Origin of the sequence: Clostridium sp. MF28 (genome assembly GCF_002969175.1) — a bacterium.
In the GTDB taxonomy this organism is placed as follows: domain Bacteria; phylum Bacillota; class Clostridia; order Clostridiales; family Clostridiaceae; genus Clostridium; species Clostridium beijerinckii.
In genome coordinates this window covers 4,283,053-5,205,798 of sequence record NZ_CP014331.1, presented here as the reverse complement: position 1 = coordinate 5,205,798, position 922,746 = coordinate 4,283,053, and the positions used below count along the sequence as shown (strand labels likewise).

Genomic DNA, 922,746 nt, shown 5'->3' with positions numbered 1-922,746 from the left:
AATCAATTTGTAAGCATTAATCGTAACAGTGCAGTTGAACTTGATATCACAATGGAAACCTTCGGACATGATCACAAAGAAGCAATTATTAAAGCTCTCAAAGATAGCGGATATGATCCTAAAGTTATTCAACCTAAAATGATTTATCAATAAAATCCATAAAAATCTTAGTTGCCTGTGAAGTCATAGATTTCACAAACATGATATTTAATGCTAACATTATAATTTTCTTAATATAACAAAAAACATTTAAAGAATTTATTCTTTAAATGTTTTTTGTTATATTAAGTATTTCTTTTCAGCCTCAATTACTTTACGAATAACATCTATACTTCCTAATATATCATTACTTATATTTAGCGAATGGTCAGCTCCTTCTATTTCAATCATCTCTACACCATTAATTCTTTTTATTTTTTCAATAGATTCTATATTTATTAGCGGATCATTTGTTCCACTTATTACTAACGAATTTTCCTTTATTCCAACTCCTAAAGTATCATCTATAGGCGTTAAGTAAATATGCTTAACTTCATAACCACTACTCTCATCACAAAGTAGAGTATGTACAATAGTTCCTATGCTTTTAGATATGAATACTATCTCGGTGTAATTCCCTTTTAATGCTGATTTAAAGATACATATAGATTCCTTTATTAAGTGCTGGAACTCCTTTTCTATAAGCAAGTTTTTTCTTGCAATCTGAAAACCATATTCTAAAGAAAGAACATCATAACCTAACTCTAGAGCTAATTTCTTCGAATAATCTAAAAGAGGTCTATCTAATGTATAGCCAATTCCTGGCATCAACACAGTTAGCGTTGTACTAGATTGACTTATTACTTTACTTTCTAAATTAACTCCCCAATAAGAATTTATTAACTCTTCATTCATAAATTTAGTGTTCCTTTCTCAAACTTAATTAAATTCAATTCTCTTTAATTTCTTCCAAAACGCTCTTAACATCAACCAATTCCTTACATATTTTAAACGCTAGCTTCTTTGTCTTATCATCTAATATCTTCATATCTGGAACATGAACTCCTGCCATACTCGCCGCATGGGCTGCTGTTATTCCAGCATCTGAATCTTCAACAACTAAGCAGTTATTTGGTTTAACATTTAGCCCTTCTGCTGCTCTTAAAAATATTTCTGGATCAGGTTTAGAATTTTCAACTTGATCTCCACAAACTATATAATTAACTTTTCCCTTTATTTTTGCTCTTTCCAATAATTCAATGGCCCTTTGTCTTCTTGTTGAAGTAGCTACCGCTATTTTATAATTTTCATTATTTAGGTAGTCTAATAGTTCATGTACTCCAGGCTTGATTTTAACACCATTTTTATCAGTAAATTCCAATGCTAATTTAGATTTTTTCTTATATATCTCATCGAAAGGAAAGTCCTTCCCAAACTCTTCCTGCAATGCCTCTTTTATACCCTCAACATTTCTTCCTATGAATTTTACATAAATCTTTTCATCCATTTCATATTGATAATCTTTTAAAACTTCCTGATAACATTTGAGCGATATTCTTTCCGAATCTATTAATACCCCATCCATATCAAATATTACTGCATCTACCTTTTTCATACGTATCTTCTCCTTTTTATGAATTACTACCAACTTGTCTATAATAATTAATAAATGCCTTTTTAAATTTATTCAAACTTAAAAAGACACACTTTATTTAATATTGCTTAAAAATTATGTACTGCTATTCTTTATATATAAAATTCCTTACTCTTTCCAGTAGCATGCTTAAAGCAACTGCATTACAACCACCCTCTGGAATTATTATGTCTGCCCTTCTCTTACTTGGATCAACAAACTCCTCATGCATAGGTTTCACTGTACCTAAATATTGATTGATTACAGAATCTAAATCTCTTCCTCTTTCTTTTACATCTCTTAGCAATCTTCTTATTATTCTAACATCACCAGCTGTATCTACAAAAACTTTAATATCCATCAAATCGCAAAGTTCTTCATTTTCAAATATTAATATACCTTCAACTATTACAACTTTAGCTGGTTTTACTTCTACAGTTTCGTTCAATCTTGTATGTTCAACAAAAGAATATACCGGATGATATATTGTATTTCCCGCTTTTAATTGTCTAAGCTGCTCTATTAGTAGATCTGTATCAAAGGAATTAGGATGATCATAATTAAGTTTTTTTCTTTCTTCCAAAGAAATTCCCTCATTAGATTTATAATAGTAATCATGACAAAGAATTACTATATCATCACTAAAAGCTTCTCTTATATTTTGAGCCAAAGTAGTTTTACCTGATCCGCTTCCTCCAGCTATGCCTATTATCATTATATCTTGCATTTTTTCCTCCATAAGTAATCTAATATAATTATACTTATAATTAATTTTAATAAATACATATTACTACACTTATTAGATTTTATTACAAAATAAAAAAAAAGACAACTCCTATAACTGCGATATCAAATCATATACTACAGTTAATAGAAGTTTATTTTTTACTAACTTTATTATAAATGTTAGCTCATCACAATACATTTTTTTGTAGTGGAGATGACTTTTTATATAAATATACTGTAAGATTTTTATTTTCTTTATTAACATTTTTCAGGACAACAGCATTTTCGTTAATGTTTTCATTATCTCTATCATCAAAGAACTCAATTGCTTTATTAACGCTCTTAATCTCTCCATCACCATTTTTATAAAGCACAGAAAATTTTTCATTAAAACTTCTATAATAATTATTTACTCTCGTATTTTTATGCTCATCCCTATTATATATTTCACAGTTTATATTATTATCATTTTCAAAGAAAGTAATTTCACTATTATCTATTATAAGTTCTTCTTTGTTATCTATATTTGTTTTATCCTTGAAAGTTATATTTTTTAAAGCAAATTCAATATTTGTTACTAAAGCTTCATATTTATCTAACATGTTTACCAATTGTTCATACTCAACGATATCTTCTCCATATTTAACTTTAAAATCATTTAACATATCCTCTACTTTACCTTTATTATATATCCCTTTAAAAGATAAATCCTTTGCTATTTCATTTACTATATTATTTATGCTTTTATATTTAATAAACTGCAACATTCTAATAATAAAAAACATAGACAATATACAACAAGGCACTGATATTATCGGAAAGTCGATTAACAAAGCTCCAAGAAATATTAAAAATATAAAGTTTCTACTTGCATCTTTATATACTGCAATTCCTTCCAAAAACACGGGATTATAAGCCAAAATCTTATCAGCAAGTAAATTCTTATTTTTCCGTTTTATTTTTCTTTCACTTTTTATAACTTTTTTATTATGAACCCCCACGCCAGCAACCCCCTCTTTTCTGTAATCATTTCCTTAATTTTACATCACATATTATTTATTATCAAGCTGTTGTTTTACTTATATTTCTATATTTTTTTACATTTTTTACATTTAATTTATTTTTTGTATTATTATTACTTATCATAATTTCTTTAAATATGTATTTTTCAATTTACTTTTTACCTTTAATTGTCATATAAATTTTTACGTTATATAGTTATCAAAAAATTAATATTACATTCTAAAAAAACACAAATATTATTGACATGAAATAATAGATATGATATATTTAAGTTTTATTTTTTTTAATAATGTGTTATAATAATAGAACAACCATTTAAGGAGGTGTGTTTTTTGTTTTTGATAGGAGATAAAGTCGTTTATCCAATGCAAGGCATAGGCACTGTTGAAAGAATAGAAAATAAGATTTTTTCAGGAAATACCAAGGAATACATAATAGTAAAGATTACGTCAAATAATTTAGAAATTATGATTCCAAGTGATAAGGCATCTAACTCAAATTTAAGAAAAGTTTGTGATAACTCTACCTTAGATCATATATTGCTCACTCTTGAAAATAAAAGTAGTGAATTTGAACTTGCATCATCCAAGGAAAGATATCAAGCTAATGCAAAAAAAATAAGATCTGGATTACTTAAAGATAGTGCAGAAGTAGTTTACGATCTAATTCTTATGAATAAGAAAAAATCACTTAGTTCAAGTGAAAAACAATTATTTAATACTGCTTACAAATTTTTAGTTGAAGAAGTTTCAGTTATAAAAAATATTAGTGAAATTGAAGCTACAAGCTTTTTAAATTTGAACCTTAATTAATTTTTGTTTAGATTAACTATTACAAAATAACCTATATACTGAAAATAGATTTGAATAAACCTGCTAAATAATATAGGTATAATTAATATATTATTTAGCAGGTTTATTTATTTTCTATTTAATTAATAATATAACTAATATTGTTATTATTTTTTCTACAGCTTACGAATAATATTGTATCACTTAGCAAAAAATTAATATGTAAATTTATTGTTTAAGGGAGGTTTTTATTATGCCAAAAGATAGTCAACCTGATAACAAACATGCTAGAATGGAAAAATGCAATCATCAAACTCCTATAACTCAAGAAAATATGAACCACAATCCAAACAGAAAAAGACATTCAGTTAAAAGAGAAGGAGTTCAAAATGACCATATAAATTAGTGTATGGTTTGTCAATTAATAGTATCCTATATATACCATAAAGGTATCAATTATACCAATATATAATAAAAAAGCTATAAGAATAATATCTTATAGCTTATCTTTGCAAACAGAAACTATCTTCTGTTGTTTTGTTGCTTTCTAGCTCTTCTACAATCTGCACATCTTACAGGATCATTTTCGAATCCTTTTTCTTTGTAGAATTCTTGTTCTCCAACTGTGAATATAAATTCTTTTCCACAATCTTTACATACTAATGTTTTATCTTCCATTTTCAATTCCTCCAAATTTAAAGACTTAGTTAAATAATACTTTCTCATAAGGAGAAATTTTAATATAATTAAATCTTTGATATATTTTTTTATTCCCTTTAGGAACTATTTTAGTATATCATAGCTCCCTTTTAATTGCAATACTTAATTTTAATTATTTTCTTCCTATTCCTTTTTCTGTTCCTCACTGTTAACAAAAGAAAGATTACTAAATGAATTGGTTATAATATATCTATTATCTCCAACTTTAATAAACTTCATTTCCACTGAGTCACCAGCCTGAGTTAATGCAACCTCTCTAGATGTCTCCGTTGAAACCGAGAAAATATTTTCATTATTTTTTAATTTAATGTCATAAATACTCGTACCTTCTTTAATAACTAGACCTATCCTTTCTACTTCTCCTCTTATAACTTCTTCCTGATTTCCACTTTCGAGAGAAATATTAGTATTGGTTAATCCCTCTAAATATTTATTTAAAGTAGCTTGAAGTGTATCTCCAACTCCTACAGTGTTATAATTTTTTACATTCACCATGGCATATTGCTTAACTAATCCATTAGAATCTTTCAGCGTCATAAAATATGTCGGCTCATTTTGTATGTTTATCAGATATGGAAAAGTAGCTTTATAACCATACTGTTGTACTTTTCCTTCTGCTGATCTCATGCCTGCTTCTTCTGTAGCACCAGCCGTTTTATACATTTTAGTTTCTCCGGTTCTTGTATTTGTAAGCAAAAATCCTACAAGTGATTCATCACTTCCTACTGACGTTATACCTGTATAATAGTAGCAGACACCCTTATCGTATATAATATTCATACCATCTGTTGTTGTCTTAAGTTTATCTTTATCCGTAAAATTCAAAACACCATGAACCAATTCTCCCCATTTGTTAATATACCTATTAATATATTTCATCGGCTGTATTCTGTCTACCCATTCTGGTAGATTATCAATATTATAAATAGTTGATTCACCTGTCTGAGCATCCATCACTAATGCACCTATGGCCTTTTCTTCTGTAATGCCCACGCCAGTATCATATCTTGTAATGACCCAATATGGTCTGCCGCTGTCATCTAATTCAAAAGTATAATCTGTGTGCCCTGCTTTCATATCTCTAAAGTAAGCTGCTCTATTTAAATCACTAAGAAAATATGCAGAATTTAAATATTTAAGCCTAATATCTTTTCCATCAAGCTGGGTAACCAACTCTACATCATTTTGATTTGTAGCACTTACCTTAATATACCCTATCGTTCCTTCTCTATTGCTAATCCATTTAAGAAAAGAAGAATGCTCAAGTGGTCCAACATAACACAGTTGACCATTTACACTTTGTAATGTCAATTGACCAACACTCACTTGACTCCCAAGACTAGTAATTTCACCTAATTTCTTATCAGCTAGCTTGTATGCAAGTTCTTTATCAATAATAGGCAACTGGTTTATATCAATATATTCTATTTGGCTAGAAAAATCCATTTCTTCTATATTTCCTATTAAATTCCTATGAGCATTATAACTAATTAAAGGACTATATATGATAATTGCACCAACATATAACAAGGCAACAATAATTGCCGTAGATATATATTTTTTATTTCTAATTAATACTCCATATACCAATGTACACGCCACAAATATTCCTGTTATTATTAAAATATTAAGACTTAAATCTAAAACCATAGAACTACTAAAAATTAAGATTAGTCCTATAATTAAGTATGCACTTAATAATATCTTTGAATATCTAATTAAATCTCTATTATTACCCATCCTTTTCCTCCACACTGTATTTTATTTCTTTTGCTTAAATTATAACACAAAGAATGGAATTAAAAAGCCTCTGTATTTATGAAGCTATATAAATACAGAGGTTCATATATTATTAAAAGGTAATATTTCTAATAACATAGCATATAAAGTGTGGAAACTATATTACTTGAATACTTAGATATATGCAATAGCAAATTATTCCTCGCACTCTAGAAACATTCCTTTTGGGGGCAAATAGTTTAAATTCTCATTTTTCACTTCCTATAACAATCAAAAAGAGATAAATAAAGTCCCATCAATTGTTTGAAACCTCATTATCTCTAACCTATTAAATACACTAATATAGTAACAAATATTAAATTTATATTCAACATTTGTTTAAAACTCTTAAAAAAAGTAAGTAAAAATATCTTTTTACTATATTATCTTAACTTTTTTTCACATATACTTACATTATAAAAGAAATATTTTACAAGCATATACATGTTGCAATTCATACTTCACAATGTATAATTTATAATTACTGTTAAAATTCTTGTAATATTTTTAGAATTACGATGAAGGATTATTTTTGCAATATAATTAAAATCTATAATTTTAATTATAGATATCTGAAAATTCTATATTAATTTTTTCAATACAATCTCCGCCTATAGAGCTGCAAAGCGAATATTGCTCTTCTGCATTTTTTACTAGTTTGCATGGGATATATATAACAAATTCAGTGCCATAATTTATTTTACTTTTTACAGATATTACTCCACCATGCAGTTCAACTAAGGACTTTACAAGAGAAAGTCCTATTCCACTTCCTTCATGATCTCTAGCTAGAGATTTATCTACCTGTATAAATCTTTCAAATATCGAATTTAATTTATCTTGCGGAATACCTCTTCCTGTATCTTTAATTTTTATACAAATTTTATCATAGCAATCTTCAATACTAACAGTTATTTTTCCACCACTTGAAGTAAATTTTACTGCATTTGATAGTATATTCAAAATAATTCTTTCAATTTTTTCCGGATCACATGACATAATTTTTTCTTCCACGTTCGTATCAAATATAAGAGACAGTCCCTTATTCTCAATATAGTCAGCCACTGATAAAGTTATATTCTCTATAAGAGCGATAATATCAATATTATGTTCATTGATATTAAAATACCCAGAATCAATTTTTGTTATATCTATAATATTATTAATAAGTCGTAAAATACGATAACAATTCTGTTTCATTATTTTAGTATATTTATATTTATCAATACTTCTATTTTCAAATATACAATCTTTTAACCTAAGTTCATGTATTTGCAGCGCCGAGAAAATAACACTAATCGGTGTTCTTAATTCATGAGATATATTAGAAAAAAATTCTGTTCTTATTCTGTCGTATTCCTTAATTTCATATAATTTTTTCCTCTCTTCTTCAACACTTTTTTGCAATTCTTCCATACGCTTTTTCTCTGTCACATCTATGGCTACTTTCATGAATAATTTATGTCCATCCTCTAAATCCCCAATATATGCTGAATAAAAATTGCAAATTCTTATACTTCCATCATGTGTCCTTATAGAAAACTCCCCATTGTTTTGCCTTTTCTCTGAATTAAATAATTTTTTTATATTTGTACTGCTCAATTCCTCTTTAAAAGCCTCTGAAATATCTGCCCATTCTGAAATCATTGGAATATCTTCAAGTCTATATCCGGTAATATCACTCCATGATCTATTGATCTTCTTTACAAATCCATCTTCGGTATATAACATTATTGGCACTGGTGCCTCTTCTATAGAATGCCGTAATTGTCTCTCACTTTCCTTTAACGCTTCCTCTGTTCTAGTTCTTTCATTCATTTCTTCTTCCAATATAATATTGAATTCTTTTAACTCAAATGTTATATCATATAATTGATTGTCTTTTTCAATAACTTCATTAACTAAATCACTATTTCTTTTTAATAAAATCCTATTCCAACTCTCTAATTGAGTAGATATTGTATCATAATTGCCTTTATGAAATTTTATCTTATGCTCCATAAACTTAATTCTTAAATGCATTTCAATTCTATTTATGACTTCCTCATATTCAAGTGGGGTGCTTAAATAATCATTTCCTCCAACAATATATATTTTATTTCTATCAATTGCTTCTCCACATGTGTTTATAAAAATAATTGGAATATCTCTTAAATCCTCTTCTTTTCTCATAATTTCACATAATTGATACCCATTAACGGATTCCAAATTTACATTTATTAGAATTATATCTGGTATATTTTCCTTTATTGACTTTACAATTGATTCACTTTTTTTCACACTTTTTATATTTACATATCCTCTATAATTAAGAAATTTTATTAACACCCGTGAATCTTCAAAGTATTCATGAACAATAAGAATATTAGCTTTATAAAAAAAGTTTTCTAAATTCTTCATTACTTATAGCCTCTCTTCAAAACATTGTAATATTCCATAAAAAGTATATATTTAAATTTCCTATCTTTTTCTCAGTTTATTTTCCTGACTTTAAATTAAAAATTAGCATTGTAGATGTGTCATTTATATGACCTATATACTGTTCTCCATAAGCTGAAAATCCTATAGTAGGAATATCTTTAAATATTTTAGCATATTCATCTGACAAATTTTTCTTTTTTAATTCCAACGTTCTATGTATACATTGAAAATTTATAATCCCATCAATTTTTCCTAATTCACTGGCTTTATTTTCAATTGTCCTTCTTGTATCATCAATAATATTTGTAGCTTTTAAAAGTTTAACCTCCATTCCTTCAAGTATATTACAATAAAACATCATACTTGTCCCTATAACTCTCTGAGGTGATCTTATAAAAAAATCATTATCTTCAATCATCAATCCTAGCGGGTTACTCATAAAATATTTTGAAATTTCTTCAATATTATCAGCTTTCACAGCATCTGCATATTCAAGCGCAGCTGGTCTATTATTAAATTCAATTACTTGTCTTTTCTCTTCGTCCACTTTATTTGCAACGAAGCTATAGTCCAAAGATTCAAAACTTTGTGTTTTTATAACACTAAACTCAGCATCATCGCTTATCCTTATTAAAATTAAAGCTACTGAATCTGTAGAAGTATATCCATTTACAGAAACATAGGTCTCTACAAACTCATTATTATCCGCAGCTGAACCGCCAACAAAGAACACATTAGTCCTATCACCTATCAGATCCATTATTTTTTCCTCTTTCATGCTTAATCCATCTATTAATGTTATACCAACAAATTTTTCTGAGCTCATATTATATAAACTTTCTTTATAGTATTCTTCAAAAGAAGTAAAAGCAAGCTCTAAATTTAAATTTTTCTTTATATTTTCAACCAATTCAACTTTTATATCAGAAATGATATTAGAGTTAATAGCCATTGCAACAATGGAATTATCCAACATTTCTCCGCTTGCAAGTTCTCCTGCCGTAGAGCACCCTATAACAATGCATCCCTTAAATTCTTCTTCCATAAGTAAACTTATCTTTTGTTGATTATAATTAGAAGATGCAAAAAATATTACTAATTTTATGTCGTTAATATTTAATTGATTTTTTATATCCTTTACTGCATCCTCCTCCGTTATTTTACTTGAGGATGATGATCTTATACTTTTTTCAATATTATCTAAATTATTTACATTTAATTGCCTAGCAATATCAAGAAGTTTATTAATTATTGTCATATCATCTGGAGAATTTATATCAAATTTATTGGGATTAATTCCTTTTAGAATTAATTTAGCTATAGTCATTTCCGTAATAGCAGGATTCCCTTTTGATCTTTGTTGAATGATTTCGTCAATCATCTTTTTTATTTTTCCGGGCAAAAATGACCACCCCTTTCTTTCCACTAAATAAATAATCTATTATTCAAATCGGCTCATATATTGTCCAATTTTTCAAATATAAAGTAATTATAACATATTTTTTCTATATTTTACTTAATTTTCGTATCATATTTTTTAAGATTTTTCAAAAAACTTTTAATTAAAAAAAATGCCACTTATTACATTTAATAAGTGGCATTAACATTAATCTTTACTAGAATATTATCTATTTTTCCAACAAACGAAGCTGTATGTTCAGGCTATAATTTATTTAAAATCCTCTATTCTTATTATGTTATCTATTTTGTAAACAGATTTTAAGCTAGTAATTTCTTCAACCGCACCATCAATTTGAGTCTCACTAGTTCTGTGAGTAACTAATACAATAGTTACCTGACCATCTTCTTCGTCACCTTTTTGTATCACAGACCTTATACTTACATTATGTTTTCCAAGTATTGCAGTAATTTCTCCAAGAACCCCTGATTCATCCAAAACAGTTGCTCTTATATAAAATTTACTTTCAACTGAACCCATGTCTAAAATTTCTCTTTCCCATAGGTTATTCTTTACTACTGGATTCGGATTTTCTGTTTCAACATTATTTCTTACAATAGAAACAATATCACTCACTACCGCACTGCCAGTTGGAAGATCTCCTGCTCCTCTTCCGTAAAACATTAAATCTCCTACTGCATTTCCTCTTATAAATACAGCATTGTATGAATCATAAACATTCGAAAGCGGGTGTTTCTTCGGAATCATTGTAGGATGAACTCTAAGTTCAACTTTGCCATTAGTTTCTTTTGCTATAGCAAGTAATTTAATTCCCATTTTAAATTCCTTAGCATATTTCATATCAACAGCTTCAATTTTTGTAATTCCTTCTCTATATACATTTTTCACATCTATCTTGGACCCAAAAGCTAATGAAGCAAGTATTGCTAATTTATATTGTGCATCATACCCTTCAATATCTGATGTAGGATCAGCTTCAGCATATCCTTTTTCTTGTGCTTCCTTTAATACGTCATCGAAATCAGCACCTTCAAGTTCCATCTTACTTAAGATGTAATTAGTTGTTCCATTTACTATTCCATAAAGAGTTTCTATTTTATTTGCAGTTAAGCTTTCATCTATTCCCTTTATAATTGGAATCCCCCAGCTACACTAGCCTCATAACTAAACATAATTCCGTTTTCATCAGCTTTTTCAAAAAGTTCATCTCCACCAGTTGCTAATAACATTTTATTTGCAGTTACTATATGCTTTTTGTTTTCCATGCATCTTAGCATATACTCTCTAGCGGGTTCCATTCCTCCCATGACTTCAACGACAATTTTAATGCTACTATCTTTTAATATTTCATTAAAATCAGTTGTTACAAGTTCGTCCGATATTTCAATACCTCTTGGTTTATTTTTATCTCTAACAAGAACTTTTGCTATTTCTACTTCATATCCACATCTTTTCATAATTTCTTCTTTGTTAGAGTTTAAAATCATCCAAACACCACGACCAACATTCCCCAATCCTAGTAGTGCTATTTTTACTTTTTTCATTCTGCGCCCCCCTTAAGTTACGACTATTATAAATAATAGTATACGTATTTATTATAATTCTTATATTAATTTTTGGCTATATTTTTTTGTCTAATATTTTGTACGTCAAATAAAAAATTATTACTTATAATTCCACTATTCGAAAATGTTTTCTCAATAAAAAAATATTTTATCATGTTATGTAGCTGCAATTTAAATAAGAAAATTACTTTTTTATCTCTAAATAAAAATTGGCACGAGTTACTTGTTGATATGGATATATCCATAAGACTCCTATTCCAAAAGTCAGAATTGACATAATCCACCACCCAACAAAACTTAACTCAAGGAGTAACAAGCGAATCTTATATCCCCTCATAATTGATAGACTCTGCTTTAAACATTCTATTATAGACTTATTGTTATCTTCACATAATATGAAGAACGCTTGTGAAAACATAAGCGAGACTATAATACCAGGGATTATCAAAAACATTGTTGCAATAGATACAGTTAAATTAATCAATATCCATAATCCTAAGGTCTTAAAGTAAATATTAATGCCTACAAATAAATCATTAAACTTTTCCTCATTATTACTGAATGCCAAATTTAATACAAATTTGCATGTTCCTAACGTAGCCATTCCACCTAAGAAAACACTAACACATTCACCAATAGCAGTAAGAAGACCTCCATCTGGTTGAAGCAACTTCATCGCAACGTAAAATCCACTTATTATTATTAAACTTACAAATAAAGTTGTTATTGCTATTCCCCATTTTCCTTTTAATTGTTTTTTCGACTTTCTCTTTAGTTCAGATATCTTCATTCTAAATCCTCCAATCAGAAATTGTAACAATATTATATTCTATTAAAATCCAGTCAACTTATTTTAAAAAAAATCCAAATATAATTGGTAAAAATATTCCCGGCAACAAATTTGCAACTTTAATTTTACTTATCCCAAGCATATTAAAACCAAGTCCTACGATTAACAGACTTCCTACTGCTGACATATTAGAAATTACATTATCAGTGAGTATTGTTGAAAGTCCTCCTGCAAGCAAAGTTATACTTCCTTGATATATAAAAATTGCGATTGATGATAACATTACACCTCCCCCAAGAGATGATGCAAATATTATTGATGACACTCCATCTAGTATTGATTTAGCAAAAAGAGTTGAGTTATTTCCTTGTAATCCACTTTCAAGAGACCCCACCACTGCCATTGCTCCAACACAAAATAATAAGCTAGATGTAACAAATCCTTCTGATATAGATATTTTATCGTTAGAATTATTTTTCCTTTTTCCATTTATTTTTCTCTCAATCATATTTCCCAAATCATTTAATCTTCTATCAATATCTATAATTTCTCCTATAAGAGCACCTAGTGCAATACAGATTATTATTTGCAATGTATCTTTTCCCTTGAGAGCACCAGATATACCTATGTATAATACACATAAGGCTAAACCATTCATTATTGTGCTACTAATCTTCTCAGTTAATCTACCTTTTACTATTAACCCTATTAAGCACCCACCTATTATTGCTAACGAATTAACTATTGTTCCTAACATTTTTCTTCCCCCAACTTTTTTATTATTTTATTTTCCGATTAATTATAACATATATGACTTATTACCCCTACTTTGCGATTTATAAATAAGGAATTTAATTTCATGAATTTAGCTAATTAAACTCAATTACCAAAAAATACAACGTGTCAAATAAATTATCTTGTACAAACTAATTTATGAAATCATTAATATAGATTTCTAAATAATATTATTCCATTGGAATAGAAAACATTAAGATAATTTTCATTCGTATATTATATTTATTGTATTATTTTAGGTTAACTTTTATCAAAGTAAGACCTTATAGGAGATGATAATTATGGCAAGAATGAGAGAACCTAGATTCAAGTTGTGTAGGCGCTTGGGATTAAATGTTAGTGGACATCCCAAAGCTATGAAAAGAGCCAACAATGGCAGTGCTAGAAACGCAAAAAAGCTCTCGGCTTATGGCCTTCAACTACTTGAAAAGCAAAGACTCAGAGCATACTATGGTGTAATGGAAAAACAGTTTGCCACCTATGTACGAAAAGCGTTAAAAGATAAAGAACCTACTGGTTATGCTCTAATAAAAAGGTTAGAATGTAGATTAGATAACTTAGTTTACAGACTGGGCCTTTCGTCTTCTATTGCACAAGCTCGCCAAATGGTAGTTCATGGGCATATTTTAGTTAATGATAAAAAGGTAGATATTCCTTCTTATGAAGTAAATATAGGTGATATAATTTCTTTAAAAGAAAAATCCAGAAATAATGACTTGTTTAGGGATACTTTTTTATCAAATACTCTTAATACCTATCCGTATCTAGCCAAGGATCAAGATAATTTTTCAGGAACTCTTATAAGATACCCTTTAAGAGAAGAAGTTCCTATTGAAATCAATGATTCATTAATTGTAGAATTCTATTCTAAACTCTAACATAATTAATCATAAATTTAAAATGTATTTTTTTAAATATTATGATAACATCGAGAGGAGGAATTTATCATTGGAATTTAATATAAAACAAAATACTCTTGAAAAAAGACCTTATAGAAGCTTTTCTTTTTGGGAAGAAAAAATTCTAAATGAAGAAAATTTATGGGAGGGTTATTTTGATAATAAAGAGATAACTAACACCTCAAAAGTAATTTACACTGGAATTTTTGATCTTGAAAAAAACATTCTCCAATGCGGTTGGGCTGCTTATCCTTGCGGCTATAGTCTATTAGGATTTTTGCAACATGTATTCTTGCCAACATCTTTTTTTACTTGGTTTGACCGTAAATCTGATGGTTTTCTCATTCCAATATCAGATTTTGATACTGTTATTAATGAGACTTTAAAATACAATGATTCAAATATGGATTTAACTTCTTTAAATTCAATGAAAAATTCATATGATTTTTTGAATAATTTTTGGGACTGCGATTCTGAATCATTAAACCAAAAATTGAAGTCTTTTTCTAAAAAGTTTAATGCGACTTGGAATAACATTCCTAACCAAAGGCTATTTATAGAAATTTTTGATGACCCATGTGACATATTTAATTTTGTAAAGAACTCTATATCATGGGAATCAAAAGAATTCATAGAAGAGGATATTTCTATGAGCTTAGAGGCTCTTAAATTCGCCTGCGATAATGCAGTTGAAGAACCACTATTAAGCAGGAGGCTTATTGATATTCTAAATACCAATGCTCCAATACTCTTCTAATAATAACTATTTGTAAATTGACACAAGACAATTAAAAGTCTTATCTATATAAATTAATCCTATATAATAATATAAACTTAAATAAAAACTCTTATACTTTCATTCGTATAAGAGTCTTTTATAATTAATTAATTCTATTCTTTATCATTTTTTTCTTCTTTTGGTAGTATTGCTATACCAAGTTCAGTTAATTGCTTTTCATCAACTATATTGGGTGCTTCACTTAAGTAACAATATGCATTTTGGTTCTTAGGGAATGCAATAACATCTTTGATATTTTCTGTCCCTGCTAAGAACATAATCATTCTATCAAGACCAAATGCTAAACCGCCATGTGGTGGTGGTCCAAATTTAAATGCTTGTAATAGGTATCCAAATCTTTCATTCACTACTTCATCTGTTAGTCCAAGTGCTCTAAACATTCTTTCTTGAAGAGCTGTATCATGAATTCTTATAGAACCTCCACCTAGTTCTTCACCATTTAATACTAAGTCATAAGCCTTAGAACGTACATTTCCTGGATCTGATTCGATAAAATCTAAATCCTCATCCATTGGTGCAGTAAATGGATGATGACAAGCTTTATATCTTTCTTCTTCTTCACTATATTCAAATAGTGGGAATTCAGTAATCCATGTGAAATTAAATTCATTCTTATCCTTAATCAAATCAAATTGCTTAGCAAGTTCTAATCTTAACGCACCTAAACTTTGGAATACCACTGAATTTTTATCTGCTACTATAAGTATAGCATCTCCAGTTTCAGCATTCATAGTTTTTACTATAGAATTCGTTACATCATCAGTTAAGAACTTAGCTATTGATGATTTAACACCATCTTCTTTAATTTGAATCCAAGCAAGGCCTTTAGCCTTGTAAGTCTTAACAAACTCCCCTAATTTATCTAAAGGCTTTCTTCCAAGGTCTGCTCCACCTTTTAAACATAGAGCTCTAACAGATCCACCAGCTTCTATTGCTGATTTAAATACAACAAAATCTAAATCCTTAACATCTTCTGTTATATTAGTTATTTCCATGCCAAATCTTAAATCTGGTTTATCAGATCCGTATTTTTCCATAGCATCTTTAAATGTCATTCTTTTTATTGGAAGCTGAACATCTACACCTGCTACTTTTTTAAATACATGAGCAATTAATCCTTCGTTTACTGCCATTATATCTTCTTGTTCTACAAAACTTAATTCCATATCAACTTGAGTAAATTCTGGTTGTCTATTCGCTCTTAAGTCTTCATCTCTAAAGCATTTAGCTATTTGATAATATCTATCAAATCCAGATACCATTAATAACTGCTTAAATATTTGTGGTGACTGTGGAAGCGCATAGAACATTCCAGGATAATTTCTTGAAGGTACTAAGTAATCTCTAGCTCCCTCTGGAGAACTCTTTGATAAAATAGGAGTTTCTACATCTAAGAAGTTATTTTCTTCTAAATAATCACGTATAGCCTTTGTAGTTTTACTTCTAATTTCAAATATTTTGTGCATATCAGGTCTTCTTAAGTCTAAATATCTATATTTTAATCTGATATTTTCTGCAGCGTCTAAATCTTCTTTTATATATATTGGTGGAGTTTCTGATTCTGAAAGTATCTTTATATTTTCACATTTTAATTCAACAAAACCAGTTGGCATATTTTCATTAACGCTTTCTCTTTTAACAACTTCCCCTGTTACTGCTACGCAGTATTCAGATCTTACTCCTTTTGCCTTTTCAAAAGCTTCTGCATTAATTTCCTCACCAAATACAACTTGCATTATACCTGTTTTATCTCTTAAATCAACAAATTCAAGTGCTCCAAGCTTTCTGTTTCTTTGAACCCATCCCATTAATGTTATTTTTTTACCTACATGTTCTTCTCTAGGTTCACCGCACATCATTGTACGTTTTAATCCATTTAAAGATTCACCCATTACTAAAATCCTCCCTTAGTTTAACTTATTCTTATTTAACTATTTTAGCTATTTCCATCAAGTCTTCTAATGAAACTTCAAAAATCTCACCATCGCTCATTCTTTTCAAATTAACTTTTCTATTTGTTAATTCATCTTCACCTAAAATAGTAGTAAATGCTGCTCCTAATTTGTTTGCATACTTCATTTCAGCTTTCACGCTTCTACCCATGTGATTTATCTCACACTTCACACCTAAAGCTCTTAAATCACTAGCCAGCTTAAAAGCATACTTACTTTCTGCTTCTCCTCTAGCACCAATATATAAATCAAATAATTTTTCTTTAGGTATTTCTATATTTTCTTTTTCTAAAGTCATAATTAATCTTTCAACACCCATACCAAATCCAACTGCTGGCATATCTGGTCCACCAAGTTCTTCTATAAGCTTATCATACCTTCCTCCTCCACATACAGTAAAATCAGAAGTTAAGATTTCAAATATAGTTTTTGTGTAATAGTCTAATCCCCTTACGATGCCTGGATCTATTGTATAAGGAAGTCCTAAGATATCTAAATATTCTTTGACTTTATTAAAATGTGTACTACACTCTTCACAAACATAATCCAATATTATCGGCGCATTTTTAGTAATTTCATGACATTTCTTCTCTTTACAATCCAATATTCTCATAGGATTTTTTTCAAATCTATCTTTACAAGTGTCACAAAGTCCATCATAATTATCAGCTAAAAATTTCTTAAGCGCTTCATTATATTTAGGTCTACAACTTGGGCAACCTAAATTATTTATATTTAAACTTAAACTTTTTAATCCTAATTCTTTTAATGTATCCATAGCGACTGCTATAACTTCCGCATCCATTGAAGCTGCATTTGAGCCAAACACTTCTAATCCACATTGATGAAATTGTCTAAGCCTTCCTTTTTGGACATTTTCATATCTAAACGCTGGTGTAATATAGTATAATTTTGTTGGCTGAGCTTCGTTAAATAATCTATTTTCCACAAATGCCCTTACTGCTGATGCAGTTCCTTCTGGTTTCAATGTTATACTTCTATTTCCCTTGTCATTGAAAGTATACATTTCTTTCTGAACTATATCTGTTGTATCCCCAACACTTCTTAAAAATAATTCTGTGTGTTCGAACATCGGAGTTCTAATTTCTCTAATTCCATATGTTTTAGCAACCTTTCTAAAGGCACTTTCTATATAATGCCACTTATAGGCATCTTCAGGCAACATATCCTTGGTGCCTTTTGGTGCTTGCATTTCAATCGCCATTGATCTTTTCCTCCTATTTGACTAAACAAATTTACAATATTCTAATTTATTACAGTTAATTATGTATACAATGTATCAAGCAACGCTTTCTTTTTCTCAATCATTTCATCAATTCTAGATACATATTCATGAAGATCTTTTAAGTTTGGAAATCTTTCAAGTCTATCTTCCTCTAAAAATATCACTTTACTTACAGCTGCTGCTCCCAGTGCAATTACTGTTTGTTTTTCCTCAATCATTTGAATATTGTATATACATTCTTTGCCTTCTTTAGCATAACCTAAATTCTCCATATTTCCAACCATATTTTTTTGCCTATACATATAATATGGTGAAATACCTAAATTTTCTGCCAGATTCCTACTTTCTTCATACATTTTTATAATTTCATCTTGGGACGTAATTTGTATTCCTTTTTTTAAGATAAATTCTTCATACATTCTAGACCCTCTTTTAAGCGCTAGGCCATGAACTGTAATGCTATCAGGTTTTAGTTTTATTAACTCATTCTTAGTATGAATAACATCTCCATGCGTCTCACCTGGAAGTCCTATTATTATATCCATATTAATATCATCAAATCCAAGTTCTCTAGCCATTTTAAATTTTTCTTTTATATCTGCTGAAGAATGAGTTCTACCAATTAAATTTAAAGTTTTATCATTCATTGTTTGGGGATTAATACTTATTCTATCTACTCCATACTCTTTCATTGTCTGAAGTTTATTTCTAGTAAGCGTATCTGGTCTTCCGCATTCAACCGTAAACTCTTTTATATTATCATCCTTAATAAAACAATTATAAATTTCTTTCATGATTATGTTGAATTCTTCATCACTTACTGATGTTGGAGTACCGCCACCAAAATATACTGATTCGATATTAAGTTTTCTTTCCTTCACATATGAACTCATACCTTTTATCTCTTTAATAAGTGCCTCTATATATGGCGTCACCATCTTTTTATAAACACCTATAGGGTTCGAAGTGAATGAGCAATATAAACATTTTGTTGGACAAAATGCCATGCCTATATATATAGCTATAGTATTTTTATCCTTATTAACTATTTTTTTCTCAGCTTTTGCCACATCTATACAAAGTCTAGCTTTATCCTCATGAGCCAAGTATTTTTCTTTAAATATTTCTATCACTTCATCTTCAGTATTGCCTTCTTCAAGCAATTTTAATGCTATTTTAGATGGTCTGATTCCAATTAATATTCCCCAAGGATAAATGTCATGAGTTACATTTCTAAGGCACAGAAAAAGAAATCTTCTAAGAGAATTTTTAATATCTTCTCCTAAAGATTCTTCTACATAATAATTATTATATTCAAACCTTAAGGTTTTCTCATCAATATAAACCATATAATCTGCATCTTCTGCACCCACAAATTTAATTTCCCTCATTGAGTAATATACATTAAATAATTGGTATACTTCGTATCTAAATTTAAAATCATTTAAACTAACTTTAACTTCCATCGTTTCTCCCCTTAAAAATGTGCAAATTAATGCACATTTTTATTTTTATAAGAATGGATTATTCCTTTTTTCATATCCTATTGTAGATGCTGGTCCGTGTCCCGGATAAACTTTAACACCATCTCCTAAAGGCAATAACTTTTCCTTTATATTTTTTATAAGCTGTGCTCCATTCCCTCCTGGAAAATCACTTCTTCCAATAGATCCTTGGAAAAGAGTATCTCCTGTAAACAGTTCATCATTTACTAGGAAGCATATACCACCTGCTGTATGCCCAGCTGTCTCTATAACTTTAATTATATTATTGCCTAAAGATACTGTATCTCCTTCTTTTAAATATTTTGAAGCTTTTGGCAGTGATCCAAATACAAACTCGTCATTTTTCATATATTGTTCTTCATTTTCACTTATATAAAAAGGAATATTGAGTTTATTCATTAATTCAATAACTGCTCCCACATGATCCATATGTCCATGTGTCAAAAGAATAAATTTAGGCTTTCCATCCAACCTACTAATCTCTTTTTCTATCAAATTCGGCTGCCCGCCTGGATCTATAATTGCAAGTTCCTTGGTGCCTTCATCCATTATTAAATAACAATTTTCTTCATACATTCCCGCTATTAATGTTTTTATAATCAATTTGAACTCCTCCTAAAAATTTCTCTTACTATCTAATAATATGGTAACAGGCCCATCATTATTAATTTTAACCTTCATGTCTGCTCCAAATTCTCCACATTCAACTTTTAAGTTTGATGTCTTAAGAAGATCTAAGAATTCTTCATACAGCTTTTTAGCCTCTTCTCCACCTTGTGCTTCCATAAAATTGGGCCTTCTTCCTTTTCTACAATCACCATACAATGTAAACTGAGATATCACAAGTATTTCACCTTTAATATCCAATAGTGACAAATTCATTTTATCATTTTCATCATGAAACACTCTCAAATTGATAATCTTATCTTTTATATATTTTAGGTCTTCAAAAGTATCATCCTTAGATATTCCTATTAATACATTAAAGCCTACACCTATTTCACCAATTATATCTCCATCAACACAAACGCTAGATGAGCTCACTCTTTGTACAACTGCTCTCATGTTATCTCACCTTTCTGATATATATAAGATTCTAACTATTTACTCTATATACATCTGTCACACCTTTTAATCTTTTAAGTCGCTTCATTAAATCCTTCAGACTATCGACAGATGTAATTTTTATTTTTACATTAATTAGTGCCGATCCTTGCTTTGCTAAATTCGCATTTACAGCACTTAACTGTAGTTTAAGCTCTGTTATAACACTCATTATATCTGCTAGCAATCCATCTCTATCATCAGCTACAACTTGAATTTCTGCAAAATAAGATGTACCTTGTGCTGATCCCCAATTAACTTCTACTACTCTATCTTTATCTGTATCTATAAGGTTTTGCAAATTACTGCAATCACTCCTATGAACTGATACTCCTCTACCTTTAGTTATATATCCTAAAATTTCATCTCCAGGAACTGGACTACAACACTTAGCAAACCTGACCATAAGATTACTTTCACCTTTTACTGTTATTCCATATCCATTGGGTTCTGGTTTTCTTGCTGTTTTTGCAATTTGTTCCTCGATATTCTTATTTAAAATTTCCTTATTTTCTTTTTCCTTGTTTACCTTATCTACACCTATCCCATTGTCTTCCTTCAATCTTGCAATAAGAGTAGATACAGAGAATCCTCCTATACCAATTAAAGCATATAAATCATCCATAGAATGAATATTATATCTCTTCACTAATTTTTCATAAAAATCCCCTTTAGCAACGTCAGCATAGTTAACACACTGTTTCTTTAATTCCTTTTCAAGAAGTTCCTTGCCCTTTAGCATATTTTCTTCTCTTTTAGCCTTTTTAAACCAAAGTTTTATTTTGCTCTTAGATTGATTACTTTTTGCGATGTTTAACCAATCCATATTAGGTCCCTTAGCATTAGGCGAAGTTAAAATTTCTACAATTTCTCCTGTCTTGAGAGTATAATCTAAAGGAACTATTTTACCATTAACCTTAGCACCTACGCACTTATTTCCTACATCAGTATGTATTCTATATGCAAAGTCTATAGGCGTAGCATTGCTGCATAAATTTATTACAACACCTTTTGGAGTAAACACAAATACTTCATCTGAAAACAAATCTATCTTAAAACCTTCAATAAACTCTTCAGCATCTGATGTTTCTTTCTGCCATTCCAACATATCTCTAAGCCATACTAGCTTCTTTTCAAAATCTTTTTGCTTATCTTGCTCCCCTTTGGCGTTATCTCCCTCTTTATATTTCCAGTGAGCTGCAATTCCATATTCTGCTGTTTTATGCATTTCAAAAGTTCTAATTTGAATTTCAAAAGTTTTGCCTTGTGGTCCAATTACAGTGGTATGTAATGATTGATACATGTTTGGTTTAGGCATTGCTATATAATCTTTAAACCTTCCTGGAATTGGCCTGTAGATAGTGTGTACTATTCCAAGGACACCATAACAATCCTTAACAGAATGCACCAGAACTCTAATAGCCGTTAAATCAAAAATTTGCTCTATGCTTTTATTCTTACTAACCATCTTTTTGTAGATACTATAAAAATGCTTTGGTCTTCCATCAATATCCGATTCAATTCCAGAATTTCCAAGCTTTTGTTTTAAATCATTTACTATATCGTTTATGTAAGTTTCTCTTTCTACTCTCTTTTCGGCAATACTATCTACTAATTCATAATATTCTTTTTCATGTAAATATCTAAAACATAAATCCTCTAATTCCCATTTAATTTTAGACATACCCAGCCTATGCGCTAAAGGCGCGTAAATATCCAATGTCTCTTTTGCTTTGTTTTTTTGCTTTTTTGCTGGCATAAATTTGAGAGTTCTCATATTATGTAATCTATCTGCCAATTTAATAATTATTACTCTTATATCTTTTGCCATAGCAAGCAACATTTTTCTCACATTATCAGCTTGTTGCTCTTCTTTAGTTTTATATTCCATTTCTCCAAGCTTAGTAAGCTTCGTAACACCTTCTACAAGATTAGCGATTTCCGCATTAAAAAGGCTTACTGTTTCATCATAAGAAAACTCCGTATCTTCAATTACATCATGCAATAATCCAGCTACAATAGTATTAGTATCCATACCCAACTCAGCTAGAATTTCAGCTACTGCTATCGGATGAATAATATACGGTTCACCAGATTCCCTTTTTTGGTCCTTATGAGCTTTTTCAGCAAAATCATATGCTTTTTTTACCATTTCAACATCAACATTATTACAATTCTTATCAATCTTTTCCAGTAATTTATCAATCATAAGGATTACGCTCCTTCTATATTAATTCATTTGAAGTAAGTATCTAAAACAAAATAACAGATTAGAAATTACAGTATAATTTTTAGGCAGATAATTTAGTAAATACTGATTCTTAGCGTTAGTCAATTTATCAGCATAAAATACAATTAAATTAATAAAGTATCCTGAATTCCGCTCCGCTTTTTTGAATATACCTAAATTCAAAGGCTGGTTTAATAACCAGCCTAACTTTTTAATAATTATATATTATTTTAGAATTATTTTCAACAATACATTTAAAAGAAATGGAATCCTTACCAATTATAATGCCCAGAAACAACTCTTAAAATACCTAAAATCACAACTTAGATGTCGTATTTAACTAATGATAGTACATCATATCCTTCTAATTTATCTTTTCCTTTTAATTCAGTTAGTTCTATTACAAAATCAAGTGAAGCAACTATTCCACCTGCTTGTTCTATTAATTTAGCAACGCCTTCTACAGTCCCCCCTGTTGCTAATAAGTCATCTACAACAGCAACTCTTTGACCTGGTTTGATTGCATCTTTATGAAGTTGAAGCTGATCCTCTCCATATTCCAATCCATAATTAACTGATATAGTTTCTCCTGGTAATTTTCCTGGCTTTCTTACTGGAATAAATCCTACTCCTAAAGCATATGCCACAGGAACTCCAAAAATAAATCCTCTTGCTTCAGGCCCAACAATCAAATCAATTTTTTTATCCTCTAGATGTTTAACTATTCTATTAATAGTTTCTCTTAGCGCTTCTCCATCAGCAATTAATGTTGTTATGTCCTTAAAACTAATTCCTTCTTTAGGAAAATTTTCGATTACCCTTATTTTTTCTTGTAAATCCATTTTAACTCCTCCATAGAATTTAATTTAACATATCATTTATGATTCAATATTAAACAACTACTAATTAATAAATATTGCTTTACTATTTCATTAACTTTCCATATACCTTATGGAATTATTTGTTTTAAGTCTATATAAATATTTAACAATTTGATCAGCTCTATCTTTATCATTTGTAGTTAAGAGCTCTAAGACAATTCTAGCATTATCCATAACACCTACCGCACCTATAGGCGGAATTATGAATTCAATTATATTATTTATACCATCATTATTAAACTCTTCCAAACTGTTAAATTCTATTATTGATCTCAATCCATTATTATTAGTATTCATCAGGAACTTATTTCCTTCTTTAATTAGTACTCCATTTTCTCCCTTTGATGGTACCTTTGCCCACTGAATACCTATAAGTATTAAATCTAAATATTTATTTATACTTTTCATATTATAATATATAGCAATAGCTTGCATAAGCTTAAAAGTAAGTCCACTTGTCGATAAGTTCTTATATCTGTATTGGCACCCCTTTTGGTTAGGATTTATATAAATATAGTCATTAACAAGATCACTTTCTTCATTTTCAAGAATAATTAAATCAATACCTAGTTTTTTGCATAGCTCAACTTCTTCTTTAGATTTTAATCCAACACCTAAAGTTATTAATAGTTCAGCACCTAAAAAATCTACGTTATTTTTTATATCTACCGAATTTATTCTAGCATCAGCTTCTTGCCTATCATATATTAAATATTCTACATCAGCATTTAAATATCTCAAAACAAGAATTAACGATGAAACTGCACAAATCCCATCGACATTATATGTACCATAAACAACTATTTTTTGTCTATTATTTACCGCCAAAGCTAATCTCTCTATTGCTTTGTTCATACCCTTAAGTATAAATGGGTTATATCCGCTAATATAATTTGGACAATATATACTTTCCCAGAATTTACGCATGGTTTATTCCTCCATAAAATTAGAAAACACCTTTATTATAAATGATTATAATAAATTTTACAATTATTTTGTTAACAAATGAAAAAACCCCCATTGTGCTGGAGGTTTCTTCATTTCCAGTAATTAAGCTTTTTGTAATTTTTTCTTTTGGCTTCTAACTCTATCTTTTAAGTATACCCAAATTGGTGATGCTATACATATTGATGAATACGCTCCACTTATGATACCTACAATTAAAGGTATCGTAAATGCTTGAACAGATGGCACTAAGAAATTCATTGCTATTATAGTAACAACTGTTGCTGAAGAAGTATATAATGATCTTGCTATAGTTTCAGTCAAACTTACATCTGCCACTTCAATTGATTTCGCTCTTCTCATCATCTTTGTGTTTTCTCTAATTCTATCAAAAATAACTATCGTATCACACATAGAATATCCCACTATAGTCAGTATCGCTGCTATAAAAGGTGTATTTACTGGAATATAAAATATTGAGTAAACAGAAATAGTTACTAATATATCATGAATTGTGGCCGCTATAGCCGCTACTCCAAATTTGAATTCAAATCTAATAGCTATATATACTAACATTACTGCAAAAGCCGCGAGTAATGCATATATAGAATTTTGAGTCAACTCTCTACCTACTGATGATCCTATTTCATTCTGTGAAACTAGCACTTTATCATCCAGTTTATATTTAGATTCTAAATCAGATACAATTAATCCTAACTTATCACTATCCAGATCTGCTGATTTTATTTCATATTGATTATTATTAATTGTATTCGTCGAAGCATCTGGTGCATAACTTCGAATGATTGTGTCAACATCATCTTTATTTATACTTTCGTCTAGTTGAAGTACTATTTCAGAACCACCTTTAAAATCTATACCAAAGTTTAGTCCTCTAACACATAAGAATCCCATTCCGATTACAATAATGATTAGGGATATTGAAAACCATAATTTTGTCTTTTCCATTATTTTAAGCATGTTTTTCATCCCCCTTTTTCAAAGTAACACCAAAGTGTGATGGTTTATTTATAATTCCACTTTCAACAGCTAAATTAACAAGTACTTTTGTTACTACCAAACCTGTAAATAAACTTATAATTATACCTATCATAAGTGTAATTGCAAAACCTTTTACTGCTCCAGATCCTATAAAATATAGAATTAGTGATGCAAGTAAAGTTGTCATGTTAGAATCTACTATTGAAGATAATGCATGCTCTGATCCTTTTTTCACTGCCGCCTTAACAGTGTACCCTTTCTTTAACTCCTCTTTAGTTCTTTCAAACGTTAGTATATTAGCATCAACAGCCACACCAATAGTAAGCAAGAATGCCGCTATACCTGGAAGAGTCAATGTAACACCTACTTCTATAAAAGCAAAAAGTGTAAGTGTTATATACAAAGTTAAAGCAATATTAGCCATTAATCCTTGAATTCTATAATGGAATAGCATGAATAAAAATACTAATCCAACTCCTATAATTCCCGCCTTAACAGAGTTTGGAAATGCTGTAGCTCCTAGTTCCGCTCCAACATTACTAACTGAAACTTCTTTAACTGGAAGTGGAAGTGCACCTGCATTAATCATTCCAGCTAATTCCTTATTCTTTTGTAATGTATCATGTGTTTCAATACTTGCTTTTCCACCTGAAATTTGCGAATTTACTCGCGCACTAGATATTTCTTCGTCATCAAGGTAAATTGAAATATTTTGCCCAATATATTTTCCTGTTGCATCTGCAAACTTTTGTGCACCTTCATCATTTAATTCTAAACCAACTTCATATCCACCATTTTGTTGATTCATTTGTGCAGTTGCTTTTTTTACATCTGAACCTGTTAAAATTTCAGTTCCACCTGGCCCTTTAAAACTCAAATTACCAGACTTAACCAAACTATCTACTATTTCCTTAGAATTAGTTAATCCCGGTACATCTACTCTTATTCTCTTTGGACCTTCTGTTGCTACAATTGTTTCTGCAACACCAAGTTTATTTACTCTTAAAGATAAATGTTCCTTAGCACTTTGTAATTCTTCTGCAGTTACATCATCTTTTTGAATTTCCATAAGAACAGAAACTCCGCCTTGTAAATCTAGTCCTCTAGTTATTACTTTATCAAATGATTTAAATTCCCATCCTCCTAGAACAAATCCTTTAAATCCTGCAAAAGCTAACAGTCCAATTACAGCAATAATTAATATCAACAATGCTGAACTTTTGCTTTTTCTTTTCATCTTAATCCCCCTCTGCATATTATGTCTTTCATTAGGTTAGTATTTACTATATATTCCTTACTGAAAATTTTGGATTACAATTTCATTAACAGTTTCCTTTATTATGTAAAATACTTTAATATTTAAAATTAAGAAATTAAAGTCTTTAAGCTTAATTTTAAAGAACTTATTACTTCTTAATTTTAAATATTATTACATTCTTATGTTGCACATTGTTCATTATAGCACACTATAATTTCTTAATAAAGTTTTTTATTAATGTATGATATAACAATAAAATACTGTTTAACCTTCATTTAAATAAAAATGATTTCACATATGTATAACTTCTTTTAATCTTTGTAAAGTTAGTCATTAAAAACTGAAGTATCTTATAAATTTATCCCTAGCATCCCAGCAAGAGTACCTACAACCAGTGCTATAATCAATTTAATGAAGTCAAAAATCTTAAATGCTAATTCTCCATTAAAGCTACTAGATAGTATAAACAATACTAAATAATATGATAGTGCTACTCCAAAGCCTACAAGCCATCCCTTTGATTCATTTTTCTTTGCTCCTATCATTGCTCCTAAACTTAAACTGCATAAAGATATTATTACATATATCATGTTAAAAATACCTTTACTAAATACTAGTTTAGTCATCAATAAAGATAGAATTGTAACTCCTATGAAGCTTAGAATCAAAGTTCCAATAGTACCTTTTACTACTGATCTAAAATATTTACTATTTTCCATCAAAAACACCCCCCAACACTTCATTTTATGAAATATTAAAGGGCATTATGATTAATCCATCTTTATTTTATGAGATATTCCGCTCTTCTCTAATTTAATTCTAGTTTTTGCAGGACCACTTTCAATTGTAACTGATTTTTCATCTATATGTGTAATCTTACCTATGATTCCACCTCTTGTCACAATTTCATCATTTACTTTCAATTCATCAATCATACCTTGATATTTCTTTTTTCTCTTCTTCTCAGGTAATATAAGAAGGAAAAAAAATATCACAAATACAAGTAAATAAGGTACTACGCTCGTAAGTAACGCTAACATATTATCCATACTTTTCCTCCAATGTGTTTATTCTATTTTTTTATATTCATGATATGTAGTTTACATTTTATTTACTTTAATGTCAATATAAACCTACATTTGTTACTCATGTTCATTTAGAAATCGTGTAAAGATCTATATCCCACCAAATTCATAAATAATCATTTTCAATTATCTGCCTTCCCATTGTGATAATTTTTCTTCCTTAAATTGCTTGAAATAACCACCTTCAATTGCGTCTCTTATATCTTTCATTAACTTATTATAAAAATACAAATTATGTAAAACGCATAATCTCATCGCAAGCATTTCCTTTGCTTTAAATAAATGTCTTATATATGCTCTTGTATAATTCTTGCATGTTGGACATTCGCAACCATCATCAATAGGTCTATCATCAAGTTCATATTTTGCATTCATAAGATTAAGCTTGCCTTCACTACAAAATACATTTCCGTGTCTCCCATTTCTGGCTGGAAGTACACAGTCAAAGAAATCCACGCCTCTGTCGACCGCTTCCAATATATTGCTAGGTGTACCTACTCCCATTAAATATATAGGTTTATCTTCTGGCAAATGTGGTACAACTGCATCTATCACTCTATACATTTCTTCATGAGTTTCTCCAACAGCAAGCCCACCTATGGCATATCCATCTAGATCCATTTTAGTTATTTCTTTAGCGTGCTTTATCCTTATATCTTCATAAACTCCACCCTGATTTATTCCAAATAGCATTTGTTCCTTATTTATTGTATCTGGCATAGAATTTAATCTATCCATTTCATTCTTACATCTTTCAAGCCATCTTGTAGTTCTTTCTACTGATCTTTCTACGTATTCTCTAGGCGCTGGATTTTCAATACATTCATCAAAAGCCATTGCTATTGTAGATGCCAAATTACTTTGAATTTGCATTGATTCTTCTGGTCCCATAAATATTTTCTTTCCATCTATATGTGAATTAAAATACACGCCTTCTTCTTTTATTTTTCTCATCTTAGCTAACGAAAATACTTGAAATCCACCTGAATCTGTGAGAATTGGTCTATCCCAATTCATAAACTTATGTAATCCTCCAAGTTTTTTAACCACTTTATCACTTGGTCTTAAGTGAAGATGATATGTATTAGAAAGTTCAACCTGGCATCCTATCTCCTTTAAATCCATGCTAGAAACTGCACCTTTTATAGCTGCTAATGTTCCAACATTCATAAATACTGGAGTTTGTATAGTTCCATGAGGAGTTTCAAACTGCCCTCTCCTTGCTTTTCCATCCTTTTTTAATAAAGTATACCTTTTACTCACAAGCGTCCACCTCTTAATTATATTTTTACGAAACTCAGCTACATTTGTTTACTGAGCAACTCTGAATTCTTTAAAGAAACTAACTTCCATTTAGTTGTTAGCTGAATTATAAAATCAATATCTATTTTCTAATTCATCCCATTTTATATTGAAACACTTGACTATGTCACCTCATCAATGTAATCAAAACTTTTATTTAATAAACATAGCATCTCCAAATGAGAAAAATCTATATTTTTCATTTACTGCTTCTTCATATGCATTCATAACATTTTCTCTTCCTGCTAAAGTTGAAACAAGCATTATCAATGTAGATTCTGGTAAATGGAAGTTTGTAATTAACTTATCCACTACTTTAAATTTATATCCAGGATAAATAAATATATTAGTCCATCCACTTTGTTCCTTAACAAATCCATTTTCATCACCAATAGTTTCTAATGTCCTTGTTGAAGTTGTTCCAACAGATATAACCGCATTTCCTCTTTTTTTAGTTTCGTTTATTATATCTGCACTTTCTTTTGAAAGCATATAAAACTCTGAATGCATTTCATGCTCCTCTAGAGATTCAACTTTTACAGGTCTAAAAGTTCCAAGTCCAACATGTAATGTTAGATATACTATGTTAATTCCTTTATTCTTTATTTCTTGCAATAACTCTTTTGTAAAATGTAATCCCGCAGTAGGTGCTGCAGCAGAACCATTTTCTTTAGAATACACTGTTTGATACCTTTCCCTATCTTCTAATCTCTCATGAATATATGGTGGCAAAGGCATCTCCCCAAGCGAATCTAGAACTTCCTCAAATATTCCATCATAGAAAAATTCAACTATTCTATTTCCGTTTTCTTCCACTTCAACAACTTCAGCTTTTAACTTACCTTCCCCAAATGTAAATTTTCTACCAACTTTTGCTGATTTACCAGGCTTTGCTAGGCACTCCCATCTATCCTTTTCAATTCTTTTAAGTAAAAGGAACTCAATTTTTCCGCCAGTACCTTCCTTTTCTCCAATTAATCTTGCTGGCATTACTCTCGTATTGTTTAATACTAAAGTATCTCCTTCATTTAAGTATTCTATAATATCATGAAATTTCTTATGCTTAATCTCACCAGTTTTCTTATCTAAAACCATAAGTCTTGATGAATCTCTTTGTTCCAACGGATGTTGAGCTATCAACTCTTCTGGTAAGTAAAAATCAAAATCTTTTACGTTCATTTATTTATCTTCTCCTAACTAACAGCTTATTCTTATTATTGACACTTCTAACAAAGTTAAACTTTTAAAAACTATATCAGTTGTTCAAAACTCAATTTTAAAGCACTTACTAATAAATCCCTACTTATCTATTTATCAAAAAAGCTACCTTGTACTTTCCCATTATTACTTTTGCTTTTTGAATTGTTTACTCTTCCAAGATGTTCATATGCCTTATCACTTGCTATTCTTCCTCTTGGTGTTCTTATTATAAAACCTTTTTGAAGCAAATATGGTTCATATACGTCTTCTATAGTTCCCAATTCCTCCCCTATAAAATAAGAAAGTGTTTCAATTCCAACTGGTCCCCCGTTAAAATTATCAATAATAGCTTCAAGTATTTTATTATCAACTTTATCAAATCCCTGATTATCAACTTCCAATAATTCTAAAGCCTCTCTAGCCTCTTTCAATGATACTAGCTTATTAGATTTTACTTCTGAATAATCCCTAACCCTTTTTAATAGCCTATTGGCAATTCTAGGTGTTCCTCTAGATCTCTTAGCAATTTCCAAAGCACCTTCTTCAGTAATTGTACAACCAAAAACCAAAGCGCTTCTACTTACTATCTCCTTAAGTTCTTCATCTGTATAATATTCCATGGCACAAAGCACACCAAATCTATCTCTAAGTGGAGATGTAAGCATTCCAATCCTTGTTGTTGCTCCAATTAGTGTAAATTTAGGAAGATCAATTCTTATAGATTTCGCTGTAGCACCTTTTCCTATAACTATATCTAAAGCATAATCCTCCATAGCAGGGTATAATATTTCCTCAACATTTCTATTTAGCCTATGTATTTCATCTATAAATAAAACATCATAATCTTTTAATGTTGTTAGTATCGCTGCTAAATCTCCTGCTCTTTCTATTGCTGGTCCAGAAGTAATTTTTAAATCCCCACCCATTTCTTTTGCTATAATATTAGCTAAAGTAGTTTTTCCAAGTCCAGGTGGTCCATATAAAAGTGTATGATCTAATGCTTCTTTTCTATTTTTTGCAGCTTTAATAAATATATCTAATCGCTCTTTTACTTTGTCTTGTCCTATATATTCATTTATTTTTTGAGGTCTTAAACTAAGTTCAGAATTAAAATCTTCTTGCATCTCAGATGGATTAACTATTCTTTCCAAAAAACCTCCCCCTTTTCCTATGAGTCATATATGTATTATTTTTTGCTATTTATGTCTTAGTATCTTTATCCCATCAACGCCTTTAATGCATTTTTAATGATATTTTCTACACTATCATTCTTATCTATCTTTTTAAGTACTGATTCTGCTTCCTTCTCACTATACCCTAGCGCAATTAACGCGCTTAAAGCTTCTGATAATGCCATAACATTCTCATTATCCTGTGCATCAATTTCCAAACTGCTATCCAATAATTCATCTGGCTTTAGTTTATCTTTGATCTCTAAAATAATTCTAGCTGCTGTTTTTTTGCCTATTCCCACACCTCTACAGATGTGTTTCTCATCGCCAATCATTATTGCATATTTTAAATTATTAACTCTGCTTATAGATAATAAAGATAATGCTGCTTTTGGTCCAACTCCACTTACTGTTAAAAGAAGCTTAAACATCTCTAGCTCTTCCTTTGAATCAAATCCATATAATCCAATAAAATCTTCCCTTACTATTTGCTCAAGGTAAAGCATAATCTCCTCTCCATTCTTTGGCATAGAGGACATTGTAGCACCTGATGTAAATATCTTGTAGCCTATACCGCTATTCTCTACTATTACATAATCTTTATTTATTCCAATATATTTACCTTTTATATATTCGTACATCTATTTTACACCAACTTTTCTATATCTATAACTGTATTTAAAATTCAGCTAAAAAACTAATTTCTACATTATTAAAACCTAACTTATACTTTATCATTTTCAGGCAAATCTTTCAACAATGTATTTTTTAATTAATAAAAGGCATGTAAGTATCAAATTACTAACATGCCTTTTATTAATTAAAATTTACCTATCAGATTTCCATTATGATAAAAATTCTGATAAGCTTTCTTCTGCATCGTCTTTTGAATTATATTCAAGCTCAAAATTCTTAATTTTGTCTTTATCTATCTCACTTAAGTTATCTACTTTTTTACTATTAGTATACACATCTTCGCTATTTTCAATTGATAAAGTTCCATTACCATCAGTTTTATATATTGCTAAAAAGCCATCTTTTTCTCCAATATAATATTTATTAGGTTTTACAGCTTTAGAAGCATCTCTTTTATAAGTCATTTCTCCATTAGATTCTACTTCTAATACATATCCCTTATCTTTTAATGCCTTTGATAATTCCGTTTCTGTTAAATTCTTATCTATATTTAATTCTTTCTTTAACTCTGATAATGTTAATTCTTTTTCTTTCTTTTCACCTGCATATAAATAAATTCTTATATTATCATTTAATTTATTATTTATTTCACTTGATGATACAGGATTATTTTTAGCATTTTTGTTGCTTATATACTTTTCTGAAAAATAATATGTTATAGAAAATATAAGTGCTAATGCTAATGTCATACCTATAAATAATTTCTTTTTATTTACCATAATAATCACTCCTTATCAAGGAGTATAGCCATTATTTCTATATTTATACAAAAATTTTCTTTCAATGTTCAAATTAAGTATCTGTATAAAGTATTTACCATTTAAGAGTGATTGCCCATCAACTTTTTCTAAAAGCATGTTTTATGGCACTTATTAATATAATCCATGTTATTTTGAAACAATTCCTATAATGTATAATAGCATTTATTATCAACACGAATACTATTAATTCAATATAGTATAATAGTACTGTTACTATTGGCTTTGCATTCATCCACTTCATATCTAAAAACCTTGAAGTTAAAAATGATAATCCGAATATAACTGCACTAAGAATTATAAGTCCTTTTATCATTCCCTTAAAATCTTCATGACTTGGTGCTATTCCACTTATTAATACTAGAAATAAAAATATAGTTATTATACCTTCTTTACTCACTATTATTCTTGGATCTAGTATTCTAGATATATCAGCAACTTTATCTTTCAATACAAATTTACTTTCTATAAATATGAATAATGGTATATTTATTATGACAGGTGCTATAGCTATAAGAAATTCCTTAATGCTAATTAAAAATGGCATACTGCTTCCAACTCTTGATCTTATAAATCCCGGCCTGTTTCCTTTTGGCAAAAGTTGTACTTGTTCTATTTTAGCAAGACACAAAATTGCAACCAATAAATGTGCAAGTTCATGAGCCGGTGTACTTAAAGCATATATAAATTTAGCCACTCCTGCATTTATACTACTCAGTGCTCCTTGAAAAACCGATTGTATAAATCTCAATACATAGTAATACGAAAAATATATCAATAAAAAAATACCCACTGACTTAATTGCTGTTTCCATTTTAACAACGCCCCCACTATCTTACTCTATTTATAAAACCACATTTTTTGCATAATTCCTCTACTGCCTTTCTTCCAGAAAAACCATTATATATGTCTATAGCTCTTTTTGAACTTAGAATTTCTTCTAATGTATTGTCAAAGATATTACCAAGTGCTATACTACCATCACTATCTAAACAACAAGGCACTACTGTTCCATCTACTAATATTCCCACTTGATCTCTAAGCCCATAGCAGAAGACTCTTTCTCCTAACTCCTCAACTTGCAATGATGGCCACTTAAATTTCTCTCCCATACTAAGATATACATTATTTTTTAGTTTAAAACTATTTTTTTCCTTTAAACTTTCTCTCAAACTGGATTTTATTTTGAAACTTTGTTCAAGAAATTCAAAAATATCAATATTCATGCTATTACTAGCAGTATACTTTGTATCTAAATTCCACAACCTTAAAGAAGTTATTATATTAGTTTTTTCACTAGCTTCTTTAACAAATTCAATTATATTATCTATATATTTACTAAACTCAACATGTCCCTCATTCGCTTCAAAGCTATGAAGCGAAATATTAACTTGCCTTAAAGCATTTGAACTAAGTAACACATCTTTAACTTCATTTATTAAAGTTCCATTAGTAGTTATATTAACCTTTAATGAATTTTCATTGCTTATATCCAAAAAACTCTTTATATTTTCATTTAAAAATGGTTCTCCCATTAGATGAAAATATACATAATCAGTATGTAATTTCACGCTATTTACGATATGTTGAAAACTTTTCTTATCCATAAACTTAAGTTCCCTATTTGTTTTAGGGCAAAAATCGCAACTTAAATTACACACATTTGTTATCTCTATATAAATCTTTTTAAATTTCTTCATTAAATTATTACTCCAATCAATACATTTAGATAAAAATAAAATATATTTTATATCTCAAACTAGTATATATTTTAATCCCCGCCTTTGCAAGAAAATCACTGCTTTCTTAAAATTATTTTACAATAAAAATTCCACCTAAATCTAATATAAAATTTAGATGGATATACGAATCAGCTTATATTAAACATTTTAATTATAATAATCAATTATTACCTTTACAAAAGATAAAGAGCAAGTGAATCTTACTAACTCCACTTGCTCTTTCTTAGTTACTGATTTTAACGTTGTCCGCCAACTGGGTACGACCGTCTGTCGTACATTGCTACCGGGATTTTTCCGTTGCCCGTCACCAACTGTATATCTCTTGAGATACACTCTTCTGCCGGATTGAAGTGTCAGTACACTAAGATAAATTAAACCTTTATCTTGATTTAATTATATCTCATTTCATCATTAATTGCAATAGTTTTTTGAATTTTCTGAATAATTGTAATTTTTATAATAAAATCCATATACTAGATTTAATGTGAATATGTTTTCTTTTATATTTAATTACAAGTGCAATTTTATATAATTATTCTCTTAACTTTTATTTATCTATCCAAATATATAAATAAAGGTTAATTTATAACTACTTTGGTCCCCCTAGGTATATTATCATAAATCCATTTAGCATTTTCTTTAGCTAACCTTATACACCCATCTGATAGCTTCATACCTAACCTTCCATCTCTAACTGATCCATCCAAATTATAAATTATTGAATGAAATAAATAATTCCCTTTAAACTGTGTATAATACCAACACTTGTATCCTTTATTTACGCCAAAATAGAGTCCCTTTATCCCAACCTTGTAAGTTCCTTTAGGTGTTGGTGTTGAGGCTTTTCCCAAGGTGCACAAATAGCTATTAATTATGTTCCACTTATTTGTGCTTCCTTTAAAAATATTCACTTTAAAGCTTCTAGTATCCACCCAAATCAAGTAGTTGGTTTCACTAGAATAATTCTTAGAATTTACATAATCTGCAGAGCTAATACGTTCACTCGACATATCTGCTCTAATACCATTTTTTTTAATCCTAATACCTCTTAATACTTTAGATAAAATTTTTTTCATAATTAAAATCCTAATTTAGTAATACATATTAATATATGTATTATATATTAATTTTGATTTCTATTATTCTAAATGTTCCACTCTATATCCAATTTCTTTATTTGCTAGTCGATAACCTTCCTTAATCATTTCAACCTCGCTAATTTCGTTACCAAGTAAGCTGTCTATAGTAATCTGATTCCTGTTACTAAAGTATTTACTTAAAAGTTTCTCTTCTATTTTTTCTTGAGATGCCAAAGTATAGTCATCTAAAATATGCTTAACATTAAATCCATTTTCCCTTAATGATCTTCCAACTAATATACTCCTATGACACCTTATAGGATCCTGCATAGCTCCAAGAAGTACAATATTATAACCTTTCTGACATCCTGTTTTTAGCCTCTCAATTCCTCTTAAAAAATCTTCTTCCATAATTACCTTTTCAAAATCAGAATATCCTTCCTTATTATAAGAGTTTTTATCTTGTCTTTGAGCCGCAAGTTCTTTAGCCATATATATGTATATAAATCCTTCTTTTTTTAAAGTTTCAGCTATTGTTTCCTTATTATATTGAACATTATATTTCGAATACGGAGTTCCTCTTATATCTACAACAGTATCAATATCATAAGTCTTTAGCATATCTATTAATTTCTCTATAGAATAGTTAGAATGTCCTATTGTGTATATGTACATTTACTTGAACTCCTCTCTTTATTATATTATTTTTTCTTTGCCTTCAATTATACCTTGCTCTTTCCTTAAAATTCTCTTAATACAAACTTTACTTCTATCTTATTCACAGCTTTTTTAATTTCTTTGATATTTTAAATCCTATCTATAAAAATATAGTAACATAAAAACTACTTAGAAAATAAGAACATATCTATAATAATGTAGTTCAAAATACACGTTCCAATAAAAAATATATATCTACCTATAATTAATAAAGCTTATACAATATCTTCATTATGGTAATAATCACTAAATGGAGGTGTTTTAATGATTACTTTTATAAAAAACTATTCTCTTAAAAATATAAAAATAAAATTTTTAGCTCTATATATCCTGAATGTTACAGACATAGTATTTACTATTTTACTCTTAGATACTGGTTTTTACGTAGAAGCAAATATTTTCATGTTAGAAGTAGTAAAAAGTCCAACTATAAGTTTTTTATTAAAAATATTAGCTCCTGCAGTTCTTTTTGTATTCATATATTTTAGAATGAAAGATGCAACTAATAAACAACTAAAGTACTGTAATTACTTTATTAATGGAAGTATCATATTCTATGGTTTAATAAACACATTTCATATTATCTGGTTTGCATTATTGCCTATATTTATTTTCATATTTTAATTTGCTAACTCTTTTGAAAATCAATATCTAATTCTCTAAATATATATTTATTATATTAATTAATATATTCAGTTTTCTATCTTAAGCCCTTTATCTTGGTGCTTTTCTCTTAGTGTTAAAATCTAGCTTTTCGTAAATACACCATAGTAAGTTTATTAAAAATATAATTAACAACTAGAAATATTTTCAATTAATTGAACAACAAGAAAAGAATATATTCTTTATTTTTAAAAATGAATTTCTTTTAGAGACAAAATTCATTTTTTATGTTATAATTCAAAATGTTGCTAAGTAATCCTAATAATTTGCAACAAGAAATGATAATAATGTCATATTTAATATTATTTTTATTCAAATTTTAAACTAAGGAAGGATAATTTACTATGAAGAAAATTAAATTTGGTCTAGCATTACAAATTCTTGCAGGACTTATACTTGGAATTATAGTAGGTGGATTTTTTTATGGAAATCCAGCTGTTGAGGCATATTTAAAGCCTATTGGAGATATTTTTATTCGTCTAATAAAAATGATTGTAGTTCCAATCGTCTTTTCATCACTTATAGTTGGTATTGCTGGAGCGGGAGATATTAAGCAGGTTGGAAGACTTGGAGGAAAAACTCTTCTTTACTTTGAAGTAGTAACAACTATTGCTATTGTATTAGGACTTTTAATTGCTAATGTATTTCATCCAGGTACAGGAATAAATATGCAAGAGCTTGCTAAATCTAGCATTGATTCTTATGTAAGCACTGCAGAAAATGTAGCACATCATAGCTTTGCAGACACATTTATAAATATTGTACCTACTAATATTTTTGATTCACTTACAAAAGGAGACATGCTTTCAGTCATTTTCTTTTCTGTTATGTTCGGTCTAGGAGTTGCTGCAATTGGTGAAAAAGGGAAACCTGTTATACAGTTCGCCCAAGGAACGGCTGATGCAATGTTTTGGGTAACAAATCAAATAATGAAGACAGCTCCTTTTGGAGTATTCGCTTTAATTGGTGTGACAGTTTCTAAGTTTGGACTTTCATCTTTAATTCCACTTGGAAAACTAATAGTTACAACTTATGGTTCAATGATTTTATTTATATTACTAATATTTGGACTAATTGCAAAATTAGTTGGGACAAGTATCTTTTCAATCATAAGAATTTTAAAAGACGAACTTATACTTGCTTATAGCACAGCAAGCTCAGAAACAGTTTTACCTAAAATCATGGAGAAAATGGAGAAATTCGGATGTCCTAAAGCTATTGCAACTTTTGTAGTACCAACAGGTTATTCTTTTAATCTAGATGGTTCTACTCTTTACCAAGCTATTGCCGCAATATTTATTGCACAATTATATGGTATTAATTTATCAATACCAGCTCAAATTAATTTAATGCTTGTATTGATGCTTACTTCAAAAGGTATAGCAGGCGTGCCAGGAGTATCTTTTGTAGTTTTACTAGCCACTCTTGGTTCTGTTGGAATTCCAGCCGAAGGCCTAGCTTTTATAGCTGGAATAGATCGTATACTTGACATGGCTAGAACTGTTGTAAATGTATTAGGTAATTCTCTAGCAGTTGTTGTTGTATCAAAATGGGAAGGAAAGTATAATTCTATAAAGGGCAAAGAATATATAAAATCCATAAAGAAAGCTGCTTAATTCTATAACAAAAAAGTGAGTGTTTATCTAGAAATTATTTTCTAAATTAACACTCACTTTTATTTTTATATTCTATTGTCCTGGATTAATTGTTATCTTTATTTCTGCTTTTAATATAATTATTATAGATAAGTTTTTACTATTACCTACAACTTATCTATAATCTTTTTCTGTATATATCTAATTACATCGCCTCTACTAATAACTCCTACTACTCTTCTTTCTTTATCTATAACCGGTATCTTTTTAAAGTTATGTTTTGAGAAAATAGACAAAACCTTTTCCATAGTATCTTCTGGAAAAACACAGAAAATATCTTTACATTTTGCAATAGTCATGATATTAGTATCCTTTATCATTCCAATTTCTTCTTCTAATTCTTCCTTTTTAAGATAAAATACATATGAAATTAAATCATACATTTTTCCTTCTTTAGGATTTATGCTTCTTATTATATCACCATCACTTACAATACCCGAAAGTATTCCCTTGTTATCTACTATTGGTACTCCGCCTATTTTATTGGTGACTAATACCCTCATGACATCTTTAATAGTATTTTCTTTACTTACGGAAATTACATCAGTAATCATAAAATCCTTTACTTTCATTATTCTATCCCCTTTAATCAATTTACTTTATAAGTATTTTCTTATTTGTCTATCAAATTCATTAGTAAAATTTTATATTATTTTTATATTAATATCTTTTTAATTTATATATATCTATTATTAAATAACACATTCCTCTATTATAGTTTAATTTTTTATATCATCTTCTAGTTCTCATAAATAATGTTAAAAATATAGCAATAACAGCTATAGCTCCAGTTACAGAAATAGAATATGCCATAGCATCTACAGATGCTTGTCCTTGAATAATTTTTGCCAATTGAGATAGTGCCATAACTTTAGAAGTTTCTTGTGAAAAACCTTCATACATATATGATTTTGTTAGTGAATTTATAGTTCCTACTGCTGTTTTATTGTAGATATTTATTTGCTCTGCAAGTTTTGAATAATTATAACTTGTTTTCGATTGTATTATTACTGTCATTATGGTTACAGCAAGAGAACTTGCCACCTGTCTTATAGTGCTATTCAATGCTGATGCTCTTGGAATCATTTCGCCTTTTACTACATTCATACCAGCAGTGCTAATAGGCATCATAGCTATTCCTAATCCAATAGATCTTATACAGTTAATAAATATTATTGATTCCTTGCTAGAATTCATGCTTATAGCTGTTGACAACTTAAATGTAGCTAGTGCTAATATAATAAGACCTGGTATAACTACAGGTTTAGCTCCGAATTTATCATAAAGCGTTCCGCTTAATGGCATCAAAGCCCCCATAACTAGTGCTGATGGAAACATGATAAGTCCCGCCTGCATCGCAGTATATCCCCTTACATTCTGCAGAAATAAAGGCAATACATATGACCCTCCCATTAATCCTATAGTTAACACAGTTATTATAACTAAGCTCATACTAAAATCAAATAGTTTGAGAACTCTCAGATCTAATAGTGGGTCTGGATGTGTAAGTTCATTAACCACAAATAATATGAGGCTTAAACTCCCCAACGCTACTAACATTGGATTTATCATATCACCCCAATCAATTGAGGATCCTTTTCCAAGTACATATAACAAACTTACCAAACCTACTGTAGATGATAAAAATCCTACTATATCAAATGCCTTAAATGGTTTCATAGGTTGGCCTTTTAAAATAATCATCCCCAACAATACTCCTATTATTCCTATTGGGATATTTACTGTAAAAATTAATCTCCAATCCATTTTTTCTATAATCAGTCCACCAAGAGTTGGTCCTATAGCAGGTGCGGCCATAGCTGCTATTCCATAAACTCCAAGTGCAAGTCCTATCTTTTTTCTTGGAAATACAGAATATATTATACTCATGCCAACAGGCTGCATCATCCCTCCTCCAATAGCTTGAAATACACGAAATGCTATCATACTAGAATTGCTCCATGCAAATCCGCATAACGCAGACCCTATTGTAAAAATCGCCAATGCAACTATATATACTTTTTTAGCGCCAAAAATATCTTGAAGATATCCTGTTAAAGGAATAATTGCTCCAAGTGCTAATGTATAAGCTGTCATTACCCACTTCACATCATCTAATCCTACTCCAAATACAGACATCATTTTAGTTAATGCAACATTAATTATACTACTGCTTAGTACCGACATAAATGTACCAACTATGATAACTATCATTGCTAACCATGGATTTGCCTGTTCATTACTATTATCCTTCATTCTTTGTTCACCCCGTTGTTTAACATATTACTAGACATTAAATAGGCTAAAACATTTACATACTCCTGCTTCTAAGTTACTTAAGCTTCCTTATACGTCTCTTCTCATTAATTTATGACTTTTTATCATATCTACGATTTCGAGAATATAAGTTACACCATGAAACTTACTTAAGTATAAGTTACACTGCGTAACTTGTCAATGAATTTTGAGTAACATTTAGTAACTTGTAAGTTTATGATTCATTTGCTATGATGTAATTGTCAATTAGTAAGGAGGTAAAGAAATGGAATTTCAACGTGCTCGAAACGAAGAACAAAAAAGCATTAGGCGTGAACAAATCATAGAGGCTACATTAAAGCTATATGAAAGAGAGCCCTTAGAAAAAATCACACTTGCTTCAATTGCTAATGAGTTAAATTTTTCAAGAGCAAATTTATATAAATACGTTTCCACTAAGGAAGAAATTTTCCTATGGATATTAAGTTCAGATTTAGAAAAATGGGTAAAAAAGACATATGATAAACTTAAAGATTATGATCAATTAGAACTTAAAACTTTTTGTCTGTTATGGTCAGAACAAATGTATGAAAATCAGCGTTTTTTAAAGCTATTCTCAATTTTAGCTTCAGTATTAAGAAGTAATGTGACAACAAAATCACTGGAGATATTGAAGCAAGATCTTGCTAATAGCTTTGGTAAATTAAATTTGATTACTAAAAAATTTATTCCTAACCTGACAGAAGATGAGCTTAAACTTTTTAATGAATATCAGATTTATTATGCCTCTAGTTTATATTCTCCGGCAGTATCCTCTAAAAACCAACGTCAAGAGTTTCAAACTGTTTCACTACTAGAAGCCCCACCTGATTTTGTTTCGCGTTTTGCAGGATATCTTGAAGTAATTATATTGGGTCTTCAAGCGAAAAATAAATAATATTTATTTTATAATTCTTGTATATAAGTCAAACTATAATTAGTATAATAAATTTATCTAAAAAAAAGTAGGAATCAATTAGAGATTCCTACTAAATTATTTCAGTATTAAGATATATTTAGATTACAACTTATCTATCTTTGCCTATGTTTAAAGATATAAACATCTTATTAATCTTATAAATATACATAATCATTCATTACAGGCTGTAAGCCTTTAGACTTAATTGCTTCATACACTTCATCTACTGATCTGTTATCTGCAATTTCAAATTGATTATCTCCCCTGTCTTCTGCATCTTCCGCATGGCTTCCTATTCCTGTACTTACACCTGCTGAAATCTTAGTAGCTGCTAAGCCAATTACATTATTACGAAATCTTTCGCATTCTCTTGTAGAAATCGTAATATTAGCAAAAGGCATAAAAAGACGGTACGCTGTAATGACTTGCAAGAGTTGTTTCTCATGCACATCCTTTGGATTAATTTTATCATTATTAATAATTGGTCTTAACCTTGGACATGAAAATGCTATCTCTGCATGCGGATACTTTCTTTGAAGAAGGTATGCATGTACCCCTGTCGCAAAAGCATCTTTTCTAAAGTCATCTAGGCCAAGTAATGCTGCAAATCCAACACCACGCATCCCACCTTTTAGAGCTCTTTCTTGCGCATTAAGTCTATATGGAAATATGCGCTTATGCCCTTCAAGATGAAGTGTTTCATATTTATCTGAATTATAAGTTTCCTGGAATACAGTTACAAAATCTGCACCGCATTCTTGAAGATATTCATATTCATCAGAATTCATAGGATATACTTCTAATCCTACCATCTTAAAATACTTACGTGCTATCTTACAAGCTTCTCCAATATATTTTACATCTGACATTTTTCTGCTTTCACCAGTAAGCAGAAGCACTTCCTCCAAACCTGTTTTAGCTATTGCCTGCATTTCTTTCTCTATTTCATCGAAATTTAACTTCGCTCTGCGTATTTTATTATGACAGTTAAATCCACAATAAATACAATAGTTCTCACAATAATTTGCTAGATATAGTGGTGTGAACATGTAAACTGAGTTACCAAAATGCTTTCTTGTTTCCTCTTTAGCTAATTGAGCCATCTCCTCTAAAAACGGCATAGCTGCTGGTGATAATAATGCTGCAAAATCTTCTATGGTACGATAATCATTATCCAAAGCCACTCTAACATCTGTTTCTGTATACTTATTATAATCATAAGCTTCCATGTGATTAATTACTTTATCCATTACATCTGATTCTAATACTTCCATCCCAGCCATATATTCCATGTGATTTATACGTTCTTCGCTCATAGTCTGCCTCCTAATCTTCTAAAAACCCAGTTAATGGTGATGACGCAGAAGCACCTTTATCTAGAACTCTACCTAGTCCTGAAAGATATGCTGCACGTCCTGCCTCAATTGCTTGTTTAAATGCTCCTGCCATAGCTGGAATATCACCAGCTGTCGCAATTGCAGTATTAGCCATAACAGCTGCCACTCCCATTTCCATAGCTTCACAGGCTTGAGATGGTCTTCCAATCCCTGCATCCACAATAATTGGAAGATCTATTTCATCTACTAATATTTTTATGAATTCTTTTGTAGCTAAACCTTTATTAGATCCAATCGGTGATGCAAGAGGCATAATACACGCTGCTCCAGCATTAACTAAATCACGAGCCACATTTAAATCTGCATGCATATATGGCATTACTATAAAACCTTCTTTAGCAAGAATCTCAGTTGCTTTAATAGTCTCATAATTATCTGGAAGCAAATATTTTGAGTCATGAATTATTTCAACTTTTACAAAATCACCACAATTCATTGCTCTTGCAAGTCTTGCAATTCTAACTGCTTCTTCCGCATTTCTTGCCCCAGATGTATTTGGAAGCAATGTAACACCCTCTGGAATAAAATCCAAAATATTTTCACCTCCGCTTGTATTAGCGCGTCTTAATGCCAAAGTAATCATCTGTGCGCCTGCATTCTCAACTGCAGCCTTAATTAAATTCAAATTATATTTTCCAGACCCTAGTATGAATCTTGATGAGAATTCATGTCCTCCAAGTGTTAATACATCTTTTTTCATTCCAATACTCTCCTTTAGCATTTTTCAGCAAGAACTAGCAGTATATAAAATTCGATTATTAAAATAAATTAATATTTATAACCAAATTATTAAATAAATAACTTAATTTAAAAGCTTGTCCTTTTCTAATCTAGATCTTGCAGTAAAATTATTGTTTTTATTGTTGATAATATACATTAGTGATATTTCTGAATTTATTAATGCATCAGCCGCCTCCAACAAAGCTAATTACTTCTAAAGAATCACCATCTTTAATATTTGTCTGCTTATATTGGGGTTTTGGCATTATTTCACCATTTAGCTCAACTACAATCTTATCTATTAAATATCCTTCACTGATAAGAAAGTCCTCTAACGATAATCCAGTTGCATTATCTGCCTCTTTTCCATTCACTTTTACCATTTAATCACCTCTTAAATATTTAATATGACTAAAAAAGGCCACACGAAAAAATACACCCAAGGTGGTGTACCCCTTCGTGTGACCTTCACACTCTGTAAATGATTATATCATTACACTAAGTTGGTGTCAAATTAACTTTAATTCAAAATGCATTACAAAATCAAAAAACAAATTTTTGTAATGCATTTTTATCTTATTCTGACTATTTTTCATTATATATTTTATAAGCATTCTTTAATAAGCCTTTATATAAAAGACTACTTCCAACAAGTGAAATAATAATGCAAATTCCAAATATAATTACATAATTCCTCAATATTATGGCAGCTACTACTAAACCAGCTCCTAATATAAATATAATAAGCATAATTAATAGAGGTATATAATTATTTTTAAACATAGCTTTTTCATTTTCCCATTCCAATTTTGGTGATTTAAAGTCTATATATAATCCCAATAAAGTTACCATAAGTATTGATCCAAATGAAGATATCGTCCCGAGCAATATTATGATAGGACTTACGTTTACTAATAAGAGTCCTAAGACAACTATAACCATCCCAAATTCATTTATAAATAATGATGAAAGAATCTTAGAGTATAGCTGAGTTTTATATTCCACAGGAATATACTTCGATACAATAAAATCTTTACCTTCTCTTGAAAGTGCACTTGCACCTGCTCCACCTGACATTATACATACCGTTCCACCTACAAATGCAATTGCTATGGTAATCGCATTCCATTTGGGACTACTATTTAATAAATACCTATACTCTGATAGTTTACCACCGGAAAAAAATGCAACACCCATTACTGCCGGCATGTAAAACATCATCGCTATGCAATTAATAAAGAATTGAGGAGTTCTGAATAAGATTTTAATATCTTTTATAATTAATGCTTTTAACTTTGAATTTTCTTTTATTATCTTATCTGCCTTACCGTTTTCTAAAATATTTTCCCTCTTGCTATAAGTTTCAGAAATACCTATTACTCCCTTTAAATATAACTTTCCTCCTATATAATAATATATTATGAAAATGATTAAACTTAGGCATAAAGACATAAGTATATTAAGCAAGCCTCTAATGTCATTGTTATATAATAGCGCATTTGAAGAAAATCTACTTGTTATGAAAATATCATTTAGCGTACTCATCGCGCTGTTATTTCCATCTGAAAATCTTTGAATCATTTGCTGTGAATTTGTACTTCTTCCAGAACTTGATGTAAAAAGATTGAATCCTACTATCAATATTAGTGATGCACACCCTGTAAATACTCTAAATGCATCTTTATGCTTAGATAAGCTAGTGAACCTCATAAGAATCATGCATATTAATGATGCCAATACCATCGGTATAATAGGAGTTATTAATAACACTATAATTCCATATGAATAATACAAGAAGCTTGCCTTTGACACAAATCCATAGACTATAAGTGGCAAAATCAACATTGATGTATACACATACATATTAATTAACACTGCCATAAACTTTCCAAATACTATTTCACTGCTTTTAAAAGGAAGTGGTAATATAACTTCAATATCATTTGAAAAGTATAAGATATTTATTATTGTATACATTCCAAAGATGAAAGAAACACTCTCCCCAATTGACAATATTATTGATAATAATATTCCTTCCTGTCTCATAGCATGAAGTGGTCCGTAGCCTTCACTTATTATTACAGTAAAAGGCATAGATAACATTACTACAATAAATATCATTAGCATCACTGCGAATACAGGTTTCATTTTCTTACTACTAGCAAACATTTCCTCAAATGCATTTCTTATAAAATAGTTTGTTATTATCTTAAGCCTACTCATCTTGAATCATCTCCAAAAACATCTCTTCCAAGGATTCATTCTCTTTAAACTCTTTTCTCATATTGCTTAGTGTTCCATTAAATATTAATTGCCCTTTATTAATAATCGCGACTTTATCACAGACTTTCTCTGCAACTTCCAACACATGTGTAGAAAAAATTACGGTATTTCCTTCATCAGCATGTTCTCTCATCATTTCTTTTAATGTAAATGCTGATTTTGGATCTAAACCTGTCATTGGTTCATCTAAAATCCAAACTTTTGGCTTATGAATCAAAACTCCCATAAGAACCACCTTTTGTCTCATACCATGAGAATATGAATGTATCTTATCTCCTAATGCCAACTCCATTTCAAACCTTTTTGATATTTCTTTTATCCTTAACAATCTTTCTTCCTTTGAAACCCCATAAACATCAGCCATGAAATTTAAATATTCCATTCCACTTAATCTTAAAAACATATCCGGGCTATCTGGAACATAACCAAATTGCTCTTTTGCTCTAACTGGCTCTTTACTAATATCAATTCCGTTAATTTCAATTTTTCCCGATGTAGGCGATATTATTCCAGTTATCATTTTAATAGTTGTTGTTTTTCCAGCCCCATTAGGCCCTAATAATCCATATATTTCTCCATCCCTGATTTCCAAATTTAAATTGCTTACCGCATTATAATTTCCATTATAACTTTTTGTTATATTGCTTATATTTATCATAAATTTATCCTCTCCTTGGAATTATTATACTAAAACTCGGTCTTATAACAACTTAAATAAATCTTAATTTTAGATTAATTATTCATCTCCTTTTAATATGCATCCATAATCCTACAATTAATAAAGCTATTATTGAGAATTTAATAAGGAGTATATAACTTCTAAAATTATTATATACATCCTTAAAAAATGTATTTAAATAAATTTAATCCTACAGAAAAACTCTTTTTAATATTTACTAAATACTACGCTGCCTTATAATTTTGATAACATTTTTCTCAATTCATCAATATCATTTACTGGAGCCATACATGATTTTCCTTTACATAAATAATATGTAGATTTTTCATTTATAAGATCATATTCCTTAAGAAATGGTGCTAAATCTTCTATTTCATTTCTATTTTCATCATTCTTAATTATTATTGTTAAATTAAAAATAGGTCTTTCACTTAATAAATCTTTGATTTTTTCTTCTTCACCTTTATCATTAGTAACACATACTAATTCTTGTGATTCATTTAAAGCAAATGATGCAGCCATTAAAAAGAATGAATGATTTATCTCTTCATTAAATACTGAGCCACAAATAAAATCAAATTGTTTCTCTGCCATTTCTTCAAGAGTTAAATCTCCAGTAAGTCGTGCAAGCTTTATTAAATTGTAAGCTGCAACAGAATTTCCTGAAGGCATAGCACCATCAAAAAGTTCCTTAGGTCTAGCAATTAATTTTTCACTATCCTCACCATAAAGGAAGAATCCATCTTTTTCATTATCCCAAAATAAGTTAATCATATCCTTATTTATTTCAATCGCCTTATTTAAAAACTCAATATCATAACTACTTTCATAAAGCTCTATAAGTCCAAAACAAAGAAAAGCATAGTCATCTAAATAAGCTTTATGACGCGAATCCTTATCTCTATACCTTGCAAGAAGCCTTTTATTTTCGTCCATCAAGTTATTGAAAATAAACTCTACTGCTTTCTTAGCATATTCAAAGTATCTTTCATCCTCAATAACTTTATAGGCTTTTCCAAGTGCAGCTATCATAAGTCCATTCCATGAAGTTAAGATTTTATCATCTTTATGTAATTCCGTTCTGTCACTTCTATATTGAAGTATTTGTTCACTAAGTAAATTTATCCTATCATCTGACTTATGAAAGTTTTTATTTTTTATTAAATTCGGAATGCTCTTGCCCTCAAAGTTCCCATCAGAAGTTATGTCAAAATAATCATTAAAATACGTACCATCTTCTTCTCCTAAAACACTTAAAATTTCTAAAGGTTCAAAAACATAATATTTTCCCTCTTCACCTTCGCTATCTGCATCTTCAGCACAGTAAAATCCACCATTTTTACTAGTAAGCTCTCTAAATACATATTCTAGCACTTTTGTTGCAACCTCTTTGTAAATCTCATTTTTTGTGACCTCGTACCCCTCTAGATATGAAATAACAAGCAAAGCATTATCATAAAGCATCTTTTCAAAATGTGGTACCAACCAATTATTATCCGTAGAATATCTTGAAAAACCAAAACCTATATGATCAAATATTCCACCTCTATACATAGAAATCAAGGTTTTTTCAGCCATTTCTAAAGCTTTAATTTCTTTATGAGATTTATAATATCTAAGCAAAAACATTGTTATATGAGGCGTCGGAAATTTAGGTGCATCACCAAAGCCTCCATACTTTTCCTCAAAAGCGTGTAAAATTTGATTATACCCATTTTTTAATGTCTTAGATGTCAACTTCAATTTGCTTGTTTCACCATCAAAATAGCCACCAAGTTCTGATAAAATACTATTACCAGATGATATAAGCCTATCCTTATTCTCCTTCCATTGCTTATTTATTGAATTTAAAATATCCATAAGTCCTGGCATATTATATTTAGCCTTTTTAGGGAAATAAGTACCTGCAAAAAATGGTTTTTGATCTGGAGTCATTATCACTGTAAGCGGCCAGCCTCCATGGCCGGTTAAGGCTTGGCAAACTGTCATATATACACTATCAATATCTGGTCTTTCCTCTCTGTCCACTTTAATCGCAATAAAACTATCATTCATAATTTCTGCAATTTCCTCATCTTCAAATGATTCATGGGCCATTACATGACACCAGTGACAAGTTGAATACCCAATCGATAAAAAAATAGGCTTATCTTCCTCTTTAGCTTTTGCAAATGCTTCATCCCCCCATGAATACCAATTTATTGGATTATTAGCATGTTGCAATAAATAAGGAGATTTTTCATTTATTAAATTGTTGGCTTTTATTGTAGATAACATATAAACAACACTCCTTTTATACTTTATTAAAATTATCTTTGCCACGCTGAAAAAATATATACACTTATATAATACATACAATAAAAAGCTTATTACTTTATTATTTTCAGATTAAAATCTTTCTACCTATCCATACTATACTTATGAAAGGAGTGATAGCATGAGTAATGATAGCAGTAAATTTGATAATGAATTCAGTGATTTATCTACAGAAGATATATATTTCATAAGACAAATGGAAAACAGAATAAATGAACACCATAATCCTCCAGTATGCCTTATAGCATATGATAAGCAAACCGAAGATAAGTAAAATTTATAAAGCAGATAATTTAATATTTTTTATAAATTATTACTTAGCATAAAAATCATTTTAAGTGGAAAGTTACTAATGTAAATAATAAATCTTAGATAAAAACATACTATTATTAAACTCTATTAGTTTAAAGGAGGAATAAATATGAGAATTCGAGAAGGAGCAATACCAACCGCATTAGGTACAGTTGTAACAGGTGTAGGTGCAGCTATGGTGGCAGTAGAAATGACACCAGTTATCGCTGCTGGAGTTGTTGGGTTCGGTGCAGCTCACATGGTTCTTGGAGCTATCGATCTAGTTGAACATAAGAAACATCATAGACGAAGATAAATAAAATAGGCTAATATAATTATCTGGCCTGGTAGATTATAAATTTAATCCACCAGGTTTTTTATTTATTTTTACAATCTAATTTCAATTATATTGATTATTTAGTATATGTAGATTATACTAAAATTAATTTGTCGACAGTATACATTGTATAAATATTGAAATTAATTAATCGTTTTAACACAATCTATAGGAGGATAAAGTAATGGAAAAATATAAAATTGAAAAAGCACCTTCTTACTATGATCAAGCTTACAATTCTATAAAAGCTATGATATTTAACGGTATTTTAAAACCCGGAGATAGGATTTATGAATCCAAACTTGCCAGCGAATTTCAAATAAGCAGAAGTCCAGTAAGAGAAGCTATACGTTCTTTAGAAAAAGATGGACTGCTTGTTATTGGAGATAAATCAAAAATTACAATTTATAAGCCAACTAAAGAAGACATCGAAAATATTTACGAGTGTCGCCAAGCTTTAGAATCTCAAGCTGCAAAATTAACTACTCTTAAAGCATCTGATAAAGAATTAGATGAAATTGAAAAGGTATTAGTAAAAATTCAAAAAAACATAGAAAGCTTTGATGATACACTTACCAAAAGTATTATTGAACTAAATACTAAATTTCATGATTTAATCTTAGATTTCAGTCAAAATAAACATCTAAAAAAATTGAGTAAAGATTTGAGTTCTCTCACTTATTTTTATAGATCTATAGATGTTTATGAACCTGATCGTAATATGGATATTTTCAATCATCATCTTGAGATATTTCATTATATTAAAAAGAGAGATGAAGAAAAAGCATATAAAGCTATGTACAACCACATAGACAACGATTTAAAACATTTGAAAAATATTTTATCAAAGGATTGCATTATATAAGTCAAAGTGTAATCCATTATTCTTTAATTCAATTAGTTAAAAATATATTAAAGGAGAATTTATAATGGTTATTTTTAATGCATTAGGAAGTGTATTCAGTATAGTTCTCATGATTTCTACTGGATTCTTTTTATCTCATAAAGGCTGGTTTGATGAAAAAACTTCAAAGCTTTTTTCAAGACTAGTGTGCAATCTTGCTATCCCCTGCCTCATGATTTCACAATTTACAGAAAGCTTTGATAAAGAGAAACTATTGAGTCTTAGTGATGGATTATTCGCTCCATTTACATCCATGGCTATTGGTTATATAATTGCCGTAATTGTTTCTAAAGCTATTAAAGTGGACAAGAAACGAATTGGTACCTTTAGATCAATGTTTTTTGTATCAAATTCTATATTTATTGGTCTTCCAGTGAATATGGCTTTATTTGGTGAAAAAAGCATCCCGAATGTTTTATTATACTACATAGCAAATACTACATTTTTCTGGACACTTGGTGTATATGAAATTAGTCGTGATGGCGACTCTACCAATGCCAATATCTTTTCCTTTGATACAATAAAACGTATCATGTCACCTCCTTTATTAAGCTTTACTTTTGCTGTTTTACTTATATTACTAGATATTCATCTTCCAAAGTTTGTTCTAGATACTTGCAAATATTTCGGTAATTTAACAACACCATTAGCTATGTTGTTTATAGGGATAACAATTCATTCTGTTAATTTCAAAGAATTTAGATTTAGCTGGGACATGCTAGCAATACTTTTAGGAAGGTTTGTCATTTCTCCTATATTAATTTTGTTATTGTGTAATTTTGCAAATACCCCTTTACTTATGAAAGAAGTATTTGTTATTCAAGCAGCAATGCCAGTCATGACTAATACAGCAATAGTATCTAAACGTTATAATGCAGATTACGAATATGCTACGATAAATACAATCATAACAACTATTTTTAGCTTAATTGTCATTCCAATTTATATGTTATTACTAGCTTGAACTCATAAGCATCTGTTAAGCCATTATATGAGTTTAATATATAACTCCTGCATTTCAAAAATTGCTAATGCTAAACTTTATTCCTTAACACTAAAAAAAGAGCAGCGTTTAAGCTACTCTTTCTAATATAAATTATATATTTATTTTTTATTAAACTTTACAATTTTGATTGTATAAAAATCTATTTCTCTTTATTGGATGCGGTACTTGGTTTACGCACCATCGAATAAATCACAAATACTGTTATTATTACAAATGTCATTTGTACCCCCCTAATCTATTTGTTAATTATATATTACTATAATCATGTAATCGTATCAATGGACAATTAGTGGCACGAAAAGATAAAAAATACATTTTTAAAGTAATAAACAAAATATCTTTAGTCATTTTTTGAAAAATATAACTTACATTTTCTCGTATAAAAAAATTCCATTAACTAATAATATTATTGTTAATTAAAATAATATTATTAGGAGGTAACAACTATGAAACCAGAAAAAATGAGTTCACCAAACCAAGGAATCAAATGCGTTGTTAATACATGTCAATATTATATGTCAGGTGATCACTGTTGTGCACAACAAATAGAAGTACAACCTAAAAATGCTAGCGATACTCAAGAAACAGACTGTGCTACATTTATCCCTGAAAACCAAATCTAATTTTATGTATGTGCTCGTTGGATTCACTTCAACGAGCTTTATTTTGTATTTATAGGAATCTTTAATCATAAGACATCAGACATCACTATTGAAAGCTAGACTCTTTTATTATATTATATAAACATAACCTAAAAGACCAGCTAATAATAGTCAAGTTAATTTTAAAAAAAATAGTTTTTGGAAAAAGAGTATGGCAAACAAACCGTTTCAAAACACGAACGGTTACAGAAATTGGAATAAAATTAAGCGACTTTGTTTAAAGAGTTATTTTCTAGGAACATTTGCTTATGTATTTTTGGATCTCTTTGCTCAAACGGAGTTTGATTTCGGAGAACAGCAAAAATGTAGTTTATAATTTTATGCATTATAGCGACTAAGGCGATTTTAGGCTTTTTGCCTTTAAGGTTTATTTGATAATAATCTAATAGGACTTTATTTATAGGAACTCCATTACGATTGTTACGGATTGAAGCTAGTGCAACAGAATATAATGCTCTTCGACCGATTCGAGTTCCTCTTTTTGAAATTTTATTATCATCGCCTTTAAAATTACCTGATTGATTAACTGAGCTATCAATACCAAAGAAAGCTACAAGATGTTTGGGCTTAAGAAAACCATCAATATCACCTATTTCAGCTATTATAGTAATAGCAGTTAATTGCCCTATGCCAGGAATTGAATCAATTAGTTCAATATTAGCTCTAATAGATTCAGGAAAAGTTTCAGACTGTATAAAATTGTTAATTTTCTGTAGCAATGTATCAATCTCTGATTGAATAGTTTTTATTAATGTTATAGAGCTGGCTATTTTGACGGCTAAACCGTCTAACGGTAAGCCAATTATTTTAGCTTCATTAGCAACCTTAAATAATTTGGAATATGTATTTTCCGACCAGATAATGCCCTTTTTAGAGCTATTAAGGAAAATCTTAATTATATTTTCCTTAGGTGCCTCTAAAATTGATTGTGGCGTTGGGTATTGACTTAAAAGCTCAATTGAACTTTTAGATGTTGAATCTGAAAATATAGTATTATAGCCAGGAAAAATAACTCTTAAATCAGCGGATAATTTTTTCTTAAAAGTAGAGCTAGTATCTGTAAGTTTGTAATACTCTCTTACAAGATTTTTCAGAAGAAAAATATCAAGGCTAAGTTGTTGTGATAACTTAATGTTTTGAAATTTTCCTATTGTTGCAATAGATAAAGCGTCTTTTTTATCATTTTTCACTTTTCTTATGTCGCCATTTTTGTTAGACTTAGTAACGAGTGGATTGATAACAAATGTGTTATCGAAATATTTATTAAGATAGTGGAAAAGAGATAAATGGTACACGCCAGTGGACTCCATGAAAATTGCAGTTTTCATGTTAAACTCTTCTTCCACTTTTTTTATTTCATCAACTAAGTGGTTGAAGCCATTGAGATCATGCTTTATTTTAAATGACTTCTTATAAATATCACCATTCGGTGCGAGTATTGCAGTATATGAAAAATCAGCTGAAACATCAATTCCTATTACAGGACTATAAAAAAAATTAGACATTGTATATATCTCCTTAAATTAAATTTTAGATATAGAATAGAACTTCCACTCTGTCAGATAGCTTATAACCTTGTTTGTGACACGGGTAATTCCCGAAGGGAAACCCAACCAGCTAAACATAGAATTCTACCTGATGAAATGATACGCTTTTTTACGGGTATAGGTTCTAAAAGACCTCCCAGGAGGTTTACATCTATCTTCTATTCAGGAGTATTATACTAGACTATATAAAACTTGGTTAGATTCCTTTAAGGAATTTAAATAAAAAACTATTTAAGATATGAAATGCATATTCCCTATCGGGGCGTAGGCAAAGTAATAAATTAGAATATTAAAAATAATAAGAGGTGTAATGTTCGTTAGAAAGATAAATAGTTTTCTATCAAATGTTACAACTAGATTATACAAGGAGGTTTGTTTATGCCACGAAAAGGAAAAAGCTTATCGGAAAGTGTTGCTGATGATATACTAGCGATGATTACTATAGATAAAAAATTTAATATTGGTGATAAACTACCAAATGAAAATGAGCTTTCTACTGAATTAAAAGTAAGCAGAACTACTCTAAGAGAAGCCATTCGTATTTTAGTTGCTCACAATATTTTAGAAATTAGGCGAGGCAAAGGCACATTTGTATCAGAAATAAAAAACATTACTGAAAGCATGGGGTTAGAAAATCTTTCTACTCAAAAATTAGATGTTAAAGATTTATATGAGATGAGATTAATTTTCGAACCAGAGACTGCTTACTATGCTGCTAAACGCGCCACTGATAAGGAATTAGAAAGAATATTGTACTACGGAAGACTTGAAGAAGAAATGATCCTAAATAATGAAGATCGAACCGAGGTAGAGAGATCCTTCCATAAATCTATCGCAAAAGCTACTCATAATGAATTTATGAACAAGCTGATGCCTATATTATACAAAGCAATTGATAATGGTGTTATTTTATCCGATGAAAATAAATCAATTCTTCAAAATACTTTAAATGATCATCGCATGATAATGGAGTTTCTGGAGGCTAGAGATGCTGAAGGTGCAAAAACTGCCATGAAAATTCATATTATTAGAGCAATGAAAGATTTAGGTATACCAAATGAATAAGATAAAGTGCTAATTCTTTATATTTATAGAAATAGCACTTTTTTATTTTAATCTTATGTTACAATTGACAACAGACATCATACAACTTATAATTAAAACATACAACGCGATAATTATAAATATATGTAAGGAGAATGTACTATGAGAAGTGATGTAATAACAAAAGGATCTAAAAGTGCACCTCAACGTTCATTGCTTAGTGCCTTAGGTTTAACAAAAGAAGAAATGGAAAGGCCTCTTGTAGGTATCGTGAGCTCACAAAATGATATCGTTCCTGGTCATATGAATTTAGACAAAATAGTTGAAGCTGTAAAAATGGGAGTTTCAATGGCTGGAGGTACTCCAATTGTCTTTCCTGCAATTGCTGTTTGTGACGGTATTGCTATGGGACATGAAGGAATGAAATATTCATTAGTTACAAGAGATTTAATTGCAGATTCTACTGAAGCTATGGCAATGGCTCATGCCTTTGATGCATTAGTAATGGTTCCTAATTGTGATAAAAATGTTCCTGGCCTTCTAATGGCTGCAGCAAGAGTTAATATTCCTACAATTTTTGTAAGTGGCGGACCAATGCTTGCCGGAAAAGTTGACGGATGTAAGACAAGCTTATCAAGTATGTTTGAAGCTGTTGGCGCTTACAATGCTGGAAAAATTACAGCTGAAAAATTAGATGAATATGAAAACAACGTATGCCCTACTTGTGGTTCTTGTTCAGGAATGTATACTGCAAATAGTATGAACTGTTTAACTGAAGTACTTGGTATGGGCCTTCAAGGGAATGGCACAATCCCTGCAGTTTATTCGGAAAGAATAAAACTTGCAAAGCATGCTGGCATGAAAATCATGGAATTACTTGAAAAGAACATAAGACCACGAGATATTATGACGGAAGATGCATTTATGAATGCTATGACTATGGACATGGCTCTTGGCTGTAGTACCAATAGTATGTTACATTTACCTGCAATTGCACACGAAGTTGGCTTTGATTTAAATGTTGATATAGCTAATGAAATTAGTTCAAAAACACCTAATCTTTGTCATCTTGCTCCTGCAGGACACACTTATATTGAAGATCTAAATGATGCTGGTGGAATTTACGCTGTTATGAATGAAATAAGTAAGCTTGGTTTATTAAAAACTAACCTTATAACATGTACAGGAAAAACTGTTGGTGAAAACATTGAAGGATGTGCAAATAAAAATCCTGAAGTTATTAGACCAGTCGAAAATCCATATAGTCAAACTGGTGGGATTGCAGTTCTTAAAGGAAATCTAGCACCTGATTCATGTGTCGTTAAGCGTTCAGCCGTTGTACCAGAAATGTTAAAGCATGAAGGTCCAGCTAAAGTGTTTGATTGCGAAGAAGATGCCCTTGAAGCCATAAATACAGGAAAAATTGTTGCTGGAGATGTTGTTGTTATCAGATATGAAGGACCTAAAGGGGGTCCTGGCATGAGAGAAATGCTTAATCCAACTTCTGCAATTGCAGGAAGAGGTCTCGGAAGTTCCGTTGCTCTTATAACAGATGGACGTTTTAGTGGCGCTAGCAGAGGTGCTTCAATCGGGCACGTTTCTCCAGAGGCAGCAGTAGGTGGTAACATAGCATTAGTTGAGGATGGAGATATCATCCAAATTGATATTAACGCTAACACTATTAACTTCTTAGTTAGCGATGAAGAATTAGCAAGAAGAAAAGCAAATTGGAAACCAAGAAAACCCAAAATAACTACAGGTTATCTAGCAAGATACGCTGCTCTTGTTACGTCAGGAAATAGAGGTGCTATCTTAGACATTCCTAAATTTTAATTAAACTAATTGTTAATTATATACTTATAGATATCCGAATCTAAAACTAAATTTATGTGGTAATTTACCGAAATCATAAATATTTTGTTCCGAAAATCTATGAAAATATATTTATGATTTCTAGTGAAGATATGAACTTAAAGTTTTAGCAAATTTGTAAATACATTCATCTAATAAGTTAAATTCTTAAATTGGATATCTATAAACAAAATAGTGATATTAATCCACTTTATTTAACTATAATATAGCTACAGATTTCTGATCTAGGAGTGATTCCTATCAACAAAATTTCCGTAGCTATATTTTTTATTCTCAATGAATTTATTTTATTCCTATCACATAAATACAATGTTACATTGTTATAATTTCCTGCCTTTACCTAATATAATAATTCCTATAATTTTTTAATTGCTTCTCTACTATACTCTCCATAAAAGTAATTATTTCATTATATCACATATGATTTATTTGTATTATTTTTACATAAGTATGTTATAATTCAAGGTATATTTATGGAGATATTAATAATTATATAGATATAGATGCTACTTTAGGAGGTATATTTATATGACACAAATAGTTAAAAGAGGCTTTGTTCCATCTGACGAAATTGAATTTAATGAAGAAAACCTAACATTATTAAAAAAAGCTCAAAAGGATATCTATTACTTAATAAATCACGGGTATAGTATAGATAAAAGTGTTGAATTTGTAGGAAATCATTTTTTATTTTCTGCTAGGCAAAGACTAGCATTAAAAAGAAGCATATCTTCTTATAAAGATATTATTAGCAGGCAGAAACGTAAAATATTAGATACATACGAAAATAGCACACTACATATTGATGGTCTTAATATAATTATTACTCTTGAAGTAGCTTTGTCTAACTCAACACTAATTAAATGTATGGACGGAACTCTCCGAGATTTGGCTGGACTTCGTGGAACATATAAGTTAATTGATAAAACAGATACAGCAATAGACTTGATTGGTAAAAGATTGGATAAAATGAAGATACGTAAGGCTATCTTTTATCTTGACTCTCCTGTTTCTAACACAGGAAGATTAAAATCAAGGCTATTAGAACTTCTATATAAATACAACTTCGATATAGAAGTTATTCTTATTCCAAATGCAGATGTTATTCTAAATAAATTGGATCATGTTGTAACTAGCGATGGGATAATTCTTAACACATGTGAAAGTTGGATAAACTTAGCATATGAAATTGTTGAAGCAGAATTACCTAGTACGTCCTATATTGATTTTGAAATTAGATTTTAATATATTTAAGAATACAACCAATTTATGTAAGAATATAAAAGTTCAAGAATTATATTAACGTAAATTATAACAATCTGAAACTCTGATGAATATATTATTTATAACTAATTTCTGAGGAGTAAAATATAAATGTTAATTGATAATGAGTTCATTAGTGACGATACTATGAACTTCGAAGACTTTAATAGCTTTGAATTTTCACCAATTTTAGATGAATCTGCTGATAAAAAACGTGCACCTTTTACACCAAATAGTGGAGGTTTTCCGCCTCTAGGAAACTATCCTCCTAACTTTAATTTTAATCCTCCTAATTTTGATTATGATAATTCTCCAAATTTTAATTACCCTGGCGGTGGTGTATTCAATCCTCCTGGAGCACCTAAATCTCCACCACCTAATTATGTCCCAAAAAAAAATGATTCTGGAGTTCAAAAAGTCGGAGTTAGCGGTGGTGTAAATGCTAAAGCTGTTAGTTCTAACTCTATAAGATTTTGTCTTTATAAATACACATATATTTGGGAAGAGAATGGAAATAACTATTGGACTTTCTTATTAAGTGTTAACAGACGTACAGTATCTGGTTTTAGATGGTTCCGTAGAAATTGGGTCTATTTCGGATTAGATTTAAGAAGAATAGATTCTTTCATATGCTATAGATCTGATTCTGAATCAGAAGAAAAATGCAATGATTGCATAGATTTAAACAGAAGTGATAAATCATTATTACTAAATAATCAAAAGGAATATTCATTAAATGGAAGTAAGGATGTCTATACTAAAACTCTGGCTTCAATAGATATACCTGATATCAAAGAAGATGTTATGACTAAGACAATAGGTTATTTGGATGATAACGAAATTACTAGCGAAATGCCTTGCGTAAAAGCCAGAAATATTTGTTATAGAATTAACTTAGAAGTAACTTATCCAAGTAATTATGATATAAACTTAAAAAGAAATATAAATAAGTTAGTGGAAGAAGCAAGTAATGATGCTTATGAAATTATATCTTTAAACAGAAACGGTGAAAGCAGTTTTGAACCGCTTGAAACTTTCAATTTATCTGCTAAGTCGATTCCTGATGCTTTTAAAGCTTTCTCTGATTCCTTTAGCAGTAAGCTTAACCTTTTAAACTCCACTATAAACCTTGAAGACATTACTTATTGTATAAGGCATGAAAAGATTTATAACAACTGGAAACCTTATTTTTATAATGATTCATTGTATTAGGTAACAAATAAATTTTATCCATTTCTTACAAATATAACAAGGCTAGAGAAACACATCAACTCTCTAGTCTTATTTTTTATCGTTAAAAGTATTTAAATTGTATAATTTAAATATAGACCTTCTACTTTTTCCCAATCTATTAAGTTCCATATGTTTTTTACATAATCTGCTCTTAGATTTTTATACTTTAAATAATAAGCATGTTCCCACACATCTATGGTCAAAATTGGAACAACCCCATTCATAGCAGGTGAATTTTGATTTAGTGTATTTCTCACTGATAATTTTCCGTCTTTATCTTTAACCAAAAAACCATAACCCGATCCAAATTGACCTATAGCTGCATTACTTACTTCGGTCTTTAGAGTATCTAAATCACCAAATGTATTATGTATCTCATCTAATAATTTTCCTTCTGGAGCTTTCTTGGGAGTTGGCGAAAGAAGTGCAAAATACAAATTATGATTTGATACACCTCCACCTTGATCTATTACTCCTTGCCTAATTTCTTCTGGCAACTCATTCACATTTGCTAACAATTGATCTAAAGATTTACCTTCTGTATACTGCTTATAGCCTTTTATAAGCGAATTTAAATTATCTACATATTTTTGAAGATGCTTACTATAATGTGTTTCAACTGTTTCTGCATCTATATATGGTTCTAATGCATCAAATGCATATGGTAATTGGATTTTATCAAACATATTTCATCTCTCCTTAGTATTTTATTAATCTGAAATATTAATAGTTTTAGCAAGAAAGAGTGATTTATGTATTGTAACTTATATTTATAATATTATATATCTATCTCCCATGGGTTTTCCTTATTTTCTGAGAATAATATGCAGCTTTTTATTGAATTTTCAATCATATCACTTACCGCTTGATCTGTATAAAAAGCTGCATGAGGTGTTATTATTACATTAGGAAAAGACTTTAGAATAGCTAAATTTCTATTTTTTAAAGTCTCTCCCTTTAGATCACTATAATAAATATTAGATTCCTGTTCAATAACATCTAAAGCAGCTCCTCCTATCTTTTTACTTTCAATTGCATGTATTAAATCATTTGTATTAATTAATGATCCACGGGCAGTATTAATAATAAAGACTCCATCTTTCATTAATTTAATGGCTTTCTTATTAATTATATGATAATTATCGTCTGTTGCTGGCATATGCAATGTTATAATATCACTATCTTTAAATAGATTGTCCAAATCTACATACTTAGCATTTGATTTCACTTCATCATTTTCATATATATCATGTGCTAATATTTTGCAACCAAAACCACTTAAATGTTTGATAACAGTCCTTCCTATTTTCCCTGTCCCTACAACACCTATAGTCAAGTTAGGTAATTCCTTGCCTTGAATACCTCTTAAAGAAAAGTCTTGCACATTGCTTCTTTCCATTATAAGTTTGACTTTTCTAACTGCCATTAATATTAACATTATAGTATAATCTGCTACGCTATTTGGTGAATACGTCACATTCCCTACACGAACCCCAAGTTCCTTAGCCTTTTTCAAATCTATATGATCATATCCAATAGTCCTTGTTGATATAAATTTGACACCTAACTCATGAAATTTTCCAACTAATTCTGAGTTTATATTTGTTGTAATTATACTGATACAATCAAAACCTTTTGCAAGAGGTGCTGTTTCTAAACTTGGTTCCTCATTACATAAAACAACTTCAACATTATACTTTTTACTAAATTCTTCGAAATACTGTGTTTCATCACGCCTATGACTATATGCTAAAATTCTCATTTAATATCCGTTCCTTTCAGAAATTATTATTTCTACAATATTTATTTAATTCTAATTTTACCATACTTTTTAACTTATTTTCCAAATTATTCATTAATTAATCATTCCTCTAATAAAGCAAGTTAAATATAAACTTCCTAATAAAAGCAGATTCCCTATTCTGCTTCATAGTAACATTTTTATATTTCTTGTAAACTCCTAATATAAATTACGGCGATTGTGGTTGTGCTTAGCACTCTTTTCATATATGTAGACTTTTTACGCATCTACCTTTTGAACTCATGTAAGAAAAATATGGCACGCCAAAAAAGGAGCTCAACTGCTCCTCTTATAATTATGAATTATTATATTGTTTTAAAACGAACTTACTAATAGCATAATATTTAAAATAGTAACTATTCCTGCAATACTCCATAAAACAATCTTTTCTAATGTAGTATTTTTATATTTTCCCATTACTTTCTTTGATGATGTTAAATATATTTGCGTGAAAATTGTTATTGGTAATTGTATACTTAATAGCATTTGGGAATAAAGTAATCCCTCAAATGGATTGCTAATAAAAAATATAATACTAAGGCAACCAGTGTAGTTATTAATACTCCAATCTTACTGCTTTTACTGTTTATATCATATTCTTCTCCAAATAAACCAGCGAATATTGATCCTCCAGCCATACCAGCTGTAACTGATGATGCTAATCCAGCAAAAAGCAATGCTATAGCAAATATTATCGAAGCTGAATTTCCAAGCAATGGTTTTAACATTGTTTGAGCTTGTTCAAGTTCGGTAACCTGAACATTATTATTATAAAATGTTATTGCTACTAAAATCATAGCACTATTTATTATAAATCCAATTATCATTGATAACATTGTATCCATAAATTCATACTTTAACTGTCTCTCTAATATGGACTTATCTTTTAAATTCCATTTTCTACTCTGGATTACTTCTGAATGTAAAAATAAATTGTGTGGCATAACTACAGCCCCCAATACACTCATTATTATTGGTAGGGAATTTACTGGAATGCTAGGTACAACTGCACTACGTATTGCTTCTCCCCAATTTATATTCACTAAGAAAGTTTCAAATATAAATGATATTCCTATAATTGATACAAATCCAATTATTACTTTTTCTATTTTCTTGTATGAATTGGAAAATAGCATAAATATAATTACTACAGCAGAAATTAATGCACCTAATTTTAATGGAATATTAAATAACATGTCCAAAGCTATTGCAGCTCCTAATACTTCTGCCATAGCAGTACTCACTGCTGCTAACATTGCTGTTATTGTAATTACTCGTCCTAAAAATTTATTTATATGTTTATTAATTGCTTCCGAAATACATAATCCTGTTACTATTCCTAAGTGAGCAGCATTATGTTGTAATATTATAAGCATTATTGTTGATAGAGTAACAATCCAAAGTAGTTTATAACCATAATTAGATCCAGCTGCAATGTTTGATACCCAATTTCCTGGATCTATAAAACCTACTGTAACTAAAATTCCTGGTCCAATATATTTTAATAGATCTTTTCCGATTAATTTATTTTTAGTTAAATCTTTATTTTTCTCATTCATATATAGATCCACTCCTTTCTTCTACTTATTATATGATAATGATTATCAACTGTAAAGTGCCTTTTATTTTCTTTATTATATAACTTATTATTATTTACCTAATTTATCCCTTCTTAATTATAATATATAAAGATATAGTTTTTAACCCTAATCGGTGACAAACTTCTAATTGTTTTAATAAAAAAATAACATAAGTTGTAAAATCATAAATAACTTATGTTACTCCCATCATATATATATCAGTATAAATCTATTTTCCTTCTAATTATCTCCATCTAAAATATTTCCAAGCATTCCAAGTACGCTGCCTTCTTCTCTATTTTTTCCGCCAGAAGTTGGAGCTGCTGCAAATACACGTTCCGCAAGCCTGCTAAATGGTAAGCTTTGAACCCATATCTTTCCCGGCCCTGTTACAGTTGCAAAGAATACTCCCTCCCCGCCAAAAAGTGTATTCTTAATTCCACCTATAAATTGTATATCATAATGCACATCTTTAGTCATAGCAACTAAACATCCAGTATCTATTTTTAATGTTTCTCCAGGCAATAAGTTTCTTTCAACTATTGCACCACACGCATGTATAAAAGCTAAGCCATCCCCTTCTAATTTTTCGAGTATGAACCCTTCACCTCCAAAAAAACCTACACTTAACTTTTTTCTAAAATCTATTCCTACAGATACACCTTTAGCAGCACATAAAAAAGCATCTTTTTGACATATTAGTTTTCCTCCTAATAAACTCAAGTCCATAGGAATTATTTTTCCTGGATAAGGTGCCGCAAAATAAACTTTTTCTTTTAATGTTCCCGAATTTGTAAATGCGGTCATAAACAAACTTTCTCCAGTTAGCACTCTTTTTCCTGCCGAAAAAATTTTATTCATAAAACTGTTGCCGCTTTGTTTTGATCCATCTCCAAATATAGTTTCCATTTGTATATTTGGATCCATCATCATCATTGCTCCAGCCTCTGCTATTACAGTTTCTGTAGGATCAAGTTCAATTTCTACATATTGTATATCGTCACCTTTTATCTTATAATCAATCTCATGCGAATACATCAGTTGTACTCCCCCTTATTGCTAAAATTTTAATTTTCTTAATCAACTTTTTATTGATTATTTATAATAAATTTATCATTCTGTAACATTTCTGTAACATAAATCTATTATAATAATATTTGTAAAGTAGTTAAAGCATTATTATTAACCCTAATTTAAAAATACTTATAAATAGTATTTTAGAATGGCTTATTCCCCTAAATAAGTCATTCTTTTTTTCTATCCTATTTTATTATATTGAGTCACACATGTTCTCTAAATCACTTTAAATTCTTTGTAAGCCCCAACGTTGTATCTGTTGTTTCCATATCTACCTTATACTGCTCGCCTAAATCATAAGCATTGTAATAACCTTTCTCCATCATGTAATTTGATATTTTTTCATGAGTTTGAATTGCATCTTGTAATTGCTTCTTTAATATAGCTCTAACTTCTAATGAAGTTGATTCTGTTATTGCAACAGCATAATTTTGTACTCCGCTCTTGGCCGAAATTAAAAAGTCAGTAGCTATAACTTGATCAGTCATTTTGCTCATTCCTGTAAGACTTTCTATTAATCCATTCATAATTCCGTCTCCTTTCTAAAATTAAGTATTTATTCTTCTGAAGATGCAATATTAGATTTTTCCATAAGACTTCTCAACTCTTCAATATGTTTTTCTGATACAGACACCTCTTGTTTCAATATTGATTTTAATTCTTCATCAGAAACCAATGGTGACATAGTAAGAGCTTTAGTTAAACATGTATTTTTGAATGTTAATATTTCATGCAACTGCATAGTTTCATTTGGTGCAATACTTTGATCATTCATTTTTTTACCCTCCTTAATAAATAAACTTTTCCTATGGTTTTAAAACAACTTTAATACATCCGTCAGTCTTTGTATCAAATACTTCATATCCATATGGCGCTTGATCAAGGGGCAATCTGTGAGTAATAATATCACTTGGGTCTACTTTTCCTTCAGCAAGTAGCTTGTAAAGTGTTGGCATATATGGAATAACTGGAGCTTGACCTGTTCTTATATTAATATTACGATTCATTATATCTCCAAAAGGAAATGCGTTATATCTTCCTCCATAAACTCCAGTAACTTGAATCATTCCACCTTTTCTCACTGCCTGAGTAGCTATAACAAATCCACCTAATGATCCACTTTGAAGTTTTAAACCTGATCCTAAAAACTCCATTGGTGTCATTTTTCCATCCATTCCAACACAGTCTATTACTACATCTGCTCCACCATGAGTGATTTCTCTTAGATATTCCCCTGTATTCTCATGTTGTTCGAAATTAACAGTTTCAACTTTATTATGTCTCCTTGCATGCTCTAACCTATAATCGATATAGTCAACTGCTATTACCCTCTCTGCACCGTGCATCCAGCAGAACTTTTGTGCTAATAGTCCTACAGGCCCACAACCTAACACAATAACAGTATTACCTTTCTTAACCCCAGCATTTTCTACGCTCCAATAAGCTGTTCCCATTGCATCTGACATCAATAATAATTTTTCATCCTCTACTTCACAATCTTCTGGAATTTTGAAAGGAGTAAAATTAGCATAAGGCACTCTCATATACTCTGCCTGGCCTCCTGGATATCCTCCAAATGTATCTGAATATCCAAAAAATCCTCCATTTTCTCCATTAGGATTTGAATTATCGCACATACATGTTAAATCATGTTTACAATAAAAACACTCTCCACAACTTACATTAAAAGGCACTATTACTCTATCACCTTTTTTCAATTTCGTAACTTCCGGTCCTACCTCTTCAACAATCCCCATGGGTTCATGTCCTATGATATAATCTTGTGGTAAGTTTGGAACCATATCATGAATTAAGTGCAAATCAGAACCACATATTGCTGTACTTGTAAGCTTAACGATAATATCGTCAGCCTTTTGAATTTTAGGATCTTTGACTTCTTTAACTTTTACATTCTTTATTCCTTGAAATGTTACAGCCTTCATTAAATAATTACCTCCTTTTTTATTTTTCTAGTGTTGCAAACATGCCACTTCTACTTGTGTCTCCAGGAAATAAATCCAAACTAGCAATTTGAGATATTGTTGTAGATGATTCAATATCCATTTGAAATTGCTTTTCTAGGTTTGTAGGATGAAACCAACCTTTTTCTACCATAAGATTTGATATTTCTTCATGCATAAGAATCGCATCATTTAACTGATTCTTTAGAACAGTTCTAACTTCTGGAGTTGTCGCCTCAGTCAATGCAATCGCGCAATTTCTCACACCACTTTTTGCATTTAATAAAAAGCCTAGAGACATATTTGCATCCACAAGTTTAGGCATACCCTCTGCATTTCTTATTTCTAAATAATCATTAATCATAATTTTCCCTCCTTTGTTTTCTAGCATTTTTACAAACAATTTATATATAAAATTCTCATCTTATTTTAGGAGCTTTTTTCAATAAATTTTGTAAGTTACTTATTGCTGTTATAGATTGTTGTACATCCTTTTCTAATAATGCCTTTAGATCTTGATCGAAGACTACACCTTCCATCATTTTTGATGTAGTCATGCATATAGTTTTGAAGTTTAACATTTCATGAACTTGCATTGTCTCATTTGGTGCTAGATGTTGGTTTTCCATAAATTCACCTCCTTGACTTCCTTACTAATAAATGTATTCTTCCACACGCAGCTTTTAGTTATGCAATTAACTAAACAAAATAGATACAATCAATAAGAAAATGGATAAAGCTACTAACGCTAAATACCCCTATAGGATAAAATTTAATTTTCTATCCTATAGGGGTAAAATCATTCTCTTATATTATTTAAGTCCCTTTATTATATAAGTATAATTATTTATATGAAATTAATTAAAATACTTAACTCTATATTTTTTTACAACGAGCAATCAATTTTTATATATGTATTATCCACAATTTGATAATTTAATTTTGATTTTAAATTTTTAACTGCAGATAACTTCTCAATATAATCAATATCAGATAAAGTTACATCTTTTAATCCTGCGATAAATTCAACCTCAGAATTTCTCTTCAATTTATCATTTATAACTTTCTTAAGTTCATTGTTTATATTCATAAAATACCCACACTCCTCATCTACATAGTAATTATTTTCTATACATAATATAGGTATATCATAGCATATTTTGTTGAATTATTCAATTTATTCACTATTTTCCTTTTATTTAAATTGAGTACACTGGCACTTAATCTTCTCATAATTTTAGTAGAAATCTTTTTTTAATTGACATAATATTGCCACAATTATCCTTTATTATAATATTATAAACAATTTATATTAATTGTTCTCCTATTAAATAAATATACAACAAATCAGTATTCAGGATAACTTGATTCCCTTAAACAAGTTATCCTTTTTATTATTTATTAATATATTTAATTCATATAAGACTAATAACTCTAATAAAATTGTATAACACTTTAATCTCATGACAAATTTTGTAACTTTTTATATCAAAGTCACTCTATATTCATATAGTAAGTTAAATATTTGACAATCATATAATTCAATATCAAAAAAAGGCTTAAGTATTAACTACTTAGCCTTTTTTGGTGATTACCATCTCTCACAAACTATATTTTTATACCCTATTTTTATACCCACTTATATTCTACCATATTCCAACATAATTTCACGTATTTTCGTACTACATTTTCATCTATATATTGATGTTTTATAACAAAATGCATCAATATATCTGTAATTTCATGTCGTTTAAAATCATTATTAATCTAAATTTACATAAAATATTCGTTAAAAAATTATCTAGTTACCTGTAATATTTTATAAATATTATTATTTTAATATAATATTATTTTATTCTATAAAAATAATACTTGAAACTAAAATAAATTCTCCATATTTATTCACTATCATACGCATTAATTGCTATTGGTAATGATTGAATTACTATATTACCTACGGCTGGTAATCCGATTAAAACAGCACTTATTATTTCTTCCCTTGTTGCTCCAAGAGATTTTGCATGTTTAACATGGAAAGGCAGACCACCTTCAAGTCTTGAAGACGCTAAAACTGCAATATATGCAAGTTCCTCTGTTTTCGAATCAAGTTTACTCACTGAATCTAATTTTTGAACTGTCTCCATCCATATCTCCTGATACTCTGGTGCCTCTTTCATAAAAGTTTTAAACGCATTACTAACTGATGACATATCACTCATCCTCTTATCCTCCAATCATTTTTGTTAATTTAACTTATTAATTATATAATCCCATATAGCAAGTGCTGAATTTTTCTTACCATCTGAGGATTCCAACAAGTTTTTAATGTATTTATATTTTCTTTATATGAGGTGTCTTTAATTATATTTCTTATAGCCAATTGTATTTTTGGTGCATTCCATCTGTTAATTGGTATTCGTATTCCAGCACCTTTCATTACTACATTATCAAGATTTATCTGCTGTTCTGGCTGCATTGCAAATCCAACAATAGGAGTACCACTTGCAATAGCAGTTTGGACTGTTCCTTGCCCACCATATAGCACCCCTCCACTATAATCAGCTTTGTCTAAAAATTTTCATTAATAAAGTTTTCAATCCAAGAAATCTCAGTATCTATAAATGCTATTGGTCTTTCAAACAATGCTTTTATATGTGGCCTCTCCTTTGCTGTAGGATGCTGATCATATCTTTTATTTAAGAATTCTTTTCTATCTTTCAAATTTTCTTTATGGTTAATTAAAGCTTTTTTAAATTCTTCCTTGGTCACTAAATAAGAAAATAATAAGCCTATATCAAATTCACTAGGGTCATTCTTATATTCGCTTATCATTTTTATAATCTGATTCCTAATAATCACTTTGGTTTCTTCTTTTATGAAATATACTTTTCTCTTAGGCGAACCATATTCTTTTTCATATCTGGAACCAATATAGCCTTTCTTTTCAAGTTTATTCAAAGAATTATAAATTGACGAAAATCCAATATCCGTCCACCCTCTCATATTTCTTTGTTCTATTACAGTTTCAAATTCGTATCCATAATAATCTTTATCATATAAAAGTGATAAAAGTATCACCTCAATTTGTGTCATATTCATTCCACCCACCTATTCTATTGTTAGAATAGCATTTTAGGAAGAATGTGTCAATAACTTATAAAAACTAATTTAAATAAAGATTAATTTCAATAATTCTAGTAATTAATCTTCATTTAAATTAGTATATTCATTTATCTACTCTATAATTGCATACAACTCTATTTTTAAGCTGCCCTTCAGAACTTTTCATAGCTTCTCCTTATATGTAACTTATCAATATAAACCATAATTTAATTACTATAAGGATAATAATGTGGAATTTTAGATTGGAATTCTTTTAAGCTTACGATATAATTATCACCATTAAATTCAATAAGCGATACTCCATCAAATTCTTCAATTTCTCCATCATATCTACATTTAAAATACCACTCAACCACTGATATATTCCCCTGATGAATAAACTGCTTTATATCCCAAACCAATACTTTTCCACGTTTATTCCATTCTTTAAACCATGTTGTAACTGTGTCTATTCCATGATATTCAGGACCATAACATTCGCTATAACTTACATTTGAATCAAAAATATCTTTTAATACTGAACAATTATTATCTAACCAAGATTTAAAATATTTCTTAATTATTTGTTCTCTAATATTCATTACTCACCCAGCTTCTTTCTTAAATCTGAAATATAAGTATTTTGTATTTTCCCTAAATCCATAAAAAAATATGAAAGAATCCTGATAAAAGGATTTTTAATAAAGACATTCTCTTTAAATACTATTTTAGTTCCACCATTTTCTTTTTCTGAAAAACTACCTTTCCAAAATCCAGTAAACATTTTATTTTCCATATTAAAAGCATACTCACTATATTCATCCTTTTTGGATATAATAAACTTTGTAGCATTCCCGTTATGAGTGTATTCAATAAATTCTTTACCATTATTATAAATTTCAATTTTTTTAATATCACTACGCCAACTATAGTCATTATTATTTGTTACTATATTCCAAACCGATTTTATATTAGAATTAAATTCTGCTGTTATTTCTGCTACTCTCGCCCTTTTCAAACTCCTCACCCCTATTATTTTTTCCCTTTTATTTTCTTTTTAACTTTTTGCATTGGCAATTCTTCATAGGTTGCTGATACAACTTCAGTTAAATAGTCTCTATCATCTAAAGATTCAATTAAAAAGGAAGGTTTTGCTCCTTCATAAGCAGGGGCTTCTATAACTTCACATAATAAATTTCTGCCTCCTTTTGTTATCTTTAAAAAGAATTGATTATCACATATTAATCCTATTATTTTTTGATTACAGTAGATTCCGTAATCTCCAAACATTTTTCTATACGTTATTCTTCCTGCACCACTTATCTGTTCGCATACATATTCTACAAACTCTATATTCGAAGCCATTTTCTTTCCTCCCGTTAAGCTCATTTTATAACATCTCTATTGCTTATATCACAACCATTTATAAATATACCTTTTATGTATAATTTTAGCATAAATAATAATTCAAAAGATAGCTATTATTTAAAAACCATTTTTAAATTTCACCTCTAACCCGCATGTTTCCTATAAATATTTATATATGTATATATTTTTCTTTGTATCTATGTTTCTAGGTAAATATATTTCTATGAATAAATTTAACTAGGAACATATAAACATATTTGTATTATTTGATTTTTCTTTATAAAATGTTTATATTAAGTTTATTAACTTGACATAATACTGTCACAAATACCACTTATAATAAAGACATAAGGTTGATAAAACTTTTTTTCATATATATTTACCCCTATTAAATATATATAACACAGTATTCAGGATAATTTGTTGCACCCTAGCAGATTATCCTTTTTATTTTTTATTATAGAATTTATATATTGACACAATTTACAATTTTATCCTATAATATTATTGTAAAGTGACTAGAACATATTATAAAACTCCTATCAAAGATGACTTATCCCCCTAAAGTAAGTCATCTTTTTTTGTAGTGTATTATTAATTTATTCACATTAATTTAATAAGTAATAAAGAATTATTTAATATTTGTATTTTATAATAGTAATTGTAAAATAATTAAAGCATTATTATTTTACCCCCGTATTGGTAAATGTATTTTACCTTTATAAGTTCAACCTGCTCCCCTAAGCAGGTTGTTTTTTTCTTCAATTGTTTACCAAGCCTTAAATTTATTTAAGAAATTGTTTATATTTAATTAACATATTTAACATAATTTTGTAATGACTATTTGCTATAATAATAATGTAAGATAATTTCTTATTAAATATTTGTCCTTCTACTTATTAAAAAAATATAATAATCTTTTAAAGGATAACTTGGCTAGTAAAACAAGTTATCCTTTTCCATTTAAATAAATTATATAAATCTATTTAATTTATATTTTTATCCTGTAATATTATCGTAAAAAATTATCATTATTTGTAATACGATTTTCTTTGATTAGTTTCCTCTTATGTTATAAAATGTAAAAGTCGGGTTAAATCAAATTAAATAAAAAGAGGTATTATTGTGAACAATTTTAAATTATTTCAATTAAAATATAGAATATTCCTAAGAAAATCTATTTTAAATAAGTTGTTAAGTTTTTTCTCCCCAAGTAATAAATTTATGATTATACTATCACAAAATTTGGACAAACATATTGTTGCATATTATAAAAATAAGGAAATTCATGAAGTACATAATTCAAAACAACTTTATTCAGTTTCGAAGTCTTTCTAAAGGACTTGTAATTTACTGAATACTTTTAAAGTTAAGCTTGACTTCATACCTAAGTAACTATACGCTTTTTATCTGAGTTAGACGCAATTCTCCAGCGACTCAAAAAAATACTGAAGAAATTACAATATCGCTCTTTAGAGCCTCGACGTGTATACGAATCACGTACCGTTGCAAACATAATTTACATAGAAAACTCTATGTATAGTCTTTTTATATGCGTCAACTCCCTACTACATATCATATCTTTCAATATTTTGACTACCTCCGATTAAGTTACCCTGAACCGCTCTAATGCCATATCCTTATGAAGGACTTAGGCTATAACATGGTAATAATCTATCTATTTTTTTAGTTTTTTTAAAGTTTTAATAATCTTTTTTAATCTTTCAATTCATATATGTCTAATGTAATTATTCTTTCATTAAATCCATTAGTTGTTTTATTATGATTAATGTTTACTTGCATATCAACACCTACTTTCTTAACTTAATATTTTTCCCTTTAGAATTTTCCAACTTAATAGATTCCAAAGGATTTTGTGCAATATTTTCGTAATTTAAATCTTCTGTTAACATTTCAACGTAATGTTTCAAAATTTCTAAATTACTATGACCTAATAAATGTTGTAGTTGAACTATGTTAATTCCGTTCATAACTACCTTTTTTTCATACCAATGTCTAAAAGCGTGAATTGATGTACGTTCTATTCCCTTGCTTTTGTTGTAGTCTTCTATAGCTCTTGTAAGTCCTCTCTATTTCATTTTTTCACCTTGAACTGTTGGAAATAAGTAAGGACAATCTACTGGCAAATATTCAATATATTCTTTTAAAATATTAATTAAAGATAATGTTATTGGAACAATTAATGTTTTTATCTTTGTCATAATACTTATAAAAACCGTATTTCATGTTCTCAATATAATATTCCTTAGTATCTTCACTCATATTTTTCAACGTACAATGCTCTAATAGAAATTGTTGAAAGCATTCATCAAAAGTTTTATCAATATATTTTCTATTCATTTTTATCAAAAAAAAATAGCACCCCTTTCTAAAGTCGTGGGTACTAAAATCATGTATAAAAAAATACCCACACCCATTAATAATTAAATTAATATAGTGTGAGTATTTATATTAGCTAATTAATTCACTCTTAAACCAGTAAAACCTTGATTTTCAGACTATTTAGCTAAAGCTTCTTGAACAGCAACAGCTACAGCAACAGTCATACCAACCATTGGGTTGTTACCTGCTCCGATTAATCCCATCATTTCAACGTGAGCTGGAACTGATGAAGATCCTGCGAATTGTGCATCTGAGTGCATTCTTCCCATAGTATCAGTCATACCATAAGAAGCTGGACCTGCAGCCATGTTATCTGGGTGAAGAGTTCTTCCTGTACCACCACCTGATGCTACTGAGAAGTATTTCTTACCTTGTTCGATACATTCTTTCTTATATGTTCCTGCAACTGGATGTTGGAATCTTGTTGGGTTAGTTGAGTTACCAGTGATTGATACGTCAACTCCTTCTTTATGCATGATTGCAACACCTTCTCTAACGTCGTCAGCACCGTAACATCTTACTTTTGCTCTTTCTCCGTTTGAGTATGCTTTTTCTTTAACTACTTTAACTTCTCCAGTGTAGTAGTCAAATTGAGTTTGAACGTATGTGAAACCATTGATTCTTGAAATGATGAATGCAGCATCTTTTCCAAGACCGTTTAAGATAACTCTTAATGGTTCTTTTCTTACTCTGTTAGCTTTTTCAGCTATTTTAATAGCACCTTCAGCAGCAGCAAAGCTTTCGTGTCCTGCTAAGAATGCGAAACATTTAGTTTCTTCTCTTAAAAGCATAGCTCCTAAGTTTCCGTGTCCTAAACCAACTTTTCTGTCATCTGCAACAGAACCTGGGATACAGAATGCTTGTAATCCTTCTCCGATTGCTTCAGCAGCATCAGCAGCCTTAGTGCAACCCTTCTTTATTGCTATAGCAGCACCTAAAACGTATGCCCATCCAGCGTTTTCGAATGCGATTGGTTGAGTTTCCTTAACGATTGTATATGGATCTACTCCAACTTCAGCACAAACTGCTTTAGCATCTTCCATAGTTTTCATTCCGTATTTTTCTAATACTGGAGTGATTTGGTTAATTCTTCTTTCATAACTTTCAAATAATGCCATTTTAAAAATCCTCCTTTACAAATAATTATTTATGTCTTGGGTCTAATAATTCAGCAGCGTCAGCAACTCTTCCGTATTGACCTTTAGCTTTTTCTAATGCTTCGTTAGCATCCATTCCTTTAGCAATACTTTCCATCATTTTTCCTAAGTTAACAAACTTATATCCGATGATTTCTTTATCTTCGTCTACAGCAACTTCAGTAACATAACCTTCAGCCATTTCTAAGTATCTTGGTCCTTTAGCTAAAGTTCCGTACATAGTACCAACTTGAGATCTTAAACCTTTTCCTAAATCTTCAAGTCCTGCTCCGATAGGTAGTCCACCTTCTGAGAATGCAGTTTGAGTTCTTCCATAAACGATTTGTAAGAATAATTCTCTCATAGCTGTGTTTATAGCGTCACAAACTAAGTCTGTGTTTAATGCTTCTAATATAGTCTTTCCTGGTAATATTTCTGAAGCCATAGCAGCTGAATGAGTCATTCCTGAACATCCAATTGTTTCAACTAACGCTTCTTGGATTATACCATCCTTAACGTTTAATGTTAATTTACAAGCTCCTTGTTGTGGTGCACACCAACCTATTCCGTGAGTTAATCCTGATATATCAGTTACTTCTTTAGATTGAACCCATCTTCCTTCTACAGGAATTGGCGCTGATCCGTGATTAGGACCTTTAGCAAGTACACACATTTCTTCAACTTCTTTTGAATACATCATATATTTTTGCTCCTCCCTAATTAATAGATAATTACAAATTATTAAATCTTATTTCTAAGTTTAAAATTGTAGTTGGGCATAAAATAACCCAGTGGGGCACTTTTCCCTATTCCTATTCTAGCAAATGATTTGATTCCCCACAACCTTTATTTAAAAATTTATGCACATTTATCTACTTTTATTTGAAAATCCGAACTACAAATGAATAAAAATCTTATATTAACTTTAATTAGATAAAATTTTGTCTAATACTTTCATTATGTATTTTTATATGGATATTATAAATTAATTTTCCAAAAATAAAAATAAATTAAAAATACCTATTGAAATATTCTTTAAGACATGGTAGAATAATTTTTGTCAGTTTACATGCCGCTGTGATGGAATTGGCAGACGTGGTGGACTCAAAATCCTCTGGTAGTGATATCGTGCCGGTTCGAATCCGGCCAGCGGCACCATTTGTTTTGGTGGATTGCTGTATTACTTGGTTTAAATACCTTGTAGTACAGCTTTTTTTATGCGTTTCCCACTTCTGCAACAAATCCTACATTTACCAGTAATTAATCTTCTAAGCCCTGTAATCATGGCATTTATAGCGTTTTGTAATATTCTAGTTATAAATCCATCTTACCTTAATATTTTCCTTTTGGGCATTAAATAATATTGGCTATAATTGCAATTGTATTTGCCACTAATTGTTAAAGTATATTGATAATAATTTTATTAATATATTTCTTATGACATAAAATTGAATATTTTTTAATTACTATTTGCATAAAGTTTACTATTATTTCTGATAAAAATAATAAAGAAAGGTAAAAAGATATATGAAAATAGAGTCACTATTCCCAAAACTAGAACTAGTATAAGAGAAGTACCTCTTCCAGATATGCTTAAACCTATAATAAAATCTCTCATAAAAAAAGAATATGGAGAATAAACTAAAATTCGGTGAATTATATTTGAACAATAATCTAATCTTCTGCAAAGAAAATGGTGATTATATAGATAATAAGAAAACAAATAGACATTTAAAAATTGCATAAAAAAAAGCTGGAATTAAAACAGATATACATTACCATAATTTAAGACATATCTTTATAACCAACCGCCTAAGTAAAGACATTAATCCACGTACTGTTATGGGTTGGGTTGGCCATACTGATATTAAAATGCCTATGCTTGTTTATGCTGAAATTAATAAAGATAAGAATAAGAAGGAATATGCGAAAATTAATTGTATGTTTGATTAAAGCTAGGCCAATGGCCTAGCTTATTTAAATTTAATAGAGTTTTATATCAATCTTAAAATTACATCCTATCTATTCTTTCATCTTGTTATTTATTTTAGCCCAATGTTTTTTTACTTGATTGTGAATTTCATTTTTTAAAATATTACTTTCGTTAAATATTTCTTCCGATCGTCTTGCATATGTAATAAAATTTCCATATTCTTTACTATACTTATAATCACCTAAATGAGTATAAAGTTTATATAATTTTCTTTTTAAAGTAAATTCGTATTTACTGCCGTTATATTTCTTAACAGTTCTTGCTTTCTTATAAGCTCTACAATAATATTTAAATAAGCTTTTCTCTCTTATTTTCACTACTTGTCCATCAAAACTAAACCCTAGATAATTTAAAATATTTTTATTAGTATTTAGATTAATAAGCTTATCATTTCCCTGACTATCATATATAAATTGCTCTGTTTTACTTGGATTTAAATCTAATCTTGGTATACTTTTAGCAATTCTATTTATCTCATTAATGTATTCATTGTATTTTTTACTTATAATCTCTGAATCTTGAATTGGAATAACTATAATTAAATCATCACAATACCTTCTATACAAGCCTCTTTTACTTGTTACATAATCATTAACTTGCTTATCAAAATCTAGCATATAAACATTGGAATAAATTGAACTTATAGCAGACCCTTGCGGTATTCCATAACTATTTTCATTCTTTTTTAGATATAATTTTTTAAATTTTCTAAATTCTTCAGTTGTAAAATATTTAGGTTCTTTTAGCATTTCTTTTATCTTTTTATTTTTGTCTTTTTCAATATCATCACGTTCTACATATGTATATTGTGTTATATTTTTATAAATACAAAAATGTTCTATTGGTAACCTTTCAACATCCAATGCTTGCATCAATTTTTCCTTAAGATAGTCATGATCTAAGTTATCAAAAAAACCCGAGAAATCACCAACAAATATAAATGCACTCTTGCATTTACATATAAATTCTAACGCTTCCTTTGAAAAATGTATATTACATCTGCCCTTAAGATTATTTCTATATGCAGTGGCTACTTTATTAATACTTCTATTAATAGAAATTTTATCATAGCATTCGTTAAGTATTTGTCCATAATATTGGTAAATAAATCTATCAATATGTGATGAATAAAAAATATCTCGTTTCTTTTCTCGTTTTTCCTTTATTCCAGTATCTTTATCATAAACATATTTGTTAAATATAATTTCATAATGTATAAACGGATAAAATCCATGTTTTTGTATCCAGTTAGTATTTTTAATCATATTTTCATATTTAACATAATCTTTTTTAATATCCAAATGAGTATAATACTTGTTTTTAAAAACAACATTTCTATTCATCCTTTTACCTCCAAAAGAGCTTATTAGCCATACGACCGGTAGATATCAAAAGCTAATAAGCATTTTAGAAACTTATCAATACGTATATTAGATTTCTCCATATATGTATTAATCTCTACCATCCCTCCACGATACTTATTGGTATATGATTATATTATTAATAGCTCTACAGGCATATTAATCGGAGGTAGTGAAATGCACAAGTTAGTTCTTATACTGTTCTCACTTATTATCTTATTCTTATTCAAATTACATCTTGACAAAGAATACCAAATCCCCCTATAACAGCAAAACATTACTTTATAGGGCACTTTTATTATATTACAAATTACCATTTATTTCAACAATCTATACTTTAATATTAACTGTTTTCTTTCATTTTTGATTATAACAAAAAAAGCCTAGTACAAAAAACTAAGCTTCTTTTGAAACATTTTTAGTGTTAAATTTATCATTATCATTCAATTTACATTAACTTTATTTTAATCATCTATTTTATTAAAATATCTCTACTCCATTCAGGTATAATATTTCTTCTCCATTTAATTTTCCCACCACATATATAAGCTACATCCTTAAATCTGTTTGTATTATCATATATATTTACTTCATTGCATACATTCAATACTTCTTTCAAATTTTCTAATGACTCATAATATCTTCTCTCTATAGCTTCATCTGGAATTCCATGTCAACCTTTTAATACCCTAATTCTAACTCTTTCTTTAGCAATATTAGGATTATTAACTCCAATATAATTTATAACTACATAGAAACCTCTTTGCCTTGCTCTTTCTATATTTTTAATAATACTTTTGCCTGCAAGAGTAGTTTCTTGATTAAATGATATATCATTTTTTATATAGTAGTTTATGAGCTTTACCGCTTCCCTTGCACATTTGATTTGAAGATTATTATCTTTCCATGAACCTATTCTTGCTACCATCTCATCTGTATTTATTCTTTTTTCATTCTTATTTCTTTCATAATAAATAGATTCATATATCGATGTTTTTCCTGCTCCATTTACTCCTGCAAATATAGTATAAGTAGCCATTAATTTTTACCTATTACTCTTTCTTGTTCCTTTTGCAGCACTATCTCAGATAAAGCAATATAAAAATCTTGTTCTTCTTTTGTTTTAGCTCTTTTAAACAATTCCTTTAAATCTGCATATGAATATTTTAAAAATTGATCATATAAATTATTTTTTTCATTTATCTTTTCCATAGAACTTCCTCCGATAAATAATACTTTTATTATATTATATCCTAACCAATTATCAATATAAACACTTTTATCTATTGAATTTACAAGGTTGCTCTATAATTACTTCTATTATTCTATATATTTTTACTATTATTTTTTTCTAGAAAATTCATCTTTGATTTGTCATTTTCTAATAATAACTTTAAGATTTTTTCTAGAGTAATCATATTTTTTTATCTAACATAATCTTTGAATTTCTTCTCTTACTCTTCTCACTACTCAAAATTTAATTGTTTCATTCATGTTTTCAACTTGACCACTATCTTGGCCACCATCTTGAACTTTATCTTGACCACTAAAATGGTATACCTTCTTGATTCAATATCTTATTCTTTTATTATAAATCTGATTTTATTTTTTTAATTTCTTTCAAGCATTGATATCACTTAACTACAAACGATAATTTTCCCACTATTTTTCCCACTACGGCACAAAAAACTACTAAAAATCGAAACTACTTGTCTACATATAAAACGGCATAACCATGCGCTTTTTAAGCATTACTGAATATTAGTAAACAAGCTCCTTATGAATCCGGCCAGCGGCACCATTTATTTTGGTGGATTGCTGTATTACTTGGTTTAAATACCTTGTAGTACAGCTTTTTTTATGCAATTCCCGTTCCTGTACCAAATTCTGTTTTTCTCATAAATTAATCTTCTAATCCCACTGATAATATTATTTATAGCTATTTGTAACATTTTGATTATAAATCCATGTTATTTTTAAATCTTCCTTTTTGACTAAGAATATTATAAGCTGAATTGCATTTAAACCATAAGAACTACAGCATCATCCTCTTGTCTTGTCATTTATAAAGCAAACTATGCTTTTAAATTAATTATATTTGATAATATGCTATTTACATGTATCTCCATAGTATCATAAACATTTAGCGAGAATTCTACGTCTTTAAGTAGCAAAGGCAATTCTGTGCACCCTAATATTATACCTTCTACTTTTTCTCTTTCCTTTAACTCTTTAATTATTTTAATATTTTTTTGTTTTGTGCTATCTTTAATAATTCCATATTCTAACTCATTAGTTATTTTATCATTTATAAAATTGCGAATTATTTCTTCTGGAACTACTATTTTGATTCCATTATCTCTAAAAGTTTTTTTAAAATGCATATCCTATCTATATAATAATACTTAATGTAGTAATAGCTTTATTATAGCCCAAGAAATTACCAATATAAATAATTTTATGTATCTGTATTCTTAAAATAAAAGCAAGTAAATTATAAATTAAAATCAATGTTATTTTCATACTAGAATCCTTTCAACCCGCATTTTATAAGCATATTCTGAAGAATATATATTCTAATATGGTAATATTCTAAAGAATAAATATTGTGAAGAATATTTATTCTTTAGAATTTAAAACAATCAGAAACGTAATCAATAATTATAAATAACCTATATAATAAATACTTTTAAACTATAAATAATGAACCTATAGATAACCCAACTAAGACCTGAACTTATGCATATAACTCGCCGAAATGAATAATATGCTTTTATTCCAGTTTCTAGTTGGGATATATTTCATAGTATAAATCTAGCTTATAATTGGCTTATCTATAATAATAGTTGAACTTTCAACAAACATATTATATGATAGTTAAAGTTCACATATCATATGGATAAAATTTCTACCACAAAAGCGACTCAAAAGTTGAAAACAGAAGAATACACCAAGTAAGAGACAGATATACATGATAAACAAGTTACTCGTCTTTATACATTTGAAAGAAGTCTTAAATCATATGATTATATTTACAAAGAAATATTCTGAAATTATTTTTATTTAGAAAGGACGTAATCTTTTTGAAGAATTCACATAAAATTATACATTACCTTTTTTTATTTTTTGGAGTTTTAGCTATTTCTACATCTGCTATATTTGTAAAACTATCGGCAGCTCCAGCTCCAATAATAGCTACATATAGATTAGTTTTTTCAACATTGATGATATTACCTGTAATACTATTTAACAAAAAATACATACTAGAAATAAAAAAATTGAAACTCAAACAATTAGCGGCAGTGTTTTCATCAGGAATTTTTCTAGCAATACATTATATACTTTGGTTTGAATCTTTGCGTTTTACTTCAGTTGCAAGTTCAACAGTTCTTGTAACTATGCAGCCACTATTTGCTTTTATAGGAAGCTATTTTTTCTTTGGTGAGAGATTAAAGAAACTATCACTATTTGGTGGTTTTTTATCTATATTCGGAAGCTGTATAATCGGATTTGGCGATTTTAAAATTGGTGGGATAGCCTTGATAGGAGATATACTTGCTTTACTAGCAGCTGGAGTTATTACAGCATATTTCCTCATTGGACAAAGTGTAAGAAAAAATTTATCTCTAGTTGCTTATGTTTTCATTTGTTATTTAAGCAGTAGTATATTTTTATTAGCATATTCTGTCATATTAAAATATCCCCTAATAGGCTATGCAAACTCTGATTGGTTATGGTTCTTCTGCTTAGCATTAATTTCAACAATACTTGGTCAAACAGTTTTAAATTGGCTAATTAAGTGGTTAAGTGCTTCAACTATTTCCATGAGTATATTAGGTGAGCCTGTTGGAACGTGTACATTAGCATTCTTAATACTCGGAGAATCCATATCTTATAATCAAATTATCGGATCACTAATTATCTTAATAGGGATATGTATATTTTTAATTGGCCAAACGGTAAAAGTAAAAGATGATAGTTCAAGTAATTCAAAAGCTATATAAGTATTTAACAAAAAAATTCTTATCCTACTTATGCTCTGTCATTTCATTATTTAAATACATTTAATCTTTTTAGAATTTCAATATACTTTAATGCAACATGAATATAGTAATCTTTTTATTAATTTTATATTATTTATTAATACAATTATGTAGTTAAATTATTTTCTCAATTATAATCATTTAAAATTGATGCAGAAATAGTCTTGAAACAAATCATATTTCAAGACTATTATTTATTCTTATAAGTTATACTTCCTTAATCAATTAGAACAAAATCGCAAACGACTTTGGAGTTTGGGATTTTGTTATGAAGTTTAGAATTCCACTGTAAGGAAATTATATATAAACATCTATATATTTATATTCTTTAAATTTAGAAATAATCTGAAAAATAAGGCTTCTCTACTGGTATTAACTGTTCTAAAATTTTAAGCATATAATATTCTGTTTTTATTCTTCCACACTCATATAGGAATGTAGGACGCTTATATCCCATAAGCATAGTTGTTAATGTCTGAATATCCATTTCCACTAAATTAGCAGCATACATATCATCACTCTTCTCACAGACTGTTTCTTCATCATCCCAATAGATATTAAAAATGCCATTATTCCATTGAGCAATAGGATCATTTATTTTGAAACTTATCTTAAGTTTCTGTGCTTTTACTAGGAATGGGTATTTTATTATAAATTCTTTTACATTTATAATCCTTGCCATAAAGTATGGTTTAATAGTTTCAACTATCTCGCTATCTTCAAATAAAAAAGCCATTGGCTCTCCCGAGAAATTATTTCCCTTCACTTCATTAACCATAGAATAATGGGCACTTATATAATTCCAAATTCCGTGGTGTGCTTCAGTATTTAAATAAACCATTTCTTTAATATAAAATATATCATTTCTAATATAATAGATTAGATAACCAAGGGGCTTATGATTCTTACTGTAGTAAATAGCCGCAATAATATCATCACTATCCCAACGCCAATATTCATCCCACGCAAGCTCATCTCTAATCATTGCACCATGTCTCTGCATTGAAAAATAATCATGTACATTTAAAAGATCCTCACATTCTAAATCTACACGTTCCATCATTCCTTCTACTGCTCTTTTTTTAGGAAGCTGCGAATCTTTGATTGTGAAAGTTATTTTATCAGAAATTATTTCCCAACCATGCTTTCTATAAAGGGGGATCGAATATGGATATAAACAAGAAATAACTTGACCTTCTTCATTCATATGAATAATAGCTCGCTTAATCAAAGAATGAATTAACCCTTTTCCAGTGTATTCAGGATAGGTAGCAACTCCAGTAACCCCACCCATTTTGCAAATACTATCATGGATATTTACTTTCATGGAATATACTACAATCATTGAAGCTAACTTACCGTGATAAAACCAACCAAGAACATAGGCATTTTTAAGAATCGGCATTTTAGCATGCATAATTTGCTCTTCTGTCCAACCAGTATGCAAAAGATCTTCCATCGTTATTTGAAATGCATAACGTAAAAGCCCATTAAACTGTTCTAAATCATCTTCAGTTAATTTTCGCATTTTAAAATCGCCGTATTCCTCAATAAACATTTCTTTATCTTTCATAAATCCTCCCCATATTCATCAAAAACGTATTAAATATAATTCATTTTATATTGTTAATAACCTAAATATTTATCAGTATAATTTTACAATACCATATAATTAATTATCCTTTATTATTATCTTATATTATACTATAAATCTTTGTGCTATACATGCTAAGCTTTACAATTTATTCCTCTTTATTTTAAGTATACAAACTCCTTTTTTCACTATTTGCATAAAAAACTAACCCACTCTTTCCTTGTACATTCAATAAAATCAGACATATTTATTTATTATATTTGGTAATTAAAATTAATATATTTCACATATATGCTGCAACAATAAATTCACATTTAAAATTTAAGTTATGTGAGCTAAGTTAAGACTCAAATTTAAAAATTCAATTGTATCATATATAATATCCCAAAATTTTTCGCAAACTTTTATAACACTATATAAACGGCTTTTATTTTCCCTATCACTGATTAAGAATAAATTAAGGTGATTCAAGGTTAATATTAAGAGAAACATGGTAAAATATACTTGTCATTTATTTGCAAGGAGGTAAAGTATGATAATAAAAAAGCAAGCCTGCAACATCTCTAAGATTGTTCTAGTATCTATATTTTTAAACTTAATACAAATAATCTTTATAACTCTATTTATTTACTACAAAAGTCAAAATCCACATATGATTGAAGGAAATTTTATCATTTATGTCGTAGCTATAAGCATAGGTATTAATAGTGTCATTACAGGAATAATATTTTATAATTTTTTATTTAAAAAAGGCAGTAATAATTTAATAGATACAATAAGGTATCTTGAGGAATTTAATAAAACATTAAGATCTCAACGTCACGACTACTTGAATCATATTCAGGTTATTTATTCATTAATGGAACTTGAAGAATTTAAGGAAGCAAGAAGCTATATAGAACCTGTTTATAAAGATATAGTAAGAATTAGTAAAGCTCTAAAGACTTCAAAGCCAGCAGTTAACGCATTGCTTCAGGCGAAATTGCAAGTGGCCGAAAAGAACAATATAGATATGGAGCTTGAAATAAAAAGCAACTTAAACAATCTTAATATGGAACCATGGGATTTTTGCAGAATTATTGGCAATATTATAGATAATGCTATATTTGCTTTAAAACAAAAACCAAATAATAGATATATGCTTGTTGAATTATCAGAAGATCTAAAAAATATAAGACTTAACATATCTAATAATGGAAATTGTATCCCCAATGAAATTATAGGCAGAATATTTAAAGAAGGATTCTCAACAAAAAATGAAAAAGGTGATGGTATGGGCCTCTATATAGTTAAAGAAATTGTTGAATGTTTTTCTGGTACGATCGAAGTTACATCAAATGATAAACGAACATCTTTCGAAGTTATTCTACCAAAAAAAGAATAATAAAATCTTATAAATTGATATTCAAAGATGCCAACACTCTTATAAATGACATTTGAACCTAAAAACTGTATAACTTAGAAGCTTTATGTTACCAAACTTCAACATGTGGCTTATTATATTTATATACCAAGGAGGGAGGTACAAAAATATGATCGCATTTTTACCAGATATAACAGTTCTTACAGTTTTGCTTTTAATAGTAGGGTTCGGATTAGTGCTTTTAGAAATGCATATTCCAGGTTTTGGGTTGCCAGGAATCGCCGGAGCTATATGTTTAATACTTGCAGTGGCATTGACTGCAGAGAATTTTGCACAAGCCTTAGCTATGGCATTAGGAATTTTAGCAATTCTTGGCATCATGTTAGGTGTTGTTCTAACTTTTTTCACGAAAGGAAAGTTCTTTAAACCATTAATTCTTCCTGATGAGCAAAAGAAAGAACATGGGTATATTAGTTCTTCAGATTTAGATTATTTGTTAGGAAAATCTGGAGTAGCTGTTACTGATCTAAGGCCAACTGGTTCTGTAGATATAGACGGAGTTAAATTTGATGTAATTTCTGAAGGAGAATACATTAATAAGGGGACTAATGTAGAAATATTTAAAGTTAGCGGAGTTAAATTACTAGTAAAAAAAGTTAAAATATAAATTTATATTTAAAGGAGAGATTATTAATGATTACCAATTTAATTATAGTAGCAATAGCAGTTGTATTTTTAATTACTGTGTTTGTTAGATTTATACCAATAGGATTATGGATATCATCTTTAGCAGCAAATGTTCAAGTAAGCATATTCAACTTGATTGGTATGAGACTTAGAAGAGTTGTACCTTCTAAAATTGTAATTCCACTTATTAAATCAACAAAAGCTGGTATGGGACTTAATGTCAATCAATTAGAAGCCCATTATTTAGCTGGTGGTAATGTAGATAATGTAGTTAATGCATTAATTGCAGCTCATAGAGCTGACATAGACTTACAATTTGAAAAAGCTGCTGCTATTGACTTAGCTGGTAGAGACGTCTTAGAAGCAGTTAAGATGAGTGTTAACCCTAGAGTTATTGAAACTCCAAATGTTTCAGCAGTTGCAAAAGATGGTATAGAACTTTTAGTTAAGGCTAGAGTTACAGTTAGAGCTAATCTCGAAAGGTTGGTCGGAGGAGCTGGAGAAGCAACTATACTAGCCAGAGTTGGTGAAGGTATAGTTACTACAGTTGGTTCTTCTACTAGTCATAAGATAGTATTAGAAAATCCTGATGCTATTTCAAAAACAGTATTAAATAAAGGCTTAGATGCAGGTACTGCCTTTGAGATTCTATCCATTGATATAGCTGACGTAGATGTAGGAAGAAATATAGGAGCTCAGCTTCAAACTTTACAAGCTGAAGCCGACAAAAATATAGCTCAAGCTAAAGCTGAAGAAAGAAGAGCAATGGCTGTAGCCAAAGAGCAAGAAATGAGAGCCGCTGTTGTAGAATCAGAAGCCGAAGTACCAAGAGCTATGGCTTATGCACTTAGAGAAGGAAAACTTGGAATAATGGATTATTATGATATGCAAAATGTTATTGCAGATACAAGTATGAGAAGTTCGATTTCTAGCGCAGGAAATAAAAGCCAATCTCTTTCTAGTGATAACAAAGAGCAGAGAGACAAAAAATAGACTCCTGGGAGAGTGAAAACTATGAAATATGATGATACCATTAATGTATTAAAAATTCTTGCAAATGCTATATTCAATCCTACGTCCATATCAAACAATAATTCAAGAAATTTTGTTTTCAAATATCCAAATGCAGCCGAATTGAATGATAGTATAAACGACACTCCCGATACGGAGTTAGAGAATCATGATGAAGAATATGACGAAGGTGATTCCATTGACGATATAGCTAGTGAAAACACGGATTCTTATAATAATACAAAAAATAGCTACTATGATAAAAAAGAAGCAGCTTCTTCAAATCCACAAGGAATTATAGATTCTATTACCCAGGAAATAACACCAGTTAGACTTCAACAAGCTATTATACTTTCAGAGATAGTTGGAAAGCCAAAAAGTAAAACTAGAAAAAGAAGATTTTAAATTAGGAGAATTATTCTATGAATATAAAAGTGCTTATAGTTGACGATGAAATAGGAATAAGGACCATAATAAAAAAAATACTAGATAAATCTGGTGGATTTGAAGTTGTCGGAGAAACAGATAATGGTGAAGAAGCTATAGACATATTTAAAGAGCACCGCCCTAATGTGGTGTTCTTTGATATTGAGATGCCTAAGTGCAACGGTATAGATTGTGCTAGAATATTAACAGATATAGACCCTAAAACTATAATTATCTTTGCAACAGCCCATGCAGAGTATATGTCCGAAGCCTTCCAGTTGTACGCTTTTGATTATTTAATAAAACCATTCAAAATAGAAAGAGTAATGCAGACCTTAGACAGAATTAAAAATTTAAATAAACCCAGCTATGGAGATGGTATAGATAAAATAATAAAGCACGAAAAGGGATTGGATAAGCTTATGATAAAAAATAAGGAAGGTATAAGTTTTGTAGATACAAAGGAGATTGTTTTAGTTCAAAGAGAAGAAAGTTCCACTGTTATATATACAAAAACAGATAGCTTCACAACTTCCATTTCTTTATCAGATATAGAAGAAAAACTAGACCATACTCAATTCTTTAGAAGTCACAAATCCTATATTATCAATTTATCATTGATTACAAAAATCTATCCATACGGAAGATGGACGTATATTGTCAAACTTAAAAATACAGAAAAAGATGCTCTACTTACTCACGAAAAATATGAGGAAATAAAAAAGCTTTTTAGTTTATAATAAATTAAACCTTCTAGAAATAGCAACATAACATTACTTCTAGGAGGTTTTTATTATAAAAAAATTAATTCTATATATTTTTATAAATGAAATATACGGTAAGTTCTATAATTGAATTTTGATCTTTCTTATTTTTTTACTACTCTTCGTTAAAAAACGCAAATAAGTTAACTATCATCTCTAAAAAAATTATAATAATTGGCTGATTGTCATATGCACCTGGTTTATAAAATTGTCCAGCCGAAGGCATCTGGAAGTAAAAATGGGACTTGCTTCTTAAAACCGCAATATCATTAGTTGTTATTACTACGGTCGTTATACCATTATTATATGCTTCTACTATCTGTCTATTAATTTCCTTACTTTTTCCACTATTGGTAATAGCAATTAGCATATCTCCTTCTTCTGCTAAACTACAACTTTCATCTATTTCGAACTTATTATCCAATGCCTCAATATTTCTTTTATATTTGAATATACGATATCTTAAATACTTAGCAATTAATCCTGACTCTCCTATACCTATTACTCGAATATTATTACTTTTTTTCATCTTTGATACTAATTTTCTAATCTCATCTTCGCTTATCATTTTTTCTAATATATTCAAGACAGATAAATATGTAGTTACTGTTCTATTAATAATATGGTCTTCGTTTTCCTTCTCTTCCTTATTAAAATAGCAGGAAAAATCATATCTGAATTCTACATACCCTTTATAGCCTAACTTTTTGCAAAATCTTGTTATAGCAGAATTAGATACATTAAGGTCTTCTGCAAGTACTACTATCGTGCTATTCATAATTAATGTCGGATCAGACATTAATCTATTATAAATTTCAAGTTCAACTTTCGTAAATGTTGAAGCCATAGATTTCATCAAACTAATTGGATCCAAATTTCCCACCTCATATTCCTTATTTATTGCATTATACCAATATTATATCAAAAAAACTATATGATATCTTACATGTTTCACTTAGAAAGCGGGTTTATTAGCTAAAATAAAAATGTTACACAACTTAAAATTAGTTGTGTAACATTTTGCTTAAATATTTTATTTATGCTGACACGCCATTTCCTCTTTGTGCAGCTTGCTCATTCTTATAGTTTATATTATCTAACTTCTTAAAGAATGGAAGATATATAAAGAATGACATTACTAATACTAAGAATTGCAATATTGCTGTTCTAACACCACCAACTAAAAGACCTGAAATTACTGGAGGAGTTGTCCATGGAACCATTACCCCACCAAATGGTGGAACTATTCCTGTTGCTATTGCAAAATAAAGTATTATTCCAGATAACATAGGAGTAATTATAAATGGAAGAGCCATAAAAGGATTCATTACTATTGGTGTTCCGAATGTGACTGGTTCATTTATGTTAAATATCGCAGGTACTATTGCGAGTTTTCCTAATTGTTTGCATTGAGCTGACTTTGAAAATGCCAACATTGCCGCAACTAAACCTATTGTCATACCAGCCCCTGTTACTGTCATAAATTGATCCAAAAATTGTTGTGTTACTATATGAGCCCCATTTGCTATTGTTAATTCTTTTCCACTTGTAACTATAGCTGCGTTATCTAATGTATTCGATGTCAATACACTTGACATTACACCACTTACTATTGTTGAACCATGAACTCCAAACCACCATAAGAAAGGAATTGCAAATCCCATAAATAATACTCCACCTATTGAATCTGTCATACCTTGTAAAGGTGTTTGAATTACTTTATATATCCATTCGATAAGAGTTGTGTGTAATCCCCAGTTAAATACTGAATAAAGTACTGTTGCACCAACTATTATTACCGCTCCTGGTATTAACGCTGCAAAAGAGTTTGCAACACCTTGTGGTACACCTGCTGGCATTTTTATTGTAATATTTCTCTTCATAAACCATGAGTAAACTGCGCCAACTATTAATCCTATAATAATTGCAGTGACCATACCTTTTCCCCCACACCATGCTGTTGGGATTACATCTCCTACTGTTTCTCCACTTTTAGTTACTACAGAAGAGCTAGTTGTTAATACAAATACTACAAATGATATTACTCCTGCAGATAAAGGCTCATAACCTTCATTTTTAGCATAAGTATATGCTATTCCTATTGTCCCCATAAGCGCTATTATATTAAATGTGGCTCCATATGCTTTCCATAAAGGATCTGTCCACCCTGCACCTAATGTAACAGCTAACCAGTCATTTAATGGTTGATATGGCAATTGAGCTAATAACAGAAATATTGAACCTACTAACGTTAGAGGTAATGTATATAAGATACCATCTTTTAAGGCAAGAACACCTTTTAAGTTGACAAATTTCATAACTATCGGTATTACTTTCTCATTTAAATTATTTTGAAACGATGACATAATAATTCCTCCTTAAATACTCAACTAAATAACAAATTTTATATTACCTAAAGTTTCAAATCTTAATATAAGTAAACATTGCGCGCTTAATGAATACATATTAGGATCTTTTAACTACTAAGTCTTTACTAAAGTTTTTCTCCTCTTTCTTCTATTATCTTCTTGTACCAATATCCTGATAATTTTATTTTTCTATCTAAATTATTCTTATGATCAACATATATAAAGCCATATTGCTTTTTATATCCATTTAACCAGCTCAATAAATCAATTGCAGACCAAGCGTAATATCCTTTTAAATTTATATTTTCTTCAATGGCTCTTTTCACCGCTTTTAAATGTGCCTCGATATATTTTATCCTTGGAACATCTACTATTTCATCCTCAATTATCAGATCTTCATCTCCCAAACCATTTTCAGTAATATACATTTTTATATCACCATAGCTATCTTTTAACATCCTTAATCCATCTAAGAATGCATCTGGAGCAATCTCCCATCCCCATTTTGTATAAACTTTATCTTTTAACATAACGGTTCTAAAAACTCCATCAAATGATGCATTTCCTGGTGCTCCTGTAGAATTCTCTCTAGTTCTTTCTTGACTTTCATTTTGAATATCATTCTTTGCAACCCTTTTCGGTTGATAATAATTAAGACCTATGAAATCATTCTTTGGCGCCATTTCTTTTATTACATCTAATTCATCTTGAGTCCATTCTGGAAGCCATCCTTTCTGTTCTAACTGTTTAACTACATATTCTGGATAACTTCCTTTTAATATCGGATCATAATACCAGTTAATTTCATACTGATTTGCATGGTATGCTGCTTTAATATTTTCCTCATTGCTATCTATACTAAATGCTGGAGAAAAAACGTGAGTTATTCCTATTTCACCAAACTGCTTCATTTCCTTATAGGACTTTACCGCTTTGGCATGTGCTGTAAAAACATTATGTGTTACTTGAAAATACTTTTTAGGATTGTTCCTAATACCTGGTGGATGCGCTCCTGCTAGATACCCTAGCGATGCAAATACAACAGTTTCATTAAAAGTAATCCAATGCTTCACCCTGTCACCAAATGCTTTAAAACACACCTCCGCATATTTTACAAAAGCATTAACAGTTCTTTTATTTGTCCATCCCCCATCTTCCTCTAAATTTTGAGGCATGTCCCAATGATATAATGTTATAAATGGAACTATTCCATATTCTAAGCATTCATCTATTAAATTATTATAAAAATCTATCCCTTTTTGATTAACTTCCCCGTCACCATCTGGAATTATTCTTGGCCAAGAAACAGAAAATCTATATGATTCTATTCCAATTTCCGCCATCAATTTTATATCCTCTTTATATCTATGGTAATGATCTACCGCTATATCTCCATTAGTTCCCTCAAAAGTTTTTCCTGGAATCTTGGAAAATACATCCCAATTTGATATTCCCTTGCCATCTTCGTTATATGCTCCTTCTACCTGATATGCAGCAGAAGCTGCTCCAAATAGAAAATCCTTAGAAAATTTCATAATTTAATTACTCCTTCTATTTCTACATATTTGTCCATTCACTAGTTAGCTAATCTTAGCGCAAAATCTAATACTTTCTCCCCATTCATCATTCCGTAATCAACCATAGGTATTACATCTACAGGGATTCCCAATGGTTCGCATATTTTTTTCGCTTTTCCTAATGTGTATCCAACTTGTGGTCCTAATAACGCAACACTTACACCATCTAGATGTTTATCCATTTGACCTTCTGGAAAAGCTTCAATATCTACCTCTATTTCCCTGATTTTAGCTGCATCCTTCATTTTATTTACCAAAAGACTTGTTGACATTCCTGCTGCACAAAATAATCTAATTTTTATCATTTACTATCCTCTCCTTTAAAAAAGTATATCTTTGTATAGAATTTATTTTAAATTTAATCTGTTTTTTAATTACACTTTCACTAATCCATTTATAACTTTTCTTAGTTCAATTATTTGCTCAATTAAATTTTTCTCTGTTATTGCAGTCATCAAATGATCTTGTGCATGTACAAACAAGACTGACATATTTATTCTTTCGCCATTAGCCTCTTTTTGTAGAAACACTGTTTGTCCATCATGTGCCTTTGCAATAGCATCATTTGCTAATTCCATTTCTTTTTCAGCTTCTTCATAATTTTCTTCTTTCACATTGTTGAGAGCCATATAAGCGTGATTTTTACAATCTCCAGCATTGATTATAATATTCATAATTGCTATTTCTAATTCTTCCATAACTAATCTCCTCCGCTCTATATAATTTAAATCATCTTCATTCCATGCCATTACACAAAAGCAATACGGATGCCAAACTCTATAAAAACTTTTTCAAAAGTTAGTATTTAAAAGCTCCTTTTATTTCATTTAAACAGTGTAAGACCTTACTATATAAAGCTTTTACCATTTCCCGCTCTTTTGAAAATATTTTTATTTTATAATTATATTTTTAAAAATATTTTCAGTAAAAATCCAATATTGTTTGATTGCTTTTTTAACTGTTTATTTTTTTACTCGTAGTGTTTAAGAAAAATATATATTCTTTACACAGTGTTTGAATAAAATAGCACAGCGTTTGGTTTTTTTATTAATTAAGTGTTATACACTATCTTTTTTTAAACACAACAATTAAATTTATAATATTTTATTAAAAATCATCTTATAAAAAAATTATGTTTACATACATATTTATTCGACAAAGTGATTTCACTTCAATATATGTAAATATCCCTTTCATTTTAATTTTTAAGTAGAATAATTTAACTAATATATTAAAAATGAGTTTTACTAATATAAATAAATATATTATAATTAAAAATTGACAATGTATTATCAAAATGCAAAAAAATAAACACTTTAATAAAAGAAGTATAATTATTTTGATAATACGAAAATATTTAAGGAGGATTATTTATGAAACAAAAGCTAAGCTTTCAGCAAAACTTATTAATAGGTTCATTATTATTTGGACTATTTTTTGGTGCTGGTAATCTAATTTTCCCAGTTCAAATGGGACAACAGGCTGGAGATCACGCTTTTACAGCTACTATTGGATTTTTAATTACTGGAGTAGGATTACCTATATTAGGGATTATCGCATCTGCTCTTTCAAGAAGTGAAAGTTTATTTGATATGGCGAGGCCTATTAGCTCTCGTTATGCAAGTATATTCACATGCTTATTGTACTTAACAATTGGCCCTTTATTTGCAATTCCACGTACTGCTACAGTTGCATTTGAAGTTGGAATTCATCCTTTTATTTCTGATGGATATTTGAAATTAGGACTAATTATTTTTTCATTAATATTTTTTGCTTTTACTATTTATTTTTCATTAAAACCAGGACAAATTTTAGATTGGGTTGGTAAGTATCTTACCCCTATTTTCTTGGTATTATTATCAATTTTATTAATCGCTACATTTGTAAATCCAATGGGACAAGCAAGTCAATTTCCTGCTCAAGGAAATTATGCAACTCAGCCATTATTCACTGGTTTATTAGATGGATATAATACCATGGATGCACTTGCTTCTGTAGCCTTTGCTATTATTATTATTTCTAACATACAAAAACTAGGAGTTAAAAACCCTCAATCAATTGCTATAGAGACATGTAAATCAGGCCTTGTTAGCGTTATAGGAATGACTATTATCTATGGATCGCTAGCTTATATGGGTGCTACAAGCTTAGGTAGCGTTAACCGTGCTGATAACGGTGGAAGTATATTATCTATGGTAAGCAATCATTACTTTGGTTTTACCGGACAAATATTATTAGCTTTTATTGTTGGAATTGCATGTATAAAAACAGCTATTGGTTTGATAACTTCTTGTTCTGAGATGTTCAGCGAAATGTTTCCAAACTCTATTTCTTACAAAAAATATGCTGTTTTATTTACAGTTTTCTCTTTCATAATCGCTAACTTTGGATTAAGTAATATCATTCAACTATCTATACCAGTACTTATGTTTTTATATCCTTTAGTAATTACTTTAATCCTACTATCTCTATTAGCACCTTTTATTAATAAACAAAGCGATGTTTATAGATGGACAACAGGATTCACAGTTATTGCGGCATTTTTTGATTTATGTAAATCATTGCCTCAACCTCTACAAGAAAATTTAATCGTTAAGCAACTTGTGAATTTTGCTCACTCATATTTACCTGGCTTTGATTATGGATTTGGATGGATAATACCAGCTCTTTACGGGTTCTTCATAGGACTAATCATCTGGACTATTCGTTCAAAGAAACGTAAAAGTGCTTAACCATAATATTTTAAGAATAGCTCAATAAAAATCTCTTTACACAGATTGTAGATTATTTATCTTACGCTCGTGTAAAGAGATTTTTTAATAATTTATATTACAATTAACACAGTATTTGCAGCTTTTATATAAGTATAAATTTTCAGAAATAAAAAACAACCTAGCATATTAATGCTAAGTTCAATTCAAAATATTCAATTTGTATTATATAATTGGTGGCTCACCCGGGAATCGAACCCGGGACACCATGATTAAAAGTCATGTGCTCTACCGACTGAGCTAGTGAACCAAAAATTGGCTAGGATGACAGGATTCGAACCTGCGAATAATGGAGTCAGAATCCATTGCCTTACCACTTGGCGACATCCCAGTATGGGGTGAACGATGGGACTCGAACCCACGACAACCAGTGCCACAAACTGGCGCTCTACCAACTGAACTACGTTCACCATATTTGACTATAAAAATTAAAATTTTACTTCTAATTTTTAAAGATTAAAGTATTACCAATATAGGTAAAAAATTTTTATTTGCTTGTTTATTATAAGTTACATATTGTTAATTGTCAACTATATAAATATAATTAATGCTAAGTATAGTACCAATTATATTTTCAAAACCATTATAACCAAAGCCTAAAGCCTCTTTATTCTATTGATATCTCAGCATTTCTAGCTAAAAATACTCTTATCTAAAATAAATAGAATTATTCATTTAAATCATAATCTCATTATTTTCTGATTTTAATAAGTTTAGAATCAGTTAAATAATTTTTAGGGGTGATAAAATCACCCCTATTATATGAAAATAATCATTGAAATATTTCTTTATTTAAATACCTTTATACGTTCTTCTAATGGTTTAAATTCTTTTGGGCCTGGATCCGCTGTTGGCTTTCCAAAAGGCATTTGCCCAATAAGTTTCCAATCATCAGATATTCCCCATTCTTTCTTTATGTCATTTTCAATAAGCTCATTATAATGTTGAAGCGATGCTCCAAATCCTTCAATTTCTAATGCAGTCCAAATAACAAACTGGTGCATTCCACTTGCTTGTTGAGACCAAATTGGGAAATTGTCTTTATAAAGTGAAAATTGTTGTTGAAGAGATTCTATCACGCTATTATCTTCAAAAAATAAAACTGTACCGTAACCACTTCTAAATGAATTTATTTTTTCTTTAGTTGGCTCAAATTTATCTTCAGGAACAATCTTTCTTAAAGCATTCTCTGTGATATCCCATAATCTATCATGATGATCTCCTAACAATAGCACTACTCTTGCACTTTGTGAATTGAATGATGATGGTGTATGCTTTACAGCATGTTCTATAATTTCCTTGATTCTATCATCAGAAACCACCTTTTCTTTACTAATTCCATAAAATGAACGTCTATCTGCTACAGCAGTAAAAAAATCTTTTGACATATAATCATTCCTCCTATCATATCTAAATTTATTTAAGTATTTATATTTTTTCCAAATAATTACTTATAGTAATTTAAAATTATATCTAACTATAACTAGTACATCTTTTATATAAAAACAGTGAAGCCTAATAAATCCACTTCAATATTTTTAATTAGTTACTTACATTTAGTAAGTAACTTTAGATTAATTATTACATACTTATAACACTTAGTCAATAGTATTTTAAATATAAATTCATAATTTTTTTAATTTTCAAACAATAAAAAAATATAAAGAATCTCTATTGTAATTAAGAAAATTCTTTATATTTTTTGAATTGTATTAGTTAATTCCATTTTTCTGCCCATTTTTGAATCTCATCCATGGCACTTTGAAGATCACGGCCTTTTTCTGTCAATTCATATTCTATGCGCACTGGAGTTTCCGGATAAACTTTTCTAATAATTATTCCTTCCTTTTCCAGCTCCTTAAATCGTTCTGTAAGCATACGAGCACTCATATTAGGAATAGCTTCTTCTATATCTGAAAATCGATTTTGTCCATTCAATAATGTTCTTATAATCAATCCGGTCCATCTTTTTCCTAGTAATTCAAAAGCATTTTCAAACCTTGGGCACATATGAAATTTTTCCATATTTAATCACCACCTGTTACTATTCTATCATAATCACTTAATTAAGATAAGCAACTTATGATATTATACTAAATATAATAATATTCATTAAATAAGTCAATATTCCGTAAAACTTATGTATTAACTTTGATCTTTATGGTAATATCTAATATTAATTAATTATTGAATCTAAAGGAGGATTTTATTATATGGTTAAACCTTTATTTTTAGCACACGGCTCTCCAATGATGGCCATTGAAGAAGATAATTATACTGAATTTCTAAATAATCTTGGAAAGAAATTAAACCCTAAAGCTATTGTTATCTTTACAGCACACTGGGATAGTGAAACACTAACTATATCATCTTCTGATTCCACATACGAAACAGTATATGATTTTTATGGATTTCCAGAAGAACTTTACAATGTAAAATATGAGGCGCAAGGTTCTAGTACAGTTGCAGCAAAAGTCGAAGAAAAACTTTCACACGAAGGCATAAAAGTTAAAAAAGACTTAAATAGGGGTCTAGATCACGGAGCTTGGACTCTTTTAAAACACCTTTATCCAGAAGCCAACATCCCCGTTGTTCAAGTTTCAATAGACTCGAAATTATCCATTGAAGAACAAATAAAAATAGGTAGCGCTCTAAAAACTTTAGGTGATGAAGATATCTTAGTTATCGGAAGCGGAAATACAGTTCATAATCTAAATTTAGTTGATTTTGAAGCTGTAAGCAATGATTCTTGGGCTGAAGAGTTTGATGAATGGTTAATTAACAGGTTAAAAGAAAATGATTTTAATTCACTTTACAATTATAGAGATCAAGCTCCAAATGCCGATTTGGCTGTTCCAAGCCCTGAGCATTTTGTTCCGCTATTTATAGCATTAGGCAGCAGTTCGCTACTAATTCCTAGAGTTATTTTTCGAGAGTATGAATTAGGAAATTTAAGCCGTCTTTGCCTTGAATTTTAGTAATCTAATATTTTAGCAGGATATGATATACTCAATCCTGCTTTAGTAAAAAATTTAATAGTATTTTTCCTTTACTTCTCTTGTGAATCCATAATCAATAATTACTGGCCTGCCATTAATTACTCCCCAACTACTTTGTCTATTCAAATCACTTAATAGTAAATTATAATTTTGAGAAATACTTTTTATCTGTTTTAAAGCAAACATTTCTTTTTTACTTTTAACATCAAAATATCTCCATATTTCCGTAATATTATATACCTTATTCGCTCTCTCCATAATTAAGAACTCAAAGTTTTTTGAAACATCTATAACCTTCGCAAACATGTTAGAATTGTCATAACGAGAAATATAATACTCTGTTTTATTTTGTGCAATTCCAGCTGCATTCTTTGCTATTTTTACTACATATCCATTCCCAAGATCAAATACTTCTCTACAAGAACCGGAACCAATATATCTGCAATATCCTCGTGTTATACTAAATATAATTCGATTAATATCCATTTAAACACCTGCTTTATGCTCATCTCTTTATATTCATTGGTAAAATTCTACATATTATATTATTCGCTCGATATGAAATTGGTTCGCTATGCTTTTACAACTTAATTAATTCCAAATAAAAAATGTAGCTGAGGAATTTTATTTTTTCCTCAGCTACATTTATACTTTCTACTTATCCGGCTCAACATGAACCATTACCTGCGTTATATCTAGATCTTCTTTCAATTTATCTTCTATTTTTTCGGTAATGGAATGCCCTTCAACTAAAGACAATTCAGAACTAACACTAACTACCAAATCAAGTAAAATATTATTTCCATGAACGCGCGCTCTTATATTCTTAATTTGTTTAACACCAGGAACTTGGTTAATAGATTTAGTTATACCATCAAGCTTCTCTCTACTAAAACCATCTGATAGATTATGAGTTGCCTCCCTAAATATATCCCATCCTGTCTTTAATATTAAAGCACTTACAACTACAGCTGCAAGAGGATCTATCCAAGGAAAACCAAACTGAGAAGCAACAATACCTATGGTCGTACCAATACTTACCCATGCATCAGAAAGATTATCTTTTGCAGCAGCCATTAGCCCAGAGCTTTTTATCTTAACAGCAATCCTCATATTATAACGATATACCATGTAAATAGCCGCAGCACAAAAAATTGCAACTACAGCAGATACTAAATCAGGAGCCTTAGGGTTAAAAAAGATAACTGATTTAATCGCATTATAGAGCACATCAAGACCAACAGCCAGCATAATTAAAGATGCTATTAATGATGCTATTGTTTCTGCTCTAAGATGACCATAAGGATGATCATCATCAGCTGGCTTTCTTGATATCTTTAATCCAATTAAAACTGCCACTGAAGCTATTATATCGGTAGTATTATTAATTCCGTCAGCTAATAATGCCTTGGATTGAGCAAAAAAACCAACTCCGAGTTTTAATAATGATAATGTTATATACGCTATAATACTCACTCTAGCCCCACGTTCCGCTATTTTTAAATTATTATAACTGTTTTCCATACTTTCCACCCCTGACTATACTATTTTTCAATGCTATCTTAATAATTATCATTCTTAAATAAATTTATGCAAAACATACTCTTCATTGAAGTAATTCACTTTCAAGTACTTTACTATAAGGCAATTACAGCATATGATTTGCTATAAAAATGTATTTTACAATTAAAGATTACATAAAGTTAATTTTCCAAATAACATAAGTATTATTCGTTATTATATCTACATATTATATGACACTGAATTTTATAGACCTTATCATACTTATATGTGTATATACTAAACATAACGCATTTAGCATTTGGTTAATAGTTTCAGGTTAGCTAATATGGCCATAAATTAAATATTATTATCAAACAGAAAGTAATTAAAATGTTCATTTTACAGATAAATTAATTTGCTATAGAATTTTCTATATATTTATCAAGATACCGTTCTAAGTCATCAATCTCTTCATTTTTAGGTAAACAACTAATTAATGTTTTTAAAACGTCTCTCTCCTTTATATAGTTAAGAGAAAATGAAAAATTTAAATCAATTATCCAACTTAATTCATATATTTTTCTATCATTATAATTTTCCAGTGAATTATTACTAATTTTTTTGTTTGAACGAATGTCCTTAATAAGCTCTGAATTATAGCCTGATGTAAAAGGTAAATTATCAAGCGCCGGATTAGGATGATTTTTTCTTTCTCTCTCATATCCCATAATGATTCTGAAAATATCAAGTTTATCGGCATCTCTAATCAATTTGCAAAACAATGATTCTTCCTTATTCAAATCCATCGGAAGATCTTTTGCATTATGAATATTTACAGCTTTAATAATAATCTTTCTTCTACTGTCATCTAAGTTTTTTAATGTTCCATTCTCTTCTAATATTTTAACGCCTAAAGCAGCATGATTTTCTGAAAAAGCATCCCTAAATGTCTTATACTTTTTAAATTGTTCAAACCTTCCTATATCATGGAATAATCCTATTATCTCCGCTGTATCAACTTCTTCTTGGGTGAAATTTAAAGATTTTGCAATATTTACAGCATGCTCTGCGACTTTTAGCGTATGTATTTCCTTAAGTTTAATATTCTGATTTATTAAGCTATCTTCCCCATAAAATTTTTTTACATAAGAGCTAAACCAATCATAATATTCTTTAACTAATATATTTTCCATTTTTATCTCCTTACTATATCTAAATATATATCTATTATACTCCTTTAGCATAAATTACTTAACTATAAAGCTCCCTTCTATTTGAGCATAGGTTTTAATTCACATTCATTATGAATCCTTAAAGAATAAAAATACCTTGACAATATTCATTTAATATTGCCAAGGCTTTATAATTTAGGATTTGATCATAAAAATTATATTTATTTTATGTTTATATTTATTTTCCTTGTAAATACTCATCTATTGCTTTTGCTGCCTTCTTACCAGCACCCATAGCAAGTATTACTGTTGCTGCTCCTGTAACTGCATCTCCACCAGCATAAACTGCTTCTTTAGTAGTAAGACCTGTTTCTTCTTCAGCTACAATACATCTTCTCTTATTGATTTCTAATCCTTGAGTTGTTGATGAAATTAATGGATTTGGTGATGTTCCAAGTGACATTATTACAGTGTCTACATCCATAACAAATTCTGAACCAGGAACTTCAACTGGACTTCTTCTTCCTGATGCATCTGGTTCTCCAAGTTCCATTCTTACACATTTCATTCCTTTAACCCATCCATTTTCATCTACTAAGATTTCTGTTGGATTAGTTAATACGTCAAAGATTACTCCTTCTTCCTTAGCATGATGTACTTCTTCTACTCTTGCTGGAAGTTCTGATTCACCTCTTCTATAAACGATATGGCTTTCAGATCCAAGTCTTAAGGCAGTTCTTGCTGCGTCCATAGCAACATTTCCTCCGCCTACTACTGCAACTTTTTTACCAGCTCTAACTGGAGTGTCATATCCTTCTACTGCTGCTTTCATTAAGTTTACTCTTGTTAAAAATTCATTTGCTGAACATACTCCATTTGCATTTTCTCCTGGTATTCCCATGAATCTTGGAAGTCCTGCACCTGAACCTATAAATACAGCTTTAAATCCTTCATCTTCAAACAATTGATCTATAGTTATAGTTCTGCCAACTATAACATTAGTTTCTATTTTAACACCAAGTTTCTTAATGTTTTCAACTTCATTTTTAACTACTTTTTCTTTTGGAAGTCTGAATTCTGGAATTCCATATTCTAAAACTCCGCCTGCTTTATGAAGTGCCTCAAATATAGTTACTTCATATCCTTTTTTAGCTAAATCTCCAGCACAAGTAAGTCCTGCAGGACCACTTCCTATAACTGCAACTTTAATTCCATTTTTAGGTTCTGTTGCACTTAAATCAACATTATGTGATGCTGCCCAATCTGCTGTAAATCTTTCAAGCTTACCAATGGATACTGAGTCACCTTTTATTCCTAAAACACATCTTCCTTCACATTGCTTTTCTTGTGGACATACTCTTCCACAAACTGCTGGAAGTGAGCTGTATTTTGAAATTTCTTTTGCAGCTTCTTCAAATTTTTCATCTTTAACATAAGAAATAAATCCTGGTATATTGATTGATACTGGACATCCTTCTACACACTTAGGATTCTTACAGTTTAAACATCTAGAAGCTTCTTTAGTTGCTTCTTCTTCGTTATATCCAAGACAAACTTCTTCAAAGTTAGCTGCTCTAACCTTTGGATCTTGCTCTCTTACTGGTATTCTAACTAATCTCTCATTCATGTCCATTATTTATCACCTCTGCAACCACAGCCACCGTGACTATGAGTATTTCCTTCTTCAACTTCTAACTGTGCTTTTCCTTCTTCTGTTTTATACATAGCTTGTCTTCTCATTGATTCATCGTAATTTACTAAATGTCCATCAAATTCTGGTCCGTCAACACAAGCAAACTTAACTTCTCCTCCAACAGTAACTCTACAAGCACCACACATACCTGTACCATCAACCATTATTGGGTTTAAGCTTACTGTTGTTGGAATTTTTAATTCCTTAGTTAGCATAGAAGTAAATTTCATCATTATCATTGGTCCAATAATAATTGCATGATCGTAACTTTTACCTTGATTATTAACTAGCTCTTTAAGCATATCTGATCCAGTTCCCTTAAATTCATATGAACCATCATCAGTTGTTACATAAAGATTTCCAGCAGCATTCTTTAATTTATCTTCATATATTAATAAATCTTTGTTTCTGCTTCCTAAAATAACATCTACAGCTATTCCATGTTCATGCATCCATTTTACTTGTGGGTAAACTGGTGCTGCACCAACTCCACCTGCCACAAAGATGAAATTCCTTTTCTTTAATTCTTCTATATCCTCATGTATAAATTCACTTGGTACACCTAATGGTCCAACAAAGTCAGCTACATGATCCCCTTCATTAAAAGCAGCTAACTGTTTTGTTCCTTTTCCTACAGTTTGAAAAACTATAGTTACTGTTCCTTTTTCCTGATCATAATCTGCTATAGTCAAAGGTATTCTTTCACCTTTTTCATCATTTTTTATAATAATAAATTGTCCAGGCTTTGCAGATTTTGCTACTCTTGGAGCTTCTATATCCATTGAAAATATATTATTTGTTAGCTCCTTTTTGTTCACTATTTTATACATTTACGTTCCTCCTAATTTAACCAAGTAAACTTGATTCAGATGATTTTTATATTCATCTGAATCTTAGCATAATTTTTGTTCTTGCGAGAATATACTTTATCTATAAGTATTATTTAATATCTTTATTGCTAATTGCAAATTCCATATAGATTAAGATTTAGATACAAGTTCTTTGTCTGGAGATACTAATATCTTAACATGTTTCTTCTTTTCTGGACCTGTTAATGCTCCGAATCCTTCTTCAACTATATCATCTAAATGTATTTTCTTAGTTACATATCCTTCTGCTTTTATTCTTCCATCTTTCATTTGAGCCATAGTTGCTGGGAATTCATGTCTGTATGCTAATGTTCCAATGATTTTCTTCTCAGTAAATACTAATACATTAGGATTAAATTTAACATCATTTTCCCATATGCTAGTTACAACTAAAGTTCCTTCAAACTTTAAGCTATCTATACCTGTATCAAAACCTATTTGAGCTCCTGTAGTTTCAAACGCCACGTCAACTCCTAATCCGTTAGTAAGCTTCTTAACTTCCTCTGCTATATTTACTTCATTAGGATCTAATACTACATCTGCCCCTGCTCTTTTAGCATACTCTTGTCTTATAGATTTTCTTTGTAATACTATTATTAATTTTGCACCAGCTGCTTTTAAGCACTCAATAGTTGCTAGTCCTATTGGACCAGATCCTAGTACTAACGCAGTATCCCCTGTTCTAAAATTACCAATTCTAATTGAATGTAATGCTACTGCCATTGGCTCAACTAAAGCAGCTTGTTCGTAAGACATTTCATCTGGAATCTTATGTACGAATTCTTCTGGGAAAACTGTATATTCAGCAAGTCCTCCACCACTTCCACAAAGTCCATGGAAACCTAATGATGAACATAAATTATATTTTCCTTCTAAGCATGCTGGACATTTTCCACATGCAACTATAGGTTCAACTATTACTCTATCTCCTGGTTTAAAATTCTTTACATTAGGACCAACTTCAACGACATCTCCTGAAAATTCATGTCCTAAAACTACTGGAGCAGTTGTACCACTTAATGGGTGAGGTTGTCCTACTGGTATAAATATAGGTCCTCCTAAATATTCATGTAAATCTGATCCACATATTCCACACCATTTTACTTTAATCTTTACACCATTAACTGTAACTTTAGGTTCTTCAATTTCCTCTACTCTAACGTCTTTCTTTGCATACCATAATGCTGCTTTCATCTTAAAACTCCTCCTTGGATAAATTGTTAATTAATTCACATATATTTTATTAAGCAATTTCCATGCCAAGTTATGACTAAGATTATATTTTTTTGCGCTATTTAGGTTATTTGCTTGATATAATTTTATTTTACCTATTATTTATAGTATGATTTTATATAAAAACTATGAACTACAAAAGAAAAATGTATCAAAACGATACATTTTATTTTCTCATTTTGATACATAGATTTTTCTTTTCTCATTTTGATACATCTATATGATATTTTTTTATCTTTCTATATAAAGTTGCTCTTCCTATACTTAACAATTTAGATGTTAGTTGAAGATTTCCATCACATTTTTTTATAGCATCCCTTATAGCATTCTCTTCTAATACATCGAGAGGAACTATTTTAATCTCCTCTTGATTTAGAGGTTCCTCATTCAAAGTTTGTGTCATATTATTATAATCTAAATTATTTATATCTATATTCATTATTTCATCTTCGCTTAAGTAATAATCTCGTTCAACAACATTCTTAAGTTCTCTTATATTTCCGTCCCAATCATATTTCTTTAACTTATCAATATATTCCTTACTTACAGTTATAATCTTATTTTTGTTTTTTATGTTTAGCCTTTGAACAAAATCATTTACAAGTACATCTATATCATCTTTTCTTTCTCGTAATGGAATAGTCTTTATTTCCATTACACTTAACCTATAATATAAATCCTCCCTAAAATTTTTCCTTCTTATTTCATTTTTCAATATTCTATTAGTAGCACCAATAACTCTAACATTTAGTTGTTTCTCATAAGTCCCACCGACTCTAACGATCTTTCCATTATCTAAAACCCTAAGAAGCTTACTTTGAATATCTAATGGTAGCTCACCAATTTCATCGAGGAAAATTGTCCCTCCGTCTGCTAATTCAAACTTACCTGGATGCCCTTCTTTTGATGCTCCAGTAAAAGCACCCTTTTCGTATCCAAATAATTCACTTTCAACTAATTCGCTAGGTATTGATGCACAATTTACAGCGACAAACGGACCTCTAGCCCTATCACTATAATTGTGTATTGACTGAGAAATCAACTCTTTACCAGTACCGCTTTCTCCTTGTATTAGTATATTGCAGTCACTTTTTGAAGCCTTTTTAGCGAAGGCTATCATATTTGCCATCTCTTTGCTTGTTGTCATAATGTCTTTAAATTCATATTGTGCTTTATATCCAACAAACTTATTTACTAGTTTATGTACAATCTTAACTTCTGTAAAAGTTATTACCATACCACTACTCTTACCATTTTTATTTAATGGCAAGACATTTATAACACATTTTATTATGTCATTATTTATAGAAAAATCCCATTCTATATTATTTAAAGATTTATTTTTTTCTTGCAATAATTTTTGAAAGTCTACACCATTTAGTACTTCATTAATATTCATATTCATTGCTTCTTCTAATGATATATTTAGAATTTTCAAAGCTCGTCCATTTATTCTTTTAACTTTCATATACTCATTAATAACTATCATGCCTTCTGATATAGAATCAAATGTTACATTAAGTAACTTATACGAAATAGCGAGTGCCATTTGCTTCTGTATTGATTGTGCCGCAGCAGTTACTATACCTAACGTATGAGAATGTGCATTATAATAATTTCCAGACATATTTATACATCCAATTAAATTATCATCTTCATCATAAATAGGAGATGCAGAACAAGTCCAAGAGTGTTGATTTACCCCATAATGTTCTGCTCCTATAGTCTGCACTGGTTTACCAAGGTATAAGGCAGTCCCTATAGCATTAGTTCCAACTACATTTTCTGACCATAATTCACCCTTAAGAAAGTTTAATTCCTCAATTCTCTTCATTATATCGTTATCGCCTATTACATCTACTATATATCCATCTTTATCCGTTAAAAATAATGCAAATCCTGATCCTCGAACCATGCTATAAATACTTTCCATAACAGGCCTAGCTACAGATATGAGTTCATTATTTTTATTAATTAATTCATTTATATTAGAATGTTTAACATGACCCTTACCATCATAAGGATCAACACCATAGTTCATGCATCTTATCCATGAATCACCAATTTCACTTCTAACCTTAGGATTGACATTTCCTGTAGAAATAAAGTCTTTCCAAGCCTTATTAATAAAATCCACATAATTCTCCATATATTTCTCCTATGCTTACACAAAGATAAATTTATCATTTATTATATCTTATATGATAAACTTATTAAATATATATGTCGAATTTAATAATATTTAAATTTGATGTTAGTTTTTGAATAATATAAATATATCACTCTCAACTTACTCTAAAATTTGAAAATCATTTAATATCCATACATAATTCTAATCCAAAGTAACGCTTATGTTCATCATCAATAAATTTTAAAGGTCCATTATAAAGTATTGTTCCTGCATATTTTCCCTTCGTTATAACAATAAAATTATTCAAATTATGGTCTGATGATCTTAAATTAAATTGAAATTCCCTAAGTTCTTTTTGAATAGTTTTAGTATCCAATTTCATCATCCCAAGTTCTGTAATTTCATCATCTGATAACTTTTTATCCTTATCCATATCTCCAATTTTAATTAAAGCTGTCGCTAAGTCTGTTCTAATTTCACTAGAATCAACTATTTTGCCATCAGATCCAAAATCATTTATTTGAAAATTCTCATTTGATGTTCTTTCCGTCTCAAGAGTATTTACCGTTTCACTAAGCATACTGATATCAGTTTTAAAGTCATCAACTGCGAGGCTACTACTATTGATACATTCAATAAAATTATAGAACCTTACTATACTTGTCAAAAAAATAATTAACAATAACAGGAGAAAAAGCATTTTTATTAGATTAATTTTTCTTATAACTATGCTATCTATATTAGACTTATAATTATAAGACAGTAAATTTCTAGTATACATTCTTTCACCTATCCTTTAAAATCTATTTATTTACATTATTAAGTGTAATACTCTATTATTAATTAAAACTTGTTTACGTGTAAAAAGCATGTTAAAACTCCTTCTGTTTTTGCTGATTTTATATAGATAATTCAACTAAGACCTTAACTTATGCATATAACTCGCCGAAATGAATAACATACTTCTGTTCCAGTTTCTAGTTGGGATATATTTCATAGTATAAATCTAACTTATAATTGGCTTATCTATATAGGTATCCAAACTTAGAATCCAACTTATTAGATGAATGTATTTACAAATTTACTAAAACTTTAAGTTCATATCTTCACTAGAAATCATAAATATATTTGTGGAGAAAACATTTGAAAATGAGCTGTTAAAGGTTCTTAGCTGTAGGTTGTTCCATTTTAGCTTGTCAAACTGAAAGTTGGAGCATGCTAAAGTTGATACTACCTGCTGCTTAGAACCTTCAGCGATATTTTCATAGCTTTTCGGAATCAAAATATTTATAATTTCGGTGAGGTATACTTAGGCTATGAAATATATCCTAACTAAAATAATAAGGCTTAGAAATGCAATTTAATAACATTTCTAAGCCTTATTTTAAAATAAATATTATTCACTAATCTATTCTTATTAATTTAGCTATATTTTTTGTCTATGTACTTTATATTCTATATATTCTATTTATCTGATTTTTTATTCTTTTTTGCCATATCTTTGTTGTGCACCTTATGGTTCAACTTATTATCATCACTATCTATCTTAATTTTCACCTCTTTGGTTTCAGAAGCTTCTACTTTATCATTAGCATCTATATCTTCTTTGCGTAATTTTATTTTATCACTATCCTTAACTTTTAAAGCACCACACTTAGTATCCTTTTTAGCTTTTATATCTTCGCTATCTATTATTTCTATCACTGAATCCTCAAGTATACGGGTTTGGCATGCCAATCTATATCCATCATCAATTTTTTCTTTTCCTAAAACTTTTAATTCTTCTTTAGTTGGTTCAGAAAGTTTTCCCTCTATAACTTTAATAACACACTTTCCACATTTTCCTTTTCCTTCACATGAGTCATTAATTTTTACCTTAGCATTTTTAGCAGCTTTTAAAACCTTTTTCTCATCTTTAACTTCTACTTCACTTATAAACTTAACCCTTACTGACATTCTTTCCCTCTCCTTTAAATCTTATATTGATAATTTTAAATTGACAGTTGTAACTTTATTTTATTGAAATTATTTGTAAGTTTAATTCCTATGTATTTCTTCACTTATCATAAACAATCTTATTTTTAAATTTGTTTGTTACCTTAAAGGATAATTATGTAAAGCTACCCTCTAAAAATTATATGATTGTTTACCTCTACAACTTCCCAATCAAAACTTAAATCCAAAATTATTACTCTAAATACTTATCTTTATTAAAATTATATACTTTAAATCATGATACTATACAAAACCTACTGGGTTCTATGCCTCAATAGCTCAATATTACTATTTTCAACTTTCCCTCTATATTTCTTTGCACTAACAATGACATAAATAGCAAACCAAGGTACTTATTTTAAATGACATATAAATGACAAATAGAGTCACCTTTTGTTGGTAACTCTATTTATTATATAATCCATATACTCGATCTATATTTAAATCATTACCATCTACATCCTCCAACTCTAACACTCCAGTTTCTCATTTTCTTTGCAGTTTGATCGCTTTGATAAGCCTTAATCTCATTCTCAGCTTTCTTTCTTCTTTTAATTATATCCTTAACTGTTTTTTGAGTTAGTTCTTTTGGAGTCATATTATCCCACCATCCTTTTTATTTTTGAAATAAAATTTCATCATTACATAAAGTCAATGGTAAATATATTAAGTTTGTACACATTAATTATTTTGTATAGTATTAAAATCACATCATTTATTCTATAAAACGCTGTACTTAAAATTTATTTATCTTTTACTGTAATTATACATCACATTTCTAATTTTTCACCATAATGCGTATAAATTATATTTAATATAAGCATTAAATTAGTAAATTTCTTTAAATACAACCTTTCTAAATCTATTTATTTCTATCATACAATAAAATTGTTAAATTTCTACACGTAAAACTTTAAAAGAACGTTAAAAATATTATATTGGTTACTATACTAAACTAACATTATTTTATTATTCATAAAAGTAACACAACATTAACATACCTTTAATGCTATCTTAGCTTTTTATAAATATACTATATCTATAAAGAATTTAACCATTCTTTGCTTCCTCAATTAAGAATAACCTTGTGGAAGTTTTCTAATATAAATATTTAATAAAGGAGATGTAAATAAAATGAATACTTTAAATATCTGTATTGATATCGACGGAACGATAACTAAGGCTTATGACTGGCTAGATATGGCGAATAAATATTTTAAGAAGAATATAACGGAAGATCAGGTAACAGAATATGAAATTCATGAAGTTATGGGTATAAAAAGGCAGGAATATGACGATTTCTATAATAGAAATAAGTTCAAACTCCACTCAGATCAAAAACTAAGAGATGGTGCTAAACTTGTTATAACTGCATTGCATCAATTTCATAATATATATTTTGTGACAGCTAGAGATTTAGAGCTAAAAACACTGACTCATCTATTTTTAAGAAACAATGAAATACCTTATGATAACTTATTTGTTTTAGGTAGCCACTACAAGGTTGACAAAGCACACGAATTAGATTGTAATGTTTTTATTGAAGATAACTACAATAATGCAATTCAGTTATCGGAGGCAGGATTCAATGTTCTTCTTATGGATACAAATTATAACAGGAAACCTATAAATGATAAAATAACTAGAGTTAATAATTGGAATGAAATATTCTTAATTATAACAGAACTATCTTCACAAATTAAAGCTGTTTAAAAAAAAGCCTCTCCTTAAAAGAATTAGGATAAGCTTTTATCTTAATAACTAATCATCTATCAGCCTGTATCCAACACCAACTTCTGTATAAATATATTGTGGCTGTGCTGGATTCTTCTCTATTTTCCTTCTAAGGCTTGCCATAAAAACCCTAAGTGATTGAGTTTCATTACCTAAAGCTGCACCCCAAATTTCATTAATTATGAAATTATGGGTTAATACTTTTCCTGCATATTTACAAAGTAGTGCCATTATTTTATATTCTATAGGGGTTAGATGTATATCCTCGTCATCTATACTAACTTTTCTTTTATTAAAATCAACAACCAATCCCTTAACCTTAAATATTTCTGTATTTTTATTTTCAGATGTATTTGTTACACTGTGCCTTAAAGAAACTCTAATCCTAGCTAATAATTCTCCAATTCCAAAAGGCTTAGTCAAATAATCATCTGCTCCTTTGTCTAAAGCTTCAATCTTCTGTCTTTCATTTTCTCTTGCTGAAACTATTATTATAGGTATTTTAGACCACTCTCTTACTTTTGTGATAACATTGATTCCATCAATATCTGGAAGCCCTAAATCCAATATTATCAAGTCTGGTTTATGAGACATAGAAAGCGCAATAGCTTCAATTCCTTTCTCTGTTTCTATATAATTAAATCCTTGTGCTTTTAATGATGCTGTTATGAAATTTCTTATGGGCCTGTCATCTTCCACTACAAGAATATATGGCTTATTATCCATCTATCTTTCCCTCCTTTGGAATGTTAAATCTAAAAATTGCGCCTCCTTCATCTTTGTTCTGGGCGCTGATTTTCCCACCATGTCCTTCAACTATAGATTTACAAATTGCGAGCCCAAGCCCAACACCTCTTCTTGAATCAGATATTTTATCTCCATTTGTAAAAAATCTATCAAATATATGTGGTAATATTTCTTCTGATATTCCTATCCCATCATCTATTACCTCAAATATAACATCGCCTACTTCCTCATATACTTTAACCTCAATTAAAGCTTCCTTAGGAGTAAACTTAATAGCATTATCAAAAAGATTTATAAGAACTTGCTCAATTAAATTTCCATCCATAGATAACATTATAACATCTTCTGGAACTGTTACCTTTATCTCATGATCCTTCAAGCGTTTTGAAGTTCTTTGAACTGCTTCATATACAACTTCTTCTACGAGTTCAAGGTTCTTTTTAATTTTCATGTTCCCACCTTCAAATCTAGTCATGCTGAGTAAATTTTCTACCAATCTTATAAGCCATTCAGTATCATCATAAATTCCTTGGAAAAGTTCATCTTTAGTATCTTTAGATAGAAGTTCTCCTGTTTCAATGATAGTACTTATTGCTCCTTTTATCCCTGCAAGTGGACTTCTTAAATCATGGGAAATTGATCTTAAAAGATTACTTCTTAATCTCTCACTTTCAATTTCTAACTTTGAATTTTTCTGAGTTTCAGCGAGAATTTCTCTATCTAAAGCAATATATATTTGACTAGCTACAGTCTCGAAAATGAATTTTTGTTCTGGTTTTAAGTTTCCAGTGATACAAGAGACACCTAACACGCCTAATACTTTATTATGACTTTTCAGAGGCATATAATATCCTTTTGCTCCATAGAAAGTATTAGTTCCCGCACCTGACTCTTTATCATTTAATAATGTCCAATATGCAACAGCTTCTTCCTCTTTATTTAGCAATGTCCGATCTTTCTCACCTTTAGTAGCCGTATAAATAAAAGGTGTTGTTAATTTATTTTCTTGAACTAAGTAGCAAATAACTGTTCTTTCTAATAATCTAGATAAATATTTTATCCCTATTCCCACAACATCAGCTGTACCTGTTGCACTTAGTAACTTTCTACTTACTCTATATAAAATTTGTGTTGTATTCTCTCTTGCTAAAGAATTTTGTGCTTCCCTTTGTATCTTGCTTGTGAGAGTACCAATTGTAAATGTCACTATTAACATTATTGGGAAAGTAGCTAAGTAGCTTTTATCATAAACTTCAAGAGAATATCTTGGATCAGTAAAAAGAAAATTAAATAAGAATATACTTATGATTGAACATATAAATCCTAAAAGATACCCTCTAGTTTTCATATTTACTATAATTACACCCAGAATAAAAATCATGATGACATTTGCTTCACGAAATCCTATGTAGTCTATAAATAATGAAATCATTGTAGATATAATCATTATTAAACTAGCTGTTAAAATTTCTTTCCATGAAATACTGACCCTTACTTTTTTTCTTTTTATAATGTTTTCTTTTTCTTTATTAAAAGTTGAATTCGGTATAACATAAACGTCTATATATGAATTAGACTCCATTAATTTATCAACTATATCTCTAGCATAAATTCTAAAAAAATTATTTGGTTTTTTATGATTTTTTCCTATTATAATCTTTGTGACATTTCTAAATTTTGCATATTGAATTATTTGTTCAACTATATCATCGCTATATACAGTTACTATCTCTCCACCCAACTCTTCTGCCAACTTAAAATTTGCACTCAAACTCTCCTTATCCTTTTTACTTAAGTTTCTCGACTTTGTTGTTTCCACATAAAATGCTATCCATTTTGAATGATGTGCTTCTGCCATTCTCCTTGCTGTTCTTATAACCCTTGAAGAAGATGGTGATGAAGAAATGCAGGCTAATATTGCATCTACTGTTGGCATTACGGTAATTTGCCCTTTTGACAACCTTACGCTTTCCACTTCATAATTTACTCTATCAGCAGTTCTTCTTAATGCAATTTCTCTAAGTGCAAATAAATTATTTTTAGTAAAAAAATTATTAAATGCTTTTGTCGCTTGTTCCTTATCATACACTTTTCCATCACTAAATCTTTTCAAAAGTTCATCTGGTTCAATATCAATTAATTCTACTTTATCAGCCTCATCAAATATTTTGTCCGGAATTCTTTCTCTAACTGAAATATGGGTTATACTTTCAACTATATCATTTAAGCTTTCTATATGCTGAACATTTAAAGTCGTATAAACATTTATTCCCGCTTCTAAAAGTTCCTCAATATCCTGCCATCTCTTTCTGTGCCTTTGCTCACTAGCATTTGTATGAGCTAGTTCGTCTACTAGCATAATTTCAGGTTTTCTAATAAGAGCCATATCCAGGTCAAATTCTTTTAAGGTTATCCCCTTATACTCAATAATCCTATTTTCTATACTCTCAAGTCCATTTAGCAATGCCATAGTTTCTTGTCTTGCATGTGGTTCTATATAACCTATCACTACATCGTAGCCCAATTTCTTCATATCATGTGCTTCCATAAGCATTGCATAGCTCTTACCAACACCAGCAGCATAGCCAAAAAATATTTTTAATTTTCCTCTTGAAGACACATTCTCTTCTTTTTTTATTTGATTTAAAAGATACTGTGGATCTGGCCTTTCATTTATATCTATTTAAATCACTCCTAACATTTCTTTAATTTTATCTTAGGCACATAAAAGAAACTAATAGTAAGACATACTGTTTTATTATTTCTTTGATTGCGCCTTCTGCCTAATGAAATTATATATCACTTCCTTTAACTTCTCCATTTAAAGATTTAACTCTCATATAGTTTTGTTTATCCTCATCAAAAGTTATTTCTATTTTATTATCATTTATAGTATACTTACCATACGTATAAAATACATCCTTATAAGAATTGTTTATTACCTTGCATTTACCATTCGAATTAAGCTCTAAAATAGTATTATCAGATGTTTTATATTCTCCAGCATATGGATTATTATTACAACCCGCTATGGAAATGATTATGATAATAGCTAAAAGCCCTAAAAATACTCTTTTCATAGTAATCCCTCTCATTCTATAAAAGTAAAATGAACTAGAATCCCAAATTACTTTATATTTAAAAGTGAAGCTATTTCCATATTGACTTTTAGAACATTTACTCTTGGTTCGCCAAATACTCCAAGTGTTCTACCCTCGGTGTATTTATCAATTAATTTTTTAAGATCACTTTCACTTATTCCTGAGGCTTTTGAAACTGCTGGAATTTGAATTTCTGCCGCCTTTGGACTTATATCAGGATCTAACCCAGAACCAGAACTTGTAAGCAAGTCTGTTGGTATATCTTCTTTCTTAACTCCAGGATTAGCAGCTAAGAAATCATTTATATCTTTTTCAACTCTTTCTCTAAGAATTTCATTGGAAGGAGCTAAATTTTGTGACCCTGAGCCCACTCCACTATATACTACTTTTCCACTTTCATCTGGTACATTATCTGCTTCTGTATAAGTGTTATAATTTACAGCTGAAATTCTTCCTCTAAAGAACCTTGGATCTGTGAAATTTTGTCCTATAAGTTCTGATCCAACTTCATTTCCATTAACAGTTATCATACTTCCATTAGCTTTTTTATTAAAAACCAACTGGCTTATTCCAGTCATTAAAAGAGGATATATAAGCCCACAAAGTACCATAAAAGTAATACTTAACAGAATAGATTTTTTGATTATTTTCATATAAAAATCTCCTTTTCTTATTGAGGTACATAATTTTTTCTTAGCCAATAATCTTCATTATCTAAGTTAGCCAATATTAAGAATTCTAACTAACGGAGTAATAATCATGTCAATTACCTTTATTCCTATGAATGGAATAATTACTCCACCGCCTCCATAAATAAGCATATTTCTGAGCAACATCATCTCTGCTTTCATCGGTTTATATTTTACACCTCTCATTGCTACTGGAATAAGTAGTGGTATTATTATTGCATTAAATATAAGAGCCGATAGTATAGCACTATATGGTGTTGAAAGTCTCATTATATTCATAATCTGCATTTCAGGTATAGCTACTGTAAATATTGCAGGTATAATAGCAAAATACTTTGCTACATCGTTAGCAATACTGAAAGTAGTTAAAGCCCCCCTTGTAATCAATAATTGTTTTCCTATTTCAACTACCTCAAGAATTTTTGTTGGATCCGAATCTAAATCTACCATATTAGCTGCTTCTTTAGCCGCTGTGGTTCCACTATTCATGGCAAGCCCTACATCTGCCTGTGCTAGAGCTGGTGCATCATTGGTTCCATCTCCAGTCATGGCTACAAGTTTACCTTGTTCTTGCTCTCTTTTAATTGCATCAATTTTATCTTCTGGTTTACATTCAGCTATAAATTCATCTACACCAGCTTCTTTAGCAATAGTTGCAGCAGTTAATGGATTATCACCAGTACACATAACTGTTTTAATCCCGATTTCTCTAAGTCTTTGAAATCTGAGAGCAAGACCTGGCTTAACGGTATCTTTAAGATATATAACTCCGTATATTTTATTGTTTACGCAAACTACAAGAGGTGTTCCTCCAAGTTTCGATACTCTGCTAACAGCTTCATCTAAATCATCTGGAATAATTCCTCCCATTTCTTTTATTCTGTTTCTTATAGAATCAGAAGCTCCCTTTCTTATATCAGTACCATCAGGCAAGTCCACTCCGCTCATTCTTGTTTGAGCTGTAAACTCAATAAAATCTAAATTTTTATACTCTTCTTCATTAATTGTTGCTTCGCTTCTTCTAGCAAGATCAACTATTGATTTTCCTTCTGGTGTATCATCTTTTATTGAACAGATTACTGAATAATTTATTAAATCTAATTTCCTTACGTTGTCAACTGGTATAAAATCCGAGGCTAATCTATTACCAAATGTTATAGTACCTGTCTTATCAAGAAGCATTGTATCAATATCGCCGCAGGCTTCTACAGCTTTTCCTGACATAGCTATAACATTGAATTTAGTAACTCTATCCATACCCGCAATCCCAATAGCTGATAATAGACCACCAATTGTTGTTGGTATTAAACAAACAAGAAGTGCTATTAAAGTTGAAATATAAATTGAAACACCCGAGTAATTAGCCATTGGATAAAGTGCAACTATAACTATAAGAAATATAATTGTTAAGCTAACAAGTACAGTATTAAGCGCAATTTCATTTGGAGTTTTTTGTCTTGATGCTCCCTCTACAAGAGATATCATTTTATCCAAAAATGACTCACCTGGTGTTGCTGTTATCTCGATCTTTAGCCAGTCACTTACAACCTTTGTTCCTCCTGTAACTGATGCAAAATCTCCTCCACGTTCTTTCATAACAGGTGCTGACTCACCAGTTATTGCAGATTCATCAACAGAGGCTATTCCTTCTACGACTTCACCATCATTAGGAATTATATCTCCATTTTCAACTAAAACTATATCTCCTTTTTTTAATTCATTTGCATTTATGACTTTAGTTGTTCCATCAGGATTCAACAATTTTGCTACAGTATCTTTACGCATTTTCTTTAAATTCTCAGCTTGAGCCTTTCCTCTACCCTCAGCTACGGCTTCCGCAAAATTTGCAAAAAGTACTGTTATAAACAATATTAGAGCTACAATAAAATTATATATTCTTAAATTACTTCCTTTATCTCCAAATAAGCTTGGATAAAATGTAAGCAATAAAGTTATAACAAAACCCACTTCAACAACAAACATAACTGGATTCTTTATCATATATTTAGGATTTAATTTCTTAAAGGACTCTATAATCGATTCTCTTAATATATCTCTTGTAATAAATTTAGACTTTTTTCTTTTATCACTCATATTATTTTTCTCCTTGCTTTCTACTTCATAATAATCAATTCCACAATGTTAAATGTTCTGCTATTGGTCCAAGCGCCAAAGCAGGTAAAAATGTTAATGCTCCAATTATTAAAACAATTGCAATTAGAGTTAATGCAAACATTGTATTATCTGTTCTAAAAGTTCCTATTGTTGTTGGAATTGTTCTTTTGGCGGCTAAAGAGCCAGCTACTGAAAGAAGAATTATAATTGATAAATATCTTCCATAAAACATCACTATACCTGTCGTAGTATTCCAAAACAGAGTATTATCTCCTAACCCTTCAAATCCAGAACCATTATTTGCTGCTGAGGATGTAAATTGATAAACTATTTGAGTTAACCCATGAAATCCTGAATTTGATATTCCTGCAATTCCCTCTGGCGATATTAATGCCAAAGTTGAAAACATCAATATTAGTAATGGGTGAATTATTATAGCTAATGCTATAAGCTTAATTTCTTTACCTTCAATTTTCTTTGATAAAAATTCTGGTGTTCTTCCAACCATAAGTCCACATAAAAAGACAGTAAGAATAGCATACATCATCATATTCATAAAGCCTACGCCCTTACCTCCGAATACAACATTAAGCATCATATTCATAAGAGCAACTGCTCCACCTATAGGTGTTAAGGAATCATGCATATTATTAACTGTTCCTGTTGTGAAGGACGTAGTTACTGTCGTAAATAATGCAGATTGTCCTACTCCAAATCTCACTTCTTTCCCTTCCATATTCCCCATAAGTTGATTTAGTCCCACATGTGCTAATGCTGGATTTCCAGCCTTTTCTGCATAATAACATATTGGAAGTGCTATTATAAATATTCCAGCCATTGCTCCAAATATGGTCCAGCCTTGTTTTTTATTTCTAAGCATTAACCCAAAAGTATAAACTAGTGCTCCTGGAAGTATCATCATAGATAGTATTTCAATTAAATTTGATATAGGTGTTGGATTTTCAAATGGGTGAGCCGAATTTGCCCCGAAGAAACCTCCGCCGTTTGTACCTATATGCTTAATTGATTCAAGAGCTGCTACCGGGCCAATTGCTATATCTTGCATTTTACCTTCTATTGTAGTAACTGTTTTAGTTCCCGATAAAGTTTGTGGTACACCTTGACTTACTAAAAGGATTCCTATTATTATTGATAGTGGCAATAAAACTCTTGTTGTAACTCTTGTCATATCAACAAAAAAGTTTCCCATTCCCTTTCTTCCAATTATTCCTCTCATAAAAGCAATAGCTGCTGAAAAGCCTGTTGCTGCTGATGTAAACATCATAAAAATAATCACTATCATTTGACTAAAATGAGAAAGTCCTGATTCTCCACTATAATCTTGAAGATTTGTATTAGTCATAAAACTTATAATTGTATTAAAAGATAGACTTTGTTCCATTCCATTTATTTTATTTGGATTAAAAAATAAAAAGCCTTGAGCTCTAAGCATTATATATCCTATAAATACCATTGCAGCATTCACTGCTATAATAGAAAAAATATATTCTTTCCAATCCATTTCATCATCTTTACTTATTCCACATATCTTGTAGATAAAGTTATCGATTTTATCAAATAGCTTGTCTCCAACGATTTTATGACCAGCGCTAACATAATATAGATACTTTCCAACTGGTAATACTATTATCATAAAAAGTAGTAAAGTTATTATTATTTGTAACCACTCCATAACTATTCCTCCTAGTTCCACTACTAATAATTTTAAAATTTCTCTGGATTAAATAGTGCATACCCTAAATATCCAAAAAGTAAAATTATAATTACAACTAAACTTAGCATTTATATTCCCCCATTTATTTTCTTTTACTTGTTAGTTTGTTTTTCACACCAATTAGTAAACAGTATGATAGAAAAAAATCCTACAAATAATGATGTCAAAAAAATAAAATCTAGCATCATCATATTTCTCCTTTCGCCATTCATATCTCATATATAAATATTACTAGCTATAATATAAAGATTGGATTAAGACTTTTTTCTTCTGCATAAAGATTGTATAAAGATTTCGTTTATACAATTTTATATTTAATATTTTTCATGTCCATAATTTAATATAAATTATTACTAAATGTACGGCTTATCAGAAATATGTATACTTTTCCTCGGTTTTCAAATAATAAATGAGATAAATAAATTATGATTTTCTATAAAAATTGAAGAGGAGGATTAGCCTAATGCAAAAAGTCACAAAAACAATGGACGGAAATCAAGCCGCAGCATATGCTTCCTATAATTTTACTGAAGTAGCTGCAATATATCCTATAACTCCTTCTACACCTATGGCCGAGGGGGTTGATGAATGGTCTGCTCACGGAAAGAAAAATATGTTTAATCAACCAATTAAGGTTGCTGAAATGCAATCTGAAGCTGGTGCAGCTGGTGCAGTACACGGATCACTCCAAGCTGGTGCACTAACTACTACATATACAGCATCACAAGGCTTGCTGCTTATGATACCAAACATGTATAAGATTGCTGGAGAACTTTTGCCTGCAGTATTTCATGTAACTGCTCGTGCAATTGCAACTCACGCATTATCAATTTTCGGAGATCACCAAGATGTTATGGCAACTAGACAAACTGGATTTGCTATGCTTGCATCAAGCAGTGTTCAAGAGGTAATGGATTTAGCATGTATAGCCCATTTAAGTGCAATTAAAGGAAGAGTTCCATTTACTCATTTCTTTGATGGTTTTAGAACATCGCATGAATACCAAAAAATTGAGGTACCTGATTTTGGAGAAGTAACTAAACTCTTAGATAAAGCTGCTTTAAAAGCTTTCAGAGATAGAGCTTTAAATCCTGAACATCCAGTTGCTAGAGGTACAGCACAAAATCCTGATATCTACTTCCAAGGAAGAGAAGCACAAAATCCTTTCTTTAATGCAGTGCCTGATATTGTAGAAAATTATATGAAAGAATTAAAAAATATCACTGGAAGAGAATATCACCCATTTGATTACTATGGAGATCCTGAAGCTGAAAGAGTTATAGTAGCCATAGGTTCAGTTTGTGACACTATAAGCGAAGTTGTAGACTATTTAAGAGAAAAAGGCGAAAAAGTAGGTATGATAAAGGTTCATTTATACAGACCTTTCTGTGATAAGTACTTCTTTAACGTTTTACCTAAGTCTGTTAAGAAAATAGCTGTATTAGATAGAACAAAAGAACCTGGTGCACCTGCTGAGCCATTATACTTAGATGTTACTAAGCTTTTCTATAATAAAGATAACAAACCAGTGATAGTTGGTGGAAGATATGGGTTGGCATCTAAAGATACAAGACCGTCTCAAATTATTTCTGTTTTTGGCAATTTAAATTCAGATAAGCCAAAAGATAATTTCACTGTTGGTATAGTTGATGATATTACTAACACTTCTCTGCCTGAAGGAGAAATAATTGATACTACACCACAAGGAACTATAAGCTGTAAATTCTGGGGATTAGGATCAGATGGTACAGTTGGAGCGAATAAGAGTGCTGTTAAAATTATAGGTGATAATACGAATTTATATGCTCAAGCATATTTTTCTTATGATAGTAAAAAGTCTGGTGGTACTACAGTGTCCCATTTAAGATTTGGAAAAAGCCCTATAAAATCTCCTTATTTAGTTTATAATGCAGATTATGTTGCTTGTCACAACAAATCCTTTATCTATAATTTTGATGTCTTAAAGGGGCTAAAAAAGAATGGAACTTTTGTACTTAACTGCCCATGGAATAAGGATGAAATTGAAGATAAATTACCTGCAGCATATAAGAGATATATGGCAAAAAATAATATTAAATTCTATACTATAGATGCAATTGCTATTGCTGGCGAAATAGGTCTTGGAAATAGAATTAATATGATAATGCAATCTGCATTCTTTAAACTTGCTAATGTTATTCCTGTTGAAGATGCAGCTAAATATTTAAAAGATTCAATTTCCCACTTGTATGGTAAAAAAGGTGATAAAATAGTAAAAATGAATCATGATGCTGTTGATAGAGGAATAGATTCATTGAACGAAATTAGTATACCTGAATCTTGGGCCAATGCTAAAGATAGTGATAAACCAGTTAAAGACGAACCAGACTTTGTTAAAAATATTCAACGTCCTATGGCAAGACTTGAAGGTGATGAATTACCAACAAGTACATTTAAAGGAATGGAAGATGGTACTTTCCCTCTTGGAACTACAGCCTATGAAAAACGTGGTATAGCTGTTAATGTTCCTGAATGGCAAACAGATAAGTGTATACAATGTGGTCAATGTGCGTTTATATGCCCTCATGCTACAGTACGCCAATTCTTAGTTGATGAAAGCGAAATGAAGAATGCTCCTGAGGACTTCATTACAAAGAAGGCTGCTGGAAAAGGTCTAGAAAACTACGGTTATAGAATACAAATAGCTCCTCTAGACTGCACAGGCTGCGGCAACTGCGCTGATGTATGTCCTGCTCCTGGTAAAGCTCTTATAATGAAACCGGCTGAAGAACAAATATTAGAGCAAGCTGAAAACTGGGAATACGCAATGAAGCTTACACCTAAGGAAGACTTGATTGATAGAAATACCTTAAAAGGCAGCCAATTAGTTAGACCTCTCCTAGAATTCAACGGTGCTTGCCCTGGATGTGGAGAGACTCCATATATAAGACTTCTAACACAACTTTTTGGTGAAAGAATGATAATTGCTAATGCAACTGGATGTTCATCTATATGGGGTGCAAGTGCTCCTTCTATAGCTTATACCACAAATGCTGAAGGAAAAGGTCCAGCTTGGGCAAATTCATTATTTGAAGACAATGCCGAATTTGGATATGGTATTTTCCTAGGTGTTAAACAAATAAGAGAAAAGCTAGCAGATTTAATGAACGAAGGTTTAGAATCATCTGACTTTAATGACGAGATTAAGAATGCTTTCCGCGATTGGCTTGATAACTTCAATGATGGAAACGGATCAAAAACAGCTTCTTCTAAAGTTTTAGAAGTTCTAAAAAATTCTAATAATGAAATTGCAAAAGAGATATTAGAAAGAAAAGATTATTTAGTTAAAAAGTCTCACTGGATACTCGGTGGAGACGGATGGGCTTACGATATAGGCTACGGTGGAGTGGATCAAGTGCTTGCTATGGGTGATGATGTAAACATATTTGTAATGGACACAGAAATCTACTCTAATACTGGAGGGCAGGCTTCAAAATCTACTCAAACTGCTCAAGTTGCTAAATTCGCAGCAGCAGGTAAGAAAACTAGAAAGAAAGATTTAGGACTTATGGCTATGAGCTATGGCTACGTGTATGTTGCTCAAATAGCTATGGGTGCAAACATGAATCATGCCATTAAGGTAATAGCTGAAGCTGAAAAATATCCAGGACCATCAATCATTATAGCTTATGCTCCATGTATAAGCCATGGTATAAAAGTTGGTATGGGTAACAGTATAAAAGAAGAAAAGAAAGCTGTTGAGTCTGGATATTGGCATCTATATAGATATAACCCATTATTAAAAGATGAAGGTAAAAACCCATTCTTACTTGAATCAAAAGAACCTTCTGCTCCATATAAAGACTTCTTACATGGAGAAATACGTTACTCATCATTAATGAACGTATTCCCAGAGGTAGCCGATAAATTATTTGATGAAGCAGAAAAGAATGCAAAAGAAAGATATGAAACTTATAAGCGCTTAGCTGATATGCAATATTAGTAAAAAGCTCCAAATAACATACATGTAAATAGTAACCAAAATAAAAAATCCCCGATTTTCCGGGGATTTTTCTATAAATACCTCAATTTCAAGTTACATTTATAGTTTAAAATATATTCCACACTAGAAATGGCAGGTACTCTTTTGTGCAGCGTTGCATTTAGAATAGAGTCGTAGCAATTTCTTCAGCAAAAGTTGTTCCATTCTCGCTTGTCCTTAGCACGTCTAAGGAGCATGCGTAAATGGAACAACTTTTGCTGTTAGAAATTCACAACTCTATTCTATAGCAACCGAAGCAACAGAGTACCTGTCATTTCGGTTAACTGAATCTTAAACTATAGATCTTACTTTTGATTTGTATCTACATATTCTTTTGCATTTCTAACTTGTACTTCGCTAGGAATGTTCACATTAGATACAGGTTGTGCGTCTTCCATATTAGCCCATGCTGCTGCATCATGCTTTTCTATTGGCATTCCAACGAACTTTTCTTTAAATTTATTTGTCATGTGTAAACCTCCTTTTACTATCCAAAATTATTCTAATAAATTTAGATCAGTAATAGTATTTACTTAAAAATGAAAAGTATGACTAGAGTTAATTTGCAACATGATAATTATTTAATTACATATTGGGTTAAAATCTAAATAAATTTGGAATGGACTCTTCATAAATAATGCAAGTTTTGATACTAGACTTTATTATTATATAAAAAAAATCTTCTTAATTATCCTCATATTTTTTATTTTAATATTTCCATATTTGTTTTCGGAAGTCTTATAAATAGATTTCTCACACTATATTCAATACAGTTTTTCTCCATGCTGACTTCATCTTTTTCTTTTAAATCTAAGTTCATTCTATAACTTCGGCTAATAATATTAAATGTACCAAGTAAATCAAAAAATCCATACCCTATTTCCCTATTAGGATATCTATATGTCGAGTTACTTCTATCAGCGCCCAAAATCAAATATGCTATAACTTTCGCTGAAAACATGGTTTTGTCATTTCCATTAACAACTCCCCATTGCAACAAAAGTGCGCAAGCCCCAGAAATTATCGCAGCAGCCACCGAGCTACCAGATACAGTTGTAGTTCCCCCTCCTACTTTTGTAGTTAATACATCTATCCCTAAAGTCGCTAAATCTGGGTTATTTATATCTACATTAACATTCGGACCTTTCCCAGATGCTGCGATCAACGCATTATCATTTCCGTAATAAGCTATTGTAGCTACTCTCCTGGCTGTAGATGGTATTGTTAACGTACTAAATGGGTCTGCTTGAAGAAATCTTGTATTCTCCGGTAATGTTTTTTGTGGCGGAAGCCAAATGTGATATCTTCCATCAGTTATATAATCTCCTCGTAACTGCAATGTCCATATTCCAGCTTTTATGCTATCAAAATTTATGGCTATTGCTTCATGGCCTGTAAAATATTCCGGAACATAATATTTCACAGTCATTCGAGTCTTAAAAAATACAAAATTAACATTTTGTATTTCATTGGCTTTCGCTTTAATGAATTTAGATGATTCTCCATTAGGCGAAATTACATTTATAGATGCCCTATTAGGTTTTATTACCCAAATTGTAAAGGAAAAATATTTCATTTCCTTTGATATTCTTAATTCTATAGAAACTATATCCCCTGTTTGCTTTATAATTCCCGAAGCATGACCTTCTGAAGCGCCTTCATTTCCAACACCAGCAACTGTAATTAGTCCTCTAAGCCTTCCTAGCGATGCTATATATCTTGAAATTAAATTATTACCATCATGACTACCTTCTGTTGTTCCAACTCCAATATATATAACCATTGGTCTATTAAGACTTACTGAAGCATTTTTTAAATAATCTATCGCTGCTAATACCTCTGAATCATTATATACTGGTGTATATGGAATACCATTTGCTATGAGCTCTTCCCTGAATTCCATGGACTCATAAAGTTTTACAACCACAAACTCACATCCAGAAGCTATCCCTTGAACATCGGCATTATACCCCCTTGCTCCAATGATACCGGCCATTTGAGTTCCATGCCCAACTTCATCTCTTGAAGGTACAATTAAATATGGATCCTGTTTATTTCTATAAGCCTTGACTGCATTAGTAATCTCTTCATTATTAAAGGTTTTTCCTATGTAAACTGAGGTATCATCAGAATCAGGAATAGTTTGATCCCAAAGACTTATTATTCTTGAAGTATCATCTTCCCTTATAAATTCTTCATTTAAATAATCTATTCCAGTGTCAACCATGCCTATAAGGACACCTCTACCATTTAAGTCCAAGTAAGGATTAATTTTAATTGCATTTATATTATCTACACTTGACGGAGATATATCTTGTAATACGTACTTACTTCTAGGATCTATGTAAAGAATCGATGGTACATCCTTAGCCAATCTAACTAAATCTTCTGGTGAAGCAGATACAACCGCGATAGTATCAGTAATTACATCTCCACACGCATAAGATACTTTGTCTATTTGACCTCTAAAATCTCCTCTATATTGAACTAAATAATTAGGCATTCCTCCATAATATAAACTACACTTCTTAAAACTAGGCAAAGCAGACTCCTTAGTATTACTTATATTTAATAGTATTTAGATAAAGTACAAATTATTCATTATGAAAATATAAATATAATTAAATGGCCTTATCATATTTATAAAAATGCGACCCATACTAATATTTATAAATATTAGTATGGGTCATAAATTTATTAAAAGTATAGATAAGACAATCATAGACTATACTTAGACTATGAAATATCTTCCAATCAGAAATGAGTAATATACTTTTGTGGAATGTTTCATTGGTAATTTTGATGGATGTGATTCTTTGGCTATAAGTTGTTCCAAATGTCCTAGTTCAAAGCTTGTTCTTTGAGGCTAGCACTTTGGATGCAACTTTATAGACTTAGAATCACCCATCAGAATTGCCCAGAAACTGTAACAAAAGTATGTTATTCATTTCGGTGAGTTATACGCATAAGTATAGATTATAATTAGTTTATTTATATATATTAATCAACTAGATTATCACTATTTCTAAATAAAAACTTTACATTAAGCATTTTATGAATTCTACTTAATCCAAGCACCATTAGATCCTAATCTATACCCACCAATAGTGGTATTGTATGCCATAGCTCCATTACTATATAAGTAATAATACTTTCCGGACACATCCTTAATCCATCCTGTTTGCATTCTTCCTTCCGAATCCATATAGTACCAATTACCATTAACTAATTGCCAGCCTGCTTTTTTTGCTCCGTCGCCACCTAAATAATACCATGCACATCCATAGTTTAACCACCCTGTGGCCATGTTTCCATCTGATTGTAAGTAATAATTACGTATCCAATTATTTTTTACTGAATTACCCATAGAATCGTTGTATTGCCATCTTCCATTTACCTGTACCCATTGATTTGCCTTAATATTCTTAGTTGGCAATGGTGTATCACTGCTATTAGAGTTATTTCCACTTCCACCTCTATAAATATTCAATGTGTATGTTCTCTTATCATCATCATTTTTAACAGTTATCTTTATATCATTCTTTCCTTTATTTAAAGATACTGTTTTTCTAAATTTATCGCTTTCATCTACAATACTTCCATCTATTCTTACTTCATAATCATCATACTCATCACTATCACAATCTGGTTTTGCGGTTATTTTAATTTCATCAACAGATCCAGAAACATTTACACTGTAATCAGAGGTATTTTTGGAAAAACTCAAATCTCCTTCACTAAGTGAGATGCTCTTCAAATACACATCTTTATTATCATCTTCATCATCACTAGAAGAACTTGCTGTACACTTCACCCTAATAGTGTATTGACTAGAATATGAATCATCACTGTATTTGACCGTTCCTGGATTATCGTTATATGTTCTTATTGTAAGAACTGTTGTTGATCCTTTGGATAGTTCAATAGTACTGCCTGTTTTTACACCTTTAGTGGAACTTGTTCTTCCTTTAAAAATTCTAACATTACTTGAGTCAGCGCCATTTACACTTATTTTTATTTTACTAGATGAAGTCTTAGCGTAATAAGTTTCATTATTTTTCAACTCATTGTCATCAACTTCATTTTTACTTTTATAATTATCATCACTATAAGTCTTTATTGTGCTTCCGCCTGATGTCTTTAATTTAATGCTTGATAAATCACCTGTTGACGCATAAGCTGTTGTAGTTAAAGTTAAGCTTGTTGCTGGTACAATTGCACTAAAGGCAGTTGCCGCAATTGTTAATGCAACTATTCTTTTAATATTTCTATTCATATTATATCCCCCTAAATTATTGTATTAGCACCAAACAATGCTGTTCACTATATAATACAATATCAAGTACCATTTACAGTACCTTTTAATTGGTAAAATAGATTTTTTTTCTTCATATTACATATTTTCTTATTTCAATGTGCAATTTTAAACAAATGTATTGTTTTTTAACATTTATATTTCTTTAGGAATTCTTATAAATAATGCTTTTACACTGTATTCAATATACTTATTCCCTATTTTCCAATCTGCCCTTGACTTATTTTCTAGGCCTAGATCCATTCTATAGCTTCTGCTTATTATATTAAAAGTACCTAGTAAATCAAAAAATCCATATCCAATTTCTCTAGTAGGGTATCTATAAGCCAAATTGCTCCTATCTGCACCAAGCACTAAATAAGCTATGATTTTTGCTGCAAACATAGTTCTATCATTTCCATTAACAATCCCCCATTGCAATAAAAGCGCACAAGCTCCTGCTATTATAGCAGCTGCTACTGAACTGCCAGAAACAGTAGTAGTCTTGCCTCCTATATTCGTTGCTAATATATCTGCCCCCAAAGTAGCTATATCCGGGTTTTCTACATATGTATTAACATTAGGGCCCTTTCCAGATGCTGCAACCAAAGCATTGTCATTTCCATAATAAGCTGTTGTGACTACACTTCGCGCCGTAGATGGTATTGTCAATGTAGTAAAAGGATCTGCTTGAAGAAATCTCGTATTTTCTGGCAATGTTTTTTGTGGTGGTAACCATATATGATATCTACCATCTGTTATATAATCTCCCCTTAGCTGAAAGGTCCATATTCCTGCTTTTATGCCATCAAAACTAATTGCTATGGCTTCATGACCAGTGAAATGCTCAGGAACATAATATTTTACAGTCATTTGAGTCTTAAAAAATACAAAATTAACATTTTGTATTTCATTTGCCTTTGCTTTAATAAATTTTGATGATTCTCCATTAGGTGAAATAACATTTATAGATGCCCTATTAGGTTTTATCAACCAGATTGTGAAAGAAAAATATTTCATCTCTCTAGGTACTCTCAACTCAATAGAAGCCACATCCCCAGTTTGTTTTATGACTCCAGAAGTATGACCTTCTGACGCTCCTTCATTTCCGACACCAGTAACTGTAACAATACCTCTAAGTTTTCCAATAGAAGTTAAATACCTTGAAAGAAGATTATTGCCATCATGACTGCCTTCGGTTGTACCTACACCCAAATATATAACCATAGGTCTATTCAGTCTTACTGCAACACTTTGCAAATAATATATTGCTGCTAAAACTTCTGAATCATTATACACTGGTGTATAAGGAATACCATTTGCTTGAAGCTCGTTTCTAAAATTTATAGATTCAAAAAGCTTAACAATCACAAATTCGCATCCTGATGCAACGCCTTGAACATCGGCATTATAACCTCTTGCGCCAATAATACCACCATCTGTGTTCCATGTCCCACTTCATCCTTTGATGGGACAATTAGATATGGATCTTGATTATTTCTATAAGCTTTGATTGCATTAGTAATTTCTTCATTGCTAAATGTTCTTCCAATATAAACTGATGTGTCGGTAGAATCTGGTACTGTCTGATCCCAGAGACTTACTATTCTTGAAGTATCATCCTCTCTTATAAATTCTTCATTTAAATATTCTATTCCGCTATCAACCATACCTATAAGCACGCCTCTTCCATTTAAGTCTAAGTATGGATTAATTTTGATTGCATTGATATTATCTACACTTGATGGCGAGACCTCTTGTAGTACGTATTTGCTTCTAGGATTTATATAAAGAATTGATGGAACATCCTTCATTAAACGGTTTAAATCTTCTGGTGCTATAGAGATTACTGCAATTGTATCAGTAATTTTGTCGCCACAGGCATATGATATGTTATCAATTTGTCCCTGAAAATCTCCTCTATATTGCACTAAATAATTAGGAAATCCAGCATAATATAAATTACATTTTTTAAAACTAGGCACATTAAACTCCTTAGTATTGCTATATCTAATAATATTTCCGTAAAATATAATTTATTCATTTAGTACACATTAATAAAACACAAGCGAATGCATGCGAACCTATACTATTTAAATTTATTTCATTTTCACAAATAAAGTAAAAGGGAGAATTTATAATATATAATTGATTAATTAATATTTATATTTGCATAATAATGCACATTGACTTATACATATATTGACTCAAATATTTAAAAATGATATGTTTATATATAAGATATTAATAATTACAAAATGATATATGTAACGCTTAATCACTTTGAACGGGAGAACCATTTTTTGGGGTGAATCTTATTACACGATAATAAGTAGGGTTAATTTTCTTCAATCCGAATCCGTCAGCTAATCTCGTAAGCGTAGAAGAGAAGTTTTGGTATACTTTGATATTTTTTATGTATGCCTATAAATATTATTGCTTTATAAGCTATAGAGACTTCTCTATAGCTTATTATTTTTTTTATAATTATAAACTTAAACTTAGGACAAACTTTTGAGGCTGGAAAAATATCTTATAGTTAAGAAACTTTTTCCTAACTTCAAGTAATACATTATGATAAAAGGAGAAAGCAATTTAATGAGAGCAAGTAGATGTGAATTAAATAATACTTTTTACGCAAAAATAGATCGGACTAAAATATTAGTAGATTTACCTAACAAGCGAATAAAAATAATTGACTTTAATGCCATATCAATGCAAAACTTGAAAAGAATAATTCACTTTGCATCAAAACAACATTTAAGTAAAATTATTTGTAATTGTGATACTAAATCATTTGAAACTTTTATTAATGCGGGATTCAATTCCGAAGGCAAGATCAATGGATATTTTAAAGGTAACGATGCTTTTTGTATGTCATACTTTATTAATAGCGATAGAAAAGTTTGCAGCAATTTTGCAAGAAAAGAACTATTAATAAAAGAATGTCAGAATGTTAGGAACACATATGCGCATCAAAAAAATAATTTAGGATACCTTATTCGAAACGCAAATAAAAATGATATAAAAGAAATGATAGATTTGTTTTCCACCGTTTTTTTAACTTATCAATCACCTATTTATGATGAAGAATATTTAAAACAAACAATGAATGATAAAGTTCTATACAAAGTTGCCGTATATAATGGAAAAATAATCAGCATAGCTTCAGCGGATATGAATAAAGAAAATTTGAATGCTGAAATAACTGACTGTGCTACTCATCCATCTTATAGAGGCATAGGAATATTATCAAACATTATTTATTCTTTAGAATCAGACTTAAAAACTAAGGGTTTTCTCTGTTTATATAGTTTATCTAGATCAATAAATCCTAGCATTAACTTTGTTCTAAGTAAGCATAATTATAATTTTGCTGGCAGACTAGTAAACAATTGTAATATATGCGGTACCTTTGAAGACATGAACCTTTGGGTAAAAAACATAAATAGTACAAGCTTTTAAATTAGTTTTATTATAGTAAAAAATATTATTTATTTGCATGAAGCAAATAAACAATATTTTTTAATCCCCTCTTTTATCATGCTATTTTGCATATTCATTCAAAATATTATAAGCATATTCTATGATTTCATCACAAGTTATACCTTTTTTCTTAAGCTCAATACACTCAAGAGTACCATACTTCTCTTTAACTTTATTTATAATTTCTCTAGTTAATACTCTTGAATTATTTTTTTCTTCACTGCTATTCCTTCCTTTTAATGCACCTATCGCCATTAAAGTTCCAGTGATTGCTCCGCATGTACTTCCAATAGTCATGCCTCCTCCAAAAGGACTTGCTATTGCAATTGGAATTTCAGATCCTGTATCCTCATTAAATGCTTTAAGTATAGATTCTGCACAATTATATCCTTCTTTATGAAATTCAATAACTTTCTTCATGTTATATCCCCTCAATCTAGCAAAATAATTTACTATTTATAAAATAATAATTATACTACTTAGTATTATGTACTTTATTTTCTTTTGTTTCCTATATAAGAGCCCATTCCTCCTGCAACATTTATAACCTTGAAACCCTGATTTCTTAGATTGTTGCACGTTCTTGCACTTCTTCCCCCTGATTGGCACATTATATAGTATTCTTTGCTTTTATTTAAGTATTTCTCTGGTTCATCTAAAAGCTCTCCCATAGGAATATTTTGGGCACTTTTTATACTTCCACCTTTATACTCATATTCTTCTCTTATATCAATCAATTCAACTTTTCCTATTAGATCATCAATTTCATTTACATTAATAACTCTTCCATCATCTTTTTTTAAAAATTCAAACACTATAACTTCCTCCTAAAATACTTTCCTAATTTCTCATCTCTAATTGTCTTTTAATATTTTATTTAAATCCTTAAGTATGATTATTTTGCCTCTTTCTAAATTTATATACCCAAGCTTTTCTAAATTCTTTAGCTTTCTACTTATAACTTCACGAACTGAATCAATTTCAAAAGCCAATTCACTATGAGTCGCATAAATTATTTTGCTTTTCTTGCTTATTAGCAATTTTATAAGCCTTGTTTCAAGGGATTCATGAATAATTTCTTCTTTATTCCCTATGATAGTATTAAACTTATTATACAAATCTTTATATATATATAATAAGAAGCCATTATCACTAATAAAATATTTTTTAACCACTTCAAAAGGAATTATGCATACCTTAGAATCTTGAATTGCCTTACCTGTTATATTTAATGATTCCAAATCTGATAAGCAGCTTAAGGCTTCATGACAAAATTCACCTTGGCTTATATTATACAGGTTAGTTTCTTCACCATTCTTATTAATTTTTTGTATTTTTATTACACCTTTTATAACAAATAATATCCCTTTACACGCTTTCTCTGTAGCTTCTACATATTCATCAGCATATAAAGTTTTAAAATTAGCTTGTTCGTTTATTACTTCATTATTCTTTTTATTAATCTCATATAACACCGGATATACCTTATATAGAGATTTTATATATTCCAACCTATTCCCACTTGATATTTCAATTCTATTATTCACTTCATCCCTCCTTTATTGTATTATATTCTTTTTTTTAATAAATTTGTGTGACTTAGTCACATAAGAAAAAAAATTTGCATTTAAAAAGTGTAGTCATAGCAATATTATGACTACACCAATCTATAACTATATATTATCTACTTTCATAGCTCTCATAGCATTTAAGACTGCAAGCAATGCAACTCCAACATCACCAAATACCGCTTCCCACATAGTGCCCATACCTACAGCTACAAGCGCCAATATTATCAATTTAATACCTAATGCGAAAACTATATTTTGCATTACTATAGTTCTAGTCTTCTTTGCAATCTTTATAGCCGAAGCTATTTTTGATGGTTCATCTGTCATTATAACTACATCAGCAGCTTCAATTGCTGCATCTGAGCCAACACCGCCCATTGCTATACCTATATCAGCCCTCGCTAGAACTGGCGCATCATTTATTCCATCTCCAACAAATACTATCTTGCCTCTAGGTGATTTTTCCTTAAACAATAGCTCTAGCTCTTCTACTTTTTGATCTGGTAATAGTTCAGCATGAACTTCATCCAAACCTAATTCTTTAGCAATTTTACTTCCAACAGTTTTATTATCACCTGTAAGCATTACTGTCTTCTTAATGCCTATTTCTTTTAAAGCTTTTATAGCCTTTAATGAATCTTCTTTTACTTCATCTGAAATAACAATATAACCTGCATATTTCTTTTCTATAGCAATATGGACTACAGTTCCTATTTCATCTACTTTGTTATAAGATATATTCTCCTTATCCATTAACTTGTAGTTTCCAGCAAATACCTCTTTTCCATCTAGAACAACTTTTACGCCGTGCCCTGATATTTCTTCATAACCTGTTATCTTATCTGTAATTATCTCTTTATCATAAGCTCTTAATATAGAAGTTGCTATTGGATGATTTGAGTAATTTTCTGCATAAGCCGCACAAGCTATGAGTTCATCTTTTGAAATATTATTTTCTGGCCTTATTTCTGTCACTTTAAATATTCCTTTTGTAAGAGTTCCTGTTTTATCAAACACAACTGTTTCAACATTATTTAATGCTTCAAGGTAATTCCCACCTTTAACGAGTATCCCATTTTTTGATGCTCCACCTATTCCTCCAAAAAATCCTAGAGGTATAGATACAACTAATGCACATGGACAAGATACAACTAAGAATGCTAATGCTCTATAAATCCACTGTGAGAATGTTGCTCCCTCAATAACAATTGGTGGTATTACAGCTAGTGCTAAAGCTGCAAAAACAACAGCAGGAGTATAATATCTAGCAAACTTTGTTATAAAATTTTCTGTCGGAGCCTTTTTTCCACTTGCATTTTGAACTAAATCCAGTATCTTAGCAACAGTAGAATCTCCAAATTCTTTTTCTACCTTTATTGTTAAAAGTCCATTTTTATTAATTACTCCACTTAAAATACTGTCTCCTACCCCTACTTCTCTAGGAACAGACTCACCTGTCAATGCAGCAGTATCAACCATAGAGTTTCCTTCAATTATTTCACCATCTAATGGCACTTTTTCGCCTGGTTTAACTAATATAATATCTCCAAGCTTAACTTCTTCTGGATCTACTTTTTTGAAATCATTATTTATTTTTAAATTAGCAAAATCCGGTCTTATATCCATAAGTGATGTGATGGATTTTCTAGAGCGATTAACAGCCATATCTTGAAACATTTCTCCTATTTGGTAGAAAAGCATAACTGCAACTCCTTCTGGATATTCGCCTATTGCAAAAGCACCAATAGTTGCTATAGTCATCAAGAAATTCTCATCAAATACCTGACCTTTAGCTATATTTTTTAGAGCTCTTAAGACCACTTCTCCACCTATAAGAATATAGCTTATTAGATATAATAATAATTCTATATAATTTGAAAATTTAAAAATAGTAGCGGCTCCAAAAATTATAGCACCAATAGCTAATCTTATAATTTCCAACTTATCATTATCCTCTTCAACTTTTTCATTCTTGCTCATAGCTATTCCATCAATTTCAACAACATTAACATCTGGTTCTATTCTTTTGACAATTCGTTTAACATTATCAATAATGGCATTTTCTTTTGCTGGGTCTTCCATCTCTATAATAAGCTTTGTTGATATAAAGTCCACTAGTGCAGATTTCACACCATCTATATTATTTGATTCCCTTTCGATTTTTGCAGCACAGTTACCACAGCATAATCCTTCAAGTAAAATTTCTTTTTTCAAAATTTTTTCTGTTACCTTTTCTACAACTTTAACATGAGATTCAATATTAGTTACAATGTTAGTTACTGCTCCTATCAGCTCTTCTAATTTATTAACTTCATTTGTTTCTAATATTAAAGTTTTAGTAAGAAAATTTACATTGGCAAAATTAACTCCATCTAATTCATTTATTTTTTGTTCTATTTTAGCTGCACAATTGGCACATCCAAGTCCTTCTAAGATAAATTCCTTCTTTACTTTCTTTATACTATCTTTCTTTGATAATTTTGCGTTAACAGGACCACTAGCTATTTTTATATTGCTTGCCATAATGTTTCCCCCAATCTAAAACTTATTTTTTCTCAGATATATGAATCAACCCTTGATCAAAAATACTTTTAACATGTTCATCATCTAGTGAATAGTAGACTACCTTACCATTTCTTTTATATTTCACTAATCTTGCTTGTTTTAAAACTCTTAATTGATGTGAAATAGCAGATTGAGTCATGCCAAGCAATGCTGCTATATCACAGACACACATTTCAGCCTCAAATAATGCACATAATACTTTTATTCTTGTTGAATCCCCAAGCACTTTAAATAAATCTGCTAAATCATAAAGTGTTTCTTCCTCTGGTATAGATTCCTTAACCTTATTAATTATATCTTCATGAATTATAGTGCAGTTACAAACTTCAATATTATTATTTTCCATACTCTTCACCTCTTCGTTTGAACATATGAATATCTGTTCATATGTTTATTATATTCGACATTACTTTATTTTGTCAATAGAAATGAGAATAATTTTCAGCCTTTCCAATAAAAAATCACAGGCGACTGTGGAGCCGGAGATTTTTTTACGCATCTGCCTTTTCGAACGCATGTGAGAAAAATCTGGCAGGCGAATATATTTTCTTTTTTATTCTTTTTAAAATACCCAAACTATTTAATCAACCTTTTTAAGTCATCCACAGATTTCACTGGAATATAAATTCCTAAAGAATAAAAAAACAATAAGCTCAATACTTATTGTTTACATACTATGCCGAAGTTATATAAAATTATATACTCATATATATCGCAATTTACAATGCTCATTTCAAAATTCACAATTACTGCTAAGATTCTTATAATATCTTTAGAATTATGATGACGAATTATTTTTGCAATATATATAATTATTAAAAGTTAAATTTATCATTAATAAAGGAACTCGTTGCTAAAGTAAAATTTTACTTTTTACTTTGAATGTATGTAATCTAAATAACAGATGTACTGAGAATAAACTCAGTACATCTGCTTTTATTTATCTTCTATAGTCCTTGTTCATAGCTTTCTATCATTCTTTTTACCATTTCTCCACCAACGCTACCGTTTTGTCTTGAAGAAAGGTTTCCTTTATCCATGCTTTCATAATTGCTTAATCCAACTTCTGAAGCAACCTCTGTTTTTAATCTGTTTAATCCTTGTTTTGCTTCTGGTACTAATGTTCTGTTTGTTCCACTATTTTTTGAAGCCATATAAATCTACCTCCCTTAAATTTTTGATTTTGTTTGGCAGTAATATCTTAACCACTATCACAAAATATAACCTATAAAAATCTTAACAAAACTAGCACAGATGGCTTGTATTACAAAACTTTAACTATTCTTCCTTTGCCTTTATTTTTAGAAAAATAAGTTCTAATTTTTCATGAAATTTATATTACACTTGCTCTTCACTTTTAAATTTTATTATTTTAAATATTACAGCTCCAAATGCAGCAGATAAAACAGAGGCTATTATAATACTTATTTTAGCCATAGATAAAGCACTTTCCTCTGTAAATGACAAGGATGAAACAAAAAGTGACATAGTAAATCCAATTCCGCCAAGTACACTTGCTCCATATAAATGCCTCTTAGTTACTTTAGATGGCAATTTTGCAATTTTTAATTTCACTAAAATATACGAAGCCCCAAAAATACCAATTTGTTTTCCTATAAATAATCCAAAAATTATACCTAGACTGACTGGATTCATTATTGCTGCTGATAAACTATTAATATCTATAGTTATGCCTGAATTCGCTAATGCAAATATTGGCATAATTATAAATGAAGATAATGGCGTTAGGACATGCTCAAATCTATATAAAATTGATGTTCTAAATTCCTCCATATTTTTTCCGATAGGTAATCCCATTCCAAGTAATACTCCAGCAATTGTCGCGTGTACTCCAGATTTTAAGAAACAAATCCATAATATAATTCCAAAAATAATATATAACCATTTATTCTTAATATTGAGTTTATTAGCCAACATTATCGCTAAAAAAATAATCAAACCTATGATTAATGCAATCCATGAAATTTCACTTGTATAAAATATAGCAATTACTATAATAGCTCCCAAATCATCAACTATAGCTAATGCTGTAAGAAAGATTATTATTCCTTTTGGTGCCTTTTTACCAACCAAAGAAAGTATTCCTAATGCAAACGCGATATCTGTAGCCATTGGAATTCCCCATCCTATTATAGTTGGTTGGTTGAAATTGAATAGCGCATAAATTATAGCTGGTACGACCATCCCACCTATAGCTGCTGATACAGGCAGTATAGTTTTTTTAAAAGACTTGAGTTCTCCAAATACTATTTCTCTTTTTATCTCCATTCCAACTACCAAAAAAAATATAGCCATCAACCCATCATTAATCCAATGCAAAATTGACATAGATAAAGAAAAATCCTTATACCCAATAGTTATATAAGTATGAATTATATTATTATACATACTAGAAAAATTTGAATTTGCAATTATTATTGCAATAATTGCACAAAACAGCAGCACTATCCCACTCGAAGACTCATTCTTAAAGAATTGCAAGAATGGATTTTTAATTTTAATTTTGTTTTTCATACTTTACTCTCCTTCACATAATTATTTATTCCCAAAAATCAGCAAAAATAAGATATTAATTTCTTATTTAACCATTGATTTATTAAAACTCTATACAAAAAAGAGGTGGAAATACTCAAAAAGAGTTTCCCACCCCAGAAACTAAAATTGCTTGAAAGCAAATTATAAAATTTGCCCAACCGTACAACTTAATATATTCATTTATTTCTTATTAATAATTATATCATATGTTACTATAATACTCAAGAATGGTAACTAAAATTCACATTTTCTTACTTTAACTAAATTATACCAATATAAACTTTTAATCTGTTACTTAGAAAATGCACCTTTAATTGAACTTAAAAAGTCAGAGAACATTTTTTCTAACTTATCAAAAAAACCTTGTGCTTCTTTGCTTGTTAGCTTATCTTTTAATTGATTCGTTACATCATCCATCTGCGCTTTTAAATTATTATAGTTAAGATCTAATGAATTTATTTTACTCATTACATCTTTAATTTTAGCTATATCATCATCTGATAAATTGCCTTTATAGTCTTTAACAGCCTTATCTACTATCTTATTTAATTCTTCATCTGTTTTTGGTTTTTCCTTTACTACATCTTTTTTTATGTCATTCATTAAATTACTAGCATCATTTTGCCCTATCTTCTCTGCGATATCTCCTGTAGTAACCAATTCTTCATTAGCTGCTTCTTTTTTATTTTCATCAATCTTTTTTCCTGTACTACTATTTTCAAATCCTTTTAATATTCCTGTAAGTGCAGCAGTTCCTGATACTTTAAATGGTGCAGATGCTTTTACATTTGCATTTTCTACTCCTGCTGTAATCAATGCATTTTTTATCATGCCGTCATTAACCCAAGTAAGATTGTTTGTAGTAACATTTATTCCTCCTTTTTCAGTCGGTTCTACATAAGAACATGATATTGCTTTATTACCAAGTTGAGCTTCTGTTGCAACTTTACCTAAATATGAATGTTCTTCCTTTGATGTTACCTCTAATACATTAGCATCACTTTTTGTTACTTCAAAATATTTTAACATTTCTGCCTTTTGAGCATCGCTTAAATCAGCTCCTAACGTAACAGATTTAAATGAATCTGCAAACGCCTGTCTTCCTGTAACTGAAGTAAAAAACAAACTCAAAGTTAAAGATGAAATAATTGCTTTTGATATAAATGATTTGAATTTCATATTTTCTATTCTCCTTATATTATTATGCTATAAATTATGTCCAAAAATTTAATTTCCTTTATTCCCGTTCATTATAGCACAAAAATAATTAAGTTTTATTTATTATTATATTACTTTTATATTAATATTTTAGTATGTAATAAAGAATTCTCTCCAGGTCTTTTGGAGAGAATTCCATTATATTTATTCAATTTTATACCGTAAGCATATTACCTTTACTAAACTTCAAGAATAAGTACTTGATATCCTTGCAATATGATTTTATTCTTATCTTTCTTTATTTCTTCACAATTATTTATTAGCACTTTAACATATTGTTTATCTAACTCAATAATCTGCTCTTCCTTTTGGTAATTTGCAAGTATCATTAATTTCTTAGATTCTCCTTGTCTATAAAAAGCAAACAAGTTATCATATTCCTCAAATGTCGGTACGAATTCTCCGTATACTATGGCATCTTTAAATTCTTCTGACTTTCTTAAATTTATGAGCTTCTTATAAAAATTAAATACTGATTCCTCATCTTCAATTTGTGCATTTGCATTAATAACTTTATAATTTTCATTAACTTTAAGCCAAGGCCTGCCAGTTGTAAAGCCTGCATTTTCACTTCCACTCCACTGGAACGGTGTTCTAGCATTGTCTCTGCTAAATATATTTATAATTTTTAGTGCTTCTTCATCACTATATCCTTTTTCAATAGCTACATTATATTGGTCTATTGTTGCAATGTCGTCAAATTCTTTTATGGAATTGAATTTGTTATTTGTCATTCCAATCTCTTGTCCCTGATAAATAAACGGTATTCCTCTAAGCATAAGCGATATTGCCCCAAGCATTTTCTTGCTTCTATCATTTAAGCCTTGTTCAGGAATATATCTACTTACGCCTCTAGGCTCATCATGATTTTCAATAATATTAGCCTTAAAACCTACTCCACTTGTCTCTAATTGACTGTTAAAAATAGCTTTTCTTAACTCGTTAATTGAGAAAGGTTTATTATCATACCAACCAAATTCACTTTTTCCCAAGACTTCCATCTCAAAGTCGAAGATAGAAGAGAAGTATCCGTCTTCACCTATAAATTTATCAAGTTCTCCTTCTTTTCTGTTGAAAACTTCTCCAACTGTAAATGCATCAAATTTTTCGAAGGTTTTCTCTTTTAACTCATGTAACATGTTCCCTACGCCTTCTGCTGCTTCTAACATTCTATCTATACTGCAAAGTCCATCTTCTCTATCAGCTGGAAAGTCTTGAAATCTCAAATCCTTTTTTATGTTAATAATGGCATCAATTCTGAAACCTGCTAATCCTTTTTTAAGCCACCAGTTAACCATCTTAAATATTTCATTTTTTAGTTTCGGATTTTCCCAATTTAAGTCTGGCTGCTCTTTTGCAAATAAATGCAGATAATATTTATTGGTATTAGGTATCTTTTCCCATACGCTTCCGCCAAAGTAAGAGCGCCAATTACAAGGAGGATTATCACCTTTACCTTCACGAATATAGAAATAATCTGCATATTCTCCTTCTGGATCATCCAATGCTTTCTTAAACCACTCATGCTTATCTGAGCAGTGGTTGACCACTAAATCCATTAATATATACATATTTCTTTTTTTTGCTTGCCTTAGAAGTTCATCCATATCCTCCATAGTTCCAAACCTTGGATCAATATTATAATAATCAGATATATCATAACCTTGATCTACTAAAGGAGAACAATAAATTGGTGATAGCCAAATTATATCCACTCCCAGGTCTTTTAAATAATCAAGCTTACTGATAATCCCCTTTAAATCACCTATCCCATCTCCATTTGAATCGCAAAAACTTTTTGGATATATTTGATATGCTACCTTGTCATGCCACCATTTCTTCATAACGTAAAACCTCCTAAATTAGTATTGAATATATTTATCTTGCTGGATTAGTTATAAACGCCTTGCCCTTTATAACTTCCACTGTTTCTCCATTTATGACTAACGTTTTCTTATTTAAATTGTGAACGATGAATTCTATATTTTCATATTTGTCATCATATCTATAATTTATCAAGTCAATTTTTATTTCGATTTTCTCCTTATTGACTACTTTAATTTTATAATTATTAAATTCTCCTAATTCATATTTAAAACTTTCTCCATCATCAACATAGTGATTATATTCGGTATCAGAATTATCATTAGATAGATAAACTTCTATAGTTAATGAATTAGATTGTTTTTCACCAATATAATTTTGTACTTGCCCTACTGGAATCAATGTTCCTCCTTTAATAAATATCGGACATAGGTCTAACGGAGTTTTTTTAATTATATATTGTCCACCTTTATATTCTTCCTTTGTCCAATAATCCATCCAATTCTCTCCTTCAGGAAGATATATACTTCTAGCTTTTAATCCTTGCTCAACAACTGGTGCAACTAAAATATTATCTCCACAAAGGAACTCATCATTAATTTCATAGGTATTTTTATCACTCTGATAATTAAATAAAAGCGGCCTTATAAGTGGTGCTCCATTCTTACTACACTCCCACATCATGTCGTATATATATGGAATCAGCTTATATCGTAATTTTATATACTTCTTATTGATTTCCTCAGTATCTTTATCAAATGCCCAAGGTTCTTGATCTCTTGTTCCCATAGAAGAATGATTTCTAAAAAGTGGAGTAAATGCTCCAACTTGAACCCATCGACTTAATAATTCCCCAGTACAATCGTATCCAAAGCCTCCTACATCAGTCCCACAAAAAGCCATCCCACTAAGTCCTAGATTCATAAGCATTGGGATCGACATTCTTAAGTGCTCCCATGTACTTTGATTGTCTCCTGTCCACACAGTTGAGTACTTTTGAGTTCCTGCATAACACGCTCTTGTTACTACAAAAGGTCTCTTTCCAGTTGCTTTCTTCACTCCATCATAAGTAGCCTTAGCCATCATATGACCATATACATTATGAGCTTCTTTATGATTAACTGTAATGCCATCATTATTAAACATGACATCATCTGGTAACGGCCCTCTAAAGCTTGCGGGTTCATTCATGTCATTCCAGATTCCACTCACACCTGAATCTATCATTATCTTTTGATTTCCTGACCACCAATCTCTAACCTTTGAATTTAAAAAATCAGGATAAACAGCATCTCCTGGCCAAACTTCATTTACATATGTTATACCTGACTTGTCTGTTGCAAAATACCCTTTTCTGAGTCCTTCGTCATAGATCTTATATCCTTTATCAACTTTAACTCCTGGGTCTATTATAGTTACTACTTTAAATCCCATGTCATTTAATTTTTTAATCATTGCTTCTGGATTCTGAAATTTTTCATTATCCCACGTAAATACCCTATAGCCATCCATATAATCTATATCTAAATATAATGTATCGCAAGGTATCTCCTTCTCTCTAAGAGTGCTTGCAATTTCCATGAGTCTTTCTTCTGAGTCATAAGACCATCTGCATTGCTGATAACCAAGAGTCCATATTTGTGGCAAAGGCATTTTCCCAGTAATTTCAGTATATCCTTTAATAACATTTTTAACTGATGGACCATAAATAAAATAATAATCTAAATTCCCATCAACTGCAGCGAAATAATAATATTCAGAATTATCTTTTCCCATGTCAAAATGAGTCTCAAAGTGGTTATCAAAAAATATTCCAAATGCATTATCTTTGCTCAATCCAACAAAAAATGGAATTGATTTATAAAGCCTATCAAACGTTTCTCCATGGGGCTTTGGATTATCTGTATTCCAATTTACATAATGATATCCTTTTTTATTTAAATGCCCTGTCTTTTCTCCAAAACCATAGAAATACATTTCTTCTTCCATTCTTTTTGATACATATACCTTGTAATCAGATTCTTCCCTAAGAGAATGCCCCTCTGATTCTGCAAGCATATAATCACCATATCTTCTTTTAAAAGGTTTACTTTCACCTCTATAATCTGCACACAGTAATGTTCCCCTCTTATCATAAATATCTACTTTAAATTCATCATAAATCTTACAAACTAATTTTTCTGTGATTATCTGAATTCCATTTGTTATATTTTCAACTTTAAAATCATAATAATCATCTTTTAAATTTCCAACTGCTTTAGAATTTCTTTCCTCCCTATGTAAAGGCACAAAGAAATTAATTATATACGAATTCAATACTTTTATAAAAACAGCTTTCTCTTGGAATCTAATATTGATTATGTTATTTTCGATTTTATGACTTAGCATTTTACCAAATTTCATTTTTTCTTCCTGATATTTTCCCATACCTAGTACCTCCATTGTTTCAACATTTTCTAAAAATGCTTTTATTCCCAAAAATCCACTTAAGATTTTTATTAATAATATCTTTTACTTCGACTATCTATTATTTTATAAATTTATTACTTATTTAATTGCACCATCTACTATGCCTTTAATTATTTGCTTTTGAGCAAATAAGAATAAGATGATAATTGGTATCATTGCTAAAAATGCAGCTGAAAGAATTAAGTCCCATTGCTTTACGTAGGATCCTACAAAAGCACTTACTGCTACTGGAAGAGTTTTTATTTTACCATTTAACCCAAGCATTAATGATGGTAATAGATAATCATTCCATATCCAAATTCCATTTAAAATCAAAATTGTCATTTGAACTGGCTTTAGTAGAGGAAAAATAATTCTAAAAAAAGTTCCTTCTGGGCTACAGCCATCAATCCATGCTGCTTCTTCTAGTTCCCGTGGAATTCCTTTTATAAAACCATGAAGGATAAAGACAGACATACTTCCACCAAATCCTAGGTAAGCAAATATGACACCTTGATAACTTTGCAGCATTTGAATTCCCAAGAAATTAGATATATTTCTGAATGTAGAAAGTAAAGGGAGCATAACAACTTGGAACGGTATAACCATAGCTGCCACAAGAAGCATAAAAATAAATCCAGACCATTTTCTCTTATTTCGGCAAAGTACCCATGCTGTCATGGATGAAAAAAGAGACAATAGAGCCAACGAAACGATTGTAATAAATAATGAACTAAAAAAAGATTTCCAATAATTAAAGCTATCGTTGTGTATTACATTTTTAAAGTTTGTTAACATCTGTCCCCATTTATTAGGAATAGAAAGAGGGCTGATTACAATATCTGCACTTGTTTTAGCTGAATTTAAAATCACTAAAATAAATGGTGAAAGAATTATAAGAGCAAGTATAATTCCAATAATCTCTCCAATCATACTTCTTGTTTTTATCGACTTCATTATACTTCTACCTCCTTCTTCTTACTTATATATACCTGAGTTAATGATACAACTGCCAATATAATAAAGAATATAACCGCCTTAGTTTGTCCAAGAGCATATTGATTTTTGCCAATTGCAGTATTATAAATATTAAGAGCTAAAAACTCTGTTGATTGCACTATATCTCCATTTAAAATTCTACTAGGAGCACCATTAGTTATTGCTAAATTTAAATCAAACTGCTTAAACGAATTAACCAATGTTAGAAATATACAAACTGTAAATGTATTAGCAATCATTGGAATCTTAATTTTAAACAATGTAATCCATCCACTTGCACCATCTACACTAGATGCCTCAAGAATGTCTTGAGGAACATTTTGCAATCCTGTAACATAAATCATCATAATATACCCTGCATATTGCCAAGTGCTAACTATTAGAATTGCCATTAATGCTAAATTAGGGTTTGTAAGCATAGACGCACTACCATTTATCACAACTGTGAATACTTTATTAAAGATAAACTGCCATACATAACCAAGCACAATTCCACCAATTAAATTTGGTATAAAGAAAGCTGCACGATAAAAATTTTTTCCTTTTACTTTTGATGTACAAAATAGTGCTAATGCAAACGCTGCCGAATTTACAAGAATCATATTAACAACTGTAAAAATAAAGGTCACTATAAATGAATATACGTAGTCCTCAGATTTAAACATATTGATATAATTGCCTAATCCAACAAACTCCGTAAATTTAATCCCATTCCAGTTAGTAAAGGAATAAAAAACACCGCATACAAATGGTATTAACACAGTTACAAAAAATGTAAATAGCAATGGAAATAGAAATAGTATATTAATTATCATTCTATGCTTCTTAGTTGGAAAACTATATAAGCCTAAGATTACTAATAAAGCACCTACAATTAATATAGTTCCACGCATCGTGTTTTTACTACCCATAATATCTAGATATAGTGCAAAAGCCATGGCTAAAATGCCAAACAACATTACTCCGATTGAAAGCAATCTTTTTATATTTGTATTCATGCTTTTTCCTCCTAAACTTGAATGATTATTATAATCATTGTTGTAATTGCCCATACTTTGCGCTTATGCTTTCCCCCCTTTTAATATTTCACCTGTACGAAAAATAGAATTAATATAGGCTACTCTATTTGCAAGTAACCTATATAATTTATACTACAGTTATTATTTTGCCATATAATCTGCAACTGCTTTCTTCATTGCTTTTGTAAATCCATCTTTATCTAATTGGCCTTTAGCATATAATTCAAAAACAGGTCCTGTAGAATTCATTGCAATACCATCTTTCATATGTGTCCAATCCCATGCATAAGTTTGATTATTTTTAATATAATTGCTCTCGCTCTTTGCTAAAGGTAAGTCTGGTTCAATAGTGCTTGTCTTAAATGGTGAAACCATTCCACTATCTTTTATCAAACATTTTTGCCCTTCTTCTGTAGAGACAAAAGCTTTAAGAAATTCTTTGCACGCATCTATTTTTTTACTATCTTTATAAATCCCCCAATAAGCTGGCGCATCTGCTAAAATACCTGGGGTATCTTTTGTAGTAAATGCTGGTGGCGCAATTCCGCAATCAAACTTCACATCATATGTTGCTAAAGAAGGATCTATCCAATTTCCTTGAGTAATAAAAGCTGTTTTTCCCTTTGCCCATAATGCTAACTGATCATCGTAAGTACCTGATATTAAAACAGTCTTGTCTGCATAATCAAATAATAATTTTACATAGTCAGCAAATTCCCCAAAACGCTCGTCGTCCAATTGTCCTTTATTCAACATATCAATATATTTTTTATCTTTTCTATCTAGTCCTTCTGATAAATAAGCCCCCATGATATGATTACCAGTTGACCAATACATTTGTCCTGATTCTGCTGCTACTGATGCAACCGCTTGAATACCTAACTGATCTTTCATTCCATCAATTTTTTTGAACGCTTCTTTATAAGCATTGATGTTTGTTAAAGTCTTTGGATCAATCCCAGCCTTCTTCAATATATCTGCATTATACACTAATCCAATACCTTCAATAGCAAATGGAAATCCATACACCTTACCGTCATCACCCTTAAATGCAAAATCAGTATCTTTTATCCATTCTTGATCACTTAAGTCTGTTAAATAATCTTTAAATGAAACATACGAATCTGGTCCAAACGCATATATATCTGGCATATTTCCTGCTGCTAAATAATTCTTTAACTGTCCATTAACATCTACTCCACCTCCAAGAGATTCAATATCTACCTCTTGTCCAGTTTTCTCTTGATATTTTTTTGCAAATTCTTTTAGTGGCTTGTCAATCTCAATTTTCGTATTTACGAAGCGAATTGCTTCACTATTCCCAGTTGATGTTTTAGAATCAGAACTAGCTTGACTCGAGCTACTTCCACAGCCTGATAAAGAACCAATTACCATAGCACTTGCAAGTAATGCTGCTAACACTTTTTTCCTCATATCTTTTCACCTCATATACATTTATTTAGATTAATATGATTTATATTTACATTATTATGCCTATCTTCGAGTCATTATGTTTAGCGCTAAACTATATCATAAGATTAACATTGTTTCTTTTTTCTGTCAATCGTTTTCATAAGCATTTTTACCTCAATTATCTACATTTTTTATATTTACTATTATATATATCTAATTTAATAACTTAAGAATTCTTAGTACTTTTCTTTTGTTTATTCAAGTATTTAATATCTCGTAAACCTAGTGATTAAACCTACTTTAAATACTTTACTTTTCTTATATTTAAAGGTCATGAGGTATCTTTCCCATACGTTAATTCTTATGATTAATGCATATGCTCTCATTGCAATAATATGTAATATATATTAATATTATCTATATACACTTATCTTCATAATAGTATATCGGTAAACTAGGAGGCAATTATGGTTACACTAAAAGATATCGCAGCTGAAGCTGGTGTCAGTATCATGACAGTATCAAATGTAATAAATGGAAATCATTCAAAAGTATCAAAAAAGACTATAGAAAAAATAGAAAAGATAATACAAAAATATAATTATGTTCCTAATCTAACTGCACGAAGCTTGACAGCTAAATCCTCTAAAATTATAGGAGTTATAGTTCCCATTAAAGGTTCGTTTAATAATTTATTTAAAGATCCTTATATTAGTGAATTATTTGGCATTATACAAAATGTAGTTCGTGAAAACGGATACTATTTAATGGTTCGCTCAGTTAAGGATGTTTCAGATATATCTGCATTGCTTAAAAATTGGAATATGGATGGTGCTATATTTTTAATGCCTGACTATGACAATCTTATCTATTCAATATTAAAGGAAAATAAACTTCCAATGGTATTTCTAGATAGTTATTCAAAAATTGATAACATAATAAGTGTAGGTATAAATGATTATAAAGGCGGTTATATAGCTACTCGCTATCTTATAAATAATGGACATAGGAAAATTCTATTTGCAGGGCCATGTCATAAAGATGGTATCCCAATTCCTCAGATTATAAAAAGACTTGAAGGCTATAAAGATGCTTTATTAGAATCTAATATTGAGTTTAATGAAAGTCTCATAGTCGACGTAGAACCTAACTACGAAGTTGGTATCAATTTAGGCAGGTCTATATGTAATAAAGAATTTGATGTTTCTGCTGTATTTACAACGGCTGATATTATGGGAATTGGTATAATTGAAGGTGCTAAATTAAATGGAAAAATTGTTCCTAATGATTTATCAGTTATTGGTTTTGATAATCTTCTACCATCCGTTTATGTTACGCCAAAACTCACTACTATTTCTCAGGATATAGAGTCTAAAGCAACAAAAGCTGTAGATCTACTCATAGAGTATATCGAAAAGGGTTCTGTATCAAACAACAAAATAACTTTAGATGTAGAATTAGTCGAACGTCAATCTGTTGGACAATTATCTAATTTAAAATAGCTGGCAAACTTAGAAAACATCAAATAGTTCACGTTAAACTATTTATTTAGCTCATTTTTTAAATAAATCTAATGGTTATAATAATTTTTAAAAATATAGATATTTGTTGAATCCTGCATTATGCTTATTAGTACAAATGGCAATTGTTCTTATTAAACAATTGCCTACACAATATTATAAATACACCTGTTTCTGACAAGATTATATATTTTATCTATTAGGCTTCTTCTTTAAGTATATCTCTAATAAGGATAGTAAGGATACGGATAATAAGGATAAGGTACTGGCGGAGCGATATAAGGCAGCAAAGCTACTTCTGCCAAAGCAGCAAGTGGGAAATTTCTACGTCTGTAACGTCTAAATCTAGGGTTATAACCATATCTTCCATATTGCCTTTGCTGATTAGAGTTTCCTTCACTCTCTTTCTCTATTACGTCTTCACCGATTAATACTGAAACATTATCTCCATCTACATTTTCAATAATTCCATCAAATGTACTTCCATCTGTCATTATTAAAGTTGCTCCGTAATACATGTATTTTTTGCAATTATCATATAGGCCTCTTAAATCTCTGTAGTTATCTTTTTCTACATCCATTCTTTAAACCATCTCCTTCCAAATATTATTTTATTCAAAACCAAGAAGGATTGTGATAATTTATAGCCCAAAATTATAGTATTTCGTCTACATTAACTTTTCTATAGCCCAAATTCCTCCATTCAAATATATAATCCTTGTCATATATAGAATCATGTTTTATATTTTCATTCATATCTTGCATACCATTATTTATTATCATATTTTCTTTATCAGCATTCATAACATTATCTTTCATTTTCCCCGTCACACCTTCCATATTTTCATTATCCATCATGTGCTGATCAATAGAAAGCATTCCTTCAATCATTTTTTGTGCTTTATAACTTATATTTGAAATATCCCCTAATATAAAACCGTGCATAAATGGAGGCTTTGGCATTCCTTTGGGCTGTATAGGTTTAATTAAGTTAATATATCTATTTACCACTTCTGGTATTTTATCTTTTTCAATTAAAAGAAGCGGAGTATGTTTTCCCATATGAGCAAATACTACACTAGCAATAATTTTCATTGGCTCATTAAGTTGTCCAAACGTAAAAGCATGACCTCCTCTATAATTTCGTCCCCACCCAAAATCAGTTTTCGTATCATTATATCTAGAAAAATTAACTGCTATTTCGTATGGATTTTCCCCGCCAATTCTGTCTACCTTTTTAACATTATCTAATCCCGACAAATAGTATTCAACATCTTTTGATATTGTTTTAGTTGAACCAATTATATAAATATTGATATCATTCATTTTCTTGATTGCATCAATAGTACAATTAGGAATTCTGTTTCTTTGTACAAATAGAATAGGATCTCCATGATGTGCAGACCAATACCCCGCAATAATTCCTTCTGAATAATCTTCCCCTGAAATTATAAGAATATTATTAAATTCTTTTCTTATCCTAGATATTATGCATGCAGTATCATAATAATTGCGACCCGATATATGCTTTGTTCTATAACCATGATCGTTTAATGCAAAAGATACATTTTTAGAAATATTACCGACTAAAATTACTTGTACCCCATTATATCCCTTAGGGGATAATCTCTCAATTTCTCCCAAAGTTTTTTCATTTAAACTATTACCATCAGTAAACAAAAGTGATGCATTAATTGGAAAATGAACTAAGGATGTTGCTGCAATTCCATCAAAAACTTCATCTTTATTGACTAAAATCACAGCATTTGGTTTCATATTATTAAAACCAATTTTAGATATTTCTATAGAAGTATCTAATTCATCATAAGCACAAATTCTAGTAGTATTTAGTGTAAAAGGGCAACTTTTCAAAGCATCATTCATTGATTTTTCTCCTAAAACTTTTTAATATATAGTATGATTACAAGTTATATTTTGTCATAAAACAAAAAAGAAGCTAATCATTATGTAAATTATTGATTAACTTCCTCAAATATAATTTATCTATAAAAGATGTAAGCTACTCTATTGTTTTAGTATTATTGTCAACTTCTTTATTTCTACTACAGCACTTTTCGTTTTTACCACCTTTAAACATCATAATCATCATTAATATCCTCATTAACTTCATTTATATTACTTTTCTAATTGCTTCACTTTTTTGATAGCATTATAAGCATCTATAAGTCCATATCCTGATTGCTTATCCTTACCTTTGGACATAATATCCTTAGCAGTACTATCTAAAACATCTTCAATCTGACTTGGAGATAAATTAGGATCTTCTGCTTTAACCATAGCTGCTATTCCTGTTGCTACTGGTGCTGCCATACTTGTTCCATCCCATGCTTCGTAACCACCTGGAACTGTGCTTAATATTTCCACTCCTGGCGCTGAAACTTTTATACAATTACCATAATCAGAAAACGAGGCTTTTTTATAATTATAACTCATTGCAGCTACTGTAAAAGCTCCGTCTCCAGCTGGACTTATATTATCACTATCTTCATTATCATTACCAGCCGCAGCTACAACAAATACTCCTTTACTCTTAGCATAACTTATTGCTTCTGCAATTAATTTACTCTTCTCATTAGCTCCAAAACTCAAATTGATTATATCAGCTCCGTTGTCTGCAGCATATTTAATACCCTTAACTATATCATTTATATCCCCTTCCCCATTGCTATCTAATACTTTTATCGGAATTATTTTTACATCTAATGTCCCATCAATTCCTGCTATACCAATATTGTCATTAGCATTTGCAGCTATTATTCCTGATACATGAGTACCATGACCATTGTCATCCATAGTATCAGAATTATTATCTACAAAATTATACCCCTTGCTCTTTAATACTCTATTTTTTAAATCTGGATGTGTGTAATCTACTCCTGTATCTAAAACCGCTACATTAATTTCTCTTTTTTGTTTTATTAGAGGCCATGCTTTATCCGCCTCTGTATAGCTTATATCCCACTCATACTTATATCCAGGATCATTTACAGCTTTATTAGTATTTTCATTCATCTCTCCTAATCTAAAATCACTTTTTACCGGAGTCTTCTGTATCGGTTTTATTATTTTTATAATTTTAGGCTCATTGATTATTTTAATCCCTTTTATATCACCAATTCCATCTAAAATGTATTGTTCTAGATCTTTTGGTGACACTAAGTTATATTTATTATTATTATTATTTTTATCAACACTTATTATATCTTTCACACTACTTAGAAGGCTATCTAAATCACCGCTTCTTAGTGATTTTACAAAATTGCTTACACTATTACTCGTACTATTCATGCCATTATTTCTAGGTAAGTAATCTGAAATAGAAACTAATGTAAATATTGAAGCTGCAATTATTATAAATTTAGCTAACTTACTTCTCATAAAAAACCTCCTTGTATAATCTAGTTGTAACATTTGATAGAAAACTATTTATCTTTCTAACGAACATTACACCTCTTATTATTTTTAATATTCTAATTTATTACTTTGCCTACGCCCCGATAGGGAATATGCATTTCATATCTTAAATAGTTTTTTATTTAAATTCCTTAAAGGAATCTAACCAAGTTTTATATAGTCTAGTATAATACTCCTGAATAGAAGATAGATGTAAACCTCCTGGGAGGTCTTTTAGAACCTATACCCGTAAAAAAGCGTATCATTTCATCAGGTAGAATTCTATGTTTAGCTGGTTGGGTTTCCCTTCGGGAATTACCCGTGTCACAAACAAGGTTATAAGCTATCTGACAGAGTGGAAGTTCTATTCTATATCTAAAATTTAATTTAAGGAGATATATACAATGTCTAATTTTTTTTATAGTCCTGTAATAGGAATTGATGTTTCAGCTGATTTTTCATATACTGCAATACTCGCACCGAATGGTGATATTTATAAGAAGTCATTTAAAATAAAGCATGATCTCAATGGCTTCAACCACTTAGTTAATGAAATAAAAAAAGTGGAAGAAGAGTTTAACATGAAAACTGCAATTTTCATGGAGTCCACTGGCGTGTACCATTTATCTCTTTTCCACTATCTTAATAAATATTTCGATAACACATTTGTTATCAATCCACTCGTTACTAAGTCTAACAAAAATGGTGACATAAGAAAAGTGAAAAATGATAAAAAAGACGCTTTATCTATTGCAACAATAGGAAAATTTCAAAACATTAAGTTATCACAACAACTTAGCCTTGATATTTTTCTTCTGAAAAATCTTGTAAGAGAGTATTACAAACTTACAGATACTAGCTCTACTTTTAAGAAAAAATTATCCGCTGATTTAAGAGTTATTTTTCCTGGCTATAATACTATATTTTCAGATTCAACATCTAAAAGTTCAATTGAGCTTTTAAGTCAATATCCAACGCCACAATCAATTTTAGAGGCACCTAAGGAAAATATAATTAAGATTTTCCTTAATAGCTCTAAAAAGGGCATTATCTGGTCGGAAAATACATATTCCAAATTATTTAAGGTTGCTAATGAAGCTAAAATAATTGGCTTACCGTTAGACGGTTTAGCCGTCAAAATAGCCAGCTCTATAACATTAATAAAAACTATTCAATCAGAGATTGATACATTGTTACAGAAAATTAACAATTTTATACAGTCTGAAACTTTTCCTGAATCTATTAGAGCTAATATTGAACTAATTGATTCAATTCCTGGCATAGGGCAATTAACTGCTATTACTATAATAGCTGAAATAGGTGATATTGATGGTTTTCTTAAGCCCAAACATCTTGTAGCTTTCTTTGGTATTGATAGCTCAGTTAATCAATCAGGTAATTTTAAAGGCGATGATAATAAAATTTCAAAAAGAGGAACTCGAATCGGTCGAAGAGCATTATATTCTGTTGCACTAGCTTCAATCCGTAACAATCGTAATGGAGTTCCTATAAATAAAGTCCTATTAGATTATTATCAAATAAACCTTAAAGGCAAAAAGCCTAAAATCGCCTTAGTCGCTATAATGCATAAAATTATAAACTACATTTTTGCTGTTCTCCGAAATCAAACTCCGTTTGAGCAAAGAGATCCCAAAATACATAAGCAAATGTTCCTGGAAAATAACTCTTTAAACAAAGTCGCTTAATTTTATTCCAATTTCTGTAACCGTTCGTGTTTTGGAACGGTTTGTTTGCCATACTCTTTTTCCAAAAACTATTTTTTTGAAAATTAACTTGACTATTATTAGCTGGTCTTAAATCATAGTTACTTACTTATATCTTTAATTATGAACAATAATACCTTTTATAAACTTCATTTACCTAATTGTTAAATAATAATACATCATAATTGTGTCGATTTTGTGAAATTCTTTATTTTTTATTATATATATATTGCAAAAACAATTCTTCATCATAATTCTAAAAATATTGCAAGAATTTTAGCTGTAATTGCGAAATGTGCATTGTGAATTGCAACATATATTATCTGCTTATAATAAATATCTTCAATGTATATCCTAATTAACCCAAAAAAAGACTGATATACATTAATTTGATATATACCAGCCCTAATTCTCATTTATTCTTTATTCATTTATAAGTTTCTTACGAACTTCATCTAAATTTACAGTTTTTAATGAATCTGTAACTTCTATTCCCATTGCAACTACATTGTCTTTAACAATTACGTATGTTCCACTCTTGTCTATATTAAATTCCACATTTACTACATCTTTTCTACCTGTAAAAGTAGTTACCTCGTCTCCACTATCTGCATTATATATTATGAAAACTCCATCAGCCTTATCAAAGGAATTAAGATCTACAGAAAGTTTAGTCTTTATGCCTTTTTGTAGAACTGCTACAAGTGGTTCAAATTCATAACCAGTTCCCTTTATACTTAGATTTTGGGTGTCTCCTGAAATATTAGCTTTTTTAATTAACCTATCAGTAGAAACTTTACTTAAATCATTACCATATATACTTGGAGCTTGAGGAGTATTACTTGCTGATGTTCCTGTACAACAACTCATGCCACTACTAGGAGCCGGAATTGATGAATCTGCTTTCGATGTATCCACTGAATCAAGATTATCTGTAACTTTAATTATCCCTCTTATCATTCCCATCCAACAGCTAAAGTTTATGTCCCCGTCTTTAGGTGTAAATTCTATAACATTTTCTCCAGATTTTAATGTTTTTTGGATGTTAAGTGATGGCACTACTACTGCATTATTACAAGAATTTATTTGATTTCCTGTAATTATCCACTTAACAGGCATATCTTTTTGTACATAAAATGCATTAGGAGTATATCCATTATTATCTGCTGTCATTCTAATTACTTGAACTCCATTTTCTATCGTCGCCTTACCTATATTGGATTGCGCGGCTTGAGCTCCATCTCCAGAAAAATTTTGTGCTAGTGTACTAGCATTTGGAATTCCAACTCCAGCAAGAGCTAATCCCCTATTCCCCATTATTAATCCAAGTACTACTACTAAAATCCCACTAAATTTTAAAAGTTGTTTCGTATATCCCTTACTTAAAAAACCTGATACAGCACCAAATATAAGCATCAAAGGAACTGTTCCGAGTGAAAATAAAAACATTGATATTGCTCCATTTATGGCACTACCGGTACCTAATGCATAAAGCTGCATTGTCTGAAGTGGACCGCATGGCATTAACCCATTTAACATACCAACTAAAAACGGAGCCTTAGGTTTATTTTTAATTTTGCAAGAGGACCATGGCAGCTTAATATTAAGCTTTCTAAATAAAGAAAAGCCTGTCATATTTAATCCCATTATTACCATAAATAATCCTGCAAATATTTGCAATCCAGCTTTTACATTAAGTGATAGCGATAAAACAGAACCCAATGCACCTACAATACCACCTATAATTGTATATGAGGTTACTCTTCCAGCATTATATAAAATCGAAGGCTTTAAAGCTTTAAATCTATTCTCTTTTTCATCTATAATACTATTTTTAGATAAACTTTGTGTAAGCATTATTCCACCGCACATGCCAACACAATGTATAGATGTAAGCATTCCAACAATAAATAACACCACATAAGACGCATTATTCAGCTTAGCACTCATATCAAATCCTGCTGTTGAATTGCCAAGAAGTAAGACTGCTGCCGCTATAACTAAAAAGCCAGCAAATTTTAAGCTAACCGAATTTTTTGTACTATAACCCGCCTTATTAATAGCTTCTTTTAATTGTTCCATACTGCAAAGCTTGCTATCATATTCAACCGTTACCTGCTGTGCACTATAGCTAGCCATAGCATTTAAGACTCCATCAATTTTCATTAAAGCTCTTTCCACTCTATTTTCGCAAGACTTACATGTCATATCATAAACTTTAATATTCTCCCTCTTAATACCCATAATCTCCTCCTAATAAATCGCTGCTTATTATAGACAGTGATGCATTTTAAATCATAATTCAAATTACATATATAGATTATAATATAAAGTTATGAAGATTTTATGAGGATATAAAAAAGTACAGAAATTTTTCTGTGTACTTTTATAAATATATTTGAATAAACTCCATATGCTTCTCTTTCAACTAATATTGCATTATCATGTATTTAATAAATTAACATAAACTTATAAATTTTATCTGTAAAAAATAATCTACCATTTGATAAATTTATTAAGATAAATTTCCAGTATAACTATTAACTTCATAGTATTGACTACATAATTAGGGGCACATTAAGATTATAAAGAAGTTAGCAGTTAAGCATTAAATATTCAAGAATGAATATGCCTTCTCAATATAGAGTCAAAAGACTTAACTTGAGAAATAAAGATGCAATCCTATAGTTAGAGTTTTCTATAATTGATTAGTTATTGTAGGGTTACGCGAAAATTGCAATTATGTTAGTCTGTTGCAATAAGGTTTGATTGTTATTTTCTTTATTTAAGGACTGTAGATAAACTTATTGTATGATAGGTTTATCTATGGTTTTTTGTCTTTATGAATATTTAAAAAATAATTTATGATAAGATTTTTTGCATAATACTTAACACTATTTAGGCTCTCAAAATTGCTTTAAATATTAAAAGTTCATTTTACGCAGTCACTAAGTAGTTTCTCTATTATTTAATCTTCTCTACTCTCTTACCCCTGATGTTTCCTATAAATATTTATATATTTTCATATTTATATAGGTTGTTGAGTAAACAAAATTTGTAAAAAGTAAATAAGCCATTCCTTTGTGATATAATAATTTCGCTAAAAACCAAATCACATCACACAAGGAATGACTTAAATATGATTATATCACGAAAGATTAAAACTGAAAATGATAATTATAAGATTTTTGAAGCTGTTAAAATTGCATTTGCTAAATTAAATTCTAATAGTAAAAATGCTAAAGGCCGACCACGTAAGTACTCAGATGAGCAAATAGTTGCCTGCATGTTATATGGTGTTAAACATAGTATATTCAGTCTGAGAGAACTTGAATACGAAATAAAAAAAGATTATGTGTTTCAATCTATAATTGATCTTAATGAAATACCTGATTATTCTACCTTTTCGTTAAGAGCTAAGAATTTAGAGAAACATATATATTATGGTATTTATGCTATGTTTGTTGAACTTATTAACCCAGAAACTAGACTATGCGCAATTGATGCTACTGCCTTAAGAAGTTCAAAATACGATAGCGAAGCTAAATCCGGCAAAGGTACACGTCTGGGATATTATAAAGGTTACAAGTTACACTGCATTGCAACGGTTACTGATACTATTATTCCTCTAGTTTTTAGTTTAACAACAGCTAATGTTTACGATAATCAAGTTCAGGATTTACTATATGACGCTAAAAATTATAATCCATTTTTAATACTTGCTGATGCAGCATATGACTCAGTTGAATGGTTTGAAATTGCTGCAAAACTAGAATTTAATTTATTAGCTGATATAAATATGCGTAAAGCTAAAAGCATTGAGGCGTTCATTGATAAACGATATGAAAATGCTTTATTTTTAGAATCTCCTATCGGAGCGAACCTATATAAAAATAGATTGAAAATAGAGCAATTATTCTCAGTTTTAAAAGGTTTATATAATTTAGAAAATCCAAGGCTCTATGGGCAAGCACGATACGAACGTCATATAAAATGGGTTTTATTAGCCTATTTAATAGAGGAATTTAATAAAAAACAGCAGGGAATAAAATCGAGAAAATATCCTTGGAATCTTTGATTCCTAAGAATATTTTCTTAAATAACTATTTGTAAAAATTAGTTATTCAACAACCTATTATATAGAAAAAAATGTTTATAGGAATATATAAACATATATTTATTTTTATATTTTTTCATATTTTCATATTTTTATATTTTTATATAAAAATATTAATCTATAAATATATAAAAATATGAAAATTTCTCTATTATTGAAAATAGATCGCTGAATATCTACATAAGCCTTAAAAGGATATTAAAATTTAAAATAAATTCTTCTAAAAGCATTTAAAAAAAATCCTAGCAGCAATCATGCTACTAGGATTATATACTTTAAATATATTGTAGATTATTAAATAGGGTGTTTCCTTATTTGATCGAACTTATTTTATTTGCCATTGTAATTTGCCATAAATTATTTTTATGCTTCCATAAACATCTTCATGTCATCATCTACATTAGTGATTCCACCAATTCCAAAGTTGTCCACTAATACTTTAGCAACATTTGGTGAAAGGAATGCTGGAAGTGTTGGTCCTAAGTGAATGTTTTTAACTCCTAAGTGTAATAATGATAATAATACTATTACAGCTTTTTGTTCATACCAAGCTATGTTGTATGAAATAGGTAATTCATTTACACTCTTTAATCCAAATACTTCTTGAAGCTTTAGTGCTATTACAACTAATGAATATGAGTCATTACATTGTCCTGCATCTAATACTCTTGGGATTCCACCAATATCACCTAAATTTAATTTGTTGTATTTATATTTTGCACAACCTGCAGTTAAGATAACTGTATCTTTTGGTAATTTTTCTGCAAATTCTGTGTAATAGTTTCTTGATTTAGCTCTTCCATCACAACCTGCCATTACAAAGAATCTCTTTATAGCACCAGATTTAACTGCATCTACCACCTTATCTGCTAAAGCTAAAACTTGGTTATGAGCAAATCCACCAACTATTTGTCCCTTTTCTATTTCTGTAGGAGCTTTACATTTCTTGGCCATTTCTATAACTTTAGAGAAATCTTTTGTCCCATCAGCCTTAGCTTCTATATGAGCACATCCAGGCATTCCTGTAGCACCTGTTGTAAATAATCTGTTCTTATAAGAATCCTTTGGTATAACTATACAGTTAGTAGTCATAAGGATTACTCCATTGAAGCTTTCAAATTCTTCTTTTTGTTTCCACCATGCATTACCATAGTTTCCTGCAAAATGACTATATTTTTTAAATTTTGGATAGTATTGTCCAGCAAGCATTTCTCCGTGAGTATAAACATCTACCCCAGTTCCTTCTGTTTGCTCTAGTAACATTTCTAAGTCTCTTAAGTCATGTCCTGAAATCAATATTCCTGGATTTGTTCTAACACCAATGTCTACTGTTGTAATTTCTGGATGTCCATAGCTTTCTGTGTTGGCTTTATCAAGTAATGCCATACCATCTACACCGAATTTACCAGCTTCTAATGCTAGTCCTACATAATCATCAACTGTTAATGTATCATCAATTGTAGCAGCAAGAGCTTTTGCCATAAATGCATGAACTTCTTCATTATTGTATTTTAAATTCATAGCATGCTTCATGTATGCTGATAAACCTTTTAATCCATAAGTGATAAGTTCTCTTAAGCTTCTTATATCTTCATTTTCAGTTGCAAGAACTCCAACCTTTTCTGCTTTTTCATCAAATTCTATTGTATTGTCAGCTGTCCAAATAGCTGCTTCTGGCATAATCATTTCTGTAGTTTGCATTCCGAATATTTTCTTAAAGAAACCACCAGTTACTTTTACTTCTCCAACTTTACCACCAGAGCTAATTACTTTAGCTTTTAATTCTTCTCTTAATTTTAAAGTTTCTTTAACTCTATCTAAAATAGAATCTCTATCAAAATTAGCGTTTGTAATTGTTGTAAATAAGTTTTCTGTTATATATTTATCAACTTTACTATCCTTTACTCCAACTTTTCTTCCTTCATTACTTACTATAGCTAGTCCTTTAGTTACATATATTAATAAGTCTTGAGCTTTTGCTACATACTCATCCTTACCGCATACCCCTACTTTAGTACAGCCCTTACATCCAGCTGTTTCTTGACATTGATAACAAAACATTGACATATTATGTCCTCCTATTTCCTATTTTTCTTTTTATATGAATAATTAATAATTTCTTGTTAATCTCTCTTAACTTTGACAATTTAGAGTTTACTATATTGCCAGTATCATTTCTGTAACATACGTTACTAAAATAAAATTAATATTTTTTAATTTCTATATTAGCTCTGTGCTACAGATATATATTACTAAAATACTCTGCCCAAATCTGTAACAATGGTTACGCAATTTCAAAAATAAAAAGACAGCTAGTTTGCTGCCTTTTCTATTCCTACTATATGAAGATTATATCTATAGGAATTATGATTCTGGTGTAAAACTACAATATCCTATTTCATCACATCGTGTCTTCATACTATTCCATACATCCTTTTCAGTTATGGCTTCCACTGCTGTAGGGTATAATATATAATTTTCTTTAAATATATGATCTCTCAAATTGAATATAATATATTTTGCAGTTTCATCAACTTTTTCTTTAAATTCAATAAATTTTAATTTAGATACTTCTGTTGCTATTTGCTTCAAAAATTTTTTCTTTGCTCTTAAATCGTCATGTTCCATTCTCATAATTCTTGTTGGTCCTGTAATTTTTCTATCTTCCATCTCAGCAAAAAGCACTTCTTCCTCTCTTTTATGGTGATTTTCTGCATCTAATATATTATCAATAACCTTTATTAATTCTTCAAATTCAATTAAATTGCTATCATAGCTTTCTAATTTTTGAATCTTTGAATTAATATCTTCAAGTTCTTTTAAAAATCCAAGAATTTTATCATGTTCTGCAATAAATGTGTATACAACATGCCCTGGTTCAATTTTATTCTTTATTTTATCAAGTTCTCCTCTTAAAACTTCCATATGAATATCACACAGATGTCTTAAATCCTGTGGATTCATTCCTTCTTCTATTAAATTTTGCTCCGCTATTGAAAGCTCAATAGGATTTATGTCAGACACAATCTCCAATGCTTCTTTTCTTAATGTCTCTGTTATTCCATCTTTATTTAATTTTTGTAAAACTTCAGTCAAACTTTGTATTTTGCTATTATTCATCTCAAAATCCTCCTATGGATATATAAATTTATATATTCAATATCTCTATGACCTAATTCTACTTAAATTTTTATTATAATAATGTGATTTAAATCAAAATTTCAAATGTTTAAGTTATAAAAGAATTACCATTAGAATATTAAACTTTAAATTTAAAGAAAAAAGGTTATATTTAAGAATAAATTGATTTGTTTCTTAAATATAACCTTTATTTTATTTTAGTTTAAGACATGGCCCATGGCCTGTAGCTATAAGGTCAGGCTTTAACTTTTTTAAAGTTTCTTGTAAATCTTCCAGCTTATTATTGTCTGGTATTTGTTCTTGCTTAATGCTGTTTACTTCTGTATACCAATCAGATTCTTGTACTGTGCCTATTTCTTTTCCCAACGCAAACATCAAATCACTGCTAAAAAATATCCTACGTTTATTTTCTATAACTAATAATCCATCCCAAAGATGCATTTCAGAAGGATAATTGATAAACTCTAATTCATAATTATCAGTATTTAAAGTTTCCTCTGCTTTCTTAGTAATAATTTCTGCTTTTATTCCAAAACCATTTAACTGACGTGCTGTAACTTCAGAGCAAATTGTTTTAGCTTTAGGAAAATGTTCCAATATTAATGATAATCCTCCACATTCATCCGCCTCAAAATGTGAAATAAAAATATACTTTAGCTCTTTGCCATTAAGTACATCTTTTAATTCTGGTAGCAAAGCTTCTGCCTGAATAACGTTCCCTGTATGGACTAATAATGGTTCATCCCCTAATAACAAATATTGATGAAATGTAAGGTTAATTGGTTCAACATAGCTATTAAATTGGTATAAATCTTGACTTATAAATGGCATATTATAAAAACAACTCCTTTTCTATCTTATTGAATGTGCCTTATTTCTTTGTGATACCTATTCTCCATATTTCAGGTCCCTGCTCTAAATATTTCCACTCAAAGTGTTCTGGAAAGTTAACTATAAACTGCTGATAAAGTGGACGAGGATCATGATCATTTATAAGTTCCATTGTTTCACCTTGTTCAAGCTCTTCAAAAGCTTTAAATATGATCTCTTTTTTATGACCTCTTTCATAAATTCTAACATCTATACTAACAGCAAAACTTGACATAATTAATTCCTCCCTTAATATTATTATCTAAACTTCTTCTTAGATGATAATATTATAACCATTGTGCTGAATTTTAGCGTGATTTATATCACAGTGTCAGTAACTTTTGCTTTTATGTGTATATATTTCAATTTCTTTAGAATTTTTGTTTTTATGTTAAAGTAATGTTATGTTAACCGTTCTTATAATTCTTAATCGCTACTACGTATAATATCTTAATCCATTACTAAAAATATTATTGAAAATATTTAATAATATTTCACTGTATGAAAAAGACAGCAAATTAATGAGCTTAATACCTCTTTAATTTGTTGTCTTTCTAAATTTAGATATATCTGATCTATTTTACTTTATTTAATTACTGTCATACCGCCCATATATGGTTGCAATGCAACTGGAATATTTACAGATCCATCTTCATTTAAGTTGTTTTCTAAAAATGCAATAAGCATTCTTGGTGGTGCAACTACTGTATTATTCAATGTATGCGCAAAGTACTTACCATCTTTACCATCTACACGGATTTTTAAACGACGAGCTTGTGCATCCCCTAAATTAGAGCAGCTTCCTACTTCGAAGTATTTCTTTTGTCTTGGAGACCATGCTTCTACGTCTACTGATTTTACTTTTAAATCTGCTAAATCACCTGAGCAACATTCTAAAGTCCTTACTGGTATATCTAAAGAACGGAATAAATCTACTGTATCTTTCCACATTTTATCATACCAATTCATGCTGTCTTCTGGCTTACATACAACAACCATTTCTTGCTTTTCAAATTGATGAATTCTGTATACTCCTCTTTCTTCTATACCATGTGCCCCTTTTTCTTTTCTAAAGCAAGGTGAATAACTAGTCAAAGTTTGAGGAAGTGAAGTTTCTGGTAATATTGTATCTATAAATTTACCAATCATAGAATGTTCACTTGTTCCTATTAAATATAAATCTTCACCTTCAATTTTGTACATCATAGCATCCATTTCAGCAAAACTCATAACTCCAGTTACAACCTGGCTACGAATCATAAAAGGTGGAATACAATATGTAAATCCTCTATTTATCATAAAATCTCTTGCATAAGATATTACAGCTGAGTGAAGTCTAGCTATATTTCCCATTAAGTAGTAGAAACCATTACCAGCTACCTTTCTAGCACTATCTAAATCAATACCACTTAATCTTTCCATAATATCTGTATGGTATGGAATTTCGAAATCTGGAACAACTGGTTCCCCAAACTTTTCTACTTCTACATTTTCGCTATCATCTTTACCAATTGGAACACTTGGATCTATTATGTTTGGAATAGTCATCATGATAACTTTAACTTTTTCTTCTAGTTCTTTTTCTTTAACGTCTAACTCAGCCATTCTTTCTGAATCCGCATTAACTTTTTTCTTTATTTCCTCAGCTTCTTCTTTTTTACCTTGAGCCATTAAGCCACCAATTTGTTTTGATAACTTATTTCTATCAGCTCTTAAAGCTTCTACTTCTTGCTTAACTTTTCTAAGTTCGATATCTAAAGTTAATACTTCATCTACTAACCCCAACTTATTATCTTGAAACTTATTTTTTATGTTTTGTTTAACAATCTCTGGATTTTCTCTTACGAATTTAATGTCTAACATTTTTTTCCCTCCTGATTAAATATATATATTATTATTTCAAAAAATAAAAAAACCATCCCAATATATAATTGGGACGGAATAATCCGCGTTGCCACCCAAATTGCTGGTTAATATTACAACCAGCCCCTCGACACTAGTATTATATAGGTTACTAACCTTTGCATTTATCACGCACAGCTCCAAAAGTGGAAAGATTTAACCTTTCACCGATTCGCACCACCCATCGGCTCTCTGAAGAAATTTATAAATCGTAGTTTTTATCATCGCTGTTTTTTATAACTATTAATTTGTTGCTATGTATATTATATATATATTTATGTTAATTTTCAAGTATATGTTTATATTTAACTTAATAACTAGTTTTGGAATTATATTGACCAGTTATAATATACTATAAATTTCTTATTAAAGTCTACTTAAAAAAATTAAGGTGAGAAGATTTATATAAAAACTCTTCTCACCTTAAATAAATATCCCCTTAAAAATTTTACGGTAACATATATATGTTGCAATTCACAATGCACAATGAACATTTCACAATTACAGCTAAAATTCTTTTAATATTTTTAGAATTATGCTGAAGAATTATTTTTGCAATATATATATAATTATACTACCATAAAATTTTTCACTTACTTTGAATTACTATAGCATATGGATATATAAAGCTAGATATGCCTTTTTGCTTCTATATCTTCGTTTATCAGTTAAAATCAATTCTATTAGAATTCTAACAGATAGTTATACATTCGTTAACAAACTTTAACCCTTCTTTTATATTCCTATGCTTTAGTACCTTTATATCAAATCCAAATACTTTATAAATTAACTGTACACAATATCCTATTCCAATGGCAGTGACTAACGTTCCAATTCCGACAAACCCGCCTAGAATCCATCCAATAATTAGGGCTCCTGCTTCTATAAATAGTCTTATTATTCCAATTGGTTTACCTGTAAGCTTAACTAATGCAATCATAAGACCATCCCTAGGACCACATCCCATTTCACATCCAATATACAAATAGCTTCCTAATGCTGTAACAAATAAGCTTCCAATTAACATTATTATGCCTGTATATATGTTATTACAAACTGGAATGATTTTAGAATGTATTATTAAATCCATAAAACATCCAATTACTATCATATTCGCTATAGTTCCCATCCCAACTTTAAGCCCTAGGATACTTGTGATTGCTACTATTATTATTCCAACTATAATGCTTGCCTGTCCAATAGTTAAACTAGTTACATTTGTTAATCCTTGGTGAAATACGTCCCATGGACTTAAGCCTAAATTCGAATTAAGAGCCAAAACAGTTCCTAGTGCGCATAATAAAAATCCGAATGTCATTCTAATTATAAGTGCTAATAATTTCTTCATACTTCTCCTTTACATTTCTCAATTTTTTGGAATTATAGGCCAAATTACCTATCATAATCCCATTAACTTAAACATTAGTTTCACGTGTGCAAAGCTGACTATAAGCTAATCTTTCAACTAATGTCAGTTTACATCAATTTAATGAAATATTCAATTCATTTTTTAATTTAAATCATAATTATTACTGAAATAAATTCACTAAATACTAATACTGCTACACTCTCTTTTGTAATAAACTATCTAAAAACAAATCAAATCCTAAACAATGTTATTAAAAATGTTAATATTATAATACACAAGTTATCCTACATTTATTTTCCATAATAATATGTATAATAATAAAATTAAAACTAAATTTAAGTTTATTAAAGCTCATGTTTAGCAACTTTAGGCAATTTAAATAATTTTATCTTTATTTTTTCTTTATATTAGATTAAAATTATTATTAAGCAAAAATAACAATATAGTTAAGAGGGAATACTACTTCAAGTAAATATTCTTTTCTTAATTTAAATACACTTATAAGTGAGGTAAGACTATGTCAAACGAAATAAATTCTTCTAATTTTATAAGAAATATCGTTGTAGAAGATCTAGAAAGCGGAAAGCATAAAGAGATAATTACTCGTTTTCCACCAGAACCTAACGGTTACTTACATATAGGCCACGCTAAATCAATTCTTTTAAATTTTGGTTTAGCTGATGAGTTTAAAGGAAAAACTCATTTAAGATTTGATGATACTAACCCTGTTAAAGAAGATACAGAATATGTTGAATCAATTAAAGAAGATGTACAATGGCTTGGTGGTCATTGGGATGAACTTTTCTTTGCATCTAACTATTTTGATGAAATGTACAATAGAGCTGTTCTACTAATAAAAAAAGGTAAAGCTTATGTTTGTGACTTAACAGCTGAAGAAGCTAAAGAATATAAAGGTACACTAACTCAGCCTGGTAAAGACAGCCCTTATAGAAATAGATCCGTTGAAGAAAATTTAGATTTATTTGAAAGAATGAAAAATGGTGAATTTGCTGACGGCGAAAAAGTTCTTAGAGCTAAAATAGACATGGCATCACCAAATATAAATATGAGAGATCCTGTTATATATAGAATATCTCATTCTACTCATCACAATACTGGTGATAAATGGTGCATATACCCAATGTACGATTTTGCTCATCCATTAGAAGATGCTATTGAACATGTTACACACTCTATTTGTACTTTAGAGTTTGAAGATCACAGACCACTTTATGACTGGGTAGTAAGAGAATGTGAAATGACCGCTTCCCCAAGGCAAATAGAATTTGCAAGATTAAATATGACTAATACTGTTATGAGTAAAAGAAAATTAAAACAATTAGTTGATGAAAAAGTTGTTGATGGATGGGATGACCCTAGAATGCCTACTATTTCTGGCCTTAGAAGAAAAGGATGTACTCCTGATGCGCTAAGAAATTTCTGCAGCGCTATCGGTGTTGCTAAGGCTAATTCTGTTGTTGATTCCCAAATGCTAGATTATTTTATAAGAGAGGATTTACAACTTAAGGCGCCATTGTCTATGGCTGTGTTAAATCCTTTAAAGCTTGTAATAACTAATTATCCTGAAAATGAGACAGAAATGCTTTCAATAGAGAATAATGCAAAAGATGAAACTCAAGGTACAAGACTTGTTCCATTCTCTAGGGAACTATACATTGAAAAAGAAGACTTTATGGAAAATCCACCAAAGAAATACTTTAGGTTATTCCCTGGTAATGAGGTTAGACTAAAAGGAGCATACTTTGTTAAATGTAACGAAGTAATCAAGGATGAAAATGGTGAGGTAGTAGAAATTCATTGTACTTATGATCCAGAAACAAAGAGTGGTTCTGGCTTTACCGGCAGAAAAGTTAAAGGAACAATCCATTGGGTAGATGTAAAAACTTGTCTTCCTGCTGAATTCAGGTTATATGAGCCTTTAATTTTAGATGATGCACCAGAAAATGAAGGAAAACACTTCCTTGAACAAATTAATCCAAACTCACTAGAAATATTACAAGGCTTTATTGAACCAACTGCATTTAAAGATGCTAAACCTCAAGATAAATTCCAAATGGTTAGAAATGGTTTCTTTAATGTAGATACTAAATATACAACTGCTGATAAGTTAGTATTTAATAGAATAGTACCATTAAAATCATCATTTAAGTTAAGCTAATAATGCAACTTGAAAAGGCAGAGAAATCTAATGTATAAGATTTCTCTGCCTTAATTTATTTTTAATCTCCTAATCCAGATAATTTTATACAAAACTATCTGATCAAAATTTTTTATACCACTTAAAAATTCTTCACCATTGTCATCATAACCAAGCCATAAATTCCACCTAATTTTCTATATTTCGATAAAAGGTAACATTTACTATCAAGTTGATAAATTACATTTCGATAATAGAGTAAGTTTATATATTAGGGGGAATGCAAATGATTACAAAATCTACAAAAAAGACAAAAGGCTTACCTATAAAAACAAAACTTATTTTAGTAATGATTTTATTGCTGAGTATACCTGTACTTGTACTCGGATTAGTAAGTTATTATGTAGCAAGAGCTGAACTTGAAAATAGCGGGAAGATTTTATTAAGAAATAGTGTAGAAATGACATTACAAGTGATTGATGCAAATCAAAAGCTTGTAGATCAAGGAAAACTATCTCTTGATGACGCTCAAGAAAGAGTTAGAGAATATATGCTTAGCGAAAAACAAGCGGATGGTACAAGAAAAATCAATCAAAATTTAAGCTTAGGTAAAAGCGGTTATTTGTTAGCTTATACTCAAGATGGAGTTGAAGCAGCTCATCCAAGTTTAGAAGGCAAAAGCGTACTAGATTATAAGGATAAAAAGACTGGTACATTATTCGTTAAAGATCAAATTAAAGTAGCTAATGATGGCGGAGGCTATTTAACTTATTGGTGGACACTTCCTAATTCAGATAAGATTTCAGACAAAATAACTTATCAAAAGACTGATCCGCATTGGGGATGGGTAGTTTGCGCTGGTACTTACATGAATGATTTTAATGTTGGTTCAAATAATATTCTTATTACTACTCTGATTATATTATTGTCAGTAATTATTTTAGGTTCTGCAGTAATTATGATATTTGCAAAACACATATCTACTCCAATTAAAGAAATTAGTGACGCTGTAGATACTGTAGCTTCAGGTAATTTGAATATTAAGGCTATGAAAATCAAAAATAGAGATGAAATTGGTAATCTAAATAATTCCTTTAATATAATGGTTAGAAATGTTAACGATTTTATAAGTTCAGTTAAAGATTCAGTTAATGTTGTTTTTGACTCCTCTAAATTGTTAGATGAAATTGTTGCTGAAAATACAGCTTCGATTAATGAAGTATCAGATTCCGTTGAAGAGATCGCTAAAGGTTCAAATGAACAGGCTAAAGAAACTGAAAACGGAGTTATAAGAGTTAAGAATTTATCGGAGAAGATAGATTTAGTTACAAAACTGACAATAGAAACTAATGATATTGCAGTTAAAACAACTAATATAAGCAACAGAGGTTTAGAAGCAATTGATTTACTTTCAAAAAAATCAATTGAAAATAGCAAAGCCACTGAAAAAACTAGTGCCATAATAATGGAAGTAGATAAAACTTCTATTGAAATTGGATCTATTACTGAGGCAATAAGTCAGATTTCAGAACAAACAAATTTATTATCTTTAAATGCTGCTATAGAAGCTGCAAGAGCTGGTGAGCAAGGAAAAGGCTTTGCTGTAGTTGCTGAAGAAGTTAGAAAATTGGCTTCTCAATCTTCAATGTCTGCTTCAAAAGTTAAAGAATTAATCAATGGAATCCAAGATAAATCAAAAGCTGCTGTAAAAGCCATTGAAGACGGAAAGTTAATAGCTAAGGAACAAAATAATTCTGTAATAGACGCTAAGGATATATTTGTTGAAATATTAAAATCTGTAGAAAAGATTACAAACGATATGAAAAACCTAAAAACTTATAGCCTTGAAATGGAAAACGAGAAAAATGAAATAGTTGAAGTTTTAGAGACTCTTTCTGCTTCAACTGAAGAAAGCTCTGCTGCCACTGAACAAATTTCTGCTACAACTGAGCAGCAACTAGCAAGTGTAAATCAAATAGCCAAACATACTCAAGACTTAAATAAACTTGCAGAGAAGCTTAGAGATGCAGTTAACGCATTTCAAGTTTAAAAATTCTAACATATATTAATGAAAATGAACTCTGCAGTAGTACTATAAATATTCATAATTAACTAAACGAAAACCATACCGGAAACAGTATGGTTTTCATTTAGCTTATAATTTTGTAAAAAAACTAACTAATAGATAACTAACTTTTATCTGCTATGGTCCCCTTATAACGCATTTTTTAAGCATATTCTTAAGAATATATATGGCACTCTAATATCTAATTGAGCTATAAAACCTCCTATTCCTGGCCCTAAAACCATTCGTAAATTAGAAGCACTAAAAGTATCCCATTCCCTTTGTACGAGTTTCTTTAGTAATCGCATCCGCAATATATGAAAGATTGTATGGTATCACAATTCCTAAACCTATTCCCCCAATAAATCTCGCTATATATAGCCAGATCAATTCTTGAGATATGGCAAACATGAAATTAGAAATTACTGTAAGAAATAATCCGGATAATATCATCTTTTTTCTTCCATATTTATCTAAAAATTTCCCGCCAATTGCGAAAATAAAAATTGGTCAGCTCCAAAAACTGCAACTAAGTAACCAGCTACAGAGCCTCCTGCGTTAAATTGTTTTAAATATTCATGCAAAATTGATATTACCATTCCTTGTCCAAGTAACGCAATAAATATATTGAACATTAAAATACTTAAAGGTAGTCTTTTTTTTATGTTTAAATTGAACATTTTTACCTTCTAAGTTTACATACAATAAACCATTTACACTACGTAAACCATTTTGCTATCATCTTAATTTTTTGTAAACTATATCGGTAATTTATATATAATATAAATCCAATTTGATTAAATTATCACAAGAAAGTATTGACATGGTTTTTAATTTGAAGTATGATAACTTAAAACCGAGTAAATCGATAAGAATTATATAAAAATTAATAGGGGGAATACTTAATGAAAAAGAAAAATTTATTTAGTTTATTATTAGTAGGTCTATTAGCAATCGGATTAATAGGATGCGGAAATTCTACTAGCCAAGCTCCTGCTAATACTTCTAATTCCAGCAAAGATTTATTAACAGAAATAAAAGAAAGAGGTTCTTTAAAAATTGGCACTGAAGGAACCTATGCACCTTACACTTTTCATAATGATAAAAATGAATTAGTTGGATTTGATGTTGAAATTGCTCAAGCAATCGCAAAAGAACTTGGAGTTAAAGCTGAATTTGTAGAAACTCCTTGGGATTCATGCATAGCTGGTTTAGATGCAAAACGTTATGATGTAGTTATGAATCAAGTTGGGATAACCGATGAAAGAAAAGCAAAATATGATTTCTCAACTCCATATACCGTAACAAGAGCTGTCTTAATTGTAGGTAAAGATAATCAAGGCATAAAAAGTTTTGCAGATTTAAAAGGTAAAAAAGCTGCTCAAGGCTTAACAAGTAATTTTGCTGATATGGCTAAAAAAGATGGAGCGGAATTGGTTGATACAGATGGAAACTTTAGCAAATCTATAGATCTTATCATCAATGGAAGAGCTGATGCAACAATTAATGATGACCTTACTTTCTATGATTATTTAAAACAAAAACCAGATGCACCATTGAAGATTGCAGATAAACAGGATAAAGCAAGCGAAAACGGAGTTTTAATACGTAAAGGTAACGATTCTTTTGTAAATGCAGTTAATGATGCACTAGATAAATTAAGTAAAGATGGAACTTTAGAAAAGATATCTGAAAAATACTTTGGAACTAATGTTACAAAATAATTTAGGGGGACAACTTTATGGTTATTGATAATCGCATTATCGAAATTATTAAAAATTCTTTTTTTCCTATGCTCGAAGCAGGATTAATTTATACAATCCCTCTAACAATAGTTTCTTTTGCAATAGGATTATTAATAGCTGTTTTAGTTGCTCTGATTCAAATTTCAAAACTTAGCATATTAAAGCAGATAGTAAAATTTTATGTATGGATATTTAGAGGCACTCCTCTTTTAGTTCAACTTTTTATTATATTTTATGGTCTACCTAATGTAGGAATAAAACTTGAACCTATTCCATCAGCTATAATTGCTTTTTCATTAAATGTAGGTGCTTATAGCTCTGAAACAATCAGAGCTGCAATTTTATCAGTTCCTAAAGGACAATGGGAAGCAAGTTATTCTTTAGGCATGAATTATTGGCAGACACTTAGACGAACAATTTTTCCACAAGCCGGCAAAGTGTCTGTACCACCACTTTTTAATACTTTTATAGCCTTGGTGAAAGACACTTCTTTAGCAGCTAATGTAACTGTTACTGAAATGTTTATGGAAACCCAAAGAATTGTTGCAAGAACCTATGAACCACTTGTTTTATATTGCGAAGTCGCAGTATTCTATTTATTGTTCTGCACAATCTTATCACAAATACAAAAATACTCAGAAAAGAAATTATCTATAGGATAGTTTTCAATCAATCTTAATTTGAAAACTAGTTAGGAGCTAATATGGTTAAAATCGAGAATTTAAACAAGCATTTTAATAATCTTCATATATTAAAAGATATTAATTTAACGATTGAATCTAACAAAACAACTGTTATTATAGGTCCATCCGGTTCAGGTAAAACCACATTACTTAGGTGCATTAATCTTCTTGAATTACCCGATAATGGCACAATAAGTATGAATAAAGATAAATTAGATTTTTCAAGGAATAACATTCATAAAAATGAAATAAACAATTTTAGGAAAAAGACTGGAATGGTATTTCAAAATTTCAATCTCTTTCCTCATAGAACGGCCATAGAAAATATTATTGAAGGGCCTATAACTGTTTTAAAAACGCAAAAGCAGAAAGCTATAAAGGATGCGGAATTACTTTTAGATAAAATTGGATTATTAGATAAGAAAAATAGTTATCCTCATGAACTATCCGGTGGTCAGCAGCAACGTATTGCTATAGCAAGAGCACTGGCTATGAAGCCTGAGATACTACTTTTCGATGAGCCTACAAGTGCCTTAGATCCAGAACTTGAAGTTGAAGTGTTAAGCCTTATTAAGGAATTAGCAAAAGAAAACTACACTATAGCAATTGTGACCCATAAGATGTCTTTTGCTAGAGAAGTTGGAGATGAAATTGTATTTGTTAACCAAGGTGAAATTATTGAAAAAGGTACCTATAGTGATTTAGATAATTCTTCTAATGATAGAATTAAACAGTTTTTAAATTTGCTTAATTAATTTTGATGGAGTACTTCCACTCTATATTGATGAATTCAAAAGGGATACCACTATCTACCAAAAATAGTCTCATGGTATCCTTTTAGCTATTCTATATTAGATTATCTTTTATTATAGATTTAAAAATTTATCAAATCTGTTTCTTGTATTTTCTTCACCTATGATTTGCATTATAGTATAAATGTCAGGCGAATTAGTTCTATGAGTTAGTGCTGCTCTAACTGCTCCTGCAACATCCGAAATCATACCTTTATATTGATCTGGATTTGCCTTAAATTCTTTTCTATTAGCACAGTACCCAAGTCTAATTCCTATTTCCTTTAAGTCATCAAACCAAGCTTCTTGACTTTCTACATCAAATTTAAATTCTTTCTTGTAAGTTTCTACTATTTCTTTTGCTGCTTCTAATGTAACTCCCTTTGGAAGTTCAATTTGTTCTGCTGATTCCTTATAAAATAGTTCATCAAAGAAATAGAAAATTTTATCTTTTACTTCATCCCATTTTGCAAAATCTTTTCTTGGTTTTGGACCTTCTTTATCTATATTGAAGATTTCCTTTGCCATAGTTTCATTTTCTGTAACTAATTTATACATTTCTGCATCAAATTCCTTAGCCCATGCTGTATAGTATTCATAAACATCAGTAGCTTTCATAGCAGCAATTCTATCTTTTGATACATCGTTTAATTTAACTAAATCAAATAATGCTCCACTCTTACCCATCTTTTCTAAATGAACTTCGAATTCATGGTAATCAGCCTTAGGATTTTCAGCTCTCCATTCTTCATAAGTAGAGTTTACTATATTAAGTAAATATTCAATTACAGTTACTACTGGGAATCCAACTTCTTTGTAGTAAGAAACAGCTGCTTCTGCATCTTTTCTCTTTGAAAGCTTTCTTTTTGATCCACCATCTTGCTTCATTATTGTTGGAATATGAGCATATCTTGGTGCTTCAAAACCTAAAACTTCAAATAATTGAACGTGTATAGGAAGTGATGATAACCATTCTTCTCCTCTTATTACATCTGTTGTTCTCATTAAATAATCGTCTATTGCATGAGCAAAATGATAAGTTGGAAGCCCATCCCCTTTAATAAGTACTACATCTTGATTATTTTCTGGGAATGAGATATCTCCCTTTATTAAGTCGTGAAATTCAACCCTTGTTTCGGGATTTCCTGGAGATTTTAATCTTATAATATATTTTTCTCCGTTTTCAATTCTCTTTATTGCTTCTTCTTCAGTTATATTTCTAAACTTAGCGTATTCTCCATAGTAACCAGGAGTTATTTTATTTGCTATTTGTCTTTCTCTAAGTTCAGCTAATTCTTCTGGGGTACAGAAATCTGGATAAGCTAAACCTTTTATAAGTAAATCTTTTGCAAAAGTATTATATATTTCAGCTCTTTGACTTTGTCTGTATGGACCATATTCACCTTTAGATGTTTCTTCTCCTGTCATACCTTCACTAAAATCCATACCAAAATTATGCATAGTAGCTATTGTATCTTCTATTGCACCTTCAACTTCTCTCTTTTGATCAGTATCTTCTATTCTCAAATAAAAAACACCTTCACTTTGGCTTGCTAATCTTTCATTTATTAATGCAGCAAAAACTCCACCTATATGTTGGAATCCAGTTGGACTTGGTGCATATCTAGTAACTCTTGCACCTTCCTTAAGACTTCTCTTTGGATATTTTTCAACGTAATATTCAGTTGTATGTTCAAGATTCCCAAATATTATATCTGCTAATTTTTCAAAACTCATTATTTGTATCTCTCCTTATCATTCTTCCTTACAAGGTATTATAAGCCCCTTGTCATGGCAATTTATATCAAGTGAAACTTGATTCAGGTAGGGTTTGATCCCCATCTGAATCCTAGTTGAACTTATCCAGGAGCGTGCAGCCATTATCCCCCGCTTAAAGAAGTATGGGTATTACGGATGCTAGCTATCGGATAAACCACATAATAAATATGTAGAATAAATTAAAATTATTTAATTATCATAGTTTAATAACACTACAAAATATTAATATCCTAATTGTTTTCCTACGATTATTACTTTTATCCTACCTTTAACAAATTGTCCTCTGATAATTGTAAAATCATTGCATATTCTATTAGGACTTTTACAATCCACACAATACCCTAATTTAGTACATGGAGTATCTTTACCTAATCTTTTTGCATCAATCGGAGCAGCATAATTTCTAACTCTTTTTTCTGCTTCTTCTATATCTTTAACAATTTTATTTGTTCCAGTTATTAAAATAACCTGCTTCGGGCCATAAATCATTGGTGCAACTCTACTTCCATTACCATCAATATTGTATAGTTCTCCACTTTCAGTCAAGGCATTGGTACTACACATAAAAGTATCAGCAGAAAAGTTTTGTATATAAATACCTTTCTTTTCTTCACTTGTAATACCTTCTCTATACTTATCTAAAAATATATAATTTTCCTCACGAAGAAAGTCTATAACACCTGTTTCAAACAACGTCATAGAATCGCCAACCCCTACAACAGAATTTTCATCTATGAGTTGTTTTAACAGTTCTTTTAATTCATTATCATCATTTACAAAGAAACCATCCATATTGCGTTGCCTTAAATTTTTTATAGTTCTATTAATTTGTTCTTCTTTGTACCATGAAATATTAATCTCCATATAATATGTAGTCCTTTCTAAGTTAAATACAAAAAAGCCCTTCGTCCTAAAATATCCTTAGGACGAAAGGCTGACTTCCGCGTTACCACCTAAATTGATTAATTTAAACATATTGATTTTAAATTTCAAATACATTTGATTTAACCCTCTTAATTATCTTTAAGGGAATAACCCCATAAATATACTAGCTTTAAGACATATACCTTATGCTTTCTATTTATTACTCCAAAGCTTCCTTCAATAGTTTTAAATTCTAGGATTACACCCTCCCTAGATCTCTTATAATTAAAATTCTATTTACTCTTCTTTTTCATTGCACTTCTCTATATTTATATTTTATATAGTATTTACAAAATACAAATCAATTATACATTTTGAAGATGCTAATGTAAAGATAAATTCTTATATTTTAATCTTTCTAGGAGATTTTTGGATTAAGTAATACCTTCTCTAATTAATAAAAAGTTTTCTATATTATAAAAAAAATACCATAGTACACAATCATAATAATCATTCCAGTAGGAACACCAAGTCTAATCCATTCACCACTTTTAATTTTTAACTTTCCTGCTGAAATAATGTTGAGTATATTAATTATATACCCTAAAATAACTGATAAAGCTATACCTATACACAAACAGATGTCTGAACAATTTATAATTTATGATATTGTATTTATCCTAGCACAATTCTATCTCTGTCACTCCTTGCACTTTTTTTGAACTAATTGATATATATGTATTTAATTCCAATTTATTCTTGACTTCTCGAACCTTAATTATTATAATAGAATCAAATAAAACATTAATGACAAGGTCGTCTAATATTTAAAATATTAGACGACCTTTCTTTTATTAATAGTAATGCCACGGACAATGGAGTCAAAGTATAACAATTTACTTGACTCCATTTTTTGTCGCTAAATATTATATTTTAGAACTTTAAGCAATTTTCAGATGTAAGGAGGTGTAAAAATTGAAAAAGCAAAGTAATATTACTACACAAATAAAATCTAAAGTAGTAATAATTAATAGTCTTTTTATAGGTGCTATGATAATTATTTTTCTCGGATTATTTTTTTGTGCTTTTAGTTTTGTGAATAATATTCATATTAATGTGTTAACTGCTTCTATGCCAGGTGAAATATTTGGACTTTTAGTTTTATATTTAGGAATTAGATATTATTTCTCTGTTATTAAATTCAAGGAAGAGTTATTTAGTTCTTCTTCCAAATTCTCATGGGACAATTTTAGAAGAAATAAGAAGAAAAAATTTAGCTATAAGAAATAAACCAAATTATATTTTAAGGAGGATGATTTATGAAAAAGTCATTTAAATTAGCTGCTATTATATTATTTTTAGGTACTTTAGCTGTAACATTAGTTTTGGCACTTTCGCCTGCAGGAGGTTCAGACCCAACAGGAATCTCTTACGTTGCAGCAACAGGAAGTGAGACACTTAGCGATGTTGCAACAACTGCTAACAAAGGTTATTATGGAGCAAATTTCACTTGGATTATGATAACTGGATTTATGGTTTTCTTTTTCCAATGTGGATTCGCTATGGTTGAAACTGGATTTTGCCGTGGCAAAAATGCTGCTCATACAATGACAATGAATTTTATGGTATTTTTAGTTGGTGCAATTGGGTACTTCCTAACAGGGTTTGCTATTCAATTCGGAGGTTCTGGAGGTGCTGCAGGACTTGGTTCTGGTGGAGCTGCTTTAGGTTCTATGATTTCAATACCTGGCCTCGGCGGCATTATGGGCTATAATGGATTCCTTTTATCTGGCTTAGGAATTTATGATCCAGGAATTTATGCATTATTCTTTTTCCAAATGGTGTTTATGGATACTACCGTTACAATTCCAACTGGCGCTTTAGCTGAAAGAGTAAAATATTCCGCTGTTGTTGTTTTATCTTTCTTTATTTCAATGTTTCTATATCCTTTCTTTGGAAATTGGGTATGGGGCGGCGGCTGGCTTTCAACTCTTGGACAAAACTTTGGACTTGGACATGGTGTTGTTGATTTTGCTGGCTCAGGTGTCGTTCATGCAATGGGTGGTATGATCGCTTTATCATCAGCTATTATTATCGGACCTAGAATTGGTAAATTCAAAAAAGATGGAACTGCAAGACCTTTCCCTGGACATAATATACCAATGGCAATCATCGGTACAATTATTCTATTCTTTTGTTGGTTTTCATTTAACGCTGGTTCAACATTAAACTCATCTGATTTTAGGTTGGCTATAGTTGCTACAAATACAATGATTGCAGGTGCTATAGGAGGGCTTGTTGCTATGTTCTATATGTGGGTTAAATACGGCAAACCCGATCCATCCATGACTGCTAATGGCGCTCTAGCTGGTCTTGTTGCTATTACTGCACCTTGTGCTTTCGTAAGTGCCCCTTGTGCTTTCTTTATTGGAGGAGTCGCTGGATTATTAGTCTGCGTAGCAGTATCGTTCTTTGAAAACAAATTAAAACTCGATGATCCTGTTGGTGCCATATCAGTTCACGGAGTTAATGGTATTTGGGGAATTATTTCTTTAGGATTATTTGCAGATGGTTCATATGGAGATGGTCTGAATGGAGTATCTGGAGGAGTAACAGGTTTGTTTTTTGGAAATCCCTCACAATTAGTTGCTCAATTAATATGCGTTATTGTTGTGCTTATCTGGGGTTTTGGTGTTTCCTATATTTTCTTAAAAATTCTCGATAATGTATGGGGTATCAGGGTCTCACCTGAAGCTGAATTAAATGGCTTAGACATTCCTGAAATGGGGGTATCCGGATATCCAGATTTACAATTAGTAAAATCCCCTGAACTTGACTATGATTCACCTGAGAATGCAGAAATAAAACAATTAGTGAGGTTTAAAGAAAATAGTCAATCAATATAATATAAAGAAAGAGAGGTAATTGTATGAAAAAATTAGAGATTGTCATCAATAGCGAAAAATTAGAAGACCTTAAAAGAATCCTTAACGAATGTAATGCAACTGGTGTCATGATTTCAAATATAATGGGTTATGGTAATCAAAAGGGTTACAAAACTATTTATAGAGGCACAGAATATAAAGTAAATCTGTTACCTAAAGTAAAAGTTGAAACTGTCGTGTCACCAGATACCGCAGAAACTATAATAGATAAGGTCTTAAAAGAAATAAGTACAGGCAATTATGGAGATGGCAAAATATTCATTTATGACGCAGACGATGTCGTAAGAATACGTACTGGTGAACGTGGAAAAGATGCTTTATAAACAAATTTATAGAAATGTAGAATTCTAAATAGTCTCAGCATATAATATCTAAAGTAATTAATTAAAGTGATAAGATGAGATACATTTTAGATGTTAAAGAGTGTGAATTTTTAGGGAAAGGCAAGGAAGGCGCTGTTTATTTAACTCCAGAAGGATATGCCTTAAAGATATTTTATAATAAAAAGAAAGCTAAAAACGAAGCTGATCTGCTTGAAAAAGTTAATGGCAGTAGATTCTTTCCGAAAGTATTATTTATTGCTAACAACATGATTTTAAGAGATTATGTTGAAGGTGATAATCTAAGTTCTTATATAAAAAAGAATGGATTATCTTATAATCTATCTATCGAAATAATAAATCTTATAGAAGAGTTTAAAACTTTAAAATTTACAAGACTTGATATAAGAGATGCCCATATATTTGTTAACAAAAATGAGCAAATTCAGGTTATAGATCCAAGAAAGGTTTTTGTAAAAAAGACTCCTTATCCTAAGGAGATTATTAAAGTTTTAGTAAAATCAAATGTTTTTGAGGACTTCTTAAAACATGTTTTAAGTTATAAACCTAAGCTTATTAAATACTGGATTGATGGATATAATTACTTTAGATATACATCTAAAAAAGTGATACGCATTGATATGTTTGCTTCTTAAATTTTAATTTAAATAATCTGTCTAATAGCTCCATTAAGTATATTATAACTCTGAATTTATTCGTTTTATAATATACTTAATTTTAGGCTTAAGCTAAATTCTTAGCTTTTTTTCTTTTAATGTATAGTACAATCACTATTCCTAATACCATTCCAATAATACTTATCAATTGTGCAATTCTTATATTACCAAGCATTAAGCTGTCTGTTCTTAATCCTTCTATAAATACCCTTCCTAAAGAATATAGCGTTATATAGCTTGCTACTACAACACCATCCTCATTATTTTTCTTTTTATATAGAATTAATAGCAAAATCAAACAAATCACAATGTTCCAAATTGATTCATATAAAAATGTTGGATTGTAGTAACTGCCTTCAATATACATGCCTTTCTGTATAAAGCTTGGAAAATGGCTTATAAATGAATGTGAAACTTCTCCACCATGCGCCTCTCCATTCATAAAATTTCCCCATCTTCCAATTGCTTGGGCCAAAATAATTGATGGTGCTGCTAGATCTAAGTATTTTAGCATATTTAATTTCTTTATTTTAAAGAATATGTAGGTAGCAATAAACCCACCAATTAGTCCTCCATGAATAGCTAATCCACCTTTTCTAATATTAAAAATATCTATCAAATTGTTTTTATAATTTTCAAATTCAAATATTACATAATATGCTCTTGCACCAATAATTGCAGTAGGAAAGGCAACAAAAAAGCAATCTAATATTATGTCAAAGTCTATTCCTTTCTTTTTACAATTATAGTTTGCTAATATTATAGCTAATATTACTCCAAGAGCTATTAATATACCATACCACCTAATTTCATAGGTACCAATTTGAAATGCTACCGGATTCATAAAACACCGCCTCTTCCTATAAACTTATGTATTTTCTAAAAATCTGCTTCATAGAAGTTTGCCTTAAACCATTAAGTAATATTATAACTGAAATAATTTCGTAAAGAATCATTTATATTGATTTGAACTTATATATTATAGCATTTATTTTAAAATATAACTGTAAAATTTATGTTACTATAAAAATTAATGCATACCCAGCAACTTTTAAAGGTGTCAGGTATGCATTCTTTATATTTTTAAATACAGACTTTATTTTCAAAGATTTCTTATCCTGCTAGACTTCAATCTTTGCTATTGAAGTTTTCACTGATACACCATCAATACGATCAAGCTGCTCTGTAAAATCATTTATTGTTTCTTCTGATTCTCCTGTAAGAGCTATGGATATAACTGATAACTCATCAGCAAAAGGTATTCCCATCCTTCCTTTTATGCTTCCTCTAAATGATGCTACTACATCATTAAATTCATCTTGTACTTCCTTTGGATGCTCTAATATTGCACTCACTACTCCTATTTTAGACATTTTCATTCCTCCATTGATTTTATGTAAAAAAAGAAGATCTTCCTTTTTATGAAGATCTTCTTTTCATCAATGTATAGTTTATCTATTTTTTCTTAACTTATTCATTATTCATATTATTCATATTATTCTATTCCAACTTATTTTTAATTAATGTATTGCCATCTCTAGAAATGATTCCTTTAGAATATGATTGAACCAATTCCCCTTTATATTTTATGTTTTTATTACTTGTTAATTCTAATACACTATTATCTGATTTACTATTAATATAAACTTTACCTGAATAATCGATTAGTATATCATTTTTATCAACAGGTTTCGCAAGTTTTAATTGATTCCATTTCCTCTGACTATCAGATAACACGCTGTAATATATATTTTTAATTTTGTTGTCTGCTACTTCGCCAAAATATACATTATCATTAACATCAGCTCCTAATATTTTTGCACTTTTAACATTAGGTATTGATACATTTCCTTTTGTATTTAATATAGTTATACTGTTATTTTCCTCCATTATCGCATTAGTGCTAGTTGTTGGTACTACAACATTTCCTATAACTTTTTCACTTTTAACCTTCTTCAACTGATTCATTACGTTTGCGTAATACAAATCACATTTTCCACTACTCTTCTTCACTTCTATATATAAACTATGAGTTAATGTTGAAAATACAACATTATTAATTTCATCCTTTGTACTCTCAAGCTTAATTCTAACCTTTTTTAAATCAAAGTCTGCAAGATCCCTTGCTTCTCCTTTTTTAGCATCAAAAGATATAGGCTCAAAATAGTACGCACCTTTTTCCTTTATCTTTTGGATTATTATCATATTATCTTCACTATTAAGCCATCTATAGAATACAATTTCTGATCCACTATCTGTATCACATACTTTTTCCTTATCATCATTGCTATCTAATGTTTTAAGCTTACTGTCTTCTATATATGATACATATCTTGCATCTGAAGATACTTTAATTTCACTTACTCCCTTTTTTATATTAATCTCTGTTTTCTTATCAGCCACATTATCCTCATCTTTAACTTCTTCAGCTTTTATATTAAGATCAGATGCCAAATATACTTTATCAAAATATAAAAATATGCATTGCTGTAATATTAGAGCAAGCGCACACCATGCTAATCTTCTTTTAATATTTCTCATCACTTATCCTCCTTTTACTGTTCCACATAAAATGCTGTAGCAACGGTTCTTTCACCATCCCAAGCATTAGGAGAATTTATAACATTTCCTTTATAATACATAGTTGAAGAATATCCTCCATCAAGAGCACCTGCATTAACAGCACCTCTTTCCATCATTATCTCTTGAACATCATATAAACTCGCTCCTGGTGACGTTATCTTTCTGCCATCTATAACTAATAGAATTATAGTTCCATCTTGTTTCTGACCAACCGCAGTTCTAGGATTAAGCCCATCTTCCATTTTATTTTTTACTTGTCTAATCCCATTAATTACAATATTAGGTCTTCTAAAACACATAGCTTCCTGTACATTCATCTTTTTTAAGTCAGCCAAACTATGATCCCCAACTACTAGTTCTCCACTTTTTGTAAATGCAATTACATTTTCAACTTTTTTCTCATCTGCACCAGACTTTGGATAAATAACATTTCCGCCTGATATTACAAATCCACCAGGTTCAGATCCAGTACCTGCATAAGCAGTTCCATCAGTTGATTTATCAATAAATGACCCACCATTAATAGCTGCAACGGCATTATTATCTTCTGCCATCTGACTTGTCTTTTCACCCATTTTACCTAAAAACTTAGTCATTGCAACTTTCATTTTTAATGGATTTTTCACTTCTAACACATATCCATCAAATCTCTGAGTATGTATATCGTATCGATTTATTTCATTTCCAACTTTATATTTAACATTTATTTTTTTCATATCTTGAAAAACTTCTTGACTATCACTCTCTTCATCTATTCCAAGAAGTTTATTTAATGCTGACTGTGGAATTATATCATTTATTAAATATGCATGCCTTGTTGCTAGGACTGTTGATATAAATGTTTTTCTCGTATTATCATATGGTCCAAAGAACAATACCAATGGTGTTGTTATAGCTAAAAAGATAAACATATCCAATAATCCCTTTAAAAGTACTCTCGAATTAGATTTTCTTTTCTTTCTTTTGTGCGTTTTTTTTCTTGGCTTATGGTTTGTTTGTTTATCCATATATTCCTCCGAAATCTATATTTATTTAATATTTTCATTATCTCCTATTATATAGGAAATAATCCTCTGAGAGGTTACAAAAAAATTAAGAATTCCATATTTATACAATTCACTTTTTTATAAATATTTCCTTTTTAGAATAGACAGGGAGAATTCTAAAAATAGACTTCATCTTCTATTTTAAAATCCTCCCCAATTCTAAACTAAATTTTTAAGCCATATTCTTTGCTTATATCTCCTAAACCCAAGTATAAATTTGTATACTTCTTCAAATGTAACCATTGCATATACGAAATATATCTGAAGTTCAAGTAACATTCCACCTAAATAGGCAAACGGTATGCCAACTAACCAAACTCCAGTAATATCTAGCATTAATGCAGCTTTAGTGTCGCCACCACTTCTAAGTATACCAACAATATTTACCCAATTAAATATCTTAAATGGCAAATAGCACGAAAAAACTATTAGGCATCTGCTAATATCTACTGCTACACTTTCAGTTACATTAAATAGCATAATTATTGGACTTCTAATAAACAAGCATGTTGCAGACATTATTAAAGCAAAAATAAACTGTAGTATTATAAAATACTTTGCATGACTTTCTGCATCATCCAATTTATTAGCACCTAATTCATTTCCCAATATAACCGCAGTTGCTGCACTTATCCCCTGAAATACAACTGTCATTATTTGTTCAACTGTTTGGGTTATTGTGATTGCTGCAACAGCTCCATCTCCCATTCTTCCATATACTAAAGAATACATTGTTACTCCTAATCCCCACATAAATTCATTAATTATAACTGGAGATACAGTTGAAGCATATAATCTTGTAAAATTCTTATTAAAAGATATAAGTTCTTTAAATTTTGCAGCTGCAGGTCCTTTTTCATAATATACTATAGCTAAAATACATGTGCATTCAATTGTTCTAGCTATTATAGTTGCAATAGCTTCTCCTTGTACCCCAAGAGCTGGTACACCAAAATGTCCAAATATTAAAGTATAATTTAGCATTACTTTAATACAAATAGAAAACACTGTTATGACAACAGGGGCTTTTACCTGATTTACCCCTCTTAAAAGTGCTACATAAACATTTGTAACTGCAGTTAAAGGATAACTAATGGCAGCTATAGCTAAATACGATGCACCTATTTTTATCGTATTTTCATTTGGTGTAAAAATACTCATAACTATTTCAGGACATATTAAACTCGGTATTACAAAAATAATTGATCCAACTAAGCCAATAATCAGAGACATACCTAATACTCTTCTTATATTTTTTATATCATTTTTGCCAAAATATTGGGCTGTTAAAATCGAAGACCCACTAACGACACCAAATAATAGTAATGTAAAAACAAAAAATACTTTATTTGCAAGGCCAACTGCTGCAATTGAACTCTGACCTAAACTTCCAATCATTACAGTATCCACAAGATTCAAGCTTGTGTTTAACAGAGCTTGTAATGTTATAGGTACTGTAATAGATATAGCTTTGTGTATAAATTTCTTATCTTCCAAAATGTTTTTTAAAGTCTCAGTTATTATCATATTTAGTACCTCATTATCTGCGCTTTCTTAATATCAAATTCTATTTTACTTTAGTTTACTCAGCTGCGTCTACCATATATTTAATATTTTTTAAGATTTTGTGGGTATACACAATGAAATATAATTTAATGATCTTGGTTGCGCTTAATAAGTTCCAAATTGTGCTTCGCACTCTTTTCATATGTGCGTGCTTTTTTCTAAAGTGGGTGCTTTCTTCTAATTTTAAATGATCTTGGTTGCGCTTCGCGCTTTTTTCTAAGGTGTGTACTTTTTTATCAGTTGTTCTTATTATACATAAATGACATTTTTTATTGCTCTCTTTTTTCTAAGGTAAGTGCTCTCTTCTAATTTAAATGATTTTGGTTGCGCTTCGCGCTTTTTTCTAAGGTGTATATCTTTTATATTTTTAATCTGGTATAATGATGTAATGTTTAAATTAATTATATATGTGTCATAATATATACAAAACCTTGAAAAATAACTTATTTTGTGTTATTTTTCAAATTAGATTGTCATTCACATATATTAATAAACATTAAATCATGAAAGAGGTGCTTAACCATAAATACAAATTATAAAACTCAAGAAAATAAATATACTGAAAAAGGTAATCTTACTGAAATTACTGTCTTAAAGAAAGATGGAAGTGAACTAGTTTGCAAGATAGACACATTCGACGCTAAAAAAGTTAAAGAAGCTGGAATTTGGTTTGCTGAATGGCATAAGGATTTCAATAATCATCTTGTTCAAACTTTAGAGACTGCTAAAGTTAATGGAAAAACAGTTTCCACTAAAAAATCAATTCAATCTGTTATTTTAGATGTTAATCCAAAGACTCCAATAAAACACTTAAACGGAAATACTTTAGATAACAGAAAAGAAAATTTAGAATTATATAATAGAAGTTTAAAAAATGATTGTACTAAAATCGATCACGATACAATGGGTATAATTTTAAGAGATAAATTCGGAAATCATAAGGATACTGCTTTAATTTCAATGGAAGATGTAAATAAAGTAGTAAAAGACGGTTACAACTGGGTTCTTTACAAAAAGGGTACTGAAACTATGGTTGTTGCAAATACTTCTGAAGGTAGAATTCGTTTAGACAGGTTAATTATGGACCCAGACGAAACAATGAAAGTACATCATATAAATTTAAATCCTTTAGATAATAGAAGAAAAAATTTAGAAAATCAACCTATTTAATTAATTTATTTTATTAGTTCTTTTTCTAGAATTTAAAGATTATTGTAATTAAACAAAATAATAAAGCATACATTAAATGTGTGCTTTATTATTTTATTATTTCTCTCATATGTATAACTAGAATTTAATTTTCATATAGCTAATTAACATTTTTTTCAAAAAATAGTATTTTTATTTATGTTAATTGGGTGTAAACTATTAAGTGAGAGAATTTTTGTATGACTAATATGAGGTGATTAATTTGACTAACTTTAAAATACTTTTTGATGATATAACAAAAATCAAATTTGATGCTATTGTAAATGCTGCGAATGCATCTCTACTGGGTGGTGGAGGAGTTGACGGTGCTATTCACAAGGCTTGCGGAGAAAAACTATTAGATGAGTGTAGACAGTTAAATGGCTGTTTGACTGGTAGATCAAAATTAACAAGATCTTATAACTTGAGTGACCACGGTGTGCATTGGGTAATACATACTGTAGGGCCCATTTACCGAAATAACGGTTCAGAAGAAAAATACTTAAGAAATGCTTATCGTTCTGTTTTTGAAATAGCTGCTAATTACTCGGAATTTTATTCAAAGCAGTGTAATGAGATTCTAAATAAAAATCTTTATCGCTTTAATACTGATAAACAAAGAGACTTTATACTAAAAGAACTTGATGATTATATTAATGATCATCCCATTAAAACTATTGCTTTACCATCTATAAGCACAGGCGCCTATTCCTATCCATTAGATGAAGCCTGCAATATAGCATTAGATGAGATTTTATCATTTATAAATAACTCTCCAGATACCTTTGATGAAATTGCAATGGTTTGCTTAGATGAGAAAACATATAATATGTACAAATCTTTGTATGAAGAAAGATTACAAAAGTAAAAGAGAAGATAAATTATTATCTTCTCTTTTACTTTGCTTATTAAGCAGAATTATCATTAATTATTCAGTTAAAAATATGTGTATATTATTCTATCTTATAATATTATGCAAAATATCTATCTAATAATCCTTTGAATGCTTTTCCATGTCTAGCTTCATCTTTACACATTTCATGAACTGTATCATGAATTGCATCTAAGTTTAATTTCTTAGCAAGTGTTGCTAAATCTTTTTTGCCTTGACATGCACCATGTTCTGCATCAACTCTAGCTTGTAAGTTAGCTTTTGTATCTGCTACTACTACTTCACCAAGTAATTCAGCAAATTTAGCAGCATGTTCTGCTTCTTCAAATGCTATTCTCTTATAAGCTTCTGCAACTTCTGGATATCCTTCTCTATCAGCTTGTCTTGACATAGCTAAGTACATTCCAACTTCTGTACATTCTCCAACAAAGTTTGCTTGTAATCCATCAATTACTTCTTTATCAACACCTTTAGCAACTCCGATTACATGCTCATCAGCAAAAGCTAGATCTCCGCTTTGTTCAACAAATTTTTCTGCTCCTACTCCACACACTGGACATTTTTCTGGAGCTGTTTCTCCTTCATAAATATAACCACACACTGTACAAACGAATTTTTTCATAATCTCTTCCTCCTAAAATTTTAATTTATTTATTTTTTATTTATATCATTTAATTTTATCTTTTGTTTTCTTGTTTCCTACATTTGTTATTATATAATAATAATTATCCGTTGTAAAGACTTTTTTTATAAATATTTCAAATTTTCCTGAAATACTTATTATTTACTGCTTAACTCCTATCGCTCCTGTTTTGGCCACGATAACATTATACTGGATTCTATAATAAAAAATTCCTACAAACTAAAATTAAATTCATATTTTACAGAAATACATAATATGTCCAATATACAGTCATACAAATGTTAATATTATCTGAAAATTTTATTATGTATATATGAACTTTATTGTTTATATGCTTAAATTTACTGTATAATTGATTTATATTGAATTTTATAAGGAGTGTTTTTTATTGTTTGGATATGTTACTCCATTAAAAGCAGAAATGAAAGTAAAAGATTTTGCTAGATTTAAATGCTATTATTGTGGATTATGTTGCCATATAAAAAAAGAATTTGGTAATATACCGAGGATGTCTTTAAATTATGATATGACTTTTTTAGGTTTACTATTAGATGCATTAAATCCAGAAGAGCTAGAAATTTCTCATCACAGATGTTCTCTTCACCCTACTGAAAAAAAAATTGTAATAGCTAATAACAAGGCGTTATCCTATGCCTCTGCTATGAATATATCCCTGTTTTATTATAAACTGTTAGATGATGCTCATGATGATAAAAATTACAAAAGTAAATTTTTATCACTTCTTTTATCCCCTTATAAAAGAAAATTTCCTAGTTCAATCATTAGAATTAATAACAACATAATGGAATCTTTAAATAAGCTTTCCACTTTAGAAGATAGTAAATCATTTAATTCTATAGATGAAATATGTGATCCTTTTAGCGATTTAGTTGGCGGAATTTTACGTGACTATCCTTATAAATTAATCGATGACGGATTGGATTTAAGGAATACTTTATATAGATTAGGATATTCAATAGGAAAATGGATTTATCTAATAGATGCCTTAGATGATTTGAAATCTGATATGGAAAATAAAAAGTTTAATCCAATAAATTTCTTGTATAACAAAAATTCTTTAACATACGATAAATTTATGGAATTCATACAGCCTAAAATAGAATTTACAATTTTAAATTGTGGATATAGTTGTAAAGAAAACTTAGAAAAATTAAACCTAAAAAGAAATAAGGATATATTATATAATATAATTGAATTAGGTTTAATGGATAAATATATGAACATAGTTAAAAATCCAGAAAATACAAATGAGACTAAAAGGAGAGATTTATAATGAATCCATATGAAATATTAGGTGTAAAGCCAGGTGCAAGCCAAGATGAAATAAAAAGTGCTTATAGAAAACTTATTAAGCAATACCATCCTGACCAATATGGTGATAATCCATTAAAAAATTTAGCACAAGAGAAAATGATCGAAATTAATGAGGCTTATGAGGCATTAACAAAAAATCCTGGAAGTAACAGTTATAATTCCAATAGTACATCTAGTTATAACAATTCATCAAGTAACTCATATGATTTTCAAGAAATAAGAAGACTTATTCAATCTGGAAATTATGCAGCAGCTGAAAGTCGTTTAAATTCTATAAATAACAAATCTGCTGAATGGCATTATTTATATGGTGCAATAATGCTTAACAAAGGGTGGTTTGATTCAGCACTTGATCATATGACTACAGCTGTTAATATGGATCCAAATAATTTTGAATATAGGCAGGGCTTGAACTCATTAAGGCAAAGAGGTAATAATTACTCTAATCCTTACTATAGAACTACAAATACTAGTAATGCTGACATGTGTAATTGTTGTATAAATCTTTGGTGTCTTGATTCCTTATGCGAATGTGCTGGCGGAGATTTAATTGGCTGCTGCTAATATAAATATGATTAACTCTTTTATTTTATAATATATATGTTCTAAATATTATAATTCATTCTTTAAAAAACTGGCTGACTGCTAATACATTAACTTATACTTTAATGTAAGCTTCTATGAATTAAACTTTTTAGAACATATATATAAGTTGCATTTATTTAGTGAGGTGAATATCTTATGAAGGCAAAATATATAGCTGAAAACGGAATAACTATAGCATTAACATTAATAGTACTTTATGCTGCTTCTATACTTCCAGTAAGCACTTTAACAATATTGACAATAGCTTCTTGCTTAATTCCTATCTCAATAATAAGAACTTCAATAAAAAATACTATATTAGTTTATGTAGCCTCAAGTATTCTTAGTTTATTTTTGATTCCAACCAATATTGCCGTCTATTATATATCATTCTTTGGGATTTATGGAATAGTAAAATATTTTTCAGAAAAACTTAGAAATATTCCACTGGAATTATTTTTTAAATTAATCGCTTTTAATGCATCGCTTCTAGTAATTTATTTTATTTTTACTAATCTTTTAGTCGATTTTAACATTGATTATCCTTTATATATGATATGGATTGCTGGGCAAATTGTACTTTTAGTTTATGATTACGCATTGACTATTATCATAAGTTTCTATTTGAAGCGAATACATAATAATATATAGATGAATTAAGAGTATAAGAAATAAATCATATTAATTTCTTATACTCTTAATATATATTTACATATACTTTTTAATATCCTCAGCCTAACTAATATCATTTCAATTACTTTCATGACTAATCAATTTATATTTCTGCTATTTTATAATCGCTTGGACTTTTTTATTACTACTCATATATTTCTATATTTCATAATCAAATTATTTAGAAATTCTACTGTTCTTATAGGTGCTTTTCCTATGGACGTTTCCCCTGCCAAAAGAAATCCAGTAGCTCCGATTTTTATGAAATTATATATGCTCTCTACTTCTGAAATCGATGGCATTTTTCCATTTTTCATGCTATTAAGGATATGCGTAGCTATAATTATCTCCTTATCTTTATCTCCTAGAACTTCTTTTATTATTCTTTCTTCATAAATAGGAGTATCTTCTATAGATGTTTCTGGAATCAAATCACCTCTGCCTATAACAATTCCATCTGCTTCACCTAAAATGCTTTTTATATTATTAACTCCATTTAATGTTTCTATTTTAGCCCAAATTTTAGGCTTAAATTGATTTGATTTTCTGTTATTTAGAAATAATTTAACATCATCAATATCTTTCTTTTCCTCAACGAACGATTGGCATATTATATCTACTTTATTGTTAACTCCCCAAACTATTGCGTCCTTATCATTTTCATTTAGTGGCAACTCTTTTCTTTCAAGATTCTTTATATTGCAACCCTTCCATTTTCTAATAACTCCTCCCCGAATTGTAGTTGCCTTTATTAATCCATCAACTTTATCTACGATATCAAAAGTCATCGTATTGTCCTTTATTCCTATTTGTTTATAATCTTTTTCATTCAAAATTTTGTTTTTTATATTTAATGGGATAACTTTAATTTTATTTTTACTATTTTTTACTACTTCACTATATTTGTCTTCTCCACAAAAATAAATTACTTCTCCATTATAAACTTTGAAAATATATTGGAATTTACCAGATACTCTTACCTTAGTTCCTGAAAGATCTAGCATTACTTGGATATCACTCTTTATATCTTTAGCCATTTTTAAAAATTCTAAAAATTCTTCTGCGCTTCCGTGTATAAAGTTAAATCGTAAAGCATTTACTCCACTCTCTATTATCCCTTTAAGTACTGCTCTATCTTTTACATTAGGGCCTACTGTTCCTATTATATACATAAACTAATCTCCCAAATTATCACTACTTTTTATTCATATTATAGAATCTTCGTAATTATCACTTATTGGCTAACTGAAAAGTTCTAAAAAATAACTAAAAGAATAAATTTAATAGTATATAACGTATTTCTAGGAGGTATACTTTTGAAAAAATTAACTTTTGCTTTCACAATTTTATTTCTCTGTTTCACCTTGAGCAGCTGTGCTCTTCAAAGTCCTAAATACATAAACTTTTCAGTAAAACCAAGTAATCATTATTATATTGATGAAATTAAAGCTAAAATTTTAAATAATCAAAACTTCACGCTTTATGTATTTGATACTAATCTATATAAGGAAATAGAAGTTCCAAGTGAAGAAAATTCAATAATTGAAGATTTTGTTTCAGCTCTAACAACTGTTAATTATTCTGACGAATCAGTTGATGCAAAAGAACCTTTCAGAATAAAAATACTTTTTGAAGATAATAGCCAGTATCTATTTAGGATTTTTAATGATTCAACTATATCTGTTTCACCTTGGGATGGGAATTATAAGGAAGATATTATATCAATTAAAGATTTACCGCTAAGATACAATCCATTCGATTTTTGTAATCATATAGCTAATAAACCTTTATCAAAATAGATATTTTTATAAAAAGATCATGGCACAATTGTTTTAATTTATATACACATAAGTTAGAAAATGTGAATATTAACTTATGTTATAAATATCCGCCACTAAGTTTTATTTTAGTATACTTGTATAAGTATCTTATGATATGATTATATTATTAAAATTTGCATAACATATTTTTATATTATTCCAAGTTAATCTACAATAAATTAGATAATTTTATTACTATAAACCTTAAATTAAATTGGAGGTTAAATTATATGCTTAAAGTGGACTTTCACGTTCATACATCTTCTTCAGATGGAACATTATCCCCTAAGGAAGTGGTTAAAAGGGCCCATGATAACAATGTTAAGTACTTAGCTATAACTGATCACGATACCTTAAGTGGTTTAGATAAAGCTATTGAAGAAAGCTTAAAATATGATATCACGCTAATTCCTGGAATTGAATTATCAACTCAACACAATAATGAAAGTGTACATCTTTTGGGATTCTTTAGAGATAATAACTTTAAAAATGATGATCTTATTAGAGAACTAACTAATATTAAGGATCATAGGATAATGAGAGCTAAACTTATGGTTGATAAGCTTAAAGATGAATTTAACATAGAAGTTAGTTTTGAAAAAATTCTAAAAGAAGCTAATGATACTATTGCAAGGCCTCATATTGCTAGAGAAATAGTCAATTGTGGATATCCTTATAACCTAGAGGAAGTTTTCAATAAATTTATTGGGAAAGGTTGTAAAGCATATGTCCCAACCTTAAAACTTTCTACTAGCGACGGATTGAAATTACTAAAAAGATATAATGCTCTTGTATTTTTAGCTCACCCTAAATTAATAAATGATTCTAATATTGATGAATTATTGCTAATGAATTTTGATGGGATTGAATCAATTTATTTTCAAAATACACAAGATGAAACTTCCAGATTCCTCTCTTTAGCAGATGAACACAATTTGTTAGTTTCTTGTGGTTCCGATTTTCACGGTGATTTAGAATCAGATGATCGTCATGGGGACATTGGCTGTATGCAATTTCCTAGTAACTATCTATCGAAATTTCTATCCGCTTTAGATCCACCACTATTATAATATTAGGTGATTAAATTAACTGTCAATAAAAAAAGATATTATCAGTCCTTAGACTTGATAATATCTTTTTTCTTAATTTATTGAGATTAAGCCTCTATTAAAAAAGCTTTATATCCATTCACTGTTTCAAATATATCAACTTTACTTGCAACTTCCCAAGGTGCATGCATATTGTGAAGTGCAACTCCACAATCTATTACTTCCATATTGTATTGAGCTAATATATATGCAATTGTTCCACCGCCACCAGCATCAACTTTTCCAAGCTCTGCAGTTTGAATTGAAACATTATGCTTTTCCATTATATTTCTAAGCTCTGCCATATACTCAGCACTAGCATCATTAGAACCTGATTTTCCTCTAGCTCCAGTATATTTGTTAAATACCATTCCTTTTCCAAAGAATGCAGAATTCTTCTTTTCCATTACTGATGGGTAATTAGGGTCAAAAGCTGCACTAACATCGGATGATAGCATCTTTGAATTAGTAAGACATCTTCTTAATTTAAGATCAGAATATCCCTCAATTCTATCAATGATTTCTGCAACTATATTTTCAAAAAATCTTGAGTGCATTCCAGTTGCTCCGATACTACCTACTTCTTCTTTGTCAACCAATAGACAGCAGCAAGTTTTATCAGGCTCTTTTATTTCAAACATAGCCATTAGTGAAGTATATGAACATACTCTATCATCATGCCCATAAGCCATAACCATACTTCTATCTAAACCATAATCTCTAGCCTTTCCAGCTGGTACAATCTCAATTTCAGCAGATAAAAAGTCTTCTTCTTCAAAATCATATTTTTCTTTTAATAACTTTAATATATTTCCCTTAACAGCATCTTTTTTGCTTCCCTTTAAAGGCATACTTCCAACTAATACATTAAGATCTTCACCTTCTACCACTTTGTCAGCTTTTTTGCCCATTTGATCTCCTGCTAAGTGAATTAAAAGATCAGATACTCCAACAACAGGATCATTATCATCTTCACCTATGCAAATATCTATTACAGTACCATCTTTCTTTGCTACTACTCCGTGTAATGCTAGTGGCAATGTAACCCATTGGTATTTTTTAATTCCACCGTAATAATGCGTATCAAGTAATGCTAACTCACTATCTTCATAAAGTGGATTTTGCTTTAAATCTAATCTTGGTGAATCAATGTGAGCTCCTAATATCTTTAGCCCCCTTTCTATAGATTCACTTCCTACAATAAACAACGCAACAGCTTTTCCTTTGTTATTTGCAAAAACCTTGTCGCCTGGTTTTAATTGTTTATTATTTTTTATAATTTCCTCTATATCTTCATAGCCTTCAGCTTTAGCTAATCTAAGTACTTCCTTAACACATTCTCTTTCAGTTTTACATTTAGACATAAAATTCTTATATCCTTCACAAAACTCGAATATGCTTTGAACTTCTTTCTCATCATATTTATTCCATGCATTTTTGCTTAAATCTTTTTTTTCATTTTCCATAGTCAATCCTCCTTTTGATGATAAATATATATCTCATATTCTAAGCATTTCAAATCATTTACTTAGACTTGAGTTATGTAAAAATAGTTACATACTATATTAATCATTAAGCTCATTCATTCTATTTTCTATTACATCAACTGGTGTAATTTTAGACATTAATGCGTGTCTATAATTTACTGCTGCTGCTTCTATAATAACCGCGATATTTCTACCTGGTCTAATAGGAACCGTTAATTTCTTCACGTTAATTCCTAGTATATTCATATATTCATTATCTATTCCTAGCCTATCATAATCATTGTCATCTTTCCAATGTTCAAAATGCATAACTAGCCTTATCTCTTTCTCTTGAACTACTGAACTTAATCCATATAGTGTTGTAACATCAATTATGCCAAGGCCTCTGACCTCTAACATTCCAACGGTTATTTTAGGTGATCTTCCTATTAGCTGTCCATCTATGTCCTTTATATCAACTGCATCATCTGTGACAAGTCTATGTCCCCTTTTTATCAACTCTAATGCAGTTTCACTCTTTCCTATTCCACTCTCTCCAGTAATCAATATTCCTATACCAGATACATCTACCAAAACTCCATGCAATCTTGTTTCTGGTGCAAGCTTATCAGCTAGATATATTGTAGTTTTGCTTATAAATTGTGTAGTAACTAAATTACTTCTAACAAACCATATATTGTGCTTTTTCGCTTCCTTTATAAACTCTGGATGTGGCTCCAATCCTCTAGTTATGATTAAGCAATTTATGTCAAAGCTAAAATATTTTTTAACTCTTTTTTTCCTTAATTCAATTTGCATATAATCTAAGAAGCTCCATTCTGCTTTACCTATAACCTGGATTCTCTCTGGAGCAAAATAATTATAAAGCCTGCAAGCTGTAGTCCCGGTCTATTTATATCATTTACTGAAATTTCAACATCTTCTTTTCCTTCTACAAGCACTTCTAAGTTTAAATCATCAATTAACTTTTTAACTAAAACACCCAATTATCATCATCCCTTTTTCTTATTGTTAAGTTCTATACCTTCTAATTGCGCTCTAAAATTTTTCTTAACATTATCTATATATCTTTTTCTTAATCTACTTTGCAAATCCTTCTCCTCATTACTTAATTCTCTTTCTTGACTAGTCTTATATAATGAATTGATTTTTTCTATAACTTCTTCTATTTTAGCCTTTTCAATGTCCATCATATTTTCATCCTTTCTATCCGTATATCAATAATTTTACCATTTAAAATAATATAATCAACCCGAATTTTTTCGACACCATTTATTCTTCTTCGTAATCGTTTGTCGAACACTTTGTCTGTAAAATATATACAATTATGTTCTATTCAGGTATGAATCTACTAGAAAAACAAATTATTAACCGTTTTATTAAACATTTCTGCAAATTATTGTCATTAATTGTATTATGAAATATTTTTACAAATTTTCTTTTCTTGTTTATAATAATCATATAACAAAAACCAAGTCTGATAAAAAGAGGTGTTAGTATGAAAACTTGGGTAATTTTTAAACTAAAATGTAATATTGTACTTAGGAAAAACCTACTTAACTTATTATTATTGTTTTTTTCACCAAGTAAAACATTTATAGTTGATTTATCTCAAAATTTGGACAAGTACATTGTCTTATATCAAAAAGAATTGATTTCAATATATTATAAGCAACATAACTCTAAATCTGTAAAAAACATAGCTGCTTAAAATATAGCAATAAATAAAATATAAAAATAGCTACTTTATAAGAACTAGAATATTTAATTATAACTTTAGTTTTATGTTAATATAACTGAATACCAAACTAGATATAGGTTTGGTATTTTCTTTTTAGTTTATATTTTATTGTACATAAAAAAACACCTCTAATAGAGGTGTTGAATTCAATCATAGCTCCCAACATGCCGTTCACCTATATATTCAAGTCCTGCGCCTCGCAGGTGGGTTAAACTCAATTCATTCCTGTCTTCTACTGACACAATACTGTGCTTTTAATGAAGCCTGACATTTATGAATATATTGTAAATCCCGATAATGTAATGTAGGTTGAATATCATAAGCTTTACGCACATCTCAGGAAATCTATGATTTAATTATAACATAAGGAAATATATTTTCAATAGTATTTTAATACCAGTTTTACTCATAGTAATCGTTTAAAATATCTTCCATTTCTATATCTGTTAACTCTTCAGAAAATGCTGCTATAAACTTGAAATATCCACTATTTCCATTTTCCATTCCGAATTCTTTATATTTAGATTCTAGTTCAAACTCATCTGATATTTCTTCAATTATTGATTCTACATTATCTACGGCAATATCTCTTAAGTAAGGAATGTAATATTCGTTATACCATTCATCACTTTCTGGTTCAAAATCACTTTCTTCAGTTGAGTATGCTTTTGCAGCGCTTAATTCTTCTTTGTCAAAGTCATAATAAAATTTTATTATCACATAATTGCTTTTGTGTTTTATTTCTTCAACATCTGCTAAATCATTGTCTTCCAAAAAATCAATTATTTCTGAACTCTTCATTAAATTTCACTCCTATTTAATACAATAATTTCTTATATTCTTTCTTTATTTCCTCAAATTCCTTATCATCTTCCACAAGGTTTAATTCTTCATTGCCTTCTTCATTAATATCTATTCTAAATGCAAACATATCATCACACTTTTCATCTACTGGTGATAGTAACAAATATCCTTGTTCTTCTAAATATATCTTTGCAATAGCTTCAAAATCAACTTTATTTCCATTTTCATCTTTAAACGACATTATTTCTTTTTCTTCCAAAATGTTCACCTCATTGTATTCTAATTTGAAATTGTTTTTCTTAAGATTCTTAGTCAAATAACATTTAACATACTTCTCAATTTTACAACTTTAAATTTATTCTATCCTTATTATATGATATTTAGTATTTTTGTCTATATCTTTTTTATTATTTTCTATAACTTTCCATATAATTTTAAAAAACAAAGCTGAATGCATGTAAATATAATGCACTCAGCTTTAAATATGAACGGCTCTATTATATTCTATAAATTATAAGTACTAATTATCCTTATCTCTGTAAAGCTCTTTGAGTCTTGAATTCTCCAAAAACATTATAAATGTTTTTCTTTCTTGCTTTTGCCATAGCTTTAACTATTGCATATGCTATTATGCTATCTGCTGAATGATGCAATATTGCACCAACAACTGTAATGATCAATGCAGGATAAACGGCAACTGAAAATCCTATAAATGGTATTGTAACTAAAGCCTCTAAGATTCCATGGATTGGAGCTGTTATTGCTATTGCCTTAACATAGCTTTTATTTTTCATAATTATCATTGCTCCAACATATCCTACAACTATATGAGTTGCTGCCCTTGCCACTACTGGCGCTGGTGTTCCAGCTATTAAAAATCCAATTGTAGAGCCTATTCCAACTACAGCTGCCACAAAAGGCGATATCAACATTGATAACATCATAGGTACATGAGCCGCTAATGTTGCAGTAAAGTATGGTGGAATAACTATTCTTAAAAATCCAAACTGAATAGGAATTATTATTGCTAATGCTGTAAGTAATCCGGCATACACCATTTGTTTTATTTTATTATTCATTATATTTTCTCCTCCTCTTGCATCACATGTATATACACTAGTATATAGCATGTCTAATTATAAGTAAATGCATTTGACAAAATATATTTGTATTTATATTTCAAACTTAAGCTTATTTATGTAGCACTATCATAATATTGAATTTATTTCATTTAACTCTTATAATTGTAATTATGTTAAATTTAATATTTAGTAATCTTTACTCATATTATCTTTAAAATTTTTTAATTTATACAAGGAGATTTACGATGGAAAATATATATATTCTCGGAACTGGTTCCGCAATGGTTACAAAATGCTATAATACATGTTTTACTTTATCTAACGAAGACGAGCACTTCCTTATTGATGCAGGTGGTGGTAATACAATCCTATCAAATCTAGAAAAGTTAAATATATCAATTAATAAAATACATAATATGTTTATATCTCATAATCATAATGATCATATACTAGGAAGCGTTTGGGTTATCCGTGCTGTAGCACAAAGCATACTAAATGATAAATACTCTGGAAATTTAAATATCTATTGCCACAAAACTTCAATAGATGCTATAAAATCAATTTCTTCATTTGTGCTTCAAAAAAAATTTTTAAAATTATTTGATGATAGAATATTATTTAATGGAATTGAGGATAACTATACAGCAACTATATTAAATAGAAAAACTACTTTCTTCGATATAAAAAGCACAAAAGATCTCCAACATGGATTCACAACAACATTAAATAACGGTAAGTCTCTAACATTTTTAGGTGACGAACCTTATAGAGAAACTGTGAAGAAATATTGTGCTAATGTAGATTATTTATTCCATGAAGCATTTTGCCTTTACTCTCAAAAAGAAATATTCAAACCATATGAAAAACACCATGCTACCGCAAAAGACGCTTGCAAAAATGCACAGGATTTAAATGTTAAGAATGTTATTTTATATCATACAGAAGATAAAAATCTAAAGAATAGAAAAGAATTGTACATAAATGAAGGTAAAGAGGAGTTCAGCGGAAAGATATACATGCCTGATGATTTAGATATAATAGAATTATAATATTTTATAATTTAGCTTTAGTATAAATTCTTGTAATTTAAAAGGTTGTCCTATGCATTTTTAATGCATAGGATAACCCTTTAAATATTAGTTTCTTAATTTATTATTTACTATGAAAGTACTCTTCTTGCAATTTCTACTGATTCCTTTGCATCTTTGGCATAGAAGTCTGCACCTATTCTTTCTGCTGTATCTTTTGTAAGTACTGCTCCACCAACAAATATCTTTCCATTGTACCCATCTTCCCTTAGCGCTTTTATCGTTTCCTCCATGCTTTTAAGTGTCGTTGTCATAAGCGCACTTAATCCAATTAAAGATGCATTATGTTTTTTTGCTTCCTCTACAACAGTCTTTATAGGTACATCCTTCCCTAAATCTATCATTTCATAGCCATAGTTTTCTAAGATAACTTTTACTATATTTTTACCTATATCATGAATATCTCCTTTTACTGTAGCTACAATTATCTTACCCTTTGATATAGTTTGAGAATTAGTTCTAGATATTTCTTCCTTCAAAATGGTAAATGAATTTTTTACCGTTTCAGCTGCTTGAATTAGCTGCGGTAAAAAAAGTTCCCCTTTTTCATATTTTTCTCCAACCATATCTAATGCTGGAATTAAATACTCATTAACTATTTCAAGCTCCTTCTTTTCTTTTAATAATTCAACAGTGGCTTGCTTCGCCTCTTCTTTTAGTCCTTTAACGACAATATACTTTAAATCATGAACTGTATTTATATTTGAATTAATCTTTGCTGCTCCATTACCTTTAATAGTGACTTCTCTTGATAATTCTACATTTGCATAATTATTAATATAACTTTCAGCGCCTTTATCATAATTATATAAAACATTGTAAGAATCAATAACTCTAGTCATTCCATTCACATTAGGATTAATTATTGGTAAATCTAGCCCATTGGCAAGAGCTAGAGCCAAGAAAGTCTCATTAATTAATTCTCTATTAGGAAGGCCAAACGATATATTTGAAACTCCAAGTACTGTTTTAACTCCTAATTTCTCTTTAACCATTCTTACAGCTTTTAAAGTTTCTTGAACTTCCTTCTGCTGAGCTGACACAGTTAAAACTAAACAATCTATAAATACATCTTCTTTTCTTATTCCGTATTCCGCTGCTTTACTTATTATTTTTTCTGCAATCTCAAATCTTTCTTCTGCTTTTGTTGGAATCCCTCTTTCATCTAATGTCAAACCTACTACACTTGCTCCGTATTTTTTTACTATAGGAAGTATTCTATCTAAAACTTCATCTTCTCCATTTACAGAATTCAATATAGGTTTTCCATTATAATATCTGAGCCCTGTCTCTATTGCTTTATGATCAGAAGAATCTATTTGAAGTGGTGTATCCATGATGCCTTGAATCTCTCTAATTACTTTATGCATCATATCTGCTTCATCAATTTCAGGTAATCCTACATTAACGTCTAGAATGTGAGCTCCAACTTCTATTTGAGAAACTGCTTGATTTAATATATAATCTAGATCTCCATTTTTTAAAGCTTCCTTAAATATCTTTTTGCCTGTAGGGTTAATTCGCTCACCTATTATTCTAACACCATCTATCCTTACTACTTTTGACGGTGTACAAACTGCAGAATAATATTCTTTTTCCATGGACACAAGTTTCTTATTTCTCGTTATTTTATACAATTCCTCGATATATTCTGGACTTGTTCCACAACATCCACCTATCACTCTTACCCCCAGGTCAATGAATCCACATAAAGTATCTGCAAATTCTTCTTTAGTAACATCATATTTTGTTTCATTACCTATTGATAGTGTTGGAAGTCCTGCATTAGGCTGAACCATTACTGGAATATGTGATAAGCTGCATATCTTTTCAACAATTGGTTTTAGCTGCTTTGGCCCCAAAGAGCAATTAACGCCAAGTGCATCTACTCCTAATCCTTCTAATACAAGTACCATGGCTTCTGGAGTACATCCGGTGAATGTTCTCAAATTTTCTTCAAATGTAATTGTACAAAATATTGGCAAACTTGAATTTTCCTTTGCTGCAAGCACTGCGGCCTTAAGTTCGTATAAATCTGTCATTGTTTCAATTAAAATTATATCAACACCAGATTTAACCCCTTGAATTATTTGTCGTTTAAAAATTTCATACGCTCTGTCAAAACTTAGAGTTCCCATAGGCTCTAAAAGTTCCCCTATAGGACCTACATCCAGTGCTATATATGTTTCACTATTTCCTTTAGCTTTTTTTGCGATATTAACTGCCGCATCTATTGCTTCTTCAACTACTAAGCCACAAAGTTTTAGTTTAAGCTCATTAGCGCCAAAAGTATTAGTAGTTATTACATTAGCACCGCTAGATATATATTTTCTATGAATTTCTTCTATTATATATGGCTCTTTTAGATTTAAAATTTCAGGATTTTCTCCTAATTTCAGCCCTTTCTTTTGAAGCATTGTTCCCATAGCTCCGTCAAATATTAATATGTTATTTTTTATATATTCCCTAAGCCCCACAGATTTCTCCCTCTCTTCTAAAACTGCAATTTTTGTAGTTAGTACATTTTTTGCAGCTCTTTATTTTCTTTTTACTTCCACTATTTATTATCCCTATTATTGCTGTAACAGATTTCCTAGGAAATAGTAAATTGTTTTCTGATACAGTAAGTCCAATTTTTTTCTGAGCATCTAATGCCCTTAAAAAGCTACTTTGAACATCTAACGGCAAATCTCCATAACCTGGACTATACCTAAAAGTTATATCCTTATTATTCAATATAGCTTTTTCCTTAACAATCCTTTCTACATAATCACATACTTCCTCTACTGCCGTTGTAGCACAAGCATCTAATATAAGTGCTTTTGTTAAATTTATTTTTTCATATAATCTCGTTTTTCTTTCCACATCATTTCCCAAAGTTACTGCCATTAATACGCACTGTTTTGAATCTTTAAGATGCTCTTTTATATCTTTTCCATATAAAATTAGTTTTGTATTAACAACCTCTATAGCCTCATCAATCTGTATTATATCTTTATATTCATACATAAATCTTGGGGTAATTATCTTCTTGATTTCTTCTCTACATTCCTCAATAAGATTTACAATATTTTCATCTATATCCTGTCCTTTATATCCAAGATACCTAAGTACTTCATTCTTGTTTATCTGTAGTTTCAAATCTCCCATATATTAATCACCACCTTATTAATCTCAAAGCACTGCCATGTCCTATAAATTTTCATTGTTACTCTTTACAATTATTTATATAATCTTTCTTTTTGATAATTTATTTTAACAAAAAAAGCCTAAAGGTATTCCTTTAGGCTTAAATGCTTTTCAATACCTTATCTACCAGCTTTTACGCTGCAGGATTTAGCACCAAGTAATTCTATAAAATTTACCGGTTGCTGGGTTTCTTCGGGCCAGTCCCTCCACCACTCTTGATAAGTTCCTATATTTTTTAATTATATATTATAATATCTTGTTTGTAAATGTTTCATCTTTAACTTTAAATACTTCACTTAAAATATAAAATGTCTAAATATACTAACTTTATCTTTTAATTAACAGCAATATTATAGAAATCGCACTAAAAGATAAACTTATTAACATTATGTAATTTACGACTTGTACAGTAGTAAGACCTCTTTTCTCTAATCTAAAATGTATCTGGCTTCTATCTGCTTGATACACTGGTTTCCCTTCCGAGAATCTTTTAACAATGACAAATAAATTATCAAATATAGGTACTGCTAAAGCAAGTATTGGTATAAATAGACTTAAAACAGTTGCCTGTTTAAATGCCCCCTCCAATGCTGTTATACTTAAAATAAATCCTAAAAAATTAGCTCCAGAATCTCCCATAAAAACTTTTGCCGGGAATCTATTATAATACAAAAATCCCAAAATTGTTCCAACTAACATTATAGATACTAATGCAGAATCACTTTGTTCTAATATAATTGCTGCTAAGAAAAATGTTATTGCAGATATGAGGGATAACCCTCCTGCCAATCCATCCATACCATCAGACCAGTTAATTACAGTTGTAACTCCAAATATCCAAGTTATTGTAAGGATAAATTGTATTGTAGTGTTCAACTCTACATAACTGCCTGTAAAAGGATTTGTAAATCCTTGAAAAAAAACACCTGCCTTAAACACTAAGATTGCAGATAATAGCTGAATAACTAATCTTGGAAATATAGCAAATTCTTTTCCTTTAGTCTTATACCAGTCATCTATTAAACCAATTATTATTATCATTGTTGCTGCAACAAAAACAGTTAATTGTTGTAGCAGCTTCATATCATCCCTTGGGAATATAAAATATGAAACAAAAAAACCAAAATACAATGCTAAACCTCCACATAGTGGTGTTGGCACTTTATGTTGTTTTCTTTTGCTGGGCTTATCCGTGAAATGTAATTTGTTAGCTAGTTTCATAAGAAATGGCATGGTAATTAATGCAGTTATAAGTGAAATTACCATTGCTAATACATAATCCATCTTTCCTACTCCTTAGTTAAATCTACAGTAGTAAATTATATCCAAGTATTCCATCTTGGTTTACTTCCTATTTGATTATACTATTAAAGATATCTTATATCAATTACAAAATTATTACGGTATAATTAAAAACTAAGAACATAATTTTTTTCCTTTTAAAATACTACTTCTTTTTCACCTTTAGTTGTATTCCAATATTCAAAACTAACGCAATAGCTAATAAAACTAATGCAACTAACACGATATTATGTAAACCACCGTACATAATCTGCTTCAATTGTAGAGCTTCCTTTTTAAAACATTGATATATATTCTATTAACACCTCGATAGAAAGCCCTGGTCCACGCATACACTTCATAAAATGAACCCAATTACAATCTTCATCAGTATAATCTCTTATACCACTTGAATTCCTAGACACCGGAGGAATCAATTCAAAATCGGATTTTTTTAAAATGACAATAGATTTAAATTTAAATATTAACATATGTTTATATTTAAATATTATCAAAGATATATATTTTCAAACATATATAGTTAAATATTTATATACTTTAATATTTAACTATTAAAATATATAAATATTTATAGGAAACATCAGGGGTTGGACCCATTTCAATAATTTGGATACATTTTCTAGGTTAAATCATTCTCGTTATTAGATCTTTTGTCTTGACCATTTGTTTATAAAGTTTATAGTTTCATTCCAACAATTTATATTTGCCTTTGCAAAACCATCTATATCGTCTGGATATTTATTTGAAGGATATATAGATTGATACGGTACAGTTAGCATATGTCCAGATTTTTCGTATGTGATATGTTTATATTCATGTTTAAAATGAGCTTTTCTAAGCAATTCCACGATTATTTCACAGTGAGTTTTAGAAGGCCAAATTTTATCTTTTAAAGATGAAGCCATAAGAATTGGTCCGTTTATTTTTTCTACTGGAATCATAGCTTCATAAACATTTCCATCCTCAATGAGCTTCCTGTACATCCAAGCCATAGCTTCTTTATTTCCTATCATCATTTTTACAAGTGTCTGAATCAAAATAGAGAAACTAAATTTTATATATGGTATTTCTCTCCTTTTGTACATCCACGATGAATGTTTAGAAGGAAACTTATTAGCTTTTAACCCCTCATAAACATAACAGCTTGGCGTATTAGCAATGACGCAACTTATGTCTTTAAAAATAGATGCGGCAAGTAAAACCATTTCTCCACCTTTAGATCTACCATAAATTCCAATCTTATTTTTGGCCACTGTAGATTGTTTTTTTAACCAATCTATCGCATTTTCAACACATTCAAGCTCCACACAGCTTAAACTTTTATTAGTTCCTTCAAGACCAAAATAACATACAGCTAGTGCTGAATATCCGTGCATTGCAAATATTCCAGCAATTGCCTGTGCCTTTTCAAGTCTACCATCGCTTCCACTCAAAACAATAATCGCTGGCTTGGGTATATTTTCCTTTGAAGTAAAATATCTTCCTAAAAGTTTATCTTCTACTACATCTACACTTGAAATAAATTCATCACAATAAATTCTTTTATGTGTTTTTGACGCAATAACTCTTCCATTACGCTCTACCTGAAAGGTCATTGTATAATCTCTGTTCTCTCCAATATCACTTAATCTTATAGGAATTTTAGTTTTATAGTTTTCTTTTACAGTCATAGAATAGAAAAGCCCCATTTTATCTGCCTCTTTATATGTTCCCTCAACAGGCTTAGCATTTTCTAAATCTATAGTTCCACTTTCATCCGCCACAAAAACCGCATAAGATTCCCACTCTGCTTTATTCCCTACATCAAATATAGAAGTATTTATGCAATAATAATCATTGCTTAAGGCGCGAATTAATACTCTTTCATTTTTTAAAAGTCCACTTATTTTTATTGTTACAGGTTCATCAACTTTTGATGTTTCAGGCATAATACTTATCGTACAATTATTCTCCATTAACCTCTCCCCCAAATATTAACTCTTTCTTCATAGCCAGTCCAATTGCTGCCATCATAGTTTGCTATTTTTTTCAACAAATCCCACAAATTTTCTAGTTCCTTTTCCTCAAGGTCATTAAACATATCTTTTAAAAATTTATTTCCTTTTTCGTAATACTCTCCCATAATTTCTCTACATTCTTTAGTTATTTTTATATTTATAGCACGTTTATCTTTTTCATTTTTCTCCAAAAGCACATAGTTCTTTTTTTGTAAGCTATCAATAATGTGCTTTACGTTCTGTTTTGTACATCCCATCTTATCTGCTATTTTGCTATAAGATGCATTGTCTTCTGGTAAATGTGAAATTGTCAAAAGCACCATCCATTGACGTACAGTTATTCTTTCATCCATCTTATCCCCTTGTACTTGAATCTTGTTTGATAAATAGAAAATTGTTGAAAAAATTTGCTGTATATAATATTCGTTCACTTTTTTAATCTCCCCAATATAATTTTAGTTAACATGTTGTCTATTTAACTATACTCCTCTTTTCTAAAAATAAAAATATATTTTATTCGTAAATGCAAAAATTAAAGCTTAATAATACTAATTATCAAGCTTTTTACAAAAGTTTATTATCTAATCATATAAAAGAGTAACACTCATATTATTCCTATGCATGTTACTCTTTGCTATATTCAAATAATCCTTTTATCTTATTTAACCTACATAGATATAAATAAGTCTCAATATTTTCTTATATTACTTACATACATCTAATATATTCAGCCCTATCATTAAATAAATAATAAGTATCCTCTTCTAATATTTCTCCGGTTTCAATATATTTTTCTATGTTAATTTTGAACTTTTCCAAATGATATTCTTTAAATGAATATTGTTCTTTAAGTTTTTCTTTTATACTCTTTTCTTCTTCTTTCTCCATGTCACTTCTCAAAAATTCTGGAAGACCACGTTTCTTATTAAATATTAAGTAATTAAATCTAATAATCTCTTTTAAACATTTGTTACTTTCTTGTAATACACTTTCACTATAATCTAAAAATACTTTATAGTATTCAGCATTTCCTATGTTTTTGCTAAAATAACCTTTATCTTCAAAGAACATTCCTAGACTATAATAAAAATCAAATGGTAACTCAAATTTTCTTTCAAAATATCTAATTATATGATTAAACTTTTGAGAATTATAATATTTATCTACCATCTCTTCTACCTTTTTTAGTTTTAATAACTCTTCGTATGAGATCTTATCCGTTTTTAATATCTCATATGGCGGATATGGTGAGTATTCCATTCCATATTTGTCTGCATCTTCTCTCATAGAAGATCCCTTTAATAACTTTAAAAAACCAAGTTGTATTTCTTCTGGTTTTATTTCATACATATCATTAAAAGACTTTTTGAAAGATTCATAATCTTCTCCAGGAAGTCCTGCTATTAGATCTAAATGCTGATCTATATTTCTTAATGCTTCAATTTCTAAAACTTTTTCTTTTATATCACTGAAATTAACAAATCTATTTATATTTCTTAAAACTTCGTCATTAGTAGTTTGAACGCCAACTTCAAATCTAAATCTTCCTTTTGGAGCTTTTGATAAAAGTTCTATTTCCTGTGGCTTTAATATGTCTGCTGATATCTCAAAATGAAATTGAGTATTCGTATCTTGATTTATTAAGAAATCCCATATTGCCATAGCAAATTTAGAATTACAGTTAAATGTACGGTCAACAAATTTAACTAATCTAACTTCCTTATTTATAAAATACATTAAATCCTTTAATACTCTATCAATATCTAAAAATCTAACTCCATGACTTGTAGATGAAAGACAGTATTTACAGTTAAAAGGACACCCTCGTGAAGCCTCATAATATACAATTTTATTAGTCAAATCTTCATTTTCTTCATATGGAAAAAATATTTCATCCATTGACATAAGTGGACGCTTTTCATTGGAATAAACTATATCATTAACTTTATAATGAAGCCCTCTGACATCTTCCAGTTTAATTTTACCTAATTTATATAGAATAAAATCTCTATAAGTTTTTTCTCCTTCACCTTCAATAACATATTCTCCTACATTATTTTTCAAGAAACTTCTTGAGTCAAATGAAACTTCTGGTCCACCATATAAAATTTCTATATTAGAATCCACTCTCTTTATCAAATTAGCCACTCTTGAGATAAGTTCAACATTCCAAATATATGTTGAAAATGCTATAATATCTGGTTTTTCTTTAATTATTTCTTCAAGTATTCTACCTTCCCTATCGTTTATAGTGAATTCTTTTATTTTGCTTTCATAATCCATATCTCTTGTAAAACTTTTTAAGTATCTAACTGCTAAATTACTATGAATGAATTTAGAGTCAATCGCTGTAATTAATACCTTCATAATTAATATTCTCCTCTACTTCAGCTTTAGTCTTCAGTTTCTTTCCTCTTATGAAGAAAACATCTTCCCACGCTTTAGTTTCTTCTATTTCAAAATATTTTTCAAGAATTTTTTTTATTTCTTCAATATTCGAATTTAAAAGTATATTTAAATTCTTAAATGTAAACTCCTTAACTTTTTCATTTTGTAATATTACTTTTATCTTATTATTAAATATTTTTCCCCTTTCTTTATTAATATCCCAAATAAATATTTCACCAGATTCTTTTATATATGAACTTATTTCTCTTATTAATCTTTCTTTTTCTAAACTAGTCCATATTTTATTTAACTCAAAGAAAAATGTACATGCATCATATTTTCTATCTTTTAGCTCTACTTTACTATCGCTAGATACATAGTCTAATGATATCTCATCCTTTGCTTCCTTTGATATATTATATATTATACCAAGATTTTTTTCTCCTACATCTAATATATCTCCTTGAAATATAATATTCTCTAGATTAATTACCAATGTTTTTCCCATAACATCTCCTCCATTATCACTAATACCTTTTATTATATTTTAGCATTTATTCCATAAATTTGAATATAAATTATTTTTGTTTATTAGATTACTTAAATAATAAAACTGTCTTAAGTTGATAAAACATCACTTAAGACAGTTCAATTTTCTATTTATTATTTTTTATATCCGCGCTTAGAATAAAATTTAAATATTATTAAGCAGGTTAGTATAAATAAAAATACAAATATAAATATCCAAATTGGTTTTGGAAGATTAAATTTCAATCCAAAATCATTAGATTGTAATTTATATATACAACCCATTCCACTATCTAATATATAAATATCTCCATCCGAATATTTAATTCCCTGTATTTTACTCTTATCTTTTAACTTTAATAAGTCATATACAACACTTTCTGAATTTATTCCAGCTATAAGATTCTCTTTACTATTAAAATATACATTTGAATTCTTTTCTAATATTTTTCCATCTTTATCTATGGCTAAGTATCTTATCGCACTAACTTCTGGATATTGATATATAGGTGCTTGAACTATTTTATTAGGAGGATTAGCAATAAGAGGTGATACTAATTTTTCCCCTTTAAACCTTGGTGAACTTATAGGATCTCCACCACTAAAATCAGGCCAACCATACCATTTTCCTTTATCTAGTTTATACAAATAATCAAAATCTCTATTAATAGGCCTATCCCCTATATTCTCCATTCCACCAACAATTCCAATTAGATTTCCTTCACTATCTAGATCCCATCCCTTTACATTTCTTATTCCTGAAGCATATAATGATGTCTTATCGTTATTTAGATTCACTTCAATTATACAAGAGTTTGCTATACTCTGGGCTTTTATTTTTTGCCCTCCTTCACTGGAATTTCCATATGGCATAAAAGCTCCTGTTTTCTTTTCACCATAATTGAATCCATTTAATGTTACATCTATAGAGCTTTTATCATAAGGTATTTTGTTCTGCGAATACTCGCTATCATTAGATGCTATTCCTGAATTCGTAGCACTTCCTATCGCTAAAAGTAATTTTGAATCCTTTATAATTAAATTCCTATCCAAATATTTCCCTTCACTAGGTATATTCCCTAAAATGCTTTTTAAACTTTTTGATGCTAAATCATATTCATATAAATCTGTTTTAGAAATAAAATACAATTTGTTATTATAATAAAGCAAGTTTTCCATTTCTAAGGATTTATCCTCCAATAAAGTTTCTTCCCTACCATCTATTTTAATAACTTTAATATAATTATTGTAAGCTATATAGGTATTTTGGTTTTCATCTTTCTCAAAAGCTACAGAATCTTTACAATTTTTATAAACAACACTCCAGCTAACATTATTTTTTAATGTATTCATCCTATATTCATTAGATAATTTAAATACAGCAAAAGCTAGTACAACTATTATAATTGATATAATCAAAAACTTTAGAAATCTTTTCACTACACTTCCCTCCTTTACCTCTATAATTAAATTCTAAAAATACTTCTTATGTACAAATCATAATATCCATATTAAATTTATATTGTAAATTTAATAAAATAAGACCTCTCTTTAAAAATCTTATTTGTTTTACATATTAAAATAGGAGCAATAACTCATATAAAATATATGTATTATTACTCCTACTAATTTCTATATTCTTTTTAACTATGTAAACACATTTATATATATTAATAAATATTCCATAAATTAAAGATTTTCAGCTAATTCTCCTAATTTCTTAGCTGTTGAGTTTAACTCTGCTATAGATGCTGCTATTTCTTCTAATGCAGCTGATTGACCTTGTGAGACATCATTAGATTTAATTAAACCATCATTTATGCTATTTATTGATGTTGATATATGTTTTATAACTGAATCTATCTGTTTTATTGACTCATTTGAAGAATTTGATAGTTTCCTAATTTCTTGGGCAACAACATTAAATCCTCTTCCTGCATCGCCAGCTCTAGCCGCTTCAATTGCAGCATTTAACCCTAATAAATTTGTCTGTGATGAAATTCCTTGAATAAATGTTACTATATTATCTGTATCTTTGGTCTTTTCATTAGTTTCTTTAGTTTCCAATAATAATTCTTCATTCATTGTCGCTAACTCTTGTACATCTTTTGCAACTTCGTTTATAGTTATTGATATTTGTGATAAAGTTTCTGTTAAATTTTTAGTTATACTCATCACAGCATTTTTTCTTTCTAAACTTTTTCCTACGACAAAAACACCTACAACTTTACCCTCTTCTTTAATTGGAATTGCGAATGATTTAAAAGCAGTTCCATATACATGCTCTGGCACAACTTTTATCATATTATTCCCAGTTCTCAGCACTTCAATTATAGCTCCTCCTTCTGGAATTATATCTCCCTTATTTGTGTTTAATTCCAATTTAGGGCTGTACTTTGTATATACATATTGCTTAGTATCAGTTAATGCCATAGATACATCTTCATCAAAAAGGACTTCTAGAGATGGCAATGCATTATAGAAAAAATTTATCATATCGTTATCCGAAATTTTGTTCATTATGTTTCCCCCATTTAGTACAATTGTTTTTTATAATTTAGCCACAGATAATTATATCTTTTTACCACTTCTTTGTAAATATTTGTTTTATTTTATATCATTCTACCTTTACATCTAAAATTTTCAAATTCATATTTAGTTATCATTTTGAATATTATTTAAAGTAATTTAAAGGAGTGAATGAACTTTGGGCAAAGATAATTTTTTAAAAAATTCTTTTTTATTAGTGTCCTCTAACGTGACTACGGGTATACTCGGTTTTATATTTTCCATCTATCTTTCTAAAGTCCTAGGAGCCGAAGGAATGGGGCTCTATAATTTGGTTATGCCTATTTACAATTTATTTATATGTCTTATGACTGCAGGTATAGTTGCTTCTATATCCAAAATAACTGCTGTCTATGCACAAAAAGGGGAACATAAAAATATAGAAAAAACGATTAGAGTTGTTTCATTATTTAATATATCTTGGGCACTCTTGGTAGGTATACTAGTATTTATATGCGCCCCACTAATTGGTAAATACGGTGTAAATGACGCTCGTACTATAAATGCAATAAAAGTTATCTGTCCAGCTATGGTATGTATAGCAATTTCAAATATACTTAAAGGATACTTTTACGGAACTTCTAAGATTACAGTGCCAGCTATAATTGATATTTTTGAAAAGGCCATGAGAATTCTAACTGTAAGCATGCTTATATTTTTTACTAAAGCTAATACTTTAGAAGGTATGGTAACCTTAGCTACAGTTGCATTATGCATTGGTGAATTTCAAAGCTTATTTTTCCTCTATATTTACTACAAATACTCAATTAGAAAAATGCCCATTTCTCACGAAAAGACTGAAAGCAGATTTCAGCTTCTCTTTGATGTGGTAATTATAGCAATTCCACTTTGTGCAAATGGCTTTTTAACTAATATTCTAGGGACTCTTGCAACACTAATTGTTCCTCGGCGTTTACTAGTAGCTGGTTTTACTTATACTGAAGCTTTAAGTATGATAGGTAAATATACTGGGATGGCTCTTAGCATAATAACAATACCGTTAATTGTAGTCTCAACAATTAATACATTATTAATTCCAGATCTTTCTCAAAGCCTAGTTTTAGGAAAACAATATGAAGCCTCTGTTAGAATAAGAAAGGTCCTTAAAGTTGCTTTCTTGCTTGGTATAGCGACAACAATAATTTGTAATGTTATTCCTCATAGCCTTGGTGAGATGTTTTATGGACGAAACGATTTAGGTCTGTATATTAGATTTGCTTCACTTACTGCACCAATATTCTTTCCTGCAGTAACTATGTTTGGAATATTAAACGGACTTAATAGGCAAGGAATAATTTTAAGAAACTCATTAATAGAAGCCGTAATTGAATTGATATGTTTATACATATTTACTGCTATTCATGCAATTAATATATTTGGTTATAGTTTAACTATGCTTGTAGCGTGTACAATTGGCTTTATTCTCAATATGTACGAGGTTAACAAACATATTGAACTTAATTTAAACAAATTTAATATAGTAATATATATATTGCTTGGATTTTTAACTTTCTTAATTATAAACATATTTTCAAAACATATGTTCACGAATTCTATAGTCATAAATAACTTTATTATAATGGGTCTTGTTTTCTTAATTTTTACGTACCTTGGTACCTTTGGAGAAAATGAATATTAATATCTATGTAACCCAGTTATTCATATAGTTTAGCTTAATAAGGCTTTGTTCTTGTTTAAAGCAAATTGGGATTTAACTATAATTTTTGCTAGTGTACATTATATAATCCTATGAAGCCGTCTGGCCATAGCAGATATTATAAATACACTGACTAAATGTTTATAGTTAAATCCCATTCTTTACTTTTGAAGTTTTTTTCTCAAAAATCTAGGTAAATAGTTAAATATTCTAGGTGATATACTGTCTATATCATTCTTTTTTATTCCACCTATTAACATCATTGAATATAAATAAACAAATCCAGCTATAGAAATAATTAAAATCGTTGAAATTGCTTTTAAGAAAACATTTCCATTAGCTAATGTTAGTATAACTGATGTTGGTGTCTTGAGCATAAATATTATACCTGCCATTATTGCAGAAGCAAAAAGAGGTTTAACTGCGCTTCTAAAAAGAGGAATCTTAACTCTAAGTGCCTTTTTTAATGCTCTTTTATTTAAGATCATTGGTATTGCAAACCATAAAAAGTTTCCTGCTACTACTCCTAAAATATTAATTTCTGGTATCCCTACTAATATGTAATTAGCTATTATTTTAGCTACTATCCCTATACTAAATGTTCCAAGCACATAATAAAGCTTATTCATACTTTGAAGTATTATTGTTTGTATTTGCACAACAGCCATGAGAACCAAAACTACTGATCCCATTACCATTAATTCAAACCCTTGATCAGTTCCATAAAGCAATTCAAAAACCTCTTGTCCTAAGCAAGAAAGGCCTACAGCTGCTGGTATTGTTATTATTAATGTTATTCTAAAAGCAAAAGAAGTTTTTCTTCTTATTTCCTTCTTATCTTTTAATGCCATAGCTGCTGAAACAGCCGGTAATACGGTTGTCCCAAGGGCAGTAACTATTATCAATGGAACAGATAATAAGGTCTTATATCTCCCAAGAACCCCATAAAGCACGTGAGATTGTTGTAAATCAAATCCTGCAAATGCTAACCTACTATTTACGTTCACCATATCTACTAAGCTACCAAAATTCTGAAGCCCTGAGCTTAATGTTATTGGTAAGCCGTATTTAATTAACTTTCTTATGATATGCTTAGTTCTTACTCTTTTAACATTTTGTTGAGCATACATAGAATCTTCTTCAAAATTCTTCTTTCCATAAACATATACCATATATAGACATGCAACGAAAGCACCTACGGAAGTACCTATAGTTCCCCCTGCACTACCATATTCAACACTTATGTGTACTAGGAAATATGCACAAGCTAAACTAATTGCGATATTTATTACTTGTTCTAATACTTGTGATACCGCAATTGCAGTCATACTATTTCTTCCTTGAAAATATCCTCTATACGATGATAAAAGCGATGTAACAAATATACTTGGCGCAAGCATCAAAATTCCATAAGAAGCTGCTGGGTTTCCAATCATATTTCCAATAGGAAAAGCAAACAGCATTAAAAATATAGTTAATACCGCACCAACTAAAGATAAAAGAGTTCTTGATATTTTAAGAGCTCTTACAGCATCGTTTGGTTTTCCTAATGCTGTAAGCTCTGCAACCACTTTAGCAATAGCTGGTTGAGTCCCTAAGTTGGTAACTGCATATACAAATAAAAACACTTCATAACAATTCTGATATATTCCATATCCATCTAACCCAATTATTCTTTGAAGCAGTGGTATATAAAAAACTGATATAACTTTGGTTAAAAGCCCTGCTATTGAAAGAATTAAAAAGCCTCTGCTACTATTGGCTGATTGATCTTCCATAATTACCTCCTATCTAAGTGAGAACTTAAATACATCTTGCTTTATTTTTTTAAATATTGGAGGTAATGCCGATGCTATAGTCTTGTTTTTTAGATATTCTAACTTTCCATTAATTTTTCTAAAATTCAACTTATAAGCATATAAATACTGAAAATTTAGACCATATTTACTTTCAAAAAATGAATTTAATTTCTTATCTCCATATTTATTATCTCCAATTATAGGGTTTCCTAAATGTGCTAAATGTGCTCTAATTTGATGACTTCTTCCTGTAATTAAGTGTATTTCTAAAAGTGAATATGCACCATTGCTTTCCACTATACTTATTTCCATTGATATTTTTTTTGAGTTCTTAACCTCAGTGTCGTATATCTTAGATGTGTTAGTTTCAGGATTCTTTAATATGTACGCCTCATAAAGTCCAGCTCTTATTTTTCCTTTTGCTAAAGCGTAATAATATTTTCTTATTTCGTCTTCTCTAATAGCTTCATTTATGGCTTTTAAACCTTCGAAAGTCTTTCCGAACATGACCATTCCTGAAGTATTTCTATCTAATCTATTGCATGCTGCTGGTGTAAATGTTATTTCGTTTTCTGGAATATAGTCACCCTTGTCATTTAAATAAGAAAGAACATAATCTGTAAGAGTTGGTTCTTCACTATTATTGCTATCTGAATGAACTAATACATCTGGCCATTTTTCAATTACTACTACATTTTCATCTTCATATGCAATCTTGATTCTTTTAGGATCAACTTTAATAAACTTTTCTTTTTTATCTTCTTTGTTACTTTGTATGTATTTTATTTCTACTACATCGCCTTCTTGTAAGAAGTATTTCTCATTTTCTTTTTTTCCATTAACCCTTATATCTTTTTTTCTTAAAGCTTTAAAAATTGCGCTTAATGGCACATCTTTTAATAATTTTCTTAAAAATTTATCTAATCTCTGACCTGCCTCGTTTGGACCTATTTCTATTTTCAAATATAATCACTCCTAAATTTATTACCCTTAGCATTATCTAGTTTTTTAAACATATTGTCAATTTATTTTACATAAAATTGCAAAATAATACTATTACTTTGTTAAATAATTAAATGCTGCCAAAGCTTGAATAGAAACTCCAATTGGAAGACAATCCTCATCTATATTAAACAAATTACTATGTGCTGGCTCAGTAGTATTCTTTTCTTTATTTCCTGAACCTAAAAAATAAAATGCGCTTGGTCTTTCATTTGCAAAATAAGCAAAACTTTCAACTCCCATTTTAGGCGCTTTTTGTTCTAAAACATTTTCTTTTCCTAAAATTTCATTTGCACTATCACTTATTAAATCTACAAACGTATCATCATTGTATAAGCAAGGATAACTTTCTTCTATTTTTATTTCTGCTTTAGCTCTTGACATAACTGCAATCCCATTTACAATTTCATTTAATCTTTTTATTGCAAATGCTCTATCTTCTTTTGTCATTGTCCTAATCATCCCACTTAAAGTAGCTTCTCCTGGAATAATATTCTGAGCAGTTCCTGCATGTAATGTACCAACAGTTATAACAATCGGATTAACTGGTGATATTTCTCTGCTTACTATTGTTTGAAGTGCTACTACAATATGACTAGCAATAACAATAGGATCAACAGTAGTATGAGGTGATGCTCCATGACCGCCTTGACCTGTTATCTTTATACTAAACGGATTTGAAGCTGCATTAACTACACCTTTTTTTATTTTTATAGTGCCACATTTTGTTTCCTCATCAACGTGAAGTCCAATAACGCAATCAACTCTTGGATTATCCAAAACTCCCTCGTTTATCATAGGCGTAGCTCCACCAGTAGTTTCTTCAGCAGGTTCAAATAATAACTTTACTGTACCGGAAAACTTATCTTTATTATTATTTAATAACTTTGCTGCTCCCATGAGTATTGTTGTATGAGCATCATGTCCACAGGCGTGCATTCTTCCATCAATTTTTGATTTAAATTCACAAGTTTTCATATCCTTAATAGGAAGTGCATCAATATCTCCTCTTAAGGCTATAGTTTTATTATTTCCTTCTTTTGTACCTTTTATAATTCCACATACGCCTGTTTTGGCTACTTGAATATAAGGAATATTATTAGATTCTAAAAAATCCTTGATTACTTTAGATGTTCTAACCTCTTCAAATCCAAGTTCTGGATGTTCATGTAAATCCCTTCTTATTTTTATAAGTTCATCTTTTATCAGATTAGCTTCTTTTTTAAAATCTATCATTTCTCTAATCCCTCCATATTTAATAATAATTAGATTTTTAAGCATATTTAAAGAAGACAATATGCCAATTGTACAAAATAAATTCGTATATGGACTTATTTTAATTTTGAATATGCCTAAATTCAAAATATTAGCTCTAAGAAATAATAAACTTTAATTATCACTCCAAAAAACTTCTATTATATCTCCATCTTTTATATTTGCTGTGTATGGTGCCTTTTCCCCGTTTAAATTCAAGTTAATTATTCCTTTTGGAACTGTTAAGTCAAAATCTATATATTCAAATATATCTACTATTAGATATTGAACTTTTCCTTTCAATACTACATTTTCTCCATTGATATTAACTGTTATATTTCTAAACTCTTCTCTACTAATTGCTATTTCGATTTTATCTGAATTAATATTTTCACTCTCTTCATTGCAACTTTCTATATTTTCGCTTTCTATCACATCTACATAATCTTCCTTATCATTTACCTTAGCAGCCTCTTCATGTCCTATATGTGAATCCATTGCTTTAATTACAATGTGATCACCTTCTAAAATTTCATAATTATCTTCTAAGTATTCTCCACCTTTTAGTAATATTACCTCTTCTTTTAATATATACTTCTTAAATTCATTAACTTTACATGGTAAGAATACTCTTATTTCATCACCATTTTTTATTATATAATCTAACTCTTCTCTTTTCTCATTAACAAGCGTTACAGGTTCTATATTAATAATATTATCATCTAAATAAATAGAAACTGAATTTATGTTTCTTATATTTTCTGATAATTTAGGTGATGCATCTTTTCCATTCTGTGCGTATTCTAGTATTATATTGTCATTTGCTTTAACTTCTGTTTCAAGAGTTGCTTCCTCTCCATTTATCGTGATCTTTGCATTAGTTCCATATTCACCAAAAACAATTCTTTTACATCCATTATAGTTAAACCTGACACTTTTACCATTTTTACTTATAAGTAGCGATGGATTTATTCCTGCCTGAAGTAATACATCCATTATAGTATGTTTATGGGAGTTAAATAAACTAATTGGATCATTATTTAAAATAACATCAATGAAATCATTACCCATACTACGTATTGCTGTTAAAGCTATTCCTAAAACAGTTACACCTGATGATCCCATATCATTATCTGAAACACACTCTATCACTGCCTGCCTATCTTTAATAGCTATTCTTTGAGGGGGTAATTTTAATTTATCAGCAATAGCCTCTAAAATTCCGGGTGTATGAGCTCCACCTCCTACTAAAAATACAGCACTTGGAGCCTTGCCCCCATTTAATTCTAAAATCTTTTTAGATATTTCTTCTCCAGTCTTAATAACAATAGAATCAATTAGTTTGTATACACTTTCTGATGATATTATATTTTCCATACCCAGAACATCAATATATTTTATTTCTTCTTCTTTTACTATAGATCTTTTTATATTTTCAGCAGTATTAAAGTCTACTAAATATTCTTGAACAATAGTTTCTGTAATCTCATCTCCAGCCATTGGAACCATTCCATATGCAGATATACTTTCTTTAGAACTTATGGCTATATCCGAAGTTCCAGCTCCTATATCTACAAGCGCGATATTAAGCAGTCTTAAGTTTTTAGGTATAGCAGCTTCCATAGCAGCTATCGGCTCTAAAGTCAAATTTACAACCTTTAAATTAACCCTATTCATTACTGCATAAAGTGAATCAATTACAGATCTAGGTAAAAAAGTTGCTATAACTTCTGCACCTATATTTTCTCCCTTATGCCCTAATAAATTAGATATTAAAAATCCATTTAAGTAGAAATTTCTAACTGAATATCCAACACAATATAGTTTTCCTTCAGTTGTAGAAGCTATCTGCTCCTCTGCCTTTTTTACAGCACTCAATTCAAGACTTCTTATGATTTCTTTATTAACTTCTTCATCATCATTAAGCTCAATATCTGCTCTTACATCAATAGTTCTTAAAAATCTACCTGCCGCCGCAATAGATACTTCATTTAGCTGTATTTCAAGTTCATCTTCGAGATAATTCTTAACTTTTTGAACAACAGACGCCACTAAATTAATATCGTGTATTTGCCCATCCACCATGGCTCTTTCTTCATGCTCTAAATATTTCTCACATACAACTTGGAACTTCTTATCTTTTACTATTCCTACTGTACCTATAATTGATCTAGTTCCTATATCTAAGGCAAAAATTATATCCTTTTGATTAAATCTTTTTAATTCCATATAAACACAACCAACCTTTATTGTTTTATTTATATTTTTAACTCCTGCATAAATATACTATAAATTATATATTATAAGCCAATTACATACAATGACTTAAAATATTTGTTCACAATTTTGCATTACTTCAACTTATTTACTTATTAACTTCCCTCTGCTAAAATGGTAGAAGGTGTAATTGCCGTGATTTTAGTACATTAAAATGATTAACTTATAGAAATAAATGTATACCAAATTAAAATAATTAGTTTTTAAGAGGGGGATAACATGCAAAGTAGACCTAATATATCTTTATTAAAAAATAACTACTTAGACACCTATCATGCTATACAAGCATGTTTGATGCAACATAACTTTAGCCTTTTATTACCAAGAAATATAGAAAAACAAATTTTTGATATTGTATTTACAGCTCAAAATCAGAAGGTTCCAACAAAAAAATTAGAATGCAACAAAGATCTGGATAAGTTTTGTAATAAGTTAATTTATGAATATAATTCTTCAGTGTCTGCTATTCAACAAGTACTTGAAGGAATATTTACTTTTTCAATACTAGTTTTTTTCTTTACTTTACTAGATGTTTTATTTGAAAAAGGAGTATTAATGAGCACCTTAATTACTTGTATTCTAATATCTATAGGGTATTTCATCTCAAATACTATTTTAAGACATAAGGAAACATCCAGTTCTAAGCTTCGCTCCTTATTAATCTTTGGAATTGTGTTAATTCCATTTATGATTATGTCTTTTCTAAAGACTAAAATTCCTTCTTTAGCTGTCACCTTTCCATTTCTTGATAGTTTAGTATTAACATTAGTAACTGGTGTTATTAGCTTTCTTTCATACTCCATACTTTCAAAAAAGTATGATTTGTTTATATTTATAAGACGTAAATAATTTAATATTTTAGAATGTATATATACTACAATTTAATCCCTACATTATTATTTAAATTAAGCACTTGGATTATTAGAATTTTAAATGTAAGTTTATTATTACAACATATATAAAAGCTAGAAAGTACTTAACTTTCTAGCTTTTGTGCTTTTATTATAATAAATACAAAGCTCCCATAAAGGAGCTAAGCAATGTTAAAAGAAAATAAATATTAAAAGGATGTTAATATTATATGAGAACATTAATCATTTAATTCGCAACATTTATTGTTCTAAATAAAGTGTTAATGAAAAGTCTAAAATCTCCCCCTTAAATAAATAAGGTGGGAGATTTTATCTGAAGAGATGTTTAAAATTATATGGGTATAATATATTATGCAGAAACTCATATAATAATACTAACTTTATCGACTTACTAAATCATTATTTAAGTATGATTTCTGCTTATACATAATTAGGATTAAATATGTTCACCTATACTAAATCCCTAATGACTTTTTAGTTAAAAATCCAATTTCTCTACTGAATTTCTTGAAACTAACTCTGCATTATCTCCCGCTTTCTTTCTTAGACCTCTTGCCTTGACTACTTTCACTAATCCATACATTACTACTGCAATTACAGCTATAGGTACCAATGTTCTAATTCCTATTCCATTTCCACTGGCAAATCCTAATTTTGAGCAAACAACATACATTGATACCATCAAGAATAATACTACTCCACAAGCTTCATAACGATATTTCCATGGCTTAATATCTACTACTTTATTGTCTTTTAACACATATTCCTTTTCTCTTGGTTTTATTTTACCAATAATTAGCATAATCATACATGTGATTACAAATAAGATTCCTAATTGATGAAGGAAATGCATTTCTGGTTTTATTATTAATTGAAGTGTTCCATAAGTTAATACAAAAAATATTATTGATATTTTTGCTGCCATAGCCGGTACCTTTTTTGTTACATAACCTATAAAAACTATTGTGAATATAGGCACATTGAAGAAACCATTTACTGTTTGCAAGTATTGGAATAATCCTTGTGGTGCATACATTATAAATGGTGCTATAGTCATTGAAATTATAGCTAACACAAGTCCAAATATCTTACCCTTTGATATTATTTCCTTATCAGACTTTCCTTTTCCAAATACAGGACTATATACATTTAATGCAAATAAGGTTGACGCACTATTTAACACTCCATTAAACACACTTAATACTGATCCAAACATAGCTGCTGCAAAGAAACCAATTAAAGGTTTTGGTAATACATCGTTTACTAGTCTTGAATATAATAAGTCTGGATTTTCAACACCTGCTCCATATATATGAAAAGCTACTATTCCTGGTACTATAACTATTAATGGTGTTAATACTTTTAAAAGTCCTGCAAAAATTATTCCCTTTTGCCCTTCTGCTAAATTTTTAGCTGCTAATGCTCTTTGAATGATTGCTTGATCAGTTCCCCAATAATAAAGATTAACTAAAAGCATTCCTGTAAATAAAGTTCCAAAAGGTATAGGATCTTGTGATGTTCCTATAGCATTGAATTTATCTGAATGATTAACTAATATATCTGATAATCCTGTTGAAAAGCTTCCATGACCAAAATATATTATTCCAAATATAGGTACTATTAATCCTCCAATAGCTAATCCTATACCATTTAATGTGTCTGATACTGCAACTGCTTTTAATCCACCAAGTATAGCATAAATAAATCCTATTATACCGATAATCCAAACCATAATCCAAATGCTAGCTGTATAGCTTATACCAAACATTTCTTGCACGTTAAATATTTGAGCCAATGCAATAGCACCAGAATAAAGAGTTATTGGAAGTAGATTCGAAACATAACCTAATAAAAATAATATTGAAACTATCTTTTTAACACCTGAATCGAAACGTTCTTCAAGAAAATCAGGCACAGTTGTAACCCCTTGTTTTAAATATCTTGGAAGTAAAAATAAAGCTACAATTACAAGAGTAATACCAGAGCCAACTTCCCAGCCCATAACACTCATATTGCTTGAGTAAGCTTGAGCACTCATACCTACAAAATTAGATGCACTTAAATTTGTAAGTAATAAAGATGCCCCTATCACACCACCTGTCAAACTACGTCCACCTAAGAAATAAGAATCTTTTGAATTATTTTTTTGCCCCTTTAGCTTACGATACGTAATTATTGCTACTAATACGATACAAAATAAAAATGAAATAACGGTTAACATGCTTTTTTCCTCCTTTAAAATTACGAACGTTTACATCTCACATAGAATTCCACAATTGATTTTAATAAGTACTCTAAATATAAACTGTTCATATTTCCGTAAACTACAGTATGTTATTGTTTTCTGTAATCGTTAATCACATTATATTGAAATCGTTCCATTATAAAAATCTTATTTATTAACTTTTCTTATAAAATATTAACTTAATTAAAAATAAATTTTATATATCCCTCTTTCATAGTTGGTTTTAAAAAATAATAAACATTTCTTTACTCCGATTTCCATACAGCACTCAATTAAAAATATTCATCATTTTTAATTTAAGATATATTCTACACCACATCTTTAATTTATAATTAGCCAGTACATAAATTTAAATCCACTATTAAGTACATACCTTCACTAGAATTCCTATACTCTTAGTGCTATAATTTCCTATGGTGATGATCAATGAAGGTAAAAAAAATCACAAAGATAAGAAATCGAATAACTATATATTTTTCAATTATAATACTTGGATTAACTTTAGCTGTTACGTCCTCTATAAGTTCTATTTTTTCTAAAGAAATAATTAAACAATATAATAACGTTGCTACTGAGAAAATAACTGTAATTTCTAAAATCCTTAATGAAAATTTAGATTCTATAAGACATGATTCTTATATGATTGAAAATGATAAAAATATTTATGATTATATGTCTAAAGTTAATAGAAATAACTCTGCAACTCCAGAAACTAATACAGAATTTTTTAATACTCTTTCAGAATATTGTAAATGGAGTAACTATATAATTTCTATAATTCCTTTAACAACAGATAAAAAAATAATGGATCCTCTTTATTCACAATATCCTTATAGTGAATTAATTTATGGAAATAAAGAATTGGACAACTTTATTGAAAGTGGATATTCAAATAAATTTTCTTCTCCTAATACTTTCCCATTTAATTATGAGAATGCCGACTATGAAAAAAGAACAACTATAACTTATTTTTCTAGGTATTTGGATAAAGAAAACTATTCCCTTATCGGCTACCTTATGCTCAATATAAAGAAGAAGAATTTATTTATGAACATAGATGATTACTGCCATGGAGTCTTTGATAGCACTTTTATTGTTGATAAAGATGGTAATCTGATTTATAAAATAGGAAATATTGATTATGATAATATAATGCTTGAAAAAGTTAATAATGATACTGTAAATGTTAATAACATAAAGTATATGGAATTTAATAGTGTTATAGAAGCATATCCAGAATGGAGAGTCATTGGATTAATATCTTTGGACTCTTTAACCAGAAACCTTGATTCTATTCGATGGTTAATTTATTGTATTGGTATTTTTAGTATTGCAGTTGTGCTTTTTATCAGCCACTTTACTTCAAAGAAAATTACAGATCCTATATATGATATTACAAAAGCAATGAATAAGTTTGAAAATGGAGAATGGCCAGACAAACTAGAATCCAAAACCGAAGACGAACTTAAGTATCTTATAATTAGTTTTAATAAAATGATTTACAATATAAAAAATCTAATTGAACAAATCTATAAGGAAGAAGAGGAAAACAAAAAGCTTGAAGTTGAATCCATGAAAACCCAACTGGATTTACTGCAATCACAGATAAATCCTCATTTTATACATAATACACTAAATACAATAAACTATTTGGCTATAAAAAATAATCAAAATGAAATAAGAGAACTTATTCAATCATTTAATGGTCTGCTAAGACAAAGCATATCAACAAGTAAAAAGCTTATAACGTTAAAAGATGAACTTACATGCACTCAAAATTATCTGAAGATACAGAAGTATAGATATGGAGATATAGTTAAACTAGTATGTAATATTCCTGAAGAATTGAATAACTGTTTAGTGCCCAAACTTATTCTTCAGCCACTTATTGAAAATTCTCTTTATCATGGAATAGTACCTAAAGGTTGTGCTGGGACTATAAAAATAGATATATTGCCACAAAAAGATTTTATAAAAATAAAAGTTATCGATGATGGCGTAGGAATTAGTAAGAGAAAATCAACTCACAAAGGCTTTAATGGTATAAGCCTAGATAACATAAGCGAAAGACTCAGACTATATTTTGGAAGCGAATATGACTTAAAAGTATATAGCAAAACAGGAATTGGAACTTGTATAGAATTCAATATTCCATACATTTACTAGAGCACATTCGGGAAATAACAAGTCAGTGTGCCTTAATTCTAAAAAAGGAGGCAAATAGCATGTATAAAGTAATGATTGTAGACGATGAAATACCTGCACGAGAAATTCTCTTGTGCATCATAAATTGGGAAGACACTGATTTTAGAATAGTATATAGCGCTTCAAATGGTAAAGACGCACTGGACAAATATACTGATATAAAACCAGATCTTATTATTACAGATATACAAATGCCTATTATAGATGGTTTAGATTTAATAGAAGAAGTACAGAAAATAAATAAATCTCAAAAATTTTTAATATTAAGCTGCTATGAGGACTTTACGTATGCGCAAAGAGCTATGAAAATGGGCGTAACAGACTACTTGATAAAAGATTTAATAACACCTAATGATCTATATGGAATATTAGCAAAAACTAAAACTGATCTTGATAATATAACTATAAAAAAGAGTGAAATAAAAAAAGAACATAAACTTTTAAATTTCCTAAAGGAAAATAAGGATATTGCACTAAGAAAGCTTATATTTAATGATATAAGTCAAGACGATTGTTATAACCTTATTGAAAACCTTAACCTTAATCTAAACGGAAAACTTTTTGTTCTTTTCCTTATCCAGATAGATAACTTTTTTAAATATATAGAAGATGAGAATTTCTATACAAATACCCTTAATGAAATAATAAAAAATGTTTCTGAAACCATCGAAGAACTCAATATTGGTGAATGTTTTTATAGTGAAAATGGAGAATTCACAGCTATTGTACGCTTGTCGCCAACCATTAGTGAAGCGGATATAATAAATGAGTGTTATTATTTAGCGCAGGAAATAAGAAAAAGGATTTCCCTCATGCATAATATCAGCTTAACAATAAGTGTGAGCTCAACATTTAAAAAGCCATTTAAAATAAAGAAATACTTTGATGAAGCATTTAAACTTTCTAAAATGAAGGTATTCCTAGGCAATGATACTATAATTTTAAATAATACCTTTGTAAAAAATTTAGATTTAGATACTGATACTTTAGCAAAAAGAATTAATGCCATTAATATAGCTATTGAACAAAATAATATTGAAAACTTAAAATCAGAGTTAACTCACTTATATGATAAAGATATACGAGGATTTATGCAGTTTAATTATCTAAATTATATAAACTCCTCACTCCTAGATTTAGTAGTAAGAACCTGTAATAGATATTCTATAGCTTATGAAGATATTTTTTCAACTTCATACCTACCTATAGAAATATTATCAACAAAAGAAACCGTTGAAGAAATGAGCGGATGGTTTATTGATATCTTTACTAAAATAATAAATATTAATTTTAATAACTCTTTTAAAAATAAATATAGTAAAAAGGTTGCTGATTCCATAGATTACATAAACAAAAATCTCTTTAATCAATCTCTTAGTCTAACAGATATAGCAGAAAACATTAATGTCCATAAAGTTTATTTATGCAGAATCTTTAAAGAAGAAACAGGTGAAAATGTTACGCAGTATATTTTAAAAGCTAGAATTGACAAATCTAAAGAAATAATTTTATCAACTAACTATAAGCTTTATGAAATATCAGACAAACTTGGATTTAATAGTCCTCAACAATTTAGTATTTTATTTAAAAAAGTTACAGGTATCACTCCGAACCAATTCAGAGACTCTTATTTTAAAAATCTATAGTTGGGTGATGACTTACCGAAATCAGAAATATTTTTGTTACGTAGGACTATGAAAATTGCGCTGAAAGGTTCTAAGTTGCAGGTTGCACCCAATTTAGCATGCTCCCACTAAAAGTAGTGACAAGCTAAATTGGAACAACCTACAACTAATAACCTTTAACAGCTCATTTTCAAATGCCTACTACACAAAAATATTTCTGATTTCTAGTTAAGATATCCACTTAAGATTTATTAAACATGTTCATCTATACTATATATTACCTATTTCTAATATAGTGATTTAGTTAATTTATAACTACTCCAAATATATATTTTAACAATTTTGAAAGGAATTTATATTTACATGAATAAGAAAATACTTTTAGCTGCAATAATAATTTTATCTAGTTTTGCTTTCTCTTGTGATACTACAACTTCTAAACAGAGTTCCAAAAAATCTGATTTAGTTATTGCCGTTATTTACAAAACTTTAGATGAAGCTTGGTTTCAGGAAGAAAGTGAGGCTGCTAAAAATAAGGCTTTAGCTATGGGGGCTAAAGATGTAATTACTATAGATGCTAAAATGAATCCTGATGTGTATTTATCTGCTTTGGATAATTTAATTACTCAAAAAGTAGATGGTATATTAATATGCGTTCCTGATCAAAAATTAAGTAAAATCACTATAGATAGATGTAAGAAATCAAATATTGCTGTTATAGCCTGCGACGATCCGCTTACTGATGATGAAGGTAATTATATTGCACCATTTGTCGGAATAGATTCTAATCAAATTGGAAGGGATATGACTAGTCTCATGGTAGATTATTTAGAAAAGAATAATAAATTAAGTGATCCTAATTCTTCAGGACTTCTGCTTATGTCAATGGATTCTGTATCTAGCTGCATACCTAGAACTGAAGGACAGTTAGAAACATTTAAAGATAGACTTCCAAGCTTTCCAAGAGAAAATATTTTTCAAGCCGAATATAATGGACAATCAGAAAAAAGTTTTTATTCTGCCGCATCAACTATAACGTCTAATAAAAATATAAAGAATTGGTTTGTCATGTCTGCAAATGAAGCTGGCACCATTGGTGCAATAAAAGCACTGGATCAATCTGGTCTTGCAGAAAATGCTGTTGCTGTAGGGGTAGGTGGATATGTAGCAAAGGATGAATTTCAAAAAGAAAACTCTCCTCTTATAGCGTCTGCATACATAAGTGCTACAGAAGTTGGAGAAATTGCAGCTCAGGAACTTATGGAGAACCTTTTGCTTAATAAAAATATTCCTGATAAATATTTGGTAAAAGATAAAGTGATTACAAAGGATAATTATAAAAGTCTTGTGATCAAATAATTTAACAATAAAATAACTCCATTCACATAATAATTTCTCAACTGTTACATGAATGGAGTTCCACCAACTTAAATTTAATTATTATCTTTTTAATTTAACATTTTGATATCAAATTGTTATCAACCAAAATTTTCAAGGAAAAACTCCTAAAAAGTCCATCATCAAACTTCAATTTAATCTTATCTTTGTCATTTTCATCAAATCCAGTAATCTCTCCAACACCATAAGTTCTATGTGCTACTTTATTTCCAATCTCGTATCCATAAGTGTCAACAGGCATATCATTTAATTTTCCTTCTACAACAAACCTCGAAACATCCTTAAATTGACCTTTCCTGCTCCTTGGAGAAAATAGATACAGGTTATCTATCGCCCTAGTTATTCCAACATAAAATAATCTTCGTTCTTCCTCAATATTTTCCTTTATACTTGATGCATGAGGTATAGTTTCCTCTACACAATTTATAACATAGACATTCTTAAATTCCATTCCTTTTACTCCATGTATAGTACTTAAGATAACTCCTTCTCTCTTAGTTTTTCTTTTACTTTCCTCTATACTTTGTTTTACTTCCTCTATATGTTCTAGAAATTCAAATATAGTTTTATATCCTTCTGCTGATAATTTAAATTCTTCTATTAATCTTCTAAATCCTCAAAACTTTGATTAAATTTATTAGCATATTCCTGAAGATAATCTCTATATCCTAAATCCATTACTATATATGCAATTGCTGATGATAAAGATATCTTATTTAAATAGTTTATATCTTTTCTTAACTCATCAAGCTTTTTCTTTTGAAATGGTGGTGTATCTTCTTTGCTAATAATTATAGTAAATGGACTCTCTTCTCTATCATAATTTTTTATATAAAATAAATTCCCCTTACTTATATATCTGAAAGGCCTATTTATTATTTGCAAGAAGCTATTTCTATCAAATTCATTTACACTTAATCTTAAATATGATATTAAATCCCTGCAAATAAAATGCTCAAAAAAATTATATTCTCTATCAAGCAGTGTAAATGGGATCTTTCTTTTAGTTAATACATCAATAACAGACATAGACTCTATATTGGTTCTATACAATACTGCATTATCTTCATAATTAATTCCTAAAGTTTTATTATTTATAACTATATCAGTCAAACTTTCAGCCTGCATCTTTTCATTATATGGATTAAACCACTTAACAATGCCATCACACTCTTTATTCCATTTTATTTCTTTATTATTTCGCTTTTCATTATACGCTATTACAGTTTTTGATTTATCAACTATATTCATTCTGCTTCTATAATTTATAGATAAATAATATTTTTTCCCACCCATAAATATTTTATCAAAGTTAACCATATACTCTGGCTTTGACCCTCTAAAAGAATAAATACATTGATCTTCATCTCCCACTGCAAAAAGATTATTATCTTCCCCATCATTTATTAACCTTAAAAAATCTATTTGCATTTCATCACAATCTTGAAACTCATCAACTAAAACATACTTGAATAATTTCCTATAAGACAACAACATATTCTTATCATTCTTTAGCAATTCTAATACTTCTATAGCTAGATCGTCAAAATCTCTTTTGTTGTGTTCTTTTTTATATTCTTCATATTTTTCTAATGCTTCTTCAAAAATTTCTTTTGCAATTGATGGCTTAAATTCATTTAGAGGAACTCTTGAAGTTTTATACAAAGAAATGTTATTTATTGCTTCTTTAATTTTATCTTCATTAACTTCATCAAAGTACTTACCTAAAATATTACTAACTATTTTGTGAACAACGGCCCCATCAACTATGTCGATATTTCTTCCACATCTCAAAAGTATCTTATAAAATAAGCCATGGAATGTCCCAAAAAAAGGCGAACTGTTCGTATTGAATTTAGATACATATCTATTCTTCATATTCTGCGCTGCAGCTTTTGTAAATGTAATTACTATTATATTTCCATTAGCTACTCTTTTATGCTTTACTAGATAATCAACTCTATTTATTATAACCGTAGTTTTTCCAGATCCAGGTGCTGCAACTATCAAGACATTTTTTTCTTCTGCCTTTACTGCATCCATCTGATATTTATCAAGATCGTACCCCACTGTAATGCTCCTTCTTTCATTCCTATTTACATTTCAGCATTTATGAATTTCTTTATATAAGACTTACATATTTTAAATTCTTTCCATATTTACTATATGAATTTCATTTTCTCTCATAATACTGAATATTTTCTACTTAAATTCAAAAAATTAATATATGTCTGATTTTAAGTTATAAGCAACTATATTGTAATCAAACTCTTATAGATGTACAATAGTTTTATGCATTTTAATTTATAATGGATTAAACGATAATTATAAAATAAAATTATTTACATGTTTTTTAAAGGAGATTATTATGGATAATAAATCTAGTTTTAATGTTAAGGATGAACGAAATTTAACGATGTTAGTTGATTTTTATGAATTGACTATGGGTAATGGTTATTTCCGTAAAGGACTTAAAGACAAAATAGCATACTTTGATATGTTCTTTAGGCGAATCCCCGATGATGGCGGATACTGTATAATGGCTGGAGTTGAACAATTAATTGATTATTTAAGCACTTTAAAATTTACTGATGACGACATTACTTATCTAAGAGATAAACACGCCTTCTCCGAAGAATTTCTTGACTATCTAAGGGACTTCGATTTTAGTTGCGATGTTTGGGCTGTTCCAGAAGGGAACCCAGTATTTCCAAACGAACCTCTTGTAACTGTTCGTGGCCCTGTAATTCAGGCTCAATTCCTTGAAACAATGATTCTTTTAACAATAAATCATCAGACACTAATTGCTACAAAAGCTAATAGAATTTGTAGAGCAGCAGATGGGCGTCCTGTAATGGAATTTGGTTCAAGAAGAGCTCAAGGTTATGACGGCGCAATTTATGGTGCTAGAGCAGCTATTATAGGTGGATGTAGTTCAACAGCCTGCACTATGTCAGACAGAATGTTTAATATACCTGCTGTTGGAACTATGGCTCATAGTTGGGTTCAATTATACGATACAGAATATGATGCTTTTAAAGCCTGGGCTGAAATTTATCCAGATGATTGTGTATTACTTATTGATACCTACAATGTCATAAAGTCAGGAATTCCAAATGCAATAAAAGTATTTAATGAAGTTTTAAAACCTCTTGGCAAGAGACCTCGTGGCATAAGAATAGATTCTGGCGATATTACTTATCTAACAAGAAAATGCAGAAAGATGTTAGATGAAGCTGGATATGAAGATTGTGGAATTGTAGTTTCTAACTCTCTTGATGAGCATATTATAAAAGATGTATTAGATCAAGGTGCATGTATAAACTCTTTTGGAGTTGGTGAGCGACTTATAACTGCTAAGTCAGAACCAGTTTTTGGCGGCGTTTATAAATTAGTTGCATTGGAAGGTGATAATGACATTATCCCTAAAATTAAAATAAGCGAAAATGAAGAAAAAATAACAAATCCAGGTTTTAAGAAGATAATAAGAATATTTGATAAAAACTCTCACAAGGCCATTGCGGATTTAATTACTTTAAGAGATGAAAACATTAACGAGAATGAACCATTAATAATATTCGACCCTATTCATACATGGAAGAGAAAAAAAATCAAGAACTATTACACTAAAGAACTTCAATCACCAATATTCAAAAGTGGAAAGTGCGTGTATAAATCTCCTACAGTTTTAGAAATAAAAGATTTTTCAAAACTTGAAACTGATAAGCTGTGGCCTGAAGTACTTAGATTTGAAAATCCTCATACTTATTATGTTGATTTATCACAAAATTTATGGTCTTTAAAACATTCTCTTCTTCATAAATATACAAACTCTTATGAAGCACAAGAGTAAAACTCTACAAAACTAAGTTAATTCGCGAACTTATCTATAAATATTATAATATTTTTATAGATCAAATAAACATATACTTCTTTTATCAATAAAAATATAGATTAGAATATTTTCATATATTCTAATCTATATTTCTTTAGCATTAATAGTTAATATTTGTTCTTTTTTCGTCATCATATATAGGCAAATTTAGAAAACCGTAGTCTTCTTTCATAATTTCCTTAAAATCGATACTGCTTGACTCACTACATTCATTAAAAATGCAAAGCTTATCATCTTGCCCTTTTAATGATTCACTTTTTATAGGGCATTCACTATAACACTCCACTTTCTCTTTTGTTGTTGACCAAAATGGACACCTACTCATAAAACCCGCCATCCTTTTCTCATCCTAATAATTTATAAATCTCATAAATTTATGAATTCATTATATTACAAACGCCCTTAAAAGTAAAGATTTTACAATGGAATTCTATGTAAAATTAAGGAGCATTTTTTATAATGCTCCTTAATTTTTATAATTATATTTGACAAATATTCTTAACAACTGATATATTTATAAGTTCATTTTGGAATGCTCTAAGTAATGCCTTTTCCAAAACTTTTTCTTTATCAAAGTTCTCTATGTCTCTACATTCAGAAAAAACTTTATTTTTCTCGCCTTTAACATTTTTATAAGTTAATGTCACATATGGCTTGTCATATTCTACTTCTAATATTTTTATTCCCCAAGATATTTGTGCGAAGTCTCCATCAACAGTTAATTTTGTTAATTCCTTTAACTTCTCATTATCCTTGCTTGGATCATTTACAATTATTAATTCGTCCCCAACTTTATATTTTCCCACAAAAATACGCCTCCTCATCAATTTCTATTTATATTTTTATCATAGGCTAAATGATTTTGATTAAGTCTGTAATAAAAATTATCATTTTTTTGTAGAAATAGTAATTATAATTACTATAGTATGTTAATTAATTAACACACTCTGCTTAGTTATATTTTAACAGACTTTTCTTTAATGTACAACAAATTTTTGATATTTTCATTCAATTATCAGAAAATTAATTGAAATTGCGTGTTTATTTATAATTAAATGTTCAAATTAAGCAAACTCAATCTTTTTCTTTGCATTTTTATTAACAATATTTCTCTAAATAATAATAATTGTTTAAAAATAGTATTAATTAATTAGTTGACTCCTTCTTTATTTCTATGCTATAATCGATACATAAAACTAATAGAAGTGAGGTTTTTAAAATGGATCAAATAGCTTCAGTTTTCAAAGAAAAAAAGCTAAAATTAACTCCTCAACGACTTGCAGTATATAACTATTTAATTAATACTACTTCTCATCCTTCAGCAGACGTTATTTATTCTGATATTCATATCCAATATCCAACTATGAGTTTAGCTACTGTATATAAAGCATTAAAAACATTAGTTGATGTAGGATTAATTCAAGAAATAAATGTTGGTGAAGGAAACTTTAGATATGATGGTAATTCATTACCTCATCCTCACTTACAATGCTTAAGTTGCGGAAGAGTAGATGATTTTAAAGATCTATCTCTAGATAATCTTAATGCTTTGGCAAAAGAGCATACTGATTATCAGATTGTTTCAAATAAGGTTTATTTTTATGGTTATTGTAGCAACTGCAAATAATTGTTATTTTTTTCATCCTGATCATAACTTAGGCAAAAAATATTTTGCGTGAAGTTATGGTCTTTTTTTATTTTGTCGCTTTTATATTATTAATATGCATCACTATATCAACATATAATTTATTGAGGTGATACATAATGAAAATCATAATATTAAAGAAAAGGATTTTAGTAAACTCAGTACTATATATATCAGCATTATTTTTAATTTTAGGTATGGTTTACTTTATTTCTAATAAGTTTAAATCTTTACAAACTATATCTCCAATAAACATTACCCAAAATACACAATATGACTTAACAGGTGATGGCAAAAAAGATACTTTTCAATTATTAAGCTCACAAAATAAGGTTGATTTTAATATAAATTGTTTTGATAATGATCATTATCTTTCCAATCAACTTAGTGACAAAACACTTTTCACGACTAATCTTCATTTTGAGCCTAAAGTTTATTTTCATAATCTTTCTAGAGATAATATTCCTGAAATTATACTTCTTGGCTCTAAAAATGATAAGTCTATGTCTTATGTATTTAAGTGGAATAAAAAAAACTTTAATTTGCTCTATTCAAGTAATAATAATATTTTTGGTATATTGGATTGTAAAAATTCTAAGACTCCTCAATGTTATTCAATATCATCATCAGAAGGGCTTTCTTCATTAAATAGCTTTATGCTCATTAATAATGATATTTTAGATACTAGTAAGGATAATACAAATCTTCCTTCATTAGATTCTGCAACGAGTTTTATTAATTTAGTTGAGCTTCCTTACGTAGTTGATGATCTTCCAGATATCTTCTCTTCTACAATTGACAAAGAGAATTTATCTTTACTTTGGAGTTTAGATAAAGATAATTATTCGTATACTTTTCAAAATGCCTTTTTTTATGATTATAAGTGGACTGAGTCATTAGAGCCCTCAGCTATAAGGTGGAGACTATCTTTTGAAAAAAGCAATCTTAAAGGTACAAATAATAAAAGTGAGTTGATATTATTAATAGATTTTGAAAAGCAAGGTTCTTCTTATAAAATAAATAGTATACAAAAAGCTAAATAAATATAAAAGGCCGCATTAGCGGCCTAAAGGGGGATGAGGGGTTACTTAATGAAGTAAAAAATTTATCCGATAGTTGAACTGCCATTAACACATCAAACTCTTTAAATGTTAACCAAACGGCATTAAACTTCTGGATAAGCTTAACTAGATTTTAGATGTAAATACCTCTCTAAATCAAGTCTTACTTAATAATCCATTAAGTTTGTAAGAGAATACTTTCTCTATTACATTAATATTATTGACATGATTTCTTTTTGTATACACAATTCAAAAAATAATTTTTATTTTTTTATGCTTCTTTAAGTTCTCCATTCTTATAAGCTTCAATGATTCTATCAATAAACTTTATTCTATCCGGATGAGCATAACTTCTAATTGCCATTAAAAATTCTAAGTTCGCATCCTTATCCTTAATATTTCTATTTGTTGTAACATTGTTCTTTTTAACGCCTTTATCTTCATTTAGATTTTCAGAATTTTTAGGATTCGTATTGCTAGAATATTCTTTATGATTTGAATACATATTCTTATTATTTACATTGCTTTGACTTCCACTCATATTCCCTTGAAATAAGTTATTATCTAAATTTAACCCCATCATTTGAGCTATTGAATTTAAATTTCCCAAATTAAATCCATTTGTATTCATTGAAGCTAACATATTCCCCATATTATTCATATCAAAATTTCCACCTAGTAATCCCATTAACTGCATAGGATCAATTCCGAAAGGTGCATTTCTAGCATTATCATTAATATTAGAACTAGTATCATTTGATGTTTGATCTTGTTCTCTATGTTTATGCTTAGCCATTTTAAAATCCTCTCACTTAAAATTGTCTCTTTTTAATATATGTATATCATTCTAAAAATGTTTATGTTTTTATGCATTTTTTTAGAGGGCCATTAAAGCCCTCTATCCACTATCCTAGCAGCAGCAATTACTTTCTCCTCGTCCGCCTCCTAAAAGATTAGAGAAGCATCCACCACATAATATAAATAGTAAAATAATTAAATATGATTTGTTACAGTTTAATAAACCTGATCCGCATGCTATTAATAGAAATATGATTGGTGTACAACCACTTCCTAATAAACCATCTGAAGCATTTGATCTTGGCTCATAGCAGCAACATTCATTGTGTCTTTTTTCACAGCAACATTTATTCTTCCTTTTAGACATATTTATCTCTCCTTCCTAAAAATTAAGAATCTTAACAATTAGCAGCACAACCAAAATTATTACCGAAAGGACTTACTCCTCCGCCAAATCCACAATTGTTAAATCCTCCGCCTATTCCATTGTTATTATTGCAAAGGAATAATAGTACTAATATAAACAAATATGGTGCACAACTACCTAAGAATCCACTATTAGCTCCGCCTTTGTTGCAACAGCAATCTTTCTTTTCACAGCAGCAATCGCACTTTTTCTCACAGCAGCAATCACTTCCTACATTACCTCTTCCTAAATTATTTCTTCCACAGCCACAATAGAATAATATTAATAAAATCCAAATCCAGCTGTTAAATCCGCAACCACCATTATTGAATCCTTGTCCACAGCCTCCTATACCCCCTGGAAAACCTCCGATTCCTGGTCCACCAAAGTTTGGCCCGCAACCACAATTGTTAGAACTTGAATCTGAACAATCATCATCACATGAATTTAAACCATTTAGGATATCATTCATCTCCATTTTTATTCCTCCTTGGAAATATTTTTTTCTTTTTTATACTATATATTATTCCTACCTAAAATTTTTGACACTATTTTTTATAACTTATAATTATTTAAATTTTTTATCAGCTATTTTAATAAATAATGTCATTACTTAAATAGAAATAACCTCTTACAAATATTATATCTGTAAGAGGTTATTTGTTTACTATTATATAAAAATTTATATAAATATTTTACTAATCTAAATCTGTCGCAAATTCTAAGAAAAGATTATCTATTAGTTCATCTTTCCCATCTTTATTTAATGATGAGAAAAAATATAATTTGTCATCTGAATTTAATTTGAGTGTTTCTTTTATAACTTTCTCATTTTTCTTTAATTCATTCCGTGTAAGTTTATCGCTCTTTGTAGCAACTACTATAACGTCATAACCAAAATGTTTTATCCATTCATGCATAATTATATCATCACCTGTTGGCTTATGCCTAGAATCTACAAGCAAGACAACTCTTTTTAGCTGTTCTCTACCAGTCAAATACATTTCAACAGTTTTCCCCCAGCTATCCTTCTCCGCCTTCGAAACTTTTGCATATCCATATCCAGGCAAATCAACTAAATAAAAATCATCATTTATAAGAAAAAAGTTAACTAATCTAGTTTTTCCTGGAGTCTGACTAACCTTTGCAAGTTTTTTTCTATTGGTTAATGAATTTATCAGCGAACTCTTTCCTACATTAGATCTTCCAACAAATGCAACTTCCACTCTATTATCTATGGGATATTGATTCTTCTTTACTGCTGACGTAATAAAATCTGATTTCTTAATTCTCATTAGTATCCTCTCCAATTAGTGCATTTTTCAATACCTCATTAACTTCTTTAGCAGAAATAATATTCAAGCTATTTCTAATCGAATTTGGTATCTTATCTATATCTTTCTCATTTTCTTTAGGAATTATTATAGTATCTACTCCTGCTCTAAATGCTGCTAAAGATTTTTCCTTTAGCCCACCAATCGGAAGCACTCTTCCTGTTAATGTAACTTCACCTGTCATTGCTACATTATGCTTAACCTTCTTGCCGGATAGTGCTGATACAAGTGCAGTTACCATAGTCACGCCTGCCGACGGACCATCCTTAGGCACTGCACCTTCTGGTGCATGAATGTGAATATCCTTTTCTTTATAAAAAGTTTCATTTATCCCAAACTTAATTGCATTAGCTCTAACATAACTGTAGGCTGTCCTTGCCGACTCTTGCATAACATCTCCAAGCTTACCTGTAAGTTCAAGTTTTCCTGATCCAGTCATAACCATAGCTTCTATTGGAAGCGTATCGCCTCCATATGCAGTCCATGCCATTCCTGTAACTACTCCAACCTTGTCCACCTTATCAATTTGATCAAAATCAAACGTCTTCTTACCTAATAATTTTTCAACACTTTCATTATTAATTAGGAATTCCTTTTGTTCTCTTTTTAACATTTCTGCTAATACTTTTCTTATTAAAGAACTTAATTTTCTTTCTAATCCACGAACTCCTGATTCTCTTGTATATCCCTCGATAACCATTCTAATAGAATCGTCTTCTATATCAATTTTATCTTGCGGAATATCAAGTTCTTTAAATATCTTAGGGATAAGGTGATTTTTAGCTATATTGAATTTTTCTTCATACGTATATCCCGATACTTCAATAACTTCCATTCTATCTAAAAGCGGCCTTGGTATTGTTTCTAAAGAATTTGCTGTTGCTATAAACATAACCTTAGACAAATCCATTGGTACTTCTAAATAACTATCTCTAAAATCTTTGTTTTGCTCACTATCTAATATTTCTAATAATGCATCAGATGGATCACCTTTATAGCTCGAACTAATTTTATCTATCTCATCAAAAAGCATTAATGGATTCATAGATTTTGCCTCTTTCATTGCATAGACTATTCTACCTGGAATTGCACCAACATATGTCTTTCTATGACCTCTTATTTCAGCTTCATCCTTCATTCCACCTACGGATATTCTTGTATATTTTCTATTAATGGCATTAGCTATAGATTTTGCTATAGATGTCTTTCCCACACCCGGAGGGCCAACTAAACAAAGAATAGGTCCTTTTTGGGACTTACTGAATTGTTTTACTGCTAAATACTCTATAATTCTATCTTTAACGTCTTCCAATCCATAGTGCTCATTATCTAAAACTTCTCTTGCTTTAGTAACATCAATATTTTCCTTTGTATTCTTACCCCAAGGGATATCCAATACCCAGTCTAAATATGCCTTTACAACATTGCCTTCTGATGACGTAGGACTCATACTTTTAAGTCTTGATAACTCGTAATTAACCTTTTCTTTAACTTCATTAGGAAGTTTAGCTTTCTTGATTTTTTCTTCATACTTAGCTATTTCTTTCTTGTCCTCATCATCTTCACCCAATTCTTCTTGAATTGCGCGCAATTGCTCTCTTAGATAAAATTCCTTCTGCTCTTTTGCAACTGTATTCTTTACTTTATTAGCAATCTTTTTTTGGATTTTTGCTATAGAAATCTCTATTTTAATTCTTTCTAGTACTTTCTCTACTCTCTTGGTTATATCTACTATTTCCAAAATTTCTTGTTTAAGCTTTTCATCAGTTATTGCATAAGAAGCTACCATGTCTACAAACTGACTTGGTTTTTCAAGTGAATCTATTGATTTAACTGCTTCTCCAAAATTATCTTCACTTAACTTAAGTAGTTTCATAAATTCTTTATCCAAGAATTTAATATAGGCGTCTAATTCCTCATTCTTAACCACTTTATCATCTAATTTTTTTACTGAAACTTTTATATAACTTTCTTCTTCCTCTATATATCTAACTATTTTACCTCTTTCTTGGCCTTCCACAAGAACTCTAATAGTATTATCAGACATCTTTAAGATTTGCTTTATTTTACATATGGTTCCAATCGAATATATTTCATCTTGATTAGGTTCTTCTATCATTGAATCTTTTTGCCCTACAAGAAAAACTTCTTGTTCATCTAACATAGCTTGTTCAATAGCTGCTATGGATTTTTCTCTTCCCACATCAAAATGTACAACCACACTAGGAAAAACAGTCAATCCTCTTAAAGGAATTAGCGGAATCGTATATAGCTTTTTCATAGTACTATTTCCCCCCATATCTTAATTACATTATTTATTTTGACTTATCTAGTATACACATAATAAATATTTTTTTCAATGATTCTAAAAATAAAAAACTCATTATATATTGTAGAGTTTACAAAACAAGTATACCTAGTCACTTGCTTTGTAAACTTATAATAATTTTGTTTAATCAAACAGCATATACACTACTATAAATACTCTTTAGTTTATCTATTATAACATAATATATTAATTTTAAAAGAAAAAGTGTAAAAATATTAAGATTTATTCATATTTTACTGTACTAATTAAAAATATAACTTTACAAGTTATTCAAAATGTTATTGCCTTCAGCTGATAATATTTCTCGCTCGCTTTCATTAATTATATCTTCTTCTATAGCCAACTTAATTACCTCTTTAAAATTTGTTACAGGAATTATTTCTATTTCACATATTTCATGTAGTGATTCATCATAGTTTTCTTGTGGAATTATAACTTTTTTTGCACCAGCTTTAAAGGCTGCAGATATTTTGGCCTTCACTCCTCCTATCGCTTTTACAGATCCTAATATGCTTATTTCTCCAGTCATAGCAACAAACCTGTTTATTTTCTGCTTAGTTATAGCGCTATAGATCGCTGTCGCAATACTTATACCAGCTGATGGGCCATCAACTGGAATTCCTCCTGATATATTTACATGTATATCATATCTATCAGTTAATAAATCGAATAAATTATCCAATACTGTAAGCACATTTTGAACAGATGCAAAAGCAGTGCTTTTCATTTTTATTTTTTTATTGTTATTAGTTATCTCTTCCTCTTCAACTATTCCAGTTATTTTAAGTTCCCCTCTTCTACCTGTAACTTTCTTACAACTAACTTCAAGCGGCATTAACATTCCAATGTTTGCTCCATATACTGCTAATCCATTAACAACCCCAACTCTAGATTGAGATGGTATCTTATTTGAAATTATTTTGTTATACTGTCCATTCTCTAATACCCATTTAATATCATCTAATGTAATCTCACTTCTATCTTCATTAATAGCAATTCCAGATGCCAACTGAATCAAATTTATTACTTCTCTACCATTTGTGCAATATTTACTTACTTCTTCAACACCATCTTTTGAAATTTGCAATCCAACTTTATTAACACAATTTTCAGCTATTTTCTCTATTTCTTCAGGCAATAATGCCCTAAAAAAGATTTCAACGCATCTTGATCTTATAGCTGGTATGATTTCATGTGGCGCTCTTGTTGTTGCTCCTATTAATCTAAAATCAGCAGGAAGCCCATTATCAAATACTTCCTTTATGTACTTAGGCATATTAGTATCTTCTGAACTATAGTATGAGCTATCTAAAAACACTTTTCTATCTTCTAATACCTTCAATAACTTATTTAACTCAATTGGATGAAGCTCTCCAATCTCATCTAAAAATAATACACCCCCATGAGCTTTTGTAACAGCTCCTGCCTTTGGTTGTGGAATTCCAGCTATACCTAAAGAACCAGCGCCTTGATAAATCGGATCATGCACTGAACCTATTAGTGGATCTGCTATTCCTCTCTCATCAAATCTCAATGTGGTTGCATCTAACTCAACAAATTTTGACTTTTCTGTAAATGGCGATAGTTTGGATTTTCTAGCTTCCTCCAACACCAATCTAGCTGCTGCTGTCTTTCCAACCCCTGGTGGTCCGTAAATTATAACATGTTGAGGATTCGGCCCGCAAAGAGCTGCCTTTAATGCTTTAATCCCTTTTTCTTGCCCTATTACCTCATCAAAACTAGATGGTCTACTTTTTTCAGTAAGTGGCTTAGACAAACTTATTTGTCTTAATCTATTTAGATTATTTAATTCCTTAGTATTTTCCCTATCAATTATTATCTCCCTATTTTTTTGTGGTTTACTTATTGCATTACACATAACATAAACCATGAGAATTAGAACTATAATTTGCAAAATCATTAATATATTTGTCATAATCTTTAAATATACTTACCTTTACTAATATATACATTTTATTTCCTTATTATTACTAAAGTAAATATACTTTGCCTCCTTCAATTTTTATTATTAGTATTATTTGCTTATTATTACAAATATATTCTTGATTTTGAAATATAAATAAAAACAATCCAATATTTAAAATACTAAAAACTTGTAAAAACGCTAAATAAGTCAGTATATATAAAAAAATATATACTGACTTATTATTCTCGCTAATATTAAGCTGATTCAATATCTTTCTTAGTCCTAGCTTTTACTAAAGTAGGTCTAATCTTTCCCTCTTCCAATCTTTCAATTCTAGGCTGCTTTTTCTCTTTGATAGCCTCTTCAGTTATTATAACATTAGTTATTCTATTATCAGAAGGTATCTCATACATTATTTCATTCATTATATCTTCAATAATAGCTCTTAAACCTCTGGCACCAGTCTGTCTGCTAATCGCTTCTTCTGCTATTGCGATTAATGACTCTTCGTCAAACTCTAACTTAACATCATCTAGCTCGAATAATTTCTTATATTGCTTTACAAGAGCATTTTTAGGTTTAGTTAAAATTTGAATTAAAGCTTCTTTATCTAAAGACTCTAAAGTAACTAGTATTGGAAGTCTTCCAACAAATTCAGGAATTAACCCAAACTTTAATAAGTCTGCTGGCATAATTTCTTTTAGTAAGCTTCCAACATCCTTTTCATGTTTAGCTTGAATTTGTGCTCCAAATCCCATAGAACTCTTTCTTGTTCTATTTTCTATTATCTTATCAACACCATCAAAAGCTCCACCACAAATAAATAATATATTAGAAGTATTTATTTGGATAAACTCTTGATGAGGATGCTTTCTTCCACCTTGTGGAGGAACAGATGCAACAGTTCCTTCTAGTATCTTTAACAATGCTTGTTGAACACCTTCACCTGATACATCACGAGTAATAGATGGATTTTCTGATTTTCTAGCAATTTTATCTATTTCGTCTATATAAATAATGCCTCTTTCAGCTTTTTCTACATCATAATCTGCATTCTGTATTAGTTTAAGAAGAATATTTTCTACATCTTCTCCAACATATCCAGCTTCTGTTAATGTTGTAGCATCAGCAATTGCAAAAGGTACATTTAAAAATCTTGCTAATGTTTGAGCAAGTAGTGTTTTACCTGAACCAGTTGGCCCTAGTAGTAAAATGTTACTTTTTGATAATTCAACATCAATATCTTCTTTATTAGTATTAATTCTTTTATAATGATTATAAACTGCTACTGCTAAAGATTTTTTTGCTCTTTCTTGCCCAATGACATAAGAATCTAAGTATTCTTTAATCTCATTTGGCTTTGGTACACTTTTAGGGTCAAAATCAACAGTTTCTTGGAATTCATCTGCTATAATTTCAGAACATAAATCAATACATTCATCACAAATATATACTCCCGGACCTGCAATTAATCTTTTTACTTGTTCTTGAGTTTTGCCGCAGAAAGAACACTTTAACTGCTTCTTTTCATCATATTTAGCCATACATTCACCTCACTTAAAAACGTATAAATTGAAAATTCAATCTTATTTATCTTTTCCTATTTTATGCGTAGTTATTACTTCATCAACTAACCCATAAGCTTTAGCTTCTTCTGCAGACATGAAGTTATCTCTTTCTACATCTGCTTTAATTGTTTCTAAAGGCTTACCAGTATTTTCACTTAAAATTCTATTTAAAGTTTCTTTCATCTTTAATATTCTTTTAGCATGTATTTCAAAATCTGTTGCTTGACCTTGAAAACCGCCTAGTGGTTGATGTATCATAACTTCAGCGTTTGGAAGTGCAAATCTCTTTCCTTTTGTTCCAGAAGAAAGTAAAAATGCTCCCATTGAAGCTGCCATCCCTATACATATTGTTGATACGTCACACTTAATATATTGCATAGTATCATATATAGCATTTCCAGCTGTTATTGATCCTCCTGGACTATTTATATATATATATATATCTTTATCTGGATCTTCACTTTCTAAAAATAATAATTGTGCTACTATTAAATTAGCGCTATCATCATTCACTTCTCCACTTAACATGATTATTCTTTCTTTTAATAATCTTGAAAATATATCATAGGAACGTTCTCCTCTACTTGTTTGTTCTACAACCATAGGTACTAAAGCCATATAAATCCTCCTTTTACTATTATACTTTTTCTAATTCTAATTATATATTTTTTTTATTACTTTGTTAATTATTATTTGAATAAATTGCCAGAAAAAAATTTTTTTTCTGGCAATTTATAATTAGCATCCTTATTTTATATTATATATTAAAATAAATTATTTGCAATTTTCTTTTAAGAATTTTAAAGTATTTTCTAATATTATGTCTTTTTCAATCATGTTTCTTTGAGACTTAACTAAGATTTTAGCCATTTTTTCTGGATCTTTTGGTCCATAAATCTTTCCTAATTCTAAAGCTCTTGCGTTTAACTCTTCTTCAGTTGCTTTAATTTCTTCTGTTTTTGCAATAGCTTCAAGAACTAAATCAGCTTTAACTTTTCTTTCTGCATTTTCTTTCATAAAGTCTCTCATTTTTTCAGTTGTATTTCCTGTGAATTCCATATATTGTTCTAAGCTTAAACCTTGATATTTTAATCTTCCTTCAAGATCTTGCATCATGGCATCAATTTCTTTATTTACCATAACTTCTGGAATATCCATTTTTGAGTTTTCAATTACTGCAGTTATAACAGCTTCTTCGAATTCTCTTTCTGCCTTTTCATCGTTATTTTTTTCTAATGTCTTTTCAAGATTTTCTTTTAATTCTGCAAATGTGTCAACTGCTGATACATCTTTAGCAAATTCATCATCTAATTCTGGCAATTCTTTAACTTTAATTGACTTAATTTCAACTTCAAACATTGCTGGTTTTCCGTTTAATTCTTCTTTTCCATAAGCTTCTGGGAAAGTAACATTTACTTCTTTTTTATCCCCAACTGCTAAACCGATTAATTGTTCTTCAAAATTATCAATGAAAGTACCAGAACCTATTTCTAAAGAATAATCAGAGCCTTCTCCACCTTCAAAAGCAACTCCATCTATGTATCCTTTGAAATCAATAACAGCTATATCCCCTTTAGCTATATTTCCCTCTGTTTTAACTTCTATTCTAGCATTTTTTTCTTGCATTTCTTTAATTTGCTTATCTATTTCAGTATCTTCTACTTTATATATAGGCTTCTTTATATCTAATCCTTTATACTCTCCAAGTTCTACTTCTGGATAAGTAGTAACTGTAGCAGTATAAACTAATTCTTTACCTTCTCCTAATTCCACTATATCAACTTGTGGGTAATCTACAGGTTTAATATTTTCTGCATTTAATGCTTCTGGATATGATTCATCTATAGCAAAATTAACTGCGTCATCATAGAATACTTCAACTCCATAGAACTTTTTAACCATTGCCATAGGAACCTTTCCTTTTCTAAATCCAGGTATATTATATCTGCCCTTATTCTTATTATAAGCTTTAGTTAACGCTGCATCGAATTTTTCAGCTTCAACCCTTATTTCTAATTTTATCACATTTGTTTCTATTTTTTCCACTTTAGCTTTCATTTTATTCTTTCCTCCTAAATAGTGTGCATCTAATTTAACTAAGTCATTATACCATAAACACTTAAATCTTATCAAATAATTTATTAATATTATCTCTATTGAATATAATTACCATTTACATCGATAAAATATACTCTACCATCAACAGTAATTTTAACGCCTTTTTCTTCCTTTTCACCAATTTCTATATTAGCTCCAGCTAAATCCCACATAACCTTATCTTCATTAGTTGAAATATCAGTCATCCATAGATACTTTTTAAGATTTCCACCTCCAAAATATGGCCTATTAGTTACAAATATTATTTTATCTTCACTAATAAATTTTGGATTCTGATTCCATAAGTATTTTGGATTTGATTGAATTGTAGATTCTTTAGTAAAAACACTTCCACTTGTAGATACATATTGATCTTTTGATATCACCTTGTTTGTTCCATCTAAATTATATAGAGTAATTACTGAATTTGTATCTTCCACAATTATTTCCTTACCAGATGGACTTATACTGTAACTAACACCATTATCGCTAGTATCTAAAGTTTTGAAAACTTTTCCGGTATTAGCATCATCTACATAAATTGCTTTTGCAACATTTCCACTCGCTAGAGTTATATTTATATATTCTTCCACCGGTTTTTGAGGTTCTTCTTGAACTACTTCCTCATCTTTTTTCTCATCAGATGTTTCTTGTTTTTCTGCTTTAGTTTGTTCTGAAGAATTATTAGTATCACTATCAATCCATGCCTGTATATTTTGTTTAATATTTTCATAATCTATTGGATTATACGCTATTTTAATTGATAGCGCAGATGTTATTAATATTATTGCCAAAAATATTATTATCGCATTTCTTCTTCTTCGCTTCATCCTTTTTTCATATTCTCTACTAAAAATACTTGGCTTTCCCAAAGATGGCCCCCTCCAAATCTTTCTAATGTATTATAATATAAACAAATTCATTATATATTATTCTTTTGTTTAAATCTACAACATATTTTATATTTTTATAATCATATAATCCTAGATCAAAAAATAATATTATTTTTTACAACTGTTCTTACTATTGCAGCTTGAGCAATTACCTTTTTTATTTTCTCCCTTTAAGCAGCAACCTCCACATTCCAATAACCCTTCTTTTTTAAGTTCTTCTAGTGTTAATTTACAAACATTTTCTGAATACTCTTCATAATCTATGGTATTTTTCAACAATTCTTCTTTATATATTTTAATCATTTCATTCTCCTACACATATTATTTTATTTTGTAATTATATATTGCAATATTAAATTTATATATTAATTTAATATTTTCATTCTTAATCTACATTAAATTCAAGTTAGTTTCTACATAATATCTATATTATACACCTATAAATTTCTTATAATTTTTTCTATATAAAAAAGCCATTACTTAGCAATATAAACTTTACTTATTTCTCTTATATTTTAATTGTCATAATATAAAAAATTATTGTTTTTTTTTGTGATTATTGTATAATTAAATTATCAATATTGTAACAAATAGCCCATACACTTTATGGTTTATCGCCATAAAATTTTATAAACCCACAATAACATGTTCATTTATTTCCTTTCTCGAGTGGACATGCGAAAACCTGTACTATATATACAGGTTTTCTTTTTTATATTTAATATTATAAGTATTCTTGCCTATAATTAATAAAAAATTTACTTTGTGTTTATCTAATATTATAATACTCAACTTATAATTGACAATCAACCGTTAAAATTTTGTAATTCTAAAACTTATGTTATTCAGATTTCCGCATCTTAACATCAAAAAAAGGATTGTTCAGACAAACAATCCTACTTTTATACTTATAATACCGCTTAATTACAAATAGAACTTATTTAAACATTTGTTATCGGTTTTCTTTCACCTTTAAAATTATTAATTTTATTTCTCCTCTTTTCCAATTCTGCTCCTACTTCTTCAATTGAAATATTCATTTGAGCCATTAGAACAAGTAAGTGATAAGTAAGATCACAAATCTCATTTATCTGTTCTTCTTTATTATTTTCTTTACAACTAATTATAACTTCCGTGCATTCTTCTCCAACTTTTTTTAGTATCTTGTTTGTTCCCTTTTCAAAAAGATACTTCGTATAGGATCCCTCTTCACCTTCTGTTTTTCTTTTTAATATAGTCTCATATAAAGCCTTTATATTTTCATCCATTTTTAATCCTCCAATGCTTCTCATATATAAATTACAAATCCCTATAAAAACAAGTTCTATTTCCTGTATGGCATGCCGCTCCAACTTGCTCAGCTAATATCAAAATGGTATCATTATCACAATCTATTTTTATTTCTTTCACATACTGAAAATGTCCCGAAGTTGCTCCTTTATTCCAAAGTTCATCCCTACTTCTACTGTAAAACCAAGTTGTATTATCCTCTAATGTCTTATTTAAACTTTCTTTTGACATATAGGCTAACATTAAAACCTCTTTAGTTTTATAATCTTGAACTATAGTTGGAATTAATCCATTCATCTTTTCAAAATCAACTTGTTCCACTCTCTTGCAAATCTCCATACAATTTTTCTCCCTTCAGATATATACTAGCTATTTGCTTTTTATATAATCTTAAACTTATATACGTACTGAAACATTTTTATCATGTAAATATCTTTTAACCTCATCAACAGTTAACTCCCCATAGTGAAAAAGAGAAGCGGCAAGTGCTGCATCCGCTATATTACTTTTAAATACATCATAAAAATCTTCTAAACAACCACATCCACCTGAAGCTATTACCGGAACATTAGTTATATCACTTACAGCTTTTGTTAATTCCAAATCAAAGCCTTTTTTAGTTCCATCTGCATCCATAGATGTTAAAAGAATTTCTCCTGCTCCAAGCGCTGTTGCTTCTTCAATCCACTTTAGCAGATCCAATCCTGTATCAATTCTTCCTCCGTTTATTACAACATTCCATCCTGTATTATCAGATCTTTTCTTTGCATCAGCTGCCAATACTATACACTGACTTCCAAAATAGAAAGCTCCTTCTTTTATAAGCATTTTATTTCTAACAGCTGCTGAGTTTAAACTCACCTTATCTGCTCCTGCTCTAAGTATTGACTTTATATCATCTAAAGTCTGAAGTCCTCCACCCACTGTAAATGGGATGAAAATTTTTTCAGCTACACTTTGAACAACTTTTTCCATTATCCCACGTTTTTCATGAGTTGCTGTTATATCTAAAAATACTAATTCATCCGCTCCTTGCTTATTATAATATTCTGCAAGTGCAACAGGATCACCTACATCGACCAATCCCTCAAAATTAATTCCTTTAACAACCCTTCCTTCTTTTACATCAAGGCATGGAATAATTCTCTTAGTATGCATCCAGTTATCTCCCCTCTTTAGAAATTTCTATTGCTTTTTCTAAAGACAATGTTTTAGCATATATAGCTTTACCTGTTATTGCCCCATATAAGTCTATGTTTTTTAATTCTTTAATATTTTCAATATCCTTAATTCCACCAGAAGCTGTAATATCAATACTTACTGTTCTCTTAAGTTTTTTAAGCATTTCTACATTAGGTCCTTCTAATGTTCCATCTTTACTAATATCGGTTACTATTATATTCTTAACACCAATATTCTCCATCTTTTTAGCAAATTCTATATAGTCAAGGTCACTGGCCGCAAGCCATCCCCTTCCATATACTTTGCCATCTTTACAGTCTATTCCAACTGCTATTTTGCTATCATATATTGCTATTGCCTTTTTTAGTAACTCTTCATCTTCCATTGCTATAGTTCCAAGAATTACTCTTGCTACTCCATTATCTAAAAGATATTTAATAGTTTCAAAAGATCTTATTCCTCCACCTAGTTCCACAGGAATATTAAGCTCATTAGCAATTTTAATTACTAACTCATGATTTTGATTACTTCCACTTTTAGCCCCATCTAAATCTACTAAATGTATATATTCTGCTCCCATATCTTGAAAAGATTTTGCTGTTTCAAATACATCATCTGCAACAATTTCTTTTTTATTATAATCTCCCTGATACAATCTTACTGGCTTGCCATCAATTATATCAATTGCTGGTAAAATTATCATTTAATCAACTCCCCAAAATTTTTTAAAATGGCCAAACCTACAGATCCACTTTTTTCCGGATGAAATTGAGCTCCTATTACATTTTTGCACCTAACTACACCTGGTATCTTATTTTCCCCATATTCGCTGTATGCTACCAAATCTTCATCATTATAACCTTGTGCAAAATAAGAATGCACATAATAAACAAATCCCCCTTCATCTATACCTCTGAAAAGTTCATCGCTTCTACTAAACACCAAATCATTCCAACCAATATGTGGGATCTTTATATTATTAACTTTATCATCTTTCATTTTAATAATACTACCCTTTAATAAGCCGAGCCCTTTTCTTTCAATTCCTTCAAATCCATTTTCAAATAATAATTGCATACCGAGACATATTCCAAGAAGCGGTTTATTCCTTTTTACTTCTTCTGATATTATTTTGTCTAAAGATAACTTTTCAATAGTTTCCATAGCATCTGGGAATGCTCCAACGCCTGGTAATATTAATGCATCAGCAGCTCTGATTTCATCTTTACTACATGAGATCTTATTCTCAATCTCAAGATAATCCAGGGCATTCTTAACGCTTTTTAAGTTTCCCATTCCATAGTCTATTATAACTATCATTATATAACCCCCTCCTATAATAAAGATCAAAATGAATAACAAATGATAAGTTAGCATCTCTATTCCCCAAGCTTTACAGATATTTTACTAATAATCATCATTATTCATTTTTCTCTTTTATAATTTTTTATAAGCTTCCTTTAGTAGATGGTATATCGTTATCACTACTTCTAGATATAGCTTCTTTAATTGCTCTTCCAAAAGCTTTAAATAAAGCTTCTATTTTATGATGATCATTTTCACCATATAAAACTTTTAAATGAAGTGTTATTCCAGCATTAAATGCAAAGGCTCTGAAAAACTCAACCACCATTTCAGTTGACATTTCACCAACTTTTTCTCTCTTAAAATCACAATCAAAAACCAAAAAGGGTCTATTGCTCACATCAATTGACGCTAAAGCAAGCGTTTCATCCATTGGTACATAAAAAGTTCCATATCTGTTTATGCCATGCTTATCTCCTAGTGATTCTTTAAATGCTTCTCCTAATGTTATTCCGATATCTTCTATTGTATGATGATCACATACATAAGAATCTCCTTTAGCAAACACATCCAAGTTAACCTTACTATTAAATGAAAACAAAGTTAACATGTGGTCTAGAAATCCAATCCCTGTATTTATTTCACTATTCCCGTTTCCATCTAAGTCAATTTCTACTCTAACACTAGTTTCTTTAGTTATTCTTTCTCTTCTTGAGCTTCTATCTGACATACTAATTCTCCTTAAAACGAATAATTGTATTTTAAATATAGTTTTCCAAAAGAATTCTATAAATTAATAATATCTATATAAAACATAATCTTTCTATAGTCAAGCATATCTAAGAAAATAATATGCAAATGATATAATTATTTTTTATTGAATCAAATATTATCCCTTTAAATAAATCAATATACCAACTTATTATTTTCCTAAACATGCCAAGTATTTATACATATATAAAAATCTTTTTTATTCCTTCAACTACTTTCCTATTTTGCATTGGTGAACCAACTGTAATTCTGAAACTGTCATCATTAAAATTTCTAATTATTATCCCAATACTCTCAAGTCCCTTAATAAGAGCTTCCTTATGAGGTGTTCGTCCAAAGATGTAGTTTCCCTTTGACGGATAGAATTGTATTTTCATTGCGGCATTTTTTTCAACCTCTTTTAAATTCTCATATAATTCTTCTCTTTGTTTAACTATTTGTTTTGCATTTTTAACAACATTTTCTGGGTATCTCAAAGCCATTGAGGCCAGATTTTGCGAAAACGAACTTATTGTATATGGAATTTTATAATTTAATAATTCAGAAATATTACTCTCATGAGCTATCAAAAATCCTACTCTCAACGATGCAAGCCCCCAAGCCTTTGACAAGGTTCTTGTAACAACCAAGTTTTTATATTTATTTATATATGGAATCATTGATTTTCCGTAGAATTCATAATAAGCCTCATCTACAAGAACAACAGTATTTTTAAAAACTTCTAAAATATTAACTATATCTTCTAACTCTATTCCAATTCCAGTAGGATTATTAGGATTTGAAAAGATAATTAAATCTACGGCTTCTTGTTTTCCTATATTTATAAATTCCTGAACATTAAAATTCATAGTTTGCCCTATATCATATTTCTTTAATTCTCCACCAAATCTTGAAACAAAAAAATCATACATTGTAAAATCTGGTCCTAGAGTTAATGCCTTCTTTCCATTTTTAATAGCCTTACTTACAACAAGTTCAAGCATTTCATCAGACCCATTTCCTACAATTATATTTTTGCTCTCTATATTTGCATAATTTGCATATAATTCTTTAATGGTAGTCATCTCATTTGTAGGATACCTATGGAAAAGTACATTAGTTAAGCAAGATTTCATTTTCATTAGTATCTTTGGGTCCATCTCTAGATAAATTTCATTGCTATCTAGATTTATTGTATACTCATCATACGAATTTATATACTCATTATACGTTCCCATTCTCTAATCTCACTTTCACAGAATTAGCATGAGCTGTAAGTCCTTCCTTGCTTGCTAATGTTATAATTTTTTCTCCATTTTCCATAAGTGCTTCTTCTGAATAATAAATGAAAGAAGATTTTTTTATAAAACTATCAACTGATAACGGTGAAAAGAACCTTGCTGTACCACTTGTAGGTAATACATGATTTGTTCCCCCAAAATAATCTCCTATAGGCTCTGGACAGTATCTTCCTAAAAATACAGACCCTGCATTTCTAACCATACCTAAATATTTCATTGGATCATCTACCATTAGCTCTAAATGCTCTGGAGCTATAGAATTAGAAATGTCAATACATTCTTCTATTGTTCTACAAATTATTGTACTTCCAAAATTTTCAAGGGAAGTTCTTATTATTTCTTCTCTTTCAAGAGTCTTTACTTGTCGTTCCAACTCCATCTCAACTCTCTTGTGTAATTCTTTTGATGTTGTGATTAATATTGATGATGCTAATTTATCATGCTCTGCCTGTGACATTAAATCTGCTGCTACAAAACACGGATTAGATTTCTCATCAGCAATAACTAATATTTCACTTGGCCCTGCAATCATATCTATATCAACTTCTCCAAATACTAATTTCTTTGCAGTAGCAACAAATATATTTCCTGGTCCAACAATTTTATCAACCTTTTTAATGCTCTCTGTTCCATAAGCCAAAGCTGCAACAGCTTGTGCTCCTCCAACTTTATATATTTTATTAATTCCTGCTATTCTTGCAGCCACTCCAATATATGGATTAATTCCTCCATTTTTATCTGGTGGAGTTACCATAACAATTTCATCTACTCCTGCTACTTTTGCAGGTATTACATTCATAAGCACTGATGATGGATAAGCAGCAGTTCCACCTGGAACATAAACTCCAACTCTTTCTAAAGGCAATACTCTCTGCCCTAGGTATACTCCTTTATCTTTTGTCATTAAAAATCCATTTGATTTTTGTTTTTCGTGATACTCTTTTATATTTGCTTTAGCTTCTTCTAATGCTTCAATGAACTCTTTCTCCACTTTATTAAAACATTCATCAATTTCAAAAGTTGATACTTCTAAAGTTTTAAGTTCAACCTTATCAAATGACTTCGTAAGTTCAAATAAAGCTTTATCCCCATCTTTTTTCACTCTTGATAGAATACTATTTACACTTGAGATTATCTCTTGTTCCGTTTCTGTAACTCTACCTTTAAGTTCACTAATTAAGCTTTCTTTATTACTCTCGGTAATCTCCATTAAATTTAACATATAATTAATAGCCCCCCTTTGACTTGATAAAAAAGTAATAACAACAAAAAATACTCTTTAAATTTTATTTATTATTTTTTGTTAATTACTCAAGATATCATAATCAATTTTATCAACATCTCACGAATTTTGTCAATTATTAATCACTTTCTTAATCCTATCTATAAAATCCCATATTTCATTCTGCTTCATTTTAAAACTAGCTTTATTCACTATCAATCTAGCACTTATCTCACAAATCCTATCTATAACAACTAAACCATTTTCCTTTAAAGTTGTTCCGGTTTCCATGATATCCACAATTCCATCGCATAGGCCTAATATTGGTGCAAGTTCTACTGATCCCTCTATTTTTATAACTTCTACATCCATCCCTTTCTTTTTAAAATAATCCTTTGCAACTTTTGGATATTTACTTCCTATTTTTATATGACCAACTTTTTTGAAAATATCACTTTCTGGTAATGATGCTACTATGAATCCACACTTTCCAAATCCCAAATCCAAAACTTCATAGCAATTGTTATCACTTTCCAAAATAGTATCTTTTCCAACTACTCCAAGATCAGCTACCCCATGTTCAACATAAGTTATTGAATCTGCTGCCTTTACCAAAAAATAATTTATATCCTGCGTTTTATCTTTAAACACAAGTTTTCTACCTTTGCTTTTTAATTCTGAAGGATCAAATTTCGCCTTATCTAAGATCTTTATGGTTTCTTCTTCTAATCTTCCCTTTGTTAATGCTATGCTTATGCTCATTTTTAATATTCCCCACCCTTAACTACTTTTATTTCTTTCATATCTTCATTTGGTAATAAATCAACGATATACCCTTGATTCCTAAGCTCTTCACTTTTTTTAATAGCTTCAATTCTAGTATTTTTATTATAGTATATCTTATATATATTTTCCTTTTCACTTGCTATTTTATTGAACTTTACAGTTGGAATCACAGCATCAATATCTATCGAAAATCCTACTGCTGGAACACATTTTTCTGAGAGCTCAATTAAATTATCATATCGCCCACCTCTCAGTAACGTATTGCCAACACCTTCACCATAACCTCTAAAAATAATTCCTGTGTAATAATTCAGTCTCGGAACCATTCCTAAATCAAATGTCACATTTTTACCATAGCCCAACAAATCTAGTTCCTGGTATAATGCCTCCAGATAATCAAGATTTTTTCTTAACTCTTCATTAAATGCTAACTTTTTAGCCTCTTCCAAAATCTGTTTATCCCCAAACATCCAAGGCAACTTATTAAAAAATGCCTTATACTCTTCCTTTATATCTAAATTCTCTAAATAATCCTCCAAACTTTTCATGTTTTTATCTTCTATAAACTGCGCAATAGCCTCTTTATATTCCTGCTCTATTTCTAAATTTTTAAATGCCCCATTAAAAAAACCGATATTTCCTATTTCAAGCTTAAAATCATTTAATCCTAATTTCTTCAAAGCTTCTAATGCCAATACTAATATTTCTAAATCAGATTTTTCATCTTCAAGTCCTATAAATTCAACACCGCAATCTGTATATTCATTCCTCTTTCCTCCAAGACTTGCGTGAACTCTAAAAACATTCGAGGTATACCTAAGCTTTATTGGTAATTCTACATCTTTGAGCTTAGTCTCCACAACTCTTGCTATTGGAATTGTCATATCTGGCCTCAAAATTAATATACGACCCCTATTATCGAAGAACTTGTACATATCTTCTTCTCTTAAAGTTTGTGAATTATAGTTGAAAGTTTCATAAAACTCCAGCGTCGGTGTTATAACTTCTTTATATCCCCATTTTTCAAAAAGTTTATCAATGTCTTTTTCTAAAATACGTTTTACTGCACATTCATCTAATACTAAATCCCTTGTTCCTTCTGGAAGTATGTTCTTCTTATTCATTTTCCACCCCACCTATTCTTATTGCTTAATCTCTATATTGTTTTATCGTTTTATCAGTTTAGCGTGCTAAATTATCATTTAATTTATGATAACTTATTTTTTCTACCATGTCAATCATTTCAAAAACCTTTATATAGTTATTTATAAGTTATATGTTAAATATTCTTATATCCTTAATTTTAACTATATAGAAATTAGTGTTATAATATAATAGTTTATTTGTAAAAGTATTTTTAATACTGGAAATATATTGAAAGGGGACTTTTTACATTGATTACTAAAGATATACACTTAAACGCAATAAAAAAAATGCACATCCATACCAAAACTTCTGAATCAGTACGTCTTGGTATTCTCCTTGCAATTGTTGGAGGTTTCTTAGATGCTTACACCTTTGTCTGCAGAGGTGAAGTTTTTGCTAATGCTCAGACTGGTAACCTTGTTTTACTTGGAATAGCTCTTACGAAGAGAAATCCTGGCCAAGCAATTACAGCTTTACTGCCTATTTTAGCATTCGTGCTTGGGGTGATATTTACCGAAAGGATAAAAGATATTAAAGTTCCATCAATGACTTTTGCTACAAATGCGGAACGTATAATTTTAATTATTGAAATTATTGTGCTTTTTATTATAGGATTTATACCAACTACAGTCCCTAACATATTTGTAACAGTTCCAATTTCATTTGTGTCATCAGTTCAAATCGCATCTTTTGGAAAACTAATTGACTCTCCATATAGTACAGCTATGTGCACAGGTAATTTGCGTTCCGCATCTCAAGCTGCTTATAAAGCATTTATAGAAAAAGATAAAAAACTTGCTTTCAAAAGTATTCGCTACTTAGTTATAATCTTTTTCTTTATTGTTGGAGCTTATTTAGGCGGAATCTTAACTTTACACGTTGGTGGCAAATCAATTTGGTTCGCCGTAGTAATATTAATTATTTCAGTAGGCTTATTTAGCTTTGATAAATATATTTTTGATCATAACAACAAAGAACAAATAACAAGTGTAACTTAGAATGTCATTAAAATATTTAAATTATATAAAAAAATACCTCAGGTAAAATAAACCTGAGGTATTTTTCTAAAATGTTACAACTTCAATATTTTCAATTGATTTTTGTACTAATTCATCCACATTTAATTTTTCTTCTTCTTTCATTATTGCATCAAGTTTTGGATTTGTCTTCGGATGCTTTGGAACAAATATTGTACAACAGTCTTCATAAGGCAAAATTGAAGTCTCATATGTTCCTATTTTTCTTGCTATTTCCATTATATCTGTTTTATCCATTGCAATTAACGGCCTAAATGCTGGTCTATCAGCACAATTATCACTTACAATAAGACCATCCATAGTCTGACTTGCAACTTGGCCTATACTTTCTCCCGTACTTACTGAATTTATTCCATACTTATCTGCAAGTCTACATGCTATCCTCATCATAAATCTTCTCATTATTATTGTAAGTTCATCTTCTCTACATTTATTTATAATTTCCATTTGAATATCTGTAAAAGGAACTATGTACAAATTAATTTTTTCTGTATATTGAGCTAATATTTTCGCTAAATCTTTAACTTTATCCTTTGCTCTTTCCGATGTATATGGGTGACTGTGATAATAAACACAACTTACTTCAACACCTCTTTTAGCCATCATGTATCCTGCCACTGGGGAATCAATACCACCAGATAACATTAACATTGTACTACCATTCATTCCATACGGAAGACCTGCTGCGCCCTTTGTTATATCAGTATTTGCCCAAACATAAGCATAATTATTTCTTATTTCAATATTTATTAAAATATCTGGATTTTTAACATCAACATTTATTTCTCCATCTAAATTAGTAAGAACATATGCTCCTACTTTCCTTGAAACTTCCATAGAATTCAATTCAAATTTTTTATTAGCTCTATTTGTAATAATCTTAAAAGTATTTCCTTCTGATTGTCTAACCTTTTCTAACGCAACCTCTTGTATACTATTAAAATCTATGTCAACTTCTCTAACTAAACATACTTCAAGTATCCCAAAAACTTTACTGATCCTATTAATACTTTCTTCTATTTCATCAGTTTTTATAAAATATCTTCCACTATCGTGTATAAATTCAGCTTTTATCCCATCAAGTTTTTTAGCTATATTATCTCTTAATTTTCTTTCAAATTTACCTCTGTTTAACCCCTTTAAAAATATTTCTGGTGCGTACTTTACTAAAATAAGTTCTCTCATTATTTTTTTATCCTCCTTAAAAATTTAAGTCCTTTTTCTAAAATGTCTACTACATAATCTATCTCTGATTCATCATTATCATCCGAAAAAGAAAATCTAATTCCTCCTGATATTTCATCCTTAGTTAATCCTAAAGATTTTAACACATAACTACCACCAATTCTCTCTCTTTCCTTAGAAGAACACGCTGATCCTGTAGACACATATATTCCTGATTCCTCTAAATAATGAAGCAATACTTCGCCTCTTACACCTCTAAAAGAAACATTCAATATATAAGGTGAAAAATCATTATTTAGTAGACTATTTATCTTTATATTATCGATATTACTTAATTTATCAACGAATTTTTTCTTTATTTGAAATACCTTTTCGTAATTTTTTTTCATATTATCATTTGAAATCTTAGAAGCTAAAGCCATTCCCATAATTCCAGATATATTTTGTGTACCCGCTCTTATTCCAAACTCTTGAGATCCACCTTCTATCAACGGTGATAAAGAACTAGTATTTTTTATATATATAAATCCTACACCTTTAGGTCCATGAAATTTATGAGCACTCACTGTTAGAAAATCTATATTCATTTTCTTTACGTCTATAGGTAATTTACCATAGCTTTGAACTGCATCAACATGAAATTTAGTTCTATTGCTACTTGCTCTTATTATGTCTCCTATTTCTTTTAGATCTTGGATTACTCCAACTTCATTATTTACATGCATTATTGAAACCAATACAGTTTCCTTAGTTATAGCTTTTTTTAGCTGTTCTAAGTTAATCTTACCATCTTCATTTATCTCTAAAAATGTTACTTTAATATTATTTTCTTCTAATTTCTTTATAGTATTCAAAATAGAAGCATGTTCAAAAGGAGTTGTAATAAGATGAGTTCCGCTTTTCAAAAGCCCCTTTAGAACTAAATTATTTCCTTCACTTCCACCCGAAGTAAAATGTATTTCATTTTCACTTGCGTTTATAGTTTTAGCTAATATACCTCTGCATTCTTTAAGTTTTCTTTCACTTTTCAACCCCAAATTATGTAAGGAAGACGGATTTCCGTAAAATTCCTTCATACCAAAACTCACTTCATCTATTACCTCATCAAGCGGCTTTGTTGTTGAACTATTATCAAAATAAACTTCCATATAAGTCTTCTTCCTTTCAAGTTTATAAACGTCTAAAGATCAATTATAAAATATATTCTTCCCTTATTATCTTATAAACTTACTATGTAATATACATGTTTTATTATAACAAAAAAATAATCCCTGCATAGTATTTTTTTAAATATATAAAATGAAGCAGTAAATAAGAATTTCTTACTTACTGCTTCTGATAGAGAGAGAAAATTAATAAGGAATAATTTCTTAGTATTAATTTTTGCTATACTTTTCGTAATATTTAATAAGACCTTGAGTTCCTAGATCACCCAAATTATCGTTATCTAATGTTTTATACATTTTTAGCACTTCATTTAATACGCCTAAATTTATGGAATTATCCGTAGACTCTTCTATTGCTAAATTCATATCCTTAATAAAATGTTTTATATAAAAACCAGGGTCAAAATCTCCTTTTAACATACGAGGAGCCATATTTTTCATTTGCCAACTTCCCGCTGCACCTTCACTTATACTATCAAGCATGGTCTGAACATCTAATCCTACTCCTTTTGCATACGTAATTGCTTCGCACACTCCAGCTATCGCACCAGCTAAAGCTATCTGATTTGCCATTTTAGTATGCTGTCCATTCCCAGCTTTTCCTTCATAAATTATATTGGTTCCAAGTGCAGATAAAACATCTTTGTGTTTTTCAAAAACTTCTAAATCTCCACCAACCATTATAGATAATGTAGCATTCTTTGCACCTACATCTCCTCCTGATACTGGCGCATCCAAAGCATATATTTCTCTCTTTTTAGCCTCATTATAAATTTTTATAGAAAGCTTCGGACTTGTAGTAGTCATGTCAATTATACAAGACTCTTTTTTAGCATTCTCTAAAATGCCATTTTCCCCAAAATAAACTTCTTCTACATCTTTAGGATATCCTACAATTGTTATTATGACATCTCTATTATTTGCACAACTTTTAACATCGTCGCACCATTTAGCACCTTCATTTATAACATCAAGAACTTTTTCTTTTGTCCTTGTATAAATAGATACCTCATATCCTTTCTTCATTAGGTTTCTAACCATAGATTTTCCCATTACACCTACACCTATAAATCCAATTGTCTTCACTTCAAACTCCTCCATTTTTAGTTATAATATTTTGTATCCTCATATTTAACTTCTTAAAATTAGTATTAAGAATCTTTTTCTACGTCAATCCATGTCATTTTACTTTTTAATCTATTAATTTCTGCTTCCTGATCTTTTATTATTGTTTTATAATAAACTTCTTTATCTCCCCACTCTTTACTTAAATTGTTTATTAATGATGCCATTTCGTCAGCACTTCCTACAATTCTATTAAAGAGCATTAAGTTGGACTTAAGTATTTCCGGAATTTCATTATGGGAATATCTTAACCTATGATCTATTTCCCCATATCCTTCCTCAAAAATTGTTCTAACCTGTATCTCCGCTATTACCTTTTCATTGATTGGATAAAATTCAACTAAATAATGAACTGATCGATATCCAGAGGCTTTTGACCTTACTTCTATAATAGGATCATCAAAAACATCTATATTATCTCCTTCTCTTACATTTGCAGTAATCTCAGTTACATTCCAAGTTTTTATTATAAAATCATGTATCCCCTGCCATTGGTCTTTAAATATATGTATAACTCTAATTCCTATTAAATCATTTATTTCATTTCTATAATTATTTACTGTAAATTCAAAATCATCTCCGTATTTATTTTTTCTATCTTCTGTCTTTCTTATAACTTTTTCTATTAATCTCTCAGGATCTTTAATCCTTGATTTAACAGAATGCACCATTCTCTGCGATCGTAAAATGTTTGCTATAAATGCAGCCTGGCTTTCATAAGAAGTTTTATAATTTATGTAGTCTTCGTAGATTTCCTTAAGATTTTCAATATTAATATTATTTTTAGAAATTATTTCTTTAGCCTGAGGATATTTTTCCAAAAATATATCTATGTTAAAACTTTTTTTCATTCTGCATACTCCTCTATAAATTCCATTAATTTCGATACTATATAGATTATACTACATTAGGCATAATCAAAAAATAACAAATCCATCTGCCACATCTATTTTCCATCATGCTGCATCAGCAGATTGCCCTACTAGCTTGCTATGATCCCACTCTACTTTCTTGCCTGATGAAAAATAATCATAGCATTTTGACCTTGTTATTCTCTTTCATATGCCTTAATTAAAAATTATTTCAAAAAACTTCAACCAAAATAAGATTGAAGTTTTTTATTAAAATTATATGGTTTATAATAACTAATAGTTTAGATTAAATTTCTATGAAATAGTCCTTTTCAAGGTATATAAATGTAAATTGTTTATTATAGCCCAAATTTTTATATGCAAAATACTTGTAAAGAATATGCTATCCAGCTTCTAATTTAATTCTTAGCAAATTTTTCAGTTCTATTTCTTGTCTATAAATTTTGATATTATCATTGTACAGACAGTATTTCCTGATGAATTTAATAATGTCGCTGGTGCATCAATTATTGTAGCTATTACAAGCATTATAGCTAATGCTTCCTGTGGAAATCCAAATATACTTAAAATGAGCATTTCACCAATCGCCCCACCTCCTGGCACCGCCCCAACTACTGCACCAATGAGAAGCCCTGCTCCTAATATAGGAAATAAGGAACTAATAGTATTTATGTCTCTGCCAAATATAGCAAACAAGAACATTATTTTATATATTCCTCCAATTACTGAACCATCCTTATGAATATTGACTCCAAGTGGCATTATTATATTAGCCAAGGTATCTGATACCCCCATATTTTTAGTTGCTTTTATATTTACTGGTATGCAGGCAGCACTAGAGCATGTTGCTAATGCAGTTATTGAAGGTTCTGCTGCATTTTTCCAAAACAATTTCACGCCTTCTTTTCTACTTGCTATATAAGCATATATACTGAAGAATACAAAGAAGTATATTATGGAGACAACAAAGTATAGTATAAATATTTTTGCATACCCACTTAATATTTGTCCTCCTAATTGTCCAATTACATTTGCAAAATAACTCCAAGTCCAATTGGTGCATAATACATAATTATATTTACAACTTTCATTGTCACTGTAGCTCCACTGCTTAAAAATGACGCAAAAGCCTTGCCTTGTTCCTTAGAAATCATAGTTCCAAAACCTATTAATATAGAAAATAATATTAGTGCTAACAAATTATTTCTGGATAAAAGTTCAGAAAAATCCCCTACACTTATACTCGAAACAATCTTTTCTAAAACTCCTACACTTTTAGGTGTATCTATACTATTAGTGGTCATTAGATTATTAAACATTGATGGATCCAACCCAACTGCTGGATTAAACATTTTGAAACTAATTACTCCTATTATGCCTGAAATAATTGCAGTAATTCCAAATGTAATCAATGTTATTATAAATATTCTTCCGAGCCTTTTTGATTTATCCATATTAGCTATCGCGGAAGCAATACTAAAGAATACTATAGGAACTAACATTGTAAATATTAAATTCAAAAATAAATTTCCTAGTGGAGCAAATATTTTAGCTTTATCTCCCATGATAATACCTATCGCCCCGCCTAATAATATCGATAACACTAGAATCAATGACGATTTATAGTTCTTTAAAAATCTCAATTTTCTCACCCCTAAATTTTGATGCTTAAATTATAAATACTAGCACTATCCAAGAGCTTTCCTAACAATTTCCCTATCATCAAAATATATTTTATCTTTACCTATTATCTGATAATCTTCATGCCCTTTTCCTGCTATTATTAATAAATCATCGTCTTTCAAAAGTTTTAATCCTTTTTCAATAGCTTTCTTTCTATCAACAATTTTCTCATAAGTTGAATTTATGACTTCCATTCCTTCTTCAATGTCTTCAATTATTTTTATCGGATCTTCTGTCCTTGGATTATCTGATGTTATTATGCAATAATCTGATAAAATTCCTGCCGCCATTCCCATTACTTTTCTCTTACTCTTATCTCTATCTCCACCACAACCAAATACAGTAATAAGTTTGCCTTTAGTCGTCTCTCTTGCCATCATTAATAGTCTTTCTAGCGCATCCGGAGTGTGTGCGTAATCAACTATTATATTTTTATTTAAATTATTTTTTATCATTTCTAGTCTTCCCGGAACATGTCTTAGATTAGATAAACAGCTTATAATGTCACCCATATCCATGCCAAGACCTATACAAGCTCCTATAGCAGCCAAAACATTATATACGGTTATTTTTCCAGGAATATTTACTTTTACATCTGTAATACACCACCAGCGCCATTTTATGTCCCTAAATTTGATTTTGAATATTATACAATCATTTCTATATCTAATCTCAGTTGCTCTAATATCAGCCTCTTTATTTATTCCATAAGTTAAAATCTTGCAACTAGCCTTTTGTATAATTTCTTCTGCTATTCCATCATCTAGATTTATAACTCCTAGCTCACATTTTTTAAACAATTTTATCTTTTCATTCTTATAATTCTCCATTGTTCCATGTTCTTCAAGATGATCTTGAGATAGATTTGTAAATACTCCAACTTTAAAATCACAATACTCAACTCTCTGTTTTGCTAATGCAGACGAAGTGACTTCCATTACAATATTTTCAGCACCTTTATTAATAAATTCCCTAAATAATCCTTGTAATTCTAATGATTCAGGTGTTGTAGGATTAACCTTTTGTATGCTTGCTTTTTCTTTATTAAATTCATATCCCAAAGTTCCTATTATAGCTGTTCTTTTTTTATATGACTCCAATATGTCTTTTATATAATGTATAACTGTAGTCTTTCCGTTGGTACCTGTTACTCCAACCAAATTAATTTCTTTAGAAGGTTCATTATAAAACACGTTAGCTATACTTGCTAAAGCTAACTTAGTATTTCTTACTTTTATTACTGTTATATTTTCATTATCTATTTTAATTTCTTCCTGTATCACTATTGCTAAAGCGCCACTTTTTATTGCTTCATCTATATAGTCGTGACCATCTGCATTAGCCCCCTTTATGCAGATAAACACTGAACCTCCTTTCACTTTTCTAGAATCATAACTAACACTCCTAGCATCTATATCAACACTGCCGCTAATTATTTCGTAATCTAAATCTTTTAATAAATTGTATAACTTCATTTTTATTCCTCCAAGAATTACTTAACTTCTTATATCTTCATTATATACAACATTTTCGCATTAAATAGTGCATATATTGCTTGATATACTGCAAAAAGTGCTTTATGATTTTAATATATATGTTGCAATTGAATTTTTACATTATTATTATAATTGTGCACTTAGCTTACTGGAATTTTAAATGTAAGTTTATTATTACTACATATATAAAACTAAGATTTATATATACACTTCTTAGAGTTAATTGAATATATATTTATATCTTATATTTTTAATTAATACATTTGTAATTAGAGTTATTTCAAGGGAGTTTTCAACTATGAATAAAAATAGTAATAAATCAGGCTACTTAAACAATGATTTTCAATTATTTCATTTAAAAGATAAAAAAAATCAAGAATTCGAGTTCCATTATCACGACTTTAATAAAATAATAATTTTTTTATCTGGAAAAGTAACTTATTTAATTGAAGGAAAAGCATACAACTTAAAACCATGGGATATTCTACTTGTAAATAATCATGATGTTCATAAACCTATTATTGATTCTTCTGAAATTTATGAAAGAATTATTATCTGGGCGAATTCTGATTTTATAGAAAACCATAACTATGAAAATTGTGATTTATCTACTTGTTTTAGACTAGCGAATGAAAAAAGTTTCAATCTTATTAGACTTAATAGTAAATTGCAAGATAACATTAAGTTTATAATAGATTCACTAATGACTTCATTTAATTCAAAAGATTTTGGTAGTAAACTTTTGAGCAATTCATTATTTATTCAATTGCTTGTATACTTAAATAGAGTTCATCTTAACAACATGTATATAAATGATGAAGGATCTCTCAAATATGATAAGCAAATTGAAAAAATCCTGAAATATATAAATAATAATTTATCTGAAAATCTTTCTACGGAGACTCTATCTCAAAGGTTCTATATTAGCAAATATTATCTTATGCATAAATTTAAAAAGGAAACTGGATATACTCTTCACAACTATGTAAATCAAAAGAGATTACTAATGGCAAAGGACCTTATAAGTAGTGGTGAGCAAATTACGAAAGCTTATTTACAATGTGGATTTAATGATTATACATGTTTTCTACGTTCATTTAAAAACCTGTTTAAAAAATCTCCAAGTGAGTTTTCACCAAAAACAAAAAAACTATCTTAAAATAGTTTTCTATTCTTAAGATAGTTTTTAATAAGTTACCAGTATAAATATGCTAACTCATTAATATTTAATATTAGTTAAATTTAATATGGCAATAACCAGTAGGATTTTTTTCTAAATAATCTTGGTGATATTCTTCTGCTGTGTAGTATTTCTTTAACGGTTTTACCTCAGTTACAACTTGAACATCACATTTTTCTTGAATCTTTGCTTTACTTCTATTAATTGTATCAGCATCAGATTCATCAATATAATAAATTCCACTTCTATATTGAGTCCCAACATCTCCAGCTTGTTTATTTACTGTCGTAGGATCGATGATACTCCAAAACTTATCTAATAATTCATCAAGCGAAACTTTTTTTTCATCGTATGTTATGTAGCATACCTCAACAAAGTCTGTATCATTTTTGCAAACTTCTTCATATGTTGGATTTTCTGTTTTTCCATTTGCATATCCTACTTCTGTTTCTAATACTCCTGGTATCATAGAAAAGAATTTCTCTACACCCCAGAAGCAGCCTCCGCCAAAAACTATTTTTTTCATATTTAACACATCCTTTAACAGCATTATAAACCCAAATAATAGCACTTTGCAATTATATATATTATAATTGAGTTTCTAAATTTTTATCTTAATTGCGCCATTGGCTTAGCATAATAATGAATTTAGATTTATCATTTCAATAATTTTACCTATTGAAATAGTGTGCCTTATAAAATCAAGTTTTCTTTTCACTATTAACTCTATCCATCCAATTTAAAATATCCTTATATACCTGCAATTTATTTACTTCGTGTAAAAGATCATGATATTTGTCTGAATATATTTTAGTAAAGACTTTCTCATACCCTATTCTTTTCATAAACCTTGTTAATTCATTAAATCTTTTTTCACTTATAATAACTATATCATCTTCTCCTGCAATGGATAGAATCGGGAGATTTAAGTTTCTTTTTGCCCAGTCTTTTTTGCTATAGTCAATTTTTATTAAGTTACATAGATTTTCAAAACCATTTATTGTGAAAATAAATCCACAACCTTCATCATTCGTAAACTTATCTCTTTCTATTTCTGACGTCGTTATAGCATTATCTCCTATTCCTCGAAGTATTTTATGTATAAAAATTGACCTATAATGATCTCCCTTTATCTTTTCTATAATTTTACACAATTTTTTAATATACGGGATGACTTTATTCTTTACTGGTGAACCACAAAGTATAAGACCATCTAACTCATAATCATATTTTTTTAAGTATGCTCTTGCAATTAATGATCCCATACTAAATCCAAATAAAAAGTAAGGATATTTCTTGTACCTTTGCTTCATATATAGTGTTATCTGATGTAAATCATCTACGAGATTTGTGGTTCCGTTGTTATAAAAATATCCATAATCATTTTTAGTAATAACACTTTCACCATGACCTATGTGATCATGGACTATAGAAATATAACCATTGCTGCCTAAATAATCCATGAACTGTATATAGCGTTTTCTATGCTCCATCATACCATGACTAATTTGAAATATTCCCTTTATTTCGCCCTTAGGTACATAAAGCGTTATACCTAGATTTATATTGTCTTGCATAGATTTCATCTTAAAATCCTTAAATTTTTTAGAATAATCTTCCACTTCATTTTCATAAGATAATTTATTCATAAATTCCTCTTTATTAAAAAGCTTATTTTTTTATATGCTTCCCTTATTTATAGAAATTTAAAATACTTATGAAAGAAATCTATAAAACTCCAATGTCTTGCTTTATGTTTCTTACAAAACAAAATACCCAAAATCTCATTTAAGATTCTTTCAGGCATTTTAAATTTCCTAATTTAATATAATAAATTTTTATTATAAATTCTCATATACTGCCTTATCATATAAATAAATAATTGCGAATAAATAATCCTTTAAACTTATAATCGCTTTACAAAAAGCACTAACTTCAATATCTATATATACGAAAGCCATGATACTATATTATCATTTTTCTGTTCACTAACACTCTCTCCAACTGTTTAGATAACAATTTAATCTCGCTAGTAAGCTCACTAATTTCTTTTTCCTTTTCTTTTATTCTAGTATCCTTGAGCTTTAATTGCTCTTTTAGTAATTTTAATTCTTTATTAAAACCTTCAATATAATTATGAGAAATAGCTTGTAATTGAGAACGTGAGATTCCTATTTCTAAATCGTTGTATACATTATGTTTAAGCTCACTAAATATCTTATCCCTGTTGCCATACTCCATATATGATATTAATTCATCATTAATTTCTCTATTTCCATTTAGAACTCTAAAAAATACATTAGTTATTATATTTAATATCTCTATTCCAGAACCATAAATTTTATTATTCTTATCAGATACAATAAACGTATTAATTTTACTCTGAACATTATCTTGTATACTTAAATTAATATTTCTATTGTTATATATATCAAAGAAATTTTGCATTATACTACAATTTCTATTTCCTACTTTTGCTTCAATAACTATCCCACCTGATTCTCCGTCATTCTTAGTAATAAATGAATAGAACTTCTTTAAAAGTCTTTTTGTCACTATTGAATACGAATCATCTGATTCATTTAAATTTTGCTTAATTGAGCTTGAAATTATTTTGAATCTTAATCTGCTAATCAATGTTGGTAATTTATTTACAAACTCACTTATTATAATTTTATCAATATTCTTGTATACTTCCTCTTTTAATATTATATTATCCATTGGTATATTTGCATCACTATCCAGAAGACATTCTTTCTTATACTCATTTAATTTTCTTTTCAATTCACATTCACTGTTTTTCCAATCGATGCAATAATCATATTCAAAAATCAACCCTACCATTGAGAAATTTCCGCTTTTATCTAAACTTCTAATTCCCCTTTCATCAATAAACATTACATATTTTTTCCCCATATAAACTTCTCCCCTTCACTAATTACTCTTTAACCTAATATACCCAATATTCTTTACAACGCACAACAACAGATACATCCTTATAACTATCCTAAGCATGCTTTTTTACATATAATTTATTAAACATCATCGTACTAATGCGATTTTTTAAAGGAAATATATTTTTTATTACCCTACTACTCAAAATTAAATTCTCCTCTATTTTTTGATACGTCGAAATAGCAAATACAATCACAAAATAAGTTTAAATTTATCTTGCAATTGTATCCGTTAATACTAAATAAATATATGGCATACTTCTATAGATTTAGAACTTAGATTACTAAATTTATGAAAAATATTTTTCTAGTATTCTAGAGCTCTTAAAATATTTATAGAGACAGGATAATTTACTCGTTAAAATTATCCTGTCTCTATAGAAAATATATCAGTTTAGATTACTGTCTATTTATTTTTGTCATTTCCCTTACCTTTGGAATCTGAATTGCCATTATTACTTTTCTCTGACTTTGATGAGTTGCTATTTCCCTGAGTTCCAGCACCCTTTTTTTCGGATCCATTTGAAGCCTTTTCATATTTCCTGTCTTGGTCTTCTTCTTGATTAATGTCTGCATTACTATTTTCTTCTTTTTTCAAATTACCATTATTACTTTTCTCATTCCATGAATTATTGCCTTTTTCTGTCTTAGCTTCTTTAGTTTTTTGATCTCCTATTGATGATTGTGTAAATGTAATATCTTCTTCTGTTGATCCAGACGCTACATTAGCATCCTGATTACTAGTGCTTGTGTTTGTATCTGTTCCAGTGTTAGTATTTGTATTACTATCTGTAACATTCGTATTAGTATCTACAGAATTCTTTACATCAACAGCATCATTATCATTTCTAGTCATTTTTCTCAATTCTTTAGTTTTCTTTTGAATTTCCTTAACCGAAATCGATTTATAATCGTCTACCTTAATACTTGGATCTAGTGCTTGAAGCTTTTGTATAAGATTTAATTTTCCTGGAGTTATTCCGAGTTGCCTTGCTTCATCTCTTCTTGCAAGTGCTACTTTATCAGTTTCAACTTCTGCTTCCAAATCATTATTTTTTAATGTTTCATCTGCAGTTTCTTTTAAAGATTCATTTAACTTATCTGCTAAACCATCCTTATCTGTAGATACTGTAATTTCAACTGCTGCAGCTGTAGTTACATTTGTACTATCTTCCTTTATGTAACCATCTGATATGGCATTTGTTATTACTGTGCTGACTGCATTGTCAACTTTAGTGTTTACCAGATTAGTTCCTTCTAGAACTTTTTCACCATCTTCATTATATGCTTCTGCAGATACCACTGTATCAAAAGCGTTTACTCCTAGCTCAACACTCGGATTAATATCTAAACTGACATATGCTACTGGAGTTTTAGCATAAGCATATACTCCTCCTCCTAAACTAAATGCTACTGCTATCGATGCAGCTAAAGCAATTTTTCTCTTCATATAAGTTCCCCCTAAAATATTTTTTATCTTATTGTTAAATGTATTTTTCTTGCTTAAGTATCCCGCTTTTTTCTTTACAGATTCTTCAATACGTTGTCTAGAAGACAAGTCCATAGATAGGTTAATATTTTCATTCAATAATAAATCAGTATCACTAATGTTTAAGTCATCTAATAATTCAAATAATTTATCATCCAATTTATCTCCCACCTCCCAATAATTTTTTTAATTTTTCCATACACCTAGAAACTTTTTTATCAATTGTATTAACTTTTAAACCCAGATCACTGGAAATGTCTTTCGAGCTTTGATGTAAGTAATATTTTCTTATAATTATTTCACTATCAGGTTCTCCTAATGATTTTATAGCACTTATAAGCTCAGAATTGCTTTCTTTTAATAAAATCGAATGTGCTGCATCATCTACAACACTATGTAATTCTTGGGCTACATCATCTATTGGAAGATTATTATTATTTTTATTTTTTCTATACATATCTATAGCTTTTCTTTTTGCTATAATTGCTAAAAAGGCTTTGATTGATCCCTTATCTAAATCAATTCTATTTTTATAATGAAAAACTTCAAAAAACACATCACTTACACATTCTTCTATATCTTCTTTTGAATACATTCCAGAAAGTTTATTAAATATTATTGTGTAAATAAGTGCCATATAGTTATCCATCAGCTTCTTAAGGCCTATTTCCGGCTTCTCATCCAAAAGTTTTAGTAATTCAATGTCCGAAATCAAAACGCACCTTCTTCCCCTAAAATTTCGTTATATATTATACAATTCGTAATGCATAAATAAAATCTGACAATAAATTTCAAAAAATATAATAATTTTTACATTATCAATATCAAATACTTATATTTTCTTTTCTCTCCTGTTCTATGTAATATATATGAAATATATAGATAAATCCTATTAATGCTAATACTAGTGATTCTTCAATAATAATTTTTTATACTATTTCGCGATATATTCCAATTAAATTTATGCATTCTGTTCCTCCACTGAACTTAATAAAGTTCTAAATTCAAATTCGTTATCGCATACATACAAAAATGAGTAGCTATTATTATTTTCTATATTAGCTACTCATTTTAAACTATTTAATTATTTTTATTTTTATCCTTATTACCATTCTGTGGGTTTGAATTACCGTTATCACTTTGTTTTTGAATTTTAGCCGAATTATCTTTTGATTTTTCAACTGCTGTGGCATTTTCTTCTTTTTTACTAGATGAATCACTATTTTCTTCTTTCTTGACACTTCCATTTCCATTTGATTTAGAAGAAGAATTGCTTATTTTTTCTTCTGTAACTGCATCTTGATTAACATCACTTTCTATGTTTCCACCAGTATTTACATCATCTTTAACTGTAGTCTCTTCATTATTATTGATTTTCTTTAATTCTTTAGTCTTCTTTTGTATATCTTTTACAGAACTTGATTTATAATCTTCTACACTTATAGTTGGATCTAATTCCTGTAGTTTTTGTATCAAATTTAATTTACCTGGAGTTATTCCTAACGTTCTTGCTTCATCTCTTCTTGCAAGAGCAACATTCTGAGTTTCGACTGTTGCTTCTATGTTATTTTCCTCTAATGATTTGTCGGCAATTTGTTTTAAAGATTCATCTAACTTCGTTGCCACATTATCTTTATCCGTAGCTGTAGTAATTTCAACTGCCGATGTACCGTCTTCCTTTATATATCCATCTGAAACTGCATTTGTAATAATATTTTTAACTGCATCATCAACATCGCTATTTACTAGGTTAGTGTCTTCCAACACTTTTTTACCATCTTCATTATATGCTTCTGCAGAAATAACTTGATCAAATGTATTTACTGATAATTCAATACTTGGATTAATATCTACACTAACATATGCTACAGGAGTGGTCTTTGCATGAGCATATACACCTCCCCCTAAACTTGAAAGCGCTACAACAGATAGTACTAAAGCTATTTTTCTTTTCATATAAATTCCCCCTAAAATATAATTCATTTTTTCTTTAAAAGTATTATTTGATTTATAATAACCAGTTTTTTTGCTAACTAATTTTTCAATTCTTTTTATAGTAATATCATCTAATGATAACTTTATATCTTTAGATAGCAACAGATTAGTATCACTAATATTTAAATCATCCAATTTTTCAACTAGTTTATTCTCCAAATTATAAAATCCCTCCCAATAGTTATTTTTTTGTGCACAAACTAACTATTTTTTTCTTTACTCTTCTTAATAATTTTAAAACCCTGGTTTTAATAAATACTGTAAAACTTCTATCAGTTGTTTTTTGCTTTTCATAATATAATTCGTATTGTTATTATGAAATCTGACAATACTGCTGATAGAATTTAAATAAATTTAATTAAGAAAAAAGAGCCCTATTTATTTGGCTCTTTTCTTACGGGTTTATATTTTGAATTTGGATCATTTGGATTTATGTAATCATAATCTCCATTTTCAGTCTTTCTTAATCCTAATGATGCCATTTGCTTTTTAGTGACTTTACGTTTATTAGTCATAATTATCTCTCCTTACACTTCTTTAGATTTAACTCATATTAAAAATTTGTATCAGTAATCTACATAATGATATGTAAATATTATTTCTAAATAACATATAAACTAACGTGGTTAAATATTATCATCATTAATCTATATTATATAAGGTATATAGATCTAAAATCTTCTTTTGTAATATCTTATGTACTTATATCTAAATTTCTATTTTGCATATTATTCTTGACTTTAGTATACGCACTCATTCTAAGTTTATACTAATTTATGATTCATCTTATTATGTTAAGCTGCTTATAAAACTACTTAAGGCAGCTCCATAATACTGTGAAGCATAAATCTCCTACTAATCTTAAGACTTCTTTAAATGAATCAGTCTTCTCGTGATTTATACCCGCAACGAATCAACTCAATGTCCACCAATTTGGCTTCATATAGATAACTAAGGAATTAAAAAAAACAAACTCAGAAATATTTGTAACTTCTAAGTCTGCATCTCTTAATAATTTAATATAAGTTTTAGTTCATAACAATAATGAAATCTAGACAATAAAATTCTCATCCTTAATTTGATATATGTTGGGAGAAAGATCTATCTATATAATTTCTACTTTTATTTAGGAATTTACTCTCTATTTCCTTATCCCAAAACTTCATAGCTGGTTTTCCGATAAAATTAATTCTTGCACCTTCAATAACCATGCATATGAAAAACACAAGAGAAATAGTAATTATAGCATGAAGCGACAACCATCTTGAATTGTAAAAGGAATTATTTTTAGCAATATGTTCCCATAAATAACTCCGAACAAGATTATTATCATGAATCAAATATATTCCAAATGTAGTTGAAGATATACTATTAATTATCTTTTTAGATCCAATATCTAATTTTTTAAAATAAAGAAATAATGAAATTGAGCAAATAAGCATTGGTAGGGAATTCATCTCTCTTAAGAATGTAGAATCAATAGGAAAATCATTTATTCTTAGAGATAACACATCTAGTATAACTACTGAGAACATTATTAATATATAGCTGCTAGTAAATATCACTAAAAGTAATTTCGTCTTATCAAAAAACTTATGTTGATATTTCCTTATATAACTTGCAACTAAATACAAAAATACAAACCAAGATAAATTATCAATTTCAAGTAATGAATTTGAAAAAGTAGGTATGACTGATAACACTACAATCAGTATGGTAATCAATATCTTATTCTCTTTTTGAGTACAATAATTGATAAGCTTATTTAAATATGGGGATAGTATATATAATTCCACATATGTAGTAGCAAACCAATACTTAGAAAATATTATAGGGAAAAATGATTCAGCAGTTTCTCTAATTCCTATATGAGATATTCCGAATAATTTAAAAATCAGCATTATAACTACAGAATAAAAGAAAACTTGTCCTACAATTTTAGCAAACTTTTTTATATTAAATTTTGAATTAATCATAAAGTATCCTGTAATTAAAACAAAGCAATTAACACCTAATTTCCCACCTAAACTTAAAAATTGGACAATTATCCTATTGTAACTTAGTTCGTTAGGAATATCCCATCCACCATGAACAGAATAATGATGTGCAATAATCATTATTATCGCCAAAATTCTTAGTAACTCCAAATTAGAGCTTCTTCCTATTTTTCTTTCAACCATATTAATCTTCGAGTCAATTTCTGTATTTTCCACCGCATACACCTCATGTCAATAAAACTAACTTAATAGTCTTATACTTAAACTTTCTATTATCACTGGTAAATTATATCATAATTTACTGTTATAATAGCATTTATTTTCAACTTATATTTTTACTGAGCGCTAACCATATCATCCCTAATGACTAGATATAGCTAATATACTAAAGTTTCCAAAGATATTTCAACTTTCTTTAAATTTTTATTAAGAGAAATCACTTTATTATCTTACAGAATACATCCCCAATCTATCCCCTATACATTTCTAAAGGGGTCTATCTATTTGGAACTAATTCTCCTTTTTTTTATTTATATGTTTTTAGCTTATTGATATTACGCCAAAATTTAAAAACTCAATTTTAAGTAATCTATACTTCTCACTCTCTAATAATATCTACTATAACTCTATTCATTATTATAGCAACGTAATTACTAATCAATCTTACCAGCTACATTTACTTTATATTCATTAATTCCTAGTATTCATATTAATCTTCTAACATATTTCTGTTATATATTTTATATAAATTCGAATAATAAAATTTGAGCGGTTCAATATTCGAATTTAAATTATGAAAGGTGGCTAAATAATGAAAAAATTTACTTTTATACTTTCTATTATTTTACTAATCACATTTAATATTAATAAAACAACTGCCACTGCTGCATCTCTCCCTCAAAACTTTTCAGAAGGATTCTACACTATATCAGATTTAAGTATCATGCAAAATGTTATGTATAATGTTCAGAACCTTTCTCCTAACGAAGTTTTTATGATTATTTTCGATAGTAATAAAAGAATTCAACAATCTATAAGGTTCGAAGGACATTCAATGAAATATGTAATGCGTCCTATGAAATATGATTATAAAATTATAATAATTGGTGATGGCAGCATATCATTTTCACCAATCAATATAAATGGCAGATAAATACTCTTTATAATTATAAATGTATATACAAGCTCCTCCTTTATAGGAGCTTGTCTGAAATTTAAGCATTTTTCTACTGATCATGAACAAGGAGGTATACGCCACGCTTAGTTATATCATTTTGAAATTTCCACATTACTTAATTCCTTTAAATAATCCAATTTTATAACCTAACATCTTTATAATTCCATACAACAATAAGGCTATTTTTATTTTATATTTTTGAAGACTTTGCCTTTATCAGTGATCCTGTAACACAAAAAAGAGCCTTAATTATAAGACTCTTAATTCTACATTACTATTAAACCCATAATTCATGACTTTCTCTTTTTAGTGAATATTGACATTTTCCCAATAGTTTAGAGCTTAACTCACTCTTAGCATTTCTATGAATATGCTCATAAGCATCATATACATAGAGAATGTCCAAATCTAAATCTTTAGTATGTTTGTTTAAAGTACTTTCTGCATATAAAAAGTGCTTTTGTAAAGATGGTTGAACTATCCACCTAGATTTTTCTTCTCCTAATTTAATAGATTTATCATTATTCTCAATCATTGATTTCATATCTTTTAAACACATAAATTTAAATTTTTCTGTAGGAATTCTATTGATTATAAGATAATTTTCTAATCTCTTATAAAGATTTTTTTCAACAGAAATGTAGATATTTTCTTTACTTCTTATTCCTTCTTCTATGTAGTTATATAAATTAACAATTAAATGCTGCTCTCCATAGTAGTATAAAATAGAATCTCTTTCACCAGTATTTCTTCGATTGGAACTATATAAATTGCTTGTGTTGCAAAATATACAGTCAGATATTAAATCATCAATAGATTGACTTAAGCAAATTACTTCATCATCCAATAAGTTATTTTGCTTTTTGGCTAGCAAATCATCAAGCCTTTCCTTCCATTCCTTAATATGACACTTTAAACCACAATTATTACATAATACTCTCATTATCTCACCCCATTTTTATTTTAAAACCCTTTTACAATAAAATTATAACATCTTTCTATGTAAATTTATGTCATTACTTGTAAGCTGAAAAAATAATTGTATTTTTTGTAGTTTAAACATACCGGAATTTTCTAAACTCTTCAATGTTTTTGTATTTTCTTTAATTCATCTCGAAATAAATAATTATAGGGTTTATACTGAATTGTTTTTTATTTCAGGCATTCATATATTCCCCTCTTTATGCTATAATAAAATCAAATAAGTTAGAGTTCAAACTTTCCACTTTGCTTTCTCTAATTATTGATAGGCACTCATAACGAGTGCCTTTTATTTACATTTGCAAAAATTTTAACATATGAATCATAAGAAAACGAAGTTTGTCTTTTCATTAAAAAATATATGATATTTACTTCTATATAATTTTAGTAATCACTTTTTAGTAGTTTCTTAATTCCCAAATTATTATATTTTCTTGGTTTATTCCAACCGGTATTTCAAACAGAGAGAACTCAACCACCATGTCAATTAAAGAATTTTGTGATATATAATCTATAACTTTAGATAATCCACTTATTGGCGGATCTCTTTTTTCTTTTAGATCGTAATTATAAATATTATATACTGGCTTTTCCATTGCAATTCTATTTGATATTCCTTTTATATCACTTAACGATGCTCTCATAATAAAATCTCTGTCTATCTCTATGTCACCTTGTAATATTAATCTATCATCTGCAATAGCTAAACTCTCATATACTGCATATCTCTTGTATTTTTTGCTTTTTAGCAACACCTGATCTTTGGTAAGCATATATAAAAACTTACCTCCTGATACAGATTTATCTCTTATATTATAATATTTATAGGTATTCTCTTCTAAATAACTTTTAAGTTCATCTAAAGTCGAATTATCCGTAAATATATTTTCTGACATTCTATTTAATCCAAGCTTTTTAATCATATAATCACTTTCATATTTATTTCTAATCATGAAATCACTCCATTTTAATTTTGTGTAATAAAAAACACACCTCCATTTCTGAATAATGTGCTATTTCTAATCTTTATAGTTACTATAAAACCTTCATTGTTCCATATAGAACTTGTCTCTACTGACTTTAATTTATTCTAGCATATTTTTGAACAGATTTTATATTTTATTGATATTTTTTAAATTTATATAATTAAAATAGGAAGGTTTCCCTTCCTATTCCATTCCTATAAATTCAACTTTTTCAACATTTCTTATGTTAAGCAAACCCTCTGTCAATGTTTTTATATCTCCATCTACTGTAGACAAATCTATGGTTATACTCAAATTAGCATAACCATTTAACGGTATGCCTTGATTTATTGTTAAAATATCTCCGCCTTTTTCTGTAATATAATTACTTATATTCGATAAAAGCCCTTTTTCATTCTTAAATATAATATTATAGGTAACTTTTCTACCCTCTGAAGTTTCTGCAAAATCAAATACGAAATCTCTATATTTATAATAAACACTTCTACTTATTCCTGCTATTTTTACTGCTTCAGTTATTTCTTTTACTTTTCCATCTTTTAATAATTTTTTTGCAAAAAGAACTTTTTCATAAACATCAGGCAAAACCCTTTTATCTATAACTAAGTAATCTCCACTCATCATTTTGTACCTTCTATAATGGTTGCCCCCGCATTATCTAAAGATAACTCTAATATATTCCATTCCAATCCTTTTATTTGCAAGAATTCTTTAAGCTTATTGCTAAAGCGCTCATCCTTTTCATCGATAATCGCCATGATTGTAGGACCAGCTCCACTTAGATAGCAAGCTAGAGCTCCTAATTCATAACTCTTATTATACACCTCTTCAAAACCAGGAATTAATTTACTCCTATAATTTTGGTGAAAGGCATCTTTACATGCATACCTTAATAATTCATATTTCCCACTAGAAAAACATGCAACCATAAGAGCTGCTCTTGATACATTATATACTCCGTCTTTTAAACTTATTTCCTTCGGAAGCACTTTTCTTGCTTCCTCAGTTGATAATCTAAAATTAGGAATTATTGAAACAAACCTAATTCCACTTTTTACATCTATCTTATCATAATAGGTCTTGTTTTCATCAACTATTGCAACAACCATGCCCCCAAGTAAGGCTGGTGCAACATTGTCTGGATGCCCTTCAATTTCTACAGCCATCTCCAACAACTCTTCTTCTGAAAACTTCTTCCCCAAGATTTCGTTAGCTCCTACTAGTCCCCCAACTATACATGTAGAGCTACTTCCAAGACCTCTAGATACTGGAACATCTTGTTTAATTTCACTTATTTCTAATCCTTTTATTTTATAGCCCGCTTTATCAAAACAATATTTCATTGCTTTGTAAATAATATTCTCTTCATTACAAAACTCTTCTGGCATTCCATTAAACTTCAAACCATCTTCTATTTCCCTGAACCCAAAATCATTGTATAAATTTAATGCTATTCCAAGCGTGTCAAATCCAGGTCCCATATTTGCTGATGTAGCTGGTACTCTAACTGTAATCATATGTTTATCACCTATGAATTCAAATAAGATAATAGAGCATTTCTCATTTCACTCTTATCCCAAACTTCATCATGTATTACTTTTGCATTTTCCAAAGTACTTAAACTATTTGGTATTTTATTGTTTGTTGAATCAGATAATTTATTTAATACTTTAAAATCATCTAATCCCTCTACATCAATATCAAGTGCATTACAAATACTTCTTGGGAATTTAAACGGACTTGCTGTTGAAAGTATTAAAGTTGGTTTGTTATCTTTAGTTTCTTCTATATACTTCTTTTTAACTACATATGCCACTGCTGTATGAGTATCCATCAAGTAATTATCTTTCTTATAAACTTCCTTTATAGCATCATACACTTCTTCTGTAGTCGCAAAGTTTCCATAAAATTCTTTTATGAAGTTTTTAATTTTTTCGTTTACTTCATAAACACCTTTAGTAGTTAGATCTTCCATTAATTTACTAACAACTTCAGTGTCTCTACCGCTTGCTTCAAATAATAATCTTTCAAGATTAGATGAAACAAGTATATCCATAGACGGTGATTCTGTTAAAATAAGTTCTCTTTTCTTGTCATATACCCCAGTTTCAAAGAAATCTGTAAGAACTTTATTTTCATTTGATGCACATATAAATTTATCTATTGGTAATCCCATTTGCTTAGCATAATATCCTGCTAATATGTTTCCAAAATTTCCTGTAGGAACTACAACATTTATAGGATCATCTTTTTGTATTACTCCTTGGTTCACTAAATTAAAATATCCATAAAAATAATACACTATTTGAGGTACTAATCTTCCAATATTAATGGAGTTTGCCGATGATAAGATAAATCCTTTTTGAGATAGCCCTTCTCTGAATTCATTATCTCCGAAGATTTCTTTTACGCCTGTCTGAGCATCATCGAAATTCCCCTTTATTCCAATGACCTTAACATTGTTTCCTTCTTGACTTGACATTTGTCTTTCCTGAATTGCACTAACACCATTCTTAGGATAATAAACTACAACTTTAAAACCATCAATATTTTTAAAACCTTCAAGTGCAGCTTTTCCTGTATCTCCTGAAGTTGCTGTAAGAATTGTTATATCCTCTTTAACATCACAAATCTTTTTAGCTCTTTTCATGATTTGTGGTAAAAATAATAACGCTGCATCCTTAAATGCACAAGTTGGTCCATGATATAATTCTAAAAAATTGTTCTTTACTTCCACACTGAATCTATCATTATATGCGTCATTAATTGCCCCAGTTAATTCCGCATCATCAATATCTGTGAAAAACTCATTGATAACTTTAAATGCTAGATCTTCATATTTAATATGCGTATCTTCCTTCAATTCATCATAGACTTTAGGAAATTCATCTGGAACATACAATCCGCCATCTTTTGAAATTCCATTAATTATTGCTCTAGCAGATTCTATATTCTTATCCAGACCCCTAGTACTTCTAAACTTCATCTAATATCACCTCAAAATTGTATTAAATATGAAAATATATCTTTATTAATTAACAAATTTAAGTATATATAAACATATTCCACCTGTAATATATATTATCATGTATTCTATAGATAAACAAGTGTTTTTCCATAAAACACATGAAAATCATAATATTTTTTTACATGTAAATGTTTAATGGCATTATTTGGATTGCGCAATCATTAATTCTTAAATCTGGGCACTCTGGTACAAAAATATTATTTTTCTCTAAACACTCTATAAGAGGAGTAAATTGCTCAAAAAACTTTTCATAAAACTGTTCTTGGCCAGTTTTTCTAAGTAAACTTATAGAATCTTGTTCTTCAGTGCACGTTTTTATTACTTTTCCTATGACCCTACACGGACAATTTATATTATCAAATATATTAAATTTATTATTCATGAAATTATCTTTATTGACGTTTAGTATTATTGTTCCATTTCCACATTTCATAATTAAATCTGTAGTGTTATTATTTTCTAAAATACTTTTCATATAAGTCAGCATTTTTAAACACATTGAAAAATTTATTTTCACATTACATTCTTTAGTTAGATCATCCAAGTATTCTGCTCCAAATATTGTTATCAAATTAATTAGAGTTTCAATATAAGACATAATGCTTTTATTTGTAATTGTTCCTTCAATCTCAATTAGATCTCCTGGATATATATTATTATTTTCTATATCTTTTTCATTTTTATGCTGCAACTGTTTATTTTCATTAAAGTAGTTAATTAAACTTCCATTTAATACGAATGTAGTATAAGTAGTTTTAACTTGTCTTTCCTCTCTTACGCATTGCCTTGCATCTATTTCTTTATCAATATGATGATGCTCAAAATTATTATTAGCATCTATTTCATTTTTATCCTTAAATCCTTTTCTCTCAATTCTTGTAACACTTCCTTGATTAGAATTTTCTATTCTATCTCCCTCATGAAACCCTGCTGATAATGTTCTATCAAAAGCTTGAGTTCTAGTTATTGTTTCTATAAATCCAGTTAACACTAAAGAGGATAAATTTCTAACTAAAATTTCATCTAAATAAACAAGTATACCAAAAGGATTGCTCATATATACTCCTTTCAAAAAGGTTAATATCTATTCGTTTCTTCTTATATATTATTCATATTCATACTAATATAAAATATTATTTATACTTTCATTTTTATTAAAGATGCATCCATTTTTTCCCAACAAATTGCAAATTTCTTAATTTGCGAATTATTTGAATCTTTTGTAATATAAATTTATAGTATAAATTTATATTAATATAGAAATTCTAATATAGTCTTCAGGTGTACTTAAACGCTTGTTTTCTATACACATTTTTTAGATTGCCTATATTAGTATTTTAGTATTATAAAATCTTTCCAGAAAGGAGATATGCCTAAATTATTATAAATACCTAAGTAAATTTTATTAAATATTAGGCATACAGTATTTAATGAAGAAGTTTTTTAAAAGATTTTTCTTAATTTTATTTATTGTACTTTTTATTTTTAGTTTATTTTTCTACAAAAGAATTATATTATCATACAGAATTGCTGATAAATATATTTCTTTAAAAAATCACGCATGGACAATACAAGAATTTAATACTCAAAAGTCATCAAGTTCAATGAATTACAAAGATGTTATTTATAAAAATACTAATGGTATTCCCTTAAAATTAGATATTTACGGCCCAATAAATCAAGTATATAAATCTTCGCCAGTACTTGTATATGTCCACGGTGGAAGCTGGGCTTATGGCGATAAAAATATTCCTGATGCATTGAGTCCGGTACTAGATACTTTCAGAGAACAAGGTTATACAATCATAAGTACTTCCTATGAACTTATGAAAGAAAAAGAAAATTTCACCAAGCAAATTTCTGATATTAAAGATACTATAAGGTGGATAAATAAGAATCAATATTCCTATAATCTTAATACAAGTGAAATAGGCATCATTGGTGTTTCATCTGGTGCGCATCTTTCTCTTATTGCAAGTTATAGTGGTGATGATGAGTTTATAGATGATGGAGATTTAAGTAATTATTCTTCAAAGGTAAAATACTTAATCGATTTTGCAGGACCAACTGATTTAAGTCTACTAAATACTCAAGATTTAAATTATGATTTAACAAAAATTTTTGCTTCTATTTCAAATAAAAAAGAAGTAATAAAAAAATATAATCCTATAAACTATGTAAGCAAATCGAATCCAAATACTTTGATAATTCATAGTGATTCAGATAATATGGTTCCTTATGAAAGCTCAAAGGAACTTTACGATAAATGTGTTCAGGAGCACTCAAAAGCCAAGCTTATTACATTAAATAGCAGTGCTCACGATTTATCAAATATCTCTAAAGATGATATTATGGATTTTTCTGAAGGATTACTTAAATTTATAATATTCAATTCACCTTTATAGAGTAAATATTTATAGAAATCGTAGGTAATGTAATGCAACAAATTAATCCTCAACTGTAATTCGTATATCTGATGCAAGACTTTACCTTCGTTTTCCTTCAGATTATACTTCGCGTCGGACACATTCTTCGCCTAGGTCAATCAACCTTTTTTAAATTATCCACAGATTTTATCGGAATATAAATTCCTAAAGAATAAAAAAATAAAGGGTATGCCCTAATTTCTTTATGGCTCACCCTTAACTTTTTAATGTCCTAAAATATACATCTTATAAAGCGCAGCTATGCACTTATGAAAAGAGCAGATATACTGCAATACAGAACTTTTCTGCACATAAGAACATTCTATGATAATTGGGACTTGTTATATAATTTCATCTACTTTATCTGACACTTCACCTAGAAAATTAATATTCGTAATTTTTTACATTTTCACATATTACTATATTTATTTTCTTATCCTCTATTACTTTTTTATATGAGCATAAAAATTCATTTAACTCATTATCATTTAAGTCTATACTTTTCTCACTAACTAATATAACATCTAAATTCTCTAGAAGTACTTTCAAATCATTTTTCTCGTTTTTTATGAAATATTCTGACATTGTTTTATTAGATATTCTGCTTTTGTATTTTTCCTGAAACCCCATTGTCTTTTTAATAGTCTGATAGTCTAAGTTGCTTCCACCCGTATCAAATCCGGGTATTTTAAATTGCCCCTGAATTAAAGAAGGATCTACTCCATATCTTTCTAGAAACTTTTTTTGTATATTTATTAATTTATCTTGTGATATATTATTTTCTTCCATGTAAGCTAATATATTTTTGGAGAAATCAGACATATTCATTTTGCCCTCAGCCAGTTTATAATACATAGAATAAATATACTCTTCGAATTTATCTATGTCTTTATCTTTGACCTTATTTTTTAATTCATTAAAATCTATAATTTTATCAGACACATTAATCCTCTCCTTTGTATTATTATATAATATTAAGTATTTATCTGTTGTACTTTTTTTATTATATTTTATTTAATAATTGCTTACTTATTTTTTTCATTATCATCGTTCATTCTTTCATTTTTAGAAAATACGCATCCACAATAATCTTGCCTATATAATTTATATTGTTTAGAAAGCTCTATAGAACGTTTATACCCTTCTTTCTTCTTAAAGTCAGAATATAAATATTTTACATCATGTTCTTCAGATAAACTTTTACCAATTTCGTTTAATTTAGCAGAATTTTTATGAGGGCTTATAGATAATGTTGTTGTAAAATAGTCATAACCTTTTTCCTTGGCCATTATAGCAGCTTCATTAAGTCTTAATTCATAACAATTAAAACATCTAACTCCACCTTCTTTTTCCTCTTCCAAACCTTTAGTTAACTTATAAAAACTTTCCGTATCATATTTTCCTTCAATAAATCTTATTTCATTTTTGACTTTCATTTCTGATATAAGACCCTTTTGTTCCGCAACTCTTCTAGTATACTCCTCCATTGGGTATATATTAGGATTATAAAAGAAGATAGTTATCTTAAAATATTGTGACAAATATTCCAACACATAGCTGCTGCAAGGTGCACAGCAACTATGAAGCAGTAAAGTTGGAACCTCTTCATTTTTTACCAAATTTTCAATTAAGGAATCTAATTCCTTTTGATAATTAATTTTATTCATATGTAAGTCATTCCTTTTATAAGTTTATTAATGCATTTTATTATAAACTCATTTTATTTTCATTTGATGCAAACTCTTCAAATGCTTTTAAGAAAGCATCTATATGACTTTCTTTATGTTGTACACTTAAAAATAATGCTTCAAATTGTGACGGAGGTAAATTAAATCCTGATTTTAACATATGTTCAAAATATCTATTAAATCTATTCACATCACATTTCTTAACATCATCATAAGTTCTAACTTCTTTTAAATCATTAAAGAATAAAGTCATCATTCCTCCAACTCTATTCATTACAACCGGAAGATCATATTTTTTTGATATATTTATTATACCTTCTTCAAGTCTAGCTCCTATATTTTCGATGTGATCATAATAATTCTGATTATTTTTTAACTTATTTAAAGTTGCTATACCTGCTGCCATAACAATTGGATTTCCTGACATAGTTCCAGCTTGATAAACTCCGCCTAAAGGTGATAGATTCTTCATTATTTCTTTTCTTCCACCATATGCACCACATGGAAGTCCGCCACCCATAATCTTAGCATAAGTAACCAAATCTGGCTTAACGTTAAATAGTGATTGTGCTCCTTTAAATGCTACTCTAAATCCACTCATTACTTCATCAAATATTAGTAGTGAACCATATTGATTACAAAGATCTCTTAGAGTTTCCATAAAATCATTTTCTGACTTTATTACTCCCATATTTCCAGCTACCGGCTCAATAATAACTCCCGCAATTTCATTACCATATTTTTTAAATAATTCTGTAATTTGTTCCTTATCATTATATATACTAATTAACGTATTCTCTATGCTTTCATTTGGTACACCAAGTGAACCTGGTATTCCTCCTGTCATTACTCCTGATCCGGCTTCAATTAGAAACCCATCAAAATGTCCATGGTAGCAGCCTGCAAATTTAACAATTCTTTTTCTTTTTGTATATCCCCTTGCAAGTTTAACTGCACTCATAGTAGCTTCTGTCCCAGAGTTCACCATTCTGATCATCTCAACATTATCTAGATTGGTGCACATAAATTTTGCCAAATCTAATTCTAATTTTGTTGGTGCTCCAAAAGCCAATGCCATTGGACTAACTTCCTTAATAGCTTCTACAACGTCATCATCACAATGCCCTAAAATTAATGGCCCCCAAGCTAATACGAAGTCTATATATTCATTATCTTCTTCATCTTTGATTATTACACCTTTCCCGCTTTTTATAACAGGCGGATTTAAATTAACTCCCTTAAAAGCTCTAACCGGACTGTTAACTCCACCAGGCATGTATTCCTCTGATTCTTTAAATATATCAACGTTTTTCAATTTAACTCCTCCTTAGCCCCCATAAAATCTATAAATATTTATATATGTTCATATTTTTATTGTTTCATATTTACATATTATTATATTTAAATTGTAAAAAATTTATATATTTAAATATATAAATTTTTTAACTGCTATCTAAACTCTTCTATCTTTTTAGAACTTTTGCTGCCTCTAATGCATGATAAGTAATAATTATATCTGCTCCAGCTCTCTTAATCGATGTTAAAGTTTCCATCATTACTCTTTCTTCATCAATAACGCCAAGCTTTCCAGCTGCTTTAATCATAGCATACTCACCACTTACATTATAAGCCACAAGAGGAAGATTGAAATTTTCTTTACAATCTCTTATTATGTCTAGGTAAGAAAGTGCTGGCTTAACCATAATGAAATCTGCTCCTTCTTCTACATCCATTTGCGTTTCACGAATGGCTTCCATCCTATTCCCTGGATCCATTTGATATGTCTTTCTATCTCCAAATTGTGGCGCTGAATTTGCCGCATCTCTGAATGGTCCATAAAACGCCGAGCAATATTTAGCAGAATAACTCATTATGCTAACATTCTTAAAGTTATTTTCATCTAATGCACTTCTTAATGATCCAATTCTTCCATCCATCATGTCCGAAGGAGCTATAATATCTGCACCTGCCTTTGCATGTGATACTGCTATTTTACTTAAATATTCTAATGTTTCATCATTGTCTACATATTCATCATGGATTATTCCACAGTGTCCATGTGAAGTGTATTCACACATACAAACATCAGTAATAACAAGCAATTCTTTATCAAGCTTCTTTATTTCTCTTATTGCCTGTTGAACAATTCCATTATCATTATAACTTTCAGAACCACACTCATCTTTATGGTTTGGAATTCCAAAAAGTAATACTCCAGAAATATTAGCTTCTCTAACTTCTTCAACTACTTCATACAATCTATCAACTGAATAATGATAAACATCTGGCAGTGATGAAATTTCATTTTTTATATTGTCTCCCTCAACAACAAAAATTGGATAAATAAAATCCTTTGAATCTAAACTTGTTTCTCTTACCATATCTCTAATGGCAGCATTAACTCTAAGTCTTCTACCTCTTTTAATCATAACAAACTCCTCCATTATTTTAGCCATCTTCAAAGATGTCACTCATTTTATTTACTATCTAAATTTATATATTAATCATTTTAAAAAATCTATTTCCTCTATTGCAGTAAATTTTCTATCTCTTTCAGAAACCCTTCCTCTGAGTGTTCTTTACATACGTATGCTTTTATTCCGTACTTTTCTAAAGGTTCATTAGTCTTTGGTCCTATAGCTATAACCTGCTTTTTCTTAATTTCCTCAATCCCTAACATATCAATCATGTTTTCAACTGTTGACGGACTTGTGAAGAATACTATGTCAACTTCATCAAAAGATCTCTTATTAACTACTGATCCACAAACCGTATCATATATATATACTTTATCTACACTTGCACCACAATTTGTTAGTTCTTCATAAATATATTTCCTACTTTTTGCAGAACACGGCAAAAGTAGAGTTTGGTTATCTTTCAAATGAGGTTTTAATATGCTCACTAAACCTTCACCAACAAATTCTCTGGCCTTTGCAAAACAGATAATTCCTCTTTGTTTTAAAGAATTTGCAGTAGCAGCGCCTATTGCGGATATTTTAGCTTTAATTCTTCTTATATCATAATCTTTTTCAATAAGATAATCAAAAAATATTTCTACACTATTAACTGAAGTAAATACCATATGATCATAATTTTCTATCTTCTCTATATAATCATTTAAGTTTTCCTCACTGCTTTCTATCTTAATAGAATTAAAACTTGTAACTTCCGCTCCTAAGTCAACTAATTTATTTTTTAATTTCTCAGATTGTCTCCTTGATCTTGTAATACATATATTCTTTCCAAATAAAGGTTTATTTTCATACCAGTTCAAATCTTTATTTAAATTTACAACTTCACCAACAACAATTATACATGGAGATTGTAATTTAGCATCTTTTACTTTTTGTGAAATATTCTCAAGCGTTCCTACTACCTTTTTTTGCTTAGCTGAAGTTCCTCTCATCACTACCGCACATGGGAAAATTGGTTCTTTTCCATTATTAATAAGCTCCTCCACTATATTATCTAAATTGCCTAATCCCATCATAAATACTAATGTGCCTTCTTCTTTAGCTAGAGCCTTAAAATTCACATTTAAATCTTGCGCAGATTTTCCTGTTATAACATGAAAACTTTGTGCTATCTTTCTGTGAGTTATTGGGATTCCTGCATAATTTAAAACTGCAATAGGAGATGTTACCCCTGGTATTACCTCAAATTCTATATTTTCATCAACTAAAGCCAATACCTCTTCTCCGCCTCTTCCAAAAACATATGGGTCTCCACCTTTAATTCTTCCAACTGTATGCCCTTCTTTTGCAAGTTTAACTAAAAGTTCATTAATCTCCTCTTGAGTTTTTGAATGAGCTCCTGGTTCCTTTCCACAATAATAAATTTCACAATTTGGTTCTAGATAATTCAAAACATTATTTGAAACCAATCTATCATAAAGAACAGCAGTACATCTTTTTAATACCTTGACAGCCTTTAATGTTAATAACTCTTCATCTCCTGGACCTGTACCTATTATATATACTTTACTCATATTCCTTCTCTCCTATATCTCTAATATCTTATTTGCCAATTTTCTTCCTAATTCAATATGATCGTTTTTATCTCCTAAAATATCTTTTTTAACTATTCTTCCGCCTATGTCATATATACCAATCATATATAAATCATTACCTTGAATTTCAGAATAAGCTCCAATAAGGCTGTGACAATCACCATTTAGCATTCTCATAAAGCTTCGTTCAGCCTCAACTGTTAACTTAGCATTTGAATCTTCCATTTTTTCAAAATATCTTTTAGCACTGCTAGTTTTTAGACATTCTATTCCCAAAGCTCCTTGAGCCACTGCTGGTATAAATACTTTAGGATCAAAATACTCAGTGATTATATCTTCTTCATTTAATCTTTTTAATCCTGCCGAAGCTAGTATGATTCCATCTAAATTCTGTTCTTTCATTTTCTCTAATCTAGTTTGAACATTTCCTCTAATTGGGACTATATCCAAATCATTTCTCATAAGCTTTAGCTGACAAGCTCTTCTTATACTGCTAGTTCCGATTATTGCACCTTTTCTAAGCTCTTTAAATGGTATATTATCTTTAGAAATTAATACATCCCTTATATCTTCTCTTTCCGTTATAGCCGCTATTTCAAATTCGTGACTCAGCTCATAAGGTACATCCTTCATACTATGAACTGCGCCATCAGCTCTTTTTTCTAAAAGTGCAATTTCTATATCTTTTACGAATAATCCCTTTCCGCCTATCTTTGCCAAAGAAACATCTAATTTTCTATCTCCTTCAGTAACAATAAGCATTTTTTCACTATCTATATTAAATTTATCCTTTAAACTTTTCATTATTATTTCTGTTTGTGTCTGTGCTAATTTACTTTTTCTTGTTGCTATAGTCAATTTATTCATTAATTTAATTCTACCTCCAAAATTCATTTATCTACAAATCCATTTAAAAATTGATTAAATAATCTACAATTTCCTTCGAAAATCTGCTTCTTAATGCTTTTTCAGCTTCACCCTTATCAAAAGATTTTTTAAATTCATCATTTCCAATAAACGAAGTTATCTGTATTTTAAGTTCTGGAAATGACTTTGCTTTATTTCGTATTAATCCTATATATCTAATAAATTCATCATATTCTTTTATAGTATTTTCTACTTTGTTAGAAAGTAAAACTGCTCCTTTTGGATTTCCATACTTAGTATTTAAAGCAAATACTGCATTTTCTGTACTTCTTTGAATCGGAACAACTCCCATTCCACTTATAAAATCAGATGAATCTATATATATCTTATAGCTCTCTTCACAGTATTTCTTTGCCATTGTTTTTAAATTTTCATCATCTAATGCAATAATTATAAGATGCTTATCTCTTAAAAATTCATAGCTTAAATCTTCATCTATAAGCTTAAGTCTTTCTGGAAATACTTTAGAAAGTTCTATTAATTCTTCATCAAAAGTTTTAGAAATTACCTCGACACAGCATTTATTTCTTACAAAATGTCTTGCTTTTATTGTGCCCGCTTTACCTCCGCCAACTATTCCAACTCTTAGCTTTTTAGAAATTAATGAGATATAAGAATACTCTATTCCTTCGTCATAAATATTTTCTCTATTATTCCTATCCATTCTTCACCACATCCTTTTAGAGTCTCTTCTTTAATAACTTCAATTGCCCTATTTATGTAAAAATCAGATGTACTTTTAATTAATTTATGTGCTAAAGCAATATCATTTTTATCTTTGCTTTTATGTGAAAAAGTTTGAACTCTTTTCTCGTAAACATCATTTCCAACAGTTTTTAAGTTTTTGATTACATGAGAAATACTTCTTAATTTTAACCATTCATCATATTCCTTCAGGTATTTATTCATTATATGCCTATTGTCTTCCATCTTGTCTTTTCTTAATTTTTTATTTTCATCATCTATACGACTTATTGTATCAATATTGTAAACTTCAGTCCTAGATAATAACGCCACCTCTTTTTCCACATCTCTCGGAACTGATAAATCATATATTACTAACCTACTTCCACTTTCACTAATATCTTCTGTTTTTACAACTGGATGTGGTGCTGAAGTACAGCTTATTATACATTCTATACTATTAATATATTTATTCTTTTCTTCAAAAGTAATTACTTTTACTCGTTCATCCTGTATTTCATCTTTTATCTTAGGATTTCTAACAACCAAGTAGACAGTTTGGATTTTATGTGAAAGCAAATATTTCATTACAAGCTGTCCAACTTCCCCATAACCTAAAACCATAAATTTAGTACATTCACGCTTAATAGATTCGCTAACCACTATCGAAGAAGATGATACTGGTATTTCAAATAACTTAGCTTCTTTTCTGAATCGCTTTCCACAAGTAATAGCTTCCTGAAATAATCTATGTAATTCCAATGAAACAGCTTTAAATTCCAAAGCTTCTTCATAAGCATCCTTAACTTGCCCTAGAATTTGATCTTCTCCTAATATTTTCGAATGAAATCCGGAGCAAACTTCAAACAAATGCCTATAAGCATCCTTATTATTAGTTATAAAAACATATTTTTTATATTCATAATCCCAATTAAAAACATCAAAAATCTTTTTTAATAATTCTTCTTCATTTAAAGAAGCATTAAAATAAATTTCTGTTCTATTACATGTAGCTAAAATAACTACTTCATTTAGCTCCTTTAATAATTCTTCAAAATACTCGTTATATTTTTTAGACTTAACTATAAATTTTTCTCTAATTTCCAATGGAGTATTTTTTCTTATGCCTATTAAGCCTATCACGTATTGACACCTCACATACTTTTTTATTTACATTTTCTATTTTTTTCCAAATGCTACATTCTCACAAGGAGAAACTGCAGTAACCAAATATAAAATTTGGATCTTCACTTTTGGACTCTCACTTAAGTTTATCAGATAAAGATTCTTTTTTCCAAGCAATTCTTATAAGAATTATAGATTAACTCTGAATAATATAGATAATGAAAAAATTTTTTCTTGCTCTCTATCTAATAAAATTCTAATCAAAGAATATTCCTTAGAATCTATCAAAACAACGTTAATCGAAAAAATTTCTAACCTTAGATAAACATCTTGTTCTGCTAATATTTTAGTATATACTATTTTCGCTCAAAAAACATTTAATTTATAATTAATTATTAAATATTTATAATCAGCTCATATAACTTAATAACCTATTCTTCATAGTGATACAGCTCTTTATAAATATTATTATATTAATTAAATGTATTTTTTATTTCTGACATATTTTTGACACATTTAAGGATTATACTGATATCGTAAAGTAGTTAATTATTTACCCCTTATTAATTAATAGAAGTCGTTTATATATTAATGACTCGCCCTAAGCATAGGATCCCCTAAACTTGTGCTTAGGGTTTTTATTTTTTAAGTTTCTATCCAACCTATGTTTCTAATTATGCTTCTACCTTTTTTATAAATGAGTACTTTTTCACCTACTTTCTTAGTTGCGCTTAATAATTTCCGAATTGTGCTTCGCACTCTTATCATATGTGAGCGCTTTTTTCATTTAAGTTCTTAATTGCGCTTCGCGCTTTTTTTATCTAAGATCTTGGTTGCGCTTCGCGCTTTTTTTATAGGTGTGTATTTTTTTGGATTAATTGGGTTATACTCTTAAAAGCAATATCAAATTTGAGAGGTGAAAAAAATTATGCGAATCCCAAAACACATAGGCATCATTCCTGATGGAAATAGACGTTGGGCTTTATCTAACTCATTAAGCAAAGATAAGGGATATGATCACGGAATAAATCCAGGACTTGAGGTCTTTAAATTATGCCAAAAAGAAAATATTCAGGAAGTAACCTTTTATGGATTCACAATTGATAATACCAAACGTCCTAGCGATCAAAAGATAGCATTTACTAAAGCTTGCATTGATTCTGTTATGCTTTTAACAAAAGAAGATTGCGAAATATTAGTCTTAGGTAATACTGAGTCTAGTTGCTTTCCAAAAGAATTATTGCCCTTCACTAAAAGAAAAAAGTTTGGTTCAGGTGGAATAAAGGCAAACTTTTTAATAAATTATGGTTGGGAATGGGATTTAAATCTACTAAAAAATGCAGATATATCAAAAAAACATATTCAACCACATTTACAATCAAAGGATATTTCTAGAATAGATCTTATAATTAGATGGGGTGGACGAAGAAGATTAAGTGGCTTGCTGCCAGTTCAATCAGTTTACTCCGATTTTTATATTTTAGATAATTACTGGCCTGATTTTAAAAAAGAGGACTTTTATGATGCTTTATCTTGGTACAATGAGCAAGATATAACTTTAGGTGGCTAATGTCATAGATTCAAAAATAAGCAATACTAATAAAATTTCGTAAATCTAACTTCTTTTACTTCATATCTCTATATTTTGTGCTTCAGTATGAATTATGTTATCATTAATATTAATTTATATTTAATGATATATTGGAGTGAAATTTATGTTAAAAGTCGTATTTACATATTTATTGATTATTAACCTTCTAGGATTTCTTATTATGTTTATAGATAAACAAAGAGCTATTCATAAAGAATGGAGAATACCTGAAAAAACACTCATTGGTATCTCTGTTTTGGGGGGATCTATTGGCATGCTTATTGGAATGTCTAGTTTTAGGCATAAAACAAAGCATAAGAAGTTTACAATTGGAGTTCCATTCATACTTCTTATGCAAATTTTCATAGCTATACTATATTTAAATTATTAAAATGACATACTAATATTCAAATTTTATTGGACAAAGTATTACTGCTTCGTCTTTAATAGATTCTCATGATATTTTCCTACCGTTAATACTGAAACCATTGAACCTAGAAGCGCAAAGATCATATCCCACTGAGTATCCCAAATATCTCCTTGAGTTCCTAAAAAGGCAGTTGCACTTTCGCCAGTAATTAATGCTACACTAAATTCTATTATTTCATAAGAAGCACTAATAGCGAGGCAAATTGATATTGTAATAAAATTTGTCCATGCTATATTTTTAACAATTTTATTTCTTATGAAAATTTCTCTAATAATTATTGCTGGTATAAATCCTTGTGCAAAATGCCCAAGTCTATCATAGTAATTTCTACTCAATTCAAAATTATCTCTTAGCCAATTAAATAAAGGCATTTCTGCATATGTATAATGACCACCCACTATTAATATAACTGCATGAAACCAAATAAGAATATACGTTAAGTTAGTAAATACGAATTTATTATAAGTAGTTATTAATACCATAACGCCTATCACTGCCGGAATAACCTCTAATACCCATGTAAATCTATCATGAGGATTTATTCCCGACGCAACTAAAATTACAGATATACTTATTAATAATATTAAATGAAAATTCTTTTCCTTCATCAATATCTCCTTATATAAGATTCACAAAATTTAAGAACAAAATCATAAGTGCTTTAAAAGCACTTATGATTTATTCATAAAATTTCTAAAGAGTATTAAGATCAAAAGGTGTATTTTGGTATACACAATAATTTAGCCAGTTTCCAAAAACTATGCTAGCAGGACCTCTCCATGTGTACAACGGTTTTTGATTTATGTCATCATTTCTAAAATAATTTTTAGGTAAAGCTATTTCATCGCCTTTTTCTTTATCTCTTATATATTCATCCATCAATGTATTTCTATCATATTCCATATGTCCAGTTACAAACACATTTCTCCTATCTTTTGTTGCAACTATGAATACTCCAGCTTCCTCAGATTCGGATAAAATTTCAAGATTTGAAACTTTCTCTATATCTTCACGTTTGACTTCAGTGTGTCTAGAGTGTGGTGCATAAAACACATCATCTAATCCTCTTGTCAAATCAGCTTTCTCATCATTAACCCAATGTGAGAACACACCAAACATTTTTTCATCTAAATCATATTTAGGTATATCATAGTGATAATATAAACCTGCCTGTGCTCCCCAACAAATATAGAATGTTGAAAATACGTGAGTCTTGCTCCATTCCATTATTTCAGTAAGCTCTTTCCAGTATGTAACCTCTTCAAAAGCCATTTGTTCAACTGGAGCCCCAGTTATTATAAGTCCATCAAATTTTTCTTGCTTTATATCATCAAAATAGCTATAAAATTTATTTAGATGCTCCGGTGGTGTATTGTGTGAAGTATAACTCTTAGTCTGTATTAGACTTACCTCTACTTGTAGTGGCGTGTTAGATAAATATCTTAATAATTGATTTTCTGTTACTATTTTTTTTGGCATTAAATTAAGAATTGCTATTTTTAGCGGTCTGATATCTTGAGTATTAGCCCTCTCATTATTCATTACGAATATGTTTTCATCAGATAAAACCTGAAATGCAGGCAATTCTATAGGAATTTTTATTGGCATATTTGTTTCCCCCCAATGTGATTATTGCTTATTTTAGATTATTATTTAATTATTTTTGTATATAAATATTATTATATCAAAATTCCACTTCTTATCAACATTATAAAAATAAATATAATAATAAAATTATGATAAAGAATTTTTTTGCTATTTACTTGCATAAAACTAATTTTGTGGTAATCACTGTTAATAAATCATAGAATTACTTCATTTACAGTTTATAGATGTTTACAATTAACCATTTACAAAAATTTACTATTATTTAATTGTATTTTGACATTAATAATTATACACAATTATTAATTTTTTTTATTTCTTCCACTACTATAATTAAATGATTAAAACAATAGATCTCTGCAAAATTTCATAAATATCTTTTACTTCCATTTATGCTATACTAATAGATATACAATAAAAGGGGGCATATATAATGGTACTAAAAGAAAATATTTCAGTTGGATTTATTGGAACTTATACCAAAAATGAAAGTAAAGGAATCTATAGAATTAATTTTGATACAATTTCAGGCAATATTGAAAATATCAATTTAGCTTACAATATAGAGAATCCTACATATCTAACTCTAGATAGAGAACGACACATTCTTTATTCAACATGTAAAATCAAGGAAAAAGCTGGGGTATCTTCATTTAAATATTGGAAAGAAGATAATAAACTACACTTAATAAACTCTAATCTTTCAGAAGAAAAACCACCTTGTCATGTAAGTCTAAATAACAGTCATGAGATTTTAATTTCTTCAAACTATCATGAAAACAAGATGTTTGTCTACAAAACTTTAGATGGCTTAATTTTAAATTCTCCTATGCTTGGAAGTCATAGTGGCTCTAGTGTAAATCAATTGAGACAAGAAAAACCTCATATTCATTGCTCAATGTTTACTGATGATGACAAATATATTTTATCTATTGATTTAGGGATTGATAAAATGATAGTTTCTTCAATAAAAGATGGAAAACTATATCAAAATGAAAATTTAAGCTATACATTCCCTGCCGGCACAGGGCCAAGACATATTACTTATGCTAATGGAAAACACTATTACTACGTTTTAAGTGAGTTAACTTCTGAAATATTTGTTTTTGATTATAAAGCAAAATCAAATATTGTTTTTGAAAATATTCAAACTTTAAGTTCATTATCAAAGGACTACAAAGGGACAAAATCTGGTTCCGCAATTCGTATACACAAGAATAATAAATTTCTCTATACTTCGGATAGAGGAAATAATTCTTTAAGTTTATTCCATATAAATTCAGATAATGGAAAGCTAAAGTATATCGACACTATTTCTTGTAATGGTGATTCTCCTAGAGATTTTCAATTGGATCCATCTGGTAAATTTCTACTTTGTGCTAATGAAAATTCTGATAATATATCTATATTTTCTATTAATTCAATAACAGGAGAATTAACTTTTATAAAATCTGAAAACATCCCAACTCCAACATGTATAGAATTTATTTAGTTAAATAATTAATCATATAACTAAAAGTTAGGTGCATATTATAATTAAGCTTATAATATGCACCTAACTTCCTTATCTCCATATTATGTATAAAGCCTTTATGTCTAAACGTTATCAAAAGTAAGAATATATATTTTTTTATTTGTAAACATTTTTACTTTTGACAATATTCACAAATTTCAATTATAATAAGGCAATATATTTTTTAGATACAGTGAATATAACTAATAAAAATTCGTAATAAGGAGGACTTTTATTTGAATAAAGATACATTAATAAATCATATTAAAGCTTCTAATAGAAGTGTAAAATGTGATCTCGTAATTAAAAATGTTACCATAATTGATGTTTTTAATAAGAATAGGTTCGTAGATACTATTGGTATTAAAGATGGATATATTGTTGGTATTGGTGACTATGATGGGTATGAAATTGTAGATGGAACTAACAAATATATTTGTCCTGGACTTATTGATTCCCATTGCCATATAGAATCCAGTTTGGTCACACCTACTGAATACAGCAAGCTGGCATTATTAAACGGAATCACATCTGTTATTGCAGATCCTCATGAAATCTCAAATGTTATGGGAGCTGATGGTATAAATTTCATGCTTAATTCTTCACAAAACATCCCATTTGATATATATTTTATGCTTCCATCATGTGTTCCTGGTACTAGCTTTGAAAGCTCTGGTGCAACTTTGCTCTCTAAGGACTTAAAAGATTTTTATAAAAATGATAAAGTTTTAGGTTTAGCTGAAGTTATGGATTATCCTTCTGTCTCAGAATGTGATGATAAGATAATTGATAAGATATGCGATTCAATTACTAATAATAAAGTTATTGATGGTCATGGAGCTGGCTTCACATCTATGATGACAAACACCTATAGGGCCGCCAATATTTTAACTGATCACGAATGTAATAATGCTGAAGAAGCTCTTGATAAGATCCGACGTGGTATGTATATTCTAATTAGAGAAGGTACCGTTGCTAAAAACTTAAAAGAATTATTACCTGCAGTCAATGAATCTAATAGTAATAGATTTTGCTTCTGCACTGATGATAAGCATATTGACGATATTGCTGCTAATGGATCAATTAATAGCTCAATTATTTATACTATAAACAACTCTAATTTAAATCCAGAAACAGCTATTCAAATGGCAACACTAAATCCATCTCTCTTATATAAACTAAATAACAAAGGAGCAATTGCCCCTGGATACATTGCAGATTTTATATTATTAGATGACTTAGAAAGATTTAAAATATCTCAAGTTTATAAAGAAGGTAAATTAGTTGTAAACAATAATGAACTTGTTAATTTCGATACAGATTTAGTAAAAAACGCAAATAACAATGCTTTTTATAATTCTATAAATCTTCCACCACTAAGTGAAGATAGTTTCAAAATTAATATACCAAATAAAGACGTAAAGATATTGAATGCAATAGAAATAATTCCAAACAAATTAGAAAGCATTCATTTAAGGCTCAATATTTCAGATATTAATTCAATAAAAGATAGTGATTATAAATTTTTCACTTCCTCAACTGAAGAAGACTTATTAAAAATCGCAGTTATTGAAAGACATAAGGCTTCTGGCAATTTAGGACTTGGAATCTTAAAAGGCTTGGGAATTTCAGCAGGTGCGATTGGAACCACCATTGCTCACGATTCCCATAATTTAATAATCGCTGGGACAAATGATAAAGATATGCTATTTGCTGCTAAAGAATTGGAGCGAATGGGCGGCGGTATAATTGTGGTTAAAGATAAAAATATTCTTGCTCATATTAAACTCGAAATTGGTGGGCTTATGACAAATAGAACATATGGTGAAATTGAGTTTGATTTAAAAAATCTCCATTCAGCTATCAAAATTATAGCACCACAAATTGATTTCAATCCATTTTTAACATTATCGTTTTTATCATTACCAGTAATACCAGATTTAAAGATTACAGATAAAGGTTTATTTGATGTTATCAATTTTAAGTTTATTGACATTTTTGAATAGTTATAAAGGCAATCTTTAGATTAAGATTGCCTTTATATGCTTATACTAATCAATTTCATATTTCACCCCGGTAATAACTATTGAAATTTCTTTTATAAGATCAATTTTCATACTAATTCTACTTACCCTAGGACTTTCTATTACTCTTACAGTTGGTCTGAGCGGGAATCCTGGTATTGTTTCTTCAACCACAGCAACTTCTTCTGTGCTTAATTCTACAATAGTTCCTTTTGGATATGGAATTACTATTCTACAAAATATATTAACTATATTATAATCAAACATTGTTCCTGCATTCGACATTAAATATTCCAGTACATCACTTGGAAACATTGCTCTTTTATTCGGCAAGTCTGTTGATAAATTATCATATACATTGGCAATACTTACAATATTACTTAGTTCAATAATATTATCCTTAGTTAATCCATCTGGATATCCATTTCCATCTGGTCTTTCATGATGTTGAAGGACTATTAATTTACTTAGACTATTAATATTATAAGTAGTTGATAAATACTTATATCCAAGTCTTGGATGTTGTTTTAATATTTCTTTTTCTTCTTCACTTAAACTTCCCTGTTTATCAAATATCTCTCTAGGTACTAATGATTTTCCAATGTCATGTATCAATGCTCCTATACATAGAGCTTCTAATTTCGTTTTTGATAGTTGAAGCGCAATTCCTATAGTAAGTGATATTACTGCAACATTTACAGAATGAGAATACATATAATTATTCATACTTCGTATATCTACTAATGCAAGCATTACATCCCTTCGATTTACGATATCCTCAATTAAATCTACTGCCATCTTTCCAATATTATAAAAATAACTCTGCTCTTGCCAAGTATAATCACTTTCTTTATTCCTTACTGAATTATTATTAAGTCGTCCTATGTTAGAAAAGGCTTCTTTTATTGTTATAATTGCTTTTTGTCTAAGTTCTGGCTTAATAATATCTTCAATTTCTTCATTACTATATTTATCAACTATATATATTGATAAAATATTTATTTCCTTTATTTTTGCAATTGTATTTTCTCTTAAAACTACTCCAGCTCTAAGTAGAATTCTACCATTAATATCATACAGCGATTTTCCAAGTACTGTGTTTGGCTTTACGTTTTCAATTGGGACTAATCTCAAAGCTTATATTCCCCCTAAATAAATCATTATTATTTATACCATACCCCTAAATATAGACCATATGTAAATAGCCTTTCTTTATGTAACACCTAACAATAACCAAACAATTAATTTAATTTTTTAATTATTAAGTAAATTAATCCTACCGTATATGTGCATAAATATATTATATTACCTTAAACATCAAATTTCATTAATTAAATCTATTTATTTTTTTATTGTATTTATTCTTTTTAGCATCACTTGCGTAGGCTATTATATTAATTGTACTCATAAGCCACACAATGTCCATATATTTCAACATATTATAAATTTCCTGCGAAAATAAAACTACTTTCATTATACTCTTTGAAGGCTTTGCCTTGATAGGCAGTTCCCAAAGAATAAAAAGAAATTGTTTTATAATGCCTATCAAAATGTAGTTTAGGCAATAGAAATAAAACAATTTCCTATAAATTCCTATTTAGATTCACTTAAAATAAATTTTTCTATTACTTTTACTATTCCATCTTCATCATTTGAATCAGTAATAAAATTTGCAGCTTGTTTAATTTCTTCAGTAGCATTTCCCATAGCTACACCAAGACCAGCATACTTTACCATTGATAAGTCATTACCAGCATCTCCACATGCAATTATTTCTTCTTGTTTTATCCCAAGATATTCACCAAGTTTTTTTAATCCAAGTCCTTTATCTACTTCCTTATGAGTAAATTCTAAAAAGTAAGGTGCACTTTTAAATACACTATATTTCTCATAAATTTCACTAGGTAATTCCTTTATGGCTGGATCTAATATTTCTTGTGGATCTATCATCATGACTTTTATAATATCTTCATTGTCATCAACTTCATTGAAATCCTTAATAGTAATATCAATTCCATTCATTGCAGCTTCATACTCTGTATATTGACTAGTTTTAGGCGCTATTAATCCATCCTTTGCAGAAAAAGCATGTACATTGACATTGAGTCTTTTGCTTATTTCATATATATATTTTAAATCGCTCCCTTTGAAACATACCTTTGAAACAATTTTTCCTCTAGTATTTTGAACTAATCCTCCATTAAAGCTAAGTACATAGTCCTCACCTTTTTTTAAATCAAGCTCTTCTAAATATCTATTTAACCCATCTAATGGTCTTCCTGATGCTAATACTATCTTAACACCCTTTTCTTCTGCAGCTTTTATAGCCGCCTCAGTATTTTTTGAAACCTTCTTATCAGTTGTAAGTAAAGTTCCATCCATATCTAGTGCAAGTAATTTATACATTTTATTCCTCCATTTATATAATATAATTTTCGGCATATTTATTGGTATTTTTTTAGATATATATGTTGCGATTAAATTGCTACATTATAAATATTTAAATCACCAAAGGCAATATATATATGAATATGTTATTACAACAATATATTATATATTCATTGTTATTATTTCTTATAGTTTACAGTGATTCTATAGGAATTTCAATTATTATTAATAAATCTATTCCAAAATAATATAAAACCTCAAAATTTGTAACTAATAGTAGTTTTCTTTCATATCATGAATTGTATCTAAAACTTATGAGGTAATAGTTATGCTTGAGTCTTTATTATTAGTATCTTCGTTATGCATAGATTCTTTTGTTGCAAGTATTGCTTATGGTACTTCTAAAATTCGTATTCCACCCATATGCGCAGTAGTAATAAATTTAGTATGCACCATTACACTTGCTTGTTCTTTACTTATTGGCTCAATAGTTAAAAGCATACTCCCAAGTAACCTTCCCGCAATTTTAGGATTTGTACTTTTGATGTTACTTGGAATATATAGATTATTTGAATATATCTTTAAATCATATATTTCAAAATGTTCAAAATCCGATAGTCCCTTAACATTTAAGATCTTTGATTTTCAATTTGTCTTGCAAGTTTATGCAGATGAAATAAAAGCTGACTTTGATAACTCAAAATGCCTAAATATTAAAGAATCATTTTATCTAGGTTTAGCATTATCATTAGATAGTCTTGCAGTAGGAATTGGGTCTAGCCTATGTAACATTAACTATACGGAAGTTTTAGTATTATGCTTTATCATAGGAGTTTCTCTAGTATCTCTTGGGGTAGTTATTGGACGAAAATTTGCTCAAAAAGTACACCTTGAATTATCTTGGTTATCAGGAGCTCTACTTATATTATTAGCAATACTTAGAGTATTAAAATGATAATTTTACACCCAGTTCATATAGTATATTATTACATGAATACTATAAAAACTGGGTATAAAACTTTTCTATTATTTTCTTGAATATTCAGAATAATATTCTCTATTTATCTAAATCTACTTCTAACACTTAGAATCATAATTATTATCTTTTAACTACAGCATGCTCTGCTTAATAATTATCTTTAACTTAATACTATAAATTTACAAATCTATTGAACTGCTTATCTAATTCCTCTAGGTCTGATTGTAGAAACTTATGAAAAGTCTCCTTTTCTAACCTATATGAAAATATTGGAGAGTTTAAAAACTTTAAATACTTTTCTGTTACCTCCATAATTTCTTCGTCTGGGACTTTATAAACTTCTCTAAGAAGATCAAAGAATGTACCGCCTTCATACTGCTTTAACCTTCTTTCAGCCGCATACATAACACTCGTATACTTATCCCCACCAAATAAATCTACCTGTTCTTGTATTGATCCATATCCCTTTTTAAGCATATCAATATATTCATCTATAATAGCATCTTTGGAATTTCCTATATTTTTTCTCGCTATTATATTTTTCAAAACCTCATATGCCTTTTCTTCTGATATCCAAAACGCCTGCTCTAATATATCCGTCATCTTATAGAAAGTTTTACCTTTAACATTTGCTCTTGCGCGTTCTTCTATATATTCTAATAATCTCTCTTCAGTAGCCGTTAACATCTCTATCCCCTTCTTCCTAAAGTTCCATTATTTTTCTCAACTGATATATATCTATATTTTCTTCAAAAAGTTTAGATAATCTATCATATTCATTATCTTTATATTCATTCACTTTTTCTATAATTATATCTTCTGTAACAACAATATCGTTGTTCTCTTTAAGAGATTTAACAAATGAACTTATAAATTCTTCTGAATCAAACATACCATGAAGATAAGTTCCTGCAACAATTCTTTCTTTGTCGCATACACCTACAATATCACCGTCTAAATCCTTAATAAAAGGTATTGCTTTCTTACCAATCTTGCTTATTCCATTATGAATTTCATAGCCACTTATAGTGCTACCTTCTATGGACTTAATTGATTTTAGATCACATAAAATATTTCCCTTAGTCTGCTTTGTAACTTTCGTCTCATTAAATCGTGTCTTTATATCCAAAAATCCGAAACCATCCTCTTGAGATATATTACCCTCAACGCCTAATTTATCGAGTATCAACGTTCCAAGCATTTGATACCCTCCACAAATTCCTAAAATGGGTGTACCACTCTCTTTTAATTCTTTTATTTTATCAAATAATTTATTTTCTTTCATACTTCTTAAATCTTCAATTGTATTCTTTGTTCCAGGTATTATAATTAAATTTGGATTTTTTAATTCACTAGGTTTATCCACATATCGTATAGTCACATCTGGAATTCTATCTAAAATACTAAAATCAGTAAAGTTTGACATATGAGAAAGCCTTATAATAGTAATATCTAAAGTTCCAACTTCTTCTTTGTTCCTAATTCTTTCAGTTACACTATCTTCATCATCAATATCAAATTTTTCATATGGCATAACTCCAAGGACTGGAATATTTATAATATCCTCTAACTGTTTTATTGCAGGTTTAAATAGTTCTATATTACCTCTAAACTTATTAATTATTACCCCTTTTATTCTTTCACGCTCTGATTCGGATAATAATTGAATTGTACCAACTATAGATGCAAAAACTCCACCTCTATCAATATCGGATACTAAAATTACAGGTGCATCAGCAATTTCTGCCATAGCCATATTAGATATATCGCTATCTTTCAAATTTATTTCGGCACAACTCCCAGATCCCTCCAGTACAATTACATCGTGCTTTTTGCTTAGCTTATCATAAGCTTTCTTAACTCTGACCTTTAAAGTTTCATTAAGTTCCTTGTATTTATAAGGCTCAATATTACAAAAAACTTTTCCATCTGCTATTACTTGTGTATATTCACCACTTGGTTTTAGCAAAACCGGATTCATCAATGCATCTGGCTCTAATTTGCAAGCCTCTGCTTGAACTACTTGAGCTCGTCCCATTTCTAATCCATCTTTTGTTACATAAGAATTTAATGAAATATTTAAGGCCTTAAAAGGAGCTACATTTAACCCTTGATTTTTTAAATATCTACATAGGGCTGTTACTAAAGTACTTTTACCAACAGAAGACGCTGTACCTAAAAACATTATACTTTTTTTATCCATTTCTTTACTCCCCTCAAATTCGAGTTCCAATACTTAACATTTATTTTTAATCTCTGATTTCCAACATTTGAATTCAAATTTTGAATTATTTTTCTAATTTATATCTTTAATCTAATAATCCGTTTACTGTTAAATATCCATAATTCTCTGTAATCTCTGTACCACTCTTATTAAATTTGATTGAACTCTTAAATATAGGACCATCAAAAACTAATGTATGATATTCTCCATTTTCTCCACAAGGATCACATCCTAAGTTTTTTATTTCATTAACAACATCTTTTGTTAATTCTTTTCCTAAGAACTCTATTCCTAGCGCCTTTAGATTTACCTTTTTAATTATAGCCTTAAAACCATAATCTATAAATTCATTAGTAAGCTTTTCCCTATTTTCTTGCCATAAAGGGAATACTCCTTTAATTTCTGCTGCCTTGCACCTATCTAAACACCAACCTCTATGTGCCTCTATATCTATATCTCCAAATACACAAATTTCAGCACCTTTATCTTTTGAAACTTTTAATGCCATCTCAAATTCTTCTTCATAATTATTCTTATTGCTACAATCTATTTCAATAAGTGGAATTTCCAATTCTTTAGAAATATCCTGAAAAACATTCCTTGGTATTTTATGAAAATACGAATCTTTTTTGCTTTCAAACGTAACTAATAATCCTATTATTTTATAACCACTTTTAATCATCCTATACAAGGCTAAAGTACAATCTTTTCCCCCGCTGAATGAAACTACAACTTTTTCTTTATCCATACTACCCCTCTTATTTGTTTTTACTTTAATTCAAATTCAGCAGCACATTTTCCGCTAAACTTTACTATTCTATATTTCCCAGCAGTTAAATTCTCAAAATTTTCTAGAGAAATAACTTGACTACTTGTTTTTCCCGGCTCTAAATTATAAGCGATTTCTATAAACATTGGTTCATCTTTAAAAGGGACTTTACTCCATTTATTATCTACAAATTTTTCAACTGCATATTCTACTCCATAATAAGCTGATTGTTTTCCATTGTTTGTGATATACACAGTAATTTCTTTAGTATTTAGACCATATTCAGTTTTTTCTGTTTTCATAGTAATATTATTTTTAGATTCATCATTAATTTCCGTCACATCATTAGTTGAGTTTTTTTCAACCCAAGATCCATCTACTCCTAAATAGTATCCATCCACAGTATCATTGGAAACCATTTCTCCATTTTGGCTTAAATAATACCAAGCTCCTTTATACTGAACCCAGCCTGTTTTCATGGCTCCAGATTCACTCATATAATACCACTTGTTATTAACATTAATCCATCCTACAGCCATATTCCCATCATCTTTAAGGTAATAAAAATTCCCCTTATCATTTACCCATCCAGTTTTTACACTGCCATTTTCATAATAACTCCAGCCAGTATTGTTATTGACCCATCCATTGTTAATTTCTGCATTAACTTTATTAGAGATTCCTACACTCATCCCTACAAACACGCTCATTATTGAAGCAATAAATTTTCTATTCATATCCTGCTCCTCTCATTATCAAAGCTTAATATTTCATCTGATTCCAACAATAAAATTATCCTATACATAACTTAAATTATTGTTCAGTTCTGTGCATTTTAAATATATTTTTCATTATTTTTATCAGTCTGTAATTCTCTTCATGACTTCGCACAGCAACTCTATAATATCTATTATCTAATCCAAGATAATTGCTACAACTTCTAATTAATATATTATTCTTTAATAGTTCTTTTTTCAAATCTATTTTTATCAGAGTCTTTAATAAAATAAAATTCACACTTGGTTCAAAGACTTTGATTCCATCTATCTCTCTTATTTCATTATAAAGGTATTTTTTTTCATGGTCTATAAATTCTATAGATTTCTTTATATAATTCTTTTCATTAAGTGCTGCTTTTGTTGCTATTTCTGCCAAGATATTTATATTCCAAGCAGGAGATATAGATTCTATCTTCTCTTTTAGTGTTAAATCGCTGCAAATAGCGTAACCAATTCTTATACCTGGAAGTGCAAAAAATTTGGTCAAAGATTTTATTATAATTAAATTTTTATATTCATCTATATATGGAATCATAGAAAAACTTTCTTCTCTAAAATCCAAAAACGATTCGTCTATTATTACCCTAACATTATTTCTCTCTGCTTTGTTCAAAATTCTTTTTAATAAATCTATTTCAGTTATAACACCTGTTGGATTATTGGGATTACATATAAATACTAAATCTAAGTTTTCATTTATATCATGTAGAATATCTTCCCTTATATTAAAATCATTTTCCTCTTTCAAATTATAATAAATAATATTACTATTTATTGCCTTTGCTGCCTCTTCATACTCTGAAAAAGTTGGGGCTAAAATTAGTGAACTCTTTGGATTAACTCCTCTTACTGCATTAAATAAAACTTCCGCTGCTCCATTACCTAAAATCAAATTTTCTTTGCTAACATTTTCAAACTTCTCTATTGAATCCTTGAGTTCAAAATAAGTTATATCAGGATATTTCTCAATTTCATTTATACCTTCAATAATCGCATCTTTTACACTACCTGGCATTCCCAATGGATTAATATTAGCTGAAAAATCAATTATGTCTTTGTAATTTATTTTGTTTTCTCTACTTATTTCTTTAGTATTTCCACCATGTCCAAAGCTTGCCATGACTTTCCTCCTTATGCATAGTGCATATATGTTTCAATTAAATTTCTCCACTTCAATCTTAATTTATTTTTAGCTTGCTATACGCTTAAATATAAATTTATTATTCCAATATATACATTAATTTCAATTTAATATTAACTCTCACATCTCTATATTATAATATTCGTTAACCACTCAAATTTCTGACATTTAAAACATTGTTATCATTAGCTTTCTAAATATTAAAGTGAACACAAATCCTATAAAAAATGATAAATAAAGAACCTTAGCAGTCTTCTTAACATCATTGATATCAATTTCTTTAATTTTATCTCCTATTGTAGGCTTACTTACAAGTTTTCCAAAATAATAATTGGCCCCTCCAAGCTGTACCCCTAATGCACCAGCTATAGCTGCTTCTGGATGTGCACTATTAGGGCTTGTATGATTATATCTATCTCTTCTATATATCTTAAAGCTATTTTTATAATCATATCCTAGAAATGCAGAAGCTAATATTATCAACATGCCCGTTATCCTGGCTGGAATAAAATTAAAAACATCATCCAATTTAGCCGGGAAATATCCAAACTCTATGTATTCCTCGTTCTTATATCCAAACATCGAATCTAATGTATTCACCGCTTTATATGCAAATGCAAGAGGCGCTCCAAAAATCATAGCATAAAATAACGGAGCTATGACTCCATCTGCCATATTTTCTGCTATAGTTTCAACAACTGCTCTTATTATTCCTTCTTTGCTCAAACTTGCAGTGTCTCTCCCAACTATAAATGATAACTGCTTTCTTGCACCATCTAAATCATTTATTAATAAAAACTTAACTACTTTATATCCTTCAACAACTAATGCTTTCGATGATATACAAAAATATATCAAAATCCCCTCTAAAATAATTCCAAAGTAAATATTGAATTTTCTCGATAAGTTAACAATTGCGAATACAATTGCAAATATTATTGACACAGTAAGAATCCATACAATGAGACCTGCTGCTTTTAAATGCTTTCTAAGGATTCTTCTAAACAGTGCTTCAAGTTTTTTAGCCACGTATCCAATTCCTCTAACTGGATGAAACGGATTATTAGGATCGCCAATTAATAAATCCAAAACAAATCCTATACTAAGTTCAATCATATAGTTCTCCTCATTATTTTCTTTCGCACCTCAAAAATAATTCTAATCATATTTTCTTACTATATTTGGGATACATTTTCCATTTCAAATTGCCCATCTTCTCTAATTTTTATTGTAAGTTCGTACCCTTCTCCATTGCTAGGCTGCCACTCATAGAATTTTTTCTTATTATCATAAAACATTTCTAATAGTATACCTATACTTCCTCCATGAATAACTCCCAAAGCAGTATCTATATTTTCTTTAATGAGATAATTTATAAGCTCCATAAATCCATCATTAACTCTTTTTCTAAATTCTGCTCTGCTCTCTCCGCTTGGGCATTTTACATTTTCTTCTTTGTCTTCTATCCAAGTTATATACTCTTTTAACAATTTTAGTTCTTCATATGATCTTAATTCAAAATCACCAAAATCATACTCAAAAAACTTACTTAGAATTTCATACTTATTCTTCGGACAAATAATTTCTAATGTTTGATTTGCTCTCTTTGCCCCACTCGTAAAGTAAAAATCGCACTTTGTATACTTAACCCTTCTAGAAATTTCCCTTAATTGCTCTTTCCCGCTTTCACTTAATTCAACATCACTTTTACCGCAATATAATCGTCTTTCATTGCAATAAGTTTTTCCATGCCTGACCAAATATAACTTAATTTCTTTCATATCTTAATCGTTATAGATTTTTAATTAAATCTATAACTACTTTACCTCTTTCTTTAAATTGTATTATTTTTCAATTCCTCTTCAATTCCGAAAAATATTCTACATACATGAGAAGAATGCTTTGCTAGGAACTGAAGTAATCGCCCATTTTCTTCTCTCCATATTCTATCAAATTTTTCGATTGGAACAATTCCAGAATTTATTTCATCACATATTATTATTTTATTTTCTAACAAATCCATTTTATCTTTTAAAACTTCTATTGGGTTAAGCTTATTAGAAATACACGCTTTAACAAAAATATGTAATCCACATATAATTTCTTTATTATATTCTATATTTTCATCTCTACAGAAAAATATCTGTTCATGACTTACTTTATATTTTTCTTTTACATAATCTAATTTTCCATTATAGGCTCCACCAAAGATTAATTTCATAAATGCCACCCTTCCTCTTACGGAATTATTCCTAGTATTAATATTCCAACCACTTCACCTATAACCAAAGCAAATCCAGCAACATCTCCAGATATTCCACCAAATTCTTTTCTGCATTTTTCTACTGACAATTTAATTCCTAAACTCATTAATAAAACTAATATTATTCCATAAATATTTAATAAAATTACTGATATTATTAATGTTATTATCAATGTTATTATCATAATAAGCTTATCATAAACATTGGTCCCTTTTTTAAAATAAGTCCCTAAAGTGCTTTCTTTTATAGTTGCTCTACTTAAAAGATAATACGCTACAACACTTCTGCTTATTATTGGAATCAAAATTAATATATAAAGAGAATTATTCTTTTCTAAAATAGAATATACCCCTCCAAATTGTAAAAAGAACAAAATCACTAGAGATATTACTGCGAACGCTCCTGTAGCTGAATCTTTAAGTATTCTGAGTTTTTCTTCCTTACTTCTCCTTGAAAGAATTGCATCGCAAACGTCCATAAAACCATCTAAATGAAGCATTCCTGTTATTATAAATGGTACTATGGTAATTATTGAACTCTTTAAAATTATTGAGGCATTTAATATACTTGCTAAATAATATATTATACTCCACAAGACTCCAATTATTAATCCAATCAGTGGGTAAAATTTCATCATATTTTTTACTCCATCATCGTCCCATTCAACATATGGAGTTGGAAGTATCGTAAACATGCTTAATGCCATAATAAATCCTTTGTATAATTTCTTCATAAAGTTACTTTCTCCTTATGTTTAATATACTTGATTAATCCGAAGCTACATTCTATAACATTCTCACAATAATTTGCTAACCCTCTATTTATAATAGCTAGTTCCTTCTTAAAATTTTCAGTTATTTCATCATATTGTATAGCATCATTAAATATGTAATCACTCACAATAATAACATTCTTTGCATTATTCATAACTTGCTTTATATCACTTAATATCTTATGAGAAGGATTTTTTATAAGATAATTTTCAACAAACATCTCATTAGTCAAAAGAGAAGTTATACTATCTATAAGTACAGTATCCTTGCAATTGATCATATTAATCACACTATCCAAATCCCTAGGAACTTCTAGTGTCTTAAAATTAAATCCTTCTCTACTTTTTTTATGTTTCTCTATTCTCTCTTCATCTTCTCTATCATATGGATTCATAGTGGCAATATATATAACTTCATTTCTATTTAAGGTTAGAGCTACTCTTTCTCCAACTTCTGATTTACCACTCTTAGAACCTCCAATTATCAAATAATTCATATACTCTAATTTAAGCCCAAAATACTATTAAAAATAAATTACTTCTCTATACCTATCCTTGAGCCTATTCCTTTCTCATATGGATGTTTTACAGCTTTAATTTCTGAAACATAATCTGCAAGTTCAACTAATTTTTCATTAGGATTCCTACCAGTTAAAACAACTTCTAATCCCTTTGGTTTGTTTTCTAAAAAATTTATCACTTCACTTAAAGGGATTAAATCTAAATTAGTAGATGCAATCACTTCATCTAATATCAATAAATCAAAATTTTCTTCTACAGCCTTTTTAGTAACCTTAGAAAATCTTTCCTCATGCTCTCTTTTAGTATCTATTTTCTCTTTTTCACTCATAAATTTAAAAAATTTCTTTACTGGAGCCCCTTTAAAAACTTCAAAGTCATTTCCTAGCTTATCAATAGAATTTAACTCTCCAGTCTCATTATCTTTTAAAAATTGTGTTAATAAAACTTTCTTTTGACGTCCAACAGCCCTCATCCCAAGACCCATAGCCGCTGTTGTCTTTCCCTTTCCATCTCCACAATAAATATGAATAAGTCCTAATTCCATAAACACTCTCCTTTCTTATTCATAAAAACAAGTATTTTTATATTCAAAAATGCTGCTTAATCATTACTCTATAAGCATTTGTCAAAACAAATATATTATTATCAAATTATTAAAACATAATATCATAAGTTTTAACCGCTTTACATACTCATGTTTTCATAGAGTATACAGTTATTATAACATATTCTTTAAATTCCATATTAACCCCACTATGATGATCTTTTACTTCCTCGCACGACTAGAAATATACCACTTATAAAAAGCAGCTATACACTTATGAAAAGAGCATCTATACTGCAATACGGAACTTTTCTACAAAAAAAACATTCCTTAGTAGTTTTTTACTTATTATTTACTTTCATGTGCCTTATTAAATTATAAATAGTTAATTTAATCCCCTGCAATCATTTAAATATTTATCATTTATTCATAGCCTTAAGTTCATCTAAATAACTGTCGTTAATTTCTGCTTCTTCGAAAGTTGCCATGTTATTCATAACCGCACATGCAGATTTCATTATTGAAAATGCTAATGGGCATCCACTTCCTTCTCCAAGTCCCATATCTAAGTCTAATATTGGACTTAAGCTTAGCTCTTTCATTGCAACTTTAAATCCTAATTCTTTTGAGTCATGTGAAGTAAACATATAATCTCTAGCTTTTGAATTTAATTTAAATGCTATAAGTGCAGCAACTGCTGATATAAAGCCATCAATAACAACTGGAACTTTATAATAAGCAGAGCCTAAAAAAACTCCTGCCATAGCTGCTAAGTCAAAACCTCCAACTTTCGAAACTACGTCTATTGGATCATCTTTTGCTGGATTGTTCACCTTTATTGCTTTCTTAATAACTTCCTTCTTTTTCTCAAATGATTCGTCTGTGATTCCAGCACCTCTTCCTACAACTGTTTCCACTCTTACATCTGTTAATGCTGACAACACGGCACTGCTAGTAGAAGTATTGCCAATCCCCATCTCTCCAACACCAAGAATTTCATAGCCCAGTTCTTTAGCATTTTTAACAGATTCTATTCCAATTAAAATTGCTTTTTCTGCTTCTTCACGTGTCATTGCAGGGCCCTTTGCAATATTATTAGTTCCTTTTCTTATCTTTTTATTAATTACGCCAGGATAGCTAAAATCACAGTTAATGCCTACATCTATCACCATAAGCTCAGTATCATTTTCTTTTGCAAGAACTGCTACACCTGTTAATCCTTTTGTGAAGTTAATTGTTTGTGCTAAAGTTACCGATTGAGGCGCAGAAGCAACTCCTTCTTCAACCACCCCATTATCCGAGGACATTATTATAACCATTTTTTTTGTTATGTTATTTTTCACTTTTCCTGTAATGCCCGCAAGCTTTATAGCAATTTCTTCCAACTTTCCTAAACTCTTCAGCGGCTTTGCAAGTGATACCATTCTTCTGTCTGCTTCAGCGATTACATAAGCATCTGCTTCTCTTATACTATTAATAATATCTCTTAATTCTTTAGAATTAATGTTCATTTCATTTCCCCCAATTATATACTCTATTATTTTTTGTTTTAATATAACATAAATTCATAAACAATGCGTATAATTTATTTTTTATCTTTAAAATAGTTCATTTCACATTCGAAATCTAAAAGCTGAAGATTTTGTTCTTGAATAACTCCTATCAGAAGTTTCGAATAAATTTCTTCTCCCTTGTCATTTTCTACTGTACTATATCCAGCCTTTTCTATAGCATTAGCCTGGTCTAGATAATCAGTCACCTGGAAAACTCCACTTTGTTTATATCTTTTATTGTTGCTGAGAAATTCTCCATAATCTTTTATGGAATCTTCTTTACTACTATATACCCGAAAGTAATCCTCAATTTTTTGTTTATAATATTCTGAAGTACTCATTTTAATTTTTTTCCCTGTCCATCCCGAATCTGCTTTTATTCCAAATAGATTATTGGCTTTGGTACTTAAATCTGATTTTCCCCAGCCACTTTCTAATATTGCCTGAGAAATAGTTATAGAAGGAAGAATACCATACTTATCATATATCTCAATTGCCTCTGGATATAAATCATTAATAAATCCTTCCTTAGATTCATCTTTTAAATTATTCTTTTGAGATCCAATATATTTTAAATCATCTATATACTTATATACTTTTTCTTTTTGTTCTTTATCAAAAGATAGCTTATCTAACACTGTATCCAAATCAACGAGCTTATATTGACTATTTTTAATTTTAATGCTTGTACTACTATTGTTATCTATGAACATATTAGCTAATTGATTTATGCTACTATCTGTTGCTTTAGAAAAATCATTTTTATATCTAACACCATCAATAGCCGCCATGAACTTCCAATTTACTTGAAGTTTACCTTTGCTCGCATTATCTGCATTCTGTATATACATTCTTGTGTTTAAATCCTTAAGGTTTATACTATTATATTTTGCCATATAGCCGCTATAAACTCCAAAAATGGCAAAGGCTATAATACCAAATGCTATAATATTTAGTATAACTCTTTTAAATCCTCTTTTTCTTTTTCTCGTGTTCATAATAATTCTCCCTTTCATCCCACATAAAAAATATATAATTATAAATGAACAATCATAACCTAAAAAAACTTCTCTTAATAAGCTATAAAATGTTATGCTAAAATAATAAAATTACATTCGGAATTTCAGTAACCCAATGTTTAATGATAACTTATATTATCTATAAGTTATATACTTAAATTATATAATGTAAATATAAATTTCAGATAACTATTTTTATTAAACTTCTATTACTTTTTAAATAATATTTCGACAATCACTTATTATTTTAAATATATTTTTAAGTGTAATTACTAAAAAAATTATTAATGAATTAACAGCTAGCTTCTTTAACATAAACATCATATATATGTTGCAATTCATAATTCATAATGCACATTTCACAATTCACAATTACTGCTAAAATTCTTTCAATATTTTCAGAATTATGATAAAGAATTATTTTTGCAATATATATTCGCAAAAAAATAAAGAGCCTCTTTTTGTGATATCATCATTATCCCAAGAGTACTCTTCAATTTAATTATCATGTATATTAGTTTGCTGGCTCCCATTTGCAGCGAACTGGTGATATAATAGCGCTTTCTTTCTTTAATTCCTTGAATGCATTATCAATTTCTTTACGATCTAAACCAGATAACTTTTCAACCTCACCTGCGCTAACTGGCTTTCCAGCCTCTCTCATAACTTCTAAAACTTTTTCTTTAACGCTCATTACTTTAACTCCCTTCAGTATGAATTATTTATTTTCTTTGATTATATTCCAAAAAGATAATTTAATCAATAATCATTTTCCAATAAAATCTATTATTGATTTTAGATATTCTTTCTTGTGTACACAAAATTCATGAGCTCTTATATTAAATTTTAACTTTTCATCAATTGAAAAAGCCATAATATAGTCATAGCGACCTAATACCAGCTTCTTAAATTCACTAACTGATAACTTTACCATCTTCTCCACTTCAGATCCAATATTAAATTTAGGATCTTTTACATTATATAAATATACTTCACATATCTCATTATTTAAAAAGCTATTTAGATTAAGTTTTTCTCTTATACTTCCAACAAATCTTAAGTTCCTAGAATTAATTTCTATACCTATTTCTTCCTTAACCTCACGCTTTAATGCATTTTCTATTTTCTCTCCAATATCAACATGTCCTGCTGCTGATATATCATATAATCCTGGAAAATCTTTTTTCTTATATGATCTCTGTTGAAGATATATCCATTTTTCATTGCTAGACTCATCTACTATCCAACAATGAACAACCTTATGTAGAAGTCCATTTGCATGTATTTCCGAACGAGAAGCTACACCAATTTCATTTAATTCTTCATCGTAAAATGACAGTTTCTCTTCACTTTCCGTAAGTATCTCCCCCTTTTATCTATTTTCTTTCAATTGAAAACACTTTTATAGCTATATTAACATCTCATAAACAATTTTTCTATCCAACAATTTTCTTCATACAAATGCTATTACTATCATTTATATACGGTCCATAGTTTTCAGTTAACCTATATCCCATGCTCTCATATAAACTAACAGCTGCCTTTTGTCTGCTTCCTGTCTGTAAAATAATATTTTTAATATTATTCTCAATTGCCAACTTTTCAATTTCTTTTACTATAATCTTAGCTACTCCTCTGCCTCTATCTTCTAATGATACATATACCCTCTTCACTTCTGCTAAATCATAATCAAGAAATTTTAAGCACCCACAACCTATTGTTTTTTTGTCATCATATATTATAATTGTCTTTAAATCTCTAACTGTATTGTGTGATGAATAGTTATTTTGCATCTCCCCATATATTTCGAATAACTCCTCATCAAGTTGCTTCTCTAAAAACTCAAAGTCTACATCTTCCGAAGTGGTTCTTTTGACTATATAATTCATTTTTACCCCCAATTTATTTTTTATCTTTCATCAGAAACTCTACTAATTTTTCTTCATGATTAAATACTAATTCATAATTAAATTTTGGTTTTTCTATTACTATTAATTTAATCTTGGCTTCCCGAACAGCCTTAAGCTTTTCTAGAACTCCACCTTCTTTACCACTGTCTTTAGTCAAAATTGCCTTAATATTATATTGGCAAATAAATGCTTTCTCCAATTCATAAGATATTGGACCTTGAAGCGCTATAATATCTTTAATATTAATTCCCTTCTCGACTATCTTTTCCAATACTTTAGGTGATGGTAAAATTCTATGTATCACTCTATGGTTAAACTCTAAATTTACAAACTTAGAAACATTATTTCCGCCTGTAGTATTTAAAATATTTCCGTCTATATTTTTTATAATTTTAATAGCCTCATCATAATCTTTAACTCTTACTATATCTTCTCCAGTAATACTCTCAAGAGCACCTAATCTTTCATATCTTATATACTTAATCTTAAGATAATTTGCGCACTCTAATGCAGTCTTGGTAACTTCTTGTGCATAAGGATGAGAGGCATCAACTAGCATATCAATTTGATTGACCTCTATCCATTTTAGCATTTCTTCTGCATTCAAAGGCTTTGTGTTTAGCTGTTTTATATTAAATTCCTTGAGTAACTCTCCTCCATACGCTGTAGCAGTTGTAACCGCAATGTCACTAGTATATTTATTTATTAACGATAAAATTTTTCTTCCTTCTGAAGTTCCTAAAATAAATCCAATCATACTTTCTCCATTCCAGATTGCCAAGACACATTAAAAAAATAACGAGCCAACCATGCTAATTTATTTCAAATTTATGTAGTGCATCATTAACTCATTATTTTCTTTCATATACCTAAATACAAACCATCTCTATCTTTTATTTTCATAGCCTCTAGGTGTTATAAATTTTTCATCTTTATAATAACTTTTTGAATTTCCTACTATTACAATAGACATCATATCTACTATATCTTCATCAAAATCTTTGATAGTAAATAATTTATAACTTTGCCCTTCTCTAAGTGCATGTCTTACTACTGCCACTGGAGTGCTATCCTGTCTAAACTCCCTTATTATATCAATACACTCTCTTAAATAGTCAGGTCTTCCTTTACTTTTAGGATTATATAAAGATATTACGAAATCTCCTTCTGCTGCAAGTTTTACTCTCTTCTTTATATCTTCATAAGGTGTCATTAGATCACTTAAGCTAATATTGCAATTATCATGCATAAGAGGCGCCCCAACTACAGATCCTGCCGCACTACTTGCAGTAATACCTGGAATTATCTCCACATCCTCATCTTTTTTAAGTTCAAGTATCAATCCAGCCATTCCATAAATACCTGCATCTCCAGTACTTATTAATGCAACATTCTTATCTTTACATAAATTTAAAGCTTCCTTGCATCTAGCTTCTTCACCTTTCATTCCTGTCGAATATAACTCTTTATCTTTAACTAAGTCTTTTATCATGTCAATATATTTGTTATATCCTACGACAACATCACTATCTTCAATGGCCTTTAATGCTCTCAAGCTCATATTCTCAATGCTTCCAGGCCCTATTCCTATTACTCTTAATTTTCCCATACTTCAATCAACCTCTTTCGCTTCATTTTTATCCTTTGAATAAAATCTAATTCTTATTATCTAATTCTATATTATAGCATTTCACTCTAATATAGGTAAGATAGCATTTGCAATCTTAAAATGCAACTTACCTATTGTATATTTTTCTCATCGAAACAATTTTGATCATATGATATTCCATTACCTGAAATAAAATATTATATTTTGAAATATTGCTTTTTCTCTACTCACATTTCTATATTTATGGGATATATTAGCTACGAATTTAATAGAATTACCTTTTTGTAATGAATACTTTTGATCATCAATATCTATCTCTACTTCACCTTGAGTTACTATAATATATTCTTCAACACCATCACTATGTGGAGTAGATACATGATTGCACCCTGGTTCTAATTCAATAGTGAAAATTTCAAAACCTCTATTTGCATCAAAAGGAAATATGGGATATAACTTCATTCTGGCATCGTCTTCTATAATCGGATCAATATTATTTTGATCTACGATCTCTAATTCATCCTGCTCTTCATCAATAAAAAAGGAAAATGATACCTTTAATCCAGTTGAAATTTTCCATAAAGTCGATACTGTCGGATTTGATTGTCCTCTCTCTATTTGACCTAACATAGCTTTACTAACTCCAGTCAATTTTGCTGCTTCATCCAAACTTAATTCTCTCTTATTTCTGATTTCCTTTAATTTGCTTCCAATAATCGAATTTAAATTTCTCATATTCTGCTCCTTTGCTCGAAAACATTGTATGTCATAACATATATACAAATAATATATTGCACAAAATATTGTTCCCGTATATAATATAACATATCTTACTAATTAGATTCACAACTTAATTTCAAATATTTTAGATAAGGAGTCTTTCAAATGGCAAAAGCATTTCTATTAGGAGTCGCAGCATCATTTTTCTTTGCATTCACATTTATATTAAATCAACAAATGAATATTTCTGGCGGAAGCTTTTTATGGAGTTCATCACTTCGATATATCTTTATGTTGCCACTCTTGCTTATTATTATGATTATAAATAGACAATTAAATCCTGTATTAAATGATATAATTAATAAACCTATTCAATGGATTACTTGGAGCACAATAGGCTTTGGATTATTTTACGCTCCTTTAAGCTTTGCATCTGCATATGGTGCATCATGGCTAGTTGCTGGAACTTGGCAATTAACTATAATTGCTGGTGCTCTTATGTCTCCATTATTTTTTAAAAATATTAAAACACCTGCTGGAATATGCAAAGTAAGAAATACACTTCCGAAAAAATCTCTGTTAATGTCCTCTTTAATATTACTAGGTATATTTTTAATGCAGTTTGAACAATCAAAAAATGTCTCTTTCTCAGAAATAATCTCTGTAGTTATTCCCGTTATTCTAGCTGCATTTGCTTACCCACTTGGTAATCGCAAGATGATGGAAATCTGCGATGATAATTTTAATACCTTTCAGAGAGTATTTGGAATGACTTTATGTAGCATGCCTTTTTGGATATTAATATCAATATTCGGTGTATTATCTGTAGGTATGCCAAGTAACGGACAAATACTTCAATCCTTAGTCGTTGCTATTTTTTCAGGAATCATTGCCACAATACTGTTTTTTAAGGCAACCGACATAGTAAGTAATGATACACATAAGTTAGCCGTTGTAGAATCAACACAATCCGGGGAAGTAATATTTACTCTTATAGGTGGAGTTTTTATATTTCATGATAAATATCCAACATTTGTTGGACTAGCAGGCATAATATTAATAGTAATAGGCATGATTTTAAATAGTATTGTGGAATCATAAAATCATTGGTTTAACAAAAAGATAGGCTTTGATAAGCTTATACTTATCAACCATTGATTTCATTACTTTTTACGACTAGAAATTTTTATATTTCCGTTCTTGTAAAAAACAAGAAGAGATGTTGCTTCTTCTACTTGTCAATAAGTATTTTTCACAACATCTCTTAATATTTCTTATTCTTCTGCTGGCTTGAAAGTTCCTTCAATAAATTTATTAGGATTAAATATATGCTCTATTCTTGGTAGTGAAATCCCCAATGTTTCTCTTAGAACATCTTCTACTGTTTCTACTGCTATAATAGTTAATTGTTCCTTAACTTCTTGTGGAACCTCATTTAAATCAACTACATTATCCTTTGGAATTAGTACTTTTGTAATTCCGGCTCTTTGAGCTCCTAATAATTTTTCTTTAAGTCCTCCTATTGGAAGAACAGCTCCTCTTAGAGTTATTTCTCCTGTCATTGCAAGTTTCGAATCTACTTTTATACCTGTAACAAGTGATGCAAGTGCAGTAAATAATGCAATTCCTGCTGATGGTCCATCTTTAGGAACAGATCCTGATGGAACATGAATATGAATATCTCTTTCTCTAAAGTTTATAGCATTAATCGGCAATCTTGATTTTAATAAACTTAAAGAGATTTGCGCAGATTCTTTCATAACATCCCCTAGCTGTCCAGTTAAGACAATTTGTCCACTTCCTAGCATTCCTGTCGCTTCAATGAAAAGTATTTCTCCACCTACAGATGTCCACGCTAGTCCAGTTACAACCCCTGGAACATTATCATCTTGAGCCTTATCATGGCTTGAAACCTTTCTTCCTAATAAGTCCTCTAAATCATCTTCTTTAACTTTAAAAGGTAATTCCACCTTATTAGATACAATCTTTTCTGATGCAATTCTTGCAATAGTTGCTATTTGCTTTTTAAGTCCTCTTACTCCAGCCTCTAGAGTATATTCACTTATAATTCTTTCTAATGCTGCATCTTCTATAACAAGCTGAGTATCATTTAATCCGTGTTCTTCAAGAACTGCTGATATCAAGTGATTCTTTCCTATATGGAATTTCTCATTCATAGTATAACTAGAAATTTGAATTACTTCCATCCTATCTAATAAAGGCCTTGGTATAGTATCTAGAGAGTTAGCTGTAGCAATAAAGAATACATTAGATAAATCATAAGGTACATCTAAATAGTGATCAGTAAAAGTATCATTTTGTTCTGGGTCTAGTACTTCTAATAATGCACTTGCTGGGTCTCCATTATAGCTAGCCATCAACTTATCTACTTCATCTAAAACCATAACTGGATTTATTTCTCCTGCTTTCTTTATACTTTGAATAATTCTTCCTGGCATTGCACCTACATAAGTTCTTCTATGCCCTCTTATTTCAGCCTCATCACGAACTCCACCTAAGCTTAATCTTACATATTTTCTGTTTAAAGCTTCTGCAATACTCTTTCCTAAACTTGTCTTTCCTACTCCTGGAGGACCTACTAATAGTAGAATAGAACCCTTTTTATCATTTTTAAGCTGCATAACTGCTAAATGTTGTATTATTCTATCTTTAACTTTTTCTAATCCATAATGCTGTTCATCTAATATTCTTCTTGCCTCTTCTAAATCAATGTCCTTAAATTCTTGTTTTTTCCAAGGAAGCTGAATTAATAATTCTAAGTAGTTTTTAATCACATTGTATTCAGCACTATTTGGACTTTGGCTTTCTAATTTTCCTAATTCTTCTAAAGCAACTTCTTTTATCTCATCCGGCATCTGAGCCTCTTCAATTCTATTTAAGTAGTTCTTGTCCTTTTTAGAAGGTGAGCTTTTTCCTTCATTTAATTCTTCTTGGATAGCTTTTAACTGCTCTCTTAATACTGTTTCCCTATAATTCTTATTAGCTTTTTCTGTGAATTTTTCTGCTAATTCAAATTGTAATTTTAAAGATTCTTTTTGTTTTAATAAATAATCTATAAATTTAAGACCTCTATCCTTTAATGATTGAGTTTCCAACAAATCATATTTTTCCTCACTTGAAATTTGCATGAAATGAGATAAATATCCCATAAGCTTATTCAAATCTTTTTGACCTTCTACAGCCAACATAAACCTTTCTGATCCTTTAAAATTCTCACTAATTTCACGAGTAACTTTTTTAATATACTCTACCATTTCATCCTTACTTTTTTCTGTAAGATCAATAATATCGGGTGCAAATTCGAATTCAGCTTTAACAAAATCTTCTTCAATACTAAATGTTTTAATTTCAACTCTATCTAATATTTTAATTTCAGCTTTATATCCCTTTTCTGTTTTTTCAATTGCATTTACTTGAAATGTAACACCAACTCTATGAAAATCTTCTTCCTTTAACTTACTTTGACCAAAGTTTTGTTTTAAAGGTAATGCAATATTAACTATATCTTCATCTGATAAACTTTCAATCTGAGTTTCACTAAATTTATTAAATTTTAGTGTATGGTACATTCCAGGTAATAACACTATATCTGATACAGGAATTACTTTTCCTATATTATTTTTATTATCTAAATTTATCATCATAATCATCCTTCCTATTAGAACATTCTTAAACGAGCATTCATTTAAAGATTAGTTAAGCAATAGCGAGATACTTCTGCAATTATATTTCACAAAATCTCTCGCACTAAAAAACAGTCCGTTTAATTATATAAGTAATGCCTCTTGCACTATTCTAATGAGTTCCTTTAGCAACTCAATTTTTTCATTTTCATCAATACATGAATTAATAGCAATTGATTTTACTGGATAAAAAAGTATTGCTTTTAAATTATCATTTTGAAGATTTTTAAAAACTTTTCTTTCTTTCATTTCATCAAGAAAATTATTTAGGTTATCTATTCCCCTCTTAGTCAAGCATTGATTTGATAAAGCTGGACAATTAGCAAATTGATCTACGAAATGAAAGACTTCTCCATGCTCCCTAATATAAATAAAATACTCTTTAACAATAATTTCAATAACTTGCTGACCATTCATCTTATTGTTAAGTTTACTGAGTATGTAATCAAAAATATCTTCAGAATATTCAAGATATATGTCTTGTAACATGACTTCTTTATTTTCATAATAAATATATACTGTAGCAGGTGATACCCCTGCCTCTTTTGCTATCTTCGAAATAGACGTACCGTGAAAGCCTTCTTTAAGAATTAATTTAATAACTGCTTCCTTTATGTTCTTTTGCTTTTCATCGTCTTTCCTTCTCATTTAAACACCTCTATTATTATATTTCTATAATAAATGAACATTCTTTTATTGTCAATATATATTCCACCAATTTTATCTTATTAAATGTTAATTTTCTTTTAAAATCTACATAAAGAAACTAAAAACATAATTTACTTGTTTTTAATCTAGTAAAAAATACATCACTCCTAATTATCAAAAGCATTAAAAATCGCTATTCAACTTTAAAATAGCGATTTTTAATACTTTCCAAACTTTTATGTTTAAAACAAGATGTAACTTAAATCAAACAATTCCTTACATATTCAATACATGTCTACATTCACTAGCACATTGACTACATACATCAGCACAAGTTTGACAATGTTCATCATTGAATCTTCCGCATTCTTTTGCACAGCTTTCACATACGGTAGCACATACAGTAGCTATTTCTCTTATATGACCGCTTCCTCTTGAAATAAAACAAGCTGTTGTAGAGCAAATTTCAGCACAATCTTGAAGTGATTTAATACAATACATCCGATCTCTAGCATCACTATGTTGTAAACATAAATTTAAGCATTCCTCACATATTTGCACACATTTGCTGCAAGCATCAATGCAATATTGCATTGGGTTTCCTTCGGATATTAATGAATTTGAATGTCTAGTCATAGTTGCTTCCATTTTTGTTTCCTCCTTTATTATTTTATTGATAACAAAATATATTTTCTTCTAACGCACTAAAAATATACTTTGTAATTTCTGCTTAAGTCGCCTATAAAATTCAAAAAGGATAAATTAATATATTGATAATTTTTTGTATACACTTTTTAGTTTATACTTGTTATATCTTAAATCTTTGTAGTTAATATATTTGTGCATCAAAAACAGGAGCAGATTAAGTACCATCTGCTCCTAATTTATATATGTTCTATATTTAAATTCTTTTATACAAGCTAATGACATGTACTTCCCAAAACTCATCTACCCATAAACCAACTATTGTATCAACTGAAAAATTCCAATTTTTAATCAAATTTGTAGCTTCTTCTATTTGCCTATAATGAACCTCAGCATCCACTGGATTCGCAGCACAGTCATAATGGCCTACCAATCCAATTATTTTGGATTTATGAGCTTTAACCGAAATATTAATCTTATCTTTTAATCTACTTGAATAAAACGGATTCCCTTCTGACACTATCTTATCCATTCCAGGCTCAGTTATTAAATCTACATACTCCACATTAAAATTTTCTTTTATCCAATTTATTACTGGAATCTGAGTCCTTCCGTCAATACAATTTAAAACTGTCCCAAAGCTTTTTTTCATTCATACCACCTAAAACTATTATTCTTAGGTAAGATATGAATATAAGTTGGCGTTTGCTATCAATCTCCTCAAATAAACATTATATATTATTGTTTTTTAACTACAAAAATAATTATATTCATAATTCTTTATTAGAATCTTAATTGCTCTAATGAACTCTTAGATGCATTTTACCTCTATTCTATTACATTTGCTTCCATAGGGCTACAGAGTTCCTTTAAAATGAAATCTATATTTCATTTTTATCTCTAAATTCAATTTCTGTGCCCTCAGGAGCCTTTAGTTTAAATAAGAAACTATCCTCAACTTTGTATATCACTTCATTATTTTTAACCCTAAAATTGTTATAACCTAAACCTTTAATCCTGTTAAATTCCTCTTGAACATTATCCACTAAAAAGCACATATGAACTATTCCTTCGCTTAACTTATTCCACTTAGAAAGATTTTCTCCCTTCTTGCTGGTTTGTAACTCAATCATGAATGTTCCTAGTTTTAACCATGTATTATAATCTCTAGTATGGAAATTCTTTGTCTCTTCTACAATCTCAAACCCAAGAATATTTTTATAAAATTCAAGCGATTCTTTGTAACTATTAGTTTGAATGCACACATGGTGCATAGCTTTTATTCCCATTATTTTTCCTCCATAATAAATCTATTTATACTTGTAAATTTATCCATAATTATTCTATTTAAATACAACATATTGTCCCTTATACTCTGCGAAAACAGTTCCCTTATTTTTAATAACAACCTTAAGATCTAATCTACTCTTGTTATGTTTCGTGTATGTTTCGAGAAATTCTCTTCTTGTTTCATCCCCCAAGATTTCACATTGTGCAGTGAAATCTTCACGTATAGGAGCTCTATAATTTATATTACTTTTTTTAATTACTATCTGAGCCTTTGGATCAATTTCTTTAATATTTACAAAAACCATAGACCATCCGCATATTGTCATCAAAGTATTTATACTTCCTCCAAACGCTGTTAATTTATCATTTATATTAGGTTTTAATTTAGCAGCAAGTATAACCCTCGACTTAGTAAACTCTATAACACTTATGCCCATAGCTTCTGTAATTGGTATGTTGGTATGTAAAAACTGCTCAAACTCATTCTCACTCATTATCTTACCTCCGATGTTCATCTACATGTATTGTAGACAAAATATAATATTTATAAATTTTATCATATAACTCAATTCAAATCCAATATATGACATAATATTAGAATCAAATGATTATTATTCTAATATTGAAATATAATTGTCTTAACTTGTCAGACATGCTATTGTTATCTATATAAATTCTAATATTAAAGGAGCAATTATGAAAAATATTACACATTATTTATTAGTTTCATTTATTTTAATTTTATTATCATTCATAATGTTTTTCATTCACTATTTAGTATTTGGTCAATTGGAAAACACGATTTATTACTCTTTTATGAGTCTCTGTTTTATCCCTATAAATATATTAGTCGTAACCCTAGTATTTGATAAACTTGTAGAAAGACGTACTAAACTTGAACGCTTAAGTAAATTAAATATGTTAGTCGGATTATTTTTTAGTGATATTGGTTTTACTCTATTGGAAATAATAGTAGCTGGTGATGCGAATATACAATATTTAAATCTAGATTTTATAGACTTAAAAACTTCTAATAATAAACTAAAATCTTATGAACACATAATAGCCTTTGAAAAAATTAATTATCCTAGGCTTGAAAAACTAGTTCTCGGAAGTAGAGATATTTTATCTAACCTTATAAGTAATGAGAATATATTAGAGCATGAAACCTTTGCCGATTTACTTATGTCTCTAATGCATTTAAGAGATGAAATAGTATTTTTACAATATAAAACATTGACAAAAGATGACTCTACTCACATAAAAGGTGATATTTGCAGAGTCTATAGGGCATTAACTTCTCAATGGATAAATTACCTTTCTCACTTAAAGCAATTTTATCCTTATCAATATAATGGTGCCATCAAATTCAATCCATTTACAGTTACTAGCAGATAATAATTAAAGCAGGAGCTTTAAATTCTCCTGCTACAATTTCTTTAATCATTAATTTAAAGTTTAAATTTTATTTTACAATATTATGTTTATTTCCTTACCACACTTTGGGCACTTATTGTCTTTTATAAATACATTAGTTGAATAACCATTCCTCTCAATAAGCAGTTCATTGCAATTATCACAATAAGTATTATTATCAACTCCTTGAACATTTCCTACATATACATGTTTCAAGTATTTCTTTGCTTCATTTTGAGCTTCTGTTATCTTTTCTATTTTTGTAGCCTCATTCTCCATCTTATATCTTGGAAAATATCTGCTTAAATGAAGAGGTATATTTTCATCAACACTAGCTATAAATTCAGCTATTTGCCTTGATTCTTCTAAAGAATCGTTTTCTTCGCTGACAAGTAAAGTGGTAATTTCCACATGACAGTATTCACTGCACCTTTTTATAGTTTCTAGAACAGGCTCAAGTTTTGCACCACAAATATTATTATAGTATCTATTTGTATATCCCTTTAAATCGATATTCATAGCATCTACATAAGGAAGAAGCTTCTTAAGCGGCTCTTCATTAATATAGCCATTAGTAACAACCACAACACTTGTATCAGTATTACTCTCTTTTATTCCCTTTGCAGCATCATAAATATATTCATACCACATAAAGGGTTCATTATAAGTAAACGCAACACCAATATTGTTTTCTATGGTCGGAATAATGCCTATTAGTTTTTCAACGTTTATATATTGGGTTTGTGGCTTCCCCTGCGATATCTCATAATTTTGACAAAAGCTACACGTCATATTACATCCAAAGCTTCCAATTGATAAAATATCTTTTGATGGTTTGAAATGATATAAGGGTTTCTTCTCAATGGGATCAACTCCCATTGAAGTTACTTCTCCATAATTTATTGCAATAGGGACTTTAGATTCCAACGTTCTAACTCCACAAATTCCAAACTTATCTTCATCTATTAAACAATTATGTGGACATATCCTACATCTCACTTTATCCTTAACTTCCTCATAAAACGGTATTTTTTTTCCCACTCTTTATCACCTTCTTTAAATAAAGTATAAGTTATTCATAAATATCTTTGATTTTTAAAACTATACTATTAAAATCTTTAACTTTAAATAAATTTATTATCTATCCTTCCTTATATCTTACAACTTCAAATCTTTCTATCTTATAATCCTCGTCAAAATCTATATTTGCCTTATCACATGCAATTTGCAATTGTTCATCTACAGTATTCACACCTTCAAGATCCGGAAGCAATAACCCTCTTCTCATTCCTAAAGAAACAATGACTCCATATTTTTTAGGATCTAAATCTTCCTTATTACATGGTTCCGAATCCATAAGAACATCTACAGATATATCAATATCATCCATTTCATCTTCTGAAACTTCTGGAAATCTTGGATCACTCATAGCTGCTTCTATAGAATTTCTTATTATTTCCTCACCCACAGAACCTGTTGTTGGTGCAATTGTTCCTATACATCCCCTAAGATTGCCAAACTTCTTTAAAGACACAAAGACACCGTGTCTTTCATTTAATAGTTCTTTTGGCAAATTAGAGATATCTTCTATACTTTTTCCGTGAGAAAAATAATGATTTAAATTCTCCCTTGCAAGTTTTACATAGGAATTACTCTCATTTAGCTTTGCTTTCAGTTTTTCTTCTTTATATTTTGTTAGCTCGTCTAAATAGTTCCTATCTTGGTGCTGTCTACTAAGTTTCATTACTCCATATCCCACTCCAAAAGTTCCCTGATACGATAAAAGCTCTCCTTTTATTTCTTTGCCTTCCATTGCTCCAAGAAGTATATAAACCGAATTTAACCCACATTGTCCAGCCTCACTAATCATAGTTCTATTCATATTAAAGGCTCCTAAAACATCTCCTTTTTCGAGGTTACCTAAAAGAGCTTTATCAAACAATTCTCCATATGGTGAATATGAATATGGTCCTTCATCTTTAAGCTTATGCGAAAGGTCTCCACTTGCTATAATAACAGCTTTTCTATTTAATTCTTCTGCTACATTTTTTATCTCCATACCAAATTTATATAAGTTAATATCCCCTATCATTGAGTAAGTAATGTGAACTAATTTATAATCGTTGTAATATTTATTAATGAAATATAGTGGTACTATACTTCCATGGTCTAATTCATAATTAACATTATATCTACGTAATAATTCCCAATCTACAAGGACTGACGGAATTCCTTCTACATGACATGCAGTGCCAAGTTTAACATTAAATTCTTTATCTATAGGAATATCCATTTTTATGTTTGTACATCTAAATTGGCTTAAATCTCCTGAAATTCTTTCCTCGTCTGATATGGCTATTGCATCAGAAAACATTGTAGCATGAGGTGTTATAATTATTATTGTATCTGGTTTAATATCTGCTACTTCTCTCCCTATTTCATTGCATGCCAAACTTGTTTCCTCTATTTTCTTTTCTTCTCCTTTACCTATGTCTGGTATAATTATTGGCGGATGCGGCATTAAATAATAACCTAGTATATTTTCCATGTTCTCACCTCCTAATTGGAACTATTGATTTTCTCTAGATTTTTCATTTTCCTTAACCTTTTCTAAATAGTTTCTTTGATTTACTATATTTTCTTCGAAATTTTCTACTGCATGTTTAGTGAAATTCCAACACTCATAATGTTCTTAAATTTATTACCTTCACTATTTCTACTCATTAGTTAAATTCTCCTTTCTAAAGAATTATTTAAGCTAATTTTCTTTAAATATATATGTTGCAATTCACAATGCATATTTCACAATTCACGATTAAACCTAAAATTCTTGCAATATTTTTAGAATAATGATGAATGATTATTTTTGCTAGATATATACGTCTTTAACCAAAACAGTTTCAAAGAAAATTACTTATCTCTCAATTTTATTATCCTTTTTATTAGTGATTTTTTTAATCTCTTCTCCAGAATAATGGAAATTCTGAATTGCTGTAGTCAAATCACTTCCTAAACTACTAATACTGTTTCTTTTATCATAAGGCTTATTCTTCATAAATTTGTCTCCCCGAACTCTAATTTATTTTTAAAAATTGGGTAAATTATTTTTATAGAGATAAATTTCTGTAATAAATCATTTCGTTTCTATTATTTCTATAAATATATTTATTATGCTTGCAGCATACTAAACTCATAAGCTAACAACTTATTATTAGCTTCTTATCAATATTAGTCTAAATCCTCATATAAGGGCTGAAATCCTATGGATTTGGCACTATTCACTGTATTATCTAATTTTTAATGGTTTGACTAATATTTTTTAACAATGTTATTATAATAATTATTCTTAAAATAATTATTAATTTACCTACTTTACATATTAAAAGTAAATTAAACAAGTATTTAAATTTCATTTATTTAATTTTAGGAATTATGTATAACTATATTTGATGTAAAGGATGATTAATGTGAAATCAACTACAAAACATGGAGATGTTGCAAAACTGAGTGCTGGAGGAGTACTTATAGCACTAGGTGTAGTTTACGGAGATATTGGAACTTCACCACTTTATGTAATGAAATCAATTATTGAAGGTAATGGAGGCTTGAAGAATATATCTGAAAACTTTATTCTTGGATCGTTATCTCTAATTTTTTGGACAATTACAATTTTAACAACAGTAAAGTACGTCCTTATAACTTTAAATGCTGACAATAACGGTGAAGGTGGGATCTTTTCACTATTTACCTTGGTTAGGAATCGCGCAAAGTGGCTTATTATTCCAGCAATGATTGGTGGATCAGCATTGCTTGCTGATGGGACGCTAACTCCCGCTGTAACTGTCACTTCAGCAATTGAGGGATTGGATTTAATTCCAAGTTTTAGGGCTTTTTTTGGCAGTCAGGTTGATATTGTTACAATTGTAATAATAATATTAAGCGCTCTATTTTTCATTCAGCACTTTGGAACTGATTTGATTGGAAAAATGTTTGGTCCAATAATGTTTGTCTGGTTCTCTGCACTAGCTATATGGGGAATTATCGGTATTTCACACGATTGGACATTATTGCGTGCCCTATCTCCATACTATGCAATTAACACTCTTTTTAGCAGTGAAAATAAAGCAGGTTTTTTTATACTTGGCAGCATATTTTTAGCAACTACAGGTGCTGAAGCTCTTTACTCAGATCTTGGGCATGTTGGTAAATATAATATTTATGGTTCTTGGCCATTTGTTAAGATATGTTTATTATTGAACTATTTTGGTCAGGGAGCTTGGTTATTATCAGCTAGACATAATCCTACTTTTACGAATATGGAAGATTTAAACCCATTTTTTCAATTAATTCCATCTTCTTTTTTAATTTTTGGTATAATAATTTCAACTTTAGCGGCAATTATTGCTTCACAAGCGCTAATTTCAGGTTCTTTTACTCTTGTTTCTGAAGCAATTAAGCTAAATTTATTTCCAAGATTACATATTATGTATCCATCTAGCACTAAGGGACAACTTTACATACCTTCGATTAATAAATTTTTATGGATTGTCTGTATCGGAATTGTTCTCTATTTTGGAAATTCCGCAAGAATGGAAGCAGCTTACGGATTATCGATTACAGTTACTATGTTGATGACTACTATTCTTTTATTTAATTACTTATTGAAGAAAAAAACACCGCTCATTGCTGCTGTATTAATCCTTGTTTTCTTTAGTGCATTTGAGTTTTCTTTCTTCATTGCAAATATTGTTAAATTTACTCACGGAGGATTTATTGCTGCTTTAATTGCTCTTGCAATCTTAAGTGTTATGTATATTTGGATTAAAGGTTACTATATTAAAATGCGTTTATTAGAACATGTCCCAATTGAAAATTATAAAACCCAACTTAATCAATTGCGCCAAGATAGTGATCGTCCTAAGTATACAACAAACCTTGTATGTTTAACTAGCAGCCATGATCCTGAACAAATCGAAAGAAAGATAATGTATTCCATTTTAGACAAAAGACCTAAAAAAGCAGATGTTTATTGGTTTGTTAATATTGCTGTTACTGATGAGCCTTATGTAGCAGAATATTCAGTAGATACTTTAGGAACATTATATATTGTAAGAGTTCAAATAAGACTTGGATTCAGAGTAGAACAAAAATTGAATGTCTTTCTACGACAAATTTCAACTGAGTTAGTTGAAAATGGTGAAATAAAAATTCAATCTAGAAACTATACAACTATGCCAGATAGAAAAGTCGGAGATTTCCGTTTTCTTTTAATTCAAGAGCAGCTTTCGTATGAGACAGCTTTAAATTTCTGGGAAGAATTGATACTTAAAGCAAAATTATTCATAAAAAGATATACCGTTTCTCCAACCAAATGGTTTGGCCTTGAGAATAGTGATGTTGATGTTGAAAAGGTACCTCTATTTATAGGAAAATATGACCATACAACTTTAAAAAGAACTCCAAAATAACATTATTGAATTAATTAAATATTTAAATATAACTGTCCACAATTTAGTGGGCAGTTATATTTTTTCTTTAAAATATTTATTTAATTTTTACAGCTTATTTTTTTCTATGGCTTTATATATAAATATAAGAATTGTTCCTATTAAATATGAAATGATATCGCAAAAATCAAAAGTTGATCCAAGAATTATTTTTGCTATTTTAAAATCTTCCATGTGCAAAAGAGAAACCAAATTAAAATACTGTCCTATCTCAATTAAGCAAGCAAATATGAAAACATATATTGGTGAAACCTTCTTGGTAAACACTCCAATAAAAAAATAAATTAAGCATACAACTAATACATCTCCAATAAAAGGTCTAATTATATTATCATGTATAAAAGCTCCAATATATACTTCTATTAAAAATAAGACTATGAAAATATATAAATATTTGTAGTTTACTCTCATATCAATCCCCTCCCATTAATCTAACTTAAATTTATAACTTTTAAGCATTTATTCCAATAATACATATCAGCAGAACAAAATCGCAGACGACTTTGGATCTGGCGACCTTTTATGCATCTTCCTTTGCGAGCGTATTTAAGAAAAGTCTGGCAGTATTTTTTATTCTTTTAAAATCATAAGCCGAATCAATTAGTCTGTTTGAAGAATTATGCCCTAACTGAGTACATCGTCCACAGATTTTACTACAATATACTTTCCTAAAGAATAAAAAATAATAAGGATAGAAGCACCAAATCTCTATCCTTATCATATATTCTAAATTGATTTATGTTTTATATTATACTCTAATCCAATATAAAAGCTTTTTTAAAGTATTCTTCTTGCTGCGTAAAAGTTATATACTGGACCAACCTTGACAACATCACCTGTTTGTGGTGCATGAATCATTTGTCCATTTCCAACATATATTCCAACATGTCCAGCATGAGGGAATACTAAATCTCCAGGTTGAAGTTGATCCTCACTAACAGGTCGTCCAACATCAATCTGTGTATAAGTTGTTCTTGAAATATCTATCCCTGTAGCATGCTCATAAACATATTCTGTAAATCCTGAACAATCAAATGTACTTGGTCCTGTTGCTCCCCATACATAAGATGCTCCTAAATGCTTATATGCCTCATTAAGAACTGCTTGTGCACTACCTCCAGATGGCGCAGCTACAGATGAACTTGATTTCTGACTACTCTTTGATTGGACACTTGATTGTACATTTGAAGCTACTACTGATTGCTTTACACTTTCTGCAGCAATCCTATCTTCCTCTTGCTTCTTTTTAGCCGCGGCTGTCTTTCCTTTTTCTATTTTATCATTGATTTCCTTAGTAACAATTGGGCTCTTAATTTGACTATCCCTAATACTAATTAACTGGTTAACTGCGCCTTGAATCTCTGTTGATGAACTATTTGAACTATCAATTACATCAAACTGATACTTTACAGCATCTCTTTCAAGTTGTGATAAATACTGTTCATCAAATTTACTTTTTTCTGCCTTAGCCTGATTAGCTAATTGTTCTTCTTCTTTCTTTTTTTGTGATAACTGATTTAAATTATCTTGTGTTTCTTTGTTAAGCTTGCTAATTTCAGCTTTTTTATCGTCTAATGACTTTATTTTAGCATTTAATTCATTTTTCTTGTTATTGATATCTTCTATGTAAGACTTGTCTTTCCCTACAATCTTACTAACAGCCTGCAATCTCGAAAAAAATTCAGTTGTTGAATCCGAGTTAACGACAAAATTTAAATAATTAAATTCCAAATCTCCTGATGCATACATAACTTTAACTCTTTGTCCTAAAGCTAGATCTAAATCATTGATGTCTTTTTTGTATTGCTCAATATCCTTTTTTGTCTTCTCAGTAATTTTATTAATATTATCTATCTCTATTTTATTTTTATCCACAGTTGCTTGTAATGGCTCCATCTGAGTATCTAAATCATAAATTTTATTTTCAATATCTTTTATGTTATTTTCTATTTCCGCATATTTCTGTCTAGAAGCATCCAACTGTGCATTATCAGGTGCTGCAAAAGCAGCTATGGAACTACTTGTAGTGATTACTGTTGCTAATATAAGTGCTAAAACCTTATTTTTCATAATACCGTCGGTTGTTACAACCCTTTCCCCCTTTGTCATCCCCTGTTATACATAATTATAGCACTTTTAGTAACCGTCAACAAACCTCATATATGCTGTGATAATACATTAAATTAGTTTTTCTTCTCTATTCTTCTATTCTCCTTAAAAATTTGGTAAAATATTCACATTTACTTAAGTTAAGATTTATAAATATTTTTATATACGTTAGCATATTTTATATAAGAATGCAGACTTTTACGATAAGAATATTTTTTGATTCGCCACTACTTTTTCTATAATTTCACTATTAAATTTATTACTCAAAAAACTACTCCATTAATATTATTTTGATTTTTCACCTTTATGTTTTCCTAGTTAACAAAGTATTTATATTCATTAGATTTTAGTCTCATAAAAGAAAAAAAGCACTAACTTCCATATAAAGAACAGTTGTGCTTTCATTAAAATACTTCACAATTTATTACCAATACTATTTTAAACTAATTTGGGAAGCGTAGTCGCTCCATGAGGCATAAGATTAATCGTAGGATTTTTATTTTGATTATTATCATAAGAAATTTTAAGTGCCTCCTCCAAAGTTCTAACAACAATAATTTTTGTATTCTTTAGCAAATCAGGATCAATTTCTGAAACCAAAATTAACCTATACTTTTCTCCTGTTTCACAGAAGAAGTACCCTACATATTTTGATATAGTATAATTCTCTCTGAGGTCTCTTTCTCTATCAAGCATATTGTCAAAATTTAATATCATATCATTAATATCTTTAATTTCTCCAATTCCCTCACTGCACTCAGCAAGTACTATAATGGTACCTCCTTCTACAACTGCTTCTTTGGCATTTATCAAAGTTTTTATTGATTGATAAAGATTTATGTCTTTTGGTGCCCCTCCCGCACTTGCAATAACTATATCTGATTTACTTCTTATATTGACACCGTCAATATTATCCACCAATTTTCTTCCTGCCTCATGAGCTGTTATATAATCTCCAGCAACCGCACCTGCTATATTTCCATCAGGTCCCATGACTACATTAAGCATAAATGTTGGTTTTACCATTGCTGCTGCTTGCATCATATCATCGTGTACTGGGTTTTCTATAATATTACCCGAGCACACACTCTCTCTTGTCCCGCTTCCAAATCCATCATTTAACGAAAGTGAATGATTGGCTGATATTGTTTTAAATGATGCAATACCAGGAAGTATAGATTTTTTCCCTCCTGACCAGCCTACAAGAAAATGATAGACTATAGCTCCTGTAATAACTATATGATCAGATTCAACAGCTTTTTTATTTAACATAACAGGAGTGCCATAGCTTGTCTCCCCTAGATATGTCATACTTTCTTCATCGAAGCAATCATGATCGTAAACTTCAAATCTTTTTGATAGCTTTTCTCCAAGAAGTATTTCATGTTCTTCTCTTGTCTGTTTTCTATGAGTCCCCTGAGCAGATAAAAATATAATATCTTCGTCTTTAACTCCGCCTTCATTTAGTTCCTCTACGATTTTATATAAAAATTTATATGGCTTTTGCCAACTTCTTGTAATATCTGAAATTATTATACAAACTTTTTCACCTTCATGTACAATATCTTTAAGTCTTTCGCTGTCAATAGGATTATACAATGCCTCAGCTATAATTTCATCTTCTGTCTTACTCTTTTTAAAATCATTGCTTTCAATTATCTCCAAAAGATTTTCTTCTTCAATAAAAGCCCTCATTTTATCTCTTCCATATTTCATATTAATTTCTTTCATTTATAGTCCCCCAATAACGAATTTGTTAATGCTTTTGAATTTTTATTGCCAATTTATCAAAGCTTTCCATCTACTTTTAATATAATACAAATTTTAACTATAGTCAAATTAGAATTTAGAAATAGTCTTTTATTCTAACACACCTCTTTAGCCTCAAACATATTCAATTTTATATTAACAAGTAAGAAACAGAATTGCTTGATATTACTAAAATAATAAATCCACTATTCATTGATGCATAGTCACAATATATAGTGATAGATCGTGAACTTCATGATAATATTCAAAATATTTACTTATACCTTTCTAGAATGTATACAAAAAATTAAAACCATAGAGAAACTCAAATCTCTATGGCTTTAATTTTATATATTATAATTTATGACAAGTATAATAAAATATCATATTTAATTTTGAAAATTCACTTTTTCTATATAGTGGCAATTAACATCAATATGATTTAAAAATAATAATAATCTCTCATAAAGCGGATGAACATTATCACCATATTTTGCTTCTAGACTTTCTCCGATGTCTTTTACATTTTTCTTTCCATCTATCTGCAATAATATCCAGCTTCCATATTCATCCAAAGTAATCTTTTTATAATCTGGAATTCTAAATTTAAGTTTTCTAAAGAACCTTTGGACCTTATGGTCTTGTTTTAAAAGTATAGTCACAATATTATCTTTATCCACTTCATACTCTAAATCATCAGATATTTTATATACTAGCTCTAAAACATCTTTATTATTTTCCAGCATTTTTTACCTTACTCTTTAGAATTGGTATTGCAGTTGCTATTACTAAAACTATTAGTAATATGAATGCCATTCCATTAGAAGCTGCAAATCCACTTGGCTCAGCTCCACCTACAAGACCTGATATCTGGAATATTATTCCTATAAGTCCAAGAATAGAACCTCCAGCAACTAGTCCAGAAGATAAGCTTATACCATTTGAAACTTTAGCTTCTTTTTCCTTTTCAGATTTAGAATTCTTTTCTATAAATAGACGTACCAATGCTCCTGCCAATATTATAGTAGTTGTAGATATAGGTAAATAGAATCCTATAGCAACTGCCATTATAGGAAGGTTTAACATAAATAAAACAAGTCCCATAACAACACCAGCAATTACCATTACCCAAGGTAATTGGCCTGACATTATTCCAGCAGTTAATGTAGACATTAAGTTAGCTTGTGGCAATGCAAACGGAACATTATCACCAGTTATTGCAAGTTGATCTGAAAGTAATAATATAGTACCAACAACTACCGCAACACCTAAAATTCCAGCTATTGCAAAGTACTTTTCCATTTCTCTTTTATCGCCACCTATTACAAAAGTAACCTTTTGAGATTGTGAGTAACCGCCTGCTACTGATATAGCAGTAACAATAAATGTCCCAAATAAAAGTAGTGATTTGTTGCTTTCAGGGCTCTTCCATCCCATTACAACAAATAATGATGTCACAATAACTATAGAGGCTATAGTCATTCCTGATACAGGAAGATTTGAAGTTCCTATAGTACCAGTCAAACGACCAGAAACTATAACAAATAATAATGATAAAAACATTGATAAAATAGAAGCAAGTATTGCCATTACTATATTACCATTAGATGCTACAAAACCACCTACAAATCCTAATATTATACCACCAAGTAATATCATATTTTCAACAGATGAACTCTTTCCACTATTTGAAGCTTTAGCATTAAGAGTTTCTTTTATAGAAGATATTATAGTCGGAATAAGTTTTATAGCGCCTATTAAACCACCAGAAAGCATCATTCCTGCCCCTATATATTTTACATAGCTACCAGCTATATCTTTAACTTGCATAGCATTTATAGCAACATTAGGATTATTCCACACAGATCCTCCATCTCTTCCAAGGCTTGAGAAGTAACCTATTAATGGCATAATTCCAAAGTTAGCTAGTATAGCTCCAGCAAACATAGTTAAAGAAACCTCCATACCAACTATGAACCCTATTCCTAATAATAGAGGATTAACTTCAACTTCGAATTTCCACTTATAAAACGACTCATTTACATAACTTATAACATTGTTAACTAAATTCAAAAATGAACTTGTTATAACCGTTATAATACCGCCTATTCCAAAACCAATTCCCATGAACTTCATTGATTCTCCAGCACCTTCTGAAGCAACAAGTGTTTCAGATATAGCCATTGATTCTGGATACATTAATTTACCATGTTCTTCAACAATTAAGTAATTGTAAACAAGAGAAGCTATTCCTATACCAAATAAAACTCCAGCTGCTCCAACAGAAAAACCTTCTATGAAACTAACTTTAGAGCCTATTAAAAGAATTGCTGGTAATACGAATATTACACCACTAGCAACAGATTCTCCACCACTTGACATACCTTGAACTAAATTTTTACCAAGTATACCTTTTTGCTTTGCAAATACAGCTATAAACGCAGATCCTATTATAGATCCTGGTATACCAGCAGCGACTGTAAGTCCTGACTTCATTCCTGAGTAAGCCGTTGATGCTGCAAATAGAACAGCCAATATAATACCGATTATCAAAACTGAAACGTTTCCACCCGACTTAGAACCGTTAGAAATGTATGGAACATAGTTCTTACCAACTACACCGCCATATGCATCTTTGGACAATTTATTATTCATAAGGGCACCTCCTTTTATATTTCACAAGCAATATTATAACACGATTTTCATATAATACTATATTTTTTCTCTTCAATTATTTATATTTTTTTAAATATTTTTAGCAAAATATTTAATTTTTTTGAAGATTTCCACACATAATAGATAAGTTTAACAATATAATACCATTACACTTTAATTCATCTAGTTTTAGAGATTAGCATATCAACAGAATTATGTTTTCCTATGATAAGCTATAATATTCTAAACATAAAAAATATACAATATATTCGTTTAATTTCCTAAATACATTGACATGCTTACATATTAGATAATTATCCAGAAAAGCATAAGAGATATTATATGAAAAAGAATTTACAATTAATAGAGAAAAAGATGATATTTTTAAATGACCAAAGAACATATCAGTGATATTATTTTGATAAAGAATGAAAAACAATAAGCGATAGAAATTATAAATTTAGAATAATATTTGTAGGAATTTGAAAGGAGAAAAAATGAATTATTTAGCGCACATATATCTCGCAGATAATAGCGAAGAAAATATGTTAGGAAATTTCTTAGGGGACTTTGTAAATAAGTCTTTGGAAAATGAATTTGAACAATCCATAAGACAAGGGATTATTATGCATAAAAAGCTTGATACTTTTACGGATTCACATCCAGACTTCATGAGGAGCAGAAAAAGAATTTCAAAAAATAATAGACGCTTGGCAGGTGTATTGATTGATATATTTTATGATCATTTTTTAGCTAAAAATTGGAAGGATTATTCCTCAATATCATTAGAAGAGTATGCTGATAATTTTTATAAGATACTTAGAAAGTTTTCTTACTGTCTGCCAGATAAGTTATTAAGAAGGATGAATTATATTATAGAAGAAAACTGGCTCATTTCTTACAGAGATATACATGGCATTCAAACAGCAGTTGATAGGATTGCTACAAGATTTGCCAACACAAGGCACCCATTAGTAAATCCTATGGAGGAGTTAATTAATAATTACGAAGGTCTTGAAAGTGACTTTAAATGTTTTTATCCTCATGCAATTGATTATTCAAATAAACTTAAAATAATTCTTTAATGACGTGATTTATAGTAGTTGGAGTTAACATAAAGATGTTATTGATAATAGAAATTACAAGTGTTAAAATTTAATAGAAACAAATTTAAATAAGGTTTTAATAGATGTAACTATTATAGTATATTATTGAGCATTTATTCTAAATTATATTAAGGAGTGACGTTAATGGAGAAGATAGCAAGTTTTACAATTAATCACCTAGAATTACTTCCAGGTGTATATGTCTCAAGACAAGATAAGTTTGGTGATACAGTTCTTACTACTTTTGATATTAGAATGACTAGACCAAACTTTGAGCCAACTATGAATACAGCAGAGATGCATGCAATTGAGCACTTAGCTGCTACATTCTTAAGAAATCATAAAGATTATGCAGATAAAACAGTTTATTTTGGACCAATGGGATGCAGGACAGGCTTTTATCTAATTTTACATGGTGATTATAAATCTAAAGATATAGTTCCTCTACTTACAGAACTATATAAATTTATGGCTGAATTTGAAGGAGATATTCCTGGCGCTTCCGCTAAAGATTGTGGAAACTATTTAGATATGAATTTACCAATGGCAAAATATTTAGCAAATAAATTTCTTAACGATGTCTTATTAAATATAACTGAGAAAAATTTAGTTTATCCTAATTAATAAAATTATGATAAACTTATATGATAAAAAAAGTAGGATGCTTTTATGAGCATCCTATTTTTTCTTTCCTTAATAAATGTATACTTCTTGAATCCCTTAACCGATATTTATCTAACAGATATGTTTCATTTATACAATTTATAACATTTTATAGATAAACAATTTAAGAATTAGACTTATTAGATGAACATATTTACAAAGTTGCTAAAATTTTAAGTTCATATCTTCACTAGAAATCATAAATATAATTTTAAAGTTGGATATCTATATAGATATCCGAGCGAAGAAATTCACTTATACAGTTAATACTTCCATTAGTATTACATGAGTTAAGATAATGAATATGTCAAATTTATAAATTGGTTATCTATATAGATATCCAAACTTAGAAATACACTTATGCATAGCATAGATATTTTTACACAAACTAGTATTAGTTAATTTTTGTAAGGAGAAATAGCTATGGGTAGAAAAGGTATTGAAGTAACATCATTATATAATTGGACAATTGAAAATCTTAAGAAAATGAGAAATTCATCTAAAGACGAATTTGCTCGTAACGTATTAACAGCTGTAATTATGAGATATGAAGGAAATAGTACTATTGAAATATCAAAGTTTTTATTAAAAACTAAATCAACAGTTATTCATTATATAAAAAGCTGGAATTCCGTCGGTCTTAAGGCACTTAAAGATGGGCGTGGTGCCTTGACCGGAGGAACTTTTACAGCTGAAATGAAGGATGATTTAGTAAATACTGTTCTAAATACGCATCCAAATGATCTTGGATTTATCGGAAATGTATGGACTTGCCCTCTTTTAGCGACATATGTATATCAGAATTATGGAATAAAATATTCAGTTGAATATATACGAGTGTTACTAAAAAGAAGTAATTTGAGCTATAAACGAGCGCAACGCAAACCAACTAAAGCAAATAAGGCCGAACAAGAAGTCTTTAAAAAAAATGCGACGCCTTCTCTCTACTGTAGAAAATTCTTCTGATTGTGTTCTATATTCTTTAGACGAAACTGGACTTAGAACAGAGTCTGATATTCGCAGATCTTGGAGTCGAATTGGCGTATCCCCTATTTTAGAAAGTAACAACTCTCACGAGGGAATTAATATAATAGGTGCAACAGAAATCTCCAAGAACTTTGATACTATTATGGATGCTTATCCAGCTAAACATTCGATTAAATCACATGAAGTTGAAGTTTTTCTTGAAAGACTGCTTAAAATACATGTCGGTAAAAAGGTATATGTTTTACTGGATAATGCTAAATTTCATACCTCTAGAATAATACAAGACTTCGCTGACGCGCATAGCGAAGAATTGTTTTTGATAAATACTCCTAGATATTCTCCTGTTCTAAACCCACAAGAAAATATCTGGAATAAGTTGAAAAATTGTATTTTTAGTACTAGTGCTTTTATATCTATTGATGAGCTTTTTGAATCAGTAAATTCAATATATATCCATTTAAATGAAGATTTTAACATGGTTAAATCATTAGTTTATGCTAGAAATTACTATTCATAAGTTTAATTCTTAAATTGGATATCTATATGATAAACAACTTAAGGATTTGATTTATACTTTGCGATAAAGCACCATATAAGAAAGCAGAAACATTTTTATGCAGCAGGCATTGAAAATAAGCTGGCAAAAGTACTTAATTGTAGGTTGTTCCACTAACGCTTGTCACAATAAAATTGGGAGCAAGCATTGGTGGGTGCAACCTGCAATTTAGCACTTTCAGCGAAATTTTCATAGTCCTGAGAAATAACAATGTTTCTGCTTTCGGTGGATCATCACATAAGTCCGAATTTAAAGTTGTTTATCTATAGTTCCCATATGTGCGTATTATATTTTAGAAATTGTAAAACTATATTCTAAATCTTTACTTGAATCGATGCAAAACTCAGGTAATACTGGTGCTCCCCAGCTGTCATCTCCGCCAACACCCATTTGTTTACCTATTATATTCACATGTGTAAAATTAACAGATGGTAATTCCTCTATATGAAGTGCGTTTTCTAATTCCATGTTGCTGTATGGTAAAACACTAAATTCAAATAGAGCTTTACCATAAGTAAATTTAAGACCCTCATTTTTATGATTTTTAACTACTAGCCACCTAGTTCCTGTTCTGTTTCCACATTCTTGTGGGACTAGGTATCTTGATAAGTTATCTATTGGTGTGCTATCGTAAATCCCTAGTTTAGAACCTTCACATCTGTCTATATAGTTTTCTTCCGGTCCCATTCCATACCAACTAAATGAATTAAATTCGGCTAATAATTTAAAATTCATTCCTAGTACAGGCAGTTCAGGTAATCCGCTAACTCCTTCATACTTAACATTTACTTTAATTATTCCTTCTCCAGATACTTCATAAGTTATCTTAACATTAGTAGACAGCACTGTTGGCAATTGATAAGTATAATATAATGTAATCTTCTCATCTAATTCCTCAACTGAAAAATCCACATACTTCTGCCCCATAGTAGCAGCCAGCCATTGACTGCATCTAAATTCATATCCATTCCCTCTATCATTATCTGTTGTTGCTCTCCAATAGAAAGTTTTTGGCGTTCTCGTTATAAACTCCTTATTATTATATCTTAAGGATACAATTCCTCCTTCTTGTTTAGAGAATATAACCTTGAAATCTTTTCCGTGAACTCCTATATTTACATCTCCATGAATGGTCTTCATTTTAGACCCTGAATTATGATTATTCATATCTGATTTTTCTTTAATAACCTTTTGTCCAAATGCTACTTCATATCCTTTTTCTGCCCAAAGTGTAGCTTGTGATAATCTTAAGGAAGTTGTAAGTACAATTTCTTCAAGAAAATTATACTTTCCTATTGGAAGTTCTATATATTTTTCTTCGCCTGGAGCTACAGATACATTTAGATAACCATCTTTTATTAGTTTTCCATCTCCTTCAGCGATATAGTATAAATCATATTTATCAGTGTTAACAAAGAGATTTTGATTCTTAATAGTCACCCCTTTTGCACCTGGTTCTAATTTTACGTTTTGATATAAATACTTAACTTCCTGCGCTTTAGGCGATATAGTTCTATCTGCATAAATCAAACCATTTCCAGAGAAATTATAATCTGTTGGACGATCTGTAAAATCTCCTCCATAAGCTAGAACTTCCTTTCCATCTGGAAGTTTTCTATACAACGCTTGATCGCCGTAATCCCAGATGAATCCACCTTGATACATCAAATATTTATCTTCAAGCTCTGTATATTTCATCATTCCACCAGTTGAGTTACCCATTGAGTGCATGTATTCGCAGCTGATATAAGGTTTCTTTGGATTATCATTAAGATACTCTTCTATTTCTGCTGCCTTTGCATACATTCTACTTTCCATGTCACTCGTGTCATCAAATTCTCTACATCTAGTTACCCCTTCATAGTGCACTAAACGTGAAGGATCTTTCTTTCTAAAGTATTCCGACATTTGATAAATATCTTCACCTGCATAAGATTCATTACCACATGACCAAATAAGGACAGATGGATGATTTTTATCTCTTTCAACCATTGATGATGCTCGATCTAAAACTGCTGCCTGCCACTGTGGAAGACTTCCTGGCACATTCCATGATGGTTCAATCTGCCCCATTTTTTGCCATGAACCATGACTTTCTAAATTTGCTTCATCTATTAAATATATTCCGTATTCATCGCAAAGCCTGTACCATAAGCTTTGATTTGGATAATGTGATGTTCTAACAGCATTAATATTGTGTTGTTTCAAGAACTTAATATCCCATAACATATCCTCTTTCGTTATTGAGCGTCCACGTCTTGCACTAAATTCGTGACGGTTTACACCTTTAAAGATAATACGCTTTCCATTCAGACACATAATTTTATCCTTCATTTCAAAGTGCCTAAACCCTATCTTTTGAGTTACAACCTCAACTAAAGTACCATTTCTTTTCTTTACTAAAATATAAAGTGTGTATAAGTTAGGCTCTTCTGCACTCCATAAGCTTATATTTTGCGCATCTAAATATAGAGTCAGCTCATCAGAAAACGGAACTTTTTCAGATATAGCTATTTTATTTCCTTCTTTATCTTCTAAATATGTTTCAACTGTTGTTTCTGAATTGCCAATCATTTTAAGTTCAGCATTTAACTTTGCATTTTTGAAATCGTCATATAAATCTGTTTTTATAAATATATCATTTACATGAGTTTCTGGAACTGCATATAAGTATACATCTCTAAAGATGCCTGAAAATCTCCAAAAATCTTGATCTTCTATCCAACTTGCGCTACTCCTTTTATAAACCTCAACTGCAAGTTTATTTTCTCCCTCTCTTAAATAGTCAGTAATATCAAATTCTGATGGTGTAAATGTATCTTCGCTATATCCTACAAATTCTCCATTTACCCATACATAAAATGCTGTTTCAACACCTTGAAAAGAAATAAAAGTCTGCTTATTTTTGAGTTCATCTTTAACTTCAAAAAATGTTACATAGCTTCCCACCGGATTATATGTTTTAGAAATATGAGGTGGTCTTAATTCATCATGGCCTTCCCAAGGATACATAGTATTAATATATTGACATTTATCATATCCTTGAAGCTGAATATGACCTGGAACTTCAATATAATCAAATCCATTTATATCAAAATCATCCTTATAAAACTCTTTAATTCTTAATGATGGATTTTCACTATATGAAAATCTCCATTTTCCATTTAAATTTTGCTTAAGAGGCATGGCGTCTTCTAATTTAACATCCTCAACTTTTTCATAAAACCAATGATCGGAATGAGCATCTATTCTATTAACTCTAAATATTTCTGGATTTTCTAGCCAATCTAATGACGGCTTATTATTAATCATACTCTTACCTCACTTTCACCTTGTAGAGTTATTGCTTTTTTAAATTAAAGTCGTTAATCCTATTAACTAAATGTAACTCTTTTATAAAGTCACATTTAATTAATACTTAAACATATGTAAGAATAAAAAAAATTATGGGCTAATATTAATAGGACACCTTACTTCGTAACCAATTACATTACCTCTTTAATTTATCCTATCTTCTGAAGTTAGATTTATGCTATTAACTAAATTTATAGTTTCATTTTATTATCTTTTTAGTAAAAAATCAATTATATTTTACTAAACTTTACTAAAATAATTTATCACTTAATTGAAAACCTTTAATTTATAAGATATAATCAGTATTAAACAATATTTATCTATCTTGTGGTAATTTTAGAATAGAGGTGCTAACTATTGAACGAATATAGTAAAATTTTAGTTGTTGATGATGAGTTTATTATGCGACAAGGCATAACTCATATGATTGATTGGGAAAAAGAAGGCTTTCAAATTATAGGACAGGCTTCTAATGGTGAAGAAGCTCTAGAAATGATAAAAAAGGATACTCCTGACATTATAATTTCTGATGTTGTAATGCCCCAAATAAATGGGATTGAATTAGCTAAATTTGTACAGGGCAAATACCCTAAGATAAGAATTATCATCTTAAGTAGTTATAGCGATTTTGAATATGTTAAATCATCTTTTCAAAATGGTGCTGTTGATTATATTTTAAAACCTTCTCTAAATCCTTCTGAGTTATTAAGTACTCTAAAAAAGATTTCAATTAAAATGAAAAGAAATACTTTAGAAGGAGACTCTTTAAGTCTCACCAATAGCGCCTTAAATCGCCTTATATCAGGTTTTGACAATTATCCTGACTTTAATTATTTTGATACAATATTTACTTTTCAATCATTTTGCTTATTTGGTTTAAACGCAAAGAAAATATATGATAATTATAGCAAACGCCATGAAATTATTGATTTTACAATTTCAGAAATCGGCAAGGAATTTTCTTTAGAAGGATCAAATGCCAATTATAATATACAAGTCGCTAATATTGAAAACGAAATCATAGCTGTAATTCTAAATTTTGATGATAAAAATTATAATGCTCTATTTAGTAAGCTAGAAACTATTTCAGAAATAGTTTCAAATAGTTTTAAAGAAGCATTTTTTGTATTAAGCAACTTCTTCTATTCTAATATAAATATTAAAGATATATACGAAAAGGAATTCTTAGTATTAACTCAACAATATTTTTACAACAAAAATGTTTCTTTAATGTGTTCTTCCAACTTCAAAAGCCCATCGCCAATAGAAAAATTTAATTTTAAGCGTTTTTCAGAATCAATTTCTATAATGCAATTTCAGAATGCATTCAAAATGCTAACAATATACGTTACAAATGCTATTGATCAAAGATCTCTTACAGAATTTGAATTAAAAGCATTAATTCAAAATTCTTTTTATAATGTAATTACTTCTTTGGAATATTTAAATTTCGATTTAGATAAGTTAAATTACTTAAAGCAAGAGTGCTTTCATGACATAGATAACACTAAATATTCAGAAGACTTACTTGTGGCCTATAACTCTCTCTTAAATCGCTTTAAACAAATAATAGACACATATGAAAATAAAATAAATTCACATATAATCAATAAAATTATTCAATACATTCATGACCATTACGACGAACAACTCACTTTAACTAATGTATCTAAGCTATTTAATTTTAATTATTCATACTTGTCAGCCTACTTTAGTTCTCATAATGAAGAGGGGTTTAATGAATTTCTTAATAAAATTAGAATACAAAAAGCTTGTGATTTTTTAAAACAGGACATTCCTATATCAGATATAAGTGGAATGGTTGGCTACTCAGATCAAAGTTACTTTTGTAAGGTTTTCAAGAAATTCACCGGAATCACTCCTAGCACTTTTAGAAAAAAAAGATATTAATATTATTAACAAACGAAAGGACTTTTCATTATGATAAAATTATCAAAATCAATACATTCTACGAGCCTGTTTTTTAGAGTTGCTTCAGTTGTTCTTATAAGCGTTATTTTAGTATCTATTTCAATAGGAATTATTACGATTAAAATTTCAAAAGATACACTTGCTGATACTTTCAGCAAATCAAATTATAAAGTTTTAACGCAAATAAGCAATGAACTCAATACATTTAATGATAATACTATTAATATTATGAATGCGATTGATTATATCCCAGATTTTCAGCGATATTTATCAGAAAAGGATCTTACACCGCAACAGAATTATCGAACTTTATATAATATGTTTACAGGCTTCCATAAAATGATCCCTGATAAAGATCTTTATGATATTACTGTACTAGCTGTTGGGATTAATGGTAATACTTATGCAGCAAGTAATTATGACCGCCTTATTATAGATACTAATGAAGTTTTAAATAGCAGCTTTACTAAAAAAGCATTAGATAATAAAAATACTGTTTTATATCAATATTTAGATCATGGCTTTACAAAGCTCACAAAAAATTCTAGCACCATTGTGGCCATAAAAGTTTTGTGTGATAAACTTACAAGAGAGCCCTATGGATTTGTATATGTACTTATTAGCGAGCATACATTTCATAAATATTATGATTATTTTGTGGGTAATGGAAATAGTATTTCTATTATATCAAGTGATGGTACTATTGTTTCTTCTAGCCTTTCCTCAAAAATAGGGACGAAGAATTTAGATTTATATAATATATCAAATGTTATTTTAAATAATAACCTAAAGTACGTTAACACTAAATTAGGCTCTTCTGATGTAGCAATATTATCAAAGCATTTATCAACTTACAATTTCAATATAGTTGGCACAATTGATAAAAATATAGTATTAAGTGAAATATATGATTCTTCTGAAATTATAGCAGTAAGTATATTAATTGCATCAATATTTATTGCAATTACTTTCTTTGTAATACGAAGAACCACAAAACCAATTTCAGCTCTTGTTAAAGTTATGCCTAAGATAATTCACGGTGATTTCAACAATCATATTCCTGTTGTCGGAAGCTATGAAGTTCGTGAACTATCAGCTAACTTTAATTATATGTTAGATGGTTTAAATAATTATGTTCATGCTCAGATAAAAATGCAAAAAGAAAAGAGAAAAGCTGAACTACATGCTTTGCAAATGCAAATTAATCCACACTTTATTTACAATACTTTAGCTTCAATCAAGTGGCTTATGTGGCAAGGCAGTACAGAAAAGTCAATACAAACTATAGATGCATTTATATCGCTTCTTAGAAATACTATTAGTAATAAAAATGAAATGATAACAATACAAGAAGAAATAGAAAATTTAAATAACTATGTTTTAATTAATCACATACGCTACGGAGATAATATTAATGTAAATTTTTTTGTAATGCCAAATCGCGAAAACTATATAATTCCAAAATTAATTTTGCAACCTTTCATTGAAAATGCATTTTTTCATGGATTTAATGAACGGAATAATGGATCTATACATGTGTTTGTAAATGAACAAAATCAAAATCTAATTTGTGAAATCATAGATAATGGCGTAGGCATGACAGCTGAAGAAGTCAAAAAAATTCTTAATGATTCCTCTAAAAAGCATGAACATTTCACAAGTATTGGTATTCAAAATGTTAATGATAGAATTAAACTTCTATATGGAGATGACTATGGTATTTCAATCAGCAGTGAACTAGGTAAAGGAACTACTGTAAGAGTAACAATACCTGCTCAAAAGGAATTTATAGAGAATTAACTATGTGGGAAAAATCTGTATATCAGAAATGATAGCTATGCACTTATAAAAAGAGTATCTATGCTACAATAGTGAACTATTATGAATATAAGAACATTTTTTGCAAGCAAATATATTTTCTTCTTAATTCTCTTTATGATCCATAACTTTCTGAATCAGTCTTTTCCATAACTTATATCCTCAATGGGCACAACATCCACAGATTTAACTTGAATATAACTTACTTAAGAATAAAAATTTAAAAACTATAATATGTTGTATATAAGTTCTAAATGATATAATTCACTCCTTATAGTATTATTTGTTTTGAATCACCTAATAGTTTAAGGTAATCTCTGATGAATTAAAATTTCTAGAATATATATTAAGTTTCAAATGCAGCATATTATAGTTTTCTATAAATAAAACATATTTTATAATTATTAACTTTTCTTCTTTAATTCATTATAGAAAAATTGACTCATAGGAACTTCTACTTGACATTTTAAAGCTAATTCAATTAACTTTCCAGAAAAGACCTCTAATTCATTTTGTCTTCCTGCTTCAATATCTCTTTTTAATGAACTTGTTGATTCTCCAGCTTGGTTATGCATTAAGTGATAAAAGTGCTCTTCTTCTAAATCATCAGAAATATTAATTTTTAATTTACGAGCTACGGCACAAGATTCCTTTAGTAATATTTTAGTTTGCTTGACTGCTTCATCATTTTTTATAATTTCTGCTGTTGTTGCGTTATAATAAGCAGTTATTACGTTATATGCACAATTTAATATATATTTTCTCCAAATTGCAGCTTCTATATCTTTTTCTATTTTACAAATAATTTCAGCTTCTTGTAATATTTTTTGAATTCTAATTAATACATTCTCTACTTCATCATTGTTTTCCAAGCCATACCCTATATGTATCTTACAATAAGAACTTGCATGATGTATTGAAAAATCTTTTTCTGCCCCAGAAACTACATATATTAAACTATCGACAACTTGGCCATCATTTATAAATTTTCTTACTTTTTCAGATACTCCAACTCCATTCATTAATGGAATTATTACAGTATTTTCATTAATCATTGGTTTTATTTGTTTACATACTTCTTCTAAAGAAAAATTTTTAACACATATAAAAATATAATCCATTATTCCAATTTCATCAGCGCTATCGCTTGCTAATTTAGGATGTACGTTTAATTCTCCATGAAGATTACTGTATAATTTCAAACCATTATTTTTTATTGATTCTAATCTTTTTCCTCTTGCTAAAAAATAAACATTAGAAAAATGCTTTGCAAGCATACAGCCAATATATCCTCCAACTCCACCTAACCCTACAACACAAATTTTACTATTATCCATAAATAACTTATCCTTTCACCTTTTATTATTTATTCAAAATACTTTATCTAATTTATACCTATTTAGTTTATTTATAGTATATCATTAAATTAATACATTGTTAATTTTCATTCTTTCTCCTCACTTATAAATAAGATAAAATCACTACAAACCTTTAATTTATAGTGATTTTATCTTAATTGGGGGTAATATATTAATTTTTTAACATATATATCGAAATTTAATTTCTACATTCTATCCTTAACTAAACACTTGTCTTACTAGAATTTTAAATGTGAATTTATTATTGCAACATATATACATAAAGAATTTTTCTCATTCTAATAATTAATTACAATTAATTTGCTTTAGTATTTTTAGACCATACTTACCTAATATGATCTTTCCACTGATTTCTTCTCCAGAAAGCATATCAAAATATATTTCTTCTCCTAAATCTACCTTCTTTTCTTCTTCAGTAAAATTCATAATGAAAGTATACTTATTATTTTTATTAGAACGCATTTGAGCCGTAACACCTTGTGGCAATTCTCTATCTATAACACTCTTAATATCTAAATCCTTAATAAGCTTTGAATAAAAATCATTGTTAAAATCTGATCCAGTTCTTGCTGAAATATAATATGCTTTTCCATCCCCATAGTTATTAACTGTTAACGCAGGCATATCCGCATAAAAATCTTCTTTATATACTCCAAGAACTTCTGCAGTTTCTACATGGATTAAGTCACAGTAATCTTTTACTTCATATTGGCCCTTTAATTCTTTAATTTTATCATTTTTAAATTCTATATAATTCACTTCATTATCGTATAGTGAATCTATTTCTTCTGACCAAATTCCAGTTATTTCTCGAAGTGGTCCTGGAAATCCTCCTAAGAAGCAAAGATCATTTTCATCCACTATTCCACTAAAATAAGTAGTTACAAAAGTTCCTCCTTTTTTTACAAATTCATTAATTCTTTCTGCAACATTTGGTCTTATCATATATAGCATTGGTGCTATCACAAGTTTATAATCTGATATATCACAATCCATATTAATAATATCTACTGAAATTCCATTTTCCCAAAATACTTTATAAGCTGCTTGACAGCTTTCTTCATAGCCCTTTCTATATTTTTTTAATCCCTGTGCATCATCGATAGCCCATAAGTTTTCAACATCAAATATTATGGCCACTTCTGATTCTTTAATTGACCCTTGGATTTCTTTAATCTTTTTTAAGACTTCTCCAACTTCTGTAACTTCTCTAAATACTCTTGTATTCTCATGGCCACAATGATCTACAACAGCACCATGGAATTTTTCTGAAGCTCCTCTTCCTTTTCTCCATTGGAAGTATAGAACAGAATCTGCTCCATGAGCCACACCTTGCATTGATGATAATAAATGCATTCCAGGGCGCTTTAATTTATTAGTATCATGCCAATTTACGAGACTTGGAGTACTTTCCATTATTAAAAACGGCTGTCCACCTTTTAACGACCTGTATATATCATGTACAAAACTAACATTAGCTGCAAGCTCTTCAGTGCTTTCAAAATCATTATGCCATGCAGGATAGTTATCCCATGCAGCTACATCTACTTCTTTTGCAAACTTCCAATAATCTAAGCCTGTAAATAAGCCCATACGTGGATAATTCCCCATAAAATTAGCTGTCACAGGCATGTTAGGTGTTATTTCTCTTATGGGGGCAATTTCATTTTTATAAAAATCTATTGTCTGATCTGTAACGAACCGCTTCCAATCTAAATTATGTCCATGAACAAACATCTCACCCTTTTCAGACGGACTTTCGATTTGTGACCAACTGTTAAATCTATGACTCCAGAAACCAGTCCACCAAGCCTCATTTAATTTATCTAAATTATTATCGTACTTTCTTTTAAGCCATTCTCTAAAAGCATCTTGACATAGATCACAGTGACATTCTCCTCCATATTCGTTAGAAACATGCCACATAATAAGTGCCGGATGATCTTTATATCTCTCAGCAAGAATTTTATTTATTTCATATGTCTTTTTTCTATAAACAGGTGAAGTAAAGCAATGATTGTGTCTCTGTCCATGAAGATTTTTACTTCTATAACTGTTTACTCTTAAGACCTCTGGATATTTTTCTGACATCCATGCAGGTCTTGCACCACTTGGAGTAGATAAAATTACATGAATATTGTTTTCTTCCATATCATTCATAATTTTATCTAACCACTCAAATGTATATTTTCCTTCTTCCGGCTCTATTGCACTCCAGCCAAATATGTTTATTGATACGCAATTGCAATTTGCAAGTTTCATAAGCCGCACATCTTCTTTTAACACTTCTGAATAGTTTAGCCATTGATCTGGATTATAGTCACCGCCATGTAAAAATCCATTTATTTTACTATTAAGTACTGGAAATTCCTTCTTCATAAGCTTTCCCTCCAATATTTATAAAACTCTTATTTTTTAAATTTAAATAATTTAATGAATTATATTATTTAAAATTTATATATATTTATATTTTTAGTTCTATTAAATTTTATTTTATTGAACCTGTCATTCCTGCAACAAAGTGTTTTTGCATAACAAAGAATACAAGTGCAGTTGGTAATGTCGTAATTACTATAGCCATCATTATTAATCCATAATCTGGGGAGTAACTTGACGCTAACTTTGAAATTATAAGTAAAACAGTTTTCTTTTCTGGTGATTGTAATGCAATCAATGGCCATAAATAAGCATTCCATGCACTCATAAATGTTATAATCGCTGCTGCCGCATAAGTTGTCCTCATAGTTGGAAAAAATATTTTAAAGAAAATTCCAACTTCACCCAATCCATCGATTCTTGCTGCTTCTAAAATTTCTTTAGGAAATGATTTAGCATTTTGTCTAAAGAAGAAAATTAAAAATGCAGTACAAACACTAGGCAAAACTACAGCCCATAATGTATTCACCCCAAGAAAGGCCAATGGTGAACTTTTTAAATTTGAGAAAAATTTAAATAATGGAATCATCAAAGCTGAAAATGGAACCATCATAGACAAAAGTAAAATGTTAAATAGTCTATCTCTAGCTTTTGTTCTAAATATTTCAAATCCATATCCTGCTATTGATGAAACAAGGAGTGCAAGAATTGTAGTTATAATCGCAATTTCTGCTGAATTAACTAATGAAGAAGCAAATCCCAATTCTGGCTTAAAAAGATTATTTAAATTTTCCATAAAGCTATGCCCAGGAATTAGTTTTCCTCTTGTTACATCAACAGATTTATTTGTTGCACTAATAACCATCCAAAAAAACGGAAATATAGAAACAAAAGATGCTATACTCAAAAATATATATTTAAATACTCTATTCATTTTACTTGTCATTCTTATCTCCTCCTATTTTGAATTGGATTATAGCTAACACTACCACTATAATAACAACAAGATAAGCTACCGCTGTTGCATATCCAAAGTCTGGTGTATATGTGAAACATAAGTCATATATATATTTAGAAATGGTAGTTGTTGCATTGGCAGGACCACCTTTTGTGATATTCATAGGTTCATCAAATAACTGTAATGTACCAATTGTTGAAGTAATTGTTGTAAATAATATTATAGGTTTTAATAGTGGCACTGTTATAGATATGAATTTTTTAAATGGAGATGCTCCATCAATTTCTGCTGCTTCATAAATCGAATGATCAATATTTTGTAAGCCTGACAAATAAAATATCATATTATAACCTGTCCATCTCCATGTTATGGCTATAATAATCAATATCTTAGCCCAAAATGGATCTGTAATCCATTCAATTGGTACTGAAATTAAATGTATATTGATAAGCAATTTATTTACTAAACCATCTGATGCAAATATGCTCTTTATAATAACTGAATATCCAACTAAAGATGCTACACAAGGTAAGAAAATTGCTGTTCTAAAAAAGCCACTAAATTTTAATTTTTTATCATTGAGAACTGAAGAAATAATAAGTGCTAAAATAATCATTATTGGAACTTGGACTATTAAAAATATAAATGTATTTCCAACTGCTTTAATCAAAGTTGCATCTGAAAACATTCTCACATAGTTACTAAAACCACTAAATTTTAAATTATTACCTTTACCTGATTGTAGTGACATTATCAAAGATTGTATCATTGGAAAAAACACAAATAGTCCTATTAAAAATGTACCTAATGCTACATAAATCCATCCCCAAAAGTTTTCTTTGCTGTTAATACCAGATCCAATTTTGCGTTTCATTTTTTCAACTCCTTTAGGATTTATAAAAGGCCATTTGCTAAACATATATTTAAACTTTTAACAAATAGCCTTTACAAATTCATATTTTTCAAATTACGGTTATTTTATCTGTGTTATTTGCTTACAGCTGCTTCTGCTTGAGCTTGAGTTTTCTGAAGAGTTTCGTCTATATCGGCTCCATTAACAATAGCCTGCATCCCTTCTGACATAACACTTTCCAATTGATATGTGTAAAGACCATAGTTTACAGATGGAACCTTTTCAGCCCAAGCTGATAAATCTTTAAATACTTGTTGATCTCCATAAAATTTTATTGGCTTACTATAATTTTCACTTGTACTTGCTGATTTTAATGTACTTACTAAACCAATTGCTGGAACTAAATCATTCATTAAAGCATCATCTGATGCAAAAGTATTTGCTAAAAAGTCAGCAGCTAAATCTGAATTTCCAACCTTATCTAGAACATACCAGCTACTACCACCAAGGTTAGATGCATTAACTGATTTTGGATTTGAAGCCATTCTTGGAATAGCTGCTACTGCCCATTTTCCACTCTGGTCTTCAGAAGCTTGTATTGAAGATGAAACCCAACATCCACTTGGCACAGTAGCAACGTCACCTTTTTGGAATGCTGCTATAAATGCATCCCATCCTGATACTTGCTTTGTAATTCCTGCATCAACCATTTGCTTGTATATATTAATTGCATCTTTTAAAGCTTGATTACCAGCAATATTTACTGTTTTTCCATCATCTTTAACATACCATGAACCAGCTGATTGCATCATAGCTCTTAGTTGATTTAAATCACTTGGATCTATAGTTATCATAGCTTTTCCAGTTTTAGCTTTAACAGCTTTACCAATTTCTATATATTTTTCCCAAGTAAGGTTTTGCATATCTTCTTTCTTATATCCAGCTTGTTCAATTAAATCTGTTCTATAAAATAACGCTGTTACGCCACTATCAAATGGTACCCCGTAAGTCTTATCACCTTGCTGCATAGATTTTAATTTATAATCCATAAATTTACTTTTATCTATTTTTCCACTTAAATCTTTAATCTCGCCTGGATAAGATTGCAAATAATTTTGAATTTTATAGTCTTCAATTAACACAACATTAGGAAGCCCATCATATGTTCCAGATGAAAGACCTGTATTTAATTTTTGCACTACATCATCTTGTGCCATACTTACTACGTTAATAGTTACATCCGGGTGATCCTTTAGATATTTTTCTTTAGCCATATTAGCTGCTTTTATATTGAATGTATCATCCCAAGCCCAGATAGTAATTGTTTTATCATCTTTTCCTTTGCTTGATGATGAAGCATTGCTACCACCTGATGATGAACCACATGCTATTAAACTAAAAGCCATCATGCCAGTTACAACTGCAGCCATAATCTTTTTAAGTTTCATAAATTATTCCCCCTTGAAATTAAAGTTTATACATAAATAATTTTCTAATTTATATTAGTTATGTATTTGTTTACATTATAGCATTCTCAATATAGTAAACGTTATTGCATTATTGGTATCAATTTGTAATAATTTTATAATATTAATATTGGGATTTGTACTTTTTTTGGTTATTAGCATTTTTTTATTAGTTTGATGTAAATATTAAACTCGTCTTTTTCAATAAAAGAATTTAATCTTCACGTTAGATTTAATGGTGATAAAAATCTAACATGCTTTTTGTATTTTTTCTTTATCTAATTCTTCAAAAGTTTAAATATATATGTTGCAATTCACAATGCACATTTCATAATTCACAATTACGGCTAAAATTCTTGCAATATTTTTAGAATTATGATGAAGAATTGTTTTTGCATATATATTCATTTAGAGCAAAAAAATAGTAACCCTTTTCCACAAAAGGCTACTGCTTATTTTCTATATTCTCTTACAACTCTCTCTAATTTTAAATTCAGTTGGTATTATTACTTTTTTATTATATTCCCTAATTCCATTCAAATTTTCAAGCAGCAAGTCAACAGCTGCTTTTCCTAAATACTCACTTGGTATTCTTATTGTAGTTAGAGCTGGTATCATATACTTTGCACTAGGCTGATCATTAAATCCAATTATGCTTATATCCTCTGGTATTGATAATCCTTCCTCTGAAATTGCTTTGTAAGCCCCGACTGCCATTGTATCATTTCCAATAAAAAAAGCTGTTATGTTATTTTTAGATTTTAATGCTTCCTTCATAAGATTATATCCAGCTTTAAAAGTGAATCTCTCCGTCTCATATATGTATTTATTATTATAGATATTCTTACTTTCCATAAATTCTTTATATTTCATATCCCTTTTATCCAAATATATATCTCTATAATCTATGCATTCTAATTTATTCCCACCAATGAAACCAATCTTTCTATGGCCTAAACTATACAAATAATCTAAGATTTCATAAGTTGCTTTTCCTAAATCCGCCATTACTGAATCAAATTTATTTTCATCAGGTGAAAAATCTACAAATACTATATTATCATTGGCACTTGCTAATTTATCTATGATACTTGAAGAGAACTTTCCAATAGCAATTATTCCACTAACATTCTTAACATCCTCAATACTGCTATCCTCACTTAGCTTCACCAAATTAAAATTATTTTCATTACATTTTTTTTCAGCAGCTAACCTTATTGATAAGTAATATGGATCTCCTAATTCTTCCTCATAGTTATACCAATAAATAATTCCTATATCCTTACTTTTCTTATTCTTAGCTTTTTTTGTTTTTGCTGAAACATAATCAAGTTCATCTGCTATTTTTAATATTTTTTCCCTTGTTGCATCACTTACATTTAATGTTTCATCAAAATTTAAAACTCTAGAAACTGTTGCTATAGAAACTTCTGCTATAGAAGCTATTTCCTTTATAGTGGCCAACTTAACTTCCTCCTTTAGCTCGCATAGTCCAAAAAAATTAAACACGAGATTTTGCTGAAAACAAATCTAAGTTAAGTGTATCTCACAAGCAAAATATAGTCAAACTGTTGTGATACTTTTCTTATATAGATGGCATTATGCGTCAATTCACCGAAAGTAGAGACATTGTTATTTCGCAGGACTATGAAAATTTCGCTGAAAGTGCTAAATTGCGGGTTCCACAAATAATGCTTGCTCCCAATTTCATTGTGACAAGCATTATTTGAACAACCTCCAATTAAGAACTTTTAACATCTCATTTTTAAATGCCTGCTGCATAAAAATGTTTCCACTTTCTAGTTAATGATATATCATAGTATAAATCCAACTAATAATTGTTTTGTCTTTTTATATATCACGACTAATATGGAGCTTACCAAAATTATAAATATTTTATTCCGAAAAGCTATGAGAACTTCAGAAATAATTAAGAGAAAGAGGGTTCCACTTAAACTTATTCCATTTTAAATTGAATAAGCAAAGCGTTAACCCTCTTCCTCCAAATAGCCTTGACATCTTACTTTGTTTCCTCCACACAAGTAATTTGACTTCTTTTGTGAATGTACTCGTATAATAAATCAAATATATATCTATGCCACGCTAGAAATGATAGGTTCTCTTATAGCCATAAATGGCCCTTACACCTGATGTTTCCTATAAATATTTATATATTTACATATGAAAATATTTTTATACATACATATATTTCTTTAAAAATATATACCTTTAATCCTATATAAGTATATACATATATTTATAAGCTTAATGTATTTTCATGATCCCATATAGATAACACAATCATAAACTATACTTAAACTATGAAATATCTTCCAACTAGAAATGAGTAATATACTTTTGTGGAATGTTTCATTGGTAATTTTGATGGATGTGATTCTTTGGCTATAAGTTGTTACAAATGTGCTAGTTCAAAGCTCGTTCTTTGAGGCTAGCACTTTGGGTGCAACTTTATAGCCTTAGAATCACCCATCAGAATTACCCAGAAACTGGAACAAAAGTATATTATTCATTTCGGTGAGCTATACGCATAAGTATAGATTATAGTTGGCTTATCCTATTGTATTAATTAGATTCGCCATTTCGATAGCTGAAACTGCACTTTCATATCCTTTATTACCAGCTTTAGTTCCCGCTCTTTCAATTGCTTGTTCTATAGTATTTGTTGTAAGAACACCAAAAATTACTGGCTTTCCACTTTCAAGAGAAACACTTGCAATTCCCTTGGATACTTCTGAGCAAACATAGTCATAATGTGATGTAGATCCTTTTATTACTGCTCCTAAACATATTACTCCATCGTATTTAGGGCTCTTAGCCATCTTTTTAGCAATTAGTGGGATTTCAAAGGCACCTGGTACCCATGCAATATCGATATCTTCTTCTTTCACACCATGTCTCTTTAATCCGTCTATTGCGCCTTCTAAAAGTTTTCCTCCAATAAATTCATTAAATCTTCCTACTACTATCCCAAATTTTAATCCTTCTGAAACTAAATTTCCTTCAAATATATTCATTATTTTTTCCTCCAATATTTTATATTATTTATTTTATTTTTTATCAACTTCAATTAGATCTACATGTAAACTAAATACTAATTGAACTTATAACCACAAATATTCCACCTAATTTATCTCAGCTAATATTACTTTAAATGCAGTAACATGTTATTAGAATTTGATCATCAAATATTTAGCAAATGATTCATTCTTTCTTTTTTAGTCTTTAAATAAAATTCATCATTTTCATTCAAAGGCATTTGTATTGAAACTCTTTCTGAAACTTTTATATCATTTTTTTCTAATCCTTCTATTTTATCTGGGTTATTAGTAATTAATCTAACATTCTTTATCCCTAAAATCTTAAGCATGTCAGCACTTGTTTTGTAATCTCTCATGTCTTCTCTAAATCCTAGAGCTAAATTTGCATCTACTGTATCCAATCCCTCATCTTGAAGTGCATATGCTTTCAATTTATTTAAAAGGCCAATTCCTCTTCCTTCCTGTCTCATATACAGAAGTATTCCTGAGTCCTCTTTTGCTATCATTCTCATCGAAGCTTCATATTGTTCTCCACAATCGCATTTTCTAGATCCTAGAGCATCTCCAGTTAAACATTCAGAATGAACTCTAACAAGTATTGGTTCATCATTATTTTTAATATCTCCTTTGACTAAAGCCAAATGACATTTTGAGGAATCTTTTTCTTTAAATGCGAGTACTTTAAAATTCCCATACTTAGTTGGAAGATTAGCTTCCGTTTCCATAACGACACTTAAATGTTCTTCTTTTCTGTATTTAACTAGATCAGCTATAGTAACTATCTTTAAGTTATGCTCCTTAGCAAACTTTATCAAATCATCACGCCTTGCCATTGTTCCATCGTCTTTTACTATTTCACATATAACTGCCGCACCTTTAAATCCTGCAAGCTTTGCCAAATCTACCGATGCCTCTGTATGTCCAATCCTCTCAAATACTCCGCCATTCTTAGCTATCAAAGGAAATACATGGCCTGGTCGTCTAAAGTCATCGCCTTCACTTGCAGTTACAAGTTTGTTTATTGTATAAGCTCTTTCAAATGCTGATATGCCTGTTGTCGTATCCTTATGATCTATGGATACTGTAAAAGCAGTTTCATGGTTGTCCGTATTTTTTTCAACCATTGGATTTAATCCAAGTTTCACTGCAATTTCTTCTTCCACTGGCGTACAAACAAGTCCCCTCGCGTACTTAATCATAAAATTAATATTTTCTCCATTAGCCAGTTCTGCTGGAATTACTAAATCTCCTTCATTTTCTCTTCCCTCGTCATCTACAATTATTATCATTTTCCCTTCTTTAATATCCTTTAATGCCTCTTCTATACTATTAAACATAATGCTCAGCTCCTTAAATTTGTATTTTATATATACTTAAAATTCATTCTGATGATTTATATGATTAAAACCCATTTTTTCTTAGGAATTCCATTGTAATATTGCTATTTTCATTTTCTTCTTTTTCTTTTCCACCAAATAACTTTTCCACATATTTCCCAATTAAATCGCACTCCAAATTAACCTTTGAATTAACTTTTTTATATGAAAGTATAGTATTATCTATAGTATGAGGTATAACAGAAACCTTAAATACTTCATCATCAACATAAGCAACAGTTAAGCTTATTCCATCTATTCCAATTGATCCTTTATATATAATGTATCTTAGTACCTCCTCAGGTGCAGATATAGTAAACCAAGTTCCATTACTTTCTTCTTTTATGGAAACTATTTTTCCAACACCATCTATATGTCCACTTACAATATGACCACCAAGCCTATCGCTTAATCTCAATGCCCTTTCAAGGTTTACTTTATCTCCAGCCTTTAAATTTCCTAAGTTACTTTTCTCTAAAGTTTCGCCCATCACTTCTGCTTTAAAAGAATCTGAATATTTTTCTTTTACTGTTAAGCAAACTCCATTGGTGGCTATACTATCTCCGACTCTAGTTTCCTTTAAAACTTCACTACACTTGATTTCCATAACTCCAAAGCCATTACCTGTGCTAAATTTCTCTAACACGCCAACTTCTTCAATAATTCCAGTAAACATCTTCTCCTCCTTATATCTTTCATCTCTTATTTAGCAACATAACCTTCTAGTACTAAGTCCTCTCCAATCGTTCTATAATTAATGTCCTCTAATCTAACTGCATCATCTAATTTAAAGAAGCCTTTTCCTGCTATACTATTTCTGCTGCTTTGTCCACCTATTATCTTAGGTGCTATATAAAATCTTACTTTATCTACAATTCTCTCTTCTAATGCAGAAAAATTTAAAGTTCCTCCACCTTCTATAAGTATTGAATCTATTCCTTCTTCTCCAACCCTCTTAACCAGCTCTTTCAGATTAACTCTATTATCTTTATCTGCCACTTCTATAACTTTAATGCCCATAGATCTTAATTTCTTTTTCTTTTCTTTATCTGATTTTAAAGTAGTTACTACTATTGCAGCTTTATCACTATTTGTGAGAACTTTAGACTCTAGTGGGATTCTAAGATTACTATCTACAATAATCCTGATTAACTTCTTTCCATCGTTGATTCTGCATGTGAGTTCAGGATTATCTTCAATTACCGTGTTTACACCTACCATAATCGAATGAAACCTATTTCTTAAGTGTTGTGAATCTTCTCTAGATTCTTTAGATGTAATCCATTTTGATTCTCCACTATAAGTTGCTATCTTCCCATCAATAGACATTCCACTTTTCAAAATGACAAATGGAATCTTTGATGTTATATACTTTATAAAAATCTCATTCAATTCTTTACATTCGTTTTCTTTAATACCTACTACAACTTCAATCCCATGCTGTTTTAACTTTTCCACACTTTTTCCAGAAACTAGCTCATTGGGATCTAACATACCTATTACTACTCTTTTAAACTTTTTTTCAATTATAAATCTACGCATGGGGGTGTCTTTCCATAATGAGCACAAGGTTCTAGTGTGACGTAAATTGTACTTTCCTCCACAGATTTTGTTGCATTTTTCACTGCATTTCTTTCTGCATGAGCTTCTCCATAGCACTCATGATAACCTTCTCCTATTATCTCATTGTCTTTAACTATAACGGCTCCAACTAGTGGGTTAGGATTTACTTTACCTATTCCTCTTTTAGCTAATTCTAAAGCTATCTCCATGTACTTCTCATCCAAAACTAATCATCTCCAATTTTTCATACTATTTCCTATAATATAATCTTATAAATACTTAGTTGAATTATAATTTAATGAATAATAAAGAAACTCCGGGATTCAAATCCTCGGAGTTTTAAAAAATTGTAATGATTATTTATATATACAAGTAAAATTTTAAAATTTATCCTATATATTACAGCATATATTTTAAGCCAGTTCTATCAATCTTATACAATTTCAAACTTAAAAATATATTGTAATAAAAAAACCCTGAATTCTAATAAATTCAGGGTACTTAAATACGAACAAATAACATTTAAAACTTTAATTTTAAATATAATTTATAACATTACTCTCTTCTTTCATCCAGACTTTACTGTCGGCTTCGGAATCTAACCGAATCTGCTTTTTAAAGCTCGCGGGCTGTACCGCCGATAGGGAATTTCACCCAACCCCGAAGATTTCTTTATTTAATTTACAATAACTATGATATCATGAAGTTTTATCTTTGTAAAGTGATTAGCTAAAATTTATGATATCGAATTCTTTCTTCTTTTCTTTAATCCATTGAAGCATCTTAGGATCATTCCAAATGTCTAAACCTAAGCTAGCATATTTCATAGCTTCTTCCTCGCTTCCAAATCTAATTAAATTAGGCAAGGTACTTGAAACTCTTTTTTGTTTTAATATGTATGGTATAACATGCGGGTTTCTCTTATATGCTCTTCTTAAAGCACTTTCTGCCGCTTTAATTTCATTAATCTTATATAATAACGCTACTCTACTATAATGTATAGCTGCCAAATTATCTTTTTCATATTTTTCTAGCAGGCTTTTTAGTTGTTCATATCTCTCCTCAATTAAAAGCCAATTAACTACTAAACTTCTAACCACTAATTCATCTTTCTCATCATACTCTAGGATTTCTAAAGCATTCTCTATTGCAGCTTCTTTTTCACCAATTTCCCATAAATGAATCGCTAAACTATACTTAGCTCCGAAAAGTTGCCTCGCTATCTTTAATCTAAGAAGCTCTGCCGGTGCATTTTTCAAATCATCTATTCTTAATAAATTCTTCGCTGCGTTAACTGCTTTTTCTAGAAGTTCTGTCCTCTGATTATTATTTAAACTAGAATCTTTTGATAATATTATATATGCATCCGCACAATCTTCATATACTTCTAATGCTTCTTTTGCATATTTTGCTTTATTTTTATAATTCTTTTGTCTCCATGCATACTCAATAGTTCTTTGAGCCATTATATAATCTTTATGGACAGCAAATTTAAAAGGAACTTTTGTTTCATCCTTAACAGCTTTATCCTCTTCTATTTTATCATTCATAGTTAATGCAACTTCTTCTTTAGCTTTTAGCATAGTACCTTCTGAAGCTTCTGCATCCTTATTTTCGCCTATTATCCATTTATTATTATCTTTTGATATATCTAATAAGCTTTTTACTTCCTTTGATTTACTAGAGCCTGTACTACTACTAACACCAAACTCCTTATATAAGTCAGCAACTTTAATATATGGCTTTTCTTTTGAATCAAATAAGTTATTTGCAGTTCCTATAGCATGCACTATTCCTGCTCCCCATGAAAAGCTCTTCCCCTTTTTAAATTGTTCTTCATAATTCAAAAATAAAGTTTCTGTTGCTAGAACACAAATATTCTTATAATCTTCATTGAGATATTCATCTGAAAAACTCTTTATTTTTTCAATTATTTCTTCATACTTGCTAGCTATTCCGTTAGATAATTCTTGCATTTCTTCTTATAGCTCCTTTATAAAAATCTTTAACAAATTTGACTTTATCCTACAACAATTATAATTTGCAAGTATAGTCACCAAATTTATAATTTTCATTTTAGATTTACAATATTCTCTATAAAAATATTATAAGTTCATTACTTTTTTCGTCCATATTACATTATAACATATTAAATATATTTGTATCTACTTTTAAATTTTTATAAACATTTTTGTTGTTTTAATCTATTATCTAGGGTATTACCAATCTTAATATATATTTTTCTGAAAATTTTAGTTCATTAAGGCATACGAAATAAATGAAGTGTTATTTTTTGATTATGCCTAAAGCTCATATTAAACTATCAATCAGGTAATGCAAACAAATAATTTTATAAAAAATGAATTTATTAACACATTTCTATAATTTCCCTCATAAACATATTTAATGATAACAATTTTAAATAAGGAAACTATATGCTAACAAATAGTTTATATAATTTATCCTTTTTACTATCAATGCCTTATAATAATATCAATTTAATTTCTAAACATAAGTATAATTTAGATGATACCATATTAAAAGAAATTTACCTAAAAAAATTATTCAACTTTGAATGGGCAAAAAAATTAAACTCTTCATTTAAAGACTATAAATTTGATTATGCATATAATATACTAGAACAAATTCCAAGTTTTATTAAGGTTAAACTGATTCTGAAGACTTCTTTTATTGTTAAAACTTATCCTCAAAATATAAATTCAGTTTCAATAAATGAATATATACTCATTTTAGAGTATTTGCAAGACAAATGCAAAATACAATTTATAGCAGAGAATGAAGAAAATCCACTTTTATATGAACATATCCTAAATACTGATTTATCAAGCCTAGTAAATAGCCGTAATTTCAATAAAAACAGCAACATAAATGTATATAAGGATAAACTTTCATCAATTGATTCATTATTTGAAATGTTCATAGCTTCTAGCTGGCTTTCTACTAATAACCATGATGAAAAAAGAGCTTCCAAATTTAATGTCACAGATGCCTGCGATTATGCTGAAAGATTTTCATTAAATTATAATCCTGAATACAAATCATTTTCTGGCATCGGAGGGGATTGTACTAATTTTATGTCTCAAATAATTCATGCTGGGGGTTTCAGTCAAAATGCAACTTGGAAACCATATACTCATGCCTGGATTCGAGTTGAAGAACTATATCAATACTTAATAACGCCGAAATTAGAAGCCACTAAGCTTCCAAACGATAAATCATTAGATAGAGGCTGCTTAATTCAATTTTACACTCCGTCTATAGGACGATATTTTCATAATGGCTTTATTACTTATAGGCTTCAAAATGGTGACTGTCTTTATTGCTGTCATAGTTATGACAAATTGAATTATCCTCTTAGTCAAATTTATCCCAACAGATATCCAACACTCAGAGCCTTAAAATTCGATTGATATACAATATCTATCTCAAACTCCAGATCATATATAGATAACCCAACACTATAATCTATACTTATTCGTATAACTCACCGAAATGAATAATATACTTTTGTTCCAGTTTCTGGTTGGAAGATACTTCATAGTTTAAGTATAGTTTATGATTATTATATCTATAAATCTAAGTCAGATACATGTTTACCTGAATACTACAAAACATAACTCTGAAAGCACATAAAAAGAGGTTGCATTAAGGACCAGCTTGCTTCAACTTTAATCTTGCAAGCTAATCCTTAGCAACCTTACTTATAATTAAATCAATTTTTAATAAGTTAACTAAGTTCGTGAACTCAAATTATAAATTTGAACTTTCATTTATAACAGTTAGCTTTCAAATACATATTCATAAATATGTATCTCATTTCTTTGATTTATATATATGCTTAATTTTAACGTTTATATTGTTATACAGTTATCTCACTCTTGATTTTTAATGCATCTTCATTATTCTTAATAATAGGATCTACATATTCATCTATAAACTCAACAACTTGACTTGGTGCTCTTCCAACAAACTTATTTGGATCTATAATTGCTAGAATTTCTTCCTTAGATAGGCCAAATGAATCATCATTTATTATTCTATCTATTAGGTCATTATCTAACCCTTCTCCTTTTACTCTTTGAGCAGCAGCCATAGAGTGCACTCTAATTTGTTCATGTAATTCTTGTCTATCCTTACCTCTTTTCACAGCTTCCATCATTATATTTTCAGTAGCCATAAATGGTAATTCTCTTTGCACGTGAGATGCTATAACTTTATCATATACTACCATGTTTTCAGCAATATTTATGTATAAATTTAACACTCCATCCAATGCTAAAAATCCTTCAGCTACAGATAGTCTCTTGTTAGCTGAATCATCTAGTGTTCTTTCAAACCACTGAGTTCCTGCTGTAATTGCTGGATTTAATGCATCTACTATTACATATCTAGCTAATGCACTTATTCTTTCACTTCTCATAGGATTTCTCTTATATGCCATAGCTGATGATCCTATTTGATTTTTTTCAAATGGCTCTTCCATTTCCTTCATATTTTGAAGCAATCTTAAATCATTACTAAATTTGTAAGCACTTTGAGCAATTTCCGATAATGTATTTAATACAATAGAATCAAGTTTTCTTGGGTATGTTTGGCCTGTTACTCCATAACTTTTTTCAAATCCCATTTTTTCTGCAACAATTTTATCTAAAGACTTAACTTTATTTTCATCTCCATCAAAAAGTTCCATAAAACTAGCTTGAGTACCTGTAGTACCCTTAACACCTCTAAGCTTTAATGTTGATAATAAAAAGTCTATATTTTCAACATCCATTACTAAATCTTGCATCCATAATGTAGCTCTTTTTCCTACTGTAGTTAATTGAGCTGGTTGAAAATGTGTAAAACCTAATGTTGGCATGTCTTTATATTCTAGTGCAAAATTTTTCAAATGATTTAGAACTGTAACTATTTTATTTTTAATTAGATTTAAAGCATCTCTCATTATTATAATATCTGTATTATCTCCAACATAACAAGATGTAGCTCCTAAATGGATAATTCCCTTTGCGCTTGGACATTGAAGACCATATGCATATACATGACTCATAACATCATGTCTAACTTCTTTTTCTTTTTTAGCAGCCTCATCATAATTTATATCATTGATATGTTCTTTTAACTCTTTGATTTGTTCCTCAGTTATATTTAATCCGAGTTCTCTTTCTCCTTCTGCTAAAGCTACCCATAATTTTCTCCAAGTTGTAAACTTCATATCATCAGAAAAAATAAAGCTCATTTCCTTTGATGCGTATCTTGAATTTAAAGGTGTGCTATATAAATTTCTCATCTAAAAACCTCCACACGAATATATTTTATGCTTTTTCTTTTAACATTCGTATTATATCATATTTTTTTCATTTTTGCCTATTTAATTTTAGAATTATTTGTTCTCTTTTGTATTTAAATTTATTTTACATTTTTGTTATTATTGTCTCTAAGAATCATATATATATACTAAGGATCATATTAAAGATTGGAGTGAAGAAATATGTGTAAGATAGGTATCTTAGATAAACTTTCCTTTTTATTAGTTCTTATAGGTTCATTAAATTGGGGAACAATAGGTTTGTTCAACCTAAATATAGCAAAATTAATTTCTATGAATATTCCAATAATAGAGAGGTTTATCTATATTGCAGTATTTTTAGGTGCCTTAGATTTGGTTTCATTGCTATTTAGATGCAATTTAATAATGGATGAGAATTAGACTTTAATTAAAGATCTGCATGAGTAATCGATATCAAGAATTATACTTATATAAATTATTTAATATTTATACTACTAATGCACCAAAAAAGGTTCCATATTAATAATATGGAACCTTTTTTGGTATATTAGTCTTCTAAAGTTTGAACTAATTTAACGATTTCTTCTACTGCTAAAGCTTCGTCATCTCCTGAAGCAACAACCTTGATAGTAGCATCTTTAGTTACTGCTAAAGATAATACTCCGATTAAGCTTTTTACATTTGCTTTCTTGCCGTTATATTCTATACTAACGTCTGATTTAAATGAAGAAGCCTTCTTAACTAATAATGTTGCTGGTCTAGCATGAAGACCAGATGAATTTTTTACTGTAACCTCTTTTGCTATCATTATATACACCTCTTTACAAAAAATTAATAAATATAGCATTTAACTATTATAGTATAATCGTTTTTATTGATAATTTCAACTTAAAAATGATTGCTCATATGATAATTTAGAAATAATTTTAATTATCTAGGTTGTACTATTAATTTTATGGCCGTTCTTTCTTCTCCATCTATTTGTATATCTGTGAAAGCCGGTACACATACTATATCTTTTCCACTTGGTGCAACAAATCCCCTTGCTATTGCAATAGCCTTAACTGCTTGGTTTATAGCACCTGCACCAACAGCTTGAATTTCTGCAATATTTTTTTCCTTTATTATAGCTGCTAGTGCACCTGCTACAGAATTAGGATTTGATTTTGTTGATACTTTTAATACTTCCATTTTTGTTATTCCTCCTAGAATTTAATACACAAATCGTTTACATTAAATATATTCTATATAATTCCTAAAATTCCTTTTAGAATTACTAAATTAAAAAATATTTTTATTTCTAGGTATTTTGTTTTTATATACTCAATTATAGTTTAAATGAATTAATTACATCTAATCTATAATAAAACGAAGTATATTTCATCACTTAACAAAATATACTTCACTTTTTTTACTTAGCAAAATCTACTGCTCTAGTTTCTCTTATGACATTAATTTTAATTTGTCCTGGATATTCAAGTTCTTCCTCGACACTCTTAACTAAATTACGTGCCAATTCAATTGTTCCAGCATCATCTACTTTATCTGGTTTAACCATAATTCTAATCTCTCTACCAGCTTGAATGGCATATGACTTTTCTACACCTTCATGTGAATTTGCAATTTCCTCTAACTTTTCCAATCTCTTAATGTATGCTTCCAATGTCTCTCTTCTAGCGCCTGGTCTAGCCGCTGATATTGCATCTGCCGCTTGAACTAGTACTGCTTCTAAAGATTGCATTTCTACATCTGAATGATGTGCTGCTATTGCATTTATTACTAATGGCGATTCGTGATACTTTTTAGCTAGATCTCCACCAATTAGAGCATGAGGCCCTTCTTGCTCTTGATCCACAGCTTTACCAATATCGTGTAGCAATCCTGCTCTTTTAGCTAAAGTAACATCTAAACCTAGCTCTGAAGCCATTAAGCCAGCTAAGTATGAAACTTCTATGGAATGCTTTAACACATTTTGCCCATAACTTGTTCTATACTTTAATCTACCAAGAAGTCTTATAATTTCAGGATGTAGTCCATGTACACTAGTTTCAAGAGCTGCTTGCTCTCCTTCTTCTTTTATACTACTTTCCACGTCCTTAGTTGCTCTTTCAACCATCTCTTCGATTCTCGCTGGATGTATTCTGCCATCCACTATTAACTTTTCTAGTGCCATTCTCGCAACTTCTCTCCTAATTGGATCAAAGCTAGAAAGAATGACTGCTTCTGGAGTATCATCTATAATTAAATCAACTCCTGTTAATGTTTCCAAGGTTCTAATGTTTCTTCCTTCTCTACCTATTATTCTACCTTTCATCTCATCATTCGGTAGTGCAACAACGTGTACAGTTGATTCAGACACATGATCGGCAGCACATCTTTGGATCGCAGTTGTAATTACTTCCCTTGCTCTCTTGTCTGCCTCTTCTTTTGCCTTACTTTCAATATCTTTTATCATTAAAGCTGCATCGTGTGTAATTTCTTTCCTTATTTCATCTAGAAGAATCTCACGTGCTTCTTCACTAGATAGAGCCGATATTCTTTCAAGTTCTGCTCTTCTTTCTTCATAAAGCTTCTGTACTCTTGCTTCTACTTGATCTACCTCAAGCATTCTTTGATTGATTGTTTCGTCTTTCTTTTCAAGAAGTTCACTCTTTTTATCAAGTGCTTCTTCTCTTTGAATTACTCTTCTTTCAAGCCTTTGAATCTCATTTCTTCTCTCACGAGATTCCTTATCAAAATCATTTCTTAATTTATGAAGTTCTTCTTTTGCCTCAAGGATTGCTTCTTTTTTAGTTGCTTCTGCATCCTTTTTAGCTCTTACTAGAATTTCTTCTGCTTCTTTTTCAAGCGATTCAATCTTTGCTTTTGATATGTTTTGAATCGTTTTATAAACCACTATTCCTAATATTAATAAAACTATTACATCTATTAATATCATTACTGCTGTTACCACATAAACACCTCCTAATTTATCATTTTCTCATTATATTATTAACAAGAAAGTATAGTAGGTGTCATATTCTTCTCACTGCATTTGGAATATGATAAACCAGTATTCCTTTTTATTCTATATTAAAAACAAAATTATGTCAAGTTTGCGCATATAACTGTTACATACTGCATTATGCTGTTAAATACTTAATATAGCTGCATATATATGAGTTATCATAATATATGCAGCTATACATTTATTAATAAATATTATGAAGTAAATTCACATTTAAACTTTCCATTTATTACATCTTCTTTATTCTTTTGTATCTACAGCAACATCATCTTTATCGCTTATATTTTCTTTAGCTCCCTCTGGTGCAGCTGCCTTAAATAGTTCTGCAGGTGGAAGATTATACTTTTCTCTAATTTGATTTTCTATATCTAATGCCACTTCAGGATTTTCTTTTAGATATAATTTAGCATTTTCTCTTCCTTGACCTAATCTTATATCTCCATAAGAAAACCAAGCGCCACTCTTTTGAACAATCTCTTCTTTTACTCCAACATCTACTATATTACCACATCTTGATATACCCTCATTATACATAATATCAAATTCTGCTTGTTTAAATGGTGGTGCAACTTTATTTTTCATGACCTTTATTCTTGTTCTGTTACCTATTATTGAATCCCCTTGTTTTATAGAATCTATTCTTCTAATATCAAGTCTTACTGATGCATAGAATTTTAATGCTCTTCCTCCAGTTGTTGTTTCTGGCGAACCAAACATAACCCCAACTTTTTCTCTTAATTGGTTAATAAATATAGCAACACAATTAGTCTTATTTATTGTTCCTGCAAGCTTTCTTAACGCCTGTGACATAAGTCTTGCTTGAAGACCAATATGTGAATCTCCCATTTCTCCTTCAATTTCAGCTTTAGGTACTAAAGCCGCAACTGAGTCTACTACCAAAACATCAATAGCTCCAGAACGGACTAATGCCTCAGCTATTTCAAGTCCTTGTTCCCCTGTATCAGGTTGAGAAATTATTAAGCTATCTACATCAACTCCAAGTTTTTGGGCATAACTAGGATCTAATGCATGTTCTGCATCTATGTATCCTACTGCTCCACCTTTCTTTTGTGATTCTGCCGCTATATGAAGCGCAATTGTAGTTTTTCCTGAACTTTCTGGTCCATAAATTTCAATAATTCTACCTTTAGGTACTCCTCCAATTCCAAGAGCTATATCTAAATCTAAACATCCTGTTGATATAGCATCCATGTTAGAAATATTGTGATCACCCAATTTCATTACTGATCCTTTACCAAATTGTTTTTCTATATGACTCATAGCACTTTCAATTGCTTTTAACTTTTCTGCATTTATAATTCCCATAATACTAATTAACTCCCTTCCATCGAACTTATGTTCTATATTTATTATAAATTAATTACAAACCATAGTCAATAATTAATTCTAAGAAAAGCCCCTTCTTTGCTAGCAAAGAAGGAACCTTTTTAATTCATATCCATTTTTTTATATTTCTAAACATGGATCTTATATATTTTATTTATCGTAAGAAACAGCTTCCTTATTCTTTTTAAAGTAATCGTAACCTGAAAGCAGGGTTACTATAACCGCAATCATAAGCATTATCATTGGAGCGAATTTAAAAAATCCTTTCAAATAATAATTGTCTATTACAAAAATTTTTAACAGCCTTGCATCATGAATATTTACTTTTAATAATAATAAAATTATTGCTATAATTTGTATAACCGTTTTAATTTTTCCCCACCAGCTAGCTGCTATAACTCTTCCTTGCGCTGCCGCTATTGATCTTAAACCTGAAACAGCAAATTCTCGTGCAATTATAACTACGGCTGCCCATCCTGGTACTACCTGTAAATCAACTAAAGAAATTAACGCCGCAGTAACTAATAATTTATCTGCTAAAGGATCCATAAATTTTCCAAAGTTAGTTATTTGATTTCTAGATCTAGCAATATACCCATCTAACTTATCCGTTAATGAAGCTAAAATAAATATAAATGTAGCAATAAAACTTCCATATGGTATATCTTTAACTGCTATAAATACTAAAAATACAGGAACCAAAAATATTCTAATTAAGGTTAACTTATTTGCAAGATTCATCAACAACAACTCCCACTAAATCATAATCCATAGTCTCTACTATTTTTACCTTTACAAATTCACCATTTTCTATTTTTGCATTTGATTCAAATAATACATTTGCATCTATATCAGGAGCCATTTCATAGCTTCTTCCATAATAGCACTTTCCATTATATCCCTCAACAAGAATATCATATAACTTTCCAATTTTCAATTTATTTATTTCTTCTGAAATATTCTTTTGTAAAAGCATTAAATCTTCTTCTCTTTTTTCCTTAATTTCTTCATCTATTTGCCCATCCATTTTAGCAGCTGGAGTATCTTCTTCCTGAGAATAAGTAAATGCACCTACTTTCTCAAGCTTATGTTCCTTTAAGAAATCAATAATTTCATTAAAATCTTCATCAGTTTCGTTTGGAAATCCTACTATAAATGTTGTTCTTATAACAATTTCAGGAACTCTTTCTCTTAAAATTTGTATTTTATTAATTATATCTTTTTTACTAGTTTTTCTTCCCATAAGTTTTAAAATCTTATCGCTTATATGTTGAATAGGTATATCTAAATACTTTACAACTTTTTCATTGCAAGCAATTTCGTTTATAAGTTCATCATATATCTCTTCTGGATAACAATAAAGCACCCTTATCCATTCAATTCCTTCAATTTTGGATAATTCCTTAAGAAGAACATGCAGATTCTTTTTCCCATAAATATCGCTTCCATATAAAGTAGTGTCTTGAGCTATAAGTATAATTTCCTTTACTCCACTCTCACTCAAATCTCTTGCTTCATTTATAATATTTTCCATCTTCCTACTTCTAAATTTTCCCCTTATCTTAGGAATTATACAATATGTGCAAAAATTATTGCATCCTTCTGCTATTCTTATATATGCACTCTCCCTTTGAGTTGTAATAATTCTCTTTCCTTCATTAATGTTTTCATCGGAATAATTCAAAAGTTCTGTTGCTAATTTATTTCCATCTATAAATTCAGTTATGATTTCATTTATTTTATTATAGTCATTAACTCCAAGCATTATATCTATTTCAGGTATTAATGTCTTCAACTCTTCTCCATATCTTTGAGTAAGACACCCTGTAGCTATAAGCAGTTTGCATTTATAATTAATTTTATAATTAGCCATCTCTAAAATTGTGTCAATGGATTCTTGTTTGGCACTCTCTATAAATCCGCATGTATTCACTATAATTATATCTGCGTTCTTGGGGTTATTAGTTATCTCATATTCATCACTCATCTTACCTAATATTATCTCTGAGTCAACTCTATTTTTATCACAGCCTAAGCTTACCATTCCAACTTTATACTTGCTTGAAGCCTCTTCATTATATTGTTCTCTATTCTTCGCTATTTCTATTTTAATTTCGCTCAACTTCTTATATCCTCCTACGTTCTAATAGTCTTAATTATAACAAATTAGAACTACATTTTACAAGTTGCTATTATACATATACTACTCCCAAATCTCATAAAAATCACTTATTATTTTAACTCAAAAGAGTTAAATTAAAAAAGTTAACATAATGTTTAATTTTATTTCATAATTAATCTAAAACTATAGCTTTAAACTTTTTAGACATTATTAATTAATTTTCCTCTTCATGTTCATCTTCTAATAGCTGCTGCTTAGTAATAAGCACCTGCCTTGGTCTACTTCCATCCTTTTCCGATATAATCCCCCGTTCTTCTAATTGATCCATTATTCTAGAAGCTCTATTAAACCCTATTCTGAACTTTCTTTGAATAAACGAAGTTGATGCCTGACCATACTCAACTACAACATTTATCACCTCATTAAGTAATTCATCAACATCGTCATTACTATCATTTGCATCCACAGATTTTGAATCTGACGCATTATTAATATGATCAATTATATCTTCTTCATACTTAGTATCACCCTGTTCACTCTTAATAAACGATACAACTTGCTCTACTTCTTCCTCCGATATGAAGCAGCCTTGAACTCTAAGAGGCTTACTTTCTCCCACTGGATAATATAACATGTCACCTTTTCCTAACAATTTTTCCGCTCCGGATCCATCTAAGATAGTTCTAGAATCAATTTGAGATGATACTGCAAATGATATTCTAGATGGAATATTAGCTTTAATTACCCCTGTTATTACATCAACTGATGGTCTTTGAGTTGCTATAACTAAATGCATACCTGCAGCTCTTGCCATTTGTGCTAATCTTCCAATATAATCTTCTACATCATTAGGACATACCATCATAAGATCAGCAAGCTCATCTACTATAATAACTATATATGGCAGTTTTTGTTCTATTATACCCTTATTAAATAATTCATTATACGACTCCATATTTCTAACTCCAGAGTCTGCAAAGAGCTTATACCTATTGGTCATTTCATTTACTGCCCAATTTAAAGCTGCTGCCGCTTTCTTAGGATCTGTAACAACTGGAATCAAAAGATGTGGTATTCCATTATAAACATTTAACTCAACAACCTTTGGATCTACCATTAAAAGTTTAACTTCTTCTGGATTATACTTATATAATAGGCTTATTATAAGAGAGTTTATGCATACACTCTTACCAGAACCTGTTGCCCCTGCAATCAGTGTATGTGGCATCTTACTCAAATCTCCCACAACACATTTTCCTGATATATCTTTTCCTAAAGCAAATGCAAGCTTTTTCTTAGACTCGATAAATTCATCATTTTCTAGAACTTCTCTTAAAAAGACTGGTTTTTGTTTTCCATTTGGAACTTCTATACCAACTGCCGCCTTACCTGGAATTGGTGCTTCTATTCTTATCCCAGAAGCTGCTAACCCTAAAGCTATATCATCAGATAGATTTACAATCTTACTAACTTTGACACCCGGACTTGGCTGAAGTTCAAATCTCGTAACTGATGGACCTTTTGTAACTTGAGTAACCTTGGCATCTACTCCAAAATTAGATAATATTTCTTCAAGCTTATTAGCATTCTCTATTAATTCTTTTTTGTCACTGCTATTAAGTTTTGTATTTGAATTTAATTTTAATAATTCAAGGCTTGGATGTTTATACTCCTTAGTTTCTTTTTGTTCCATTATATGTTCTTGTATCTCTTTATTTACTACTTCCTTAACATCATTACCTAAGTTTTCTTTCTTCTTAGTATGACTTTGCGTAGGTTTTTCTATAAAACTCTCTATCTGAATATCTGATGATACTTCAGCTTTTGATATAGGTGAGATTTCTGTATCATCACTAGTATTTTTCATAAAATCTAGAATTTTTATCTTCTTTTCTACACCAGAAAGAAATGCTTCTTTTTCATTTTCTTTATCATCTTTTTCTACTATATTTATAAAGTTCTCTCTAACTGGTTTCTGCTCATCCCTTACTTTTCTACTTCTTCTGCTATTTCTTATTTTTTCACCTTTATTGTAGGCCTTTATCCCTAAATCATAAAGAGTAATATCGAAAATCAAAGTGATGGCAATTATTGAAAATGCGAGAAGAACTATATATGTCCCAAGGGCCCCTATAATTTTATACATTGGATAACATATGAGATATGCCATTATTCCACCATGAGGAGTCTGGGCGCTATCATTAAGTATGACCTTAAAATTTTCAAAAAAACTTCCTTGCCCGTCTAAACTTTGAATGTTTATTGTTCCAAATGTCAATATGGTAACAGCTACTAATATAGTTATTCCAAAAAAATTCTTGCTTAATTTAATATTTCCTCGTGTTTTTATATATTGGAATCCAAAATATATTAAATAAATAGGCAATGCATTTGCACCTATTCCAATTACTACATATGATACTCTTTGCGCTAAAGATGATAATATTCCAGCTAAAGAAGTGTATATTGCTATACCAAGTATTATTCCTGTTGCAATATACACTATTCCTACTATATCTGGATTTATTGTGTTTTCATCTTTTTTACTTTTTGTAGTGCTATGTTTGCCTTTAGTCCTACCCACCTTAAATCACCTCATAATTTTATTTCTACATTGAATAGCAATTCTCCTTTAATAAGATAACACTAAAAACAAAAATCGGCTATAGATTTTTTCTATAACCTTAAAAATAGCTACTATTTTTCTATTAATTCGTTAAGTTTGCTTAAAGCTTCCTGTATTCCTCCAACTTGGTCAATAAGTCCACAATCAACTGCTTGCTTTCCAATTAACATTGTTCCTACATCATTTAATAAATCATCTGTCTGAAGCATGAATCTTTCTAAAGTATCTGGTTTTATATTTGATGTTCTAACTATAAACTCATTTATTCTTTCTTGCATTTTCTTAAAGTATTCAAATGTTTGAGATACTCCAATCACAAATCCATTCATTCTTACTGGATGAACTATCATTGTTGCAGATGGTGTTATAAATGAAAAGTCTGCTGATGTAGCAAGCGGTACTCCTATGGAATGACCTCCACCAATTACTATAGAAACGGTTGGTTTTGACATACTTCGAATCATTTCAGAAATAGCTAAACCAGCTTCTACATCTCCTCCAACTGTATTTAAGACTATGAGTAGCCCTTTTGCATCATCATTTTGTTCGATATCTATTAATTGAGGTATAATATGTTCATATTTTGTGGCTTTTGTTTGTGGGGGAAGTACAGAATGCCCTTCAATCTGCCCTATTATAGATAAAACCTGTATTCTTTTATTTGGAGTTGCTAATGTAGTATTTCCAAGTTCTTTTACATTTTCTATTTTATCCTGTGCTTCTGATGTATTTTTATCTTCCTTTTCTTTCTCATTATTATTTAAAATATATTTATCCATAAAATAATTCCTCCTATACTCTTTTTATTTTGTACAGTAGGAATTATTTTATACATAAGTGAAATTCCAAATCTATGATTTGGCTAATTGAACTTACTCAGCGAACGAAGCGAGTCGAGTTTCCTTTTAAATTCAAAATCTATGATTTAGTTACTCGAACTTACCCAACTAGCCAATTTTCCTTTTGAATCCCAAATCTATTATTTTATTAATTTAACTTACTCTATATAAAAACTCATAGAACTCATTTAATTAAACTTCCGTTATATTAAAGTTTAAAAGTTTTATGTAAAACATTTATTGCTTCTTTTTCATTTTCAGAGTGAACCAAGCACCAGATTGTCATATGAGAATCCGCTGTTTGTAATACTTCTATATTATTATCCCTTAATGCCTTGATTATTTTAGCCATTACTCCTGGTATTCCCTTCATTCTAGAACCAATAACCGCTACTTTGCTACAGTTGTCTATCAAAGTATACTTTAAACTAGCACTATTTAGAACATTTTCTAAAATCTCTTTATCCACTTGATTTATAGTGAAAATTTGTTCATTAGGAAATATATTTATTAGATCTAAGCTTATTTTATTTGCAGCTAATAAATCCAATACATTTTTGTATTTTACATTTCCTTGATTTTCTGCAGCCCTTATAGAAATCTGAATTCTATTCTTTTGGCTTGCGATTCCTGTCATTATCCTGTCATTGCTTTTATCTCCAAAGTTGTTTATTAAAGTTCCTTTACTATTGCTCATAGTATTTTTAATTAATATAGGAATATTTCCTTCCATTGCAACTTCTACAGCTTTTGGATGAATTACTGTTGCCCCCTTATCTGCTAGTTGGAATACTTCATTATAGCTTATAACATCAATTAAATTTGCATTTTCAACAACTCTTGGATCTGCTGTCATGATTCCATCTACATCAGTATATATTTCAATTTCTGACGCTTTAAGGGCCACTCCTAAAATAGAAGCCGTCGTATCGCTTCCCCCTCTGCCTAAAGTAGTTAAATATCCGTTTTCAGTCATTCCTTGAAATCCAGTTACTACAGGAATTCTTCCTTGAGACACTAACTCTAGTATTTTTTTAGGTTTCACCTCAATACAAGTTGCATCAGTAAAATTATTATCAGTTAATATTCCTGCTTGTCCGCCAGTAAGTGGTACAGCATCAATTCCTGCATTATACAAATCATTACTCATAACAACTGAGCTTATAATTTCTCCACATGTCATTAATAAGTCTTGTGCTAACTTATTGGCATTTTTAAATTTATCGCTTATTAATGATAATAATGTATCTGTTGCATATGGCTGACCTTTTCTTCCCATTGCTGATACTACCACAACAGGACTATATCCATCTTTAATAGCACTCTTAACTTTTTCAATTACTTTCTTTCTATTTTCTTCAGTGGATACTGAAGTTCCTCCAAACTTTTGTACAACTATTTTCATTAAATTTCCTCCTGAATTATAACTTTACTTTTTTTATTACTTCCTCATCTGCATCTAATATGATAGTTTTAGCACCAATTTTTTTTACACAATCCCATGGAATTTCTAAAAAATCTTTACTGCTAAATAGATTAAATTTTCCGCCACTTAAATTAACTATTAAATATTTAAAATTTCCTTCTTCATCTATTATTAGATCATTATTCAATAGATAATCATATTTTTCACCATCATTTATATTAATAAGTTCGTATCTCTCTATGTCACTTAAATATTTCACCTTATTTTCTTCGCTCATAATAAAAACCTCCTTTTAGTACTCATAAAATAATATGAGAAAAGGAGGTGTATTATTACATAATCTTCTATAAATTAATTTTACCATTATGATTTGAGTTATCATATGCTTTGGCACTCTTTAGTATTATAGAATCTAATTTACTATATTCTACATCTTGCCCAACATACGCTGCATTTATAACTCCCTTTTTAAAACATCTTTCTAAGACGTATTGTATATCATCTTTTCTTATATTATCTATTTTCTTTATTACTTCTTCTTGAGTTTTTATTTTATTTCTAAACAAGAATGTCTTTGCATTCGAGAACATTCTCGAACTAGTACTTTCAAGCCCTAAAATATAATTAGCTTTAATTTTCTCCTTATTTATTTCAAGCTGCTTATCAGTTATTCCGTTCTTACTAAATAGAGTAATTTCTTTTTCTATAACTTCTAAAGCCTTCTCTCCATAATTTCTATTTAATCCGGCATATATATTTAAAGTTCCAACTCCCTGAAATGGTTGCAGGTAAGATGTTATAGAATAACATAATCCTAATTCTTCTCGCACTTTTTGGAAAAGGATTGAAGATGCACCACTTCCAAATATATTATTAAGTAGCACTAATGCGTAATTGTTTTCATCTCCATAAGGTAATCCCTCTAATCCCAGAGAAATATGAAGCTGCTCGATTTCTTTTTTTGCATATGCAGAATCAACTTGTATTATTGTTTTATCATATTCTGGAGTATATTCACCTTTGCTTTTCCATTCACCAAAATATTTATTAATCAATTCATCTAACTCTTTATCATTGAATTTACCACAAACTGATATTACAGAATTATATGGCGTATACTTTTCACTAATAAAATTTAATATCTTTTCTCTAGTAAATGACTTTACCAATGGTATTGTTCCTAAAATAGGATATCCTAACGACTCATTTCCAAAACAAGCTTTAGAATGCACATCATCTAATACATCTTCCGGCGAATCTTCACTCATATTAATTTCTTCAATTACTACGCCTTTTTCTTTTTCTATCTCTTCTGGATCGAATTTTGCATTTAAAAGTATGTCTGAAAGGACATCTAACGTTAAATCTAGATGGGTATCTAATGCTTTAATATAATAACAGGTAGCTTCTTTACTTGTGAAAGCATTGATCTGTCCTCCAACATTCTCAATATCCTCCATTATTTCTTTAGAAGTTCTTTTATCAGTTCCTTTAAAAAACATATGCTCAATAAAATGGGATATTCCATTAACTTCTGGACTCTCATTTCTAGAACCATTCTGAACCATTACTCCAACACTGATAGAATTTAAGTGTTCTATTTTTTCTGTTACAATTCTTAATCCATTTTTAAGGGTATATGTGTTATACATTTTATACTTGCCCTCCTTCTTAGTTAAAAAAAAGGCAATTAATTGCCCTTTATTTCTCTTCCTTATTTTCTTGTTCTACTAAAGCATCTTTTCTCGAAAGATTTATTCTACCTTGGTTATCAATTTCTGTAACCTTAACTAAAATCTCATCTCCAATAGATACTACATCTTCTACTTTGTTCACTCTTTCCTTAGCTAGCTTAGAAATATGAACTAATCCTTCTTTACTTGGTAAAATCTCAACAAAAGCTCCAAATGTAGTTATTTTAGTAACTTTTCCAAGATAAACTTCTCCAGCTTTAACTTCTTTAGTTAATCCTTCTATTATCTTTATGGCTTCATTAACACCATTATGATCAGTTGAGCTTACAAATACAGTTCCATCTTCTTTTATATCTATCTTAACTCCTGTATCTTGTATAATTTTATTTATAACCTTACCACCTGCTCCTATTACATCCCTTATCTTATCAGGATTTATGCTCATAATTTGTGTTTTTGGAGCATATAATGAAACATCTTCTTTAGGTGTAGAAATACATTCGTTTATTTTATCAATTATAGTAAGTCTAGCTTTTCTAGCATCTCTTATAGCATTTTCTACTACATTAAAACTAAAACCTTGAAGCTTAGTATCTACTTGAATAGATGTTATACCTTCTGTTGTTCCAGCTACCTTAAAATCCATATCTCCAAAGAAATCTTCTATTCCTTGAATATCAGTTAATACTGCTTCTTCACTTAAATCTTCTGAAGTTATTAATCCCATTGCAATACCAGCTGCTGGTCTTTTAATTGGTACACCTGCATCTAATAATGCTAATGTTGAACCACAAACTGATGCTTGTGAAGTTGAACCATTAGAACTTAAAACTTCTGATACTAATCTTATTGTATATGGGAATTCTTCTTCGGAAGGGATTAATGGTTCTAAAGCTCTTTCTGCTAAAGCTCCATGACCTATTTCACGTCTACCAGGACCTCTTAAAGGTTTTACTTCTCCAACACTGTATCCTGGGAAATTATAATGATGCATATATCGTTTTGATTGAGCTTCATCTATTCCATCTAGAATTTGAATCTCGCTAATTGAACCAAGAGTTGCAACTGTCATTACTTGAGTTAATCCTCTTGTGAATAATCCTGTACCGTGTGTTCTAGGCAAAATTCCTATTTCACATCCTAATGGTCTGATTTGATCAAATGCTCTTCCATCTGGCCTTCTCTTATCTTTTAGAAGCATGTGCCTTACAACTTTCTTTTGCATAGTGTAAAGAACTTCCTTAATATCGCCCATTTTGTCAGCATATTTTTCACCAAATGCTTCATTAACTTTTTCATAAACTGCATCAACAGCAGCATTTCTTTCATCTTTTTCCATGATATACATTGCTTCTTTAATCATGTCAGATGCAAATTCTTTAACATCTTTTTCAAGTTCTGGATCTACAGCATATAATACTGGTTCATCTTTTTTCTTTCCAAACTTAGCTACTGCTTCTTCTTGGAATGCAATAATCTTTTGACACTCATCAAAACCATATTTAATAGCGTCTATCATAGTATCTTCTGGTATCTCCTGTCCACCAGCTTCAATCATCATTACTCTTTCTTTTGTAGCGCATACTGTTAAATGAAGAATGCTTTTTTCACGACCTTGAGTATCTGGATTTGTAACGAATTTACCATCGATAATTCCTACTTGAACTGCTGCAGCTGGAATTGTATAAGGAATACTTGAAAGGCATAATGCAAGCGATGCTGCATTAATTGCTAAGATTTCTGGCAAATTATCTTTTTCTACGGATACAACTGTAGTAACAACTTGAACGTCATTTCTGTATCCCTTTGGAAATAGAGGTCTTAGAGTTCTATCAACAGCTCTACCATTTAATATAGCTTTTTCTGATGGTCTTCCTTCTCTCTTGATAAATCCACCTGGAATTTTACCTACTGCATATAATCTTTCTTCATATTCAACACTTAGAGGAAAGAAATCAATTCCTTCTCTTGGCTGCTCTGATGCATTAACATTAGTTAAAATTACTGTGTCTCCATAGCTAGTAAATGTTGCTGCATTTGATAACATACCTACTTTTCCGAACTCAACTTTCAATTCTCTTCCAGCGATTTCAGTCGTTAGAACGTTATTCATAATTTATGACCTCCCTTTAGGTTCATCTAATCATTAATAATATTGTATAATTTTTCTATAATTTGTATAGTTTAAAATAATAGAGCGGAAAACTCCGCTCTAAAAATTATCTTCTTAAACCTAATTCTTTGATTAAAGTTCTATATCTTTCGATATCTTGATCACTTAAATAGTTTAAAAGACCTCTTCTTTGACCAACCATCATTAATAGCCCTCTTCTTGAGTGATGATCTTTCTTATGAACTTTTAAATGTTCAGTTAAAGATTGAATTCTTTCAGTAAGTAATGCTACTTGAACTTCTGGTGAACCAGTGTCGCCTTCGCTTCTTCCAAACTTTTTAATTAATTCTAATTTTCTTGCCTTATCCATTATAAGTGCACCTCCGTGTATTATATTAATTATCCCCTAGTTCCAAGTAAAAGATGGCACCTTACAACTTAGAATTAGGTTCCCTGTGTTATTATATCAAAAGTAACTATTATTGTAAACTATATTATTAAAGCCGACATGCAATTCTCATTTTTCGCAAAAGCTTTATCACTTTCGAGCTGGTCCTTTAACTCTTCTAAACTATTAAATTTTTCTTCGTCGCGGATTTTTTTTATAAAACTCACATCTATTTTATCTCCATATATTTCTTTATTAAAATCTAATATATAAGTTTCTACCGTTAAATTTTTACCTTCAACCGTAGGATTGTATCCAACAGATGTGATTCCTTTATATATATTATTATTTACCTTAACATTAGTATAATATACACCAATCTTAGGTAAAATGAAATTTTCATCATATTTCAAATTCGCTGTAGGAAAACCTATAGTTCTTCCAATTTTCTTTCCATGAATAATTTCACCACTTAATGTGTAAGGCATGCTGAGCATCTTATTAGCTTCTGAAACCTCACCATCTTGAATGGCTTTTCTAATTCTAGTACTGCTTACAACATCGTTATTATATGTACGTGGATCCATAACATATAGTTCATACCCATATTCATTTTGCAATTCTCTTAGAAGTTCTACATTTCCTAAATTCTTGTATCCGAATTTATAATTAAACCCTACAACAAACCCCTTGATATTATAATTAACTATCAAAAACTCTATAAATTCCTTTGGTGTCATTTTCATAAATTCAAGATCAAATTCCTTAAAGCAAACTATATCTACTTTATGTTTTTCCAGAATTTTTGCTTTTCTTTCATTGTCCATCAAAAGTTTTACTGAGTTTTCTTTATTTATAAGAGTTCTTGGATGGTTTTTAAATGTAAAAACCATACTTCTCCCTTTATTTTTTTTTGCAACTTCTACTACTTTATTTATTAAAGAAAGATGCCCAATATGAAGTCCATCAAAACTTCCAAGAGCTATATAATTATTAGAACTTTGAATATCTTTTGAATGTTTATCTATAATTATCATTATCCTTACTCCTAAATCAAGGCACCCAGAAAAACAGCTACATACTAGTTAAGATGCCTAAAGCAACAATTTTTCGATTTTGAATCCATCATCATCTTGTTTTCCAATTCCTATAAAAATGCCTTCACTATCATATACCCTATATAGAACATTTTTTTCTCTTTTTTCATTTGTCAATCTCTTATCGAATACTTTAACTCCATTTATTAATAATTTAGTAAATGTACTCTTTACTGTAATTTTAGGGTAAAAAGAAAGTGCATCCTCTATAGTCATAATATAATCTTGTATATTTTCCTTAGTTAAATCATCTATGTTTACACTATCTAATTGCTTAAAAATAGATGTTTCAGATCTATTTAATTCTGCCATAGCTGCTCCAACTTTTAGTTTTTCACCAATATCATAACATAAACTTCTAATATATGTCCCTTTTGAACAAGCTACTTTCATATATACATAAGGTAATTCAATCTTCAAATCTGATATATTAAATATTCTAACTTTTCTCGCTTCTCTTTCAACCTCAATACCTTTCCTAGCTAATTCATAGAGCCTTACTCCATTTTTTTTAAGGGCAGAATACATAGGTGGAACTTGGTCATATTCTCCGATAAAGGATAATGCGACCTCTGAAACTTCATCACTCTTAATATGATCTATTTCATTCTTCTCCAATATCTCACCTTCAAGGTCATATGTGGTTGTCTTCACTCCAAGTAGAAATTTCACCTCATATACCTTATTACTGTTCATGATATAATCAATAGTTTTTGTAGCTTTTCCAAGGCAGACTGGAAGGACTCCAGTAGCTTCTGGGTCCAATGTTCCAGTATGACCGACTTTCTTTTCGTTAGCCAAGAATTTTATTTTTCTAACTACATCAAAGGAAGTCATTCCTTTATTTTTGAATATATTTAATACTCCATTTATCTGTGAAGTTTTTGTATCTTTCATATATGAATTCTCTATTCCTTCCTTATATAAGTGAAGTTATTACTTACTTTTCATAAATATAATTTATATTTTATGAGTCGAGCTCTTCTTTAAGTATCTTTAGCAGATTTTCTTTTGCAGTTTCTATATCTACACCTTTTTGCATAACTCCAGCAGCTTTTATATGCCCGCCACCGCCATATACTTCTGCAACTTTTCGAACATCCACATCATTTTTAGATCTTAAGCTTCCTTTAACTCCATCTTCAACTTCTTTCAAAAGCATAGAAACTTCTACACCTTTAATTCCAAGGCCAACTGAAATTATATCTGAAGTATCAGTATTTTTTAAGTTAAATTCCTCTAACATTCCCTTCGGTATCTCAAGGACTGCTACTTTATTTTCTAGAGCGAGCTCAATATTAGATAACACACATCCCATTAATTTTACTTTCTCAAATGGTTTATTATCAAAAAGATTACTATGGACTTTACTGTTGTTTACTCCAAGTTCTATAAGTTCTGATACTATTTTATGAGTTCTCTTAGTAACATTGGAATGCCTAAAAGAACCTGTATCTGTTACAATCCCTGTATAAACTGCGTTCCCTATATTTATTTCAACATCAGTTTTATTATTAAAATCAATTCCTAACTCTTTTGCTAGTAAATATGATATTTCACATGTAGCCGCTGCACTTACATCAACATAATTTATAAATCCATATTCTTCATTTGAAATATGATGATCAATATTAATAATCTTACCTTTGTAATTACTTAGATCTGCAGAAATTCTTTCAACATTACCACAATCCAATATCATTACAAGATCAGTGCCCTCTTTAGGCTCTAAAGTATTACCATCAATTTCGTTGGCAAAAGAAAGGAAAGAGAGGTTATCAGAAATAACATCTCTTGATATAATATATGAATCCTTTCCTAAATGTCTTAATGCATTTAGTAATGCTAAAGTGCTGCCTATAGCATCTCCATCTGGAGATGTATGGAATGATAATCCAATTCTTTTTGATTTTAAAATTTCTTCTTTTATTTCTTTAAGACTACTCATTGCCCTTACTTATCCTTTGAATTAATTCATCCATATGCATACCGTAATTTATAGAGTCATCTAATTCAATAATTATTTCTGGTGTGTGCCTTAAATTTATTTTTTGGCCTACTGATTTCCTTATAAATCCACTTGCATTTTTTAATGCCTCTAGATTATTTTTCTTTTCCTCATCATCTTTAGAGAATATACTTACATAAACCTTAGCATATCTTAAATCTTTTGTAACTTTAACATCTGTAACTGAAATCATAGCTGTAAGTCTTGGATCTTTAACTTCATTTTGAATTAAATTACTAATTTCTCTTTTAAATTCTTCGTTAATTCTTCCACCTCTATAGTTTGCCATGTTGATCTTCACCTCTTTTAAAGTTCTTTTCTCTTAATTGCCTCCATCATGAAGCATTCAACGATGTCACCTTCTTTAATATCGTTAAACTTTTCAATTGTTAAACCACATTCGTATCCTGCATTAACTTCTTTTGCATCATCTTTAAATCTCTTTAATGATGATAATGCAGATTCAAATATTACTATTCCATCTCTTATAACTCTTGTCTCTGCATTTCTTTGAAGTTTACCCTTTAGCACATAACAACCAGCAATTGTTCCTACATTTGAAATTTTATAAGTTTCTCTTACTTCTGCTGTTCCTAATATAACTTCCTTATAATCTGGTTCAAGCATTCCTATCATTGCTGACTTAACATCATCAATTGCATCATATATAATTCTATAAGATTTAATATCTACTCCATCTCTATCAGCTTGAGCAGCCGCATTGTTGTCAGGTCTTACATTAAATCCTATAACTATTGCATTAGATGCTGTCGCAAGAGTTATATCTGTTTCAGTTATAGCTCCAACACCACCATGAATAACTCTTACCTTTACATCATCAGTAGAAAGTTTTTCTAAAGATTGCTTTATAGCTTCAACAGAACCTTGAACATCTGCTTTTACGATTATAGCAAGCTCTTTAACCTTACCTTCTTTAATTTGATTATATAAATCTTCTAATGATACTCTATGGTTAGCAAGTAAAGTTTCTGCTTTTAATTTGTCTTTTCTGCTTTCAGCCATATTTCTAGCAGTTTTTTCATCTTTTACTTGATTAAATCTATCTCCAGCTTCTGGAACTTCAGAAAGTCCTAGAACCTCCACTGGTATAGATGGTCCAGCAGATTTTATTTTTTTACCAGTATCATCAAACATAGCCCTTATTCTACCATATGTAGATCCGACTAATATAGAATCTCCTACTCTTAAAGTTCCATTTTGAACTAAAAGACTAGCAACTGCTCCTCTACCTTTATCTAATTTAGCTTCTATAACAGTTCCAACTGCTCTTCTATCTTTGTTTGCTTTAAGTTCAAGCATTTCTGCAGTAAGTAGAACCATCTCTAATAACTTATCAATATTAAGGTTTTGTTTCGCAGATACTTCTTCACATATAGTATCTCCGCCCCAGTCTTCTGCAAGCAATCCTTGTTCAGCTAATTCTTGCTTAACTCTATCTACATTTGCTCCTGGTTTATCTATTTTATTTATTGCAACAACAATAGGAACTCCTGCTGCTTTACAGTGATTGATAGCTTCCTTAGTTTGTGGCATGATTCCATCATCTGCAGCAACAACTAATATAACAACATCTGTAATTTGTGCACCTCTAGCTCTCATAGCTGTAAACGCTTCATGACCTGGAGTATCTAAGAATGTTATTTCTTCTCCGTTCAATTTAATAGTATAAGCACCTATATGCTGAGTTATACCACCTGCTTCTGTATCAGTAACTTTTGCTTTTCTTATACAATCAAGTAAAGATGTTTTACCATGGTCAACATGACCCATAACAGTTACAATTGGTGGTCTCTTTTGAAGATTTTCTTCATCATCTTCTTCTATTTTTAATACTTCTAACTCTTGAATTTCTTCTTTTCTTTCAACTAAAACTCCATATTCAGCACAAACCTTTTCTGCAGTTTCAAAATCTATTTCCGCATTTATTGCTGCCATAACTCCGGCAAAAATTAACGTTCTTATTACATCATTTGAAGGTTGTTGCAATTTTTCTGCCAATTCCTTAACAGTTATGCTTCCACCAATTTCAATTACTTTACCTTCAGCCTCTGCTTCAGCAGCTATTCTTGCTTCTTCTTGTTCTTCTTTTTTAGTCTTTTTCTTTTTCTTTATACCTTTGTTAAGTTGTTCTGCTAATTCATCTTCATATACGTCAACTATGCTTTTTGAATTCTCAGCATTATCAGCCGATGCTACTAAATCGCTTGGTGATTTTCCTGCTAATAATTCTTTTATTAATTCAGCATCTTCGTCTTCAATTGTACTCATATGATTTTTTACTTCTATATTAAATTCTTCCTTTAATATAGTTATTAATTCCTTTGACTCTATGTTTAATTCTTTTGCTAATTCATGTACTCTTATTTTTGACATGCAGTCACCCCCGTATTATTATCTACTCATATATTTTTTTCCTCCTCATATAACGCTAACAGTCTTTTTGCTATATCGTTATCTAGAATTCCCAGCAACATAATTTCTTTACGTCCAATTGGAGGTCCTAGTTGTTCTTTTGAGAAGTCTTCAATATATGGTATATTTTTTTCATTACAATGCTTTTTAAATTTATCTTTAGATTTATCTGATAAATCATTAGATATGATAAAAAGATAAATTTTAGTATTATTTCTATAGTCATCACACTTGCTATATCCTTCAAGCAAGTTTCCTGACTTCTTTGCCATACTTAGAAAGTTAAAAAACTTATTCATTATTTACTTCATCCTTTAGTTTATTATAAATTTCTTCACTTATAGGAATTTCTAAATTTCTACTAAGTCTTTTTGCTTTAAATGCTTTTTCTAAGCACTCTGTGTTCTTACAAATGTATGCGCCTCTTCCTGATTTTTTACCAGTCAGATCAACACACACCTCGCCTTCTGGAGTTTTAACTATTCTTATTAATTCTTTTTTTGGTTTCATTTCCATGCAACCAGTGCACATTCTTAAAGGAATTTTCTTAACCTTCATGAAAAGCACCCCTCTATTCTTGTATTTCTTCCATTGAAGTTTCTTCATCTATTGAATCATCAACTTCAATATCATCAAAAATTTCTAATTCATTTAAATCTGTAGTTTGTTCATTTTCAATTTCTACTTCAGTATTTAGAATTCTTTCATCTTCTTCATCTTGCGCTTCTTTTTGAGATTTACTCTTTATATCTATCTTCCAATTTGTAAGTTTAGCCGCAAGTCTTACATTTTGGCCTTCTTTACCTATTGCAAGCGATAACTGATTATCATCAACAACAACCTTTGCAGATTTATTATTTTCATCAACCGCTACACTTAGCACCTTTGCAGGACTTAAAGAATTAGCTATAAATTCTTCTGGATTTTTGCTCCATTTTATTATATCTATTTTTTCATTCTTAAGTTCATTAACTATACTTTGTACTCTTACTCCTTTTGGTCCTACACAAGCACCCATTGGATCTACTTCTTCATCGTTAGAGTATACAGCTATTTTACTTCTTGAACCTGCTTCTCTTGAAATACTTTTAATTTCAACTACGCCTTCAAATATTTCTGGAACTTCAAGTTCAAATAGTCTTTTAACTAATCCAGGATGTGTTCTTGATACATGTATTTGAGGTCCTTTATTACCATTTTTAACTTCAACTATATATAGTTTTAACTTTTCGTTGAATTTATATTCCTCATTTGGAATTTGTTCATTAGGTCCTATTATACCTTCCAATTTTCCCAAATTTACAAAAACAATACCTTTATCTTTTCTTAATATAGTTCCTGTAATTATATCAAATTCTTTTTCTTTGTATTCATCATATATTATAGTTCTTTCAGCTTCCTTAATTCTTTGAGTAACAACCTGCTTAGCAAGTTGTGCTGCAACTCTTCCGAAATTTTTAGGAGTTACTTCTAAACTTATAATATCATCAACTTCACTTTTAGGATTTAATTCTTTAGCTTCTTCTAATGAAATTTCTGTTACATCATCATATACCTCATCAACTACTGTCTTTTGAGCATATACATGTATTTCTCCTGTTTCTCTATCGATATTAACTTTCACGTTTTGTGCATTTGTATTGGCATTTGCATAATTTTTCTTATATGCTGCAACCATCGCGTCTTGAATAGTTGTAAAAAGTAAATCTTCACAAATCCCCTTTTCCTTAACTAATTCTTTAAGAGCACCTACAAACTCTTCATTCATTTTTATACCCTCCTCGTTATATTTCCCCTTCTAAATTTGCTGCCTTAATTTTATCTCTTGGTATTTGAATTTCTGTCTCGCCTTCTACTAATATAGAATCTTCTGAGACATCTCTTAATAATCCTTTTACACTTTTCACTCCATTTAGTGAACTAGTAAGCCTAATTAGCACTTCGCTTCCTATGTACTTTTTAAAATGCTCTTCTTTATATAATCCCCTATTAAGACCTGGCGAAGAAACTTCTAAATAATATGCTTCTTTAATTGGGTCTTCCACATCTAGAATCTCACTAACTCTTCTTGAAACCGCTTCACAATCATTTAATGATACTCTGCCTTCTTTATCTATATATATTCTTAAGTAAAACTCACCGTTTTCCTTAACATATTCTACATAATATAATTCACATGACAATTCTGAAACAATAGGTCTTACTAATTCTTCAATTCTTTCAATCAATACATCTTTTTTCATCTTTCTAACCCTCACTTTCATCTTTTAAAAACACATGTCTTATATCTATCTTATGCATTTTTAAAATTTGTAATCAAAAACGCAACTATCTTAAGTTAGTTGCGTTACAAACAGAAAGAGCGGGTAACTTCCCACTCCTTTTTTCTAGCTATTAGAAATAAATCTTCTTATATAATATCATAAACAAATTAACTTTACAAGGGATATTCCCAAATTTTAAATATCTGCTCAATATTTTAATGCATAGTTCATAATTCACAATTTTAAAATACATTTTATAGACATATACATTATTATATATACTTAGCTTCGCGATTCTTCAATCTGCGAAAACATCCCTAATTTAATTTCGTGCCTTTTTCATCTGTGAAATGTTCTTATTTGCACTCCGTGCTTTTTTCATCTGCGAGTTGTTCTTAATTGTGCTCCGCACCTTCTTCATATGTGAATTGTTCTTAATTGCACTCCGTGCTTTTTTCATCTGTGCATAATTTTTCTATTTCTTCCATTAGGGCATCAATAAGATCTTCTTCCTTTACTTTCTTTATGATTTCGCCTTTTTTAAAAATTATTCCTTCTCCTTTTCCGCCAGCAATCCCAATATCAGATTCCCTAGCCTCTCCAGGCCCATTTACAACACATCCCATAACAGCAACTTTAATATCTTTTTTATAATTTTCAAGCCTTTTTTCAACTTCTTCTGCAATTTTTATCAAGTTTATTTGTGTTCTGCCACAAGTAGGACAAGATACGAATTCAACGCCTTTTTTCCTTAATCCCAATGCTTTTAAAATTTCAATTCCAACCTTTATTTCTTCAATTGGATCAGTGGTTAATGATACCCTTATAGTATCACCTATTCCTTCTGCAAGAAGCGTCCCTATTCCTATACTTGATTTAATTGTCCCTCTTTGAATAGTTCCAGCTTCTGTCACTCCTAAATGAAGAGGATAATCACATTTTTCTGCTATCAATCTATAACATTCTATCATCATTTGTACACTAGATGATTTTATAGATATCACAATATCGTGAAAGTCTAAATCCTCTAAAATTTTAACATGTCTTAAAGCGCTTTCAACCAAACCCTCTGCCGTTGGCATGCCATACTTTTCTAGAATATCTTTTTCTAGAGATCCAGAGTTAACACCAATTCTTATTGGTATCTTTTTCTCACTACAAGCTTCTTTAAGTATTTTTATTCTATCTACACTTCCTATATTACCAGGATTTATTCTAAGAGCTGAAACACCATTTTCTATTGCTTTTAGCGCTAATTTATAATCAAAATGTATATCTGCAACTACTGGTATTGGAGATCTTTTTGTAATTTCCCCTAGACTTTCTGCATCTTCCATATCCAAAACTGCGCATCTTATGATATCGCATCCAGCGCTATATAGCTTTTCTATTTGATTCAAAGTATTTTCCACATCTTTAGTACGAGTATTTGTCATTGATTGTACTGTGACAGGTGAGTCCCCTCCAACAAATACATTTCCAACTTTGACTTTTCTAGATTTTCTTCTTTCCATACAATGTATCTCCTCTAATTATAATTAATCTAAAATATAAACATTATATATATATATTGCAAAAATAATTCTTCAACATAATTCTAAAAATATTGCAAGAATTCTAGCCGTAATTGTGAATTGTGCATTGTGAATTGAAGCATATATATTTTTGCATATTTCTCTTTTATCAAAATATTTCTAATACTATTTTTTTAATATTTGTCTTATAATTCTTATAAATTGTACATTATTAAAATTATGTATAGTAAGTTTAATACTTTAAACTTAGGAAACTTGCATTCATATAAGAATCACTTCAAATCTGAATGCAAGTTTTTTATAGTTATAAAATCATTTTTTATTCTTAGAACTTTACAGGGAACAATATATCTTTTATTGTTACTAATATCATCAAACCTATAAGTGCAGCAAATCCTATATAATTTAAAACTCCAACTATTTTATCCGGAACCTTTCTTCTAGTTATTAACTCTATAAGTAATATCACACACCAGCCTCCATCTAAAGCTGGGAAAGGTAAAAGATTAAAAACAGCTAAATTAACACTTAAAAAAGCAGTAAAGTAAAGTAGCGGCCAAATTCCAGCTTTAGCAGTTTCTGCCGAAATCTTAACTATTGTAAGTGGACCACCTACATCAGTTTTTAGATTAGCCTTACCTGTGAATATCATCTCTAAACCTTTAAAAGTTTGAGAAACTAACGAAGCTGTCTGATTAAAGCTCTGCTTAAAACTCTCTGAATATCCTGGATTTTGAATTCTTTCAAAATTAAGCCCTATTAATAATTGTCCTTGTTCATTCTTCATTGGTGTTACCGTAACGTCCTTCTTTTCTCCATTTCTTTCAATAGAAATATCTACTGGATTTCCATTTGCTAATACTATTCCAGCCGAAATATTATCGTATGAGAAAGCTCTCATTCCATTTACTTTCACGATTTTATCTCCTGGTAAAATCCCAGCTTCTGAGGCTGGTGAATCTGGAGTAACTCCAGTCGGAATCTTATTTGTGTACCCAAACGCATGTATAAAGAAAGTAAAAATAACTATCGCTAATACATAATTCATAAATACACCAGCAATTATTATGCTTATTCTTCTTAATGGAGATTTTGCTGAAAAACTTCTTTCGTCTTCAACACTTTCTTCCTCTCCCATCATTTTTACATATCCACCTATTGGAAATAACCTCAAAGAATATTGTGTTTCTTTTCCTTGGTTAGAAAAGATTTTCGGTCCCATTCCAATTGAAAATTCTTCTACTCTTACCCCATTAAGTTTAGCTAATGTAAAATGTCCAAGCTCGTGAACTATTATCAAGACTCCAAATGCTAATATAGCCAAAATTATATACATATTAAATTTTTCCCTCCTTAAAGTACCGCATTTTTTATTACATATTCCTTAACTTCTTTATCTAACTCAATAATGTTTTCTAGGGTTAATTCTTTATTTGCCTGAGTTTTAAATACTTCCATGCATCTTTCTATTATGTCAGCTATTTGTAAAAATTTTATCTTTCTATCTAAAAACAACTCTACCGCTGCTTCATTTGCTCCATTTAAAATAGTTGGCATAAGTCTACCTGCTTTTCCAGCTTTAAACGCTAAATTTAAAGCTTTAAAAGTATCTATATCAGGTTTTTCAAATGTTAATTGAGATATTTCATAAAAATCTATTGTATCTGCAATACGCTTTTCCCTATTTTCGTAAAGTAGAGCATATTGTATTGGTAATCTCATATCCTGTGCTCCAAGTTGTGCAACTATACTTCCATCATTATATTCTACCATCGAATGCACAATACTTTGTGGATGAACTACGACCTGTATATTATCATAATCACAGTTAAAAAGCCAATGTGCTTCTATCACTTCAAGTCCTTTATTCATAAGTGTCGCAGAATCTATGGAAATTTTTCTCCCCATATTCCATTTTGGATGTTTCAGTGCATCTTCCACCTTTATATCTTCAAGACTTTCTAAAGTTCTTCCTCTAAAAGGTCCTCCTGAAGCAGTTAAAATTATTTTTCTCAAAGTATTTATATCATTCCCCCTTAAGCATTGAAATATAGCACTGTGTTCCGAATCGACTGGAAATATTTTTACATTGTTCTCTTTGGCAGCTTTCATCACAATTTCGCCTGCTACAACCAAAGTTTCCTTATTGGCAAGAGCAATGTCTTTTTTTGCCTCTATAGCTTTCATAGTCGGCTCTAATCCTATCATTCCAACTACAGAAGTTACTACCATATCAATTTCATCTAAAGATGCTATCTTATCAAGTCCTTCTATCCCTTCCAATACTTTAATCTTTTTATTATGCTCTTCACAATACTTTTTTATTTCGTGAGCACTTACAGCATCCATCATACCTACATAAGAAGGTTTGAACTCTTCAATTATCTCAATAACTTTTTTTACAGATGTGTTCGCCGTTACTCCTATAAGCTTTAGTTCTCCATTTGATTTTCTTATTACATCTAAGGTCTGAGATCCTATCGAACCTGTAGCCCCTAGTATAGAAATGTTTTTCTTCTTTTTCCTCCTAAAAGCAAATCTTAATCAGTACTGCTCAAGGTTTAATTCGAAGATTAAAAGTCTCTTAATTAACTTTAAATAAATTATTTAAATCAAAATAAAATTCCTTATTCTTCATAATCACTCAGTACTATAAATTATTTCTTTTGCTAGAATGCTATACATTGGGCCAATTAATATACCTAAAACACCAAATATTTTTACTCCTATGTATATAGATAACAATATAACAAGAGGATGCATATCTAATTTGTCGCCTAAAAATTTAGCCTCTAGTATTTCCCTAATAACTTGCACTAGTATATATAGACATATAAGACCAAATGCAGTAAGGAAATTCTTCATTATAATATTGTATATTATAATCGGAATAAATACAATTATAGTTCCAACATATGGTAATATATCCAATATCCCACACACTATACCAAGGGCAAAAAAATTCGATACTCCAAGTATACAAAATCCCATTATTATCTCCATAGTTGAAATTATAACTAAGATCCCTTCTATTCCAATCATTTGAGTAAAATTTTCTTTTTGATCTCTAAATTTCATCATCATTTCCTTTGGAAGTAACATAGAAATTAGTTCTAAAATTTTTGACTTATCAATCAATATAAAGAAAGCACATATGTTTCCTATAAAGTAAGCTAAAACACTATCTCCAGTATTTACTGCTCCCTTCCTTATATTCTGATCATTAATTATGGATATTACGCTCTTTCCAATTTCCAAATTATTAAAATTTACATTTAGCGCAACTGAAATATCTTGAATAAATTTCTCTATCCATTCTAAATTTGTTAGGTATAATTTTTTTATTATATAAAAAATTTCACTTCCCAAATATATTGTCACAAGTATTATAATAATATTGACAGTAACAATACTTAAAGCCCCTGCAATTTTACTTGGCATTTTAGCCTTAATCATGATTTTGTATATAGGAGCGCATACTATAATTATTATAATCATGGATAAAAACGGCTTAAAATAGTATTTTATAAAAAAGGTTCCTATTAATACAAATACGAAAGACAATAAAAGTGAGAAAAGTTTCTTATAAGTTTTAAAAATATTCTTCACCTCACTAACTTAATAATTATTAATATTTGTATATTATATGCCAATCATCTCTTGTTAAAAACTTCATAACTTAAGTTATAAAAAAAAAAAAATTAAGCCTTATATAAGTTATACTATATAACGCTTAATTTCTCTCTATTTTTTAAATTCTTATTATAAAAGTTAAGTAATAAAACACTGCTGCTGCTGCAAAAATTATACTATCAAATCTATCTAGAACCCCTCCATGACCAGGAATTAGATTACTATAATCTTTTACTCCTACATATCTTTTTATTGAGGATGCAACCAAATCTCCTAATTGTCCAAATAATCCACATAAAATACCGATAATAAAATAATTATATATTGGCATAATATTAACATATCTTTGCACTACTATTCCAAATATACCCGTAAAAACAGTTGCTCCTACAAGTCCTCCTATTGAACCTTCTATGGTTTTCTTAGGTGACACTTTAGGCGAAAGTTTGTGCTTTCCAAAAAGCTTTCCGCTGTAAAAAGCAGCTGTATCTGAAAGCCATGACCCTATAAATATAATCCAAACTAAAAATTCACCATGTGCTTTCACATTAACAAGATACACAAAACTAAATAAAATTCCACAATATATAAATCCAAGCAATGTTAGTGATGTGTCAATAAAAGTATATTTCAAATTTATAACCGGAAATATCAATAATATGAACGTTGCAGCAACAACAACATACATCATATTTTCGAAATTGTTATTCAAAAGATAATATATTATCAACAGGATATATCCCGCACTTCTCATTGGTTTTAAATCATTCTCTTTTAATGCATTGTAAAATTCCCATAAAGCCATTGCTGACAATGCGAATATAAAGCACTTAAGATAAATTCCTCCAAGAAATACAAATACTATAAATGGAGCAATCATAGCAGCACCCAAATATCTATTATTAGACTTCAAAATCTAACCACTCCTCTATTTAACTTTTCCAAAGCGCCTATCTCTATTTTGATAATCCGCTATAGCTTTTCTTAAATCTTTTTCTTTAAAATCAGGCCAATTAATATCAGAATACCAAAATTCTGAATAAGCACATTGCCATAATAAAAAGTTACTAAGCCTTTGTTCCCCTGATGGTCTAATAATTAAATCAGGGTCAGGTATCCCTTTTGTATATAAATACTTCTCTACTAAAGCTTCATTAATATCTTCTTCGTTTAATTTGCCATTCTTTATATCTGAATTAATAAGTTTTATAGCTCTGACAATTTCATTTCTACCACCATAATTTAGTGCAAAATTCAAATTTATTTTTGTATTATTTCGAGTGGTTTCTAAAGCTTCTTCTAATGCATTCTGGCATTCCTTGGGTAATTTCGAAGTATCTCCTAAAACATTCATTCTAACTCCATTCTCATGGCATTCTTTTAGTTCCTTTTTTAGATAAGTTACTAAAAGCTTCATTAGTGTTCCTACTTCATCTTTAGGTCTAGCCCAATTTTCAGTTGAAAAAGCATATAAAGTCAGATTTTTTACTCCAAGCCTTGTTGCTTCCTTTAAAATCCTTCTAATAGTCTCTACTCCTGCTCTATGTCCCATACTTCTAGGTAAATTCTGTTCTTTTGCCCATCGTCCATTTCCATCCATTATTATAGCTATATGATTTGGTATGTTATTCATATCCAAGTCAAAATCTTGATTAAATTCCTTTTTTGATTTAAATATATTTAACATCTTTCTCCCCCTAGTTTATTAGAAAAACTTGACCTACTCGCATATATTCTTTATATACATTATTAATACTAAACCTTTTTCATATGAAGTCAACAATAAAGTCTTTACTAATTATCCTCATTTAAACAAAATGTAATAATATGTATTACTTTTCAACAATTTCACAAATATTTTATTCACACAGATATTGAATCTATATTTCACTTGCACTGAGAAAAAATTTACTTTACAACTTATCTTTTATTCAAAAACAAGTTAACTCTTGTAGGAGTTAACTAAATTAACCAATCTAAATATATTATTTAGATTTTTACTCTTCAGCTTGTTCAAAGAATAAATTATTCATATACTAAATTCTGAATTCTAAAATCTGCTTAAGGAAAAAACCTGCTTTTCTAGCAGGCTTTAAAATTTAAACCGATAAGACTTCTTTTTCTTTTGCAGCAATTATAGAATCTATTTCCTTTACAACTGCATCAGTCTTCTTTTGAACCTCATCTTCAGCTTTCTTTACTTGATCTTCTGATAAATCCTCATCCTTTTTCAAGGCTTTTATTTTATCATTAGCAGTTTTTCTTATTGATCTTATAGCTACTTTAGCTTCTTCTCCTGTTTTCTTAACATTTTTAACAAGAGTTTTTCTAGTTTCTTCTGTTAATTCTGGTATTACTAGTCTGATGATTGAACCATCACTTGAAGGATTTAATCCTAAATCTGATTTCAATATAGCTTTTTCTATCTCTTTCAATAGAGGCTTTTCCCACGGTGTTATCATAAGTACTCTTGGCTCTGGAGCTGAAACATTAGCTACTTGGCTAAGTGGGCACATGCTTCCATAATATTCAACATGAATTCTATCAAGCATCGTAGGGTTCGCTCTTCCTGCTTTCATTGTTGATAAATCTGATTTTAATACAGATATTGTTTTTTTCATTTTTTCTTCTGCATTTTGAATAATATCCTTAATCATGATTTTTCCTCCTATTTCTTTTTAAAGACATAAAAGAAATAATAGACCAAAGATGCAACGTATATTTCGCGTCACACAAGGAAATAAATTCTGCTCACAGCGATGCTATTAGTAGAGTTTACTGATGAGCAGAGAAGAACCCAAATCTACGATTTGGTGTGAATCGCTTACTCAGCGAGCGCATGTGAGTTGAGCTTCCAATGGCACCAAATAAACAAGCATACTGGTCTATTATTTTCTTGGTTGTGTTGCAACTAATGTACCTATATTTTCTCCATACATAGCTCTTCTAATATTTCCCGGCTCATCTAACCCAAATACAAGGATAGGAATTTCATTGTCCATACACAATGAAGTTGCTGTAGAGTCCATTACTTGTAATCCTTGTTCTAATACTTCTATATATGATAGTGTATCATATTTTTTTGCATCTGAATACTTATGAGGGTCTTTATCATAAACTCCATCAACCTTTTTAGCTAAAAGAATTACATCCGCTTCAATTTCAGCAGCTCTAAGCGCTGCAGTAGTATCTGTTGAAAAATATGGATTTCCTGTACCAGCAGCAAATATAACAACTCTTCCTTTTTCTAAGTGTCTCATTGCTCTTCTTCTTATGAATGGTTCTGCAATTTCCTTCATTTCTATAGCAGTTTGTACTCTTGTTTTAACTCCAACTTGTTCTAAAGAATCTTGTAGCGCTAATGCATTTATACAAGTTGCCATCATTCCCATGTAATCTGCAGTAGTTCTGTCCATGCCTTCTCCACTTCTACCTCTCCAAATGTTTCCGCCACCAACTACTGTTCCTACTTCAACGCCCATATCAATTAATTCTTTAATTTCAAGCGCAATTCTTTTTGCTACACTAAAATCAAGCCCAAATCCATTAACTCCTGCTAATGCTTCTCCTGAAAGCTTTAAAATTACTCTCTTGTATTTACAATCTGCCATTTATAATTACCTCCTGAATATTTTAGGGATCAATAAAACCTTTTTAATAAGTATATGTACTTTATTTCTTAAAAAAAGAGAACACAAAGTGTTCTCTTTAGGTTCCAACTATTTACCGATTTGTCTTGCAACTTCTTCAGCAAAGTCTACCTTTTCAACTTCGATTCCTTCTCCTCTTTCGTATCTTACGAATCTAGTTATCTTAACTGGAGAACCAACCTCTTTAGATTTCTCTTCTAAGAATTTATTGATTGTCTTATCAGAATCTTTTACCCATGGTTGTTCTAAAAGACAAACTTCTTTAAAGTACTTTTGAATTCTTCCCATTACCATTTTTTCAACGATATTTTCTGGTTTTCCTTCATTTAAAGCTTGAACTCTATAGATTTCTTTTTCTTTTTCCATAGATGTTGCATCAACATCATCTTTACCTAAGAATAATGGGTTTGCTGCTGCAATTTGCATACAAACTTCTTTTGCAACTTCATCTAAAACTTCTGAAGCCTTATCACAAGAAACTTCTACTAAAACTCCAATTCTTCCACCACCATGAATATAGCTACTAACTATTCCATTATCAATAGCGAATTTAGTAAATCTTCTTACTGACATGTTTTCACCAAGTTTTGCTATTAAAGCTTTTAAACTTTCTGCTACTGTTGCTTCTCCATCAAACTTTTCTTCAAGAAGTTCTTCTACTGTTTTAACTGAAGTTTCAGCTACCATTTTAGCTAACTTATCAGCAAAACCAACAAATTCTTCGTTTAATGCAACAAAGTCTGTTTCACAGTTGAATTCAAGAACTGTTCCTGTTTTCTTATCATCTGAAATATATGTCTTAACTATACCTTCAGCAGCAACTCTACCTGACTTCTTAGCTGCATCTGCAAGTCCTTTTTCTCTTAAGAATTCAACAGCCTTTTCAATACTTCCTTCTGTTTCAACTAGAGCTTTCTTACAATCCATCATTTTAGCTCCAGTCATTTCTCTTAGTTCTTTAACTAATTGTGCGCTTATATTTGCCATAAATTTAATTCCTCCTCTATATCGAAAGTAATCCTTAACACCTAATAAAAGGGCAGTTGGAGTGAACTCACTTACCCTTTTAAAGTTTATATAAACTACTCAGCTAATTGTTCGCCTTGTCTTCCTTCCATAATAGCATCAGCCATTTTAGCAGTTATTAATTTAACAGCTCTAATAGCATCGTCATTACCTGGGATTACGTAGTCAACTTCTTCTGGATCACAGTTAGTATCTACAATAGCAACAACTGGTATTCCTAAAATCTTAGCTTCTAAGATAGCATTTTTTTCTTTTCTTGGATCAACTATAAACATTGCTCCAACGTTTGATGCATCTAAGTTTCTGATACCACCAAGATTCTTTTCAAGTTTTTCCATTTCGCCTTTAAGCTTTATAACTTCTTTCTTAGGAAGAACGTCAAAAGTTCCATCTTCTTGCATTTTTTCAATTTGTTCTAATTTTCTTATTCTACCTCTGATAGTTGAGAAGTTTGTTAACATTCCACCTAACCATCTATTATTTACGAAATGCATGTTACTTCTGATAGCTTCTTCTTGTATTGCTTCTTGAGCTTGTTTCTTAGTTCCAACGAAAAGTATATCTTTTCCTTCTTCAGCTACTTGCTTAACGAAGTTATAAGCTTCTTCAGCTTTCTTAACTGTTTTTTGAAGGTCTATTATATAGATCCCGTTTCTTTCTGTGAAGATATATGGAGCCATTTTAGGATTCCATCTTCTTGTTTGGTGACCGAAGTGTACACCTGCTTCTAATAATTGTTTCATTGATATTACTGACATTTTGTTACCTCCTTGGTTTTTACCTCCACTATCTTCATCTTATAAATTTCCCTTAAAATAAGGGCACCAAATCTATAAATTGGATAGTGTGTGTATTTCTTACCTTAAGTAGTATATCATAAGGTATTTATGGTATCAACAAAAATTTTTCAATTTAACTTACATAAATAAAAATATGCACATTATTTGTATTTAATAAAATTTTATTAATCATCTTAAAGTCTTCTCAAAATAGTTAAATCTTATACACAAATGGAATAAACTATATATTATTATTTGTATTATTGTGCTTCAAAATTTATTTTTTTACTTTTCTTTTAGAAGAAAATCTCTGAAGCTGTTAAGCAAGAGTTTTTTACGCTTCTGCCTTTTCAAACACATGTAAGAAAAATCTAGCTGGCGAATACGATTTATTTTTTATTCTTTCAGATACTCCCCTAGTTAATTCCCCGTCAAAAAAGTTGTTCACAGATTTTACTGAATTATAAATTCCAAAAGAATAAAAAATAGCTATAGACCATTACTTGTCTATAGCTATCTATTATTTAATCTTTTTTAACTCATCTATTAGCTTTTCATTTAATATTCTAATATAAGTACCTTTCATTCCAAGTGATCTTGATTCAATAACTCCTGCGCTTTCAAATTTTCTAAGTGCATTTACTATAACGCTTCTAGTTATACCAACTTTATCCGCTATCTTTGAAGCCACTAAAAGTCCTTCATTTCCATTTAACTCATCAAAAATATGTTCAACTGCTTCCAATTCTGAGTACGAAAGAGTTCCTATAGCTAACTGAACTACTGCTTTTTTTCTAGTATCTTCTGTTATTTCATCCTGCATAGCTCTAAGCATTTCCATACCTACAATCGTTGCACTATATTCTACTATAACTAAGTCCTCATCAGTAAATGGATTACCGAATCTAGCTAAAATTAATGTTCCTAGTCTTTCTCTACTTCCTATAATAGGAACTATTGTTGATAGCTTATCTACCTTCTTGCACTTACCAATCTCTTGAAATACACATCTGCCTTCATTAGGGAGATTAGATAATGTTTCATTAACTTCCAACAATGTCTTATTATAATCTTCTGGAAATTTTTTATCCTCTATTACTTTTTTCTTCATGGCTTCACATTCAAAATCTTTACCAAAAGTATATCCAAGTACTTTCCCTTTTTTGCTTATTATGTACACATTACATTCAAGAACTTCACTTAATAATGTACATATATCTTGAAACGCTACAGGTTCTGTACCAGATTTCTGCAGAATCTTATTTAACATTCTAGTTTTAGTTAATAATGATGACATATTATAATCCTCCTTGGCAGCTGTATAACAATATTATTTAGCAAAAGAATATTATTGTTAGAAAATTCTTAATTTATTGAATTTTTTTACAAGTTGCTACCAAGACTAGTTTATCATATAAAATCTTGCTTTTCAACACTCTTTTTATTAGATTCGACAAAATAATATCACTTATTTACTTATAAAGCTGTTTTCTTCGTATTTATTTCTACTCTTCTTTTGAGTTATCTTTTTTTACTTCTTCTTTATAATTACACTCACTATTTGAGCATTGTATATAGTTTCCTTTTGTTTTCGAATACTTTGCTACCATATAGGAATTACAATTAGGACATTTTTCTTTTACTGGTTCATACCAACTTACAAATTTACATTCAGGGTAACCTAAGCATCCAAAGAATTTCTTTCCCTTTTTGCTCTTCTTAGCTACAATTGGTTTTCCACATTCAGGACATGGAACATCTAATTCCTCAACTATAGGTTTAGCATTCTTACACTCCGGATATCCAGGACATGCCAAAAATTCTCCAAACCTTCCTCTTTTAATAACCATCATCCGACCGCATTTTTCACATTTTACATCGCTGACCTTATCTTCAATTACTACTTTAGATATTTCTTTTTCAGCCTTTTCAATAGCAACTTTTAGCGGACTAAAAAATTCCTCTACTATTTGAGTCCAATTCTCAGATCCTTCTTCTACATCATCAAGCTTTCTCTCCATATCTGCCGTAAAATCAACATCAACTATTTGCCTAAAATATTCACTTACAATATTATTTACTATTTCACCAAGTTCAGTTGGAATTAGATTCTTCTTTTCACGAATAACATAATTCCTTCCTAGAAGAGTTGAAATTGTTGGAACATAAGTACTAGGTCTGCCTATACCTTTTTCTTCTAATAATTTAACAAAAGATGCTTCAGTATACCTTGGCTGTGGTTGTGTAAAATGTTGTGTTCCATTTAGTGATTCCACTTTTAACTCTTCATTTTCCTTAAGCTCTGGTAATATTACAGAATTCTCATCTTCTTCATTTGAGTATTCATATATTTTCATAAAACCATCAAAAGAGATTACTGAACCAGATGCTTTAAATTTATAGTCTCCATTTTCTATATCTATTGAGTGTGTATTTAATTCGCATGACGCCATTTGACTTGCAACAAATCTATTCCATATTAGAGAATACAATTTATATTGCTCTGGATTTAAATTTTCTTTAGCAATTTCAGGTGTAATCTCTACATAAGTAGGTCTTATCGCTTCATGAGCATCCTGAATATTTTTCTTACCTTTATATACTCTAGGAGCACCTGGAAGATACTCTTTTCCATAAGTACCTTCTATAAATTCTTTTGCGCTTTCTTGAGCCTCTTCTGAAATTCTTACCGAATCAGTTCTCATGTATGTTATCAATCCGACTGTACCATAATTTTTAACTTCAACACCTTCATAAAGAACTTGCGCAATCGACATGGTTCTTTTTGTCATGAAATTTAATTTTCTATTTGCATCCTGTTGAAGAGTACTTGTTGTAAAAGGTGGAAGCGGATTTCTATTTTTCTTACCTTTTTTTATACTTTTTACTACAAAGTTTCCCTTATTAAGCTCTTTTATAATTCCATTTGATGTTTCTTCATTTCCAATCTCAATCTTCTTTCCTTTATATGTTGATAGCCTAACTGGAAATTTCTTTTTTTCTTTTTTAAGTGTACAGTCTATTGACCAATATTCCTTTGGTATAAATTCATTTATTTCCTTTTCTCTGTCACAAATCAATTTTAAAGCAGCTGATTGTACTCTTCCTGCACTAAGTCCCCACTTTACATTTTTCCATAAAATCGGACTTATTTCATAACCAACAAGTCTATCTAATATTCTTCTTGCTTGTTGGGCATCAACTAAATCCAAGTCTATTTTTCTAGCTTGTTTTATAGAGGCTTTTACAGCTGTCTTTGTAACCTCATTAAATACAATTCTGCATGTTTCATCCTCTGAAATTTTTAATATATTGGCTAAATGCCACGAAATCGCTTCACCTTCTCTATCGGGGTCGGTTGCGAGATAAACCTTTTCTGCTTTTTTTGCAGCCTTTCTTAGTTTATCTATTAATTCTCCTTTTCCTCTAATAGTTATATACTTAGGAGTATAGTTATTTTCTATATCAACACCTAATGTACTCTTAGGTAAATCTCTTACGTGTCCCATTGATGCTTCTACAATATAATTCTTACCCAAATATTTGCCGATTGTTTTTGCTTTAGCCGGCGACTCAACAATTACAAGTTTTTGACCCATAGTATAACTCCATAAAATTTATGAAGTATTCACCCCCTACACATTTTTAAATTGTTTTCACATAGTAATTTCCCGGTAGACAAATAATTTCACTTTTTATTTGCATTTCAAATAATAATGCGTATAAAGCTCCTCTATCAACAGACGTATTTTTAAAAATATCATCTATGTGAATTGGTGAATCTGTAATTAACTCTAGTATTTCACTTTTCTCTGGTGTAAAATTCATTGGTTGAATTTCAATATGTTCTAAACTAAGTAAAACTCTTAAATCCTCTATATCAGTACATATACTAGCACCATCTCTAATCAGTTTGTTAGAGCCACTTGCTCCAGCATATAATATAGAGCCTGGAACAGCAATAACTTTTTTCTCCTGCTGCTGCGCAAGTCTAGCTGTTATTAAAGATCCGCTTTTTTCTGAAGCTTCTATAACTATTACGCCATCACTAAGACCACTAATTATTCTATTCCTTTTAGGAAAGTTTTCTCTTAATGGCGCTGTACCAAGTAAAAATTCTGAAATTACTACGCCTTTTTCTGCTATTTTAGAAAACAACATTTTATTTTCAGATGGATAAGTTCTATCTATTCCACATCCTAATACGCATATGTTATATCCATCATTCTCTAAAGCTGTTTTATGTGCAATTGAATCAATTCCTCTTGCACCTCCGCTTATAAGCGTTATATTATTAGTAATAAGCTCCTTTGTCAAGAGTTTTGTTACAGTTAGTCCATAATTTGAGCATTTTCTTGCCCCTACTACACCTATAGATTTATTATTTATAATGTCTATATTTCCAATATAAAAAAGGAAATAAGGGGGATTTAAAATCCCGCTCAATTTCTCTTTATATAAAGGATTAGAGTATGTTATATATCCTATATTTTTTTTATATAATGTTTCTTCTAATTTTAAAACTTCATAGTATAAATCATCTTTTTGAAAATTTTTTAATTTTTTAGATATTGTTTCATTTTCTTTTAATATCTCCTCAAAATTATTATATACATTTTCTGCTGTTTTATATTTATTTATTAATTTTATTTTTTGAAAACTTGTTATATCAATAAGTATTAACCACAATTCATAATTCATTTATACATGTTCCCTTCTAAACCTATATAATTTCTCCATTAATATTTTTCCTATAACTAAAAGCTTCTAGAATATGAAACTCTAAAATATCCTTTTGATTGTCTATATCTGCTATAGTTCTTGCCAATTTTATTACTTTTCCATACCCTCTTAATGATACACTTGATGTGTTATAATATTTTTTTAGAAGCTCTGAACATTTCTTACTAACCCTGCAAATTTCAAAGATATCCTTTCCTTTTATATCTGAATTATATTTATAAACTGTATTCTTAAATCTTAGTTTTTGTATTTCTCTAGCTCTAAGTACATTTTCTTTCATAGCTTTCGAATCGTATGAATCTTTCTTGTTTTCTATTTCATCATAATTGAGTCTAGGTACGTAATTTAATATATCAATCCTATCTAGCAAAGCGCTTGAAAATTTCCTAGAATATTTAGTAATTTTAGTATTCAAATAATATTTGCTATCATTAAAATCTTTATCCTCATTGTTTTCTACTGGATTAAACGCTCCAATTAGTAAAAAATCAGCAGGCATTTGATAACTTCCACTAAGCCTATTAATATTCACATTTTTTTCTTCAAGAGGTTCTCTTAGAGATTCAAGAACATCCTTCTTAAACTCCAAAATTTCATCTAAAAATAGCACACCATTATGTGCAAGAGTTATTTCCCCTGGCCTTATTTCTTTTCCTCCACCAATTAATGCTATTCTTGTAGTTGTATGATGTGGCGCTCTAAAAGGTCTGTTAAGACGAGAAATCCTTGTCATAAGACCACATGCACTATATATTTTGGCAATCTCTATTAATTCCTCTTGAGATAAAGATGGTAAAATTGAAATTAATGCTTTAGCAAGCATTGTTTTACCACATCCTGGCTCTCCATAAAGAATTATATTGTGTTTTCCAGCTGCTGCAATCTCTAATGCTCTTTTAGAAGAATACTGTCCTATAATATCTCCGTAATCTGGCGAATCTAATATTTCTTCATCTTTTCCATCTTCATCTATCTCATAAGGAAGCATATCTTCATATGTAATGTGCGAGACTACTTCTTTTAAACTTTTTAATGGGTAATATTCAACATTCTTAAAATAATAACTTTCTTCTAAGTTTTCATAAGGAAAGATAAATTTTCTAATTTCCTTCCTTGCTCCTTCAATTATTATAGGTATAGTACCTTTTACCCCTTTAAGCTCACCAAATAGAGATAATTCTCCGAATATAATATAATCCTCTAAATTCTTTCTGCAAATCTGATTTGATTCCATTAGTATACCAATCGCGATTGGTAAATCTAAAAGAGATCCAATTTTTCTCACATCCGCCGGAGCCAGATTAATAGTAATTCTACCTAATGGAAATTCAAATCCACAGTTTAATATTGCGGCTCTAACTCTTTCTTTTGCTTCTTTTACTGAAGTGTCTGGAAGGCCCACAATATTAAATACCGGTAAGCCTTTAGATATATCTACCTCTACTTTTATTAAAAAACCTTCTAATCCATTGTGCGTTGCACTAATTATTTTTACTGCCATATAAATCACCTACTAAAAATTATAGACATACATTCAAATATTAATTCCACAAAAATACATTTGTTATATTTATTTTTTAATTGTTAATAATTCAAAGATATAATAGCAATACAGTTAGTAATTTTTAATATATTTCAGTAAATAAAATTGGAAGTGATATAGTGAAAAAAATAAATAAAGATATAGGTAATTTCAGCGAAGATTTAGCCAAGAAATATTTAGAAAAGAATGATTATAGTATTTTAGATTGTAATTTCAAAAACTTTTTAGGCGAAATTGATATTATATGCAAAAAGAATAATTTATTAATTATCGTGGAAGTTAAGAGTAGATATAATAATAATTATGGATTGCCAAGAGAATCTGTTAACTTTTCAAAACAAAGATCCATAATAAAAGTAGCTAATTCTTATATTAATTATAAAAGATTACCTAATATTAATGTTAGATTTGATGTCATTGAAGTTTATCTAAATTTAGAAAGTACAAATTTTAAAATAAACCACATAAAAGATGCCTTTAGACTCAACTAATTACTTAACTCACTTGAGTTTTTCTAGCCCTTTTTGTATCCCCTTAATGTATGATCATTGCTACAGCATATAAAATAAAAAAGTCTATAAGAATATTATTTATTTTAATATTCTTATAGACTTCAAATCAACTTCTTTATCTTAAACACATAAATACCATTCATATAAATTTCATTTGACCAAAACTTAATTACAATAATTTTGTTAAAAAGCTATTTCTATGAATGTCGCTTTTTCCGTATTTTTTTAGACCTTCTATATGTTTTGCTGTGCCATATCCGACATTATTTTCAAAGTCATAATGTGGATATTTCTTAGCATACTCTTTCATAAGTCTATCTCTATACACTTTTGCCACAATTGACGCCGCAGCAATACTAGCACTTTTTGTATCACCCTTTATGACAGATTTATTCTCTATACCAATGTTCTTAATTAAATAGCCATCAGATAATACTAAATCAGGTTTTATACTAAGTGCATTACAACTTTCTAAAAACACTTTATTATTTGCAAAAGCTATTCCTTTTTCATCAATTTCTTTATTAGAAGAAACTGCTATTTGATAACTTAATGCCTTTTCTTTTATAATTTCAGAAAGTTCTTCCCTTTTATGCTCTTTTACTTTTTTTGAATCATTTATATATAAGATTAAATCTTTTTCTAAAACATTTAAATCAAGAATAACACTACAAGCTACGATAGGACCTGCAAGAGGTCCTCTACCAACTTCATCTACACCAGCTATATATCGATAACTTCCAAATGATTTATCAAACTCATACATTGTTTTGACTCTTTTAACTTCATTTAAATATGATTCTAAATCTTTCTCAATCTTTTTCTTAAGTGATAATACATTTTTCCTTTTATCTTCTTCTAGCCAGTTTATAACTTTTGTATGTTCACCATTTCTATATAAATCAACTATAGATAACTTATGTATTTCTTCCTTAATTTCCGCAAATGATAGCGATCTTATATCTTCATTAAACTGTATCATTTTCTTCTATTGGGCGCTCCAATGTGATATTGCCCATTTTTCCTCCCCTGAATTCGTCAAGTAGTATAACAGCTATTCTATTATAGTCAATTTGTCCTCCAGAAATTAAAGTACCTCTTTTTTTGCCTATAGCATCTAGTGTATCTAATGGATTTTCAAAAACTTCTTTAAGTTTATATCTTTCTTTTAATTTCTCTTCATAATTAGTTTGTAATTTTTCAACAAGTTTCAAAGCTAATTCTTCTATATCCATTATTTCATCTTTTATAGCACCAGTAAAAGCTAAATTCAAAGCTGTTTCATCATCTTCAAATCTAGGCCATAACACTCCTGGTGTATCTAGCATTTCAATCCCAATTCCTGTTTTAATCCATTGTTTGCTCTTAGTAACTCCTGGCCTGTCACCTGTTTTAGCTATATTATTTCTCGCCATTTTATTGATAAATGTAGATTTTCCTACGTTAGGTATTCCAACAACCATTACTCTCATTGTTATATTAACCATACCTTTTGCCTTTAATCTATCATGCTTTTCCTTAAGTAATGCTAATAATGTAGGCTTTATATTCTTAAGTCCATCACCTTTTAAACAATTAACCTCTAATACTTTAACATCATCTTTGGTTAAATAACTTATCCACTCTTTTGTAACTTTGCCATCGGTTAAATCACTCTTATTTAAAAGTATAATTCTTGGTTTTCCCTCTAACAATTTTTCAATATCAGGATTTGCAGAACTCCTTGGAATTCTAGCATCTCTTATTTCAATTACAGCATCTACCAATTTCAAGTTTTCTTTAATTTCTCTTTGGGTTTTTTTCATATGTCCCGGAAACCAATTAATTGCCATATGAATTCCTCCTTAAATTTATTTTTCAGTTCACAATGCACATTTCATACCCTTTAAGGCACCCTGTAGAAAATTATAATAAAATCACTTAGACTTCTATTATTAGAAAATTCCTTGAATTTTCAATCCTTAATTGTACACTGTACATTAATCACATATTAATATTAATTTTCTCATATAATAAAAAAAAGGACTGAAACAGTCCCCTTTTTAAATACTATCTAGTTAATAATTCTTTAACTTTAGCAGACTTACCAACTCTATCTCTTAAGTAGTAAAGTTTAGCTCTTCTAACTTTACCTTTTCTAGCGATTTCAATTTTGTCGATGATTGGTGCATTCATTGGGAATGTTCTTTCAACTCCAGTTCCGTAAGCAACTCTTCTTACAGTGAAAGTTTCTCTTAAACCACCATTTTGTTTTTTGATAACAGTACCTTCGAACATTTGAATTCTTTCTTTGTTACCTTCTTGAATCTTAACGTATACCTTTATAGTATCCCCGATAGCAAATTTAGGTAAGTCAGTTCTGATTTGTTCAGCTTCTATAGCTCTTATTATTTCGTTCATTGTGCATTCCCTCCTTAACGATAATTTGACGTTCTTAACACATATGTATGACAGCGGAACGCCCGTACTAGCACAAATTTAATATTATCATATATTTTTTTATATTTCAACAAAAATTATTTATTATTTATTATTTTTATTTTTTAATATTTTAATATCTTCTTTGGTTAATGTAATTTTCTTATATAAATCGGGTCTAATCTTCTTTGTTACCTCAAGAGACTTAAGTCTTCTCCATTTTCTTATATTTTCATGATGCCCAGATAGCAGAATTTCAGGCACTTTATCTCCTTCAAACTCCTCTGGTCTAGTGTATTGGGGATATTCTAAAAGCCCATTATAAAATGATTCTTCCATAAAGCTCTCTTCTTTTCCCAAAACACCTGGAATTAATCTTAATATACAATCAATGACCGGAATTGCAGCCATCTCTCCACCAGTCAACACAAAATCTCCAAGTGAAATCTCCATATCTATATGCTTATAAACTCTTTCATCTATTCCTTCATAATGTCCACATAAAAATATAAGCCCTTCTTCCTTAGAAAGCTCTTTAGCAATCTCTTGGTTAAAGGTTTTTCCTCTCGGCCCTAAGAAAACAACCTTCCCTTTATTACTTAACTTTGCATCCCTTATAGTATCAACTATGGGCTGAGGCGCCATAACCATTCCAGCACCGCCACCATAAGGATAATCATCAACTTTTTTATGTTTGTTTAATGTATAATCTCTTATGTTTAGCGTTTCTAAATCCACTATGTTATTTTCTCTTGCTCTTCCTATTATACTATGATCGAAAATAGAAAACATTTCTGGAAATAACGTTAATATGCTAATCTTCATCTTGCCATTCACCTACTGGCTTAATAATGATTTTTTTCAATTTTATATCTATATCTAGAACTATATCTCTAAGAACTGGTATTAATAGTTCCTTAGGTTCCTTAATCCAATATACATCATTGTTAGGAGTGCTTATTACATCGAAAATTCTTCCAATTTCTTTTTCATTAATATCATATATAGTACATTCTTTTAAATCAGAAACATAATATGTGTCAGGTGGAAGTTCTGGCTCATTTTCGCGTGGTATTTCAATATATTTTTGTTTATAAGTTTCAGCATCATTCATAGAGTCTATACCTTCAATTTTTAGTATCACTCTATCTTTTTGAAATTTAACTCCTAATATTTTCTTTTCCTCTCCACCTACTAAAACAGTTTCTAGACGTTTAAATTTATTCACATCTTCTGTTAGAGGATAGACTTTAACTTCGCCTTTAATTCCATGTGTATTTATAATCTGACCAATTTTAAATAAATTTCCCACTCTTTTCACCTCATTTTAGGCATAAGAAGAATAATGGCATAAAATAACTTAGAGACGCGTATGACGAAAAATAGACCAGCATACTGACTTGTTGTTATTTTTAATAGTATCTTATACTGAAATCCATTATTTTTTTTGATTATGCCCTATATAAATTATTATATACTTTTTTCTTTGAACTCATTGTTAAAGATATTAAATTGCCTATATGATCTTAGTTTCACTTAACAAGTTCCGAATTGTTAATCGCACTCTTCTCATATACGTGTGCTTTTTCATATACGAATTAATCTTAATTGTGCTGACGCGCATTTTTATAGACAAAATGTTCGCGGTTGCGCTAACGCATCTTTTTTACAGTTAAATTATCTTAGTTGCGTTTACACACTTTTTTTATAAGCGAAATGTTCTCAATTGCGCTTACGCGCATCTTTTACATCAAATGATCTTGGTTGCGCTAACGCGCTTTTTTTATAGGTGTATATTTAAAAAGAGTTAGGTTACCCTAACTCTCAATTTTTAGATGATTTCTACTATAACTCGTTTATTCTGTTTAACTGCTGCAGCTTTTATAACTGTTCTTATAGCTTTCGCAATTCTTCCTTGCTTACCTATAATCTTACCCATATCTTCTGGTGCAACTTTTAATTCAAGTATTATGGATTGTTCTCCATCTACTTCATTAACAGTAACTGCATCTGGGTTATCAACAAGGGATTTAGCCATAAATTCAACTAATTCCTTCATAAACGCCTACAATTAGTATGTACTAACTGCAGAATTCACCTCCAAAAATTACTTAGTAAGACCTGCATTATTGAAAAGTCTCTTAACTACTTCTGTTGGTTGTGCTCCATTAGATAACCATTCATTAGCTTTTTCTTCGTTGATTTTAACTTCAACTGGTTCAGTTAATGGATTATAGTATCCAATTTCATCGATGAACTTACCATCTCTTGGTGCTCTTGAATCTGCAACAATTATTCTATAGAAAGGAGCTTTCTTAGCACCCATTCTTCTTAATCTGATTTTTACTGCCATTTTAATTTCACCTCCTTTAAAGGATAATAAATATATATTTTAACTCTAATGCTTAGAAAGGTAACTTGCCAAATAGGCCGCCTTTCTTTGCCTGCTTCTGGAATGACTTCATTTGCTTCATGTTCTTTTTCATCATTTCATAGCCCTTCATGAGTTTGTTAACTTCTTGTATATTAGTACCTGATCCTTTAGCTATTCTGCTTTTTCTTGATGGAGATTTTAGTATAAGACTTGGATTTCTTCTTTCTTTTAATGTCATTGATTGAATAATCGCCTTAGTCTTATCAAGAGCCTCAGTCCCCTTATCAAAGTCAACTCCTTGAAGTTCCTTTGAATTTAAGCCAGGTATCATTTCCATAATCTTATTTAAAGGTCCAAGTTTTTTCATCTGTTCCATTGCCATTAGATAATCCTCAAAGTTAAATTCTTGATTTAACATTCTCTTACCTAAATCAGCTGCTTCCTTTTCATCAATGGCTTCCTGAGCTTTTTCAATAAGCGATAATACATCACCCATTCCTAAAATTCTTGATGCCATTCTATCAGGATGGAACACTTCAAAATCATTCATTTTTTCGCCAACACCGGCATATTTGATTGGCTTATCAATTATAGTCTTAATTGACAGTGCAGCTCCGCCTCTAGTATCACCATCTAGTTTTGTTAAAATAACTCCACTTAAATCTAAATCATTATTAAAGTTTTCTGCAACATTGACAGCATCTTGACCTGTCATAGCATCAACAACTAATAATATTTCTGATGGGTTTACATTATCTTTTATATTTTTTAGTTCCTGCATTAATTCTTCATCAATGTGAAGTCTACCTGCAGTATCTATGATAACTACATTATTTCCATTATCTTTTGCATGAGTGATTGCATTCTTTGCAATTTCAACAGGGCTTACTTTATCTCCCATCGAAAATACTGGAATTTCGATTTGTTTTCCTACAACTTCTAATTGCTTTATAGCTGCTGGTCTATAAATATCGCAAGCTACTAATAATGGCTTTTTATTATTTTTTCTAAGGTTTAGCGCAAGTTTACCACACATAGTAGTTTTACCTGCTCCTTGTAATCCAACTAACATTATAACTGTAAGTCCTGAACTACTATAATTAAGTTTACTTTCAGTTCCACCCATAAGATTAGTAAGTTCTTCATTAACTATCTTTATTACATGTTGTCCTGGTGTTAGACTTTCAAGGACTTCACTTCCAACACATTTAGAACTAACAGAAGAAATAAATTGTTTAACAACTTTATAGTTAACATCTGCTTCTAGTAAGGCAAGCTTTACTTCTCTCATGGCTTCTTTTATATCTTTTTCAGTCAACTTTCCTTTACCTTTTAATTTTCTAAAAGTCTCCTGTAATTTTTCACCTAATCCTTCGAAAGCCATGTTTACTCCTCCTTATAAATTTTCTAGCTTTTCTTTATATTTTATAATATCCTCATCATCAATGGAATATTTATTTTTTAAGTGTTCTAAAAAATTCATAATTTCCTTTTTTCTATTTATACTCTTTTGAAGTAAGTTAAGTTTACGTTCATAGGAGAGAAGTTGTTTATAACATCTTTTGATTAAATCATGAATAGCCTGACGACTCGTTTGATTAAGCTCAGCTATTTCAGCTAACGATAAATCATCATTATAATACCACTGCATAATTTCACTTTGCTTTTCTGTTAATAACGGACCATAAAAATCCATAAGTAACGAAATCTCAACTCTATCTTCCATTTAATCACCTTACCCACAAAAGAGATTTTAACAGGATTATTTCAAAGTGTCAAGTATTTTTACTTAACACTTTGATTTTTTTACACCAAGGCTCTATATATCAAGTTTCTTAATGCAATTAATGACTTTTAAATTATATACGTTGCAAAAATAATTCTTCATCATAATTTTAAAAATATTACACGAATTTTAGCTATAATTATGAATTGTGAAATGTGCATTGTGAATCGCAATATATATATATTTATATTTTGTATATTCATAATCAAAAACCTTGAACCCCTGATGTTTCCAATAAATATTTACATATTTTCATATGTATATTTAAAAATATGAATCTTTGAAACTATTTTTATATAAATCTATGTACCTTTAAAAATGTGTTTATAGAAATATATTTTCATATAAATATTTAAACATAGTTTAATTTTTATATATTTTTCTAGAAATATTTTTAAGGCACATGAAAGAAATAATAGGCCAAACATACTGGCCTATTATTTCTTAGCTAACCCTATATTAATGCTTCAGCAAATCCTTCTGCATCAAATTTTTGAAGATCATCAATGCCTTCTCCAACTCCTATGTATCTAACAGGAATATTTAAGCTTTGTTTTATAGATAAAACAACACCACCTTTTGCTGTTCCATCTAATTTAGTTAATATTATTCCGTCTATCGGACAAGCTTCCATGAACTGCTTTGCTTGAATAACAGCATTTTGACCTGTTGTTGCATCTAAAACTAGTAACGTTTCTTTTCTATAGCCTTGCAATTCCCTGTCAATTATTCTGTTTATCTTTTCAAGCTCATTCATTAAGTTCTTCTTATTATGAAGCCTTCCAGCCGTATCACATATTAATAGATCAACATTTCTAGCCTTTGACGCTTCTATTGCATCGAAAACAACCGCAGCCGGATCCGATCCTTCCTGATGTTTGACTATATCAACTTCAGCTCTAGAACTCCATACTTCAAGCTGATCAATAGCAGCAGCTCTGAATGTATCAGCTGCAGCCAGTAATACTTTTTTTCCTTCTTGTTTATTCTTTGCTGCAAGTTTTCCTATAGATGTAGTTTTACCAACACCATTTACCCCAATTATAAGCATTACTTTCTTTTCTTTTTCGTCATCTTCATATGTACCTTCAAGTAATATATCTCTAATTACTTCCTTTAATGCCGGTTTTACTTCTTGAGGATCGTTTATTTTTTCTTTTCTGATTTTCCCCCTTAATCTTTCTATAATATCTACTGTTGTGTCCATACCGATATCAGACATGATTAATATTTCTTCTAATTCCTCATATAAATCCTCATCTATAGTTACTGCCAAATTTAAGGCCTCATTTATCTTATCGGTCAATCCATCTCTTGTCTTTGCTAATCCCTCTTTTAGTTTATTAAATAAATTTCCAAACAAATTCATTTCCTCCTAATTAAAATTTTCTACTCAAGTGAAACTTGATTTAAGATAAGTCATCTCATCTTAAATCTTAGTCTAACTAATCCAGAAGCTTGCAGCCGTTACCTCTTACTAAAAGTAGGAGGTTTACGGATGCTAGCTATCGGAAAAGTCTACTGAAACTACCTTTGATACACCTTTTTCTTCCATTGTTACTCCATATATAATATCACTTACCTCCATAGTTCCCTTTCTATGAGTTATAATTATAAATTGAGTATTTTTAGAAAACATTTTTAGGAACTCTGCATACCTATATACATTTGCATCATCTAAAGCCGCTTCTATTTCATCCAATATACAGAAAGGCGTTGGTTTCATCTTTAAAATTGCAAAAAGTAAAGCTATTGCAGATAGAACCTTCTCTCCACCAGACATCAGATTAATATTTTGAAGTTTTTTTCCTGGCGGCTCTACATTTATGTCAATATTGGCTGTAAGCTCATCACCTTCACCTAAAATAAGCTCAGCGCTTCCACCTTTAAACAAATCTTTAAAAGTTTTATCAAAATTATAATTCAATATTTTGAAGTTTTCTTTAAATAAACTTTTCATTTCATTAGTCATTTCTTCAATAACGGCATTTAATTCCCTTTTGGCATTTTCTAAATCCTCTGCCTGAGTAGACATAAACTCATACTTTTCTTTAATTTCTTCGTACTCTTCTATTGCTGCTAAATTTACTACTCCAAGTTTTGTTATCTTTCCTTTAGTAACAAAAATTTCTTGTTTCAAAGCTTCCTCATCAACTACTGGCTCACATTTATCTAATGCCTCTGCATAAGTTAATTCTAACTCTTCATTAAGTTTCTTATAAACATGCTCCCTATCATTTTCTTTCTTAGCTTTAATTACTTCTCGCTTATTAACTTCCATTTCTTTTAAGCTTACTTCATCCAAAATACCGCTTATTACATTATCTTTTTCTTTAAATTCTTGCTTTAACTTTTCTTTTAATATCTCATCATCTTTAAAGTTTACTTCTAAATTGCTGATATTAATATTATTTTCTTCAATATTCTTATTCTTAGCCTTTATATCTAAATTTAAACTTTCAATATTTTTTTTATTTTCCTCATTTTCATTATTTAAAAGTTCATTTTTAATCTCTAAATCCTTAATTTCTTTTTCTATTCTTAAAAATTCATTCTTTTTATTTTCTATTGCCTCATCCAACTTAGCCTTACTGATTTTCATTTCTGTAAGCTTAGTATCGCTATCGTTAACTTCTTGAACTTTGATTTTCATTAACTGTTCCAGTTCTATACTTTTGCTCTTGTTAGCTGTATTTTCACTTTCAATCACCTGAACTTCAGATTCTTTAGCTCTAATCTTTTCTAATATAGCTTCTCTTTCACCTGCTATTCTTTTTATTTCTTCTTTAGCAGTTTCTAGATTTCTCTTTAACTTATCCGTATCAGACTGTAACCCTTTAATCTCACTTTCCTTTTTTGTAAGTTCAATATTTTTCTCATGAACTTCATCCCTTTTATTCAGCATATCCTCATCTAGGTCTTGTATTTCTTTCTTGATATCTTGAACTAGTATTTTCAATTCCTCATATTTCTCCTTTTTATTGCTTATATCTAATACTAATTCTTCAATTTCTCTTTTTCTACCTAGAACATTTGAATTTTTCCCCTTTATGCTACCACCTGTTAACGCCCCCCCTGGATTTATGATTTCTCCATCCAAAGTAACGATTCTATAATTATATTTTCCGATTCTTGCGATATTAAGAGCGCAGTCCATATCACTGCAGATTATTGTTCTTCCTAGAGAATAATCCATTATATTTTTATACTCTTTATCATAAGATATTATGTCACTTGCAATCCCAATATATCCATTAGCTTCAGTTATACTTCTATCTAGTTCTAACTTCTTTCCTTTTATAATATTTAAAGGTAAAAATGTCGCTCTTCCTAGACTATTTTTTTTCAAATATCCTATAAGAACTTTTGCTATTTCTTCATTTTTTGTTATAACATTTGAAATCGCAGCACCTAAAGCTATTTCTATAGCAACTTCATACTTTTTACCTACAGTGAAAATTTCACCTAAGACTTTAGTATCATTTGCAGCCGTAATTCTTTCCCTATGAATTGATTCCATTAAAGATTTTACCGACCTGTTATATCCCTCATAATGCTTTTCCAAGTTTTCTAACATTGATCTATTTGCATCAAGTTTTGTTAAAGTCCCACTTAATTCTCTAAGCTCATTTTCTTTTTTAGTTAAATTTGCTGATAGAGAACCTATTTTTTTCTTATGCTCTACTATTTGCATATTTAGCAATTTTATATTGTCTTTATTCTTTTCAATTTCATTGGTCAGGTCTTTATAAGTCGCTAAATTAATAACAATATTATTTTCTAGAAAAGATATAGACGAATTTAGGGTTTCTTTTTTCTCTTCTCTTAGCGAGAGATCTTTATTTAGCATAGTAATCTCATTCTTCATATCTGAGTTACTTCTTAAAAGTTCAAATTCACCTTCTCTTAGAGATTTTATTTCTTCATCTATACTTTTAAGTTCCTTAGAACTTTTTATATTGTTTTCTTCTAAATTTACTATATCTTCTTCTCTTAATCTTTGTTCCTTTAGTCTTTCACTCAATTCGCTCTCTAATAATTTCTTGTTTTCATTAAGCTGATTTACCTTAACTAAAATATCATCCAGCTCATAATTATTCCTATTGATCTTTTCTTCAAAACTCTTAATTCTTTCTTTATAAAGTTCTATACTTTTTTCATCTTCACTAACAGTTTCTTTTAAGCTATAATATTTCTCTTTTTCTTCTAAATTCTTCTTTTCTAGCTTTTCTATTTTTATCTCTAGTTCTTTAAGTTGTGACTTATAACTAGATACTTCTTTACGCTTATCTTCAATTTCTTTAATTTTTAAATTCAAATCTTCATTGAACCCTTTTAATTCTTCTTCCATTTTGTCTATGGTATGTACTATAAGTGATACTTCTTTTTTCTTCAAATTATTAGATAAGTCAGTAAATTCTAATGCTTTCTCTCTTTCAATCCTTAGGGGTTCTATTCTCTCTTCGTAAGTTGACAGAATATCATTTATTCTAACTAAATTTTCATCTGTATTGCTTAACTTTTTCTCTGCTTCTTCTTTTCTATTTTTAAACTTTACAATACCTGCAGCTTCCTCTAAGAGATTTCTTCTATCTTCCGGCTTACCACTTAATATAGCTTCAATCTTACCTTGTCCAATTAGTGAGTAACCTTCCTTACCAATTCCTGTATCCATAAAAAGATTTATTACGTCTTTTAGCCTGCACTTTGAATTATTTATTAAATATTCCGATTCTCCTGATCTAAATATTCTTCTTGATACAACTACCTCGTTATATTCTGTCGCGAGCTTTTCATCACTATTATCAAGGGTTAGTGAAACCTGAGCAAGGCCCACTGGCTTTCTAAACTGCGTTCCTGCAAATATTACATCTTCCATTTTTCCGCCTCTTAGAACCTTAACGCTCTGTTCTCCCAGCACCCATCTTACCGCATCCGAAATATTACTCTTTCCACTTCCGTTAGGTCCTACAACAGCTGTAACGCCTTGTTTAAATTTTAATTCTGTTTTATCAGCAAAAGATTTAAATCCTCGTATTTCTAGAGATTTTAAAAACATGTGTCCTCTCCTTAAAAAGAAAATATACTAGGTAATAATGTTACAATAAAGATTACTACAATAAAAATAGTCATTGCAATTATCATTTTTTCTCTAGTCTTTTTTTTCATATCAAACAACTCCTTATTATAATTTAGTTTATAGTAAAGCTTATTAAATATCAATAATTCACACAAAAGAAAATACCAATTTAAACTTCATAAACATAATCAACATTTTAAAAGCGAGAGTCTCCTCTCGCTAATATGCTATATCTAACTTTCTATTTTTTAGACAAAGTTTTATATGACCTCTTTCAATATTATCATCTTGTTTTACATCAATAATTTTCCCATTATCTTTAAGCTTATTGAAATATGTTTTCTTATTAGCATAAAGCTTACTTAAATCCTTTGAGTTAATATACAGAACTCCATTTTTTTCTTCACCCATATTTTCTAAAATGATATCTGACAATAAACTGCCCTCAACCAATTCCCTAAACGATGGATGAAATGGACCTGCCACTATATCTTTTCCTTCATTTATACTTTCTGTCGGCTGAAGACCAATTCTTATTACGTTGATGTTATGCTTTTTATACATATCATACATAACCTTACTTACATTAACGGCCTCTTCAAGAGAATATGGAATGTACTCGTTATTAATATACATTCTTTCCATTGGAGTATCTTTTATAACTAACGACGGATATATTCTACAAATATCTGGATTCATCTTAATTGATTCTTTAGTCGTTTCTATATCTCTTTCAAAAGTATCTCCAGGTAGTCCAGGCATTATTTGATGTCCTAATATAAATTTATATTCTTTTATTAATTTAGATGCATCTATAACATCATGAACGCTATGTCCTCTGCCAGCTTTTTTTAACACTTCTTCATTTAGTGATTGAACTCCAAGTTCTATTATGTCAACTCCATACTCTTTAAGATATGTAAGTATATAATCATTGATGTAATCTGGTCTTGTAGAAAGTCTTATTTTATCTATAAGACCTTTTTCCTTAAACTCCTCAGCTACTTTTAGAAGTTCCCTTTGTTTTTCTTCCCTAATCCCTGTAAATGTACCACCAAAAAATGAAATTTCAATAGTTGCATTTTTATTCTTTATAGTTTCTAGATAATCATTTATTGTTGTAATTACAGAACTTGCCGTAACCTCTTCATCATCAACACCTGTTATTCTATCCTGATTACAGAATACGCAATTATGTGGACATCCTTCATGAGGTACAAATATCGGTATTATATAATAATTTTTACTCATGCTTACCTTCCAATATATCTAATGCCTGTTTAGCTGCATTTTGTTCTGCTTCTTTTTTACTATAGCCTGAACCTTCACCCATTAATTTTTTATCTATTACTACATTTGTAAAGAATTTTCTTCTGTGAGGTGGTCCTTCAAATTTCGTAAGCTCATATTGAATTACTACTTCTCCATCTTTTTGAAGAAGCTCTTGAAGCTTTGTCTTGAAATCTAATACAATTTCATTATTTATTGCTTTATTTATTATCTCTTCAAAATGAAGCAATATAAAATCTCTTACAAAACCAATGCCTTTGTCTAAATAAACAGCAGCAATGATTGCCTCAACAGCATCTGCTTGTATTGAAATCCTTTCTCTTCCGCCTGTAATTTCTTCACCTTTACTCATTCTAATATAAGATCCTAAGTTTATCTTTTTTGCAATTTCGTAAAGAGAATTTTCACAAACTATCAAGCTTCTTATTTTTGTCAGCTCACCTTCTGTTTTATGTTTGTAATTATTAAAAAGGTATTCTGTAATACAAAGCTGCAATACTGAGTCTCCTAGAAATTCAAGCCTTTCATTATACTCCGCATCCTTGAATTGATTTCCAAAAGAGCTATGAGTAAGAGCTGTTTTTAGTAATGTGTGGTTATTAAAAAAAACCCCTAAATTTTCTTCTATTTCTTTAAGTGTATATCTATTCATGTATTCCACTCCTTGAAGTTTATTCTTCAACTTGCTAACTTATTGCTATATACTTCTCATAACAAATTCAAGAATAAACTATTAATTTGATATTTTAGTTACTATAATGATTTTTCTTCCTAAATTCCAACTAAAAACATCGTTATCATAGACAGTAACATTTGTACGCCAATATATTACTAAAGTACATTTCTCACTAAAATCTATTTTAAAATGATTTTAAATTTAGTTCTCACTTTGTAAAATATAAAATCCCGCAAGATGCGGGATTATTTTATTCTTCGTGATGAGCTTTTACGTAATTGACAACATCTCCAACTGTTTTGAAGTTTTCAACGTCTTCGTCAGGTATTTCCATATCTAGTTCATCTTCTAGAGCCATTATAAGCTCAACTATATCTAATGAGTCCGCATTTAAATCTTCAATAAATGATGCTTCCATAACAACGCTTTCTACATCGATACTTAATTTATCAGCAATAATTGCTTGGATCTTTTCAAACATTTGTTTCACCTCCCAAGTTCTACATTTAGATAATATTATATATTGTTTAAATCGTCAATATTAGTTTCAATATATTTTAACTAATTTTCCGAAGAAAATTCATTTCTTATATCTTTTAGTACATTATTATCATAGAAAATTTTAGTTTGTTTAATGGAATTCTTAAACGCTCTTGCATCAGAACTGCCATGAGCTTTTATACAAATTCCATCAACCCCCAAGAACGGAGCTCCACCATATTCTTTATAATCAAACTTTTTCATTATATTTTTTAGCACAGGTTTTAGCAGAACCACCCCTATTTTAGATATAATCGACGATTTAAGCACCTCATCTTTAATTATACCTAATATACTCGAAGCCGATCCTTCATACATCTTTAAAGCTGTATTCCCCACAAAACCATCACTTACTAAAATATTAGTGTCACCAGTAGGTATTTCTCTTGGCTCTATATTCCCTTTGAAGTTTATGGAACTTTCTTCCTTCAAAAGCTTAAAAGCAGCTTTTGTAAGTTCATTTCCCTTTTCTTCTTCTTCTCCAATATTTATAAGTCCTATAGTCGGATTTTTAACGCTGAAAACCTTTTGATAATATATTTTTCCCATCTTTGCAAATTGCACCAAAAATGAAGGTTTGCAATCTACATTAGCACCAACATCTACTATCATAAACTTTCCACGTCTTCCAGGCATTATAGGTGCAAGAGCAGGCCTTTCTATTCCTTTAATTCTACCTATTATCAGCGTACACCCAGCTAAAAATGCACCTGTACTGCCTCCTGATACAACAGCATCACAAATACCTTCCTTAACTAAGTTTAAAGCCTTAACTATACTTGAATCTTTCTTCTTTCGCAAAGCCATAACAGGATGCTCATTAGTTGAAATTACTTCCTTTGCATCTACCACAATAACTTTTTCCTTGGGATAAGTATATTTAGCTAATTCTATATTTAGAACCTCTTCTGGACCTGTAATATATAATTGGATATCATCATATGCCTTAAGAGCTTGAATAGCACCATCTATTACTGCTACAGGTGCATTATCTCCCCCCATGCCATCTATAGCTATTTTCATCTGAATACCTCCCTTCTTCCACTTTAATTATAAATAAATTAATTTAATTAATAAATAGAATATTTTCTTTTTTAGATAAAGATTATTTAACTTATACTTATGTGATATAGATAACCCAACTAAGACCTGAACTTATGTATATAACCCGCCGAAATGAATAACATACTTTTGTTCCAGTTTCTAGGTAATTATGATGGGTGATTCTAAGGCTATAAAGTTGCACCCAAAGTGCTAGCCTCAAAGAACAAGCTATGAACTAGCACATTTGGAACAACTTATAGCCAAAGAATCACATCCATCAAAATCACCAATGAAACATTCCACAAAAGTATATTACCCATTTCTAGTTGGGATATATTTCATAGTATAAATCTAACTTATAATTGGCTTATCTATATAGGGTTCCATATTGATACCAATACATATCTACTGTTCGAATTTCCTAAATACCAGCGATATTGAAATTTTATAAGTTTGAATATCATTGTGGAACCCTATAGTAAACCCAAAGTAGAAACATCTTTATTTCTCAGAACCATGAAAATTTCGCTAAGAAGTTTTAAGTATAAATTTAATAGCACAACATATATCTATATATATTTCTTTATATAAGAAAAGAAAGTCATAAAGACTTTCTTTTATTTTTCAGAAGCTACAACTTCCTTACCTTTATAATAACCACAATTTTTACATACTCTATGAGCAAGTTTCATTTCGTGGCATTGTGGACATTCAACTATGCCAGGTAAACTAGCTTTAAAAGTTTGAGCTCTTCTTGCTTTTACTTTAGCTTTTCCTGATTTTCTTGCTGGACAACCCATTCATTACACCTCCTTATTATCAAACAAACCTTTCAAGGCCTCAAAACGTATATCTACATCTTCTTTTTGACATGAACATGAATTGTGATTTAAGTTACATCCACATTCTTGACAAAGCCCTTTACAGTCGTTCTTGCAAACTCTTTTAATAGGTAGTGTTGAAATTATGCTACTTTCGACAATTTCTGTGATGTCTAAAACATCATCCATTACAACAATAGCTTCATCATCACCACTATCTCTATTAGTTGTAAACCTTTCTTCTATATCAATATCTATTGGATAGATAAAGGTATCTAAACATCTTGAACATATCATTTCTAAATCAGTTTTGATTTTAGCATTCAATATTAATATATCACCATCTGATAAGATATTCCCAACAACTTCAAAAGGTTTTATTGGTTTAATTATATCTCCTTCAAAATCAAATTGCGGTGCATCAAATATATAGTCAATTTTCTTGCTTCTATCTTTACCTGAAATAATATCTGAAATTTGTACTTTCATAAAATCACAGGATAACCATATAATAAAACTAATGTAAACTATATAATATCTCCTCTTTCACTCCTTAGCACATATATTTATAAAACAAACACAACTAATTATATAAATTGCGTGCTAAAAAGTCAAGAAATTTATTATAAATTCCTATTTCTCCATATGAAAGAAAATAACAAACTCATGATACAAATGTTTTTGTATCTATACTAACCGCTCCCCTTTACGTATATATTTTCTTCTATAAAGGAAGTACAGCCAAATATATTGTATAAAGCTATTGAAAAAACATGCTGATAAATTATAAATAAAAACCAATCAGCATGTTAACTCACCATTTTTTCAATTATGCCTTACTTAACTAATTCTAAAGTTTCTTTAGCAATCATTAATTCTTCGTTTGTAGGTATTACAACTACTTTTACCTTTGAAGTTTCTTTAGAAATTTCCATACCATCTCCGATATTATGACTTTCGTTCTTTTCTAAATCTACTTCTATTCCTAAGAATTCCATATTAGTTAAAGCTCTTGATCTTATTTCTGGAGCGTGTTCTCCTATTCCTGCTGTAAATACAATTGCATCTACACCACCCATTACGGCAGCATAAGCACCTATTTGCTTCTTAACTTGATATCCGAATATATCCATTGTAAGTAATGCTCTAGGATCATTATCATTTTCCACTGCACTTCTAATATCTCTAAAATCTGTTCCTATTCCTGATATACCTAGAACCCCTGATTTCTTATTTAAGATATCATTTACTTCATCTATAGAATATCCTTTTTCTTTTACTAAATAAGTAACTATTGCTGGATCTATGCTTCCAGATCTTGATCCCATTATAATACCATCTAATGGAGTGAATCCCATTGTAGTATCTACAGATTTTCCACCATCAACAGCTGTAATACTTACACCATTACCTATATGACAAGTTACTATCTTTAAATCGCTTATGTCTTTATTCATCAATTTTGCCATTTCACCTGCTACATACTTATGAGATGTACCATGGAATCCATATCTTCTTACGTGATCTTCTGTATATAATTCATATGGAAGAGCATACATAAAAGCTTTTTCTGGCATAGTTTGATGGAATGCTGTATCAAATACTGCTACCATTGGAGTTTTTGGCATAAGAGCCTTACATGCATTTATTCCAATTATATTTGGAGGATTATGAAGTGGTGCTAATTTTGTAAATTCATCAAGTGCCTTAATTACTTCTTCATTAATTACTACTGAAGTTGCGTATTTTTCACCACCATGAACAACTCTATGTCCAACAGCTGATATCTCATCCATTGAACTTATTACACCATGGTTTTCATCAACTAAGCATTTTAAAACAAGTTCTATTGCATCTTGATGGTCTTTTAATGGCGTTTCAACTACATATTTATCTTTTCCTTCAACTTTTTGAGTCAATATTGACCCAGTAATTCCTATTCTTTCAACAAGTCCTTGAGCTAAAGACTCTTCATTACTCATATCAATAAGTTGATATTTTAGTGAAGAACTACCACAATTTATAACTAATACTTTCATAACTCTACTCTCCTTTTAACATTCAAACCTTTTGTATTTTTGTTTTAACAATCTATAAGCTAACTTACTTTAAATTATCTGTAAAAATAATACTTACTATTTGTTTGTTTGAGCTTGAACTGCTGTAAGCGCAACAACACTTACAATATCATCTGAGCTACAACCTCTTGATAAGTCATTGATTGGTTTTGCAAAACCTTGACAGATAGGTCCAATAGCTTCAGCATTTGCAAATCTTTGAACTAATTTATAACCTATATTTCCAGCTTGTAAATCTGGGAATACTAAAACATTAGCTTTTCCAGCAACAGTACTTTCTGGTGCCTTTTGAGCTGCTACTTTTCCAACTATAGCTGCATCTAATTGTAGTTCACCATCTATATCTAAGTCAGGTCTCATTTCTTTTGCTTTTTGAGTAGCATTTCTAACCTTATCAACTAATTCATTATCAGCACTTCCCATAGTAGAGAATGATAACATTGCCACCTTAGGTTCCATGTTACATAAATTCTTAGCTGTTTCTGCAGTGGCTATTGCAATTGCTGCTAATTGATCCTCGTTAGGGTTAGGGTTAACTGCACAGTCTGAGAATATTAATGTTCCTTCTTCACCATAAGATGATCCTGGAACTTGCATTATAAAGAAGCTTGAAACAACAGATACCCCTGGTGCTGTCTTTATAATTTGTAATCCTGGTCTTAATAAATCTCCAGTTGTGTGAATTGCTCCTGATACCATTCCATCTGCATCATCTAATTTAACCATCATCGTACCAAAATATAGAGGATCTCTGACTATTTTATCTGCCTTTTCCATTGTAACGCCTTTTGTCTTTCTAAGTTCATAGAAGGCTTCAATATACTTTTCTAATTTATCTGATTCATTTGGATCAATAATCTCAATTCCTGATAAATTTACATCTAATTCCTTTGCCTTATTATTTATTTCTTCTTTGTTACCTATTAAAATTGGGTAAGCTAATCCTAATTTTTGTATTTTTTCTGCAGCTGCTATATTTCTTTCCTCGTTTCCCTCTGGAAGAACAATTTTTTGTTTATTTGATTGTGCTGCAGTCCATATTTTTTTCATAAGGTCCATAATCTATTTATCTCCTCTCTATATCCTATCTCTAATACTAATATACTCCTTTATCAGTGCTTTTTTCAACACAAATTCTCTATAAAATAGAAGTCTTTAGATTTGAAATAATCTAAATTGTCAGACAATACTCCTGTAAAATAACAATATAGGAAAAGTATAATTTTTAACAATTAAATTTTATTTAAAATTATTTTATAATTTATTATTAAACGCTATCAATGTTTTAAATTATTGACCTAATATATGAAAAATACATGTCTATTTCATATTGTTTTCATTAACTTTTTCTTAAAAATCTATAGTATATTCATTCAACTAGCTGTGTATAATCTATTTTCTTGCCAATATTAAGCAATAATTAAAAATTCACCATTCTTTTAATGTTCTGAATATTTTTTAAACTACTTTTTAATAGAGTAATATTAAAAAAGTATATTTTTTAACAATAATTTTATAATATCTTATTGACATTTTACAAAAAATACACAACATATTAAACCTTAATAACTAATATTATAAAATTCCATAATATGCTATACTAGCTTTATAAAGGAGATGATTTTAATACTTACAGGAATAATTACAGAATATAATCCATTTCATAAAGGTCATGAATATCACCTTAGTAAAGCAACATCCGACACAAACGCAGATGGCATAGTTTGTGTAATGAGTGGTAATTTTATGCAAAGAGGAATTCCAGCAATTATAGATAAATGGAAAAGAGCTGAAATGGCTATTAAAAATGGTGTTGATCTAGTTCTAGAGCTACCTCTAGTTTATTCCATTTCTTCTGCTGAACATTTTGCTTTCGGAAGCGTATCTCTTCTTAACTCGTTAGGCGTAATAGATCACTTATACTTTGGAAGCGAAGAAGGAAATGTATCTATATTAGAAGACATAGCCAAAGTTTTAGTTTCCGAGCCTTTAAATTATAAAAAACTTTTAAAAGATAATTTGGACTCTGGCTTACCTTTTCATTTGAGCCGAGCAAATGCACTTAAAGATTATTTAAACTCAAATAAATTATTAGATACAATATCAAATTCTAATAATATCTTAGGTATTGAATATATAAAATCTCTAATTCGTTTAAATAGCGCAATAGTTCCTAAAACCATCAAAAGAGAAGGTTCATTATATAACGATGTCAACATAAGCGCTTCATTTGCTTCTGCTACATCAATAAGAAAACATCTAAAAGAGAAATCTTTAAATGATTTAGCTGATATTATGCCAAAGGCGAGCTATGACATTCTGCTTAGTTTATCTTCTTCTAACTATCCTTTTATTTTTGAGGAAGATACCTTTAAATATATAAAATATAAATTACTCACTAACGAAAGATCTCTTTTAAATTTGCCAGATGTATCAGAGGGCATAGATAATAAAATATTAAAAGAAATTGTAAGATCCAATTCGCTTAACGAATTAATATTGAATTCAAAAAGCAAAAGATATACATACACGAGGATAAGTAGAATTCTTTTGCAAAGCTTTTTGAACCTTGAGAATTTTGATTTATTAAGCTTATCTAAGAGCCCCGCACCTTACGCAAGAGTTCTTGCTTTTAATTCTACAGGGCAAAGAATTCTAAAGAGTATAAAAGCTAATTCTAGTATAAATTTAATAACAAAGGTGCCAAGAAACAATCAATGTGATCATCTAAAAATAGATATCTTAGGAACAAAAGCATATTCACTGCTAAATCCAAAAATAAGTCCTATGGATGATTATTTAAAAGGGCCTTTTATAATATAGTAATATTTTACATAACCATGAGAATATAAATATTATTGATTGGAGTGATTTCATGATATATATTATTATCTTATGGTTTCTTATTATTAGCTTAATCTTTATTTTAATTAAACAACTTAATATCAAAAAAAATACTATCATTTGTATATTTATATCCGTCTTAATAGTTCTTTTTGTTTTAAACATAAACCAATGCATAGTCGCAGCTATTGATGGTTGTAAATTATGGTATAACTCAATATTGCCAACCACCTTTCCTTTTGTAGTTATATGTAATTTATTAATATACTACGATGGAATAAATCTTTATTCTAAATTTCTTGGGCCATTAATCTGCAAGCCATTAGGCCTTTCTAGAAATTGTTCCTTTCCAATCGTAGCAAGTATACTATGTGGCTATCCATTAGGTGCTAAATATTGTGTAGATTTATACAAGATGGAATATATAGATAGGAATGAATACGAAAGACTTTTAAACATAGCGTCTAACGTTGGTCCCCTGTTTTTAATCGGATCTGTTGCTGGAACTTTATTAGGGCATGTATCCTTAGGTTATATCTTGCTTCTAGGAAGCAATTTATCAATAATCATAATGGGATTTTTGACAAAAAAAAAGAGAAACTTAAATGCTCTAAGTTCTCTCCCTTGTCCTAAAAATGAAAGTATGAATTTCGGTAATGCTGTAAAAAATGCAGTTCAAAACGGAATAAACACCACATTATCTATAGGTGGTTTCATAATAATTTTTTCAGTTGTTATATCTCTCGTTAAAAACAATCCTTATATTCATATTGCATTTAGGCAGCTAGATAATGTTTTAAAACTGCCTTCCCAAACTTTATACAGTATATTTTTAGGAAGCATTGAAATGACTAATGGGTGCAGTATAATCTCTCCCCTAGAAATTCCTATCCCCTTGAAGCTTGGTATAATAAGCTTTTTAACTTCATTTTCTGGTCTTGCGGTAATCGCACAAGTAAGTTCTTTCGTAAGCGATACTAAGATAAATTATAGCAGATATATTTTTTTAAAAGTAATCCAAGGAATCGTTAGTTTTATTATAACTTATGGGTTATGCAAAGTGTTTCCTACAAGTATTTATACATCAAACTTACAAATGAGCCATTCTTCAAGTTTATTTATATATATATATCCTGCATTAACTATACTGTTATTAACACTTTTATTAAGTATATTTAATAGAACCTTGAAATTATTTTTTCATACCGCGTAATTCTTTAATGTTCTCTTTTATAACATCGCATGTACCAGTTAAATTTGTATCTATCTCTTTAGCTACTACTTCAAAACTTTCTTGAAGGCTTTTTATTAATTTTATTTTGTGTTCTTCTAATTCCTGATCTAATTGGGTTAATATTTCATCAGAATAATCCCTAGACCCTAATCTTATAGCCTTGGCCTCTCTCTGTGCTGAGGCTATAATTTCTTGTGCTCTCCCCTTGGCTTCCCTCACTATATCGTGATTCTCGACATTCTGTCTCATCATAGTCATTGTTTCTTTTCTAACAGAATCATACTCTTTTTTAGCTTCATTAAGGATTCTTTCTCTCTCGTTCATAACCCATTCAGCTTTTTTAAATTGATCAGGCATATAGTTAATTATTTGATCTATTACATCAACAACTTCTCTTTTATCTATCATAACTTTACCGCTCATTGGCACTTTAGGTGAATTTTCCACCAAGTCTTGTAAATATTCTAATAACTCTATTATATTTACCTCCATTTTTTCCATAAAAACACTCCTTAGATATTTATTCTATAAATGCTCAAAATACCAGGAACAAATCTTAATCTAGTATTTTTAATTGCTTTTAGTATTATTAATATCATTAATTTCAAGTTAATGCGGCTGCTTAAACACAGCACATTCTAATTACGAAAATACTTTTCCTTAAAAAATCACCATTTATAGATTTATTCTGGACATTATATCTGAAATAATTTCATTGGGAACAAGTCCACTAATATCTCCTCCAAACCTTGCCACCTGCTTAACAGTTGAGGAACTAATATGTATATTTTTAGCCGATGACATCATACATACAGTTTCGGTATCATCATCTAATTCTTTATTAATAAACGCCATTTGAAATTCATACTCAAAATCAGAAGCTGTTCTTAATCCCTTTAATATTATATTAGTCTTACATTCTTTTAGAAAATTAACTAAAAGCCCATCAAAGCTTCGTATTTCAACATTCTCAATATCTCTTGTCACTCTTTTTATAAGCTCAACTCTTTCGCTGCTTTCAAAAAGATATTTCTTATCAACATTAACTAATACTGCAACTATTACTTTATCAAAGACCTTTGCTCCTCTTTTTATAATATCGAGATGTCCATTTGTTATAGGATCAAAGCTCCCAGGGTACACTGCAACTCTCATTGTTTACTTCTCCTCATGCTTGTAATAACATACTGTTGTATTTCCATACTTCTTACTTTTTGTTAATCTTATATCTTTATACCCTTCATAAATCTCTTCAATGGTATCTATTTTAGTAACTATTATTCCATCATTCTTTAAAATTTCATTATCCTTAACAATTTTCATAGCTTCTGGAATCATTTCTTTGCAATAAGGTGGATCAATAAATATTATGTCAAATTTCTTTCCCTTCTTCGCAAGATTCTTTAAGCCTTCATAAGCATCTATATTCATAGGAAAACAGAAATCTTGAAATTTAAGGCTTTCTACATTTTCCTTTAATAAAGGAAAAGTCACAGAGCTTTTATCAAATAAATAAACTTCACTTGCCCCTCTGCTTGCCGCTTCTAATCCAAGGCTTCCTGTCCCAGCAAAAACGTCTACAACTACTGCCTCTGGTATATACATTTGAACTGAACTAAACATAGCCTCTTTAACTCTATCTAATGTAGGCCTTGTTTCCATTGTAGCTGGAGGTATTAATTTATGTCCTCTTGCTTTTCCTGCTATTATTCTCAAAATTTTATTCCTCCTAAAATAAGCATATAAGAAAATCTACTCTCTAGATTTTTAATTTACAATTTAAAATTAAACTTAATTATATACTCCGTACTCTTTTCATACGCGAAAAGTTCCTAATTGCGCTTCGCAGTCTTTTCAAAAGTGAAATGATCCTAATTGCGCTTCGCGCTCTTTTCATAGGCAAAATGATCTTAATTGCACTTCGTGCTCTTTTCATAGGCAAAATGATCTTAATTGCACTTCGTGCTCTTTTCATAGGTGTATATTTTATATATTAACATATCTATACATAATATTTCAAATTAATTAAAGCAAATATATTTACTACTTTTTTCCAAATTTTTACTAAGTTCATTAATTATTTCCCTATTTACCTCAAATTCGTTTTGTAAAATGTTATTCGCCTCTAATTTAGCACATCTTAAAATCTTCATATCATCATAAAGATTTGCAAGTACAAAGCCTTCATCACCACTTTGCTTCTTACCAAACATTTCTCCTGCCCCTCTGAGTTCTAAATCTTTTTCTGATATTAAAAACCCATCACTACATTCTGTCATTATCTGCATCCTTTTTTTAGTCACATTACTTTTAGCCTTTGCTATTAATATACAATAAGATGAATACTGACCTCTTCCAACTCTTCCTCTTAATTGATGTAACTGTGATAGCCCAAATCGTTCTGCATTTTCAACAATCATTACGGATGCATTGGGAACATTAACGCCTACTTCAATTACAGTTGTTGATATTAGAACATTAACTTCATTATTCTTAAATCTTTTTATTATTTCATCTTTTTCAGAGCCTTTCATCTTTCCATGAAGTATCTCAACCTTTAATTCCTTAAAAATTCCACTGGTAAGTTTATTATATAAAGTTTCTACTGAATTTAACTCCTCTTTTTCATCCTCTTCAATAAGAGGGCATACAATATATACTTGTCGACCTTTTTTTATCTCATCATATGCCAAATCATAAGCTATATCTCTTTGATTATCAGCATAAAATCTAGTATCTATTTTCTTTCTCCCAGGTGGCAGCTCATCAATTATAGATACATCAAGATCTGAATATAAGTATAATGCCAATGTTCTTGGAATTGGAGTAGCCGTCATAACTAAGCAATCAGCCCTTTTTCCTTTATTTATAAGTTTACTCCTTTGCTCAACGCCAAACCTATGCTGCTCATCAGTTACTATAAGCCCTAACTTTCCAAATTCCACATCATCTTGGAAAAGTGCATGAGTTCCTATCACTAAAATTGGTTCTTTAGTTCTAATTCTTTCTTTGATCCTCTGCTTTTCTTTTGCTGAAGTTGTTCCTGTTAATAATTCAATTTCTATATTAAATTCATCATAAACTTTCCTTGCTTCTTCAAAGTGTTGATTTGCAAGAATCTCTGTTGGAGCCATAAATGCACATTGGTAATCATTTTTGATCACATTAAAAATAGCTATAAGTGCAATTATTGTCTTTCCACTACCAACATCTCCTTGTATAAGTCTATTCATTGATGAATTTGATTTTTGATCTCTCAATATTTCACGTATGACTCTTGTTTGAGCATTAGTAAGAGGAAATGGTAACTTCTCTTTAAATAAGCCAAGTTCATCTACCCACTGAAAAAGTATACCATTTTTGTTTTTCTTAATTTTATGTTTAAGAAGTAGTAACTTTAGTGAATATGTAAATAATTCCTGAAATTTAAGCCTTATTATAGCCTTTTCCAGCACTTCCTTATTATCAGGAAAATGGACGCTTCTAATAGCTTCATTTAATGAAATCAAATAATATTTATCTAATATATTTTGTGGTAAATTCTCCTTAACTGTCATCTTGGACAAAATTTCATTAATTAATTTTTCAAACAACTTATTGCTTATATCACCTTTTAAAGGATATTTAGGTATGATCTCATTAGAAATAGCATCTTCACATGTGACCATAGGATTAACCACCTCTAAAGTATTTCCTACCCTTTTAAATTTACCCATCAAATTATATATTTCTCCTATTTTAAAGGAGTTTTTTATATACCTTTGATTAAACCACTTTCCAGATACTTTATGTCCATTATAGTCAAATTCTACAGTTGTTAATAATTTACCAGTTTTAGTTTTTACATCGCTTCTAAATCTAATGACTTTACACTTTAAAATCTGCTTGTCTTCTCCTGTAATATTTTCAAATTCCACATTACTATCTACAAATTCATAATCTCTTGGAAAATATAACAGAATATCTAGTATATTAAAAATTCCACATCTATTTAATTTTTCTGTGGCCTTTGGGCCTACTCCTTTTAATGTTGAAATATTGCTATATATATCCAAAGCCCTTCTCTTCCTCCCTAAATAATAAGAGCACCTAGCATTAGGCGCCCTTACTATTTCTTATTCTACTGATATTAAAAAGTAATATAGTGGTTGATTTCCTTTGTAAAATTGAATATCTAAGTCGTCGTACTTTTCTTGTAGCTCAACTTCGAATTCATTTGCATCTTCATCACTTACATCTTCACCATAATATACAGTAATAAGTTCACTTTCATCATCTATCATATCTTCTAGAACTTTACCGGCAACAACCTTCTTGTCTTCGCCTACCTCTTTTATTTTACCTTCTACAAGTCCTAACATATTTCCTTGTTTAATATCTATTCCATCAATTTCTGTATCACGTACTGCATATGTCACCGAACCAGTTTTAACTACTTCAATTGCATCCTTTAAATTAGTGAAATTTTCTTCAACTTCAGAATCATGGTTAAACATTGTGGCACATGCTATTCCTTGAGGAATAGTTGTTGTAGGTACTACTAATATATTTTTACTTGATATTTCTGCCGCCTGATTTGCTGCCATAATTATATTCTTATTGTTCGGCATAATGAAAATATGTTCAGCATTTATTTTCTCAACAGCATCTAAAATGTCCTGAGTAGATGGATTCATTGTCTGGCCACCTTCAATGACATAATCTATTCCTAAGTCCTTAAAGATATTTGAAATTCCATCTCCCATAGCAACTGTTATAAAGCCATACTTTTTCTTTTCACCATCACCAACTTCATCTTCAGATGAAGTTTCTGTTAATTCCTTAGTATTTATTAATAGCTCTCTGTGCTCTTCTCTCATATTATCAATCTTTATCTTTGATAATTCCCCTATAGCAACTGCCTTTGATAAGACTAATCCAGGATCATTAGTATGTATGTGCACCTTTATAACATCATCATATCCAACAACTATCATGGAATCTCCAAGGCTCTCTATCTCATTTTGGAAATCTTGTGCACGTTTGGCGTCACCAAGTATTATAAATTCAGTACAATACCCAAACTTTATATCAATTTCTTCTGTAGATTTAGCTAAAGTACCATTTGCGCCACTTATTTTTATATCACTTAATTCAGCTTTAATATCATTCTTTAATGCTTCAAACATACCTCTAAGTATAATGTAAAGCCCCATTCCACCTGAATCAACTACTTTAGCCTTTTTTAGTGCGGGTAATAATTCTGGAGTTCTATCTAACATTTCTTTTGATTTAACTGTTATCTCTTCCATAAAGCCAACCATATCCTTAGCATCAGATGACACTGCTGCTTCAGCAGCGGCTCTAATTACAGAAAGTATAGTACCTTCAGTCGGTCTCATTACCGCTTTGTATGCTGACTTTGATCCCTCTGAAAAGGCTACTGCAAACTCTTTAATATCTACTTCTTTTTTTCCTTCTAGGCCTTTAGAAAAACCTCTAAGTATTTGCGATAATATAACACCAGAGTTACCCCTAGCTCCCATTAAAGCACCTTTAGCTAATTTCTTTGATATTTCCCCTATAGAATCACTATCCATATCTTCTATCTCTTTAACTGCTGCCTTAAACGTCATAGACATATTAGTTCCAGTATCTCCGTCTGGAACAGGGAATACGTTAAGTGCATTTACGAAATCACTTTGCTCTAGCAATTTATTGCTAGCATTCACAACCATGTTATAAAAATCATGGCCATTTATCTTTGTATATTCCATTTAGTTTAACCTCCTAAACTCTAACCGCTTGCACATTTACTGTTATGGACGACACCTTAAGTCCTGTATAGTTTTCAACACTATAGCGTACTTTTTGAATTATATTATTAGATATAACCGATATCTTTGTTCCGTATTCAACCATTACAAATAATTCTATTTGTAATTTCTTCTCGCTTGTTAGCTGTATCTTTACACCTTTACTAAAATTTTCTATACCAATAAGTTCCCAAAAGCCTTCACTGGCATTTCTAGAAACCATTCCAACTACTCCATAACATTCCATTGTGGATAATCCAACAATTTTTGCTATAACTTCCTCTGAATAATTTATATTACCATTTTCGTTTGAAAATCCAACCATCCATATTCCTCCTAAATTCTTATATCTTATTTTCTATTCTATATTTACATCTTATTTTCTATTCTATATTAGAACAATATTTTATTCAAGTATTCAAAAAATATACACATTTGAAAAAAGCGCGTAGCGCAATTAAGATCATTTTTCCTTAAAAAATCACAAACTGAAATTAAGATCCTTCCATCTAAAAAGCACGTATATATGAAAAATTTCAAAGCACAGTTAGAAACTTATTATGCATAATCAAGTCCTTTCCCTAGAGAAAAGAATCGAATCTAATTAAGATAATTCTCCCTTTAGAAAACATACAGTATTTTTCTCTTAAAACCGCAGCGCAACCAAGACCATAAAATAAGAAAAAAGCACTCACATAGAAAAAAGTGTAAAGCACAATTCGAACTTATTAAGTGTAACCATAATCATTTTTCCTTAAAAAAAACACAAACTGAAATTAAGATCCTTTCCTAAAAAAGCTAAAATTAAAATCAAGATCACAAATTTATAAAAAAGCATGCATATATGGAAAGAGTTAAAAGCATAATTCGGAACTTATTAACTACAATCAAGCTTACTTCCTAGAAAAAAGAATCGAGTCCAATTAAGATAATTCTCCCTTTAGAAAAAATAAAGTACAACCAAATCATTTCCCCCTATGAAAAAGCATAAACTGCAACCTAGATCATAAATTTATAAAAAACATACATACGAAAAGAGTGTAGATCACAATTCAATACTAACCAACTGCAATCAAGATCTTTTCCCCAGAAAAAAGTATTAAGTCCACTCAAGATTATACTCCACTTAGAAAACATAAAGTACAACCACATCATTTCCTTCTCTTCTTTAAAAATCTATCTCTACAAAGTCTTTCCTTCTAAAAAGTTTTTAAAACATAATCAAGAGAATAATTTACCTATGAAATAAATATATATATTGCAAAAATAATTCTTCATCATAATTCTAAAAATATTTCAAGAATTTTGGCCGTAATTGTGAATTGTGAATTACAACATAATGCATATCAAATTTCGGCAGGTATTCACATAAGTTTCATTTTCGCTGTAAAGCCGCATATTAACTGCCAATACATAATTTTTAATTTATAATTAATAATTTATCTTGCCTATTACATTTTCCTATGATATAATTTACACTGTCCTATTGAAGATGATTATCTTTGGAATATAAGGAGGTGTTTTCTAATGGCAAGAAGATGCGAAATTTGTGATAAGGGTGTTGTAGCTGGAGTAAGCTATAGCCATTCACATCGTCAATCAAAGAGAACTTGGGCTCCTAACATAAAGAAAGTAAAAGCTTTAGTTAACGGAACACCAAAAACTGTTCATGTATGTACAAGATGCCTTAGATCTGGAAAGGTTCAAAGAGCAATATAGTTCATAATAAAGAATGCAATTGTTATCCCAATTGCATTTTTTATTTTTAAGGCATATGAAAGAAAATAACGAGTCTAAAATGCCATGGTTATTTTTCATCAGGCGAAGAAGCAGATCGGGCTCATAGCGAGCCTATTAGTTCAATCTGTTGATGAAGCATGATGAAAAGAGCAGCTATGCTGCAACAAGGAACTTTTCTTGGCAGATGGACTTGTTATTTTTTTTGATTACGCCTAAAGCTATTTAGAAAGCTTAAAACTAAATTATACATTATGTACTTCTAGCCTTTTTTTCTAAAAAACTTTATTATATTAGATAGAAACTTAGGTAGTTTAAAAGCTATTATTTTCATTTACAAGTCCTCCCAAATATTAATATATTAAAAATTAAAATGAAAATTTAATCCGTCTTATTATATTAATATTCAGTTACTACTCAAAATGTTCCACTTTTAAATATAAAAAATAATTAAATAAGTTCATGAATATTTAGTCTATGGAATGAATAACTAATAACTCTCCTTTTTCATAAGTTATATCTATTGGTGTATCAATAAATTCATTACATATAGCTCGTGGATCTAATAAACCCAAATCATAACTTGGTAGATTGTATTTTCCACCACTAATTTGAAGTTTGCTTACTTTATCGCTTAATGCATGAAATGATATATTTTCACCATATTTGCCGTATAACCTCATTTTATTTTCTCCAAGGTAAAGTCTATTATTATCGTCTAATATTTCTAAATTAGCACCTTTTTTTTTCGTAGTTAGCATAAGTCCTATATTTCCTAGTGTATGATCCATTCTAGTTCCAGTTGCCCCGAATAGATATATCTTTTCTGCACCTCTTTTTATCGCTTCCATAACTGCAATTTCAGTGTCAGTATAATCTTTCTCTGGTTGAAATTCCAAGACTTCCTTAACCTTTAACTTCATATTATCTAAAATTTCCTTTTTGGCAGAGTCAAAATCACCTAAAAGCAAGTCTGGAATAATATTATAATTATAAAGGCATTCACTTCCCTTATCAGCTGCTATTATAAATTCAACTTCACTAATATATTTCTTTAGTAACTTCTCTGAAGGTGGGTTTCCTCCACTTACAATTGCAACATTCAAATTATTACCCCCTTAGAGCTTTTATATTCTCATCAATTTCCCCACCATTAAACACTGCTGAACCAGCAACAATGACATTTGCACCTGCTTCTATAACCTCTTTAACATTTGTCTTATCAATACCACCATCAACTTCTATTAAAAGCCCTGGGTTCAATCTATCACTAAGTTCTTTTATCTCTCTAATCTTATCTAGAGAATAAGGTATGAATTTTTGTCCTCCAAATCCTGGATTAACAGACATTATCAACACCATATCCAAACTTGGTATTAAATCTTTCAATACACTTGTTGGAGTTCCTGGATTTAAAGAAATCGCTGCTTTTTTTCCTTTTGACTTAATATAATTAATTGTTCTATCTATATGTTTATCCGCCTCATGATGAATTGTAATTATATCAGCCCCAGCCTCTATAAAAGCATCTATGTAATTTGATGGATTATTTATCATTAAATGAACGTCAAATACCTTCTTTGTTCTATTTCTAATAGATTTTATAACTGGCAAACCAAAAGATATATTAGGAACAAAAGATCCATCCATTACATCTATATGAATAAAATCCGCTCCTCCTTTATCTATTCTTTCTATGTCCTCTCCCAATTTTGAAAAATCCGCTGATAATATTGATGGTGCAATCTTTACCATTTATTTTTTTCCTCCTCAATTATTTCTTCTAATGCTCTTACATAAAATTCGTATCTGTATCTATTAATCTTTTCGCTTTCTACAGCCTCTTTTAGAGCACAATTTGGTTCTTTATAATGTAAACAACCTCTATATTTACACTTATCATTATACTGTGTAAATTCAGGAAAACAATATTTTAAAGAATTTTTATCCATTAAATCCTTTATTTCTAGTGTAGAAAATCCAGGTGTATCAACAATATATCCATCTGCCACCTCAATTAACTCACTATGCCTTGTAGTATGCTTACCTCTCCCAAGCTTCACGCTTACATTACCTGTTTCCATATGTTCTTTGTTTGAAAGCTTATTTATTAATGTTGACTTTCCTGCTCCCGATGGTCCACAAAAAACTGTTATATTTCCTCTAATCTTTTCTTCTAACCGCTCTATCCCTATTCCTTTTTTAGCATTTATAAAGAGAACCTCATAACCTATGACATTTATTCTCTTCTTTATTTCTTCTCTTTCTTCTTCCGATACTAAATCTATCTTATTTAAGCAAACTATAACCTCAATGTTATTATATTCACATAGAATTAAAAACTTATTTAATAAATCAAAATTTATGTCTGGATTCTTAACTGCAAAAACAACAAATGCTAAAGAAACATTTGCTACAGTGGGCCTAACCAATTCAGATTTCCTATCATGTATCTCTTCAATAACGCCTTTTCCATGTTCCATCTTAATTGTAACATCATCCCCTACCATAGGCTTTATGTCTTTATGTCTAAATTTCCCCCTGGCTTTGCATTCTATTAAGCCTTGATCTGTCTTAATATAATAAAAGCCTCCTATGCCCTTTATTATTTTTCCATTCATAATTTCCCTCCATAACTTATAAAATAAATTTATATATTCTTTTATAGAATGTTAATATATGCTGCAATGATAAATTAGATAAATTTAAGTTTAAGATTTTAATAAGCCAAGTGCCTAAATACAACTAGAACTTAGCAACTTAATTGCAAAATATATTAAATTTCTAAATTAGTATTTTCTATCATAGTATATTTTCTTTTAGAGATTTAATGTAGATCTAACTATAAATATATATTGCAAAAAATAATCCTTCATCATAATTCTAAAAATATTGTAAGAATTTTAGCCGTAATTGTGAAATATGCATTGTGAATTGCAATATATATATCATAGAAGGAGAGGTTTTTATGAACCTCTCCTTACTTACTATTGATGGTTTTGATTTGATGTTTTAGGTTGAGTGTTGTTTTGACTGTTATTTGTATCATCCCATGGGCCTGTAGGATTAGTTGTGCCTGGAGTATTAGGAGTCTTTCCTGGTGTATCAGTAGTAGTACCACCTGTTCCTCCAGTATTTTTATCAGGAGTACTTCCATTTCCACCCTGCTTAGTATTTCCTTGAGTAGGATTATTAGTTACAGGTGGATCTTGTTTCGCAACATATTTACCAACTGTTATAACAATTGTAGTTCCCTGCTCCACTCTATTTCCTTCTCCTGTTTGTTTTAAAACTTTACCGTTTTGACTCTCATCTTGTGTTTCTTGGGAATTTACAGATACTTTTAAACCAGCATCTTGTAATTCGCCTGTAGCTGTATCTTGGTCTTTACCAACTACGCTAGGTACTTTTGTAGTCTTAACTTCCGGTCCTTTACTTACAACAACTGTTATCTTATCATCTGCTGTTACTTCAGTATCTTTTTTCGGAGTTTGACTTATTATTTGTCCCTCTGGTACACTATCGCTAAAAGCTTCGCTTTTATCACTAATCTTAAGTCCAAAGGATTTTAAAATAGTAGTTGCAGTATCTATATCATACTCCTTCAAATCAGGCATTTTAAGTTTTGTTGCTCCTCCACTTACAATAACCCTAATCTGACTTTTTTCTTTAACCTTAGTTCCAGCATCCGGATTCATCTTAAGAATAGTTCCTTCTGGCTGATCGCTTGCTTCAGTTCCACCTTCCACTAAAACTAAATTTATAGCTTCAAGTGCTTTCTTTCCATCATCAACATTCTTTCCTACTATATTAGGAACCTCAACTTCTTTGCTGTTAGCACTAGCAGAACTAACCATTTTAAAAGCTGCAACACCTAAAACTATTAACAATAATGCTAAAACTACACCTATTGTTATTTTCATTATTCTCTTCTTGTTTATTCCACTGCCTTTTTCATCTTCATCGTCTTCGTAGTAATAATCATCATCGTCTTCATCATCATAGTCATCATCTTTTTTATTAGGCAACTTTTCCTCTTGCTTTGCTATCTGTTCGGTCACAGCAGACATTATTATAGTATGATCATTGTCGTCTTCTTTATCTATCTTTGCATTAGGATCATCCTTTATTCTTTGGAGATCTGAGATCATTTCTTTAGCATTCTGATATCTCTTAATAGGATCCTTTTCCATTGACTTTAAAATTAATTGATTTAAACTCTCAGGAATCTTTGAATTAACACTTTTTGGCGGAACAACTTCTTCTTGAAGATGTTTTAAAGCTATAGTTACAGCAGTATCTGCTTGGAATGGGAGATTTCCAGTAACCATCTCATATAATACAACTCCTAATGAATATAAATCCGTTCTACAATCAATAAAATTTCCTTTTGCTTGTTCTGGAGAAAGATAATGAGCAGATCCCATTATTGTACTAGTATTTGTAATAGTTTCAGAATTTGATGATTTTGCTATTCCAAAATCAGTTACTTTCATAACTCCATCTTCTGTTACTAAAATATTTTGTGGCTTAACATCTCTATGTATTATATTGTTTCTATGAGCACAATCTAAAGCTTTGGCTATTTGAATTGCAACTGATATAGCTGTTTCATAATTCATCTTTCCAACTTGTTTTATAATATCTTTTAATGTTTTTCCTTTAACATATTCCATTACAATATAATTTATTTCATCCTGTGTTCCTACATCTAGTATATTTACTATATTATTGTCAGATAAGGCTGCAACAGCTGTTGCTTCACCTTTAAATTTTTCTACAATATCAGGGTTGTCGCAAAGTTCTTTCTTAAGTATTTTAACTGCAACAAACCTATTTAATTTATTGTCTCTTGCCTTAAATACTTCTGACATTCCGCCTTCCCCTATTTTTTCTAACAACTCGTATCTGTTTCCAAGTACAATTCCATCCATGCTACATCTCTCCTCCAAACAACAATACTGTTATATTATCTCTGCCACCGTTTTGCTTTGCCAAGTATACAAGTTTATTAGCAATGTTTACATAACTTTCTCCTTCAGTGACGACTTGTAGAATCTCTTCTTTAGTTAATTCATTTGTCAATCCATCTGAACACAATATATAAAGATCATATTCTCTGTTCTCTAACTGAAATATATCTACATTCACATTAATGCTAGTTCCTAATGCTCTTGTAATAATATTTTTCTTAGGATGATTTTCCGCCTCTTTTTCACTTATACTCCCAATATCAACTAGTTCTTGTACTAAAGAATGATCTTTAGTAATCTTCTTAATTTCATTATTTTTAACTGCAAAACAACAGCTATCACCTACATTCGCAACCTGTATAAAATTTTTAGTCATAAAACAAGTTGTAACAGTAGTTCCCATTCCACTTAAATTTTCGCTAGTGTTAGAAAAAGTAAATATATCTTTATTTACTTTTTCTATGGCTTCTACAAGCAAATTTTCTGCTCTACTCGAAGAAAAATTTTCTCTTACATAGTCAACAATATTTGTTGCAGCCATCTGACTAGCGACTTCTCCTGCATTATGTCCACCCATTCCGTCTGCCACTACATAAATTTTGAATTCGTCTCTTTCTAAATACGAAGCAGAGTCTTCATTTAATGTTCGCCTTAACCCAACATCACTAACTAAACCTACCATTTTGCTCCCCCTCTATTTCTTGGGTATTTATGTAACTTCTTCTAAGTTGTCCACATGCTGCATTAATGTCACTTCCCATTTCACGTCTTGTAGTAACTTCTATTCCATGATTTTTTAGTATTTCTGAAAAATCTTCTATTGCCTTTTTTGAAGATCTCTTATATGTATTTTCTTTTATTTCATTTACTGGAATCAAATTAACATGACAAAGCATACCTTTTAACAATTTGCCTAATGCCTTTGCATCTTCTCTGCCATCATTCACATCTTTCACTAGCGCATACTCAAACGTAATTCTTCTATTAGTTTTATTTATATAATATCTGCAAGCCTCTAATATTTCCTCAATGCTATACCTATTAGCTATAGGCATAATTTCTTTTCTCTTATCATTACTAAATGCATGTAGTGATAAAGCTAGAGTTATGCTAAGTTCCTTATCTGCTAATTCGTATATCTTAGGTACAATTCCACAAGTAGATAATGTTATATGTCTCTGCCCAATATTTAATGCATATTCAGCAGAAACTATTTCTAGAAACTTTATAACATTATTATAATTATCAAGTGGTTCGCCACTTCCCATTAATACTACGTTGGAAATCCTTTCATTGATATAATCTTGAACAACCATAATTTGCGATAAAATTTCTCCAGTTGTAAGATTTCTAACTTTACCTTCAATTGTGGATGCACAAAATTTGCATCCCATTGCACATCCAACTTGAGTGGATATGCATATGGAATTTCCATGCTTATATCTCATTAGTACAGATTCTATTAAGTTTCCATCCTTAAATCCTAACAAGAACTTTTCTGTACCATCTATATTAGATTTATATACTTCTATTATCTTTGGCAGACCTACAAAAAAATTTTCTTTTAGTTTTTGTACTAATGGCTTTGGTATATTCTTCATATTATCGAATTCTTTAACACCTTTATAAATCCATGATAATATTTGTTGACCTCTAAATGCACTTTCACCATTTTCCTTCATCCATGCTTTAAGTTCTTCTAAAGTAAAATCTAGCAAATTGTTCATTTATTCACCTACTATTGTCTTTTTTCTAATTTAGTCACAAAGAATCCATCCATATTTTCATTTGGCATAATAGTTAGAGAGCCATCTCTATTGTATACTAAGTTATCTTGTTTACCAATAAAGATCTTTTTCACGCTACAGTCTTTATGTCTGCTAACAAACCACTCAATATTTTCTTCATTTTCTTCTTTATTTAATGTACAAGTTGAATATATCATTATTCCATCCTCTTTTAAATACATCCATGCACATTCCATTATATCTCTTTGAACTTTTATAATTTCTCTTAACTCATTTCTTGTCTTGTTCCACTTTATTTCTGGTTTTTTTCTTATTATTCCAAGCCCTGAACAAGGAACATCTATTAAGATTCTATCACTAGATGCTATTAAATCTGGGTTTAATTTAGTTGCATCACTTGTATTAACTTCAACGTTAGTTATACCCAATCTCTCACAATTTTCTTTTATTAATCCAAGTTTAGATTCATGAAGATCATACGCTAATACTTTTCCAGTGTTTTGAAGTATTTCAGCAATATGAGTAGTTTTACCACCAGGTGCACTACACAAATCTGTAACTGTCATTCCTTCTTCCAATTCTAATAATGGTGCTATAATCATTGCACTTTCATCTTGAACTGTGATTTTTCCTTCTTGGAATAACGGATTATTTTCTATAGATTTACCACCTTTTATGCAAATTGCTTCTGGGCAAATAACACCTTCTTCAACTTCATATTCAAGTTCTTCTAATTTTTCAAATACTTCATCATAATCAGCTTTAAGTTCATTTACTCTAACACTTACTTGTGGAATTGAATTTAATCCAGACATTATTTTCTTTGATACATTTTCACCATATTGCTTTATTAAAAGTCTTATCATCCAAGGTTCAAATGAAAACTTATATGCATATTCGTCAATTTTATTTCCTACAACTTCAATATCATCAGGATTTTTAGTGAAATTTCTAAGTATTCCATTTACTAACTTTGAATCATTTTCTGATATTTCTTTTGCTTCCTCTACCGCTTCATTACAAGCAGCATAGCTAGGTATTTTATCCAAAAAGTTCATTTGGTATATTGCTACTCTTAAAATATTTAAGATATCTTTGTTCATTAACTTAAGATCTTTTACAAAGTTCGAAATTATAATATCTAATGTTTTTTTCCTTCTTAAAACTCCATAAACAATTTCAGTTAATAGTGCTTTATCTTTATCACTTAATTCTGCTTCATTTAACTCTTTTGCTAATACAATATTAGAGTAAGCCCCTTCATTTAAGACTCTTCCTAATATCTTTACTGCTAATTTTCTACAATTCATACGCTACCTCTTTACTAATCATTTCTTCTATTGCTTATAGCAATTAATCTTATTAATTGTGATACTGCCATTAATGTCGCAGCTACATATGTCATTGCTGCTGCGTCTAAAACCTTTTGTGCACTTTTAGTTTCGTCACCATATAGTATTCCTCTTGACTTTAATATATTCAAAGCCCTTGTTGATGCATCAAACTCTACCGGTAATGTTATTAGCTGAAAAATTACAACCCCTGAAAATAAAATTATTCCAAGTGTAGTTAATCCCTTAAAACCTAATAATATACCAACAAAGAATAGCATCCATGATACATTTGAGCCAATATTTACAATTGGCACAATGGAATTTCTTATTACTAGTGGAGCATACCTTTCTTTATGCTGCAATGCGTGCCCGACCTCGTGGGCAGCTATGCCTGCTGAAGAAATAGATGCACCTGAATATACCTCCGGAGATAATCTAAGGATTTTACTTGCAGGATCGTAATGATCTCCAAGCTTTGAATTTATCAATTCTATTCTAACATCAAAAAGCCCAGCTTCATCTAACATCATTCTTGCAACTTGTTGACCAGTATATCCATTTATTGTTCTTATTTGGCTATACTCGCTATAAGCGCTATTAATTTTGGATTGAGCCCAAAATGAAATTATTATAGCTGGAACTAATAATATCATTGTTGGATCAAAAAACGGATAAAAATGCATTATACATCAACTCCATTATTGTAAGATTATATTTTCCTCTATTTCATGTCCATTAATATATTGATCTATTGTCAAAGGCTTACCATTAGGAAACTGTACTCTTTTTATTAATAGAACATCTTCCTTGCATGAAACTTTCACTCCATTTTTGCTTACATCTATAATAGTACCAGGTTCTTTATTGCTTTTTTCTTTTAGAACTTCTGTTTCATATATCTTCATTCTTTCGTTCTTATAATCAGTATAGGCAATTGGCCATGGATTTAGTCCTCTAACTAAGTTATGAATCTCTTCAGCACTTTTATTCCAATCTATATTAGCGATATTCTTATCAAGCATCTTGGCATAAAAAGTCTCATTCCCTTGCTTTTCTGGGACTATATCGCCTTTTGAAATTCCCTCTATACTTTTTACAAGTAAATCTGCTCCTCTAACCATTAATATATCATGTAATTCACCAGTTGTCATATTATTAGTAATTTCAACTTCATCCTTAAGAATCATATCTCCTGTATCTAAACCAACATCCATAAGCATTGTGGTATTTCCAGAACTCTTCTCTCCATTTATTATTGCCCAATTTAGTGGTGCAGCACCTCTATACATCGGAAGCAAAGATGCATGAAGATTTATACATCCATATTTCGGTATATCTAATACTTCCTTAGTTAAAATCTGCCCAAATGCCACTACTATAATAAAATCTGGTTTTAGCTCTTTTAATTTCTCTATCAAATCTCTATCGTCTTTTAACTTTATTGGTTGGTATATTGGGATTTCATGTTTTAATCCTTCTTCTTTAACTGCAGAGTATGCCATTTTCTTTCCTCTACCCTTTGGTTTGTCTGGTTGAGTCAAAATAGCAGTAACATTGTACTCTTTAATCATTCTTTGCAAAGAAGGAACTGCAAAATCAGGAGTACCCATAAATACTATATTCATTATATTATCCTCCTATCAGTATTTATTTTTTTGAAGCTCCCCTACCTTTAACTCTATCTATAAATAGAGTTCCATTTAAATGATCATATTCGTGCAAAATAGCTCTCGCAAGTAATTCTTCAGCTTCTATTTCGAATTCTTCTCCCTTTTCATTTAAAGCTCTAGCTCTAACGTAATTAGGTCTCATAACTTCTTCTGTTTCCCCTGGTAAGCTAAGGCATCCTTCTTCGTCTATTTGAGACCCACTTGTTTCTATTATTTCTGGATTAATAAATACTAGTGGCCCATCTCCAATATCTACAACAAATAGTCTCTTTAATATCCCAACTTGAGGAGCTGCAAGACCAACACCATCAGCATCATACATTGTTTCTTTCATATCTTCAATTAATGTCAATAATCTATCATCTATTTTATCAACTTCTCTGCATTTCTTTCTTAATACGTCATCACCATATTTTCTTATATTTCTTAATGCCATTTTGTATTCCCCCTATGTCATATTGTTAGGATTAATATCTATACTAACCCTTATTTCATTATATACACTCTTATTTAATAGATAAAGTGTATCTTTAACTTTTTCACTAAACTCATCATCAAAATTTCCTTTTATTATTATCTGCCATCTGTAATTTTCTTTTAATTTAGAAATTATACAAGGAACCGGTCCGAGAATAGTAAGATCATCTACTACTAATTTTTTCAAATCAGCTTCTAAAGTATACATAAATTTTGTTAATTTTTCTTCAAATTTTGAAGATCCAACAATTAATAATATTTTACCAAAAGGAGGATTTTCCATCAACCTTCTAATCTTTATTTCTTCTTTAAATAGAGATTCATAATCCTCTTCTTGAGCACACTTTAAACTATAATGGTTTGGAGTATAGCTTTGAACTATTACCTTGCCTTCATCTTCACCTCTTCCAGATCTGCCTGCAACCTGCGTTATTATTTGATATGTTCTTTCAGATGCTCTGTAATCAGGCAAATTTAAAGACATGTCTGCCGCTAAAACTCCAACCAGTGTAACATTTTTAAAATCTAATCCTTTTGACACCATTTGTGTTCCAATTAAGATGTCTGCTTCTCCATTTTTAAAACAATTATAAATTGATTCATGAGAATTTTTATGTCGTGTAGTATCAACATCCATTCTTAATACTCTTGATTTCGGGAAATATTTTTTCACTTCTAATTCAACGCGTTCTGTTCCTGCTCCAAAAAATTTCACATATTTACTATTACATTTTGGACATACAGTTTTTGATTTCTCTGCCCTTCCGCAGTAATGACATATCAAATATCCATTTTTATGGTACGTCATAGAAACATCGCATTCTGGACATTTAAATACATATCCACAACTTCTACACGAAATAAATGTTGAATACCCTCTTCTGTTTAGAAACAAAATTACCTGCTTCTTATCTTTTAAAGTTGCCTCTATTTCAGCCAAAAGTTTCCTACTGAACAATGATAAATTCTTACTCTTCAATTCTTCCCTCATATCTACTATTTCCATATGCGGCATTTCTTTCCCATTAGTTCTTTTATGCATTTCTATTAGTTTATATTCACCACGAATAGCTTTGTAGTAACTTTCAATGCTAGGAGTTGCTGACCCCATAACTAATTTACAGTCCTTAATTTCACATATGAACTCACTTACTTCTCTAGTATGATATTTAGGATTATGTTCTGATTTATATGTATTTTCATGTTCTTCATCAATTATAATAAGTCCAAGATTCTGAAGCGGCAAAAACAAGGCACTTCGTGCTCCTATAACTAATTTAGCTTTCCCTTCTTTTACTCTATACCACTCATCAAATCTTTCACCATCACTTAACCTGCTATGAAAAAGCGCAACATTTTCTCCAAATCGTCCCTTAAATCGTTCAATCATCTGAGGGGTTAATGAAATTTCCGGAACTAAAACAATTGTACTTTTATTTTGCCTTAACATTTCTTCAACTAGTCTTATATATACTTCTGTCTTCCCCGATCCCGTAACACCTTTTATTAGATATTTTTGATCAGGACTGTTTAAAATCGTATTAAGACAGTTTTCCTGTTCTCTTGTAAGTTTCTTATTACTATCAGTATCATATATTCGAGTATTGTATCTAAATACTGTTTGTTCTTCTGTTTTTAGTATACCTTTTTCTATTAACTTATTTAATAAATATAAAGAAAAGCATCCATTACTAACAATTTCTGTTTTTGTATAAATCCCATTGTTGCTAGCTACGAAATCATATAATTTTTTATAATTTTCTTTATCAAGCTGATCTTCATGTATTTCTTCATTTACTAAAACTACTTTTTTCTTTTTTTCCCTTAACCCCTTCATAATTCCAACGGGAATCATAAGTCGGATTGCATCAATAAATTTACATAAATACTTTCTTCTTAAAAATTTAATTACTTCCATATCATAGTTTGTTAATATAGCATGATCATCGCATATATTTAAAATCTCTTTCACTCTATAATTGAAATTAATTAAATCATCTTCCTGCAATATTGAAAATACAAAGCCTTCTATTGGTCTGCTTTTAGGCCCAAAAGGCACTTTAACTCTAAATCCTATTCCTATTTTATCCTGAAGTTCGCTAGGTACTTTGTATGTAAATGGCTTATCAATCTCCAAAGCATCACTATTTATAATTATTTCAGCATACATGATATTTATACCTACCACCTCACATCTAATCTTATATTAACAATATTCAATATTAGATAATTAACATTCTGATTATTACATAAAAACTAATAATCAGAACTATTTCATACTTATACATCTACCTTCATTTGCGTATCATATGTATAAGTATTTCCAATATTAATAAAAGAAGCGCAAATTCTAGCGCTTCTCAAGTATAATATCAAATAAGTTAGTTGCAATTTTTTCTTTGCTCATCTTATCTAAGTAAATTTCCTTACCTTCTTTAGACAAGATTATTACTTTATTATCTTCTGAGGCAAACCCAGTATCACTTGCTGTTATATCGTTTGCTACAATATAATCTAAATTTTTTCTTTGTAGTTTTGACATAGCATTATCTTTTAACTCTTGGCTTTCAGCCGCAAATCCTACTAGAATTTGATTTTTCTTTTTGCTTCCAAGCTCCATTAGAATATCATTATCTCTAATAAATTCTATGCAGAGCTCTCCATCACCTTTTTTTATTTTTTGTGTGCTATAATTTTTAGGCTTATAATCTGCAACTGCAGCTGACTTTATTACTATATCTGCTTCATCAAATATGTTCATAACTTCATTTTTCATTTCTTCATTTGTAGAAACCTCTACAACATTAATATCTTTTGGAGCTATTATTGATGTTGGTCCAGATATTAATGTTACATTGGCTCCTCTATTTCTTGCTTCCTTTGCTATAGCATAACCCATTTTCCCAGTTGATCTATTTGTAATAAACCTCACAGGATCTACAGGTGCTATAGTTGGACCTGCTGTTACTACAACATTTTTATTTAGCAAATCTTTATTTTCATTTAATTCCATTAAAACTTTGTCAACAATAATTTCAGGACTTTCTAGTTTACCTTTACCGCTTGTTCCACAAGCAAGTCTTCCTTCAGCTGGGTCTATAAATTCATATCCAAGTGACTTTAATTTCTTAATATTTTCTTGGACTATAGGATTCTCATACATATTGGTATTCATTGCAGGTGCAAAAATTACTTTTGCTTTAGTTGCCATTATTGTAGTCGAAAGCATATCATCTGCTATTCCATTTGCAACTTTACCTATTATATTAGCTGTAGCAGGTGCTACTAAGAACACATCTGCTTTTTCTGCTAAACTTATATGTTGAATCTCCCAAGCTTTTGGTTCTGCAAACATATCGCATGTAACCATATTCTGACTTAAAGATTGAAATGATAATGGGGTCACAAATTTAGTAGCTGATTCTGTCATAATTACATTAACATTAATATCTTTTTTAACAAGTAAACTTACTATTTCTAATGCCTTATATACTGCAATTCCACCACTTACACCCAACACTAAATTCTTTTTCATCTTATTTAAGACCTTCTTCTAAAATTTCAAATTCAACTGCATCTTGATCTACTTCATTTATTGCAATTGTTAAAGGTTTATTTGATTTTATTGAAATCTGAGGTTCTGCACCTTCTATTATTTGTCTAGCCCTTTTTGATGTTAAAATTACTAAAGAATATCTGTCATGTATCTTTTCTAATAAGTCTACTACTGATGGACTAATCATAGAGTTGTTCATGAATAATTCCCTCCTTTGAATCTAATATACTATCTTTTATTCTATCTACTCTGCATTTTTCAGCAGATATTATAGCTTCTAATTTTTCTACAGCTATCTCTACTTTATCATTTACTACTGCATAATTATATTTTGAAATAAAATTAATTTCCTTATAAGCTGATTTAAATCTCTTCATTAGAGATTCGTTGGTTTCACTGCCCCTGTTAATGATTCTTTGTTTTAACTCTTCCATAGATGGTGGAAGGATGAATACAAAAACTCCTTCTCTTGTGTTTTCTTTAACTTTTAATGCACCTTGTATATCTATTTCTAGAATAACATCTTTCCCACTTTGTAACATTTCTTCAACGTTAGATTTAGGTGTACCATAGTAATTATCATACACTTCTGCATATTCTAAGAAATCATTGCTTTCTATCTTCTCTACAAACTGCTCTTTGGACATAAAAAAGTAATTAATACCTTCTACTTCTCCAACTCTTGGAGATCTTGTAGTTGCTGATACAGACAACATTACATCCTTATTTTTCTCCATAAATCTTTTACATATAGTACCTTTTCCAGCACCAGATGGTCCTGATATAACTATTAATAGACCTCTCCCTTTAGTAATCATTATTCATCATCCTCATCAACTGCCATATCATCTTTTGTAGATAATCTATGAGCTACTGTTTCAGGTTGAACTGCTGATAAAATAACATGATCGCTATCTGTTATTATTACAGCTCTAGTTCTTCTTCCATAAGTAGCATCTATTAGCATACCTCTATCTCTTGCTTCTTGAATAATTCTTTTAATAGGTGCTGATTCAGGACTCACAATTGCAACTAATCTATTAGCAGAGACTATATTCCCAAAGCCTATGTTTATTAACTTTATTCCCATTTTTTACCTCCTAATTATTCAATGTTTTGAACTTGTTCTCTTATTTTTTCAATGGTATTTTTTATCTCTATTACTTTGTTAGTCATATTTATTTCTGTTGATTTAGATGCTATAGTATTAGCTTCTCTATTCATTTCTTGAATTATGAAATCTAATTTTCTTCCAATAGGTTCATCTAAATCTAACGTACTTTTCATTTGGCTTAAATGACTTCTGAGTCTTGTTATTTCTTCATCTACTGCTGCCTTATCTGAAAGAATAGCCACTTCTAATGCTATCCTGCTTTCATCTATATCAACACCAGATAATAATTCTTCCAATCTTTCTTCAAGTTTCTTCTTGTAATTCTTTGGAATGCTGTCAGCTACCTTTTCTATTTCTTCAACATAATTCTCTATAATCTCAATTTTTGATAAAATATCAACTTTTAATTTTTCGCCCTCTTTGCATCTCATATCATTCATTAAATCTAGAGCCGATTCAATCAGAGGCGATATCTCACTAAAAATATCATCTAAATCATCATCCAACTCTTCCAATGTAATAACATCAGGAAATTTAGCTATTTTAGTTGTAGATATATCATCAATAACATTCAATTCACTTTGGATTTGTTTTAAACATTTATAATACTCTTCAGCTAACTTCATATTTAGATTTGCTTTTCCAATGTTATTTCCATAGGCTTTATAATTAATAAAAACATCAACTTTACCTCTATTTAATCTTTTACTAATTATCTTTCTTATCTTCTCTTCTAAAGCCAACATCGTTCTAGGCATTCTTATGTTTATATCTAAATATCTATGATTTACGCTCTTCATCTCTATAGAGAAACTTGACTTTCTTCCATCTTCGCTTTGAGCCCTTCCAAAGCTAGTCATACTTTTTATCAACTGTACACCTCCTTTTAACTTTTAAACAATTTGGAGTTTGCTTTATTAAGTATAATCATAATAAATTTCTATGTCAACATTCTGTTCACAAATTGTTAACATTTATATTTGCAAATTTGATAAATCTTCAAATTCATATATTTACTAGAAATTAGTGACAAGTTAAAGGTGAAATTTTCTTCGTAACTGGAACAAAATGATATTTCTTATTTCTCAGATCTATATGTATAATTTCAGATCTTAGATGGTTTATCTATAGATAAACAATTTAAGAATTAGACTTATTAGATGAACATATTTACAAAGTTACTAAAACTTTAAGCTCATATCTTCACTAGAAATCATAAATATATTTGTAACCACAAGGGTCATAATATGGAGAAAACATTTGAAAATGAGCTGTTAAAGGTTCTTAAGCAGAGAATACAAATCTTTGATTTGGTGAGAATCGCTTACTCAGTGAACGAATGTGAGTCGAGTTTCCGCTATTGGTTGTTCCATTTTAGCTTGTGAAGTGAGAGTCCAAAATTTTATTTTGGGTTCTCGAACTTCCTCAGCGAATGTAATGAGTCGAGCTTCCCTCGGAAAGTTGGAGCATGCTAAAGTGGATACAACCTGCTGCCTAGAAACTGAAACAAAAGTATATTATTCATTTCGGTGAACTATACCCATAAGTATAGATTATAGTTGTTTTATCTATTTAAATAGCAAAAGATTACTTAACAACTATTTATTAAACCATTGTTAAGTAATCTCTCTAATATAATTTATTTTTTGGCAGGTCGGCGTATCCTGCATCTCTGATTACTAAGACTAGCGCGTGAGGAGCCTTTTCTCACCTCAAAAAACAAAATTTATTTCAAAATTAATTATAATATATTTTCTTTTAATTCACTATCTTCAACTTTTATTAATCTTCCCCTATATATTCTAGCATTCATTTTTGATAATGTTATTGGATACATAGTTGCGACATATATATATTGCTCTTCTAAATCAACTTCCAACCCTAAAAGTAAGATAATATTATCAACCTTCTTAACTAATTCAAGAGAGTCACCAACTGCTCTCTTATAATTCACACCAACATATTGTGGATCTTTAATCACTTTTTCTATAGTATCTATTATATTATCCTTGATTTTTTTTGTGAATTGCCTACCATGTCTTTTTTTTATATGGCTTACAACACCTGGAGAGGCATAAACTATTCTAGGTAAATCAAGCTCTAAGAGCTCACTTATAGAGATTTTAATTTTACCAACTTTCTTATAAGCTTTATACTCTCTTTTCATAATACCCCTCATTTATATCCTTTCTTTTATTATATCCCAGTAGTATGTATTTTTCCACCACTTAAATAAAAAATCATGGTAAAAAAAGTGTTGATTTTATTACTTTACAATACATAAGGCATATACGAGAAAAACGAACCCAAGATACCATGATTATTTTCATTAGGCATGGAAGCAGATTCCTCTTATATCTAGCCTATTTTGGTTCTCTGCCTCCGTGAGCTAGGAAGCCAAACCTATGGTTGAGGTGTGAATCACTTGCTCATAGATTGCAGTGAGGCAAGCCCCCCATGTACTTGAAAATAGGTTTGGCATATGCATTCGTTATTCTCTTGATTATGCCTAATATGTAGTATCACTAATATAACTAATTTACTTAACTACAATATAAAATCAACACTTTGTTAGGATTAAATTATAAAAATCTTTATATCAGATTTTTTAAAGTATTATACAGATTAATCCACCATTACCTTCATTAATAATTTTCTGCAAAGTTTTTTGAATCTTAACTTGAACATCTTCTGGCATTTTATATAGCTTATTTTGTAATCCTTCTTTTACTAACACTTCTAAAGATTTTCCAAACATATTACTTTGCCAAAGAAGGGCTGGATCTGTTTCAAATTGTTCTAGAAGGCCTTTTACTAGTTCTTCAGATTCTTTTTCTGATCCCATTATAGGGCTTATCTCAGTTTTGATGTCACACTTTATAAGATGTAAGCTTGGAGCACTTGCCTTTAATTTAACACCATATTTATTGCCTTGCTTAACTATTTCAGGTTCCTCAAACTTCATTTCTGAAAGTTGTGGTGCAACCAATCCATAACCACTCTCTCTTACATCTTCTAATGCATCTTTAACCTTATCATATTCACATTTTGCATGACTTAGGTCATTTATTATGCTTAGTAAGTCACTTTCTGAACCAACTTCTAAATTACATATCTCACTAAGAACCTTATAGAAAATTCCATCCTTAGGTTTCATAGATATTTTTGCTGTTCCACTACCTAAATCAACTTCATTTATGGTTGCTTTTCCCATAAAGTCTTCATTTTCAAAATCATTTAAGCAGTATTTTATGTCTCTTACCTTAGAGACATCTTGACTCATGTTCATAATTATGTTGAAAAAGTCTTTTTTTAGCCAATGGTTACATTCCAATTTTTCTAACCATTCAGGCATATCAATATTTATTTCTTTTACAGGGAATTCCTTAAGTACGTGTTTAAATAAATCTTCGATATCTTGTTCTTCCATATTATAAACATCCATAACTTGAACAGTTACATTATATTTATCTTCTAATTCTTTTTTCAATGCCTTAGTTTCTTGAGAATTAGGTTTATTAGTATTAAGAACTACAATAAACGGTTTATTTAGTGACTGTAATTCATATATTACTCTTTCTTCTGGTTCTACATAGTCATTTCTATCTATTCCAGTTATACTTCCATCAGTTGTAATTACTAATCCTATTGTTGAATGGTCTTTTATAACTTTTCTTGTCCCAATTTCTGCTGCATCCTCAAAAGGTATTTCGTAATCATACCATGGTGTATGAACCATTTTAGTTTCTTCACCATCTAGATATCCTAATGCTCCTTTTACAATATATCCTACGCAGTCAACCATCCTTACTTTAAATTTTATTTCATCCCCTAAATTTATTTCTACTGCTTCATTAGGTACAAATTTAGGTTCTGTTGTGTGAATATTTTTTCCTGAGCCACTCTGTGGTAACTCATCTTTTGCTCTTTCCTTTTTATAAGTATTATCAATTTTAGGTATTACCATAAGATCCATGAACTTTTTGATAAATGTAGATTTCCCTGTCCTAACTGGTCCTACGACTCCTACATATATGTCCCCTTGGGTTCTATCGGCTATATCTTTGTATATGTTAAAATTGTCCACATTTTTCCCTCCCATATTCTTTTTTCCAATATATATATATTCATGCTTTATTTAAAATATACAAATATAATAAATAAAAAATTTTAACACAATTCTAATCACTAAATATATGATTAAAATATTATTAAAATTCCTATCTTTAAAATTAAACATTAACATTAGGCATAATTGAAAAAGAATAAAAAAATAGTAGCCTAAGAACTTTTCACACAACCTATTGAGGAATTTAATTAGACTACAATTTACTAATATTTGAAAATACAAAACCAGCTATATAAAAAATCAATCTTTTTTATATAGCTGGTACAAATAACTTAAATATAAATCCCTAAAGTATACTCATATTACAATACTAAAAATATTAAAATAATTCACTCTTTTTGTCTCTGTTCATGAGTTCATCAATAATAAACTTAGCATTCTTTCCTTCAAATAATCCTTTATAGAGCCCATCTGTTATAGGCATTGATATACCTATTCTTTCCTTCAGTTGATAAAATGCTCTGCAAGCTTTTACTCCTTCAACAACCATTCCAACTTCTTTTAAAGCATCTTCAAGAGACATACCTTTACCTATAAGTAAACCAGCCCTTCTATTTCTAGAATGCATAGATGTACAAGTAACTATTAAATCTCCCATACCGGTTAATCCGTAAAAAGTTTCCGCTCTTCCACCAAGTGCTATCCCAACTCTAGAGATTTCCTTCATCCCCCTAGTTAAAAGTGCAGCTTTTGTATTGTCTCCATACCCAAGGCCATCTATAACTCCTGCAGCTAACGCAATTACATTCTTTACAGCGCCACCAACTTCTACCCCTATTATATCGTCATTAGTATAGACTCTAAAATATGGTGTCATAAATAAATCTTGAATATCAGTTGCAAATTTCATTTCTTTAGATGTACTAACTATTGTAGTTGGTATCTTCATTACAACTTCTTCCGCATGGCTTGGTCCTGATAAAACTACAACTGGATTATCTAATTCTTCCTCAATTACAACTGATAATCTTTTATCTGTATCTTCCTCAATACCTTTTGCAATAGATATTATTGGAATATCTCTAGGGATTTTCCCTTTAATAGCTATACACATACTTCTAATTACATGGGAAGGTACTGATAAAACTATATAATCAGCACCATCTATTGCTTCTTCAATACTATTAAATGCAGTTACTCCTTTAGGAATTGCAAAATCTTTCATATACTTTTCGTTTGTTCTCTTAATGTTTATTTCATTAACAACATTCTTATCTCTATCGTATATATTAACAACATTATTTTTTTCTGCAAGTAAAACAGCTAAGGCACTTCCAAAGCTTCCTCCTCCTAAAAAAGTAATTTTACTCATAACTATTCCTTTCTTTGTCTGTATTCAATTTGTATTCCAGTTCCTTTGAAATCAAAACTATCTCTTAATTGATTTTCCAAATACCTTTCATATGAGAAGTGTCTTGCACTTTCATCATTTATGAAGAACACAAATTTAGGCGGTTTAGTTGCAACTTGAGTTGCATAGTAGATTTTCATTCTCTTAATTCCAACGATAGGTGGTTCCTTCATTAGTACAGCTTTACTTATAACATCATTTAATATACCTGTTGAAATTCTCTTATTGTAATTATCATAGCAATATCTTGCTAACTTAAGCACTTTATTAGTTCTTTGTCCTGTTAGTGCAGAGATGAATAAGTATTCAGCATAACTTAAGAACTTTAAATTTGATTGAAGATCCTTTTTAAATTTATCTAAAGTTTTATCATCTTTTTCAACCAAATCCCACTTATTAACAATAACCATAATAGCCTTTCTCAATTCATGAGCATAACCTATTATTTTTTCATCTTGTTCTGTAATTCCTTCTGTTGCATCAATCATAAGTATACACACGTCCGCTCTTTCTATTGCAGCGTAAGTTCTTATAACACTATATCTCTCAATTTCTTCTTTTACCTTGCTCTTTCTTCTAAGACCAGCCGTATCAACTAAAATAAATTTACCTTCCTCTGTTTCTAAATGACTATCTATTGAATCTCTTGTAGTTCCTGGAATATCAGAAACTATTACTCTTTCTTCTCCAAGTAATTTATTAATTAAAGAAGACTTTCCTACATTAGGTTTACCAATCATAGCTATTCTGATATATTCATCCTCTTCTTCATCATAAATAGATTTATCAAAATGCTTAACTACCTCATCAAGCATATCACCAAGTCCTAATCCTTGCCCTGCTGATATTGCCATAGGATCGCCTATTCCTAAATTATAAAATTCATACGCATTATTTTCATCTTTTAAATTGTCAACTTTATTAACAACTAAAACTACTGGTTTTTTGCTCTTTCTAAGCATAGTAGCCACTTCATTATCTGCAGCAGTTAATCCTTCTTTACCATCAACTATAAATATTATTACGTCAGCTGTCTCAATTGCAATATTTGCTTGTCTTCTCATTTGTTTTATAATAATATCATTATTCTCTGGTTCAATACCACCTGTATCTATCATAGTAAAATTATATCTCAGCCATTCAGCCTCTGCATACACCCTATCCCTTGTAACCCCTGGTGTATCTTGAACTATTGAAATTCTTTTCCCTGCTAATTTATTAAATAACGTTGATTTTCCAACATTCGGTCTTCCAACTATAGCAACTATCGGTTTACCCATTAAAATTCCTCCTCTTTATATTTAGACATATTCAAAAATAACAAGCCAGCATGCTAGTCTATTTTTCTTCATATGCCTCATTAAGTTTTTCTATTAAATCTTCACCTGTGTAGTCAACTACTATTACCTTGACATCTAAAGCTGATTCAATATCTTTAATTTTAATATCATCCAGCATTATCTGCTCATTAGAATCAGATAATTCGTAGCCTTTTCTAAACATGTTATTAGACATTATTAAATACTTACTATTTATTATTCCCTTCATCTGATTTATTATATCAGTTCCAGTTAAAAGTCCTGCTATAGTAATAGTTTCTCCAAAATAATGATTCACTATTTTGTAGACATCAAGCTGTATCTTAGGATTTTTACATTTAATTTTATTGCTGGCTTCAAGCAATTCATTATACGCCAGCTCTCCTGTAACTATAGAAAAGCTTCCCTTCATATTTAAATCCAAGTCATCTAAAGTGCTATCTATGGCATCTCTAAAACACCTAACCATTCCTATACCATCTTCTATTTGATGATAATCATCATAAAATTCCTGATTTGGAATTTCTTTATCTGCGACTAAATAAAATTCATCAGATAATCTCACAAATGGCTTACCAGTTTCTTTAATATATGTATCTTGCAATTCTTTAATATTATTGATTTCCTCAATAGATTGTTCCTTTGTATACGTATTAACATGCTTAAGTCCTTGCCTAAACTTTGTGATACCTATGGGAACTACTGCTACATCTGAAACTTCTGGATAAAGTTTATATAAATCTTCAATTGTTCTTTTAATTCATTTCCATTATTTATTCCTGGAACACAAACTATTTGTGCATTCATTGTAATACCTGCATCCGCTAGCCTTTGCATTCTTTCAAGAACATTGCCTGCAAATCTGTTATTTAGCATTTCAACCCTTAGATCTGGATTAGTTGTATGTACAGAAATATTAATTGGACTTATATGATATTTTATTATCCTATCAATGTCCTCATCTTTCATATTTGTTAATGTCACGAAATTTCCTTGTAAAAATGACAATCTTGAATCATCATCTTTAAAGTATAATGTTTCTCTCATTCCCTTAGGCAGCTGATCAATAAAACAAAATATACATTTATTACTGCATGATTTTGCCTTATCCATGATGCCTCCACCAAATTCTATTCCTATGTCTTCACCATACTCTTTTTCAATTTCAATTTCCCATATTTCACCACTAGGTTTTTCTATCTCTAAAACAATCTCTTCATCTGCAGATAAAAATTTATAATCTATGATATCATTTATTTCCTTATTGTTTATAGATACTAAGATATCATTTTCTTCTATCCCGACTTCCTCTGCAATTCCATTAGAGGTTACTTTTGTTATAATATTTTTCATTTTTTCACCCCTTATTATAACATTCTTATCTTTGTTATATTACATTAAACCCTTAGTTAAGTCAACAATTCATATTGTTAAAACATATTTAAACAATTGAAAGAACAAAATCGCAGGCGACTGTGGAGCCGGAGATTTTTTTACGCATCTGCCTTTTCGAACGCATGTGAGAAAAATCTGCACATCAGAAATGGCAGCTATGCTGCATATAAGAACATTTTATGCAGGCGAATATATTTTCTTTTTTATTCTCTTTTAAAAGCCAGCCTTCTAAATCAGCCTTTCTTATAAGTTATCCACAGATTATCCAACAATATAATTTCCTAGAGAATAAAAAATGTTCTTAATAAAAAGAACATTTTCCTACATTTATATACTACTATTCATTTAGATCAACATAAGCTCCTGTTTTTGAAAAGATAGTCCATTCACATATATTAGTTACGTGATCTCCTATTCTTTCCAAATACTTTATTACAAATAGCAATTGAGTTCCTTCTTGAAGTAAGCTTTCATCTTTTTTTATTGCTTTAATAAAAGAAGCAAACAAGGATCTATATATAGTATCTATCTCATCATCTTTTTTGCAAATTCTATATGCCATTTCATCATCATCATTAACGTGAGAATCTATAGATGCCTTTATCATATATCTTGCTTTTCTTTCCATATCCCATAAATCCTCTGAAACCTTTTTAAGAGAATTAACATTTTTGCCAATTCTTTTAGTTATTTTGCAAATATCCACTGCATAATCTGCTATTCTTTCTAAATCTGTCACTATTTTAGAAACAGTGAATACTCTTCTCAAATCTGTTGCCAGAGGTTGCTCTGATGCAATAAATTTAATACACTGTTCTTCAATTATTTTTTGCAATTCATCAACTTTATCATCAGCCTTAATAATTTTTTCTACTGCTTCTACGTCACAATTCTTTAAACACAGCATACTTTCATATATTTGCTTTTCTACTAAGTCTGCCATAATTACTAGTTGTCTATTTATATTTTTTACTTTAGTATCTTGTGATCCTCTTGTCATTCTTCCATTGCCCCTTCATACTTAAATTTATCGTTTACACCTAATTACACCTTAGTTACATATAAAAAATAATCATTAACTAGATTCTTATTAAATTTCCGATTAACTACTATGAATCATTTTATTATATGATATATTTCATTTATGCTTTCAATTTATTTTTTTCATATTACATTAATATAATACCTAAGTCAAGAAATTCATAGCCAAATGATAAAAATGTCCTCAATAAATTAAGGACACTTTATAATACTTATACCTTATTCATTTAAATCAACATAGGAACCTGTTTTTGAAAAAATAGTCCATTCACATATATTGGTTACATGATCTCCTATTCTCTCTAGGTATTTTATTGCAAACAGTAATTGAGTTCCTTCCTGAAGCAGCTTTTCATCTACTTTTATTGAGTTAATCAAAGTGGAGAATAAAGATTTATAGAATGCATCTATTTCATCATCCTTTTCGCAAACCTTATATGCCATTTCCTCATCTTCGTTAATATATGAATCTACAGAAGCTCTTATCATAGCTCTAACTTTATCGTCCATCTCCCATAATTCTTCTGAACCTTTTTCAAATGAGCTTATCTTTTTCCCAATCCTCTTTGTTATCTTACATATATCTACTGCATAGTCTGCCATTCTCTCTAAATCCGTCACTATTTTAGATGCTGTAAATACTCTCCTCAAATCTGTTGCAAGCGGCTGTTCAGTTGCTATAAATTTGATACATTCCTCTTCTATCATTTTTTGCATATCATCAACAATATCATCATTCTTAATAACTTGCTCAGCCTTTTCTAGATCATATTTTTTTAAACTTAGCAAACTCTCATATATTTGCTTTTCAACTAGACTAGACATTTTTAGCAGCTCTCTATTTATATTCTTTACTCTTGTATCCTGCGATCCCCTTGTCATAATTATCATTGCCCCCTTTTAGCCAAATCTACCTGTAATATAATCTTCTGTTCTCTTATCTCTTGGATTATAAAATATGTCTTCTGTTTTTCCGAACTCTATAACTTCTCCATTTAAAAAGAATGCAGTTTTATCAGCTATTCTTCCTGCTTGCTGCATATTATGAGTTACAATGATAACTGTATATTTCTTCTTTAATTCATCCATAAGTTCTTCCATTTTTCCAGTTGATATTGGATCTAATGCAGATGTTGGTTCATCCATCAAAATTACTTCTGGAGAAACCGCTAGTGTTCTAGCAATACATAATCTTTGTTGCTGCCCACCTGACATTCCAAGCGCACTTGATTTTAGCCTATCTTTAGTCTCGTCCCAAAGCGCTGCTCCTCTTAAGCTTTTTTCTACTATTTCATCTAAGATCTTCTTATTTTTTGTGCCGTGTATTCTAGGTCCATACGCAATGTTATCATAAATTGACATTGGAAATGGATTTGGTCTTTGGAATACCATTCCGATTCTTTCCCTTAAATATATATCATCATAGTCCTTATATATATCCTTACCTTCAAAAAACACTTCCCCAGTTATTTTTACGATCTCAATCAAATCATTCATTCTATTTAAAGTTCTTAGGAAAGTTGATTTTCCGCAGCCTGAAGGTCCAATGAGTGCTGTAACTTCATTTTTATTTATGGACATGTTTATATCTTTAAGAGCCTGATTATCACCATAATATAAGCATAAATCTTTTGTTTCTATAATATTCATAACTATCTCCTACTTCCCACTATAAGCTTTCATCAATCTATTTCCAATTAACCTTGCACAAACATTGAATAAGAGAACTGCTATTATAAGCACAGCCGCTGTTCCGTTAGCTATTTGAGCAGCATCAACCACTGCGCCTTCTGAATTTAGCTTCCATATATGGACAGCTAAAGTTTCTGCTGGTCTAAAAAGTGAAAATGCTGAGCTGTTCCCAGCCATACTTATGGTATTGAAATTTAAATTTTTAGAACTTAATCCTGCAGTATATAAAAATGCTGCTGCCTCACCAAAAATTCTTCCTGCTGCTAGTATTATACCCGTTAATATCTCTCCCATAGCTGTCGGAACTGTAAGCTTCGCTAATGTTTGCCATCTAGTTGCTCCAAGCCCCAAAGATGCTTCCTTAACCCTTTTACTTGCTGTATTTATTGCATTTTCTGAAATTCTAGTCATTGAAGGTATATTTAATATACTCACAGATAAAGCACCTGCAAGTATTGAATATCCCCATCCCGCCATATTTACAAAAACCAATAATCCAAACATACCAATAACAATAGATGGAAGTGAAGACATTGTTTCAAGGGACATTCTTATAAATTTAAGAATAGGTCCTTCTTTAGCATACTCTGCCAAATAAATTCCCGCTCCAACACCAATAGGAATTGTTATAACCAAAGAAATAACAAGCATATAAAATGAATTAAATAATTGCGGTGCTATTCCTCCTCCTGCTCCTGTAAGCTTTGGATTACCAAAAAGGAATGACGGTTTTAACATACTTCCACCTTTATATAAAATATATAAAATAAATGCACCAAGTAAAACCACTATGAACATACTTATTATATAAAATATAACTGTCGCAATTTTATCTACTTTTTTTGCATTCATTATACCGTACTCCTTTTCTCAATTACTCTTACTATAACTATAAATATAAAAGAAATCACAAGTAAAATTAATGCTAATGTCCATAAGGCATCATTCCATGGCGTTCCGCCGACAGTATTAGCCATATCCATTGTTATTATACTTGTTAATGTTGCCATTGAGGAAGTGATACTATCAGGTATCTTTACAGTGTTACCAATTACCATTTGAACTGCTAACGCTTCTCCAAAAGCCCTTGCAATACCAAGTACTACACCTGTTAATATCCCTGATTTGGCGCCTGGAACTATTATTCTATAAATCGTCTGCCACCTTGTAGCTCCAAGGCCATATGACGCCTCAATATGATCTTGAGGTATTGTTTTTATAGCATCTATAGATAACGTTGCTATAGTTGGTAAAATCATTAGTGATAAAACTAAAATCCCTGCGATTAAAGAAAATCCCATTCCTCCAAAACTTCCTTTTATAAATGGTACTAACACAGAAATACCGACCCAACCATAAACAACAGAAGGTATTCCAACTAATACTTCTAATGAAGGTTTAATTATCTTTTTCCCAAATTTGCTTGATATGACATTCACAAATATCGCCAAAGCAATAGCAATAGGTGCACTTATAACTACTGCACCTATTGATACTAAGGTTGACCCTAAGATGAAAGCGAGAGCTCCAAAGGAAGGCTCTCCACCTTTGTTTGGCTTCCAATTATTTGTGAATAAAAATTCTGCGACACTATATCCATCTTTTGTGAATATTCTTATCCCTTTTGAAGCTATAAATACTATGATTGATATTGTTATCACTATTATTAATATTGCACATAGCCCTGCAAAGCCTTGGCCCAAATACTCATTTTTAAGCCTTTCTTTAAAACTTCTTTTTTCCATCTTTACTCATCCCTTAATTGAAATTATTTTACTTTCATTTCACTTCCTGAAACAAATCCTAAATTATCTAAAACTGATTTATCAACTTTATTTGTAACATAATCTATAAAACTCTTAGCTACTCCTGTTGCTTCGCCTTTAGTATACATATGTCCCCATGACCAGAACTTATATGATCCATCAGATATATTTGCTTTTTCAGCTGCAACTCCGTCAAGTTTTACTATTTTTATAGCATCCTTAGCTTCTTGTGTGTTCATATATGCAAGACCTAAATAACTAATTGCACCATCATTTTGTTTCATTGCACTTAAAACTGCTCCATTTGAATCTTGAGTTACTCCTAATGATTCGTTTTCTGCTGATTTATCTCCACCAAGAATTACCTTTTCGAATGTTGCTCTTGTTCCAGAACCTGCTGTTCTATGAACTAATAATATTGGCTTATCAGGTCCTCCAACTTCTTTCCAGTTAGTTACCTTTCCAGAGAATATATCTTTAATTTGAGCTGATGTTAAATTATCTATTCCAAGTGATTTGCTTACCGCAACACCAAAACCTTCTGCTACAACTTTATGATCAACCAACTGACTTGCTTTATCTTTATCTAATTTTTCTTCTGCAAAAATATCTGAATTTCCTACATCTACTGATCCATCTAGTACTTGAGTAAGACCTGTACCTGATCCACCTGCTTGAGCACTAATTTGTGCATCTGGATTTTCCTTATTATATGTTTCAATTGCTTGTTCCATTAGTGGAAGCAATGCAGATGAACCACTCATTGTTATTGATCCACTTACTTTATCACTTGATTCAGTCTTTGTACCTGTTTCTGATTTATTTGATGAGCTTCCACACCCAACCATTGCACTTCCTATAACTGTCACTAACAAAGCCCCTACGATTAACTTTAATGTTCTTTTTTTCATTATAAATTCCCTCCATCAATAAATTCGACATAAATTATGTTGGTTAAATTGTTTCTTATTACATATCTAATAATATACCCATTTAGTTAATCTATTATTAGAGAATTGTTAAGTTATATTAGAGTGGTGTTAAGAAAATTTAACATACCTTTTATAATAATTAAAAAATGCGCAAAGTTTTTACCACTTTGCGCATTATCTGTTATAAATATGGAATTTTTACTTCAAAACAAGTTCCTACTCCAAGCTCACTTTTAACATAAATCTCTCCGTTAAAAATTTTAACAATATGTTTTACAATTGCTAAACCAAGACCTGTTCCACCTTTTTTTCTTGATTTATCAACTCTATAAAATCGTTCGAAGATTCTTGATATATCTTCCTTAGGTATTCCTAATCCATTATCCTTTACTCTTAAGCAATAATATTTATCTTCATTATAACTTAACACTTCGACTTTTCCGGAAGTATCCTTAGAGTATTTTATTGCATTTTCTATTAAATTCAAAGCTAGTTGATGGAATTTATCTCTATCTCCAAAGATCTTCTCATTACTATTATCTTTAAATTCTAATTTAATATTTTTATTAATCGCAGTTTTTCTCATTATATTAATTACTTCTTCAATTACTGACCCTGGTTCGAACTCATGCATATCAACCGCTAAGTTGCTTTCAATATTAGATAACACTAATATATCATTTATAAGTCTTGATAATCGTTCAGCTTCTTTATCTATAATATCTAAAAATTTCTCTCTTGTTTCGTCATCCTTAACAAATTTTAAAGTTTCAGCAAATCCCTTTATAGATGTTAACGGAGTCTTCAATTCATGAGATACATTGGCAACAAACTGGCTTCTCATAAGTTCTACTCTATTTATATCAGTTATGTCTTGAAAAGTTATAACCTTTCCTACGCCTTCCATTCCATCTACCATAGCTGATTTCTTAATTTTGAAATCCCTTTCTATTGGATGACGTATTTTTATTTCTTTATCATTTACATCATCTTGTTCTAAAAATCTGATTATATCATAGTCCTTTATATGGTCTAATAAACATTCGCCTACAATATTTTTTTTAATGCCAAGTAACGATTCTGCACACGGATTAATTGAAATTACCATATTGCAATTATCAACAGCTATAACTCCGCTTTCCATACTTTTTAATATTGATTCTATTTTATTTTGATTATCTATAACTTCACGAATCTTTATTTGTAGCTGTTCCGCCATATTATTGAAGCTATTTCCCAAAGTCCCAAGCTCATCATTTGTATTGATATTGGCTCTTATTTTATAGTCCCCATGAGTCATTTTCAAAGTTACACTTTCTAACTCTTTAACTGGATCAATAATTTTTTTAACTAGTCTTAATGATAGAAATAAAGAAAATGGCATAACCACAAGTAATATTCCAAAACAATATTTAATATTTTCTTTAAGTATTATAGTAACAGAATTTATGCTTACAGAACTTCTAATTACAAAGTTATTGTTAAGCCTAGTAGCATAATATATTAAGTCTGACTTAATTGTCTCGCTGTATCTCTTTGAATACCCTTCACCAGTTTCCATTGCTTTCTTAACTTCTTCTCTATCCCTATGATTTTCACTACTCTTCTGCTCATTATCATATAAGACAACTCCATTATCATTTATAAGGGTAAATCTTACGTCTATACCATTTATTTTCGTATTATTTAATGCTTTTAACTCTTCATAATCATTTCTACTAATATCAGTAACATCATTAAGTTCAGAAACTAGCAAATTTATGTTTCTAAGTTGTTCTTTTGTATTTTTAATTTGTTCTAAATTTATTATTGTGATAAAAGAAGATGCTACAATTAATAGTGCAAATAGCACAGTTATAATAACTGAAGTTAATATTTTGTTTTTCATTTTTACTCAGCTGGGTTAAATCTATAACCTACTCCTCTTATAGTTTCAATAAATCTCGGATTTTTATCGTCTTCTTCTATCTTCTTTCTAAGATATCTTATATGAACATCTACAGTTCTTGTTTCTCCTATATACTCATAACCCCAAATCTTATCTAATAGAGTTTCCCTTTTGAGTATTCTTCCTTTATTCTTTATTAGTATTTGTAAAAGTTCAAATTCTTTTAAAGTTAAATCAACCTTTCTATCATTCACATATACCTCATGACGTTCAAAGTCTACTTTAAGATTTTCTGAATTATAAACATCATCTTCTGCCTCATTAAATGAGCTTGTTCTTCTTAAAACTGCCTTTACTCTTGCAAGTAATTCCCTGACCGAAAATGGTTTTGTTATATAATCGTCAGCTCCAAGTTCTAGCCCAAGTATCTTATCAAGTTCTTCGCCTTTAGCTGTTAACATTATTATTGATGTTTTTTTCATTTCAGAATCTCTCTTTATTTCTTTACAAACATCAAATCCATCCATACCTGGCAGCATTAAATCAAGCAATAACAAGCTCGGCTTCTCAGCCTTAGCTATTTTCACTGCATCAATACCATTATTAGCACTTAAAACCTCATACCCAGCATTAACTAAATTAAAATGTAATAATTCAACTATATGTTCTTCATCATCTACAATCAAAATTTTTTCATTAGCCATATTTCATCTTCCCCCTTAACGTGAAATAATAAAAGAAAACATTCTACCATAGGAACCCTGAGATTTTCTATATGAATGCAATTTAATATCACTACCACAATAAGTACACAAATCTAAACTATTTATATTGCACTCATTTATTCCAGATTTCCTTAGATCGTCTATTATGCACGCTTCAAGATTAAGATTATTTCCATTAAATAGCTCTTTTTCATTTATTGTATCTTTCTTTTCAATAAACTTCTGCTTTAAATCTTCTGAAACTTCATAACAACATTTTCTAATATGCGGTCCTATATAAGCCTTAATATTTCTTACATCAGATCCAAATTCATTTTTCATTTTATCTATTGTCTTCAATGTAATAGACTCGAAGGTACCTCTCCATCCACTGTGTATCGCAGCTGTAACCTCTTTTTCCTCATCTACCAATATAACCGGTACACAATCAGCAGTAAAAACCCCAATAATAACATTTTTTTCATTTGTTATTATTGCATCTCCCTCTTCATCTATAATATCTTTCCCATTACCTTCATATTTTAATATTCTATCACTATGAATTTGCTTTATATATATTATATTATCTGCATTAAATTCTTTTTTTAATGAATTTAATTCTCTAACTCCCTCTTCTGTATTTCTATTAAAACTTCTTCCTTTTTCTGCATTTGTGAATATAATTTCAAATTTTTTACCATTTATTATTGTAAAATCATCTTTAATTTCTAAGTCTTTCAACTCTAATGTATTCACTCTAATCCTCCAATAAATTAATACTTTTTTAATAATGTATATGAAAATAAAAGTCACAAAGCCACCATGAAATCTTCTTATATACAGCTAGATACTTTTTATAAGAATAAAATCCTTGTTCCATTTAATTCATTTTAATTCTTTACTTAATATTAACATTTTATTAGCTGCTTGGCATCTTTATTAACTGAAGTTTAACTTATATATAACATTTTTCATTATAAAAAGGACATTGAAAACTTTTCAACATCCTTAATTATGTGATTATGTTCTAAGATTTTTTATTTCTTCTAGGAAAGTATCTATATCCTTAAATTGTCTATAAACTGACGCGAATCTTACATATGATATTTCATCTAACTCTTTCAATCTAGCCATAACCATTTCCCCTATTTCATTTGATGGGATTTCAGTGAGCATACTATTAGATATTGTTTTTTCTATATCATATGCTATTTCTTCGATTTGCTTTCTAGATATGGGTCTTTTTTGACATGCAATAATTAATCCGTTAATTATTTTTTCTTTGTTGAAATTTTCTCTAGTTAAATCTTTTTTAATTACTAGGATTGGAAAATCCTCTATTTTTTCATATGTAGTATAACGCTTATTACATTTTAAACATTCTCGTCTTCTTCTAATTGTTGTATTGTCATCCGTTGACCTTGAATCAACAACCTTACTTTCTTCAAATCCGCAAAATGGACATTTCATACTTTCATTCACCTCTTTGCTTTCGTATATCAAAACCTATACTTATTATAACTATATTTTTGAAATATGGCTATACATTGTTTGCATTTACTTTTTCTTTATCTTTTGCCTTCACCAATATAACATCTGTTCCTATTTTTACTATATCGCTCCACAAAATCTCTTTTTCATCTTCTTTTGCAAACCATGATTTTATTTCTCCTGGTAATATTAACGCAACTATTTTATTTTCATCGCAGTCTATCTTAAAATCTTTTATAAACCCGATTTTAGTTCCTGTTAATATATCTATAACTTCCATACTTCTCATAGCATTGAGTGAATGTAATTCAAGTTCCATAATTATCCCCCACCATTATAATATTATTAAACTCTCATTCTTATACGTGTTTTCTCATATGCTTTAGTGCTGTTTTTTCTAATCTTGAAACTTGTGCTTGTGAAATTCCAATTTCATCTGCTACTTCCATTTGAGTTCTTCCATTGAAAAATCTTAAATTCAATATAAGCTTCTCTCTATCAGTAAGTTTTTTCATTGCTTCTTTTATTGAAATATTTTCAAGCCAATGTTCATCTGTATTTTTTGCATCACTTATTTGATCCATTACATAAATGGCATCTCCTCCATCATGATAAATTGGCTCAAACAGTGATACAGGATCTTGTATTGCATCTAACGCAAATACAACTTCTTCTCTTGGCAATTCAAGTTCTTTTGCAATCTGCGATATAGTAGGCTCTTTATTATTGTCTTTTATAAATTTTTCTCTCATAATAAGAGCTTTATAAGCTATATCCCTTAAAGATCTACTTACCCTAATAGAATTATTATCTCTTAGGTATCTTCTAATTTCCCCAATTATCATAGGAACTGCATAAGTTGAAAATTTAACATTTTGAGACAAATCAAAATTATCTATTGATTTCATTAAGCCTATGCAGCCTACTTGGAATAAGTCATCGATATTTTCTCCTCTATTATTAAACCGTTGAATAACACTAAGTACTAATCTCAAATTTCCCTTTATAAAAGTTTCTCTTGCGTTCTTATCTCCAGCTTGCATTTGTAAAAAAAGCTGCTTCTTTTCTTTTTCTTTAAGTATAGGGAGTTTTGAAGTATTAACGCCACATATTTCTACTTTGTTAATTATCACAAGTATTCACCCCTTCGAAAGTAATAATCCATTGCATTAAACATTATCTCCGATAGGCAATACTTTTATACTTGAAGACAAGCTAAATCATTCTACTTATTTCTTTTTTCAATCTTTTAATTATTTTTTTCTCTAATCTAGAAATGTAAGATTGTGAGATTCCAAGCATATCCGCGACCTCTTTTTGAGTTTTTTCTCTTGTTCCATTTAAACCAAATCTAAGTCTTACTATTTCTTTTTCTCTATCATTTAAGCTCTTTAATGCCATAACTAATAACTGCTTATCTACTTCATCTTCTATCAAATTATAAACAGTATCGTTTTCAGTTCCTAATATATCTGATAACAGAAGTTCATTTCCATCCCAGTCAATATTAAGAGGTTCATAAAATGATATTTCAGCTTTTATCTTGCTATTTCTCCTTAAATACATAAGTATTTCATTTTCTATACATCTAGACGCATAAGTTGCAAGCTTTATCTTTTTCTCTGGATTAAAAGTATTTACTGCTTTTATTAATCCAATGGTACCAACTGATATTAAATCTTCTACATATACACCTGTGTTTTCAAATTTTCTTGCTATATAAACAACCAATCTTAAATTTCTTTCAATTAAAGTACTTCTTATATTTTCATCTCCACCATTTAATTTATTTACCAAATCTTCTTCTTCATCTTTTGATAATGGTGGTGGTAGAGCATCATTTCCTCCTACATAATATAATTTTTTTCTAAACAACTTGAACTTACATAATAATTTATTAAAAAACAGAACTAACTTTTCCATAAATATCCCCCTTATAGACTATTCCCCTTGATAATAAGGCATTAAATTCGCATTCTTTACTTAATTTTTCTTTACATGGACATATTATTGCATCGACTTCTTCATATAGATGATAATTATTGCTTATTTTTATGTTGTTAACTTTTATACCTTTAAGACTTCCTCCATATCCTATTGAACTGTAAAGCACATGATATGTATTGATACTATTAAAATCCACATCACTTATTAGATTTTCTTCAATTAAAATACATGGAAGATTTGTAATTGGCTCTCTAAGCTCATTTCCAGTATCTAAAAAGCTTTTAATACTATATTGCTTGCCTTCTATATTGAATTCAATCTCAAAAACAAAATTCCTTACAAACAGCTTGTCTCTAATGTATTCCACAAGTCTGCTAAAAATTATATACATAATCATTACTCCTAGCATAATATATTTAATTGAATACTTCTCTATTTTGAATGTAGTTCCTAATAAATATAAATTTTGCTTTAATGAAAATAGAAAACATACTCCACTTAAAGTAAATGTCATCATTAGAAATATAATAAGAATCTTGATCATATTAAGAATATTTGTTTTTCCATACACTATTCTGAGCATTATGAACGCAACAATTAATTCAATAGGTAAACAAGATAATATGTTTAACTGTGGAATAACTAAAACCAATGTATAAATTCCACCCAATAAACTGGAGCTTAAGAGCGCAATTACCTTACATTTATGCTTTATGCATTTCATAGTTACTGTTAACAAAAAGAAATTTACTATGCAATTTTCCAAAACCAAGGTATCAACATAAATTTCCATCTCAACGCCTCCAGTCTGTCTGGATTTTATTATATACTTCTTTCTCATAAAAATTTGTCACAATCACATTAAATCTTTTTGTTTTTTTAATTGAACTTTTTACATTTATTTACACTATATTTTTTTGTACTCTTTTTTATATTTAAAACTAACTTAATATGTAAAAATAAATTCTTTTATCTTATATAAATTTGCTAAAAATAAGTGGAATAAATTTTAAGTCATTCTATTCTAAATTTAATTATGTAATTTAAATTTAGAAATAACCAATATATAACGTAGACTTATGCACTAATCCACCGAAAGTAGAAACATTGTTATTTCACATGACTATGAAAATTTCGCTGAAAGTGCTAAATTGCAGGTTGCACCACTAATGCTTGCTCCCAATTTCATTGTGACAAGCATTAGTTGAACCAACCGTTAGCGGAAACTCGACTCACATACGTTCGCTGAGTAAGTGATTCACACCGAATCAAAGATTCGGGTTCACTACTTAAGAGCTTTTAACAGCTCATTTTCAATGCCTGCTGCATAAAAATGTTTCTACTTTCTAGTATGGTATTTATTGAAAAGTGTAAATAAAATTATTAAGTTGTTTATCCATAGATAAATAAACGAATTACAAATTATGTTAATCATAATTTAAAGATAATGTCTTCATTAGTGACAGGTGGCAAGATACAAATGACAAGTTTCTGAGAAAAATACAACATACTAAAAAATAAAAAAATAGAATGAAAACTTGTATATCAAAGACTAAAAAACTATTTAATAGGTTTTTCAGCTTCTAAAACAAATTTTCATTCTATTTAACTTTATTTCTTAATATTATAAATTCCGCTATTAATGTCTCTTTTGTCTTCTTAAGAAAACAGGTATGTCTAAATCATCTTGTTCATAATTGTTAGAAGTCATTTCTGGTTCTTTTGCATCTACCGCAACTTCTTGTTGTTCTTTTGCGACTTCCTTAACTTGAGGTTGAACTTTTTTAGATTCTTCTACTATAGAACCTAATGATAATCTGTTATTTTCACTTTCAAATCCAGTTGCTATAACAGTAATTCTAATTTCTTCATTAAGAGTTTCATCTATAACAGCTCCCACGATTATATTAGCATCTGGATCTACAGCCTCACGAACAACATCCGCAGCATCATATACTTCTAATGCTCCAAGGTCTGCTCCTCCAGTGAAGTTTATAATAACATCTGTAGCTCCATCTATTGATGTTTCTAAAAGTGGAGATGAAATTGCTTGTTTAACAGCATCTTGTGTCCTAGTATCACCTTTGCCGAAACCAACTCCCATATGAGCTAGTCCTTTATTAAGCATTACTGCTTTTATATCTGCAAAGTCAGCATTAATTACACCTGTTATTGTAATTAAGTCTGAAATAGCTTGAACACCTTGTCTTAAGACTTCATCAGCTAACTTAAACGAATCCAACAGCGTTGTTTTCTTATCAGCCATATTAAGTAGTCTTTCATTAGGGATTATAACTAATGTGTCAACTTTTTCTTTTAATGTTGCTATCCCCATTTCAGCATGTCTCATTCTTCTTTTACCTTCAAAAGGGAAAGGTTTAGTTACTACTCCTACAGTTAAAATCTCCATAGATTTAGCAATTTCCGCTACTATTGGTGCAGCACCTGTTCCTGTTCCGCCGCCCATACCAGCAGTAATAAACACCATATTTGCTCCCTTTATAGAAGCTGTTATTTCTTCTCTGCTTTCTTCTGCTGCTTTCTTTCCTATTTCCGGATTAGCTCCAGCTCCTAGTCCTTTAGTTAGCTTTTCACCTATTTGAATTTTTTGATCTGCATTAGAAAGCATAAGTGCTTGCTTATCTGTATTTATTGCAATAAATTCAACATTTTTTAGTCCTTCAACTATCATTCTATTTACGGCATTACTTCCGCCGCCGCCGCAACCAATAACTTTTATATTGGTTAACTCTTGCATATCTGTCTCAAAATCTAACAAAACAATTCCTCCCCTTAAAAAATCTTATCAAAAAAAACTTTAACTTTTTTTAGAATATGATTTTCACCTTCATTATTGTGTAAATGTTCTTTTTCATTAATTACTTTATTATCATTATGTTTATTAGTTAGAATTATATTATCATCCTCTAATAAATTTAATCTATCATATACTTCTTTAGCAATAGCCATAGAAGTTATATTTTCTGAATTTTTTATTCCCAGATCATTTTTTCTTATAACTTTAGTTTTTATTTTGAAAATTTTACGAACGATTTCATCTATATCTTCAAAATAATTAACTCCATCTCCATATAGAATTATACTACAAATTCTATCATAATGACCAGTATTTTTTAATTTTATATTGATATGGCTTAATATTTCTTCAATTCTAGCATTTACCACTTCATAGAATAATTTCCTGGAAACTTTAGTAGTTCCTACCTCAATTTCCTCTTCAAGCGAATTATCTAGATATAAAGCTTTATAATTACTAGAGTAAATCTTTTTCATATTATCTGCTTTTAAAAACGAAAACTTCCCACAAATTGCTAAATCCTTAGTTATATTTCTTCCACCTATTGGAATAGAATTTATGCTTTTAGGAATTCCATCCGTAAATAATGCTATATCAGTAGTCCCAGCTCCAATGTCTGCAATCACTATACTTTCCATAGAATTTTTTTCATTCAAAAACACTTGCTTTCCTACTAATATATTCAATTTTATAGACCCAATATTATACCCTGTTTTTCTAAAAAGTTCATAATATTTTTCTATTTCACTTTTAGCTGCTATTACTAATGTAAGATTTATTTCAAGTTTACTTCCTTTCCAATTTAATATATCTTTACGTATTACTTTGTTATCTAATATATAAAAATTGATAAGCACATCTACTATACTTTCATCGTCACTTAAAATAAAATCTCTTTGTGCATTTTTCAGCGCTTTTCTTATATCCGCACTTGTAACCTTTTCTTGAATATTAACTACAGTTGATACTTCAGTAACTCTTACTTTATTAGAAGAAATTCCAATGGATATTCTTTCACTTTTTACTGTCGTCTTTTTTTCTAAATCCTTTAATAAGCTTACTGCAACATCCCTGCATTTATCAATATCTAATAACAAACCTTTCTCTATACCTGCTGATTTGCATGATTGAACTCCTAAAATTTTAAGTTCGTCTTTCTCTCTAATCGCTACAGTAGCAGATAATTTTTGAGTACCAAAATCTAAGGACGTAATTATCTCTTGTTGCATGATTAAATCTTTCCCTTCTCTGCAGAAAAAAATCTACTAATTGCAATATATTCAACACATTTACTCAAATTCCTTTTTTTATTTATGCAATTATTATTTTTTATTTATTATTTCGTATCCATTTTTCATATTCTTCCCTCGATATAGTATTATTACTTACTAATCTTTTCAAATCCATCTCAATAGTCTGCATTCCAAATTTAGAGCCCATTTGAATAAAGCTGTTAATCTGCTCAAAATTTCCTTCTCTTATAAGATTTTTTATACTAGAGGTACATACCATAATTTCCATTGCAGCAGTTCTACCCTTTCCTGAAGCATTTGGCAATAATACTTGTGAAACAACTCCCCTAAGCAATGATGATAGTTGAATTTTTACTTCATTTTGATGGCCTGATTCAAAAGAATTTATAATTCTATATATACTATTTGCTGCTCCCATATTATGCAAAGTAGAAAAAACCAAATGTCCTGTTTGCGCAGCTCTTAAAGCTATTTCAATTGTCTCAGGATCTCTCATCTCTCCAAGCAGTATAACATCTGGATCTTGTCTTAATGCCGCTCTAAGTCCCATTGCATAGCTTTTTGTGTCTTGTCCTACTTCCCTTTGATTTACCATTGATTTCTTCGTTTCATAGATATATTCTATTGGTTCTTCTAATGTAATTATATGCTTTTCTTTAGTCATATTTATTTCATTTACCATAGCAGCAAGTGTTGTACTTTTTCCTGATCCTGTTGGTCCAGTAACAAGAACCAATCCATCTTGTAATTCAGTGAAATCCTTTAAAACTGGTGCATCTGATATATCCCTAAGCTTTGGTATCGCTTCCTTTATAACTCTCATACATATAGCATAATTACCTTTGCATTTAAATGCATTAACTCTGAAGTTTCCTAAACCAGGCTTATTATATTTAAAATCTATTTCTCCATTTTCTAAAAACTCTTCATATTTACTTGGCATTAGATCTCTAATATATTCTCCAACAACTTCGTGTGGTACTGCATTTTCATCTGCGATAACCAAATCACCGTCTACTCTTACCATTGGTGGCAATTCTGAAGTTAAGTGAATATCTGATGCGCTAGTTAGATCAATTCTATCTAATAAGTTGTCTATTTTAGCCATAAGTTTTCTCCTCTATCCATAATTTTAAAAAGTATATCTTATAAAAAATAAGGTGCTATATTAAAAATAGCACCCTTGTTTAAAGTATGTCAATATTCTTTATATAAATATAGAATATTTATCCTTCCAACTTCTCTTAACATTACACTAATATGAATGAAAATGGATATTATTAAGTACATATTATATACTAAATAGCAGCGCATCGCTTTATAGTGATAAAGATTTATAATTCTCTATACACTAAATTAATTTTTAGTAAATAACTCTTTTTTTAATTTTTTTAAAGCTTTTTTTTCTATTCTCGATACATATGATCGTGATATTCCTAAATTTACTGCTATTTCTCTTTGTGTTTTGCATTTTCCATCAATTAATCCATATCTCATTATTATAATAGCACTTTCTCTTTTGGTTAATGACTCAATCAACTTTTTATATAGAGCTCTAACTTGTAAATTGCTTTCAACTTTTTCTAAGACGCTATCTTTTTCACTGCTTAGTATATCCATAAGACAAAATTCATTTCCTTCTTTATCGACTCCGATTGGATCTTGGAGATAAACTTCACTTTTTTGCTTTTTACTATTTCTAAACAGCATTAGAATCTCATTTTCTATACATCTAGAAGCATAAGTTGCAAGTCTAGTACCCTTACCTGCATCGAAAGAATCGATTGCTTTTATTAATCCAACAGTACCAATTGAAATTAATTCATCTACATCCTTATTAGGAAACGAATATTTTTTTACTATATGAGCTACTAATCTTAAGTTTCTTTCAATTAAAATACTTTTGGCATTTTTATCTCCTTCTTTAAATTTTTTCAAATACATTTGTTCTTCTGTTTCATCTAAAGGTAGTGGAAATGTATTATTGTTTGTCACATATCCAGTTAAGAATAGTGAATTTAATATTAGGTCTATAAAGCTATTTAATATAAACACCTTTTTCCTCCATAGCAGTGCTTGATATTATAATATGTTGGAGTACCAAAAAAGTTGCTTATACATTTTTATTTTTTATATTTATATTTTACTATATAGGTTCTAAATGATATAATTCACTCTTAATAAAGTTATTTGGTTTGTAGCGACCGATATTCCAATATATGTTCTTATTAATTAATTTTTTTAGAACACTTATATTGCAATTAAATTTCTATATCACAAGCTTAATTTACCACTTAGTTCACTAGAATTCTAAATGTAAATTTATTATCTCACTGTATATAATATAGCAGTGATTAAATTTCACTACTTCGCATTTAAAGTTTTAACTATATCTTTAAATATTGGTGCCGCAGTATCGCCACCACCAAGATCTTCATTAGTAGCATCCTTATCCATCTGTATGTCTGGAGTAAATACTACCATAGTATAGTTTTTTCCTCCTGCACTAAAATATCCAGCAAACCATCCATGGGTTTTACCTTCACTACCTGTCGCCGAACCAGTTTTACCACCTATATCAAGATCTGATTCATAGGCTTTTATTCCTGTTCCTTTCAAAACAACCTGCCTCATTTCATTCTTAACTATTTTTGCTGTTGTTTCACTAAATACTCTCTTTTTATCAGTTTTAAACTCTTTTATTAAATTATCATCTTTATCCAAAATACCTTCGACTAAGTATGGTTTTTCATAAACCCCATTATTAGTTATAGAATTTATAGCTCCCAGCATTTGAATTGGAGTTACATTCATGCATTGTCCTATAGATATATTGTTTATTCCGGACTCCTCTTCTGGTTTCACCCCTTGTGCCTCTTTTACGATTCCACTATTTAAATTTAGTACTCTATCGTATAATCCTAATTTCTGTGAGTAATCCATTAATTTATCATAGCCAACTTTTGCTCCTATATCAGCAAACACATCATTAGAAGACTTTTCAAAAGCCTGCTCAACTGATAATTTACCATATACTTTTCTATCTATCTTACCTGCTCCAACAAAAGTATCATTTATATTTATAAGCCCCATATCTAAAGCTGCTCCGAGTGTTATTACTTTGTAAATAGATCCAGGTTCATATCCAATCTGCTGTATACCTAAATTCACATTAGCAGCGCTTTCATCCTTTTGAACCATTGCCCTAATTTTACCTGTATCACTTTCCATTATAGTAACCCCTACATTGCTTAAATATGAATATTCCTCTTTATCCAAAATATCTCTTATTTTATTTTCAATATCACTATCAAGAGTTAATTTTAAATTTTTATTATCATCACTTATACTTACTGATTGTTTCGCATAAACAGCTTTATTATCTAAATAAAATTCACTTTTAGGTTTTTCATTATCTTTTAGATAATCATACATATCACCTTCAAGAGTTCCTGCTTCATGTTCCTCATCTAATATTTTTGATAACATACTGCTGACACTCCACGCTTTTTTAGTATCTACTTCATCAGAAATATAAGTATATATTCCTTTAATATTTTTTAGATTATTAATTTTGTTATATGTATCCTCTGATATTTTAAAATATAATTTCCCACTTTGTTTCATTATATCTGAATAACTAAAATCAGGATTTTCAGATTTCATTATGAAATTAAACGCCATTAAATCCTCAAGTGTTTCTTCATAGTTATTTAAACTGAATGGTCTTGTATCAATGACAAGTACGTATTTTTTGTTATACTTCATTAAATCTTTCCCATTAGTGTCTAAAATCATATAATTCATATTGCTAATATTTTCTTCTTGGTGATTTTGATAAGAACTCACAACTCTTTCAGATGGATATATTTGCAATATTGTTAAACGCGCTGTTAACATAATAATTACAGTCATAAGCATAGCTAGAATCTGAATCAATCTCTTATTTCTATCAAATTTTCCAGTAAAAATGAAAAACACCTCCCTCTCTAGCTTAAATTCTAGCCTTAAATAAGGTGTTTTATTCAAAATATCTGGACTTATATATTTATAGATATCCAGCTCTAAAGCTAAATTTATGTGGTAACTTACCGAAATCATAAATATTTTATTCCGAAAAGCTATGAAAATATCGCTGAAAGCGCTAAAAATAAAAGCTTGCAACAACTTTAGCTTGCTCCGAATTATTCATTCGTACAAGTCAAAGTTGAGCAAGCTCCCATTAAATAAACTATTCTTTGTCTTTAACTATTAAATCTTTTTCTTTTAGAGGAATATCTACTCTTACTTTGTATATCATTTTCGCTCTATTTGCCGACTCTATTGGAGTTCCGTTTTCTTCTGTCATATCATGAAGAACAACTTCGAAATTATCTCCTTCTGGTCTTAAAACTTCTACTGTATCACCATTTAATACTTTATTTTTTTGTTCAATAGTTGCTATCTTTGTTTCTTCATCGTACGCTCTTACTATTCCTATTATATCTGCATGCCTTATATACGCTGAATCTTCGTATACTTGCTCTCCACTCTGACCATAGTAAAAACCTGTATGATATACTCTATGACTTACTTTATTTAAATTTTCCATCCACTTTGGATCGAATTTATAATTATCAGGATCTTTCATATATGCATCCACTGCCTGCCTATATGATTTAACTACTGCTGCAACATAATATAAACTCTTCATTCGTCCTTCGATTTTTAGAGAGTATACTCCAGCCTTTATAACATCATCTATATGTTCAATCATACATAAGTCTTTTGAATTCATTATGTATGTTCCATTCTCATCTTCAACTACTGGATAAAATTCATTTGGTCTCTTTTCTTCTACCAAATGATATTTAAATCTACATGCTTGCGCACAAGCTCCTCTATTAGCGTCTCTTCCAACCATATAATTAGAAATTAAACATCTTCCTGAGTAACTTATACACATTGAACCATGCACAAATGCTTCAATCTCACATTCCTCTGGTAAGTTATCTCTCATTTCTTTTATCTCAGTTAAGCTAAGCTCTCTAGCCATTACTATTCTCTTAACACCTTGTTCATACCAAAACTTAGCTGCTCTCCAGTTAACATTATTAGCTTGAGTGCTTAAGTGAATCTCTAAATTTGGTGCAACTTCTCTAGCTGCTGAAATTATTGCTGGATCTGATGCTATTATTGCATCAACACCTGTTTCATATAATTCCTTTATATAATCTTCTACTCCGCCTAAATCTGCATTATGAGGGAAAACGTTCATAGTTACATAAACTTTTCGATTTCTATCATGAGCGTATTCCACGCCTTCCTTTAATTGTTCATTAGTAAAATTATCTGCAAATGCTCTTAGATTTAATTTGCTTCCGCCAAAATATACAGCGTCTGCACCAAAATCTATTGCTATTTTAAGTTTATCTAAATTTCCTGCTGGTGCTAAAATTTCTGGTCTTATCATTTTAATTTACCTCCTCTTTGTAACTGCAATTCCATCTCCCATTGGTATAACAGATGTAATTAAGTTTTCATCTTGAGTAACTAATTCCAAATAAGTCCTCATTCTCTTTACTATTGTAATTTTTCTTCTTTTAACTAATTCTTGTGATGCCACCATACCTCTAAATAAAACATTATCAGCAACTATTACTCCATCTGGATTAAGTAGTCTCAAACAGTGTGGCAAAAAGTGGTTGTAATGTCCTTTGCCTGCATCCATAAAAATCAAATCAAAAGGCTCATTTAATTTTTCTAAAATCTCTAAGCAATCGCCCTCTTCAATTTTGATCTTATGGTCTAAATTAAATTTCTTTAAATTAATGTTTGCAAGTTCAATCATTCTTTCATCACGTTCTATTGTAACAATTTCTGGTTCTGTTCCCGCAGCTTGATACATTAGTATTGATGAAAACCCTATTGCTGTTCCAAGTTCTAATATTCTTTTGGGTTTCTTCATACTAGTCATGAATTCAAGAAATACACCCGTTTCTTTTTGAACAATAGGCACCCCATTTGCTCTTGCAAAAGCTTCTATTTCCTTTAATGTCCCTTCTCTCTCAGGAATTAAACTTCTAATATATTCTTCCATATAGTCATATGTGATTTCGCTCATGAATTTCCTCCATAAATCTGTATTATAGATAAACAAAAAACAACTTAAATTATCAATTCACAACTATCGATTGTGCATCATTGTGAATTGTGCATTGTACTTAGTATCCCAACTCTTTTTTCTTATTTAAAAAATCTTCATAGTTATTAGTAAAATAATGTGATCCATCATCTTTCATAATATAATATAAATAATCTGTCTTTTCAGGAAGCAATGCTGCCTTAATGCAATCTAAACCTGGATTTGCTATAGGACCAACTGGCAGGCCTTTATACTTATACACATTATATGGAGAATCTACTTCTAGATGCTTGTTTAATACTACATCAACGTGATATCCCAATGCATAAATTACTGCTGCATCTATTTGAAGTTTCATATCTTTCTCTAATCTGTTGTAAATAACTGATGATATTAATGGCCTATCACCAGGCACTCTTGCTTCTCTTTCTATCATGGAAGCTATAGTAACTATTTTTTCCACATCTTCATCACTTATTTCAACTTTAGTCTCATCTTCTGCCTGCTTCAGCACATCTTCAAATCTATCTAGCATAGATTTAATTACATCATTTGCATTTGACCCTTTTTCTATTAAATATGTATCAGGATACAAATATCCTTCCAAATTATATCTCTTCTTATTATTATTTTCCACGAAACTAGGTAATTTATAATCTTTAACGTCTTTAATAAATTCGTCTTTAGAACAAATACCTTTATCTTCTACGCTTTTAGCAATATCTTCTATAGAATAACCTTCTGGTATAGTTAATTTAACCAAATCCTTATCCCCATCCTTATTTTCTAAAGACTTTATCAGTTCTTCTAAGGACGAATTTGTATTTATTTCATATATACCTTCTGTTAAATTTACTTTTCTCTTATCTATAGCCAGATTTACTTTAATAAGAAGTTTATTGGTCAATTTATTTTCTTTGTCTAACTTATCCAATATATCATAAAAACCTTCGCCTTGTTTGACTTCAATTATAATTGAGTCTTCAGTCGACTTTAATGGTTTTCTTATGGTACTACTATAAGATATTACAAACGTCAGAGTTATTACAAATAAAAATAATATAATTAACAGTATTAGCTTTCTAAAAGATTTATATTTATTCATAAACTTTTTCTACTTTCTCCTAGATATAATTAAAAGTAAATAGCCAAATAGAGACCATTTACTTTAATTATATTTATTTTATTTAATAGTTAAAGTATTTTCAGCAAATTATTTTTTGTTTCTGCTAATCATTCTTCTTCTTTCAGCACTATCCAATACTCTTTTTCTCATTCTTATATTCTTTGGTGTAACTTCTACCAATTCATCAGCATTTATAAATTCTAAACATTGTTCAAGAGACATTTCAACTGGTGGAGTTAATTTTAATGCATCATCAGCACCTGATGATCTTGTATTAGTAAGTTTCTTCATTTTACATACATTAATTTCAAGATCCTCTGCTCTTGCAGAAACCCCAACAATCATACCACCATATACAGGAACACCAGCACCTATGAATAATTGGCCTCTTTCTTGAGCACTATATAATCCATATGCTATTGAATCTCCTGCTTCAAATGAAACTATTGATCCTCTGCTTCTTCCTGGAATATCACCTTTGTATTTTTCATAAGAATGGAATACGTGATTCATAATTCCATTACCTTTTGTATCAGTCATTAATTCACTTCTAAATCCAATAAGTCCTCTAGCTGGAACTGTGAATTCTAATCTTGTATATCCATTTACTGCAGATGTCATATTAACCATTTCTGCTTTTCTTGGTCCAAGCTTTTCCATAACAGGTCCCATAAATTCTTCTGGAACATCAATTGTTAAGTACTCAATTGGTTCTTCCTTGTGGCCATCTACTTCCCTAAATATAACATTTGCCTTTGAAACTTGGAATTCATACCCTTCTCTTCTCATTGTTTCAATAAGAACTGAAAGATGAAGTTCTCCTCTTCCTGAAACTTCAAAACAATCTGGAGTAAGTTCTTTTACTCTTAAACTTACATTTGTTTCAAGTTCTTTCATTAATCTATCTCTTAAATGTCTTGATGTTACGAATTCACCTTCTTGACCTGCAAATGGTGAATCATTAACCATAAAGTTCATATTTAAAGTAGGTTCATCTATTTCAAGGAATGGTAATGCTTCTGGCGATGATGAATCTGCTATAGTATCACCTATATTAGCATCAATAACACCACTTACTGCAACTATATCTCCCATTGAAGCTTCTTCTGCTTCTTCTCTCTTTAATCCTTTGTATGTGAATATACTAGTTATTTTGTAATTAGCACTTGATCCATCATTCTTCAATAAAGCAACTGTTTGATTTCTCTTTACTGTACCTCGATGTATCTTACCAATTGCAATTTTCCCAACAAATGCATTTGTATCTAGTGTACTAACAAGCATTTGAAGTGGTTCATCCATATATCCTTCTGGCGGTGCAACATATTTTAATATTGTATCAAATATAGGAGTCATATCATTATTTTGATCATCTACATTATATTTTGCAAAGCCTTCTCTAGCTGATGCATAAATAATTTGGAAATCTAATTGTTCATCATTAGCTCCAAGTTCTACGAATAGATCAAATACTTCATCAATAACGTCTGTTGGTCTAGCATTTGGTTTATCTATTTTGTTAATTATAACTATTGGCTTTAAACCTAATTCTAATGATTTCTTTAAAACGAATTTAGTTTGTGGCATTGGTCCTTCATAAGAGTCAACAACAAGCAAAACTGAATCAACCATCTTAAGTACACGTTCAACTTCTCCACCGAAATCAGCATGCCCTGGTGTATCTACTATATTTATTTTTATATCATTATAAATTACTGCAGTATTCTTTGAAAGAATTGTAATTCCTCTTTCTTTTTCTAAGTCATTAGAATCCATTACTCTTTCTTCTACTTTTTCATTAGCTCTAAATGTATGGCTTTGTTTTAACAAAGCATCTACTAAAGTTGTCTTACCGTGGTCAACGTGGGCAATTATAGCAATATTTCTTATATCTTCTCTTTTAATTAATTCCATTATTATTCCTCCAAACAGCAAGCAAGCTGCGAATTTTTCTTTTATAGTTTCTCTTTAGTTTGTATATAAATTAGTTAAAATTTAAGTATACATTGTAAATAACTTCATACTGTTAACATATTATTACTATTATTATAAATAAATTGCGATTAAAATTATTCACATATAAATGTAAACCTATAACTGTTTTTCTCCAAAAGAAAATTGGATACTTAAAGTATCCAATTCCTACACAACTATTATAAATTCTACTCTTTTCATCAAAAAAAGTCAACCCTATTCCAAAGAATATATATTTAACAATTTAATATTTAGTTAATTCATAATTTAATTATCAATAACAAAATATATTCTTTGCAGTTTTAGAATCACTATTTTCTTTCACACTTCCAAAAACTTCTAAAACTCCATAATTATTGGCAATATCATAGGTTTTCTCTTAGTCTTTTCGTAAAGATACTCTCTAAGTTGATCTCTCATCTTAGATTTTAATGTAGCCCAGTCAGTAATCTGTTTTTCTTCACAAGTCTTTAATACAGATTTAACAATTTCTCTTGCTTCATCCATAAGACCTTCAGATTCTCTAACATAGACGAATCCCCTTGAAATTATATCTGGACCGGATACAACCCTTCCAGTTTGTTTCTCTATTGTAACTACTATTGTTAATATACCATCTTGTGAAAGATGTTTTCTATCTCTTAAGACAATATTTCCGACATCTCCAACACCGAGACCATCAACAAACACTTGCCCTGAAACAACAGTACCATTCTTTTTAATATAATTTCTTGCTACTTCGATAACATCACCATTCTCAGGTATTAATAAATTCTTTTCTGAAAGTCCAACTTCCATAGCTAATTCACCATGCTTCTTTAAATGTCTATATTCACCATGAACTGGCACAAAGAATTTTGGTTTAACTAAAGCCTGCATTAGTTTAAGTTCTTCTTGACATGCATGACCTGAAACGTGAATCTTTTCCTGAGAATCATATATAACTTGAGCACCCTTTTTAAATAGTTGATTTATAACTTTTGAAACAAATTTTTCATTACCTGGTATAGGTGTTGCTGAAATAATTACTGTATCGCCTGGAATTACATTAATTTTTCTATGCTCCGATGCTGCCATTCTTGCAAGAGCAGACATTGGTTCCCCCTGGCTTCCAGTTGTTATTACAACAATTTTTTCGTTTGGATATTTTGAAATTTGATCCACTGGAACAAGTACATCTTTTCCAACTGTGAGATATCCAAGTTCTATTGCAACTTGAACAATATTCTCCATACTTCTTCCTGAAACTGCTACCTTCTTTTCATAAGCTTCAGCAGCTGTAATTATTTGCTGAATTCTGTGAACATTAGATGCAAATGTTGCAACTATTAACCTGCCCTTAGCCTTACCAAAAAGTCTTAGGAAAGTTTCGCCAACAACCTTTTCTGTCATAGTATATCCTGGTCTTTCAACATTTGTTGAATCCGCCATTAATACTAAAACTCCCTTTCTTCCAAGTTCAGCTAATCTTCCAAAATCCATCATTTCTCCATCAATTGGTGTGTAATCAATCTTAAAATCTCCTGTATGAAGTACTACCCCAAGTGGTGTATGAACTGCAATTGCAACTGAATCTGCAATTGAGTGATTAGTCTTTATAAACTCAACTGAGACGCTATCAAGTTTAATTATATCCTTTGGCTTTACTCTTACTAACTCTGTTGAAGCTAACAAACCGTGTTCCTTTAGTTTTGTTTCAACTATTCCAAGAGTAAGCTTAGTGCCATAAACAGGAACATTTAGTTGTCTAAGTACATACGGCAACGCTCCTATATGGTCTTCATGTCCGTGAGTTAAAAATATCCCCTTGATTTTCTCTGAATTTTTGATTAGATATGAAACATCTGGTATTACAATATCTATTCCAAACATATCATCATCCGGAAATTTTAGTCCACAGTCTATAATAATAATATCTTCTTTATATTCTATAGCTGTTATATTTTTTCCGATTTCGTTTATACCACCAAGAGGAATTATCTTTATCTTCGCTCTTTCATTTTTCATACTTCCCCTCCTTCTTCTTAATATTATATTTATAAACAAAGGTTCTTTCTTTAGCATTAAAAAATAACAAGTCCTATGTGACAATATATTTCACATTAATATAGGCGACCTTAATCTACATTCCAATCTATAAGCCTACATTGCTTTATTTAGCATATAAGGTTTAGCCATATTAATTCACTTTAAATACATATACCTTAATAAGAATTACCATTTGATACCACGCCTTTTTAAGCATGGCACCGAATGCATTTTCTTAGTAAATATATAAACCGTAAAATACATATCCTTACTTCATTCACGGCAAAATATCTGGCACACTTTTGACTTTATTTTATTTTTAATTTTCTATTAAAAGTCCTTTTATTCATCACTTAGCTTCTTTTGGCATTCATCACATACGCCAAAAAATTTTAAACTATGGTCTAAAATCTTAAACTTATATTGCTTTTCAATTCCAGATTCTAAATCCTCTAATAAATCATCCTGAACTTCCAAAACCTTATGACAGATATTACAAATAAGATGATGATGTCTGTGCGTTTCATTTGAATGCACTATTTCATATCTACTACATCCATCATTTAGATCTAATCTTGATATTACTCCTAATTCTTCTAACAAAAGAATAGTTCTATATACTGTTGCTAATCCAATTTCCGGACAACTTTTTTTTACACTATCATATATTTCTTCCGCTGTTAAATGCTGACCTTCATTTTCAATAATAGTATCAACAATTGATCTTCTTTGTGGTGTTAATTTATAACCCTTTTTTTTCAAGTCTTCCTTCAAGGCATTCATATCAATTAAATTTGATGCATCCATACATGACACCTCACTTTTCATATTAAATGAATTGATTTTTCTTTAAATAAACATTAAAGAAAATATCATATTACTAGATTGTATACTATTCCTCAATTAAACCATCTTCATTCATAAGAGTTTCATAAGTTTCTAATACCATTTCGAATTCTTCATCGTCATCTTCTAACGCTATAAATATATCGCTTCCATCCTCATCTTTGAATATCTTAAAAGCATAAGCTTCATCAGTTTCTTCAAATGCAGGAGTTGCAATAATATATTGACCTTTTAATTTTTCTATTTCAAAGTATATAACAACCTCAAACTTAACGTCATTTCCTTCTTGATCAGGTATATATACATATTTTGCTTCCTTATCCATAAATGTATCCCTTCTGTATTTTATTTTTATTTATGTTGCAATTCACAATGCACATTTCACAATCCCGATTAAAATTCTTGCGATATTTTTAGAATTATGATAAGGATTATTTTTGCAATATATATTTATTAATAAAAGCATATTGTATAAGAAATTAATCTTATACATATACTCCTCAAAATTTCCTATTCCATCAGATATTTATTTTCTTGAAATCATATCTAAATATCCTTGAAGTATGTAAGTTGATGCAACTTTATCTACTATCTTCTTCCTCTTATTCCTTGACAAATCAGCTTCAAGCATTGCTTTATGTGCTGCAACAGTAGTTAAACGTTCATCCCAGAATTTCACTTCTACATTAAGTTCTTCTTCTATAACCTTTCCAAAAGCCATCGCAATCTCTCCAGATGGTCCTATTGTTCCGTTCATATTCTTGGGTAATCCAATTACAATAACCTTTGCATCATATTCATCACAAAACTTTTTTATTTCCGCTATATCTTTTTCTTTATTAGTTCTTCTAACTGTAGTCAGGCCTTGAGCAGTGAATCCTAATGGATCACTTACTGCCACTCCAATAGTCTTTGAACCCAAATCTAATCCAAGTATCCTCAAATTACAGCACCTCTCACAACATATAAGCATCAAATATCAAGAAAATCTCGATATCACGCTTTCTTTCATATACTAAAATTAAAAGTGCCCGTTATAAACGGGCACTCTCTACTTTATCTCTAAATAAGATTTTATAACTTCTTCTAGTATGTCATCTCTCTCGAGTTTTCTTACTAAAGCTCTTGCTCCGTTGTAATTAGTGATGTAAGTAGGGTCTCCTGAAATCAAATATCCAACTAATTGATTTATAGGATTATATCCTTTTTCCTGTAATGAATTATAAACCTCTGTTAATATTGTTTTTGTAAGAGCTTCTTTATTCTTACTTAAATCAAATTGCATTGTATGTTCAATATTATTACTCATAAAATTGCTACTTAAAGCAACTCACCCCCTTAATCATTTTATAAGGAAACGATATCCATATTTATTATTAACTTTATTTTTTAAATTTATTCACTAACTATAATTAGATTATAACCTATTTTTTATAAAAAGTATACTACTTTGCTAAAGTTTCCACTATTTTATATGATTCTTCAATCGCCTCTTGTATCTTTTCTGGCATCTTTCCACCTGCTTGAGCCATGTCTGGTCTTCCGCCGCCACCGCCGCCAAGCATAGAAGATATTTCTTTTATTAACTTTCCGCAATGAGCACCTTTAGCTACTGCATCTTTAGTTGCCATAGCACAAATAATAACTTTTCCAGCATTTGCACTCATAAGTAAAACTATGCTATTTGGAGCTTTATCTCTTACTTTTTCGCATACATCTCTTAAAGTATCACTATCAACGTCTTTTAATTCATAAGAAATTACATTTATATCCTTAACGTTTCTTGAAGAAGATACTATATCATCTATTCCCATTGATGCGAATTTAGATTTTAGAGCTGTTATTTCTTTATCTTTTTCCTTAAGCTCCTTAACTTGTTGATCAAGCTTAGCTAATAATTCTTTTTCTGAGCATTTAAGCTTAGTTGAAATTTCTTTTAATAAGTCTTTCTTTTCATTTACTATCTTATAAGCTTCTTTTCCTATTACAGCTTCAATTCTTCTTGTTCCTGCAGCAATACCACTTTCAGATATAATTTTGAATAAACCAATCTTTCCTGTGTTATCTATATGTGTTCCACCACATAATTCCTTAGAGTATTCCCCTGCACTTACAACTCTAACTTTATCAGCATATTTATCATCAAATATACCTATAGCTCCACTATTTTTTGCTTCTTGAAGATCCATAACTTCTGTAACAACTGGTGTAACACTTGTAATTGCTTCATTTACTAAATCTTCAACCCTACTTATTTCTTCCTCTGTCATAGCTTCAAAGTGAGAAAAGTCAAATCTAAGTCTATCATGACTTACATATGATCCAGCTTGATGAACATGTGATCCAAGAACCTCAGTTAATGCTTTATCCAAAAGATGAGTTGCAGTATGGTTCTTCTTAATATTTTCACGTCTAACTTTATCCACTTCTATAGTAACTGTATCTCCCACTTTAAGTTCTCCTGATACAACTTCAACAAAATGAACTATTTTTCCGCCTATGTTCTTTTTAGTATCAAGCACATTAGCTTTAAAACCATCATTAAATATTACACCTGTATCTCCTATTTGACCACCCATTTCAGCGTATAAAGGAGTAACATCAGTAACTATAATAGCTTTATTTCCTTCTGTTATAGCATCTGTAAAGTCTTCACCTTCAATTAACACTTTAACTTCTGCATTTAAAGTATCATTGTCATATCCATCAAAAACAGTTTCGATTTCTCCTGGTATAATATCTAATGTTTTAACATCAGTTCCCATGTAATTAGAAACTTTTCTTGCACTTCTAGCTCTTTCTCTTTGAACTTTCATTTCTTCGTGGAAAGCATCTTCATCTAATGATAAGCCTTCATCTTCTAATATTTCTTTTGTAAGTTCCATTGGGAAACCAAATGTATCATATAATTTGAATCCATCCACACCACTAAGAACTTTTTCATTCTTTGCTTTTAGTTCACTTATAAATCCATTTAATATTTCCATTCCTGAATCTAAAGTTTCTCTAAATTTATCTTCTTCTATTTTAATTACTTTTTTAATATATTCTTTTTTGCTATTTAGTTCTGGATAAGCTTCACTCGAATCTCTTATAACAGTATCACATAAATTGCAAAGGAATGCTTCTTTAATTCCTAAAGTTTTCCCATGTCTTGCTGCTCTTCTAAGAAGTCTTCTTAACACATATCCTCTACCTTCATTTGATGGCATAACATCATCTGAAATCATGAAAGTTATCGATCTAATATGGTCAGTTATTAATCTTAAAGATATATCTGTTTTTTGATTTTCTCCATATTTAACATTAGCTAATTTTGCAACTTCACTTAAAATATTTTCTAATGTATCAATTTCAAAAATACTATTCTTCTCTTGCATTATAGTTGCAAGTCTTTCAAGTCCCATACCTGTATCAATGTTAGTATTAGCAAGTTTTTCATAGTTTCCTTTTCCATCACCATCAAATTGAGTGAAAACAAGGTTCCAGAATTCTATTATCTTATCTTCATCTGCTAATTTAACAAACTCATCAGCGTTAGTTGGTATTTCTTCTGATCTATTAAAATGAATTTCTGTACAAGGACCGCATGGACCTGCACCATGTTCCCAGAAGTTATCTTCTTTGCCTAATCTAAATATATGAGTTTTATCTACATCTGTAAGTGTAGTCCAATATTCATATGCTTCATCATCATCTAAATATATAGTTACATATAATCTATCTTTAGGAAGTTCCAACACCTCTGTGATAAACTCCCAAGCCCAAGGAATTATTTCTTTCTTGAAATAATCTGCAAAAGAAAAGTTTCCAAGCATCTCAAAGAAAGTACCATGTCTACTTGTAATACCTACGTTTTCTATATCCCCTGTTCTAATACATTTTTGGCAAGTTGTAATTCTTCTCTTTGGTGGCTCTTGTAATCCAGTAAAATAAGGCTTCAACGGAGCCATTCCTGCATTTATTAATAATAAACTTTTATCGTTCTTTGGAACCAAAGAAAAGCTATCCATTCTTAGATGATCTTTACTTTCAAAAAATTTCAAGTATGCTTCTCTTAAGTCATTGGTTTTCATAAATTTCATAAACTATTCCTCCATTTTTTTCAGTTAACAGTTGACTCCGATATCCATTGTGAATATCTTTTTATTGTTTATAATCTTCTTATGAAGATTTAAGATTTCATAATTATTTGTGACAAGTTATTAATTGCAGAACCACTGCTCTTTTTATAGGCGAAAAGATCCTAATTGCAGCATAGCTGCTCTTTTTATAGGTGTATAATTTACCAAATAAAAAAAGCCCTCTCCCCAAATAGATATAGGGACGAAAGCTAGAATTCCGCGGTACCACCCTAATTATGTATGATATAATCATACATCACTTAGTAATTTATAGCTCCTAGGTAGCTTCAAAATATATAGCCAAAAGTTTTCACCAACCACTTTTTCTCTGAAATGACTATGATAAATTTACTTATCCTATTCATCGCTAATATTTAATTATTTCATCAAAATTATATTTCATATAGATAATTATGTCAATATTCAACTTTATTTGTACTACCCTAATGCATAAGCTTTTTTATAGATAACCCAACTATAATCTATACTTATGTGTATAACTCACCGAAATGAATAATATACTTTTGTTCCAGTTTCTAGGTAATTATGATGGGTGATTCTAAGGCTATAAAGTTGCACTGTGTGAAAATTCTGCTAACCAAATATAAAATTCGGAGCATCACTTTTTGGGTTTTCTGCTTAAGTACCTTTAACAGCTCATTTTCAAATGTTTTCTTCATATTATTGCCCTTGTGGTTATAAATATATTTATGATTTCTAGTGCAGATACGAACTTAAGGTTTTAGTAACTTTGTAAAATGTTCATCTAATAAATCCAATCCTTAAGTTGTTTATCTATAAAATCTAGAACAGATAGTAATTTATATCATCATATAAAACTTTTATAATGACAGCTATTGGCACTACTAAAACCATCCCAACAAATCCGCCAAATTTGTCTCCTATAAGTAATAAAATTATTATAACAAATGGATGCATCTCTGTGCTATCCCCTGTTATTTTCGGAGATAAAATATCGCCCTCAAGCTGTTGAATTATGAACATACCCACAATTACCCAAAATGCCTTTATTGGAGAATCTAAAAGTGCAACTATTACCGCCGGAACTGCACCAAAAATTGGTCCAAAATAAGGTATTATGTTTAAAATTGCATTCAATATAGAAATCCATAAAGGAAATTTTACTTTCAATAATAATAACAACATCAATGTTAATCCGCCTATCAATCCCGAAAGCATCAATTGACTTGTTATATATCTTGTTAATACTCTATCAATATCGCTTAATATTTTTTTAGTAAGCCCTCTTTTAGAAGTTGGCAATAGCAACAGCATTTTACTATATATTTTATTACCATCGCAAAGAAAGTAATAAACCATAATAGGTATTATTGCTAGTGACATTGCATTATCTCCAATGCTCATTAAATTTTCCACTGCATTTTCTGAAAAATTTGTCCAAAAAGCATTTCCTTTTTCTAAAATTTCATTATAAATTACATTAGTGGTAGAAAAGTCATCCAAGTTATTTTTCTTTAACATTCCTTCAAGTAAGTTGCTTACGTTATCAAATATATTACTGATATTAGATATCTCATTAAATAGTGTAGGAACTATAACAATTATACATGCAGTTATGATACCTATAATTATTAATATAACAACTATTGAGGATATTTTTTTACTTATTCTAAATTTCGCCTCAAATCCATCCCTAATAGGAGTCAAAGTATAAGCTAAAATAAAAGATGCTACAATAATATTTATTATTGAATTTATTGATTTGTTAAAAATGTAAGCTAATATTAAGCAAATAAAGCATAATAGGGTTATACCTAGAAGAATTGCTTTTTTATGCTTTCTTAATTGCATTGTGCCTATCCATATTATGAGGTAAAGTTTTAAACATAACTCCCTCATTTCCTGTATATAATATATATTCCTCTCCGAGGATGCATCTATTTAATAGAATAATTTGCTTACCCTTTATCATTTTATCTACTAACCCTGAGCTTATAACTATTGCTTTAATTGAATAATCTTGTATATCTATTATAATATCCTCTAGAACTCCTTTAACATTCCCCAATGTATCAATAACTTCCATATACTTAATCTCTTTAAATGTAAGTCCCTCACCTTTTTTTATATTTTCTATTATTACATCTTCACCTATATCTATAACATCTTCCATGTCTATATAGTTATTTTTAGAGAACAGATGGCTATTGGATACCTTAAATCCCACAATCTTTCCCCAAAAGAAATCTATGTATAAGTCTTCTATAATGCCAATCTTTTTGCCTTTAATGTTATAAACTTTCTTGAAATAGAAGTCTCTAGTTTTAAACATTGTGCACCTCCAAAATAATTTTTAATAGAAAGTCCTTATGCCTGCTTATGTCTATACACTATATACTGTAGTGTTCCCCCTATATTCTCTAAAATAAGTAATATAGTTAATAAACTAAATCTAGTTCATTTGATATGGTCTCCAACAAGAGGAAAATTATTCATATTAATATGCTCAGATGTATAATTTTACCGCACAATAATTTTACACTTAAAAAATCGTAGACGAATATGGTTAATTATGAAGGCTTTGCCTCTATGGGCGAGCTCCTACGAAAATATAAATATTTTCATCATAATTTGTGAATGCTTTGTCTTTATTATCAGTTACTAGAGAATAAAAATAGTACCTACTATTTAGTAAGTACTTAATTTCATCAACTAAAATTTTTGAGACAAAATTCTAATATCCTTAGAATTTAGGTGAATCTATTCAAGAATATACAACCGTTTTCTTTAACTTTAATAAAAGAGACACTACCATTATCAGCTATTGGAAAAATTAATGTAAGTATAAAATGTTCATTCTAAATGCCAATTTAGAAATGCAGCTTTTTATTCGCTTCATGACATTCCTCTCTTATTATTTAAATCTACTCCAATCACTTCCACTTATATCTTACTTCTAAGTATTCACCACCTCTGTCGTATCCTAATATGTTATATCCATTTTTGTTATATCCTTCTTTATCAAAACCTGCACTATTAAATCCATTTCTATCATATCCTTTTTTGTCGTATCCTTCTCTATCATACCCTTCCTCGTTATAATATGTCCCATTTCTATGCATTCCTCTTTTACCAAATCCATACTCGTCATACTTCGTGCCATTTTTATGAAATCCTTTAGAATTAAAGCCATGTTCATCGTATCTTTTTAACACCTTGAAGATATTCAAAAAATCACCTTCCAATTTTTTACTTTCAAAAATATTATATCAAGTATATCTTCATAAGTTAATACTATTATGTAAAATATAGGCAAATATTTTATCTCCTCTAGTTGGTAATTGATATTCACTCCCATTGTTTATTTATCCTAACTTTTTAGTATTATTTCCGTAAATTATCAAATCAGTATAATTACTCACAAAGTTCTTTTTAATTCTAAATCACATAGTTAATCCTCTCACAAAACGCGCGGCTTGCTCTGAACCTATAAAGCTTTTTACTGGCTATAACACTCCTCTGCTACTTGCACATTGTGAAATATTCTGCAACTTCAAAACAAAAAAAACGAGAGCACTTACGCACTCTCAGTTTTAAAAATATTTAAATTACAATAGCTCTTTAGATTATACTTTCTATTATTCCGCCGCCAACTACTACTTCATCATCGTAAAATACAACTGACTGCCCTTTAGTTATCGCCCTTTGCTTTTCCTTAAAGATAACTTTCACCCTACCATTTGGAAGTGGTATTAAAGTCGCTTCTGCTGGTCTTGCAGAATATCTGATTTTCGCTGTAACTTCTATTTCTTTTTCAAGTTTATCAAAAGGAATAAAATTCACATCAGTTGCAATTAATTCTGTTTTGAAGATATCATCTTCAGAACCTAGTACAACTTCGTTGGTTTTAGCATTTATATTTGTTACAAATACTGGCCTTCCAAGTGAAAGTCCAAGTCCTTTTCTTTGTCCAATAGTATAATACACAATTCCTTTATGCTTACCTAGTATATTACCACTCTTATCGACAAAGTTACCTGGTTTAACCCTATTTGGTTCTGCTTCTGAAATATATTTCCCATGATTATTATCAGAAATGAAACATATTTCTTCACTATCCTTTTTATTATGAACAGCAAGACCAATTTCCTTCGCTATTTCTCTTATTTTTGTCTTTTCATAATCTCCGCAAGGCATTAATGTATGTTCTAACTGATCTTGAGTAAAATTATATAAAGCATACGTTTGATCTTTTCTATCATCATCAGATCTGATTAAAAGATATCTATCATCTCGCTTTTCAATTTTAGCATAATGACCAGTAGCAACATAATCTGCCCCTATACCTCTTGCTCTTCTTAAAAGTTCATCAAACTTCAAATGTTTATTACATTCAATACAAGGGTTTGGAGTTTTTCCGTCTATGTATTCTTGAACAAATTTATCAATAACTTTTTCCTTAAAATAATCTCTAAAATTCAAAACATAAAATGGTATATCAAGTTTGTCGCATACTCTTCTTGCATCATCAACAGCAGAAAGGGAGCAGCAGCCCCCTTCCCTTTCTTCAAATTCCTCATCGTGCTGCCAAATCTGCATTGTAGCACCAATGACGTCATATCCCTGCTGTTTTAATAAATATGCAGCAACAGAACTATCTACACCACCACTCATACCTACTAAAACTTTTTTCTTCATAAATTCACCTATTACTCTTCTCCATGTACAGCAGCATGTAGATCTTCATCACTATGTTCTTCCATAGGTATTACTTCTAATCCATTTTTTGCTCTGTAATCATTTATAGCTTTATGAATTGCTTCTTCTGCAAGAACTGAACAATGCATTTTTACTGGTGGAAGACCATCTAAAGCTTCTGCAACTGCTTTGTTAGTTAATTCCCAAGCTTCATCTAATGTTTTCCCTTTAATTAATTCTGTAGCCATTGATGATGAAGCAATAGCTGATCCACATCCAAAAGTCTTAAATTTAACATCTTTAATGATATTATCTTCAACTTTTAAGTAGATTTTCATTATGTCTCCACACTTAGCGTTTCCAACTTCACCTACACCATTTGCATCTACTATTTCTCCAACGTTTCTTGGATTTTGGAAATGTTCCATTACTTTTTCACTGTATATCATATTAATTTTCCCCTTTCTTTAAAAAGTCATCCCATAATGGTGACATATTTCTTAATCTTTCAATAATTGGTGGTACAACTTCAAGAACATAATCTACATCTTCTTCTGTTGAACCTTCACCCATACTAAGTCTTAATGATCCGTGAGCAATTTCATGAGGAAGCCCGATTGCAAGTAATACATGTGATGGATCTAAAGAACCTGAAGTACAAGCACTACCGCTTGATGCACAAACCCCTTTAAAATCTAATGATAATAAAATCGATTCACCTTCAATAAATCTAAAACATACATTAACATTTCCAGGAAGTCTCTTATCTCCTCTTGGTCCATTTAATTTAGTGTATGGAACTTCAAGTAAACCAGCTATTAATTTTTCTCTTAACGCAGTTAATCTTTTCATATGCTCTTCTAAATTATTAGTAGCAAGTTCAAGAGCTTTACCAAGTCCAACGATAGAAGCAATATTTTCTGTACCTGCTCTTCTATTCTTTTCTTGAGCTCCACCGTGAATTAAATTATCAATTTTAATTCCCTTCTTTATATAAAGAACTCCAATACCTTTTGGTCCATAAATCTTATGACCTGCAAGTGATAACATATCTATATTCATTTCTTTAACATCAACAGGAACATTTCCAACAGCCTGAACTGCATCTGTATGGAAGAAAACTTTCTTTTCTCTACAGATTTCTCCAATTTCTTTTATAGGTTGAATTGTTCCTATTTCATTATTAGCAAACATAATACTTACTAAAATTGTCTTATCAGTTATAGCATTTCTTAAGTCATCTAAATTTATGAAACCTTCTTCATCAACATCTAAATATGTAACATCAAAGCCATTCTTCTCTAAGTATTCACAAGTATGAAGAACTGCATGATGCTCAATCTTAGTTGTTATTATATGGTTTCCTTTATTCTTATGAGCTGATGCAATACCTTTTATAGCCCAGTTATCAGCCTCTGATCCGCCACCTGTAAAATACACTTCATCAGGTAAACAGTTTAACGCCTCTGCTATCTGTTCTCTTGCCTTATCTATAGCTCTTTTTGTTTCTCTTGATATTCCATAAAATGAAGATGGGTTACCAAACTTTTCAGTAAAATAAGGAAGCATTTCTTCTAATACTTCTGGCTTTACATAAGTTGTAGCTGAATAATCCATATATACGTTCTTCATAATCATTCACTCCTATCCACTATCTTAATATTATTCTTATTGTTTTTAATTGTCTCATAATCATCAAGTATATCTTGTAATGTAATTGAGTTCATAACATCGTCTATGCTTCTTTTAATCTTCTCCCAAACTGCTTTGGTTGCACAGCAATCCGAGCTATCGCACTCAACACCATCAATACAATCTGCTATCTCAACTGGCCCTTCAAGAATAGTCATAATATCGCCAACCGTTATGTCTTTTGGCGGTTTACATAGAACATATCCACCTTGAGCACCTCTTATACTTCTAATCATATTAGCACGTCTAAGCGGGCTAAATAACTGTTCTAAATAGTATTCCGAAAGATTTTCTCTCTTTGATATAGTTTTTATTGAAACGGGGGCACCACCATAATTAGATGCTAAGTCAACCATAGCTCTAACTCCATATCTTCCTTTAGTTGAAAGTTTCATTATTTCTTCACCCCTTTTCGTTTTTTGTTGATATTTCTTTGTTTTTCTAGTATTATAAAAGATATATTAAATTCGCTTATATCTTACCAAAATACTCGGCTTTTGTCAAACGATAATTGCTATTATTTTTTTATTTCTGCCCAGTATTTCCTCAAACTCTCTTCATATTTATTATTTTGTTCATTATAATAAATCTTTCCAAGCAGTTCTTGCGGTAAATAACTCTGTTTTACATAATGATTAGGATAATCATGAGGATATTTATAGCCACCAACACCAAGGTTTGCTGCTCCAGAGTAATGAGCATCCTTTAAATGCATTGGAACATCTCCAAAGTTAATGTTTTCTAGATCACTCATAGCAGAATCTATAGCTAAGTATGCACTATTAGATTTAGGAAGCGTTGCTAAATATACAACTATTTCTGAAAGAATTATTCTTGCCTCCGGAAGTCCAACTTTTAATGAAAGTTCTATTCCAGAATTAACAACAGATAATGCATTTGGAAATGCAAGACCAATGTCTTCTGCTGCAATAACAGATATTCTTCTAATTATAGCAGTTAGATTTCCTCCTTTAATCAATCTAGCTAGATAGTGTACTGCTGCATTAGGGTCACTGCCCCTTATACTTTTTTGAAGAGCACTTAATAAATTATAAAATTCATCTCCACTAGAATCAGCCCGCATACTTGATTGGCCTAGACTTTCAATATATTCGCTCGAAATAACTCTAACCTGCTTAACCTGAGAGTTTACAGCCAGCTCTAAAATATTATAAGCCTTTCTATAATCACCTTGAGAGATTTCTCCAATATACTCCAGCGCCTCATCTGAATATTCTATTTCTATCCCTTCATCTATAAGCTTTTGTATAGACCTCTTAAGACCAACTATTATGTCACCTGTAGTTAGAGGCTTAAAAGAGAATATATTACATCTGCTTATTATAGCTTTGTGTATAACAAAATATGGATTTTCAGTTGTACTTGCAATCAAAGTTATTCTTCCATCTTCTATAAATTCTAACAATGCCTGCTGCTGCTTTTTGTTAAAATGTTGAAGTTCATCAATATATAAAACAACTCCATTATAATTTAATAAGCTATCTATATTATTAGTTATGTCCTGAATATCCTTAACCGATGCAACTGTTGCATTTAATTTATAAAATTTCTTATCTACATAATTAGCCATTATATTCGCCAAAGTTGTTTTTCCAGTTCCTGGTGGTCCGTAAAATATGCAATTACATATGTTTTTTCCAGCTATCAAGTTATATAATGGCTTTCCTTGCCCTAATATATGCTGCTGACCTACAAAATCTTCTAATTTATTAGGCCTCATTAAGTCTGCTAATGGTCTCACCTTTTCCACTCCTTTCTGCAATTATCGTTTTAAGACGTAATCCAAAATAATAATAAATCTAACTTTAATTACTCGCTCTCAAAGTAAAATCTCACGCGACTACTGAGTCAGATGTTTTTTATAAATCTGACTTTTTAATCCTTTGGATAAAAATCTGAAAGACTAATTTGACATTCTATTTAGCAGCAGATATACATATCCTAGTAAATCCACTCCCACTGCCATATTACTTATGCTTAACCCAAAATCTTTTTGTTAGTTTTGGACTTCTCTTTTTCTTTAATGCCTCTTAACTTATATATGTTGTAATTCACAATGCACACTTCACAATTACGTCTAAAATTCTCACAATATCTTTAGAATTATGACGAAGATTTATTTTTGCAATATATATAATAAACTTTATTTTATATAAAGTAACACTTTCCCCAATATTTCTCTTCGCTAGAAATAAAAATAGCGACAAGTAATATTATAGCAGATATAAAAAAATAAGAAAGCAGTAAGAATTTAAAATTCTTACTGCTTTACCTCTACATCATAGTTATATATATTTTATTTTAAATATATATTATATATTATTTAGTTATTGTTTGTTTTGTAGTCACGTATCCTACTTGTCCATCTCTATACACACGAGCAGTAGAATATACTATTGAACCTAGTGGAGCAGTATACTCACCATTATTATATTCTATACCTTCATCTGTTCCATTTGCATTAGTAACTAATATATCTTGTGTAACATAATCTTTATCCCCACCAGTTGTACTATCAGCAGCTTTATTAAAGCTAACTGTGAAAGTAGCCTTAGCATCAGAAGAATATGTTTTGTTTACAGTAGTCTTTGCATAATCTGTATACTTACTGTTAATATCATCTTGGAATGTTGTTGTTGAACCACCACTACTATGATGTGATCCACCACCACCTGATGAACCATTGCTACCAGTTGATCCCGTATTTCCTCCTGTTGTACTTGGAGTTACTTTTGCTCCATTTCCTGAAAATGCTACAGTTGGAGTTGGTATCTTGTCTCCTGTAGCTTCTCCGCTTGCTGCAAAAGTATAAACAGCTCCGTTAATTGTAACATTACCTGTTGCCATTGCTCCATTTGGTGCAAGATAATATACTTTTCCATTAACTTCAACTACACCTGTTTGCATTGCTCCTGATGCTGATGCAAAATACCATGCGCCTCCGTCATTTATCCAACCTGTCTTCATTGCTCCTGATGATTGTAAATAATACCATGTACCGCTATCATTTACCCATCCTGTTTTCATTGCTCCTGATGGGTCTGCATAATACCAAGTAGCTCCATCATTTATCCAACCTGTTTTCATTTCGCCTGATGGTTGCATATAGTACCATGTACCACCGTCATTTGCCCAGCCTGTTTTCATATATCCTGTTGAATCAAAATAATACCAATTTCCATTTATTGATCTCCACCCTGTAGAATATGAATTTCCTTCTGTATTCCACCATCCATTCGAATCTTGCTTCCATTCTGCTGATGCTCCAATTGGAGATAATGCTGCTACAGTTAATCCAACTAATGCAACTGCAACCAACTTCTTTAACTTTAAACTTTTCATTATTATATACCCTCCTTAATAATACTGCTTCTCTAATTATCTTATTTTTTAATAAAATGTTACTTTCTTGAACTCCCTTAGCTTTAGGCAATTCCTATAATTACTTATTTAGGACTCTTTTCCAAACACCAGGAATAAACAACAAGATCCCTGTGGCAAGTGCTGTAGCTCCATATTTTACCAAGCCTACTAGACTATAACCAGCTATATTATAGACAGTATCTTTTAAATAAACCGGAATAGCATTGATATTTTCATAAATTTTCAAATGATAAATACTGGAAGATACTATAACTAAAATTAATCCTGCAATGAAAAATGCAGTTCCTATGTATTTTAAACTAGAATCTAAACCATTAGCATTTACTTTTATTAATATACCTATAATAATTATAGGCATTATTATGAATAACCAAAATAATTTATAAATTGTTGAAGTTATTAGTGCTAACTTATGAACCTTATTTGATTCGATAATCTTATTAAAATTCATCTTTTCAACTTCTTTATCAATACTTTTACTTGCTTCATCTCCCAGCTTACCCTTAATACTATCTAATTTACTTTTAGGATTTTTACCATCTTGTGTATTATTTGCGGCATTTTGTCCTTCATTATTTAAACTTGATGATGCTTCTTCCTTAGACCTTTGATTATTACTATCTTGTGATTTTGTAACATCGTCATTAGAATTTTCAGGTTCAGTAGAAGAATTACTTTCTCCTGATTCATAATCATCAATTGTTATTCCATAATCTTTTAACATCTTTAAGGCCTGTTCTTCGGTTATACCTTTTTTTGTTGCCTTTTCAATTGCTTCTTCTTCAGTTAATCCTTTTTGCCTTAGTATTTCCTTCACCTTAGCTTCTGCTTCACTTTTGCTCATTAGTTGTTCTGCTTTTATATTGCCTTGTCCATCTTTCAATGCTGGCTTAATATAACTTATCCCATTAACTTGTGATATACTTTTAGTATATCCCATGTTTTCAATCTGGAACTTATCATTGAAAGATAAATCACTACTAGTTGGCTTAATCATATTATCCATAATAGAATCTAGCATATCAGATACTCTTTGCTTGTATATAGATGTATCTATAGGCTTAACATTATTTTCACCAGTTTTTAGATATTCTAAAAATTCGTGAACTACATTATCAGCTTCCTTTTTAACATCATCTTCTGTTATTATAGATTCTTTTATATCAATGTTAATTCCCTTAGAGCTTAAGACCTTATCTATTTTTTCATAAATATAATCTTTAAGTTCTCCATAGGTTCCACTTTTATTAAAAATATTTAAATAAGTGGCTTCATTAAGTAACACATATTTAAAAAACACAGATAAAACAGCAAGCATGATACTAGCTATTAATAATATTTCAAGAACAACATTTTTTATAGAACTGTTTTTCATCTATTTTAGATATCCACTAATCTTGTGTGCATAATTAGCTAAGCTGTCAGCATTATCGTTAAGAAAATCGCTTACTGTATATGCATTTCCTGAATTAAGCTGAAGAATTATTTGATATCCTTGCATAACACATGCAGTAGCTTTTCCATCTTTATTTTTTCCAAAAACTAGCTTAAGACTATCATTTTTTATCACTTTTTTCATATCATTTTGAAAATCGATTCTATTAACATCATCTGTATTAGTGCCATTTTCAATTTCTTTTAATCTATCTGCCACCTTATTAACTTCTGATATTATCTCATTAAGATCAGCTTCACTAAATTCGCCAACCATTTTCACTCCAACATCAATAATAGTATCATTGTCATCAATTAAATTTAATGCAGCCTTTAATTTGCTATAATCTTCTGTTCCTTTATACTTGTCTACCACTTCTTTAAATTCAGTCAAATCGATAACGCTAGCAATCTTTGTGTTTTTATTAACATTATAAGTTAATGGGCTAGTATTACTTTTAAATAAAGTTTTCATATCATCTTTTACTGTTTCATCGCTAGGCCTTTCTGCTGCAAATGCCCCTATTGAAGTGGATGTAGCTACTACTAATCCAAGTGCTCCCATTGATAATAATTTTTTCATTTTCATTCTTATTTTTCCCCTTTCAATATTTTAACTATATTCTCTTCCAATAACAGTATACATATTCTATAATATATCATTTATGGGCTAATTACAATATTTTTTCCATGATATCCACTTATATGAATAGTTTTTCATTTAAAAATTACTATTTTTTTCAATTTTCTTATTCTAGATATTAATTAACCTTCCATCATTTATAATAATTTGAAATTTACATATTTAAATGGTAAATTATATATATGTATATTTCAAACTTCACATAGTTATACATATGCAATAACCTCAAACAAACTATTGTGAATTTTGAGCATAACTAATCAAGTATTATGAGGAGTGTTAAAATGAAAAATTTCAAACTAAAAAACTTAGTTTTTGTAGCTGCAATAACACTTGTAGCTACTGCTACTGTTGTGCTTCCTACAAAAGCATCAGCTGCTTGGAGACAAGCTGATAATAGTAGTTGGAGCTACAGCGACGGAGATGCTGCGGTATCCGGTTGGAAATCAATAAATGGAAATTGGTATTTCTTCGATTCAAATTCCGTAATGAAAACTGGCTGGGTTAATGATGGCGGTAAATGGTATTACCTAGCATCATCTGGCGAAATGAAAACTGGCTGGATTAGCGATGGCGGTAAATGGTATTATACTGATCCATCTGGAGATATGCAAACTGGCTGGCTTTTAAACAACGGAGCTTGGTATTACCTAAATTCATCTGGAGATATGAAGACTGGATTACTTGAATTAAACGGTAAAACTTACTATTTAAGTGACTCTGGATCAATGAAAACTGGAACTATAACTATTAACGGAGTAAGTTATACTTTTGGTCAAAATGGCGAAAAAGTAACAACCTCTACAGCAAATCAAAGTACTACTACAAGTACTACTAATACAACAACTTCTTCATCAGGAGGATCAGGTGGTTCAGGAGGCAGTAGCTCTGGATCAAAAAATGATGACACTGACTCTTCATATGAGTACTTATACGGAACTTGGACTGTTGGTGATGTTGTTTATAAAGGCAGTAATGATGATTCTATAAAATCATACGTCGGTGAACAATTTACAATCTCTAAAGATGGTATTACTGCTACACTTCCTGTTCTTGGCGTAACAACTATTAATCCTACTATTAAAGAAAGCTCAATGACAGCTTCTGAATTCAAATCAAAATGGAAGATTTCAGTTAGCGGTAATACTGTTAAACGCCTCCACATATCTTATAGTAGCTATTCTGCAGATATGTATATTACTGAAGATGATACAAAATATGTTTCAGTAAAAGGTGCTCTTTTTGAATTGCAATAATAAAACTTGCTATCTTTGCATTTAGCTTTTAATCTAAAAAATAGGTGCTTATTTATGTACAAGCATTTAACATAATCATGAGCGCCGTTTAGAAGATGGTTTTCTGAGCGCTAAAATATACAGTAAAAATAAACCTTTGGATAATGTAACCTCCAAAGGTTTATTTTATATATATGTTTCAATGCACAATGCACAATGCACGATTCTCAATTTATAATTCACATTTCACAATTACGGCTAAAATTTTCCTAATATTTTTAGAATTATCATGAAGAACTATTTGGACCATATATTAGCTATTAATTATTCTCTTCTTAAAGATTCTACGGGATCTAATCTAGCGGCTTTATTAGCTGGCAATAATCCAGCCAGAACGCTTATAACAATGCTTAATGTTAATCCAAAAGCAGCATATGACTTCTTTATCAAAACTAAATTGATGCCAAATAATTTAATTGACTTGATATTTATTCCTTTCATTAATGCATATGCAAAGGCAAGTCCAATAATCCCACTAAAGCAGCCAATTAAGAACGCTTCTAAAACAAAAATTTTTCTTATATCCTTCCGACGCCCCCCTATGGCTTTAATTATGCCTATTTCCTTAGTCCGTTCTACAACACTAATATACATTATTACTACAATCATAATTGCAGATACTACCAAAGATACCGCTGAAATTCCTGATAGCACGTAAGTTAAAATACTTATCATAGAATTAAACATATTTAACATTTGCTCCTGCGAAGATCCTGAATATCCAAGTTCCTTAACCTTTTCTTTTATTCCATCAGTATATTTTTCACTAGGTGTATTTAAATACATTACATTAGACTTTAATTCATATTTATTCTCTGAATACCAGTTCTCTAAATCTGAATAGTTTAAAAAGACAGACTTCATAATTGAAGTTAAATCTCCACCGGCTGTAGTGTAAATTCCGCTTACAATAAATTCTTTTTTTAATACCTTTTGATTTACTAAAATGCTCAAAGTCACCTTTTTACCAATAACGTCTTCTCCAACTTTATCACTTATAGTTTTATTTATCAGTATCTCTCCGTCCTTAGGTAATGTTCCTTCTTTAAGATTTGATTCTGTTATATTTGAAGATATGGTTGAAAGCCTCATAACATTACTTCCTTTTCCATTATAACTTAAAGAATCTGCTCCTAGAGATATTTCATTAAATCCCTTTTCTATAGAAGATACATTTTCTATTTCTGATAGCTTTTTTATATCTTCTTCTTTAAATGGAGTTTGTTTATTAATGTCAGGCTTCTGTATGGTTGCAATATCCAAATCAACTGTTTCAGAATCATCACTAGGCATGTTTACCTCTATTACTAGAGGATTAACATAACTATTCATAGTTCTATTAAAATAAGCCTTAATTCCATTTCCAAAAGCCAACATCAAAATAAGACTCATTATTCCTATACTTGAGCCTATAGAAATAAATATATTTCTTATTGCCTTTTCCTTCATATTAGTAAGTGCCAGCTTTATTGCATTAAAAGAATTTAAACTTTTCCCTCTTTTTCTGATGTATCTGCTTCCTTCATAGTTCTTCTCATCGCCAACAGCAGCTTCCAATTCAAAGGATTTATTCTCCTCATTTATACTTCCATCAGCTATTTTAATTACTCTGCTGCAGCAAGATGCTACTTTTTCAGAATGAGTAACCATAATCACAAGTTTACCAGCTTTAGCTATACTCTTCATTATTTCTAGAACTTGCATTGATGTCTTTGAGTCTAGGCTTCCTGTAGGTTCGTCTGCAATAATTATTTCAGGATCATTCACTAATGCTCTCGCAATAGCTACCCTCTGTTTCTGCCCACCTGATAACTGGTTTGGCTTCTTATTTATATGATCTTTTAACCCAAGTTCTATTAACAATTCTTTTGCACGTTTAACTCTTTCTTTTTTCTTTACATTAGATAGTGTCATAGCTATTGCTACATTATTTAAAATGGATAAATGCGGTATTAGATTAAAGCTTTGAAAGACAAACCCAATCTTATTTTTCCTATAATCATCGAGTTCTCTTTTCTTAAACTTTTTAATATTCTCTCCGTTTACAAATAATTCTCCATTATATTTAGAATCCAATCCACCTATTAAATTCATTAATGTAGACTTACCACTACCCGATTCTCCTATAATTGCCACTAATTCATTTTTTTCAAAAGATAAATTAATATCTTTTAACACATAAACTTTTTCACTACTTTTTACTTTATAATATTTGCTAATATTTTTTAAACTTAATATACTCATTATTTTCCTCTTTTACTAATTCAACTTAAATTTCAAAACTTAAATAACTATACTCTTTAAGTAATCTGTGAATACATCTCTAAGTTCTGAATTTCTTAATGCGTATTCTACTGTAGCTTTTAGGTATCCAAGTTTATCTCCAACATCATATCTTTTTCCTTCAAAGTTATATGAATAAATTGCTTCTTCTTTAAGCAATTCTAATAATGCATCTGTAAGCTGTATTTCATTACCTTTTCCAGGTTTAATTCTTCTTAATACCTCAAATATCTGTGGTGTTATTATGTATCTTCCAAGAATTGCAGTATTAGATAAAGCATCTTTAATATTTGGTTTTTCCACTAACCCCTTAACCTTAGAAACTCTATCCTCAATTTTTATTCCATTAACTATTCCATACCTTGATACATGTTCTGGTTCTACTGCCTGCACTCCCAATATACTTGTTTTGTATTCACTATAGCAGTCCATAAGCTGCTTTAAACAAGGCTTTTGGTATTCATTTGTATAAACAATATCATCTCCAAGCAATACTGCAAAAGGTTCATTTCCTACAAATGCCCTAGCACAATAAATAGCATGTCCTAACCCTCTTGGTTCCTTCTGTCTTATGTAGTGAATATTTGCCATACCTGATATATCCCTGACTATCTTTAATAAATCGTCCTTATTATTTTTAGCTAATTCTGCTTCAAGTTCGACTGACTTATCAAAATGATTTTCAATGCATGTTTTATGCCTTCCAGTTATAATAAGAATTTCTTCAATTCCAGAAGCTATTGCTTCCTCCACAATATACTGAATTGCAGGTTTATCTACTATAGGAAGCATTTCCTTAGATTTTGCTTTAGTTGCTGGAAGAAACCTTGTGCCCAAGCCTGCCGCAGGAATTATCGCTTTTTTTATTTTTTTACTCATGATTATGTCCCCCATATTAGTCATCTTATCTTTTTTTGTCAATTATATCCTATTTATAGTATAACATGAAATTTTATTGTATTGTAAAATTATTTTAACAGCTGCTGAAGTAAAGAGAAATCAAAATCATCCTTAAGCTAATAAGTTATAAAAATAAGAAATATATATGTTGCAATTCAAATGAACATTTCACAATTCATAATTTCAGCCAAAATTCTTGCAATATTTTTAGAATTATAATGAAGAATTATTTTTGCAACATATATATTGAAAGAAAAAAGTACGTAATTTTTTAACTACGTACTTTTTTCCTTATGAGCTTTTTCTTTTATAAATTTTATAATAGGAAAGATAAAATAATCCTAATCCAATCATTGCTCCCATAAAATCAACTAAAATATCACTAACTAATGAAGTCCTTCCTGGTATAAAAGATTGATGGAACTCATCAGTTACAGCATAAAATAAACAAATAAACAATATGTAAATTATCATACCTTTTCCATTTTTATTATAAGAGAAAAGTGCACCGCAAACTAGAATTGCTAGTACCATATACATAAATGCATGTGCATTTTTCCTTACTATATGATCTAAATTACTTGCTTCTTCCTGCTTAACATTAATGCTATTCTTATTTACCTGTGAACTATCACTACTGCTTACTGCCTTATCTTTATTTTCAGCTTGTGATTTTTCTTGATTTCTTTGAGCATTTTCAATTATATTAACCACCTTAGTGCTTTGTTCATGAGAAATTGTTCCGTTATTTCCTGACATATAAAATATGAATCCCATCCAGAACAAACATAAAAGTATAACGATTTTTTTCAAGTGACCACCTCTTTTTAATTAGACCATTTGTGAATTTCATTTCAATATTGTTAATAGTTATCTTATATTATACCCCATAAATCACTTGCTTAAAACAAAAGTTGCACTAAACATAATTTAGTGCAGTAACTTTATATAATTATAATTTTCAATCTCACCATCTAACTTATAATAAAATTTATTCCTCTAAAAGACGTTGTATCAAGTTAAAAATTGCTTCTGCACTGTTAAAATTTTCAGGAATTATTTCAATTGCAGGAACTTCGATATCATATTCATCATCAATTACATTAACAATTTCAACAATATCAAACGAATCCAAAATACCTTCATCAACTAAAGTTGTACATGTCCCAAAATCAACATCATCTCTAACACCTTGTAATAATTCAATTAACTTCTCCATAATATATCTCTCCTTCTAAGTTACAACATAAATCTAAATTTAATGTTGTTTATTTATTTTATATATTCTTCTATTAGCTTTTTACGATCAATTTTTCCATTCATATTTAGTGGCATGCTGCTTCTATTATAGCAGACATTAGGCAACATATAACGAGGCAGCTTTTTCTTCAAATTCTGAGATAGTTTTTTAGTCTCCAAGCTTCCTGAATATACAGCAACAATTTGATCACTTTCCTTATTATATAAGCAGCAGCACATATCCAGACCTTCTAAGGCACTCATTGCATTTTCTATTTCTCCTAATTCTATTCTATTTCCCATATGTTTAATTTGAAAGTCTTTACGTGAAACATAAACTAATTCTCTATTCTCATTCCAGTAAACTAAATCTCCTGTACAATAAACAGTTTCAGGATAGCTCTTATTTAGTGGGTTTTGAATAAATGCTTCTCTTGTTTTTTCTGGATTATTATAATATCCACAAGCCAAGAATGATCCACGAATTAACAATTCTCCAACTTTTCCATATTCCTCAACAAGTTGTCCATTTTCATCCACAACCAAAGCATCCACATTCTCACACGGCACCCCTATAGGAATAGGCTCATCATCATTAAACTCTCTGTCAACTATATAGTATATTCCTATATCTGTGATCTCTGTAGGCCCAAACAAATTTGCATATACTGCATCTGGAACATGTCTGCGCCATACATTAAGCTGTTTAGTAGGCATTGTCTCTCCTGCAAATAAAATCTTCTTTAAAGCAGGCAGCTCAATAACATCTAAGGCTCCTAAATTAGCCACTATGCTTAACGCAGATGGAACCCAATAAATTGTGTTAACCTCTTTTTCATTTAAAAATTCAAGTAACTTTACTGGAAACGAAAATAACATTTTAGGAATAATGTATAATGTTGCTCCACTTCTAATAGTTGCAAATATATCTAATACAGACATACTAAAATAAAATGGTGTCTGATTTCCAAAAGTAGTATTTTCATTCAACTCAAAAGTTTTAACTACCCAGTCTGCATAATCAATTACAGATCTATGGCATACAATAACACCTTTTGGAATCCCTGTTGACCCGCTTGTAAAAAGAATGTACAAAGGATCAGTATCAATCATTTGTCTTCTTGCATCCTCTAATTTTTCTTCATTTTTTGGTAACATATGAATTTCATCATACAATACCTTTATGCAATCCGTTTCTATAAGCGAAAGATATTTTTCTGTTTTGTCATCATAAATTATAGCTGCTGGCTTCAATGTATCTAATATTATATTAATACGCTCTACAGGCATTTGAGCATCCAGTGGAACATAAAAACAACCTGCATATGCTGCCCCCATAAATGCTGAAATATTTCGCGCGCCTTTTTCCATATAGACAACAACAGCTTTATGCATACCTATGTTTTCTATCAAAAAACTCCCAATACTTTTAGATTCTTCAACTAATTCATGATAAGTTAATTTATATTTACCATCAGAAAAAGCAACTTTATTAGGAAATTTCTTTTCTGATTTTTCAAGATAAGATAAAATGCTTTTTTCCATAATATTTCCTCCATAATCTATTTTTTCATAGCTTACTTTACATTATCTTTTATATGACTCTTCTTTGGAGACATCTTCATCATAATGGCGAATTGCTTCATTATTATTAGATCCTTTTGCCCTAGCATTTACTCGTATTTTAAACTTCTTATAAGACTTGGAATCAAAAACGAAATCTGGATTTTTATCATAATCTCGTATAATATGCTCCTGTCCAGTTTCTGAATCTAATAATACAAATTGGTATTCTGGTATAACTTTAGACCCATGCAGAGAATCAGCTTTTAATGTTATAGTACTATCACTCTTTTTCCAATTGAACCATGCAGATGAAACATAATCTATTGATGCATAATATTCATCTTGTTTATAAAAATATTTGCTCATATCATCACCATTTTCGCGCATTTTTAGGAAAGCTGCTAGTGATTTAGAGAAAGCCTCTGCTCCAATAGCATTCAAGTGTTCAGTATCAGAAAAATAATTATTTTTTAACTTAAACACTTCTGGTTTAATTAAGTTATAATTGTAATATTGAATATTTAAGTTCTTTGCTATCTCTGCCACCTTATTATCAAATTCAAAGTAATTTTTTACTCTAAGGATTTGAAATGTAGGAAATGGTGTTGTTAAAAGAATTAACTCACAATTATTTTCCTTGCATAATTCAGATATCTTCTTTAAATATTCAGTATCTTTTGAGTTTATATCACCTATATTTTTATTAGCCGGAGGTAATTTTAGATTATCGTAATTTAAAGTTCCTTTTTGATCACTAGGATCAACCTTATTGAATCCTTTTCCTACATAGCCACTTTTATTGTTTTCCATAGCTTCCACTTGTCCCGGTTTTGGATAATCTGTATAAAAAGAATCAAATTTTCCATAAATATTGTTTACTACATCAAGAGGTGATTTTACATCATATCCACGCCACGGAAATAGCCTGTCTAAGTAAGAACCATCTTGGGACGATGCAAAATAATATTCAAGCTTATTTAAAAATGATTTCATATATAAAGAAACTGAAAGAAATACTATTGGCTTTTCTTCCTTACTAGTAAAATTATCTGGATCAACTGTCAAAACAATTAGTTTAGGTTTATGGTAAGAAAACAGTTCTTTCAGTGAATAATAAGTACCAACAAACATTTGCTGAGAAAATGCATAATTAAAAGTATTCTCTCCCAATTCCTTGTCCATAATATACGGATTAATGTCTCTTTGAGATAGTGATGCACCTGCAAATACCACATCAAAATCTTTCTTCTCAGAATACATTTCACGCATGGTCATTCGTGAATAATTGCCTTTTGGTACAAGGGCAAATGCTAAGCCATAACTTAAAATAATAAAGACCATTATAAATATAATTCCACTAAACCATTTATATTTAAAATTGCGCATACATAAATCCTCCTAGAAGATTTCCAGAACTAGCATCAAAGCTTATGACAGCAAAAATTAATGCATAAAATACTGCCCACCTAAAAACTAAATTTTGCTTAGATAAAAATTCACGTATCTTTACTCCTCTTTCTTGTAATACACTTACTGCAAACAAAATAACCGTTGCCCAAAATAAAATTCTAAAATCCTGTTCTTTAAGTCCAAGTTTATAAATTGTACCATCAAGTAATTGCGTAATTTTAAAATTTGCTACGGTATTATGTAACATATAAAGTGAAGAGTTAAGATTACTTGCTCTATCAAAATACCATCCTAAATTTACAATAAAAAATGTTCTTAATATCCTAAACAAGTGATATGAGAAGCATTCCGTATTTACTTTAGTTACTCTTTTTAACCATTCATAAAACGGTTCTAGAATCGTGCTAAAGGCAATAACAATTCCATTATATAATCCCCATGCTATATAATGCCAATAAGCTCCATGCCAAATGCCAACAACTAAAAATACCACTAAGTTAGAAAATACAACCGGAATAGTCCTTCCTGCTTTCCTTCCAAGATGTTTATTGGCTAGTTTTGATACCTTAGACATTTTCTTTGAAAGAGCTAGAGGGTAAAATATATAATCGCGCATCCAAGCACCTAAGGTAATATGCCATCTGCGCCAAAATTCTGATAGTGAGGTTGAAAAATACGGTCTTCTAAAATTCACAGCCATATTTATTCCAAGCAATTCAGAGATCCCCATAGCAACATCAATTCCGCCTGAAAAATCTGCATATTGCTGTAATGAATAGAATAAAACTCCTACTACTGTGATTGCACCACCATAATTATCATAGTTCTTAAATGTTTCATTAACTAATGTGATTGCTCTATCTGCAATTACCATCTTCTTAAAAAGCCCCCATAAAATCAATTGGAGACCATATTTAAATTTCTGCCAATCAAACCTGTGAGTTTTATATAACTGTTCTGATAATTTATCAAATCTATTAATAGGGCCTTGTACAATTTGAGGAAAAAATGAAATAAACAGTGCAAATTTAAATAAGTTTTTTTCTGCTTTATATTTTCCATTATATACATCAATTAGGTATCCCATGGACTGAAAAGTATAAAAAGATATTCCTAATGGTAGCAACAAATCCAACTTCATTGGAACTGTTCCATGATGCGTTACCATGTTAAACAATCCAACAATGTTTTTTGATAGAAAATCAAAATATTTTAAAAACGCTAAAATTCCAAAATTACTTAATAAAACACACCAGAAAATTATTCTCTGCTTCCTCTTTGCCAGAGCCTTTATTTGTTTCTTATTTTCAGGTGTCAGTGTTTCTTTTTTTTCAGTTAATTCAATTTTCATATTTTCGCTAATTTTACTTATAATAATTGTTCCAACCCAGACTGTCAAAGTCGTAAAAACTATATATCCAACGGTCTTTATACCAGCAGATATATAAAAAATATAACTTCCAATAAGTAAACATATCCATTGAACCTTCTTAGGTAAAATATAGTATGCCAAAATCAATATAACAAAAAAAATACAAAAATTAAATTGCAAAAACGACATTATTCCACATCCTTATAAAGAGATTAATATACATGTTTCAAAAAGTTTAATTCATAAAAATTCATCTTAAACTATATACTACAATTCACAATGCACAGTTCACAATGCACAATTACGGATAAAATTCTTGCAATATTTTTAGAATTATGATAAAAAATCATTTTTTCAATATATAGTTTTATAAAGAATGAATTATACTATTTAAAGCTTATATATGGCAAAAAATATTTAATATCCAAACATTTTTTATTATAGCACTTTATAACATTTGTTCCATACATAAACTAATAAATATAAGAATTTTTTAATACTTTTGTACTATAGATATCCAACTTGAGACATAGACTTATGCATATAGTACACCGAAAGAAGAAACATTGTTGCTTCGCAGGACTATAAAAATTTCGCTGAAAGTGCTAAATTGCAGGTTGTCGCAACTTATGCTTGCTCCCACTTTCAGTGTGACAAGCATAAATAGGACAACCTACAATAAGGCACTTTTAACAGCTCATTTTTAAATGCCTGCTGCGCAAAAATGTTTCTACTTTCTAGTATGCATATATTTCAAGGTATAAGTAAATTTCAAGTTGTGGATATCTATATAGATAATACAATCATAAACTATACTTAGACTATGAAATGTCTTCCAACCAGAAATGAGTAATATACTTTTGTGGAATGTTTCATTGGTAATTTTGATGGATGTGATTCTTTGGCTATAAGTTGTTCCAAATGTGCTAGTTCAAAAAGTGAGAATCGAAATTTCATATTTCGTTCTTCGAACTTTCTCTGTGAGCGCTTGTTCTTTGAGGATAGCACTTTGGGTACAACTTTATAGCCTTAAAATCACCCATCAGAATTACCTAGAAACTGGAACAAAAGTATGTTACTCATTTCGGCGAGTTATATGCATAAGTTCAGGTCTTAGTTGTGGTATCTATAGTCCACATATTATTCCACAAAAAATACGTTGTATCGACGGTAAGTGGTATAACTGCCTGTACAACGCATTGATATTTCATATGTATATTGAAAATATTTTTATTTATGTAATATCCTGATTTAAATTTCAGTGTGAAACTATATATTAATTTTGGATTATTTTTTAATCCATATTTAATTCTGGCTTCCATATGGTTAATTGATTCTTTCCATTTCGTTTTGATTTTAATGATGCTTTATCTGCATTTTTTATTAACATTTCCTTATCATAATTGACATCAACTAAAGAGCTAATTCCTACACTAATAGTAATATTAAAAGTGTTAGATATAGACTTAGATTTGCTTAGTCCAACTTTTTCAGAAATCCACTTCTTAAAGATATTAGAATTAAATAATTTTTCCGATTTAAACATGCTTTCTTTTATCACTTCTACATCTAATGCTGTTTCTTCTGTTTCTTCTGTTTCTTCTTCCTCTTTATCACCAATTTCAAATTTATAATCACTAATAATATTTTTTATTTGCTCCATAATAACCCCTGCATCTTCACTATTAGTATAAGGCAAAATTATCGTGAATTCATCTCCACCATATCTAAATATAACATCTTCATCACGTAGAATGCTTCGCATAACTTCTACAACCTTTTTTAAAAGAAGATCCCCTACTGGATGTCCATGAGTATCATTATATTTTTTAAAATTATCTATATCAATCATTGCCATAGATAGATCATTCTCATCCTTTTGAACTTTTCTAATATATTCATCAAGCATATTTTGAAAATAACGATGATTATAGACTCCTGTAAGTCCATCTCTTGTAGCTAATCTTTCTACATTTTTGTATAAAAAGGCATTTTCTAGTGCACTTGTCAAAGGTGTTATAGTTCCATTTATAAGTTCAATTTCTTCTATTGTTAATTTATTTTTTGTGTTTATATGTAAAATACCTATACAACTTTCTTTTGATAATAATGGGATGGAATATATGTATCCTTTATCTGCTTTTAATTCAGCCATATGTTTCTTTTTAAAAGCTTCTTCCACAGTTCCACTAAACTCCAAACCTTTTTTATCATCCCCATAAGATGAAATAACATTAATCTTATTTTCATCCACTTTATCAAATATACCTAAAGTACATGAATGAACTTCTATAATCTCAGTTACTATCTTAATACCCATATTAGATACCTCTTCCAAATCCATAGATGAGGTTATTCTTTTAGTTAGCTCAAACAGTCTTTGATTATTTTGATTTTCTTTTTGAAGCTTAGCAGTTAATTGGGCATTATTTATAGCAAGTCCAATTTCTCCAGATATAGTATTAATCAATTTAAAATCTGATTCTCCAAAATCCGAATCTTTTTTACTTCCTAAAACTAATACACCCAATATTTTTTCATGCATTTTTATAGGAATTGTAATCTGGGCTCTTGTATCACTTATGCACCGTATATATCTAAAATCCTTTTGAACATCATCTGTGAGTAACCCCTGTTCTTTATAAAATGTCCATCCAACAAGACCTTCACCTATTCTGAAAGTTGTCTTTTCTAACTCTTCATATAAAACATTAGAATGTGATTTCAGTTTAAGTTCATCTTTTTCTAACAAAAATATTAATCCAAAATCTGCATTTGTGTGAGTTACAAGACGAGCTAATATAGTATCTAATAACTCTTGTATAGATGCCATATTATATATAGCAAATGCTGTATCATATAAAATACTATTTTCAAATTTTAATATTCTTATACTTCTATTTATTTTATCTATTTCATTGAATAGAGATTCTCCATCTATTAATTTAACATCATTAGAATATTTTCTATCTCCAATATTTAAATTACTTTTCATTTGTTTTAATTTTATATATGCTCTTATAATTTTATTTACAATAATGGCCAATAATAAAATAATAGTAAACATAAAATAAATAAAATTGCTAATTTCCCATTTTTCAAAGGATATAATTATTTTTTGCTGCACTAAAATAATAAATAATGTAGGCATTAATATGGCAATAATCCTAAAGATTAGATACAGTTTAAATGTAAAGCTTTTACTCACTATTAAATTTCCCTTTTCGATATAATATATGTTTCAATTCACAATGCACAGTTTTCAATCTACAATTCACAGTTTTCAATCTACAATTCACAGTTTTTCAATGCACAATTCACAGTTTCAATTTACAGTTCACAAGCCACAGTTCATAATTTTCAATGCATAGTTCACAATTACTGCTAGAATTCTTGCAGTACATATTCAATTTAATAAATATTAATCAAATAAGTACTTGTATTCATTTCTATGTCCTCAATAAATTCAGATATTGAATTTTCACAATACACGGCAAGATCAATATCACTTTTTAATAAATTATCTCCTCTTGCTCTAGATCCAAAGAGAATAACTTTATTAATACTTTTATGCTTATGGCATATATCCAATATATCATCAACAATTTTCTGTTCTAAATTCAAACTTATCGCTCCTTTGGCTTGTCACACTTAACATACATAATATTATAACCTATAAATTATTTACTTAAAACAATAAATGTACTAAGTACTCTTTTATATCTATCACTATTAACTTCTGCCATAATATATTTTATATAAATTTTCATTCATCTATCTCAAACCCTTATGTTTCCTATAAATATTTACATATTTAAATATTTTCCTAGGTAAATATTTTTCTATAAACATACTTACCTAGAAAAATATATTCCCATAAACCTATTTTCCTAGAAACATTTAAACCTATTTTTATTCTAAAATATGAACCTAGAAACCTATGAATATATAAAAAAATTTAAATTTTTTCATATTAAAGTATTTATATATTTTAATATTTGCATATATCTTATATGAGGAGGTAATTAATTCTGCATATGATAAGGCTTATATAATATATTATTTCTTCATATTTTAATACATAGGGAGGAATTATAAATGAACATGTCTGTAAAAAAATCTAAGGTAAAAGGCGAAATCAAGGATGATTTTTCCATTGTGGAAAATGAATCTTCAGATATATTTACCTTCTCAGAAGGAGAGCTTAAATTAGATGGGACTCTTATAAAATCATTTTCTTTTGATTCTGATGAAGAACTTATTGAACATCCTGCGCCACCCACCATTCACGATACCACCACCAACAACAATAATAACAATAATAGCAATAATAATAATAATAATAATAATAATAATTACAGTAACAATGATAGCACTAATACTACACCTAATTTAAATTCTCATGATATTCCATATAATCCTGATGTCAAAAATGAAATTTTGGACCACAGAACTTTAAAAGTTAATCCAAATGGAAGAACACCATCTGTTGATGGCGAAGCTTTTGATATGGTAAGAAGCTATACTTTAAGACGCTCTACTGTAAGAATCTTAAGTAAAATTAAAGCCATTCATATTGATGATAATGTTTATTTAAATACCATCGTTGACGAAGCTATTCGTTATTATTATGAATATCTTAAAACTCAAAATGAATGACTTCTTCTGATGTTTATGTAAATTTATTCAGCTACGAAAGAGAAAAATCTCCCACCTACTAATAAAAAATATAGGCAGGAGATTTTCTTAATCCTCTTCTATTAATTCAACTTCTGATAAATCCATCTCTAAATCGTCAAATCTTATAGATTTAAATTTTTCATTTAATGTACAATTATTCTTTAATTCATATTTATTATTTACTAATGAATAAATCCATACTTTCTTACTCATTGGTGATACAATCCAATATTCAGGTACTCCATATTCCTCATATAAGTCCTTTTTAGAAATAAGATCATCATCTGAATTTGATGGACTTAAAACTTCTATAACTAATTGCGGAATTCCTATATATCCTCTATAAAAAATTTGATTTTTATCACAATATACTGCAACATCTGGAGCAACTTCAGCTTTCTTTGATTTTATTAAATTATCAATAATATTTTTATCGGATTTGATAATAGCTGGATCTTCTTTAGTCAAAAATAATGCAGCCTCAATTGAAACATTACAAGATTTTTTGAAATAGTTTCTTAACTGCAAATACAATTCTCCTTGTAACTCTATATGATTATATCTAGGCCTTGGCGACATATATTTTATATTATTAATCCACTCTTCTTTTAATAATAATTTTTCTAAATTCCCCGATTCCATACTATCATCTCCCCATACACAATAACTGTATCATAAAATTATTTAGTACTTTAATTATAACCTATATTTTCTCTTCCTAAAACAAAAAATAGATTTAATACAATGCTTATGCTCGGTAATTTTTATTTTTACAAAAAGTATATGGTTGCTCTTCTCTGATTTTAATATTCCTAAATCAAATTATTTCTTGTATATAATTTGATTAGGTATGCGAATTGCAACTCCTGTTTGATCAAATTGATAATCAGTACCTTCAATTGGATCTCTGCCTTTAACCATATTCATCCCTATAGTATAAAGTGCTTCTGCCATTGCTTTTGGATCTTGAAAAATAGTCCCTAACATTAATCCTTCATTAATTAACTTCTGTGATTCTGGCAATCCCTCAACACCAACTACTGCAATATTTTTTTCTTTATCTCCTAAATTGTATCCATAGGATTGCAGTGCTTCAATTGCACCTAATGCCATGGAGTCGTCATTTGCAATTATAGCTTCAATTTTAGGTCCAGTTTTTAAAAATAGCGACTCTATGGCCTCTTTTGCGAGTTCTCTACTCCAATAAGCAAATACTCTTTCAAGCTCCTGAGTTTCTACTCCTGATTCACTAAGTTCTAAAAGAGAATATTTTGTTCTATCAGCTGCTACCAAATTATTTCTTTCACCTTCTAAAAGAACATATTGCATTATTCCATCATGGTTCTTATCAATGGAATCTCTATTTGTGTTCCATTCATTAGCAAGAATCTCGCCCTCCATAGTTCCATCGCTTTTTGCATCTAACCCTATATATAGAGATTTATTGTATGTTTTAATCTCACTTAGCAGCGGCTCTCTATTAAAAAATATCACTGGAATATTAGCTTTAGCAATTTGATTAGTAACTCTTTTTACCGTTAATTCATCCCTGTTCTTAACTAGATGCATTATTATAAGATCAACACCTTCTTTAAGTACATTATCAAGCTGTTCATTTTGCACTGCTTGATTTGATTTAGCATCATAAAACGTGAATTCTACTTTTCCTGGATTTTCTTCTTGAATATCTTCTAAATCTTTACGCACTAAAGAAATATAATCATCACTAAAATTTATTAAAAATACAGCTACTCTAACAGGTCTTTTTTCAGCAACATTAATACTCGCAAATGCAGCTTTTTCTTTAAAGCTAAATAACATATATGACATTATCATTAGAAACATTATAATAGATAGCATTTTCTTAAACATTTTTACTTCCTCCAACAATAGAAAATTTCCACAATGTTATTATGTATATCGCGAAAATATTTATGCTAACCTATTATGGGTATTTTACAATTTTTAATATTAAGTATAAGTAAGATAGAGTGGTAATAAATACCACTCTATTAAACCCCTAAACAATCATTTCCTAGGAAAATAAATCTTCTATATCAACTTCAAAAAGTTTTGATTTGACAATTCCAGTTTCAGTCTTAACTATGCTTTGTTCATACATTCTATCTTGGTTTAGTGTATATAACATAACAGTATTTAATATAGGATTAACTATCCAATATTCTTTCAAAACCGCTAGCCTAGAGTTATCACTTATTTTATAATCTTAACTTTTCTATTTCATTTATATTTAATCCTGTTTTAACAGCTATAGTTTCATTATCTAAAACATCCAATAAATTTTTAGCTATCTCAAAAGCCTTTTTATTTTCTCCTTCTTTTATTCCTTTTTCTATTCCTCTTATTTCAGTTGTTTTCATTTCCGCTATGTAATCTCTAAGTCTTTTTAAATCATTTTCGTATATTTCTCTTTCATCTTTATCCAAATACATAACGTCCAATCTTTCTACAGCCTTCTTTACTGCTTCATCTACTGCTAATTCTTCTGGAATTTTATCCTTTTCAAGCTCATATGCTCTGTTTAAAAAAACTATCCATCTATCTAAAGCTGTTCTTACATCCTTAAAATCCTTTTTGAATTTATTTAATTCTAAAAAGTGCATTTCAAATACAGAGGATAATTCTTTCTTACTTTTTTCATTGTAAACTTTGTATACATTATGAAATTCTTCTTCATCCAAATAATCAAAGTCAAGAATATTTATAGATATTGTTTTTCTTAACTTATCATAATTATATCCGCCTTCTAATTTATCTGAATATACTTTTGCCCAATAATAAAAGGCTCTCTTTTCATAGAAAATCTGCTCTGAAAGCTGCATCTCTATATCATACCAGATTCCCTTATCATCTACTGCTTTTATGTCCAGTATGCTCATTTTGTCTTTTCTATAATTTGCTATATTATATGGATTTTTAAGATATACATCTTTTATTTGTTGATTCTCTGATAACATTGAATTTATAAACGAAATAAGAATATCTTTGTTCTCTTCACTTCCAAATAGCTTTTTAAATGCAAAATCAACTTTGGGATTTAATCTACACACAAGCTTCACTTCCTCTCTCATACGTATTGATACTTTATATTGATTATAGTAATATTATAACCTATAACCAATTTCACTAAAACAAAAAAACTGCACTAAATAATTATTCACTTCACTGCTTGTTCTTGGTGTTTCTTTAAAAGTATCTGCCCCCCCTTTGTGATACTCATTGCTCCATAGAATAATTTAAATAATTTAAGATAAATGTTTATTTTTATAAAAAATTTAATACAATATAAATAAGAAAAGCTTAGTGCTGGTAACACTAAGCTAATCCTATATTAATTTCAAGATTAAATTCACTTATCTAACTCCACTTTAACTTCGTATTCATTTAAGATATTATTATCATCTTCATATTTTATGCTTGAATCTGGTTTATTATTATATACTCTTATAATAAGAGTTGTTGTTCCTGGATCTAAAACAATATTATCATTATCAACAAGCTTTGCTCTTCTCACCTCACCAATATCTGAATATGAGGTCACCCTAAATACTTTAATATACTTTTCATCTAATCTTTTTATATTAACACTTATATTATCTGATGACGCTTTTGCATAATAAGTTCTCTTATTTTTTGCTTCAATAACTATATTATTACTATTATATTTGTTATCACTATAAAGTTCCATTGCACTGCCATCTTTATTTAGCAATCCTATTTTGTTGTAATAAGAATAATAAACCGTTACTTTACATGTATTCGATTTTCCACTTCCGTCATTTGCTGTACATATAATTGTTGTAGTTCCTTCCGATATTCCTTTTACCTCTCCATTTGAACTTACCCTTGCTACATCTGTATTACTAGATTTCCATGTTACTTTTTTATTGTCTGCATTGCTTGGCAATACTGTTTCCTTTAGCTTTAAAGTATCTCCTTGATTAATAACTGCGCTTGATTCATTCAACATTACTCCTGTTACGCTTACTGTATCTTTATTATTAAGACTTTTATCTGATTCTTTTTCGGAATTAACCTTTAATTCTGATCCAACATTGTTTACTATAGTATCCGTTGATTGAACTGAGTTTCCTTCAGTTTCTGTAGCATATATTTTTATAGGATTTAATACTGATACTGATGCTACTATCAGTAAACCAGATATCACTTTTATTAATTTAAGCTTTTCCATTGCTCATCCCCCTAACCATTTTTATTTAATTATACCATATTTTTCTTTTAAGGTTGTAAAATTTTAATCTCACCATGTTATTACCACATATAATAATACTAACTTTAAGGTCCAACCTGACATAGATTTTATACTTCTGAAGTCTCCATTGCCCCATTATTATCAAAATGATACCATTTGTCATCTATCTTTATACGTCCTGTCTGCATTATGCCTTCCTCATTAAAGTAGTACCATTTAGAGGATTTCTCATCATAATACCATCCAGTTTTCATAGCTCCATCATTGTAATCTCCAAAGTAATACCAACTATCTCCATACTTTTTCCAATCATGAATCATCCAACCTTCTGAATCAAACAAATACCATTTTCCGTTTATGAATTCCCAAGCATCCTTAGTAAAAGTTCCATCATTATGCTTATACCACCATTTACTATTTTCATTTATCCAAGTTCCTAAGTACATATTATTTTTAAGCAAAACACCTTGTGTAAATAAATTCACATCGCATTTTCCGCTTACCCCTGATATATCTCCATTTTCAGTATATTGATGCCCTATTCTATTAGTAAAGAAATTTGAAGGAAGGTTCCAGGGATCATTATTATAATTTGCTTCCCAGAAAGGATAATCTTTTATTTTACTTTTTATCTCTTCTATATTTGATAAAAATCCTGTATAAGAGTAGATTCCTAATTGAAGAGGACTTAATTCCTTAAATGCATTTATAAATCTTATTATATAATCACACAATTCATCAAATTCAGATTCAATATCAAGCATAGGAATCATGTCCCATGCACAGTCTTTAATCTTTTTATAAAAGTTTTCTGCCTGAGCCTGTGGAGAGCTTGTACTAACTAGAAAATGATAAGCTCCAACATTTATCCCATGGCTTTTACATAAATCATAAAACTCCTCTAGTCTGCTGTCTTGAAACGTCTTCCCCTCAGTAGCTTTCATATAGACGCATTCTATGTTATCTTCTGCGACTTTATCAAAATCAATACTTGCATTATTATTTGATATATCAATTCCTTTAACATACCTCATTACCTATACCCCCTTATATACATTTTTTCAATTCACAATGCACATTTTGCAATTCACAATTAGCAATTTGCAATGCTCAATTTACCTCTTTCAATTCTCAATTTACACTTCGCAATTAGGGATAAAATTCTTGCGATATATTTAGAATTACCATGAAGAATTATTTTTGCAATATATTAAGACATAATCCCTAAAATAACCAATTCATATGATTAGCTATCTTCGTTCCACCCCAGAAGCTTCTTCTCTAAATCATCATAATCATACTGCCTAGGCTCAAAGTTAATAAATCTAAGTTTTGGTTTTTCTTTAACAAATGATGAATTGCCTGCATCGCAATCATTAAACTCCATATCTTCATAGTCTTTTGGATATCCTTCCTTAAGCCAGTTTTTAAGGATACCATTAATATAATTTATATCAAGCTTATTTCTTTCTATGGCCTCTCTAACAGCCATTTCTACATACTTTTCTTTATGAATCATTAACTCTTTTATTACCCAGCTTAAAGTAAATCCTCTTATGACTTTATTATCTTCTTCTAAGGTTTTTATAATTTTAAGAGCCTGTGATTTTATTTCATCATGAGACGAAGAGACAATTTTAGTCTGTATATGAGCTTTATCATAAGATTCATCATTTTCTTTTGTTAAAGCAACATCATTTACCTTATCTTTTTCTTTATTCTCTTTTTTATCTATATTCTTTTTCTTATGTTCTTTATCTTCTTCTCTCTTCTCCTTCTGTAGCGTTACATTTGCGTTACAGTTTTTATTTTTGTTAATTTTATTAGTGTCACTTCCTTCATCTCTGGCATTATTACAAGCTTCATCAGCATTTAATTTATTCTCTACAAGTTCCTTTTCTTTTTTATTTCTCTCTCTAAAGTTTTTAACTCTTTCACGAGTACCCTCTTTTACTCTTTTCATTCCTTCAATATTTTGATGTTTTTCCCAGTTGCATATTTTTATTACGCCATTTTCATAAATTTTAATAAGCTTAAAAGATTCTAATATATCTAGAACCTCTTCTATAATATCTAGTGGCCTGTTAAATAATATAGACAGCATTTTTTTAGTATAAGGTACGTCTTTTTTTAGATATATTAATCCACCATCATTAACCTTTCCCGCCTGTAAAAGCAGTCTTATCCATACATAATTTGTACAATCTCTTAATGGCAGTGAGTCAATTAATCTCATTGTTTCATCTTCACACATATTTGTATTTAGCTTAATCCACTCTATCCCCTTCATAAATACGTCCCCTACCTAATTTTTACTTAAAATATTCAGTACTCCCTTTTAGATTTATTTTCACTCATTTTCTTCTCTTCAACCTAACTTAAATGGCACATATGCTACAATGCACAATACGCAATTATGGCTAAAATTCTTGTAGTATTTTTACAATTATCGCGAAGAATTATTTTTGCAATATACATTATAAGCTGTACTCATAATTGGTAAATATACGCAGATTTAATAGTTCTATAATTCTCACAAAAATAAAGTAATCTCTGAAACTATATAAATATAGATAAACAGCCATGACTAAACTCCACTGTATAGGCTATTTATCTATATCTTTAGTCACCTAGGCGAAATTTCCTTTAAGATATGATCATAAAAAAATACTTTTTCCTCATTAACTATCTTTGAAATCACCTTTTCATCTCTATGTATCTCTTTAAATACAAATTTTCTGCTGTTGATTAAACATGCAAAATAGCATTTATCGGCTTTTGTAACTCTCATATTATGTTGACATTCAAGAAAAACATTTTTATTTATTTCTTCATCAAAGTTAATTCCATTATATATGCTGCAAAGTAAAATAGAATTTTCACCAACTATTCTTCTATCTACTTTACAACACATAAATTCATATTCTTCATCAATAATTGTTTTTAATTCTTTTCTTACCTTCTTACCACTTCTTATGGTAAATTCTTTACATAAAATCTCCTTTAAAGTATTAAACCAATAAATTTCTTCATATTCTTCCTTAAGATTTATATGTCTACTCTGACCTTTTTCTAACTTCTCTTCATATAATTCTTTTATTGTTTTCTTTGCATTTATACCTAATATTATCCCTATCTCATTCCCATAAATGAATTTTAAATCTCTTTCTGCCATACTTCCCCCTTAAACGTAAATACTTTCATGTCATCGTTTACAAAACGCATATATTAAAAATATTCACTTATTCTAATATTAAATAAACATCTTATTGCGTTTAAATCTTCTGAAGTAAATCTTGCACCTCTTCCATTTAACGCATTGTTAACAAAAGAGCTTGATCTGCCAATGTGTTCTGCTAACTCACTTTGTTTGATGTTATTCACCAATAAGAATTCCTTAAACTTATTATATTGAGCTTGTGACTTTGACATGCTATATTCCCCCTTATATAATTTTATCGTAACAGCATTTGGTTTAAGTTGCCACCGTTAATTTAATTATACGACTACAGCTATAAGTGTCAATGATTTTTTTGGAAATTTTTTCAAATTATTTTCTTGCTTTTTGTCGCTTACAGTTGTATACTTATCTCCAAAGTAATCTTTTACATTATGGAGGAGAAATATGAATATAACAGGTATAATCCTTAAGAACTTGCGATTAAAAAAGAATATTACTCTAGATCAGCTAGCTTCTGAGATAAATAAAACATTTGATATTAATATTACTGGAAGCATGCTTTCTAAATGGGAAACTGGTAAAGCAGCACCAATATATGATCACTTGAAACGCTTAGCCTCATACTATAATGTCACTACAGACTTTCTTCTTGGTTTTGATCAATATGAAAACTTAATTAGCGTTGATTCTTCTGCTAATTTAAATAAGACAAAACCTAAAATACGTTATTCTAAAAAGGCCAATAAAGTAAAAACACTAGCAAAATTATTGGAGAACGATAAGATCACTCTTAAAGATCTTCTAATCTTTGAGGATTTTATTCGTATTTATATATCAAAAAAATCAAAAAATTTATATAGGTAGAAGACTAGATAAATTTCTAGCTTCTATTTTCTCAACTTTCTTCTTTACTCAATTCACAATGCACAATCGCAGTTAAAATTCTTTAAATATTTTTATAATTAGAATTATTTTTGCAATATATATTTTAAATACACAACTTAACATACATTATAGATAAACAGAATATAACCTAGATTTATGTTATAACTTATCGAAATTATAAATATCCAATTTTCAAATTTGATATCCATATTGTACATACCTAATATCCTATATATGTTGCAATTCACAATTACGGTTAAAATTCTTGTAATATTTTTAGAATTATCATGAAGAATTATTTTTGCAATATATATTTTTTTAAATTTTTTCTTAAAATTTGTTCCCAAAGTGTTTATAAAAATCTTTTTTTCTGTATATCTCTTATGAAAAGTAATTTTTAGGAGGGATTATATGTGAATTATGATTATATTGAACACTTAGCCTCAAAGGCTAAGGGTGGTGACCTTAAAGCTAAAGAAAATTTAATTAAGGAATTTACTCCACTTATAAATTCCTTATCTATGAGAACATTTATCCATGGTTATGAAAAATGCGATATCAAAAATGAGTGCTTCTTAATGCTTTTTTACTGCATAGCTAAGTACGATTTAAATACTCATCGTTTTGTTGCCTATGCCACAAATTCCATAAAAAATAATCTACTTGTTTTACTAAAAAGATACGATAATCGAAAAGATATTGATGGATATTTCTCTTTAAGTGATGATATTGAGTGTAATACTTCTCTAAGTAATGATATGGAAGATGAAAGTATGAATCTTGAATATGAGAACATTAAACTATTATCTGCAATAAAAAATAATTTAAGCCCTTCCGAGAGATATCTAATAAACTTTGTCTTTTTTATGAAAAATACCCTTACAAATTATGCTTATCATGAGAATGTATCATATATGACAGCTTTAAAAAGAAAGAAAAAAGCTTTAAAAAAATTAAAAAGTTGTATTGTTGGAGGTAATGAATTATGGGAATTAACGATATGATGAGCCTTATTACTAATGCTGGATTTCCTATAGCAGTGTGCGCTTATTTACTATTTCGCCTTGAAAAACAACTCTCCACTCTTTCATCTTCAATAAACAAATTAAATACTATAATTTCTACTAAACTAGGTGTTGTCATTGATACTTCATGTGATAGCGAAGTTCAAAATCTGAAATAAAAAATAAATTTTAAAAAAATTTTCAAATTACCCTTTATAAAAATCAATTTTTGTGTATATACAATATGAGAACAAAATTTAGGAGGTAAGAAAATATGGCAGTAGCAAAACAAATTAAAACTACATCTTTAAGTATCGAGGTTCAAAGTGGATTGGATAAAGCCGGCGACCCAATCTATAGCAAGAAAAGTTTCGCAAATGTGAGGACTGACGTAGCTCCTGAAAATGCATATGCAGTAGGAGAAGCAATTAAGAGTGTTATGTCCACTGGTACAAGATCCACTTTGTTAAATGAATCTTCAAGCCTTACTCAAGAATAAAAACAGCTCAATCAAACACTTAACTTCCCTTTCAAGATATGTATTAAACTTTAAGTAATTCTTAGTTTACTTAATATTCAAAAAGGTACTTTCTCTTATCTTTCATCTTATAATAAATCTTTAACTACTATCAAAAAAATTTTTAGGGGGATTTAAATTATGGAATATGTTTTAGCAATGACTTTTATAACTGAAAATGGATTAAAAAGCAACTTCAGTATCAGCGGGGTTAAACCTGATGTTACTCCTGCTGAGGTAAATTCTCTTATGGACACAATCATTCAAAAGAATGTCTTCTTCAGCTCCTCTGGAGCTTTAGTAAAAAAATCAGACGCTAAATTAACAGAGAAAACTGTCACAAAAATTGATGTAGCATAAAATTAAAAGGCTCGTTACTTTGTTGTAACGAGCCTTTTTCAATAGTATAAAAAATATAAATTGGTTTAAAATACTATATATATATATTGCAATTCACAATTCACAATTGCGGCTAAAATTCTTGTAATATTTTTAGAATTATGATGAAGAATTATTTTTGCAACGTATATATTAAGGAATAATAAGGAGTTTTTTTAATGATTAGAAAACATAAAAATAACTTTATTCTAATATCACTATTCTTATGTATACTAATATTCATCTTCCTCCCTATAAATCTCTGCCCTCCGTTGCTAAGATATGCTAGTATTTTCTCAATTTCAGACTCAAGTTCAAATAATAACTTAAGTGAAAGTAATTCTACTGAAAAAAGAGCTACTCTGCCATATGATAAAATAATATGGAGAGATGGATTGTATCATTACTGAGTACTTTTAGCGAATGCTTGCTATATCTCACCTTAATTTTTGTATTTCTTCTATAGTTAATCCAGTTTTAATCGCTATTGTTTTATTGTCTAAAACATCTAATAAGTTTTTAGCTATATTTATTTTTTCCTGATACTGTCCTTGTTTTATTCCTTCTTTTATTCCTTTTTCTTCAGCACTCCTAATTTCTGCATTATGAATACGTAGTGCTTTTAAATCATTCTCATATATTTCCCTTTCTTCTTTGTCTAAATACATTATATCCAACTTTTCTATAGCTTTTTTTATGTTTTCGTCTTCTTCTAATTCTTTTGGTATTTTATATTTATCTATTTCATAAGCTCTATTTAAAAAGCTAACCCATCTATCTAACGCAGTTTTTACATCTTTATAATCCTTCTTAAATTTATTTAGTTCTATAAAATGCATTTCAAATAAATCAGAAAATTCTTCTTTTGTTTTTTCATTATAAACCTTATATACATTATGAAAATCTTCCTCTTTTAAGTAATTAAAATCTAATATATTTATTCCTATAGTCTTTCTTAAAATTTCAAAATCATCTCCACTTTCTATCTGATCTGAATACACCTTTGACCAATAATAAAAAGCTCTTTTATCATAAAAGCCTTGTTCTGCTATTTGCATCTCTATATCATACCATATTCCTTTTTCATCTACTGCTTTTATATCAAGAATTGTCATTTTACCTTTTCGGTAATTTGAAATATTATATGGATTCTTTAACTCTATATCTTCTATTTTATTTTTCTCTGATATTATGGAATTTATAAATGCTATTAATATACTTTTATTTTCTTCACTTCCAAATAACTTTTTAAATGCAAAATCAACTTTTGGATTTAATTTACACACAAGCTTCACTTCCTCTCTCATATATATTCACACTTGATATTGATTATAGTAATATTATAACCCATAGCCAATTTCCTTAAAACAAAAAATTGCACTAAACCTTAATTTAGTGCAATGCTTATTTCTGTAAAATTCCGGACCTCTGGATGGGTGCTAGTTGCAGCATAGCTGCTTTTTTAAGAGGCTATTAAAGTTCCTAATTGCAACATAGCTACTTTTTTATCTATGATCTTGGTTGCGCTTCGCGCTCTTTTCATATGTGAATTGATCTTAATTGCGCTTCGCGCTCTTTTCATATGTGTACATTTTTTCATAATATTTTTGATAATCACCAGAAGTAACATTATTCATCCATTCTGAATTATCTAAATACCACTTTATAGTCTTCTTGATTCCTACTTCAAAAGTAGTTTCTGGATACCATCCTAGCTCTTCTTTTATTTTATCTGGAGCTATTCCGTATCTTCTATCGTGGCCTTTTCTATCTTCAACATACTTAATTAAATTTTCTGTTACATCTTTATCTACATTTTCATTTATGTACGATATAACTGTTTTAACTATTTGTATATTTGTTCTTTCATTATGGCCGCCAACATTGTAAACTTCTCCAAGTCTGCCTCCATTAATAACCATATCAATTGCTTTTGCATGATCTTCTACAAAAAGCCAATCTCTTATATTCATTCCATCACCATATACAGGTAAATCTTTATGCTGTAGACAGTTATTAATTAATAGTGGAATTAATTTTTCAGGAAATTGGAATGGTCCATAGTTATTTGAACATCTTGTTATATTTATAGGCATTTTATATGTATCATAATATGCCTTAACCATTAAATCAGAACTTGCTTTACTTGATGAATATGGGCTATGTGGATCTATTGGTGTTGTTTCCATGAAGAATCCTTCATCTCCTAAGGACCCATAAACTTCATCAGTTGATACATGAAGAAATTTAACTCCTTCTTTAAATCCATCTGCATTTTCCCAAGCTTCCTTAGCACAATTAAGCATATTAACTGTTCCAAGTACATTAGTTTTAACAAATATTTCTGGTTCTTTTATACTTCTATCAACATGTGATTCTGCTGCAAAATGAACAACATAATTTATATCATATTTCTCAAAAAGATTTGAAACTAATTCTTTATCACAAATATCTCCTTGAACAAATGTATGTCTTTCATCCTTTTCTATGGATTTAAGATTTTCTAAATTTCCTGCATAAGTTAATTTATCTAAATTAATTATCTTAATATCTTTATATTTATTTAACATGTATAAAATAAAGTTTGAGCCAATAAATCCAGCTCCACCTGTAACTAAATATGTTTTCATCACTCAGACTCCTTTACTTATCTAACCTATTAATAAATGATTTTATAGCATCTTTCCAATCTCTCATATCATCGCCCACAGTACATCTTAGCATCATATTATCAAGAGATGAATATTCTGGTCTTTTTGCTGGAGTTTTATACTCTTCTGAACTACAAGGTTTAACTTCACATTTTTCACCAGATAATTCAATTATCATTTTAGCAAAGTCATACCATGTACATTCTCCCTTACCTGTGCAATGGTATACACCATATTCTTCTGTTTGTATTAATTTTAATATATGGTAAGCTAAATCGTTAGCATGAGTAGGATTACCTCTTTGATCATTTACAACAGTTATGCATTCTTTTTCTTTTCCAAGTCTTCTCATAGTATAAACAAAGTTATGACCTACATAACCATAAAGCCAAGCTGTTCTTACTATAAAATACTTTGAAGAAAGTTCTCTCACATAGTTTTCACCTAAAAGCTTAGTTTTTCCATATACACTATATGGAGCTGTTAAATCATATTCAGTTAATGGCTTATTTCCAACTCCACTAAATACATAATCAGTTGATACCTGCACTAACTTAGCTCCAACTTGCTCAGATGCTATAGCTAAATTTCTAGGACCAATTGAATTAACTTTAAATGCAAAATCTTCATTACTTTCACAGCCATCAACATTTGTTGCCGCTGCGCAGTTAATTATTACATCTGGTTTCAAATCATTTATCTTATTCTTAACTTGTTCTAGATTAGTTATGTCTAATTCATCCACATCCAATGCTATAACTTCGGATTTTTTTATAGATTCTGAAACTTCACCTATTTCAGCTTTTCCACTTTTTATTATATCCAAAAGTTCATTGCCTAATTGACCTTTTGATCCTGTTATTAATATCTTCATAAATCCATACTCCTTGAAATTCTACAATCTAAAATCTTCATAATCACTTAAATCTAAATCCTTAAGATTTGGATGTTTCTTATCTTTTTCAGATAGAATTATGTTTTCTATTCCGTCCATTGGCCACTCTATATTTATATCTTTATCATTCCACATAACTCCACCGTCGTATTCTGGAGCATAAAAATCTGTGCATTTATAGTTAAATACAGCTTCATCTGAAAGTACTAAAAATCCATGAGCAAAACCTTCTGGAATATAGAATTGCTTTTTATTTTCTTCACTTAAAACAACACCTTCCCACTTACCATAAGTAGAAGAGCCTGTTCTTAAATCTACTGCTACATCAAAAACTTCACCTTTAGTTACTCTAACAAGTTTACCTTGGCTATGTTTTCTTTGAAAATGAAGTCCTCTAAGTACTCCTTTACTAGATCTAGATTCATTATCTTGAACAAAATTCATATTAAGGCCAGAACCCGAAAAATCTTCTCTATTATAAGTTTCCATAAAATAACCTCTGTTATCTCCAAAAACTTTAGGCTCTATTATGTAAACTCCATCTATACTAGTCTTATTAAAATTAAAATTTCCCATTTTATTAGCTCCTTATATGTTTTTAGTTGCTGCAATTTCTGATTTAACCTTTTGAAGTTCCATTTCCTCTACTATATCCATTAAATACTTACCATATCCAGTTTTCATTAATGGTTTAGCAAGTTCAATAACTTCTTCTGAACTTATCCAACCTTTTCTGTAGGCAATTTCTTCAAGACAGGCTATATATGTTCCTTGAGTATTTTGAACTGCTTCAACAAAATTAGAAGCTTGAAGCATAGATGAATGAGTTCCTGTGTCAAGCCATGCCATTCCACGACCTAATAATTGAACTTTTAATGTTCCTTCTTCCATATAAGCTTTGTTTAAATCTGTTATTTCTAATTCCCCTCTTGATGATGGTTTCAATTCTTTAGCCTTTTTAACTACTGAATTATCATAAAAATAAAGTCCTGGAACCGCATATTTAGACTTTGGCTTTTCTGGCTTTTCTTCTAAAGAAACAACTCTGCCTTCTTCATCAAATTCTACTACTCCAAAAGACTTTGGATTTTGAACATAATAACCAAATACATATGCACCTTTTTCTAAGCTTGCAGCTTTTCTTAAATGCTCTGTAAAGCTTTGTCCATAGAAAATATTATCTCCAAGAACCATCGCTACATTATCATTTCCTATAAACTCTTCTCCAATAATAAATGCTTCAGCAAGGCCGTTAGGCTTTTCCTGAACTGCATATTCAATATTTAATCCCAATTCTTGTCCATCTTTAAATAATTCTTTAAAATTAACTATATCTCTTGGCGTAGATATAATTAAAATATCCCTTATCCCTGCAAGCATAAGTACTGACATTGGATAATAAATCATTGGCTTATCATATATTGGAACCATTTGTTTTGACATTGCTTTTGTTACTGGGTATAGTCTTGTACCAGATCCACCTGCTAATATAATTCCTTTCATAATTCCCTCCTACTTTTATATTAATTAAATTTATGAATAGTGTGAATATTAAATCATTTTAAATATGATTTAGATTTTAAAATTTAAAAGTTTTAATGTTGTATGAATTATACTAATATCACTAATAAGCCTAATTTATTTAAATCCATCGTGTGACCACATAATATTTTTCTTTATAACTTTAGCAGGCACCCCACCAATTATGCATTTTTCTTCACTAAATTTATTAGACACACAAGAGTTTGCTGCAACAACACAATTATCAGGTATATATGTTTTTTTTAGTATAGTTACATTTGAAGCTAACCAAACATGATTCCCTATAAAAATTTCATTAGGATAATTTATTACTTTACCATTTTCATCAATTATTTTATGACCATCTCCATCTATTAATGTTACCTTCCATCCCAGTAAACATTCGTCTCCAATTGTTATACTTTTTGCCACAGAAACAATGCACTGTGCATTAGCTATAAATTTATTACCTATTTCAAGTATAGCATTTTTTCCTATTGTTAGATTTACTCCTCTTGCAAGAAAACAAGAACCATGTAGTACTAGTGAAGCATCTTCTTGCATATCTCAGAAACCACTTTGTTTAATTCCTAAAGCAAAAGAACCGTTATCCATCCCTATTCTTAACACCCCACGCTTTATATATAATATCTATATAGATTGAGTTCCTTTTCCACATATTTTTAATCTTTATAGAGTGTGATACACATATTGGAAATTTTAAGGCATCTTTAAATTTGAAATAATAAAAGTTAAAATATATAGTTTTTGGCATAAACATAATTTTCTGTAGTATATTCTTCATCAAAACTCCTCTAATCTCTTAAAATATTATTAATTCATTCAAGTATATCTATCTAAAAAATTTTATAAGTATAATATAAACAATTATTAATTAATAATAAAATTACTAATATATTTTCTATTTATAATAGCGATAACACTACATAAATAATCACTTCTATTCTAATTATTGTATATAAGTCACCAGATAGTAGGTAACATTTCGAGGAAGAACGACGAGCTTGCTCGAACTTTTAAAGTTCCTTACTTCATATAAACCTTATTTAAATCAATTATTTCTAGTTCTCCTCCTTGTGAAGGTTTTAATGCTTTAATCTTTTTAACAACTGAACTTTCATAAAATTTGGATTTTTAAGCTTTTCTTCTAAAGAAATAACTTTACCATTATCATCAAATTCAACTACACAAAAGTATATTGGATTTTGAGCATAATAACTACACACATAAGCATCATTTTCTAAACTAGCAACTTTTTAAAATGTTCTGTAAAGCTTTATCCATAGAAAATATTATCTCCAAGAGCCATTTCCACATTATCGTCACCAATAAATTCTTTACCTATAATAAATGCCTCTGTAAGACTATTAGATTGTTCTTAAATAGCATATTCAATATTTAAATCCAAGTCCTTCCCATGCTAAAAAGTTCTTTAAAATTAACAATATTTAGTGGTGTTGATATTATTAATATATCCTTTATTCCGGCTAACATTAAAACTGAGATTGGAAATAAATAATTGGTTTATCATCGATTAGTACCATTTGTTTTGACATTGCTTTTGTTACTAGATATAGGCGGATACCTGAGGCCCTGCTAATATGATTCCTTTCATAGTCTTCATCTCCTTAAATTATAATACGAAACTATTGTAATTTAATCCGAATGACTGAAGTTGCTAGAGACCAAATTTTATATTTTAGTCGGAAAATTACAGGAAGTTAACGTTCTTACTTTCTCAAAGAAAAATACAATTAACAATGGGATAATTACTCCAGCAACAAAATACATAATCCTCAATTGAGAAAAACTTATTGGGTATATTTTAAGTATATTTTTATTTAATTTACAAATTCGTCCAATTATACTATCTATTAACTTAAAGCATATAAAATGAAGTGCCATTATATAAAAGCTATTCTTCCCACAATACGCCATAAAGTTAACAACTTTCTTATTGCATATTTCATTTATGCAAGTTGCCATCGACATGCAAAAAAGCAGCCCTATAATTACAATAAAATAAAACCCATATCCACCATATACTAAATTATTACTTAACTCTATTTCATTCGTTGATATTTTATTTAAAAACACAATAATACCTAGGCATGGAATAAATACCTACCACCTAATTTCTTAACGTATCAAAGTATAGTTCTTCTTCATTATATATCCGAGTAAAATTATTGGTTGAAACAGCAATGCCTTATTTAAATAATACGCCTGAGCTTTCCATTCTATATTTAAAACAATACCAAGCATCCCCAATAATAATTCAGCCGCAATAAAACATATGCATGATTTATCCTTCACTTTGCGTATAAAAAAGAAAATAGTAAAGGCTGCTGTATACAAAGGCATAAACCAAAGTGCACCTACAAGAATACCAAAATTTTTATATAATACAATATTTACTATATTTTTTGTGATATTCGGATACTCATCTACTACCCCAATACTGTGCTATATAGGCAACAGAAACAACGAAAATAGGCTTATTACCACAAATTTCAAATATTGATTTTTTATAACGCCCTTAAAAAAAGCGAAAAAAGGTTTCTCCTTAATCAAAATGCCCCCGCAAAGGAAAAAAATAGAAATATGGTAAATATATAAAAATTTGCGGACATAATCCACCGATTCACTATAAAATACATCCGTATTCAAAGCATATATTAAAACAATCGATATAATTCCAATTCCCTTTAATATATCAATATATGATTCCCGTGTTTGGATATTTTTTTCTCCATAATTACATCACCTTTTCTTTTATTGATCTAATAAACTGCATAACAATTTCATTTTTAAATAGTAGCATAATTAATAAATATGAAATACCACTTAAAGCTATTGATACAATCCCAGGAAGTATGCCGACTCCTAATTTTATTGTTGTAAAATGGCATATAATAATGATTGCTATGCAAGATATTCCAACGCTTAATAATACTTTTCTGTCAAATTTAACTTGCACGAGTTTTCTAGAATAGTACCAACAAAAAGCAAATACAATAAGCTCTGCTAATACAGTAGTAGAAGACGCGCCTATATAGCTATATCTAGGAATCACGATAAAATTTATAACAATATTTGCTAAAGCACCCATTATGGTCGCAATTAGGAAATTCTTTTCCTTCTTATACGGCAATAAAATACAGCCACTATAAAAATAAGCCAATATTGCAAACATAAGCCCTATGCTTAATATTTTTAACGCAATATATCCATCTTGGTACTCCGTACCGCCTAAAATATTAATGATATGTTCGCTTAACATAAATAAGCCGACTATTGCTGGTAATAAAATAGAAATCAAAGCATTGAATACTTTTTTAAGAAGACAATTATATTTATCTATATCATTATTACCAAGATATACTGAAAATCTAGGCAATGTAACGATTAAAATAGCACTTAATAATTGTTTTACAATCGTATAAACCTTAGCTACCAAACTATATATACCAACTGCTTGATCGCTTACTAAGATCCCAAGCATTGTTGCATCCGAATTAACATATATTGTTACAGCAATTGTATTACAGAAAAGTAGTAACATCGGTAACATATGTTTTTTTAAATTTGGTTTAAATGTGAATCTTAATTTTACATATTTTCTGACATGAATGATATTCATCAAATTAGCACCTGCATTCGCACACACAGTTATTAATGCATACAATATGTAATCTGACTCGTTATGCACAATCATTAGCATCGCTACAACAGAAAGGCATTGTATAATAATATATCGAATTGTAATATAAGTAAACTCCTCGTAAATAGAATTAATCCAATCGACACCTGCTGTTGTAAAAAGTATTACTAAACTCTGAATTAGTATAAGCATTGTATAACTATGTAACTTTTCAGAAACAATAAGTATTCCAAATAGAAAAAAATATGAAACCATTGTTGACCAGCAATTTATTGTAAATATCTCACTACTAAATTTCTCAAACTCCTCTTTATTATCCCTAACTCTAGCCCCCTCTCTAATCGCATAATTAGTTATACCTAATGCAGCTATAAGAGAAAAATAGCTAATTATAGAATTTGCGAAATTATATCTACCATAATTTTCAGCAGAAAGTACACGTGAAACGTATGGTACTGTTATAAGCGGAAACAGTACTTGGCAAATTTGTTTCACTATGTTAAGTACAGCATTTTTTTTTAATGATTTCATGTTTTAGCTCCTAAATTCGAGATTTTATTATTTTCCTTTACGTATTTTTTTATCCCCCAAAATGTAGCAAATACAAATAAGACACTTGGCCAGTATATGGTTTCCATAAAAAATCCAAACAATAAAACTATAATCAAAGTATAATTAACAACCTTTTCAACATCACTGGTTGCTTTAATAGCATCTTTCACCGAAGTAATTAATATCGCACCCAGCATAATTACAGAAAAAATTCCAAAATCATAAAATACACTAAAATAAATATTATCAGTTGTAGCTACATTATAAGAAAATTCGCTTCCAAAATTCATACTTTGAATCAATGAAGCAGCAGAATTAAACCCATTTCCAATGTATGTGTGAAAGTTTAAAGGAGTTTGAATTGACAATAGTAGATGAATTGTCATGAATCTCCACGTATATGACATATCATTACTAATACTCTCTCCAAACATTCTTTCTTGAATAGAACTGTATATATCAGAAATTTGCCCTCTAAAATAAATCGCAGCTATCACAAGAAGTAAACTTACTGCTCCATATGACATAAACTTTCTCTTTGATATTGATTTTTTCTTATCAACTATATAACGAACTAAAACTATTACCATGCAAATAGTCAATATAATCCAAGACGATCTTGACTGGGTAAGAAAAATTCCATACAGAAATACTAATGCAAGTAAATAACGAATTGCTATATATTTAATCAATACTAGACTTAGACTAAGACCAATTGTAAAAAACAAGGAGCATGGTAAAGGTGAAGCAAATACTGAATTGACTCTTGTAACTGATTGCGTTGCAATAGAGAAGTTTTCAGAAACAACATTCCTACCGCTTATATTAGTCCAAATTCCAAAAATTGCCGTTAGTAATATTACCCATGTTAGTCTTAACAAAGGTTTACTATTATTTAACAAATCAACATTTCTAGCATATAAATATCCACTCACTATCATTAAACCAAATGCTAATAAGTAAAATGTAGTACTTAAGGCATCTGTTTTGTTTCTTGTATTTGCAATACTTACAAAAAGAAAAAATACAAATATTATAAACTGCTTATAATTTCTTTTTATAAAAGAAATCACTCTATTAATGTTCCTATTAAAACCGGATAAAACCATATATACCAAGGTGAAAATAATAAGTACAAAGAATTTTATCCAAATATTTGTTAATGTTATATAAAGAGATAAAATAATTCCCCAAAAGCAGTAATCAAGAAATAAGCTTTTTTTTAGACTAATCTTCATTACTGCTCACCTCCATTATTTTTGTCCTTAATATCTTTAATGATATCAGTGAATTTTTATAATAAAACAGCTTTTTGTCATCATTTCCAAGGTTATGTTCGGTAGAACCTCTTTCGAAGTGATATACTTTTATCTCTGGATAATACAACATCTTTATTCCCTCCTTAAAACATCTATAATACATAATATCTTCCTCGCAATACATAAAGGTATCAGGATCAAGTCCATCAAATTTAGTTATATATTGGGGTGTAAATATCAAAAAACATCCATGTAAAATAACATTCTCCAAAACATCAAAATACTTTTTGGGATCTATCGATTCACTATTGTTTTTATTGAATAAACGTCTCTTTATTCTTAAATAATTGATATAACTAACCTCTATTATTTTTCCAATCCATTTTTTTGACAAATAGAACTTCCTAATACTGTAGTCTTTAATAAATTCATCAACATCTTTAATCGTTAATGGGCTAAATCTACTAGGATTAGAAGTATATCTACCATCACCTGACATAATTAATGGACCGACAACTCCAGCATGAGAACTTTCATATATCTTATTGATTTGTTCGAAAATATTTTCAGATAAGATTAATATATCACTATTCAATAAAACTATATATTTTGCTGCCAACTCATTTTTAGCATATCTAAAACCCAAATTATTACCTTTAGCAAATCCTAAGTTTGTTTCACTATTAATTAAATAAATATCTTCATCGGACCCATATTTAGTCTTTAAGTTGCTCCAGCTATTATTAGGCGATGCATTATCAACGACTATTATTTTATATTCAGCAGTATCTATTTTATTTCGAATTGAATTTATACATTTATATGTGAAGTCAATATTCTGATAATGTAAAATAACAAATGCAATCATATTTTCCTTTCCATTAGCGAATAATAGATTTGTAGAATTCTATCCGCACATTTTTTTGTGTCAAATTTCTCTTCAGCATATTTTCTAGCTGAAAGCTTTAATGATTTTCTCAAAGTCTTATTTACAATCACTTTCTCTAAAAGTCTCGCTAGGCTATTTGGGTTGTTATATTGATACACCAAACCTGAATAATTGTCTATAATCAATTCAGGATTTGCACCCGTGTTGCTTGCAATTAAACATAAACCAGCCATCATATATTCTACCGTAACCCTACCAAATGCTTCGCTTCTTGATGTAACAACACCAATATCAAACCTACTAATTTTATTCTTTAATTGTTCATCAAATTCCTGAAATTGCACAACATTATCAATTTTATGATTTTTAACCCATTCAATCAATTTCTGTCCATAATCATTTGAGTAATCACCATAAACGTATAAAACATAATTATTTATATTTTTTTTATGCAAAATTTCAATTGCCTTTAATAAATCAATTAGTCCCTTTGCAGGCGTACTAGATCCAGAAAATATAATGCGAACTTTATCATGCTTTTTTAATTCATATTCAATCAACTCCGGAGATTTAACTGCATCATATTCTACTTTAATACATTCCGGGTTCAGACCCATTTTTACCCAATTATCTTTTACATATTCTGAAATACATAAGGCAACACTAGAATTTTTTTCAATATACTTACAAAAGTTTCGCCTAAATGGAATATAAGCATATTCACTACTCATACCATACTCTCTAATATGCCAAACATGAGGAATACTATAATGTTTTGATATTATTGCACCAATATCTATAATACTTACATTCGAATGTATAATATCAACATTTTTAAAATCTATTAATCCCTCTATCTTTGTTATAAAAAATTGATTAAATAAATCATGCTTCATGCGAATTATACCATGAATATAAACACTATGTATTTTTCTAAGTATTGCACGCTTTTTTTCGTATCCATACATGCAATCGGAATACGGAATAGAATAATTTTCTATTCCTTTATTATTGCACCACTCATTGAATTCATTCGATTTAGAAGTTACTACGATAGGTGTAAAATCATCCCTTCTAATCAGAACCTCTAATAAGTCCATTAATGACTTAGGAGCTCCGTATTTACCGTCATCATGCGAAAAGTACACAACTCTCATAATAAGATCCCCCTAATTTCTTGAGTAATCACGGAAACTCGCTAGCGGACCGTGATTACTCTTTTTTATTAATTTTACTTTTTCTTAATCCACCAATTTTTTTGCATAAAACACTTGACAAATATATAAAAATTTATAGCAATACTCCTAAAAATACATTTTTTAGAAATAACGTTTTTCAATTAAATATTATTTTTTAAACTTACATTTTGTAGGTTTGTTTGCTTTGTTTATTTTTATATAAATGTAGTCATTATTGATAAAATTTATAGATCTTCAACGGATTGCATAAAAATTTGGTTTTATGCATTAGTTTCCGTAACTACTCTTCTTATCCCCATGTTTTTAGCATCTTTAAGTCCACGATGTCTTTGCACAATCTTTTCAATTTTTTTACTTTCATAAAATATGATAAAAAGTTCCTTTTTTATTTCTTTAAATATTTCAGTCACCTTTGAATGATATTGAGGATATTTTTCTACAATGTACCTATGATTTCTGGCCATATAATAATGCCGCCATACAGGCTCATTTAAAATGATAACTTTTGACAGAAAGAAGGAATGGTTTTTTCCATTACCAACTTCATGCAAAACACCACAAAAATTAATTCTGTAAACAAAATAATTACTTGACTTTAATTTATAACAATACTCATAATCAACAGAATCAATAAACAAAACGTCTTCGAATCCGCCAACTTCTTTATATATATCTAGTGGCATAAATGCACCAGAAGTAATACATATATCAATTTTCTCATAATCTAATCCTTCAGAGTCAATAAATGTATCTGCTGTGTTATTAAAATTTCTGTCAACAATGTTACAGGTTAACATCCCACATCGATCCAACAAAATATATTTCAAATAATTATTAATTATATTGGGGTAGACTACAGAATCTTGATCTAGCGTCAAAATCCAATTAAACCCATTCTCGAAACCGTATTTGCACATTGTATTCAAAGCATATGCTATTCCCTTATTTTCCTCTAGTTCAATCAATTTAATTTTATCCATTAAAATTGCTTTCACTTCATTAATATTATCAGAACCATTATCAACACATATAATTTCATCAACTTGATTAATGATTCCATTAAAATTATCTTGCAGTCTCTCTATATTAGGATTAAACAGTGTTATACCCGCAATCACCTTCATAAATTCACCTCCATTATTCTACATAATATTAATTTTCAAAAAATCTTGTTCTATTAATCCATTCCAAGCTTCACTTTTATTCCATATAGCAGGAGATACAACTACTTTGCCCTTAAAATCTGATAAATATTGCACCCACCAAGAAAATGTGCTATTAGAAATTATAAAATACTTACATGATGACATTAATAATATCTTTTCACCAATTGAACATCCTAAATTTTCATACTCAAAGTTATAATTCCAATTTGCAAAAAATTGCCGACACCATTCTAAATCATCACCAAAGATAAAAAATGTTGGATTTTTAACTTTGTTTTTAATAATTTCAAATGCATTTCGAAAATATTCTTCATTGCAGAGATTGTATGAAGCATGCTCAGGTGCAAGAAAATCCCCTCTTCGAACACTAACACATACGCTACTATTCCTTTTTATTAAGTCATAAAACTTTTCATTCTCATTTCTGAGAAATCTTTCATCTACGAGACTATTTCTGATACCAGGATTAATAAATCTAGAATCTTCATAACAGCCATTAATATAAATACTTTTTCCTTTAAATTTATCGAATTTAAAATTATAATACCCCAGTTCTAAGTAAGCAATCCCATGTCTCTCCAAATATGGCTGAAGTGCCAATTGAAGTTTCATAAGTCTGCTTTTATTTTTTATAAAATGAAAACCCAATCTACAAAACAGAATCAATGTTCTTTGGAAAGCTGTAAAATTTCTTTTGTACGTTTTTTCAGTGGGTATCTTAAACTCCCCTTCAAAAAAAGCACTCAAATCGTCATTAAATTTATGTATATTTACACGATTAAAATCCACGTAAAGCAGTTCATCTTTTCTCAAACTTTGTATTTTTTTAGCAAATGCATATCTAAAAAATTGATTTCCTGCTCTTCCATCTATATCAAGATAAATCATAATCTCTTCTCCATTTATATTTTCTTACTTATTCTTGCATGATTCCGCGAAATCTTTATAAAACTCACGTCTTTTCTCATCCAAGTAATCTTTTCTATAATTCTGTGCTATAGCAAAACTTTTTACAGCTTGTTTTATTAAAGAGTCTTTGCTTAGTCCATCCAGCACCTTGACAATATCATTGACATTTCCTTTTCTGAAAATATACTGTCTATCAACCAGCTCTCCCATTCCTCCAGCAGTTGATCCAGCAGCTGGACAAGCACGGCTGATGGCTTCGATCATTGCTCTTGGCAAACCCTCTTGCTTACTAGGCTGAATATAAAAATCAATTTTGTCAAGCCAAGAAAAAACTTCTTCATGTGAGATAACTCCGCAGAATTCAATCTGGTCTAATACACCATTAACTTCTGCCACTTTTCTTAGGTATTCATTGCTACCACTACCAGCCAATTTATATTTAAAACACTTACCCCTTTTCTTCAATTCAGCCAGTGCCTTAATAACGTATTTCTGTCCTTTATACAATACGTCAATCTGTGCAAGAGTTCCTAATACTATTTCACCACTCATATTTTCAATTTTATTTATACGTTTTTCAAGGACGTTTTCGTCAGTTTCCTTCAATTCAACATCAGAACAATCAATCCATTTTCCGTTACATGGATATCTTCTTTCAAGAAACTCCTTTGTTACATAAACTGCATAAGGTGCTCTCTTCAGTTCTCTCTTTGTAGAAATGGTCATTCTAGGTGCAACTAATTTTCCTTTCCAACTGTGATTCCAATAAGCATCCCACGGACAGCCTACCGATTCTACCAAATAAGGTACATTATACTTTCTTGCATAATAGATTGCCTGCTCCGCAATTTTGCTATGAAGTTTCACAATCAATGCATCAGCATTTTTTATTTCTTCTTCCATCATTGCCTTTGTTTCTCTTGAAAGCATAAGGGACCCATCAGAAACCGGTTTTATAGTAATCGCTGGATTTTTTAATTCAAATAACTGTGTGTCATATGGCTGTTTTTCAATTGCACGGCAAAAGATTGTCAGTTCATCAAAAAATTCCATATATCTGTCTGTGATAGTATCTCGCAATCCTCCTAGTGTGAAATATTTACCATCTATTTTTCTTAATTTATGGTCATGAGCAAATACTAGTTTCATTCGATCTTTCCTTTACTTTCTACAGGCTTCAATTAATTCCGCACGGGATGATTCAGCCATTATTCTATAATTATTAATTTTATTCTTTACTTCAGACTCATTCTCAGTTAATGCCTTAAATTTCTTCTTCAAAAGTTCCGCACGAACATCTCCGATTTCAATCACAAAATCATCAAGACCAATATCATGCATGATTCCCTGAGATTTATTTCCTGTATATGCAATTGCAATTCCTGGAGTATCACTGCCAAAAGAAAAAATAACTGAATGGAAACGTGTTCCTACAATATAATCACAATAACTATATATGGTTTTAAGATCATAGCAATCATATGAGGTATCCGAAATAAAGCGATATTTCTCATCACTTACCATGGCGGTAACATCTTTAATACAAGCACCATCATTTTCATGTGCATTAACCGCCAATGTATGCTCCACTATTACCGGCATATATCCTTGATCATAAAGCCATTCAAAAAAAGCAGCCATTTCTACTTTAAAAATTTTATAAGCTAGCTCTGGATCAGTTGCAGATGGAAAACGATATGGACGCATTGTTATTGCAACCAATTTTCTATCTGTTGGAAGATTATATTCTCTAAAGATTTTCTCTTTAACAAGCTCAGCCTTTGGTAATGTAAAAGCCAAGTCTGGACAATTGATAATATCTAATCTCAATTGATTCTTCACCATATCTTCAGATAGTGTTTCTCTAGAAGTAAGAACCTTACACTTTTTAAGAGCTGCCCTTGCAATGTTTTTTACGAACGGCCCCTTAAAAGGACCAAACGAATTAGGCATAACATAAACTGGCTTTTTCAGTTTATGTGCAAGCAACATAGGATATACCCAAAAATACATGCTATAGGTTGAATACAAGCCTCCATAAGTCTGCAGTAATCCGCCACCTTTCATAAATACTGCCTCGCTCTGCTCCATTATCTTAACAGCATACCTTTTCTCTTTACTTAAAAACAACTTTGCTAATTCTCTTGTAGGGCTCCAGAGAATTAAAAGACTTCCAATTAAGTCAAATATAGATACAATCCCCCACATAATCTTCAGTTTTTTTGTATAACTTATATTTTCTTTGTTTTTAAATTTTCTAGAAGGATGCTCAAGAATCGGTTGAATTATTTTTAAGCCTTTTCCTTTACTCTGCTCGATAGGCTCATTTCTTTCTGAAGTCAGATAAAATTCACCATTAAATCCGCAATCCTCTGCGAATCGTTTAGTCTCCCATACAAGTGCTTGATCTCCTCTGTTTAAATCCGAACATCCAGGTATAATCACATATTTATTCATTCCTCGTAAATCCTTTCTATTAAAATATGAATTCGTATTTTAATCTCATCCTTTTCCATTTTTTACCGCTAAGATTCAAATGACTCCCATCTACGCTATAGCCTTCATTACTTATTGTACCTTTACAAATTTATTCCAGCTTCGGCGACTGGATTCCAATCTATGAATCATTCTAATCAATACCCACCCTCATCTGAGAAAACTATGAATCCATGCTCTAAGCCTTCTTGAAATATAGAAATACTTTTGAGAATACAAAACTCAGAGAACTCATTTTGCGCTCATGGAGCAATTATCTTTAACGAATACCCGTTTCATGCATGTCATTCTGGTTATAGGCTTCAGGACTGCGTGGGATTGATAGGTGGTGTTATCTCAATAAAGAATCTTTCTGTACCAAGCGCTCCAAAAACCTCATCTTTTTCCCTTCATACTCATATACTCCTCCTAGAATTGTTTTTTCGTAAATTTCAATGTATGATCTTGCTTGAGCCTTAATATCATAAAGTTCAAACATGTCATTGTAAGCCTTTTCTACATATTCCTGTGCTCTTCCTTCTCTTATCGCATTAATTCCCCTAACAAAATCCTCAACAGAATCACTGACATAACCATTATCACCATTGTGGATAACATCATTATTTCCGATCACATTATTAATCACACAAGGCTTCTTCATATACATGGACTCAAGCAAACTCATCGGCAAGCCTTCCCACAAAGAAGTCAGGATAAATGCATCTGCATTCATAGACATTCTTAACGCCTCTCCTCGCTCAGTCCACCCGGTAACTTCAATATTAGGTGCTTTTAATTCTTCTCTTAGTTCACCCTCACCAATCCAAAGAAACTTTACATCCGGCATAGCCTCCGCAACCTTATTAAATAGCGCAGGATTCTTCTGATGGCAAATACGCCCCAGCGTAAACACTGTATAAGGATGTTCTTTCACTTCCACCTGATCAATCATCTTCTGCAAATCATTTAGATTGACTGCGTTGTTTACATAAGTAGCACGCTTGGTAAGTTTCAAAGTCTCTTGATGCTCACCCTCGCTGCAACTGATGGTCGTGCATTTTCTTTTAGCACATACAGCTTCAATTATCTTAAACATCATTCTCTTTGCAAATTTGTAGTTCTGCATCAAGAAACTATAACCATGAGGCGTATAAAACAAAGGATTTTTCTTACCATTAAAAGCAAGTCTTCCAATTACCCCCGCTTTACTGCTGTGGAGATGAATAATATCTGGATTAACCTTCTTGACAATCGCTTTTACTTCTCTAAGAGCTTTTATGTCTTTCACAGGATTAATTACTCTACCAAAATTCTTAACCTCGATCAAATGGATTCTCTTATCGAAATTATCCTTATAATCTGATGGAGTCTGTGGACGTACCGCGTATGCAATGTACATATCATACTCATTAACTAGCTCATTAGCGAGATCAACGATGTATGTAAACACACCTCCGCCCATGGCTTCAACAATATATAAAATCTTCTTTTTCTTAGTCTCCATTATCCTCTACCCTTCGAATTCTTTTTCTATAAAATCTATGGACATTAAATAGTTGCTAACTCGATATAAATTTAGATGCCATTACCATATCTGAAACTTTTTTATTAAAATTACGACAATATTTCTCTATATTTATTGAGTCACAGATCAAACTCTGCCCAAATGAATCTATCTCGCATGTTCATCACCAAAAAACACCCCGAATGTTTTTAAAACTAACTTTATGTCAACTAGAGTATTTCTCTCTCTAACATACTTAACGTCTAATCTCATCCAATCTTCAAAGCCAATATCACTTCTTCCAGACACTTGCCAGTAGCAAGTTAGTCCTGGTTTAACTGTTAATCTTTCCATCATCCAATCTTCAAATTTCACTACTTCTTTTGGAAGTGATGGCCTCGGTCCAACTAAACTCATTTCACCTTTTAAGACATTAACTAATTGTGGCAATTCATCTATACTTGTTTTTCTTATGAATCTTCCTATTTTAGTTACCCTTGGATCTTCTTTCATTTTAAACATTGGTCCAGCCATTTCATTTTTAGCACTTAGCTTGTCCTTTAATTCTTCTGCATTGGCCACCATAGATCTAAATTTATACATCCTGAATTTTTTGCCATTTCTTCCGACTCTCTCTTGCGAAAAGATAGAATTTCCTTCTGATTCTAATCTTATTAAAATGGCCACAACTAAAAATATTGGGCTTAAAATTATAAGTCCAATAGATGAACAAAACACATCCATAGTTCTCTTTAAAAAACAATATCCTATTCTGCTGTCTTCCGTTTCCAGTTGTTCTTTAAACAAAACTTCCTCACTGTTAAATTCTAACTGCTGCATACTACTCCCCCTAAAGCTCATTATCACCAAACGAACAAATTTTCCCCTTATTATTCACAAAAAGCAACCAACCTTAACATAAATCAAAGCCGGTTGCACTAATAACTCACCATATATAAAGTGCCCAGATAAACATATGGATCAACGTCTCTCTATCACAGATTATACCACATAATTAATAATTTGTTAATATTGATTCGACAATCCATCTCATGAAATTTATCCCATTGTTAGACATTTAACAATAAATTTATCTTTTAAAAAATCCAAATATCGATTTCTTTTCTTTAATTTTCTCTCCTGAAAACTTTATCTCCCCATTATTTAGCATTTTTTCAGAACTATCTTTAAATACATCCTTGATTGTGCTTTTATTTATTAAATCCAAAGCCGTACTAAGACCAGTATTTCTTCTATTAATATTATGAGCATCAGACCCTATAAAGTTATATATCCCATTATTTAGAAGCACATTAGCTGTCCTTTGAACTTTTTCTCCAAATCTTCCATCTATACTTCCAGCATTTACTTGGAATAAATAACCTTCATTAATAAACTTATTAATATTCTTAGGATCTTGTATAATAGGAATATATCTTTCTGGATGTGCAATTACTGGTACTATATTTCTTACTTGAAGCTCATAAAGAGTGTCAAATATACTTTCATCAAACTTTCTCATCGGAAATTCAATCAGCATATATCTAGAATCATTTATAGTCCCAATATTCCCTTGTATATAGTATTCTATTATCTTTTCAGTATAATAAACTTCCTGACCACTATATACCTTTATATCTATGTTCTCTTTCACTAAAATATTATTAATTTCCTTCACATAATTCTTAACTTCATCAATTGTAGCTTCTCCATACTCAAGTAAATAATGAGGAGTAGCCACAATTTCTTTAACACCATCTTTTTCCGCATTTCTAAGCATCTCCAAAGTCATTTCCATATCCTTAGATCCATCATCAATCCCAGGTATTATATGCGAATGAATATCAACTATCATAACAATCCCTCTCCTCTAAAAATAAAAAATCAGTAAAAGCTTCCCTCTTCTTTCCGTAAATATACTCATAAAACTAATTTTCATAGATATCCAATTTAAATCTTCGACTTATTAGATAAACAAATTCGCTAGAAATTATAATTTTTATTCATAATCCACTTCAAGTAGATATCCATATTCCAAACCATATCTATGCCTGAATATATTCTATACTAGAAATAAAAATCTTGCTTTTGTGGAAGTGTTACATTAGAAGCTAAACTGTAATTATATATCCAATTTAAACCTCCGACTTATTAGATAAGCAAATTTGCTAGAACTTTAAATTCATGTCTTTACTAGAAATTGTAAATATATTTGTGGAGAAAACATTTGAAAATGAGCTGTTAAAGGTTCTTAGCTGTAGGTTGTTCGATTTTAGCTTGTGAAGTGAGAGTCCAAAATTTTATTTTGGGTTCTCGAACTTCCTCAGCGAATGTAATGAGTCGAGCTTCCCTAGGAAAGTCGGCGCATGCTAAAGTGGATACAACCTGCTGCTTAGAACCTTCAGCGATATTTTCATAGTTTTTCGGAATCAAAATATTTATAATTTCGGTAAGTTATGATATAAATCTAAGTTCAAATTTGGATATCTACTTACCTTCTTCACTGCTTCCATAATAGTAGTAGTATTTACCCCTAGTATTTTCTACTGCATGAAGTACAGTTCCTAATATATTAGCCCCAACTTTAGTTAATAAATTCTTTGCATCAATTACTGATTCTCTACTTGTTCTTTGCGCTCTTACAACAAGTATAGTTCCATCGGCTTTTGTAGAAAGAATTTGAGCATCTGTAACTGCTTGAAGTGGAGCACTATCTAAAATTACTATATCGTATTTCTCCCCTAATTTTTGTATTAAATTAGTCATTGCAGTTGAAGATAACATTTCTGATGGATTAGGTGGAATCTTACCAGATGTTAATATATCAAGATTTTCATTACGACTTTGTATTACATTATCTAAATTTTCTTTTCCTATAAGAACTTCAGATAATCCACTTAAGTTTGATAATTTAAAGTTTTTATGTACTGAAGGTTTTCTTAAATCACAATCAACTATTATAACTCTTTTTTCATTTTGAGCAAAAGATAATGCAAGATTACCTGACACGGTAGACTTTCCTTCTGCTGCTTCCGCACTTGTAACTACAATAGTTTTAATTGTCTTATCAAATGATGAATACTGAATATTTGTTCTTAATGTTCTATAGGCTTCCGATACTATTGACTTTGGCTTTTTTTCAACTACGAAGCCCCTATATTCCTGATTTTCTACTGCTTTATGTAATTTTCTTGCTGAAAACATCTTTTATCCTCCTATTCCAAATCTTCAGGAATTGCACCAATAACAGGAATTCCTAATATTTGCTCTAATTGATCCTTACTCTTAAAGGTATTATCTAAGAATTCTAATAAAAACGCTAATCCAACGCTTACCATAAGTCCAAGTAAAAATGCAATAGCAATATTTAATTTCTTATTAGGGCTAGCTGGATTTTCAGGCAGCTCCGCTGGCTCTACTATTTTTACATTACCGTTTGGAATAAGTTCTGTAGATGTCTTTATGAACTGATTTGTTATAGAATCTAATACTTCTTTACTTAGATTTCTATCCTTACTTATGTATTTTATCTCCAAAATTTGAGTGTTTGCTGCCGGTGTAACAGTCAAATCATTAAGTACATCCTTAGAAATTAAATCAAAACCTTCAGCATTAATAGCTTTTTCAACTAAGGCATTAGTTTTTATAACCTCTGCATAAGTTTTTAATAATTGTTGATACATCTGAATATCACTATTGTTATAATTTTGATCCTTGCTATCTGTCTTTTCTTTACCTATAAATACTTTTGTGCTTGCTTCATACTTTGGTGCAATTACAAAAAAACTAACAATTCCGGCCGTTAATGTTGCAAGTAAAGTTATTGAAAGTATCATCTTCCATCTTTTTAATAATATATTTATTATTTCTTCGATCCTAATGGACTCCTCAATTCTTATGTTTTCTTCGTTCATCTGTCAAACTCCCTATAATTTCTATTTTTAAATGCATGTACCATTTTTTTCGGTTTAAATCATTTTTTCAAATAATCAGTCGTAAAGGTTTAGTCTAAAATTACACACATCATTAATTTCATTAATCTTCTCAAAAAAATATTCCCCCTAAATAGTTAATTAAATTTAATAACATCACTATTTACCATTATATCATAATTTTTTCTTATATTATACTTAGTATTTAAATTAGACACAAAAAAACAAAATATTTTACAATAATTTTTCCATAAGTTATATTTTGTAATTAAACTTGTTATGTTTTTTTATAAAATTCACATTCTTCAATGCACAATTTACAATTCACGATTCACAATGCACAGTTCACAATTCTTACTTCAATTCACAATGCACAATTAGGGATACAATTCTTGGGATATTTTTTCGAATCATCATGAGGGGTTATTTGTTTCGATATATATGTAACAAAAATAAGCAGTAAGATCTATAAGTTTCTTACCACTTCATTATAGTTATTATTTTTTAATGGAATTTTAATTTATTTTATATCTACACTAGAAATAAGGGGCATGCTTTTAGGTCATGTTGCATCTAGGATATTAACATTATTTAAATACAAAAAATAAGGAAAAAATTTCAAGTGATTATCTATACTAGAAAGAAAAGTTATTCTTTTGCGTAGTGTTGCATTGAGAAAAGAGCTATAGGATTTCTTAAGTAGACGTTGTTCCATTGTTGCTTGTCCTGAGCTTTGCCTCAGGAGCATGCAAAAATGGATGCAACTTTTACTTTTAGAAATCCATAGCCCTTTTCTCTAGCAACCGAGCACCAGAATAACTTTTCTTTCGGTAAGCTATCACATAATTTCGGTAGTTTATCCAAATAAAGTTCTATCGCTTAAAGCTTCTGCTCCATTAGCTTTTTCAAATAGTCCAAGAAGTTTATTATTATCTAATTTTTCTTTTTCTTCACCTTTGACGTCAACTAAAATCTTGCCTCTATGCATCATGAAAAGTCTATTACCATTCTCAAGAGCATGTTTAAGATTATGGGTAACCATAAGGGTTGTTATTCCGCTGTCTTTTACTATATTTCTTGTTATATCCATTATTATTTCTGATGTTTTAGGATCTAGCGCCGCTGTATGCTCATCTAGTAATAATAATTTTGGTTTAGACATTACTGACATAAGTAGAGTTAAAGCTTGTCTCTGTCCTCCTGATAAAAGCTGTACTTTATTATAAAGCTTATCTTCAAGCCCCAAATTAAGTTCTTTTACCATCTCTTTGTAATAATCTATCCTCTTTTTATTTATCCCAAAGCTAAGCCCAAAGGATTTTCCCTTATTATCTGCAAGAGCGATATTTTCTAATATTGTCATATTAGGTGCTACACCCATTGATGGATTTTGAAAAACTCTCCCAATGGACTTTGATCTTGCGTATTCAGGTTTATTAATAACTTCATCACCATCTAATAATATTGATCCTGAATCTGCTTCAAGAGTTCCAGATATCATATTTAACAATGTTGATTTACCTGCTCCATTTGAACCTATTATACTTATGAAGTCACCTTGCTTAACATCCAATGATAATCTATCAAAAACCCTATTTTCATTTATTGTATTTTGATTAAACACTTTGGATAGTTGTTTCACTTTTAACATCTTTAGCACTACCTCCTATAACAGATTTTCTTTTCTTAAATTTCAAGACACCGCTATTAGAACATAATGCTATAACTACAATTATGGCTGTCATTAATTTTAAGTCATTGGCATTTAATCCAAGTTTTAATACTATTGCTATTGCCGCCTTATATATAATTGCCCCAAGTATTGATAAGGTAGTCACTTTAATAAAAGATAATCTCTCAAATAATGATGTTCCGATAATTACTGCCGCAAGCCCCATTACAACAGTACCAGTTCCCATTCCAACATCACTAAATCCTTGATATTGTGCAGTTAGTGCCCCAGCAAGTGCAACTAATGCATTACTTATCATAAGACCTAACACTTTAACCAAATCTTTATTTACTCCAAGAGATGAAACTACTTGTTCATTATCCCCAACAGCTACAAGCAAAAATCCTGATTTAGTCTTTAAATATAAGTCTAATAGTATTTTAACTACAATAACCATTATCAAAATCACTACTATAGCCGGAATTGATGACTTAAATAAATTAGGAGTATTAAATAATGGAACATTTGCTTTTCCCATTATTCTTAAGTTAATAGAATATAATCCTATCATTACTAATATTCCAGCCATTAAATTTGTTATTTTAAGCTTAACATGCAAAAATGCTGTTATTCCTCCAGCTAATGCTCCACCTAAGGTTGCTATTATTATACTAATCCATGGATTAACCCCATTTACCAAAAGAGCTGCTGAAATTGCAGCCCCAAGTGGGAATGTAGAGTCCACTGATAAATCAGGAAAATCTAAAATTTTATAAGTTATATATACTCCGATTGAAACTAATGAAAATAGCAGCCCTTGTTCTAAAATATTTATTAAAACACCCACTACTCAACGCCTCCAGTTACCTTTTTACAATTTGATTCTATATCTGCTGGAAGTGTTATATTTAATTTCTTAACTACATCAGTGTTTATAGTAAATGACATATCACTTAATGTGCTTATTTCAACATCTGATGGCTTCTTTCCATCTAAAACTTCTGCTGCTTTATATCCAGCTTCTTTTCCTAGTTTGTAATAATCTATTCCTATAGAAGCAAGTCCACCTTTAGTTACTACTGCTTCTTCTGCACCTATTATAGGAACGTTTTTATCTAAACAAAGTTTACCTACTAACGCATATCCTGAAGCAACTGTGTTATCTGTAGGTGTATATAATACATCTATTTGACCTAAAGCACTTGCTAAATTTTGATTTATCTCATTAACATTTGTAACACCAATTTCTTTTACTGCTAAGCCTTGTTTATCTGCCGCTGCTTTAAGCTCATCAACTTGAGTTACAGAATTTGTTTCTGAAGTGTTATAAATTACTCCTACTGTTTTAGCATTTGGAAGTAATTTTTTTAATAATTCTATTTGCTTGTCCACAGGAACTTTATCTGATGTACCTGTAACATTTGTTCCCGAGCTCTTCCAATCCTTTGCTACTTCTGCTTTAACAGGATCTGTTACTGCTGTGAATATTATTGGAATATCCTTAGTTGAATTATAAGCTGCTTGAACTGCTGGTGTTGCAATTGCAAAAATCAAGTCTTTCTTTGCATCTGTAAATTGCTTAGCAATTGTTTGAGCATTAGCTTGTTCACCCTGAGCATTTTGTTGTTCAATTTTAATATTCTTACCTTCTTCATATCCCTTTTCTTTTAATCCATCAACAAATCCCTTATTAGACGCATCTAAAGCATCATGTTGAACTAACTGAATCACTCCAATATTCTTCACTGCCGATGATGCAGCACCTCCATTATTAGAATCCGTTGCACTCTTTCCGCATCCTGCAAGAATTCCTCCAACTAAAACTGTACATAGCAGCATGGCTGCTTTCTTTTTTCCTACCATATTTCTATCCTCCTACTATATTCTTATTATCAATTTCCTACTATACTTCAAAATGCCAACTACCTTCTCAATAAATACAATCATAATTATATATCTATATTTATGATAAATATTCAAATAAATTGATAATAATTTATAAATCTTTTAAGTTATGATATCATATTTTGAAATACTTGTAAAGTTGCTACCCTTACTTTGCAAGCTTTTTTAGTTTTTTAGTATAAAAATTATACATCAATTCACAATGCACAATGCTCAATTCGCGATGCATAATTTACAGTTCACCTTTTACAATTCACAATGCATAATTTACAGTTCACAATTAATGAATGATGAAGTTGTCAGGTTGAGAATTACTATTTTCTTCATATATAGGATTATCAAAAAAAGGAGCTGTCGCATTAACGGATTAGAATCCGTTAATGACAGCCCCTTTTCTTTCATATACGTAAATCAGCAGTATACTTGTATTATTCTTTTTTGTTTTTCACTGAAATTTACAAGCTCCTCATCTAGCTTTCCTGTTTCGTTTTTAGTTTTTCTAAAATCAAATATTAAAAGATAGCCTTCTTCTAATCCATACTGCTCTAAATATTCACTTAACTGTATCAATCCTTTTTTATGGTAAGCTTCTCCGTTCCATTTCTTAAGTTCTAATATATACATTTTCTTATTATAAGTTATGACTATATCAAAACGTTTTTCATCTCCGCCCTGTACTTCCTTAAATGCAAATCCTGTGCCATTTATTATTGGACTTATAAAGGCTAAAAATAGTAATCTTCCATCTGCTTCTAAAAAAGCTTCTCTTTTCGCTGAGTATTCGTGTTTCATTAACTCTGAGAATTTTATTAAAATCTTTTTTACATCCAGATTTCCATCCTCTTTTATAAAATTGGACTTATAATTATATTGAGACATAACTGATTTCTTATCCTGCCTTATTACTTTCATCATCATATGATTATAAATCAATTGCTCATAAAGCTTATTATTTATTTTACAAACTCCATCTTTTTCCTTTAAAATACCGTATATACTTCCTAAACTTACTATATTATCTGTTTTTATATAATTTATATTTTCATTATCTAATACTATTCTTTTAACAAAATCATATAGTTCCTCATTGTTTTCTATATTTTTAATAAGACTCTCAAAATTAGTATTACTATCTTTTAATATTTCTTTTACAGCTAAATCCATATATTCCTTTTCCCAAACAAATTCATTATCACTCATTATCTTTTCATCTATTATCTTACATAATTTGCTTACTAAAAACGGATATCCTTCTGTATAAAAATAAAGCTTTTCTGAAAAGTATTCTTTATCTAATATAACTTTTTTATCTTCTACATAATCCTCAAGCATAGTCATTATTTCTTCTTTTGAAAAACTCATATCAACATCAAAATCTGAGGCTATATTCCAAGGGCTGTTATATTTATGTTCTTCATCACTTCTTATTTTAACTTTAAGAGTTTTAACATCATAGACACCAGCCAAAATTATACTGTGAAAAGTATAATCCCGCCCTTCACTTCTAAGAAGATATTTGTTTCTAAGCATTCCTAAAAAACTCAAAAACAATTGATTATTACTGCTTTTATCAACTTCATCTATCATTAATACTACCTTTTTGTTTATCTCTCTAACAAATTTAGTTATAAAATAGGATAAATCATCTAAGGTTTCTACGCTTTCTTTATTAGAAGAAATAAATTTTGATAATTCAACATTTTCAAACTCGATTGTACGTTCTAATATTTTCATAAAACCTTTACTAAACCTATTTTCATCCTCAAAAATCAAATCGCCTATACCTTCAAAGCTTATCTTTATAGGAAAATAATCTTCTGATTCCTTTAACTTATTATCTAGTAAAAATAAAGTTGTAGTTTTCCCATATTGTCTTGGTCTATTTATCACGAAATACTCTTCACCATCAATAAGCTTCATTATTTTATCTATTTTTTTCGAAATATCTACAATGTAATGTTTATTAGGAATGCAAGTTCCAGTGACATTAAATTTTTTTAACATAATTTTATCACCATCCCATAAATAATATTTAATTCTGTTAATTGTTTCCTGCTATAAAGGTAATGCCCTATGCCCTATTCCTATAACTACTTCATCTAAGTGCAGAAGTCCAATACTTAAGAATATACACACTGAAATATGTTCTCCGCCTCTAGCTATTCCAATTTTTCCACCTACATTTTGCCCATTTGCTCTATTTGCAACTTGAATAACCGCATCTCTAGTTGCACCTATAACAGCACCTTCATGCAAATGTTCTTCTCTTATTAACTCGTTTCTTTTTGCAGCAACTAATGCACTTTCAAGTATTTTAGCTATCGATGAATTAATATTTCCACCTACATTTACTGCGGTAACTTTAATTCCTTTCTCTGCATATACTTTCTTTAAATGCTCTTCTTCATGTCTATCACATATAGCCATTTTAGTAGCTATCTTTGCAACTCTTGTACTATTGCTTTCCATTTTTACACTCTCCAATCAATCTAAACCTATAACATTGATCTGATTAACTTAAACATATACCTGAAAAATATCCTTTCCATTAATATTAGATCTTTCTTCTTTAAACTCTTTGTTTTTATTAAAATTAAATATTAAGAGATACCCTTTATTTAAATCATATATATTCAAATAATCACAAAGCTGCTCGATTCCCTTTTCGTGGTATTTTAAACCTCTCCATATTTTCATCTCAATTATATACTTAAACTTATTGTAGGTTATAACTACATCTAATCTTTTCTCTTCTGAAACCTGAACTTCCTTAAAATCAAATCCTGTTCCATTTATTATAGGCTTTATAAATGCTAAAAATAAGAATCTTCCATGATGTTCTGCAAATTCTTTATCCTTAGAAGAATACTGTTCCTCATAAACTGCTGAAACCTTTTTAGAATTTTTTCTATGTTCAATTCTCCATTTTCTTTAACAAAGGCTTCCTTGAAGTTATATTTCTCCATATTACTATAATTATTTTCAAACTTTGATATCATATAATTATAAATTCTTTCCCTAAATATTTTATTAGATATTTGAACTTTGCCATCTGTATTTTTGAAATATCCATAAAGCACCCCTAAATCAACAAGAGGATTATCATTATTAAAGCTCTTATCATTTCCCCTCACTATTATGTCTTCAATGTAATCATAAAGTTCTTTATTGTTTTCTAAGTTCTTTATTAAACTATCAAATAAAGTATTTTTTTCTTCTAAAATAATTTTAACTGCCTTTTGTATATCTTCACCCTCCCAAGGCCCTTTATCCAATTCATAAATTTTTTCATCTACAATTTGGCATAGCCTGCTAACTAAAAACGGGTATCCATCTGTAAAAAAGTGAATCTCTTCACTAAGTTTATCTATATCCATAGATAAAGAATTTTCTATTGCATATTCATTTAGCATAGTAGCTATTTCTTTGGACGAAAAACTCATATCAATATTAAAATCTGCTGCGATATTCCATGGAGAATTGTATTTTTCCTCATTCTCGTTTCTAATTTTTAGTTTTAAGCTTTTGACATCATATACTCCAGCTAGAATAACACTTTTAAAAGTGAAGTCCTTTCCAACTTCTCTAGCCAAATACTTATTTCTAAGCATTCCAAGAAAGCTTAAAAACAACTGGTTATTTGAGCTTTTATCTACTTCATCTATAATTAAAACAACATCCTTTTTTGCATTCTCAACAAACTGTGTTATTATTTCTGATAACTCTTCAATATCCCTAATTTCTCTGCTTAAATTTTCTAGCTTCCTGCTTTCTTCTTTATCTGAAAATACTAGATCTTTAATTATTAGTTTCAAGAATTTATTACAAAAGCTTTTTTCATCTTCAAATACAATATCTCCAATTCCTTCAAAGCTTATATTTATAACTAAATATACATCCTTTAATTTATTATTTATCTCATTCAAAGTCGTCGTTTTTCCATATTGTCTAGGCCTATTTATAGTAAAATAAAATTCATTATCTATAAGTTTTTTTATTTGTTCAATTTTCTTACTTATGTCAACCATATAGTATTTTCTTGAAACACAAACCCCAGTACTATTAAACCTTTTCTTCATACTCTACATACACCACCGATCTTTAACTGATTTATTATATTATATCCTATAAGTTATTTTAATAAAACAAAAAATAGGGCTAAAGAGTATTTCTCTACCCTTTAGCCCCTATATTAAATCTTGCCATATACAAATCAATTATAAGCTATAGATATCCAACTTTAAAACTAGACTTATGTGATACCTTACCGAAATCATAAATATTTTGATTCCGAAAAGCTATGAAAATATCGCTGAAGGTTCTAAGCAGCAGGTTGTTCCATTGATGCTTGTCACAATTAAATTGGGAGCAAGCATTAGTGGTGCAGCCTGCAATTTAGCACTTTCAGCAAAATTTTCATAGTCCTGTGAAATAACAATGTTTTTACTTTCGGTGGATTATTGCATAAATCTAGGTCATATATTGTTTATCTATATAAAATATATCGCAACTAGAAATATAATTAATAAAAATTCCCCATAGCTCTGAATTTATTATATCTATTATCTATTAGTTCATTTAAATCTTTTTCTTTTAATTCTAACAAGTTATCTACAATTGTTTTCTTAAGAGCCTCTGCTGCTTTAACAGGGTTTTTATGTGCACCACCCCTAGGTTCTTTTACGATACCATCAATTATATCAAAACCCTTTAAATCTTTAGCAGTAATTTTCGCAACTGCTGCTGCTTCTTTAACTCTGTTTGGATCTTTCCATAGAATCGAAGCAAATCCTTCTGGTGAAAGAACTGAATATATAGAATGTTCTAACATAAAGATTTTATCTGCAACTGCTAAAGCTAAAGCTCCTCCACTTTCGCCCTCACCTGTTATAATTGAAATTATTGGTGTCTTTAATCTACTTAATTCAAAAAGATTATTTGCTATAGCCTGCCCTTGACCTCTTTCTTCTGCTCCCATACCTGGAAATGCTCCCATAGTATCTATAAAACAAATTACAGGTCTTTTAAATTTTTCAGCCTGCTTCATAAGTCTTAATGCTTTTCTATATCCTTCCGGATTAGGCATTCCAAAATTTCTTTTTATATACTCACTAGTATTTGATCCTTTAGTTATTGCTATAACTGTAACATTTATATCATTAATAGATGCGATTCCACCAATTATAGCTTGATCATCACCAAAGTTTCTATCTCCATGAAATTCAATGAAATCTTTAAATATAGTTTCTATATAATATTGCCCAGATGGTCTGTCTTTGTGCCTTGCTATTTCAACACTTTCCCATGGTGTTACATTAATTTTCATAAAATCTTTATCCATAATTAATTCCTCACTCCATGCAAAATAAGAATTTTATATATACATGCCCTCATATTCTTTCTTTCAACAATGGCATCAACAAAACCTTTTTCAAGTAAAAATTCTGCTTTTTGAAAATTATCTGGAAGAGTTTCTTTAATTGTGTTTTCAATAACTCTTCTTCCTGCAAATCCTATTAATGCATTAGGCTCACTTAAAATTATATCACCTTCCATTGCAAAACTTGCAGTTACTCCTCCAGTTGTTGGATCTGTTAATATAGAAATATATAAAAGACCAGCTTCACTATGCTTTGCTAGAGCTGCACTTATCTTTGCCATTTGCATAAGTGAAAAAATACCTTCCTGCATTCTAGCACCGCCAGATGCTGTGAAAATCATTAATGGAAGTTTATTTTCTGTGGCATGTTCTATAAGTCTTGTAATCTTTTCACCAACTACAGTTCCCATACTTCCCATCATAAAGAAGCTATCCATAATAGCACATGCTACTTCTATACCATTTAGCTTTCCAACTCCAGTAACAACAGCTTCTGTACTATCAGTCTTTCCGCTCTTTAATTTTTCTTCATAGCCTTTAAAATCTAATGGATTCGTAGTTTTTAAGTCTTTCCAGAATTCCTTAAAAGTATCTTTATCAAAAAATACTTTTATTCTTTCTTTTGCATTAAGTCTAAAATGATGACCACAAGTTGCGCAAACGAACTTAGAATTTTCTAAGTCTTCTGCATATATCATTGAATTACACTTATCACATTTTTCCCACATACCTGATGGTATATTAGGCTTTTCTTCAGAAACACTCTTTTTTAACGTTGAGGATTTAACAGTTGCATATTGTCTTTTTACAAATAAATCCTTAAGCATTCTTCTTCACCATCTTTTCTGCTAAAAATGAAGTATCATAATCTCCTTCTAAGAATTCTTTAGTATGAAGTATTGATAATTCAAAATCAATATTAGTTTTTACCCCACCTACTGCAAATTCTGCTAATGCTCTATCCATTTTTACAATAGCTTCATTTCTATTATCACCAAAAGTAATTAATTTAGCTATCATAGAATCATAGCAATGAGGAATTTTATATCCACAGAATATAGCCGAATCTACTCTTACTCCCATACCCCCTGGGACACAAAGCTCTTCGATTGTTCCTGGACATGGTCTGAAATCATGTTCTGGATCTTCTGCATTAACTCTACATTCTATTGCATGACCTTTAATCTTTATATCATCTTGGGTATAAGCTAATTTTTCTCCTGATGCTATCTTCAATTGTTCTTTTACTAAGTCTATACCTGTAATCATTTCAGTAATTGGATGCTCTACTTGTATTCTCGTATTCATTTCCATGAAGTAGAAATTATTATCTCTATCAAACAAGAATTCTATAGTTCCTGCATTCTTATAATCTACAGCTAGAGCTGCTTTCTTTGCAATTTCACCCATTTTAGCTCTTAATTCTTCTGTTAATACATTTGATGGTGCTTCTTCTAAAACCTTTTGGTTCTTTCTTTGCATTGAGCATTCTCTTTCACATAAATGTATAACATGGCCATGTTCATCGGCTAATATTTGAAATTCAATATGCTTTGGCTTTTGAACAAATTTTTCTATATATAATGAATCATCTCCAAAACAAGCTTTTGCTTCTGTTTTAGCAGTTTTAAAGCCCATTAAGAATTCTTCATCATTATTAGCAACTCTTATTCCTTTACCGCCGCCGCCTGCTGATGCTTTTATCATTATTGGGTATCCAATACCTTTTGCAATTTCTAAAGCATGGGCTTCATCTCTTATTTCACCTTCATATCCAGGTACTACTGGGACACCAGAAGCTTTCATAATTTCTCTTGCTTTAGCCTTATTTCCCATAAGCTCAATTGTCTCATAATCAGGACCTATAAATTTAATATTGCATTGTCTACACATCTTTGCGAATTTAGGATTTTCTGATAAAAATCCAAACCCTGGATGTATAGCGTCAGCTCCAGTTAAAACACATGCACTTAGAATGTTTGTTATGTTTAAATAACTATCTTTAGGCATTGCAGAACCAATACATACAGCTTCATCTGCAAGTTGAGTATGAAGTGCTTCTTTATCTATTTCTGAATAAACAGCTACTGTACTTATTCCCATTTCTCTACAAGCTCTAATTATTCTAACTGCAATTTCTCCTCTGTTGGCAATTAGCACTTTCTTTAACATTTTTATCACCTATCCTACTGCAACGCAAAAAGTATTTCAGCTTCACAAACTGTTTTTCCATCTACTGAGGCAATCCCTTTTCCAATACCTATAGGTCCTTTAATCTTAATAATTTCACAATATAAATCAAGCTTATCTCCAGGTACAACTTTTCCTTTAAATCTAACTTTATTGATACCTGCAAATAATGGAGTCTTACCTTTAAATCTTTCCATTGAAAGAATAGCAACTGTTCCTGTTTGAGCTAAAGCTTCAACTTGAAGTACTCCTGGCATAATTGGTTCTTCTGGATAATGCCCTTGAAAGAATGCTTCATTTGCAGAAACATTTTTATATCCTCTTACAAATTGTTTTTCTTCTATTTCCATTTCAGTTACTCTATCTATTAAAAGCATTGGGTATCTATGTGGTATAATTTTTTTTATTTCATTTATGTTAAGCATTAATTATTCCCCCTTAACCTTAAATAATGGCTGGCCATATTCTACCATATCTCCGTCATTAGCTAAGCGTTCTACTATTACTCCATTATATTCGCTTTCGATTTCATTCATAAGTTTCATAGCTTCTATAATGCAAATAACCTTTCCCTTAGAAACTGTGCCGCCAACTTCTACGAAAGGTGAGCTTTCTGGTGATGCTGAAGAGTAAAATGTTCCAACCATAGGAGAAGTTATAATACTTACATCCTTATCGTCTATAACTACTTCTTTTTCAGCAGCCTTTACTTCTTCTTTCTCCACTATATGATTTTCTGATCTTTCTACTGAACTAAGTGAACTAGCAGCAGTGTTAACCTGATTGTTTACAGCTGGAGTATAATTTCCTGAGCCATTATCAGCTAATCCTCTAGTTAATGATTTATCCATCTTTATATGATCATTTCCACTTTGAAGCTCAAAAAAGGCTAAACTTGAAGAGTCAACCAATTTAACAAGCTCTTTAATTTTTTCAAAGTCCATAAAAATATCCTCCTCTTATATATGTTGCAATTCACAATTCATAATTTAATTCACAATGCACAATTCACAATTCACAGCTTAATGCACAATGCTCAATTATCAATTCACATTTCAATTCACAATTATCATTTCACAATGCATAATTGCATATGAAATTCTTGTAATATTTTTAGAATTATTCTTAGGAATTATTTTCTGCAATGTATATATATATCTTATTCAAAAATATTATTTATATATTTTATGCCGTACTAAGTCACATTCAAAAGTTAATATTTCTTATTAACTGCATTTAACTTTTCTGGCATAAAATATATGTAACACTTTTTATTTTACCAAATATATCTTTATTATTTCCACTTTTTCAAAAGTAAAGTGGCATTATGTCCACCAAAGCCTAAAGAGTTAGTAAGTGCATATTCTAAATCTTGCTTTCTTCCAACGTTAGGCACATAATCTAAATCTAATTCTTCATCTTTTGTTTTATATCCGATTGTTGGCGGGATAAATCCTTCTTCAAGAGCCTTTGCACATATTATTGCTTCTATTGCTCCTGCTGCTCCTAAAAGATGACCTGTCATAGATTTTGTTGAAGATATTGGAACTTTGTATGCTTCTTCTCCAAACGCTTTTTTAATAGCTGCTGTTTCAAATTTATCATTTAATTCTGTTGAAGTTCCATGAGCATTTATATAAGAAACTTGTTCTGGTTTAATTCCTGCCTCTTGCAACGCATCAGCCATAGCTCTTGAAGCTCCTGCTCCTTCTGGATCTGGAGATGTAATATGATATGCATCACAAGTTGATCCATATCCTACAACTTCAGCTATGATGTTTGCACCTCTAGCTTCAGCATGTTCTAAAGATTCAAGAATTACAACTCCTGCACCTTCTCCCATTACAAATCCACCTCTTTCCTTATCGAAAGGGATAGAAGCTCTTTCTGGATCATTTCCTGAATTTAATGCCTTCATACTATGGAATCCAGTAACTCCAAGTCTAGTTATAGGTGCTTCTGCTCCACCTGCAAGCATTACATCTGCATAACCATGTTTTATTGTTCTAAATGCATCACCAATATTGTTTGTTCCTGTTGCACAAGCAGTTACTGCTGATGTACATGGTCCTCTTAATCCATATTTAATAGCTACATTTCCTGCACCTAAATTTATTATTGTCATAGGAACGAAAAATGGAGATACTCTTTTAGACTTTCCAGTTGCAATTTTAGTACATTCAGTTTCAATAGTTTCAAATCCACCTATACCAGATCCAAGCATTACTCCAAATCTTTCTAGATTTTCTTTTTCTAAATCTATTCCTGAATTCTTTATTGCTTCATCTGATGCAACCAAAGCAAATTGAGCAAATCTATCTAATCTCTTTGCTTCTTTCTTACCTATTAAAGTATCTGGATCAAAGCCCTTAACTTCTGCTGCTATTTTTACATCTACTAAATCTTTATCAACTAAAGTTATATAATCTATTCCTAGCTTTCCGCTTTTTGCATTATCCCAAAACGTACTTACATCATTTCCTATCGGAGTCAGAGCTCCCATCCCCGTAATTACTACTCTTCTTTCCATAAATCAAACTTCCTCCATTACATTAACATTCCACCGTCAACCTGGATAACTTGCCCTGTAACATAATCTGCACTTTCACTTGCAAGGAAAGCTACAACATTTGCTACATCACTTGCTTTTCCTAATCTCTTAAGCGGTATAGTCTTCTTCATCTCTTCTTTGTATTTATCTGCTAGAGCTTCTGTCATATCTGTTTCGATATATCCTGGTGCTACTGCATTTACAGTGATTCCTCTTGAACCAACTTCTCTAGCTAATGATTTTGTCATTCCAATTACTCCAGCTTTAGACGCAGAATAATTTACTTGACCTGCATTTCCAGTAATTCCAACTACTGATGAAAGATTTATTATCTTTCCATGTTTTTGTTTCATCATAATTGGAGTTATAGCTTTTAAGCAGTTAAACACACCTTTTAGATTAACATCAATAACATTATCAAAATCTGCTTCTTTCATTCTGATTATTAATGCATCTTTTGTGATTCCTGCATTATTTACCATTATATCTATAGTGCCAAATTTTTCTTTAGCAGAATTGATAAGATTATCAACTTCTTCTGACTTAGATATATCACCTTTTACACATAAAGTTTCTACACCCATGCCTTTTATTTCATTTTCAACTTCTAATGCTTCTTTTTCATTACTTCTATAATTTAAAACTATATTAGCTCCAAGAGATGCAAGCTTTAAAGCTATTGCCTTTCCAATTCCTCTTGATGCTCCTGTAACTATTGCACATTTTCCTTTTAGCATAAAATCCTCCTTTTTAATTCACAATGCTCAGTTCACAATTCACAATTAAGGATAAAATTTCTTTCAGAAATTTATTAAAATCACGCAGTGATTTTCTCCACAATTGTGCATTGTGCATTGTGAATTGTGCATTAATATCCAATTATTAATATTGAATTGCGCATTCTATAAACAACCTAGCTATCAGCCATTAATTTTTTCAATTGTATTTTTCAATGAATCCATATCCTCAACATTTAAAAGACTTGCACTCTTATTTATTTTCTTAACAAATCCTCTAAGTGCTTTTCCAGGACCTACTTCTATGAATGTATCAACGCCGCTATCTATCATATGATTTATAGTCTTTTCAAAAAGGACTGATGTTCTTATATGTCTCTTTAATAATTCTTTAACATCATCTTCTTTTTCATAAGGAAGCCCTTTAACATTTGAATAAACTACTTTGTCAAGTTCTTTAATATCAACATTTTTTATAGTATTAAAGAATTCTTCACTTGCAGGCTCAAGAAGGGAACTATGAAATGGTCCACTAACCTTTAGTGGAATTCCAAGGCCTCCTAATTCTTTTGCAATTTTTACTGCTTCATCGATTGCTTTGTTTTCTCCTGAAATAACTACTTGGCCTGGGCAGTTATAGTTAGCCCCTTCAACTATTCCAAATTCACCTGCTCTAGTTAATAATTCCTGTATCTTTTCATCATTTAATTTTAACACAGCAGCCATTTTTCCAAGGCCTTCTGGTAGCGCACTACCCATTATTCTTCCTCTTTCTTTTATAAGAAGTAATCCTTCTTCTAAAGAAAGTGCTCCACCGTATATTAACGCTGCATATTCTCCTAAGCTAAGGCCTGCTGCATAATCTGCTTCAATGCCATTTATCTCTAGTGCTTTTAACGCGATAAGTGATGCAACAAGTATTGTAGGTTGTGCATTTTCTGTTGCTGTTAAAATTTCTTCTGGCCCTTCGAACATCATTTTCTTAATAGGCATATTTAAAATTTCTTCACTACGATCTAATATTTCTTTACATTCTGGTATATTATCGCAAAGTTCTTTTGCCATTCCAATAGTTTGAACTCCTTGACCTGGAAAAAGAAATGCAGTTTTACTACTATTCATGATTCCCTCCAAAACGCTTAAATATTTCATTTGATTCTGTAAATAATTCTTCAATCATTTCCTTACATGATTGTTCCTTGCAAATAAGTCCTGCTATTTGACCTGACATAAGTGATCCATTATCCACATCACCATCTACAACAGCCTTTTTAAGCGCACCAATTCCAAGCTTTTCTAATTCTTCAGCAGATGCTCCTTCTTTTTCTAACTTAAGATAAGTTCTTGCAAGCTTATTTCTTAGAACTCTAACTGGGTGACCTGTTGGTCTTCCTGTTACTTCTGTATCTATATCATTGGCTTTTAGTACTTTATCTTTATAATTTTGATGTATTGTGCATTCTTTTGCCACTAAGAATCTTGTTCCAACTTGAATTCCTTCAGCGCCTAGCATAAATGATGCAGCTACTCCTCTACCATCACCTATTCCTCCAGCTGCTATAACTGGTACGCTTACAGCATCAACAACTTGTGGTACTAATGTCATAGTAGTTAACTGACCTACATGCCCACCTGATTCAGTACCTTCTGCAATAATTGCATCAGCTCCTGACTTTTCCATTCTTTTAGCTAGTGCTACAGAAGCTACTACTGGTATAACCTTTATTCCATGAGCTTTCCATTTTTCCATATACTTTCCTGGACTTCCTGCACCAGTTGTAACAACAGATACGCCTTCTTCACATACTAATTCTGCTATTTCCTCAGCATTTTCTGCCATTAACATTATATTTACACCGAATGGCTTGTTAGTTAATTCCTTTGTTTTCTTTATCTGTTCTCTTACCCATTCAGTTGGTGCTGCCCCAGTTATTATTCCAAGTCCACCAGCCTCACTTACTGCTGAAGCTAAAGATGCATCTGCAATTCTCGCCATAGCACCTTGAAATATAGGATATTCTATTTTTAACAGGTCACATACTCTATTTTTTTCCACAACATATTCCTCCTACCATTACCAATCACAAAATATCGCTTAATGTACTATCTCTTACTATAATAATGGAACTTCCTGTATTTTAATCTTATCTATGTATAATAGCCATTTTGCCTATTATGATAAGTAATTTTACTATTATAGCATATTTTTATCAATGAGATTACTAAAAAGTTAAAAATAAGTTCATATTCTCCAACGTTTATACATTGGTTTTTTTATAAATATTAAATTGCATCTTGTATTATTTTAATCTCAAATGATATGATATTTATTTCCATAACCATTCCATTTTTATAGATAAATATATTTTAAAGTTAAATAATAAAAGCTTATTTAACTATTATTTTTAATTACCACTCAAGTAATGTTGCTGCATAAGTTAACCCACCACCAAATGCGACAAGAATAATTTTATCACCTTTATTTAGTAAGCCTTTTTCATACATTTCATTTAAAGCTATAGGTACTGTTGCAGCTGATGTATTTCCTACCTTTTCTAAGTTCAAATAAAACTTATCTTCGCTTAATTTCAACTTTTCTGCTGCTAATTTTATAATCCTATAATTTGCTTGGTGAGGTACTATATATTTAATGTCATCAAATGAAACATTAGTATCTTTCATAACTTCAGTAACGGCTTCATCTATTGCAGATACTGCAAATCTAAGTATTTCTCTACCATTCATATCGATAGTTCTTTTAGCTAATTTTTTTTCTTTTGAAAAAGGAGTATCAAAATCAGTAGCGCCTATAGTAAGTGCTTCCCCCTTTTTTCCATCCGCTCTTAAATATGATTTAATTATTCCTGGTGCCTCATCCCTCTTAAGTACAGCCGCACCAGCACCATCTCCAAATAAAATACAAGTGCTTCTGTCTGTCCAGTCTGTTACTTTTGAAAGAACTTCAGCTCCAACTACTAATGCATTTTTATAATTCATAGACATCATTAAAGCTTTAGCTGTCTCCAAGCCGTATACAAATCCTGAACATGCAACACTTATATCAAAACAAGCTGCCTTACTTGCATCTAAATTACTTTGAACTAGACATGCAACCGATGGTATAAACATATCTGGACTAATTGTAGCAACAATAATAAGTTCTAAATCTTTTGCATCAATACCAGCTCTTTCAAGGGCAAGCTTAGCTGCTTTTGTTGAGATATCAGATGTATTTTCTCCTTCTGAGATTCTTCTTTCTCTCATACCTGTTCTTTGCACTATCCACTCATCACTTGTTTCAACGAATTCACTTATTCTATCATTAGTAACTACTAGAGATGGAAGATATGCTCCAATTCCAGAAATTTTAATATTACTCATATTTTTCTCCTTCATTATACTAATTCATATTTTTCTTTAAAAAAGTTATTTATTTTACTTAAAGAAGAAATTAAAATTTCTTCTTCTTCTAACGTTAATCCTTCTATTGCATTATTTATCATTTCTCCATGAAATCTCTGATGGATTCTGAATGCTAACTTTCCTTTTCGAGTTAATTTAATAAGAACAACTCTTCTGTCTGTTTCTATCCTGTTTCTTTCTACATATCCTTTTTTAATTAATTTATTGATAGCAGTTGTTAAAGTACTTACTGTAATTTTTAATTTCTGCGCTACCTCTGACATTGTTCTTTCACTGTACATACCAATAGATTCTATAGTATGAATTTCTGTTATTGAAAGATCTGAAAGTACACCATTCTTTAAACTTTGCTCCTCAATTTGTAAGACATCATTAAATAACTGCACCAAAAGCTCGTTAATCAGTTTTGTTGATTTATCCATTTATCTGCACTCTCCATTTTGGCATCCAAAAATATCTTCTAACAAAAATTATATTCAGTGTTTATAAAATGAAAAATTTGGTAATGAAAATCTTAAATATCATACCAAATACGCAATCTATTGACCAATTAGACCTATGAAATAAAATAACAAGCAAACGACATAAAGATATTTTGTCCTAAGATTGGCTGAGGAAAGTTCATTTTGAATTCAGAATGAACTACATGAAAAGTTTCACTTTACTTTAGACAAAATATATAAACAAACATATTTACTTTATATTTTCTGAGTATGCCTCGCCTTTAATCAAAAAGTTTTAAAATCAAATAGTTTGATAATCAAAATATACTATACTCAAAATACATTGTCAAATTTTTTTCAATTTTTTCCAGTCTCTTGTATGCTTTTAATTAGCAATTTCATATGATATAATTAATTAAATTAGTTAATATTATCTATAATATTAATTTTTAAACATAGGAGGTGTACATATCATGACTAGAAAGTTAATTATAGCTACAGTTTTAATGTTAAGTACCGTAATGGTTTCTTGTAGTACAAAGCCTAGTGATTCCCCTAAGCCTAGTGATAATAACACTACTACTGTAGAGCAAAATAAAGACGACAATGGCTCTTCTAATGCTGATAGTAAAAAAGCTAATGAAACTACAAGCGATACAAAAAAAGTAAATAAGTTAAAACTTTCTATATATAGTATAGATGATAACTCTTTGGAACCAAATCAATCAGGTACTATTGAGGTAAATGAAAATTCAACTCTACAGGACAAGCTAAAAGAATTAGCAAAAGCTGTATCAGAGAAAAAATTTGACAATCTACCAATTGAAGTTAAATCTATAGATACTGTTAACGGCAAAAAAGTTGCTACTATAAACTTAACTGACTCAAATAATAAAAAATGGGTTCCAAAGTTTCAAGGATCAACTGGTGGTTCAGTTACAGCTAATACTTTGATTGAGAATTTCCTTCAATCTAATAACAAATCTAAAGGCGAATGGATTGATGGTGTGAAATTCCTATATAATAATGAAACAATAGAATATGAACATGCATCAGACTTATCTACTGTTAAGTATGCAAATTAATTACATTAAGTTATAACAAAAAGAAGCCAAGCTTTAATATTTAAAACTTGGCTTCTTTTGCTTTTTATTTTATTATCCAGTATTTCAACAAAATCTCTTCTTATATAATGGTATCTATTTCAAAGTTCTTCAAATTTTTCTTCATTAGAATATATATATGTTGCAAAAATAATTCTTCATCATAATTCTAAAAACATTGCAAGAATTTCATATGTAATTATGCATTGTGAAATGATAATTGATAATTGTGCATTAAATTGAGCATTGTGCATTTCAATATATATTTCAATCTATTAAGAAATTACTGTATATGTTTGAGTATAAGCTATTTGTTCATCACCTAATGTAAGGTAATAATATATTGGTATCATATACGTTGAATAAAATAACGTTGAAGCTTCTGGCACATTGCTTTCTATTGCTCTTACTAAGATCTGTTGGTGCTTTAAACTTACAATATAGCAAGTAGCTATAATTACAATTTGTTCTGAAAAAAACACGTCAGAAATTGAATTTGAATATTTATCAGCATGATTTACCAAATTAGTCCTAATAATTCTAAGTTGATCAATATAACGCTGCACATCAGTATCTAACTTCTTTAACTCATCAACTGGTGTATCTGGTTTTATATTATATACAGTTAAATTTGCCCGTATAACTTTAATTTGATTTAAGCTGTTAATAATATCCTCCTTATTCTGTAAATTAGATATTTTAGGGCCATACTGCTGAGGTATATTCGGAATTTGTGCATATGCTAAATTACTTGTGAATACTGTTATGAATACTACAAACGTTATCAAACGGATTATTATTTTACGCATTATTGTTCCTCCATATTATAACAAATCTACCTTATTTACAAAAAGTACTCTTTAAGTTTATCCTTTGTTATTTTAAATATTTTATTCCTAAAAGATAGATTATATTAATGAGGATATACGCACTACTCAAAGGGCATCCGTTCTATTGTTTCCAGTATTGTATAGATAAACCTACTAAGACCTGAACTTATGCATATAACTCGCCGAAATGAATAACATACTTTTGTTCCAGTTTCTAGGTAATTCTGATGGGTGATTCTAAGGCTATAAAGTTGCACCCAAAGTGCTAGCCTCAAAGAACAAGCTTTGAACTAGCACATTTGGAACAACTTATAGCCAAAGAATCACATCCATCAAAATTACCAATGAAACATTCCACAAAAGTATATTACCCATTTCTAGTTGGGATATATTTCATAGTATAAATCTAACTTATAATTGGTTTATCCATATGGATATCCAATTTAAGAATTCAGCTTATTAGATGAATGTATTTACAAATTTACTAAAACTTTAAGTTCATATCTTCACTAGAAATCATAAATATATTTGTGAAGAAAACATTTGAAAATGAGCTGTTAAAGGTTCTTAGCTGTAGGTTGTTCCATTTTAGCTTGTGAAGTGAGAGTCCAAAATTTTATTTTGGGTTCTCGAACTTCCTCAGCGAATGTAATGAGTCGAGCTTCCCTAGGAAAGTTGGAGCATGCTAAAGTGGGTATAACCTGCCGCTTAGAACCTTCAGCGATATTTTCATAGCTTTTCGGAATCAAAATATTTATGATTTCGGTAAGTTATAACATAAATTTAGTTTTAAATTTGGATATCTATCCAAAGATTCTTATATTCTTCAAGTCCTCTTATTGGATCTAATTCTTTGTCTTTCTTCATATACTCTAAAAAGAATTCATTTAATTCTATACTTTTTTCTACATCTCTTAATGCTTTTAAATTTTCATTTATATTTACATAATAGCAAGCTCTATTATAATATAGAAAACCTTCATCATCATTTTCTTCTATTCCCTTACTTATTACTTCAATAGCTTTTTTAAAATTACCTTCTTCTCTATATTCTACAGATAAATTCAGAAAACTATAAGGATAATTGGGATTTGCTTCAATAGACTTGTAATAATATTCTTTGCTCTCTTCTATCTTATTTAACTTATTTAAAATTACTGCTTTATTAAATAATATCTTGTAATGTCCATCCTCAATTTCTAAAGCCTTATTTATATAATTTAGCGCCTCAATATTCTCATCGTTTTCTTCTAAAATACAAGCTAGATTTGCATATGCCCACATATAATTAGGATTTATCTCAATAACCTTTTTATAGTTGCTTATTGCCTTATCCTTTTCACCTGATTCATCATATATATTGGCTAAAAAGAAATATGCTTTATCATAATTAGGATTTTTTTCTATAGCCTTCTCATAATATTTCTTAGCCTTTTCTAATTCATCATTTTCATCATATATTATTGCTAAGCCATAATATGCTCTAGCATCATCCTCATCTAATTCAATTACTTCTCGATACTTTTTCTCTGCATCACCAGATAATCCAATTTCATCGTAAATTAATGCCATATCCATTAGTAATTCTATATCTTCTTTTCCTATATTTAAGGCATATGCCTTTTGATAAAATGAAATAGCTTTTAATAAGTTATTTTCTGATCTTAAATTTCTCGCCATATTTATATAATTATTGTATAAATAATTCTTGTTTTCCATCTTGTTCTTCATCCATTCATTTGATTTGTTATATGCATACTTATGTGATACTAACCGAAAGAGCAGGTACTCATTGTTTCGGTTTCTAGAGAATTTGGTTGTGGATTTCTAAAAATATTATTTTTTATCTCTATATTTTAATATAACATTGTCCTTGCTTTCCTCTAAGAACAATTCAAAGTATGCTAATTTTTCCAAACAAAACTTTTCTATTTCGCTTTCACTTGTTTCTCTAATATAATAATCATGAGTATACCTATTTCTCAACTTAACTACTACTGATAAATATTTTTTTAATGTCTCATCAAAAAATCCAATTTCAGAAGCTTCTTCAATAAGCTTTAATGCCGAAGCCGAACTACTTATTTTCCCATCATTTATGATTATATAGCTCTCACACATGTCAATTATATATTCCGCAAAATCTTGAAAATAAGCTATAACAGCTCTTTTTATTATTTTGTTATTGGATTTCTTATATTCATTTATAGCTTCCTTTAAATTTTCTAAATTATCATAGGTAGCTTTATATTTTTCTAAAAATTTTTCTTTTTTATATCTAAAGTAAGGACTCATCTGTAATTCCTCCAAAATAACTATATTGCTCATCTATTTTTAATACTTTTTCAAAGTTTGCATTGTTCCTCGCATGTTTTAAAACATAATGCTGAAAATCATACCATAATTCTTCATCAATAATATATTTATTATTACTATCTGCTGCAAATCTTGCATACTTACTTCCAAAATCTTTAAATAAAACAAATGTCAAATGTATATTATCGTAGTTATAATATTGCTTTGATAATTCTATGATTTTATCTTCAATGTCTAAGGTGTCCATAAATGAAACTTTTGGTTTTACTACAACAGCTAAGTCTATGTCACTTCTATCTTTGTTCCAATACTCTGTTCTATAGCTCCCAAATTCAGCAATACAAACGATACTTTCAATTTTCTTTAATTCATTTAAAAAATATGATTCAGCCAAAATTATCACCTCTTTAGAATTATATCACTAAAATAATAAAATACTCAATTTATATACAATTGAGTATTTTATCATATTGAACTTATATATATCGCAATTTAATTTGCACATTTCACAATTCACAATTACGGCCAAAATTCTTGTAATATTTTTAGAATTTATGATGAAGTATTATTTTTTCAACATATATATGAAATATTTACTTTTTATATACGTCTATAACATTTTCAGTTTTATAATGACCGTAGTACCAAGTATTTGTATAAGAAGTTGATCTAAAATTCAAAGAATCAGCAAGCTTAGTTTCCACTCCATCCTTTGTCTTCCACAAACTAAATGAATCGCCATCTTTTCTTACAAATAATATTTGATTTTCTGATATATATTTTGGCATGAAATCAAATGATTTGTTATTTGTAATTTGAGTTATTTCTTTTGTTTCAGTGTTCACTTGATAAATATAATGCGGTTCACTTTCCCAGTTTTTCGAACTTTGTGATATGTCATCTTTTAAGGCATCAGCTCCAGAATATACTATATTCTTTCCATCACTGGAATAATCCGGTGTCATGGATACTTGATTTTCTGGAATTATACTTGTAAATTTGTTAGCTTTGATATCTAAAATTCCTAATGTCTTATTACTATACATGTCTCTATATTCACCATTGTTAACAGCAACCATGCTGCTATCTACTGGGTTTTGAGATATATTATCTTTATATGCTAATGCAATCATATTATTATTTTCTATAAATTTATTGTTTAAAAGATCATATACTGCAAATTCTGTCATATCTGCTGACATTGAGCCTGAATTAGGTTTGTTCCATATATACATATATCTATCATCACTTGATATCCTCTCAACATTAGGCCTTGATCCAATAGATTCAAATAACTCAGATGCTGTATACTGCTCTCCAATCTCTTTATCATTTCCTTCTTTACCTTCCAAAACAACCTTTTCTTCTTTAGTAGCTAAATCATAGCTAATTATACCTATTGATTTAATAGTTTTCCCTTTGTCTGTAGCAGTTTCTAGCTGTTTATTAGCATATACCTTATTTTTACTATCGCAATTAATATTAAAATAATCATACTCATTGCTTATAATATCCACTAACTTTTTAGTATTGGTATTATACATAGACATACCTTCATTTTTAGCAGAGCAAATTAAATTTCCTGAGTTATTCCAATCATATGACTCTACATTTTTAGCTACTTCAATTACTTCACGAGTCTCTATATTGCAAATATATAAATCATCTTCTTTAGTATAAGCAACATATAATCCATCTTTAGATATTTTCGGCAATTTAATTTTTTCATTTTTATCAAGAAGAATTGGGTTATTTTCTTTTAGTTCAGACATGTATAGCCCATCATTTAATACAAACGCTGCAAATTCTGTTGTTTTAGCGTTTTTAGGTGCATTATCATTACTAGCAAATACAGTTTTTGATGCAAGCAAACTAGTAGATGTAAAAATCATGGTTACCATAAGTGAAATACAAACAACTATTTTTTTTGACTTTTTAAAAAACACTATATTTTTCAAGCGTGTCTCAATCTCCTTCCTACTTTTACAAACTGATGCCCCTAAGCTTAGGGATTTATTCTGAGAATATTCTATTAACTCTAATATAATTTCTCCATAATATTTTCTTTTTGATTTATCCATATTCTTTATAAGTTGTTCATCTAAAGACAGCTCACAGATTATATTTATCCTATTTCTAATAATATAAACAATAGGATTAAACCAATTGATTATATTTGCTAAAAGTGCTGCTGCCTTCACCCATAAATCTTTACGTTTAAAATGAATTAATTCATGATCCAGTATTATTTCGAGCTTGTCCAAATTGTGGTCCATCTTAGGAATTGTGATAGTAGGTGTTAATATTCCTGTAATCATTGGACTTTTAATGCCACCGCATTCTTTTAGAATTATCTTCCTATATATATTTAATTTTTTCTTACAGTTTTCAAAAACATCAATTATTGATTTATCATCAACAATATCGCTTACACTTTTAAGTTTTTTATAAAAAGAAATATATACGTATGTCTCTTTAATTACTAATATGAGTGCACCTAATATCCATGCATAAAGCAGCATATTTCTATTCATTATTTTTTGCATCATACTTGTCTGCTTTAAATCCACTTGGCTTTGGCTTACAGGCTTAAGAGTACCATCCCCTTGCAAAACTCTTATCTCATCACTTTTATCGTTGCTCTTCAGCATCTTTTCATAATTTTGCTGCACCACCGTATTCGTATCATCCTGCATAAATAAATAATTCTTATGTTCCACTATTTGAGGCAGTTTAACAAAACTCCCAATAGGTATAATAAAAATTAAAAGCGTTATAAATAGCATATAATAATTCCAAGTGGCACTAAAAGTTTTCTTAGTAAATGGCCTAAATAAACAAAGTATTAAAAACATAACGCTGCCTGCTAGTGACATTTGCAGAATATAATTTAGAATCTCCATATGCCTACACCTCTTTGAGCCATTCTTTCAACTCTGCAATATCCTTATTACTTATTTTCTTATTATTAAACAATGTTGCCATAAAGTTTTTAACTGATCCCTTATGCATATCTTCTAAGAAATTATCAGTTTGAATAGCCTTATATTCTTCTTCCGTAATTTTAGGAAAATAATTATTTAACTTTCCTACTTTAGTTACACTCAAAATTCCCTTTTCAGTTAATCTTGATATCAGCGTCATTATTGTTGTTACCTTCCATGAATTTTCTTTTGGAAGCTCGTCTAGAATCTCAGCTGTAGTAATTTGATCATTCTTTTTCCATATTATTTTCATTATCTCCATTTCAGCGTCAGATATCTTCCCTAACTTCATATTCAATCATCTCCTCTATATAATTCTACAAGGTGTAGTATTCATGTTTTTATACTACACCTTGTAGAATTTCATGTCAATATATTCCTATGAATTTTTAATAAAAAACTTATTAGCATATGTTTGTTACAATTCACAATTCACAATTATGCCTAGAATTCTTGTAATATAAATAAATAGACTAAGACCTGAACTTATGCATATAACTCGCCGAAATGAATAACATATTTTTGTTCCAGTTTCTAGGTAATTCTGATGGGTGATTCTAAGGCTATAAAGTTGCACCCAAAGTGCTAGCCTCAAAGAACAGGCTTTGAACTAGCACATTTGGAACAACTTATAGCCAAAGAATCACATCCATCAAAATTACCAATGAAACATTCCACAAAAATATATTACTCATTTCTATTTAGAAAACATTTCCTAGTTCAAGTATAGTTTATGATTGTGTTATCTATATTAAAACTAAGAGTACATAAAAATAAGCTGTTAAAAACAGTTAATGCAGGGCTGGTCTCCTTTTGCTTGTCCTAATGAAGTTTAGAACATGCGCGAGAAGATCCCCCTGCATTAGTTGTTTCAAATGAATTTTTCATAAATCTACTAAATAAACATATATGTTGCAATTCACAATGCACATTTCACAATTATGCTTAGAATTATTGCAATATTTTTAGAAATTTTATGAAGAATTATTTTTGCATTATATATTATTGAATTAATATATAGAAATTTTTATTTTCTATTTCACTTTCCATTTATATCTCGTTTCTAAAAATTCCCCTTGCCTATCATATCCTTTTATATTATATCCCATCTTGTTATATCCTTGTCTGTCATATCCTCCACTATTATATCCTTCTTTATCATATCCATATTTATCGTACCCGTCTATATTGTAACCTTCTGTATTAAAATATGTGCCATTTTTATGAACCCCTTTTTTATCAAAACCCTCTTCATTAAATTTTGTACCGTTTTTATGAATTCCTTTTGAATCAAACCCATGTTCATCATATTTCTTTAACCTATTAAAAAATAACATAAAGATTGCACCTCAATTTTAATTTATTATCTATATACTTATTTATAGATATGCCAAGTGAAATCTAAACCTATGCATATAACTCACCGAAATAAGCATTATGCTGTTGTTCCAGTTTCTAAGGAATTATGATGGATGATTCTAAAATTACAAGTTGCACCCAAGATGCTAGCTTCAAAGACAAGCTTTGAACTAGCATACTTGGAACAACTTCCAATCTAAGAATCAGAACCATCAAATTCCTAATGAAACATTTCACAAAAGCATAATTCTTATTTCTAGTTAGTACATATTTCATAGTCTAGATATAGTTTATAATTGGCTTATCTATATTTGAGCCAGCAAAAAAAGACCGACCTTAATAAAAAGGTCGGTTGCACTATTAACTCATCGAATATAAAGTGCCCAAGTAAATATTCGAATCACAGTTTCCTTATATACATAATATTCCTATTTAATGATTATTTTAACATGCAATCAATTAGGAATCAATGAACAAATAGCGAATAAAATGACGCAATTTTAAATTTCAACATATATGTTACAATTCACAATTCTGGCTAAAATTCTTACAATATTTTTATAATTATGATAACGGATTATTTTTGAAATATATATAAGCTATTAAGCATTATTGACTAAAATCATAATAATACCTAATAGCTCATTTCTTTAATATATATTTATTTATGTGTTCCTATATCACTTCTACAATATGCTCCTTCAAAAGTGACATATTTAATATTTTCGTAAGCGTCTTTTCTAGCTTCTTCTAGAGTTTTTCCAAGACCAATAACTGATAGCACTCTTCCACCGTTAGTCTTTAAAACTCCATCTTCTGCCTTAGCCCCTGCTAAGAATACCTTGTCTTTAACTTTTTCATCAATTGTTATTTCGTATCCCTTAACAAAATCTCCTGGATATCCTTTAGATGCTAAAACAACATTTATGCAGACACCATCATTCCACTTAATTGTAGTTTTATCTAGTTCTTCTCTTAATGCTGCTTCAATGACTTCTACTAAGTCACTTTCCATTAGATAAAGAACTGATTGTGTTTCAGGATCTCCCATTCTTACATTATATTCTAAAAGGTAAGTTCCTTTTGCAGTAATCATGATACCAAAGAAGATTATTCCTTTATAATCAAAGCCTTCTTCTCTAATACCAATTAAAGTCTTAGCCATGATATTTTCTTCGAAATCCTTCATCACATCTTCTGTCACATAAGGATTTGGAGCTAATACTCCCATTCCACCTGTATTTGGTCCTTTACCTCCATCAAATATCTGCTTATGGTCTTTACCTGATATGAACGGAATTATTGTCTTCCCATCAGTTATAGATAGAATTGATGCTTCAACACCTTCTAGGAATTCTTCAATTACTATCTTTTGGCCTGCTCCATTGAAGATATCATCTACCATATAAGATTTTACTGCGTCTATTGCTTCTTCTTTAGTTTCACATATAGCAACGCCTTTTCCTGCTGCGAGACCATCTGCTTTAACTACTGTTGGATAAGGACAGACTTCTAAATATTTAAGCGCTTTATTGACATCTGTAAATGTTTCGTATTCTGCTGTCTTAACGTCATACTTTTTCATAAATTCTTTAGAGAAGCTTTTACTTCCTTCAAGCATTGCTCCATTTTCAGCTGGTCCAAATATCTTTAATCCTTCTGTTTTAAACTTATTAACAATTCCCTTTGTTAAAGGATCTTCTGGCCCAACTATTGTAAGGTCAATAATTTCTTCTTTAGCAAATTTAATTAATTCATCAATATCAGTTATGTTTACATTTTCGCATTTATTTTCAATTGCAGTTCCACCGTTACCTGGAGCAACAAATATTTTTTCAACCCTTTCACTTTTTGCAAGTTTCCAAGCCAAAGCATGTTCTCTACCACCTGAACCAATTAAAAGAAGTTTCATTTACATACCTCCAAAATAATATTCCGTTATAGATAAACAGCATACACTCATAGCCTATGTTATAACCAACCGAAAGAAAGGATACTCTGTTGTTTCGGTTGTCTTAGAGAATATAACTGTGGATTTCTAACATTAAACGTTGCGTCCATTTCTGCATGCTCCCAACACAAGATTGGGACAAGCAAAAATGGAACAACTTCTAATGAAGAAATCCTACAGCCATATTCTCAGATGCAACACTGCACAAAAGAGTACCCTTTCTTTCTAATGTGGGAGTCATTTCAAAGCATAAGTCTAATTCATAACTTGTTTATCTATAACAATTAACTTTAAAAAACACAGGGTTTTTATTATATATTTTCAATCCAATATATAATTTATTGGTTAATCATCTAATATAAATAACTTATTTATATTAATGTTTAAAGTGTCTATATCCTGTAAATACCATTGAGATTCCATATTTGTTACAAACGTCTATTGACTCTTGATCTCTAATAGATCCACCTGGTTGAATTATCGCTTTAATACCAGCTTTTGCTGCTGTCTCTGCAACATCTCCAAATGGGAAGTATGCATCTGATGCAAGGATTGTAGCTCCTTTTCCTCTCTTTAAAGCATCTTCTGTTGGCCAGATTCTGTTAACTTGACCCCCGCCAATTCCAAGTGCTATTCCGTTATGAGCAACAACTATAGCATTAGATTTAACGTATTTAACTACTTTCATTCCAAATAATAAATCATTCATTTCTTCATCAGTTGGTTTCTTTTCAGTTACAACTTTAATTTCTTCTACTAATTTATTATCTTCCTCTTGAACAAGCATTGCCCCATCAACTGTAACCATATATTTATCTGCCTTTGGAGTGTTATGGAATTTAAGAACTCTTAAGTTCTTTTTAGTCTTTAAAACTTCTAAAGCATCTTCATCATATTCTGGTGCAGCTATAACTTCTAAGAAAATTTTAACCATTTCTTCAGCAGTTTTCTTATCCACTTTTCTATTAAATCCAATGATTCCCCCAAATATTGAAGTTGGATCTACTTCATATGCCTTCATATAAGCTTCGTAAGAATCTTTTCCAATTGCAACACCACAAGGTGTATTATGTTTTAATGCACAACATGCTGGTTCATCAAATTCATTAGCGCATTTCCAAGCTATATCAACATCTTTAAAGTTATTATAAGATAATTCCTTACCATTTAATGTTTCAAAAGTATTCATAGCTCCATCAAGCATTGTTGATGCGTAAACAGCTGCAGTTTGATGTGAATTTTCACCATATCTAAGACTTTGCATCTTCTTATATGAAACTGAAAGATATTCTGGATATTCTTCCTCATCATCAGCTAACAAGAAGTTTGAAATAGCCCCATCATAAGCACTCATAAGATTAAATACTTTACCAGCCAATTTCTTCTTAGTCTTATAAGAAGTTTCCCCATTTGTTTCAATCTCTTCCATAACAACTTTATAGTCATTTTTATCAGAAATTACTACAACATCCTGAAAATTCTTAGCCGCTGCTCTAAGCATTGTAGGTCCGCCAATATCTATAAATTCAACCTTTTCTTCAAATTCTAAATCTTCTTTAACTTTCTCAAAGAATGGATATAGATTTACAACTACATAATCTATGGTATGAATATTTCTTCCTTTTAATGTATTCATATGCTCTTCATTGTCTCTTATAGCTAATATTCCAGCATGAACTAATGGATGAAGTGTTTTAACTCTTCCATCTAACATTTCAGGAAAATCAGTAACTTCATTGATTTCAATTACATTTAATCCATTTTCCTTCAAATATTTATAAGTTCCACCTGTTGATACAATTTCAACATCTTTAGATACTAAAAATTTAGCAAAATCTAAAACTCCCTCTTTATCAAATACGCTTATTAAAGCTCTCTTTTTCACGAAAAGGCCTCCTTTATTCTTCTATCTTGACTCTACCATCAATTACTCTGATTTTATTTTCGCTAATTAACTTAATTGCCTTAGGTAATATTTCGTGTTCTTTTTCTAAAATCCTCTTTTGAAGAGTTTCCGCATCATCTTCAAAATAAACTGGCACAACTTCTTGAAGAAGTATTGCACCACCATCAACTTCAGAATTTACAAAGTGAACTGTACATCCTGAAAATCTTACACCACTTTTAATTACGGCTTCATGAACCTTTAATCCGTACATTCCAGGTCCACAAAAAGATGGAATTAAAGATGGATGAATGTTTATAATTCTATTATCAAATTCCTTTAATATTTCCCCATCTAAAATTGCCAAAAATCCTGCAAGAACTATTAAATCAACCTTTCCCGTTGTTAATTCTAAGATCTTGTTAGAGGATTCTTCACCATATTCACGCCTATTAACAACAAAAGTATCTATATTATGCTTTTTAGCCCTCTCTAAAGCATAAATATTATCACGGCTTCCTATAACCATCTCTATCTTAACATTCATATAGTTACTTTCAACCGCATCTATTACCGATTGTAGGTCTGTTCCGCCCCCAGAAACCAAGACCGCTATTTTAAACAAATACCTTCACCCCCAGATGTTACGTATCCTATTTCATAAGCTTTTTCTCCCATTTCTACTAAAGCCTTTATAATAGGTTCCACATCTTCATCTTTAACAGCAAGAACAAACCCTATTCCCATGTTAAAAGTGTTATACATATGCTCCTTGTCTACACCTTTTTCAATGATTCTTTCAAATATAGCTGGAAGTGGATATGAATCTTTGTTAATTACAGCTGTGAAGTCCCCACCATTAAACATTCTTGGAACATTTTCTATAAATCCACCACCTGTAACATGAGCCATGCCTTTAATCTCATAGCTTTCTAACAATTTAAGTACTGGTTTTACATAAATCTTAGTTGGTGTAATTAATGTCTTCCATACTTCTTCACCATTAAATTCTTCATTTAAATCTGGGAATACTTTTCTGATTAATGAATATCCATTAGAATGTATTCCAGAAGAGGCTATACCAATCAACTTATCTCCATCTTTAATATTGCTTCCATTAATAATCTTATCTTTATCAGCTATACCAACTGCAAATCCAGCCATATCATATTCTCCATCTGAATAGAATCCAGGCATTTCAGCTGTTTCTCCACCAATTAAGGCACAGTCAGAATCAACGCATCCATCCGATATACCTTTAACTAAATCTGCTGCAACTTCAGCTTCAAGCTTCCCACAAGCTATATAATCTAAGAAAAATAATGGTTTTGCCCCATGGCATAAAATATCATTTACGCACATAGCCACACAGTCAATACCAACTGTATCGTACTTCTTGTTCTTAAATGCGATTTCTAGTTTAGTTCCTACTCCATCAGTTCCAGAAACTAAAACTGGTTTTTCATAGCCTGATGGTAATTCAACCATCCCAGCAAAACTTCCAAGACCATTTAAAACATATTGACTCATAGTTCTTGCTGCATATTCTTTTATAAGCTTAACTGATTTATATCCTTCTTCTATGTTAACTCCCGCTTCTTTGTAAGTAATCATTTATTAACTCCACCTTTCAAAATGCTATTGACATATTCAAAAAACAATAGATGAATGTGCCTTAGATGTCTATATCTCTTTCTCTACTGGTGTTGCAACTGGGTAAACTCCATTAAAGCATCCCATACAAAATTCTTCTCTATCACCGCAGCTCTTATAAACGCCTTCTTCACTTAGATATCCTAAATAATCTGCTCCAATCATATCTCTAATCTCTTCTATAGTATTATTAGCAGCAACAAGCTCACTTCTATAAGGTGTATCTATTCCAAAATAACATGGATACTTAACACTTGGTGATGCTAGTAAGAAACTAACTTCTTTTACACCTACACGTCTAAGTGATTCAACTAAATGTTTTGATGTAGTGCCTCTTACTACTGAGTCATCAATAAGTATAACTCTTTTTCCTTCTAAGTTTGATTTTAGTGGATTTAACTTTACTGCAACTGCTCTTTCTCTAATTTCTTGAGATGGCGATATAAAAGTTCTTCCAACGTATCTGTTTTTAATAAATCCAGTATCATAAGGTATACCAGAAGCCTTTGCATATCCGATAGCTGCTGGTATTCCAGAGTCTGGAACTGCTATAACAACATCTGCATCTAATGGATGCTCTTTATATAACTGTTCTCCTGCTTTAACTCTTGTTGTATGAACTTCAAGCCCATCAATTCTAGAGTCTGGTCTAGCAAAATATATATATTCAAAAGCACATGTCTGACATTTAGTATTTTCAGAATATCTATATGAACTTATTCCTTCACTGTCTATTATAACTATTTCTCCTGGTTCTATATCCCTTACAAATTCAGCACCTATTGCATCTAAAGCGCAGCTTTCTGAAGTTAGAATGTAACCTTCTTCAATTTTCCCCAATGAAAGCGGTCTAATTCCATGTGGATCTCTAGCCCCAATTAATCTATCCTTTGACATAATAGTTAATGCAAATGAACCTCTAACAGCTGACATAGCATCAACTACTGCTTTTGCAAAACCTTTTTTTGCACTTCTTGCTATAAGACATGCAATTACTTCAGAATCTGTTGTAGTATGGAAAATTTGTCCTCCATCTTCAAGCAATTCTTTTATTACATCTGCATTTACTAAAGTTCCGTTATGAGCCATAGCTATTGGTCCCATCTTTGATGAAACGAGTATTGGCTGAGCATTTTCAATGCCTTTTCCACCAGCAGTTGAATATCTTACGTGGCCTATAGCTATATGACCTTTTAGCTTTTGTAAATCTTCCTGCTTAAATGCTTCAGTTATTAAACCTAATCCTTTATGTATGTCAATTTTTTCACCATCTGCTACTGCAATTCCAGCACTTTCCTGCCCTCTATGTTGAAGAGCATAAAGTCCATAGTAAGTCATTGATGCTACATCTATTGGCTTATTAGTATATACTCCAAATACCCCACACTCATCCTTAAATTTATCATTACTTGGATCCATTATTAATTCAAAATTCGGATTACTCATCTATACAATCCTTTCACTAATCTATTTTTGAAAAACTTAAAATACATGAGAACTAATGCACAATTAAGGATGAAATTTTTTTTGACTTCTAAATCACATAATTCATCAAACTTCATCAGAGAAATGAGAATTCAAAATAACACTCAAGACTTAATGTACGAATTCTCAACCTTCCTCTGTGAACTTAGTTCCCTCATTGTGCATTGCTAATTGCATTCTAATATAAATTTTATAGTAAATTTGATTCTAAATATATACTACTTAGAAATTCTCTTTAATATTTCAACATAAGCATCTTTAACATTACCTAAGTCTCTTCTGAATCTATCTTTATCTAATTTTTCTCCTGTTGTTGCATCCCAGAATCTACAAGTGTCTGGTGATATTTCATCAGCTAAAACTATTGTTCCATCAGCACATCTACCAAATTCAACTTTAAAGTCAATTAAGTTTATGTTTTGTTCTTTAAATACAGCTTTAAGAGTGTCATTAATTTTTGCTGTCATATCATAGATTACTTTTAATTCTTCAAAAGTAGTTGCACCAATTCCAACTGCATGATAATCATTTATTAATGGATCTCCTAATGAGTCATCTTTATATGATAATTCAAATACAGTAGTCTTAAGCTTAAATCCTTCTTCAAGACCTAATCTCTTAGCCATGCTTCCTGCTGCAACATTTCTCACTATTACTTCAAGTGGAACTATTTCAACCTTTTTACATAATTGTTCTCTATCATTTAGTTTCTCTATAAAATGAGTTTTAACTCCTGCTTTTTCTAATATTTCAAATAATACTGAAGTTATAGCATTATTCATTATACCTTTGTCTTCGATTTGACCTTTCTTTTCTCCATTGAATGCTGTTGCATCATCTTTGTAATATACAATTACTTCATCAGCCTTATCTGTTGCGTAAATTTTCTTTGCTTTTCCTTCATATAACATTTCTAATTTTTCCATTATAGTTCTACCCCTTCCGCATTTTCCTCAATGAATTTTTTCTTCATATTTAATCTGAATTCTTTTAATTTATTTTTTAATTCATCATTATTAACTGATAACATTTGAACCGCTAACATTCCTGCATTGTAGCTGTTATTTATACCAACAGTTGCAACTGGGATTGATTTTGGCATTTGTACTATAGAATATAATGCATCAACACCTTCAAGAGCTGCCTTAACTGGAACTCCTATTACAGGAAGTATTGTCTTTGATGCTATTACTCCTGGTAAATGTGCTGCAAGTCCTGCTCCAGCTATAATAACTTGACATCCTTGAGCTTGAATTTCTTCTAATGTTTCTTCTAACTTTTCTGGCACTCTATGAGCTGAAAGTATAAACGCTTTGTACTCTACTCCAAATTCCTTTAAAGCATTTGCCGCTCCTCTCATTACCTCTGTGTCTGATTTACTTCCAAAAAATATTGCTACTTGCATTTTTAAGCCTCCTGTTTTTGTAATGTTCCTATTAATACATTTATATATTTCTCTTAAGGGCTATCCCCGCATTATAAGTGAGAGTCCAAAAAGTGATGCTCCAAATTTTGTATTTGGTTAGCAGAACTTTCTCCTTGGAGCTTTTACATTTGGTTTCTCGAACTTACTCAGCGAACGTATGTGAGTCGAGTTTCCTTATAAATGTCTGTAACCCGCATTATCACTATAAATATTTACATATTTATCTATTTACATATCTTCATATTTATCTTTTTAAATATTTATATACTTAACTTTGTACATATTTAAAAATTTAACTTCTTACATATATACCTATTTAAATTTTTAAATATATAACTATTTTTATATTCTGCATCTTTCATCTAATTGAGAGTTAGCAATCAGCAAGCAATGCTAACTTTCAACTTTTATTTAAAATATTCTACTCCTGCTTTGAAGATCTTTTGATCAAAGTCTCCTGGGATGTTTCTATATAAATCTGTTCCTATTCTTTCACTATGTGCCATCTTACCTAAGACTCTTCCATCTGGACTTGTTATACCTTCTATTCCGTACATTGATCCATTTGGATTGAATGGCATATTTAATGATACATTTCCATCAAAATCAACATATTGAGTTGCCACTTGACCATTAGCAATTAATTCTTTAATTAAGCTTTCTGGTGCAACAAATCTTCCTTCCCCATGCGAGATTGCAACTGAATGTATATCTCCTACATTAACTTCACTGAACCAAGGTGATTTATTTGAAACAACCTTTGTACTTATAATTGAAGACATATGTCTGTTTATATTGTTGTAAGTCAATGTTGCCATATCTTCTTTAATATCAACTATTTCGCCATATGGTACTAATCCTAATTTAATTAACGCTTGGAAGCCGTTACAAATACCAAGTGCTAACCCGTCTCTATTTTTAAGTAATTCCATCACGCTATTGCTTATCTTTTCATTTCTAAGAGCATTGGCAATGAATTTACCTGAACCATCTGGTTCATCCCCTGCTGAGAAGCCTCCTGGAATCATAAGAATTTGAGCAGTACTTATTTCTTTTGCAAGTCTTTCAATAGATTCATTAAGTGCTTCTTTAGTAATATTTCTAAATACTACTTGAGTAACTTCTGCTCCTTCTTTTTCAAATGCTCTTGCACAGTCATATTCACAGTTGTTTCCTGGAAATACTGGAATTACAACCTTTGGCTTAGCTACTTTAATTGCTGGAGAAAGTGTTGATTTCTTATCATATAAAACTGTTTCTACTTTTCCTTCTACATCTTCAGTTTTAATTTTAAATACTGAGCTTAATTTTTCTTCGTATGTTTTTTCTAAAGCTTCTATATCTAAATTCAAATCATATTCCTTAGAAATTATAACTGCTGAACTTATTGTCTTACCAACTTCTTTATATAAACACTCTTTGAATTCTTCTACATTAACACCATTCTTAACTTCTAGTACTATAGTTCCATAGTTAAATCCAAATAACTCATCCTTTGTTAAGTTATCAATTTCTGCACCAATTCTATTTCCAAGTGTCATTTTAGTAACAGTTTCTGAAACTCCACCATACTTAACAGCAGATGCTGAAATTACTTTTCCGCTTTGAATTAAGTTATATAGTACGTCTAAGTTCTTCTTAAGCTTATCTAAATTTATAGTTCCATCTTCTAGTTTTTCAGTTTGAAGTAAAACTAAACTTGATCCTGCTTCTTTAAATTCTGGTGATATTATATTTCTAGCTTTTTCTACTCCTACAGCAAATGATACTAATGTTGGAGGTACATCTAAATCACCAAAACTTCCTGACATTGAGTCCTTACCACCGATTGCTGCTGTTTCAAATGCCATTTGAGCTTCATATGCACCAAGCAATGCTGCAAATGGTTTACCCCATCTAGAGCTTTCTGATCCTAATCTTTCAAAATACTCTTGGAATGTAAGCCTAGCTTTTCTGTAATCTCCACCCATAGCTACAAGTTTTGATATACTTTCAATTACTGCATAGTATGCCATGTGATATGGACTCCAAGTACCTAATTCTGGATTAAATCCAAATGTCATTAATGTAGCATCTGCACTTTCTCCATCTAGAACTGGGATTTTAGCTGCCATTCCTTCTGCTGGAGTCTTTGCATACTTACCACCAAATGGCATAAGTACTGTTCCATGTCCTATTGTTGCATCAAATCTTTCTGATAATCCTTGCTGAGATGATACATTTAATTTTCTTAAATTATTTATCCATTCTTCTTTAACATCAATATCTGCTACTACATATGGATAATCAACTGGAGCTTTAACTGTAACATTTGTCTTTTGAGTTGCACCATTTGTATCTAAGAATGTTCTCTTTAAATCAACTATGTTTTTACCTCTCCAGAATAATCTAAGTCTATCTGTATCAGTAACATGTGCAACTAAATTGGCTTCCAAGTTTTCATCGTTTGAAAGTCTTATAAATTCATCTGCATCTTCTTTCTTAACAACTACTGCCATTCTTTCTTGTGATTCTGAAACCGCAAGTTCTGTTCCATCTAGACCTTCATATTTCTTTGGAACTTTATCTAAATCTATATCTAATCCTCTGCAAAGTTCTCCAATTGCAACTGAAACTCCACCTGCACCAAAGTCATTACATCTCTTAATCATCTTTGCTACTTTAGAATTTCTAAATAATCTTTGAAGCTTTCTTTCAGTAGGTGCATTTCCTTTTTGAACTTCTGCTCCACATTCATTAAGTGAATCTACTGTATGTTCCTTAGATGAACCTGTAGCTCCTCCAACACCGTCTCTTCCAGTTCTACCACCAAGTAAGATAATAACATCTCCTAAAGCTGGTTCTTCTCTTACCACATTTTCCTTAGGTGCTGCTGCAATAACTGCTCCAACTTCCATTCTCTTTGCTGCATAGTTTGGATGATATACTTCTTCAACTTGACCTGTTGCAAGACCAATTTGATTTCCATATGAACTATATCCATGAGCTGCTCCAAGTGTTATCTTTCTTTGAGGAAGTTTCCCTTCTAATGTATCTTCAACTGGAACTGTTGGATCTGCTGCTCCTGTAACTCTCATTGCTTGATATACGTAAGTTCTTCCTGATAGTGGATCTCTTATAGCTCCACCAAGACATGTTGCTGCTCCACCAAAAGGTTCAATTTCTGTTGGATGGTTATGTGTTTCATTCTTGAACATTACTAAGTAATCTTCCATGCCTTTATCAGTTTCAATTTTCACGTTAATTGAACAAGCATTTATTTCTTCGGAAATATCTAGATCTTCAAGTTTTCCTCTTTTTCTAAGTTCTTTCATAGCAATTACTGCCATATCCATAAGAGTTTTATTCTTTTCTTTCTCGCCATAAACATATGATCTAGATTTTATATAACCTTCATAACTTGCTTTTATTGGAGCTGTATATTTATTATCTTCAATTTGGATATCTTCTAATATAGTTGAGAATGTTGTATGTCTACAGTGATCTGACCAGTATGTATCTATAACTTTAATTTCAGTTATACTTGGATCTCTTTTCTCTCCTTTGAAATAATCTTGAATCATAAGAAGATCATCAATACTCATAGCCAAACCTTGTCCACTATGAAATTCTTTTAATTGATCCAATGTCTTGCTGGTAAATCCATCTAAGATTTGTACATCTTTAGGTATGTTTGAAAGTGATGATAAATCTTTGCTATTTATATCTACTTCCCTTGAATCGACTGGGTTTATATAATATTTCTTAATTTTTTCAATATCATCTTTTGAAAGGTTTCCTTTTAATAATACTACTTTAGCTGATTTTATTTCAACCTTGTCTTCTGCTGTTAATAGAGCTAGACATTCTGAAGCTGAATCTGCTCTTTGATCGTATTGACCTGGCAAATATTCTACACCAAAAGCTACTTCTCCTTCATCATTGGTAATTCTGATTCGTAAACTACATCTACTGTTGCTTCAGAAAAAATTGTATGTAAAGCCTTATTATAATATTCTTCAGGTATATCTGATATTATATATTTATTAACAAGTCTTACGTCTTCTAATCCAGTTACTCCTAAGTTATCTCTAAAATCATTTAATAAACTTTGAGCTTCTACATTAAATCCTTTTTTCTTTTCAACGAATACGCTTCTAATATTTAACATTTTAATTCCTCCAAAAAATATTATGAGATTTAGCCTAGGTGCATTCAAAAAATACCGCGTCAATATACTTGTATATTATACTTGTTATTTTTTTCATTTACCTACTCACTACACCTTCGTAATGGCGAATGTTTTCCGATAACACTCTACTAACTTTCGTATCGATACCATAAGATTATCATTCAACACGTATGTTGTCAACCTATTTTATGTTAATTTTTCATTTAATTTATGTTTTTACGAACTATATATTTATATTATTTTTATATAGTTCGTATTTTGTTTGTTTAATATATATTTTTATGTATTATAAAGCATTTTTTCTTTTTTCTTAGAATAGTGCACATTTTTATAGTATAAAGAATCAATTTCAACATAATCTATGTTGAAAAAAAGACGCAGATAATTATAGTGTTTTCTATCAATACTATAATTCCCTACGTCTAAAAATTTATTTTTCTATATAAAAAATAAAGAGCCATAAGATTTCTCTTATGGCTCAACAACTTACTATCTGTCGAAGTTTCTGTTGTTTCTTTGTTGCTTTCTAGCTCTTCTACAATCAGGACATCTAACTGGATCGTTGTCAAATCCTTTTTCTTTGTAGAATTCTTGTTCTCCAACTGTGAAAACAAATTCCTTTCCACAATCTTTACATACTAAAGTTCTATCTTCCATTATAAAAATCCTCCCTTTTTCCAAAGATTATAACCTGATACCTAGACCCAATCTCTGAAACAGAGGCGAATGTACAGTATTGATTAAATCTTGAATTATCTTACATTCTTATAATACCACACTTTGCCACATATTTCAACACTAATTCTTACAATTAAATTGTTAAATTTAAACCTTCTCAATTTATAATATATCAAAACTTTTATTAACTTATATATAATTTGTTAAAAAAATTGAGGTTTAATTCAACCTCAATCCTAATATAGCTACTCTTCTTCGAACATTAGACCCTCTTGCAATTTTCCAGCATCCATTGATACTATTCTATCTGACACTTTTTTAGCAAAGTCCATATCATGAGTTATAATCATCATACTCATGCCTTTTTCACTTAAACGCTTTATTAAATTTGCAACTTCTCCAGTTAGTCCTGGATCTAGTGCAGAAGTTGGCTCATCAAAGCACATTATTTTAGGTTCAAGCACTAATGCTCTTCCAATAGCAACTCTCTGTTTTTGACCACCAGATAATTCAAATGGATAGTTATTTTTCTTTCCTAACAAGTCTAAGAAACCTAAAGTTTCTTCTGCTTTCTTTATTGCTTCTTCTTTTGACCATCCTAACACCTTTTGTGGTGCTTCAATAAGATTTTCTAAAACACTCATATGCGGAAATAAGTTAAAATTTTGAAATACTAATCCTATATCTTTTCTTATCTCTTTTAACGCATTTTTATCTACATACTTACCATTTTTACATAAAACTTTTCCGTTAACTTCTATATCGCCTTCATCACAATGTTCCAATTCATTTACACATCTAAGTAAAGTTGTCTTTCCGCCACCTGAATTTCCAACGACAACTAATATTTCACCTTTTTTTATATGAAGATTAACACCTTTTAAAACTTCTGTATTTCCGAATCTCTTTTTCAAATTACTTACTTTAAGCATATAATCTCCTCCACACTATTTATAATAGTCATACTTATCTTCAATTTTCTTTAATACTTGACTGAAAATTGCTATTACTACTAAGTAAACAGCACCAACTATTAAAAGAGGTAATAACGAAACATCTCTATTAGCAGCAGTTTTACCTATCTTTAGTAACTCATCCATACCCACTACATAAACTAGTGAAGTATCCTTCACTAAAGTTGTTATTTCATTTGCAACTGGTGGTATTACTGTTTTAAATGCTTGAGGAAGTATTATTCTAAAAAACGTTTGTCTCGAACTTAACCCTAAAACTTTAGCCCCTTCAACTTGTCCATTATCTATAGATTCTATACCTGCTCTAAATATTTCTCCAAAATAAGCTCCATAATTTAAAGTAAATGCTAAAATTGCTGCTGGAAATCTATCAAAGCTGACCCCTACTAGAGGAAGTCCAAAGAAAATCACAATAATTTGTAATAACAGAGGAGTACCTCTCATTATAAGAATATATATTCCACTTATTTGCTTAAGTATTAGAGATTTAGATGTCCTCATTACAGCTACTATTACTCCTAATGGAATAGATAATACTAATGTAAGTACAAAAATTTCTAATGTGACTTTTAATCCCTCTAATACTTGAGGCATTATCTCTAAAATATAACTCAAAGTTATTTCCTCCTCTTTATTTTCAAATTATTTATGCGTAAAATAATCTGCTTCGCAGACTGTGTGTTTTTAATACTTCTAAAAGTTATCTATAGATTGTCCAATAATATAATCTCCTAAAGAATAAAAAGTGGCCAGGCCACATTCCAATCAAATGTTAATAAAGAACAATTAAGAGTGATGGATGAAATCACTTTTAAATTTCCAAAAAGAAATTCTTTTATAATTTCATCACTTATTATTCACCATCAGTATTTATATTTCTAACTAGTTAATTTAGTAAATTTTATTTATAATATTAACTTCATAAAATTCTAATAAATTAAGTTTATAATTATCTAATTAACACTATTTAAGGATTATATCTTGTTCGAACCATTTCTTTGATATGTCTGCTGCAGTTCCATCAGAAATAACTTCATCTAAAGCTTTGTTAAAAGCTTCTACAAATTTAGTATCACCTTTTTTAATTCCAACACCGTACTCTTCACTTCCAAAATTCTCAGTTAAGATTTTATATTTCTCTTCTCCTCTTGCTTTCATATAATATCTTGCTAAAATCTCGTCTACAACAATTGCATCTAATCTCTTTGCTTCTAAGTCCATTAATGCTGCATTATTATCTTCAAATGTAACAAGCTTTCCGCCATCAAAAGATTTTTCAATATCACCAGCTGCTTCAACTGCATCTACTGCTGTAGATCCATTTTGAGCACCAACTTTTTTACCTGCTAAATCATTTTTAGATTTAATAGTAGAATCTGCTAATGTTACTATAACTTGTGTATTACTTAAATATGGTTTTGAAAATTCAACTTTTTCCTTTCTTTCATCAGTAATTGAATATCCATTCCATATTAAATCTATATTACCGTTGTTAAGTTCAGTTTCTTTCATACTCCAATCAATTGATTGAAATTTCACCTTCTTATTAAGTTTTTTACCTACTGCATTTGCTAAATCAACGTCAAATCCAACTATTTCCCCGTTCTCATTCTTAAATCCCATTGGAACAAAAGTATCATCTAAACCTATTACTAATTCATCTTTATCTAATGCACTTTTTGCTGCCTTTGATTCTGATGACTTATTAGCATTTCCACCGCATGCAACCAAGCTTACTCCTAATGTAGCTATGATGGCAGCTACTGTTAATTTTTTTATTAAACTATTTATTTTCATATGTACTAACCCCCTACATCACTTTCTATTTATCACTTTATCATACTAAAGCAAAAGAATCAAGTATTTTTTATATTCTAAATTATAACAGGCATAACAGATGCTGTATTACGCCTATCATACCTGTAAAAAACTTAGAATTATAAATTTTATCTCGTGGTTGCTATTCTATCTATCGCTCTTTCAAGGTTATTCATATGTGATGTAAATTCATCTACTGTATCTGTTACTTGCTTTTTATCAATTGGATCCTTAAATGTATCTGCTCTATCTTTTGCATCATCAACATTATCTTTAATTTCATCTAATTTATTAGATATATCATCAAATTTATTTTTAATATCTTCACTTTTTCCTTCAAAATCAGCATTATTGAGCTCGTCCGTTAATTCATCTGCTTTATCATTTAATTCTTTCATTACACGTGTAGTATCACTATCTACTTCATTAACTTTATCAGAAATTTCCTTAGGGTTAGACTTTAATTTATCCATTAATTCCTTCATCTTATCTGATTCAAAAACTTCATTAACCTTATCTGCAGATGGCTTTTCATCTGTATCTTCTTTTGTTTGAAGTATATAATCATCTTTAAGATTACAACCAATTAAAGAAAAAGAAAGTATTAATAAAAGTATAAAGCTCATTATATTTTTCTTTTTCATTTCTTCACCTCAATTTGTTTTATAATATATATTACACAAATAATCCTTCATCATAATTCTAAAAATGTTACAAGAATTTTAGCCGTAATTGTGAATTGTGCATTGCAACATATATAGTCTATATTAATATTTTTTTGCTAATCTTTCAATAATGAAATTGAGGCACACTTAAACGCAACAAGTTCATCTAAGCTAAAGAGTATTTTTCAATTTAGATAATAATCTTTTTTTATATTTTATACTTGCCACTTCGCTTATATCAGCTAATAATCTATAATTTGATATTCCACCATATACTCCAACTATCGGTATTCCTTGGATAACTTTTGCCACAACTATATTTTCAGATAAACATTTTGAAGCTGACTCAATTAATTCATTTATATCAACCTTAAGATCATGATTATTTTCAATACTATAAGCAATTCTATCCACTTCATTTGAGTATAGAATTTTTTCATCTGTTTTTATAGAACTTGCACAAATTATATTTAATATAAATGCCTTTTCACTTTTAGACTTATAATCAAATCCATAATTCACACAAATCTCATACACAGTTTTTAATATTACTCCAATAAACACGGGTATATCCGGTATTCCAATTCCTAATATACCAAGTAATGTCCCTTCGGCTGCTGTGATCCCTTTATTTATAAGCACACCTTTTTTCACTCTTTTATCTATTCTGCTTAAATTTTTGTTATTCATCTGCTTAGATAAAATATATTCATCTATATCTGCTTCATTTTTAATTTTCTCTGAGTTGTAACTTTTCTCTATTACTGTAGTACCTTTTTCAAAAACATAATAAAATCCCTTTTCAAATGCTTTCTCAAAAGTTTCTATCATATTTTTCGGAATTTTTTCTTCTAATTGCTCTTTTACAGGTAATATCTTATTTTTTATATATTCATTTTCTTTTTTATAAAAGAACTTGTCTTCTCTTTTTATTAACTTTTTCATTTGACTATTTAATATTCTTTCTTTTCTTTTATCCCTATAATCCATGCGCAGCTATACCGAATCCATTCTATAAATAATAAATTACTGTACTTAATTAACCTACTTATATAATATAATAATTGCACCAAAAACGGTATTTCAAACATAATTAATTGATTTACCTAAAATAATATATATTAAATATGTAAAAGTTCAAGCAAATAAATTAAAATTTGCACGCTCTACATTGTTTCTCTACTTAGATGAAACTTGACTCACTTTCGTTCACTGAGTACTCACAGAGTAAGCGACCATCATCAAATCATAGATTCGAGATGTCTGCTTAACTGATTCACACAAAATCATAGATTTTGGTTCACTACTTAAAAGAGAGCAATTATCTTGCTCTCTTTTAGGTGTATTTAATTTATTATTTCTTTCCTGATCCTTTTAGCATTTCTCCAATTGCAGCTATACTTCCAAGAGATGATAAGGTCTCATTTGGTAATATAAGCTTGTTTGCTGGACTGTTAGCCATTTCTTTAAGTGCTTCAACTTGCTTTAATGCTATAACAGTTTCATTTGTTCCAGACTCAATAATAGCTTGATTTACTTTTCTTATAGCTTGAGATTCTGCAATCGCTATTTGTTCTATAGCCTTTGCTTTACCTTCTGCTTCTAGTAGCTGAGATTCTTTTAAACCTTCTGCTCTTCTTATATTTGCTTGCTTTTCTGCTTCTGCTGATAAGATCTTAGCTTGTTTTTCTCCTTCTGCTTTTTCTATTTGAGATTGTCTCAAACCTTCTGCTTGAAGAATCATAGCTCTCTTATCTCTTTCAGCTTTCATTTGCTTTTCCATTGCTTGTTGGATTTCAGCTGGTGGAACTATATTTTTAATTTCAACTGAAAGTATCTTTATTCCATAAGCATCAGTAACTTCATCAATAATGCTTAAAAGATCTTGATTTATACTATCTCTTCCTGATAAAATTTCATCTAATGACATATTACCTAAGATATTTCTCATATTAGTTGTAGCTGAGTATACAATACCTGATTGAAAACTTTCAATATTATAAACTGCATCTCTTGCATTCAATACCTTATAAAATATAACATTGTCTACTAATATTTTAACATTATCTTTAGTTATAACCGATTGTGGCTCCACATCTAAAATTTGTTGTTTTGTAGAAACCTTTCTTCTAACAAAATCTACAAATGGCACAATAAAATGTAATCCTGGTTCCAATACTCTATGGAATTGTCCAAATCTTTCTACAACATATAAATGCCCTGTATTTACAACCTTAATTGATGAGATAACTACTATTAATATTAATAGTAAAATAACCCCTAAAATTATAATAACACTCATAATCTAGTCCTCCTGAACCTTTTCAATTTTTAATTTTATACCTTCTATTCCTTTGATAGTAAACTTGTCCCCTTTGTGAATAATATCGCCTTCATTTATTACAGTCCAATATTCTCCACCAACTTTAACTTGGGCTTTATCTATAATCTCTTTTTCGCTTATCATAATTTTTCCTACATATGTTTCTTCCATTAGTGGTATTCTTTCGTTTGCTGCTTTAAATTTTTTCTTGAGTAACGGGTATCCAACTGCAAATGATATTATATTTAGTACAGAAAATACTATTATTTGAATTATAAATGGCACTTCCATTACTCCACACACTGCAGCTACGACAGCACCTACTGTGAATAGTGTAAAGCAAAAATTACTAGTTAAAATATCTATTGCAAATACGCATATAGCTATAACTAACCAAAAAACTGCCGCCCCCATACAACTTCCCTCCTTAAAAACATTATAATATTAGTTCTAAGATTTACTGTCCAATTTTTACATACATACTTGAATTTGTAATCTTATTTTATATTATACAGTACATTTATGAATATTTCAAGATATTTATTAACTCAAAAAGAGTTATTTTATACCTTTTATCTTTTTTTGATTTCACAAACATGTTAGTATATAATTATTAGGATATGTTTATGTTTACTAAGCAAAATATACTTAAAACGTATTTAATTATATTAGAACTATATCTTATAAACCAATAAAAAAACTTAAACTTTATAATTGCAAGGAGTGATTAAATGGATTTTATAAAAGTCGCAGCTGCTTGCCCTAAAACTAGAGTTGCAGATGTTGATTATAATGTTAAAAATATTTTACAGTGCATAAATGATGCAGTAAAAAATGAAAGTAAATTCATAGTTTTCCCAGAACTTTGCTTAACAGCTTATACTTGCGGAGATTTATTTTTGCAAGAATACTTATTAAACAAAGCTTTAGATGGAATTTTTGAAATATTAGATTCTACTAAAGGCGATGATATTTTAATTGCTGTAGGTGCACCACTTATCTGTGGAAGTACTTTATACAATTGTGCTTTTCTATTATTTAAAGGAAGTGTTTTAGGAATAGTTCCCAAATCATATCTTCCAAATTACAGTGAATTCTATGAAAAAAGATGGTTCACTGAAGGTCTTTCAGTTGAGGATGAAAGAGTAGATTTACCATTCCAAAAAGATGTTCCTTTTGGAGTGAACTTAATTTTTTCATCAAGTATCGCAAACTTTGGAGTTGAAATCTGTGAAGACTTATGGGTAACAATTCCACCAAGCTCTTACCTTTCTCTTATGGGCGCTCATATAATAGGAAACCTTTCTGCATCAAATGAGCTTGTTAGCAAAATGGATTATAGAAAAAGCCTAATATCAAATCAAAGCGCTAGATCAATTTGCAGCTATATATATTCTTCTGCTGGTGTTCATGAATCTACTACAGATGTATTATTTAGTGGGCATTTATTAATAAGTGAAAATGGTTCATTATTAAAAGAAAATGACAGATTTCAAAGAGAAAATGAAGTAATATATTCTATAGTTGATGTATTCAAATTAAAGTCTGAAAGAATGAAAAACTTGAGCTTTAGAGATTCATCTAAATTTATCAATAAGAATCCTAACATGATTAAATTTGAATTTAGTGATGCTTCAATAAGCACATTTGATAGATTTGTGGATAAACATCCATTTGTGCCTTCTTACGAAAAAGAAAGAGAAGTTCGCTGCAAAGAAATATTTAATATTCAAGCTGCTGGCTTAGCAAAGAGATTAGAGCATACAGGATCAAAAAAAGCTATAGTTGGAATTTCAGGGGGATTGGATTCTACATTAGCCTTACTTGTAATAGTAAAGACTTTTGAATTGCTTGGTATTGACAAAAAGAATATAGTAACCATTACTATGCCCGGTTTCGGTACTACTGATAGGACTTACAATAATGCTATTAATTTATGTAAGGAATTAGGTACAGACCTTAGAGAAATAAATATAGTTAAAGCATCTCTTCAACATTTTGAAGATATTGGTCATGATAAAGATATTCATGATGTAACTTACGAAAATGTTCAGGCAAGAGAAAGAACCCAAATTTTAATGGATATTGCTAATAAAGAAAGAGGACTCTTAATAGGTACTGGTGATTTATCAGAGCTTGCTCTTGGCTGGTGTACATATAACGGAGATCATATGTCAATGTATTCCGTAAATCCATCTATTCCAAAAACTCTTGTAAGATATTTAGTTCAATATGTAGCTCAACATGAATCTACTGAAGTTGTACGCGATATTCTTATGGATATACTAGATACACCTGTAAGCCCTGAATTATTACCTAAGGATGCTAACGGTGAAATCGCTCAAAAAACGGAAGATATTGTAGGTCCTTATGAGCTTCATGATTTCTTCTTATATCACTTTATTAAACATGGCTCAACTAAAGAGAGAATATTCTTTTTAGCTAGGGCTGCCTTTAAAGATGATTACTCTGATGAGGAAATACAAAAATGGCTTGATAAATTTATTTTTAGATTCTTTACTCAACAATTTAAAAGAAGTGCTCTTCCTGATGGACCTAAAGTCGGAAGTATTTCTTTAAGTCCTAGAGGTGACTGGCGTATGCCATCAGATGCTAAGCCTTGGGAATAGTGCAACTTTTTTCAAATGTGTGGAAATTTTTTTTAAGTAGTGCTAAAATAGATGTTATTAAATAACAATAATAAACAATGGCAATAAGCCTTATAGATTTGGAGGAATATAAAAATGGGGAAAAAAGCTGATATAGACTGGGGTAAATTAGGATTTGATTACATAAAAACAGATCTTCGTTATATTTCAGTTTGGAAAGATGGAAAATGGGATGAAGGAAAACTTGTTGAAGACAATATGCTTAGTATAAGTGAAGCTTCTACGGTTATTCACTATGGCCAAAGTTGTTTTGAAGGGCTTAAGGCATATACAACAAAAGAAGGTAAAATTCAATTATTTAGACCTGACTTAAATGCAGATCGTATGAATGAAAGCTGTGACAAACTTCTTATGCCACATATTCCAAAAGAAAAATTTATCGATGCAGTTAAACAAGTTGTAAAGGCAAATGAAAAATATGTACCACCTTATGGAAGTGGTGCAACTCTATATATTAGACCATATTTAATGGGAGTTGGTAACAACATTGGTGTTAAACCTGCTCCAGAATATATCTTCGGTGTATTTTGTATACCAGTAGGACCTTATTTTAAAGATGGTGTATCTCCTTGCAATTATATAGTTTTAGATGACTTTGATAGAGCTGCTCCTCATGGTACTGGCGGAAATAAAGTTGGTGGTAACTATGCTGCTTCATTACAAGCTCATGCTGAAGCTGTAAAAAAAGGATTTGCTGATTGTATTTACCTAGATCCAGCTACTCATACAAAGATAGAAGAAATAGGTGCTGCAAACTTCTTTGGAATAACTAAAAATGATGAATTCGTTACTCCTAAATCACCATCTATTTTGCCAAGTATAACAAAGAGATCTCTTCTTTACATTGCTGAACATTATTTAAAGATGCCTGTTTATGAAAGAGAAGTATTTATTGATGAAATAGATCAATTTAAAGAGGCCGGTGCTTGCGGTACTGCTGCAGTAATAACTCCTATTGGTGGAATTCAACATAACGATAAATTACATGTATTCTTTAGCGAAACTGAAGTTGGTCCTATAACTCAAAAATTATATGACTTACTTTTAGGAATTCAACTTGGTGATGTTGAAGCTCCAGAAGGCTGGATATACGAAGTAGAATAATATTTATAAAATGAATTTAAAAATAGTATGAACTTAGCAAAAAATAAGTTCATACTATTTTTTTATACTCTTATGTATATATATTAATCAAATAAATATACATTATATTATAGAATATTTAGTAAACTTTTCTAGTAGATATACGAATATATAAGTAATATATTGATACTAATATTGAAGCTGAATTTATAATTTTAGGGAGGGGATATTATATGAGTGATAACAGAATAATTTCTAGAAGTGAATATATTGTGGCTAGTGTATCTGGTGCTGCTATAGATAATAAAATAATAAAGAGACCTTATATTAACCCTCGAAATCCTTCCAATAAAAAACAAAATAATGCTAAATCTTTTGACAATACTTTGCATTCATCAGCTTCACAATCATCATCAAATGACAATTCAACGACTTTTTCAAATGAATTGGAAAATATGGCAAGATTAAAAAGTGAAGAAAACTCCAGATTAGTTCAGGCAAAGTTCAACAATAAAATAAAAGATTCTGAGACTTCTGAGAAGAATGCTACTCAAACTGAATTGCATAACAAACTTGCTCAAGCTATGGATGTTGATGTGGATGTATCTACTCTATATAAAAAAGTACAATTACTAAATTCATTAAAAAATGAATCTAATAACTAATAAGAGGTTGCCAAAACATATGGTTTTTGGCAACCTTCTTTTATCTAAAGTTTACACTGCTGCTAGTCTATGTAAATTACTGTACTCTCCTTGTTTCTCCATTAATTCTTCATGAGTTCCTGCTTCTATTATACCTGTTTTTCCAAGTACAATAATTTCATCTGCATTCTTAATGGTAGACAATCTATGTGCAACTACTATGGTTGTCCTTCCAGCGCATAACTTTTCTAAAGATTCTTGAATTATGCGTTCTGTTGCATTATCTAGTGCCGATGTTGCTTCATCCAAAATTAATATTGGAGGATTCTTAAGAAAAACTCTTGCAATGGAAATACGCTGCTTTTGCCCACCAGATAATTTAACACCTCTTTCACCAATGTAAGTATCATACCCTTCTGGTAATGTATTTATAAATTCATGAATATTAGCCATCTTAGCGGCTCTTAGTAATTCTTCTTCAGTTGCATCTGTCTTTCCAAACAGTATATTATCTCTTATAGTTCCTGTAAATAAGAAAACTTCTTGCTGAACTATTCCAATATTTTCTCTAAGAGAATCTAATTTAACATCATAAATGCTCTTATTATCTATTAAAATATCTCCACTATCCACTTCATAAAATCTTGGGATAAGATTACAAAATGTTGTTTTACCTCCACCAGAAGCTCCTACTAATGCCAACATCTTTCCTTTATTTATTTTGATAGAAATATTTTTTAAAACTTCTTTGCCTTCATAACTAAAATTAACATCTTTAAATTCTATTTCCCCTTGAACATTTTCAAGTTCAGTCGCATTTGCTTTATCTTTTTCTTTATCTTGACTCATTATTTCTATATATCTTTGGAAACCAGTAATTCCATTTTGAAATTGCTCCATAAAATCAATAAGTTTCTTTATTGGGGTCATAAAGATTTTTATAAACAGCATATATGCCATAAAATCTCCAATGTTTATAAGTCCAATAAGTGTAAATATTCCTCCTCCTATTAAACCTACATAACTTAGCACGTCCATTCCAAATCCTGCACCAGAAGAATATTCTGCCATTACTTTGTATGCTCTTTCTCTGGCATTGATGAATCTTTTATTTCCTTTTTCAAATTTTTCTTCTTCAGCTTCATGACTTACAAATGCTTTTGATATTTTTATTCCTGAAATACTATTTTCAAGATTTGCATTGACTGCTCCTGTTTCTACTTTAGTTTCAAGAAAAGCTTTATTCATCTTCTTTCGCTCATACAAAGTAAACCATACTATAAATGGTATGAATGCAAATATTAAAACTGTAAGAGGTATATTGATTGTACACAATATTATAAATGAACCTATAAGCATAACTATTGATATAAATAAATCTTCTGGCCCATGATGAGCAAGCTCTGAAATATCCATTAAGTCATTAATAATTCTAGACATTATATCTCCTGTTTTATTATTATCAAAAAAGCTATTAGGTAATTTTTGAAGGTGCTTAAATATATGTCTTCTCATATCCCCCTGCATTCTAACGCCTACAACATGTCCCCAATACTGCATGAAGTATCCACATGCAGCCTTGATTCCAAAAATTATAAGTAATGCTATGGCAAATACAATAATTGTCCTTAAATCTTTATTAGGAATTGATTCATTTACTAGATCCCTTGTCATAACTGGATATACTAAATCGCATAAAGATGCGATAAGTGCTACTATTAAATCTAAAATAAATAGTAGTTTATATGGTTTATAAAATGAAATAAATTTTTTTATCATTTAAAATCTCCTTCCTCTAATGAATAAAATTCATATGGCTTGTATATACTTTAATATAATACATAATTTCCCAATTGTAAGGTGGTGAATAACTTTTATGAAAAAGCTATTTTATTTTGTAAGCTTCTGCTTAGCAATTCTATTGCCTTTATTTTCACTAAATATCATAGCAAGTAAATCTGATCCAGATTATTTTTTCCCATTAATCTTTATTTGCTTAGGCCTTTGTGATACATTGCTTGGCATTAATTTATTAAATGCAAATAAAAAATTTTTGGGTATTTCCAGTTTTGTAATAGCAAGTTTCTTATTCGTTTTAGTTGGAAGCAAAATTTGTATATATAATTAGAAATGTGTACTAGTAGTGCATTCCTACTATATAACTTTTATATTATATTTAAAATTTCTTCCTTACATTTATCTAAATTCTCAATGAATGTTCCTGCTATTTTAACTGGTCTATTGTTAAATACTATTATATTCCCTCGGAAATATATAGCTTCATCTAGATCATGAGTAACCAATATAACCATTCTTTTTTCTTTGTCTAATAAATTTTTAAATTCATCAATTATGGCATATTTCAACTTATAATCTAAAGATTTAAAAGGCTCATCCATTAAAATGACCTTTGATGGCTTTCCAAATGCTCTTGCTATATTAACTCTTTGTCTCATTCCTCCGCTAAGTGCATTTGGATATTTGTTTTTTGTATCGTAAATTCCAACTAAATTTAACACTTCATCAATTCTATTCTCTAAATCAGGATCCTTGAAATATTTTTCTAATGCAATTTCCAAGTTTTCTTTAACAGTAAGCCACTCAATTAACCTATCTTCTTGAAATATATAGCTTATATCACTTAATGAAACGCCACTTATATCTCCACTTTGAACATCTATTAGACCTGCTATAATGTCTAATAGAGTACTCTTTCCACACCCAGATTTTCCTATTATACAATTTATCTTATCGTCGTAAAAATCTATGTTGAAATTCTCAAAAATTTTCTCAGTTCCATATGACTTATTTAGATTTTTAATACTTATATTCATTTGGACCACCTATATGTTCTTTTCCTTAACAACTTATTTAAAAACTCTAAAACTAGAGATACAATGACAATAATTACAATCCATGCAAAAATCCCTGGAGTATTAAAATTAACTTTTTCTACCTGTATCTGTGATCCTATCCCAAACTTTGGCTGCCCGTATACTTCTCCTGCAATTACAACTTTAAAAGTCAATGAAAATGTCGATACAAAGATGCTCATAAAATAAAATTTCATAGTTGGAATATAGATCTTTTTGACCTTGTTTTTTAGGCTCACTTCATATATCTTCGTCATATCGATTATTTTTTTATCTATTTGCAAAAGGTTATTTCGTATACCTTCATAAAGGATTGGAAAAATGATAGCAAATCCTGCAACAAATGGTGTACTATCCTTATCAAACCACACCAATGAAAGAACTACTAACACCATAGTTGGAATTGTCTTGCTAAATGAATTTACAGGCTCCATTAAATACTTGAAAAAGGGATACACTGTTGCGAGCACCCCTAAAATCATTGAAAAAATCAAAGCTAATACATAACTAGTCGTAGTCCTGTAAAAACTGCTAAAAATTATCTTTAACGAATTTTTATCACTAAAAATATTCTTAATAGCTTCTAATACTTGTTCTAATCTTGGAATATATATGTCATTATTTATTATTACTGCAATTAGCTGCCATATCCCTATGAAAAATATACATGATAGTAAAGTATATAATCTACTTTTCCATGAATATTTCATCATTTGGTATACTTCCTCCTATTGTTTTTGGATCAAATTCATTTAATTTTTTAAAATAAGTTTCATATTCTTTATAAGAATCCTTGATGTCTACATATTTTATATTGGATCTATCAATAGCTTTCACTACTATTGGCTTCTTTGCGGAAACTCCTATTTCTTCACAGTAATCTCCAGCAGTTTCTTTATTATTATATATCCACTCTTCCGCATCTTTAACTTGTTTTAAAAGTTCTGAAACAAATTTTTTATCATTTTCTAACAATTCCTTCTTAACTATGATTGTTGATTGAGGATATCCATATTGGGAGTCGTTTAATTTTTTCCATTCTTCATTTAAATTTAGCATTACATTAAACTTATCATTTTTACTCTGAACAGTTGATAAAGCTGGTTCTGGAATTACTGCATATTGTGATTTTCCAGATAAAATTATTGGTGCAAGTTCATTTACTGTATTTACATAACTAAAGTTAATTTCTTTATCTACATCAATACCTTTTTCTTTAAGTATTGTTCTTGCAATTATATCGGGAGTTAATCCCTTCCCAATATTGTAAACTTCTTTTCCTTTTAAATCTTCAACGCTTTGATTTTGATTAGTTGTACCTATATAAAACGATCCAAATCCAACTGTTCCTGCTATTTTATATTCCTTATTCTTATTAAACACAGTTGCCGCTACATTTGAAGGTACAATTGCAATATCTGGCTCACTCTTCATGACGCTTGTAACTAAGCTGTCAGAGTTTTGCTCTATGGTATAATTAACATCATATCCAGATTTAATTTCCGGTTTTTCTTTTATAAGTTTAGCTACTGCTATAGCTGTTAACCCATCTGGTGTTACAAAGCTAATATCTTTTGTTGATTTCTTATTATCTTCAGATTTGCTTTGATTTGAGCTACTGCCACAACCTGCAAATGTAAGAACGCACAATATCATAATCAAAAATGATGATACCTTTTTTTTCATTCTAATTCCCCCTAAAAAATATTAATATCTAAATTAAGAATTAAATCAAAATACTTAATAGTAATATTAATTAATTGATATTCACTATTAATTATAATAACATATTAAAATTGAAATACCAAATCTGTATGGATATCCAACTTTAAAACTATATTTATGTGGTAACTTACCGAAATCATAAATATTTTGTTCCGAAAAGCTGTGAAAATATAACTGAAGGTTCTAAGCCGCAGATTTCACCACTTTAGCATGCTCCCACTTTCAGTGTGACAAGCTAAAGTGGAACAATCTACAACTAAGAATCTTAGCAGCTCATTTTCAAATGTTTTCTCCACAAATATATTTATGATTTCTGGTGAATATATGAACTTAAAGTTCTAGCAACCTTGTAAATATGTTCATCTAATAACTCCAATTTTTGATTGGGTATCTATATAGATGCCCCGATTATAAGTTAGATTAATACTATGAAATATATCTCAACTAAAAATAAGAATTATGCTTTTGTGAAATGTTTCATTAGGAATTTGATGGTTTTGATTCTTAGATTAAAAGTTGTTCCAAGTATGCTAGTTCAAAGCTCGCCTTTGAGGCTAGCATCTTGGGTGCAACTTGTGATCTTAGAATCATCCATCATAATTCCCTTAGAAACTGGAACAATAGCATAATCCTTATTTCGGCGAGACATATGCATAAGTTCAGGTCTTAATTAGGGTATCCATATATAATTTCAATAAAGATTAAAAACGACAAAAGAACATGTAGAATAATTATTAAACATGTTCTAATATATTTCTATTTATAAAAAATATACATTTATATACTTACTGAAATTAGATTTCCACATTCCCATCTTGATTGAACGATTAACTTAATAGCCTTGTAAATGTGAATATGTTATTGCAACACGTATATCATTTATTATCTATATATATCAACAATCATCCCTTGAATTTCATCAATTGTTGACGCTATATTTATATTATCTTTTTCATCAGAAAGGAGTGCTTTTGTTAATTCTTCAAGTTTTCCATCAACAGTATCAACCGTTACGAAATACTGAGTCTGCCAAAAGCTAATATCTTTTTTAGTCTCATACATGAACTTTAGTATTGATTCTAAATATTCTTTTATCATCTTTTTATACATAACTACATCAACATAAGTCTTAGTAGTTACGAGTCTGTTACCCCTTTTTTTTATGTCATCTATCATTTTTTTGAGTTGTTCTTCTGATTTTTTATGTCTTTCCTGACTAAAACTTTGGGAAAAATCTTTTTTTTCAGAAATAATTTTTCTCTCAGAAGTTACAGTCCCTCTTCGCACTCTACCAATCTCCATGTATATTCAATCCTTTCCTAACTCAAAAATAAAGTTTATCTAAAAGTTTAAAACTCTAAAAATAGCTAATTACGCTCTATTGTATATATGTTGCAATTCACAATTACAGCTAAAATTCTTGCAATATCTTTAAAATTATGATGAAGAATTATTTTTGCAATATATATATTTAATTAATTATATCAAAATCCAGTTATTTTCTCTACTTAATATTTGATTTTGATATGTATATTTCATTTTTTCCCATGTATATAAATTCATTAAACCTCTAATATATATATGTATATACTAAATTATGAATGGAGTGATGTTATCCATGTGGTTTGATGCACCTTCACAAGAAGTTCTGCAAAAATTAAATGTTAATCCTGATGTTGGGCTTTCCGAATCAGAGGCAAAAGAGCGCCTTGAAAAATATGGAGAAAACAAATTAGCTTCTCAAAGTAAAAAGAGCCTTTGGCAGCTATTCTTATCTCAAATAAACGATGTTATGATTTATATACTTTTAGTTGCAGCAATTATTTCTGCATTTATGCACGAATATAGTGACACAATCGTGATACTGCTTGTAATTTTAATAAATGCCCTAATAGGGGTATTTCAAGAATCTAAGGCTGAAAAATCTCTCGAAGCATTAAAAAAATTATCTACCCCAAAAGCCATAGTTAAGCGAGATGGTATTATAAAAGAAATACCTTCTGAAGAAGTTGTTGTGGGTGACATTATTGTACTAGATGCAGGAAGATATCTCCCTGCTGATTTACGATTAATTGAAAGTGCTAATTTGAAAATAGATGAATCAGCATTTACTGGTGAATCTGTCCCTGCTGAGAAAGATAGTAATATCACACTTACAAACAACAATATTCCCATAGGTGACATGATAAACATGGCTTTTATGTCCACTCTAGTGACTTACGGCCGCGGAACTGGTGTTGTTGTAAATACTGGAATGAATACACAAATAGGAAAAATAGCTGATATGCTAAATAAAGAGGAAGATAATACGACTCCATTGCAGCGAAGACTTGCATCTCTTGGAAAAACTTTAGGCTTTGGAGCTGTAGGTATTTGTATATTGATCTTTGTCATATCAATGTTTCAAGGACGAGATTGGTTCGAAATGCTTTTAACAGCTATAAGCTTAGCTGTTGCTGCAATTCCTGAGGGCCTTCCAGCAATTGTTGCGATAGTACTAGCAATGGGTGTACAGCGAATGATAAAGCAAAATTCTATAGTGAAAAAACTTCCAGCCGTTGAAACTTTAGGATCTGTTAATATAATATGTTCTGATAAAACTGGAACCTTAACTTTAAATGTAATGACAATAAAAAAATGCTGCATAAATAATAAACTTGTATCTATTGATAATTGCGATCTAGGTGATAATGATACAAAATTGTTGTTTGAAGGAATGATTTTATGCAATGATGCTACTTCAAAAGATGGTAGTAAAACAGGAGATCCTACTGAAATTGCTTTACTTGATGCTGGAATCAAGTATGACTTATATAAAGAAGATTTAAGCGCAAATCACTCAAGGGTTGATGAAATTCCTTTTGACTCAGATAGAAAGCTAATGACTACTGTAAATAAATACGATTCACATTTTAAAGTTTTCACCAAAGGAGCTATTGATAATTTACTTAAACTTTCAAATAAAATCTTATTAGATGGAGAAATAATTGATTTCACACAAGAAAAAAAGGATGAAATCCTAAAAATATCTAATCTAATGTCTGACGAAGCCTTAAGAGTCCTCGGTTTAAGCTATAAAGACATAAAGGATGAAAGCGTCAACATAGATTCTCTCGAAAAAGATTTAACTTTCGTAGGATTAATGGGAATGATAGATCCTCCTAGAGAGGAAGTTAAGCCATCAATTGCTTTATGTAAGCAAGCTGGAATAACTCCTATCATGATAACTGGAGATCATAAAAATACTGCTTTTGCAATTGCTAGTGAACTTGGAATTGCAAATAGTATAAATGAATGCATGACTGGCGCTGAAATTGATAGCTATAGCGATGAAGAATTTAATAAAATAGTTAACAATTATAAGGTATTTGCTAGAGTTTCTCCAGAAAATAAAGTTAAGATTGTAAAAGCATTTAAATTCCATGGGAATATTGTATCTATGACTGGTGATGGCGTTAACGACGCTCCATCTTTAAAGGCTGCTGATATAGGTGTTGCTATGGGTATTACAGGGACTGACGTTGCTAAAGGTGCTGCTGATATGATTTTAACTGACGACAACTTTACCACAATAGTCAAAGCTGTAGAGGAAGGAAGAAATATTTATGCAAATATAAGAAAAGCTATAATATTCTTATTGTCCTGTAACTTGGGCGAAATAGTTTCTTTGTTTGTAGCTATTCTATTAAATTTTGATCCACCATTATTACCAATTCATATTTTATGGGTGAATTTAATAACAGACAGTTTTCCTGCTCTTTCTCTTGGTATAGATCCAAAGGATCCAAGCGTAATGGAGCATCCACCTAGAAATCCAAAAGAATCACTTTTTGCAGAACACATGGGGTTATTTCTGGCTTTAAATGGTGTACTAATTGGTGGTGTAACATTAGCTGCTTTTCTTCTTGGTGAAAGATTGTATATGAGCTCCCTAGTTCATGCTCAAACTTTAGCTTTTGTAGTTTTAAGTTTTTCCCAATTATTTTTTTCACTCTCTATGCGAAGCAGAGAAAAATCTCTTTTAAAGGTTGGACTCTTCACAAACAAATATTTATTGCTATCAATTCTACTTGGTATGTGTATTCAATTTTTAATAATTATAATTCCATTCTTCGCTGATGTATTTAATGTATTTATTTTAAGTGCCAGAGATTGGCTTCTAGTAATATGTATTTCTTTAATCCCATTCTTGCTTAATGAAATATTTAAGTTAATTAAATATCATAGATAAGCATAAGGTAATTAAAATATTACATTTATTACAATATTTTAATGATCAATTTTTATGAATATTGACAAACTTTTTTTATCTTTTTAATTATAGTTGAAACAAGATAATATCTATAGTACAATCTATCATATAAAAGGGATTTAGGAGGTATTAAAATGATAATAAAATGTATAGATAATGATCTTTGTTCAACTTTAACTTTAAATAAGGAATATGTGGTCATAGAAGAAGCACCTGAATATTATGTAATTATTGATGATAAAAATGATGAAACAACTTGCAGAAAATCAAGATTTGAAATTATTGAAGATGGTGGTTTAACTAAGAAAGCTAAAGCTACTATTACAGAATTAACTTATCAATTAGAAAATGATTTTAAGGACATAAAACAATTTTCAATTAGAAAAAATTCAAAAGGTGAAATTAAAGAAATATCTGTAAAGTTCAAATATATCTAGAAAAAAGTTCTGCTGGAAGGCAGAACTTTTTTAATGCACAATTCACAATTAAAGATTAAATTTTTAGATATATATTTTTAAAACTCCAAAGTAGCTTACCCATAATTGTGCATTATGAATTGAAAATTAAATTAGTAGATTAACATTATATTCTTCAAGCCAAATATTTACTTGAATCAAGAAAGCAAGCAATTGTGGTCCAGTCATTAGCTGCCCATACCATGGAGCTTTATATGATTCTCCTTTTGTGAGTATTATCTCTCTAACTACCTTTTCATCAATGATTTCATGAATTGGTGAAGATTTCTTCTCTAAAATCTCAGTTATCATCTTACATACAATGTCTGTATAAACTGGATTATGTGTCTTAGGATATGGACTCTTTTTTCTGTATATAATGTCATTTGGCAATATTCCTTCAAAGGCTGCTCTTAATAATCCTTTTTCTCTGCCTTTATATAATTTTACATCAGCTGGCAAGTTGAACGCATAATCAACCAATCTAATGTCGGCAAATGGAACTCTTGCTTCTAGTCCATTATACATACTAGTCCTATCTTTTCTTGTAAGAAGCTGAACCATGAACCATTTTAGATTTAAATATGACACTTCCCTCATCCTATAATCTCTCTTACTCTCCCCATCAAGATGAGGGACTTTACTTAGAGATTTTTCATATTGAGTTCTAACTAATTCCTCTAGCGGCATATTTTTTAATTTCTTATTAACTATAGCCTTTCTATCATTAACAAACCTTGACCATGGGAATGTATCTAAATAGAACATTTCATCCCTTGTAAACCAAGGATATCCCCCAAAGATTTCATCAGCACACTCTCCTGTAAGTCCAACTACAAAGTCTTTACGAATTTCTTTACAAAATAGAAGCATTGATGAATCGATATCTGCCATACCAGGTAAGTCTCTTGATATCACAGCATCTCTTAATGCAGCTGCTAAATCTGAATGATTCAAAACTACTTTTCTATGATCACTATTTATAAACTTTGCCATTTCTTCTGACCAGTATTCATCTGATGTCGGTTGAAATAATGACGCTTTAAAATACTTTTCATTGTCTTCATAATTAATCGCATAAGTAGTAAGCTTCTTTCCCTGTTTTCTAAATTCCTCAGCAGCTATTGCTGATATAATTGAGGAGTCTAATCCCCCTGATAGGAATGTACAAACAGGTACATCTCCAACTAATTGTCTCTTTACTGCATCTATTAATAATTCTCTCGCATGAACTATTGCTTCTTCTGCTGTTTCATGAAATTCTTTTGCTTCAACTGTCCAATATTCCCACTTTTTAATGTTTCCATCACCTGAAACTAATAAACAGTTGGCTGGTGCAATTTCTTTTATATTCTTAAATACTCCGCTTCCTGGTATTGTCGCAGGTCCAAGCCCAAATATTTCAGTTAATCCTTCCATATCAATTTCTCTTTTAACTCTTGGATCTGCTAAAAGAGTTTTTATCTCAGAACCAAAAACAAGGGTATTATCATGAACAGTATAGAATAATGGCTTAACCCCCATTTGATCTCTAGCTAAAAAAACTTCTCTTTTATCTTCATCAAAAACTCCAAATGCAAATATACCTATAAGCTTATTTACACAGTCCTTCCCCCAACAAATATACGATGTAAGCAATACTTCAGTATCTGAATAAGAATCAAAAGTAAATCCTTTAGCCTTTAATTCTTTTCTTAAATCCTCAGTATTATATAGCTCACCATTATAAACCAATGTGTATTTCTTACCCTCAAATATTTTAGTCATAGGTTGCAATCCACCTTCTGGATCTACAACTATAAGCCTTCTATGGCCTAATAAAACATTTGGAGATATATAATATCCTTTTGCATCAGGTCCCCTCTTCTCCAAAGTCTTTATCATATTATTTAATATATCTTTATCTTGTACTATATTCTTTTTAAAATTTACTAATCCAGCAATTCCGCACATCCATTTCACCTTCTAATAGTATTGATACTATTAAAATATGCACCTTTAAAAAAAGTGCGACAGCACAATTAAGAACTTTACACTTCTTGAACAAGTGCGATAGCACATTTAAGATCTTTACACATTTGAAAAAAGTACGCACAGCTAAAAAGAGCACAAAGTGCATTTAGGATCCTTTCACAATTAAAAAAAGCACGAAGTGCAATTACGATCATTTCACAGTTAAAAAGAGCACGGAGTGCAATTAAAATCATTTCACAGTTAAAAACTTCTCTCTCTAATAATTGTATAAAGAATTATAAATTTATATATTTGATAAACATGAATACTATTTCTTATCTGTAACATACTAGATATGTATATTTAAATAGAGAGAGAAGGTAAAATAATTGAATGTTGCAAACAATTACCAAGCAAATATTGACTTAATTCATTCAAATTTAGTTGTAGATAAAAGTTTCGATATCGTTGAACGAAACTTCATTGTTGGGGGAAGAAGCTCTGTTTTATATTTTTTGAATGGTTTTATTAAAGATGCTATCATGGAGGAAATATTAAAATCTTTCTTTAAGATAACACCTGAAACAATGAATTCATACAAAACAATTGATGACTTTATCAACAATAAAGTTTCACACGTATCCGTTAAAACCGAAACTGATTTAGACAAAATTTTAATCGCGTTATTATCTGGCCAAACAATAATGTATGTTGATGGCTATGATTCATTTATACTCTTAGATTTGCGTACTTATCCAGGTTCAGATTCATCAAAACCTGAAAAGGAAAAAACTTTAAGAGGTGGAAGAGATGGCTTCATTGAAAAGTTAGTATTTAATGCTGGTTTCATTAGAAGAAGAATACGAGATCCTAGATTAGTTTTTGATATACATCAAGTTGGTAATGTCTCAAAAACAGATGTATGTATCGCGTATATAGATGGAGTAGCAGATAAAAAAGTTCTTGATTTAATAATTGATAGCATATCAAAAGTAGATATAAAAGCTTTAACGCTTTCTGACCAAAGTTTAGTTGATGTAATGTGCACAAAAAATTGGCTTAATCCATTTCCAAAGGTAAGATTTACCGAAAGGCCTGATGTAGCTGCTGCACATATAGTTGAAGGAAAAATAATTATTATTGTGGATAATTCTCCAAACGTAATAATTCTCCCAACAGGAATTTTCGATTTTTTACAAGATATAAATGATTATTATTTCCCTTTATTCACTGGAAACTACCTAAGAATTGTTAGAAATTTCGTAATGTTAGCGACAATATTATTAACTCCAGTTTACTTAATGATTGTAAATGGGAATATTTTTATACCGAGTTATTTTGACTTTTTAAAACCGCAAGAGGAATTTGCTTTGCCTCTGCTCGGACAATTCATGCTTTTGGAATTTGCTGTTGATATATTAAAGCTGGCTGGTTTAAATACTCCAAGCCCACTTGGAAGTGCAATGTCTTTGATTGGTGGTTTAATCCTTGGTGATTATGCTGTAAAAACAGGCTGGTTTATTCCTCAGTCTATATTATATATGTCCATCGTTACTATAGGGGACTTTACTCAACCTAGTATAGAAATGAATTTTGCTTTAAAATTTGCAAGAATGATTTTACTTATACTTTGTGGTTTCTTTGGTTTCTGGGGCTTTATAGGTGGCATTATATTCATTCTAATAGTTATGGCAAGTACAAAAACAATAGCTGGTGATAAATATTTCTATCCTTTAATTCCATTTAACTGGAAAGCTCTTAAAAATTTATTATTCAGAACACGAATATCAAACGATGTGCAATAAGCTATGTAAAAAAAGTGATAAGTTAACATAAAACTTATCACTTTTAATTTATAACTTTTCATTTGTCACTTATAAAAGTCTAGTTCCCTCTTTATCCTGTGTAATTAGTTTCTCTCTCATTAGCCCGCCTAATGTCATTTTAAAATAATTTTTACTTGTATTAAATTCTCTCTTTATATCATCAGGTGACGATTTATCATTATAAGGCATAAATCCACCATTTGCTTTTAAATAATTAAGTATTGTTTCACTTAATTCACTTCTTGCTTCTAACCTTTTCTTTCTCGTTGTAACTCCAATAGTTCCATCTTCATAAATCCTCTTAACTCTTCCTTTTATTTCTTGTCCAGGATATATGTACTCAAAATGCTCATTAGCTAATATTAAACCTCTATATTCACCATCTATTGCAACATTTAAAGTCGCATTTTCATTTATTTCATAAACTATAGCATTTACTTCATCAGAAACTTTATATTTCCCCTCTTCTGCCATATCTAAATAAGAGTGTATTCTAGTAGTTGCCGCTAACCTGTCGGTTTTATCTACATACATATAAAATAAATATTTTTTTCCTTCTTTAAGCTTATAATTTTGTTCTTTTAATGGAACGAATAAGTCTCTTTCAAGCCCAAAGTTTACGAACGCTCCAATATTATTTTGACTTACAACTTCTAAATAACCAATTTCTCCAACTGTTAATAATGGTTTTTTTAGAGTTGAAATCATCCTATCCTTTGAATCTCTATAAATGAATACTTCTAATTGGTCGCCTTCTTTTATTTCATGTCCCTTTGCCGCACTGTTTGGAAGTAAGACCTCATCACCAAAATTATCTTCAAGATAATATCCAAAATCTACCTTTTTACTTACTTTTAATTTACTGTATTGCCCTACTGATATCATTTTTAATTTCCTCCATTAATCATAACATCTTAATCGATGTTATCTTCTTTATTACTTTTCTTGATCATTCTATATATTGAAATTAACTTTCTACATTGCTATCCTCAATTTGGTACTCACATTACTAGAACCTTGAATATAAATTTATTACTACACAATATGATAATAACTTGTATCTTTTCTTTATATAAAACATGTTAAATCTAAATTACTTGAAATCTTTACTCAATTCCAGATAACTTATATATGATTTCTTAATTCCTTCAATTTCTTCTTGTGTTAACTTTCGTATCACTTTTGCTGGATTTCCAAGTATCAAAACGCCATCTTCAAATTCTTTATTTTGAGTTATTAGACTTCCTGCTCCTATAATTGTATTATTGCCTATTTTTGCTCCATTTAATATTATTGATCCCATACCTACTAAAACATTATTTTTAATGGTGCATCCATGGATTATTGCGCCATGCCCTATAGTACAACCATCTCCTATAACTGTATTATATCCATAATCAACATGTACCACACAATTTTCTTGGATGTTTGTATTTTCTCCTATAGTTATTGATGCTTCATCACCTCTTATAACAGCACCAAACCATATATTCGCATTTTTCTTAAGTGTTACGTCTCCAATAATTACTGCAGTTTCTGAAATATAAATATCGCTATCCAAAACAGGTTTTTTGTCTTTATAAATTTTCACCATAACAATCACCTCACTAAACACTAAGGTTATTTTAACATTACATTCACTTATTGTCATTATTTTGCTCACTTTAGAAATACGAAATAAAATAATAATTTAAACCATAATTAATTATTAATTGTGAATTGTGCATTGTGCATTGCAATATATATATACTATAAATAATTTTTAGAGGTAATAACTTTGGGGAAAAAAAAATCACCTAAAAATAAGCTTAATATAGATGATCTGAATTTTTACTATGGAATTCCTCATGCTCATTGCAATTTTTCCACTGGACATGGAACTCCAATTGAAGCATTTGATTATGCACGACATAACGGCCTTAATTTCCTTATATTAACAGACCATAATAATCATTTAACAAAAACAATAAAAGTAAAAAGCTCTGAGCTAAGTAGATGGGATGCGCTAAAATATTTAACTGTTCGTTATAATAAAAAACATGAAAACTTTTTAGCTGTGGTTGGTTTTGAAAGCAAAACTAATCCGTTTGGAGACATTAATGTAGTAAATCCAAACAGGTTCTTTACTGGAACAGTAAATAATATGCAACTATTAGTTTTATGGATGCTTAATAATCCTAATGCATTTATTTCAATTAACCATCCCCACAAAACAATAACATATTTAGAATACAACTCTATTTTAAATAAACTAATAACTTCAATAGAAGTTGGAAATGGATCTTATCCAAACAAGTATTTAAGATATGAAAAATATTATTACCATTTACTCGATAAAAACTGGAAACTAGGCGCAATCAATGGTCAGGATAATCATAGATTAAACTTTGGTGACGATGAAAATTTAACATGTATAATTGCAGAAGAGCTTACAACTCAGTCTCTAGTCGACGCTTTTAGAAAACGACACACTTATTCAACAGAATCCAGAACTTTAACTATGTACTTTACAATAAATAATGAATTTATGGGCGATATTATACCTATGGAAGATGATAATTTACAATTTTCAATTTTTGCCCATGATCCTAATCACAAAATATTAGAAATTGATATAATATCTACTGGTGGGACTATAATAAAAAAAATATCTAACTTGAATTTAAATAAAGTAAAATACTTGTATTCTCACGAGCCCTTAAAAACTGAGTTGTGGTATGTAATAAAGATAGCACTGGATAATAACAAAATCGCTATTAGTTCTCCCATTTTTAGAGGTCAAGAATAATATTGTTTATATACTTAAAATATATATGTTGCAATTAGCAATTCATAATTCACTATGCATAATTACAGCTAAAATTCTTGCAATATTTTTAGAATTATGATGAAGATTTTTTGCAACGCATATATATTCTTAAAAAAATAATTCATATAAAAAGAAATAGAATATATAATTTCAAAACATTTACATTGTTATAAATCATACATTCTATTTCTTTTCTATGTTTCTATTTATTTTTTTTAACTCTATTTGGTTTAGCTTTTGGCTTAATCACTATTTGCTTTTCTTTTTTCTTAAGTCCGCCTCTTTGTGTAATATCCATGAACCATAAGAAAAATAGAACTGCAAAAATAGATAATCCACTTGAAATATAAGTATTTGATGCACCTACGAATATTTGGGCCGCAAATAATACTGCAGCTATCGCTAAAGGTATCCACTTATTTATACGCACTTTACCAAATATAAATTTTTTGCATAATGCATAAGCTACAAATATAACAAGAAGCATTACTACAAATAAAATAATTGATGTAAAAAGATTCATCTACTCACATATCCTCCTATAAAAAAGTCTATATGGTTAATGATAATTTATATATAAACTATTATCAAGCATTCCTTTTAATTGGTGTTGATTTCATCAGTATACATTGTAATCAAAAAGTAATAATTTTTATTAAAATATCAATATTATAATTTTTTTTTAACAAATTTATAGTTTTATCTTTAATTATTCGCGTATATTTGATAAAATAGAAAAAGTATATGATATAAAAGATATGAGGTGATATAATGAATTTAATTTCAAATAATCATTTAGATGAATTAGATTTACAAATACTTGACTTATTAATAAAAGATTGTAGAACTCCTTACTTGGAGATTGCCAGAATATGCCATGTAAGCGGTGGTACTATTCATGTAAGAATGAAGAAAATGGAAGATCTGGGAATAATAAAAGGTTCTAGAATAATTTTAAACCTTCCTAAGCTAGGATACGATGTATGTTGTTTTGTAGGTATCTATGTTGATAAAACATCTTCTTTTAACTATGTATTTGACCAAATGTCAAACATAAAGGAAGTAGTTGAATTGCATTTAACTACTGGTGATTATTCTATGTTTGCTAAAGTTGTATGTGCTAATATTTTAGATTTGCAGAATGTTTTACTTAACAAGATAAATAACATTGATGGAGTACAAAGAACTGATACATTTATTTCTCTATCTCAACCTATAGACAGAAATATATCATTAGAATAATTATAAAAAAATAGAATAAAAACACATTTTTATATACATACTAAAGGTATCTTATAATAAGGAGTGTGTTTTTTATGAAAATTTTAAATTCAATTTCACTTGCCCTTATAATTATAGGCGGCATTAATTGGGGCTTAATAGGTTTTTTTAGATTTAACTTAGTAGATTTCCTTTTTGGAAGTTTTTCAATGTTATCTACAATAATTTATTGTTTAGTTGGAATTGCTAGTTTATATTCTATCTCTTTTTTCGTTCAAGAAAGATCTAGAGTATAATGCAGCATAATAAATATTAATATTATATTTGTTAAAATAAAAATGACTTAAACGCTAATTCTATAGCTGCTAATCTCAATATAATATTTATTTATACTTAAGCTTTATACATAGTGATAAGAAATTTTTAATGTAAAATTAATATTTCTTTAGCTATGTTTTGATATATAATGGAATAAATTATTAATACTTATATTTTACTAGGAGGTTAGTATACATTTGCGTACAGTATTAAATTTTAATTTTTATAATTTAATATATTTTTTTGTATTCTATTCATTTGCTGGCTGGTGCCTCGAAGTCTTGTATTATTTTAAAAATGAACGTAGGTTTGTTAATAGAGGATTTTTATATGGTCCCTTTTGTCCTATATATGGATTCGGTGTCTTATTTCTTGTAGTCTTTCTTGATAACTACAAACATAATATTTTCGCCTTATTCTTCTTAGCCTGTTTCTTTACAACAGTCTTAGAATATATTACTGGTTTTGTATTGGAAAAAGCATTTAAGACAAAGTGGTGGGATTATACTGATGATCCATTTAATATACACGGTCGTGTTTGTTTACTTTATTCTCTACTCTGGGGAGTTGGTGAGGTAGGCATAATTAAGATAATACATCCTATAGTGGTAAACATAATCAATAATATTCCCAAAACACTTGGTGAGGTATTTATTTTCTTTATTATTATTTATTATCTTATTGATTTTAGTTTAACTATAGCTTCTTTAATGCAATTTGAAAAAATGTCTTTTGCATTTCAATTTGTGCCAGCTAATTTTTTATTTGATAAACCAAGTTCATTATTGAATTTTACAAAAGAAAAAGCTGTTGGTAGGATTAGACACTTTGAATCATTTTTCAGTAAGCTAAAAATGAATTTATATAATAGACAATCAAGACAAAACTTTTCAAGTATTTCTTATAGATCTTTAAATATTTTTAAGGCTTTAAGAGATAAATTAAAAAGAGATTAAGGTAAATGCTTTACCTTAATCTCTTTTAGGCACATTAAAATAAATAATAAGTCCAAAGTTGCCATAGATATTTTTCATTAGGCAATGCGACAAATTGCCCTCATAGCGGGTCTATTAGGTCGATTTTCCAACGTAGCATAATGGGAAATAGGCTGGCAAATGGACTTTTTATTTATTTGATTGTGCCTTAATACTTATTTCATCTTTTTAATTTCATCGAATAATTCTATAGCTGCATTTCTTGGCCCATTTTTTTCTTGCCCTTTTACACCTAAACAAGTTCTAATTTGTCCAACTTTTACTTGTCCATTTTCAAACATTGTATTAAAATATTTTTCTATAAGAATATTTGTTTCATCCTGCTTTTGCGCTGGCCCAAATGGATTTGCAAAAAATGACTCTACTAAGCCCTTCTCCGTTGTTGTTCCCTTCGCCATTCTAGCACCTGCTTTAAATACTTTAATGGCTTCCTCTGGAGTTTTAAAGTAATCTAAATATTTTTCTCCTTCATTAACGCCGTCGTAGTTATTAGCATAGAAGAAAAAGTCTATTGGATGTCCCTTTGATATCTCCTTATATGATGCTACTGGTACTACAAGTCTAGCATTGACCTTATCCGGATTCATAAATATACTTCTATCCATTTCTTTAAAGGCGTATCCTTGATCTAAGTCATCTAATCGGACAAATGCACCAATCTCAGTTCCATATCCATTAATTAATCCATCCTCTATTTTAAAAGTTCCCATATCATCAAAGATAATAGTCATATCTGAAATATAATCTTCGCTTAAACTACGAAAAGCTTCTAAACTTTCAGATTTACCAGCTCCGCTATCTCCCATGATAACAACATTAGCTTCATCTCCGCTTTTTAAAATAATATTCACCATTGAACCATGTATTGGCAAATATCCTCTCTTTATCATTATTAAGTTGTATAATGTTAATGTCATCTTCTTTATATACCCAAAATAATCTATCTTTTCTGAATGATTTACATATCCAAGCATTATATCATTTTGAACATCATCAAAGAACACTGTTTTTAGATCTTCATCGTTATCTTTAGCTCCATATACATAAATAATGTCTGGCTTTCTTCCCCTTGTTTCTTCACTTCTAGCCATCTCGAACAGATTACATAAAGTTATTCCATGTTCCATAAAATCTCTATGGAAATAAATAAAAGTAAGTAACCCGCCTATCTTAGCTGGATAACAAAACCAATGCTCTTTATTTATTTGTGCATACTTTAATGGGTTATATTTTATCTCTGTGAACATTCCATCTCTTGTATTCTTTTTAGGATAAGTTATAAATGGTGTTTCTAAAAGTATATGATCAATAAATGGTACTTCCTCTAAAACTTCATATCCATTTGGTCTTACCCATTCCATTTCATGAATCATTATGCAGGCATTTCCACCAGCTGGTATTTGTCTATAAACTTTTGGCTGATATCCTGCAACATGCTGTTCAATTTTTCTGTACAAACTTAGAATTAATGTAGAAAAGTTAGCATTTGCTTCTGTAAAACTAACTGCTGCAAGGCCTTGTTGAACCTTATATCTATGAACTATTGTATATCTTTCAAGCTTTCTCCAAAATAAATAGAAATCTTCTATAAATACTACAAACTTGTCCCTATCCTCTAATAATTTCGAATATGAGTCACTAATCTCTATAATTTCCTCAACACTCATAACTGTTAAATATTTTATTACTACAGTTAAATCTCTTCTAATATCTATAAGACTATCTGTATCTAATGTCTTACTTAAATATCTGTATGCTACTGAATTTTTCTTTTTAGCTCTTCTTAGATAAACTTCTAAAATTCGTCTAAATCCATCACTTTCTAGTATAGCCTCAAAGCTATTACAGTACTTTGCTGTAAAGTTTATCATCACTTTGTCATTACTCATAGAAAATTCTTTCTTCATTTCATGGCCCCCCATATGAATTTTTTCATATTTAAATATTGCATTTTTCTTTTCAAATTCCACATATTGAAATAATTATATCATACTTTTTGCAATATTCAACCTTTGCATTTTTCATTTTAAAGTTTTTTTCATCTAAAAATAACTCGAGTTCATAAGAAATTTCTTAAATTAAAATTCAACAAAGTTAATTCCTCCACCCCTATCTGACTATGCTATAAAAAAGCTCAGAAAGCTCATTATATGAATATTATATCGTCTTTTTACAATTTTGTTCGTGTTTTATTTTAACTTTTTATTTTTCTTTTGCTTGCATTTAGAATAATTTTGTTTCCATTACATTTCCTTAAATGGTAGAATTATATTAAAACTATGTAATCAAGGAGACAACTTTTTTATGAACAAAAATAAGTATAATGTAAAAAAATATTTATTAACTTTTCTTGCAATTCTATTATTTTCATTTTCCATAGTAAGTTGTGGCCTTACAAAATTCAATTCAAATAAAGCCAATAACGCTGATATAAACAAGATGTTCGTTCATTATATAGATGTAGGCCAAGGCGATTGCATTCTCGTTCAAGTAAATAACAAAAATCTTTTAATAGATTCTGGGCCTAAATCTGATAGAAGAAAACTTTTTAACTATTTATCAGGGCTAAACTTAAATAAATTAGATTATGTAATTGCAACTCATCCACATGAAGACCATATTGGTAATATGGATGATATAATAAAAACTTATAGTATAGGAACTTTCTATTCTCCAAAAGTTGAATCTACTACAAAAAGCTTTGAGGACATGGTAGATGCTTTAAAAAATAAGAATTTAAAGGTACATGTATTGAAAAACAATAGTAATTCTATTGACTTAGGTGAAAATACTAAAGTAAATGTCTTCTCTCCTAATAAGGATTTTTATGATAATTTAAACAACTACTCTCCTGTAATAAAAATTCAATATGATAACACTTCTTTTTTATTTACTGGTGACGCCGAAAAGGAAGTAGAAAAAGAAATTCTTAATAATAATGAAGATATCAGCGCAGATGTGCTTAAAGTGGGACATCACGGATCCTCAACTTCTACTAGTAAAGACTTTCTAAAAAAAGTTAATCCTTCAATAGCAGTTATATCTGTAGGTAAAGATAATATATACAATCATCCTGATGCTATTACTACAAAATTATTAGATGAAAGCAATATAAAAACTTATAGAACAGATAAAGATGGAACCATCGTCATCTGCTCAGACGGCTCTAACATATCAAAAAAATAAATCAACACCAAAATGGATGCTTCATTATATTAAAAGCATCTAGGTGTTCTTAAAGCATTAAAATAGACCCCAAAAACTTGGAGCCATTTAAAAATCAGAAATAAAATTTATTTATTTCTAAATTATTTATTTCTATCTTATTTATTTTGCAGTCATTAATTAGAATTATTATTCAATGAATTTTCTTGAATATCATACTCTTCTTCTAGATTTTCTAAATCTTCAACTTCATCTTCAGCGATAGCTTCTTCGATAATATCTTCATAAATATATTTTTTCCAATTTACATATATATAATATAAATTTATAACATCCTGCTCATTATAAAGAAGAATTTTTTCAATTTTCTCTTCTGGCATTCTTTTGAAATAGCTTTTATCTTTCATAACTTTGTGAAAAGTTTTAGCTAAATTAGATCCGCTGATTACCTCTCCCTCTCTTACAATATCAAAAACTTTTTCTAACTTTTTAAGCCCAATAGACAATTTTTTATTCTTTTCATATTCTTTTTGAATATCAATCGAATCAAATTCTTCACTAAAATTATAATATATATTATTTTCTTTGAAAAGATAATTAATAACTGAAAAATCATTATTCCCTGAAAAAGTGATAATGGCCTTTTTTCCTTTTTGTTTCATCTTTATAAAATATTCTTTAGCGAGATACAATATATGTGTCGCCTCATCTCTATCTTCAATCATATATTGGGTTACTAGAATATTATTATTTTTCTTATCATACTCACACGCCCCAAATACTCCAATACACTTAGGCTTCTTATATACATAATGCTCTAAATCAAAGAAGATAATTTCTTCTGGTGTATATTCTTTATCTAGAGACTTCATCATAAATTCTTCACTATATTCTTCAACCTTCACCTTATTTTCACGAATAATCACAGTATCACTCTTTTCTATAAGAATTGTATATCCTCAATGTCCAAATTGTATATTACATCCTTTCTTTCAACAACAACATTCACTCTTTTTATTAATTCTCGATCTTTCAATACTTTTTGCAAAAGTTCTTTAGTTGGATTCATACAATAAGGATGTTTTACATTTTTAAACATAGTATAATCGCCTGCTGTATCTCCATATGCATAACTATCGTTTAAATCTATATCATACTTTTTAACAAATTCATTTATCGCCTTCGATTTACTTTTACTATCCCACATTGGTGTGACTTGCCCTGTATATACATTTTTATCATCTATAATATATTTTGCACCTATATAATCTGTAAAGCCATATTTCTTGGCCATCTCTCCAACAAGTTCTGAAGGCGATCCAGATATTATAATTAGAGTATGGTTATTAGCTTGATGCCACTTTATTCTGTCCCTTGTAAAAGTATATACTCTATCGCCCTTTTGTTCTACAACTTTCTTAGCTATATATTCCATTTGATACTTCTGTAATCCTTTAATTGACTCAATATATATATCAATCATTTTCAACAGGTATTGATCATAATCACCTTGCCTCTTATCCCACTTCATAAAGTAAGGCCTTAAATCATTATACCATCTTTCTGAACCTATAATTTCATATTTAACCATCTTTTTAAATACTTCTGTTATTAGTCCTTCTCTGTATAAAGTTCCATCTAAATCAAAAAACGCACCTATATTTGCCATTAACTCACATCCTTTTATACTTATTTATTATACTTTATTTTTTCATTTCAGAAAAGCTTATAAAATCTATCTGATTAATTTAAATATATATGTTGCAATTCACAATGCACATTTCACGCTTCACAATCACGACGGAAATTCTTGCAATATTTTTTGAATTATGATAAAGAATTATTTTTGAAATATATCATATAAATTGTATAAGTAAAAACACTACCAAATATATTTATTATTGATAGTGTCGTTAAAATTTATCCATGACTATTCTATAAAAGTTAGAATTTCATCTATATTCTTTCTCACTTTTTTTCTTATATTATCATTTTCTGGATATCCAACAGCCACTACTAATCTAATTCGCTTTAATTTATTTATATTTAAAAGTTTCTTTAGTTCTTTTTCATTAAACCAACCTAAAATACAAGTACCTAAATTTTGTTCTGTTGCCGCTAAACATATATGCTCAGTTGCAATCCCAATATCAACAGATCTATAATCCTGCTGTTTAATTAATGCTCCAGCTCGTGAAGTTAAATTTCCACTTTCCTCCACCACTATTATAAAAGCTGGACATTCTGTAGTAAATTTATTCATAACTGCATCCTGTAGGCATTCTGAAACCTTAGGTACTAGCTCTTTATTATTAACTACTACAAAATGCCATGGTTGGCTATTACATGCTGATGGAGCTAATCTGGCAGCCTCAATACATTTTACTAACTTTTCTTTTTCAACAGGTTTATTTAAATACTTTCTACAACTTTGACGTTCATTTAATAAATCAATAAATTCCTTCATAAAACTTCTCCTAAATTCTTTATAATCTTTTATAAATCAATTTCTCCAAGACTTTCTTTCTTAACTAATCCTGGATTCTTTTTTCTAAACTCCTCTACTGTTTTCTCATAATATATTTTTATGGTTGCCATTGTAGGTGATCCTAGAAGCATTCCAAAAGGTCCCCAAAAGCCACCGCCTATTGCAACTCCTAATATTATCCCTAATGGACTGACTCCAACCTTTTTCCCTATAAGCTTAGGATCAAGGTACCAAGCATCAAAAAGATGAATACAAAGTAAAAGTATGAATACCATAAAAGCCTTCATAGGTGAAACAAAGATTGCAACTCCCGCACCGACTACTTCACCAATAAGTGGTCCAAAATAAGGAATCATATTAGTAATCCCTTCTATCAGGGCTATTAGTGGTGCATAGGGTTCCCCAACAATTAATAGACCTATAAGTGATATAAAACCTATTATTGCTGAATCAATTGCTTTTATCCCTATATAAACTCCTATCATTTTATTATAGGTTCTAATAAATGTAACTAACTTATTCCCCTTTTCTTCATTAAAAATCATATATGTTATGGTTCTAGCACGTTTTAACAACTTTTCTTTATCCATTAAAACATAAATTGAAATTAAAAAACCAAAAATCACACTAACTAAATTTGATGTAAATGATAATAAGTACATAATAAAATTTTGTAGTAGTCCTATTGTTACACTTCCTATCTGGCTTGACATTTCCTGTAGCTTATTTAAAAGTCCCGCTTGTACAATCAGTGTCTTTATTCTTTCATTTTGAAGAAGAGTATTGATCCACTTTTGTATAATTTCCACATAGGCCGGCATTTCTCTAGTTATATTTACTATACTATCTACTATACTTGGTATCGTAAAAAATAATATTATAATAATTAAAGCTATAATTATAAAATATGTAATCAATATCGATATTGCTCTTTTAGTTTTAAAATTATTTTCAAAAAAACTTACTACTGGATTTAATATATAAGCACAAATAATAGCATATATAAAAGGTGACATAATAGATAAAACTTTTCTGCCTATATCAAAGAAAAAATTATAATTATCTATAAGTTTGTATCCAATTACACCTATTAAAGCAAATATTAATATATCCCTATATTTAATATTTCTATTTATAAACAATTCATTCCACATCCTTTCCATGCTTTTTTCAATTATACCATATATCATTTTTTAAGGCATATAAAAGAAATTAACGAGTCAAAAAATAGAGGGTTGCTACATAAGACATCCCTCTATTTCAAAAAATTATAATAAATTTAATATTAAATAACTACATTTTTTCTACTACATCTATTCCAAGTAACTCTAATCCATTTTTTATTACTTGTAAACTTGCTTTAACTAAGTTTAATCTTGTAGCTTTTAAATCCTCATCTTCTAAGTTCAATACCGAATGCGCATTATAGAATTTATTAAATCCTTTTGCAACTTCAATTACGTATCTTGTTAATATTGAAGGTTCTAACTTATCTAAGGCTAAAGTTATTACGCTATTAAAGTTAGCTATACTCTTAACTAACTCAAATTCTTCTTTTGAAGATAATTTACTATAGTCAACAGTTCCAGTACATTCTTTACCTCTGTTTAATATACTATTTCCTCTTGCATATGAATATTGAACATATGGGCCAGTTTCTCCATCAAATGATAATATTTCCTTCCAATCAAAAACAATATCTTTTTCTCTTGAGTTTTTAAGATAAGTAAAGATTACTGCTCCGACACCAATTTTCTTTGCAACTTCCTCTTTATTTTCAAGTTCTGGATTTTTTTCATTTATAACTTCCATTGTCTTCTCTACAGCTTCACGAAGTAAATCATCAAGTAAAACAATCGATCCATTTCTAGTTGAAAGTTTTCTATCTGCAAATTTAACTAACCCAAAGCCTACATGAACACAGTCTTTAGACCATTCATGTCCTGCAAGTTCTAACACTTTAAATACTTGTTTGAAGTGAAGTGCTTGAGGCGTTCCAACTACATAAACACATTTATGAAAATCATAAGTTTTCTTTCTATACATAGCAGCTGCTAAGTCTCTTGTAGCATATATCGATGCACCATCACCTTTAAGTACTATACAAGGCGGCATATTATATTCTTCAAGCATTACAACTTGAGCCCCATTACTTTCTACAAGAAGTCCTTTTTCTTTCAATTCATCAACAACAACATCCATCTTATCATTATAAAATGCTTCTCCAGCTAATGAATCAAATTTAACTCCTAAAATGTTATAAACTCTTTCAAATTCTTTTAAGCTCAACTCTCTAAATCTAGTCCAAAGTGCTGTTGCTTTTTCATCACCAGTCTCTAGTGCCTTAAAATTTGCTCTTGCTTCATCTTCTAATGAAGGATCTTTTTCAGCCTCTTCGTGGAATTTAACATATATTCTAAGTAATTCATCAATTGGAGCCTTTTCTAATGCCTCTTCGTCTACCCATCTATCATACGCACTTATAAGCTTACCAAATTGAGTTCCCCAATCTCCCAAGTGATTCAATCCTACAGTATTATATCCTTCCTTCTTAAACATCTTATATAAAGAATTACCTATAGCTGTAGTGAATAAGTGACCAACATGAAAAGGTTTTGCTATATTAGGCGAAGAATATTCAACGCAAACTGTTTTCCCTTCCCCTATATTTGATGCTCCATAATTTTCTCCATCTGCTAAAACCTTTTTGATCGTATTTTCTGCAAATACTCCTTTATCAACGAAGAAGTTAACATATGGCCCTAAATTCTCAATTCTTTCAAATCCATCAGTTGACATAGAATTCTTCAATTCTTCTGCTATCATATTTGGAGCTTTTCTCATAACCTTTGACAATTGGAAACATGGAAATGCATAATCTCCCATTTCTGGCTTTGGCGGTATTTCAATCAATTTTTCAATAGCTTCAATTTCTAATTCCACATGTTTTTTTATTAGTTCTGCAACTTTACTTTTATAATCCATAATATCCTCCTTATATTTAGACAAACTCTTCATAAATTAAATAACTTTATAATTTGTAAGAATGTATTTCTTTATTCTTTCTCAAAATTTAATTTTCTTAGTCAGTATTTCTCATAATAAATGCACAAATTTAACTTCGATATAGATTTCTAAAGAACAAAAAAAATCCGCCTCTTAAATAAAAAGAGACGAATTATCCGCGGTACCACTCTTATTGTATTTTATATAAATAAAATACCTCTCAACTTTTAACGCAATTTAACTTGCGACCAGCCCTACTAAAGGTTTAAAAATAATAATTAATATATCATACCAGCTATATTAGATTATTATCTTTTCAACTACTTATTTCAGGTGATTTCTCCAAGGCTCTTTTCACTTAATCTATCCATAGGGCTTACACCATCTCCCTATTCGCTAAAGGAATTAATTAAACTACTTTCCTCTTCTTAGAATTTTTCAATATTAATGATAATAAATTATACAAATTATCTTAAATTTTGTCAACTTTATTTTTAAAATAGGAAACGTGTTATTAAATTAGTAATCCCTAAAAGCATATTACGTATAACGCCGGCTGGTATAGAAATTATTCTTCCTCCAACAAAGATTAACGCTAACATAATGAACATTTGATATTGATAAAATTTTTCTTCAAATCTATAGAACGTATTTGGACTTAAATCTCTTAAAAGACTAAAGCCATCTAGTCCTGGTATTGGTATCAAATTAAATAATCCTATATTTACATTAATAACAAGCGTCATATATATCATTCGCTCTAAAACACCAGCTAATGCATCTGGTAAAAATCTATATGCAAAACTATAATAAAGTCCCAAAACTATTGAAGTTGCTATGGCAACTAAAAAATTTGCAATTGGTCCAGCTAAACTTACTTTCAAGTCATCTTTATAATAGTTTTTATATGCCGATGGATTAGTTTGTACTGGCTTTGCCCATCCAAAGCTAAAGATAAGTACAGCCACAAATCCTATAGGATCAATATGCGCAATTGGATTTAAAGTCAATCTTCCTTGAAACCTTGGTGTCTTATCTCCCATTCTATCTGCTATTAATGCATGTGCATATTCATGAAATGTAAAAGCGATAAGCATCCCTGGAATCATTAAAATCATATTAAGTACTGAATTCATGTTTTCCTCCTTTTTCGATATGTATGTTTTATATTATATCATACTTAGAACAAATCCTATTAAAAGAACATATATATTTCAACTAAATAATATTACTCTGTTCTTATAGACTTATTCATTTTTGTTACCTAATAGTTTAAGATAAACTTTTATAAATTAAACTTTTTAGGTATATATATTTTTTATCTTCCTTACGCTATTATAGTGTCTTAAATGTTTATATAAAATGTATATATTGCTTACTATTTATTCCCAACATTATATCATAAAAGATTACTATCAACAATGTAAATGCACTTATTAGTTTATATCAGAACATTGTTCTATATGTTGTACTAATAAACCTACATTTAAAATTTTAGTAAAACAAATGCTCAATTAAGACAAAAGGTAGAAACTCAGTTACAACATATACATTATAAGATCTAATTTAATAAAGAGTGTTTAATTTCAATTTAATTAAACACTCTTTATTTACCATCTTTATTTACTATTATTTAAACTTTTATAAACTAATTTTCCGCTATTATCTTCAGTCGCTATGAAATCTTCTTTAATCTGAACAAGTTTTCCTTCATATTCAACTTCTTTTCCTGTACTTAAATTCTTGACACTACCTTTAAGATTATCATTAACTAGTATTTCACTTTTATTACTAAAATACAAGTCATTAGCACTTACAACCGAATCAAGTGTTGCCTTTTTCCAATTTGCTGTATCTTCATCAACTTTTCCATAAGTGATACTGGTAATTTTATCACCGTTAAGCTCACCAATATAAATCACATCATTTCTGTCGATTCCAAGAAGTGTCAGATTTTTATTACCACTAAATGTTAATTGCTTATTGGGGCTGGTAACAAAAAATTTACTATTCAACTTATCTTCATATATTAATCTATCGTTGTGAGGCATTACTTTCATATTTCCTAAAACATTAACTGCTAGAGGAACCTTTTTTCTTTCATAATCTCTATCAAATCTATAAACTGCGCTCTTTAAACCACCTGTATATATTTCTACATAAAATACACCTGTAAAGACAGAAGTGGTTATCTTTTTAACTTCCATACCCTCTTGGTATGTGCAAATATCTTCTTTACTTGCAACTGTTTCTGTTAAATCTTTAGCATTATATGTTATAAGCTGAACTTTAGATTCCCCATCTTTTTCAATCTTCTGAGCTATTACTAGTATATCTCTTTCTAAAAGCCAATCATAATACATAATTGTACCCTTTTTTTCCGTTGTAATTGGATTACTTGTTCCCGTCTTGGTATCTTCCAAATACACACTTTCGCCATCCTGGTAACATATGTATTTACCATCATCTGATATTTTAGTATCTTTTGCACTTCCCGGAATAGATGCTGAAATATCTTTTGTATTATCCTTTTTTTGAACTTCTATTTTATTACTTTTAAATTCTGACGTATGCTTAAAAATAAAATTTTCTAAAATATATAAGCCAGAAATTTGTAATAGTATAGATAACAATGCCCATGCAGTTATCTTCTTAAACATCTTCATAATTCTACCTCACCTTCTGTTTATTTAACAATAACTGCTGTTGGAATAGTTCTTTCTCCCATACTATTTGATGGTTTATTTCTAACTTCTCCATAGTAATACAATGTTGTCGATTTTCCACCATCCAAGTTCATTGCATTCCATGCACCTAGCTGATGCATAATTTCTTGTAATTCCTTTAATGTTGCTCCTATGCTTCCAATTTCTCTACCATCTATAACTAGGAGAATTATTGAGCCATCCTTCATTTGTCCTATAGCAGTTTTAGGGGCTGTCCCAAATCCTCCATCACCGTTTATCTTTACCATATTTCCATTAATTATTAATGCCGGACCAAAACTTAAAGCTTCTTGAATTCCAAGTTCTTTAAGTTTATCTACTGTATAATCACCTACAACCATTACTCCATTTTTATCTATCCCAAAAGTTGTTGTTGGGTTATCTCCTACATCATTAACTTTCACTTCACCACCAGTCATTACAATTCCTGATGCCAATCCACCATTTCCTGTCCACTGAGCAGCAGATGATTGATCTGTAAATGCTCCCCCATTAATAGCAGCTATAGCATCATTGTTTTCAGCAATTGTTGATGTAGTTTCACCTTCAACTCCCAATTTAGAACTTACTCCAATTTTAACTCTTGTTGGGTCTTTTACCACCAAATAATAACCATTATACTTAGAATTTTCTATATCATGAAGTTCTATAGTATCATCTTTAACCTTTGGAACTTTAATATCAGATATATTGGTAGTTTCACTAGTTTCTTCAGTTGAGTTTTCTCCCATAATTTCTGCTATTTTTTTATCTGATAAGAACCATGTAGCCAGATATTGATGACTCATTGAAGTCATTGCTGCTCCAACATATTGGCTTTTCGCATTATCAAATGGTCCATATAAAAGTAAAAATGGGAATGTACATCCAGTAAAAAATAATTCAAATGCAAAAAATATAGCTAATGTCTTAAATGAAATCTTATTTACTCTTTTCTTGCTTTTTTTTACCTTAGATTTCTTATTTTTTCTATTTATATCCATTTTATTATCCTCTCTAAAAATGCATTTTAGTTGCATTTATAAAAATTACACCAGACCTAATTATATAATATTTTCAATTAGATTACAATAATTTCATTTTTCCAGCATTTTATTCTATTTGGTACTTGGATTTTGCTTTTAAATACTCACATTATGTTATAATTAGTCTTAGGAGGTATATATAAATGGAAGATAAAATTTTAAATGAATTAAAAAAATCTCAAGATTATGTTTCTGGCGAATACCTAAGTTCTACTTTAAATGTTTCACGAACTGCTATATGGAAACATATAAAAAACTTAAAATTAAAAGGCTATATAATAGAAGGAATTTCTAATAAGGGATACAAATTACTTAATTCTCCTGATTTATTAAATAAAAATGAAATTCTACCTTTATTAAAAACATCTGCTATTGGAAAAAGCATAGTTTACTTTGATGAAATAGATTCTACAAATATTAAAGCAAAAGAGCTTGCACAGAAAGAAATCGAACACGGTACTATAGTAATTGCAGAAAAGCAAACTTTAGGAAGTGGTCGCTTCAATAGGAAATGGGTTTCTCCAAATGGCGGTCTTTGGTTTTCATTAATATTAAGACCTAAACTTCCTCCAACGGAAGCTCCTAAAATAACTCAAATTGCTGCTGCTTCTGTATATAAGACACTAAGTAATTTAGGTATTAATTCAACCATTAAATGGCCTAATGATATACTTTTGAATGACAAAAAGTTTTGTGGAATCCTAGCTGAAATGAAATGTGACATGGATAGTGTTCATTATTTAGTTTTGGGCGTAGGGATGAATATTAATATAGATGAAAGTGACTTTTATGATAATATAAAAGCAATTGCCACTTCACTAAAGATTGAATATGATAAAGATTTCAAAAGAACTGAGATACTTTCAGCTTTCTTAAATAATTTCGAAGTATTATACAATAACTTCATAAATAAATTAGATCTTTCCGAGACAATTTCAATCTGCCGAGATCATTCCAACATTTTAGGTCGAAAGGCAAAATTAATCACATATAATAATGAAGAAATTGTTACCTGTGTTTCTGTTTCTGATAACGGCGACCTTATGGTCATAGATAGCAACGGAAATGAAAAAGCTGTAATTACTGGAGAGATTAGTTTTAATGGAATGAATTAAAAATTTATATTGCAATGTTTAAAGTTAAGTATATATATTATCGAAAAGAAGATCATGCATTTGTTCAGGTTACTGAGGATTTGGCTGTGAATTTCTAGCAGCAGAAGTTGTACCCATTTTTGCATGTTCCTACAGCAAGTGCAGGACAAGCAAAAATGAAACAACTTCTACTGAAGAAATATCTACAGCCAAATCCTCTATGTAACGCCTCCACAAAAGCATGATCTTCTTTTCTGGCATATACTAAAATTAATGTCTACTCTTAACTTTAGGCCGTTATCTATGTGTGAAATAACCGAAGTATATCAATAAAATCTATCATTAACATATTCTTATAGCGTATTCCCAAATTCTTAAGCCACATATATGTATTGTCTTTCTTTGTTTTGCTATCATTTTGAGTATTTCAAATATTATAAATTTATGATGATAGTTATAAGAAAAAGTCACAGACGAATGTGTAGTGGTATCTTTTACCAGCTACTTTTTCAAATATTATGTGAGAAAAACTTAGGAATCAATATAGACTCTAAAATATTTAAGTCAATTATTAGATGGGATATTGCATAAATATGAATTTGATTTAAGTTTACTACTAAATAAAGAAAAAGAATATATGCTTTTGTGCAATGTTCATTAGAAGATCTTGCCGGCTGCGATTCTTAGATTAGAAGTTGTTCCAAATATGCTAGTTCAAAACTTGCTTTTGAGGCTAGCATTTTGGGCACAACTTCTATTCTTAGAATCACCCGGTAAAATCTTCAGAGAACCAGAACAAACGCATATATTCCCTTTCGAGAGTTCAGCAGTAAACTTAGAACTTACTCATACTGCAAGTATTTTTATATTTCGCTTAGTACACAATACCTTTAGTTAATTCTAGTTATTTATTCACAACTTTTTCAATATGTCCTTTTAGAACACTTGCTGATTCTTTTAATTTTTTCAATTCTTCATCATTTAGAACAGGGTTTACAATTCTTACAACACCCTTACTATTTAAAATTGTTGGGGCTGCTAAGTAAACATCTTCTATTCCATACTCTCCCTGCATCAAACATGATACAGTTAAAATAGTATTTTCGTCTCTTAATATAGCTTCTACTATTGTATTTACTGCTAATGCTACAGCAAAATAAGTAGCATTTTTCCTGCTTATTATTTCATAAGCTGCATTTTTAACATCGCTTTCTATTACTGATTTTACATCATCATCCCACTCTAAATTGAACTTTTTAGCATATTCTTCAAAAGTTTCTCCAGCTATGCTTGCAGTGCTCCAACTTACAACTTCGCTATCACCATGTTCTCCCAAAACATACGCATGGATATTATTATTATTTACATTAAAGTATTTACCAATAACGTATTTTAATCTTGACGTATCTAATACAGTTCCTGATGCTATTACTCTTTCCCTAGGGAATCCAGATAACTTATAAGTTATATATGCAAGCACATCACATGGATTTGATACTACTAACAAAATAGCATTTGGGCTTGCCGCTGCTATTTGTGGAACAAAGCTCTTAAATATATTGTAATTTTTTTCAATAAGATCTAGTCTAGTTTCCCCTTCTTTTTGAGCTGCACCAGCTGTAATTATAACTATATCTGAATCTCTAGTTTCTTCAATACTTCCTGCATAAATGCTAACAGGCTTTACAAAAGAAGTACCATGAACTAAATCCATAACTTCTCCCATTGCTTTATCCATATTTATATCAAATAAACATATTTCTGTAGCTACTCCACTATTCATTAATGCATATGCTGTTGTTGCACCTACAAAACCTGCACCAATCACAGATATTTTACGTTTTCTTTCTACCATTATATATTCCTCCTAATTAATACAATATTAATTCTATTCTTTCCAGATAACAAATTTATTATTTGCTCCTAAAAAGTTTCATCTTAAATTATTATCCAACAATTTTATTAATTAATAATCATTCTTATCTGATTATACCTTATTTGAATTTTTTCGTAAATACTATATAATTAAATTTAGCAACTTAATAATGAATTTATTAGTAAGCATATAGACGTAATTATTTTTAAATGTTTTACGCAGAAGATGGAGGTACACTTTAATGAAATTATTATTTTTTGATACAGAAACCACTAGTATAAAACCAGGCAGCATATGTCAGTTAAGTTACATAACTGTTGATGCTAGTAAAAAACCTCAGATAACGACTGGTAAAAATTTCTTTTTTACAGTCGACGAGATGGACCCTTCTGCCCAAGAAATTCATGGTTTTTCTTTAGAGAAGCTTTATGAATTATCTAATGGACAATATTTTGAGGATTTAGTACCTGAATTTCTTAATGATTTTATGACTGCTGATTTTCTAATCGGTCATAATGTTAATTTTGATGTTAGATTTTTAAAACATGAACTATTATCTTTAGGAGAGGATTTTTACCCAAAAAATGTTTTCTGCACTATGGCTTACTATAGAGATATATGTAAGATTCCAAAAGCCAATGGAGAAATCAAAAATCCAAAATTATCTGAAGTGATAGATTGGTTAAATATTTCAAGCGAGCAAATTGTTGAAACATCTGAAAAATTATTTGAAGGTAGTGGAAATTATCATGATGCCAGATTTGATACAGCTGCAACATATTTAACTGTTATCGAAGGATTAAAGAAAGGCTACTTTCCAAAAGGGTATTTTTCAAATCTTCTAGCTAAGAACTCAAACGGCTTAAAATAAAATATAATTTTTATTAATTAACACCTCAATAAAAATATCATATAATATACTATAACTTGTGGTTTTTACTCTATCTATTCTTTATGGTATTTAGAACTTTAGATTTAGACAGTTTTAAAATTTATTCTTGTCTTGTTTAATTTATAAATGAGGTGATAAAATGAAAAAATATGTTTGTGAAGTATGCGGATATATTTATGATCCTGAACTTGGAGATCCTGATGGTGGAATTACTCCACATGTAGATTTTAATGATTTGCCTGATTATTGGGTATGTCCAATTTGCGCTTTTAACAAAGATAATTTTTCTGTACTAGAATAACACATTATAAAAATTATATTTAACTCATCTCGTAAAAATTAGTATACTTAAAGAAAACTTAAATTAATATTTTCATATGAAATCAAAAAGACTATATGGACTGGAATATTATGTCCTATAGTCTTTTTATATTTGTAATTAATTTATTAGCTTCAAGCCATTTATATTTTCTTAAAATTTTTGTGCATTTAAATTCATCAAAACTTTACTATAAACACAATAATTTTATTTTACTAAATACTTTCATGGAATGTTCTGCTTATAACTTCTAATTGTTGTTCTTTTGATAATCTGCTAAAATTAACCGCATATCCTGATACTCTTATTGTAAGTGTTGGATACTTATCTGGATTTTCCATTGCATCTATTAATGTTTGTCTATTAAGAACATTAACATTTAAGTGATGAGCTCCTTGAGTAAAATATCCATCTAATATTGCAACTAGGTTATTAATCTTTTGATCTTCATTTTTTCCAAGTGCATCTGGAACGATTGAGAATGTATTCGATACACCGTCTTGGCAAATTTCATTATATGGTATTTTAGCTACTGAGTTAAGTGATGCTAATGCTCCATTAATATCTCTTCCATGCATTGGGTTTGCTCCTGGAGCAAGTGGTTCACCTTTCTTTCTTCCATCCGGAGTTGTCCCTGTCTTCTTACCATACATTACATTTGATGTGATTGTTAGCGCTGATAATGTATGTTTTGCATCTCTGTATAGTGGATGTTTCTTAAGCTCATTTGAGAATTTAGTTACTAATTCTACGCCTAGATCATCTGCTCTGTCATCATCATTTCCGTATTTAGGAAAATCTCCTTCAACTTCAAAATCTACAGTTATACCTTCTTCATTTCTAATTGGTTTAACTTTTGCATATTTTATAGCTGATAATGAATCTATTGCTACTGATAGACCTGCAATACCAAATGCCATTAATCTTTCTACTGCTGTATCATGAAGAGCCATTTGACTTGCTTCATAAGCGTATTTATCATGCATAAAGTGGATTATGTTCATTGTATCTACATAAACTTTTGCTACATACTCTAATACTTTGAAGTAATTTGCTTTTACTTTATCAAAATTAAGAATTTCTTCGTCTGTAAGCTTTTCAATTCCTGGTACTACCTTAATACCTTTTAATTCATCTACTCCACCATTTATGGCATATAAAAGTGATTTAGCTATATTTGCTCTAGCTCCAAAGAATTGCATTTGTTTACCAACCTTCATAGCTGATACGCAGCAAGCTATTGCATAATCATCACCATAAATCGGTCTCATAACTTCATCATTTTCATATTGAATTGAATCTGTTTTTATTGATATTTCTGCACAATATTTCTTAAAGCTTTCTGGAAGCTTATCTGACCATAAAACTGTTAAGTTTGGCTCTGCTGATGTTCCAAGATTAATTAAAGTATGAAGATATCTAAATGAATTCTTAGTTACAAGTGGCTTACCATTAATGCCCACACCACCAATTGATTCAGTTACCCAAGTTGGATCCCCACCAAATAATTCATTATATTCTGGAGTTCTTAAGTGTCTTACCAATCTTAACTTTATAATTAATTGATCAACTATTTCTTGAGCTTCCTTTTCTGTAATTAACCCTGCTTCTAAATCTCTTTCAATGTATATATCTAAGAAAGTTGAAGTTCTTCCAAAGGATGTTGCAGCTCCATTGTTTTCCTTAATTCCTGCTAAGTATCCAAAGTATAAGTGTTGTGCTGCTTCTTTTGCATTTGATGCTGGCTTAGATATATCAATTCCATATTTCGCTGCCATTGATTTTACTTCACCTAAAGCTCTAATCTGCATTGAAACTTCTTCTCTTTTTCTTACTAATTCATCAAGCATATCACCGTTTAGATTATCAAGATCCTTTTTCTTTTCTTCTATTAAGTAATCTATGCCATAAAGAGCTACTCTTCTATAATCACCTATTATTCTTCCTCTACCGTATGCATCTGGTAGGCCTGTTAATAATCCAGCACTTCTCGCTGCTCTTATTTCTTTTGTATACGCATCAAAAACACCTTCGTTGTGAGTCTTTCTGTATTTTGAAAAATTCTTATTAATTTCTGGATCAAGTTCATATCCATATTCCTTTAATGAACTTTGAACCATTCTCATTCCACCAAATGGATTTACTATTCTCTTAAGTGGTGCATCTGTTTGAAGCCCAACTATAACTTCGTTATCTCTATCTATATACCCAGGATCATAATTATCTATCCCTGATACTATATCTGTAGCAACATCAATTATTCCCTTTTTTACTTCCTCAACTATTAAGGCATAAGCTTTGTCCCAGACTTTGCTTGTCCTTTCTGTTTTCTCTTCTAAGAAACTTCCATCACCCTCGTATAATTTATAATTTTTTTGTATAAAGTTTCTTACATCAATACCCTCTTGCCATGTTCCATTTTTGAATCCTTCCCATTGTTTAAACATAATTTTTCCTCCCTAAAATAATTTAATTATATAATTTTTTCCATATAAAAAAGCCGACGCAATCCAGGCTTTTTTTGCCCAGACGGTCGGCTTTTTGTGGCATATAAGATAATATGCCTAGTCATACTTCATGTGGTAACTCCACTTCCGTCAGTCATATGACTAATATCTAATATAAGAATAATACCAAACCATTTAGTTTGTCAACAAGAATAATTTTACACTTATTAGTATTAGGCATAATGAAGAAATAACGAACCCATCTTATTTGCCATAAGAATAATCTCCAAATATCTCTTTCTGGTATTTTTTAATTAATTCTTTATCCATAGCTTTTACATTTTCAAGAGGATATTTAATCCCTAGTCCTTCATACTTATTTGTACCTAATAAATGATATGGAAGTAATTCTACTTTCTCAACATTAGGTATCTCGTCGATGTATTTTTTAAGTTCCTTTAAATGTTCTACATCGTCTGTTAATCCCGGAACCACAACATGCCTTATCCACATCTTTGTATTATTTCTCTTCATCGCTTCTAAGAATTTCAAGGATTCATCTATATTCATTAAAGTTATATTTTTGTATCCTTCTGGTGTAAAATGTTTTATATCAAATAAAACTAAATCTGTATATTTTAATATTTCATCATAATCACCAAATCCATAACCTGCTGTATCAATACAAGTATTAATTCCTTTACTTTTGCATAGTTTAAGAGTTTCTAGTAGAAATTCTGGCTGCCTTAAAGGCTCTCCACCTGAGAATGTGACTCCTCCTCCACTACTTGCAAAATAAGTTTTAAATCTTTCAATCTTATTAACTAGCTGTTCTGGAGTATATTCCTCTCCACCATTAGTAGCCCAAGTATCAGGATTATGACAATACTTACATCTTAACGCACAACCTTGCAAAAACACTACTACTCTAATTCCTGGTCCGTCCACAAGACCCATGCTCTCTATTGAATGAACATTACCTTTTACCATTTGTTACACCCCCTATACTTTATTATACTTCAAATTAATATACATAAGTTCTAAATAATATAATTCATCCTCTATAAAATTATTTGGGGACATTATCTAGTATTTTAAGAGAACGCTTATTGAATTAACACTTTTAGAATATATATTAATTTATTATTCCCTTAAATAAGCTATTAATATTTAAGCGAATTGTATATGGTACACTATATCATTACTTAATATTATCTAACTCTATTGTTTCTTCATCATAAGGCAAAAGAAGGGAAAGTTCACCTTCCCCTTCCTCCAAAATTTTTTTATTTTATAGTAATCCTTAAATAATATACATTATTCTACTTCTCATTAGATGCTCTCATGGAATGTTCTGCTTATAACTTCTAATTGTTGTTCTTTTGATAATCTGCTAAAATTAACCGCATATCCTGATACTCTTATTGTAAGTGTTGGGTATTTATCGGGATTTTCCATAGCATCTATCAATGTTTGTCTATTAAGAACATTAACATTTAAGTGATGAGCCCCTTGAGTAAAATATCCATCTAATATTGCAACTAGGTTAGTTATCTTTTGATTCTCATCTTTTCCAAGTGCATCTGGAACTATTGAGAATGTATTAGATACTCCATCTTGACAAATTTCATTATATGGTATTTTAGCTACTGAGTTAAGTGATGCTAATGCTCCATTAATATCTCTTCCATGCATTGGATTTGCTCCCGGAGCAAGTGGTTCGCCTTTCTTTCTACCATCTGGAGTTGTCCCTGTTTTCTTACCATACATTACATTTGATGTGATTGTTAGCGCTGATAATGTATGTTTTGCATCTCTGTATAGTGGATGTTTCTTAAGCTCATTTGAGAATTTAGTTACTAATTCTACGCCTAGATCATCTGCTCTGTCATCATCATTTCCGTATTTAGGGAAATCTCCTTCAACTTCAAAATCTACAGTTATACCTTCTTCATTTCTAATTGGTTTAACTTTTGCATATTTTACAGCCGATAATGAATCTATTGCTACTGAAAGTCCTGCAATACCAAATGCCATTAATCTTTCTACTGCTGTATCATGTAGTGCCATTTGGCCTGCTTCATAAGCATATTTATCATGCATAAAGTGAATTATGTTCATTGTATCTACATAAACTTTTGCTACATATTCTAATACTTTGAAGTAATTTGACTTTACTTTATTAAAATCAAGAATTTCTTCGTCTGTAAGTTTTTCAATTCCTGGTACTACTTTAATACCTTTTAATTCATCGACTCCACCATTTATAGCATATAAAAGCGATTTAGCTATATTTGCTCTAGCTCCAAAGAATTGCATTTGTTTACCAACCTTCATAGCTGATACGCAGCAAGCTATTGCATAATCATCACCATAAACCGGTCTCATAACTTCATCATTTTCATATTGAATAGAGTCTGTTTTTATTGAGATTTCTGCACAATATTTCTTAAAGCTTTCTGGAAGCTTATCTGACCATAAAACTGTTAAGTTTGGTTCTGCTGATGTTCCTAAATTTATTAAAGTATGAAGATATCTAAATGAATTCTTAGTTACAAGCGGCTTACCATTAATACCTACACCACCAATTGATTCAGTTACCCAAGTTGGATCCCCACCAAATAATTCATTATATTCTGGAGTCCTTAAGTGTCTAACTAATCTTAACTTTATAATTAGTTGGTCAACAATTTCTTGAGCTTCTTTTTCTGTAATTAATCCTGCTTCTAGATCTCTTTCAATATAAATATCTAAGAAGGTTGAAGTTCTTCCAAATGATGTTGCAGCTCCATTGTTTTCCTTAATTCCTGCTAAGTATCCAAAATATAAGTGTTGTGCTGCTTCTCTTGCATTTGATGCTGGCTTAGATATATCAATTCCATATTTTGATGCCATTGATTTTACTTCGCCTAAAGCTCTGATCTGCATTGAAACTTCTTCTCTTTTTCTTACTAACTCATCAAGCATATCACCATTTAGATTATCAAGATCCCTTTTCTTTTCTTCTATTAGGTAATCTATACCATAAAGAGCTACTCTTCTATAATCGCCAATTATTCTTCCTCTACCATAAGCATCGGGAAGACCTGTTAATAATCCCGCACTTCGGGCAAGCCTTATTTCTTTTGTATACGCATCAAATACACCTTCGTTGTGAGTCTTTCTGTACTTAGGAAAATATTCTTCGATATTTTTATCTAACTCATATCCATATTCTTTTAAAGAGCTTTGAACCATTCTCATTCCACCAAATGGATTTACTATTCTCTTAAGTGGTGCATCTGTTTGAAGCCCAACTATAACTTCGTTATCTTTATCTATATATCCAGGTTCATAGTTATCTATTCCTGATACTCTATCATTCGCTACATCTATAATTCCTTTTTTAACTTCTTCTACTATTAATTCATAAGCTCTCGCCCATACTTTACTTGTTTTTTCAGTTTTATCTTCTAGGAAAGTTGAATCTCCTTCATATAACTTATAATTTTTTTGTATAAAGTTTCTTACGTCAATACTCTCTTGCCATGTTCCGTTTTTAAATCCATCCCATTGTTTAAACATTAGTTTTCCTCCTTTATACTTTTGATTAAAAACTTTGTTAATTTTTAATCAATTAATTCATACCATTATTGTATACTTTAATTAAATGCATGTCAATGATATCTTTTATCAGTTAGTAATTAGTTTCACTTTTTTGTTAATAAATCTATCAGACTTTCATAAGATAATATTTCTATAAGTTCGCGAAATAAATTTTCCCCTTAACTTGTCACTTATTGCTAATTAAGATATTATCTTTAATTTATAAAAAATATTATTAATAAATAAATCAAGTTATTGATTTATTTATCTCTAGATTACTAACTGCAAATATTATAACCTTTACCATTTCTTAAATTTATAATATTTTTCTTTCAGTGTATAAATTAATTTATATTGACATATTAGTATTATCAGAAAACGTTTTAAACATAATGTTATTTACATTTATAATTTTTAAATATTCTTCAATCTTTTAAAATCCATTTTTGAATTTCATATTTTAGATTCATAAGTTTATAAAACTATACCAAAAAGTTTTCTTTGTCAACTTTTTTTAGAATTTATAACATAAATTTAACATTCGTACAAAATAATTGACACAAAATAATGATATAATTTTGTTACAATATTGTTTATACATAATTCAAAGGGGAGAAAACATATGCAAAGGAATGCTAAACTATCTTTATTTTCTTTTTTAGCAATAGCTCTATCTGTCTTTATATTATATCAAGTTCTTTCTTATTTTAATTTTTTTAGAAAGAATCTAACTATTATTAATAAAACATTATACTCAAGTATGCTACCAGAGGAAAAATTTAAAAGTACATATACGCCCAAAATTAAATTTTCAGACAAGCCTGTAACGAAAGTAAATGATGTAACCCTAAATATTTTAAATACAGGAAATCTAACTAATGTTCCGATGCTGCTAAAAGCCCAAAGGTATTATATACCTCTAACTTTTATTTGCAGTAAACTCAATTATACTTTAGATACTTCTAATAACTCCATATCAATATATAATGATAGTAATAAAATTTTCTTAAATGAAACCACTTATGAAAAGAATTCTAGAAAAGGTAATCTTCGTGGTAATTTACTTAACAATAATGGTAGCTATTATATTTCAATTTCAGATATAGAAGAAATTTTTGATTTATTTGCCGTATTTGACTTTCAGAACAAAAAAATAAACCTAATACCTAACGATGTAAAGGAACCAGAAGATTCAGCTATACTATATAGCGATAAAATTGGTTTAATACGTTTTGAAGATTTTGGTTGCGGTTATACAAATGTTGTAGATAAAAATCAAACAAAAATAAAGATAATGGCTAATTTGCTATTTTCCCAAGGACTGAAATTTCATATTTCATGGATACCTAGATTTGTAGTTCCTTCAGCAAATTTTGATAATGATTTGTTGACGAATGATAACATTGTAAATGTAGGATTTGTAGATGTATTAGATTATGCTCTTAATAAAGGTGGAGAAATAGGTTTACACGGATATACTCATCAATCTGGTAATGACTCAAGCGGAACTGGTGAAGAAATGTCTAAAGACGTAAATAGTACAGAAGCTGAGACTAGAGCAGTAATAGAAAAAGGTATAGATACTGCAAGTGCTCTAAATATTCCTATCTCGTATTACGAAAGCCCTCATTACAGAGATACTGAGCAACAAAAGAAAATAATTAGTGAATATTTTCAGTTCATATACGAGCCATATGATTATACAAAAAAGAACATATATAAGCCAGATGATTCTCACTTATTTGTTCCAACTCCATTAGGTCGTATAGCTGATCCATCAACAGATACGACTCGTATGGTAAATACGATTAATGAAGGAGATGCTGATACGCTTAATAGCTTTTATTATCATCCATCTATAGAAATAGATTATATAAACTTTAACCTAAATGGAAACAAACTTAACGTGAATTATGATACACGTTCACCTTTGCAACAAATAGTAAAAGCACTTAAAGATAATGATTATACTACTGTTCATATTGATAATCTTATAAATAAGTAGTAAAAAAGGCTTGCCACGCATATGACAAGCCTTTTATTTTTCAAATATTTTCGTAACATCACTTAATATTGCAAAATTAGTAAAATCAAAATGAAGCGGTGTTAATGTAACATATCCTTGAGATAGATAATATACATCACTTTCTTCTTCCTTGATAGCATTTCTTGTTCCTTTTGTTGTATACAAGTCACCTTCTTCATTACTTTCTAAAAGTATATATTCTGTTTTATATGTGGACCTTCCAATCTTACAGACTTTGATGCCCTTTATATCTCTTTCATTAAAATTTGGAATATTAAGATTTAATACCACATCACTTTTTAAGTATTCTTCCTTTGCTATATTTAAAACTTTTATCGCCCATTTAACAGCCTTAGAATAATCCTCATTATCTTTCCCATATTCAACATCCATTGAAACCGCAATTGATGGAATTCCATATATAGTTCCTTCTATTGCTGCTGAAACAGTACCTGAGTATAAAATATCAGTTCCTACATTTGGTCCTTTATTTATGCCAGATATTACAAGTTCTATATTCTCTTTCAAAAAGGATAACCCAACTTGAGTACAATCAGCAGGCGTTCCTGAAACACTATAAGCCTTACAATCTAAGCCTTCAATGAATTCTTCTTTAATTTTAATCGGACTATGAATAGATATTGAATGACTAGACGCACTTTTTTGATCCTTGGGCGCAACAATTACGACCTTATGATCCTTAGAAATTTCCTTTGCTAAAGCAATTATTCCTGGTGCATTTATTCCATCGTCGTTAGTAATTAAAATATTCATATTTCCTCCTTGTAAATGTATTCGATCACAACTTAATGTGAAGAAATGAACAACCGAAATAGAATGCATATATGTTCCTCAGGACTGTGAAAAATTTCTCTGGGAATATCTAAATAGAAAGTTGCACCACTTCTGCATGCTCCTGTGACAAGCACAGGACAAGCGAAAGTGGAACAACTTACCATTAAGATATTCCAGCAGCTTATTTTTCAATGCCTGCTCCACATATATGTATTCTATTTCTTTGTTCTGCTGTTACCATATATACTTAACAAATAGTATCTTAAAGAAATTATAATACCTCCTATATTAAATAGGAATTAAAAATGTCAATTAATTTATACTCTAAAGTTTATATATGTTATACCAAAGGTATTACTAGCCAAATAAATACAAAAATACTTGCTTAAATATGCATTACTTTGAATTTACACTAAATATTAGAAATACAATATATGTTTTTGCGAAGTGTTCATAAGAAGGTTTTGCTGGCTGTGATTCTAGATTATAAGTTGTTCCAAATGTGCTTGTTCAAAACGTAGTCTTTGAAGCAAGCACTTTGGGTGCAACTTATAATCATAGCATCACCCAGTAAAATCTTCAAGGAACCGGAGCAAACGCATATATTCCACTTCTAGTGCTTCGCAATACTTTTATTTTGCACCATATTGTTTGTAATATTCGTCAATTCTACCTTTAACTTCGTCTGTTATAAGTATAGTTCCGTTAATCTCTTTATTGTATAAGTACTCAATAACTTCCGCCATTGTAACTATGGCACAAGTTTTGAATCCGAATTTTTCTCTTATTTCAGTTAATGCTGATTGTTCGCCTTGCCCTCTTTCCATTCTATCTACCGATATTATAATACCTTTAACATTAACATCTGCTTGGCTTTTTAAGATAGGCATAGTTTCGTAAATTGATGTTCCTGCTGTTGTAACATCTTCAACTATTAGTACTTTATCTCCATCATTTAGTTTACTTCCTAAAAGAATTCCTGTATCTCCATGATCTTTTACTTCTTTTCTATTTGAACAATATCTTACATCAATATCAAATGAGCTAGACAAAGCAATAGATGTTGTAACGCTTAGAGGAATTCCTTTGTATGCAGGCCCAAATAATACATCATAATCATCTGCAAAGTTTTCTTTTATTGCCTCTGCATAAAATTCTCCAAGTCTTCTTAACTGGCTTCCTGTTTGATAGTTACCTGTATTAACAAAGAACGGAGTCTTTCTTCCACTCTTAGTAACAAAATCTCCAAATGTAAGTACTCCACATTCTATCATAAAATTGATAAATTCTTTCTTATATGCCTTCATTTAAAATTCCTCCAATATCTACTTTGTAATTATTAATATTCACTTATCAGTTGCTTATTTTCATTATTAGGAATTAGGATCTATGATCAATTTATATTATTCCTATAATCTCGTTAATATCCTTAATTCCTTGTTCCTTCAAGAAACTTTCCATTTCTTCAACTATTTCTTTCCCAGCCATAGGATTTACAAAATTAATCGTTCCTATCTGTACTGCGCTAGCTCCTGCCATCATAAATTCTACGGCATCTTTACCACTTGATATTCCTCCAAGTCCTATTACTGGAATATCTACAGCCTTAGCCACTTCATAAACCATTCTAAGAGCAATTGGTTTTACAGCTGGACCCGAAAGACCTGCAGTTATATTATTAAATACCGGCTTTCTTTTATACACATCTATAGCCATCCCTTTTAAGGTATTTATTAGTGATATAGAGTCCGCTCCTGCCTCCTGGCACTTTACAGCCATATCTACTATATCTTCTGCATTAGGAGATAACTTAACCATCAACGGCTTCTTAGTCATGGCTTTAATTTCTCTAACCACATCATATGCTACTTTTGACTTAATCCCAAAAGCCATACCACCATGTTTTACATTTGGGCAGGAAATATTAAGTTCAATCATGTCAACATCACTGCTATCAATTTTTCTTACCGCAGCTTCATAGTCTTCCAAGCATCCTCCCCCAATGTTTGCTATAACATTAGTTCCGTACTTCCTCATTTTCGGAAGCTCATTTTCTATAAATGCATCTATTCCTGGATTTTGTAATCCTACTGAATTCATCATTCCTGATGGTGTTTCATATACTCTTATCCCTTCATTACCTTGCTTTGGGTTTATTGTAAGCCCTTTTGAAGATATTCCACCAAGAATTCCAACATCATAAAAATTATTAAATTCTTCACCAAAACCAAAGGTTCCCGATGCTGCTATTACAGGATTTTTAAATTCTACATTATTAATAGTTACTTTCATCATATTCTTCTTCTCCTTTGGTTATTATAGTTCAACATAGTATCCATCAAATATTGGACCATCTTTACACGTTCTCTTATGTCCATCTTTTGTTTTACAAGTACATACTAAACATGCACCCACTCCACATGCCATATGCTTTTCCATAGATACATAAACAGCCACATTCTTTTCTTTGCACATATCTATAACTTTTTTCATCATAATCTCTGGTCCGCAGCATAACACGGTATCGTAATCTTCTGGTTTTAAAATTTCGGTAATAAATCCTTTATGCCCATTTTTTCCAGTGTTTGTAGATATATAAACTTCATTTACGTATTCCTTTAACTCATCTATTAAGTAAACATCATCTCTGAATCCTGCATAAAGATCTATCTTTTGATCTGGATTTTTCTTTCTTAATTTCTTTGCTAGTTCAAGCATTGGTGCTGTTCCAATTCCCCCTGAAACCAGTGCTACCTTGTTATATTCTTTCTCTAAATCAAACCCATTTCCAAGAGGCCCTGTTAAGCTTATTTCATCATCTTCTTTAAGCTTAGTAAACTCTTTAGTTCCGTTTCCTACTACAGCATATAAAAATGTTAGTTTATTCTCATATTTTTCACATATACTTATTGGTCTTGGCAGAAATGTTGCACCATTTAGCTTTAACATATAAAATTGTCCTGCCTTTATTTCTGCATCATCTTCTACTACTAATTTATATATATCTTTCGAGATTTCTTTATTTGAAACTACTTTTGCATTTCTGTAAGTTATAGCCATAACCCTGCCTCCTTAAGTTATCTTTAATGTAAAATTTATACGTTCTTCACTGCTTCCCTTATTGCATCTCTCATCTTTATGGCTTCTTCTCTAGCGCATAAAGCAAACTCTTTTTCTCTATTTTCTTTTTTGTAAGCAAGTAGTATTCCCCTTGAAGAATTTACAACCCCACCATTTCCATTGTTTAAATATAGTGCAACATCTTCAGCTTTCCCGCCTTGTGCACCATATCCAGGTATTAAGAAAAACATATTGCTATAATTTAATCTTATTTTCTTTCCTTCTTCAACATGCGTACATCCTATAACACCGCCAATTGCTGTATATCCACAACTTCCAGTATATTTTTTTCCCATTTCAGTAATTTTATCTGCCACAACTTCATAAACTTTCTTATCTCCAGTAGTATCTAGATACTCAATATCTTCTGCACCTGGATTTGAAGTTCTGACTAAGCTAAACACACCTTTACTTCCCTCATCTAAATAAGGTACATATGGTTCAATACTATCCATTCCCATATATGGACTTAGTGTTATAAAATCCGCTTCAAAATCCCCATCAAAATGAGCTTTTGCATACATTGTTGCTGTCGCTGCTATATCCCCTCTTTTAATATCAGCTATTATAATTTCACCTTTATCTCTTAAGTAGTCTAGCGTTTTCTTATAGGCAATTAACCCTTCAAGTCCTAATGCTTCATAGTAAGCAATTTGAACCTTAAAGCATGCTGATACATCCCAAGTCGCATCTATTATTTGTTTATTGAATTCAAAGATAGCTTCACTGTCAGTTCTACCTTCTTTTATATGATTTGGAATATAGCTTAATGCAGTATCCAACCCTACACAAACTACTCCTCTTTCTTCAACTCTATTGTATAATTTATCAATTATGTAATTTGTCATTTCAGATCTCCCTCCAACCCTATTTAGTCCACAGTCAGAATTCACAATTAATTCCTTTAGGAACTCATATCTTATAATTTTCTTAATTATGTTCTCCATTTTCTACTTATGATACTATTTAAGCCACTCTTATTTTACACATGTCCGCTTCCCAATTTATAATCATAGTTGCGCTTAAAAGTTCTTTATTGAAATTCTCTGATATTTCATATGTGCGTGCTTTTTTAATGCGAAATATTCTTTATTGCGCTTTGCGCTTTTTTCTAATGTGAACTGTTCTTAATTGCGCTTCGCGCCTTTTTCTAATGTGTATACTTAATTTCTCCACCCTTTATTGTCATAAGAATTTCACCGTAGAATTCCATACCTGTAAATGGCGTATTCCGTCCCTTTGATGCAAATTCTTCTGGATTCACTTTTAGGCACTTATCAATATCAACTAAAACTAAATCCCCTTCGACTCCGATACTAATTTTTCCTTTATTCATTCCTAGGAGCTTTGCAGGATTATATGACATAAGCTCACTTAATTTATTTAGTGAAAAATTGTTCTCTTTCACTAATTTTGTATAGCATATTGAAAATGCAGTCTCTATTCCAACCATTCCAGGTGAACCTTTCATCTTCTCCTCCGCTGTATGTGGAGCATGATCCGTTCCTATTGTATCAACCATACCTAATTTTATAGCATTTATTATTGCCTCTACATCCTCTTTTTCTCTAATTGGAGGATTTACTCTATAATCATTTATATCTCTTGTTAGACCAATATGATGAGGAGTAACCTCTAGTGTTATATTTGCGCCACTCACTTTTCCATCAATTATACATTTTATAGCTTCCTTTGTGCTGACATGGCACATGTGTAATCTAGCTTTACTTAGTTTAGCTAATTCTACATCTCTTATTGTCATCATATTCTCAGCTATCCTCATATCTACTTTTGAGAATTCAGGACTTTCAGCATGAGACATTATAACCCAGTTATTCTTCTTTGCAATTTCCATCGCTTCAAGCATTGTATTGGAGTTTGATATCCCAACTCCATCATCTGAAATTGCTTTAATTTCCTTATCACCTGAAAGCTCTTCTAAATGAGTTAATGTCACTCCATCAAAATCCTTTGTTACTGATAAGCATTGATGAATATCTATTAAATTAATTTCTTTAGATTTATTTCTTACGTATTCTAGAACCTTTTTTGATGAACATATAGGGTTTGTATTTGCCATAAGACAAACTCCTGTGTAACCACCTTTTAGCGCTGCTCTAGATCCTGTTTCAATATCTTCTTTCCATGTAAGACCTGGATCTCTAAAATGTGCATGTGTATCTATAAATGATGGCATTAAAATCTTTCCTTCACACTCAATAGTTTCTACATCTATCTTAAAGATCTTTTGCCCTATTTCTTCAATTATTCCCTCCTTAATATAGATGTCGCCTATAAAATCTTGGGTTACATCTACTATCCTCGCGTTTTTAATTAACAGTTCCATATAACACCTCTTAATTCTTCTAAATTTCTGAAAGCTTTGTTATCTCATCGCAATATTCACATCTATATCTTCCATTCTCTTTATCTACTAAAATAAAAGAATGAGGTACATATTCTTCCTGACTAGTTATGCAGCTTGGATTTTTACACTTAATTATATTCTCCACTTTATCAGGTAGCGTTGGCGTAACTTTATTTATTATCATTTCATCTTTTACTTCACAAATTGTTATTGTAGGTGAAAGTAGACCTAAAACAGTATAGTCAAGTTCAAAGCAGTTTTCTATCTTAATTATATCTTTCTTTCCAAGCTTCTTGCTATCTGCATTAATTATCAAAGCAACACTGCAATCATTAGTGTCTAGTTTTAAGTACTTAAATATCTTAACTCCCACTCCAGCTTGGATATGGTCAATTACTATTCCATTCTTAATACTTGTTATTTCAAGCATCTTACATCACCCCCAAAAGCTTAATCATTAGCGCCATTCTTACATACATTCCGTATTCAGCTTGCTTAAAGTATGAAGCTCTTCTATCTTCATCTACCTCATAAGCAATTTCATTTACTCTTGGCAGCGGGTGCATTACTATCATATCGTCTTTAGCCAGATCCATTTTCGCTCTGTCTAATATATAACTATCTCTTAATCTTAAATACTCTTCTTCATTAAAGAATCTTTCCTTTTGAACTCTTGTCATATATAAGATATCAAGACTTTCAATTACATCTTCTAATTTTTCTACCTCTATATATTCAATGTGGTTTTTCGCTAAAACTTCTTCTCTTATATATTGTGGTATAGCAAGTTCTTTTGGAGATATTAATACAAACTTATTATTCTGGTATCTGGACATTGCTTTTATTAACGAATGTACAGTTCTTCCAAATTTTAAATCACCACAAATTCCGATTCTATGATTGTTTAACCCATTTTTTAAGCTTGTAATCGTAAGTAAATCTGCTAGGGTTTGAGTTGGATGTTGATGTCCACCATCACCAGCATTAATTATTGGAACGTTAGAATAGATACTTGCAACTTTTGCTGCACCTTCTTTTGGATGTCTCATTGTTATTATATCTGAATATATTGATACCATTTTAATTGTATCAGCTAAAGTTTCTCCTTTAGAAATTGATGTTGAATTCGGCTCTGAAAATCCGAGAATTTTACCACCAAGTCTCATCATTGCAGCTTCAAAGCTCAATCTTGTTCTCGTACTTGGTTCATAAAATAATGTAGCTAAAATTTTCCCGTCACAAATATGAGAAAATTCTTTTGGATGTGCGATTATTTGATGTGCTAAATTGAATATTTCGTCTAATTCCTCTACCGTAAAATCCATAGGCTCTATTAGATGTTTAATATCTTTTATCATTTTATTATCACTCCTTCTTAACCTCTCTGTGTTAATTTAAAGGGAAAAATTATATAATACTAATTCTTTATAATAAAAAAGCTTCCTTAATATAAAGGAAGGCATAATAATCCTAGATTATTGGTATTATATAACTTCCTTATTGATTTCTCTGAATCAAATTAAAGGTTATTCTTTGTGTAAGAATACCATTTCTTTTAGGCTGTGTCAATAAAAATTATTTTATACAAATTTCATCTAAATTTAGTTTAAATTTTAATTAGGTCATAAAAATAACTCCTAGTTTTCTAGGAGTTATTAATTATGTCTCTAAAAGTTGTTCATTATGTTATCCCACATCATTTTTCCACATTTAGCAAGGGTAACTGTTCCATAAACGCTATTAGGAATTCCCATTGAAAGAACAGTAAATGTAAAAGATCCTTTTGGTGAGTGGATCAAAGCTGTATCGTTTTCAACGCTAGCCTTATCGCCTGTCTTGCTTGATATTTCATATTTTAAATCATCAGGTATATAAAGTGCTAATTTGTTTTTCATTTGTTGTCTTTGTAATATATCCATAAGCATTTTGCTATTTTTTTCATCTAAAAAGCTTGAATTATATAAGTGTTTCCATATTTTTGATAGATCTAAAGCACTTGTTATATTTTCAATTCCATTACTTACAGCTCTTTCATCTGAAGTTTTTCTATTTAATTTAGTGTTTTTTAATCCTTGTGCTTCTATATCGTCATTTATCTTATCTATACCTACTATATCTATGAGCTTATTTGCTGCAGTATTATCACTTTGTATAAGCATTGCAACTAACAATTCAAATATAGTATATTCTCTATTATCAAATTCATGGAGTATTCCTGTTCCATAAACTTTATCTTCTTCTTCAATTTTTATTTTATCTAAAAATGTACTGTTCCCTTCTTGAACATGCTTTATTATAGATACTGCTATCGGCAATTTCATACACCCTGCACTTGTCATTTGAACATTTTCATTGTATCCATAACTAAAACCACTTTCTAAATCCTCAAAGAAAAATGAATATGTTCCTATTCTAGACTCTAAATATCTTTTTATTTCTTTCATAATACCCACCGCTTTCTAAAAATACTACTAAATGTCATTAGGTATCTTATGAGTACTAAATCACTAGTATAATTTAGTGCTCATATTAAGTTAACTAATCGGCAAATGATATCCCTATTCTCTTAGCTACAGCTACTAACTCTCCATCTTGATCTACTTTCTTGTTATTACCAATGACATTTTCTAAACTATCATAAGTAATTTCATTACCTTTTAAGCATACCATGCTTCCGAACTTACCTTTATTGATAAGCTCTATTGCTTCAACACCATATCTTGTTGATAATATTCTATCATATGTTGATGTAGTTCCACCTCTTTGAATATGACCAAGAACTGTACATCTAACTTCTCTATCCTTAACTAACTTTTCCAAATCTTCAGCTATCTTATTTCCAATACCACCAAGTCTAATTGGATCTGGACTATCTTCAACTATCTTAGATACTATAACATCGCCGTTCTTAGGTTTTGCACCTTCTGCTACAACAATTATAGTGAATAACTTTCCATGTTTTTTTCTATCTTCAATTTTTTCTACAACTTTATTTATATCATATGGAATTTCAGGTAGTAGTATAACATCTGCCGAACCAGCTATTCCTGATTCCAATGCTATAAAACCTGCATTCCTTCCCATAACTTCTAGAATCATAATTCTATGATGAGATTCTGCAGTTGTATGCAGTCTATCTAATGCTTCCGTTGCTATACCTATAGCTGTATTAAAGCCAAACGTTACATCAGTTGACCCTAAATCATTATCTATAGTCTTTGGAACGCCAATAACATTTACTCCTTTTCTTGAAAAATCTCTAGCTGATGTTAATGTTCCATCTCCACCAATTACAACTAAAACGTCTACACCCTCTTTTTTTAAATTCTCAACTGCTACATCTGATACATCTTTTTTTACTATTTGACCATTTTCTTCTACTGAGTAATCAAACAAATTATCTTTATTTGAACTATAAAGAATTGTTCCTCCTCTTGATATAAGGCCTGATACAGCTCCTAAATCTAATGAAATAAAATCATTGTTATATAATCCTCTGTAACCGAATTTATATCCAATAACTTCATATCCATAATTTAAAATTGCTGATTTCGTTACTGCACTTATTACTGCATTTAAGCCTGGGCAATCTCCTCCTCCAGTTAATAGAGCTATCTTTTTAATATCTTTGGACATCTTCTAATCCCCCTATACCATAATCTTCATTGGAAATTATTGTTCCGATTAAATTATCATTATTTTCTGACTATTTACTTAATAATATCACAAACTTTAATTTATGAAAAGTATTAATTTACAATATATTCATTCTTTAAATAAGAATTGAAATTTTTAATTTTAATATTTAGTCGTTTCTCTTATATCTTCATTATTATTCCTAGGAATTTTAATCCAAACTTATTATAAAGAAAGACTATTTTGAATTTTAACTACATTAATTACTATACCCAAACTTACATTAAGTATTATATTTTATAAATTAATATTTAGAAGTGTTATTTATATTTTTATTAATAAATTCCGCAGATTATTAACCATTATATTACAATTAACTTCTTATAATAATTAATCTTAAGTGTTAGTATTATTTACGTTTCTTTTTAACATATATGCTTAATTGCGTTTCTACATTATTAGTCCTAAACTCTTAACGTATTTAAATGATAAATATAAATTTACTATTTAAATACACTTATTTGTTTTATAATTTAAATTTAATTTTTTTTATAAAAAGAGTTGAATTAGCATAAAGCTAATCCAACTCTTTATTTTTATAATGTAAAATTTAAAAAACCAAAGAACATAAGTATTCCAAATACTATACCTGCACCTATTCTATAAACTGCAAATACACGCATTGGTCTTTTCTTCAAATAAGAAACAAATTTATCCATAACAACGACTGACACTACAAATGCCACAATAAAGCCTACTACTAATGATATCCATGAAGTCAAATTCATTCCTGAATAATCAAATTCCATAAGGTCTTTTGCAGATGCTCCTATCATGGCTGGAATAGCTAAAAAGAATGAAAATTCAGCAGCTATTGGTGTTGAAAGACCTGCAATCCATCCTCCCATAATAGTCGATGCACTCCTTGACATTCCTGGCCATACTGAAAGTACTTGGAATACGCCTACCTTTAGAGCTTGCATTGGAGTTATACTATCTAAACTTTTTGTTGCATGTTTGTTACTTTTTCTAAACATGTTTTCAATTATTATTAATAGAATACCTCCAACTATAAATCCTATAACAACAGCTTCAGGATTAAATAAACTTTTTATCTTTTTATAAAATAATAATCCTATTATCAGCATTGGTATGCATCCTACTATTACATTTATACCAAAGTTAAAACCTGTTTTACCTTCTTTTCCTTTTGTAAATATATATCTGAAAAATTCAATTACGCTGTCTTTTATCTTCTTCCAATATAAAACAACAACGGCCAATATTGCACCTAATTGAATTACAACCTCATACATTTTAACAAAGTCACCCTTAAAATTAATGATGCTTGACGCCAGTATCATATGTCCAGTTGATGACACCGGAATAAATTCTGTTAATCCTTCAACTATTGCTTTATTATAGCTTTGATTATAAATAAAATATCCAATCCCACTTAATTTTCACTCTCTTTCTTTTTTGTTTACTTATTTACTTTTTTAACCATATTAATATATTTTAAACCTATTAGGTCTTATTTCATATTAAAAAATTATTAATTTTTTAATAAATTCACTATATTTCTCTTTACTCTCACCAAAATTCACTTTGCTCTCTATTTCTAAGATAAATAATACTTTGTCCAATTTCAATTCTTATAAGATTCTAAACGCAATTTATTATTTCAATATATAAATATAATGATTATTCCTTAATCAAATTCTTATTTTACAAGTTAGTCAAACAATTAAGGAGCAACTTAATAGTTCCCCCTTAATCTTTATTATTATTTCTCTATTACACTCATTATGCTTTTTTCTTCATTTTCTATGTTTGGTACATAGCTCTTTAATACTGTAAAATTACCAACTAATTCGTAATCTCCAAGAGTTGCTGGAATGAAGATACTATCTCCCATAAGCATTTTTTCTTCTCCACCACTATATTTAATTACACCATTACCTTCAACACATGTAAATAAATAAAACCTTCCTTCATCACTCGTTTCTTTTACAGATGTAGTAATTTTATATTTTTGTATTGTAAAATATTCATCTAAACAAAGATATGATTTATCATATCCATCTCTTTCAATTAGAATTCCTTTTGAATTCTCCCCTTTAAGAGAAAAATCTATTACATCTAATGCCTTTTCTACATGAATTTCACGACCTCTATTATAATCGTAAACTCTATATGTAGTATCACTATTTTGTTGAATTTCAGCAATTAATACCCCTTCACATATAGCATGAACTAATCCACTTTGCACAAAGAAAAAGTCGCCCTTTTTAACTGGAATCTTATTTAAGTACTTATCTAATTCCCCTTCTTCTATTGCTTTTTTAAATTTTTCCTTATCGCAATCTTTTGTTCCCACTATTAATGAAGCATTTTCTTCTGCATCCACTACATACCAAGCTTCTGTTTTTCCAGAATCTTTTTCAACCTTATTTGCATACTCATCATCAGGATGGACTTGGACCGAAAGTTTATCTTCTGCTGTTATTAGTTTAATTAAAAGTGGAAATTCTTTAGTACTTATTTCAGTACCTAAAAGTTTTTCTCCATATAGATTTATTATTTCATCAAATGTTTTACCTTTTAATTCTCCATTTTCTACTTTACCAGTCCCATTTTTATGACAAGCTATATCCCAACTTTCTCCTATTACACCTTCTGGAACATTATTTCTAAATTTCTCTAGGTGCTTTCCACCCCATATTCTCTCGTAATATAGGTTTTCAAACTTAATTGGATACATACTACTCTCCCCCTATCAAATGACTATTTTATACTTGTTTGCAAGTTTATATTATATAAATAATTATCTTAATAAAATAATTTTAAATCTGGTATTTTTAATGTTGCCCCGTTTCTTTTATTATATGCATCAGATAAATTCCTTACTCTATTATAATTTTCGCTTATTGTATCTTTATCCTCTTCTCTTGTTTTATCATTTATGCCATCATATGCTGCCTTAAAATTAACTAGCCCTCTGCTTAAATCTCCTTCTATAGCTACATAATAACATCCAGCATTATTTAGCGTTAGTATATCATTTTTATCAATAGCATATGCCGCTCTTATTTCCTTAAGAGCATCATCACCTTTTTCTTTATTTAAATACACAGTTCCTAGCGCCCTATGATATTTAATTTCTTTTGAATTTATTGCTATACTCTTTTTCAATAAATCTATAGCTTCGTCTTGTCTTTGATTTGCTACTTTAATTAATGCCATATTATAATATACTTCTGCATCATTAGGATTCATTTTAGATGCTAAGGTATAATAATATAATCCTCTAGAACTATCCTTAACTGTATTTCCATAATACTCTGCTAATTTAATTAATATATTATAATTAAAAGGTTCCTTATATAAAGCAGTTCTAAAATACGGCTCTGCATTTTCACTCTTATCTTGTTTTTCCATTATCTCTGGCATCAAGAATCCATAGTTATCTGCATAGTCTTTGTTTAAAGATATACTCTTTTCGCAATTCTTAAGTGCATCATCATAATTTTCATCACTATAATCTTCCAATGACATTGCGTGATATCCTATAAATGAGTTTGGATCACTCTTTATCATTTCATTTATAACATCTCTTGCTTTTTCTGATTCACCTAAATTCTGATATGTGTTAGATTTAATAAGTGCTAAATTTATACTTCCAACATCTTTACCTTCTAACTCACTAATTAAATTATTAGCTTTTTCAGCCGATTCCTTATCTTTAGAGTAAATCTCTGCCTGCCACATCTTATATGCAAGTTCACCTGAATCTTTTTTCTCAAGTGCTGTAATCTTATTTAAAATGTCATTCTTATTATATTCTGCAATTTGCGTTATTACATCAAAAACTTTAACTTCATTTTTATCTTTATGCCATGCATCTTTTAATAATAAAAGCCCTTCATCTAAATTATTCATCATCATATTCATTCTAGCTAAATCTGCCAGATCAGATGCATTTTCATCATCTCTTGGATAATTATCAATTATTTCTTTCATTTTATCTTTCTTGTCATTTGCCATATAAACAGTAAACATTGTTTTTAACAAACTCTTATCTGTTGGATAATCCATCAAAAACAATTCACCATATTGCAAAGCCTTATCATAATCTCCGTTCATAAAAGACGTAAACACTATATAATTTGTAAGTTCTCTATCTTTAGACTCAAAATTATCTATATTTTTTTGCTTCTTACCATCAACTATCTTGTTTCTAGCTAAATAAACTTTTGTAAGAAGTTCATTCGAATCTGCGAAATCTCCTTTTACAGAATAAATTTCTGCAATTTTTAAATTCCATATTGGCCATTCATCTTTTTCTTGTTCTTGATACTTATTATATTCTTCAATTGCAGCATCATACTTATCATTATAAAAATCCTCTTCAGCACTATTAGCTGCAATAGTAAGCTTATCTTTTGATGACTCAATTCTAGATTTAGAGATTACATTAGTTATCATAACCGCGCTCAGGCAAATTACTATAATTACAGGTGGAGTAAAATATCTGTCTTTCTTGAAGTCGCTTATGTATTTAAAATACTTACTTTTTTTCAAATCATTTATGTACGTAAAATATTTGCTATTTTTAAAATCGCTTATATACTCTATAACTGATTTCTTCACGAATAAATCACACCTTACTTTTATAATCAATTCATACTTGTCCTCTATTTTAACAAACTTTGATATAAAAATCTACTTTTTGACTAACATTCATTAAATTGTAACTATATATTCATAAATATATTAAAACTTTTACATTTTAAATCAGTAAATTTTTAGATTAAAATTCTCAATATAAATAGAATTAAATTTTCTGCCTTTAAATATTCCCATATCCTTATTTTGAATATTAAACAATTTTAATTCAAATTCTATCTAGTTTAAGTCCTTCGTGCCTTATAAATCCTTCTTATAAAAAATCAAATTAGCGGCATTTAAATGCACTCATACTACTTAAAGCACTGAAACAAGTGTATTTGCAGCCCAAATCTTTTTATACTTTCCTTATTGCTAAAAAGAGCAAGATCTTAATCCTGCTCTTTTTTAGCACTGCAAACATTATTTTTTAGATAATTATACATTAAATCTAAAATTAACAACATCTCCATCTTGCATTATATAATCTTTTCCTTCTAGTCTAAACTTACCTTTTTCCTTAGCTGCAGCTTCTGAACCACATTCAACTAAATCATTATAAGAAACCACTTCTGCTCTTATGAATCCTCTTTCGATATCAGAGTGAATCTTACCTGCCGCTGCTGGTGCTTTAGTTCCTCTTTTGATTGTCCAAGCTCTTACTTCTTGTACTCCGGCTGTTAAGAAACTCATAAGCCCAAGTAATTTGTAGCTAGCTTCAATTAATTTATCTAATCCTGATTCATCTAAACCATATTCACCTAACATTTCAGCTTTTTCTTCATCATCAAGGCCTGATAATTCTTCTTCAATTTTAGCACTTACAACCATAACTTCCGAATTTTCACTGACTGCATATTCCTTAACTCTTTTAACATAATCATTATCAAAATTACCTTCCATAACATCATCCTCAGAGATGTTACAAGCATATAGAACTGGCTTTGAAGTAATTAAGAATAAGCTCTTTATAAAAGCTTCTTCTTCATCAGTAACTTCTAAAGTTCTAACTGGTTTGTTTGCTTCTAAATGTTCTTTAATTCTTTCCATTACTCCATATTCAAATTTAGCAGTCTTATCACCAGATCTTGCAAGCTTTATAGATTTTTCCATTCTTCTCTCTAAAACTTCTAAGTCTGAGAAAATTAATTCTAAATTTATAGTTTCTATATCTCTTATAGGATCAACAGAACCTTCAACATGAACAACATTTCCATCATCAAAACATCTTACAACATGAACAATTGCTGCAACTTCTCTGATATGAGATAAGAACTTATTTCCTAAACCTTCACCCTTTGAAGCTCCTTTAACTAATCCTGCTATATCATAAAATTCTATTGCTGTATATACCTTTTTCTTTGTATTATACATTTTTTCTAAAACATCTAATCTTTTATCCGGAACACTTACTACACCAACATTGGGCTCAATTGTACAGAATGGATAATTAGCTGATTCAGCTCCAGCTTTTGTTATCGCATTAAACAACGTACTTTTACCTACGTTCGGTAAACCTACCATACCTAATTTCATCTATGTACATTCCTTTCTTATATCGAACTTTTACTTAAAGATATTCAAAATATACCTTAACTTTTAATATACCTTTAAAAATTATACTCTAGAACCTTTTTTATTTCAACTTTATATTATCACAAAAGGCATATTCAGGCATCTGTAATAATCAATTACTATTGAAAAATTATATACTAAGATACTGCACTTAATAGTAATGCAAAAAAACTAATTAGATCTATATTATAAATGTTTAATCCCTCATAAACTTAAGTTTAAATAATTATATGATTTACCTAATAAGCGACATATGTGCAAGTATTCCTTTTGGACTAAAATTATATATAATTTACCACGGTTATTCCTACCCAATATTCAAATACTATACTTGGTTAAGCATTTATTCAATGTCTTCAATTGAATTTTATCTTATCTATATAGCTACTGTAATATCACCATTTCTTCAAGTGGAAGATAACGATAGCATGACTCTAGATAAAGTTCAACTAATATTCACTTTATATTTTTCTTGGATAAATCTGAATTAAATATGTAAATTTTTAAGATTGAAGGTGAGAAAATGAATAAGTCTATAAAATCTTTAATTGCTCTTTCTTTAGTAATGAATCTAATTACTCTTGTTCCTCAAAAACCTGCACTTGCTGCAAGTGATAATGATACCGATTCAAATGAATGTTTTCAAGAAGATGGTGTCTTTGGAGATATTTTAGATGTTGATAACATAAGAGATATTTTTTCTTCTTTTAGTGATGAAGATGAACTTAACTGGTATTACGTTGGTAAAGGAAAAGATCAAATTGCAGAAGGTCCGAAGGAATCTGTCAGCTTCTTAAAAGAAAATTCTGCTTATTACCTAGGTGATACCTCAAAAAAAGTTCTATATCTTACTTTTGATGAAGGATATGAAAATGGTAATACCGGAAAGATTTTAGATATATTAAAAGAATGCCAAGTACCTGCAGCCTTTTTTGTTGTCAAACCATACATAGACACTCAGCCAGAACTAATAAAACGTATGGTTGATGAAGGACATGTAGTTGGTAATCACACAGTTCATCATCCTTCTATAGCTCAAATACGTGATAAAGAAAAATTTGAAGCAGAATTTACTGGAGTAGAGAATGCTTTTAAAGAACTTACTGGTCAGGATATGCCTAAGTTTTTTAGACCACCTATGGGTAAGTATTCAAAAAAATCATTAGCAATGACAAAGGATTTAGGGTATAAAACTATATTCTGGAGTTTTGCTTATAAAGATTGGTTAGTAAATAATCAGCCTTCAGAAAGTTATGCTGTAGAGAAGATATGCAAGGGTGCCCATCCAGGTTCCATAATGCTTCTGCATGCTGTCTCAAACACAAATACAAAGGTATTATCATCAGTTATTAAAACACTTCAAAAGGAAGGTTACGAATTCAAATCACTTAATGATTTACCTACGGAATAGTAAATCCAGCCATAGAGTATATTAACAATTCCAGTACTATATACAATGGTTAGATTCACTTAAATGCTTTCACAACAAGAATAACTATAGATATTCAATTATAAAAGTTATATCATTTTAGTGTGTTTTAAATTTATCTTAATTACATACTAAAATGTTTTAACTTTTATTTTTTTAATCTATAGTCATTTACTTATTATTACTGGTTAGAGAACTTTTCAAAAGTATCTCCTAAAACGCTATTTTATATAATTATTATTTTATAAATTTACTTACATCTTCGCTCACTTTAACAGAAGAATTTTTTGATACAATAATATTTTTTATTACTCTAAAATCCTCTGCACTATATGACATAGGATTAATTAAGTACGTGTCCTCTGCAGAATTTTTATTCTTCTTCTTATCATTTTTATAAAAGCTAATTATAAAAAAATCTTTTCTCTTATTTTTAGGCTCATTTCCTTTACCTATAAGAATAGCTTTTATATTATTATACTTAATCGATTTTATTAGATCATTGTTTTTATAGAATTCTATTGCATCCTCTTTAATTAATATATCTTGACTATACTCCACTAAAACTGAAAGTGCAGTAACTATTCCTGCAAAAAAAAGCACCCACATAGGAGCACTTTTTAATCCTCCTTGTAACGCTCCAAAGATTATTCCTATAATTATCTCTATTATTGCAACTCCTATCATTACACCATTTTTCTTCTTTAACACAATAGGAAATTTTGCGTTTTCCAATGCTAATTCCTCCTTAAAATTACTATAATATATAGACAGACTAAGTTAGACCTAAACTTATGCACATAGCTTATAATTGGTTTATCTATATATGTTTGAGAATATATAATTTAAACTTATATTATAACTTACTAAAATTATAAACACGTTTAGCTAATAAGTTAAATCTTTAGATTTGTTATCTATAAATCACATTCAATATTATTATAAGCTAAGTCTTAGTCCAAGACTATAATATAGAAAATAAATAACAATATATAATTAATTCAAAATTACACATATTTTTTATATTCAATATATATATCTTATGTTAATAAATATTATACATTATATATGCAATCTTTTTCAATACTTGTTAATATTATTCCTTAGTCATTTATTAATCCCTTAATCACCAAAAAATTAAACGTATCAAAACCTCATATGAGCACAAAATATAAAAAAAAGGAGGTGTATCATATGCCACGTAAAGATGGACCACACAAACCAGGATCAAGCAATCCAATGCAAAAAGGTGTAAGAAGAAGAAGACTTCATGCTAACCAAGATAATGTGGGCGATCCAAAAAATAGGCCCGAATACGAGAATTTTGATGGAGAACCAGTAGAATAAAAGTACATAAGAGATACTTACTTTAATTGAATTCTTAGTAAGTATCTCTTATTATAATTAACCACTTTTGCATTGCTACATCTTAGGATAAATTATTTTATTTACCGTTTCTGTAATCAATTCTTTTTCTTTAGCTGATTTTTCTATAATACTATCTAATTCACTATCAAGTTTCTCAAAAAATTCTTCATTTCTAAGCCCATTTAAATTTACTTTAACATTTATTATGGAACTTTCTATCGCACAATGTAGTAGAATTGCTGAAATTGCTAAATCTGATAGCAACATCTTATTTCCATACTGCGCCATAACATTAAGGTTCTTATAAAATTCTAAGCTTTCTCTAGCTAAAATTAAAGGCGCTTCCATAGACTTTATAGTATTCTCTTTTATCGCCAATTTTCTCTTTTCTTTTTCTTCTTCAATATCTTTAGGCAACTTATAAGAATCCATTAACTTCAAAAAGTTCTCTCTATCTTCTTCCATAAGTTCTAAGTTCCTTACAGTGAACTCTTTAGATTCCTTTTGAAATTTTATTATACTTTCTTTTTCATCCTCTTGAAGACTCATATATGCTTTTTTGTCTACTGTCAGAGAATAAACCATAGAATTCAATGCACCAGATAATGCCGCAATAAGACCCGCTACACTTCCGCCACCTGGAGCTGGCAAATCTGATTCTAATTCACCTAAAAATTGTTTTATAGTTTCGTCACAAAATTTCATATAATATTTTTCCCCTATCTATAGTCGTATTTTTTTATATTCCTTATTGCTTATACCTAATCTATATTTTTATTATCTAGAATCGATACTAGATACCCTAAGTATATCCAAAATATCATTGAAATAAAACTTATTGTATATACCAATACACTTTCAAATAAGTTTACTGCAAGAATACCTGCTATAATCGAAGTTATTATTGTCATCTGGTTTTTTTCTCTTCTGTTTAACTTATCTAGATGTTGTATTATAAACATCAAGATCATTCCTATGAACATTAGAAATAAGAGTAACGAAATAACTCCATTTACCGCAGCTATTTGCACATATATATTATGCATTCCTCCAAGTTCAATTCCAGGTAAATAACTTCCTATTCTTGCATTTCTAACCGCCTCTATAAGATTACTATTTCCTACACCGGTCAAAGGATTTTTTTCTATTACAACTGATGCTGAAGTCCAAATAATATTCCTCTCTGTTGTAAAAGCCTCCAAATGACTTTTAACCATTTCAAAAAATACTCCACAAAAAAGTATTGGTATTAAAACAAGTGCTGCTCTAATATATTTATTTTTACTGTATATAAATATTGATAGATATATCACAGCTATTATTACCAAATATGCACTTCTTCCATGTGAACCAATCATAGTTACTGCCTGCAATATTATATTTCCCATCCAGAACATCTTGGGCTTGTGACTTCTTGATATATAATTAAGATACACGCACATAACTATAGCTAATGAAGTTGCTATAGAAAGAGCATTTTCATTTTCAAAAACCCCTTTTGTATTTCCAAACACCACTTGTCCGATTTCTATATTTATTCCCGAATATCTCATTACCAGTGATATAATAGAAGCAACCATCATAAATATTACATAAGAATAGGTAATTATGTTCATCTCTTTAATAAGCTTCTTTTTTGATTTAAATACATCAACTGCAAATATTACTACAAATATAATTAAATTAACTATCCAAACTTTAATATTATCACCACTTCTATAAATAAAAATGTTAAATATTAAAGTCACTATCATAAATAATGCCAGTGGAATATCAAATTTATAAATTTTTCTTCTCTTATATCCTTCAATAACCATGAATAAAATTAAGAGCATACCCCAAGCTAGTGTTATATTACTTAGAATTTTTATTCCTGGTACATCTTTGAGCATAGTTACAAATGTTAGACTTACAAATAAGTACAATAACTTAAAATAAAATTTGTTATCTAAAAAATCATATATTTTTTTAATTGCTTCTCTCATATACTTTTTTATACACTCCTTTTAGCTTTTCAACTAATACTTTTTCTGAATAGCTAAAAATTGTTTGTTCTCTAATTTTATATTTATCATACATTTTATGATTTTCTTTTATTTTTCTTAATGCTTCGGCTAAATCCTCCACATCATTCTTTTTAGCTATTATTCCATTATCTTCTTTTATAATATCTTCTGCGCCACCGTTATCAGCTCCAATTACTGGCTTTCCACATGCAAGTGCTTCAATATATACAACACCAAATGTCTCATGTTCAGATGGTAATGCAAATGCATCACATTCCTTCATTTCCTTCGAAACTTCCTCCCTCGATAAAGCTCCTAGAAGTATTACCTGCTTTTCAATATTCAATTCTTTAATAAGTGATTCCAATGATAGTTTAAGGGTTCCGTCTCCACCAATTCTTAAGCTTACATTTTCATTTTTGAAAGCTCTAGAAAAAGCTTTAATTAAACATTCAATTCCCTTTCCTTCTTCAAGAAAAGCACATGAAAAAAATTTAAAACCTTCATCCATATTGGTACTCTTTTTAATATTCTCATCCACAGAAAATATATTCAAATCTACCATGTTGTGAATAACTTCGATAGGTTTATTTACATATTCTTGAATTTCTCTTTTTAATCCAGACCCAACCGCAATCAAATAATCCGAATTCTCATAAGCATTGTAAATATATTTTTTATAACTTTCTCTAGCATACTTTGCATACTTAAGAGATGAATGTTCTGTTAATACTAATGGAACATTATATTTCTCACTTATATATGAAGCAGCTATCCCCCCCCAAAAAGCTGAATGAGCATGGATAATATCAACCTTTCCTTCATTTTTAACAATTTCTTGGTACATCTTATCCATTCTTTTATTGAAACTCTTAAACATTAATGGACTTTTAGGTAAATAATTATAATCTTTATATCTATAAGTTCTAAGGTTATCTTCTATATTAAAATTTATGCCTCTCTTTTCATGAATTTTTCCAAACATAGTAATAGGCCAAATTTCATTGTATGCAACAGTAATCTTCTCTCCATTATTTGAAAGAGCTTTAAACTGTTCCTTAAAAAAACTTCCATGAACCTCGTTTCTTGGAGATGAATACCAAGATGGAATAACCATTATGTGCATTTATTCACTTCCTTCTAATATATTGTTTAGCCTTTCCACAATTGAATTCCATTCATAATTAACATCTGGTTCACAATATATCTCATTATTTTTATGAATTTCTATTAATTTATAGATATGATTTTTTATTTCTTTACTATTATTCTCAGTTACAACACATTTTCTATGATTTTCTACCACTCTTTTAATCGGATCATCTTTATCCCCATAAATAACAAATATCCTACCCTTTGCCCCAAAATAGTCATAAATCTTAGCCGGTATTTGCTTTGAGTTTTTATTACCAAATAAGAGTAAAACCTCTCCATTTAACATGTATTTAAGTGCCTCATCAAATGGTATTCTAGGAGATACATTCGCAATCTCCAAGTTTTGAAGTTTCTTCCTAGCTTCTATATCATCTATATTTCCAAAAAACAATACATTTAACTGATTATATATTTCCAAGTTCTCTGTTTTTATTTCTTCAAGCGCTTTTACAAAAGGTCTTATATCTCTAAGTTTAGAAAATATTTCTCCTGTATAGATTATGTTAAGTTTATCTTTCTTTATAAGCTTAGGTGTTTCTTCATGTAATAATTTATCGTATAATTTCGCATCAAACCCTCTATTTAATATAAAAGTCCTACTATTATCTAAAATATTATAATCTTTTAAATATTCATCTCTATTAGCGTCAGTCACAAATATAAATTTATCTGCCAGATTAACAATATCTCTTTCCATATTCTTTTCTAACACCTTTTTTACAATAAAAGATTTTTCTCTTGTTGAATCTTTGAGCCATGGATCACTCCAGTAAGTAATCCATGGTACCTTTGGATAATGTTTTTTTATATAATAAGCACATAAATGAGAAGATGGCGGCTCATGCATAGAAAATATAACATCAAATTTTTCTTTTTCCATTAGCTTTATACCATATATTCCCGCTTTCCTTGCCCATGAATAATACATATCTGGTATCGCTAATGCATTTTTTATTTTCCGTAACACTTTTCTTCTATTAGTATTTCCTATTTTTGAAGGCGAATTATTGTAGCTTTCACTATTTTTTGGCATAAACTTTTTAAAGATAAGTCCACCATCAATAATATGCGTTTTGATTTTATCATTCATCATAGAGCGTAATACTTCATCATAATATATTGAATCTTTAGGAAAATTAACAGTCAGAAGATGTACTTCATTATTATTAATCTCACTTAACTTATTTAGATATTGTAAAGTTTCAATAGCTGCTGAATTATTTATCAATGGTGAATAGCAGGCAATAAATAATATCTTCATATACCATCCTCCTATCTCTTTATCTTTTTTAAGATTAATTCTTTTATTTCCATTAGTTCTTCAACCTTGAATAAATAACATAAACCAAGATATATAGCTGCCCCAATACTCGCTCCAAGTAATAGGATTGCAATTGAATTAAATTTATTTTTGAAGTAAATTAATAACGTTAAAAGTGCCGTTCCCATGATTATTGAATTCATTATTATTATACTCACTTTTTTTAATATCTCTGTTATGTTAAAGCTTTTTTCTAATTTAATTATATTTATAAATAAGAGTACCGATGTTACTATCATAGCTATAACTGAAGCTAATGCTATTCCCATAATACCTATATACTTAGATAAAGTTATGCTAAATATTATGTTAATCACAACACCAATTATACCATTTATTGCTGTTACTTTTGTCTTTCCACTGGAGAATAAAGTTGAATTTAAAATATCTCTTACTCCTGTAAAGAATATTCCTGCTCCATACCCTAATAATGCAAGTGTTGTAATATTTATTGCATAACCAGTAAACTCACCCCTAGCATATACAATTGTTATTATATCTCTACTAAATATCATAACTCCAACACTAATTGGAATTAATAATATAGATAAATATATGATTGATTTCTTTAAAATCTCTAAAAACCCAGACACATCTCCTCTATTTCTCATATTAGCCATAAGAGGATATGCTACGCTGGTAACTGATGTCGTTATAATTGCATTTATAAAAACAATTAACTTCTGCGCATAATTTAAAGCTGAGACTGAACCATCTGGCAGCTTCAACGCAATATACTGATCAACAGCCATATTTAATGAGTTCGCTCCTGCTCCAATAATTACTGGAAGAATCAATACCATAATCGCCTTTAATCTATCATCTTTAAAGTTTATAAAAAGTTTATATTTATACTCGTGTGTAATCAACGATGGTACCTGAACTGCTACTCTGAAAAAATTTCCTATTACATTGGCAATGGTCAATCCTAAAATATCATAATTCCTAAACAACAATAAATATAATATCATAGGCAAATTAAAAAACAATCCTAAAATGGACGGAATTACAAAATCTTCATTTACTTGTAATAATGCTGTAAAACATGCATTAACCGATAAAAATAATATATTCACAAGTGTAATCCTTAATAACTTTATTGCAATTAGTCCTGTTTCCTCAGCTGGCCCCAGTATATGGACTATTTCTTTCGAAAAAAGGCTTGTTATAACAAAAAGAAAGAATGATATAATAAAAAGTATGTTTATTATATTGTTTGCAAAATCGTACATCTCTTTTTGTCCCTTTTCAGCTCGAACTTTACTAAGCATTGGTAAAAATGCAGTTGAAATTGCAAGTCCAACTAAAGTAAATATTGTTTCTGGTATAGACACTGCAATATTATAAGCATCAGTATATATTCCAGCACCAAAATTTTTAGCAATAAGCATGTCTCTGGCAAAACCTAAAAATCTACTAATCAATGATACTATCATTATTACAAATGTAGATTTTATTAAGCTACTTTTTTGTTTCATTTAATCACCTATTTATTTCTGTGTTATAATGTTCAGCTTTTCTATTAAGCACTAATCTGCTTATTCCTATATTTTAATACTAACAATAAAAACTTAGGAATAGCCATTAATCTCTTTATTCTAAAAGGTTCTTTCGCAACTCTGTATAACCATTCTAAGCCTAGAGATATCATCCATTTGGGTGCCCTTTTGAGCTCACCTGCAAATATATCAAAAACACCACCAACACCCATAAAAATATGCACATTTGAATTTTCAATAATTTTTTCAATAAATATCTCTTGCCTTGGGGAACCCATTGCAACAAAAACAGCCCATGGATTCCCACTTTTTACATCTTCAATTATATCACTACAGTTATTTAAATCAAAAAAACCATTATGAAAGCCAGATATCTTTAGTTTAGGAAACTCATTCTTTATATTTTCAACACATTTCTTAATAGTTTCCTCTTTTGAACCTAATAAATATATAGATCTTTCTTCTAAATTTGCTTTAATTAATATCTCTCTAAAGACATCTATTCCTGCTATCTTTTCTTTAACGGGTTCTCTTAATATCTTCGAGGCAATAACAGTTCCAACCCCATCAGGTATAATAATAGAACTTTCGCTTTCAAAATTCTTTTTAAGCACAGGACTATTTAATCCATTAAAGAGAACTTCTGGATTTCCAGATATTATATTTACCTTTTCAAAATTTTCAATATAGTTCATTAAAGCAGTTTTGTCTCTATTAAAAATATTAAAATCAAGTATTTTTGTAAACATATCTATCTCCTAAATCTTAGGCAATGCACACTATATAATTTACAATTAGTAATTAAGGGTTAATAACAAATAAAAAACTATGTTAACCCAAATTCAAAATTGAAAACATACATCACCATGTTTATTTTACGGTTCTATTTAACATTTGATCTATTTCTACTACTATATCATCTTCTGGAGCTATTTTCTTTGCAAGTTCTAAATGAATTTTTGCTTGCTCTTTGTCTCCTAAGTTTATATAACACATTACTATATTAGTACAAATTTCAACTTCTTTAGAAGCTTCAAATGCTTTTCTAAAATATTTTATTGCTTCCTCATATTCACCAATGCAAGCATAATTCATTCCAAGCTCATTAACTGTTTCAAGACTTCCTGATTCTATAGTAAGACTTTTATTCAAGTAATGAATAGCTTTATTATAGTTTTCAATTCTTCTATACCCAACACCTAGATAGTAATAAACTAAAGGATTTTCATTAAATTCTTCACTTAGTGGTAATAACAATTCTATTGCTTTCTTAGGTTCGTCTTTTAAATATTCAACAGCTTTCTCAAAATGACTTATATTAGTAATATCGCCTATTATCTTATCAATTTCATCTGTTTTTTTGCCACCCTTATTTATATACTCATTTATTTCCACTTCTGCACCTTTATAATCACCATCATCTTTGAGTATTAGTGCATTATAAAGATGTGGTTCTGGAGATTTTTCAAACTTTTCCTTAAACTCTTCAATATCCTCTAATAAAATTTCGGAAAATCCAGAATCTTTTTCTCTTATTGTCTCTCCTACCGCTAAAAGCCTAGTTAAAATTTCTTCTTCTCTTGTATACCTATAAAGACCTTTTAGCAGAAGATAAGCATCTTCTAATCTATTTTTCTTTATTCTATCCGCAATTAGACTCTTCACACATTCTTCTGCATCTGGTATATAAGATAGAATTTTTCCGTAATCATCATTATATTTAACATTTTTATCTGCTCCAAAAGTAATAAATATACCCTCAACAAAGTAATATATAGGCAGGTTACTTAACTTAACTTCATCGTTAACATTAGATACAACATAATCCGAGCTTATAGGCAAATACAGATCATCATTCTTAAAGTTAACATCTTCTGGTATATTTAGACTTCTTTTAAACCCTTCTTTATTCATTTCTAAAAATAATAATTTACTTAATTTATCTTTATACATTGTCTTGTAATTACTCATTTTACACCTCTTGTTTAAATCTTACTTTATAGATATCCAACTCTAGAACTTACTTTATATGGTAGCTTATCAAAATCATAAATATTTTGGTTCCGAAAAGCTATGAAAATATTGTTGAAGATCTAGTAAATATGTTTACCTAATAAGTAAAATATTTAATTATCATTATCAATACTTAATCAATTTATAATTCTAAAATTAAGAATGCACAATTATTGAGCAGATTTCCCAGGAAATTTGTAATAATACAATTCTATAAACTTCTTAAAGGCATTTATTTCTTAATTGTTCAGTATACATTAATTTTATTAATTGTTTAAGTATTCATTAATAATAATTGGTAGACATTCACTTTTTGATTTCATAATTAAAGAAATTGCTATCACCAAAAGATGATAGCAATTTATAAGGAAACTCGACTCACATTCGTTCGCTGAGTACTCACAGAGTAAGCGGCCATCATCAAATCGCGGATTTAGATGTCTGCTTAACTGATCAACACAAAATCATAGATTTTGGCTCTCCACTTATGGAAACTTAGCTTAATTGTGAATTAATTATTTCCATTACTTTTTCTTTAAATGTAGCAATATCTTTCTCAGCATTGTCTAAGCTGTTGCTCTTAACTGCTAAATAAACTTTCATCTTTGGCTCTGTTCCTGATGGCCTTACTACAAAATATGAACCATCTTCTAAGATGTACTTTAATACATTTGACTTAGGTAAGTCAATAGGAGCCTTAGTGTTATTTACAGTGTTTTCCTCAACACTTAATTTGTAATCTAATCTTGTAATGATTTTCACACCGTTAACTTCACTTACTGGATTATTTCTTAATGCTTCAATGCAGTTTGCTATCTTTTCTTGGCCTTCTTTTCCTTTTAATTCTAATGATACAAGAGTTTCTTTAAAATATCCATACTTTTCATATAAATCTATTAATGCATCGTAAAGACTCTTTCCTTGTTCTTTATAATATAGGCACATTTCACATACTAACATTGCTGCAATAACAGCATCTTTATCACGTACAAAGCTTCCTGCAAGATATCCATAGCTTTCTTCAAATCCGAAGATATAGTCTCTATCTCCTGCATCTTCAAATTCTCTTATCTTTTCTCCAATGTACTTAAATCCTGTTAATACATCCATAAGTTCAATATCAAAATCTTCAGCAATACTTCTAGCACCTTCTGTTGTTACTATTGTTTTAATTATAACACCATTCTGTGGCAATTTATTAGTTTCTTTCATTGAACTTAATATATAATTAGTCAATAGTAATCCTGTTTGGTTACCAGTTAATACCTTGTATTCTCCAGTGCTATCTTTAGCTACAAGACCTATTCTATCGCAGTCTGGATCAGTTCCAAAAATTATATCTGGATTTTCTGTTTTAGCCATCTTTAATGCTAATTCAAATACATCAGGATTTTCTGGATTAGGATATGATGCTGTTGGGAAATTTCCATCTGGTGCTTCTTGTTCCTTAACAACTTTAACATTACTATAGCCTAATTCTTTTAATACGGTTCTTACTGGAACATTACCAGAACCATGAATAGGAGTATATATTACATTTAAATTGCTGGCCTTTTCCTTAACTAAATCTGTTCTTATAGTCAAGCCTTTAACTTTTTCGTAGTAAACCTTATCTACATCTTCTCCAATATATTTTAATAGCCCTTTCTCTAAGGCAACATTTTCATCAATACTCTTAATTTTTGAGAAATCATCTACCGCTTTAACAGAGTTAATTATCATTTTTGCTTTTTCGTCTGTTACTTGGCCGCCAAATTCATCATAAACTTTATACCCATTATAAATCTTAGGGTTGTGAGATGCAGTAATTACTATACCACCACAACATTTTAATTCTCTAACTGTAAAAGACAATACAGGAGTTGGTCTTAAATTTTCATATAAATATACTTTTATATTATTTGCACATAAGTTAAGTGCAGCTGCTTTTGCAAATTCCTTAGACATATTTCTTGAATCATATGCAATTGCAACTGAAGGATCTTTAAAATTATCATTTAAGTAATTAGCAAATCCTTGAGTAGCTTGAGCAACAGTATATATATTCATTCTATTGCTTCCTGCACCTATTACCCCTCTTAATCCACCAGTTCCAAAATCTAAATCTTGGTAAAATCTATCTTCAATCTCCTTTTCGTCAGATATGCTCTTTAATTCATTCTTAGTTTCCTCATTAATAAAGTCAGAGTTAATCCACACGTTATACTTTTCCTTATAATTCATTTTCTGATCCCCTCTCTGTGTTTTTTCTCCTATACATTATACAATATTTATCCATAATATAAAAACACTTTTATATATTTTGCATCATATATAAAAACCTGGATGCTTTGCCAAGCACTTTTCCCTTCTAATCTATAATATTAACTGCAATAATTAAAATTATCATAAAATATATCTTTGAAACAAGATCCCTTTTCATAATAATTATAAATTACTGTATATACTCTAAAAAAACAAAAAATCAACCATCTAATGCTCAATTAAAATGGTTGATTATAATATTTAGAATCTAACTCTGTTTATCTATAATTCTATTCTGTTTCTTCTTCCTTAGCCTTTTCTTCTTCACTTATTGATCCTATAACCGTTGATAAATCATCTAAAACTTCAATTCCTTCAGCAAATTTTAGATCTTTAAAAGTATAAACTGTCCCGGCTTGTCCATTAGAAACATCTAATTCAACATCCTTTGGTAAATCTTTTGCTTTACAAGATACTTTTACTAAATCTCTTTGAGTTTGTAATATTAATCCTTTGCTTTCTAAAATGCCTTTACCAACAATCTTAATTAAGACTTCAGTATGCATTATATCATTTGCTGCTACTTCTTCAAAATCAACATGAATTGCTTTATTTCCCAAAGCATTCCTTTGAATTTCCTTAATTACAGCGTTTCCTTTCCTTCCATCAAGATTAAATTTTACTATTCCATGCTCTCCACTAGCCGAGATTTCTTTTAGTAATGCTGATTCATCTAAAGTAAATATTTCATTTCCTATTTCTTTTCCATAAATCACACCTGGAATCTTGCCTTTTCTTCTTACCTTTCTAGCACCATGGCTAGCTGTTTTTATTCTTTTAGTTAAATTTAATTCCTCCATTATAAGTACCTCCTAAAAATTAATTTTCATTTTCTTATAATTATCTAATTCATATTTTAAAAGTACACATTCACGTTGGAATAAAATAAATAGGCCTATTGCATTTACAAGGTCTAATAGTTTTTCTAATATTAATTTTATCTGAAGAATTATGAAAAGATAAAATCAAGTTAGACTTACAATTAAACATTTAAAATCGCCTCTAATATTTATTGAATTTTTATTTTCGTAATCTAATTACAATTTATATTATAGCACTTAATTACCAATTAACACAAAAAATAACAAGTTATAGATTAATACAATAACTTGTTATTTTTATAAATTTAGTTTCTTTCAATTCTAACTTTACTCCCACCCATACCTGATTCTGCAGGAGTAATCATAAGTTTCACTGGTACTCTATTCTTTATTGCTTCAACGTGGCTTATTATGCCGACCTTTAATTTTTCATTATGAATCCTTTCTAGCGAATTCATAACAACTTCAAGTAGATCATCATCTAAAGTACCAAATCCTTCATCAAGGAAAAATAATTCTAATGGTGCTGTTCCCTTAAGCTGAATCTGTGCTGATAATGCCAAAGCTAATGATAAGGATGCTAAAAATGTTTCTCCTCCTGATAAAGTAGTAGAGTCTCTTTTGGCTCCACCATTTTTATAATCTCTAATTATAAATCTGCTATTGTCATCAACCTCTAGTCCATAATTTCCATGAGTTATCTCTTTTAATCTCTTAGATGCTTCAATTGAAACATACTTAAGCTTGCTTACTGCTACAAACTCAACAAATTTCTTTCCCTTAAATAACTTTTCCAAATCACCAAGAAGAGCCAATTTATGTTCTAGTTTCATCTTCTTATCTAAGAGATCTTTCTGTTCTTCCAGCTTATTTTTTATGTTTTTTAATTCTTCATCTACCTTAATTTTGTTTTCATTAATTTCATTGAACTCTTTTTCTTTAATATCTTTTAAGAGTTTTATTTCTGTATATTCTTCTTCACTTAACTCTTTACCATCTATTTTATTAAGTAAACTTTCAATTGCTCCATTCACTTTTGACACTTCACTTTTATAACTTTCTACTTTTAATTTATAATCATTAATTTCTTCTTTTCCAATTATATTTTTTTTGACATCGTCAAGGGAATTAAATCCTTCACTGTCTATTGCAACTTCTAACTGAGCTTCTTCATCTTTTTTTCGTTTACTTAATTCCTTATATTTACTGATTGCAGAAATTAACCTTTCATTGTTTTCATTAAATTCTTTCTCTATTTTATTTTTATTGTTTTCACTTTCCTTAAACTCACTATTAATATTTTCAATATTCTCCTGAATTTTATGTAATAGTGAAACCAGATCATCTGCATTATCAACCTTATTCTTTATCGCTTGTATTTTTTCTTCTTTACTTTTTTCGTAACTACTTAATTCTGTATTATATTTAGTTAAGTTTTCTTTTACTAAGATTACTTCATTACTTAAATTTTCTTTATTCTTTTCTAATTTTTCTATTAGCTCTCTATTAGATTTAATAACCTTTGATAATCTTTCTCTCTCTTTTTCAACGGCTTTAATTTCTTCGCTTTTTTTATTAAAATCACTTACTAATGTCTTTGCTCTTAGCGAATCCAATCTATTTTTTAGAATATTCAATTCTTCTGTATTTTCTGTAATACTCTTTTCCAAATCTTCAAGCTGTCTTTGGTTAGTTCTAACTACTGCTCGTAATTCATTTATTTCTCCAGTTTTAATATTAATTTCATTCCTTAGCCTATTAACACTTTTTTCAAGTTCTTCCTTATCTTTAGAATAACTTTCTAAAGCTTTTTCTAAATCTATAAATCCCTGCTTTAACTCTTTCAAAGTTTTTTCCTTAAACTCAGTTCCGAGCTTTTCAATTTCTTCGAGATTAACTTTAATTTTTTCGTTAAAACTATTTACCTTAGTTTCACCTTGAGTTATTTTACTACTAATAATCTTTATTGAATTTTCTTTTAGTTTTATTTTTCCCTCTACATTCTTCACATCTTGAACTTCAAAGATCCTAATATTTTCTTTCATATGATGAGTCGAACCACATACAGGACATGTATCTCCATCTTTAAGTTCCTGTCTAAGAGTATGTGCTAAATTTTCTCTCATAATCTCCTTTTGAGTATTTTTTATTTCCTCTAGTTCTTTTTCAAGTTGCTTTTCTTCTTCTCTTCTACTTAATATATCTATTTGTAAGTTTTTTATCTCTTCTCTAGAGAAATCTATTTCTTTGTTCAGCTTTACATAACTGCTCCATTTTTGCTCATTTTCCACTACTAACTGTTTTAAATTAACTAAATCTTTTTGTTCACCTGGCGAATTTTTAAGTAAAAACTCATGTTGTTTCTCTTTATCTTCCAAACTCTTTTTTTCTTTATCTAAAACTTCTCTTAAGGCTTTTCCTTTAAGTATAGTTTCACTATTTTCTTTTTCAATAACTGCTTTCTTTTGCTTATCCTTAACTAGAATTCCATTTATTTTTTCTAACTTTTCTTCTACAATTATTCCTTCTTGAACTGCCTCTTTTAAGCTTTCTTCAATTTTCAAATTATCATATGTTTTTTCGTCTTCTTTTATTAGTTTATTTTTATTACTTATTTCTTCTTCTATTTTAATGAGCTCACTCTGTATACTATTATTTTTAGCATCACATTCTTTAATTTGTGCCTTTAATAAATCTATTTTATTTTCTATCTCACGTATCAAATTCTTTTCTTCAATAGCATCTTTAACTTTTTGTTCCTGCATCATTAATTGAGGAAGTTTATTCTCTTTTTTATATTTTGCCATACACCAAAGTTGCTCGATTTTTTCTTTTTCTTCTTTTATATTATCTATCTTTAATTTTAATTCTTCTAGCTCAACCTCATTTTTATCAAAGGCTTTTCTAGTGCTTTCAAATGCATTTAAATAAGGTAGCACCTTTGCGCCTGCTTCACCTAGCTTTATCTTTTCTAGATATGAATTTATCTTTTCCTCTTTTTCCTTTAATTTTTGTTCTTTATTTTTATACTCTAATAAATCAAGCTGTAGCTTCCATATTTCTTCATTTTCTTTATGCTTCTTTTCTATTATATCTAATTCCTTTTTTAAATCTTCCAGATTATTTTTTAATTCATTAAACGAATCTTCCTTTTCTTTTAATTTTTCTGGACTTACATCGTTGTATCCGCTTAATTGTCCCGCTAAAATATTGCTATCAGTTCGCTCTTTGCTTATCTTTGCACTAAGTTTTCTGGATAAATTGTCTCCAAATTGTTGAAGGTTAAACAACCTTTCAAGCATATCACGCCTATCTTTGCCTTCAAGTTTTAAGAATTCACTAAACTTCCCTTGAGGTAAAACAACAGTTCTCGAAAAATCTTCTAAATTAAGACCTACTATCTCCTCAACTTTCTTATTTATAGTTTTAACTCCATCTGCTAAAATTTCTTCTTCTGAACTTGTTACTTCAACGATTTTACATTTTCCAGAGCTTATTCCACCATCTTTTTTTCTTTTAAACTCCCTGTCAATGATATATTTTCTTATTTCACTACCTGATATTTGAAACTCAAAATTTACATTTAATCTGTCACAATTAGTATTTATAAAATTGGAGCTTTTTCTTGATACATTTCCATATAATGCTAGAGTTATTCCATCTAATATGGTTGATTTCCCACTTCCAGTTGGTCCAAAGATTCCAAAAAATCCTCTATCTGTTAATTTATCAAAATCTATAATTTGTTCATCCATGAAGCTATTTAAGCCCTTAATCCTCAATTTGATTGGTCTCATCTGTTCCACCCTCTTCGTTTATAATTGATAAAAGCAATTCCATAACTTCACCTTCTGGAGGAGTGCCCCTTTCTTTAAGATAAAACTCCTTAAATATTTCCTCAAACGATTTTTCACTTAAGTTTAATTCACGCTCTTCTTCCAATCCTTTAACCTTAGGCATTATCTCTAATATATCTGCTTTTAATTCTTTCATTTGTTTTATTTCATCTTCTCTTATGTATCTATCTGTACTTATTTCTAAATACACCCAGCAATCTTTATCTTTATTTTCAGCACATCGTAATATTGCATCTTCAATACTTGAGCATTTCCAAATTTCTATTGGTTTATATACCCTTAAGTTTATTTCTTGTATGTCACATTCTTCATTAGCTTTTGCATCAACTATATAACATCTCTTTTCAAAGCTAATCTCTTTTTTATTATAGTGAATTGGTGACCCACAATACCTTGCTCTTTTATCCGTTCCTGGAACTATTTGTGGTTTATGCACATGCCCTAATGCTATATACTGTGCTTCCTTTGGAAAACAACTTCCATCTACTATATAAGCACCTCCTAATTGAATGCTTCTTTCAGAGCCACCTTCCTCACTTCCCATTGCAAATAGATGCGATATTATAAGATTAATTGTATCTTCTCTAAAATGACTTTTTAATGAATTGAATAAAGAAAATATCTTATCACTATAGGATTTAGCTTTTTCCTCTTCATCTTCCATATAGTTATAGATAACTTCATTCAGTCTTTTCTCACTTGGATAAGGCACAGTTAAGATAACTGCTTTTTCACTATTAATTTCAACTTCCACATACCCTTCTCCTGATGACAAAACTTTATGTTTCCCATACTCACCACAAGGAACTATAGTTTTTGGTGTTCCAACCATAATGATTCCATGATCACGAGCAAGTGGACCTGCCGCAACCAATCTCTCTGGATTATCATGATTTCCTGATATAACCAAAGTAAGTCTCTCCCCATTTTTCGATAGTCTCTTTAAAGTATCATAAAACATTTTTTCTGCCCTTGCCGGAGGGTTTGGATTATCATAAACGTCTCCCGCAATCATTATTAAATCTATATTATTATCTTCTACAATCTTAACAAAATCATTTAAAAACTCTTCCTGCTCATCCATTCGGCTTTGTCCTTCTAAATTCTTGCCTAAATGCCAATCAGCTGTATGCAATATTCTCAAATTATATCTCCTCCCATTAGGCCCAATTTATATTTACATTATAGCCTACTTAAATAGATTTTTTCCAATACTATTTTGTGGATATATATGTCTAGATTGAATTATTCTAATCATTTCTATGTGTACCCATACATTTGATAAATTTTAGATATATTAATATAATGATTTTATTATTTGTATTGAGTTTTATTGTATAAAGCATGCTAGATATAAAAAACAAAGACTATAAAAACCTGTATTCATATACAGCAAGTAATTTATAAAAAAGGTAGGTAATATTTATGGAAAGAAGTAAATCTTTAAATACTAGTGAATTAGTATTAATGGGGCTAATGATTGCTTTAACCTATATAGCAGGAAGCATAATTAAAATTCCATCAGTTGGAGGCTTTGTCCAAATAGGCGACTGTATGGTATTCTTATCAGTGATAGTTCTAGGTAAGAAAAAAGGAGCAATTTCAAGTGCTCTTGGTATGTTTCTTGTTGATGCATTAGGTGGATATTATTTTTGGGCACCCTTTACGCTAGTTATTAAATGGGGAATGGCTTATATTGCAGGATCTATATTAGAAAAAATGTCAGAAAACAAAGTTACTGTAAGGTATACAATTGCATTTGTATCCAGTGGTATATTTATGGTGATTGCATATTTTTTTGCTGGAATAATAATATCAGGCTTTTTAACAGAAAAAATTGGGCTAATACAAGGAATAGCATATTCAGCTAAAGATATATTAGGGAACATAATCCAAGTATCTACTGGTATAGTAATCGCATTGCCATTAAGTGCAGTTGTATCAAAAGCAAAACAAGCTGTATTTGCTCATTAGATTTAGCTTCTACAAATCATTCAAATTTTTATAACAGAAATTTTTAAAATTTTCTATCACTAAAAGTCTCAGGTGATTCCGTATCCTGAGATTTTTTATCTTCATTTTCAAATTTAACTAAAAAATATCTAGGGGATGAATATATTTTCCTTTTTGTTCTCTTTTAAAATGTCCCCTTCTGAATTAGCTTTATTAATAATTTATGCTTCAGAGTGGCCTAGATGCCACCTATTTCATTCCAATTCAAACTCTTATATAATAAAGAAGTGACTATATCATAATAATTAAAAAACTTAATATGATACAGTCACAGTAATTAATAAATTTTCAACCTCTATTTTATGCTCTGTTCTCCTCTGTCTTAGAACTTTCCATTATTTTAGGCATTATCATTGATGAAAGTAACGATATAACAGCTATTCCTATAAGTATTATAAATAAAAAGTGTAATGAACTGTTTAATGAGAGTCTTATCTGTTCATCAGTTACCGCTGAATTATACAAATTACTTGGATCAACTCCATTTATTCCTAATTGAGTAAAATACTTAATTATATATATATTAAATATACTACCAAATATACTTACTCCTATAGTTTGACCTATTGTTTTAAGCAATGAATTAGCTGCAGTTGCAGCACCTCTCTTGTTATATTCTACTGACTCTTGAATTATTATTGTTAAAGTTGTAAATGCTCCACCAAATCCAAATCCCATTATGAAAGCATATATTATTACTAATAATATAGAAGATTCTGCATTCAATGTAGGCAATAACGCTGTACTAATTAGTAAGATAACATTAGATATAAGTATTACTATTTTCCCACCAAACTTTACTATACACTTTCCTAAAATTACTGCAGCTATAAGCCAAGCAAATGACATAGGAGCTAGTGCCAAGCCTGATATCTTAGCACTATATCCAAGTACATTTTGTATGTATATTGGGAGATAAACATTCGAACCCATTAATATAGCTGAAGCCAAGAAGCTTATTAAATTCACAATTGAACTTGTCTTTGTAAATATATCAAAAGGAATAATTGGCTCTTTTGCTTTTCTTTCAATTATACAGAATGCAACTAGTAATATAACAGTTGCAATAACGGATAATAAAGTAAATATATTATTGCTAGAACTCATATCTTCATTTGACAAGAAGATATTCAAAAATATAACCATCGCCAGTGATAAAGTTATAATTCCAGCAAAATCTATGCTATGTTTTTTCTTTTCGAAAACTTCATCCAAATTTCTTTGAATAAGTACAACTGATATAATTCCAAATGGAAGATTTATAAAAAATATCCAATGCCAGGATAATAAATCTATTAAAATCCCTCCCAAAAATGGACCTACTAAACTTGCAATTCCCCAAACAGAACTTATTATTCCTTGGATCTTTGGTCTTTCCTCTAATGTAAATACATCTCCAATAATTGTATATGTAACTGTAAATATTGCTCCAGCACCTATTCCTTGTACTGCTCTAGCTCCTATCAGCATGTACATAGTTTGCGATAATCCACATAAAAAGCTTCCAATTAAAAATATTATTATTCCAATTGAAAGCATATTTTTTCTTCCATATAGATCTGATAGTTTCCCATATATAGGAGTAGCAATGGCAGAAGTTAGTAAATATACTGAAAAAACTGAACTAATAATTTCAAATCCTTGTAAATCCTTCACTATTGTTGGTATAGCTGTCGTTACAACAGTTCCTTCCACTGCCCCTAAAAACATTGCTACCATTAATGCTGCTGCAATGCTTCTTTTTCTTGAATTCATCTTTAAATCACTTCCTTATAAATTTCCTTTGTTTATTTTAAGGTCAACTTTATAATTATATATATACTTAGCTATTTATACAACATTATAATAATATTTTAACTTGATGTGCTACTGATTTATGATATAGTATATAATAAAATATTCAATAATTTAAGAGGGGTAATTATATGACAAAATCGACAATGTCAATGTCTTCATTTTTTCGCAATAGATTTGTTCAAGTAATTATAGCTTCTTCTATTTTTCTACAAATAGGAATATGGGTTCGTAATTTCGCCATATTGTTATTTGTAATGGAGAAGACTAATAACAATCCCATTGCGGTTTCTTTAATTTCAGTTGCAGAATTTGCTCCAATATTTATATTTTCATTTATTGGGGGAACCTTTGCAGATAGATGGCGACCGAAGCGTACCATGGTTTGGTGTGATTTACTAAGTGCTATTTCTGTTTTTGCCGTTCTGCTTACAATAATCTTTGCAACTTGGGAAGCTGTATTTTTTGTAACATTTATTTCATCTATTTTGTCTCAGTTTTCTCAGCCCTCTGCAATGAAATTATTTAAAGTCCATGTTCCTGAAGAGTTTATGCAAACTGGAATGGCTATTTTCCAAACTCTTATGTCTATTTTTATGATTATAGGACCAGCATTAGGTACCATTGCTTTTCAAAAGTTTGGAATAGATATTTCTATATCAGTAATGGGTGTAGCTTTCTTACTATCAGCTTCAGTATTAACTCTATTGCCCGCTGATGAGATAATTGAAAAGAAAGAAACTACAAATCATTTCTTAGAAGAATTAAAAGAAGGTTTCGCCTATGTTTGGCAGCAAAGAGAGCTAACTATACTTGGATCTGTTTTTGCAGTATCAGGCCTTGCTGTTGGTATCATACAACCACTTGGGGTTTTCTTAATTGTTGAAAGACTCGGTCTTCCTAAAGAAAATCTTCAATTATTACTTATGGTAAATGGAGCAGCAATGTTTATTGGTGGCGGATTAGTTATGACAATCTCAAAGAAAGTTATGCCCCAAAAGCTTCTTGCAATAGGACTTATAGTTAACACCATTTCAATGGTTGGCATGGGATTATCTTCAAGCTGGATTATAATTCTATTGTTCCAATTCCTTAATGGATTTTTTATGCCTTGCATCCAAATTGGTATTAACACATTAATTCTTCAATTAACAAAATCTGAGTTTGTTGGAAGAGTAAACGGAGTATTAAATCCAATGTTTATGGGATTCATGGTTATTACAATGTCAATTACAGGATGGCTTAAAAGCCAATTTTCCCTTACTATTCTCTACATCTCAGCAGGCATACTTTTTCTAATAGGTGCAATGCTTACTTCATTAATATTTAATACCTCAATTAGTAGTGAAATAGATTCAGCAGAATAGAAAAGTGAAAAAGCACCACTAGATGTTATAAATTATGATATCTGGTGGTGCTTTATTATTCTTAAAATACGTCTATTTATTTCAAAAATATAAAAAATCATTACTTTTCTATTGGATACTTAGGGCCTGTTAGATCTAGTTGATAAAAAACTAAGTCCAACCATTTACCAAATTTATAGCCTGCTTTAGTTACTGTTCCCGAGTATTTAAACCCAAATTTCTCATGAATTTTGATACTACCGTCATTTAAACTATCAATGCAAGCAACCATAGTTGCGTACTCATCTCTATTAGCAGCATCAATTAATTCCTTTAACAATATCTTCCCTATTCCTAAATTTCTATAGTCTTTATGAACATATACAGAATGTTCTATTGTGTACTTAAAGGCTGGATAAGTTCTAAAAGACCCGTATGTAGCAAATCCTACAACTTTGTTATCTTTTTCAAACACCAATAGTGGGCATCCATCTTTTTTCTTTTCATCAAACCACTGTTTTCTTTCCTCAAGATTATGAGCAGTATAATCATAAATCGCTGTTGTATTTAATATAGCATCATTGTAAATCTCTAAAATATCTGCTAAATCTTTTTCCGTTGCTTCTCTTATCATTTTTCATATCCCTTTCAAAATAAACTAATCTTCCTATATTTTAACACCTATGTGCAATATGTAAAATTATTTTTTTAATATCCCCATTTTATTAATTTTTATAGTGATAAAACAACACTTAATTACAAATAATTGAATAATAATAAATTAAACTAAATAAAAAACAGCATACATGAACTTATTTACCTACAGTTAATGTACGCTGAACTTTACTAATATTTTTAATTATTCATCTATTATCATAAACAATGAAAGATTGGCTCCATTTTCTTATATGTACAAAATTCTTTATATCCCAGTTCCTTAAGTTCATTTTTTACATAAGAAATCTTGCATCCTACATCATCTTCCTTATGTGAATCAGATCCTATTGTAATAATAGTTCCTCCTAATTCTCTGTATAACTTTAATATTTCTCTAGAAGGTGTCAAATCATCTAACCCATATCTAAAACAAGATGTGTTAATTTCAATTCCTTTTCCATGAGAAATTACGTGAACTAAGATTTCTTTTACAATATCTCTTACCTTTTCAAAAGGATATTTTCCCATCTTATCATATCTATTAATCATATCTAAATGACCTAAAACACTATAATCATTATATTTTTTTATTACTTTTAATATTTCCTCATAATATTTCTCATTATATTCCTTTTGTGTCTTTCCTTTTTGAAAATCCTGTGTCCAAAATGCCTTATTATCTACCTGATGACAAGAGAGAATAACAAAATCAAAATCATATTCATTAAAATCTTTTTGAAATTCATCAATAGTATGTTCTTGCATCCCAAATTCGATTCCAAGTTTCATAGTAATTTTATATTTATATTTTTCTCTGCACCTATTAAATTCATTTATATAATCTATATAATTGCAATTTATATCTACTTTCACTCCATAATCAACATGCTCTGTAAAGCATATTTCATCAATTCCTAAAGATATTGCCTTTTTGATCTCATCTTCCATAGGATAAGTGGAATCATCGCTAAAACTTGTATGCATATGATAATCAGCTAACATAATTAAATTTCCTCCTAAAATATTATTACAACTATTATTACTATTTCTTCAATATAAAATTCTCAATTAATTCAGCGACAACACCTTCATTATTATCGGCTTCTGTTGTATAATCACAGGCTCTTTTTACATCTTCAACTGCATTTCCCGCCGCTACTGATAGACCTGCTACTTTTAACATAGACATATCGTTATAGTTATCTCCTACAGCAATTGTGTCTTTAATATCTATATCTAAAATTTTTGCTAAATTAATTAGACCACTACCTTTATCTACCCCTAATGAATTAAATTCCATATATCGATTTGACGAATAACTTACAGCACAATACCCCTCTGTAATACTTCTCATATCTGGCTCAATACCCATCAAATATTGAACATTTATATTTTGATATATGATCTTTGCAATTGGTTCCTCTTCAAGAAAATCCACTGTATTTTCTTTCATAATAGTACACTCTAATTTTTGATTTTTAATTCTTTCTTCTTCACTTTGTGATAAATTATAAATATACAATTTATCTTTTGTATAAACATGTATGCAAACATCCTTATTTAATCCATACTCAAAAATTTCTTTCATCTTATCGAATCTTAATCCTTTAAATTGCAGTAGCTTGTTATCCTTATTTTCTGTTAAAGCGCCGCCATTAAAGGAAATAATATATTCCCCAACCTGATCATATAAATCTAAAATTTTCAAGTCCTTCTGAATAGAAGAATAACCTCTTCCTGTAGCTGGTACAAATTTTACTCCATACTCTTTCTTGGCTCTTTTTATTAAATCAATATTTCTTTGACAAATTATATGATTATCATTTAATAGTGTCTCATCCATATCACAAGCTATTAGTTTATATGCCATAATTTTGCCTCCTCCTATATTGCGCATTTTTATATATACTTTTTTAAAATATTTAAAATAAGATCTGCTTCTAAGACTGTGTATTTCCAATACTTTCAAAAGTTATTTGCGATTTGATTTTATTGTAACTCTCCAAAGAATGAAGCACTGTATCAATCTTGTGCCGTGAATATATACTCTACTTAATAATTTTCTTCATAAAAAAGAAACTGCTTGTACTCTTTAAAAGTCATCTTTATAATAGATGCTCAAATCCAGTTATAATTTCTACAATATAATTTATATGCTAACTCCATTGATATTTTAAGTTCATAATTCTTTAGTTCAATTTGATGATAATAATTTTTATTAATGCTAAAATAAATATATATATGTTGCAATTCATAATGCATATTTCATAATTACGGCTAAAATTCATTAATAAAATAATTCATCTAAAAATGTAAACTTCACCAAGGAGATAATCATCATGACAATTTATAATTTACTTTTATATGCTAATAATTTAACTGAAACAGAAAAATTACTTGCAAATTACATATTGGAAAATCAGGAGCAAGTTGCTGGTATGTCACTAGATGAATTAGCCAAAGTATCTTTTTCATCAATCTCAACTATACACAGACTATGTAAAAAAATCGGATTAACTGGTTTCAAAGAATTTAAAATCAAGTTTGTTGAAGAACTATACTCCAAAATGAATAAGCCAGAAAATATTGATATAAATTTTCCTTTCAAGAAAGACGATACACAGTTTCAAATCGCTAGTAACATTAAGCAGCTTTATATTGATACCTTAACCAACACTTTTTCCTTCTTTAATTCCGAACAGCTAGAAGATGCTGTTGATTTAATTTATAATGCCGAGATAGTCGATGTTTATGCCGTTACAAATAATATACAAACGGCATTGAACTTTCAAGATAAAATGCAAAGCATCGGTAGATACGTTAATGTTTCACTAATTCCAATGAACCAAGTATACCGTGCTGCCGCTTCTAATAATAAAAATAAGCAAGTTGCAATTATCCTTTCTTATTCTGGTAAGACACCTGAAATTAAAGAAATTGCTTTAGTTCTAAAACGTAAGGAAATAGAAACCTTAGTTATCTGTTCAGCTCAAGAAAACTATTTAACTAAGTTATTTAAATATCATATATTTGTTTCTAGTAAAGAAAATTTAAAGAAGAAAATTTCTCACTATTCTTCTCATATTGCTACACAATATGTTTTAGATGTCATATTCTCTTGTATCTTTAACAAAGATTATGAAAAAAATATGGAGTATCGCCTAAACGAATTTAATAAGTTAGATCATCGCCAGGTAGAAGAATGACCTAATCTTTAGATGTTTATGCTTCGTACTTAGTATTACATTTTGTTCATTTACATTATAGTAGATAACTATTGATAATTATATACATGCAATCAAAACAGGTACTTATTTTCAAATATTCCTTTAAATAATAAAATTATCTGAAAATATTTTTCAGATAATTTTATACTCATAGAAATATATAATTTTTATAGATTTCAATTAACATTAAAAACCTAGCCAGCTTTTCTTCATTCAACATAATTATTTCTTACTAATATCTTTTTATATTTATACAACAATTATTTAATCTCTCTCAAACAATTGTTGTAAATCTTCTTTTGATAAACTGCCTAATAAGCCGCTATTTTTAAGTTCTCCCGTTAAAATACTGTCAATAAGTTGTTTTTTATCTTCTTGAAGCAAAATGATTTTCTCCTCTATAGTTCCTTTAGATACTAACTTAATCACCTCTACTACATCCCTTTGACCAATTCTATGAGCTCTATCCGTCGCCTGAGCCTCAACTGCTGGATTCCACCATGGATCAAAATGAATAACTAAATTAGCTGATGTTAAATTAAGTCCAGTTCCTCCAGCCTTTAAGGAAATCAAAAAGACATTCACAAACTCATTAGTATTAAAATCTTTAACCATTTTTATTCTATTTTTAGGGCTTGTTTTTCCGCTCAAATGGAAAAATTCTATTTTCTCCTTATTTAAGCGATCCCCAATCCTATCTAATGCAGAAGTAAATTGTGAAAATAGAAGTATCTTCCCACCAGAATCAATATGATTTTTGATAATTCCTGCTACTTCTTCTATTTTCCCACTTCCTCCATTATAGTCTTCAAGTATAAGTGAAGGATCTAAACATATCTCCCTTAGCTTAGTTAAATATGAGAATATCTCGATTCTACCATCTTTGTTATTCTTCATTACAGCTTTTACTCTTTTTACATAATTACTATACACAGCTTTTTGAGAAGGGGTCATTTCAACTAATAAAGTTTTTTCTATTTTATCTGGTAATTCATTCATTACTTCTTTCTTAGTTCTCCTTAAAACAAAAGGCTTTATCATAGTCTTAAGATTCTCTAAATTATCTTCCCTTCTTGAAATAAATTTTTCCTCAAACTTTTCTTTAGCGTAGAGGTACACTGGATTATAAAGTCAAATATAGACCAAAGCTCTGTCAAATTATTTTCAATAGGTGTTCCAGTTAAAGCAAATCTAATTTTTGCCTGAATTTCTTTTACAGCTCTTGAATTCTGAGCTTCAGAATTCTTAATACTCTGCCCCTCATCAATTATGCAATAATCAAAAACAATATCTCTATAATTATCTATATCTAATCTCAATGTTCCATAAGTAGTTAGCACTACATCATACTCATATATATCTTCCATAATTTTATCTCTTTGACTTCCATGAACCATCACAACCCTTAAACTTGGCGCAAATCTTAAAATTTCATCTTTCCAATTATAAAGCAATGATGTCGGACAAATTATGCAAGTCTTTTTGTTCTTCTCTGATAATAAGAATGCTATAACTTGTATTGTCTTACCTAATCCCATCTCATCTGCTAATATTCCTCCAAATCCCACTTCACTTAAGGTCTTGAGCCACTTAAATCCATTAATTTGATATTCTCTAAGGATTCCTTTAAAATCACTTGGGATTGATATATTTTTATTATTTATGTTGTCTAACTTATTTTCTATATCTTCTAATTCATTGGAATTCTGTATAATTCCTAACCCTATATTCTTTATATTTTCATATAGACATAATGCTTTATTCTTCTCCATTTTAACTTTTTCATTATTTAAATCCAGATTTATATTTAACACTTCAATTAGATTAAAAAAACTTCTCACACCATTATCTTCAAAATCTAAAAAGTTATTATTTCTTGTTTTGTAAAATTTATTTTTATCTTTATATGCCTTCAATGCACTATTTAATTCCTTTGTTCCTAACTCCTCTATACTATAAGAGAAATTATAACTACCGTCCACTTCATCTAAATCAACTCTAATTGAATCCAGATTATATATTTTTTTATTGCTAAGGCCGTTTCCTAACATAACATTTCCCAACGAGTGAATTGTCTCTCCTTTTTTGCTTAGTATATTAAACAACTCTTCATCTTTACCTATAAATACAAGTCTGTTATCTATTTTTACAAAACTTAGTTTTTCAACTTCCATAAGAAGCTTTTCTTCTTTTTTATCATCTCTTATGAACGTATGTGAAACATTTCTCTCATCTAATATATTGATTTTTGTACTACCATAGCTAAGAAATATATCACAGTAAATTTTTCCGTTCCCTTCATATAAAAAGAATTCAGGTCTTGATAAATTAGATGCATAATTTCTTAAGTTTTCCGCAATATTTATGTTACTCGAAATTCTACTTAAAAGAGACATTAGTTTAGTGTAAGTATCTATATCTTTTCTATAAGTAATTCTGCCATAAACTAATAATCTTTCATGCAAACTAGCATAATTATCAATTTGATTTTTTGAAGGTAAATAGAGTTCATTCCTAAAATAATAAACATCATTGTTTGAATTTAATGAAATGGGAAGCTGCTTATGAGTCGTCAATACTATCATTCCGTTATCTTCCTTAACATTAAAGGTTATAGGTAGATCTTTGTGTAATATTGGTGCTGTAATTTCAATATAATCAAACTTAAATTTTATTTTTCTATCCTCTATACCTTTTAAAAATTTTCTAAGTTCCTCTGGCTTAAGTATAAGCTTCCCACTTCTCGAAGGTGTTTGTACCTCATAATATAGAGAATCTTTTTCTATTTTTCGAATAAGCCTTGTGCTATGATCATTTCCCCATATTTTATATTTTTCTGCAGTTTTCTCTTCAGAATTTTCTTCTTTATCATTATCGCTTTCAAGCAAGCTAATAAACTTATATTCAGTAGCAGTTATATGACTACACATTAATGTATATCCACTCGAAGTAAACTCTTTAAACTCGTCACAGGAACACTTAGCGCTCTCTAGTTTTTTCTTTTGAAGGTTGATCTTAATATGTGTACTAAATTCGTTAATTCTATTTTTATCCGTAACTCTTCCATAAATATGATATATATTATCTATCTTTTTCCCCTTAAAATAAGTGACTAAACCATTATTAAATTTAACCTCTCCCTCTCTTTTCATAGTAGATGAAGCTGATTTAAATAATATTGACTTTAATTCTTCTAGTTTCAAGTAATCACCTCTTTCGTGACAAGCACAAATAAGATTCTAGCCATTTATTTAATCTATAAATTATAAATTAAATATCACTTTTACCTCTAATAGTTGCATTTCAATAATGATATTTTTGCATAAAATATATTATAACATAGTAGTTTAGATTTTTTATCTTTGATCAAAAAGTTATACCCTCAAGGAGTATCTCCTCGTCCACAGATTTTACTGAATTATAATTTCCTAAATAGCCAAAAAATAGCTTAGTGCTGAAACACTAAGCTCTCCTAGAACTCTTTAGTTTTAATATAAAATTATATGCCGCCTCATCTTCCCACTGAGATAGCTTAACATGACCTAAATTAACTCCATCAATTTTAAAATTTAAAATCCCTTTTAGGTTATTGTAATATAATTCTCTATCCAACTTGATTTTGCTAAATAAAATCTTTTGAACACATGGTTTACTATTCGCATCTGAGGGAAGCATCATCATAGCAACACCACCGGTATATTTATTTTTATTGAGGTTTGGTTTAATCATATTTATATATGTAACTCCATCATTTGAGCTGCTTAAATTAAAAAATATCATTTTATCGGATACAATATACTTCCCCATAAAATATTTAATCACCTTTTCATCTGAACAAATCTTAAAATTTACATTTTCATTCTTAATTTCTACGATTCCTTCATGCAAAGATCCTTCTTTAGCTATATTAGTAACAAAAAAATAAACGTAGTATTTCTCTTCAAAAATATCGGATCCAATTTCATTATTATTTTCTAAGTTCTCAATATCTTCTGCTGTTAGCGGCATAGAAATAAGTTTTTCGATTGTTATATTATATACCTCAGAAATATATAGTAATGTTTCTATAGATGGGAAAGCATCTCCTGATTTATATTTAGATAGTAAATCCTCTGATATACCAATTTTACCAGCCAACTTTTTTTGTGTTGATTCCAATTGAATTAATTTTCTTAGATTGTACGTAAAAACCTTAGATGTTTTTTCATATATATCATTTTTTAATGCTTTTACTTCATTAATATTGTTATACATAATATCTGAATCAGCTTTAATATAATTTAATTTGTTCTTTATCTTTTCATCTATTTCTTTAAATTCATATAAATCTTTATTCAAATTCCTCACTCCATATTGTTATCATATAATGATAATCAAATAAGTTGAATTATATTCAACTCAATATTTTATATTTTTCAATTATCTTAGACATTTATATATAGTAATTGAAACAATTCAATTACTATATTACCATAATATTGCAAACTTCAAAATACAATATATTTTAAGGAGATAATTATGTCTAGATCAATATCTAAAAATGCTTTTTTTAAAGCGGTATTAAATGTTTCAAATATAATTTTGCCTATAATAGTTATGCCAATAGTTCTTAGTGCAATTCAAGATAAATTAAATGGATATATGACCATGGGGGAAACCTGGACTGCAGTTTTTATGATTTTTGCAAGCTTTGGGGTGTATCAATATGGTTTAAGAGAAGTAAGCAAAGTAAGAGATGATAAGGATAAACTAACCAAAACAATTACTAGTTTATTTGTAATTACCACCACAACAACAGCTGTAACTTCTATTTTTTATGCTATCTTTTTAACTATATTACATAGAAATGATGCATATTTTTATACTTGCATGGTTATGGGATTAAACATAGTTTTTAATATGTTCAATGTTGAATGGATTAATGAAGCTCTTGAAAATTATGATTTTATAGCATTAAAAACTATGATAATTAAAATCATATATAATTTATTAACAATATATTTTGTAAAGACTCAGGCTGATTTTTTATTTTACATATATCTTACTTGTGGTATAAATTTTATTAATAACATATCCAGTTTTATATATATAAAAAAGAAGATACACTTTGACTTCTCAGATTTACAAATAAAAAAACATATAAAACCTATGTTTTCAGTTGTAATACTTGCCAACACATACATTTTATATACTTGGCTTGATAAAAACATGCTAAATAGCAATTTAGGATCAACAGAAGCAGGATATTATGGAGTGGCCCAAAAGATAATGTCAATGATAGATATCTTAATGTTTACAATAGTTCAAGTTTCCATGGCTAGACTTTCAAACTATTTAGAAAATCATTCAAAAGAAATCTATTTGAATTTATTAAATAAGGTAATTAAAATATATTTCTTATTCTTATTTCCAGCCTCAATAGGATTACTTGGAGTTTCTAAACAGGTTATTATGATTATGGGCAAAGGTACTGATATCTATCTTCCAGCTGTACCAATACTAATGGTGTTTTCAATATATATGCTGACTATTGGAATTGATAGAATTATTTCAGATCAGATAATTTATATTTTCGGGAGAGAAAAAACAGATGCTAAGTTAGTTTTCATTGGAGGTATATTAAATTTAATCTTAAATGCGCTTTTAATATTTACCAATATGTTCACACCAACAAAAGTAATAGCAACAACTTTAATTTCAAATTTAGTAGTTATGGCTTTAGAATATAGATTAGTAAAAAATGAACTTAACATAAATATAAGATTATTCGCTTTTGAGAATTTGAAGTATTTGTATTACTCTTTAATATTTATCCCAATAACCTTTGTTATAAATAAATTTATATCTGGAACTATATTATCATGTATACTTGATATACTTGCTTGTTGCAGTATTTACTTTATAATTCTTATAGCAACAAGAGATGGTGTGTTCTTTGGATTATTAAGCATAGTCTTTAAAAAATTAAAAGTGTTATATAATCACAGAATAATGTAGATCTTTCTAGTTAATTAGAACGGATATAAAAAATGGTGTATTGTACTTTCTTTTCAAATAGAAGAAACAGTAAATAGTTTATTTTTATAAAAAACTATTTACTGTTCTAAATTTTACAATAAACTTAATATATTCAATTTCAATTAAAACTCAAAATAAATTATTAGCCTAATAACATTTTTTCATCAATACGTTTAAATAATTATTATAGAATTTTTACGCAACCAACTTATTAACAATTATTTTTATTACAGATTATTTATTAATTCTCTTGCTTCCAAGTTTCATATGAAATTGAGGATCTTTTGGTATACTCGGATTAACACCTCTTAAATTAGGTATCTCTCCACATATTAATTGCATTGGCACTATGAAATTAAATGTTTGATGATGTTCATCTTCACTCACATTTATTTGTAGATTTCTATCATCCGAAGCAACATTTCGTCCTATTACATAAATATTGCTTGTCCATTCAGATAAAACTTCAATCATTTTTGCTACTCTTGGTTCTTTTCCTGTATCTAATATAAATATTGTTGAATCACTATTTATTGCATTATATATACCATGTATAAATTCTTCAAATTCATATCCTGTAACAGGCACTCTCATAGTTTCTAATAACTTCAATGCACTTTCTAAAGTATCACCATATAATTCTGCTGGACCTATTATTCTTATTTCCTTAGCTTCTACTAATCTACTTTTATTTTTCTCAATCCATTGTTCTGACTTTTTATATACGTCTTCAAATCTATCGCTAGCATCTAATATTTTATCTATTTCTTCTTTGTATTTTTCTTCAGATATTTGTCCATTTTCTTTTCCTAATTTAAGTCCAAGAAGCATTAAGTTTAACTTTGTGCAATAAAAACCTTTAGTTTTAGCTCCAGCTTTTTCTTCTCCACAGTATACTGTTAAAATATAATCTGCAGCCTCATCTATTAAAGCATTTTCGCATCCAGCCATAGATGCAGTTATACAACCACATTCCTTTGCCAATTTCATTGCATTATAAGTCGAATAACTACTTCCGCCTTGTGATATCCCTATTATCAATGTCTTTTCGTTTTTACCTTTGAATGTATCTTTAGTTATCATAAATGGATACATTGCTATAACTTCAGCATCTAATATTCCTTGCAAATAAGTTTGTACTTGTACCCCTGAATGATAACTTGTTCCTGATCCTGTAATTATAATTTTATCTATATCTTCCTTTATTATTTCTTTAAATAATTCATCAGATTTTGAGATTATCTCCTTCATTTTAGTTGGAGTTTCTAACATATAATCTTGTATTCTCATTTTTATTACCTCTTTCTCTTATTTTTTATTATAATAGCCATATTGCATGCAATATTATTCCACCAACTATAACACCTATTGTTATTTTAGTGATGCTTACTTTCTTCTTTAATAGATAGTAAATAAAGAAGGCAAATAATAGTGGCAGCATGTTTGGCAATATTTTATCTAATATATCCTGAACTACTACTTTTGCACCGTTTAAATTAAATACCAACGGAGTTTTTATTTTTAACATAGTAGATACCATTCCACCAACAACAAATAGTCCAACTGTTGTTGCTATAGACATTATTTTTTCCATTAATCCTTGCTTTTGTATCTTCTCTAATGAGTTAACTCCTAATTGGTACCCATATTTTAATCCCAATATTCTAATAGCAAACCCTGGTATATTGTATAATAGCAAGAACAGTATTGGTCCAAATATATTCCCTTCACTGGCTAGAGAAACACCTATTCCTGCTGCTATAATTCTAAATGTTCCCCAGAAGAGCGAATCTCCTATTCCTGCTAAAGGCCCCATTAAAGCAGTCTTTATTGCACTAATTGCGCTTTCATCAAAATCAGAATTATTTGAATTTTGTTCTTCCATTGCAGCAGTAATTCCAAGTATTGTCGGAACAATTACTGGGGTTGTATTAAATATCTCAAGATGTCTTTCTAGAGCTTTAGCTTGATCTTCTTTCTTTGAATAAAGTTTTTTGATAACTGGTAACATTGCATAACAATAGCCTAAATTCTGCATTCTTTCATAGTTAAATGCTCCTTGAAGAGCGAATGAACGCCAAAATACACTTCTTAACTCTTTTTTACCTAGTTTATTCAAAGTCAATCTCCCCTTCCGTTAAATTATTCGCAACTGCCTGCTTAACTGTGCTATTTTCTTTAGTGTTAATATAAATATTTAGTATAAATGCAACACATGCTCCAAATAAAGCTATTGCTGTTATATCTAATTTAGCGTAGGCTGCTAATAAAAATCCTATGAAGAAAAATACAGCCATTTTCTTTGAAAGTAACATATCCATTAATAGTGCAAATCCTACAGCAGGTAATAGTGATCCTGCTATTCCAAGCCCTTCTAAAATTATCTTTGGAATAGAATTTATTAACGCCGTAACAGCATTTGCTCCTAACATGATTGCTAAGAATGTTGGAATAAAGGTGCTTAGGAAAAATAACATAACCGGGATCCACATCATTATTGCAATCCCCCTGAAGTCAGCCTTTTTAGCATATGCACTTGCCCTTTGAGCAAAATAAGAATTTATTATTCTTACTAATACGCCTAATGATTGTGCTAAAACTGCAATTGGTACTGCTATAGCAAGAGCTACCTCAACACCATTTCCAGATAATATTGCAAAAGCTGTTCCTAATATACCACCTGTTACAACATCTGGTGGTGTTGCTGCGCCTATTCCTGCAATACCCATCCATATAAGTTCAAGTTGAGCTCCTATAATAATACCTGTTTTTAAATCGCCTAAAATTAGTCCTACTAAGGCACCTGTGATTATTGGTCTTTCAAGCATTATCTGCCCAAAAATACGTCCATCCAGTATACCTATTCCTGCAAGTAATCCCAGCATAATTGCTTGTGCTATCATAATTTTTTACCTCCTTACTTATTTTAGTAAATCTGATAAAGTCTTTTTCTTATCCCTTGGCAGCATTCTAAATTCGATTTCTATGCCTAAATCATTTATTTCTTTTAGGTTAGATACATCATTTTCATCAACAGCAACTAAATCTGTTAGTTTCTGCTTCCCAGCTTCATATCTTAAGCCCCCTACATTTAATTCCTTTATAACTCCGCCTGAATTTTTTACTAGTTCCAATGCATCTTTTGTATTTTTTACTAAAACAAGTACATTATTCTTCTTAGATTGAGCAAATTTCTCTACTATCTCACCCGATTCCTGTACTCCTCTAATATATAAAGTTACATTATTGGGTTTAGCTAAGTTTAATGCCATAGCTTTCATTTGATCATTTTTTGCTTCATCATTAACCACTAATATTACATTTATCCCTAGCGATGTTGACCATCCAAATGCAACCTGCCCATGTATTAATCTGTCGTCAATTCTCATCAATGATATCATCTTCTTCATTCCTTTCCTTATTGTTTCTTAGTAATTCGTTTATATGAATAATTCCTTTTCTTGCTTCTTCTATTCCATTTTTTATCAACATTTCTATATCATCTTCGCCTGATAAAAGTATTGTTAAAATCATTGGCAAATTTATACCTGTTATTAATTCAAATTCATATCCATTCAACAATAAATTGGTACATAAATTAGCTACACTTCCACCAAAAATGTCTGTTAAAACAATATACTTTTCTTCTTCGCTTTTATTAGATAAAATTCTTTTCATTTCCTTTTCTGCATCATCTCCCGATTTATCTTTAGTCATGCAGAAATATTCAACATTGCTTAATGATCCTACTATTAATTTACTGGTTTCTATAAATTCTTTTGATAATTCTCCATGAGTTGCAATTAAAAATTTCTTCATTACTATCACCTCCTTTAATTTTTTTATTTATACTTTATTAATAAGCAAAAAGCATGCCAACTAGTGACATGCTTTTTATAAAATTTTATTTTATTCTCTTAATTGCTTGAAATTATTGAATTGGTCCATATATTATATTATAGATATATCCAATCTCTGCAATTGGTATTTGCACACTATAACTTTTTTCTATCACACTAAATGAATTTTTAATTAGCTTAATCTCACTCTGATGCTCTTCAATTAGCAAATTTAAATCTGTATATTCTTCTATCTCAGCCTGTCTTACTAATCTCTCTACCATACAGCTTAAATGAACATATAAAGCAATTTTTTTGTCATTTGGTATTTTTCTTTTCTGATTATTTTCAAACTCATTGATACCGTCCTCTATTCTCTCTATAATCTTATTAGAATCTAAAATAGTTAGGCTATCTATAACTCTTGTCAAAGAGAAGTTTTTCACAATAGAATCATTTATTAATTTAATTTGGTCATGTCCTGCTACCTTACTGAAAATTCTATACACCTCATCTTCTCTTTTTCCTGATATAATATCTTCTAAAGATATAAACTTAATTGTCTCAATTTCAGGATTATACGTACCGACAATAGCTAATACGTCATACATCTTGAATATAGAGTCATCTTTTCCTTTAGATACTAGATTATTATAACTATACGGAACCACCTTTACATCAACTATTCCTGCTAAACTTTCTGAAAGTAAATTCTGTATCTTAATTGCAGTACTTATTCCTGTAAAACAAGATGCTATTATTGCATATTCTTTATTCTTCTGAGGATAAAATAACTGTATGTTAGGTTTAATTTCTTCATTCATTACTTCAGAGATTTCTTCAATAGTTTTTCCTTGTATTAATAAATTTCCCACTTCCAAAGCTAACATAGTTGTAACTTGATCTATACAAAGCATGGGAATATTAATCTTATCTTTTAGATTTTCATAAATTAAGCTAAGAGATCCCATATCAAATAAAACAATTAAGCCATTTTTTAATTTATCATCTTCAATATACCTGTTCAATTGCTTAAGCACATCTATTGCTGTTGCATCTATTGGCATGTCAATAGATGCAAATACATTTACACCTATAATACGATTGCAGACATTAGCCATACTACTTGCTGTTGCATATCCATGAGCAATAATTATTGCATTCATCTTATTAAAATTTATACGTATTGCAGTAGTTTTAATAAATATAATCATAATAATTAAATCACTATCAGTTAAATAAATATCTAACCTGTTCGCTATAAAACTTGCTATTTTATATACTACAGAATATTCTTTATAATTTTCTCTCTTTAAATAGCTCAATAACTTATTCTCTATTTTTAATTCCTCTTCATCTAAGCTATAAAAATCATTTTTTGAGTATAAGTATGATGAAAAAGCCAGCACATTATTCCCATCATATTTAATATTATAATTTATTTCTAGATTTCTAAATATATCCTGCATTGTTGATATTATAAATTCTATAATTACGTTTTTAGTTTCATCATTATTAGCAAATACTAGCCTATCCATCAAATTAACCATTATATTGGAACTCTTCTCATAAAATCCTTCTTTGCTGACTTCTCCACTTTCAACTAATTTATACAACTTAAAACACTCTAATATACTTTGCTTAATTATGCTTTGCTTACTTTCTTCATATGTTTGGACATGTCTATTGTTATTATCTGAAAATACAATACTTTTGCTTTTATTATTGTTTTGAAACTTAAAAATCTCTGCATTCTCAATGTATATGTTTCTTGGTATATCCTGCAATGTTACAAATATATTTCCATTTCTTCTTTGGCCCTTTGAATATGATCTTCCACACGCATATTTTATTACATTTTTACATTCTCCAATATTTCCTTTAAATTTTATTTTTAGAATTGTATTTAATGTAAGCTGTGTAATTTCAATTGGTATTCCAAAAATCTTACTTTCTTCATATATAAAATGTTCTATTATTCTCCTTTTCTCGATAGGTCCTCTTTCCTCTACATTAGGAATATATATATTAATAGGTATTCTTCTTAAAAAAGTTGGTAAAAATTCAGATAGATTTTCTGTTGTTGCAAAAACTAATCTTACATCTGCTTTTCTCTTTACTCCATTTTCACCAATTCTTGAAAATACTCCCGTATCCATAAATGTGAACAATTTTTCTTGTCCTTCGCTATTAAGTCTATGTACTTCATCTAAAAATAAGATTCCGCCATCTGATTGTTCAATTAACCCTGCTTTTGATTCTGTAGCCCCCGTATATGCCCCTTTAGCATGCCCAAATAATATACCAGATAATAATTCAGGATTATTATAATACTGAGCACAATTCAAAACATTATATGGTCCATCTTTTTCTAAAACATTACAGCTTACACTGTACTTGTAGATTATCTCTGCTAAAAAGCTTTTACCAACTCCACTTTCACCTGTAAGCATGACAGTTAATCCCCCTTTGGGATATAAAACTGCCGTTTTGATTTGCTCAATAACTTCCTTCAGACTGTTATCATAACCAATTATACTTTCAAAAACAATCTCCTGTTTTAATGACTCACATTCCTGTTCTAGTTCGTATATATCTTTATATATACTTTTCTTTGTTGGCCCAATAATATCATTAATTTTTTTTCTAGGAAGAAATTTAACTGGGCGACTATTTATCTTAAGTAAATCTTTAGATTTCACCAATTCATTTAATAATCTGCTTGCTTGAGTCCTGCTCATCTTAAAATTGCTAGATATATATTCCGTCTCAATTCCTCCATACTTTTCCAAGTCTTTAAGACTCTCAAATACAGCTTCTGAATTAATAAATTCCAAAACTTTAGTAATCATAAATTCCCTCCAATACATATAAAAATTTATTTTAAATAAATCTACATTTTTCCTTAAGCATTGTACTTATCATTAATTTATCATTTGTTTAAATAATAAAAAACATATCCCTCTAAAATTTTTATCTTATTTCAATAAATTATTTATATAATTTTATCATAATATCAATAAAACTCAATTATTATTCAATATACTTTACTTTTTATATACACTTATTATTTTTTTATTAAAATAACCCCTTTATTTTTATATATTTAATATATTCGTTGTAATTCACAATGCACATTTCACATTTCACAATTACGGCTAAAATTCTTGCAATATTTTTAGAATTATCATGAAGAATTATTTTTGCAATATATCTATCATATTAAGTTTTATAAATAAAACAACTATCTGTACTATAACTAATTCAAAAAATAACAGTGCACATTAACCATTTGTCTAAAAAAATATTTAATGATATGATAACTTTAAAATTACTTGCCTAGTTCCCTTAAAATAAATAAATCTAAAATTATTTATAATTCCTTATGATTTAAAATGAAGGAGAAATGCCTAATGATAGACTTACACATTCATACAAATAATTCTGATGGAGATTTTGATGTAATAGACATATTAAAAATGTCTGAAGAAAAGAATTTAGAATTTATTTCATTTACAGATCATCAATCTGTTGATGCATATAAAAAAATTAGCAACTTAAATATAACTAATTTATACAGTGGTAACATAATTAAGGGAATTGAAATCGCTTTTTCATTTGGCGGAATCAGCATGGATATGCTAGGATATAATATTGATATTGATTCTATAGAAAAATCAAGAATATTACAAGTTAATAAAAATATTAATGTTATTGAAAAAGAAATTTCTAAATTAAATTATTTAATAAATGTTTGTAATGAACTAAAAATTCTACATTCCTCTAATTTAAATATAAATGGCAGAAATACTCCTGCTAACGATGTTATTTGCGATGATATTTTAAGCTATGATGAAAATTTGCATATTCTAAAAAAATTAGAAATTACTGATAGAACTACTTTTTATAGAAAACACTATTTAAACCCTAATAGTCAATTTTATATAAAGCCAACAGAAGATCTTCCAAATATCTATGAAGCTGCAGAAACCATTCATAGTTCAGGCGGTAAATGTTTTTTAGCTCATCCTTATGTATATGACGTAGATAACATATATAATTATATCGACAGTATTGTCAAATTAAACTTAATAGATGGTATTGAATGCATACATCGTAAGCATTCTCACTCACAAATAAATGAAATAATTAATTATTGTGACAGCCATGACCTGTTAAAAAGCGGAGGCAGTGATTTTCATACTTCAGCTCATACATTAGGATTTGGAAATGAAGGTAAAATACCAATTAATTATCCCATAGCTAAAAACTGGCTACAATAATTCATTCATATTTATTTAGCTTTAATAATATATTGTGAACTCCCTTTTATTATATACCTTGAGTTTCGCTTAATAAGAATACAGATAAAGTGAACCCTTTTAAGTAAATCCTCTTCTAGCATTTTCAGCTTTCTCTACTTAATTGGGTTCACTTCATAATAATAGTTCTTATAATTTTCATATAAATATATTTTTTTATTTTATAATTATCTCTTTTCCTTTATAGGCTTTCCATATCCATATGCACCTTCAATCATGCAAATATCTGCCGAATAATTACTTGCCTTTTCAAATGCACTAAGTATTTCATTTTCAGTTAATTTATTATTATCTTTCCACCCGAATCTTAACAAAGTGACAATAAATGCCGCGATGAACGAATCTCCTGCTCCCATTGTATCCACTGGATTAACTAATTTTACCTTTCCATTATAGTATTTATCGCCATCAAAAAATACTTGTCCATTTTTTCCCATAGTTACTAAGACATACTTACATCCAAAATCATGAATCTTCTTTTGAAATATTTTTATCTCATTTATATTCATATTCTCACATGAAAATAAAGCTAAATCTATATATGGACATGTCTTCTGCAAATAGTCATCTGTTCTATACTTATCTTTGGTAGAAAAATCAAAAGTTATTATTGAATCTATCGCTTTTAACTTATATATCTGATCTTCTAACTTTGCATTACAACTACTATGTATGAGATCAAATTCAGCTAAATACTCTAACTCATCCTTTTCAATTCTTATAGGCTTAGGCCAATTTGCTCCTATATCAACATTTAATAGATCTCTCTCCCCATCAATTATATTTATATCACACCTTTTTGTGGTTCCATTTTCCAACTTTCTACATTTTGATATATCAACCCCTAAATCTTCTAAGGAATATTTTATTAACTCTGCTTCCTCATCATCCCCAAATACTCCTAGATACGCAGAATCAACTTCACATTTTTTCGCATTTACTGCAAAATTTATTGCATTTCCTCCTGGATACATCATGTTCTTATTCATATATCTATCTATTACGTTGTCTCCCAGTCCAATAACTTTCATAATATTATTCCTCACTTTCAAAAAGAGGTTATCCTAAAAGTTAATTTTAGGATAACCATTATTATTATTTTTAATATTCAACCTTTCTGTAGTAACGTCTTATTTCTAATGAATGATTACGTATTGCTTCTAGATGCGCACTTATCCTTCCTAGTATTGCCCACATTACTACTGGAGATAATAATCCCCTATATTCTTCACTTATTCCTGGTAGTTCATAATCCTTTGTATCAAATACTGTAAATTTATCAGTATAATCAACTAAGAACTTTTCTACTCTGTCATCTAATGTTCTAGTTTGTGCCTCTGTTTTTAATAAAGTTGCACACACATCTTTTTCAATTAGTTCTATAGTTCCATGAAAAAATTCTGGTGAACTTACAGATTTAGTTCTCAACCATTGAGATTCTTCTAACACACACATGGAGTATGAATAAGTAGTTCCCCAAAGGTTTCCAGATCCAATCCAAATTTGATATGGATCATTTTTATATTTTTCTGCATATTCTCTTGCTTTCTCATCGCTTGCTTTTCTAACATGGTTCAATGCAGCTGGTAAGTTTTGTAGCTCTTCTGCAAACTTATTATAATCCGTAAATTCGTGATTATTATTTAATAACTTACCAATTAATATATATAAAATTAATTCTTGTGGTCTACCATCCTTATATACTACTGAATATGTTGATAGTTCTTCTAGTATAGAATTCTCTTTACCAATTATAGAAATAGTAGTAACTCCCTTTTCCTTTAAATACTTTGCTGCTTCAACAGTCTCTTTTGTATCCCCTGACTTTGATGCTAAAAAAGCTATTGATTTATCGGTTATTTGAGAATTCCCTGTTAATAATAATTCTGCTGATATTTCTGAGTATACAGGAATCTTAGATTTTGTTTTAATCATATATTCAAATGGTTGCATCATTGCTATAGATCCACCAGATGATGTAAATAATATATTTTCAAATCCTTTTTCTGTTAGCTTGTCTGCTATTTCTTCAATAGCCTCCCTTTTACTATAGATATATTCTCCATTTTCTAGCATCTTTTTTTCATCAAATTTAATCATAATATCCTCCTAATTTTTATATATTGATATCTACGTAATAAATATTTATATAATTGCATCTCTAATATTAAGCTGCAAATATTCCTAAAAATGTGCCTAATATGCCTAATGCCATTAATCCTATTAGTATATATATAACTTTTAATTTCCTCTGCAATAATGAGTAAATTATAGTAGTAAGCCCAAGAGGAAGAATATATGGCATTATTCCATCTATTATCTTCTGTATTTCAACAGCACTATCTCCAGTTCCCATCATTCCAGCAATTTTAATGTTCACCATTCCAGGTATCATTGCTCCTATTATAATTAATCCAATTATTGAAGCCCCATATGTTAACTTAGGCATTAATCCAGAGTCTTCTATTTTTTCAAGAAACTTTGTTCCAAATTTATATCCACTTATCATACAGACATATCTAACAATAAATTGTGGTATATTAAATAATAGTAAAAATAATATTGGTCCTAAAATATTTCCTTGTAATGATAATGATGTTCCAACTCCTGTAGCTATTACTCTCAACGTTCCCCAAAAAAGTGAATCTCCTATACCTGCTAAAGGACTCATCAGAGATGCCTTTACACTACTTATTGAAGATGTATCAAAATCTTCATTATTTGCGTTACTCTCCTCCATTGCTGTAGATATTCCTAATACTAAAGTTGATACATATGGTGTTGTATTAAAGAATTCCATATGCCTTTTTACGGCCTCTATTTGCTCTTCTTTTTTCTTATAAAGTTTCTTAATAATCGGCAGCATAGCATAGCAATATCCCATATTTTGCTGACGCTCATAATTCCATGAATATTCTAAAGCAAGGCCTCTCAAAAACATCTTCTTAAGATCATTTTTAGTAACTTTAACATCATTTGATTGTTCTAAATTATTAGAAATCTTCATCTGGCACTACCTCCTCTTTTTTTTCATTATTATTTTGTAATCCCACAAGAACTATAGCAATGATAGTTGCAAAAATTGCAACACCTAGCATAGGTATTTTTAAATATGCACTAATTGCAAATCCTAATACAAAGAATATAACCAATTTTTTTGTCAAAATCATTTGTGCTAGAAGTGATATTCCTAAAGCTGGAATAAATCCTGCTGCAACTACTAGCCCATTTTGTACAAATTGCGGAATGCTCTCTAGAACGGCGCTCATGAATGGGCTTCCTAAATATAATGCTAGTGCAACAAAAATTCCTCTTGGTAAGCTCTTTACTACAAATCCCCCTAAAAAGTGCATCCTACTTACACCATTGAAATTTCCCTCTTCTACATATTTGTCTGCTTTATGAAGAAAAAATGGCATTACAAAAAGTGTCATAACATTATCAACTAATAGAAATAGTGTTGCTATTGGAAATGCCAATGTTAATGCAACTTCTGCTCCTTGCCCTGTTGCTATAGCAAACGCTGTACCTAAGATCCCTCCTGTTATAACATCTGGAGGAACTGCTGCACCTAATGTAACTGCTCCAATAAATGCCATTTCAAGAGTTGCTCCCATTATAATACCTGTTTGTAAATCACCCATAACTAATCCTACAAGTACTCCTGTTACTATTGGCCTTGTTATTAAGCATGATCCTAAACACCATTCAAACGTAACAAACATTGCAATCAATCCTACTAAAATAGCTTGAGTCATACAATTTTACCTCCTTATAATACGTTTTTAACTAAAATTTTCTTATCACCTGGAACCTGTCTTATTTCTAATTCAACATCTCTATTTATTAGTTCTTGTAATATTCTCTCCTCCTCCTTTGATATTGGAACTGATTTAGTGATTGTTCTTGTCCCTTCTCTAGGCATAACACCTCCTATATTAATTGATTTTATATCAGGCAATTCATTGCTTAATTTTGCTGCATCTTCTATTGTTTCTACTATAATGAATAACTTATATTTATCTGTAACTCCACTTTTTATAGCCGCAATGGAATCCTCTATATTCTTAATTACTAATTTAACCCCATTAGGTTTAGCCAACTTTATTGTTGTCTTCTTTATCTCATCTTGCATAAGTTTATCATTTGCAATTAATATACAATCTGTGTTAATTTGTTGAGTCCATGCTAATGCCACTTGTCCATGTAACAAACGATAGTCTACTCTTAATAGTTTAATCATATAAAATCACTCCTTTAAAATTCTTCGTCTCTAATTGATTTAGCCGTATGAAATGTTTTATTACAATATCTTATATTCTCTTGCGTATTTTTAATTGTTTCTTCGATTAATTTTTCTGTACTCTCTTCTTGGCTTGTTATTAATTCAATTACAAGTGGTAAACACATACTCGAAATAATGTGTAAGTTTTCATAATTAATGTATTTCATAAACTCATTATTTACACTCCCTCCGAAGATATCCGTTATTACTATTAACTCTTCCCCATCTTCTAAATTATTTATGACCTCCTTTACTTGTTGTCTTAAATTTTTTTCGCTGCTTATGTATGCACAAAGTGTTGATATATTATCTTGTTTTCCTATTATTATCTTTACAGATTCATGCATTCCATCTGCAAGTCTTCCGTGACTTGCTAATAAAAATCTTCTCTTCAAAATTTATCATCTCCATCCAAACTTATGATATTATAAATCTTATTTCACTTCTCATAGCATTATAAAAGCAAGAAGCGTGCCAATGTCTGGCACGCTTCTTTATTCTTCATTATCTCTATCACTTAAAACTCAGTATTTTCAGTACTTTGATACATCAAAATATCATAAATAAATCCTATCTCTGGTAGATTAATTTTGACATTATATATTTTTTCAATGACACTAAATGAATTTTCTATAGTTTTTATCATATCTTTTTGACACTCTATAAAGTTTTCTAAGTTTGGATACACATCTATTTCTTCGTGCCTTATCAGTCTTTCTACTAAACAACTTATGTGAACTAATAAAGCAATTTTTTTCTCATTATTTAATTTCTTTTTCATAGCTATTTCTAAGTTATCTAAGCATTCCTCTATATTTCTTAGCAATTTATCTGTGTCTAATATAGTTAATGTATCTATTACCCTTCTTAATGTAAAATTGTGAACTATATTATCATTAATAGTTTTCAAGTCATTTTCATCAGCTATTTTTTGGAGTATACGTCTTAATTGATTTTCGCCTCTTCCAGACATTAAATCTTCTAAGGAAATATAATTAATATGTTTAATTTCCGGATCTGCAGTACCTACTATAGTTAAAACATCATACAATTGGAATAATGCTTCATTCATTCCAAAAGTTTTTAGCCTCTCATAGTCATGTGCTATGACCTTAATCTTAAGTTTTTCTGGGATACTGTCCTGCAATAACTTCTGAAGTTGTAACGCAGTTCCCATACCAGTAAAACAAGAAGTTACGATTACCTTTTTCTTATTTTCTTCAGGATATAGAATTTTATAACTTGTTTCATTATGCTCTTTTAGATTTTCCACAAGTTCTTCAAGATAGATTTTATTTTTTAACATTTCACCAACAAATAGCGCCATTTGAGTAGACACATTATTAATAATTACTACTGGACCATTTATATAACTATTTATGCTTTCATATATATCATTTAGCGAACCCATATCAACAAGTATTACCAATCCTTTAGATACATCATTTTCTTCAATAAAATTTATTAACTTTTTTGCTATTTCATCCATTTTTATATCAATAGGCATATCAAAAGCTTCAAACATATTCATTTCTAACATTCTATTTGCTACATTTGCAATACTACTAGCTGTTGCATAACCATGAGCCAAAATTACAGTTTTAGTTCCGTTATTAGATTGCTGAATATTTAAGCTTTTCAAATAAAAAGATAAAAAAATCTTATCATCTATCGTAAACTTAATATCCATCTTGCTCTCAATAAGCTTAATTAATTTAATTGCAATCTCATGTTCTAGCTTATTGTTTTTTAAAATATAGTTATACAAACTATCTCTTAATTTTCTTTGTTCCTCATTCCATTCTAATGAATCTTCACTCTTTATATATAAAAAATATGATATTGCATAAACGCTGTTACCATTAAATTTTATATTATAATTTATCTCCATGTATCTAAATATCTCTTGAATACTCGCTGTTATGTATTGAATCATAACATTTTTATTTTCTTCTTTTCTTTCAAATATTAATTTATCAAACAAAGCATATACTTCTTGAAAAACATTAGTCTCAAAATACTCAATGCTTACATTTTTCTTTTGAATATCATTAAAAAAACTCATTATTTGAATATAAGTATTCTTTATTAGTTGCTGCCAATTCCCATCTTTTTTTAATATCATTGGTATAGTAGTATCTGGTAAAATTAATATATATTCACTTTGTTTTATCTTTATATCAGATTTCTTAATTGAGTCTTCCAACAACTCTTCTGGAAAATCCAATACCCCTAACTGTATCATTTCTGAATTTATTTTTTTAGTATAAGATTTAGCACATACATATTTAACTGTGTTTTGCAGTTCACCTATATTCCCTTTAAAGTTATAATTCAACATTAGATCTATAGCCCTATTTGAAATTGAAATCTTTTTATTTAATATTTTCGCTTCTTTTATTAAAAATTGATATATAAATTGAAGTTTTTCATCGGTGCCACGCTTATCTAGATCTGGTATTGAGACTGATATAGGAATTCTTCTTAAAAAAGTTCTCAAAAAATTTTCTGATAGTGATTCTGTTGTAGCAAAAACTAGTCTAACGTTTGCTTTATGCCATCCTGAGCTTTCACCCATTCTTCTAAAAACCCCTTGATCCATAAATGTGAATAACTTCTCTTGTCCTTCCTCGTTTAGTCTATGCACTTCATCTAAAAAGAGTATTCCTCCATCAGCTTCCTTAAGCATCCCTTCTTTTACGCTTTCTGCCCCAGTGAAGGCACCTTTTATATATCCAAAAAGATTTGCCGATAATAATTCAGGGTTATTATAATATTGAGCACAATTAAATACAATAAATGGGGAATCTTTTGATATTACTTGTTTTTCTACCGAATAATTATATATATACTTTGCTAAAAGACTTTTACCAACTCCAGTTGGCCCACTAAGTATAATCGGTAATCCGTTATTAGGATAAAATATAGATGTTTTTATTTGTTCTAACGCTTTTTCTAGACTTCCTTTAAATCCAATTAGCTCTGAAAACTTGTCCTTTTCTTCATCTAATGGTTTTTGAAAAAATAATTCTTCAATGCTATTATATTTGTTGCCTTTTATTCCAAAAAAACACTTTTCAAATTGACTATAATGCAAAAAATAAACAGGTCTTGTATTAATTTTTATTATCTTACCTTCGTCAACCATTTGATTTAAATAATGGCTTACAGTATTTCTCTTAACATCAAACTTCTTTGCAATTTCGCTAGCTGTAAACCTAGAATTATCACCAGCTCTTCCAAAGTAGCATGTTTGCTCTTCCAAATATCCCATTATATAGTCTAACAACATATTTATCACCCTTATATATTATTTTTGAGAAATGAAACAAGAGTATATAAATAAAAAACTTTTTTATATTATACTATATTTTTCTACATTAGAACTATATCTTAACTTTATATTTAAATATTTTCACATGACCTGTACTTTCCTTTTTTATAACTTACAAGAAATATATAGTCTCAAGAATAATCAAGTACTCTTTTACAGATATTTCTATATTAAATGCTTCTTCCATTGGTTTTAATATTTCTCTAACAAAATTATATTTATCTTTATTCTCATCTAACATTTTCTCACTATACTTACGATATATAATTTTTTCGCCACTTAACATACGCTCTATTACACACGCAATGTGTAATATTAACCCTATTAATGCAGAACTATTAAGTTCAACTTTATTATTTACAAGACGTATGTAAAAGCTTCTAAAACACTCGATATACTTATATGAATCTATATTTACATTTTCTCCAATTACTTCTCTCATATCATATATCTCTTCTATTAGACTTAATCGTGATTTTAGTAGTTCTACTTTTTTCTTATCAAAAATATCTGATGTTGATATATACAACAAAGACTCATCATCTGGTTTTACCGCACTTACCACTGCCAATATATCCTTTTCTGCCTTTATTTTTTGTATATTATGATTGAATTTTTTCTTGTTTACTATGTCTATATTAAGTATGTCGATGTCATTACTAGTGATTTCTAGTTTCTCTTCCACAATTGGCTTGAGTTTTATAGCAGTTCCTTGTCCTGTAATGCAAGCTGTTATAATCACCTTCTTTTTAAGTGTTGAATTTATACTAAAATTATCTGCATAAATTCTTACTATATATGGATTTAAATTTATACAGCAATCGTAAATTTCTTCCAATGAGGCTTTTAATGTTGCTTTCCTTGTAGCTTCAAGAACAATAGGAGTAGATACCATTTCTATTGTTTTTACCGGCACCTTTGTCTTTTCGTAAATCATATCCCCAAATAAAACAAGAGATCCCATATCTACTAACAGCAATACTCCTCTACCTTTATCTATTTCTTTTACTATTTCTGTCAAATTTTCTAGTGCAGTCTCTGGTTTCTGATCCAATGGCATATCATATCCTATAGCATATTTCTCACCCAAAAGTCTATTAGCTACATCAGCCATTGAACTTGCTGTATACTCTCCGTGCATAGCAACAATAATTCCAACACTACTCTCATTTTCATAATCCTCTTTATCTATACATAAAAACATAGTTATAAATCCAACTTCATCTTCTGGAATTCTAATATGAAATGTGCTTTCAACTTTTTCTTTTAAATCATACGAAATTTCATATTCCCTGGGATGCATCTTTTTAATATCTTCAAGTTGATGATTTTTAATTTCTTTTCCCTTTAGAATTCTTTCAACTGTACTTGCTACATGCATTGATAATCCATATAAAATTTTACTATCAAACTGCATTAACAATTTTTCACTAGCCTTGTTTAAAAATTCGCTAACTAGATCTACAATTTTTCTATCAACAACTTTATATAATTCTTCTAAACTATCCTTATCTATATTCAGTATATATTTTTTGAAATACGTATCTATATCAAGACTCATTATAAGTTTTATGTCCTTTTCACTTATTCCATTAGACTCCAAAAGTTTTCTTTTCTCTTCTAAAGCTCCATAAAAATCAACTATTTTTATATCTTCTTCTTCTCTCACATTATTTTCATCCAAACAAAACTTTATAACATCTTGATTTACAAACCTATCAATCTCATTTCTTTTCTCTTTATACTTAAATAATCCGCTAAGTACATACTGAGGCAAATATTGGCTATGAATGCATATGTTCTTATCTCTTTTCATCATATTCTCAAGAAAAGCTTTTGAGCAGCTTAGTTTTATATCGCTTTTGAGTTGTCCAATATTGTTAGAACAGTTGTATAGTAAGAATGCTTTTAGCGCATTTGCTGTAATACCTATACTCTGCTTAATACAACTCACTTCTATCTTTAAAAAGTTTTTAATAAGTTCATATCTTTCTTCTATAGTCCTATCTTTTAATGCTGGTAAGCGTATAATCATAGGAATTCTTCTAGTAAATGTTTTCAATAATGCCGATTCAACATTTTCAGTAGTAGCACATATTATAAGTAGTTTAACTTTATACTCTTCCTCAGAATCTCCAAGTCTCCTATATATGCCCTTATCAATTATAGAAAATAGCATTTCTTGACCTTCCGATGGTAATCTATGAACCTCATCCAAAAATAATATTCCTTCATTAGCTTTTTCAACTAATCCTATGGTGTCTCTGCTAGCACCAGTATATGCCCCTTTCTTAACACCAAAGATGTGACTCACTAGTAGCTGTGGATTATTTGCATAATCTGCACAGTTAAATGAAATAAATGGTGCATTGGCTTTTATTTTGCCAATTTCTTTAGCGTACTTATACATAACTTCTGCAAACATTGATTTCCCTGTACCAGTTTCCCCTAAAAGAAGAGTATGAAGTCCATTGGGAGGATATATTAGAGCAGCTCTAGCCTGTTGTGATGCGTTTTTCAGACTGAAGCTAGTTCCAATGATGTTATCAAAAGCATCTTTTAAAACTTTTTCTGTACCTTGCTCTATCTGAATATCCTCATCCTTTATTTTATATAATACTGGCTTCTTCACTATTTTTTCTATTTTTCCATCTCTATAAAGTTTATTTAAATCACTAGATACGTTTGTCCTTTGAATATTCATTGTTAATGAAATTTCTGTAGCTGAAAAACCGTTGATGCATCTACGTTCATTATATTCCTTACTACACAGATCCCTTAGAACTTTATAAATATTATCAATCCTTCTCATTGCTTTTCCCCTCATATCCTATTCGTATAACTCTCTTAACGTTAACACTCTAGGTACGTAAATTAAATTTAAATATCTTTAACTAATAAGCTTATTATACATGATTTACCATAGAATTTGAATAAACATATCAAAGAGTGGATTATTCAAGTTTTATTAAATAACCCACTCCATTTTTACTATTTGCTGTTTTTACTTATTATACATTGCATGCTATTTCTTTTTCTTTAAACTTTTCTTCATACATTTTAATAAGTTCACAGATAAGATCTTTAGCTAAAGATGCAGTCATTAAATGATCTTCTGCATGCATCAATAATAAAGATAATTCTTGTTTATTACCTGCGGCCTCTTCTTGAATTAAGCCAGTCTGTATATTGTGAACTAATGAAAGTTCGTCTTTAGCTTGTTTCATACATAAGTTGGCTTTATCAAACTCACCATTTCTAGCTAAATTTAAAGCCTCAAAACAAGCTGATCGTGAATTACCTGCGTGACTAATTATAGTGAAAACTATTTCTTCTAATTCCATATTCATTTTAAATCCTCCATTATTTATCCATTAAGTTTAGTGCAAGTTCTAGAACACTTTTTCCATCTATTCTTCCATAAAGTTGTACTGGTATGCAGGCATAAGGCTTACCTTTTTCATCAACTATTTCTTTAACCCATTTTTCTTTATATTTAACTTGAGGCCCAAGTAAAAATACATCATAATCATCAACATTTTCATCCAAATCTTCTACTGGTTCAGCATTAATAACTAAGTCCTTGTGACCTATTTCCTCTGCATATTTTTGCATTTTTGTTACTAGCAAACTTGTTGACATACCTGCTGCACACATTAATAATATCTTCATGCTAAATTCCTCCTAAATTTCATTCTATAAATATTTTTCTAATTAATACACTAAGCTTGTACTGTATTTAAATTTTCTTCTTTCCCTTCAATTTCTAATTGTTGTTTTTCAGCAAATTTAAAGAATGGGTAGTAAATTATTGCTGCTATAACCATTTCTACAGCAGACCAAACTGCTGCTCTCCAATCTCCACCAGTTGCAATAAATGGTCCTATAATAGGGGGCATTGTCCACGGAACCATAGCTACTGGTCTACCAATTATGTCAAAATACATCATAAAATAAGACAAAGTAGTAAGTACTAAAGGTACCACTGTAAATGGAACTAGAATAACTGGATTTAAAACTACTGGAAAACCAAATATGACTGGCTCGTTTATTTCAAAACATGCAGATGGAAATGAAACCTTTCCAAGTGATTTATAAAGTTTGCTCTTTGAACGGATCATTAATAAAACTAAACAAAGAGTTGCACCTGTTCCTCCTACATTAACAAACAATGAGTAAAATCCTGATGCTGTAATGTATGGAATCTTTTCATGTGCTATAAAAGCTGCTGTATTAACAGTTAAAAATTGAATATATATTGGATCTGCTATACCTTCAAGCGTCATGTCTCCATGAATACCTGCTGACCAAAGTAATGTAACTAATGCGCTATATATTAATATTCCCGGAAGAGTATTAAGGGCAAAAACAACTGGACTAAATATCATAGTAATAAAATCAGTTATATTAAATCCTATAACTACTCTTATTAGCCAAACTGTAATCATAACTACAAGAGCTGGTATTAACGCAATAAATGAATTTCCAACTGCTGGCGGAACTCCCTCTGGTAATTTAATAACAATATTTCTCTTTACGAAAAATCTTAATACCTCTACTGCAAACATACAAACTATTATAGCAGTGAAAAGTCCTTCTGCTCCAAATTTACTAGTATCTAATTGAAAATCCTCTGTCACTTGTGTAAGTAAAAATGCTACAAAAGATATTACTGATCCTGTAATTGGATCTAATTTATAGCTTTTAGCTAAGTGATATCCTATTCCAAGGGCTGCTAAAACGCCTAGAACTCCAAATGATGAATTTACAACTACATTCATCTTTGGGCCAAGCTCTCCAATATAATCTGCCCACCAATCAAATGGAAGGTTACCTAAAATAAGAAATATACTTCCTACAATAATGAATGGAATTGTAATAGCTAATCCATTACGAATTGCCATTAGATGCCTTTGATTACCGACTTTAACTAATGGTGGTATCATCTTTTCTTGAAAAAAATCCATAAATCTTTCCATAATTTCTTCTCCTCCATAATTTTTTCGTTCTGTTAAGCTGCATAAACATCTTTCAATTCTATTTAAGTAGTAATCGCAAGCTTGCTAAGTATTGAATATCTCTGCTAAAGTATTAAATAATAGAACTGAAGAAAACAAACATAAAAATTTTCTATCTTACGATAAGTTATATAAAACTAATTTTAATAAACATTATATTCAAACAATGTATTATGAAAAATGAAATCCATAACTTTTGCATAATATTATTAATACTCAAAAATGAAAATAATTAAATCCCATAATTATTTCAGCATACTAAAGTAATCGTTTTTATATGTTACAGTATAATTTTAATATTTATAAATGTATAAGACAAATATAATTGAATTATTGTTTATTATTACTATCACAATATAAATTTTCACTCAATATATAGGCAAAAGATTACGTTTATTTTTTATAAAATACAAGAGATTTGAGGTTTATGGTAAATAACTAATTTTGTTTATTAAATTTATGCTTAAGTAGGATTAAACTAAAATTATATAATCGCTAAATAGTAAAATTTCTATGAAGTATTAAATTATTTCTTCTAGCAACTCACAGAATGAATTTATTTTTACATAGAATTATATAAGCAATTACCATGCCAATACTCTAAAATACTGATAAAACTCAGACTTAATTGATTCAGTATAAAATCAATACACATTTTACAGTTTTCTAAAGATATAATACACATATGTGTATTATATCTTTTCTACATTTCGTTTTTCATAACTAAAAGGCTTAAAATACTGCCATATATAATTAAACGCCAGTATTATGCCATTAATTGATTACGTAGCCTACTAACGCTTTGAATATAAATTTGTTATCACAACATATATGCATACAAAATTAATATTTAAAAGTGCAAAAATCTGTATAAACTAAAAAACAGTATTAATACTTGTCCATATTAATACTGTTTTTTATCTTTATTTATATAATTTTATTGCATAGCTAAAAATCTAATTACTATCCTGTTTACATTAATTTTAGTAGCTATCACAAATTAGTATAAGAAAAACCTGTTCTTAAACCATTAATTAATACTAATAAACATCACCATCTATATTGAAAGTATCTCCATAAACTGTAAAATTAAAGTCTGGTTTCAAATCTACATTACCTGCTTTTAATAATTTTCTATATGCATTAACTCTATCCGAACCTTCTGGATCATCATCTTTAAGGAATGCATATCTATAATCCATTACACTAGAAAGAAATTTATTTTCATCTATACCATCCTTAGGTAATCCACCTAACTTTTTCTTAGCCGAATTAATATATTCTTTTGCTCCATCTTCTCCATGATTTACACACATATCATATATAAATGCTAAAGTTAGTTGATGTTTAGCGCCAATGGAAGTTGCTAGAGATACTGCTGGTTTCCAATACATTTCATCAAGTTCATATAATTGAGCTTTCTTAAATAATGAATCATTACATGCCTTTACATCTTTTATAAAATTATCTAGGCCTTTAATATCATCATTTTTTCCATCCTCATCATGTTCTTCCTTGTCTATTCTATCTAATACTGGAATATACTTTGCCAAATTATTATTGGGATTTAGCTTAGTATAATAATGTATTAATATATTTCCATCGTAAGTTCCTGTAGTAAATCCTATACATCCAAATGTAATTCCTCGTCCATCAAATGAGCCAAGCTTCTCTGCATAATTATAAACAAACTTTGTTTTACTGTTTTCACATACAGTCGTTAACTGAAGGTCCACTGCTTTTTGTTCAGAATTTGCAGTAATGGCTAATGCTGCTGAAGAGAATGAGAGACACATAGTCAAAGATACTGCTAAAGTAACTAATTTTCGTAAATTTTTCATATAAAAATTCCCCCTAATAATTATTTTATCTCAATTATATATAAAGCAAATATTATGCCAATTATAAAATACAAATAATGTATATTGAAAACAGATGCTTTATAGATAAATAATACATATTATTTAATGTGTATTCTAAAAATACATGTACAATACACATAAATGTATTAATTGCATAATATGTAAATCGCATATAATCTTAAAAAGTAAAAGCTTTGTATTGAATTACTTAATCCTTTGAAATATTAATAATTCAATACAAAGCTTAATTATTATGAGAATATAATTTTCTAATCTTCAAGAATAGCAGCTACAATACTTGAATTTTTCAACATAAAGTTTTTTTATCTAAAATTAAAACATTATCGTAACGTTAACACTTTTGTTTACATATAATAATTCATGGTAATAGTTCGAATATATATCTTAAGATAAAATAATATTATGGAGGAAAACAAATGACTAAAATATATGAAGGAGACGCTATAAATCAATATACTGGCGTAAAACCAACTGAATTAATGCAGGAATCATCAAATCTTTTATTTAGAGTTCCTGTATTCCTAAGCCATCCAAGTAGATTGAATTCTATTCAACAAGAATTTGTTGATGCTATAATATCTAAAATAAGAGAGGCTTTATTATTTCCACGTACCCTACCAGTAACCGAACAATATCCCGAAACTCCATTAACAAATATCAGAAGAATAATGCTATCTAGTTATGGATTTATTTCACTTAATCTTAATCAACGACAGGTATATATAATTCAAAATAATCTTGGTCAACCTCAAAATCAGTTTGCTCTTGAGGGTAGTCCTTTTGCTCAAATTGAACCAGCTATGGCTTATCAATACGGTCTTCCTATTCTTCTTATAAGAGAAGCTGGAGTAGAACAAAGTGGGATTTGGTCATTTGGTATAGGTCCATTTCTAATTTTGGAGTGGGATCCTACAAGGCCACTTGAAGATTTCTTTACAAGCAATGCGTGGCTAGAAATATTTCAAAATTGGATATCACAGGTAAGAAACGGATTTTATCTTCAAACTCAACCTGAATTTAAATATTCTTGTAATAACACTGATGTAAGGTAAATTAAAAATATTTCTTAGTTTTTATACTCCATCTAAAAGATATAAAAAAGCTGTTACATCACAAAGAAATTCTTTATGTAACAGCTTAACTTTTCTTTTAACTGACATTAAAGTACTTTTTAAACACGATTCTTAATTGTTCATTATAATCCTTATTAAGCCTCCAAAACTTCCACACGCTAAAAATCCCCATGATAATTTAATCTATCATGGGGATTAAACAAATACTAGTAATATCTGAATTAACAAAATCAACATATATTAATTAATATCTATTTGCTTCTTATTATTCTTCCTCTAAAATTTCTTCTACTTCCTCTACACTAAGCCCTGTGGCTTCTGCAATTTCATCAATTTCTTCAAAGCCCATTAAATCACGAGCTAATGAAATCATAAGCTTTTTCACATTTTCTTCAACACTTGGTGGAAGCTCAGACATATCAGTTAAATTTTCTGTTAAATCAAAATATTCTTCTCCATAAGACTCGTCTTCTTCTCCTTGTTCAAAAAGTCTTCTTTTCTTAGCCTTTTCTCTATCAAACTCATTAAGGTATACTAACTTACTATTGTTTACTTCTAAGTCTTCATCTGAAAATACTGTTATACCTTCATTCTCCAATAAAAGAGCTGTAATTCCTTTGCCTTCTATCTTATTACCTGTAAAAGTACCATCATAGACAAAGTTAGATCCACATGAAGGACTTCCTTCTTTTAATATAGCTTTTGTGGCTCCAAGTTCTTTCGCAATTTTTAATGTTTCATATGCACCATCTATAAATTGCTTAGTAAAATCCTCACCTTTATTACTTAATGCTTTTCCATTCCCATCTAACACTTCACTTGCTGCACTATTTAGCTCAACAGGATTTCTTGGAGTTGGTAATCCGCCTAATTGTTCTGGACAAACTAGAACCGCTCTTCCTTCTCTAAATAATTTTAAACATCTATCATTTAGATTATTTTTACCACTATATTTACAATTAACTCCACACAAGCATGCACTTATTATGTACATATTATCACCTCTTATCTAACGTACACTTAACACTATAAACCAAAAACTTAAGAGAAATTTAATTATAGCTTTACTTAATTATACATTAATATTTGTATAATATTCTTACTAACAATAATTTTAATGATATTTTTAACTTAAATAAGTAAAAATATTAGGTATATGAAAAAATAACTACCCCTTAAGTTCTACCATAGTAACTCCGTCTCCACCTTCACCATATGCACCTAGTCTATATGATTTTACATGTGGATGTCTCTTAAGCATATCATTTATTGCTTTACGAAGTACTCCAGTTCCTTTACCATGAACTATTGTTACTTCCCCTAAGTTAGCCATATATGCATCATCTAAATATTTATCTGCTTTGTAGCACGCTTCTTCTGCATCTAATCCCCTTAAGTCTACTCTAGATTCTACATTACTTAGATTAAGCTTTACTTCTCTTTTTCTTCTTACTTTTTCTTCTTTAGTAACTTGAGTTTTTCTTAAATCTTTAAGCTTAACATTTATTTTCATTATTCCAGCTTCAACTTGAACTTCGCCCCTATTATCTGGCATAGAAACAATAATTACTTTTTGGTTTAATGAAGGCAGGTAGGCTTCCATACCAAGAGTCACATTAGTTATAGATTCCCCTTCATTTTCCTTCATTTTGTGAATTCCTTTTTCTCTTTCTTCTAAGCTATCTTTAAGTTTCTTTCTTTCTTCTTCAAGCCTTTGTCTTCCGCCACTTGATATTCCAATTTTTTCAAGTTCCCTCATAGCTTTTAAAATCTCATCTGCTTCATCTTTAGCATTTGCAATTATCTCTTTTGCCTCACGCCTAGCATCCATATAAGCTTTTTCTCTAGTATTTTCTAATTTTTCAAGCTTTTCTTCATACTTCTTTTTAAGATCTTCTGCTTGATCTCTAAGTATCTTAGCTTCCCTTGCTTCTTTTTTAGCTATTATACTTTTTTCTTGAAGTTCCCTGATTAGATTTTCAAATTGAAGATTTTCCTCGGACATATATTCTTTTGCGCGTTTAATGACACCTTCTACAAGTCCTAATCTCTTAGAAATCTCAAAGGCATTTGATTTACCTGGAACACCAATTAATAATCTATAAGTTGGCCTCAAGGTTTCTATATCAAATTCAACAGAAGCATTTTCTACACCATCTGTTTTTAATGCATAAGCTTTAAGTTCACTATAGTGAGTTGTTGCGATTAGCTTTGCGCCTCTATTTCTTAAAGTTTCTAATATTGATACTGCAAGAGCTGCTCCTTCCGCTGGATCTGTACCTGCTCCAAGCTCATCAAATAAAGCTAAAGACTTGTCATCTACATGCTTCATGATATTAACTATATTAGTCATATGAGATGAGAAAGTAGATAAGCTTTGTTCAATACTTTGTTCATCACCTATATCTGCAAATATTTCTCTAAAGAATGCTATAGATGAGTTATCTCTAGCAGGAATTAATAATCCGCTTAATCCCATAATATGAAGCAAACCAACAGTTTTTATTGTAACTGTCTTACCGCCGGTATTTGGTCCTGTTATCATCAAGGTTTGAAATTCTTCCCCTAGATATATATCTGATGGCACAACTTTATCGCTTTCTATTAATGGATGCCTTCCAGAGAATATGCTAAATGCTCCATCTTCTCTAACTATAGGCTTTACAGCATTTAATGCAGATGCATATCTTCCTTTTGCAAATATAAAGTCAAACTCAACAAGTACCTTTAGGTTACTTAAACATGAATCTCCATTAATTTTAACTTTCAATGAAAGATCAGAAAGTATCCTTTCTATTTCAGCTTTTTCTTTTAAAAACAACTCTCTTATTTCATTGTTTAAATTTACTAGACTCATAGGCTCTATAAAAAAAGTTGCTCCAGTTGAACTTTGATCGTGTACAAGTCCTGGAACTTGACTTTTATATTCTGATTTTACAGGAAGCACATATCTATCGCCTCTCATAGTATATAAATCATCCTGTAAGTATTTTGAATTACTTCTAACAATAGAACTTATTTTTTCCCTAACTGAAGAATTCTTTTCTTTTAAGCTTCGTCTGATATTATAAAGAGTTTGGCTAGCTTTATCACTAATTTCATCCTCTGATACTATAGCTCTTTCTATTTCGTCTTCTAATGCTTTTACTGGAGCTAATATGTAAGCTAAGTCTTCAAGTTTTGGATATGACTTTTCAACTTCTTCTCTTTTAAAGAATTCCTTCATATTTCTCGTAGCTTTAAGCATTCCACCAACTTTTAATAATTGTCCTGGTGATAAGGTTCCTCCCTTTTTAGCTCTTTCTATACCTTCATGTATATCAGCTAATCCTTCAAGTGGTGGATTCCCCTTTGATATTAAGATTTCAAGAGCCTCGTTTGTCTCTTCTAACTTATTATTTATTTCATATAAATTATCATAAGGCTCAAGAGCCTCAACTTTTGCTTTAGCAGCATTTGTTCTTGCATATTTTTTAATTTTTTCTTTTATCTTATTAAACTCTAAAATTCTTAGAGATCTTTCATTCATTATCCCACATCCTAACAATCAATCGATCAATCAATAATTGACAGCATATAAGAGATAACTAAAACTTTATACTTATAAAACTTAAAATACTCTCTTTCTAATAAGTTTCAAAGTAATTTTCACCTTAATTATCAATTACAAACCGTCAACTATTCCTTGGTATTATTCTACTCCACGTTTATAGTGGCCCTTAGTATATTTATTATTTTCATTTTTTGCTTTACGAGTAATTTGATTTAAAACATCTTTTACTTCATCATAACTTTCATCTTTAAAGTCTACTCTAAAATTTGAAATATTAAAAGACTTAAGTTCTTCCATTTCATCAATTAAATTTGTAGATATTGAATTTAAAATATAACTTCTACAGCTATTATCACCCAAAACAGTAAAACTTTCGTTCATTCTATCTATTAACTTAAAGTTATCCTTCATACACACACCACTACATTCTTTTTTAGATGACTTATTACCAAAAGTACTTCCCATAGGACAATATTCACTAATCATAAGCTCAGTTTTTCCATAAATATTTATTCCCATGTTGCAGTTAGTGTGCTTCATTAATTCTTTTATTTCTTTCGATTTAGTTCAAGACTTAAGAATGGAATGTCAACGTCTTGCGCATAAAATTCAGCCGCTTCTTTATTAAATATATTTAACTTATAATCTCCTATTATAAATAATTTATCTTTATAGATTTTTATTATTCCAGCATTAGATGTAATTATTCCCTTTATATAAGGTTTTAGTTCATCTATTATCTTTACTATGCTATTAAATTCCTGCTTAATAATACTTGGAACTTTTAAATATATATTTTTATCTTTTGAAGTTTCATATAAATTCTTTAAATCATTTTTATTCAACGCATGTTTTTGCCTGCTGAAAAATATATCTAACGCTATATTTTGAGCCTTATCATCCTCAAGTAGTGCCTTTAGTTGATCTTTTGTAATACAACTATAAATATAGCCTAAGTTTTCCTGACATTTTGCATTATATTCTTTAATAGTTCCTTCTGTTCTTTTCCTTCTATATGAACTTATTTCTTCTTTTAAAATCTTTTCAAATAATTCTCTTCTTAGATTATTTATAGATGAAATTCTTATAAATCCATCGTCAAAAAAATCAAAAATTATCTTATCAAATTTATATGGAATTTCTCCTGATTTTCTTAAGGCTTCCTCTACTCTTTCTCTTGTTAATGGTTTATTCGTTGCTTCTTCAACCATTTCTCCATAAACTCTATATTCTTTTTTATTGTATTTTGCTTTAATACAAAGAGGTGCATTAACTTTAAATTCAATCTCTCCAGTTAAATTTATCTTCCTTTTATAAGGTTTTAAATCATCATTTAACTCATCATAAAGTTTTTTATCAGACATCTTATATAGCTTATAACCTTTTTTGTATCCCCCAGTTGGAAATAATTTTACTGTTTCACCCTTAAAAGCTTCCTTAACTTCATTATTATTATTTAAAATTTTACTTAAAGTAAATCCATCGTCATTAAACCTTATACCATCACCCAAAGATACACTTGCTTCTAGTTTAACTTCTCCACTGTTAGACACCTGACCTATATATACACCAGTATTTTTAGGGTAATTATAACTCATCATATCTTTTCCTACATTTTTATATAGATATGCTTTAGCAAAACCTTCTCTATTAAATAGCTGTGCTAATTCTTGTCTTCCCCTTTGTAAATCAAACTTTGTATTTACTAATACCTTATCAATAGCTTTTCTATAATTCCTTGTAACTCCAGCAACATATTCTGGCTTTTTCATTCTTCCTTCAACTTTTAATGACGAAGTTCCACTCTTTATAACGGCGTCCATATCATCAATAAAACATGTATCTTTAGGACTTAAAAGATAAGCCTTTCTTTCTCCAAAATTTTCACCCTTCAAGGTATACTGCATTCTACAAGGTTGTGCACACCTTCCTCTATTTCCGCTTCTTCCGCCAATCATAGAACTCATTAAGCACTGTCCCGAATAACATACACACAAAGCACCATGTACAAATATTTCTGTCTCAATTCCCAAATCTTTTGAAATATACTTAATTTCATCTACTGTAAGCTCTCTAGATAAAACTATTCTCTGCATTCCTTTTTCTCTAAAATATAAGGCTCCCTCTGCATTATGAATTGTCATTTGTGTAGATGCATGAAGTTCAAAATCAGGATACACATCTCTTATTAATTTTACTAACCCTAAATCTTGTATTATTATTGCATCTACTCCAATTTCATAAAGGTATCCTGCATATTTTAAAGCTTCCTTTAATTCACTTTGTTTTAAAATTGTATTTATAGTGACATATACTTTTACATTATAGCTATGAGCATAATCAACAGCCTTCATCATTGTTTCATTATCAAAATTTGATGCATAAGCTCTAGCTGAAAATTTATTTCCACCAAGATATATTGCATCTGCTCCATTATTTATAGCAGCAATTAAACTCTCCATGCTTCCTGCTGGAGCCAGTAATTCTATCTTATTCATATTTCTCCTTCATTGATTATCTTTTCTTTTTTACAATAGGACCTACTTGTTCTTTTTTAGCTCTTGCAATTTCTATTTCTTTGTTTATTATTTCTGCTTGTAGCTCAAATAACCTATTGTGAAAAGTTCTTGCTTCTTGATTAAGTTTATCATTTTCATCAGCTAATTCTTCTTTTTCTTTAGCTAGTATTGACATCTTTCCTTGTAAATCATCTATTGATACCTTACTTGTATTCAAATCTTTTTCCTTAGCTTCTATTTCTCTTTTTAATTTTAGGAAAATCCCTTCTTTATCTTCCAATTCCTTTTCTAATCTAGCTAAAGCTCTCTCTCTACTTGCTAATTCTTCTTTAATTCTTCTCAAGTCATTTTCTTTACACTCTAATGTATTGCTTACTTCCTCAATCTCTTTTACCTTAAGGTTAACTTCTACTTCTTTTTCTTCATGAACTTCTTTAAGTTCACCTTTTAGCTTTTCATTATCATTTCTTGTTATTTTTAATTCCCCTTCTAATCTTTCTTTTTCTCTATCAGAATTCTCTATTTCTTGTGATAATTTATCGTTAGTATCATTGATATTTTTAATTTCATTATTTAAAATATCTTGTTTTTTATTTAATTTATTAATTTCGCTTACTAAAGTATCCTTTTCTTCATTTAATAAATCAATTTGACTTACTAACCCTTCATTTTCTTTATTCAGCTTGCTCAATTTTTGCTTACATTCCGTAATCTCTTTTTCTGATTCTTCAAATAGATCATTAAGCTGTTTATTAAGATCAGCTTTTTCCATATTATTATCTTGAATTTCTTTTGTTAATTTAACAGCATTATCTTTTTCAAGTTTTAAACTATTATTTAATTCCTGCTCTCTTTCAAGTAATTTTTTAATTTTCTTATTTAATTCTTCTTCACTTAGTAACAATTCTGTAATTTTATTTTTTAGTATTTCTTTTTCTTCTCTAGCTTTAGAAGTTATTGCATTATTAGTCGTAATTTGATTTTCTAACTTTTCCTTATACTCCGCAAGTTCTTTAGCACATTTATGATGCTCCTCATTTAATTTTTCTAAATTTGCTTTACATGAGGTATATTCTTTGTTTATAACCTCTTTATTACTAATTTCATATTTTAAGTTTTCGCTTGCTTTTTTTAATTCCTTACACACATTATTATAATCAGCTTCTAGCGAGATATTCTTTTCTTGTAATAGAAGCATCTTATTTTCTAAATTTAACTTAGTTTGAGTAAGTTCTTTTATTTGCTTATCTAACTCAAAATTTACAGCAGTCATTTCGTTTAGTTGTTCAGTCACCATATCTTTTTCTTTGCTAACTTTAGTAAGTTCGCTAGTTAAACTACTTACTTGTTCATTAGCTTGTTGCACTTGCTTATCTAATCTATGCTCTTTGTTTTTGGCCTCATCTATCTTTTTATAAAGAATCTTGCTCTTCTCTTTATAGTCGGAAATATCTTTTGTTAAGGCTTCATTACTATTCTTATTTCTCTTATTCTCATCAGTTATTAATTTATTTTCTTTTTTCAGCTTTTCATTTTCAATTTTCAGTTTATTAATTTCATCACTTAATGAACTAAATTTTACTTCTACATTATTATATTTCCCATGTAGTTCTTCTTCTTTCTTCTGAAAATTATTTTGAAGTTCTGATTTTTCTCTATTTATATTTTCTAATTGCAAGCTAAGCTCGTCTACTTTCTTCTTTAACGAAGAATTTTCACCACTAATGGCTTCTTTTATTTTAATTGCTTTATCTAATTCTAAATCACACTCGTAAAGTTCATCAGCTATATTCACCGCCGCTAAAACAGAAGCATCTGTTGTACTAAAACTAGCTTTCTTAGACAGAATTTCTTTAATTCTTGTATCAACAAAATTTGCTACCCCAAGCAAATATTTTTCGTCTTTTTCCCCTTTTAAGTTATAATTCATACCATTTATATTAACTGTTACCCTAATCATAATAATAGCACCTCGTAAAATTCTTTATTACTTCTAATTATATGGTATATTCATCAATAAAACAATTATGTTAGGTTAACTGAACCTTGAATTCTTGCACTTTTTCTTTAAATTTACGAAAAACAACCTATATCTATTCAATTGCTAAAAAAGTTTTCGTACTTCTTAAATTTTATGCTATACTTATTTTGATTATTTTATTGTTTAATTGTATAAAAATGATTAATATTACTTTATTGTGTTAATCATTCTTATATATAACTAGAATTGGGCGGTGAGTGAAATTAATATTAAATCTATTTTAAGCATATTACTATCAAAAATTACTGCGTTTTCTGCAAAACACATTGTAAAAGGTGGAAGTAATTTTCCTGGTAAGATAGCTTTAAAAATTGATAAATCAATCTTAAAACATGTTAGTAATGGATACAAGGTGATTCTAGTTACTGGAACTAACGGAAAAACAACAACTACAAGCATGATTTATAATATCCTAAAGGAAAATAAATTACACGTTATAACAAATAGCACTGGAGCCAATTTATACCCAGGTATCGTAGCTTGTTTTGTTTCCAACTATTCTTTTTTTAAGAAAAAAGAAAATCCTTATGCGGTAATAGAAGTTGATGAGGCTAATGTAAAATTCATTACAGAACATATAACCCCTGAAATAATAACTGTAACTAATTTATTTAGGGATCAGCTAGATAGATATGGAGAGGTTTATACAACTCTAGTTAAAATTTTAGAAGGTGTGACTAAAGTTCCTGAGTCAAAACTAGTTTTGAATGGTGATGAATCTTTACTCGGAAAGTTAGATATAAAAAATCCAGTAGTATATTATGGTTTTAATACACCTATTAAAGAAGATACTACATTGGAAATAAATGCTGATGCAAAGTTCTGTAAGTTCTGTAAGGCACCTTATTCATATAATCTAGTTACTTATAATCACTTAGGCGATTTTTACTGTCCTGAATGTGGTTACAAGCGTTCTGAACTTGCTTATGCTGTAAATAAAATTTTTGATTTAACACCTGAAAACTCTTCTGTATTAATTAATGACACTGAAGTTTTCATAAGCCAATCAGGTGCTTATAATATTTACAACGCCTTATGTGCATTTGCCATTTCAAAAGAACTTGGAATAGAAGACTCAGTAATTAAAGCTTCTCTTCAAAATCAAAGTTCAAGCTTTGGCAGACAAGAGCAAATATCTATTGATAATAAAGATGTACAAATTATATTAGTAAAAAATCCAGCTGGATATAACCAAGCTTTAGACACCCTTGCTCTTAATACGAGTGAATTTTCAGCAGTTTTCATGTTAAATGATAATTACGCTGACGGACGTGATGTCTCTTGGATTTGGGATGTAGACTTCGAAAAAATATCTAGTTTAAAAATAGAAGATATTTTTGTATCAGGAATTAGAATGTATGATATGGCAGTAAGATTAAAGGTTGCTGGATTAAATGTAGATAAATTTATTTTAAAAGAAGATTATGAAGAGCTTACAGATAAAATTAAGGAATCTGCATCTAAAAAAATATATATATTAGCAACTTATACTGCAATGATTAATTATAGAAAATATCTTCATTCAAAAGGTTATATAAAAAAACTTTGGTAAGATAAGGAGAATACTATTATGGAATTAACTATTTGTCATTTATATCCGGATTTACTAAATGTATATGGTGACGTAGGTAATGTACTCATTTTAAAACATAGAGCAGCCCTTAGAGGAATTGATGTAGATATAATAAATACTTCAATAGGTGAAAACATAGATAAAGACAATGTGGACATCATCTTCTTCGGTGGTGGCCAAGACTATGAACAGTCTATAGTCTCTAATGATTTAAATGAGATAAAGAAAGATGCTTTAACAAGTTATATTGAAGATGGCAAAGTTATGCTAGCTATATGCGGCGGATATCAATTATTAGGTAAATACTACACTGCTCCAAATGGAGAAAAAATAGATGGACTTGGTATTTTAAATCTATATACCGAAGGCGGGGATACTAGATTTATTGGAAATACAGAAATATTTAACGAAGAATTTAATGAAACTTATGTTGGATTTGAAAATCATTCTGGTAGAACATATATAAATGACCATACTCCCCTTGGAAAATGCATTCACGGATATGGCAATAATGGTGAAGATGGATATGAAGGATGTATCTATAAAAATACATTTGGTTCGTATTTTCATGGCTCTTTTCTTTCAAAAAATCCAGAATTTGCAGATAGGCTTCTAACATTAGCTTTGAAGAACAAATACGGAGAAGATGTAAAATTAGAAAACTTGAATGATAATTTCGAATTAAAAGCAAAAAATTCTATAATACAAAGACTAAAGTAAATATTACAAAATTGTAAATTCTCATATATTGTTTGTAACTTTTTACATAACATTTATTGTTATAGCATTACATAAATGTTATACTTAAAATGTTTTATTATACTTAAGGCATGTTAAAAAAGATTATTATTTTATATATGTTTAAAAGAAGTGGAGAGATTTGACTTGAAAAAAAATTTAATTTTAAAAGCATTTGCATTAACCCTTTCTCTTTCTTTATTTAGTCCATTAAGTATGGCAAGTTATGCAGCAAGCAATTCTGCAAAACCTAATACTGAAACTTCATCAGAGAACTTACCAAACATTAAAGCTGAAGCTGCTTTAACTATGGATTTAGAAACAGGAGAGATAATTTATTGCAAGGATGCTGACAGCAAGAGATATCCTGCTAGTACAACAAAACTTTTAACTGGCTTATTATTAGCTGAAAGCAAAGACAAAGCAGATCAGCTTGAATATACTAAATCTGCAAAGGAACAACCTGAATACTCTTTAAATTTAAATTATATGCATAATACTATGCAGCCTGGTGACAAAGTAACTGCCGATGATATAATGAAGGGCTTACTACTTTTTTCTGGTAATGATACTGCATATGTAATAGCAGACAATATTTCCGGAGATGTTAAATCATTTGCTGAATTAATGAATAAAAAAGCAAAAGAACTTGGAGCTAATAATAGTAACTTTGTTACTCCTAATGGACTTCATGATCCAAATCATTACACTACAGCATATGACCTTTCAATGATCATGAAGGCAGCTTTTGCAAATCCTTGGGAAAGAGAAACAATGGAACTTGAAAAAGCTCCTATAAATTTAAAAAATTCTAGAATAATTTTAGAAAATAGAAACTTAACACTTGGTAAAAATGGTAACCTTGCTGGTAAAACTGGTACAACTAATGAAGCTGGCGGTTGTTTAGCGACTGTTTATGATAGAGATGGGCGTCAGTTAATTGGTATTGTTCTTAAAAGTAGACAAATTGATAATGCAGATATGACAAAATTTAATGATATGGATGCTATTATGGATTATAGCTATGGTGCTAAAAAAGAAGTTTATAAATCAAATGGTGAAAGTGTTGGAACCGCTGATGTAAAATATAAACCATTTATATTATTTGGGCCTACAAAAACTATCTCTGTTCCAATTAAATTGACTCAAGATGTGAACTATTATAAAAATGCTATAAACGATTCTGAATCTCAGATTACTTATAAAGGAACAGATTCTACTGCATGGAGTTTACTATTCAATAAAAATACTAAACTTACTTATAGTACAAGAAATCATTCTGAAGAAGTTACAGGTTCAGTTGATATTTCACTAGGTTCAATAATTAAAGATAATTTAATTATCTACATTTCTACTTTAGTAGGTTTGGCTATTATCGTAACTCTTATTGCTCTTATTAAAAATGCTGCATCTAATTCAAGACGCAAGAATAAAAATTACTATAGCCGTTCTAACAGAAGAAGAAGATAATTAAATAACTTTACTTAATTTCTATAATATATCTTAAGCATCTTCAAAAATAGGTTGTATTCTTCCTAGGTATTTGAAGATGCTTTTATTTAAGGAGTAATTAACATGAATAAATTGAATTTTAAAGGCAGTGTTATGCTTAATCCCACGCCTGTAGTACTTGTCACATCAAAAAACAAAGATGATAAAGTTAATGTTTTTACGGTTGGCTGGGTAAGTACTGTTTGCACTAAAGAACCTATAATAGCTATGGGAATACGACCTGAGAGATTATCTTATGATTACATAAAAGAAAGTGGTGAATGCGTTATTAATTTGCCGACTAGAGAAATGGTTAAGATCGTTGATTATTGTGGAGTTCGCTCTGGAAAGAAAGAAGATAAAATTAAACATTTTGGTTTGCAACTTAATAAAGGTGAAAGTATATCCACACCTTCATTGCAAAAATCGCCGATAGCTTTAGAATGTAAGTTAAAATCAATTACGCCTCTAGGTACACATGATCTATTCCTGTTTGAAGTAACAAACGTAAAGGTCGACGAAGACTTAATTGATTCAAATGGTAAGATATGCTTTAACAAAGCCAACTTGATTTGTTATAGCCATGGTGAATATTATGGCCTAAACGCTAAACCATTGGGCACATTTGGATATTCAGTAAAAAAGAAAAAAAAAGTACATAAAAAATAATAATCCTCAATTTATTTTTATATTTATATGTTGCAATTCACAATGCACAATTTCAGCTAAAATTTTTGCGATATTTTTATAATTATGATGAATAATTATTTTGCAATATATATATTTAAATTTAAAGCAGTTACAATGTCTTTCGCTATGTAACTGCTTTCTTGTTTATATAATATATTTTCAATGTAGAATAAATTTAATATTAAAAGACAATCTAATAGTAAATCTTACAATTTGAAATTGTCATATGGAGGATTGAAATGAAAATATTAAAAAAGATACTATCGTTCATAATTATATTAGCTATTATACCTACTTATAATCTTAAAACTGCTTTATATGCAAATGCACAAGTTCTTCCAGAGAAGCCAGTAAAGGTAGCCACACTGTTATTTGCTTTAGATGATCCTTATATATCTTTAGTAAGAAATAGCCTTGAGGAAATTCAAAATAAAAGCAAAGATTCTGTTAGCTTTACTTTTTTGGATGGCAGAAGAAATCAAGGTATACAAAATGCTTTATTAGATTCAGCGCTCCAAAGTGATTACGATCTTTTATTAATAAATTTAGTAAGCTTAGATAGAAATACTGTAGAATCAGTTATTAGAAAAGCAAAACAAAGAAATATTCCTGTGATTCTATTTAATACAGTACCTTTTGATACTGAACCAATCAAATCTTATAATAGAGCTCTTGTTGTATCAACAAATGCTGATCAATCTGGGATTTTGCAAGGAAATCTAATTGTTAAAGAATGGAATTCTGATAAAAAAACTATGGATAGAAATGGTGATAACGTATTACAATATTTTATGTTAAAAGGTCCAAATAATAGTACTGTAACAAATGCAAGAAGCACATACTCTATATCAACTATTAATGATGCTGGAATTAAAACACAAGAAATTTTATCTAAATTCTGTTATTGGGATGAAATATGCGCCAAAGATTCTACTGAATTACTATTTTTGAGATATGGAGATAAAATCGAGGCAATAATTTCAAATAATGATGCCATGGCTATAGGTGCAATTGAAGCATTACAGAAATACGGATACAATAAAGAAGATAAATCAAAATATATACCTGTTTTCGGAATTGATGGAATACCAGCAGCTAAAGACCTAATTAATAAAGGTGTTATGACAGGCACTGTTTTTCAGGATCCTAATCAAACAGCTGAAGCCCTTTATTCCATAGGAATGAACTTAGTTGGTAATAAAAATCCTCTTGAAAATACAAATTATAAATTTGATGAAACAGGAGTTACAATTCAAATGCCCTATCAAGAATATACTCCTCAAAAATAACACTATACACATTCTATTAATTAATAAGGCTGTTTTAAAGTAATTAAGATATATATACCCAATTAATTTAAAGCAGCCTTATTATATTTAGCTAAGAACCGAAATTTACAAATTAAAATAACCCAGCTCATCCCTATGTCCGCCAAGTAAATAATTAATGTAATTTTATGAACTTACTTATAATATAAAATGTTTTTCTAATTCTTCAATCATTTTAGATTTAAAAGCAGTAAATTTATTATTATATTTACAAATTACTTTTTCATGCTTCTTGTCATATACCACAAAAGAAATATAAACTGTATCATTATCATAACAAAGCAAATATCCTAGTTCTGAATTTTCTTCTAAATCTATTTTTTTATACTCATTGGATACTATTTCATATAAATTGGTTTCTTTTTTTTCTAAAATAACATATTGTGATCTCTTCTCATCATTTTCATTCATATTACAATATCTTTCATCACTTAAGTTTATAAAAATATTATCATCATTATATTTCCCAAATGGAAGATACAAATACCTCTTCTCTTTAATGAAAGAAATAACAGAATCTTTTATTTCGTCTTTTCTCCCCTTGTATTTTCTTCCATCCTTGTTGATTGAAAACATTAAATCCGTATACTTTCCATCCCATTTAAAATATTTCCTTTGCCATTCCTCAAGAAACAATAACATATTCAAGAAATCTAATTCACTGTACTTCTTTTTTATTAAATAGTCCTTCTTAAGTAAATTCTCTAACTGCTCCCCTACATTTTTATCTATTTCTTCTAAAATAGTAGCTTGTCCTCGCTTACTCAAAAAATCTCCAAATTCATCTCCAAAACTACTTGTTAAAATTATCTTAAGAATCATTTTGTTATACTTCAAGGATTTTTCTTTAATATTCTTAGCGTATGTATTTTCACTACAACTATCTAAATATTCTTTAATCAAAGTTGAATCTTTTTGAATATACCCTTCTTTTCTCAGCCTCATCTGGCTTAGATCCTTTTTTACATACTCATCCATAAGATGATTCTGCTTGTCCACATCTTTGGCTTTTATCGATGTAATTATAGGTATAGTCTTTGATACTTTTTCTTCTAAAGCTTCTTCCACATTAGTTAAGTAGCTTTTAGGAAATTTCAAAGCACATTTACTATCTAACTTTTCTTTAAATTTGTTAACTATATTTATTTCTTCCATAATATTTACTTCTTTTTTAGATACAACTTTTTCCTCAACTTCAGATATAATAAGCAATTTACTTCTTTCAAAAGCATACCCTAGTCCATAAGTTATAAGAACTTCATCATCGTGAGCCATATTTAATCTTCTCCTACACCAGCATTAATTTTTTAATATCATAAACTATCATTTTTTAAATTATTCATAATTACTCTATCTTAAATAATTATAATTTGCTTTTCTTCCTATAATCAACAAGTAAATATTACTAAACCTCTTTTATAGTCCCATTATTTATAATATACATGTATAAATATATTTTTTGTAAATTCTAATACTTATATTTACCTTATAATCTACCTATTCCACTTCATATATTGCCACTTATAAGAAAATAACGGATTATTTCTAAATAATTTCTTTAGAATAACCCGTTATTTTTACTGCTAACTTTTAATAGTCTTTTTAAGCTTTTACTTTATTATGTGATATATGTACAATGCTAAATTATATACTAACGGAGCAATCATCACTGTCATTATTCCTGCAATGCCAATTGATAGACTACTCATTGCCCCTTCTACTTCCCCAAGCTCTAAAGCCTTACTAGTACCAACTGCATGAGATGCCGTTCCTATAGATACACCAACTGCAACCTTATCTTTTATCTTAAAAATTTTACATATAGTCGGTCCAAATACAGCCCCAACTATACCTGTGATTATAATTGCAAGGACTGTTATTGGAACAACTCCTCCTAATTGACTGCTTATTGATATTCCTATAGGAGTTGTTACTGATTTTGGAACTAATGATTTTATTACACTTGAATTAAGTCCAACTAAATAAGATATTCCTATTATAGAAATTATCCCTATAGCGCTACCAACAAATATACCTGTTAAAATAGCCTTAGCATTCTTTTTCAAAAGATCCAGCTGTTTATATAAAGGTACTGCAAGTACAACAGTTGATGGTCCAAGAAACATATTTATAAATTGACCACCTTTATTATATGTATCAAAATCAATATGAAATGCAAACAAAAAACATATTATAATTCCTATTGCAATTAATAGTGGATTTAAAATTGGTATTCTTGTATTTCTGTTAATGAATATACCAACTTCAAAAGCCGCAAGTGAAAGTACTAGTCCAAATAAAACATTGTTCGTTAATATTTGCATATATTCTCCTCTTTTCTTATCACTTTATCTGTACGTAAACTAACTATTTTTCCTTGGCTTTCTTGAAATAGCCTGAACGACAATACCAGTCACCCCAATTATTATTATAGTCGTCAATATACATACTAATAATAATTGCCACCATGTCGCTTTTATTATTCCAAGCGACGTCATTAAACCAACTCCTGCTGGAATAAAGAAAAACGCCAGATGGTCTAGTAAAAAATTTGTTATATTTGAAATGCTCTCCACTTTAATTACCTTTGTGTATAATAATATAAATAATATTATCATTCCTAATATATTTCCTGGTATCGGTAGATGAAGCATTGATGATATAAATTCTCCTAATAGATAAATTCCAAATATAATTAGTGCTTCTCTAAATAACTTCAATTTTATCACACTCCAATTATTTAAGCATATTTGTTAAAAAACCAACTTCTCTCTATTCTTAATATGACCTTTACAATTTAATTTACCATCATTACATGGATAAGTAAAATTCCTTTACACTTTAAGTAAAGGTTACCTTTTTGTTAAATATCCTTATATTTTCAGTATTATATATTAATTGCACTTTAAATATAAGTTTCTAAAAATATGTTTAATTTTATTCATTATAAAAATTAAAACGACTTATTTATTATATAAATAAGTCGTTTTAAGAGAGTATTTGTAGAGTTTAATAGTATACTTTTAACTTCTATCCTTTACTAGTTTATTTTCTACTATTGCAACCACCTCATACATGATAAATGCAATTGCTGATAGTATTACAATGCTCATCATTACCATATCTAACTGAGCCACTTGTCCTCCATATACTATCAAAAATCCAAGACCATTCTTCGCTACTAAAAATTCTCCCATTATTACTCCAACCCAAGATAAACCAACATTTATCTTTAGAGCTGATATGAGGATAGGAACAGAGTATGGAAATATTAAATATCTTAATATCTGTATTTTTGTCGCTCTAAAAGTATTCATAAGCATAATTTTCTCTTTATCTATTTCATTAAATCCAGTTAACACACTTATAATTGTTGTTATTACTGATATTAAAAGAGCAATCACTATTATTGCTGGAATACCATTTCCAATCCAAAATATTATTATTGGAGCCAAGGCAACTTTAGGAAGTGCATTTAAAACTACTAAATATGGATCTAGTATTTTTGATACAAAAGGACTCCACCATAAGATTACTGCAATTAGTGAACCTAGTATTGTTCCTAAAGAAAATCCTAAGATTGTTTCATAGCATGTGACTGCGATATGCTTAATTAAACCTCCACCTTCATATAAAGATACAAATGATTCAATTACTCTAGTTGGGCTAGAAGTAAGAAACGGATCTATCCACTTAAGATTTGCAGCTATTTGCCATAAGGCTATGAAAATAACCAATATAAGAATTCTAGTAATTAAAATTTTTCTTTTTATTTTCTTTACCTTATTCAAATATATTTCATGTTCCTTAGACATCTTATTTACTTCACTAGCATTTACACTTTTCTTAGCCATTTCCATCATTCAACTCCTTCCATAACATGTTAAAATAGTCACTAAACTCTGGAGCTCTTCTCTTTTGGAAAGGAGTTAATTCTTCATCGCTAAAATGTATAGGAATTTCTGCCTTCACACTAGATGGTCTCTTAGATAATACTATTACTTTTTCAGACAAAGAAATCGCTTCTGCTATATCATGTGTCACCATTATTGCTGTCTTTTTTTCTGTTTTTATTATCTTATAAACATCGTCACATACTAAAAGTCTCGATTGGTAATCTAGTGCTGAAAATGGTTCATCTAAAAAGAGTATCTCTGGATTTAGTGCTAAAGTCCTTATGAGTGCAACTCTTTGCCTCATGCCACCTGAAAGTTCACTAGGATGATGGTTCTTAAATCTCGTTAGCCCATAAGCATCTAGCAATCCACTTACTCTTTCCTTTGATTCATTATTTAGCTGCTTTTTTATCTTTAATCCTAAGATTACATTTTCCCAAACCGTATTCCATTCAAATAAATGATCCTTTTGAAACATATATCCTATCTTATCCAAATTCTTTTTTACATCTTCACCTTTGTATAATACGCTCCCATTAGATGGTTCTAACAGTCCACTCATTATATTTAATAATGTAGATTTTCCACATCCTGACGGTCCTAAAATAGAAATAAATTTACCATCATCTACTTGAAAATTAACATTATTTAAAGCCTGTGTTTCACCTTTAATAGAATGATAATTCATTGATATATTTGATATTTCTAACAAGCTCAAATAAAATCACCACCTTTTCATCTTTATGTGACCTTTATTTAGCTGCTTTTTCAGCAAAAGAATTATCTACGATCTTGCTAAATTCAGGTCTTTGCGGCATTAAGCTTGAATCATAATCAGTAATTATATCCATAAGTCTATTTAAATTTTCTTCTTTAATTTCTGGTGTATGAGCTATGGCATCAATCTTTTTATAGTTATCTATAACTGTCATAATTGTATCTTTATCTGTACCTGGGAAATAATCAATTATGCTATCCGCAACTTCCTCTGTACTATGACTAAAAAACCACTGCTGACCTTTATAGATAGCATTTGTAAAACCTTGTATTACTTGTGGATTTTTATCCATATAGGATTTTGTTGCAAAATAACAAGTATAAGGAATTAATCCTGATTCTTCACCAACAGATGCAAGAATATATCCAGTTCCCTCTTTCTGAATTGCAGAAGCTGTAGGTTCAAAGAGAGCCACATAATCACCTGTACCGCCCTTAAATGCTCGGTACATGAAAAAGCGATTTTAGAAAACTATATTTTGAGAATTGATTTAAAAGATGAGTTTAAAGATCTGCCAGCAAATACGATTGCTGAAAATTTGATTAGATTAAGAAAGTTAAATAATTTAACCCAAAAAGAATTGTCACTAATTATGGGTATTAGCAAATCGAGTATATCCAAATATGAGCGTGGAGAGTTATTCCCCACAAAAGATCAATCAATAAAACTATCTAGCTATTTTAATATTAATAGTAAATATTTTTACGATCCGTATTTAGAATCTATTGATAACTTTCATCAATATTTATCCACCGTACTTAATAAAAATATACACATTAATAAGGATAAGTTGTGTAAATCTTTGAATATATCTAAAAGAACTTTATATAGATATTGTTATCAAAATAATGTGCCTTCTAGAAGTATATTTGAAAAGATTAAAAGTTATTTGAATACTTAAAATTAAAATTTATTCTCTTAAAATCGTGTTAATCAATTATTTTATTGGAATATATTTTTATAATTTTATGTATATTTTATCTTAATAGTGTTAAGAATTAAGATACGATTTCCTATTTTTTAATAAATAAAGAGATAGCTTTGGACATTACTCTCCTAATATTTTTTTGCTATCTCTTTTTTTTGCAAAAAAATAAGGGTAATAAAGATTTCTCTTTACTACCCTACAAGACTTAATGCTTAAAAAAGAATCTTGTAATTATCTTGGGAGTCTAACGCTATCCACTATCGCTGTTAGCTTTGTGTGTAACATTATAATATCATAATTCCACAAATTATACAAGACTATTTTCATCTGATTTATAAGAATTATTATATTAAAGCAAAAAAGGTAGACTAAGTATTCTACCTAGTCTACCTTTACTAAACAGAGTATATGCAATTTAGTAATAATCATTATACCATATTACTTTATATCATAAAACCAGCTTCCCAAAGTTTCTTTTAGCTCTAGGCATTTACTCATAGATAGATTTTGAGTTTCAATCCATACCCCTTTTTCGTTTCCCCTAAAATAACATCTAACTCCTTTAAAATATTGGAGCACATAATCAGCATCAACACCATTAAAACTATTATCTCCTTGATAGCCATTAGGTAAATAGTTTGTAACAACATATCCAGTAGTTTTATTTAATATTCCATCATTAAACTCATTCATATCACATTCTGTATTTATTCCGCTTACAGATCCTGTTTCACTATATTGGTGTCCTACTCTATTAGTGAAGAAATTAGAATTTAATCTCCATGGATCATTATTATAGTTTGCTTCCCATAATGGATAATCTGCAATTCTATTATCTAAGTTATCCATAAAACTAGTATAAGTATAAATACCTATTTGCATATTAGATAGCTCTTTAAATTTAGCAATAAATCTTAAAATATAATCCATTAGTCCATCAAAATTAGTTTCCACATCTAGCATTGGAATGAGATCACTGGTTTTATCTTTTATGGCATTATAAAAATTATTAGCCTGACTTTCTGGCTCACTAGTTCCAACTAAGAAATGATAGAACCCTGTTTTTAATCCTGCGTAATGTGCATTTGAATAATTAGTATCTAAATAACTATCTTTAAATGTTGTCCCCTCTGTAGCTTTAATGTAAACAACTTCTACTCCTGCTGTTTTTACCTGGTTAAAATTTATATTTCCGTTATGATTGCTTATATCTATGCCTTTAAACATTTAGTATCATCCTTTCTCATTTTAAATATAAAAATAAGAGTAACCCTAAAGGCCACTCCAAAAACTCTGCTTATACTGTTTGCTGCACATCTACGTTTACTGTTGCTGCTGCAAGCGATTGAAATTTGCTTAATTGATCTTTTAGACTTGCGTTTTCTGCTTGTAATTTAGTATTTGATTCTTGCAATTCATTCATAATTACGGAATTATCTAATACTGCTTCCTTACCCACATTAACGCTTCCCGCAACTGCTTGCCTAAAATATATAACATCTTCCTTAGTTAGTTCTGGAAATTTAGCAAGCAATAATTTATCGAATTCTTCAGTTTTACTTTTAAATGTATCTTCAATTTTTTCTGTAATCCTAAAGTTCTCATCTACAATGCTCCATACCTCTCTAGCTGCTGTCATGTATGTTTTATTTTTTAATATACTTATTACTAGTCCTAAAATTTGTTTTATCATTTTACATACCTCCAATTATTTATTAAATATTCCTGTTTGAACTGCATAAAAAAAGAAGCTAATTAAAGCTCCTCCCATTGCAGTTATAAACCACTTCATCATGCTAGTTAAGTTTTTAAGATTTTCACATAAGTTCTTAAGTTCTGTCTTTAATTCTCTCCCATCCTGTTCAAGTTTATCAATCCTATCACCGTGATTATTAAGCCTTCTTTCGTGAGTTTCAATTTTGTCTTTCACTAATTCTTCATTCATATTACACCTACCTTATTTGAAATCTTTATAAAAGTGAGCAATAAAAAAACACCATATTGGTGCAATTAATCACTTATACTTTTATTTCTTTATAATTACTATTATACTACTTATAATTATTAAATTTTTATACACTTTCTATACTTTTTATTAAATTTAATGATACATTCTATTTTCCTATGATGCAGTACTTTCTGTAGTTATATCTTCCATAGCTCCCATATCTACAAGAACTAATTTTACTTGCTCTTGTAAATTTAAAAGTTTAGGAACATCCTTATATTCATAAGTACCGCCTACTATCAATGTTACCCATACTTTTACACATCCACTATTTTTATTAAATTGCATTCTAAACACTCTCCTTAAAATCAAATTTATTATACTAAGCATTGCTTTTTCCCATTGCTACTATACTTGTTAACTCTGCATTTGCTTGCGATAAGTCATTTACTTTTTCCTTTAAAAGCTCTAATTCTGTTTTAGGTATGTCTTCAAATATTGCTTCTTTTGTTTCAATATTTACTGACTTTGTTATTTTTCCATCTGGAACTTCACAAGATAAATTTGTTAATATGTTATCTTCTAATTCGGTTCCACCTGATTGTGTAAATAATATTTCTCCTGTGTTTTTATTGTATATTGCTAATGTTTTCATTGCTTTTCACCTTCCCTTTACTTAATGCTAACTAAATTTCCATGCATGCCAACTACCTGATAATTTAAAACTACTGGCCGAATCATTGTACCAGTATATTACCTGATTGCTTATATAAAACCAAAAATTGTCTGGGCTTGAACTAAATCCTGGGAAAATTACATAAGCCCCTTTTGGTGAAGCTTGTAACCAAAGTATTAAATCTGGTACGAAATTTAAAGATATATTATAGCTATAAGAAGTGTGATTTGAACTAGTTCCTGAATATCTCGGTATTGTGTAATCCAATGCACCAGATACATGTTGATAAGTTGATGCTGTTCCAACAATACTCTTACCATTCCAACCAATATTTACACCATTAACTATATTCCACGGCATTAAATTCGGAATATGTAGTCTGTTTGTACCGGTACCTGAATAGTACCCCTTTGGAATATAAAGATCAAATGCACCTACATATTCATTAGTGGCAACACCACCACAAATTCCAGAACTGTTGTAAAAGTCACCCGAATCTGCTCCTCCCATATTAATTGCACTTGTCATATTTTCAAGAGTTCCAAACTTTTTAACTCCATCATCATATCCACTATATCCTTTTAGCAAATATTGAGGATCTAATAATGCATCTGCTGTATCTACAACGGAAGATTTACCTGTAACGCCATCTATAGTAATACCAGCTCTTATATTTCCCGGAACTAACAAAGATAAATCAAGACCTCCAGTTATACCAGTATCATTATCATTACTAAAGGTCGTATTCCTACGCACATCTTTCGCTAGTGCAGTTCCTTCCGCACTAGCTTTGATAAAAAAACAGTCACCAGTTGAGTTATACCAAACTGTATACGCCTTTCCTGCTATTAAATTTGGTGATGTTGTTGTTCCTGGTTTATATAATTTTTTACCATTTATAGTTGTTGCAGCGCCGCCATTGTTTGCACTTGCTATGAAAGTTATTGGATATCCAGTTACTAACGTTCCTTTAATTGCAAGTGTTATGACTGTGGCTGATCCACCTGCTGTTTGATACACCATATCTGACAAGTGCGTATCATGTTCTTTCATTACAGAATCAATTTTTGAAAAGTTATCTATAAAATCTTGCCTTTTTACATTATCAGTTCCTTCAGGCAATTTTAACCCATAATTAGTTGATAATTGCATTTAATCATCCTCCTTAATCGTATACTTCTATTTGATCCCACTTAATGCTTTCAGCATTGTTATAAGATAGACTTTTGTTATCTAAATAATCCCAAGATGTATAAGTATATTTAAATACATATCCTAAATGAGCTGGTTTAATATCCTCTAACATATTGATGAAAGCTTGCATATTACGCGGAATTCCTTTAACTCCTATGAACTGCACCGTAAAAGAATAATTAGCATTATCTTCTAGTATATTTACTTCTCCACCACTAAAGGCTTCAGCTGCATTTTTTAACATTACTTTCGTTGCTGTTCCCTGTCCACGTTTTTTAGCTTTTAAAACTTCTCTTCTTTGTTCATAACTTTGATTCAGATTGGTTTCAATTCCATATTCATTTTCCCAATAGGTAAGCCCCCATGTTGCAGTATCTATCCAAAGTTGATTCTTTATATCCTTAATTTTATAATTTAATCTTCCAATCTCCAGCGAATTAGAATGTTCTAATTCCTTCATAACTTTAGATGTAATATAATAATCAGGCATATATCGCATAAGATCAGGAGATATTAGTTTTATTTCATCTATGTTATCTTCTTCATTAATTCCATATTGGGTTGTACCATAATTCATGCTATACCCCCTCTAAATCATTCCATGACAGTCCTTTTTTTAGATAGACCGAGTCATGATTATGTGTGCTTGGACTTGCTCCAATATCAAATGGAGTTGGCTTCACTGAGTTAGAGTATAGTTCTATCCATGTTGACCACGAACCTCCACTTTTAGTTCGTATATAAACATGACCTACATTTACTGTCATTCCAAAACCTAATTGTGTTAAATAGCTTTGATCACCGCTACATATAACCATAAAATTAAACCACCCACTCGAATAAGGTCCATTTACAGGATTTTGTACATCATACCATCCATTAGCTACTATATTATTCAAATCAGTACTTGTATTTAGTCTTTGACCTTTTCCTCCTAATCCATATCCACTAGGTGCAAAATCACTAGCATGTTTTCCATCTAATTTATCTGCATTATCTATAATCCCATCGCTATTAGTATCATATATGCTTTTAAGCATATCACCATATCCAGCATTAGATATTTCGTCCTTAGTTGCAAATTTTGAATTTGCTTCTGATTCTGTATAATATCTATCATCATGAGTATGAAGTTTTGGAGCTTGACTATTTACGCCAGAACTATCAAGCGTGGCCACTCCACTAGCAGCTCCCATTTCACTTCTTTTTACTTGAGGGTCATTAGTTACATTACCCAATCCAACATCAGTTTTAGTTGTGCCATGTGGATTAGTTCCACCTGGATGTGTGTAAACTATTTTTTCAGCACCATCTATCTTTATATTTCCATTAGTTGTACTTACTTCAACTTTGTTAGCATTACTGCTAATCCCATCAATTTTACTTTTATAGTTATTATCAAAATCATTTGTAGATAAACTTTTTCCCGTTATTTTATCTACCTTATTACTCACGGTATTCCATAAGGTTCTCTCATCACTTGTAATATGTTTAACACTATCACTAATATGAGTGTAAGCAGCATTCCAATATCCAATTAATGTGGCTGTTATTCCATCTATTACAGATTTATTTCCATGCTCATGCTTCTTATTATTTGTATCTGCTAAATTTGCTTTTTCTGTATCTGCATAATCATTGGTGCTAAGTCCCTTTCCTGAAACTTTATCAACTTTGCCAGCTAACATTGTAGTCATAGTCGTAGCAAAATTAGGATCATTTCCAAGTGCATCTGCAATTTCTTTAAATGTATCTAAAACATTAGGCGCGTTATTTATTAATTCTGATATCTTTTGTAATACTTCATCCTTTGTATAAACTTTATCCTTTGTATATCTATTAGATAATTCTGCATCTATAGAACTTTCTTTAGTTTTAGCTCTATTTATCTCAAAATCTAGATTTGTTGTTAAAATAGACTCTGCGCTTTTTGCTCTAGTAATCTCAGAATTCAGGTTAATTGTTAACGTATTTTCTGAACTCTTTGCTCTTGATATTTCTGTATTTAAATTATCAGTTAGAACTTTTTCAGCCCCAGTAGCTCTATTAATTTCACTATTAAGATTTTCTTGAGTCTCAACGACTGCATCCTGAAGTTTATTAACATCTTCTGCTTCAACTTGATCTCCTAATGTTTCGTAACTTATATAAACTGGGCTTACATTAGAATAAATTTTAATTATTGTTTTCCATGGAGTTAATGATGGAGTTGATGTAAAATATGCTTCAATCTTATTTCCTGTAAGTTTACTTCCTGTATAAACATTCAAGGTCTTTAGATTTACATTATCATGTTGTAGCTCTGATTCATAAACGCCATTTAATACTTTAACAACTTCCTCAATTACATATATATTATTTTCAAGTTTATTGAGCTTCTCATGAAATTGAGTTACATTCAAATTACATCACCCCCAAATTTAAATTTCCCATTACTGCAATTTCTTCATCAGCTAAATTAATATTTGATGTTGCACCATTAATTTTTAAATCAGAATAATCCATAACTCCTTCAGTGCTTAATAATATTTTTCCTATCTTTGCTATACTTATATATGAAGCATTGAATGAAATACTTTGTAAATGTTCTAGTATCAATGTCTTAAAAGTTGTTTGTATTATTCCAAGATTAAATCCATTAGTTATACTCACATTTGCAGTTATATTTATTGCTTTTTCAGTCGCTGAAACAACTGTTACAGTTGCCCCAATCGGTGCTTGTCCTTCACCCATTCCATCAACTGGATCGATATACTTTTTAACACTATCCACTAATGTTTTATCAGCTCCAGTCTTATTAGCATTTATAATAACGACTTTTACAGTTCCGTTTCCTGCCCAAAGTGGTACAACTCTTGCATCTCCAACGCCTGTTACCTCTAATGCCCAATTTCTATAATGATATTTATTTCCAGACGTTGCAGGAGTCTGAATTTTAGCATAATATCTTTTTCTTAACTCTTCATCTGTCTCCTCATTATATCCATTAGAAATAGCTTCTTTATTAATTACTTTTTGTAGTCCTGAAAGTGTCTTTGGGAAATATTTAATAGCTCCAACTGGTATATTACCTACTTCACCGTACTTTACACATTTTACTGAAACATCTATAATCCCACTTTCAGGTACAACCAATGTTTCTGTAAATTCAAAGCTAACACTATCACTAGCTACGAGTTCACCTTTATTTATAGGTGAACCGACTACTCCAGTAATTGTAACTTTCCCAATAGATTGAGTTGTTAATTTACGTGTTAATCCAACATCTTTTACTACTTTATCAAGATCCTTTCCAGTCGCTGTTTCTGCAAATCTCTTATCTAATACGCCTTCAATTTCTGTATATGCATTTTCTAATTCAATAGCAACTGGTTTCTCAGCATCATACATGAACTCGCCTTCGCTTTTGTTATATTCATCACTTATATTGCTAAGTAATCTAGCTTGTATAACAGCTCTGCTATCACTCATTTTTACGTCACCACACTTTCCGTGCTCGTACCATAAACACTTATAACATCAAAATTACAATTAAGTAACGTTTTATCTTTTTTAAATACAAAATTATTTACAGATTTTATATCAGAATTTCTTAGTAATGCTTCTGTAATTATTGTTTGAATCTGTGCTTGCTTATAAGGCAAAGGATATTCACTCATTATTAAATCTAATAATGAATCAACACCATATTTTTCAGAATCATTTGTATTATATATTTTGTATTTATTCTTATCAGTTCTTATAGTTTTTTGTATCCATTGCTTTAAAGCTTCATATTTGCTTACTGTTTCGACTTTTCCATCTTTAACATTAAAATCTCCTAGCTCAAAATTGAAACTAGGAGATTTACCACCACTATTCATTATATTTGCATTGTTTAATTGAGTTATTGTACTAACTGCCTCTTGATTTGGAAACAAATAATATCACCTGCCTTTAAACTCTATCCACTGCCACATAAGCTTGACCATTAGAAATAGGAATACATAAAACTTTATCATTTACACCTAAATCTCTATTAATAGAAAAACTTTTTTGCACCTGATCCTCTATAGTGATTTTTCCTGCTATCCCCTTTAAGCTTTCACATATATATAGCTGCGCATTAATATCATCTTCTGTAAATATAGCAGCACCGCCAAATAAAGAAACTTTAATAGGATCTAAAGCAATTATCTTTCCAATCCTCGCCTCATCAGCATCTCTATTGTCTCTTTCCCTTAACAATTTCATTAAGCCTGTATCATATCTATCCATTTTATCACCTACCAAACAACTGTAACACTAACTTTGTGAATCCCATTTTCTAATTTGTGACTTGAACTTTTAATTTTATAATATCCATTTAATCTCTTACCAGCAGTTAAATAAATCATTCTATTTGGTTTTACTAAATCACCATTTTCAACAACAAACATGTCATTTAAAGAACATGAATACTCTATTTTATTACTATTAGCTAGTGTGTTATTTGCAATATTTTGAGCCTGAGCAACATTCTTATCATCTACAGTTAAATTATCACTTAAAATACCATAAAATCCTTGTTTACTTGTATCTTCTGCGGTTGCTTCTACTTTTGCATTATCATCATTTCCGCTAGTAACAGTTATTTCATTTTTCATATTCTCCATAGACATTTCTATATCTATATCTTTAGTTAAAATTAATCTAGGAGTTATTTTCATTTCTGAAAGTTTTCTAACATATAAAACATTACCTTCAATTTCTTTAAAATATGTTGTTCCTTGGTCACTTTGTGCTTGATCTAAAATATCATCAATTATTTGTGCCATAGTAGTATTGACATATGTTTTACTTATTTGAGTTGGAATATCTGCTATAACACAAGTTAAATAAGCTTCTCCAGCTAATGATTTTATTGCTTCATCTGCTCTTATATTATAAAACTGCTTAACTGACATCTTATTATTTTTTAAATAAAAACTATAATCCTGGCATGTATAGCTCCATGTCCATCTCCTTTGAATTGGCTTGAATGCAATTCCTCTAAATATTTCTAATGAATCATTAAACAGTTGTATGACTGTCCCTGTTGGAATTTCTTTTATGCTATCAAAAGTTAATTGAATACCTAAATTATCAGTGTCTCCACCCCACGAAATAGTATTGCTATCTTTTATTATGTCTTGATTATTAGCAACAAGTCTATACATAACACCACCTAACTTTCAATCCAAGCACCATCATCACCAAATGTATATTGAACATCATCTATTGTAGCCGTTCCACTAAAATACATCGCGCCATCTGAACCAAAGTAATACCATTTATCATTGTATTTAATCCACTCATTCCTAGCCATCATACAATTATCTTTTAGATAATACCAATATGCTCCGTCTTGCAACCAACTAGATTGCCTAGCATAACCTGCAGCATTGAAGCTATACCACTCATTATCTATTAACTGCCAAGAGTCTTTATAATAATTTCCTGATGTATCCGTGTAGTAATACCATCCAGTTGAATCTTGTTGCCAACCAACCTCATAAACTTTAGCAATAGTAGTATTGTAATCTCTCCATTGTTTAAGTCCTAAAGTATATTCATAATCTCCATTTTTCATTATTTGAGGTTCAAATTTTTCAATACTAAAAGTATCATTCACATGGTAACCATCTGGAGTATTTATAACTAAGCGAATAGGCTCAGTATTTGTTTTAGCATTTTCAATTAAGTCGATTATTTCCTTTGCATTAACTTTACTTTTAGAAAAATAATACTTGCTTGAATCTCTTGGGAGCCAATCACTCCATGATCCTTGAAGCAATCCCTTTTTCTCTATGAAGTTATATGGAATATCCCAATACGTTTCAAACTCTTCATTTTTACTCTCACTAGAAAACGCAGGCAGTTTGCTTGGTATTGTTGGGAATTGCAACACTTTTGTTCTGTTGTAATCACTTATATAGATATTATAATTACTCATAGCCTACTTTCCTTTCTAAGAATTAACCATTTGATAGTATAATTTATTAAAAATATGTTGTCCTACTTGATCTGCAAACTCTTCATTACCAATCATATTTCCTTGAACTGTCAATTGCACAATTATTGAAGCACCACTATTATTCAATATCTTGTCTGTTTGACCTGCTGGAATAACTTTTGATCCACTTGGAAGTATTGCCATTTCACCATTACCAAACTCATTCATTCTAGTAGGGCCACCAGGCCAATAATGCGTTCCAGTTGCATTTTGTCCAAATGATAAAACACTTTTATTTAAATTGTCTGATTTATCAATCGTTTGACCGTATGATGTAACTGTAACATTTTTATCTTCAGCTGGTGTATCATTCCACTTTTTAAGCCATTCCCAAGCCTTTTTTGCCCAATCACATATTTCTTGAAAATGCTTTACAACTTCATAGATAGCAAATCCTAAACCAGCTATTGCAAGTGCTACAACTCCAATTGGATTTGCATCCATAGCGACATTTAACAGCCACTGTGCTCCTTCCCACGCTGTAGTAGCATTTTTTATTCCCCAAATCATAAGTTCTATTGTTCCCCATGCACTAGTTGCAAATGTTGTAATTCCAATCCAAGTATTAACTCCAACAATAGCTAACTGCCATGCAGCAATTGCTCCAATTATGCTATATACAATAGGTTCAATTGTTGGCCAATTATCATTTACGAAATTAACTACTCCTGTAGCTCCGTCAATTATATCTTTAATTGCATCACTTACAGAATCCCAACTATCAGGTGTTACAGCCGAAAATGATGGTACAACACTATTATAAATGGTTCTTGCCAAATTAGATGTAGAGCCTATTAAATCACCAAGTGAAGGCATAACTCTATCTATAATTGAACCTCCAACACTTAAAAAAGTATCAGTTACTCCACTTACATCTTCTTTTATTTCAGGAATATTATTTCTAAACCAATTTGCAAAATCATTTAAACGAGGTAATGCAGCATCCGAAATTGGAATTAATACGCTTGTTTGAATATTACGTTTAATTCCCTCAAACGCACTACCTACATCGTTATATTTTATTTTATTTATTTGTGCTAATGCATCATATGTGTTGCTTATCTCTCCATCAACATTTCCTAAACTTTCAATTACGTTTATACCTAAATCTTCAAATTGAGTACCAAATAATTCAACACCTATTTGGCTTTGTTTTAAAGGATCTTTCATATTTGATAAAGCTGTAATAACATCCTCAAAAGTATCTTTTGCGCTATCACCACCTTGAGCAAATTTAGCTGCTAAATCATCAGCATTAAATCCAAGCTGAGAGAATCCGTCTGCTGTTGTTTTGCTTCCATCTATTGCTCTAATAGAGAATTCTTTAATTGCATCACCGACTTTATCTAAATTGAATGCACCTTCTGCTGATCCGGCCGAAAGAATATTAAACATATCTTCAGCATTTAATCCAAGTTTTTTGAATTGCACACTGTATTCATTGATAGAGTCTAACATTTCTCCACCAAAATCTAATCCCCCTTGTTTTCCTTGTGCAATTAAATTAAAAGCTTCATCACCATCTATTCCAAATTGTTTCATTAAAGTTGATGCTGATCTAACAGATTCTTTTACCTCATATCCAAAAGTGTCTTTTAATGCTATTGCATTTTCAGTTAGTCCTTTTAAATCATCACCAGTATATCCTGTCTGCTCTCCTACTGCTTTTAACGCTTCACCTATCTCTTCGAAATTCTCTCCAAAATTATCATTGTATATATCTAGCATGACATTCTTCATTCTATCCATGCCAGTTTCAGCTAGTCCGCTAGATGTCATAACTCCATTTAGAGATTTTTGAAGTTCATTTCCGAAAGTAACAGTTTCAACTATACCTTCTTTCATAAACTCCCATATATCCATCCCAGCACCAAATCCAATTCCCCTGAGCATAGATTCTTTAACAGTATTAAAAGCTTCACTAACTGTTTTTTTCATTTTAACAGCCTGGTCTTCTGTATCCTTCATACCAGACTTAAATCCCTGAGTATTTTTAGCAACATTTTGAATAGTATCACTAAAATTATCTTTCAAATTTAATATGGTATTAATTACTTTTGATGACAAATTATCACCCCCATATTAATTTTTCTGTGGTTTAGTATTCATTAATTCATTTTTATAAATAACGTATTCCATTAAAAGCTCTTTTTGAGACTTAGGTAAACTCCATAAATATTCGAGGGAATGACCACATTCAAAGAAATAACCTAGCCAAAATAATGGTCCTATTTCTCCTTTGCCATTCCCTCTTATTAGTTTTTTAATTTTTCTTTAGTCTTTTTGCCATCGCCAAAAGCTTCCTTTATCTTTTTAGCTATTCCAGCTAAATTTTCAACTCCAAAAGCCTTAACCGGTGCATCTAAAGGATCTTTTATTCCCCAGGCTTTATGCAGTTCTGGATTTTGTAAAAATGGGCAAGAAAAATAAATAAATTCTTTAGACGCATTGGCCAATAATTTATAATCTGTACCTATTATCTCTTCATTTTTATTCATTTTAATTGCATTTGCCTGTGCATCTAAATACTCTAAAATATTATCTTCTGTAGGTCTTATAAAGGTTATAGGTCCATATCCCTCTATCTCTATATCAGCTTCTTTCCTTATTCCTTCACTTTTCTCTAATCCCTTTTTAATAAAATCCTCTAATGACATTTTGTTCATAATATTCCTCCAAAATTTTATTTTAAAATTGAAAAGATGCTTAATTAAAAGCATCTTAATATTAAATAGTTTCAATAGGATCGAAGTCTCCAAAGTTAAACGGAAACTCCTCTTCAATTATTTTTTTAGATTCAAATCCAGCAAGTAAGAATTCAGTTATTACCACTCCCTCTATACTTGCTTTTTCACTTTTTCCTGTTGCTTTATCAGTTAAGCTTGATATTAATTTTATATCTGGCATGACTCCACTTTTATATGCATCAGCACAAATCTTCCATATTGTACTATCAATTTTTTTTACTGTAAGCGTACCTTCTCCTGACCACCCATTATATCTACTATATGTTGCATTATCTCCGCAAAACTCAACCGTTTCAAAATTGCCTTTTACTTTAGCTTCAATCTTGCTTAAATTGGCTAAAAGTTGTCCATTGAACCAAAGATTACCGCTGCTACCTGTTAAAACTTTATTTGCTAACGCTTGATTTCCCATAATTTATTCAGCCTCCTTATTACGCTAAATTTATTTCAAAGTCTAAATCAACCATGCTTTGTAGTATTTTTACATTTGCTTTACAAAATAAGCTTCTCTTAAATGTGTTTTTTTTGACTTGAAGATCTGTCCAATCTTTAGCTTCAGTTGTTCCTGCTTCTATCCATGCTGCTCTTTGTGCTTCAACATTTATATCGCTTTTGTTTTCATATTCCATATCAAGTACATCAATACTAGACAAGTTCTTGAAATACCCATTAGCAGCACTTATAAATAAAATTTGATTATCATATTTATTCTTATATCCACCGCCTAGATAATCTTCTTTAAATGTAGTTGAAATATCATCTTGGATAAGATCCATTGCTTCAACCACTTCTATCTCTTTCATATCTTCTGTAGCTGATTTCCCATTTGTAGTAGTTAAACTGTTAATTCCACGTGCAATTCTAACATCTGCACCATCATTAATTAAAATAAACTTACCAGCACCTAAAGCCTCATTTCTATCATCAACCTCTGAAACCTTACTAAGATTTGTACATTTAAAATTATTGCATCCTTGTGTAATATTACATTTCGCTAAAATCCCAATAAGACTTGGACAATATTTTTCTCCTGTTTGTTCGCGCCTGCTATCACTAAAAGTTATCTTTGTATTAACAAAATTAACTACATGTTTTTCATCTGGTGAAATTACATTGTATACTACCGCTTTATAAGTTTTCTTATTAGCTACTTGCGATTTTATCCAACTTGATAAAGTTGTAAAATCTTCTGTTTCACCATCTGCCATTGTTATCCATCCTGTTTTTACATTCTCGATAACAATCTTTAATGCATCAGAAATAGTTGCGGATCCACCAATCTTTACTACACAAGCCTTATATGGAGCAAATGTAAATATATCTTTTAAATATTGTAAATTATCTTCCGTATATAATTCTTTATCAGTGTCTATCTCAGTTATATCGGAATATTCTTTATAATTAAACATTGCGCTTGTATCATCTTTAACTATTAATATTGCATAACCTCTTTCACTTCTCTCAGGAAGCGAAGCTGCCTTTTGACTGAATGACACATCAATATTTGGCATTGTAACTGTCATATCATCACTCCTATTCTTCTAAATTTAAATTGAAGTTTAATTCTTCTATTGGTTCTAAGTTAGAATCATCATATATTTCCTCAAGAGAATATAAATCAAAAGTAACTTGTAATACTCCATCAGTTGTGCTGCATTCTATATCTTCAGCAATCGGCATATAAAATGTATCTGTGACTTTTACATCCTCTAGAAATACATTCTCTAATAAATCCTGCATTGCCAAATTATCTAGTTTAGGTTTATTCTTATCTTTTGCAAAAAAATAAACCCTCACCGGAAGGGTTCTTTCTTTTAATTGACTATTAATTTTTCCTGCTTGTGTAGTATCAAATGTAACTTTTATAGACGGTCTTATAACATTTATATATGATCCATCTGTCTCTTTTTTTAATGCTTCTGTGGTATCTTCTGATACAATTTCAACATCAACAAACTCAGTATCTACTAATGCAGATTTTACTGTATTATTTATAGCCTTATTTATTTGTTTCAATGTAACCATATTACAGCCCCTTTATAAATACTTCATGTAACCATTCTTCAACATCTGAATAGAAACCACTTTCAAATGCTTTAGCAGCCTCTTCCATGAAATGAAATCCAGGGATAAATTTTTCTTCGCCAGTTTGCTTATTCGATTGTCCTTTAGCAACATTTTTATGTGGTTCCCACATAAAGCCATCATTAAGTAAATGAGCATGTGGACTATTATTAAAAGCTCTTGCAGACCACACACCTCTATATTTATAAGCCTTACCTGCCTTGAATCCTTTAAGTAAATTTCCTGTTTCTTGACCTATTCCTTTACTTTTAAAAACCGCTTTATTTTTTTTGTTAAGATTATTAGCTTCTTTTTTTATAAATTTTCTACTCTCTTTTGGCATAGTATCATTAACTTTTTCAGTTAATTTTTTCTCAAATTTAGTTAATTCACTGAAATCAAATCCATCATTACTCATATATCTATCTATCCTCCTATGATTTCTTCACAGAATATTTCAAGAAACTGGTGAGCAAAATAAGGATCTAATATATATTTAATATCAAATCTACGCCCTTGATGTATTAGCCACATGTCTTGGGTAATATCCTTACCCGTACTATATCTAACCTTAATTTTATGTGTTACATTGGATAACATTGTATTAGCTTGTTGCTTTTGCAATGAACCTGTTTGTGGTATTATTGATGCCCATATAGGCTTATCCTTAACTTTACCTGGTCTAAAATCTTTTTCCTCAAGTTCATTTTCAAATTCTACATTTCCCCAAACTTCTATTCTTTTATTTAAAGCTTCTATACTCATAGCGTTTCCTCTGTTGTATGTTCATTAGATAGGGATAAGTGAGCTCTTATCATTTCATAAGAATCTCTATACCTTTCGGCTTCTTTATCGTCTGTGCTAAATTCACATTTACAAAAAGTTTTAATAGCTCTAATTATTAAAGGATCAGTTTCAACAATCTTGCTTTCTAATATTCCACTTAACTTTAAATCTGCCTTAGCTGCATCAATGGAATCTTGTATTTCTTCATCTAGATCGTCATCATCTATTCTTAAAGCTAACTTAATTTTATCTAATATCATATCCTCTCCCCCTTATAATGCATTTCTATCTTATAATTCTGAAATTTAAACACAAAAAACCAGCATATTATATACTGGTTCTTTTAATATTCTTATCCCTTAAGCTCCCTTCTTAATTAAAAGAACTCCATTTGCATCCCTTAACTTTCCATCACCAATTAAAGTAGCCTTATCTATCCATTCATCTGTATTTTCATCAAAATATCTTTTCATTGTCATTTGTAAATTAGAGTTAAATATATACTCATTTAAATCTACGAATAAAGCGAAAACAGCATCTGCTTCAGCATTTTCATAGTTTGGCAAATAATCAGCTTCAACACATAACACATCATATCCTCCAAATCTTCTTACTGGTGATCCTGTTATTCCGTAGTTAGTTCTTGCTATAGGTTGTCCATTATTATCAACCATTCCATCAATATATCCTTCAAAAGTTGCTTTTGTCATAATCCAAATTCCATTACCTTCATATGCAAGTGGGATTTTAGCAAAGATGTTCTTTTTCCATTTATCCCACTTACCAATATCAGTTGATGAAATTGTTATTTGTTGAGCTTCAGGTATTTCTGTTGTATGTTCCAATATTCCTTTAGGCTCTCCAACTCCATCCCCCTTAATAACTGAGATCTCTATTGCTACAACTATTGCTTCTGCCATATCTGATGCTATAGTTGCTTCAAATATTGGTAATGATACTGTATCAGCTTCTAAACTTGTGGCCACTCTGCATTGTAGCTTATAGTAACTAAACTCAATGTATGTTTTTATCTCTTTCTTTTGCTTCTCTGATAAAGTGCCTTCTGATTTCCAAGTTGCTTTTGGCTTAACACTAGCAGTAGGAATTTTAACTCCACCTTTAAATGCAGTTTTTCTAATTCTGCTATAAATTTGTCCATAAGATTTTAACTTCTGAACAACCTCATTCATTATAGTAGTCGGAATAACAGCTCCTATATCAGTAGTCATAGTTGTTGAATCTGCTCTTAATTCCTCCGATATAACTCCTGTTCTTGCATAATTCATAAATGCTTTTCTATATTCAAGAGTGGAATATTTATCTTCTCTTTCTTCAAGTACTTCCTTTTTTACTCCTGGAATAAAAGTTTCTCTCTTCTCTCCAGCTTTACCTGCATTTATTTCTCCTGCCTCCTTAATTAATCTTTCCCTCGTTTCAATTTGATTTTGCATTTCATTTAATTCTCTTAATTCCTTTTCTATTGCTACTAAATCTGCTTTAGGATCTTCTAACATTGTTCTTAATTCTGCTTTTCTTGATGCTATTTCTTTTAATGTTTTCATTTATAAACACTTCCTTCTTTTATAATAAAGTTTCAATAACTAATTTTTTTCTTAGATTTTCTTTTTGGTTTAAGCTTTCCTTAAATGTTTCTAAGCTCCTACAACACATATCACTGCTGTCATATGCAGGAAATGTACATGGACTTACTTCAAATAAATCTGCTTCCACAATACTTCTCTTATATATTTCTTTGCCTTCATATTGAACCTTTGACCATACATCATCATTACATCTGAATCCAAATGATGAACCATCAACATCTCCACGCTGTACGCTTTCATATGCATCATTTCCATAAGTATTATTAGGCAAATCAATATCATAATTTAATCCACTCATATCGAATTAAACCTTAGTGTCCCTGCTGAGACACTTCCGAGTGGCTTTGAAGTATCATGATTCCATAATGCTTTTTGATTTCTATTTTGAAGTGATTTATCAAAAGCTCCTGAAGCTATTTCTTCAAGAAATTCATCTCCCCATCTATCTCTCATTAATGTTGGTGAATTATACTTTACTGCATAGCCTCCAATAGTCTTTTTTTGCCCTTCTGAAACTGATCTAATTTCTATCTTTTCCGTCGTCAGTTGCCTTACTTCCTTCTCCTTCATCTATATCTTCACCTCCTCCCAAGTCATCATCAACTGTTGTTGTATCTAGCCTTCTTAAAGGCTTATCTCCACCTTCAATTGGTCCAAGATTCATAACATCTCTCCATTCATTAGGAGTCATTGCACTCCTGTCCACCATTTGAACTAAATTAAGCTTCGTTGCCATGGATGCATATTGGAGACTGTTAGCTTCAAAGATTATATAATTGCCAAATCCTCTTTCTTTTTTACTAAATATACGCCTTGTAAACTCTCCACTTAGCTGCTTTGATAAAGGTTCTATTTCAGCTTCATAATAAGCATTCCATTCATCTTCTGTATATTTGCTTTGAATTATCTTTTCATTGGTATTAAAAAAGCTATATATCCTCAATACCGCTCTATCCATTTGAGCTGCATTAGGTACATAGCTTTCATTCTTTATTTGCTCTAAATCATATCTTGGATCTGTTGCTGCTACACCTTTTCCTTTATTAATGCTTAAGAATGTATCAACAAATTTACTTACTTCTATATCTCTATCTTCTGGCCTTAAAGTAGATTTAAATTTCATAATCCACTTAATAACCATAGAATTTTTTATAGCCTTTACCATTCCTTGATCAGTAGTATTTACTACTTCCATAAGATTCTTTAATGTCTCTTGTGGTGTATCGCCAAAAAAGTCACTTTCATTAAAATCTCTTCTTAAATGAATTATATCTGAATAAGGTACTGTCATTCTCTTACCTGTCATAAATGTATATCTTAAAAATAGATCTCCTTCTTTACCTTCTATTAATTCCACAGACGTTGCTGGAATTGGATATAATTCAGTTGCATATCCAAGTTCATCACGCTTAATATAAATAAACGCATTGTGATTAAGCATCAACTGAGTTGTTACCTTTTCTAACATCATTTGCATGGTCATATATGGATTAGGTTCTTCAAGAATAAATCTAATATATGGCTGCGGATTAATTTTAAAGTTACCATTAAAATCTAGTATATGCTTAGGATTAAGTTTTCCTATAGCCTGTGCCTTTGGCCTTATTGCTGCTCTAACCAAATCACTTTTATATAAATTTCCATCCCAGGCATAAAACCCATTTCCTGAATCAGTAATCATTTCAAATCTAGTAGTAGGCTGTGGAGAGCTTTTATTTCCAAAGATATTTTGAAATAGGCCCAAATATTTTCACCTCTCTTTTAAACCATATTTTCATATTCACTCATTTTATCCAAAAGTACTACATATCCAATAATAAGCGAAACACCTCCATCAATACGCTTTCTATTATCAGTACCTTTTATTGGCTGAATATTGTTATTTATATCAGTTTTAATTTCCATATTAGATAAACACCATTTATCTATTGGATTATTATTATAAATAATTCTATCTGCAATTAAATCTGCTTTTAATTCCTTCATTGGAAAGCTTAGTGTGTAAGCTCCCTGTCTAACTGGAATCATTGCATCTTTTCCAAATTCCTCTTCATATGCTCGAAGCAAACTATCATCCACATGCCAAGGATCATAACCAATCCAAGGTATATAAATATCATAAAGATCTCTTAATTCCTTAAACCATTCAAGCATGTCATATTTATTTACTTTATTACCTGAACAAACTCTTATTAACCCTTGCTGCTCCCATAGCTTATATGGAACATTATCATCCTCTTTATTAGTTTCTTCTTGATTTAATTTTTCTTCCGGTACAAAGTACATTTGAATAACATAAATCTTAGGATCATCGCGTCTCATACATAAAACTTTAGCTGATGCTAAATCTGTTGTTTCTGCTAAGTCAAAGCATCCAATTCCATATCTGAATCCCATTTCCTTAAGACTAAAAATAGCTTCATTGTTAAGCTCATCCCAACGTAACCATGCTGATGCTGAGTTTTCCTTCATGTTAAAATCTTTAATCATTACAGTAGCTTTAAAGGCTGGATCTGATTTAGCTTTATTTACACAATCCCTTAAAAATTCAACCTTTTTAATTGGACCTAATCCTGGATTAGCTTTAATCCACATTTTTTCTTTGTCCCATTCTTCCTTATCATCAAGCTCATAAATAAATGCTATAAATCTATCATCCTTTATCTTTCCATCAAGCACACCACATGCATAATCATATTGTGAGTCAAATATTGAACCTCTAATAAAACCATTAGTAGTTATGCAATCTAAAAGCGGCTGCCTTCTACTACTCATTGATTGCTTCATTAAATCATATATGTCTCTGTTCTTTATGGCTGCTAATTCATCAATAGTAACCATATGCGCATTTAAGCCATCAAGACCATTAGAATTACTTGCTAAGGCTTGAAGGCTTCCATAATTAAAAGGACAATATATATCTGATTTTCTTTTCTTAAGATGTTTATTTAAATCTGGTGACTGCTGAATCATTTTATAGCATTCATTAAATCCCTTTTTGGATTGATCCAATTTAGTAGCTATAATATAGCATTCTGGAGATCCTTCTCCATCACCAACTAACATATAGGTTTCATCCGCTGCAAGCTCTGTAGTTTTTCCGTTCTTCCGACCTCTAATATCAAGTACCTCTTGATATTGTCTAAATCTAGTATCTTTATGAACGAATCCAAAAACTGCTTGATGTTTTGCTTTCTGAAATAATTCTAACTTCAAAGCTCCACCAAGCTCTCCTTGAGCTTGCTTGCAAAATGTTTCAATAAATTCTATTGGTCTATTTCCTAACTCTTCATCAAATACCCATGGATAATATTTTTCTGGATTATGTAATTTATCAATCAGCATTTCATACACTTGCTTAATTCTTTTACATGCAACAATTTCACCTGATGCAATTTTGTTATAGTATTCCTCTATGTAATTCATTATTTTAATTTACCTTTTTTAATAAATTCCATAAGTGCATCTGCTTCTTGCTTTTTAACTTCAACTGGCAGTAAGTCAATTAATTGTTTCATTACTCCTGAATATCGTTGCATGAAAGTCGTATAAATTTTAACCTCTGGTCTTTCCCTGTTAAAAGATTGTTCTCCCTGTTCAAATAATTCAGTCAATCCTTTTTTAATAAGATCTGTTCTCGTATCTTCAAGTGATACTTTCATAAATGCAGCTTCATTAATTAACCCTTCAAGAACTTTAGTTTTATCTTTTGGGAAATCCTTAAATATCTTTTTAATTTTATTTATCTCCTGCTTTATCTTTTTATCTCGGTCTAATTGTTCGGAAATGCTCAAAAATATACCCCCTCCTATTTTCAAAATTTCGTTCGGAGGAAAATTGTTGTCCCCTATACGGTCTCCCAAAGCCACTCCCTGCAAGTTTTCATGGGGGGGCTATAGATCAGTCTTCATATTTTCCAACTTAACCATTTGAAACATCAACTTTCCTAAAAGACTTTCTTGTTTTTCTTTATCAATATTTTCTCCTTTGTTCTCTTTCTCTCCTAGCTCTATCATTTGATCTAATGTAGTCACAATAGATTTAAATGTATCTCTTAATTGAATTAGTTCATCCATTATAAATCAGTTCTCCTTTCTCATTGAACTTGTAACCTTTCTTAGTAACACTTTTCTTTTCTCTATTGAAGTCATGCTCTGCATTATGACAATCCAAACATAGATACTCTAAGTTATCATGATTAAGAGTTATGTTAGGATCATTGATGTTGTTAGGTGTTAAGCCTTTCTTATGATGCACAATGTATCCTGGACTTTCACACCTCTCACATAAACCATGTACTGATTTTATATATGATGCTTTGCACTTATTCCACTCTTTACTGTTATAAAATCTTTTAGCAAACTCTTTAGACATTGTTTGCTACTCTCCCAAGTATTAATGCTGAATGTATTAATGTGCCATCATTATCATTACTTAAATTAAATAATCCTTTTATTTGTTTGCTCATAAAACGCACCTTCTTTTTCTTATTTATTTAACACTTATATTAATAGTATTTTCATGATAAACATTCGTGTTTACCCCTTTTGAGTTTTACTTATCTATATACTTTGTAAAACTTATTTATATTTTTTTCTACTTCTATAAGTAATTAATTTTATACACCTATGTTTTACATGGACAATTTATGTAAAACTTATAATAATAAAAAAATAAAGCCTATCATCTCCGCTTGAATGATAAACTTCTTACTATACTATCTTTACTATCTTGTGTTACTCCAATATATCTTTTAGTTACTGAAATATCACTATGATTCAATAAATCTTTTATTGCTACTGCATCCTTAGTATCTTGATATAACCAATATCCAAAAGTTTTTCTTAAAGAATGACACCCTATGCTATCTTTATATGCAAAATAATCTGCTGCTTCATTAAGAATTTGCCAAGCTCTTTGTCTTGTTATAGACCTTTTCTTGCCTTTTTCATCTCTTTGCCTACTTTCAAATAATAAATTATAATCTTTCATATCTTTTGTATATTCTTTATATATTTTCTTCAATTCGTCATTAATTGCAAGCCTTGCTTCTTTGCCAGTCTTGCTTTCTCTAAAATAAATATAATCTTTATTCTTAACATCTCTTACACGAAATTCTAGCATGTCTGATATTCTTCGTCCAAGATATATTCCAGTCATAAATAACACATAATCTCTATAATTCTTAGCTTTTAAATAATCTTCAATATCTAAAATTAAATTCTTATCTCGTATTGGCTCAACTGTATTCATTTCTATTTCACCTCCTTCTTCTCAAACTGAATGCACCTGCCTTATCTTTCCCTTTACTCTTTTGTATACATTGTTATCCATACATTTACGTAAATCGTTTGTCTCATTTTCTTTAAATATTCTTTTACTTCCACAGTGAGAACATGAAATATAGTATCCCTTTTTTATTGTGTCCTCAACTTCCTCATTAATTAAAATGTTTGTCTTCTTACATTTACCACAAATACGAATCAAATATATTTCTTTCACATTCTCACCTTCTTTCCAAACAAAAAGAAAGACAAATTGCTATACAAACAACTCATCTTTCCTATAATTACTTTTTCTTATTTTTCTATCTATTTCTTTAAGGCTATTCTCATTTTTTAATCTTTTAGGAGTATCAAAACTTACTATTGGAGCTGCATTAACATCAATTACTATATCTCCATCTGAATTAGTTTTGTAGATAGATCTATTCTTTTTAATAAAAGTTGAATCACTCATATATTGTTTTGCTTCATATCTTGTGATTCTATCTATTTCTTTATTTCTAATTTTAGTTGCTAAATGAGAATTCTTAAACTCTTTTAAATTTCTATGTATACATTGCCTGACTGTATCTGATTTACAATTTAATATAAATGCTATATCTACTGCATTATATCCTTTTAAGTACAATTCTTTCACTTTTTCTTTATCTAGCACAAATATACCTCCTAAAATTAGATATAGTTATTCCATACCAAAAACGTGACATTTCTTGTTGACTTTATATTAGCATAAAGGCTCGGACATTTGTGGGACATTTTCGGGACACTTTTAGGACATTTTATATAAAAAAATAAGGATGCATTTGCACCCTATAGTACTATCTTTTTAACAGCTCTATTTAAAATTCTGTTTAACTGTCTTTCAGTTCTATCAATTTCACTAGCAACTTTTTTCTTATCTTTGCAATCTATTAAAACTAATTTTACAACCGTATACTCTTTTTCAGGTAATAAGTTTAGAATATTATCAATTCTTTTATTTTCATTTTTTAATCTATTAATTTGCTTAGTTAAATCATTTATTCTTATGTCACTTTCCTCAGATCCACTTAGTCTTAAGTTTTCAATTTCAATTTCCAAATTATCAATCTTACATTTTCTTTCTCTATAGATATTAAATATACTTTTTATCTCTGCCATTTTTACCACCTATCCTTTATAATACTTTTATGTTATAATCTAGATAGATTGATTAGAGAATCTTCTTTCCATGATTCATTCTCTAATTAGAATAGGTGTTCATTATGAACACCTTTTATTTTTACCTTCACTACGCTAAATTTTAGTATAATGCAGTAAAAAAATCGCAAATTCATCTTGAATAATGCGATTTTACAATACGTTATTTATTTTATAGATTTATAATTTACCAACATTATGAAGTAAAACAACTTCTAATTATTCTTAATATCTACGACGTGTGTAGGGAATGCACGGATTTGGGGCTGTGTACATAACTACATTTTTCTAATCAGTCCAACCAAACGCAATCAACAATATCTCTATCAACTTTAACAAATTTTTCATCTACAAAAACAGCTGCCCAACCATGCTCTTCCTCCCACGGACAACTAAGTACGAATATCACACATACATCAACATTTTGTGATTCATACTTGTTCTTCTCTGTTTTACTTTTGGCATATATGCTGTCTTCCAAAGCATAAAGCGTAACATCTGTCCCAGTGTATTTTACAAGGTCTGCGGGTGACTTGATTTCCTGCCAATACTCTTTACTTTCTTCCTCATCATCAGGACCCCATTGTTCATACATATCATCATAATAAATGTTTATAAAGGCTTCTAACATCTGAGTTTCCAGTTCAGGTGTCCATTTCTCTATAAGCCTTTTGCAAGCGGCTGTCCCTTTTGCCATATCTTCGCAACATTCTTCATCAATCTTAAAATCGTTTGGATTTAGTAGCCTGCTATTTATCATCTTGTTTCCTCCAAAAATATAAATCATTTATAATTCATAATATCTTACTATTCTATATTAATTATAGCATATTTTGTAAAAATCATATTATTCAATTTTCAAAGAACATTATCTAAATTAACTACTACGCATTTTCTATAGTTTTCGCATTATTTAATAACTTTTAAAATAGGTTTATTTTTATTGTTTATATATTCTTCGCTGAACTCATTAATATAGTAATCAACATTTGCTTTTACTTTTAATAACCCTTTTTGCTTATCCCAACTTAAAGCATATATTTTATTTATCCTTACTTCTGTATCATTTTCACATACTGTCCAACTATCCTCCCACATATTTAGTGGCGGAATGTCCATATACAAATTAAAAGGAAGTATTAAATCTTGTGTTCTTATGCATCCTCTTGAATCCATACTAAAGAATAAACATCCAGTTTCATTTCTGTTTATATCCTTCCCATGACATTCTCCACCATGTCTATGATTCCGCTTACAATACGCACATTCTAATCGATTAGGTAAGTCTTTTGGTCTATCCATCCTAAACTCCCTCCACTCTACATACTACGATTTACTTCTAAACTTCTTCCTCTCTTAACCAATCTTCTGAATATATACCATTTCTTCAAGCTCCTTAATGAATTAAATTACTTGAATACTTTTTTTCAAATAGTACATAATATAATTGGTTGTTGATTATATTATTATTTATAAAATCCATTGTATGCCCCTTAATGGGGCATATTTTGCGTTTAATAATAGAATTGAGTATTAAAAAAATCGCAAATTCAATCTCTTGAATAAATGCGATTTTACAATACGTTATTTATTTTATCGATTTATAATTTAAGAATAATGTATTATTCAATATAAATAGTCCATTTCTTGCATTTATTACACAAGTATATAGCGAAATCTAATGTTTCATCCGCGGCATCTAAATCGAAAGTGAAAATGTTTTCTTCTTCGATGACTCCTATATCTCTGCGCCAGACACTAAATCTTTCTGCATTACATTCCAGGCACTCAGAATCACATCTCCCTACATACTCAAAATCATCAATCGTTATTCCGTTATCCTCTAAAAATTGAACTATAACTTCTTCATAACTTACATCTGAATGCCCAATAAAATTCTCTAATTTCAAAAATTCACTCATACGAAACCTCCCATAAAATACTGTACATGTCATAAAAATGATTATAACTAGAATCATATGCAAATTCAAACTACAATAACTTATTTAATGTCTATCAGAATATATTAAAACTCATATGGTAGAAATTTTATGAATTTTCAAAGTATATATTGACTACCTGCTATTTTTAGGATATTATATATTGCCTTTTTTAAATATAAATCTAACAATTAAAAATGTTTTACATATTATAAATATCGCATTATTCACTTTTCAAAGAACATCTTTTTTCATTTACTACCGCGTCAAATCTACATTCTGCATATTTACTTAATAAGTACACATAATAAAATTATTAATATCTATTGTTTATTCTAAAATGTTGAGGTGGTTATACTATGAAAAAATTTATACTTATATTTTTAATTTCAATATTTTTATTATTTAATCTGGCATTCTCTACATTTGCTGCTAACATTTTTAAAGAGGGTATCTATAAAGCAGCTGATTTCAATTTTTCAGCAGAAAATACCTATAGTGTTCAAAATATATCTCAAAAAGATAGTGTTTATATACTTCTTTATGATGAAGAGCAACTTCAAATCCAGTCTATACGCTTAAGCCCCAACTCTGGGAAATATAATTTATTACCACTTAAGCCTGACTACAGAATTGCTATAGTTGGTAATGGAGATGTATTTATTGCTTAAAAAGCGACATATATATTACTAACTTGAAAGGTGATTTTATATTATGAGAAAAAATATTATAGTAACATTAATTTTAATGTGTTTATTCTTTAATTCTCTTGCATTAATTCCCGCATTTGCAGCAAATACGTTTAAGGAGGGTATTTATCAATTATCCAATTTTAATGTTGTGCAAAAAAATCGTTATACTGTTCAAAATATATCACCTGATAATAGTGTTTATATAGCACTTTTTGATGAAAACCAACGTCAAATACAATCTATTTATTTACCACCCAAATCCGCAAACTATAGCTTGCTTGCTCTTGACCCTAGTTATAGAATTGCAATTATTGGGAAGGGTGAAGTAATTATTGCTTAAAAGACACTTTGTAGTGTCTTTTTTTATGAATAATTTCTACATATTCCAAATTACTCTCTAAACTTCTTCTCCACTCTATCATCCTTCTGAATATATCCCATTTCTTCAAGCTCTTTATATAAAGCTTCTTTAATATCTAATCCTTCTTCTTCCATTCTCTTTTGTACTCTTGGAACCACTATATCAACTATATCTTTAATAATTCCCATACTTATAGCTCCTTTTTAGGAAGAGAGCTTTAATAAACTCTCTTCTTATTTATCTTTTGCAGTAACCTTAGCATTAACATTGTAATCCCTGCTAATGCGCCTTCCAGTCCTGCAAGGTATTAATGAATATTTTTGTTTCATTTTCACATAATAATTTTAGCAATTTAACTTATACTCTAAAAATTACGAAAGAAGGCTTGTTAAATGAAAAAATTTATATATATCCTTTCTATCCTTTTACTTTTCCTATTTACTTTAAATACAGCACCTGTCGTAGCTCAGCCAAAAATTTATTCACAAGGTTTTTATAACATGAAAGATTTGAACTTAAGTGAAAATGTTAGTTATAAGGTTCAGAATAATCAGCCTTATGTTGAAGGACTATTAATCATTATTGATGCTGATAAAAAAATCCAACAACTTTTACGAATCCCCGCTAACTCCACTAAAATCCCTTTGGCTCCTCTTAAATATGATTACAAATTTATAATATATAATAATGTGCTTTTGACTTTTTCTTAAATTATGAAAGGTGGCTTATCGAATGAAAAAAATATTTACTATACTTTCTGCTCTACTGCTTTTATCTTTTAGCATGAACAATCTAACAGTCAACGCTAGAACGCTAAATATCCAATTATCCGAAGGTATTTATACTATAAAAGATTTAAAATTGATGGAGAATACTACCTACAACATTCAAAACACCTCTGCCGGAATTAACCTTATGATAAGAATGGATGGTCAGCAAGAAGTAATGGAATCACACCGTTTATTAGAAAACTCACCTAAATACAATATTGGTCCTTTGAAATATGTTGATAGAATTGTAATATTAGGCCCTGGTACTGTAACAATAACAGAATAAATATTTTCAAATTGCACATAATATAATGATTTAGTTAACATATTATTCATATAATCCATTTTGCCCCATTAATTGGGGCTTTTTTAATACAAAAAATTATTTATCAACATTTAGAATTATTTGAAGCTGGACCTCATATAATTAAATGTGACCTCTTCGCTATAACTTTATTTCTCTTTTATTTACTCTTTTGTCCATAATCTTTTTTGCTTTTACCTAGTAACTATAAGCCCCTTTTTAGGGGCTTCCTTCATGTTGCCCACCAATTAATTACATAGCATTTTTCATTTTTATTTCTTTAAGCTTCTTTACTGTTTTATAATAAAACGCTGTCTGCTTACCATCCCAATTAACATTTAAGGTTTCACCGTTGTTGTAAATTCTTACTACTTTGCCTATATGCCTTGTGCCTTTATACTGTATTTCTACTAGATCATTTTCCTCAAAATCTATAAGATTATGAGTGAAAGTTGATGACTTAATATTACTTTTCTTCTCATCAATATCTTTTTCTGCACTTAAAATATACAAGCCTATATTTTCTTTAGGAATCTCAATTTTATATACTTCATCTTCATGATATTTTGGTTTTTGCAAGTATTCTAGTATCCATCCTTTAGGATTTATAACAACCGTTTTATCATGCTTTTGAATTATTATATTAGCATCACCTTTACGTTTAATGTATTCTGTGATATTCATGTCCTTAAGTTTTTTAAGCTGCACATCATTTAACTTTCTATCTTGATTTACAAATAAAATTTCATCAGCTGGAAGCAGATCTATATCTTTTTTTAGCTCCAGTTCTTTTACTCCATCACCGTTAAAGTACAGTGTCTTTTCTTCAAGCTCTACAAGCAATGCTCCATATATTCTTTTAACTATTCTTGCTGCATTGGGTTTATATAGATTAATAATTTCTGTAAATTTATCTTTATGACTTTTGACTATTGGTGCATACTCTTTTTTAGGCTCTTTAACTTCACTGAGCACTAAATCAAATATGCTTATTTGACCATCTAAAACTTCATCCATTTTATTTTTAATCATCGTTATCCCACCCAAGCAGCCTCTTTTCTAAGTTGTCATAGTCATAGTTTCTTGGCTCGAAATTATTAAATCTGAGTGGCTGCACTTCTTTATTCTTAGCTATCTTAACTGGATTTTCTTTATCTACATAATTGCCTTCTAAGATCTTAATAAAATTATTTGGCTTTACTAGCCAATCAAAGGTTACTGTCCAGTTCTTATTATTTTGACCTTTTAAGAAACTGCTGCTTTTTATATTTTCTATAGCTTGAAGTATTTTATCTTGTCCATATTCTTTAAGTCTTGCTTGAAGTAATTTATATCTGTTAGTGCCTTTGTTTATGGATATGAGCTCTTGGAGTCCAAGTTCATTCCACTTATCTATTATTGGTTGCACTTTAGTGCTACTAACTATATCTTTAGATATAGTATTTATATTATTAACTGTATTATTAAGTATTGTATTATTATCTTCACAGTTTTCCGAATACCCTCTGTCGATATCTCGAGTACCTCTATCGATATTTCGAACACCGCAGTCGATATTCCGAGTACCCCCTATCGATATTTCGAGTAGCTTAATTATTCTATTTTCTATTGCTTTTGTACCAGCTTTGTATTTATAAGAAACAGTTAAAAATCCTTTTTTCTCTAAAGATTTTATTATTTCACTACACCTGTTTTTAGATAAGCCAAAAAACTCTGCAAAATAGTCATTAGACGCAAAACATCCCTTTTCATTATCTAAGCTATCTATTTCAACTAAAAATAATTTTTCATTCATAGTTAAGTGAGTATTCAGCCAAATTTCTTTTGGTATCCATATGCCTTTAAAATCTCTTTCCACAGTCTCGCCTCACTTTCATTATTTGTAATTTACATTAACTAAAAACTTAGCTGCATCTACTTAAAGCAACACAGCACCTTTTACATATTTCAATAAATTCTTCAGGTGTAGTCTTTTTATTAAAACTTGTCCTATTAAACCTTATGTCTTCTCTTGTCATAGCAAAAATAATATTAAACTCTTCTTTGCTGACTTTTGATTTTAAATCATTTAAGAATTCTAAAACCATTTACTTTTCCTCCATTTCAATTTATAATGGAGATACGGATGGGCGTCCGTATCTCAAACATTGATTGAACCTTTTATATAAGGTTCTTTTTTTATTTATAAAGTTCATCTTCTTTCATGTTTTTATGTTCATAGAAATCAATACATTTTTTTGTATTCACATCAGTAAATTCAACATATAAATCTCCACATTGATTAAAACAAACTTCTCCAACAGTTACTGTATAAATATCATTAAGCAGTTCATTTTCAACTGTAATAGATCCATCTTTTATTTGCTTCCACATACGTCTTTTTCTTTCTGGAGCATACATTATTGTGTATTCACATTTTTCAGAATCACTTTTAATAACGTCATAGCCTATTTTCCATAAGATTTCTATTATATTCATCTTCTGAATTTCTCCTTTAATATGTTTAAAATCAGTTAATTTGCTTTTAATATCTTTAGAGCATTATTTAAAACCTGAAGTCTTAGCTCTGGAGGACACATTTTCATAACAGCAGCAACTTGTAACTCTGCCACAAGCTCATCAAAGCCTTTTTTATCTTCTAATCCTATAATGGTTACCTTTAATTCATCGCCTTTCATATCCATTCCCCCGTAAATATAAATCATTTCATAATATGTTTTCTTATCACAATGTGTTACCTAGCAAACTTTATAGTTATAATTGCACATACCATTTCATCAAGTGTTTTCATTATCATTTGCCAATCTTCTTTTTCATCTTCATCAACTTGACCATCACGTGAAATCTTAATCATTAATTTCTTAATGCCCTCTAGATCTTCAAGCTCATCTAAAAATGTTAATACTGCTTCGGCTAAATGTTTAACTTCTATCTTTGGGAAAAGTTCTTTTCCTATCAAAGTATTTTGATAATGCTGCAAAATTAAATATGGGCGGTTATATATCTTAGCCATATCAATTACTATGTTTTCTGGTGGTGTTCTCTTCCCACCTTCATATGCTCTTAAACTATCAACAGATATATCTAGTAGTTCTGATGATTTTTCTTGAGTTAAGCTTGTACACTCTCTCGCTACTTGGTAAATATTTCTGTAGTTTTCTACCATTTATTTCCCTCCTTATTCTTGATAAAATCCAATTATGACTTAAAAGCATAATTTAATCTAAAAAAATATTTATTATTTGTTTATTATCCAAGTTTAAAATCGTTTTTAATTCTTTTATTTCCTCTAATGAAAATGGAATTATCCCATTTTCCTTTTTGTTATATGCACTTTGAGATATTTCAAGTTCTCCTCCCAAATATTCTTGGCTGAAGTTAGCTTGTTTTCTCAAAACTTTTAATTGGTCTATTGGCATTTCTCACACTCCCTTTATGATTTTAAGTCATATATTATACTCTAATAATAATGACTTGAAATCATAATGTCAATGGTTTTTAATAAAAATTATTCTTTATAGTCATATTTATAGATTTGAAATCATATTCAGTATACAATTTAAATGAGGTGATAATAATGGCAACATTTGCTGATAGGTTGAAAGAAGAGCGAATACAGAAAAATCTTACACAAACAGAATTAGCTAAAACACTATATTTAGGCCAAACGTCAGTATCTAAATATGAAAGTGGTAAACAAATTCCAGAGATGCCTACTCTGCAAAAAATAGCTGATTTTTTTGAAATATCTATAGATTACCTCTTAGGAAAAACGGATATAAGAAATTACACTGATGATCCTAACATCACTATTGCACTTCATAGTGATGCTGATTATGATGAACTTCCAAAAGAAGCTAAAGAAGAGATTAATAATTTTATTGAATATATAAAACAAAAATATAAAGATAAAAAATAAGATGTTCTTTATGGACATCTATATTTTTGAATATGGATTGTAATAAATTATCAAAATATGAATTTTTTATTCACTTAAGGGGGTCTACTTATGTTAGATTATGATAAGCAAGAATATCGTAAATACACTGGTAAAAGCGAAAGAGACAAATATTTAAATGTACTCAAAGGTATACTTACTGGAATCACAAGTGATGATGAAATAACTAATAATGAAATAGAGGAATTAACCAATTGGTGTTCACTACTAGCTGATTATGCAAATGATAAACCTTTTGACGAAATACTCCAAAAAATATCAGAGGCTCTATCAGACAACATACTAACGCTAGATGAGGTTAGTGATATTATTTGGGTTATTGACAAGCATATTACAAAATCCCAAAATAATTACTATGATCCAATTACACATGGACTTCAACAATTACAAGGAATAATGCATGGTATATTAGCTGATAATGTTGTAGATGATAGTGAAATTGAAAGAATTAAACTTTGGATTCAATCCCATGACTTTTTAGTTGGGTATTACCCATATGATGAAGTCTCTTCATTACTAACTTCAATATTGAGTGATAAGGTTATAACAGATGATGAAAAAAATATATTAAAAGTATACTTTTCTGAATTTGTTGATTCTAATAGTTCTATTAAAATTGATTTTAATGAAATTGAAAATTTAAAGAATGACTATACTGTAAATGGGATTTGTTCTGTATGCCCTGAAATAGATTTTAATAATAAAACCTTCTGCTTTACCGGAGCATCTACGAAAGCAACAAGAAAAGACTTTGAAACTTTAATTCCCTCTCTAGGTGGAACTTTTTCAAAAAATATAACTAAAAAAACTGATTATCTTATTATAGGCGGCAATGGTAACACATGCTGGGCATATTCTTGCTATGGTAGAAAAGTTGAACAAGCTATTAATCTAAGACAAAATGGTTCTAAAATAATTATAATACACGAAAATGACTTTTGGGACGCTGTTGAAGATTTTCAATAAATAGAGAGTAAATATATAGTTTAAAGGAGATACATATGGCAAATATAAATGATTTTAAATTAGTAAAACTTAAAAGTAAAAAAATGTTCGATTATCTAAAAGTGAACAAAGACACTTCAATGAAAGAAACTGATAAAGAGCGTTTAGGATTTTATCACCTAATTTTGGAGAACGTTACTGGTATTATGGGATCTGAAAATTTAATAGATTCAATAGATTACCAAGATCAAGCTTATGTAATAATTGATAGTGAGTATAATAAATTAGTGAATAAAATTGGTATTGATGATCTAGGAGTTGATGCAGTATCAATAATGCCAAACGATAATAATGAAATTGATATAAAGCTTTTCAACTTTAAATATCGAAATTCATTTAACCCTGAAAAAACAAAAAGTGAAGGGGATATTTCTAGAAGTACTAAGTTTCTTGAGTATATAATTCATAACGAACTTTTAGATGAAAATACTAATACCATAGTACACAAACAAATAAATACTATTATTGAACATCTTAATAGCAGTAAAATATGCAACTTAAGTATGTACATGGTATCTAATGAGGCAAATGGATTCGCTCCAAATAGTAATGAATATATAAAAATTCTTGAAAAAAGCTACGGAATGAAAATTGTAAATATATCTTTAGATGATATAATAAGCTTTTTTAACATAAAAAAGGATAATAGAAAAAGTAGTTTTATAATATCCCCGAATGAATTTTTATCTTTTCAAAGTGATGAAAAGTCAACTCAAAAATCATATATTTTAAAATTATCTTTATTGGATCTAATTAGAATAACATGTGATAATGAAACATTAGCAAACAATTATTCCCTTGAAGATGATGAAAAGATATTAGATGCTAGATTAGATTTTTCTCTTTTATACGATAATGTACGTGGCTTCTTAGGCGATACAAAATATAATAAAAATATAATAGATACGCTGAAAAGTAATCATCAATATTTCTTTATGTTTAATAATGGAATTACATTAACATCTGAAAAGATAGACTGTGATGCAAAAAATAGTGGCATGAAATACCTTTTCACAATAGATAATTTTCAAATTGTTAATGGTGGACAAACAATTCGATCAATATATAGCTTTCTAAATGATGATTATGATTCTGAAAAAATCGCAAAATTACGCGAAGCATATGTATTATTAAGAATTTTTAAAACAAACAAAAATGATCCTTTGCAAAATTCAATTGCTGAATATACAAATAGTCAAAATGCAATATCTGATGTAGATTTAAAGTCAATTGACAGCATTCAAATTCAGATCGAAAAATATTTCTCAGAATTAGATATACTTTATGCAAGAAAATCAGGCGATTTGGGAGACTTGGACAAAGAATATGTATTTAGAATTTCAATGGAAAAATTAGCTCAGATTTTATATTCTTCACTTGGATATCCAGATAGAGCAAGTAATCAAAAAAGACGATTATTCCAAGATTATTATAATGAAATCTTTAAATCAGAAAACTTTTCCTTAGAAAACTGTAAAAGTAAAGCAGAAAAATTCCTTGAGATTGAACAAATATATAATCACTATAGTTATTATAAAGTCTCTGATCAAAAAATATTTTATATTCTTTACATGTGCTCATTTACTGATCTTACGATTAATGAGGCTATTGAAAACCTTGAAAAGTGGCTAAAAAGTTATAATTCAGGTGTAGCTGAATCAAGAAAACTAATTCAAAAAGGCTTTAAAGATCATATAGATTTTAATTTAAATATATCTCCAATTGAATCATAGTTTTATATAAACGAAACTTATTTTAGGCTAGATAGTTGACTATCTAGCCTAAAATTATTATCATTCAAAAAATTTTTCTTGCAAAATTAATCAAATCCGTTCTATTGAACATACGTTCCTATTGCATTATAATAATATCATTAATACTGATAATGGCGGTGATAGACTAATGAAAAAATTAAGTGATATTTTTTGTATTATTGAGAAAGAGAAAATACACATTGAAGAAAGAAGTCTTAATCAATATTCATTTAATGGAATTTATTTTAAAGCTCCAGAACTTCCTCCAGTTATAATTGTAGAAAAATCTATTATTAATGATAGATGTAAATATATATCTATTCTCGCTGAAGAGTTAGGACATCATTTTACCAGTTTAGGTAATTTAACTATTGAATCCAAAAATTATTCTGAAAAACTTATGAAGAATAAGCAGGAGCATAAAGCTAAATCATGGGCTGCTAATTTTCTTGTAAGTGATGATGAATTCCTACAAGCATTATGTAATTGCATATCTACTCCTTGTGAGATATGTGATTTTTTTAATATAACTAATGAAATGCTACAATATAAGATTCATTCTATAGTTGTTGATGAAAATAGATATAATTATATAAGATCTGCATTAAAGAGAAAGGAAGTCCCATATAATAGTTGTGAAATATAGTATTTTTCCTACTACCTTTTAATAAATATATGTAGCTATACTCAATTAACTTAACTTATTCATAAAACTACAATCAATGTATAACACTTTGGAGGTATACTATGAAAGCAGCTATTTATTCTAGAAAATCAAAATTTACTGGTAAAGGTGAAAGTGTAGAGAACCAAATAGAGCTATGTAAATCCTATGCTAAAAATAACGGCTATGATGATATTTATATATATGAAGATGAAGGCTTTTCAGGTGGTAATATAAACAGACCTGAATTTAAATCTATGATGAAGGATGCTGCAGCAAAAAAGTTTGATGCAATTATTTGTTATAGGCTTGATAGAATTAGCAGAAATGTTTCTGACTTCTCAACATTGATTGATGAGTTAAAAGTCCTTGGCATTGATTTTATTTCAATACGTGAACAGTTTGACACTTCTAGTCCTATGGGTACTGCTATGATGTTTATTAGCAGTGTATTTGCTCAGTTGGAGCGTGAAACCATAGCTGAACGTATTAAAGATAATATGTATGAACTTGCTAAAACTGGCCGTTGGCTTGGTGGCACTCCCCCTTTTGGTTTTTCTTCTGAACCTATATATTATTTAGACAATAATTCTAAGCAAAAAAAGATGATGAAATTATCTCCTATTAATGAAGAAATTTCTCTAGTGAAACTTTTCTTTGAACAATATTTAACTCTTGGAAGTCTTGGAAAGCTTCAAAAGTATCTTATTCAAAATGATATTAAAACTAAAAGAAATTCTCCTTGGGATATAAAAGCCTTGCAGCTCTTACTTAGAAATCCTGTTTATGTTAAATCTTCTGAACTTGTTATAAGTTATCTTTCAATAAAAGGTGCAACTGTATTTGGTGATCCAAATGGTAATGGAATATTAAGTTATAACAAAAAAGATTCTAAGGATAAATATAAAGATATTAGTGAATGGATTCTTTCTGTTTCTAAACATGAAGGTGTAATTGATGATAATTTATGGATTAAAGTTCAAAGGCAATTAGATAAGAATAAAGATCTTGCACCTAGACTTGTTAATGGCAGCGAATACGGTGTATTTAATTCAGTTCTTCACTGCGCTAAATGTGGTGGAAAAATGATTCAAAAGCAAGGTCATGTTTCTAGAAAGACTGGAGAAATTCTTCGTTATTATATATGTGTAAATAAGATTAATCCAAGTGATAATACTTGTGATTCTAAAAACATAAGGCTTGATAAATTAGAAAAGAGTGTTATGAAAGAACTCTTTAAGGCTACTGATGATAAAGGCTCACTTATTAAAGCCATTGAAAAATATAAAAAATCTTTAGAATCTGAAGCAGTAGATAAAAGCAATATTAAATCATATGAAAAGCAAATATCTCAAAAGGAGCTGCAGGTAAAAAACTTAATTGATAAGCTTTCTTTAAATCCTAACATATATGATTTACTTTCTTCTAGAATTGAAGAATTAAATAAAGAAATTAAAGAATTGAAATTTAAAAAGTTTGAATTAGAAAATACTAATAGTAATTTAAAAGCAGCCATTAAAGAAATTAACGCTTCTACTTCTATGCTTTTGAATTTTAAAAAGCTATGGGAAAATGCTGATTATTCTATGAGAAAGCTTCTTATAAATTCTTTTGTTGATTATATTTCTTATAACTCAGATACTCAGGAAGTAGTTATAAAGCCATTTTGTACTAATAAAAAAAAAGGCGCTCTTTAATGTAGCGCCCAAATGCACCTGCAGTTGCAGCAAAATCTATATTATTTACCATATTGACATCTGTTTTTGGATTAATATTATTGTGTTTCATAGCATATTCAAAAGCCATTTCTGGAACACCACCCGGTCTTCCTCCTATAATATTTTTTCCTTTAATATTTTGCCACTTAAAATTGTCTTCCTTAGTTCGTCCAACCACGAAAGAGCCATCTTTTTGGGTAAGCTGTCCAAAAAGTACTGGGTAGTCTTCTCTTCCTTGATTATTAATGTAAATAGTTTGTTCTGGTCCACAAAAACCAATATCTGCTGATTTACTTAAAACTGCTTGCATAGTTTTATCTGCGCCTTGACCTGTTTGTAAATCAATTTCGATTCCATTCTCTGCAAAATAGCCTTCTTTCATTGCAACATACATAGGAGCGTAAAAAACTGAACGTGTAACTTCATTTAAGCGTACAGTTACTTTACCTTCCTTAGTTTTATTATTGCTACTACAGCCAAACATAGATATGGCAGTTATACTCGAAATCAATAAAGCAGTTAATACTTTTAACTTTTTTTTCATTAAATAAAGCATCTCCTAATACTGTTTTATGATGTATCATATGATATTTAATCAAAGATTGTTCTAATATATATGCTCTATTTGCTGGATACAATAAGTCTTAATTTATATAAACTATTTGGGCTTAAAACTTTATTTTGTAAACAATTCACATTTAACAATTTTAGCTTAAAGCAACGCACAAAGTATAAACTTCTAAATTTAATTGTCGATTTTTAAATAATATGATAATATAATCATATCGTTTTTATAAAAAAGGTATTTTATCCACTTATCATTTCTAAGAACAATATCAACAACATTAAATGTATAGAAAGGGGAATTTAATATGAAACTATGGTCCATTATAGCAATAGGAGTATATTTACTTATTTTGCTTACAATAGGATACTACTCTTACAAAAAAACATCTAATCTTTCAGATTATATGATAGGAGGAAGAGGACTCGGACCTCTTGTTACAGCATTATCAGCAGGCGCAAGTGATATGAGCGGTTGGATGCTTATGGGACTTCCTGGAGCAGTTTACCTAACTGGTATATCTAATATTTGGATAGGAATTGGTTTAACCGTAGGTGCCTACTTTAACTACCTTCTACTGGCTCCAAGATTTAGAGTCTACACAGAGATTGCAAATGACTCTATGACAATTCCAGACTATTTAGAAAATCGTTTTAAAGATAAGTCTAACATACTTAGGCTTGTATCTGGTATCGTAATACTTGTTTTCTTTATTCTTTATGTTTCATCAGGACTTGTTGCTGGAGGAAAATTATTCGTTGATACATATAAGCTAACTTATACAATGGGTGTAGTTGTCACTCTATCTGTTGTTGTTCTTTATACGTATTATGGTGGATTCTTAGCAGTTAGCCTTACTGACTTCTTCCAAGGGACTTTAATGTTTATATGTTTAATCACTGTTCCAGTTGTAGCGTATATGAATATAGGGGTAGATCCTGGAACATTTGTAAATAAGGTAAAAGCAATTGATCCTAAATTATTTGATATATTTAGAGGGACTAGCATAGCTAGTATTATTAGCCTTCTAGCTTGGGGCTTAGGCTATTTTGGACAGCCTCACATTATTGTTCGTTTCATGGCAATAAAATCTGCAAAAGAATTAAAATCAGCAAGAAGAATTGGTATTGGATGGATGGCAATAGGTCTTTTAGGTGCTGTTGTAAGTGGTATTATAGGTCTTGTATATTTTACTGAACATAACACTCCATTAAGTGATCCTGAAACAGTTTTTCTTAGACTTGGTGATATATTATTTCATCCATTTATTACAGGAATTATATTATCTGCAGTACTAGCTGCTATTATGAGTACTATCTCATCTCAGCTTTTAGTTTGTTCAAGTTCTATTACAAAAGATTTTTATCTAGCTTTCTTTAATAAAGAAGCTTCCGAAAAACAACAAATGGTAATAGGTAAATTAGCTGTATTAGTCATAGCAGCATTTGCGACAGTACTTGCATACCTTCCAAATAAGACTATTTTAGATATTGTTGGCCAAGCATGGGCTGGTTTTGGTTCGTCTTTTGGTCCAGTTCTTTTATTAAGTCTGTACTGGAAAAGAATGACTAAATGGGGTGCCTTATCTGGAATGATTGTTGGTGGTATAACAGTTCTTTTATGGATTGTTTTAGGTTTATCTAGTTTTCTATATGAGATGATTCCAGGATTTTCATTATCACTTCTATCTGTAATTATCGTTAGTCTTTTAACTAAAAAGCCAGATAGTGATGTCAGTAACCAGTTTAATAAAATGGAAAATATATTAACAGATATGAAATAATATATTTGTTTTCTAAAGGTATAGTATTCAATTAATCTTGTACCTTTAACTTATAAAAAATAACAGTAAGACTAATAATTCTATGGTCTTACTGTTATTTTTTATCCTTATTTGCTTATTTTAAATTTTGATACTAATTCATTTAATCTATGAGCCAATTTAGCTAATTGATTAGCTGAATCTCCTATTTCGTCCATAGTAACAGCCTGTTCTTCAGCTGATGCTGATACCTCTTCTGTTGCTGATGCCGTGTGTTCTGATATAATTGATGTTTCTTGCATTTCTACTACTGTATCTTTTGCTGTTTTAATCATAGATTCTGTAGAATTATATACATCTCGAACTACATCAAAAATGTTTCTTATAGCTTTTTCTATATTATCAAAATGAGTTTCAGCCTTTAACGCTGTTTCCATACCAACAGTAATTTCCTTAGAACCTTCATCCATACTACTACTAATGGTCTCAATTTGATTTTGTATTCCACTTATTAAAGCCGAAATCTGACTGGCAGCAGTAGCAGATTGTTCCGCAAGGGTTCTTACTTCATCTGCAACTACGGCAAATCCCTTTCCTTGCTCTCCAGCTCTAGCAGCTTCTATTGCTGCATTTAAAGCAAGTAAATTGGTCTGACTTGCAATGTTAGTTATAACTTCAACAATCTTACCAATTTCATTTGATCTCTCAAGTAACATTTTACTTTCTTCTAAATTGGTTTTATTGTTTTCAACAATTAATTTCATACTTTCAACAGCTTTATCCACCGCTTCAAAAGCAACCGCACTTATGTTATGTGATTCTTCAGCTGTTTCAAGCATATCATTACATTTATTAACAACAACTCTACTTACTTCTTCCATTTCAATTGTTTTCTCGCTGGCTAAAGTCACTTGTCTTGACTGCTCAGTTGTATTTTCTGCTATCACTTGTATTGCTTTAGCAACTTCTCCAGTAACCTTAATGCTATCATCACATGAATTTGCAAGATTAGTTGAAACTTCATTTACCTTTGATGATTCATTATTTATATCTGTAATTATGCCTCTTAATGCTTCTATCGTATGATTAAACGCTGTAGCAAGATTTCCAAATTCATCTTTGGATTTTACTTCTATCGAACCACTTAAGTCTCCAGTAGATATAACTTCCGCGAACTCATTAAGGCGTACTAAAGGTTTGATCAACTTAGTTGCTGCTGTAAATATAGCTGCTGATAAAATTACGATAATAGCTATAACTATCCCAATCATAATCAGTATCAAATGATTAGATGAAGCAAAAAGTTCATCCTCATAAACAACATTTATAACTGTCCAACCAGAAATCGGTGCCTTTGCATAGAATGCAATTTTTTTCTCAGATCCACTTCCAAATTTAAAAACTCCTGGTTTATCACCTTGAATGGCTTCATTAAGTTTAGTAAGATCTGAATCGTTAACTGTATTTATTTTCTCTTTCATGGCCCAATCTTTATTTGGGTGAACTATAAAAGTTCCATCACTTCCTAATAATACTCCGTAACCTTTTTGACCATATTTTAGATTTTTAACTTGATTTTCTACTGCTTCAATAGCTAAACTTGAGGCAGCTCCTGCTGTAACTTTTCCTTGTGCATCTTTATTCCACGCAACCATCATTACAACATTCTTATCATAAGCTTCAGAATATGTAGGCTTAAATATTGCATCATAAGGAACGCCATTTGTCTTTGAATATCTTTCTGAAGCTTCTGTTGCAGCACCTTTAGCCCAATTAGCAGTTGCAAATTTTCCATTGCTTACATTATAAAATCTCGCTTGTAGCTTATTCAAACTATCAGCGTTACTCCATTCACTAGGCTCTAGGCTATTTAGTATATGGACTGCTGCATATTCGTCTGGATATGTATTTTTAATAAAATTAAATCTTGATAAATTTAAATCATCTATTATGTTTAATGATCCATCTGTGCTATTTAAATTTAAACCAGGATTTTTTTCCAAAACTTGTTTAAGCACTGGGCTTTGAGCTGTTTCTTGAACTTCTGCCATTCTACTCGTCAGCCATGTATTAATATGACCAGTTGCTTCTGTTGTTCTTAATGACATGGAATTCACTAATTCGCTTTCTATAATGCTCCTAAAATTAATATATGCAAATCCTGTCAGCGATATCAATCCAACTATTACTAGCGGCAATATTATTACCATTAACTTTGATTTAAATGATATTCTCATGATTAATCATTTCCTCCTTAAGGTGTACAAATTTTTTAATCTTGAAATTCACCGTTATGCAACCATATATGCTTTAATTCTTCCTGATTTCTATCTAATGTTTTTCTCTCTCTCATAGCCTTTGCTGGTATACCCGCTACCAACTCATTTTTTTCAACATTTTTACCGACTAAAGAAGAAGCTGCTACTATTCCTTGTTTTTCAATTGTTACTCCAGGCAATATAGTTGAATTAGAATATATTTTAGCGTAATCTTTAATTACTACTTTTGCATATGTCCTTAATTCATGTTCATGCTCCTCATGAGAATGAGTAAAAATTGTAACGCCTTCGCCAATTCCTACTGAGTTACCTATTGTTATTCCACCTTTTGAATCTAGGAAAGCACCTTTGTTCATAAATACGTTATCTCCTATTTCTATATTGTCAGGAACATTGAAACGTACATTTTCTTCAGCTATAAAATTCTTTCCGCATGACTTAAATAATTTTTTTGCTAATATCTGTCTATAAGGAATAGCAAAATTGGCAATTAAGCACATAGGTGATTTATCTAGTACATCCCATAAAAAATGAAGATATCTTTTTTCTTCTGAAAATTCTAATTCATTATTTTTAGGTAAATAGTCCCCATATAATTTCATTTCATCTAATATTTCGTATGGAAAATAACATTTTAGAGAATTTAAAATTTCTATTACGCCCTCTTTATTTATCCCTTGTTTTACTATGACTTCTACTTCATTTAATAATTCGTCTATTTTACTCATATCATTTCAGATTATTAAAATCGCAAAAAATAATCTTTTCGCCTCCTTCATAGTCAAACTTTCAACGCGATTTTATAAGCAACATTAAGTCAAACTGTTTGTCCAACTTATTTTAGTTTTGCTACTAATTACTATGATTATATTTTATTAGCCTTCTCCACTCCCTTCTGATCTTTTAATATTATTTATAATTCAAACTTCGAATCTCTAGCAGCAAATACTTTGCACATGAAAAAATAATAAAAATAGCTTTCTTATTGTAAGTTTTAAGAGCGCAAAAATGGTGTCTACATAATTGTGGACACCAAAATTAAAATATAAAATTTATTATTCATAGATACATTTTGGCAACCTGACAATCATAGAAAATTAAATTTTTCCTTAGACTCATAGCTTTGCGACCCTATTTTTCAATAAGTGTGCCTATTGATATTATATTTTTTTCATTTTTATTCTATTATTACATCTTTTACAACATTTTTCAACTTATATACACTAAATTTAAGTTACAATATTGTAAAAATGGATATTATTTAATCGTTTAATTCAATATAATACCATTTATTCAATATAATATATTTATAAATTTAAATATATTATATATATTTTTCTTATCGCCATGCTAATAAATTCATTTAAAAATCAATAATTTTCTTCAATTTCATATATACCAATTCATGAAAATATATCTCCTAAAATTATTCTTTTATAGAATTTACTTTTTAAGTTCTGTATCAAACTCTCTTCTTGTCCAAGTTTTAAAATCAGCTGGATTTTCTTCATTAATTAAAAATACTCTTGCACCACGAGGAATTTTGTCATCTCCATATCCTCCGTATCCAGTATATCCAGCATATCCAAGCCTAACACCATCTAAAGTAGCACAGTAATTATTAAAATGATCATGCCCTACAAATATACCTTTCACATCACCAATTTTAACTATTTTGTTAAATAAGCATAAATTTATCTTGGCACAGCTCTCATCTTCAAGCCTTTCACCATTTACTAATCCAGTCTTACATGCCTTTTTAAACTTCTTTAAAGGTATATGAAAGAACATAAGCGCAGGTATTAATCTTTTATATTTTTTCTTCAAATTTATCGCTGTTCTTTTATACCACCATATTTGAGTAAGTTTTATCCAATCATATCCTCCAATAATGGCAGGAGCGTATTTTCCTGAATCTATCATATATATATTAAATTTAGGCGTTTTATCTTTTGAACTTTCTACAAGAAGATTATAATTACCTATCCTATCAAAAGTTTTATACCCCACTTGACTCAGATTATGTTTAAAGCTCATATATAAATTCATCATTTCTTCTTTCGTCATCATATTATGTTCATCATCATGATTACCAAAAACTATACACCAAGGTACATTTCTATTTTCCATTGGCTCCGCTATATGATTTATAGCTTTTTTTACATCTTCTGCTGTCTGACATTTGCCATCAATAATATCTCCTGATAATATAACCATATTGGGGTTTTCGTAATCTAATATCTTATTTATAAGCTCTATAGATTTGTCTCTGCTCGGTCCTTCATGTATATCTGTAAATTGAACTATTTTAAACTTGCCATTACTATCAAACCTAAGGTTATTTTTCATATATATTCACCTTTCTTAAAATATAATATTATATGAAAACTAGGTTGTATCTGACACTAACTATTTGCTAATTAGACCTTATTTTAAATTGTAAAAGGATCATTGCATTTTGCAACAATCCTTTATATCTTATAAAACATTAAATATATATTTTTTAATTAAATTTCTACATTTATCAATTAATTTATCACTTGGCTCACTAGAGTCTTAAACGTAAATTTATTATTACAACATATATATCATAATGATTTTATATTTTTATAGTTTAAATTCTTCAATTTTTTCTTTCAATTCCTCAGCCATATCTTTTAAATTATTAAAATTATCAACAAAGCTTTCTGTTGACGCTGTCACTTCTTGCGCTGTCGCTGAAACTTCCTCTGTTCCCGATGCTGTTTCTTCTAATATCGCTGATAAGTTTTCTACTTTTTCAACTACATCATCCTTCATATTATTTATGGTGCTCACACCTTCAGCTATTTTACTCACCTTTTCTGTTAAACTTTCTATAGCTGTTACTATTTCTGTAAATATCACTTCTGATTCTTTAACTGCATGCTCTTGATCATCTACTGTTCCACTTGTTTCTAATACCCTGTCAACTGCTAATTCTGATTTACTTTTTATTTCTTTTATTATTTCATCTATTTGTTTGGCTGAAACTGATGTCTCTTCTGCAAGCTTTCTTATTTCATCAGCGACTACTGCAAATCCCTTTCCTGCTTCTCCTGCTCTAGCTGCTTCTATTGCTGCATTTAAGGCTAAAAGATTTGTTTGCTCTGTAATCGCACTTATTGCCTTATTCATGGTGCCTATTTTCATTATACTTTCCGAAACTTCACTTACAACATCTTTTACTGATTCAGTACTTTTTTTAGTTTCATATGATTTATTTATAACGGTCTTTACAATCTTTATTCCATCTTTACCTAAATCATTTGCTTTTATTGCCATACCATTTACACTTTCAGTCGCTTCTTCTATCTTATTCATAGATTGAGATAGTAAGTCCATGCTGTGTGATATCATTTCTAAATTGTTAGAAGACTCCATAGTTCCACTTGATATTTGATTTATTGTCTCACTTACCTGATTCATCGACATTGCTACTTCTTTGCTCATACTAACTGAATTTATAGCATTTTTATTAACATTTATTGCCGAATTATCAACACTCTTAATTAATTTTGCAATATTTTTCTGCATTTTATTAAAACTATTTTCTAGAATTATAAATTCGCGAATATGATTATTTATAATAATTTCTTTGTTAAATTCTCCATTCGCAGTTCTTTCCATTCCATCTTTTAAGGAATTTACTCCTTTACTTATTCTCCTAGCAATAGCCATAGTTATAATTAATGTGATTACCGCTATTGCAAATATAATTATAATTGATGCTATAGTTGAATCATTTTCTGATTTCCTTAGCTCACTAGATGGGATTTTTAGTATTAACTTCCATCCAGTAAGTTCCGAGGTCTCAAAATACCCCTCATATGTACTATTATTATAATTGAATTTGATTTTACCTTTATCACCAGTTGATATCTGATTCCAGCAATTGTATTCAGTTGGCTCTGTTCCAGCAATTTTAGTTTTGTCATTGTCAGAAATAACTACACCATCTTTATCAGTAATAATAAACTCTCCGGTTTGTCCGTATTTTATACTTGATAACTGATCTGCTAGTTCACTTAGCTCTACATCTATAGCCATAACGCCTACCGGTACATTATTTTTAATCACAGCCTTATATATTGTTATTGCGCTTTTTCCAGTTATTTTATCTTGATAAGGACTATGAATAATATATTTATTCGGATTCTCTATAGTCTCTTTAAACCATGATTTTTCTGTAGCGTTATAATCATCTGGCAATTTACTATCAAGTATTTGAAATACTTTTCCAGTGTTGTCTGAATAATATATATTTAAAATACTTTCATCAGTCTTCTTAATTAATTTCATATCTCCATTCAATTTATTATATGGTGATTCTTCAATATTAAAATTATTATTCTCAATTAATGTTTTCAATGTATCTTCATAATATGTAATCTTATTATTTATTATTTCCTGTCCTATATTTGAGAGTAAAGTTCTATTTTCATCAAAACTCTTTTCATTACTCCTCCTTGATGTCGTTGTAGAAATGATACCTAAAATAACTACTGGTATTATTGCTAACATAGCAATTGTAATCAGTAAGTATAACCTTATACTTACTGATTTAATTTGACTTTGTGCTTTATGCATATTTTCCCCCACCTCATAATTAACTTCAACTCATATTATATCGCAAAATATGCCAAAATATCTCATTTTATATTCTTTTTATGAAACTATGCTCAAAAATGACATTTTTTTTGACATTAGTCATATTTATTAGCAATATTTTAATAAATCTTCTTATTTATTATCACATTCTCATTTAAATTGACAAATTTATATTTATTTTTGATAGAAAAAATTAAAAATCAACCTTTTTAGGTTATACCCTCAATTTTACTGGAATATAAATTCCTAAAGAAGAACAAAAGTGGCTGCGCCACGCTCTTTCTTTATACCATTTTTTACAGGTCAATATCCTTATACCCCATTGGTATCACTGGCTTTCAAAATCAAAAAATTCTATACTTTCCTAGACAATAAAAAAACAAAATCCAAGTTATATTAGTAACCTGGATTTTGCTTTCACTAAATTCTTATACATTATTTATTATTATGTTTCTACATATTTAATCCTGAATAAGCTTCTTCTCCATGTAAGGAAATATCTAATCCCTCTGCTTCCTGTTCTGAAGTAGCTCTTAAGCCCATTACTAAACTCATTACTTTAAGTATTACAAATGTCGCAACTGCTGCATACAAGGCAGTTGCACAAGTAGAAATTAAATGAGCTTTTAAAAGTGCAAAGTTACCATATATTAATCCATCACTCCCTGCTGGATTAATTGCCTTTGATGCAAAGATAGCTGTCGCTATAGATCCCCAAATTCCTGCTACTCCATGACAGCCAAAAGCATCTAAGGCATCATCGTATCCTAATTTCCTCTTCAATATAGCTATTGCGAAAAAGCTTAATGCTCCGCCAACTGCTCCAATAAGCACAGCTGATATAGGGCTCACGAATCCTGCCCCCTGAGTTATTGCAACTAACCCGGCTATAGCTCCACTTACTGTTCCTAAGGCTGTAGGTTTTTTATAGAGCAACCATTCACAAAGTACCCATGCAACTGCTCCTGCAGCCGCTGAAGTATTAGTTGTAAAGAATGCATTTACAGCTACATAATTCATTGCAAGAGCACTTCCTGCATTGAATCCAAACCATCCAAACCATAAAAGCCCTCCACCTAATATTGCCATAGGTATATGGTGTGGTTCAGGGATCGCTCTCTTTCTTTTACCAACAACAATTGCCGCAACTAGTCCAGAAACTCCTGAGTTTATCTCTACTGGATTTCCTCCAGCAAAATCAAGGACTCCTAAATTCCTTAACCATCCATTAGCTCCCCATACCCAATGAGAAATAGGATCATAAACAAATGTACTCCACAAAATAATCAATATTATAAACGCCGGGAAATTCATACGTTCAGCAACAGAACCTGAAATTACAGCTGCAGTAATCGCAGAAAACATTAACTGAAATACTACAAATTCTAAATGTGGTATTGTGCCTGCATAATCCGCATTAGGCGCCATTCCTATACCTTTTAGGAAACTCCAATCTAAACCACCTATTACTCCTTTTACATCTGGACCGAAGGCTAAAGTATAACCTATAAAAATCCATTGTAAAGATATAATAACAAGAGCTGCATAACTATGTACTGTAATACTTAATACATTTTTGCTTTTAACCATACCTCCATAAAATAAAGCTAATCCTGGCACCATTAGCATTACTAACGCTGCACTAATAATTACAAATCCCATATCTGCGCCGTTTAATAATTCCATTTTCTATTCCCCCTTGAATAAATTTAATTAAATTTTGAGTACAATTGCTTATTCTAAGTTGTTAAAAAATAAAAAAGACGCTTCACTCCAAAGAAGGTATACCCATACTAGATATATCTTTTTTGAAATGAAAACGCCGTTGTTTTCTACATATTTCTTTAAATTTTTAAATTACTTTTATAAGTTTACTATCCCATGTTTTATATGTCAATATAAAATGATAATTTATTATTAGTTATTTTTAAATATGAATTATTTTTTTCATTATACATACGGGCCAGGTAAAATAACAAAATCTCAGACGACTTTGGCTAAGTTCAATATTGTGCTTCACACTCTTTTCATATATGTAGATTTTTTTACGCATTTGCCTTTTTAAACACATGTGAGAGAAATTTGGCAGGCGAATATGATTTATTTTTTATTCTCTTTGCAAACCATAACTTTCTGAATTAGTCTTTTCCATAACTTATCCACAGATTTAACTTGAATATGAATTCCTAGAGAATAAAAAACTCTCTTGTTTTTACATTAAATCAAGAGAGTTCTAATTAAAAATTAAATTCTTATATACATATTATTGATTAATTTCTATATCCACATGAAAAATCTTCTCCAGGATTTATATCTAATACAACACGTTCGGGTTCAGCAAGCGCAACTTCATGTCGACATTTCCACTTACTATTTTCCGTAATTCCTTCTATGGTGTCTATTTCTTCAAGAACATCGCTATTTTCAAAAATGTAATATCCATAAGAATATAAAATATTCGATATTTCGCCTGGATCTAAATTTTTAAAATGGCATTGTAAATCACATAAACCTACTGCTGATAATCCTAATGTATCCATTACATACTCATTCTCATTATTTTCAATGTTAAATAATCTTACATTTAATATACCAATTAAAACATCATAATCATCATTTAGAGGATTGTTTTTTAAATACTCTTCCCTACTTATTACTTGTTCAGTAATATTAAAATGAATGCCTTCACATGGAATTAATTCAACTATAGAATAAAGAGTTTTTTGAAAAAGTTCTATTCTTTCAGCATAATTTAATCCTATAGCCATTATATCTGTAACCAAAACTCTAACATTACATTTTTCAAATTCTTCTTTATTTACATAGTCAAATGATTGTCCTAATGATTTTCTCAATTTATTAATTTCAGGCTTTTCTTCAATGACGCTAATAACAATTCCAACAGGCGCATTTACATTTTTATATTCTAATATATGATCCATAAATGCAAATGAAATATTGTTATCTCTATTAGATGTAACTTTAACATTTTTAAAATACTTTTGTATATTTCTTAGTAATTCATTTTCCAGAATAACAGGCTTTTCTTTCATCAAAAGTTCAACACTATATATTTCTGAAAAAGCATCAGCTACATTTTCTACCTTTCCATTTTTACTTACTTCATATCTTTTCATTCTATACAAACCCTCTTTCTTATTTTTAATTTTAATTGAAATAAATTCTTTATTCTTTGCTCCAAATAAAAAAGCTGTCTCAAAACATAATTAATTTTGAGACAGCTTTGTCTATGTAAATATTTATTAATTATAACACACTATATATAAATTTAATATACATTCACTTAAAATGTATGTATTATTATAATTATTTTTACATTTTCATTTAATTTGAAAATTAATTCATTCACAAATGGTTTGGTAAATCCATAATATTATTAATAGTATAGATATATTTAAGGAGAAAGCTATGCCCTTAAAATACAAGAACCACATAGACTTTGATAAATTACCCAAAAATTTTCCTCCACAACATCAGGATTGTCAACCAGGAATTGAAGCACGTATGGATCCACCGCCTATATTTGATAATCCTGATTATAAAGGAAGTGATAAATTAAAAGGTAAAGTAGCACTAATCACAGGCGGTGATAGTGGAATCGGAAGAGCCGTAGCTATTGCTTTTGCTAAAGAGGGAGCTGATATAGTAATTTCATATTTATATGAACATCAAGATGCAATAAAAACCAAGCAATATGTTGAAAAATATGGCAGACACTGTCTTCTCATGCCTGGTGATATTTCCTACAAAGATTTCTGCAAAAAACTAGTCGAATGTACAATTGAAAAACTAGGAAAAATTGATATTTTAATAAACAATGCTGGTGTTCAATTTCCTCAAGATAGTATAGAAGAAATATCATCTTCCCAATTAAAAACAACATATTCAATCAATATATTTCCAATGTTTTATCTAACCCAAGCTGCATTGCCACACATGAAAAGAGGAAGTACAATTGTAAACACGGCTTCTGTCACAGCTTACCAAGGTAATAAAACTTTAATTGACTATTCTTCAACCAAAGGCGCAATTGTAACCTTCACTCGTTCTCTTTCCCAATCCATAGTAGCCAAAGGAATTAGAGTTAATGCTGTAGCTCCAGGCCCTATTTGGACGCCACTTATAGTATCAAGCTTTTCTGCTGAAGAAGTTGCTAAATTTGGATCTGACGTTCTATGAAAAGAGCTGGCCAACCTTTCGAATTGGCTCCAGCATATGTATATCTTGCATCTAATGACTCCTCCTATGTTACTGGGCAAGTACTTCATGTAAATGGTGGAACTATGGTTGATAGTTAGAATAAATTTAACAACCGAATATATTCTTTAGGGCACAATAAATTAGGGCTTGTTAACAAGCCCTTACTTATTGTCTATAAATTCAATCTTCCAATTAAAGTATCCACTCTCCTCATTTTTCTCATATTTGAAATATGCCGAAAATGTATTACCTTTTTTACTCTTAAGATTTCTAAATCCTACTTTTCCATTCTTAAGCAGAAGTTCAACCATTTCTTTAGATATTTTCTTACCGAAAGATGCTATATATCTATCATCTTTCCAAATCGTATATTTGCATCCATTTTTCCAGTTACTGCATCCAAAACTCTTTTCACCTTCAATTACTGGATTTCCACAGACTGGACATGGTCCTATATTCTCACTATCTTTAGGTATTTCCACTTTAAATCTTGATAATGCAGCATCATCTTTTTTTATCAATTCTACGGATTGGATTGTGAAATCTGTTATAAGTTTAATAAATTCACTTTTAGCAAATTTTCCTTTCTCTATATCTGAAAGAGTTTTCTCTAATCTACCTGTATACTCCAAGTCAAATAATTCTTTTACTGGAAAAGTCTCAACCAAATTTCTCCCAAGCTCTGTACACATAAGATTTTTACCTTTTGTCTTTAGGTATCCTATATCCTTTAATTTCTTTATTGTTTCTGCTCTAGTCGCTGGAGTTCCTATGCTAAACCCACTTAAAATTGCCTGCATCATTTCTTCTGAGTCTTCATCTTTTCCTTCAATACCTTTTCCGCAAGTCTCCATTACTCTAAGTAATGTTTTTTCAGTGTGATACTTAGGTGGCTTCTTAGTAACAGAATTCACTTTAGAATCTACAATATCTACAGTTTCATCTATTTCAATTTTGGGTAGAATTACATCTTTACTTTCTATTTTCTCTACTACTTTCCATCCCTCTACAAGCTTTACTTTTCCTTTCGAAACAAAAATTCCATTCATTTCTGAAACATTAGCTTTTAATGTAACTTTCGTTTCTTCAAATTCAGCTATAGGCATAAACTGCATTATAAATCTATTTTTAATAGCATCATATACTATTTTTTCATCAGACGATAAGCCCGATGGCTTTATATATGTTGGTGTTATAGCACTGTGACTCTCAACCTTCGAGCTATCAAAAATTCTTTTTGATGTACTAAATTTAATATCTTTTTCATATGGCAATCCAGCTTTTAATGTATCTAAAACTTTTTTCGCTCTATCCTTTAAACTTTCTTCTAAAACCACACTTGCTGTTCTTGGATAGGTAGTAAGCTTCTTTTCATAAAGAGACTGTGCAACTTTAAGAACTTTATCTGATGTCCATCCCTTATATTTACTAGTTATATGTCCTTGCAGATTAGATAAATTAAATAAGTATGGTGGATATTCTTTTTTTAATTCTGTCTGCTTATCAATAATCTTAGCAGTTGCTCCTTCAAGCCTTGAAATAAATTTATCCAAATCTTCCTTTTTCTCAAACTTTTCAGAATCATTCTCATAATAAAGTCCCTCAAATTCTTCATTGGCTGAAGTTTTGAAGTTTGACACTAGCTTATAATAAGTTGTTGCTGTAAAATTCTCTATTTCTTTATCTCTATCATAAATAATCTTTAAAGTTGGAAGAAGCACTCTTCCTATATTAATAGTCTTGTTTTCTTCAAATTTATATTTCAGTGTACTTACAGAAGTTAAATTAATCCCAATTATCCAGTCACTCCACTGTCTTCCTATTCCAGCATCTTGCAGTGGCTGCATTTCCTTATTATCTTTTAGTGATTCCATTCCGCTTTTAACTTCATCAGGTGTCCACTCGTTTAAAAGTAATCTATATATAGGCTTTTTCACCTTAAAATAGCCAAACAATTCATCAGCTATAACCTGCCCTTCCCGATCGAAGTCAGTAGCTGATACAATGCCATCAACATCTTCTTTATCAATTAAGGATTTTATTATTCCAAGCTGTTTCTTTGCACCCTTATCTTCAACAGTTCTGTCTACACTATCACATTTAACCTTATATAAAAAATGCTCTGGAATGAAAGGAAATTTTTCAAACCTCCATCCCTTCATATTTTCATCATAGTCTTTTGCATCATATAATTGTAAAAGATGACCAAACGCCCACGTTATGTAATAGCCATTTCCTTCAAAATAACCATCTCTTCTAGTTTTTACATTAAATGCATCTGCAATATTTTTAGCAACAGATGGTTTTTCCGCAATAATAACTTTTGCCATGATATATTTTATTATCCTCCTTTAAGCACAATTAAAAAAATAACGGACCATCATATCTGCATGTTCTGCACTTTAGGTCTATTATTTCCTTTCAGGTGCCTTAGTTATTACTTGTAGCACTTATATATATTAACACTAATCAAAAAATAAAACCAGCTGAAGTTCTTTATGTAAATATCAGGTATCAAAAACAGACAAATACTCTCATATTAATTATTTCCTTTACATATTAAAAGAAGGTATAAATGAACAAATCATTTATACCTTGCATCTAAATTATTCAAGCTTTTCTCACTAATAATATTTTAACTTATTCTTTTCTTTCAATACACAATGCTTTATCTGCTTCTTTAAGCATGTTTTCTATAACTTCCATTGAAGAATATCCTAATTTATTATTAAATATTTCTGTACCGCATACTAAAAACTCGCTTCCCAATTTAATGGCTGACTTTATAGTTTCAGTAGTAATTCCACCTTGCATCTGCACTGTTCCATCAAAGTTTCTAGTAAAATAATTAATGTAATCTGCTATTTCTTTCGAATTCAACATCCCAAATGAATTACTTGAACGTGCACCTGTAGCCTCCACTTGGAATGTTAACATTCCAATCTTATCTTGAAATGGCGATATAAATTCCAGTATTTCTTTCTTAGTTTTCGGAATAAATCTATCCGTTCCGACAACCTCAATCACAGGGCTTACGCAAGCTCCCATTTCAATTATCTCACCTATAATTTCCTTTAATTCCTGGCGATCTTTCACTACTTCTAGCTGAAAACATACAGCCCCAACATTTATGTGCTTAATCTCTTTTATATGAATCTTAGGATAATCCGTAAGTAAATGTACATTCAAAAATACCTCATATAATCCAGCTATCGTATTTAATCTTTCAAGAAAGCTTATGTTAAAAATGTGAGAATTAAGGCTTGGACCATCACTTCCAAAATTGCTATAATCATCGAAGTTTATATCCACATGTAATGTTTTTATATTACCTTGTTTTAGCAAAATTTCTACTTCTTCAATCACCTTACCTTGAATTGTATCAATATCAAGTGATTCATCTAATTTATCCAGTATAGTAATTAATGCAGGGTTTATTTTTATAACTTTTCCATTTATAACATCTTTTTTGTTATAAAATCTTAATGCCGATGTCCCATAAAAAATTTCCCTATTATTCTTCATTAAAGCCTCCCGCTAATTTAAGCTTTTATTAGTTTATTCTTATAATTTATCCCAAATTGCTAATCTTTAAATATCTACTCTATTTCTTTTTTCTCCTCTATTATACGCACTTATATTTTCTAATAAATCTGAAAACAACCTACTTCTAGCTTCTTCACTTGCCCACGCTACATGCGGTGTGAAAATCAGCCTATCTTTATTTTTTACTTTTAATAGTGAGTTTTCTACTGGAATAGGTTCCTCTTTAAATACATCCAAAGCTGCACCACCTATTATCTCCTCATCTAAAGCTCTGGTCAAATCTTCATCCACAATTATAGGCCCTCTTCCAACATTAATTAAAACAGCATCCTTTTTCATTTTAGTAAAAGCTTCATAATTTAATAATCCTTCAGTTTTTTCATTTAAAGGAGCATGTATTGAAATAATATCACATTGCTTTAACAAAGACTCAAACTCCACTCTTGCAAAATCTGAATCTGAATTTTTTCCTGAAGTTGAATAGTATACTACTCTTGCACCAAAAGCTTGAGCTATTCTAGCTACTCTTTTTCCAATGGCTCCAAGTCCAATTATTCCCCATATCTTACCACATAAATCTTTATATGGTGCTTCTAAATTTGTGAACATATCATATCTTGAGTACTCTCCAGATTTAACAAAGTTATCAAAATAACTTATATTATCGTATAAATGAAGTAACATAGCAAAAGTATGTTGAGCTACAGTCGTAGTCGAATATCCTCTTACATTAGTTACCGCAATATTTCTTTCTTTAGCATATTCTATATCTATATTGTTATATCCTGTAGCCATTTCGCATATTAATTCCAATTCGCTCGCATCTTTTAAATTTTCCCTGTTTAACTTAACTTTATTAGTTAAAACAATATTAGCATTTCTAATTCTTCCTGCAACTTCTTCTTCAGATGTCAAATCATAATAAATCACCTGGCCAAACTCATTTAATTTAATATAGTCTACATTTCCTAAAGTTCTTCCATCCAATACTACTATTTTCTTCATACTCAATCTCCTTTTCCAACTTTAAAATAATCCTATTTACTCTATAATGATAAAAAAAGAAGTTCTCAAAAATTATGATTTTACTTGCTAACTTTATGAATACATACCTTATTTTTCTATATTAATAATACCGTAAACAAATTTAAATGTAAACTTATACGTAATTATTTTACAACTCAACCAATTCCGTATTCATGTGTTAAAAATTGATTTTAAGTAATTAAAAATGACTATAATACGTAAAAAAAGTAAAGAGTTATGGATATAAAATTTTTCTCTCTCCATAACTCTTAATTATTTTATTCTTAAATCAATAATCATTTAATAGGGGCTGGTTTTATATACCAAATCTCATCTGCATATTGCTTTATAGTTCTATCACTTGAAAATGTTCCTGAACTATATAGATTAGCAAAACATTTTTGAGCCCATTTCTTTTTATCCTTATAATCTTCAAACACTCTTTCTTGAGTCTGCTTAAATGAATCAAAATCTGCAAGTACATAATATTGATCTCTTTCTTCTAACAAAGCATTATATAAATCTTCAAAGTATCCAGTTCTTCCATCATCTAGTGTACCATCGATTAAAGTATCAACTACTCTCTTAATACTTGGATTTTCTCTATAATACCATTTTGGATCATAGTCATGCTTAATTCTTTCAATATCATCTACTCTAAGTCCAAATATATAGTTATTTTCCTCTCCGCTTTCTTGAACAATTTCTATATTAGCACCATCATAAGTTCCAAATGTTGGAGTCGCATTCAACATAAATTTCATATTTCCTGTCCCTGAAGCTTCTTTCCCAGCAGTTGAAATTTGTTTAGATAAGTCTGAACCTGGAAATAGTTTTTGAGCATAAGACACCCTATAATTATGAACAAAAACAACTTTTATTTTCTTAGAAACTTCTGAGTCATTATCTACAAGTCTAGCTATTTCATTTATAAATTTTACAATCCCCTTGGCTCTTCTATATCCTGGGAATGCTTTAGCTCCAAATATAAATGTTGTTTTTGGTATATCTAAATTTGGATTCTCTTTTATTCTGTAATATAAATCTAAAATGTATAAGGCGTTTAATAACTGCCTCTTATATTCATGTAATCTCTTAATCTGAATATCAAAGAATGAATCTGGATCTATATTAATTCCCTCTTCTTGTTTAATATAATCTGCTAGTTGAACTTTCTTCTCATGCTTAATTTCCATAAGTCTCTCAAGCACTGCATCATCATCTTTAAATTTCTCTAGACCTTTAAGAAGCTCTAAATTTTTAATCCAATCTTCACTTTCTAACAAATCTGTAATAAGCTCTGATAATTCTGCATTGCAGAGCCTAAGCCATCTTCTTGGTGTAATTCCATTAGTTTTGTTTTGAAATTTATTTGGATATAAATGATACCAGTGATTTAATTCATTCTTCTTTAAAATTTCTGTATGAAGTGCTGCAACACCATTTACAGCTCTCCCAACAAATATGGCTAAATTGGCCATTCTCATCTGATTATTTGCAATAATTCTAAAATTCCATATTGCGCCTTCGTCATATCCTTTTTGTCTTAGCTCATTCATTAATGCTTCATCAACTTGATGTGCAATTTGAAGTATTCTTGGGAATAATCTTTCTATTAATCTTATATCCCACTTTTCTAGTGCCTCAGCAAGTATTGTATGGTTTGTATATCCAAAAAACTCTTTAGCTATTGATAATGCTTCTGAAAATTCTACATACTCTTCATCAACTAATATTCTTATAAATTCAAGAATTGATATTGTTGGATGAGTATCATTTAATTGTGCCACATTGTATTTTACAAATTCAGAAAAATCTGCTCCAAATTTAGCCTTATGTTTTTTTAGTATATCTTTCATAGACGCACTTGAGAAGAAATATTGTTGCCTAAGCCTTAATATCTTTCCTGCCTCTGCTGTATCATTTGGATATAATACTCTTGATATATCCTCTGCTTTATTTCTTGCTGATACAGCTTCAATATATTGTTGGTTATTGAATAGATTGAAGTCAAATTCTCTTAAAGCCTCACATTGCCATAATCTTAAAGTATTTATATTTTTAGTTCCATAACCAATTATAGGTACATCATAAGGAACTGCTTTTACTGTCATATCTGAATATCTAATTATTTGAATTTCATCATCTTTTCTAACACTCCATGAATCCCCATACTTTAACCATGTATCTTCACATTCAGTTTGAAACCCATTTTCAATGTTTTGTTTAAATAACCCATTGCTATATCTTATTCCATATCCAACTAAGGGCATGTTTAATGTCGCTGCAGATTCCACAAAACATGCTGCAAGTCTTCCAAGCCCACCATTACCAAGTCCTGCATCTTCTTCTATTTCTTCGATTCTATTTAAGTCTATATTTAACTCTTTTAAAACATCCTTAACTTCATCGTATAAACCTAAATTCATTAAATTATTACCTAGAGCTCTTCCCATTAAATATTCTGCTGATAAATAATATGCCATTCTTCCTTTGTTATAAGTTTCACTTGTTTCATTCCAATTATCAATTATCTCCTCCAAAATAGTTAATGAAAGCGCATTAAAAATTTCATAATCCTGAGCATCCTTCAACTTTACTGCATGTTTTACTTTTAAATATCTTTCTATACCATCTCTTATTCTTTGTTTATCCACACTTACTCACACCTTCCATAAATTCTAGTTAATCTATATATTTTATTTGCTAACTCATTAGTAAAAACACCATCTTTTGCTCTCCATGTCCAATTTTCTCCAATAGTAGACGGTAAATTTATTCTAGTTTCATTTCCAAGATTTAAGAAGTCTTGCATAAGTGCAATCGATGTATCCGCAACACTGCTCCATATTCCTCTTATAAATCCCCAATTATACCCTTCTTTTTCTGTAAGATTTAAATATTCAACTGCATTCTCAACTTCATTCTTACTTCCTGTCGTTTGAATCCAACCTTTTATAGTATCATTATCATGAGTCCCAGTATATGCCACGCAATTTCTTTCATAATTATGCGGTAGATATGGATTTTCACAATCACCTGAAAAGGCAAATGCTAATACTTTCATACCTGGAAAACCAGTCTCTATTCTAAATTTTATAGTATCTTCAGTTAATAGACCTAGATCCTCAGCTATAATCTCTATATCTCCAAGTTCTTTTCTTATTTCATTAAATAATTTCATTTCTGGTCCTTTTACCCATTCTCCATTTACAGCTGTTCTATCTCCATAAGGTATGGACCAGTATGCCTCAAAGCCTCTGAAATGATCTATTCTTATTACATCATAAAGCTTTAAGCTCTGCCTGATTCTATTTATCCACCATTTATAGTTTTCTCCTTCTAAATACTCCCAATTATAAATAGGATTTCCCCAAAGCTGCCCAGTTGAAGAAAATGCGTCAGGTGGGCAGCCTGAAATTTTTATTGGAGTTAACGTTTCTTCATCTACTAAAAATACTTTTGGATTACTCCACAAATCTGCGCTATCCTCTGCAACATATATGGGTATATCACCTATAATTCTAATTCCCAATTCATTAACATAATTTTTCAAGTTTGTCCATTGTTTAAAAAATTCGTATTGAACAAATTTCCAGTATTGAATTTCATCTCTAAATTCTTCTTTATAGTTCTTTAAAACATCATTTTTCCTCAATTTAATATCAGCATCCCATGTTTGAAAACTTTTTAGGTCAAACTTATTCTTTAAGGCCATAAATGTAGCATAGTCATCAAGCCACATATCTTCTTCTTTTTCAAAATTCTTAAAATTCTCAGATTGTTTCTGCTTAAAATTTTCATATGCCAATTTTAATACTTTCAATTTTTCTTTAAATAACAATTCATAATTTATACGCTCTGGATTATCACCAAAATTTATTTCATCATAATCGGACTTTCTTATCAAATTTTCAGACTCTAAAATATCAAAATCAATAAAATAAGGATTTCCAGCAAATGCCGAAAATGACTGGTATGGTGAATCCCCATAACTAGTCTGTCCTAAGGGAAGTATCTGCCAAAAACTTTGACCCGCTTTCTTCAAAAAATCCGCAAATTCATATGCCTCTTTTCCAAATGTTCCAATTCCATATCTACCTGGCAAAGATGCAATATGCATAATGATTCCACTACCTCTTTTCATTCTCATTCCTCCACCCTCTAGGAATATAATAATAACTTAAATTATTATATATATTATTTCCCTTTTTAATATTCTTTAGATATCAATAACCATTACTTTAACAAATTGAAGCATGAATCCCTCTCAATTAAATTAGTTTCTAATAATATATGTTGGTTTTCTTTTCTTTCATTAATCTGAGATATTAATAAATTTATACTCATAGTTGCCATTAGCTTGTCCGGCTGTTTTACTGTTGTTATACTAGGATTATAATATTCACTTTCATCCATGCCATCAAATCCGATTATTGATATATCTTCAGGAACTTTTAACCCACTATCAAGAATTGCTTTAGCAGCACCTATAGCCATAATATCTGAAAGAGCAAAAAATGCAGTAATATCCTTTCTTATTTTCAATAATTCCAGTGTTTCATTATATGCGCCTCTGCTTGAATATCCACCAACAATAATTAACTCATCATCAATTCTTATTTTACTTTTTTCTAATGCTTCCCTATATCCTTGCATTCTTAATATGCTTACGCCTATATCATCAGCTTCTCCTAAAATTAATGCTATTTTTTTATGACCTTTTTCTATCAGATATGAGGTTGCATCATATGAACTTTTAACATTATCTATACCAACCGATGAATAATATTCCTTGCCTTGTTTTGAAACAGTATTGACAGAAGTTAGTACTATAGGGACATTTATTTCTTTAAAACAGTCATCTGTAATATCAGCAAAATTACCGCCTAAGCAGATAATTCCTTGTAATTTCTTCTCTTTTATAAAAGCTATTAAAGTTTCAACCTCTTGGTCATTCTTATAATCATTTTGATGCAATATCATTGTATATCCATTTTGATTTATTATATTTCCTATGACATTAATCATTTGAGAAAAAAATGGATTGAATACGCCTTTTACTAAAACTCCTATATTTTTTGTGTTTTGTTGTTTTAGTATTCTAGCACTATTATTAGGTATATAATTGCTTTCTTTTATTACTTCCAAAATCTTTTGTCTTGTACTTTCTTTAACATCAGGATGATTATTTAATACTCTTGAAACAGTGCTGACTCCAACCTGTGCTAATTTTGCTATATCCTTTATATTCATATTTATCTCCTGCATAACTATTAAATTATAATAGTTCGGTATCGTTACCTTAATTTCCTGTTAATTCAAAAATCTTGATTAAATAGATATTTAAGCATACAATATTATATTCGTTTTATTCGTAATCATGTTTATATAACAATTCAGTTATTTAATTAACTTTAATAACATTTTAACAAACGCGGAATATTTATACAATAAATTCCTGAAATTATATTATATTTTCTTAATTTTCTATTTATGATTACATAATGGCTGTCTTATTAAGTATTTTTTTGTAATTACGATACTTATAAACCAACAATTTTTTTATTTATTCTTACTTGTTTATATTTACATGACTAAAAATAAAAAATCTTATCTGAAGATTACTTTTAACGATCTTCAGATAAGATTTCTAGCTATATCTATTAAATTTTATTCTTTTGAATCCAAATAAAGAAGGCTATCTTGAATAATGCAGCATCATTAAACTTCCTTATATCGTAACCTGTGTATTTTTGTATCTTATCTAATCTATAAATTAGAGTATTTCGGTGAACATACAATCCTTTTGAAGCTTCACTTAAATTTAAGTCCGATTTAAAGAAAACCTCTATAGTTTTTAACATATCTTCATCTAACTTCGAAAAACTTTCATTAAAGTTATTTAGTATTTTTTCCTTAATATCCTGATTTAAATTATCCATAACTTCTTCAAATAAAAGGCTGTTACATCCAAATACCATTTGAGATACATTATACTTTTTAGCTAAATTAATTTTATACATATTTTCATTATATAACTTGTTCAATAATTCATAATCCCCAATATGACAATAACTTATATAACACTTTTCGTAAAGTGAGAAGTATATTGTTTCACTTATACTAGATACATGCTCCTTTATATCTTCAAAAATTCCAATTAAAATGATTGTATCTTCAAATATAAGAATGGTTACATCATTATTATTATAAACATTTTTTAACGCCTCTAATGCCTCTGTTACTTTTTCTTTTAAATTTAAAGTAACTAAAAATGTTTCTTCTTTTATTGGCGGCATAATTTCCTTAATCTTTTCCTTAGATATACTTAAGCCTTGTAATAACTCAGAAACTATTTTTTCTTTTTTGTTATAACTATCTTTATACCTATCTTTGATACAAAATACTAATATTCTTATGAAATCCTTGCGGTCCCCTTCTGTTTTTATTTTGAAACTTTTGGGTCCAATAAAAAATGTATCTTCAAGTATATTTTCGCTAAAAGAATTAGGATTAGCCTTAAATATAATTTCATCGTCCACATAAACTTCAAATGGTATTTCACAATCTTCATATATTTCTTGTAAATATTTCACTAATCCCTTCATTCCCTCACCTCAATTGTCACTAATTTAATACTAGCAAATTCTCAACTCTGTTTCTTTATCAAAAACATGAATATTTTCATGTTCTACATATAATTTAATCTTGTCTTTAGGTTCTGCTTTAGTACTTCCATCAACTCTTGCAGTCATATTATTATTTCCTGACTTAAAGTAAATGTAACTTTCAGCACCCATACGTTCAACAACTTCTACATCTCCAGTTAAAGTTGCTGCAGGGTTATTTTCAATTATTTGAGCATTATCATCTAAATGCTCAGGTCTTATACCAAATACTACTTCCTTATTAACATATCCTTTTTCTTTTAATACTTTAGCTTTTTCTTCTGGCAATAATATATTATTTTCATCAAATTTACAATATAACTTTCCTTCCTTTTCACTTACAATACCATTTATTAAATTCATTTGAGGACTTCCTATAAAGCTTGCAACAAATAAATTATTTGGCGTATTGTATATATTAAGAGGAGTATCAACTTGTTGTATTACACCGTCCTTCATTACAACAATTCTAGTTCCCATTGTCAAAGCTTCAACCTGATCATGAGTAACGTATATAAATGTTGTTCCTAAACTTTGATAAAGCTTTGATATTTCTGTTCTCATTTGAACTCTTAGTTTTGCATCAAGATTTGATAAAGGCTCATCCATTAAGAATACCTTTGGTTCTCTAACAATAGCACGTCCTAATGCAACTCTTTGTCTTTGACCTCCTGATAAAGCCTTTGGCTTTCTGTCTAGCAAATGTTCAATATCTAATCTCTTTGCTGCTTCTCTAACTTTCTTATCTATTTCATCTTTAGGTGCTTTTCTCAATTTCAAAGCAAATGCCATGTTATCATACACTGTCATATGTGGATATAATGCATAGTTTTGGAAAACCATTGCTATATCTCTTTCTTTTGGTTCTACATCATTAACTAATTTTCCACCTATATATAATTCACCTTTAGATATTTCTTCAAGTCCTGCAATCATTCTTAAAGTTGTAGATTTACCACAACCTGATGGCCCTACAAAAACTATAAATTCTTTATCTTCAATTTCTAGATTGAAATCTTTTACTGCAGTTACATCCCCTTCATAAATTTTATAAATATGTCTTAGTGACAAATCTGCCATATTTATTTCCTCCCTTTTCTGCTTTAATTATCTCAATTTATATTTTATTTAATGTTTTCTGTATATTCATTTTACTATATGTAATCCTTTATATTCTATATTGAGAATTTACAAAACTCTCTTGTCTTTTTTGTGAAATAATATAAAAGGATAATAAAAAAAGCATATACTAATCAAAACTAGATATATGCTTTACTTATAATATTTTAATGTTTATATACAACACTTCGATTAAGCAGTAAGATTATGTTACAATCCATTAAATAAAAGCTTATTTATAATATCCATTAAATGATTTAGGATATTTTTCTCTATCCCAAGTATAATTATTTTCAATTAAAGTACTATCTCCAACTAAAAAGTACTTATTCTTATCACTTGAATCATTGTTAGTAACATCTATATGATACCAATTACCTTGAATTTTTACAGAATTCCATGAATGAGAAACATCCTTAATTTTCCCGACTACAATTCTATTTTCTATTCCTGCATAGTTAAACATTCTATAAGCAGTCATTGCATACCCCTGGCATACAGCTAATGAGGTGGTCAATGCAGAATAAACACTTGTAGATTTTAGAGTATAATCATATTCGTATCTATTTATAATATACTCATTTATAGCCTGTACTTTTTCTAACTCTGACATATCCTTATTAATTAAAGAATTAGTAATTCTCTTTAATTCATTATCTACATAATTTTCCTGTTCCTTAGTTGTCAGATATTTTACATCTAAAGTTGTCTCGATACCATTTTCAGTCACCTTTGCTTTAGGCTTTATCTCTAGCCAAGATCTCTCTAAGTAATCATCTTTTGAATATGCATCCTTAATACAATTACTTATATTCTCTTCAAATTCCGACCTTGCCCCTGTATATAAAATAGTAAAATCAGTATCTCTATTTTCGAGATGGTTATAAATATGATTTTCCATACTCTTCATATTATTAACTTTATCATACGCAAATGCAGTTACAGTTATAGCTTGTATAATAACAACTGCTATCATTATTGTTTTGAAAAACTTTTTCATAATTAATATGTTCCCCCATGTCATTTCAACACTTTCAATTTCATCATATGTAGACCAAACTCGCTTGCGACTCTGACTCTTGAGATTTTTTACTCAGCTGCCTTTTTTAAGCATATGTGAGAGAAATCTGCCAAGCGAATATATTTTCCTTTTGAACGTAAATTTTAAATCAATCTTTTTCATAATTTATACTCACAAAAGGCACAATATTAGCAGATTATCTAATACCATGACTTTCTAGAGAGTAACAAATAAGTTATCATTACTTCTATTGTACTTACTTTATTCATTTTGTAAATATAAATTAATACTTTATTTATATTTTGTTTATAAATTGTTGACTTTTCCCTATTTTCCTTCCATTTATGCACAATTGACAATCTTTATTTATACATATATATTATAAGTTATATATATGCTAAGGGAGGTATACAAATCATGAACAAACCAATTATAGGCATAAATTCAAACAGAGTTATTAAACATGAAACTCAATATTCGCACTCAGTTGTAGAATCACTTGGCAATGATTATGTTGAATCCGTAATTAAAGCAGGCGGTGTTCCAATTATACTTCCTATTCTTTCTGATGAAGAATCCATTAGAAGACAAGTCGAACTACTTGACGGCATAGTTCTTTCTGGTGGAATAGATATAAATCCTTTATTATATAATGAAGAACCATCGCCTAAATTAGGTTATATTTACCCTGATAAAGATGAGTTTGATCTGGCACTTGTAAAAATAGCTTATGAACTTAATAAACCTATTTTAGCAATTTGTAGAGGTCATCAAATTCTAAATGTAGCTTTTGGCGGCACATTATATCAAGATTTATCTGATATGAGTGGTTGTTATATAAAACATCATCAACAAACAAAAGATGGAGCGGCTAGCCATACTTTAGAAATTATTGAGGGCTCAATTTTATATGAGATCTTGGGAAATACTGCGCTAATTAATTCCTTTCATCATCAAGCAATTAAAGATTTAGCTCCCGGTTTTAAAGTTACGGCTTACTCTAAGGATAAAGTGATTGAGGCTATTGAGAGTTGTGAGAAAAATTTTGTTGTCGGTGTGCAATTTCATCCTGAAATTATGACTGCTTATAACGATAAAAATATGCTTAAACTTTTTGAAGCTTTTATAAATGCTTCATATAAAAATAATTCATTAGATCATAAAAAATAATTTAAAATCCCTAAATTCAAGTTGCCTTATGCAATTAAATCTTTGTATACTTGCCTTTCATAAGATTTACTTTAGGGATTCTAATTTATCTAAACTATAAAAGAATGTGCCTATATTATACTATAAATATGGAGTTGCAATTTATCGCATATTTTGAAACATTTTCAGCACATTAAGTATTCCATACCCCCATACTGGATTTGGGTATAAATCTCCACTTCTTTGAACTGCACCTCTTTGAATATATGTTTTTATTGTTTGCGAATATATATTAGGGTCATTTCCTTCTACAATTCCCCATTGAAATAACATAGCGCAAGCCCCTGCTAATATAGCCGCTGATACACTTGTTCCATTAACGATAGCCGTTTGATTATTAGGTGCTACAGTTAATGCATTTATCCCACCTGCAGCCACATCAATTCTATTAATATAGTCTTCTAAAAATGCTATTCCAGAATAATCTAAGACATTATTATTTAGCTGATTGTACGCTGCTGCAGTAATCGTATATTCTGAACATGCTGAATTACTTATAGTCCCATAAGGATCCGAAGCAATAAACCTAGTTCCTCCGATACTAACACCTTCTTGTGGTATCCATGCATTAAATCTACCATTTAGAATTGACTGTCCTGTCAGGGTAAAACGCCAAATTCCTTCTGTTATATTTAATAACCTTACTCTCATTAACTGATCACCTGTGTATTCTTCTGGAACATAATAATTTACTACCATTGAAGTGGTTTCAAATACAAATGAATAAGTTTCTATAGCCGTTATTTCTGCATTTATAGTTCCAGTACTTTCTCCTGATGGTGATATTATATTTAGTGTCATTATATTAGGTGATTCAACCCAAATATCAACTATTATATTTTTTTGCTCTGGCGATATATATAGCTGTATTGTTCTCGATTCATTAACTTGAGATATTGTACCTGATGTATGTGTCCCACTTGCACCTTGGTTTCCTGAGCCATTAACTATTGCAATCCCACTACTTTGAGACATAAAATCCATATATTGTTCTAAAAAACCATTTCCTTTATGGCCTCCTAAATTACTTTCTAAAGGCATATATATAACCATAGGTTTATTATTTTCTAGTGAATATCTGTTTAAAAATTCTAATGCTGAGAAAACTGATAACATACTATATATAGGTATTTGTATATTATACCGCCTTTTGTAAGCAATATTTTCAAGAAGCTTTATCACCACAAAATCGCATTCTGGAACCATCCCCTTTAAATCAGGATTTTTTCCAACTGATCCAATTATTCCAGCCATATTTGTTCCATGACCTATTTCATCTTTGGTTGGAACTATATCGTAAGGAGATTGTCCAGACCTAAAAGCATCTATTGCTTGTTGTATTGTGCTTTTATTGTAGACACTTCCAAACGGAACTCCATTCTTTCCAGTTTGCTGCTCAGAATTTATAGTTTGATCCCAAATATACTCTATTTTAGTCTGACCATTTCCTCTTATAAATTCATCATTTAAATAATCAATGCCTGAATCTATAATTGCTACATCTACTCCTCTCCCTGTAAGTCTTAATGGCAGCTCTAATTGCAAAAAATTAGCTTGGGATGCTTCAATTGGAGAAACTTCTTCTAGAGTAAATATATCTGGAAAAGCCATATATATTACTGTAGAAAAAACTGGAATCGGTATACCTGTATCAAGCTCTACAGGTGCAGATAATATGGCATATTGATTATTAATTATGGTCGCATAATACCCTGGCTGTTTTGAAACTTCATCCTCAATGTTACCTTCATATTGAACTATATAATGATAATAATTTGCATCAGAAAAAATATTTATTGGAGCTCTAAAACCTTCCTTCATCTAAACTTTACATCTCCTGCCTTTGGAATTCTTATAAATAATTTATTTACATAATACTCATCAAACTCATGATTTTCATTTGTATATTTTTTATCAGTAATATTCATTCTAAATCTTTGGTTGCTATTTCTATATAAACCACTAATTATATTGAAAATACCTAGTAAATCAAAATCACCATATCCTGTTTCTCTACTGGGATATCTATTAGCTGAATTTCTGTTAGCACCATACATTATGTATGTTCTAATTTTTTTAGTATACATAGTAGGATCATTATGATCTACAATCCCCCATTGTAATAAAAGCGCACACGCCCCAGTCACTACCGCTGTAGCAGCTGAGCTGCCTGAAAATGTTGTTACTCCTCCTCCAACTTTTGTTGTTAATATATTTACACCTATAGTTGAAATATCTGGGTTAATCAATCCATTAGTATTAAATCCTTTACCAGAGGCCGCAATTAATGCATTATTATTTCCATAGTAAGATACTGTGATAACATTAACAGCTGTTGATGGTATTGTTAGAGTCGTAAAAGGATCCGATTCGAGAAATATTGTATTTTCTGGTAAAGTACTTTTGGGCGGCAGCCATATGTCATACCTACCATTTGTTATATATTCGCCTATCAAGTTGAAAGACCATGTCCCTGGCTTTATATTACTAAACGTAAGACTTATTACTTGATGTCCTGTGAAATGTTCTGGTGAATAGAATCTTACTAGCATATCTGTATTTAAAAAAACAAATCTCACCGGTTGAACCTTATTTATTTTAGATTGTATAACTGCTGAAGCCTCACCTGTCGGAGAAATTACATTTATTGATGCGATATTAGGTCTTCGTATCCATATATAAATTGGAAGAAATTTCATTTCCCTTGGTATTCTCAGTTCTATTACTTTTGCATCTCCTACATTCCTCATATATCCTGATACATGACCTTGAGAATCCCCCTCATTTCCCACTCCATTTACTACGCACAATCCTCTACTATTTCCAATTGATGTTATATATCTTGAAATCAAGTTGTTACCATCATGGCTACCTTCTGTGCTTCCAACACCTAGATAGATAACCATTGGTTGCTTACGTTCTACTGCGACTCTTCTCAAATATTCTACTCCTGCTACAATTTCAGATGCATTATATACCGGAGTATAAGGAATTCCATTTTCTTTCAATTGTCTTTTAAAATTAGTAGATTCCAAAAGCTTAACAATAACAAAATCACTTGCATTAGCAATTCCTTGAAACTCAGTATTATATCCTCTTGCTCCTATAATCCCAGCAACTTTTGTTCCATGTCCAACTTCATCTCTGGAAGGAACTATTTGATACGGATCTCCATTATTTCTTTTAGCTGCAATAGCACTATTAATTTGATTATTTGAATAAATTTGTCCTATATATACAGAGTCACTAGTATTACTTTGAACGGATTGATCCCATATACTTATTATTCTTGATGTATCATCTTCTCTTATAAACTCATCATTTAAATAATCTATACCTGTATCGACTATTCCTATTAGCACTCCCCTCCCATTCAAATCTAAAAAAGGATTTATCTTTATGTTATTTATATTATCTACAGATGATGGTGAGATATCTTGTAATACATAAATTGTCCTAAAATCATAAAATACAATTGCTGGAACATCATTTAGGAGCCTATCAAAATCATTACTTCGTACAGATATTACTCCGATAGTGCCTGTAATTATATCCCCACAAGCATAAGATAACTTATCTATTTGTTCTTTGAAATTCCCTCTATACTCAATCAAATAATTTGCCGAATCGGGATCATAATATAAATTACAGTCACGTAAATCAGACATATCTAACTCCTAATATTACTTGCATTAATATTATATATATTTTTATATTGTTTATTTGATGATTGAAATTATTTGTTCATCTCTAAATTAATAACTGTAATATTCCTTAATATTTAAATTAAATTTTTATCCTCTCATAATTTCTAATAAAGTAATCAAAAAAAGCAACAAACATTATAATGCTTATTGCTTAAAATACTTTTAATTATATATTATTTAGAAAACTTAGTCTAAACCTTTATATTCAAACCAGTCAACATCATTAACTATCTTCATGTAAATTAACACAAAAAAATAGCCGTCGGAAGAATATCGGAAGAAATTAACCTTCCATTCTCTCAACTGCCTATTTTACATATGCGAGATAAGCCATAAGCCGAGTTCTGTATTAAGCAATCATCTATCTAGGCCTACTGTTGCCAGTAAGCTCAAGCGACGCACCCAGAGGCGGGACGGGCAGCCCCTTCAATTGCCTCTCTATTCGGTCTTGCTCCAAGTGGGGTTTACATAGCCGTGAAGTCTCCATCACGCTGGTGAGCTCTTACCATCACCTTTCCACCCTTACCTAAGTAAACTTAGGCGGTATATCTCTGTTGCACTTTCCTTCAAGTCGCCTTGACTGGACGTTATCCAGCACCCTGCCCTATGGAGCTCGGACTTTCCTCTCCTAGATCAAGTCTAGCAGCGATTGCACGTCTCACTCGCAAAATCTATATTAACATATATCTTTTTAAGATGCAAATATATTTTTTATACAACATTTCTAAATTATAGTTATATTAAAAAAAATATTATTGTTAATAATAGTATTACTATTATTCCATATAAACTTACGCCACAGAATAGAAGCGTTAATAATATAAGTCCACCAACAATTAATTTAGGATAAAGTAAAAATAAAAGAGGATTATTGCTAGGAAAAAATGGTGGAAATCTACCATTCCATCCACCATATTTACTTCTTCTGCTTCCTCCCCTAAAAAAATTTCGTACTGTTTTCTTACTATGTTTAAAGAAATTTTTCAAGTCATCTTTTAAATCTTCACTATTTTTATTATTAAAATCATGATCTTTCCCCATAATTCACCGCACAATTATTATTACACTATTAGTATATGCACCTATTCATTTTTTTAGTAAACTCTTTTTCAATTAATTATATGCATTAGAACTTAACATTTAAATAATTTAGTGCAGTTATAGCCTTAATATAAAGTTTTACTAAATATTAATTTATCAAACAAACTCATAAGGATCTTCACTTTTTTTTGAAGCGATGAACTCTACATCTTTAAATTTTCCCCTTAAAAAATCCAATGTTTTTAAGAACACAAGGTATTCTGTTGAGAAATGACCTGCATCTATTATGCTTATACCTAATTCTTTGAAATCCGATGCAAAATGATATGTTGTATCCCCTGTTATTATACAGTCTGCACCAAGATCTTTTGCTTTATAAAAGAAATCTTGCCCACTGCCATTAATTATAGCTATTGTCCTTGCTTTATTTTTTCCCCTAACAATCCTCATATTTTTTATATTTAAATTTTTTTTAATAATTTCTATAAGATCATTCAACATTATTTCTTCGTCTAATTTAACCAGTCTTCCAATTCCGCCATCTTTATAATTATTAGATTCATTAGGTTCAATAATTTCTTGTGACTCAAATCCTAGCATTCTAACTATAGTTTCGTTAATTCCACCTTTAGCACTATCTAAATTGGTATGGCAAGAGTATAATGCTATATCCTCTTTGATTAGATTTATCAACTTGTTCCCCAATAAATCTCCTTTAACTATACTCTTAGGTCTTTTGAATAGCAGTGGGTGATGAGTTATTATTAACTCACATCTTAAATCTACTGCCTCCTCAATTACTTCATTTGTGCAATCTAAAGATAATAAAACCTTGTTTATAGTCTTCTCTTCATCTCCAACCGTTAGACCAACATTATCATAAGACTCCATTAAAAACTTTGGTGCAACTCTTTCTATTTCTCTTCCTATATCTTTTACTTGGACCATAATCTCACCGCCTAAAAACTTTTTAGTAGTTTCTTTAACTTCTCATTTTTTTCTATTAACTCATTTCTTCTTGAAATTGCATGTTCAGTATTATCTTTAATAAAATCCATTACTTTTTCATTTTTTTCAATTTTGCTTTCTATATATGATTTAAATAATGGTAATTTTTTATTTAATATAAATGGGCTTATTTCATAAAATATATTATCTAATTTTATATAATCACCTTTTTTATACTTAACTTTAAATATCTCATAATACTTGTCTTCATCCAAACAAATATCCTCTTCTAATATTTCATAATCGCTAGTATATAAATATTCTCTTAATACTTCCGGATTTTGTGCTGGTTGAAGCACTAAATATTCTAATTTTTTCACCTTATCCAAATCATTTTCTAATATATCTCTAATTAAATTACCACCCATTCCTGCAATTATTACAGATTGAGCTTCTTTATTTTTTAATACAGCTAAACCACTTCCTAATCTTAAATCTACCTTGTCTAACACTCCATCAAGTGCTGCATTAATTTTAGCTTTTTTCAGTGGATCCTTATTAATATCTGATGCAATAACTTTTTTAGCTATATCATGTTTAACTAAATATATTGGTATATATCCATGGTCTGTTCCAACATCCATTATTACTTCCACTTTATTAATTTTTTCTATAATCCATTTTAGTCTTTTACTTAATTCCATATTTACCTCTTTTTGTCTTACTTATAAATTTTAGATATCCAATTTAAGGATTCGACTTATTAGATGAATGTATTTACAAAGTTGCTAAAACCTTAAGTTCATATCTTCACTAGAAATCATAAATATATTTGTAACCTCAAGGGTCATAATATGAAGAAAATATTTGAAAATGAACTCTTAAAAGTTCTTAGCTTTTCTGAATCAAAATATTTATGATTTCGGTAAGTCACTACACAAATCTAGTTTTAAAGTTTGGTAATTCCTTATTTAAAAAGAAGCACCTAATTTTAGGTGCTTTTAGATACTAATCTAGATAATCTTTTAATTTCTTGCTTCTTGACGGATGTCTTAATTTTCTTAAAGCTTTTGCTTCAATTTGTCTAATTCTTTCTCTAGTAACATTGAACTCTTTTCCTACTTCTTCAAGTGTTCTGGCTCTTCCGTCATCAAGTCCAAATCTTAATCTTAATACTTTTTCTTCTCTAGGAGTTAATGTATCTAAGACATTGATTAATTGTTCCTTAAGCATTGTAAATGCTGCTGCTTCAGCTGGTGCTGGTGCTTCATCATCTGGAATAAAGTCTCCTAAATGAGAGTCTTCCTCTTCACCTATTGGAGTTTCTAACGAAACTGGTTCTTGTGCAATTTTTTGAATTTCGCGAACCTTATCCACTGGAAGTTCCATAACCTTCGATATTTCTTCTGGGAATGGATCTCTACCTAATTCTTGGAGCAATTGTCTTTGTACTCTAATAAGCTTATTTATAGTTTCTACCATATGAACAGGTATTCTTATTGTTCTAGCTTGATCTGCAATTGCTCTTGTTATTGCTTGCCTAATCCACCATGTAGCATAAGTCGAAAATTTATATCCTTTTCTGTAATCAAATTTTTCAACAGCTTTAATAAGACCTAAATTTCCTTCTTGAATTAAATCCAAGAATAACATACCTCTTCCAACATATCTTTTAGCTATACTTACAACTAATCTTAAATTCGCTTCAGCTAATTTTTTCTTAGCCTTTTGGTTTCCTTCTTCAATTTCTTTCGCATAAGTTATTTCCTGTTCAGAAGACAATAAAGGCACTTTTCCAATTTCTTTCAAATACATTCGAACTGGATCATCTATAGCTATACCTTCTGGGACCGATAAATCAATTTCTTCTTCAGTTTCTGTATCCGCAATTTCACCTATTATTTCAACACCTGTCATTTCCAAAACTTCATATATTTTTTCTATTTGCTCTGGGCTCAAATCAATATGATCCATAGCTTCCATGATTTCTTTATATGTTAGTGAACCATTCTTTTTACCCTTGTCAATTAATTCCTTCACAGCCGCCATTTTAGCATTTTTATCTTTTTTATCGTCTTTTGGCTTTGTTACTTTTCCATTCGCTTTTTGTTCCATCTTATTATTGCCTCCTTCCGTCATAACCTTCAACCTCTCTCTCCCTTTTTAAGTGCTTCAGATAATTTAGTAAGCTCTATTGCAATCTTTATAGATTCTTCAATTTTCCCCTCTTTTTCGAATCTATTTTGCTTTTTCTTTAAATCCTCAATTTGCAGCTTAAGTTTAAAGCTTCTTACCTCTTTTAAATAATCTTTTATTAATCGCTCTCTATCAGTAAAATCTAAAATCTCATGTTCCCTTATTTTGGTCAACTCTTTAGAACTTTCTATATCGTCACATCTACTTTCTACATAGGATTCTATATTACCTATATCATTAGTATCCTCACTTTTGCCTTTTAATATTAATGAATAAATTTTATTATGTGATTCTATTACAAAATCTCCTGATTTTATGGAGCTTTTAATCTCATCATAAAATTCATCTTTGAACATCAATTTTAATAATGCTCTTTCAGCCTTTAAGTATGCGGGTTCTACATATAATTTTGTTCCAAAATATTCCTTTTTATTCACAAAATTGTCTTCTTTTTGTTTTTTTGTTATTACTTGTGAAAGTAAGTCATATAATGCCTGTTCTTTAATTGCTGTTTCTTCTGAAATTTTCCTTATATATACATCTTTTTCTATAGGATTTAGATCTGCTAGAATTTCTGCAAATTTTTCTCCATATTCTACTAGATCATTTCCACTATTTAGATTTATGCCTTCAGCTGCTTTCTTAATTCTATATTCAATTAAAGGAAGCGCTTCATTTGCCAACTTCAGAAATGACTCCTTTCCATGATTCCTCACAAACTCATCTGGATCTTTTCCATCTGGTACTATCAATACTTTTACATCAAATCCAGCACCTCTTAAAATTTCTAGACCTCTTAAGGTAGCAGTCTGTCCAGCCAAATCAGCATCATAAGAAATTATTACCTTATTAACATACCTTTTAAGAAGCCTTGCTTGGTTTACTGTAAGTGCAGTTCCAAGTGATGCTACAACATTTGTTATACCAGATTGGTGAAGTGATATTAAATCCATATATCCTTCAACTATAATGATGTAATCCTCTTTTAGCTTATTCTTAATTGCAAAATTTAATCCATAAAGATTTATCCCTTTTTGAAAAATCATGGTCTCTGGTGAATTTAAATATTTTGGTTTTGAATCATCTAAAACCCTACCTCCAAATCCAATAACTTTTCCTCTTACATCAAACACGGGAAACATTACTCTATTTCTAAATTTATCATAAACATTCCCTGATTTCTCACTTTTTGAAATCAATCCAGCTTCAAGTAATAGATTATCTTTATATCCTTTTGTTCTTAAGTAGTTTGTTAATCCATGCCAACTATCTTGAGAGTAGCCTAACCCAAATCTCTTTATGGTTTCTTCTTTTATCCCTCTCTTCAAAAAATACTCTTTTGCCATTTTAATTCTTTGTAAATTAGCAAAATAATATCTAGCTGTTTCAACATTTACTTTATATAAAACTTCTTTCTTTCTAGAAACTGCGCTATTTTCATTATCATTTATCTGTAGCGGAATATTAGCTTTATCTGCTAGATACTTTGCAGCTTCTACAAAAGTGAGTTTTTTATATTTCATAACAAACGTAAGCACATTTCCTGCTTCTCCACATGAAAAACATTTGTATATCTGTTTTTCACTTGAAACACTAAATGATGGAGATTTATCATTATGGAATGGACATAATCCCATAAAATTTCTACCTGATTTTTTTAGCCTTACATCCTCTGAAATAATATCAACAATGTCATTTTGTTCTTTTATCCTTTCAAGAACTTCTTCTGATATTTGCAAGGAGACATCTCCTTCCTCTGCTTTTTTTGGCAATTATATATTATTCGACATAATAACGAGTTTTCCTTCTAAAATAATTAGAAAACTATTAATTTTTTTTTAATTTAAAGTTTCACCAGTTATAAAATAATATTTATTGAATAATACTATATATTAAAGTAATTCTTTTTATTAATTTAAAATCCTCTTTTTTTATTGCAAATCTTTATTCATCGAGAATATTATTAAATTCATTATAGTTTTAAACTTTCTAAGACATGAATCTCATATATAATTAATCTATTACAAACTTAGGGATAAATATTTTATTAAATAGTGATAAGCAATAATCATCACTCATTCCCGCCACATAATCAGCAACTCCTCGTTTCAAGCCTTCGTTTTTAGCTATGCTCACATAAATATCTGGCATCTCATAAGGATTTTCCTCAAAATGTTTAATTAATTGATTTAAAACAAATTTCGCCTTATTTCTTTCAACCTTTAATGTATCCCCTAAATATATATTTTTAAACATAAATTGTCTAAGTTCAGTCATTGCTTCACTTATTTCTGGACTTAACCCAATTTCCTTTACCCCATTATTAAGATTATCATTTGATTTTTTTATAAAATCTTTAATTAAGACATTTAATCTTTCGTTTGAAGTATCTCCAAATACTTTAACAATTTCTCTTGGAATCTCTTCTTTGCTTAATAAACCTGCTCTTATAGAATCATCAATGTCATGATTCAAGTACGCCATTTTATCGCTAAATTTCACCACTATTCCTTCTAATGTAATTATATCTTTAACGCTTCCAAGCCCACTATGATTTAATATTCCATTAATTACTTCTTCAGTTAGATTAAGCCCCTGCCCGTTATTTTCGAGTTTAGTAACAACTCTAACGCTTTGTTCATTGTGACGGAATCCATCTTCTAAATATTCATTTAGCACTTCTTCTCCATTGTGTGCAAAAGCAACATGCCCAAGATCATGCCCTAACGCTATAGCTTCAATTAAATTTTCATTTAATCCGATTCCAGCTCCAATATTTCTTGCAACTTGAGATACCTCTAATGTATGAGTTAATCTAGTCCTATAATGATCTCCAAATGTTTTTATATATACTTGTGTTTTATGCTTGAGGCGTCTGAATGATTTGCTTTGAATAATTCTATCTCTATCAAGCATATAACAAGTTCTAATATCATCATCTTCTTCTCTAATTTTTCTGCCAATAGAATTTTTTGAAAAAGCAGCTTCTTTAATTAATGTCAAGCTTTCAAAATTTTGAATTTTTTCTCTTACATTCATATATTATCACCTCTTTTTATGTATTCTATCTATATCATTATATTCCTCTATTTATTAACTATATTTATTATTTGCAAATAACTAAAAAATAATATCCTTATATTCATTAATTTTTATTTTTTATTATTTTTAGTCTAATACTAAGATTAAATTAATATTATTTAATAATTAGGAATTTTTTTATATAGAAATCTTACCTATATATATATTTTTTTCTATATCTTAATTAAAATTTAAAAACATGTTAATTTTACTTAAAGGTATAACTTTCAATCAAAGTTTACCTTGTATCATAAAAGTTCAATAAAAATCACCTTATAAAGGAGCGTATTTATGGGTACTGAAGTTTTATCTTTACAAGAATCTAATCTTTCCCCAGAAATTATAAAACAAAATGTTTTACCATACTATAATTTACAAAACTCTCAGATTTCAATAATTAAATTTAAAGATACTGATAAGCAAAGAGCAGTTTATAGGGTAAATTATAAAGATAAAAATTACTGTCTAAAAAAAGTTTATTATAATTTGAATGACTTGCTATATGTATATTCAGCTATTGAGTGGCTATATAGAAATAATATTAGGGTCTCAAAACTTTTACCTACAATTGATAATAATAGATTTGTATCTTATCGAGATATGCTTTTTATATTAACTCCTTGGATTGAGGGTGAGAAATGTAATTTCGATAATTTGGATCATGTTTTAATCTCTGTAAGAAAACTCTCTGAGATTCATTCAGTATCTCGTAAATTTAGACCTATTTTAGGAAGTTCAGCAAAAGAAGGATTTGAGGATTATTACATATCTACCTTAAAACATTTTGAAGATTTACTTAAAGCATCAAATGAATCGTTTAAATACAAAGATTCATTTTCAAGACAATTTATTTCAAGTTTTGATATAAATTTACGCCTTGCTAAACTCTCTCTAGACATATCAAATAAAATTGACAATAATGAATTAAGTAAATCTTTATGCCATGGTGACTATGTAAACAAAAACCTAATTTTTCCTCCTGATCTAGATCCTTGGGTGATAGATTTTGATAAGTGCAAAGTAGATTACAGTGCAAAAGATCTAGCATATTTTATGCGAAGATTACTTAAACGAGAAAACACAAAATGGAATGTTGAGTTAGCTCTCTCTATATTAGATGCCTATAATGAATTGTGTCCTTTAACACACTCAGATTTACGTTACTTAATTTCTTATATTTGCTTTCCGCAAAAATATTGGAGGATATCAAGAGACTACTATAGGAATATTCACAAGTGTAATAAATCTGCTTTCTTAACTTTAATAATAAACGCGACATCAAAAACAAATCTTCAATATGATTTTGCGCTAGATATAATAAATCAAGTACAAAAAAAATTCAATATGACTTTACTTTGAAATTGTTTCTGTAAAGCACCATCTTTTATTAGGTTGAGCCAATCTTCTCTTCATGATTTTATAAAAACTAACTGCATCAGGCTGTCTATATTGTAAAATATTAGGTAGCCTGCATTCTAAATAATTTCATAATAACAGCTTAAAAGTACGATAATAAAAGAGCATTGTAATTAAAATCACATGTGATTTCAAATTACAATGCTCTATATTTTTTCACTTTAAATCTTCTTTTACTAAGATTTATATGCTACTTTATCATAATCTTTAATTTTTTAAAGTTATCTTGGATTTTTTACTTGCGCTTGTGCTGCTGCAAGTCTTGCTAGTGGAACTCTAAATGGTGAACAAGATACATAGTTAAGTCCTATATTATGGCAGAATTCAATTGATGAAGGATCTCCACCATGCTCTCCACAGATTCCTAAATGGATATCTGAACGAGTAGATTTTCCTTTTTCTACTGCTATTTTAATTAGAGAACCAACTCCTGTTTGATCTAATTTACCAAATGGATCTTGTTCATAAATCTTCTTTTCATAATAAGCAGATAAGAACTTAGCTGCATCATCTCTTGAGAATCCAAATGTCATTTGAGTTAAGTCATTTGTACCAAATGAGAAGAATTCTGCTTCTTTTGCTATTTCATCAGCTGTTAATGCTGCTCTTGGAATTTCAATCATAGTTCCAACCTTATAATCTAAAGTTACTCCTTTTTCTTCCATAACAGCTTTAACTGTTGATACAATTACATCTTTAACATATTTTAATTCTTTAATTTCTCCAACTAATGGAATCATTATTTCAGGTACAATATCGTAGCCTTTAGTTGTTTTAACTTCTATTGCTGCCTCTATAATAGCTCTTGCTTGCATTTCAGCAATTTCAGGGTAAGAAACTGCAAGACGGCATCCTCTATGACCCATCATAGGATTAAACTCATGTAATTCTGAAACAGTAGATTTTAATTCCTCATAAGTTATTCCCATTTCTCTTGCTAATTCTTTTATATCTGAATCCACAGTTGGCAAGAATTCATGTAGCGGTGGATCTAATAATCTTATTGTAACTGCTTTTCCTTCTAATGCTTCATAAATTCCTATGAAATCTGATTTTTGCATTGGCAAAATCTTATCTAAAGCTACTTTTCTTTGTTCTAAATCTTTAGATGTAATCATTTGTCTTACAGCCATAATTCTATCTTCTGCAAAGAACATATGCTCTGTTCTGCAAAGACCTATGCCTTCTGCTCCAAACTCAACAGCTTGTTTTGCATCTCTTGGACTATCTGCATTAGCTCTAACTTTCAATTTTCTTATTTCATCAGCCCATCCCATGAATGTCGCAAAATGTCCTGAAATTTCTGGTGTAACTGTTTTTATTTTTTCTCCATATACATTTCCTGAAGTACCGTCAATTGAAATGTAGTCTTCAGATGTATAAACTTTTCCGTTAACTTCTACAGTTCTCTTTACTTCATCAACTTTTATAGTTCCACATCCAGCTACACAACAAGTTCCCATTCCTCTTGCAACAACCGCAGCATGAGAAGTCATTCCCCCTCTTACTGTAAGGATACCTTGTGCTGCTATCATTCCCTCTATATCTTCTGGTGAAGTTTCAAGTCTTACAAGTACAACATCTTCTCCAAGTGCTGCTCTATCTTTAGCTTCATCAGCAGTAAATGCTATCTTACCACATGCAGCTCCAGGAGATGCAGGTAATCCTTTTGCAATTGGTGTAGCTTTCTTTAAATCTTCAGTATAAAAAGCAGGGTGTAATAATGTATCTAATTGTTTTGGTTCAACTTTTAAAATTGCTTCTTCCTTGCTTAGCATTCCTTCTTCTACTAAATCAACAGCAATCTTTAAAGCAGCTTGAGCTGTTCTCTTACCATTTCTAGTTTGTAAGAAATATAATTTACCTTCTTCTATAGTAAACTCCATGTCTTGCATATCTTTATAGTGATCTTCTAGTGTGTTAACAATTCCTTCAAATTGTGCATATATTTCTGGATTTTGTTCTTTTAATTTTCCAATTTCAAGTGGAGTTCTAATACCAGCAACAACATCTTCACCTTGTGCATTCATTAGATATTCACCATATATAGCATTGTCACCATTTGCAGGGTTTCTTGAGAATGCAACTCCTGTTCCTGATGTTTCTCCCTTATTACCAAATACCATTTGTTGCACATTTACAGCTGTACCCCATTCACCTGGAATATCATTTAATCTTCTATATACTATAGCTCTTGGATTATCCCATGATCTAAATACGGCTGTAATTGCTTCTATTAATTGAGCTTTAGGATCACTTGGGAATTCCTCACCCTTTTCTTTTTTGTAGATTTCTTTGAATTCACTAACTAATTCTTTTAAATCATCTGCTGTTAAATCTGTATCAAATTCAACACCTTTCTTCTCCTTAAGTTCATCAATCTTATTTTCGAATAATCTCTTTTCTATTCCCATAACAACATCAGAGAACATTTGAATGAATCTTCTGTAAGAATCATATGCAAATCTTGGATTATTGGTCAATTCTGCCATTGCTTCTACAGCTATATCATTTAATCCTAAGTTTAAGATAGTATCCATCATACCCGGCATTGAAACTCTTGCACCAGATCTTACTGAAACTAGTAAAGGATTTGTATTATCTCCAAATTTCTTACCTGTAGATTCTTCAAGCTTTGATAAACTTTCATAGATTTGACCTATTATTTCATCAGAAATCTTTCTACCATCTTCATAATATTTATTACAAGATTCTGTTGTAACAATAAAACCATCTGGCACTGGAATTCCTAGACTAGTCATTTCTGCTAAGTTAGCGCCTTTTCCTCCAAGTAGATTTTTCATTGAAGCATTTCCTTCACTAAAAAGATATACATACTTATTTGACATCTCAATACTCCCTCTTTTCTTATTATTTCTCACTATATTTACTATCGATGCCTATCCTAAGCATATTCAACAAAAAATAAATCAGCATGCTAATCTATTTCTTGTTATACTTCGTCGTTCTGTTTACCTAATAGTCCACTATGAGATAAACAGACTTCCTTGTCTAACAAGAAATATATATCGCATCATAGACTTATTTTTTATTTCATATGCTTAAAGACTTCGTAGTTACCCTTAATTAATTAATCCTCATTTTCTCCAATTTTAACAAATAATTTTGTTATGTTAGTCTTAGAAACCTTTCCGATTATCTTCATCTGATCTTTTCCATCAGACTTTTCTATTATTTCAACAACCGGAATACTATCGATCTCATGTTCAATAATTTTCTTAGCCAAATCATATGCGTTGTCATTCTTATTCGCACAAATTATATTTGGCATTCTTGTCATAATTACTCCAACGGGAACTCTATGTATATCAGTCCCCCCTATTGAAATTTTGAGAAAGTCTTTTCTAGAGACTGCACCTGTAAGCACCCCATTATTTTCTATAAATAATGTCCCTACATCATTCAGAAATAGGTATACGATTGCATCATATACCATCGTATCTTCACTGACAGTCACAGGTTTTGACATTATTTCGGATACTTTAATTTTGTTAATGTTTGAATAAATCAATCCATTAGATGTTTTTCCTGTATATACATATCCTACCTTCGGTCTAGCATCCAAAGTTCCTATCATAGTCAGTACTGCCAAATCAGCCCTGAGCGCAGCTCTAGTAACTCCAATTTTTTCTGCAAGAGCTTCACTAGTTATAGGTGCATTTTCTTTTACTAAGCATACTATTTCTTCTTGCCTAGGTGATAATTTCAATCTTATCCCTCTTTCTGTAAATACAAGAAATATTTAGTTCAAATTCATTAATTTTTACTACTCTCTAATTATATCATGTAATTATTGTTTGACTAGACTTAATTTTCAGAAAAATCAAATAAATTCGCTAAATATTTCTTGTATATTAATTTTATATCACTGATATATCTATTTTTCTTTATATTACTCTCAATATCACTTAATTTTCTGAATTTTCTTTATCTTCATCAAAATTAACTGTATAGGTATATACAGTATCTGAACCAGTATATACTTTTTGTTTTGAATCATCACTATGTTTACCTATGTCATTCTTCATTTCATTAACCTTAGTCTTAATTTTATCAGCAAAATCAGTAGCTTTATTTTTAACATTGCTTGCCATTTCTGAAACATACGTGTTTACAACTTCCACAGATCCATCTTCCATAGTTATCTCTATTGTAATTTGAGTCGCTATTGCCGCAATAACTCCTGCTGCAAGTATTGGTGGAATTATAATAGCTACAACTCCTGCTGCAATTCCTGCATTAACTGGAATATCTACAAGTTCCTTATCATCTTTCTTAACCTTTATCCTAGTAACATTTCCCTTTTCTATTATTTGTTTAATCAAAACCCTTAGTTCCTCTATAGATATAGGAGCCCTATTTACTTCCTCATCAACAAATTCATCATTAATATCTGATAACTTTTGAGACTTTTCAATGTATATTAAAGCCTCTAATACGTCTCCTTCGCATACTTCTAAAGCTTCCTTTGCCTTTTCATAGCTTACTCCTGTTCTCTCACGTATCATATCAACTTTTTCTAATGTTATATTTTCCATAAATCATCACTCCTTAATAAATTTTAACATCTCCAAACTTTTAGGCTTTTTAGCATAGCTATTCGATACTAAAAAAGTAATTACTTTTTCAATCTCACTTTTTATTTCATGATTTAAATTTAGTCTATATAATTTATCTATATCCATATTCATCAAAAACCTCAGGGCATTATATGCACCTTTTGAAATAAATACTCCATGTTCTTTGGGACATTCATCACATATACCTCCATAGTGGGATAAACTTATATAATTAGATGAAGATATCTTTTTTCTACATACGCTACAATTATTCAATGTTAGATTATATCCAGTTGTTTTTAATAATCTTAATTCAAATGCTCTTATTAGTAGTTCGTAATCTAGGGCATCTGTATTCAGTAGGTATAATGTTGTAATCAATGTCTTAAAAAGTTCCATATTAATTTCATTATCAGTACAAGCAATATCTATTAATTCGCATAAGTATGAGGAATATGTAAGCTTATGTAAATCATTTAAAAGACCTTGAAAAGATTGAATTATTTTTCCTTCTTGAAGAGTGTACAAGCTCTTACCTTTATATACCATATATTCTCCATAACATAATGGCAATGTCAATGCTAAGAACTTACTTTTACTTTTTTTAGCGCCTCTAACTATAGCTGTAATTTTACCTAACTTCTCAGTATAAAACCAAACTAGTTTGTCATTCTCTTTAAAATCTTGCGTTTTTATAATTACAGCTTTTGTTTCAACTATTGACAGGTCAACCATCTCCCACTTGGAATATATAAAAAAAAATAATATGTTAGGCTAATTATCTATTTCTTTGAATTCGCTTTATATCCTAATTCTTTTAATAAAAGCTGATTATCTCTCCATTCTTTTCTAACTTTCACCCATATTTTTAGATTAACCTTGGATCTTAAAAATCTTTCTAATTCATATCTTGAATTTTCGCCTATTCTTTTAAGTGTTTGACCATTCTTTCCAATTATTATTCCTTTATGGGAATCTTTTTCACAGATTAAATCTACTTCTATATGATATGTACCTATTTCATTTTGTTTCATTTGAATTATATCTACTGCTATACCATGAGGCACTTCATCTCTCAAGGTTCTTAAAGCTTTTTCTCTAATTATTTCTGATACTACAAACTTTTCTTGAACATCTGTTATCATGTCGTCTGGATAATATTTAGGTCCTTCGGCATTGCTTTCTTCATAAGTTCTACTAATACATCAACGTTTTTCCCTTTTATTGCAGAAATAGGTACTATCTCTGCAAATTTAAATTCTTTTGAATACATTTCTAAACTTTTTGCCACTCTATCTTGTGTACTTTCATCAACCTTATTTAAAACTAAAAATACAGGACACTTTTTATCCCTTAAGGTTTCTAATATAAATTTATCGCCCTTTCCAATCTCCTCATCTGGATTTGTTAAGAATAATACTAAATCAACATCTTTAGTAGATTCTTTTGCCGAATTTACCATGTATTCTCCTAACTTATGTTTAGGTTTATGTATACCTGGTGTATCAACAAATATCATTTGATAATCATCACCTGTCAATATTGTTTGTATGTTATTTCTTGTTGTCTGAGGTTTATTAGAAACTATTGATAACTTTTCCCCCATTATATAATTTAATAAAGTCGATTTTCCTACATTAGGTCTTCCAACTATTGTAACAAATCCTGATTTAAACATTTTTTCCTCCTCAAAATAAGCTTAAAAAAGCTTAACTAACGTTATCCTATTTTACAAATAGTATACTCTATTTATAAGTAAATTGACAATCTACTATTCTTAATTTGATCATATAATAATTTAATAATTACTTCCAATTGTTTCCTTATGAATTAAATCATTAATTCTTATAATTTAAGAAATAGGAGACAATATAAGTTTTATTTCATCTTATATCTTCTCCTATAAATATTATTTTTATTATTCTATATTTAATTAAAGCCTAAATAATGTAAAAATAAACAAAGTTAATAATATACCAAATATAGCTCCAACTATTACCTCTAAAATACTATGAACTTCTGAATCCACTCTACTTTGTGCAGTTATAAACGCCAATAAAAAACTCAATAGAATGCAAATTGGTTCCTCCGTTATTAATGATATTGCAGTTGCTATTGAAAATCCCAAAGCACTGTGGCCACTGGGCATTCCCCCTTTTAACGGAGTTCCTTCTCCAAATATTGCTTTCGCTATTATAGTTACTATACATACTATTACTAGAACAATCAATATCGTATATGGCTCTGAATTCTTTACTTTATTAATTAAAGAAAATGAAAATCTACTGAGCCTATCCCAAAATATAATATAACCAACTAATAATGCATTTATGGCTGTTATTAATACCGCACCTGCCGCCGCATTCTTAGCGATTTTAGCCAAAGGGTGGTAATAATTAGTTGTCATATCTATAGTCGCCTCTATGGCTGTATTTATAAGTTCAGCAGCTATTACCATAGTTATTGTAACAGCTAATATCAGAAACTCATATTTTGTTATGTCAAAGAAAAAGCTTGCAATTAGTACTACTAACGCCACTATTAAATGGATTTTCATATTTCGTTCAGTTCTTACAGTATCGATAATCCCAGTTATGGCATTATTGAAGCTTTCCAGTGTTTTTTTCATTTTCATTATTTACCCCTACTTCTATTACATAATAAAAAATATTACCCTCTGATTATGTTAAGTTTATTTAAAATATCTTCTTCTCTACTTCTCATAATTATTTTATCATCATCCTCCATATGATCGTATCCCAATAGATGCAATACTGAATGTACAACTAAGTATGAGGCTTCCCTTTCATATGAATGATTAAATTCTTTACTCTGTTCTAATGCTTTTTCTAATGAAAGAACTATATCCCCAAGTACAAGTTCGTCACCATCAAAATCAAATTGAGAAAACTTATAATCTTTATACATATCCTTAAATACTTTCTTATCTTCGTATTCTAACATAGGAAAAGATAATACATCTGTTTCTCTATTTATTCCTCTTGTTTCATTATTAATTTCCTTTATTTCATTATTATCAACGAACAATAATGAAATTTCACATTTCATATTTACTTCCTCTTCTTTTAATGCAAATTCTATTACTTCTGTTAATCTTTCTATTAATTTTTCACTTGCTTCCACTTTATTTTGTCTATTATCTACATAAATCATTATTTAAATTACTCCTTAGTTTTAAATTCACCTTTATTGCTTTCACCATTGAAATCCTTCATTTTTTCTTTAGGGTATTCTATTCTTTGATGGTATATGCTATTTAACGAAGTCAAAAAACATACTCTTATTTTTTCTATATCTTTTAATGTTAAATCACAATCATTTAATTGTCCTGATGATAATTTATCATCTATAATGCAATTAACCATTTGGTTAATTGCATCCTTAGTAGGTTTCTTAATTGATCTTACAGCCGCTTCAACACTATCAGATAGCATTACTATCCCAGCTTCTTTTGAGCTTGGTATTGGGCCTTCATATCTATAATCTTCTTCTTTTATTTCCTCTGGATTTTCAGCACTATTTTTCATAGTATAGTAAAAATACTTTACTAATGTTTTACCATGATGCTCTAATATAATATCTTGGATAACCTTAGGAAGCTTATATTTTTTAGCTAACTCCAGACCATCTTTGACATGAGATTTTATTATCATAGCACTTAAATTTGGAGGTATATTCTCATGTGGATTATCTATCCCCATTTGATTCTCTCCAAAGAAATATGGCCTCTCTGTTTTTCCAATATCATGATAATATGATCCTATCCTTGTAATTACCGAATTAGCACCAACTTCTTCTGCTGCCATTTCTGAGAGATTTGCAACAAGCATACTATGATGATATGTTCCTGGAGCTTCCATTAATAATTTTTTTAACAGTGGTGTATTAGGATTTGATAATTCTAGCAGCTTTAATGTAGTAACCTCATTAAATGTACCTTCTAAAAACGGTAATATTCCTAATGCAAATATACCTGATAAAAGGCCTCCAATGAATGTGATTCCACCTTTTATTAACACATCTCCGAAATTGCTCGATATTAATATTCCCGTAGACAATGTAAGTATTACGGTAACAACAGCAGTATACAATGTTGAATATAGCAATTCATTTCTTTGTTGCACCTTTTTCAAAAATGCCGCTCCTAATACCGAACTTACTATTCCTAGAATAATAATCTGAACATCAAAACCATTTAATGCTCCTATAACTATTGCATTTAAAGCGCTAAGTACAAATGATATCTTATAATTTAGTAATAGCGTAAGCATCATAGGCGCGCACGCAAATGGAATTAGAAAAGGCGATATAACCCCTACAGTTCTAGCTAACACAAGTGAAATCAAATTAATTGTACTTATAAGAATAAGCTTTTTATTGTTCTTATATATTTCACCATAATTTATTCTCACATATCCATATTGAAGAAACAATATTATCATCCAAAATATTGCAAGCGCTAAATAAATATATATATAAGCTGTTACATTTTCATCGTTAAGCATTCCAAGATCTGATAGAATATCAATTTGATCTTGTGTTACAGGCTCTCCTTCTTTAACTATAATCTGATTTTGTTTTATTATTACTTTAGATACATTCTTCTTGACTTCCTGTATCTTTTCTTGTGTTTTTTCTTCATCAAAAAAAACATTAGGGTTTATTTGTGTTTGAGCTATTTGCTTTAAAGCACTTGATACATCTTTATCTAAGTTTAAATTATCTATTTGAGTTGAAACAGCTCCTTTTGCTTCTTTTAAGGCACCTTCATCTTTTTCCTGTATATTTTTTTCATATGCACTGTCAATTATATTTACTATTTTGTCTTCTATGCCCGGCAAAGTATCTTTTGATATTCCTATCAACGCCTTACATTGTTCATCTGTTAATTGAAATATAGTTAATTTCTTAAGCTCAGTTTGCTTATCAGCTACGGTAGAGCTCGCCATATTGCTTAATGATACAAGTTTATCGAACAATGCCCTTACATTATCCTCAGCTTCTTTCTTAACTTCTGGCTTTGATGTATACTGTTTCCCTACCTTTTCGGCCGCTTGATCTTCTTTTTCCTTTGTAGCTTTTTCATCCACTATATCTCTTGGAGCTTTTATATCTACTCTTGGTATATCTCCTTCTTTTAAGCTATATTGCTTAGGAGTTATTGCGGTAACAAGCAATAAATAGCCTATACTAAATACAAGTATAAATAATACAATTCTTTGAATTCTATTATTTTTCCATTTATTATTTTGTTTTATATCCATGTAATTCACCTTTTCATCTTAATAATAAGTAATAGGCATAAAAACAACTTTGAATACCCCTTATGATACGTTTTTAGCAATATCCTGTTCTACAGTAAATTTAACATTAATTAAGATCTTTCCGCCTTCAATATCTTCTACTGCAGTTTTCTTATCTATTATCTTTGCATCGTTGCTAAGTGTTTTTCTCAATGAACCCTCTAACTTTTCTGTAGCTTCTTTAACTGTACTTTCTTTATCTAAGTTTACATTTATACCTTTTTTTTCGAAATATGTTATCTTATTAACGAAACCATCCTTCTCTTCTATTTTATCATAATATTCAAATTGATTTATAGCTTTTTTCAAGTAAACTTTTTTCCCAAAAAAGTTTAAGTATATGTCACTATTCTTGTTACCAGTTCTCTCAAGCTTTTCTCCACTTATTTGAACCTCCATAAATTTATCATAAAAAGTATTTGCTATAACTGTTCCACTCGGTTTTACTTCCATCTGAAAGCCTTCCCTTCCTTGGATAGGCAATATTAGATCGTCACCTTTCTTTACTATATCTCCTGGCACAACTGCTGGATTTCCTGAATTCGTATATACTCTCTTTACTTCTCCATCCATTTTAGCAACAACTTGATTATATAATGTTTTTTCTGTAGACGGAGGATTTACTTTTTCCTTTATAACCAATTTTAATGTAGACCCCTCTATCCTAACCCTAATCCACATTATCTGGCTATTTAAATCTTCCATCTTTTTTTCTATTTGATATACATTAACTTGTGATTTGCTAAGCCCTGGTTTGATTCCAATTGATGAGAGCTGTTGTCTAACTTCAAATGGACTTAAATTCCTCTGTGTCTCTATATCTATAGCCCATATATAATTTGATAATATATATATCACAGCAAAAAATAATCCCATTCCTATAACTAGAGAAATCTTTCTTCTCATTTTCATAAGTAAAACTATTATTCCACTAGTTCTTACTATCTTAACTTTTCCTTTATATTTTTTTATTAATATTTCTGCATCTTTATAATCTCTGTAATATATAGTTACTCTTACCGTTGTCAAGCTTACTTTCACTATATTACAGGTATAGATTTGGCTATTCCAAAAGGCATTTAATATTTTTTCTGGCACTAAAGCATTAATTTCTATGGCTACTTGTCCCGATTTCAAGCTGCTAAACATAATATTCTACCTCTCATATGAAATACCTTTAAAGATTCCGCTTATTGTTATACTCGTTTCTGCAATAAAAAGTATTTCGAACTCTTTCCCCTCGATTATGATTGCACCTATTCTGGAATTTATTTTAACCATATTAGTTTCGAAAAATATAATGCCCTTATGATTTTCAATAGTTATTTCTCTGTTTCCCACGACTATTATCTTTGGTAGATCTAATGAAATGTCACTTGGAAAATCTAACTTGCTAAGTATCTTTTCTTTACCTCTTTGAAATTTTTCTTCCATACTTTCCTCCCACATAAACTTTCTCATTGTAATTTATGATAGGATTTGCGAATTAATTCTATAATTTAATAATAATGATAATTTCCTGCAAAAAAATAAAGCCAATCATTACTATTATGGCTTTATCTAATTCATTTACGATAATGTATTCTAGTTATATGAACCAAATATTATCCTTTCATTGCTAGTCCAATTTTAGATAACAATGAAACAGGACATAGGATACTATTTATAATCCTATGTCCTGTTATATTAGCATAAAACTCAAACTAACCTTGAATTTTATTCTTATTTATTATTTAAATATTCCTTAACAAACTGACTTACAAGTTTACCATCAGCTTTTCCTACTACTTTAGGTTTAACAGCTGACATAACTTTTCCCATATCTTTAATGCTATTTGCACCCACTTCTTCAGCTGATTCTTTTACTAATTGTTTTATCTCTTCTTCACTTAACTGCTGAGGAAGGTATTTCAACAAAATTTCAATCTCAGCCTTAGACTGATCTATTAAATCTTGCCTATTCCCCTTTTCAAATTCAAGCATAGCTTCTCTTCTTTGCTTGATTTCTTTAGCTAATATTGTAATAACTTCATCATCTTCAAGCTTTCTATTATCAGTTTTTTCAACCAATAATACTGCAGCTTTAGCTGTACTAATTACACTAGATGTGAACTTATCTTTTGCTTTTAAAGCAATTTTCCAATCATCTTGCAATCTATCTTTAATTGATGACATTTTTGTACCTTCTTTCAAAAGAAAATATCATTATTTGAACTTTCTCTTTCTAGCAGCTTCTGATTTCTTCTTTTTCTTAACGCTTGGCTTTTCATAATGTTCTCTCTTCCTAACTTCAGAAAGAACCCCAGCTCTAGCACATTTTCTCTTAAATCTTCTTAACGCACTTTCAAGTGTTTCGTTTTCTCCAACTTTAATTTCTGACATTTACTATCCCTCCCTCCGCTAGCTTAAATTAACTCAGCTATGGGCTTAATAACACATGCTATATTATACAATATTTAAATTAATAATGTCAAGAAATTAAGAAAAAATCTCCAGTTACTATTGATCAAATAACAACTCAAATTTAGCCTGGTGGCCACTGTAAACTTCGCCCTCCAAGTACATGGAAATGAATATGTTTTACTGTCTGTCCTGCATCCTCACCACAATTATTTACAACCCTATATCCTTTATCTGATATTCCAAGATCTACTACTAATTTACCAATAACTTTAAATATATGTGATACAATATCAATATTGCTGTCATCTAAAGTATTAGCACTTTCGATATGTTCTTTTGGAATAACTAAGAAATGAGTTGGAGCTTCAGGATTTATGTCATAAAAAGCATAAACTTTATCATCTTCATATATTTTTTTACTAGGGATATCCCCACTTATAATTTTGCAAAATATACAACCTTCCATAAATTCACCTCCTTCTAAGTAACAATCTCAATTCACAAACGTAAGAATCGAGATTTTATAATTCATATTTAGAAATTCTCTTTGAATTATATATCTTATTCCAAAAATGATCCTTAATCAATCTTATCTTGATTTATATTATACCAAAACTATATAATTTTTCCAACAACATATTCCGCATCTGAGGCCATTATTTTACATAAAATTATTTTTCCTATCATGTCTCTGCTTCCATTTGGAATTTCAACTTTTACATAATTTCTTGTATACCCCTCAAATACCCCAGGCTTATTAGATACTTCTTGCTCAACTAATACATCTAGTTCTCTTCCAACTAAAGATTTACTAAAGTCGCCTTCATTCTTTGCATTTAGTTCAATTAAAGCCTTACTTCTCTTGTCCTTTACATTTCCATCTATTTGATTAGGCATATCTGAAGCCTTCGTACCTTTTCTTGGGCTGAATTTGAATATATGTGTTTTAGTTAATTTAATTCTCTTTAAGTATTCATAAGTTTCGTTAAATTCCTCATCAGTTTCACCTGGGAAACCTACGATTACATCAGTAGTTATTGAGGCATCTTTAAGGTTTTCTCTTATTCTATTAACTGCATCTTCGTATTCTTTAGCAGTATATCTTCTATTCATTCTTTTTAAAGTTGCATCACAGCCGCTTTGAAGTGATAAATGAAATTGTGGACATAGTTTTTTCATTTTTTTCATTTTCTCGATAACTTCATCTGTAAAGAAACTAGGCTCTATAGAACCTATCCTAACTCTTTCAATTCCATCCAGTTTCTCTATTTCTTCTAATAAAGTTATTAAAGTTACATTTCCATCTAAATCAACACCGTAAGATGCTGTATGTATTCCTGATAATATTATTTCTTTAAATCCATGTTCACTTAAATTCTTTATTTCATCCAATACTTTTTGAGGGTCTTTTGAGCAAGTTGTTCCTCTGGTATAAGGTATGAGACAATATGCACAAAATCTATTACAACCATCTTGTATCTTTAAAAATGCTCTTGTTTTATCTTGATACTCTTCTATATTTAATTCTTCAAACTGTTTATTCTTTAGAACTTCTCCAACCATTAACTGAGGTTTTTGTTCATCCTTAGCCTTATTCACATAATAAACAATATCGCCTTTATTTCTAGTCCCAAGTACAACATCTACCCCTTGTATTTTAGAAACTTCTTCTGGCGCAACTTGCGAATAGCATCCAACAGCTGCAATTATTGCATTTTCATTTCTTCTTCTAGCTCTGCTAATTATTTGCCTTGATTTTTTATCACTCATATTAGTCACAGAACAAGTATTTATAACATAAACATCAGCAAAACCTTCAAAGTCAGTTACTTCATAACCTTCTCTTATGAACTTTTCCGCCATAGCTTCTGTTTCATAATGATTTACCCTGCATCCAAGAGTTGCAAAAGCCACAAGACTCTTCCCCTCTGTATTTTTTATTGGTTCTTTGTTAGATAACTTCTTAAGCTTAGTCTTGTCACTACCTGCTCTGACTAATTTCATTTGGTTCTCTCCCATTATGATAGCTTTCCTCCTAAATCTCCTAATTCATATTGAATTAATGCCGTAGCTGTAAATCCAGCCGTCTCTGTACGTAATATTCTATTTCCAAGAGTCACTATATAAGCACCTTGTTCTTTTAAAGTATCAATTTCAGATTCCTCAAATCCACCTTCAGGTCCTATCAATATTCCAACATTATTTATATTATCTAAATCCACATTATCTCTTTCTAATTTTCTCACAAGAGTTTTAATTCCAAAATCTTCGGCGTTTTCATAAGGTACAATAATCAAATCCATCTTTTTTAATTCACTTATTGCCTCATTGAAATCTATAACTTCTTTAACTTGAGGAATTACACTTCTTTTTGATTGTTTGCATGCCTCAAGAGCAATTCTATTTAGTCTATCAAGCTTTTTAAATTCGCCTTTAAGTTTTACATCTACTCTTGCAGTTGTTACAGGAATAAACTCAGATACTCCAAGTTCTGTTCCCTTTTGTACTATCAGATCCATTTTCTGACCTTTTGGTAGTCCCTGAAACAGATGTACTTTAACTTTACTTTCATTATTTATATCTAATCTTTTAATAATTTTAACTATAACTTCACTTTTAGTTATAGTTTCTATCTCACCTAGATACTCAATTCCTTCGCAATTGTTTAATACTACTTCTTCACCTTCAGATAATCTTAAAACCTTATAAATATGTTTTACATCATCTCCAAGTATTCTACCTTCAGTTTCACTAATATTATGAGGTTCTGTAAAAAACTTATGCATACGACTCCTCTCTAATTCACAGTTCACAATACTCAATGCACAATTAAATAATAATTGATTACGGTATATCAACTATAGATTTTCAAAAAAATCTCTTAGAAATTTCTCCTAAACTGTGCATTGTGAATTGTACATTGTGCATTATTTTCATAATTACATTTTCAAACCGTTAACCAAAATTTGCATTACAAATATCTATATTTATACTAATTAATTGCTTTAGCAACTATACAGTTCCATTCTCCATCTTTATTTATCTCAATAACTTCAAAACCACATTCAGCAAACTTTTCTGTAACCATATCTACCCTATCATGAATTATACCTGAAGTTATAAATAATCCACCTTCATTTAGAGCCTTTTTAACATCCTCAGTTAGTACACAAATAATTTCTGCTATTATATTTGCAACTACTATATCGGCTTTTCCATCAACTACATCTAAAAGATTTCCTTCTAATACTTCAATATTATTCAAATTATTAAAGCTTATATTTTCTTTAGAAGAATCAACCGCAACAGGATCTAGGTCAACCCCAACAACATGTTTAGCTCCAAGCTTCGCTGCTGCTATCGCAAGTATTCCTGATCCACATCCTACGTCAAATACTGTTGTATCAGGCTTTACATACTTATCTAAAGCTTGAATACACATCCTTGTAGTTTCATGAGTTCCAGTTCCAAATGCCATTCCTGGATCCAACTCTATAATTAGTTCTTCATCATTTTTTTCATATTCTTCCCAAATTGGTTTAACAACAATCTTATCTGTTATTTTAACTGGTTTATAATATTGCTTCCAATTATTAGCCCAGTCCTCTTCGTGCATCTTCTTAGCTTCTACTGTACCTTCACCAATATCTATTCCAAATTCTTTAATTTCAGAAAGTTTTTCCTTAACATATTCAACAATCTCTTCAACCTTATCATCTTGAGAAAAATAAGCTTTAACTACAGCTGCATTTCCTTTATGTTCTAAGATATTTATATCTGCAAAATCCCAAGTTAATGGTCCTTGATCTCTTGAAAGTAAATCCTCCGGATCTTCTATTGCAACATTAGGGCAATTTAATCCATAAAATATTCCTGATATAGGCTCTAACGCCTCGCTCTTTGTTATTACACTAACTTCAATCCATATTCCATCCATGTTTATCAACCTTTCTAATTCAGTTTCAGTAACAGTTCGCAATTTAGGAATACATTTTTTTCAAAACTTATTAAAAATATTTTTGAATTCCATAGAATTTTTTCCTACAATTGCTCTTTGCTAACTATATAATTTTATTTTTTTAAAGTCATTGTAACCCTTACAATAACTATAAATATTTACATATTTATATATTTAACATTGATATATATTTATATAGTTAACTATTTACATAGATTTCCATTTAACTACTTACATATATATCTAGTTAAATTTACATATTTTAAAATATTTTTGTTGATATCCTAGTTTCATATTTAAATTTTAAAATATTAAACTTCTTAATTGTGACCAGTAAGTTCCGTATTGTGCTTAAAAGATCTTAATTGTGCTTCGCACTTTTTCATATGTGCGTATCTTTTCATATGTTTAAATTCTTAAGTGAGAGTCCAAAAGTGATGCTTCAAATTTTGTATTTGGTTAGCAGAACTTTCTCTTCGAGCATCTTGCATTTGGTTCCTCGAACTTACCCAGCAAACACATGTGAATCGGGTAAATTCCTAAATTCTTAAATTCTTAAATTCTTAAATTCTTAAATTCTTAAATTCTTAAATTCTTAAATTCTTAAATTCTTAAATTCTTAAATTCTTAAATTCTTAAATTCTTAAATTCTGGTCATTATAAATCTAATTGTCTTTCATGGCAATCAAAAATTTTATTTTTATTCCTTGTTCACTAAACATTTTTTCATGCTCAGTCTGAACATTTCCTTCAACATCACTATTGTGAAGATCATATGTTATATATTTAATTCTAAACCCTGCTTCATTAAAATATTCAAGCGATTCCTCAAATAATTCATCATCGTCAGTTTTAAAATAAATTTCACCTTCACTCTTTAAAAATGTTTTGTACTGTTCAAGCTGCCTCATATGTGTTAATCTTCTCTTTTTATGCTTTTCCTTTGGCCACGGATTACAAAAATTTATGTATATTCTACTTACAACATCTTCTTCACTTAAGATTTCACTGATAAGTCCTATCTCTTGAGCCATTAATTTTACATTATCACTCTTCCTATTTTTTTCTTCATAAGCCTTTTCAATATTTCTTTTTGCTAATCCTAATACCTCATCCTTTATGTCAATTGCAATATAATTTATATCTGGATTCTCGGAGGCATGAACTGCCATAAAAGTTCCTTTCCCACATCCAAGTTCTAGATATATTGGTTTATCATTACCGAAAAATTCTTTCCACTTACCTTTATATTCTTTCGGATTTATAACAAAAAAATCGCAACCTTCAAGCTCAGGTCTTGCCCACGGTTTTTTTCTCATTCTCATGTTAGTTCACTCCATCTTTTATAAGCTTTTAAAAAATAGCATTTTACTGCCATTAAGTTTTTTAGATCATTAAATTGAACTTATCGACACAATACCATATAAACAAGACTCTCATACCGTCTTATTGTTCTATTAATCGGCCGTATCCTTCATAATAATTATACCTATAAAAATTTATATTGCAATTTTTATCTCAAAAATATACAGGTATTGCAAATAACTCAAATATATGTACTGAATCTTTTATCTCAAATTATTTTTATACATTCTTAATACTAATTAAAAATTCTTGAACTCCCTTAAGTTGTTTATCTAAAAAATCATCCAATTTAATACTTAACACCTATTATTATTAAATATAAAAAATAGTACATCTCATATCTAAGAGAATGTACTATTTTAACTGATGTATATTACGACTTATTTTTTATATTTCTCTATTATTTTTAATAGTTCTTCCTCGTTATTTTCTACAAACTCATAAAAATTCATATTTTTATTCTCTATATATAATGATAATTCATATAAAAACTCTGGTATTTCACTAGCAAGTAAGTCACCATAAACTTTTCCGAGCCTTGCACTTCCTGTTTCAAATGATCCGTTAATATGTAATTCAAATACATCTTCAACAGCATCACCAACCTTTTTACGTTTTCCTGTAAGTCCGATACCAACGACTTCATGAACTGCACATGAATTTCCACATCCTGATATATGAACTCTTGGAAGTATATCTTTATCATAACCTTTTTCTGCAAAGTAATTAATTATATTGTTAAGCATTTTTTGACTCTCTAAAATTCCAACTTGACATATTGGTACTCCAATACATGATACACTTTGCTGAAGAGCTGTTTCTCCTCCAATATTTTGTGTTACATTTAAAAGTTCTTTAGCTTCATCACCATTTAAGTTTCTAAAATATAAACCTTCTGTCATGGTAAACCTTATTTCTAAGTCTTTTACTGCTTTTGATTTATCTAAAATTTCTCTTAATGTCTTAACAGAAATTTGTCCGCCAATTGGATGGAAATATACGCTGTATAATCCTTTTTGCTTTTGTGAATATAATCTTGAATGTGTTAATTCAATTTCTTTACCTTCTTTAGTAATTTCCTTAGATTCTACAAATAAATCTAACTCATTATTATCTAACACATATTTTAAATGTTCTTTATATGTTTCTATGAATTTCTCTTTGCCCATTCTCTCTAATATATATCTTATACGAGCTTTATTTCTATCTTCATAGTTACCTTCTTTTATAAATAAGCTAGTCATGGCTTCTACGTGGTATAATACATCACTTGGTTTTATAAGCTCATCATATTCGACTGCAACTTGAGGATTTCTTCCAATTCCGCCTCCCATAAAAACTCTAAAATACTTTTCATTATCTTTAATTGTTGCTAAGAACCCTAAATCAGCTACATTACAATGCCCCTGATCTAAGTCGCTGCTTGAAAAAGATACTTTAAACTTTCTTGGAAATTTATATGATGTTATTTTGCTTAAAAAATGTTTATTTACAGTTAATGCATATGGTGTCACATCAAACGCTTCATCTTTATCTACACCTGATAGTGGAGACATAGCTACATTTCTTGGAAAGTTTCCGCCGCCTCCTCTAGAATATATATCATTATCTATACCATCCTTCATTATTCCACAAACTTGATCTATCGTTAAATTATGATACTGCACTGCTTCTCTTGTAGTTAAATGAAATTTATCTAAATTATATTTATCGGCTATATCACATAACCAATTCATATTCTCAAAGCTACTAATTCCTGAAGGAATTCTTAGTCTTATCATGAATTCTTTTTTATTACGTTCTGAGTATACCCCCATTCCCCCAGAAACTTTTTTAAAATCCATAATAGATACTTCACCAGATAAAAATTTATTTCCTAATTCTCTAAACTCTTCTATTTCAATTAATAATTTTTCCTTCAATTCCTTCACTTTTTCTCCTCCTAAATATAATTATTTTAATATATTATAACCTATAATTTAAAATATGACTATAACTATAGGTTTTGTCGGGGAATTTTTATCTAAAAAAGAAACTATTGAAATAATGCTAATTGATAGACATTATTCAAATAGTTTCTCCGATATAATTCTATTTATTTTTTCCAAATAATTTTTTCTTAGGAACATTAGCTTCATCAAACTCTTCACCAGATGCTCTCATAAAATCATATAAAGCTTCCTTTTGTTCCTTATTTAGGGTTTTAGGAATATCAACAATAACTTTTACGTATTGATCTCCTTTTCCGTTTGAGTTAACCCTTTGTATTCCTTTGCCTTTTAATCTAAACATAGTTCCTGATTGTGTACCTGGTGGAACAGTATATTTAACATTTCCATCAACTGTAGCTACAGTTATTTCTGTACCTAATGCTGCTTTAGGCATAGAAATATGAGCATCTATATAAACATCGTTTCCTTTTCTTGTAAACACCTTTGATGGAGTAACATTAATTCTTACATACAAATCTCCAGGACTTCCACCTCTTAACCCATGTTCTCCTTGTCCTCTTAAAGGCATTACATTTCCTGTATCTACACCTGCTGGTATGTTAACTTTTATCTTTCTTGTTTTTCTAACACTGCCTTTTCCTCTACACTCTGAACATGGCTTTTCAATAATTTTACCAGTACCTCTACAAGTATCACATGTAGAAGTTGATACAAAACTTCCAAGAGGAGTTTGTCTTTGAACTCTTACTTGACCTGATCCACTACAAGTTGGGCAAGTCTTAGCATTAGTTCCAGGTTCGGCTCCACTTCCATGACAATGTTCACAGTTTTCATTTCTAGTAACAGAAATTTCTTTCTCTACTCCAAAAACAGCTTCTTCGAAAGTTAATGTTATTGTATACTCAATATCATTTCCTCTTACTGGACCATTTCTTCTTCTAGAATTTGATCCTCCGCCTCCAAAGAATGATTCAAAAATATCTCCAAATCCGCCCATATCAAATCCGTCAAAGCCGCCAAAGCCGCCTCCTCCGAATCCACCACTACCATCAAAGGCAGCTGATCCGAACTGATCATATCTAGCTTTTTTTTCTGGATCCGAAAGTACTTGATAAGCTTCATTTATTTCTTTAAACTTTTCTTCTGCCTCAGCATTTCCTTGATTTCTATCCGGATGATATTTTACAGCTAATTTTCTAAAGGCTCTTTTTATTTCATCATCACTTGCACCCTTTTGAAGTCCAAGCAATTCATAATAGTCTTTATTTGCCATTCGTTTAAATTCACCACCTAGTTTTATTTACTGTAGAAAAGGGAAGACGAGCTTGCCTTCCCTATCCTATTATATTAGATAACTGTAGTTTAGTACACCTAATTTATATCTTATTTATCTTCATCTACTTTGAAATCAGCATCTACTACATTATCATCATGTGGTGCACTTTGAGCTCCTCCAGCTGCTGCATTTGGATCAGCTGCTCCTTCTGCTCCACCAGCTTGTTGATACATCTTTGTAGCTATTGGATAGAATGATTGATTTACTGCTTCGATTGCAGCTTTAGTAGCTTCTACATCATCTCCATCTTTAACTTTCTTAAGATCTTCAATTTTAGCTCTTACTGCTGCCTTTTCATCCTCAGTAGCTTTATCTCCAACTTCATTTAAAGTCTTTTCTATTTGATATATAGTTTGGTCTGCGTTATTTACAGCTTCAACTTTTTCTTTTCTCTTCTTATCTTCTTCAGCAAATTTTTCTGCTTCTTTTACAGCTTTATCTACTTCATCATCACTTAAGTTAGTTGAAGCAGTAATTGTGATATTTGCTTCTTTACCAGTTCCTTTATCTAATGCAGATACTTTAACAATACCGTTAGCATCTATATCAAATGTAACTTCGATTTGAGGAATTCCTCTTGGTGCTGGAGCTATACCTGATAATGTGAATTGTCCAAGTGACTTGTTATCCATAGCCATTTGTCTTTCACCTTGAACTACATTAATTTCAACTGATGTTTGGTTATCTGCAGCAGTTGAGAATACTTGACTCTTCTTTGTTGGAATAGTTGTATTTCTTTCGATTAATGGAGTAGCTATACCACCTGCTGTTTCAATTCCAAGTGTTAATGGAGTAACATCAAGTAATACCACGTCTTTAACTTCACCAGTTAATACACCTGCTTGAATAGCTGCACCAACTGCAACACATTCATCTGGGTTAACTCCCTTAGATGGTTCTTTTCCTGTAAAGTTCTTAACAGCTTCTACTACTGCTGGAATTCTTGTTGATCCACCAACTAAGATTATTTTATCTATATCATTTAATGAAAGTTTAGCATCAGCTAATGCCTTTCTCATAGGTTCAATACTTCTTTCAACTAGGTCATGAGTAATTTCATTAAACTTAGCTCTGCTTAATGTTAAATCTATATGCTTTGGACCTGTTGCATCAGCAGTGATAAATGGTAAATTTATATTTGTTTGTTGAGATGCTGATAATTCAATTTTAGCTTTTTCAGAAGCTTCTTTTAATCTTTGAACTGCCATTTTATCTTGCATTAAGTCAATTCCATTTGAAGCTTTAAACTCATCTGCAATATATTTCATTATCTTCTCATCAAAATCGTCTCCACCAAGCTTTGTATCACCGTTAGTTGATAATACTTCAAACACTCCATCTCCAAGATCTAGAATAGATACATCGAAAGTACCACCACCTAAGTCATAAACTAGGATTTTGTGAGCTGAATCTGTTTTATCTAAACCATAAGCTAATGATGCTGCTGTTGGTTCGTTGATTATTCTTAATACTTCAAGGCCTGCAATCTTACCTGCATCCTTAGTTGCTTGTCTTTGGCTATCATTAAAGTAAGCTGGTACAGTAATAACTGCTTGAGTTACTGTTTCACCTAAATAGCTTTCCGCATCTGCTTTTATTTTTTGTAAAACCATAGCAGAAATTTCTTGTGGTGAATATTGTTTTCCATCTATATCAACTTTATATCCAGTTCCCATATGTCTCTTTATTGAAATAACTGTTTTATCTGGATTAGTAATCGCTTGTCTTTTAGCTACTTGACCAACTAATCTTTCTCCATTTGCTTGGAATGATACTACTGAAGGAGTAGTTCTAGCACCTTCTGAGTTTGCTATAACTGTTGGTTCTCCACCTTCCATAACTGCTACACATGAATTTGTAGTTCCTAAATCAATTCCTATAATCTTTCCCATGATATTTTCCTCCTAAAACTTTATTAGTTTATTTAAACTTGAATTTTTCAGTTTATTATTTTTGAATTCTATTTATATATCTTAATAAGAAACTTGTTCCTATTTCTAATTAGCAACTTTAACCATAGTATGTCTTATTATCTTATCATCTTTCTTATATCCCTTTTGGAAAACTTCTGCTACTACATTTTTACCTAATTCTTCATCTTCTATATGCATTACTGCATTATGAAGATTAGGATCAAATTCTCCAGTAGCATCTATTTCTTCAACACCAAGTTTTGCAAATGAATCTTTGCATCCCTTTATTGTCATTTCAATTCCTTTTTTCAAGTCTTCAATACTGCCATCAGCTGCAACAGCTCTTTCTAAATTGTCAAGAATAGGAACAATCTCTTTTAATACATCTACATATGCATCGCTATATATTCCTTCTTTTTCTTTAGCTGTTCTTTTTCTATAGTTATCATATTCAGCTGTTAATCTTAAAAGTCTATCTTTTGTCGCATCTAATTCTTCTCTCAATTTCTTATTTTCCTCTTCTTGATTTTTTACTAAATCTTCTTGATCTTCCTCAGCAGCTTCTATATTTTCTGAAGCCTCTTTGCTAGCTTCATTTGTTTCTGCTGCATCATTACTTTCTTGAGTCTCATTATCCTTTTCTGCTACTTCATCTGCAATTTCTTCTTTCTCTAGTTCTTCATTTTTAACATCTCTATTTTCTTCCATGTATCTAACACACACCTCTTCTCTTTAAATCTAACATCTATTTTGGATTGCTCAATATATTATTAAGCTCTTTTATAACTTCTGACATAATCATTATTACCTTTGAGTAATTAATCCTTCTAGGTCCAATTAATCCAATTTTCCCAATAGGCCTATCCTTAAAGGAATATTCAGCAGATATTATACTACAATCTCTAGCTTGTGGCTTGTAGTTTTCATCCCCTATACTGACTGTTATATTGTCTTGAGGATTAAACAGCTCCATCAAAGCTTCTTTATCATTCAAAAGCGATAGCATTTCTTTAGCTTTATCAATATCGTTATATTCAGGATAATTAAATATGTTGGTAGTTCCCTCCATGAATACTTCTGTAGAATCCGCCGAGTTTAGAGTCTCATATAAAATAGGCAATAAAGCATTGAATATTTCTTCATAGGCTCCTAGATCCTTTTTTAAGTTATTAATTACTTCTAAATTAATTTCTTGTATAGAAAGATTCACCAATCTATTATTTATAACTTCATTTATTCGTGTTAAAGTTTCAACTTCAGGAACCCTATTATTTAGCTTCATTATATGATTCTTTATGACACCAGTATCTGTTAAAAAAACTGATACTAAATTATGATCATCAACTTTAATCAGCTGAATTGACTTTATAAAGCTCCTTTTTACTGATGGTGTCTCAATTACACAAGTTAATTTAGTAAGTTCTGACAATAAGGCGCTAGTTTGCTTAACTATTTTATCTACTTCAAGCATTGCCGAATCGATTATATATTGTTTTATCCTTAGATCTTCTTCAACTGTTAGCATCTGATTATCCATAAGCTGATCAACATATAATCTATATCCCTTACTAGAAGGAATTCTTCCTGCAGAAGCATGAGGTTGTTCTAAGTATCCCATATCTTCAAGGTCAGCCATCTCATTCCTTATTGTTGCGGACCCAATACCTAAGTTATAGTTTTTAGCAATAGTTCTTGATCCTACAGGATCTCCTGTTCGAATATAGTCATTGATAATAGCTTGAAGTATTCTTATTTTTCTGTCATCAATACTCATAACCTCACCTCTTTTTGTTAGCACTCATTAACCTCGAGTGCTAATGACTATGTTTTTAATATATTATTTATGATGTTTTTTGTCAATTCTATTTATATTTATTATAGCTACCTAACGTTAATAATAAAGCAATTTTGTTAACTTAGCTCTTTATATCTCCTATTTTCTCCATTTTTATATGTAATATATTTTTATAATTGCGCTTAATCTTTCTTTAAACTTTTCATAAGAGAATCTATTAAGATAAAATGAAATCACTCATTACATAGTTTGATATTTCTATGCCATGCGAAGTTAGATATAGATTTCCCGAATTATTAATTAATAATCCTTTTTTAATATTTTTTTCAATGATTTCTCCATACACTTCATATATATCTTTATTAAATCGCTCTTTAAATTTCTCTACTTTTATCCCTTCAATCATCCTAAGCCCCATAAATAAAAATTCTTCCATATCATCTTTAATATCATTTACGTGAATTTCTTCAATTACACTTTCTTTATTATTTATTCTTTTAATATATTCCTTAATATTGTCCATATTTTTACTTCTTTTTTTATCTATAAATGAACTAGCAGACACCCCCATCCCTAAGTATTCATCACATTTCCAATAAACTTTATTATGAAAGCACTCTTTGCCTTTCTTTGAATAATTAGATATTTCATATTGATGATATCCATACCCGTTCAATATGTCTTTAGTTGTCAAATACATAATTCGTTCTTTATCCTCTTCAGGTAAATTCAACTTATCTTCTTCATATAATTTATAAAACCGAGTTCCTTCTTCTATAATCAAGCTATATGCAGATATGTGATCTAGTTCAAGTTCTGCTACTTTTCGCAAAGAACATTCCCAATCTTCAATAGTTTGATTAGGCAATCCAAACATCAAGTCTGCATTTATATTATTAAATCCTAGCTTTCTAGCAAGAAAATAATTTTCTTCAAATTCTTCATAGCTATGTATTCTTCCAATATCTTTTAATAAAGAGTTTTTTGTTGATTGTAATCCCATGCTAATCCTATTAACATTGTGTTCCTTCATAATATTTAGATTTTTTTCATTTAATGTACCTGGATTACACTCCACTGTAAACTCAAAATCATCCTTCAAATTCAATTTATTTAAAGTACGTAGTAGTTTTTCTAGACTTAAGTCATTCAAGTAGGATGGCGTTCCTCCTCCAATAAATATGCTACTTATTCTGTATTCTTTTCCTTTTTGTAATATTTCATTACTTAACGCTTCTATATATTCGTTCATTAATCCTTCTTTTCCTGAATAAGATGGAAAATCACAATAAAAACATTTCTGTTTACAAAAAGGAATATGTATATATAAAGATATATCCCTCATTAATTTTTCCTCCAATACATTATTAAATATTTTACTTGATAAAATAAAGCAAAAATAAAGAATGAATAACTAGAGGAGCATTTACCCTTCATTTAAACCTATAAGGTGTGTACACCTTTAATTTAAATTTCAATAGATATTCTCGCTTTTATCATTCATTCTTTATTATTTATTTTTAGATAATATACATCATACTTTTTTCATATCAAAAACTATCTATACTAATAATTTTTCTGCCTGTTCTTTTAATAAGGCAATTTTACTTTCTGCATCTACAACAGAGAAACCATACACATCAACAAAATTGTAAAAATAATTAGCAAATGCTATTCTCTTACTACGTGTTATACCCAATGCTTCACCTAGCTTTTCTAAAAGTTCAACTTCTTCTTCATTATATTCTCCATCAATAAGAGCAAGGCCTATTAATTCAAAATAAATAATATTTTTGCATCTATTAGACGAACCTTTTAGAGTTTCACATACAGAATTTAGATCTGATTCTGATATTTCACTTTCATTTATATTTAGCTCTTCTAGATAGTCATTGTAAAGATTTTTTTCTTCTTTCGCAAAAACATTGTCTGAATTTGCAAGGATTTTAACCAATTGCATAAATGCAATTCCTTCATTTTTCTTTAACTCATTTAAAAACATTCAAACCCCTCCCAAACCGGCATTAAAATAATTATTTGTATAATACTAATTAATATTATACAAATAATTCCTCAAAAATAATATATTTTTATTTTATACATTCGCTAGTTTTTTAGAATTACTCTTTAAATAAATATAATTTACATGTATAAAGTATTCTATATTTATATTACTTATACTAACTAATCTACCTTTAATACCGCCATGAATGCTTCTTGTGGAACTTCAACAGAACCAACCTGTCTCATTCTCTTCTTTCCTTCTTTTTGCTTTTCAAGTAGTTTCTTCTTTCTTGAGATATCTCCACCATAACATTTAGCTAATACATCTTTTCTCATAGCTTTTACGGTTTCCCTTGCTATAATTTTAGATCCTACTGCTGCTTGAATTGGAATTTCAAATAATTGTCTTGGGATAATTTCTTTTAGCTTTTCAGCTATTCCTCTTCCTTTATGGTAAGCTCTCTCCTCTGGAACTATCATTGATAATGCATCAACTACATCCCCATTTAATAATATATCTAACTTAACTAATTTAGTTCTAATATATCCTTTAAATTCATAGTCTAAAGATGCATATCCTCTAGTTCTAGATTTTAATGTATCAAAGAAATCATATATAATTTCGTTCAATGGTATATCATAATTTACAACAGCTCTGGTTTCTTCTATATATTGCATATCTATGTATATACCTCTTCTATCTTGACACAGCTCCATAACTGCTCCAACATAGTCTTTTGGGGTTATTATAGATGCCTTAACTACTGGTTCCTCCATATAATCCACTTCTGTCAAAGGTGGTAGGTTAGTTGGATTTGTTATTTCTAATGTTTCTCCATCAGTTTTGATTACTTTATATATAACAGATGGTGCAGTAGTAATTATATCTAAATTAAATTCTCTTTCAACTCTTTCTTGAATTATTTCCATATGTAATAATCCTAAGAATCCACATCTAAATCCAAAACCTAAAGCAATAGATGTTTCTGGCTCAAAGCTTAATGCCGCATCATTTATTTGTAGCTTTTCAAGAGCTTCTCGTAATTCATCATACTTTGCTCCGTCAACTGGGTATATTCCTGAATAAACCATTGGTATAGCAGGTTTATAACCTGGAAGTGCTGTTTCGGTTGGCCTATTAGCTTCAGTTATAGTATCCCCAACTCTTGCGTCTCTAACATTCTTTATGGATGCTGTTACATATCCAACATCACCAGCACTTAACTCACTGATTGGAAGCACTCCTGGAGTAAACACTCCGACTTCAGTAACGTCATAAACTTTATTAGTAGCCATCAATTTAATTTTAGTTCCAATCTTTACTCTTCCGTCCATCACTCTAACTATACATACAACACCTTTATAACTATCGTAGTAAGAATCAAAAATTAATGCTTTTAAAGGAGCTTCTTCATCGCCATCAGGTGAAGGTATAGTTTTAACAACACACTCTAATACATCACCTATATTAAGCCCTGTTTTAGCAGATATAGTAGGAGCTTCTTCTGCTGGAATTCCTATTACATCTTCAATTTCTTTCTTAACTTCATCGGGTCTTGCAGAAGGCAGATCAACTTTATTTATTACTGGTGCAATTTCCAAATCATTATCTAATGCTAAATAGCAATTAGCTAAAGTTTGGGCTTGAATACCTTGTGTTGCATCAACAACTAATATCGCTCCTTCGCAAGCTGCTAAACTTCTTGAAACTTCATAATTAAAATCTACATGTCCTGGAGTGTCAATTAAATTAAGAATGTATTCTTCACCATCGTCTCTTCTATATACAAGCCTCGCTGCTTGAGACTTTATTGTAATTCCTCTTTCTTTTTCTATCTCCATATTATCTAGAACTTGCTCTTCCATTTCCCTTTTAGTTAAGGTTCCTGTAGTTTCAAGTAATCTATCCGCAAGGGTTGATTTACCATGATCAATATGTGCTACAATTGAAAAATTTCTGATATGTTTTTGTCTTTCACTTTTCATACGCATAACTGTTATCCTTAACGAAAAACAGTCCTTTCACCCCCGTTATAATTAAATCAGCTAAATTATAACATATATCCATAAAGAAAGGCTATCAAAACTTTCCCTCAATGCTCTATGTCTAATATGCCCTATATATATTTTAAAATCAACTAAATAATTTAACTAATATTATGGTTTTATTCTTTCAATTATATCCTCTATTTTTTTAATAAAAGAAGATTGATTATTTATCCTAAAATCATTACTTCCTATCTTAACTAAAACATCTTTTTCAGATTCTTTATAAATTTTAAGAAATGAATTATCCTTGATAAAATTCGAGAAATCTTCTCCAAATTCATTGCTTACAAGTTTATAATTTTCATTAGTATTCCCAAGAGGAGATAATGCCTTAGTATTAATCATATCTATTTTAATTATTCCAATAAAAATAATAAATAATATAAAAATCATTGGTGATATTCTTCTTAAAATGTTACTTCTAATAATTTTCTTCAATGTCGAAACACCCTTTTTAATTTATTTTTTGATTTTTATTTAGATTCTTTCCATATAGTCAAACTATTATTCACCCTCAACTTTCTTAGTCAAACAATCTACTCACCAATTATCTCAATATTATGTATTAATAAATTAAAATAAAGAAAAGACTAGAGATCTAAATTCTAGCTTTAGATTCCTAATCTTTTCTTTAATTTTCACCATCAAGATTATATTTAAATCTCAACTTGAAATATCTATTTAAATACTTAGTGCTAAAAATCAAACTTGCATGTTATCTAATTTTTCATATGCACTCAATATAACTTCCAAACCTTTTCCATTTAACTTTATACTTATTTCTTATTCAAAACTTCCGCAATTACTCTAGCCATACATTCTGCCGTAACTTTTGACTCATCTGGTGTATTAGTATGAGATCCTATTTCAAAAAGTAAACATCCGTCACTTTTACTTTGATTAAATGCATTTTTCCCTCTATGATATGTTAATATTTTTATAGGTAATCCTGGGAATAATTCAGATGTTTTATTAAATACTTTCTCTGTAAGCTCTTTATTTTTAGGATATCTCGTACTATTTTCAGCATTTACAAACATTATTTTAGATGCGCTCATTCCATCAACTTCTGTTGTTGTCGCAGCTTTATCTTCTACGGAATCTCTATGCAGATCTATAACCATGTTAAAATCTCCATATTGTTTTAAATATTTATCAACCACTTCTCCAGATCTTGTATAACTATCATTATAAGAAATACAATTATTGGTTTTATCATGTATGACTGAAATCCCATAATTCTCTTCTAATTCATTAGCAAGAACATCGCCTACTCCCACTACATTGGTATCTTCATTTAAACTATCTGGTTCTGATGCATTATAATTTTCTGTAGTATGACTATGATATATTAATACTTCTGGCTTAGATTTATCCAATGTCTTCTTTAAGCTAGGATCATATATTGGGGTATTCTTACTATCAGTGTTTACTTGTACTTTTGATATACTGTCTTCGCTTATTTGAAACGGATTAAAACTAAAATTAGTTTCAGTATTGCTAGAACTTTCTCCATCACCAAAGAAACTAAGTTCATTTTGAATTATTCCTTTATAGCTAAGATTATTTAATCCTAATACTTGAAAACAAACATTCTTTAATGAAAGTTTATTTTCAGCATAGGTTCCTTCATCATAAACTTGGGATTCTATTATCGGCATTCCTAGATTTAACAATTGAACATAGGCAAATGCTCCTCTTTCCTTGCTATTTTTTAAAACATTACCTAATCTTATGAAAAATACACCTATAATTAAAATGAGGATTATTAAGCCTATATTAATGTTAGGTTTTGCTTTTATCCTTTTATTAATTTCACCTTTTTTTCCTCTTCTGCTCATATATATCACGGTAATCCCCCCCTTGCCCTTTTTTATATTTATATTAACGGATTTACATAATTATTCTAATAAATATCATTCTATCTATTTAAAAATTAGAATAGATTAAAATATACATTGATAATCAATCTAAAATAAAAAGATCCCAAAATAATTCAAATTACTTTGAGATCTTTTCTTCTCATTCTAAATTTCAAGAAATAAATTATTAATAATCAACCCATAAACTTATTAATCTCATCCATATCCATATTAGGTTGGACTGCCATGTTTATCCCATTGGCTATTATTCTTGATAAAGAATTAACCATTAAATCAATGTCCTTAGGTGTAACTATCATATCCATACTTGCTTTTGATGACATCACTTCCTTAATGAGTCTTTCCTTCTCATTTTTATCAAGAGATTTTAACATTTTATAAAATTCATTTCCACTTGATGAATTATTTATTAATGAATCTATTACAGAGTCTATAGTATCATTAGCAATTGTTGTTGCATCTACAACTGTTGGAATGCCTACTGCAATAACCTTAACTCCTAAATTTTCTTCATTTATTTGTTTTCTATTATTGCCTACTCCTGCACCCGGCGATATTCCAGTATCTCCAATTTGAATTGTTGTGTTGACTCTTTCAACTCTTCTTGCAGCTAGAGCATCTATACATATCACTAGGTCTGGTTTAATTTTTTCTACAACGCCTTTAATTATTTCCACAGTTTCGATTCCTGTAACTCCAAGCACTCCAGGCGCTATAGAGCAAACAGGTCTTACAGACTCATCAATTGCTTCTGGCATAACTGTTTGTAAATGCCTAGTTACCATAATCTTTTCTGTCACTTTAGGACCTAAAGCATCTGGTGTCACTTGCCAATTTCCAAGTCCTACAACTAATACTGTTTTCTCTGTATCAATCTTAATTAATCTTTGCAGAATCTCTGATACTACTTGTGAAACTCTATCCATAGTTTCACCATCATATGCTGTAAAGTCTGGCATTCCTATAGTTATATAATTTCCCTTTGGCTTTCCAATTTTTTTAGCACCTTCATCATTTTTTACCTTTACTGTAGTTACCTTAATATCATCATCACTTTCTTCTATAACTTCTATTCCATCTATATCTACTTCATCCTTGTGACTTTCTTTATAAATTTCTCTCGCTTCAAGTACTAAATCTGTTCTTACATTTATCATACCAACACCTCTTTATAAATTTACTCAGTCTTATTTTTCCTTTTTCTTTGAATTTAATACTTGAATTACATAACTTCTGATGCTATAATAAGGTTTGTTGAATATGAACTCGTACGCAGATTTCCCCAAAAACTGCAGAGACCCTATAAAAATTTAAGGGGGTGAATTAAGAATGGCAAATATAAAATCAGCAAAAAAGAGAATTAAAGTTACTGAAACTAAGACTTTAAAGAACAGAATGATTAAGTCTGCTTTAAAGACTACTATAAAGAAATTTGAAGCTGCTATAGAAGCTAAGAATAATGAAGAAGCTAAAGCTTTATTTACATCAGTTGTTAAGTCATTAGATATGGCTGCTACTAAGGGAGTTGTTCATAAAAATATGGCTGCTAGAAAGAAATCAAGATTAGCTGCTAAGTTAAACTCTATGGCATAATCTTAAAACCCATCTAAGTAGATGGGTTATTTTTTTATATTCTTAATAAATATTATTTTTTAACTGTAAGTGTATTTATTAAAAGGAATTCCATTTCCATATTCTTATCTATTCCAGTTGATTTTAACTTTGTTTCTGTATTAACGCAAAGCTTAATTAACTCTGATAACTGCTTTTCTGTGAATTTATTTGTCTGCATTATTAATTTTTCACAAACAAACTGCGGCAACCTATAGTCTGACATAAAATCATCTACTTTTTTTCCATTGCTAAGTTTTATCTTTATCTCATATAATCTCAAGAAATGCTTTTGAATAGCACTTATTATCAGCATATGCTGGTCTGATTTATATAAAATTTCCTTCATAGTATCTATAGCTTTATCAATTTTTTTGGTAGCTATTAATTCAACTAAATCAAAAGTATCATCCTCACTTGATTTTGAAATAAGTATATCAATATCCTCTTTTTTTATCTCTCTTTCACCACAATACGATATAAGCTTGTCAGCTTCTCTTTTTATAATGTCAAAATTATTATAGACTTTCTCACAGAAATAAGATAACTCAGTTCTTCCAATTTGTTTTCCCTTCTCTTTAAATACTTCCGATACTTTCTTTAAATATTTGTCCCTTTTTAATTTATCACAATATACTATTGTTAATGATTTACCAATAGTAGCTAATTTCTTATTTTTATTTGGTCTATCTCTCTTATCATTCAATAAATAATACATTATTAATACTGTATATGGAGGTAAATTTGATATATAGCTCTTAATATCATTGTATATTTTAGTTCCTGACGAATCAGTTTTGTCCTGTAAAAAATTAGACCTATAAACAACCACAACTTTTTTTTCTCCCATGAATGGCATTGTTTCACACGCATTCATGATAGCATCAAAACTTGTATTCATTCCATCTATCCTTATTAAATTAAGATCCATAAATTCTTCAGCTATATTCTTTTTTATAATCAGACTTATTCCATCTTTAATAAATTCTTCATCTAACCCACAAAATATATATCCATTTTTTATATTTCCTTTTTCAATCTCTTGCTCATAAACTTCGTAATTAATCACTTTAATTTTCCTTTCGTATAAAATGTGCTTCTAATTTAATTCTAATATAAATCTATAAACCTATACTAATATTCCGTCTATTATAAATATGTTATTAGTGATCCTATCATTAAAATTTATTATATCATACTCTTCATGTTGAGTTTTATCACTTGTAACTTTTAATAGATATTTTTTAGTACCAGTATCTAGAACGTAATCTTTTCCTTTGAAACTTATTTTATAAATTCCATTCATAATAATCGTACTTCTCTGTCTAAAATATTTTGTTGCAAGTGCTGATTTAGAAAGTCTATTTAAATCAATTTGATTTTTATTGGACATTAGTATTCTATCACCTTTATAAGAAAATAAAATAGCACCTTCTTTATAATACCTTATACTTGGAATTGGACTATATATCTGAATTGTAATTATAAAAATAGCTATAAGAGGAAGATAAACAAACTTTTTATATCCTTTATTCACAAAGTAAGCACTAAACATTAAAAATAGATAGAAGAAAACTACATTTTCATTTCCATAAAACATTGGCAATGAAAAGTTCTCCATATAATTTAGAATACAATCAAACATATTTATTATTTTCAAGTTTATATAACTGCAAAAATCAAATAATTGAGTATAAGTATATGTCAATACCAATGCATTTCCTGTAATAACCATAAGATCTACAAATGGAGCCAAAATTAAGTTTCCAATAATAAAATTTGCTGAAAAATCCCTAAAAATTAAAATTAGATATGGTAACGTAAATATCTGAGCGCTTAATGTTAAACTTAATGCTTCTCTTAATTTAATGTTCAATTTATATAATGTATTGTTAAACTTCTTATTAAACATTGCTATTCCCAAAGTAGCTAAATAAGATAAGTGAAAAGATATATTAAAAATACTATAAGGTTCATAAAGAACCAAAAACGTTGCAGAGAAACACAGAGCAGAAATTGAATTATTATTTCTTTTTAAAATACGTCCACCTTCTACACATGCAAGCATTAAAAAAGACCTTATACTAGAATAATTGAGTCCTGTAAATACAACATATATCATAGTTACCAAAATTCCTAAATTTCTCCCAACAAAAATTCTTATAAAACCATATACTATAGCTACATGTAACCCTGAAACGCTTATGCTATGTATAATTCCAAAGTTTTTCATGTCATCTTTGTCTTCAAAATCTAAATAATCGCAATAACCAAAAGCAATTGATGATATTAACCCTGCCTTTCTTGTTCCTAAATTTTCTTCTAACCGCAAATATATATTTCTTTTAATCTCATAAAGCTTTGTTATCAAGTCTCCATTAATCTTATACAATACTTTAGGCTCTACTTCCCCAACTATCCCATTATATCTATCTTGTATGTCATCAACTTTTCCTATAATTTTATATTTTTCACCTACGCTTAAATTCTTATCATTAGTTCTTATCGTAATACTCTTACCTTCATAGCTTCCTATAACACCATAATTGCTTACTTTTATTATCCTTACTTCGCCGTCTATTTTGCTTGGAATTTTATAATAGGAACAATTAATTAAAATTCCAACAACAAAAAAAATAATCATAATAACAAAGAAACTGAAACCACAATAATAAAATATGCATATAAAAAAGAAGGCTACAATGAATATTGTAAGCCCCCTAAATTCCTTATTCATTCCATAGAAAATACAACTAATTGCAAGCGTCAAAAATATGTATATTAGTGGATTTCCTACATCTCCTATTTTTTTAGAGAACATCAACTCACCTCATTAATGAGTTTTGCCACTTTCTAGCTAAAATTTCAAAGATTAATAAAAATATTATCGATGCTGCTATTTCTATTCCTATTATATCTCTAATTAATATTCCATTAATTAGAATCATACTAATTACGGCAATAATAATTACTAACAATGATATAACAGGCATAATCAATTCGTTAGAAAATTTTCTTATAGAAATATTGCTATTAAACAATGTAAATAATAAAATTCCAATTGATAATATAGTTAATGTCACTATCGCTGCTTCCTTATCACCAAGTTTGTAAATTGAAACCATTGTAATTATGCTTAGAACAAATGATCTAACTATCATTTCATTTCTAGTAATATCTCGCCCTTTTTTAAGTAATATTATTAATGATAATGGAATGAATAAAACTCCATTTATCGTTACCACATTTCCAAATTCTAAACTTCCAGTTTGTCCCATTATAATACTTCCTACTAAAGTTAGAAGTTCTGAGAATAGAGCAATGAAATATACTTTGAATCCTCTATCTATATTGCCATCAAATACTCTGGAAAAATCTCTTATTTTAAAGAACCCATCTAGGTAATTTTCTTTAATATATACATCTGATACCTTTTTTACAATTGTAGATGCTTTTCCCTTACCTATTCCTACGTTTGATAAGTTGAGTGCTGGAAGATCGCCTAACGTTTCACCAGTAGTTGCAACTTTATGGCCATCTTTTATAAATAATGAAACAATCTTTGATTTAATTTCTGGATTTACTCTGCAAAAAACCCTTACCCTACAAAGCAAATCCTTTAATTCTTGATGATTTAAAGAATCCAGTTCTATTCCTGCTACTACCTGATTATTATTCTTTATTATATTAGCCATTTTTGCATTTGTTATAGCACTTAATTTACTTTCTTCTGTAAATAATATTGGTACTATTGCTTTATCCTTAATTCGATTTATTGTATTTTCGAGATTCTCTTCAAGTGGATTTTCCAATCCAATTATTCCAACAAAGACCATGTTGCTTTCTATATTTTCAGATTTAGATGGTTCATAAGTAAAGTTTCTATACGCAAAACCTTCTGTTATTAACCCTTCTATAGATAAATTCATATCAACTTCCTTTATTTTTGCTTTGTATTCATCCGTAATCTCTTTCTCGATACCTTCTATCATGACATGTGTACATTGTTCTAAAACATCATCTACGTTTCCTCTAGTATTAGCTCTATATCTGTTATTAAATTTACTTACAACTGTAGAGAATCTTTTATCAGAATCCATAGGTATATCTAAAATTTTAGAATTCCTACTATCTATAGCAGCTTTGTAGATTTTTTTTCTAGCAGCATAACTTAGAAAAGCAAGCTCATCTAACTCTCCTTTTCCACTATCATCACTTGGATTATAAATAGCGTTATTACATACTAATGATATTTCAACTATCCTATCAAAGGTTGTCTCTTTTACATACGGATCTTCAGTCGATATCAAATTATCGTTAATAAATAGTTTTTTGACTATCATTTCTTTTTTGCTTATTGCACCAACTTTATCTAAAAATAAAATATTAACATCTTTAATTAAATTAAATACTGAAAAATTTATTATTTCTATATTTTCATTCCTAAAGCTTTTAATTATATTTTTAAAAACTAATTTCGCGATTATAGTAACTGGAAAACAACCAAGGGCAAATAAAGCTGTGCATATGTAATTTTTGTTTGCATCTTGTCCTGTATATACAAAATATGATCCTATAATTATAATTCCTAGGAAATAAATTAATAAATATCTTTCTAAAATTTTAGATATCATTGTCCCAAAATTATGTTTTCTATTACTTGCATACGTAAGCATGGTAAGCATTCTACCTAACTGAGTAGAATTACCAGTGGATATTACTATACCTAGTCCGCTACCTGATTTTATTATAGACCCTTTAAACAATATATTTTTCATATCTGTTAAAGAAAATATATTTCCTACTATCTTACTTTCAAATTTCTCCTTATAAAATGCTTCTCCTGTTATACTCTTTTCGTCAACTTTAATTTCATTAGCACTTATTATTCTTATATCTGATGGAATAACAGAGTCTTTATTAATTTTTACTATATCGCCCATTACTAATTCTTCAGATTTTATAATTTTCTGGGCTCCATCTCTAATAACTACTGTATCTGCAGAATTCAGCCTTTCTAAAGCTCCAATTTCTTTATCTCTTTTTATAGTATGCATTACTATTAAAATTAAATTTAATAATAATATCAAGGCTGTTATTATACCAAATAAATAATGTTCAAATACGAATAAAATTATTGTAATTATCAAATTTATAATTATAGATTTTTGCTTTAAAGCATTTAGTATATGTTTATAAATTTTATTTCCACTTGGTAAATCAATCTTATTGGTCCCATATTTTAATCTTAATGCTTCACAATCATTTTCACTAAGTCCACTTTGAACATTACTATTTAGTAATTCAACTATTTGAGCCCAAGAGTTATTGCAGTATTTTTCCAAAAAAACCCCACCATTCTAATTACTTCATTAATAACTTCTTTATTATACTATATTTTTCATTTTTATATATATACATTCATTTATAGTATAATTATACGTTTAAAGACATTAAAAGGCAAAACTTTAATATCTTATATATATTTTCGATACATATTTATAAAAGTTAATTTTATTTAAGCATTTCTACTATAATAATCTTCATTGGGCTCAATTATTTTTCCATATTAAATTTATTTATTTTTTGGTTTTTGGATTAAAGATTAGTGCCATAAGATATCCAAAGAATATTGATGCTGTAATCCCTGCTGCAGCTCCTTTAATTCCACCTGTAAAAGCTCCTAATAATCCTATTTCATCTACCTCTTTTATTGCAGCTTTAGCTAATGCATTTCCAAAGCTCGGTAACGGAACTGTAGCTCCCGCTCCGCCAATAGAAACTAATTTATCATACCATCCAAAAGCACCTACTATAGCTCCAAGCACAACAAACACTACTAAGATTCTTCCTGGAGTTAATTTTGTGACGTCTATTAATATTTGACCTATAACGCAAATAATGCCCCCAACTATGAATGCACTTATATAATTCATTCACTTTTCATTCCTTTCAAACAAAAGATTTTTATAATCTAACATCTCGTTTATTTATAAGTTTCCTCTTACTTAATTTGAATTCATTTCAATAGCGACTGCATGTGCTATTCCTGGAATTGTCTCACCTTGAAGAGAAGACGTAGTGCTCATAAGTGCACCTGTAGAAACTAATAATACTCTTTTAATTTCCTTTTTCATAAGTCTTTTATATAAATAACCTGTAAAAACAACTGCTGAACATCCACAACCACTTCCACCTGACAATGTATTCTGCTTTTCATTATCAAATATAATTTCGCCGCAATCTATATGTTGATTTCTAATATTATATCCAAAGTCTTCAATTAATTTATCAGCAAGTTCTCTTCCTATTACGCCTAAATCTCCTGTAGCTATAATTCATAATCTTCCGGTTTTCTTCCTGTATCCTTAAAATGATTTACAATTGTATCTGCCGCTGCTGGCGCCATAGCTGCTCCCATATTATTAGCATCTTTTTGCCCATAATCTTTAACTTTTCCTGTTGTCACATATGTTATTTCCGGATAATTCCCCTCATGTCCTAAAACTAATGCTCCTGATCCAGTCACTGTCCACTGAGCTGTGGCTGGTCTCTGAGATCCATATTCAAGCGGAAATCTGAACTGCCTTTCGGCTGAACTAAAATGTGAAGATGTAGCTGCAACCACGTATTTAGCAAATCCTCCGTCCATAATTATTGACGCTAAACTCAAAGATTCTGACATAGTGGAACAAGCACCGTATAATCCAAAGAATGGAATACTGAATTCTCTAGCTGCAAAGCTTGATGAAATAATTTGGTTTAATAGGTCTCCTGAAAATAAATAATCTATATCTGTTTCTTTAAGGTTCCCTTTTTTTAAAGCTTGCGATATAGCTGTAAACATCATCTCGCTTTCGGCTTTTTCAAAACTTTCCTTTCCTAACATGTCATCGTTTAATATATCATCAAAATATTCACTTAGCGGTCCTTCCCCTTCTTTAGGGCCTACTATAGAATGCGTCGATATTATTTTGGGTGGATTATCTAATTTTACAGTTTGATTTCCTATCTTTTTATTCTTCATTTGCAAATTAATCACTCCTCTACATTTTTGAATTAAAAGCAACTCGATTATTTATCAAAAAAATACATATCCCCATCTTAAAATTCCAATTCCTTTTTTGATTTAAATTATTGCAATTATATAATAAATTATTCCTATTATTACTGATGTACCAATACCATATACCAATACTGGTCCCGCAATTGTAAACATTTTGGCTGCGACTCCAAATATAAATCCTTCTTTTTTAAACTCTATTGCTGGAGAAACTACAGCATTAGAAAACCCAGTTATCGGAACAACAGTACCAGCTCCACCAAAATTAGCTAATTTAGCATATACTCCAGTACCTGTTAACAAAGCTCCTAAAAATACCATTATAATAGGAACCATATTCATTATTTGTTCTTCTGCAATTCCAAATCCTGCTGCAATATTGTAAATCAATTGACCTACATCGCATATCAATCCTCCAACTAAAAACGCTTTTAAGCAATCTTTAAGTATCTTTGATTTTGGAATGGCTTCATTGGCCATATCATTATATTTTTGCTTTATGCTTTCTTCATTTACTTCTTTATTATTAGTCAAGATGATCACTCTCCTTTTTTACCTGTATATCTATCATTTGCAAAATTATTAAGATTAATCGTGTTATTTTTTGGCATATATTTTATAAAAAAATAGAATATATATTTGATCTAATTTAATAAAAAATTATACAAATACATATTCTATAATAATTCTTTTTTATGTTTATCATTTTTCTTACCAATGTGTAATTAGCAAATTTTATTCTTCTAATTTTTTCCGCATTTCAGCTAAAACCTTCTTTTCAATTCTCGATACCTGCACTTGGCTTATACCTAACATTTTAGCTACTTGAACTTGTGTTTTATCTTTAAAATAACGTAACATTATAATCTGCTTAGCTTTATTATCTAAACTATTTAATGCTTCTTTAAGAGCTATCTTTTCAATAAGATTTTCATCATCTGCACTTTTCTCACTTAGTTTATCTATTAAAAGAACTGGAGCTCCATCATCCTGATGTATTGTATCATATAAATATTGTAAGCTATTAGAAGATTCAATTGCAAATAAAATCTCCTCCTTATCAACATTTGCATAATCTGCAAGCTCTTCTATAGTAGGTGATCTCTTGAGCTTTTTTGTTAAAATCTCTTTCTGAAAATGTATCTTTCTAGCAAGGCTTTTAACATTACGACTTACCTTTATCATCCCATCATCTCTTAAAAATCTCTTTATTTCTCCTATAATCATAGGAACTGCATAAGTAGAGAACTTAACATTATAATTTAAGTCGAAATTATTAATAGCTTTAACTAACCCAATAGATCCTATTTGAAATATATCTTCATAATCATATCCCCTATTTAGAAATTTCTTACTTATAGATGACACCAATGGCAAATTCATTTCTATTAATGTATTCATAGCATCAGTATCGCCACTTCTTGCTAGAGCTAACAGCTTGGGATTCTTATCATAATTATAATCCTCTCGTTTTAAATCCTCTTTTTCCATCTTATTTCACCTAACTTACCACGTTAAATTTCTTCTTAATTACCACCTTTGTACCATTACCTTTTTCACTGTCAACCTCTAACGCATCCATAAATGTCTCCATTACAGTGAATCCCATACCAGATCTTTCCAAATCAGGTCTTGATGTATATAATGGCTCCATAGCTTGCTCTATGTTATCAATTCCAATTCCTTTATCAATAATCGCTATAGTTACTTGATCTTCATTAATTTCTGCTTCAATTCTAACTAATCCATCTTCTCTATTTTCATATCCATGTATTATAGAATTAGTAACTGCCTCAGACACTGCTGTTTTTACATCATTTATTTCATCAATTGTTGGATCTAATTGAGCAACAAAAGCTGCAACTGCAACTCTTGCAAAAGCTTCATTTTCAGATTTGCTTACAAATTCTATGCTCATTTTATTGTCAGACATGATAACCCCTCCATCTAAATGCACCTTACTGCTTCATCTACAGTATTATAATTTTTAATTAACTTGTACAATCCGGCCAGTTCAAAAATTCTATTAACATTCTTATTAGGTTCTGCAATACAAAGCATCCCCCCTTTGTTCGATAGTTTTTTATATCTACCCAAGACAGCTCCAATTCCTGAACTATCCATAAAAGTAACTCCTGAAAAATTTAAAATAACTTTTTCTATATTATCTCTATCTATCCTATCATCAATTTTTACTCTAACTTCCTCTGCACTATTATGATCTAGTTCACCACTAAGAGTAGTTATTAGAATATTTTTTTGTTTCTCAAATTTTAAATACATATTAATTAAGAATATCTCACAATGTAGTTTTAAACTTATATATTTAAGTTTTAAGATATTCTACGTTCACCTCCTCTTTTCCCTCATTTCATCTTTTACCATATTTTAACATACTATTTTATTCAACGTCAAACTATTTATTACATTTTTTTCTATTTATTATAACTCATTATCTTAATTATCCGCCTATATCACATATATTAAGGATATATAAAATAAAGATACCGATAATTACCTAAACTACATAATTATCAAATATTAAATGAATCTCTTGCTTTTATTTAATGCATAAAAAATAGAAGATAATCTCGATATACTCATATAAATATATATCATAAGATCATCCTCTATTTTATTTTCTTATAGATATCTAACTTAAAGATTTGACTTATTAAATAAGCCAATAATTACTTTTTCTTTTTTCCACCCTTATATTTTAAAATTTCATTTTCTATTTCCTTAAAGAAACTTTTTACTGATTCTCCTTCATCAAGTATTAATACTTCAATAGCATCCTCTAAAGTTTCCATGGTATATATATGAAATTTTCCATTTCTAACATCATCTTCAACTTCATATCTTAATATTAATTCATCGGCATTTGTACTTGGAATTAAGACACCTTTTCCATCTGTTTTATCAATAATGCTGCAAACTCTATGGAATCCTTCAATTTTTTCATTGGCCCCACCAATTGCCTGAATTTCTCCAAACTGATTTATAGATCCAGTGACAGCAATATTTTGCCTTATTGGCCTCTTACTTAAAGCTGATAGAATACATATTATCTCTGCCACAGAAGCACTATCTCCCTCAAGCATTCCATAAGTCTGTTCAAAACTTAATTGAAAATCTACTGGCAATTTTTCATAAGGACTTATTAAATTACTTAATAGTCCTCGCAATATTCCAATCGATTTTTCATGGATATTTCCACTCATTTTGCATTCTTTATGAACATCTATTATCCTTCCATCTCCTATATTTGATAAGCATGTTATCCTCATAGGCTTACCAAAACTATAGGATCCATTTCCAACTACAGAAAGCCCATTTATTATTCCTGTTTTTCTTCCGTTTACTGTTATCAATATTTTTTTACTTTTATAATTATCCATTATATCTTCCAAAATCTTTTCATCTTCATATGCTACATCAATTATATCTTGCTTTTCTATATTTTTTCTTTTATCTTCTTTTGCATTATTATTGGATAGATGCAGTAATTTATTTATATAATAATCATCTATAGATATTTTATTTCTTTGACCTGCGACCCTAGCAAGGAATTTAATCATTTCCTTAAGAGCATCATCTGTTATATTCAATAAGTTATCTTTTTTTATCTTTTCTTTTATTAATCCTTCAATAGAATTTTTAGTAATATCATTATATTTTAATTCGGTATCCGCTTCTATCCTGATTGGAAATATTTGTTTAAAGTCTTCATCATTATCATATAATATCTGAAAACTCTCATAGTCTCCTATTAAAATAACCTTCAAATTAATAGGAATTGACTCTGGCTTTAATCCTGCGAGAGATATCATTTCTAAATAGCTCTTCGTATAATTATAGTTTATTTTGCCATGAATTAATGATTTCTTTAGATAGTAGTAGCTTACACCACTACTTATTAACGAACTTAATCTTAATATAAGACATCCTTCATTAGCCTTTAACAAACTACCAGCAGAAATCAAAGATATATCTGTACTATATCCCCCGTTATTGTTTCTATATTCAATGGTACCAATTAAGTTTCCAATAGTAGGATCTTCATCATAGATAACTCTCGGATGATCTATGGCGGAATTATCAACAATTACATTTACATTATAATTAGAGAATATATCTTTTAGACAATCTTCATCATCTTCCAAATTAATAGTATAACACTCAACTACTCTTTCTTCTATATCATCATACATTTGAAGAAGATATTTATAAACATCATCCTGGGAAATAAATTGTAATAATAAATCATCCTTATGACTCTGCATATTCTTTTTCAAAAAATCTTTGTATATACTTTTAAGTTTCTTAATCGATTTTATTTCAATATCTTTTAATGTCTCTAGAATTTCTTCTGCTTCTTTTTTTAATTTTGATGCTTGTTTTTCGATACTTTCTTGAGTGTTACTTTCGAGACTGTCATATTCATTTTGAGTCATCTCATTGCCTTCATCTTTCAAAGGAATAAACACAAATCCTCCGCTAGTTGCTTTAACATCAAAATTCTTATTTTTTGCTGAATCCATAAGTTTTGTTATATAATTATTCCTTTTTTCACTTATTTCTTCAATAATATCTTCCTTTTCCTCATCTGAAGAACTACTATAAAACTCTACTATGCATTCAAAGTATTTCTCTTTTATATCATCAATCATTTCTTTTAATATATTTCCTTTACCATTTGGTAAAAACAATGCAGTAGGATTTAGTTGTTCTTGTGATGTTACATAGCAAATGTCTTTTGGTGCAGGAAGTTTTTCATATATATTTTCAACACACTCTATTAAATTCTCTAGTTTCTCTTTTGAAAATGAATCTACGTAATATATATTGTATCCTTCTTTTTCAACACTCAAGCTCTTTTTAATTCTATTTAAAGTAGATGTAAATTCGGGTACTCTATTAATATTACTTTTTTTAATGTTATCTGTACACGAAGTACAAAAAATAATTTCATTTGGAGTTAATTCTTTCTTCATATCTTATCCCACTTTGAATCTATTATATACTTAATTAAAATATTTCAAAGCAGACCCCTCCCTAAATTGATAGTATATAATATTAATATTCTTTAAATGGCAAAATAGATATATTTTTTTATAAACTAAAACATAAATAATATTAAAAGTCAGAATAAAATCACAGGCAACCATGAAATTCTAAGTTTTTTTATACCTCTGTCTTTTCCAACTCATATGAGAAAAATATAGCATTAAATAAAAAAATGATTACCTAGATATTAATCTTAGCAACCATCTTAAAAATATTAATTACATAGAATATCAACAATTTACATTTCATTTAACATCCAAATAAAAAAATTCAATACTCCTGCATACACTAACCAAGCCAAATAAGGAATTAATAAAAATGCCTTATTTCCAATCTTTTCATAAAACCTCTTTATAGTTAAAATTACAAAGATAATCAAAATAATAAGTTCTAAAAATGCTAACGCATAAAGCTTAAACCCAAAGAAAATTATAGTCCATAAAAAATTTAATAATAGTTGTATGGCGTAAACAAATAATGCAGAGCTTACATCTATATTCTCATATTTTAAAATATATACTTTATATGAGCATATTCCCATAATTATATAAAGTATGGTCCACACAATCGGAAAAACCATTGCAGGCGGTGAAAAAGGTGGCTTAATTAAGCTTTCATATATTGATCTCATATTAGGAACTAATAATGTTGAAAGCCACCCTATTAAAAGTGGAATAATTATTGATACAAACAATGGAATAATTCTTATCCTTTTTTTATTCCCTGACTTTTCTGACATAAATTATACACCTCAAATTTAAGTAATTAGTTTAACATAACTAATTTAATATATGTTTATTTATGTAAAACTATGATTAATTAATAAAACTATTTATCACAAGTTTATTTATATCAAATTGTAATTATTTTTAGTACCTATAAATTTATTAAATTCATATCCACTTACTTTTTTTCATTTCCTATTAAGTTAATTCTACTCAATATATATATCCGAAAACTCTATATCTATCTTTTCTTCTAATAAATTTGTTTCCCAATCTTCATTATTGAATTTATCTTCATGCAATTGCTGAGCCATAGGCATAATTATTGTGAATTCATTTCCTCTATTATTTGATGTGAGCCGTATATTTCCTTCTTGAAGTTCAACTAAGGCTTTAGTTAAAAATAACCCTAAACCGCTTCCTTCTTTTAGTCTATTAAAAGTTTTATTCAGTTTAGTGAATTTATCAAAAATATATGGAATGGTTTCTTTATCAATTTTCAAGCCATCATTTTTAACTTTTATAGCAACTTTGTTATCCATATAAAGCTCTACACTCACATTTATTTTTCCACCTTGCTTTCCATATTTAACAGAATTGGAAAGAATATTTAACATAATTCTAGTTATCATCTCCTTATCACACTTAACATAGATTTCCTCTTCCTGTGCATCAAATGTCAGAGTATTATTTATTAATTTTATGTACTTATTAGACGCCATCGAAACCTCTTCTACAATGTTAACTATATTATGTATTTTTAGATTCGGAATTAGATACCCCTCTGAAACTTTATTAGCATCTATAAAATTATTAATAGTCCTTATAAGCCTTAAACAATTTTGCTTTATAATCTTTCTATTCTTATTTACTCCATCTAGATTATTTTCATTAAAATAAATTTGATTAACCTGCAATGCAGAAAATATAAGATTTATAGGCGTTTTTAGTTCATGAGAAATATTAGAGAAAAATTCTTTTTTTATTTCATCCTCTTGCAAGTATTCTTCAAGAATTTCTCTCATCTTTTTATTTTCTTTAATTTCACTTATATCATGTATGTAAAGAATCTTGCTTATTTTATCTATGGAAGCCAAAAATATTTCAACTTCGAAATCAGTATGTTTCATTTTTATGCATGGAATATAATTGCCTGCTCTCTTAATATCTTCAAGCGTTATATCAAAATACATTTTTATAAAATCATTTATTTCTATTCCTAAGATCTCATCATTAGTTATGTTTAAAGTTTTTAATGTCCTCTTATTTATGTGTCGAAGCCTATCTAAGTAAAATAGAAATACACCACCATAAATAGAATCAATTAGTTCATTATTCCTATCTCCACTCTTTTTGATCATTACACTTATTTCATTTAATATAGAATTCCTTTTCCTTAATATAGAGTTAAGTTCTTTCTTTGTTTTAGTTGCATTTTCGATATTATTATTAAGTTCTTTTAATGAACCATCCACTACTTTACTTATTATGTAATCATAAAATTTATATAAAGTAATACATTTAACAATTAATATAAATTCAGAAACTTTCACATAGCTCATATAAAGGCATATAAATCCCAAATAATTAAATAATATAGAAAAAATATAAAATATTATTTGTCTAAATTCAGCAATGGTAAATTGTTTTCTTTTAGATAGCATATCTTGTGCTGTAGATATGCACAAACCTATGCTTAACAAAACACTTATGGTAATGCTCCATATAAAAAATGATAGTTCATAAGGATTATGTATTCCATTTCCTCCATTAAAGCCAATACCAAGCATTATGATAATTACTATTTCCGATATACATATTACAAGACTCTTTCTATTATTATTTTTAACCAGGAGTCCTATTTTTATTATGCAATATTCTAAAGTAGCGTGCATGCTATAAAAAAGTATGAAGTAACTTTTAGGAATATCCTTAAATAACATTATTATCTCAGTAACATTTATAGCTAGTATCATAATAAGTATTAAATATATCACTTTGAATCTTGCCACAAAACCTTTACCGACAAACTTCCCCCTCATTATATACACATAAATAAACGCCGAACCCATAGATATTGCAATTATATTATTCAATAGCAAATAAAAATTAACATTATCAGTAAGAATAGAGCATAAAATTATTAGTACCGTTAAAAATGAATACTTCTGAATGCTTCTAACTTCTCTAATTCTTATCTTTATTTTATCCAATGCTAAGAAACCATTATACATCTCTATATCCCTTTCATAAATTCAATACTTACAGTTGTCCCTAAATTATTATTTCTTTTTATTTCGATTTTTCCGCCTTGTAGTTCAATTAATTGTTTTACTACAAAAAGCCCTATGCCTGTCCCACTTTTTCTGTCAGGATTACAATTTCCTCCAATTGAATATCTATTAAATGCTTCGTATATAAATTCCTCATCTATTCCAATTCCATTATCTTTTACAGATATATTGACCTTATCATCAAATTCGTTTACCACCACGCATATTTGTCCACCATCTTTAGTAAATTTCACAGCATTAGAAACTAAATTTAGAATTATTCTATACATAAATTCACGATCAATATCCAAGTAACACTCTTCAGTATTAGTATCAAAAATTAAATCTATATTATTTAACTTCACATATTCTACTAATGACATTACATTGTCCTCTATGACCTCAACTATGTTCATATTCTCTAATCTTGGCGTTAAATAATGGGAATTTATCTTTGAATTATCTATTAAATTGTTGGTTAATTTAATTAAAGAGATACAGTTTTGCTTAGATATATCATTATATTTCTTTAATATATCAAAGTCTTCTTTTTCAACATATATTTTTTCTACCTGCATTGCCGAATATATTACATTTATCGGCGTTTTCAAATCATGACTTATATTTGAAAGAAATTCTCTCCTAATACTTTCTTCAATTTGTTTATTCTCAACTTCTTTCCTTATTTCATCCACAAGAACTTTAGAAGTTCTATCTTTAATCAATAGCAATTTCCATGATACATTTTCATAATAAGGCAAAAATTCTGCCTTTATAAATTTTTTTTGATTTCCTATATAGAGAATTGCATCATAATCTTTATTTTCTGCATTATTATTTACAAAATCAATATAATTGCTTATTTTTTTATTTATTATTTCTCTTTTTTTTGAGATTCCCGAAATCTTTAAAAATTGTTTATTCACAAATAATATTCTATCATTATCTGCATTCAGAATTATAATTGGATGGGGCATAAACCTAAATAATGTTGAATATAAATACTCTTTACTTCTTAATAAATTTATTGAACTCTCTAACTTAGCATTTCCTAATTCTATTTCATGATTTAGTTCATCTAGTTCCCCATTTTTATCATTCAACGAACGTGATAAGGCCTTATATGGATCTTTAACCAACCTAGATATAATAAAATTCCAAAGCATTGTAAAGTTTGCAAAATGTATGACTTCAATTAATGCATCTTTTATATATTGGCTATTGTTAAATGCATATATATTAATTAAAAATATCAGAACCGTTGAGGATATGTAAACTTTTATGATGCTCCATCCATGTTCCCTTAAGTAGTTTGATTTTTTTAAATTCATAACTATTTTTATAAATGCTGGTATCTCAATAACCGTATATATAATTTTCACAAAGAGTATAGTCAAATTAGAAAAATAACTCAATAACGTACATGTAATAATTAAAATTAATATTCCGTAACTTTCTATCTTTAATTTTCTTCTTTCCAAATAATATTCAGTTAATACATAACTAGCAAAAGTTTCTATTAGTAATATGCTCTCTCTGCTTAAATTTATATAATTTTTAATTTCTATTAAGCTATTTGCATCATAAATTTTCATTATAAATCCAAACGATGATATAAATATCATTAATGAGAAAAATATTATTATTATCTTCGAAACATATCTTTTGTAAAATCTTCTCACTTGCTTTAATAATACAAATAAAATTATACTTAGGGTTATGTAATAAATTCTAAAAATTAAAGGTATATGTGCACTAGCATCATTAACAATAAATTTTAATATAAAATATAAAAATATACTTATCATATAAATATATATGATTATAGATTTACTCATAACAAAATCATTTGATAGTCTTTTATACTTTTCCATTTTTCCCCCTATTTTATGAAACTATAACCTTATTATATCATTTTCTTCTATTATGCCACCTTACTTTTATAAATAAATGTATACAATTAATTTTTTGCAGAAAAAAATAGCCAGCAATCAGTTGTGTTGACTATTTATTCCAATTAATAATAATTTTATTTTAACAACTACTAATGTCTCAATATTCCACTCTTTTTTAATTTCTCCATAAAATTATTTGTAATACTGTTCATAAATCCTTTTAATAATATTCCAGCAATTAATGAAACAAACATGTATATAGACAAAACTGCTATGTCTTTAATCAATATTGAATACACTATCCCCGCCATAATCTGTCTCATGCCACTAATTGCATATGTGAAAGGCAAAAAAGGAAACAATTTTTGAAAAAATACTGGCGCAACTTCAATCGGAAAGTTACCACTTGCTCCTGCCATCTGAAGTACTAATATTATAACAATTGCGGCTTTCCCTACATCATCTAGTATACTTGCTGCAGTATATATAACAATTACAAATATAATACTTACAAATATACTATAAAAAATATACATTATAGGATGAACTGCATAAACCTTTAGCATAATTAAGCTACCTATACTTGCAACTAATGCTTGGCATACTCCAACTGTCAAAAATAATAATAGTTTTCCTAAATACATTTCATATGGTTTAATCTTTGTTCCATCATCGAATTTAGGTGCTTCAAGCGATAATAAAGCCGATGCCAACAATCCCCCAACCCATAAGCAAAGTACGGTATAAAATGGAGTCGTAGCTGTGCCGTAATTAGGCCATGGAAATAATCTATTATCTTCTATTTCAACTGGACTAGCTACAAAATCACTTTGATTTTCCCAATTGCTTGTCATCATGTCTAATAATTCATCAATTTTATCTTCTTCATCCATGTCCTTGATTTTATCTGACAATTCATGAATCTTATTTTTAGCGTCTGGTAACTTGCTTTTCAAACTAGTTAATTCATCGTTAGTTAAGTTGGTTGCATCCTGTGAAACACTTAGCAATTTTTCTACTTCTGGTAATGTATTTCTCCCTTCATCAATAATAGATAAGCTATCATCTAAAACCTTTCTAGTTGAATTAATGCTCTTTTCTACTCCTGGTACAATTTCTGAATCATAGTTGTCTGTAATATCTGCCACCAAACTATGTACTTCATCTACAACTTTTATAATATCCTTAAGTGTTTGCACATTTAATCCATCATTATCTATTTTCTTAATTTCTTCATCCGATTTATCAGCTACTATTTGTAATTTATCTTCAATCGTATCTAGCTTATCAATATTATCTGAAATCACTTTACTTATATCTTTCAAATCATCTTGCATATTTTTTACTGAATTTAATTGTTTATCTAGTTTGTCTGTAATTAATTTTATCGAATCTATATTCGGAACATTATCACCAAATGAAGGCATTTTGATTTCTATATCACTTAATTTATCAATGAGTTTCTTTATATTTCTAAGTTTATATTTAACATTATTAATCGTCTCTTCTGTTGCAATAGCAGAATCCCTTACATTTAATAACACCTTTTTAGATACTTCTGGTAATACATTCTCATCTAGATTTTTAAGTTCTACACTTGAATTATCGAGTACATTTTCTGATTTTATTAAGTCCTGCTTTACTGTTGGAGAAATATCTGATAGTTTTCCCTGAGTATCATCTAAAACCGATTTACTATTATTTAAAAAATCACTTGATGAATCAATAGCATTAGATATTGTTGGAAGCATATCATTAGTTTTAGTTAACACATTTTTCAAATTAACTGTTCCGTTGCTTGCATCATCTAAAAGTGTTTCGATTTCTGACACATTATCATCTAACTCATATATGTTATCAACTATTTTTCTAAGCTTAGGCCTATTATCTTGTATGTCAACTCCTCTTTCGTTACATATCCTAAACAATATTCCTGAGACTGTCTTAATTACATTTTCGTCTAACTCATTTTTTACTGTTTTTATACCTGAATCTGTCATCTTAGGAGCAATCGCATTTTTCTTCTCATTTACCGTGTATATTAACTTTGGTTTATTAATATTTTTTTCTAACAATGTTGTAATGTCTTCAGAAAAGTTTTCTGGAATTTCAATTGTTGCATAATACTTTTCTAGTAGCAAACCTTGCTCCCCATTTTCCTTATCTGTAAAAACCCATCCTAATTTATCATTTTCCTTAAGTTTATCAACTAAATCTTCTCCTAAATTTATATTCTTGTCCTTAAATACAGTACCTTTATCCTCATTAATAATAGCAATCTTAATTCCAGCTGTATTGGAATAAGGGTCCCATGAAGCTTTTATATTTATCAATGAGTACATAGATGGAATAATTATCATTACCATAATCATAAGTCTTGCTACCCAGTTAGTACGTATTTTATTAATATCTCTTTTATATATTCTAAATATATTCTTCATAATTGATTCCCCTAGTATTGCAATATAGATTATTTTAACTACTCATTATTGAACTTTCTCTTAATTTTTCAACAATATTTATTCTTTTTGCATTTATCGGTTCTTTAGCCAAAACTCCAATAATAATTGACCCTATCATAAACATAAATAATATAATGCTATCTTTAAATAATATTGAATATATTACTCCTGCCATAATTTGTCTAACTCCACTTATTGCATAGGTAAATGGAAGAAATGGAAATAGCTTTTGATATCCTGCCGGATTAACTTCTATTGGAAAATTGCCACTGGTTCCAGCAACTTGTATAACAAGCAATACCACACCTATAACTATTCCTCCATACCCAAAAAGACTAACAGCTGTATAAATTATGCAATTAAATACAACACTTATAAATATACAATAGAAGACAAACATTACTGGATGAACTGAATAAGAATGCAAAATAAATAATGCTCCTAAGCTAGCTACTAAAGCTTGGCCTATTCCTATGAATAAAAATAACGATAGCCTTCCAAAATATTTCTCGTACTTATTTAATTCTTTATCATTTTCTATAGAATGTGACTCTGTTCCAATTAGGACTGATAATACATATCCACCAATCCATAAGCAAAGAACTGTATAAAATGGCGTTACTGTAGATCCATAATTAGGCCATGGGAATAATCTATTATCCTGAATTTCTACAGGACTAGATAAAAAATCACTTTGAGCGTTCCAATCATTTGTTATCATATCTAATAATTCATCAATATCTTTCTTGTTATCTATTTTTTTTAATCTCTGCGCAAGCTCATGTACATTGTCTCTTATATCTGGAAACTTTTCTTTTAATTTTTTTAATTCATCATTAGATAAATCTGCTGCATTCTTGAAAGTATTCAACATCTCTTGAACATCTGGCAAAGTTTTTTTTCCTTGAGCCGATAAGTTTAACCCAGTATCAATTATCTCGCTCATTGAGTCAAACCCCTTATTAATTGTTGGTACAATTTCTGAATCATAATTATCTGTTATATCAGAAACTAAATTATGCAAATCATCTAATACCTTTCTAGTATCTGTAAGATCCTGCATGTCCAATATTTTATCTCCATTATTTAATTTATCAATATCTTTATTAGTTCTATCAATTAGTTTATCAAGATTATTATCTACATTATCTAATCTATCTATGATTTTAGAAATGGTCCTACTTTCTTGCTTTAATAAATCTCTTTGATTTTCAATTACATCTGCTTGTTTATCAAAAATTTGCTGAAGCTTTTTTATTTCATCATAACTTTGTAGTGATTTGTCAATTGAAGGTTTAGGGATTTCTATTTCACTAATCTTATCAATAGCTCTTTTTATATTCTTCAATCTAGACTTAGCATCGCTAGAACTAGTTCTAATTGCTTTAGAAGTGTCTAATATCTGTAACAATGCTTTCTTTTCTACTTCCGGTGATATATTTTCATCAATATTTTTAAGCTCTGTTCCTATAATATCCAGCGTATTTTCACATTCAACAAGATCTTCTTTAATTTTTGGAGATTCATTCTGCAAATCTCCTTGTGTTTCATTTAGAAAACTTTGTGTATTATTTAAAAATTCAGCAGTTTCATCAACAGTGTCTGCTGCAGTTGGTATAAGCTCATTTGTTTTTATCATTAACTCAGAAGCACTTATTGTTCCATTAATTGCTTCATCTAGCATTTTTTCAATTTCTGGCATATTATCATCTAATTTATATACTGAATCTATTATATTTCTAAGCTCAGATCTGTTATTTTGTATATCTATACCAACCTCATCACATAATCTGAACATTATTCCCGATATACTCTTTGCTATATTCTCATCTAATTGAGTTTTGACACTTTTTACACCTGCATCAGTTATTTTAGATGCAATAACATTTTTCTTCTCATTTACAGTATATATTAACTTAGGTTTTGTAACGTCTTTCTTAACTACAGTCGTAACATCCTCTGAAAAATCTTGTGGTATTTCAATCATTGCATAATACTTTTCATTTGTTAAACCATTTTTGGCAGTTTCTTTGTCTACAAATACCCATCCTAATTGATCATTTTCCTTGAGCTTATCAACTAATTCATCGCCTAAATTTATACTATGTTCTTTGTATACCGTTCCCTTATCTTCATTAACAATTGCAACTTCTATTCCCTTCGTATTAGAATATGGATCCCAGGATGCCTCAATATTTATTAATGAATATAAAGATGGTATTATCATTAAAACTACTACAACAAGTGCTGCCACCCAATTAGTAAATATATTCTTCATATCCCGTTTAAAAATATTTATTATATTCTTCATATTCAATGCTCCTGTCAGAAAATATTTCTTTGTATAGATTATATCACACAAAAATGACCAAGAGTCATTTTTTCTCCAATAATTATTTTCCGTACTTAAAACTTTATTTCTATTCTGGAGAAATTAACTATTATACCTTTACCTATTCAATTAAGATGAAATGTATGATAAAAAAATAAAGAAAATGCCCTTAGCTATTATGCTAAAGGCTATAAAATTACTAATAGTTAATCAATTCTTATCTCTTCCTTCTATGTATCAGAATCTGAAATTAGCAATTAATTTTATTAAAATTTAAATGTAGATATTTTTTTAATTAATTTACTTGTACTCTCTTTAGATTCATTTATATTTAATATTATTTTATTAGTTTTCTCATTTATTTCGACTACCTTTTCTGCTATTTCAGTAGTTCCTTCCGCTCCATCTGTGGAAGCTTCTGCAACTTGATCTATTGTTTTTAAAATATCCTGTATGGATGCCAAAAGTTCCTCTGAAGTTGAGCTAAAGTCCGAAACTAAACTATTAACAAATTCTGCATCCTTGCTATATTTATCTGCGACTTCCATCATAGATTTATAATCATTATCTACGTTATTTGAAATAAATTTCAAAAGCTTACTTGAATTGCTTGATAAATCGCCTACAGATTCTGTAACTTTATCAGTAACATTCTTTATTTCAGTAACTACATTCTTAGATTCTTCTGCAAGTTTTCTTACCTCTTCTGCAACAACTGCAAATCCTTTTCCTGCATCCCCTGCTCTAGCAGCTTCAATAGCAGCATTCAATGCCAACAAATCTGTTTGTGCGGCAATCTCGATTATAGATTCAGATAATATACTAATTCTAGCTACAATATGAGAGTTTTCAATAGCTTTTTCAAGACCTTCTTTTGTCTCTAAAAATATCGCCTTAGCTTTTTCTTGTGACTCGATTGTATTTTTCTTAACAGCATCTGCACTCTTTTGTATTCCTTCAACTGATATTAATCCATCTTGAATTTTTTCCGAGATTCCCTCCACAGCTTTTTCAATTTCATGAGATGTTGCTAACATCTCCTCTGATGATGCAGCCGTTTCTTCCATTCCCGCAGCAATACCCTCTGTACTACTTGAAACCTCTTCTATTGTGCTTGATAGATTATCTATCTTACTATTTATATCATTATTTATATGTATAACATTTTCAGTACTCTCATTGACTTCACTAATTATTAATCTTAAGTTTGATATAAATTTATTTAAACTATTTGCAAGTCCAGCAATTTCATCCTTAGATTTAACTTTAATTTCTTGAGTTAGATCCCCACCTTTTTCTGCAAGTGCATCTAGTTCATTCTTTAAACTTTTTAGTGATGCTACTATTCCTTTAATAATCATAAATGAAATAATTATTGAAAGAATAATTAATACTGAAATAATTATTATCGATATATTCTTTACTTTTTGGTATATATCACTACCCTGCTTAGAAAAATTCGCTCCCATTTCTTGATTATACTTAGACAATTCAGTCAATGATTCTGATGCTGAGCTAAAATATTTCTTTGCTTCTCCATTCATAATTTCCATAGCTTCATCAGTTCTTAAATTTCTACTCAAGCTTATAACTTTCTCATGCACCTTCAAATATTGGTTCCAATCATTTTTAGCTGTCTCAAATAATTGCTTATCTTTATCATCATAAAATGTTTTTTCATATTGTTGCATACTGCTTTGGATTTCACTATTCTTCGCTTCCATATCTTTTTCTTTTTGAGCCATTTCATTTTTGTCAGTTGAGATTATATGTTCATATTCCATTATTCTAAAATCAGAAGTCATCGTGTTTATATTCCCTGATTGGATTAATCCTGGAATTAATTCTGTAGACATATTAGCTGAAACTGTATTGATCACATTTAAGTTATTAATTGAATACAAACTTAAAAGAACCATTGAAATAATAAGCATAGATATAAGTGATACTAATTTACCTTTAATCGATTTAAACATTAAAACCCACTCCCCCTTTAATTACATAATAAATATCCAATAAATTTATATTGTATAAATACTTATTCGATGTTTTTTTACAAAAACCTTTTTAATTTCATTAAAATTTGATTTTTTAACTATGATTACAATAATTATATTGTCGTTTCCTTAATTAACATTAAAAACTTTCTTGAATTTAATTCTATTATTTGTAATTTTAGAGGTTTAATTAGTCATGTAATAATATTATAAACAATGGTAAGATTTTAAAATAAAAAATATATTATGTATCCTAATACACGTTTTTTCAAAAAAATAACACATATGTAGCTATTCTTCATAACTAAATATGTGTTATATATAAGACCTTCGCCAAGTTACTAAAATAGCAAACTCAACGAAATTTATTCAAATTTTGGTGCAGGTGACGGGACTTGAACCCGTACGTCCATGTGAACACTACCCCCTCAAGATAGCGTGTCTGCCATTCCACCACACCTGCAAATATAAATTACTCATTTAATGATAATCTATTCTTATTTAAAATTCAAGTAATTTTCATAAAATATTTAAGTTAATTATTAGGCAGAGACTAATAATTAACTTAAGAAATGTACATTTAGGAAGCTTTTCATTAGATCAACTACCTTATCTGCCTCAAAATAATCGTCTTTTTTATCATAAAGATATTGATATATATGATAATATGTGTTTACCTTATCAACATATTTTTTTGTTTCTCCAAAAGGTATATAATCTACACTTTTTCCATCTGAAGAGTATTTTCTATTATCAAGCCATGATTGCACATTAGTTGGTCCTGCATTGTATGCTGCAATTGTTAGATCCATATCTTTATCAAAAGTATCATTCAAACGCCTAAGGTACCAGCATCCCATTTTAATATTATATTCTTCATTATATAGGTCTTCTTTAGTGAATGTATTATATCCCATTTCTTTCGCTGCCCATTGTCCAGTATCAACCGTTATTTGCATAAGACCTACGGCATTTTTATGTGAATGCGCATCATCATCAAATTTACTTTCAGTTTTTATAACTGCTAGTACTAGCAATGGATCTAGATTATACTGCGAACTGTACATATCAACATACTGCTGGTACTTATAAGGAAAAAACTTTTCTTTTATAATATATCTCGAACCTATGCCAATTGCTGATACAATTACTACTAAGAATACTATTGCACAAAAGGTTTTTCTTAGAAACTTCATTATATTCTCCTTACTTAGCATATTAGTTTTATAAAATCAATAAAATCATAAACTTGCTTCTGCAATTCAATTAAATCAGTATTATTGTCAATAATAATATTCGCAAACTCTTTTTTTTCTTCCATAGACATTTGAGAATTTATTCTACTAACAGTTTCAACTTTAGTTAATTTATCTCTATTCATAACCCTTTGAATTTGAACTGAATTATCCGCATATACAAGTACAATATAATCCATTTCCTCATGCATATTATTTTCAATTAAAGTAGGAGCATCTATTATTACTATCTTTTCATTCTTTTGTTCGTACAATTTTATCTTTTCTTCAATTGATTGTTTAATATACGGCATAATTATACTTTCATATTTTATTCTTTGTTTAGGAAATCTGAATATGTGGTTTCCAAATTCTTTCCTTCTAAATTCACCTCTCCAGTCAAAGAAACCTGCTCCAAATTGTGCCCGAACCATTTCTAATATCTTTGGATTATTTTCAAGTACTTCTTTAGCTATAGAATCTGCATCTATTATTTTTAGTCCTTCTTTACTTAAAATATTTGATACAGTGCTTTTTCCGGTGCCGATTCCACCTGTTAAACCAATTTTAACCATTTTATAAAAACCACCTTTTTTAATTCCACAATACATTATTTGGCATCGTACCATGTATCTCCAAAATTAACATCCACATCAAGTGCTACTTTTAACTTAATTGCATTTTCCATTTCATAAGCAACTAAATTTTTAACTTCTTCAAATTCATCTTTTTTTACATTTAAAATAAGTTCATCGTGTACTTGAAGGATTAATTCACTTTTTAATTCTTTTTCATTTAATCTGTTATAAACATTTACCATTGCAAGCTTTATTATATCAGCTGCACTTCCTTGAATTGGTGCATTCATTGCCAATCTATCACCCAAAGCCTTAACTATCTTATTGGAAGATTTTATCTCAGGAATAAATCTTCTTCTATTTAAAATTGTCAATACATATCCATTTTCTTTAGCTTCATCTACAACATTTTCAAGATATTCTTTTATCTTAGGATATCTTTCTAAATATATAGACATGTATTCTTCTGCTTCTTTCTTTGTGATCTTTAAATCTTCTGCAAGACTAAACGCACTTATCCCATACACTATCCCAAAATTAACTGCTTTTGCTCTACTTCTCATAAGAGAAGTAACCTCTCCTATCGGAACTTTAAATACTTCCGAAGCAGTTTTTGTGTGAATATCACTATGATGCTCAAATGCATCTATCATATTTTCATCTCCAGCAATATGAGCCAATACCCTTAATTCTATTTGCGAATAGTCACATGAAACCAGTATATCAGTTTCTTCCATTGGTATAAATACTTTTCTTATTTCTCTACCCATTTCATATTTTATAGGAATATTTTGCAAATTAGGTTCTGTGCTTGATAGTCTTCCTGTTGTAGTTACAGTTTGATTGAAGTTTGAATGGATACGCCCATCTTCATCAACCACATTTTTTAAACCTTCTACATATGTAGAATTTATCTTTGTGATTTGCCTATAATACATTATTTTAGGTATTATATCATGCTTATTCATTAGCTTCTCTAAAACTTCTTGGTTAGTTGAATATCCAGTTTTTGTTTTCTTAATGACTGGTAAATCCAATTTTTCAAATAATATTTTTCCTAGTTGCTTAGGAGAACTAATATTAAATTCCTCATCCGCTAATTCATATATTTCTTTTTGTGTCTTATCGATTTCTTTTTTAAACTTAGTCTGTAGCTCATCTAACATACCTTGATTTATGTTAAATCCAATACTCTCCATGGATGAAAGCACATAAATTAATGGATGCTCCACTTCATAATAAAGTTGATCCATATTTTCCTTATGAAGATTTTCTTTTAATTTCTCATAAATCATAGGTAAGTAACTGCAAAGAATTGCCTTAATATTGCTGTCTTCACTGTTAGGATTATCACCAATATAATGATTAACAAGTTCTAGAATTTCATATTTACTCTTTGATGAATCAATTAAATAAGCTGCTATCGCAGTATCAAAATCAAATCCCTTTATTTCAATTTGATTTTTATTTAAAAATGTAACAAAGTTTTTTCCATCATGAATAACTTTTTTAACATTATCATCTTCCATAAGATTTTTCAAAACTTTTAAAGCTTCTTCACTATCCTTAGAACTTATGTCTTTAAAATCTATAATAGTACCCTTATTTTCTTCCCCGAACATTAAATATTCAAGTTTTAATTTAGAATATTTAGATGCATCAGTTAAAGTATAATCTATATAAATTCTATTTCTCATCTCTGAGAATAATGCTTTCATATCTTCAATTGTAGTAATATTTCTCACTTCAATGTTAGATTCTTCCTGAACTGTGTCATCATTAAATTTAGATAATATTGACTTCATCTCAAGTTTAATGAGCATCTTCTTAATTTCTAATATATTTTCTTTATTACTAGAACTTATATCTTCTAAATTTAATTCGATTGGAACTTCTCTCATAATTGTAGCTAATTTCTTAGAAAATATTGCTTGTTCAACATTATTTTCTAAATTTTCCTTAAGTTTTTTCCCGGAAATTTTATCTATATTTTTAATAACTTCTTCAACAGATCCATATTCCTTTATAAGCTTAAAAGCAGTCTTTTCTCCCACTCCTGGAACGCCTGGTATATTATCTGACTTATCTCCCATTAATCCTTTTACATCTATAAATTGCTCTGGAGTCACTTCAAACTCATCCATAAAGCTTTCTTTATCATAAACAGCAGTTTCACTGACACCTTTCTTAGTAATTATAATTTTAGTTTTTTCTGATGCTAGTTGAAGTGCATCACGATCTCCTGTAACTACAAATACTTCTGTATTATTGTCCTCAGCAAATTTTGATACTGTTCCAATCAAATCATCTGCCTCAAAGCCTTCAACTTCAAATATCTTAATTCCCATTAACTTAAATAGTTCTTTAATAATCGGGAATTGTTCCGCAAGTTCTGGCGGCATCTTATTCCTACCTGCTTTATATTCAGAATACTCTTTATGTCTAAAAGTTGGTGCTTTCAAATCAAAAGTAGCAATTATACTATCTGGATTAATTTCATCCTTCATTTTAAGTAGCATATTTATAAAACCATAAATGGCATTAGTATTTATTCCATCACTATTTGTAAGAGGAGGCAAAGCATAAAAAGCCCTATTCATAAGTGAATTTGAGTCTAAAACCAATAATTTTTTCATTAGAAACCTCCTGAAATTTAACATAAAAATTTACTCAACTAGAAATATTATTATCTACTTCAAGTCATTATTTAAACTCATTATACTATATTGTATAACTTAAAGTATATATGTATCTTGTTGTGTAATGAATTTATCTCATATTATTTCCATAATTATTAGTAATAATTCTTATTTTGTATATTCTTTATTTTACTATAGTAGATAACTTGCAAAAATTGTTATAATGTTAATTATAGACCGTAATTCCGAATGCAAAGTATTTTAAATTAACCAGTACTATAAAAATCTATTATGTAATGAGGTGATATAATTGTTAGATAACCTTTTATCTAAATATGCTAAACTTGCTATTATCAAAGGTGTAAATATACAAAAAGATGGACTTTTAGTTATAAATAGCCCTATTGAGTGTAGTAACTTTGCAAGGCTACTTGCGGATGAAGCCTATAAATCTGGTGCTTCTGATGTAGTTATAAATTATAATGATGAAAAATTCAATAAGATACGATTTAATAATTCTGCAAAGGAAATTCTTTCTATTACGCCAAAATTTGAAAAAGATAAATATGACTATTACGTAGAAAATAATGCAGCATTTTTGAGTATTTCCGCATCTGATCCAGATATTTTCAAAGATGTAGATTCGGAGAAAATATCGGCATATCAAAAAGGCAGACGTACAGCATTAGAGAAATATCATAGCGCATGTACTTCCAACAAAAATGCTTGGTGCATAGTTTCAATTCCAACTGAAAACTGGGCAAAAAAAGTCTTTAGTGAATCTAACTCATGTGAAGCAATTGAAAAATTATGGGATGCAATTTTTACTGTTATGAGACTTAAAGAACAGAATCCTATAGATGCATGGAATAAACACACTAACCTTCTTCATGATAAGGTATTAGAATTAAATTCCTATAAATTTAAATATCTTCATTTTACAAATTCTCTTGGAACTGACTTAAAAATAGGATTAGTTCAAGATCATATTTGGTGCGGGGGTGAGGATATAACACAAGATGGTCTGAGATTTATTGCTAATATGCCTACAGAAGAAGTTTATACTACCCCTAAATTGGATGACGTAAACGGAATTGTTTTTAGCTCAAAGCCTTTAAGCTATTGTGGAAATTTAATAAACAATTTTTCCTTAACATTTAAAAATGGTAAAGTTGTAGCTTGTTCTGCTGAAACTGGATTAGATATTTTAACTGAGCTTCTTAATACAGACGAAGGTTCAAGATATCTAGGTGAGGTTGCCTTAGTTCCATATAATTCTCCAATTTCAAATTCAAATATAATTTTTTATAATACATTATATGACGAAAATGCTTCATGCCATTTGGCTCTTGGTTCTTCATATCCTTGCTGCATAAAGAACGGAGAAAAAATGACAAGAGAAGAATCAATTCTATCTGGTTCAAATGTATCGTTGATACATGTTGATTTTATGATAGGAACTAAAGATACAAATATAACTGGTATTACACCAGCTGGTGAAGAAATTAAAATTTTTAATAATGGTAATTGGTTTTAATATTTTTTAATAAAATAAAAATACAGGATTGATTTTACAACCCTGTATTTTTATTATTTATTTTTAGGCTTGCTTCGTTCTTTATTATTAGCATATGTCTTCAATTCATTATTGAGAGCATCTACAATATTATTATACTTTGCCTTAAAGGCGCGCCTAGCCATAAATCTTTGAATCCATAATGACATATATCCAAAAAACTTATCTGTTGACTGTTCTTCTTCAAATACTAATTTGGTTGTGCCATCTTTTTGCCCTTTGAAATTATATGTGGATATACATGTTGTAAAATCAGTTGAGGTAGTAATTTGATATTTTTCATTTTTTGCATATCCTGTTATTTCAACTGTACATTCTACTGGATTAGGTCTACCAGTATTTATACTCTTTTGAATCTTACATCCTGTCGCATCTTCTTCGTTAAAATCCGAAAAATCTTTCTTTGCATTTTTTATAAAAATATGGAACACATCTTCTACTGGATAATTTAATATTCCAATAGCTTTCATTTTGAATTCCCCCTCTAATGAATTTACTTTATTATTTTCCAGTAAAATATTCTATCCCTATTGCTTCTCGAACCTCTCTAAGAGTATTAGCTGCCACTTCTCTAGCCTTGTTGCTACCATCCTTTAGCATTTTATATACTGCATCTATATCTTTTTCAAACTCAATTCTTCTATTTCTTATTGGTTCCAATTCAGCCTGTAAAATTTCATTTAAGTATCTTTTTACTTTTACATCACCAAGACCACCACGTTTATAATGCTCTTTCATTTCTTCAACAGCATTTTTATCAGTTGCAAATACATCTAGATAAGTAAATACAGTATTTCCTTCTATTTGCCCTGGATCTTCTACTCTTATATGATTAGGATCTGTATACATTGACATTACTTTTTTCTTAATTGTATCAGCATCATCAGATAGATATATACAATTTCCTATTGATTTACTCATTTTAGCTTTTCCATCAGTTCCAGGTAATCTTCCCGCATTAGAACTTGGAAGTACTGCTTCTGGCTCAACTAGAACTTCTCCATATATAGAGTTAAAACTTCTAACGATTTCCCTTGTTTGCTCAATCATAGGCAGTTGATCTTCTCCAACTGGTACTGTGTCTGCTTTAAATGCTGTAATATCAGCCGCTTGACTTACTGGATAAATAAGAAAACCTGCCGGAATACTATTTTCAAAATTTTTCTGTTTTATTTCTTGCTTAACTGTTGGATTTCTTTCTAACCTTGATAAAGTAACAAGATTTAAGTAATGCATTGTTAATTCATTTAGTTCTGGTATCTGTGATTGTACAAATATATTTGATTTGCTTGGATCAATTCCAACTGCTAAATAATCGAGTGCAACTTCTGTTAAACTATTTCTTATCTTTTCAGGATTTCTTGCATTATCTGTTAAAGCCTGCTGATCCGCAATCATTATAAAACTTTCATATAAGCCTGATTCTTGAAGTACAACTCTATTTTTTAAAGAACCTATATAGTGTCCTATATGTAATTTACCTGTTGGTCTATCTCCTGTTAATATTACTTTCTTACCCATTCCAAATTCACTCCTAAACCGCAAAACTCATTAAACTTCTGACTTAGTTTTACTTTCAACTACTTTATTAATTACATCTACTCTTTTATCTCCTAAGACATTAGCTATCTTAACTGACATATTTTTTTCTTTATATATAGCTTCTCTATTAGCATCAACTATCTTCATAATTCTTTCTTCCATCTTTTCATATGAAATTAGGTCATCATAATATGTATCCACAATGTCCTTTAAACATGTTGCTAATTCTCTTGGATTTCTATAAACTGCTCTCATTTCTTACTCCTTAAATATAACAAAATAATTTTTATATAATTTATATCAATTCAAAATTCTCATCCCTTATCTGAAAATTATGAACTAACCGCATGTATTAATATAAGCTAAAATAAATTCCACCTTAAAATTATTATTTAATATAAATCTTTAACTTAATGTTCCATAAATACTTATATTATAACAAATAAGTTTCGCTTTATTATATCATTATACATAGTAAAATTCTATATTCAAAAATAAAGACTACCTTAAAATGCAATTTTTAAGATAGCCTATAAAATTCTAATTTTCAAACCTACTGATTAACTTGCTTATTTAATACTAATTGAAAAATCATTAGGCACTATCATTACAATACATTTGGCACGTTTGACAACATTAGTAGTTACTGAGCCAATCATTCGATTTAAACCTCTTTTAGTAGATTTAGTCATAACGATTACTCCTATATTTTCTTCATTTGCTTTCTTTATTATTTCATCTCCTGGATATCCAAAAGTAAAATAAGTTTCTGTCTTATAATCTTTCATTTTTTCTTTAGCTGCTTGTAATATTTCTTCACCCAATTCTTGTGCAAATTTTATCTCATCAGCAACTATCATTTCATTTATCAGTACTAATTCTTTAACATTCATTATTATAATTTCAATTGAATCTTTATCGGGAAATATTTCTTTTACAAATTCTAAAGAATGCATACTTCTTTCTGTTCCGTCTATTGGTATTAACACTTTCCTTTTATTCATATATACTCCCCCTTAAATATCTCGATATTATAGTATTCTACACATTAGCAATAATATCCTCTATTTCACCTTAATGAATATATAATTTTTTACTTATCTGTATAAATTCCCATTTCTAATTTAAGTATACCCTGAAATAATCATTTTTATAAATTTCTAGGGCATATCTACATATAAAACTTTTTATATATGCAAATATACCCTTATTTTATTTATATTTTTATTCAATAATTTCTCCATTAGTCGAAATAGTTACTACTTGCCAAGGAATCATTTTATCACTTGCCTTTAATGCATTTTTCACAGCATTTTCTATTCCACCACAACATGGAACTTCCATTCTTACAACAGTAACACTTTTTATATCATTCATCTTCAAAATTGTCGTTAGTTTTTCTGAATAATCTCCCTCATCTAGTTTTGGACATCCTATTAATGTAATTTTATTTCTAATAAACTTATTATGAAAATCTCCATATGCATAGGCTGTACAATCTGCTGCTATAAGTAAATTAGCATTATTAAAATATGCTGCATTGGGAGAAACAAGTTTAATCTGCACAGGCCATTGATTCAATTGTGATACTATCTCACCCTCAGTTCTCGCATCCTTCACTTCAATCTTCTTATGGCTTAACATTCTAGATTGTGAACCTGGGCATCCAAATTGAATTGTTTGATTCTTGTTTAACTCTAATTTCTTTTGCTCAGTATTTCTTTTCTCCATGTTTATCTTTACAGCTTCTTCATCATAAGCAGCTGCTTCTCTCTCTTCGAAAGAAATAGCATTAGTTTCACATGAAGGAAGACAATCTCCAAGCCCGTCACAATAATCATCCCTTAATAATTTTGCCTTTCCATCTACTATACCTATAGCTCCTTCATGACAGGCACTTGCGCAAACACCACATCCGTTACATTTCTCTTCATCTATTTTAATAACTCTTCTTATCATAAAATTCTCCTCCTAAATTTCACACTCATTTAAATTCACTAATCATTAAACTTTGACCATACACTAATAATTGAAATATAGAATTTAGATAAATCAATTAACTTATAGAATTATTATAATAGAATGTTCATATAAAATCCGTTTCATTTGATACAGAAATATTAATTATCAATTTTTAATTTTCTAACAATGTTAAGTTTTTTAAACTGAAGTCCAATATTTTAGCTGAGTGCGTTAATGCTCCTACAGATATGTAATCAACACCTATTTCAGCTATTTCTTTAATATTATTTAGTTCAACATTTCCTGAGAATTCTATTAAGGCTCTTTTTCCTATTATTTCAACTGCTTCTTTAGCTATCTCTAGACTCATATTGTCAAGCATTATTATATCTGCGCCTGCTAATAGTGCTTCCTGTACCATTTCTAAATTTTCAGTTTCTACCTCTATTTTTCTAACAAATGAAGAATTTTTTCTAGTTAGCTCTATAGCCCTTTTTATTCCACCAGCCGCACTAATATGATTGTCTTTAATCATTATACCATCAGATAAATTAAATCTATGATTACATCCACCTCCAATCTTTACAGAATATTTCTCTAATATCCTTAAATTTGGTGTTGTTTTTCTTGTATCTAATAATTTTGCATTTGTGTGTTTTATTTCTTGTATAAATCTATTCGTTAATGTAGCTATTCCACTCATCCTTTGAAGTAAATTTAGAGCAATCCTTTCCCCAACTAATAAGCTTCTTGTATTACCTTTTAGAAAAGCAATTCTGTCTTTTACATGTACATTATCTCCATCACGCTTATAAAATTCGATCTCCACATTTCCTAATAAATCAAATACTCTTTTAAATACTTCAAGTCCTGCAACTATGCCTTCTTCCTTGCAAATCAATTCTACTGTAGAGATACTTTCTTCTCCTATGATTGAATTTGTGGTTATGTCATCGCTTGGACAATCTTCAATAAGTGCATCTTTTATTATTTTATCTATAACTAAATAATTTATCATCTAACTTTCCACCCTTTTCTTTTATAGTTCTCACAGTTATCTCTTTATTTTCTTCTTGTAATTCGTCCCATGATTTTTCTAATCTTTCCACAGGAAAAACTTTAATTTCCAAATAATCCACAATGTTGTTAATCGATATTGCAGCTCTTCTTGAAAATACAAGTCCTTCAAGTAATGAATTACTTGCGAGTCTGTTAGCACCATGTACTCCTGTACAGCTTGTCTCTCCAACTGCATATAGGTTTTTCATAGATGTTTTAGAATCCAAATCTACTTTTATTCCTCCCATAAAAAAATGCTGAGCTGGAGAAACCTTAATACATTCTTTTGTTATATCTGTTCCTCTTTTTAAGCATTCCTCATAAATGGTTGAAAATCTATTTATGATATAATCTTTTCCCAAAAACCTTATATCTAAATTTACATAAGGTACTTCTGTCTCTTTTATCTGATTATATACTGCTTCTGATACCACATCTCTCGGCAAAAGCTCATTTATGAATCTTTCCCCTTTTATATTTGTAAGAATTCCACCTTCCCCTCTTAGAGATTCTGATATCAAAAATTTCCTCTTATTTTCACCTTCTCCATAAAATGCTGTCGGATGAATTTGAATATAATCCATATCCTTTAATTCTATACCGTGTCTTATTGCTGATGCTATTCCATCTCCTGTCAATATTCTCTGATTAGTTGAATTATTAAATAATCCACCTATGCCTCCAGTTGCCAATACAACAGCTTTTGCATAAACATTTATTTGCTCATCTTCTCTTATTAACATGGCTCCAATGCAATTATTTTCTTTTTCTATAATATCTACAAAATGAGTATTTTCATAAACACTTATATTTTCTCTCTTTTTCACTTTATCAATTAAAATTTTTGCAGTACTTTCTCCTGTATTATCCTTTGTATGGACTATCCTATTTACAGAATGAGCGCCTTCTTTTGTAAAGTTTAAACTTCCATCTTCATTTCTATCAAAAGCAATTCCCATTTCAATCAATGATTCTACGTTAACCATAGATTCATTAATTAAAGTTTCAACAGCCTCCAAATCATTTTTGTATCTTCCTGCTTTTAAAGTATCCTCTATATATAGTGGAATATCCTCAACACCTTTTGCAACAGATATTCCCCCTTGTGCCAGATAAGTGTTACTACAAGTAATCTTATCTTTGCATACAATCAAGACATTTAAATCTTTCCTTAAATTTAATCCACAATAAAGACCTGATACCCCTGAACCTATTATTAGAACATCAACAAACTTATTCATATTTTTCCTAATTACTTCTAACATCTTGCGATGCAAGTAAATGCATATTTTCTAACGATCTTAACGCCTTTTTTCTAACATTTTCTTCTATAATCATTTCATTTTTCATATTTAATAAGGCATCATACAAATTTTCAAGGGTTGTCTTTTTCATGTCTTGGCAACATATTTTATCTCCTGGTATAAAGAAATTTTTATTAGGATTCTTTTTCTTTAATTCATGTAAAATCCCTTCTTCTGTCGCTATTATAAAATCGGTTCCTTCATCTTTAGTCGCATAATCTATTATTCCACTTGTACTCCCTATATAATCTGCAATATCTCTGATTTCCTTTGTGCATTCAGGATGGACTAATACTTTTGCATTTATATGCTTTTCTTTTTCAATCAATATATCTTCTCTGCTTACCTTATTATGGCATCTACAAAATCCATCCCATAATATGAACTCTTTTTCTGGGAAAAACTCCGATATATATTCACCTAGATTCCTATCAGGTAAAAACATAATCTTTTTATTAGGTATCTTCTTTAATATTTTCAATGCACTTGAAGAAGTCACAGCTACATCACAATGAGCTTTCACATTACACGTTGAATTTATATAGCAAACTACATAAGCATCTGGATGCTTTTCCTTTAGTTCTAATAAAGCCTTGCCGCTTGCCATATCTGCCATAGAACATCCTGCACTAGGACATGGCATTAAAACAGTCTTATTCGGTGATAAAACTTTTGCACTCTCTGCCATAAATCTAACCCCGCAAAACATTATAACTTCCTCTTTGCAATCTCTAGCTATTTCACTTAAATAATAAGAATCTCCTACATAATCTGCTAAGTCTTGTATAATTCCTGGTTGGTAATAGTGTGCAAGAATAAGAGCATTCTTTTCTCTCTTTAACTTTAATATTTCTTTTGCTAAATCCATCGCCATGTTTATTTACACCTCTTTTAATTAATTTTACAGGTGTATATACACCATTGAAAATAATTATAACACCACAATTTTTAATATTCAACAGATTTCATTGCCTTATTTAACCTACAAAAAATCATTTTATTTTTCTTGACAGCTAAAAGTTATAGTTGTATTATTGTATTAACAACTTAGTACAACAATACAGTAGTACAATTTACGAAGGAGTGAGACTATGTCATGGGATTTTAATGACGATAGACCAATTTACATGCAGCTAATGGAACAAATACAACTTAGAATCGTTTCTGGCATATACAAAGCTGGTGAAAAATTGCCATCAGTTAGAGATATGGCAGGTGATGCAGCTGTTAATCCTAATACAATGCAGAAAGCATTAACAGAACTCGAGAGAACTGGTTTAGTATTTTCTCAAAGAACTAGTGGCAGATTTATTACGGAGGACGTTAATATGATTAAAAATATAAGAAATGGTTTAGCAAGAGATCAAATTGAAAAATTTCTTCACAATATGGAAAAAATAGGTTATACCAATCAAGAGACAATCCAACTTATAGAAATTATATCAAAGGAGATGAAATAATGGATAATGCTGATAATAAAATATTGTATAACTCTAGCGAAAGTGATACAATGTCTACTTTTACAAATAACAATATGGATAATGTCCCTATTTTAGAATGCAAAAATTTATTTAAAACCTATTCTAATACTGAGGCATTAAAAGGGATAAATCTAAAAATCAATCGTGGCAGAATTGTTGGACTTTTAGGTCCAAATGGAAGTGGTAAAAGCACACTAATAAAGTTGGCAAATGGTCTTTTAACTCCATCAAATGGAGAAATATTAATATCAGGAAATAAACCTGGAATTGAAACAAAGAAAATTGTTTCATATCTTCCAGAAAGGACTTATCTTAATGACTGGATGAAAGTTTCAGACATTATTAGCTTTTTTCAAGACTTCTACGATAATTTCAATCCTGAGAAAGCTTATAATATGTTATCAAAACTTAACATTAATCCCAATGATAAATTAAAAACTATGTCAAAGGGTACAAAAGAGAAAGTACAACTTATTTTAGTTATGAGTAGAGAGGCCGATTTATATTTATTAGATGAACCTATCGCAGGTGTTGATCCTGCTGCCAGAGATTATATTTTAAATACAATAATCACTAATTACAATGAAAATGCCACTATAATTATATCTACTCACCTTATTTCTGACATTGAAAGAATATTAGATGATGTAGTCTTTATATCATATGGAAATATATTCTTAACTAAAAGTGTTGATGAAATAAGAGAAAATGAAGGCAAGAGTGTTGATGCTCTATTTAGGGAGGTATTTAGATGTTAGGAAAATTAATGAAGTATGAGGTAAAAGCAACTGGCAGAACCCTTATACCGCTATATTTAGTATTATTAGCATTTGCTATCATTAATAAAATTTTTATCGGAACTGGTCTATCCCATAAACTTCAAGGATTTGGTTCAATCCCATTTATACTAAGCATCTTTGGATACGGATGTACTATGGCTGCTGTATTCATAGTCACCTTTTTCATAATTATCCAAAGATTTTATAAAAATCTGCTTGGTGATGAAGGATATTTAATGAACACCCTTCCAGTGAGCACCATCACAAACATTACAAGCAAACTTTCAATTGCTACTTTTTGGACTATAATAAGTGGAATTGTAGCCATACTTTCAATAATTATTATGGCATTTGACCCTAGGGCTTTTGGTCAATTCTTTTCTGAAACTTTTAGGGCTCTTTCAGAAGGTTATGCTAAAATAGGAATACAAATTTATGTAATTATTATAGAATTATTAATTGCTATGATATTTCAGTTTGTAAAATTTATTAGTATGATTTATGCTTCTATATCAATTGGGCATATATTTAGTAAGCATAGAATTCTTTCATCTTTCGGGGCATTCATAATATTAAATTTAATTGCAGGTGCAATATCCTCATCTATTGGGATAGCTTTTTCATCCTCTAGACTGCCTGATTTACTAAGAAATATTGAATCTCTTTGGCCTATTAATTTATTTTTAATATCTATCACAGTATTTAATATAATCTTCATAATAGTTTATTTCATAATAACAAGCTATATATTAAAAAATAAATTAAATTTAGAATAAAAAATGCTATTTTAAATATATAATCTTAGTATGGTGCCAACTTGTATAAAAAGCTAAATACAAACACTAATCCTTACCAAGATAGTATATTTATTTATAAATATTAAAAAAGCGACTATTGAAATAATTTTCAATAGTCGCTTTTAATATGCAAATATTTTAGTCATTTTCTATGCATTTTTATAAATTGTTAAATATTTTATATTGACTTATTCCTCATTTTATTACATAATTACATATAACTTAATAGGTAAATAACTAAGATAGAGGCGCGAAATTTAAGAGTATTATTATGGAGGTAAGCTCATTGAAGTAATAAGAAAGGAACTTTCGCCGAAGTAAATAGCTGTTGCTTTAATACTATTTGCTGGGCTTGTGTAAAATATATACAAGACTGCCACAACTTATTTTGTGGAGAGCTATTTTTAATGTAAATGTCGATATTCGTCATATTTTTAAAATGTGTAACTTTCGTATTTATGTCATGAGTATGCTCTCATGGCTTTTTTTATTGTTTTAATTTTTATATTATCTTAGTTACTTGCTTATGGAAATTTAAAACCATAATGGAGGATAGAAAAATGAGTGAAGAAAATCACGAATTAAAGAGAAGTTTAAAAGCAAGACACTTAAACATGATAGCCATAGGCGGATCTATTGGTACCGGTATATTCCTTGCAATGGGTGATACTCTCCACCAAGCTGGTCCTGGTGGTGCATTAGTAGCTTATGCACTAGTAGGTATAATGGTATACTTTTTAATGACAAGCTTAGGAGAAATGGCAACTCATATGCCAATATCTGGTTCATTTAGCTCATATGCTAATAAATTTATTGATCCAGCTCTTGGATTTGCCCTTGGCTGGAACTACTGGTACAACTGGGCTATAACAATTGCAGCCGAAATGGTTGCCGGTGCTCTGTTGATGAAATACTGGTTTCCAGATGTAAATGCCCTATATTGGAGTATTTTATTTTTAGTAATTATAGTAGGCTTAAATATTTTATCATCTAGAGCATATGGAGAATCAGAATACTGGTTTGCTGGTATTAAGGTGGTTACCGTTCTTATATTCATAGTAATTGGTGTTTTAATGATTGTAGGCATAATGGGTGGAGATAAAATAGGATTTCATAACTTCACCATTGAAGATGGACCCTTCCATGGAGGAATTAAATCAATATTTTCTATTTTCTTAATTGCAGGTTTTTCATTTCAAGGTACTGAACTTATTGGAATTGCTGCAGGTGAAAGCGAAGATTCTGAGAAGAATATTCCAAAAGCTATAAAATCAATATTTTGGAGAATATTAATATTTTACCTAGGTACGATTATTGTCCTAGGAGCAATAATACCATTTACTGAAGCTGGACTTGATACAAGCCCATTTACAATGGTATTTGAAAAAGCTGGTATTGCAGGTGCTGCTTCACTGATTAATGCGATCATATTAACTTCTGTATTATCTGCTGGTAACTCTGGTATGTATGCATCAAGTAGAATGCTTTATGCAATGGCTAAAGAAGGTATGGCTCCTAAAGCTTTTGCTAAAACAAATAATAGAGGTGTACCTATAAATGCCGTACTTCTAACTACATTAATAGCTTCTGCTTGCTTTTTAACAGGTCTATATGCAGAGAGTACTGTTTATGTTTGGCTAGTTGCAGCATCTGGTCTTGCTGGATTTATAGCTTGGGTAGGTATAGCAATATGCCACTATAGATTTAGGAAAGCATATGTTTATCAAGGAAGGGATTTAAATGAGTTAAAATATAGGGCTAGTTTATATCCATTTGGTCCAATATTAGCATTATTAATGTGTATTATTATAATAATAGGTCAAGGATATTCATACATTACTCCTGAGGCGATTGATTGGAATGGATTAATTGCAGCTTATATAGGACTTCCATTATTCTTAATCTTATACGTAGGTTATAAAATAAAGAATAAGACTAAAGTTATTCCTTTAGATAAAGTTGATTTAGACTTCTCTGATAAATAGTAACAAAAAGTAAGATCATAATTTTTAAGTTTAACTTTTACTTGTACTTTCTATTTTAGCTTTAAATATTATATTTCTCTGGAAATAATAAGAGTACCTCAAATATTTTTGAGGTACTCTCCTTTCTATATTATATGATCCTATTCATTAATTATATAAGGCACAGTTACAATAACTACATTTCTCATCTTAAGTATAGATCTTCTTAAAAGTATTGATGTTTGATTATGAAGTGTCTGATGCCACCATTTATGTATAATAAATTGAGGCATTACTATTGTTATTACTTCGTGTTTCTTTAAGTGCTTATGTTTTTCTTCTACATACGCTAAAAGTTTTTCGTTAACATTTCTGTATGGCGCATTTTCTATGACCAATTGAGCTGCTATCCCAAGCTTATTATACTTTTCTATTAGTTTCTTTGTGACTTCTTCATCTGTACTAACATGATAAACTTCTATGTTCTCCCCAAGAGTTAAAGCGCAATTTAAACTCTTAATGAAAGATTTATTAATTGTTTGAACTGGCACAATAACATGTTTTGTTATTGCTTCTCTTACAATTAAACTCTCTAAACCTGTTTCTATTTTTAAGTTCTCTCTAACTTTAGTATAGTGTCTTCTAACTCTTAACATTCCTGTTACAAGTATCGGTATGCATACAAGCACAATCCATGCTCCATGCTTAAACTTCTCTACACCTATTATTATGCATGTTGCTGCTGTAACAGCTGCCCCTAACCCATTTATAAACGCTTTATGTCTCCAATGCCCTTCCTTGCTCTTAGTCCATTTTCTAAACATTCCAAATTGTGATAATGTGAATGATATAAATACACCAACCGCATACAAAGATAACAACATATGAGTACTACCATCTGCAATATAAACTAAAAGTGAGGATACTAGAAATAACAATACTATTCCATTTGAAAAACTTAATCTAGTTCCCCTTTTCCCAAGTTGTCTTGGAACATATCCATCCTTAGCTAATATTGATAACAGTAGCGGCAAATCTGAAAATGCAGTATTAGCTGCAAGTGTAAGAATAATAGCTGTCGTAGCTTGTACTATAAAAAACATTAAACTGTTTTGTCCAAAAACTTGGATTGCTATTTGTGCTATTACTGTAATATCTTGACCCGGAACTGCTTTGTACATTGTTGAGAGGTATGATATCCCACCAAATATAATAAAAACAATACAAGCTAATGTTCCTAATACTATTTTCGCATTCTTCTGAGCTGGATTTTTAAAATTAGGTATTCCATCACTTACCGCTTCGATACCTGTCAAAGCAGTACATCCTGAAGAAAAGGCCTTTAGGAATAATAACAAAGTTAAATCTCCAGCTGCTTGTGGAACTACATATAATTGCTCTGGACTTTCTTTCAACACTAATACTTTGAATACTCCTGTTATTATCATTATTATTATTGATAATATAAATAAATATGTTGGTATTCCAAATAACTTAGATGAATCCCTTATTCCTCTAAGATTCCCTAATGTTATTAACCCTATTACAAAAATAGCTATTAACGGTTGATACGGCAACAAGGATGGAATCGCTGATGTTATTGCAGCTGCTCCTGCACAGGTACTAACTGCAACAGTTAATAAATAATCAATTATTAATGATGACGCTGCCACCAATCCTGGAAGCTTACCTATATTTTCGCTCGCAACAATATACGATCCGCCCCCATGAGGAAAATTATCGATTATTTGTCTATATGAAAACACTATTATTCCTAATAAAACTGTAATTGCTATTGCTATTTCTATCATGGATCCATATGCACGCATACCAAGAATAGGTATAAGAACTAATAGTATTTCTTCACTTGCATAAGCTACCGATGAAATAGCATCACTTGATAATATTGGCAGCCCCCAAATAACACTAAATTTTTCTTCAGCTAATTCGTTAGTTTTAAGAGCTCTTCCAATCAATAATGATTGAATTTTTTTAAACATAATTCTTCCCCCATATTGTAAAAATTACTATGCAATTTCAACTTTATACAACAGGTAATAAAAAGGATTTTCTCCTCCTTTTTTATTACCTGCTATTACAACATACAGATTATATATCTATATATTATTGATGTAAATATATTTATTTTTATAAATACGTTTTCAATACAACTTTATTTTTAAATATTTTTCGACAGTACGATTTTGTCTTTACTACTTACTGTATTCTAAATAAAAAGAAAGAAGATAACTAGTTTCATACCAGCTATCTTCTTCTATTATTTATCTTATATTAATTTATCTTAAGAACATTGCCATATCATCTTCAACATTTGTAATTCCACCTATACCAAAGTTTTCTACTAAAACATTAGCTACATTTGGTGAAAGGAATGCAGGAAGAGTTGGTCCTAAGTGAATATTCTTTACTCCTAAGTGTAATAGAGATAATAATACTATTACTGCTTTTTGTTCATACCATGCAATATTAAATGCTATTGGTAATTCATTTATATCTTCAAGACCGAATACTTCTTTAAGTTTTAATGCAATTACTGCTAATGAGTATGAATCATTACATTGTCCTGCATCTAAAACTCTTGGAATTCCACCTATGTCTCCTAAATCTAACTTGTTGTATTTATATTTTGCACAACCAGCTGTTAATATAACAGTATCTTTTGGAAGAGCTGCTGCAAAGTCTGTGTAGTATGATCTAGCTTTTTGTCTACCATCGCAACCTGCCATAACGAAGAATTTCTTAATTGCTCCAGTTTTTACTGCGTCAACCACTTTATCAGCTAAAGCTAATACTTGGTTATGAGCAAATCCACCAACAATTTCTCCTTCTTCAATTTGAGTAGGTGCTGCACATTTCTTAGCTTGTTCAATAATTACAGAGAAATCTTTCTTTCCATTTTCATCAGCTGCAATATGAGTACATCCTTCATAACCTGCTGAGCCAGTAGTATATAGTCTTCCTTTGTAACTATCTCTTGGAGGAACTATACAGTTTGTAGTCATAAGTATTGGTCCATTAAAGCTTTCAAATTCTTCTGGTTGTTTCCACCATGCATTTCCGTAGTTACCTACTAAATGTGAGTATTTCTTTAAATGTGGATAGTAGTGAGCTGGTAACATTTCAGAATGTGTATAAACATCTATTCCTGTTCCTTCTGTTTGTATTAATAATTGTTCTAAGTCTTTTAAGTCATGTCCTGAAATTAGTATTCCTGGATTTGTTCCAACTCCGATATTTACTTTTGTTATTTCTGGATTACCATAACTTTCTGTATTAGCTTTATCTAATAAAGCCATTCCATCAACACCAACTTTTCCTGTTTCTAAAGTTAATGCTATATATTCATCTATTGTTACATTGTTATCAGCAGTTAATGATAAAGCTTTTTGCATAAATGCACATATATTTTCATCTTCATATCCTAAAGCATTAGCATGTTTCATGTATGCTGATAGTCCTTTTAATCCATAAGTAATAAGCTCTCTTAAGCTTCTAATATCTTCATTTTCAGTAGCTAATACTCCAACTGTTTCTGCTTTAGCTTCAAGATCAGTTCTTGCTTCTGCATTATATAAAGCAGCTGCACTTAAGCTTTCCTTATTAGTTAATTTTGCTAATAATTCTTCTTTTATTTTTAAAGTATCTTTTACTCTTCCGTAAAATACTTCTTTATCAAAGTTAGCATTAGTTATAGTAGTAAAAAGGTTCATAGTTACTGTAGTATTTATAGCTTGTGATACAGCAATCCCTTCTTCTCTAGCTTTTGTAGCTACTTCTGATAAACCTCTAGTTACATATATTAATAAATCTTGCATCTTAGCAAGATCTGGAGTCTTACCACACACACCTTTTACAGTACATCCTGTACATCCTGCTGCTTCTTGACATTGAAAACAAAACATTTTATTATCCATATTGAAATCTCCTCCACACACTTAATTTTTATCAAATAAATTTTTATAAATTTCTATATCAGTTAGGTACATTCCCTCGAATCACCTTATGAACCTATTTTACATTGAAATTATAAAATACTCTGTTTCATTTGTTACGACTCAGAAATCTTTTGGAATTATTTTTATAAATACATAAAAATAACCTAGAATTCATATATACTCTAAGTCATAACAATTTAAAGGTATTGTGACGAACTTAAAGTGAAGTGGTAACCAACCGAAATAGAATACATATATGTTTCGCAGGACTAGAAAAACTTCGCTGGGTATGTCTAAATAGGAGGTTGTATCCATTTATGCATGCTTCAAAAGTTATATATTTGTGTATTATAAGGGTACAAACTGTATTAGTGATTGTAAATAATCTCTATCAAAGGTATTACTAATCTGATAAATATAAAAATACTTGCATTAATATATTCTTAATTTAAACTTACTACTAAACAAAGAATGGTAATATATGTTTTTACAGAGTGTTCATAAGAAGATTTTGCTGGTCGTTATTCTAGATTATAAGTTGTTCCAAATATGCTTGTTCAAAAGCGTAGTCTTTGAAGCAAGTATTTTGGATGCAACTTATAATCTTAGAATAATCCAGTAAAATCTTCTAGGAAACAGAGTAAACACATATATTCCCATTCGATTGTCTGGCAGTAAATTAAAATTATACTATACTGCAAGTATTTTTATATTTCAGACGATTCGCAATACATTTAATTCTAGCAGAAATGTATTCCACTCCAATAAATACGTTCTTTGATGATAGTTTTTTCCGGGAATTCTACATCCTTTAATGCCCACTTTTTATATTCTTCAAATCCAACTCTATCAATTATATAACCAATATGCTCTTTTCCACCTGGAGCATCTTTGTCTATATATTCTTCAACAAATTTATAAGTATTTAATATTATTTTAATTATACTTTGCTCATCAGCCCAAATTAAGAAATCTTCTGCAAGACGAGGGTTCTTCTTACCTGATCTTCCCATAAGAACTAACTTATAATATTTTTCTTTGCTTCTTGTCCATGCTCCTGTAGGACATGCATTTGCACATTCACCACAACCAATACATTTTTCTTTATTTCTTACTATTTTATAGTTAATAGCTTCAAGTGCTCCTACTGATTTTTTCTTACAAGCTTTCACACATGCCATGCAACTTACACATCTATCAATATTATATTGTGGTTCTGTCATTCCAATTATCCCAAAGTCATGTGTTCTTGCTTTAATACAATCATTAGGACATCCTGTTAATGCGATTTTAAAATGTAAATCATTTGGGAAAATAGCTTTTTCTATTTTCTTTGCAAAATTAGTTGTATTATAATTAGCAAACGGACAAACATTGTTTCCAACACATGCTGATACATTTCTAGTTCCTGCAGCAGTATATCCTTTGCCTGGTATTTCTTGATTTATTTCTAATTTTTCAATAATTGGTTGTAACAATTCATTTACTTTATCCATATCCTCAAAGCTTATACCTGGTACTTCAAAACCTTGACGTGTTGTTATATGAACAGTTCCATCACCATACTTTTGTGATATTTCTTGTATCATTCCTAATAATTCCGCATCTAAATGCCCTCCAGGAACTCTAATTCTAGAGGCAGTTATCCCTCTTTTTTTAGTGACTCTAAAAGCATTTTTCTTGATTGCCTTTGTATTTAAATCCACAACTAACCCCTCCTAATCTATTAAGAATTTGCCTTTTGAATAATTGAAAACAGGACCATCTAAACAAATATAAGTATCATCTATTTTACAGTGTCCACACTTTCCGATTCCACAACACATTTTTCTTTCTTGTGAAATCCAAATATTATTTTCATCTATACCACGTTTTAAAAACTCTGCAACAGTAAACTTCATCATAATAGGAGGTCCTACTACAATAACTGCTGAATTATTAATATCATTTATTAGTAAATCAGGAATATATTTTGTTACCATTCCAACATTGCCATTGTATCCTTCTTCTGCATTATCAACAGTTAGAATAAGATTTATATTACTTTTCCACATTTTAATATCATCTTTGAATAAAACGTCATTAGGAGATTTAAATCCTGCAATTAGAGTAAAGCTTTCTGCTTCACCTGCATTTTTTGCAAAGTAATCTACAACTCCTCTTACTGGAGAAAGACCTGTTCCCCCTGCAACAACTATTAATTCTTTTCCTTTGTAATTTTCAATATCAAAGCCATTACCATAAGGTCCTCTTAGAAATAATTTATCGCCAACATAATTATTAAATATTTCATTAGTTACTTTTCCAACACGTCTTATAGTTAAGTCTACAGTGCCCTCTCCAATACCACTTACTGAAATAGGTGCTTCACCAAACTTTGGTAATGAAACTTCAAAGAACTGTCCTGGTTTTACATCACCATTAAACTCCATTCGAAAAGTATATTCTATTTCTGTATGTTTAATTACTTCTTTAATTTCTGATAAAAAAGGAATATATTCATTTTTACTCATTGTCTGCCACCTCTTTCATACCATCTTTTAATTTGTTCACACAGTTAGAGAATGATATATATTCTGGGCAGATATCATCACATCTTCCACATCCCACACACATATGATATCCCCATTTCTTTTTATAGTCATATACTTTGTGCAGCACTTTAAAACGCATACGTTGTCCTTTATCTAACCTAAAACTATGTCCTCCAGCCATATTTGTATATCCATCTACATGGCAAGATGCCCATACTCTTCGTCTTTCACCTGCTTTACCATTATCAGTATAGAAGACATCCTGCATTGTAAAGCAAGTACATGTAGGACAAACAAAATTACATCTTCCGCAAGCAATACAACGAGCACTGTACTCTTTCCACATATCTGATTTCATAACATCTAAAGAAAGATTATCTGTTATCGAAACCTTTACACTATTTTCCGTTACAAAGTCTGGTTTAACATCTAAAGTTTCATCAACCTTAAATAGGTTTCCTAACTCCTCATCTTTAACATCTACATATACATTATCTCCATTTACTTTTAAGTATGCATTATATTCATCATTTTTATTTGTTTCCATACTTACACAAAAACAATTTTCAAATGAGTTTTCACACCCCATTAAAATAAATTTTGCATTTTCTCTTATTCTCTTATAATAATAATCTTCTTGTCCATTTCTTAAATAAATGTCATCCATACGTTTTACCGCATGTAAGTCACAGCTTCTTAAGAAAATGATAGCACCTTTTTTAGGAGCATCTGTTTCCTTTATGGAATCTTCTGTGAAATAGAAAAGTGTTTGAGATATAGGAAGTAATACTTCCTTATATGAATATTGGGCCTTTTGATCAAAAACTATATCATCTATTGTTTTTATTTCACCATAACGTACTCTATCAGTATCAGAGAAACTACCTTCACCTTCAAATAATTTTGGTGCATATACTACATATTCTTTTGATAAATCTTCGAATACTTTATTAATATCATTTTTGCTTAATTTATATCCCATCAGCTTACTCCTTTACTTCTTTTTTGAAATTATATAATAAGGTAGTGCTAGAAATACTGCTCCACCAATCATATTTCCAAGTGTTACTACACCTATGTTATACACATAACCCATAATGCTTACACTTGCAGCTCCCGGATTAAGTAATCCTATTGTCAAAAGAGTCATATTGGCAACACTATGTTCAAAACCTGCTGTTATAAATGCAAATAAACACCAAAATATCATAATAAGCTTAGCTGATTCACTTTTTAATTTAAAACTACACCATGTAGCTAAGCAGACTAGTATATTACAAAAAATCCCACGTACTAATAGTGGTAAAAATGGTACACTCATTTTAGCTGCTGATGTTTTTGCAATAAATTCTCCAACGGGTCCAGCTGTAAGTCCTGTAGCATAAAATAAATATCCTGCAATAATAGAACCAACTAAATTTCCTATAAAACAAACTATCCATATGTTAATAGTGTCTGTCCACTTTACTTCTTTTCTTAAAGAAGCAGCTGTCATAATAAAGTTGTTTCCTGTAAAAAGTTCTGATCCTGCCATAATTACTAAACTAAGGGCAACTCCAAAGGATACTCCCATGACTATTTTTGTAGCAGGTGATCCACTACCACCTAATAATCCTCCTATCGTGAATATAAGCATAATTCCCATACCCACATAAAGACCTGCAAGCATTGAACTTATGAAATATCCTAGTTTATTTGTCTTTAATAAATTAACTTTTGCCTTGGCTGCCATAATTACACTGTTAAATTCTTCACAAAACATACTATAAATTCCCCTTTCATATATACGTTTACCTATAAATTAATTATAAGTTATTAATAAATAAAGCACCGTGATATAAATCACGGTGCTTTAAAAAATTTTGATAATTTATCTTGATCAATTACTTTAATTTTTTTATTCTCATACTTAATTAATTTATTGTCCAAAAGTATTTTTAGTGATCTGGATACAGTTTCTCTTTTTGAGCCAAGTAAATCTGCTAGATATGTTACACTTATATTCATATTAATAGTTACTCCATCCTCACACTTAACTCCATAATCTCTGCTAAGTTTCCAAAGTTTTGCCGCAAGTTTCTTTTCCATTCTTACTACACCTGTTGCATTCTTTAGCTGCCTATACAATCTTCTTACTTTCATAGCTAATGAAAACATAACATTCTTGGTAAGGATAAAATCATCCTCCATAATCTTTAAAAATGTATATTTGTCATAACTTAATATGTAAGACTCTTCAAATATCTCACAATTTATAGACGATGGTAAATCTTGTATGATAACATCATTAATCATTTTACCTCTACCCAAAATGAATATAACACGTTTATTTCCATTCTCATTTAATTTATATAGAGATATACTTCCGCTTAATACTACATATAAAGTAGATACTTCTTCTTTATCTCTAAAAAGATGATTTCCAGGCTGATACTTTTTAACTTCTCCAAAATCCTTAAGCTTAATTAAAGATGATTTAGAAACACTATTAAAAATTTCTAACTCCTCTAACTGTTCTTCAGAAATATTTTTCATAAATAACTCCTAATTACTTACTATAAACTTAATAAAATAATATTTGCGATAGTAAGCTAACCTAATTATTCTATTATAATAAAATTATTTTATATTAATGATTTCTACGTATACCTCTGCCTTATGAAATATCAATATATATCATTTTAATCAAATAATTCTGCTTCTAACTCTTCAATATTTAAAATTTTAATTATATTTCTATCAAACTCAATATAATTTAGATCTCTAAGATTCATTAATTCTCTTGATAAAGATGGTCTAGGAATACCTAGTGAAGATGCAATTTCTTCTTTATTTTCTTTCAGTTTAACTATTTCACTTTTTTGGCTCTTTGCCTGTTCTAATATGTAGTTTATAACTTTATGTTTGATGCTTTTAAACGCTATACTTTTTATCTTTGAATTTAACATAAATATCTTATTACTCAATGAAGACATAAAGTTCCCTAATACTCTTTCATCACTTGTACATAATTTTAGTATGTCTGCTCTGCTTATATAAAGTATATTACAGTCACTAAAAGCTATAACTGTAGATGGATATTTTGATTTCTTTGAGAATACTAATGCCTCACCAAATACATCTCCATTACTTAGTCTCTTTAGAATTATTTGTTTTCCGCTAAGGTATATTCTTTGAATTTCGACTATCCCCTCTAAAACAAAACCTAAACTATTGCATTCATCTTCTTCATTAGCAATAATTTCTCCCTTTTTATATGATCTTAAATTATATCCAATATTTGAAATAAGATCCCTAATTTCCTCAACACTTAAATCTTGAAAAAATTCATTTCCCTTTAATTTATTAAGTACATCTTCCATATAGAAATTCCTCCAAAAAATATCTAATCAGGGCCCAGACAAAATCAGTCAAAGTTACTCTAAAGATTTTAATAATTCATCTAAATTTCTTTTTAATTCAATAGCACTTTCAGTTGTTATGTTAGCTTTACATACTATTTGACGTGGTACTTCTAATATGTCATCCTTTAGAAGTCTTCCTTTTTCAGTTAATTCAATAATTACTACTCTATCATCATTTGTGTCTCTATATCTTGTTATTAATCCCATTCCTTCAATCTTCTTTAATAGTGGCGTCAATGTACCAGAATCTAAGTGCAATCTTCGTCCTATATCCTTAACCGTACTCTTTTCATCTTCCCATAATACCAGCATCGCGATATATTGTGTATATGTTAGATTGAATTTATCCAGAATTGGTTTATATAATTTTATTATTTCCCTTGATGCTGCATATAAAGAAAAGCAAACTTGATTGTCTAATTTGATACTTTCATATTTTTTTGATTTATTCATAATTCATTCTCCTATAACCGCCATATCATTTATATAAATTTAATTTTAACAAACCAAAGTAAGTTTAACTTTTTTGCTTTGGCATGTCAATTTTAATATAGCACTTTTCGTCCAATACATAAAGCTTACTTATGCTCAATATTATAGATAACATATCTTATTTCTATAGCTTTACTATTTTTTAGAAACAGAATCAACATAACTTACTGCCGATAAAGCGGCTATATTGCCTTCTCCAGCTGACTTTATATATTGATATGGCTTTCCAACAATATCGCCAGCTGCGAAACATCCTTTGATACTCGTTCTCATTAATCTATCTACCTCAATATGGTTATCAACTATCTTTAATCCTGGTACCAATTGCCCTGGAGAAATGCTATCTCTAAGTATAAAAATACCATCTGTTTCAATTTCTGAATTCTTTAACTTCAGCTTGCTTACTTTATCCTCTCCTATAATTCCAACTGGTGTATCATTTATAATTTCTATAGAAGGATCTACCTCAACTTTTTCCTTATACATAGGAATATAATTTACTTTAGATGCTATTGATGCAATAAAATTAGCCTCTTCTTCCTCATGCTTATTATAAGAAACTATTGTAACTACCTTTCCTCTATATAGTGGAGCATCACAAGTTGCACAATATCCTACTCCTTTTCCAAGAAGTCTTTCTTCTCCATCAAATAATTTTCCGTATTCAACACCTGTGGCTAATATTACTGATGTAGCTTCATACATTTTTTCATTTACCATTAAAGCAAAATAGTCTCCCATGGCATATACATTATTAATTCTCTCTTCAGTTATATTTATATCCATTTCTTCTAAATGTTTATTAAACTCTTCTTGCAATTCTTTACCGCTTTTTTTATAAAAGCCTAGATAATTATTTATTTCATGAGCTTTTGCAAGCTTACTAGTAAGTTCCTTATTCCCAAATATTATAAAATTCTTTTTTCTTATTCTTGCATTCAATGCAGCTGACAAACCTGCAGGTCCACTTCCTATTATTGCTATATCATATCTTTCGCTCATCTTTTTTTCCTCCATTTACGTATATTTAATTATAAACCTATTTCTATTATAAACTATCTTATTTAAACTATATAATTATAATATATCTTCTGCACCACTTAATGTCTATTTCAAAAATGCAATAATTTAAGCATTTAACAAATTTATAATATCTTCTTTAATTTTTGATGGCTTTGTTGTTGGAGAATATCGCCCTATAACTTCTCCATCTTTATTAACTAAAAACTTAGTAAAATTCCATTTTATCTCCTTATTAAAGAGTCCTCTTTTTTTATTTTTCAAGAATTCATATAGCGGATGTGCGCTAGTTCCATTTACATCAATTTTCTCAAACATAGTAAAAGTAACTCCATAATTTAATTTGCAAAACGAATTTATTTCCTCATTGCTAGATGGATCTTGTTTGGCAAACTGATTGCATGGAAAACCTAATATTTCTAATCCCTGATCTTTATATTCCTTATAAATATCTTCTAACGCTTCAAATTGTGGTGTAAATCCGCACTTACTCGCAGTATTTACTATTAAGACTACTTTCCCTTTATATTCTTCCATTTTTACTTCTTGACCATTCATTTTATTTGCAGAAAAACTATAAAAATTCATGATTATCTCTCCTTACATAATTATGCTTAAAAAGTAAACTTTATAAAATTTAATTTTACTCAACTTATTTATTGAAAATTAAAACATAGTACATTTTAATATTGCACTATGTTTTTTAATGTAGAAAATATTTTATAGATTACTTTCAATTACTTGTTGAATTTTTTCTTTTGGTAAAAATCCTATAAGTTGCTCTGCTTTTTGTCCATCTTTGAATATTATCATTGTTGGAACGCTTGAAATTTGAAACTCATTCGCTAAGTCTAAACTTTGATCTATATCAACTTTAATAAATTTAGCCTTTCCTTCCATTTCGCCTGATAATCCTTCAAGCACTGGAGATAACATTTTACAAGGTCCACACCAAGTTGCAAAGAAATCTACAACTGTAACTCCACTCTCTATTTCATTTTTAAATTCGTTAGTATCTACTATTTTCATACTTTATTCCTCCATCTTATAAATTAAACTAAAGCTTTTTTAAACATATCTCTAGCTATTTTAAACTTTTTTATATTTACTATTCATAAAAAAAATAAATTTTTATAAATTAAATTTAACTCAATCTTTTATAATCATATTGTACTTTTTATAATATCCATTGTCAATATTTTTATTATTATTTAACTATATAAAAAATCAGCTTAAAATGCAAATATTTCTTTGCATGTAAGCTGATTTATTTGAAATACAAGAATTACTCTACATATCTTACTTCACTATAACTTTAAATTCATCAAAATTTATCTTATACTCCGTTAGCATATCTATAACAGTATCCCTAAAAGAATTTTGTGGAGATTTTTTTTCAACTGGTTTAATTGATTTCATAGTCTTATTAATATTTTTATTTTTTTTATATTGTTTTGTAAGTACCTCAGCTGTTTTAACAAGTAAGTCATCCCAATCTTCAACATCTATAATATTATCATCCAACTTTATTGCTTTAGGTTCTTTTAATGAAAAATCCTTATATATTTCTATAGCTTCTTCATTAATTAAGGTATTTTTTAATTCTTGTTTTTCTTTATCTATAGATGCTTCTTTCTTAATTTCCACCAAATCTTTTCTTATCTTACAAATACTTTCTTCATCAGATTGTATATTTTTCTCATATTCATCTTGCATCCACTTAACATATTCATTTATGTTTTCAACAACGCTATATATAGCTATAGATGTATCTCTATAAGCTTTACTTAATTTAAAATCCCTATCTTTTTTAATTATTTCATTTGACTTATCTTCAATGTGGTCTATGGTATTTTCTAGTATGCTTGCCAAGTTGCTCAGACCACTTTGAATTTCAATGGATATGGATGGAAAATTTTTAATTACATACTGAATCGTATCTACATCAAAAAGAGATAAATTTTTCTTTTTAGAAATTCTTTTATCAATCTCTAAATTCTCAATTTTAGTTTCATTAGTTACTTGAACTTCTTTTTCTTGAATATCATCTTTTTTAAAAAAACCCATTACTTGACAACCCCATTCATATATTATTTATATAAATATTTTACCATATTATTACATTTATGTTATCATTTTTAGGATTTTTTTATATTATTTTTTTATCTTATATCTCTATATTAATTCCTCTCTCTTTATATATGGATTTAAATATCTGTTCTTTTTAATTGTAGACTTTCCTATATTTATTGCTTCTTTAGGGCATATATTTATACAAGCCATACAGTCTGTGCATTTTCCTAACCATTTTGGTCTATTATTTTCTATCACGATATTATCTACCGGGCAAACTTTCTTACACATATTGCAACTAATGCATTTCTCATTTACATTAAAGTTTCTATCTTTATTTCTATAAAAATCTTTCCATATCTTATATGCTAAATTTCCAATTCCAGCTTTAAAGTTAATTTCTTTAGCATCTCTTCTCTTAACTGACTCTATAAAATCCACTATCTTACTTTCATTTTCTTTTATAGTTTCCTCAGCTCTAGCTTTAGTAGGATTTCTACCTGCTCGTATATAATTAGAAATATACCTAATGGTACAATAATTACTTATTTTAACATTACTTTTTAATAATTTATTAATTTGAACAAAGCTAGTATTTGCTCCTCCTCCTCCTGAAACTCCAATTGCAAAGATATATGCATCTTTATTTATCTTTAACTTTGAGATAAATTCATTAACCACAATTGGTAGTCCTGAACAGTGGATTGGATATATAAATCCAATAATATCTTCGCAAATTTCAAGCTTGTTTTCTTTTAATGCCTTACTCATAGATACCAATTCACAATTTTTAAAACTTTCTTTTACTATTTTTGCTACATACAACGAATTACCAGTGGATGTATTATAAAATATCTTCATTTAAAATTACTCCTCTAACCCCTACTATACCTATTATTCATCAAATAAAAATATATTTATTTGATGAATAATTCCATAAAAATTTTTCTTATTTATTACTAAGATCTATAAATTCTTCTATATCCTCTTCTATAGTTTTTAAAGAATTTCTCCAGAATTCTGTATCATTTATATCTATGCCCATAACTCTTGCTACATCAGCTATTTTATTTTTTCCTGTAATTGAAAGTAATTTTTCATACTCCTTCGAAAAAGTTTTTCCTTTTTTTAAATATTCAGCATATAATCCTTTTGCAAATAATAATCCAAACGCATAAGGAAAATTATAATAATTATACTCGGCATCATAATAATGAGGTTTCCAAGTCCACATGTATGGATGTAAAAAATCAGGATCTAATCCATCTCCATATGCTTCTCTTTGAGCATCCAGCATAAGATCATTTATTTCCTCAACACTTAAAGAACTTCCTTTTCTAGCTTCGAAAAATGATTTTTCAAATAGGAATCTAGAGTATATATCAACAATAACTTGTGTGCAATCGCTAATTTCAGTTTCAAGGATTGCTAAAGCTTCATTCTTAGAAGCATCTTTTATTGCTGCCTTTTTTATTATTGTTTCACAAAATGTAGATGCGGTTTCTGCTATCGGCATTGGATAATCTGAATTTAACGTAGTCTCATTATTTAAACACTCTCCGTGAAAACCATGACCTAATTCATGAGCGAGAGTTACTACATCTCCAAAATTATCGCCATAGTTTAGGAGTATTCTACTCTCTCCATTGAAATGTAGATTCTCGCAAAAAGCTCCACCTACTTTTCCTTCCTTTGGTTTTACATCTATCCAATGATTATCAATTGCTTTCCTTGCAAAATCTCCTAAGTTGTCACTAAATGTTCTGAAGTTTTTTTCAACAAATTTAGTACCTTCTTCGTATGTAAACTTCATATCTGCTTCGCAAACAGGTGCATATAAATCATAAAATGGTAGTCCGTTTTTATGACCTAACATTTCACCTTTTCTTCTCAAGTATTTCCTAAATACCGGAAGACTTTCTTTCATAGCTAAAAACATTGCCTCTAAAGACTCTTCACTCATTCTTGAATCTATGAGTGTCTTTTCAAGTGGAGATTTATATCCCCTAAAATCACAAACTGTTAAAACTTCACCCTTTATTCCATTTAATGCCGCAGCTACACCTTCTTCTACTTTTTTATAAGATTTTATTTCTGCTTCATATGCTTTTTTTCTTACAGTTGCATCCTTATCATAGGCCATATTTAAAACCATTGTTAATGGCATATGCTTAATTTCATTATCTTCTTCAATTTCTACTAATAATGTGGAAATCAAATTATCCTTAAGTTTCGCCCAGGCATTTGAGCCTGTATTTTTCATATTAGCAATTATACTTTCTTCCTTATCGCTGAGCAAATATTGACTTTGCTCAACTATATTTTTTAACATAAATTCATGTTCCTTAAGTAACTTAGACTTACTTATTATTTCATCCAGGCCTTCTATGCTGCTAATATATCTTTCAAATTTAACTGAACTTCCAATTAAATTTGTTAATTTCTTTTCTAAAATATCTGAATACCTCAATGCATTCTTATCCTTTGTATTTACGCTTAAGCTTAGATTTATAAAAATACTAATTCTACTAGATAAGTCTGTTACTTTTGTAAATTTATTTATATAGTCCTCTAATTTTTCTACTAAGTTATCTTTATTTTTAGTAGCTTCTAATGCCCATTTATTGATTTCTTCAATAATATTTGTTAATTTATTTAAGTCTTGTTTAAATTCATCGCCATCAAATGACGGATATATTTCCTTTAGGCTCCAATTTAGTTCCATAAATATTCACTCCAAGTCTGTATTTATATTTTTTCCTAACTTTATTATATACCATTATAATATCAATTATAGGTTATAAAATATTCATTATATAATAAAAATCTAGAAGTTAACTAATAATAAATTTAGTTCACCTTCCAGATTCTTACATATATTACATGTGCTTTATATTAAAATTGTTACATGCTAAACTCTATTTTACAATTACATTTGCAATTTCCATCTGTAAATTTAATTATTGTATCCTCTCCTTGATGAATAAGTACTCCATTATCAACATTTTCTATATTAGAAAGTTTCTTGAGTACTAAAGACCATTCTCCTTCAGTACCTATAGATTCAATAATAATACTTTTTTCATTTTTTGTGACTTCCACTTCAAGAACTTTGTTGCCTTTCATGTCTACGACACTTGTAGTTGTTTTCTTATTTTCTTTTAATTCATAGGCAAAAATTGATACATTATCTCTATAATTGTAGTCCGGCTTAGAATTTTCATTTCCAACAGCAATTAAACTATTTTCTTTAACCATCATAGGTACACTTAAGTAATCATGTCTTTCTCTGATCCATCTTCCACCCTTATATTTCTTTCCACTTATGAAGTTAGTCCACATTCCTTCTGGTAAATAATAATTTGCTTCTCCCTCTTCATTAAATATGGGTGCAACTAAGATAGAATCTCCAAGCATATATTGTTTATCCAAGTAATTACAAGCTAGATCATCTTGGAATTCTAACATCATAGCTCTCATAGCTGGTATACCTCTTTTTGATGCATCATTAGCTATGTTATATAAATATGGCATTATTCTACACTTAAGTTTAGTAAAAAATCTAACCACATCACAAGCTTCTTCATCATAAAGCCATGGTACTCTATACGAACTGCTTCCATGTAACCTACTATGAGAAGATAATAATCCAAAGGCAACCCATCTCTTATATACATCAGCTGTTGCAGTACTTTCAAAACCTCCTATATCGTGGCTCCAGAATCCAAAGCCCGACATGCAAAGAGATAATCCACCTCTTAAACTTTCTGCCATTGATTCATAATTCGCTTCACAGTCTCCTCCCCAATGTACTGGGAATTTTTGTCCTCCAACAGTAGCTGATCTTGCAAATACTGCTGCCTCATCGTCTCCTAAATTTTCTTTTAAAGTCTCAAATACTACCTTATTATATATTTGGGTATAATAATTGTGCATTTTATATGGATCTGATCCATCGAAATACTCAACCTCTGTTGGTATACGTTCACCAAAATCAGTCTTAAAGCAGTCTACTCCCATATCAATTAATTCTTTAAGCTTACCTGAATACCATTTGCATGCATCTGGATTTGTAAAATCTACAATCCCCATTGCAGGCTGCCATAAATCCCATTGCCACACATCACCATTAGGTTTCTTTATGAAATATCCGTGTTCCATACCTTCATTAAATAACTTTGATTCTTGAGCAATATATGGATTTATCCAGACACATATTTTTAATCCTTTTTTCTTTAATCTTGTAAGCATTCCATTTGGATCTGGGAATACTCTGCTATCCCATTCAAAATTACACCAATTAAAATCTTTCATCCAAAAGCAATCGAAATGAAATACTCTAAGTGGCAGATCTCTATCTGCCATGCCATCAACAAAACTATTAACCGTTTCTTCATCATAATTTGTAGTGAAAGATGTTGTTAACCATAATCCAAATGACCATGCTGGTGGAAGTGCTGGTTTACCTGTTAGTGTTGTATAATTTTCAACTACTTCTTTCATTGATTCTCCACCAATTATAAAGTAATCTAGATATTCTCCTGGAACGCTAAATTGAACTTTAGTGACTTTTTCTGAACCAACTTCAAAAGATACCCTTTCAGGATGATTTACAAATACTCCATATCCTTTATTAGTCATATAAAATGGTATGTTTTTATATGACTGCTCTGTACTTGTTCCTCCATCTTCATTCCATATATCTATGCTTTGGCCATTCTTTACTAGAGGGGTAAACCTTTCTCCAAGTCCATAAACCAATTCCCCTACGGATAATTGTAATTCTTCCTTCATGAAGACTCCTTCTTCTGGAACCTTCATAAAGACTCTTTCTTCAGCAGTATTAACATATGATAGTCCTCTTGGCATACTAGACGTTAGCTTTTTATCTCCTCTATAAAAGCTCATTTGAAATACATCTTTATCTATTACAGCTTTAAGATCTCCTGATTTAAATATTATATTTTTTTCATTTTCTTCTATTAAACTATTAACCTTCTCATCTTTATAAATTTCAAAGTTTGGAGACTTTTTTCGTTGTCCCATAAAATGATATGCTCTAACTCTTATTACATTTTCCATTGGCGAAGAGATTTTATATGTTATAACTGGCCCCTTTAATGTATCTCCTCGTTGGTTTATCTTATTACATGGTGCATAAAGAGTTACAACATCCTCTTCTATTTTAGTACTATAAACTTCTTGAGGGCTAAATATCTGATATCCTGGCTTGTCCAGCCAGCATCCATTGCTAAATTTCATATTAATACACGCTCCTACTCTGTTTCCTAAATAAGCTTTTGTCTTTAGGAACTTTATAAATTCTATTATTTTATTTATTCTTTCTATTTAAACTATGCTAAATTATCTAACTATAACATTCCTGCTCTATTAGCCTTTTACAGACCCTGCTGAAACACCACCAACAATATATTTTTGCCCTAATATAAATATAATTAATACAGGTAGCAATGTTAGTATTATATCTGCACTAACTAAATTCCATGAATTTTCAAATGCTCCAAAGAAATTATAAACCGCTAATGTCATTGGCCATTTTGCAGAATTATTTAAATAATATAAAGGCATTGTAAAGTCATTCCAAACAGCCATAAAATTCAAAACAAATAAAGTCGAAATAATCGGTTTTAATAATGGAAGTATTATTTTTATAAATAATCTAATTGGTCCACATCCATCAATAACAGCGGCTTCATCAATCTCTCTAGGTATTGTTGAAATAAACCCATATGATAAAAATAAGCTAAGAGGAATGTTTATTGCTGCATAAACAAGAATAATCCCTAATCTAGTATTTACAAGATTTAATGCCTGCAAAACTTTCATTAATGCAACATTGTTAATTGGTATCGCTATACCTGAAAGGATAAAGTAATATATAAAATTATTAATACCTTTACGATTTCTTGCAATAACAAACGCCGCTGCTGCTACTACAATTACAATTATTAAAACACTACAAGTAGCATATAAAAGGCTGTTTAAAAACGATGAGACCAATTTTCCCTGTTCGATTACTGTTTTATAGTTTGCAAATATCCATTCTTTAGGCAGAGACAGCGACATCTTATTTGATTCACCTTGACTCTTAAAAGAATTAAGAAATAAAACTACCATTGGTATTAGTACTAATAAGCTTATAAAAATTGTTACTATATTTGCGATTACGCTTCCAATTGACTTCTTTAAAGTTACCATTATGCATCTACCTCCTTATTTTCCATAGATTTTATAATGAAATATACTAATAGTAATAATGCAAAGAATAATATACTTGATAATGTAGTACCCATTGCATAATTTCCTTTAGAGAACTCCTTATAAACTGCAGTATTAATTACACCTGTTGCATTACCTGGTCCACCGTTAGTTAATGAATAAATCATATCAAATACTCTAAATCCATATGTTACATTTAATATAGTTGCATTTATAATAATTGGTTTTAATAATGGCAAGGTTATTAATCGAAACTTTTGCCAAAAATTAGCACCATCAATATTTGCTGCTTCATAATAATCAGGAGAAATAGACATCAATCCTGCAATAATTACAACCATTATGTACCCCATACCCTTCCAAGTATCTACAGACATGACAGTTGCAAAAACAATTTTTAAATCAGTCAGCCAATTCATAGCCAAGAAATCCATCCCTACAGATTTAAGAAAATTATTTACGAATCCTGTATCTGGATGTAGCATACTTTTGAAAACAAGTCCCACTACTAAGTAAGACATTACTTGAGGAGAAAATATAACCATTCTATGAAAGTTTTTTAGTTTGATAAATTTTTGTGTTAATAATAGGGCTAAAGCTAGACCAACTACCGTTTTCATGATTGTTGTAACTGTAGTAAATAATACTGTATTCCACAAATATGCACGGTATTCTGGCTTACCTTTCAATACTTCAGCATAATTTTTGAATCCTATAAAATTGATCTTATCAGTGAAATTATTCCAATCCGTGAATGAATATAATATACCTATAATTCCTGGTAAAAAACAAAGTAAGAAAAAGATTAATAGAGCCCCGCTTGTAAAGTACCACGGATATAATTTTTTTCTGTCCATTCAAATCCCTCCATTTTAATAAAATAAGGTTTCAAAAGGAGAAACCTTATTTTCATATAACCGTAATTATTTATCCCAATCAGGATCTTTTTGTAATTTAGCTTGTTCTGTTCTTCTATTCATAATTGTTTCTAATACTTGCTTTGGAGTTGATGAACCACTATACATAGCCTCTAAGTCTTTTCCAATATCCATCCATTGGCTGTCAATATATTTAACGCCAGCTTGCATAACCATTCCTTTTTGCAATGAATCAATGTATGCTTGGTCCTCTTTTGAATATTTTGATTTTACTTCAGGCCAGCATAATTCTGATAATCCTGGTTGTCCATCTAAACGTTTTTGTAAGTTCTCAGGTTTTGCTAGGAAATCAAAGAATTTCTTTGCTTCTTCTACATGCTTTCCATTTTTATTTATAAAATATGCATTACTTGCAGGATTCACACCAATTGTTTGGTTATCTCCCCAAGGCATTGCAAATATACCTAACTTATTAACGTCAAAATCAGGAAAATCCGATTTCACTTCATTTCTCCATGCTGATTCTGCTATAAACATTGCAGCTTTTCCTTTTGCCATTGCTTCTTTTGCATTTTCTACTGAATTACTTAAGTAATTATCTCCATAAAAACCTAAATCAGCACATTCTTTTAATTCATTGATTATAGTTTGTAATTCAGGTATAGAATCTAAATCAACTTCATTTTTATTAAGCTTATTGTATAAGTCTGGATGCTTTTGTTGATACATTGCTCCTGTTTCAAATAATGGAAGTACTTGATGCCATCCATTTTGAGTTCCTTCATAAATTGGAGTAACTCCTGAATCTTTTATTTTTTGACATACATTTTTGAATTCTTGATAATTAGTTGGTATTTTCAAGCCTAATTTTTCAAATATCTCTTTATTGTAAACATAGAAATACATTTTTTTACCTGGAAAAGTGATACCATAAACTTTGCTATTGTATGAGATTGAAGGAAGAACATTTGGGTCCATTCTCTTTACCCATTCTTCACTTGATACATCTAATACGTATTTTTCAGGATTAACTCTTGTTACTAGATTTAAAGGATCAGCATCCGCGCAGAAAATATCTGGTGCTTCACCAGAATCCAACTTTACTTTAAGTAAATCACGCCATTGAGCATCCGGAGAAATTTGAAAATCAATTTTAATTCCTGTTTCTTTTTCAAAATCTTTTGCCAAATCCTGTACAACTCCAGATGTTGGAAGACCTGATTGATGAGATCCAAATGTTAATGTAACTGAATCTCCACTTCCCGATGCACTTTTACTTCCATCTCCATTGCTGCTTCCACACCCTACAAAAGCACTCCCTATCAGTGCTGTCATACAAACCGCACTAACTAATTTTAATAAACGTTTACTCATTAACTATACCCCCATTAATATAAATATTTGTCCACATTTCTGATATGCTTTACATTGGCTACATGCTTATAATATCACTAAGTATATTAATTAGACATAGATAAAAAAGAACTCCGTTTTGCACTTTTTTGAACATTATTATATAATGTGTTTTGGAGAGGAGGATTATAATGAATTATAAATTACGTTATTCTCAAAAGACATACTTATTTTCTATTTATGGGTTGCTAGTAGCCTTATTATTGCTTTTATTCTTTCTTTGTTTTTATTACTTTTATAGTGATAATATTTACCAAACAGCCAAAACCAAATCTGAAACTATCAGTGCCTCTATTCATAAATCAGTATCAACCGAATTAAATAATATGTCCACAATATCCATGAATATTGTCTACTCGAATGCTATAAAAAAGAATTTTACTAGTTTTACACATAATAACACAGATACAATAAATCTCGAACATTTTACTCAATCTAGAGAAAACGTTTTAGCTATATATGATATTATTACTGCTATAATCGGTCCCTTTCAATCAGCCAGTCAAGTTAATCTTTATACACAAAATGGAATATGTATAGGATCAGGTTTCTTTCAAGGAGTAATAAATGTAGATTTGAATACGGTACCATGGTATAAGGATACATTAGATAAAAATGGTGAAAAAAATATTTTTCTTACTGATAAATTATCATACTCTCCTACTAAAATTGAAAATATGTCAAACCATCATTATCTTTCACTTTCACGTGTATTCTTTAATCGAAATAATGAACCAGAAGGTATTGTTGAAGTAGTACAAGATTGCAACACTGTATTCTCTCTAATTTCAGAATTAAAGCAAAAAAATCCTTCAACATCATTCTATATATATAATGAACATAATGAGTTAGTTTACCCCTATTCATCTGCCCCAGAAGATAATATAAATTATACTAATACTATACAAGAACACAATTTAAGTCCATCAGTTGGGTATTTTATTAATATAGATAGTAAGCATGATGTCCTGATGTCGTATCAAAAAGTCGATTCATATAATTGGACAATCATTGCCGTTGAACCTAAGGAAGTTGTTTTCAGATCATTGCACTCCTTTAAAGAAGGTTTTATTATTATAGCTATAATTTCAATCATTTTTACACTATTTTTATGTTTTATAATTTCAAGTAGATTAACTCAACCTTTAAGTACTTTAACTAATTCTACAAAGATGGTCACTATAGACAGAGTATTAAATGAAAATGAAACTCTATTAGTTCCAATTAATAGTAATATACTTGAAATTTCCGAGCTCTATCAATCGTTTTGTGATATGTATGAAAAATTAAGAGATTCTTCTCATGAAATTTTATTATTAAAATCAGAAGAAACTCGTGCAAAACTACAAGCGACCCAATCTCTTATTAATCCACACTTTTTATATAATAGTTTAACAAATATAAGTATCATGGCTGAAGAAGATATGAATAGCGAAATAATTAATATATGTCATGCATTGTGTGATTATTTCCGTTATATTACAACATGCGATGAAACTGCTGTTCATTTATCTTTAGAAATATCATATACGGAAAAATATATTGAATGTATGAAAATGCGATATGGAAGTGATTTTATTTATACTTCAAATATTCATGAATCAACAAAGAACATTTTAATTCCTAAACTAATAATACAACCTATAGTAGAAAATGCTTTTAAATATGGCTTTAGCTCCTCACCACCTTGGATTTTAGATATCAAATCTTCTATAACAAATGATCAAAAGTGGCTTATATATATCGAAGATAATGGTGGTTGTTTAAGTGATCAAGATAAAGAGAAATTATTATCTAATCTCTATAATTTAAACAGAACTAAAGAACTAAAATCATTAAGGATTGGCGGAATGGGACTTAAAAATGTATATCTAAGATTACAACTTTTATATGGTACTGAAGCTATATTTTCAATTGATAATTCTCAAAAAAATAGAACAATTTTTATAATCGGTGGACCCGTACATCTAAATAAGGAGGATTTTTATGAACAATACACACACCTATAAACTTATTGTTGTTGAAGATGAACATCTTATAAGACAGAATATAATAAAAAAAATTAATTCTTTATCTATTCCTTTTGAATTAGTAGGTGAAGCTAGCAATGGAGAAATTGCCATTCCTCTCATAGAACAGCAATGTCCATCTCTAGTTATTACTGATATAAGAATGCCTCAATACGATGGATTAGAATTAATTAAATATCTCTACAAAAATCATCCTCATATAAAGACTATGGTATTAAGTGGATACAATGATTTTAAATATGCTCAGACTGCATTAAAATATGGTGTAAAAGATTTTTTATTAAAACCAGTAAAAATAGAAGAACTTAGCACTGCTTTACAAAGCATTCTTGTTATGCTTGAGTCCGAAAGTAAAGAATTCTCTTCATTTTCAATTGATCACCACAGTCTAAAGCCTGAAAGCCTAAGCCAGTTACTTGAAAATTACTTGCTTAATAACTATGCCTCTGTGACATCAATAACCGAAATTTCTGAGAAATTTGGATTTACAAGTGAATATATAAGTAAGATTTTTAAGAAATATACCGGAGTAACTCCGATAAAATATATCACTAGAATTCGCATTAATGAAGCCAAACAGCTTTTAATTAATCAGCCTGACTTGGAAATAAAAAAGGTTGGTGAATTGATTGGTTATAAAGATGCCTTCTATTTTAGCAGAGTATTTAAATCTAATGTAGGTGTGTATCCTAGCGACTATAGAATAAAACATTTAAATTATAACTAATAATTCTATATTGTTCTCATAATATTGTGTTTTACACCATATTAATTACTATCATGAATTTATCACTCCAAAGAAAAATAGAAGGCAAACTCTCATATTGACTGTTTGCCTTCTGCCTCTTAAGTAACTAACCAAAAACTTTTAATCTATCAAAACTTTTTCTTAGAACTAAGCTGAATAATTATTTTCTTTATTAACTAAATGACTCCTAACTTTCAAATGCTTGAGATAAGTCATAAATTATATCATCAATATGTTCTGTTCCTATTGAAAGACGGATTGTATTTGGTTTAATTCCTGACTCTGCTAGTTCAGTTTCATTCATTTGAGAATGTGTTGTACTCGCTGGGTGAATTACTAATGATTTAACATCAGCTACATTTGCAAGTAGTGAGAATATTTGTAGTTTATCAATAAATTCCTGTGCTTCCTTTGCTCCACCTTTAATTTCGAATGTGAATATAGAACCTGCTCCCTTAGGAAAATATTTTTTATATAAAGCATTATCAGCGCTCTCTGGTAGCGATGGATGATTAACACTTTCAACCTTTGGATGATTCTTTAAAAATTCTACAACTTTTAAAGCATTCTCAACATGACGTTCAACTCTAAGTGAAAGAGTTTCTAAACCTTGTAATAATATAAATGCATTAAATGGACTTATGCATGCACCCGTATCTCTTAATAAAATAGCACGAATTCTTGTCACATATGCGGCAGCCCCAACTGCTTCTGCGAACTTAATTCCATGATAGCTTGGATCTGCTTCTGATAATTGTGGGAACTTTCCTGAACCTATCCAGTCAAACTTTCCTGAGTCCACAATAACTCCACCTAGTGATGTACCATGTCCACCAATAAATTTAGTTGCCGAATGAACAACTATATCTGCCCCATGTTCAATCGGTCTAAATAAGTATGGTGTTCCAAATGTATTGTCCACTATTAGTGGTATTTTATGCTTATGTGCAATTTCTGCTAATGCTTTAACATCTAAAATATTTGAGTTCGGATTTCCAAGTGATTCAATTAAAATTGCTTTAGTATTATCTTGAATTGCATTTTCAAAATTTGATAGGTCAGATGGATCTACAAATGTTGTTGTAACACCGTTTGTAGGAAACGTATGTGCTAACAAATTATAAGATCCTCCATATATAGTTTTTTCTGCAACTATGTGATCACCAGCTTTAGTTATATTTTGCAATGCATATGTTATTGCTGCTGCTCCAGATGCTACCGCAAGAGCTGCTACTCCGCCTTCCAAAGCTGCAACACGTTTTTCAAAAACATCTTGTGTTGAATTTGTTAAACGACCATATATATTTCCAGCATCAGCTAATCCAAATCTTGCTGCTGCATGTGCAGAATTTTTAAATACATATGAAGTTGTTTGGTAAATTGGTACTGCTCTAGAATCTGTTGCTGAATCAGGTTGTTCTTGCCCTACATGAAGTTGAAGTGTTTCAAATTTTAATTTTCTTTCTTGATTACTCATAATTTGTTGCCCCCATTTTATATAATTTTTATTTCTAATATATTTACTATGATTTGTACGTTACCCTAATTTTCTAGATATTATATTTAGCTTTGAATTTGATTTTTATCACGACCCTAGAGAAATATACAAATAATTAGACATTTAGATAATAAAAGAGCTACTTTCTAGATAAGAAAGTAGCAAAAAAATATGTACATTCTTATCTTTCAGATAAAGTATCTGCAGGAATTAGCACCTTAAATTAAAATAGATTTTTAATTCAGGTTGCTAGGCATCATAGGGCCAGTCCCTCCGCCTTTCTTGATAAAAATTATTATATTATATTATTCTTAGTTGTTTACTATGATATAAAGTATACATTTTATTGCTATATATGTCAACAGTATTTTAAATTTTGTATGTATTTTTTATTAATTAGTTATTTTATCTAGAATTCACAGTCATATATTCTAAATAAACCCAGTCGCAATGTTTCTTTTCTACTTTACAAATATTTAATCTTGATAGATAATAATTATTATAAACGACATGGAGGTAATAAAGATGGAAAGTTTAACTTTAGAAGAAGGAATGAAAGCTCCTGATTTCACATTAGTAGGATCTGATAAAAAAGAACATAAATTAAGTGATTATTTAAATAAAAAAGTCATCTTGTACTTTTACCCTAAAGATAATACTCCTGGCTGCTCACAAGAAGCACAAGATTTTAAAAATGGTTTGGATGATTTTGAAATGAAAAATGCTGTTATTTTAGGTATAAGCAGAGATTCTCTAGCGTCTCATGATAAATTTATTGCAAAATATGAATTGCCCTTCATTCTTCTTTCAGATGAAAAAGAGGAGGTATGTAATCTCTACGGCGTATTAAAGGAAAAAAATATGTTTGGGAAGAAATCCATAGGTATTGAAAGAAGTACATTCGTAATAGATGAAAATGGGATTATATCAAAGATTTATAGGAAAGTTAAAGTTACAGGACATATAGAACAATTAAAATGTTCTATACAATAATTTAATTATTTAAAATATTGTATGATAATAAATAAAAAAAGATAGTTATTACAACTATCTTTTTTGCTTACCTCGCAACGTCCTACTCTGCCACACAGTCTCCCATGCAGTACCATCGGCGCTATAGACCTTAACTTTCCTGTTCGGAATGGGAAGGAGTGTTACCTCTATGCCATCATCACGAGATGCATAATTTACAGAAATCTTCGATTTCGTGTAAATTAGCACTCAGCGAACGAATGTGAGTCAAGTTTCCTTTGAAAAAAGACTCTTAGTTTACGCTTATACCACATTTACATTAATCTATTACTGTAATTATTCCTTTTTGAAAAAACTTTGTTCTTTCAAAATTGCACATAAGTGAGAGTCCAAATTTCATATTTGGTTTCTCGAACTTACTCAGCGAACGCTAGTGAGTCGAGCTTCCTCTCTATTTAATGTATATTACAACTTGACTATATTGGTCAAGCCCTCGACCTATTAGTATCAGTCAGCTAAATATGTTACCATACTTACACCTCTGACCTATCAACCTTGTAGTCTTCAAGGGGTCTTACTAGCTTATGCTATGGGAAATCTCATCTTGAGGTGGGCTTCACACTTAGATGCTTTCAGCGTTTATCCCTTCCCGACTTAGCTACCCAGCTATGCTTCTGGCGAAACAACTGGTACACCATAGGTCAGTCCATCCCGGTCCTCTCGTACTAAGGACAGCTCCTCTCAAATTTCCTACGCCCGCGACGGATAGGGACCGAACTGTCTCACGACGTTCTGAACCCAGCTCGCGTGCCGCTTTAATGGGCGAACAGCCCAACCCTTGGGACCTACTTCAGCCCCAGGATGCGACGAGCCGACATCGAGGTGCCAAACCTCCCCGTCGATGTGAACTCTTGGGGGAGATCAGCCTGTTATCCCCGAGGTAGCTTTTATCCGTTGAGCGATGGCCCTCCCACGAGGTACCACCGGATCACTAAGCCCGACTTTCGTCCCTGCTTCACTTGTAGGTGTCGCAGTCAGGCTCCCTTCTGCCTTTACACTCTTCGAACGATTTCCGACCGTTCTGAGGGAACCTTTGGGCGCCTCCGTTACATTTTAGGAGGCGACCGCCCCAGTCAAACTGCCCACCTAACAATGTCCTGTCACCAGTTTCATGGCATCCAGTTAGAACTTCAATACTATCAGGGTGGTATCCCAACAACGACTCCACCAAGGCTGACGCCCTAGTTTCCCAGTCTCCCACCTATCCTGTACAGACAATACCGAAATTCAATGCTAAGCTACAGTAAAGCTCTACGGGGTCTTTCCGTCCAATCGCGGGTAGCGAGCATCTTCACTCGCACTACAACTTCGCCGGATTTGCAGTTGAGACAGTGCACAAGTCATTACGCCATTCGTGCGGGTCAGAACTTACCTGACAAGGAATTTCGCTACCTTAGGACCGTTATAGTTACGGCCGCCGTTTACTGGGGCTTAAGTTCACACCTTCGCGTTACCACTAAGTGTTCCCCTTAACCTTCCAGCACCGGGCAGGCGTCAGCCCCTATACATCAGCTTTCGCTTTAGCAGAGACCTGTGTTTTTGTTAAACAGTTGCTTGTGCCTATTCTCTGCGGCCTGATTTCTCAGGCACCCCTTCTCCCGAAGTTACGGGGTCAATTTGCCTAGTTCCTTAACTGCAATTCTTCCGTCGGCCTTAGGATTCTCTCCTCATCTACCTGTGTCGGTTTGCGGTACGGGCACTACTTCTCTCTCTAGATGCTTTTCTTGGAAGCATGGAATCAGATACTTCGGTTCCGTAGAACCTTCCCCATCACGCCTCAGAATTGTTGGAACGGATTTGCCAATCCCAACTCCCTAAACGCTTAGACTAGCATCCAATAGCTAGCACATCCTATCCTTCTCCGTCACACCATCGATAATAACGATTATAGTGGTATTGGAATATCAACCAATTGTCCATCGACTACGCCTTTCGGCCTCGCCTTAGGTCCCGACTAACCCTGAGAAGACAAACTTTACTCAGGAAACCTTAGATATTCGGCCTGTAGGATTCTCGCCTACATCTCGCTACTAATGCCAACATTCTCACTCGTAATCAGTCCACCGCTCCTTACGGTACGACTTCAGCCCGATTACGACGCTCCTCTACCGCTCACGTAAAACGTGAACCCGTAGCTTCGGTGGTAAGTTTGAGCCCCGGACATTTTCGGCGCAGGATCTCTTGACTAGTGAGCTATTACGCACTCTTTTAATGAGTGGCTGCTTCTAAGCCAACATCCTAGTTGTCTTAGAAATCCCACATCCTTTTCCACTTAACTTACACTTTGGGACCTTAGCTGACGATCTGGGCTGTTTCCCTTTTGACCATGGAACTTATCTTTCATAGTCTGACTGCCGGACTGATAGTATGTGGCATTCGGAGTTTGATAAGGTTCGGTAAGCGCTATGCCCCCTAGCCTATTCAGTGCTCTACCTCCACTACTCACATTTTCCGACGCTAGCCCTAAAGCTATTTCGAGGAGAACCAGCTATATCCGAGTTCGATTGGAATTTCTCCGCTATCCACAGCTCATCCCATGCTTTTTCAACAGCAACGTGGTTCGGTCCTCCACGAGGTTTTACCCTCGCTTCAACCTGGCCATGGATAGGTCACCCGGTTTCGGGTCTACAGCATGCAACTAGTCGCCCTATTAAGACTCGGTTTCCCTTCGGCTCCGTACCTTAAGTACTTAACCTCGCTACATACCGTAACTCGTTGGCTCGTTCTACAAAAAGCACATCATCACACACATAAGGTGCTCTGATCGGTTGTAGGCACATGGTTTCAGGTTCTATTTCACTCCCCTCCCGGGGTTCTTTTCACCTTTCCCTCACGGTACTGCTTCACTATCGGTCATCAGGTAGTATTTAGCCTTGGGAGGTGGTCCTCCCTGCTTCCCACAAGGTTTCACGTGTCTCGTGGTACTCTGGTGCAGAACTGATTATCATAGTTTTCACTTACGGGACTATTACCCACTGTGGTCCAACTTTCCAGTTGTGTTCAATTAACTATGATTTCTCGTTATGTTCTGTCCGCAACCCCAGAGATAAATCTCTGGTTTGGGCTCTTTCCTTTTCGCTCGCCGCTACTAAGAAAATCGATTTTTCTTTCTCTTCCTCCAGGTACTTAGATGTTTCAGTTCCCTGGGTATACCTTCATAAAGCTATGTATTCACTTTATGATACATGGGGTTTCCCATGTGAGTTTCCTCATTCGGAAATCTTCGGATCTCTGACTATGTGCGTCTACCCGAAGCTTATCGCAGCTTATCGCGTCCTTCATCGGCTCCTGATGCCAAGGCATTCACCATGCGCCCTTTGTAGCTTGACCTAATTATTAGTCATATCACAAAGAATATTTATTCTTGGCTTTGTTGTATTTTATATACATTAAATCTATGTGCAATTTTCAAAGAACATCTTGCTTGCTTATTACCGTCAATTGCTTCGTCAGCTATAAATTTTACTCATTTACGTACGTGAAGTACGCTTCATTTCATAAAATTTTCGCTTTCTTGCACTTGTCGCTACTAAGCTACGCATTTTGAAAGACTTAGTCTTTCAAAATTGAACAGAACAAATATTTAAGTAACCTTTGAGCAAGTATTTTATATTTTGATACATAATAATGTATCTGTACTAGTCAGACATCATGCTGATCTAGATTTCTCCATAGAAAGGAGGTGATCCAGCCGCAGGTTCTCCTACGGCTACCTTGTTACGACTTCACCCCAATCGCTGACCCTACCTTAGGTCGCTGCCCCGCTTGCGCGTTAGCTCACGAACTTTGGGTATTGCCAACTCTCTGGTGTGACGGGCGGTGTGTACAAGGCCCGGGAACGTATTCACCGCGACATTCTGATTCGCGATTACTAGCAACTCCAGCTTCATGTAGGCGAGTTTCAGCCTACAATCCGAACTGAGACTGGTTTTAAAGTTTGGCTCCACCTCACGGTTTAGCATCTCTCTGTACCAGCCATTGTAGCACGTGTGTAGCCCTAGACATAAGGGGCATGATGATTTGACGTCATCCCCACCTTCCTCCCGGTTAACCCGGGCAGTCTCGCTAGAGTGCTCAACTAAATGGTAGCAACTAACAATAAGGGTTGCGCTCGTTGCGGGACTTAACCCAACATCTCACGACACGAGCTGACGACAACCATGCACCACCTGTCTTCCTGCCCCGAAGGGCTTCCCCGATTAAGGGTAATTCAGGAGATGTCAAGTCTAGGTAAGGTTCTTCGCGTTGCTTCGAATTAAACCACATGCTCCGCTGCTTGTGCGGGCCCCCGTCAATTCCTTTGAGTTTTAATCTTGCGACCGTACTCCCCAGGCGGAATACTTAATGCGTTAGCGGCGGCACAGAGGTCATGACAACCCCTACACCTAGTATTCATCGTTTACGGCGTGGACTACCAGGGTATCTAATCCTGTTTGCTCCCCACGCTTTCGAGCCTCAGTGTCAGTTACAGTCCAGAAAGTCGCCTTCGCCACTGGTATTCTTCCTAATCTCTACGCATTTCACCGCTACACTAGGAATTCTACTTTCCTCTCCTGCACTCTAGATATCCAGTTTGGAATGCAGCACCCAGGTTAAGCCCGAGTATTTCACATCCCACTTAAATATCCACCTACGCTCCCTTTACGCCCAGTAAATCCGGACAACGCTTGCCACCTACGTATTACCGCGGCTGCTGGCACGTAGTTAGCCGTGGCTTCCTCCTCAGGTACCGTCATTATCGTCCCTGAAGACAGAGCTTTACAATCCGAAGACCGTCATCACTCACGCGGCGTTGCTGCATCAGGGTTTCCCCCATTGTGCAATATTCCCCACTGCTGCCTCCCGTAGGAGTCTGGGCCGTGTCTCAGTCCCAATGTGGCCGATCACCCTCTCAGGTCGGCTACGCATCGTCGCCTTGGTGAGCCGTTACCTCACCAACTAGCTAATGCGACGCGGGTCCATCTCATAGCGGATTACTCCTTTAATTGCTATGCCATGCGGCACTACAATCTTATGCGGTATTAATCTTCCTTTCGAAAGGCTATTCCCCTCTATGAGGCAGGTTACCCACGTGTTACTCACCCGTCCGCCGCTAATCCGCTCCCGAAGGAGCTTCATCGCTCGACTTGCATGTGTTAAGCACGCCGCCAGCGTTCGTCCTGAGCCAGGATCAAACTCTCAATAAAAAGTTTAATCTTAGCTTACTCAAATAAAAATTGCTGGTTTACTTAAATGTATTTATATCATTCTGTTCAATTTTCAAAGACCAATTTTTCTTTCTTACAACTACCGTTGTAATGTTTTGTTGTTATCTGTCGTTTCTGACAGCTTATTCAGTATATCACCGCTTTCGAAGCTTGTCAACAACTTTTTAAAAAACTTTTTGAACTCATTTTCAGTAGTTCTATTAGCTTCAAGTTATTAATTCTGCATCTCTTAGCGAGGATTTCATCATATCATCACCATTCGACATTGTCAACAACTTTCCTAGAAAATCTTTTTCCCTTTAAGTTGTTTTGTTTATGTCTCTTAGCGACGTGTTTTATCTTAACATCTCTGATATCTTCATATTATTTGCTTTCCTATTACTAAATGCGATTATCTTCACCTTTCTTTATAATCCGTCATTATTCTATATTTTATGCATACTGATACGCTAGCAATAGTTGTCCAAAGATTTAATATCATTTATTATATATTTAAACATTTGTATTGCACTCTCATATCTCTCTAATAAGCCCTGATAATCTGAGTTATAAAAATGCTATAACATCTTTATTTTTAATCTTTCTAATAAAGTTACTTAATTTGAGTCAAAAATACATTACACATTCAACTTTTTATCATTCTTGAATATCTCAACGATTTCTAAACAGCACTTTTAATTTTGCTTTTCGTATAATTGCCCAATTCTGATTTCACAGAAAATATTTTTAAAACAAACATTAATATTCCTGAAATTATTGAAATAAAAAATATTAAAAACCATAATGTTTTATATCCATAAACTTGAATATATGCTCCAGAAAAAAAAGTACTAAGAGCTGTACCTAGAAATCTGCCAAGATTCATTATTGCATTTAATCTGGCTCTATAATTGCTTGGACTATTATTTGCCACATAAACACCTGAGCTTATTGAACTTAAAATTTCTCCTAAAGTCCATATTATTGTGGAAATAATAAAAAAATTGAAATTATCAATATATCCTATCATTCCAAATCCTATAGCATATAATATTCCCGTAAAAGCCATATTAGTTAACTGATGATTTCTTTTAGTTATAAAACCTATAAAAATTGTAAGGACTAAAACAGTTACAGCATTTATACTCATAATGTAGCCCAAAAGTTTAGCACTTTCATTATTAAATTGAGCATTTAAAGTTATAGGCAAAGAAAACTTATGCTGAGCATAAATAAAGTTATATACCATATATAAAACTAGAAATAGACTTAATGCTGGCCTTTTCCAAAGCATTTGAAACGTATTTCCATTTTCTGCTATTTCAGCTTTACTTCCAACCTTTAATTTACTATTTACCGGATAAGTCTCTTTGATATTTTTCCATACCAAAAAGACTGCTATTAAAGAAGTTAGTGTATCCCCTAAAAATAATAATGGTAAAAGATTATTAAATAAAAAACCTGCTATTATTGGTCCAATTGCAACTCCTGCATTTATCGCTAGGTAGTTAAGAGAAAATCCAGCTTGTCTTTCTTCCTTAGAGAGTATATCTTGAATCATTGATTGAAATGCTGGACGTACAAAACCATTAAAAAATGTACTTATCAATAAACACATTATAGTAATCGAAACACTTTTAGTGAAAGCACAAGGTATTAATGTTACTGCTGCTATACTTTGTGCATATGTATATATTTTTTTTCTTCCAAACATATCTGATATTTTTCCACCTAAAATGGATGCTGGTATGCCTACAATAGATGATAATGTAACTATAACTCCAGTTGCTGCAGCTGTCATTCCAATTTTTTGAGTAAGATATAATGCGAGAAATGGTACTACAAAATCTCCAAGTCTGTTAATAAGTGTAGCAAAACATATCACATACATTTCCTTTGGTAATCCTTTATAATTATTAATGAAATCTTTCATTTGTTATGCCCCCTTTTCTTAATATATTTTACCTATAAAATCCTTAAATTTCAAAACATTCCCACTAAATAATTTTTATATAAATTACCATTTTAATGCTATAATTTTATCTATATTTCAATATTTTAGTCAAATATGATTATTATCTTTTTATTTATTGGATCCTATTTTATGACATTTGCATTAGAAGTATTAGGTTAATATTTAGAAGAATATATAAAGAAGCTAATAAACTTTATAAGGAATTAATGAATATATAAATAGTTATATGATACTGTCTACATCAGAAGCTATCACTATCGGATTTTAACCTGATAGTGACAGCTTCCTCTCCTTTAAACTAAGCAGTAGTTAAAATTTCACAAAATAGTTCATCACAGATTTTTCTTTAAATCCACACGATTTATATAAATTAAGTGCCCTACTGTTTTTATCAGCCACATCTAATTCTACTTGCTTTATATCTTTTTCACTTATTAATTTTAAAGCTGCCTTTAGTACTGCTCTTCCATAGCCTTTTCCTCTAAACTCTGGTAACACGCCAAAACCCAATATGAAAGCTGAGTAATCATTATATTCAATATGAATTTTACCTATGACTTCATTGTCTAATTCAGCTATATAGGCATTTTTTATTCTTGATTCATCTTCCTCAATTTGTTCAGTTTCTTCTTCAGCTAAAACTTTGAAACTTTCATTTTCCTCCTTATCAGAAAAATAAATCAAGTCTTGTCTTGATAATTCCTTCTTATCTGATGCCTTTGCTTTTCTTAAATTAATAGGAAATAAATTTTCTAAAAAATGCTGACTTATTAATTCCATCCCATATTCAGAAAAATCGTATTCTCCTCCTACTGCTTTTATAAATTCATTTCCAGATTTAGATTTACCATCTGTTAATAATAATATCTTCTTAAAACCATTCCTACTACATTCATCTATTGCAAGGTCAAAGAGTTTTTTAAAGATACCTTTTCTCCTCCACTCTGGATGAGTCATTCCATTAAGCTCAGCTATATTTCCTCCAAAACATGAAATTCCAAGATAAGCAACTAAAACATAATCTACATAATATAAAAATTCATTTAATCTCTTCTTTGATGTTTCTGAATTTTTATTCATTTCTAATTTAAAGTCTACTTCCAACTTTAAATTTACTTTATCCTTTGAAGTTATGATTTCTTGAAGTTTATTTATATCTTTATATTCTTTTTCACCTATATATTGCTTCATAGTTATTATATGATTTACTTCTTTCATTTTAAAATCTCCTTTTTGCTTGCTTTTGAAATTTTTAAATTTTTCATAGATTTTAATTTTAAATTCTTCATTGCACATCTCTCCTTTTTGATTGCTGATCTTATCATATACTATTGATATTACTGAATCTCTAAAAATGGACAGAAAAATCCCGCAGACACAAACCTATAGATGGCTTCTATCTGCGGGCATTATAAAAACAGGCAAACCTGTTATGATATTCGTCCTTAATAGTACACATATTTATGAAAGGTTATCTAAATTCCGCGAAAATATAACACAAATAAAAGGTACAACTACCATAAGAATGTATTTCCGCCCATATTTATTTTTAAACAGCAATCACCTTTACACTCTTTATCATATTACCATTTCTCCTTTCATAAGACTTACTATACTTTTACAATAAATCCTTCAATAAATTAACATTATCATATGCAAAAATATTTGTCAATTAATTCAAATTTATTATTCTATTTCTTCACTAAAATTAGTAATCACATTTTTTATGCAAAATAAAAAAAGATAGTTATTACAACTATCTTTTTTGCTTACCTCGCAACGTCCTACTCTGCCACACAGTCTCCCATGCAGTACCATCGGCGCTATAGACCTTAACTTTCCTGTTCGGAATGGGAAGGAGTGTTACCTCTATGCCATCATCACGAGATATTAGCTTTTCCCAAATCTCTGATTTGGTTGAAAAACTTATGCAAATCGCTTTAGCGATTTGTATTCCTTATTCAATTGAAAGTTTTGTTCTTTCAAAATTGCACACAGTTTCTTTAATGTATATTACAACTTGATTATATTGGTCAAGCCCTCGACCTATTAGTATCAGTCAGCTAAATATGTTACCATACTTACACCTCTGACCTATCAACCTTGTAGTCTTCAAGGGGTCTTACTAGCTTATGCTATGGGAAATCTCATCTTGAGGTGGGCTTCACACTTAGATGCTTTCAGCGTTTATCCCTTCCCGACTTAGCTACCCAGCTATGCTTCTGGCGAAACAACTGGTACACCATAGGTCAGTCCATCCCGGTCCTCTCGTACTAAGGACAGCTCCTCTCAAATTTCCTACGCCCGCGACGGATAGGGACCGAACTGTCTCACGACGTTCTGAACCCAGCTCGCGTGCCGCTTTAATGGGCGAACAGCCCAACCCTTGGGACCTACTTCAGCCCCAGGATGCGACGAGCCGACATCGAGGTGCCAAACCTCCCCGTCGATGTGAACTCTTGGGGGAGATCAGCCTGTTATCCCCGAGGTAGCTTTTATCCGTTGAGCGATGGCCCTCCCACGAGGTACCACCGGATCACTAAGCCCGACTTTCGTCCCTGCTCCACTTGTAGGTGTCGCAGTCAGGCTCCCTTCTGCCTTTACACTCTTCGAACGATTTCCGACCGTTCTGAGGGAACCTTTGGGCGCCTCCGTTACATTTTAGGAGGCGACCGCCCCAGTCAAACTGCCCACCTAACAATGTCCTGTCACCAGTTTCATGGCATCCAGTTAGAACTTCAATACTATCAGGGTGGTATCCCAACAACGACTCCACCAAGGCTGACGCCCTAGTTTCCCAGTCTCCCACCTATCCTGTACAGACAATACCGAAATTCAATGCTAAGCTACAGTAAAGCTCTACGGGGTCTTTCCGTCCAATCGCGGGTAGCGAGCATCTTCACTCGCACTACAACTTCGCCGGATTTGCAGTTGAGACAGTGCACAAGTCATTACGCCATTCGTGCGGGTCAGAACTTACCTGACAAGGAATTTCGCTACCTTAGGACCGTTATAGTTACGGCCGCCGTTTACTGGGGCTTAAGTTCACACCTTCGCGTTACCACTAAGTGTTCCCCTTAACCTTCCAGCACCGGGCAGGCGTCAGCCCCTATACATCAGCTTTCGCTTTAGCAGAGACCTGTGTTTTTGTTAAACAGTTGCTTGTGCCTATTCTCTGCGGCCTGATTTCTCAGGCACCCCTTCTCCCGAAGTTACGGGGTCAATTTGCCTAGTTCCTTAACTGCAATTCTTCCGTCGGCCTTAGGATTCTCTCCTCATCTACCTGTGTCGGTTTGCGGTACGGGCACTACTTCTCTCTCTAGATGCTTTTCTTGGAAGCATGGAATCAGATACTTCGGTTCCGTAGAACCTTCCCCATCACGCCTCAGAATTGTTGGAACGGATTTGCCAATCCCAACTCCCTAAACGCTTAGACTAGCATCCAATAGCTAGCACATCCTATCCTTCTCCGTCACACCATCGATAATAACGATTATAGTGGTATTGGAATATCAACCAATTGTCCATCGACTACGCCTTTCGGCCTCGCCTTAGGTCCCGACTAACCCTGAGAAGACAAACTTTACTCAGGAAACCTTAGATATTCGGCCTGTAGGATTCTCGCCTACATCTCGCTACTAATGCCAACATTCTCACTCGTAATCAGTCCACCGCTCCTTACGGTACGACTTCAGCCCGATTACGACGCTCCTCTACCGCTCACGCTAATGCGTGAACCCGTAGCTTCGGTGGTAAGTTTGAGCCCCGGACATTTTCGGCGCAGGATCTCTTGACTAGTGAGCTATTACGCACTCTTTTAATGAGTGGCTGCTTCTAAGCCAACATCCTAGTTGTCTTAGAAATCCCACATCCTTTTCCACTTAACTTACACTTTGGGACCTTAGCTGACGATCTGGGCTGTTTCCCTTTTGACCATGGAACTTATCTTTCATAGTCTGACTGCCGGACTGATAGTATGTGGCATTCGGAGTTTGATAAGGTTCGGTAAGCGCTATGCCCCCTAGCCTATTCAGTGCTCTACCTCCACTACTCACATTTTCCGACGCTAGCCCTAAAGCTATTTCGAGGAGAACCAGCTATATCCGAGTTCGATTGGAATTTCTCCGCTATCCACAGCTCATCCCATGCTTTTTCAACAGCAACGTGGTTCGGTCCTCCACGAGGTTTTACCCTCGCTTCAACCTGGCCATGGATAGGTCACCCGGTTTCGGGTCTACAGCATGCAACTAGTCGCCCTATTAAGACTCGGTTTCCCTTCGGCTCCGTACCTTAAGTACTTAACCTCGCTACATACCGTAACTCGTTGGCTCGTTCTACAAAAAGCACATCATCACACACATAAGGTGCTCTGATCGGTTGTAGGCACATGGTTTCAGGTTCTATTTCACTCCCCTCCCGGGGTTCTTTTCACCTTTCCCTCACGGTACTGCTTCACTATCGGTCATCAGGTAGTATTTAGCCTTGGGAGGTGGTCCTCCCTGCTTCCCACAAGGTTTCACGTGTCTCGTGGTACTCTGGTGCAGAACTGATTATCATAGTTTTCACTTACGGGACTATTACCCCCTATGGTCCAACTTTCCAGTTGTGTTCAATTAACTATGATTTCTCGTTATGTTCTGTCCGCAACCCCAGAGATAAATCTCTGGTTTGGGCTCTTTCCTTTTCGCTCGCCGCTACTAAGAAAATCGATTTTTCTTTCTCTTCCTCCAGGTACTTAGATGTTTCAGTTCCCTGGGTATACCTTCATAAAGCTATGTATTCACTTTATGATACATGGGGTTTCCCATGTGAGTTTCCTCATTCGGAAATCTTCGGATCTCTAACTATGTGCGTCTACCCGAAGCTTATCGCAGCTTATCGCGTCCTTCATCGGCTCCTGATGCCAAGGCATTCACCATGCGCCCTTTGTAGCTTGACCTAATTATTAGTCATATCACAAAGAATATTTATTCTTGGCTTTGTTGTATTTTATATACATTAAATCTATGTGCAATTTTCAA

The 922,746-nt window shown here is 29.8% G+C and carries 804 protein-coding genes, 5 tRNA genes, 5 rRNA genes, 2 other RNA genes, 21 pseudogenes, 9 riboswitches and 5 other annotated features (1 of these 851 only partly in view); of the genes and pseudogenes, 144 read left to right on the top strand and 693 right to left on the bottom strand.

Annotated elements, in window-relative coordinates; genetic code table 11:
• A protein-coding gene (gene ilvA / locus AXY43_RS22930) for a threonine ammonia-lyase (RefSeq protein WP_011968888.1) crosses the window boundary here: on the top strand, window positions 1–153 show its 3' end. 1,068 nt of this gene lie to the left of the window's left edge; 153 of the gene's 1,221 nt are visible here — the last part of the coding sequence; the start codon falls outside the window, past its left edge; it ends in the stop codon at window positions 151–153.
• A gap of 126 nt (window positions 154–279) precedes the next feature.
• On the opposite strand, the gene AXY43_RS22925 is transcribed toward ilvA, so the two are convergent.
• The 4 genes from AXY43_RS22925 to AXY43_RS22910 form a co-directional block, all read right to left on the bottom strand.
• On the bottom strand, window positions 280–894 hold the full coding sequence (locus AXY43_RS22925; protein ID WP_105412211.1) for an alpha/beta fold hydrolase: 615 nt from the start codon (window positions 892–894) through the stop codon (window positions 280–282).
• A 34-nt stretch (window positions 895–928) separates the two neighbouring features.
• Entirely contained in the window at window positions 929–1,594 is a 666-nt protein-coding gene (locus AXY43_RS22920) for an HAD family hydrolase (protein ID WP_011968886.1), read from the bottom strand.
• A 124-nt stretch (window positions 1,595–1,718) separates the two neighbouring features.
• On the bottom strand, window positions 1,719–2,339 hold the full coding sequence (udk, locus tag AXY43_RS22915) for a uridine kinase (protein WP_011968885.1): 621 nt from the start codon (window positions 2,337–2,339) through the stop codon (window positions 1,719–1,721).
• A 187-nt stretch (window positions 2,340–2,526) separates the two neighbouring features.
• Window positions 2,527–3,339 (bottom strand): hypothetical protein, encoded by an 813-nt coding sequence (locus tag AXY43_RS22910; RefSeq protein WP_011968884.1) that lies wholly within the window; start codon window positions 3,337–3,339, stop codon window positions 2,527–2,529.
• A gap of 354 nt (window positions 3,340–3,693) precedes the next feature.
• On the opposite strand from AXY43_RS22910, the gene AXY43_RS22905 reads away from it, so the two are divergent.
• Both AXY43_RS22905 and AXY43_RS28135 read left to right on the top strand, forming a co-directional pair.
• The gene (locus tag AXY43_RS22905) at window positions 3,694–4,173 is read left to right on the top strand and encodes a CarD family transcriptional regulator (RefSeq protein WP_011968883.1); all 480 of its coding nucleotides are present in this window, start codon (window positions 3,694–3,696) and stop codon (window positions 4,171–4,173) included.
• Between the two features lie 232 nt (window positions 4,174–4,405).
• On the top strand, window positions 4,406–4,558 hold the full coding sequence (locus AXY43_RS28135) for a hypothetical protein (RefSeq protein WP_011968882.1): 153 nt from the start codon (window positions 4,406–4,408) through the stop codon (window positions 4,556–4,558).
• 116 nt (window positions 4,559–4,674) lie between these two features.
• Here the strand turns inward: AXY43_RS28135 and AXY43_RS22900 are convergent, their stop codons facing one another.
• The 7 genes and pseudogenes from AXY43_RS22900 to AXY43_RS22870 form a co-directional block, all read right to left on the bottom strand.
• Window positions 4,675–4,830 carry a zinc-ribbon domain-containing protein gene (locus AXY43_RS22900; RefSeq protein WP_011968881.1) on the bottom strand — a complete coding sequence of 52 codons (156 nt, stop codon included), beginning with the start codon at window positions 4,828–4,830 and terminating at the stop codon, window positions 4,675–4,677.
• A gap of 165 nt (window positions 4,831–4,995) precedes the next feature.
• Entirely contained in the window at window positions 4,996–6,612 is a 1,617-nt protein-coding gene (locus tag AXY43_RS22895; RefSeq protein ID WP_105412210.1) for a cell shape-determining protein, read from the bottom strand.
• A 597-nt stretch (window positions 6,613–7,209) separates the two neighbouring features.
• Window positions 7,210–9,051: an ATP-binding protein gene (locus tag AXY43_RS22890; protein WP_105412209.1), complete on the bottom strand. Its 1,842-nt coding sequence runs from the start codon at window positions 9,049–9,051 to the stop codon at window positions 7,210–7,212.
• 76 nt (window positions 9,052–9,127) lie between these two features.
• Window positions 9,128–10,474, bottom strand: a complete 1,347-nt coding sequence (locus tag AXY43_RS22885) for an FIST signal transduction protein (RefSeq protein WP_011968878.1) — start codon at window positions 10,472–10,474, stop codon at window positions 9,128–9,130.
• 267 nt (window positions 10,475–10,741) lie between these two features.
• Window positions 10,742–12,036 (bottom strand): annotated as a pseudogene (locus tag AXY43_RS22880) (homoserine dehydrogenase).
• Between the two features lie 205 nt (window positions 12,037–12,241).
• Window positions 12,242–12,847: a DUF975 family protein gene (locus tag AXY43_RS22875; protein ID WP_023976274.1), complete on the bottom strand. Its 606-nt coding sequence runs from the start codon at window positions 12,845–12,847 to the stop codon at window positions 12,242–12,244.
• Window positions 12,848–12,905: 58 nt separating this feature from the next.
• Window positions 12,906–13,604 (bottom strand): DUF554 domain-containing protein, encoded by a 699-nt coding sequence (locus tag AXY43_RS22870; RefSeq protein WP_011968875.1) that lies wholly within the window; start codon window positions 13,602–13,604, stop codon window positions 12,906–12,908.
• A gap of 319 nt (window positions 13,605–13,923) precedes the next feature.
• Here AXY43_RS22870 and rpsD point away from each other — a divergent pair, with 319 nt between their 5' ends.
• Both rpsD and AXY43_RS22860 read left to right on the top strand, forming a co-directional pair.
• A complete protein-coding gene (gene rpsD, locus AXY43_RS22865; protein WP_039770608.1) occupies window positions 13,924–14,520 on the top strand; it encodes a 30S ribosomal protein S4 in 597 nt (198 codons plus the stop codon).
• Between the two features lie 70 nt (window positions 14,521–14,590).
• Window positions 14,591–15,298, top strand: coding sequence for a hypothetical protein (locus AXY43_RS22860; protein ID WP_105412208.1), 708 nt, complete (start codon window positions 14,591–14,593; stop codon window positions 15,296–15,298).
• 134 nt (window positions 15,299–15,432) lie between these two features.
• Here the strand turns inward: AXY43_RS22860 and aspS are convergent, their stop codons facing one another.
• The 21 genes from aspS to AXY43_RS22755 form a co-directional block, all read right to left on the bottom strand.
• Window positions 15,433–17,232: an aspartate--tRNA ligase gene (gene aspS / locus AXY43_RS22855; protein WP_077868744.1), complete on the bottom strand. Its 1,800-nt coding sequence runs from the start codon at window positions 17,230–17,232 to the stop codon at window positions 15,433–15,435.
• Window positions 17,233–17,263: 31 nt separating this feature from the next.
• The gene (hisS, locus tag AXY43_RS22850) at window positions 17,264–18,517 is read right to left on the bottom strand and encodes a histidine--tRNA ligase (protein WP_011968872.1); all 1,254 of its coding nucleotides are present in this window, start codon (window positions 18,515–18,517) and stop codon (window positions 17,264–17,266) included.
• A 59-nt stretch (window positions 18,518–18,576) separates the two neighbouring features.
• The gene (locus tag AXY43_RS22845) at window positions 18,577–20,004 is read right to left on the bottom strand and encodes a coproporphyrinogen III oxidase (RefSeq protein ID WP_105412207.1); all 1,428 of its coding nucleotides are present in this window, start codon (window positions 20,002–20,004) and stop codon (window positions 18,577–18,579) included.
• A gap of 45 nt (window positions 20,005–20,049) precedes the next feature.
• Window positions 20,050–20,646 carry an MBL fold metallo-hydrolase gene (locus AXY43_RS22840; protein WP_011968870.1) on the bottom strand — a complete coding sequence of 199 codons (597 nt, stop codon included), beginning with the start codon at window positions 20,644–20,646 and terminating at the stop codon, window positions 20,050–20,052.
• 12 nt (window positions 20,647–20,658) lie between these two features.
• Window positions 20,659–21,108 carry a D-aminoacyl-tRNA deacylase gene (gene dtd / locus AXY43_RS22835; protein ID WP_011968869.1) on the bottom strand — a complete coding sequence of 150 codons (450 nt, stop codon included), beginning with the start codon at window positions 21,106–21,108 and terminating at the stop codon, window positions 20,659–20,661.
• A 31-nt stretch (window positions 21,109–21,139) separates the two neighbouring features.
• Window positions 21,140–23,356, bottom strand: coding sequence for a RelA/SpoT family protein (locus AXY43_RS22830; RefSeq protein ID WP_011968868.1), 2,217 nt, complete (start codon window positions 23,354–23,356; stop codon window positions 21,140–21,142).
• A gap of 344 nt (window positions 23,357–23,700) precedes the next feature.
• Window positions 23,701–24,219 (bottom strand): adenine phosphoribosyltransferase, encoded by a 519-nt coding sequence (locus tag AXY43_RS22825; protein WP_011968867.1) that lies wholly within the window; start codon window positions 24,217–24,219, stop codon window positions 23,701–23,703.
• A 90-nt stretch (window positions 24,220–24,309) separates the two neighbouring features.
• On the bottom strand, window positions 24,310–25,185 hold the full coding sequence (locus tag AXY43_RS22820; RefSeq protein WP_011968866.1) for a DHH family phosphoesterase: 876 nt from the start codon (window positions 25,183–25,185) through the stop codon (window positions 24,310–24,312).
• A 123-nt stretch (window positions 25,186–25,308) separates the two neighbouring features.
• Window positions 25,309–26,184 carry a protein translocase subunit SecF gene (gene secF, locus AXY43_RS22815; RefSeq protein ID WP_039770614.1) on the bottom strand — a complete coding sequence of 292 codons (876 nt, stop codon included), beginning with the start codon at window positions 26,182–26,184 and terminating at the stop codon, window positions 25,309–25,311.
• The gene (gene secD, locus AXY43_RS22810; protein WP_105412206.1) at window positions 26,177–27,442 is read right to left on the bottom strand and encodes a protein translocase subunit SecD; all 1,266 of its coding nucleotides are present in this window, start codon (window positions 27,440–27,442) and stop codon (window positions 26,177–26,179) included. The genes secF and secD overlap by 8 nt, the downstream gene beginning before the upstream one ends.
• A 371-nt stretch (window positions 27,443–27,813) precedes the next feature.
• Window positions 27,814–28,182 (bottom strand): TIGR04086 family membrane protein, encoded by a 369-nt coding sequence (locus AXY43_RS22805; protein WP_039770618.1) that lies wholly within the window; start codon window positions 28,180–28,182, stop codon window positions 27,814–27,816.
• A 51-nt stretch (window positions 28,183–28,233) separates the two neighbouring features.
• Window positions 28,234–28,512 (bottom strand): preprotein translocase subunit YajC, encoded by a 279-nt coding sequence (gene yajC, locus AXY43_RS22800; protein ID WP_017208831.1) that lies wholly within the window; start codon window positions 28,510–28,512, stop codon window positions 28,234–28,236.
• 162 nt (window positions 28,513–28,674) lie between these two features.
• The gene (gene tgt / locus AXY43_RS22795; protein ID WP_011968861.1) at window positions 28,675–29,811 is read right to left on the bottom strand and encodes a tRNA guanosine(34) transglycosylase Tgt; all 1,137 of its coding nucleotides are present in this window, start codon (window positions 29,809–29,811) and stop codon (window positions 28,675–28,677) included.
• Window positions 29,812–30,003: 192 nt separating this feature from the next.
• Window positions 30,004–31,029: a tRNA preQ1(34) S-adenosylmethionine ribosyltransferase-isomerase QueA gene (gene queA, locus AXY43_RS22790; RefSeq protein WP_011968860.1), complete on the bottom strand. Its 1,026-nt coding sequence runs from the start codon at window positions 31,027–31,029 to the stop codon at window positions 30,004–30,006.
• Between the two features lie 128 nt (window positions 31,030–31,157).
• Window positions 31,158–32,201 carry a Holliday junction branch migration DNA helicase RuvB gene (ruvB, locus tag AXY43_RS22785; protein WP_017208829.1) on the bottom strand — a complete coding sequence of 348 codons (1,044 nt, stop codon included), beginning with the start codon at window positions 32,199–32,201 and terminating at the stop codon, window positions 31,158–31,160.
• 65 nt (window positions 32,202–32,266) lie between these two features.
• On the bottom strand, window positions 32,267–32,863 hold the full coding sequence (gene ruvA, locus AXY43_RS22780) for a Holliday junction branch migration protein RuvA (protein ID WP_023976285.1): 597 nt from the start codon (window positions 32,861–32,863) through the stop codon (window positions 32,267–32,269).
• Window positions 32,864–33,067: 204 nt separating this feature from the next.
• Window positions 33,068–33,637, bottom strand: coding sequence for a hypothetical protein (locus AXY43_RS22775; RefSeq protein ID WP_023976286.1), 570 nt, complete (start codon window positions 33,635–33,637; stop codon window positions 33,068–33,070).
• Between the two features lie 118 nt (window positions 33,638–33,755).
• On the bottom strand, window positions 33,756–34,490 hold the full coding sequence (locus AXY43_RS22770; RefSeq protein WP_105412205.1) for a hypothetical protein: 735 nt from the start codon (window positions 34,488–34,490) through the stop codon (window positions 33,756–33,758).
• A gap of 16 nt (window positions 34,491–34,506) precedes the next feature.
• Window positions 34,507–35,376 (bottom strand): radical SAM/SPASM domain-containing protein, encoded by an 870-nt coding sequence (locus tag AXY43_RS22765; protein WP_105412204.1) that lies wholly within the window; start codon window positions 35,374–35,376, stop codon window positions 34,507–34,509.
• Window positions 35,377–35,996: 620 nt separating this feature from the next.
• On the bottom strand, window positions 35,997–36,494 hold the full coding sequence (locus AXY43_RS22760) for a L,D-transpeptidase (protein WP_105412203.1): 498 nt from the start codon (window positions 36,492–36,494) through the stop codon (window positions 35,997–35,999).
• A 63-nt stretch (window positions 36,495–36,557) separates the two neighbouring features.
• Window positions 36,558–37,172 (bottom strand): DUF488 domain-containing protein, encoded by a 615-nt coding sequence (locus AXY43_RS22755; RefSeq protein WP_023976291.1) that lies wholly within the window; start codon window positions 37,170–37,172, stop codon window positions 36,558–36,560.
• A 306-nt stretch (window positions 37,173–37,478) separates the two neighbouring features.
• Here AXY43_RS22755 and AXY43_RS22750 point away from each other — a divergent pair, with 306 nt between their 5' ends.
• Together AXY43_RS22750 and AXY43_RS22745 are read left to right on the top strand one after the other, a co-directional pair.
• Window positions 37,479–37,838, top strand: coding sequence for a DUF5658 family protein (locus AXY43_RS22750; protein WP_039772866.1), 360 nt, complete (start codon window positions 37,479–37,481; stop codon window positions 37,836–37,838).
• 383 nt (window positions 37,839–38,221) lie between these two features.
• A complete protein-coding gene (locus tag AXY43_RS22745; RefSeq protein ID WP_017208821.1) occupies window positions 38,222–39,493 on the top strand; it encodes a cation:dicarboxylate symporter family transporter in 1,272 nt (423 codons plus the stop codon).
• A gap of 146 nt (window positions 39,494–39,639) precedes the next feature.
• On the opposite strand, the gene AXY43_RS22740 is transcribed toward AXY43_RS22745, so the two are convergent.
• On the bottom strand, window positions 39,640–40,104 hold the full coding sequence (locus AXY43_RS22740) for a CBS domain-containing protein (protein ID WP_017208820.1): 465 nt from the start codon (window positions 40,102–40,104) through the stop codon (window positions 39,640–39,642).
• A 160-nt stretch (window positions 40,105–40,264) separates the two neighbouring features.
• Window positions 40,265–41,788 carry a DHA2 family efflux MFS transporter permease subunit gene (locus AXY43_RS22735; RefSeq protein ID WP_023976357.1) on the bottom strand — a complete coding sequence of 508 codons (1,524 nt, stop codon included), beginning with the start codon at window positions 41,786–41,788 and terminating at the stop codon, window positions 40,265–40,267.
• 286 nt (window positions 41,789–42,074) lie between these two features.
• Between AXY43_RS22735 and AXY43_RS22730 the strand changes: the two genes are divergently transcribed.
• Window positions 42,075–42,725, top strand: a complete 651-nt coding sequence (locus AXY43_RS22730) for a TetR/AcrR family transcriptional regulator (RefSeq protein WP_011968849.1) — start codon at window positions 42,075–42,077, stop codon at window positions 42,723–42,725.
• A 176-nt stretch (window positions 42,726–42,901) separates the two neighbouring features.
• Here AXY43_RS22730 and thiH read toward each other — a convergent pair whose 3' ends face one another.
• The 6 genes from thiH to AXY43_RS22700 all read right to left on the bottom strand — a co-directional run bounded on the left by thiH (window position 42,902) and on the right by AXY43_RS22700 (window position 50,102).
• Complete coding sequence (gene thiH / locus AXY43_RS22725; RefSeq protein WP_011968848.1) at window positions 42,902–44,062, bottom strand: 2-iminoacetate synthase ThiH; 1,161 nt, start codon at window positions 44,060–44,062, stop codon at window positions 42,902–42,904.
• A gap of 10 nt (window positions 44,063–44,072) precedes the next feature.
• Complete coding sequence (locus tag AXY43_RS22720) at window positions 44,073–44,843, bottom strand: thiazole synthase (RefSeq protein WP_011968847.1); 771 nt, start codon at window positions 44,841–44,843, stop codon at window positions 44,073–44,075.
• Window positions 44,844–45,048: 205 nt separating this feature from the next.
• Window positions 45,049–45,246, bottom strand: a complete 198-nt coding sequence (thiS, locus tag AXY43_RS22715; RefSeq protein ID WP_011968846.1) for a sulfur carrier protein ThiS — start codon at window positions 45,244–45,246, stop codon at window positions 45,049–45,051.
• Window positions 45,247–45,448: 202 nt separating this feature from the next.
• Entirely contained in the window at window positions 45,449–47,086 is a 1,638-nt protein-coding gene (locus tag AXY43_RS22710; RefSeq protein ID WP_087701471.1) for a putative ABC transporter permease subunit, read from the bottom strand.
• Complete coding sequence (locus tag AXY43_RS22705) at window positions 47,079–47,804, bottom strand: ABC transporter ATP-binding protein (RefSeq protein WP_011968844.1); 726 nt, start codon at window positions 47,802–47,804, stop codon at window positions 47,079–47,081. Before AXY43_RS22705 ends, AXY43_RS22710 begins: the two co-directional genes overlap by 8 nt.
• Before the next feature lie 255 nt (window positions 47,805–48,059).
• Window positions 48,060–50,102, bottom strand: a complete 2,043-nt coding sequence (locus AXY43_RS22700; RefSeq protein ID WP_105412202.1) for a thioredoxin domain-containing protein — start codon at window positions 50,100–50,102, stop codon at window positions 48,060–48,062.
• 160 nt (window positions 50,103–50,262) lie between these two features.
• Here AXY43_RS22700 and AXY43_RS28130 point away from each other — a divergent pair, with 160 nt between their 5' ends.
• The 5 genes from AXY43_RS28130 (at window position 50,263) to AXY43_RS22680 (ending at window position 53,302) form a co-directional block, all read left to right on the top strand.
• Window positions 50,263–50,415, top strand: a complete 153-nt coding sequence (locus tag AXY43_RS28130; RefSeq protein WP_023976360.1) for a hypothetical protein — start codon at window positions 50,263–50,265, stop codon at window positions 50,413–50,415.
• 147 nt (window positions 50,416–50,562) lie between these two features.
• On the top strand, window positions 50,563–50,748 hold the full coding sequence (locus AXY43_RS22695; protein ID WP_041895663.1) for an asparagine synthase: 186 nt from the start codon (window positions 50,563–50,565) through the stop codon (window positions 50,746–50,748).
• Window positions 50,749–50,953: 205 nt separating this feature from the next.
• Window positions 50,954–51,634 (top strand): GntR family transcriptional regulator, encoded by a 681-nt coding sequence (locus AXY43_RS22690; protein ID WP_023976361.1) that lies wholly within the window; start codon window positions 50,954–50,956, stop codon window positions 51,632–51,634.
• A 64-nt stretch (window positions 51,635–51,698) separates the two neighbouring features.
• A complete protein-coding gene (locus AXY43_RS22685; RefSeq protein ID WP_087701474.1) occupies window positions 51,699–52,637 on the top strand; it encodes an AEC family transporter in 939 nt (312 codons plus the stop codon).
• Window positions 52,638–53,125: 488 nt separating this feature from the next.
• Window positions 53,126–53,302, top strand: coding sequence for a DUF1540 domain-containing protein (locus AXY43_RS22680; RefSeq protein WP_017208809.1), 177 nt, complete (start codon window positions 53,126–53,128; stop codon window positions 53,300–53,302).
• 242 nt (window positions 53,303–53,544) lie between these two features.
• Here AXY43_RS22680 and AXY43_RS22675 read toward each other — a convergent pair whose 3' ends face one another.
• A complete protein-coding gene (locus AXY43_RS22675; RefSeq protein ID WP_105410909.1) occupies window positions 53,545–54,846 on the bottom strand; it encodes an IS110 family transposase in 1,302 nt (433 codons plus the stop codon).
• A 420-nt stretch (window positions 54,847–55,266) separates the two neighbouring features.
• Here AXY43_RS22675 and AXY43_RS22670 point away from each other — a divergent pair, with 420 nt between their 5' ends.
• From AXY43_RS22670 to AXY43_RS22655, 4 genes are all read left to right on the top strand, one after another.
• Window positions 55,267–55,953, top strand: coding sequence for a FadR/GntR family transcriptional regulator (locus AXY43_RS22670; protein ID WP_011968839.1), 687 nt, complete (start codon window positions 55,267–55,269; stop codon window positions 55,951–55,953).
• A gap of 141 nt (window positions 55,954–56,094) precedes the next feature.
• Window positions 56,095–57,765, top strand: coding sequence for a dihydroxy-acid dehydratase (gene ilvD / locus AXY43_RS22665; RefSeq protein ID WP_105412201.1), 1,671 nt, complete (start codon window positions 56,095–56,097; stop codon window positions 57,763–57,765).
• A 567-nt stretch (window positions 57,766–58,332) separates the two neighbouring features.
• Complete coding sequence (locus AXY43_RS22660; protein WP_039772879.1) at window positions 58,333–59,049, top strand: DUF434 domain-containing protein; 717 nt, start codon at window positions 58,333–58,335, stop codon at window positions 59,047–59,049.
• Window positions 59,050–59,178: 129 nt separating this feature from the next.
• Window positions 59,179–60,279, top strand: a complete 1,101-nt coding sequence (locus AXY43_RS22655; RefSeq protein WP_023976365.1) for a hypothetical protein — start codon at window positions 59,179–59,181, stop codon at window positions 60,277–60,279.
• A 92-nt stretch (window positions 60,280–60,371) separates the two neighbouring features.
• Here AXY43_RS22655 and AXY43_RS22650 read toward each other — a convergent pair whose 3' ends face one another.
• The 20 genes and pseudogenes from AXY43_RS22650 to AXY43_RS22555 all read right to left on the bottom strand — a co-directional run bounded on the left by AXY43_RS22650 (window position 60,372) and on the right by AXY43_RS22555 (window position 75,428).
• Complete coding sequence (locus AXY43_RS22650) at window positions 60,372–60,986, bottom strand: superoxide dismutase (protein WP_105412200.1); 615 nt, start codon at window positions 60,984–60,986, stop codon at window positions 60,372–60,374.
• Window positions 60,987–61,078: 92 nt separating this feature from the next.
• Window positions 61,079–62,062, bottom strand: coding sequence for a D-isomer specific 2-hydroxyacid dehydrogenase family protein (locus AXY43_RS22645; protein WP_105412199.1), 984 nt, complete (start codon window positions 62,060–62,062; stop codon window positions 61,079–61,081).
• Between the two features lie 354 nt (window positions 62,063–62,416).
• Window positions 62,417–63,660: pseudogene (locus AXY43_RS22640) on the bottom strand (Nramp family divalent metal transporter).
• Window positions 63,661–63,921: 261 nt separating this feature from the next.
• Window positions 63,922–64,719 carry a TIGR00266 family protein gene (locus tag AXY43_RS22635; protein ID WP_039772887.1) on the bottom strand — a complete coding sequence of 266 codons (798 nt, stop codon included), beginning with the start codon at window positions 64,717–64,719 and terminating at the stop codon, window positions 63,922–63,924.
• 260 nt (window positions 64,720–64,979) lie between these two features.
• Window positions 64,980–65,285 (bottom strand): spore coat protein, encoded by a 306-nt coding sequence (locus AXY43_RS22630; RefSeq protein ID WP_017208801.1) that lies wholly within the window; start codon window positions 65,283–65,285, stop codon window positions 64,980–64,982.
• A gap of 29 nt (window positions 65,286–65,314) precedes the next feature.
• On the bottom strand, window positions 65,315–65,533 hold the full coding sequence (locus AXY43_RS22625) for a spore coat protein (RefSeq protein ID WP_023976369.1): 219 nt from the start codon (window positions 65,531–65,533) through the stop codon (window positions 65,315–65,317).
• A 31-nt stretch (window positions 65,534–65,564) separates the two neighbouring features.
• Window positions 65,565–66,701: a zinc-dependent alcohol dehydrogenase gene (locus AXY43_RS22620; protein WP_017208799.1), complete on the bottom strand. Its 1,137-nt coding sequence runs from the start codon at window positions 66,699–66,701 to the stop codon at window positions 65,565–65,567.
• A gap of 19 nt (window positions 66,702–66,720) precedes the next feature.
• Entirely contained in the window at window positions 66,721–67,083 is a 363-nt protein-coding gene (locus AXY43_RS22615) for a spore coat protein (RefSeq protein WP_026886363.1), read from the bottom strand.
• A 55-nt stretch (window positions 67,084–67,138) separates the two neighbouring features.
• Window positions 67,139–67,348: a hypothetical protein gene (locus tag AXY43_RS22610; RefSeq protein WP_017208797.1), complete on the bottom strand. Its 210-nt coding sequence runs from the start codon at window positions 67,346–67,348 to the stop codon at window positions 67,139–67,141.
• Window positions 67,349–67,605: 257 nt separating this feature from the next.
• Entirely contained in the window at window positions 67,606–67,809 is a 204-nt protein-coding gene (locus AXY43_RS22605; RefSeq protein WP_039772891.1) for a hypothetical protein, read from the bottom strand.
• A gap of 808 nt (window positions 67,810–68,617) precedes the next feature.
• The gene (locus AXY43_RS22600; RefSeq protein ID WP_039769022.1) at window positions 68,618–68,938 is read right to left on the bottom strand and encodes a carboxymuconolactone decarboxylase family protein; all 321 of its coding nucleotides are present in this window, start codon (window positions 68,936–68,938) and stop codon (window positions 68,618–68,620) included.
• A 41-nt stretch (window positions 68,939–68,979) separates the two neighbouring features.
• Complete coding sequence (locus AXY43_RS22595) at window positions 68,980–69,264, bottom strand: glycosyltransferase (protein WP_039769023.1); 285 nt, start codon at window positions 69,262–69,264, stop codon at window positions 68,980–68,982.
• Between the two features lie 23 nt (window positions 69,265–69,287).
• Window positions 69,288–69,818 (bottom strand): PadR family transcriptional regulator, encoded by a 531-nt coding sequence (locus AXY43_RS22590; protein WP_011968828.1) that lies wholly within the window; start codon window positions 69,816–69,818, stop codon window positions 69,288–69,290.
• Window positions 69,819–70,048: 230 nt separating this feature from the next.
• Window positions 70,049–70,423, bottom strand: a complete 375-nt coding sequence (locus tag AXY43_RS22585; protein ID WP_087701479.1) for a nuclear transport factor 2 family protein — start codon at window positions 70,421–70,423, stop codon at window positions 70,049–70,051.
• The gene (locus AXY43_RS22580) at window positions 70,423–70,839 is read right to left on the bottom strand and encodes a hypothetical protein (RefSeq protein ID WP_011968826.1); all 417 of its coding nucleotides are present in this window, start codon (window positions 70,837–70,839) and stop codon (window positions 70,423–70,425) included. Before AXY43_RS22580 ends, AXY43_RS22585 begins: the two co-directional genes overlap by 1 nt.
• 14 nt (window positions 70,840–70,853) lie before the next feature.
• Window positions 70,854–71,186: a TfoX/Sxy family protein gene (locus AXY43_RS22575; protein ID WP_011968825.1), complete on the bottom strand. Its 333-nt coding sequence runs from the start codon at window positions 71,184–71,186 to the stop codon at window positions 70,854–70,856.
• A gap of 1,814 nt (window positions 71,187–73,000) precedes the next feature.
• The gene (locus tag AXY43_RS22565; protein WP_105412197.1) at window positions 73,001–73,261 is read right to left on the bottom strand and encodes a tyrosine-type recombinase/integrase; all 261 of its coding nucleotides are present in this window, start codon (window positions 73,259–73,261) and stop codon (window positions 73,001–73,003) included.
• An 18-nt stretch (window positions 73,262–73,279) separates the two neighbouring features.
• Entirely contained in the window at window positions 73,280–73,411 is a 132-nt protein-coding gene (locus AXY43_RS28565; RefSeq protein WP_257788285.1) for a hypothetical protein, read from the bottom strand.
• Window positions 73,412–73,708: 297 nt separating this feature from the next.
• The gene (locus AXY43_RS22560) at window positions 73,709–74,710 is read right to left on the bottom strand and encodes a GGGtGRT protein (protein WP_011968824.1); all 1,002 of its coding nucleotides are present in this window, start codon (window positions 74,708–74,710) and stop codon (window positions 73,709–73,711) included.
• Between the two features lie 25 nt (window positions 74,711–74,735).
• Entirely contained in the window at window positions 74,736–75,428 is a 693-nt protein-coding gene (locus AXY43_RS22555; RefSeq protein ID WP_011968823.1) for an iron-sulfur cluster assembly scaffold protein, read from the bottom strand.
• A gap of 371 nt (window positions 75,429–75,799) precedes the next feature.
• Here AXY43_RS22555 and AXY43_RS22550 point away from each other — a divergent pair.
• A tRNA-Leu gene (locus tag AXY43_RS22550) sits at window positions 75,800–75,886 on the top strand.
• Between the two features lie 600 nt (window positions 75,887–76,486).
• Window positions 76,487–76,681 carry a hypothetical protein gene (locus AXY43_RS28670; protein WP_307725812.1) on the top strand — a complete coding sequence of 65 codons (195 nt, stop codon included), beginning with the start codon at window positions 76,487–76,489 and terminating at the stop codon, window positions 76,679–76,681.
• Window positions 76,682–76,750: 69 nt separating this feature from the next.
• On the opposite strand, the gene AXY43_RS22540 is transcribed toward AXY43_RS28670, so the two are convergent.
• From AXY43_RS22540 to AXY43_RS22525, 4 genes and pseudogenes are all read right to left on the bottom strand, one after another.
• Complete coding sequence (locus AXY43_RS22540) at window positions 76,751–78,064, bottom strand: reverse transcriptase/maturase family protein (RefSeq protein ID WP_105412196.1); 1,314 nt, start codon at window positions 78,062–78,064, stop codon at window positions 76,751–76,753.
• Window positions 78,065–78,554: 490 nt separating this feature from the next.
• A pseudogene (locus AXY43_RS22535) lies at window positions 78,555–79,121 on the bottom strand (zeta toxin family protein).
• Window positions 79,121–79,294 carry a hypothetical protein gene (locus AXY43_RS22530; RefSeq protein WP_105412195.1) on the bottom strand — a complete coding sequence of 58 codons (174 nt, stop codon included), beginning with the start codon at window positions 79,292–79,294 and terminating at the stop codon, window positions 79,121–79,123. The pseudogene AXY43_RS22535 and the gene AXY43_RS22530 overlap by 1 nt, the downstream one beginning before the upstream one ends.
• An 863-nt stretch (window positions 79,295–80,157) precedes the next feature.
• Complete coding sequence (locus tag AXY43_RS22525) at window positions 80,158–80,466, bottom strand: aspartate/glutamate racemase family protein (protein ID WP_023976776.1); 309 nt, start codon at window positions 80,464–80,466, stop codon at window positions 80,158–80,160.
• A gap of 699 nt (window positions 80,467–81,165) precedes the next feature.
• Between AXY43_RS22525 and AXY43_RS22520 the strand changes: the two genes are divergently transcribed.
• Entirely contained in the window at window positions 81,166–82,086 is a 921-nt protein-coding gene (locus AXY43_RS22520) for a DMT family transporter (RefSeq protein ID WP_039773731.1), read from the top strand.
• Window positions 82,087–82,459: 373 nt separating this feature from the next.
• On the opposite strand, the gene AXY43_RS22515 is transcribed toward AXY43_RS22520, so the two are convergent.
• Entirely contained in the window at window positions 82,460–83,698 is a 1,239-nt protein-coding gene (locus tag AXY43_RS22515; RefSeq protein WP_065418584.1) for a GNAT family N-acetyltransferase, read from the bottom strand.
• A gap of 553 nt (window positions 83,699–84,251) precedes the next feature.
• On the opposite strand from AXY43_RS22515, the gene AXY43_RS22510 reads away from it, so the two are divergent.
• From AXY43_RS22510 to AXY43_RS22490, 5 genes are all read left to right on the top strand, one after another.
• Window positions 84,252–85,103: a sensor histidine kinase gene (locus AXY43_RS22510; protein ID WP_105412194.1), complete on the top strand. Its 852-nt coding sequence runs from the start codon at window positions 84,252–84,254 to the stop codon at window positions 85,101–85,103.
• Window positions 85,104–85,251: 148 nt separating this feature from the next.
• Window positions 85,252–85,749 (top strand): NfeD family protein, encoded by a 498-nt coding sequence (locus AXY43_RS22505; RefSeq protein WP_105412193.1) that lies wholly within the window; start codon window positions 85,252–85,254, stop codon window positions 85,747–85,749.
• Between the two features lie 26 nt (window positions 85,750–85,775).
• Entirely contained in the window at window positions 85,776–86,762 is a 987-nt protein-coding gene (floA, locus tag AXY43_RS22500; RefSeq protein WP_011968812.1) for a flotillin-like protein FloA, read from the top strand.
• A gap of 21 nt (window positions 86,763–86,783) precedes the next feature.
• A complete protein-coding gene (locus tag AXY43_RS22495; RefSeq protein WP_105412192.1) occupies window positions 86,784–87,185 on the top strand; it encodes a hypothetical protein in 402 nt (133 codons plus the stop codon).
• Between the two features lie 17 nt (window positions 87,186–87,202).
• Window positions 87,203–87,946, top strand: coding sequence for a LytR/AlgR family response regulator transcription factor (locus AXY43_RS22490; RefSeq protein ID WP_077305671.1), 744 nt, complete (start codon window positions 87,203–87,205; stop codon window positions 87,944–87,946).
• A 139-nt stretch (window positions 87,947–88,085) separates the two neighbouring features.
• Here AXY43_RS22490 and AXY43_RS22485 read toward each other — a convergent pair whose 3' ends face one another.
• The 5 genes from AXY43_RS22485 to AXY43_RS22465 form a co-directional block, all read right to left on the bottom strand.
• Complete coding sequence (locus tag AXY43_RS22485) at window positions 88,086–88,853, bottom strand: MurR/RpiR family transcriptional regulator (protein WP_238948362.1); 768 nt, start codon at window positions 88,851–88,853, stop codon at window positions 88,086–88,088.
• 154 nt (window positions 88,854–89,007) lie between these two features.
• Window positions 89,008–90,336 (bottom strand): PTS sugar transporter subunit IIC, encoded by a 1,329-nt coding sequence (locus tag AXY43_RS22480; protein ID WP_011968808.1) that lies wholly within the window; start codon window positions 90,334–90,336, stop codon window positions 89,008–89,010.
• Window positions 90,337–90,464: 128 nt separating this feature from the next.
• Window positions 90,465–91,874 carry a GH1 family beta-glucosidase gene (locus tag AXY43_RS22475; RefSeq protein WP_105412191.1) on the bottom strand — a complete coding sequence of 470 codons (1,410 nt, stop codon included), beginning with the start codon at window positions 91,872–91,874 and terminating at the stop codon, window positions 90,465–90,467.
• A 41-nt stretch (window positions 91,875–91,915) separates the two neighbouring features.
• The gene (locus AXY43_RS22470; protein ID WP_011968806.1) at window positions 91,916–92,221 is read right to left on the bottom strand and encodes a PTS sugar transporter subunit IIB; all 306 of its coding nucleotides are present in this window, start codon (window positions 92,219–92,221) and stop codon (window positions 91,916–91,918) included.
• Window positions 92,222–92,290: 69 nt separating this feature from the next.
• On the bottom strand, window positions 92,291–92,614 hold the full coding sequence (locus tag AXY43_RS22465) for a PTS lactose/cellobiose transporter subunit IIA (protein WP_038457332.1): 324 nt from the start codon (window positions 92,612–92,614) through the stop codon (window positions 92,291–92,293).
• Between the two features lie 675 nt (window positions 92,615–93,289).
• On the opposite strand from AXY43_RS22465, the gene brnQ reads away from it, so the two are divergent.
• The gene (gene brnQ / locus AXY43_RS22460; protein WP_011968804.1) at window positions 93,290–94,648 is read left to right on the top strand and encodes a branched-chain amino acid transport system II carrier protein; all 1,359 of its coding nucleotides are present in this window, start codon (window positions 93,290–93,292) and stop codon (window positions 94,646–94,648) included.
• Window positions 94,649–94,861: 213 nt separating this feature from the next.
• Here brnQ and AXY43_RS22455 read toward each other — a convergent pair.
• From AXY43_RS22455 to AXY43_RS22435, 5 genes are all read right to left on the bottom strand, one after another.
• Window positions 94,862–94,937: transfer RNA gene (locus AXY43_RS22455), tRNA-Lys, on the bottom strand.
• Between the two features lie 6 nt (window positions 94,938–94,943).
• Window positions 94,944–95,018: transfer RNA gene (locus AXY43_RS22450), tRNA-Gln, on the bottom strand.
• Window positions 95,019–95,021: 3 nt separating this feature from the next.
• A tRNA-His gene (locus AXY43_RS22445) sits at window positions 95,022–95,097 on the bottom strand.
• 378 nt (window positions 95,098–95,475) lie between these two features.
• The gene (locus AXY43_RS22440) at window positions 95,476–96,075 is read right to left on the bottom strand and encodes a nitroreductase family protein (RefSeq protein WP_105412190.1); all 600 of its coding nucleotides are present in this window, start codon (window positions 96,073–96,075) and stop codon (window positions 95,476–95,478) included.
• A 328-nt stretch (window positions 96,076–96,403) separates the two neighbouring features.
• On the bottom strand, window positions 96,404–96,712 hold the full coding sequence (locus AXY43_RS22435; protein WP_011968801.1) for a winged helix-turn-helix transcriptional regulator: 309 nt from the start codon (window positions 96,710–96,712) through the stop codon (window positions 96,404–96,406).
• A gap of 188 nt (window positions 96,713–96,900) precedes the next feature.
• Between AXY43_RS22435 and AXY43_RS22430 the strand changes: the two genes are divergently transcribed.
• Entirely contained in the window at window positions 96,901–97,665 is a 765-nt protein-coding gene (locus AXY43_RS22430) for a DODA-type extradiol aromatic ring-opening family dioxygenase (protein WP_105412189.1), read from the top strand.
• A gap of 54 nt (window positions 97,666–97,719) precedes the next feature.
• On the opposite strand, the gene AXY43_RS22425 is transcribed toward AXY43_RS22430, so the two are convergent.
• The 10 genes from AXY43_RS22425 to AXY43_RS28120 form a co-directional block, all read right to left on the bottom strand.
• Window positions 97,720–98,172 carry a hypothetical protein gene (locus tag AXY43_RS22425; protein WP_105412188.1) on the bottom strand — a complete coding sequence of 151 codons (453 nt, stop codon included), beginning with the start codon at window positions 98,170–98,172 and terminating at the stop codon, window positions 97,720–97,722.
• Between the two features lie 168 nt (window positions 98,173–98,340).
• Entirely contained in the window at window positions 98,341–99,210 is an 870-nt protein-coding gene (locus AXY43_RS22420; protein ID WP_105412187.1) for a cation diffusion facilitator family transporter, read from the bottom strand.
• 389 nt (window positions 99,211–99,599) lie between these two features.
• Window positions 99,600–100,382, bottom strand: a complete 783-nt coding sequence (locus AXY43_RS22415) for an HD domain-containing protein (protein ID WP_039770648.1) — start codon at window positions 100,380–100,382, stop codon at window positions 99,600–99,602.
• Window positions 100,383–100,599: 217 nt separating this feature from the next.
• Window positions 100,600–101,994 carry an NADPH-dependent glutamate synthase gene (gene gltA, locus AXY43_RS22410; RefSeq protein WP_105412186.1) on the bottom strand — a complete coding sequence of 465 codons (1,395 nt, stop codon included), beginning with the start codon at window positions 101,992–101,994 and terminating at the stop codon, window positions 100,600–100,602.
• Window positions 101,994–102,884 (bottom strand): sulfide/dihydroorotate dehydrogenase-like FAD/NAD-binding protein, encoded by an 891-nt coding sequence (locus AXY43_RS22405; protein WP_105412185.1) that lies wholly within the window; start codon window positions 102,882–102,884, stop codon window positions 101,994–101,996. Before AXY43_RS22405 ends, gltA begins: the two co-directional genes overlap by 1 nt.
• A 150-nt stretch (window positions 102,885–103,034) precedes the next feature.
• Window positions 103,035–104,117 (bottom strand): 2,3-butanediol dehydrogenase, encoded by a 1,083-nt coding sequence (locus AXY43_RS22400; RefSeq protein WP_011968796.1) that lies wholly within the window; start codon window positions 104,115–104,117, stop codon window positions 103,035–103,037.
• Window positions 104,118–104,358: 241 nt separating this feature from the next.
• Window positions 104,359–106,305, bottom strand: coding sequence for a sigma-54-dependent Fis family transcriptional regulator (locus AXY43_RS22395; RefSeq protein ID WP_023976861.1), 1,947 nt, complete (start codon window positions 106,303–106,305; stop codon window positions 104,359–104,361).
• Window positions 106,306–106,465: 160 nt separating this feature from the next.
• A complete protein-coding gene (locus AXY43_RS22390) occupies window positions 106,466–106,954 on the bottom strand; it encodes a hypothetical protein (RefSeq protein ID WP_241395415.1) in 489 nt (162 codons plus the stop codon).
• 797 nt (window positions 106,955–107,751) lie between these two features.
• A complete protein-coding gene (locus tag AXY43_RS22385) occupies window positions 107,752–108,243 on the bottom strand; it encodes a 2Fe-2S iron-sulfur cluster-binding protein (RefSeq protein WP_077856405.1) in 492 nt (163 codons plus the stop codon).
• Between the two features lie 487 nt (window positions 108,244–108,730).
• Window positions 108,731–108,880 (bottom strand): hypothetical protein, encoded by a 150-nt coding sequence (locus AXY43_RS28120; protein ID WP_017211431.1) that lies wholly within the window; start codon window positions 108,878–108,880, stop codon window positions 108,731–108,733.
• A gap of 536 nt (window positions 108,881–109,416) precedes the next feature.
• Here AXY43_RS28120 and AXY43_RS22380 point away from each other — a divergent pair.
• Window positions 109,417–109,995: a 5' nucleotidase, NT5C type gene (locus tag AXY43_RS22380; protein ID WP_023976864.1), complete on the top strand. Its 579-nt coding sequence runs from the start codon at window positions 109,417–109,419 to the stop codon at window positions 109,993–109,995.
• Between the two features lie 48 nt (window positions 109,996–110,043).
• On the opposite strand, the gene AXY43_RS22375 is transcribed toward AXY43_RS22380, so the two are convergent.
• From AXY43_RS22375 to kdpF, 7 genes are all read right to left on the bottom strand, one after another.
• A complete protein-coding gene (locus AXY43_RS22375) occupies window positions 110,044–110,742 on the bottom strand; it encodes a response regulator (protein ID WP_039773319.1) in 699 nt (232 codons plus the stop codon).
• Window positions 110,735–113,446 (bottom strand): sensor histidine kinase, encoded by a 2,712-nt coding sequence (locus AXY43_RS22370; RefSeq protein WP_105412183.1) that lies wholly within the window; start codon window positions 113,444–113,446, stop codon window positions 110,735–110,737. Before AXY43_RS22370 ends, AXY43_RS22375 begins: the two co-directional genes overlap by 8 nt.
• A gap of 109 nt (window positions 113,447–113,555) precedes the next feature.
• Entirely contained in the window at window positions 113,556–113,843 is a 288-nt protein-coding gene (locus AXY43_RS22365) for a hypothetical protein (RefSeq protein WP_105412182.1), read from the bottom strand.
• Window positions 113,844–113,890: 47 nt separating this feature from the next.
• On the bottom strand, window positions 113,891–114,517 hold the full coding sequence (locus tag AXY43_RS22360; protein WP_105412181.1) for a K(+)-transporting ATPase subunit C: 627 nt from the start codon (window positions 114,515–114,517) through the stop codon (window positions 113,891–113,893).
• Window positions 114,518–114,583: 66 nt separating this feature from the next.
• A complete protein-coding gene (kdpB, locus tag AXY43_RS22355; RefSeq protein WP_105412180.1) occupies window positions 114,584–116,647 on the bottom strand; it encodes a potassium-transporting ATPase subunit KdpB in 2,064 nt (687 codons plus the stop codon).
• 34 nt (window positions 116,648–116,681) lie between these two features.
• Complete coding sequence (kdpA, locus tag AXY43_RS22350) at window positions 116,682–118,361, bottom strand: potassium-transporting ATPase subunit KdpA (RefSeq protein ID WP_039773324.1); 1,680 nt, start codon at window positions 118,359–118,361, stop codon at window positions 116,682–116,684.
• Between the two features lie 32 nt (window positions 118,362–118,393).
• Window positions 118,394–118,471, bottom strand: a complete 78-nt coding sequence (gene kdpF / locus AXY43_RS28765) for a K(+)-transporting ATPase subunit F (RefSeq protein WP_077310054.1) — start codon at window positions 118,469–118,471, stop codon at window positions 118,394–118,396.
• Window positions 118,472–118,866: 395 nt separating this feature from the next.
• Between kdpF and nifJ the strand changes: the two genes are divergently transcribed.
• Window positions 118,867–122,385 (top strand): pyruvate:ferredoxin (flavodoxin) oxidoreductase, encoded by a 3,519-nt coding sequence (nifJ, locus tag AXY43_RS22340; RefSeq protein WP_105412179.1) that lies wholly within the window; start codon window positions 118,867–118,869, stop codon window positions 122,383–122,385.
• Window positions 122,386–122,729: 344 nt separating this feature from the next.
• On the opposite strand, the gene AXY43_RS22335 is transcribed toward nifJ, so the two are convergent.
• From AXY43_RS22335 to AXY43_RS22320, 4 genes and pseudogenes are all read right to left on the bottom strand, one after another.
• Window positions 122,730–122,894 carry a CDIF630_02480 family spore surface protein gene (locus AXY43_RS22335; protein WP_011968789.1) on the bottom strand — a complete coding sequence of 55 codons (165 nt, stop codon included), beginning with the start codon at window positions 122,892–122,894 and terminating at the stop codon, window positions 122,730–122,732.
• A 233-nt stretch (window positions 122,895–123,127) separates the two neighbouring features.
• Entirely contained in the window at window positions 123,128–124,966 is a 1,839-nt protein-coding gene (locus AXY43_RS22330; protein ID WP_105412178.1) for a S8 family peptidase, read from the bottom strand.
• Window positions 124,967–125,485: 519 nt separating this feature from the next.
• Entirely contained in the window at window positions 125,486–126,700 is a 1,215-nt protein-coding gene (locus AXY43_RS22325) for an N-acetylmuramoyl-L-alanine amidase family protein (RefSeq protein ID WP_105412177.1), read from the bottom strand.
• A 174-nt stretch (window positions 126,701–126,874) separates the two neighbouring features.
• Window positions 126,875–128,703, bottom strand: a pseudogene (locus tag AXY43_RS22320) (S8 family peptidase).
• Window positions 128,704–128,979: 276 nt separating this feature from the next.
• Window positions 128,980–129,114: riboswitch (cyclic di-AMP (ydaO/yuaA leader) on the top strand.
• A 202-nt stretch (window positions 129,115–129,316) separates the two neighbouring features.
• Here AXY43_RS22320 and ablB point away from each other — a divergent pair.
• Window positions 129,317–130,183 carry a putative beta-lysine N-acetyltransferase gene (ablB, locus tag AXY43_RS22315; protein ID WP_023976251.1) on the top strand — a complete coding sequence of 289 codons (867 nt, stop codon included), beginning with the start codon at window positions 129,317–129,319 and terminating at the stop codon, window positions 130,181–130,183.
• Window positions 130,184–130,264: 81 nt separating this feature from the next.
• Here ablB and AXY43_RS22310 read toward each other — a convergent pair whose 3' ends face one another.
• From AXY43_RS22310 to AXY43_RS22250, 13 genes are all read right to left on the bottom strand, one after another.
• The gene (locus tag AXY43_RS22310; protein ID WP_023976252.1) at window positions 130,265–130,624 is read right to left on the bottom strand and encodes a C-GCAxxG-C-C family protein; all 360 of its coding nucleotides are present in this window, start codon (window positions 130,622–130,624) and stop codon (window positions 130,265–130,267) included.
• A gap of 74 nt (window positions 130,625–130,698) precedes the next feature.
• Window positions 130,699–131,019, bottom strand: a complete 321-nt coding sequence (locus AXY43_RS22305) for a rhodanese-like domain-containing protein (protein WP_011968783.1) — start codon at window positions 131,017–131,019, stop codon at window positions 130,699–130,701.
• Between the two features lie 39 nt (window positions 131,020–131,058).
• Window positions 131,059–131,751, bottom strand: a complete 693-nt coding sequence (locus tag AXY43_RS22300) for a Crp/Fnr family transcriptional regulator (protein WP_105412176.1) — start codon at window positions 131,749–131,751, stop codon at window positions 131,059–131,061.
• Window positions 131,752–131,877: 126 nt separating this feature from the next.
• Window positions 131,878–134,298, bottom strand: coding sequence for a heavy metal translocating P-type ATPase (locus AXY43_RS22295; protein ID WP_105412175.1), 2,421 nt, complete (start codon window positions 134,296–134,298; stop codon window positions 131,878–131,880).
• 22 nt (window positions 134,299–134,320) lie between these two features.
• Entirely contained in the window at window positions 134,321–134,686 is a 366-nt protein-coding gene (locus AXY43_RS22290) for an ArsR/SmtB family transcription factor (RefSeq protein ID WP_011968780.1), read from the bottom strand.
• Window positions 134,687–135,287: 601 nt separating this feature from the next.
• Window positions 135,288–135,494 carry an alpha/beta-type small acid-soluble spore protein gene (locus tag AXY43_RS22285; protein ID WP_011968779.1) on the bottom strand — a complete coding sequence of 69 codons (207 nt, stop codon included), beginning with the start codon at window positions 135,492–135,494 and terminating at the stop codon, window positions 135,288–135,290.
• A 184-nt stretch (window positions 135,495–135,678) separates the two neighbouring features.
• Entirely contained in the window at window positions 135,679–136,875 is a 1,197-nt protein-coding gene (gene nhaA / locus AXY43_RS22280) for a Na+/H+ antiporter NhaA (protein WP_105412174.1), read from the bottom strand.
• A 123-nt stretch (window positions 136,876–136,998) separates the two neighbouring features.
• Window positions 136,999–137,056 (bottom strand) — a sequence feature (sodium ion sensor (DUF1646 type); this cis-regulatory element may regulate processes involved in with the transportation of sodium ions).
• Window positions 137,057–137,187: 131 nt separating this feature from the next.
• A complete protein-coding gene (locus AXY43_RS22275; protein ID WP_017211448.1) occupies window positions 137,188–138,075 on the bottom strand; it encodes a DUF1002 domain-containing protein in 888 nt (295 codons plus the stop codon).
• Window positions 138,076–138,293: 218 nt separating this feature from the next.
• Window positions 138,294–139,958, bottom strand: a complete 1,665-nt coding sequence (locus AXY43_RS22270) for an alpha-glucosidase (protein WP_105412173.1) — start codon at window positions 139,956–139,958, stop codon at window positions 138,294–138,296.
• Between the two features lie 34 nt (window positions 139,959–139,992).
• Window positions 139,993–142,365: a glycoside hydrolase family 31 protein gene (locus AXY43_RS22265; protein WP_105412523.1), complete on the bottom strand. Its 2,373-nt coding sequence runs from the start codon at window positions 142,363–142,365 to the stop codon at window positions 139,993–139,995.
• A 120-nt stretch (window positions 142,366–142,485) separates the two neighbouring features.
• On the bottom strand, window positions 142,486–143,343 hold the full coding sequence (locus AXY43_RS22260) for a carbohydrate ABC transporter permease (protein ID WP_077868650.1): 858 nt from the start codon (window positions 143,341–143,343) through the stop codon (window positions 142,486–142,488).
• Complete coding sequence (locus tag AXY43_RS22255) at window positions 143,343–144,383, bottom strand: carbohydrate ABC transporter permease (protein ID WP_105412172.1); 1,041 nt, start codon at window positions 144,381–144,383, stop codon at window positions 143,343–143,345. The genes AXY43_RS22260 and AXY43_RS22255 overlap by 1 nt, the downstream gene beginning before the upstream one ends.
• Before the next feature lie 162 nt (window positions 144,384–144,545).
• On the bottom strand, window positions 144,546–145,838 hold the full coding sequence (locus AXY43_RS22250) for an ABC transporter substrate-binding protein (RefSeq protein WP_039773337.1): 1,293 nt from the start codon (window positions 145,836–145,838) through the stop codon (window positions 144,546–144,548).
• A 446-nt stretch (window positions 145,839–146,284) separates the two neighbouring features.
• Between AXY43_RS22250 and AXY43_RS22245 the strand changes: the two genes are divergently transcribed.
• Window positions 146,285–147,319 (top strand): LacI family DNA-binding transcriptional regulator, encoded by a 1,035-nt coding sequence (locus AXY43_RS22245; protein ID WP_023976261.1) that lies wholly within the window; start codon window positions 146,285–146,287, stop codon window positions 147,317–147,319.
• Between the two features lie 242 nt (window positions 147,320–147,561).
• Here the strand turns inward: AXY43_RS22245 and AXY43_RS22240 are convergent, their stop codons facing one another.
• The 3 genes from AXY43_RS22240 to AXY43_RS22230 all read right to left on the bottom strand — a co-directional run bounded on the left by AXY43_RS22240 (window position 147,562) and on the right by AXY43_RS22230 (window position 150,736).
• Complete coding sequence (locus tag AXY43_RS22240; protein ID WP_105412171.1) at window positions 147,562–147,918, bottom strand: hypothetical protein; 357 nt, start codon at window positions 147,916–147,918, stop codon at window positions 147,562–147,564.
• Window positions 147,919–147,991: 73 nt separating this feature from the next.
• Window positions 147,992–149,221, bottom strand: coding sequence for a cell wall-binding repeat-containing protein (locus tag AXY43_RS22235; protein WP_105412170.1), 1,230 nt, complete (start codon window positions 149,219–149,221; stop codon window positions 147,992–147,994).
• A 252-nt stretch (window positions 149,222–149,473) separates the two neighbouring features.
• Entirely contained in the window at window positions 149,474–150,736 is a 1,263-nt protein-coding gene (locus AXY43_RS22230; RefSeq protein ID WP_105412169.1) for a S8 family peptidase, read from the bottom strand.
• A 419-nt stretch (window positions 150,737–151,155) separates the two neighbouring features.
• On the opposite strand from AXY43_RS22230, the gene AXY43_RS22225 reads away from it, so the two are divergent.
• Window positions 151,156–152,457: an IS110 family transposase gene (locus AXY43_RS22225; protein ID WP_012059009.1), complete on the top strand. Its 1,302-nt coding sequence runs from the start codon at window positions 151,156–151,158 to the stop codon at window positions 152,455–152,457.
• Between the two features lie 441 nt (window positions 152,458–152,898).
• Here the strand turns inward: AXY43_RS22225 and AXY43_RS22220 are convergent, their stop codons facing one another.
• Window positions 152,899–154,719, bottom strand: coding sequence for an urease accessory protein UreH domain-containing protein (locus AXY43_RS22220; protein WP_105412168.1), 1,821 nt, complete (start codon window positions 154,717–154,719; stop codon window positions 152,899–152,901).
• A gap of 895 nt (window positions 154,720–155,614) precedes the next feature.
• On the opposite strand from AXY43_RS22220, the gene AXY43_RS22215 reads away from it, so the two are divergent.
• Window positions 155,615–156,553: a transposase gene (locus AXY43_RS22215; RefSeq protein WP_039771370.1), complete on the top strand. Its 939-nt coding sequence runs from the start codon at window positions 155,615–155,617 to the stop codon at window positions 156,551–156,553.
• A 402-nt stretch (window positions 156,554–156,955) separates the two neighbouring features.
• Here the strand turns inward: AXY43_RS22215 and hcp (AXY43_RS22210) are convergent, their stop codons facing one another.
• The 6 genes from hcp (AXY43_RS22210) to AXY43_RS22185 form a co-directional block, all read right to left on the bottom strand.
• Window positions 156,956–158,659, bottom strand: coding sequence for a hydroxylamine reductase (gene hcp / locus AXY43_RS22210; protein ID WP_039772144.1), 1,704 nt, complete (start codon window positions 158,657–158,659; stop codon window positions 156,956–156,958).
• Window positions 158,660–158,956: 297 nt separating this feature from the next.
• Complete coding sequence (locus AXY43_RS22205) at window positions 158,957–159,712, bottom strand: DUF438 domain-containing protein (protein WP_039772142.1); 756 nt, start codon at window positions 159,710–159,712, stop codon at window positions 158,957–158,959.
• A 213-nt stretch (window positions 159,713–159,925) separates the two neighbouring features.
• On the bottom strand, window positions 159,926–160,564 hold the full coding sequence (locus AXY43_RS22200) for an MBL fold metallo-hydrolase (protein WP_105412167.1): 639 nt from the start codon (window positions 160,562–160,564) through the stop codon (window positions 159,926–159,928).
• A 40-nt stretch (window positions 160,565–160,604) separates the two neighbouring features.
• Complete coding sequence (locus AXY43_RS22195) at window positions 160,605–160,838, bottom strand: DUF2249 domain-containing protein (RefSeq protein ID WP_011968764.1); 234 nt, start codon at window positions 160,836–160,838, stop codon at window positions 160,605–160,607.
• 350 nt (window positions 160,839–161,188) lie between these two features.
• Window positions 161,189–162,466 carry a serine--tRNA ligase gene (gene serS, locus AXY43_RS22190; protein ID WP_105412166.1) on the bottom strand — a complete coding sequence of 426 codons (1,278 nt, stop codon included), beginning with the start codon at window positions 162,464–162,466 and terminating at the stop codon, window positions 161,189–161,191.
• A gap of 66 nt (window positions 162,467–162,532) precedes the next feature.
• Window positions 162,533–162,739 (bottom strand) — a binding site (T-box leader).
• Between the two features lie 457 nt (window positions 162,740–163,196).
• Complete coding sequence (locus AXY43_RS22185; RefSeq protein ID WP_017211463.1) at window positions 163,197–163,853, bottom strand: YczE/YyaS/YitT family protein; 657 nt, start codon at window positions 163,851–163,853, stop codon at window positions 163,197–163,199.
• A gap of 538 nt (window positions 163,854–164,391) precedes the next feature.
• Here AXY43_RS22185 and AXY43_RS22180 point away from each other — a divergent pair.
• Together AXY43_RS22180 and AXY43_RS22175 are read left to right on the top strand one after the other, a co-directional pair.
• On the top strand, window positions 164,392–166,053 hold the full coding sequence (locus tag AXY43_RS22180) for a glutamine--tRNA ligase/YqeY domain fusion protein (RefSeq protein ID WP_039772134.1): 1,662 nt from the start codon (window positions 164,392–164,394) through the stop codon (window positions 166,051–166,053).
• 265 nt (window positions 166,054–166,318) lie between these two features.
• Window positions 166,319–168,082: a methyl-accepting chemotaxis protein gene (locus AXY43_RS22175; RefSeq protein WP_105412165.1), complete on the top strand. Its 1,764-nt coding sequence runs from the start codon at window positions 166,319–166,321 to the stop codon at window positions 168,080–168,082.
• Window positions 168,083–168,358: 276 nt separating this feature from the next.
• Here AXY43_RS22175 and AXY43_RS28115 read toward each other — a convergent pair whose 3' ends face one another.
• Complete coding sequence (locus AXY43_RS28115) at window positions 168,359–168,550, bottom strand: MFS transporter (RefSeq protein WP_242986090.1); 192 nt, start codon at window positions 168,548–168,550, stop codon at window positions 168,359–168,361.
• A gap of 20 nt (window positions 168,551–168,570) precedes the next feature.
• Entirely contained in the window at window positions 168,571–168,777 is a 207-nt protein-coding gene (locus AXY43_RS28110) for a hypothetical protein (RefSeq protein WP_242986092.1), read from the bottom strand.
• 225 nt (window positions 168,778–169,002) lie between these two features.
• Here AXY43_RS28110 and AXY43_RS22165 point away from each other — a divergent pair, with 225 nt between their 5' ends.
• Genes AXY43_RS22165 through AXY43_RS22155 form a run of 3 tightly spaced genes read left to right on the top strand, consistent with a single transcriptional unit; the run spans window position 169,003 to window position 171,280 of the window.
• Window positions 169,003–169,821 carry an amino acid ABC transporter substrate-binding protein gene (locus tag AXY43_RS22165; protein WP_105412164.1) on the top strand — a complete coding sequence of 273 codons (819 nt, stop codon included), beginning with the start codon at window positions 169,003–169,005 and terminating at the stop codon, window positions 169,819–169,821.
• Window positions 169,822–169,838: 17 nt separating this feature from the next.
• Window positions 169,839–170,504, top strand: a complete 666-nt coding sequence (locus tag AXY43_RS22160) for an amino acid ABC transporter permease (RefSeq protein ID WP_105412163.1) — start codon at window positions 169,839–169,841, stop codon at window positions 170,502–170,504.
• A gap of 41 nt (window positions 170,505–170,545) precedes the next feature.
• Window positions 170,546–171,280: an amino acid ABC transporter ATP-binding protein gene (locus tag AXY43_RS22155; RefSeq protein ID WP_105412162.1), complete on the top strand. Its 735-nt coding sequence runs from the start codon at window positions 170,546–170,548 to the stop codon at window positions 171,278–171,280.
• A 111-nt stretch (window positions 171,281–171,391) separates the two neighbouring features.
• On the opposite strand, the gene gltX is transcribed toward AXY43_RS22155, so the two are convergent.
• The 3 genes from gltX to AXY43_RS22140 all read right to left on the bottom strand — a co-directional run bounded on the left by gltX (window position 171,392) and on the right by AXY43_RS22140 (window position 174,596).
• Complete coding sequence (gene gltX, locus AXY43_RS22150) at window positions 171,392–173,053, bottom strand: glutamate--tRNA ligase (protein WP_105412161.1); 1,662 nt, start codon at window positions 173,051–173,053, stop codon at window positions 171,392–171,394.
• A 264-nt stretch (window positions 173,054–173,317) separates the two neighbouring features.
• The gene (locus tag AXY43_RS22145) at window positions 173,318–173,959 is read right to left on the bottom strand and encodes a lactate utilization protein (RefSeq protein WP_023974211.1); all 642 of its coding nucleotides are present in this window, start codon (window positions 173,957–173,959) and stop codon (window positions 173,318–173,320) included.
• A gap of 55 nt (window positions 173,960–174,014) precedes the next feature.
• Window positions 174,015–174,282: a binding site (T-box leader), on the bottom strand.
• A 146-nt stretch (window positions 174,283–174,428) separates the two neighbouring features.
• Window positions 174,429–174,596 (bottom strand): DUF1646 family protein, encoded by a 168-nt coding sequence (locus tag AXY43_RS22140; protein ID WP_236892150.1) that lies wholly within the window; start codon window positions 174,594–174,596, stop codon window positions 174,429–174,431.
• Window positions 174,597–174,934: 338 nt separating this feature from the next.
• Between AXY43_RS22140 and AXY43_RS22135 the strand changes: the two genes are divergently transcribed.
• The 4 genes from AXY43_RS22135 to AXY43_RS22120 all read left to right on the top strand — a co-directional run bounded on the left by AXY43_RS22135 (window position 174,935) and on the right by AXY43_RS22120 (window position 177,880).
• Window positions 174,935–175,249, top strand: a complete 315-nt coding sequence (locus AXY43_RS22135) for a hypothetical protein (RefSeq protein ID WP_023974212.1) — start codon at window positions 174,935–174,937, stop codon at window positions 175,247–175,249.
• 29 nt (window positions 175,250–175,278) lie between these two features.
• A complete protein-coding gene (locus tag AXY43_RS22130) occupies window positions 175,279–176,865 on the top strand; it encodes an ammonium transporter (protein WP_105412160.1) in 1,587 nt (528 codons plus the stop codon).
• Between the two features lie 23 nt (window positions 176,866–176,888).
• Window positions 176,889–177,227, top strand: coding sequence for a P-II family nitrogen regulator (locus tag AXY43_RS22125; protein WP_023974214.1), 339 nt, complete (start codon window positions 176,889–176,891; stop codon window positions 177,225–177,227).
• A 74-nt stretch (window positions 177,228–177,301) separates the two neighbouring features.
• Window positions 177,302–177,880 carry a serine/threonine protein kinase gene (locus AXY43_RS22120; protein ID WP_039772128.1) on the top strand — a complete coding sequence of 193 codons (579 nt, stop codon included), beginning with the start codon at window positions 177,302–177,304 and terminating at the stop codon, window positions 177,878–177,880.
• A gap of 88 nt (window positions 177,881–177,968) precedes the next feature.
• Here the strand turns inward: AXY43_RS22120 and lgt are convergent, their stop codons facing one another.
• From lgt to AXY43_RS22095, 5 genes are all read right to left on the bottom strand, one after another.
• Complete coding sequence (gene lgt, locus AXY43_RS22115; RefSeq protein ID WP_105412159.1) at window positions 177,969–178,745, bottom strand: prolipoprotein diacylglyceryl transferase; 777 nt, start codon at window positions 178,743–178,745, stop codon at window positions 177,969–177,971.
• Between the two features lie 277 nt (window positions 178,746–179,022).
• A complete protein-coding gene (locus tag AXY43_RS22110) occupies window positions 179,023–179,274 on the bottom strand; it encodes a TM1266 family iron-only hydrogenase system putative regulator (RefSeq protein ID WP_011968754.1) in 252 nt (83 codons plus the stop codon).
• Between the two features lie 127 nt (window positions 179,275–179,401).
• Window positions 179,402–180,442 (bottom strand): hypothetical protein, encoded by a 1,041-nt coding sequence (locus AXY43_RS22105; protein WP_077867993.1) that lies wholly within the window; start codon window positions 180,440–180,442, stop codon window positions 179,402–179,404.
• 14 nt (window positions 180,443–180,456) lie between these two features.
• Window positions 180,457–181,491, bottom strand: a complete 1,035-nt coding sequence (locus tag AXY43_RS22100) for a phosphodiester glycosidase family protein (RefSeq protein WP_011968752.1) — start codon at window positions 181,489–181,491, stop codon at window positions 180,457–180,459.
• Between the two features lie 198 nt (window positions 181,492–181,689).
• Window positions 181,690–183,057: an MATE family efflux transporter gene (locus tag AXY43_RS22095; protein ID WP_023974217.1), complete on the bottom strand. Its 1,368-nt coding sequence runs from the start codon at window positions 183,055–183,057 to the stop codon at window positions 181,690–181,692.
• 561 nt (window positions 183,058–183,618) lie between these two features.
• Between AXY43_RS22095 and AXY43_RS22090 the strand changes: the two genes are divergently transcribed.
• Together AXY43_RS22090 and AXY43_RS22085 are read left to right on the top strand one after the other, a co-directional pair.
• Entirely contained in the window at window positions 183,619–184,266 is a 648-nt protein-coding gene (locus AXY43_RS22090) for a hypothetical protein (protein WP_031275701.1), read from the top strand.
• A gap of 241 nt (window positions 184,267–184,507) precedes the next feature.
• Window positions 184,508–185,152 carry a macro domain-containing protein gene (locus AXY43_RS22085; protein ID WP_023974219.1) on the top strand — a complete coding sequence of 215 codons (645 nt, stop codon included), beginning with the start codon at window positions 184,508–184,510 and terminating at the stop codon, window positions 185,150–185,152.
• Between the two features lie 103 nt (window positions 185,153–185,255).
• Here AXY43_RS22085 and AXY43_RS22080 read toward each other — a convergent pair whose 3' ends face one another.
• Window positions 185,256–185,798 carry an NADH peroxidase gene (locus AXY43_RS22080; RefSeq protein ID WP_011968748.1) on the bottom strand — a complete coding sequence of 181 codons (543 nt, stop codon included), beginning with the start codon at window positions 185,796–185,798 and terminating at the stop codon, window positions 185,256–185,258.
• A 409-nt stretch (window positions 185,799–186,207) separates the two neighbouring features.
• Between AXY43_RS22080 and AXY43_RS22075 the strand changes: the two genes are divergently transcribed.
• From AXY43_RS22075 to AXY43_RS22065, 3 genes are all read left to right on the top strand, one after another.
• A complete protein-coding gene (locus AXY43_RS22075) occupies window positions 186,208–187,113 on the top strand; it encodes a DUF5685 family protein (protein WP_105412158.1) in 906 nt (301 codons plus the stop codon).
• Window positions 187,113–187,718 (top strand): J domain-containing protein, encoded by a 606-nt coding sequence (locus tag AXY43_RS22070; protein WP_011968746.1) that lies wholly within the window; start codon window positions 187,113–187,115, stop codon window positions 187,716–187,718. The genes AXY43_RS22075 and AXY43_RS22070 overlap by 1 nt, the downstream gene beginning before the upstream one ends.
• 177 nt (window positions 187,719–187,895) lie before the next feature.
• Entirely contained in the window at window positions 187,896–188,390 is a 495-nt protein-coding gene (locus AXY43_RS22065; RefSeq protein ID WP_011968745.1) for a hypothetical protein, read from the top strand.
• A gap of 170 nt (window positions 188,391–188,560) precedes the next feature.
• Here AXY43_RS22065 and AXY43_RS22060 read toward each other — a convergent pair whose 3' ends face one another.
• On the bottom strand, window positions 188,561–189,583 hold the full coding sequence (locus AXY43_RS22060) for a pyruvate kinase (protein ID WP_105412157.1): 1,023 nt from the start codon (window positions 189,581–189,583) through the stop codon (window positions 188,561–188,563).
• Between the two features lie 144 nt (window positions 189,584–189,727).
• On the opposite strand from AXY43_RS22060, the gene AXY43_RS22055 reads away from it, so the two are divergent.
• Both AXY43_RS22055 and AXY43_RS22050 read left to right on the top strand, forming a co-directional pair.
• Window positions 189,728–190,210 (top strand): DUF4883 family protein, encoded by a 483-nt coding sequence (locus AXY43_RS22055; protein ID WP_077855359.1) that lies wholly within the window; start codon window positions 189,728–189,730, stop codon window positions 190,208–190,210.
• A 251-nt stretch (window positions 190,211–190,461) separates the two neighbouring features.
• Window positions 190,462–191,301, top strand: coding sequence for a PHP domain-containing protein (locus AXY43_RS22050; protein ID WP_023974224.1), 840 nt, complete (start codon window positions 190,462–190,464; stop codon window positions 191,299–191,301).
• 86 nt (window positions 191,302–191,387) lie between these two features.
• Here the strand turns inward: AXY43_RS22050 and AXY43_RS22045 are convergent, their stop codons facing one another.
• The 3 genes and pseudogenes from AXY43_RS22045 to AXY43_RS22035 all read right to left on the bottom strand — a co-directional run bounded on the left by AXY43_RS22045 (window position 191,388) and on the right by AXY43_RS22035 (window position 193,996).
• Window positions 191,388–192,785 (bottom strand): aminopeptidase, encoded by a 1,398-nt coding sequence (locus tag AXY43_RS22045; protein WP_105412156.1) that lies wholly within the window; start codon window positions 192,783–192,785, stop codon window positions 191,388–191,390.
• A 99-nt stretch (window positions 192,786–192,884) separates the two neighbouring features.
• A pseudogene (gene hprK / locus AXY43_RS22040) lies at window positions 192,885–193,792 on the bottom strand (HPr(Ser) kinase/phosphatase).
• 6 nt (window positions 193,793–193,798) lie between these two features.
• Complete coding sequence (locus tag AXY43_RS22035; protein ID WP_023974226.1) at window positions 193,799–193,996, bottom strand: DUF896 domain-containing protein; 198 nt, start codon at window positions 193,994–193,996, stop codon at window positions 193,799–193,801.
• Window positions 193,997–194,304: 308 nt separating this feature from the next.
• Between AXY43_RS22035 and AXY43_RS22030 the strand changes: the two genes are divergently transcribed.
• Window positions 194,305–194,517 (top strand): hypothetical protein, encoded by a 213-nt coding sequence (locus tag AXY43_RS22030; RefSeq protein WP_017211484.1) that lies wholly within the window; start codon window positions 194,305–194,307, stop codon window positions 194,515–194,517.
• 182 nt (window positions 194,518–194,699) lie between these two features.
• Here AXY43_RS22030 and ssrS read toward each other — a convergent pair.
• The 4 genes from ssrS to AXY43_RS22010 form a co-directional block, all read right to left on the bottom strand.
• Window positions 194,700–194,893: non-coding RNA, 6S RNA (gene ssrS / locus AXY43_RS22025), on the bottom strand.
• Window positions 194,894–194,949: 56 nt separating this feature from the next.
• Window positions 194,950–195,348, bottom strand: a complete 399-nt coding sequence (locus AXY43_RS22020; protein WP_011968738.1) for a hypothetical protein — start codon at window positions 195,346–195,348, stop codon at window positions 194,950–194,952.
• A 16-nt stretch (window positions 195,349–195,364) separates the two neighbouring features.
• On the bottom strand, window positions 195,365–195,610 hold the full coding sequence (locus AXY43_RS22015; protein WP_011968737.1) for a DUF1292 domain-containing protein: 246 nt from the start codon (window positions 195,608–195,610) through the stop codon (window positions 195,365–195,367).
• 271 nt (window positions 195,611–195,881) lie between these two features.
• Complete coding sequence (locus AXY43_RS22010) at window positions 195,882–196,430, bottom strand: hypothetical protein (RefSeq protein ID WP_023974228.1); 549 nt, start codon at window positions 196,428–196,430, stop codon at window positions 195,882–195,884.
• A 248-nt stretch (window positions 196,431–196,678) separates the two neighbouring features.
• Between AXY43_RS22010 and AXY43_RS22005 the strand changes: the two genes are divergently transcribed.
• On the top strand, window positions 196,679–197,482 hold the full coding sequence (locus AXY43_RS22005) for an MBL fold metallo-hydrolase (RefSeq protein ID WP_023974229.1): 804 nt from the start codon (window positions 196,679–196,681) through the stop codon (window positions 197,480–197,482).
• Window positions 197,483–197,592: 110 nt separating this feature from the next.
• Here AXY43_RS22005 and AXY43_RS22000 read toward each other — a convergent pair whose 3' ends face one another.
• The 10 genes and pseudogenes from AXY43_RS22000 to AXY43_RS28560 all read right to left on the bottom strand — a co-directional run bounded on the left by AXY43_RS22000 (window position 197,593) and on the right by AXY43_RS28560 (window position 209,445).
• Window positions 197,593–199,998 carry a homocysteine S-methyltransferase family protein gene (locus AXY43_RS22000; RefSeq protein ID WP_105412155.1) on the bottom strand — a complete coding sequence of 802 codons (2,406 nt, stop codon included), beginning with the start codon at window positions 199,996–199,998 and terminating at the stop codon, window positions 197,593–197,595.
• Window positions 199,988–200,671, bottom strand: coding sequence for a vitamin B12 dependent-methionine synthase activation domain-containing protein (locus AXY43_RS21995; protein WP_105412154.1), 684 nt, complete (start codon window positions 200,669–200,671; stop codon window positions 199,988–199,990). Before AXY43_RS21995 ends, AXY43_RS22000 begins: the two co-directional genes overlap by 11 nt.
• A 155-nt stretch (window positions 200,672–200,826) precedes the next feature.
• A riboswitch (SAM riboswitch) is annotated at window positions 200,827–200,935 on the bottom strand.
• A gap of 102 nt (window positions 200,936–201,037) precedes the next feature.
• Window positions 201,038–201,994, bottom strand: coding sequence for an MraY family glycosyltransferase (locus tag AXY43_RS21990; RefSeq protein WP_105412153.1), 957 nt, complete (start codon window positions 201,992–201,994; stop codon window positions 201,038–201,040).
• 296 nt (window positions 201,995–202,290) lie between these two features.
• Window positions 202,291–202,428 (bottom strand): annotated as a pseudogene (locus tag AXY43_RS21985) (MerR family transcriptional regulator); the annotation flags it as partial.
• Window positions 202,429–202,653: 225 nt separating this feature from the next.
• Window positions 202,654–203,967: an acyl-CoA thioester hydrolase/BAAT C-terminal domain-containing protein gene (locus AXY43_RS21980; protein ID WP_077867997.1), complete on the bottom strand. Its 1,314-nt coding sequence runs from the start codon at window positions 203,965–203,967 to the stop codon at window positions 202,654–202,656.
• A complete protein-coding gene (locus AXY43_RS21975; protein ID WP_077305554.1) occupies window positions 203,967–204,440 on the bottom strand; it encodes a MarR family winged helix-turn-helix transcriptional regulator in 474 nt (157 codons plus the stop codon). The genes AXY43_RS21980 and AXY43_RS21975 overlap by 1 nt, the downstream gene beginning before the upstream one ends.
• Before the next feature lie 277 nt (window positions 204,441–204,717).
• Entirely contained in the window at window positions 204,718–206,376 is a 1,659-nt protein-coding gene (locus AXY43_RS21970) for a B12-binding domain-containing radical SAM protein (RefSeq protein ID WP_105412152.1), read from the bottom strand.
• Window positions 206,351–206,905 (bottom strand): hypothetical protein, encoded by a 555-nt coding sequence (locus AXY43_RS21965; protein WP_017211495.1) that lies wholly within the window; start codon window positions 206,903–206,905, stop codon window positions 206,351–206,353. The genes AXY43_RS21970 and AXY43_RS21965 overlap by 26 nt, the downstream gene beginning before the upstream one ends.
• A 155-nt stretch (window positions 206,906–207,060) precedes the next feature.
• The gene (locus AXY43_RS21960) at window positions 207,061–208,365 is read right to left on the bottom strand and encodes a membrane protein (RefSeq protein ID WP_023974235.1); all 1,305 of its coding nucleotides are present in this window, start codon (window positions 208,363–208,365) and stop codon (window positions 207,061–207,063) included.
• A 249-nt stretch (window positions 208,366–208,614) separates the two neighbouring features.
• Entirely contained in the window at window positions 208,615–209,445 is an 831-nt protein-coding gene (locus AXY43_RS28560) for a methyl-accepting chemotaxis protein (protein WP_105412151.1), read from the bottom strand.
• Window positions 209,446–209,632: 187 nt separating this feature from the next.
• On the opposite strand from AXY43_RS28560, the gene spoVB reads away from it, so the two are divergent.
• Window positions 209,633–211,132 (top strand): stage V sporulation protein B, encoded by a 1,500-nt coding sequence (gene spoVB / locus AXY43_RS21950; RefSeq protein ID WP_023974236.1) that lies wholly within the window; start codon window positions 209,633–209,635, stop codon window positions 211,130–211,132.
• Window positions 211,133–211,311: 179 nt separating this feature from the next.
• On the opposite strand, the gene AXY43_RS21945 is transcribed toward spoVB, so the two are convergent.
• The 4 genes from AXY43_RS21945 to AXY43_RS21930 all read right to left on the bottom strand — a co-directional run bounded on the left by AXY43_RS21945 (window position 211,312) and on the right by AXY43_RS21930 (window position 217,434).
• Window positions 211,312–212,928 (bottom strand): putative polysaccharide biosynthesis protein, encoded by a 1,617-nt coding sequence (locus tag AXY43_RS21945; RefSeq protein WP_011968721.1) that lies wholly within the window; start codon window positions 212,926–212,928, stop codon window positions 211,312–211,314.
• A 9-nt stretch (window positions 212,929–212,937) separates the two neighbouring features.
• On the bottom strand, window positions 212,938–213,912 hold the full coding sequence (locus AXY43_RS21940; RefSeq protein ID WP_041895238.1) for an RluA family pseudouridine synthase: 975 nt from the start codon (window positions 213,910–213,912) through the stop codon (window positions 212,938–212,940).
• A gap of 93 nt (window positions 213,913–214,005) precedes the next feature.
• Window positions 214,006–215,187, bottom strand: coding sequence for a M20 metallopeptidase family protein (locus tag AXY43_RS21935; RefSeq protein ID WP_105412150.1), 1,182 nt, complete (start codon window positions 215,185–215,187; stop codon window positions 214,006–214,008).
• 153 nt (window positions 215,188–215,340) lie between these two features.
• A complete protein-coding gene (locus AXY43_RS21930) occupies window positions 215,341–217,434 on the bottom strand; it encodes a cell division protein FtsA (RefSeq protein ID WP_105412149.1) in 2,094 nt (697 codons plus the stop codon).
• A 267-nt stretch (window positions 217,435–217,701) separates the two neighbouring features.
• Here AXY43_RS21930 and AXY43_RS21925 point away from each other — a divergent pair, with 267 nt between their 5' ends.
• Window positions 217,702–218,331 carry a hypothetical protein gene (locus AXY43_RS21925; protein ID WP_105412148.1) on the top strand — a complete coding sequence of 210 codons (630 nt, stop codon included), beginning with the start codon at window positions 217,702–217,704 and terminating at the stop codon, window positions 218,329–218,331.
• 501 nt (window positions 218,332–218,832) lie between these two features.
• On the opposite strand, the gene AXY43_RS21920 is transcribed toward AXY43_RS21925, so the two are convergent.
• Window positions 218,833–220,575: a solute:sodium symporter family transporter gene (locus AXY43_RS21920; RefSeq protein WP_105412147.1), complete on the bottom strand. Its 1,743-nt coding sequence runs from the start codon at window positions 220,573–220,575 to the stop codon at window positions 218,833–218,835.
• Between the two features lie 450 nt (window positions 220,576–221,025).
• Between AXY43_RS21920 and AXY43_RS21915 the strand changes: the two genes are divergently transcribed.
• From AXY43_RS21915 to AXY43_RS21905, 3 genes are all read left to right on the top strand, one after another.
• Window positions 221,026–222,765, top strand: a complete 1,740-nt coding sequence (locus AXY43_RS21915) for a sensor histidine kinase (protein ID WP_105412146.1) — start codon at window positions 221,026–221,028, stop codon at window positions 222,763–222,765.
• Window positions 222,766–222,824: 59 nt separating this feature from the next.
• Window positions 222,825–224,450: a response regulator transcription factor gene (locus AXY43_RS21910; protein ID WP_105412145.1), complete on the top strand. Its 1,626-nt coding sequence runs from the start codon at window positions 222,825–222,827 to the stop codon at window positions 224,448–224,450.
• A gap of 342 nt (window positions 224,451–224,792) precedes the next feature.
• The gene (locus AXY43_RS21905) at window positions 224,793–225,788 is read left to right on the top strand and encodes an arabinose ABC transporter substrate-binding protein (protein ID WP_039772097.1); all 996 of its coding nucleotides are present in this window, start codon (window positions 224,793–224,795) and stop codon (window positions 225,786–225,788) included.
• Between the two features lie 94 nt (window positions 225,789–225,882).
• Here the strand turns inward: AXY43_RS21905 and AXY43_RS21900 are convergent.
• A pseudogene (locus tag AXY43_RS21900) lies at window positions 225,883–227,897 on the bottom strand (ATP-dependent helicase).
• A gap of 298 nt (window positions 227,898–228,195) precedes the next feature.
• Here AXY43_RS21900 and AXY43_RS21895 point away from each other — a divergent pair.
• Window positions 228,196–229,680: a nicotinate phosphoribosyltransferase gene (locus AXY43_RS21895; RefSeq protein ID WP_023974245.1), complete on the top strand. Its 1,485-nt coding sequence runs from the start codon at window positions 228,196–228,198 to the stop codon at window positions 229,678–229,680.
• A 142-nt stretch (window positions 229,681–229,822) separates the two neighbouring features.
• On the opposite strand, the gene AXY43_RS21890 is transcribed toward AXY43_RS21895, so the two are convergent.
• Window positions 229,823–230,047, bottom strand: a complete 225-nt coding sequence (locus tag AXY43_RS21890) for a hypothetical protein (protein WP_023974246.1) — start codon at window positions 230,045–230,047, stop codon at window positions 229,823–229,825.
• Between the two features lie 154 nt (window positions 230,048–230,201).
• Complete coding sequence (locus AXY43_RS21885) at window positions 230,202–230,528, bottom strand: hypothetical protein (protein ID WP_011968671.1); 327 nt, start codon at window positions 230,526–230,528, stop codon at window positions 230,202–230,204.
• A gap of 413 nt (window positions 230,529–230,941) precedes the next feature.
• Here AXY43_RS21885 and AXY43_RS21880 point away from each other — a divergent pair, with 413 nt between their 5' ends.
• Both AXY43_RS21880 and AXY43_RS21875 read left to right on the top strand, forming a co-directional pair.
• On the top strand, window positions 230,942–231,349 hold the full coding sequence (locus AXY43_RS21880) for a Fur family transcriptional regulator (protein ID WP_011968670.1): 408 nt from the start codon (window positions 230,942–230,944) through the stop codon (window positions 231,347–231,349).
• 137 nt (window positions 231,350–231,486) lie between these two features.
• Complete coding sequence (locus AXY43_RS21875) at window positions 231,487–232,410, top strand: hypothetical protein (protein WP_077853960.1); 924 nt, start codon at window positions 231,487–231,489, stop codon at window positions 232,408–232,410.
• A 289-nt stretch (window positions 232,411–232,699) separates the two neighbouring features.
• Here the strand turns inward: AXY43_RS21875 and AXY43_RS21870 are convergent, their stop codons facing one another.
• The 21 genes from AXY43_RS21870 to hisZ form a co-directional block, all read right to left on the bottom strand.
• Window positions 232,700–233,224 (bottom strand): hypothetical protein, encoded by a 525-nt coding sequence (locus AXY43_RS21870; protein WP_023974249.1) that lies wholly within the window; start codon window positions 233,222–233,224, stop codon window positions 232,700–232,702.
• 114 nt (window positions 233,225–233,338) lie between these two features.
• Window positions 233,339–233,593 (bottom strand): hypothetical protein, encoded by a 255-nt coding sequence (locus AXY43_RS21865; protein WP_011968667.1) that lies wholly within the window; start codon window positions 233,591–233,593, stop codon window positions 233,339–233,341.
• Window positions 233,594–233,624: 31 nt separating this feature from the next.
• Window positions 233,625–234,110 (bottom strand): hypothetical protein, encoded by a 486-nt coding sequence (locus tag AXY43_RS21860; protein ID WP_011968666.1) that lies wholly within the window; start codon window positions 234,108–234,110, stop codon window positions 233,625–233,627.
• 220 nt (window positions 234,111–234,330) lie between these two features.
• Complete coding sequence (gene yihA, locus AXY43_RS21855) at window positions 234,331–234,927, bottom strand: ribosome biogenesis GTP-binding protein YihA/YsxC (protein ID WP_011968665.1); 597 nt, start codon at window positions 234,925–234,927, stop codon at window positions 234,331–234,333.
• Window positions 234,917–237,247 carry an endopeptidase La gene (gene lon / locus AXY43_RS21850; protein WP_105412144.1) on the bottom strand — a complete coding sequence of 777 codons (2,331 nt, stop codon included), beginning with the start codon at window positions 237,245–237,247 and terminating at the stop codon, window positions 234,917–234,919. Before lon (AXY43_RS21850) ends, yihA begins: the two co-directional genes overlap by 11 nt.
• 307 nt (window positions 237,248–237,554) lie before the next feature.
• Window positions 237,555–239,231: an ATP-dependent protease LonB gene (lonB, locus tag AXY43_RS21845; RefSeq protein WP_077868008.1), complete on the bottom strand. Its 1,677-nt coding sequence runs from the start codon at window positions 239,229–239,231 to the stop codon at window positions 237,555–237,557.
• 245 nt (window positions 239,232–239,476) lie between these two features.
• Entirely contained in the window at window positions 239,477–240,766 is a 1,290-nt protein-coding gene (gene clpX, locus AXY43_RS21840) for an ATP-dependent Clp protease ATP-binding subunit ClpX (RefSeq protein ID WP_023974252.1), read from the bottom strand.
• Between the two features lie 42 nt (window positions 240,767–240,808).
• The gene (gene clpP / locus AXY43_RS21835; protein ID WP_011968661.1) at window positions 240,809–241,408 is read right to left on the bottom strand and encodes an ATP-dependent Clp endopeptidase proteolytic subunit ClpP; all 600 of its coding nucleotides are present in this window, start codon (window positions 241,406–241,408) and stop codon (window positions 240,809–240,811) included.
• A gap of 156 nt (window positions 241,409–241,564) precedes the next feature.
• Entirely contained in the window at window positions 241,565–242,848 is a 1,284-nt protein-coding gene (tig, locus tag AXY43_RS21830) for a trigger factor (protein ID WP_039772087.1), read from the bottom strand.
• A 95-nt stretch (window positions 242,849–242,943) separates the two neighbouring features.
• A complete protein-coding gene (locus tag AXY43_RS21825) occupies window positions 242,944–243,759 on the bottom strand; it encodes a hypothetical protein (RefSeq protein WP_023974253.1) in 816 nt (271 codons plus the stop codon).
• 129 nt (window positions 243,760–243,888) lie between these two features.
• Window positions 243,889–244,083 carry a hypothetical protein gene (locus tag AXY43_RS21820; RefSeq protein ID WP_017211518.1) on the bottom strand — a complete coding sequence of 65 codons (195 nt, stop codon included), beginning with the start codon at window positions 244,081–244,083 and terminating at the stop codon, window positions 243,889–243,891.
• Between the two features lie 638 nt (window positions 244,084–244,721).
• Window positions 244,722–245,048 carry a phosphoribosyl-ATP diphosphatase gene (gene hisE, locus AXY43_RS21815; protein WP_011968658.1) on the bottom strand — a complete coding sequence of 109 codons (327 nt, stop codon included), beginning with the start codon at window positions 245,046–245,048 and terminating at the stop codon, window positions 244,722–244,724.
• Between the two features lie 31 nt (window positions 245,049–245,079).
• Window positions 245,080–245,409, bottom strand: coding sequence for a phosphoribosyl-AMP cyclohydrolase (gene hisI, locus AXY43_RS21810; RefSeq protein WP_011968657.1), 330 nt, complete (start codon window positions 245,407–245,409; stop codon window positions 245,080–245,082).
• A 57-nt stretch (window positions 245,410–245,466) separates the two neighbouring features.
• Complete coding sequence (hisF, locus tag AXY43_RS21805) at window positions 245,467–246,228, bottom strand: imidazole glycerol phosphate synthase subunit HisF (protein ID WP_011968656.1); 762 nt, start codon at window positions 246,226–246,228, stop codon at window positions 245,467–245,469.
• Window positions 246,229–246,232: 4 nt separating this feature from the next.
• The gene (gene hisA / locus AXY43_RS21800) at window positions 246,233–246,955 is read right to left on the bottom strand and encodes a 1-(5-phosphoribosyl)-5-[(5-phosphoribosylamino)methylideneamino]imidazole-4-carboxamide isomerase (protein ID WP_011968655.1); all 723 of its coding nucleotides are present in this window, start codon (window positions 246,953–246,955) and stop codon (window positions 246,233–246,235) included.
• Complete coding sequence (hisH, locus tag AXY43_RS21795) at window positions 246,952–247,572, bottom strand: imidazole glycerol phosphate synthase subunit HisH (protein WP_023974255.1); 621 nt, start codon at window positions 247,570–247,572, stop codon at window positions 246,952–246,954. The genes hisA and hisH overlap by 4 nt, the downstream gene beginning before the upstream one ends.
• 127 nt (window positions 247,573–247,699) lie before the next feature.
• The gene (hisB, locus tag AXY43_RS21790) at window positions 247,700–248,287 is read right to left on the bottom strand and encodes an imidazoleglycerol-phosphate dehydratase HisB (RefSeq protein WP_011968653.1); all 588 of its coding nucleotides are present in this window, start codon (window positions 248,285–248,287) and stop codon (window positions 247,700–247,702) included.
• 217 nt (window positions 248,288–248,504) lie between these two features.
• The gene (locus AXY43_RS21785) at window positions 248,505–249,545 is read right to left on the bottom strand and encodes a pyridoxal phosphate-dependent aminotransferase (RefSeq protein WP_105412143.1); all 1,041 of its coding nucleotides are present in this window, start codon (window positions 249,543–249,545) and stop codon (window positions 248,505–248,507) included.
• Window positions 249,532–250,830, bottom strand: a complete 1,299-nt coding sequence (gene hisD, locus AXY43_RS21780; protein WP_039772076.1) for a histidinol dehydrogenase — start codon at window positions 250,828–250,830, stop codon at window positions 249,532–249,534. The genes AXY43_RS21785 and hisD overlap by 14 nt, the downstream gene beginning before the upstream one ends.
• Before the next feature lie 132 nt (window positions 250,831–250,962).
• On the bottom strand, window positions 250,963–251,592 hold the full coding sequence (gene hisG, locus AXY43_RS21775) for an ATP phosphoribosyltransferase (protein WP_011968650.1): 630 nt from the start codon (window positions 251,590–251,592) through the stop codon (window positions 250,963–250,965).
• 2 nt (window positions 251,593–251,594) lie between these two features.
• The gene (gene hisZ, locus AXY43_RS21770; RefSeq protein ID WP_011968649.1) at window positions 251,595–252,740 is read right to left on the bottom strand and encodes an ATP phosphoribosyltransferase regulatory subunit; all 1,146 of its coding nucleotides are present in this window, start codon (window positions 252,738–252,740) and stop codon (window positions 251,595–251,597) included.
• Window positions 252,741–253,010: 270 nt separating this feature from the next.
• On the opposite strand from hisZ, the gene AXY43_RS21765 reads away from it, so the two are divergent.
• Window positions 253,011–253,760: a YoaK family protein gene (locus tag AXY43_RS21765; protein ID WP_011968648.1), complete on the top strand. Its 750-nt coding sequence runs from the start codon at window positions 253,011–253,013 to the stop codon at window positions 253,758–253,760.
• A 66-nt stretch (window positions 253,761–253,826) separates the two neighbouring features.
• On the opposite strand, the gene thiI is transcribed toward AXY43_RS21765, so the two are convergent.
• The 6 genes and pseudogenes from thiI to AXY43_RS21735 form a co-directional block, all read right to left on the bottom strand.
• Window positions 253,827–254,984: a tRNA uracil 4-sulfurtransferase ThiI gene (thiI, locus tag AXY43_RS21760; protein ID WP_011968647.1), complete on the bottom strand. Its 1,158-nt coding sequence runs from the start codon at window positions 254,982–254,984 to the stop codon at window positions 253,827–253,829.
• The gene (locus AXY43_RS21755; protein ID WP_011968646.1) at window positions 254,984–256,132 is read right to left on the bottom strand and encodes a cysteine desulfurase family protein; all 1,149 of its coding nucleotides are present in this window, start codon (window positions 256,130–256,132) and stop codon (window positions 254,984–254,986) included. Before AXY43_RS21755 ends, thiI begins: the two co-directional genes overlap by 1 nt.
• Window positions 256,133–256,360: 228 nt before the next feature.
• Window positions 256,361–257,251, bottom strand: coding sequence for an NAD(P)-dependent oxidoreductase (locus AXY43_RS21750; protein WP_207715893.1), 891 nt, complete (start codon window positions 257,249–257,251; stop codon window positions 256,361–256,363).
• 50 nt (window positions 257,252–257,301) lie between these two features.
• On the bottom strand, window positions 257,302–258,126 hold the full coding sequence (locus AXY43_RS21745) for a RelA/SpoT domain-containing protein (protein WP_011968644.1): 825 nt from the start codon (window positions 258,124–258,126) through the stop codon (window positions 257,302–257,304).
• Between the two features lie 444 nt (window positions 258,127–258,570).
• Window positions 258,571–259,790, bottom strand: a pseudogene (locus AXY43_RS21740) (dicarboxylate/amino acid:cation symporter).
• 45 nt (window positions 259,791–259,835) lie between these two features.
• A complete protein-coding gene (locus AXY43_RS21735) occupies window positions 259,836–261,305 on the bottom strand; it encodes a UDP-N-acetylmuramoyl-L-alanyl-D-glutamate--2,6-diaminopimelate ligase (RefSeq protein WP_011968642.1) in 1,470 nt (489 codons plus the stop codon).
• A gap of 319 nt (window positions 261,306–261,624) precedes the next feature.
• Between AXY43_RS21735 and AXY43_RS21730 the strand changes: the two genes are divergently transcribed.
• Window positions 261,625–262,485 carry an AraC family transcriptional regulator gene (locus tag AXY43_RS21730; protein ID WP_105412142.1) on the top strand — a complete coding sequence of 287 codons (861 nt, stop codon included), beginning with the start codon at window positions 261,625–261,627 and terminating at the stop codon, window positions 262,483–262,485.
• Between the two features lie 73 nt (window positions 262,486–262,558).
• On the opposite strand, the gene msrA is transcribed toward AXY43_RS21730, so the two are convergent.
• The 8 genes from msrA to AXY43_RS21695 form a co-directional block, all read right to left on the bottom strand.
• Complete coding sequence (gene msrA, locus AXY43_RS21725; RefSeq protein ID WP_041895162.1) at window positions 262,559–263,032, bottom strand: peptide-methionine (S)-S-oxide reductase MsrA; 474 nt, start codon at window positions 263,030–263,032, stop codon at window positions 262,559–262,561.
• Window positions 263,033–263,207: 175 nt separating this feature from the next.
• The gene (locus tag AXY43_RS21720) at window positions 263,208–264,155 is read right to left on the bottom strand and encodes an alpha/beta fold hydrolase (RefSeq protein WP_105412141.1); all 948 of its coding nucleotides are present in this window, start codon (window positions 264,153–264,155) and stop codon (window positions 263,208–263,210) included.
• 316 nt (window positions 264,156–264,471) lie between these two features.
• Window positions 264,472–265,422 (bottom strand): DUF3800 domain-containing protein, encoded by a 951-nt coding sequence (locus AXY43_RS21715; RefSeq protein ID WP_105412140.1) that lies wholly within the window; start codon window positions 265,420–265,422, stop codon window positions 264,472–264,474.
• Window positions 265,423–265,866: 444 nt separating this feature from the next.
• Window positions 265,867–267,108: an anti-sigma-I factor RsgI family protein gene (locus tag AXY43_RS21710; RefSeq protein WP_023974266.1), complete on the bottom strand. Its 1,242-nt coding sequence runs from the start codon at window positions 267,106–267,108 to the stop codon at window positions 265,867–265,869.
• A gap of 1 nt (window position 267,109) precedes the next feature.
• Window positions 267,110–267,664, bottom strand: coding sequence for a sigma-70 family RNA polymerase sigma factor (locus AXY43_RS21705; RefSeq protein WP_105412139.1), 555 nt, complete (start codon window positions 267,662–267,664; stop codon window positions 267,110–267,112).
• A 365-nt stretch (window positions 267,665–268,029) separates the two neighbouring features.
• Window positions 268,030–269,103, bottom strand: coding sequence for an anti-sigma-I factor RsgI family protein (locus AXY43_RS21700; RefSeq protein ID WP_105412138.1), 1,074 nt, complete (start codon window positions 269,101–269,103; stop codon window positions 268,030–268,032).
• A gap of 215 nt (window positions 269,104–269,318) precedes the next feature.
• Window positions 269,319–269,459: a hypothetical protein gene (locus tag AXY43_RS28100; RefSeq protein ID WP_011968634.1), complete on the bottom strand. Its 141-nt coding sequence runs from the start codon at window positions 269,457–269,459 to the stop codon at window positions 269,319–269,321.
• A 558-nt stretch (window positions 269,460–270,017) separates the two neighbouring features.
• Complete coding sequence (locus AXY43_RS21695) at window positions 270,018–271,157, bottom strand: acyltransferase (RefSeq protein WP_105412137.1); 1,140 nt, start codon at window positions 271,155–271,157, stop codon at window positions 270,018–270,020.
• 595 nt (window positions 271,158–271,752) lie between these two features.
• Here AXY43_RS21695 and AXY43_RS21690 point away from each other — a divergent pair.
• The gene (locus tag AXY43_RS21690) at window positions 271,753–272,094 is read left to right on the top strand and encodes a hypothetical protein (RefSeq protein ID WP_011968632.1); all 342 of its coding nucleotides are present in this window, start codon (window positions 271,753–271,755) and stop codon (window positions 272,092–272,094) included.
• Window positions 272,095–272,395: 301 nt separating this feature from the next.
• On the opposite strand, the gene AXY43_RS21685 is transcribed toward AXY43_RS21690, so the two are convergent.
• From AXY43_RS21685 to AXY43_RS21660, 6 genes are all read right to left on the bottom strand, one after another.
• Entirely contained in the window at window positions 272,396–273,061 is a 666-nt protein-coding gene (locus AXY43_RS21685) for a hypothetical protein (protein ID WP_011968631.1), read from the bottom strand.
• A gap of 436 nt (window positions 273,062–273,497) precedes the next feature.
• Entirely contained in the window at window positions 273,498–274,052 is a 555-nt protein-coding gene (locus AXY43_RS21680; protein ID WP_011968630.1) for a hypothetical protein, read from the bottom strand.
• Window positions 274,053–274,268: 216 nt separating this feature from the next.
• Window positions 274,269–274,706 carry an ACT domain-containing protein gene (locus AXY43_RS21675; RefSeq protein WP_023974269.1) on the bottom strand — a complete coding sequence of 146 codons (438 nt, stop codon included), beginning with the start codon at window positions 274,704–274,706 and terminating at the stop codon, window positions 274,269–274,271.
• Complete coding sequence (gene thrB, locus AXY43_RS21670; protein WP_039772061.1) at window positions 274,706–275,602, bottom strand: homoserine kinase; 897 nt, start codon at window positions 275,600–275,602, stop codon at window positions 274,706–274,708. Before thrB ends, AXY43_RS21675 begins: the two co-directional genes overlap by 1 nt.
• A gap of 11 nt (window positions 275,603–275,613) precedes the next feature.
• On the bottom strand, window positions 275,614–277,071 hold the full coding sequence (gene thrC / locus AXY43_RS21665) for a threonine synthase (RefSeq protein WP_105412136.1): 1,458 nt from the start codon (window positions 277,069–277,071) through the stop codon (window positions 275,614–275,616).
• Window positions 277,072–277,231: 160 nt separating this feature from the next.
• Entirely contained in the window at window positions 277,232–278,170 is a 939-nt protein-coding gene (locus AXY43_RS21660) for a DUF6414 family protein (RefSeq protein WP_039772058.1), read from the bottom strand.
• A 373-nt stretch (window positions 278,171–278,543) separates the two neighbouring features.
• Here AXY43_RS21660 and AXY43_RS21655 point away from each other — a divergent pair, with 373 nt between their 5' ends.
• Complete coding sequence (locus AXY43_RS21655) at window positions 278,544–279,518, top strand: alpha/beta hydrolase (protein ID WP_105412135.1); 975 nt, start codon at window positions 278,544–278,546, stop codon at window positions 279,516–279,518.
• 405 nt (window positions 279,519–279,923) lie between these two features.
• Here the strand turns inward: AXY43_RS21655 and AXY43_RS21650 are convergent, their stop codons facing one another.
• From AXY43_RS21650 to hemA, 8 genes are all read right to left on the bottom strand, one after another.
• Window positions 279,924–280,481: a DUF3867 domain-containing protein gene (locus tag AXY43_RS21650; RefSeq protein ID WP_011968624.1), complete on the bottom strand. Its 558-nt coding sequence runs from the start codon at window positions 280,479–280,481 to the stop codon at window positions 279,924–279,926.
• A gap of 83 nt (window positions 280,482–280,564) precedes the next feature.
• On the bottom strand, window positions 280,565–281,206 hold the full coding sequence (locus AXY43_RS21645) for an epoxyqueuosine reductase QueH (protein WP_039772159.1): 642 nt from the start codon (window positions 281,204–281,206) through the stop codon (window positions 280,565–280,567).
• 40 nt (window positions 281,207–281,246) lie between these two features.
• Window positions 281,247–282,542 (bottom strand): glutamate-1-semialdehyde 2,1-aminomutase, encoded by a 1,296-nt coding sequence (gene hemL, locus AXY43_RS21640; protein ID WP_105412134.1) that lies wholly within the window; start codon window positions 282,540–282,542, stop codon window positions 281,247–281,249.
• Window positions 282,543–282,690: 148 nt separating this feature from the next.
• Window positions 282,691–283,656: a porphobilinogen synthase gene (gene hemB, locus AXY43_RS21635; RefSeq protein WP_023974276.1), complete on the bottom strand. Its 966-nt coding sequence runs from the start codon at window positions 283,654–283,656 to the stop codon at window positions 282,691–282,693.
• A 98-nt stretch (window positions 283,657–283,754) separates the two neighbouring features.
• Window positions 283,755–285,218: a uroporphyrinogen-III C-methyltransferase gene (gene cobA, locus AXY43_RS21630; RefSeq protein ID WP_105412133.1), complete on the bottom strand. Its 1,464-nt coding sequence runs from the start codon at window positions 285,216–285,218 to the stop codon at window positions 283,755–283,757.
• 12 nt (window positions 285,219–285,230) lie between these two features.
• A complete protein-coding gene (gene hemC, locus AXY43_RS21625) occupies window positions 285,231–286,106 on the bottom strand; it encodes a hydroxymethylbilane synthase (RefSeq protein ID WP_105412132.1) in 876 nt (291 codons plus the stop codon).
• Window positions 286,107–286,149: 43 nt separating this feature from the next.
• Window positions 286,150–286,830, bottom strand: a complete 681-nt coding sequence (locus AXY43_RS21620; RefSeq protein WP_023974277.1) for an NAD(P)-dependent oxidoreductase — start codon at window positions 286,828–286,830, stop codon at window positions 286,150–286,152.
• Window positions 286,788–287,993 (bottom strand): glutamyl-tRNA reductase, encoded by a 1,206-nt coding sequence (hemA, locus tag AXY43_RS21615; RefSeq protein ID WP_023974278.1) that lies wholly within the window; start codon window positions 287,991–287,993, stop codon window positions 286,788–286,790. Before hemA ends, AXY43_RS21620 begins: the two co-directional genes overlap by 43 nt.
• 910 nt (window positions 287,994–288,903) lie before the next feature.
• Here hemA and AXY43_RS21610 point away from each other — a divergent pair.
• Both AXY43_RS21610 and AXY43_RS21605 read left to right on the top strand, forming a co-directional pair.
• Window positions 288,904–289,545 carry an undecaprenyl diphosphate synthase family protein gene (locus tag AXY43_RS21610; protein WP_023974279.1) on the top strand — a complete coding sequence of 214 codons (642 nt, stop codon included), beginning with the start codon at window positions 288,904–288,906 and terminating at the stop codon, window positions 289,543–289,545.
• Window positions 289,546–289,690: 145 nt separating this feature from the next.
• Entirely contained in the window at window positions 289,691–289,957 is a 267-nt protein-coding gene (locus AXY43_RS21605) for a DUF1294 domain-containing protein (protein ID WP_181246053.1), read from the top strand.
• A gap of 38 nt (window positions 289,958–289,995) precedes the next feature.
• Here the strand turns inward: AXY43_RS21605 and AXY43_RS21600 are convergent, their stop codons facing one another.
• Together AXY43_RS21600 and metA are read right to left on the bottom strand one after the other, a co-directional pair.
• Entirely contained in the window at window positions 289,996–290,604 is a 609-nt protein-coding gene (locus tag AXY43_RS21600) for a DUF2238 domain-containing protein (RefSeq protein WP_105412130.1), read from the bottom strand.
• Window positions 290,605–290,689: 85 nt separating this feature from the next.
• Window positions 290,690–291,604: a homoserine O-acetyltransferase MetA gene (gene metA, locus AXY43_RS21595; protein ID WP_011968613.1), complete on the bottom strand. Its 915-nt coding sequence runs from the start codon at window positions 291,602–291,604 to the stop codon at window positions 290,690–290,692.
• Window positions 291,605–292,034: 430 nt separating this feature from the next.
• On the opposite strand from metA, the gene AXY43_RS21590 reads away from it, so the two are divergent.
• Window positions 292,035–293,093, top strand: coding sequence for a lactonase family protein (locus tag AXY43_RS21590; RefSeq protein ID WP_105412129.1), 1,059 nt, complete (start codon window positions 292,035–292,037; stop codon window positions 293,091–293,093).
• 257 nt (window positions 293,094–293,350) lie between these two features.
• Window positions 293,351–295,120 carry an adenine deaminase gene (gene ade / locus AXY43_RS21585; RefSeq protein WP_039772170.1) on the top strand — a complete coding sequence of 590 codons (1,770 nt, stop codon included), beginning with the start codon at window positions 293,351–293,353 and terminating at the stop codon, window positions 295,118–295,120.
• 45 nt (window positions 295,121–295,165) lie between these two features.
• On the opposite strand, the gene AXY43_RS21580 is transcribed toward ade, so the two are convergent.
• The gene (locus AXY43_RS21580) at window positions 295,166–296,272 is read right to left on the bottom strand and encodes an HD-GYP domain-containing protein (RefSeq protein ID WP_105412128.1); all 1,107 of its coding nucleotides are present in this window, start codon (window positions 296,270–296,272) and stop codon (window positions 295,166–295,168) included.
• Window positions 296,273–296,731: 459 nt separating this feature from the next.
• Entirely contained in the window at window positions 296,732–297,544 is an 813-nt protein-coding gene (gene yidA / locus AXY43_RS21570) for a sugar-phosphatase (protein WP_105412127.1), read from the bottom strand.
• Between the two features lie 310 nt (window positions 297,545–297,854).
• Between yidA and ytaF the strand changes: the two genes are divergently transcribed.
• Entirely contained in the window at window positions 297,855–298,481 is a 627-nt protein-coding gene (gene ytaF / locus AXY43_RS21565) for a sporulation membrane protein YtaF (protein ID WP_011968608.1), read from the top strand.
• Between the two features lie 195 nt (window positions 298,482–298,676).
• Here the strand turns inward: ytaF and AXY43_RS21560 are convergent, their stop codons facing one another.
• From AXY43_RS21560 to AXY43_RS21470, 19 genes are all read right to left on the bottom strand, one after another.
• Window positions 298,677–299,192, bottom strand: a complete 516-nt coding sequence (locus AXY43_RS21560; protein ID WP_011968607.1) for a hypothetical protein — start codon at window positions 299,190–299,192, stop codon at window positions 298,677–298,679.
• Between the two features lie 16 nt (window positions 299,193–299,208).
• On the bottom strand, window positions 299,209–300,708 hold the full coding sequence (locus AXY43_RS21555) for a cobyric acid synthase (protein WP_023974286.1): 1,500 nt from the start codon (window positions 300,706–300,708) through the stop codon (window positions 299,209–299,211).
• Window positions 300,709–300,814: 106 nt separating this feature from the next.
• Window positions 300,815–301,477: a diphthine--ammonia ligase gene (locus AXY43_RS21550; RefSeq protein WP_023974287.1), complete on the bottom strand. Its 663-nt coding sequence runs from the start codon at window positions 301,475–301,477 to the stop codon at window positions 300,815–300,817.
• A gap of 20 nt (window positions 301,478–301,497) precedes the next feature.
• On the bottom strand, window positions 301,498–302,235 hold the full coding sequence (locus tag AXY43_RS21545) for an immunoglobulin-like domain-containing protein (RefSeq protein ID WP_023974288.1): 738 nt from the start codon (window positions 302,233–302,235) through the stop codon (window positions 301,498–301,500).
• 76 nt (window positions 302,236–302,311) lie between these two features.
• Window positions 302,312–303,397 (bottom strand): threonine-phosphate decarboxylase CobD, encoded by a 1,086-nt coding sequence (gene cobD, locus AXY43_RS21540; RefSeq protein ID WP_023974289.1) that lies wholly within the window; start codon window positions 303,395–303,397, stop codon window positions 302,312–302,314.
• 189 nt (window positions 303,398–303,586) lie between these two features.
• Window positions 303,587–304,534, bottom strand: a complete 948-nt coding sequence (cbiB, locus tag AXY43_RS21535; protein ID WP_105412126.1) for an adenosylcobinamide-phosphate synthase CbiB — start codon at window positions 304,532–304,534, stop codon at window positions 303,587–303,589.
• Between the two features lie 59 nt (window positions 304,535–304,593).
• Window positions 304,594–305,199 (bottom strand): histidine phosphatase family protein, encoded by a 606-nt coding sequence (locus AXY43_RS21530; protein ID WP_105412125.1) that lies wholly within the window; start codon window positions 305,197–305,199, stop codon window positions 304,594–304,596.
• 53 nt (window positions 305,200–305,252) lie between these two features.
• Window positions 305,253–305,639 carry a bifunctional adenosylcobinamide kinase/adenosylcobinamide-phosphate guanylyltransferase gene (locus tag AXY43_RS21525; RefSeq protein ID WP_023974292.1) on the bottom strand — a complete coding sequence of 129 codons (387 nt, stop codon included), beginning with the start codon at window positions 305,637–305,639 and terminating at the stop codon, window positions 305,253–305,255.
• A gap of 17 nt (window positions 305,640–305,656) precedes the next feature.
• Window positions 305,657–306,415, bottom strand: coding sequence for an adenosylcobinamide-GDP ribazoletransferase (locus tag AXY43_RS21520; protein WP_039772181.1), 759 nt, complete (start codon window positions 306,413–306,415; stop codon window positions 305,657–305,659).
• Window positions 306,412–306,951 (bottom strand): bifunctional adenosylcobinamide kinase/adenosylcobinamide-phosphate guanylyltransferase, encoded by a 540-nt coding sequence (locus AXY43_RS21515; protein ID WP_031276295.1) that lies wholly within the window; start codon window positions 306,949–306,951, stop codon window positions 306,412–306,414. Before AXY43_RS21515 ends, AXY43_RS21520 begins: the two co-directional genes overlap by 4 nt.
• Window positions 306,952–306,989: 38 nt before the next feature.
• On the bottom strand, window positions 306,990–307,520 hold the full coding sequence (locus AXY43_RS21510; protein WP_105412124.1) for a cob(I)yrinic acid a,c-diamide adenosyltransferase: 531 nt from the start codon (window positions 307,518–307,520) through the stop codon (window positions 306,990–306,992).
• 419 nt (window positions 307,521–307,939) lie between these two features.
• On the bottom strand, window positions 307,940–309,031 hold the full coding sequence (gene cobT, locus AXY43_RS21505) for a nicotinate-nucleotide--dimethylbenzimidazole phosphoribosyltransferase (protein ID WP_039772184.1): 1,092 nt from the start codon (window positions 309,029–309,031) through the stop codon (window positions 307,940–307,942).
• A gap of 74 nt (window positions 309,032–309,105) precedes the next feature.
• Complete coding sequence (locus AXY43_RS21500; RefSeq protein ID WP_087701546.1) at window positions 309,106–310,071, bottom strand: glycoside hydrolase family 73 protein; 966 nt, start codon at window positions 310,069–310,071, stop codon at window positions 309,106–309,108.
• A gap of 535 nt (window positions 310,072–310,606) precedes the next feature.
• The gene (locus tag AXY43_RS21495) at window positions 310,607–310,786 is read right to left on the bottom strand and encodes a hypothetical protein (protein ID WP_011968594.1); all 180 of its coding nucleotides are present in this window, start codon (window positions 310,784–310,786) and stop codon (window positions 310,607–310,609) included.
• A 72-nt stretch (window positions 310,787–310,858) separates the two neighbouring features.
• A complete protein-coding gene (locus tag AXY43_RS28555; RefSeq protein WP_278337258.1) occupies window positions 310,859–311,377 on the bottom strand; it encodes an NUDIX hydrolase in 519 nt (172 codons plus the stop codon).
• 151 nt (window positions 311,378–311,528) lie between these two features.
• Window positions 311,529–311,981: a GNAT family N-acetyltransferase gene (locus tag AXY43_RS21485; protein ID WP_105412122.1), complete on the bottom strand. Its 453-nt coding sequence runs from the start codon at window positions 311,979–311,981 to the stop codon at window positions 311,529–311,531.
• 13 nt (window positions 311,982–311,994) lie between these two features.
• Window positions 311,995–312,759 carry a cobalt-precorrin-6A reductase gene (locus tag AXY43_RS21480; RefSeq protein WP_039772190.1) on the bottom strand — a complete coding sequence of 255 codons (765 nt, stop codon included), beginning with the start codon at window positions 312,757–312,759 and terminating at the stop codon, window positions 311,995–311,997.
• A gap of 129 nt (window positions 312,760–312,888) precedes the next feature.
• A complete protein-coding gene (cobJ, locus tag AXY43_RS21475; RefSeq protein WP_011968592.1) occupies window positions 312,889–313,611 on the bottom strand; it encodes a precorrin-3B C(17)-methyltransferase in 723 nt (240 codons plus the stop codon).
• A gap of 180 nt (window positions 313,612–313,791) precedes the next feature.
• Window positions 313,792–314,346 (bottom strand): helix-turn-helix domain-containing protein, encoded by a 555-nt coding sequence (locus tag AXY43_RS21470; protein ID WP_023976665.1) that lies wholly within the window; start codon window positions 314,344–314,346, stop codon window positions 313,792–313,794.
• 150 nt (window positions 314,347–314,496) lie between these two features.
• On the opposite strand from AXY43_RS21470, the gene AXY43_RS21465 reads away from it, so the two are divergent.
• Window positions 314,497–315,432, top strand: coding sequence for a DMT family transporter (locus tag AXY43_RS21465; protein ID WP_077830321.1), 936 nt, complete (start codon window positions 314,497–314,499; stop codon window positions 315,430–315,432).
• Between the two features lie 173 nt (window positions 315,433–315,605).
• On the opposite strand, the gene lon (AXY43_RS21460) is transcribed toward AXY43_RS21465, so the two are convergent.
• The 6 genes from lon (AXY43_RS21460) to AXY43_RS21435 form a co-directional block, all read right to left on the bottom strand.
• On the bottom strand, window positions 315,606–317,993 hold the full coding sequence (gene lon, locus AXY43_RS21460) for an endopeptidase La (RefSeq protein WP_077830335.1): 2,388 nt from the start codon (window positions 317,991–317,993) through the stop codon (window positions 315,606–315,608).
• Between the two features lie 126 nt (window positions 317,994–318,119).
• Window positions 318,120–318,683, bottom strand: a complete 564-nt coding sequence (locus AXY43_RS21455; protein WP_077868677.1) for a TetR/AcrR family transcriptional regulator — start codon at window positions 318,681–318,683, stop codon at window positions 318,120–318,122.
• 276 nt (window positions 318,684–318,959) lie between these two features.
• Window positions 318,960–319,331, bottom strand: coding sequence for a four-helix bundle copper-binding protein (locus AXY43_RS21450; protein WP_077868678.1), 372 nt, complete (start codon window positions 319,329–319,331; stop codon window positions 318,960–318,962).
• A 253-nt stretch (window positions 319,332–319,584) separates the two neighbouring features.
• The gene (locus tag AXY43_RS21445) at window positions 319,585–319,980 is read right to left on the bottom strand and encodes a carbonic anhydrase (RefSeq protein ID WP_077868679.1); all 396 of its coding nucleotides are present in this window, start codon (window positions 319,978–319,980) and stop codon (window positions 319,585–319,587) included.
• A gap of 229 nt (window positions 319,981–320,209) precedes the next feature.
• Window positions 320,210–320,617 (bottom strand): VOC family protein, encoded by a 408-nt coding sequence (locus tag AXY43_RS21440; RefSeq protein WP_077868680.1) that lies wholly within the window; start codon window positions 320,615–320,617, stop codon window positions 320,210–320,212.
• A gap of 54 nt (window positions 320,618–320,671) precedes the next feature.
• Window positions 320,672–321,112, bottom strand: coding sequence for a YiiD C-terminal domain-containing protein (locus tag AXY43_RS21435; RefSeq protein WP_105412121.1), 441 nt, complete (start codon window positions 321,110–321,112; stop codon window positions 320,672–320,674).
• A 202-nt stretch (window positions 321,113–321,314) separates the two neighbouring features.
• On the opposite strand from AXY43_RS21435, the gene AXY43_RS21430 reads away from it, so the two are divergent.
• Entirely contained in the window at window positions 321,315–322,016 is a 702-nt protein-coding gene (locus tag AXY43_RS21430) for a hypothetical protein (protein ID WP_077868682.1), read from the top strand.
• A gap of 72 nt (window positions 322,017–322,088) precedes the next feature.
• On the opposite strand, the gene amrS is transcribed toward AXY43_RS21430, so the two are convergent.
• From amrS to AXY43_RS28090, 3 genes are all read right to left on the bottom strand, one after another.
• Complete coding sequence (amrS, locus tag AXY43_RS21425) at window positions 322,089–323,075, bottom strand: AmmeMemoRadiSam system radical SAM enzyme (RefSeq protein WP_077868683.1); 987 nt, start codon at window positions 323,073–323,075, stop codon at window positions 322,089–322,091.
• A gap of 100 nt (window positions 323,076–323,175) precedes the next feature.
• On the bottom strand, window positions 323,176–324,582 hold the full coding sequence (amrA, locus tag AXY43_RS21420; RefSeq protein WP_077830326.1) for an AmmeMemoRadiSam system protein A: 1,407 nt from the start codon (window positions 324,580–324,582) through the stop codon (window positions 323,176–323,178).
• A 366-nt stretch (window positions 324,583–324,948) separates the two neighbouring features.
• Window positions 324,949–325,089 carry a hypothetical protein gene (locus AXY43_RS28090; protein ID WP_017210004.1) on the bottom strand — a complete coding sequence of 47 codons (141 nt, stop codon included), beginning with the start codon at window positions 325,087–325,089 and terminating at the stop codon, window positions 324,949–324,951.
• 412 nt (window positions 325,090–325,501) lie between these two features.
• Between AXY43_RS28090 and AXY43_RS21415 the strand changes: the two genes are divergently transcribed.
• Window positions 325,502–327,502, top strand: coding sequence for a KUP/HAK/KT family potassium transporter (locus AXY43_RS21415; RefSeq protein ID WP_026015717.1), 2,001 nt, complete (start codon window positions 325,502–325,504; stop codon window positions 327,500–327,502).
• A gap of 87 nt (window positions 327,503–327,589) precedes the next feature.
• Here AXY43_RS21415 and AXY43_RS21410 read toward each other — a convergent pair whose 3' ends face one another.
• The 5 genes from AXY43_RS21410 to AXY43_RS21390 form a co-directional block, all read right to left on the bottom strand.
• Window positions 327,590–327,952, bottom strand: coding sequence for a DUF2809 domain-containing protein (locus tag AXY43_RS21410; RefSeq protein WP_077830327.1), 363 nt, complete (start codon window positions 327,950–327,952; stop codon window positions 327,590–327,592).
• A gap of 366 nt (window positions 327,953–328,318) precedes the next feature.
• The gene (locus AXY43_RS21405; protein ID WP_171788868.1) at window positions 328,319–329,611 is read right to left on the bottom strand and encodes an NlpC/P60 family protein; all 1,293 of its coding nucleotides are present in this window, start codon (window positions 329,609–329,611) and stop codon (window positions 328,319–328,321) included.
• A gap of 477 nt (window positions 329,612–330,088) precedes the next feature.
• A complete protein-coding gene (larA, locus tag AXY43_RS21400; RefSeq protein WP_077830329.1) occupies window positions 330,089–331,381 on the bottom strand; it encodes a nickel-dependent lactate racemase in 1,293 nt (430 codons plus the stop codon).
• A gap of 407 nt (window positions 331,382–331,788) precedes the next feature.
• Window positions 331,789–332,145 carry a PqqD family protein gene (locus AXY43_RS21395; RefSeq protein ID WP_077830330.1) on the bottom strand — a complete coding sequence of 119 codons (357 nt, stop codon included), beginning with the start codon at window positions 332,143–332,145 and terminating at the stop codon, window positions 331,789–331,791.
• Entirely contained in the window at window positions 332,132–334,054 is a 1,923-nt protein-coding gene (locus tag AXY43_RS21390) for an OPT/YSL family transporter (RefSeq protein ID WP_077854003.1), read from the bottom strand. The genes AXY43_RS21395 and AXY43_RS21390 overlap by 14 nt, the downstream gene beginning before the upstream one ends.
• A 497-nt stretch (window positions 334,055–334,551) precedes the next feature.
• Between AXY43_RS21390 and AXY43_RS21385 the strand changes: the two genes are divergently transcribed.
• The 4 genes from AXY43_RS21385 (at window position 334,552) to AXY43_RS21370 (ending at window position 337,327) form a co-directional block, all read left to right on the top strand.
• The gene (locus tag AXY43_RS21385) at window positions 334,552–335,139 is read left to right on the top strand and encodes an ACP phosphodiesterase (RefSeq protein WP_105412120.1); all 588 of its coding nucleotides are present in this window, start codon (window positions 334,552–334,554) and stop codon (window positions 335,137–335,139) included.
• 165 nt (window positions 335,140–335,304) lie between these two features.
• Window positions 335,305–335,784 carry an S-ribosylhomocysteine lyase gene (locus tag AXY43_RS21380; protein WP_017209996.1) on the top strand — a complete coding sequence of 160 codons (480 nt, stop codon included), beginning with the start codon at window positions 335,305–335,307 and terminating at the stop codon, window positions 335,782–335,784.
• Window positions 335,785–336,246: 462 nt separating this feature from the next.
• Window positions 336,247–336,789, top strand: coding sequence for a helix-turn-helix domain-containing protein (locus AXY43_RS21375; RefSeq protein WP_105412119.1), 543 nt, complete (start codon window positions 336,247–336,249; stop codon window positions 336,787–336,789).
• Window positions 336,752–337,327, top strand: a complete 576-nt coding sequence (locus AXY43_RS21370) for a transposase (RefSeq protein ID WP_077856733.1) — start codon at window positions 336,752–336,754, stop codon at window positions 337,325–337,327. The genes AXY43_RS21375 and AXY43_RS21370 overlap by 38 nt, the downstream gene beginning before the upstream one ends.
• A 324-nt stretch (window positions 337,328–337,651) precedes the next feature.
• On the opposite strand, the gene AXY43_RS21365 is transcribed toward AXY43_RS21370, so the two are convergent.
• On the bottom strand, window positions 337,652–340,678 hold the full coding sequence (locus AXY43_RS21365; RefSeq protein ID WP_105412118.1) for a glycoside hydrolase family 2 TIM barrel-domain containing protein: 3,027 nt from the start codon (window positions 340,676–340,678) through the stop codon (window positions 337,652–337,654).
• A gap of 399 nt (window positions 340,679–341,077) precedes the next feature.
• Here AXY43_RS21365 and AXY43_RS21360 point away from each other — a divergent pair, with 399 nt between their 5' ends.
• Entirely contained in the window at window positions 341,078–342,631 is a 1,554-nt protein-coding gene (locus AXY43_RS21360; protein ID WP_105412117.1) for a response regulator transcription factor, read from the top strand.
• A gap of 30 nt (window positions 342,632–342,661) precedes the next feature.
• Entirely contained in the window at window positions 342,662–344,452 is a 1,791-nt protein-coding gene (locus AXY43_RS21355; RefSeq protein WP_039772228.1) for a cache domain-containing sensor histidine kinase, read from the top strand.
• Between the two features lie 422 nt (window positions 344,453–344,874).
• Here AXY43_RS21355 and AXY43_RS21350 read toward each other — a convergent pair whose 3' ends face one another.
• The 11 genes and pseudogenes from AXY43_RS21350 to AXY43_RS21300 all read right to left on the bottom strand — a co-directional run bounded on the left by AXY43_RS21350 (window position 344,875) and on the right by AXY43_RS21300 (window position 359,476).
• Window positions 344,875–345,807, bottom strand: coding sequence for a ketopantoate reductase family protein (locus AXY43_RS21350; protein ID WP_011968569.1), 933 nt, complete (start codon window positions 345,805–345,807; stop codon window positions 344,875–344,877).
• A 327-nt stretch (window positions 345,808–346,134) separates the two neighbouring features.
• Window positions 346,135–348,228: a beta-galactosidase gene (locus tag AXY43_RS21345; RefSeq protein ID WP_105412116.1), complete on the bottom strand. Its 2,094-nt coding sequence runs from the start codon at window positions 348,226–348,228 to the stop codon at window positions 346,135–346,137.
• A gap of 109 nt (window positions 348,229–348,337) precedes the next feature.
• On the bottom strand, window positions 348,338–349,171 hold the full coding sequence (locus AXY43_RS21340) for a carbohydrate ABC transporter permease (RefSeq protein WP_105412115.1): 834 nt from the start codon (window positions 349,169–349,171) through the stop codon (window positions 348,338–348,340).
• Entirely contained in the window at window positions 349,161–350,057 is an 897-nt protein-coding gene (locus AXY43_RS21335; RefSeq protein WP_039772232.1) for a carbohydrate ABC transporter permease, read from the bottom strand. The genes AXY43_RS21340 and AXY43_RS21335 overlap by 11 nt, the downstream gene beginning before the upstream one ends.
• A gap of 113 nt (window positions 350,058–350,170) precedes the next feature.
• On the bottom strand, window positions 350,171–351,484 hold the full coding sequence (locus tag AXY43_RS21330) for an ABC transporter substrate-binding protein (RefSeq protein WP_023973302.1): 1,314 nt from the start codon (window positions 351,482–351,484) through the stop codon (window positions 350,171–350,173).
• A gap of 477 nt (window positions 351,485–351,961) precedes the next feature.
• Entirely contained in the window at window positions 351,962–352,966 is a 1,005-nt protein-coding gene (locus AXY43_RS21325; RefSeq protein ID WP_039772234.1) for a LacI family DNA-binding transcriptional regulator, read from the bottom strand.
• A gap of 1,106 nt (window positions 352,967–354,072) precedes the next feature.
• Window positions 354,073–354,537: a 6,7-dimethyl-8-ribityllumazine synthase gene (ribH, locus tag AXY43_RS21320; RefSeq protein WP_077868692.1), complete on the bottom strand. Its 465-nt coding sequence runs from the start codon at window positions 354,535–354,537 to the stop codon at window positions 354,073–354,075.
• A 167-nt stretch (window positions 354,538–354,704) separates the two neighbouring features.
• On the bottom strand, window positions 354,705–355,898 hold the full coding sequence (locus AXY43_RS21315; protein WP_077868693.1) for a bifunctional 3,4-dihydroxy-2-butanone-4-phosphate synthase/GTP cyclohydrolase II: 1,194 nt from the start codon (window positions 355,896–355,898) through the stop codon (window positions 354,705–354,707).
• A gap of 64 nt (window positions 355,899–355,962) precedes the next feature.
• Window positions 355,963–356,613 (bottom strand): riboflavin synthase, encoded by a 651-nt coding sequence (locus tag AXY43_RS21310; protein WP_011968561.1) that lies wholly within the window; start codon window positions 356,611–356,613, stop codon window positions 355,963–355,965.
• Between the two features lie 26 nt (window positions 356,614–356,639).
• Window positions 356,640–357,724, bottom strand: a pseudogene (gene ribD, locus AXY43_RS21305) (bifunctional diaminohydroxyphosphoribosylaminopyrimidine deaminase/5-amino-6-(5-phosphoribosylamino)uracil reductase RibD).
• Window positions 357,725–358,056: 332 nt separating this feature from the next.
• Window positions 358,057–358,172: riboswitch (FMN riboswitch) on the bottom strand.
• 53 nt (window positions 358,173–358,225) lie between these two features.
• Complete coding sequence (locus tag AXY43_RS21300; RefSeq protein WP_011968559.1) at window positions 358,226–359,476, bottom strand: DUF6398 domain-containing protein; 1,251 nt, start codon at window positions 359,474–359,476, stop codon at window positions 358,226–358,228.
• A gap of 459 nt (window positions 359,477–359,935) precedes the next feature.
• Here AXY43_RS21300 and AXY43_RS21295 point away from each other — a divergent pair, with 459 nt between their 5' ends.
• A complete protein-coding gene (locus AXY43_RS21295) occupies window positions 359,936–360,931 on the top strand; it encodes an amidase domain-containing protein (protein ID WP_011968558.1) in 996 nt (331 codons plus the stop codon).
• Window positions 360,932–361,380: 449 nt separating this feature from the next.
• Here the strand turns inward: AXY43_RS21295 and purB are convergent, their stop codons facing one another.
• Window positions 361,381–362,811, bottom strand: a complete 1,431-nt coding sequence (gene purB / locus AXY43_RS21290; RefSeq protein WP_039772241.1) for an adenylosuccinate lyase — start codon at window positions 362,809–362,811, stop codon at window positions 361,381–361,383.
• Between the two features lie 201 nt (window positions 362,812–363,012).
• On the opposite strand from purB, the gene AXY43_RS21285 reads away from it, so the two are divergent.
• The gene (locus AXY43_RS21285) at window positions 363,013–363,231 is read left to right on the top strand and encodes a DUF378 domain-containing protein (protein WP_011968556.1); all 219 of its coding nucleotides are present in this window, start codon (window positions 363,013–363,015) and stop codon (window positions 363,229–363,231) included.
• Window positions 363,232–363,358: 127 nt separating this feature from the next.
• Here AXY43_RS21285 and AXY43_RS21280 read toward each other — a convergent pair whose 3' ends face one another.
• From AXY43_RS21280 to AXY43_RS21105, 36 genes are all read right to left on the bottom strand, one after another.
• Entirely contained in the window at window positions 363,359–363,619 is a 261-nt protein-coding gene (locus tag AXY43_RS21280; protein ID WP_011968555.1) for an HPr family phosphocarrier protein, read from the bottom strand.
• A 122-nt stretch (window positions 363,620–363,741) separates the two neighbouring features.
• Entirely contained in the window at window positions 363,742–364,002 is a 261-nt protein-coding gene (locus AXY43_RS21275) for a stage V sporulation protein S (protein WP_009169189.1), read from the bottom strand.
• 220 nt (window positions 364,003–364,222) lie between these two features.
• A complete protein-coding gene (gene rny / locus AXY43_RS21270) occupies window positions 364,223–365,764 on the bottom strand; it encodes a ribonuclease Y (protein ID WP_011968554.1) in 1,542 nt (513 codons plus the stop codon).
• Between the two features lie 294 nt (window positions 365,765–366,058).
• On the bottom strand, window positions 366,059–367,144 hold the full coding sequence (gene recA / locus AXY43_RS21265) for a recombinase RecA (protein ID WP_023973309.1): 1,086 nt from the start codon (window positions 367,142–367,144) through the stop codon (window positions 366,059–366,061).
• A 171-nt stretch (window positions 367,145–367,315) separates the two neighbouring features.
• A complete protein-coding gene (gene pgsA, locus AXY43_RS21260; RefSeq protein ID WP_011968552.1) occupies window positions 367,316–367,906 on the bottom strand; it encodes a CDP-diacylglycerol--glycerol-3-phosphate 3-phosphatidyltransferase in 591 nt (196 codons plus the stop codon).
• Window positions 367,890–369,209, bottom strand: a complete 1,320-nt coding sequence (rimO, locus tag AXY43_RS21255; protein ID WP_171780387.1) for a 30S ribosomal protein S12 methylthiotransferase RimO — start codon at window positions 369,207–369,209, stop codon at window positions 367,890–367,892. The genes pgsA and rimO overlap by 17 nt, the downstream gene beginning before the upstream one ends.
• 292 nt (window positions 369,210–369,501) lie before the next feature.
• Window positions 369,502–371,871 carry a DNA translocase FtsK gene (locus tag AXY43_RS21250; protein ID WP_039772245.1) on the bottom strand — a complete coding sequence of 790 codons (2,370 nt, stop codon included), beginning with the start codon at window positions 371,869–371,871 and terminating at the stop codon, window positions 369,502–369,504.
• Window positions 371,872–371,984: 113 nt separating this feature from the next.
• Window positions 371,985–372,692 carry a ClpP family protease gene (locus AXY43_RS21245; RefSeq protein ID WP_011968549.1) on the bottom strand — a complete coding sequence of 236 codons (708 nt, stop codon included), beginning with the start codon at window positions 372,690–372,692 and terminating at the stop codon, window positions 371,985–371,987.
• Between the two features lie 268 nt (window positions 372,693–372,960).
• Window positions 372,961–374,157: an aspartate kinase gene (dapG, locus tag AXY43_RS21240; RefSeq protein WP_077868866.1), complete on the bottom strand. Its 1,197-nt coding sequence runs from the start codon at window positions 374,155–374,157 to the stop codon at window positions 372,961–372,963.
• 16 nt (window positions 374,158–374,173) lie between these two features.
• On the bottom strand, window positions 374,174–374,455 hold the full coding sequence (locus AXY43_RS21235; RefSeq protein ID WP_011968547.1) for a YlmC/YmxH family sporulation protein: 282 nt from the start codon (window positions 374,453–374,455) through the stop codon (window positions 374,174–374,176).
• Between the two features lie 67 nt (window positions 374,456–374,522).
• Window positions 374,523–375,830: a M16 family metallopeptidase gene (locus tag AXY43_RS21230; RefSeq protein ID WP_017210729.1), complete on the bottom strand. Its 1,308-nt coding sequence runs from the start codon at window positions 375,828–375,830 to the stop codon at window positions 374,523–374,525.
• A 49-nt stretch (window positions 375,831–375,879) separates the two neighbouring features.
• The gene (locus tag AXY43_RS21225; RefSeq protein ID WP_011968545.1) at window positions 375,880–377,985 is read right to left on the bottom strand and encodes a polyribonucleotide nucleotidyltransferase; all 2,106 of its coding nucleotides are present in this window, start codon (window positions 377,983–377,985) and stop codon (window positions 375,880–375,882) included.
• Between the two features lie 106 nt (window positions 377,986–378,091).
• Complete coding sequence (rpsO, locus tag AXY43_RS21220; protein WP_011968544.1) at window positions 378,092–378,355, bottom strand: 30S ribosomal protein S15; 264 nt, start codon at window positions 378,353–378,355, stop codon at window positions 378,092–378,094.
• A gap of 119 nt (window positions 378,356–378,474) precedes the next feature.
• A complete protein-coding gene (locus AXY43_RS21215; RefSeq protein WP_011968543.1) occupies window positions 378,475–379,410 on the bottom strand; it encodes a bifunctional riboflavin kinase/FAD synthetase in 936 nt (311 codons plus the stop codon).
• Window positions 379,411–379,467: 57 nt separating this feature from the next.
• The gene (gene truB, locus AXY43_RS21210) at window positions 379,468–380,343 is read right to left on the bottom strand and encodes a tRNA pseudouridine(55) synthase TruB (RefSeq protein WP_023973315.1); all 876 of its coding nucleotides are present in this window, start codon (window positions 380,341–380,343) and stop codon (window positions 379,468–379,470) included.
• A gap of 94 nt (window positions 380,344–380,437) precedes the next feature.
• Complete coding sequence (locus AXY43_RS21205; RefSeq protein ID WP_011968541.1) at window positions 380,438–381,418, bottom strand: DHH family phosphoesterase; 981 nt, start codon at window positions 381,416–381,418, stop codon at window positions 380,438–380,440.
• Window positions 381,411–381,767, bottom strand: coding sequence for a 30S ribosome-binding factor RbfA (gene rbfA / locus AXY43_RS21200; protein WP_011968540.1), 357 nt, complete (start codon window positions 381,765–381,767; stop codon window positions 381,411–381,413). Before rbfA ends, AXY43_RS21205 begins: the two co-directional genes overlap by 8 nt.
• Window positions 381,768–381,784: 17 nt before the next feature.
• Window positions 381,785–383,872 (bottom strand): translation initiation factor IF-2, encoded by a 2,088-nt coding sequence (gene infB / locus AXY43_RS21195; protein WP_011968539.1) that lies wholly within the window; start codon window positions 383,870–383,872, stop codon window positions 381,785–381,787.
• 26 nt (window positions 383,873–383,898) lie between these two features.
• Window positions 383,899–384,210 (bottom strand): 50S ribosomal protein L7ae-like protein, encoded by a 312-nt coding sequence (locus AXY43_RS21190; protein ID WP_011968538.1) that lies wholly within the window; start codon window positions 384,208–384,210, stop codon window positions 383,899–383,901.
• A complete protein-coding gene (gene rnpM, locus AXY43_RS21185) occupies window positions 384,203–384,469 on the bottom strand; it encodes an RNase P modulator RnpM (protein ID WP_105412114.1) in 267 nt (88 codons plus the stop codon). Before rnpM ends, AXY43_RS21190 begins: the two co-directional genes overlap by 8 nt.
• A gap of 13 nt (window positions 384,470–384,482) precedes the next feature.
• Window positions 384,483–385,679: a transcription termination factor NusA gene (gene nusA, locus AXY43_RS21180; protein ID WP_011968536.1), complete on the bottom strand. Its 1,197-nt coding sequence runs from the start codon at window positions 385,677–385,679 to the stop codon at window positions 384,483–384,485.
• Window positions 385,680–385,695: 16 nt separating this feature from the next.
• On the bottom strand, window positions 385,696–386,154 hold the full coding sequence (rimP, locus tag AXY43_RS21175) for a ribosome maturation factor RimP (protein ID WP_011968535.1): 459 nt from the start codon (window positions 386,152–386,154) through the stop codon (window positions 385,696–385,698).
• A 455-nt stretch (window positions 386,155–386,609) separates the two neighbouring features.
• Window positions 386,610–387,689 (bottom strand): flavodoxin-dependent (E)-4-hydroxy-3-methylbut-2-enyl-diphosphate synthase, encoded by a 1,080-nt coding sequence (ispG, locus tag AXY43_RS21170; protein ID WP_065415744.1) that lies wholly within the window; start codon window positions 387,687–387,689, stop codon window positions 386,610–386,612.
• A gap of 346 nt (window positions 387,690–388,035) precedes the next feature.
• Window positions 388,036–389,046: an RIP metalloprotease RseP gene (rseP, locus tag AXY43_RS21165; protein WP_011968533.1), complete on the bottom strand. Its 1,011-nt coding sequence runs from the start codon at window positions 389,044–389,046 to the stop codon at window positions 388,036–388,038.
• Between the two features lie 17 nt (window positions 389,047–389,063).
• Window positions 389,064–390,218, bottom strand: a complete 1,155-nt coding sequence (dxr, locus tag AXY43_RS21160; RefSeq protein ID WP_105412113.1) for a 1-deoxy-D-xylulose-5-phosphate reductoisomerase — start codon at window positions 390,216–390,218, stop codon at window positions 389,064–389,066.
• Between the two features lie 132 nt (window positions 390,219–390,350).
• On the bottom strand, window positions 390,351–391,319 hold the full coding sequence (locus AXY43_RS21155; RefSeq protein WP_011968531.1) for an AI-2E family transporter: 969 nt from the start codon (window positions 391,317–391,319) through the stop codon (window positions 390,351–390,353).
• A 142-nt stretch (window positions 391,320–391,461) separates the two neighbouring features.
• The gene (locus AXY43_RS21150; protein WP_023973317.1) at window positions 391,462–392,256 is read right to left on the bottom strand and encodes a phosphatidate cytidylyltransferase; all 795 of its coding nucleotides are present in this window, start codon (window positions 392,254–392,256) and stop codon (window positions 391,462–391,464) included.
• A 15-nt stretch (window positions 392,257–392,271) separates the two neighbouring features.
• The gene (locus tag AXY43_RS21145; protein ID WP_039772252.1) at window positions 392,272–393,030 is read right to left on the bottom strand and encodes an isoprenyl transferase; all 759 of its coding nucleotides are present in this window, start codon (window positions 393,028–393,030) and stop codon (window positions 392,272–392,274) included.
• A 412-nt stretch (window positions 393,031–393,442) separates the two neighbouring features.
• The gene (gene frr / locus AXY43_RS21140; protein ID WP_011968528.1) at window positions 393,443–394,000 is read right to left on the bottom strand and encodes a ribosome recycling factor; all 558 of its coding nucleotides are present in this window, start codon (window positions 393,998–394,000) and stop codon (window positions 393,443–393,445) included.
• A gap of 231 nt (window positions 394,001–394,231) precedes the next feature.
• Entirely contained in the window at window positions 394,232–394,954 is a 723-nt protein-coding gene (gene pyrH / locus AXY43_RS21135) for a UMP kinase (RefSeq protein WP_011968527.1), read from the bottom strand.
• A gap of 108 nt (window positions 394,955–395,062) precedes the next feature.
• Window positions 395,063–395,980 carry a translation elongation factor Ts gene (gene tsf / locus AXY43_RS21130; protein ID WP_011968526.1) on the bottom strand — a complete coding sequence of 306 codons (918 nt, stop codon included), beginning with the start codon at window positions 395,978–395,980 and terminating at the stop codon, window positions 395,063–395,065.
• Window positions 395,981–396,075: 95 nt separating this feature from the next.
• Window positions 396,076–396,777: a 30S ribosomal protein S2 gene (gene rpsB, locus AXY43_RS21125; protein WP_011968525.1), complete on the bottom strand. Its 702-nt coding sequence runs from the start codon at window positions 396,775–396,777 to the stop codon at window positions 396,076–396,078.
• 541 nt (window positions 396,778–397,318) lie between these two features.
• A complete protein-coding gene (gene codY / locus AXY43_RS21120) occupies window positions 397,319–398,095 on the bottom strand; it encodes a GTP-sensing pleiotropic transcriptional regulator CodY (protein WP_011968524.1) in 777 nt (258 codons plus the stop codon).
• Between the two features lie 208 nt (window positions 398,096–398,303).
• Window positions 398,304–400,397: a type I DNA topoisomerase gene (gene topA, locus AXY43_RS21115; protein WP_039772254.1), complete on the bottom strand. Its 2,094-nt coding sequence runs from the start codon at window positions 400,395–400,397 to the stop codon at window positions 398,304–398,306.
• Between the two features lie 46 nt (window positions 400,398–400,443).
• On the bottom strand, window positions 400,444–401,499 hold the full coding sequence (dprA, locus tag AXY43_RS21110) for a DNA-processing protein DprA (RefSeq protein ID WP_011968522.1): 1,056 nt from the start codon (window positions 401,497–401,499) through the stop codon (window positions 400,444–400,446).
• A 22-nt stretch (window positions 401,500–401,521) separates the two neighbouring features.
• Window positions 401,522–403,042, bottom strand: a complete 1,521-nt coding sequence (locus AXY43_RS21105) for a YifB family Mg chelatase-like AAA ATPase (RefSeq protein ID WP_011968521.1) — start codon at window positions 403,040–403,042, stop codon at window positions 401,522–401,524.
• Window positions 403,043–403,203: 161 nt separating this feature from the next.
• Here AXY43_RS21105 and AXY43_RS21100 point away from each other — a divergent pair, with 161 nt between their 5' ends.
• Window positions 403,204–403,575, top strand: a complete 372-nt coding sequence (locus tag AXY43_RS21100) for a YraN family protein (RefSeq protein WP_039772257.1) — start codon at window positions 403,204–403,206, stop codon at window positions 403,573–403,575.
• A 190-nt stretch (window positions 403,576–403,765) separates the two neighbouring features.
• On the opposite strand, the gene AXY43_RS21095 is transcribed toward AXY43_RS21100, so the two are convergent.
• The 19 genes from AXY43_RS21095 to pta all read right to left on the bottom strand — a co-directional run bounded on the left by AXY43_RS21095 (window position 403,766) and on the right by pta (window position 422,762).
• Window positions 403,766–404,578, bottom strand: a complete 813-nt coding sequence (locus tag AXY43_RS21095; RefSeq protein WP_105412112.1) for a ribonuclease HII — start codon at window positions 404,576–404,578, stop codon at window positions 403,766–403,768.
• Window positions 404,565–405,428: a ribosome biogenesis GTPase YlqF gene (gene ylqF / locus AXY43_RS21090; protein WP_017210748.1), complete on the bottom strand. Its 864-nt coding sequence runs from the start codon at window positions 405,426–405,428 to the stop codon at window positions 404,565–404,567. Before ylqF ends, AXY43_RS21095 begins: the two co-directional genes overlap by 14 nt.
• A gap of 217 nt (window positions 405,429–405,645) precedes the next feature.
• The gene (gene rplS, locus AXY43_RS21085) at window positions 405,646–405,996 is read right to left on the bottom strand and encodes a 50S ribosomal protein L19 (protein ID WP_017210749.1); all 351 of its coding nucleotides are present in this window, start codon (window positions 405,994–405,996) and stop codon (window positions 405,646–405,648) included.
• Window positions 405,997–406,119: 123 nt separating this feature from the next.
• Entirely contained in the window at window positions 406,120–406,839 is a 720-nt protein-coding gene (trmD, locus tag AXY43_RS21080) for a tRNA (guanosine(37)-N1)-methyltransferase TrmD (protein ID WP_011968516.1), read from the bottom strand.
• Entirely contained in the window at window positions 406,829–407,326 is a 498-nt protein-coding gene (gene rimM, locus AXY43_RS21075) for a ribosome maturation factor RimM (RefSeq protein WP_077869953.1), read from the bottom strand. Before rimM ends, trmD begins: the two co-directional genes overlap by 11 nt.
• Window positions 407,327–407,845: 519 nt before the next feature.
• Window positions 407,846–408,073, bottom strand: a complete 228-nt coding sequence (locus AXY43_RS21070) for a KH domain-containing protein (RefSeq protein ID WP_011968514.1) — start codon at window positions 408,071–408,073, stop codon at window positions 407,846–407,848.
• A gap of 48 nt (window positions 408,074–408,121) precedes the next feature.
• Complete coding sequence (gene rpsP, locus AXY43_RS21065; RefSeq protein ID WP_008424801.1) at window positions 408,122–408,367, bottom strand: 30S ribosomal protein S16; 246 nt, start codon at window positions 408,365–408,367, stop codon at window positions 408,122–408,124.
• 52 nt (window positions 408,368–408,419) lie between these two features.
• A complete protein-coding gene (gene ffh, locus AXY43_RS21060) occupies window positions 408,420–409,772 on the bottom strand; it encodes a signal recognition particle protein (RefSeq protein WP_011968513.1) in 1,353 nt (450 codons plus the stop codon).
• Window positions 409,773–409,784: 12 nt separating this feature from the next.
• On the bottom strand, window positions 409,785–410,114 hold the full coding sequence (locus tag AXY43_RS21055) for a putative DNA-binding protein (RefSeq protein ID WP_065415735.1): 330 nt from the start codon (window positions 410,112–410,114) through the stop codon (window positions 409,785–409,787).
• Between the two features lie 514 nt (window positions 410,115–410,628).
• On the bottom strand, window positions 410,629–411,537 hold the full coding sequence (gene ftsY, locus AXY43_RS21050; RefSeq protein ID WP_077305277.1) for a signal recognition particle-docking protein FtsY: 909 nt from the start codon (window positions 411,535–411,537) through the stop codon (window positions 410,629–410,631).
• 138 nt (window positions 411,538–411,675) lie between these two features.
• The gene (smc, locus tag AXY43_RS21045) at window positions 411,676–415,233 is read right to left on the bottom strand and encodes a chromosome segregation protein SMC (RefSeq protein ID WP_105412111.1); all 3,558 of its coding nucleotides are present in this window, start codon (window positions 415,231–415,233) and stop codon (window positions 411,676–411,678) included.
• A 240-nt stretch (window positions 415,234–415,473) separates the two neighbouring features.
• Window positions 415,474–416,505, bottom strand: coding sequence for an elongator complex protein 3 (locus AXY43_RS21040; protein ID WP_023973330.1), 1,032 nt, complete (start codon window positions 416,503–416,505; stop codon window positions 415,474–415,476).
• Window positions 416,498–417,196, bottom strand: a complete 699-nt coding sequence (rnc, locus tag AXY43_RS21035; protein ID WP_011968508.1) for a ribonuclease III — start codon at window positions 417,194–417,196, stop codon at window positions 416,498–416,500. Before rnc ends, AXY43_RS21040 begins: the two co-directional genes overlap by 8 nt.
• Window positions 417,197–417,470: 274 nt before the next feature.
• A complete protein-coding gene (gene acpP / locus AXY43_RS21030) occupies window positions 417,471–417,701 on the bottom strand; it encodes an acyl carrier protein (RefSeq protein WP_009169140.1) in 231 nt (76 codons plus the stop codon).
• An 80-nt stretch (window positions 417,702–417,781) separates the two neighbouring features.
• Window positions 417,782–418,783 carry a phosphate acyltransferase PlsX gene (gene plsX, locus AXY43_RS21025; RefSeq protein ID WP_077869861.1) on the bottom strand — a complete coding sequence of 334 codons (1,002 nt, stop codon included), beginning with the start codon at window positions 418,781–418,783 and terminating at the stop codon, window positions 417,782–417,784.
• 638 nt (window positions 418,784–419,421) lie between these two features.
• Window positions 419,422–419,604: a 50S ribosomal protein L32 gene (rpmF, locus tag AXY43_RS21020; RefSeq protein ID WP_011968506.1), complete on the bottom strand. Its 183-nt coding sequence runs from the start codon at window positions 419,602–419,604 to the stop codon at window positions 419,422–419,424.
• Between the two features lie 3 nt (window positions 419,605–419,607).
• A complete protein-coding gene (locus AXY43_RS21015; protein ID WP_011968505.1) occupies window positions 419,608–420,114 on the bottom strand; it encodes a YceD family protein in 507 nt (168 codons plus the stop codon).
• A gap of 347 nt (window positions 420,115–420,461) precedes the next feature.
• On the bottom strand, window positions 420,462–421,664 hold the full coding sequence (locus AXY43_RS21010; RefSeq protein WP_011968504.1) for an acetate kinase: 1,203 nt from the start codon (window positions 421,662–421,664) through the stop codon (window positions 420,462–420,464).
• A gap of 96 nt (window positions 421,665–421,760) precedes the next feature.
• The gene (gene pta, locus AXY43_RS21005) at window positions 421,761–422,762 is read right to left on the bottom strand and encodes a phosphate acetyltransferase (RefSeq protein WP_011968503.1); all 1,002 of its coding nucleotides are present in this window, start codon (window positions 422,760–422,762) and stop codon (window positions 421,761–421,763) included.
• Between the two features lie 558 nt (window positions 422,763–423,320).
• Here pta and AXY43_RS21000 point away from each other — a divergent pair.
• Window positions 423,321–424,526: a nucleotidyltransferase gene (locus tag AXY43_RS21000; RefSeq protein WP_105412110.1), complete on the top strand. Its 1,206-nt coding sequence runs from the start codon at window positions 423,321–423,323 to the stop codon at window positions 424,524–424,526.
• 52 nt (window positions 424,527–424,578) lie between these two features.
• Window positions 424,579–425,760 carry a sporulation integral membrane protein YlbJ gene (ylbJ, locus tag AXY43_RS20995; RefSeq protein ID WP_039772277.1) on the top strand — a complete coding sequence of 394 codons (1,182 nt, stop codon included), beginning with the start codon at window positions 424,579–424,581 and terminating at the stop codon, window positions 425,758–425,760.
• Here the strand turns inward: ylbJ and AXY43_RS20990 are convergent.
• The 6 genes from AXY43_RS20990 to AXY43_RS20965 form a co-directional block, all read right to left on the bottom strand.
• A complete protein-coding gene (locus AXY43_RS20990; protein ID WP_011968500.1) occupies window positions 425,740–426,282 on the bottom strand; it encodes an ATPase in 543 nt (180 codons plus the stop codon). The genes ylbJ and AXY43_RS20990 overlap by 21 nt on opposite strands.
• Window positions 426,283–426,456: 174 nt before the next feature.
• Entirely contained in the window at window positions 426,457–426,936 is a 480-nt protein-coding gene (coaD, locus tag AXY43_RS20985; protein ID WP_011968499.1) for a pantetheine-phosphate adenylyltransferase, read from the bottom strand.
• A gap of 3 nt (window positions 426,937–426,939) precedes the next feature.
• Window positions 426,940–427,497 (bottom strand): 16S rRNA (guanine(966)-N(2))-methyltransferase RsmD, encoded by a 558-nt coding sequence (gene rsmD, locus AXY43_RS20980; protein WP_077869204.1) that lies wholly within the window; start codon window positions 427,495–427,497, stop codon window positions 426,940–426,942.
• A gap of 305 nt (window positions 427,498–427,802) precedes the next feature.
• A complete protein-coding gene (recG, locus tag AXY43_RS20975) occupies window positions 427,803–429,836 on the bottom strand; it encodes an ATP-dependent DNA helicase RecG (protein WP_105412109.1) in 2,034 nt (677 codons plus the stop codon).
• A gap of 60 nt (window positions 429,837–429,896) precedes the next feature.
• The gene (locus AXY43_RS20970) at window positions 429,897–431,537 is read right to left on the bottom strand and encodes a DAK2 domain-containing protein (protein WP_039772282.1); all 1,641 of its coding nucleotides are present in this window, start codon (window positions 431,535–431,537) and stop codon (window positions 429,897–429,899) included.
• Window positions 431,538–431,550: 13 nt separating this feature from the next.
• Entirely contained in the window at window positions 431,551–431,901 is a 351-nt protein-coding gene (locus AXY43_RS20965) for an Asp23/Gls24 family envelope stress response protein (protein WP_017210764.1), read from the bottom strand.
• A 1,202-nt stretch (window positions 431,902–433,103) separates the two neighbouring features.
• On the opposite strand from AXY43_RS20965, the gene rpmB reads away from it, so the two are divergent.
• Complete coding sequence (gene rpmB, locus AXY43_RS20960) at window positions 433,104–433,295, top strand: 50S ribosomal protein L28 (RefSeq protein ID WP_008424849.1); 192 nt, start codon at window positions 433,104–433,106, stop codon at window positions 433,293–433,295.
• A 488-nt stretch (window positions 433,296–433,783) separates the two neighbouring features.
• Here rpmB and AXY43_RS20955 read toward each other — a convergent pair whose 3' ends face one another.
• The 61 genes and pseudogenes from AXY43_RS20955 to AXY43_RS20655 form a co-directional block, all read right to left on the bottom strand.
• The gene (locus AXY43_RS20955) at window positions 433,784–434,419 is read right to left on the bottom strand and encodes a thiamine diphosphokinase (protein WP_039772285.1); all 636 of its coding nucleotides are present in this window, start codon (window positions 434,417–434,419) and stop codon (window positions 433,784–433,786) included.
• A gap of 4 nt (window positions 434,420–434,423) precedes the next feature.
• The gene (gene rpe, locus AXY43_RS20950) at window positions 434,424–435,068 is read right to left on the bottom strand and encodes a ribulose-phosphate 3-epimerase (RefSeq protein WP_011968493.1); all 645 of its coding nucleotides are present in this window, start codon (window positions 435,066–435,068) and stop codon (window positions 434,424–434,426) included.
• On the bottom strand, window positions 435,062–435,934 hold the full coding sequence (rsgA, locus tag AXY43_RS20945) for a ribosome small subunit-dependent GTPase A (RefSeq protein ID WP_105412108.1): 873 nt from the start codon (window positions 435,932–435,934) through the stop codon (window positions 435,062–435,064). The genes rpe and rsgA overlap by 7 nt, the downstream gene beginning before the upstream one ends.
• A gap of 366 nt (window positions 435,935–436,300) precedes the next feature.
• On the bottom strand, window positions 436,301–438,247 hold the full coding sequence (pknB, locus tag AXY43_RS20940) for a Stk1 family PASTA domain-containing Ser/Thr kinase (protein WP_105412107.1): 1,947 nt from the start codon (window positions 438,245–438,247) through the stop codon (window positions 436,301–436,303).
• Between the two features lies 1 nt (window position 438,248).
• Window positions 438,249–438,968: a Stp1/IreP family PP2C-type Ser/Thr phosphatase gene (locus AXY43_RS20935; RefSeq protein WP_011968490.1), complete on the bottom strand. Its 720-nt coding sequence runs from the start codon at window positions 438,966–438,968 to the stop codon at window positions 438,249–438,251.
• Window positions 438,952–440,013, bottom strand: a complete 1,062-nt coding sequence (rlmN, locus tag AXY43_RS20930; RefSeq protein WP_011968489.1) for a 23S rRNA (adenine(2503)-C(2))-methyltransferase RlmN — start codon at window positions 440,011–440,013, stop codon at window positions 438,952–438,954. The genes AXY43_RS20935 and rlmN overlap by 17 nt, the downstream gene beginning before the upstream one ends.
• An 11-nt stretch (window positions 440,014–440,024) precedes the next feature.
• On the bottom strand, window positions 440,025–441,344 hold the full coding sequence (rsmB, locus tag AXY43_RS20925; RefSeq protein ID WP_017210768.1) for a 16S rRNA (cytosine(967)-C(5))-methyltransferase RsmB: 1,320 nt from the start codon (window positions 441,342–441,344) through the stop codon (window positions 440,025–440,027).
• A 14-nt stretch (window positions 441,345–441,358) separates the two neighbouring features.
• Window positions 441,359–442,051 (bottom strand): zinc metallopeptidase, encoded by a 693-nt coding sequence (locus tag AXY43_RS20920; RefSeq protein WP_105412106.1) that lies wholly within the window; start codon window positions 442,049–442,051, stop codon window positions 441,359–441,361.
• 15 nt (window positions 442,052–442,066) lie between these two features.
• The gene (gene fmt / locus AXY43_RS20915) at window positions 442,067–442,993 is read right to left on the bottom strand and encodes a methionyl-tRNA formyltransferase (RefSeq protein ID WP_039772290.1); all 927 of its coding nucleotides are present in this window, start codon (window positions 442,991–442,993) and stop codon (window positions 442,067–442,069) included.
• Between the two features lie 22 nt (window positions 442,994–443,015).
• The gene (gene def, locus AXY43_RS20910) at window positions 443,016–443,474 is read right to left on the bottom strand and encodes a peptide deformylase (RefSeq protein ID WP_011968485.1); all 459 of its coding nucleotides are present in this window, start codon (window positions 443,472–443,474) and stop codon (window positions 443,016–443,018) included.
• Window positions 443,475–443,486: 12 nt separating this feature from the next.
• Window positions 443,487–445,685: a primosomal protein N' gene (priA, locus tag AXY43_RS20905; RefSeq protein ID WP_039772292.1), complete on the bottom strand. Its 2,199-nt coding sequence runs from the start codon at window positions 445,683–445,685 to the stop codon at window positions 443,487–443,489.
• 180 nt (window positions 445,686–445,865) lie between these two features.
• Entirely contained in the window at window positions 445,866–447,050 is a 1,185-nt protein-coding gene (gene coaBC / locus AXY43_RS20900; RefSeq protein ID WP_077840594.1) for a bifunctional phosphopantothenoylcysteine decarboxylase/phosphopantothenate--cysteine ligase CoaBC, read from the bottom strand.
• A gap of 1 nt (window position 447,051) precedes the next feature.
• The gene (gene rpoZ / locus AXY43_RS20895) at window positions 447,052–447,270 is read right to left on the bottom strand and encodes a DNA-directed RNA polymerase subunit omega (protein WP_011968482.1); all 219 of its coding nucleotides are present in this window, start codon (window positions 447,268–447,270) and stop codon (window positions 447,052–447,054) included.
• A complete protein-coding gene (gmk, locus tag AXY43_RS20890) occupies window positions 447,251–447,889 on the bottom strand; it encodes a guanylate kinase (RefSeq protein WP_017210773.1) in 639 nt (212 codons plus the stop codon). Before gmk ends, rpoZ begins: the two co-directional genes overlap by 20 nt.
• Window positions 447,889–448,161 (bottom strand): extracellular matrix/biofilm regulator RemA, encoded by a 273-nt coding sequence (remA, locus tag AXY43_RS20885; protein ID WP_011968480.1) that lies wholly within the window; start codon window positions 448,159–448,161, stop codon window positions 447,889–447,891. Before remA ends, gmk begins: the two co-directional genes overlap by 1 nt.
• Before the next feature lie 14 nt (window positions 448,162–448,175).
• Window positions 448,176–449,057 carry a YicC/YloC family endoribonuclease gene (locus AXY43_RS20880; protein ID WP_017210774.1) on the bottom strand — a complete coding sequence of 294 codons (882 nt, stop codon included), beginning with the start codon at window positions 449,055–449,057 and terminating at the stop codon, window positions 448,176–448,178.
• 869 nt (window positions 449,058–449,926) lie between these two features.
• Window positions 449,927–450,352: a hypothetical protein gene (locus tag AXY43_RS20875; RefSeq protein WP_039772297.1), complete on the bottom strand. Its 426-nt coding sequence runs from the start codon at window positions 450,350–450,352 to the stop codon at window positions 449,927–449,929.
• Between the two features lie 441 nt (window positions 450,353–450,793).
• The gene (spoIVA, locus tag AXY43_RS20870; protein ID WP_011968476.1) at window positions 450,794–452,272 is read right to left on the bottom strand and encodes a stage IV sporulation protein A; all 1,479 of its coding nucleotides are present in this window, start codon (window positions 452,270–452,272) and stop codon (window positions 450,794–450,796) included.
• A gap of 361 nt (window positions 452,273–452,633) precedes the next feature.
• Window positions 452,634–453,626 (bottom strand): NAD(P)H-dependent glycerol-3-phosphate dehydrogenase, encoded by a 993-nt coding sequence (locus tag AXY43_RS20865; protein WP_105412105.1) that lies wholly within the window; start codon window positions 453,624–453,626, stop codon window positions 452,634–452,636.
• Between the two features lie 2 nt (window positions 453,627–453,628).
• On the bottom strand, window positions 453,629–454,945 hold the full coding sequence (gene der, locus AXY43_RS20860; RefSeq protein WP_039772301.1) for a ribosome biogenesis GTPase Der: 1,317 nt from the start codon (window positions 454,943–454,945) through the stop codon (window positions 453,629–453,631).
• Window positions 454,946–455,003: 58 nt separating this feature from the next.
• A pseudogene (locus AXY43_RS20855) lies at window positions 455,004–456,337 on the bottom strand (DUF512 domain-containing protein).
• Window positions 456,338–456,716: 379 nt separating this feature from the next.
• The gene (phoU, locus tag AXY43_RS20850; protein WP_039772305.1) at window positions 456,717–457,379 is read right to left on the bottom strand and encodes a phosphate signaling complex protein PhoU; all 663 of its coding nucleotides are present in this window, start codon (window positions 457,377–457,379) and stop codon (window positions 456,717–456,719) included.
• A gap of 260 nt (window positions 457,380–457,639) precedes the next feature.
• The gene (phoU, locus tag AXY43_RS20845; protein WP_011968471.1) at window positions 457,640–458,302 is read right to left on the bottom strand and encodes a phosphate signaling complex protein PhoU; all 663 of its coding nucleotides are present in this window, start codon (window positions 458,300–458,302) and stop codon (window positions 457,640–457,642) included.
• An 18-nt stretch (window positions 458,303–458,320) separates the two neighbouring features.
• Window positions 458,321–459,070, bottom strand: a complete 750-nt coding sequence (pstB, locus tag AXY43_RS20840) for a phosphate ABC transporter ATP-binding protein PstB (protein ID WP_011968470.1) — start codon at window positions 459,068–459,070, stop codon at window positions 458,321–458,323.
• 9 nt (window positions 459,071–459,079) lie between these two features.
• Window positions 459,080–459,964, bottom strand: a complete 885-nt coding sequence (pstA, locus tag AXY43_RS20835) for a phosphate ABC transporter permease PstA (protein ID WP_011968469.1) — start codon at window positions 459,962–459,964, stop codon at window positions 459,080–459,082.
• Complete coding sequence (pstC, locus tag AXY43_RS20830; protein ID WP_105412104.1) at window positions 459,964–460,857, bottom strand: phosphate ABC transporter permease subunit PstC; 894 nt, start codon at window positions 460,855–460,857, stop codon at window positions 459,964–459,966. The genes pstA and pstC overlap by 1 nt, the downstream gene beginning before the upstream one ends.
• Before the next feature lie 23 nt (window positions 460,858–460,880).
• On the bottom strand, window positions 460,881–461,789 hold the full coding sequence (locus AXY43_RS20825) for a phosphate ABC transporter substrate-binding protein (RefSeq protein WP_077868359.1): 909 nt from the start codon (window positions 461,787–461,789) through the stop codon (window positions 460,881–460,883).
• 202 nt (window positions 461,790–461,991) lie between these two features.
• Window positions 461,992–463,698, bottom strand: a complete 1,707-nt coding sequence (locus tag AXY43_RS20820) for a sensor histidine kinase (protein ID WP_105412103.1) — start codon at window positions 463,696–463,698, stop codon at window positions 461,992–461,994.
• A 2-nt stretch (window positions 463,699–463,700) separates the two neighbouring features.
• On the bottom strand, window positions 463,701–464,402 hold the full coding sequence (locus tag AXY43_RS20815; protein ID WP_011968465.1) for a winged helix-turn-helix domain-containing protein: 702 nt from the start codon (window positions 464,400–464,402) through the stop codon (window positions 463,701–463,703).
• 15 nt (window positions 464,403–464,417) lie between these two features.
• Window positions 464,418–465,158 (bottom strand): peptidoglycan editing factor PgeF, encoded by a 741-nt coding sequence (pgeF, locus tag AXY43_RS20810; protein WP_105412102.1) that lies wholly within the window; start codon window positions 465,156–465,158, stop codon window positions 464,418–464,420.
• 264 nt (window positions 465,159–465,422) lie between these two features.
• Entirely contained in the window at window positions 465,423–465,872 is a 450-nt protein-coding gene (gene nrdR / locus AXY43_RS20805) for a transcriptional regulator NrdR (protein ID WP_011968463.1), read from the bottom strand.
• Window positions 465,873–465,942: 70 nt separating this feature from the next.
• Window positions 465,943–466,212 (bottom strand): YlmC/YmxH family sporulation protein, encoded by a 270-nt coding sequence (locus AXY43_RS20800; protein ID WP_011968462.1) that lies wholly within the window; start codon window positions 466,210–466,212, stop codon window positions 465,943–465,945.
• 40 nt (window positions 466,213–466,252) lie between these two features.
• Complete coding sequence (gene sigG, locus AXY43_RS20795; RefSeq protein ID WP_011968461.1) at window positions 466,253–467,026, bottom strand: RNA polymerase sporulation sigma factor SigG; 774 nt, start codon at window positions 467,024–467,026, stop codon at window positions 466,253–466,255.
• 82 nt (window positions 467,027–467,108) lie between these two features.
• Complete coding sequence (gene sigE, locus AXY43_RS20790; protein WP_011968460.1) at window positions 467,109–467,816, bottom strand: RNA polymerase sporulation sigma factor SigE; 708 nt, start codon at window positions 467,814–467,816, stop codon at window positions 467,109–467,111.
• Window positions 467,791–468,633 carry a sigma-E processing peptidase SpoIIGA gene (locus tag AXY43_RS20785; protein ID WP_023973358.1) on the bottom strand — a complete coding sequence of 281 codons (843 nt, stop codon included), beginning with the start codon at window positions 468,631–468,633 and terminating at the stop codon, window positions 467,791–467,793. Before AXY43_RS20785 ends, sigE begins: the two co-directional genes overlap by 26 nt.
• A gap of 846 nt (window positions 468,634–469,479) precedes the next feature.
• Window positions 469,480–470,619 carry a cell division protein FtsZ gene (gene ftsZ / locus AXY43_RS20780; RefSeq protein WP_017210785.1) on the bottom strand — a complete coding sequence of 380 codons (1,140 nt, stop codon included), beginning with the start codon at window positions 470,617–470,619 and terminating at the stop codon, window positions 469,480–469,482.
• Between the two features lie 14 nt (window positions 470,620–470,633).
• Window positions 470,634–471,887 (bottom strand): cell division protein FtsA, encoded by a 1,254-nt coding sequence (ftsA, locus tag AXY43_RS20775; RefSeq protein ID WP_077868355.1) that lies wholly within the window; start codon window positions 471,885–471,887, stop codon window positions 470,634–470,636.
• A gap of 100 nt (window positions 471,888–471,987) precedes the next feature.
• Window positions 471,988–473,019 (bottom strand): type IV pilus twitching motility protein PilT, encoded by a 1,032-nt coding sequence (locus tag AXY43_RS20770; protein ID WP_011968456.1) that lies wholly within the window; start codon window positions 473,017–473,019, stop codon window positions 471,988–471,990.
• A gap of 248 nt (window positions 473,020–473,267) precedes the next feature.
• Window positions 473,268–473,966: an RNA polymerase sporulation sigma factor SigK gene (gene sigK / locus AXY43_RS20765; protein WP_011968455.1), complete on the bottom strand. Its 699-nt coding sequence runs from the start codon at window positions 473,964–473,966 to the stop codon at window positions 473,268–473,270.
• 309 nt (window positions 473,967–474,275) lie between these two features.
• Window positions 474,276–475,892, bottom strand: coding sequence for a penicillin-binding transpeptidase domain-containing protein (locus AXY43_RS20760; protein WP_105412522.1), 1,617 nt, complete (start codon window positions 475,890–475,892; stop codon window positions 474,276–474,278).
• A 250-nt stretch (window positions 475,893–476,142) separates the two neighbouring features.
• Window positions 476,143–477,363, bottom strand: a complete 1,221-nt coding sequence (locus tag AXY43_RS20755; protein ID WP_105412101.1) for a peptidase U32 family protein — start codon at window positions 477,361–477,363, stop codon at window positions 476,143–476,145.
• A gap of 6 nt (window positions 477,364–477,369) precedes the next feature.
• Complete coding sequence (locus AXY43_RS20750) at window positions 477,370–478,014, bottom strand: O-methyltransferase (RefSeq protein WP_087701589.1); 645 nt, start codon at window positions 478,012–478,014, stop codon at window positions 477,370–477,372.
• Between the two features lie 100 nt (window positions 478,015–478,114).
• Window positions 478,115–479,140 carry an endolytic transglycosylase MltG gene (gene mltG / locus AXY43_RS20745; protein ID WP_105412100.1) on the bottom strand — a complete coding sequence of 342 codons (1,026 nt, stop codon included), beginning with the start codon at window positions 479,138–479,140 and terminating at the stop codon, window positions 478,115–478,117.
• 108 nt (window positions 479,141–479,248) lie between these two features.
• Window positions 479,249–481,075: a translational GTPase TypA gene (typA, locus tag AXY43_RS20740; RefSeq protein WP_039772323.1), complete on the bottom strand. Its 1,827-nt coding sequence runs from the start codon at window positions 481,073–481,075 to the stop codon at window positions 479,249–479,251.
• Window positions 481,076–481,474: 399 nt separating this feature from the next.
• Window positions 481,475–483,142: a ribonuclease J gene (locus AXY43_RS20735; RefSeq protein ID WP_011968449.1), complete on the bottom strand. Its 1,668-nt coding sequence runs from the start codon at window positions 483,140–483,142 to the stop codon at window positions 481,475–481,477.
• Window positions 483,143–483,505: 363 nt separating this feature from the next.
• Complete coding sequence (locus AXY43_RS20730) at window positions 483,506–483,970, bottom strand: Fur family transcriptional regulator (protein WP_011968448.1); 465 nt, start codon at window positions 483,968–483,970, stop codon at window positions 483,506–483,508.
• A gap of 85 nt (window positions 483,971–484,055) precedes the next feature.
• A complete protein-coding gene (locus AXY43_RS20725; protein WP_017210790.1) occupies window positions 484,056–484,334 on the bottom strand; it encodes a DUF1292 domain-containing protein in 279 nt (92 codons plus the stop codon).
• A gap of 201 nt (window positions 484,335–484,535) precedes the next feature.
• Complete coding sequence (ruvX, locus tag AXY43_RS20720; RefSeq protein ID WP_011968446.1) at window positions 484,536–484,952, bottom strand: Holliday junction resolvase RuvX; 417 nt, start codon at window positions 484,950–484,952, stop codon at window positions 484,536–484,538.
• A gap of 108 nt (window positions 484,953–485,060) precedes the next feature.
• Entirely contained in the window at window positions 485,061–485,318 is a 258-nt protein-coding gene (locus AXY43_RS20715; protein ID WP_008424959.1) for an IreB family regulatory phosphoprotein, read from the bottom strand.
• A gap of 136 nt (window positions 485,319–485,454) precedes the next feature.
• Entirely contained in the window at window positions 485,455–488,094 is a 2,640-nt protein-coding gene (gene alaS / locus AXY43_RS20710; protein WP_105412099.1) for an alanine--tRNA ligase, read from the bottom strand.
• 234 nt (window positions 488,095–488,328) lie between these two features.
• Window positions 488,329–488,507, bottom strand: a binding site (T-box leader).
• A gap of 430 nt (window positions 488,508–488,937) precedes the next feature.
• Complete coding sequence (locus AXY43_RS20705) at window positions 488,938–489,966, bottom strand: AI-2E family transporter (protein ID WP_105412098.1); 1,029 nt, start codon at window positions 489,964–489,966, stop codon at window positions 488,938–488,940.
• On the bottom strand, window positions 489,947–490,447 hold the full coding sequence (locus AXY43_RS20700; protein ID WP_011968443.1) for a PRC-barrel domain-containing protein: 501 nt from the start codon (window positions 490,445–490,447) through the stop codon (window positions 489,947–489,949). The genes AXY43_RS20705 and AXY43_RS20700 overlap by 20 nt, the downstream gene beginning before the upstream one ends.
• A 601-nt stretch (window positions 490,448–491,048) precedes the next feature.
• Entirely contained in the window at window positions 491,049–491,345 is a 297-nt protein-coding gene (locus AXY43_RS20695; RefSeq protein WP_105412097.1) for a hypothetical protein, read from the bottom strand.
• A 391-nt stretch (window positions 491,346–491,736) separates the two neighbouring features.
• The gene (mnmA, locus tag AXY43_RS20690) at window positions 491,737–492,813 is read right to left on the bottom strand and encodes a tRNA 2-thiouridine(34) synthase MnmA (RefSeq protein ID WP_105412096.1); all 1,077 of its coding nucleotides are present in this window, start codon (window positions 492,811–492,813) and stop codon (window positions 491,737–491,739) included.
• 11 nt (window positions 492,814–492,824) lie between these two features.
• Window positions 492,825–493,262, bottom strand: a complete 438-nt coding sequence (nifU, locus tag AXY43_RS20685; RefSeq protein ID WP_011968440.1) for a Fe-S cluster assembly scaffold protein NifU — start codon at window positions 493,260–493,262, stop codon at window positions 492,825–492,827.
• 1 nt (window position 493,263) lies between these two features.
• Complete coding sequence (nifS, locus tag AXY43_RS20680; protein ID WP_039772333.1) at window positions 493,264–494,445, bottom strand: cysteine desulfurase NifS; 1,182 nt, start codon at window positions 494,443–494,445, stop codon at window positions 493,264–493,266.
• A gap of 2 nt (window positions 494,446–494,447) precedes the next feature.
• A complete protein-coding gene (locus tag AXY43_RS20675) occupies window positions 494,448–494,900 on the bottom strand; it encodes an RrF2 family transcriptional regulator (protein WP_039772335.1) in 453 nt (150 codons plus the stop codon).
• A gap of 122 nt (window positions 494,901–495,022) precedes the next feature.
• Window positions 495,023–496,267, bottom strand: a complete 1,245-nt coding sequence (locus AXY43_RS20670; RefSeq protein ID WP_077868349.1) for a replication-associated recombination protein A — start codon at window positions 496,265–496,267, stop codon at window positions 495,023–495,025.
• 578 nt (window positions 496,268–496,845) lie between these two features.
• The gene (locus tag AXY43_RS20665; protein ID WP_105412095.1) at window positions 496,846–497,868 is read right to left on the bottom strand and encodes an N-acetylmuramoyl-L-alanine amidase family protein; all 1,023 of its coding nucleotides are present in this window, start codon (window positions 497,866–497,868) and stop codon (window positions 496,846–496,848) included.
• A gap of 100 nt (window positions 497,869–497,968) precedes the next feature.
• Window positions 497,969–499,285: a hypothetical protein gene (locus AXY43_RS20660; protein WP_105412094.1), complete on the bottom strand. Its 1,317-nt coding sequence runs from the start codon at window positions 499,283–499,285 to the stop codon at window positions 497,969–497,971.
• On the bottom strand, window positions 499,286–499,933 hold the full coding sequence (locus tag AXY43_RS20655) for a hypothetical protein (protein WP_105412093.1): 648 nt from the start codon (window positions 499,931–499,933) through the stop codon (window positions 499,286–499,288).
• 338 nt (window positions 499,934–500,271) lie between these two features.
• Between AXY43_RS20655 and AXY43_RS20650 the strand changes: the two genes are divergently transcribed.
• Entirely contained in the window at window positions 500,272–501,243 is a 972-nt protein-coding gene (locus tag AXY43_RS20650; protein WP_105412092.1) for an N-acetylmuramoyl-L-alanine amidase family protein, read from the top strand.
• 303 nt (window positions 501,244–501,546) lie between these two features.
• Here the strand turns inward: AXY43_RS20650 and AXY43_RS20645 are convergent, their stop codons facing one another.
• The 9 genes from AXY43_RS20645 to AXY43_RS20605 all read right to left on the bottom strand — a co-directional run bounded on the left by AXY43_RS20645 (window position 501,547) and on the right by AXY43_RS20605 (window position 513,676).
• Window positions 501,547–503,526 carry an ABC transporter ATP-binding protein/permease gene (locus AXY43_RS20645; protein ID WP_105412091.1) on the bottom strand — a complete coding sequence of 660 codons (1,980 nt, stop codon included), beginning with the start codon at window positions 503,524–503,526 and terminating at the stop codon, window positions 501,547–501,549.
• A gap of 39 nt (window positions 503,527–503,565) precedes the next feature.
• The gene (galU, locus tag AXY43_RS20640; RefSeq protein ID WP_105412090.1) at window positions 503,566–504,444 is read right to left on the bottom strand and encodes a UTP--glucose-1-phosphate uridylyltransferase GalU; all 879 of its coding nucleotides are present in this window, start codon (window positions 504,442–504,444) and stop codon (window positions 503,566–503,568) included.
• Window positions 504,445–504,756: 312 nt separating this feature from the next.
• Window positions 504,757–505,278 (bottom strand): VanZ family protein, encoded by a 522-nt coding sequence (locus AXY43_RS20635; RefSeq protein WP_105412089.1) that lies wholly within the window; start codon window positions 505,276–505,278, stop codon window positions 504,757–504,759.
• 178 nt (window positions 505,279–505,456) lie between these two features.
• Window positions 505,457–505,684, bottom strand: coding sequence for an acyl carrier protein (locus tag AXY43_RS20630; RefSeq protein ID WP_017210807.1), 228 nt, complete (start codon window positions 505,682–505,684; stop codon window positions 505,457–505,459).
• A 53-nt stretch (window positions 505,685–505,737) separates the two neighbouring features.
• Entirely contained in the window at window positions 505,738–507,249 is a 1,512-nt protein-coding gene (locus tag AXY43_RS20625; protein ID WP_105412088.1) for an amino acid adenylation domain-containing protein, read from the bottom strand.
• A gap of 42 nt (window positions 507,250–507,291) precedes the next feature.
• Window positions 507,292–508,656, bottom strand: coding sequence for a lipolytic protein G-D-S-L family (locus tag AXY43_RS20620; protein WP_105412087.1), 1,365 nt, complete (start codon window positions 508,654–508,656; stop codon window positions 507,292–507,294).
• On the bottom strand, window positions 508,643–510,241 hold the full coding sequence (locus AXY43_RS20615; RefSeq protein WP_105412086.1) for an MBOAT family O-acyltransferase: 1,599 nt from the start codon (window positions 510,239–510,241) through the stop codon (window positions 508,643–508,645). Before AXY43_RS20615 ends, AXY43_RS20620 begins: the two co-directional genes overlap by 14 nt.
• Before the next feature lie 1,105 nt (window positions 510,242–511,346).
• A complete protein-coding gene (locus AXY43_RS20610; RefSeq protein ID WP_243099100.1) occupies window positions 511,347–513,119 on the bottom strand; it encodes a sensor domain-containing diguanylate cyclase in 1,773 nt (590 codons plus the stop codon).
• A gap of 344 nt (window positions 513,120–513,463) precedes the next feature.
• Window positions 513,464–513,676 (bottom strand): nucleotidyltransferase domain-containing protein, encoded by a 213-nt coding sequence (locus AXY43_RS20605; RefSeq protein ID WP_171786603.1) that lies wholly within the window; start codon window positions 513,674–513,676, stop codon window positions 513,464–513,466.
• A gap of 474 nt (window positions 513,677–514,150) precedes the next feature.
• Here AXY43_RS20605 and AXY43_RS20600 point away from each other — a divergent pair, with 474 nt between their 5' ends.
• Entirely contained in the window at window positions 514,151–514,711 is a 561-nt protein-coding gene (locus AXY43_RS20600; protein ID WP_105412083.1) for a hypothetical protein, read from the top strand.
• 87 nt (window positions 514,712–514,798) lie between these two features.
• Here the strand turns inward: AXY43_RS20600 and AXY43_RS20595 are convergent, their stop codons facing one another.
• The 9 genes from AXY43_RS20595 to AXY43_RS20555 all read right to left on the bottom strand — a co-directional run bounded on the left by AXY43_RS20595 (window position 514,799) and on the right by AXY43_RS20555 (window position 522,398).
• Window positions 514,799–515,374 (bottom strand): Uma2 family endonuclease, encoded by a 576-nt coding sequence (locus AXY43_RS20595; RefSeq protein WP_105412082.1) that lies wholly within the window; start codon window positions 515,372–515,374, stop codon window positions 514,799–514,801.
• Window positions 515,375–515,554: 180 nt separating this feature from the next.
• Complete coding sequence (locus tag AXY43_RS20590; RefSeq protein ID WP_105412081.1) at window positions 515,555–516,604, bottom strand: galactose ABC transporter substrate-binding protein; 1,050 nt, start codon at window positions 516,602–516,604, stop codon at window positions 515,555–515,557.
• A gap of 163 nt (window positions 516,605–516,767) precedes the next feature.
• Complete coding sequence (locus AXY43_RS20585; protein ID WP_242986183.1) at window positions 516,768–516,923, bottom strand: Uma2 family endonuclease; 156 nt, start codon at window positions 516,921–516,923, stop codon at window positions 516,768–516,770.
• Between the two features lie 28 nt (window positions 516,924–516,951).
• Window positions 516,952–517,803, bottom strand: a complete 852-nt coding sequence (locus tag AXY43_RS20580) for an Rpn family recombination-promoting nuclease/putative transposase (RefSeq protein ID WP_105412080.1) — start codon at window positions 517,801–517,803, stop codon at window positions 516,952–516,954.
• A gap of 299 nt (window positions 517,804–518,102) precedes the next feature.
• A complete protein-coding gene (locus AXY43_RS20575) occupies window positions 518,103–518,945 on the bottom strand; it encodes an Ig-like domain-containing protein (RefSeq protein WP_105412079.1) in 843 nt (280 codons plus the stop codon).
• Between the two features lie 128 nt (window positions 518,946–519,073).
• Complete coding sequence (locus AXY43_RS20570; RefSeq protein WP_105412078.1) at window positions 519,074–520,000, bottom strand: GH25 family lysozyme; 927 nt, start codon at window positions 519,998–520,000, stop codon at window positions 519,074–519,076.
• 212 nt (window positions 520,001–520,212) lie between these two features.
• Entirely contained in the window at window positions 520,213–521,256 is a 1,044-nt protein-coding gene (locus AXY43_RS20565; RefSeq protein ID WP_105412077.1) for a phage replisome organizer N-terminal domain-containing protein, read from the bottom strand.
• A gap of 336 nt (window positions 521,257–521,592) precedes the next feature.
• Window positions 521,593–522,141 carry a YqaJ viral recombinase family protein gene (locus tag AXY43_RS20560; RefSeq protein WP_051144820.1) on the bottom strand — a complete coding sequence of 183 codons (549 nt, stop codon included), beginning with the start codon at window positions 522,139–522,141 and terminating at the stop codon, window positions 521,593–521,595.
• Between the two features lie 53 nt (window positions 522,142–522,194).
• Window positions 522,195–522,398, bottom strand: coding sequence for a helix-turn-helix domain-containing protein (locus tag AXY43_RS20555; RefSeq protein ID WP_039771242.1), 204 nt, complete (start codon window positions 522,396–522,398; stop codon window positions 522,195–522,197).
• 193 nt (window positions 522,399–522,591) lie between these two features.
• Between AXY43_RS20555 and AXY43_RS20550 the strand changes: the two genes are divergently transcribed.
• The 5 genes from AXY43_RS20550 to AXY43_RS20530 all read left to right on the top strand — a co-directional run bounded on the left by AXY43_RS20550 (window position 522,592) and on the right by AXY43_RS20530 (window position 524,913).
• Entirely contained in the window at window positions 522,592–523,011 is a 420-nt protein-coding gene (locus AXY43_RS20550; RefSeq protein WP_039771244.1) for a helix-turn-helix domain-containing protein, read from the top strand.
• A 434-nt stretch (window positions 523,012–523,445) separates the two neighbouring features.
• Complete coding sequence (locus AXY43_RS20545) at window positions 523,446–524,036, top strand: sigma-70 family RNA polymerase sigma factor (protein WP_105412076.1); 591 nt, start codon at window positions 523,446–523,448, stop codon at window positions 524,034–524,036.
• Complete coding sequence (locus AXY43_RS20540; RefSeq protein ID WP_023973389.1) at window positions 524,018–524,215, top strand: YvrJ family protein; 198 nt, start codon at window positions 524,018–524,020, stop codon at window positions 524,213–524,215. The genes AXY43_RS20545 and AXY43_RS20540 overlap by 19 nt, the downstream gene beginning before the upstream one ends.
• 95 nt (window positions 524,216–524,310) lie before the next feature.
• On the top strand, window positions 524,311–524,535 hold the full coding sequence (locus AXY43_RS20535; protein ID WP_039771247.1) for a DUF1659 domain-containing protein: 225 nt from the start codon (window positions 524,311–524,313) through the stop codon (window positions 524,533–524,535).
• A gap of 159 nt (window positions 524,536–524,694) precedes the next feature.
• Window positions 524,695–524,913, top strand: a complete 219-nt coding sequence (locus AXY43_RS20530; RefSeq protein WP_105412075.1) for a DUF2922 domain-containing protein — start codon at window positions 524,695–524,697, stop codon at window positions 524,911–524,913.
• 455 nt (window positions 524,914–525,368) lie between these two features.
• On the opposite strand, the gene AXY43_RS20520 is transcribed toward AXY43_RS20530, so the two are convergent.
• From AXY43_RS20520 to AXY43_RS20380, 29 genes and pseudogenes are all read right to left on the bottom strand, one after another.
• A complete protein-coding gene (locus AXY43_RS20520) occupies window positions 525,369–526,217 on the bottom strand; it encodes an Rpn family recombination-promoting nuclease/putative transposase (protein ID WP_065416720.1) in 849 nt (282 codons plus the stop codon).
• Between the two features lie 270 nt (window positions 526,218–526,487).
• Window positions 526,488–527,561, bottom strand: a complete 1,074-nt coding sequence (gene rfbB / locus AXY43_RS20515) for a dTDP-glucose 4,6-dehydratase (RefSeq protein ID WP_105412073.1) — start codon at window positions 527,559–527,561, stop codon at window positions 526,488–526,490.
• Window positions 527,562–527,574: 13 nt separating this feature from the next.
• Window positions 527,575–528,456, bottom strand: a complete 882-nt coding sequence (gene rfbD, locus AXY43_RS20510) for a dTDP-4-dehydrorhamnose reductase (protein WP_105412072.1) — start codon at window positions 528,454–528,456, stop codon at window positions 527,575–527,577.
• Window positions 528,457–528,477: 21 nt separating this feature from the next.
• The gene (gene rfbC / locus AXY43_RS20505) at window positions 528,478–529,053 is read right to left on the bottom strand and encodes a dTDP-4-dehydrorhamnose 3,5-epimerase (protein ID WP_105412071.1); all 576 of its coding nucleotides are present in this window, start codon (window positions 529,051–529,053) and stop codon (window positions 528,478–528,480) included.
• Between the two features lie 12 nt (window positions 529,054–529,065).
• Window positions 529,066–529,980, bottom strand: a complete 915-nt coding sequence (gene rfbA / locus AXY43_RS20500) for a glucose-1-phosphate thymidylyltransferase RfbA (RefSeq protein ID WP_105412070.1) — start codon at window positions 529,978–529,980, stop codon at window positions 529,066–529,068.
• 135 nt (window positions 529,981–530,115) lie between these two features.
• On the bottom strand, window positions 530,116–530,562 hold the full coding sequence (locus AXY43_RS20495; RefSeq protein ID WP_105412069.1) for an acyltransferase: 447 nt from the start codon (window positions 530,560–530,562) through the stop codon (window positions 530,116–530,118).
• A gap of 486 nt (window positions 530,563–531,048) precedes the next feature.
• Window positions 531,049–531,634, bottom strand: a pseudogene (locus AXY43_RS20485) (sugar phosphate nucleotidyltransferase); the annotation flags it as partial.
• A 77-nt stretch (window positions 531,635–531,711) separates the two neighbouring features.
• Window positions 531,712–532,116, bottom strand: a complete 405-nt coding sequence (locus AXY43_RS20480) for a hypothetical protein (protein WP_105412067.1) — start codon at window positions 532,114–532,116, stop codon at window positions 531,712–531,714.
• A gap of 42 nt (window positions 532,117–532,158) precedes the next feature.
• Complete coding sequence (locus tag AXY43_RS20475) at window positions 532,159–532,335, bottom strand: hypothetical protein (RefSeq protein ID WP_206608167.1); 177 nt, start codon at window positions 532,333–532,335, stop codon at window positions 532,159–532,161.
• Between the two features lie 442 nt (window positions 532,336–532,777).
• Window positions 532,778–534,214: a flippase gene (locus AXY43_RS20470; protein ID WP_105412065.1), complete on the bottom strand. Its 1,437-nt coding sequence runs from the start codon at window positions 534,212–534,214 to the stop codon at window positions 532,778–532,780.
• Complete coding sequence (locus tag AXY43_RS20465; protein WP_105412064.1) at window positions 534,211–535,473, bottom strand: O-antigen ligase family protein; 1,263 nt, start codon at window positions 535,471–535,473, stop codon at window positions 534,211–534,213. The genes AXY43_RS20470 and AXY43_RS20465 overlap by 4 nt, the downstream gene beginning before the upstream one ends.
• On the bottom strand, window positions 535,463–536,362 hold the full coding sequence (locus AXY43_RS20460; RefSeq protein ID WP_105412063.1) for a glycosyltransferase family 2 protein: 900 nt from the start codon (window positions 536,360–536,362) through the stop codon (window positions 535,463–535,465). The genes AXY43_RS20465 and AXY43_RS20460 overlap by 11 nt, the downstream gene beginning before the upstream one ends.
• The gene (locus AXY43_RS20455) at window positions 536,359–537,540 is read right to left on the bottom strand and encodes a glycosyltransferase family 4 protein (RefSeq protein WP_105412062.1); all 1,182 of its coding nucleotides are present in this window, start codon (window positions 537,538–537,540) and stop codon (window positions 536,359–536,361) included. Before AXY43_RS20455 ends, AXY43_RS20460 begins: the two co-directional genes overlap by 4 nt.
• A 302-nt stretch (window positions 537,541–537,842) precedes the next feature.
• The gene (locus tag AXY43_RS20450) at window positions 537,843–538,706 is read right to left on the bottom strand and encodes a glycosyltransferase family 2 protein (RefSeq protein WP_105412061.1); all 864 of its coding nucleotides are present in this window, start codon (window positions 538,704–538,706) and stop codon (window positions 537,843–537,845) included.
• 18 nt (window positions 538,707–538,724) lie between these two features.
• On the bottom strand, window positions 538,725–539,636 hold the full coding sequence (locus AXY43_RS20445; RefSeq protein ID WP_105412060.1) for an alpha-1,2-fucosyltransferase: 912 nt from the start codon (window positions 539,634–539,636) through the stop codon (window positions 538,725–538,727).
• A gap of 24 nt (window positions 539,637–539,660) precedes the next feature.
• Entirely contained in the window at window positions 539,661–540,806 is a 1,146-nt protein-coding gene (locus tag AXY43_RS20440) for a glycosyltransferase (protein ID WP_105412059.1), read from the bottom strand.
• A gap of 12 nt (window positions 540,807–540,818) precedes the next feature.
• Entirely contained in the window at window positions 540,819–542,114 is a 1,296-nt protein-coding gene (locus AXY43_RS20435; protein WP_105412058.1) for a polysaccharide pyruvyl transferase family protein, read from the bottom strand.
• A 370-nt stretch (window positions 542,115–542,484) separates the two neighbouring features.
• On the bottom strand, window positions 542,485–543,636 hold the full coding sequence (locus AXY43_RS20430) for a glycosyltransferase (RefSeq protein WP_105412057.1): 1,152 nt from the start codon (window positions 543,634–543,636) through the stop codon (window positions 542,485–542,487).
• 168 nt (window positions 543,637–543,804) lie between these two features.
• On the bottom strand, window positions 543,805–544,476 hold the full coding sequence (locus tag AXY43_RS20425; RefSeq protein WP_105412056.1) for a sugar transferase: 672 nt from the start codon (window positions 544,474–544,476) through the stop codon (window positions 543,805–543,807).
• A gap of 78 nt (window positions 544,477–544,554) precedes the next feature.
• Window positions 544,555–544,637: riboswitch (cyclic di-GMP riboswitch) on the bottom strand.
• Window positions 544,638–544,726: 89 nt separating this feature from the next.
• Complete coding sequence (locus tag AXY43_RS20420) at window positions 544,727–545,491, bottom strand: tyrosine-protein phosphatase (protein ID WP_105412055.1); 765 nt, start codon at window positions 545,489–545,491, stop codon at window positions 544,727–544,729.
• A 632-nt stretch (window positions 545,492–546,123) separates the two neighbouring features.
• Window positions 546,124–546,840, bottom strand: a complete 717-nt coding sequence (locus AXY43_RS20415) for a CpsD/CapB family tyrosine-protein kinase (RefSeq protein WP_105412054.1) — start codon at window positions 546,838–546,840, stop codon at window positions 546,124–546,126.
• Window positions 546,841–546,851: 11 nt separating this feature from the next.
• Entirely contained in the window at window positions 546,852–547,550 is a 699-nt protein-coding gene (locus AXY43_RS20410) for a YveK family protein (RefSeq protein ID WP_105412053.1), read from the bottom strand.
• Between the two features lie 756 nt (window positions 547,551–548,306).
• Window positions 548,307–548,432: a hypothetical protein gene (locus AXY43_RS28550; protein ID WP_279220046.1), complete on the bottom strand. Its 126-nt coding sequence runs from the start codon at window positions 548,430–548,432 to the stop codon at window positions 548,307–548,309.
• A complete protein-coding gene (locus tag AXY43_RS20405) occupies window positions 548,425–549,219 on the bottom strand; it encodes an ABC transporter ATP-binding protein (RefSeq protein WP_011968424.1) in 795 nt (264 codons plus the stop codon). The genes AXY43_RS28550 and AXY43_RS20405 overlap by 8 nt, the downstream gene beginning before the upstream one ends.
• A complete protein-coding gene (locus tag AXY43_RS20400; protein ID WP_011968423.1) occupies window positions 549,185–550,087 on the bottom strand; it encodes an ABC transporter permease in 903 nt (300 codons plus the stop codon). Before AXY43_RS20400 ends, AXY43_RS20405 begins: the two co-directional genes overlap by 35 nt.
• Complete coding sequence (locus AXY43_RS20395) at window positions 550,087–551,103, bottom strand: ABC transporter substrate-binding protein (RefSeq protein ID WP_039771287.1); 1,017 nt, start codon at window positions 551,101–551,103, stop codon at window positions 550,087–550,089. Before AXY43_RS20395 ends, AXY43_RS20400 begins: the two co-directional genes overlap by 1 nt.
• Before the next feature lie 453 nt (window positions 551,104–551,556).
• Window positions 551,557–553,149, bottom strand: coding sequence for an AAA family ATPase (locus tag AXY43_RS20390; RefSeq protein WP_105412052.1), 1,593 nt, complete (start codon window positions 553,147–553,149; stop codon window positions 551,557–551,559).
• A 51-nt stretch (window positions 553,150–553,200) separates the two neighbouring features.
• The gene (locus tag AXY43_RS20385; RefSeq protein ID WP_023973440.1) at window positions 553,201–553,614 is read right to left on the bottom strand and encodes a HutP family protein; all 414 of its coding nucleotides are present in this window, start codon (window positions 553,612–553,614) and stop codon (window positions 553,201–553,203) included.
• Window positions 553,615–553,662: 48 nt separating this feature from the next.
• A pseudogene (locus tag AXY43_RS20380) lies at window positions 553,663–555,224 on the bottom strand (AAA family ATPase).
• Window positions 555,225–555,429: 205 nt separating this feature from the next.
• Between AXY43_RS20380 and AXY43_RS28080 the strand changes: the two are divergent.
• Window positions 555,430–555,567 (top strand): hypothetical protein, encoded by a 138-nt coding sequence (locus AXY43_RS28080; RefSeq protein ID WP_206608168.1) that lies wholly within the window; start codon window positions 555,430–555,432, stop codon window positions 555,565–555,567.
• Window positions 555,568–555,667: 100 nt separating this feature from the next.
• Here the strand turns inward: AXY43_RS28080 and AXY43_RS20375 are convergent, their stop codons facing one another.
• The 11 genes from AXY43_RS20375 to AXY43_RS20325 form a co-directional block, all read right to left on the bottom strand.
• The gene (locus AXY43_RS20375) at window positions 555,668–556,486 is read right to left on the bottom strand and encodes an acetyl-CoA carboxylase carboxyltransferase subunit alpha (RefSeq protein ID WP_077868889.1); all 819 of its coding nucleotides are present in this window, start codon (window positions 556,484–556,486) and stop codon (window positions 555,668–555,670) included.
• Between the two features lie 2 nt (window positions 556,487–556,488).
• The gene (gene accD / locus AXY43_RS20370) at window positions 556,489–557,352 is read right to left on the bottom strand and encodes an acetyl-CoA carboxylase, carboxyltransferase subunit beta (RefSeq protein WP_077831053.1); all 864 of its coding nucleotides are present in this window, start codon (window positions 557,350–557,352) and stop codon (window positions 556,489–556,491) included.
• Window positions 557,345–558,697 (bottom strand): acetyl-CoA carboxylase biotin carboxylase subunit, encoded by a 1,353-nt coding sequence (locus tag AXY43_RS20365; protein WP_039771295.1) that lies wholly within the window; start codon window positions 558,695–558,697, stop codon window positions 557,345–557,347. The genes accD and AXY43_RS20365 overlap by 8 nt, the downstream gene beginning before the upstream one ends.
• Window positions 558,698–558,711: 14 nt before the next feature.
• Window positions 558,712–559,140, bottom strand: coding sequence for a 3-hydroxyacyl-ACP dehydratase FabZ (gene fabZ / locus AXY43_RS20360; protein WP_011968417.1), 429 nt, complete (start codon window positions 559,138–559,140; stop codon window positions 558,712–558,714).
• Window positions 559,141–559,143: 3 nt separating this feature from the next.
• Window positions 559,144–559,659: an acetyl-CoA carboxylase biotin carboxyl carrier protein gene (gene accB, locus AXY43_RS20355; protein WP_039771297.1), complete on the bottom strand. Its 516-nt coding sequence runs from the start codon at window positions 559,657–559,659 to the stop codon at window positions 559,144–559,146.
• Window positions 559,660–560,009: 350 nt separating this feature from the next.
• Window positions 560,010–561,245, bottom strand: coding sequence for a beta-ketoacyl-ACP synthase II (gene fabF / locus AXY43_RS20350; RefSeq protein ID WP_039771299.1), 1,236 nt, complete (start codon window positions 561,243–561,245; stop codon window positions 560,010–560,012).
• A gap of 17 nt (window positions 561,246–561,262) precedes the next feature.
• Window positions 561,263–562,003, bottom strand: coding sequence for a 3-oxoacyl-[acyl-carrier-protein] reductase (fabG, locus tag AXY43_RS20345; protein WP_105412051.1), 741 nt, complete (start codon window positions 562,001–562,003; stop codon window positions 561,263–561,265).
• Window positions 562,004–562,186: 183 nt separating this feature from the next.
• Window positions 562,187–563,125: an ACP S-malonyltransferase gene (gene fabD, locus AXY43_RS20340; protein ID WP_105412050.1), complete on the bottom strand. Its 939-nt coding sequence runs from the start codon at window positions 563,123–563,125 to the stop codon at window positions 562,187–562,189.
• A complete protein-coding gene (gene fabK, locus AXY43_RS20335) occupies window positions 563,118–564,059 on the bottom strand; it encodes an enoyl-[acyl-carrier-protein] reductase FabK (protein WP_011968412.1) in 942 nt (313 codons plus the stop codon). The genes fabD and fabK overlap by 8 nt, the downstream gene beginning before the upstream one ends.
• Before the next feature lie 353 nt (window positions 564,060–564,412).
• Window positions 564,413–565,384, bottom strand: a complete 972-nt coding sequence (locus AXY43_RS20330) for a beta-ketoacyl-ACP synthase III (protein ID WP_105412049.1) — start codon at window positions 565,382–565,384, stop codon at window positions 564,413–564,415.
• A gap of 14 nt (window positions 565,385–565,398) precedes the next feature.
• Complete coding sequence (locus AXY43_RS20325) at window positions 565,399–565,848, bottom strand: MarR family winged helix-turn-helix transcriptional regulator (protein WP_011968410.1); 450 nt, start codon at window positions 565,846–565,848, stop codon at window positions 565,399–565,401.
• 494 nt (window positions 565,849–566,342) lie between these two features.
• On the opposite strand from AXY43_RS20325, the gene AXY43_RS20320 reads away from it, so the two are divergent.
• Window positions 566,343–566,954 carry a hypothetical protein gene (locus AXY43_RS20320; RefSeq protein WP_023973448.1) on the top strand — a complete coding sequence of 204 codons (612 nt, stop codon included), beginning with the start codon at window positions 566,343–566,345 and terminating at the stop codon, window positions 566,952–566,954.
• A 293-nt stretch (window positions 566,955–567,247) separates the two neighbouring features.
• Here AXY43_RS20320 and AXY43_RS20315 read toward each other — a convergent pair whose 3' ends face one another.
• From AXY43_RS20315 to AXY43_RS20205, 23 genes and pseudogenes are all read right to left on the bottom strand, one after another.
• Window positions 567,248–567,781: a hypothetical protein gene (locus AXY43_RS20315; protein ID WP_105412048.1), complete on the bottom strand. Its 534-nt coding sequence runs from the start codon at window positions 567,779–567,781 to the stop codon at window positions 567,248–567,250.
• An 810-nt stretch (window positions 567,782–568,591) separates the two neighbouring features.
• Entirely contained in the window at window positions 568,592–569,521 is a 930-nt protein-coding gene (locus AXY43_RS20310) for a tetratricopeptide repeat protein (protein ID WP_105412047.1), read from the bottom strand.
• A 117-nt stretch (window positions 569,522–569,638) separates the two neighbouring features.
• On the bottom strand, window positions 569,639–570,097 hold the full coding sequence (locus AXY43_RS20305) for a HepT-like ribonuclease domain-containing protein (protein ID WP_023973450.1): 459 nt from the start codon (window positions 570,095–570,097) through the stop codon (window positions 569,639–569,641).
• Window positions 570,081–570,521, bottom strand: a complete 441-nt coding sequence (locus AXY43_RS20300; RefSeq protein ID WP_242986224.1) for a nucleotidyltransferase domain-containing protein — start codon at window positions 570,519–570,521, stop codon at window positions 570,081–570,083. Before AXY43_RS20300 ends, AXY43_RS20305 begins: the two co-directional genes overlap by 17 nt.
• 190 nt (window positions 570,522–570,711) lie before the next feature.
• Complete coding sequence (locus AXY43_RS20295; protein WP_105412045.1) at window positions 570,712–573,021, bottom strand: M56 family metallopeptidase; 2,310 nt, start codon at window positions 573,019–573,021, stop codon at window positions 570,712–570,714.
• Window positions 573,022–573,025: 4 nt separating this feature from the next.
• Window positions 573,026–573,394 (bottom strand): BlaI/MecI/CopY family transcriptional regulator, encoded by a 369-nt coding sequence (locus AXY43_RS20290; protein ID WP_077304961.1) that lies wholly within the window; start codon window positions 573,392–573,394, stop codon window positions 573,026–573,028.
• Window positions 573,395–574,136: 742 nt separating this feature from the next.
• Window positions 574,137–574,439 (bottom strand): hypothetical protein, encoded by a 303-nt coding sequence (locus tag AXY43_RS20285; protein WP_017210862.1) that lies wholly within the window; start codon window positions 574,437–574,439, stop codon window positions 574,137–574,139.
• Window positions 574,440–574,798: 359 nt separating this feature from the next.
• Window positions 574,799–574,881: riboswitch (cyclic di-GMP riboswitch) on the bottom strand.
• Between the two features lie 241 nt (window positions 574,882–575,122).
• Entirely contained in the window at window positions 575,123–576,373 is a 1,251-nt protein-coding gene (gene purD / locus AXY43_RS20280) for a phosphoribosylamine--glycine ligase (RefSeq protein ID WP_087702165.1), read from the bottom strand.
• Window positions 576,374–576,788: 415 nt separating this feature from the next.
• Entirely contained in the window at window positions 576,789–578,297 is a 1,509-nt protein-coding gene (gene purH, locus AXY43_RS20275; RefSeq protein WP_077830740.1) for a bifunctional phosphoribosylaminoimidazolecarboxamide formyltransferase/IMP cyclohydrolase, read from the bottom strand.
• A 13-nt stretch (window positions 578,298–578,310) separates the two neighbouring features.
• Window positions 578,311–578,922: a phosphoribosylglycinamide formyltransferase gene (gene purN / locus AXY43_RS20270; RefSeq protein ID WP_039770439.1), complete on the bottom strand. Its 612-nt coding sequence runs from the start codon at window positions 578,920–578,922 to the stop codon at window positions 578,311–578,313.
• Window positions 578,910–579,911: a phosphoribosylformylglycinamidine cyclo-ligase gene (purM, locus tag AXY43_RS20265; protein WP_011968400.1), complete on the bottom strand. Its 1,002-nt coding sequence runs from the start codon at window positions 579,909–579,911 to the stop codon at window positions 578,910–578,912. The genes purN and purM overlap by 13 nt, the downstream gene beginning before the upstream one ends.
• Before the next feature lie 69 nt (window positions 579,912–579,980).
• On the bottom strand, window positions 579,981–581,396 hold the full coding sequence (gene purF / locus AXY43_RS20260; protein WP_039770442.1) for an amidophosphoribosyltransferase: 1,416 nt from the start codon (window positions 581,394–581,396) through the stop codon (window positions 579,981–579,983).
• 257 nt (window positions 581,397–581,653) lie between these two features.
• The gene (gene purC, locus AXY43_RS20255; protein WP_011968398.1) at window positions 581,654–582,361 is read right to left on the bottom strand and encodes a phosphoribosylaminoimidazolesuccinocarboxamide synthase; all 708 of its coding nucleotides are present in this window, start codon (window positions 582,359–582,361) and stop codon (window positions 581,654–581,656) included.
• Complete coding sequence (gene purE, locus AXY43_RS20250) at window positions 582,361–582,840, bottom strand: 5-(carboxyamino)imidazole ribonucleotide mutase (protein WP_017210869.1); 480 nt, start codon at window positions 582,838–582,840, stop codon at window positions 582,361–582,363. The genes purC and purE overlap by 1 nt, the downstream gene beginning before the upstream one ends.
• A gap of 428 nt (window positions 582,841–583,268) precedes the next feature.
• A pseudogene (locus AXY43_RS20245) lies at window positions 583,269–587,011 on the bottom strand (phosphoribosylformylglycinamidine synthase).
• Between the two features lie 510 nt (window positions 587,012–587,521).
• Window positions 587,522–587,689 carry a zinc-ribbon domain-containing protein gene (locus AXY43_RS20240; protein WP_023973460.1) on the bottom strand — a complete coding sequence of 56 codons (168 nt, stop codon included), beginning with the start codon at window positions 587,687–587,689 and terminating at the stop codon, window positions 587,522–587,524.
• Window positions 587,690–587,955: 266 nt separating this feature from the next.
• The gene (locus AXY43_RS20235) at window positions 587,956–588,642 is read right to left on the bottom strand and encodes an amino acid ABC transporter ATP-binding protein (RefSeq protein ID WP_023973461.1); all 687 of its coding nucleotides are present in this window, start codon (window positions 588,640–588,642) and stop codon (window positions 587,956–587,958) included.
• A 15-nt stretch (window positions 588,643–588,657) separates the two neighbouring features.
• On the bottom strand, window positions 588,658–589,299 hold the full coding sequence (locus AXY43_RS20230; protein WP_023973462.1) for an amino acid ABC transporter permease: 642 nt from the start codon (window positions 589,297–589,299) through the stop codon (window positions 588,658–588,660).
• Between the two features lie 348 nt (window positions 589,300–589,647).
• Complete coding sequence (locus AXY43_RS20225) at window positions 589,648–590,481, bottom strand: amino acid ABC transporter substrate-binding protein (RefSeq protein WP_023973463.1); 834 nt, start codon at window positions 590,479–590,481, stop codon at window positions 589,648–589,650.
• 149 nt (window positions 590,482–590,630) lie between these two features.
• Entirely contained in the window at window positions 590,631–591,146 is a 516-nt protein-coding gene (locus tag AXY43_RS20220; protein WP_017210874.1) for a hypothetical protein, read from the bottom strand.
• Window positions 591,147–591,338: 192 nt separating this feature from the next.
• Complete coding sequence (locus tag AXY43_RS20215) at window positions 591,339–592,157, bottom strand: EcsC family protein (protein ID WP_087702167.1); 819 nt, start codon at window positions 592,155–592,157, stop codon at window positions 591,339–591,341.
• A 364-nt stretch (window positions 592,158–592,521) separates the two neighbouring features.
• Window positions 592,522–593,469 (bottom strand): SPFH domain-containing protein, encoded by a 948-nt coding sequence (locus AXY43_RS20210; protein ID WP_023973465.1) that lies wholly within the window; start codon window positions 593,467–593,469, stop codon window positions 592,522–592,524.
• A 3-nt stretch (window positions 593,470–593,472) separates the two neighbouring features.
• Window positions 593,473–593,904 (bottom strand): NfeD family protein, encoded by a 432-nt coding sequence (locus AXY43_RS20205; RefSeq protein WP_087702168.1) that lies wholly within the window; start codon window positions 593,902–593,904, stop codon window positions 593,473–593,475.
• A gap of 317 nt (window positions 593,905–594,221) precedes the next feature.
• Between AXY43_RS20205 and AXY43_RS20200 the strand changes: the two genes are divergently transcribed.
• The 3 genes from AXY43_RS20200 (at window position 594,222) to AXY43_RS20190 (ending at window position 597,907) form a co-directional block, all read left to right on the top strand.
• Window positions 594,222–596,120, top strand: coding sequence for an NAD(+) synthase (locus AXY43_RS20200; RefSeq protein ID WP_023973466.1), 1,899 nt, complete (start codon window positions 594,222–594,224; stop codon window positions 596,118–596,120).
• Window positions 596,121–596,234: 114 nt separating this feature from the next.
• Window positions 596,235–597,263 (top strand): branched-chain amino acid aminotransferase, encoded by a 1,029-nt coding sequence (locus AXY43_RS20195; RefSeq protein WP_011968386.1) that lies wholly within the window; start codon window positions 596,235–596,237, stop codon window positions 597,261–597,263.
• A gap of 212 nt (window positions 597,264–597,475) precedes the next feature.
• Window positions 597,476–597,907 carry a hypothetical protein gene (locus AXY43_RS20190; RefSeq protein ID WP_077868061.1) on the top strand — a complete coding sequence of 144 codons (432 nt, stop codon included), beginning with the start codon at window positions 597,476–597,478 and terminating at the stop codon, window positions 597,905–597,907.
• A gap of 51 nt (window positions 597,908–597,958) precedes the next feature.
• Here the strand turns inward: AXY43_RS20190 and AXY43_RS20185 are convergent, their stop codons facing one another.
• Window positions 597,959–599,665: an ABC transporter ATP-binding protein gene (locus AXY43_RS20185; RefSeq protein WP_087702171.1), complete on the bottom strand. Its 1,707-nt coding sequence runs from the start codon at window positions 599,663–599,665 to the stop codon at window positions 597,959–597,961.
• Window positions 599,666–599,762: 97 nt separating this feature from the next.
• On the opposite strand from AXY43_RS20185, the gene AXY43_RS20180 reads away from it, so the two are divergent.
• Entirely contained in the window at window positions 599,763–600,014 is a 252-nt protein-coding gene (locus AXY43_RS20180) for a hypothetical protein (RefSeq protein ID WP_017212760.1), read from the top strand.
• A 37-nt stretch (window positions 600,015–600,051) separates the two neighbouring features.
• On the opposite strand, the gene AXY43_RS20175 is transcribed toward AXY43_RS20180, so the two are convergent.
• From AXY43_RS20175 to AXY43_RS20160, 4 genes are all read right to left on the bottom strand, one after another.
• Complete coding sequence (locus tag AXY43_RS20175; protein ID WP_087702172.1) at window positions 600,052–600,720, bottom strand: ATP-binding cassette domain-containing protein; 669 nt, start codon at window positions 600,718–600,720, stop codon at window positions 600,052–600,054.
• Window positions 600,717–601,472 carry an ABC transporter permease gene (locus tag AXY43_RS20170; protein ID WP_087702173.1) on the bottom strand — a complete coding sequence of 252 codons (756 nt, stop codon included), beginning with the start codon at window positions 601,470–601,472 and terminating at the stop codon, window positions 600,717–600,719. The genes AXY43_RS20175 and AXY43_RS20170 overlap by 4 nt, the downstream gene beginning before the upstream one ends.
• The gene (locus tag AXY43_RS20165) at window positions 601,447–602,445 is read right to left on the bottom strand and encodes an ABC transporter substrate-binding protein (RefSeq protein WP_087702174.1); all 999 of its coding nucleotides are present in this window, start codon (window positions 602,443–602,445) and stop codon (window positions 601,447–601,449) included. The genes AXY43_RS20170 and AXY43_RS20165 overlap by 26 nt, the downstream gene beginning before the upstream one ends.
• Window positions 602,446–603,366: 921 nt before the next feature.
• Entirely contained in the window at window positions 603,367–603,786 is a 420-nt protein-coding gene (locus AXY43_RS20160; RefSeq protein WP_011968380.1) for a YaaR family protein, read from the bottom strand.
• Between the two features lie 316 nt (window positions 603,787–604,102).
• Here AXY43_RS20160 and AXY43_RS20155 point away from each other — a divergent pair, with 316 nt between their 5' ends.
• Complete coding sequence (locus tag AXY43_RS20155; protein WP_105412044.1) at window positions 604,103–606,715, top strand: calcium-translocating P-type ATPase, PMCA-type; 2,613 nt, start codon at window positions 604,103–604,105, stop codon at window positions 606,713–606,715.
• Window positions 606,716–606,870: 155 nt separating this feature from the next.
• On the top strand, window positions 606,871–607,173 hold the full coding sequence (locus AXY43_RS20150) for a hypothetical protein (protein ID WP_011968378.1): 303 nt from the start codon (window positions 606,871–606,873) through the stop codon (window positions 607,171–607,173).
• A 126-nt stretch (window positions 607,174–607,299) separates the two neighbouring features.
• Here the strand turns inward: AXY43_RS20150 and asnB are convergent, their stop codons facing one another.
• On the bottom strand, window positions 607,300–609,144 hold the full coding sequence (asnB, locus tag AXY43_RS20145) for an asparagine synthase (glutamine-hydrolyzing) (RefSeq protein WP_087702176.1): 1,845 nt from the start codon (window positions 609,142–609,144) through the stop codon (window positions 607,300–607,302).
• A 389-nt stretch (window positions 609,145–609,533) separates the two neighbouring features.
• On the opposite strand from asnB, the gene AXY43_RS20140 reads away from it, so the two are divergent.
• Window positions 609,534–610,949: a spore germination protein gene (locus AXY43_RS20140; protein WP_011968376.1), complete on the top strand. Its 1,416-nt coding sequence runs from the start codon at window positions 609,534–609,536 to the stop codon at window positions 610,947–610,949.
• A 69-nt stretch (window positions 610,950–611,018) separates the two neighbouring features.
• On the opposite strand, the gene AXY43_RS20135 is transcribed toward AXY43_RS20140, so the two are convergent.
• On the bottom strand, window positions 611,019–611,855 hold the full coding sequence (locus AXY43_RS20135; protein WP_023973475.1) for a CvfB family protein: 837 nt from the start codon (window positions 611,853–611,855) through the stop codon (window positions 611,019–611,021).
• Between the two features lie 208 nt (window positions 611,856–612,063).
• Window positions 612,064–612,564, bottom strand: a complete 501-nt coding sequence (locus AXY43_RS20130; RefSeq protein WP_026015891.1) for a gamma carbonic anhydrase family protein — start codon at window positions 612,562–612,564, stop codon at window positions 612,064–612,066.
• Window positions 612,565–612,747: 183 nt separating this feature from the next.
• Between AXY43_RS20130 and AXY43_RS20125 the strand changes: the two genes are divergently transcribed.
• The gene (locus tag AXY43_RS20125; RefSeq protein ID WP_017212753.1) at window positions 612,748–613,758 is read left to right on the top strand and encodes a CehA/McbA family metallohydrolase; all 1,011 of its coding nucleotides are present in this window, start codon (window positions 612,748–612,750) and stop codon (window positions 613,756–613,758) included.
• Between the two features lie 223 nt (window positions 613,759–613,981).
• On the opposite strand, the gene AXY43_RS20120 is transcribed toward AXY43_RS20125, so the two are convergent.
• On the bottom strand, window positions 613,982–614,302 hold the full coding sequence (locus AXY43_RS20120) for a hypothetical protein (protein WP_023973477.1): 321 nt from the start codon (window positions 614,300–614,302) through the stop codon (window positions 613,982–613,984).
• A gap of 248 nt (window positions 614,303–614,550) precedes the next feature.
• Here AXY43_RS20120 and AXY43_RS20115 point away from each other — a divergent pair, with 248 nt between their 5' ends.
• The 3 genes from AXY43_RS20115 (at window position 614,551) to AXY43_RS20105 (ending at window position 616,274) form a co-directional block, all read left to right on the top strand.
• A complete protein-coding gene (locus tag AXY43_RS20115; RefSeq protein WP_011968371.1) occupies window positions 614,551–615,021 on the top strand; it encodes an Lrp/AsnC ligand binding domain-containing protein in 471 nt (156 codons plus the stop codon).
• Window positions 615,022–615,095: 74 nt separating this feature from the next.
• Entirely contained in the window at window positions 615,096–615,296 is a 201-nt protein-coding gene (locus AXY43_RS20110) for a DUF378 domain-containing protein (protein WP_011968370.1), read from the top strand.
• A gap of 219 nt (window positions 615,297–615,515) precedes the next feature.
• Window positions 615,516–616,274 carry a putative ABC transporter permease gene (locus tag AXY43_RS20105; protein ID WP_011968369.1) on the top strand — a complete coding sequence of 253 codons (759 nt, stop codon included), beginning with the start codon at window positions 615,516–615,518 and terminating at the stop codon, window positions 616,272–616,274.
• A 194-nt stretch (window positions 616,275–616,468) separates the two neighbouring features.
• Here AXY43_RS20105 and AXY43_RS20100 read toward each other — a convergent pair whose 3' ends face one another.
• Window positions 616,469–618,220, bottom strand: coding sequence for a phosphoenolpyruvate carboxykinase (locus tag AXY43_RS20100; protein ID WP_039770465.1), 1,752 nt, complete (start codon window positions 618,218–618,220; stop codon window positions 616,469–616,471).
• Window positions 618,221–618,617: 397 nt separating this feature from the next.
• On the opposite strand from AXY43_RS20100, the gene AXY43_RS20095 reads away from it, so the two are divergent.
• A complete protein-coding gene (locus tag AXY43_RS20095) occupies window positions 618,618–619,499 on the top strand; it encodes a ComEC/Rec2 family competence protein (protein WP_087702178.1) in 882 nt (293 codons plus the stop codon).
• 155 nt (window positions 619,500–619,654) lie between these two features.
• Here the strand turns inward: AXY43_RS20095 and AXY43_RS20090 are convergent, their stop codons facing one another.
• The 8 genes from AXY43_RS20090 to AXY43_RS20055 form a co-directional block, all read right to left on the bottom strand.
• Window positions 619,655–620,404 carry a ribonuclease H-like domain-containing protein gene (locus AXY43_RS20090; protein WP_011968366.1) on the bottom strand — a complete coding sequence of 250 codons (750 nt, stop codon included), beginning with the start codon at window positions 620,402–620,404 and terminating at the stop codon, window positions 619,655–619,657.
• Window positions 620,405–620,418: 14 nt separating this feature from the next.
• On the bottom strand, window positions 620,419–621,147 hold the full coding sequence (locus AXY43_RS20085) for an HAD-IB family hydrolase (protein ID WP_011968365.1): 729 nt from the start codon (window positions 621,145–621,147) through the stop codon (window positions 620,419–620,421).
• Window positions 621,148–621,408: 261 nt separating this feature from the next.
• Window positions 621,409–621,945 (bottom strand): nitroreductase family protein, encoded by a 537-nt coding sequence (locus AXY43_RS20080; protein ID WP_011968364.1) that lies wholly within the window; start codon window positions 621,943–621,945, stop codon window positions 621,409–621,411.
• Between the two features lie 29 nt (window positions 621,946–621,974).
• The gene (locus AXY43_RS20075) at window positions 621,975–623,120 is read right to left on the bottom strand and encodes an AI-2E family transporter (RefSeq protein WP_077723707.1); all 1,146 of its coding nucleotides are present in this window, start codon (window positions 623,118–623,120) and stop codon (window positions 621,975–621,977) included.
• 139 nt (window positions 623,121–623,259) lie between these two features.
• Window positions 623,260–624,951, bottom strand: a complete 1,692-nt coding sequence (gene argS, locus AXY43_RS20070; protein ID WP_023973482.1) for an arginine--tRNA ligase — start codon at window positions 624,949–624,951, stop codon at window positions 623,260–623,262.
• 181 nt (window positions 624,952–625,132) lie between these two features.
• Window positions 625,133–625,411 (bottom strand) — a binding site (T-box leader).
• Between the two features lie 55 nt (window positions 625,412–625,466).
• Window positions 625,467–626,108 (bottom strand): site-2 protease family protein, encoded by a 642-nt coding sequence (locus AXY43_RS20065; RefSeq protein WP_011968361.1) that lies wholly within the window; start codon window positions 626,106–626,108, stop codon window positions 625,467–625,469.
• A 483-nt stretch (window positions 626,109–626,591) separates the two neighbouring features.
• Window positions 626,592–627,638 (bottom strand): hypothetical protein, encoded by a 1,047-nt coding sequence (locus AXY43_RS20060; protein ID WP_039770470.1) that lies wholly within the window; start codon window positions 627,636–627,638, stop codon window positions 626,592–626,594.
• Between the two features lie 20 nt (window positions 627,639–627,658).
• Window positions 627,659–628,681, bottom strand: coding sequence for a phosphodiester glycosidase family protein (locus tag AXY43_RS20055; protein ID WP_039770471.1), 1,023 nt, complete (start codon window positions 628,679–628,681; stop codon window positions 627,659–627,661).
• A gap of 185 nt (window positions 628,682–628,866) precedes the next feature.
• Between AXY43_RS20055 and AXY43_RS20050 the strand changes: the two genes are divergently transcribed.
• Entirely contained in the window at window positions 628,867–629,838 is a 972-nt protein-coding gene (locus tag AXY43_RS20050; protein WP_105412043.1) for a biotin--[acetyl-CoA-carboxylase] ligase, read from the top strand.
• An 883-nt stretch (window positions 629,839–630,721) separates the two neighbouring features.
• Here AXY43_RS20050 and AXY43_RS20045 read toward each other — a convergent pair.
• A complete protein-coding gene (locus AXY43_RS20045; protein WP_023973486.1) occupies window positions 630,722–631,672 on the bottom strand; it encodes an L-lactate dehydrogenase in 951 nt (316 codons plus the stop codon).
• 262 nt (window positions 631,673–631,934) lie between these two features.
• Between AXY43_RS20045 and AXY43_RS20040 the strand changes: the two genes are divergently transcribed.
• A complete protein-coding gene (locus AXY43_RS20040) occupies window positions 631,935–632,564 on the top strand; it encodes a 3'-5' exonuclease (protein WP_039770473.1) in 630 nt (209 codons plus the stop codon).
• A 160-nt stretch (window positions 632,565–632,724) separates the two neighbouring features.
• Window positions 632,725–632,886 carry a rubredoxin gene (locus AXY43_RS20035; RefSeq protein WP_105412042.1) on the top strand — a complete coding sequence of 54 codons (162 nt, stop codon included), beginning with the start codon at window positions 632,725–632,727 and terminating at the stop codon, window positions 632,884–632,886.
• Window positions 632,887–633,119: 233 nt separating this feature from the next.
• On the opposite strand, the gene pflB (AXY43_RS20030) is transcribed toward AXY43_RS20035, so the two are convergent.
• The 3 genes from pflB (AXY43_RS20030) to pflB (AXY43_RS20020) all read right to left on the bottom strand — a co-directional run bounded on the left by pflB (AXY43_RS20030) (window position 633,120) and on the right by pflB (AXY43_RS20020) (window position 638,915).
• Window positions 633,120–635,351 (bottom strand): formate C-acetyltransferase, encoded by a 2,232-nt coding sequence (gene pflB / locus AXY43_RS20030; RefSeq protein WP_023973487.1) that lies wholly within the window; start codon window positions 635,349–635,351, stop codon window positions 633,120–633,122.
• Between the two features lie 69 nt (window positions 635,352–635,420).
• A riboswitch (ZMP/ZTP riboswitch) is annotated at window positions 635,421–635,519 on the bottom strand.
• A 96-nt stretch (window positions 635,520–635,615) separates the two neighbouring features.
• The gene (gene pflA / locus AXY43_RS20025) at window positions 635,616–636,341 is read right to left on the bottom strand and encodes a pyruvate formate-lyase-activating protein (RefSeq protein ID WP_011968353.1); all 726 of its coding nucleotides are present in this window, start codon (window positions 636,339–636,341) and stop codon (window positions 635,616–635,618) included.
• Between the two features lie 342 nt (window positions 636,342–636,683).
• Window positions 636,684–638,915 carry a formate C-acetyltransferase gene (gene pflB, locus AXY43_RS20020; RefSeq protein ID WP_087702180.1) on the bottom strand — a complete coding sequence of 744 codons (2,232 nt, stop codon included), beginning with the start codon at window positions 638,913–638,915 and terminating at the stop codon, window positions 636,684–636,686.
• A 643-nt stretch (window positions 638,916–639,558) separates the two neighbouring features.
• Between pflB (AXY43_RS20020) and AXY43_RS20015 the strand changes: the two genes are divergently transcribed.
• The gene (locus AXY43_RS20015; RefSeq protein WP_105412041.1) at window positions 639,559–640,941 is read left to right on the top strand and encodes a DUF2334 domain-containing protein; all 1,383 of its coding nucleotides are present in this window, start codon (window positions 639,559–639,561) and stop codon (window positions 640,939–640,941) included.
• Between the two features lie 33 nt (window positions 640,942–640,974).
• On the opposite strand, the gene surE is transcribed toward AXY43_RS20015, so the two are convergent.
• The 14 genes and pseudogenes from surE to ychF all read right to left on the bottom strand — a co-directional run bounded on the left by surE (window position 640,975) and on the right by ychF (window position 657,085).
• Window positions 640,975–641,736 carry a 5'/3'-nucleotidase SurE gene (surE, locus tag AXY43_RS20010; protein ID WP_105412040.1) on the bottom strand — a complete coding sequence of 254 codons (762 nt, stop codon included), beginning with the start codon at window positions 641,734–641,736 and terminating at the stop codon, window positions 640,975–640,977.
• 653 nt (window positions 641,737–642,389) lie between these two features.
• The gene (gene pyrE, locus AXY43_RS20005; protein WP_105412039.1) at window positions 642,390–643,064 is read right to left on the bottom strand and encodes an orotate phosphoribosyltransferase; all 675 of its coding nucleotides are present in this window, start codon (window positions 643,062–643,064) and stop codon (window positions 642,390–642,392) included.
• A 91-nt stretch (window positions 643,065–643,155) separates the two neighbouring features.
• A complete protein-coding gene (locus AXY43_RS20000; RefSeq protein ID WP_077856690.1) occupies window positions 643,156–644,052 on the bottom strand; it encodes a dihydroorotate dehydrogenase in 897 nt (298 codons plus the stop codon).
• Window positions 644,053–644,073: 21 nt separating this feature from the next.
• A complete protein-coding gene (locus AXY43_RS19995) occupies window positions 644,074–644,817 on the bottom strand; it encodes a dihydroorotate dehydrogenase electron transfer subunit (RefSeq protein WP_105412038.1) in 744 nt (247 codons plus the stop codon).
• Between the two features lie 35 nt (window positions 644,818–644,852).
• Window positions 644,853–645,725, bottom strand: coding sequence for an orotidine-5'-phosphate decarboxylase (pyrF, locus tag AXY43_RS19990; RefSeq protein WP_105412037.1), 873 nt, complete (start codon window positions 645,723–645,725; stop codon window positions 644,853–644,855).
• A 302-nt stretch (window positions 645,726–646,027) separates the two neighbouring features.
• Window positions 646,028–647,224 (bottom strand): dihydroorotase, encoded by a 1,197-nt coding sequence (locus AXY43_RS19985; RefSeq protein ID WP_105412036.1) that lies wholly within the window; start codon window positions 647,222–647,224, stop codon window positions 646,028–646,030.
• A 19-nt stretch (window positions 647,225–647,243) separates the two neighbouring features.
• A complete protein-coding gene (locus AXY43_RS19980) occupies window positions 647,244–647,675 on the bottom strand; it encodes an aspartate carbamoyltransferase regulatory subunit (protein ID WP_011968344.1) in 432 nt (143 codons plus the stop codon).
• Window position 647,676: 1 nt separating this feature from the next.
• Window positions 647,677–648,603 carry an aspartate carbamoyltransferase gene (pyrB, locus tag AXY43_RS19975; RefSeq protein ID WP_011968343.1) on the bottom strand — a complete coding sequence of 309 codons (927 nt, stop codon included), beginning with the start codon at window positions 648,601–648,603 and terminating at the stop codon, window positions 647,677–647,679.
• Between the two features lie 309 nt (window positions 648,604–648,912).
• A complete protein-coding gene (locus AXY43_RS19970) occupies window positions 648,913–649,689 on the bottom strand; it encodes a serine hydrolase (RefSeq protein WP_011968342.1) in 777 nt (258 codons plus the stop codon).
• A gap of 94 nt (window positions 649,690–649,783) precedes the next feature.
• Window positions 649,784–650,881, bottom strand: coding sequence for a 6-phosphofructokinase (locus tag AXY43_RS19965; RefSeq protein WP_011968341.1), 1,098 nt, complete (start codon window positions 650,879–650,881; stop codon window positions 649,784–649,786).
• A gap of 596 nt (window positions 650,882–651,477) precedes the next feature.
• Window positions 651,478–652,337, bottom strand: a pseudogene (locus AXY43_RS19960) (undecaprenyl-diphosphate phosphatase).
• A gap of 330 nt (window positions 652,338–652,667) precedes the next feature.
• Window positions 652,668–653,645 carry a type I phosphomannose isomerase catalytic subunit gene (locus AXY43_RS19955; RefSeq protein ID WP_011968339.1) on the bottom strand — a complete coding sequence of 326 codons (978 nt, stop codon included), beginning with the start codon at window positions 653,643–653,645 and terminating at the stop codon, window positions 652,668–652,670.
• 68 nt (window positions 653,646–653,713) lie between these two features.
• A complete protein-coding gene (locus AXY43_RS19950; protein WP_105412035.1) occupies window positions 653,714–655,534 on the bottom strand; it encodes a tetratricopeptide repeat protein in 1,821 nt (606 codons plus the stop codon).
• A 453-nt stretch (window positions 655,535–655,987) separates the two neighbouring features.
• On the bottom strand, window positions 655,988–657,085 hold the full coding sequence (ychF, locus tag AXY43_RS19945; RefSeq protein ID WP_011968337.1) for a redox-regulated ATPase YchF: 1,098 nt from the start codon (window positions 657,083–657,085) through the stop codon (window positions 655,988–655,990).
• Window positions 657,086–657,647: 562 nt separating this feature from the next.
• On the opposite strand from ychF, the gene pdaA reads away from it, so the two are divergent.
• Window positions 657,648–658,535: a delta-lactam-biosynthetic de-N-acetylase gene (pdaA, locus tag AXY43_RS19940; protein ID WP_105412034.1), complete on the top strand. Its 888-nt coding sequence runs from the start codon at window positions 657,648–657,650 to the stop codon at window positions 658,533–658,535.
• Window positions 658,536–658,790: 255 nt separating this feature from the next.
• Here the strand turns inward: pdaA and AXY43_RS19935 are convergent, their stop codons facing one another.
• On the bottom strand, window positions 658,791–659,288 hold the full coding sequence (locus AXY43_RS19935; RefSeq protein ID WP_023975246.1) for a hypothetical protein: 498 nt from the start codon (window positions 659,286–659,288) through the stop codon (window positions 658,791–658,793).
• 459 nt (window positions 659,289–659,747) lie between these two features.
• Between AXY43_RS19935 and AXY43_RS28075 the strand changes: the two genes are divergently transcribed.
• A complete protein-coding gene (locus AXY43_RS28075; RefSeq protein ID WP_011968334.1) occupies window positions 659,748–659,900 on the top strand; it encodes a clostri-philic family protein in 153 nt (50 codons plus the stop codon).
• Between the two features lie 75 nt (window positions 659,901–659,975).
• Here the strand turns inward: AXY43_RS28075 and AXY43_RS19930 are convergent, their stop codons facing one another.
• The 11 genes from AXY43_RS19930 to AXY43_RS19880 form a co-directional block, all read right to left on the bottom strand.
• A complete protein-coding gene (locus AXY43_RS19930; protein WP_023975247.1) occupies window positions 659,976–660,626 on the bottom strand; it encodes a cyclodeaminase/cyclohydrolase family protein in 651 nt (216 codons plus the stop codon).
• 56 nt (window positions 660,627–660,682) lie between these two features.
• The gene (locus tag AXY43_RS19925; protein ID WP_105412033.1) at window positions 660,683–661,906 is read right to left on the bottom strand and encodes an O-antigen ligase family protein; all 1,224 of its coding nucleotides are present in this window, start codon (window positions 661,904–661,906) and stop codon (window positions 660,683–660,685) included.
• Entirely contained in the window at window positions 661,890–663,053 is a 1,164-nt protein-coding gene (locus tag AXY43_RS19920) for a glycosyltransferase (protein WP_105412032.1), read from the bottom strand. Before AXY43_RS19920 ends, AXY43_RS19925 begins: the two co-directional genes overlap by 17 nt.
• Window positions 663,054–664,343, bottom strand: a complete 1,290-nt coding sequence (locus tag AXY43_RS19915) for a hypothetical protein (protein ID WP_023975250.1) — start codon at window positions 664,341–664,343, stop codon at window positions 663,054–663,056.
• Between the two features lie 11 nt (window positions 664,344–664,354).
• Entirely contained in the window at window positions 664,355–665,881 is a 1,527-nt protein-coding gene (gene murJ, locus AXY43_RS19910; RefSeq protein WP_039769809.1) for a murein biosynthesis integral membrane protein MurJ, read from the bottom strand.
• 44 nt (window positions 665,882–665,925) lie between these two features.
• Window positions 665,926–666,651: a WecB/TagA/CpsF family glycosyltransferase gene (locus AXY43_RS19905; protein WP_105412031.1), complete on the bottom strand. Its 726-nt coding sequence runs from the start codon at window positions 666,649–666,651 to the stop codon at window positions 665,926–665,928.
• Window positions 666,652–666,772: 121 nt separating this feature from the next.
• A complete protein-coding gene (locus AXY43_RS19900) occupies window positions 666,773–667,873 on the bottom strand; it encodes a tetratricopeptide repeat protein (RefSeq protein ID WP_023975253.1) in 1,101 nt (366 codons plus the stop codon).
• Between the two features lie 537 nt (window positions 667,874–668,410).
• Window positions 668,411–670,138, bottom strand: coding sequence for a phospho-sugar mutase (locus tag AXY43_RS19895; RefSeq protein WP_017212720.1), 1,728 nt, complete (start codon window positions 670,136–670,138; stop codon window positions 668,411–668,413).
• A gap of 311 nt (window positions 670,139–670,449) precedes the next feature.
• Window positions 670,450–671,019 carry a 50S ribosomal protein L25 gene (locus tag AXY43_RS19890; protein WP_105412030.1) on the bottom strand — a complete coding sequence of 190 codons (570 nt, stop codon included), beginning with the start codon at window positions 671,017–671,019 and terminating at the stop codon, window positions 670,450–670,452.
• Between the two features lie 326 nt (window positions 671,020–671,345).
• Entirely contained in the window at window positions 671,346–674,837 is a 3,492-nt protein-coding gene (locus tag AXY43_RS19885) for an AAA family ATPase (protein ID WP_105412029.1), read from the bottom strand.
• On the bottom strand, window positions 674,812–676,041 hold the full coding sequence (locus AXY43_RS19880) for an exonuclease SbcCD subunit D (protein ID WP_039769804.1): 1,230 nt from the start codon (window positions 676,039–676,041) through the stop codon (window positions 674,812–674,814). Before AXY43_RS19880 ends, AXY43_RS19885 begins: the two co-directional genes overlap by 26 nt.
• 281 nt (window positions 676,042–676,322) lie before the next feature.
• Between AXY43_RS19880 and AXY43_RS19875 the strand changes: the two genes are divergently transcribed.
• On the top strand, window positions 676,323–676,871 hold the full coding sequence (locus AXY43_RS19875) for an ECF transporter S component (protein WP_023975256.1): 549 nt from the start codon (window positions 676,323–676,325) through the stop codon (window positions 676,869–676,871).
• A gap of 339 nt (window positions 676,872–677,210) precedes the next feature.
• Here AXY43_RS19875 and AXY43_RS19870 read toward each other — a convergent pair whose 3' ends face one another.
• Window positions 677,211–678,665: an MDR family MFS transporter gene (locus AXY43_RS19870; protein ID WP_023975257.1), complete on the bottom strand. Its 1,455-nt coding sequence runs from the start codon at window positions 678,663–678,665 to the stop codon at window positions 677,211–677,213.
• 170 nt (window positions 678,666–678,835) lie between these two features.
• Between AXY43_RS19870 and AXY43_RS19865 the strand changes: the two genes are divergently transcribed.
• Window positions 678,836–680,071, top strand: coding sequence for an MFS transporter (locus AXY43_RS19865; protein WP_039769802.1), 1,236 nt, complete (start codon window positions 678,836–678,838; stop codon window positions 680,069–680,071).
• Between the two features lie 100 nt (window positions 680,072–680,171).
• Here the strand turns inward: AXY43_RS19865 and AXY43_RS19860 are convergent, their stop codons facing one another.
• The 3 genes from AXY43_RS19860 to AXY43_RS19850 all read right to left on the bottom strand — a co-directional run bounded on the left by AXY43_RS19860 (window position 680,172) and on the right by AXY43_RS19850 (window position 682,577).
• On the bottom strand, window positions 680,172–680,684 hold the full coding sequence (locus tag AXY43_RS19860) for a GNAT family N-acetyltransferase (protein WP_023975259.1): 513 nt from the start codon (window positions 680,682–680,684) through the stop codon (window positions 680,172–680,174).
• Window positions 680,685–680,923: 239 nt separating this feature from the next.
• Window positions 680,924–681,709, bottom strand: a complete 786-nt coding sequence (locus AXY43_RS19855) for a histidinol-phosphatase HisJ family protein (RefSeq protein WP_105412028.1) — start codon at window positions 681,707–681,709, stop codon at window positions 680,924–680,926.
• A 40-nt stretch (window positions 681,710–681,749) separates the two neighbouring features.
• On the bottom strand, window positions 681,750–682,577 hold the full coding sequence (locus tag AXY43_RS19850) for a Cof-type HAD-IIB family hydrolase (RefSeq protein ID WP_039769797.1): 828 nt from the start codon (window positions 682,575–682,577) through the stop codon (window positions 681,750–681,752).
• A 469-nt stretch (window positions 682,578–683,046) separates the two neighbouring features.
• Here AXY43_RS19850 and AXY43_RS19845 point away from each other — a divergent pair, with 469 nt between their 5' ends.
• Window positions 683,047–683,913 carry a MurR/RpiR family transcriptional regulator gene (locus AXY43_RS19845; protein WP_011968316.1) on the top strand — a complete coding sequence of 289 codons (867 nt, stop codon included), beginning with the start codon at window positions 683,047–683,049 and terminating at the stop codon, window positions 683,911–683,913.
• Between the two features lie 285 nt (window positions 683,914–684,198).
• Here the strand turns inward: AXY43_RS19845 and AXY43_RS19840 are convergent.
• A pseudogene (locus tag AXY43_RS19840) lies at window positions 684,199–687,137 on the bottom strand (DEAD/DEAH box helicase).
• A gap of 259 nt (window positions 687,138–687,396) precedes the next feature.
• Window positions 687,397–688,272: a helix-turn-helix domain-containing protein gene (locus AXY43_RS19835; protein WP_023975263.1), complete on the bottom strand. Its 876-nt coding sequence runs from the start codon at window positions 688,270–688,272 to the stop codon at window positions 687,397–687,399.
• Between the two features lie 180 nt (window positions 688,273–688,452).
• On the opposite strand from AXY43_RS19835, the gene AXY43_RS19830 reads away from it, so the two are divergent.
• Window positions 688,453–689,931 (top strand): oligosaccharide flippase family protein, encoded by a 1,479-nt coding sequence (locus AXY43_RS19830; protein ID WP_087702186.1) that lies wholly within the window; start codon window positions 688,453–688,455, stop codon window positions 689,929–689,931.
• Window positions 689,932–690,186: 255 nt separating this feature from the next.
• Here AXY43_RS19830 and AXY43_RS19825 read toward each other — a convergent pair whose 3' ends face one another.
• The 6 genes from AXY43_RS19825 to AXY43_RS19800 all read right to left on the bottom strand — a co-directional run bounded on the left by AXY43_RS19825 (window position 690,187) and on the right by AXY43_RS19800 (window position 696,643).
• Entirely contained in the window at window positions 690,187–691,242 is a 1,056-nt protein-coding gene (locus AXY43_RS19825) for an SIS domain-containing protein (RefSeq protein ID WP_017212704.1), read from the bottom strand.
• Window positions 691,243–691,270: 28 nt separating this feature from the next.
• Window positions 691,271–692,071, bottom strand: coding sequence for a PTS system mannose/fructose/sorbose family transporter subunit IID (locus AXY43_RS19820; protein WP_023975265.1), 801 nt, complete (start codon window positions 692,069–692,071; stop codon window positions 691,271–691,273).
• Window positions 692,064–692,855, bottom strand: coding sequence for a PTS mannose/fructose/sorbose/N-acetylgalactosamine transporter subunit IIC (locus AXY43_RS19815; protein WP_023975266.1), 792 nt, complete (start codon window positions 692,853–692,855; stop codon window positions 692,064–692,066). The genes AXY43_RS19820 and AXY43_RS19815 overlap by 8 nt, the downstream gene beginning before the upstream one ends.
• Before the next feature lie 18 nt (window positions 692,856–692,873).
• Window positions 692,874–693,362, bottom strand: coding sequence for a PTS sugar transporter subunit IIB (locus tag AXY43_RS19810; protein WP_241394411.1), 489 nt, complete (start codon window positions 693,360–693,362; stop codon window positions 692,874–692,876).
• Complete coding sequence (locus AXY43_RS19805; protein WP_023975267.1) at window positions 693,331–693,771, bottom strand: PTS sugar transporter subunit IIA; 441 nt, start codon at window positions 693,769–693,771, stop codon at window positions 693,331–693,333. Before AXY43_RS19805 ends, AXY43_RS19810 begins: the two co-directional genes overlap by 32 nt.
• A gap of 112 nt (window positions 693,772–693,883) precedes the next feature.
• Window positions 693,884–696,643 carry a sigma 54-interacting transcriptional regulator gene (locus AXY43_RS19800; protein WP_023975268.1) on the bottom strand — a complete coding sequence of 920 codons (2,760 nt, stop codon included), beginning with the start codon at window positions 696,641–696,643 and terminating at the stop codon, window positions 693,884–693,886.
• Between the two features lie 561 nt (window positions 696,644–697,204).
• Between AXY43_RS19800 and AXY43_RS19795 the strand changes: the two genes are divergently transcribed.
• Window positions 697,205–698,074 carry a PHP domain-containing protein gene (locus AXY43_RS19795; RefSeq protein WP_023975269.1) on the top strand — a complete coding sequence of 290 codons (870 nt, stop codon included), beginning with the start codon at window positions 697,205–697,207 and terminating at the stop codon, window positions 698,072–698,074.
• A 206-nt stretch (window positions 698,075–698,280) separates the two neighbouring features.
• Here the strand turns inward: AXY43_RS19795 and AXY43_RS19790 are convergent, their stop codons facing one another.
• The 12 genes from AXY43_RS19790 to AXY43_RS19735 all read right to left on the bottom strand — a co-directional run bounded on the left by AXY43_RS19790 (window position 698,281) and on the right by AXY43_RS19735 (window position 712,591).
• Complete coding sequence (locus AXY43_RS19790; RefSeq protein WP_023975270.1) at window positions 698,281–699,144, bottom strand: PfkB family carbohydrate kinase; 864 nt, start codon at window positions 699,142–699,144, stop codon at window positions 698,281–698,283.
• 70 nt (window positions 699,145–699,214) lie between these two features.
• Window positions 699,215–700,213: an SIS domain-containing protein gene (locus tag AXY43_RS19785; protein ID WP_023975271.1), complete on the bottom strand. Its 999-nt coding sequence runs from the start codon at window positions 700,211–700,213 to the stop codon at window positions 699,215–699,217.
• Between the two features lie 67 nt (window positions 700,214–700,280).
• Window positions 700,281–701,120 (bottom strand): PTS system mannose/fructose/sorbose family transporter subunit IID, encoded by an 840-nt coding sequence (locus AXY43_RS19780; RefSeq protein WP_011968301.1) that lies wholly within the window; start codon window positions 701,118–701,120, stop codon window positions 700,281–700,283.
• Window positions 701,107–701,871, bottom strand: coding sequence for a PTS mannose/fructose/sorbose/N-acetylgalactosamine transporter subunit IIC (locus AXY43_RS19775; protein WP_023975272.1), 765 nt, complete (start codon window positions 701,869–701,871; stop codon window positions 701,107–701,109). Before AXY43_RS19775 ends, AXY43_RS19780 begins: the two co-directional genes overlap by 14 nt.
• Window positions 701,872–701,885: 14 nt before the next feature.
• Window positions 701,886–702,356, bottom strand: coding sequence for a PTS sugar transporter subunit IIB (locus tag AXY43_RS19770; RefSeq protein ID WP_023975273.1), 471 nt, complete (start codon window positions 702,354–702,356; stop codon window positions 701,886–701,888).
• Window positions 702,357–702,370: 14 nt separating this feature from the next.
• Entirely contained in the window at window positions 702,371–702,793 is a 423-nt protein-coding gene (locus AXY43_RS19765) for a PTS sugar transporter subunit IIA (protein WP_023975274.1), read from the bottom strand.
• A gap of 122 nt (window positions 702,794–702,915) precedes the next feature.
• Window positions 702,916–705,672, bottom strand: coding sequence for a sigma 54-interacting transcriptional regulator (locus AXY43_RS19760; RefSeq protein ID WP_243099099.1), 2,757 nt, complete (start codon window positions 705,670–705,672; stop codon window positions 702,916–702,918).
• A 172-nt stretch (window positions 705,673–705,844) separates the two neighbouring features.
• Entirely contained in the window at window positions 705,845–708,544 is a 2,700-nt protein-coding gene (locus AXY43_RS19755) for a sigma 54-interacting transcriptional regulator (RefSeq protein WP_105412027.1), read from the bottom strand.
• A gap of 199 nt (window positions 708,545–708,743) precedes the next feature.
• On the bottom strand, window positions 708,744–709,082 hold the full coding sequence (locus AXY43_RS19750; RefSeq protein ID WP_105412026.1) for a PTS lactose/cellobiose transporter subunit IIA: 339 nt from the start codon (window positions 709,080–709,082) through the stop codon (window positions 708,744–708,746).
• Window positions 709,083–709,095: 13 nt separating this feature from the next.
• On the bottom strand, window positions 709,096–709,404 hold the full coding sequence (locus AXY43_RS19745; RefSeq protein ID WP_011968294.1) for a PTS sugar transporter subunit IIB: 309 nt from the start codon (window positions 709,402–709,404) through the stop codon (window positions 709,096–709,098).
• Window positions 709,405–709,454: 50 nt separating this feature from the next.
• Window positions 709,455–710,711, bottom strand: a complete 1,257-nt coding sequence (locus AXY43_RS19740) for a PTS sugar transporter subunit IIC (protein ID WP_011968293.1) — start codon at window positions 710,709–710,711, stop codon at window positions 709,455–709,457.
• A 1,079-nt stretch (window positions 710,712–711,790) separates the two neighbouring features.
• On the bottom strand, window positions 711,791–712,591 hold the full coding sequence (locus tag AXY43_RS19735; protein WP_105412025.1) for a chitosanase: 801 nt from the start codon (window positions 712,589–712,591) through the stop codon (window positions 711,791–711,793).
• Between the two features lie 458 nt (window positions 712,592–713,049).
• Between AXY43_RS19735 and AXY43_RS19730 the strand changes: the two genes are divergently transcribed.
• Entirely contained in the window at window positions 713,050–713,685 is a 636-nt protein-coding gene (locus tag AXY43_RS19730) for a hypothetical protein (protein WP_105412024.1), read from the top strand.
• 286 nt (window positions 713,686–713,971) lie between these two features.
• On the opposite strand, the gene AXY43_RS19725 is transcribed toward AXY43_RS19730, so the two are convergent.
• The 4 genes and pseudogenes from AXY43_RS19725 to zapA all read right to left on the bottom strand — a co-directional run bounded on the left by AXY43_RS19725 (window position 713,972) and on the right by zapA (window position 721,738).
• A complete protein-coding gene (locus AXY43_RS19725; RefSeq protein ID WP_023975276.1) occupies window positions 713,972–714,700 on the bottom strand; it encodes a DUF523 domain-containing protein in 729 nt (242 codons plus the stop codon).
• Window positions 714,701–714,874: 174 nt separating this feature from the next.
• Window positions 714,875–717,235, bottom strand: coding sequence for an endonuclease MutS2 (locus AXY43_RS19720; RefSeq protein ID WP_105412023.1), 2,361 nt, complete (start codon window positions 717,233–717,235; stop codon window positions 714,875–714,877).
• A 162-nt stretch (window positions 717,236–717,397) separates the two neighbouring features.
• Window positions 717,398–719,757 (bottom strand): annotated as a pseudogene (locus AXY43_RS19715) (DUF3656 domain-containing U32 family peptidase).
• Window positions 719,758–719,773: 16 nt separating this feature from the next.
• Complete coding sequence (gene zapA / locus AXY43_RS19710; protein WP_105412022.1) at window positions 719,774–721,738, bottom strand: cell division protein ZapA; 1,965 nt, start codon at window positions 721,736–721,738, stop codon at window positions 719,774–719,776.
• A 274-nt stretch (window positions 721,739–722,012) separates the two neighbouring features.
• Here zapA and AXY43_RS19705 point away from each other — a divergent pair, with 274 nt between their 5' ends.
• The 5 genes from AXY43_RS19705 to AXY43_RS19685 all read left to right on the top strand — a co-directional run bounded on the left by AXY43_RS19705 (window position 722,013) and on the right by AXY43_RS19685 (window position 727,600).
• Window positions 722,013–723,371 (top strand): Mur ligase family protein, encoded by a 1,359-nt coding sequence (locus AXY43_RS19705; RefSeq protein WP_039773906.1) that lies wholly within the window; start codon window positions 722,013–722,015, stop codon window positions 723,369–723,371.
• Between the two features lie 18 nt (window positions 723,372–723,389).
• Entirely contained in the window at window positions 723,390–724,112 is a 723-nt protein-coding gene (locus AXY43_RS19700) for a type 1 glutamine amidotransferase (protein WP_011968285.1), read from the top strand.
• Between the two features lie 165 nt (window positions 724,113–724,277).
• Entirely contained in the window at window positions 724,278–725,600 is a 1,323-nt protein-coding gene (locus AXY43_RS19695) for a D-alanyl-D-alanine carboxypeptidase family protein (RefSeq protein ID WP_023975281.1), read from the top strand.
• A gap of 105 nt (window positions 725,601–725,705) precedes the next feature.
• Window positions 725,706–726,290, top strand: coding sequence for a flavin reductase family protein (locus AXY43_RS19690; RefSeq protein ID WP_017209861.1), 585 nt, complete (start codon window positions 725,706–725,708; stop codon window positions 726,288–726,290).
• A gap of 260 nt (window positions 726,291–726,550) precedes the next feature.
• On the top strand, window positions 726,551–727,600 hold the full coding sequence (locus AXY43_RS19685) for a galactose ABC transporter substrate-binding protein (RefSeq protein ID WP_023975283.1): 1,050 nt from the start codon (window positions 726,551–726,553) through the stop codon (window positions 727,598–727,600).
• 177 nt (window positions 727,601–727,777) lie between these two features.
• Here the strand turns inward: AXY43_RS19685 and AXY43_RS19680 are convergent, their stop codons facing one another.
• From AXY43_RS19680 to AXY43_RS19655, 6 genes and pseudogenes are all read right to left on the bottom strand, one after another.
• Window positions 727,778–728,914, bottom strand: a complete 1,137-nt coding sequence (locus AXY43_RS19680) for a hypothetical protein (RefSeq protein WP_039773908.1) — start codon at window positions 728,912–728,914, stop codon at window positions 727,778–727,780.
• Window positions 728,915–729,249: 335 nt separating this feature from the next.
• Window positions 729,250–729,963 carry an LrgB family protein gene (locus AXY43_RS19675; protein WP_023975285.1) on the bottom strand — a complete coding sequence of 238 codons (714 nt, stop codon included), beginning with the start codon at window positions 729,961–729,963 and terminating at the stop codon, window positions 729,250–729,252.
• Between the two features lie 39 nt (window positions 729,964–730,002).
• The gene (locus AXY43_RS19670; RefSeq protein ID WP_023975286.1) at window positions 730,003–730,359 is read right to left on the bottom strand and encodes a CidA/LrgA family protein; all 357 of its coding nucleotides are present in this window, start codon (window positions 730,357–730,359) and stop codon (window positions 730,003–730,005) included.
• A 303-nt stretch (window positions 730,360–730,662) separates the two neighbouring features.
• Window positions 730,663–731,454 carry an ABC transporter permease gene (locus AXY43_RS19665; RefSeq protein ID WP_031275933.1) on the bottom strand — a complete coding sequence of 264 codons (792 nt, stop codon included), beginning with the start codon at window positions 731,452–731,454 and terminating at the stop codon, window positions 730,663–730,665.
• Window positions 731,455–731,485: 31 nt separating this feature from the next.
• Window positions 731,486–732,253, bottom strand: a complete 768-nt coding sequence (locus AXY43_RS19660; RefSeq protein ID WP_023975288.1) for an ABC transporter ATP-binding protein — start codon at window positions 732,251–732,253, stop codon at window positions 731,486–731,488.
• Between the two features lie 34 nt (window positions 732,254–732,287).
• A pseudogene (locus AXY43_RS19655) lies at window positions 732,288–732,755 on the bottom strand (ABC transporter substrate-binding protein); the annotation flags it as partial.
• Window positions 732,756–732,791: 36 nt separating this feature from the next.
• On the opposite strand from AXY43_RS19655, the gene AXY43_RS19650 reads away from it, so the two are divergent.
• Entirely contained in the window at window positions 732,792–733,214 is a 423-nt protein-coding gene (locus AXY43_RS19650) for a helix-turn-helix domain-containing protein (protein WP_181246045.1), read from the top strand.
• Window positions 733,215–733,679: 465 nt separating this feature from the next.
• On the opposite strand, the gene AXY43_RS19645 is transcribed toward AXY43_RS19650, so the two are convergent.
• The 36 genes from AXY43_RS19645 to AXY43_RS19475 form a co-directional block, all read right to left on the bottom strand.
• On the bottom strand, window positions 733,680–734,468 hold the full coding sequence (locus AXY43_RS19645; RefSeq protein WP_011968274.1) for a GH25 family lysozyme: 789 nt from the start codon (window positions 734,466–734,468) through the stop codon (window positions 733,680–733,682).
• Window positions 734,469–734,538: 70 nt separating this feature from the next.
• Window positions 734,539–734,934: a hypothetical protein gene (locus AXY43_RS19640; protein ID WP_105412020.1), complete on the bottom strand. Its 396-nt coding sequence runs from the start codon at window positions 734,932–734,934 to the stop codon at window positions 734,539–734,541.
• A 15-nt stretch (window positions 734,935–734,949) separates the two neighbouring features.
• On the bottom strand, window positions 734,950–735,186 hold the full coding sequence (locus tag AXY43_RS19635; protein ID WP_011968272.1) for a hemolysin XhlA family protein: 237 nt from the start codon (window positions 735,184–735,186) through the stop codon (window positions 734,950–734,952).
• Window positions 735,187–735,363: 177 nt separating this feature from the next.
• The gene (locus AXY43_RS19630; RefSeq protein WP_242986065.1) at window positions 735,364–735,537 is read right to left on the bottom strand and encodes a hypothetical protein; all 174 of its coding nucleotides are present in this window, start codon (window positions 735,535–735,537) and stop codon (window positions 735,364–735,366) included.
• A gap of 34 nt (window positions 735,538–735,571) precedes the next feature.
• Window positions 735,572–735,844 (bottom strand): hypothetical protein, encoded by a 273-nt coding sequence (locus tag AXY43_RS19625; RefSeq protein WP_105412018.1) that lies wholly within the window; start codon window positions 735,842–735,844, stop codon window positions 735,572–735,574.
• Window positions 735,845–735,871: 27 nt separating this feature from the next.
• Window positions 735,872–737,017 carry a hypothetical protein gene (locus AXY43_RS19620; protein ID WP_105412017.1) on the bottom strand — a complete coding sequence of 382 codons (1,146 nt, stop codon included), beginning with the start codon at window positions 737,015–737,017 and terminating at the stop codon, window positions 735,872–735,874.
• Between the two features lie 13 nt (window positions 737,018–737,030).
• Entirely contained in the window at window positions 737,031–737,636 is a 606-nt protein-coding gene (locus AXY43_RS19615; protein ID WP_105412016.1) for a YmfQ family protein, read from the bottom strand.
• 1 nt (window position 737,637) lies between these two features.
• A complete protein-coding gene (locus AXY43_RS19610) occupies window positions 737,638–739,461 on the bottom strand; it encodes a pyocin knob domain-containing protein (RefSeq protein WP_105412015.1) in 1,824 nt (607 codons plus the stop codon).
• 1 nt (window position 739,462) lies between these two features.
• On the bottom strand, window positions 739,463–740,530 hold the full coding sequence (locus AXY43_RS19605) for a baseplate J/gp47 family protein (RefSeq protein WP_105412014.1): 1,068 nt from the start codon (window positions 740,528–740,530) through the stop codon (window positions 739,463–739,465).
• A 2-nt stretch (window positions 740,531–740,532) separates the two neighbouring features.
• Window positions 740,533–740,979 (bottom strand): DUF2634 domain-containing protein, encoded by a 447-nt coding sequence (locus AXY43_RS19600; RefSeq protein ID WP_105412013.1) that lies wholly within the window; start codon window positions 740,977–740,979, stop codon window positions 740,533–740,535.
• A gap of 16 nt (window positions 740,980–740,995) precedes the next feature.
• Window positions 740,996–741,316, bottom strand: a complete 321-nt coding sequence (locus AXY43_RS19595) for a DUF2577 family protein (RefSeq protein WP_087702208.1) — start codon at window positions 741,314–741,316, stop codon at window positions 740,996–740,998.
• An 8-nt stretch (window positions 741,317–741,324) separates the two neighbouring features.
• Window positions 741,325–742,236 carry an XkdQ/YqbQ family protein gene (locus AXY43_RS19590; RefSeq protein ID WP_105412012.1) on the bottom strand — a complete coding sequence of 304 codons (912 nt, stop codon included), beginning with the start codon at window positions 742,234–742,236 and terminating at the stop codon, window positions 741,325–741,327.
• 8 nt (window positions 742,237–742,244) lie between these two features.
• Entirely contained in the window at window positions 742,245–743,012 is a 768-nt protein-coding gene (locus tag AXY43_RS19585) for a cell wall-binding protein (RefSeq protein ID WP_105412011.1), read from the bottom strand.
• Between the two features lie 15 nt (window positions 743,013–743,027).
• On the bottom strand, window positions 743,028–745,139 hold the full coding sequence (locus AXY43_RS19580; RefSeq protein WP_105412010.1) for a phage tail tape measure protein: 2,112 nt from the start codon (window positions 745,137–745,139) through the stop codon (window positions 743,028–743,030).
• Window positions 745,140–745,327: 188 nt separating this feature from the next.
• Window positions 745,328–745,738 carry a hypothetical protein gene (locus AXY43_RS19575; protein WP_011968259.1) on the bottom strand — a complete coding sequence of 137 codons (411 nt, stop codon included), beginning with the start codon at window positions 745,736–745,738 and terminating at the stop codon, window positions 745,328–745,330.
• 61 nt (window positions 745,739–745,799) lie between these two features.
• Window positions 745,800–746,231 (bottom strand): phage tail tube protein, encoded by a 432-nt coding sequence (locus tag AXY43_RS19570; protein WP_011968258.1) that lies wholly within the window; start codon window positions 746,229–746,231, stop codon window positions 745,800–745,802.
• 19 nt (window positions 746,232–746,250) lie between these two features.
• Entirely contained in the window at window positions 746,251–747,342 is a 1,092-nt protein-coding gene (locus AXY43_RS19565; RefSeq protein WP_105412009.1) for a phage tail sheath C-terminal domain-containing protein, read from the bottom strand.
• Window positions 747,343–747,352: 10 nt separating this feature from the next.
• Window positions 747,353–747,844 carry a phage tail terminator family protein gene (locus AXY43_RS19560; RefSeq protein ID WP_105412008.1) on the bottom strand — a complete coding sequence of 164 codons (492 nt, stop codon included), beginning with the start codon at window positions 747,842–747,844 and terminating at the stop codon, window positions 747,353–747,355.
• Window position 747,845: 1 nt separating this feature from the next.
• A complete protein-coding gene (locus AXY43_RS19555) occupies window positions 747,846–748,301 on the bottom strand; it encodes an HK97 gp10 family phage protein (RefSeq protein ID WP_087702214.1) in 456 nt (151 codons plus the stop codon).
• An 8-nt stretch (window positions 748,302–748,309) separates the two neighbouring features.
• Entirely contained in the window at window positions 748,310–748,648 is a 339-nt protein-coding gene (locus AXY43_RS19550) for a phage head closure protein (protein ID WP_087702215.1), read from the bottom strand.
• A complete protein-coding gene (locus AXY43_RS19545) occupies window positions 748,645–748,929 on the bottom strand; it encodes a head-tail connector protein (RefSeq protein WP_011968253.1) in 285 nt (94 codons plus the stop codon). The genes AXY43_RS19550 and AXY43_RS19545 overlap by 4 nt, the downstream gene beginning before the upstream one ends.
• Window positions 748,930–749,028: 99 nt before the next feature.
• Window positions 749,029–750,231: a phage major capsid protein gene (locus tag AXY43_RS19540; protein WP_105412007.1), complete on the bottom strand. Its 1,203-nt coding sequence runs from the start codon at window positions 750,229–750,231 to the stop codon at window positions 749,029–749,031.
• 19 nt (window positions 750,232–750,250) lie between these two features.
• Window positions 750,251–750,571 carry an HK97 family phage prohead protease gene (locus tag AXY43_RS28545; protein ID WP_279220045.1) on the bottom strand — a complete coding sequence of 107 codons (321 nt, stop codon included), beginning with the start codon at window positions 750,569–750,571 and terminating at the stop codon, window positions 750,251–750,253.
• Complete coding sequence (locus AXY43_RS28540; protein ID WP_279220044.1) at window positions 750,568–750,843, bottom strand: HK97 family phage prohead protease; 276 nt, start codon at window positions 750,841–750,843, stop codon at window positions 750,568–750,570. The genes AXY43_RS28545 and AXY43_RS28540 overlap by 4 nt, the downstream gene beginning before the upstream one ends.
• On the bottom strand, window positions 750,794–752,017 hold the full coding sequence (locus AXY43_RS19530) for a phage portal protein (RefSeq protein ID WP_105412006.1): 1,224 nt from the start codon (window positions 752,015–752,017) through the stop codon (window positions 750,794–750,796). The genes AXY43_RS28540 and AXY43_RS19530 overlap by 50 nt, the downstream gene beginning before the upstream one ends.
• Before the next feature lie 17 nt (window positions 752,018–752,034).
• Entirely contained in the window at window positions 752,035–753,699 is a 1,665-nt protein-coding gene (locus tag AXY43_RS19525) for a terminase large subunit (RefSeq protein WP_105412005.1), read from the bottom strand.
• Window positions 753,699–754,067 carry a hypothetical protein gene (locus tag AXY43_RS19520; RefSeq protein WP_105412004.1) on the bottom strand — a complete coding sequence of 123 codons (369 nt, stop codon included), beginning with the start codon at window positions 754,065–754,067 and terminating at the stop codon, window positions 753,699–753,701. The genes AXY43_RS19525 and AXY43_RS19520 overlap by 1 nt, the downstream gene beginning before the upstream one ends.
• 99 nt (window positions 754,068–754,166) lie before the next feature.
• The gene (locus tag AXY43_RS19515; RefSeq protein WP_087702220.1) at window positions 754,167–754,349 is read right to left on the bottom strand and encodes a hypothetical protein; all 183 of its coding nucleotides are present in this window, start codon (window positions 754,347–754,349) and stop codon (window positions 754,167–754,169) included.
• Entirely contained in the window at window positions 754,342–754,647 is a 306-nt protein-coding gene (locus AXY43_RS19510; RefSeq protein ID WP_181246044.1) for an HNH endonuclease, read from the bottom strand. The genes AXY43_RS19515 and AXY43_RS19510 overlap by 8 nt, the downstream gene beginning before the upstream one ends.
• A gap of 309 nt (window positions 754,648–754,956) precedes the next feature.
• Window positions 754,957–755,526 carry a tyrosine-type recombinase/integrase gene (locus tag AXY43_RS19505; protein WP_105412003.1) on the bottom strand — a complete coding sequence of 190 codons (570 nt, stop codon included), beginning with the start codon at window positions 755,524–755,526 and terminating at the stop codon, window positions 754,957–754,959.
• A gap of 21 nt (window positions 755,527–755,547) precedes the next feature.
• Entirely contained in the window at window positions 755,548–755,775 is a 228-nt protein-coding gene (locus tag AXY43_RS19500) for a hypothetical protein (RefSeq protein ID WP_105412002.1), read from the bottom strand.
• Between the two features lie 39 nt (window positions 755,776–755,814).
• Entirely contained in the window at window positions 755,815–756,213 is a 399-nt protein-coding gene (locus AXY43_RS19495; RefSeq protein ID WP_105412001.1) for a helix-turn-helix domain containing protein, read from the bottom strand.
• Window positions 756,214–756,368: 155 nt separating this feature from the next.
• A complete protein-coding gene (locus AXY43_RS19490) occupies window positions 756,369–756,698 on the bottom strand; it encodes a sigma-70 family RNA polymerase sigma factor (RefSeq protein WP_105412000.1) in 330 nt (109 codons plus the stop codon).
• 331 nt (window positions 756,699–757,029) lie between these two features.
• Complete coding sequence (locus AXY43_RS19485) at window positions 757,030–757,497, bottom strand: DUF6985 domain-containing protein (protein ID WP_039773917.1); 468 nt, start codon at window positions 757,495–757,497, stop codon at window positions 757,030–757,032.
• A gap of 149 nt (window positions 757,498–757,646) precedes the next feature.
• The gene (locus tag AXY43_RS19480; protein ID WP_039773918.1) at window positions 757,647–758,039 is read right to left on the bottom strand and encodes a hypothetical protein; all 393 of its coding nucleotides are present in this window, start codon (window positions 758,037–758,039) and stop codon (window positions 757,647–757,649) included.
• Window positions 758,040–758,359: 320 nt separating this feature from the next.
• A complete protein-coding gene (locus tag AXY43_RS19475; protein ID WP_041894501.1) occupies window positions 758,360–758,659 on the bottom strand; it encodes a hypothetical protein in 300 nt (99 codons plus the stop codon).
• 377 nt (window positions 758,660–759,036) lie between these two features.
• On the opposite strand from AXY43_RS19475, the gene AXY43_RS19470 reads away from it, so the two are divergent.
• Together AXY43_RS19470 and AXY43_RS19465 are read left to right on the top strand one after the other, a co-directional pair.
• The gene (locus AXY43_RS19470) at window positions 759,037–759,348 is read left to right on the top strand and encodes a hypothetical protein (RefSeq protein ID WP_041894500.1); all 312 of its coding nucleotides are present in this window, start codon (window positions 759,037–759,039) and stop codon (window positions 759,346–759,348) included.
• Between the two features lie 43 nt (window positions 759,349–759,391).
• Window positions 759,392–759,709 (top strand): hypothetical protein, encoded by a 318-nt coding sequence (locus AXY43_RS19465; protein WP_087702225.1) that lies wholly within the window; start codon window positions 759,392–759,394, stop codon window positions 759,707–759,709.
• 50 nt (window positions 759,710–759,759) lie between these two features.
• On the opposite strand, the gene AXY43_RS28065 is transcribed toward AXY43_RS19465, so the two are convergent.
• Window positions 759,760–759,918 carry a hypothetical protein gene (locus AXY43_RS28065; RefSeq protein ID WP_179208037.1) on the bottom strand — a complete coding sequence of 53 codons (159 nt, stop codon included), beginning with the start codon at window positions 759,916–759,918 and terminating at the stop codon, window positions 759,760–759,762.
• Window positions 759,919–760,122: 204 nt separating this feature from the next.
• Here AXY43_RS28065 and AXY43_RS19460 point away from each other — a divergent pair, with 204 nt between their 5' ends.
• Together AXY43_RS19460 and AXY43_RS19455 are read left to right on the top strand one after the other, a co-directional pair.
• Window positions 760,123–760,440 carry a hypothetical protein gene (locus AXY43_RS19460; RefSeq protein ID WP_105411999.1) on the top strand — a complete coding sequence of 106 codons (318 nt, stop codon included), beginning with the start codon at window positions 760,123–760,125 and terminating at the stop codon, window positions 760,438–760,440.
• A 22-nt stretch (window positions 760,441–760,462) separates the two neighbouring features.
• Window positions 760,463–760,786, top strand: coding sequence for a hypothetical protein (locus AXY43_RS19455; protein ID WP_105411998.1), 324 nt, complete (start codon window positions 760,463–760,465; stop codon window positions 760,784–760,786).
• Between the two features lie 270 nt (window positions 760,787–761,056).
• Here AXY43_RS19455 and AXY43_RS19450 read toward each other — a convergent pair whose 3' ends face one another.
• From AXY43_RS19450 to AXY43_RS19425, 7 genes are all read right to left on the bottom strand, one after another.
• Window positions 761,057–761,836, bottom strand: a complete 780-nt coding sequence (locus AXY43_RS19450; RefSeq protein WP_105411997.1) for a hypothetical protein — start codon at window positions 761,834–761,836, stop codon at window positions 761,057–761,059.
• Complete coding sequence (locus AXY43_RS19445; protein ID WP_105411996.1) at window positions 761,829–762,662, bottom strand: helix-turn-helix domain-containing protein; 834 nt, start codon at window positions 762,660–762,662, stop codon at window positions 761,829–761,831. The genes AXY43_RS19450 and AXY43_RS19445 overlap by 8 nt, the downstream gene beginning before the upstream one ends.
• Window positions 762,663–762,708: 46 nt before the next feature.
• The gene (locus AXY43_RS19440) at window positions 762,709–762,891 is read right to left on the bottom strand and encodes a hypothetical protein (RefSeq protein ID WP_011968234.1); all 183 of its coding nucleotides are present in this window, start codon (window positions 762,889–762,891) and stop codon (window positions 762,709–762,711) included.
• Window positions 762,892–762,982: 91 nt separating this feature from the next.
• Complete coding sequence (locus AXY43_RS19435; protein WP_105411995.1) at window positions 762,983–763,282, bottom strand: hypothetical protein; 300 nt, start codon at window positions 763,280–763,282, stop codon at window positions 762,983–762,985.
• 35 nt (window positions 763,283–763,317) lie between these two features.
• Window positions 763,318–763,482, bottom strand: a complete 165-nt coding sequence (locus AXY43_RS28060; protein WP_167514407.1) for a hypothetical protein — start codon at window positions 763,480–763,482, stop codon at window positions 763,318–763,320.
• 56 nt (window positions 763,483–763,538) lie between these two features.
• Window positions 763,539–763,970 (bottom strand): helix-turn-helix domain-containing protein, encoded by a 432-nt coding sequence (locus AXY43_RS19430; RefSeq protein WP_105411994.1) that lies wholly within the window; start codon window positions 763,968–763,970, stop codon window positions 763,539–763,541.
• Window positions 763,971–764,022: 52 nt separating this feature from the next.
• A complete protein-coding gene (locus AXY43_RS19425) occupies window positions 764,023–764,223 on the bottom strand; it encodes a helix-turn-helix transcriptional regulator (RefSeq protein ID WP_105411993.1) in 201 nt (66 codons plus the stop codon).
• Between the two features lie 158 nt (window positions 764,224–764,381).
• Here AXY43_RS19425 and AXY43_RS19420 point away from each other — a divergent pair, with 158 nt between their 5' ends.
• The 5 genes from AXY43_RS19420 to AXY43_RS19400 all read left to right on the top strand — a co-directional run bounded on the left by AXY43_RS19420 (window position 764,382) and on the right by AXY43_RS19400 (window position 769,882).
• Entirely contained in the window at window positions 764,382–764,723 is a 342-nt protein-coding gene (locus AXY43_RS19420) for a helix-turn-helix domain-containing protein (protein WP_105411992.1), read from the top strand.
• Window positions 764,724–764,813: 90 nt separating this feature from the next.
• Window positions 764,814–765,728, top strand: a complete 915-nt coding sequence (locus AXY43_RS19415) for a BRCT domain-containing protein (RefSeq protein ID WP_105411991.1) — start codon at window positions 764,814–764,816, stop codon at window positions 765,726–765,728.
• 35 nt (window positions 765,729–765,763) lie between these two features.
• Window positions 765,764–767,500 (top strand): AIPR family protein, encoded by a 1,737-nt coding sequence (locus AXY43_RS19410; protein WP_105411990.1) that lies wholly within the window; start codon window positions 765,764–765,766, stop codon window positions 767,498–767,500.
• A gap of 169 nt (window positions 767,501–767,669) precedes the next feature.
• On the top strand, window positions 767,670–768,167 hold the full coding sequence (locus tag AXY43_RS19405; protein WP_105411989.1) for an ImmA/IrrE family metallo-endopeptidase: 498 nt from the start codon (window positions 767,670–767,672) through the stop codon (window positions 768,165–768,167).
• Between the two features lie 101 nt (window positions 768,168–768,268).
• On the top strand, window positions 768,269–769,882 hold the full coding sequence (locus AXY43_RS19400) for a recombinase family protein (protein ID WP_105411988.1): 1,614 nt from the start codon (window positions 768,269–768,271) through the stop codon (window positions 769,880–769,882).
• Between the two features lie 10 nt (window positions 769,883–769,892).
• Here the strand turns inward: AXY43_RS19400 and AXY43_RS19395 are convergent.
• Window positions 769,893–770,387: pseudogene (locus AXY43_RS19395) on the bottom strand (ABC transporter substrate-binding protein); the annotation flags it as partial.
• A 388-nt stretch (window positions 770,388–770,775) separates the two neighbouring features.
• On the opposite strand from AXY43_RS19395, the gene putP reads away from it, so the two are divergent.
• Window positions 770,776–772,251: a sodium/proline symporter PutP gene (putP, locus tag AXY43_RS19390; protein WP_023973980.1), complete on the top strand. Its 1,476-nt coding sequence runs from the start codon at window positions 770,776–770,778 to the stop codon at window positions 772,249–772,251.
• A 107-nt stretch (window positions 772,252–772,358) separates the two neighbouring features.
• On the opposite strand, the gene AXY43_RS19385 is transcribed toward putP, so the two are convergent.
• The 6 genes from AXY43_RS19385 to AXY43_RS19360 all read right to left on the bottom strand — a co-directional run bounded on the left by AXY43_RS19385 (window position 772,359) and on the right by AXY43_RS19360 (window position 782,275).
• Window positions 772,359–774,467, bottom strand: a complete 2,109-nt coding sequence (locus AXY43_RS19385; protein ID WP_023973981.1) for a methyl-accepting chemotaxis protein — start codon at window positions 774,465–774,467, stop codon at window positions 772,359–772,361.
• 35 nt (window positions 774,468–774,502) lie between these two features.
• A complete protein-coding gene (locus tag AXY43_RS19380) occupies window positions 774,503–775,237 on the bottom strand; it encodes an acyltransferase (RefSeq protein ID WP_023973982.1) in 735 nt (244 codons plus the stop codon).
• Between the two features lie 343 nt (window positions 775,238–775,580).
• Window positions 775,581–775,671, bottom strand: a riboswitch (cyclic di-GMP riboswitch).
• Between the two features lie 281 nt (window positions 775,672–775,952).
• Window positions 775,953–776,858 (bottom strand): metallophosphoesterase family protein, encoded by a 906-nt coding sequence (locus AXY43_RS19375; RefSeq protein WP_105411987.1) that lies wholly within the window; start codon window positions 776,856–776,858, stop codon window positions 775,953–775,955.
• A gap of 258 nt (window positions 776,859–777,116) precedes the next feature.
• The gene (locus AXY43_RS19370) at window positions 777,117–779,117 is read right to left on the bottom strand and encodes a methyl-accepting chemotaxis protein (RefSeq protein WP_087702241.1); all 2,001 of its coding nucleotides are present in this window, start codon (window positions 779,115–779,117) and stop codon (window positions 777,117–777,119) included.
• Window positions 779,118–779,591: 474 nt separating this feature from the next.
• Window positions 779,592–780,824: an ammonium transporter gene (locus tag AXY43_RS19365; protein WP_023973985.1), complete on the bottom strand. Its 1,233-nt coding sequence runs from the start codon at window positions 780,822–780,824 to the stop codon at window positions 779,592–779,594.
• A gap of 584 nt (window positions 780,825–781,408) precedes the next feature.
• Window positions 781,409–782,275, bottom strand: coding sequence for a DUF4261 domain-containing protein (locus tag AXY43_RS19360; protein WP_105411986.1), 867 nt, complete (start codon window positions 782,273–782,275; stop codon window positions 781,409–781,411).
• A gap of 292 nt (window positions 782,276–782,567) precedes the next feature.
• On the opposite strand from AXY43_RS19360, the pseudogene AXY43_RS19355 reads away from it, so the two are divergent.
• Window positions 782,568–783,457, top strand: a pseudogene (locus AXY43_RS19355) (SDR family oxidoreductase).
• Between the two features lie 63 nt (window positions 783,458–783,520).
• Here the strand turns inward: AXY43_RS19355 and AXY43_RS19350 are convergent.
• The 9 genes from AXY43_RS19350 to AXY43_RS19310 all read right to left on the bottom strand — a co-directional run bounded on the left by AXY43_RS19350 (window position 783,521) and on the right by AXY43_RS19310 (window position 796,721).
• A complete protein-coding gene (locus AXY43_RS19350; RefSeq protein WP_017211802.1) occupies window positions 783,521–785,689 on the bottom strand; it encodes a type IA DNA topoisomerase in 2,169 nt (722 codons plus the stop codon).
• A 310-nt stretch (window positions 785,690–785,999) separates the two neighbouring features.
• Window positions 786,000–786,884, bottom strand: a complete 885-nt coding sequence (locus tag AXY43_RS19345) for a hypothetical protein (RefSeq protein WP_039769715.1) — start codon at window positions 786,882–786,884, stop codon at window positions 786,000–786,002.
• A 66-nt stretch (window positions 786,885–786,950) separates the two neighbouring features.
• Entirely contained in the window at window positions 786,951–787,910 is a 960-nt protein-coding gene (locus AXY43_RS19340; protein ID WP_023973989.1) for a D-2-hydroxyacid dehydrogenase, read from the bottom strand.
• 317 nt (window positions 787,911–788,227) lie between these two features.
• Complete coding sequence (locus tag AXY43_RS19335; RefSeq protein WP_023973990.1) at window positions 788,228–790,588, bottom strand: glycogen/starch/alpha-glucan phosphorylase; 2,361 nt, start codon at window positions 790,586–790,588, stop codon at window positions 788,228–788,230.
• A gap of 2 nt (window positions 790,589–790,590) precedes the next feature.
• The gene (malQ, locus tag AXY43_RS19330) at window positions 790,591–792,078 is read right to left on the bottom strand and encodes a 4-alpha-glucanotransferase (protein WP_105411985.1); all 1,488 of its coding nucleotides are present in this window, start codon (window positions 792,076–792,078) and stop codon (window positions 790,591–790,593) included.
• Between the two features lie 92 nt (window positions 792,079–792,170).
• Complete coding sequence (locus AXY43_RS19325) at window positions 792,171–793,187, bottom strand: LacI family DNA-binding transcriptional regulator (protein WP_023973992.1); 1,017 nt, start codon at window positions 793,185–793,187, stop codon at window positions 792,171–792,173.
• Between the two features lie 410 nt (window positions 793,188–793,597).
• A complete protein-coding gene (locus AXY43_RS19320) occupies window positions 793,598–794,542 on the bottom strand; it encodes a PucR family transcriptional regulator (RefSeq protein WP_011968205.1) in 945 nt (314 codons plus the stop codon).
• Between the two features lie 30 nt (window positions 794,543–794,572).
• Window positions 794,573–795,682 (bottom strand): ABC transporter ATP-binding protein, encoded by a 1,110-nt coding sequence (locus AXY43_RS19315; protein WP_011968204.1) that lies wholly within the window; start codon window positions 795,680–795,682, stop codon window positions 794,573–794,575.
• A gap of 271 nt (window positions 795,683–795,953) precedes the next feature.
• Window positions 795,954–796,721 carry a transglutaminase domain-containing protein gene (locus AXY43_RS19310; protein ID WP_023973993.1) on the bottom strand — a complete coding sequence of 256 codons (768 nt, stop codon included), beginning with the start codon at window positions 796,719–796,721 and terminating at the stop codon, window positions 795,954–795,956.
• Between the two features lie 438 nt (window positions 796,722–797,159).
• On the opposite strand from AXY43_RS19310, the gene AXY43_RS19305 reads away from it, so the two are divergent.
• Window positions 797,160–797,912 (top strand): gamma-glutamyl-gamma-aminobutyrate hydrolase family protein, encoded by a 753-nt coding sequence (locus AXY43_RS19305; RefSeq protein ID WP_023973994.1) that lies wholly within the window; start codon window positions 797,160–797,162, stop codon window positions 797,910–797,912.
• 141 nt (window positions 797,913–798,053) lie between these two features.
• Here AXY43_RS19305 and AXY43_RS19300 read toward each other — a convergent pair whose 3' ends face one another.
• The 9 genes from AXY43_RS19300 to AXY43_RS19260 form a co-directional block, all read right to left on the bottom strand.
• On the bottom strand, window positions 798,054–799,772 hold the full coding sequence (locus AXY43_RS19300) for a S8 family peptidase (RefSeq protein ID WP_023973995.1): 1,719 nt from the start codon (window positions 799,770–799,772) through the stop codon (window positions 798,054–798,056).
• Window positions 799,769–801,619 (bottom strand): S8 family peptidase, encoded by a 1,851-nt coding sequence (locus tag AXY43_RS19295; RefSeq protein ID WP_023973996.1) that lies wholly within the window; start codon window positions 801,617–801,619, stop codon window positions 799,769–799,771. The genes AXY43_RS19300 and AXY43_RS19295 overlap by 4 nt, the downstream gene beginning before the upstream one ends.
• Window positions 801,620–801,975: 356 nt before the next feature.
• Window positions 801,976–802,323, bottom strand: an RNA gene (rnpB, locus tag AXY43_RS19290) — RNase P RNA component class A.
• A gap of 70 nt (window positions 802,324–802,393) precedes the next feature.
• A complete protein-coding gene (locus tag AXY43_RS19285; protein ID WP_105411984.1) occupies window positions 802,394–802,699 on the bottom strand; it encodes a hypothetical protein in 306 nt (101 codons plus the stop codon).
• Between the two features lie 156 nt (window positions 802,700–802,855).
• On the bottom strand, window positions 802,856–803,647 hold the full coding sequence (locus AXY43_RS19280) for a Nif3-like dinuclear metal center hexameric protein (protein WP_023973998.1): 792 nt from the start codon (window positions 803,645–803,647) through the stop codon (window positions 802,856–802,858).
• 11 nt (window positions 803,648–803,658) lie between these two features.
• The gene (locus AXY43_RS19275) at window positions 803,659–804,351 is read right to left on the bottom strand and encodes a tRNA (adenine(22)-N(1))-methyltransferase (RefSeq protein WP_023973999.1); all 693 of its coding nucleotides are present in this window, start codon (window positions 804,349–804,351) and stop codon (window positions 803,659–803,661) included.
• Window positions 804,352–804,655: 304 nt separating this feature from the next.
• Window positions 804,656–805,786, bottom strand: a complete 1,131-nt coding sequence (gene rpoD / locus AXY43_RS19270; RefSeq protein ID WP_011968196.1) for an RNA polymerase sigma factor RpoD — start codon at window positions 805,784–805,786, stop codon at window positions 804,656–804,658.
• A 5-nt stretch (window positions 805,787–805,791) separates the two neighbouring features.
• The gene (gene dnaG / locus AXY43_RS19265) at window positions 805,792–807,582 is read right to left on the bottom strand and encodes a DNA primase (protein ID WP_023974000.1); all 1,791 of its coding nucleotides are present in this window, start codon (window positions 807,580–807,582) and stop codon (window positions 805,792–805,794) included.
• 274 nt (window positions 807,583–807,856) lie between these two features.
• Complete coding sequence (locus AXY43_RS19260) at window positions 807,857–808,882, bottom strand: deoxyguanosinetriphosphate triphosphohydrolase (RefSeq protein ID WP_017211787.1); 1,026 nt, start codon at window positions 808,880–808,882, stop codon at window positions 807,857–807,859.
• Window positions 808,883–809,215: 333 nt separating this feature from the next.
• Between AXY43_RS19260 and AXY43_RS19255 the strand changes: the two genes are divergently transcribed.
• A complete protein-coding gene (locus tag AXY43_RS19255; protein ID WP_011968193.1) occupies window positions 809,216–810,283 on the top strand; it encodes a CotS family spore coat protein in 1,068 nt (355 codons plus the stop codon).
• A 278-nt stretch (window positions 810,284–810,561) separates the two neighbouring features.
• Here the strand turns inward: AXY43_RS19255 and ppdK are convergent, their stop codons facing one another.
• The 28 genes and pseudogenes from ppdK to gpr form a co-directional block, all read right to left on the bottom strand.
• Window positions 810,562–813,189: a pyruvate, phosphate dikinase gene (gene ppdK / locus AXY43_RS19250; RefSeq protein ID WP_023974002.1), complete on the bottom strand. Its 2,628-nt coding sequence runs from the start codon at window positions 813,187–813,189 to the stop codon at window positions 810,562–810,564.
• 242 nt (window positions 813,190–813,431) lie between these two features.
• Complete coding sequence (locus AXY43_RS19245) at window positions 813,432–814,070, bottom strand: helix-turn-helix transcriptional regulator (RefSeq protein ID WP_017211784.1); 639 nt, start codon at window positions 814,068–814,070, stop codon at window positions 813,432–813,434.
• Between the two features lie 199 nt (window positions 814,071–814,269).
• Window positions 814,270–814,899, bottom strand: a complete 630-nt coding sequence (locus AXY43_RS19240; RefSeq protein ID WP_023974003.1) for a DUF4342 domain-containing protein — start codon at window positions 814,897–814,899, stop codon at window positions 814,270–814,272.
• A gap of 6 nt (window positions 814,900–814,905) precedes the next feature.
• A complete protein-coding gene (gene recO / locus AXY43_RS19235) occupies window positions 814,906–815,655 on the bottom strand; it encodes a DNA repair protein RecO (RefSeq protein ID WP_017211782.1) in 750 nt (249 codons plus the stop codon).
• A 47-nt stretch (window positions 815,656–815,702) separates the two neighbouring features.
• Window positions 815,703–816,526, bottom strand: a pseudogene (gene era, locus AXY43_RS19230) (GTPase Era).
• 327 nt (window positions 816,527–816,853) lie between these two features.
• Window positions 816,854–817,555 carry a diacylglycerol kinase gene (locus AXY43_RS19225; protein WP_011968187.1) on the bottom strand — a complete coding sequence of 234 codons (702 nt, stop codon included), beginning with the start codon at window positions 817,553–817,555 and terminating at the stop codon, window positions 816,854–816,856.
• Between the two features lie 35 nt (window positions 817,556–817,590).
• Complete coding sequence (gene ybeY / locus AXY43_RS19220; RefSeq protein WP_105411983.1) at window positions 817,591–818,094, bottom strand: rRNA maturation RNase YbeY; 504 nt, start codon at window positions 818,092–818,094, stop codon at window positions 817,591–817,593.
• Between the two features lie 8 nt (window positions 818,095–818,102).
• Window positions 818,103–820,205 (bottom strand): HD family phosphohydrolase, encoded by a 2,103-nt coding sequence (locus AXY43_RS19215; protein ID WP_105411982.1) that lies wholly within the window; start codon window positions 820,203–820,205, stop codon window positions 818,103–818,105.
• A gap of 60 nt (window positions 820,206–820,265) precedes the next feature.
• Window positions 820,266–821,393 (bottom strand): sporulation protein YqfD, encoded by a 1,128-nt coding sequence (yqfD, locus tag AXY43_RS19210; protein ID WP_105411981.1) that lies wholly within the window; start codon window positions 821,391–821,393, stop codon window positions 820,266–820,268.
• Window positions 821,394–821,399: 6 nt separating this feature from the next.
• A complete protein-coding gene (gene yqfC, locus AXY43_RS19205) occupies window positions 821,400–821,678 on the bottom strand; it encodes a sporulation protein YqfC (protein WP_011968183.1) in 279 nt (92 codons plus the stop codon).
• Between the two features lie 288 nt (window positions 821,679–821,966).
• Window positions 821,967–822,419 carry a GatB/YqeY domain-containing protein gene (locus AXY43_RS19200; RefSeq protein ID WP_105411980.1) on the bottom strand — a complete coding sequence of 151 codons (453 nt, stop codon included), beginning with the start codon at window positions 822,417–822,419 and terminating at the stop codon, window positions 821,967–821,969.
• 30 nt (window positions 822,420–822,449) lie between these two features.
• The gene (gene rpsU, locus AXY43_RS19195) at window positions 822,450–822,626 is read right to left on the bottom strand and encodes a 30S ribosomal protein S21 (RefSeq protein WP_008429643.1); all 177 of its coding nucleotides are present in this window, start codon (window positions 822,624–822,626) and stop codon (window positions 822,450–822,452) included.
• Between the two features lie 142 nt (window positions 822,627–822,768).
• The gene (locus AXY43_RS19190) at window positions 822,769–823,113 is read right to left on the bottom strand and encodes a histidine triad nucleotide-binding protein (protein ID WP_011968181.1); all 345 of its coding nucleotides are present in this window, start codon (window positions 823,111–823,113) and stop codon (window positions 822,769–822,771) included.
• Window positions 823,114–823,262: 149 nt separating this feature from the next.
• A complete protein-coding gene (gene mtaB / locus AXY43_RS19185) occupies window positions 823,263–824,666 on the bottom strand; it encodes a tRNA (N(6)-L-threonylcarbamoyladenosine(37)-C(2))-methylthiotransferase MtaB (protein ID WP_038457176.1) in 1,404 nt (467 codons plus the stop codon).
• Complete coding sequence (locus AXY43_RS19180; protein WP_105411979.1) at window positions 824,666–825,433, bottom strand: 16S rRNA (uracil(1498)-N(3))-methyltransferase; 768 nt, start codon at window positions 825,431–825,433, stop codon at window positions 824,666–824,668. The genes mtaB and AXY43_RS19180 overlap by 1 nt, the downstream gene beginning before the upstream one ends.
• Before the next feature lie 206 nt (window positions 825,434–825,639).
• Window positions 825,640–826,584 (bottom strand): 50S ribosomal protein L11 methyltransferase, encoded by a 945-nt coding sequence (prmA, locus tag AXY43_RS19175; protein ID WP_011968178.1) that lies wholly within the window; start codon window positions 826,582–826,584, stop codon window positions 825,640–825,642.
• 686 nt (window positions 826,585–827,270) lie between these two features.
• A complete protein-coding gene (gene trmB, locus AXY43_RS19170; protein WP_087702247.1) occupies window positions 827,271–827,930 on the bottom strand; it encodes a tRNA (guanosine(46)-N7)-methyltransferase TrmB in 660 nt (219 codons plus the stop codon).
• Window positions 827,931–828,350: 420 nt separating this feature from the next.
• Window positions 828,351–829,901, bottom strand: coding sequence for a nitrite/sulfite reductase (locus AXY43_RS19165; protein WP_087702248.1), 1,551 nt, complete (start codon window positions 829,899–829,901; stop codon window positions 828,351–828,353).
• A 160-nt stretch (window positions 829,902–830,061) separates the two neighbouring features.
• Entirely contained in the window at window positions 830,062–831,195 is a 1,134-nt protein-coding gene (gene dnaJ, locus AXY43_RS19160) for a molecular chaperone DnaJ (RefSeq protein WP_077829362.1), read from the bottom strand.
• 110 nt (window positions 831,196–831,305) lie between these two features.
• Complete coding sequence (gene dnaK, locus AXY43_RS19155) at window positions 831,306–833,150, bottom strand: molecular chaperone DnaK (RefSeq protein ID WP_011968174.1); 1,845 nt, start codon at window positions 833,148–833,150, stop codon at window positions 831,306–831,308.
• Between the two features lie 105 nt (window positions 833,151–833,255).
• Window positions 833,256–833,879, bottom strand: coding sequence for a nucleotide exchange factor GrpE (gene grpE, locus AXY43_RS19150; protein ID WP_011968173.1), 624 nt, complete (start codon window positions 833,877–833,879; stop codon window positions 833,256–833,258).
• A 37-nt stretch (window positions 833,880–833,916) separates the two neighbouring features.
• Window positions 833,917–834,945 carry a heat-inducible transcriptional repressor HrcA gene (hrcA, locus tag AXY43_RS19145; protein WP_011968172.1) on the bottom strand — a complete coding sequence of 343 codons (1,029 nt, stop codon included), beginning with the start codon at window positions 834,943–834,945 and terminating at the stop codon, window positions 833,917–833,919.
• Between the two features lie 238 nt (window positions 834,946–835,183).
• On the bottom strand, window positions 835,184–836,311 hold the full coding sequence (hemW, locus tag AXY43_RS19140) for a radical SAM family heme chaperone HemW (RefSeq protein WP_023974009.1): 1,128 nt from the start codon (window positions 836,309–836,311) through the stop codon (window positions 835,184–835,186).
• A gap of 216 nt (window positions 836,312–836,527) precedes the next feature.
• Window positions 836,528–836,968, bottom strand: coding sequence for a hypothetical protein (locus tag AXY43_RS19135; RefSeq protein WP_023974010.1), 441 nt, complete (start codon window positions 836,966–836,968; stop codon window positions 836,528–836,530).
• Window positions 836,969–837,150: 182 nt separating this feature from the next.
• Window positions 837,151–838,956, bottom strand: coding sequence for a translation elongation factor 4 (gene lepA, locus AXY43_RS19130; protein WP_023974011.1), 1,806 nt, complete (start codon window positions 838,954–838,956; stop codon window positions 837,151–837,153).
• A 171-nt stretch (window positions 838,957–839,127) separates the two neighbouring features.
• Complete coding sequence (locus AXY43_RS19125) at window positions 839,128–839,457, bottom strand: hypothetical protein (RefSeq protein WP_105411978.1); 330 nt, start codon at window positions 839,455–839,457, stop codon at window positions 839,128–839,130.
• Window positions 839,458–839,795: 338 nt separating this feature from the next.
• A complete protein-coding gene (locus tag AXY43_RS19120; RefSeq protein ID WP_105411977.1) occupies window positions 839,796–840,869 on the bottom strand; it encodes a stage II sporulation protein P in 1,074 nt (357 codons plus the stop codon).
• A gap of 206 nt (window positions 840,870–841,075) precedes the next feature.
• A complete protein-coding gene (gpr, locus tag AXY43_RS19115; RefSeq protein ID WP_023974013.1) occupies window positions 841,076–842,059 on the bottom strand; it encodes a GPR endopeptidase in 984 nt (327 codons plus the stop codon).
• Window positions 842,060–842,231: 172 nt separating this feature from the next.
• On the opposite strand from gpr, the gene rpsT reads away from it, so the two are divergent.
• Complete coding sequence (rpsT, locus tag AXY43_RS19110) at window positions 842,232–842,495, top strand: 30S ribosomal protein S20 (protein ID WP_011968165.1); 264 nt, start codon at window positions 842,232–842,234, stop codon at window positions 842,493–842,495.
• 52 nt (window positions 842,496–842,547) lie between these two features.
• Here rpsT and holA read toward each other — a convergent pair whose 3' ends face one another.
• From holA to polA, 20 genes and pseudogenes are all read right to left on the bottom strand, one after another.
• Complete coding sequence (gene holA / locus AXY43_RS19105) at window positions 842,548–843,582, bottom strand: DNA polymerase III subunit delta (protein WP_011968164.1); 1,035 nt, start codon at window positions 843,580–843,582, stop codon at window positions 842,548–842,550.
• A gap of 60 nt (window positions 843,583–843,642) precedes the next feature.
• Window positions 843,643–845,334, bottom strand: a complete 1,692-nt coding sequence (locus AXY43_RS19100; protein ID WP_105411976.1) for a ComEC/Rec2 family competence protein — start codon at window positions 845,332–845,334, stop codon at window positions 843,643–843,645.
• Window positions 845,335–845,338: 4 nt separating this feature from the next.
• Entirely contained in the window at window positions 845,339–847,858 is a 2,520-nt protein-coding gene (locus tag AXY43_RS19095; RefSeq protein WP_105411975.1) for a cation-transporting P-type ATPase, read from the bottom strand.
• 234 nt (window positions 847,859–848,092) lie between these two features.
• On the bottom strand, window positions 848,093–848,449 hold the full coding sequence (gene spoVAE / locus AXY43_RS19090) for a stage V sporulation protein AE (protein WP_011968161.1): 357 nt from the start codon (window positions 848,447–848,449) through the stop codon (window positions 848,093–848,095).
• Window positions 848,450–848,521: 72 nt separating this feature from the next.
• Window positions 848,522–849,540, bottom strand: a pseudogene (gene spoVAD, locus AXY43_RS19085) (stage V sporulation protein AD).
• A gap of 102 nt (window positions 849,541–849,642) precedes the next feature.
• Window positions 849,643–850,110 (bottom strand): stage V sporulation protein AC, encoded by a 468-nt coding sequence (gene spoVAC / locus AXY43_RS19080; RefSeq protein ID WP_105411974.1) that lies wholly within the window; start codon window positions 850,108–850,110, stop codon window positions 849,643–849,645.
• A 201-nt stretch (window positions 850,111–850,311) separates the two neighbouring features.
• On the bottom strand, window positions 850,312–851,067 hold the full coding sequence (gene sigF, locus AXY43_RS19075; RefSeq protein WP_011968158.1) for an RNA polymerase sporulation sigma factor SigF: 756 nt from the start codon (window positions 851,065–851,067) through the stop codon (window positions 850,312–850,314).
• 10 nt (window positions 851,068–851,077) lie between these two features.
• Window positions 851,078–851,509 carry an anti-sigma F factor gene (gene spoIIAB / locus AXY43_RS19070; protein ID WP_011968157.1) on the bottom strand — a complete coding sequence of 144 codons (432 nt, stop codon included), beginning with the start codon at window positions 851,507–851,509 and terminating at the stop codon, window positions 851,078–851,080.
• A 14-nt stretch (window positions 851,510–851,523) separates the two neighbouring features.
• On the bottom strand, window positions 851,524–851,859 hold the full coding sequence (spoIIAA, locus tag AXY43_RS19065) for an anti-sigma F factor antagonist (RefSeq protein ID WP_011968156.1): 336 nt from the start codon (window positions 851,857–851,859) through the stop codon (window positions 851,524–851,526).
• Window positions 851,860–852,266: 407 nt separating this feature from the next.
• Window positions 852,267–854,573: an AAA family ATPase gene (locus AXY43_RS19060; protein WP_105411973.1), complete on the bottom strand. Its 2,307-nt coding sequence runs from the start codon at window positions 854,571–854,573 to the stop codon at window positions 852,267–852,269.
• A 311-nt stretch (window positions 854,574–854,884) separates the two neighbouring features.
• Window positions 854,885–855,385 carry a TspO/MBR family protein gene (locus tag AXY43_RS19055; protein WP_023974020.1) on the bottom strand — a complete coding sequence of 167 codons (501 nt, stop codon included), beginning with the start codon at window positions 855,383–855,385 and terminating at the stop codon, window positions 854,885–854,887.
• Between the two features lie 195 nt (window positions 855,386–855,580).
• On the bottom strand, window positions 855,581–857,605 hold the full coding sequence (locus AXY43_RS19050; RefSeq protein ID WP_105411972.1) for a sensor histidine kinase: 2,025 nt from the start codon (window positions 857,603–857,605) through the stop codon (window positions 855,581–855,583).
• Between the two features lie 2 nt (window positions 857,606–857,607).
• Window positions 857,608–859,518: a sensor histidine kinase gene (locus AXY43_RS19045; protein WP_105411971.1), complete on the bottom strand. Its 1,911-nt coding sequence runs from the start codon at window positions 859,516–859,518 to the stop codon at window positions 857,608–857,610.
• Between the two features lie 170 nt (window positions 859,519–859,688).
• Window positions 859,689–861,980: a YhgE/Pip domain-containing protein gene (locus AXY43_RS19040; RefSeq protein WP_105411970.1), complete on the bottom strand. Its 2,292-nt coding sequence runs from the start codon at window positions 861,978–861,980 to the stop codon at window positions 859,689–859,691.
• Between the two features lie 34 nt (window positions 861,981–862,014).
• Window positions 862,015–864,312 carry a YhgE/Pip domain-containing protein gene (locus tag AXY43_RS19035; RefSeq protein WP_105411969.1) on the bottom strand — a complete coding sequence of 766 codons (2,298 nt, stop codon included), beginning with the start codon at window positions 864,310–864,312 and terminating at the stop codon, window positions 862,015–862,017.
• 287 nt (window positions 864,313–864,599) lie between these two features.
• Window positions 864,600–866,309: a methyl-accepting chemotaxis protein gene (locus tag AXY43_RS19030; protein WP_077829352.1), complete on the bottom strand. Its 1,710-nt coding sequence runs from the start codon at window positions 866,307–866,309 to the stop codon at window positions 864,600–864,602.
• Window positions 866,310–866,707: 398 nt separating this feature from the next.
• Window positions 866,708–866,793, bottom strand: a tRNA-Leu gene (locus tag AXY43_RS19025).
• Window positions 866,794–866,890: 97 nt separating this feature from the next.
• Window positions 866,891–867,526 (bottom strand): lytic transglycosylase domain-containing protein, encoded by a 636-nt coding sequence (locus AXY43_RS19020; RefSeq protein WP_105411968.1) that lies wholly within the window; start codon window positions 867,524–867,526, stop codon window positions 866,891–866,893.
• Window positions 867,527–867,540: 14 nt separating this feature from the next.
• The gene (gene coaE, locus AXY43_RS19015; protein ID WP_026015823.1) at window positions 867,541–868,140 is read right to left on the bottom strand and encodes a dephospho-CoA kinase; all 600 of its coding nucleotides are present in this window, start codon (window positions 868,138–868,140) and stop codon (window positions 867,541–867,543) included.
• 35 nt (window positions 868,141–868,175) lie between these two features.
• Window positions 868,176–870,779: a DNA polymerase I gene (gene polA, locus AXY43_RS19010; RefSeq protein WP_105411967.1), complete on the bottom strand. Its 2,604-nt coding sequence runs from the start codon at window positions 870,777–870,779 to the stop codon at window positions 868,176–868,178.
• A 313-nt stretch (window positions 870,780–871,092) separates the two neighbouring features.
• On the opposite strand from polA, the gene AXY43_RS19005 reads away from it, so the two are divergent.
• Window positions 871,093–872,319 carry an aminopeptidase gene (locus AXY43_RS19005; RefSeq protein WP_023974029.1) on the top strand — a complete coding sequence of 409 codons (1,227 nt, stop codon included), beginning with the start codon at window positions 871,093–871,095 and terminating at the stop codon, window positions 872,317–872,319.
• A 53-nt stretch (window positions 872,320–872,372) separates the two neighbouring features.
• Here AXY43_RS19005 and AXY43_RS19000 read toward each other — a convergent pair whose 3' ends face one another.
• The 8 genes from AXY43_RS19000 to nadA form a co-directional block, all read right to left on the bottom strand.
• Entirely contained in the window at window positions 872,373–872,828 is a 456-nt protein-coding gene (locus AXY43_RS19000; RefSeq protein ID WP_017211756.1) for a DUF3284 domain-containing protein, read from the bottom strand.
• A gap of 31 nt (window positions 872,829–872,859) precedes the next feature.
• Window positions 872,860–873,879, bottom strand: coding sequence for a tryptophan--tRNA ligase (trpS, locus tag AXY43_RS18995; RefSeq protein ID WP_105411966.1), 1,020 nt, complete (start codon window positions 873,877–873,879; stop codon window positions 872,860–872,862).
• 30 nt (window positions 873,880–873,909) lie between these two features.
• A complete protein-coding gene (locus AXY43_RS18990; RefSeq protein WP_011968141.1) occupies window positions 873,910–874,155 on the bottom strand; it encodes a TIGR04540 family protein in 246 nt (81 codons plus the stop codon).
• A 314-nt stretch (window positions 874,156–874,469) separates the two neighbouring features.
• Window positions 874,470–874,904 carry a universal stress protein gene (locus tag AXY43_RS18985; protein ID WP_011968140.1) on the bottom strand — a complete coding sequence of 145 codons (435 nt, stop codon included), beginning with the start codon at window positions 874,902–874,904 and terminating at the stop codon, window positions 874,470–874,472.
• 220 nt (window positions 874,905–875,124) lie between these two features.
• Window positions 875,125–875,859 carry an ATP-binding protein gene (locus AXY43_RS18980; RefSeq protein WP_023974031.1) on the bottom strand — a complete coding sequence of 245 codons (735 nt, stop codon included), beginning with the start codon at window positions 875,857–875,859 and terminating at the stop codon, window positions 875,125–875,127.
• 175 nt (window positions 875,860–876,034) lie between these two features.
• The gene (gene nadC, locus AXY43_RS18975; protein WP_077869414.1) at window positions 876,035–876,880 is read right to left on the bottom strand and encodes a carboxylating nicotinate-nucleotide diphosphorylase; all 846 of its coding nucleotides are present in this window, start codon (window positions 876,878–876,880) and stop codon (window positions 876,035–876,037) included.
• Entirely contained in the window at window positions 876,855–878,162 is a 1,308-nt protein-coding gene (locus tag AXY43_RS18970) for an L-aspartate oxidase (RefSeq protein WP_105411965.1), read from the bottom strand. Before AXY43_RS18970 ends, nadC begins: the two co-directional genes overlap by 26 nt.
• A gap of 7 nt (window positions 878,163–878,169) precedes the next feature.
• A complete protein-coding gene (gene nadA / locus AXY43_RS18965) occupies window positions 878,170–879,093 on the bottom strand; it encodes a quinolinate synthase NadA (protein WP_337250455.1) in 924 nt (307 codons plus the stop codon).
• Window positions 879,094–879,316: 223 nt separating this feature from the next.
• Between nadA and AXY43_RS18960 the strand changes: the two genes are divergently transcribed.
• From AXY43_RS18960 to AXY43_RS18945, 4 genes are all read left to right on the top strand, one after another.
• Window positions 879,317–879,685, top strand: a complete 369-nt coding sequence (locus AXY43_RS18960) for a GntR family transcriptional regulator (RefSeq protein ID WP_011968135.1) — start codon at window positions 879,317–879,319, stop codon at window positions 879,683–879,685.
• 74 nt (window positions 879,686–879,759) lie between these two features.
• Window positions 879,760–880,464 (top strand): ABC transporter ATP-binding protein, encoded by a 705-nt coding sequence (locus AXY43_RS18955; RefSeq protein WP_171787069.1) that lies wholly within the window; start codon window positions 879,760–879,762, stop codon window positions 880,462–880,464.
• On the top strand, window positions 880,458–881,261 hold the full coding sequence (locus tag AXY43_RS18950) for a hypothetical protein (RefSeq protein ID WP_017211749.1): 804 nt from the start codon (window positions 880,458–880,460) through the stop codon (window positions 881,259–881,261). Before AXY43_RS18955 ends, AXY43_RS18950 begins: the two co-directional genes overlap by 7 nt.
• Before the next feature lie 256 nt (window positions 881,262–881,517).
• Window positions 881,518–881,691, top strand: a riboswitch (Lysine riboswitch).
• Between the two features lie 151 nt (window positions 881,692–881,842).
• A complete protein-coding gene (locus AXY43_RS18945) occupies window positions 881,843–883,267 on the top strand; it encodes an amino acid permease (protein ID WP_011968132.1) in 1,425 nt (474 codons plus the stop codon).
• 140 nt (window positions 883,268–883,407) lie between these two features.
• Here AXY43_RS18945 and AXY43_RS18940 read toward each other — a convergent pair whose 3' ends face one another.
• From AXY43_RS18940 to AXY43_RS18850, 19 genes are all read right to left on the bottom strand, one after another.
• The gene (locus tag AXY43_RS18940; RefSeq protein ID WP_023974035.1) at window positions 883,408–885,246 is read right to left on the bottom strand and encodes an APC family permease; all 1,839 of its coding nucleotides are present in this window, start codon (window positions 885,244–885,246) and stop codon (window positions 883,408–883,410) included.
• A gap of 297 nt (window positions 885,247–885,543) precedes the next feature.
• Window positions 885,544–887,181, bottom strand: a complete 1,638-nt coding sequence (hcp, locus tag AXY43_RS18935; protein WP_023974036.1) for a hydroxylamine reductase — start codon at window positions 887,179–887,181, stop codon at window positions 885,544–885,546.
• Between the two features lie 761 nt (window positions 887,182–887,942).
• Window positions 887,943–888,908, bottom strand: a complete 966-nt coding sequence (gene asrC, locus AXY43_RS18930; RefSeq protein ID WP_017211747.1) for a sulfite reductase subunit C — start codon at window positions 888,906–888,908, stop codon at window positions 887,943–887,945.
• 12 nt (window positions 888,909–888,920) lie between these two features.
• Window positions 888,921–889,715, bottom strand: coding sequence for an anaerobic sulfite reductase subunit AsrB (gene asrB, locus AXY43_RS18925; RefSeq protein WP_023974037.1), 795 nt, complete (start codon window positions 889,713–889,715; stop codon window positions 888,921–888,923).
• A complete protein-coding gene (gene asrA, locus AXY43_RS18920) occupies window positions 889,708–890,718 on the bottom strand; it encodes an anaerobic sulfite reductase subunit AsrA (protein ID WP_077869271.1) in 1,011 nt (336 codons plus the stop codon). The genes asrB and asrA overlap by 8 nt, the downstream gene beginning before the upstream one ends.
• Before the next feature lie 12 nt (window positions 890,719–890,730).
• Window positions 890,731–891,498, bottom strand: a complete 768-nt coding sequence (locus AXY43_RS18915; RefSeq protein ID WP_011968126.1) for a formate/nitrite transporter family protein — start codon at window positions 891,496–891,498, stop codon at window positions 890,731–890,733.
• A gap of 80 nt (window positions 891,499–891,578) precedes the next feature.
• A complete protein-coding gene (locus AXY43_RS18910) occupies window positions 891,579–892,271 on the bottom strand; it encodes a Crp/Fnr family transcriptional regulator (protein WP_023974039.1) in 693 nt (230 codons plus the stop codon).
• A 146-nt stretch (window positions 892,272–892,417) separates the two neighbouring features.
• Window positions 892,418–893,098: a Crp/Fnr family transcriptional regulator gene (locus AXY43_RS18905; protein ID WP_011968124.1), complete on the bottom strand. Its 681-nt coding sequence runs from the start codon at window positions 893,096–893,098 to the stop codon at window positions 892,418–892,420.
• A 54-nt stretch (window positions 893,099–893,152) separates the two neighbouring features.
• Window positions 893,153–893,593, bottom strand: coding sequence for a MarR family winged helix-turn-helix transcriptional regulator (locus tag AXY43_RS18900; protein WP_011968123.1), 441 nt, complete (start codon window positions 893,591–893,593; stop codon window positions 893,153–893,155).
• A gap of 174 nt (window positions 893,594–893,767) precedes the next feature.
• Window positions 893,768–894,634: an NAD(P)/FAD-dependent oxidoreductase gene (locus AXY43_RS18895; protein ID WP_023974040.1), complete on the bottom strand. Its 867-nt coding sequence runs from the start codon at window positions 894,632–894,634 to the stop codon at window positions 893,768–893,770.
• 126 nt (window positions 894,635–894,760) lie between these two features.
• Window positions 894,761–895,240 (bottom strand): glutathione peroxidase, encoded by a 480-nt coding sequence (locus AXY43_RS18890; RefSeq protein ID WP_023974041.1) that lies wholly within the window; start codon window positions 895,238–895,240, stop codon window positions 894,761–894,763.
• 132 nt (window positions 895,241–895,372) lie between these two features.
• Window positions 895,373–895,681: a thioredoxin gene (gene trxA / locus AXY43_RS18885; RefSeq protein WP_023974042.1), complete on the bottom strand. Its 309-nt coding sequence runs from the start codon at window positions 895,679–895,681 to the stop codon at window positions 895,373–895,375.
• Between the two features lie 270 nt (window positions 895,682–895,951).
• The gene (locus tag AXY43_RS18880; RefSeq protein WP_105411964.1) at window positions 895,952–896,719 is read right to left on the bottom strand and encodes a hypothetical protein; all 768 of its coding nucleotides are present in this window, start codon (window positions 896,717–896,719) and stop codon (window positions 895,952–895,954) included.
• A 108-nt stretch (window positions 896,720–896,827) separates the two neighbouring features.
• The gene (locus AXY43_RS18875; protein ID WP_023974043.1) at window positions 896,828–897,586 is read right to left on the bottom strand and encodes an EFR1 family ferrodoxin; all 759 of its coding nucleotides are present in this window, start codon (window positions 897,584–897,586) and stop codon (window positions 896,828–896,830) included.
• 88 nt (window positions 897,587–897,674) lie between these two features.
• The gene (locus AXY43_RS18870; RefSeq protein WP_077869270.1) at window positions 897,675–899,450 is read right to left on the bottom strand and encodes a M3 family oligoendopeptidase; all 1,776 of its coding nucleotides are present in this window, start codon (window positions 899,448–899,450) and stop codon (window positions 897,675–897,677) included.
• A gap of 179 nt (window positions 899,451–899,629) precedes the next feature.
• Complete coding sequence (gene yicI, locus AXY43_RS18865; protein ID WP_105411963.1) at window positions 899,630–901,987, bottom strand: alpha-xylosidase; 2,358 nt, start codon at window positions 901,985–901,987, stop codon at window positions 899,630–899,632.
• Window positions 901,988–902,116: 129 nt separating this feature from the next.
• On the bottom strand, window positions 902,117–902,944 hold the full coding sequence (locus AXY43_RS18860) for a carbohydrate ABC transporter permease (protein WP_023974046.1): 828 nt from the start codon (window positions 902,942–902,944) through the stop codon (window positions 902,117–902,119).
• Window positions 902,944–903,822 (bottom strand): carbohydrate ABC transporter permease, encoded by an 879-nt coding sequence (locus AXY43_RS18855; protein WP_023974047.1) that lies wholly within the window; start codon window positions 903,820–903,822, stop codon window positions 902,944–902,946. Before AXY43_RS18855 ends, AXY43_RS18860 begins: the two co-directional genes overlap by 1 nt.
• A gap of 66 nt (window positions 903,823–903,888) precedes the next feature.
• Window positions 903,889–905,217, bottom strand: coding sequence for an ABC transporter substrate-binding protein (locus AXY43_RS18850; RefSeq protein ID WP_023974048.1), 1,329 nt, complete (start codon window positions 905,215–905,217; stop codon window positions 903,889–903,891).
• A gap of 170 nt (window positions 905,218–905,387) precedes the next feature.
• On the opposite strand from AXY43_RS18850, the gene AXY43_RS18845 reads away from it, so the two are divergent.
• Both AXY43_RS18845 and AXY43_RS18840 read left to right on the top strand, forming a co-directional pair.
• Entirely contained in the window at window positions 905,388–907,265 is a 1,878-nt protein-coding gene (locus AXY43_RS18845; RefSeq protein WP_023974049.1) for a cache domain-containing sensor histidine kinase, read from the top strand.
• Window positions 907,243–908,013, top strand: a complete 771-nt coding sequence (locus AXY43_RS18840; RefSeq protein ID WP_011968111.1) for a response regulator transcription factor — start codon at window positions 907,243–907,245, stop codon at window positions 908,011–908,013. Before AXY43_RS18845 ends, AXY43_RS18840 begins: the two co-directional genes overlap by 23 nt.
• Window positions 908,014–908,221: 208 nt before the next feature.
• Here the strand turns inward: AXY43_RS18840 and AXY43_RS18835 are convergent, their stop codons facing one another.
• Window positions 908,222–909,511 (bottom strand): O-acetylhomoserine aminocarboxypropyltransferase/cysteine synthase family protein, encoded by a 1,290-nt coding sequence (locus AXY43_RS18835; protein ID WP_017211732.1) that lies wholly within the window; start codon window positions 909,509–909,511, stop codon window positions 908,222–908,224.
• Between the two features lie 199 nt (window positions 909,512–909,710).
• A riboswitch (SAM riboswitch) is annotated at window positions 909,711–909,824 on the bottom strand.
• A gap of 233 nt (window positions 909,825–910,057) precedes the next feature.
• Here AXY43_RS18835 and AXY43_RS18830 point away from each other — a divergent pair.
• Window positions 910,058–910,525 carry a peroxiredoxin gene (locus tag AXY43_RS18830; RefSeq protein WP_065416290.1) on the top strand — a complete coding sequence of 156 codons (468 nt, stop codon included), beginning with the start codon at window positions 910,058–910,060 and terminating at the stop codon, window positions 910,523–910,525.
• A gap of 69 nt (window positions 910,526–910,594) precedes the next feature.
• On the opposite strand, the gene rrf (AXY43_RS18825) is transcribed toward AXY43_RS18830, so the two are convergent.
• The 7 genes from rrf (AXY43_RS18825) to AXY43_RS18795 all read right to left on the bottom strand — a co-directional run bounded on the left by rrf (AXY43_RS18825) (window position 910,595) and on the right by AXY43_RS18795 (window position 922,664).
• A 5S ribosomal RNA gene (gene rrf, locus AXY43_RS18825) occupies window positions 910,595–910,711 on the bottom strand.
• Window positions 910,712–910,985: 274 nt separating this feature from the next.
• Window positions 910,986–913,894, bottom strand: a 23S ribosomal RNA gene (locus AXY43_RS18820).
• Window positions 913,895–914,239: 345 nt separating this feature from the next.
• Window positions 914,240–915,750: ribosomal RNA gene (locus AXY43_RS18815) — 16S ribosomal RNA — on the bottom strand.
• Together the 16S, 23S and 5S rRNA genes form the textbook arrangement of a ribosomal RNA operon.
• Before the next feature lie 682 nt (window positions 915,751–916,432).
• Window positions 916,433–917,683, bottom strand: a complete 1,251-nt coding sequence (locus AXY43_RS18810) for an MFS transporter (RefSeq protein ID WP_023977093.1) — start codon at window positions 917,681–917,683, stop codon at window positions 916,433–916,435.
• Between the two features lie 351 nt (window positions 917,684–918,034).
• Entirely contained in the window at window positions 918,035–918,943 is a 909-nt protein-coding gene (locus AXY43_RS18805) for a GNAT family N-acetyltransferase (protein WP_105412520.1), read from the bottom strand.
• 553 nt (window positions 918,944–919,496) lie between these two features.
• Window positions 919,497–919,613 (bottom strand): 5S ribosomal RNA (gene rrf, locus AXY43_RS18800).
• Window positions 919,614–919,754: 141 nt separating this feature from the next.
• Window positions 919,755–922,664, bottom strand: a 23S ribosomal RNA gene (locus AXY43_RS18795).
• Between the last annotated feature and the right edge of the window lie 82 nt (window positions 922,665–922,746).

What these genes read in the sequence shown, in the direction of transcription:
- AXY43_RS22925 (WP_105412211.1), bottom strand. Translation starts at nt 894, where the DNA reads ATGAATGAAGAGTTAATAAATTCTTATTGGGGAGTTAATTTAGAAAGT.
- AXY43_RS22920 (WP_011968886.1), bottom strand. Translation starts at nt 1,594, where the DNA reads ATGAAAAAGGTAGATGCAGTAATATTTGATATGGATGGGGTATTAATA.
- udk (WP_011968885.1), bottom strand. Translation starts at nt 2,339, where the DNA reads ATGCAAGATATAATGATAATAGGCATAGCTGGAGGAAGCGGATCAGGT.
- AXY43_RS28135 (WP_011968882.1), top strand. Translation starts at nt 4,406, where the DNA reads ATGCCAAAAGATAGTCAACCTGATAACAAACATGCTAGAATGGAAAAA.
- AXY43_RS22900 (WP_011968881.1), bottom strand. Translation starts at nt 4,830, where the DNA reads ATGGAAGATAAAACATTAGTATGTAAAGATTGTGGAAAAGAATTTATA.
- AXY43_RS22895 (WP_105412210.1), bottom strand. Translation starts at nt 6,612, where the DNA reads ATGGGTAATAATAGAGATTTAATTAGATATTCAAAGATATTATTAAGT.
- AXY43_RS22890 (WP_105412209.1), bottom strand. Translation starts at nt 9,051, where the DNA reads ATGAAGAATTTAGAAAACTTTTTTTATAAAGCTAATATTCTTATTGTT.
- AXY43_RS22875 (WP_023976274.1), bottom strand. Translation starts at nt 12,847, where the DNA reads ATGAAGATATCTGAACTAAAGAGAAAGTCGAAAAAACAATTAAAAGGA.
- AXY43_RS22870 (WP_011968875.1), bottom strand. Translation starts at nt 13,604, where the DNA reads ATGTTAGGAACAATAGTTAATTCGTTAGCAATAATAGGTGGGTGCTTA.
- rpsD (WP_039770608.1), top strand. Translation starts at nt 13,924, where the DNA reads ATGGCAAGAATGAGAGAACCTAGATTCAAGTTGTGTAGGCGCTTGGGA.
- aspS (WP_077868744.1), bottom strand. Translation starts at nt 17,232, where the DNA reads ATGGGTGAATCTTTAAATGGATTAAAACGTACAATGATGTGCGGTGAA.
- hisS (WP_011968872.1), bottom strand. Translation starts at nt 18,517, where the DNA reads ATGGCGATTGAAATGCAAGCACCAAAAGGCACCAAGGATATGTTGCCT.
- AXY43_RS22845 (WP_105412207.1), bottom strand. Translation starts at nt 20,004, where the DNA reads ATGGAAGTTAAAGTTAGTTTAAATGATTTTAAATTTAGATACGAAGTA.
- dtd (WP_011968869.1), bottom strand. Translation starts at nt 21,108, where the DNA reads ATGAGAGCAGTTGTACAAAGAGTGAGCTCATCTAGCGTTTGTGTTGAT.
- AXY43_RS22830 (WP_011968868.1), bottom strand. Translation starts at nt 23,356, where the DNA reads ATGATTGATAAATTACTGGAAAAGATTGATAAGAATTGTAATAATGTT.
- AXY43_RS22825 (WP_011968867.1), bottom strand. Translation starts at nt 24,219, where the DNA reads ATGGATTTACAAGAAAAAATAAGGGTAATCGAAAATTTTCCTAAAGAA.
- AXY43_RS22820 (WP_011968866.1), bottom strand. Translation starts at nt 25,185, where the DNA reads ATGCGTAAATTCTGGGAAAGTATATATTGTCCAAATTATATTAGCGGA.
- secF (WP_039770614.1), bottom strand. Translation starts at nt 26,184, where the DNA reads ATGCTTAAAATAATGGAAAAGACAAAATTATGGTTTTCAATATCCCTA.
- secD (WP_105412206.1), bottom strand. Translation starts at nt 27,442, where the DNA reads ATGAAAAGAAAAAGCAAAAGTTCAGCATTGTTGATATTAATTATTGCT.
- AXY43_RS22805 (WP_039770618.1), bottom strand. Translation starts at nt 28,182, where the DNA reads ATGGAAAATAGTAAATATTTTAGATCAGTAGTAAAAGGTACTATTGGA.
- yajC (WP_017208831.1), bottom strand. Translation starts at nt 28,512, where the DNA reads ATGGATAATATGTTAGCGTTACTTACGAGCGTAGTACCTTATTTACTT.
- queA (WP_011968860.1), bottom strand. Translation starts at nt 31,029, where the DNA reads ATGAACGTAAAAGATTTTGATTTTTACTTACCAGAAGAGTTGATAGCT.
- ruvA (WP_023976285.1), bottom strand. Translation starts at nt 32,863, where the DNA reads ATGTACGAATATATAAAAGGTAAATATATTGGAATAAATAAAGATTAT.
- AXY43_RS22775 (WP_023976286.1), bottom strand. Translation starts at nt 33,637, where the DNA reads ATGGTAAATAAAAAGAAATTATTTATAGGTATGACATTAGCATTAGCA.
- AXY43_RS22770 (WP_105412205.1), bottom strand. Translation starts at nt 34,490, where the DNA reads ATGGAAACAGCAATTAAGTCAGTGGGTATTTTTTTATTGATATATTTT.
- AXY43_RS22765 (WP_105412204.1), bottom strand. Translation starts at nt 35,376, where the DNA reads ATGAAGAAATTTAAAAAGATTTATATAGAGATAACAAATGTGTGTAAT.
- AXY43_RS22760 (WP_105412203.1), bottom strand. Translation starts at nt 36,494, where the DNA reads ATGAAAAAAATTTTATCTAAAGTATTAAGAGGTATTAGGATTAAAAAA.
- AXY43_RS22755 (WP_023976291.1), bottom strand. Translation starts at nt 37,172, where the DNA reads ATGTACATATACACAATAGGACATTCTAACTATTCTATAGAGAAATTA.
- AXY43_RS22750 (WP_039772866.1), top strand. Translation starts at nt 37,479, where the DNA reads ATGATTACTTTTATAAAAAACTATTCTCTTAAAAATATAAAAATAAAA.
- AXY43_RS22745 (WP_017208821.1), top strand. Translation starts at nt 38,222, where the DNA reads ATGAAGAAAATTAAATTTGGTCTAGCATTACAAATTCTTGCAGGACTT.
- AXY43_RS22740 (WP_017208820.1), bottom strand. Translation starts at nt 40,104, where the DNA reads ATGAAAGTAAAGGATTTTATGATTACTGATGTAATTTCCGTAAGTAAA.
- AXY43_RS22735 (WP_023976357.1), bottom strand. Translation starts at nt 41,788, where the DNA reads ATGAAGGATAATAGTAATGAACAGGCAAATCCATGGTTAGCAATGATA.
- AXY43_RS22730 (WP_011968849.1), top strand. Translation starts at nt 42,075, where the DNA reads ATGGAATTTCAACGTGCTCGAAACGAAGAACAAAAAAGCATTAGGCGT.
- thiH (WP_011968848.1), bottom strand. Translation starts at nt 44,062, where the DNA reads ATGAGCGAAGAACGTATAAATCACATGGAATATATGGCTGGGATGGAA.
- AXY43_RS22720 (WP_011968847.1), bottom strand. Translation starts at nt 44,843, where the DNA reads ATGAAAAAAGATGTATTAACACTTGGAGGACATGAATTCTCATCAAGA.
- thiS (WP_011968846.1), bottom strand. Translation starts at nt 45,246, where the DNA reads ATGGTAAAAGTGAATGGAAAAGAGGCAGATAATGCAACTGGATTATCG.
- AXY43_RS22710 (WP_087701471.1), bottom strand. Translation starts at nt 47,086, where the DNA reads ATGAGTAGGCTTAAGATAATAACAAACTATTTTATAAGAAATGCATTT.
- AXY43_RS22705 (WP_011968844.1), bottom strand. Translation starts at nt 47,804, where the DNA reads ATGATAAATATAAGCAATATAACAAAAAGTTATAATGGAAATTATAAT.
- AXY43_RS22700 (WP_105412202.1), bottom strand. Translation starts at nt 50,102, where the DNA reads ATGTTATCTACAATAAAAGCCAACAATTTAATAAATGAAAAATCTCCT.
- AXY43_RS28130 (WP_023976360.1), top strand. Translation starts at nt 50,263, where the DNA reads ATGAGTAATGATAGCAGTAAATTTGATAATGAATTCAGTGATTTATCT.
- AXY43_RS22695 (WP_041895663.1), top strand. Translation starts at nt 50,563, where the DNA reads ATGAGAATTCGAGAAGGAGCAATACCAACCGCATTAGGTACAGTTGTA.
- AXY43_RS22690 (WP_023976361.1), top strand. Translation starts at nt 50,954, where the DNA reads ATGGAAAAATATAAAATTGAAAAAGCACCTTCTTACTATGATCAAGCT.
- AXY43_RS22685 (WP_087701474.1), top strand. Translation starts at nt 51,699, where the DNA reads ATGGTTATTTTTAATGCATTAGGAAGTGTATTCAGTATAGTTCTCATG.
- AXY43_RS22680 (WP_017208809.1), top strand. Translation starts at nt 53,126, where the DNA reads ATGAAACCAGAAAAAATGAGTTCACCAAACCAAGGAATCAAATGCGTT.
- AXY43_RS22675 (WP_105410909.1), bottom strand. Translation starts at nt 54,846, where the DNA reads ATGTCTAATTTTTTTTATAGTCCTGTAATAGGAATTGATGTTTCAGCT.
- AXY43_RS22670 (WP_011968839.1), top strand. Translation starts at nt 55,267, where the DNA reads ATGCCACGAAAAGGAAAAAGCTTATCGGAAAGTGTTGCTGATGATATA.
- ilvD (WP_105412201.1), top strand. Translation starts at nt 56,095, where the DNA reads ATGAGAAGTGATGTAATAACAAAAGGATCTAAAAGTGCACCTCAACGT.
- AXY43_RS22660 (WP_039772879.1), top strand. Translation starts at nt 58,333, where the DNA reads ATGACACAAATAGTTAAAAGAGGCTTTGTTCCATCTGACGAAATTGAA.
- AXY43_RS22655 (WP_023976365.1), top strand. Translation starts at nt 59,179, where the DNA reads ATGTTAATTGATAATGAGTTCATTAGTGACGATACTATGAACTTCGAA.
- AXY43_RS22650 (WP_105412200.1), bottom strand. Translation starts at nt 60,986, where the DNA reads ATGTTTGATAAAATCCAATTACCATATGCATTTGATGCATTAGAACCA.
- AXY43_RS22645 (WP_105412199.1), bottom strand. Translation starts at nt 62,062, where the DNA reads ATGAGAATTTTAGCATATAGTCATAGGCGTGATGAAACACAGTATTTC.
- AXY43_RS22635 (WP_039772887.1), bottom strand. Translation starts at nt 64,719, where the DNA reads ATGTATTCGCATGAGATTGATTATAAGATAAAAGGTGACGATATACAA.
- AXY43_RS22630 (WP_017208801.1), bottom strand. Translation starts at nt 65,285, where the DNA reads ATGAATGGATTAATAGAAAGTCTTACAGGAATGAGCAAAATGACTGAT.
- AXY43_RS22625 (WP_023976369.1), bottom strand. Translation starts at nt 65,533, where the DNA reads ATGAATGATCAAAGTATTGCACCAAATGAAACTATGCAGTTGCATGAA.
- AXY43_RS22620 (WP_017208799.1), bottom strand. Translation starts at nt 66,701, where the DNA reads ATGAAGGCTGTAACATTTCAAGGAATAAAGAATGTAAAAGTTAAAGAA.
- AXY43_RS22615 (WP_026886363.1), bottom strand. Translation starts at nt 67,083, where the DNA reads ATGATTAATGATTATTTAGAAATAAGAAATGCAGAGGGTATGCCTAAA.
- AXY43_RS22610 (WP_017208797.1), bottom strand. Translation starts at nt 67,348, where the DNA reads ATGGAAAACCAACATCTAGCACCAAATGAGACAATGCAAGTTCATGAA.
- AXY43_RS22605 (WP_039772891.1), bottom strand. Translation starts at nt 67,809, where the DNA reads ATGAATATAAACAATGAACTTAAGAAAGTTATAAATGATAAATTGAAG.
- AXY43_RS22600 (WP_039769022.1), bottom strand. Translation starts at nt 68,938, where the DNA reads ATGAGTGATATGTCATCAGTTAGTAATGCGTTTAAAACTTTTATGAAA.
- AXY43_RS22590 (WP_011968828.1), bottom strand. Translation starts at nt 69,818, where the DNA reads ATGAATATGACACAAATTGAGGTGATACTTTTATCACTTTTATATGAT.
- AXY43_RS22585 (WP_087701479.1), bottom strand. Translation starts at nt 70,423, where the DNA reads ATGAATATTAGAGAACAAATAATTAAGAAATATTTTAAATCTTGGTTA.
- AXY43_RS22575 (WP_011968825.1), bottom strand. Translation starts at nt 71,186, where the DNA reads ATGGCTTCGAATATAGAGTTTGTAGAATATGTATGCGAACAGATAAGT.
- AXY43_RS28565 (WP_257788285.1), bottom strand. Translation starts at nt 73,411, where the DNA reads ATGACAAAGATAAAAACATTAATTGTTCCAATAACATTATCTTTAATT.
- AXY43_RS22560 (WP_011968824.1), bottom strand. Translation starts at nt 74,710, where the DNA reads ATGGCATTATTTGAAAGTTATGAAAGAAGAATTAACCAAATCACTCCA.
- AXY43_RS22555 (WP_011968823.1), bottom strand. Translation starts at nt 75,428, where the DNA reads ATGATGTATTCAAAAGAAGTTGAAGAAATGTGTGTACTTGCTAAAGGT.
- AXY43_RS22540 (WP_105412196.1), bottom strand. Translation starts at nt 78,064, where the DNA reads ATGAATAGAAATGTTGTTTTTAAAAACAAGTATTATACTCATTTGGAT.
- AXY43_RS22530 (WP_105412195.1), bottom strand. Translation starts at nt 79,294, where the DNA reads ATGGAAAAGATAAATGAAAAAAATAATTTATATGATCAATTTTTAAAA.
- AXY43_RS22525 (WP_023976776.1), bottom strand. Translation starts at nt 80,466, where the DNA reads ATGCATTTTAAAAAAACTTTTAGAGATAATGGAATCAAAATAGTAGTT.
- AXY43_RS22515 (WP_065418584.1), bottom strand. Translation starts at nt 83,698, where the DNA reads ATGAAAGATAAAGAAATGTTTATTGAGGAATACGGCGATTTTAAAATG.
- AXY43_RS22510 (WP_105412194.1), top strand. Translation starts at nt 84,252, where the DNA reads ATGATAATAAAAAAGCAAGCCTGCAACATCTCTAAGATTGTTCTAGTA.
- AXY43_RS22505 (WP_105412193.1), top strand. Translation starts at nt 85,252, where the DNA reads ATGATCGCATTTTTACCAGATATAACAGTTCTTACAGTTTTGCTTTTA.
- floA (WP_011968812.1), top strand. Translation starts at nt 85,776, where the DNA reads ATGATTACCAATTTAATTATAGTAGCAATAGCAGTTGTATTTTTAATT.
- AXY43_RS22495 (WP_105412192.1), top strand. Translation starts at nt 86,784, where the DNA reads ATGAAATATGATGATACCATTAATGTATTAAAAATTCTTGCAAATGCT.
- AXY43_RS22490 (WP_077305671.1), top strand. Translation starts at nt 87,203, where the DNA reads ATGAATATAAAAGTGCTTATAGTTGACGATGAAATAGGAATAAGGACC.
- AXY43_RS22480 (WP_011968808.1), bottom strand. Translation starts at nt 90,336, where the DNA reads ATGTCATCGTTTCAAAATAATTTAAATGAGAAAGTAATACCGATAGTT.
- AXY43_RS22475 (WP_105412191.1), bottom strand. Translation starts at nt 91,874, where the DNA reads ATGAAATTTTCTAAGGATTTTCTATTTGGAGCAGCTTCTGCTGCATAT.
- AXY43_RS22470 (WP_011968806.1), bottom strand. Translation starts at nt 92,221, where the DNA reads ATGATAAAAATTAGATTATTTTGTGCAGCAGGAATGTCAACAAGTCTT.
- AXY43_RS22465 (WP_038457332.1), bottom strand. Translation starts at nt 92,614, where the DNA reads ATGGAAGAATTAGAAATAGCAATTATGAATATTATAATCAATGCTGGA.
- brnQ (WP_011968804.1), top strand. Translation starts at nt 93,290, where the DNA reads ATGAAACAAAAGCTAAGCTTTCAGCAAAACTTATTAATAGGTTCATTA.
- AXY43_RS22440 (WP_105412190.1), bottom strand. Translation starts at nt 96,075, where the DNA reads ATGTCAAAAGATTTTTTTACTGCTGTAGCAGATAGACGTTCATTTTAT.
- AXY43_RS22435 (WP_011968801.1), bottom strand. Translation starts at nt 96,712, where the DNA reads ATGGAAAAATTTCATATGTGCCCAAGGTTTGAAAATGCTTTTGAATTA.
- AXY43_RS22430 (WP_105412189.1), top strand. Translation starts at nt 96,901, where the DNA reads ATGGTTAAACCTTTATTTTTAGCACACGGCTCTCCAATGATGGCCATT.
- AXY43_RS22425 (WP_105412188.1), bottom strand. Translation starts at nt 98,172, where the DNA reads ATGGATATTAATCGAATTATATTTAGTATAACACGAGGATATTGCAGA.
- AXY43_RS22420 (WP_105412187.1), bottom strand. Translation starts at nt 99,210, where the DNA reads ATGGAAAACAGTTATAATAATTTAAAAATAGCGGAACGTGGGGCTAGA.
- AXY43_RS22415 (WP_039770648.1), bottom strand. Translation starts at nt 100,382, where the DNA reads ATGGAAAATATATTAGTTAAAGAATATTATGATTGGTTTAGCTCTTAT.
- gltA (WP_105412186.1), bottom strand. Translation starts at nt 101,994, where the DNA reads ATGGACATGAATGAGAGATTAGTTAGAATACCAGTAAGAGAGCAAGAT.
- AXY43_RS22405 (WP_105412185.1), bottom strand. Translation starts at nt 102,884, where the DNA reads ATGTATAAAATAGTGAACAAAAAGGAGCTAACAAATAATATATTTTCA.
- AXY43_RS22400 (WP_011968796.1), bottom strand. Translation starts at nt 104,117, where the DNA reads ATGAAAGCAGCATTATGGTATGCAAAGAAAGACGTTAGAGTAGAGGAA.
- AXY43_RS22395 (WP_023976861.1), bottom strand. Translation starts at nt 106,305, where the DNA reads ATGGAGAATTATGTGGATTTTATTAATAAGGCTTGGAAAGACTTTATT.
- AXY43_RS22385 (WP_077856405.1), bottom strand. Translation starts at nt 108,243, where the DNA reads ATGTCAGTAAGGGTTAAGTTTATAAGTGAAGTAGAAGTTAAAGATGAG.
- AXY43_RS28120 (WP_017211431.1), bottom strand. Translation starts at nt 108,880, where the DNA reads ATGACTCCAAAAGAACTAACTCAAAAAACAGTTAAGGATATAATTAAA.
- AXY43_RS22380 (WP_023976864.1), top strand. Translation starts at nt 109,417, where the DNA reads ATGAATACTTTAAATATCTGTATTGATATCGACGGAACGATAACTAAG.
- AXY43_RS22375 (WP_039773319.1), bottom strand. Translation starts at nt 110,742, where the DNA reads ATGGATAATAAGCCATATATTCTTGTAGTGGAAGATGACAGGCCCATA.
- AXY43_RS22365 (WP_105412182.1), bottom strand. Translation starts at nt 113,843, where the DNA reads ATGAAAAGAGTATTTTTAGGGCTTTTAGCTATTATCATAATCATTTCC.
- AXY43_RS22360 (WP_105412181.1), bottom strand. Translation starts at nt 114,517, where the DNA reads ATGAAAATAATCAAAAAATCTATTCTGTTAAGTATTACTTTTATGGTA.
- kdpB (WP_105412180.1), bottom strand. Translation starts at nt 116,647, where the DNA reads ATGAGTGATAAAAGAAAAAAGTCTAAATTTATTACAAGAGATATATTA.
- kdpA (WP_039773324.1), bottom strand. Translation starts at nt 118,361, where the DNA reads ATGGAGTGGTTACAAATAATAATAACTTTACTACTTTTTATGATAATA.
- kdpF (WP_077310054.1), bottom strand. Translation starts at nt 118,471, where the DNA reads ATGCTAAGTTTAGTTGTAATTATAATTTTACTTTTTGGATATTTAGGG.
- nifJ (WP_105412179.1), top strand. Translation starts at nt 118,867, where the DNA reads ATGCAAAAAGTCACAAAAACAATGGACGGAAATCAAGCCGCAGCATAT.
- AXY43_RS22335 (WP_011968789.1), bottom strand. Translation starts at nt 122,894, where the DNA reads ATGACAAATAAATTTAAAGAAAAGTTCGTTGGAATGCCAATAGAAAAG.
- AXY43_RS22325 (WP_105412177.1), bottom strand. Translation starts at nt 126,700, where the DNA reads ATGAATAGAAATATTAAAAGAATAGTTGCATTAACAATTGCGGCAACT.
- ablB (WP_023976251.1), top strand. Translation starts at nt 129,317, where the DNA reads ATGAGAGCAAGTAGATGTGAATTAAATAATACTTTTTACGCAAAAATA.
- AXY43_RS22310 (WP_023976252.1), bottom strand. Translation starts at nt 130,624, where the DNA reads ATGAAGAAAGTTATTGAATTTCATAAAGAAGGATATAATTGTGCAGAA.
- AXY43_RS22295 (WP_105412175.1), bottom strand. Translation starts at nt 134,298, where the DNA reads ATGGCAAGCAATATAAAAATAGCTAGTGGTCCTGTTAACGCAAAATTA.
- AXY43_RS22290 (WP_011968780.1), bottom strand. Translation starts at nt 134,686, where the DNA reads ATGGAAAATAATAATATTGAAGTTTGTAACTGCACTATAATTCATGAA.
- AXY43_RS22285 (WP_011968779.1), bottom strand. Translation starts at nt 135,494, where the DNA reads ATGGCTTCAAAAAATAGTGGAACAAACAGAACATTAGTACCAGAAGCA.
- nhaA (WP_105412174.1), bottom strand. Translation starts at nt 136,875, where the DNA reads ATGAAAAACAAAATTAAAATTAAAAATCCATTCTTGCAATTCTTTAAG.
- AXY43_RS22275 (WP_017211448.1), bottom strand. Translation starts at nt 138,075, where the DNA reads ATGAAATTCAAATCATTTATATCAAAAGCAATTATTTCATCTTTAACT.
- AXY43_RS22270 (WP_105412173.1), bottom strand. Translation starts at nt 139,958, where the DNA reads ATGAAGAAATGGTGGCATGACAAGGTAGCATATCAAATATATCCAAAA.
- AXY43_RS22265 (WP_105412523.1), bottom strand. Translation starts at nt 142,365, where the DNA reads ATGGGAAAATATCAGGAAGAAAAAATGAAATTTGGTAAAATGCTAAGT.
- AXY43_RS22260 (WP_077868650.1), bottom strand. Translation starts at nt 143,343, where the DNA reads ATGAAGTCGATAAAAACAAGAAGTATGATTGGAGAGATTATTGGAATT.
- AXY43_RS22255 (WP_105412172.1), bottom strand. Translation starts at nt 144,383, where the DNA reads ATGAATACAAATATAAAAAGATTGCTTTCAATCGGAGTAATGTTGTTT.
- AXY43_RS22250 (WP_039773337.1), bottom strand. Translation starts at nt 145,838, where the DNA reads ATGAGGAAAAAAGTGTTAGCAGCATTACTTGCAAGTGCTATGGTAATT.
- AXY43_RS22245 (WP_023976261.1), top strand. Translation starts at nt 146,285, where the DNA reads ATGGTTACACTAAAAGATATCGCAGCTGAAGCTGGTGTCAGTATCATG.
- AXY43_RS22240 (WP_105412171.1), bottom strand. Translation starts at nt 147,918, where the DNA reads ATGGATGTAGAAAAAGATAACTACAGAGATTTAAGAGGCCTATATGAT.
- AXY43_RS22235 (WP_105412170.1), bottom strand. Translation starts at nt 149,221, where the DNA reads ATGAATGATGCTTTGAAAAGTTGCCCTTTTACACTAAATACTACTAGA.
- AXY43_RS22230 (WP_105412169.1), bottom strand. Translation starts at nt 150,736, where the DNA reads ATGAGAAGTAAGTTAGCTAAATTTATAATAATTGCAGCTTCAATATTT.
- AXY43_RS22225 (WP_012059009.1), top strand. Translation starts at nt 151,156, where the DNA reads ATGTCTAATTTTTTTTATAGTCCTGTAATAGGAATTGATGTTTCAGCT.
- AXY43_RS22220 (WP_105412168.1), bottom strand. Translation starts at nt 154,719, where the DNA reads ATGGGTATTAAGAGGGAGAATATTAAAGTTTATGATATGACATGTAAG.
- AXY43_RS22215 (WP_039771370.1), top strand. Translation starts at nt 155,615, where the DNA reads ATGATTATATCACGAAAGATTAAAACTGAAAATGATAATTATAAGATT.
- hcp (WP_039772144.1), bottom strand. Translation starts at nt 158,659, where the DNA reads ATGTCAATGTTTTGTTATCAATGTCAAGAAACAGCTGGATGTAAGGGC.
- AXY43_RS22205 (WP_039772142.1), bottom strand. Translation starts at nt 159,712, where the DNA reads ATGAATAATAGCAAAATACAAAGTTTGACTGAAGTTTTACAAAAATTA.
- AXY43_RS22200 (WP_105412167.1), bottom strand. Translation starts at nt 160,564, where the DNA reads ATGCCATTTATAAGTCAAGATTTATACCAATTTAATAGCTATGTTGAA.
- AXY43_RS22195 (WP_011968764.1), bottom strand. Translation starts at nt 160,838, where the DNA reads ATGTCAAGTTTTGCTGTTAGTATAGATGTTAGAATTTATGAAAGAGGT.
- serS (WP_105412166.1), bottom strand. Translation starts at nt 162,466, where the DNA reads ATGTTAGACATTAAATTCGTAAGAGAAAATCCAGAGATTGTTAAACAA.
- AXY43_RS22185 (WP_017211463.1), bottom strand. Translation starts at nt 163,853, where the DNA reads ATGAAGAAATTATTAGCACTTATAATTAGAATGACATTCGGATTTTTA.
- AXY43_RS22180 (WP_039772134.1), top strand. Translation starts at nt 164,392, where the DNA reads ATGTCAAACGAAATAAATTCTTCTAATTTTATAAGAAATATCGTTGTA.
- AXY43_RS22175 (WP_105412165.1), top strand. Translation starts at nt 166,319, where the DNA reads ATGATTACAAAATCTACAAAAAAGACAAAAGGCTTACCTATAAAAACA.
- AXY43_RS28115 (WP_242986090.1), bottom strand. Translation starts at nt 168,550, where the DNA reads ATGATATTATCCGGATTATTTCTTACAGTAATTTCTAATTTCATGTTT.
- AXY43_RS28110 (WP_242986092.1), bottom strand. Translation starts at nt 168,777, where the DNA reads ATGTTCAATTTAAACATAAAAAAAAGACTACCTTTAAGTATTTTAATG.
- AXY43_RS22165 (WP_105412164.1), top strand. Translation starts at nt 169,003, where the DNA reads ATGAAAAAGAAAAATTTATTTAGTTTATTATTAGTAGGTCTATTAGCA.
- AXY43_RS22160 (WP_105412163.1), top strand. Translation starts at nt 169,839, where the DNA reads ATGGTTATTGATAATCGCATTATCGAAATTATTAAAAATTCTTTTTTT.
- AXY43_RS22155 (WP_105412162.1), top strand. Translation starts at nt 170,546, where the DNA reads ATGGTTAAAATCGAGAATTTAAACAAGCATTTTAATAATCTTCATATA.
- gltX (WP_105412161.1), bottom strand. Translation starts at nt 173,053, where the DNA reads ATGAGTTTTGAAAAATTAGCAGATATAATATTTGGGAATCTTGAACAT.
- AXY43_RS22145 (WP_023974211.1), bottom strand. Translation starts at nt 173,959, where the DNA reads ATGGAGATTAATATTTCATGGTACAAAGAAGAACAAATTAATAGAACT.
- AXY43_RS22130 (WP_105412160.1), top strand. Translation starts at nt 175,279, where the DNA reads ATGAAAAAGTCATTTAAATTAGCTGCTATTATATTATTTTTAGGTACT.
- AXY43_RS22125 (WP_023974214.1), top strand. Translation starts at nt 176,889, where the DNA reads ATGAAAAAATTAGAGATTGTCATCAATAGCGAAAAATTAGAAGACCTT.
- AXY43_RS22120 (WP_039772128.1), top strand. Translation starts at nt 177,302, where the DNA reads ATGAGATACATTTTAGATGTTAAAGAGTGTGAATTTTTAGGGAAAGGC.
- lgt (WP_105412159.1), bottom strand. Translation starts at nt 178,745, where the DNA reads ATGAATCCGGTAGCATTTCAAATTGGTACCTATGAAATTAGGTGGTAT.
- AXY43_RS22110 (WP_011968754.1), bottom strand. Translation starts at nt 179,274, where the DNA reads ATGTCTAAAATAGGAGTAGTGAGTGCAATATTAGAGCATCCAAAGGAA.
- AXY43_RS22105 (WP_077867993.1), bottom strand. Translation starts at nt 180,442, where the DNA reads ATGAGAAATATTAAAAGAAGATTAGCATGGTGTGCGCTTGCTCTAATA.
- AXY43_RS22100 (WP_011968752.1), bottom strand. Translation starts at nt 181,491, where the DNA reads ATGGATAAACAAACAAACCATAAGCCAAGAAAAAAAACGCACAAAAGA.
- AXY43_RS22095 (WP_023974217.1), bottom strand. Translation starts at nt 183,057, where the DNA reads ATGATAATAACTGAGACTTTAAAAAACATTTTGGAAGATAAGAAATTT.
- AXY43_RS22080 (WP_011968748.1), bottom strand. Translation starts at nt 185,798, where the DNA reads ATGAAAAAATTCGTTTGTACAGTGTGTGGTTATATTTATGAAGGAGAA.
- AXY43_RS22070 (WP_011968746.1), top strand. Translation starts at nt 187,113, where the DNA reads ATGAATCCATATGAAATATTAGGTGTAAAGCCAGGTGCAAGCCAAGAT.
- AXY43_RS22065 (WP_011968745.1), top strand. Translation starts at nt 187,896, where the DNA reads ATGAAGGCAAAATATATAGCTGAAAACGGAATAACTATAGCATTAACA.
- AXY43_RS22060 (WP_105412157.1), bottom strand. Translation starts at nt 189,583, where the DNA reads ATGTATATAATAGGAACAGTAGGCCCTAATGTAAAAGATAGAGCAGTA.
- AXY43_RS22050 (WP_023974224.1), top strand. Translation starts at nt 190,462, where the DNA reads ATGCTTAAAGTGGACTTTCACGTTCATACATCTTCTTCAGATGGAACA.
- AXY43_RS22045 (WP_105412156.1), bottom strand. Translation starts at nt 192,785, where the DNA reads ATGGAAAATGAAAAAAAAGATTTAAGCAAAAATGCATGGAATAAATAT.
- AXY43_RS22035 (WP_023974226.1), bottom strand. Translation starts at nt 193,996, where the DNA reads ATGGACATTGAAAAGGCTAAAATAGAAGAAGTTATAGAAAAAATCAAT.
- AXY43_RS22030 (WP_017211484.1), top strand. Translation starts at nt 194,305, where the DNA reads ATGAAAACTTGGGTAATTTTTAAACTAAAATGTAATATTGTACTTAGG.
- AXY43_RS22020 (WP_011968738.1), bottom strand. Translation starts at nt 195,348, where the DNA reads ATGAAGAGTTCAGAAATAATTGATTTTTTGGAAGACAATGATTTAGCA.
- AXY43_RS22010 (WP_023974228.1), bottom strand. Translation starts at nt 196,430, where the DNA reads ATGAATAATAAAATAAAACAAATGGTGTATGCCGGATTACTTACAGCA.
- AXY43_RS22005 (WP_023974229.1), top strand. Translation starts at nt 196,679, where the DNA reads ATGGAAAATATATATATTCTCGGAACTGGTTCCGCAATGGTTACAAAA.
- AXY43_RS21995 (WP_105412154.1), bottom strand. Translation starts at nt 200,671, where the DNA reads ATGGGAGATTTGAAACTACAGATAAACAAGAATGAAGTACTTAGGTAT.
- AXY43_RS21990 (WP_105412153.1), bottom strand. Translation starts at nt 201,994, where the DNA reads ATGGATTATGTATTAGCAATGGTAATTTCACTTATAACTGCATTAATT.
- AXY43_RS21980 (WP_077867997.1), bottom strand. Translation starts at nt 203,967, where the DNA reads ATGGAGAATAATTGTACGATAAGTATTATGCCTGAAACATCAAAAGTT.
- AXY43_RS21970 (WP_105412152.1), bottom strand. Translation starts at nt 206,376, where the DNA reads ATGAAGGTATTAATTACAGCGATTGACTCTAAATTCATTCATAGTAAT.
- AXY43_RS21965 (WP_017211495.1), bottom strand. Translation starts at nt 206,905, where the DNA reads ATGGGAAAAACATTGGTAATTAATCTAGAGAATATTATATTTCAAGGA.
- AXY43_RS28560 (WP_105412151.1), bottom strand. Translation starts at nt 209,445, where the DNA reads ATGAACAAAATTTCGGATAACGATATGATAAATTTTTTCTATAATGCA.
- AXY43_RS21945 (WP_011968721.1), bottom strand. Translation starts at nt 212,928, where the DNA reads ATGGAAGATCAATCAGCCAATAGTAGCAGAGGCTTTTTAATTCTTTCA.
- AXY43_RS21935 (WP_105412150.1), bottom strand. Translation starts at nt 215,187, where the DNA reads ATGATAGATTTTAAAAAAGAAGCTAATCTGATAAAAGATGAACTTATA.
- AXY43_RS21930 (WP_105412149.1), bottom strand. Translation starts at nt 217,434, where the DNA reads ATGGAATTAAAAAGATTTAATCAAAAGGATATAATTTTTGCCTTAGAT.
- AXY43_RS21925 (WP_105412148.1), top strand. Translation starts at nt 217,702, where the DNA reads ATGCAAAGTAGACCTAATATATCTTTATTAAAAAATAACTACTTAGAC.
- AXY43_RS21920 (WP_105412147.1), bottom strand. Translation starts at nt 220,575, where the DNA reads ATGTTAACCGTTATTTCATTTTTATTTTGTATCGTATTAGTAGCAATA.
- AXY43_RS21915 (WP_105412146.1), top strand. Translation starts at nt 221,026, where the DNA reads ATGAAGGTAAAAAAAATCACAAAGATAAGAAATCGAATAACTATATAT.
- AXY43_RS21910 (WP_105412145.1), top strand. Translation starts at nt 222,825, where the DNA reads ATGTATAAAGTAATGATTGTAGACGATGAAATACCTGCACGAGAAATT.
- AXY43_RS21905 (WP_039772097.1), top strand. Translation starts at nt 224,793, where the DNA reads ATGAATAAGAAAATACTTTTAGCTGCAATAATAATTTTATCTAGTTTT.
- AXY43_RS21895 (WP_023974245.1), top strand. Translation starts at nt 228,196, where the DNA reads ATGGATAATAAATCTAGTTTTAATGTTAAGGATGAACGAAATTTAACG.
- AXY43_RS21890 (WP_023974246.1), bottom strand. Translation starts at nt 230,047, where the DNA reads ATGAGTAGGTGTCCATTTTGGTCAACAACAAAAGAGAAAGTGGAGTGT.
- AXY43_RS21880 (WP_011968670.1), top strand. Translation starts at nt 230,942, where the DNA reads ATGGATCAAATAGCTTCAGTTTTCAAAGAAAAAAAGCTAAAATTAACT.
- AXY43_RS21875 (WP_077853960.1), top strand. Translation starts at nt 231,487, where the DNA reads ATGAAAATCATAATATTAAAGAAAAGGATTTTAGTAAACTCAGTACTA.
- AXY43_RS21870 (WP_023974249.1), bottom strand. Translation starts at nt 233,224, where the DNA reads ATGGCTAAGCATAAACATAGAGAACAAGATCAAACATCAAATGATACT.
- AXY43_RS21865 (WP_011968667.1), bottom strand. Translation starts at nt 233,593, where the DNA reads ATGTCTAAAAGGAAGAATAAATGTTGCTGTGAAAAAAGACACAATGAA.
- AXY43_RS21860 (WP_011968666.1), bottom strand. Translation starts at nt 234,110, where the DNA reads ATGGAGATGAATGATATCCTAAATGGTTTAAATTCATGTGATGATGAT.
- yihA (WP_011968665.1), bottom strand. Translation starts at nt 234,927, where the DNA reads ATGAGAATTAAGAAATCAGATTTTATTACGTCAGCAGTAAAGAAGAAT.
- lon (WP_105412144.1), bottom strand. Translation starts at nt 237,247, where the DNA reads ATGAAAAAGCTATATACGATTCCGCTAATTCCTTTAAGAGGATTGACT.
- lonB (WP_077868008.1), bottom strand. Translation starts at nt 239,231, where the DNA reads ATGACAAATATATTAATGATTTTGCAAATTATAGTTCTAATTCTCATG.
- clpX (WP_023974252.1), bottom strand. Translation starts at nt 240,766, where the DNA reads ATGGCTAAATATGATGAAAAGAAGCAGTTAAAGTGTTCTTTCTGCGGC.
- clpP (WP_011968661.1), bottom strand. Translation starts at nt 241,408, where the DNA reads ATGGCTTTAGTACCTATGGTTGTAGAACAAACAAGTAGAGGAGAACGT.
- tig (WP_039772087.1), bottom strand. Translation starts at nt 242,848, where the DNA reads ATGAAAGCTAAAGTGGAAAAAATAGAAACAAATGTGATAAAATTAGAA.
- AXY43_RS21820 (WP_017211518.1), bottom strand. Translation starts at nt 244,083, where the DNA reads ATGATTAAAATATATAAAGAAGAATTGTTGAAAAATACCATAGATTAT.
- hisE (WP_011968658.1), bottom strand. Translation starts at nt 245,048, where the DNA reads ATGGATGAAAATATAAAGGCTTTATATGAGACTATATTAAAAAGAAAA.
- hisI (WP_011968657.1), bottom strand. Translation starts at nt 245,409, where the DNA reads ATGGAGATTTGCAAGAGAGTGGAACAAGTTGATTTTGAAAAGATGAAT.
- hisF (WP_011968656.1), bottom strand. Translation starts at nt 246,228, where the DNA reads ATGCATACTAAGAGAATTATTCCATGCCTTGATGTAAAAGAAGGAAGG.
- hisA (WP_011968655.1), bottom strand. Translation starts at nt 246,955, where the DNA reads ATGATAATTTTACCAGCAATTGATATAATTGATGGCAAGCCAGTAAGA.
- hisH (WP_023974255.1), bottom strand. Translation starts at nt 247,572, where the DNA reads ATGATAGTTATAATAGACTATGGAATGGGAAACTTAAAAAGCGTTAAG.
- hisB (WP_011968653.1), bottom strand. Translation starts at nt 248,287, where the DNA reads ATGTCAGATAGAAGCTCAAGAAGAGAAAGAATAACTAAAGAAACTAGT.
- AXY43_RS21785 (WP_105412143.1), bottom strand. Translation starts at nt 249,545, where the DNA reads ATGGGAACGTATAATGAGTATATAAATTCGTATGATGAGTATACAATA.
- hisD (WP_039772076.1), bottom strand. Translation starts at nt 250,830, where the DNA reads ATGTTAAATTTAATGGAGATTACCGAGAGTAATAAAGAAAGCTTAATT.
- hisG (WP_011968650.1), bottom strand. Translation starts at nt 251,592, where the DNA reads ATGAGCATAAGCATAGCATTAACAAAGGGAAGATTAGAAGAAGAAACC.
- hisZ (WP_011968649.1), bottom strand. Translation starts at nt 252,740, where the DNA reads ATGAATAAGAAGAACATACTTCCAGAAGGAACAAGGGATTTAGTATTA.
- thiI (WP_011968647.1), bottom strand. Translation starts at nt 254,984, where the DNA reads ATGAGAGAACTTATTTTAGTAAAGTACGCACCAGAAATATTTTTAAAG.
- AXY43_RS21755 (WP_011968646.1), bottom strand. Translation starts at nt 256,132, where the DNA reads ATGGAAGTTTATTTTGATAATAGTTCAACAACAAAGCCGCTTGATGAG.
- AXY43_RS21750 (WP_207715893.1), bottom strand. Translation starts at nt 257,251, where the DNA reads ATGGAGGAGTTTGAAGTGAAGACAATTGGATTTATAGGTGTAGGTGTA.
- AXY43_RS21745 (WP_011968644.1), bottom strand. Translation starts at nt 258,126, where the DNA reads ATGAAAAAAAGTTTTAACATAGATATATTTTTGGAAAAATATCCTCAG.
- AXY43_RS21735 (WP_011968642.1), bottom strand. Translation starts at nt 261,305, where the DNA reads ATGAAGTTATACAATTTATTAAAAGATTTAGATTACGAAATAATTAGC.
- AXY43_RS21730 (WP_105412142.1), top strand. Translation starts at nt 261,625, where the DNA reads ATGAATAAAAATAGTAATAAATCAGGCTACTTAAACAATGATTTTCAA.
- msrA (WP_041895162.1), bottom strand. Translation starts at nt 263,032, where the DNA reads ATGAAAAAAATAGTTTTTGGCGGAGGCTGCTTCTGGGGTGTAGAGAAA.
- AXY43_RS21720 (WP_105412141.1), bottom strand. Translation starts at nt 264,155, where the DNA reads ATGAATAAATTATCTTATGAAAATGAAGTGGAAGATTATTCTAAAAAA.
- AXY43_RS21715 (WP_105412140.1), bottom strand. Translation starts at nt 265,422, where the DNA reads ATGGGGAAAAAATATGTAATGTTTATTGATGAAAGGGGAATTAGAAGT.
- AXY43_RS28100 (WP_011968634.1), bottom strand. Translation starts at nt 269,459, where the DNA reads ATGACTAATAAACGTAAAGTCACTAAAAAGCAAATGGCATCATTAGGA.
- AXY43_RS21690 (WP_011968632.1), top strand. Translation starts at nt 271,753, where the DNA reads ATGAAAAAATTTACTTTTATACTTTCTATTATTTTACTAATCACATTT.
- AXY43_RS21685 (WP_011968631.1), bottom strand. Translation starts at nt 273,061, where the DNA reads ATGAGAGTATTATGTAATAATTGTGGTTTAAAGTGTCATATTAAGGAA.
- AXY43_RS21680 (WP_011968630.1), bottom strand. Translation starts at nt 274,052, where the DNA reads ATGATTAGAAATAAATATGAAAGTGATTATATGATTAAAAAGCTTGGA.
- AXY43_RS21675 (WP_023974269.1), bottom strand. Translation starts at nt 274,706, where the DNA reads ATGAGTGGAGATTACTTAGTTATAGATAAAAGGGTTTTGCCTGATGTT.
- thrB (WP_039772061.1), bottom strand. Translation starts at nt 275,602, where the DNA reads ATGATTACAGTTAGAGTACCAGCTACATCAGCAAATATGGGACCTGGA.
- thrC (WP_105412136.1), bottom strand. Translation starts at nt 277,071, where the DNA reads ATGAAGTTTAGAAGTACTAGGGGTCTGGATAAGAATATAGAATCTGCT.
- AXY43_RS21660 (WP_039772058.1), bottom strand. Translation starts at nt 278,170, where the DNA reads ATGAGCAATCCTTTTGGTATACTTGTTTATTTAGATGAAATTTTAGTT.
- AXY43_RS21655 (WP_105412135.1), top strand. Translation starts at nt 278,544, where the DNA reads ATGAAGAAGTTTTTTAAAAGATTTTTCTTAATTTTATTTATTGTACTT.
- AXY43_RS21645 (WP_039772159.1), bottom strand. Translation starts at nt 281,206, where the DNA reads ATGAATAAAATTAATTATCAAAAGGAATTAGATTCCTTAATTGAAAAT.
- hemB (WP_023974276.1), bottom strand. Translation starts at nt 283,656, where the DNA reads ATGATTAAAAGAGGTAGAAGACTTAGAGTTAATGCTGCCATTAGAGAT.
- cobA (WP_105412133.1), bottom strand. Translation starts at nt 285,218, where the DNA reads ATGAGTAAAGTATATATAATAGGTACAGGTCCAGGAGATGAAGAGTTA.
- hemC (WP_105412132.1), bottom strand. Translation starts at nt 286,106, where the DNA reads ATGAATAAATTGACTATAGCAACAAGAAAAAGTAAATTAGCACAGACA.
- AXY43_RS21620 (WP_023974277.1), bottom strand. Translation starts at nt 286,830, where the DNA reads ATGGATAGGAATAATAGAGAAAATATTTATGACGAAGGAATAGAGTAT.
- AXY43_RS21610 (WP_023974279.1), top strand. Translation starts at nt 288,904, where the DNA reads ATGCGAATCCCAAAACACATAGGCATCATTCCTGATGGAAATAGACGT.
- AXY43_RS21605 (WP_181246053.1), top strand. Translation starts at nt 289,691, where the DNA reads ATGTTAAAAGTCGTATTTACATATTTATTGATTATTAACCTTCTAGGA.
- AXY43_RS21600 (WP_105412130.1), bottom strand. Translation starts at nt 290,604, where the DNA reads ATGAAGGAAAAGAATTTTCATTTAATATTATTAATAAGTATATCTGTA.
- metA (WP_011968613.1), bottom strand. Translation starts at nt 291,604, where the DNA reads ATGCCAATAAAAATTCCTATAGAATTGCCTGCATTTCAGGTTTTATCT.
- AXY43_RS21590 (WP_105412129.1), top strand. Translation starts at nt 292,035, where the DNA reads ATGGTACTAAAAGAAAATATTTCAGTTGGATTTATTGGAACTTATACC.
- yidA (WP_105412127.1), bottom strand. Translation starts at nt 297,544, where the DNA reads ATGTATAAATTACTTGCACTAGATATGGATGGAACTTTACTTACAACT.
- ytaF (WP_011968608.1), top strand. Translation starts at nt 297,855, where the DNA reads ATGCTTGAGTCTTTATTATTAGTATCTTCGTTATGCATAGATTCTTTT.
- AXY43_RS21560 (WP_011968607.1), bottom strand. Translation starts at nt 299,192, where the DNA reads ATGTTAACGGCTACTGAAGAGAGATTATTAGAATATATAGAAGAACGC.
- AXY43_RS21555 (WP_023974286.1), bottom strand. Translation starts at nt 300,708, where the DNA reads ATGGATAAAAAAAGTATAATGTTTTTAGGTACAGCGTCTTCTGTTGGT.
- AXY43_RS21550 (WP_023974287.1), bottom strand. Translation starts at nt 301,477, where the DNA reads ATGGATAAAGAAAAAGTTGTAGTTTCATTCAGCGGGGGAAAAGATTGT.
- AXY43_RS21545 (WP_023974288.1), bottom strand. Translation starts at nt 302,235, where the DNA reads ATGAATAGAAAATTTATTGCTTCAATAATGAGCGTGTTTGTAGGGATG.
- cobD (WP_023974289.1), bottom strand. Translation starts at nt 303,397, where the DNA reads ATGGCAAGCTTTGGACATGGTGGAAATACTAAAGAAATAAGTAGAGAA.
- cbiB (WP_105412126.1), bottom strand. Translation starts at nt 304,534, where the DNA reads ATGATTGAACTTAGTATAGGATTTGTTTTGGATTTATTAATTGGCGAT.
- AXY43_RS21530 (WP_105412125.1), bottom strand. Translation starts at nt 305,199, where the DNA reads ATGAAAGAAATTAAGTTATATTTGGTCAGGCATGGAAAAACTTATTGC.
- AXY43_RS21525 (WP_023974292.1), bottom strand. Translation starts at nt 305,639, where the DNA reads ATGAAATTAATCTTTGGTGGAGCCTATAATGGAAAATTAGATTATGTA.
- AXY43_RS21520 (WP_039772181.1), bottom strand. Translation starts at nt 306,415, where the DNA reads ATGAAGAAATTATACAAAGGATTTATTATGGCATTAAGCATGTTTACG.
- AXY43_RS21515 (WP_031276295.1), bottom strand. Translation starts at nt 306,951, where the DNA reads ATGAATTATTTGATAATTGGAGGTTCTAAGAGTGGTAAATCAGAAGTT.
- AXY43_RS21510 (WP_105412124.1), bottom strand. Translation starts at nt 307,520, where the DNA reads ATGGAATTAGGACTTATTCATATTTATTGTGGAGATGGAAAGGGAAAG.
- cobT (WP_039772184.1), bottom strand. Translation starts at nt 309,031, where the DNA reads ATGAACATTAATTCTAAAGAATTAAGAGATATTATTAATAGTATAAGA.
- AXY43_RS21500 (WP_087701546.1), bottom strand. Translation starts at nt 310,071, where the DNA reads ATGAACACGAGAAAAAGAAAAAGAGGATTTAAAAGAGTTATACTAAAT.
- AXY43_RS21495 (WP_011968594.1), bottom strand. Translation starts at nt 310,786, where the DNA reads ATGAGCGTTAAAGAAAAAGTTTTAGAAGTTATGAGAGAGGCTGGAAAG.
- AXY43_RS21485 (WP_105412122.1), bottom strand. Translation starts at nt 311,981, where the DNA reads ATGAATTATATAGTCAAAAGAACCACTTCGGAAGATGTAGACTTTGAG.
- AXY43_RS21480 (WP_039772190.1), bottom strand. Translation starts at nt 312,759, where the DNA reads ATGATTGGATTTATTTTAGGAACTTCAGAAGGAAGAAAAATTTTATCG.
- cobJ (WP_011968592.1), bottom strand. Translation starts at nt 313,611, where the DNA reads ATGGGAAAATTAAGAGTAATAGGAATAGGGCCTGGAAGCATTGAGAAT.
- AXY43_RS21470 (WP_023976665.1), bottom strand. Translation starts at nt 314,346, where the DNA reads ATGAGAAATTTAAATTCGATTATTGGAAGCAAATTAAAGGAAATCAGA.
- AXY43_RS21465 (WP_077830321.1), top strand. Translation starts at nt 314,497, where the DNA reads ATGGCAAAAGCATTTCTATTAGGAGTCGCAGCATCATTTTTCTTTGCA.
- lon (WP_077830335.1), bottom strand. Translation starts at nt 317,993, where the DNA reads ATGATAAATTTAGATAATAAAAATAATATAGGAAAAGTAATTCCTGTA.
- AXY43_RS21455 (WP_077868677.1), bottom strand. Translation starts at nt 318,683, where the DNA reads ATGAGAAGGAAAGACGATGAAAAGCAAAAGAACATAAAGGAAGCAGTT.
- AXY43_RS21450 (WP_077868678.1), bottom strand. Translation starts at nt 319,331, where the DNA reads ATGGAAGCAACTATGACTAGACATTCAAATTCATTAATATCCGAAGGA.
- AXY43_RS21445 (WP_077868679.1), bottom strand. Translation starts at nt 319,980, where the DNA reads ATGAAAAAAAGCTTTGGGACAGTTTTAAATTGTATTGACGGAAGGACT.
- AXY43_RS21440 (WP_077868680.1), bottom strand. Translation starts at nt 320,617, where the DNA reads ATGGGAATAAAAGCTATGCACCATGTGTGCATTCAAACTAATAGTTAC.
- AXY43_RS21435 (WP_105412121.1), bottom strand. Translation starts at nt 321,112, where the DNA reads ATGAGTGAGAATGAGTTTGAGCAGTTTTTACATACCAACATACCAATT.
- AXY43_RS21430 (WP_077868682.1), top strand. Translation starts at nt 321,315, where the DNA reads ATGAAAAATATTACACATTATTTATTAGTTTCATTTATTTTAATTTTA.
- amrA (WP_077830326.1), bottom strand. Translation starts at nt 324,582, where the DNA reads ATGGAAAATATACTAGGTTATTATTTAATGCCGCATCCGCCAATAATT.
- AXY43_RS28090 (WP_017210004.1), bottom strand. Translation starts at nt 325,089, where the DNA reads ATGAAGAATAAGCCTTATGATAAAAGAAACAGTATTAGTAGTTTAGGA.
- AXY43_RS21410 (WP_077830327.1), bottom strand. Translation starts at nt 327,952, where the DNA reads ATGAGAGTAAACTACAAATATTTATATATTTTCATAGTCTTATTTTTA.
- AXY43_RS21405 (WP_171788868.1), bottom strand. Translation starts at nt 329,611, where the DNA reads ATGAAAAATAAGGTTTTAGCACTTATATTAGCAACAGTAATCACTACA.
- larA (WP_077830329.1), bottom strand. Translation starts at nt 331,381, where the DNA reads ATGAAAGAAATTAATATGAAATATGGAAGAGATAAAATGAGGGCTTTT.
- AXY43_RS21395 (WP_077830330.1), bottom strand. Translation starts at nt 332,145, where the DNA reads ATGCTGGAAAATAATAAAGATGTTTTAGAGCTAGTATATAAAATATCT.
- AXY43_RS21390 (WP_077854003.1), bottom strand. Translation starts at nt 334,054, where the DNA reads ATGAATAATAAATTGTCCAAAGATGCATATGGCGGTGTAGTTGGTAAG.
- AXY43_RS21385 (WP_105412120.1), top strand. Translation starts at nt 334,552, where the DNA reads ATGAATTATTTAGCGCACATATATCTCGCAGATAATAGCGAAGAAAAT.
- AXY43_RS21380 (WP_017209996.1), top strand. Translation starts at nt 335,305, where the DNA reads ATGGAGAAGATAGCAAGTTTTACAATTAATCACCTAGAATTACTTCCA.
- AXY43_RS21375 (WP_105412119.1), top strand. Translation starts at nt 336,247, where the DNA reads ATGGGTAGAAAAGGTATTGAAGTAACATCATTATATAATTGGACAATT.
- AXY43_RS21370 (WP_077856733.1), top strand. Translation starts at nt 336,752, where the DNA reads ATGCGACGCCTTCTCTCTACTGTAGAAAATTCTTCTGATTGTGTTCTA.
- AXY43_RS21365 (WP_105412118.1), bottom strand. Translation starts at nt 340,678, where the DNA reads ATGATTAATAATAAGCCGTCATTAGATTGGCTAGAAAATCCAGAAATA.
- AXY43_RS21355 (WP_039772228.1), top strand. Translation starts at nt 342,662, where the DNA reads ATGATAAAATTATCAAAATCAATACATTCTACGAGCCTGTTTTTTAGA.
- AXY43_RS21350 (WP_011968569.1), bottom strand. Translation starts at nt 345,807, where the DNA reads ATGGATAATAGTAAAATTTGTGTTGTAGGGTTAGGTGGAGTTGGAGGA.
- AXY43_RS21345 (WP_105412116.1), bottom strand. Translation starts at nt 348,228, where the DNA reads ATGAAGAAGGAATTTCCAGTACTTAATAGTAAAATAAATGGATTTTTA.
- AXY43_RS21340 (WP_105412115.1), bottom strand. Translation starts at nt 349,171, where the DNA reads ATGACAAGTAAAATGAATAGAGTATTTAAATATATATTTTTGAGTATA.
- AXY43_RS21335 (WP_039772232.1), bottom strand. Translation starts at nt 350,057, where the DNA reads ATGAAACGCAAAATTGGATCTGGTATTAACAGCAAAGAAAACTTTTGG.
- AXY43_RS21330 (WP_023973302.1), bottom strand. Translation starts at nt 351,484, where the DNA reads ATGAAACTTAAAAAGATTATGGCTGCAGTTGTAACTGGCATGATGGCT.
- ribH (WP_077868692.1), bottom strand. Translation starts at nt 354,537, where the DNA reads ATGAATATATTTGAAGGAAATTTAGTTTCAGAAGGATTAAAATTTGGG.
- AXY43_RS21315 (WP_077868693.1), bottom strand. Translation starts at nt 355,898, where the DNA reads ATGTTTAATAGTATAGAAGAGGCATTAAAGGATATTAAAGAAGGGAAA.
- AXY43_RS21310 (WP_011968561.1), bottom strand. Translation starts at nt 356,613, where the DNA reads ATGTTTACTGGAATTATTGAAGAAGTTGGCGTGTTAGAGAAATTTAGC.
- AXY43_RS21300 (WP_011968559.1), bottom strand. Translation starts at nt 359,476, where the DNA reads ATGCAAGAATTATCTAACGGAATAGCTAGCAAGTATGAAGAAATAATT.
- AXY43_RS21295 (WP_011968558.1), top strand. Translation starts at nt 359,936, where the DNA reads ATGCTAACAAATAGTTTATATAATTTATCCTTTTTACTATCAATGCCT.
- purB (WP_039772241.1), bottom strand. Translation starts at nt 362,811, where the DNA reads ATGAGAAATTTATATAGCACACCTTTAAATTCAAGATACGCATCAAAG.
- AXY43_RS21285 (WP_011968556.1), top strand. Translation starts at nt 363,013, where the DNA reads ATGTGTAAGATAGGTATCTTAGATAAACTTTCCTTTTTATTAGTTCTT.
- AXY43_RS21280 (WP_011968555.1), bottom strand. Translation starts at nt 363,619, where the DNA reads ATGATAGCAAAAGAGGTTACAGTAAAAAATTCATCTGGTCTTCATGCT.
- AXY43_RS21275 (WP_009169189.1), bottom strand. Translation starts at nt 364,002, where the DNA reads ATGGAAGTATTAAAAGTATCAACAAAATCAAATCCTAATTCTGTAGCA.
- recA (WP_023973309.1), bottom strand. Translation starts at nt 367,144, where the DNA reads ATGGGAATTATAAATGCAGAAAAGTTAAAAGCAATTGAAAGTGCTATG.
- pgsA (WP_011968552.1), bottom strand. Translation starts at nt 367,906, where the DNA reads ATGAATCTTGCAAATAAGTTAACCTTAATTAGAATATTTTTGGTTCCT.
- rimO (WP_171780387.1), bottom strand. Translation starts at nt 369,209, where the DNA reads ATGGTAAGCTTAGGCTGTGATAAAAATAGAGTTGACTCAGAGATAATA.
- AXY43_RS21245 (WP_011968549.1), bottom strand. Translation starts at nt 372,692, where the DNA reads ATGGATAAATATATTTTAAATAATAATGAGAAAGAAAAGGAAGATAAA.
- dapG (WP_077868866.1), bottom strand. Translation starts at nt 374,157, where the DNA reads ATGAAAATAGTTGTACAAAAGTTTGGAGGAACTTCAGTATCCACTGAA.
- AXY43_RS21235 (WP_011968547.1), bottom strand. Translation starts at nt 374,455, where the DNA reads ATGAGCGAAGAAAATAAGGTGAAATATTTAAGTGACATAGAGAGATAC.
- AXY43_RS21230 (WP_017210729.1), bottom strand. Translation starts at nt 375,830, where the DNA reads ATGTATAACACATATACCCTTAAAAATGGATTAAGAATTGTAACAGAA.
- AXY43_RS21225 (WP_011968545.1), bottom strand. Translation starts at nt 377,985, where the DNA reads ATGAATAACGTTCTAACGACTGAAATCGCTGGAAGAGAATTGAAAGTT.
- rpsO (WP_011968544.1), bottom strand. Translation starts at nt 378,355, where the DNA reads ATGGATAAGGCAAGAAAATTAGAATTAATTAAAAAGTTTGGAAGAAGC.
- AXY43_RS21215 (WP_011968543.1), bottom strand. Translation starts at nt 379,410, where the DNA reads ATGATAATTATAGATAAACATTCAAAAGATATTCAAAGTTCTAATAAT.
- AXY43_RS21205 (WP_011968541.1), bottom strand. Translation starts at nt 381,418, where the DNA reads ATGAGTAGTCTTAAAGAAATAAAAGAAGAAATTTTAAAATCAAAAAGA.
- rbfA (WP_011968540.1), bottom strand. Translation starts at nt 381,767, where the DNA reads ATGGCAAACTATAGAGGTGGAAGAATTAACGAAGAATTTAAAAGAGAA.
- infB (WP_011968539.1), bottom strand. Translation starts at nt 383,872, where the DNA reads ATGTCAAAAATAAGAGTACATGAATTAGCAAAAGAATTAAACATAGAG.
- AXY43_RS21190 (WP_011968538.1), bottom strand. Translation starts at nt 384,210, where the DNA reads ATGAATAAGTTTTTTAACTTTCTAAGTATGGCAAAGAAGTCAGGAAAC.
- rnpM (WP_105412114.1), bottom strand. Translation starts at nt 384,469, where the DNA reads ATGAAGGTTAAGAAAATTCCTTTAAGAATGTGCACTGGTTGCATGGAA.
- nusA (WP_011968536.1), bottom strand. Translation starts at nt 385,679, where the DNA reads ATGAATGAAGAGTTTGTAGGTGCTCTTAAAGAATTAGTTAAGGAAAAG.
- rimP (WP_011968535.1), bottom strand. Translation starts at nt 386,154, where the DNA reads ATGAAAAAAGATGTATTGATTGAAAGAATTGAAGAATTAGTAAGACCT.
- ispG (WP_065415744.1), bottom strand. Translation starts at nt 387,689, where the DNA reads ATGGAAAGAAGAAAATCTAGAAAAGTCAAAGTTGGAAATGTATTTGTT.
- rseP (WP_011968533.1), bottom strand. Translation starts at nt 389,046, where the DNA reads ATGTATATAATTTTGGCTATATTAGCATTTGGAGTCTTGATAATAGTT.
- AXY43_RS21145 (WP_039772252.1), bottom strand. Translation starts at nt 393,030, where the DNA reads ATGTTAAATATATTTAAATCAAAAAAGGAATTTAATCAAGATTTTGAC.
- frr (WP_011968528.1), bottom strand. Translation starts at nt 394,000, where the DNA reads ATGATTAAGGATATTATTCAAAATGCAGAAGAAAAAATGAAAAAAACA.
- pyrH (WP_011968527.1), bottom strand. Translation starts at nt 394,954, where the DNA reads ATGGCAGATTGTAAATACAAGAGAGTAATTTTAAAGCTTTCAGGAGAA.
- tsf (WP_011968526.1), bottom strand. Translation starts at nt 395,980, where the DNA reads ATGGCAAATATAAGCGCACAATTAGTTAAAGAACTAAGAGAAATGACT.
- rpsB (WP_011968525.1), bottom strand. Translation starts at nt 396,777, where the DNA reads ATGTCAGTAATATCAATGAAACAATTATTAGAAGCAGGTGTACACTTC.
- codY (WP_011968524.1), bottom strand. Translation starts at nt 398,095, where the DNA reads ATGTCATCATTATTAACTAAAACTAGAATGTTAAATAAGATTCTGCAG.
- topA (WP_039772254.1), bottom strand. Translation starts at nt 400,397, where the DNA reads ATGGGTCAAAAACTTGTAATTGTTGAGTCGCCGGCTAAAGCAAAAACA.
- dprA (WP_011968522.1), bottom strand. Translation starts at nt 401,499, where the DNA reads ATGAATTATGAATTGTGGTTAATACTTATTGATATAACAAGTTTTCAA.
- AXY43_RS21105 (WP_011968521.1), bottom strand. Translation starts at nt 403,042, where the DNA reads ATGGCAGTAAAAATAATTAGTGCAACGCACAATGGATTAGAAGGTTTT.
- AXY43_RS21095 (WP_105412112.1), bottom strand. Translation starts at nt 404,578, where the DNA reads ATGATACAGTTTAATGAAGATATAAGATCGCTATCATTTGCGGAAATT.
- ylqF (WP_017210748.1), bottom strand. Translation starts at nt 405,428, where the DNA reads ATGGCAATTAATTGGTTTCCGGGACATATGAAAAAAACCCAAAGAGAA.
- rplS (WP_017210749.1), bottom strand. Translation starts at nt 405,996, where the DNA reads ATGAACGAAATAATAAGAGCTATAGAAGCTGAACAAATCAGAACTGAC.
- trmD (WP_011968516.1), bottom strand. Translation starts at nt 406,839, where the DNA reads ATGAAGATTAGCATATTAACGTTATTTCCAGAAATGTTTTCTATTTTC.
- AXY43_RS21070 (WP_011968514.1), bottom strand. Translation starts at nt 408,073, where the DNA reads ATGAAGGAATTAGTTGAATTTATGGCTAAATCCCTTGTTGATAACCCA.
- rpsP (WP_008424801.1), bottom strand. Translation starts at nt 408,367, where the DNA reads ATGGCAGTAAAAATCAGATTAAGAAGAATGGGTGCTAAGAAAGCTCCT.
- ffh (WP_011968513.1), bottom strand. Translation starts at nt 409,772, where the DNA reads ATGGCTTTCGAAGGATTAGGTGAAAAATTACAGGAGACTTTTAGAAAA.
- AXY43_RS21055 (WP_065415735.1), bottom strand. Translation starts at nt 410,114, where the DNA reads ATGGAAGATAGAGTTGAGATTTCGTTACTTATGGATTTTTATGGTCCG.
- smc (WP_105412111.1), bottom strand. Translation starts at nt 415,233, where the DNA reads ATGTTTTTAAAATCTCTAGAAATACGAGGATTTAAATCTTTTGCTGAT.
- AXY43_RS21040 (WP_023973330.1), bottom strand. Translation starts at nt 416,505, where the DNA reads ATGAGTAAAAATTATTATATAATACCGATATTTGTACCTCATGAAGGA.
- rnc (WP_011968508.1), bottom strand. Translation starts at nt 417,196, where the DNA reads ATGAATAGATATACACTTAAAGAAATAGAAGAAAATTTAGGGGTTTTT.
- acpP (WP_009169140.1), bottom strand. Translation starts at nt 417,701, where the DNA reads ATGTTTGAAAAGATCCAAGCAATTATTGCTGATAAATTAAGTATCGAT.
- plsX (WP_077869861.1), bottom strand. Translation starts at nt 418,783, where the DNA reads ATGAAAATAGCTATAGATGGCATGGGGGGAGATAATGCACCTGTAGCA.
- rpmF (WP_011968506.1), bottom strand. Translation starts at nt 419,604, where the DNA reads ATGGGTTGTCCAGCAAGAAAATCAGGAAAAGCTAAAGTAAAAGCAAGA.
- AXY43_RS21015 (WP_011968505.1), bottom strand. Translation starts at nt 420,114, where the DNA reads ATGAAAGTACAAATTTCAGATATTATTTCAGGTAAAGATAGAAGCAAG.
- AXY43_RS21010 (WP_011968504.1), bottom strand. Translation starts at nt 421,664, where the DNA reads ATGAAAGTATTAGTTATAAATTGTGGTAGTTCTTCACTAAAATATCAA.
- pta (WP_011968503.1), bottom strand. Translation starts at nt 422,762, where the DNA reads ATGGACCTTATGAAAAAAATATGGACTGCAGCACAATCAAATAAACAA.
- AXY43_RS21000 (WP_105412110.1), top strand. Translation starts at nt 423,321, where the DNA reads ATGATTTTAATACTTACAGGAATAATTACAGAATATAATCCATTTCAT.
- ylbJ (WP_039772277.1), top strand. Translation starts at nt 424,579, where the DNA reads ATGATATATATTATTATCTTATGGTTTCTTATTATTAGCTTAATCTTT.
- AXY43_RS20990 (WP_011968500.1), bottom strand. Translation starts at nt 426,282, where the DNA reads ATGGAAAAAATGGAGGTAAATATAATAGAGTTATTAGAATATTTACAA.
- coaD (WP_011968499.1), bottom strand. Translation starts at nt 426,936, where the DNA reads ATGAGAGTTGCAGTGTACCCTGGGAGCTTTGATCCTATAACAAATGGA.
- AXY43_RS20970 (WP_039772282.1), bottom strand. Translation starts at nt 431,537, where the DNA reads ATGGAATATACAAAGATAAATGGCCATGATTTTTATAACATGGTTGTG.
- AXY43_RS20965 (WP_017210764.1), bottom strand. Translation starts at nt 431,901, where the DNA reads ATGGTTGGATTTTCAAACGAAAATGGTAATATAAATTATTCAGAGGAA.
- rpmB (WP_008424849.1), top strand. Translation starts at nt 433,104, where the DNA reads ATGGCAAGAAGATGCGAAATTTGTGATAAGGGTGTTGTAGCTGGAGTA.
- rpe (WP_011968493.1), bottom strand. Translation starts at nt 435,068, where the DNA reads ATGGTAAAGATTGCACCATCAATATTATCAGCGGATTTTTCAAAATTG.
- rsgA (WP_105412108.1), bottom strand. Translation starts at nt 435,934, where the DNA reads ATGAATGGAAAAATAATAAAGGGCATAGGAGGCTTTTATTATATTAAG.
- pknB (WP_105412107.1), bottom strand. Translation starts at nt 438,247, where the DNA reads ATGGATGGAATTGTACTTGGAAACAGATACGAGTTGTTAGAAAAAATA.
- AXY43_RS20935 (WP_011968490.1), bottom strand. Translation starts at nt 438,968, where the DNA reads ATGGTAGGTTTAGTTAGTGATGTTGGGTTAAGGCGAACATTAAATGAA.
- rlmN (WP_011968489.1), bottom strand. Translation starts at nt 440,013, where the DNA reads ATGAACAATTTGCTAGATTTTACTTTAGAAGAACTTAAAGCATGGATG.
- rsmB (WP_017210768.1), bottom strand. Translation starts at nt 441,344, where the DNA reads ATGAATTGTAGAAAATTAGCAGTAAAGATATTAGGAAGAGTCTTAAAT.
- AXY43_RS20920 (WP_105412106.1), bottom strand. Translation starts at nt 442,051, where the DNA reads ATGCATTTTTATCCGTTTTTTGATCCAACAATGATATTATTAGTTCCA.
- fmt (WP_039772290.1), bottom strand. Translation starts at nt 442,993, where the DNA reads ATGAATATAGTATTTATGGGTACTCCTGATTTTGCAGTTCCTTCTTTG.
- def (WP_011968485.1), bottom strand. Translation starts at nt 443,474, where the DNA reads ATGGCATTAAGAAATATAAGAAAATATGGTGATGACGTATTAAGAAAG.
- priA (WP_039772292.1), bottom strand. Translation starts at nt 445,685, where the DNA reads ATGTATGCTGAAATAATTATAAATAGTGATGCTTTGGAGATTGATAAG.
- coaBC (WP_077840594.1), bottom strand. Translation starts at nt 447,050, where the DNA reads ATGAAAAAGAATTTAGTGTTGGGTGTAAGTGGTGGAATTGCAGTATAT.
- rpoZ (WP_011968482.1), bottom strand. Translation starts at nt 447,270, where the DNA reads ATGAACAACTCTATGATTAGTCCATCAGTAGTAGACTTATTAGAAAAG.
- gmk (WP_017210773.1), bottom strand. Translation starts at nt 447,889, where the DNA reads ATGATTACTAAAGGGAGAGGTCTATTAATAGTTATATCAGGACCATCT.
- remA (WP_011968480.1), bottom strand. Translation starts at nt 448,161, where the DNA reads ATGGGAATAAAGTTAATAAACATAGGCTTTGGGAATATAGTCTCTGCT.
- AXY43_RS20875 (WP_039772297.1), bottom strand. Translation starts at nt 450,352, where the DNA reads ATGAAAAGAGAGTATAAAGCTTATAAGAAAGTTGGTAAAATTAAAATC.
- AXY43_RS20865 (WP_105412105.1), bottom strand. Translation starts at nt 453,626, where the DNA reads ATGAGTAAAATTACTTTTTTAGGAGGAGGAAGCTTTGGAAGTGCCTTA.
- der (WP_039772301.1), bottom strand. Translation starts at nt 454,945, where the DNA reads ATGGGTAAACCGATAGTTGCTATAGTTGGAAGACCGAATGTTGGAAAA.
- phoU (WP_039772305.1), bottom strand. Translation starts at nt 457,379, where the DNA reads ATGACAAGAGGATCACAAGATACTAAAGTAAAAAATATAAATAGACAA.
- phoU (WP_011968471.1), bottom strand. Translation starts at nt 458,302, where the DNA reads ATGACAAGGGGATCGCAGGATACAAGAGTAAAGAATATAAATAGAGAG.
- pstB (WP_011968470.1), bottom strand. Translation starts at nt 459,070, where the DNA reads ATGAATATTATAGAAACAAAAGATTTATGCTTATATTATGGTGATAAT.
- pstA (WP_011968469.1), bottom strand. Translation starts at nt 459,964, where the DNA reads ATGAATGCAAAAAAAGTAGATAAAATTGCGACAGTTATATTTTATATA.
- pstC (WP_105412104.1), bottom strand. Translation starts at nt 460,857, where the DNA reads ATGGAAAAAAGAAGTTTTAAAGAAAGGCTTAAAAATGAGTATTTGGGC.
- AXY43_RS20825 (WP_077868359.1), bottom strand. Translation starts at nt 461,789, where the DNA reads ATGAAAAAAAGAACATTAAAGTTAATCGTAGGGGCTTTGTTAGTGACA.
- AXY43_RS20820 (WP_105412103.1), bottom strand. Translation starts at nt 463,698, where the DNA reads ATGAAAAACAAAATATTAACTTCAGTTATTATAACTGTGCTATTTGCA.
- AXY43_RS20815 (WP_011968465.1), bottom strand. Translation starts at nt 464,402, where the DNA reads ATGGCTAATGAAAAAATTTTGATTGTAGATGATGAAGAACATATAGTT.
- nrdR (WP_011968463.1), bottom strand. Translation starts at nt 465,872, where the DNA reads ATGAAATGTCCATTTTGCGGATTTGAAGAAAGTAAGGTTGTTGATTCA.
- AXY43_RS20800 (WP_011968462.1), bottom strand. Translation starts at nt 466,212, where the DNA reads ATGGAACTTGAATTACATTCACTCAATGCTATGAGAAGTATGGAAGTT.
- sigE (WP_011968460.1), bottom strand. Translation starts at nt 467,816, where the DNA reads ATGGAAAAGTTAGTTCTGTTTTTTAATAAATTATTATGTAAGTTCAAG.
- AXY43_RS20785 (WP_023973358.1), bottom strand. Translation starts at nt 468,633, where the DNA reads ATGGAAATTTATGTTGATACCTTGGTTTTGGAAAATTGCATAGTAAAT.
- ftsA (WP_077868355.1), bottom strand. Translation starts at nt 471,887, where the DNA reads ATGCAACAAGAGATAATTACGTCCTTAGATTTTGGTACTCAAAAATTA.
- AXY43_RS20770 (WP_011968456.1), bottom strand. Translation starts at nt 473,019, where the DNA reads ATGGCTAAAATAGACAACTTATTAGATAGAATTGATCTAACTAGCGCA.
- AXY43_RS20755 (WP_105412101.1), bottom strand. Translation starts at nt 477,363, where the DNA reads ATGATAAGACCAGAAATTTTAGCACCAGCAGGAAATTTAGATAAACTT.
- AXY43_RS20750 (WP_087701589.1), bottom strand. Translation starts at nt 478,014, where the DNA reads ATGAGCGAAATCACATATGACTATATGGAAGAATATATTAGAAGTTTA.
- mltG (WP_105412100.1), bottom strand. Translation starts at nt 479,140, where the DNA reads ATGAATAAATATAAATCTTTTAGAAAGCTAATACTGTTAATTATATTA.
- typA (WP_039772323.1), bottom strand. Translation starts at nt 481,075, where the DNA reads ATGGAATTAATTAAAAGAGAAGATATAAGAAATATTGCTATAATTGCC.
- AXY43_RS20735 (WP_011968449.1), bottom strand. Translation starts at nt 483,142, where the DNA reads ATGAAAAATGAAAGAGCGAAGATAAAGATAATTCCTCTTGGTGGTATA.
- AXY43_RS20730 (WP_011968448.1), bottom strand. Translation starts at nt 483,970, where the DNA reads ATGGATGCATCAAATTTAATTGATATGAATGCCTTGAAGGAAGACTTG.
- AXY43_RS20725 (WP_017210790.1), bottom strand. Translation starts at nt 484,334, where the DNA reads ATGGATAAGGAAGCAAAATATGTATATATACCTGATCAAGAAGGAAAT.
- AXY43_RS20715 (WP_008424959.1), bottom strand. Translation starts at nt 485,318, where the DNA reads ATGAGTAATAATATTGAACATACAATGCAATTTGATTTAAGTAAGAAT.
- alaS (WP_105412099.1), bottom strand. Translation starts at nt 488,094, where the DNA reads ATGAAATTTATGAAAACCAATGACTTAAGAGAAGCATACTTGAAATTT.
- AXY43_RS20705 (WP_105412098.1), bottom strand. Translation starts at nt 489,966, where the DNA reads ATGCAATTAAGAAAGCATAAAAAAGCAATTCTTCTAGGTATAACCCTA.
- AXY43_RS20700 (WP_011968443.1), bottom strand. Translation starts at nt 490,447, where the DNA reads ATGTTTAAAACTAGAGACTTCTATTTCAAGAAAGTTTATAACATTAAA.
- mnmA (WP_105412096.1), bottom strand. Translation starts at nt 492,813, where the DNA reads ATGAAGAAAAAAGTTTTAGTAGGTATGAGTGGTGGTGTAGATAGTTCT.
- nifU (WP_011968440.1), bottom strand. Translation starts at nt 493,262, where the DNA reads ATGATATACAGTGAAAAAGTAATGGAACATTTCCAAAATCCAAGAAAC.
- nifS (WP_039772333.1), bottom strand. Translation starts at nt 494,445, where the DNA reads ATGAAGAACGTATATATGGATTATTCAGCTACAACTTATGTAAAGCCA.
- AXY43_RS20675 (WP_039772335.1), bottom strand. Translation starts at nt 494,900, where the DNA reads ATGAAACTTTCAACTAAAGGAAGATATGGAGTTAGAGCTATGGTTGAC.
- AXY43_RS20665 (WP_105412095.1), bottom strand. Translation starts at nt 497,868, where the DNA reads ATGAAAAGTTTAAAGTTAAAGAAGTTGGTTGCAGTTGCATTAGTTGGA.
- AXY43_RS20660 (WP_105412094.1), bottom strand. Translation starts at nt 499,285, where the DNA reads ATGAAAAACAGTTCTATAAAAAATGTTGTTCTTGAAATATTATTAATA.
- AXY43_RS20655 (WP_105412093.1), bottom strand. Translation starts at nt 499,933, where the DNA reads ATGAAAATGAAAAAATTATTATCAATGGGAGCACTTGGATTAGTAGTA.
- AXY43_RS20650 (WP_105412092.1), top strand. Translation starts at nt 500,272, where the DNA reads ATGAAAAATTTCAAACTAAAAAACTTAGTTTTTGTAGCTGCAATAACA.
- AXY43_RS20645 (WP_105412091.1), bottom strand. Translation starts at nt 503,526, where the DNA reads ATGAGTATATTAAGTTTAAAAAATATTAGCAAATATTATAAAGTAAAA.
- galU (WP_105412090.1), bottom strand. Translation starts at nt 504,444, where the DNA reads ATGAGTAAAAAAATAAAAAAAGCGATAATTCCTGCGGCAGGCTTGGGC.
- AXY43_RS20630 (WP_017210807.1), bottom strand. Translation starts at nt 505,684, where the DNA reads ATGGAGAAGTTAATTGAATTATTACAAGGTGTTAGAGATGATGTTGAT.
- AXY43_RS20625 (WP_105412088.1), bottom strand. Translation starts at nt 507,249, where the DNA reads ATGGAAAAAAGCATTTTATCTTATCTTGAAAAATCAGAAAAGAAATTT.
- AXY43_RS20620 (WP_105412087.1), bottom strand. Translation starts at nt 508,656, where the DNA reads ATGCGCAATTTTAAATATAAATGGTTTAGTGGAATTATATTTATAATG.
- AXY43_RS20615 (WP_105412086.1), bottom strand. Translation starts at nt 510,241, where the DNA reads ATGTCGTTTTTGCAATTTAATTTTTGTATTTTTTTTGTTATATTGATT.
- AXY43_RS20610 (WP_243099100.1), bottom strand. Translation starts at nt 513,119, where the DNA reads ATGTTTACTATTATTTTATTATTGGCCATTATTGTAAATAAAATTATA.
- AXY43_RS20600 (WP_105412083.1), top strand. Translation starts at nt 514,151, where the DNA reads ATGAACATGTCTGTAAAAAAATCTAAGGTAAAAGGCGAAATCAAGGAT.
- AXY43_RS20595 (WP_105412082.1), bottom strand. Translation starts at nt 515,374, where the DNA reads ATGGAATCGGGGAATTTAGAAAAATTATTATTAAAAGAAGAGTGGATT.
- AXY43_RS20590 (WP_105412081.1), bottom strand. Translation starts at nt 516,604, where the DNA reads ATGTTTAAGAAAATGCTATCTATTATAATGTTTCTAATGATAATGTCA.
- AXY43_RS20575 (WP_105412079.1), bottom strand. Translation starts at nt 518,945, where the DNA reads ATGGAAAAGCTTAAATTAATAAAAGTGATATCTGGTTTACTGATAGTA.
- AXY43_RS20570 (WP_105412078.1), bottom strand. Translation starts at nt 520,000, where the DNA reads ATGAGGTATGTTAAAGGAATTGATATATCAAATAATAATGCAAGTATT.
- AXY43_RS20565 (WP_105412077.1), bottom strand. Translation starts at nt 521,256, where the DNA reads ATGAAGGGGATAGAGTGGATTAAGCTAAATACAAATATGTGTGAAGAT.
- AXY43_RS20560 (WP_051144820.1), bottom strand. Translation starts at nt 522,141, where the DNA reads ATGGCAGAAAGAGATTTAAAATTCATTTATGGGAATGAGATAGGGATA.
- AXY43_RS20555 (WP_039771242.1), bottom strand. Translation starts at nt 522,398, where the DNA reads ATGTCAAAGTCACAAGCTCAATATAATAAGTTTAAGGAATTCTTATTG.
- AXY43_RS20550 (WP_039771244.1), top strand. Translation starts at nt 522,592, where the DNA reads ATGAATATAACAGGTATAATCCTTAAGAACTTGCGATTAAAAAAGAAT.
- AXY43_RS20540 (WP_023973389.1), top strand. Translation starts at nt 524,018, where the DNA reads ATGGGAATTAACGATATGATGAGCCTTATTACTAATGCTGGATTTCCT.
- AXY43_RS20535 (WP_039771247.1), top strand. Translation starts at nt 524,311, where the DNA reads ATGGCAGTAGCAAAACAAATTAAAACTACATCTTTAAGTATCGAGGTT.
- AXY43_RS20530 (WP_105412075.1), top strand. Translation starts at nt 524,695, where the DNA reads ATGGAATATGTTTTAGCAATGACTTTTATAACTGAAAATGGATTAAAA.
- rfbB (WP_105412073.1), bottom strand. Translation starts at nt 527,561, where the DNA reads ATGAAAACATATTTAGTTACAGGTGGAGCTGGATTTATTGGCTCAAAC.
- rfbD (WP_105412072.1), bottom strand. Translation starts at nt 528,456, where the DNA reads ATGAAGATATTAATAACAGGATCAAAAGGTCAATTAGGCAATGAACTT.
- rfbC (WP_105412071.1), bottom strand. Translation starts at nt 529,053, where the DNA reads ATGGGAAATTTTAATTTTAATAAGACTAGTATAGATGGAGTTTACATA.
- rfbA (WP_105412070.1), bottom strand. Translation starts at nt 529,980, where the DNA reads ATGAAAGGAATTATATTAGCAGGTGGATCTGGTACAAGACTATACCCA.
- AXY43_RS20495 (WP_105412069.1), bottom strand. Translation starts at nt 530,562, where the DNA reads ATGCAAGAAGATGCTTCACTAGTACTACATGGTTCTTGTTTTCTTGCA.
- AXY43_RS20470 (WP_105412065.1), bottom strand. Translation starts at nt 534,214, where the DNA reads ATGAAATCATTAAAAAAAAATGCTGTACTTAACATAGTGAAACAAATT.
- AXY43_RS20465 (WP_105412064.1), bottom strand. Translation starts at nt 535,473, where the DNA reads ATGAAGATTAGTCTAAAAAAAAGCTTATTTCTTGATTACTGCTTTTGG.
- AXY43_RS20460 (WP_105412063.1), bottom strand. Translation starts at nt 536,362, where the DNA reads ATGATTGCATTTGTTATTTTACATTATCAGAATATTGACTTCACATAT.
- AXY43_RS20455 (WP_105412062.1), bottom strand. Translation starts at nt 537,540, where the DNA reads ATGAGAGTTGTGTACTTTTCGCATGATGACGGTAAATACGGAGCTCCT.
- AXY43_RS20450 (WP_105412061.1), bottom strand. Translation starts at nt 538,706, where the DNA reads ATGAAGGTGATTGCGGGTATAACACTGTTTAATCCTAATATAGAGAGA.
- AXY43_RS20445 (WP_105412060.1), bottom strand. Translation starts at nt 539,636, where the DNA reads ATGATTTATCTTGATATAGATGGAAGAGCAGGAAATCAATTTTTTAGA.
- AXY43_RS20440 (WP_105412059.1), bottom strand. Translation starts at nt 540,806, where the DNA reads ATGAAACTAGTATTTGCTCATGACCATAAATTAAGAAAAATAGATGGT.
- AXY43_RS20435 (WP_105412058.1), bottom strand. Translation starts at nt 542,114, where the DNA reads ATGAATAAATATGTGATTATACCTGGATGTTCGGATTTAAACAGAGGA.
- AXY43_RS20430 (WP_105412057.1), bottom strand. Translation starts at nt 543,636, where the DNA reads ATGGAGACTAAGAAAAAGAAGATTTTATATATTGTTGAAGCCATGGGC.
- AXY43_RS20425 (WP_105412056.1), bottom strand. Translation starts at nt 544,476, where the DNA reads ATGCAGCAGTTAGAATTTAACAGTGAGGAAGTTTTGTTTAAAGAACAA.
- AXY43_RS20420 (WP_105412055.1), bottom strand. Translation starts at nt 545,491, where the DNA reads ATGATAGTTGATATTCATTCGCATATAATACCTGGGATTGATGATGGA.
- AXY43_RS20415 (WP_105412054.1), bottom strand. Translation starts at nt 546,840, where the DNA reads ATGTTTTCAGCAAGAAAATTACATAAAGCAGTAGAAAATCAGGAATAT.
- AXY43_RS20410 (WP_105412053.1), bottom strand. Translation starts at nt 547,550, where the DNA reads ATGAACGAAGAAAACATAAGAATTGAGGAGTCCATTAGGATCGAAGAA.
- AXY43_RS20405 (WP_011968424.1), bottom strand. Translation starts at nt 549,219, where the DNA reads ATGTTAAAAGTGAAACAACTATCCAAAGTGTTTAATCAAAATACAATA.
- AXY43_RS20395 (WP_039771287.1), bottom strand. Translation starts at nt 551,103, where the DNA reads ATGGTAGGAAAAAAGAAAGCAGCCATGCTGCTATGTACAGTTTTAGTT.
- AXY43_RS20390 (WP_105412052.1), bottom strand. Translation starts at nt 553,149, where the DNA reads ATGTTAAAAAAATTTAATGTCACTGGAACTTGCATTCCTAATAAACAT.
- AXY43_RS20385 (WP_023973440.1), bottom strand. Translation starts at nt 553,614, where the DNA reads ATGGAAAGCAATAGTACAAGAGTTGCAAAGATAGCTACTAAAATGGCT.
- AXY43_RS20375 (WP_077868889.1), bottom strand. Translation starts at nt 556,486, where the DNA reads ATGGATAAAGATTTTATGAAAATTAATGTAACACCATGGGAAAGTGTT.
- accD (WP_077831053.1), bottom strand. Translation starts at nt 557,352, where the DNA reads ATGCTTAAGGATTTATTTGTAAAAAGACAATATGCAACTGTTAAATCC.
- AXY43_RS20365 (WP_039771295.1), bottom strand. Translation starts at nt 558,697, where the DNA reads ATGTTAAAGAAAGTGCTAATTGCCAACAGAGGAGAAATTGCAGTTAGA.
- fabZ (WP_011968417.1), bottom strand. Translation starts at nt 559,140, where the DNA reads ATGCTTAACATAAATGAAATAAAAAAAATTATACCACATAGATACCCA.
- accB (WP_039771297.1), bottom strand. Translation starts at nt 559,659, where the DNA reads ATGGACTTTGAAAAAATTAAAGAGCTTGTTAAATTGGTTGACTCTTCA.
- fabF (WP_039771299.1), bottom strand. Translation starts at nt 561,245, where the DNA reads ATGGAAAGAAGAGTAGTAATTACGGGGATGGGAGCTCTGACTCCGATA.
- fabG (WP_105412051.1), bottom strand. Translation starts at nt 562,003, where the DNA reads ATGCTAAAAGGAAAATGTGCAATAGTTACAGGAGCATCAAGAGGAATT.
- fabD (WP_105412050.1), bottom strand. Translation starts at nt 563,125, where the DNA reads ATGAATAGTAGTAAAACTGCATTTCTTTTTCCAGGTCAAGGAGTTCAA.
- AXY43_RS20330 (WP_105412049.1), bottom strand. Translation starts at nt 565,384, where the DNA reads ATGAGTAATATTAAAATTTCTGGAATTGGAGCATATCTTCCATCTCTA.
- AXY43_RS20325 (WP_011968410.1), bottom strand. Translation starts at nt 565,848, where the DNA reads ATGGATAAATCAACAAAACTGATTAACGAGCTTTTGGTGCAGTTATTT.
- AXY43_RS20320 (WP_023973448.1), top strand. Translation starts at nt 566,343, where the DNA reads ATGACTAGAAAGTTAATTATAGCTACAGTTTTAATGTTAAGTACCGTA.
- AXY43_RS20315 (WP_105412048.1), bottom strand. Translation starts at nt 567,781, where the DNA reads ATGCGTAAAATAATAATCCGTTTGATAACGTTTGTAGTATTCATAACA.
- AXY43_RS20310 (WP_105412047.1), bottom strand. Translation starts at nt 569,521, where the DNA reads ATGGAAAACAAGAATTATTTATACAATAATTATATAAATATGGCGAGA.
- AXY43_RS20305 (WP_023973450.1), bottom strand. Translation starts at nt 570,097, where the DNA reads ATGAGTCCTTACTTTAGATATAAAAAAGAAAAATTTTTAGAAAAATAT.
- AXY43_RS20295 (WP_105412045.1), bottom strand. Translation starts at nt 573,021, where the DNA reads ATGGAGATTCTAAATTATATTCTGCAAATGTCACTAGCAGGCAGCGTT.
- AXY43_RS20290 (WP_077304961.1), bottom strand. Translation starts at nt 573,394, where the DNA reads ATGAAGTTAGGGAAGATATCTGACGCTGAAATGGAGATAATGAAAATA.
- AXY43_RS20285 (WP_017210862.1), bottom strand. Translation starts at nt 574,439, where the DNA reads ATGTTATTTTTTAATAGGTTAAAGAAATATGATGAACATGGGTTTGAT.
- purD (WP_087702165.1), bottom strand. Translation starts at nt 576,373, where the DNA reads ATGAAACTTCTTTTAATTGGTTCAGGTGGTAGAGAACATGCTTTGGCT.
- purM (WP_011968400.1), bottom strand. Translation starts at nt 579,911, where the DNA reads ATGATTACTTACAAAGAAGCGGGAGTTAACATAGAAGAAGGATATAAA.
- purF (WP_039770442.1), bottom strand. Translation starts at nt 581,396, where the DNA reads ATGAGTAATCCGAATTTTGAATTAATAATGGATCCAAGTAATGATAAA.
- purC (WP_011968398.1), bottom strand. Translation starts at nt 582,361, where the DNA reads ATGGAAAAATTAGAAATGTTATATGAAGGAAAAGCAAAGAAAATTTAC.
- purE (WP_017210869.1), bottom strand. Translation starts at nt 582,840, where the DNA reads ATGCAAGTAGCAATATTTTTTGGAAGTAAATCAGACACAGAGGTAATG.
- AXY43_RS20240 (WP_023973460.1), bottom strand. Translation starts at nt 587,689, where the DNA reads ATGGAAGATAGAACTTTAGTATGTAAAGATTGTGGAAAGGAATTTGTT.
- AXY43_RS20235 (WP_023973461.1), bottom strand. Translation starts at nt 588,642, where the DNA reads ATGCTTAAAGTAAGTAATTTGAAAAAGAGATTCGGAAATACAGAAGTT.
- AXY43_RS20225 (WP_023973463.1), bottom strand. Translation starts at nt 590,481, where the DNA reads ATGAAAATAAATAGTTTAATAAAAAAATTAACAGTAGCTGCCATCATA.
- AXY43_RS20220 (WP_017210874.1), bottom strand. Translation starts at nt 591,146, where the DNA reads ATGAAAAAGAAAAATATAATGAGCTTTATACTTTTATTAATACTTTCT.
- AXY43_RS20215 (WP_087702167.1), bottom strand. Translation starts at nt 592,157, where the DNA reads ATGGATTATAGGGATAAAAGAAAAGAAAGAATATTAAATAGTCAAATG.
- AXY43_RS20210 (WP_023973465.1), bottom strand. Translation starts at nt 593,469, where the DNA reads ATGAGTGTTATTATAATTTTAGGGGTTATTTTACTATTAATATTAATA.
- AXY43_RS20205 (WP_087702168.1), bottom strand. Translation starts at nt 593,904, where the DNA reads ATGGGGGCGGCAGTTTTTTGGTTAGTTATAGCTATATGCGTATTTGCA.
- AXY43_RS20200 (WP_023973466.1), top strand. Translation starts at nt 594,222, where the DNA reads ATGGATTTTATAAAAGTCGCAGCTGCTTGCCCTAAAACTAGAGTTGCA.
- AXY43_RS20195 (WP_011968386.1), top strand. Translation starts at nt 596,235, where the DNA reads ATGGGGAAAAAAGCTGATATAGACTGGGGTAAATTAGGATTTGATTAC.
- AXY43_RS20190 (WP_077868061.1), top strand. Translation starts at nt 597,476, where the DNA reads ATGAGTGATAACAGAATAATTTCTAGAAGTGAATATATTGTGGCTAGT.
- AXY43_RS20185 (WP_087702171.1), bottom strand. Translation starts at nt 599,665, where the DNA reads ATGATAAAAAAATTTATTTCATTTTATAAACCATATAAACTACTATTT.
- AXY43_RS20180 (WP_017212760.1), top strand. Translation starts at nt 599,763, where the DNA reads ATGAAAAAGCTATTTTATTTTGTAAGCTTCTGCTTAGCAATTCTATTG.
- AXY43_RS20175 (WP_087702172.1), bottom strand. Translation starts at nt 600,720, where the DNA reads ATGAATATAAGTATTAAAAATCTAAATAAGTCATATGGAACTGAGAAA.
- AXY43_RS20170 (WP_087702173.1), bottom strand. Translation starts at nt 601,472, where the DNA reads ATGATGAAATATTCATGGAAAAGTAGATTATATACTTTACTATCATGT.
- AXY43_RS20165 (WP_087702174.1), bottom strand. Translation starts at nt 602,445, where the DNA reads ATGAAAAAAAAGGTATCATCATTTTTGATTATGATATTGTGCGTTCTT.
- AXY43_RS20160 (WP_011968380.1), bottom strand. Translation starts at nt 603,786, where the DNA reads ATGGAGATTGGTAGAGTGCGAAGAGGGACTGTAACTTCTGAGAGAAAA.
- AXY43_RS20155 (WP_105412044.1), top strand. Translation starts at nt 604,103, where the DNA reads ATGTGGTTTGATGCACCTTCACAAGAAGTTCTGCAAAAATTAAATGTT.
- AXY43_RS20150 (WP_011968378.1), top strand. Translation starts at nt 606,871, where the DNA reads ATGATAATAAAATGTATAGATAATGATCTTTGTTCAACTTTAACTTTA.
- asnB (WP_087702176.1), bottom strand. Translation starts at nt 609,144, where the DNA reads ATGTGCGGAATTGCTGGATTAGTAAATTTTAAAAAGAATATAGTACAA.
- AXY43_RS20135 (WP_023973475.1), bottom strand. Translation starts at nt 611,855, where the DNA reads ATGATATCAGTAGGGCAATACAGTAAATTAAAAGTAAGTAAAAAGGTA.
- AXY43_RS20130 (WP_026015891.1), bottom strand. Translation starts at nt 612,564, where the DNA reads ATGGTGAAAATTTATAAAGACAAAAAACCTGTTTTGGATAGCGATATT.
- AXY43_RS20120 (WP_023973477.1), bottom strand. Translation starts at nt 614,302, where the DNA reads ATGAATCTTTTTACATCAATTATTTTATTTGTAGTAATGCTTCTTGTT.
- AXY43_RS20115 (WP_011968371.1), top strand. Translation starts at nt 614,551, where the DNA reads ATGAATTTAATTTCAAATAATCATTTAGATGAATTAGATTTACAAATA.
- AXY43_RS20110 (WP_011968370.1), top strand. Translation starts at nt 615,096, where the DNA reads ATGAAAATTTTAAATTCAATTTCACTTGCCCTTATAATTATAGGCGGC.
- AXY43_RS20100 (WP_039770465.1), bottom strand. Translation starts at nt 618,220, where the DNA reads ATGAAGAAAGAATTTTCTATGAGTAATGACAAAGTGATGATAAACTTT.
- AXY43_RS20095 (WP_087702178.1), top strand. Translation starts at nt 618,618, where the DNA reads ATGAACAAAAATAAGTATAATGTAAAAAAATATTTATTAACTTTTCTT.
- AXY43_RS20085 (WP_011968365.1), bottom strand. Translation starts at nt 621,147, where the DNA reads ATGGCAAATATAGGTGCGTTTTTTGATTTAGATGGAACTTTATACAGA.
- AXY43_RS20080 (WP_011968364.1), bottom strand. Translation starts at nt 621,945, where the DNA reads ATGAAGGAATTTATTGATTTATTAAATGAACGTCAAAGTTGTAGAAAG.
- AXY43_RS20075 (WP_077723707.1), bottom strand. Translation starts at nt 623,120, where the DNA reads ATGTGGAATGAATTGTTTATAAATAGAAATATTAAATATAGGGATATA.
- argS (WP_023973482.1), bottom strand. Translation starts at nt 624,951, where the DNA reads ATGGATTATAAAAGTAAAGTTGCAGAACTAATAAAAAAACATGTGGAA.
- AXY43_RS20065 (WP_011968361.1), bottom strand. Translation starts at nt 626,108, where the DNA reads ATGAATTCAGTACTTAATATGATTTTAATGATTCCAGGGATGCTTATC.
- AXY43_RS20060 (WP_039770470.1), bottom strand. Translation starts at nt 627,638, where the DNA reads ATGAAGATGTTTAAGAAGATAACTGCATGGGCATTGTTATCTATACTA.
- AXY43_RS20055 (WP_039770471.1), bottom strand. Translation starts at nt 628,681, where the DNA reads ATGGATATAAATAGAAAAAATAAGAAATCTAAGGTAAAAAAAAGCAAG.
- AXY43_RS20050 (WP_105412043.1), top strand. Translation starts at nt 628,867, where the DNA reads ATGGAAGATAAAATTTTAAATGAATTAAAAAAATCTCAAGATTATGTT.
- AXY43_RS20045 (WP_023973486.1), bottom strand. Translation starts at nt 631,672, where the DNA reads ATGGTAGAAAGAAAACGTAAAATATCTGTGATTGGTGCAGGTTTTGTA.
- AXY43_RS20040 (WP_039770473.1), top strand. Translation starts at nt 631,935, where the DNA reads ATGAAATTATTATTTTTTGATACAGAAACCACTAGTATAAAACCAGGC.
- AXY43_RS20035 (WP_105412042.1), top strand. Translation starts at nt 632,725, where the DNA reads ATGAAAAAATATGTTTGTGAAGTATGCGGATATATTTATGATCCTGAA.
- pflB (WP_023973487.1), bottom strand. Translation starts at nt 635,351, where the DNA reads ATGTTTAAACAATGGGAAGGATTCAAAAATGGAACATGGCAAGAGGGT.
- pflA (WP_011968353.1), bottom strand. Translation starts at nt 636,341, where the DNA reads ATGGTAAAAGGTAATGTTCATTCAATAGAGAGCATGGGTCTTGTGGAC.
- pflB (WP_087702180.1), bottom strand. Translation starts at nt 638,915, where the DNA reads ATGTTTAAACAATGGGATGGATTTAAAAACGGAACATGGCAAGAGAGT.
- AXY43_RS20015 (WP_105412041.1), top strand. Translation starts at nt 639,559, where the DNA reads ATGCAAAGGAATGCTAAACTATCTTTATTTTCTTTTTTAGCAATAGCT.
- surE (WP_105412040.1), bottom strand. Translation starts at nt 641,736, where the DNA reads ATGAATATTTTAATTACTAACGACGATGGAATAAATGCACCAGGAATA.
- pyrE (WP_105412039.1), bottom strand. Translation starts at nt 643,064, where the DNA reads ATGAAGGCATATAAGAAAGAATTTATCAATTTTATGATAGAATGTGGA.
- AXY43_RS20000 (WP_077856690.1), bottom strand. Translation starts at nt 644,052, where the DNA reads ATGATGAAAGTAACTATTAATAATGTAGAATTTAAAAATCCTGTAATA.
- AXY43_RS19995 (WP_105412038.1), bottom strand. Translation starts at nt 644,817, where the DNA reads ATGGCTATAACTTACAGAAATGCAAAAGTAGTTTCAAATAAAGAAATC.
- pyrF (WP_105412037.1), bottom strand. Translation starts at nt 645,725, where the DNA reads ATGACAAATTACATAATTGATAAATTATACAATAGAGTTGAAGAAAGA.
- AXY43_RS19985 (WP_105412036.1), bottom strand. Translation starts at nt 647,224, where the DNA reads ATGGAACTGTTAATTAAAAACGCGAGGATAGTAGATGTAACCCAAGAT.
- AXY43_RS19980 (WP_011968344.1), bottom strand. Translation starts at nt 647,675, where the DNA reads ATGCTTGAAATAACAAGTATTAAGAATGGAATAGTAATTGACCATATC.
- pyrB (WP_011968343.1), bottom strand. Translation starts at nt 648,603, where the DNA reads ATGATAAAAGATATTAAACATCTAATAGAGCCTATGGATTTTACGGTA.
- AXY43_RS19970 (WP_011968342.1), bottom strand. Translation starts at nt 649,689, where the DNA reads ATGAAAGAAATAAAAAGATATTTAGAGTCTAGAATAGGAACATATTCA.
- AXY43_RS19965 (WP_011968341.1), bottom strand. Translation starts at nt 650,881, where the DNA reads ATGTCCAAAGATATTAAAAAGATAGCTCTATTAACTGGAGGAGGAGAT.
- AXY43_RS19955 (WP_011968339.1), bottom strand. Translation starts at nt 653,645, where the DNA reads ATGTATCCAATTAAGTTTGAAAACCTATATTACGAGAGAATATGGGGT.
- ychF (WP_011968337.1), bottom strand. Translation starts at nt 657,085, where the DNA reads ATGAAATTAGGTATGGTAGGTTTACCGAACGTAGGTAAAAGTACGTTG.
- pdaA (WP_105412034.1), top strand. Translation starts at nt 657,648, where the DNA reads ATGAATAAGTCTATAAAATCTTTAATTGCTCTTTCTTTAGTAATGAAT.
- AXY43_RS28075 (WP_011968334.1), top strand. Translation starts at nt 659,748, where the DNA reads ATGCCACGTAAAGATGGACCACACAAACCAGGATCAAGCAATCCAATG.
- AXY43_RS19930 (WP_023975247.1), bottom strand. Translation starts at nt 660,626, where the DNA reads ATGAAATTTTGTGACGAAACTATAAAACAATTTTTAGGTGAATTAGAA.
- AXY43_RS19925 (WP_105412033.1), bottom strand. Translation starts at nt 661,906, where the DNA reads ATGAGAGAAGCAATTAAAAAAATATATGATTTTTTAGATAACAAATTT.
- AXY43_RS19920 (WP_105412032.1), bottom strand. Translation starts at nt 663,053, where the DNA reads ATGCACATAATGGTTATTCCATCTTGGTATTCATCTCCAAGAAACGAG.
- AXY43_RS19915 (WP_023975250.1), bottom strand. Translation starts at nt 664,343, where the DNA reads ATGAAGATATTATTTATTGCCTGCTATTCACCATTGATAAATAATTCA.
- murJ (WP_039769809.1), bottom strand. Translation starts at nt 665,881, where the DNA reads ATGAAACAAAAAAGTAGCTTAATAAAATCTACATTTGTAATAATGATA.
- AXY43_RS19905 (WP_105412031.1), bottom strand. Translation starts at nt 666,651, where the DNA reads ATGTTTACAAAAATACTTGATTTTAATATTTTTAATAGAGACAAAACT.
- AXY43_RS19900 (WP_023975253.1), bottom strand. Translation starts at nt 667,873, where the DNA reads ATGAGTAATTACAAGACAATGTATAAAGATAAATTAAGTAAATTATTA.
- AXY43_RS19895 (WP_017212720.1), bottom strand. Translation starts at nt 670,138, where the DNA reads ATGAATTATAAGGAAAAGTATAACGTGTGGATTAACTCTGACTTTATT.
- AXY43_RS19890 (WP_105412030.1), bottom strand. Translation starts at nt 671,019, where the DNA reads ATGGAGGAATTAAATTTAACTAAAAGAATAAAAACAGCTAGCCATGGT.
- AXY43_RS19885 (WP_105412029.1), bottom strand. Translation starts at nt 674,837, where the DNA reads ATGAGACCAATCAAATTGAGGATTAAGGGCTTAAATAGCTTCATGGAT.
- AXY43_RS19875 (WP_023975256.1), top strand. Translation starts at nt 676,323, where the DNA reads ATGGAAAGAAGTAAATCTTTAAATACTAGTGAATTAGTATTAATGGGG.
- AXY43_RS19870 (WP_023975257.1), bottom strand. Translation starts at nt 678,665, where the DNA reads ATGAATTCAAGAAAAAGAAGCATTGCAGCAGCATTAATGGTAGCAATG.
- AXY43_RS19865 (WP_039769802.1), top strand. Translation starts at nt 678,836, where the DNA reads ATGACAAAATCGACAATGTCAATGTCTTCATTTTTTCGCAATAGATTT.
- AXY43_RS19860 (WP_023975259.1), bottom strand. Translation starts at nt 680,684, where the DNA reads ATGATAAGAGAAGCAACGGAAAAAGATTTAGCAGATATTTTAGAGATT.
- AXY43_RS19855 (WP_105412028.1), bottom strand. Translation starts at nt 681,709, where the DNA reads ATGTTAGCTGATTATCATATGCATACAAGTTTTAGCGATGATTCCACT.
- AXY43_RS19850 (WP_039769797.1), bottom strand. Translation starts at nt 682,577, where the DNA reads ATGGCATATAAACTAATAGCTTGTGATATGGATGAGACACTATTAAAT.
- AXY43_RS19845 (WP_011968316.1), top strand. Translation starts at nt 683,047, where the DNA reads ATGACAATTTATAATTTACTTTTATATGCTAATAATTTAACTGAAACA.
- AXY43_RS19830 (WP_087702186.1), top strand. Translation starts at nt 688,453, where the DNA reads ATGTCTAGATCAATATCTAAAAATGCTTTTTTTAAAGCGGTATTAAAT.
- AXY43_RS19825 (WP_017212704.1), bottom strand. Translation starts at nt 691,242, where the DNA reads ATGAGAATACAAGATTATATGTTAGAAACTCCAACTAAAATGAAGGAG.
- AXY43_RS19815 (WP_023975266.1), bottom strand. Translation starts at nt 692,855, where the DNA reads ATGATAGCACAAGCAATTATGCTGGGATTACTTGCAGGAATAGGTATA.
- AXY43_RS19810 (WP_241394411.1), bottom strand. Translation starts at nt 693,362, where the DNA reads ATGAAGAAGATGATATCATTGATGAGAATTGACGACAGATTAATACAT.
- AXY43_RS19805 (WP_023975267.1), bottom strand. Translation starts at nt 693,771, where the DNA reads ATGAAGAAATTTTTAATTGCAACTCATGGAGAATTATCAAAAGAATTT.
- AXY43_RS19800 (WP_023975268.1), bottom strand. Translation starts at nt 696,643, where the DNA reads ATGATTACTAAAGTTTTGGAATTTATTAATTCAGAAGCTGTATTTGAG.
- AXY43_RS19795 (WP_023975269.1), top strand. Translation starts at nt 697,205, where the DNA reads ATGATAGACTTACACATTCATACAAATAATTCTGATGGAGATTTTGAT.
- AXY43_RS19790 (WP_023975270.1), bottom strand. Translation starts at nt 699,144, where the DNA reads ATGAAAGTTATTGGACTGGGAGACAACGTAATAGATAGATATATGAAT.
- AXY43_RS19785 (WP_023975271.1), bottom strand. Translation starts at nt 700,213, where the DNA reads ATGATTAAATTTGATGAAAAAAAGATGCTAGAAAATGGAGAATATATC.
- AXY43_RS19780 (WP_011968301.1), bottom strand. Translation starts at nt 701,120, where the DNA reads ATGAAGATTTCTAATAATTTAGAACAATCAAATGATGTTAAAGTTACT.
- AXY43_RS19775 (WP_023975272.1), bottom strand. Translation starts at nt 701,871, where the DNA reads ATGACTCAAGCTATTTTAGTAGGATTGATTGCAATGTTTGTTACGTTT.
- AXY43_RS19770 (WP_023975273.1), bottom strand. Translation starts at nt 702,356, where the DNA reads ATGATTAAACTATTAAGAGTAGACTATCGTTTGTTACATGGACAAGTG.
- AXY43_RS19760 (WP_243099099.1), bottom strand. Translation starts at nt 705,672, where the DNA reads ATGGGATATTTGGAAGAGCAAACATGCTACTTTGGAAGAGCTGGTGAT.
- AXY43_RS19755 (WP_105412027.1), bottom strand. Translation starts at nt 708,544, where the DNA reads ATGAGAAGGATTGATAATATTTATAAAGTTCTAAGGGATCTGTGTAGT.
- AXY43_RS19750 (WP_105412026.1), bottom strand. Translation starts at nt 709,082, where the DNA reads ATGAATATGGAATTAGAAGAAATAGTTTTCACTATAATTAGTCACGCA.
- AXY43_RS19745 (WP_011968294.1), bottom strand. Translation starts at nt 709,404, where the DNA reads ATGAAGATATTATTAATGTGTGCAGCAGGTATGTCAACAAGTTTGCTA.
- AXY43_RS19740 (WP_011968293.1), bottom strand. Translation starts at nt 710,711, where the DNA reads ATGGAAAGATTTATGGATTTTTTTCAAGAAAAGATGATACCACCATTA.
- AXY43_RS19735 (WP_105412025.1), bottom strand. Translation starts at nt 712,591, where the DNA reads ATGAAAAATTTACGAAAATTAGTTACTTTAGCAGTATCTTTGACTATG.
- AXY43_RS19730 (WP_105412024.1), top strand. Translation starts at nt 713,050, where the DNA reads ATGACTAAAATATATGAAGGAGACGCTATAAATCAATATACTGGCGTA.
- AXY43_RS19725 (WP_023975276.1), bottom strand. Translation starts at nt 714,700, where the DNA reads ATGTACATAATAAGTGCATGCTTGTGTGGAGTTAATTGTAAATATAGT.
- AXY43_RS19720 (WP_105412023.1), bottom strand. Translation starts at nt 717,235, where the DNA reads ATGAATGAAAGATCTCTAAGAATTTTAGAGTTTAATAAGATAAAAGAA.
- zapA (WP_105412022.1), bottom strand. Translation starts at nt 721,738, where the DNA reads ATGATTAGGGTAACAGTTAATATAAATGGTATGAATTATAACTTAAAA.
- AXY43_RS19700 (WP_011968285.1), top strand. Translation starts at nt 723,390, where the DNA reads ATGGAATTAACTATTTGTCATTTATATCCGGATTTACTAAATGTATAT.
- AXY43_RS19690 (WP_017209861.1), top strand. Translation starts at nt 725,706, where the DNA reads ATGAATAAATTGAATTTTAAAGGCAGTGTTATGCTTAATCCCACGCCT.
- AXY43_RS19685 (WP_023975283.1), top strand. Translation starts at nt 726,551, where the DNA reads ATGAAAATATTAAAAAAGATACTATCGTTCATAATTATATTAGCTATT.
- AXY43_RS19680 (WP_039773908.1), bottom strand. Translation starts at nt 728,914, where the DNA reads ATGGCTCACGATGATGAAGTTCTTATAACTTATGGACTAGGGTATGCT.
- AXY43_RS19675 (WP_023975285.1), bottom strand. Translation starts at nt 729,963, where the DNA reads ATGCAAATATTAACGAACAATGTTTTATTTGGACTAGTACTTTCACTT.
- AXY43_RS19665 (WP_031275933.1), bottom strand. Translation starts at nt 731,454, where the DNA reads ATGTCTAAGGAACATGAAATATATTTGAATAAGGTAAAGAAAATAAAA.
- AXY43_RS19645 (WP_011968274.1), bottom strand. Translation starts at nt 734,468, where the DNA reads ATGTTTAAAGGCATAGATATAAGCAATCATAACGGAAATATAAATTTT.
- AXY43_RS19640 (WP_105412020.1), bottom strand. Translation starts at nt 734,934, where the DNA reads ATGATAAAACAAATTTTAGGACTAGTAATAAGTATATTAAAAAATAAA.
- AXY43_RS19635 (WP_011968272.1), bottom strand. Translation starts at nt 735,186, where the DNA reads ATGAATGAAGAATTAGTGAAAGACAAAATTGAAACTCACGAAAGAAGG.
- AXY43_RS19630 (WP_242986065.1), bottom strand. Translation starts at nt 735,537, where the DNA reads ATGCAATTTAATAAAAATAGTGGATGTGTAAAAGTATGGGTAACATTG.
- AXY43_RS19625 (WP_105412018.1), bottom strand. Translation starts at nt 735,844, where the DNA reads ATGAAAACATTAGCAATATACAATAAAAACACAGGAGAAATATTATTT.
- AXY43_RS19620 (WP_105412017.1), bottom strand. Translation starts at nt 737,017, where the DNA reads ATGCAATTATCAACTAATTATGGGTTAAAATTGCCTGAAGGAACTGAT.
- AXY43_RS19615 (WP_105412016.1), bottom strand. Translation starts at nt 737,636, where the DNA reads ATGAATTATGGTACAACCCAATATGGAATTAATGAAGAAGATAACATA.
- AXY43_RS19605 (WP_105412014.1), bottom strand. Translation starts at nt 740,530, where the DNA reads ATGAGTGATAGCAGAGCTGTTATACAAGCTAGATTACTTAGCAATATA.
- AXY43_RS19595 (WP_087702208.1), bottom strand. Translation starts at nt 741,316, where the DNA reads ATGGATAGATATGATACAGGCTTAATGAAATTGTTAAGGGAAAGAGAC.
- AXY43_RS19590 (WP_105412012.1), bottom strand. Translation starts at nt 742,236, where the DNA reads ATGTATAGACTTGTTGCTAATAATCAAGACATAATAAAAGATAGCAAT.
- AXY43_RS19585 (WP_105412011.1), bottom strand. Translation starts at nt 743,012, where the DNA reads ATGAGTAATTATAATATCTATATAAGTGATTACAACAGAACAAAAGTG.
- AXY43_RS19575 (WP_011968259.1), bottom strand. Translation starts at nt 745,738, where the DNA reads ATGAACAAAATGTCATTAGAGGATTTTATTAAAAAGGGATTAGAGAAA.
- AXY43_RS19570 (WP_011968258.1), bottom strand. Translation starts at nt 746,231, where the DNA reads ATGGGAAATCAAGCGTTAGCAAATAAAGTTTTAACAGGTAGCAGCGGT.
- AXY43_RS19565 (WP_105412009.1), bottom strand. Translation starts at nt 747,342, where the DNA reads ATGACAGTTACAATGCCAAATATTGATGTGTCATTCAGTCAAAAGGCA.
- AXY43_RS19560 (WP_105412008.1), bottom strand. Translation starts at nt 747,844, where the DNA reads ATGGTTACATTGAAACAAATAAATAAGGCTATAAATAATACAGTAAAA.
- AXY43_RS19555 (WP_087702214.1), bottom strand. Translation starts at nt 748,301, where the DNA reads ATGAGTAATGATGGATTTGATTTCAGTGAATTAACTAAATTTGAGAAA.
- AXY43_RS19550 (WP_087702215.1), bottom strand. Translation starts at nt 748,648, where the DNA reads ATGAGTATAGAAGCTTTAAATAAAAGAATAGAAGTTTGGGGAAATGTA.
- AXY43_RS19545 (WP_011968253.1), bottom strand. Translation starts at nt 748,929, where the DNA reads ATGATATTAGATAAAATTAAGTTAGCTTTAAGAATAGATGATGACGAT.
- AXY43_RS19540 (WP_105412007.1), bottom strand. Translation starts at nt 750,231, where the DNA reads ATGAAAACATTAAAAGAAATAGCATCAAGAAAAGCAGAATTAAGAACA.
- AXY43_RS28545 (WP_279220045.1), bottom strand. Translation starts at nt 750,571, where the DNA reads ATGAGTGGATTAAATTATGATATTGATTTGCCTAATAATACTTATGGA.
- AXY43_RS28540 (WP_279220044.1), bottom strand. Translation starts at nt 750,843, where the DNA reads ATGAAGGAGAAGGAAGTAAGGCAACTGACGACGGAAAAGATAGAAATT.
- AXY43_RS19525 (WP_105412005.1), bottom strand. Translation starts at nt 753,699, where the DNA reads ATGAATTACATAGAGGAATACTATAACAAAATTGCATCAGGTGAAATT.
- AXY43_RS19515 (WP_087702220.1), bottom strand. Translation starts at nt 754,349, where the DNA reads ATGGATGAACTAATTCAATTAAGAGATACATTTAAATCTATTGTGACT.
- AXY43_RS19510 (WP_181246044.1), bottom strand. Translation starts at nt 754,647, where the DNA reads ATGTCTAAAGAGTTTGCTAAAAGATTTTATAACAGTAAAGAGTGGAAT.
- AXY43_RS19505 (WP_105412003.1), bottom strand. Translation starts at nt 755,526, where the DNA reads ATGAATACAGTTGAGCCAATACGAGATAAGAATTTAATTTTAGATATT.
- AXY43_RS19490 (WP_105412000.1), bottom strand. Translation starts at nt 756,698, where the DNA reads ATGGCAGAGATAAAAAGTATATTTAATATCTATAGAGAAAGAAAATGT.
- AXY43_RS19485 (WP_039773917.1), bottom strand. Translation starts at nt 757,497, where the DNA reads ATGATAAATAGCAGGCTACTAAATCCAAACGATTTTAAGATTGATGAA.
- AXY43_RS19480 (WP_039773918.1), bottom strand. Translation starts at nt 758,039, where the DNA reads ATGGATAGACCAAAAGACTTACCTAATCGATTAGAATGTGCGTATTGT.
- AXY43_RS19475 (WP_041894501.1), bottom strand. Translation starts at nt 758,659, where the DNA reads ATGAGTGAATTTTTGAAATTAGAGAATTTTATTGGGCATTCAGATGTA.
- AXY43_RS19470 (WP_041894500.1), top strand. Translation starts at nt 759,037, where the DNA reads ATGAAAAAATTTATACTTATATTTTTAATTTCAATATTTTTATTATTT.
- AXY43_RS19465 (WP_087702225.1), top strand. Translation starts at nt 759,392, where the DNA reads ATGAGAAAAAATATTATAGTAACATTAATTTTAATGTGTTTATTCTTT.
- AXY43_RS28065 (WP_179208037.1), bottom strand. Translation starts at nt 759,918, where the DNA reads ATGGGAATTATTAAAGATATAGTTGATATAGTGGTTCCAAGAGTACAA.
- AXY43_RS19460 (WP_105411999.1), top strand. Translation starts at nt 760,123, where the DNA reads ATGAAAAAATTTATATATATCCTTTCTATCCTTTTACTTTTCCTATTT.
- AXY43_RS19455 (WP_105411998.1), top strand. Translation starts at nt 760,463, where the DNA reads ATGAAAAAAATATTTACTATACTTTCTGCTCTACTGCTTTTATCTTTT.
- AXY43_RS19450 (WP_105411997.1), bottom strand. Translation starts at nt 761,836, where the DNA reads ATGATTAAAAATAAAATGGATGAAGTTTTAGATGGTCAAATAAGCATA.
- AXY43_RS19440 (WP_011968234.1), bottom strand. Translation starts at nt 762,891, where the DNA reads ATGGTTTTAGAATTCTTAAATGATTTAAAATCAAAAGTCAGCAAAGAA.
- AXY43_RS19435 (WP_105411995.1), bottom strand. Translation starts at nt 763,282, where the DNA reads ATGAATATAATAGAAATCTTATGGAAAATAGGCTATGACGTTATTAAA.
- AXY43_RS28060 (WP_167514407.1), bottom strand. Translation starts at nt 763,482, where the DNA reads ATGAAAGGCGATGAATTAAAGGTAACCATTATAGGATTAGAAGATAAA.
- AXY43_RS19430 (WP_105411994.1), bottom strand. Translation starts at nt 763,970, where the DNA reads ATGGTAGAAAACTACAGAAATATTTACCAAGTAGCGAGAGAGTGTACA.
- AXY43_RS19425 (WP_105411993.1), bottom strand. Translation starts at nt 764,223, where the DNA reads ATGCCAATAGACCAATTAAAAGTTTTGAGAAAACAAGCTAACTTCAGC.
- AXY43_RS19420 (WP_105411992.1), top strand. Translation starts at nt 764,382, where the DNA reads ATGGCAACATTTGCTGATAGGTTGAAAGAAGAGCGAATACAGAAAAAT.
- AXY43_RS19415 (WP_105411991.1), top strand. Translation starts at nt 764,814, where the DNA reads ATGTTAGATTATGATAAGCAAGAATATCGTAAATACACTGGTAAAAGC.
- AXY43_RS19410 (WP_105411990.1), top strand. Translation starts at nt 765,764, where the DNA reads ATGGCAAATATAAATGATTTTAAATTAGTAAAACTTAAAAGTAAAAAA.
- AXY43_RS19405 (WP_105411989.1), top strand. Translation starts at nt 767,670, where the DNA reads ATGAAAAAATTAAGTGATATTTTTTGTATTATTGAGAAAGAGAAAATA.
- AXY43_RS19400 (WP_105411988.1), top strand. Translation starts at nt 768,269, where the DNA reads ATGAAAGCAGCTATTTATTCTAGAAAATCAAAATTTACTGGTAAAGGT.
- putP (WP_023973980.1), top strand. Translation starts at nt 770,776, where the DNA reads ATGAAACTATGGTCCATTATAGCAATAGGAGTATATTTACTTATTTTG.
- AXY43_RS19385 (WP_023973981.1), bottom strand. Translation starts at nt 774,467, where the DNA reads ATGAGAATATCATTTAAATCAAAGTTAATGGTAATAATATTGCCGCTA.
- AXY43_RS19380 (WP_023973982.1), bottom strand. Translation starts at nt 775,237, where the DNA reads ATGAGTAAAATAGACGAATTATTAAATGAAGTAGAAGTCATAGTAAAA.
- AXY43_RS19375 (WP_105411987.1), bottom strand. Translation starts at nt 776,858, where the DNA reads ATGAAAAATAACCTTAGGTTTGATAGTAATGGCAAGTTTAAAATAGTT.
- AXY43_RS19370 (WP_087702241.1), bottom strand. Translation starts at nt 779,117, where the DNA reads ATGCATAAAGCACAAAGTCAAATTAAATCAGTAAGTATAAGGTTATAC.
- AXY43_RS19365 (WP_023973985.1), bottom strand. Translation starts at nt 780,824, where the DNA reads ATGGAATTATTAAACGGCGCAGATATGGGATTTGTAATTATTAGTGCA.
- AXY43_RS19360 (WP_105411986.1), bottom strand. Translation starts at nt 782,275, where the DNA reads ATGAAAAGATATGAAGTAAGTAAAAATGGAAAGGTAGAAAATGTAGCT.
- AXY43_RS19350 (WP_017211802.1), bottom strand. Translation starts at nt 785,689, where the DNA reads ATGGCAAAAGTTATTATTGCGGAAAAACCATCTGTTGCTAAAAATATT.
- AXY43_RS19345 (WP_039769715.1), bottom strand. Translation starts at nt 786,884, where the DNA reads ATGAAGAATAATAGGGAAATTTTTTATGGGACATCGGCATTAAGATTT.
- AXY43_RS19340 (WP_023973989.1), bottom strand. Translation starts at nt 787,910, where the DNA reads ATGAAGAAAATAGTAGTATTGGATGGAAGAACTTTAGGAAATGTAGAC.
- malQ (WP_105411985.1), bottom strand. Translation starts at nt 792,078, where the DNA reads ATGAAAAGAGGTAGTGGAATCATTATGCATATTGCATCTTTGCCAGGT.
- AXY43_RS19325 (WP_023973992.1), bottom strand. Translation starts at nt 793,187, where the DNA reads ATGAATATAAAGGATATAGCAAAATTAGCACAGGTTGGAGTCAGCACT.
- AXY43_RS19320 (WP_011968205.1), bottom strand. Translation starts at nt 794,542, where the DNA reads ATGAAGGGATTAGTGAAATATTTACAAGAAATATATGAAGATTGTGAA.
- AXY43_RS19315 (WP_011968204.1), bottom strand. Translation starts at nt 795,682, where the DNA reads ATGGCAGATTTGTCACTAAGACATATTTATAAAATTTATGAAGGGGAT.
- AXY43_RS19310 (WP_023973993.1), bottom strand. Translation starts at nt 796,721, where the DNA reads ATGAAAAAGTTTTTCAAAACAATAATGATAGCAGTTGTTATTATACAA.
- AXY43_RS19305 (WP_023973994.1), top strand. Translation starts at nt 797,160, where the DNA reads ATGAACAAACCAATTATAGGCATAAATTCAAACAGAGTTATTAAACAT.
- AXY43_RS19300 (WP_023973995.1), bottom strand. Translation starts at nt 799,772, where the DNA reads ATGAAGGAAGGTTTTAGAGCTCCAATAAATATTTTTTCTGATGCAAAT.
- AXY43_RS19295 (WP_023973996.1), bottom strand. Translation starts at nt 801,619, where the DNA reads ATGTCTGATTTACGTGACTGTAATTTATATTATGATCCCGATTCGGCA.
- AXY43_RS19285 (WP_105411984.1), bottom strand. Translation starts at nt 802,699, where the DNA reads ATGGGGAAAGATCATGATTTTAATAATAAAAATAGTGAAGATTTAAAA.
- AXY43_RS19280 (WP_023973998.1), bottom strand. Translation starts at nt 803,647, where the DNA reads ATGGTCCAAGTAAAAGATATAGGAAGAGAAATAGAAAGAGTTGCACCA.
- AXY43_RS19275 (WP_023973999.1), bottom strand. Translation starts at nt 804,351, where the DNA reads ATGGAATTAAGTAAAAGACTAAAATGGATTATAGAAAAAATTAATAAA.
- rpoD (WP_011968196.1), bottom strand. Translation starts at nt 805,786, where the DNA reads ATGACGGAAGGAGGCAATAATAAGATGGAACAAAAAGCGAATGGAAAA.
- AXY43_RS19260 (WP_017211787.1), bottom strand. Translation starts at nt 808,882, where the DNA reads ATGAATGTAAGAGAAAAAATTCAAAATTTTGAAAGCTTGACATTAATT.
- AXY43_RS19255 (WP_011968193.1), top strand. Translation starts at nt 809,216, where the DNA reads ATGGGTACTGAAGTTTTATCTTTACAAGAATCTAATCTTTCCCCAGAA.
- ppdK (WP_023974002.1), bottom strand. Translation starts at nt 813,189, where the DNA reads ATGTCAAATAAGTATGTATATCTTTTTAGTGAAGGAAATGCTTCAATG.
- AXY43_RS19240 (WP_023974003.1), bottom strand. Translation starts at nt 814,899, where the DNA reads ATGGAAAATATAACATTAGAAAAAGTTGATATGATACGTGAGAGAACA.
- recO (WP_017211782.1), bottom strand. Translation starts at nt 815,655, where the DNA reads ATGGTTGACCTGTCAATAGTTGAAACAAAAGCTGTAATTATAAAAACG.
- AXY43_RS19225 (WP_011968187.1), bottom strand. Translation starts at nt 817,555, where the DNA reads ATGAAAATGAAAAAAACACTGGAAAGCTTCAATAATGCCATAACTGGG.
- ybeY (WP_105411983.1), bottom strand. Translation starts at nt 818,094, where the DNA reads ATGATTTATGTAGATAATAGACAAAATAAAGTGGAAGCAAGTGAAAAA.
- AXY43_RS19215 (WP_105411982.1), bottom strand. Translation starts at nt 820,205, where the DNA reads ATGGATATAAAACAAAATAATAAATGGAAAAATAATAGAATTCAAAGA.
- yqfD (WP_105411981.1), bottom strand. Translation starts at nt 821,393, where the DNA reads ATGTTTAGCAGCTTGAAATCGGGACAAGTAGCCATAGAAATTAATGCT.
- yqfC (WP_011968183.1), bottom strand. Translation starts at nt 821,678, where the DNA reads ATGGAAGAAAAATTTCAAAGAGGTAAAGAAAAGATACTTAGCAAGTTA.
- AXY43_RS19200 (WP_105411980.1), bottom strand. Translation starts at nt 822,419, where the DNA reads ATGTCATCAATTAAAGATAGATTGCAAGATGATTGGAAAATTGCTTTA.
- rpsU (WP_008429643.1), bottom strand. Translation starts at nt 822,626, where the DNA reads ATGTCAGAAATTAAAGTTGGAGAAAACGAAACACTTGAAAGTGCGTTA.
- AXY43_RS19190 (WP_011968181.1), bottom strand. Translation starts at nt 823,113, where the DNA reads ATGGAAGGTTGTATATTTTGCAAAATTATAAGTGGGGATATCCCTAGT.
- mtaB (WP_038457176.1), bottom strand. Translation starts at nt 824,666, where the DNA reads ATGGGAGAGAACCAAATGAAATTAGTCAGAGCAGGTAGTGACAAGACT.
- AXY43_RS19180 (WP_105411979.1), bottom strand. Translation starts at nt 825,433, where the DNA reads ATGCATAAGTTTTTTACAGAACCTCATAATATTAGTGAAACTGAAGGT.
- prmA (WP_011968178.1), bottom strand. Translation starts at nt 826,584, where the DNA reads ATGGATGGAATATGGATTGAAGTTAGTGTAATAACAAAGAGCGAGGCG.
- trmB (WP_087702247.1), bottom strand. Translation starts at nt 827,930, where the DNA reads ATGAGAATGAGAAAAAAACCGTGGGCAAGACCTGAGCTTGAAGGTTGC.
- dnaJ (WP_077829362.1), bottom strand. Translation starts at nt 831,195, where the DNA reads ATGGCAAATAAAGACTATTATGAATTGCTTGGACTTCAAAAGGGTGCA.
- dnaK (WP_011968174.1), bottom strand. Translation starts at nt 833,150, where the DNA reads ATGGGAAAGATTATAGGAATTGATTTAGGAACTACAAATTCATGTGTA.
- grpE (WP_011968173.1), bottom strand. Translation starts at nt 833,879, where the DNA reads ATGGAAGAAAATAGAGATGTTAAAAATGAAGAACTAGAGAAAGAAGAA.
- hrcA (WP_011968172.1), bottom strand. Translation starts at nt 834,945, where the DNA reads ATGAGTATTGATGACAGAAAAATAAGAATACTTCAAGCTATTATCAAT.
- hemW (WP_023974009.1), bottom strand. Translation starts at nt 836,311, where the DNA reads ATGAGGGATATATCTTTATATATACATATTCCTTTTTGTAAACAGAAA.
- AXY43_RS19135 (WP_023974010.1), bottom strand. Translation starts at nt 836,968, where the DNA reads ATGTTTTTAAATGAGTTAAAGAAAAATGAAGGAATTGCATTTATGCAA.
- lepA (WP_023974011.1), bottom strand. Translation starts at nt 838,956, where the DNA reads ATGAAAAGTGAAAGACAAAAACATATCAGAAATTTTTCAATTGTAGCA.
- gpr (WP_023974013.1), bottom strand. Translation starts at nt 842,059, where the DNA reads ATGATAAATGTAAGAACAGATTTAGTACTTGAAGCGAGAGAAATTTAT.
- rpsT (WP_011968165.1), top strand. Translation starts at nt 842,232, where the DNA reads ATGGCAAATATAAAATCAGCAAAAAAGAGAATTAAAGTTACTGAAACT.
- AXY43_RS19100 (WP_105411976.1), bottom strand. Translation starts at nt 845,334, where the DNA reads ATGTTCTCTAAAAAAATAGGAGATGTAGGAAATCCACTAATATACATA.
- spoVAE (WP_011968161.1), bottom strand. Translation starts at nt 848,449, where the DNA reads ATGAATTATATAAGTGCATTCATAGTTGGGGGCATTATTTGCGTTATA.
- sigF (WP_011968158.1), bottom strand. Translation starts at nt 851,067, where the DNA reads ATGGAAAAAGAGGATTTAAAACGAGAGGATTATAATTATGATAAGAAT.
- spoIIAB (WP_011968157.1), bottom strand. Translation starts at nt 851,509, where the DNA reads ATGTCTGACAATAAAATGAGCATAGAATTTGTAAGCAAATCTGAAAAT.
- spoIIAA (WP_011968156.1), bottom strand. Translation starts at nt 851,859, where the DNA reads ATGTATTTAAAATTTGAGAAACAAAAAAATATTCTAATAACTACTCTT.
- AXY43_RS19060 (WP_105411973.1), bottom strand. Translation starts at nt 854,573, where the DNA reads ATGAAGAAAGAATTAACTCCAAATGAAATTATTTTTTGTACTTCGTGT.
- AXY43_RS19055 (WP_023974020.1), bottom strand. Translation starts at nt 855,385, where the DNA reads ATGTCAGAAAAGTCAGGGAATAAAAAAAGGATAAGAATTATTCCATTG.
- AXY43_RS19050 (WP_105411972.1), bottom strand. Translation starts at nt 857,605, where the DNA reads ATGTATAATGGTTTCTTAGCATTGGATAAAATAAAGATAAGAATTAGA.
- AXY43_RS19045 (WP_105411971.1), bottom strand. Translation starts at nt 859,518, where the DNA reads ATGGAAAAGTATAAAAGACTATCAAATGATTTTGTTATGAGTAAATCT.
- AXY43_RS19040 (WP_105411970.1), bottom strand. Translation starts at nt 861,980, where the DNA reads ATGAAGAATATATTTAGAATATATAAAAGAGATATTAATAAAATACGT.
- AXY43_RS19035 (WP_105411969.1), bottom strand. Translation starts at nt 864,312, where the DNA reads ATGAAGAATATAATAAATATTTTTAAACGGGATATGAAGAATATATTT.
- AXY43_RS19030 (WP_077829352.1), bottom strand. Translation starts at nt 866,309, where the DNA reads ATGTTTAAATCGATTAAAGGTAAATTAGTATCACTTATATCTATGCTT.
- AXY43_RS19020 (WP_105411968.1), bottom strand. Translation starts at nt 867,526, where the DNA reads ATGAAGTTTCTAAGAAAAACCTTTTGTGCAATAGTATTCTTAGTAGTA.
- coaE (WP_026015823.1), bottom strand. Translation starts at nt 868,140, where the DNA reads ATGGTTAAAATTGGTTTAACAGGTGGAATCGGCACCGGAAAAAGCACT.
- polA (WP_105411967.1), bottom strand. Translation starts at nt 870,779, where the DNA reads ATGAAAAAATTATTGGTTTTAGACTCAAATTCACTTATGAATAGGGCT.
- AXY43_RS19000 (WP_017211756.1), bottom strand. Translation starts at nt 872,828, where the DNA reads ATGAAAGCTATTGGAATATTAAATTATCCAGTAGAAGATGTGTTCCAT.
- trpS (WP_105411966.1), bottom strand. Translation starts at nt 873,879, where the DNA reads ATGGGTAAGAAAGTAATATTAACAGGAGATAGACCAACAGGTAAATTA.
- AXY43_RS18990 (WP_011968141.1), bottom strand. Translation starts at nt 874,155, where the DNA reads ATGAGAGCAGTTTATAGAAATCCAAGAGAATTAGCAACATGTTTAAAG.
- AXY43_RS18985 (WP_011968140.1), bottom strand. Translation starts at nt 874,904, where the DNA reads ATGAATAAAAGGAAAGTGTTAATACCAATAGACGGAACAGAAAGAAGT.
- AXY43_RS18980 (WP_023974031.1), bottom strand. Translation starts at nt 875,859, where the DNA reads ATGATAAGAAGAGTTATTAAAATAGATGAAGAGAAATGTAACGGATGT.
- nadC (WP_077869414.1), bottom strand. Translation starts at nt 876,880, where the DNA reads ATGATAAATTATTTAGTTATAGATAAAATAATAAAAGATGCACTTATT.
- AXY43_RS18970 (WP_105411965.1), bottom strand. Translation starts at nt 878,162, where the DNA reads ATGAATAAGTTTGTTGATGTTCTAATAATAGGTTCAGGGGTATCAGGT.
- nadA (WP_337250455.1), bottom strand. Translation starts at nt 879,093, where the DNA reads ATGGATTTAGCAAAAGAAATATTAAAGTTAAAGAGAGAAAAGAATGCT.
- AXY43_RS18960 (WP_011968135.1), top strand. Translation starts at nt 879,317, where the DNA reads ATGTCATGGGATTTTAATGACGATAGACCAATTTACATGCAGCTAATG.
- AXY43_RS18955 (WP_171787069.1), top strand. Translation starts at nt 879,760, where the DNA reads ATGGATAATGTCCCTATTTTAGAATGCAAAAATTTATTTAAAACCTAT.
- AXY43_RS18950 (WP_017211749.1), top strand. Translation starts at nt 880,458, where the DNA reads ATGTTAGGAAAATTAATGAAGTATGAGGTAAAAGCAACTGGCAGAACC.
- AXY43_RS18945 (WP_011968132.1), top strand. Translation starts at nt 881,843, where the DNA reads ATGAGTGAAGAAAATCACGAATTAAAGAGAAGTTTAAAAGCAAGACAC.
- AXY43_RS18940 (WP_023974035.1), bottom strand. Translation starts at nt 885,246, where the DNA reads ATGTTTAAAAAAATTCAATCATTATTGATTGGAAGAGCTCTTAAAACT.
- hcp (WP_023974036.1), bottom strand. Translation starts at nt 887,181, where the DNA reads ATGGATAATAAAATGTTTTGTTTTCAATGTCAAGAAGCAGCAGGATGT.
- asrB (WP_023974037.1), bottom strand. Translation starts at nt 889,715, where the DNA reads ATGAGTAAAAATGAATATATTCCTTTTTTATCAGAAATTAAAGAAGTA.
- asrA (WP_077869271.1), bottom strand. Translation starts at nt 890,718, where the DNA reads ATGGGATATAAATTAAGCAAAAATGATATTAATAAAGTATTCGAAGAT.
- AXY43_RS18915 (WP_011968126.1), bottom strand. Translation starts at nt 891,498, where the DNA reads ATGTTTTGTGAAGAATTTAACAGTGTAATTATGGCAGCCAAGGCAAAA.
- AXY43_RS18910 (WP_023974039.1), bottom strand. Translation starts at nt 892,271, where the DNA reads ATGAAAAATATTTCTGAAGAACAGTTAGAGGAGTTAGAAATTTTTAAT.
- AXY43_RS18905 (WP_011968124.1), bottom strand. Translation starts at nt 893,098, where the DNA reads ATGGAAGATGTACTTAATAAATTAAAGGGAAATGAATTTTTTCAAGAT.
- AXY43_RS18900 (WP_011968123.1), bottom strand. Translation starts at nt 893,593, where the DNA reads ATGAATAAATCAAAAAAATATGAAAGTATCAAATTAGACAATCAAGTT.
- AXY43_RS18895 (WP_023974040.1), bottom strand. Translation starts at nt 894,634, where the DNA reads ATGAGCGAAAGATATGATATAGCAATAATAGGAAGTGGACCTGCAGGT.
- AXY43_RS18890 (WP_023974041.1), bottom strand. Translation starts at nt 895,240, where the DNA reads ATGAATTTTTATAGTTTTTCTGCAAATAAAATGAATGGTCAAGAAGTA.
- trxA (WP_023974042.1), bottom strand. Translation starts at nt 895,681, where the DNA reads ATGAAAATAGTAGATACTAACGAATTTAAAAATGAAATAGAGAGTGGA.
- AXY43_RS18880 (WP_105411964.1), bottom strand. Translation starts at nt 896,719, where the DNA reads ATGGGTTTTTTTAAAAAAGATGATATTCAAGAAAAAGAAGTTCAAGTA.
- AXY43_RS18875 (WP_023974043.1), bottom strand. Translation starts at nt 897,586, where the DNA reads ATGAAGATATTTTATAATACATCCACTGGTAATTCGTTGTATGTAGCA.
- AXY43_RS18870 (WP_077869270.1), bottom strand. Translation starts at nt 899,450, where the DNA reads ATGGAACTAAATTGGAGCCTAAAGGAAATATATCCGTCATTTGATGGC.
- yicI (WP_105411963.1), bottom strand. Translation starts at nt 901,987, where the DNA reads ATGAAATTTAGCAATGGATGCTGGCTGGACAAGCCAGGATATCAGATA.
- AXY43_RS18860 (WP_023974046.1), bottom strand. Translation starts at nt 902,944, where the DNA reads ATGGTAACTTTAAAGAAGTCAATTGGAAGCGTAATCGCAAATATAGTA.
- AXY43_RS18855 (WP_023974047.1), bottom strand. Translation starts at nt 903,822, where the DNA reads ATGGACAGAAAAAAATTATATCCGTGGTACTTTACAAGCGGGGCTCTA.
- AXY43_RS18850 (WP_023974048.1), bottom strand. Translation starts at nt 905,217, where the DNA reads ATGAGTAAACGTTTATTAAAATTAGTTAGTGCGGTTTGTATGACAGCA.
- AXY43_RS18845 (WP_023974049.1), top strand. Translation starts at nt 905,388, where the DNA reads ATGAATTATAAATTACGTTATTCTCAAAAGACATACTTATTTTCTATT.
- AXY43_RS18840 (WP_011968111.1), top strand. Translation starts at nt 907,243, where the DNA reads ATGAACAATACACACACCTATAAACTTATTGTTGTTGAAGATGAACAT.
- AXY43_RS18835 (WP_017211732.1), bottom strand. Translation starts at nt 909,511, where the DNA reads ATGAGTAATCAAGAAAGAAAATTAAAATTTGAAACACTTCAACTTCAT.
- AXY43_RS18830 (WP_065416290.1), top strand. Translation starts at nt 910,058, where the DNA reads ATGGAAAGTTTAACTTTAGAAGAAGGAATGAAAGCTCCTGATTTCACA.
- AXY43_RS18810 (WP_023977093.1), bottom strand. Translation starts at nt 917,683, where the DNA reads ATGAAAGATTTCATTAATAATTATAAAGGATTACCAAAGGAAATGTAT.
- AXY43_RS18805 (WP_105412520.1), bottom strand. Translation starts at nt 918,943, where the DNA reads ATGAAAGAAGTAAATCATATAATAACTATGAAGCAATATATAGGTGAA.